Source organism: Arthrobacter sp. SLBN-112 (assembly GCF_006715225.1).
Taxonomy (GTDB): domain Bacteria; phylum Actinomycetota; class Actinomycetes; order Actinomycetales; family Micrococcaceae; genus Arthrobacter.
On the sequence record NZ_VFMU01000001.1, the window covers coordinates 1,309,837 to 2,226,887 of the forward strand.

At 65.9% G+C, this 917,051-nt stretch carries 835 protein-coding genes, 12 tRNA genes, 6 rRNA genes, 1 other RNA gene, 7 pseudogenes and 7 riboswitches (2 of these 868 only partly in view); of the genes and pseudogenes, 509 read left to right on the forward strand and 352 right to left on the reverse strand.

Annotated features, from left to right (window positions below; genetic code table 11):
* The 10 genes from folP to FBY33_RS06200 form a co-directional block, all read left to right on the forward strand.
* Positions 1–358: the 3' end of a dihydropteroate synthase gene (gene folP / locus FBY33_RS06155; RefSeq protein WP_142029764.1), read on the forward strand. Its footprint begins 584 nt before the window's first position; only the last 358 of its 942 coding nucleotides appear in the window; the start codon falls outside the window, past its left edge; it ends in the stop codon at positions 356–358.
* A gap of 13 nt (positions 359–371) precedes the next feature.
* Positions 372–764: a dihydroneopterin aldolase gene (gene folB / locus FBY33_RS06160; protein ID WP_142029765.1), complete on the forward strand. Its 393-nt coding sequence runs from the start codon at positions 372–374 to the stop codon at positions 762–764.
* Entirely contained in the window at positions 761–1,306 is a 546-nt protein-coding gene (gene folK, locus FBY33_RS06165) for a 2-amino-4-hydroxy-6-hydroxymethyldihydropteridine diphosphokinase (RefSeq protein WP_142029766.1), read from the forward strand. The genes folB and folK overlap by 4 nt, the downstream gene beginning before the upstream one ends.
* On the forward strand, positions 1,303–1,851 hold the full coding sequence (locus FBY33_RS06170) for a DUF3180 domain-containing protein (protein ID WP_142029767.1): 549 nt from the start codon (positions 1,303–1,305) through the stop codon (positions 1,849–1,851). Before folK ends, FBY33_RS06170 begins: the two co-directional genes overlap by 4 nt.
* Complete coding sequence (locus tag FBY33_RS06175; protein WP_142029768.1) at positions 1,832–2,344, forward strand: PH domain-containing protein; 513 nt, start codon at positions 1,832–1,834, stop codon at positions 2,342–2,344. Before FBY33_RS06170 ends, FBY33_RS06175 begins: the two co-directional genes overlap by 20 nt.
* Positions 2,341–4,050 carry a PH domain-containing protein gene (locus tag FBY33_RS06180; protein ID WP_142029769.1) on the forward strand — a complete coding sequence of 570 codons (1,710 nt, stop codon included), beginning with the start codon at positions 2,341–2,343 and terminating at the stop codon, positions 4,048–4,050. Before FBY33_RS06175 ends, FBY33_RS06180 begins: the two co-directional genes overlap by 4 nt.
* Positions 4,043–4,936, forward strand: coding sequence for a Rossmann-like and DUF2520 domain-containing protein (locus tag FBY33_RS06185; protein ID WP_142029770.1), 894 nt, complete (start codon positions 4,043–4,045; stop codon positions 4,934–4,936). Before FBY33_RS06180 ends, FBY33_RS06185 begins: the two co-directional genes overlap by 8 nt.
* Positions 4,937–5,866 carry a 4-phosphopantoate--beta-alanine ligase gene (locus FBY33_RS06190; RefSeq protein WP_142029771.1) on the forward strand — a complete coding sequence of 310 codons (930 nt, stop codon included), beginning with the start codon at positions 4,937–4,939 and terminating at the stop codon, positions 5,864–5,866.
* 433 nt (positions 5,867–6,299) lie between these two features.
* Positions 6,300–6,866 carry a type 1 glutamine amidotransferase domain-containing protein gene (locus FBY33_RS06195; RefSeq protein WP_142029772.1) on the forward strand — a complete coding sequence of 189 codons (567 nt, stop codon included), beginning with the start codon at positions 6,300–6,302 and terminating at the stop codon, positions 6,864–6,866.
* A gap of 120 nt (positions 6,867–6,986) precedes the next feature.
* Positions 6,987–8,468, forward strand: a complete 1,482-nt coding sequence (locus FBY33_RS06200) for a DHA2 family efflux MFS transporter permease subunit (protein WP_142029773.1) — start codon at positions 6,987–6,989, stop codon at positions 8,466–8,468.
* 69 nt (positions 8,469–8,537) lie between these two features.
* Here FBY33_RS06200 and FBY33_RS06205 read toward each other — a convergent pair whose 3' ends face one another.
* On the reverse strand, positions 8,538–9,374 hold the full coding sequence (locus FBY33_RS06205; RefSeq protein WP_142029774.1) for an alpha/beta fold hydrolase: 837 nt from the start codon (positions 9,372–9,374) through the stop codon (positions 8,538–8,540).
* A 59-nt stretch (positions 9,375–9,433) separates the two neighbouring features.
* Positions 9,434–10,105: a TetR/AcrR family transcriptional regulator gene (locus tag FBY33_RS06210; RefSeq protein ID WP_142029775.1), complete on the reverse strand. Its 672-nt coding sequence runs from the start codon at positions 10,103–10,105 to the stop codon at positions 9,434–9,436.
* A gap of 229 nt (positions 10,106–10,334) precedes the next feature.
* On the opposite strand from FBY33_RS06210, the gene FBY33_RS06215 reads away from it, so the two are divergent.
* From FBY33_RS06215 to atzF, 5 genes are all read left to right on the forward strand, one after another.
* Positions 10,335–11,837: an amino acid permease gene (locus FBY33_RS06215; protein ID WP_142029776.1), complete on the forward strand. Its 1,503-nt coding sequence runs from the start codon at positions 10,335–10,337 to the stop codon at positions 11,835–11,837.
* Positions 11,838–11,906: 69 nt separating this feature from the next.
* The gene (locus FBY33_RS06220; RefSeq protein WP_142029777.1) at positions 11,907–12,782 is read left to right on the forward strand and encodes an urea amidolyase associated protein UAAP1; all 876 of its coding nucleotides are present in this window, start codon (positions 11,907–11,909) and stop codon (positions 12,780–12,782) included.
* Positions 12,779–13,456, forward strand: a complete 678-nt coding sequence (locus tag FBY33_RS06225; protein ID WP_142029778.1) for an urea amidolyase associated protein UAAP2 — start codon at positions 12,779–12,781, stop codon at positions 13,454–13,456. The genes FBY33_RS06220 and FBY33_RS06225 overlap by 4 nt, the downstream gene beginning before the upstream one ends.
* Positions 13,457–13,467: 11 nt before the next feature.
* Positions 13,468–17,184, forward strand: a complete 3,717-nt coding sequence (gene uca / locus FBY33_RS06230; RefSeq protein WP_142032589.1) for an urea carboxylase — start codon at positions 13,468–13,470, stop codon at positions 17,182–17,184.
* On the forward strand, positions 17,181–19,028 hold the full coding sequence (gene atzF / locus FBY33_RS06235) for an allophanate hydrolase (protein ID WP_142029779.1): 1,848 nt from the start codon (positions 17,181–17,183) through the stop codon (positions 19,026–19,028). The genes uca and atzF overlap by 4 nt, the downstream gene beginning before the upstream one ends.
* On the opposite strand, the gene FBY33_RS06240 is transcribed toward atzF, so the two are convergent.
* Positions 19,006–19,920: an alpha/beta fold hydrolase gene (locus tag FBY33_RS06240; RefSeq protein ID WP_142029780.1), complete on the reverse strand. Its 915-nt coding sequence runs from the start codon at positions 19,918–19,920 to the stop codon at positions 19,006–19,008. The genes atzF and FBY33_RS06240 overlap by 23 nt on opposite strands.
* A gap of 73 nt (positions 19,921–19,993) precedes the next feature.
* Between FBY33_RS06240 and lysS the strand changes: the two genes are divergently transcribed.
* The 10 genes from lysS (at position 19,994) to FBY33_RS20475 (ending at position 31,066) form a co-directional block, all read left to right on the forward strand.
* A complete protein-coding gene (lysS, locus tag FBY33_RS06245) occupies positions 19,994–21,526 on the forward strand; it encodes a lysine--tRNA ligase (protein WP_142029781.1) in 1,533 nt (510 codons plus the stop codon).
* A gap of 11 nt (positions 21,527–21,537) precedes the next feature.
* Complete coding sequence (locus FBY33_RS20470; protein ID WP_200831478.1) at positions 21,538–21,705, forward strand: hypothetical protein; 168 nt, start codon at positions 21,538–21,540, stop codon at positions 21,703–21,705.
* Positions 21,706–21,834: 129 nt separating this feature from the next.
* The gene (locus FBY33_RS06250) at positions 21,835–22,164 is read left to right on the forward strand and encodes a histone-like nucleoid-structuring protein Lsr2 (protein WP_142029782.1); all 330 of its coding nucleotides are present in this window, start codon (positions 21,835–21,837) and stop codon (positions 22,162–22,164) included.
* 343 nt (positions 22,165–22,507) lie between these two features.
* Entirely contained in the window at positions 22,508–25,000 is a 2,493-nt protein-coding gene (locus FBY33_RS06255) for an ATP-dependent Clp protease ATP-binding subunit (RefSeq protein ID WP_142029783.1), read from the forward strand.
* Between the two features lie 431 nt (positions 25,001–25,431).
* Positions 25,432–27,555, forward strand: coding sequence for a S9 family peptidase (locus tag FBY33_RS06260; RefSeq protein ID WP_142029784.1), 2,124 nt, complete (start codon positions 25,432–25,434; stop codon positions 27,553–27,555).
* Between the two features lie 160 nt (positions 27,556–27,715).
* Entirely contained in the window at positions 27,716–28,225 is a 510-nt protein-coding gene (locus FBY33_RS06265) for an amino-acid N-acetyltransferase (protein WP_142029785.1), read from the forward strand.
* Between the two features lie 251 nt (positions 28,226–28,476).
* Positions 28,477–29,478: a dihydroxyacetone kinase subunit DhaK gene (gene dhaK, locus FBY33_RS06270; RefSeq protein WP_142029786.1), complete on the forward strand. Its 1,002-nt coding sequence runs from the start codon at positions 28,477–28,479 to the stop codon at positions 29,476–29,478.
* Between the two features lie 2 nt (positions 29,479–29,480).
* Positions 29,481–30,113 (forward strand): dihydroxyacetone kinase subunit DhaL, encoded by a 633-nt coding sequence (gene dhaL / locus FBY33_RS06275; protein ID WP_142032592.1) that lies wholly within the window; start codon positions 29,481–29,483, stop codon positions 30,111–30,113.
* Positions 30,110–30,856, forward strand: a complete 747-nt coding sequence (gene dhaM / locus FBY33_RS06280) for a dihydroxyacetone kinase phosphoryl donor subunit DhaM (RefSeq protein WP_142029787.1) — start codon at positions 30,110–30,112, stop codon at positions 30,854–30,856. Before dhaL ends, dhaM begins: the two co-directional genes overlap by 4 nt.
* A 36-nt stretch (positions 30,857–30,892) precedes the next feature.
* Positions 30,893–31,066, forward strand: a complete 174-nt coding sequence (locus FBY33_RS20475) for a hypothetical protein (protein WP_200831330.1) — start codon at positions 30,893–30,895, stop codon at positions 31,064–31,066.
* 13 nt (positions 31,067–31,079) lie between these two features.
* Here the strand turns inward: FBY33_RS20475 and FBY33_RS06285 are convergent, their stop codons facing one another.
* From FBY33_RS06285 to FBY33_RS06295, 3 genes are all read right to left on the reverse strand, one after another.
* A complete protein-coding gene (locus FBY33_RS06285) occupies positions 31,080–31,580 on the reverse strand; it encodes a hypothetical protein (protein ID WP_142029788.1) in 501 nt (166 codons plus the stop codon).
* Between the two features lie 78 nt (positions 31,581–31,658).
* On the reverse strand, positions 31,659–32,090 hold the full coding sequence (locus FBY33_RS06290) for a DUF3592 domain-containing protein (RefSeq protein ID WP_142029789.1): 432 nt from the start codon (positions 32,088–32,090) through the stop codon (positions 31,659–31,661).
* A gap of 73 nt (positions 32,091–32,163) precedes the next feature.
* The gene (locus tag FBY33_RS06295) at positions 32,164–33,084 is read right to left on the reverse strand and encodes an A/G-specific adenine glycosylase (protein ID WP_142029790.1); all 921 of its coding nucleotides are present in this window, start codon (positions 33,082–33,084) and stop codon (positions 32,164–32,166) included.
* A gap of 194 nt (positions 33,085–33,278) precedes the next feature.
* Here FBY33_RS06295 and FBY33_RS06300 point away from each other — a divergent pair, with 194 nt between their 5' ends.
* Positions 33,279–33,989, forward strand: a complete 711-nt coding sequence (locus FBY33_RS06300; protein ID WP_142029791.1) for a hypothetical protein — start codon at positions 33,279–33,281, stop codon at positions 33,987–33,989.
* Positions 33,990–34,083: 94 nt separating this feature from the next.
* Positions 34,084–35,286, forward strand: coding sequence for an IS30 family transposase (locus tag FBY33_RS06305; RefSeq protein ID WP_142028935.1), 1,203 nt, complete (start codon positions 34,084–34,086; stop codon positions 35,284–35,286).
* Positions 35,287–35,412: 126 nt separating this feature from the next.
* Here FBY33_RS06305 and disA read toward each other — a convergent pair whose 3' ends face one another.
* From disA to FBY33_RS06320, 3 genes are all read right to left on the reverse strand, one after another.
* Positions 35,413–36,489, reverse strand: coding sequence for a DNA integrity scanning diadenylate cyclase DisA (gene disA / locus FBY33_RS06310; protein WP_142029792.1), 1,077 nt, complete (start codon positions 36,487–36,489; stop codon positions 35,413–35,415).
* Positions 36,490–36,736: 247 nt separating this feature from the next.
* Positions 36,737–37,237 carry a 2'-5' RNA ligase family protein gene (locus FBY33_RS06315; RefSeq protein ID WP_142029793.1) on the reverse strand — a complete coding sequence of 167 codons (501 nt, stop codon included), beginning with the start codon at positions 37,235–37,237 and terminating at the stop codon, positions 36,737–36,739.
* 116 nt (positions 37,238–37,353) lie between these two features.
* The gene (locus FBY33_RS06320) at positions 37,354–37,605 is read right to left on the reverse strand and encodes a hypothetical protein (protein ID WP_142029794.1); all 252 of its coding nucleotides are present in this window, start codon (positions 37,603–37,605) and stop codon (positions 37,354–37,356) included.
* A 195-nt stretch (positions 37,606–37,800) separates the two neighbouring features.
* Between FBY33_RS06320 and FBY33_RS06325 the strand changes: the two genes are divergently transcribed.
* Positions 37,801–39,414, forward strand: a complete 1,614-nt coding sequence (locus tag FBY33_RS06325; RefSeq protein ID WP_142029795.1) for a peptide chain release factor 3 — start codon at positions 37,801–37,803, stop codon at positions 39,412–39,414.
* Positions 39,415–39,419: 5 nt separating this feature from the next.
* Entirely contained in the window at positions 39,420–40,664 is a 1,245-nt protein-coding gene (locus FBY33_RS06330) for a beta-ketoacyl-[acyl-carrier-protein] synthase family protein (protein ID WP_442858320.1), read from the forward strand.
* A 109-nt stretch (positions 40,665–40,773) separates the two neighbouring features.
* Here FBY33_RS06330 and FBY33_RS06335 read toward each other — a convergent pair whose 3' ends face one another.
* Positions 40,774–41,247: an NUDIX domain-containing protein gene (locus tag FBY33_RS06335; protein WP_142029796.1), complete on the reverse strand. Its 474-nt coding sequence runs from the start codon at positions 41,245–41,247 to the stop codon at positions 40,774–40,776.
* A gap of 114 nt (positions 41,248–41,361) precedes the next feature.
* On the opposite strand from FBY33_RS06335, the gene FBY33_RS06340 reads away from it, so the two are divergent.
* Complete coding sequence (locus tag FBY33_RS06340; protein WP_142029797.1) at positions 41,362–41,631, forward strand: hypothetical protein; 270 nt, start codon at positions 41,362–41,364, stop codon at positions 41,629–41,631.
* Here the strand turns inward: FBY33_RS06340 and radA are convergent, their stop codons facing one another.
* Positions 41,632–43,005: a DNA repair protein RadA gene (gene radA, locus FBY33_RS06345; RefSeq protein ID WP_142029798.1), complete on the reverse strand. Its 1,374-nt coding sequence runs from the start codon at positions 43,003–43,005 to the stop codon at positions 41,632–41,634.
* A gap of 51 nt (positions 43,006–43,056) precedes the next feature.
* Positions 43,057–44,184, reverse strand: coding sequence for an FUSC family protein (locus tag FBY33_RS06350; RefSeq protein WP_142029799.1), 1,128 nt, complete (start codon positions 44,182–44,184; stop codon positions 43,057–43,059).
* 251 nt (positions 44,185–44,435) lie between these two features.
* Between FBY33_RS06350 and pstS the strand changes: the two genes are divergently transcribed.
* From pstS to FBY33_RS06375, 5 genes are all read left to right on the forward strand, one after another.
* Entirely contained in the window at positions 44,436–45,557 is a 1,122-nt protein-coding gene (pstS, locus tag FBY33_RS06355; protein WP_142029800.1) for a phosphate ABC transporter substrate-binding protein PstS, read from the forward strand.
* Positions 45,558–45,660: 103 nt separating this feature from the next.
* Positions 45,661–46,593 (forward strand): phosphate ABC transporter permease subunit PstC, encoded by a 933-nt coding sequence (gene pstC / locus FBY33_RS06360; protein ID WP_142029801.1) that lies wholly within the window; start codon positions 45,661–45,663, stop codon positions 46,591–46,593.
* The gene (pstA, locus tag FBY33_RS06365) at positions 46,594–47,706 is read left to right on the forward strand and encodes a phosphate ABC transporter permease PstA (RefSeq protein WP_142029802.1); all 1,113 of its coding nucleotides are present in this window, start codon (positions 46,594–46,596) and stop codon (positions 47,704–47,706) included.
* Positions 47,707–47,780: 74 nt separating this feature from the next.
* Positions 47,781–48,560: a phosphate ABC transporter ATP-binding protein PstB gene (pstB, locus tag FBY33_RS06370; RefSeq protein ID WP_018770927.1), complete on the forward strand. Its 780-nt coding sequence runs from the start codon at positions 47,781–47,783 to the stop codon at positions 48,558–48,560.
* Between the two features lie 91 nt (positions 48,561–48,651).
* Positions 48,652–49,146, forward strand: coding sequence for a hypothetical protein (locus tag FBY33_RS06375; protein ID WP_142029803.1), 495 nt, complete (start codon positions 48,652–48,654; stop codon positions 49,144–49,146).
* Between the two features lie 123 nt (positions 49,147–49,269).
* Here the strand turns inward: FBY33_RS06375 and FBY33_RS06380 are convergent, their stop codons facing one another.
* The 4 genes from FBY33_RS06380 to FBY33_RS06395 form a co-directional block, all read right to left on the reverse strand.
* Positions 49,270–49,677 (reverse strand): hypothetical protein, encoded by a 408-nt coding sequence (locus FBY33_RS06380; protein ID WP_142029804.1) that lies wholly within the window; start codon positions 49,675–49,677, stop codon positions 49,270–49,272.
* Between the two features lie 251 nt (positions 49,678–49,928).
* Positions 49,929–50,939 (reverse strand): inorganic phosphate transporter, encoded by a 1,011-nt coding sequence (locus FBY33_RS06385; RefSeq protein WP_142029805.1) that lies wholly within the window; start codon positions 50,937–50,939, stop codon positions 49,929–49,931.
* Between the two features lies 1 nt (position 50,940).
* Positions 50,941–51,558, reverse strand: coding sequence for a DUF47 domain-containing protein (locus FBY33_RS06390; protein ID WP_142029806.1), 618 nt, complete (start codon positions 51,556–51,558; stop codon positions 50,941–50,943).
* Positions 51,559–51,974: 416 nt separating this feature from the next.
* Positions 51,975–52,634 (reverse strand): hypothetical protein, encoded by a 660-nt coding sequence (locus FBY33_RS06395; RefSeq protein ID WP_018770922.1) that lies wholly within the window; start codon positions 52,632–52,634, stop codon positions 51,975–51,977.
* A gap of 211 nt (positions 52,635–52,845) precedes the next feature.
* Here FBY33_RS06395 and FBY33_RS06400 point away from each other — a divergent pair.
* Positions 52,846–52,918: transfer RNA gene (locus tag FBY33_RS06400), tRNA-Lys, on the forward strand.
* A gap of 70 nt (positions 52,919–52,988) precedes the next feature.
* Here the strand turns inward: FBY33_RS06400 and FBY33_RS06405 are convergent.
* Complete coding sequence (locus tag FBY33_RS06405; RefSeq protein WP_327436743.1) at positions 52,989–53,606, reverse strand: M23 family metallopeptidase; 618 nt, start codon at positions 53,604–53,606, stop codon at positions 52,989–52,991.
* Positions 53,607–53,620: 14 nt separating this feature from the next.
* Positions 53,621–53,962, reverse strand: coding sequence for a YciI family protein (locus tag FBY33_RS06410; RefSeq protein WP_142029807.1), 342 nt, complete (start codon positions 53,960–53,962; stop codon positions 53,621–53,623).
* 139 nt (positions 53,963–54,101) lie between these two features.
* On the opposite strand from FBY33_RS06410, the gene FBY33_RS06415 reads away from it, so the two are divergent.
* From FBY33_RS06415 to FBY33_RS06435, 5 genes are all read left to right on the forward strand, one after another.
* On the forward strand, positions 54,102–55,121 hold the full coding sequence (locus tag FBY33_RS06415) for a LacI family DNA-binding transcriptional regulator (RefSeq protein ID WP_142029808.1): 1,020 nt from the start codon (positions 54,102–54,104) through the stop codon (positions 55,119–55,121).
* A 133-nt stretch (positions 55,122–55,254) separates the two neighbouring features.
* A complete protein-coding gene (locus FBY33_RS06420; RefSeq protein WP_142029809.1) occupies positions 55,255–56,091 on the forward strand; it encodes a DUF4397 domain-containing protein in 837 nt (278 codons plus the stop codon).
* A 108-nt stretch (positions 56,092–56,199) separates the two neighbouring features.
* A complete protein-coding gene (locus FBY33_RS06425) occupies positions 56,200–56,976 on the forward strand; it encodes a class F sortase (protein WP_142029810.1) in 777 nt (258 codons plus the stop codon).
* Between the two features lie 81 nt (positions 56,977–57,057).
* A complete protein-coding gene (locus FBY33_RS06430) occupies positions 57,058–57,636 on the forward strand; it encodes an RNA polymerase sigma factor (protein WP_142029811.1) in 579 nt (192 codons plus the stop codon).
* Positions 57,623–58,405, forward strand: a complete 783-nt coding sequence (locus FBY33_RS06435; protein WP_142029812.1) for an anti-sigma factor — start codon at positions 57,623–57,625, stop codon at positions 58,403–58,405. Before FBY33_RS06430 ends, FBY33_RS06435 begins: the two co-directional genes overlap by 14 nt.
* On the opposite strand, the gene FBY33_RS06440 is transcribed toward FBY33_RS06435, so the two are convergent.
* Together FBY33_RS06440 and FBY33_RS06445 are read right to left on the reverse strand one after the other, a co-directional pair.
* A complete protein-coding gene (locus FBY33_RS06440; RefSeq protein ID WP_142029813.1) occupies positions 58,395–58,907 on the reverse strand; it encodes a hypothetical protein in 513 nt (170 codons plus the stop codon). The genes FBY33_RS06435 and FBY33_RS06440 overlap by 11 nt on opposite strands.
* 73 nt (positions 58,908–58,980) lie before the next feature.
* Positions 58,981–59,778, reverse strand: coding sequence for an ANTAR domain-containing protein (locus FBY33_RS06445; protein WP_142029814.1), 798 nt, complete (start codon positions 59,776–59,778; stop codon positions 58,981–58,983).
* A 456-nt stretch (positions 59,779–60,234) separates the two neighbouring features.
* On the opposite strand from FBY33_RS06445, the gene arfA reads away from it, so the two are divergent.
* From arfA to FBY33_RS20805, 12 genes are all read left to right on the forward strand, one after another.
* Positions 60,235–61,761 (forward strand): arabinosylfuranosidase ArfA, encoded by a 1,527-nt coding sequence (gene arfA, locus FBY33_RS06450; protein WP_142029815.1) that lies wholly within the window; start codon positions 60,235–60,237, stop codon positions 61,759–61,761.
* A 59-nt stretch (positions 61,762–61,820) separates the two neighbouring features.
* Positions 61,821–62,408, forward strand: a complete 588-nt coding sequence (locus FBY33_RS06455) for an HhH-GPD-type base excision DNA repair protein (protein WP_142029816.1) — start codon at positions 61,821–61,823, stop codon at positions 62,406–62,408.
* Positions 62,408–63,412, forward strand: a complete 1,005-nt coding sequence (locus FBY33_RS06460; RefSeq protein WP_142029817.1) for a LacI family DNA-binding transcriptional regulator — start codon at positions 62,408–62,410, stop codon at positions 63,410–63,412. The genes FBY33_RS06455 and FBY33_RS06460 overlap by 1 nt, the downstream gene beginning before the upstream one ends.
* Positions 63,413–63,491: 79 nt before the next feature.
* Entirely contained in the window at positions 63,492–64,043 is a 552-nt protein-coding gene (locus tag FBY33_RS06465; RefSeq protein WP_142029818.1) for a cysteine hydrolase family protein, read from the forward strand.
* Between the two features lie 97 nt (positions 64,044–64,140).
* Positions 64,141–64,443 (forward strand): urease subunit gamma, encoded by a 303-nt coding sequence (locus tag FBY33_RS06470; protein ID WP_142029819.1) that lies wholly within the window; start codon positions 64,141–64,143, stop codon positions 64,441–64,443.
* An 11-nt stretch (positions 64,444–64,454) separates the two neighbouring features.
* Entirely contained in the window at positions 64,455–64,808 is a 354-nt protein-coding gene (locus FBY33_RS06475; RefSeq protein WP_142029820.1) for an urease subunit beta, read from the forward strand.
* Positions 64,805–66,550 carry an urease subunit alpha gene (gene ureC / locus FBY33_RS06480; protein WP_142029821.1) on the forward strand — a complete coding sequence of 582 codons (1,746 nt, stop codon included), beginning with the start codon at positions 64,805–64,807 and terminating at the stop codon, positions 66,548–66,550. Before FBY33_RS06475 ends, ureC begins: the two co-directional genes overlap by 4 nt.
* 26 nt (positions 66,551–66,576) lie before the next feature.
* Complete coding sequence (gene ureE, locus FBY33_RS06485; RefSeq protein ID WP_142029822.1) at positions 66,577–67,056, forward strand: urease accessory protein UreE; 480 nt, start codon at positions 66,577–66,579, stop codon at positions 67,054–67,056.
* Between the two features lie 150 nt (positions 67,057–67,206).
* Entirely contained in the window at positions 67,207–67,875 is a 669-nt protein-coding gene (locus tag FBY33_RS06490) for an urease accessory protein UreF (RefSeq protein ID WP_142029823.1), read from the forward strand.
* Between the two features lie 25 nt (positions 67,876–67,900).
* Positions 67,901–68,518: an urease accessory protein UreG gene (ureG, locus tag FBY33_RS06495; RefSeq protein WP_142029824.1), complete on the forward strand. Its 618-nt coding sequence runs from the start codon at positions 67,901–67,903 to the stop codon at positions 68,516–68,518.
* Positions 68,515–69,471 (forward strand): urease accessory protein UreD, encoded by a 957-nt coding sequence (locus FBY33_RS06500; protein WP_142029825.1) that lies wholly within the window; start codon positions 68,515–68,517, stop codon positions 69,469–69,471. The genes ureG and FBY33_RS06500 overlap by 4 nt, the downstream gene beginning before the upstream one ends.
* The gene (locus FBY33_RS20805; protein ID WP_142029826.1) at positions 69,471–69,716 is read left to right on the forward strand and encodes a hypothetical protein; all 246 of its coding nucleotides are present in this window, start codon (positions 69,471–69,473) and stop codon (positions 69,714–69,716) included. Before FBY33_RS06500 ends, FBY33_RS20805 begins: the two co-directional genes overlap by 1 nt.
* A gap of 66 nt (positions 69,717–69,782) precedes the next feature.
* On the opposite strand, the gene FBY33_RS06510 is transcribed toward FBY33_RS20805, so the two are convergent.
* Entirely contained in the window at positions 69,783–71,708 is a 1,926-nt protein-coding gene (locus FBY33_RS06510) for an adenylyl cyclase (RefSeq protein WP_142029827.1), read from the reverse strand.
* Positions 71,709–71,999: 291 nt separating this feature from the next.
* Between FBY33_RS06510 and FBY33_RS06515 the strand changes: the two genes are divergently transcribed.
* From FBY33_RS06515 to FBY33_RS06535, 5 genes are read left to right on the forward strand one after another with little or no spacing between them, the layout of a single operon-like run.
* Positions 72,000–73,292 (forward strand): ABC transporter substrate-binding protein, encoded by a 1,293-nt coding sequence (locus FBY33_RS06515; protein WP_142029828.1) that lies wholly within the window; start codon positions 72,000–72,002, stop codon positions 73,290–73,292.
* Between the two features lie 2 nt (positions 73,293–73,294).
* Positions 73,295–74,287: a carbohydrate ABC transporter permease gene (locus FBY33_RS06520; RefSeq protein WP_142029829.1), complete on the forward strand. Its 993-nt coding sequence runs from the start codon at positions 73,295–73,297 to the stop codon at positions 74,285–74,287.
* Positions 74,284–75,201, forward strand: a complete 918-nt coding sequence (locus FBY33_RS06525) for a carbohydrate ABC transporter permease (protein WP_142029830.1) — start codon at positions 74,284–74,286, stop codon at positions 75,199–75,201. The genes FBY33_RS06520 and FBY33_RS06525 overlap by 4 nt, the downstream gene beginning before the upstream one ends.
* Positions 75,198–76,682 (forward strand): glycoside hydrolase family 1 protein, encoded by a 1,485-nt coding sequence (locus FBY33_RS06530; protein ID WP_142029831.1) that lies wholly within the window; start codon positions 75,198–75,200, stop codon positions 76,680–76,682. The genes FBY33_RS06525 and FBY33_RS06530 overlap by 4 nt, the downstream gene beginning before the upstream one ends.
* Positions 76,682–77,737, forward strand: coding sequence for a LacI family DNA-binding transcriptional regulator (locus FBY33_RS06535; protein ID WP_142029832.1), 1,056 nt, complete (start codon positions 76,682–76,684; stop codon positions 77,735–77,737). Before FBY33_RS06530 ends, FBY33_RS06535 begins: the two co-directional genes overlap by 1 nt.
* A 31-nt stretch (positions 77,738–77,768) precedes the next feature.
* Here the strand turns inward: FBY33_RS06535 and FBY33_RS06540 are convergent, their stop codons facing one another.
* From FBY33_RS06540 to FBY33_RS06560, 5 genes are all read right to left on the reverse strand, one after another.
* Complete coding sequence (locus tag FBY33_RS06540; protein ID WP_142029833.1) at positions 77,769–78,218, reverse strand: DapH/DapD/GlmU-related protein; 450 nt, start codon at positions 78,216–78,218, stop codon at positions 77,769–77,771.
* Between the two features lie 92 nt (positions 78,219–78,310).
* A complete protein-coding gene (locus tag FBY33_RS06545) occupies positions 78,311–78,970 on the reverse strand; it encodes a GntR family transcriptional regulator (protein WP_142029834.1) in 660 nt (219 codons plus the stop codon).
* Positions 78,971–79,086: 116 nt separating this feature from the next.
* A complete protein-coding gene (locus tag FBY33_RS06550) occupies positions 79,087–80,106 on the reverse strand; it encodes a transketolase family protein (protein ID WP_142029835.1) in 1,020 nt (339 codons plus the stop codon).
* Positions 80,103–81,014 carry a transketolase gene (locus FBY33_RS06555; RefSeq protein ID WP_142029836.1) on the reverse strand — a complete coding sequence of 304 codons (912 nt, stop codon included), beginning with the start codon at positions 81,012–81,014 and terminating at the stop codon, positions 80,103–80,105. Before FBY33_RS06555 ends, FBY33_RS06550 begins: the two co-directional genes overlap by 4 nt.
* Positions 81,015–81,049: 35 nt before the next feature.
* Complete coding sequence (locus FBY33_RS06560) at positions 81,050–82,387, reverse strand: MFS transporter (RefSeq protein WP_142029837.1); 1,338 nt, start codon at positions 82,385–82,387, stop codon at positions 81,050–81,052.
* A gap of 187 nt (positions 82,388–82,574) precedes the next feature.
* Here FBY33_RS06560 and FBY33_RS06565 point away from each other — a divergent pair, with 187 nt between their 5' ends.
* The 6 genes from FBY33_RS06565 to FBY33_RS06590 all read left to right on the forward strand — a co-directional run bounded on the left by FBY33_RS06565 (position 82,575) and on the right by FBY33_RS06590 (position 87,330).
* Positions 82,575–83,399: a sugar phosphate isomerase/epimerase family protein gene (locus FBY33_RS06565; protein ID WP_142029838.1), complete on the forward strand. Its 825-nt coding sequence runs from the start codon at positions 82,575–82,577 to the stop codon at positions 83,397–83,399.
* 108 nt (positions 83,400–83,507) lie between these two features.
* The gene (locus tag FBY33_RS06570) at positions 83,508–84,281 is read left to right on the forward strand and encodes an SDR family NAD(P)-dependent oxidoreductase (RefSeq protein WP_142029839.1); all 774 of its coding nucleotides are present in this window, start codon (positions 83,508–83,510) and stop codon (positions 84,279–84,281) included.
* Between the two features lie 46 nt (positions 84,282–84,327).
* A complete protein-coding gene (locus tag FBY33_RS06575) occupies positions 84,328–86,103 on the forward strand; it encodes a dihydroxyacetone kinase family protein (protein ID WP_142029840.1) in 1,776 nt (591 codons plus the stop codon).
* Positions 86,100–86,591: an RpiB/LacA/LacB family sugar-phosphate isomerase gene (locus FBY33_RS06580; protein WP_327436744.1), complete on the forward strand. Its 492-nt coding sequence runs from the start codon at positions 86,100–86,102 to the stop codon at positions 86,589–86,591. The genes FBY33_RS06575 and FBY33_RS06580 overlap by 4 nt, the downstream gene beginning before the upstream one ends.
* 23 nt (positions 86,592–86,614) lie before the next feature.
* Positions 86,615–86,884 (forward strand): hypothetical protein, encoded by a 270-nt coding sequence (locus FBY33_RS06585; protein ID WP_142029841.1) that lies wholly within the window; start codon positions 86,615–86,617, stop codon positions 86,882–86,884.
* Positions 86,884–87,330, forward strand: coding sequence for an SRPBCC family protein (locus FBY33_RS06590; RefSeq protein WP_142029842.1), 447 nt, complete (start codon positions 86,884–86,886; stop codon positions 87,328–87,330). Before FBY33_RS06585 ends, FBY33_RS06590 begins: the two co-directional genes overlap by 1 nt.
* Before the next feature lie 57 nt (positions 87,331–87,387).
* On the opposite strand, the gene FBY33_RS06595 is transcribed toward FBY33_RS06590, so the two are convergent.
* Positions 87,388–88,755 carry a ferredoxin reductase family protein gene (locus FBY33_RS06595; protein ID WP_200831331.1) on the reverse strand — a complete coding sequence of 456 codons (1,368 nt, stop codon included), beginning with the start codon at positions 88,753–88,755 and terminating at the stop codon, positions 87,388–87,390.
* 235 nt (positions 88,756–88,990) lie between these two features.
* Here FBY33_RS06595 and FBY33_RS20330 point away from each other — a divergent pair, with 235 nt between their 5' ends.
* Positions 88,991–89,140, forward strand: coding sequence for a hypothetical protein (locus FBY33_RS20330; protein WP_160141942.1), 150 nt, complete (start codon positions 88,991–88,993; stop codon positions 89,138–89,140).
* Between the two features lie 52 nt (positions 89,141–89,192).
* On the opposite strand, the gene FBY33_RS06605 is transcribed toward FBY33_RS20330, so the two are convergent.
* From FBY33_RS06605 to FBY33_RS06610, 3 genes are all read right to left on the reverse strand, one after another.
* Complete coding sequence (locus FBY33_RS06605; protein ID WP_160141943.1) at positions 89,193–89,792, reverse strand: PepSY domain-containing protein; 600 nt, start codon at positions 89,790–89,792, stop codon at positions 89,193–89,195.
* Between the two features lie 143 nt (positions 89,793–89,935).
* Positions 89,936–90,166 (reverse strand): hypothetical protein, encoded by a 231-nt coding sequence (locus FBY33_RS20335; RefSeq protein WP_160141944.1) that lies wholly within the window; start codon positions 90,164–90,166, stop codon positions 89,936–89,938.
* A 65-nt stretch (positions 90,167–90,231) separates the two neighbouring features.
* A complete protein-coding gene (locus FBY33_RS06610; protein ID WP_142029845.1) occupies positions 90,232–91,092 on the reverse strand; it encodes a sugar phosphate isomerase/epimerase family protein in 861 nt (286 codons plus the stop codon).
* 181 nt (positions 91,093–91,273) lie between these two features.
* Here FBY33_RS06610 and FBY33_RS06615 point away from each other — a divergent pair, with 181 nt between their 5' ends.
* The 15 genes from FBY33_RS06615 to FBY33_RS06680 all read left to right on the forward strand — a co-directional run bounded on the left by FBY33_RS06615 (position 91,274) and on the right by FBY33_RS06680 (position 107,143).
* Complete coding sequence (locus FBY33_RS06615) at positions 91,274–92,269, forward strand: substrate-binding domain-containing protein (protein WP_200831332.1); 996 nt, start codon at positions 91,274–91,276, stop codon at positions 92,267–92,269.
* A gap of 73 nt (positions 92,270–92,342) precedes the next feature.
* Positions 92,343–93,386: an ABC transporter permease gene (locus FBY33_RS06620; RefSeq protein WP_142029847.1), complete on the forward strand. Its 1,044-nt coding sequence runs from the start codon at positions 92,343–92,345 to the stop codon at positions 93,384–93,386.
* A gap of 5 nt (positions 93,387–93,391) precedes the next feature.
* On the forward strand, positions 93,392–94,318 hold the full coding sequence (locus FBY33_RS06625; RefSeq protein ID WP_142029848.1) for an ATP-binding cassette domain-containing protein: 927 nt from the start codon (positions 93,392–93,394) through the stop codon (positions 94,316–94,318).
* A gap of 32 nt (positions 94,319–94,350) precedes the next feature.
* Positions 94,351–95,781 carry an aldehyde dehydrogenase family protein gene (locus FBY33_RS06630; protein WP_142029849.1) on the forward strand — a complete coding sequence of 477 codons (1,431 nt, stop codon included), beginning with the start codon at positions 94,351–94,353 and terminating at the stop codon, positions 95,779–95,781.
* A gap of 23 nt (positions 95,782–95,804) precedes the next feature.
* The gene (iolD, locus tag FBY33_RS06635; protein ID WP_142029850.1) at positions 95,805–97,754 is read left to right on the forward strand and encodes a 3D-(3,5/4)-trihydroxycyclohexane-1,2-dione acylhydrolase (decyclizing); all 1,950 of its coding nucleotides are present in this window, start codon (positions 95,805–95,807) and stop codon (positions 97,752–97,754) included.
* Positions 97,751–98,554: an HpcH/HpaI aldolase family protein gene (locus FBY33_RS06640; RefSeq protein ID WP_142029851.1), complete on the forward strand. Its 804-nt coding sequence runs from the start codon at positions 97,751–97,753 to the stop codon at positions 98,552–98,554. Before iolD (FBY33_RS06635) ends, FBY33_RS06640 begins: the two co-directional genes overlap by 4 nt.
* Positions 98,555–98,582: 28 nt before the next feature.
* A complete protein-coding gene (locus tag FBY33_RS06645; protein ID WP_142029852.1) occupies positions 98,583–99,794 on the forward strand; it encodes a Gfo/Idh/MocA family protein in 1,212 nt (403 codons plus the stop codon).
* 2 nt (positions 99,795–99,796) lie between these two features.
* Positions 99,797–100,816, forward strand: a complete 1,020-nt coding sequence (locus FBY33_RS06650; RefSeq protein WP_142029853.1) for a LacI family DNA-binding transcriptional regulator — start codon at positions 99,797–99,799, stop codon at positions 100,814–100,816.
* A 79-nt stretch (positions 100,817–100,895) separates the two neighbouring features.
* A complete protein-coding gene (locus FBY33_RS06655) occupies positions 100,896–101,828 on the forward strand; it encodes a hydroxyacid dehydrogenase (protein WP_142029854.1) in 933 nt (310 codons plus the stop codon).
* Positions 101,825–101,959, forward strand: coding sequence for a hypothetical protein (locus FBY33_RS20810; RefSeq protein WP_268815865.1), 135 nt, complete (start codon positions 101,825–101,827; stop codon positions 101,957–101,959). Before FBY33_RS06655 ends, FBY33_RS20810 begins: the two co-directional genes overlap by 4 nt.
* Positions 101,949–102,962, forward strand: coding sequence for an inositol 2-dehydrogenase (iolG, locus tag FBY33_RS06660; RefSeq protein ID WP_142029855.1), 1,014 nt, complete (start codon positions 101,949–101,951; stop codon positions 102,960–102,962). Before FBY33_RS20810 ends, iolG begins: the two co-directional genes overlap by 11 nt.
* Before the next feature lie 2 nt (positions 102,963–102,964).
* Positions 102,965–103,744, forward strand: a complete 780-nt coding sequence (locus FBY33_RS06665) for an SDR family oxidoreductase (RefSeq protein WP_142029856.1) — start codon at positions 102,965–102,967, stop codon at positions 103,742–103,744.
* Positions 103,741–104,628 carry a sugar phosphate isomerase/epimerase family protein gene (locus tag FBY33_RS06670; RefSeq protein WP_142029857.1) on the forward strand — a complete coding sequence of 296 codons (888 nt, stop codon included), beginning with the start codon at positions 103,741–103,743 and terminating at the stop codon, positions 104,626–104,628. Before FBY33_RS06665 ends, FBY33_RS06670 begins: the two co-directional genes overlap by 4 nt.
* Positions 104,625–105,650, forward strand: a complete 1,026-nt coding sequence (locus tag FBY33_RS06675; RefSeq protein ID WP_142029858.1) for a Gfo/Idh/MocA family protein — start codon at positions 104,625–104,627, stop codon at positions 105,648–105,650. The genes FBY33_RS06670 and FBY33_RS06675 overlap by 4 nt, the downstream gene beginning before the upstream one ends.
* On the forward strand, positions 105,650–107,143 hold the full coding sequence (locus tag FBY33_RS06680; RefSeq protein ID WP_142029860.1) for a CoA-acylating methylmalonate-semialdehyde dehydrogenase: 1,494 nt from the start codon (positions 105,650–105,652) through the stop codon (positions 107,141–107,143). Before FBY33_RS06675 ends, FBY33_RS06680 begins: the two co-directional genes overlap by 1 nt.
* A gap of 99 nt (positions 107,144–107,242) precedes the next feature.
* On the opposite strand, the gene FBY33_RS06685 is transcribed toward FBY33_RS06680, so the two are convergent.
* Positions 107,243–108,802: a carboxylesterase/lipase family protein gene (locus tag FBY33_RS06685; protein WP_142029862.1), complete on the reverse strand. Its 1,560-nt coding sequence runs from the start codon at positions 108,800–108,802 to the stop codon at positions 107,243–107,245.
* Positions 108,803–108,905: 103 nt separating this feature from the next.
* Between FBY33_RS06685 and FBY33_RS06690 the strand changes: the two genes are divergently transcribed.
* On the forward strand, positions 108,906–109,658 hold the full coding sequence (locus FBY33_RS06690; RefSeq protein WP_142029864.1) for a GAF and ANTAR domain-containing protein: 753 nt from the start codon (positions 108,906–108,908) through the stop codon (positions 109,656–109,658).
* Here FBY33_RS06690 and FBY33_RS06695 read toward each other — a convergent pair.
* Positions 109,643–109,963, reverse strand: coding sequence for a hypothetical protein (locus tag FBY33_RS06695; protein ID WP_142029865.1), 321 nt, complete (start codon positions 109,961–109,963; stop codon positions 109,643–109,645). The two genes, FBY33_RS06690 and FBY33_RS06695, sit on opposite strands and share 16 nt — an antisense overlap.
* 195 nt (positions 109,964–110,158) lie before the next feature.
* Here FBY33_RS06695 and FBY33_RS06700 point away from each other — a divergent pair, with 195 nt between their 5' ends.
* Both FBY33_RS06700 and FBY33_RS06705 read left to right on the forward strand, forming a co-directional pair.
* The gene (locus FBY33_RS06700) at positions 110,159–110,443 is read left to right on the forward strand and encodes a hypothetical protein (RefSeq protein ID WP_142029866.1); all 285 of its coding nucleotides are present in this window, start codon (positions 110,159–110,161) and stop codon (positions 110,441–110,443) included.
* 35 nt (positions 110,444–110,478) lie between these two features.
* On the forward strand, positions 110,479–110,916 hold the full coding sequence (locus tag FBY33_RS06705; protein ID WP_142029867.1) for a universal stress protein: 438 nt from the start codon (positions 110,479–110,481) through the stop codon (positions 110,914–110,916).
* A 60-nt stretch (positions 110,917–110,976) separates the two neighbouring features.
* On the opposite strand, the gene FBY33_RS06710 is transcribed toward FBY33_RS06705, so the two are convergent.
* Positions 110,977–112,236 carry a glycoside hydrolase family 1 protein gene (locus FBY33_RS06710; RefSeq protein ID WP_142029868.1) on the reverse strand — a complete coding sequence of 420 codons (1,260 nt, stop codon included), beginning with the start codon at positions 112,234–112,236 and terminating at the stop codon, positions 110,977–110,979.
* Between the two features lie 218 nt (positions 112,237–112,454).
* On the opposite strand from FBY33_RS06710, the gene FBY33_RS06715 reads away from it, so the two are divergent.
* The 7 genes from FBY33_RS06715 to FBY33_RS06745 all read left to right on the forward strand — a co-directional run bounded on the left by FBY33_RS06715 (position 112,455) and on the right by FBY33_RS06745 (position 121,707).
* Entirely contained in the window at positions 112,455–114,011 is a 1,557-nt protein-coding gene (locus tag FBY33_RS06715) for an ABC transporter substrate-binding protein (protein ID WP_142029869.1), read from the forward strand.
* Positions 114,012–114,075: 64 nt separating this feature from the next.
* Positions 114,076–115,029, forward strand: coding sequence for an ABC transporter permease (locus tag FBY33_RS06720; RefSeq protein ID WP_142029871.1), 954 nt, complete (start codon positions 114,076–114,078; stop codon positions 115,027–115,029).
* Complete coding sequence (locus FBY33_RS06725; protein ID WP_142029873.1) at positions 115,026–117,155, forward strand: dipeptide/oligopeptide/nickel ABC transporter permease/ATP-binding protein; 2,130 nt, start codon at positions 115,026–115,028, stop codon at positions 117,153–117,155. Before FBY33_RS06720 ends, FBY33_RS06725 begins: the two co-directional genes overlap by 4 nt.
* Entirely contained in the window at positions 117,152–118,159 is a 1,008-nt protein-coding gene (locus FBY33_RS06730; protein WP_142029875.1) for an oligopeptide/dipeptide ABC transporter ATP-binding protein, read from the forward strand. The genes FBY33_RS06725 and FBY33_RS06730 overlap by 4 nt, the downstream gene beginning before the upstream one ends.
* Positions 118,160–118,213: 54 nt before the next feature.
* Positions 118,214–120,502: a family 78 glycoside hydrolase catalytic domain gene (locus FBY33_RS06735; protein WP_142029877.1), complete on the forward strand. Its 2,289-nt coding sequence runs from the start codon at positions 118,214–118,216 to the stop codon at positions 120,500–120,502.
* A 92-nt stretch (positions 120,503–120,594) separates the two neighbouring features.
* Positions 120,595–121,170: a hemerythrin domain-containing protein gene (locus FBY33_RS06740; protein WP_142029878.1), complete on the forward strand. Its 576-nt coding sequence runs from the start codon at positions 120,595–120,597 to the stop codon at positions 121,168–121,170.
* A 72-nt stretch (positions 121,171–121,242) separates the two neighbouring features.
* Positions 121,243–121,707 carry a phage tail protein gene (locus FBY33_RS06745; RefSeq protein ID WP_142029879.1) on the forward strand — a complete coding sequence of 155 codons (465 nt, stop codon included), beginning with the start codon at positions 121,243–121,245 and terminating at the stop codon, positions 121,705–121,707.
* A gap of 67 nt (positions 121,708–121,774) precedes the next feature.
* Here the strand turns inward: FBY33_RS06745 and FBY33_RS06750 are convergent, their stop codons facing one another.
* The gene (locus FBY33_RS06750) at positions 121,775–122,605 is read right to left on the reverse strand and encodes an IclR family transcriptional regulator (protein ID WP_142029880.1); all 831 of its coding nucleotides are present in this window, start codon (positions 122,603–122,605) and stop codon (positions 121,775–121,777) included.
* A gap of 147 nt (positions 122,606–122,752) precedes the next feature.
* Between FBY33_RS06750 and FBY33_RS06755 the strand changes: the two genes are divergently transcribed.
* The 3 genes from FBY33_RS06755 to FBY33_RS06765 are packed head-to-tail and all read left to right on the forward strand — an operon-like array spanning position 122,753 to position 127,418.
* Positions 122,753–125,470 carry an alpha-L-rhamnosidase gene (locus FBY33_RS06755; RefSeq protein WP_142029882.1) on the forward strand — a complete coding sequence of 906 codons (2,718 nt, stop codon included), beginning with the start codon at positions 122,753–122,755 and terminating at the stop codon, positions 125,468–125,470.
* Complete coding sequence (locus FBY33_RS06760; protein WP_142029883.1) at positions 125,467–126,459, forward strand: alpha/beta hydrolase; 993 nt, start codon at positions 125,467–125,469, stop codon at positions 126,457–126,459. The genes FBY33_RS06755 and FBY33_RS06760 overlap by 4 nt, the downstream gene beginning before the upstream one ends.
* A complete protein-coding gene (locus FBY33_RS06765) occupies positions 126,456–127,418 on the forward strand; it encodes an alpha/beta hydrolase (protein ID WP_142029884.1) in 963 nt (320 codons plus the stop codon). Before FBY33_RS06760 ends, FBY33_RS06765 begins: the two co-directional genes overlap by 4 nt.
* A gap of 31 nt (positions 127,419–127,449) precedes the next feature.
* On the opposite strand, the gene FBY33_RS06770 is transcribed toward FBY33_RS06765, so the two are convergent.
* Together FBY33_RS06770 and FBY33_RS06775 are read right to left on the reverse strand one after the other, a co-directional pair.
* Positions 127,450–128,265 (reverse strand): SGNH/GDSL hydrolase family protein, encoded by an 816-nt coding sequence (locus FBY33_RS06770; protein WP_142029885.1) that lies wholly within the window; start codon positions 128,263–128,265, stop codon positions 127,450–127,452.
* A 101-nt stretch (positions 128,266–128,366) separates the two neighbouring features.
* The gene (locus tag FBY33_RS06775; RefSeq protein ID WP_235010470.1) at positions 128,367–129,161 is read right to left on the reverse strand and encodes a FadR/GntR family transcriptional regulator; all 795 of its coding nucleotides are present in this window, start codon (positions 129,159–129,161) and stop codon (positions 128,367–128,369) included.
* Between the two features lie 138 nt (positions 129,162–129,299).
* On the opposite strand from FBY33_RS06775, the gene FBY33_RS06780 reads away from it, so the two are divergent.
* The 7 genes from FBY33_RS06780 to manD (FBY33_RS06810) all read left to right on the forward strand — a co-directional run bounded on the left by FBY33_RS06780 (position 129,300) and on the right by manD (FBY33_RS06810) (position 136,688).
* Entirely contained in the window at positions 129,300–130,598 is a 1,299-nt protein-coding gene (locus FBY33_RS06780; RefSeq protein WP_142029886.1) for an ABC transporter substrate-binding protein, read from the forward strand.
* A 122-nt stretch (positions 130,599–130,720) separates the two neighbouring features.
* Positions 130,721–131,674 carry a carbohydrate ABC transporter permease gene (locus FBY33_RS06785; RefSeq protein ID WP_235010471.1) on the forward strand — a complete coding sequence of 318 codons (954 nt, stop codon included), beginning with the start codon at positions 130,721–130,723 and terminating at the stop codon, positions 131,672–131,674.
* Positions 131,671–132,546: a carbohydrate ABC transporter permease gene (locus FBY33_RS06790; protein ID WP_142029888.1), complete on the forward strand. Its 876-nt coding sequence runs from the start codon at positions 131,671–131,673 to the stop codon at positions 132,544–132,546. The genes FBY33_RS06785 and FBY33_RS06790 overlap by 4 nt, the downstream gene beginning before the upstream one ends.
* Positions 132,547–132,555: 9 nt before the next feature.
* On the forward strand, positions 132,556–133,704 hold the full coding sequence (gene dgoD / locus FBY33_RS06795) for a galactonate dehydratase (RefSeq protein WP_142029889.1): 1,149 nt from the start codon (positions 132,556–132,558) through the stop codon (positions 133,702–133,704).
* Positions 133,705–133,709: 5 nt separating this feature from the next.
* Positions 133,710–134,393, forward strand: coding sequence for a bifunctional 4-hydroxy-2-oxoglutarate aldolase/2-dehydro-3-deoxy-phosphogluconate aldolase (locus FBY33_RS06800; protein ID WP_235010472.1), 684 nt, complete (start codon positions 133,710–133,712; stop codon positions 134,391–134,393).
* Positions 134,390–135,409: a sugar kinase gene (locus tag FBY33_RS06805; protein WP_235010473.1), complete on the forward strand. Its 1,020-nt coding sequence runs from the start codon at positions 134,390–134,392 to the stop codon at positions 135,407–135,409. Before FBY33_RS06800 ends, FBY33_RS06805 begins: the two co-directional genes overlap by 4 nt.
* A 49-nt stretch (positions 135,410–135,458) precedes the next feature.
* Entirely contained in the window at positions 135,459–136,688 is a 1,230-nt protein-coding gene (gene manD, locus FBY33_RS06810; protein ID WP_142029893.1) for a D-mannonate dehydratase ManD, read from the forward strand.
* A gap of 114 nt (positions 136,689–136,802) precedes the next feature.
* On the opposite strand, the gene FBY33_RS06815 is transcribed toward manD (FBY33_RS06810), so the two are convergent.
* The gene (locus FBY33_RS06815) at positions 136,803–137,381 is read right to left on the reverse strand and encodes a recombinase family protein (RefSeq protein ID WP_142029894.1); all 579 of its coding nucleotides are present in this window, start codon (positions 137,379–137,381) and stop codon (positions 136,803–136,805) included.
* Positions 137,382–138,342: 961 nt separating this feature from the next.
* On the opposite strand from FBY33_RS06815, the gene FBY33_RS06820 reads away from it, so the two are divergent.
* Positions 138,343–138,795 (forward strand): hypothetical protein, encoded by a 453-nt coding sequence (locus FBY33_RS06820; RefSeq protein ID WP_142029896.1) that lies wholly within the window; start codon positions 138,343–138,345, stop codon positions 138,793–138,795.
* A 929-nt stretch (positions 138,796–139,724) separates the two neighbouring features.
* Here the strand turns inward: FBY33_RS06820 and FBY33_RS06825 are convergent.
* From FBY33_RS06825 to FBY33_RS06835, 3 genes are all read right to left on the reverse strand, one after another.
* Positions 139,725–140,813, reverse strand: a complete 1,089-nt coding sequence (locus FBY33_RS06825; RefSeq protein WP_142029897.1) for an IS110 family transposase — start codon at positions 140,811–140,813, stop codon at positions 139,725–139,727.
* 722 nt (positions 140,814–141,535) lie between these two features.
* A complete protein-coding gene (locus FBY33_RS06830; RefSeq protein WP_235010474.1) occupies positions 141,536–141,739 on the reverse strand; it encodes a hypothetical protein in 204 nt (67 codons plus the stop codon).
* A gap of 1,753 nt (positions 141,740–143,492) precedes the next feature.
* Entirely contained in the window at positions 143,493–143,960 is a 468-nt protein-coding gene (locus tag FBY33_RS06835; RefSeq protein ID WP_142029900.1) for a MarR family winged helix-turn-helix transcriptional regulator, read from the reverse strand.
* 134 nt (positions 143,961–144,094) lie between these two features.
* Between FBY33_RS06835 and FBY33_RS06840 the strand changes: the two genes are divergently transcribed.
* From FBY33_RS06840 to FBY33_RS06900, 13 genes are all read left to right on the forward strand, one after another.
* Complete coding sequence (locus tag FBY33_RS06840; RefSeq protein ID WP_142029901.1) at positions 144,095–145,036, forward strand: SDR family NAD(P)-dependent oxidoreductase; 942 nt, start codon at positions 144,095–144,097, stop codon at positions 145,034–145,036.
* A 2-nt stretch (positions 145,037–145,038) separates the two neighbouring features.
* Positions 145,039–145,929: an amidohydrolase family protein gene (locus FBY33_RS06845; RefSeq protein WP_142029902.1), complete on the forward strand. Its 891-nt coding sequence runs from the start codon at positions 145,039–145,041 to the stop codon at positions 145,927–145,929.
* Position 145,930: 1 nt separating this feature from the next.
* Positions 145,931–147,145 carry an acyl-CoA dehydrogenase family protein gene (locus FBY33_RS06850; protein WP_142029903.1) on the forward strand — a complete coding sequence of 405 codons (1,215 nt, stop codon included), beginning with the start codon at positions 145,931–145,933 and terminating at the stop codon, positions 147,143–147,145.
* A 43-nt stretch (positions 147,146–147,188) separates the two neighbouring features.
* Positions 147,189–147,644 (forward strand): MaoC family dehydratase, encoded by a 456-nt coding sequence (locus tag FBY33_RS06855; protein ID WP_142029904.1) that lies wholly within the window; start codon positions 147,189–147,191, stop codon positions 147,642–147,644.
* Positions 147,645–147,779: 135 nt separating this feature from the next.
* The gene (locus FBY33_RS06860; protein WP_142029906.1) at positions 147,780–149,126 is read left to right on the forward strand and encodes an MFS transporter; all 1,347 of its coding nucleotides are present in this window, start codon (positions 147,780–147,782) and stop codon (positions 149,124–149,126) included.
* Between the two features lie 7 nt (positions 149,127–149,133).
* Positions 149,134–150,711 carry an o-succinylbenzoate--CoA ligase gene (gene menE, locus FBY33_RS06865; protein ID WP_142029907.1) on the forward strand — a complete coding sequence of 526 codons (1,578 nt, stop codon included), beginning with the start codon at positions 149,134–149,136 and terminating at the stop codon, positions 150,709–150,711.
* Between the two features lie 90 nt (positions 150,712–150,801).
* The gene (locus FBY33_RS06870) at positions 150,802–151,830 is read left to right on the forward strand and encodes a bile acid:sodium symporter family protein (RefSeq protein ID WP_142029908.1); all 1,029 of its coding nucleotides are present in this window, start codon (positions 150,802–150,804) and stop codon (positions 151,828–151,830) included.
* A gap of 134 nt (positions 151,831–151,964) precedes the next feature.
* Positions 151,965–154,430 (forward strand): molybdopterin oxidoreductase family protein, encoded by a 2,466-nt coding sequence (locus FBY33_RS06875; protein ID WP_142029909.1) that lies wholly within the window; start codon positions 151,965–151,967, stop codon positions 154,428–154,430.
* Positions 154,427–154,909, forward strand: coding sequence for a hypothetical protein (locus FBY33_RS06880; RefSeq protein WP_142029911.1), 483 nt, complete (start codon positions 154,427–154,429; stop codon positions 154,907–154,909). The genes FBY33_RS06875 and FBY33_RS06880 overlap by 4 nt, the downstream gene beginning before the upstream one ends.
* 113 nt (positions 154,910–155,022) lie before the next feature.
* Positions 155,023–155,982: an alpha/beta hydrolase fold domain-containing protein gene (locus tag FBY33_RS06885; protein WP_160141945.1), complete on the forward strand. Its 960-nt coding sequence runs from the start codon at positions 155,023–155,025 to the stop codon at positions 155,980–155,982.
* Between the two features lie 53 nt (positions 155,983–156,035).
* Positions 156,036–156,917 carry a fumarylacetoacetate hydrolase family protein gene (locus FBY33_RS06890; RefSeq protein WP_142029914.1) on the forward strand — a complete coding sequence of 294 codons (882 nt, stop codon included), beginning with the start codon at positions 156,036–156,038 and terminating at the stop codon, positions 156,915–156,917.
* Positions 156,917–158,743 carry an FAD-dependent monooxygenase gene (locus FBY33_RS06895; RefSeq protein ID WP_142029916.1) on the forward strand — a complete coding sequence of 609 codons (1,827 nt, stop codon included), beginning with the start codon at positions 156,917–156,919 and terminating at the stop codon, positions 158,741–158,743. The genes FBY33_RS06890 and FBY33_RS06895 overlap by 1 nt, the downstream gene beginning before the upstream one ends.
* Positions 158,721–159,956, forward strand: coding sequence for a DUF3500 domain-containing protein (locus tag FBY33_RS06900; protein ID WP_142029917.1), 1,236 nt, complete (start codon positions 158,721–158,723; stop codon positions 159,954–159,956). The genes FBY33_RS06895 and FBY33_RS06900 overlap by 23 nt, the downstream gene beginning before the upstream one ends.
* 129 nt (positions 159,957–160,085) lie before the next feature.
* Here FBY33_RS06900 and FBY33_RS06905 read toward each other — a convergent pair whose 3' ends face one another.
* The 8 genes from FBY33_RS06905 to FBY33_RS06940 all read right to left on the reverse strand — a co-directional run bounded on the left by FBY33_RS06905 (position 160,086) and on the right by FBY33_RS06940 (position 168,254).
* Positions 160,086–161,156, reverse strand: a complete 1,071-nt coding sequence (locus tag FBY33_RS06905; protein WP_142029919.1) for a quercetin 2,3-dioxygenase — start codon at positions 161,154–161,156, stop codon at positions 160,086–160,088.
* A gap of 127 nt (positions 161,157–161,283) precedes the next feature.
* Entirely contained in the window at positions 161,284–161,583 is a 300-nt protein-coding gene (locus tag FBY33_RS06910; protein ID WP_056337946.1) for a DUF4193 domain-containing protein, read from the reverse strand.
* 150 nt (positions 161,584–161,733) lie between these two features.
* The gene (locus tag FBY33_RS06915; RefSeq protein ID WP_235010475.1) at positions 161,734–163,617 is read right to left on the reverse strand and encodes a glycoside hydrolase family 15 protein; all 1,884 of its coding nucleotides are present in this window, start codon (positions 163,615–163,617) and stop codon (positions 161,734–161,736) included.
* Positions 163,614–164,090 carry a hypothetical protein gene (locus tag FBY33_RS06920; RefSeq protein ID WP_142029920.1) on the reverse strand — a complete coding sequence of 159 codons (477 nt, stop codon included), beginning with the start codon at positions 164,088–164,090 and terminating at the stop codon, positions 163,614–163,616. Before FBY33_RS06920 ends, FBY33_RS06915 begins: the two co-directional genes overlap by 4 nt.
* Before the next feature lie 165 nt (positions 164,091–164,255).
* A complete protein-coding gene (locus FBY33_RS06925) occupies positions 164,256–165,218 on the reverse strand; it encodes a carbohydrate kinase family protein (protein ID WP_142029921.1) in 963 nt (320 codons plus the stop codon).
* Between the two features lie 91 nt (positions 165,219–165,309).
* Positions 165,310–166,104, reverse strand: coding sequence for an ATP-binding cassette domain-containing protein (locus FBY33_RS06930; protein ID WP_142029923.1), 795 nt, complete (start codon positions 166,102–166,104; stop codon positions 165,310–165,312).
* Positions 166,101–167,147: an ABC transporter permease gene (locus tag FBY33_RS06935; protein WP_142029924.1), complete on the reverse strand. Its 1,047-nt coding sequence runs from the start codon at positions 167,145–167,147 to the stop codon at positions 166,101–166,103. Before FBY33_RS06935 ends, FBY33_RS06930 begins: the two co-directional genes overlap by 4 nt.
* 30 nt (positions 167,148–167,177) lie before the next feature.
* Positions 167,178–168,254, reverse strand: a complete 1,077-nt coding sequence (locus FBY33_RS06940) for a substrate-binding domain-containing protein (RefSeq protein ID WP_442858346.1) — start codon at positions 168,252–168,254, stop codon at positions 167,178–167,180.
* A gap of 220 nt (positions 168,255–168,474) precedes the next feature.
* Here FBY33_RS06940 and FBY33_RS06945 point away from each other — a divergent pair, with 220 nt between their 5' ends.
* The 4 genes from FBY33_RS06945 (at position 168,475) to FBY33_RS06960 (ending at position 171,693) form a co-directional block, all read left to right on the forward strand.
* On the forward strand, positions 168,475–169,473 hold the full coding sequence (locus FBY33_RS06945; protein ID WP_142032608.1) for a LacI family DNA-binding transcriptional regulator: 999 nt from the start codon (positions 168,475–168,477) through the stop codon (positions 169,471–169,473).
* 47 nt (positions 169,474–169,520) lie between these two features.
* Positions 169,521–169,814, forward strand: a complete 294-nt coding sequence (locus tag FBY33_RS06950) for a putative quinol monooxygenase (protein WP_142029927.1) — start codon at positions 169,521–169,523, stop codon at positions 169,812–169,814.
* Positions 169,815–169,972: 158 nt separating this feature from the next.
* Positions 169,973–170,569, forward strand: a complete 597-nt coding sequence (locus tag FBY33_RS06955) for a TetR/AcrR family transcriptional regulator (protein ID WP_142029929.1) — start codon at positions 169,973–169,975, stop codon at positions 170,567–170,569.
* Positions 170,566–171,693 (forward strand): DMT family transporter, encoded by a 1,128-nt coding sequence (locus FBY33_RS06960; RefSeq protein WP_200831333.1) that lies wholly within the window; start codon positions 170,566–170,568, stop codon positions 171,691–171,693. The genes FBY33_RS06955 and FBY33_RS06960 overlap by 4 nt, the downstream gene beginning before the upstream one ends.
* Here FBY33_RS06960 and FBY33_RS20615 read toward each other — a convergent pair.
* From FBY33_RS20615 to FBY33_RS06975, 3 genes and pseudogenes are all read right to left on the reverse strand, one after another.
* A pseudogene (locus FBY33_RS20615) lies at positions 171,649–171,828 on the reverse strand (DUF3040 domain-containing protein); the annotation flags it as partial. The gene FBY33_RS06960 and the pseudogene FBY33_RS20615 sit on opposite strands and share 45 nt — an antisense overlap.
* A 158-nt stretch (positions 171,829–171,986) precedes the next feature.
* Complete coding sequence (locus FBY33_RS06970) at positions 171,987–174,623, reverse strand: glycoside hydrolase family 32 protein (protein ID WP_142029932.1); 2,637 nt, start codon at positions 174,621–174,623, stop codon at positions 171,987–171,989.
* 238 nt (positions 174,624–174,861) lie between these two features.
* On the reverse strand, positions 174,862–175,908 hold the full coding sequence (locus FBY33_RS06975) for an aldo/keto reductase (RefSeq protein ID WP_142029934.1): 1,047 nt from the start codon (positions 175,906–175,908) through the stop codon (positions 174,862–174,864).
* Between the two features lie 178 nt (positions 175,909–176,086).
* Between FBY33_RS06975 and FBY33_RS06980 the strand changes: the two genes are divergently transcribed.
* Entirely contained in the window at positions 176,087–176,821 is a 735-nt protein-coding gene (locus FBY33_RS06980; RefSeq protein ID WP_142029935.1) for a GAF and ANTAR domain-containing protein, read from the forward strand.
* Positions 176,822–176,984: 163 nt separating this feature from the next.
* Positions 176,985–179,207, forward strand: coding sequence for a 4-alpha-glucanotransferase (malQ, locus tag FBY33_RS06985; protein WP_142029937.1), 2,223 nt, complete (start codon positions 176,985–176,987; stop codon positions 179,205–179,207).
* A gap of 86 nt (positions 179,208–179,293) precedes the next feature.
* Here the strand turns inward: malQ and FBY33_RS06990 are convergent, their stop codons facing one another.
* Positions 179,294–182,338 carry an alpha-amylase family glycosyl hydrolase gene (locus tag FBY33_RS06990; RefSeq protein ID WP_235010476.1) on the reverse strand — a complete coding sequence of 1,015 codons (3,045 nt, stop codon included), beginning with the start codon at positions 182,336–182,338 and terminating at the stop codon, positions 179,294–179,296.
* 308 nt (positions 182,339–182,646) lie between these two features.
* A complete protein-coding gene (locus FBY33_RS06995; RefSeq protein ID WP_142029940.1) occupies positions 182,647–183,693 on the reverse strand; it encodes a lactonase family protein in 1,047 nt (348 codons plus the stop codon).
* A 195-nt stretch (positions 183,694–183,888) separates the two neighbouring features.
* Here FBY33_RS06995 and FBY33_RS07000 point away from each other — a divergent pair, with 195 nt between their 5' ends.
* Positions 183,889–184,752 carry a putative protein N(5)-glutamine methyltransferase gene (locus FBY33_RS07000; RefSeq protein ID WP_235010477.1) on the forward strand — a complete coding sequence of 288 codons (864 nt, stop codon included), beginning with the start codon at positions 183,889–183,891 and terminating at the stop codon, positions 184,750–184,752.
* Between the two features lie 126 nt (positions 184,753–184,878).
* Here the strand turns inward: FBY33_RS07000 and FBY33_RS07005 are convergent, their stop codons facing one another.
* The 12 genes and pseudogenes from FBY33_RS07005 to FBY33_RS07060 form a co-directional block, all read right to left on the reverse strand.
* Positions 184,879–186,696, reverse strand: a complete 1,818-nt coding sequence (locus FBY33_RS07005) for an HNH endonuclease signature motif containing protein (protein ID WP_142029943.1) — start codon at positions 186,694–186,696, stop codon at positions 184,879–184,881.
* 218 nt (positions 186,697–186,914) lie between these two features.
* Complete coding sequence (locus FBY33_RS07010; protein WP_142029944.1) at positions 186,915–187,364, reverse strand: YtxH domain-containing protein; 450 nt, start codon at positions 187,362–187,364, stop codon at positions 186,915–186,917.
* Between the two features lie 126 nt (positions 187,365–187,490).
* A complete protein-coding gene (locus FBY33_RS07015) occupies positions 187,491–187,757 on the reverse strand; it encodes a GlsB/YeaQ/YmgE family stress response membrane protein (protein ID WP_056331329.1) in 267 nt (88 codons plus the stop codon).
* Between the two features lie 132 nt (positions 187,758–187,889).
* Positions 187,890–188,723: an aldo/keto reductase gene (locus FBY33_RS07020; RefSeq protein ID WP_142029946.1), complete on the reverse strand. Its 834-nt coding sequence runs from the start codon at positions 188,721–188,723 to the stop codon at positions 187,890–187,892.
* 35 nt (positions 188,724–188,758) lie between these two features.
* A pseudogene (locus FBY33_RS20865) lies at positions 188,759–191,316 on the reverse strand (rhamnogalacturonan lyase).
* Between the two features lie 268 nt (positions 191,317–191,584).
* Positions 191,585–193,141, reverse strand: a complete 1,557-nt coding sequence (locus FBY33_RS07030; protein WP_142032612.1) for a long-chain-fatty-acid--CoA ligase — start codon at positions 193,139–193,141, stop codon at positions 191,585–191,587.
* Positions 193,142–193,164: 23 nt separating this feature from the next.
* Positions 193,165–194,361 carry an acetyl-CoA C-acetyltransferase gene (locus FBY33_RS07035; RefSeq protein WP_142029948.1) on the reverse strand — a complete coding sequence of 399 codons (1,197 nt, stop codon included), beginning with the start codon at positions 194,359–194,361 and terminating at the stop codon, positions 193,165–193,167.
* Positions 194,362–194,409: 48 nt separating this feature from the next.
* A complete protein-coding gene (locus tag FBY33_RS07040; protein WP_142029950.1) occupies positions 194,410–195,666 on the reverse strand; it encodes an acyl-CoA dehydrogenase family protein in 1,257 nt (418 codons plus the stop codon).
* Between the two features lie 117 nt (positions 195,667–195,783).
* Positions 195,784–196,494: a TetR/AcrR family transcriptional regulator gene (locus FBY33_RS07045; protein ID WP_200831334.1), complete on the reverse strand. Its 711-nt coding sequence runs from the start codon at positions 196,492–196,494 to the stop codon at positions 195,784–195,786.
* Positions 196,495–196,563: 69 nt separating this feature from the next.
* On the reverse strand, positions 196,564–197,586 hold the full coding sequence (locus FBY33_RS07050) for an NAD-dependent epimerase/dehydratase family protein (RefSeq protein WP_142029952.1): 1,023 nt from the start codon (positions 197,584–197,586) through the stop codon (positions 196,564–196,566).
* Positions 197,580–198,551, reverse strand: coding sequence for an aldo/keto reductase (locus tag FBY33_RS07055; protein WP_142029954.1), 972 nt, complete (start codon positions 198,549–198,551; stop codon positions 197,580–197,582). Before FBY33_RS07055 ends, FBY33_RS07050 begins: the two co-directional genes overlap by 7 nt.
* A gap of 34 nt (positions 198,552–198,585) precedes the next feature.
* Positions 198,586–199,407, reverse strand: a complete 822-nt coding sequence (locus tag FBY33_RS07060) for an aldo/keto reductase (protein WP_142029955.1) — start codon at positions 199,405–199,407, stop codon at positions 198,586–198,588.
* Between the two features lie 215 nt (positions 199,408–199,622).
* Here FBY33_RS07060 and FBY33_RS07065 point away from each other — a divergent pair, with 215 nt between their 5' ends.
* Together FBY33_RS07065 and FBY33_RS07070 are read left to right on the forward strand one after the other, a co-directional pair.
* Positions 199,623–200,522, forward strand: a complete 900-nt coding sequence (locus FBY33_RS07065; RefSeq protein WP_142029957.1) for a helix-turn-helix domain-containing protein — start codon at positions 199,623–199,625, stop codon at positions 200,520–200,522.
* Positions 200,523–200,661: 139 nt separating this feature from the next.
* Positions 200,662–200,868 (forward strand): hypothetical protein, encoded by a 207-nt coding sequence (locus tag FBY33_RS07070; protein ID WP_056331347.1) that lies wholly within the window; start codon positions 200,662–200,664, stop codon positions 200,866–200,868.
* Positions 200,869–200,935: 67 nt separating this feature from the next.
* Here the strand turns inward: FBY33_RS07070 and FBY33_RS07075 are convergent, their stop codons facing one another.
* On the reverse strand, positions 200,936–201,151 hold the full coding sequence (locus FBY33_RS07075; RefSeq protein ID WP_056331348.1) for a dodecin: 216 nt from the start codon (positions 201,149–201,151) through the stop codon (positions 200,936–200,938).
* A 97-nt stretch (positions 201,152–201,248) separates the two neighbouring features.
* Positions 201,249–201,953 carry a FadR/GntR family transcriptional regulator gene (locus FBY33_RS07080; protein WP_142029959.1) on the reverse strand — a complete coding sequence of 235 codons (705 nt, stop codon included), beginning with the start codon at positions 201,951–201,953 and terminating at the stop codon, positions 201,249–201,251.
* Positions 201,954–202,127: 174 nt separating this feature from the next.
* On the opposite strand from FBY33_RS07080, the gene FBY33_RS07085 reads away from it, so the two are divergent.
* The 8 genes from FBY33_RS07085 to FBY33_RS07120 all read left to right on the forward strand — a co-directional run bounded on the left by FBY33_RS07085 (position 202,128) and on the right by FBY33_RS07120 (position 210,342).
* Positions 202,128–203,627, forward strand: coding sequence for a four-carbon acid sugar kinase family protein (locus FBY33_RS07085; protein ID WP_142029960.1), 1,500 nt, complete (start codon positions 202,128–202,130; stop codon positions 203,625–203,627).
* Between the two features lie 27 nt (positions 203,628–203,654).
* Complete coding sequence (locus tag FBY33_RS07090) at positions 203,655–204,554, forward strand: NAD(P)-dependent oxidoreductase (protein ID WP_056331352.1); 900 nt, start codon at positions 203,655–203,657, stop codon at positions 204,552–204,554.
* Between the two features lie 166 nt (positions 204,555–204,720).
* A complete protein-coding gene (locus tag FBY33_RS07095; RefSeq protein ID WP_142029961.1) occupies positions 204,721–206,187 on the forward strand; it encodes a GntP family transporter in 1,467 nt (488 codons plus the stop codon).
* Positions 206,187–207,050, forward strand: coding sequence for a class II fructose-bisphosphate aldolase (locus FBY33_RS07100; protein ID WP_142029962.1), 864 nt, complete (start codon positions 206,187–206,189; stop codon positions 207,048–207,050). The genes FBY33_RS07095 and FBY33_RS07100 overlap by 1 nt, the downstream gene beginning before the upstream one ends.
* A 41-nt stretch (positions 207,051–207,091) precedes the next feature.
* Positions 207,092–207,496: a DUF1304 domain-containing protein gene (locus tag FBY33_RS07105; protein ID WP_142029963.1), complete on the forward strand. Its 405-nt coding sequence runs from the start codon at positions 207,092–207,094 to the stop codon at positions 207,494–207,496.
* Between the two features lie 89 nt (positions 207,497–207,585).
* Positions 207,586–208,926 carry an acyltransferase family protein gene (locus FBY33_RS07110; RefSeq protein ID WP_142029964.1) on the forward strand — a complete coding sequence of 447 codons (1,341 nt, stop codon included), beginning with the start codon at positions 207,586–207,588 and terminating at the stop codon, positions 208,924–208,926.
* 15 nt (positions 208,927–208,941) lie between these two features.
* Positions 208,942–209,271, forward strand: coding sequence for a GNAT family N-acetyltransferase (locus tag FBY33_RS07115; RefSeq protein ID WP_142029965.1), 330 nt, complete (start codon positions 208,942–208,944; stop codon positions 209,269–209,271).
* An 81-nt stretch (positions 209,272–209,352) separates the two neighbouring features.
* Complete coding sequence (locus FBY33_RS07120; protein WP_142032616.1) at positions 209,353–210,342, forward strand: NAD(P)/FAD-dependent oxidoreductase; 990 nt, start codon at positions 209,353–209,355, stop codon at positions 210,340–210,342.
* 12 nt (positions 210,343–210,354) lie between these two features.
* Here FBY33_RS07120 and FBY33_RS07125 read toward each other — a convergent pair whose 3' ends face one another.
* Both FBY33_RS07125 and FBY33_RS07130 read right to left on the reverse strand, forming a co-directional pair.
* Positions 210,355–210,681, reverse strand: coding sequence for a hypothetical protein (locus tag FBY33_RS07125; RefSeq protein WP_142029966.1), 327 nt, complete (start codon positions 210,679–210,681; stop codon positions 210,355–210,357).
* Positions 210,682–210,933: 252 nt separating this feature from the next.
* Complete coding sequence (locus tag FBY33_RS07130) at positions 210,934–211,275, reverse strand: hypothetical protein (protein WP_142029967.1); 342 nt, start codon at positions 211,273–211,275, stop codon at positions 210,934–210,936.
* A 229-nt stretch (positions 211,276–211,504) separates the two neighbouring features.
* On the opposite strand from FBY33_RS07130, the gene FBY33_RS07135 reads away from it, so the two are divergent.
* From FBY33_RS07135 to FBY33_RS07155, 5 genes are all read left to right on the forward strand, one after another.
* Positions 211,505–213,055, forward strand: coding sequence for a pyridoxal phosphate-dependent decarboxylase family protein (locus FBY33_RS07135; protein ID WP_327436745.1), 1,551 nt, complete (start codon positions 211,505–211,507; stop codon positions 213,053–213,055).
* On the forward strand, positions 213,052–214,392 hold the full coding sequence (locus FBY33_RS07140) for a lysine N(6)-hydroxylase/L-ornithine N(5)-oxygenase family protein (protein ID WP_142029969.1): 1,341 nt from the start codon (positions 213,052–213,054) through the stop codon (positions 214,390–214,392). The genes FBY33_RS07135 and FBY33_RS07140 overlap by 4 nt, the downstream gene beginning before the upstream one ends.
* The gene (locus tag FBY33_RS07145) at positions 214,389–214,973 is read left to right on the forward strand and encodes a GNAT family N-acetyltransferase (protein ID WP_142029970.1); all 585 of its coding nucleotides are present in this window, start codon (positions 214,389–214,391) and stop codon (positions 214,971–214,973) included. Before FBY33_RS07140 ends, FBY33_RS07145 begins: the two co-directional genes overlap by 4 nt.
* 62 nt (positions 214,974–215,035) lie before the next feature.
* Positions 215,036–216,898 (forward strand): IucA/IucC family protein, encoded by a 1,863-nt coding sequence (locus FBY33_RS07150; RefSeq protein ID WP_142032618.1) that lies wholly within the window; start codon positions 215,036–215,038, stop codon positions 216,896–216,898.
* 9 nt (positions 216,899–216,907) lie between these two features.
* Positions 216,908–217,681, forward strand: a complete 774-nt coding sequence (locus FBY33_RS07155) for an SDR family NAD(P)-dependent oxidoreductase (protein ID WP_142029971.1) — start codon at positions 216,908–216,910, stop codon at positions 217,679–217,681.
* On the opposite strand, the gene FBY33_RS07160 is transcribed toward FBY33_RS07155, so the two are convergent.
* Together FBY33_RS07160 and FBY33_RS07165 are read right to left on the reverse strand one after the other, a co-directional pair.
* Complete coding sequence (locus FBY33_RS07160; protein ID WP_142029972.1) at positions 217,649–218,764, reverse strand: FUSC family protein; 1,116 nt, start codon at positions 218,762–218,764, stop codon at positions 217,649–217,651. The genes FBY33_RS07155 and FBY33_RS07160 overlap by 33 nt on opposite strands.
* A 213-nt stretch (positions 218,765–218,977) precedes the next feature.
* Positions 218,978–220,567, reverse strand: a complete 1,590-nt coding sequence (locus FBY33_RS07165; RefSeq protein ID WP_142029973.1) for an MFS transporter — start codon at positions 220,565–220,567, stop codon at positions 218,978–218,980.
* Between the two features lie 435 nt (positions 220,568–221,002).
* Between FBY33_RS07165 and FBY33_RS07170 the strand changes: the two genes are divergently transcribed.
* Complete coding sequence (locus tag FBY33_RS07170) at positions 221,003–221,260, forward strand: hypothetical protein (protein ID WP_142029974.1); 258 nt, start codon at positions 221,003–221,005, stop codon at positions 221,258–221,260.
* Positions 221,261–221,367: 107 nt separating this feature from the next.
* Here FBY33_RS07170 and FBY33_RS07175 read toward each other — a convergent pair whose 3' ends face one another.
* Positions 221,368–223,947: an ATP-dependent DNA ligase gene (locus tag FBY33_RS07175; protein ID WP_142029975.1), complete on the reverse strand. Its 2,580-nt coding sequence runs from the start codon at positions 223,945–223,947 to the stop codon at positions 221,368–221,370.
* A gap of 40 nt (positions 223,948–223,987) precedes the next feature.
* On the opposite strand from FBY33_RS07175, the gene ku reads away from it, so the two are divergent.
* From ku to FBY33_RS07190, 3 genes are all read left to right on the forward strand, one after another.
* A complete protein-coding gene (gene ku / locus FBY33_RS07180) occupies positions 223,988–225,103 on the forward strand; it encodes a non-homologous end joining protein Ku (RefSeq protein WP_142029976.1) in 1,116 nt (371 codons plus the stop codon).
* 130 nt (positions 225,104–225,233) lie between these two features.
* On the forward strand, positions 225,234–226,076 hold the full coding sequence (locus FBY33_RS07185; protein ID WP_142029977.1) for a class I SAM-dependent methyltransferase: 843 nt from the start codon (positions 225,234–225,236) through the stop codon (positions 226,074–226,076).
* A 19-nt stretch (positions 226,077–226,095) separates the two neighbouring features.
* Complete coding sequence (locus FBY33_RS07190) at positions 226,096–226,512, forward strand: SRPBCC domain-containing protein (RefSeq protein WP_235010478.1); 417 nt, start codon at positions 226,096–226,098, stop codon at positions 226,510–226,512.
* A 115-nt stretch (positions 226,513–226,627) separates the two neighbouring features.
* Here FBY33_RS07190 and FBY33_RS07195 read toward each other — a convergent pair whose 3' ends face one another.
* The 5 genes from FBY33_RS07195 to FBY33_RS07215 form a co-directional block, all read right to left on the reverse strand.
* Positions 226,628–226,906, reverse strand: a complete 279-nt coding sequence (locus FBY33_RS07195) for an HPr family phosphocarrier protein (protein WP_056333115.1) — start codon at positions 226,904–226,906, stop codon at positions 226,628–226,630.
* A 66-nt stretch (positions 226,907–226,972) separates the two neighbouring features.
* Positions 226,973–229,057 carry a PTS fructose transporter subunit IIABC gene (locus FBY33_RS07200; RefSeq protein ID WP_142029979.1) on the reverse strand — a complete coding sequence of 695 codons (2,085 nt, stop codon included), beginning with the start codon at positions 229,055–229,057 and terminating at the stop codon, positions 226,973–226,975.
* A 2-nt stretch (positions 229,058–229,059) separates the two neighbouring features.
* Positions 229,060–230,085 carry a 1-phosphofructokinase family hexose kinase gene (locus tag FBY33_RS07205; protein WP_142029980.1) on the reverse strand — a complete coding sequence of 342 codons (1,026 nt, stop codon included), beginning with the start codon at positions 230,083–230,085 and terminating at the stop codon, positions 229,060–229,062.
* Positions 230,082–230,888: a DeoR/GlpR family DNA-binding transcription regulator gene (locus FBY33_RS07210; RefSeq protein ID WP_142029981.1), complete on the reverse strand. Its 807-nt coding sequence runs from the start codon at positions 230,886–230,888 to the stop codon at positions 230,082–230,084. The genes FBY33_RS07205 and FBY33_RS07210 overlap by 4 nt, the downstream gene beginning before the upstream one ends.
* Before the next feature lie 269 nt (positions 230,889–231,157).
* Complete coding sequence (locus FBY33_RS07215; RefSeq protein WP_142029982.1) at positions 231,158–231,415, reverse strand: DUF6458 family protein; 258 nt, start codon at positions 231,413–231,415, stop codon at positions 231,158–231,160.
* A gap of 161 nt (positions 231,416–231,576) precedes the next feature.
* Here FBY33_RS07215 and FBY33_RS07220 point away from each other — a divergent pair, with 161 nt between their 5' ends.
* The 3 genes from FBY33_RS07220 to FBY33_RS07230 all read left to right on the forward strand — a co-directional run bounded on the left by FBY33_RS07220 (position 231,577) and on the right by FBY33_RS07230 (position 235,613).
* A complete protein-coding gene (locus FBY33_RS07220) occupies positions 231,577–232,194 on the forward strand; it encodes an alpha/beta hydrolase (RefSeq protein ID WP_142029983.1) in 618 nt (205 codons plus the stop codon).
* A gap of 199 nt (positions 232,195–232,393) precedes the next feature.
* The gene (locus FBY33_RS07225; protein ID WP_142029984.1) at positions 232,394–233,131 is read left to right on the forward strand and encodes an HAD family hydrolase; all 738 of its coding nucleotides are present in this window, start codon (positions 232,394–232,396) and stop codon (positions 233,129–233,131) included.
* A 136-nt stretch (positions 233,132–233,267) separates the two neighbouring features.
* Positions 233,268–235,613 carry a glycoside hydrolase family 65 protein gene (locus FBY33_RS07230; RefSeq protein WP_142029985.1) on the forward strand — a complete coding sequence of 782 codons (2,346 nt, stop codon included), beginning with the start codon at positions 233,268–233,270 and terminating at the stop codon, positions 235,611–235,613.
* Positions 235,614–235,713: 100 nt separating this feature from the next.
* On the opposite strand, the gene lipA is transcribed toward FBY33_RS07230, so the two are convergent.
* The 6 genes from lipA to gcvP (FBY33_RS07260) all read right to left on the reverse strand — a co-directional run bounded on the left by lipA (position 235,714) and on the right by gcvP (FBY33_RS07260) (position 244,262).
* Complete coding sequence (lipA, locus tag FBY33_RS07235; RefSeq protein WP_142029986.1) at positions 235,714–236,727, reverse strand: lipoyl synthase; 1,014 nt, start codon at positions 236,725–236,727, stop codon at positions 235,714–235,716.
* Positions 236,728–236,781: 54 nt separating this feature from the next.
* Positions 236,782–238,224, reverse strand: coding sequence for an L-serine ammonia-lyase (locus tag FBY33_RS07240; RefSeq protein ID WP_142029987.1), 1,443 nt, complete (start codon positions 238,222–238,224; stop codon positions 236,782–236,784).
* A gap of 298 nt (positions 238,225–238,522) precedes the next feature.
* On the reverse strand, positions 238,523–239,851 hold the full coding sequence (glyA, locus tag FBY33_RS07245) for a serine hydroxymethyltransferase (RefSeq protein ID WP_142029988.1): 1,329 nt from the start codon (positions 239,849–239,851) through the stop codon (positions 238,523–238,525).
* Positions 239,848–240,231 (reverse strand): glycine cleavage system protein GcvH, encoded by a 384-nt coding sequence (gene gcvH, locus FBY33_RS07250; RefSeq protein ID WP_142029989.1) that lies wholly within the window; start codon positions 240,229–240,231, stop codon positions 239,848–239,850. The genes glyA and gcvH overlap by 4 nt, the downstream gene beginning before the upstream one ends.
* 32 nt (positions 240,232–240,263) lie before the next feature.
* Positions 240,264–241,400, reverse strand: a complete 1,137-nt coding sequence (gene gcvT / locus FBY33_RS07255; RefSeq protein ID WP_142029990.1) for a glycine cleavage system aminomethyltransferase GcvT — start codon at positions 241,398–241,400, stop codon at positions 240,264–240,266.
* Between the two features lie 9 nt (positions 241,401–241,409).
* Complete coding sequence (gene gcvP, locus FBY33_RS07260) at positions 241,410–244,262, reverse strand: aminomethyl-transferring glycine dehydrogenase (RefSeq protein WP_142029991.1); 2,853 nt, start codon at positions 244,260–244,262, stop codon at positions 241,410–241,412.
* A 160-nt stretch (positions 244,263–244,422) separates the two neighbouring features.
* A riboswitch (glycine riboswitch) is annotated at positions 244,423–244,523 on the reverse strand.
* Between the two features lie 289 nt (positions 244,524–244,812).
* A riboswitch (glycine riboswitch) is annotated at positions 244,813–244,910 on the forward strand.
* A riboswitch (glycine riboswitch) is annotated at positions 244,911–245,005 on the forward strand. It abuts the riboswitch before it with no gap.
* 50 nt (positions 245,006–245,055) lie between these two features.
* Between gcvP (FBY33_RS07260) and cycA the strand changes: the two genes are divergently transcribed.
* From cycA to FBY33_RS07280, 4 genes are all read left to right on the forward strand, one after another.
* The gene (gene cycA, locus FBY33_RS07265) at positions 245,056–246,597 is read left to right on the forward strand and encodes a D-serine/D-alanine/glycine transporter (RefSeq protein WP_142029992.1); all 1,542 of its coding nucleotides are present in this window, start codon (positions 245,056–245,058) and stop codon (positions 246,595–246,597) included.
* 56 nt (positions 246,598–246,653) lie between these two features.
* A complete protein-coding gene (purU, locus tag FBY33_RS07270; protein ID WP_142032620.1) occupies positions 246,654–247,547 on the forward strand; it encodes a formyltetrahydrofolate deformylase in 894 nt (297 codons plus the stop codon).
* Positions 247,548–247,720: 173 nt separating this feature from the next.
* On the forward strand, positions 247,721–248,521 hold the full coding sequence (locus tag FBY33_RS07275) for a hypothetical protein (RefSeq protein ID WP_142032622.1): 801 nt from the start codon (positions 247,721–247,723) through the stop codon (positions 248,519–248,521).
* Positions 248,505–249,254: a LamB/YcsF family protein gene (locus FBY33_RS07280; RefSeq protein ID WP_142029993.1), complete on the forward strand. Its 750-nt coding sequence runs from the start codon at positions 248,505–248,507 to the stop codon at positions 249,252–249,254. Before FBY33_RS07275 ends, FBY33_RS07280 begins: the two co-directional genes overlap by 17 nt.
* Before the next feature lie 122 nt (positions 249,255–249,376).
* Here the strand turns inward: FBY33_RS07280 and FBY33_RS07285 are convergent, their stop codons facing one another.
* Positions 249,377–250,738, reverse strand: a complete 1,362-nt coding sequence (locus FBY33_RS07285; RefSeq protein WP_142029994.1) for a DUF445 domain-containing protein — start codon at positions 250,736–250,738, stop codon at positions 249,377–249,379.
* Positions 250,739–250,787: 49 nt separating this feature from the next.
* Here FBY33_RS07285 and FBY33_RS07290 point away from each other — a divergent pair, with 49 nt between their 5' ends.
* From FBY33_RS07290 to FBY33_RS07320, 7 genes are all read left to right on the forward strand, one after another.
* The gene (locus FBY33_RS07290) at positions 250,788–251,687 is read left to right on the forward strand and encodes a glycerophosphodiester phosphodiesterase (protein WP_142029995.1); all 900 of its coding nucleotides are present in this window, start codon (positions 250,788–250,790) and stop codon (positions 251,685–251,687) included.
* 7 nt (positions 251,688–251,694) lie between these two features.
* The gene (locus tag FBY33_RS07295) at positions 251,695–253,071 is read left to right on the forward strand and encodes a CoA transferase (RefSeq protein ID WP_142029996.1); all 1,377 of its coding nucleotides are present in this window, start codon (positions 251,695–251,697) and stop codon (positions 253,069–253,071) included.
* Positions 253,072–253,201: 130 nt separating this feature from the next.
* The gene (locus FBY33_RS07300; protein ID WP_442858321.1) at positions 253,202–253,732 is read left to right on the forward strand and encodes a DoxX family protein; all 531 of its coding nucleotides are present in this window, start codon (positions 253,202–253,204) and stop codon (positions 253,730–253,732) included.
* A complete protein-coding gene (locus tag FBY33_RS07305; protein ID WP_142029997.1) occupies positions 253,729–254,535 on the forward strand; it encodes an AzlC family ABC transporter permease in 807 nt (268 codons plus the stop codon). The genes FBY33_RS07300 and FBY33_RS07305 overlap by 4 nt, the downstream gene beginning before the upstream one ends.
* Entirely contained in the window at positions 254,532–254,843 is a 312-nt protein-coding gene (locus tag FBY33_RS07310) for an AzlD domain-containing protein (RefSeq protein WP_142029998.1), read from the forward strand. The genes FBY33_RS07305 and FBY33_RS07310 overlap by 4 nt, the downstream gene beginning before the upstream one ends.
* A 113-nt stretch (positions 254,844–254,956) precedes the next feature.
* Positions 254,957–255,214 carry a hypothetical protein gene (locus tag FBY33_RS07315; protein WP_142029999.1) on the forward strand — a complete coding sequence of 86 codons (258 nt, stop codon included), beginning with the start codon at positions 254,957–254,959 and terminating at the stop codon, positions 255,212–255,214.
* Positions 255,215–255,296: 82 nt separating this feature from the next.
* Positions 255,297–255,662, forward strand: coding sequence for a hypothetical protein (locus FBY33_RS07320; RefSeq protein ID WP_142030000.1), 366 nt, complete (start codon positions 255,297–255,299; stop codon positions 255,660–255,662).
* Between the two features lie 46 nt (positions 255,663–255,708).
* Here FBY33_RS07320 and FBY33_RS07325 read toward each other — a convergent pair whose 3' ends face one another.
* Positions 255,709–255,933 carry a hypothetical protein gene (locus FBY33_RS07325; protein WP_056333154.1) on the reverse strand — a complete coding sequence of 75 codons (225 nt, stop codon included), beginning with the start codon at positions 255,931–255,933 and terminating at the stop codon, positions 255,709–255,711.
* A 98-nt stretch (positions 255,934–256,031) separates the two neighbouring features.
* Positions 256,032–256,691, reverse strand: a complete 660-nt coding sequence (locus tag FBY33_RS07330) for a TetR/AcrR family transcriptional regulator (protein WP_142030001.1) — start codon at positions 256,689–256,691, stop codon at positions 256,032–256,034.
* 123 nt (positions 256,692–256,814) lie between these two features.
* Here FBY33_RS07330 and FBY33_RS07335 point away from each other — a divergent pair, with 123 nt between their 5' ends.
* Together FBY33_RS07335 and FBY33_RS07340 are read left to right on the forward strand one after the other, a co-directional pair.
* Positions 256,815–257,138: a thiamine-binding protein gene (locus tag FBY33_RS07335; protein WP_142030002.1), complete on the forward strand. Its 324-nt coding sequence runs from the start codon at positions 256,815–256,817 to the stop codon at positions 257,136–257,138.
* Between the two features lie 85 nt (positions 257,139–257,223).
* A complete protein-coding gene (locus FBY33_RS07340) occupies positions 257,224–257,901 on the forward strand; it encodes an O-methyltransferase (RefSeq protein WP_142030003.1) in 678 nt (225 codons plus the stop codon).
* A 137-nt stretch (positions 257,902–258,038) separates the two neighbouring features.
* Here FBY33_RS07340 and FBY33_RS07345 read toward each other — a convergent pair whose 3' ends face one another.
* From FBY33_RS07345 to FBY33_RS07365, 5 genes are all read right to left on the reverse strand, one after another.
* Complete coding sequence (locus tag FBY33_RS07345; protein ID WP_142030004.1) at positions 258,039–258,296, reverse strand: hypothetical protein; 258 nt, start codon at positions 258,294–258,296, stop codon at positions 258,039–258,041.
* Positions 258,297–258,619: 323 nt separating this feature from the next.
* Positions 258,620–259,828: a YihY/virulence factor BrkB family protein gene (locus tag FBY33_RS07350; protein WP_142030005.1), complete on the reverse strand. Its 1,209-nt coding sequence runs from the start codon at positions 259,826–259,828 to the stop codon at positions 258,620–258,622.
* Positions 259,829–259,930: 102 nt separating this feature from the next.
* The gene (locus tag FBY33_RS07355) at positions 259,931–260,593 is read right to left on the reverse strand and encodes a DUF3618 domain-containing protein (RefSeq protein ID WP_142029605.1); all 663 of its coding nucleotides are present in this window, start codon (positions 260,591–260,593) and stop codon (positions 259,931–259,933) included.
* Positions 260,590–261,021: a phage holin family protein gene (locus FBY33_RS07360; protein WP_200831324.1), complete on the reverse strand. Its 432-nt coding sequence runs from the start codon at positions 261,019–261,021 to the stop codon at positions 260,590–260,592. The genes FBY33_RS07355 and FBY33_RS07360 overlap by 4 nt, the downstream gene beginning before the upstream one ends.
* Positions 261,021–262,010, reverse strand: a complete 990-nt coding sequence (locus FBY33_RS07365; protein ID WP_142030006.1) for a hypothetical protein — start codon at positions 262,008–262,010, stop codon at positions 261,021–261,023. Before FBY33_RS07365 ends, FBY33_RS07360 begins: the two co-directional genes overlap by 1 nt.
* Positions 262,011–262,197: 187 nt before the next feature.
* On the opposite strand from FBY33_RS07365, the gene FBY33_RS07370 reads away from it, so the two are divergent.
* The gene (locus FBY33_RS07370) at positions 262,198–262,884 is read left to right on the forward strand and encodes a hypothetical protein (RefSeq protein ID WP_142030007.1); all 687 of its coding nucleotides are present in this window, start codon (positions 262,198–262,200) and stop codon (positions 262,882–262,884) included.
* Between the two features lie 90 nt (positions 262,885–262,974).
* On the opposite strand, the gene FBY33_RS07375 is transcribed toward FBY33_RS07370, so the two are convergent.
* A complete protein-coding gene (locus tag FBY33_RS07375) occupies positions 262,975–264,015 on the reverse strand; it encodes an NAD-dependent epimerase/dehydratase family protein (protein ID WP_142030008.1) in 1,041 nt (346 codons plus the stop codon).
* Positions 264,016–264,165: 150 nt separating this feature from the next.
* On the opposite strand from FBY33_RS07375, the gene FBY33_RS07380 reads away from it, so the two are divergent.
* From FBY33_RS07380 to FBY33_RS07430, 11 genes are all read left to right on the forward strand, one after another.
* Positions 264,166–265,113: a sigma-70 family RNA polymerase sigma factor gene (locus tag FBY33_RS07380; RefSeq protein WP_142030009.1), complete on the forward strand. Its 948-nt coding sequence runs from the start codon at positions 264,166–264,168 to the stop codon at positions 265,111–265,113.
* A gap of 224 nt (positions 265,114–265,337) precedes the next feature.
* Complete coding sequence (locus FBY33_RS07385) at positions 265,338–265,874, forward strand: D-glycero-alpha-D-manno-heptose-1,7-bisphosphate 7-phosphatase (protein WP_142030010.1); 537 nt, start codon at positions 265,338–265,340, stop codon at positions 265,872–265,874.
* Entirely contained in the window at positions 265,874–266,962 is a 1,089-nt protein-coding gene (locus FBY33_RS07390; RefSeq protein WP_142030011.1) for a glycosyltransferase family 9 protein, read from the forward strand. The genes FBY33_RS07385 and FBY33_RS07390 overlap by 1 nt, the downstream gene beginning before the upstream one ends.
* A complete protein-coding gene (locus FBY33_RS07395; protein ID WP_142030012.1) occupies positions 266,959–267,993 on the forward strand; it encodes a glycosyltransferase in 1,035 nt (344 codons plus the stop codon). The genes FBY33_RS07390 and FBY33_RS07395 overlap by 4 nt, the downstream gene beginning before the upstream one ends.
* Positions 267,990–269,255, forward strand: a complete 1,266-nt coding sequence (locus FBY33_RS07400) for a glycosyltransferase (protein ID WP_142030013.1) — start codon at positions 267,990–267,992, stop codon at positions 269,253–269,255. The genes FBY33_RS07395 and FBY33_RS07400 overlap by 4 nt, the downstream gene beginning before the upstream one ends.
* Before the next feature lie 86 nt (positions 269,256–269,341).
* On the forward strand, positions 269,342–269,992 hold the full coding sequence (locus FBY33_RS07405) for a D-sedoheptulose-7-phosphate isomerase (protein ID WP_442858347.1): 651 nt from the start codon (positions 269,342–269,344) through the stop codon (positions 269,990–269,992).
* Positions 269,989–271,383, forward strand: a complete 1,395-nt coding sequence (locus FBY33_RS07410; RefSeq protein ID WP_142030014.1) for a PfkB family carbohydrate kinase — start codon at positions 269,989–269,991, stop codon at positions 271,381–271,383. Before FBY33_RS07405 ends, FBY33_RS07410 begins: the two co-directional genes overlap by 4 nt.
* 62 nt (positions 271,384–271,445) lie before the next feature.
* Complete coding sequence (locus FBY33_RS07415) at positions 271,446–272,162, forward strand: SDR family oxidoreductase (RefSeq protein WP_142030015.1); 717 nt, start codon at positions 271,446–271,448, stop codon at positions 272,160–272,162.
* 87 nt (positions 272,163–272,249) lie between these two features.
* Positions 272,250–273,710 carry an aldehyde dehydrogenase family protein gene (locus FBY33_RS07420; RefSeq protein WP_142030016.1) on the forward strand — a complete coding sequence of 487 codons (1,461 nt, stop codon included), beginning with the start codon at positions 272,250–272,252 and terminating at the stop codon, positions 273,708–273,710.
* Complete coding sequence (gene rfaE2 / locus FBY33_RS07425) at positions 273,707–275,239, forward strand: D-glycero-beta-D-manno-heptose 1-phosphate adenylyltransferase (protein ID WP_142030017.1); 1,533 nt, start codon at positions 273,707–273,709, stop codon at positions 275,237–275,239. The genes FBY33_RS07420 and rfaE2 overlap by 4 nt, the downstream gene beginning before the upstream one ends.
* Positions 275,240–275,293: 54 nt before the next feature.
* Positions 275,294–276,211 (forward strand): spermidine synthase, encoded by a 918-nt coding sequence (locus tag FBY33_RS07430; RefSeq protein WP_142030018.1) that lies wholly within the window; start codon positions 275,294–275,296, stop codon positions 276,209–276,211.
* A gap of 49 nt (positions 276,212–276,260) precedes the next feature.
* On the opposite strand, the gene FBY33_RS07435 is transcribed toward FBY33_RS07430, so the two are convergent.
* Positions 276,261–277,157 carry a LysR family transcriptional regulator gene (locus FBY33_RS07435; RefSeq protein ID WP_142030019.1) on the reverse strand — a complete coding sequence of 299 codons (897 nt, stop codon included), beginning with the start codon at positions 277,155–277,157 and terminating at the stop codon, positions 276,261–276,263.
* A gap of 127 nt (positions 277,158–277,284) precedes the next feature.
* Here FBY33_RS07435 and FBY33_RS07440 point away from each other — a divergent pair, with 127 nt between their 5' ends.
* Positions 277,285–278,664, forward strand: a complete 1,380-nt coding sequence (locus tag FBY33_RS07440; RefSeq protein ID WP_142030020.1) for an MFS transporter — start codon at positions 277,285–277,287, stop codon at positions 278,662–278,664.
* Between the two features lie 94 nt (positions 278,665–278,758).
* Entirely contained in the window at positions 278,759–279,508 is a 750-nt protein-coding gene (locus tag FBY33_RS07445; RefSeq protein WP_142030021.1) for a 3-hydroxybutyrate dehydrogenase, read from the forward strand.
* Positions 279,509–279,536: 28 nt separating this feature from the next.
* On the opposite strand, the gene FBY33_RS07450 is transcribed toward FBY33_RS07445, so the two are convergent.
* On the reverse strand, positions 279,537–279,803 hold the full coding sequence (locus FBY33_RS07450; RefSeq protein ID WP_142030022.1) for a hypothetical protein: 267 nt from the start codon (positions 279,801–279,803) through the stop codon (positions 279,537–279,539).
* Between the two features lie 167 nt (positions 279,804–279,970).
* A complete protein-coding gene (locus FBY33_RS07455; protein ID WP_142030023.1) occupies positions 279,971–280,357 on the reverse strand; it encodes a winged helix-turn-helix transcriptional regulator in 387 nt (128 codons plus the stop codon).
* A gap of 140 nt (positions 280,358–280,497) precedes the next feature.
* Between FBY33_RS07455 and FBY33_RS07460 the strand changes: the two genes are divergently transcribed.
* On the forward strand, positions 280,498–281,361 hold the full coding sequence (locus FBY33_RS07460) for an SDR family oxidoreductase (protein ID WP_142030024.1): 864 nt from the start codon (positions 280,498–280,500) through the stop codon (positions 281,359–281,361).
* Positions 281,362–281,427: 66 nt separating this feature from the next.
* On the opposite strand, the gene FBY33_RS07465 is transcribed toward FBY33_RS07460, so the two are convergent.
* The gene (locus FBY33_RS07465; protein ID WP_142030025.1) at positions 281,428–282,918 is read right to left on the reverse strand and encodes an amino acid permease; all 1,491 of its coding nucleotides are present in this window, start codon (positions 282,916–282,918) and stop codon (positions 281,428–281,430) included.
* 241 nt (positions 282,919–283,159) lie between these two features.
* On the opposite strand from FBY33_RS07465, the gene FBY33_RS07470 reads away from it, so the two are divergent.
* The 5 genes from FBY33_RS07470 to FBY33_RS07490 all read left to right on the forward strand — a co-directional run bounded on the left by FBY33_RS07470 (position 283,160) and on the right by FBY33_RS07490 (position 289,111).
* Positions 283,160–284,134 carry an NAD(P)-dependent alcohol dehydrogenase gene (locus FBY33_RS07470; protein ID WP_327436746.1) on the forward strand — a complete coding sequence of 325 codons (975 nt, stop codon included), beginning with the start codon at positions 283,160–283,162 and terminating at the stop codon, positions 284,132–284,134.
* A gap of 160 nt (positions 284,135–284,294) precedes the next feature.
* Entirely contained in the window at positions 284,295–285,122 is an 828-nt protein-coding gene (locus FBY33_RS07475; protein WP_142030026.1) for an IclR family transcriptional regulator, read from the forward strand.
* 195 nt (positions 285,123–285,317) lie between these two features.
* Positions 285,318–287,015: a urocanate hydratase gene (gene hutU / locus FBY33_RS07480; protein WP_142030027.1), complete on the forward strand. Its 1,698-nt coding sequence runs from the start codon at positions 285,318–285,320 to the stop codon at positions 287,013–287,015.
* Between the two features lie 104 nt (positions 287,016–287,119).
* Positions 287,120–288,712 carry a histidine ammonia-lyase gene (gene hutH, locus FBY33_RS07485; protein WP_142030028.1) on the forward strand — a complete coding sequence of 531 codons (1,593 nt, stop codon included), beginning with the start codon at positions 287,120–287,122 and terminating at the stop codon, positions 288,710–288,712.
* 162 nt (positions 288,713–288,874) lie between these two features.
* On the forward strand, positions 288,875–289,111 hold the full coding sequence (locus tag FBY33_RS07490; protein ID WP_142030029.1) for a hypothetical protein: 237 nt from the start codon (positions 288,875–288,877) through the stop codon (positions 289,109–289,111).
* A 119-nt stretch (positions 289,112–289,230) separates the two neighbouring features.
* Here FBY33_RS07490 and FBY33_RS07495 read toward each other — a convergent pair whose 3' ends face one another.
* The gene (locus FBY33_RS07495; protein ID WP_142030030.1) at positions 289,231–289,491 is read right to left on the reverse strand and encodes a hypothetical protein; all 261 of its coding nucleotides are present in this window, start codon (positions 289,489–289,491) and stop codon (positions 289,231–289,233) included.
* A 206-nt stretch (positions 289,492–289,697) separates the two neighbouring features.
* Between FBY33_RS07495 and FBY33_RS07500 the strand changes: the two genes are divergently transcribed.
* Positions 289,698–290,579: a fumarylacetoacetate hydrolase family protein gene (locus FBY33_RS07500; RefSeq protein ID WP_142030031.1), complete on the forward strand. Its 882-nt coding sequence runs from the start codon at positions 289,698–289,700 to the stop codon at positions 290,577–290,579.
* Here the strand turns inward: FBY33_RS07500 and FBY33_RS07505 are convergent.
* Genes FBY33_RS07505 through FBY33_RS07520 form a run of 4 tightly spaced genes read right to left on the reverse strand, consistent with a single transcriptional unit; the run spans position 290,576 to position 294,076 of the window.
* A complete protein-coding gene (locus FBY33_RS07505) occupies positions 290,576–290,968 on the reverse strand; it encodes a universal stress protein (RefSeq protein WP_142030032.1) in 393 nt (130 codons plus the stop codon). The two genes, FBY33_RS07500 and FBY33_RS07505, sit on opposite strands and share 4 nt — an antisense overlap.
* Positions 290,965–292,566 carry a tripartite tricarboxylate transporter permease gene (locus tag FBY33_RS07510; RefSeq protein WP_235010479.1) on the reverse strand — a complete coding sequence of 534 codons (1,602 nt, stop codon included), beginning with the start codon at positions 292,564–292,566 and terminating at the stop codon, positions 290,965–290,967. Before FBY33_RS07510 ends, FBY33_RS07505 begins: the two co-directional genes overlap by 4 nt.
* A complete protein-coding gene (locus FBY33_RS07515; protein WP_142030033.1) occupies positions 292,566–293,069 on the reverse strand; it encodes a tripartite tricarboxylate transporter TctB family protein in 504 nt (167 codons plus the stop codon). The genes FBY33_RS07510 and FBY33_RS07515 overlap by 1 nt, the downstream gene beginning before the upstream one ends.
* Positions 293,066–294,076, reverse strand: coding sequence for a Bug family tripartite tricarboxylate transporter substrate binding protein (locus FBY33_RS07520; RefSeq protein WP_142030034.1), 1,011 nt, complete (start codon positions 294,074–294,076; stop codon positions 293,066–293,068). Before FBY33_RS07520 ends, FBY33_RS07515 begins: the two co-directional genes overlap by 4 nt.
* 290 nt (positions 294,077–294,366) lie before the next feature.
* Between FBY33_RS07520 and FBY33_RS07525 the strand changes: the two genes are divergently transcribed.
* Positions 294,367–295,956, forward strand: coding sequence for a sensor histidine kinase (locus FBY33_RS07525; RefSeq protein WP_142032629.1), 1,590 nt, complete (start codon positions 294,367–294,369; stop codon positions 295,954–295,956).
* Positions 295,953–296,621, forward strand: coding sequence for a response regulator (locus FBY33_RS07530; RefSeq protein ID WP_142030035.1), 669 nt, complete (start codon positions 295,953–295,955; stop codon positions 296,619–296,621). Before FBY33_RS07525 ends, FBY33_RS07530 begins: the two co-directional genes overlap by 4 nt.
* Positions 296,622–296,640: 19 nt before the next feature.
* Here FBY33_RS07530 and hutG read toward each other — a convergent pair whose 3' ends face one another.
* Positions 296,641–297,615, reverse strand: coding sequence for a formimidoylglutamase (hutG, locus tag FBY33_RS07535; RefSeq protein ID WP_142030036.1), 975 nt, complete (start codon positions 297,613–297,615; stop codon positions 296,641–296,643).
* 189 nt (positions 297,616–297,804) lie between these two features.
* Here hutG and FBY33_RS07540 point away from each other — a divergent pair, with 189 nt between their 5' ends.
* The gene (locus FBY33_RS07540) at positions 297,805–299,109 is read left to right on the forward strand and encodes a cation:proton antiporter (protein ID WP_142030037.1); all 1,305 of its coding nucleotides are present in this window, start codon (positions 297,805–297,807) and stop codon (positions 299,107–299,109) included.
* Positions 299,110–299,160: 51 nt separating this feature from the next.
* On the opposite strand, the gene FBY33_RS07545 is transcribed toward FBY33_RS07540, so the two are convergent.
* Positions 299,161–300,600 carry an NCS2 family permease gene (locus tag FBY33_RS07545; RefSeq protein WP_142030038.1) on the reverse strand — a complete coding sequence of 480 codons (1,440 nt, stop codon included), beginning with the start codon at positions 300,598–300,600 and terminating at the stop codon, positions 299,161–299,163.
* Between the two features lie 111 nt (positions 300,601–300,711).
* Here FBY33_RS07545 and FBY33_RS07550 point away from each other — a divergent pair, with 111 nt between their 5' ends.
* A complete protein-coding gene (locus tag FBY33_RS07550; RefSeq protein WP_142030039.1) occupies positions 300,712–301,371 on the forward strand; it encodes a copper resistance CopC family protein in 660 nt (219 codons plus the stop codon).
* A 55-nt stretch (positions 301,372–301,426) separates the two neighbouring features.
* Here FBY33_RS07550 and FBY33_RS07555 read toward each other — a convergent pair whose 3' ends face one another.
* Positions 301,427–302,065, reverse strand: a complete 639-nt coding sequence (locus tag FBY33_RS07555) for an NAD(P)-binding protein (RefSeq protein ID WP_142032631.1) — start codon at positions 302,063–302,065, stop codon at positions 301,427–301,429.
* 427 nt (positions 302,066–302,492) lie between these two features.
* Between FBY33_RS07555 and FBY33_RS07560 the strand changes: the two genes are divergently transcribed.
* The 5 genes from FBY33_RS07560 to FBY33_RS07580 all read left to right on the forward strand — a co-directional run bounded on the left by FBY33_RS07560 (position 302,493) and on the right by FBY33_RS07580 (position 309,584).
* On the forward strand, positions 302,493–303,533 hold the full coding sequence (locus tag FBY33_RS07560; protein WP_142030040.1) for a universal stress protein: 1,041 nt from the start codon (positions 302,493–302,495) through the stop codon (positions 303,531–303,533).
* A gap of 62 nt (positions 303,534–303,595) precedes the next feature.
* Positions 303,596–306,484, forward strand: a complete 2,889-nt coding sequence (locus FBY33_RS07565) for a PEP/pyruvate-binding domain-containing protein (protein ID WP_142030041.1) — start codon at positions 303,596–303,598, stop codon at positions 306,482–306,484.
* A 9-nt stretch (positions 306,485–306,493) separates the two neighbouring features.
* Positions 306,494–307,675, forward strand: coding sequence for a LolA family protein (locus FBY33_RS07570; RefSeq protein ID WP_235010480.1), 1,182 nt, complete (start codon positions 306,494–306,496; stop codon positions 307,673–307,675).
* A gap of 3 nt (positions 307,676–307,678) precedes the next feature.
* The gene (locus FBY33_RS07575) at positions 307,679–308,710 is read left to right on the forward strand and encodes an ABC transporter ATP-binding protein (protein ID WP_142032634.1); all 1,032 of its coding nucleotides are present in this window, start codon (positions 307,679–307,681) and stop codon (positions 308,708–308,710) included.
* Entirely contained in the window at positions 308,697–309,584 is an 888-nt protein-coding gene (locus FBY33_RS07580; RefSeq protein ID WP_142030042.1) for an ABC transporter permease, read from the forward strand. Before FBY33_RS07575 ends, FBY33_RS07580 begins: the two co-directional genes overlap by 14 nt.
* Positions 309,585–309,650: 66 nt before the next feature.
* On the opposite strand, the gene FBY33_RS07585 is transcribed toward FBY33_RS07580, so the two are convergent.
* The 4 genes from FBY33_RS07585 to FBY33_RS07600 all read right to left on the reverse strand — a co-directional run bounded on the left by FBY33_RS07585 (position 309,651) and on the right by FBY33_RS07600 (position 313,690).
* Positions 309,651–311,162 carry a C40 family peptidase gene (locus FBY33_RS07585; RefSeq protein ID WP_200831336.1) on the reverse strand — a complete coding sequence of 504 codons (1,512 nt, stop codon included), beginning with the start codon at positions 311,160–311,162 and terminating at the stop codon, positions 309,651–309,653.
* 183 nt (positions 311,163–311,345) lie between these two features.
* Positions 311,346–312,266, reverse strand: coding sequence for a cation diffusion facilitator family transporter (locus FBY33_RS07590; RefSeq protein WP_142030043.1), 921 nt, complete (start codon positions 312,264–312,266; stop codon positions 311,346–311,348).
* Between the two features lie 10 nt (positions 312,267–312,276).
* The gene (locus FBY33_RS07595; protein ID WP_142030044.1) at positions 312,277–312,705 is read right to left on the reverse strand and encodes a metallopeptidase family protein; all 429 of its coding nucleotides are present in this window, start codon (positions 312,703–312,705) and stop codon (positions 312,277–312,279) included.
* Positions 312,706–312,715: 10 nt separating this feature from the next.
* Entirely contained in the window at positions 312,716–313,690 is a 975-nt protein-coding gene (locus tag FBY33_RS07600) for a DMT family transporter (protein WP_200831337.1), read from the reverse strand.
* Between the two features lie 78 nt (positions 313,691–313,768).
* Between FBY33_RS07600 and FBY33_RS07605 the strand changes: the two genes are divergently transcribed.
* Positions 313,769–314,452 (forward strand): DsbA family protein, encoded by a 684-nt coding sequence (locus FBY33_RS07605; RefSeq protein ID WP_142030045.1) that lies wholly within the window; start codon positions 313,769–313,771, stop codon positions 314,450–314,452.
* A 30-nt stretch (positions 314,453–314,482) separates the two neighbouring features.
* Here the strand turns inward: FBY33_RS07605 and FBY33_RS07610 are convergent, their stop codons facing one another.
* Positions 314,483–315,499: a PHP domain-containing protein gene (locus FBY33_RS07610; RefSeq protein WP_142030046.1), complete on the reverse strand. Its 1,017-nt coding sequence runs from the start codon at positions 315,497–315,499 to the stop codon at positions 314,483–314,485.
* Positions 315,500–315,663: 164 nt separating this feature from the next.
* On the opposite strand from FBY33_RS07610, the gene FBY33_RS07615 reads away from it, so the two are divergent.
* The 9 genes from FBY33_RS07615 (at position 315,664) to FBY33_RS07655 (ending at position 320,616) form a co-directional block, all read left to right on the forward strand.
* A tRNA-Glu gene (locus tag FBY33_RS07615) sits at positions 315,664–315,736 on the forward strand.
* Positions 315,737–315,827: 91 nt separating this feature from the next.
* Positions 315,828–315,901, forward strand: a tRNA-Asp gene (locus tag FBY33_RS07620).
* Positions 315,902–315,949: 48 nt separating this feature from the next.
* Positions 315,950–316,025, forward strand: a tRNA-Phe gene (locus FBY33_RS07625).
* A 549-nt stretch (positions 316,026–316,574) separates the two neighbouring features.
* The gene (locus FBY33_RS07630) at positions 316,575–318,167 is read left to right on the forward strand and encodes a glycoside hydrolase family 68 protein (protein WP_142030047.1); all 1,593 of its coding nucleotides are present in this window, start codon (positions 316,575–316,577) and stop codon (positions 318,165–318,167) included.
* A 191-nt stretch (positions 318,168–318,358) separates the two neighbouring features.
* A complete protein-coding gene (locus tag FBY33_RS07635; protein ID WP_142030048.1) occupies positions 318,359–318,808 on the forward strand; it encodes an Asp23/Gls24 family envelope stress response protein in 450 nt (149 codons plus the stop codon).
* Positions 318,805–318,996 carry a membrane protein gene (locus tag FBY33_RS07640; RefSeq protein ID WP_015935842.1) on the forward strand — a complete coding sequence of 64 codons (192 nt, stop codon included), beginning with the start codon at positions 318,805–318,807 and terminating at the stop codon, positions 318,994–318,996. The genes FBY33_RS07635 and FBY33_RS07640 overlap by 4 nt, the downstream gene beginning before the upstream one ends.
* Complete coding sequence (locus tag FBY33_RS07645; protein WP_142030049.1) at positions 318,993–319,373, forward strand: hypothetical protein; 381 nt, start codon at positions 318,993–318,995, stop codon at positions 319,371–319,373. Before FBY33_RS07640 ends, FBY33_RS07645 begins: the two co-directional genes overlap by 4 nt.
* Positions 319,370–320,008: a hypothetical protein gene (locus FBY33_RS07650; protein WP_142030050.1), complete on the forward strand. Its 639-nt coding sequence runs from the start codon at positions 319,370–319,372 to the stop codon at positions 320,006–320,008. The genes FBY33_RS07645 and FBY33_RS07650 overlap by 4 nt, the downstream gene beginning before the upstream one ends.
* Complete coding sequence (locus FBY33_RS07655; protein ID WP_142030051.1) at positions 320,005–320,616, forward strand: hypothetical protein; 612 nt, start codon at positions 320,005–320,007, stop codon at positions 320,614–320,616. Before FBY33_RS07650 ends, FBY33_RS07655 begins: the two co-directional genes overlap by 4 nt.
* Before the next feature lie 12 nt (positions 320,617–320,628).
* Here the strand turns inward: FBY33_RS07655 and FBY33_RS07660 are convergent, their stop codons facing one another.
* A complete protein-coding gene (locus FBY33_RS07660; protein WP_142030052.1) occupies positions 320,629–322,434 on the reverse strand; it encodes a glycoside hydrolase family 13 protein in 1,806 nt (601 codons plus the stop codon).
* Between the two features lie 140 nt (positions 322,435–322,574).
* On the opposite strand from FBY33_RS07660, the gene FBY33_RS07665 reads away from it, so the two are divergent.
* The 5 genes from FBY33_RS07665 to FBY33_RS07685 all read left to right on the forward strand — a co-directional run bounded on the left by FBY33_RS07665 (position 322,575) and on the right by FBY33_RS07685 (position 327,243).
* The gene (locus tag FBY33_RS07665; RefSeq protein WP_142030053.1) at positions 322,575–323,864 is read left to right on the forward strand and encodes an ABC transporter substrate-binding protein; all 1,290 of its coding nucleotides are present in this window, start codon (positions 322,575–322,577) and stop codon (positions 323,862–323,864) included.
* Between the two features lie 7 nt (positions 323,865–323,871).
* Positions 323,872–324,909, forward strand: a complete 1,038-nt coding sequence (locus tag FBY33_RS07670; protein ID WP_142030054.1) for a carbohydrate ABC transporter permease — start codon at positions 323,872–323,874, stop codon at positions 324,907–324,909.
* Entirely contained in the window at positions 324,906–325,805 is a 900-nt protein-coding gene (locus tag FBY33_RS07675; protein WP_142030055.1) for a carbohydrate ABC transporter permease, read from the forward strand. The genes FBY33_RS07670 and FBY33_RS07675 overlap by 4 nt, the downstream gene beginning before the upstream one ends.
* The gene (locus FBY33_RS07680) at positions 325,802–326,050 is read left to right on the forward strand and encodes a hypothetical protein (protein WP_142030056.1); all 249 of its coding nucleotides are present in this window, start codon (positions 325,802–325,804) and stop codon (positions 326,048–326,050) included. The genes FBY33_RS07675 and FBY33_RS07680 overlap by 4 nt, the downstream gene beginning before the upstream one ends.
* A gap of 140 nt (positions 326,051–326,190) precedes the next feature.
* A complete protein-coding gene (locus FBY33_RS07685; protein ID WP_142030057.1) occupies positions 326,191–327,243 on the forward strand; it encodes a LacI family DNA-binding transcriptional regulator in 1,053 nt (350 codons plus the stop codon).
* A 22-nt stretch (positions 327,244–327,265) separates the two neighbouring features.
* On the opposite strand, the gene FBY33_RS07690 is transcribed toward FBY33_RS07685, so the two are convergent.
* Both FBY33_RS07690 and FBY33_RS07695 read right to left on the reverse strand, forming a co-directional pair.
* Positions 327,266–328,156 carry a hypothetical protein gene (locus FBY33_RS07690; protein WP_142030058.1) on the reverse strand — a complete coding sequence of 297 codons (891 nt, stop codon included), beginning with the start codon at positions 328,154–328,156 and terminating at the stop codon, positions 327,266–327,268.
* 34 nt (positions 328,157–328,190) lie between these two features.
* Positions 328,191–328,997 (reverse strand): exodeoxyribonuclease III, encoded by an 807-nt coding sequence (locus tag FBY33_RS07695; RefSeq protein WP_142030059.1) that lies wholly within the window; start codon positions 328,995–328,997, stop codon positions 328,191–328,193.
* Positions 328,998–329,157: 160 nt separating this feature from the next.
* Between FBY33_RS07695 and FBY33_RS07700 the strand changes: the two genes are divergently transcribed.
* The 5 genes from FBY33_RS07700 to FBY33_RS07720 all read left to right on the forward strand — a co-directional run bounded on the left by FBY33_RS07700 (position 329,158) and on the right by FBY33_RS07720 (position 334,047).
* Positions 329,158–330,315, forward strand: coding sequence for an enoyl-CoA hydratase/isomerase family protein (locus FBY33_RS07700; protein ID WP_142030060.1), 1,158 nt, complete (start codon positions 329,158–329,160; stop codon positions 330,313–330,315).
* A complete protein-coding gene (gene mmsB, locus FBY33_RS07705; RefSeq protein ID WP_142030061.1) occupies positions 330,308–331,330 on the forward strand; it encodes a 3-hydroxyisobutyrate dehydrogenase in 1,023 nt (340 codons plus the stop codon). The genes FBY33_RS07700 and mmsB (FBY33_RS07705) overlap by 8 nt, the downstream gene beginning before the upstream one ends.
* Positions 331,327–332,103, forward strand: a complete 777-nt coding sequence (locus tag FBY33_RS07710) for an enoyl-CoA hydratase (RefSeq protein WP_142030062.1) — start codon at positions 331,327–331,329, stop codon at positions 332,101–332,103. Before mmsB (FBY33_RS07705) ends, FBY33_RS07710 begins: the two co-directional genes overlap by 4 nt.
* A 137-nt stretch (positions 332,104–332,240) precedes the next feature.
* Positions 332,241–332,918, forward strand: coding sequence for a DedA family protein (locus FBY33_RS07715; protein WP_142030063.1), 678 nt, complete (start codon positions 332,241–332,243; stop codon positions 332,916–332,918).
* A gap of 154 nt (positions 332,919–333,072) precedes the next feature.
* On the forward strand, positions 333,073–334,047 hold the full coding sequence (locus FBY33_RS07720) for an SDR family oxidoreductase (protein ID WP_142030064.1): 975 nt from the start codon (positions 333,073–333,075) through the stop codon (positions 334,045–334,047).
* Between the two features lie 19 nt (positions 334,048–334,066).
* Here FBY33_RS07720 and FBY33_RS07725 read toward each other — a convergent pair whose 3' ends face one another.
* The 5 genes from FBY33_RS07725 to FBY33_RS07745 all read right to left on the reverse strand — a co-directional run bounded on the left by FBY33_RS07725 (position 334,067) and on the right by FBY33_RS07745 (position 337,584).
* Complete coding sequence (locus tag FBY33_RS07725; RefSeq protein WP_142030065.1) at positions 334,067–334,852, reverse strand: MerR family transcriptional regulator; 786 nt, start codon at positions 334,850–334,852, stop codon at positions 334,067–334,069.
* Between the two features lie 55 nt (positions 334,853–334,907).
* Positions 334,908–335,243, reverse strand: coding sequence for a hypothetical protein (locus FBY33_RS07730; protein ID WP_142030066.1), 336 nt, complete (start codon positions 335,241–335,243; stop codon positions 334,908–334,910).
* 150 nt (positions 335,244–335,393) lie between these two features.
* Positions 335,394–335,597 carry a cold-shock protein gene (locus tag FBY33_RS07735; protein WP_013599688.1) on the reverse strand — a complete coding sequence of 68 codons (204 nt, stop codon included), beginning with the start codon at positions 335,595–335,597 and terminating at the stop codon, positions 335,394–335,396.
* A 131-nt stretch (positions 335,598–335,728) separates the two neighbouring features.
* Entirely contained in the window at positions 335,729–336,355 is a 627-nt protein-coding gene (locus FBY33_RS07740; protein ID WP_142030067.1) for a response regulator, read from the reverse strand.
* The gene (locus FBY33_RS07745) at positions 336,352–337,584 is read right to left on the reverse strand and encodes a sensor histidine kinase (protein WP_142030068.1); all 1,233 of its coding nucleotides are present in this window, start codon (positions 337,582–337,584) and stop codon (positions 336,352–336,354) included. The genes FBY33_RS07740 and FBY33_RS07745 overlap by 4 nt, the downstream gene beginning before the upstream one ends.
* Positions 337,585–337,780: 196 nt before the next feature.
* Here FBY33_RS07745 and FBY33_RS07750 point away from each other — a divergent pair, with 196 nt between their 5' ends.
* Together FBY33_RS07750 and FBY33_RS07755 are read left to right on the forward strand one after the other, a co-directional pair.
* A complete protein-coding gene (locus tag FBY33_RS07750; protein WP_142030069.1) occupies positions 337,781–338,365 on the forward strand; it encodes a GlcG/HbpS family heme-binding protein in 585 nt (194 codons plus the stop codon).
* Between the two features lie 9 nt (positions 338,366–338,374).
* Positions 338,375–339,091: an ankyrin repeat domain-containing protein gene (locus FBY33_RS07755; RefSeq protein WP_235010481.1), complete on the forward strand. Its 717-nt coding sequence runs from the start codon at positions 338,375–338,377 to the stop codon at positions 339,089–339,091.
* 120 nt (positions 339,092–339,211) lie between these two features.
* On the opposite strand, the gene FBY33_RS07760 is transcribed toward FBY33_RS07755, so the two are convergent.
* The 4 genes from FBY33_RS07760 to FBY33_RS07775 form a co-directional block, all read right to left on the reverse strand.
* Positions 339,212–340,396: an acetyl-CoA acetyltransferase gene (locus FBY33_RS07760; protein WP_142030070.1), complete on the reverse strand. Its 1,185-nt coding sequence runs from the start codon at positions 340,394–340,396 to the stop codon at positions 339,212–339,214.
* The gene (locus tag FBY33_RS07765) at positions 340,393–341,082 is read right to left on the reverse strand and encodes a CoA transferase subunit B (RefSeq protein ID WP_142030071.1); all 690 of its coding nucleotides are present in this window, start codon (positions 341,080–341,082) and stop codon (positions 340,393–340,395) included. The genes FBY33_RS07760 and FBY33_RS07765 overlap by 4 nt, the downstream gene beginning before the upstream one ends.
* Before the next feature lie 64 nt (positions 341,083–341,146).
* A complete protein-coding gene (locus FBY33_RS07770) occupies positions 341,147–342,568 on the reverse strand; it encodes a short-chain fatty acid transporter (RefSeq protein WP_235010482.1) in 1,422 nt (473 codons plus the stop codon).
* A gap of 47 nt (positions 342,569–342,615) precedes the next feature.
* Positions 342,616–343,332, reverse strand: a complete 717-nt coding sequence (locus FBY33_RS07775) for a CoA transferase subunit A (RefSeq protein WP_142030072.1) — start codon at positions 343,330–343,332, stop codon at positions 342,616–342,618.
* A gap of 164 nt (positions 343,333–343,496) precedes the next feature.
* On the opposite strand from FBY33_RS07775, the gene FBY33_RS07780 reads away from it, so the two are divergent.
* Positions 343,497–344,291 (forward strand): IclR family transcriptional regulator, encoded by a 795-nt coding sequence (locus tag FBY33_RS07780; protein WP_142030073.1) that lies wholly within the window; start codon positions 343,497–343,499, stop codon positions 344,289–344,291.
* A 101-nt stretch (positions 344,292–344,392) separates the two neighbouring features.
* Here FBY33_RS07780 and nadE read toward each other — a convergent pair whose 3' ends face one another.
* Positions 344,393–345,247, reverse strand: coding sequence for an ammonia-dependent NAD(+) synthetase (gene nadE, locus FBY33_RS07785; RefSeq protein WP_142030074.1), 855 nt, complete (start codon positions 345,245–345,247; stop codon positions 344,393–344,395).
* Between the two features lie 76 nt (positions 345,248–345,323).
* Here nadE and FBY33_RS07790 point away from each other — a divergent pair.
* The 5 genes and pseudogenes from FBY33_RS07790 to FBY33_RS07805 form a co-directional block, all read left to right on the forward strand.
* Positions 345,324–346,571 (forward strand): annotated as a pseudogene (locus FBY33_RS07790) (FAD-dependent oxidoreductase); the annotation flags it as partial.
* A 48-nt stretch (positions 346,572–346,619) separates the two neighbouring features.
* Positions 346,620–347,204 carry an orotate phosphoribosyltransferase gene (gene pyrE, locus FBY33_RS20485; RefSeq protein ID WP_200830576.1) on the forward strand — a complete coding sequence of 195 codons (585 nt, stop codon included), beginning with the start codon at positions 346,620–346,622 and terminating at the stop codon, positions 347,202–347,204.
* 139 nt (positions 347,205–347,343) lie between these two features.
* Positions 347,344–348,090, forward strand: a complete 747-nt coding sequence (locus FBY33_RS07795; protein WP_235010483.1) for a GAF and ANTAR domain-containing protein — start codon at positions 347,344–347,346, stop codon at positions 348,088–348,090.
* A gap of 82 nt (positions 348,091–348,172) precedes the next feature.
* Positions 348,173–348,790 (forward strand): hypothetical protein, encoded by a 618-nt coding sequence (locus tag FBY33_RS07800; protein ID WP_142030077.1) that lies wholly within the window; start codon positions 348,173–348,175, stop codon positions 348,788–348,790.
* Between the two features lie 69 nt (positions 348,791–348,859).
* The gene (locus tag FBY33_RS07805; RefSeq protein WP_142030078.1) at positions 348,860–349,900 is read left to right on the forward strand and encodes a thioesterase domain-containing protein; all 1,041 of its coding nucleotides are present in this window, start codon (positions 348,860–348,862) and stop codon (positions 349,898–349,900) included.
* Here the strand turns inward: FBY33_RS07805 and FBY33_RS07810 are convergent.
* Positions 349,897–350,745, reverse strand: a complete 849-nt coding sequence (locus FBY33_RS07810) for an HAD-IIA family hydrolase (protein WP_142030079.1) — start codon at positions 350,743–350,745, stop codon at positions 349,897–349,899. The two genes, FBY33_RS07805 and FBY33_RS07810, sit on opposite strands and share 4 nt — an antisense overlap.
* A gap of 40 nt (positions 350,746–350,785) precedes the next feature.
* Between FBY33_RS07810 and FBY33_RS07815 the strand changes: the two genes are divergently transcribed.
* The 3 genes from FBY33_RS07815 to FBY33_RS07825 all read left to right on the forward strand — a co-directional run bounded on the left by FBY33_RS07815 (position 350,786) and on the right by FBY33_RS07825 (position 353,025).
* Complete coding sequence (locus FBY33_RS07815) at positions 350,786–351,460, forward strand: TrmH family RNA methyltransferase (RefSeq protein ID WP_142030080.1); 675 nt, start codon at positions 350,786–350,788, stop codon at positions 351,458–351,460.
* A 122-nt stretch (positions 351,461–351,582) separates the two neighbouring features.
* Positions 351,583–352,602, forward strand: coding sequence for a class II fructose-bisphosphate aldolase (gene fbaA, locus FBY33_RS07820; RefSeq protein WP_142030081.1), 1,020 nt, complete (start codon positions 351,583–351,585; stop codon positions 352,600–352,602).
* Positions 352,603–353,025, forward strand: a complete 423-nt coding sequence (locus FBY33_RS07825; protein ID WP_142030082.1) for a DUF3151 domain-containing protein — start codon at positions 352,603–352,605, stop codon at positions 353,023–353,025.
* Between the two features lie 86 nt (positions 353,026–353,111).
* Here FBY33_RS07825 and FBY33_RS07830 read toward each other — a convergent pair whose 3' ends face one another.
* Entirely contained in the window at positions 353,112–353,741 is a 630-nt protein-coding gene (locus tag FBY33_RS07830) for a uracil-DNA glycosylase (protein WP_142030083.1), read from the reverse strand.
* Positions 353,742–354,068: 327 nt separating this feature from the next.
* On the opposite strand from FBY33_RS07830, the gene FBY33_RS07835 reads away from it, so the two are divergent.
* The 6 genes from FBY33_RS07835 to FBY33_RS07855 all read left to right on the forward strand — a co-directional run bounded on the left by FBY33_RS07835 (position 354,069) and on the right by FBY33_RS07855 (position 358,985).
* Positions 354,069–355,124 carry a M14 family zinc carboxypeptidase gene (locus FBY33_RS07835; RefSeq protein WP_142030084.1) on the forward strand — a complete coding sequence of 352 codons (1,056 nt, stop codon included), beginning with the start codon at positions 354,069–354,071 and terminating at the stop codon, positions 355,122–355,124.
* Between the two features lie 236 nt (positions 355,125–355,360).
* Positions 355,361–356,650 carry an adenylosuccinate synthase gene (locus tag FBY33_RS07840; RefSeq protein ID WP_142030085.1) on the forward strand — a complete coding sequence of 430 codons (1,290 nt, stop codon included), beginning with the start codon at positions 355,361–355,363 and terminating at the stop codon, positions 356,648–356,650.
* Between the two features lie 192 nt (positions 356,651–356,842).
* Complete coding sequence (locus FBY33_RS07845) at positions 356,843–357,214, forward strand: YegP family protein (protein ID WP_142030086.1); 372 nt, start codon at positions 356,843–356,845, stop codon at positions 357,212–357,214.
* Between the two features lie 54 nt (positions 357,215–357,268).
* Positions 357,269–357,421, forward strand: a complete 153-nt coding sequence (locus FBY33_RS20340; protein WP_160141946.1) for a hypothetical protein — start codon at positions 357,269–357,271, stop codon at positions 357,419–357,421.
* 86 nt (positions 357,422–357,507) lie between these two features.
* Positions 357,508–358,059 (forward strand): RNA polymerase sigma factor, encoded by a 552-nt coding sequence (locus FBY33_RS07850; protein WP_142030087.1) that lies wholly within the window; start codon positions 357,508–357,510, stop codon positions 358,057–358,059.
* The gene (locus FBY33_RS07855; RefSeq protein WP_142030088.1) at positions 358,056–358,985 is read left to right on the forward strand and encodes a hypothetical protein; all 930 of its coding nucleotides are present in this window, start codon (positions 358,056–358,058) and stop codon (positions 358,983–358,985) included. Before FBY33_RS07850 ends, FBY33_RS07855 begins: the two co-directional genes overlap by 4 nt.
* A 63-nt stretch (positions 358,986–359,048) precedes the next feature.
* Here FBY33_RS07855 and FBY33_RS07860 read toward each other — a convergent pair whose 3' ends face one another.
* The 7 genes from FBY33_RS07860 to FBY33_RS07890 form a co-directional block, all read right to left on the reverse strand.
* The gene (locus FBY33_RS07860; protein ID WP_142030089.1) at positions 359,049–359,543 is read right to left on the reverse strand and encodes a CoA-binding protein; all 495 of its coding nucleotides are present in this window, start codon (positions 359,541–359,543) and stop codon (positions 359,049–359,051) included.
* Entirely contained in the window at positions 359,540–360,892 is a 1,353-nt protein-coding gene (locus FBY33_RS07865) for an O-acetylhomoserine aminocarboxypropyltransferase/cysteine synthase family protein (protein WP_142030090.1), read from the reverse strand. Before FBY33_RS07865 ends, FBY33_RS07860 begins: the two co-directional genes overlap by 4 nt.
* Positions 360,892–362,082 (reverse strand): dimethylsulfone monooxygenase SfnG, encoded by a 1,191-nt coding sequence (gene sfnG / locus FBY33_RS07870; protein WP_142030091.1) that lies wholly within the window; start codon positions 362,080–362,082, stop codon positions 360,892–360,894. The genes FBY33_RS07865 and sfnG overlap by 1 nt, the downstream gene beginning before the upstream one ends.
* Positions 362,079–364,043: an acetate--CoA ligase gene (acs, locus tag FBY33_RS07875; protein WP_142032641.1), complete on the reverse strand. Its 1,965-nt coding sequence runs from the start codon at positions 364,041–364,043 to the stop codon at positions 362,079–362,081. Before acs ends, sfnG begins: the two co-directional genes overlap by 4 nt.
* A complete protein-coding gene (locus tag FBY33_RS07880) occupies positions 364,034–364,936 on the reverse strand; it encodes an ABC transporter permease (protein ID WP_142030092.1) in 903 nt (300 codons plus the stop codon). The genes acs and FBY33_RS07880 overlap by 10 nt, the downstream gene beginning before the upstream one ends.
* Positions 364,936–365,985, reverse strand: a complete 1,050-nt coding sequence (locus tag FBY33_RS07885) for an aliphatic sulfonate ABC transporter substrate-binding protein (protein ID WP_142030093.1) — start codon at positions 365,983–365,985, stop codon at positions 364,936–364,938. Before FBY33_RS07885 ends, FBY33_RS07880 begins: the two co-directional genes overlap by 1 nt.
* A gap of 157 nt (positions 365,986–366,142) precedes the next feature.
* The gene (locus FBY33_RS07890; RefSeq protein ID WP_142030094.1) at positions 366,143–366,967 is read right to left on the reverse strand and encodes an ABC transporter ATP-binding protein; all 825 of its coding nucleotides are present in this window, start codon (positions 366,965–366,967) and stop codon (positions 366,143–366,145) included.
* Positions 366,968–367,288: 321 nt separating this feature from the next.
* Here FBY33_RS07890 and FBY33_RS07895 point away from each other — a divergent pair, with 321 nt between their 5' ends.
* A complete protein-coding gene (locus FBY33_RS07895; protein ID WP_142030095.1) occupies positions 367,289–367,714 on the forward strand; it encodes a CoA-binding protein in 426 nt (141 codons plus the stop codon).
* Here FBY33_RS07895 and FBY33_RS07900 read toward each other — a convergent pair.
* Positions 367,711–368,739 carry an isopenicillin N synthase family dioxygenase gene (locus FBY33_RS07900; RefSeq protein WP_142030096.1) on the reverse strand — a complete coding sequence of 343 codons (1,029 nt, stop codon included), beginning with the start codon at positions 368,737–368,739 and terminating at the stop codon, positions 367,711–367,713. The two genes, FBY33_RS07895 and FBY33_RS07900, sit on opposite strands and share 4 nt — an antisense overlap.
* 45 nt (positions 368,740–368,784) lie before the next feature.
* Between FBY33_RS07900 and FBY33_RS07905 the strand changes: the two genes are divergently transcribed.
* The 5 genes from FBY33_RS07905 (at position 368,785) to FBY33_RS07925 (ending at position 371,478) form a co-directional block, all read left to right on the forward strand.
* Positions 368,785–369,198: an MmcQ/YjbR family DNA-binding protein gene (locus tag FBY33_RS07905; RefSeq protein ID WP_142030097.1), complete on the forward strand. Its 414-nt coding sequence runs from the start codon at positions 368,785–368,787 to the stop codon at positions 369,196–369,198.
* Positions 369,191–369,733: a DUF1990 family protein gene (locus FBY33_RS07910; protein ID WP_142030098.1), complete on the forward strand. Its 543-nt coding sequence runs from the start codon at positions 369,191–369,193 to the stop codon at positions 369,731–369,733. Before FBY33_RS07905 ends, FBY33_RS07910 begins: the two co-directional genes overlap by 8 nt.
* On the forward strand, positions 369,730–370,047 hold the full coding sequence (locus tag FBY33_RS07915) for a putative quinol monooxygenase (protein WP_142030099.1): 318 nt from the start codon (positions 369,730–369,732) through the stop codon (positions 370,045–370,047). Before FBY33_RS07910 ends, FBY33_RS07915 begins: the two co-directional genes overlap by 4 nt.
* Before the next feature lie 77 nt (positions 370,048–370,124).
* Positions 370,125–370,418, forward strand: a complete 294-nt coding sequence (locus tag FBY33_RS07920) for a DUF503 domain-containing protein (protein ID WP_142030100.1) — start codon at positions 370,125–370,127, stop codon at positions 370,416–370,418.
* Between the two features lie 250 nt (positions 370,419–370,668).
* Complete coding sequence (locus tag FBY33_RS07925) at positions 370,669–371,478, forward strand: hypothetical protein (protein ID WP_142030101.1); 810 nt, start codon at positions 370,669–370,671, stop codon at positions 371,476–371,478.
* 72 nt (positions 371,479–371,550) lie between these two features.
* Here FBY33_RS07925 and purL read toward each other — a convergent pair whose 3' ends face one another.
* The 3 genes from purL to purS are packed head-to-tail and all read right to left on the reverse strand — an operon-like array spanning position 371,551 to position 374,883.
* Positions 371,551–373,860 carry a phosphoribosylformylglycinamidine synthase subunit PurL gene (gene purL / locus FBY33_RS07930; RefSeq protein ID WP_142030102.1) on the reverse strand — a complete coding sequence of 770 codons (2,310 nt, stop codon included), beginning with the start codon at positions 373,858–373,860 and terminating at the stop codon, positions 371,551–371,553.
* Positions 373,857–374,630 (reverse strand): phosphoribosylformylglycinamidine synthase subunit PurQ, encoded by a 774-nt coding sequence (purQ, locus tag FBY33_RS07935; RefSeq protein WP_142030103.1) that lies wholly within the window; start codon positions 374,628–374,630, stop codon positions 373,857–373,859. The genes purL and purQ overlap by 4 nt, the downstream gene beginning before the upstream one ends.
* A 1-nt stretch (position 374,631) precedes the next feature.
* Positions 374,632–374,883, reverse strand: a complete 252-nt coding sequence (gene purS / locus FBY33_RS07940; protein WP_003798434.1) for a phosphoribosylformylglycinamidine synthase subunit PurS — start codon at positions 374,881–374,883, stop codon at positions 374,632–374,634.
* Positions 374,884–375,152: 269 nt separating this feature from the next.
* On the opposite strand from purS, the gene FBY33_RS07945 reads away from it, so the two are divergent.
* Both FBY33_RS07945 and FBY33_RS07950 read left to right on the forward strand, forming a co-directional pair.
* Positions 375,153–375,338: a hypothetical protein gene (locus FBY33_RS07945; RefSeq protein WP_142030104.1), complete on the forward strand. Its 186-nt coding sequence runs from the start codon at positions 375,153–375,155 to the stop codon at positions 375,336–375,338.
* Between the two features lie 260 nt (positions 375,339–375,598).
* Positions 375,599–378,730, forward strand: a complete 3,132-nt coding sequence (locus FBY33_RS07950; protein ID WP_200831338.1) for a S8 family serine peptidase — start codon at positions 375,599–375,601, stop codon at positions 378,728–378,730.
* Between the two features lie 90 nt (positions 378,731–378,820).
* Here the strand turns inward: FBY33_RS07950 and FBY33_RS07955 are convergent, their stop codons facing one another.
* From FBY33_RS07955 to FBY33_RS07970, 4 genes are read right to left on the reverse strand one after another with little or no spacing between them, the layout of a single operon-like run.
* Positions 378,821–379,153 carry a serine protease inhibitor gene (locus FBY33_RS07955; RefSeq protein WP_142030105.1) on the reverse strand — a complete coding sequence of 111 codons (333 nt, stop codon included), beginning with the start codon at positions 379,151–379,153 and terminating at the stop codon, positions 378,821–378,823.
* Positions 379,150–380,091: a 3-methyladenine DNA glycosylase gene (locus FBY33_RS07960; RefSeq protein WP_442858348.1), complete on the reverse strand. Its 942-nt coding sequence runs from the start codon at positions 380,089–380,091 to the stop codon at positions 379,150–379,152. Before FBY33_RS07960 ends, FBY33_RS07955 begins: the two co-directional genes overlap by 4 nt.
* Positions 380,060–380,623 carry an SSI family serine proteinase inhibitor gene (locus FBY33_RS07965; RefSeq protein ID WP_142030107.1) on the reverse strand — a complete coding sequence of 188 codons (564 nt, stop codon included), beginning with the start codon at positions 380,621–380,623 and terminating at the stop codon, positions 380,060–380,062. The genes FBY33_RS07960 and FBY33_RS07965 overlap by 32 nt, the downstream gene beginning before the upstream one ends.
* 28 nt (positions 380,624–380,651) lie before the next feature.
* Positions 380,652–381,152, reverse strand: a complete 501-nt coding sequence (locus FBY33_RS07970) for a MarR family winged helix-turn-helix transcriptional regulator (RefSeq protein ID WP_235010485.1) — start codon at positions 381,150–381,152, stop codon at positions 380,652–380,654.
* A 77-nt stretch (positions 381,153–381,229) separates the two neighbouring features.
* Between FBY33_RS07970 and FBY33_RS07975 the strand changes: the two genes are divergently transcribed.
* Together FBY33_RS07975 and FBY33_RS07980 are read left to right on the forward strand one after the other, a co-directional pair.
* Entirely contained in the window at positions 381,230–381,472 is a 243-nt protein-coding gene (locus tag FBY33_RS07975) for a hypothetical protein (protein ID WP_142030108.1), read from the forward strand.
* Positions 381,473–381,616: 144 nt separating this feature from the next.
* Positions 381,617–381,808, forward strand: a complete 192-nt coding sequence (locus FBY33_RS07980) for a hypothetical protein (RefSeq protein WP_442858322.1) — start codon at positions 381,617–381,619, stop codon at positions 381,806–381,808.
* Between the two features lie 81 nt (positions 381,809–381,889).
* Here FBY33_RS07980 and FBY33_RS07985 read toward each other — a convergent pair whose 3' ends face one another.
* From FBY33_RS07985 to ffs, 4 genes are all read right to left on the reverse strand, one after another.
* On the reverse strand, positions 381,890–383,248 hold the full coding sequence (locus tag FBY33_RS07985; protein ID WP_142030110.1) for an aspartate kinase: 1,359 nt from the start codon (positions 383,246–383,248) through the stop codon (positions 381,890–381,892).
* Between the two features lie 211 nt (positions 383,249–383,459).
* Positions 383,460–384,059, reverse strand: a complete 600-nt coding sequence (gene recR / locus FBY33_RS07990; protein WP_141158226.1) for a recombination mediator RecR — start codon at positions 384,057–384,059, stop codon at positions 383,460–383,462.
* Between the two features lie 76 nt (positions 384,060–384,135).
* Positions 384,136–387,696: a DNA polymerase III subunit gamma and tau gene (locus tag FBY33_RS07995; RefSeq protein WP_142030111.1), complete on the reverse strand. Its 3,561-nt coding sequence runs from the start codon at positions 387,694–387,696 to the stop codon at positions 384,136–384,138.
* Between the two features lie 21 nt (positions 387,697–387,717).
* Positions 387,718–387,814: signal recognition particle sRNA small type (gene ffs / locus FBY33_RS08000), an RNA gene on the reverse strand.
* A gap of 390 nt (positions 387,815–388,204) precedes the next feature.
* On the opposite strand from ffs, the gene FBY33_RS08005 reads away from it, so the two are divergent.
* Positions 388,205–388,289 (forward strand) — tRNA-Ser (locus FBY33_RS08005).
* A gap of 79 nt (positions 388,290–388,368) precedes the next feature.
* Here the strand turns inward: FBY33_RS08005 and FBY33_RS08010 are convergent.
* Together FBY33_RS08010 and FBY33_RS20490 are read right to left on the reverse strand one after the other, a co-directional pair.
* Positions 388,369–389,304 carry an oxygenase MpaB family protein gene (locus FBY33_RS08010; RefSeq protein ID WP_142030112.1) on the reverse strand — a complete coding sequence of 312 codons (936 nt, stop codon included), beginning with the start codon at positions 389,302–389,304 and terminating at the stop codon, positions 388,369–388,371.
* Between the two features lie 185 nt (positions 389,305–389,489).
* Positions 389,490–389,771 (reverse strand): hypothetical protein, encoded by a 282-nt coding sequence (locus FBY33_RS20490; protein ID WP_200831479.1) that lies wholly within the window; start codon positions 389,769–389,771, stop codon positions 389,490–389,492.
* A 136-nt stretch (positions 389,772–389,907) separates the two neighbouring features.
* On the opposite strand from FBY33_RS20490, the pseudogene FBY33_RS20625 reads away from it, so the two are divergent.
* Positions 389,908–390,261: pseudogene (locus FBY33_RS20625) on the forward strand (M23 family metallopeptidase); the annotation flags it as partial.
* A 74-nt stretch (positions 390,262–390,335) separates the two neighbouring features.
* Here FBY33_RS20625 and FBY33_RS20630 read toward each other — a convergent pair.
* Positions 390,336–390,899 carry a hypothetical protein gene (locus tag FBY33_RS20630; protein WP_235010679.1) on the reverse strand — a complete coding sequence of 188 codons (564 nt, stop codon included), beginning with the start codon at positions 390,897–390,899 and terminating at the stop codon, positions 390,336–390,338.
* Between the two features lie 409 nt (positions 390,900–391,308).
* Here FBY33_RS20630 and FBY33_RS08020 point away from each other — a divergent pair, with 409 nt between their 5' ends.
* Entirely contained in the window at positions 391,309–391,821 is a 513-nt protein-coding gene (locus tag FBY33_RS08020; RefSeq protein WP_142030113.1) for a glutathione peroxidase, read from the forward strand.
* Between the two features lie 160 nt (positions 391,822–391,981).
* A complete protein-coding gene (locus FBY33_RS08025; RefSeq protein WP_142030114.1) occupies positions 391,982–392,911 on the forward strand; it encodes a phosphodiesterase in 930 nt (309 codons plus the stop codon).
* 67 nt (positions 392,912–392,978) lie between these two features.
* Here FBY33_RS08025 and FBY33_RS08030 read toward each other — a convergent pair whose 3' ends face one another.
* The gene (locus tag FBY33_RS08030) at positions 392,979–394,616 is read right to left on the reverse strand and encodes a stealth family protein (RefSeq protein WP_142030115.1); all 1,638 of its coding nucleotides are present in this window, start codon (positions 394,614–394,616) and stop codon (positions 392,979–392,981) included.
* Between the two features lie 81 nt (positions 394,617–394,697).
* On the reverse strand, positions 394,698–395,627 hold the full coding sequence (locus FBY33_RS08035) for a hypothetical protein (RefSeq protein WP_142030116.1): 930 nt from the start codon (positions 395,625–395,627) through the stop codon (positions 394,698–394,700).
* 138 nt (positions 395,628–395,765) lie between these two features.
* Between FBY33_RS08035 and FBY33_RS08040 the strand changes: the two genes are divergently transcribed.
* Positions 395,766–396,065: a type II toxin-antitoxin system VapB family antitoxin gene (locus tag FBY33_RS08040; RefSeq protein ID WP_026264985.1), complete on the forward strand. Its 300-nt coding sequence runs from the start codon at positions 395,766–395,768 to the stop codon at positions 396,063–396,065.
* Positions 396,058–396,720 (forward strand): LytR C-terminal domain-containing protein, encoded by a 663-nt coding sequence (locus tag FBY33_RS08045; RefSeq protein ID WP_142030117.1) that lies wholly within the window; start codon positions 396,058–396,060, stop codon positions 396,718–396,720. Before FBY33_RS08040 ends, FBY33_RS08045 begins: the two co-directional genes overlap by 8 nt.
* Before the next feature lie 7 nt (positions 396,721–396,727).
* Here FBY33_RS08045 and FBY33_RS08050 read toward each other — a convergent pair whose 3' ends face one another.
* Together FBY33_RS08050 and FBY33_RS08055 are read right to left on the reverse strand one after the other, a co-directional pair.
* Positions 396,728–397,378: a TetR/AcrR family transcriptional regulator gene (locus FBY33_RS08050; RefSeq protein WP_142030118.1), complete on the reverse strand. Its 651-nt coding sequence runs from the start codon at positions 397,376–397,378 to the stop codon at positions 396,728–396,730.
* Positions 397,379–397,413: 35 nt separating this feature from the next.
* Positions 397,414–398,112 (reverse strand): DsbA family oxidoreductase, encoded by a 699-nt coding sequence (locus tag FBY33_RS08055; RefSeq protein ID WP_142030119.1) that lies wholly within the window; start codon positions 398,110–398,112, stop codon positions 397,414–397,416.
* 212 nt (positions 398,113–398,324) lie between these two features.
* Between FBY33_RS08055 and FBY33_RS08060 the strand changes: the two genes are divergently transcribed.
* Together FBY33_RS08060 and FBY33_RS08065 are read left to right on the forward strand one after the other, a co-directional pair.
* Complete coding sequence (locus tag FBY33_RS08060) at positions 398,325–399,386, forward strand: glycosyltransferase family 4 protein (RefSeq protein ID WP_142030120.1); 1,062 nt, start codon at positions 398,325–398,327, stop codon at positions 399,384–399,386.
* A 58-nt stretch (positions 399,387–399,444) separates the two neighbouring features.
* Positions 399,445–401,613 (forward strand): amylo-alpha-1,6-glucosidase, encoded by a 2,169-nt coding sequence (locus FBY33_RS08065; protein ID WP_142030121.1) that lies wholly within the window; start codon positions 399,445–399,447, stop codon positions 401,611–401,613.
* Between the two features lie 41 nt (positions 401,614–401,654).
* On the opposite strand, the gene FBY33_RS08070 is transcribed toward FBY33_RS08065, so the two are convergent.
* The gene (locus tag FBY33_RS08070) at positions 401,655–402,188 is read right to left on the reverse strand and encodes a GNAT family N-acetyltransferase (RefSeq protein ID WP_142030122.1); all 534 of its coding nucleotides are present in this window, start codon (positions 402,186–402,188) and stop codon (positions 401,655–401,657) included.
* Between the two features lie 13 nt (positions 402,189–402,201).
* Positions 402,202–403,161, reverse strand: a complete 960-nt coding sequence (locus tag FBY33_RS08075; RefSeq protein WP_142030123.1) for a D-2-hydroxyacid dehydrogenase family protein — start codon at positions 403,159–403,161, stop codon at positions 402,202–402,204.
* Positions 403,162–403,303: 142 nt separating this feature from the next.
* Between FBY33_RS08075 and FBY33_RS08080 the strand changes: the two genes are divergently transcribed.
* Complete coding sequence (locus FBY33_RS08080) at positions 403,304–404,500, forward strand: MFS transporter (RefSeq protein ID WP_142030124.1); 1,197 nt, start codon at positions 403,304–403,306, stop codon at positions 404,498–404,500.
* A 197-nt stretch (positions 404,501–404,697) separates the two neighbouring features.
* On the opposite strand, the gene aceB is transcribed toward FBY33_RS08080, so the two are convergent.
* The gene (gene aceB / locus FBY33_RS08085) at positions 404,698–406,350 is read right to left on the reverse strand and encodes a malate synthase A (RefSeq protein WP_142030125.1); all 1,653 of its coding nucleotides are present in this window, start codon (positions 406,348–406,350) and stop codon (positions 404,698–404,700) included.
* Positions 406,351–406,558: 208 nt separating this feature from the next.
* Positions 406,559–407,875 carry an isocitrate lyase gene (gene aceA / locus FBY33_RS08090; RefSeq protein WP_142030126.1) on the reverse strand — a complete coding sequence of 439 codons (1,317 nt, stop codon included), beginning with the start codon at positions 407,873–407,875 and terminating at the stop codon, positions 406,559–406,561.
* Between the two features lie 149 nt (positions 407,876–408,024).
* Between aceA and FBY33_RS08095 the strand changes: the two genes are divergently transcribed.
* Positions 408,025–409,536: an XRE family transcriptional regulator gene (locus FBY33_RS08095; protein ID WP_142030127.1), complete on the forward strand. Its 1,512-nt coding sequence runs from the start codon at positions 408,025–408,027 to the stop codon at positions 409,534–409,536.
* Between the two features lie 173 nt (positions 409,537–409,709).
* Here the strand turns inward: FBY33_RS08095 and FBY33_RS08100 are convergent, their stop codons facing one another.
* Genes FBY33_RS08100 through FBY33_RS08110 form a run of 3 tightly spaced genes read right to left on the reverse strand, consistent with a single transcriptional unit; the run spans position 409,710 to position 412,841 of the window.
* Entirely contained in the window at positions 409,710–410,738 is a 1,029-nt protein-coding gene (locus tag FBY33_RS08100) for a TAXI family TRAP transporter solute-binding subunit (protein WP_142030128.1), read from the reverse strand.
* Positions 410,722–412,173: a sensor histidine kinase gene (locus tag FBY33_RS08105; RefSeq protein ID WP_142030129.1), complete on the reverse strand. Its 1,452-nt coding sequence runs from the start codon at positions 412,171–412,173 to the stop codon at positions 410,722–410,724. Before FBY33_RS08105 ends, FBY33_RS08100 begins: the two co-directional genes overlap by 17 nt.
* Positions 412,170–412,841 carry a response regulator transcription factor gene (locus tag FBY33_RS08110; RefSeq protein WP_142030130.1) on the reverse strand — a complete coding sequence of 224 codons (672 nt, stop codon included), beginning with the start codon at positions 412,839–412,841 and terminating at the stop codon, positions 412,170–412,172. The genes FBY33_RS08105 and FBY33_RS08110 overlap by 4 nt, the downstream gene beginning before the upstream one ends.
* A 232-nt stretch (positions 412,842–413,073) precedes the next feature.
* Here FBY33_RS08110 and FBY33_RS08115 point away from each other — a divergent pair, with 232 nt between their 5' ends.
* A complete protein-coding gene (locus FBY33_RS08115) occupies positions 413,074–414,468 on the forward strand; it encodes an MFS transporter (RefSeq protein WP_142030131.1) in 1,395 nt (464 codons plus the stop codon).
* A gap of 165 nt (positions 414,469–414,633) precedes the next feature.
* Positions 414,634–416,382 carry a pyruvate dehydrogenase gene (locus tag FBY33_RS08120; protein WP_142030132.1) on the forward strand — a complete coding sequence of 583 codons (1,749 nt, stop codon included), beginning with the start codon at positions 414,634–414,636 and terminating at the stop codon, positions 416,380–416,382.
* Positions 416,383–416,403: 21 nt separating this feature from the next.
* Here the strand turns inward: FBY33_RS08120 and FBY33_RS08125 are convergent, their stop codons facing one another.
* The 8 genes from FBY33_RS08125 to FBY33_RS08160 all read right to left on the reverse strand — a co-directional run bounded on the left by FBY33_RS08125 (position 416,404) and on the right by FBY33_RS08160 (position 423,876).
* Positions 416,404–417,261: a hydroxymethylpyrimidine/phosphomethylpyrimidine kinase gene (locus tag FBY33_RS08125; RefSeq protein WP_142030133.1), complete on the reverse strand. Its 858-nt coding sequence runs from the start codon at positions 417,259–417,261 to the stop codon at positions 416,404–416,406.
* 133 nt (positions 417,262–417,394) lie between these two features.
* Positions 417,395–418,333, reverse strand: a complete 939-nt coding sequence (locus FBY33_RS08130) for a type IV toxin-antitoxin system AbiEi family antitoxin domain-containing protein (RefSeq protein WP_142030134.1) — start codon at positions 418,331–418,333, stop codon at positions 417,395–417,397.
* A gap of 167 nt (positions 418,334–418,500) precedes the next feature.
* The gene (locus FBY33_RS08135) at positions 418,501–419,250 is read right to left on the reverse strand and encodes a dienelactone hydrolase family protein (RefSeq protein ID WP_142030135.1); all 750 of its coding nucleotides are present in this window, start codon (positions 419,248–419,250) and stop codon (positions 418,501–418,503) included.
* Positions 419,251–419,270: 20 nt separating this feature from the next.
* Positions 419,271–420,557, reverse strand: coding sequence for a tRNA guanosine(34) transglycosylase Tgt (tgt, locus tag FBY33_RS08140; RefSeq protein WP_142030136.1), 1,287 nt, complete (start codon positions 420,555–420,557; stop codon positions 419,271–419,273).
* 81 nt (positions 420,558–420,638) lie between these two features.
* A complete protein-coding gene (locus FBY33_RS08145; protein WP_142030137.1) occupies positions 420,639–421,367 on the reverse strand; it encodes an SRPBCC family protein in 729 nt (242 codons plus the stop codon).
* 72 nt (positions 421,368–421,439) lie between these two features.
* Complete coding sequence (locus FBY33_RS08150) at positions 421,440–422,471, reverse strand: DUF6707 family protein (RefSeq protein WP_142030138.1); 1,032 nt, start codon at positions 422,469–422,471, stop codon at positions 421,440–421,442.
* A gap of 88 nt (positions 422,472–422,559) precedes the next feature.
* Positions 422,560–423,099: an NUDIX hydrolase family protein gene (locus tag FBY33_RS08155; protein WP_056337381.1), complete on the reverse strand. Its 540-nt coding sequence runs from the start codon at positions 423,097–423,099 to the stop codon at positions 422,560–422,562.
* Between the two features lie 9 nt (positions 423,100–423,108).
* Positions 423,109–423,876, reverse strand: a complete 768-nt coding sequence (locus FBY33_RS08160; protein WP_142030139.1) for a VOC family protein — start codon at positions 423,874–423,876, stop codon at positions 423,109–423,111.
* A gap of 112 nt (positions 423,877–423,988) precedes the next feature.
* Here FBY33_RS08160 and FBY33_RS08165 point away from each other — a divergent pair, with 112 nt between their 5' ends.
* Together FBY33_RS08165 and FBY33_RS08170 are read left to right on the forward strand one after the other, a co-directional pair.
* The gene (locus FBY33_RS08165) at positions 423,989–424,591 is read left to right on the forward strand and encodes a YdeI/OmpD-associated family protein (RefSeq protein ID WP_142030140.1); all 603 of its coding nucleotides are present in this window, start codon (positions 423,989–423,991) and stop codon (positions 424,589–424,591) included.
* Positions 424,592–424,723: 132 nt separating this feature from the next.
* A complete protein-coding gene (locus FBY33_RS08170) occupies positions 424,724–426,364 on the forward strand; it encodes a glycoside hydrolase family 32 protein (protein WP_142030141.1) in 1,641 nt (546 codons plus the stop codon).
* Here the strand turns inward: FBY33_RS08170 and FBY33_RS08175 are convergent.
* Positions 426,361–427,659 (reverse strand): glycoside hydrolase family 76 protein, encoded by a 1,299-nt coding sequence (locus tag FBY33_RS08175; protein WP_142030142.1) that lies wholly within the window; start codon positions 427,657–427,659, stop codon positions 426,361–426,363. The genes FBY33_RS08170 and FBY33_RS08175 overlap by 4 nt on opposite strands.
* 144 nt (positions 427,660–427,803) lie before the next feature.
* On the opposite strand from FBY33_RS08175, the gene FBY33_RS08180 reads away from it, so the two are divergent.
* Both FBY33_RS08180 and FBY33_RS08185 read left to right on the forward strand, forming a co-directional pair.
* Positions 427,804–428,598, forward strand: a complete 795-nt coding sequence (locus FBY33_RS08180) for an SDR family NAD(P)-dependent oxidoreductase (RefSeq protein ID WP_142030143.1) — start codon at positions 427,804–427,806, stop codon at positions 428,596–428,598.
* A complete protein-coding gene (locus FBY33_RS08185) occupies positions 428,595–429,800 on the forward strand; it encodes an acyl-CoA dehydrogenase family protein (RefSeq protein ID WP_142030144.1) in 1,206 nt (401 codons plus the stop codon). Before FBY33_RS08180 ends, FBY33_RS08185 begins: the two co-directional genes overlap by 4 nt.
* Here FBY33_RS08185 and FBY33_RS08190 read toward each other — a convergent pair.
* Complete coding sequence (locus FBY33_RS08190; RefSeq protein WP_142030145.1) at positions 429,797–430,639, reverse strand: DUF1684 domain-containing protein; 843 nt, start codon at positions 430,637–430,639, stop codon at positions 429,797–429,799. The genes FBY33_RS08185 and FBY33_RS08190 overlap by 4 nt on opposite strands.
* A gap of 114 nt (positions 430,640–430,753) precedes the next feature.
* Here FBY33_RS08190 and FBY33_RS08195 point away from each other — a divergent pair, with 114 nt between their 5' ends.
* From FBY33_RS08195 to FBY33_RS08210, 4 genes are all read left to right on the forward strand, one after another.
* Positions 430,754–431,440 carry an NADPH-dependent F420 reductase gene (locus FBY33_RS08195; RefSeq protein WP_142030146.1) on the forward strand — a complete coding sequence of 229 codons (687 nt, stop codon included), beginning with the start codon at positions 430,754–430,756 and terminating at the stop codon, positions 431,438–431,440.
* An 8-nt stretch (positions 431,441–431,448) separates the two neighbouring features.
* Positions 431,449–431,988, forward strand: a complete 540-nt coding sequence (locus FBY33_RS08200) for a hypothetical protein (protein WP_142030147.1) — start codon at positions 431,449–431,451, stop codon at positions 431,986–431,988.
* Between the two features lie 113 nt (positions 431,989–432,101).
* Complete coding sequence (gene ppc / locus FBY33_RS08205) at positions 432,102–434,909, forward strand: phosphoenolpyruvate carboxylase (RefSeq protein WP_142030148.1); 2,808 nt, start codon at positions 432,102–432,104, stop codon at positions 434,907–434,909.
* Positions 434,910–435,005: 96 nt separating this feature from the next.
* A complete protein-coding gene (locus tag FBY33_RS08210; protein WP_142030149.1) occupies positions 435,006–435,311 on the forward strand; it encodes a hypothetical protein in 306 nt (101 codons plus the stop codon).
* Here the strand turns inward: FBY33_RS08210 and FBY33_RS08215 are convergent.
* Complete coding sequence (locus FBY33_RS08215) at positions 435,308–435,931, reverse strand: DedA family protein (RefSeq protein ID WP_142030150.1); 624 nt, start codon at positions 435,929–435,931, stop codon at positions 435,308–435,310. The genes FBY33_RS08210 and FBY33_RS08215 overlap by 4 nt on opposite strands.
* A 34-nt stretch (positions 435,932–435,965) precedes the next feature.
* Here FBY33_RS08215 and FBY33_RS08220 point away from each other — a divergent pair, with 34 nt between their 5' ends.
* Positions 435,966–436,496, forward strand: a complete 531-nt coding sequence (locus tag FBY33_RS08220) for an O-acetyl-ADP-ribose deacetylase (protein ID WP_142030151.1) — start codon at positions 435,966–435,968, stop codon at positions 436,494–436,496.
* Here FBY33_RS08220 and FBY33_RS08225 read toward each other — a convergent pair.
* The gene (locus FBY33_RS08225; protein WP_142032649.1) at positions 436,468–437,430 is read right to left on the reverse strand and encodes an RluA family pseudouridine synthase; all 963 of its coding nucleotides are present in this window, start codon (positions 437,428–437,430) and stop codon (positions 436,468–436,470) included. The genes FBY33_RS08220 and FBY33_RS08225 overlap by 29 nt on opposite strands.
* Before the next feature lie 39 nt (positions 437,431–437,469).
* Here FBY33_RS08225 and FBY33_RS20635 point away from each other — a divergent pair.
* Positions 437,470–437,604 (forward strand): annotated as a pseudogene (locus FBY33_RS20635) (SRPBCC domain-containing protein); the annotation flags it as partial.
* A 91-nt stretch (positions 437,605–437,695) separates the two neighbouring features.
* Here FBY33_RS20635 and yczR read toward each other — a convergent pair.
* A complete protein-coding gene (gene yczR, locus FBY33_RS08235; RefSeq protein ID WP_442858323.1) occupies positions 437,696–439,282 on the reverse strand; it encodes a MocR-like transcription factor YczR in 1,587 nt (528 codons plus the stop codon).
* Positions 439,283–439,343: 61 nt separating this feature from the next.
* On the opposite strand from yczR, the gene yczE reads away from it, so the two are divergent.
* The gene (gene yczE, locus FBY33_RS08240) at positions 439,344–439,994 is read left to right on the forward strand and encodes a membrane protein YczE (RefSeq protein WP_142030153.1); all 651 of its coding nucleotides are present in this window, start codon (positions 439,344–439,346) and stop codon (positions 439,992–439,994) included.
* Positions 439,995–440,046: 52 nt separating this feature from the next.
* Here yczE and FBY33_RS08245 read toward each other — a convergent pair whose 3' ends face one another.
* The 3 genes from FBY33_RS08245 to FBY33_RS08255 are packed head-to-tail and all read right to left on the reverse strand — an operon-like array spanning position 440,047 to position 447,674.
* Positions 440,047–440,877, reverse strand: coding sequence for an Fpg/Nei family DNA glycosylase (locus tag FBY33_RS08245; protein ID WP_142030154.1), 831 nt, complete (start codon positions 440,875–440,877; stop codon positions 440,047–440,049).
* Positions 440,870–446,038 carry an Lhr family ATP-dependent helicase gene (locus FBY33_RS08250; RefSeq protein WP_142030155.1) on the reverse strand — a complete coding sequence of 1,723 codons (5,169 nt, stop codon included), beginning with the start codon at positions 446,036–446,038 and terminating at the stop codon, positions 440,870–440,872. Before FBY33_RS08250 ends, FBY33_RS08245 begins: the two co-directional genes overlap by 8 nt.
* Positions 446,039–446,087: 49 nt before the next feature.
* Positions 446,088–447,674, reverse strand: a complete 1,587-nt coding sequence (locus tag FBY33_RS08255; protein ID WP_142030156.1) for an FAD-dependent oxidoreductase — start codon at positions 447,672–447,674, stop codon at positions 446,088–446,090.
* Positions 447,675–447,865: 191 nt separating this feature from the next.
* Here FBY33_RS08255 and FBY33_RS08260 point away from each other — a divergent pair, with 191 nt between their 5' ends.
* The gene (locus tag FBY33_RS08260) at positions 447,866–448,339 is read left to right on the forward strand and encodes a DUF4383 domain-containing protein (RefSeq protein WP_142030157.1); all 474 of its coding nucleotides are present in this window, start codon (positions 447,866–447,868) and stop codon (positions 448,337–448,339) included.
* 127 nt (positions 448,340–448,466) lie between these two features.
* Here FBY33_RS08260 and FBY33_RS20495 read toward each other — a convergent pair whose 3' ends face one another.
* Positions 448,467–449,123 (reverse strand): DUF4232 domain-containing protein, encoded by a 657-nt coding sequence (locus FBY33_RS20495; protein ID WP_200831339.1) that lies wholly within the window; start codon positions 449,121–449,123, stop codon positions 448,467–448,469.
* Between the two features lie 202 nt (positions 449,124–449,325).
* Positions 449,326–449,535 (reverse strand): hypothetical protein, encoded by a 210-nt coding sequence (locus FBY33_RS08275; RefSeq protein WP_142032655.1) that lies wholly within the window; start codon positions 449,533–449,535, stop codon positions 449,326–449,328.
* Between the two features lie 213 nt (positions 449,536–449,748).
* Here FBY33_RS08275 and FBY33_RS08280 point away from each other — a divergent pair, with 213 nt between their 5' ends.
* On the forward strand, positions 449,749–450,099 hold the full coding sequence (locus FBY33_RS08280) for a hypothetical protein (RefSeq protein ID WP_142030158.1): 351 nt from the start codon (positions 449,749–449,751) through the stop codon (positions 450,097–450,099).
* A 91-nt stretch (positions 450,100–450,190) separates the two neighbouring features.
* On the opposite strand, the gene FBY33_RS08285 is transcribed toward FBY33_RS08280, so the two are convergent.
* The 8 genes from FBY33_RS08285 to FBY33_RS08320 all read right to left on the reverse strand — a co-directional run bounded on the left by FBY33_RS08285 (position 450,191) and on the right by FBY33_RS08320 (position 459,982).
* Positions 450,191–451,906: a thiamine pyrophosphate-dependent enzyme gene (locus FBY33_RS08285; protein ID WP_142030159.1), complete on the reverse strand. Its 1,716-nt coding sequence runs from the start codon at positions 451,904–451,906 to the stop codon at positions 450,191–450,193.
* 39 nt (positions 451,907–451,945) lie between these two features.
* A complete protein-coding gene (locus tag FBY33_RS08290) occupies positions 451,946–453,463 on the reverse strand; it encodes an amino acid permease (protein ID WP_142030160.1) in 1,518 nt (505 codons plus the stop codon).
* A gap of 67 nt (positions 453,464–453,530) precedes the next feature.
* Positions 453,531–454,496 (reverse strand): glutaminase, encoded by a 966-nt coding sequence (locus FBY33_RS08295; RefSeq protein WP_200831340.1) that lies wholly within the window; start codon positions 454,494–454,496, stop codon positions 453,531–453,533.
* On the reverse strand, positions 454,493–456,091 hold the full coding sequence (locus tag FBY33_RS08300) for a PucR family transcriptional regulator (protein WP_142030161.1): 1,599 nt from the start codon (positions 456,089–456,091) through the stop codon (positions 454,493–454,495). The genes FBY33_RS08295 and FBY33_RS08300 overlap by 4 nt, the downstream gene beginning before the upstream one ends.
* A gap of 236 nt (positions 456,092–456,327) precedes the next feature.
* Positions 456,328–457,086 carry a maleylpyruvate isomerase family mycothiol-dependent enzyme gene (locus tag FBY33_RS08305; RefSeq protein ID WP_142030162.1) on the reverse strand — a complete coding sequence of 253 codons (759 nt, stop codon included), beginning with the start codon at positions 457,084–457,086 and terminating at the stop codon, positions 456,328–456,330.
* The gene (locus tag FBY33_RS08310; protein WP_142030163.1) at positions 457,086–457,913 is read right to left on the reverse strand and encodes a fumarylacetoacetate hydrolase family protein; all 828 of its coding nucleotides are present in this window, start codon (positions 457,911–457,913) and stop codon (positions 457,086–457,088) included. Before FBY33_RS08310 ends, FBY33_RS08305 begins: the two co-directional genes overlap by 1 nt.
* Positions 457,913–459,055 carry a cupin domain-containing protein gene (locus FBY33_RS08315; protein ID WP_142030164.1) on the reverse strand — a complete coding sequence of 381 codons (1,143 nt, stop codon included), beginning with the start codon at positions 459,053–459,055 and terminating at the stop codon, positions 457,913–457,915. Before FBY33_RS08315 ends, FBY33_RS08310 begins: the two co-directional genes overlap by 1 nt.
* Positions 459,056–459,175: 120 nt before the next feature.
* On the reverse strand, positions 459,176–459,982 hold the full coding sequence (locus tag FBY33_RS08320) for an IclR family transcriptional regulator (RefSeq protein ID WP_142030165.1): 807 nt from the start codon (positions 459,980–459,982) through the stop codon (positions 459,176–459,178).
* 48 nt (positions 459,983–460,030) lie between these two features.
* Between FBY33_RS08320 and FBY33_RS08325 the strand changes: the two genes are divergently transcribed.
* Positions 460,031–461,323, forward strand: coding sequence for an MFS transporter (locus tag FBY33_RS08325; protein WP_142030166.1), 1,293 nt, complete (start codon positions 460,031–460,033; stop codon positions 461,321–461,323).
* Positions 461,316–462,563: an FAD-dependent oxidoreductase gene (locus FBY33_RS08330; RefSeq protein ID WP_142030167.1), complete on the forward strand. Its 1,248-nt coding sequence runs from the start codon at positions 461,316–461,318 to the stop codon at positions 462,561–462,563. The genes FBY33_RS08325 and FBY33_RS08330 overlap by 8 nt, the downstream gene beginning before the upstream one ends.
* Positions 462,564–462,708: 145 nt before the next feature.
* Here FBY33_RS08330 and FBY33_RS08335 read toward each other — a convergent pair whose 3' ends face one another.
* Positions 462,709–463,761 (reverse strand): LacI family DNA-binding transcriptional regulator, encoded by a 1,053-nt coding sequence (locus FBY33_RS08335; RefSeq protein WP_142030168.1) that lies wholly within the window; start codon positions 463,759–463,761, stop codon positions 462,709–462,711.
* A 222-nt stretch (positions 463,762–463,983) separates the two neighbouring features.
* Between FBY33_RS08335 and FBY33_RS08340 the strand changes: the two genes are divergently transcribed.
* The 10 genes from FBY33_RS08340 to FBY33_RS08385 all read left to right on the forward strand — a co-directional run bounded on the left by FBY33_RS08340 (position 463,984) and on the right by FBY33_RS08385 (position 476,706).
* Positions 463,984–465,342 carry an ABC transporter substrate-binding protein gene (locus FBY33_RS08340; protein ID WP_200831341.1) on the forward strand — a complete coding sequence of 453 codons (1,359 nt, stop codon included), beginning with the start codon at positions 463,984–463,986 and terminating at the stop codon, positions 465,340–465,342.
* A gap of 6 nt (positions 465,343–465,348) precedes the next feature.
* Entirely contained in the window at positions 465,349–466,359 is a 1,011-nt protein-coding gene (locus tag FBY33_RS08345) for a carbohydrate ABC transporter permease (RefSeq protein WP_142030169.1), read from the forward strand.
* Positions 466,356–467,279, forward strand: coding sequence for a carbohydrate ABC transporter permease (locus FBY33_RS08350; protein WP_142030170.1), 924 nt, complete (start codon positions 466,356–466,358; stop codon positions 467,277–467,279). The genes FBY33_RS08345 and FBY33_RS08350 overlap by 4 nt, the downstream gene beginning before the upstream one ends.
* A 2-nt stretch (positions 467,280–467,281) precedes the next feature.
* A complete protein-coding gene (locus FBY33_RS08355; protein ID WP_142030171.1) occupies positions 467,282–468,130 on the forward strand; it encodes a sugar phosphate isomerase/epimerase family protein in 849 nt (282 codons plus the stop codon).
* Entirely contained in the window at positions 468,127–469,287 is a 1,161-nt protein-coding gene (locus FBY33_RS08360; protein WP_142030172.1) for a Gfo/Idh/MocA family protein, read from the forward strand. The genes FBY33_RS08355 and FBY33_RS08360 overlap by 4 nt, the downstream gene beginning before the upstream one ends.
* 4 nt (positions 469,288–469,291) lie before the next feature.
* Positions 469,292–470,197, forward strand: coding sequence for a sugar phosphate isomerase/epimerase family protein (locus FBY33_RS08365; RefSeq protein ID WP_142030173.1), 906 nt, complete (start codon positions 469,292–469,294; stop codon positions 470,195–470,197).
* Positions 470,198–470,200: 3 nt separating this feature from the next.
* Entirely contained in the window at positions 470,201–471,604 is a 1,404-nt protein-coding gene (gene uxaC / locus FBY33_RS08370) for a glucuronate isomerase (protein WP_142030174.1), read from the forward strand.
* A gap of 50 nt (positions 471,605–471,654) precedes the next feature.
* On the forward strand, positions 471,655–473,100 hold the full coding sequence (locus FBY33_RS08375) for a mannitol dehydrogenase family protein (RefSeq protein ID WP_235010487.1): 1,446 nt from the start codon (positions 471,655–471,657) through the stop codon (positions 473,098–473,100).
* Between the two features lie 65 nt (positions 473,101–473,165).
* Positions 473,166–474,395 (forward strand): D-mannonate dehydratase ManD, encoded by a 1,230-nt coding sequence (gene manD, locus FBY33_RS08380; RefSeq protein ID WP_142030175.1) that lies wholly within the window; start codon positions 473,166–473,168, stop codon positions 474,393–474,395.
* Positions 474,396–474,450: 55 nt separating this feature from the next.
* Positions 474,451–476,706 carry a gluconokinase, GntK/IdnK-type gene (locus tag FBY33_RS08385; protein WP_142032663.1) on the forward strand — a complete coding sequence of 752 codons (2,256 nt, stop codon included), beginning with the start codon at positions 474,451–474,453 and terminating at the stop codon, positions 476,704–476,706.
* Positions 476,707–476,770: 64 nt separating this feature from the next.
* Here the strand turns inward: FBY33_RS08385 and FBY33_RS08390 are convergent, their stop codons facing one another.
* Entirely contained in the window at positions 476,771–477,358 is a 588-nt protein-coding gene (locus FBY33_RS08390; protein ID WP_142030176.1) for a Rho termination factor N-terminal domain-containing protein, read from the reverse strand.
* Positions 477,359–477,523: 165 nt separating this feature from the next.
* Between FBY33_RS08390 and FBY33_RS08395 the strand changes: the two genes are divergently transcribed.
* Positions 477,524–478,069, forward strand: coding sequence for a GNAT family N-acetyltransferase (locus tag FBY33_RS08395; RefSeq protein WP_142030177.1), 546 nt, complete (start codon positions 477,524–477,526; stop codon positions 478,067–478,069).
* A gap of 45 nt (positions 478,070–478,114) precedes the next feature.
* Here the strand turns inward: FBY33_RS08395 and FBY33_RS08400 are convergent, their stop codons facing one another.
* Positions 478,115–478,300, reverse strand: a complete 186-nt coding sequence (locus FBY33_RS08400) for a hypothetical protein (protein ID WP_142030178.1) — start codon at positions 478,298–478,300, stop codon at positions 478,115–478,117.
* A gap of 34 nt (positions 478,301–478,334) precedes the next feature.
* Positions 478,335–478,562, reverse strand: coding sequence for a hypothetical protein (locus FBY33_RS08405; RefSeq protein WP_235010488.1), 228 nt, complete (start codon positions 478,560–478,562; stop codon positions 478,335–478,337).
* Between the two features lie 357 nt (positions 478,563–478,919).
* Here FBY33_RS08405 and FBY33_RS08410 point away from each other — a divergent pair, with 357 nt between their 5' ends.
* The 3 genes from FBY33_RS08410 (at position 478,920) to FBY33_RS08420 (ending at position 480,329) form a co-directional block, all read left to right on the forward strand.
* A complete protein-coding gene (locus FBY33_RS08410) occupies positions 478,920–479,312 on the forward strand; it encodes a hypothetical protein (protein ID WP_142030179.1) in 393 nt (130 codons plus the stop codon).
* A gap of 86 nt (positions 479,313–479,398) precedes the next feature.
* The gene (locus FBY33_RS08415; protein WP_235010489.1) at positions 479,399–479,788 is read left to right on the forward strand and encodes a hypothetical protein; all 390 of its coding nucleotides are present in this window, start codon (positions 479,399–479,401) and stop codon (positions 479,786–479,788) included.
* Between the two features lie 121 nt (positions 479,789–479,909).
* Positions 479,910–480,329, forward strand: coding sequence for a DUF7793 family protein (locus FBY33_RS08420; protein WP_142030180.1), 420 nt, complete (start codon positions 479,910–479,912; stop codon positions 480,327–480,329).
* 178 nt (positions 480,330–480,507) lie between these two features.
* Here FBY33_RS08420 and FBY33_RS08425 read toward each other — a convergent pair whose 3' ends face one another.
* From FBY33_RS08425 to FBY33_RS08435, 3 genes are all read right to left on the reverse strand, one after another.
* Positions 480,508–480,732: a hypothetical protein gene (locus tag FBY33_RS08425; RefSeq protein ID WP_142030181.1), complete on the reverse strand. Its 225-nt coding sequence runs from the start codon at positions 480,730–480,732 to the stop codon at positions 480,508–480,510.
* A gap of 595 nt (positions 480,733–481,327) precedes the next feature.
* Complete coding sequence (locus FBY33_RS08430) at positions 481,328–481,588, reverse strand: GlsB/YeaQ/YmgE family stress response membrane protein (RefSeq protein ID WP_142030182.1); 261 nt, start codon at positions 481,586–481,588, stop codon at positions 481,328–481,330.
* 506 nt (positions 481,589–482,094) lie between these two features.
* Positions 482,095–482,181 (reverse strand) — tRNA-Ser (locus FBY33_RS08435).
* A gap of 174 nt (positions 482,182–482,355) precedes the next feature.
* Between FBY33_RS08435 and FBY33_RS08440 the strand changes: the two genes are divergently transcribed.
* The 4 genes from FBY33_RS08440 (at position 482,356) to FBY33_RS08455 (ending at position 486,481) form a co-directional block, all read left to right on the forward strand.
* Positions 482,356–483,768 (forward strand): HNH endonuclease signature motif containing protein, encoded by a 1,413-nt coding sequence (locus FBY33_RS08440; RefSeq protein WP_142030183.1) that lies wholly within the window; start codon positions 482,356–482,358, stop codon positions 483,766–483,768.
* Positions 483,769–483,938: 170 nt separating this feature from the next.
* Positions 483,939–484,973 (forward strand): zinc-dependent alcohol dehydrogenase, encoded by a 1,035-nt coding sequence (locus FBY33_RS08445; RefSeq protein WP_142030184.1) that lies wholly within the window; start codon positions 483,939–483,941, stop codon positions 484,971–484,973.
* A 3-nt stretch (positions 484,974–484,976) separates the two neighbouring features.
* Positions 484,977–485,372 (forward strand): 6-pyruvoyl trahydropterin synthase family protein, encoded by a 396-nt coding sequence (locus tag FBY33_RS08450; protein WP_142030185.1) that lies wholly within the window; start codon positions 484,977–484,979, stop codon positions 485,370–485,372.
* 2 nt (positions 485,373–485,374) lie between these two features.
* On the forward strand, positions 485,375–486,481 hold the full coding sequence (locus FBY33_RS08455) for a glycosyltransferase family 4 protein (protein ID WP_142030186.1): 1,107 nt from the start codon (positions 485,375–485,377) through the stop codon (positions 486,479–486,481).
* Here the strand turns inward: FBY33_RS08455 and FBY33_RS08460 are convergent.
* Positions 486,478–486,984: a nucleoside deaminase gene (locus FBY33_RS08460; protein WP_142030187.1), complete on the reverse strand. Its 507-nt coding sequence runs from the start codon at positions 486,982–486,984 to the stop codon at positions 486,478–486,480. The two genes, FBY33_RS08455 and FBY33_RS08460, sit on opposite strands and share 4 nt — an antisense overlap.
* A 55-nt stretch (positions 486,985–487,039) precedes the next feature.
* Here FBY33_RS08460 and FBY33_RS08465 point away from each other — a divergent pair, with 55 nt between their 5' ends.
* The 3 genes from FBY33_RS08465 to FBY33_RS08475 are packed head-to-tail and all read left to right on the forward strand — an operon-like array spanning position 487,040 to position 488,985.
* Positions 487,040–487,843, forward strand: coding sequence for a phosphatase PAP2 family protein (locus tag FBY33_RS08465; RefSeq protein WP_235010490.1), 804 nt, complete (start codon positions 487,040–487,042; stop codon positions 487,841–487,843).
* A 12-nt stretch (positions 487,844–487,855) separates the two neighbouring features.
* Positions 487,856–488,491, forward strand: a complete 636-nt coding sequence (upp, locus tag FBY33_RS08470) for a uracil phosphoribosyltransferase (protein ID WP_142030188.1) — start codon at positions 487,856–487,858, stop codon at positions 488,489–488,491.
* A gap of 44 nt (positions 488,492–488,535) precedes the next feature.
* The gene (locus FBY33_RS08475) at positions 488,536–488,985 is read left to right on the forward strand and encodes a VOC family protein (protein WP_235010491.1); all 450 of its coding nucleotides are present in this window, start codon (positions 488,536–488,538) and stop codon (positions 488,983–488,985) included.
* Positions 488,986–489,165: 180 nt separating this feature from the next.
* Here FBY33_RS08475 and FBY33_RS08480 read toward each other — a convergent pair whose 3' ends face one another.
* From FBY33_RS08480 to FBY33_RS08500, 5 genes are all read right to left on the reverse strand, one after another.
* Complete coding sequence (locus FBY33_RS08480; RefSeq protein WP_142030189.1) at positions 489,166–489,885, reverse strand: hypothetical protein; 720 nt, start codon at positions 489,883–489,885, stop codon at positions 489,166–489,168.
* A gap of 5 nt (positions 489,886–489,890) precedes the next feature.
* Positions 489,891–490,051, reverse strand: a riboswitch (cyclic di-AMP (ydaO/yuaA leader).
* 142 nt (positions 490,052–490,193) lie between these two features.
* Complete coding sequence (locus FBY33_RS20815; RefSeq protein ID WP_142030190.1) at positions 490,194–492,356, reverse strand: ArnT family glycosyltransferase; 2,163 nt, start codon at positions 492,354–492,356, stop codon at positions 490,194–490,196.
* Positions 492,353–493,699: a glycosyltransferase gene (locus FBY33_RS08490; protein ID WP_142030191.1), complete on the reverse strand. Its 1,347-nt coding sequence runs from the start codon at positions 493,697–493,699 to the stop codon at positions 492,353–492,355. Before FBY33_RS08490 ends, FBY33_RS20815 begins: the two co-directional genes overlap by 4 nt.
* A gap of 82 nt (positions 493,700–493,781) precedes the next feature.
* Positions 493,782–495,257 carry a sensor histidine kinase gene (locus FBY33_RS08495; protein WP_142030192.1) on the reverse strand — a complete coding sequence of 492 codons (1,476 nt, stop codon included), beginning with the start codon at positions 495,255–495,257 and terminating at the stop codon, positions 493,782–493,784.
* Positions 495,258–495,270: 13 nt separating this feature from the next.
* Positions 495,271–496,011, reverse strand: coding sequence for a response regulator transcription factor (locus FBY33_RS08500; RefSeq protein WP_142030193.1), 741 nt, complete (start codon positions 496,009–496,011; stop codon positions 495,271–495,273).
* Positions 496,012–496,052: 41 nt separating this feature from the next.
* On the opposite strand from FBY33_RS08500, the gene FBY33_RS08505 reads away from it, so the two are divergent.
* The 3 genes from FBY33_RS08505 to FBY33_RS08515 all read left to right on the forward strand — a co-directional run bounded on the left by FBY33_RS08505 (position 496,053) and on the right by FBY33_RS08515 (position 498,912).
* Positions 496,053–496,562: a hypothetical protein gene (locus tag FBY33_RS08505; RefSeq protein WP_142030194.1), complete on the forward strand. Its 510-nt coding sequence runs from the start codon at positions 496,053–496,055 to the stop codon at positions 496,560–496,562.
* 561 nt (positions 496,563–497,123) lie between these two features.
* The gene (locus FBY33_RS08510) at positions 497,124–497,990 is read left to right on the forward strand and encodes a winged helix-turn-helix domain-containing protein (RefSeq protein ID WP_142030195.1); all 867 of its coding nucleotides are present in this window, start codon (positions 497,124–497,126) and stop codon (positions 497,988–497,990) included.
* A gap of 394 nt (positions 497,991–498,384) precedes the next feature.
* Positions 498,385–498,912: a SixA phosphatase family protein gene (locus tag FBY33_RS08515; protein WP_142030196.1), complete on the forward strand. Its 528-nt coding sequence runs from the start codon at positions 498,385–498,387 to the stop codon at positions 498,910–498,912.
* Here FBY33_RS08515 and FBY33_RS08520 read toward each other — a convergent pair.
* Positions 498,881–499,864 carry a LysR family transcriptional regulator gene (locus FBY33_RS08520; protein ID WP_235010492.1) on the reverse strand — a complete coding sequence of 328 codons (984 nt, stop codon included), beginning with the start codon at positions 499,862–499,864 and terminating at the stop codon, positions 498,881–498,883. The two genes, FBY33_RS08515 and FBY33_RS08520, sit on opposite strands and share 32 nt — an antisense overlap.
* 72 nt (positions 499,865–499,936) lie before the next feature.
* On the opposite strand from FBY33_RS08520, the gene FBY33_RS08525 reads away from it, so the two are divergent.
* Complete coding sequence (locus FBY33_RS08525) at positions 499,937–500,938, forward strand: EamA family transporter (RefSeq protein ID WP_142030197.1); 1,002 nt, start codon at positions 499,937–499,939, stop codon at positions 500,936–500,938.
* A gap of 496 nt (positions 500,939–501,434) precedes the next feature.
* Here the strand turns inward: FBY33_RS08525 and FBY33_RS08535 are convergent, their stop codons facing one another.
* The 5 genes from FBY33_RS08535 to FBY33_RS08555 form a co-directional block, all read right to left on the reverse strand.
* Positions 501,435–502,082 carry a TetR/AcrR family transcriptional regulator gene (locus FBY33_RS08535; protein ID WP_142030198.1) on the reverse strand — a complete coding sequence of 216 codons (648 nt, stop codon included), beginning with the start codon at positions 502,080–502,082 and terminating at the stop codon, positions 501,435–501,437.
* Positions 502,079–504,115: a YhgE/Pip family protein gene (locus FBY33_RS08540; RefSeq protein ID WP_142030199.1), complete on the reverse strand. Its 2,037-nt coding sequence runs from the start codon at positions 504,113–504,115 to the stop codon at positions 502,079–502,081. Before FBY33_RS08540 ends, FBY33_RS08535 begins: the two co-directional genes overlap by 4 nt.
* Positions 504,112–504,831: an ABC transporter ATP-binding protein gene (locus tag FBY33_RS08545; RefSeq protein ID WP_142030200.1), complete on the reverse strand. Its 720-nt coding sequence runs from the start codon at positions 504,829–504,831 to the stop codon at positions 504,112–504,114. Before FBY33_RS08545 ends, FBY33_RS08540 begins: the two co-directional genes overlap by 4 nt.
* Before the next feature lie 67 nt (positions 504,832–504,898).
* Positions 504,899–506,353: a dihydrolipoyl dehydrogenase family protein gene (locus FBY33_RS08550; RefSeq protein ID WP_142030201.1), complete on the reverse strand. Its 1,455-nt coding sequence runs from the start codon at positions 506,351–506,353 to the stop codon at positions 504,899–504,901.
* A gap of 76 nt (positions 506,354–506,429) precedes the next feature.
* A tRNA-Arg gene (locus FBY33_RS08555) sits at positions 506,430–506,506 on the reverse strand.
* A 277-nt stretch (positions 506,507–506,783) separates the two neighbouring features.
* On the opposite strand from FBY33_RS08555, the gene FBY33_RS08560 reads away from it, so the two are divergent.
* Positions 506,784–508,616 carry a phosphoenolpyruvate carboxykinase (GTP) gene (locus tag FBY33_RS08560; RefSeq protein WP_142030202.1) on the forward strand — a complete coding sequence of 611 codons (1,833 nt, stop codon included), beginning with the start codon at positions 506,784–506,786 and terminating at the stop codon, positions 508,614–508,616.
* A gap of 171 nt (positions 508,617–508,787) precedes the next feature.
* Here the strand turns inward: FBY33_RS08560 and FBY33_RS08565 are convergent, their stop codons facing one another.
* From FBY33_RS08565 to FBY33_RS08580, 4 genes are all read right to left on the reverse strand, one after another.
* The gene (locus FBY33_RS08565; RefSeq protein WP_142030203.1) at positions 508,788–509,948 is read right to left on the reverse strand and encodes a globin domain-containing protein; all 1,161 of its coding nucleotides are present in this window, start codon (positions 509,946–509,948) and stop codon (positions 508,788–508,790) included.
* Positions 509,949–510,086: 138 nt separating this feature from the next.
* Positions 510,087–510,536, reverse strand: coding sequence for an RrF2 family transcriptional regulator (locus FBY33_RS08570; RefSeq protein ID WP_142030204.1), 450 nt, complete (start codon positions 510,534–510,536; stop codon positions 510,087–510,089).
* 14 nt (positions 510,537–510,550) lie between these two features.
* Positions 510,551–511,048, reverse strand: a complete 498-nt coding sequence (locus FBY33_RS08575) for a hypothetical protein (protein ID WP_142030205.1) — start codon at positions 511,046–511,048, stop codon at positions 510,551–510,553.
* A 6-nt stretch (positions 511,049–511,054) separates the two neighbouring features.
* Positions 511,055–512,473, reverse strand: a complete 1,419-nt coding sequence (locus tag FBY33_RS08580; RefSeq protein WP_142030206.1) for a phosphomannomutase/phosphoglucomutase — start codon at positions 512,471–512,473, stop codon at positions 511,055–511,057.
* Between the two features lie 141 nt (positions 512,474–512,614).
* On the opposite strand from FBY33_RS08580, the gene FBY33_RS08585 reads away from it, so the two are divergent.
* Complete coding sequence (locus FBY33_RS08585) at positions 512,615–514,819, forward strand: RecQ family ATP-dependent DNA helicase (protein ID WP_142030207.1); 2,205 nt, start codon at positions 512,615–512,617, stop codon at positions 514,817–514,819.
* Here FBY33_RS08585 and FBY33_RS08590 read toward each other — a convergent pair.
* The 4 genes from FBY33_RS08590 to FBY33_RS08605 all read right to left on the reverse strand — a co-directional run bounded on the left by FBY33_RS08590 (position 514,743) and on the right by FBY33_RS08605 (position 519,419).
* Positions 514,743–516,224, reverse strand: a complete 1,482-nt coding sequence (locus FBY33_RS08590; protein ID WP_142030208.1) for an MFS transporter — start codon at positions 516,222–516,224, stop codon at positions 514,743–514,745. The two genes, FBY33_RS08585 and FBY33_RS08590, sit on opposite strands and share 77 nt — an antisense overlap.
* A 211-nt stretch (positions 516,225–516,435) precedes the next feature.
* A tRNA-Ser gene (locus tag FBY33_RS08595) sits at positions 516,436–516,524 on the reverse strand.
* A 106-nt stretch (positions 516,525–516,630) separates the two neighbouring features.
* Entirely contained in the window at positions 516,631–517,182 is a 552-nt protein-coding gene (locus FBY33_RS08600) for a GNAT family N-acetyltransferase (RefSeq protein ID WP_235010493.1), read from the reverse strand.
* Positions 517,161–519,419 carry a prolyl oligopeptidase family serine peptidase gene (locus tag FBY33_RS08605; protein WP_142030209.1) on the reverse strand — a complete coding sequence of 753 codons (2,259 nt, stop codon included), beginning with the start codon at positions 519,417–519,419 and terminating at the stop codon, positions 517,161–517,163. The genes FBY33_RS08600 and FBY33_RS08605 overlap by 22 nt, the downstream gene beginning before the upstream one ends.
* 84 nt (positions 519,420–519,503) lie before the next feature.
* Between FBY33_RS08605 and FBY33_RS08610 the strand changes: the two genes are divergently transcribed.
* Positions 519,504–521,435 (forward strand): FAD/NAD(P)-binding protein, encoded by a 1,932-nt coding sequence (locus FBY33_RS08610; RefSeq protein WP_142030210.1) that lies wholly within the window; start codon positions 519,504–519,506, stop codon positions 521,433–521,435.
* A gap of 72 nt (positions 521,436–521,507) precedes the next feature.
* Here the strand turns inward: FBY33_RS08610 and FBY33_RS08615 are convergent, their stop codons facing one another.
* On the reverse strand, positions 521,508–526,040 hold the full coding sequence (locus FBY33_RS08615; RefSeq protein ID WP_142030211.1) for an ExeM/NucH family extracellular endonuclease: 4,533 nt from the start codon (positions 526,038–526,040) through the stop codon (positions 521,508–521,510).
* 433 nt (positions 526,041–526,473) lie between these two features.
* Positions 526,474–526,561 (reverse strand) — tRNA-Ser (locus FBY33_RS08620).
* Between the two features lie 108 nt (positions 526,562–526,669).
* Between FBY33_RS08620 and FBY33_RS08625 the strand changes: the two genes are divergently transcribed.
* The 10 genes from FBY33_RS08625 (at position 526,670) to FBY33_RS08670 (ending at position 537,201) form a co-directional block, all read left to right on the forward strand.
* Entirely contained in the window at positions 526,670–527,653 is a 984-nt protein-coding gene (locus FBY33_RS08625; protein ID WP_142030212.1) for an NAD(P)H-quinone oxidoreductase, read from the forward strand.
* A gap of 121 nt (positions 527,654–527,774) precedes the next feature.
* Positions 527,775–528,380 carry a PadR family transcriptional regulator gene (locus FBY33_RS08630; RefSeq protein ID WP_142030213.1) on the forward strand — a complete coding sequence of 202 codons (606 nt, stop codon included), beginning with the start codon at positions 527,775–527,777 and terminating at the stop codon, positions 528,378–528,380.
* Positions 528,377–529,114, forward strand: a complete 738-nt coding sequence (locus FBY33_RS08635; protein WP_142030214.1) for an ABC transporter ATP-binding protein — start codon at positions 528,377–528,379, stop codon at positions 529,112–529,114. The genes FBY33_RS08630 and FBY33_RS08635 overlap by 4 nt, the downstream gene beginning before the upstream one ends.
* The gene (locus FBY33_RS08640; protein ID WP_142030215.1) at positions 529,114–531,978 is read left to right on the forward strand and encodes an FtsX-like permease family protein; all 2,865 of its coding nucleotides are present in this window, start codon (positions 529,114–529,116) and stop codon (positions 531,976–531,978) included. Before FBY33_RS08635 ends, FBY33_RS08640 begins: the two co-directional genes overlap by 1 nt.
* A gap of 93 nt (positions 531,979–532,071) precedes the next feature.
* A complete protein-coding gene (locus tag FBY33_RS08645) occupies positions 532,072–532,356 on the forward strand; it encodes a DUF1540 domain-containing protein (RefSeq protein ID WP_142030216.1) in 285 nt (94 codons plus the stop codon).
* A gap of 224 nt (positions 532,357–532,580) precedes the next feature.
* Positions 532,581–534,878: a carbon starvation CstA family protein gene (locus FBY33_RS08650; RefSeq protein WP_142030217.1), complete on the forward strand. Its 2,298-nt coding sequence runs from the start codon at positions 532,581–532,583 to the stop codon at positions 534,876–534,878.
* A complete protein-coding gene (locus tag FBY33_RS08655; protein ID WP_142030218.1) occupies positions 534,878–535,081 on the forward strand; it encodes a YbdD/YjiX family protein in 204 nt (67 codons plus the stop codon). The genes FBY33_RS08650 and FBY33_RS08655 overlap by 1 nt, the downstream gene beginning before the upstream one ends.
* 79 nt (positions 535,082–535,160) lie before the next feature.
* The gene (locus FBY33_RS08660) at positions 535,161–535,787 is read left to right on the forward strand and encodes a bacterial proteasome activator family protein (RefSeq protein WP_142030219.1); all 627 of its coding nucleotides are present in this window, start codon (positions 535,161–535,163) and stop codon (positions 535,785–535,787) included.
* 7 nt (positions 535,788–535,794) lie between these two features.
* The gene (locus tag FBY33_RS08665) at positions 535,795–536,238 is read left to right on the forward strand and encodes a hypothetical protein (RefSeq protein ID WP_142030220.1); all 444 of its coding nucleotides are present in this window, start codon (positions 535,795–535,797) and stop codon (positions 536,236–536,238) included.
* Between the two features lie 117 nt (positions 536,239–536,355).
* Positions 536,356–537,201 (forward strand): aldo/keto reductase, encoded by an 846-nt coding sequence (locus FBY33_RS08670; protein ID WP_142030221.1) that lies wholly within the window; start codon positions 536,356–536,358, stop codon positions 537,199–537,201.
* A gap of 153 nt (positions 537,202–537,354) precedes the next feature.
* Here FBY33_RS08670 and FBY33_RS08675 read toward each other — a convergent pair whose 3' ends face one another.
* The 3 genes from FBY33_RS08675 to FBY33_RS08685 form a co-directional block, all read right to left on the reverse strand.
* On the reverse strand, positions 537,355–537,540 hold the full coding sequence (locus FBY33_RS08675; protein ID WP_142030222.1) for a hypothetical protein: 186 nt from the start codon (positions 537,538–537,540) through the stop codon (positions 537,355–537,357).
* A gap of 100 nt (positions 537,541–537,640) precedes the next feature.
* A complete protein-coding gene (locus tag FBY33_RS08680) occupies positions 537,641–538,732 on the reverse strand; it encodes a hypothetical protein (RefSeq protein WP_142030223.1) in 1,092 nt (363 codons plus the stop codon).
* 63 nt (positions 538,733–538,795) lie between these two features.
* Complete coding sequence (locus FBY33_RS08685; protein ID WP_142030224.1) at positions 538,796–539,794, reverse strand: hypothetical protein; 999 nt, start codon at positions 539,792–539,794, stop codon at positions 538,796–538,798.
* Positions 539,795–539,923: 129 nt separating this feature from the next.
* Between FBY33_RS08685 and FBY33_RS08690 the strand changes: the two genes are divergently transcribed.
* Positions 539,924–541,165 (forward strand): NAD(P)/FAD-dependent oxidoreductase, encoded by a 1,242-nt coding sequence (locus FBY33_RS08690; RefSeq protein ID WP_142030225.1) that lies wholly within the window; start codon positions 539,924–539,926, stop codon positions 541,163–541,165.
* 72 nt (positions 541,166–541,237) lie between these two features.
* Here the strand turns inward: FBY33_RS08690 and FBY33_RS08695 are convergent, their stop codons facing one another.
* From FBY33_RS08695 to tmk, 9 genes are all read right to left on the reverse strand, one after another.
* Positions 541,238–541,453 (reverse strand): hypothetical protein, encoded by a 216-nt coding sequence (locus FBY33_RS08695; RefSeq protein ID WP_142030226.1) that lies wholly within the window; start codon positions 541,451–541,453, stop codon positions 541,238–541,240.
* 28 nt (positions 541,454–541,481) lie between these two features.
* On the reverse strand, positions 541,482–541,832 hold the full coding sequence (locus tag FBY33_RS08700; RefSeq protein ID WP_142030227.1) for a hypothetical protein: 351 nt from the start codon (positions 541,830–541,832) through the stop codon (positions 541,482–541,484).
* Positions 541,833–541,939: 107 nt separating this feature from the next.
* Positions 541,940–542,158 carry a hypothetical protein gene (locus FBY33_RS08705; protein ID WP_142030228.1) on the reverse strand — a complete coding sequence of 73 codons (219 nt, stop codon included), beginning with the start codon at positions 542,156–542,158 and terminating at the stop codon, positions 541,940–541,942.
* A 10-nt stretch (positions 542,159–542,168) separates the two neighbouring features.
* Positions 542,169–542,639, reverse strand: a complete 471-nt coding sequence (locus FBY33_RS08710; RefSeq protein WP_142030229.1) for a hypothetical protein — start codon at positions 542,637–542,639, stop codon at positions 542,169–542,171.
* Positions 542,640–542,641: 2 nt separating this feature from the next.
* Positions 542,642–543,298 carry a hypothetical protein gene (locus tag FBY33_RS08715; RefSeq protein ID WP_142030230.1) on the reverse strand — a complete coding sequence of 219 codons (657 nt, stop codon included), beginning with the start codon at positions 543,296–543,298 and terminating at the stop codon, positions 542,642–542,644.
* A gap of 134 nt (positions 543,299–543,432) precedes the next feature.
* Positions 543,433–543,505 (reverse strand) — tRNA-Thr (locus FBY33_RS08720).
* A gap of 104 nt (positions 543,506–543,609) precedes the next feature.
* A complete protein-coding gene (locus FBY33_RS08725; protein WP_142030231.1) occupies positions 543,610–545,178 on the reverse strand; it encodes an alpha/beta hydrolase in 1,569 nt (522 codons plus the stop codon).
* Complete coding sequence (locus tag FBY33_RS08730) at positions 545,175–546,338, reverse strand: DNA polymerase III subunit delta' (RefSeq protein WP_142030232.1); 1,164 nt, start codon at positions 546,336–546,338, stop codon at positions 545,175–545,177. The genes FBY33_RS08725 and FBY33_RS08730 overlap by 4 nt, the downstream gene beginning before the upstream one ends.
* Complete coding sequence (gene tmk, locus FBY33_RS08735; protein ID WP_142030233.1) at positions 546,335–547,009, reverse strand: dTMP kinase; 675 nt, start codon at positions 547,007–547,009, stop codon at positions 546,335–546,337. The genes FBY33_RS08730 and tmk overlap by 4 nt, the downstream gene beginning before the upstream one ends.
* A 135-nt stretch (positions 547,010–547,144) precedes the next feature.
* On the opposite strand from tmk, the gene FBY33_RS08740 reads away from it, so the two are divergent.
* Positions 547,145–548,335, forward strand: coding sequence for a trans-sulfuration enzyme family protein (locus FBY33_RS08740; protein ID WP_142030234.1), 1,191 nt, complete (start codon positions 547,145–547,147; stop codon positions 548,333–548,335).
* Between the two features lie 9 nt (positions 548,336–548,344).
* Positions 548,345–548,698 carry a DUF2516 family protein gene (locus FBY33_RS08745; RefSeq protein WP_142030235.1) on the forward strand — a complete coding sequence of 118 codons (354 nt, stop codon included), beginning with the start codon at positions 548,345–548,347 and terminating at the stop codon, positions 548,696–548,698.
* 20 nt (positions 548,699–548,718) lie between these two features.
* On the opposite strand, the gene FBY33_RS08750 is transcribed toward FBY33_RS08745, so the two are convergent.
* Positions 548,719–549,564 (reverse strand): class I SAM-dependent methyltransferase, encoded by an 846-nt coding sequence (locus FBY33_RS08750; RefSeq protein ID WP_142030236.1) that lies wholly within the window; start codon positions 549,562–549,564, stop codon positions 548,719–548,721.
* A 98-nt stretch (positions 549,565–549,662) separates the two neighbouring features.
* Between FBY33_RS08750 and FBY33_RS08755 the strand changes: the two genes are divergently transcribed.
* Positions 549,663–550,409, forward strand: a complete 747-nt coding sequence (locus FBY33_RS08755) for a phosphoglyceromutase (RefSeq protein WP_142030237.1) — start codon at positions 549,663–549,665, stop codon at positions 550,407–550,409.
* A 71-nt stretch (positions 550,410–550,480) separates the two neighbouring features.
* On the opposite strand, the gene phoU is transcribed toward FBY33_RS08755, so the two are convergent.
* Positions 550,481–551,143: a phosphate signaling complex protein PhoU gene (gene phoU, locus FBY33_RS08760; RefSeq protein WP_142030238.1), complete on the reverse strand. Its 663-nt coding sequence runs from the start codon at positions 551,141–551,143 to the stop codon at positions 550,481–550,483.
* Positions 551,144–551,348: 205 nt separating this feature from the next.
* Here phoU and FBY33_RS08765 point away from each other — a divergent pair, with 205 nt between their 5' ends.
* Both FBY33_RS08765 and FBY33_RS08770 read left to right on the forward strand, forming a co-directional pair.
* Complete coding sequence (locus FBY33_RS08765; protein ID WP_142032673.1) at positions 551,349–552,581, forward strand: sensor histidine kinase; 1,233 nt, start codon at positions 551,349–551,351, stop codon at positions 552,579–552,581.
* On the forward strand, positions 552,578–553,258 hold the full coding sequence (locus FBY33_RS08770) for a response regulator transcription factor (RefSeq protein ID WP_056330255.1): 681 nt from the start codon (positions 552,578–552,580) through the stop codon (positions 553,256–553,258). The genes FBY33_RS08765 and FBY33_RS08770 overlap by 4 nt, the downstream gene beginning before the upstream one ends.
* Before the next feature lie 101 nt (positions 553,259–553,359).
* Here the strand turns inward: FBY33_RS08770 and FBY33_RS08775 are convergent, their stop codons facing one another.
* Positions 553,360–553,983 (reverse strand): hypothetical protein, encoded by a 624-nt coding sequence (locus FBY33_RS08775; protein ID WP_142032675.1) that lies wholly within the window; start codon positions 553,981–553,983, stop codon positions 553,360–553,362.
* Positions 553,984–554,254: 271 nt separating this feature from the next.
* Between FBY33_RS08775 and FBY33_RS08780 the strand changes: the two genes are divergently transcribed.
* The 8 genes from FBY33_RS08780 to FBY33_RS08815 all read left to right on the forward strand — a co-directional run bounded on the left by FBY33_RS08780 (position 554,255) and on the right by FBY33_RS08815 (position 561,767).
* Positions 554,255–554,737, forward strand: coding sequence for a CarD family transcriptional regulator (locus FBY33_RS08780; protein WP_011690592.1), 483 nt, complete (start codon positions 554,255–554,257; stop codon positions 554,735–554,737).
* 106 nt (positions 554,738–554,843) lie between these two features.
* Entirely contained in the window at positions 554,844–555,626 is a 783-nt protein-coding gene (gene ispD, locus FBY33_RS08785) for a 2-C-methyl-D-erythritol 4-phosphate cytidylyltransferase (RefSeq protein WP_142030239.1), read from the forward strand.
* Complete coding sequence (ispF, locus tag FBY33_RS08790; protein ID WP_142030240.1) at positions 555,623–556,135, forward strand: 2-C-methyl-D-erythritol 2,4-cyclodiphosphate synthase; 513 nt, start codon at positions 555,623–555,625, stop codon at positions 556,133–556,135. Before ispD ends, ispF begins: the two co-directional genes overlap by 4 nt.
* Before the next feature lie 9 nt (positions 556,136–556,144).
* A complete protein-coding gene (cysS, locus tag FBY33_RS08795; protein ID WP_142030241.1) occupies positions 556,145–557,611 on the forward strand; it encodes a cysteine--tRNA ligase in 1,467 nt (488 codons plus the stop codon).
* 105 nt (positions 557,612–557,716) lie between these two features.
* Positions 557,717–558,706, forward strand: coding sequence for a 23S rRNA (guanosine(2251)-2'-O)-methyltransferase RlmB (rlmB, locus tag FBY33_RS08800; protein ID WP_142030242.1), 990 nt, complete (start codon positions 557,717–557,719; stop codon positions 558,704–558,706).
* A 92-nt stretch (positions 558,707–558,798) separates the two neighbouring features.
* Positions 558,799–560,904, forward strand: coding sequence for a glycogen debranching protein GlgX (gene glgX, locus FBY33_RS08805; RefSeq protein WP_142030243.1), 2,106 nt, complete (start codon positions 558,799–558,801; stop codon positions 560,902–560,904).
* A gap of 7 nt (positions 560,905–560,911) precedes the next feature.
* Positions 560,912–561,403 carry a ribonuclease domain-containing protein gene (locus tag FBY33_RS08810; protein WP_142030244.1) on the forward strand — a complete coding sequence of 164 codons (492 nt, stop codon included), beginning with the start codon at positions 560,912–560,914 and terminating at the stop codon, positions 561,401–561,403.
* 7 nt (positions 561,404–561,410) lie between these two features.
* On the forward strand, positions 561,411–561,767 hold the full coding sequence (locus FBY33_RS08815) for a barstar family protein (RefSeq protein ID WP_142030245.1): 357 nt from the start codon (positions 561,411–561,413) through the stop codon (positions 561,765–561,767).
* Between the two features lie 40 nt (positions 561,768–561,807).
* On the opposite strand, the gene FBY33_RS08820 is transcribed toward FBY33_RS08815, so the two are convergent.
* Positions 561,808–563,595, reverse strand: coding sequence for a thiamine pyrophosphate-requiring protein (locus FBY33_RS08820; protein WP_142030246.1), 1,788 nt, complete (start codon positions 563,593–563,595; stop codon positions 561,808–561,810).
* 63 nt (positions 563,596–563,658) lie between these two features.
* Complete coding sequence (gene glgP, locus FBY33_RS08825; RefSeq protein ID WP_200831342.1) at positions 563,659–566,277, reverse strand: alpha-glucan family phosphorylase; 2,619 nt, start codon at positions 566,275–566,277, stop codon at positions 563,659–563,661.
* Between the two features lie 191 nt (positions 566,278–566,468).
* Here glgP and FBY33_RS08830 point away from each other — a divergent pair, with 191 nt between their 5' ends.
* The 7 genes from FBY33_RS08830 (at position 566,469) to FBY33_RS08860 (ending at position 580,600) form a co-directional block, all read left to right on the forward strand.
* The gene (locus tag FBY33_RS08830) at positions 566,469–568,511 is read left to right on the forward strand and encodes an alpha-1,4-glucan--maltose-1-phosphate maltosyltransferase (protein WP_142032680.1); all 2,043 of its coding nucleotides are present in this window, start codon (positions 566,469–566,471) and stop codon (positions 568,509–568,511) included.
* A complete protein-coding gene (gene treS / locus FBY33_RS08835) occupies positions 568,508–570,301 on the forward strand; it encodes a maltose alpha-D-glucosyltransferase (protein ID WP_142030247.1) in 1,794 nt (597 codons plus the stop codon). The genes FBY33_RS08830 and treS overlap by 4 nt, the downstream gene beginning before the upstream one ends.
* 1 nt (position 570,302) lies before the next feature.
* Positions 570,303–573,986 carry a 1,4-alpha-glucan branching enzyme gene (locus tag FBY33_RS08840; protein ID WP_142030248.1) on the forward strand — a complete coding sequence of 1,228 codons (3,684 nt, stop codon included), beginning with the start codon at positions 570,303–570,305 and terminating at the stop codon, positions 573,984–573,986.
* Between the two features lie 476 nt (positions 573,987–574,462).
* Positions 574,463–575,984 (forward strand): 16S ribosomal RNA (locus FBY33_RS08845).
* Positions 575,985–576,502: 518 nt separating this feature from the next.
* Positions 576,503–579,640 (forward strand): 23S ribosomal RNA (locus FBY33_RS08850).
* 172 nt (positions 579,641–579,812) lie between these two features.
* Positions 579,813–579,929: ribosomal RNA gene (rrf, locus tag FBY33_RS08855) — 5S ribosomal RNA — on the forward strand.
* The 16S, 23S and 5S rRNA genes sit together here, the layout of an rRNA operon.
* Positions 579,930–580,084: 155 nt before the next feature.
* The gene (locus FBY33_RS08860; RefSeq protein ID WP_142030249.1) at positions 580,085–580,600 is read left to right on the forward strand and encodes a hypothetical protein; all 516 of its coding nucleotides are present in this window, start codon (positions 580,085–580,087) and stop codon (positions 580,598–580,600) included.
* Positions 580,601–580,608: 8 nt separating this feature from the next.
* Here FBY33_RS08860 and FBY33_RS08865 read toward each other — a convergent pair whose 3' ends face one another.
* The gene (locus FBY33_RS08865; protein WP_142030250.1) at positions 580,609–581,664 is read right to left on the reverse strand and encodes a LacI family DNA-binding transcriptional regulator; all 1,056 of its coding nucleotides are present in this window, start codon (positions 581,662–581,664) and stop codon (positions 580,609–580,611) included.
* Between the two features lie 2 nt (positions 581,665–581,666).
* Positions 581,667–583,388 carry a glycoside hydrolase family 13 protein gene (locus FBY33_RS08870; protein WP_442858324.1) on the reverse strand — a complete coding sequence of 574 codons (1,722 nt, stop codon included), beginning with the start codon at positions 583,386–583,388 and terminating at the stop codon, positions 581,667–581,669.
* 188 nt (positions 583,389–583,576) lie between these two features.
* Between FBY33_RS08870 and FBY33_RS08875 the strand changes: the two genes are divergently transcribed.
* Entirely contained in the window at positions 583,577–584,947 is a 1,371-nt protein-coding gene (locus FBY33_RS08875) for an FAD-binding oxidoreductase (RefSeq protein WP_142030252.1), read from the forward strand.
* 3 nt (positions 584,948–584,950) lie between these two features.
* Here the strand turns inward: FBY33_RS08875 and FBY33_RS08880 are convergent, their stop codons facing one another.
* The 4 genes from FBY33_RS08880 to FBY33_RS08895 all read right to left on the reverse strand — a co-directional run bounded on the left by FBY33_RS08880 (position 584,951) and on the right by FBY33_RS08895 (position 590,120).
* Positions 584,951–586,369 (reverse strand): DUF4032 domain-containing protein, encoded by a 1,419-nt coding sequence (locus FBY33_RS08880; protein ID WP_056332175.1) that lies wholly within the window; start codon positions 586,367–586,369, stop codon positions 584,951–584,953.
* 124 nt (positions 586,370–586,493) lie between these two features.
* Positions 586,494–587,576 carry an ABC transporter ATP-binding protein gene (locus FBY33_RS08885; protein ID WP_018772048.1) on the reverse strand — a complete coding sequence of 361 codons (1,083 nt, stop codon included), beginning with the start codon at positions 587,574–587,576 and terminating at the stop codon, positions 586,494–586,496.
* A gap of 218 nt (positions 587,577–587,794) precedes the next feature.
* The gene (otsB, locus tag FBY33_RS08890) at positions 587,795–588,628 is read right to left on the reverse strand and encodes a trehalose-phosphatase (RefSeq protein ID WP_142030253.1); all 834 of its coding nucleotides are present in this window, start codon (positions 588,626–588,628) and stop codon (positions 587,795–587,797) included.
* Positions 588,618–590,120: an alpha,alpha-trehalose-phosphate synthase (UDP-forming) gene (locus tag FBY33_RS08895; protein WP_142030254.1), complete on the reverse strand. Its 1,503-nt coding sequence runs from the start codon at positions 590,118–590,120 to the stop codon at positions 588,618–588,620. Before FBY33_RS08895 ends, otsB begins: the two co-directional genes overlap by 11 nt.
* A 179-nt stretch (positions 590,121–590,299) precedes the next feature.
* Here FBY33_RS08895 and FBY33_RS08900 point away from each other — a divergent pair, with 179 nt between their 5' ends.
* From FBY33_RS08900 to FBY33_RS08920, 5 genes are all read left to right on the forward strand, one after another.
* On the forward strand, positions 590,300–591,187 hold the full coding sequence (locus tag FBY33_RS08900; RefSeq protein ID WP_142030255.1) for a DsbA family protein: 888 nt from the start codon (positions 590,300–590,302) through the stop codon (positions 591,185–591,187).
* Between the two features lie 149 nt (positions 591,188–591,336).
* Positions 591,337–591,413, forward strand: a tRNA-Thr gene (locus FBY33_RS08905).
* A gap of 68 nt (positions 591,414–591,481) precedes the next feature.
* Positions 591,482–591,907, forward strand: a complete 426-nt coding sequence (locus FBY33_RS08910) for a ChaB family protein (protein WP_142030256.1) — start codon at positions 591,482–591,484, stop codon at positions 591,905–591,907.
* A gap of 83 nt (positions 591,908–591,990) precedes the next feature.
* On the forward strand, positions 591,991–594,171 hold the full coding sequence (locus FBY33_RS08915; protein ID WP_142030257.1) for an elongation factor G-like protein EF-G2: 2,181 nt from the start codon (positions 591,991–591,993) through the stop codon (positions 594,169–594,171).
* Between the two features lie 42 nt (positions 594,172–594,213).
* Positions 594,214–595,467: an MFS transporter gene (locus tag FBY33_RS08920; RefSeq protein ID WP_142030258.1), complete on the forward strand. Its 1,254-nt coding sequence runs from the start codon at positions 594,214–594,216 to the stop codon at positions 595,465–595,467.
* A gap of 70 nt (positions 595,468–595,537) precedes the next feature.
* Here FBY33_RS08920 and mmsB (FBY33_RS08925) read toward each other — a convergent pair whose 3' ends face one another.
* The 3 genes from mmsB (FBY33_RS08925) to chvE all read right to left on the reverse strand — a co-directional run bounded on the left by mmsB (FBY33_RS08925) (position 595,538) and on the right by chvE (position 599,586).
* Positions 595,538–596,818, reverse strand: a complete 1,281-nt coding sequence (gene mmsB, locus FBY33_RS08925) for a multiple monosaccharide ABC transporter permease (protein WP_142030259.1) — start codon at positions 596,816–596,818, stop codon at positions 595,538–595,540.
* 4 nt (positions 596,819–596,822) lie between these two features.
* Positions 596,823–598,352: a multiple monosaccharide ABC transporter ATP-binding protein gene (gene mmsA / locus FBY33_RS08930; protein ID WP_142030260.1), complete on the reverse strand. Its 1,530-nt coding sequence runs from the start codon at positions 598,350–598,352 to the stop codon at positions 596,823–596,825.
* 106 nt (positions 598,353–598,458) lie between these two features.
* The gene (chvE, locus tag FBY33_RS08935) at positions 598,459–599,586 is read right to left on the reverse strand and encodes a multiple monosaccharide ABC transporter substrate-binding protein (RefSeq protein WP_442858325.1); all 1,128 of its coding nucleotides are present in this window, start codon (positions 599,584–599,586) and stop codon (positions 598,459–598,461) included.
* Positions 599,587–599,853: 267 nt separating this feature from the next.
* Here chvE and araB point away from each other — a divergent pair, with 267 nt between their 5' ends.
* From araB to FBY33_RS08970, 7 genes are all read left to right on the forward strand, one after another.
* Positions 599,854–601,620 carry a ribulokinase gene (gene araB, locus FBY33_RS08940; protein ID WP_142030262.1) on the forward strand — a complete coding sequence of 589 codons (1,767 nt, stop codon included), beginning with the start codon at positions 599,854–599,856 and terminating at the stop codon, positions 601,618–601,620.
* Complete coding sequence (locus FBY33_RS08945) at positions 601,617–602,333, forward strand: L-ribulose-5-phosphate 4-epimerase (protein WP_142030263.1); 717 nt, start codon at positions 601,617–601,619, stop codon at positions 602,331–602,333. The genes araB and FBY33_RS08945 overlap by 4 nt, the downstream gene beginning before the upstream one ends.
* Before the next feature lie 31 nt (positions 602,334–602,364).
* A complete protein-coding gene (gene araA, locus FBY33_RS08950) occupies positions 602,365–603,885 on the forward strand; it encodes an L-arabinose isomerase (protein ID WP_142030264.1) in 1,521 nt (506 codons plus the stop codon).
* Positions 603,886–603,918: 33 nt separating this feature from the next.
* Positions 603,919–604,947 (forward strand): LacI family DNA-binding transcriptional regulator, encoded by a 1,029-nt coding sequence (locus FBY33_RS08955; protein WP_235010495.1) that lies wholly within the window; start codon positions 603,919–603,921, stop codon positions 604,945–604,947.
* A 107-nt stretch (positions 604,948–605,054) separates the two neighbouring features.
* Positions 605,055–605,261: a hypothetical protein gene (locus tag FBY33_RS08960; protein WP_142030265.1), complete on the forward strand. Its 207-nt coding sequence runs from the start codon at positions 605,055–605,057 to the stop codon at positions 605,259–605,261.
* A 103-nt stretch (positions 605,262–605,364) separates the two neighbouring features.
* Positions 605,365–605,667: a DUF4193 domain-containing protein gene (locus FBY33_RS08965; protein WP_142030266.1), complete on the forward strand. Its 303-nt coding sequence runs from the start codon at positions 605,365–605,367 to the stop codon at positions 605,665–605,667.
* Positions 605,668–605,829: 162 nt separating this feature from the next.
* Positions 605,830–606,378 carry an AMIN-like domain-containing (lipo)protein gene (locus tag FBY33_RS08970; RefSeq protein WP_142030267.1) on the forward strand — a complete coding sequence of 183 codons (549 nt, stop codon included), beginning with the start codon at positions 605,830–605,832 and terminating at the stop codon, positions 606,376–606,378.
* 71 nt (positions 606,379–606,449) lie between these two features.
* Here the strand turns inward: FBY33_RS08970 and FBY33_RS08975 are convergent, their stop codons facing one another.
* Entirely contained in the window at positions 606,450–608,006 is a 1,557-nt protein-coding gene (locus tag FBY33_RS08975) for an APC family permease (protein ID WP_142030268.1), read from the reverse strand.
* Positions 608,007–608,228: 222 nt separating this feature from the next.
* Here FBY33_RS08975 and FBY33_RS08980 point away from each other — a divergent pair, with 222 nt between their 5' ends.
* Positions 608,229–608,708, forward strand: a complete 480-nt coding sequence (locus tag FBY33_RS08980; RefSeq protein WP_043451386.1) for a Dps family protein — start codon at positions 608,229–608,231, stop codon at positions 608,706–608,708.
* 109 nt (positions 608,709–608,817) lie between these two features.
* Here the strand turns inward: FBY33_RS08980 and FBY33_RS08985 are convergent, their stop codons facing one another.
* Positions 608,818–610,377 carry an MFS transporter gene (locus tag FBY33_RS08985; RefSeq protein ID WP_142030269.1) on the reverse strand — a complete coding sequence of 520 codons (1,560 nt, stop codon included), beginning with the start codon at positions 610,375–610,377 and terminating at the stop codon, positions 608,818–608,820.
* 85 nt (positions 610,378–610,462) lie between these two features.
* On the opposite strand from FBY33_RS08985, the gene FBY33_RS08990 reads away from it, so the two are divergent.
* The 4 genes from FBY33_RS08990 (at position 610,463) to FBY33_RS09005 (ending at position 617,318) form a co-directional block, all read left to right on the forward strand.
* Positions 610,463–610,999, forward strand: a complete 537-nt coding sequence (locus tag FBY33_RS08990; RefSeq protein ID WP_142030270.1) for a TetR/AcrR family transcriptional regulator — start codon at positions 610,463–610,465, stop codon at positions 610,997–610,999.
* 94 nt (positions 611,000–611,093) lie between these two features.
* A riboswitch (glycine riboswitch) is annotated at positions 611,094–611,191 on the forward strand.
* A 186-nt stretch (positions 611,192–611,377) separates the two neighbouring features.
* Positions 611,378–614,239: an aminomethyl-transferring glycine dehydrogenase gene (gcvP, locus tag FBY33_RS08995; RefSeq protein WP_142030271.1), complete on the forward strand. Its 2,862-nt coding sequence runs from the start codon at positions 611,378–611,380 to the stop codon at positions 614,237–614,239.
* A gap of 12 nt (positions 614,240–614,251) precedes the next feature.
* Positions 614,252–615,412: a glycine cleavage system aminomethyltransferase GcvT gene (gene gcvT / locus FBY33_RS09000; RefSeq protein WP_142030272.1), complete on the forward strand. Its 1,161-nt coding sequence runs from the start codon at positions 614,252–614,254 to the stop codon at positions 615,410–615,412.
* A 457-nt stretch (positions 615,413–615,869) separates the two neighbouring features.
* Complete coding sequence (locus tag FBY33_RS09005; RefSeq protein ID WP_142030273.1) at positions 615,870–617,318, forward strand: L-serine ammonia-lyase; 1,449 nt, start codon at positions 615,870–615,872, stop codon at positions 617,316–617,318.
* A 58-nt stretch (positions 617,319–617,376) separates the two neighbouring features.
* Here FBY33_RS09005 and FBY33_RS09010 read toward each other — a convergent pair whose 3' ends face one another.
* The gene (locus tag FBY33_RS09010; RefSeq protein WP_142030274.1) at positions 617,377–617,922 is read right to left on the reverse strand and encodes a TspO/MBR family protein; all 546 of its coding nucleotides are present in this window, start codon (positions 617,920–617,922) and stop codon (positions 617,377–617,379) included.
* Between the two features lie 121 nt (positions 617,923–618,043).
* Here FBY33_RS09010 and FBY33_RS09015 point away from each other — a divergent pair, with 121 nt between their 5' ends.
* From FBY33_RS09015 to FBY33_RS09025, 3 genes are all read left to right on the forward strand, one after another.
* A complete protein-coding gene (locus FBY33_RS09015) occupies positions 618,044–619,177 on the forward strand; it encodes a lipid II:glycine glycyltransferase FemX (RefSeq protein ID WP_142030275.1) in 1,134 nt (377 codons plus the stop codon).
* A 127-nt stretch (positions 619,178–619,304) separates the two neighbouring features.
* Complete coding sequence (locus tag FBY33_RS09020) at positions 619,305–620,621, forward strand: peptidoglycan bridge formation glycyltransferase FemA/FemB family protein (protein ID WP_142030276.1); 1,317 nt, start codon at positions 619,305–619,307, stop codon at positions 620,619–620,621.
* A gap of 34 nt (positions 620,622–620,655) precedes the next feature.
* Positions 620,656–622,143 carry a threonine/serine ThrE exporter family protein gene (locus FBY33_RS09025; protein ID WP_142030277.1) on the forward strand — a complete coding sequence of 496 codons (1,488 nt, stop codon included), beginning with the start codon at positions 620,656–620,658 and terminating at the stop codon, positions 622,141–622,143.
* Positions 622,144–622,161: 18 nt separating this feature from the next.
* On the opposite strand, the gene FBY33_RS09030 is transcribed toward FBY33_RS09025, so the two are convergent.
* The gene (locus FBY33_RS09030) at positions 622,162–623,001 is read right to left on the reverse strand and encodes a siderophore-interacting protein (RefSeq protein WP_142030278.1); all 840 of its coding nucleotides are present in this window, start codon (positions 622,999–623,001) and stop codon (positions 622,162–622,164) included.
* A 14-nt stretch (positions 623,002–623,015) separates the two neighbouring features.
* Entirely contained in the window at positions 623,016–623,786 is a 771-nt protein-coding gene (locus FBY33_RS09035; RefSeq protein WP_142030279.1) for a uracil-DNA glycosylase, read from the reverse strand.
* Positions 623,787–623,940: 154 nt separating this feature from the next.
* On the opposite strand from FBY33_RS09035, the gene FBY33_RS09040 reads away from it, so the two are divergent.
* From FBY33_RS09040 to groL, 5 genes are all read left to right on the forward strand, one after another.
* Complete coding sequence (locus FBY33_RS09040; RefSeq protein WP_142030280.1) at positions 623,941–624,270, forward strand: DUF3263 domain-containing protein; 330 nt, start codon at positions 623,941–623,943, stop codon at positions 624,268–624,270.
* Between the two features lie 51 nt (positions 624,271–624,321).
* On the forward strand, positions 624,322–624,960 hold the full coding sequence (locus FBY33_RS09045; RefSeq protein ID WP_142030281.1) for a LytR C-terminal domain-containing protein: 639 nt from the start codon (positions 624,322–624,324) through the stop codon (positions 624,958–624,960).
* Between the two features lie 165 nt (positions 624,961–625,125).
* Positions 625,126–625,332: a cold-shock protein gene (locus FBY33_RS09050; protein ID WP_142030282.1), complete on the forward strand. Its 207-nt coding sequence runs from the start codon at positions 625,126–625,128 to the stop codon at positions 625,330–625,332.
* Positions 625,329–626,612, forward strand: a complete 1,284-nt coding sequence (locus tag FBY33_RS09055) for an ABC transporter substrate-binding protein (RefSeq protein ID WP_442858326.1) — start codon at positions 625,329–625,331, stop codon at positions 626,610–626,612. The genes FBY33_RS09050 and FBY33_RS09055 overlap by 4 nt, the downstream gene beginning before the upstream one ends.
* Positions 626,613–626,902: 290 nt before the next feature.
* Entirely contained in the window at positions 626,903–628,537 is a 1,635-nt protein-coding gene (gene groL / locus FBY33_RS09060; protein ID WP_142030283.1) for a chaperonin GroEL, read from the forward strand.
* Positions 628,538–628,619: 82 nt separating this feature from the next.
* Here groL and FBY33_RS09065 read toward each other — a convergent pair whose 3' ends face one another.
* Complete coding sequence (locus tag FBY33_RS09065; RefSeq protein ID WP_142030284.1) at positions 628,620–629,930, reverse strand: ABC transporter substrate-binding protein; 1,311 nt, start codon at positions 629,928–629,930, stop codon at positions 628,620–628,622.
* Positions 629,931–630,231: 301 nt separating this feature from the next.
* Between FBY33_RS09065 and FBY33_RS09070 the strand changes: the two genes are divergently transcribed.
* A complete protein-coding gene (locus FBY33_RS09070) occupies positions 630,232–631,311 on the forward strand; it encodes a ribonuclease HI family protein (protein ID WP_142030285.1) in 1,080 nt (359 codons plus the stop codon).
* Between the two features lie 26 nt (positions 631,312–631,337).
* Here the strand turns inward: FBY33_RS09070 and FBY33_RS09075 are convergent, their stop codons facing one another.
* The 4 genes from FBY33_RS09075 to FBY33_RS09090 form a co-directional block, all read right to left on the reverse strand.
* A complete protein-coding gene (locus FBY33_RS09075; protein ID WP_142030286.1) occupies positions 631,338–631,625 on the reverse strand; it encodes a WXG100 family type VII secretion target in 288 nt (95 codons plus the stop codon).
* 104 nt (positions 631,626–631,729) lie between these two features.
* Positions 631,730–633,229, reverse strand: coding sequence for a sensor histidine kinase (locus tag FBY33_RS09080; protein WP_235010496.1), 1,500 nt, complete (start codon positions 633,227–633,229; stop codon positions 631,730–631,732).
* A 2-nt stretch (positions 633,230–633,231) separates the two neighbouring features.
* Positions 633,232–633,942, reverse strand: coding sequence for a response regulator transcription factor (locus FBY33_RS09085; RefSeq protein WP_056331118.1), 711 nt, complete (start codon positions 633,940–633,942; stop codon positions 633,232–633,234).
* 73 nt (positions 633,943–634,015) lie between these two features.
* Positions 634,016–634,516 (reverse strand): DUF427 domain-containing protein, encoded by a 501-nt coding sequence (locus tag FBY33_RS09090; RefSeq protein WP_142030287.1) that lies wholly within the window; start codon positions 634,514–634,516, stop codon positions 634,016–634,018.
* A gap of 252 nt (positions 634,517–634,768) precedes the next feature.
* Between FBY33_RS09090 and FBY33_RS09095 the strand changes: the two genes are divergently transcribed.
* On the forward strand, positions 634,769–635,026 hold the full coding sequence (locus FBY33_RS09095; RefSeq protein ID WP_142030288.1) for a hypothetical protein: 258 nt from the start codon (positions 634,769–634,771) through the stop codon (positions 635,024–635,026).
* A 5-nt stretch (positions 635,027–635,031) separates the two neighbouring features.
* Positions 635,032–635,901, forward strand: a complete 870-nt coding sequence (locus tag FBY33_RS09100; protein ID WP_142030289.1) for an FHA domain-containing protein — start codon at positions 635,032–635,034, stop codon at positions 635,899–635,901.
* A gap of 16 nt (positions 635,902–635,917) precedes the next feature.
* On the opposite strand, the gene FBY33_RS09105 is transcribed toward FBY33_RS09100, so the two are convergent.
* From FBY33_RS09105 to FBY33_RS09115, 3 genes are read right to left on the reverse strand one after another with little or no spacing between them, the layout of a single operon-like run.
* Positions 635,918–637,564 carry a DNA repair helicase XPB gene (locus FBY33_RS09105; RefSeq protein ID WP_142030290.1) on the reverse strand — a complete coding sequence of 549 codons (1,647 nt, stop codon included), beginning with the start codon at positions 637,562–637,564 and terminating at the stop codon, positions 635,918–635,920.
* 12 nt (positions 637,565–637,576) lie between these two features.
* The gene (locus FBY33_RS09110; protein ID WP_142030291.1) at positions 637,577–640,045 is read right to left on the reverse strand and encodes a helicase-associated domain-containing protein; all 2,469 of its coding nucleotides are present in this window, start codon (positions 640,043–640,045) and stop codon (positions 637,577–637,579) included.
* A 10-nt stretch (positions 640,046–640,055) separates the two neighbouring features.
* On the reverse strand, positions 640,056–640,289 hold the full coding sequence (locus tag FBY33_RS09115) for a hypothetical protein (RefSeq protein WP_142030292.1): 234 nt from the start codon (positions 640,287–640,289) through the stop codon (positions 640,056–640,058).
* A 225-nt stretch (positions 640,290–640,514) separates the two neighbouring features.
* Between FBY33_RS09115 and FBY33_RS09120 the strand changes: the two genes are divergently transcribed.
* Both FBY33_RS09120 and FBY33_RS09125 read left to right on the forward strand, forming a co-directional pair.
* Complete coding sequence (locus tag FBY33_RS09120) at positions 640,515–640,898, forward strand: cold-shock protein (protein WP_018762148.1); 384 nt, start codon at positions 640,515–640,517, stop codon at positions 640,896–640,898.
* Positions 640,899–640,904: 6 nt separating this feature from the next.
* The gene (locus tag FBY33_RS09125; RefSeq protein ID WP_142030293.1) at positions 640,905–641,471 is read left to right on the forward strand and encodes a DUF3027 domain-containing protein; all 567 of its coding nucleotides are present in this window, start codon (positions 640,905–640,907) and stop codon (positions 641,469–641,471) included.
* Between the two features lie 60 nt (positions 641,472–641,531).
* Here the strand turns inward: FBY33_RS09125 and serC are convergent, their stop codons facing one another.
* Positions 641,532–642,662, reverse strand: a complete 1,131-nt coding sequence (gene serC / locus FBY33_RS09130) for a phosphoserine transaminase (protein WP_142030294.1) — start codon at positions 642,660–642,662, stop codon at positions 641,532–641,534.
* Between the two features lie 296 nt (positions 642,663–642,958).
* Here serC and FBY33_RS09135 point away from each other — a divergent pair, with 296 nt between their 5' ends.
* The 10 genes from FBY33_RS09135 to FBY33_RS09175 all read left to right on the forward strand — a co-directional run bounded on the left by FBY33_RS09135 (position 642,959) and on the right by FBY33_RS09175 (position 654,378).
* Positions 642,959–643,654: a metal-dependent transcriptional regulator gene (locus FBY33_RS09135; RefSeq protein ID WP_142030295.1), complete on the forward strand. Its 696-nt coding sequence runs from the start codon at positions 642,959–642,961 to the stop codon at positions 643,652–643,654.
* Between the two features lie 146 nt (positions 643,655–643,800).
* Positions 643,801–644,012, forward strand: a riboswitch (cyclic di-AMP (ydaO/yuaA leader).
* Positions 644,013–644,024: 12 nt separating this feature from the next.
* Positions 644,025–644,846, forward strand: coding sequence for a M23 family metallopeptidase (locus FBY33_RS09140; protein ID WP_142032689.1), 822 nt, complete (start codon positions 644,025–644,027; stop codon positions 644,844–644,846).
* 128 nt (positions 644,847–644,974) lie between these two features.
* Positions 644,975–645,155: riboswitch (cyclic di-AMP (ydaO/yuaA leader) on the forward strand.
* A 70-nt stretch (positions 645,156–645,225) separates the two neighbouring features.
* Complete coding sequence (locus FBY33_RS09145; RefSeq protein WP_142032691.1) at positions 645,226–645,912, forward strand: C40 family peptidase; 687 nt, start codon at positions 645,226–645,228, stop codon at positions 645,910–645,912.
* Positions 645,913–646,075: 163 nt separating this feature from the next.
* Positions 646,076–646,849: an NlpC/P60 family protein gene (locus FBY33_RS09150; RefSeq protein WP_056331146.1), complete on the forward strand. Its 774-nt coding sequence runs from the start codon at positions 646,076–646,078 to the stop codon at positions 646,847–646,849.
* A gap of 281 nt (positions 646,850–647,130) precedes the next feature.
* Positions 647,131–647,631, forward strand: a complete 501-nt coding sequence (locus FBY33_RS09155; RefSeq protein WP_056331149.1) for an HNH endonuclease — start codon at positions 647,131–647,133, stop codon at positions 647,629–647,631.
* Between the two features lie 110 nt (positions 647,632–647,741).
* Positions 647,742–648,467, forward strand: a complete 726-nt coding sequence (gene mobA / locus FBY33_RS09160; protein WP_235010497.1) for a molybdenum cofactor guanylyltransferase — start codon at positions 647,742–647,744, stop codon at positions 648,465–648,467.
* A complete protein-coding gene (locus FBY33_RS20650; RefSeq protein WP_056331155.1) occupies positions 648,464–648,760 on the forward strand; it encodes a DUF6457 domain-containing protein in 297 nt (98 codons plus the stop codon). The genes mobA and FBY33_RS20650 overlap by 4 nt, the downstream gene beginning before the upstream one ends.
* Positions 648,757–650,295: a molybdopterin molybdotransferase MoeA gene (locus FBY33_RS09165; RefSeq protein ID WP_142030296.1), complete on the forward strand. Its 1,539-nt coding sequence runs from the start codon at positions 648,757–648,759 to the stop codon at positions 650,293–650,295. Before FBY33_RS20650 ends, FBY33_RS09165 begins: the two co-directional genes overlap by 4 nt.
* 50 nt (positions 650,296–650,345) lie before the next feature.
* Positions 650,346–651,224: a formate dehydrogenase accessory sulfurtransferase FdhD gene (gene fdhD, locus FBY33_RS09170; RefSeq protein ID WP_142030297.1), complete on the forward strand. Its 879-nt coding sequence runs from the start codon at positions 650,346–650,348 to the stop codon at positions 651,222–651,224.
* A gap of 121 nt (positions 651,225–651,345) precedes the next feature.
* Positions 651,346–654,378: an alpha-mannosidase gene (locus FBY33_RS09175; protein WP_142030298.1), complete on the forward strand. Its 3,033-nt coding sequence runs from the start codon at positions 651,346–651,348 to the stop codon at positions 654,376–654,378.
* Positions 654,379–654,589: 211 nt separating this feature from the next.
* Here the strand turns inward: FBY33_RS09175 and FBY33_RS09180 are convergent, their stop codons facing one another.
* Positions 654,590–655,327 carry a hypothetical protein gene (locus FBY33_RS09180; protein WP_142030299.1) on the reverse strand — a complete coding sequence of 246 codons (738 nt, stop codon included), beginning with the start codon at positions 655,325–655,327 and terminating at the stop codon, positions 654,590–654,592.
* On the reverse strand, positions 655,324–656,055 hold the full coding sequence (locus tag FBY33_RS09185; RefSeq protein WP_142030300.1) for a hypothetical protein: 732 nt from the start codon (positions 656,053–656,055) through the stop codon (positions 655,324–655,326). Before FBY33_RS09185 ends, FBY33_RS09180 begins: the two co-directional genes overlap by 4 nt.
* 250 nt (positions 656,056–656,305) lie before the next feature.
* Between FBY33_RS09185 and FBY33_RS09190 the strand changes: the two genes are divergently transcribed.
* Positions 656,306–657,967, forward strand: a complete 1,662-nt coding sequence (locus tag FBY33_RS09190) for an ABC-F family ATP-binding cassette domain-containing protein (RefSeq protein WP_142030301.1) — start codon at positions 656,306–656,308, stop codon at positions 657,965–657,967.
* A gap of 2 nt (positions 657,968–657,969) precedes the next feature.
* Positions 657,970–659,883, forward strand: a complete 1,914-nt coding sequence (locus FBY33_RS09195) for an ABC transporter ATP-binding protein (RefSeq protein WP_142030302.1) — start codon at positions 657,970–657,972, stop codon at positions 659,881–659,883.
* Here the strand turns inward: FBY33_RS09195 and FBY33_RS09200 are convergent.
* The 3 genes from FBY33_RS09200 to FBY33_RS09210 form a co-directional block, all read right to left on the reverse strand.
* Positions 659,880–660,332: an NUDIX hydrolase gene (locus tag FBY33_RS09200; RefSeq protein WP_142030303.1), complete on the reverse strand. Its 453-nt coding sequence runs from the start codon at positions 660,330–660,332 to the stop codon at positions 659,880–659,882. The two genes, FBY33_RS09195 and FBY33_RS09200, sit on opposite strands and share 4 nt — an antisense overlap.
* Entirely contained in the window at positions 660,329–660,850 is a 522-nt protein-coding gene (locus tag FBY33_RS09205) for a DUF6314 family protein (RefSeq protein ID WP_200831343.1), read from the reverse strand. Before FBY33_RS09205 ends, FBY33_RS09200 begins: the two co-directional genes overlap by 4 nt.
* 1 nt (position 660,851) lies before the next feature.
* Positions 660,852–660,924: transfer RNA gene (locus FBY33_RS09210), tRNA-Arg, on the reverse strand.
* Between the two features lie 83 nt (positions 660,925–661,007).
* Between FBY33_RS09210 and FBY33_RS09215 the strand changes: the two are divergent.
* A pseudogene (locus tag FBY33_RS09215) lies at positions 661,008–661,771 on the forward strand (DUF998 domain-containing protein).
* Here the strand turns inward: FBY33_RS09215 and FBY33_RS09220 are convergent.
* Complete coding sequence (locus FBY33_RS09220) at positions 661,768–662,394, reverse strand: hypothetical protein (RefSeq protein ID WP_142030304.1); 627 nt, start codon at positions 662,392–662,394, stop codon at positions 661,768–661,770. The pseudogene FBY33_RS09215 and the gene FBY33_RS09220 sit on opposite strands and share 4 nt — an antisense overlap.
* Before the next feature lie 32 nt (positions 662,395–662,426).
* Here FBY33_RS09220 and FBY33_RS09225 point away from each other — a divergent pair, with 32 nt between their 5' ends.
* From FBY33_RS09225 to FBY33_RS09300, 16 genes are all read left to right on the forward strand, one after another.
* The gene (locus tag FBY33_RS09225; protein WP_142030305.1) at positions 662,427–663,257 is read left to right on the forward strand and encodes an inositol monophosphatase family protein; all 831 of its coding nucleotides are present in this window, start codon (positions 662,427–662,429) and stop codon (positions 663,255–663,257) included.
* A gap of 83 nt (positions 663,258–663,340) precedes the next feature.
* A complete protein-coding gene (gene pcrA / locus FBY33_RS09230; protein ID WP_442858349.1) occupies positions 663,341–665,887 on the forward strand; it encodes a DNA helicase PcrA in 2,547 nt (848 codons plus the stop codon).
* 20 nt (positions 665,888–665,907) lie between these two features.
* Complete coding sequence (locus FBY33_RS09235; protein WP_235010498.1) at positions 665,908–666,624, forward strand: hypothetical protein; 717 nt, start codon at positions 665,908–665,910, stop codon at positions 666,622–666,624.
* A gap of 224 nt (positions 666,625–666,848) precedes the next feature.
* Positions 666,849–668,018 carry an ADP-forming succinate--CoA ligase subunit beta gene (gene sucC, locus FBY33_RS09240; protein ID WP_142030307.1) on the forward strand — a complete coding sequence of 390 codons (1,170 nt, stop codon included), beginning with the start codon at positions 666,849–666,851 and terminating at the stop codon, positions 668,016–668,018.
* Between the two features lie 12 nt (positions 668,019–668,030).
* Positions 668,031–668,933, forward strand: coding sequence for a succinate--CoA ligase subunit alpha (gene sucD, locus FBY33_RS09245; RefSeq protein ID WP_142030308.1), 903 nt, complete (start codon positions 668,031–668,033; stop codon positions 668,931–668,933).
* 193 nt (positions 668,934–669,126) lie between these two features.
* A complete protein-coding gene (locus FBY33_RS09250; protein WP_056331197.1) occupies positions 669,127–669,858 on the forward strand; it encodes a FadR/GntR family transcriptional regulator in 732 nt (243 codons plus the stop codon).
* 221 nt (positions 669,859–670,079) lie between these two features.
* Positions 670,080–671,429, forward strand: a complete 1,350-nt coding sequence (locus FBY33_RS09255; RefSeq protein ID WP_142030309.1) for an MFS transporter — start codon at positions 670,080–670,082, stop codon at positions 671,427–671,429.
* 9 nt (positions 671,430–671,438) lie between these two features.
* Positions 671,439–672,215 (forward strand): SDR family NAD(P)-dependent oxidoreductase, encoded by a 777-nt coding sequence (locus FBY33_RS09260; RefSeq protein WP_142030310.1) that lies wholly within the window; start codon positions 671,439–671,441, stop codon positions 672,213–672,215.
* 113 nt (positions 672,216–672,328) lie between these two features.
* Positions 672,329–673,018, forward strand: coding sequence for a GntR family transcriptional regulator (locus tag FBY33_RS09265; protein WP_142030311.1), 690 nt, complete (start codon positions 672,329–672,331; stop codon positions 673,016–673,018).
* Between the two features lie 132 nt (positions 673,019–673,150).
* Positions 673,151–674,149 carry a sugar phosphate isomerase/epimerase family protein gene (locus tag FBY33_RS09270; protein ID WP_142030312.1) on the forward strand — a complete coding sequence of 333 codons (999 nt, stop codon included), beginning with the start codon at positions 673,151–673,153 and terminating at the stop codon, positions 674,147–674,149.
* Between the two features lie 46 nt (positions 674,150–674,195).
* Entirely contained in the window at positions 674,196–675,917 is a 1,722-nt protein-coding gene (locus FBY33_RS09275; protein WP_142030313.1) for a dihydroxyacetone kinase family protein, read from the forward strand.
* A gap of 9 nt (positions 675,918–675,926) precedes the next feature.
* Positions 675,927–676,421: a ribose-5-phosphate isomerase gene (locus FBY33_RS09280; RefSeq protein WP_142030314.1), complete on the forward strand. Its 495-nt coding sequence runs from the start codon at positions 675,927–675,929 to the stop codon at positions 676,419–676,421.
* The gene (locus tag FBY33_RS09285) at positions 676,418–677,371 is read left to right on the forward strand and encodes a 3-hydroxyacyl-CoA dehydrogenase family protein (protein WP_142030315.1); all 954 of its coding nucleotides are present in this window, start codon (positions 676,418–676,420) and stop codon (positions 677,369–677,371) included. The genes FBY33_RS09280 and FBY33_RS09285 overlap by 4 nt, the downstream gene beginning before the upstream one ends.
* Before the next feature lie 17 nt (positions 677,372–677,388).
* A complete protein-coding gene (locus FBY33_RS09290) occupies positions 677,389–678,156 on the forward strand; it encodes an SDR family NAD(P)-dependent oxidoreductase (RefSeq protein WP_142030316.1) in 768 nt (255 codons plus the stop codon).
* A gap of 88 nt (positions 678,157–678,244) precedes the next feature.
* A complete protein-coding gene (locus FBY33_RS09295) occupies positions 678,245–679,591 on the forward strand; it encodes an MFS transporter (RefSeq protein WP_142030317.1) in 1,347 nt (448 codons plus the stop codon).
* A 24-nt stretch (positions 679,592–679,615) separates the two neighbouring features.
* On the forward strand, positions 679,616–680,422 hold the full coding sequence (locus FBY33_RS09300) for a triose-phosphate isomerase family protein (protein ID WP_142030318.1): 807 nt from the start codon (positions 679,616–679,618) through the stop codon (positions 680,420–680,422).
* Here the strand turns inward: FBY33_RS09300 and FBY33_RS09305 are convergent.
* Entirely contained in the window at positions 680,380–680,862 is a 483-nt protein-coding gene (locus tag FBY33_RS09305; RefSeq protein WP_142030319.1) for an SRPBCC family protein, read from the reverse strand. The genes FBY33_RS09300 and FBY33_RS09305 overlap by 43 nt on opposite strands.
* A complete protein-coding gene (locus tag FBY33_RS09310) occupies positions 680,862–681,221 on the reverse strand; it encodes an ArsR/SmtB family transcription factor (RefSeq protein ID WP_142030320.1) in 360 nt (119 codons plus the stop codon). Before FBY33_RS09310 ends, FBY33_RS09305 begins: the two co-directional genes overlap by 1 nt.
* A 152-nt stretch (positions 681,222–681,373) precedes the next feature.
* On the opposite strand from FBY33_RS09310, the gene FBY33_RS09315 reads away from it, so the two are divergent.
* The 9 genes from FBY33_RS09315 (at position 681,374) to FBY33_RS09355 (ending at position 691,923) form a co-directional block, all read left to right on the forward strand.
* Entirely contained in the window at positions 681,374–681,778 is a 405-nt protein-coding gene (locus tag FBY33_RS09315; RefSeq protein ID WP_142030321.1) for a tautomerase family protein, read from the forward strand.
* Between the two features lie 187 nt (positions 681,779–681,965).
* Positions 681,966–682,970, forward strand: a complete 1,005-nt coding sequence (gene iolC / locus FBY33_RS09320) for a 5-dehydro-2-deoxygluconokinase (protein ID WP_142030322.1) — start codon at positions 681,966–681,968, stop codon at positions 682,968–682,970.
* Positions 682,967–683,905, forward strand: coding sequence for a Cgl0159 family (beta/alpha)8-fold protein (locus FBY33_RS09325; RefSeq protein ID WP_142030323.1), 939 nt, complete (start codon positions 682,967–682,969; stop codon positions 683,903–683,905). The genes iolC and FBY33_RS09325 overlap by 4 nt, the downstream gene beginning before the upstream one ends.
* A gap of 29 nt (positions 683,906–683,934) precedes the next feature.
* Complete coding sequence (gene iolD / locus FBY33_RS09330; RefSeq protein WP_142032697.1) at positions 683,935–685,887, forward strand: 3D-(3,5/4)-trihydroxycyclohexane-1,2-dione acylhydrolase (decyclizing); 1,953 nt, start codon at positions 683,935–683,937, stop codon at positions 685,885–685,887.
* A 41-nt stretch (positions 685,888–685,928) separates the two neighbouring features.
* Positions 685,929–687,440, forward strand: a complete 1,512-nt coding sequence (locus tag FBY33_RS09335) for a CoA-acylating methylmalonate-semialdehyde dehydrogenase (protein WP_142030324.1) — start codon at positions 685,929–685,931, stop codon at positions 687,438–687,440.
* A 144-nt stretch (positions 687,441–687,584) separates the two neighbouring features.
* Positions 687,585–688,496, forward strand: a complete 912-nt coding sequence (locus tag FBY33_RS09340; protein WP_142030325.1) for a sugar phosphate isomerase/epimerase family protein — start codon at positions 687,585–687,587, stop codon at positions 688,494–688,496.
* 28 nt (positions 688,497–688,524) lie between these two features.
* Positions 688,525–689,538 (forward strand): Gfo/Idh/MocA family protein, encoded by a 1,014-nt coding sequence (locus FBY33_RS09345; RefSeq protein ID WP_142030326.1) that lies wholly within the window; start codon positions 688,525–688,527, stop codon positions 689,536–689,538.
* Positions 689,539–689,611: 73 nt separating this feature from the next.
* Entirely contained in the window at positions 689,612–690,487 is an 876-nt protein-coding gene (locus FBY33_RS09350; protein WP_142030327.1) for a sugar phosphate isomerase/epimerase family protein, read from the forward strand.
* A complete protein-coding gene (locus tag FBY33_RS09355) occupies positions 690,484–691,923 on the forward strand; it encodes a sugar porter family MFS transporter (RefSeq protein WP_142030328.1) in 1,440 nt (479 codons plus the stop codon). Before FBY33_RS09350 ends, FBY33_RS09355 begins: the two co-directional genes overlap by 4 nt.
* A gap of 67 nt (positions 691,924–691,990) precedes the next feature.
* On the opposite strand, the gene FBY33_RS09360 is transcribed toward FBY33_RS09355, so the two are convergent.
* Complete coding sequence (locus FBY33_RS09360; RefSeq protein ID WP_142030329.1) at positions 691,991–692,440, reverse strand: MarR family winged helix-turn-helix transcriptional regulator; 450 nt, start codon at positions 692,438–692,440, stop codon at positions 691,991–691,993.
* Between the two features lie 168 nt (positions 692,441–692,608).
* Here FBY33_RS09360 and FBY33_RS09365 point away from each other — a divergent pair, with 168 nt between their 5' ends.
* Entirely contained in the window at positions 692,609–693,814 is a 1,206-nt protein-coding gene (locus FBY33_RS09365; protein ID WP_142030330.1) for an MFS transporter, read from the forward strand.
* Here the strand turns inward: FBY33_RS09365 and FBY33_RS09370 are convergent.
* From FBY33_RS09370 to FBY33_RS09380, 3 genes are read right to left on the reverse strand one after another with little or no spacing between them, the layout of a single operon-like run.
* Positions 693,811–694,827 carry a LacI family DNA-binding transcriptional regulator gene (locus tag FBY33_RS09370; protein WP_142030331.1) on the reverse strand — a complete coding sequence of 339 codons (1,017 nt, stop codon included), beginning with the start codon at positions 694,825–694,827 and terminating at the stop codon, positions 693,811–693,813. The genes FBY33_RS09365 and FBY33_RS09370 overlap by 4 nt on opposite strands.
* Positions 694,828–694,873: 46 nt before the next feature.
* Positions 694,874–695,767, reverse strand: a complete 894-nt coding sequence (iolB, locus tag FBY33_RS09375) for a 5-deoxy-glucuronate isomerase (RefSeq protein WP_142030332.1) — start codon at positions 695,765–695,767, stop codon at positions 694,874–694,876.
* Between the two features lie 17 nt (positions 695,768–695,784).
* Complete coding sequence (locus FBY33_RS09380; protein ID WP_142030333.1) at positions 695,785–696,525, reverse strand: GntR family transcriptional regulator; 741 nt, start codon at positions 696,523–696,525, stop codon at positions 695,785–695,787.
* A 319-nt stretch (positions 696,526–696,844) separates the two neighbouring features.
* Here FBY33_RS09380 and FBY33_RS09385 point away from each other — a divergent pair, with 319 nt between their 5' ends.
* Positions 696,845–698,242, forward strand: a complete 1,398-nt coding sequence (locus FBY33_RS09385; protein WP_142030334.1) for a sugar porter family MFS transporter — start codon at positions 696,845–696,847, stop codon at positions 698,240–698,242.
* A gap of 146 nt (positions 698,243–698,388) precedes the next feature.
* Positions 698,389–699,522 carry an LOG family protein gene (locus FBY33_RS09390; protein ID WP_142030335.1) on the forward strand — a complete coding sequence of 378 codons (1,134 nt, stop codon included), beginning with the start codon at positions 698,389–698,391 and terminating at the stop codon, positions 699,520–699,522.
* Positions 699,523–699,525: 3 nt separating this feature from the next.
* Here FBY33_RS09390 and FBY33_RS09395 read toward each other — a convergent pair whose 3' ends face one another.
* Positions 699,526–700,671, reverse strand: a complete 1,146-nt coding sequence (locus FBY33_RS09395; protein ID WP_142030336.1) for a VIT1/CCC1 transporter family protein — start codon at positions 700,669–700,671, stop codon at positions 699,526–699,528.
* 267 nt (positions 700,672–700,938) lie between these two features.
* On the opposite strand from FBY33_RS09395, the gene FBY33_RS09400 reads away from it, so the two are divergent.
* The gene (locus FBY33_RS09400) at positions 700,939–701,166 is read left to right on the forward strand and encodes a hypothetical protein (protein ID WP_142030337.1); all 228 of its coding nucleotides are present in this window, start codon (positions 700,939–700,941) and stop codon (positions 701,164–701,166) included.
* A 108-nt stretch (positions 701,167–701,274) separates the two neighbouring features.
* Here FBY33_RS09400 and FBY33_RS09405 read toward each other — a convergent pair whose 3' ends face one another.
* Positions 701,275–702,795 (reverse strand): sodium:solute symporter, encoded by a 1,521-nt coding sequence (locus tag FBY33_RS09405; protein ID WP_142030338.1) that lies wholly within the window; start codon positions 702,793–702,795, stop codon positions 701,275–701,277.
* 261 nt (positions 702,796–703,056) lie between these two features.
* Between FBY33_RS09405 and FBY33_RS09410 the strand changes: the two genes are divergently transcribed.
* Positions 703,057–703,632, forward strand: coding sequence for a helix-turn-helix domain-containing protein (locus tag FBY33_RS09410; RefSeq protein WP_142030339.1), 576 nt, complete (start codon positions 703,057–703,059; stop codon positions 703,630–703,632).
* 116 nt (positions 703,633–703,748) lie between these two features.
* Here FBY33_RS09410 and FBY33_RS09415 read toward each other — a convergent pair whose 3' ends face one another.
* Positions 703,749–704,576, reverse strand: a complete 828-nt coding sequence (locus FBY33_RS09415) for a DUF559 domain-containing protein (protein ID WP_142030340.1) — start codon at positions 704,574–704,576, stop codon at positions 703,749–703,751.
* A 296-nt stretch (positions 704,577–704,872) separates the two neighbouring features.
* Here FBY33_RS09415 and speB point away from each other — a divergent pair, with 296 nt between their 5' ends.
* From speB to FBY33_RS09465, 10 genes are all read left to right on the forward strand, one after another.
* On the forward strand, positions 704,873–705,937 hold the full coding sequence (gene speB / locus FBY33_RS09420) for an agmatinase (RefSeq protein ID WP_142030341.1): 1,065 nt from the start codon (positions 704,873–704,875) through the stop codon (positions 705,935–705,937).
* Positions 705,938–705,940: 3 nt separating this feature from the next.
* Entirely contained in the window at positions 705,941–707,629 is a 1,689-nt protein-coding gene (locus tag FBY33_RS09425) for a thiamine pyrophosphate-binding protein (RefSeq protein WP_142030342.1), read from the forward strand.
* A 154-nt stretch (positions 707,630–707,783) separates the two neighbouring features.
* Positions 707,784–708,278: a MarR family winged helix-turn-helix transcriptional regulator gene (locus FBY33_RS09430; RefSeq protein ID WP_142030343.1), complete on the forward strand. Its 495-nt coding sequence runs from the start codon at positions 707,784–707,786 to the stop codon at positions 708,276–708,278.
* Positions 708,271–710,517, forward strand: coding sequence for an MDR family MFS transporter (locus FBY33_RS09435; protein WP_142030344.1), 2,247 nt, complete (start codon positions 708,271–708,273; stop codon positions 710,515–710,517). Before FBY33_RS09430 ends, FBY33_RS09435 begins: the two co-directional genes overlap by 8 nt.
* Before the next feature lie 238 nt (positions 710,518–710,755).
* Positions 710,756–712,489, forward strand: a complete 1,734-nt coding sequence (locus FBY33_RS09440) for an ABC transporter ATP-binding protein (protein ID WP_142030345.1) — start codon at positions 710,756–710,758, stop codon at positions 712,487–712,489.
* Positions 712,486–714,567 carry an ABC transporter ATP-binding protein gene (locus FBY33_RS09445; protein WP_142030346.1) on the forward strand — a complete coding sequence of 694 codons (2,082 nt, stop codon included), beginning with the start codon at positions 712,486–712,488 and terminating at the stop codon, positions 714,565–714,567. Before FBY33_RS09440 ends, FBY33_RS09445 begins: the two co-directional genes overlap by 4 nt.
* 110 nt (positions 714,568–714,677) lie before the next feature.
* Positions 714,678–715,094, forward strand: a complete 417-nt coding sequence (locus FBY33_RS09450) for an acyl-CoA thioesterase (RefSeq protein WP_142032699.1) — start codon at positions 714,678–714,680, stop codon at positions 715,092–715,094.
* A gap of 83 nt (positions 715,095–715,177) precedes the next feature.
* Entirely contained in the window at positions 715,178–715,420 is a 243-nt protein-coding gene (locus FBY33_RS09455) for a hypothetical protein (RefSeq protein WP_142030347.1), read from the forward strand.
* An 84-nt stretch (positions 715,421–715,504) separates the two neighbouring features.
* A complete protein-coding gene (locus FBY33_RS09460) occupies positions 715,505–717,736 on the forward strand; it encodes an McrB family protein (RefSeq protein ID WP_142030348.1) in 2,232 nt (743 codons plus the stop codon).
* Positions 717,723–718,967, forward strand: coding sequence for a 5-methylcytosine restriction system specificity protein McrC (locus FBY33_RS09465; RefSeq protein WP_200831347.1), 1,245 nt, complete (start codon positions 717,723–717,725; stop codon positions 718,965–718,967). Before FBY33_RS09460 ends, FBY33_RS09465 begins: the two co-directional genes overlap by 14 nt.
* Here FBY33_RS09465 and FBY33_RS09470 read toward each other — a convergent pair.
* On the reverse strand, positions 718,945–720,600 hold the full coding sequence (locus FBY33_RS09470; RefSeq protein WP_142030349.1) for a sensor histidine kinase: 1,656 nt from the start codon (positions 720,598–720,600) through the stop codon (positions 718,945–718,947). The two genes, FBY33_RS09465 and FBY33_RS09470, sit on opposite strands and share 23 nt — an antisense overlap.
* Before the next feature lie 94 nt (positions 720,601–720,694).
* Between FBY33_RS09470 and FBY33_RS09475 the strand changes: the two genes are divergently transcribed.
* Positions 720,695–721,462 (forward strand): response regulator transcription factor, encoded by a 768-nt coding sequence (locus FBY33_RS09475; RefSeq protein WP_200831348.1) that lies wholly within the window; start codon positions 720,695–720,697, stop codon positions 721,460–721,462.
* On the opposite strand, the gene FBY33_RS09480 is transcribed toward FBY33_RS09475, so the two are convergent.
* The 3 genes from FBY33_RS09480 to FBY33_RS09490 form a co-directional block, all read right to left on the reverse strand.
* Complete coding sequence (locus FBY33_RS09480; RefSeq protein ID WP_142030350.1) at positions 721,435–721,845, reverse strand: Hpt domain-containing protein; 411 nt, start codon at positions 721,843–721,845, stop codon at positions 721,435–721,437. The genes FBY33_RS09475 and FBY33_RS09480 overlap by 28 nt on opposite strands.
* A gap of 183 nt (positions 721,846–722,028) precedes the next feature.
* Positions 722,029–722,472 carry a very short patch repair endonuclease gene (locus FBY33_RS09485; RefSeq protein WP_142030351.1) on the reverse strand — a complete coding sequence of 148 codons (444 nt, stop codon included), beginning with the start codon at positions 722,470–722,472 and terminating at the stop codon, positions 722,029–722,031.
* 19 nt (positions 722,473–722,491) lie between these two features.
* The gene (locus FBY33_RS09490; RefSeq protein WP_142030352.1) at positions 722,492–722,926 is read right to left on the reverse strand and encodes a pyridoxamine 5'-phosphate oxidase family protein; all 435 of its coding nucleotides are present in this window, start codon (positions 722,924–722,926) and stop codon (positions 722,492–722,494) included.
* 187 nt (positions 722,927–723,113) lie between these two features.
* Here FBY33_RS09490 and FBY33_RS09495 point away from each other — a divergent pair, with 187 nt between their 5' ends.
* Both FBY33_RS09495 and FBY33_RS09500 read left to right on the forward strand, forming a co-directional pair.
* Positions 723,114–724,841: a purine-cytosine permease family protein gene (locus FBY33_RS09495; RefSeq protein WP_142030353.1), complete on the forward strand. Its 1,728-nt coding sequence runs from the start codon at positions 723,114–723,116 to the stop codon at positions 724,839–724,841.
* Between the two features lie 210 nt (positions 724,842–725,051).
* Positions 725,052–725,714: a DUF6318 family protein gene (locus FBY33_RS09500; protein ID WP_142030354.1), complete on the forward strand. Its 663-nt coding sequence runs from the start codon at positions 725,052–725,054 to the stop codon at positions 725,712–725,714.
* Between the two features lie 35 nt (positions 725,715–725,749).
* Here the strand turns inward: FBY33_RS09500 and FBY33_RS20820 are convergent, their stop codons facing one another.
* A complete protein-coding gene (locus FBY33_RS20820; protein ID WP_268815870.1) occupies positions 725,750–725,878 on the reverse strand; it encodes a hypothetical protein in 129 nt (42 codons plus the stop codon).
* Here FBY33_RS20820 and FBY33_RS09505 point away from each other — a divergent pair, their 5' ends adjacent.
* From FBY33_RS09505 to FBY33_RS09515, 3 genes are all read left to right on the forward strand, one after another.
* Positions 725,879–726,643 carry a PKD domain-containing protein gene (locus FBY33_RS09505; protein WP_235010499.1) on the forward strand — a complete coding sequence of 255 codons (765 nt, stop codon included), beginning with the start codon at positions 725,879–725,881 and terminating at the stop codon, positions 726,641–726,643.
* Between the two features lie 120 nt (positions 726,644–726,763).
* On the forward strand, positions 726,764–727,834 hold the full coding sequence (locus FBY33_RS09510) for an alkene reductase (RefSeq protein ID WP_142030355.1): 1,071 nt from the start codon (positions 726,764–726,766) through the stop codon (positions 727,832–727,834).
* A gap of 354 nt (positions 727,835–728,188) precedes the next feature.
* A complete protein-coding gene (locus FBY33_RS09515) occupies positions 728,189–729,358 on the forward strand; it encodes an integrase catalytic domain-containing protein (protein WP_235010500.1) in 1,170 nt (389 codons plus the stop codon).
* Between the two features lie 130 nt (positions 729,359–729,488).
* Here the strand turns inward: FBY33_RS09515 and FBY33_RS09520 are convergent, their stop codons facing one another.
* On the reverse strand, positions 729,489–729,806 hold the full coding sequence (locus FBY33_RS09520; protein WP_142032708.1) for a hypothetical protein: 318 nt from the start codon (positions 729,804–729,806) through the stop codon (positions 729,489–729,491).
* 137 nt (positions 729,807–729,943) lie between these two features.
* Here FBY33_RS09520 and FBY33_RS09525 point away from each other — a divergent pair, with 137 nt between their 5' ends.
* Both FBY33_RS09525 and FBY33_RS09530 read left to right on the forward strand, forming a co-directional pair.
* Positions 729,944–732,397 carry a Tex family protein gene (locus FBY33_RS09525; RefSeq protein ID WP_235010642.1) on the forward strand — a complete coding sequence of 818 codons (2,454 nt, stop codon included), beginning with the start codon at positions 729,944–729,946 and terminating at the stop codon, positions 732,395–732,397.
* A gap of 46 nt (positions 732,398–732,443) precedes the next feature.
* The gene (locus tag FBY33_RS09530; RefSeq protein ID WP_142030358.1) at positions 732,444–732,764 is read left to right on the forward strand and encodes a hypothetical protein; all 321 of its coding nucleotides are present in this window, start codon (positions 732,444–732,446) and stop codon (positions 732,762–732,764) included.
* A 29-nt stretch (positions 732,765–732,793) separates the two neighbouring features.
* On the opposite strand, the gene FBY33_RS09535 is transcribed toward FBY33_RS09530, so the two are convergent.
* From FBY33_RS09535 to FBY33_RS09555, 5 genes are all read right to left on the reverse strand, one after another.
* Positions 732,794–733,573: a YqjF family protein gene (locus FBY33_RS09535; RefSeq protein WP_142032710.1), complete on the reverse strand. Its 780-nt coding sequence runs from the start codon at positions 733,571–733,573 to the stop codon at positions 732,794–732,796.
* Positions 733,574–733,749: 176 nt separating this feature from the next.
* A complete protein-coding gene (locus FBY33_RS09540) occupies positions 733,750–735,594 on the reverse strand; it encodes an HNH endonuclease signature motif containing protein (protein WP_142030359.1) in 1,845 nt (614 codons plus the stop codon).
* A gap of 75 nt (positions 735,595–735,669) precedes the next feature.
* On the reverse strand, positions 735,670–736,065 hold the full coding sequence (locus FBY33_RS09545; RefSeq protein WP_142030360.1) for a DUF1622 domain-containing protein: 396 nt from the start codon (positions 736,063–736,065) through the stop codon (positions 735,670–735,672).
* A gap of 69 nt (positions 736,066–736,134) precedes the next feature.
* Entirely contained in the window at positions 736,135–736,995 is an 861-nt protein-coding gene (locus tag FBY33_RS09550) for an SDR family oxidoreductase (RefSeq protein ID WP_142030361.1), read from the reverse strand.
* A 3-nt stretch (positions 736,996–736,998) separates the two neighbouring features.
* Positions 736,999–737,919: an MSMEG_6728 family protein gene (locus FBY33_RS09555; protein WP_142030362.1), complete on the reverse strand. Its 921-nt coding sequence runs from the start codon at positions 737,917–737,919 to the stop codon at positions 736,999–737,001.
* A 156-nt stretch (positions 737,920–738,075) separates the two neighbouring features.
* On the opposite strand from FBY33_RS09555, the gene FBY33_RS09560 reads away from it, so the two are divergent.
* Positions 738,076–738,663 carry a hypothetical protein gene (locus tag FBY33_RS09560; protein WP_142030363.1) on the forward strand — a complete coding sequence of 196 codons (588 nt, stop codon included), beginning with the start codon at positions 738,076–738,078 and terminating at the stop codon, positions 738,661–738,663.
* A 511-nt stretch (positions 738,664–739,174) separates the two neighbouring features.
* The gene (locus FBY33_RS09565; protein WP_142032401.1) at positions 739,175–740,374 is read left to right on the forward strand and encodes an IS30 family transposase; all 1,200 of its coding nucleotides are present in this window, start codon (positions 739,175–739,177) and stop codon (positions 740,372–740,374) included.
* A gap of 153 nt (positions 740,375–740,527) precedes the next feature.
* Here FBY33_RS09565 and FBY33_RS09570 read toward each other — a convergent pair whose 3' ends face one another.
* A complete protein-coding gene (locus FBY33_RS09570; RefSeq protein ID WP_142030364.1) occupies positions 740,528–741,178 on the reverse strand; it encodes a LysM peptidoglycan-binding domain-containing protein in 651 nt (216 codons plus the stop codon).
* Positions 741,179–741,488: 310 nt separating this feature from the next.
* On the opposite strand from FBY33_RS09570, the gene FBY33_RS09575 reads away from it, so the two are divergent.
* The 3 genes from FBY33_RS09575 (at position 741,489) to FBY33_RS09585 (ending at position 744,184) form a co-directional block, all read left to right on the forward strand.
* Positions 741,489–742,550 (forward strand): adenosine deaminase, encoded by a 1,062-nt coding sequence (locus FBY33_RS09575; RefSeq protein ID WP_200831350.1) that lies wholly within the window; start codon positions 741,489–741,491, stop codon positions 742,548–742,550.
* Between the two features lie 261 nt (positions 742,551–742,811).
* Entirely contained in the window at positions 742,812–743,762 is a 951-nt protein-coding gene (locus FBY33_RS09580; RefSeq protein ID WP_142030365.1) for a pullulanase X25 domain-containing protein, read from the forward strand.
* Between the two features lie 107 nt (positions 743,763–743,869).
* On the forward strand, positions 743,870–744,184 hold the full coding sequence (locus FBY33_RS09585) for an acylphosphatase (RefSeq protein ID WP_142030366.1): 315 nt from the start codon (positions 743,870–743,872) through the stop codon (positions 744,182–744,184).
* Positions 744,185–744,219: 35 nt separating this feature from the next.
* Here FBY33_RS09585 and FBY33_RS09590 read toward each other — a convergent pair whose 3' ends face one another.
* Both FBY33_RS09590 and FBY33_RS09595 read right to left on the reverse strand, forming a co-directional pair.
* The gene (locus FBY33_RS09590; protein WP_142030367.1) at positions 744,220–747,879 is read right to left on the reverse strand and encodes a TM0106 family RecB-like putative nuclease; all 3,660 of its coding nucleotides are present in this window, start codon (positions 747,877–747,879) and stop codon (positions 744,220–744,222) included.
* A gap of 143 nt (positions 747,880–748,022) precedes the next feature.
* Positions 748,023–748,748 (reverse strand): GntR family transcriptional regulator, encoded by a 726-nt coding sequence (locus tag FBY33_RS09595; protein WP_142030368.1) that lies wholly within the window; start codon positions 748,746–748,748, stop codon positions 748,023–748,025.
* A 191-nt stretch (positions 748,749–748,939) separates the two neighbouring features.
* Here FBY33_RS09595 and FBY33_RS09600 point away from each other — a divergent pair, with 191 nt between their 5' ends.
* From FBY33_RS09600 to eda, 6 genes are all read left to right on the forward strand, one after another.
* Complete coding sequence (locus FBY33_RS09600) at positions 748,940–750,334, forward strand: MFS transporter (protein WP_142030369.1); 1,395 nt, start codon at positions 748,940–748,942, stop codon at positions 750,332–750,334.
* Positions 750,331–751,359: an L-idonate 5-dehydrogenase gene (locus FBY33_RS09605; protein WP_142030370.1), complete on the forward strand. Its 1,029-nt coding sequence runs from the start codon at positions 750,331–750,333 to the stop codon at positions 751,357–751,359. Before FBY33_RS09600 ends, FBY33_RS09605 begins: the two co-directional genes overlap by 4 nt.
* A gap of 114 nt (positions 751,360–751,473) precedes the next feature.
* Entirely contained in the window at positions 751,474–752,685 is a 1,212-nt protein-coding gene (gene manD / locus FBY33_RS09610) for a D-mannonate dehydratase ManD (RefSeq protein WP_142030371.1), read from the forward strand.
* Positions 752,682–753,692 carry a PfkB family carbohydrate kinase gene (locus FBY33_RS09615; RefSeq protein ID WP_235010501.1) on the forward strand — a complete coding sequence of 337 codons (1,011 nt, stop codon included), beginning with the start codon at positions 752,682–752,684 and terminating at the stop codon, positions 753,690–753,692. The genes manD (FBY33_RS09610) and FBY33_RS09615 overlap by 4 nt, the downstream gene beginning before the upstream one ends.
* A gap of 74 nt (positions 753,693–753,766) precedes the next feature.
* Positions 753,767–755,161, forward strand: coding sequence for a mannitol dehydrogenase family protein (locus FBY33_RS09620; RefSeq protein ID WP_268815885.1), 1,395 nt, complete (start codon positions 753,767–753,769; stop codon positions 755,159–755,161).
* Positions 755,154–755,780, forward strand: a complete 627-nt coding sequence (eda, locus tag FBY33_RS09625) for a bifunctional 4-hydroxy-2-oxoglutarate aldolase/2-dehydro-3-deoxy-phosphogluconate aldolase (protein WP_142030372.1) — start codon at positions 755,154–755,156, stop codon at positions 755,778–755,780. The genes FBY33_RS09620 and eda overlap by 8 nt, the downstream gene beginning before the upstream one ends.
* 4 nt (positions 755,781–755,784) lie before the next feature.
* Here eda and FBY33_RS09630 read toward each other — a convergent pair whose 3' ends face one another.
* The 3 genes from FBY33_RS09630 to FBY33_RS09640 all read right to left on the reverse strand — a co-directional run bounded on the left by FBY33_RS09630 (position 755,785) and on the right by FBY33_RS09640 (position 759,927).
* On the reverse strand, positions 755,785–757,005 hold the full coding sequence (locus tag FBY33_RS09630) for a TerC family protein (RefSeq protein ID WP_142030373.1): 1,221 nt from the start codon (positions 757,003–757,005) through the stop codon (positions 755,785–755,787).
* Positions 757,006–757,042: 37 nt separating this feature from the next.
* Positions 757,043–758,722, reverse strand: a complete 1,680-nt coding sequence (locus FBY33_RS09635; protein WP_142030374.1) for a RecQ family ATP-dependent DNA helicase — start codon at positions 758,720–758,722, stop codon at positions 757,043–757,045.
* A 230-nt stretch (positions 758,723–758,952) separates the two neighbouring features.
* The gene (locus FBY33_RS09640; RefSeq protein ID WP_142030375.1) at positions 758,953–759,927 is read right to left on the reverse strand and encodes an aldo/keto reductase; all 975 of its coding nucleotides are present in this window, start codon (positions 759,925–759,927) and stop codon (positions 758,953–758,955) included.
* A gap of 309 nt (positions 759,928–760,236) precedes the next feature.
* Between FBY33_RS09640 and fdhA the strand changes: the two genes are divergently transcribed.
* The 5 genes from fdhA to FBY33_RS09665 all read left to right on the forward strand — a co-directional run bounded on the left by fdhA (position 760,237) and on the right by FBY33_RS09665 (position 765,253).
* Positions 760,237–761,448, forward strand: coding sequence for a formaldehyde dehydrogenase, glutathione-independent (gene fdhA, locus FBY33_RS09645; protein WP_142030376.1), 1,212 nt, complete (start codon positions 760,237–760,239; stop codon positions 761,446–761,448).
* 113 nt (positions 761,449–761,561) lie between these two features.
* Positions 761,562–761,915 carry a GNAT family N-acetyltransferase gene (locus FBY33_RS09650; protein WP_142030377.1) on the forward strand — a complete coding sequence of 118 codons (354 nt, stop codon included), beginning with the start codon at positions 761,562–761,564 and terminating at the stop codon, positions 761,913–761,915.
* Positions 761,916–762,060: 145 nt separating this feature from the next.
* Positions 762,061–763,011, forward strand: coding sequence for a serine hydrolase (locus tag FBY33_RS09655; RefSeq protein WP_142030378.1), 951 nt, complete (start codon positions 762,061–762,063; stop codon positions 763,009–763,011).
* A 69-nt stretch (positions 763,012–763,080) separates the two neighbouring features.
* Positions 763,081–764,442, forward strand: a complete 1,362-nt coding sequence (locus FBY33_RS09660; RefSeq protein ID WP_142030379.1) for an MFS transporter — start codon at positions 763,081–763,083, stop codon at positions 764,440–764,442.
* A gap of 67 nt (positions 764,443–764,509) precedes the next feature.
* Positions 764,510–765,253 (forward strand): dienelactone hydrolase family protein, encoded by a 744-nt coding sequence (locus tag FBY33_RS09665; protein WP_142030380.1) that lies wholly within the window; start codon positions 764,510–764,512, stop codon positions 765,251–765,253.
* A 15-nt stretch (positions 765,254–765,268) separates the two neighbouring features.
* Here FBY33_RS09665 and FBY33_RS09670 read toward each other — a convergent pair whose 3' ends face one another.
* From FBY33_RS09670 to FBY33_RS09710, 9 genes are all read right to left on the reverse strand, one after another.
* Positions 765,269–765,655, reverse strand: a complete 387-nt coding sequence (locus tag FBY33_RS09670) for a hypothetical protein (protein ID WP_142030381.1) — start codon at positions 765,653–765,655, stop codon at positions 765,269–765,271.
* Positions 765,656–765,751: 96 nt separating this feature from the next.
* Complete coding sequence (locus FBY33_RS09675) at positions 765,752–765,973, reverse strand: hypothetical protein (protein ID WP_200831351.1); 222 nt, start codon at positions 765,971–765,973, stop codon at positions 765,752–765,754.
* Positions 765,954–767,249 carry a hemolysin family protein gene (locus tag FBY33_RS09680; RefSeq protein ID WP_142030382.1) on the reverse strand — a complete coding sequence of 432 codons (1,296 nt, stop codon included), beginning with the start codon at positions 767,247–767,249 and terminating at the stop codon, positions 765,954–765,956. Before FBY33_RS09680 ends, FBY33_RS09675 begins: the two co-directional genes overlap by 20 nt.
* A 50-nt stretch (positions 767,250–767,299) precedes the next feature.
* The gene (locus FBY33_RS09685; protein WP_142030383.1) at positions 767,300–768,058 is read right to left on the reverse strand and encodes an SDR family NAD(P)-dependent oxidoreductase; all 759 of its coding nucleotides are present in this window, start codon (positions 768,056–768,058) and stop codon (positions 767,300–767,302) included.
* A gap of 27 nt (positions 768,059–768,085) precedes the next feature.
* Positions 768,086–768,931: a fumarylacetoacetate hydrolase family protein gene (locus tag FBY33_RS09690; RefSeq protein ID WP_142030384.1), complete on the reverse strand. Its 846-nt coding sequence runs from the start codon at positions 768,929–768,931 to the stop codon at positions 768,086–768,088.
* A gap of 42 nt (positions 768,932–768,973) precedes the next feature.
* Positions 768,974–769,945, reverse strand: coding sequence for an aldo/keto reductase (locus tag FBY33_RS09695; RefSeq protein WP_142030385.1), 972 nt, complete (start codon positions 769,943–769,945; stop codon positions 768,974–768,976).
* 2 nt (positions 769,946–769,947) lie between these two features.
* Entirely contained in the window at positions 769,948–770,841 is an 894-nt protein-coding gene (locus tag FBY33_RS09700) for an amidohydrolase family protein (protein ID WP_235010502.1), read from the reverse strand.
* Positions 770,841–771,269 carry an RbsD/FucU family protein gene (locus tag FBY33_RS09705; RefSeq protein ID WP_142030386.1) on the reverse strand — a complete coding sequence of 143 codons (429 nt, stop codon included), beginning with the start codon at positions 771,267–771,269 and terminating at the stop codon, positions 770,841–770,843. The genes FBY33_RS09700 and FBY33_RS09705 overlap by 1 nt, the downstream gene beginning before the upstream one ends.
* Positions 771,266–772,663, reverse strand: a complete 1,398-nt coding sequence (locus FBY33_RS09710) for an L-fuconate dehydratase (RefSeq protein WP_142030387.1) — start codon at positions 772,661–772,663, stop codon at positions 771,266–771,268. The genes FBY33_RS09705 and FBY33_RS09710 overlap by 4 nt, the downstream gene beginning before the upstream one ends.
* Before the next feature lie 184 nt (positions 772,664–772,847).
* On the opposite strand from FBY33_RS09710, the gene FBY33_RS09715 reads away from it, so the two are divergent.
* From FBY33_RS09715 to FBY33_RS09735, 5 genes are all read left to right on the forward strand, one after another.
* Positions 772,848–773,597: a FadR/GntR family transcriptional regulator gene (locus FBY33_RS09715; protein WP_142030388.1), complete on the forward strand. Its 750-nt coding sequence runs from the start codon at positions 772,848–772,850 to the stop codon at positions 773,595–773,597.
* A gap of 244 nt (positions 773,598–773,841) precedes the next feature.
* Entirely contained in the window at positions 773,842–775,095 is a 1,254-nt protein-coding gene (locus tag FBY33_RS09720) for an ABC transporter substrate-binding protein (RefSeq protein WP_235010503.1), read from the forward strand.
* Positions 775,096–775,185: 90 nt separating this feature from the next.
* Complete coding sequence (locus FBY33_RS09725; protein WP_235010504.1) at positions 775,186–776,073, forward strand: carbohydrate ABC transporter permease; 888 nt, start codon at positions 775,186–775,188, stop codon at positions 776,071–776,073.
* Positions 776,063–776,962 (forward strand): carbohydrate ABC transporter permease, encoded by a 900-nt coding sequence (locus FBY33_RS09730; RefSeq protein ID WP_200831352.1) that lies wholly within the window; start codon positions 776,063–776,065, stop codon positions 776,960–776,962. Before FBY33_RS09725 ends, FBY33_RS09730 begins: the two co-directional genes overlap by 11 nt.
* A gap of 88 nt (positions 776,963–777,050) precedes the next feature.
* Entirely contained in the window at positions 777,051–778,397 is a 1,347-nt protein-coding gene (locus FBY33_RS09735) for an alpha-L-fucosidase (protein WP_142030389.1), read from the forward strand.
* 62 nt (positions 778,398–778,459) lie between these two features.
* Here FBY33_RS09735 and FBY33_RS09740 read toward each other — a convergent pair whose 3' ends face one another.
* Both FBY33_RS09740 and FBY33_RS09745 read right to left on the reverse strand, forming a co-directional pair.
* The gene (locus FBY33_RS09740) at positions 778,460–779,212 is read right to left on the reverse strand and encodes an ArsR/SmtB family transcription factor (RefSeq protein ID WP_142030390.1); all 753 of its coding nucleotides are present in this window, start codon (positions 779,210–779,212) and stop codon (positions 778,460–778,462) included.
* Between the two features lie 54 nt (positions 779,213–779,266).
* On the reverse strand, positions 779,267–780,502 hold the full coding sequence (locus FBY33_RS09745) for a mechanosensitive ion channel family protein (protein ID WP_235010505.1): 1,236 nt from the start codon (positions 780,500–780,502) through the stop codon (positions 779,267–779,269).
* Between the two features lie 165 nt (positions 780,503–780,667).
* Between FBY33_RS09745 and FBY33_RS09750 the strand changes: the two genes are divergently transcribed.
* Complete coding sequence (locus FBY33_RS09750; protein WP_142030391.1) at positions 780,668–781,003, forward strand: cupin domain-containing protein; 336 nt, start codon at positions 780,668–780,670, stop codon at positions 781,001–781,003.
* Positions 781,004–781,143: 140 nt separating this feature from the next.
* Here the strand turns inward: FBY33_RS09750 and FBY33_RS09755 are convergent, their stop codons facing one another.
* The 12 genes from FBY33_RS09755 to FBY33_RS09810 all read right to left on the reverse strand — a co-directional run bounded on the left by FBY33_RS09755 (position 781,144) and on the right by FBY33_RS09810 (position 793,363).
* Complete coding sequence (locus tag FBY33_RS09755; RefSeq protein ID WP_142030392.1) at positions 781,144–781,944, reverse strand: hypothetical protein; 801 nt, start codon at positions 781,942–781,944, stop codon at positions 781,144–781,146.
* On the reverse strand, positions 781,934–782,488 hold the full coding sequence (locus FBY33_RS09760; protein WP_142030393.1) for an RNA polymerase sigma factor: 555 nt from the start codon (positions 782,486–782,488) through the stop codon (positions 781,934–781,936). Before FBY33_RS09760 ends, FBY33_RS09755 begins: the two co-directional genes overlap by 11 nt.
* Positions 782,489–782,584: 96 nt before the next feature.
* On the reverse strand, positions 782,585–783,205 hold the full coding sequence (locus tag FBY33_RS09765) for a hypothetical protein (protein ID WP_142030394.1): 621 nt from the start codon (positions 783,203–783,205) through the stop codon (positions 782,585–782,587).
* A 238-nt stretch (positions 783,206–783,443) separates the two neighbouring features.
* Complete coding sequence (locus FBY33_RS09770; RefSeq protein ID WP_142030395.1) at positions 783,444–784,685, reverse strand: MFS transporter; 1,242 nt, start codon at positions 784,683–784,685, stop codon at positions 783,444–783,446.
* A gap of 171 nt (positions 784,686–784,856) precedes the next feature.
* Positions 784,857–786,116: an AGE family epimerase/isomerase gene (locus FBY33_RS09775; RefSeq protein ID WP_142030396.1), complete on the reverse strand. Its 1,260-nt coding sequence runs from the start codon at positions 786,114–786,116 to the stop codon at positions 784,857–784,859.
* Between the two features lie 39 nt (positions 786,117–786,155).
* The gene (locus FBY33_RS09780) at positions 786,156–786,899 is read right to left on the reverse strand and encodes a sulfite exporter TauE/SafE family protein (RefSeq protein ID WP_142030397.1); all 744 of its coding nucleotides are present in this window, start codon (positions 786,897–786,899) and stop codon (positions 786,156–786,158) included.
* Positions 786,900–788,339, reverse strand: coding sequence for an NAD-dependent succinate-semialdehyde dehydrogenase (locus tag FBY33_RS09785; RefSeq protein ID WP_142030398.1), 1,440 nt, complete (start codon positions 788,337–788,339; stop codon positions 786,900–786,902).
* A 64-nt stretch (positions 788,340–788,403) separates the two neighbouring features.
* Positions 788,404–789,219, reverse strand: a complete 816-nt coding sequence (locus FBY33_RS09790; protein ID WP_142030399.1) for a carbohydrate ABC transporter permease — start codon at positions 789,217–789,219, stop codon at positions 788,404–788,406.
* Between the two features lie 4 nt (positions 789,220–789,223).
* Entirely contained in the window at positions 789,224–790,180 is a 957-nt protein-coding gene (locus tag FBY33_RS09795; protein ID WP_142030400.1) for a carbohydrate ABC transporter permease, read from the reverse strand.
* Positions 790,177–791,466, reverse strand: coding sequence for an ABC transporter substrate-binding protein (locus FBY33_RS09800; protein ID WP_142030401.1), 1,290 nt, complete (start codon positions 791,464–791,466; stop codon positions 790,177–790,179). The genes FBY33_RS09795 and FBY33_RS09800 overlap by 4 nt, the downstream gene beginning before the upstream one ends.
* A gap of 91 nt (positions 791,467–791,557) precedes the next feature.
* The gene (locus FBY33_RS09805; RefSeq protein WP_142030402.1) at positions 791,558–792,442 is read right to left on the reverse strand and encodes an aldolase; all 885 of its coding nucleotides are present in this window, start codon (positions 792,440–792,442) and stop codon (positions 791,558–791,560) included.
* Between the two features lie 18 nt (positions 792,443–792,460).
* Complete coding sequence (locus FBY33_RS09810) at positions 792,461–793,363, reverse strand: PfkB family carbohydrate kinase (RefSeq protein WP_142030403.1); 903 nt, start codon at positions 793,361–793,363, stop codon at positions 792,461–792,463.
* A 138-nt stretch (positions 793,364–793,501) separates the two neighbouring features.
* Here FBY33_RS09810 and FBY33_RS09815 point away from each other — a divergent pair, with 138 nt between their 5' ends.
* The 9 genes from FBY33_RS09815 (at position 793,502) to FBY33_RS09855 (ending at position 799,187) form a co-directional block, all read left to right on the forward strand.
* The gene (locus FBY33_RS09815) at positions 793,502–794,644 is read left to right on the forward strand and encodes a Gfo/Idh/MocA family protein (protein WP_142030404.1); all 1,143 of its coding nucleotides are present in this window, start codon (positions 793,502–793,504) and stop codon (positions 794,642–794,644) included.
* Between the two features lie 70 nt (positions 794,645–794,714).
* Positions 794,715–795,500 (forward strand): DeoR/GlpR family DNA-binding transcription regulator, encoded by a 786-nt coding sequence (locus FBY33_RS09820; RefSeq protein ID WP_142030405.1) that lies wholly within the window; start codon positions 794,715–794,717, stop codon positions 795,498–795,500.
* Positions 795,497–796,414, forward strand: a complete 918-nt coding sequence (locus tag FBY33_RS09825) for a 2-hydroxyacid dehydrogenase (protein WP_142030406.1) — start codon at positions 795,497–795,499, stop codon at positions 796,412–796,414. The genes FBY33_RS09820 and FBY33_RS09825 overlap by 4 nt, the downstream gene beginning before the upstream one ends.
* A 31-nt stretch (positions 796,415–796,445) precedes the next feature.
* Positions 796,446–796,913 carry an SRPBCC family protein gene (locus FBY33_RS09830; RefSeq protein ID WP_142030407.1) on the forward strand — a complete coding sequence of 156 codons (468 nt, stop codon included), beginning with the start codon at positions 796,446–796,448 and terminating at the stop codon, positions 796,911–796,913.
* Between the two features lie 9 nt (positions 796,914–796,922).
* On the forward strand, positions 796,923–797,267 hold the full coding sequence (locus tag FBY33_RS09835) for an iron chaperone (protein ID WP_142030408.1): 345 nt from the start codon (positions 796,923–796,925) through the stop codon (positions 797,265–797,267).
* A 115-nt stretch (positions 797,268–797,382) separates the two neighbouring features.
* Positions 797,383–797,706: a hypothetical protein gene (locus tag FBY33_RS09840; protein ID WP_142030409.1), complete on the forward strand. Its 324-nt coding sequence runs from the start codon at positions 797,383–797,385 to the stop codon at positions 797,704–797,706.
* Between the two features lie 241 nt (positions 797,707–797,947).
* Positions 797,948–798,337, forward strand: coding sequence for a VOC family protein (locus FBY33_RS09845; protein WP_142030410.1), 390 nt, complete (start codon positions 797,948–797,950; stop codon positions 798,335–798,337).
* 152 nt (positions 798,338–798,489) lie between these two features.
* On the forward strand, positions 798,490–798,840 hold the full coding sequence (locus FBY33_RS09850; protein WP_142030411.1) for a cupin domain-containing protein: 351 nt from the start codon (positions 798,490–798,492) through the stop codon (positions 798,838–798,840).
* A 104-nt stretch (positions 798,841–798,944) separates the two neighbouring features.
* Entirely contained in the window at positions 798,945–799,187 is a 243-nt protein-coding gene (locus FBY33_RS09855; RefSeq protein ID WP_142030412.1) for a hypothetical protein, read from the forward strand.
* A gap of 79 nt (positions 799,188–799,266) precedes the next feature.
* On the opposite strand, the gene FBY33_RS09860 is transcribed toward FBY33_RS09855, so the two are convergent.
* Both FBY33_RS09860 and FBY33_RS09865 read right to left on the reverse strand, forming a co-directional pair.
* The gene (locus FBY33_RS09860; protein ID WP_142030413.1) at positions 799,267–800,523 is read right to left on the reverse strand and encodes an MFS transporter; all 1,257 of its coding nucleotides are present in this window, start codon (positions 800,521–800,523) and stop codon (positions 799,267–799,269) included.
* Positions 800,520–800,981 carry a MarR family winged helix-turn-helix transcriptional regulator gene (locus tag FBY33_RS09865; RefSeq protein ID WP_142030414.1) on the reverse strand — a complete coding sequence of 154 codons (462 nt, stop codon included), beginning with the start codon at positions 800,979–800,981 and terminating at the stop codon, positions 800,520–800,522. Before FBY33_RS09865 ends, FBY33_RS09860 begins: the two co-directional genes overlap by 4 nt.
* Positions 800,982–801,115: 134 nt before the next feature.
* On the opposite strand from FBY33_RS09865, the gene FBY33_RS09870 reads away from it, so the two are divergent.
* The 7 genes from FBY33_RS09870 (at position 801,116) to FBY33_RS09900 (ending at position 808,967) form a co-directional block, all read left to right on the forward strand.
* The gene (locus tag FBY33_RS09870; protein WP_200831353.1) at positions 801,116–801,619 is read left to right on the forward strand and encodes a DUF3592 domain-containing protein; all 504 of its coding nucleotides are present in this window, start codon (positions 801,116–801,118) and stop codon (positions 801,617–801,619) included.
* Positions 801,620–801,678: 59 nt separating this feature from the next.
* Complete coding sequence (locus FBY33_RS09875) at positions 801,679–802,281, forward strand: SOUL family heme-binding protein (protein WP_142030415.1); 603 nt, start codon at positions 801,679–801,681, stop codon at positions 802,279–802,281.
* A 326-nt stretch (positions 802,282–802,607) separates the two neighbouring features.
* Entirely contained in the window at positions 802,608–804,668 is a 2,061-nt protein-coding gene (locus FBY33_RS09880; RefSeq protein ID WP_142030416.1) for a beta-galactosidase, read from the forward strand.
* A gap of 9 nt (positions 804,669–804,677) precedes the next feature.
* Entirely contained in the window at positions 804,678–805,658 is a 981-nt protein-coding gene (locus FBY33_RS09885) for an ABC transporter permease (protein ID WP_142030417.1), read from the forward strand.
* A 26-nt stretch (positions 805,659–805,684) separates the two neighbouring features.
* Positions 805,685–806,584, forward strand: a complete 900-nt coding sequence (locus FBY33_RS09890) for a carbohydrate ABC transporter permease (RefSeq protein ID WP_142030418.1) — start codon at positions 805,685–805,687, stop codon at positions 806,582–806,584.
* Between the two features lie 6 nt (positions 806,585–806,590).
* Positions 806,591–808,225, forward strand: coding sequence for an ABC transporter substrate-binding protein (locus FBY33_RS09895; RefSeq protein WP_142030419.1), 1,635 nt, complete (start codon positions 806,591–806,593; stop codon positions 808,223–808,225).
* A 31-nt stretch (positions 808,226–808,256) separates the two neighbouring features.
* Entirely contained in the window at positions 808,257–808,967 is a 711-nt protein-coding gene (locus tag FBY33_RS09900; RefSeq protein WP_235010507.1) for a YesL family protein, read from the forward strand.
* Between the two features lies 1 nt (position 808,968).
* Here the strand turns inward: FBY33_RS09900 and FBY33_RS09905 are convergent, their stop codons facing one another.
* On the reverse strand, positions 808,969–811,347 hold the full coding sequence (locus tag FBY33_RS09905; RefSeq protein ID WP_142030420.1) for a glycoside hydrolase family 3 N-terminal domain-containing protein: 2,379 nt from the start codon (positions 811,345–811,347) through the stop codon (positions 808,969–808,971).
* 272 nt (positions 811,348–811,619) lie between these two features.
* Between FBY33_RS09905 and FBY33_RS09910 the strand changes: the two genes are divergently transcribed.
* Genes FBY33_RS09910 through FBY33_RS09925 form a run of 4 tightly spaced genes read left to right on the forward strand, consistent with a single transcriptional unit; the run spans position 811,620 to position 815,546 of the window.
* Entirely contained in the window at positions 811,620–812,759 is a 1,140-nt protein-coding gene (locus FBY33_RS09910) for a Gfo/Idh/MocA family protein (protein WP_142030421.1), read from the forward strand.
* A gap of 26 nt (positions 812,760–812,785) precedes the next feature.
* Entirely contained in the window at positions 812,786–813,751 is a 966-nt protein-coding gene (locus FBY33_RS09915; protein WP_142030422.1) for a PmoA family protein, read from the forward strand.
* Between the two features lie 3 nt (positions 813,752–813,754).
* On the forward strand, positions 813,755–814,498 hold the full coding sequence (locus FBY33_RS09920; protein WP_142030423.1) for a cupin domain-containing protein: 744 nt from the start codon (positions 813,755–813,757) through the stop codon (positions 814,496–814,498).
* Between the two features lie 22 nt (positions 814,499–814,520).
* Positions 814,521–815,546, forward strand: a complete 1,026-nt coding sequence (locus tag FBY33_RS09925) for a LacI family DNA-binding transcriptional regulator (protein WP_142030424.1) — start codon at positions 814,521–814,523, stop codon at positions 815,544–815,546.
* A gap of 40 nt (positions 815,547–815,586) precedes the next feature.
* Here the strand turns inward: FBY33_RS09925 and FBY33_RS09930 are convergent, their stop codons facing one another.
* On the reverse strand, positions 815,587–815,979 hold the full coding sequence (locus tag FBY33_RS09930; RefSeq protein ID WP_142030425.1) for a VOC family protein: 393 nt from the start codon (positions 815,977–815,979) through the stop codon (positions 815,587–815,589).
* Positions 815,980–816,257: 278 nt separating this feature from the next.
* Here FBY33_RS09930 and FBY33_RS09935 point away from each other — a divergent pair, with 278 nt between their 5' ends.
* The 8 genes from FBY33_RS09935 (at position 816,258) to FBY33_RS09970 (ending at position 828,973) form a co-directional block, all read left to right on the forward strand.
* Complete coding sequence (locus FBY33_RS09935) at positions 816,258–817,628, forward strand: GmrSD restriction endonuclease domain-containing protein (protein WP_142030426.1); 1,371 nt, start codon at positions 816,258–816,260, stop codon at positions 817,626–817,628.
* A gap of 65 nt (positions 817,629–817,693) precedes the next feature.
* Entirely contained in the window at positions 817,694–818,428 is a 735-nt protein-coding gene (locus FBY33_RS09940; protein WP_235010508.1) for a PASTA domain-containing protein, read from the forward strand.
* A gap of 656 nt (positions 818,429–819,084) precedes the next feature.
* Positions 819,085–820,606: ribosomal RNA gene (locus FBY33_RS09945) — 16S ribosomal RNA — on the forward strand.
* A gap of 529 nt (positions 820,607–821,135) precedes the next feature.
* A 23S ribosomal RNA gene (locus FBY33_RS09950) occupies positions 821,136–824,272 on the forward strand.
* Positions 824,273–824,440: 168 nt separating this feature from the next.
* Positions 824,441–824,557, forward strand: a 5S ribosomal RNA gene (gene rrf, locus FBY33_RS09955).
* A 244-nt stretch (positions 824,558–824,801) separates the two neighbouring features.
* A complete protein-coding gene (locus FBY33_RS09960; RefSeq protein ID WP_142030427.1) occupies positions 824,802–825,560 on the forward strand; it encodes a LamB/YcsF family protein in 759 nt (252 codons plus the stop codon).
* A 1-nt stretch (position 825,561) separates the two neighbouring features.
* Positions 825,562–827,232, forward strand: coding sequence for a 5-oxoprolinase/urea amidolyase family protein (locus FBY33_RS09965; RefSeq protein WP_142030428.1), 1,671 nt, complete (start codon positions 825,562–825,564; stop codon positions 827,230–827,232).
* Positions 827,225–828,973, forward strand: coding sequence for an acetyl/propionyl/methylcrotonyl-CoA carboxylase subunit alpha (locus FBY33_RS09970; protein WP_142030429.1), 1,749 nt, complete (start codon positions 827,225–827,227; stop codon positions 828,971–828,973). Before FBY33_RS09965 ends, FBY33_RS09970 begins: the two co-directional genes overlap by 8 nt.
* 7 nt (positions 828,974–828,980) lie before the next feature.
* Here FBY33_RS09970 and FBY33_RS09975 read toward each other — a convergent pair whose 3' ends face one another.
* Positions 828,981–829,964: a prenyltransferase/squalene oxidase repeat-containing protein gene (locus tag FBY33_RS09975; protein WP_235010509.1), complete on the reverse strand. Its 984-nt coding sequence runs from the start codon at positions 829,962–829,964 to the stop codon at positions 828,981–828,983.
* Between the two features lie 69 nt (positions 829,965–830,033).
* Here FBY33_RS09975 and FBY33_RS09980 point away from each other — a divergent pair, with 69 nt between their 5' ends.
* From FBY33_RS09980 to FBY33_RS10000, 5 genes are all read left to right on the forward strand, one after another.
* Positions 830,034–830,711 carry a GntR family transcriptional regulator gene (locus tag FBY33_RS09980; protein WP_142030430.1) on the forward strand — a complete coding sequence of 226 codons (678 nt, stop codon included), beginning with the start codon at positions 830,034–830,036 and terminating at the stop codon, positions 830,709–830,711.
* A 240-nt stretch (positions 830,712–830,951) separates the two neighbouring features.
* Complete coding sequence (locus FBY33_RS09985; RefSeq protein WP_142030431.1) at positions 830,952–831,665, forward strand: DUF969 domain-containing protein; 714 nt, start codon at positions 830,952–830,954, stop codon at positions 831,663–831,665.
* Positions 831,662–832,633 (forward strand): DUF979 domain-containing protein, encoded by a 972-nt coding sequence (locus FBY33_RS09990; protein WP_142030432.1) that lies wholly within the window; start codon positions 831,662–831,664, stop codon positions 832,631–832,633. The genes FBY33_RS09985 and FBY33_RS09990 overlap by 4 nt, the downstream gene beginning before the upstream one ends.
* 22 nt (positions 832,634–832,655) lie before the next feature.
* Complete coding sequence (locus FBY33_RS09995) at positions 832,656–833,735, forward strand: DUF2891 family protein (protein WP_235010510.1); 1,080 nt, start codon at positions 832,656–832,658, stop codon at positions 833,733–833,735.
* A 189-nt stretch (positions 833,736–833,924) separates the two neighbouring features.
* The gene (locus FBY33_RS10000) at positions 833,925–834,224 is read left to right on the forward strand and encodes a hypothetical protein (RefSeq protein ID WP_142030434.1); all 300 of its coding nucleotides are present in this window, start codon (positions 833,925–833,927) and stop codon (positions 834,222–834,224) included.
* Between the two features lie 12 nt (positions 834,225–834,236).
* On the opposite strand, the gene FBY33_RS20500 is transcribed toward FBY33_RS10000, so the two are convergent.
* Both FBY33_RS20500 and FBY33_RS10005 read right to left on the reverse strand, forming a co-directional pair.
* Positions 834,237–834,398, reverse strand: a complete 162-nt coding sequence (locus FBY33_RS20500) for a hypothetical protein (RefSeq protein ID WP_200831354.1) — start codon at positions 834,396–834,398, stop codon at positions 834,237–834,239.
* Positions 834,391–835,032: a hypothetical protein gene (locus FBY33_RS10005; RefSeq protein WP_235010511.1), complete on the reverse strand. Its 642-nt coding sequence runs from the start codon at positions 835,030–835,032 to the stop codon at positions 834,391–834,393. The genes FBY33_RS20500 and FBY33_RS10005 overlap by 8 nt, the downstream gene beginning before the upstream one ends.
* Before the next feature lie 237 nt (positions 835,033–835,269).
* Between FBY33_RS10005 and FBY33_RS10010 the strand changes: the two genes are divergently transcribed.
* The 3 genes from FBY33_RS10010 to ppsA all read left to right on the forward strand — a co-directional run bounded on the left by FBY33_RS10010 (position 835,270) and on the right by ppsA (position 839,500).
* Complete coding sequence (locus tag FBY33_RS10010) at positions 835,270–836,079, forward strand: slipin family protein (RefSeq protein WP_142030435.1); 810 nt, start codon at positions 835,270–835,272, stop codon at positions 836,077–836,079.
* Between the two features lie 41 nt (positions 836,080–836,120).
* Positions 836,121–836,939: a pyruvate, water dikinase regulatory protein gene (locus FBY33_RS10015; RefSeq protein WP_142030436.1), complete on the forward strand. Its 819-nt coding sequence runs from the start codon at positions 836,121–836,123 to the stop codon at positions 836,937–836,939.
* Between the two features lie 146 nt (positions 836,940–837,085).
* Positions 837,086–839,500, forward strand: a complete 2,415-nt coding sequence (gene ppsA, locus FBY33_RS10020) for a phosphoenolpyruvate synthase (RefSeq protein ID WP_142030437.1) — start codon at positions 837,086–837,088, stop codon at positions 839,498–839,500.
* 65 nt (positions 839,501–839,565) lie between these two features.
* On the opposite strand, the gene FBY33_RS10025 is transcribed toward ppsA, so the two are convergent.
* Complete coding sequence (locus tag FBY33_RS10025) at positions 839,566–840,000, reverse strand: nuclear transport factor 2 family protein (RefSeq protein ID WP_142030438.1); 435 nt, start codon at positions 839,998–840,000, stop codon at positions 839,566–839,568.
* A gap of 179 nt (positions 840,001–840,179) precedes the next feature.
* Here FBY33_RS10025 and FBY33_RS10030 point away from each other — a divergent pair, with 179 nt between their 5' ends.
* Entirely contained in the window at positions 840,180–841,229 is a 1,050-nt protein-coding gene (locus tag FBY33_RS10030) for a response regulator transcription factor (RefSeq protein WP_142030439.1), read from the forward strand.
* Positions 841,230–841,246: 17 nt separating this feature from the next.
* On the forward strand, positions 841,247–842,152 hold the full coding sequence (locus tag FBY33_RS10035; RefSeq protein WP_142030440.1) for a CPBP family intramembrane glutamic endopeptidase: 906 nt from the start codon (positions 841,247–841,249) through the stop codon (positions 842,150–842,152).
* A gap of 1 nt (position 842,153) precedes the next feature.
* Here the strand turns inward: FBY33_RS10035 and FBY33_RS10040 are convergent, their stop codons facing one another.
* From FBY33_RS10040 to FBY33_RS10060, 5 genes are all read right to left on the reverse strand, one after another.
* On the reverse strand, positions 842,154–842,891 hold the full coding sequence (locus FBY33_RS10040; RefSeq protein ID WP_142030441.1) for a hypothetical protein: 738 nt from the start codon (positions 842,889–842,891) through the stop codon (positions 842,154–842,156).
* 124 nt (positions 842,892–843,015) lie between these two features.
* Positions 843,016–843,876: a carbohydrate ABC transporter permease gene (locus tag FBY33_RS10045; protein ID WP_142030442.1), complete on the reverse strand. Its 861-nt coding sequence runs from the start codon at positions 843,874–843,876 to the stop codon at positions 843,016–843,018.
* Positions 843,877–843,903: 27 nt separating this feature from the next.
* Positions 843,904–844,863: a carbohydrate ABC transporter permease gene (locus tag FBY33_RS10050; protein WP_235010512.1), complete on the reverse strand. Its 960-nt coding sequence runs from the start codon at positions 844,861–844,863 to the stop codon at positions 843,904–843,906.
* 63 nt (positions 844,864–844,926) lie between these two features.
* Entirely contained in the window at positions 844,927–846,213 is a 1,287-nt protein-coding gene (locus FBY33_RS10055) for an ABC transporter substrate-binding protein (protein WP_142030443.1), read from the reverse strand.
* 36 nt (positions 846,214–846,249) lie between these two features.
* Positions 846,250–848,217 carry a glycoside hydrolase family 127 protein gene (locus FBY33_RS10060; protein ID WP_235010513.1) on the reverse strand — a complete coding sequence of 656 codons (1,968 nt, stop codon included), beginning with the start codon at positions 848,215–848,217 and terminating at the stop codon, positions 846,250–846,252.
* 205 nt (positions 848,218–848,422) lie between these two features.
* Between FBY33_RS10060 and FBY33_RS10065 the strand changes: the two genes are divergently transcribed.
* Positions 848,423–849,439, forward strand: coding sequence for a LacI family DNA-binding transcriptional regulator (locus FBY33_RS10065; protein WP_235010514.1), 1,017 nt, complete (start codon positions 848,423–848,425; stop codon positions 849,437–849,439).
* A 2-nt stretch (positions 849,440–849,441) separates the two neighbouring features.
* Here the strand turns inward: FBY33_RS10065 and FBY33_RS10070 are convergent, their stop codons facing one another.
* On the reverse strand, positions 849,442–850,332 hold the full coding sequence (locus tag FBY33_RS10070) for a potassium channel family protein (protein ID WP_142030444.1): 891 nt from the start codon (positions 850,330–850,332) through the stop codon (positions 849,442–849,444).
* A gap of 137 nt (positions 850,333–850,469) precedes the next feature.
* Between FBY33_RS10070 and FBY33_RS20655 the strand changes: the two genes are divergently transcribed.
* Positions 850,470–850,712: a hypothetical protein gene (locus FBY33_RS20655; protein WP_235010515.1), complete on the forward strand. Its 243-nt coding sequence runs from the start codon at positions 850,470–850,472 to the stop codon at positions 850,710–850,712.
* A gap of 31 nt (positions 850,713–850,743) precedes the next feature.
* Positions 850,744–850,965: a GNAT family N-acetyltransferase gene (locus tag FBY33_RS20660; protein ID WP_327436764.1), complete on the forward strand. Its 222-nt coding sequence runs from the start codon at positions 850,744–850,746 to the stop codon at positions 850,963–850,965.
* A gap of 23 nt (positions 850,966–850,988) precedes the next feature.
* Here the strand turns inward: FBY33_RS20660 and FBY33_RS10080 are convergent, their stop codons facing one another.
* From FBY33_RS10080 to FBY33_RS10090, 3 genes are all read right to left on the reverse strand, one after another.
* Positions 850,989–852,665: an FAD-binding dehydrogenase gene (locus tag FBY33_RS10080; protein WP_142030445.1), complete on the reverse strand. Its 1,677-nt coding sequence runs from the start codon at positions 852,663–852,665 to the stop codon at positions 850,989–850,991.
* Positions 852,666–853,038: 373 nt separating this feature from the next.
* Complete coding sequence (locus FBY33_RS10085; protein ID WP_142030446.1) at positions 853,039–853,491, reverse strand: SRPBCC family protein; 453 nt, start codon at positions 853,489–853,491, stop codon at positions 853,039–853,041.
* A 246-nt stretch (positions 853,492–853,737) separates the two neighbouring features.
* A complete protein-coding gene (locus tag FBY33_RS10090) occupies positions 853,738–854,169 on the reverse strand; it encodes a DUF2177 family protein (RefSeq protein WP_142030447.1) in 432 nt (143 codons plus the stop codon).
* Between the two features lie 202 nt (positions 854,170–854,371).
* On the opposite strand from FBY33_RS10090, the gene FBY33_RS10095 reads away from it, so the two are divergent.
* The 5 genes from FBY33_RS10095 to FBY33_RS20345 all read left to right on the forward strand — a co-directional run bounded on the left by FBY33_RS10095 (position 854,372) and on the right by FBY33_RS20345 (position 860,220).
* Positions 854,372–855,241: a DUF1295 domain-containing protein gene (locus FBY33_RS10095; RefSeq protein WP_142030448.1), complete on the forward strand. Its 870-nt coding sequence runs from the start codon at positions 854,372–854,374 to the stop codon at positions 855,239–855,241.
* Between the two features lie 192 nt (positions 855,242–855,433).
* Positions 855,434–856,819, forward strand: coding sequence for an OFA family MFS transporter (locus FBY33_RS10100; RefSeq protein WP_142030449.1), 1,386 nt, complete (start codon positions 855,434–855,436; stop codon positions 856,817–856,819).
* 1 nt (position 856,820) lies between these two features.
* Positions 856,821–856,964 carry an MFS transporter small subunit gene (locus tag FBY33_RS20505; protein ID WP_200831355.1) on the forward strand — a complete coding sequence of 48 codons (144 nt, stop codon included), beginning with the start codon at positions 856,821–856,823 and terminating at the stop codon, positions 856,962–856,964.
* Between the two features lie 257 nt (positions 856,965–857,221).
* On the forward strand, positions 857,222–858,385 hold the full coding sequence (locus tag FBY33_RS10105) for a hypothetical protein (RefSeq protein WP_142030450.1): 1,164 nt from the start codon (positions 857,222–857,224) through the stop codon (positions 858,383–858,385).
* 14 nt (positions 858,386–858,399) lie between these two features.
* Entirely contained in the window at positions 858,400–860,220 is a 1,821-nt protein-coding gene (locus FBY33_RS20345) for a hypothetical protein (RefSeq protein WP_160141947.1), read from the forward strand.
* A gap of 75 nt (positions 860,221–860,295) precedes the next feature.
* Here FBY33_RS20345 and FBY33_RS10120 read toward each other — a convergent pair whose 3' ends face one another.
* A complete protein-coding gene (locus tag FBY33_RS10120) occupies positions 860,296–861,495 on the reverse strand; it encodes an IS30 family transposase (RefSeq protein ID WP_142032406.1) in 1,200 nt (399 codons plus the stop codon).
* A 694-nt stretch (positions 861,496–862,189) separates the two neighbouring features.
* On the opposite strand from FBY33_RS10120, the gene FBY33_RS10125 reads away from it, so the two are divergent.
* Both FBY33_RS10125 and FBY33_RS10130 read left to right on the forward strand, forming a co-directional pair.
* Complete coding sequence (locus tag FBY33_RS10125) at positions 862,190–862,579, forward strand: hypothetical protein (RefSeq protein WP_142030453.1); 390 nt, start codon at positions 862,190–862,192, stop codon at positions 862,577–862,579.
* A gap of 199 nt (positions 862,580–862,778) precedes the next feature.
* Positions 862,779–863,663, forward strand: coding sequence for a GmrSD restriction endonuclease domain-containing protein (locus FBY33_RS10130; RefSeq protein ID WP_142030454.1), 885 nt, complete (start codon positions 862,779–862,781; stop codon positions 863,661–863,663).
* A 53-nt stretch (positions 863,664–863,716) separates the two neighbouring features.
* Here FBY33_RS10130 and FBY33_RS10135 read toward each other — a convergent pair whose 3' ends face one another.
* Positions 863,717–864,187 carry a hypothetical protein gene (locus FBY33_RS10135; RefSeq protein ID WP_142030455.1) on the reverse strand — a complete coding sequence of 157 codons (471 nt, stop codon included), beginning with the start codon at positions 864,185–864,187 and terminating at the stop codon, positions 863,717–863,719.
* Between the two features lie 85 nt (positions 864,188–864,272).
* On the opposite strand from FBY33_RS10135, the gene FBY33_RS10140 reads away from it, so the two are divergent.
* A complete protein-coding gene (locus FBY33_RS10140; RefSeq protein ID WP_142030456.1) occupies positions 864,273–864,539 on the forward strand; it encodes a hypothetical protein in 267 nt (88 codons plus the stop codon).
* A gap of 30 nt (positions 864,540–864,569) precedes the next feature.
* On the opposite strand, the gene FBY33_RS10145 is transcribed toward FBY33_RS10140, so the two are convergent.
* From FBY33_RS10145 to FBY33_RS10155, 3 genes are all read right to left on the reverse strand, one after another.
* Positions 864,570–865,112 carry a hypothetical protein gene (locus FBY33_RS10145; protein WP_235010517.1) on the reverse strand — a complete coding sequence of 181 codons (543 nt, stop codon included), beginning with the start codon at positions 865,110–865,112 and terminating at the stop codon, positions 864,570–864,572.
* 32 nt (positions 865,113–865,144) lie between these two features.
* A complete protein-coding gene (locus tag FBY33_RS10150) occupies positions 865,145–867,808 on the reverse strand; it encodes a PEP/pyruvate-binding domain-containing protein (protein WP_142030457.1) in 2,664 nt (887 codons plus the stop codon).
* Between the two features lie 92 nt (positions 867,809–867,900).
* The gene (locus FBY33_RS10155; protein ID WP_142030458.1) at positions 867,901–868,623 is read right to left on the reverse strand and encodes a DUF2306 domain-containing protein; all 723 of its coding nucleotides are present in this window, start codon (positions 868,621–868,623) and stop codon (positions 867,901–867,903) included.
* A 373-nt stretch (positions 868,624–868,996) separates the two neighbouring features.
* Here FBY33_RS10155 and FBY33_RS10160 point away from each other — a divergent pair, with 373 nt between their 5' ends.
* Positions 868,997–869,317 (forward strand): GYD domain-containing protein, encoded by a 321-nt coding sequence (locus tag FBY33_RS10160; RefSeq protein WP_142030459.1) that lies wholly within the window; start codon positions 868,997–868,999, stop codon positions 869,315–869,317.
* A gap of 120 nt (positions 869,318–869,437) precedes the next feature.
* On the opposite strand, the gene FBY33_RS10165 is transcribed toward FBY33_RS10160, so the two are convergent.
* Together FBY33_RS10165 and FBY33_RS10170 are read right to left on the reverse strand one after the other, a co-directional pair.
* On the reverse strand, positions 869,438–870,415 hold the full coding sequence (locus FBY33_RS10165) for a hypothetical protein (RefSeq protein WP_142030460.1): 978 nt from the start codon (positions 870,413–870,415) through the stop codon (positions 869,438–869,440).
* A gap of 181 nt (positions 870,416–870,596) precedes the next feature.
* Entirely contained in the window at positions 870,597–871,811 is a 1,215-nt protein-coding gene (locus tag FBY33_RS10170) for an amidohydrolase (RefSeq protein ID WP_200831356.1), read from the reverse strand.
* Between the two features lie 102 nt (positions 871,812–871,913).
* On the opposite strand from FBY33_RS10170, the gene FBY33_RS10175 reads away from it, so the two are divergent.
* Entirely contained in the window at positions 871,914–873,122 is a 1,209-nt protein-coding gene (locus FBY33_RS10175) for a virginiamycin B lyase family protein (RefSeq protein ID WP_142030461.1), read from the forward strand.
* Here the strand turns inward: FBY33_RS10175 and FBY33_RS10180 are convergent.
* The 3 genes from FBY33_RS10180 to FBY33_RS10190 all read right to left on the reverse strand — a co-directional run bounded on the left by FBY33_RS10180 (position 873,097) and on the right by FBY33_RS10190 (position 875,844).
* A complete protein-coding gene (locus tag FBY33_RS10180) occupies positions 873,097–873,531 on the reverse strand; it encodes a hypothetical protein (protein WP_235010518.1) in 435 nt (144 codons plus the stop codon). The genes FBY33_RS10175 and FBY33_RS10180 overlap by 26 nt on opposite strands.
* A 204-nt stretch (positions 873,532–873,735) precedes the next feature.
* On the reverse strand, positions 873,736–874,938 hold the full coding sequence (locus tag FBY33_RS10185; protein WP_142030463.1) for a sensor histidine kinase: 1,203 nt from the start codon (positions 874,936–874,938) through the stop codon (positions 873,736–873,738).
* Between the two features lie 174 nt (positions 874,939–875,112).
* Complete coding sequence (locus FBY33_RS10190) at positions 875,113–875,844, reverse strand: response regulator transcription factor (RefSeq protein ID WP_142030464.1); 732 nt, start codon at positions 875,842–875,844, stop codon at positions 875,113–875,115.
* 611 nt (positions 875,845–876,455) lie between these two features.
* On the opposite strand from FBY33_RS10190, the gene FBY33_RS10195 reads away from it, so the two are divergent.
* The 3 genes from FBY33_RS10195 to FBY33_RS10205 all read left to right on the forward strand — a co-directional run bounded on the left by FBY33_RS10195 (position 876,456) and on the right by FBY33_RS10205 (position 879,418).
* Complete coding sequence (locus FBY33_RS10195; protein ID WP_142030465.1) at positions 876,456–877,085, forward strand: hypothetical protein; 630 nt, start codon at positions 876,456–876,458, stop codon at positions 877,083–877,085.
* A gap of 9 nt (positions 877,086–877,094) precedes the next feature.
* Positions 877,095–877,637, forward strand: coding sequence for a hypothetical protein (locus FBY33_RS10200; protein ID WP_142030466.1), 543 nt, complete (start codon positions 877,095–877,097; stop codon positions 877,635–877,637).
* A gap of 233 nt (positions 877,638–877,870) precedes the next feature.
* A complete protein-coding gene (locus tag FBY33_RS10205; protein WP_235010519.1) occupies positions 877,871–879,418 on the forward strand; it encodes an MFS transporter in 1,548 nt (515 codons plus the stop codon).
* Between the two features lie 41 nt (positions 879,419–879,459).
* Here the strand turns inward: FBY33_RS10205 and FBY33_RS10210 are convergent, their stop codons facing one another.
* The 5 genes from FBY33_RS10210 to FBY33_RS10230 all read right to left on the reverse strand — a co-directional run bounded on the left by FBY33_RS10210 (position 879,460) and on the right by FBY33_RS10230 (position 884,920).
* Positions 879,460–881,004, reverse strand: a complete 1,545-nt coding sequence (locus FBY33_RS10210) for an HD domain-containing phosphohydrolase (RefSeq protein WP_235010520.1) — start codon at positions 881,002–881,004, stop codon at positions 879,460–879,462.
* A gap of 63 nt (positions 881,005–881,067) precedes the next feature.
* Positions 881,068–881,823 (reverse strand): hypothetical protein, encoded by a 756-nt coding sequence (locus FBY33_RS10215; protein ID WP_142030469.1) that lies wholly within the window; start codon positions 881,821–881,823, stop codon positions 881,068–881,070.
* An 84-nt stretch (positions 881,824–881,907) separates the two neighbouring features.
* Complete coding sequence (locus tag FBY33_RS10220) at positions 881,908–882,657, reverse strand: SDR family oxidoreductase (protein WP_142030470.1); 750 nt, start codon at positions 882,655–882,657, stop codon at positions 881,908–881,910.
* Between the two features lie 173 nt (positions 882,658–882,830).
* Positions 882,831–884,051, reverse strand: a complete 1,221-nt coding sequence (locus FBY33_RS10225) for a sensor histidine kinase (RefSeq protein WP_160141950.1) — start codon at positions 884,049–884,051, stop codon at positions 882,831–882,833.
* 164 nt (positions 884,052–884,215) lie between these two features.
* Positions 884,216–884,920, reverse strand: coding sequence for a response regulator (locus FBY33_RS10230; RefSeq protein WP_235010521.1), 705 nt, complete (start codon positions 884,918–884,920; stop codon positions 884,216–884,218).
* A 253-nt stretch (positions 884,921–885,173) separates the two neighbouring features.
* On the opposite strand from FBY33_RS10230, the gene FBY33_RS10235 reads away from it, so the two are divergent.
* The 3 genes from FBY33_RS10235 (at position 885,174) to FBY33_RS10245 (ending at position 886,963) form a co-directional block, all read left to right on the forward strand.
* Complete coding sequence (locus FBY33_RS10235) at positions 885,174–885,392, forward strand: hypothetical protein (RefSeq protein ID WP_142030472.1); 219 nt, start codon at positions 885,174–885,176, stop codon at positions 885,390–885,392.
* A gap of 188 nt (positions 885,393–885,580) precedes the next feature.
* A complete protein-coding gene (locus FBY33_RS10240) occupies positions 885,581–886,255 on the forward strand; it encodes a hypothetical protein (RefSeq protein WP_142030473.1) in 675 nt (224 codons plus the stop codon).
* Between the two features lie 87 nt (positions 886,256–886,342).
* Positions 886,343–886,963 carry a hypothetical protein gene (locus tag FBY33_RS10245; protein ID WP_142030474.1) on the forward strand — a complete coding sequence of 207 codons (621 nt, stop codon included), beginning with the start codon at positions 886,343–886,345 and terminating at the stop codon, positions 886,961–886,963.
* Here the strand turns inward: FBY33_RS10245 and FBY33_RS10250 are convergent.
* Positions 886,937–887,425: a thiamine pyrophosphate-dependent enzyme gene (locus tag FBY33_RS10250; protein WP_235010522.1), complete on the reverse strand. Its 489-nt coding sequence runs from the start codon at positions 887,423–887,425 to the stop codon at positions 886,937–886,939. The genes FBY33_RS10245 and FBY33_RS10250 overlap by 27 nt on opposite strands.
* A 291-nt stretch (positions 887,426–887,716) precedes the next feature.
* Here FBY33_RS10250 and FBY33_RS10255 point away from each other — a divergent pair, with 291 nt between their 5' ends.
* Positions 887,717–888,892, forward strand: coding sequence for a pyridoxal phosphate-dependent aminotransferase (locus FBY33_RS10255; RefSeq protein WP_142030475.1), 1,176 nt, complete (start codon positions 887,717–887,719; stop codon positions 888,890–888,892).
* 148 nt (positions 888,893–889,040) lie between these two features.
* On the opposite strand, the gene FBY33_RS10260 is transcribed toward FBY33_RS10255, so the two are convergent.
* Positions 889,041–889,709: an ArsR/SmtB family transcription factor gene (locus FBY33_RS10260; RefSeq protein ID WP_142030476.1), complete on the reverse strand. Its 669-nt coding sequence runs from the start codon at positions 889,707–889,709 to the stop codon at positions 889,041–889,043.
* Between the two features lie 101 nt (positions 889,710–889,810).
* On the opposite strand from FBY33_RS10260, the gene FBY33_RS10265 reads away from it, so the two are divergent.
* The gene (locus FBY33_RS10265) at positions 889,811–890,296 is read left to right on the forward strand and encodes a hypothetical protein (RefSeq protein WP_142032751.1); all 486 of its coding nucleotides are present in this window, start codon (positions 889,811–889,813) and stop codon (positions 890,294–890,296) included.
* Positions 890,297–891,036: 740 nt separating this feature from the next.
* Here FBY33_RS10265 and FBY33_RS10270 read toward each other — a convergent pair.
* Together FBY33_RS10270 and FBY33_RS10275 are read right to left on the reverse strand one after the other, a co-directional pair.
* Complete coding sequence (locus tag FBY33_RS10270; protein WP_142030477.1) at positions 891,037–892,695, reverse strand: thiamine pyrophosphate-binding protein; 1,659 nt, start codon at positions 892,693–892,695, stop codon at positions 891,037–891,039.
* 119 nt (positions 892,696–892,814) lie between these two features.
* Complete coding sequence (locus FBY33_RS10275; RefSeq protein WP_142030478.1) at positions 892,815–893,318, reverse strand: Lrp/AsnC family transcriptional regulator; 504 nt, start codon at positions 893,316–893,318, stop codon at positions 892,815–892,817.
* 93 nt (positions 893,319–893,411) lie between these two features.
* Between FBY33_RS10275 and hisC the strand changes: the two genes are divergently transcribed.
* Positions 893,412–894,524 carry a histidinol-phosphate transaminase gene (gene hisC, locus FBY33_RS10280; protein WP_142030479.1) on the forward strand — a complete coding sequence of 371 codons (1,113 nt, stop codon included), beginning with the start codon at positions 893,412–893,414 and terminating at the stop codon, positions 894,522–894,524.
* 55 nt (positions 894,525–894,579) lie between these two features.
* Positions 894,580–895,992, forward strand: coding sequence for an amino acid permease (locus FBY33_RS10285; RefSeq protein WP_142030480.1), 1,413 nt, complete (start codon positions 894,580–894,582; stop codon positions 895,990–895,992).
* A 168-nt stretch (positions 895,993–896,160) separates the two neighbouring features.
* Here FBY33_RS10285 and FBY33_RS10290 read toward each other — a convergent pair whose 3' ends face one another.
* The 3 genes from FBY33_RS10290 to FBY33_RS10295 all read right to left on the reverse strand — a co-directional run bounded on the left by FBY33_RS10290 (position 896,161) and on the right by FBY33_RS10295 (position 897,545).
* The gene (locus FBY33_RS10290) at positions 896,161–896,961 is read right to left on the reverse strand and encodes an alpha/beta fold hydrolase (RefSeq protein ID WP_142030481.1); all 801 of its coding nucleotides are present in this window, start codon (positions 896,959–896,961) and stop codon (positions 896,161–896,163) included.
* A gap of 97 nt (positions 896,962–897,058) precedes the next feature.
* Positions 897,059–897,271: a PEP-utilizing enzyme gene (locus FBY33_RS20930; RefSeq protein ID WP_442858327.1), complete on the reverse strand. Its 213-nt coding sequence runs from the start codon at positions 897,269–897,271 to the stop codon at positions 897,059–897,061.
* On the reverse strand, positions 897,228–897,545 hold the full coding sequence (locus tag FBY33_RS10295) for a hypothetical protein (RefSeq protein WP_142030482.1): 318 nt from the start codon (positions 897,543–897,545) through the stop codon (positions 897,228–897,230). The genes FBY33_RS20930 and FBY33_RS10295 overlap by 44 nt, the downstream gene beginning before the upstream one ends.
* Before the next feature lie 370 nt (positions 897,546–897,915).
* Between FBY33_RS10295 and FBY33_RS10300 the strand changes: the two genes are divergently transcribed.
* The 4 genes from FBY33_RS10300 (at position 897,916) to FBY33_RS10315 (ending at position 901,742) form a co-directional block, all read left to right on the forward strand.
* Positions 897,916–898,221, forward strand: a complete 306-nt coding sequence (locus tag FBY33_RS10300) for a hypothetical protein (protein ID WP_142030483.1) — start codon at positions 897,916–897,918, stop codon at positions 898,219–898,221.
* A 436-nt stretch (positions 898,222–898,657) separates the two neighbouring features.
* Positions 898,658–899,254, forward strand: coding sequence for an OB-fold protein (locus FBY33_RS10305; protein ID WP_142030484.1), 597 nt, complete (start codon positions 898,658–898,660; stop codon positions 899,252–899,254).
* A 501-nt stretch (positions 899,255–899,755) separates the two neighbouring features.
* Entirely contained in the window at positions 899,756–900,472 is a 717-nt protein-coding gene (locus FBY33_RS10310) for a Crp/Fnr family transcriptional regulator (RefSeq protein WP_142030485.1), read from the forward strand.
* 61 nt (positions 900,473–900,533) lie between these two features.
* Positions 900,534–901,742, forward strand: coding sequence for a flavin-containing monooxygenase (locus FBY33_RS10315; protein WP_142030486.1), 1,209 nt, complete (start codon positions 900,534–900,536; stop codon positions 901,740–901,742).
* A gap of 461 nt (positions 901,743–902,203) precedes the next feature.
* Here FBY33_RS10315 and FBY33_RS10330 read toward each other — a convergent pair whose 3' ends face one another.
* Entirely contained in the window at positions 902,204–903,052 is an 849-nt protein-coding gene (locus FBY33_RS10330) for an alpha/beta fold hydrolase (RefSeq protein WP_142030487.1), read from the reverse strand.
* Between the two features lie 142 nt (positions 903,053–903,194).
* Between FBY33_RS10330 and FBY33_RS20665 the strand changes: the two genes are divergently transcribed.
* From FBY33_RS20665 to FBY33_RS10340, 4 genes are read left to right on the forward strand one after another with little or no spacing between them, the layout of a single operon-like run.
* Positions 903,195–903,521, forward strand: a complete 327-nt coding sequence (locus FBY33_RS20665; RefSeq protein WP_235010523.1) for a hypothetical protein — start codon at positions 903,195–903,197, stop codon at positions 903,519–903,521.
* The gene (locus tag FBY33_RS10335; RefSeq protein WP_235010644.1) at positions 903,434–904,174 is read left to right on the forward strand and encodes an APC family permease; all 741 of its coding nucleotides are present in this window, start codon (positions 903,434–903,436) and stop codon (positions 904,172–904,174) included. Before FBY33_RS20665 ends, FBY33_RS10335 begins: the two co-directional genes overlap by 88 nt.
* Before the next feature lie 49 nt (positions 904,175–904,223).
* The gene (locus FBY33_RS20670) at positions 904,224–904,397 is read left to right on the forward strand and encodes a hypothetical protein (protein ID WP_235010524.1); all 174 of its coding nucleotides are present in this window, start codon (positions 904,224–904,226) and stop codon (positions 904,395–904,397) included.
* A 3-nt stretch (positions 904,398–904,400) separates the two neighbouring features.
* A complete protein-coding gene (locus FBY33_RS10340) occupies positions 904,401–905,003 on the forward strand; it encodes a nitrilase-related carbon-nitrogen hydrolase (RefSeq protein WP_268815886.1) in 603 nt (200 codons plus the stop codon).
* Positions 905,004–905,065: 62 nt separating this feature from the next.
* On the opposite strand, the gene FBY33_RS10345 is transcribed toward FBY33_RS10340, so the two are convergent.
* Positions 905,066–905,650, reverse strand: a complete 585-nt coding sequence (locus FBY33_RS10345; protein WP_235010645.1) for a DUF2510 domain-containing protein — start codon at positions 905,648–905,650, stop codon at positions 905,066–905,068.
* Positions 905,651–906,432: 782 nt separating this feature from the next.
* On the opposite strand from FBY33_RS10345, the gene FBY33_RS10350 reads away from it, so the two are divergent.
* Both FBY33_RS10350 and FBY33_RS10355 read left to right on the forward strand, forming a co-directional pair.
* Positions 906,433–907,203, forward strand: a complete 771-nt coding sequence (locus tag FBY33_RS10350) for an APC family permease (protein ID WP_235010526.1) — start codon at positions 906,433–906,435, stop codon at positions 907,201–907,203.
* 10 nt (positions 907,204–907,213) lie between these two features.
* Positions 907,214–907,402 carry a hypothetical protein gene (locus tag FBY33_RS10355; protein WP_142030489.1) on the forward strand — a complete coding sequence of 63 codons (189 nt, stop codon included), beginning with the start codon at positions 907,214–907,216 and terminating at the stop codon, positions 907,400–907,402.
* Positions 907,403–907,504: 102 nt separating this feature from the next.
* On the opposite strand, the gene FBY33_RS10360 is transcribed toward FBY33_RS10355, so the two are convergent.
* On the reverse strand, positions 907,505–908,908 hold the full coding sequence (locus FBY33_RS10360; RefSeq protein WP_142030490.1) for a hypothetical protein: 1,404 nt from the start codon (positions 908,906–908,908) through the stop codon (positions 907,505–907,507).
* Positions 908,909–908,928: 20 nt separating this feature from the next.
* Here FBY33_RS10360 and FBY33_RS10365 point away from each other — a divergent pair, with 20 nt between their 5' ends.
* From FBY33_RS10365 to FBY33_RS10380, 5 genes are all read left to right on the forward strand, one after another.
* Positions 908,929–909,492, forward strand: coding sequence for an APC family permease (locus FBY33_RS10365; protein ID WP_235010527.1), 564 nt, complete (start codon positions 908,929–908,931; stop codon positions 909,490–909,492).
* A 116-nt stretch (positions 909,493–909,608) separates the two neighbouring features.
* Complete coding sequence (locus FBY33_RS20825) at positions 909,609–909,890, forward strand: nitrilase-related carbon-nitrogen hydrolase (protein WP_268815871.1); 282 nt, start codon at positions 909,609–909,611, stop codon at positions 909,888–909,890.
* Between the two features lie 8 nt (positions 909,891–909,898).
* Complete coding sequence (locus FBY33_RS10370) at positions 909,899–910,387, forward strand: nitrilase-related carbon-nitrogen hydrolase (protein ID WP_268815872.1); 489 nt, start codon at positions 909,899–909,901, stop codon at positions 910,385–910,387.
* A 503-nt stretch (positions 910,388–910,890) separates the two neighbouring features.
* A complete protein-coding gene (locus FBY33_RS10375; RefSeq protein ID WP_160141951.1) occupies positions 910,891–912,810 on the forward strand; it encodes a DUF262 domain-containing protein in 1,920 nt (639 codons plus the stop codon).
* 7 nt (positions 912,811–912,817) lie between these two features.
* Entirely contained in the window at positions 912,818–913,576 is a 759-nt protein-coding gene (locus tag FBY33_RS10380) for an AlbA family DNA-binding domain-containing protein (RefSeq protein ID WP_142030492.1), read from the forward strand.
* Here FBY33_RS10380 and FBY33_RS20675 read toward each other — a convergent pair.
* The 3 genes and pseudogenes from FBY33_RS20675 to FBY33_RS10390 form a co-directional block, all read right to left on the reverse strand.
* Positions 913,573–914,330 (reverse strand): annotated as a pseudogene (locus tag FBY33_RS20675) (DDE-type integrase/transposase/recombinase); the annotation flags it as partial. The gene FBY33_RS10380 and the pseudogene FBY33_RS20675 sit on opposite strands and share 4 nt — an antisense overlap.
* Positions 914,331–914,359: 29 nt before the next feature.
* Positions 914,360–914,770 carry a hypothetical protein gene (locus tag FBY33_RS20350; protein WP_160141953.1) on the reverse strand — a complete coding sequence of 137 codons (411 nt, stop codon included), beginning with the start codon at positions 914,768–914,770 and terminating at the stop codon, positions 914,360–914,362.
* A 1,105-nt stretch (positions 914,771–915,875) separates the two neighbouring features.
* Positions 915,876–917,051, reverse strand: the final stretch of a protein-coding gene (locus tag FBY33_RS10390) for a DEAD/DEAH box helicase (RefSeq protein WP_142030494.1). 4,260 nt of this gene lie beyond the right edge of the window; 1,176 of the gene's 5,436 nt are visible here — the last part of the coding sequence; its start codon lies beyond the right edge, outside the window; it ends in the stop codon at positions 915,876–915,878.

The following is a 917,051-nucleotide window of genomic DNA, read 5'->3' on the forward strand; positions in this document are numbered from 1 at the left end:
CGCCGCCGGTGTCAGCCAGGAACAGATCATCATCGACCCAGGCTTGGGGTTCGCCAAGAACGACGCCCAGAATTGGGAACTGCTGCAGAACCTGGACCAGCTGGACAGCCTGGGCCACAAGGTTCTGGTGGGCGCCTCCCGCAAACGTTTCCTCGGCACCCTGCTCACCGTTGCCGGCAAGTCCGCTGCCCCCGAAGAACGCGATGGTGCCACAGCGGCGATCACAGCCATCAGCGCCTACCGCGGGGCCTGGGCGGTCCGCGTGCACGAGGTTGGGTCCAGCCTTGACGCCGTCAAGGTGGCTGCACGCATGGCCGCAGCGTCCCCAGCACAAGCCGCCGTACCCCAAAAACAATAGGGCCGGGGGACCCATGGACAGGATTACGCTGACCGGAGTGACGGCCGTGGGCCATCACGGCGTCTTCGATTTCGAACGCCGGGAGGGCCAGCCATTCGTCGTGGATGCAGTGCTCCACCTGGACTTCACGGCAGCGGCGCAGTCCGACGATGTCCGGGACACCGCCCACTACGGGGAGGTGGCACAGCGTATTACCGAGTGGATTACCGGCGAGCCCCTCAACCTCATCGAGGCACTCGCTGTGCGGATCGCCGACAGCCTTCTGTCCGAATTCACGCTCCAGGCCGTGGACATCACCGTGCACAAACCACAGGCCCCCATCGAGGTCCCCTTCGGAGATGTGGCGGTCACGGTCCACAGGGAACGGGTCTCCGCCGGCTCTGCCACGTCGGGGGCACAGACGTGAACGGGACTTACACCAAGGCTGTGCTTGCCCTGGGCAGCAACCTTGGTGAACGGAACGAGACCCTGACGGAGGCCGTGGCCGATCTGGTGGACCCGCCGGAGGTCCGGCTCCTTGCCGTCTCACCCATCGTCCAGACCAAAGCCGTGGGCGGACCTCCGGGACAGCCGGACTTCCTGAACATGGTCATCACGGTGGAAACCAGCCTGAGTCCGCAGGAGCTGCTGGAACACTGCCAGGCGGTGGAGAACAAGCACCACCGCGTCCGCGAGGTCCACTGGGGGCCGCGGACGCTCGACGTCGACGTCATCACCTACGGCGAACTCCGCAGCGACGACCCCACGCTGACCCTCCCGCACCCGCGTGCCGCCTCGCGGGCTTTCGTCCTCTACCCCTGGTCACTCATCGAACCCGCCGCCACGCTGGACGGCGAACGGATCAGCACACTGGCAACGCGGGCTGCGGATTTCGGGGACCTTGCCCCGTTCGACGGGTTCGGCGACTTCGACGGGATGCCCACGGCGGGAGCGGTGGAGGAGCGATGAAGCCGATCAACCCGCTGCGCCTGCTGCTGATCTGCGTCATCCTCGCGGTGGCGGGCTGGGCGGCCACGGTTGTCACCAGCCGGTACAGCATGGCCACTCCTGTCCTGCCGGCCACGGCACTGGCCACCATGGGCGTCATCGTGATCATCACGCTGATCCTGGGCATCCGGGTGCTCAGGTGGCGCAACAGCGTCAAGCCCAACAGTACGGCCAGGAAAACGCAGCTGGACCCCCTTCTGGCCGCGCGGACGCTGGTCCTGGCCCAGGCATGCGCCTACGCCGGAACAGTTCTGCTCGGCTGGCACGTGGGCATCTTCCTGGACCAGCTGCGGATCTGGAGCCTCCGCAGCGACCAGGGCATCACCTGGCTGGCCCTCGCCATGGCCGGCGGCGGCCTGGTGATGATCGTGGTGGGGCTCCTGGTGGAGCGGTTCTGCAGGATTCCCCCGGAGGACGGGGACACCACAAGCGTGGACGGGAAGAAGGGCCGCCCAGCCCGCGGGGAAGCCGCCGGGGAAGGCGAATATGCATACCGAGGCGATTGACCCGCCGGGTATCGCCTGGCAGCGGGTGTCGCCGAAATACATCACGGTCCGGCTTGTGGAATGGGCTGTTGCCAACCTTGTCACCGTCCTGGTCCTGTCCGCTCCGCTGGTGTTCGTCCTCCTGGGCTGGTGGCGGTGGCCGCCGCTGTGGCTCGCCATCGCCGTGCCGTCCGCCACGCTGCTGGCTGCCTTGTGGCGGCTGGTGCTCATTCCGCGGCAGGTCCGGGCCATCGGCTACGCCGAGCGCGATGACGACCTGCTGATCAGGGGCGGCATCTTCTTCCAGCGGACCATGGCCGTTCCCTACGGGCGGATGCAGTATGTGGACATTGCGGTCGGCCCCGTGGAACGCGCGCTGGGGCTGTGCACCGTCAAGCTGCACACCGCCTCACCCGGCACGAACGCACGCATTCCCGGCCTGCCGGCAGTGGAAGGTGCGCGGCTCCGGGAACAGCTGGCCGCCCGCGGTGAAGCCAGGCTGGCGGGACTGTGACCGCTGACGGCCAGCTGCCCGGCCCGCCCGGGGTGCCGCCTGAGCTTCCGCCTGCGCCTCCAGCTGCCCAGGGCAGCCCGGAAACCAACAGAACGCCCGACGGCGAGTGGCTGCGGGTGCATCCTGCCTCACCTTTCGTCCGCGGCTGGGTTGCCCTGGCCGCCATCACCTTCTTCTTTGGCCGGGACCTCTTCGAGCGGACGCTGCAGGGCCAGCCCGTGTTCGAGGACGGGTTTGCCAGGCGCGCACCATGGCTCCTTGGCGGCGGCGCGGTGGTGCTGGCAGTGGCGCTGCTGGGGTTCGTCCTCACCTGGTACTTCACCAAGTACCAGGTGTCCGGCGGCTACGTCCGGGTCAACAGCGGGCTCATCTTCCGCCAGCACCGGCAGGCGCGGCTGGACCGGGTGCAGGCCATTGACATCGTGCAGCCCCTGCTGGCCCGCATCTTCGGCCTGGCCGAACTCAAATTCGAGGTAGCCGACGCCGGCGAATCAGCGGTGCGGCTGGCCTACCTCAAGATCGAGGATGCCCGGCAGCTTCGTGCCAGCATCCTGGCGCAGGCGTCCGGAGCATCCGCCGGTGCTGTTACAAGTGCCCGCGTTGCTGCCGCGGCGGGCGCCAGTTCCGGAGGCCCGGCAGGGCTGGAGCGCCTTGCCCGGCCCGCACCCGAGGCGCCGGAAATCACTGTCCTGGCTGTGCCGCCGTCGCGCCTTCTCGGCGCACTGATCCTGAGCGAGCAAAGCGTCTTTATCGTGGTGGGCGGCATCGCCTCGGTGGTTCTGTCGACGCTGACGGACAACCGCGCCTTCTACTTCTACCTGGTGCCCGCGGCCCTGGGCCTGGCTGCCGGCTACTGGAACTTCTTCAATAAGGGGTTCAACTTCACCGCGGCGGTTTCGCCTGACGGCATCCGGCTGCGGTACGGGCTCCTGGACACCCAGGCGCAGACTCTTCCGCCAGGCCGGATCCAAGCGGTGAAGGTTGCCCAGCCGCCGCTGTGGCGTCCGTTTGGCTGGTACCGGATGCAGGTGAATGCGGCAGGCTACGGGGTCTCCGGCAACGCCGCCGAGGGCAATACCAGGACCACCCTCCTGCCGGTGGGAAAGCTGTCCGACGTCATGGCCATGCTGTCGCTGGTCCTCCCGGACCCGGGGACCCGCCAGCCTGAGCTGGTGTTTACCGCCGGTCTAAACGGCAAGGATTCCGACGGCGGATTCGTCACCACGCCGCGCCGGGCCCGCCTGCTGGCGCCCTTGGCGTGGCGCCGCAACGGGTTCACCGCAACGGACACGGCCCTATTGATCCGCTCCGGGCGCTGGTGGCGGGAGCTGGTGCTGGTTCCCCACCAGCGGACCCAGTCACTGGCACTGCAGCAGGGACCCCTGGCGCGCCGGTTCCGTGTGGCGGACCTGGTTCTCCACACGACCGCCGGGCCGGTGGCCGCCCGGCTGGCCCAGGCCGGGCTGGACGAGGCCCGGCAACTCTTCGACGACCAATCAGCACGTGCCCGGTTGGCGCGGAAGCGGCAAACCACCGAACAATGGTTGCGGCAGGTTGTTCCGGCGGTCGCGCCCACGCCGATGGGTGCCCCGCAACTGCCCGGCGCCGCAGTGTCTGACGCGCCGGTGCCTGAGGTGCCGGCCCGTGGGGATGGAACCGGCGATGCACGAGACCATTACCAACAGGAAGGCCAGCAGCATGGCTAAGCCCGGACGCCTCGGCGTCGGAATCATCGGTGCCGGCAAGGTGGGAGCCGTGCTCGGCGCTGCTTTGCGCGCGGCCGAGCACGCCGTCGTCGGGGTGTCAGCCGTGTCCGGCGCCAGCCGGGAGCGGGCTGAAGCCCTGCTGCCCGGCGTGCCCGTCCTGGAAGTGCAGGACATTGTCGAGCGGTCGGAACTGGTGTTGCTGGCCGTGCCGGATGATGCACTGCCTGGCTTGGTGGAGGGGCTGGCGAAGCTCGGGGCATGGCAGCCCGGCCAGCTCGTGGCGCACACCTCAGGGAGGTTCGGTGTGGGCGTGCTGCATCCGGTGCGCGCTGCCGGTGCCGTTCCCCTGGCGCTGCACCCGGCCATGACGTTCACCGGCATGAGCCTGGACCTCACCCGGCTGCTGGACTGCACCTTCGGGGTGACGGCCGATGCCGCCATGCTGCCCATCGCCCAGGCGCTGGTGGTGGAGATGGGGGCGGAACCCGTGGTCATCGCCGAAGCGGACAGGACGCTTTACCATGCAGCCCTGGCACACGGCTCCAACCACCTGGTGACCCTGGTGGCGCAGGCGTCGCAGCTCCTGCGGGAGGTTGGGGTGGAGGCGCCCGAGCGAATGCTTGGTCCGCTGCTGAGGGCCACGCTGGAAAACGCACTGGCTTCGGGGGAATCGGCGCTGACCGGCCCGGTGGCCCGCGGGGACGTGGGGACGGTCCGTGCCCATGCCGAGGCTTTGCGGGAGTTCGACGGCGGCGGGCATGGCGATGTGCTCGAGGCCTACCTTGCGATGGCCAGGGCCACAGCCCTTAGGGCAGAAGGCCGGGGGCTGCTGAAACCTGACCAGCTGAAGGGGCTGCACGAGGCCCTCGATCCGAAGGAGGACTGAATGTCCATTCAACTCGTCAAAACCGTTCACGAACTGCACACGGAAAGCGCCAGGCTCCTTGGCGCCAGGCGCGGTACATCGCAGGGCCTGGTGCCTACTATGGGCGCACTGCACGAAGGCCATGCCGCTCTGGCGCGCACCGCCGTCGAGCACAACGACGTTGTAGTGGCCAGCATCTTCGTCAACCCCCTGCAGTTCGGCGATGCTGTGGACCTGGACCGCTATCCCAGGACGCTGGACGCCGACCTTGCGCTGCTGGAGGAGCAGGGTGTTGATCTGGTGTTTGCGCCGTCCGTGGAGGAGGTGTACCCCGGCGGGGAGCCCCTGGTGCGGGTTACCTCCGGCCGCCTCGGCGAAAAGTGGGAGGGTGCTTCCCGGCCCGGGCACTTCGACGGCGCCCTGACCGTTGTTGCGAAACTGCTGCATTACGGCATGCCGGCCGCTGGTCTTCCTGCCGGTTCCGCCGATGACGCTTCCCAGGCCGGCGGCTTGCCCGCGTACCGGGCCTACTTTGGGCAGAAGGACGCGCAGCAGTTGGCCCTGGTCCGGCGGATGGTTGCCGATCTGAACTTTCCGGTCGAGATCGTCGGCGTGCCCACGGTCAGGGCAGAGGACGGGCTGGCGTTGTCCAGCCGGAACCGTTTCCTGTCCGACACCGAGCGGGACGCCGCGCTGGTCCTCTCCCGGGCGCTGCGGGTGCTGGAGGAGCGGGCAAATGCCCACGAGCCGCTGGACCTGGATTCCGCGCTGGCACTGGTTGAGTCCCAACCCCTGGTTGAACTGGACTACTTCGAAGTGGTGGACCCGCTAACCCTGGAACCGCTGGCCGAGAACTGCCGGGAGACTCCTTTCCGCGGGGAGGCCCTGGCGCTGATCGCCGCCAAGGTTGGCCCGGTCCGGCTGATCGACAATATGCCGCTCAGTTCCTGACTTACCGTCCCGATTGCGGCCTGCCGTTCGGGGAATCATAGCGATCTCCTTGCATACATGCACAGCGGCCCTGGCCCAGTTGCTGGGAAGGCGCCCCCGCGCACTCAGCCGCGTGCCGCCGTCGTACGTATTCTCGACGTGCAGGTTCCCCGGCGCACGCCAAATGCGCGGTGCGAAAAGGAATCTGCGCCGCGCCAAAACATACCCGCCGCGAAAAGGAATCTGCGCAGCGCCGGAATTTATCCGCCACGGAAAATCCGCCAAAGCCGCCATGATTCGGTCTTGGTGACCCCCACCAGTGCGGTCCGCAAAAGCAGATAGTCAGCTTGCTTATTACTTTCAGCTTTCCTAGGCTGGAAAGCGTCAGGCAATCAACTCTCGAAGCGGGACCCCGCGCGCCAAAAACGCGCAACCGCAAGCATGAGGAGGAACAATGTCAGAGAACAGCATCGCAGGCAAAAAGGTGGCATTCCTGCTGACTGACGGAGTGGAGCAGGTGGAGCTCACCAGCCCCTGGCAGGCCGTGAAGGATGCCGGCGGCGAACCCACCCTGGTGGCACCCAAGAGCGGCAAGCTGCAGGGCTACAACGGTACGGAAAAGGGCGACACCTTCGACGTCGACCTCACAGTGGCTGAAGCGAATGCCTCGGACTTTGACGCCCTGGTGCTCCCCGGCGGCGTCGTCAACGCGGACCACCTGCGCGTGGACAAGGACGCCCAGAGCTTCACCCGCAGCTTCTTTGAACAGCACAAGCCTGTGGCGTCGATCTGCCACGGGCCCTGGCTGCTGATCGAGGCCGGAGTCATCAGGGGCCGCAACGTCACCTCCTACTTCACGTTGGAAACAGACCTGAAGAACGCCGGCGCCAACTGGACGGACCAGGAAGTGGTGGTGGACCAGGGCTTGGTCACCAGCCGCAACCCGGACGACCTCCCGGCCTTCAACAACAAGCTGGTGGAAGAGATCTCCGAAGGCCAGCACGCGGGCCAGACCGCCTGACCCCTAATGTTCCCTCAGGGTTGAAAAACCCGTATGGAGGAATTACTCCAGCGGGTAGAGTGTTTGCATCTGCAGCGGCGCCGTCCGTGCATCACTCATAAAACCCCTGAGGGAACACCCATGTCTACCGAGACCTCGTCCAACTCCAGCGGCCAGTCCGTCCAAACGCCCGGGCAGGAAGCCCAGCCCGCCGCACCGGAGAAGATGTCCCGGGAGTCCGTGACCATCATCAGCACGCTGCTGGTGGCGACGTTCGTGGTGATCCTTAACGAGACCATCATGAACGTCGCCCTGCAGCGGCTCATGGTGGACCTCCGTGTGGACGCTCCCACCGTCCAGTGGCTGTCCACCGGGTTCATGCTCACAATGGCCGTCGTCATCCCCACCACGGGGTTCATCCTGCAAAGCCTGTCCACGCGTGCCGTCTTCATGCTTGCCATGGGCCTGTTCGCCGGTGGAACAGCACTGGCTGCTGTGGCTCCAGGGTTCGAAGTCCTGCTGCTGGCACGCATTGTCCAGGCCGGCGGCACCGCCATCATGCTCCCGCTGCTGATGACCACCATCCTCACCCTGGTTCCGCTGGCCAAGCGCGGCGCCGTCATGGGCAATGTCAGCATCGCCATCTCGGTGGCGCCGGCCATGGGTCCCACGGTCTCCGGCCTGATCCTGGAACATTTCACCTGGCGCTTCATGTTCGTCTTCGTGCTGCCGGTGGCCCTCGCGGCGCTGGCCATTGGAGCGAAATACCTCACCAACGTGGGCGAGCCTGAAAAGGCCCGGCTGGATACACTGTCCGTCATCCTCACGGTCCCCGCATTTGGTGGCCTGGTCTACGGGCTCAGCCAGATTGGCGGCGGCCATGGCGGGCAGGCCGGTCCCAGTGCCGGCGCCATCGCAGCCCTGGTCATCGGCGTCGCAGCCCTGACAGTTTTCGTCCTCCGCCAGGTCCGGCTCCAGAAGGCAGCCGCGCCCTTGCTGGACCTGCGCGCCTTCAAGCTCCGGATGTTCACCGTCTCGGTCCTGCTGATGGTGGTGGCCATGATGGCCCTGTTCGGCGGCGTCATCCTGCTGCCGCTTTACCTCCAGGAAGTCCGTGGCCTGGGCTCGCTCGAAACCGGTCTTGCACTGCTTCCCGGCGGCCTGGCCATGGGCCTGCTCGGCCCGGTCATCGGCCGCGCGTTCGACAAGGTGGGTCCGTTGCCGCTCACCATCACCGGATCCGTCCTGATGGTGGTGGCCCTCTGGCAGTTTTCAATGCTCGACGCCGGCACCCCGGTGTGGTGGATCGTCACCTTGCACGTGGGGCTGAGTTTCGGCCTGGCGCTGCTGTTCACGCCCGCCTTCACCACCGGCCTGAACCCGCTGCCGCCGCACCTCTACTCGCACGGGTCCGCCATCATGAGCACCACCCAGCAGGTGGCCGGTGCCGCGGGAACGGCGCTCCTGGTGTCCATCTTCGCTGTGGTGAGCGCCGCCTCGGGACTCGTCGCCGGGATGAGCGCAGCCTTCCTGACGGCTACCGTCATAGCCCTTGCCGCCGTCGTACTTTCCGCGATGATGCGCAAGACCGAAGGTGCCGGCGCGGGCCACGGCGGGCACTGACCCAACTGGGTAGCACTAAGTGTCGTTTTGGAGCATCAAAACGACACTTAGCGCTACTTACTTGGGGGGTCAGCCGGCGAAGAACTCGCTCAGTTCCTTGATCAGCCTGTCCGGAGCCTTGATGGCGCCGTCGTGGCCGAGGCCGGGCAGGATGGTGTAGCTGGAGCCGGAAAGCACGTCGTGGATCTGGCCGCAGGCGATGCCGAAGTAGGCGGGGCTCTTTTCGCCCACCACGATCAGCGTCTCCAGGGGAAGCGCCTGGAACGGCTCGGCCGGCATGTCGGCGGCAATGATGGCTTTGATTTCGCGGACCCCGGTGCGCATGAGCTCGCGCTGCTGCTTGCCTTCGGTGGTTCCGGCGGTCAGTTTGTTGGCGAGGGTCAGCATGGACAGCGGCATGCGCGATGAGAAGGAACCGCCGGCTTCAAGGCCCCGCTGGATCACGGCGAGGGCGCGGTCATGGTCTCCAGCGGCGATGGCGCGCTCGTACTCTGCGATCCAGTCGGCCGTGACGCTGCCGTTCACGGAGACGGCGGGGTCATAGACGGCGAGCCGTTCCACCGGCAGTGTCCGGGCCGCGTGCAGGGCAACGGCGCCGCCGAAGCTGTGCCCAAACACATCGGTGCTGGAGGTGTGCTTCATGACCGTATCCAGGTCGCGGATGTCCACGTCCAGCGTGTAATCCTCGGGCTGCGGGGACGAGGATCCGCGCCCGCGCCGGTTGAAGGTGTGCACCGGGCGGCCCAGGGAAGCGCTCAGTTTCTGGGCGAACTTGGTGTAATCCGCAGCCGTCACCATGGAAGGCGGCACAACCACCACGCCCGAGCCCGCAGAAGCAAGGTCAGCGCCGGTGGAGAAGAGCTCCACAGTGCCGCCGTCGGGGGTCCTGATGTTCTCTCGCGTCATGCTCCGAGCCTAGCCGAGCAAGCCGGGTGGGGCATCCCGGCGGCCGGCGGCATGCAGGGTCAGGCCAGGCGGTTGATGAGGGCCTGGCTCGCCGCGTGGATGGCCGGCAGCCGGTCCCCGAGCCCGCACAGGATCAGCCCGGCGTCGGCGGCCTGCATGGCGGAGTCGGTACCGGCGGCGCCGTCCGCGCGGAGGTAGATCAGGGATTCCACCAGGCGGAAGGTGAAGTCGCCGCCGCCCGGTCCGCCCGGCGCGGCTGACAGCCCCGCGCCCAGTGCCCCGTACAACCGCCTGAGCTCCTGGCGGTGGTTGTGGAACCGGGCAAAGCGGTCGCTCCTGACCTCGGGCAGGTGGTACAGCACGCCAAGGTTCCACCGCGCGCTGCACAGCTGGGTGCCGTCATAAAGCGCGACGGCGTGAAGGCGGCTTCCAGCCGGACTTTCGGTTTCCGGGTCATCAGTGGGCAGCGCGGCCACGGCACGTGCGAACGTCAGCCCGCCGGACACCGTCCCCTCAAGCAGGTCCTCGAGGATATCGTCCTTGGTCTTGAAGTGGTGGTACAGGGACGACTGCCGGATGCCCACCGCGTCCGCGATGGACCGCGTGGAGGTGCTGGCGAAGCCCTGGGTGGTGAACAGCTCCGCCGCGGCGTCGAGGATTTCATCGCGGGCGGTGGCGCCCGGCCGCGAGGGCTGCTGGTGGCGGGGGCGGCCCGGTCCGGCGGAAGTCACGGCCCCATTCTTGCACTGCCGGGTGCGCCGAAAGTCACCGCCGGGCATTGTGAGGGGACGGAAATCTGCCCGAAACAAGATGTCTATCCGCCTTTTACAGAGGTGAAACTGTTTGGGGACATCCCGCTGGAAAACTATCAAGTGACCGGTAATCAGCAGCCTTCGGCCGAGCGCTGCAGTACCGGGAGGCTTCGCCCCCAAGATCCCTTTCCAGTTCCGGAGATTCCCGATGACATCCACCGTTCTCCCCACCGTCCACCAGGACGATGCAGACCTGACGTCCCTTGGCTACCAGCCCACCCTCCACCGAAAGCTCGGCCGCTACGCTTCCTTTGCTGCTGGCTTCTCGTTCGTTTCCATCCTCACCACCATCTTCCAGCTCTTCGCGTTCGGCTACTCGTTCGCCGGGCCGGCGTTCTTCTGGACCTGGCCGGTGGTCTTGGTGGGCCAGCTGCTGGTGGCCCTGAACTTCGCCGAACTCGCGGCCCGCTACCCCCTGTCCGGTGCCGTGTACCAGTGGGCGCGGCGCGTCGGCGGGGAAGGCGTGGGCTGGTTCGCCGGCTGGTTCATGGCAATCGCCCAGGTGGTCACCGCAGCTGCAGCGGCCATCGCCCTGCAGGTGGTCCTGCCCCAGCTCTGGGACGGGTTCCAGGTGGTGGGCGGCGACCCCGCTCTCAACACGGTGACCGGTGCTTCCAACGCAGTGGTCCTGGGCGCCGTCCTCCTGGTGGCCACCACCATCATCAACTCCCTGGGCGTGAAGCTGATGGCGCACGTCAACTCCGTGGGCGTCACCTGCGAGATCGTGGGTGTCGCGGCCGTGATCCTGGCGCTCATCAGCGCCGCCCAGCGCGGGCCGGACGTGGTTGCGGACACCACCGTGCTGCAGGGATCAGACCTGGGCGCCGTGGGAGCCTTCCTGGTCTCCGGGCTGATGGCCGCGTACGTCATGGTGGGCTTCAACTCCGCCGGCGAGCTGTCCGAGGAAACCAAGGACCCGCGCCGCACCGCACCCCGGACCATCCTCTCCGCCCTGCTCATCTCCGGCGTCGGCGGTGCGCTGATGATCATCACCGCCCTGATGGCGGCCCCGAGCCTCGACGACGGCCGCCTCGCCACCGAGGGCCTGCCGTACGTCCTCACCGCGGTCCTGGGCACCTTCTGGGGCAAGGTCCTGCTGGTGGACGTGGCCATCGCCATCTTCGTCTGCACCCTGGCGATCCAGACTGCCGGTTCCCGCCTGGTCTTCTCCATGGCCCGCGACGGCAAGCTCCCGGCGTCGGCCCTGCTCTCCTCCGTCCACCCCACCCGCGGCACGCCCATGTGGCCCTCCATCGTGATCGGGGCCCTTGCAGTTGGAGTGCTGGCCATCAACGTGGGCAACGCCGCCCTGTTCACCACCCTGTGCAGCGTCTGCATCGTGATGGTCTACCTTGCCTACCTCCTGGTCACCGTCCCGCAGTTGCTCAACCGCCTCCGCGGCGACTGGGACCGGGTGGGCCAGACCATGCCGGCAGGCCTCTTCTCCCTGGGCCGCTGGGGCCTTCCGGTCAACATCCTGGCCGTCCTTTACGGCGGCGTGATGGTCGTCAACCTGGCTTGGCCCCGGCCCGAGGTGTACGACCCCTCGGGCGAGAACGGCCTCCTCCTCTGGTCCGCGCCCCTGATGGTCACCGCCGTGCTGCTCCTGGGCCTCTGGGTCCGGAGCCGGAACCTGGCAGCCAAAGCCTGACACCACTGTCCTCACCTAACAGCAGACCCAACAGCTTCCAGAAGAACCCCAAAGACCTACAGGACTGACATGACACAGACCATCGAAACGCCCATCACAGGCACCGCCACCACAGCCGGTGCCCGGGCCCACGCCAGGGAACAGCACGGCAAAACCGCGGAGACCATGCGCTTCGTGCCGGCAGCTTCCGCACCGGCCCACCTTCTGGCCGGAATGCCCGACGGCGCGTCCCCCACATGGGCCGAATCCCTCGCCTTTGGCCGCTACACCACCATGTCCCTGGCCCGCGGCACCCGGGTCCGGCTCACGGACACCGCCGGTGACGCCTGCGTGCACACCCTCTTGTACCGCGCCGGCGCCCTTTACGAACGCCTGAACGTCGCGGACACCGTCAAGGTCCCGTGGCAGGCATATCCTGCTGCCGGGCACCCGCTGCTGTCCGATGCCGGGCGCCTGATGGCAACCATCGTGGCGGACACCTCCTCCCGGCACGACGCACTGGCCGGCGCCACCACCCTCGCCGGCAACACGGCGAAGTACGGCGCCGGCACCGCCCACAGCGCCTCCCCGGCGGCACGCGAACTGCTCACCCTGGGCGCCCTGAAGAACGGCCTGGGGCCGCGCGACGTCGCCCCGTCGCTGTCGTTCTTCAAAGGCATCGCCGTTGACCCTGCGGGCAGCATCACCTTCATGGGAAGCGCGGGGCCGGGTGCCGCCGTCGAACTCCTGCTCCAGATGGACGCCGTGCTGGTCTTCGCCAACACCGCCCACCCGCTGGACCCGCGGGCGGACTTCACCGGAACCGCCGTCGACATCGTTGCCTGGCACGCGCCGCAGGACCTCCCCGCACTGGAAGCCGGCAGCCTGGCCGGACCATTGGCCCCGGAACACCTGCAGGCCCTCCGCAACACCGAACACGACCTCGCCGCAAGGAACGCCCGATGAACACTGCAATCGAAACCAGGTCAACCCCTGACGCCGCCGACACCGCGCTCGCCCCAGGCGCCGTGGTCCTGGACGAGTTCGTGGAAGCCCGCGGCCCGTGGTCCGCCGTGGTGGCCGCCGGCGACGTGCTGACCATCGTGGACCTGGAAGGCAACCAGGCCGTGGACTGCCTGCTCTACGCCGCGGCCGACACCACCGTCCGCTACTCCGCCGCCGCCACTATCGCCTCCCAGCAGTCCATCGTCCTCACCAAAGGTTCAGCCCTGCGCGCAGACACCGGCGCTCCCCTGATGACCGTGGTGGCAGACGAAGTGGGCGTGCACGACACCATCGGCGGCGCCTGCTCCCAGGAGTCCAACACCCTCCGCTACGGCCAGCACACCCGCGAACAGCACGCCTGCGTGGAGAACTTCCTGATCGAAGGCTCCCGCTGGGGCCTGGGCAAGCGGGACATGGTGTCCAACATCAACTGGTTCATGAACGTCCCCGTGGACCCGGACGGCGCCCTGGGCATCGTGGACGGCCTGTCCGCCCCCGGCAAACGCGTTGCGCTGAAGGCCGAGGTGGACACCCTGGTGCTCGTCTCCAACTGCCCGCAGATCAACAACCCCTGCAACGGCTTCAACCCCACCCCCGTCCGCGTGATCGTCACCCGGCCGGAGGCTGCACTGTGAACAGCAAGAACGTGAACACCTTCGACACCCTCCTGATCGCCAACCGCGGTGAGATCGCCTGCCGCATCATCGAATCCGCCCGCAAGCTGGGGCTCCGGACCGTCGCCGTCTTCTCGGAGGCGGACCGCGGCGCCAAGCACGTCCGGCTCGCCGACGAAGCCGTGCTGCTGGGGCCCGCGCCGGCCAAGGAGTCCTACCTCCGGGTGGACGCAATCCTTGCCGCCGCCAAGGAAACCGGCGCGGGCGCCATCCACCCCGGCTACGGTTTCCTCTCCGAGGACGCAGCCTTCGCCGAGGCCGTGGAGGCAGCCGGCCTGGTGTTCGTGGGCCCCACCGCCGAGCAGTTGCGTATCTTCGGCACCAAGCACACAGCGCGCGAAGCCGCCCGCGCGGCCGGGGTACCCATGATCGCCGGTTCCGGGCTGCTTGAGGACGTGGACGCCGCCGTCGCGGCCTCCGCCACGATCGGCTTCCCGCTGATGCTCAAGGCCACCGGCGGGGGCGGCGGAATCGGCATGACGGTGTGCCGTTCCGAGGCCGAACTCGTGGAAAGCTTCCCCCGCGTGGCCCGCCTGGCCAGTGCCAGCTTCGGCACTGCAGGCGTTTTCGCCGAGCGTTACGTGGAGAACGCCCGGCACGTCGAGGTACAAATCTTCGGCGACGGCGAAGGCCGGGTGGTCAGCCTGGGCGACCGGGACTGCTCCCTGCAGCGCCGCCACCAGAAAGTCCTCGAGGAAGCACCCGCCCCGGACCTGCCGGCAGAGCTCCGCGAGGAACTGCACCGCAGCTCCCGCGCCCTCTGCGCCTCCCTTAACTACCGCTCCGCCGGCACCGTGGAGTTCGTCTATGACTCCGCGCGCAAGGAAGCCTCCTTCCTGGAAGTCAACGCCCGGCTCCAGGTGGAACACCCTGTCACCGAGGCCGTTACCGGCGTGGACCTGGTGGAATGGATGCTCCGCCTGGCCCAGGGCGGCAGCGAAGCCGGGGCAGTCCTGGCAGGCGTTCCGGACGCAGTGCCGGTGGCCGGGCACGCCGTGGAAGCCCGCGTTTACGCCGAGGACCCGGCACGGGGCTTCCAACCCAGCGCCGGAACCGTCACCAACGCCGCCTACCCCACGGCAGCAGAAGCCCGCGTGGACGCCTGGGTGGAAACCGGCACTGACGTCTCCACCAACTACGACCCCCTCCTGGGCAAAATCATTACCTCCGGCGCAAGCCGCACCGACGCCTTCAACCGGCTTGCCGCTGCCCTGGAAAACACCCGGATCGACGGGATCGAGACCAACCTAGGGCTGCTCCGCGCCGTGAGCGGCATGGACGTGGTCCGCGTGGTCCAGCATTCCACCAGCACCCTGGACAACGTGGGGGACCCGGAGCCGCGCATCACCGTGGGCCGCCCCGGCCTGCAGACCAGCGTGCAGGACTGGCCGGGCCGCACCGGCCTCTGGCAGATCGGTGTCCCGCCGAGCGGCCCCATGGACGATCTGTCCTTCCGGCTTGGCAACACCGCCCTGGGCAATCCGGAAGGGGCGCCGGGCCTCGAGTTCACCATGACCGGACCCAGCCTCACTTTCACGCACGCCACCACGGTCTGCGTCACCGGTGCTGAAGTCACGGTGGCAATTGACGGAACGGAGGTGCCCGCCTGGACCCCCGTGACCGTGCCGGCAGGGGGGACCCTCGACGCGGGCACAGCCGCCGGCAAGGGCCTGCGCGGCTACATCCTGTTCCAGGGCGGCCTGGACATCCCCAAGTACCTGGGCAGCGCCTCCACCTTCACCCTGGGCCAATTCGGCGGCCATGCCGGCCGGGTACTGCGCGCGGGCGACGTCCTCCGCGCTGTGAAGCAGGCCGCAGGGCAGGAAGCGCGCACGGCAGCTGTCCCCCTCGACAGCCGTCCCGCCCTTACCTCCACCTGGGACCTGGCTGTCGCTGAAGGCCCGCACGGTGCCCCGGAGTTCTTCCAGCGTGAGGATATCGAGGAGCTGTACAGCGCAGAGTACGAGGTCCACTTCAACTCCGCCCGCACCGGCGTGCGCCTCATCGGCCCCAAACCGCGCTGGGCACGGACCGACGGCGGCGAAGCAGGCCTGCACCCCTCCAACATCCACGACACCGCCTACTCGGTGGGTGCCCTGGACTTCACCGGCGACACCCCCATCCTGCTCGGCCCGGACGGACCCAGCCTGGGCGGCTTCGTTTGCCCCGTCACCGTGGTGACGGCCGAACGCTGGAAGCTCGGCCAGCTGCGCCCGGGGGACAAGGTCCGGTTCGTGCCCATCAAAGCCGGCCAGGCGCCGTCGGCCAAGGACCTGGGACCCGGCCGCCAGCTGGTCCTCCCGGGAGACGCTCAGTGGTCGTCAAACCCGTCCGTGGCAGCCACGGCGACCAGCCGCGGCTTCCGCGGGGATGGCGACGACGGCGTGCTGGGCCGGGTGCCGGAAGGTTCCGGCCGGCCCGCCGTCACCTACCGCCGCTCCGGCGATGACAACCTGCTGGTGGAATACGGCGAGATGGTGCTGGACCTGGGCCTGCGTGCCCGCGTCCACGCCCTGCACCAGCAAATCGAAGGGCTCCGGGTGCCGGGCGTCGTGGACCTGACCCCGGGGATCCGGTCGCTGCAGGTCAAGGTGGACCCGTCCGTCCTGACCACCGCACGGCTGCTGGACCTGGTCCAGGAAATCGAGGCCGCACTGCCTGCCAGTTCCGAACTGGTGGTTCCCAGCCGCACCGTCCGCCTGCCGCTGTCCTGGGACGACCCCGCCACCCGGGAGGCGATCGAACGCTACATGGCAGGAGTCCGCGACGACGCCCCCTGGTGCCCCTGGAACATCGAATTCATCCGCCGGATCAACGGCCTGGACTCCGTCAACGACGTCTTCCACACCGTCTTCAACGCCGAGTACCTGGTGCTGGGACTGGGCGACGTGTACCTGGGCGCGCCGGTGGCCACCCCGCTGGACCCGCGGCACCGCCTGGTCACCACCAAGTACAACCCGGCCCGCACGTGGACGCCGGAGAACGCGGTGGGCATCGGCGGCGCGTACATGTGCATCTACGGCATGGAAGGCCCCGGCGGCTACCAGTTCGTTGGCCGTACCACCCAGGTGTGGTCCAGGTACGCCGATTCCGCTCCGTTCGAACCCGGGTCGCCGTGGCTGCTGCGCTTCTTCGACCGGATCTCCTGGTACCCCGTTAGCCCGGAAGAGCTGCTGGACCTGCGCGCCGACATGGCCGCCGGCCGCGGCCGGGGCGTCGAGATCGAGGACGGGACCTTCTCGCTCGCCGAGCACGAGAAGTTCCTGGCGGAGAACACCGCATCCATCGAGGCGTTCCGCGAAAAGCAGGGTGCGGCCTTCTCCGTCGAGCGGCAGGCATGGGCCGACGCCGGCGAGTTCGACCGCGCGGAGGCGCTGGCCGCCGTCGTCAGTCCCGTGGTGGATGACGTGGTGGTCCCGGAGGACGGCTCGCTCGTCTCGGCGCCCTTCGCCGCGAGCGTCTGGAAGGTGGACGTGGCGGCCGGGGACCGGGTGGTGAAAGGCCAGCCGCTGGTATCGCTGGAGGCAATGAAGATGGAAACGGTCCTGGAGGCTCCCTGCGACGGCGTGGTGCTCCGCGTCCTGCCCGCGGCCGGGGGCCAGGTAGTGGCGGGCGAGGCCGTGGTGGTGCTTGGCGCAGCCGAACCTGCAGGGCTGGAAGAGCTGGAACTGGAAGAGGCAGCAGTATGAGCACGGCAAGCACCGCCAAGGCAACCGGGCGCGTAAAGGCAGCGCTCGAGGCACTTGAAACAGTGGACCGGCCGGAAATCTGGATCACGCTCCGCAGCGGGGAGGACCTCCTGGCTGAGGCGGCGTCCATCGATGCCGCCGTGGCGGCCGGCGCGGACCTTCCGCTGGCCGGGCTGCTGCTGGCCGTCAAGAACAACGTTGACGTGGCAGGCATCCCAACCACGGCCGCCTGCCCGGGCTTTGCCTACACACCGGACAAGGATGCCGAAGCGGTGGCCCGGCTCCGCGCCGCCGGCGCCCTGGTCCTGGGTGCCAGCAACCTGGACCAGTTCGCCACCGGGCTGGTGGGGACGCGCAGCCCCCACGGCGCCGTCCGCGACTCGCGCCGGCCCGAGTACATCTCCGGCGGATCCAGTTCCGGCTCCGCCGTGGCCGTGGCGCTGGGGCTGGTGGACATCGCGATCGGTACGGACACGGCAGGCTCCGGCCGCGTCCCCGCCGGGCTGCAGGGCATCGTGGGCATCAAGGCAACCCTGAACGTCGTCTCCACAGCCGGGGTGGTTCCCGCCTGCCGGTCCTGGGACGCCGTCACCATCTTTGCCCGGCACCTGTCCACCGCCGAGCTCGCCATGGGCGTCATGGCGGGCAACTCCCGGGAGTGGCCAGCGGACATCCGGTTGGCTGCACCGGAACGGCCACGGGTGGCCTATCCGGCCAGCCTGCCCGCACTACCGGACGCTTGGGCAGCCGAATTCCACCGCAACGTCGACCGGCTTCAGTCCTTGGGTGTGGAGATTGAAGCCATCGAATTCGATGCCTTCCTCGAAGCCGCCCGGCTGCTTTACGACGGCGGGCTGGTAGCCGAACGCCACGCCGCCGTGGGCAGCTTCCTGGAAAAGTACGACGCCGGCACGGCCGCTCAGGCGGGCATCGATCCAACCGTGGAACGCATCATCCGCGCGGCCGGTACAGTGCCCGCGCACCGGTACGTTGCCGATACCGCCAAGCTGGAAGCACTCAAGTCGAAGGCGATGGCGCAGCTGGAGGGCTTCGACGCCCTGCTGATCCCCACCGCCCCGTTCCACCCCACGCTGGCCGAGGTGGCTGCGGATCCGGTGGGGGTGAACTCCCTGATGGGCACCTATACCAACTTCTGCAACCTGTTCGACCTCTGCGCCGTGGCAGTGCCCGCCGGGGAAGTGGATGGTGCCCAGTTCGGGCTCACGGTGGTGGGCAGGACCTTTGATGATGCCGTGGCGGCGGATATTGCGCGCCGTCTGGAGGCAACTCCGGGCGCTCCCGCCCTCTTCGCTCCCGGCGCGGCAGCCGAGGTTGACCGCGCCGGTGCCCAGTCGCCGTCGTCCATGCCCTGGCCGCTGGCAGCCGGGGCAACGGCCGTGCCGCTGGTGGTGGTGGGTGCGCACCGCAAGGGCCAGCCGCTGGCGCCGCAGCTGGAGGACCTCGGCGCGTTCTGGGACGGCCCGGTCCGGACCGCGGCCCGCTACCGCATGGTGGCATTGGACACAGTGCCGCCCAAACCAGGCGTGTACCGGTCCGAGGACGGCGCGGAACTGGTGGGGGAGAAGTGGCTGCTGTCCCCGGCGGCCATGGGGACGTTCCTGGCCTCCCTCCCCGAGCCCATGCTCCTGGGATCCGTGCGGCTTGCGGATGGCTCCATCGCCGTCGGGTTCGCCTGTGATGCCGTTGCCGCCGCGGGCGGGGAGGACATCACCGCCTGGGGTGACTGGCTGGCGGACCGGAGCGTGGAGCCGAAGCCCCGGACGGTGTGGCGGGACCTGGGGGAGGCCGCCCTGGCGGGGTTCAGCCGCGGGGAGCGCGAATAGCCTCAGCTGCGTCCGGGCGGGACTCCCCGTCCGGACGTTCTTCCGTGAAGTAGGCCGCGATGTCCGCCACCAGTTCCTTGACCGCTGCCGGGATGGACCCGTGGAAGCACTTGGGGGAGAGCAGGTAGGTGCTGCCCGGAACTGCCTGGTGCAGCCGCTGCGCCGTTTCCTTGTAGTAGGCAGGACTCTTGCCGCCGGCCATGAAATGGGTGTTTGCGGGCAGCACGCTGAAGTCCCGGGCATGGTCCTTCTCGTCGTAGGCCGCGCGCAGTTCGCCAACCCCGCTCGGCATGACCTGCCGGAACATCTTGTTGATCCTGGTCCTGGACAGCACGGCCATCAGGCCGGCCAGGACCGGTTCGGGGATCCTGGCCATGGTTGAGCCCGGGCTGGTGGCCTTCTTCATATGCGCCAGCGCATGGCCCACCCTGCCCTGGTTCACGGCGTCCTCGAACCCGTCCAGCCACGCGGTGTCGATGCTGCCGTCGATGTTCACCGCCGCGTCGTACACTGCCAGCTTGTCCGGGACGAACGCGGTTCCGGTGAACTCCTGCACCGCATTCAGGGCCACCGCTCCACCAAGGCTGTGGCCCAGGATGTTCCGGGCGCCGGTTGCGCGCAGGACCGTGCGCACATCCTCGATTTCGGTGGCCATGGAGTAGTCCGCCGGTTGTTCGGACGAATTTCCCCGGCCCCTGCGGTCATAGACATCAACCGCCCAGCCGTCCCCCAGGCCCTTCGCCAGCGCAATCGAGAACGGGCGGTAGATCAACGCCGTGAGGAACGCGCCGCCGATCAGCAGCACCCGCCGTTCGCCGGGCGCCTCTTCGGTGCCGTAACTGTACAAAGCCAGCCTGCCGCCGTCGTGCGTTGGAAGTACGCGTTCTTTCACCAGCCCATCGTAGGTGCACACCTGCGCGGCAACTGGGAGCCCGGGTACCCAATGCCCGGTAAACTTGTGGATTGTGACTTCCCAAAACACCCCCTCGCCCAAGAACGCCCCTGAGCCCGTCGATGCCAGCGAGCAGATGCGGATCCGCATGGAAAAGCGCGCCAAACTTTTGGAGCGCGGCGCTGAGGCGTACCCGGTGGGTGTGGAGCGGACGCACTCCCTCGCCGAGATCCGGGAAAAGTACGCCCACCTCGAGGCGGACGACACCACCGGCGACACCGTGGGCGTCACCGGGCGCGTCGTCTTCGTCCGCAACACCGGCAAGCTCTGCTTCGCCACGCTGCAGGAAGGCGGCACCGACGGCAAGGCCACCCGCCTGCAGGCCATGCTGAGCCTGGCCAACGTGGGCGAGGAAGCGCTCGCCGACTGGAAGGCGCTGGTTGACCTCGGTGACCACGTCTTCATCAAGGGCGAGGTCATCTCCTCCCGCCGCGGCGAGCTGTCCATCATGGCGGACTCCTGGTCCATGGCCTCCAAGGCCCTGCGCCCGCTGCCGGTCCTGCACGCCGACCTGAACGAGGAAACCCGCGTCCGCCAGCGCTACGTTGACCTGATGGTCCGTGACGAGGCCCGCGAAATGGTCTACACCCGCGCCGCCATCACCCGCTCCATCCGCGAAACGCTGTTCCGGCACCGCTACGTGGAAGTGGAAACCCCCATCCTCAACCTGGTCCACGGCGGTGCCCTTGCCCGGCCGTTCGAAACCCACATGAACGCCTTCGACCAGAAGATGACCCTGCGCATCGCCACCGAGCTCTACCTCAAGCGCGCCGTGGTGGGCGGGATCGACCGCGTGTACGACATGGGCCGCGTGTTCCGCAACGAGGGCGTGGACTCGACCCACAGCCCCGAATTCACCACCCTTGAGTGCTACGAGGCCTGGGCAGACCAGTTCGTCATGGCAGAGCGGATCAAGGAGATCATCCTCGACGCCGCCGACGCCGTGGGTGCCGGCCGTGTCCTGCAGACCGAGGCCGGCGAGATCAACCTCGACGGCGAGTGGGCCTGGCTGGCCGTCTACCCCGGCCTTTCCGACGCCGTTGGGCAGGAAATCACGCCGGAGACGTCCGTTGAGGTTCTGCGCGACATCGCGGAAAAGCATGACGTCAAGGTGGACCCCAAGTGGGACGCCGAAAAGCTGGCGGTGGAACTCTTCGGTGAAATCGTTGAGCCCACCCTGCTGAACCCCACCTTCGTCTACGACTACCCGCCCTCCGCCCAGCCGCTGGCCCGCCCGCACCGCGAGGACGGCCGGCTGATCGAGGCCTGGGACCTGATTATCGGCGGCATGGAACGCGGCACCGCCTTCTCCGAGCTGATCGACCCCGTCATCCAGCGCGAACGGCTTACCGAGCAGTCCATGCACGCGGCCGCCGGTGACGTGGAGGCCATGCAGCTTGACGAGGACTTCCTGCGCGCGCTGGAATACGGTGCCCCGCCCATGGGCGGCATCGGCCTGGGCATCGACCGGCTGGTCATGCTCTTCACGGGCGCCGGCATCCGCGAGACCATCCTGTTCCCCCTGCTGAAGCCCGAAGGGCACTGATCATGGAATACGTGGCAGTTATTCTTCCCTCGCTGGTGGTGGGCCTGCTGTTCTGGTTCGCCATGAAGGCAATTTTTAACGCGGACAAGGCCGAGCGGCAGGCGGAGGCCCGCGCGCAGGCCGAAGCCGATTCCCTCCCGGCGCAGCCCGTGGACCGCCCGGGCCCGGAATCCAAATAGATAAATCCCCCTTCTTTCCGGTTTTATCCCCAAGGAACCAATACGCGCTTTGACGCGTTGCCAAGATAAGAGTCATAATTTTTTTGGGAAACATCCTGCTTTTCTGAAAACCCAAGAGGAAGACCTTTAATGGCACAGAAAGTAAACATCATCCTCGTTGATGATCTGGATGGGGGATCCGCAGACGAGAATGTTAAGTTCGGCCTCGATGGGGTCAACTACGAGATTGACCTGTCGGCAGCCAATGCCGCTGAACTTCGGTCTTCACTGGAGAGGTTCACTAACGCAGCACGCAAGGCATCCGGGGGCCGCGCCCAGCGGGCCAAGGCTCCGACCGGAGGCCGCAGCCACGATTCGGCGCAAATCCGGCAATGGGCCCGGGATAACGGCTACACCGTTAACAGCCGCGGCCGAATTCAGGCTGAAATCCAGGAGGCCTACCAAAAGGCAAATTCCTAGGACTGCCTTTAGCTGCACTGAAACCCCGCTTACCGCCGCCAGGCGGGGCGGGGTTTTTCAATTCGCGGCATAAGCCTGCTATGGGAGCTGCCCCGCCGCCGAAATGGCCTAAATAAGCAGGTGGTCTAAGCGCCCGGCGTGCGGCGGTATTTCGCGGCCGTGGACAGCCGGGGACGCCGGTTCCAGCTGCCGGCTGCTTCCGTCCGGGGCCGGTTCAGGGTGACGCGGCCCGACGCTCTGCCTATTCCCGCAAGGGCCCGGGTTTCCCCTGTGGCGAACACGCTCCACAACTCCGGAGCGGGCACGTAGCATCAAAGTACGTCGTAGCTAGGAGTGTGGCGAAATGTTTGAGCGATTTACGGACCGTGCCCGTCGCGTAGTTGTGCTTGCCCAAGAAGAGGCACGCATGCTGAACCACAATTACATCGGTACCGAACACATCCTCTTGGGTCTGATCCATGAGGGTGAGGGCGTTGCCGCCAAAGCTCTTGAGTCCTTGAGCATTTCGCTCGACGGCGTTCGCGAGCAGGTGCAGGAGATCATCGGGCAGGGCCAGCAGGCCCCCTCCGGCCACATCCCCTTCACCCCCCGCGCCAAGAAGGTGCTGGAGCTCTCGCTGCGCGAAGCCCTGCAGCTGGGCCACAACTACATCGGCACCGAGCACATCCTGCTCGGCCTTATCCGCGAGGGTGAGGGCGTTGCCGCCCAGGTTCTGGTCAAGCTCGGCGCGGACCTCAACCGGGTCCGCCAGCAGGTCATCCAGCTCCTCTCCGGCTACCAGGGCAAGGAAACCACCGGCGCAGGCGTCGGCGGCGGACAGCCCGAAGGCGCACCCGCCGGTTCCGTGGTCCTGGACCAGTTCGGCCGCAACCTGACGCAGGCTGCGCGTGAGAACAAGCTGGACCCGGTCATCGGACGCGAGCAGGAAATGGAACGCGTCATGCAGGTCCTTTCCCGCCGCACCAAGAACAACCCTGTCCTCATCGGTGAGCCCGGCGTCGGCAAGACGGCCGTCGTCGAAGGCCTGGCCCAGGCAATCGTGCGCGGCGACGTCCCGGAGACCATCCGCGACAAGCAGCTGTACACCCTGGACCTCGGTTCCCTGGTGGCAGGCTCCCGCTACCGCGGTGACTTCGAAGAGCGCCTGAAGAAGGTCCTCAAGGAGATCCGCACCCGTGGCGACATCATCCTGTTCATCGATGAGATCCACACGCTTGTAGGTGCCGGTGCCGCCGAGGGCGCCATCGACGCGGCCTCGATCCTGAAGCCCATGCTGGCCCGCGGCGAGCTGCAGACCATCGGTGCCACCACGCTGGACGAGTACCGCAAGCACATCGAGAAGGACGCCGCCCTTGAGCGCCGCTTCCAGCCGATCCAGGTCAAGGAACCCTCCGTGGCACACGCCATCGAGATCCTCAAGGGCCTGCGCGACCGGTACGAGGCACACCACCGCGTCACCATTACCGACGGCGCCCTGGCCTCCGCTGCAAGCCTGGCCGAGCGCTACATCTCGGACCGCTTCCTGCCGGACAAGGCGATCGACCTGATCGACGAAGCCGGTGCCCGGCTGCGCATCCGCCGCATGACCGCTCCGCCGGAGCTCAAGGCCATGGACGAGCGCATCGCCAAGCTGAAGATGGAGAAGGAATCCGCCATCGACGCGCAGGACTTCGAAGGCGCCGCTTCGCTCCGCGACAAGGAGCAGAAGATGATTTCCGAGCGCGCGGAGAAGGAACGCCACTGGAAGTCCGGCGGCATGGACGACATCTCCGAGGTGGATGAGGATCTCATCGCCGAGGTGCTGGCCAACTCCACCGGCATCCCCGTCTTCAAGCTGACCGAGGAAGAATCCTCGCGGCTGCTCAAGATGGAAGACGAACTGCACAAGCGCGTCGTTGGCCAGAACGAGGCCATCAAGGCACTCTCGCAGGCCATCCGCCGCACCCGTGCAGGGCTCAAGGACCCCAAGCGCCCCGGTGGCTCGTTCATCTTCGCCGGCCCCACCGGCGTCGGCAAGACCGAGCTCGCCAAGGCACTCGCGGAGTTCCTGTTCGGTGAAGAGGACGCCCTCATCACGCTGGACATGTCCGAGTACTCCGAGAAGCACACCGTCTCGCGGCTCTTCGGTGCCCCTCCGGGCTACGTGGGCTACGAAGAGGGTGGCCAGCTGACCGAGAAGGTCCGCCGGCGTCCGTTCTCCGTGGTGCTGTTCGACGAAGTGGAAAAGGCCCACGCGGACCTCTTCAACTCGCTGCTGCAGATCCTGGAAGACGGCCGCCTGACCGACTCCCAGGGCCGCGTGGTGGACTTCAAGAACACCGTCATCATCATGACCACCAACTTGGGTACCCGGGACATCTCCAAGAGCGTTGCAACCGGCTTCCAGTCCGGCACCGACACGCAGACCGGTTACAACCGCATGCGTGCCCGTGTCACCGAGGAGCTCAAGCAGCACTTCCGCCCCGAGTTCCTGAACCGTGTTGACGACGTCGTGGTGTTCCCGCAGCTGACCCAGGACGAGATCATCGAGATCGTGGACCTGTTCGTCACCCGCCTGGAGAAGCGTCTTAAGGACAAGGACATGGGCATCGAGCTCACCAAGGCCGCCAAGGTGCTCCTGGCGACCCGCGGCTACGATCCCGCCATGGGTGCCCGGCCGCTGCGCCGCACCATCCAGCGCGAGATCGAGGACCAGCTCTCCGAGAAGATCCTCTTCGGCGAGATCCACCCCGGCGACATCGTCGTGGTGGATGTCGAAGGCGAAGGCGACGATGCGAAGTTCACCTTCGCCGGCAACGCCAAGCCCCGCATCCCGGAGATCGCCCCGAGCGTCTAGTCTCCACAGCCAAAGCCCCGCCACTCCGCAAGGAGCGGCGGGGCTTTCTGCGTTCTCATCCGCGTGGCTGGGTCCTGGGCTTTCATCCGTGGCTGGGTCCGGCGCCGGACATCAGAGATTTCCCGGCGCCTGCTCGTTCCTCGCTTTGACGGCGCCTACATAAATCCCTGATGCCCGGCACCTCGTGCGTCAGGCGGCCTTTTTCAGGAATCCCCGGGCTGAACCCGGTCCTGTCGCTGGCCTGCCGTGGCACCCTCTGTTCGTAGCCTCAAGCGAGGGTGCCGGGGTCATTTGTGTAGCTTGCGTCAAAGCGACGAAGGAGCAGCAAGCGGCAAATGGCGCCGGCGCCGGAGCGGACCCAGCCACGGAGGCAGGTACCGGGGGAGCGTGGCGGCTGTGATGCGGGGCACAAACCGTGTTGAATCGGGGGCATGGCTAACTTGGAACCGGCGATCCCGGTTGAGCAACCACAGACCCCTTTCCACGACCTCGATCACTACCTGTCCATCCCGCGGGTAAGCGGCCTGGCGCTGAGCCCGGACGGCTCCCGGCTGGTCACCACTGTCAGCACCCTGAACGGCAAAGGCACCGAGTTTGCCACTGCGCTGTGGGAGCTTGACCCGGCGGGGCAGAAGCACGCACGGCGCATTACCCGCAGCGCCAAGGGCGAGGCCGGCGCAGCATTCGCCGCCAACGGCGACGTCTACTTTACGTCGGCGCGTCCGGACCCGGACAGCCCCGATGACGAGCCGGTGAACGCGCTGTGGCTGCTTCCGGCCGACGGCGGGGAAGCCCGTGTGGTCCTCAGCCGGCCCGGCGGCGTGAGCAAGGTGATGACGGCCAGGGACGCCGATGCAGCGTTCGTGACGGCCGAGGTCCTGGCAGGGTCAGCAGACGAGGAGGACGACTCCGAACGGCGCAAGGCGCGCAAGGACGGGAAGGTCTCGGCCATCCTGCACAGCGGATACCCGGTCCGCTACTGGGATGCGGACCTTGGTCCCGGCCAGCCGAGGATCTTCGCAGTGGAGGAGGGCGAGGACAAGGCGCCCGGCAAGCCGGAAACCGTTGACGCCACCGCCCCCTTGGTCCTGCGCAACCTCACACCTGACGCCGGGCCGCGGCTGCGCGAAGCGGAGGCGGTGGTCAGTCCCGACGGCAAGACGATCTACAGCAGCTACACCAAACCATTGGCCAAAGCGGACAGCCGGTCCATCCTGGTGGCGGTGGATGTGGCATCCGGCGGCCTAAAGGTGCTGCTGGACCAGGAAGGAATGAGTTACTTCCCGGGCCCCGTCAGCCCGGACGGCCGCACTCTCGTGGTGGTCAGCGAAAGCGACTCCACCCCGCAGCAGGCCCCCGAGATCAAAATGCATCTGCTGGATGTCTCCGGCGCTGCTGCCGGTGAAGCCGCGGGCCTGCAGCCACTGGCCCACGACTGGGACCGCTGGCCCAAGCCCGCAGGGTGGCTCCCGGATGGCTCCGCCATCCTCGTCACGGCAGACGACGACGGCGCGTCGCCGGTCTTCCGGGTCAGTGTTCCGTCGGCTGCCGCTGAGGTGGGCGTCACCCGGGTGACGCAGGACGCCGCGGCCTACTCCGACGTCGTCATTTCCCCTGAGGGCCGAAACGCGTATGCCCTGCGCAGCTCCTATGAATTTCCCGCCGAAGCCGTACGAATCGACCTGTCCACCGGGGAAACCACCCGCCTGCCTGCCCCGGCAGAACGTCCGGACTGCCCGGGGCGCCTGGAGCGCATCGCCGCCACCGCGGCCGACGGATCCCGGGTGCCCGCCTACCTGGCGCTGCCGGAAGGTGCCTCCGCGGACAATCCGGCGCCGCTGCTCCTGTGGATCCACGGCGGGCCGCTGGGATCCTGGAACGCCTGGACGTGGCGCTGGAACCCCTGGCTTCTGACGGCCCGCGGATATGCGGTGCTGCTGCCGGATCCTGCCTTGTCCACCGGATACGGCCAGTCGTACATCCAGCGGGGCTGGGGCTCGTGGGGGAAAGCGCCGTTCACCGATTTGATGGCCGTAACTGATGCGGCGGTGGAGCGGCCGGACGTCGATGAGTCCCGGACTGCTGCGATGGGCGGTTCCTTTGGTGGCTACATGGCCAACTGGGTGGTAGGCAACACGGACCGGTTCAAGGCGGTGGTCACGCACGCCAGCCTGTGGGCCCTTGACCAGTTCGGGCCAACCACGGATGCCTCGCAGTACTGGCTGAAGGAAATGACCGTGGAGATGGCGCTTGAGAACTCGCCACACCTGCATGCGGAAAACATCAGCACGCCCATGCTGGTGATCCACGGCGACAAGGACTACCGGGTGCCCATCGGCGAGGGCCTGCGGCTTTGGTACGAACTGCTGTCCAAGTCCCGGCTCGCGGCGGACCGGGACGGGCAGACACCCCACCGGTTCCTGTACTTCCCGGATGAAAACCACTGGGTCCTCCAACCGCAGCACGCCAAGGTCTGGTACCAGGTGGTGGAGTGGTTCCTGGCAAAGAATGTCCTGGGCAAGGAGACTGACCTGCCGGCTGAACTGGGCCTATAAATTCCCGCTAACAGGCGCAAGGCATCGCTCGCTGGGGAAGACTGCGATGTGAAGGGGGCTGGGGCATTTACGTAGCGTGCGTCTAAGCGAGGAACGAGCGAGCACGCGGTAAATGCCGCAGTCACCGAGCCGAAAGCCCTTCGCCTCGTAGGATGGCTGTGTGACCGACTCCTTCCACATCCGCCCAGCACGCACCAGTGACGTCCCTGCCATCAAGAAGCTGGTGGCGCCCCTGGCAGAGGAGCGCATCCTGATGGCAAAGGAGACGGTGGCGTACTACGAAAGCCTGCAGGAGTTCCGTATTGCCGAGTCCAGCGACGGCGAGATGATCGGCTGCGGTGCCCTGCACGTGATGTGGGAGGACCTCGCGGAAATCCGCACCCTGGCATCTTCCGGGGAATGGCGCGGCAAGGGGGTGGGGCACGTCCTGGTTGAAAGCCTGCTGGAGGAGGCCCGCGCCCTTGGTGTGGCCAGGGTCTTCTGCCTCACGTTCGAGGTGGACTTCTTCAAGCGCCACGGCTTCGAGGTGATGGCGGACCAGTCGGCAGTGGATCCGGAAGTGTACTCGGAGCTGCTGCGCTCCCATGACGAAGGCGTGGCCGAATTCCTGGACCTCGCCCGCGTCAAGCCCAACACCCTGGGCAACACCCGGATGATCCGCACCCTCTAAGTCCCTGCGCAGGTGCTTTGCGCACTCCCATCTTGGCTTTACTCGATTTGATGGATAAACTGTTGGCGGCCGATATGTGGGGGGCCTCAGGAAAGGGACAGTCATTGGGGGCTGTCCCTTTGCTGCGTCCCGGGACGGCGGGTCCCGGGAGTGAGCCGGCAAACCGGGGCGGAAGGAACCTACCGCCACCTGCGATGACGGTAGTAGGGTCGGAAAACACATCCTTCAGGAGCACAGCCAGGAGCAACGCCGTGAAGAAACTCATCAACGATCCAAAATCCGTTGTCCAGGAAGCTGTCCAGGGCTTTGGCCTGGCCCATGCCGGACTGGTCACGGTCAGTGAAGACCCCATCTACATCACGCGCAAGGACGCGCCCGTGGCAGGCAAGGTGGGTCTGGTCTCCGGCGGCGGAAGCGGGCATGAGCCGCTGCACGCCGGCTACGTCGGGCAGGGAATGCTCGACGCTGCGGTGCCGGGGGCGGTGTTCACCTCACCGACGCCGGACCAGATCCTTCCCGCCACCCTGGCAGTCAACTCAGGCGCCGGCGTCGTCCATATCGTCAAGAACTACACCGGCGACGTCCTGAACTTCGAGACAGCCGCGGAACTGGCCGAGGCGGAGGGCGTGAGCGTCCGCACCGTCCTGGTCAATGACGACGTCGCGGTGGAGGACTCGCTCTACACGGCCGGCCGCCGCGGGGTGGGCGGCACCGTGCTGGTGGAGAAAATCGCGGGGGCCGCGGCCGAGCGCGGTGACGACCTGGACGCGGTCGCTGCCATCGGCGAAAGGGTCAACGCCAATGTCAGGACCATGGGCGTGGCCCTGTCCGCCTGCACTGTTCCGCACGCGGGCACGCCGAGTTTCGACCTGGCCGAGGATGAAATCGAGATCGGCATCGGGATCCACGGCGAGCCGGGCAGGCACCGCATTCCGATGGAGAGCGCAGACGGCATCACCAACCGCCTGCTGGAACCGGTCCTGGCGGATTTGAAGATCAGCTCCGGGGACAAAGTGCTGCTGTTCGTCAACGGCATGGGCGGCACCCCGCTGAGCGAGCTGTACATCGTGTACCGGCGGGCCGTGCAGGTGCTCGCCGACGCAGGTGCCTCCGTGGAACGGTCGCTGGTGGGCAACTACATCACGGCGCTGGAGATGCAGGGCTGCTCCATATCGGTCCTCCGGCTCGACGACGAGCTCACCGAACTCTGGGACGCACCGGTCCATACCGCCGCGCTGCGCTGGGGCGTGTGACTGTGGTCCTGGACGTCAACTGGGCCGTGAAATGGCTGACCCTTTGCGCGCAGGCCATGGCTGAACACCGTGTCGAACTGATCGAACTGGACCGCGCCATCGGGGATTCGGACCACGGCGAGAACATGGACCGCGGCTTCCAGGCCGTCCTGGCGAAGCTCGGTGAAGCCACGCCGGAGACTCCCGGCGCGGCCCTCAAGATGACCGCCATGACCCTGATGTCCAAAGTGGGCGGTGCCGCTGGGCCGCTCTACGGCACGGCGTTCCTTCGCGCCGCCACTGCCCTGGGTGATGCCGCTGAAATCGACTCGGCTGCCTGGGCCGGGGCCCTGGCGGCGGCCAGGGACGGGATCGTGGCGCGCGGGAAGGCGGAGCCGGGCGACAAGACGATGGTGGATGCGTGGACGCCCGCGGTGGATGCTGCCCGCGCCGTGGCGGACGGCGACGGCACGGACGTCCTGAGTGTCCTGGTGGCAGCCGCGGAGGCCGCCGAAGCCGGGGCGGTGGCCACTGATCCGCTCATTGCACGGAAAGGCCGGGCCAGCTATCTTGGCGAACGAAGTGCGGGCCACCGGGACCCCGGAGCTGTCTCCAGCGCGCTGATCCTGCGCGCGGCCGTTGGGGCAGCTGCGTGACTGTAAGCATCGTGGTGGTCTCCCACAGCGACAAGATCGCCGACGGCGCCGTGGAGCTTGCCGCCCAGATGGCACCCGACGTGATGATCCTGGCCGCCGGCGGCACCGATGACGGCAGGATCGGCACCAGCCTGGAGAAGGTTCTTGACGCCCTTGAACGGGCCGGCGGACAGGCGGGCGGGGAACAGGCCGGCACAAACCAGGGCGCCCCACAGAGCGCCGGTAACGGCACGGTGGTCCTGACTGACCTCGGATCGGCGGTGATGACGGCTGAATCGGCGCTGGAGTTCCTGGCGAATCCCGCCGGCGTACTCCTCGCCGATGCGCCGCTGGTGGAAGGCCTGGTGGCGGCTGCGGTGGCCGCTCAGGGCGGAGCTGATGTGCAGGCGGTGCGGGAGGCGGCCGAGGCGGCGGCCGGTCCGCCCCGCCAGCCGGAACCCGCACGCACGACAGGAGCGGACGCGGGACCTGTCAGCAGCGCCTCACCCGATTGCACCGGCGACTTTGAGCTGGTCAACCAGGCCGGCATGCACGCCCGTCCTGCCGCGAAGGTGGCAGGAGGTTTGGCGTCGCTTGATGCCGAGGTCACCATCAACGGGGTGGACGGCGCATCCATGACGGGACTGATGACCCTCGGCGCGGGCAAGGGCACCGTGCTGCACGTGGAAGCCTGGGGCGCGGATGCGGAACGTGCCGTGGAGTACGTCGGCGGGCTGGTGCAGGCCGGCTTCGGCGAGCCCTAGCCCCCGTGGCAGGTTCCTGCGAATAAGCTCGATGCCATGGAACGGCCGCCTGCAGAGAACTCCCAGGAAATCGAAGTGCTGGACGGCCAGATCTCCGTAGAGGAACTGCTGGGCGAACTCGGCTTCAACTGGACTGCTGAACCCGTGGGCGGCGGTGCGGAACCCGGATCCACCGGGGGCGAAACCTTCACCCAGCCGGCGCTGTTCTAGTCCACGTCCAAATTCAAGGCCGGGTTTGTTGGTGCAGCCCGCCGTCGTCCAGAATCACGGACGCCGACACGACCCTCCCGCACTGCTCGCCAAAGGGATACGTCGCCTGCGGCCTGAACTCCAGGCTGCGGACCGGGAGCGCGGTTCCGTCCGGGGCGGTGGCGGAAACGCTCACGGCCATGGGTGATTCGGTCAGGGCTTCCAGCATCAGCACGCCAACTTTGGTGCCGTCCGGCGAGGCGGTGGCCGAACAGGCACCCTCCGGGTTGCATCCCGAGTCCAGGGAAGTACTGCCCTGGCGAAGCTCGACGTCGGCCTCCTTGCAGCTGCCGTCCTGGCAGGCCCGCATGTGCAGCGCCCCCACCTTCGGCGCGTAACCGGCGGTAACGGTTAAGGAGACAGCGGTGGCCTGCGCGATAGCCGGGCAGGCGCTGCCGGGGGAACCGCAGGCGGAGGCAAAGACTGACAGGAGTGCCGCCGTCGATAACACCAGGAGCCGCCCGGGCTTGTGCATGCCTTCAGGCTACGTCGGGTGGGTCCGTATCAGGCTGGGCGGGCGTCAATTGGAGGCAGCATTGTTATGCCCCGCGCCTTAACCCGTCGGGAAAATGCCGATGAACCAGAACAGCGCCAGGGCAAAGACGGCGAAAAACGCGATCAGGCAGCCGACGGCGGTGCGCGGCTCCGAGGAAACCTGGAGGGATTCGTTGGGGTTCTGCGGGTTGTAGGCCACCTCGATCAGCGACCCCGGCACCGGCTGTTCCACTCCGGAGATCTCGGACTTCCCCATGAACAGGGTGCCCTGCGGATCGGTGAACTGGTAAGTGGGGTAGTGGCGGAGGTTCCGGTTGGAGCCGCCCACACCGCTGGTCCAGCCGGTGGTGCTGCCGGTGACGGTCGCCTGGACCTTGGGCCATGCGGCCATCAGCCGTTCCTGGCGCCTGGTCCTGCGGACTGCACGGACCAGCGAAAGAATCACGGCGGCAACGAACAAGGCCCACACGATGTACAGAATGATTTTCATGGCTTCCCCCGGTTCCGGTCACCAAGAAGTATGCCACTCCCGGCATGTGCCCTGGCCGGTGCCTTAAGGCGGGTCAGGCGGGGAGCCGGTAGCCGCCGTCGTGCACCTCGGCCAGGCCGTCCGCCAGCAGCCCCGCCAGTGCCCGCTCCAGCTGTTCCGGGGCAGTGTTGAGCCGGTGCAGCGCGGCCAGGGGCACGCCGATTCCTTCGGGCGCAAAGCCAAGATCAGCGGGCTCGCGCTGGAACATATCCGGCGGCACGGGGGTTTCGGCCAGGCGCAGCACGGCCAGCACGGCGCCACGGACCTGGCGGTCAGTGCCGTGCCACGCCTGGCCCTTGGGAACGTACGACGGCGGGGGCTCACCTGCAGCGAGCCAGGCGCAGGAGCCCTGCACCGGGCAGGCAGCGCACTTGGGCGCCCTTGCCGTGCACACCAGCGCCCCCAGTTCCATAACCGCAGCGTTCCAGCGCACGGAGGTTTCGTCGTCGTCCGGCAACAGGGCGGCGGCCAGCCGCATCTCCGCCGCGGTCAGCGCGGGGGCGGGAAGCGCGACGCCGGAGACCAGGCGGGCGTGCACCCGCCGGATGTTGGTGTCCACCACAGTTTCGCGGCGGCCATACGCGAAGGCGGCTACCGCCGCGGCCGTGTAGCTGCCCACCCCGGGCAAGGCCAGCAGTTCCGTGTAGGCATCCGGGACCATGCCGGCGTGGTCCTGGACAATGGCGGTGGCTGCGGCATGCAGCCGGAGGGCGCGCCGGGGGTAGCCCAGCCGTCCCCACGAACGGACCGCTTCGCCTGCCGGTTCGCCCGCCAGCCCTGCGGGCGTGGGCCAGCGCTTGAGCCATTCGTGCCAGACGGGGAGGACCCGGACCACGGGGGTCTGCTGCAGCATGATCTCGCTGACCAGCACGCCCCAGGGGGAGCAGCTGGGTTCGCGCCAGGGCAGGTCGCGGGCGATTCCGGCGAACCAGGAGTTGATCCGCTGATGGAGCATCTCAAGGTCGGCGGGGTCCGGAGGAGTGACCGCGGCGGCGGTGGTGGAGGTTTGAGTGTCGATGCCATATACCTTAGTTGATGGGCTCAGGCGGGCTGAAAACCGTGCGCGGCCAGTGCGGTGTGACCAGTGCGATCCGGCCTGTGGCGGCGTGGTGGCAGTGCAGAACCGGCGGCGTTCCCTAGCCTAGGAGGATGGGCAGGCAAGGCGATTCACCAGCACGCGGCACGGCATCCGGTTCCAGCAGCGTCCGGAAGCCCAGCCCTGCTGTCTACCGCCGACGTCGCCTGGTTGTCGGTGCGGCGCTGCTGCTGGTGCTTGCGCTTGTGGTCAGCGGTTTCGCCCTGGCCGGCGTCTTCAAGGGCGGTTCGCAGCAGGCGTCCTCAACGCAGCCTTCTCCAGGCGGCACCGCCGCCCCGTCTGCCTCCACAACTCCGTCTGCTGCCGCCACCCCTTCCGCCTCGGCGTCGGCAACCACGTCCGCGGCGCCGTCGCCCACTGCCTCTGCCACCCCTTCCTGCAACCAGAACCAGGTGACTGTTTCGGCGTCCATTGACAAGCCCGCTTACGGGCCGGGAGAAAACCCGATGCTGACACTTAAAGTGACCAATGGCGGCAGCGTCCCCTGCGAAGTCAACATCGGAACCTCGCAAATGGAATTCCTGGTAACCAGCGGCTCCGACCGGATCTTCTCTTCAAAGGACTGCCAGGCCTCCAGCGAGGACCTGGTGAAGGTGATTGCACCCGGCTCCAGCGAAACCGCGAACTTCCCGTGGAACCGGAACCGCAGTGCCGAGGGCTGCAAGGCCGTGGCTGCAGCGCCCGGCGGCGGTGGCGCGTACTACATCTTCACCGCCAAGCTGGGTTCACGGGCCAGCCCCAAGGCCGTCTTCCAGCTGAACTGACCACCCAGCTTCCGTCCATTGCTGAGTAACTGCCGTTTTCGGGGCGGCGGATTCATATGGTCATTGCAACAAGGCCATTTGAAGGGGTGTTGCGATGCCGGCGGGGTACGTATTTGGGGATCAGGTCAGGGACGGGTTTTTTGCTTTGCTGCGGCAGGGAGCGTCGATTAGTGAGGCGTGCCGCGTGTCGGGTCTGTGGTCCTCAACGGTGCTGCATTGGATCCGGAAGATGGGCCCTGTGGAGATGTCCAAGGGCAATCGTGGAGGGCCTGCAGGGGCGCCGTTTCCGGACGGCGTCCCTGGTTCAGGCAGGCTGAGTCTGTCGGAACGGGCGGTGATCATGGTGCGCCTGCGAGATGGCTGGTCCTACGCGGCGATCGGCAGGGAACTTGGCCGGGACCGGTCAGTGATCTGGCGCGAGGCCAGACGGAACTGCTGCGATGACGGCACCTACCAGTCCGACGTCGCGCAGCTAAAGGCAGGTCAGAACGCCCGCCGCCCCAAGGAACACAAGCTCGCCCATAAACCGCTGGCCCGCTTCGTGGAGTCCGCCATGGACGAGGGCTGGTCCCCCCAGCTGTGCTCGCTGGTCCTGGCTGGTGCATTCCCGGACGATAAGAGGATGCAGATCAGCCACGAGACGATCTATCAGGCCATCTACGTCCAGGGCCGCGGTCATGTCCGCCAGGACCTGTACCGGCAACTGAGCACCGGCCGGGCCAAACGGGTCACCGACGGACGCGGCCGGGGTCGGAACAACAGTCCGTTCAAGGACGCGCTGAAGATCTCCGAACGTCCTGCTGAAGCCGAGGACCGGGCCGTTCCCGGGCACTGGGAATGCGACCTGATACTCGGCTCGGTCGCCAGCAACTCAGCGATCGGAACCTGCGTGGAACGTTCGACCCGATACACCATGCTGCTGCACCTGCCCAACGGCCACAGCACAGACGAGGTCGCTAAGGCCATGATCACCGCGTTCGCCGAACTGCCGGCGGACCTGCGCAAAACCCTCACCTATGACCGCGGAGTCGAGATGGCCCGTTACGCCCAAATCCAGATCGCGATCGACGCGGAAATCTACTTCTGCGACCCGCACTCGCCCTGGCAACGCGGGACGAACGAGAACACCAACCGGCTCCTGCGGCACTGGTTCGCCAAAAGCACCGACCTGTCCGTCCACACGGCCCAGGACATCAAACGAGCTCAGGACAGCCTCAACAACCGGCCACGCCCCACCCTCGGCCTCGCAACACCCAAGCAGAAATTCAACGAACTCCTCCTCGCCGCAGCAGCCTAACCGTTGCAACGACCACTTGACTTTCCAGGCTGAAAACGACACTTACTCAGCAATCGATGGGGGAGGCGCGGGGTTGCTTGGTATGGGCGAAGCCTGCGGGGCACGCGGGGAGGGTTTGAATCGGGTTTAGAGGAAACGGTCCAGGAGGCTTGCCTCGGCCATCCGGCTAAGCCCCTCACGCACCGTCCGGGCGCGCTGGTCGCCGATGCCGTCAACAGTCATGAGGTCATCGATGGTGGCAGCCATCAGGAACTGCAGGCCGCCGAAGTGGTCCACCAGACGGTCCGCCACAGCCTTCGGAACTGCCTTCAGGCCGGACAGCAGCCGGTAGCCGCGGGGCTGCACCACGGCGTCCAGGTTTGCTTCGCCGCCCGCAAATCCCACGATCGACGAGATCTTGCCCAGGTCGATCAGTTCCGTTGGTCCCAGGCTGACCAGTTCATTGACGGCCTTTTCGATGTCTTCCGCGGAAGCATCGGGGCTGGCGTAATCGCGGATGATCACATCGCTGCCCGGGCCGCGGCCCACGGTGAGCTCGTCCAGCTGGAGGGAGAGGAGCCGGCCGTCTTCGCCCAGTTCCAGGACGTACTGCGAGATTTCCTCCGAAATGCGGCGGACCATTTCCTGCCGCTGCAGGGTGACCGCCACGTCGCGCACGGTCACCATCGCCTCGATTTCCAGGGCCGAGAGCGAGCTGGTGACCTGGTCCAGGCGGGCCACGTAGCGCTCCAGGGTGGCCAGGGCCTGGTTGGCGCGGGCCAGGACGTTTTCGGATCCCTCCAGGACATGCCGCAACCCGTTCACGTACAGGGCGATGATCTGCATGGACTGGCTCACGGAGATGACCGGGACCCCGGTCTGCTTGGCCACCCGCTCCGCGGTACGGTGGCGGGTGCCGGACTCCTGCGTCTCGATGCTTGAGTCCGGGACCAGCTGGACGGCGGCGCGCAGGATGTTGCCGGCGTCCTTGTCGCAGATGATGGCGCCGTCCATCTTGGCCAGTTCGCGCAGGCGGGTGGGCGAAAATTCGATGCCGATATCGAATCCGCCGGAGCAGATGGAATCGATGGTGCGGTCGGAACCCAGGACGATCAGTGCGCCGGTGCGTCCGCGGAGAATCCGTTCCAGGCCGTCGCGGAGCGGCGTTCCGGGTGCAACCCTGCCCAGAGTGGCCCTCAGCGATTCTTCGGGGCTCCGCGCCATAGGTGTTTCCCTTCAAAGGTGCGGACCGCCACCCGCAGGAATGCCGGCGTCCGCAGTTGGCCGGCAGGATCAAAAAATGCACTGATTCCCGCAAGCTCAATGATAGGGGCAAGAAACCCAACTTCCGCACGGTCAAGCCCCAAAGTGCCCCATTAGGGGGTGCCCGGAACGGCCGGGAAAACGGCCTTTGCACGGCTGGCCGGGCGGGTACTTTCGACCCGTTTGATGCCTGGCCCTGAGGTGTTGATCAGACGGACGGTCCCAGGGGCGTGACGGTTTTGGTGCTGCTGTCCCAAAGCCGCGATCCTGTGCAGCGGCCCTCGACGCGCAGGTCCAGCAGGTCCAGTGCAGTTCCGAGTTGGTGAGCGGGAATCCGCCGCGAGATGGTGACGTGTGGTGTCCAGGCCCCCGGACAGGTCTGCGCCAGCGCCCCTGACAAGCCCTGGTGCAGGAGGCGGTGAAGGTCCAGCAGGGGTGCGGTCAACAGAACCGACCGGGCAAGGACATATTTTCCGGTACCGGCGGGAAAGACAATCGCCCCGGAGAAGGTGACGTCCATGGGCAACGCTTCCCAGGGCCCCTCGTGTGCGGCAGCCAGGTCCTGGCCGGCGGCAAGCGTGATGTGTGGGCTGTTGCTGGCGGAAGTATGGGCGGCCAGGCTGGGGAGGCCTGCTGCCGCGAGCCGCGCCCAGTCGGCCCTGACGAGTGAATCCGTGGCCTCGTCAAAGACCAACTCGATGCTGCGCATGAACACATCATGCCGTTACCCGCGGCCCCCACATGCCAACCAGTACCCGCTGGCCATACTCGTGGACCAGTCTGCGCCGGTGAACGCCTGCCGGGTGTTGCCCCCGACCCGGGGCTTCAGCGCTTCAGGTCCCTGAGCATCCGTTCCAGATCCCTGCTGACTTTCGAAAGCGATGCGGCCCTGAGTGCTCTGTGCTCAGCCGCTGTCTGCACCCCACGCTTCCGGGATGCTCCGGAGGGAAGGGCCGACGCCGGTGCCTGCGTGGGCGTGGCAAGGTCCGTCGGGGCGGTAGTGAGCACGTTCGTTGCCAGGTTGGTGGCCAGGGGGTCGAAGAAGAGGTTGCCGGTGAAAGTGGCGCCATGCATCATGCGCCAAAGCTAACCGCCCCGCATTTCGCTGCTTTGAACGTCCGGTTTCGCCCGCGTTAAGCCGGACCGGTCCCGTTTGCAGCCCTGCGATAAACTTGTACTTTGGCCGTTTGCCAATCACATTCCCCGCCCTCGAGTCGCAGCGCAGTACCCGAAAGGCCCCTGGGCAGCCACAACCGCAGCGAAGGTAACACCGTGTCCCAAGATGTCCTGACCCCCGCCCGGATCTCCGGTATCCACAAAGAGGCCGGCCGCCGCAGGACCTTTGCTGTCATCTCGCACCCGGACGCCGGCAAGTCCACGCTCACCGAGGCCCTGGCCCTGCATGCAAAGGTCATTGGCACCGCCGGCGCTTCCAGCGGCAAGGCCAACCGCAAGGAAACCGTCTCCGACTGGATGCAGATGGAAAAAGACCGCGGCATCTCCATCAGCTCGGCGGCGCTTCAGTTCTCCTACCGCGACACCGTCATCAACCTCCTGGACACCCCCGGCCACGCCGACTTCTCGGAGGACACCTACCGGGTGCTCGCAGCCGTCGACTGCGCCGTGATGCTGGTGGACGCCGCCAAGGGCCTGGAAACGCAGACCATGAAGCTGTTCGAGGTCTGCAAGCAGCGCAACCTGCCCATCATCACCGTCATCAACAAGTGGGACCGTCCCGGCCTGGACGCGCTGGCACTGATGGACGAAATCACCGAGCGGACCGGGCTGCAGCCCATGCCGCTGACCTGGGCTGTTGGGATATCCGGGGACTTCCGCGGCGTCTGGGACCTCCGCAACGACCGCTTCGCAAGGTTCCAGCGCAACAACGCAGGCGCCCAGATCGCCATCACCGAGTACTTCACCCCTGAGGAAGCCGCGGAAAGCCAGGGCAGCAACTGGTCCGACGCCGTGGACGAGGCCGGCCTGGTCATCGAGTCCAACCTCGAGTTCGACGTCGACGCCTTCCATGCCGGCAAGGCCACCCCCATCCTGTTCAGCTCCGCCGCACTGAACTTCGGCGTCAAGGAACTGCTGGACGCGCTGGTGGACTTCGCGCCGCCGGCAGCGCCCCGCCCCGACGTGGACGGCAACCCGCGTCCCGTCGAGTCGCCGTTCTCCGGGTTCGTCTTCAAAGTCCAGGCCGGCATGAACAAGGCCCACCGCGACCACGTGGCCTTCATCCGCGTCTGCTCCGGCGTGTTTGAGCGCGGCATGGTGGTCACGCAGACCCGCACCGGCAAGTCCTTCGCCACCAAGTACGCGCAGCAGGTGTTCGGCCGGGAACGCGAAGTCATCGACGAGGCCTACCCCGGTGACGTTGTTGGCCTGGTCAACGCGTCCTCGCTGCGCGTGGGCGACAGCCTGTTCCTCGAGGACCCGGTGGAATACCCGGCCATCCCGCTGTTCGCCCCCGAACACTTCCAGGTGGCCCGGTCCAAGGACCCCAGCAAGTTCAAGCAGTTCCGCCGCGGCATTGAGCAGCTGGAGCACGAGGGCGTCATCCAGGTGCTCCGCTCCGACGTCCGCGGTGACCAGGCGCCCGTGCTTGCCGCCGTCGGGCCCATGCAGTTCGAGGTGGTGGAGGACCGCATGGCGCATGACTTCAGCGCACCCATGCGCCTGGAACGCCTGCCCTACTCGCTGGCCAGGATCTCGACGGCGGACGCCATGCCTGCGTTGGCCAACGTCATCGGCGCGGAGGTGCTGTTGCGGTCCGACGGCGAATACCTCGCCTTGTTCAACGACGTTTGGGCGCTGCGGCGGATCGAGAAGAACCACCCGGACCTGACCCTCGTGCCCATCGGCACGCACAACCCCGCAAAGTAGGAACCGTGAACGCAGTGCAAAACAGCGCAGTCCAACCCCGCGCACTGGTCACCGGTGTGGGCACCATCAACCCCCTGGGTTCCAACGCCAAGGAGACCTGGGAGGCCCTGCTTGACGGGCGTTCCGGGATTGCGGCGCTGGAGCAGGACTGGGCGGAACAGCTGCCGGTCAGGATCGCCGGACAGGTCACGGCAGACCTCTCCGAGCACCTCAGCACCCGCGAGATGAAGCGGATGGACCGGTGCGGGCAGTTCGCGCTGATTGCGGCACGGGAGGCGTGGGCGCAGGCCGGCGCCCCGGAGGTGGACCCGGAACGGTTCGCCGTGGTGATCGGCTCCGCGTATGGCGGCCTTGGCTCCACCCTTGAGCAGGATCGGGTGCTGGGACAGTCAGGCCCCCGCAAGGTCTCGCCGCACACCCTCACCAAGCTCATGGTCAACGGCCCGGCCGCTTGGGTATCCATGGACCTCGGTGCCCGTGGCGGCGCCCGGACGCCTGTCAGCGCCTGTGCCTCCGGGGCTGAGGCGATTGTCCAGGCAGCCGAGATGATCCGCTCCGGTGCTGCCGACGTCGTGATTGCCGGCGGTGTGGATGCCTCCGTGAATGACCTGGTGATCAGCGGCTTTTCGCAGATCCGCGCCCTGTCCACCCGCGCCGGCGACCCGCAGCTTGCCTCGCGGCCGTTCGACGGCGGCCGGGACGGCTTTGTGCTGGCGGAGGGCGCCGGGGTGGTGGTGCTTGAGAGCGAGGAGCACGCCCGTGCCCGGGGCGCTGCCGTGCTGGGGGCCGTTGCCGGGGGAGCCGTAACCTCGGACGCGAATGACATCGTGGCCGCAGATCCCGCCATGCAGCGGCGGGTCATGCAGAAGGCCCTGGATTCGGCGGGCATGCAGCCGGCCGACATCGGATTCGTCCACGCGCATGCCACCTCCACTCCCGTGGGGGACCGGCTGGAAGGGCAGTCCATCAACGCGGTCTTCGGCAGCGACGTACCGGTCACTTCCACCAAGGGGCATACCGGACACCTGCTGGGCGGCGCAGGCGCCCTGGCCGCCGTCGTGGTGGTTGAAGCCCTGCGGACGGGTCAGCTCCCCGGAACCCTGAACGTGGAGGCGCTGGATCCGGAAGTGGACCTTAACGTCCTCACCGAAGGCGCCCACCAGCTTCCCCCAGGTTACGCCCCGGCCGGGCTGGTGAACGCCTTCGGTTTTGGTGGCCACAGCGTGGCTTTGGTGATCACGGGCGCCTGACTCCACCAGAACGCCGGAACGGTGCCGGGACGCCGGAATGGTACGGAAACGCCGGAACGCTGCAGCGTTCTGGCACCGTTCCGGCGGTTCCGCCGGTTCCGGCGCCGGGTCAGGAGCGGGAGCCGACATGTCCGGCCAGGACGTCGAGAACCGGCAGTTGCCCCTTCACCAGCTTGAAGCGGGCCTCCGGTTCCGGGAACCAGCGGGCGTCGTCGATTTCCGGGTACTGCTGGATACGTCCTGAGCCTTTGGGCCACTCCAGTGGAAACGTGTTGCTGACGATCCGTTCCGGTTGGAAGTCGTGCTCGGCTGCGAATACAGTGATAATTTTCCCCGAGGGTTGCCGGAACCCGCCGAGGTGCCGGTAGTCCCCGGCCGGGGCGGGAGTGCCCATTTCCTCGGCAAACTCGCGCAAGGCGGCGGCCAGCGGGTCCTCGCCTGGCGAGTATTCCCCCTTGGGGATGGACCAGGCGTGCGCGTCCTTGCGGGCCCAGAACGGGCCGCCCATGTGGGCAATCCACACCTCCAGCAGGCCCCCGGCCCGCTGCCTGTAGAGCAGGATTCCTGCACTCGTCACGGGCATCTGTCCTCCAGGAATTGGATATTCCACAACAGCAGTTGCCGTCCCACGTTAACCTGCAGTTAACGGCGCTGCTTTAGGTTATTCCTTCAGGCACTCTGCTCGAAGGGACCCGTGATGGCCAATATTGCTGAGGTTTTGGGTCGGCTTACGCCGGAAGAATTTGAAGAGTTTCGCAGCCTTGGGCCGCAGGGCCACCTGCCACGGCACCTGGTGGATGCCCTGGACCGGGCGGCCGGCGGGCCCGGCTCCGGCCGCGGCTACTACGTACCCACCGGAAATGTAACCAACACCGGGGCGCCCCTGCTGGTGCTCCGCAGCGACGTGTCCGGCTGGCTCTTCAACACACACCGGGACGACCCCGATTCCTTGCCGCAGCACAGCTAGCTAACCGATCAGCAGGCTCAGGGCCTCGGTCAGGTGCTCCACCTCCCGCACTGAGAAGCCTGCCGGTATTGGGCCAGGGCCTGCATGGCTCGCGGGAACCACGGCGTGGGTAAATCCCAGCCGGTGGGCCTCCTGGATGCGCTGGTTAATGCCTGGCACCGGCCGGACCTCGCCGGCGAGCCCCACCTCACCAAAGGCAATCAGCCGGATGGGCAGGGGCTTGCGGGCCTTGGCTGAGGCCACGGCGAGGGCCACGGCGAGGTCCGTGGCCGGTTCACTGAGTTTCACTCCGCCCACCGTGGCAACATAAGAATCGTCCTTGTGCAGCAGGGTCCCCGCCCGTTGCTGCAGCACAGCCAGGAGCATGGAGACCCGTGAGCTGTCCAGCCCGCTGGTGGCCCGCCGGGGCTGTGAGTTGGGGCTTTCGGCGAGCAGTGACTGCACCTCCGCCAGCAGGGGGCGGCGGCCCTCCATGGTGACCGTGATGCAGGTCCCGGAAACCGGCTCCTTGGTGCGGCTCACGAACAGCCCGCTTGGATCGGCCAGGCCCTCGATGCCGTTCTCATTGAGGTCGAAGCAACCCACGTCATCGGTGGGTCCGTACCGGTTCTTGACAGCCCTCAGCAGCCGAAGCCTGGAATGCCGCTCACCCTCGAACTGGCACACCACATCCACCAGGTGTTCCAGCAGCCGCGGCCCGGCGATGGAACCGTCCTTGGTAACGTGGCCCACCAGCAGGGTGGTCATGTTCCGGCGCTTTGCTGCGGCAATGATGGATGCCGCCACCTCACGGACCTGGGACACACCGCCGGCGCTGCCATCAACGTCCGCGCTGCTGAGGGTCTGCACTGAGTCCACGATCAGCAGCCGGGGCTCGATCTTCTCCACCTGCCCCAGCGCCTGGCCGAGATCCGTCTCTGCGGACAGGTACAGAGACTCCGCGACAGCGTCGATCCGCTCCGCGCGCAGCTTCACCTGGGCGGCCGACTCTTCGCCGGTGACATAGAGGACGTCCTGGGCAGTCCGCGCGAACTTCGCTGCAACATCCAGCAGCAGCGTGGACTTCCCCACTCCGGGCTCGCCCGCCAGCAGGATGACGGCGCCGGGGACCAGGCCGCCGCCCAGCACCCGGTCCAGCTCGTCCACCCCGGTTGGCAGGAAAGCCGCTGTGGTGGCGTCCACGTCCGCGATCCGGCGGGCGGGTTCCACGACTGTGGTGGCCGCCGTGGTCCGCGCCACGGCGGTGCCGGTTTCCTCAACCGTGCCCCACGCCTGGCACTCGCCGCAGCGGCCCACCCACTTGACGGTGGTCCAGCCGCATTCAGCGCATTTGTACGCGGGCGCCTTGGAGGCCCGGGAAGTCTTTGTTGCCATGCCTTCAACCCTAGTGGCGGCCACTGACACCGGTCCCCACCCGCCCCTGGCCTACAGCGCGGGCAGCACGTCCCTGGCTTCGTCCGCATCCATGCCCGTGGCCTCCAACAGGTCCACCATCAGCGGCCGGAACAGCATCACCACGGTTTCACCCTCCAGCCGCTGCACCTCCAGCAGCTTGGGGTGCAGGCGCAGGGCGATCTCGCTCAGGTCGCGGCGGGCGGTGCGCAGGTGGGCGCGGCGGACGCCGTCGTGCGATTCCGCAAGGCCAAGCGAAAGCTCGTCAATCGCGGCAGCGGTCTCCTGCAGTACCTCCGCGATGCTGTCCGTCGCCTCGTCCGAGAGGGCGGCGTGGTTGATGGCGCTGGTGAGCCGCCGCGCAAATACGCGGCTGTTGCGCAGCGCAAGGTCGATGAAGTCCAGCGACTGCTTGAGCCTGTCCAGCTCATCCCGGTGCCGGCGGTAGGCAGGCGCCAGCGTGGCAACCTCCCCGGAGGCGCGCAGCGACTGGCGCATGGCATCCACCAAAGGCTGGCAGTTCCTGCCGCGGATCAGCGCGTGCCAGGCCTGGGTGGAGTCGCTGTTGACCAGGGCGCCGGCGCACTCCCGCAGCACTTCCGCCAGTTCATGCAGCAGTTTCTGGACGTCGCGGCGCGGTTCCCGGCGCGGATCCTTCGGCATCAGGATGGTCACCAGCAGTGCGAAGAGGCCGCCCACCACGGCGTCGATGCTGCGGGTGAACGGGCCGCCTGCGGGCGCCGGCAGCAGCACCACCAGCAGCGACTGCAGCGCCAGCTGGGTGGTGAAGATATTTCCGCTGTCCAGGAACCGGGCCAGCAGGATGGAGAAGAGAAGCACGACGGCGGCCACCCAGATGTCGCCGCCCAGCCAGTGCAGGAGCAGGTCGCCCACGGCGATCCCGATGGTGCAGCCGAGACCCACTTCCATCACGCGCCGCAGCCGGGGTTCCCGGGAAAACCCAAGGGCGATGAGCGACGAGGTGGCAGCGAAGAGCGGGCCGGAGTGACCCAGGATGTTGTCGGCGAAGGCGTAGGCGCCCACCGCACACACGGTCATCTGGATGGCAGGGACAACGGAATTGCGGCTGCGGATCAGTCCGGTCCGGACCCGGCCGTGCAGGAAGCGCCTGGTCGATGAGAGTCCTGCTGGGATGGCCATGGGTTCAAGTCTATTCAGTGCCTAGCCACTGCCCGGTGCACGTGCACTACGGCTTTACATGTGAGCGGCGCAATGGTGACCCGGTATTTGTCAGCCAATATCCCGCCGTCGTTAATCCTCCGTTCACTTTGTACAGCCCATCCCGTTACCTGCGGCCCATAACTTTCTAGAAGGTACACACCGTACGCATCGCGCAGCAGGGTTCTCCGGCCCTGTACCGCACCTGAATAACCCTGGAAGGGGTACATCTAGTGAAGGCACTCCGCTTCGGCCGCCACGCGGCTATCGCTGTCATCGCAGCCGGCGCACTCGCGCTCAGCGCCTGCGGTTCAGACAACGCCACGGGCACCGCGCCTGCCGGCAGCCAGTCCGCCGGCGGCACCAAGGTCACCGGTACCCTGACCGGTATCGGGTCCTCCGCCCAGGGCGCCGCCATGGACGCATGGAAGACCAACTTCGCTTCCGCCAACTCCGGCGCCACTGTGCAGTATTCCCCGGACGGCTCCGGTGCAGGCCGCAAGGCTATCCTGGACGGCTCGGCCCAGTTTGCCGGCTCGGACGCCTACCTGAAGGATGACGAATACGCCTCCTCCAAGTCCGTATGCGGCCCCGACGGCGCCATCAACGTCCCGGTGTACATCTCCCCGATCGCCGTTGCCTTCAACGTCCCCGGCATCACCGACCTGAAGCTGGACGCCACCACCGTGGCCAAGATCTTCCGCGGCCAGATCGCCAAGTGGAACGATCCCGCCATCTCAGCCCTGAACCCCGGCGTCTCCCTGCCCGACCTCAAGGTCACCCCGGTGAACCGGTCCGACGACTCGGGCACCACCCAGAACTTCACCGACTACCTGGCCGCCGCGGCCTCCGACGTCTGGACCGACAAGGCCGCCGGTGTCTGGCCCGCCGGCCTCCAGGGTGAAAACGCCAAGGGAACCTCAGGCGTGGTCAAGACCGTGACGGACACCCCCGGTGCCGTGACCTACGCCGACGACTCCGCCGTGAGCGGCAAGCTGGGCGTGGCCCAGATCAAGGTGGGCGATTCCTTCACCAAGATCTCCGCCGATGCTGCCGCCAAGGCAGTGGACGCCGGCAAGCCCGTTGAAGGCCGCGCCGCCAACGACCAGTCCATCAAGCTGGACCGCAAGACCACCATCGCAGGCGCCTACCCGATCGTCCTGGTGTCCTTCCACATCCTGTGCACCACCTACGACAAGCAGGAGACCGTCGACCTGGTCAAGGCCTTCGAGCACTACGTAGTTTCCGCTGAAGGCCAGAAGGCTGCAGCAGATTCTGCCAAGTCCGCTCCGCTGTCCTCGGATCTGGCCGCCAAGGCTGCCAAGGCCATCGACTCGATCAAGGTCAAGTCCTAGCCAGTGCCGTAAAACCGGGTTCCCCGCCTGCCGGAAGGCAGCGCGGGGAACTTGGCTTTGCACCCCGCTTCCCCAATCCAGCAACGAATCGAAGGGCCGTCGAATGACCGCCACCTCCCTGACCAGTACCCAGGGCGCCGGGCGCGCCGGGGATAAGGTCTTTTCCGGCGCCACGCTGGCAGCCGGGTGCCTGATCCTCGCCGTCCTCTTCGGCGTCGCACTCTTCCTGGTGGTCCAAGCAATTCCCGCGCTGACCGCTCCCGCCGATAAGATCCAGGGAGGGCAGGGCTTCTTCGCCTACATCTGGCCCATCGTGATCGGCACGCTGATCGCCGCCATCATTGCGCTGGTGATCGCAACCCCCATCGCCATCGGCGTGGCGCTGTTCATCTCGCACTTCGCGCCGCGCGGCCTGGCCTCCGGGCTCGGGTACGTCGTGGACCTGCTCGCCGCCATCCCCTCCGTGGTCTACGGCGCCTGGGGTGCCGCGTTCCTGGCCAAGGAGATCTCGCCGGCGTACGGTTGGCTGGCGGCCAACATGGGCTGGCTTCCCATCTTCCAGGGCCCCGCCTCCACCACCGGCAAGACCATCCTCACCGCGGGCATCGTCCTGGCGGTCATGGTCCTGCCGATCATCACCTCGCTGTCGCGCGAGATCTTCCTGCAGACCCCCAAGCTGCATGAAGAAGCGGCACTGGCGCTGGGTGCCACCCGCTGGGAAATGATCAAGATGGCGGTGCTGCCCTTCGCCCGTCCGGGCATCATCAGCGCCGTCATGCTGGGCCTGGGCCGCGCGCTGGGCGAAACCATGGCCGTTGCCCTGGTGCTTTCCTCCGGCGCCCTCACCGCCAGCCTGATCCAGTCCGGCAACCAGACCATCGCTGCCGAAATTGCCCTGAACTTCCCCGAAGCCAGCGGCATCAAGGTCAGCACGCTGATCGCCGCCGGCCTGGTGCTGTTCGTCATCACCCTGGCCGTGAATATGATCGCCCGCTGGGTCATCACCCGGCACAAAGAATTCTCGGGAGCCAACTAAATGACCTCCACCCTTACCCCCGTCCGCAGCAAGCGGTCGGCGCTTACCAAGGGCCAGTTGCCCAAGTACGCGCCCTATGCCGTGCTGGCCGCAGCCCTGATCGCCGGCGCCGCCATCCTTGCCCTGGTGGGTTTCAACCCGTTCGGCTGGGGCGTGGCCTCCGCGATCCTGTTCACCGTGGGGCTGGTGTCCTGGAGCGCCGTCGTGGAAGGCTCGCGCAAGGCCAAGGACAAACTGGCAACCTGCCTGGTGGTGGGCTCATTCCTGGTGGCGCTGCTGCCGCTGGTTTCGGTGATCTGGACCGTGCTGGTCAATGGCATCCCCGGGCTCATGGACCCCGGCTTCCTCACCACCTCCATGAACGGCGTCACGGGCGCGTTCGACAACAAGGCTGTGGAAAGCGGTGGCCCGGTGGTGGGCGGCATCTACCACGCCCTCCTTGGCACCGTGCAGGTCACGCTGCTGGCCACCGTGATCTCCGTTCCCGTGGGGCTGCTCACGGCCATCTACCTGGTGGAGTATGGCAACGACGGCCGCCTGGCCAAGGCCATCACGTTCTTCGTGGATGTCATGACCGGAATCCCCTCCATCGTGGCCGGGCTGTTCGCCGCCGCGTTCTTCTTTGCGGTGGTGGGCCCGGGCACCAAGACCGGTGCGGTGGCCGCCGTCGCGCTTTCTGTGTTGATGATCCCTGTGGTGGTCCGCTCCAGCGAGGAAATGCTCAAGATCGTCCCCAATGAACTCCGTGAGGCCGCCTACGCCCTGGGCGTGCGCAAGTGGCGGACCATCCTCAAGGTGGTCATTCCGACGGCGATTTCAGGCATCGCATCCGGCGTCACCCTGGCGATCGCCCGGGTCATCGGCGAGACGGCGCCCATCCTGGTCACCGCCGGCTTTGCCACCAGCATCAACTCGAACGTGTTCGGCGGCTGGATGGCTTCGCTGCCCACGTTCATCTACACCCAGATCCTCAACCCCACCTCGCCCTCCAATCCGGACCCCTCCTCGCAGCGGGCCTGGGGCGCGGCGCTGGTGCTGATCATCCTGGTGATGGTCCTGAACCTGGCGGCCCGCCTGATCGCCAGGATCTTCGCCCCCAAAACCGGCCGGTAACCAGGCCGGCTCCTCCTCCCGTCCTCTGTGGCGGACCTAGACTTCAATCCATATTCAGCAAGTGAAGGAACACCATGTCTAAGCGCATCGACGTCAAGGACCTGAACGTGTACTACGGCGATTTCCTTGCCGTGGAGGACGTCAGCATCAACATCGAGGCCAAGTCCGTTACGGCGTTCATCGGGCCGTCAGGCTGCGGAAAATCCACCTTCCTCCGCACCCTGAACCGCATGCACGAGGTCATCCCCGGCGCCCGCGTTGAGGGTGAGGTCCTGCTGGACGGCGACAACCTCTACGGCCCCGGCGTGGACCCCGTGACCGTACGCTCGCAGATCGGCATGGTCTTCCAGCGCCCCAACCCGTTCCCCACCATGTCCATCCGGGACAACGTGCTGGCCGGCGTCAAGCTGAACAACAAGAAGATCTCCAAGGGCGAGGCAGACGTGCTGGTGGAGCGCTCGCTCAAGGGCGCCAACCTATGGAACGAGGTCAAGGACCGGCTGGAGAAGCCAGGTTCCGGCCTTTCCGGCGGCCAGCAGCAGCGGCTCTGCATTGCCCGCGCCATCGCCGTGGAGCCCCAGGTGATCCTCATGGATGAGCCCTGCTCCGCCCTGGACCCCATCTCCACCCTGGCCATCGAGGACCTCATCAATGAACTCAAGGACCAGTACACCGTGGTGATCGTGACCCACAATATGCAGCAGGCCGCCCGGGTCTCCGACAGGACGGCATTCTTCAACATCGCTGGCACGGGCAAGCCGGGCAAGCTGATCGAATACGGGGACACCCACACCATCTTCAGCAACCCGGTCCAGAAGGCCACAGAGGACTACGTCTCCGGCCGTTTCGGATAGGCCTTGCCCCGTTGGCTATCTACTGAGCGGTTTAGTACGCTGAACTAGATACTTAGGAAACTAGTAGTAGGCCAGCACAAGGAGTTTTGCCATGACGCAGACGGCCAGCAGCCCCCTGGGCCCCCAGCTTACGGTTTCCGTGCTTGCGGAGGATGCACCCGCGCAGCGCGCGGCGGTGAAGGATCCGATTGCGGGGGATGCCGAAGCGCAGGCGCAGGGTTTTGCCGCTGCTGCAGGCCTGGCTGGAGCCCTGCCCGGACCCTTGGCCGCCGTCCCTCCGACTGCCGTTCCCCTCAGCGCCCTTCCCCTTGTCCCGGAGCTTGAGCAAAGCCTCGGGCTGGCTGCAGCTGCCGTCGGTGAGGAAGAGGGCGATGTCCTGTCGGAGGTCTGGAGCACCAGTTCCCACCTCGAAAGCATGCAGTGGGAACTGGACAATGCCCTGGAGTCCCTGCGCCAGGCGGTCCGGCGGGCCTGCGCAGCCGGGGTGTCGCAGCACGAGCTGTGCACGGCGGCGAACCTGACGGCGGACGAGCTCACAGCCGTCCTGATGCCAGCAACCGACGGCCCGGCAGCCATCCAGCTCTGACCTGGCCCCCGCCTTACGGGCCGGAGACCGTGCTGACAACTGAGCTCACCGCGCCGGGACTGTCCCTGCGCACCGAGGTGGCCCGTTGCTGCGCAGGGACGCACAGAGTAGGGCCTGGCTTGGCTACTCCGGGACTTCCAGCTGGAACCCGCAGTGGCAGCGCAGGACCCGGGTGGGCAGCGACACCGCGTTGAGGCCACTGCCCGTGGTGCTGCTGCGGTAGCAGAACCGCTCAACCTCGTGCTCCGCTTCCTCCATGGGGTAGCCGCAGTGGATGTACTCGTCCCCGAAGAGAATGACCTTGGCCATCCAGCGGACCTGGTTCAGGGCGGCTGCGACGTCGGCGGCGAAGGCGCTGTGTTCCTGGAACAGGTTGCAGTCATTGCAGGTGTAGGAAACCGTGACGAGGTCCCCACCGGCGGCGCCGATCGCCGTGATGGCGTGAATGGTCAGCTGGTGCCCGGTTCCGCAGGCCTCGCACTGAAGTTGCCGTGGCTGTGGCAGGGGGCGCCGGGAATACGAGGAAGACATGACGCCTGCTCTTTTCCGCGTTGTGCATCCAAGCCGCCGTGTGGCTGCAGCGGCGCTCATCCGCGGCCCTGCACGCGGCCCGGACGCCGGTCCCCGGCAGCGTTGTCCGGGGGCGCTTTTTTCGAATCTACGTCACGTCCCTGTCCCTGTACAGGGGAGTTACGCCCTCCCCTTCGCGGGCTCCACAGGGGAGGCCAAGGCGGGTGGGGCAACGCGATAGGGGTGAAGACGCCGGGCTGAACGGGTGTGGGCTAGGCGGCGATGGGGGAGAGGGCCAGCGCGAGCACGAAGGCCAGGCCGCAGGTCGCCAGGGGAGTCAGGGCCCAGAGCCACAGGATCCGGATGACCAGTTTCCGGTTCGTCACCGAAAAGTGCTGGTTTTCCCCTGCGCCCAGGGCGCCGGCGGTAACGGTGTGGGTGGTGGAGAGCGGCCAGTGGAGCCCGATGGCGCCCACAAAGAGCATCAGTGCGCTGAAGGTCTGGGCCACCGATCCGCGCAGGGGGTCGATCCTGGTGATTTTGTAGCCGATGGTGTGCGAGATCCGCCATCCTCCGAAGAGTGTCCCGGCCGTCATCATCACTGCGGAGAGCCCTGCCACCCAAAGGGGGATCCCGCCGTCGGAATAGCCTGCAGCCAGGAGGGCCAGCAGCAGCACTGCGCTGACGCGCTGCCCGTCCTGCAGGCCGTGGCCGAAGGCAACGGCTCCGGCCGCGACGGCCTGGCCTCGGCGGAAGCGCTGGTTCACGACATTGGGCTGCGTGTAACGGGCCACCCACGTGGCCGGATAGACCAACAGGAAGGAGCCGCTGTAGGCCACGAGCGGGGACAGCACCAGGGGCAGCACCACCTGGAACAGCAGCGACTGGTCCACTCCGGCTACCCCCGGCCCACCAATCGCCAGGCTGGCAAGGCCGGCGCCCGCAAGACCGCCCACAAGGGCGTGGGTGGAGGACGCGGGGATGCCCCGGCGCCACATCAGAAGGCCCCAGGCGCAGGCGCTCGCCAGCCCGGCCGCCAGGATGGCGAGACCACCGGGTCCGGCCGGAAGGTGGATCCAGGTCTGGCTGGCGGCGACGGCCAGCAGGGCGCTGACGAGGGCACCCACAAAGTTGAAGAACGCGGCAAGGAGAACGCCCACGCTGGGGGTGAGGGCCCGGTTCCGGACGGCAAGGGCAACCGAGTTGGAGGCGTCGCGGAAGCCGTTGAGGAAGGCAAACGCCGCGGCCAGGAGGACCACCGCCGCGAAGATGACTGCCGCCACCTCAGGATTCCTTGACGATGATGCTGCCTACCTGGGTGGCCACCCGACGCATGTCCTTGGTGACCTCCACCAGCTGGTTGGCGATGTCCCGGTTCCGGGAGTACTGCGCCCATTTCATGTCCGCGATCATGTCCGCCACCCACACCCGGTGGGTCCGCTCCGCGCGCTGAGCCAGGCGCAGGATCTCGATCCAGTAGTCCTCGAGGTCATCCAGGTTGTTCAGCCTGCGCATGGCGTCCACCGTCAGTTCGGCCTGCCGGCTGATGATCTCCAGCTGGTCCGCTGCGCGCTTGGGCAGGCGGTCCAGCTTGTAAAGGGCCACGAGTTCCGCGGCGGCGTCCATCTTCTCCATGGCCTCGTTGAGGTACCGCGAGAGGGCGTACATGTCCTCGCGGGGGAGCGGGTTCACGAAGCTGGTGCGCATGTGGGTCAGCAGCGCGAAATGCAGTTCGGCAGACTTGGCCTCGAGGTTGTGCATGTCCTCCACGAGTTTGCCGTGTTCGTCTGCGGGTACGCCGAGGATCTCGGCCAGGGTGGCGGTGGCCAGCACGATCTGTTGTGCCATCTGCGAGAGCAGGTTCAGCCCTGCGGGCTCCTGGGGAAAAAGGCGCAGCTTCACGTGTTTACCGGTCTCCGGGGACTTAACAGGGCGGGGGTTGCTGCCGTGTGACTTGACCCCGGCGGGCAACTGTCGCCTACTCTACCGGCCCGTAACAGCAGGATCTGAATTGTCCGCTTGGAAGAGGGCATAAAAATGGTGCCGAACCGGATACGCCTCTCGGCGGTAGGCCGCTCTAGGCGGCTAATTGTTGAAGCCCGGGGGTTTCGCGGCTCGGCACCGGTTTCAGTCTTCTACTTCATTCGGCCCAAGTCAATCTTGACAGCGGGGCCTTATTCGTCGCGGAAAAGGCGGTCCGCCAAGGCCGCAGGCGCTACGGCAAGGAAGCCCAGCTCAGCAAGCAGGCCGGTCCGGCAAAGCAAGCAGGCGGGCCCGGCAAGCAGCCCGGGCCAAGAAAAAATTCAAGCACGGCAAGCTCAGTCCAGCTCGCCCAGGCGCCACGCGTTGGCGGCGTGCTCCAGGTCCTCGGCCGTCTTGACCAACTGATGGGAATTGCGGGTCAGCTTGCTGGCGTGGGCCTCGTTGGCGTGCTCTGCGCCGTCGGCAAGCGTGGCCTGGCCGAGCGCCACCACCCGGCAGAAGGCGGCGGACCGTTCCAGCGCGACGTCGAAATCGCCGTCGAACGCCCCGGAAAGGATGGCATCGGCCATGGTGCGCATTTCTTCTGCGCCCGGCGGTTCAGCAGCGCCGGCCACCACGTTGGAAACCTGGGCGGTGTCCCTGCCCGCCCGGAAGTACACGGAGATGCGTTCCGGATCCTGGACCGTGGCAGCGCGGAGCGCGTAGAGCCGCCACAGGGCGCCGGGAAGGGAGCGGGCAGGGCTCTCGGCCCACATCTCCGCGATGGCTTCAAGGCCCTGCTCGTCGGCGAGCTTCACCAGGCGTTCGGTGACGACAGGATCATCGCTGTCACGGCCATGCCGGACCAGGGCCTGCGCGGCAAGGTGGGCGGCCTCCGAGACGCGGGCGGGATCTGCCCCGCCGGCGAAGGGCTCGAAATCCATCGGGGCGAAGGGCTTGGGCTTATGGTGCCGGTTGCTGCCGCCGTATGGGCTGGTTCCTGCTTGCTCGCTCATGCCCCCCACGCTACTCCTGTGCGGACGCGGAAATCGAGCATCTGCAGCGCCCGTTGCACGTGCGGGAAAGGCGCGCTTAACAGGGGTTGTAAGCGCACGACGGCGGCCCATTGGCCTTGTGCGAAGAGGCCGGAACCATGGGTTAGAGTATTAACGTCCAGAAATGGATTGGGCCGGACGGGAAGACACAGCGTGTTTGACTGGCCGGCAGGGGCCTTTAGCTCAGTTGGTAGAGCATCGGACTTTTAATCCGTGGGTCGTGGGTTCGAGCCCCACAGGGCCCACCCATAGGAACCGTGAGGGTCCGCCGCGAATGCCGGCGGGCCCCTTCCATTTAAGACCCTGCTTCCTTATTCAGGCGTGCACAATTCTTCCGTTGCGCGGCAGGCCGCCAGGGAAGGTGATGGGAACGGCGGAAGCCCGTACCGGATCCGCTGAATCCATCGCCTGCACATGCAGATGCGGCTCCGTGCTGTTGCCGGAATTGCCGCACCGGCCCACCGGATCCCCACATTCAACCGACTGGCCCGGCCGGACGCACACGCTCCCGCACTGCAAATGGCACAGGGCAATGAACCCTTCGCTGCCCTCAATAATCACGTGGTTGCCTGCAAGCCCCGGCCACCCCTCCCGCAGCCGTTTGGCCTGCGTCGCTGCGTAGCCGATTGACGGAAAGCCGCGGAAGGCGGCGTGGTCAGGCTCCCCGTCATGGGCCGCCTGCACAACCCCGGAGACGGGAGCCGTCACGGCCCTGCCGAACCCCACGAACCGCTCCGGCGGCGCGGGCCGGAACAGCGCAGCAAAGGTGATCGGTGCAGACCGCCCGTTCCGGTCCACCGGGGTGAAATCGATGGCGTGGCCCGTGGCGAAGAGCTGTGTGCCGTGGCTGGGTACGCGGTTCGACGGCGAATTCTGCACCAGCCAGGGGCCGGTGAACGGATATTCCAGGTACACCGCGCTTTCCAGGTTCACCGGGCTTTGCCGGGTCAGCTGGCGGGATCGTATTGGAAAGCCCGCACTTCCTGCGCGCAGCGGCAGGCTGCAGCGATCTTCGCGGCCCAGTGCAGCGCGGCTTCGTAGGTGGGCAGCTCCAGCACCGTGTAGCCGCCTTCGAGCTGCGCCGTCTGGGGGTAGGTACCTTCGCTGACCGTACCCTCGCCGTCGACCATCACGGGTGGAACGCTCTCATCAATGCCGCCGCCGAAAACCCAGACGCCGGCCTCCTTCGCCTCCTGGACAACTGCGTGCGCCACGTCCGCCACTTCCTGCAGGCCGCCGTCGGGGATGTCCATGGCGCCGCTGGGAAACGAGATCAGGTACTTGGTCATTCCGCCGGCTCCTTCTGTGCAAACGCGGTATCAGCTTCATCCTGCCCACCGGTCCGCTGCCGCGCAAGGACGCGGCAGCACTTGCCACAATGAGCCTGCAGGCAGGGGCCGCAGCGGCTGCAACAGGCACAATAGGCTCATGGCAAAAACCAGCAAGGGCCGGATGCCGCGCCTGGAAGACGTGGCCAAGGTGGCAGGTGTCTCCCACCAGACCGTCTCCCGCGTGGTGAACAACAACCCCAATGTCAGCAAGGCGACGCGGGAAAAGGTGGAGGCGGCCATTGCCGAGCTGGGATACCGGCGCAACAGCGCAGCCCGTAGCCTGGTGACGCGGCGCTCGCAGACCATTGGGGTGCTGGCAAGCGAGCTTTCCCAGTACGGGCCGGCGAACACCCTGCTGGGGGTTGAACACGCAGCCCGCAACGCCGGCTACTTCGTCAGCATCGCGGCCCTGCGGGAAGTCAACCGGGATGCCATCTCCAACGCAGTGGGCCACTTCATGGACCAGGCCGTGGACGGGATCGCCGTTCTGGTCCCGCACTCCGACACCCTTGCCGTGCTGGAGCAGATGAATCTTCCGGTGCCCGTGGTGGCGGTGGGCTCGGCCGGCAGCGCTTCCGTCAGCGGCGCGATGGTGGACCAGCGTGCGGGCGCCAGGCTCGCCGTCGAACACCTCATCAAGGAGGGGCACCGCCGCATCGGGCACATCGCAGGCCCGCCTGACTGGACGGACGGCGCCGAACGCGCGGAGGGGTGGCGTGCCGCCCTCCGCGAAGCCGGGCTGGACGAGTCCCTGCTGGTGGAAGGGGACTGGAGCGCGGGCAGCGGCTACGCCATTGGCCGCAAGCTGGCGTCAGGACGCACGGCCACGGCCATCTTCGTTGGAAATGACCAGATGGCCCTGGGCCTGCTGCGCGCCTTCACCGAAGCGGGGGTCAAAGTGCCCGACGACGTCTCCGTGGTGGGCTTCGACGACCAGCCGGAGGCGGGGTACTTTACGCCTCCGCTGACCACCGTCCGCCAGGACTTCGAGGAGCTGGGACGCCGCTGCATGGACATCATGCTGAAGGAGATCGAGACCGGTGCGGCAGTGAGCTCAACCGTGGTCCCGCCTGAACTGATCCTCCGCGCCAGCACGGCCGCGCCAGCGCCCGCCTAACCGGGCAGGTTGAGCGGGCCGCACTGGGCCCCGAAAAAAATCTCCATGATTCTGCATCCAAATCCGGGGTTGCGCCGGTAGTAGGAGTGTCAGCAAAAAACGCCCGGCAACCGGGCCGTTCAAGGAGATGGACATGCGCAACAAAATCTTCACCGCAGGTGCCGGTGCAGCAGCCATTGCAGCCGCAATCGCTCTGGCCGGTCCGGCCCACGCAGCAGACGGGGACGCCCAGCTGTCCGTGCTGCACGGTGTTCCCGGACTGACCGTGGACGTGTGGGTCAACGGTGACCGCACCTTGGATGACTTCGCCCCGGGAGCCCTTGCCGGGCCGCTGGCCCTGCCGGCCGGCACCTACGAGATCGCCATTACGGCAGCCGATGCCGCCGACGCCTCGGCGCCTGCCATTGGGCCGGTCAGCGTCACCCTTGCCGCGAACGGAAACTACACGGCCGCAGCCCACCTGGGCGCTGACGGCAAACCCACCGCCAGCCTGTTCACCAACGACGTGTCCCAAATCCCCGCCGGGAAGGGCAAGCTGACCGTCCGGCACGCGGCCGCAGCCCCCGCCGTCGATGTCCTGGCAGGCGGCACCGCCGTCGTCACCAACCTTGCCAATCCTAACGAAAAGACACTCAGCCTCGATCCCGGCACTGTCCCCGCCGCCGTGGCCGCCGCAGGCACCACCACCCCGGTGATCGGACCGGCGGACGTGGCGGTGGCCGAAGGTACGCACACCATCGTTTACGCCTGGGGCAGCTTGGCCGACCAGAACCTGAAACTGGCCGTGCAGACCATCGAGGGCCTCCATTCCGCACCGGCGTCGGTGCCAGGTGCCCTTGACGGTTCAGCGGCTGCCGGTGGAGCGGGCACTGCCGTTGCCACTGCCGGATTTGGCCTGGCCGCGCTGGCCCTTCTCGCCGGGGCCGTAGGTGTAGCCCGCGCGGTCAGCACCCGGCGGGCGCAGCTGTAACCGGGGCAGAAACCGGTTGAAGGACCGTACGCAGGGGCCCGGCCGGCACGGTCGGGCCCCTGCGCCGGCCACCACATAACAAGCAGCAACGGAAGGGAGGCGGCAGGCATGGAGGCAGGCACGACGCCGGCAGCGGAGTACCGCCGTCGCCGTTCGGCAGGTGGGGCGGCAGCAGCGATGGTGGCCGTTGCGGTTTTTCTGTCCGGCTGCGGTTCCGCCGGTTCCGGCAATCCCGGCAGCGCAAGCGGGCAGGCGTCCCAATCAACGGCTGCCACCATTGTTGCCGATCCCGCAGTCTCCCCATCGGCGCAGGGCGTTGCCGCCGCCAGCGATCCGGCAGCCGCAACGGTCCCCACCGGACCGGCCGACTCCCCAGGTCCTGCTGTCCCGTCCACCAGCGCCATCCCGGTCCGGCCTGCCACTCTGCCGGCCGCCGCGGCGGTGCCGGCGCCAACGTCACTGGCCGTGGCGGGCACGGCCATCGACATGCCGGTGGTGGCCGGGGGAGTGTCCGCGGAGGGAGCGATGGAAATACCTGACGCCTTTGACCGGGCGGCCTGGTACAAATTCGGTCCGGCGCCGGGAGCGGCCGAGGGGACCGCTGTCATCGCCGGACACATCGACACGAAGTCCGACCGGGCGCCGTTCTCGGCACTGAAGTCGCTCACGGCCGGAACCTTGATCCGGGTGGGACGGGATGGGGCCGCCCCGCTCACCTACCGGGTGGTGGGAGTGGAAATGATGGCAAAGGACAAGTTCGACGGTGGCGCACTCTTCCGCCGGTCCGGTCCCCACGAACTCAAACTGGTCACCTGCGGCGGCAGGTGGCTGGACGAGCGGATGGACTACAGCGACAATGTGATTGTCACCGCAGTTCCTGAATGAGCCGGTTCCTGTATGAGCCCGTTCCTGCACGATCGGTGGCCAGCCACTAGCTCGTGCGACGTAGCCGGGAAGGAGTTGCCTGTGACGCTTCCCGGGCACGCTTCCCGCGGGTGGGATGACGCCCTGACGGACTCCTTCCTGGCCGGGGATGAGCACGCGCTCGCCGCGGCCTACCGTGAGTTCGCGCCCCTGGTGCACACCCTGGCCCTGCGTTCCCTGCCGGACAGGGCGGCGGCGGATGACGTGACCCAGGAGGTCTTCATCCGGGCCTGGCGTTCGCGGAGCACGTTCAACCCCCAGGTGGCCAGGCTGCCTGCGTGGATCGTGGGTATCACCCGGAACGCCATCACCGACGCCCATTCGGCGGCGGCCCGGGAAGCACGCAAGGCCTTCGCCGCGGCCGGAGCCGGCATGGGGGAAGACGCCGGCACGGGAACAGAGGCAGCGGAAATGCTGGCGGACCGGCTGCTCCTGGACGGCGAACTGGAGAGGCTGGGCGAGCCGCAGGGATCCATCATGAAGCTCGCCTTCTACGAGGACCTGACGCACGAGCAGATTTCACGCAAGCTGGGCCTTCCCCTTGGTACGGTCAAGAGCCACATCCGCCGGAGCCTGTCGCATTTACGAAGCAGATTGGAGGTAGACCATGCCGCATCTTGATCCGGAACAGTTGAGCCTCCTGGCGCTCTATGACGGCTGGGAGGACCCGGCCGGCCGCGGGCACCTTGCAGCCTGCCCAGAGTGCGCCGCGGACTATGCCGCCCTGCGCCGCACCGTGGATGCGGTGAAGACAACCCCTGACACCAGCCACTTGACCGTCCCGGGCCCGCAGGTATGGGCTGGAATCCACCGGGAACTGGGTCTGTCCGAGTCGGTGCGGGAGGACCCGCTGTCCCCGCACAGGGCCAAGGAGGCGGCGAAGGAAACCCCCGCAGCCCCTGCCGCGGCGCCGGCACCTGCGCACGTGCCGCCGTCGAACGTTGTTCCCCTCCGCCGACGGACCTGGTGGCAGCGCCCCGGTACCTGGGTGGCAGCTGCCGCGGCAGCCGTCCTGGTGGTTGTGGGCGCGGTGTTGACGGTGACCCGTCCGCCCCAGCCCCAGCAGTTGGCCGCTGCCCAGCTGACACCGCTGCCCCAGCACTCCGCCGCAGGATCGGCCAAGGTGGTGACGGCAAGCGATGGGTCCCGCAACCTGGAAATCAACCTGGACAAGGATGAAGCCAAGGGCTACCAGGAGGTGTGGCTGATCGCCCCGGACCTTTCCCGGCTGGTCAGCCTGGGCGTCATGAACTCCACATCCGGAACGTTCCAGGTGCCCGCGGGCCTGGACCTCTCCCAGTACCCGGTGGTGGATGTGTCAGACGAGCCCATGGACGGCAACCCGGCGCATTCCAGCGTGAGCATCGCCAGGGGCACGCTCACGTCCTGACGGGATCCTGCTTCCGGCGAAGTGCCCGGGCCCACCGGCTGAGCCTGTTCCACCCGACCACAGTGGCGGCCGTAACGAGTGCCGCGCCGGCATGCAGATACAGCATCAGGTGCAGTGAGTGGCTGGCCGGGGAGGCGGGCGACGACGGCGCGGCCGGAGGGGGCGGCCCGCCATGGCCGTGGCCCGGCAACGGGACGGCACTGGCCGTGGCGAAGGCGGCGAAGGCCAGGTGCAGCAGTTGCTGTGCGGCAGCGGCTGCCACCAGGACTGCCCAGCCGGGAAGCTGCGCGGACGCCGGCCGGTTCCGGCCCACGACAAGTCGCTCCAGGACAACGGCCCCCAGGCTCAGCAGGGCCGCCAGCGCCGCAACAATGGCGATTGCGGGCGCCTGGCCCCCGCCCGCAACATGGGCGGCCAGTCCCGGGACGGCGGCGAGCGGTCCAGCGAGCCAGCTGGGGGCGCTGATGAGGTCAGGCCGGCGATCCGTCTGTGTGCCCGCCATCCGTGCGCCCCCTCCCGCTGCCTGGTCCTGGTTCTTCCCTACCCAATCGGGCCGGCATGAACCATGAACCGCGTCAGCGGCCGAAGTGTGAGCGCGGCGCACCTTCCGGCAGCCGGTCCAGCAGCTCTTCTGCCACCTTGCGCACCTTGATGTTCCGGTGGCTCGACGCCTTGGCAAGGATGGAGAAGGCTTCCTCGTAGGAGCACCTGTTCTGCGCCATGATCACCCCGCAGGCAACGTTGATGGACGTGCGGCTGTCCAGGGCCGAGCGGAGGTCGGTGGCCAGCGAGCGGGCCGCGTGCAGGTTGATTGCCATTTGCAGGCTCTTGGTTGCCAGTGCCGCAAACGTGCGTGCCTCGGCAATGGCCTGCAGCGGGAAGGCTTTGGAGTCGTGGGCGAAGAAGGCCAGCGCCGCGGCGGTCTGGCCGGGCTCCTTGCTGTTGCCCTGGTTGTCTGCCGGGAGGTCAGTGTCCAGGCGGAGCCGCACGGCCAGGGCGCTGCCGAACCCGGACAGCTGCAGCTGCGCGGAGTAGTTCTGCCACCGGAAGTCCCCGTTCCGCTGGAGAACCGCAACAGGGTGACCGCCGGACATCACGTCCGTAACCGGGCCCTCGGCCATGTCCCGTTCCCAGTCCAGCAGGCGCTCCACTTCAACGGTGGTACCCGTAGTGGCTGGCGTCCGTTTGGGCTGGTGCAGCACCAGGCCGCAGCCGACGTCGATCCCGGCCGTGGCGGCCACATGCCCGGCTGAAGCAGCCACCAGCAGGTCAAGGGATTCGGAGAGGGTTTGCGCACCGTTGACCAGGTCCAGCACCAGGGCCGGGTTCCGGGGCGCACCCCGTTCCCGGCCAGCGGGCTCCGGATGGGGCACGCGCAGCCTGCGGGCGCCTGCAGGGTGGGGAGGGCCGGCGACGGCTGGGGGAGAGCCCTTGGTCTCGAAGGACTCCTCGTCGCCGGCCCCGCTTGATACCCGTGTCCTATGGACCGGGAAGCCTGGGTTTACCTGTCGTGCATGCATTGCCAGTCTCACACCCCCCTAGTGAGCCAAGTACCGCCGAAGCAGAACAGGTCTTGTCTCTGTGAAAAACCTAATTGCCGTCCAGCCTCCGGTGGATGCGTAGCTGGTACCTGTTTTTTCGATTAGGTAGTACTTGGACCGCCGCCTGCGCCGCCCCTGTGGATTGTTGCCGCAGGTGAGCGCTGCCTGGCATGGCAACCCAGGGGAGCGGCGGTGTTGTACCGCAGGGGATGAAAACACTTGACTCCCGGAGCGGCGCCCTCAAGAATGTTTTTATAACGTTGTAAAGACCGAGCCGAGGATGCTTTCGTGACCCAGCCAGAACCCGCCGCAGCAAAAATCACCGTCGACCCGTCGTTCACCGTGGGGCCTGTCCGGCGTCGTACTTTCGGTGCCTTTGTTGAGCACCTTGGCCGGTGCGTGTACACCGGCATCTTTGAACCGGACCACCCCGATGCCGACGGCGACGGCTTCCGTACGGACGTCCTTGAGCTCACCCGTGAACTGGGCGTATCCACCGTCCGGTACCCGGGCGGGAACTTCGTGTCCGGCTACCGCTGGGAGGACGGCGTAGGCCCGGTGGACCAGCGGCCCGTGCGCCTGGACCTCGCATGGCATTCCACCGATCCCAACAGCGTGGGCGTGGACGAGTTCGCCAAGTGGTCCGCCAAGGCCGGCGTGGAACCTATGATGGCGGTGAACCTGGGCACCCGAGGGGTCCAGGAGGCGCTGGACCTCCTCGAGTACTGCAACATCGACGGCGGCACCGCCCTGTCCGGGCAGCGCCGCGCAAATGGTGCAGTGGACGGCTACGGCATCAGGATGTGGTGCCTGGGCAACGAAATGGACGGGCCCTGGCAGATCGGGCACAAAAACGCCCTGGAATACGGGCGCCTGGCTGCCGACACCGCCCGTGCCATGCGCATGGTGGAACCGGACCTGGAACTGGTGGCCTGCGGCAGCTCCGGCCCCACCATGCCCACGTTCGGTGAGTGGGAGCGCGTTGTCCTGACAGAAACCTACGAGCTGGTGGACCTGATCTCGGCGCACCAGTATTTCGAGGACTTCGGCGACCTCCAGGAACACCTCGCCGCCGGACACAAAATGGATGCCTTCATCCATGACATCATCAGCCACATCGACCATGTGAAGTCGGTGAAGAAGTCCAGCAAACAGGTGAACATCTCCTTCGACGAGTGGAACGTCTGGCACATGAGCCGCGACGAATCCAAGGTGCCCACCGGCAAGGACTGGCCGGTGGCCCCCGTCCTGCTGGAGGACACCTACACGGTGGCGGATGCCGTGGTGGTGGGAGACCTGCTGGTCACGCTGCTCCGCAACACCGACCGCGTCCACTCAGCCAGCCTGGCGCAGCTGGTGAACGTCATCGCCCCCATCATGACCGAGCCGGGCGGCCGCGCCTGGAAGCAGACCACCTTCCACCCGTTCGCCCTGACCTCCCGGTACGCTTCCGGCACCGTCCTGCAGCTCGCCGTCGAATCCCCGCTGGTCAGCGGCGGCAAGACAACCGATGTTGCCGCACTGTCCGCCGTCGCCACCTATGACGCGGACAAGGGCGAGGCCGTGGTGTTCGCCGTCAACCGGTCAGCGGAGCAGGCGCTGACGCTGGATGCGGCCGTGGCGGGGCTGGGTGATGTCCGACTGGTGGAGGCGCTGACCTATGCCCACAAGGACCCGTACTGGAAGGCCAGCGCCGATGATTCCACCTCGGTCCTGCCAACGGAAAACGGCTCCGTGAAGGTGGACGGCGGCCGGCTTACCGCCGAACTCCCCGCCGTTTCCTGGTCCATGATCCGGCTGGCCGTGAACAGCTGACGCACCGGGGCAGCAGGGCGGGGGCATCCTTATGACGACGGCGGCCCGCAGGTGGGAGGATGGACGGCATGGAACTGCACATCACGGGCGATCCCGCCGCGGACAAGTTGTTGAGTGAGGACGACTTCGCCCTGCTGACCGGCATGCTGCTGGACCAGCAGGTGACCATGGAATCGGCCTTCGCCGGTCCTGAGAAGATCCGCAGCCGGATTGGGTCGCTGAAGCCGGAGGCCATTGCCGCCCAGGACCCCCAGGCGTTCGTGGAGATGTTCAAGGAACGGCCCGCCGTCCACCGTTTCCCGGGTTCCATGGCCGCCCGGGTCCAGGCGCTGGCCGAGGCCGTCCAAAACGAGTGGGACGGCGACGCTGCGGCCATCTGGACCAAAGGTTCACCGGACGGCGCCGAGGTGCTGCGCCGGCTTAAGGCCCTGCCCGGATTCGGTGAGCAGAAGGCGAAGATCTTCCTGGCCCTCCTGGGCAAGCAGCGTGGCCTCCAGGCGCACGAATGGCGTGAAGCCGCCGGCCACTACGGCGAGGACGGAAGCTACCTTTCGGTGGCAGACATCGTGGATCCGGAATCCCTGGCAAAGGTGCGCGCCAGCAAGCAGGCTGCCAAAGCGGCGGCGAAAGCAGGGAAAGAACGTTAATGGCAGTCACCATGAACGACGTCGCGCGCGCGGCGGGCGTTTCCCTCAAGACCGTTTCCAATGTCCTGAACGACTACGAATTCATCCGGCCGGCCACCAAGCAGCGTGTGCAGGACGCCATTGCGGAGCTGGGCTACGAGGCAAACCTCACTGCCCGCAGCCTCCGGTCCGGCAAGACCTCCATGCTGGGGTTGGTCCTGTCCGATCTCTCCGCCCCGTACTACGCCGAACTCGCTTCCAAACTGATGAAGGCCGCCTCCCGCCACGGCTACCGTGTGCTGGTGGAGCAGTCCGATGCCGACGCGGCCGTTGAACTTGGCGCCCTGCAGGGGACGTTCCGGCAGCTTACGGACGGCCTGCTGTTCACACCGCTGGTGGTGGACGCCGAGGCCATTGCCGCGCGGGCCGGCACCAAGCCGCTGGTGATGCTCGGCGAGCACATCATGGATCCCCGCTTTGACCTGGTGACCATGAAGAACGAGGAAGCTGCGGCTGCGCTCACGGCGCACCTGCTGGCCGCCGGCCGCCGTCGTATCGCCGTCATTGGAGCCAATGCCGGGGAATCCGCCGGCAGCGCGGGCCTGCGCCTGAACGGGTACCGGAAGGCGCTGGGGGAGGCGGGCATCCCGTTCGACCCTGCGCTCGTGGTGCCCGCGGTATGGCGCCGTGACACCGGTGCCGCAGCCGTGGCCGGGCTCCTGGAATCAGGCGTGGAATTCGACGCCGTCTTCGGGCTCAATGACGTACTGGCGCTCGGCGCACTGCACGAACTCCTGATCCGCGGAGTCAAGGTGCCGCAGGATGTGGCCGTGGCCGGCTTTGACGACATCGACGAAGCCCGGTTCGCGTCCCCGTCCCTGACCACCGTCTCGCCGGGAATGAACGAGATCGCCGAACGCTCGATCGGCCTGCTGCTGGACCGTATCGCCGGCCGTGAAACATCCGGTGCGGGCGTGCACGTGGAGGCCGGATTCGAGCTGAAGATCCGGGAATCCGCGCCCTAGATTCTGCGTATGCAGGTTTTGCCTGCGCCGGTTGCGGGTACAGAAATGGCACCGGTTCAAGAGACGGAAAGGTGCCCCCATGATTGCCCTCCTGGTCATCGACATGCAGAACGCGTTCTTCGAAACCCCCGAGCTGGCGGCCCAGCAGGAGCGGGTGGTCAGCGAATGCAACCGCCTGCTGGAAGGGTTCAAGGCCGCCGGACACAAGGCGCTGCTGGTAGGCACCGAACACGAGCGGGACAAATCCACCTGGACCCTCAGCATGCTTGACGACGACCAGGGGTTCATCTTCCGCGGCAGCGGGCAGGCCCAATCGGTGCCCGGGCTCGTCACCGAGGACCTGCCCCAGCTGAACAAGACCAGGGACAGCGCGTTTGTGGGCACCAACCTGCTGGCCCGGCTGCGGAACTGGGGAGCCGACGAGGTGGTGCTCGCCGGCGTTTCCACCCACAACTGCATCGCCCAGACTGCCGCTGACGCCTTCGCACACAACATCCGCGTGACGTATGCCAAGGATGCCATGGCCTCCGAAGACGACCAGGACGCGGCCGACATGCTCCGCATCCTCTCCACCACCTACCGCCAGCCGGTCCAGTCCAGCGGGGAGATCCTGGGCCGGCTCAATCAGTGAGGTCTGCTGGATAGAGCGGCCCGATGCTGCTGAAACCTGGTGGAAACGTGCCGGGTCTACGCTGGACCCCACGCCGTTGGCCGTCGAAGGGAAGTCCATGCATCTGATGCCGCGTGAGCAGGAAAAGCTCATGATCGTGGTGGCCGCAGACCTGGCCCGGCGCCGGCAGTCACGCGGCCTGAAACTCAATTATCCCGAGGCCGTGGCCATCATCAGCTACGAACTGATCGAGGGCGCCCGGGACGGCAGGACCGTTGCCGAGCTCATGAGCTACGGCACCACCTTGCTGGGCCGCGATGACGTCATGGAGGGCGTGCCGGAGATGATCCACGACGTCCAGATCGAGGCCACCTTCCCCGACGGCACCAAGCTGGTCACCGTCCACAACCCCATCCGCTGAGGAGAACCGCAATGATTCCAGGCGAGTACGTTCTCCGGCCGGAACCCGTGACCGCGAACGCGGGCAGGGAGGCAATCGAGGTTGCTGTCACCAACACCGGCGACCGGCCCGTGCAGGTGGGTTCCCACTTCCACTTTGCGGAGGCCAACGCAGCCCTGTCCTTCGACCGGGACGCCGCCTACGGCCGGCGCCTGGACATCCCCGCTGGGACGGCTGCCCGTTTTGAACCGGGGGATTCGCGGAGCGTGCGGCTGATCGCGCTGGTCGGGCGCCGGGAGGTTTTCGGGCTTAGCAACGCGGTCAATGGAAAGCTCGACGGCGGCGCCCGCCCGGGCGGGTCTGTTACGGAAGGGGGCGCCCAGTGAGCTTCGGGATTCCACGCCGGCAGTACGCGGACCTGTACGGGCCCACCGCCGGGGACAAGATCCGCCTGGCGGACACCGACCTGTTCCTGGAGATCGAAAAAGACCTCACCGTCTACGGCGAGGAAGTGGTGTTCGGCGGCGGCAAGGTGATCCGCGACGGCATGGGCCAGAACGGCCAGGCGGTCAGGGACGACGACGGCCAGGGCGACGCCATCCCGGACACCGTGATCACCAACGCGGTGATCCTGGACTACACCGGCATCTACAAGGCGGACGTCGCCCTGAGGGACAACCACATCCTCAAGATCGGCAAGGCCGGCAACCCGCAGATCACTGACGGCGTGGACATCGTCATCGGGGCAGGCACCGAAATCATCGCCGGGGAGCGGAAAATCCTTACCGCCGGCGGCATCGACACCCACATCCACTTCATTTCCCCGGACCAGGTGCCCACCGCCTTGGCCACCGGCATCACCACCATGATCGGCGGCGGCACGGGCCCTGCCGAAGGCACCAAGGCCACCACCGTCACTCCCGGAAAGTGGCACATCCAGCGGATGCTGCAGGCGGCCGAGGGGCTGCCCATGAACATCGGCCTGTTCGGCAAGGGGCACGCCTCCGCCGTGGAACCTTTGGCCGAGCAGATCCGCGCCGGTGCCATCGGGCTCAAAGTCCACGAGGACTGGGGATCCACCACCTCCTCCATCGACACCTCGCTCAAGGTGGCGGACGAGTACGACGTCCAGGTGGCCATCCACACCGACACCCTGAACGAGTGCGGTTTCGTGGAGGACACCATCCGCGCCATCGACGGCCGCGTCATCCACACCTTCCATACCGAGGGTGCCGGCGGCGGGCACGCCCCGGACATCATCAGGATCGCGGGCATGCCCAACGTCCTGCCCGCGTCCACCAACCCCACGCTGCCGTACACGCGCAACACCATTGAAGAGCACCTGGACATGCTCATGGTGTGCCACCACCTCAACCCGGACATCCCCGAAGATGTCGCGTTTGCCGATTCCCGGATCCGCGCCGAAACCATTGCCGCCGAAGACGTCCTGCAGGACCTGGGCATCTTCTCCATCACCTCCTCCGACTCCCAGGCCATGGGGCGGGTGGGCGAGGTCATCACCCGCACCTGGCAGGTGGCGGACAAGATGAAGAAGCAGCGGGGTGTGCTGGAAGATCATGATGGCGGTGCGCACGGCTCCGAGGGCAGCGACAACTTCCGGCTCAAGCGCTACGTGGCCAAGTACACCATCAACCCGGCCATGGCCCAGGGCATCGCGGACTCCGTGGGTTCCGTGGAGGTGGGCAAGTTCGCCGACCTGGTGCTCTGGGATCCTGCGTTCTTCGGCGTCAAACCCGAACTGGTGCTCAAAGGCGGCCAAATCGCCTACGCCCTGATGGGTGACGCGAATGCCTCCATCCCCACTCCGCAGCCCCGCACCATGCGGCCCATGTTCGCCACCTTTGGCAGGGCCATGCAGCAGTCCTCCATCACCTTCCTGTCCCAGGCCGCGATCGACGGCGGGGTGCCCCAGGAGCTGGGGCTGGAAAAGGTCATCCGGCCCGTCTCCGGCATTCGGACCCTCACCAAGGCGGACCTTAAGTACAACGACGCCACACCCGACATCCAGGTGGACCCCGAAACCTACCAGGTAACGGTCGACGGCGAGGACGTCACCTGCGAACCCGCCGACGTCCTGCCCATGGCCCAGCGCTACTTCCTCTTCTGATTTCTTCCAAGCCCCCGGAGTCCCATGTGATTATCGACAAAGTCCTCGGCAACCTGCATGACCTGCCGGACCCTGAAACCTACGCCGGGCTCCACCGGGAAAAAGTGGTGCTTCCCAGCGCCTCCCTCGTCAAACGCATCCAGCGCGCCACCACGGACCACGGCAAGGAAATCGGCATCCGCCTCCCCGCCGGCTCCGGAGACCTCCGCGACGGCGACATCCTGCACGTGGACGAGACCAACATGATCGTCGTCTCCGTCCTGCCCACCGACGTCCTGGTCATCGCGCCCCGCACCATCCACGAAATGGGCGTCACCGCACACTCCCTCGGCAACCGGCACCTCCAGGCACAGTTCTTTCACGCGTCGTCTGAATATGGAGCCGACGTCATGGTGTGCGCCTACGACCACACCGTCGAGGACTACCTCCGCCACAACTCAGTGCCCTACACCCGCCAGGAACGCGTCCTCCCTGTACCTTTCCGCCATGCTGAGCACTCGCACTAGTAGTCCTGTCGCCGCGCTGCGCGCTGCACGGGAGGTGTCCCTTGGGTGCGACGGCCCGGATTGGGGGCCGTGCCCGCTTCGCGGTGCCCGCCACGCCGCGGCCCCCAATCCGGGCCGTCACGATGCTCCGTACCGTTGGGCGGCACTGCAGTGAGCAGTTACCAGCTTGCTCTTCAGCAGCTCACCGATTCTGCGCTTCCTACTGGGGCTTTTGCTCACTCTTTTGGGTTTGAAACGTACATCGATCGGGAGCTCGTTTTTGATGAAGGGACTTTCGGAATCTGGCTCGGCGCCTTCATCTCGCAGTCGCTCGCATACTCGGATGGGTTGGCCGTTCGGCTCTTCTATGAGGGTGTTGATCTGGGGGAGCTGGATGCTCTCTTGTCTGCTTCTCTTCTGCCGCGGCAGGTTCGGGAGGCCAGCCTCAAGATGGGGTCCCGGCTGCTGGAGATCGGTGGGGAGGTGTTTCCCTCACCTGCGCTGGAACTGTACCGGGACCTGGTGACCACGGGCCGCGCCGCCGGGCACCAGCCGCTGGCGTTCGCCGTCGTCGCCCGCTCCCTGGGCGTGCCCCAGCAGCAGGCGCTCGCCGCCTACCTTTTCGCCACCGTCACCACCCTGACGCAGAACGCCGTCCGTGCCATCCCCCTGGGCCAGAACGCCGGGCAGCGGGTGCTGCGGAAAGCTCACGACGGCGTCGGTGCCGCCATCGAAGTGATCGCCCGCCTCACGCCGGACGACCTTGGCGCCGTCAGCCCCGGACTCGAAATTTCGCAAATGCGGCACGAACGCCAACGTGCCCGGATGTTCATGAGCTGACCGCTTTTTATTTCAAGGAGGACGCATGTCTGAACCCATTAAGATCGGCATCGGCGGACCCGTCGGTGCCGGCAAAACCCAGCTGGTGGAGCGGCTCACCCGGCACATGAGCGGCGAGATCTCCATGGCCGCCATCACCAACGACATCTACACCATCGAGGACGCCAAAATCCTCGCCGCCAACGGCATCCTTCCCGTGGACCGGATCATCGGTGTCGAAACCGGCGGCTGCCCCCACACCGCCATCCGCGAAGACACCTCCATGAACACCGCCGCCATTGAGGAACTCAAGGCACGGCACCCAGACCTGCAGGTCATCTTCGTCGAATCCGGCGGCGACAACCTCTCCGCCACCTTCAGCCCCGAACTCGTGGACTTCTCCATCTACATCATCGACGTGGCCCAAGGCGAGAAAATCCCGCGCAAAGCAGGCCAGGGAATGATCAAGTCCGACCTCTTCATCATCAACAAGACCGACCTCGCACCCCATGTCGGCGCGGACTTGTCAGTCATGGAACGGGATTCCCGCGAGTTCCGAGGGTCTAAGCCGTTCTGCTTTACCAACCTCAAAACTGACGAAGGACTGTACAAGGTCATCGATTGGATACGCCACGACGTCCTGATGCTTGACCTGGCGCAATGACCTCAAGCAGTTCCAGCGTCCAGTCACCTTGGGCGGCGCCCGCGGACGAAGGGGACCGTGCCCGCTTCGCGGTGCCCACCACGCCGCGGCCCCCTTCATCCGCGTCCGCTGTTCGCCCAGTGCGAGGTCGTTTGGAGTTGGGCGTCGAGGCGCGCGGGGGGAAGTCTCTTGCCTCGCACCAATTCCATGAAGGTGCCTTACGGGTGATGCGACCTCACTACCTTGATGACTCCGGGCAGGTTTGTTATGTCGTCGTCAATCCTGGTGGGGCTTATCTTGGGGCTGATCTCTTCCTCGTGGAGGTGAAGGTGGGGGACGGAGCTGACCTGCTGCTGACGACGCAGTCCGCGACCAAGGTTTATCGCACTCCCGGGTCTTTTGCTGAGCAGCGGATGGCTGTCCGTTTGGGGGAGGGGGCGCGGCTGGAACTCATGCCGGACCAGCTCATCGCCTACCGGGAGGCCAGCTACCGGCAACGGACTTCTGTGACCCTGCGGCCGTCGTCGAGCCTTGTCATGGCGGAAGTGGTGACGCCCGGCTGGTCGCCGGACGGGGCCGCTTTCCGGTACGAGGAAGTCCGGCTGCGGAACGAGATCCATGTCGAAGCTGATCAGGGCACCCCACTGCTGGCGCTGGACAACCTGCTCATCCGTCCGCCGCTCCACGACGTCAACGGGCCCGGTTTCATGGAGGGCTACAGCCACCTGGGTTCGCTGGTGGTGGTGGACGCGCGGGTGGACCAGGCGCTCGCCGACGAACTGCATGGGCTGACCGGCGGCCGCGAAGCATTGACCGGCATCTCCCTGACCCGCACCGTGTCCGGAACCACCGGGCTGGTGCTGCGCAGCCTTTCCAACAGCACCGATGAACTGAACCTGCTGCTTCGATCCTGCACCGATTACCTGCGCGAACGCTGGTATGGGCAGGGCCCGCTGGACCTGAGGAAGCACTGATGGCCAGCCTCGCCGCGCTCTACCGGGTCCGGGACGCGCTGCCGCTCCGGACCCGGACGCTCTTCACCTTCGGTGCCGTGGCCGCACTGCATGCTGCCGCCGTCGCACTTATGCTTGCCGGAAACACGCTGATTGCGTGGCTTGGATCCATCGACCTGGGTGACGCCGGCCTGCCGCTGGCAGCGCTGCTGCTGGCGGCCTGGGGTGGCGCCGCACTGGCGTCGAGGCAGCCCCGGAACGAATAAGGGCGTGGTGCCGGCGTTCACTGCCGGCACCACGCCCACCATCCTTACTGAACGGTCTGCAGCCGCTTAGCCGAAATCGGCTACATAGCTGGGAACTCCGACGGCGTCGGTTGACACCGGCGCTCCGGTCTCGTTGACCACGTGGTCCAGTGTCCCGGCGCCAAGATTCACCGTCAGCAGGCTGTGCAGCTTCACACCGGGCGTCACCGGGACCTCGAAGCCGCGGGTGGCGTGGATGGTGGGGTCCACGTTGTTGTACACATAGCTGCCGCCGCCCCACAGTTCGTGGGTTTTGACGGCGTCTGCCACTTTGTAGCCGGCCCAGCCCAGAACCCCGTCATGCTGCCAGGCAGCCTGGTTGGGGGCGTCGTAGGGCAGTTCATTCTGGAAGAAGACGGTCTTGCCGTCTTCACCGTTCCAGATGACGTTGTACTCCTGATAGTGCTCCACGAACAGGCCCGTGGCGGTGACGTTGTTGCCATTTACGATTACGCCGTTCCTGCCGGTGTTGGTGGTCCAACCGACACCGTTGCCGTGGTCGGCGCGCCACGCCCAGATGTGGTCCAGGAGGACGTTGTCGCTGTTGACTTCCAGGCTGACCGAGGCCTTGCCCACGTGGGGCCCACCGATGCGGAAGAACACATCGTGGAGCGTGGTGGGGTTGGTCGGATCGTTATGGGCGGCAGAGGTGGCCGGTCCGCTCCCCGCGCCCGGGATTGCCTTCCCGATGCGCATCAGGGCAGGGGAATTCATCTCGCCGGCATCAACGGTGACAGCGGCAATGTCTACTCCTGGGACATCCGCGACTGTCAGGGGAACTGATCCGTTGACTGCGGACAGTGTGGCCATTCCGAGTCCTAGGACAACAGTTCCAGCCCGCTTGACCTCAATGCTCCGGTCGATGTCGTAGATGCCGGGGGTAAGGAGCAGGTTCTTACCACGGGCCAGCTGCGAATTGATGGTCTGCACCGAATCGTTGGGCGTTGCGACGTAGAAGTCTGCCAACGGAATGCTGCGGCCCGCAGTGGGACCGTTTTCCCACGTGGTGCCGGCAGAGTCCTGGCGGGCGGCGGGCACGAACACGCTGTACTGCCCGGCCGCGTCCACCGTCAGGTACGGCTTTTCCCTGCTGACGGGAGTGCTGGGCAGCGTGGTGTATGGCGGGTCCGGGAAGGAGTCTGCAGGTGCCCCTGTCACGCCCGAGAACACCTGGTTCCAGACTCCGTTGGACCAGCTCCCAATGCTGCTGTCACGCACCAGGTACTGCTGCTGGGAGCCATTGATGACGGCACCCGTCTTTGAGTCCGCTATGAAGCCGCCGCTGGCGTACTGCGGGCCGGCGGTGCAGTAGTCCATCAGGGAGAGGTTGCCGCCGGTGATGTTGACCCTGCGCATGGGGGAGGCCTGGGATGCTGCCCAGAAGTTGGCGGAGCTGCGGCAGCCTTCGAGACCCGTGACATTGATGGTGAGGTTGGACAGGGAGCGCCAGAAGTTGTTCAGCGCGATGCAGTTGTCCGCGGTGAGGCAGCGGTTGTAGACGTCCACGTGGCCGTTGATGGTGACATCAGTGGGGGCAGCGCCGAGCCCCGCCACCTCGGTGGAATAGCCCACCTGGACGATCAGCGGCTCTTCGGGAGTGCCGTAGGTGCCGGGTTTGAACAGCAGTGAGTAGCGCTTTGAGCCCATTTCATCGTCCACCTGTTGGGCGGCGATCGCATCAACCGTGGCCTGGATCTGCGCCACCGGCATGCCGGGGTCGAATACGTACGTATTGGGTCCGAACGGGTTCTGCGAAGTCTGTGCCGGGGGCGTTGGCGACGCCGGAGCCTGTACCGCGGGCTTCGGGGCTGACGGTTCGGCCTGTGCCGGAGCGGTACCGCCGGCGGCGAAAAGTCCAACGAGAAGTGCGGTGGCGGCGGCAACGGTGGCGGGATGACGCCGGCGCTCCGCCGGAAAGGGGCCGGTTGAATCAGGGCGTGAGGCTAGCGGCATTGCTGGTCCTGTCAGTGGTGGGGCTGGACGACCATGACGGCTGCCTTTGGCAGCCCGGTCGAGTGGTGGGAGCGCTCCCGTCGGGGAAGCGTAACACCGGGGCTCTGTGGCAGCAAGGGTCGGTGGGAGCGCTCCTAAAAGTTCTTGACAATTCCTTGTGAGGTGGGACACCATGTGTGAGAGCGCTCCCACAGGCGGCCGCCGTGCCGGCCATCCAGACCGCTCCACTCTCCCTGCCTCCGACCGTGCACGCGGATCGATAGGGCATCCCTGACGAAGGAGTCTTCCCCTGTGAAAATCGCCAGCAAGTTCACCGTGCTCTCGGCTGCCGCCGCCTGCCTTGCCCTTTCGCTCACCGGCTGCGGATCCGCGGCTCCCGAGGAGACCGGCGTGAACGGCGCTACCGGATCTGAGCCCGTAACGCTCACGGTGGGCACGTTCAATGAGTTCGGCTACGAAAAACTCTTTGAGGAATATGAAGAGCTGAATCCGAACGTCACCATCGAGCACAAGAAGGCGGCAACCACCAACGAGGCACGCGACAACCTCACCACGCGCCTGGCCGCCGGCTCCGGGCTGTCCGACATCGAAGCCGTAGAGGTGGACTGGCTTCCGGAACTCCTGCAGTATCCGGACCGCTTCGCCGACCTGAAGGACTCTGCAGTGGAAGGGCGGTGGCTGGACTGGAAGGCCGAGGCCGCCACGACCCCTGACGGAAAGCTCCTTGGCTACGGGACCGATTCCGGCCCTGAAGCCGTTTGCTACAACGCCGAACTGCTCAAGAAGGCCGGCTTGCCCACGGAGCGCGGGGAGGTGGCCAAGATGCTGGGCACCACCTGGGACAGCTACTTCCAGGCCGGCAAGGCATTCAAGGCCGCAAGCCCGGATTCTGCATGGTTCGATTCGGCAGGGGCAATCTACCAAGGCATGAGCAATCAGCTTGAAAAGGTCTACGAGGAGGAAGACGGCACCGTCATCGCCACGGAGAACCAGCAGGTCAAGGACACCTACAAGCAGGTTCTGAAAGCCTCCACCGAGGACGGGTTGTCCGCCCACCTCAAGCAGTGGAGCGATGACTGGGCTTCCGGTTTCCAAACCGGCGCCTTCGCCACTACGCTCTGCCCGGGCTGGATGCTCGGTGTCATCGAGGGCAACGCGTCCGGGGTAGCCGGTTGGGACGTGGCCAACGTCTTCCCCGGTGGCGGCGGAAACTGGGGCGGCTCCTACCTGACGGTTCCCACCCAGGGCGCACACCAGGCCGAGGCTAAGAAGCTGGCTGGTTGGCTGACGGCGCCAGAGCAGCAGATCAAGGCATTCACCGCCAAGGGCACCTTCCCCAGCCAGAAGGAAGCCCTGGACAGCAGCGCACTGCTCGGCCAGACGAATGCGTTCTTCAACGGCGCCCCTACCGGCGAAATCTTTGCCGAGCGGGCCAAGGCCGTTGACGTGACCCCCTTCAAGGGCACCAAATTCTTCGCCATCAATGACGCCATGCAGCAGGCCCTCACCCGCGTGGACGTCGACAAGACGGACGACGCCGCCTCCTCCTGGGAGAAGTTCGTTACCGCAGTGAAGTCCCTCTAAGCATGGCTGTCACCGACCGGGTCAAGCCACGGAGCCCCAGGAGGCAGTCCCTGCCTCCGGAAGGGACGAAGGGTGTCCGGCGCCTGGCCTTCTCCCAGAAGGTGTCCAAGTGGGACGTCAAGGTGTCCCCCTACCTCTACATCTCGCCGTTCTTCATCCTGTTTGCCCTCACCGGGCTCTTCCCGCTGGTGTATACGGCGTGGGTTTCGCTGCACAGCTGGAACCTCATTGGCGGGCAGGGGAAGTTCACGGGCCTGGAAAACTACGCCTTCGCGGTGGCCCAGCCCTACTTCTGGAACGCGGTGGGCAACACCTTCAGTATCTTCGTCCTGTCTTCCCTTCCCCAGGTTGTCATTGCCCTGGTGGTAGCGGCGGTGCTGGACGCGAACCTGAGGGCCAGGACATTCTGGCGGATGGGGGTGCTGGTGCCGTTCGTCGTGGCACCGGTGGCCGTGGGCCTGATCTTCAACAACCTCTTCGCGGACCAGTTTGGCCTGATCAATGAGATGTTGAAGGCGGCGGGGCTGGACCCGGTCCGGTGGCATTCCGATTCCCTTGCAAGCCATCTGGCGATCGCCACCATGGTGAATTTCCGCTGGACCGGCTACAACGCACTGATCTTCCTCGCAGCCATGCAGGCCATCCCGCGGGATGTGTTCGAAGCGGCAACCATCGACGGCGCGGGCCGGCTGCGGCAGTTCTTCTCCGTGACCGTCCCCATGCTGCGGCCCACGGTGATCTTCGTGGTGATCACCTCCACCATCGGCGGCCTGCAGATCTTCGACGAGCCGCGGGTCTTTGATCAGTCAGGCCTGGGCGGAGCGGACCGGCAGTGGCAGACGCTGACGATGTATATCTGGGAACTCGGATGGGGCCAGCGCAACTTTGGCAGGGCCTCGGCCGTGGCCTGGCTGCTCTTCCTCATCATTGTGCTGATTGCCCTGCTCAACTTCCTCATCACCAAGCGCATCGCAAGCCAGGGAGGCCGCAAATGAGTTCAATTCCCATGATCGAACAGACGGCCGGCAAGGCGGCCGCCCGGGCTGCGGCCCGCCGCGGGCCCCGCGCCCGGCGCTCCGGGTCCGGCAGGGGGGATGCCCGCAGGCCCGGCTTCCTCACCTATGGCTTCCTCGTTGCTGTCCTCCTGGGATCCCTCTTTCCGCTGTACTGGTCCTTCCTGGTGGGCAGCCATGACAACACCGTCCTGAGCCGCGGCATCCCGCTGCTGCCCGGAGGTAACTTCCTGGCCAACGCCGCCAAAGTTTTTGACAGCATCCCGTTCTGGAAGGCCATGGGCAACAGCCTCATCGTCTCGTGCGTGACTGCGGCCTCCGTCGTCGTGTTCTCCACCCTGGCCGGGTTCGCCTTCGCCAAGCTCCGCTTCCGGGGCAGCAAGGGGCTGCTGGTGTTCGTCATCGCAACCATGGCGGTTCCCACCCAGCTCGGCGTGGTCCCGCTGTTCATCGTGATGTCCAAACTGGGGTGGACCGGCTCGCTCTGGGCCGTCATCATCCCCGGCGTCGTGACGGCTTTCGGCGTGTTCTGGATGACGCAGTATCTGCGTGACGCCCTTCCGGATGAACTCATCGAGGCGGTAAGGATGGACGGTGCCTCAATGATCCAGGCCTTCTGGTACATCGGATTCCCGGCCGCCCGCCCTGCTGCCGCCATGCTCGCCCTGTTCACCTTCGTGGCCACATGGACGAACTTCTTCTGGCCGTTCATTGTCCTGGACCCGTCGAACCCCACCCTCCCGGTGGCCCTGCAGCTGCTGCAGGCCGCCCACTTCGTGGACTACTCCGTGGTCCTGGCTGGTGCCGTCCTGGCCACCATCCCGCTCCTGCTCCTCTTTGTTGTGGCAGGCAGGCAACTCGTATCTGGAATTATGCAAGGAGCAGTCAAAGGATGAGTTCCACCCAACTTCCGTTTCCGGAGGGCTTCCTCTGGGGCGCGGCAACAGCTGCCTACCAAATCGAAGGCGCGGCACACACCGGAGGGCGGCAGGACTCCATCTGGGATGTCTTCGCACGCCAGCCCGGGGCGGTGGCTGACGGGCATAACGGGGACGTTGCCTGCGACCATTACCGGCGCTACAAACAGGACGTAGCCCTCATGGCACACATGAACATGAAGGCCTACCGGTTCTCCACGTCCTGGGCGCGGTGCATGCCCGACGGCGTCACGCCCAACCCCGAAGGCATCGCCTTCTACTCCCACCTGGTGGACGAGCTGCTGGCAGCAGGCATTACGCCCTGGCTCACCCTCTACCACTGGGACCTGCCCCAGGCACTCGAGGACAATGGCGGCTGGGCCAACCGGGACACGGCCCACCGTTTCGCCGAGTACGCGGCCCTCATGCACAGTGCGCTGGGGGACCGGGTCCGGATCTGGACCACCCTCAACGAACCGTGGTGCTCAGCTTTCCTCGGCTATGCGGCCGGCATCCACGCACCCGGGCGCCAGGACTCGCGTGCGGCTTTGGCTGCCGCCCACCACCTCTTGCTCGGCCATGGCCTCGCGGCCGGGGAAATTCACCGTCAGGACTCCGGGGCCTCAGTAGGCATCACCCTAAACCTGACGGTCCCGGACCCGCGGGATCCCGGCAGCGAGGGCGACAGGGATGCGGCAAGGAGGATCGACGGCCAGTTCAACAGGATCTTCCTGGACCCGCTGTTCCGGGGGGAGTACCCCGCCGATCTGCTCGCGGATGTGGCGCACCTTGGCCTGGCTGACCTGGTGCAGGATGGTGACCTGGAGACCATTTCGACGCCCCTGGACCTGCTGGGCGTGAACTACTACCACGGGGAATCCCTTACGAAGGACCCGGCGGACGTGAGGGACGAGGCCGGGCAGAAGACGACGGCGGATCCGGAGCAGGCGGCCCGACCGGTGTCCTCACCGTTCCTGGCGGCTGACGGCGCGCGTTCCGTGCCCCGCGGCCTGCCGGTGACGGGGATGGGCTGGGAGGTTCAGCCGGAAGGTCTACGGCGTTTGCTCAACCGCCTGCAGGCTGAGTATACGGGCCCGGCAGGGATCCCGATCTACATCACGGAGAACGGTGCAGCCTATGATGACGTTCCCGACGCCGGCGGATTTGTGGACGACCAGGACCGGCTGGGGTTCTTCGCAGCCCATCTCGAAGCTGTGCACGCGGCCATTGGAGACGGCGTGGATGTCCGTGGTTATCTCGCATGGTCCTTGCTGGACAACTTTGAATGGTCCTTCGGGTACCACCAGCGCTTTGGCCTGGTCCGGGTGGACTATCCAACCCAGGAACGCATCCCGAAAGCGAGCGGTCTATGGTACTCGGCAGTGGCATCCACCAACGCCGTTCCAGTGCGCGGCAACCTCGTGCCGCAGCCAGGTCAGGGTGTCGTATTGTCGGTGTAATGAACGCAAACTCCAGCCGCCCGGCGGCCCCTCCCGTGGCAGGGCGGACCAGTCCCACACTGGAGGACCTGGCGTCGGCCGCCGGGGTGTCCCGCTCCACTGCATCCCGTGCCATCAACGGCGGATCCAAGGTGAGCCGGGAAGCCCAGGCCGCGGTTGACGCTGCGATCGTGGCGCTGGGTTACACGCCAAACCGTGCGGCGCGAAGCCTGGTCACCCGGCGGACAGGTTCGGTGGCGCTGGTCATCCCTGAGCCGGACGCCCGTGTCATGATGGACCCGTATTTCGCCGCGGTGATCACCGGAGTCAATGAAGCACTCCGGGACACGGACCTGCAGCTGGTCCTGCTCATGTCACGGGCAGGGGACGACTCTGCACGGACCATCCGCTACCTTCGCGGTGGCCATGTCGACGGTGCAATCGTGGTGTCCCACCACCGCGCTGACGACTGGGTAGAAACCCTGGGCGCCACCGGGTTGCCAACTGTCTTCATCGGCAGGCCGTGGGACACGGCATCCGGGATTCCCTACGTTGACCTCGACAACTTCGAGGGCGGACGACTGGCGGCACGGCACCTGGCGGGCATCGGCCGCACCAGGCTCGGAAGTATCGCCGGCCCCACTGACATGACGGCCGCCGTCGACCGCCTGGACGGATGGCTGCAGGGACTTAGGGAAGCCGGCCTCCAAGCCGGGCCCGTCATCCACGGCGACTTTACGACGGCGGGAGGTGCCGACGCCGCGAAGAGCCTCCTGGACGGGACGCCTGGGCTGGACGGCGTGTTCGCTGCATCCGACCTCATGGCGCTTGGCGTCGTGGAGACTCTTCGCGCCGCGGGTCGTCGCGTCCCGGATGACGTGGCGGTGGTGGGCTTCGACAACCACGACATCCAGGCGGCAAACGGACTGGGACTCACCACGGTGGCCCATCCTATGGTTGACATGGCGGCCACCGCAGGACGGCTTCTCGCCCGGGCCATTGAGGAGCCGGGGATCGCCTTGGAGTCCGTCATTTATCCGGCGGAACTGGTGGTCCGCGGAAGCACTGCCTCCTGACCGCAGGTACCGGCTCTTGCCCAGCGAAGGATTAGGCCGCGATCCCGCCCTTGGTCTTCCGGTGGGTCCGGTGCCTTCCCGGTGCCAGACGTGAGTGCGCGCCGGCCAGGACCTCGCTGCCGTCCGGCACTGTGCTGTCGGTATCCAGATGGACGCCGTGCTCGATCAGGACACTGGAGCCTATCCTCGAGTGGCTGCCGATGTGCACCCGGTTGCCGATTACCGTGCCCCGGCCGATGCGCACGCCGTCCCCGATCACCGTCCGGTCACCGATGGTCGCGTCCCGGTCGATCCAGCTGCCGTGTCCAATTCGGCAGCCGGAACCAACTCTGGCGCCGTGTTCCACGTAGGTCAGGGCCCCGATCCTGGCGCTGTCCGCCACCGTGGCACCGGGCGCAATGAGCCCGCCGCCGTTGTCGTGGCGGGCATACCGGGTGACCTTCCCGGCGTCGTCCTCAACTGACACAAACTTTGCGGTCATACCATCCCTCGTTAACGCCGCGGCTATTTACCGCGCAGTAAGTTAACGGGCGGGAGCGCCCTGGGATTCCCGAATGGGAGGCTGAAAGGGTGCTACGCCACCAGGTTCGCGGCGGCGGTGTCCATGTGTTCCAGGATGGTCTTCCGGGCCAGTGTCGCGTCGCCGGTGTCAATGGCAGCCACGATGTCCTTGTGGCGGTCCACGCTCATGTTGCTGACACCCTTTTCCAGGCCCGCGAACATGATGGACATCCGGATGGAGCCCTCCAGTGACTCCCAGGAGTGGAGCAGCGTCTCGTTCCCCGTGAGCCGGCAGAGGGTGCGGTGGAACTCGAGGTCGGATTCGATCCGTTCCTCAAGGGTGCCGTTGGCTGCGGCATCCATGGCGTCAACGGCTTTGTGCAGGGATTCGGTGACCTGCTGCCGGTCCGGCAGTTCGCACAGCGTCCGGGCGGCGAGGGACTCCAGGGCGGCGCGGACGGCGTAGATGTCCCGGATTTCCTTCCCGTCCAGGTGCCGGACCGACAGCCTTCCGCGGGGTCCTGCGGAGAGCAGGCCTTCCTGCTCCAGCTGACGGAGGGCTTCGCGGAGGGTGCCGCGGCTGATCTGCAGCATCTCGGACAGTTCGGTCTCCACCAGGTGCCGGCCCGGTTCCAGCTCACCACTGGTGATGGCTGTCCGCAGCGCGGAGAGCGCCTGCTCGCGCAGGCTCTTCCTTTCCAGTCCCAGCAGCGGGGCAGTCAATCCGGCCATGGCTTCTGTCCTCAATGTCATAAGTCGACTGTTTACAGTCGGTAATGGTTTGATCTTACGGCAGAAAGCACGGAACCGGCCGGGACGGTGCCGTGCTTTCTGCATTTCTGGTTTCCCTAGCCGAGCTCTGCGAGGACCTTGGCTACGATGCGGTCCACGGCCAGGCCGTAGCGGTCGTGCAGGGTGGGCAGTGCGCCGGCGTCCAGGAACTGGTCCGGCAGTGCCACGGGCACCACACGCTTGCCGAGGCCGGCAGTCACGACGGCGGAGGCAACGGTTTCGAACAGCCCGCCCACCACGGAGTGGTTTTCCAGAGTGACGGCCAGGCGGTCCGTGTTGATCTCCGCGAGCACAGTCTCGGCGTCGAACGGCTTGATGGTGGGGGTGTGCACGACGGCGACGTCCACCTTGTGTGCCGCCAGCGCCTTTGCTGCCTGGAGGGCACGCATGGTCATCAGGCCGGAGGAGATGAACACAACGTCGTTGCCGCCGCGCAGGACCTTGGCCTTGCCCAGTTCAAACGTGTAGCCGTATTCATCCAGCACGGTGGGCACGTTGCCGCGCAGCAGGCGCAGGTAGGTGGGTCCTTCGGAGGCTGCGAGCTGCGGGACGGCCTGCTCGATGTCCACCGAATCGCACGGGTCCACGATGGTCAGGTTGGGCATGCCGCGGAAGATCGCCATGTCCTCCGTAGCCTGGTGGCTGGGGCCATATCCGGTGGTGAGGCCCGGCAGGCCGCCCACGATATTCACGTTGAGGTTCGGCTCGGCCGCGTCCAGGCACAGGAAGTCGTAGGCGCGGCGGGCTGCGAACACCGAGTAGGTGGACGCGAATGGCACCAGCCCGGTCTCAGCCAGGCCGGCGGCTGCGCCGAAGAGCAGCTGCTCGGCCATGCCCATCTGGAAGAACCGCTCCGGGAAGGCCTTGGCGAAGATGTGCATGTCCGTGTACTTGCCCAGGTCCGCGGTGAGGCCAACGATCCTGTCGTTCTCCTGCGCGGCCTTGACCAGCGCGTGCCCGAACGGCGCGGAGCTGGTTTTCTGGCCGGGGTCGGCAAAGGAGGCGATCATGGCCGAGGTCTTGAGCTTCGGCTTCGCGGCTGTTGTCGTGTTGGGAGCTTCCGTGGTGGTGCTCATGCTGAAGCCTTTCCTTCATAACCGGCAGTGAGCTGCTCGCGGCAGATCTGCCATTCGTGTTCTTCGATGCGCATGAAGTGCGCCTTTTCGCGGTCTTCCAGCAGCGGCACGCCCCGGCCCACCTTCGTGTCGCACAGGATCACGGAGGGACGTCCGACGGCGGCGGCCTGGGCAGCTGCGTTGTCGAACGCTGCCAGCAGCGCGCCGACGTCGTTCCCGTCCACCCGCTGGGTGTACCAGCCGAACGATTCCCACTTTTCCGTAACGGGCTCGGTGCGGAGCACGGTGTCCGTCTTGCCGTCCGCCTGCAGGGCGTTGATGTCCACCATGGCGGTGAGGTTGCCCAGCTGGTGGTGGTGGGCGCCCATGGCGGCTTCCCAGGTGGAGCCCTCGTCCAGCTCACCGTCGGAGAGGAAGTTGAACACCCGGGCACCGGAGCCCTGGTAGCGCAGGCCCAGGGCCATGCCGACGGCGATGGTCAGGCCGTGCCCCAGCGAACCGCCGGAGATTTCCATGCCGGGTGTGTAGGTGGACATCCCGGACATCGGCAGCCGCGAATCGTCCGATCCGTACGTTTCCAGCTCCCCTACCGGGACGATGCCGGCCTCAGCCAGGGCGGCGTAGTGGCCGATGGCGTAGTGGCCGGTGGAGAGGAGGAACCGGTCGCGGCCCTCCCAGTGCGGGTCCTCGGCGCGGAAATTCAGCTGGTCCCCGTAGACGGTGGCGAGCATGTCCGCGGCGCCGAGCGCCTGGCCCACGTATCCCTGGCCCTGGACCTCGCCCATGTTCAGGGCGTGGTGCCGGATCCGGTAGGCGGCGGCGCTGATCTTGTCCACACGTTCCGGGGTCACTGCGGTCTGCAGTATTCGTCCCTGCGGGGCGGCGTCCTGGACGGTTTCTGTCGGCATTACTGGCTCCGTGATCGTTTGGTGCGTGACGTTATTCAGGCGTTGACAGTGTTGGGGGTGCTTTTGGTGGCTTCATCTGCCAGCTCGCGCTCCCGCTTGCCCCAGGTTTCCCGGGTGGCGAAGGCCGCCCAGAGTCCGATCAGGGCGTAGGTGCCGAAGAGCAGCGCCGGGCCCATCCAGCCGAAGCTGACGAACAGGAGGGTGGTGATGAACGGGGTGAAACCGGAAACCATGGCGGAGATCTGGTAGGCCAGGCTGGCACCGGAGGCGCGGGTCTTGGCTTGGAAGAGCTCGGGGAACCAGGCGCCCTGGGCGCCGGCCAGGGAGTTCTGGCAGACCGCGTACGAGATCACGATGGTGATGATGATGGCGATGAACAGGCCGGTGTTGACCAGCAGGAACATCGGGATCGCGAACAGGGCGGCAAAGGCTGTTGACCAGATGTACAGGGGGCGGCGGCCGATGCGGTCGGTCAAGGCAGCCCAGGCCTGGGTGGCGAAGATGCCGATGGCCGAGGCGATGCAGAGGGCGATCAGGGTCTGGCTCTTGTCCGCCAGGTGCTGGCTGTTGATGTAGGAAATCATGTAGGTGATGGATACTGCGTAGCCGGCAGTTTCGGCGATGCGCAGGCCGATGCCCTTGACGATGTTGCGCCAGTCCGTCTTGATGACCTCGACGATGGGGGCCTTCACGATGGCGCCGCTGTCCTTGACCTCGTCAAAGACGGGGGACTCCGGGACCTTGGAGCGGATGATGAGGCCCACGATCACCAGCAGGATGCTGGCGAGGAACGGCAGGCGCCAGGCAAGTTCGTTGCCGAGCTGGACGCTGAACAGGAACGTCAGGTTGGCCAGCAGCAGGCCCACGGGGAAGCCGGCCTGGACAATGCCGGTGTACTTGCCCTTGGACTTCCAGGGCGCGTGCTCGTAGCTCATCAGGATGGCGCCGCCCCATTCCGCGCCGAAGGCCAGGCCCTGGACGATGCGGACGAAGACGAGCAGTGCGGGGGCAAGCAGCCCGACCGCCGCGTAGGTGGGGAGCAGGCCGATGGCGAACGTGGCCAAGCCCATCAGGATCAGCGAGGCCACCAGGACGGGCTTGCGGCCCACCTTGTCACCGAGGTGGCCGCCGATGATGCCGCCCAGGGGACGGGCTGCGAAGCCGACGCCCAAGGTGGCGAAGGAGGCCAGGGTGCCGGTGACGGGATCGCTCCCGGGGAAGAATGCGGTGCCGAAGTACAGTGCGGCAGCGGTGCCGAAGCCGATGAAGTCATAGGTCTCGATGACGGCCCCCACGCCGGATCCGATGGCAACTCGCCTGGCGTCCTTGGTGCCGTGGACCGGACCGCGCATGGTCAGAGCATCTTTGCTCATGGTGGTTCCCTTTCGAAGAGCGGCTGGAGGAATTCCGCCGCTGTCGACTGTTAACAGATTGATAGGAACCAGTGTGACCCACATCATCTTCACTGTCAACAGTCGACTTTGATAGTTGACTGTTGACAGTTAACGAGGCTACTGTGGTCCCCATCACTACTGCTCGGCACGAACCAGAGGATCAATGATGTTCCATTCCAGACTCGGGTGCTCATCCATCAGCTTCCGGCACCAGGACCTGGGCGCCGCCCTGCGCAGCATGAAGGGGCTGGGCTTCGAGGAGATCGACCTCGGTGCGCTGCCCGGAGTGTGCGACCACGTTCCCTATGAACTGACAGAAGCAGCCGTTATTGCTGTATCCGGGGAAGTTCTGGCCTCGGGCCTGCGGGTCCGGTCCGTAAACGGCGACATCGGGGACCTGAACGCGGTGCTGGATGGCGACGGCGAAGCCGTCAGGCAGCGCCATCTCGACGCCCTGCTCACCCTAACCGCCAATATCGGAGCCAAGGCCCTGGTGCTGCCCTGCGGCGCACTGGACCACACCCCGGTGCGCAGCGTCGGGGAGGACCTCGACCTCATCGCCGCCCAGCTCACAGGTGCCGGCCGGCGCGCCGCCGAATTCGGCGTCGAACTTTGGACCGAATCCCTGCACTTCCTGCGGTTCTGCTGGAACCTGGAGCGGGCGGGGATGCTTGCCGACCGGCTGGCGGGGACCGGCGTGGGAATCGTCATGGACTTCAGCCACATTGTGGCGTCCGGCGAGGACGTGGGGGCCTACGTGGACCGGCACCGGGGCCTCATCAGCCACGTCCACCTGCGCGACGCCGTGCCGGGAAACATCAACCTCAGCATCGGCAACGGCGACGCCGACTTCGCCGGTGGCCTGAAGCGGCTTGCCGCGGACGGCTACGCCGGCCACTTCTCGCTGGAACTGGAAACCCGGGACGTCACCAACGACGAACGCCCGGCCGCCGCCGCAAAGGCGGCAAGCTTCATCACCGACCTCATTTGAACCATCGACTGCTCCATACCTGCCGTTATGGCCCCTCATAACGGCAGTTACGGAGCAATCGATCCACCCAAACAAGCCATCCACGCACACAATTCAAGGAGCACCACCATGACCACCATCCACCGCACTGCAGTCCTCACCGGAGCCACCTCGGAACGCGGCATCGGCATCACCACCGCCCGCCGCTACGCCCGGGAAGGCTGGGGCATCGTCATCCTGGACCTCGACGGAGAGAAGTCAGCCAAGGTTGCCGCCGAAATCGGCAACGAATTCAACGTCCCCGCCTTCGGCCACGAGATCGACGTCGCCAACGAAGCGTCCGTGATCGCTGCCCAGGCCGCCGTCGCCGCCGAGGTGGCAGCCGGCAACCTCCCACCCGTCGGCGCCCTGGCCAACATCGCCGGCATCACCTCCCCGCTTCCGTTCCTGGAAACCACCCTTGAGCTGTGGCACAAGGTCATGGACGTCAACGCCACCGGCACCTACCTGGTGACCAAGGCATTCCTGCCGGACATGATCGAAAACGGCTGGGGCCGGATCGTGAACATGTCCTCCGTGTCCGCCCAGCGCGGCGGCGGCGTCTTCGGCAAGGTCCCCTACTCCGCCGCCAAGGCAGCCATCCTCGGCTTCACTAAGGCCCTGGCCCGCGAGCTCGGCACCACCGGCGTCACCGTCAACGCCATCACCCCCGGCGCCGTGGACACCAACATCCGCGTGGGCAGCACCGAGGAGCAGGAAGCCGCCATTAACGCCGGCATCCCGCTGGGCCGCAACGCCACCACGGAAGAAGTGGCCTCCGTGATCACCTTCCTGTCCTCCGAGGACTCCGCCTACCTCACCGGCACCACCATCGACATCAACGGCGGCAGCCACATCCACTAGCAGCCCCCACTAAACCCGCCCCCACCCCGGACGCCGGAGAACCACCATGACCAAGATCTTCAATGACCCCTCAGAGTTCGCCGAGGAGGCCCTGGCAGGCTTCTGCGACGTCCACTCCGACCTCGTCCGCCAGGTTGCCGGCGGCGCCGTCCGCCGTTACCGGCCGGCACAACCCAAGGTCGCTGTCCTGGCCGGCGGCGGCTCCGGCCACTACCCGGCCTTCGCCGGACTTATCGGAAGCGGCTTCGCCGACGGTGCGGTGGTGGGCAACATCTTCACCTCACCCTCGGCCCAGCAGGCATATTCGGTGGCGAAGGCGGCCGAATCCGGGGCCGGCGTCGTCTTTACCTACGGCAACTACGCGGGCGACGTGATGAACTTCGGGATGGCCAGCGAACGCCTGGCCACCGAGGGCATCGCCGTGGAAAACGTCCTGGTGACGGACGACATCGCCAGCGCCCCGCCGTCGGAATCCGCCAAGCGCCGCGGCATCGCCGGTGACTTCACGGTGTTCAAGGTGATGGGCGCGGCCGCCGAGGATGGCGCCGACCTGGCCGAGGTGGTCCGCCTGGGCCGCAAGGCCAACAGCCTGACCCGGACCATTGGCAGCGCGTTTGCCGGCTGCACGTTCCCAGGCGCCGAATCGCCGCTGTTCACCCTTCCCGACGGGCAGATGGGCCTGGGCCTTGGCATCCACGGCGAGCCCGGCCTCCACGACACCGACCTGCCCTCCGCCAGGGAACTCGGCCAGGAACTGGTGGCCCGGGTGCTCGCCGAAACGCCGCCCAACGCCGGCAAGCGGATCGCCGTCATCCTCAACGGGCTCGGCTCCACCAAGCATGAGGAGCTGTTCGTCCTCTGGGGCACCGTGGCCCCGCTGCTGCGCGCCGAGGGCTACACGCTGGTCATGCCGGAGGTTGGCGAGCTGGTCACCAGCCTGGACATGGCCGGCGTCTCGCTGACCGTCACCTGGCTGGACGAGGAACTTGAGCCCCTGTGGACAGCGCCGGCGGAAACTCCCGCCTACCGCCGCGGCAATGCGGCCCGGGAAGCCGGTACCCTGGGCGCCGAGGAGGCGCCCGACGACGGTGCCTCCGCTGCAGCATTCGTCGCCACGGACGCCTCCCGCGGGTACGCTGCCGCGTGCCTTGCTGCCATTGAAGCCGCCCGCACGTCCCTGCACGACGCCGAGGAACGCCTTGGCCGGATGGACGCCATAGCCGGAGACGGTGACCACGGCCGCGGCATGGTGCGCGGGGTGGACGCCGCCGCGGCAGCAGCGTCGGACGCATTGGGGCGGGGAGCCGGCGCCGGGGACGTGCTGGCCGCCGCCGGCGATGCCTGGGCGGACAAAGCAGGTGGAACCTCCGGGGTCCTGTGGGGAGCGGGACTGCGCGCGTTTGGTGAGACGCTGGGAAACACGTCCGCGCCTGCGCCCAGTGCCCTGGCGGCAGCCGTGACAGCGTTCGCGGACCGGATCGTCCAGCTGGGCAAAGCCGAAAAGGGCGACAAGACCATGGTGGACGCCCTGCTGCCCTTTGCCTCCGCCTTCAGCCGCGGGGTGGGGTACGGCGTGGAACCGAACCAAGCCTGGCAGGACGCCGCACGTGAGGCGGCCGCCGCGGCGGAAGCCACCGCGGACCTCCTTCCCCTCAAGGGCCGGGCCCGCCCCCTTGCAGAGAAGAGCCTGGGCGCGGCGGACCCCGGTGCCACGTCGCTGGCGATGGTCTTCGCCGTCATGGGGCCGCATTTCACCGCCGCTGCTGTACGGAACGCCGAAGAAACGGTGCCCGCCGCGGCACCGGCGGGAGCAAAGCAATGACAACGGAAGGACACACCATGGGGCTGCGGCTCATTGTCGGCGCGGACGAGGCCGGCGTTGACTACAAGGACAAGGTGCTGGCGGACCTGCGGCAGGATCCGCGCGTCAGCGAAGTCATCGACATCGGCGTCAATCGAAGTGACGCGCCGGACGACTTCACGAGGCCCTACCAGTACGTGGGCATCACGGCCGGGGAGATGATTCGGGACGGCGCCGCCGACCGGGCCATCCTCTTCTGCGGCACCGGAATCGGCGTGGCGATCGCCGCCAACAAGGTGGAAGGCATCCGGGCCACTGCCGCCCACGACTCCTTCTCCGTGGAGCGTTCCATCCTGTCCAACGACTGCCAGGTGCTCACCATGGGCCAGCGCGTGGTGGGCATCGAACTCGCCCGGCGCCTGGTGAAGGAATGGATCGGCTACACGTTCGATCCGTCGTCGGCCTCTGCCGGCAAGGTGAAGGTCCTCACCGACTTCGAGGGCTGCTAGCACCCGGCCGCAAAGGGGGAACCATGAAGCCGTACCCCTCCCGTGACTGGAGCCGTTTGACCGGGGTTCCCGTGGAGATCCGGAAAGACTTCCAGGTTGTCCGGACCGGCGTGGTGGACGACGCCATGCGGGATCCGGCGGTCCTGTGGCTCGCGGCCGACGCAGAAGCCGGGAGGGCATTGTTTACCGCCGCCGAAGGCTACGAGGCATGGATCCGTCCGCAGGAGCTGGGCGGGAAACTGTGCTTCAAAATGGCTGCCGCCCAGCTGCAGGGTGCTCCTAGACTGGGGTGATGATCACAGTCACCGGAAGTGTGGAAACCAAACTGTCCGCGGAGAAGGCCTTTGCCTTCATGAGTGAGTTCGAGAACACCAGCAAGTGGGACCCCAACACCCCCGTCATGGACAAGCTCACCCCGGGGCCGGTGGCCGTGGGGCACAAGTACCATGCAGAGTCCGAGTTCCGGGGAAAGCGCCAGACCCTGGTCTACGAGGTCATCGAGCTGACGGACAACCACATCAAGCTGCGCGGCGAGAACAAGACCGTGACGGCCTTCGATTCCATCGACGTCAGCCCCAACGGGACCGGCTCGGTGGTGAAGTACACGGCCGAATTCAGCATCAACGGGCCGGCCAAGATCATCCAGCCGCTGCTGAAGCCTGCGTTCATGTCGCTCCGGGATCCTGCGCTGAAAGGTATCCGGGACACGCTGAATTCGCTGGCAGCAGGCAGTGACTAAGGCAACCGCAAACTCAAGTCATTTGAACGGTCCTCCGCTTGGAGGGCTCTGCAGTTGCTAGAAGTTGAATTCTTCCTGGTGCAGTTGCCGCCGGGGCAGGCCGGCCTGGGTGAGGGCCGCTGTCGCGGCGGATGAGAACCGGGGAGATGCGCAGATGAAGACGTCGCGGCTTGCAAGGTCGGGGACCATGGACTTCAGGTTTTGGGCGGTCAGTGCGTTCCGGGGCTCGGATGATGGTCCTGTCAGGAAGATGAGTTCCGCTCCCCGGCGCCGGGCGATGTGCTCCAGTTCGTCGCGGAAGATTATCTCCTCCGGCGAGGATGCGCGGTAGAGCAGGGTCAGGCTTGGCCCGGGGACTGGCAGTGTTTCGAAGAGGGCGCGCATGGGGGTGATGCCGACGCCGCCGCCGATCAGGAGGACTCCCCGTCCCTGGCGCCGCTCGTTCGTCATGGCGCCGTACGGGCCGGCGGCGAGGACTCTTGTGCCCGGCCGCACGGCGTGGATCAGTCGGGTGCCGTCGCCGACCGCCTTCACCGTTATCCGAAGGAACCCGTGGTGGGGCGGGGCTGAGAGCGAGAAGGGGTGGGATGAGCTCCACAGGGTTCCGGTCAGGAACCGCCAGCGGAAGAACTGTCCGGATTCGGCCCGGAGTTCGTGGAGGTGGCGGCCGCGAAGGATGATGCTGGCCGCTCCACCTCCTTCATTGATCACGTGATCAACGCGCAGCCGGTGGCGGCACAGCTGCGTGAGCGGTGCCAGGACCCTGTACCGCAGGACCAGCCCGAAGCTGAACGTGTAGAGCAGGCTCCATGCCACTTGCACGAGGGGGAGTCCGGCCAGGTCGGGGCCGGCGAGCTCGTGGGAGAAAGACAAGGCGACCGCGAGGTAGGTCATAAGGTGAAGGGCGTGCCAGGTTTCGTACCTGAGCTTGCGGCGGACGCTCCGGGCGGAAATGAACCCCACAGCCAAGAAGATGACCGTTCCCGCGGTGGCCGCGAGAAGGCCGGGCATGCCGACGACATCAGTAGCGGCGGCCCATAAGGAGATCCGTTGTCCCGCAGCCCAAGAGGCAGTGGCGGCGCCGCCATGGATGAGGATGAGGCAGAAAACAGCCCTGCCGCCGAAGCTGTGCCACCGGGCCAGCCGGTCCGCGCCGACCCCCAGCTCCAGGGCGGGAGCGCGGGACATCAGGGCCACCATGACTGTTACGCCGTACCCGGCAAGCAGCCCGGATGTGTGGGCCAGGAGGGGCATATTGAACTGCAGCGGCTGGGGAGCTTTGATACCGGCCAGCATCATGGCCCCGACTGCGCCGGCCATGATCAGCCAGAGCACGGCGGGCGGTGAGACACTCTCCGCCACAGTCTCTTCGGGGGCACCAGGAAATGTTGGTGCATCCCGTCGTCGGTCAGCTGGGAGTGTCATTGGCTTGTTTCTTCGGGGCCGGCCACCTGGCCGCCGTCGTCTTTTGTTTTATGCCATTCCTCAACGGCCTCCACGTCTGCGGGCGCCGTCTGTCTTATCCTTGGCGGGCGCGGGCAGCTCCTGCTGATTCGGCGCGGCCATTACAGGCGGGTTGTTGGGGGCTGTCCGCACGGAGGCGGAGGGCGGCTGTACGGGTGAAACGGCTGGGGCGTTAACGCCGAGCTGCACGCCCGCGATGATGGCAGCGCCGGCCACCATGACGGACAATGCCCGCTGCAGCCACGGCCATACCCGGAATCCGTGCCTTGATGCCGGACGCGAGGCGATCATGAGGGTCCTCCTGGAACGGGTGATCCGGCAGTCGCTCGGCGGGGTGGATGTTTGAGGGTGTTTGGGTGGACGCGTCACGATCGCGTCCACCCAAGGCGGTGGCGCGTTCAGTGACCGCCAGGGCCGCCGGTTTCGGTGGCGGTGATGGTGAAGTTTGTGTCGAGTTTGACGGTGGTGCGGGTGCCGTCGGAGGTGGTGATGTGGGCTTCGTAGACGGCGGACCCGTCGTCTTCAGTGGTCATGGACTCGATGGCGGCGCCGGAGTTGGCGGCCAGGATGGCGGCCTTGACCTTGTCGGCGGTGTCGCCGGTGAGGTCGGTCTCACTCCCGTGGTGGCCGTGGCCGCCGCGCCCGCCTCCGGTTTCGGTGGCGGTGATGGTGAAGTTTGTGTCGAGTTTGACGGTGGTGCGGGTGCCGTCGGAGGTGGTGATGTGGGCTTCGTAGGCGGCGGACCCGTCGTCTTCAGTGGTCATGGACTCGATGGTTGCGCCGGAGTTGGCGGCCAGGATGGCGGCCTTGACCTTATCGGCGGTGTCCCCGGTGAGGGCCGTTTCGTTCCCGTGTCCGGCCCCCGCCGGTGCGGTGCTGGAGGCGGTTGGTGTCGTGGTTGCGGCGTTAGCCGGCAACGCGGCGGCAGTGAGGGCGCCGCCGCCGACGAGCGCGCCGATCAGGGTGGCGCCTGCCGCAATTTTCCGGAAGTTGTACATGGTGTCTCTCCTGGCTGGTTCTACTTCGGCTTTCGAAGTAGTACCTATCCTCGGAGGTAATCCTGTCGCAATAACTTTCGCCCTGCTTGGGCACACTGTGAGGGTTCCAGAAACGCCGTACCGCTGATTTCGCGGCCTCGAAGTCAGCTGGAGCTTGTCCTGTGCAAGCCGGATTCCCATTTGTAGTCGATCCAGGCCGTGAACCCCTCGTGTCGTTCATACATCATGCGCGGCTCGGCGCCATGGGACTCAAGCCACAGGATCATGCCGTCGGAAGTGACGCCGTCAACACGTCCCACCCGGATCGTGGCTGCATGCTTCCGGACTTCGATCACTTGGCCCAGGAGCGGCGTCCAGTCGCGCTGGAGGTGCATCCGTCTGGCGGCCGGGCCGTTATCAGCGGCCCGGACCCCAGCGCCTGACGTTCCGAGGGCCCGAGTCAGGCCGGGAAGCACGTCAAGGCCGTCGAGTATGCCACCTGCAGGGCTTCCCGCACCGGAAGTGCGCGGTGGGCGTCGGACAGGATTTCGACACCCCAGGGGCCTTGGAAACCAAGACCTTGAAGGGCCCTGATGAAGCCGGTGACGTCCTGGTCACCCTGCCCGCAGAGCCGCCGGTGGTCCCGCGTGTCCTCAAAGAGAGTGCCTCTTACCTCTGTATCGGCGTCATTGAGTTCCACGCCAAAGACCTGGTCAACTGTCAGCTTCTGTGCCAGTTCTTCCAGCGGCGTCCCGTGCCGGAAGACGTGCCAGTAGTCAACCACCAGGCCGCACGCGGGCATATCCACGGCCCGCATCAAATCAGCCGCCCGGGGGATGGAACGGACCATGGAGAAAGCCATGGGTTCCAAAGCGATGCGGGTTCCACGGGTGACGGCTTCCTTGGTGAGCCGCTGCAGCGGCTCCACGAACTGGCCGTAGTCGTCCAGACCGTCGCCCATGGCTGTCCCGACCTTGATGAAACTGGCACCCAATGCCTCAGCTGCCTCGAGCAACAGGTCCAGCTGGGGCTTCCATTCGTCCTGGCGGGAGTCGTCCCACCAGTTGCTGAGGAGCTCAACTTCAACGTGGTTGAATCCCGCCTGGTCAATGAGTTTACGAAGTGCGGGAAAGCCAATGGAGTCCTTGGCCGCGGCGAGATCATCATGGGCGAGCCCGAACCCTGACCAGCCGGTCACGGCCAAGGCTGCAAGCCGTTCGGCGATCGGTACCGGACTGGTTTCCGGGTGGCTCAAGGGGGCAATGTTGCCGGCGCTGGTCCAACAGGAGGCGATCAGTTCAGGTGTGTGCGGGGAAGTCATAGGACAATTGGAACGGTCTATTGACTTCGGGTCAAGCCCCGTTCTATTGTTGGAACGTTCCACAATGCGAGGTGGATCACATCCGTTCAAATCGACATTTCTTCCCTTCTCCCGCCCTGCCTTCAGAGGGCATAGCGGCATGGGCGGCAGTCGAAGTACGCGACATCAAAGGAGATTTCACGTGGCGAAGTTCAATTGGCGCCGGGGCGCAATGGCGCTGGCCGTAGTACCGCTTCTGGCATTGGGTGCATGCTCGACCGGCGGAAAGACTGATACATCAGGCGCAGCCGCAGGAGGCGGCGGCCAGGTGGCGACTACCGCGCGCATCAAGATAGCGATGATCACCCATGCCGCGGCAGGGGACACGTTCTGGGACATCGTGCGTAAAGGTGCCGAGACCGCGGCGCAGAAGGACAACGTCGAGTTCCTGTATAGCGGTGACGCTGAAGGCGGCCGCCAGGCGCAACTCGTGCAACAGGCCATTGACCAGAAGGTCGACGGCATCCTGGTGACCCTGGCCAAACCGGACGCCCTCAAGGACGTCGTCAAGAAGGCCGTCGACGCGGGCATCCCCGTCGTCACATTCAACGCCGGCGAAGATGAGTCCAAAGCGATGGGCGCGATCACGCACTTCGGCCAGAGCGACAAGCTTGCAGGCGTGACGGTCGGCAAACGCTTGGCAGCCGAGGGTGCCAAGCACCCGATCTGTGTCATCCAGGAGCAGGGCCACGTAGGCCTGGAGAACCGGTGCGCGGGTATCAAGGAAAACGTGCCTGGCACTGAGATCCTCAACGTCAACGGTGCTGACATGACCTCTGTGTCATCGACAGTGACCGCCAAACTTCAATCCACCCCTGACGCCGACGCGATCGTCGGGCTTGGAGCACCGTTCACGCTCACCATCGTGAAGTCCGTCAAGGAGAGCGGGAGCAAGATCAAGGTTGCCTCGTTCGACCTCAACGGCGATCTGGCCAAGGCCATCGCCGACGGAAGCGTCGCGTTCACCGTTGACCAGCAGCCCTACCTCCAGGGCTACGGCAGCGTTGACGCCATCTGGCTGAACAAAGTAGGCGGCTTCAAGGTCGGCGGCGGCCAGCAGGTCTACACGGGTCCGGCTGTGGTGGATAAGACCAACGCAGGCGACGTTTCCAAGTTCGCCCAGGCCGGTATCCGCTAACCGGCACCAAAACCGCAGGGATGCCGGCGCCCTGTACCGGCCCGGCATCCCACGCCAAAGGAGTTTAGTCATCATGGCCAATGCTGTCCTAACCGCCGCGCCTCTCGATGAGCGCGTCAGCACCCGGAACAACATCCAGAAATTGTTGGTACGCCCGGAGATCGGCGCCCTCGTCGGAGCCGTCGTCCTCTTCATCTTCTTTTCCGCGATCGCCCCTGTCTTCCTGCAGCCCAACTCCCTGGCGACCGTCCTTTATGGAAGCTCAACGATCGGAATCATGGCTGTAGGCGTCGCCCTGTTGATGATTGGCGGCGAGTTCGATCTCTCCACAGGCGTTGCAGTCATCACCTCCGCCCTGTCCGCCTCCATGTTCAGCTGGTACTTCGGTATGAACATCTGGGTGGGAGTCCTCTTCGCTCTGCTGGTGTCTCTTGGCATCGGGTTTATCAATGGCTGGATCCTGGTCAAGACCAAGCTGCCCAGCTTCATCGTTACCCTTGCCACCTTCCTGATGCTCGCGGGCCTGAACCTGGGCCTGACGCGCATGATCGGCGGTGCTGTGGCCACCCCTTCCATATCTCAGATCGACGGGTTCGATGCAGCAAAGGCGATCTTCGCTTCGAGCGTGAACATCGCGGGCATTGAAGTGAACGTCACAGTCTTCATTTGGCTCGCCATGGTGGCCGTAGCCTCCTGGGTGCTGCTCCGCACGCAGATCGGTAACTGGATCTTCGCTTCCGGCGGCGACGCCAATGCCGCACGTGCTGTGGGTGTACCGGTCACCAAGACCAAGATCGGCCTGTTCATGGCTGTCGGTTTCTGCGGCTGGATCCTGGGCATGCATAACCTCTTTGCTTTCAACACCGTGCAGTCCGGTGAAGGTGTAGGCAATGAGTTCCTTTACATCATCGCGGCCGTGATCGGTGGCTGCCTACTGACCGGCGGTTACGGTTCCGCAGTCGGTGGCGCGATCGGCGCGTTCATCTTCGGTATGGCCAACAAGGGCATCGTCTACGCGCAATGGAACCCGGACTGGTTCAAGTTCTTCCTCGGACTGATGTTGCTGCTGGCCACCATCGTCAACCTCATCGTCAAGCGCCGAGCCGAAAGCAAGTAGCCATCATGAACGCACAGCAAATTGACCAGCAGACCCTGTTGAAGGATGAAAAGGATCCGCTGACACACACCCCGGTGCACCTGCTCTCGCTCGAAGCCATCGGCAAGCATTACGGCAACGTCATCGCCCTGCGTGACGTGACCATGGCCGTGGACAACGGCCGCGTCACCTGCGTTCTGGGTGACAACGGCGCGGGCAAGTCCACCCTGATCAAGATCATCGCCGGCCTGCACCAGCACGATGAAGGCTCCTTCAGGATCGGCGGCGAGGAACGCAAACTAAGCAGTCCCCGCGAAGCCCTCGACGCTGGAATCGCCACCGTCTACCAGGACCTCGCCGTGGTGCCGCTGATGCCGATCTGGCGGAACTTCTTCCTCGGCTCGGAACTCACGTCCGGCTTCGGCCCGTTCAAGAGCATGGACGTCCAGAAGATGAAGGACATCACGCTCAAGGAACTGGCCGAGATGGGCATCGACCTGCGCGATGTGGAACAGCCCATCGGCCAGCTCTCCGGCGGTGAGCGCCAGTGCGTGGCCATCGCCCGGGCGGTGTACTTCGGCGCGAAGGTCCTCATCCTGGACGAGCCGACGGCGGCCCTCGGCGTGAAGCAGTCCGGCGTGGTCCTGCGGTACATCCTGCAAGCCCGCGACCGTGGACTCGGGGTCATCTTCATCACCCACAACCCGCACCACGCATTCCCCGTCGGGGACCGGTTCCTGCTGCTCAAGCGCGGCAAGTCGATCGGCTACTACGACAAGAAGGACATCACCCTGGACGAGCTGACGGCCCAGATGGCCGGCGGCGCCGAACTCGCCGAACTCGCCCACGAGCTCGAACAGCTCGGCGGTCACGCAGAAGCCCTCAATGAGGTCAAAACCGAAGTGGCCGAAGTCGCCCACACGGCACACGAAAGCAACACGAAGCGCCACTAAGCGCGAACGTTCACAACCTGGATGGAGCAACCATGGAAATGCTAATTGCCGGAAACTGGCGCGGCGCCGCCGACGGTCGGATCGAGGAAGTCCGCTCGCCGTTCGACGGCCGGACTATCGACACAGTGCCGGTGGCAACGGTCAAGGACGCCCAGGAAGCCCTTGACCGGGCCGAGATCGGAGCCCACCTGCAACGGACCACCCCCGCGCACGTGCGGGTCGACATCCTCCTCCGGGCAGCAGCACTGGCCGATGAACGGGCCGAGGACATCGCCCAGGCAATTAGCGCCGAAACCGGTAAGCCCATTACGGAAGCCAGGGGCGAGGCGAGCCGTTCCGGCAACATCATCCGCTTGGCAGCCCATGAAGGAAGCCAGCTGTACGGCTCCACCCTCCCATTGGATGCCAATGCCGGCACCGGCCTGGACAAGATTGGGTTCACGCTGAGGCAACCGGTGGGAATCGTTGTTGCCATTACACCCTTCAACTACCCCGCCTTGCTGGTGTTGCACAAGGTCGCACCCGCGCTGGCAGCCGGTAACGCCGTCGTACTTAAACCGGCCCGCACCACGCCGCTGACGGCGCTGAAGCTGGCGCAGTGCTTCGTTGACGCCGGCCTGCCGCCCGAGGCGCTGTCCGTGATCACCGGGCCCGGCAGCACCCTTGGTGATGTCCTGGTGACGGATCCGCGGGTGCGGAAGGTGTCCTTCACGGGCTCCACCAGTACCGGGACGCATATCAGCTCGATCGCCGGCGTAAAGAAGCTGTCCCTGGAACTTGGCGCCTCCTGCCCCGTGATCATCCTGCCGGATGCGGATCTCGAACTGGCTTCAACCGCGGTTGCCGCGGGTGGATTCATCAATGCTGGCCAGGTTTGCATCTCCGTGCAGCGGGTCATCGTGGACCGTCGCGTGGAGGCTGACTTCCTGGACGCACTGGTTCCGAAGGTCGAAGCGATCACCCTGGGCAACCCCAAGGAAGATGACACCCGCCTTGGCTCGCTGATCTCCGAAGGTGAAGCCTCCCGCGTTCATGCCTCCATTTCGGAGGCCCGCCATTCGGGTGCCCGGGTCCTCACGGGTGGTGACCGGGACGGCGCGGTAGTGACTCCCGCCGTCGTCGCCGGAGTTGACCCGAGGTCGAACCTGAGCCGAAACGAACTGTTCGGTCCCGCCGTCGCAGTCTCCTCAGCCCAGGACATGGAATCGGCTATCGCGATGGCCAACGACAACGATTACGGACTGGGCGCGGGCATCTTCACCAGCGACGTCGCCGCCGCCGTCCAAGCCATGCGGCAGATCGACGCCGGCAATATCCACATCAACTGGTCCCCGCTCTGGCGGGCGGACCTCATGCCCTACGGCGGCCTGAAAGGCAGCGGCATCGGCAAGGAAGGCGTCCGCTCCGCTGTACAGGAAATGACCGAGGAAAAGACGATCGTCCTGCACGGACGCCCCTGGTAACCATGACAACCGGAAACAAGGCAATGACCACACCATCCCAGACCATCAGGCTCACCACCGCACAGGCAGTCGTCAAGTACCTGTCCGTGCAGTATTCCCTCGCCGACGGCGCCCGCCGCCGCCTTATCCCCGCAGCGCTCGGGATTTTCGGCCATGGCAACGTCGCCGGCCTCGGACAGGCACTGGACGAACTCGCCGACGACATGCCGTTCATCCAAGGCCGGCACGAGCAGTACCTTGCCCACATCTCCACCGCCTACGCCAAGGCAAGCCGCCGCCAGGCAGTCCTCGCCGTGACGGCCTCCATCGGCCCGGGAGCACTGAACCTGGTCACCGCAGCCGGCCTGGCCACGGTGAACCGGCTGCCGCTGCTGCTCCTGCCCGGCGACACCTACGCCACCCGCCACCAAGGCCCGGTGCTGCAGCAGCTGGAACATCCCACCGAGGCTGACGCAACCGTCAACGATGCGTTCCGGCCTGTGTCGCGCTTCTTCGACCGGATCAACCGCCCGGAACAGCTCCTGACAGCACTCCCGCAGGCCATGCGCGTGCTCACCAGCCCCACCGATACCGGTGCCGTGGTCATCTCGCTGCCCCAGGACGTGCAGTCCCACGCCTACGACTTCCCGGTGGAGTTCTTTGAACCCCGCGACTGGAAGATCCGCCGGCCGCTTCCGGACCTGGAGGAAGTTGCGGACGTCGCCCGGCTCATCCGCTCCGCCAAGCGTCCCGTGATCATCGCCGGCGGCGGCATCCACTACTCGGACGCCCACGCAGCCCTTGAAGGCCTGGCCGGACAGCTCGGAATCCCCGTCGTGGAAACCTTCGGCGGCAAGGGCGCCGTGACCAAGGACGAATGGTGGCAGGTGGGCGGCGTCGGGCTGGAAGGCAACTTCGCCTCCAATGCCTTGGTCAAGCAGGCCGACCTGGTGCTGAGCGTCGGTACCCGCCTCACCGACTTTGCCACCGGATCCCAGTCGATCTTCGAGAACCCCGAGGTGCGCTTCGCATCCCTGAACATCGTGGACGCGGACACCCGCAAGCAGGGCGCCACCGGCATCCTGGCCGACGCCAGGCTGGGACTGGAAGCACTGGCCCAGGCCCTGGAAGGCCACAGCACCAGCGAAAAATGGCAGGAGACCGTCCACACGGAGAAGGCCAAGTGGGCACCCATCCGGTCGCAGTGGCTCGACGCGGACACCGCTTACCGCCCGGAAGACCACCCGGACGCCCCCGTCACCGGTGCAGTCCTGACCCAGCCCCAGCTCATCGGCCTCATGCAGGAACACGCGCGCTCCGGGGACACTATCATCGCCGCAGCCGGCGGGCCTCCCGGTGACCTGCAGAAGGTCTGGGATGCGACGGGCAACCGCAACTGCCACCTTGAATTCGGTTTCTCCTGCATGGGCTACGAAATCGCCGCCGGCATGGGCGTGCGCCTGGCCGAGGGCAACAACGAGAACCGCGTGGTCACCTTCATCGGCGATGGCACATTCCTTATGGCCCCCACCGAAATCCTCACCGCCGCGCAGGAAGGCCTCAACGTCACCATCGTTGTGTCCGAGAACCACGGTTACCAGGTCATCCACCGCCTGCAGATGAACCGCATGGGCCGAGAATTCGGCAACGAATTCCGTTACCGCACCGCGGGCGGCAGTGTCGCTGCAGAGGACGCCCCCAAGGCACGGCTGGACGGCGATTACCTCAAGGTGGACCTGCGGCAGATCGCCGAAGGCCTGGGCGCGCTGGCCATCCGCGCCACCACCGCGGCCGAAGTCCGCGAAGCCCTGGCCTCCACCCGCGAGACCGAGGGGCCTGTGGTGATCGTGGTTCCCACCGTTCCCCACGTGGACCTGCCCGGCGGCGACGTCTGGTGGGACGTTGCGCCCGCTGAAATCTCGGGCCAGGAATGGGTGCAGAACCTCCGGGCCGACTACGACCAGGCCCGCGGCCGCCAGCGGTGGTTCGGATGAGCGCCTCTCCAGCAGTTGGTGGAAAGCACGACGGCGGCCCGCTGGACGGCGGCCGGCTGCGTCAGCGGTTGGCGGCAGGCGAGGTCACCGTGGGGACCTTTGTGGGCATGGCCTCGGCAACGGCCGCGGAAGTATGCGCGGCGGCCGGTGCTGACTGGGTCCTGATCGACCTTGAGCACGGCTCCGGCGGCGAAGAGGCCCTGCGTGACGGGGTACTTGCAGCCGGGAGTTATGGCGTTCCCACCATCGTCCGGGTGGAAACCGGCGAGCGGATCCGCATCGGACGTGCTCTTGACCAGGGCGCAGCAGGCATCATGGTGCCCCGCCTGAACACAGTCGGGGAAGCGGGCACCGCGGTGCGCCACCTGATGTACCCGCCGCACGGCGACCGGGGCGTCGCAACGTACAACCGCTCGTGCCGCTGGGGCATGGACCGGGCGCCCCTGACCGCGGACCAGCAGGCCGCCGTCGGAGTCATCCAGATCGAAACCCTCGATGCCCTGGACCACGTGGAAGAGATCGCGGCCCAGGACGGCGTGGACGTCCTCTTCGTCGGCCCGCTGGACTTGTCCTACGCCCTGGGCGTGCCGCTCCAACTGGACAGCAATGCCTTCCAGGAGGCGCTGCAGCGGGTAGTTGCGGCCGCGGACCTGCACCACAAGGCGGCCGGCATCCTGGCAGTGGACGGCATGGCGGCAGCAAAGTACGTCCGGCAGGGCTTCCGTTTCGTGGCCATCGGCTCGGATTCCACCATCATGGCGGCGGCGTTCCGTGACGCTTTCGACGCCGCCCGCAACTAACAAGAATTCCAACTAGAAAGGCATGAACGTGAGCCTAGAATCCCGCACCGTCGGTGTCGGCCTGATCAGCGTCGGATGGATGGGAAAGCTCCACTCCCGCGCTTACCAGACAGTCCCTTACGCCTACCCCGAGCTGGGCCTGACCACCAGGCTCGTCATCGCGGCAGACACAGAACCGAGCCGAGTGGAATACGCCCGGAACGTTCTCGGCTTCGCGGAAGGCACCACCGACTACAACGACGTCCTGAACCACCCGGACGTGGACGTCGTCTCCATCTGTGCCCCCAACTTCCTGCACGCCGAAATAGGCATCGCCGCAGCCAGGGCCGGCAAGCACTTCTGGATCGAAAAGCCGGTGGGACGCGGCTACGAGGAAACGGCAGCCGTGCAGGAAGCGGCCCTGGAGGCCGGTGTCGTCACTTCCATTGGCTACAACTACCGCCACGCACCGGCAGTGGAGCACGCGCGGAAGCTGGTTGCTGAGGGCCGGTTGGGCCGCATCACGAACGTCCGCGCCGTCTTCTTCTCAGGCTATGCATCCGAACCCAATGGTGCCTTGTCCTGGCGCTTCGACCGGAAGCTTGCCGGTACGGGCGTCCTGGCCGATCTGTTCAGCCATGCTACGGACCTGTGCCAGTATGTAGTGGGGCCCATCGCCGAGGTGACCGCGCTGACCAGCACTGTTTACTCCCAGCGCCCCAAGCTGGCTATGGGATCCGGGACACACTTCGCAGTGATCGAGAACGGTGAAATGGGAGAGGTCGAGAATGAGGACTACGCTGCGGCGCTGGTTCGCTTCGGCCCGTCCGCCATCGGAGCCGGTGCCGTCGGCACCATCGAATCGTCCCGCGTCGCCGTCGGTCCCGAATGCGGCTACGAGATCGAGGTCTATGGAACCGAAGGCTCACTCAAGTGGGACTTCGAGCGCATGAACGAACTCAAAGTCTGCCTGGGCCGGAACAACGACGAGCAAGGCTACACCACGGTCAACGCGAGCCCGCGCTACGGAGATTACTCCCACTTCCAGCCTGGCCCCGGCAACAGCATGGGCTTTGATGACCTTAAGGTCATTGAGGCCAAAAAGTTCCTTGTCGCCGTCACCGGAGGAGTGCAGGAGAACTCCAACATCAACGACGCCGCTTCCGCTGCCGCCATTGTCAGCGCAGCCGAAGCATCATCGTTGTCAGGTCAGTGGCAGAAGATCGAGGAAATCCACGGCACCACGGCAGCTCGGGCCTAGCCATGGCAACCCCATCCGCCCGGCGGCCAACAATCGTGGACGTTGCAGAACGTGCAGGCGTTTCCAAGTCCTTGGTTTCCCTCGTCCTCCGCGACTCACCGCGCGTCAGCGACGAACGCCGCCAGCGGGTGCTGAAGGTCGTGGAAGAGATGGGCTACGAACTGAACCTGGCAGCCCGGTCCCTGGCCACCAGGGACAGCGGAACCATCGGTGTGCTGGTCAGTGACATGCACAACCCCTGGGCCTTTGATGTTGCCGATGCTGCCCGGACCGTCCTGGAACGGGCAGGCCACACGGTGCTCTTCAGCGCTGTGACGGCGGCTGACAGGGGAGTGGACCAATCCATTCTCCAGGCCTTCCGTGACCTGCGCGTGGCCGGCTTGCTGGTGGTGGGAACTGTGCCTGACAAGGCACCGTTCAGCCGTGCAGTTTCCGGTGGGGCAGTGGTCTTTGCCGGTGGTGGACCGGATTATATCGACACCGCGGACGTCGTCCGCAGTGACGACGCCCATGGCATGGCCATGGTTGTTGAGCACCTGATCGCCCAGGGGCACGAGAACATCGTGCACCTGGGCGGACTTGGGGGCTCGGTGGGCCGGGAACGCGTGGATGGGTATTCGGCGGCCATGGAAGAGCATGGGCTTAACCGCCATATCCGTGTGGTTGACACCGACTTCTTCCAGGAGTCAGGCTATGTCGCGGCTCAACGGGCCCTTAGCTCGTCGCGTTCGAAGCATCAGCGCCCCACAGCGCTGGCCTGCATCAACGACCTCGCCGCCTTCGGTGCCATGACAGCCGCGGATGAACGGGGCATGGAAGTAGCCATCACCGGATACGACAACATTGCGCTCGGTGCGATGCCCCGCCTGGGACTGACCACAGTTGATCCGGACAGCTCCAAAATCGGGGTGACTGGAGCCAACACCCTGCTGGAACGCATCCATGGCGAAGGCAACGGATTCGTCCACCATCCCATCACCCCGCACCTCGTGGTGCGCACCTCAAGCCTCCTCGGCCTGTAGCCGCTTACCCCTGTAGCAACACCTCGCCGCTGCGCCGCATCCGGCGCAGTTCCCAGACCCCACATCTTCAAGGATGACGATGGCTTCTTTAACCACACCCCAAATCTTTGTTGCCCTCGGCAGCGTCGAACCTGATCTGGTTGAACCGCTGCTCTCCGAGCACCAGCGGCTCATCCAAGACCCCACCGACGAAGAGCTGGCCACAGCAGACGCCGCAATCGTCAGGGCAGCGTACCGGGTGGACCGGGACCTGCTGGACCGCATGCCGGCACTCAAAGTCATCGCCAGGACCGGCGTCGGAACTGATCTGGTGGACGTTGCTGAAGCCAACCGCCGTGGAATCCCTGTGGTCATCACGCCCGGAAGCAACACTGCTTCGGTGGCGGAAGGTGTGTTCGCCCACCTGCTTGCGCTGGTCAAGAAACTTGCTCCGCTGACCGCGCTGGTCCGTGACGGACGCTGGGAGGAGCGCTCCGCCGTCGGGGTTGGAGACCTGGAAGGGTTCACGCTTGGCATCATCGGCTACGGACGCATCGGCCGGCGCGTGGCCCGCATCGCTGAAGCCTTCGACCTGAAAGTCCTGGCCTACGATCCCTATGCCGACGTTCCTGCCGGGATCCGCTGTGAAAGCGTTGAACAGCTCCTTGCCGGCAGCGACTTCGTCACCCTGCACGTTCCGCTCACGCCTGAAAACCGGAACCTCATGAATGCCGGCCGGCTTGCCGGCATGAAGTCCGGGGCAGTACTCATCAACTGCAGCCGGGGCGGCCTCATCGACCTGGATGCAGCCCACGAAGCACTGACGTCAGGGCAACTCTCCGGGCTCGGCTTGGACGTCTATGACCCCGAACCACCGTCCCATCACCCGCTCTTCGACCATGAAAACGTCGTCCTGACCCCTCACCTGATGGGCTTTACCCGGCAGGGTATGGCCCACACCGTCAGGGATGCCGCACGGGGCGCCGTTGACGTGCTCGCGGGCCGTACCCCCTTGGCGGTGGCAGCGCCGTGACCGCCCGCATTGGAACCACCGACGGCGCAACTGCCGACGGCGCAACTGCCGACGTAAACCATGAAGCAACAACCCACGCCCAGGCTTTCCAGGGCAACCCGCTAGAAAGGACCCCCACCAATGTCCGCTGACCGCCCCCTCAAGGTTGCCCTGTTCGGTTCCGGCCGCATCGGCCACGTCCACGCCCGCAACATCCTGGCCAATCCGGACCTGGAACTGGCCGCCATCGCCGACCCCTACATCGAAGGCGCACAAGCCCTTGCGGCCGGAACTGGCGCCGTGGCCGTCGCCACTGCAGATGAGGTCTTCGCCATCGACGGACTCGACGCCATCATCATCGGTTCGCCCACAAACACGCACGTTGACCTGATTTCCCGGGCCGCGGCACACGGTGTGGCAACCCTGTGCGAGAAGCCGATCGATTTGGACATCGACCGGGTCCTCTCATGCCGGGAGAGCCTCCGCGGCAGCCACACCCCCCTTATGCTCGGTTTCAACCGCAGGTTCGACCCCAACTTCTCCTCTGTCCAAGCCAGAGTGCAGGCCGGGGAGATCGGCAAGCTGGAGCAGCTGACCATCATCAGCCGCGATCCTGCCCCGGCGCCGGCCGGCTATATCGCAACCTCCGGCGGCATCTTCCGTGACCAGAGCATCCACGACCTGGACATGGCCAGGTTTTTCGTCCCCGACATCATCGAGGTTTCCGCGACGGGCTCGAATCTCTTCTGCGACTACATCGAGGAGGCCGGCGACTTCGATTCCGTGGTCATCACCCTGCGGGGAAGCGGCGGGGAGCAGATCACCATCATCAATTCCCGCCACAGTGCCTTCGGCCATGACCAGCGGCTTGAAGCCTTCGGCAGTGAAGGGATGCTGACCGCAGGCAACCTGACCCCCACCAGTGTCCGGAAGTTCACGGCAGCCGGCGCGGAAGAAGCCGATCCATACCTGAACTTCTTCCTCGAGCGTTATGCCCAGGCTTACCGGGCCGAACTGGACAACTTTGTGCAGTCCATCCGGACGGGAGTCCCGTGCAGCCCGGGCTTCGACGACGGAGTGCAGGCCCTCGTCCTGGCCAACGCTGCAGAAGAATCAGCCCGCTCCGGGCGTGTGGTCAAGGTCGGAAAGGAGTAGCAATGCCACTCCTCAAGGACAAAGTGCTCCTCGTCAGCGGCGGCACACAAGGGCTGGGCGCCGGAGTCGCACGGCGCGCGGCATCTGAGGGAGCTGCCGGCATCGCCATCACTGGGAGGAACGCGGACGCGGGCGAACAACTCGCGGCCGAAATCACAGCCTCCGGCGTGGAGACGCGGTTCATCAAAACCGACCTTGCCGACGTTGAACAGGCCCGCAATTCCGTATTCGAGACGGTCTCCGTCTTCGGCCAGCTGGACTGTGCAGTCAACGCGGCCGGCCTCACCACCCGGGGCACCATGCTCGACACCACCCCGGAGCTCTTCGACGCCCACATCGCAGTCAACCTGAAATCGCCGTTCTTCATCATGGCCGAAACCATCAGGCACTTCCGCGAGCGGGGCGTCCCTGGAAGCATCCTGAACGTCATTTCCATAGCCGAACTTGGCGGCCAGCCCTACCTGGCACCGTACGTGGCGGCTAAAGCGGGCCTGGCCGGTGTTACCCGCAATGCCGCCCACGCCCATCGCTGGGACAAGATCCGCATCAACGGCCTGGACATCGGCTGGACCGCCACTGACGGCGAAGCCGATACCCAGAAGAAATTCCACGGTGCGGGGGATGACTGGCTGGAGAAAGCCAACGCCTCCGTCCCGATGGGCAAGCTCGGACAAGTGGACGAGATCGCCGAATTCATTGTTTTTCTCCTCTCCGACAGGAGCGGTGTAGTCACAGGCTCAGTCATCGACTGGGACCAGAACGTACTTGGAGGATCAGATTGAGCACCATCACCAGCCGCCTCGCCGCAGCACCCATTTCCTGGGGCGTCTGCGAAGTCCCCGGGTGGGGCTACCAGTTGGAGGCAGACAAGGTTCTGTCCGAAATGACCGCCCTGGGCATCAGCGCCACCGAATTCGGACCGGCCGGGTTCCTTCCCGAAGAGGCCAACCAGCGCGCCGAGGTCCTGAAGCGGCACAACCTGCAGGCCATCGGCGGTTTCTTCCCGGTCATCCTGCACGATCCGTCCAAGAATCCCCTGGACGTTGTCGCAGCGGAGCTGGATGCCTATGAAGCCGCGGGCGCCAGCATCATGGTCCTCGCCGCTGAGACCGGCGTTGCCGGTTACGACCAGCGCCACGAGCTCGACGCCGAAGGCTGGGACCTGTTCGGCAGGAACCTTGACGCTGTGGTCAAGGCCGCCGCGGACAAGGGCATCCAGGCAGTCGTCCACCCGCACGTCGGCACCATGATTGAAAGCACCTCGGACGTTGACCGGGTCTTGAACGGTACCGCTGCCAACCTTTGCCTGGACACCGGACACCTGCTGATCGGCGGCACCAACCCCGCATTGCTGGTGCGCGACTACGCGTCCCGCATCGGCCACACCCACCTGAAGGACGTGCGGGCATCAGTCGCACGGCGCGTCCAGGCTGGCGAAATCTCCTACACGGACGGCGTGAAGACCGGAATGTATGTGCCGTTGGGCCAGGGCGACGTCGGCATCGAGGGCATCGTCCGGGACCTGCTGGACGCCGGGTACCCCGGTTGGTTCACGATGGAACAGGACACCATCCTGGAAACCGAGCCCACGGACGAAGGACCGGTCCGGGACGTGCGCCAGTCCGTCGCTTTCCTGCGCAAGCTCGATGCGGAGATTGGCGGGTGAGCGCTGTCCGCTGGGGCGTGCTGACCACGGCAAGGATCGCCCAAAACCGCTTCCTGCCTTCGATGAGCAGGGCCAGGAATGCAGTGGCGTCGGCCATCAGCAGCCCGAACGGCAAGGCCGCGGAAGTCGCTGAGCAGTTCGGCATCCCCGCAGCCTACAGTTCCCACGAGGAGCTCTTGGCGGACCCGGGCATCGAGGCCGTGTACCTTCCGTTTCCCAACGCACTGCACGCAGACTGGATTATTGCCGCGGCTGAAGCAGGAAAAGACATCCTCTGCGAAAAGCCGCTCGTCGCCACCAGCCACGACTACCGGCGGGTGGTGGAAGCGTGCGAACGCAACGGGGTGACCCTCATGGAGGCGTTCATGTACCGCTTCCATCCACAGCACCAGAAGGTGCGGGAGTTCATTGATTCCGGCCGGATCGGCGACCTCGTCTCCATGCACGCACGTTTCCACTTCGCCATGGACCGGACCGATGGTGAGGCCCGGCTCCAGCCGGGCATGGACGGAGGCGCCCTCAACGATGTCGGCTGCTACGCCGTGGACATCATGAACATGGTCATGGGCCGCGCCCCGGAGTCCGTCTACGCGAAAGGCACAAGCCGGACCGATCCGGTGGAAACCACCATGGCGGCCATCCTGGACTATGGCGATGTCCTGGGAACCCTGGACTGCGGCTTCGAGGGCCCCCGCACGCACACCTTCCAGGTGATCGGCACCAAAGGCCAGATCACCCTCGACAAGGCATTCGACCCCGACCCGGGTGAGGTAGCCCGCGTCACTGTCTCCCTGCGCGATGGGCGGACAGAATCGTTCGACATCGGCGAGGACCAGTTCAAGGTGGAGATTGAAAGGTTCAGCGCCTGGGTCCGCAATTCCGGCCCGGAACTGATCCACAAGGAACTGACCGAACAGAACCTCGCCGTCCGCCTTGCCCTCCAGGAATCACTTGCCACCGGCCTGCCCCGCCCTGTCAACGAAGTACATGCGGCGGAGCACCACCTACTACAGGAGCAGTAATGACCATCATCAACCACTTCATCAGCGGCACCGAGACCGCCGGCAGCGGCGCTGGCACCAAGCCCGTCCACAACCCCGCCACGGGTGCCGTGACCGCGGAGCTGCGTCTGGCCAGCAGCGAAGACCTGGACAAGACTGTGGCAATCGCCAAGAAGGCTGCCGAGTCCTGGGGTGACATTTCGCTGGCCAAGCGCACAGCCGTGCTGTTCAAGTTCCGCGAACTCGTGGCGGCGCACGTGGAAGAGCTCGCCCAACTGATCACAGCCGAACACGGCAAGGTCCTTAACGACGCCAAGGGCGAAATCGGCCGGGGCCTGGAGGTCATCGAGTTTGCCTGCGGCATCCCGCAATTGCTTAAGGGGGAGTACTCGGACCAGGTTTCCACCGGTATTGACGTTTTTTCGTTCCGTGAGCCGGTGGGCGTGGTTGCCGGCATCACCCCGTTCAATTTCCCGGTGATGGTGCCGCTGTGGATGGCCCCGATGGCCATCGCCACCGGCAACGCCTTCATCCTCAAGCCCTCGCATCGGGTACCGTCCGCTGCCATGCTGCTCGCGAAGCTGTGGAAGGACGCCGGATTGCCGGACGGCGTCTTCCAGGTGCTGCACGGCGACCGTGAAGTGGTTTCGGGACTGCTGACCCACCCGGACGTGGACGCCATCTCCTTCGTCGGCTCCACCCCGGTAGCCAAGTACATCACCGAAGTTGCCACCAAGCACGGCAAGCGCGTCCAGGCACTCGGCGGGGCAAAGAACCACGCCATCGTGCTGCCCGACGCCGACCTCGACAACGCTGCCGACCACCTGGCCGCGGCCGCGTTCGGTTCCGCAGGGCAGCGCTGCATGGCCATTTCAGTCGCTGTCGCCGTCGGGGACGCCGCAGACCTCCTGGTCAAGAAGGTCGAAGAGCGGGCCTTGGACGTCAAGGTCAGGAACGGCACCGAAGCCGACGCCGATATGGGCCCGGTCATCAGCCCCGAATCCCGCGACTTCATCGTCAGGACCATCACCGAAGCCGAACAGGCCGGCGCCGCAATGGTGGTGGACGGCCGCGAGTTGGTGGTGCCCGGCCACGAGGACGGTTTTTGGGTCGGCCCCACAGTCATCGACCATGTGAAGACGGAGATGAGTGCCTACAAGGAGGAGATCTTCGGCCCTGTCCTGGTGGTGGTCCGGGTTGAAGACCTGGACGAAGGCATCAAGCTGATCAACGCCAACCCCTACGGCAATGGCACGGCCATCTTTACGTCCTCCGGTGCAGCGGCAAGGAAGTTCCAGCGCTCCGTGGACGTGGGGATGATCGGCATCAACGTGCCCCTGCCTGTGCCCGTGGCCTACTACTCCTTCGGCGGCTGGAAGGCCTCGCTGTTTGGGGACAAGCACATCTACGGGCCTGAGGGCGTCTCCTTCTACACCCGCGGCAAAGTCGTCACGTCCCGCTGGCCGGAAACGAACCACGCCTCGGGCGCCTCATACAACTTCCCGTCGAACTAAGGCTCGTCGGAAGCAGCTTGCTCCGTTGGCGGTCCCGGGCCCCGGTCCGGAACCGCCAACGCGTGAGGGATGCAGCCGTGGCACGGCACTCCCAACTTTTCAATTCTCTTGCAGCGAAGCTTCCGCCTGCACTTCCGCTGCTGCGAAGAACTCCCGGATCTCCTGCCGGGGGTCGGCTTCCAGCCGGGGCTCTTCGTCGAGCACCATGGTGGTGCGCTGCGTTCCGTACTCCGGCCACGCGAGGTGTTCCGAGCCGGGCGTTCCCGTGCCTGCGAACGCTGCCCACGCCCGGCTCATGGCGTAGCTGAGCGGCTGGGGTGCCTTGCCCCGCGTGAGGAAGGCGGCCTCAGGCGCATCCAGATGCCGGAAGACGAAGGGGATCTCCAGCGCGTGACAGGCTCCCAGCTTCCCGCCCATCGCCGGGCTGCGCCACGTGAACAGGTACGCGAAGTTCCTTCCGCCGGCAGCCTCCTGGCGGGCGGCCAGGAGCCGGTTGCTGGGCTGGCGGTAGAGGGAATCGGCGATGGCCGCTTCCAAGAGCTCCTTGCCGGCCGGTTCCCTGCCCAACAGCGTGGTGAGCGCCTCTGTGTAACCGGGTGCAGCCTCAGCTGGGACCCCGGCGCCGGACAGTACGGCCGCGGCGCGGTCCGGGTACTCCGGGTCCGCCGCGGAGTCCGGGCGCATCTCGACGGCGAATGAACCCTCGTTCAGGTTGGTTCCGATCAGCAGGTCCACGCCGCGGTTGACCCCGTTGCGGACGGCTTCCAGCGGTGGCACCGGCAGTGACGGCGTGCCCACCGTGGGCTGGAACGGCAGCGGAACTGCGAACGACTCCTCAGCAGCACGCCTCTCCAGGGCGGCCTGGGCTTCCAGCAGCCGCTCCACCGGCAGGGTCAGCAGCTCCCTGGCGGAGGAGCCATCCAAACCGCACAATTCAAGGAATGCGGCGGTGACGTGGGCCGATTCCTCCGGCCGGCGGTAACGTTCGGCCGTGCCGCTTTGCATGATGGCCCGGCGGAAGAGCCCTTCCGACGACGGCATGCCCAGCAGGGTGCCGATGGCTGCGGCGCCGGCGGACTCGCCGAAGATCGTCACGCTGTGGGGGTCGCCGCCGAAGGCGCCGATGTTGCGGCGGACCCAGCGCAGTGCCTCCAGCTGGTCCAGCAGGGCAAGGTTGGACGAGTCCCCGTAGTCCGGCCCCAGCAGGTCCGGCAAATGCAGGAAACCCAGCGCGCCCAGGCGGTAGTTAACGGACACCAGCACCACGCCCGCCGCAGCGGCGAGCCGGGCGCCGTCGTACATTGCATCACTGTTGGCGCCCATCAGGTACGCGCCGCCATGGATCCATACCATCACCGGCCTGGCCGGCCCATCCGTCCCGGGCGTCCAGACGTTCAGGTTGAGGCAGCCCTCTTCGCTCCAGGAGCGCGGCGTGGAGCCGGGGGGTGCAGGGGATTCGGGGTTCTGGGGCGCCGCCGGGCCAGGGGCGGTGCAATCGAGCACGCCCGTCCAGGGCAGCACCGGCACCGGTGGCCGGAAGCGGTTGGCTCCCGACGGCGGTTCCGCGTAGGGGATGCCAAGGAACCGCTCGATGGTGGTCCCGTCAGTCTCGACGGAGCTGCCGCGGACGGATCCGTCCGGGGTGGAGAGGCGCGTCATGGTTGACAGGTTACGACACGCGCGCAGGTAGGCTGGCATCACCGTTCGGCAGTGGGCGGCCACGGTGGTGTGGCTTTTAACTAATGTCCGGGAGGTAAGACGCGTGCTCAACGCCGGCGTCCCTGAAGACGAGGATTTCGCAGACGTTGCCCTGCACATCCAGGAGTCATTCCTGCAGAACCCCGAGGTTGAGGCGTTCCTCCAGGATCTGGCGTCCTACGCGGCGGCGCGGATTGGCGGCCAGGGGCACGTATGCTCCTGTGAAATCGTGGTGCTGCGGCCCAAGAAACCCGCGGCGAGCGCCGGCAGCAACCGCAGTGCACCGCTGATGTCGCAGCTGGAGTTGAGACTCGGCGACGGTCCGGGCACCACGGCCATGCGGACGGCAAAGACAGTGCTGGTTCCGGACCTGCGGCGGGAAGAGCGTTGGCCGGAATACGTCCAGGCCGTCCAGCGGCAGGGTTTCCGCTCGGTGCTGAGCATCCCGGCGTCGCTGGAGGGGGATTCGCAGGGCGTCCTCACGTTCCACTGCTCGCAGCCCCTCACCTTTGGCAGCCAGGGCATCGATGCCGCCGAAGCGTTCGTCCGGCAGGCTTCCAAGGGCCTGGGTCTTGCCCTGCGGATGCTGAAGCTGGAAGAGACCAGGGACGGCATGAGCGCCGCCATGCAGACACGCACGGTGATCGACCTGGCAACCGGGGCCATCATGGCGCAGAACCGCTGCAGCCAGGCAACGGCGTTCAAGCTGCTGCGGGATGCCTCAAGCACCAGGAACATGAAACTCCGGGACGTTGCGGCAGCCGTTGTCGCGTCAGTGGCCGGCGCCGCGGACACCTTCACCTACTTCGACGAGTGAGGATCTTTCCGCTCCGGGTCCTTCTGCTTCGGGTCGTGCCGTTCCGGCTGCCGCGCGGAAAGGGCAGAGCCGCTCAGGGGAGCCCGGAGCGGCAGGCCCTCCGCAGCGCAATGTTCATTGACAGCCTGCGCCAGCGCATCACGTTCCTTGGCTGAAAGGTGGGCCTGGCCCGAACAGTAGTCCCGGATGACGTGTTCAGAGGCGTCCCCGCCCAGCCCGGCGAACTCCAGCCACAGTTGTGCCAGGTCCAGCCGGTACTCCTTGATGACGGCACCGGTCAGGGCCTGCTGGTCCACGGCATCCATTGCTCATCCTTGCCTTGGTTGCAGTACTACGGTTGCGGTTCGGAGCGGCCGGCACGGTGGATGGGCAGAGATTGAGAAGTTTGAGCGGGAATTTGAGGCATCCCTGCCGGGGGACCTTCGCCCCTAGGCAGGAAACTCCGGGAAGCGGTCCACTGAAGTGTCTGGAGCAGGCGAGGACAAGAGGAGGCATAGACCATGGGCACATGTGATGTCTGCGGCAGCAGCGAGGGCCGCATGTTTACCGTCAGTATGGGAAACCAGTCCGGCACCTTCGACAGCTTCGAATGCGCCATCCACATGATGGCTCCCGCATGTGAGCACTGCGGCTGCCGGATCCTGGGCCATCCTGTTGAAAGCGAAGCCGGCATCTACTGTTGCCTCCATTGCGCCAGGGAAGCAGGAAATCCCCACCAGGCCGCCAAAGCCGGGCACTCCACGGTGGCGGTGCCGGCGCAGGGGACGTCAACAGGCCAAGGCTAGCCCACGTCAGATAGTCCACCAGGAAAAGGAAAACCGTGGCCGGTAACGGAAGCTTCAGGATCGTGGTGGGCGTGGATGGTTCCGACCAGTCCCGGTCGGCCATGGACTGGGCGATTGAGGAGTCCCGGCTCCGCAAGGGTGACGTCCAGGCGTTGACCGCATGGAGCTTCCCCTACGTCAGTGATGCACTCGGCACCGCTTGGGACTACGAGATCTTCCAGAAGGACGCGCAGGCCATCCTTGAGGCGGAGCTGGAACGCATCAAGGACCAGAGCGTACCCGTCACGGGAAAGATCGTGGAGGGCAACCCGGCGGCCGCACTCATTGAAGCTTCCCGCGACGCGGACCTGGTGGCAGTCGGTTCCCGCGGCCATGGCGGATTCACCGGAATGCTGCTCGGTTCTGTCTCCCACCAGACCATCCACCACGCGCACTGCCCGGTGCTGGTGATCCGCGAACCTGCCGCCGATTAGGTCTTTTGGGAAGAATTATGGCCCGGACTCCGCAGGGAAGTCCGGGCCACTGAACGGAACCTAGGCAGGCTGCGGCGCTTCCGCCAGGCTCTGCTGCCGTGCCAGGCTGCCCAGCCAGCGTGCGCTCTCCTTCGGCGTCCGCTCCAGGGTGGAGCGGTCGACGGCGATCAGGCCGAACTTGGGCCGGTAACCGAAGATCCACTCGAAGTTGTCGAACGCCGTCCAGGCGATGTACCCCCGCACGTCGATGCCGTCGGCAAGGCAGGAGGCAACGCCGTCGACCGCTGCCTTCAGGTAGTCCACCCGCTGGGTGTCATCCTCGGTGGCAAGGCCGTTTTCGGTGACCATGACGGGGATGCCGGCGATCCGGTGTGCCTCGCGGATGGTCGCTTCCAGGGCCTGGGGGTAGATCTCCTCACCCATCTGGTTGGTGGGCACGCCCTCCGGCGCCGGCGCGTGGCCGTCCGGGCCGTACACAGTGCGCCCGTAGGTCTGGATGCCCACGAAGTCATCGCCGCGGGACGCTTCGAGGAAGCGTTCGTTGACGTCGCGGCGCACCCGGTCCGCGATTTGCTCACCGCCGTCGATGGCCTGGATGTCCGAATTTGCCAGGGTCCAGCCCACCTGAAGGTCGGGGCGGTGCGCCTTGATGGCTGCCGTGGCAGCCCGGTGTGCGGCCACCTTCACCTGGAAGCCAGCCTCCGTGGAGCAGAACTGGAACGGGGCAACAGTGCTGGCGTCGACGCCCAGGCGTTCCGCGGCGGCAGCCCACATGGGCACCGAGCCGCGGTTCTCCGGTGCTTCCCCGCCGATGCCGAACGACTCAAGGAGCCAGGGAAGATTGGGCTCGTTCAGGGTACAGGCGACGCCGATCAGGTCACCCACGTGCGCCATCACCTGATCGCAGTAGCGGGCGAAGAGGTCAGGGGTCTCCTTGCCTTCCCAGCCACCGGCCTGAAGCAGCCAGCGCGGTGAGGTGAAGTGGTGGAAGGTGACCACCGGGGTGAGGCCGTGTTCGTGGCATGCCTCCAGCACCCGCTTGTAGTGGTCCAGTTCCGCCACCGAAAAGTGGCCTCTTTCCGGCTCGATCCGGGCCCACTCAATGGAGAAGCGGTAACTGGTGAAGCCCAGCCCCGCGATCAGCGCGATGTCCTCGCGGTAGCGGTGGTAGTGGTCCACGGCATCGCCGGAGGGCTCGGCGAAGATGGTTCCGGGCAGGTGCTCCAGGAACCAGGTATCGCTGTTGACGTTGTTGCCTTCCACCTGGTGGCCTGCAGTGGCCACGCCCCAGAGGAAGTCGCGGGGGAACGGGTTGGTCATGGGGTTCCTTTCGTGATGGACGCATGGAGGCGTCCCAGGCTTCGCTGCCCTGCATCCATCCTGTCGGCCCGCGTGACCGCCGCCACAATACTTTTTCAATCAATGACATTGTCATGTTTGGTGCAGGCGGCCCCGGCCGATTCTTGAAGGGAGCCGGGCACTTCCGGCCCCAAAAAACTCTTCCGTTGCAGTCATAGAAGAATGCGAAGGCGCACCACATGAAACTTCTGACCACCACCGCACGCGGCAGCGCTGCCGTCCTGACTGGTGCCCTGCTGATGGGTTCCCTGGCCGCCTGCGGCGGCGGGTCCAGCCAGGCAGCCGCCAAGGCTGACACCAGCAGCCTGACTCTCGCCATCGACAGCGACTCGGCCTCCTTCGGCTTCGACCCGCTGCGCGTCTCTGCAGCGCAGCGCCAGTTCTTCGAGGGCCTCTACGACAGCCTGATGACGCTGCAGCCGGACGGCTCCGCCGGCCCCGGCCTGGCCAAGGTGTTCAGCTACAACGCTGACAACACCGTCCTGACGCTGACCCTGAAGGACGGCGTGGCATTCACGGACGGCTCCAAGCTCGACGCCGACCTGGTCAAGGCCAACCTGGACCGCCGGTCCGACCCCGCCCTGAGCGCCTACTCGGCCGTAGCCAAGGGCGGTGCGCAGGAGATCACGTCGGTGGACGTGGTCAGCCCCACCCAGGTGGCACTGACCTTCGCCAAGCCGCAGCCCGGCTTCGAGAAGAACCTGGCCTCCACCACGGGCATGATCGTGGGCAAGAACGGCGTCACCGACACTTCAACCTTGGCCGCCACGCCCGACGGCTCCGGACCCTACACCCTTGATCCCTCCACCGTGAAGGGCAACAAATACGTCCTGGTCAAGAACGACAAGAGCCCGGACGCTTCCAAGTACGCCTACAAGAAGGTGGTCTTCAGTGTTGTCCTGGACCCCCAGGCACGTGCCAATGCGCTGGTCTCCGGCCAGGCTGACGTCGCGATGCTGACGTCGAACACCGTTGACTTCGCCAAGTCCAAGGGCGTCGGTGTCTCCCGGATTGGCGGCACCGTCAACACCATGATCTCCTTCGACAAGATCGGCAAGACGGCCCCGGCCTTCGCGCAGGAAAAGGTCCGCCAGGCGATCCAGTACGCCATCAACCGCCAGGCCCTGGTGGACGCCCTGCACAAGGGTGACATCGCCGCCTGGAACGCCCTCCCCAAGGATTCGGCAGGCTTCACCAAGGACCTCGAAACGAAGTTCGCCTACAACCCGGAGAAAGCCAAGAGCCTGCTGGCCGAGGCCGGCTACCCCAACGGTTTTGATTTCACCATCCTCGCCGGGGCCCAGACCCAGACGGACCTGCAGGCAGTCCAGAAGGACCTCGCCGCCGTCGGCATCACCATGAACGTCAAGATGGCCGCCTCCACCGACGAAGCGTTCGCCGCCGTCGCCACTACGCCACTGGGCTACGCGCCGCTGAACTGGGACAACCCGGTTGGCGTGATGTACGGGGCCATCCTGAACGGCTTCACGAACGTCCAGAAGGCCACCGATGACCAGCTGAGCGCCGCCACCGGCGAGCTGGCCGCCGCCAAGGATGACGCCGCCGTCAAGGCAGCCGCCACCAAGCTGAACACCCGCCTGGTGGAGTCCGGCTGGATGATCCCGCTGTACGAGGCGCTGACCAACCAGGGCTACAACACCAAGAAGGTGGCCCAGGTGAAGTTCGCCGGCACCAACGCCTACCCGCTCCTGTCGTCCTACACCCCGGCCAGCTAACACCCGCACCGTCCCGGCGTGCCCTCCCAAACAGGGTGGGGGGCGCCGGGACGGTACCTGACCGATGGAGGTCACCATGGCACTATTCATCACTAAGCGCCTGTTCATGGCGCTGGCCACCGTGCTGGTGGTTGCGGTGCTGGCATTCCTGCTGGTGCACGCAATGCCGGGCAGCCCGGGGGCCGTCTCCCTCGGCGCCGGCGCCTCCCAGGAAGCCATCGACGAGGTCAACCAGCGGATGGGCTGGAACGATCCGCTGTTCACCCAATTCTTCACCTGGCTCGGTTCGGCCGTGCAGGGCGACCTGGGGATCTCGCTCATCGATGGCCGCTCTGTCAGCGCCGACCTCGCCAGCCGCCTGCCCGTCACTGCCTCGCTCGCTGCGGGGGCCACGGTTCTCAGCGCCATCCTGGGCATCGCCCTGGGCGTCACCGCCGCCGTTCGCGGCGGTCTCCTGGACCAGGTAATCGGCGGCTTCGTGGGCCTCCTCGTTGCACTGCCGGCGTTCTGGGTGGGCGTCATCTTCGTGTTCCTGTTTGCCGTCCAGTCCTCCGTCTTCCCGGCCACCGGCTATGTGCCGTTCGAGGTCTCGCCGCAGGACTGGGCCCTGTCCCTGGCACTGCCGGTCATCACCCTTGCGGTGGGCGGTGCGGCGTTCATTGCCCGCCAGACCCGGGCCTCCATGCTCGAAGCGCTGCAGCAGGAACACATCCGCACGCTGCGGGCCACGGCAACCCCCACCTGGAAGATCCTCTACGTCCACGCCCTGCGCTACGCCAGCCTGCCGATCGTGGCCGGCATCGCCCTGCAGTTCATTGGCCTGTTCGGCGGCTCCGTCATCGCGGAGCAGCTGTTCGCGATGCCCGGCCTGGGCCAGGCCGTCCAGACCTCCGTCAGCACCCATGATGCCCCCGCCGTCCAGGGCGTGGTGGTGATCGCCACCGTGGTGGTGGTTGCCGTCAACCTGGTGCTGGAGCTGGCCACCAAGTTCCTCGACCCGAAGTTGCGTGCCTCATGATCCCAACAGTTGCCCCGGCCCCCGCGGACGCGGACCAGGCAGGAAGTACGACGCCGGCAGGAACGCCCGCGCGCAACGCCGGCAGGGCAGCCATCACCAGGTTCTCCCGGCACCGGCTGCTGACCTCGCCGGGTGCCGTGGCCGGGCTTATCTGGCTCGCGGCCATTGTCATCGCATCACTGACCGCCCCGCTGTGGCTGCCGTTCAAGACCGAGGACCAGGACTTTACCGCGGTCCTTTCCGGCCCCACCGCTGCCCACTGGCTGGGGACCGACGAACTGGGCCGGGACATCCTCAGCCGCATCTTCGCCGCCGCCGCCGGCACCCTGGGGACGTCGATGCTCACGGTGATTGTCGGCGTCGGGCTCGGCACCGTCCTGGCCATGCTTGCCGCCGGTGCCGGGGAACGGACCGAAGCCGTGATCAGCAGGGTCACAGAAATCATGATGTCCCTGCCGGGAACGGTGATCATCCTGGCGGTCATCGACGCCGTGGGTACCAACATTCCGGTGGTCATGGCCATCCTGGGTATCCTGATGTCCGCCGGCATCTACCGCGTGATCCTGGGCCAGGCCAAATCCCTGCAGTCCCAGCTTTATGTTGATGCGGCAAAGGTTGACGGCGTCGGCCCGCTGCAGATCAGCCTCCGCCACGTCCTGCCCGGACTGGCCAACACCATCGTGGTCCAGGCCGCGCTCATCTTCGCAGTCGGCATGCTCATCCAGGCCGGCCTGGCGTTCATCGGGTTCGGGCCGCCCATCCCGCAGCCCAGCTGGGGCGGCATGATCCAGGGCGCCTCCCAGCACGTCTACGACGCCCCCTGGATGATGGTGCCCACCGGCGCCGTGTTGGCGCTGACGGTCCTGTCCGCCAACGCCATCGGCAACGCCCTGGGCAAGGCACCCAACGCCGCGGCCCCGCACCTGCCCTCCGCCGCCGCACGCCGGCAGCGCGCCAAAGCTGTTGCCGCCATCGCCGCCGCAGCGCCCGCTGCTGCCTCCCAGGACGGTACGCCCGGCGACACCGCTGCGAAGGGAACGCTCAGCGTCCGCAACCTCTCGGTCGGCGTCGACAGTTCAGGGACTGGCAACGGCGTCCGCCTGGTCACCGATGTCTCCTTCAACGTCCAGCCCGGCACCGTCCTGGGCCTGGTGGGGGAGTCCGGCTGCGGCAAGACCATGACCGCATTGTCCCTGTTGGGCCTGCTTCCCTCGGGCGTCAGCGTCACCGCCGGGCAGATCCTCTGGAACGGCAGGAACCTGGCTGCGGTGGCGGACAGGGACATGGAAGCTGTCCGCGGCCGCGAGATCGCCCTGATCAGCCAGGAACCCATGCGCGCCCTGGACCCGATGTTCACCGTGGGCTACCAGCTCACCGCCACCATCCGCCGGCTCCGCGGCCTGAATCGGGCCGAGGCGCGCAAGGAAGCGCACAGCCTGCTGGAAAAGGTAGGCATCGTGGACGCCGCCCGGATCCTGAAGACCTATCCGCACCAGATCAGCGGCGGCATGGCCCAGCGCGTGGCCATTGCCCTGGCGCTCTCCGGACAGCCCCGCCTGCTCGTCGCGGACGAACCCACCACCGCCCTGGACGTCACGGTCCAGGCCGAAATCCTGTCCCTGCTTCGGAACCTGGTGAAGGACACCGGCATGTCCGTGGTGATGGTCACCCACGACCTCGGCGTGGTGGCGGACATCTGCGACCAGGTGGCCGTGATGTACGCCGGCCAGGTGGTGGAGAACGGCAGCACCCAGGCCGTCCTGGACCACCCCCGCCACCCCTACACCCTGGCCCTCCTGGCGGCCGACCCGCACGCCAACCATGCAGACGACATGCCCGAGCGGCTTGCCACCATCAGCGGACAGGTGCCGCAGCCCAAGGACTGGCCCACCGGCTGCCGCTTCGCCGCCCGCTGCCAGTTCGCCGGCTCCGCCTGCGTGGAGCCCGTCCCGCTGCTGCGCTCCGGCACCGGCGACGGGCTGGTGCGGTGTGTCAAGGCGGACCAGCTGGCCGTCGAGGGCATGGACTGGCTGGCCACGGACGTGCCTGCCTCCCGCACCCTGCAGGTCAATCCCAAGCAGAACCTGCGCGCTCTGAACACCATCGTTGAAAAGGACCCGGCATGAGCACCGCAGTCACCGAACGCCGCGGTTCCACGCCGCCCTCCGCCACCACCCCCATCCTTGAGGTCAAGGACCTGGTGGTCCGTTATGGCCGGGGCCGGAAGGCAGCCGCCGCACCGGCCGCCGTCGACCTCGTCAGCTTCAGCATTGCCCCCGGTGAGACGGTGGGCCTGGTGGGGGAGTCCGGTTCCGGAAAGTCCACCATCGGCAAGGCGATCCTTGGCCTGCAGAAGGTCTCCGGCGGCACCATCACCTACCAGGGCAAGGACATCACCTCCGCCGGCGCGGCCCAGCGCCGCGCCCTGGGCGGGGAACTGCGGGCCGTCTTCCAGGACCCCAATTCCTCGCTGAACCCGCGGAACACGGTTGGCACGTCCCTGGCTGAGCCGCTGCGCCTCCGCGGGGTGTCCGCAGCGGAGGCGCGCACCAGGGCCGGGGACATGCTGGAACGCGTGGGGCTTCCGCGCGAGGCAGTGGACCGGTACCCCAGCCAGTTCTCCGGGGGCCAGCGCCAGCGCATTTCCGTGGCCCGCGCCCTGATCTGCGACCCCCAGCTGGTGGTCTGTGACGAGGCCGTCAGCGCCCTCGACCTGTCCACCCAGGCCCAGGTGCTCAATCTCCTGGCCGACCTCCGTGACGAGCGTGGCCTCAGCTACCTCTTCATCGCCCACGACATCGCCGTGGTCCAGTTCCTGGCCCAGCGCGTGGTGGTGCTCTACCGCGGCCAGGTCATGGAAAGCGGACCTGCCGCTGCGGTCACGGAAAACCCGAAGCACCCTTTCACCCAAGCCCTCGTGGCAGCATCCCCGGTGCCCCGGCCGGCGGAACAGGCGGAACGCCGCGAAGCCCGCGAATCGCTGGGCGTCCGCACCGGCGCTGCTGCAGTACCCGGGCCCGGCGGCTGCCCCTTCCGGCTCCGCTGCCCCCTGGCCACCGAACTGTGCGCCACGGAGCGGCCCGCCCTGCGGCGGGTTGGGGTTGCCGACGTCGCCTGCCACTACGCCTGACAAGCGGCCACCAACTGCCTTACCAGCCTTCCTACAGAACGGAACCCTCCTTCCATGACTTCCACCCCCTGGCTCGCCGCCATGATTTCGCCGGAGCAGGACTTCGACGGCGCCCCGCTGCTCCGGAAGGAGTTCACGCTTGAGGAGGGGCATGGCGGCGTTGTGAAGGCGACGCTCCGTGCCACCGCGTACGGTGTCTACGAGGCGTTCGTCAACGGATCCCGGGTGGGTGACGACGTGCTGAGCCCCGGCTGGAGCTCCTACGAGTGGCGGCTCCGCTACCGCAGCTACGACGTCACCGCCCTGGTGGGGCCTTCCACGGTGATCGGGGTGGAACTGGGCAACGGCTGGTACCGCGGACGGCTCGCCTGGCACGGCATGGCCAACCTGTACGGCAACGAGCTGGGGTTCTTTGGGCAGCTGGACATCGAGTTCGACGACGGGCACGTCCAGTCCGTCGCTTCCGATACCACCTGGCAAGCAGGTCCCTCGGCCACCACCTTCAACGACCTCTACGACGGCCAGACCATCGATGCCCGGCGCCGCCAGGAGGGCTGGGCGGAGCCCGGCTTTTCAGCCGACGCTGACTGGACGGGCGTCCGGGAGCTCGCGTTCGACGGCGGCCGCCTGGCTGAGCCCGTTGGCCCGCCCGTGGTGCGTGCCGGCGTCGTCCGTCCCGTGGAAATCTTCACCTCACCCTCCGGCAAGACGCTGGTGGACTTCGGCCAGAACCTGGTGGGCTGGCTGCGGTTCACCGTGCAGGGTGCGGCCGGCAGCACCATTACCGTGCGGCACGCCGAGGTCCTGGAAAACGGCGAGCTGGGCGTCCGTCCCCTGCGGTCGGCCAGGGCCGCGGACACGTTCATCCTCTCCGGCGGGGAAGATTTCTTTGAACCGACCAAGACGTTCCACGGCTTCCGCTACGCCGAAATCACCGGCTGGCCCGGGGAGCTCACGGAGGAGGACCTGGAAGCCGTGGTGGTCCATTCCGACCTGGAGCGCACCGGCACGTTCGAATGCTCCAATGACCTGGTGAACCAGCTGCACCGCAACATTGTGTGGGGGCTGCGGGGCAACTTCCTGGACCTGCCCACCGACTGCCCGCAGCGCGATGAGCGGCTCGGCTGGACCGGCGACATTGCCGTGTTCGCCCCCACTGCCGCCTACCTGTACGACGTCAAGGACTTCCTGCAGGACTGGCTGCTGGACCTTGCCGCGGAACAGGAGGCACAGGACGGCCTGGTGCCCATCACCGTTCCCGACGCCCTCAAGTACTGCCCCCAGCCGGCCGAATTCCCGGCGCCGGAGTCCTCCGCGCTATGGAGTGAGGCTTCGGTGTGGGTGCCGTGGGCGCTGTGGGAGGCCTACGGGGACCTGGGCGTGCTGCAGAACCAGTTCGACTCGATGGCCTCGCATACCCGCCGTGTGGAGGGGCTGCTTTCGTCCACCGGGCTGTGGGACTCAGGCTTCCAGTTCGGCGACTGGCTGGACCCGGACGCCGCGCCGGACCAGCCCTGGGCGGCCAAGGCGGACACCGGCGTAGTGGCCACGGCCTGCATGTACCGGACCGCACGGATCACCGCACAGGCTGCGGCCCTGCTGGGGAAGCACGACGACGAAGCCTACTTTGAGGTGCTCGCCGCCCGGGTGCGCGCTTCCTTTGCCGAGCACTACGTGGCAGCCGACGGCACTATTCACAGCGACTGCACCACCGTCTACGCCCTGGCCATCGCCTTCGACGTCCTGGCCACGCCGGAGCTGCGTGAGTTCGCCGGCAACCGCTTGGTGGACCTGGTCCGGGACAACGGCTACCGCGTGTCCACCGGGTTCGCCGGAACGCCGTTCATCACCCACGCGCTCACCGACACCGGGCACGTGGACGATGCCTACCGGCTGCTCCTGGAGGAAGGCTGCCCGTCCTGGCTGTACCCCGTGACCATGGGCGCCACCACCGTCTGGGAGCGGTGGGACTCGATGCTGCCGGACGGCACCATCAACCCGGGCGAGATGACCAGCTTCAACCACTATGCCCTGGGGGCTGTGGCGGACTGGATGCACAAGGCCATCGGCGGCATCCGGCCGCTGGCACCGGGCTACGCCAGGGTGCTCATCGCCCCGCAGCCAGGCGCTGGCATCGACTGGGCCAGGACCTCTTTGAAAACACCGCACGGTGAGGTCCGCGTGGAATGGAAGCACGACGGCGGCGCGTTCCGGCTCGAGGCAACTGTCCCTGACGGGGTGGCGGCCGACGTCGTCCTTCCGGACGGTGAGCGGCACGCAGTTGGGGGCGGCACGCACAGCTTCAGTGCTTCTGCCGCCGTGGCCATCCCGGCGGGGGCATAGGGGGTTTTACCTCTGGATCGCGCTGTTTGCCGCGTGGTAGTTTGACCGTCTTACGCCTTGAACAGCCGCCATCCCAGGAGGAGTGCCAGCTCATGAGTGATACCAATTCCGCCGGAAACGTGGACGTCGTGGACATCCTGACCATCGACCACCAGGACATGATCGCGCTGATCGGACAGATCAAGGGCACCTCGGATGAGACCCAGCGCAGGGACCTGGCGGACACGTTGATCGCGGAGGTCATGCGCCACGCCGTTGCCGAGGAAATGTACGTCTACCCGGCCATTGAAGACCATGTGCCCGACGGCCATGGCGAAGTGGAACATGACAAGAAGGAGCACCAGGAGATAGTCGAGCTGATGAAGCGGCTGGAGAAGGTGGAACCTGCGGAGACGGGCTTTATGGAGCTGGTCAACGAGCTTGAGGCACAGCTGAGCCACCACGCCAATGACGAGGAGTCCGAACAGTTCCCCAAGCTCCGCCTTCACATTCCCCGTGAGAAACTCGTCGACATCGGGGAAAAGGTGGAGAGGGCCAAGAAGCTGGCGCCCACCAGGCCGCACCCGAGTGCACCGCATTCGGAGCTGTTCCACAAGACCGTGGGGCCAGGCGTCGGCATGGTGGACCGGATCCTGGACAGACTCACCGGCAGGCACACGGACTCGTAGGCCGGGGGAAAATCTGCGGTTGCCGGCACGGGTCTGCGAGGATGGGCGAAAGACCCTTTCCCAGGAGGACTCATGCCGTACACCGTGGATTTCAAGAACGTGTCCACCGTTGGCCTGGAATCGTCACCGGTGGCGGAGGCGTTGGCCGGGCTGCGCGCCAACGAGGCGCGCTATTACAAGAACAAGTACGACCATGACTTCACCGTCACTCCGGCCGGAGACGCTCCGGACGTTGTGGAATACGTGAACAACATCCTGTCCACGGAGCGCCGCCTGGTAATTGCCTCCAAACCCCTTGAGGTGTCCTCCTTCGAAGTGGACGGGCTGCGGATGTCGTACGTGTTCTACGAGTCCGGGCTGTCCATCAACGTCATGTACGCCCTGGAGGACGGGGGCAAGCGGGCGGTCGGGTTCAAGCTCTCCGACGGCATGGACGTTCCGGAGGAGCTGGCGTCCAGCTTCAAATTCGCGCGGCAGAAATCCAAGCTGGCTGGCACCATCCGTGGCTCGTACTTTGTAATCAAGGGCGAGTACTGAGGGCTTGCTCCTGCTCCTCGATGGTCACGTTCAGCGCCGCCGTGCAGCCTGCCCGCCCCACCCCGCCCTACCCCTGGGAGTGGGTCCGCGCGTCAGCGCTGACGGCAGCCTGGTACCCCAGGTTCCGGGAGACGGCGCGGGCGGCCGCGCGGACTGCAGGGGCCAGCACGTTCGGGGGCGTGGAGCCGTCCGGAACCACGATGGACAGCGACGCCACCACGGAGCCCTGGGCATCGAAAATCGGGGACGCCACCGAGACGGTCCGGGAGGGGACGGTACGGCGGATCATGGCGATGCCGGTGCGCCGCACATCCGAGAGTGTCCTGCGCAGCTGGCCTTCCGGCATCTCGGGCACGCCCGGCTCGTTTTCCGGCGGCCGCTTCAGGATGGTTTCCTGGAAGTGCTGGTCCGCGCCGGCCAAAAGAACCAGGCCGATGGCCGTGGACCGCAGCGGCGCCCGTCCACCCACCCGGTACGCCACCTCGGTAGCGTCCTTCGCGGACAGCCGCTCGATCAACACGGCCTGCTCGTTGTCCCGCACCGCCAGCAGGACGTGGTGCCGGGTGACTTCGAAAAGGTCCTCCAGGTAGGGAAGCGCGATTTCCCGCACCCCATGCCCGCGCGGTGACAGCGACGCCACCTCCCACAGCCGGACCCCCACCACGTACCGGCCGTCGTCGAGCCGTTCCAGGGCACCCCAGGCCACCAGCCTAGCGATCAGCCGCAGCGCCGTGGGCGCCGGCATGTCCGCATAGCGCGCCAATTCGGACAGGGTCAGTGCACGGCGCCGGTCGGAAAAAACCGCCAGCAGGCTCAGCGCCCGGTCAATGACCGGTTCGCCCTGTTTGGGCCGTTTTCCGCGGGCCGGCGGGGTGTCCGTTTCCGGAGTGACAGTCATGGCTGGAGTTCCTAGCGCCGTTGATAGCTGCAATGGCAGTGAGCTGAACCACAATACTATTCCAACCATTGAAAGAACCCTGTGGAGGGGAAGTGACGGCGAACGAAGCTGGAACTCCCAGCAACCGCACTCCAGGAGTCCCGCCGCATGACCGCCCCCACCCGGCTTCGGGCCGAGCACCTGTCCGAGGCAATGGGACTGACCATCACCGTGCCGCGCCTCAGCTGGACGCCGCCCGCCGGGACCACCGGCCAGACGGCCTACCTCATCACCGCGGGCAACGGCTGGGACACCGGCAGGGTCGAGTCGGGTGCCTGCAGCGGCATCCCGTACAGCGGTCCGGCGCTCCGCTCGAGGGACCGGTTCGAGTGGCGCGTCCGCACCTGGAACACCGACGAACACGGCACCGAAACAACCAGCGATTGGTCCGAAACCATGCCCGTGGAGCTGGGCCTGCTGCATGCGGCGGACTGGACAGCGCAGTGGATCGGCCCTGAGGAACCAGAAGTTCCTGCGCCGGGGGAGCGGCCCGGGTACGCCCTCACCAAGACCGTCACGCTCCCGGCCGCCCCGCACAACGCCCGCGCCTACGCCACGGCCCACGGCATTTACGAGCTCTTCATCAACGGCCACCGCTTGGGCGACCAGCAGCTCACCCCCGGCTCCACCAGCCACAACACCACGCTCCAGGTCCAGGCCCACGACGTCACCACGCTGCTCCGCGAAGGCAGCAACACCATCCGCGCCGTGCTCACCGACGGCTGGTACCGCGGCGCCTTCGGGTACACGCGCGACGCCGACATGTACGGAACGCACACAGCCCTCCTGGTGCAGCTCGAGCTTGAGTCCGCTGCCGGCAGGCAGGTCATCGGCACCGACAGCTCGTGGCTGGTGTCCGCCACGGAGGTCCTCAGCGCCGACCTGATGGCCGGCCAGCGCGTCGATTTCAGGAAGGCCGACGACGGCGGCCCGCCCCACCCGGGCGCCGGCGGCACTGGTGCCCGCGCACCAAAGCTGCGTCCCGCCGTCGTCCGTCCCGGCAGCTTCGACGCACTGGCCGGACCCCTCGCGCCGCCCACCCGGGTGACGCAGGAGCTTGCCCCGGTGTCCATCACGCGGCTGGCCAACGGCAGCCAGGTGGTGGACTTCGGCCGGAACATCCACGGCTGGGTCCGGCTCACCAGGCTCGGGCTGCCGGGCGAGACCGTCACCCTGGAATACGGCGAATCGCTCGGCGACGACGGCGACGTCACCCGGGACCACCTGCGCCCCCTCGATTTCCGGACGCCCGGTGCCTTCCGTGACGCGGGCCAGGTGGACACCGTCATCTCCTCCGGGGCCGAGGGCGAAGTCTTTGAACCCCGGCACACCTCCCACGGATTCCAGTTCGTCTCCATCCAGGGCCTGCGGGAGGACCTGCAGCCGGCGGACATCACCGGCTGCCTGGTCCGGACCGACCTGGAGCGAATCGGTACCTTCAGCTGCAGCGATGAACGGCTGAACAGGCTCCACAACATCGTGGAACGGAGCTTCCTGGGTAACTCCTGCGAAGTCCCCACCGACTGCCCGCAGCGCGAAAAGGCCGGCTGGACCGGTGACTGGCAACTGTTCGTCCCCACCGCCGCCTACCTCTACGACGTCACCGGCTTTTCCCGGAAGTGGCTGCGCGACGTGCGTGCCGACCAGTGGGACAACGGAACAATCACCAACATCTCGCCGTCGCCCGGGCCTGCTGTCACCTCAACTGAGTTCATGGGCTTCACCAACGGGTCCGCCGGCTGGGGCGACGCGATCGTGATGGTGCCGTGGGAGGTTTACCTCGCTTCCGGTGACGCCGCGATCCTCGCCGAGAACTGGGAGGCCATGCAGCGCTGGCTGCGCTTTGTCCGCACCAGCGCCGAAACACAGCGGCATGCCGCCCGGGCCCACGCACGCACTGCCCCCGCACCCCACGAGCAGTACCTCTGGGACACCGGCTTTCACTTTGGCGAATGGATGGAACCGGGCGGGCCGGAACCTGACCTCTTCGCCGCCCGCAGCGCCGACCACGGAATCGTGGCCACCGCCTACTACCGGCACACCACGGACCTGATGGCACGCATCGCCCGTGTCCTGGGCCTGTCCGCAGAGGCCGCGGAGCTGGCAGAGCTTTCACGCCGGATCCGGGACGCGTGGGAGACGGAATACCTTGATGCCTTCGGCCGCGTCACCCATGCCACCCAGGCCAACTGCGTCCGTGCCCTGGCGTTCGGCCTCGTCAGCCCCGGGCACCGGCCCACCGTCACCGCGCAGCTGGCAGACCTGATCCGCGACGCCGGCACTCACCTCGGCACCGGGTTCCTGGCCACGCCCTACCTGCTCCCGGTCCTGGCCGACAACGGAGAACTGAACCTCGCCTACGAACTCCTGATGCAGGACTCCGAACCGTCATGGCTCACCATGGTGGACCGGGGCGCCACCACCATGTGGGAGCTGTGGAACGGCATCGATGCCAACGGCATTGCGCACCAGTCGCTCAACCACTACAGCAAGGGCGCCGTGGTCTCCTTCCTGCACCGCTACACGGCGGGACTGCGGCAGGCTCCCGGCAGCGCCGGCTGGGAGCGCATCATCATCGAACCGCGCCCCGGCGCCGGCCTGACGTCCGCGTCCACAAGGCACCAGGGTCCGCTCGGCCTGACCGGGGTGGAGTGGGGGACGGACGACGGCGTGCTGACGCTCAGGGCCACCATCCCCTCCGGCACCACCGCGGAGGTAAGGCTGCCCGGCGAACCGGCCGCCGTCGTCGGGCCCGGACACCATACTTTCCTTGCCGCAACCGGCCGGGACACCGCACAACCTGAACTGATGAGGAGCACACTATGACAGTGGACAACGCTACCGACGTAATGGACCCGTCGCGCCCTGAAATTTCCCGGCCCGGAGACAGGGAGGTTCCGCCGTTCCCCGTCTTCGATGCGCCGGAGGCCCCTGAGCACGCCTCGGACGTCTCATCGGTTTACCGTGAGGTCACGTACGCCAGGGCCATCGGGTTCCGGCCGCTGAAGATGGACATCTGGCTGCCCCGCAACGCTGCCGCTCCCACGCCGCTGGTCCTCTGGGTGCACGGCGGAGCGTTCCAGCTGGGGGACCGCCGGGAGCTGCCGCCCACCTTCGCGCCCGAATCAGTGTTCCGGCTGCTCAACGAGGCCGGTATTGCCTGCGCCACGGCGGACTACCGGCACTCGCTGGAAGCCCCGTTCCCGGCACAGCTCCACGACCTCAAGGCCGCGGTCCGCTACCTCCGGGAATTCGCCGGCCACCTCAACATCGATCCGGACCGGTTTGGCGCCTGGGGCGAATCCGCCGGCGGCCACCTGGCGGCGCTCCTGGGCCTCACCGGCAGCCGCGGCGACCTGGAAGGCGGACTCGGTGCGCAGGGGCACCCAAGCAGCGTCAGCGCCGTCGTCGACTTCTACGGCGTGTCCTCCCTCGTGGACATTCCCCCCATCAGCACCCCCGACGGGCTCTTCCCCCCGGCGCTGACGGCCGCTGTCCCGCCCGGAAGGTCATTGCAGCCGGAGAACATGCTGGTGGGCGGCTCGGATGATCCCGAACTGCTGGCCGCGGCCAGTCCCGTCAGCTACGTGACCGCTGACGCCGCACCGTTCCTCCTGGTCCACGGCGATTCGGATGGCCTGGTCCCGCACTCGCAGACCGACCTCCTGGCCGCCGCGCTCGCCAAGGCCAACGTGGAACATGAGGTGGTGACCATCAAGGGCGGCGACCACTGCTTCTTCGGCGCCGAGGACCAGCTGGACACCATCCTGGCCGCCGCCGTCGACTACTTCTCACGGAAGCTGGGAACACCATGACATCCCGGACAGAATCAGCCGCGGAGTCCGCCGGACTCTCCCGGAACGCCCAGGGGGAGACCGCCGCCGGTTTCGCTGAATACCTGGCCAGTCCGGAAGGCCCGCAGTTCCTGAACCCGGACGCCGTCCGCTCGCCGGGCCCGGATGTCCCCATCCGCGCCGTGACCGCCGACGGGCGGCACGGGCCAGTGGGCATCCGGATCTACGGCGAACCGGCGGGCACGGACAGCCCTGCCCTGGTGTGGCTGCACGGGGGCGGATTCGTCAGCGGCAGCGTGGATATTCCGGAGTCGGATTACCTGGCACGGGTGCTCGCCAGCCGGGGCACACCGGTGCTGTCCGTGGACTACCGGCTGGCCCGCGACGGCGTGTCCTTCCCCATCCCGCACGACGACGCGTTGGCCGGGTGGTTCTGGGCCCGGACGAACGCCGAATCCCTGGGACTGGACCCGGACCTGCTCTGCCTGGGCGGCGCCGGTGCCGGCGGCAACCTGGCCGTGGGCGCCGCGCTCTACCTGGTAGACGCCGGGAAGCCGCCGCCCGCAAAGCTCCTGCTGGCCTACCCCTTCCTGCACGCGGAACTTCCGCCGCCCGCCGGGGGACTGGATCCTGAGGTCATGGCCGGGCTGCCCAGGCACCTGCGGTTCACGGTGGAGGACTGCATCCGCACGGCGGAGAACTACGTGGGCGGCCCGGTCAGCATGGCATCGTCCTACGCGATGCCCGGCTACGCCGACCCTGCCGGGCTTCCGCCCACGGCTCTCCTGGCATGCGAGTACGACGACGCCCGCGGCTCAACCGAGCTGTTTGCCTCCGCTTTGGAGCGGGCAGGGGTTCCGGTGTCCTATTTCCTAGCGGAAGGCGGGGTGCACGGCCATCTGAACCACACGGCCGGTCTGCCCGAAGGTCGGCCTGCGCTGGATTTCCTGGCGGCGGAACTGTCAGGGGCGCGGCCGTAGCTTCATATCGACCAGCTTCCAGAGGCTCCTATCAGCCCCAGTAGGACGCGCCCCACGTGATGGCGGCGAGGTTCGCCTGTCCTTGAAGGCTGGGGTGGAAGTAGTCCAGGACGCTGACGTCGCTGGTGGAGAACTTGTAGCTGTTCACCGCCCCCTGGTCCCAACGGCAAATCTGGGCGTACTCCTGCTCGCACACCTGCGCGAGTATGCCATTGAAGGTGTCCTCCTGGGCAGCTACCTTATCCCGCTCCGTATCACTGTTGGTGCTGGACAGCATCGACTGGCAGATGTGCGCATTGGACCACACCCACTGGGCTGCCGGGTTGGTGTGCAACACCTCCCACAGTTGCTTGATGTTCGGGATGCTGGCCATGAAAACGCGCGGCTTGGGACTCATCTTGTTCAACGTTGCCAGCGTTTGTTTTATGGAGGCCTCGAAACTGTCCTTGTCGGTCATAGTCGATGCAGAGGACGTGCACAGGTCGTTGGCACCTACCAGAATGGTGACGTATTCAGCTCTCTGCGCCACAGCCAAGGCCGCCTGGTTCGGCATGTCGCTCGCCTTCGCGCCGCTCTTGGAGTCATTGAAATTATGTCCGCTGATGGCTGGCTTCAGCGGGAGCAGCCGTTCGTAGTGGCTTTGGATTGGGTCCCACGACGCAGACCCCGTCGACCAGGATTGGGCGGGATGGTCGCCGTACCAGCAGCAGACGTCCGCGGCCCGGGAAATGGAGTCGCCCAACGCCGCCATGCTCTTGGGATAGGTGGCCGCAGCCGCGGGTTGTGCAGCCGCGATGGCGAAGAAGAACAGGAATGGCAGAAGCAGGAACTTTGCAATCTTGCGCATCGAAACCTCCCAGGACAGACCCGCACATCTGTGGGCGGGATTCCACGAAAAGATCTATGTCCAAAAGGTACACCCGGATGCGGGAGAAAGCTCCCGGCTTTTCAGCGTGCTGCGGCTGCCGCGCCGCCGGCTGCGGTGTCACTGCCGCCGGCCGCCGGGCTGCCATCTGCGCCCTGATGGCTGCTGGACCAGATGTCGCCCATCTCCTCGGTGGACTGTTCCACGATCCGGCTCATGGCGGCGTGCGCGGCGGCGGCCTGGCCGCGCTGGATGGCGCTGGCCACGTCCACGTGCAACTGCAGCGCCTCATGGTCCGGAAGGTGGGGCATCAGGCCGTGCTGGGTCCGGCCCGCCAGCACCTCCGCCACGAGTTTGTGAAGCTGCGAAAACATGAGGTTGCCGGAGGCGTTGAGGACCGCGGCATGGAACTCGATGTCCAGGCGCAGGAAATCGTCCTGGTCCCCCCGCTGCCCGGCGGCCCACAGCCGGGCGGCCATGGAAACCAGGTCGCTGGCCTGGTCCAGCGAGGCGCGCTCGGCGGCAAGCCGGGCGGCCTGCGGTTCAATGGCCCCGCGCAGTTCGTTCAGTGCCCGCAGCTGTTCCAGCCGCTTGGCCGATGCCAGCCGCCACCGGATCACCTGGGGGTCATAGAGGTTCCAGCTGGCCTCCGGCTGGATCACCGTGCCCAGGCGCCGGCGTGATTCCAGCATGCCCATGGAGGACAGGACGCGGGTAGCCTCGCGGATCACGGAGCGGGACACCTTGTGCTGTGCCTCCAGCTCATCGAGCCGCAGGATTGAATTTGGTGCCAGGGTTCCCTCGGCAATGGCGAGCCCCAGGTTCTCGACCAGCGATGAGTGCAGGTCAGGGGACAACGCCGCCTTTGGGATGGTCATGAATAAATCATATGGGGGGATGGCAAGGTCTTGTATATGTCTGCCTTATTTGTTTATGCTCACTAAACACAACAGACGTAACGAGGCGTCTGTCACCCGCCCGCGAAGCTGCGGGCCCAAAAGGCAAAGGGAGTCGTAATGAAGCGGCGTTCAATTGTGAAGTACGCGGCAGTTGCCGCGGCAATGTCGCTGGGGCTGACCGCCTGCAGCGGCGGCGGAGGCGGCAGCGACCAGGCGAAGGAGTCGGGGACCGTCCGCGTCACCCTGGCAAACCACGTCTGGACCGAGGGCATCAAGGCCGCCATTCCGGAGTTCGAGAAGTCCAGCGGGCTCAAGGTGGAGCTGACCCAGCTCGGCGAGGACCAGCTCTCGGACCAGTACAACGTCAAGCTCAACGCAGGCAGCGACGAGATCGACGTCATGATGTACCGCCCTCTGCAGGAAGGCAAGGCATTCGCCAAGAACGGCTACCTGGCGGACCTGACCAAGAACGTCTCGTCGGATTCGGGCTGGGACTGGAAGGACTACCAGGAGGGCCCGGTCAAGGCCACCACCGTTGAGGGCAAGGTGGTTGGTGTTCCAATCATCACCGAACGTGAAGTCCTCTACTACCGCAAGGACCTGCTGCAGGCCGCGGGGCTCCAGGTTCCCAAGACCATGGAAGAACTGGAAGCGGCAGCCAAGGCCATCAAGGCTTCCTCCCCTGACACCGCTGGTTTCGTGGCCCGCACCGGCAAGTCCACGGCAGTGACCCAGTTCTCCAGCTTCCTGTACAGCTTCGGCGGCGACTTCATGGACTCCAGCGGCAAGGCCTCCGTCAACACCGATGCCGCCAAGAAGGCCTACGCCTACTACGGCGGTCTGATCCGCAACTACGGTCCCGCCAACGTCAGCACGGACATGAGCTGGCCGGAGGCAATGGCCATCTTCACCCAGGGCGGTGCTGCCTTCTACACCGAGGCCGATTCGCTCTACAAGAACGCCACGGACCCCGCCAAGTCGAAGGTGGCGGACAAGGTTGGGTTCGCTGCGCTGCCCGCCGGTCCCGCCGGTTCCAAGCCGTACAACATTCCCTCGTGGGCCCTGGGCGTAAACCAGAACTCCAGCAACACGGACAACGCCTGGAAGTTCATCCAGTGGGCAACCAGCAAGGAACGCACCCTGGCAGCCCAGAAGGCAGGCGTCCCGGGTCCGCGCACGTCCGTCTGGTCCAACCCTGAGGGCACCTCCACCTACCCGAAGGACCTCGCCGAGGCCATCTCCGCCAGCGCCAAGAACGGTGTGGGCCACGACCGGCCCGAGGTTGTCACCGTGGGCAAGGCACGCGAAATCGTGGGTGCCCCCATCGTGGCCTCCATTACCGGCGCGGACGCCGCTGCTGCAGCCAATGACGCCCAGACTGCTTTCCAGACGTTCCTGGACAGCGAAAAGAAGTAGGACGCCGGGCACCCACCGTGCCCGAACATCCGCGCCGGGACGGCCCGAAAGTCGTCCCGGCGCGGCCCACTTCACCGGCACGCTTCGCCGGTCCACTTCACCCCCAACTCTTTAGGTGAACCATGTCTGTTTTGAACCCTCCCCGCAGCACCGGCACCCGCCGGCCCAGTGGGCCCGTCGGTGCCGGGGGGCACTTCTCCGCCTGGGCCAACCGGCACCGCAAATGGCTCTTCGCCGCCCCGGCAATGATCTTCGTCGGCGTCCTGATCGTCTTTCCGCTGGCCTGGACGGTGTACCTCAGCCTCACCGACTCCCAGGGCTCCGTCCGGGCCGCCACGGATTTCATCGGGCTGCAGAACTACATCACGGTCCTCAGCGACACCGAACGTTTCTGGCCCGCTGTAGGCCGCACCCTGGCCTTCACCGGCGTCGCGCTGGCCTTCGAAGTGGTGCTGGGTATGTGCGTGGCCCTGCTTCTGTGGCGGCCCTTCCGCGGTGAAAAGTGGGTACGCGTGGCCATCCTGCTGCCGCTGGTGGCCACCCCCGTGGCGGTCGGCATGATGTGGCGGCTGATCTTCGATCCCAACATCGGCTTCGCCAACCAGCTCCTGGGCATGGTGGGGATCCCGCCCCAGCCGTGGCTGTCCGGGCAGGACACCGCCCTGGGCACCACCATCTTCATGGACGTGTGGCAGTGGACCCCCATGGTGGTCCTGATCCTCCTGGCCGGCCTGACCTCGCTCTCCGATGAACCGGACGAGGCCGCCCGTGTGGACGGCGCCAACGCCTTCCAGCGGTTCTTCTTCATCACCCTGCCGCTCATGATGCCCACCGTGATCGTGGCCATCCTGCTGCGCGGCATCGATGCCCTGAAAACCTTCGACATCCTCTACGCCACCAAGGGCAAGGGCGGCGGCTCGTTCCACGAAGTGGAGACGCTGAACGTCTACGCCTACGGACTGAGCTTCGACTACAACCAGTACGGGCTCTCCTCGGCGGTGCTGATCCTGTTCTTCATGATCATCATCGGCACCATGTGGCTGCTCACCATGCGCAAGAAAGCGGTAGGCAAATGACCGTCGTGACTGATTCCACCACTGCCGCCGCCCAGCGGACGCGGCGCCGCCGCAAGCCCCTGGCCACCCGCGCCTACAAGGTCTTCCGGGTTGTTGCCCTCATCCTCGTGGTGCTGTTCCTGCTCGCGCCGCTGTTCTGGATGCTCCTGGCGTCGCTGAAGACCAACGTGGACATTTACGACACCGGCAAGGCCCTACTGTTCTCGCCCACCTTCGAGAACTATGCCAATGTGCTGCAGCGCAACAACTACTTCGTGTTCATCTTCAACAGCTTCTGGGTGGCCTTCGTCTCCACCGCGCTGTCCATCGTCCTGGGCGTCCCGGCCGCCTACGCCATGAGCCGGTTCACCATGCACCGCTCCGCGCTGGTGGTCCTGATGGCCCGCGTCATTCCGGGCGTCTCGCTCCTGGTGCCCTGGTACTACGTCTTCTCCAACCTGCGCATGGTGGGAAAGTTCGAAGTGCTGATCCTCAGCCACATGTTCGTGGCCCTCCCGCTGATCGTGTACATCATGATGAGCTACTTCGACTCGCTGCCACTGGAACTGGAGGAATCGGCCGAGGTGGACGGGCTCACCCCCATCGGCGCGTTCCGCCGGATCACACTGCCCCTGTCCGTGGCCGGCATCGCCACGGCAGGCATTCTGTCCTTCATCTTCTCCTGGAACAACTTCATGTTCGCCCTGGTGCTCTCGGGCTCCAAGACCAAGACCCTGCCGGTGGCCATCTTCGACTTCGTCTCCTACGCCAGCATCGACTGGGGCGGACTGATGGCCGCTGCCACCGTTGTCACCATCCCCATCATGATCATTGCGCTCTTCACGCAGAAGTACATCGTCTCCGGCCTGACCGCCGGCGCCACCAAGGGTTAGGACCGCCGCGTGACCGTCATCAGCCGGATCGAAACATTCCTTGTTCCACCCCGCTGGCTCTTTGTCCGGATCGAGACCGAAAGCGGAATCGTGGGGTGGGGCGAGGCAACCTGCGAGGGCCGCAGCGAAACGGTGCGCGCCGCCGTCGGGCAACTCTCGGAACTGCTCATCGGACGGGACGCCCTCCGGATCGAAGACCACTGGCAGGTCATGACCAAGGGCTCCTTCTACCGGGGCGGACCCATCCTGGCCAGTGCCGTGTCCGGCCTTGACCAGGCCCTCTGGGACATCGCGGGCAAGCACTTCAACACCCCCGTGCACCAGCTCCTGGGCGGCCACGTCCGCGACCGGATCCGGATGTACGGCTGGGTGGGCGGCGACGAGCCGAACGAGGTGGCGGACCAGATCAGCGCCCAGCTGGAGGTGGGCCTCACCGCGGTCAAAATGAATGCCAGCGGGCGGATGAGCCCGGTCGCCTCGGTGGCGGAGATCGACGGCGTCATCCGCCGTGTCGCCGCAGCCCGGCAGGTCCTGGGCGACCATCGGGATGTCGCCGTCGACTTCCACGGCCGCTTCAGCCTGGCCAATGCCAGGCGCGTGGCCCCGTTGCTGGAACCGTTCCGGCCCTTCTTCCTCGAAGAACCCGTGGTACCGGAGAACACCCACCTGCTCCGCGAATTTACCGCCTCCACCACCACCCCGGTGTCCACGGGGGAGCGGCTGTACAACCGGCAGGAGTTCCTGCCGGCACTGCAGGCAGGCATTGCTGTAGCGCAGCCCGACCTCTCCCATGCCGGCGGCATCACCGAGGTCCGGAAAATTGCCGCCCTGGCCGAAGTCTATGAAGTCCAGCTGGCGCCGCACTGCCCGCTGGGGCCCCTGGCGCTGGCCGCGTGCCTCCAGGTGGGCTTCGCGACGCCCAACTTCCTCATCCAGGAACAAAGCATTGGCATCCACTACAACCAGGGCGCCGAAGTCCTTGACTACGTGGTGGACAAAACTCCCTTCAAGTTCGTTGACGGCCATATCGAGCGGCTCACCGGGCCCGGGCTGGGCGTCGAAATCGACGAGGCCGTGGTCCGGGCCGCGGACAAACGCGGGCATGCCTGGCGCGGCCCGGTGTGGCGCCACCCCGACGGATCCTTCGCAGAATGGTGAACCCCATGAATTCCGAAAATTCAGCCCTTACTTCCGCCTCCCTGTTGGCGGGCATCCGGCAGGCGCGGCTTGTCGGCATCGTCCGCGGGAACGACGGCGGTGCTGCCGCCAAGGCTGCGCTGGCGGCGATGGAGGAAGGCTTCCGTTACGTGGAGATCGCGCTCACCACGCCCAACGCGCTGGAGGCCATCCGCGAAGTCCGCGCGGCTGCCCCGGATGGCTGCTTCGTGGGCGCCGGCACCGTGCTGAGCCAGGCCGACGTCGAACAGGTCACCGCTGCGGGAAGCCAGTTCATCGTCACTCCTTCCCTGGCCCCCTCCATCAGTGAGGCGGCCAGCGCCGGCATCCCGGTCCTGGCCGGGGCGCTGACGCCCAGCGAGGCGTACGAAGCGATGGAACGCGGCGCCACTGCCGTCAAACTCTTCCCGGCATCCATCGGCGGGCCCGGCTACCTGAAGGCCGTCCGCGACCCCTTCCCGGACATCCCCTTCATCGCCGTGGGCGGCGTGGGCCTCAGCGAAGCCACCGGTTACTGGGAGGCCGGCGCCATCGCCGTTGGCCTGGGCGGTCCGCTGTTCGGCACGGCAGCCTCCGGCGGAGACCTCGCCGAAATGCGGGACCGTGCCCGCAGTTTCCGTGGCCTCGCTGCCGAGTTCGCAGCCCGTGAGGGAAACGGGACCCGGGCGTGACGGCTGGTGCCGCAACCGGTGCGGCCGGGCCCAGGCCGGGCCCGCAACCGGTGGGCCTGCTGACTTTCGGCGAGGCCATGGTCTCGCTCCGGTCCGCCGGCCCGCTGGCGAACGGGGGCGCCCTGAACATGCAGGTGGCCGGGGCGGAATCGAACGTTGCCATTGGCGTCGCACGGCTTGGCCACACGGCTGCCTGGGCCGGGACCGTGGGTGCGGACCCCCACGGCGAGTTCATCGTGAAGCAACTGCGGGGCGAGGGCGTGCAGCTGCACCACAGCGTGCATCCGGAGCGGAGCACCGGGGTGATGTTCCTGGAACAGCGCACCGCCGACCTCAGCAGGGCCTTCTACTACCGGGCCGGATCGGCGGGATCCACCATCTCGCGCAGCCAGCTTGCCGTTGCCCTGGATGGCGGCGCCTGGATCCTGCACCTGACCGGCATCACCCCGGCGCTCAGTGCCGAAGCGCGGGATGCGGTGGAGTACGCGGCGGAGCGGGCTGCGGCCGAAGGAGTGGCAGTCTCTTTGGATGTGAACTACCGCAGCAAGCTCTGGTCCCGGGACCAGGCAAGGGCCGTGCTTGGGCCGCTGGCGCGGCACGCCACCATCGTCATCGCGTCCGACGACGAGCTTAACCTGGTTGCCCCGCCCCGGGAGGGGAGCAGGCCGGCAGCGCCCATGGCAGCTGAGTCCCGTGCGGCCGCTTGCCTGTTGGAGCTGGGGGTCCGGGAAGTGGTGGTGAAGCGTGGTGCGGCCGGTGCGGCCGTCCACACAGCTGAAGGCCTTCTCGAAGCACAGGCCATCGCCGTGACCTCAGTGGACACCGTGGGGGCCGGGGACGCCTTCACCGCCGGCTACCTTTCGGCCCTGCTCGACGGCGAGGACGTCCCCGCACGCCTGCACCGCGGCATCCTGGCCGGCGCCTTCGCCGTCAGCACCCGCGGCGACTGGGAGGGCCTGCCCCGCCGCGAGGAACTTGCACTGCTCGACGCAGCCCGGGGCAGCACCCAGCGCTGACACCTTTGTCCCACCCACCAAAAACTTCCCACCTACCCGAAAGCCAGCCATGAAGATCGTTGCCGCCGATGTGTTTGTGACCAGTCCGTCCCGGAACTTCGTGACCCTCCGGATCACTACGGAGGATGGCGTGACCGGTATCGGGGACGCCACGCTGAATGGCCGTGAGCTTGCTGTTGCCGCGTACCTGAAGGAGCATGTGGCGCAGTTGCTGATTGGCAAGGACCCGCACCGGATCGAGGATACGTGGCAGTTCCTGTACCGGAGTGCGTATTGGCGGCGGGGTCCGGTGACGATGGCGGCGATCGCTGCGGTGGACATGGCGTTGTGGGATATCAAGGGCAAGCTTGCCGGGATGCCGGTGTACCAGTTGCTGGGCGGTGCGTCGCGGAACGGGTTGCGGGCGTACGGGCACGCGTCCGGGGCTGATATTCCGTCGTTGTTTGATTCGGTGCGGGAGCACCTGGAGCTGGGGTACAAGTCGATCCGGATCCAGACGGCGGTCCCCGGGATCAAGGCCGTGTACGGGGTGGCGGCGCAGGCGCAGGCCTCGGGGGAGCGGTACGACTATGAGCCTGCCGGGCGTGGTGCGTTCCCGCTGGAAGAGGACTGGGACACCCGGGCGTACCTGCGCCACCTGCCCACCGTGTTTGAAGCGGTGCGGAATGAGTTTGGGCCGGAGATCCCGTTGCTGCATGACGGGCATCACCGGATGACACCGATCCAGGCCGCGAAGCTGGGCAAGGCGCTGGAGCCATATGACCTGTTCTGGCTTGAGGACTGCACGCCGGCCGAGAACCAGGAGGGGTTGCGCCTGGTCCGGCAGCACACCACCACGCCGTTGGCGATCGGGGAGATCTTCAACACCGTGTACGACTTCCAGACGTTGATCAAGGAACAGTTGATCGATTACGTCCGGGCGGCCTCCACGCACTTCGGCGGGATCAGTCCGTTGAAGAAGGTGATGGATTTCGCCGCGCAGTACCAGATCAAGTCCGGCTTCCACGGGCCGACGGACATTTCCCCGGTGGGCTTCGCCGCCCAGCTGCATGTGGGGTTGGCGATCCATAACTACGGCATCCAGGAATACATGCAGCACTCGGATAAGACCAATGAGGTCTTCGAGCAGTCCATGACGTTCACCGACGGGTACCTGCACCCGGGCGACAAGCCGGGCATCGGCGTCGAATTCAACGAAGAAGCCGCAGCCGCTTATCCCTACCAGCAGGCCTACCTGCCCTACAACCGCCTCGTCGACGGCACCGTCCACGACTGGTAAGCCCAAACGGGCTGATGCATCGGTCGTCAAGATGCAAGTGCACCCGTTACCGCGGATAACTCAGCACTCGGTGACGTTTGGCATTTGATGGCAGGCTTTTTACGGCGCTATTTGTCACCTCGGCGGTGTTGGCGTTGCTCTTTGGATGGCACGATAGACCGTAGAGCGAGCGATGCCGAATATTTCGGCAATCTCAGTCGTGGTGTACGTCCCGCCCTGGTGAAGGCTAACGAGGTGCGCTTCCTGGGCCTTCGAGAGCTTTGGCTGTTTCCCTCGGAGCCGGCCCTTGGCTTTTGCCACTGCCATTCCCTCCCGCGTCCTGGCGCGGATAAGATCTGCTTCGAACTCGGCAATTATGCCCAGGACATTAAATAGCAGCTTCCCTATTGGATCGTTAGGGTCGTAGATGCTGCCGCCAAGGTTGAGCGCAACCCCTTTGCGGGTAAGCTCGTCCGCAATATCCCTGGCGTCGGGCAGCGACCGAGCCAGGCGATCAAGCTTGGTCACTACAAGGGTGTCACCGTTGCGGCAGGCGGCGAGCGCTTTGCCAAGGCCGGGCCGTTCGCGTTGGGTACCGCTAAATCCGTGATCGACGTAGATGAAGTCTGGATCCACGCCGGCGGCCGTGAGAGCGTCGCGCTGGGCGGTCAGGTCCTGGGTGTTGGTGGAGACGCGGGCGTAGCCGACAAGCATGACGCTGAGTTTAGCGTTTAGGGCGCCATGACCGGGAAGACTGAATGTAAGCCGGTGGAGGACCGGCTTACGGGCACGACCCCGCGAAGGAATCTTAACGGTGCACACTCTCGCCCTCCCCGCAGACAGCGCAGGCGTATCCTGTGGACATGGCCACGGGGGCAGGCAAGAGCGATAACAGATACGAGTGGCAATCATGGCCACCAGATTCCCTGGAGGGAATGCCGCCCAAGCGGAGGCGTTTGGCCGGCTGGGCAATTTTTTGGTTCATTATCCTGGGATCACTGCTGGGATCACTGCTGGGATCGGCCCTTGAGGCGTTCGGCGTTCCGGAACCGTGGCGCTCCGCGCTTCTAGCCGCCGTTTTGGCTGCCGTGTTCGTTCCCTTAATCAGGGCGGCAGCTTCGGAGGCCCGACAGCTCCGCGCCGAAGGTATTGAACTGCCTTCCTATCCGGTTACACGCAAGTCACTGATCTCCGTGGGCGTCCTCACTGGTGTTCTTTGGATTGCCTTTGCCGTAGTTGCATTAAGCGGGCGGCCCGTCTTCCCGCTAGTGCCGATTGCCTGCACCGCATGGTTGGTCTTCCAAGTCCGGCGGTGGAGAAAGCCGTCAGCCGACGAAACCCCGACTGCGCGTACCTACCCGCCTGACTCGCCGAGCTGACCACCACGGGCGGCCGGTGAAGGATCCCCTTACGAACAGCAGACCATCGCATAAGCCGACTCGATGTGTCTCGAAACCTCAGTGCCTCAAATCCCAAGGGATACGAGATAGAGGGGCTAGACCTGGGCCTCGCTCCGCGGTGGTTCTACGCGCCATTTATCGATCACAGAAGGCTGGAGGCCCCTCCGAAAAGATAGGGGGCATCACGCTATTGCTAGCCAAGCGGGCAAAAAACATACTGTGATCTATCTGTAGTCCTTCAGCAAAAGAAGCTGCAGCCGAGGGAAGGTCATCTCATGGCGACACTCAAGACCCTATGGGTCATCCATAAAACGGGGAGCGGACAAGGAGGATTAATCACCCGGCCAGGTTTCCCCCCAATCCCGAGCGGCGACGACGCAGGTAGCGGCGAAAGATTCAATCTTTGGATCAACAACAGTCGATTCCGTTTTCCCGATCGTCCTGAGGATCGAATGCCGGGCAAGGTCCAGGAATACAAGTTCGACGTTGAGTCAGCCGACGTTGATATGGACGATATCGACGGCCGAAACATTGAGATGGAAATTCTTGGCAGCAACGCTTGGCTTCCCTCTTCAATATGGGCGATTGGTGAAGACATAACTCGGGACAGGAAATTGCTGGTACACATTCCGGATTGGCCGACCGATCAGTTCTGGAGCACCGATCGGAGCAAAGGCGAACCCCGCCGGTTTCTGAGGCGCATCGAAATCCACGATCACCGCCAGTGATGGTGCTGATAAGCGGCGCGGGGAAAACGACATTCTTGTAGCTGCCTTTGGCGCACGTTCCAGGGTGCCGATTCAGCTTCCGTTAAGTGGTGCTGGAAGGCTCTACAGCCGGCACCAGTCAAGGAAGCTCCAGCCTGCCCAATACTTAGCCGAATCGACTGCCCGCGACTCCCAGCACCCAACCGGCAGCGTAGTCAGTGTTGCTGCCGACGGCCTTTTTTCGGGCTACTTTCTTTCAGCAGGGATGCTTCTATATTCGTCAAGTTCAGGCTCCGCCAAGAGAAGAGTGTTACTGACGGCCAGAATTTGGTGCGGATTGGTCAGCGAGCAGGGATAAGGCCGGCTCTCCGGCCGCCACTTCCAACGCTCCTTTGTCGGTTTCGCATGCAGCAATTTTCCAAGAACGGGGAAGCTCCGCTGGCTTCTTGGACGGCGGGCCAAGCAAGCGAATGGAGGACAGCTGGCTAAACTCCCGGACCTGCCCGGGGGAGGAAGCATCGACCCCCAAAGGTCGGAAGGCGATTCTCCCGTCCCTCACTTCCGCGAGGCCCCTTTCCCACCTATCGCTCAATGATCCAGGGATCGAGTTGGGGTAACGAACAGCGCACTCGATGAGACCTCGTTCAACGTCCCGCATCAGACGAGCTTCTCTCTCGGAGCCTGCCAGCCGATAAACAACGAACGTGCAGGCAGCCATCGCGGCGATAGTCAGTCCTATTGAGGGCCAGAAACCAAGGGATCGATTGATAATGCTTGAAACCAGAATGGCAGTGAAGAGCAGCCACCAGTACGATCCCCTTTGGACTCTTTCCCACCTTCCAAGAGGCGACGGCTTGAGGATTTCAGCTGGCATGCCTCGATGGTAGCGGCTCTCTGAATGGCCAAACAGAAGTTCGCAACCCTAAACCGCAAGTTCTGCTTTTTAGCGTCTAATAAGCAGGGCTTGGTATTCCGTGCCCACCCGGAATCTCGTGAGCCCCACTGAGGGTTCGAAAAATTTGTCGAGTGATGTACCGCTTCAGACTGCGGATGATTTCCTTCTTGTTCCGCCCTTCGCGCGTCCGTCGGATTACGTACTCCCTGGTGTCTTGGTGGCTGCGCATTCTCACGATGGCGATGGTGTGGATGGCCTTGTTCAGTTGACGGTCTCCGCCGCGATTGAGCCGGTATCTCGTCTTTCCTCCTGATGAAGCTGGGATCGGGCAGGTGCCGGCAAGCGCGGCCAGTGCGGCCTCGGAGCGGACGCGGCCTGGATGGGACCAAGCCGTGGGGATCGCTGCGGCGCTAATCGGTCCGACGCCTGGCATGTCCAGGAGTGCTTGGTTGGTCTGCTCGACCAACAGAGCCATATCGGCCCGGTTCTGCTCGAGCTGGTCTTCAAGCGCGAGGATTTGCTTGGCTAAACGAGTGGCTTCCGAACGACTTACCCGGGTGCCGACACCTTCGTCCCGTGTCCTCCAGGCTGCAACGGTTCCGATCGTTTTCGGATTCAGGGACTTACGGAGATCGATTCCTAGGTCGACGACTCGCAGCAGCGCGATCAACGAATTGATAGCCGCGGTTCGTTCGCGGACCATTGAAGTCCTGGCAACGGTGAGAACACGTAATGCCATGTGGTGTTGGCCGGCACGTGGTTCCCGAAGCTCATCCGTCTCGATTCCTAGGACGGCCCTCGCCGCCCGGGCTGCGTCGATACTGTCTGATTTTCCCCTTTTTCGACCCACTCGACGTTCGGGAAAAGGTGCCTCGATGACTCGATAGTCCGACTCCGTCGCCAGCTGGCGAAACTTCGCACCATATGATCCGGTTCCTTCCATGGAGAGCAGTACGCGTGAGTTATCGCCGGTGCTGCGACGAGAAATCCAGCGCAATGCCCGGTTCATCCCCGTGTTTGTTGAAGGGAAAGTATCGTTCGCGATCTCAGCACCTGTGAGCGTGGAAATGATTGCCAAGGTGTGCGTTCTCGAGTGTGTATCAATGCCAACAACAAAGTCATAAGACTGCGCCACGACGGCCATTTGTACCTCCTGCAGTTCCTTCAGATCAGGGCGGGTATCAGTGGAATACGGCGAGGCAAGTCTGGGATGGGCCACAACCAGGGAGGCTGGGCAGGCTTCTAATCAAGCCATCGCAGTAGACAGAACCGATGCTGGACTTTGGATGGGCGGGCAGATCCCTGCAAGCGCACCTCGCGGTAAAACCGAAGGGCAAAACGACACAAGGGCCACGCCCGTCCAAAGTCACAGCACCAGCCTGCCAGCCAGTCTCAGACCGGGTATTCAAACACTCCCAGACGACACATACCAGTGGCACCTTTCCGCCATGGTTTCCTGCGTCGCCGGGAGCGGGGGAGCCTCTTAGGGCACAGGGGGCTTTCGCTTGGGCGAACCTGCGGGGATTACCACAGTCGCCGGCGGCGCCAACAACCACGCGTCCCTGTCGTTTTCAGAAGCTGGCTGCACAACGTCCCGCCGAATTCCGGGGTTTGTGCAGACGGGTTGTGATCCGTAACTGGGCGATACTCCTGTGCACAAGTGCCCGTTTGCTCAACACTCCTATTCACATTCCGCGACATCGATTATGTCTCGAAACCTTGAGGATTCGGGGCGAGGATATGAGACACAGGATTGAGCTCTCCCGTAACGGGGATCGTTAAATGAGACCGTTACCTTCGCTTCGCCCAAAGCTCTTGGCCCGCTGTGCGTAGAAGAATAGCGCCCTCGTTCCGTAAAGAGCCTGCCTACTCGCTCTTGAAGTTGAGTGTGTCAGTTCCACTCTTCCAGGTGAGAGTCCCGTTGCTGAAGGTCTGTTCAATGGGCCGCTGCAGGAAGTCCTGCACCCACTGCTGCTGCTCGCCCATGTTCTTGTCGGTGCACCCGCTCGCACCGATCACGATGTCCCTGACAGTGAGCGTGGTACCTGTGATTTTCGCTGGACCGCTCATGGGCGCGCATCTGGGTACCACGGCCAGCCAAAGTTCACCGTTTACGGACATCAGCTCCGCGCTAACACCCCCGGATGCTACCCAGGGGAGGTCTTCGCCATTCGCCGTGCCCGAGATGCCCAGGTATTTCGCGCACGGGGCCGACGGCAAGAACGCCGCACAGGATGATTGGGGCGGGGAAGTGATCGTAGAACCAGGAACCGCACTGGCGGACGTAGGGGATTCGACGGACACAGGTACAGCGGTTTCCGGCACCCCGGTTCTCACCTCACCACAAGATGTCAGCAGCACGCCAACAAACAGAAGAGGAACCATGTTCCACCACAACCCTGGTCGGCTCCGCCGCATTCTTGCTCCCCCAATGTCCGCTACCGCGTCAGGCCACGCAGGTGCCCTCAGCATTCCACCCACCCATCCCTTTGTGAAGGTGCACGACGGAAAACCGCGCTCAGAGAACGTCCGATGGAGGATCCCTCTACGGGACCCTCACGCCTCACGACGGCTATCTAGGCGTTCGGGAACCCCGGGCATCGGTTCCGGAGAGGCACTCCTCACCCTTAAAGGGCCCCGCGCTGGCGATGTGAGCTCCGTAGACTGATTAGTAGCGGAAGGAAGCAATCATGACCAAGCGCCAAACGCCCGGTATCTGGGTGTTGTACTTGATCCCACCCTTCGCCTTCGCCGCCTTCCTCGTTTGGCTCATGAGGGACGTCTGGCATTGGTTCTGACGGCCTGTAATCCCTTAGGCCCTGACGCCCCTGCACGCGCTCAGGGACGGGTCATTTAGACCGGGCTCAGTTAGCCGGCTGTTTGTTGGGCGATGGTGTGGGCAAGGCGATAGGAGTCCATGCCGGTTTCGATGATCCCACTTGACCACGTCGTGATCGTCCAGCAGCCATCCTAGACTGCCCGTAAGCCGGTCCCCAGCCGGGTCACTGCGACATAGATGATTTCCTTTGAGGAGTGCGGCATCCCGGTCCTCGAAAATTCCCGTAAGACCCGCCCGCAAAAATGCCCGGTGAAGGTGCCCTAAACGCTACACATCAAATCGCCTCAAACCTTGCGTTGCCCGGGCAGGGGTTTCGAGGCACCGAGGCGATGGAAAAGATGCAGTGCATTCAAAAGGAAACCCCTATATGCTCCGATCAGCGTCCACTTATGAGGGAGCGCAATGAAAAGCATTCGGTCATGGCGATTTCTGGTTCCATCCTTACTCCTCACCGCGCTGCTCACATCATGTGGCGGCGATGAGGTGGCGGGTGGGCCGGGAACTGGGGAACCCAAGGCGACCTCCGCGAGCCCAACTCCTGGGTTTGCCAGCAGCCCCGTGACAGAAGGCGGCCCGGTAGCGTGCGTTGATTGGGTTCGGTTCGAGACCCCTCAGGACCAATACGACAAGGCCCCCGTGGTCCTCATCGGAAAGTCTGTAAGCCAGGCCGGCGAGAGCACGATTTACGGTTCCAAAGCCACCACTCACCTCATTGAAGTAGAGCGGGTTCTCAAAGGAGACCCCGGAGATGGGAACCTGCGTATCTCCTCGATGCCCCCGACCTGCACTGTAGGAGAGACTTACCCGGATGGCGATCCGCTCGATACCGCTGAAAGAGTCATCATTTTTGCGACCGAGCACGGCGCTGAGTGGTTCACCATGACGCCGGCACGAGGGGTCATGTCTTTCCCTCAAGGCTCCAGCCTGCCCTTTCACTAGCGCCGTCACCGCGTGAGGAGTCCTATGGGAGCCCCACGGAGCTGCCTACTCCGCCGCACCCCACAGCGCTTTGCGGAGCAGCCGCTTCAACTCCTGCGACTCCTCGTCGGAAAGGCCGGCCAGCTGCTCGATTTCAGCTGCGTCCAGGGCCGCGCGGGCTTTGGTGTGCATCTTCCGCCCCTCGGCGGTGGAAACGATGATCTTGGCGCGCCGGTCGTGCTTCCCCTGCGCCCGCTCCACCAGCCCGCGCCGTTCCAGGTCGTCCACCAGCGTCACCACCTGGCTGGGGTCCAGGCTGAGGAAATCAGCCAGTTCCCGCTGCGTCGGCTCCAGCCCGCTGCACGCCAACGTCAGGACGGAGAAGGAGCGCTCGCGCAGGCCAAAGTCCGCCAGAGCCTTGTTGTTCAGGACCGAGCCCGCGGCATGCAGCTTGGCCAGCAGCAGGCCCACATCACTGCCGATCCTGGCGGCCGCAAGGCGCGGGGTCTGAACATCTGTGCCCAAGGTGGCCATCACAACTCCGGTACTGGTAAAAAACAATCGTTGACTTTTTCAATGATCCGTAATTTCATTGAATCCAACAAGGATCTCACACCGCAGTGGGACCACCCCAACGGCTTCGGCCGGCGCATGCGAAGGAGCAGGCCATGAGCTTGAACGGCAAGGTTGCAATCGTTACCGGGAGCGGGCAGGGCCTCGGCCTCGCCTACGCAAGGGAACTGGCCCGCCAGGGTGCCGCCGTCGTCATCAATGATGTGAACGCTGAGACGGCCGCCCAGGCAGTCGCACAGATCGAGGCCGACGGCGGACGGGCCACCGCCGTGGTGGTTCCGGTGGGAAGCACGGACGCCGCCAAGGCCCTGGTGGCCGGGGCTGTTGATGCGTTTGGCCGGTTGGACATCCTTGTCACCAACGCCGGGATCCTGCGGGACAAGAGCATCCTGAAGATGACGGACGAGGACTTCGACGTGGTTATCAACGTCCACCTCAAGGGCACCTTCACCTGCGTCCGCGAGGCCTACGCCTACTTCAAGGAAAACAATGTCGCCGGCCGGATCATCACCATCGGCTCGCCCACGGGCCAGCGCGGCAACTTCGGCCAGACCAACTACGCGGCGGCCAAGGCCGGAATCGTGGGCATGGTCCGCACCTGGGCGCTGGAAATGAAGAAGGCCGGCGTGACCGTCAACAGCGTCATCCCGGTGGCCGCCACGGCCATGACCAAGACGGTGCCCTACTTCCAGAAGGCAGTTGAGGCGGAGGAGCGCGGCGAGGCCATGCCGTCCTTCTTCCGCCACGCCCTTGGCTTTGGAACGGCCGACGACGTCTCCGGACTGGTTGCCTTCCTCGCCTCCGACGAGGCCGCCAACATCACCGGCCAGGCCATCGGCGCCGGCGGTGACCGGCTGCAGGTCTGGACCCATCCGGAAGCTGCCACCACCGAATACCGTGAGGGCGGCTGGAGTTATGAGGCGCTGCGGGACAACGCCGGCCAGCTGTTCAACCGGGACACCCTGCAAAGCTACGGCGAACAATTCCTGCCCCTGCCGGAAGAGCTCAAGCCCGCACAGCCGGCCGAGGCCCGCTGACCATGGCTGACCGTTACGAGCTGGGCATCGACCCAGCGAAGCTCGACGCAATCGACATGCATGTCCACCTCGAGGTGGACAGCTGCGGCCACGGGTCCCTGCCGGAGGCCCTGACCGAGGCATCGGCCAAGTACTTCAAGGCCGAGGACCGCACCCCGTCCCTGGACCGGATCGCCGAGGTCTACCGCGAACTGAACATGGCCGCCGTCGTGTTCACCGTGGACGCCCGTACCCAGCTCAAGCACGAACCCAACAGCATCCCTGAGCTGATCGCCGGCGCCGCCCGGAACAATGACGTCCTGATTCCGTTCGGCAGCGTAGATCCGCGTACTGGCGAGGACGCGATCGCCGGTGCCAAGCACCAGGCCATCGAGCTCGGCGCGCGCGGCTTCAAGTTCCACCCGTCCCTGCAGGGCTTCGATCCCTCCAACGAGCGCTTCTACCCGCTGTGGGAGACGCTCCAGGAACTGGGCCTGCCGGCCATCTTCCACACCGGACAGAACGGCATGGGCGCCGGCCTGCCCGGCGGCTACGGCATCAAGCTCGCCTACTCCAACCCGCTGCTCCTGGACGCGGTGGCCGCGGACTTCCCGGGCCTGCAGATCATCATGGCCCACCCCTCCGTGCCCTGGCAGGACGAGGCAAACTCCATCGCCACGCACAAGGCGAACGTGTTCATCGACCTCTCCGGCTGGTCGCCCAAGTACTTCCCGGAGTCCCTGGTGAAGGCCTCCAACTCCTACCTGCAGGACAAGGTGCTGTTCGGCACCGACTTCCCGCTGATCACCCCGCAGAAGTGGCTGGGCGCCTTCGCGGACCTGCCCCTGAAGGACGAGGTCCGGCCCAAGATCCTCAAGCACAACGCGGTCCGCCTCCTCGGGCTGGGCGGCTGAGATGAACAGCTTGACGACGACGGCACCCGGCCTGGGTGCGCGCCTCTACTCCGCAGCGGACTGGTACGACGCCGAGTCCCTGCTCACGCAGGACGAGCGCCAGGTCCTGGCCCGGCTCCGGGACTTCCTGGACCGCGAAGCGAAACCCCTTCTGGCCGACTACTGGGAGCGGGGTGAGTTCCCGGAGCAGCTCGCCCGGCCGCTGATCGACCTGGACCTCATGGAACCCGCGGAACTCACTGTGGACGGGCCTGCCCGCGGGATCTACCAGGGCTTCCGGATCTTCGAACTCGCCCGCACCGACGCCTCCCTGGCCACCTGGTACACGGCCCAGGCCGGCCTGTTCCGCACCGCCATCCGCGTCGGCGCTTCCGAAGACCAGCAGGGCGAGTGGATGCCAAAGGTCATCGACTTCTCGCTCAAAGGCGTCTTCTCCCTCACGGAACCGGAGTCGGGCTCGGACATCGCCGGTGGACTGTCCACCACAGCCCGCCGTGAAAGCGACGGCAGCTGGATCCTGGACGGTGCCAAGCGCTGGATCGGCGGCGCCGCCACCGCTGACGTCCTGGCCGTGTTCGCCCGGGACGCCGCCGACGGGCAGGTCAAGGCCTTCCTGGTGGACCGGACCACGGACGGCGTCACCCTGGAGAAAATCCACGGGAAGACCTCGCTGCGGATGATGCAGAACGCCCACATCACCCTGACAGGCGTCCGCGTCCCGGAGTCCATGCGCCTGCACAACGTGAACTCCTTCAAGGACGTCGCGGCGATGCTCCGGGCCATGCGTTCGGACGTTGCCTGGATTGCCACCGGCATCGCCGCCGGTGCGTTCGAAGCCGCCCTGGCCTACGTCAATGAGCGTCAGCAGTTCGGCCGCAGCCTCGGATCCTTCCAGCTGGTCCAGGAGAAACTGGCCCGCATGCTGGGAAACGTCACCGCGTCCCTCTCCCTTGTGGTCCGGCTCACCGAGCAGCAGGCCAAGGGCATCTACCGTGACCAGGACTCGGCCCTGGCCAAGATGCAGACGTCCCTGTTCATGCGCGACACCGTTGCCCTGGCCCGCGAAGTAGTGGGCGGCAACGGCATCACCCTTGCCACCGACGTCGCACGCTTCCATGCCGACGCTGAGGCCGTGTACTCCTACGAAGGCACCCACGACATCAATGCCCTCATCATCGGCCGCGCCCTCACCGGCGAAAGCGCCTTCACCCGCTGAACCACACCTTCCTCACCCAACAAGCAACTGCCAGGAGGCAACGATGCCCAATCTCGTCGTCGATTTCGACACCCTGCTCACCCTGTCCGGCAAGGACCTCGGCACCACCGACTACCGCCAAATCACCCAGGGACAAATCAACCTGTTCGCCGACGCCACCGACGACCAGCAATGGATCCACACCGATCCCGAACGCGCCAAGGACGGCCCGTTCGGCGCCCCCATCGCCCACGGTTTCCTCACGCTGTCCCTGATCATCCCGTTCTGGGGCGAGCTGTTCGACGTTGACGGCGTCACCACCAAGGTCAATTACGGCCTGGACAAAGTCCGCTTCACCTCACCGGTCACCGTGGGCTCCAAGGTCCGCATGCACGCCACCATCGCAGACGTCACCGAGGTCAAGGGCGGTGCACAGATCAAGGTCAACGCCACCATCGAAATCGAAGGCCAGGAACGCCCCGCCGTCGTGGCCGAATTCCTGGCCCGCTTCTACAAGTAAGCCGCTTCGACAAGTAAGCCGCACCAGCGGCAGGAACCCTTCACAACACCGGCGGCGCCCCTTTCGGCGCCGCCTCCGCAGGCAACCCCAAAAACCCTTCCTCCGTACCCCATCCCTCCGTCCCTAGGAACAGCCATGTCCGGACACACCACGCTCGCACCTGCGGGCACGGCCGCCAAGCGCAAGGAAGCGCGCACGGTCATCCTGTCCAGCTATCTGGGCAGCACCATCGAGTTCTACGACTTCCTGCTGTACGCCACGGCCGCAGCAGTAGCCTTCCCCAAGGTCTTCTTCACCGGAACGGACGAATGGGTGGGCGTGGTGGCCGCCTACGCCACCTTCGCCGCCGGATACGTTGCCAGGCCGCTGGGCGGCGTGATCTTTGGCCACTTCGGCGACAAGGTGGGCCGCAAGGGGATGCTGATCATCTCCATGGCCATGATGGGCATCGCCTCCACCCTCATCGGCCTGATTCCCGGCGCCGGCGTGATCGGGCCGTGGGGCGCCGTCATCCTGGTGCTGCTGCGCGTCTGCCAGGGCATCGCCGTCGGCGGTGAATGGGGCGGTGCAGCGCTCATGGCGCTGGAGCACGCGGATCCCAAACGCCGCGGCTTCGCAGCCTCCTTCGTCAACGCCGGCGCCCCCACCGGCGCCGTGCTGGGCACCGTGGTGATGGGCATCTTCTCGGCCCTGCCGCAGGATGCGTTCCTGGCCTGGGGCTGGCGGGTGCCGTTCCTGCTGTCCTTCGTGCTCCTGATCGTTGGCATGTTAGTCCGCCTCCGGGTCTCCGAAAGCCCCATCTTCGCCGAGGCCGTGGCCAAGGAAGACGCCCAAGGCGCCAAGCGCAAGATCCCGCTGCTGGACGTGCTGCGCCGGCCCAAGGCACTGATCATGATCATGTTCGCCGGTGCCGCCGGATTCGGCCTCCAGGTGGTGCTGCCCACGTTCTCGGTGACGTACGCCGTCTCTAAGGGGGCACCGCAACAGGGCGTGCTCTACGCCTTCGCCGGCGCCTCGGCCATCTCCATCATCTTCGTGCTTCTGGGCGGCCGCCTGTCCGACCGGCTCGGCAGCCTGTCCGACCGGCTCGGCCGCCGGCCCGTGATGATCGCCGGACTGGCCCTTTTCATCGCCTACCTGTTCCCCATGTTCGGCATGCTGGGATCCGGCAACGTCGGCCTTGTCTTCCTGGCCTTCACCGTGGCACTGGTCCTGCACTCATGCCTGTACGGGCCGCTGGCAGCCTTCGTCTCCGAACAGTTCGGCACCACGTCCCGCTACACCGGCGCAGCCGTCGGCTACCAGCTGGCCACCCTCGTCGGCGCCGGCTTCACCCCGGGCATCATCGCCGGACTCTACAAGGACTCCGGCCAGAGCATCATCCCGGTGGTGGTGTTCCTGTCCGTCATGGCACTGGTCTCGATTGTCTTCATCGCCCTGACGCGGGAGTCTAAGAACAACGACCTCACCACGGTCCGTTAGGAGAACCATGGACAACAACGGAGTTGGATCCTGGCTGCAGCGCCGCCGCCGGAAGTCGGGCGCCAAGCCAGCCCTCCTGTCCGGTGCCGGCGCCTTGAGCTACCAAGAGCTGGCCGAAAGGGCCGACCGCCTGGCCAACGCACTCCGGGACAGGGGAGTGGCAAAGGGTGACCGGGTGGCCTACCTGGGCGAGAACCACCCTTCCTTAGTGGAAACGTTCTTTGCCTGCGGCCTCCTGGGCGCCATCTTCGTGCCGCTGAACACCCGGCTCGCGCCGCCCGAACTGCAGTTCCAGCTTCAGGATTCCGGAGCCCGGCTCCTGGTCAACGCCGGCGTCCTTGAGGCGTCCGCCACTGCCGCGCTGGAAGGGACCGGTGTCACCCACCGCCTGGTGGTAACGCCCGACGGCGGGACGGAACCTTCGGCCGCCACGTCACCGGCCGCCGTCGGACCCTCTGAAGTGCCTCCGTGCGAGGCGACGCCCTATGAGGAGGCGCTGCAGGCATCGGCGCCGGATCCCGTCGACGTGGCCGTGGGGCACGATGACGGGGCGATGATCCTCTACACCTCGGGGACCACCGGCAAGCCCAAGGGCGCCCTGCTGACCCACGGGAACATCACGTGGAACTGCATCAACACCATCGTGGACATGGACCTGAGCCGCAATGACGTGGCATTGATGATCTCGCCGCTGTTCCATGTGGCATCGCTGGACATGGGCCTGCTGCCGATGTTGCTCAAGGGCGCCACCGTGGTGCTGGAGGCAAAGTTCGATCCCGCCAGGGTCCTGGAGCTGATCCAGGAGCACAAGGTGACCACGCTCAACGGGGTGCCCACCACGTTCCAGCTGCTCTGCGAGCATCCAGGCTGGGCGGCGGCGGACCTCAGCTCCCTGGACAAGCTCACGTGCGGTGGCTCCGCCATTCCCCGCCGCGTCCTGGACGCGTACGAGGACCGCGGGATCGGGTTCACCAGCTGCTACGGCATGACCGAAACGGCGCCCGGCGTCACCATGCTCCCGGTTAACAAGTCCAGGGAGAAGGCCGGCTCGGCGGGCCTGCCGCACTTCTTCACTGACGTCCGGATCGCCGATCCCATGGGCGGCGCAGTGGCTCCCGGCGAGGTAGGGGAGATCCAGATTTCCGGTCCCAACGTGATCAAGGAGTACTGGAACCGGCCGGAGGCCACCGCCGGGAGCTACGCTGACGGGCACTGGTTCCGTTCCGGGGACATGGGCTACCGGGACCAGGAAGGCTTCCTGTTCGTCTCGGACCGGCTCAAGGACATGATCATCTCCGGCGGGGAAAACATCTACCCCGCGGAGGTGGAAGCAGTCATCGCGGAGCATGCTTCGGTCAGCAGCGTGGCGGTCATCGGTGTCAGCGATGACAAATGGGGCGAGGTGCCACAGGCGATCGTGACCCTCCGCGAAGGCGAATCGTTGACGGAGGAGCAACTGCGGAGCTTCCTGGACGGCCGGCTGGCCCGCTACAAGATCCCCACGTCCCTGGTGGTGGTGGCGGACATGCCCCGCACGGCCAGCGGCAAGATCCGGAAAATGGAGCTCCGCAAGCAAGTCCATTAACAAGCCCGGCAGGCCGTATGGTTCCGCCGTTGTTTACCCTTACCGGTCATCAATTGGCGGAACCATACCAGCCAGTGCCAGCATGGTTGGATGCTTGAGGCAACTAAACCCCAGAATTCCCCGGGCGGGACGCCCGTCAACCCTGCGCTGGAAGCGGAAAGCAGGATCGCCCGCATCGCCGTAACGGTGTTCCCCCTCCTCGTGGTGGCCGCCGGCATTATCGGCTTCCTGCTCCCCGGGGTCTTCAAGCCCATGGGGCCCAGCGTGCCCTACCTGCTGGGCATCATCATGTTCTGCATGGGCTTGACCCTGACCCCGCCGGACTTCGCAGCGGTGGCCAAGCGGCCCTGGGCGGTGGCACTGGGAATCGTTGCGCACTACATCATCATGCCCGGCGCGGGCTGGCTGATCGCGGGCGCCCTCAACCTTGAGCCCGAGCTGGCCGTCGGCGTCATCCTGGTGGGCTGCGCACCGTCCGGGACCGCCTCCAACGTGATGGCATTTTTGGCCAAGGGCGATGTTGCCCTCTCGGTGGCAGTGGCTTCCGTTTCCACCCTGATCGCCCCGATCGTCACCCCCTTGCTGGTCCTGTTCCTGGCCGGTTCCTACCTCCAGATCGACGCCGCCGGCATGGTGCTGGACATCGTCAAGACCGTGCTGCTGCCAGTGGTGGCAGGCCTCCTGGCCCGGCTCTTCCTCAAGAAGCTCGTGGCAAAGGTGCTGCCGGCACTTCCGTGGGCATCCGCCGTCGTGATCTCCCTGATCGTGGCCATCGTGGTGGCCGGCAGCGCCAGCAAGATCATCGGGGCCGGTGCGATTGTGTTCCTCGCCGTGGTCCTGCACAACGGCTTCGGCCTGGGCCTGGGCTACCTCGCCGGGAAATTCGGCCGCCTGGACGACAAGGCCCGCCGCGCCCTCGCCTTCGAAGTGGGCATGCAGAACTCGGGCCTGGCCGCCACGCTGGCCACCGCCCACTTCAGCCCGCTGGCCGCGCTGCCGTCCGCCGTCTTTTCCCTGTGGCACAACATCTCCGGCGCCATCGTGGCTGCCTGGCTCGCCCGGCGGCCGCTGCAGGAGAGCACGGTCCAGGAAAGCCAGGTCCAGGAAACCCGGGCCTAAGCGCCTGACCTGCACGGCCATTGCCGGGCGGCACCAAAAACACCTGTTACCACCAGCGTCTCCTGGGTACGGGAGCCGGTAGGGACAACGTCGTTTTCGATGTTGCCTGCCGGTTCCGGACAGGAGATGGACAGATGACTCGGATTGACCGAATAGCTGAACCATGGGGGACAAGGACACCGTACGGCAGTGGCGGTGAATGGCCGGTCAGGGTGGACAGCCACCTGGCCGAGGGCATAACCCCGGAGGACGTGGACAGGTGGGTCCAGACGGCGTCGCTCCTCCACTCAAACGGCGACGCCATGGACATCGCCGTCAAGGACAACCGAATCGTCGGGGTGCGCGGCAGGGCCTCAGACAGGGTCAACCACGGCCGGCTGGGACCGAAGGACCTGTACGGCTGGCAGGCGAACGCATCACCTGACCGGCTCACCAAACCCCTGGTCCGCGAGGGCGGGAAGCTGGTGGAAACGGACTGGGACACCGCCATGCGGCGCGTGGTGGACCGCTCAAAGGCCCTGCTGGCGGAACAGGGCCCCAGCGCCATCGGCTTCTACACCACCGGCCAGCTCTTCGCCGAGGAGTACTACACCCTGGGCACGGTGGCCCACGGCGGCATCGGCACCAACCACGTGGACGGCAACACCCGGCTCTGCACGGCGACGGCGGCCGAGGCACTGAAGGAATCGTTCGGCTGCGACGGCCAGCCCGGCTCCTACACGGACGTGGACCACGCGGACGTGATCGCGCTCTACGGGCACAACGTGGCGGAAACCCAAACCGTGCTCTGGACCCGGATGCTGGACCGGCTGGCCGGGCCCAACCCGCCCAAGATCATCTGCGTGGACCCCCGCCCCACCCCCGTGGCCAAAGCCGCCACCCTGCACCTGGCCCCGCGGCCCGGCACCAACGTGGCCCTGATGAACGCCATCCTGCACGAGATCATCGCCAACGGCTGGGTGGACCAGGAGTACATCCAGGCCCACACCGTGGGGTACGCGGAGCTTGAAAAAGAGGTCAAGAACTACCCTCCCGCCCTGGCCGCAGAGATCTGCGGGGTCCCGGCGGAGCAGATCTCCGAGGCCGCAAGCATCATCGGCCACGCCGAGCGGCTGCTGTCCACGGTGCTCCAGGGTTTCTACCAGTCCAACCAGGCCACCGCCGCCGCCGTGCAGGTCAACAACATCAACATCATCCGCGGCATGCTGGGCAAGCCCGGCTGCGGCATCCTGCAGATGAACGGCCAGCCCACCGCGGAGAACACCCGGGAATGCGGGGCCGACGGCGACCTGGCCGCCTTCCGGAACTGGTCCAACGACGCCCACATCCAGGACCTGGCCCGGGTCTGGAACATCGACCCCATGTCCATCCCGCACTACTCGCCGCCCACCCACGTCATGCAGATGATGCGGTACGCGGAGGACGGCTCCATCAGGATGCTCTGGGTCAGCGGCACCAACCCCGCCGTCTCCCTCCCGGAACTGGCGCGGGTCCGCAGCATCCTGGAGCAGGAGCGGCTCTTCCTGGTGGTGCAGGACATCTTCCTGTCCGAGACTGCCCAGCTGGCCGACGTGGTTCTTCCCGCCGCCACCTGGGGCGAAAAGACGGGCACCTTCACCAATGTGGACCGAACCGTCCACCTGTCGGAGAAGGCGGTGGATCCTCCCGGCGACGCCCGGCCGGACCTGGACATCTTCATCGACTACGCCCACCGGATGGGCCTGCAGGACAAGGACGGGCAGCCGCTGATCAAGTGGCGCGATCCCGAGTCCGCCTTCGAAGCGTGGAAGGAATGCTCCCGCGGCCGCCCCTGCGACTACACCGGCATCACCTATGACAAACTGCGCGGCGGCTCCGGCATCCAGTGGCCGTGCAACGAGGAGAACCCGGACGGCACGGAACGGATTTACGCCGACGGCAAGTTCTGGGCCCACCCGGAGTACTGCGAGACCTACGGCCGGGACCTGATCACCGGCGCGCCCGTGGATCCGTCCGAATACAAGGCCCTCAACCCGGAGGGCAAGGCCATCATCAAGGCCGCCGAATACGTGCCGCCGCACGAGCTTCCCAGCCGGGACTTCCCGCTGCAGCTCATCACCGGCCGCACGCTCTACCAGTTCCACACCCGCACCAAGACCGGCCGGGCGCCTGAGCTGCAGGCAGCCGCCCCCGATGTCTGGGTGGAGTTGTCAGCGGACGACGCCGGCGCGTACGGGATTGCCGAGGGCGACCTTGCAGAGGTGGAGACCCCCCGCGGTTCAGTCCTCGCCAAGGTGCGGATCAGCGGGATCCGGACCGGCGTCCTGTTCCTGCCGTTCCATTACGGCTACTGGGACACCGACGGCGGCCACCAGCCCGACGGGGCCGGCAGGGCGGCCAACGAGCTGACCATCACGGACTGGGATGCAGCCTCCAAGCAGCCCATCTTCAAGACGGCGGCGGCACGCATTACCCGGGTTTCTGGCGGTGACGGGCCGTCCCTGGCGCCCACCACCACGGCGTCGGCTCCGGCCGGGGACTTCCCGGAAGAGGCCAGGACCAAGGGGATCTCCTCCGCACTGGCGGACGAAGCCACCGGCACGGCAGGAGGGGCACGATGAAGTTCGGGCTTGTACTTGAGGAAATGCACCGTTCCGAGAACGACCTGGCGCACCACCTACTGGTCATCTCGGAGCGGCACAAGGTGGACCACGAGATCTACCACCTGGCCCGGGACTTGGCGCGCTGGTCACAGCAGCATGTCCGGGACATCGCAGCGATCGCCGGAAACTACGGCCAGGACCTGGACCCGGAGCCGCGTGGCGAAGCGGGGCTCATGGAGACCCTTCGGGAAAAGGGCAGCGAGATGGTGGGCCGCCGCCCGGAAACCGGGATGTTGCTGCTGCGGGACCTGCGTGAGCTGTACCTGAAGGCCTGCGGCGTCTCCGCCGACTGGGAACTGCTGGCCCAGGCTGCCCAGGGGATGAAGGACAAAGACCTCCTGGCCCTGGCCGAAAAATGCCACCCCCAGACCATCCGGCAAATGAAGTGGGCCAACGGCAAGCTGAAGGAATCCGCCACCCAGGTCCTGGTCAGCTGATCCTCCGCACTCCATCGTCCCAACCCCCGCATGCACTGGAGCGCCCTTGAACTAGTTTCATTCAGTGAAACCGGCAGCGCGTCCGCCTCCGTCCATGGCCCAGAGTTGAGTCCATGAAGGCGGACGCCGGTAGTGGTCCGCTCCCAGCTACCCAGGACAGAGACGGCGCGGCACACATGGAGTCAACGATGACGGCACTGCGGATCCAGCGGGGGATTGAGTTCGCCCGGCCACAGGATGCCGGGCCCCTGCTGCTGGACCTCTACCTTCCCGGCGCTCCCGCGGAAGGCCAGGGCGGCCGGCCAGCCGTGATCCATTTCCATGGGGGCGGCTGGCGGATGGGGGAGCGGTCCTCGCTGGGGCCGGGCGTGGACAGCTTTGGCCTGAGCCCCATCGAACAGCTGGCGGAGGCCGGGTTCGTGGTGGCCTCCGCCGACTACCGCCTGACGGACGTTGCCACTTTTCCCGCCCAGCTGCTGGATGCCAAGGCAGCGGTCCGCTGGCTCCGCACCCACGCCGCTGAGTACGGGGTGGATCCGCGCCGGATCTACGCCTGGGGCGACTCGGCAGGCGGCCACCTTGCCGCCCTCCTCGGCCTGACCGCCGGAGCCGCGGAATTCGCTGAGCCGGAGGGCGCCCTGGAGGCTGACGGGGACGACCATGTTGCCGGGGTCGTGGCCTGGTACCCGCCCACCGATCTGGAACGGATGGGTGAACAGGCCAGGCCGGACGCCGTGGCGCGCGCTAATGACCCCGGCTCGCGTGAGGCGCTGCTGCTCGGCGCCCAGCCGGCCGCCGCCCCGGACAAAGCCAGGGCGGCCAGCCCCCTCAGCTACGTGCATCCGGACGCGCCGCCCTTCCTCCTCATCCACGGGACGGCGGACCGGTTCGTCCCCGTGGAGCAGTCCGCCGGGCTGGCCGAGGCGCTGGAAGGCGCCGGTGCCGCCGTCGAACTTCTCCTGCTGGAGGACGCGGACCATATGTGGCAACTGCCAGACGGCAGCAGCGCCGCGGCAGGGCAGGCAGCTGCCGCCACCATCGATTTCCTTTGCCGCCAGGCAAAGCAGCACTGACCAGCACTTCCTCCGGGCACCATCCGCCCGGAACAGACCCGAAAGGCCCCTCCATGCAGTTCATTGGCATCACGCACCACGGCCAACCTTGGGCGGCAGCGCTCGCCGGCTCCCGCATCCTCCCGCTCGCAGCCGTCGCCGATTTCTGGGCCGACGCGGAGGGTTGGCAGGACAAGGCAGCAACCATGGTGGCCGGCACGGCACAGCATGACGCGTCCGACGCCGGCGCCTGGCTGGAGCGCGGCACCGTCACCGAAGTGCCGCTGGTCCCGGCCTCCGCACGGGTCATCTGCGTGGGCCTGAACTACAAGGCGCACGTGGCCGAAGGCAGCTTCAAAGACCAGGAACTCCCGCCGTACCCCACCCTCTTTGCCCGCTGGACGGCGTCCCTGTCCGTGGGCAACGTCCCGGTTCCCGTTCCCGCAGGCGAGGCGGGGCTGGACTGGGAGGGCGAAGTGGCGGCGTACATCGGCCGCCGTGTGGAGTCCGCGGACGAGGCCACTGCTGCCGACGCCGTCTTTGGGTACTCCACCTTCAACGACATCACCTCCCGCAAGGCCCAGAAACTCACGTCGCAGTGGACCCTGGGGAAGAACGGCGACTTCAGCGGCCCCATGGGTCCACTGGTGAGCCGGGACGACGTGGGCGACCTGCGGGACGGGCTTCAGGTCCGCACCCGCGTCAACGGCATCGAAGCCCAGAACGGCAACACGCGGGACATGATCTTCTCTGTCCCGGCCATCATCGCGCTCATCAGCCAGACCTTCACGCTGCACCCCGGTGACGTCATTGCCACCGGTACCCCGGAAGGCGTGGGATACGCCCGCACCCCACAGTGGCTGCTGCAGCCCGGTGACACGGTCGAGGTGGAGATTGAAAAGCTTGGCACCCTGACCACGCCCGTGGGAGATCTTTCCCTCCGGAGCCGTGCCTGATGAGCACGTTCCAGAACGCCAAGGCCGCGGAGATCCCGGAGGAGGCGCGGGTCCTGGTTTCCGGCGGCGGCCCCAGTGGACTGTTCCTGGCCTTGGACTTCGCGTCCCGCGGCGTCCCCAGCACGGTCATTGACCCACGGATCAGCGTTGACCCCACCCGGCCCCGGGCCAAGACCACCAACGCCCGCACCATGACGCACCTGCGCCGGCTGGGCCTGGCCGATGCCCTCCGGAAGGCCTCGCCGCTGCCCGTGGACTATGCCCAGGACGTCATCTTCTGCACTGGACTGACCGGCCCTTCGGCCCATGAACTGCGCCGGTTCCGCAACGCGTTCCAGCTTGTGCCCGGCATCTACGGGCCGCAGCCGGAGTGCGGCCAGCAGGTCCCGCAGCCGGTCCTCGAGGAGGTGCTCCGCGCCGCCGTCGCGGACAACCCGCTGGTCACGTTCGTGACCGGGTGGGCCGTCCAGGAGGTCCGTGGGCCGGGCATTGCAGGAATCGACGCCGGCCTTCCCGGCTCTGGTCCTGACACCGGCACCCGTCGTGAGGCAGTCACGGCGCCGTACGCCGTCGTCGTCTCCGATGCCGCCGGCGCGCGCCGCACCATCCGCGCTGACTATGTGATTGGAGCCGACGGCGGGTCCTCCGCGGTGCGCCGCAGCCTGGGTATCCGCCTGGAGGGCGGCTCGGCAGCGCTGTCCAACATCAGCATCCTGTTCCGCTCGCAGTCACTGGCCTCCGCTGTTTCGCTGGATCCCGCCGTGCAGTACTGGGTGGTGGGATCGGAAACCTCGGGGATGGTGGGGCCTATGGACCTCGCCGACACCTGGTGGGCGATTGTCCAGGGCGTGGATCCCGCCGTCACCGTCACCGCGGCTGATGCTGCCGCCATGGTCCGATCGCTCGTAGGCGCTGAAGTGGACGTCGACGTGGTGGCTACCGATCCCTGGACGGCCCGCATGCTGCTGGCCCCGGAGTACAGCCGCGGGAACGTCTTCCTGGTAGGCGATGCCGCGCACCTGAACCCGCCGTGGGGCGGCCACGGCTTCAACACCTGCATCGGGGACGCCGCCAACCTGGCCTGGAAGCTCGCCGCCGTCATCAATGGCTGGGCCGGCCCCGGCCTCCTGGCCAGTTACGGGGATGAACGCCGGCCGGTGGCGGCCCGTACCATCCGCGACGCTGCGGAGAACGGCAAGGCCCTGGCCTACCACTTTGCTGACCCGGACCTTGCGCTCGCCGGCCCTGCCGGGGATGCCGCGCGGCGGGCCGCCCACGACGCCCTCGCCGTCAAGCAAAGCGAGTTTGATTCGCTGGGCCTGGTGCTCGGCTACGCCTACGCCGGCTCGCCCGTGGTGGTGCCGGACGGTTCCTCCCTCCCAGCGGAGGACCCCATCCGCTACGTCCCGTCCGCGGGCCCCGGTGCCCTGCTGCCGCACGCGTGGCTGCCGGACGGCACGTCACTGTACAGCCAGTTGGGAACCGGGTTCACGCTGCTGGCCGACGCCGGCGCGCTTGGCGGGGTGCCGGCGGCGACAGTCTTCGAGCCGGTGTTGGCGGCCGCTGCCCGGCAGGGCATCCCGGTGACCGTTGCCGCCGTCGGACCCTCCGCTGAAGGAACCGCGCTGTCGGCGCTGTGGGGCGCCAACGCCGTGCTGGTCCGTCCGGACCAGCACGTGGCCTGGCGGGGCGGCTCCGCCGCTGCCGCGGCTGATGCCCTTGCTGCCGCCGCGGGCTGGGCCAGGCATGCCCAGGATCGCTTTCCCGAACCATCAGCTTCCCTTGAGAACACCAGGAGTCCCCGTGTCGACGCCGTCATTCCGTGATTACCTGTTTGCCCCGGACCACCCGCGCGTGGCGGAGATCCGGGGCCTGAACGCCCGCGAGTACGCAGAAGCTGCCAAGAGCGACCCGTTTGCCGGGCCCATGATCGAAGGCTGGCAGAAGCTGTACCCGCAGGCCTTCACCGGCATCACCAGCGACGGCGTACGCCGGGAGGGCCTGTACCCGCTGGCGCCGGCCCGGCCCGGGGAGGAAGCGCCCACCACTGAGATGGTGGCCGCGGCCCGCAAGCTGCTCGATGCCGTCACTCCTGGCCAGGCAGAGAAGCTCAGCTACGCCGTGGACGCACCCGAATGGCAGAGCTGGGCCAACCCCGAATTTATGCAGCACGACACCGGGCTGCGCCTGGACGAGCTGGAGCCGCCCGTCCGTGACGCGGTCCTGGGCGTGGTGGAGACGTCCCTGAGCCCGGCCGGTTTTGAGCTGGTGCGGAACCTGATGCGCATCAACGGATTCCTGGGCGACCTGGTGGACCTGCCGCTGTTGATGAACGAATTCAGCAACAACTTCGCGCTGTACGGGGAGCCGTCCGAGACCGAGCCCTGGGGGTGGCAGCTCTTTGGCCACCACGCGGCACTGAACTGCCTGGTGGCGGGGACGCAGTTGGTGATGTCACCCGTGTTCATGGGCGCGGAGCCGGACGTGATCGACGCCGGGCCGCACCGTGGCGTCAAGGTGTTCAAGGAGCGCATCGCGCTGGCCCGGCAGTTGATGGGTGCGTTGCCTTCAGAGCTGCGCGCCGGGGCTGTTGTGTATGAGTCGATGGTGGACCCGGCAATGCCCGAAGGCCGCCTCCACCCCGGCGATGAGCGGCACCTGGGCGGCTGCTTCCAGGACAACCGGGTGATCCCGTACGAGGGGATCCGCGTGGCGGAGATGCCCGCGGAGGCCCGGGAGCTGCTGGACGCGGTGGTGGACGACTTCATCGCTTACCTGCCGGACGGGCCCCGCGCCGCCCGCCGTCGGGAAATCCGGGAGCACTACGGGGAATCGTTCTTCAGCTGGATCGGCGGCTGGGAGGGGGAGGAAGCCTTCTACTTCCGCCTGCAGAGCCCCGTGGTGGTGCTGGAACTGGACCACCACACCGGCGTATTCCTCAGCAACGACCAACCCGCCCCGTTCCACATGCACACCGTGGTCCGCACCCCCAACGGCAACGACTACGGCCGCGAACTGGTCAAGCAAGCCACCTCCTAACCCCCATCGATTGCTGAGTACTTGTCGTATACGACGCTCAAAACGACAAGTACTCAGCAATGGATGTCCCTAAAACCCAAAGGCCCGGATTTCCTTTCGGAAGTCCGGGCCTTTGGCTTGTTTCGAGTGTTACGGGATGTCCAGTGCTGCGCGGCGCTGCGGCGGCGGGCCCACCACTGTCAGGTCCATTTCGGCCTGGGCGCGGCCGAAGCCTTCCATATCCATGTAGGGTTCGCCGCCTTCGGTGTACATGTAGTCCCCAGTGGGCTGGTTGAAATACTCGAAGAACCCGTTGAAAACAGACGGGGTCAGGAAGCCCACCATCTGGGTGTTGTGGGCGTCGAACGCGAACGAGTGGATGGTCCCGGCGGGGGCGTGGACAAAGTCGCCCTTGGTCAGGAGCATCTCGCGGCCGTTGGCGTACAGCCACATGCGGCCCTCGGTGCAAAGGAAGTTTTCGGTGTGCTGCGAATGGAAATGCAGCGGAATGTAGGGGGACTTGGCTCCCTTGGTGTGCACGGCAAAGTAGTTGGAGTCCGTGTTCGCAGGGCGGGACAGGTACGTGAACATTGTCTGGTAGCTGACCAGCCGCTCACCCTCCCCGGCACTCAGGAAGTAGGGGCTCTGGGTAGGCGGAAGGCCGGCGTCGTGCTTGAACGACGGCGCCACGCGCTCCACGTCCGGGAAGGTGATGCCGAACTCGGCGCCCACCTCGGCCTGCTCCTGCAGGCTGGCCTGGTGTCCGGGGCGCACCGGCGGGACGTGCGAACCGATGGGCGTGCCCACGCGCTCGTAGTACTTTTCGGCGCCGCCGGGCGTCATCCAGTTCAGGAACCGGGTGTAGTGGCTGGCCATCCGGTAGGCGTGCGGGGTGTTCGGCGGGATGACCACGGAGTCGCCGGGAGTGAGGACCCTGCTCTCGCCGGGCAGCCAGACGTGCAGGATGCCGTCGAAGACGTAGAGGGTCTTGTGCTCGATGCTGTGGCTGACGAAGGGGGACTCGGCCCCCATGCCGCCGGAAATGTAGGCCGCGCTGAAGATGCCGCCCGTATCGGCGGCGCGGGCGATGACCGTCACCAGTTGGCCGTTGATTTCGTAGCGTGCGCCCTCGCCCGACGCCATGTAGTACGGGACCGCCTCTCCGGGCAGCACGTTGGCCGCCGGGAGCTGCTTGTTCATTTCCTCAACGCTGAGGGACATGGTTTCCTTCTTTCCAGTCGGCCGGCCTTTGCCGGAGCGTGACCTACATCATGGCTGTCCATCGCTCCGGCCACGAGTGCTGATTCCAATGGTTGAAACCCAAACGCGGCCGGCCGCCGTCCCCCTGCTAGCCCTCGCATTCCTTGCAGTACTTCTTGCCATCCTTCTCCCGCGCCAACTGGCTGCGGTGGTGGACCAGGAAGCAGGACATACAGGTGAATTCGTCGGCCTGTACCGGGACCACCTGGATGAGGAGTTCCTCGTTGGAGAGGTCCGCGCCGGGCAGCTCGAAGCTGTCCGCCAGGTCCGTTTCGTCCATGTCGGGAGCAGCCTCCCGGCGGGCGGACTTGTCGGACTTCAGCTCCTCCAGTGCCACGTTCGGCTCTTCCTCGGGTGTCACCCGCGGAGCGTCGTAGTCAACTGACATGTGGTGTGTTCTCCTGTCCAGCTGCTGATGTCCAGATTGTTCCGGACAGATCGACAACGCCGGACGCGGGCAACAAATTCCCGCGCCGGGCTGGATGTGGGCGATAGGCGGCCGTGGGCGGTGCGGCCGTTGGTTCCGGACCGATGGCGTTCATACGGAAGGGTTGTCGCGCAGCGCCAGTGCGGCCTGGACCATTGCGGCGTGGGTCAGGCATTGCGGATAGTTGCCCAGGAAGGTGCCGGAGGCGGGGTCCACTTCTTCACTGAAGAGGCCCAGCGGGGACGCCAGGTCCAGCAGCGCGCTGAAGGTTTCCAGTGCCTCGCTGGTCCGGCCGGTCATGGCCAGTGCCTGCACCAGCCAGAATGAACAGGGCAGGAAGGCGCCCTCGCCGCCCTCCAGGCCGTCCTGGCCCGGCGGGTACCGGTACAGCAGGGGCCCGCCGGCGCCCAGTTCCTTCCACACTTCGTCAACAGTTGCGCGGACCACCTCGGATGTGGGGTCCTCCAGCCCGATCAACGGAAGGACAAGCAGGGCGGCATCAAGGTCCGTGGATCCATAGGTCCGCGTGTAGCAGTTCCGGTCCGGGTCAACTCCTTTGCCCCGGATCTCAGTCCCCAGCTGGTCCAGGGCGGACTGCCAGCGCCGCCGCTGACGCTTGCCCAGGCGATGTGTGGCGCCGATCCGCAACGCCCGGTCCAGCGCGAGCCAGGCCATGAGTTTGGAGTGGACGTGGTGGGCTGCATCGGCCCGGATCTCCCAGATCCCGGCGTCCGGCGCGGACCAGGTGTCCGCCACCATGTCCGCGAACCCACGCATGGCCCGCCACGTCTCCGAATACAGCCGGTGCCCGCCCGCCACAAGCACCCAGGCTGCATCCAGCACCCAGCCGTAGCCGTCGAGCTGGTGCTGCCCGGCCGCGCCATTGCCCGTCCGCACCGGCACGCTTCCTGCATATCCGGGCCACCCGGCCAGGACGCGCTCCCGCGGCACCCGTCCGCCGGACAGCGTGAGCAGGGCCGGGAGCCGGGGCCGCTGGAGCCGGCTGGCATGCAGCAGCCACCCCAGGAAGCCCAGGGCTTCGTTCGTCTTCCCCGCGTGCAGGAATGCCGCCACGCCGATGCTGGCGTCCCGGGGCCACGCGAACCGGTAGTCCCAGTTCCGGATGCCGCCGGGATTCTCGGGCAGTGATGTGGTGGGGGCCGCCACCGGTGCGCCTGAAGGCGAATAGGTCAGCAGCCGCAGGGTCAGCAGGCTCCGCAGCACCTGTGGACGGAAGGGGATGCCGCCGTCCACCTCCGCAGCCCAGTCCTCCCACCGCTGCTCGTCACTGCACACCAGATCCCAGGCCGCTTCCGGATCCACGTGGATGAGCGGTTCCCCGTAGGCGACGGCGAGGACAAGTGTCACCGGCCGCCCGGGGTGCACCACCACCGTCTGCTGGTCGCCGGCCGGCAGCGGGCATCCCTCGCTGAAGCCCAGCGATACCGCGAGCGGGCCCCATTCACACACCAGGTCCTGGCCGCGCCTGCTGACCCGCGGTTGGCGGTGGTTTTCGCCGAGCCGCGGCGTGAAGCGGACGACGGCGGCTGCCGGACCGCCATGCGCGCTCAGCCGCCGGACGAAGAGCGTGGTGGGCAGGAGTGCCCCGGATACCTCGGCAACCATGGCCTCGGTCAACGTCAGCAGTCCACCGCCGGAGGACCATGTTGTTTCAAGCGTTGCGGTGTTGCCGCGGTAGCGCCGGCTTACCAGGTGCGCGGCTCCGGCGGGACCGGCCACGAACTGCCCCGCCTCCCGTCCGCCCAGCAGGGCGCCGAAGATGGGCTCGCCGTCGAACGCGGGGGCGCACATCCAATCCACTGAGCCCGTGGAGGAGACCAGGGCTGCGGTCCGGGTGTCACCAAGCAGGCCGTAGTCGGCGATCGGCGCGGGTTGCCAGGAATCCGCAGGGAAGGGTTCGACGGCGGCGCGCAGCTCCGGCGTGGTGTGCACCGTTCGTGCGGCCGGCCGCTTCGGTCCGGGCGCGGTTTTCACAGTGCCCTCAGCAGGAGGCCAAGAACCGCGCCGTACGCAACGTGGGCGAGGATGGCCACGGCCAGGGTCTGGATGCCGTAGTTCAGGCCAAGCAAGCCCGGCGGTTCCAGCACGGCAGTGCTGGAGGGGCCGGCCCGGGTAGATGCCATCCGCGGGTGCACGCCGGGCAGCAGCGGCAGGATGACGGTCAGTGCCACCCCCACGTGGAGCAGGCCCAGCAGTGCGCCGATCCACCAGGTGGCCCTGCCCAGGAGGGCGAAGGACGCGGCATAGCCGAGGGCGAAGACCTGGCCCACCGCGAGATGGATGAAGAACCCGGCAACACGGGCCCGGTCGGGATCAGGCGTCACCAGGGTGCCCAGCACCAGCGGCAGGTCCAGCCGGGTCAGGCCGGCCATCTGCGCCGCAATCATGATGAGCGTCAGGAGGGCGGTTGCCAGGAGGCCGAAGAGCCCCCAACCTTGCCAGTCCATCTCACGCCGCCCCACCCCGGAGCCGCTGGGCCGCGGAGATGGTTCCGGAGGGGAACTGCGGCCGAGTGGGCACTTTTACGTGGTTGAGCACTTCTATCGGGTTGAGCATTGGAGCCTCGCTCTAAAAATAAGTATCTTGAATTTAGAGCGAGGGTCCCGGGCATGTCAAGACACTTCTGCCAGCTCCTCCGGAAGTCCTGCCTCGAGTTCGGCGAGGCTGGGCGGGTTGGCCCCGGGCCTTCGGACGGTGATGGCCGCAGCGCGGGAGGCGAGGAGGCCAAGGTTCTCCACGGCGTCCCGGCCCAGGCCGTCGGTTCCCCTGGTCAGCAGTCCGTAAACCAGGGCGGCCATGTAGGAGTCGCCGGCGCCGATCGTATCGGCCACAACCGACGGCACGGACGGAAGGTGCAGGGTTTCCGGGCCGGTGGCCAGCAGTGAGCCTTCCGCGCCACGCGTGACCACCGCGAGCCGGGTGCCCAAGCGGAGGATGCGTCCGGCAGTGTCCTTGATGCTCCGGCCGGGGTACAGCCAGGCAGCATCCTCGTCGCTGAGCTTCACCACATCTGTCAGCGGGACCAGGTCCTCAAACAGCGCCACTGCTTCGCTGTGGCTGCCCAGCAGGGCGGGGCGGATATTGGGATCGTAGGTGACCATGCACTCGCGGTGCGACTGCTCCAAAAGTTCCCGTACCGCCGTCGCCCCCGGCGCCAGGAAGGTGGCGATGGAACCCGTGTGCAGAATCCGCGGCAGGAACGCCGGCGCCACCAGGGCCGGTTCCCACGCGATGTCGAAGTCATACGTCGCGGACCCGTCTGCGGCGATGGTGGCGGTAGCCGATGCGGTCCGGCCGGCTGACCATGAACCGGGCAGGAGTTCCACGCCGGCACGCGCCAGGTGCTCCTCGATTGCGTGTCCGCGCTGGTCCTCACCCAGTGAGGTGAGCAGCGCCGTGGGCACGCCCAGGCGGCCCAGGCCGTAGGCGACATTGGCTGGAGAGCCACCTGGATGTTCGGCGGTGCCGTTCTGGGTGGAGACGATGTCCACCAGGGCCTCGCCGATAACAACGACGTCGGGCCGCGCCCCGGGGATGGCGGTGCCGGATGGGTGGCGGAAGGGTTGCGGGCGCATGGGGTGCCTTTCATGGAACCGTCCGCGGACCCTTCCACTCGAGGAGTGGCAGGCCCGCGGACGGTGTGTTGGGGGTGGGTGGGATGTCCGGTCAGGCGGTTGCCGCGCCGGTCATGATGGCCACGGCGTCCGTCATGGAGTGGGACTGCGGGGTGATGGTGGCCGCGCACTTGCCCAGCCGCTGGATATGGATCCGGTCCGCGACGTCGAACACATGCGGCATGTTGTGGCTGATCAGGATGACGGGCAGCCCCCGGTCGCGCAGGTCCCGGACCAGCTGCAGGACCTGGTTCGATTCCCGCACGCCAAGGGCCGCCGTCGGCTCATCCAGGACCACCACTTTGGAACCGAAAGCCGCTGCGCGGGCCACCGCCACGGCTTGGCGCTGGCCCCCGGAGAGGTTCTCTACGGGCACCGTGACGTCCTGGAGGGTGGAGATGCCCAGCCGGGTCAGCTCTTCCTTGGCCTTGCGCCGCATGCCCTTGGTGTCCAACACCCGGAAGATGCTGCCTAACGGGCCGGCCACCCGTTCCTCGCGTCCCAGGAACAGGTTGGAGGCAACGTCCAGGGCCGGAGATACGGCGAGGTTCTGGTACACCGTTTCAATGCCGTGGGCCCGGGCGTCCTGCGGCCGCTTGAAGTGGACCTGTTCGCCGGAGACCAAAAGTTCACCCGAATCCGGGATCTCGGCGCCGGTAAGGCATTTGATCAGGGTGGATTTGCCGGCGCCGTTGTCGCCGATCACGGCAAGGACCTCGCCGGGGTAGAGGTCCAGGCTGACGCCGTCCAGGCCCACCACCTTGCCGAAGGTCTTGACGAGGTTTCGTGCCTGCAGGATGGGTTGGCGGACGTTTGTGCCGGCCGGCTCCACGGACGTGGCGGTCATGACTTCACCTTTCGGATCCACTGGTCGATGGACACAGCGAGGATGATAAGGACGCCCACGGCGAGGGTCTGATAGAGCACGTCCAGGCCGGCCAGGGAGAGTCCGTTGCGGAAGACGCCCACGATCAGTGCGCCCAGCAGCGAACCCCAGATGGAGCCGCGGCCGCCGAAGAGGCTGGTGCCGCCAATTACGACGGCGGTGATCGAGTCGAGGTTCAAGTCCACCCCGGCGTTGGGGCTGGCAGCGTTGGTGCGGCCGATCTGGATCCAGGCGCCGATGGCCAGCACCGCGCCGGCGGCGAGGTAGACGCTCATGAGGACCCGGTTGACGGGGATGCCGGCCAGGCGGGCAGCTTCCTTGTCGTCACCAACCGCGTACACGTGGCGGCCCCAGGCGGTCTTGCCCAGGATGAACGCGACGGCGACGTAGAGCAGGAGCATCATCACCACGCCGGTGGAGATCCGGACCGGGCCTACGGGGAAGGTGCTCCCGGTCCAGGTGAGCAGGCCGGGCATGCTGGAGCCGCGCACCGTGGAACCGCCCGAGTACAGCAGGGTCAGGGCGATGAAGATGTTGAGGGTTCCCAGTGTCACGATGAACGGCGGCAGCCGGAACCGGGTGACCAGGAACCCGTTCAGCGCGCCGGCGGCGAGGCCCACCACCAGGCCCAGGAGGAGGGCCAGCGGTCCGGGGACGCCACTGCCTACGGACAGTTGCGCCACCACCATGGACGCGAGGATCATTACTGCGCCGACGGAAAGGTCGATGCCGGCGGTGAGGATAATGAGGGTCTGGGCTATCGCCAGGGTTCCCACCACGGACACCTGCTGGGTGATCAGCGACAGGTTTTCGAAGCGCAGGAAGCGGTCATTGAGGAGGCCGAACACCACGACGGCGACAATCAGGACGATTGCCGGGCTGAGGGCCGGGTAGCGGTGCAGGATGTTCCGGATGCGGCTGAGCGGGGTCTGCCGGTCGAGGAATTCGCCGGCGAGGTCGGCCTGCCCGGCCGCGGGCGGTCCTGCAGTCTGTTGCTGGGTCACTGGTACTCCTGACATGGGTTGCCGGCCTGCTTACTTGCCCCAGCAGATATTGCCGGCGTCGGTGGTGGTGATGCTCTTGACGCCGTCAGCCGGCTTGTCTGTCACGAGTTCCACGCCTGTGTTGAAGAAGTCCAGGCCTTCGGAGTTGGCCGGCTTCTTGCCGGTCTTGGCCAGCTCCACAATGGCTTTCACGCCCATCTCGGCCATCTTCACCGGGTACTGCTGGGCAGTGGCACCGATGACGCCGGACTTGACGTTGTCCACGCCGCTGCAGCCGCCGTCGACCGAGACAATCAGGACGTCCTTCTCCTTGCCTGCGGACTTCAGGGCCTCGTAGGCCCCGGCTGCGGCTGGCTCGTTGATGGTGTACACGACGTTGATGTTGGGGTTCTTGGACAGCAGGGTTTCCATGCCCGTGCGGCCGCCGTCCTCGTTGCCGCCGGAGGCCTGGCTGCCAACGATCTCGTAGTCGCCGCTCTTGCCTCCGGTGTACTTGCCGGTTTTGGCCTCGTCGCCGTTCTTCTTCTTGTCCGCCGTATCGATGCCGAGCCCGGCCAGGAAACCCTGGTCGCGGTTGTAGTCAACGGATACAATCTTGTCGTCAAAGAGATCCAGCAGGGCGATCGTGGCCTTTTTGCCGCCGAGCTGTGAAGCCGTCCACTTACCGATGAGCTGGCCGGCGGCAAAGTTGTCCGTGGCGAAGGTGATGTCCGCAGCGTCTGCCGGGTCCGGCGGAGTATCCAGTGCGATGACGAACAGGCCGGCGTCCTTCGCTTTCTTCAGCGCGTCCACCACTGAGGGGCCGTTGGGGGTGATCAGGATGCCCTTGTCTCCCTTGGAGATGGCGTTCTCAATCGCCTGGATCTGCGTGTCTTCATCACCGTCTGCCTTGCCGGCTGCGAGCTTCAGGTCCACCCCGTCAGCCTCGGCTGCCTTCTTGGCGCCGTCCTGCATGGAGACGAAGAACGGGTTGGTGGTGGTTTTGACAATCAGGGAGACGCCCACCTTTCCGTCGCCGGCACCGCCGGTGCTGGAACCGGCGCTGGAGCTTCCGCCACAGCCGGTCAGGCTCAGGGTGCCAAGTGTCAGGACTGCGCCTGCGGCCATCAGGCGGCGGGCGGTGGAGCGGGAGCGAATGGAACTCATCTTTGAATCTCCTGTTTCTCAAGCACTTTTTCTCAAGCCGTGCTGGTCGATGACAACGATGTCAGGCATCATGTAATCAGCGTCACAGGGTAGAGTCAATAGAAATTCGATGATGAAGGACGATCTTGTGACAACGATGTCTAATCGTTACCTGGCGGACCCGGGCAAGGGCCGGCCCACCATGCGCCACGTTGCGGCACTGGCAGGAGTGGGCATCAAGACGGTGTCCCGGGTGATGAACGATGAGCCGGGAGTTTCGGAGGCAACCAGGCAGCGGGTCCTCGGCGCCTCCCAGCAGTTGAACTACCAGTTGGACATGGCTGCAGGCAGCCTTCGCCGTGCGGGGCGGCAGACACTCTCCATTGGGCTGTTGCTGCCAAGTGTTGCAAACCCCTTCAGCAGCGAGATCCACCGTGCCCTGGAGGATGCCATGACGGCCCGCGGCATTGCCGTGTTCGCGGCCAGCCTGGACGACGACCCGGACCGTGAGAAGGCGCTGGTGGCGGCCTTCCTGGGGCGGCGGGTGGACGGCCTGGTGCTGACCCCCATTGCCAGGAGCCAGGCCTATGCCATCCCGGAGCATTCCCGCGACCTGCCCATGGTGTTCATCGACCGGGAGCCTGTGGGGATCGACGCGGATGCTGTGGTGACGGACAACGCCGTCGGCGCCTCAACTGCTGCCGCGCACCTGCTGGCACATGGCCACACCAGGCTGGCCTACCTTGGCGACCGGACGGACATCCAGACGGCGCGCGAACGCCGCCGCGGCTTCATCGAGGAGCTCGGGCGCGCGGGGATTTCGACCACCACCATTCCCGTCCGGGAGGGCCTTCACGACGAGGAATCAGCCCGGCGGGCGGCCCTTGAACTGCTCCGCGGCGAAAACCCGCCCACCGCCATCTTCTCCAGCCAGAACCTCGTCACCTTCGGGGTGATGCGCGCCTTGAAGGAGTTGGGGCTCAGCCGCCAGGTGGCACTGGTGGGGTTCGACGACTTCACGCTGGCGGACATGATGGACCCCGGCGTCACGGTGATTGCCCAGCATCCGGACCGGATTGGAAAGCTTGCCGCTGAAAGGCTCCTGGCCAGGATCGACGGTGACAACCGGCCGCCCGGGACTTACGTCGTTCCGTCCGAACTTATTGAGCGGGGATCCGGGGAGATCCGGCCCCCGGAGTAAGTCCCGCAGTTTTGCCCACCCACCACCTACCAACCAAGGGGACAACCATGACCAAGACGCTCTACGCCGAATTCACCGTCAAGCCCGGCAGCGAAGACCGCGTTGCCGAGATGATGCGCGAGCTCACCGAGCATGTCCGCCGCGAGCCCGGCAATCAGCTCTTCCTGCCTTACACCCGTGAAAGCAACCCGCGCGAGTATTTCGTTTTCGAGGTTTACGGGGACGACGCTGCATTCCAGGAGCACATCACGGCCGACTACGGTGCACGGTTCAACGGCGAGCTGGCGCAGCATATCGAAGAGGATGGTTCCGTCCTGACCTGGCTGCAGCCAGTGCACTAAGGAGCCAGCGCACTAAGGAGCCAGCGCACTAAGGAGCCAGCGCACTAAGGAGCCGGTGCGCCAAGGAGCCGGTGCGCCAAGGGCCGCGGCCGGAAGGTTGGCGCAGGACCGTGTTTCTTGTAGGTAGACTGGTCTACCTACAAGAAACGGGGTTCATTGTGGCCACTCCAAGCGTTTCCGTCCCACCCCGGCGCCCGGCGCGCCAGCTGCTGCTTGATTCCGCGGCCCGCCTCTTTTACGCCCAGGGCGTGACCGCCACCGGCATCGACACCATCACGTCGGAAGCAGGAGTGGCGAAGAAGAGCCTGTACAACAACTTCGCTTCGAAGGCCGAGCTGGTGACGGCCTACCTGGAAGTACGCCATGGTGAATGGCTGGCCCTCTACTCGAAGAGGATGGAAACCGCGGCGAGCGCCGGCGACGGCGTATTGGCCGTCTTCGATGCCTACCTGGACCATGCCAACTTCGCCTACGTCCATGGTTTCCGCGGCTGCGGACTCCTCAATGCGGCAGCGGAACTTCCCGCGGGCCACCCCGGGAGACTTGCCGTCCGGCAGCACAAGGAAGAGGTGGAAGGCCTGCTGGCACAACATCTGGTTGAGCTGCTGCCGGACGAGCAGGAACGGGCAGCGGAACTTGCCCGGCACCTGTCCTTCCTGCTGGAGGGTGCCATGGCCAGGGCAGGGCTCGAAGGCCAGGACGCGAGGCTCAAGGACGCCCGCGCCATCGCTGCCAGGATGCTGGCAGGCCTGTGACAACGCAGCGAAGCCAAGCAAACGCGCCGCTGTGGGGCGCATTGTTCGTGGCTGCGGCGTCAATCCTCTGGGGGACCACGGGGACCGCGGCCACTTTTGCTCCGGCGGTGAGCCCGCTTGCCATCGGAGCCGCCGCCATGGGTGTGGGCGGACTCCTGCAGGCAGTCTATGCCGCCCGGCACATTGCGTCCCAGGGCCCGGGCCTGCTGGAACGGGGGCGGCTGGTTACCGTGGCGGCGGCAGCCGTTGCCGTTTACCCCCTTGCCTTCTACAGCTCCATGCATCTTTCGGGAGTAGCGGTGGGAACGGTGGTCTCCATCGGTTCAGCCCCGATCGTGGCGGCATTGATCGAGAGGTTTGCGGACCGGAAGCCCCTCACCCGCCGGTGGATCGTCGGGGCAGTGCTGGGAGTTGCCGGCGCCGGGCTTCTGTCCTTTGCCGGCCACAGCCCTGCAGGCCATAACCCGGCAGCCTCCGAACCTGCCGGTTCGTGGGCCACCACCGCCGGCATCCTCCTGGGACTGGTGGCCGGCGGCACGTACGCGCTCTATTCCTGGGCCTCGCACCGCCTGATTGCCACCGGTATTTCGTCGAGGGCAGCCATGGGAACGGTTTTCGGGTTCGGAGGGCTGTTGCTGATGCCGGTGCTTGCCGCAACGGGAGGACCGCTGCTCCAGTCATGGACCAACTTCTCCGTGGGCGCCTACATGGCCGTCGTCCCGATGTTCATCGGGTACGTCCTGTTCGGCTGGGGACTGGCCCGGATCCGGGCGAGCGCGGCCACCAGCATTTCCCTGCTGGAAACGGTAGTGGCCGCGGTCCTCGCGGTGCTGGTGGTGGGGGAGCGCCTCCCGGCACTTGGCTGGCTTGGCGCCGCCGTCGTCCTGGTGAGCCTTTTCATTCTGACGCCAGGCACCGGCAGAACCCGCGGCCGTGGCCCGGCCAGGACGGCACGCCCGTCAGCCCGTGGGCTGTTCCCGGCGCCGCAGCCTGTCCAGGAAGGGCCGGTTCAGGAGCAGGCAGGCGCCCAGCCCCAGCAGCAGGATACCCAGGACGACGGCGGCAGGTGCCTGGCTGCCGATTCCCGCGATGATGAGCACCAGCGCAATCAGGCAAACGGCTAAGCCAGAGAAAAGGCCTGCCGGAAAGCGGCGGGCCGGGTAACCGGAGAGCAGCTCCATGGCCAGGTGGGGATCATCGGCGATAAGCCCCAGTTCAAGCTCCTTGAGCAGCCTCCGCTCCTCTTCGGACATTGGCATTGCATGCCCCTGGATTCCATGAGACGCGGGTGTCGGTATTGACCGTAGGAGTGTTGTCTCAGTTAGTCAAGGGTGTCCGGTGTGGGCGGTAACGACGGCCGGAAAGCCCTGTGCGGCGGCGGGGGGCTGCTCCCTTCCCCGCCGCCTCAACCGGCTTCCTACTTGTGGCCCTTCACCGGCCTGGACAGCGTGGTGAACATGGCCTGGTCCAACGGGGTGACGGTGACGGACTTGAGGATGGCGGTGCCGCCGTCGGCAAAAACCGCCACGTCTCCGGCACCGTCTGCCGGGAACACCTGGTCCGTGATGGTGCGGCGTCCATTCTGGGCGAAGACCTCCACCGAGGACCGGTCCACGTAGATGCGCAGCGTGATGTTGCCGTTGGCATCGGGCAGCACGGGGGCGGCATCAACCGAGGTGAACAGCGGATGGAAGGCGGTGTTCCCGGAGTTGCTGCGGTCAACGTACACTTCGCCGGTTGTGGCGTCGTAGCCGATCACGGTGGAGGTGGTGCCGTGCCCAAGGACGGAGATGCCGGCCCTGGACGCCGTTCCGGGCGAGAAGGTCAGGTCAATCCGCTGAACCTGGCCGGCTGCCGCCTGGGGCAGGGCGGTGGTGCCGGGGGCAATGCTGCGGGCGGTCTTTTCCTGGTAGGCGGGCTTCCCGGCCAGATCGTCCACCTGTTTGACAGGCTTCTGCACCAGTCGCGGGCCGTCAGCCGTTTCGGTCAGCCCCACCTCGCGCGGCAGGGACATGGCACTGCGCCATGGAGAGGTGGGAATGCTGTTGGCATAGTCCCAGTTGTTCATCCAGCCCAGCATGATCCGCTTGTCCTGTGGCATGTTGGCAAAGGATACGGCGGCGTAATAGTCCCGGCCGTAGTCCAGCCAGTCGTATGTCTGCAGGCGAGGGGTAGCCGGTTTGGCGGATGCAATGAATTCGTCGGCAAGGATATGCCCCCAGCCGAAGCGGTTGTTGTCCACGATCCGTATGCTTGCCGCCCGGCCTTTGAACTCGGCGACGTTCCAGGACGCCCAGTCCAGCACCTCGCTGTTGGCGCCGGTGGCGGTCCGGACCACATGGCCGTCCACCACCAAATTCACGGTGGTTTCGTCCGAGCGCGGGACGGCAGCCTGGTCCGTCAGCATCACGTGGTCAAGCGTCAGGTGGCCCCAGCCCCCGGTGGCCTGGTCCACGATCCGCAGCTGCGCCGTCCGGCCGGCAAATTCGGAGACGTCCCATCCCTTCCAGTTGAGCTGTCCGCTGTCATCTCCGGCGAGTGAACGGACCACCTGGCCGTCGACCACGAGTTGGGCCTCGAGGGTCTGTCCGGACCCGGCGGTACGGGAGCCCCCGCCCACCAGCAGGCTGATGAAGTTGCGGTTGAGGGTGAACGACGGCGAGGTCAGGGTTCCCTGCCGGTCGTCGCCAGGTGCGCCGCCGGTTTCGAACGTATTGATCCGTTTGGCTCCAATGTAGAAGTCGCCCCCGGCCGTGGCGGGCTGGAACACCGGTGCGAGGTCCCCGGTGCCGGTCCAGCCGGCGTCGGCCAGTGTGGTTCCGTCCGGAACTTCAAAGCCGTCGAACAGCAGGTCACCGGGTGGGGGAGTGTTGTCCAGCTTGTCCGAGATTCGCGGGTGCTGGCCTCCGCCCACCAGGAAGTTGAGATAGTCACTGGTGAGCGTGAACTCCGGCGAGGCCAGGGACCCCACCGGCCAGTCGCCGTCGTTGAACGAGTTGGCCAGGCCGGTGCCGGCGAATCCGGTCACAGTATTTTGGCCCGGCAGTGTGCCGGGGGCGGGAACACCGCCGAATGGCCCGTTCTTCCAGTTGCCTGGCTCATTGCTGACGGTCCAGCCGTTGTAGGTGCCGTCGTTGAAGCCGGCCACGGGGGTCCCTGGGGGCAGGGCATCGCTGGCCTTGGTGGATTCCGAGGTGAAGGTGGTGCCGTCGAAGTTGCCTACGAAGTACTGGCCCGCAGACCCTCCGGCCACGCCGCCGGGGTTGACGTTCACCACCATGACCCACTTGATGTTGGCCGGATCCCCATCCACCGCAAGCGGAAACAGGTCCGGGCATTCCCACAGGCCTCCGGTGGCGTTGGCAGGGCCGAACTCGCTGAGCAGTCCCCAGTCCTTGAGGTTGGTGGATTTGTAGAGCAGGACCTTGTGGTCGGTGGCTTCGACGGCGGCCATCACCCAATACCCTCCGCCGCCGGGAGTCTCGAACCAGAAGACCTTGGGGTCGCGGAAGTTGGCGGAGTTGCGGTTCAGGACTGGGTTGGCGCTGTACTTGGTCCACGTCTGGCCGTCGTCCAGGCTGTATGCGAGGGACTGTGCCTGAAGCCCCCGATACGGGGAAGCGTCCTTGTAGGCGCTGGTAAATACGGCCACCAGCGGAGGGTTCTCCGGAGTTCCAAAGCCCGAGGTGTTGTTCTTGTCCACCACCACGCTGCCGGAGAAAATGTCCTGCTGGTCATCAGTGGCAATGGCCAGCGGCTGCTCTTTCCAGTGCGTGAGGTCGGTGGAGGTGGCGTGGCCCCAGGACATGTTGCCCCAGGTGTTGCCGGAAGGATTGTGCTGGTAATAGAGGTGGTAGACCCCTTTGTGGAACACCATCCCGTTGGGATCGTTCATCCAGTTCTGGTACGGGGTGAAGTGGATTGCCGGCCGGTAAGGCTCGCCGCCCGGCTGTGCGTCCAAGCCGGACGCCGTGGCCTGGACGGGCCCGGCTCCTGCGAGTGCCGCCGCCAGCGAGAACCCGGCCAGGGTCAGCATTGCGCTTCCCTGTTTCATTCTTAGTGCAGTGGGTTTCATGTGTGGGTCGCCCTTCATCGCGCGTCTTGTCATATTGACAACGTTGTCAGTGACAGGAACGCTAAAGGATGTCCACAAGACAAGTCAACGGATTGTTCCAGGCGTCTGACGACTGCGTGAACCCTTCGTGGGCCGTGCACGCCCGGGATGAAGAACGCAGGGAGTCAACTGCGGCCTTTGGGAGCGGGCGTGCCTCAGGCCCGGGGCTCGGAGCCGCTTACCGCCGCCGCAATTCCGCGAACTCGATGGACGGGACAATGGCGCCCGCGTCCCGCTCCACGAAGTTGGTTCCCGGCGGCACCAGCTCGTCGATGGCGTCCAGTACCGTCTCGCCCAGCTGGACGTCCGCCGCACGCAGGTACGCCTGGAGGTGCTCGCTGTTGCGCGGGCCGATGATCACGCTGCTGATGGCGGGATGGGTCAGGGCGAATCCCACGGCCAGGTCCACCAGGGACAGCTCCAGCTTGTCCGCCAGCCGGGCCAGTGAGTCCGCGGCAAGCAGCTTCCGTTCACTCGAGGGCCCCGAGATGTCGTAGCGGCCGGGCAGTGTGTGGACCCGGGTGGGCGGCTTGCCTGATTCGAGGACAAAGCTGCCGGACAGCCAGCCGCCGGCCAGCGGGCCGTAGGCAAGCACCCCCAGGCCGTACTGCTGGGCGATGGGCAGGACGTCCCGTTCATTGCCGCGGACCAGCATGGAGTACGGAACCTGGTTGCCCAGCGGCGGGATCAGGTGGTTTGTGGTGGCCAGCCATTGCGCTTCCACAAGCTGGGCCGGGGTGAACACGGAGGTGCCGTAGTACAGGATCTTGCCCTGGCGGATCAGGTCGTTGAGGGTGGTGATGGTCTCCAGCACGTCAGTGTTGTAGTCCGGCCGGTGCGCCTGGTACAGGTCGATACGGTCTGTCTGCAGCCGCCGCAGGCTGCCCTCGACGGCCTGCATGATCCAGCGCCGGGAATTCCCGGAGTGCGCCGGATTGGGGCTCATCTGGCCGTGGAACTTGGTGGCCAGGAAGACGTCGTCCCGCCGGCCGCGGAGCGCCCTGCCCACCACCTGCTCGGACTCGCCCTGCGAGTAGACGTCAGCAGTGTCAATTGCCGTGATGCCGGCGTCCAGGGCCGCGTGGATGATGCGGATGCTTTCATCCGCGCCGGTGGGGGCGCCCTGGGAGCTCCCGGTCCCCTCGCCGAAATTCATGGTGCCAAGGGTGAGGGGACTGATGGGGGTTCCCGACCGTCCGAACACCCGCAGTTCGCTCAGGCTCATCTGCGGTTTCCTCCATTCAGTTGCCGTGCCTTGGATCGTCATGAGGCTACACAGCCTGGACGGACCGCCGCAGATTTCCGCCTTAGTCCTTCTCTTTTCGTCGCACGGAGTAACCGGGGCCCGCGGGAATGACGTTTTGTGGCGCGCAAACGGCCGGGCATCATGCCTATATTGGGGGATGGGCACCATCAAGAGTGACGACCAGTTCGTCCAACTGCACGACCTCATCATCGGCAGCAGCAACGTGGCTGACTTCCTGACGGAGCTGTCCGCTGTTGCCGCTTCCACACTCAGCGGTGACGCAGGCGCGCCCATCGAGTGCGGAGTGACCCTCCGGCGCCGCAAACGCAGCGTCACCATTGCCGGCAGCAGTGAACGCGCCGTCATCCTGGACAAGCTGGAGCAGGCCCTGGGGGAGGGCCCGTGCCTCGCGGCGCTGGAGGTCATGCGGCCCATGGTCCTCTCGAATGTGGAGACTGATAACCGCTGGCCCAACTACCAGAAAGTCCTGGCCGAGAATGGCTGCGGCAGCGTCCTTGGCGTCCCCCTTGCCCTGGATCAACACCAGTCCGCGGCATTGAACTTCTTCGCCACGGAGCCGGACGTCTTTGCTCCCGACATCGTCCACCGGGCTGAAGGGTTTGCCGATCTCGCATCCCGTGCACTGCGACTGGCGCTGCGGATTGCCGATACCCAGAGCCTGGCAGACGACCTGAAGGCCGCCATGGCGAGCCGTACCACCATCGACCTTGCCTGCGGCGTGATCATGGGGCAGAACCGGTGCAGCCAGGAGGAAGCCATGGCCCTGCTCACCAAGGCGTCCAGCCACCGGAACCAGAAGCTGCGGGACGTTGCCGCCGGGATCCTGGGCCGGGTCAGTGCCGGGGCAGTGAGCACGCACTTCGATCCGTAGGCCGTGCCCGGGACCCGTCAAGACCCGCCCGCGTGCAGTGCCGGTTTCGCCTCCGCGCCGCCCTGCAATAATCTGAACCAACGGTTGTGCACGGGGGTGTCGGCGCCCGGTACAACAGCAGCACTGTAAAGTTCCGGGACCATCACAGACGAGGCGGACGCCCATGACGGCTTCAGACCAACAGCATGCAGAACGGCCAACCACCACGGCAGGCCCTCCCGCCGCTGCCCCTGGGCCGGTCGATCCGCACCTGCTGCAGCAACTGGCGGATGCCCATGGCGTGGGCACGTCCTTCCAGGGCTGGGACGGGCTTCCGCACTCCGTTGCCCAGGAGACGCTGGTCAAGGTGCTTGCCGCCCTTGGCGTTGAGGCACACACCAACCGGCACATCGAGGCTGCCCTGGCGGAAGCGGAGCTGGCGCCGTGGCGGCGGATGCTGCCGCCCGCCGTCGTCATCAAACAGGGCGAGCCCGCCCAGGTGCCCGTCCATGTCCGGGACGGCGCTACTGCGCGCCTTACCGTCAGCCTGGAAGGGGGAACCGGGGAACGGGAGGCCGTCCAGCAGGATGTCTGGATGGAGCCCAAGGAGGTCGACGGCGTGTCCAGGGGACGTGCCACGTTCTCCCTTCCCCAGGACTTGCCTCTGGGGTGGCACACTTTGCACGCGGAGTCGGAAGGTGCCACCGCCACCGCCACCCTGGTGGTGACGCCGGCACGGCTGGCCACGGCAAAGCCCCTGGAGGAACGCCGCGGCTGGGGGCTGGCCACGCAGCTGTATTCGGTCCGCTCAAAGCGGTCGTGGGGCATCGGCGACTTTGCGGACCTGGCCGACCTGGCCGCCATCAGCGGCGCACGGGGCGCCGACTACGTACTGGTGAACCCGCTGCACGCGGCTGAGCCCGTTCCGCCGGTCCAGCCCTCGCCCTACTCGCCGTCCACCCGCCGGTTCTTCAACCCGCTCTACATCCGGATCGAGGCCATCCCCGAGCTGGCCTACCTCCGGCCGCGGAAACGTGCGGCCCTGGAAAAGCTGCACGAGGAGGTGGCAGGGCTGAACCGGGAGGGTGCCCGGCTGGACCGTGATGCCGTGTACGCGGCGAAGCTGCAGGCGCTGGAAATGCTCTACCACACGCGCCGTTCACCCGCCCGGCAGGCCGCCTTCGACGAGTTCTGCCGCATTTCCGGCGGCGGCCTGGAGGATTTCGCGCTGTGGTCGGCCATCCGGGAGGACCTGGCGCCGGACGATCCGCTCTGGAAAGACCCAGCCTGCGCCATCGGAACCCCGGAAGCGGAAGCCCTGCGGACCAAGCTGGCGGACCGGATCGGGTTCCACCGCTGGCTGCAGTGGATCTGCGACGAACAGCTGGAAAACGCCCAGAAGGCAGCGCTGCGTTCCGGGATGCGGCTGGGCGTGGTGCACGACCTCGCGGTGGGCGTGGATCACAGCAGCGCGGACGCCTGGACACTGCGCGGCGTGCTGACCCCGAACACCAGCGTGGGGGCCCCGCCGGACATGTACAACCAGCAGGGCCAGGACTGGGGACAGCCGCCGTGGCACCCCGCCCGGCTGGCAGAGGCGGGATACGAACCGTTCCGCAACATGCTGGCCAACGTTCTCCGGCATGCCGGCGGCATCCGCGTGGACCACATCCTGGGCCTGTTCCGGCTGTGGTGGATTCCCATGGGGAATGCTCCCGGGGACGGCGCGTACGTCCGCTACGACCACGAGGCATTGATCGGCATCCTCGCCCTTGAGGCGCAGCGTGCCGGCGCCGTGGTGATCGGGGAGGACCTGGGCACCTTCGAGCCATGGGTGCGTGACTACCTCGCGGCCCGCGGGATCCTTGGCACGTCCATCCTTTGGTTTGAGTACGACGGCGATTCGCCCCTTGCGCCGGAAAAGTACCGCACGCAGGCGCTCGCCAGCGTCAACACCCACGACCTTCCGCCCACCGCCGGTTACCTTGCCGGGGACCACGTGGGCCTGCGGAGCCGGCTGGGGCTGCTGGAGCGGTCCGAGCAGGAGGAGCGCACGGAGCACAACGCGTCCCTGGAGAAGATGTTCGCCCTGTTGCGCGAACGCGGGTACCTCTCCGAAGGCGCTGCCGGCGGTGCGCAGGGGCAGGCATCGGAGGAGCACACCATCGAGGCGCTGCACCTCCTGCTGGCCCAGGCGCCGTCGGTACTGCTCGGCGTGGCCCTGGTGGATGCGGTGGGGGAGCGGCGGGTCCAGAACCAGCCCGGAACCACGGAGGCCCTCTACCCTAACTGGCAGGTGCCGTTGGGCGGCCCGGACGGCAAGCCCGTCTACCTCGATGACCTTCCCGCGAACAAGCGGTTCAACTCGCTGCTTGCGGCGGTGGAGGGAGCCCTGCACGGCTCCTAAGCGGGAAATGGACGCAACCAGCCCCCGCCGCTTTGGTAAGCGGCGGGGCCTGTTGCTTATTGCTTGCCTTGTATCGGAGGGTGAACCTAGCCCGCCGTGATCACGTGGGTGAAGTGGTCGTAACGGAAGGTGACCGGGCCGCCGTCGTGCTCAAACACGATGTTGGCCCCCGGCGTTGCCCCACCGGCCCCGTAACTGACGTCCCACGATTTATTGAGGGCCGCCTTGAACTCGTAGCTTCCCGCCGGCAGGTCCGGAACAGAGAGCTTCCACAGGAGGTCGGCCGGGTCCAGCACCAGCTGCGCCTGGCTGCAGGCCGGCTCCCAGTCCGAGGCGCAGCCCAGCTCGCTGTCCATGCTCCCGGCAGCCGCCACGGCGGCCGGCTGCTGTGAGGCATAGACGGCGCTCAGCAGGTGCGTGCTGTTGTCGTAGCGGAAGGTCACCCTGCCGCCGGGGTGGTCCAGCACGATGTTCTGCCCGTTCAGCTGGCCGTCGGCGCCGTAGTTTTCGTCCCAGCCGCCGTTGAGTGCCGCCTTGTATTCGTACTTGCCGGCCGGGAGGTCCACGGTCAGCCGCCAGATGCGGTCAGCCGGATCTAGGGTCATCCGTGCCTGGCTGCAGGCAGGATCCCAGTCTGCGCTGCAGCCCATTGCCTGGTTCAGGGAGCCGGCCACCGTGACGGAGTCGGGCTGCGGGGCCTGGCCAACCGTGACGGTCCTGGTGTCGCTGGCGACGTTGAAACCCGGGCCGGCCATCGTTGCGCGGTACTGGATTTTGGTGCCATCGTCCAGGGCCGAGACGTCGTCGGTTGCGGAGTAGACGGGCGACGACGAGTCTGTGCCCACCGCGGTCCAGCCCCCGCCGCCAACACTGCGTTCGAAGGACACCACATGGCTCGCCTTCTCCGGATCAGCGGTGGCGCTCAGCTCAACCTTGCCTTCCACGCTGCTGCCCTCGGCGGGCTTTTGCAGGGTCAGAACGGGCGTGGGAACGCTCGCTGAACGGCTTTGGCTGGTGGCGGCATGCCCGCCATTGTCCAGGACGGTGGCGCGGTACTCCAGCGGCGTGCCGGCGTCCAGCGCCGCCACGTCGTGGAACACCTGGTACGGCGCGGTGTCGTCCGTGCCAATGGGCTGCCACTGGCCGCCGGCCGTCTTCGCCTCAAAGGTGACCTCGTAGAACGAAGCACCGCCGACGTCGGCCGTTACGTTGATGCGTCCGTTGTCAGCCGGCGCTGCGGCCGGCTGCTGGAGGGCGACGGCGGGAGCCTCCTTGGAGTGCGGGATCCGGCCCGAGGATTCGTAGACGACGGCGGAGAGCGGCGGGACGGTGACGGTCAGTGTGGCATCGTCCGAGGTTTTGGCCTCGTCGGCGCCCTCGCCGTAAATGCGCGTGTAGCTGCGCTTGGCGATGTAGGTGGGGACCTCCGCCGTCTGGGGCTGGCCGCTGTTGTTCAGGGCCACCACGTATTCGCGCTGGTCCCGGGCATCCGTGCGGGAGAAGGCATAGATGCCGGGTCCGTCGGAGGCGTATCGGTGCTGGTGCGCCCCGTTCCGCAGTGCCGGGTGCTCCTTGGTGAGGGCGGCCAGTTCGCCGATCTTGGCGTAGAGGGGGTGGCCCGGGTTGAAGTTGTCGGTGGCGTGGGTGGCGTCCGTGCCCAGCAGGTCGTCGTCCAGGTACTCCGGCACCTTGCTGGCAAAGAGCGTCTGGCGTGCGTCCTGGTCGCCGCCGGGGCCGGTGAAGCCCTGTTCGTCACCGTAGTAGACCACCGGGTTGCCGCGGGAGAAGTACATCAGCTCGTGGGCCAGGTCATCGCGGGCCACCTTTTCCGCATCGCTTGCGGCGGGGTTGTCCTGGGCGATGAAGCTGCCGATGCGGCCCATGTCGTGGTTGCCCAGGAAGGTGGGCAGCTCGTAGACGTTGGAATCGGCGTCCGTGTACCAGTCGTCGCCCGCGAAAAAGGCCTGCAGCGCCTTGGCGTCCTGGCTCTTGGAAGCAAAGTTGCGGGCAGCGTCCTGGAAGGGGAAATCCAGCACGGCCTGCATTTTGTTGCGGGTGGTGAACTGCGACGTGAAGCTCTTGGTGGTGTCAAAGACTTCGCCGAACATGAAGAACTCGTCCTTGCCGTGTTCCTTGGCGTAGCTGAGGACGTTGGGGCCGAATTCCTGCCAGAACTCGTTGTTCACGTGCTTCATGGTGTCGATCCGGAAACCGTCCACGCCAAAGTCGCCGATCCAGGACTCATAGATGTCCTCCATGCCGTGCACCACGGTGGGGTTTTCGGTGAAGAGGTCATCGAGGCCAAAGAAGTCGCCGTACATGGAGTCTTCACCGGTGAAGGTGGTGTCGCCGCGGTTGTGGTACAGCGTGGGGTCATTCAGCCAGGCAGGGACCTTGAGGTTTTCTTCACCGGGGGCCAGGAGTGGCTTGTAGGGGAATGATGTGTTCGCGTCCAGCTCGGGGAAGGTTCCGGTGCCGGCGTAGTCACGGTCATCGAAGGTTTCGCCCGAGGCCGTCTTGTAGGGGACGGCGTCCTTGGAGACGTAGCCTTTGCGGGCGCCCTCCTGGTAGCCGATCACGTCCGCCGTATGGTTGGTGATGATGTCGAAGTACACCTTCATGCCGCGGGCGTGGGCATCCTGGATCAGGGCTTTGAGCTCGTCGTTGGTGCCCAGGTGCGGATCGATCTGCGTGAAGTCCGTGACCCAGTAGCCGTGGTAGCCGGCTGACTTGTCCTCCGGCTGGACGGCCTTGTTCTTGAAGCTGGGGGTCAACCAGATGGACGTGGTGCCCAGGCCCTGGATGTAGTCGATCTTGTTCCGCAGCCCGGTCAGGTCCCCGCCGTTGTAGAAGCCCTTCTTTGCGGGGTCGAAGCCGGAGACCATAGGGTCCGGCCCCAGCCCGCCCTGGTCGTTGGCGGTGCTGCCGTTGCTGAAGCGGTCTGCCATGACGAAGTAGAAGTTTTCGTCCGTGACGGGACCGCGAAGCGAATGGAGTGCGGAGGAGGAGCCCTGGCCTTGGGTGCCGGGATTCTTTGGATCCTTAAGGCCCACGGCGGCATGGGCCGGGAGGACTGCCGCCGAAACCGCCACGGCGGCTGCCAGGAGGCCGGCTGCGGACCTGGCCGCCATGGCACGGCCAGAGGTTGATTGACGGGCTGTGGGATGCTGTGTTCCTGCGGGCTTTGGCCGCAGTTGGGCGCGTGGGGGCGCGCCGGGAGGGGTGCGGAATAACAAGGGTGAGACCTTCCTGGGAAGCAGCGCTGCTGTACAGGCTTGCCGTTGACAAGGGATGCGGCAGGAGGATTCGAAGGACAGCATGCTGACCTGTGAACCAAGTCACAACTGTAAGCGCTTGCACTGAATTACTCCAGCGTTTGTGGGCGCGCCCTGTGTGTCCGGGCTCGAGCCCTTGCAGGAAGTCCTGGCTGTGTTTACGGTCAGCCGGCGGACACCAGGGCAGTGGGCGATGGGGTCCCCAGATCATGAAGCTTCGGGCCGGGGAGTCCGGTGACGGGATCCAGCTCAAATGTGGCGATGTTGTCCGACCTTTCGTGCGCCACGTGCAGCCAGTTTCCCCGGACCAGGTGGTGCCGCGGCCAGTCCCCACCGCTGCCGAAGTCCTTGACGGGGATCAGTTCGGTGCCGCCTCCTGCTACTTCCAGCACGCTGACGATGTTGGATCCGCGGACGCCGGCGTACGCGAAGTTTCGCTGCGGGCCAAGGCAGATTTCGGCAGCGGAATCGCCGTCCTGGCTCCCGCCGGCGGTAGCGGGTCCGCGAAAGACCAGCTCATAGGTGCCGGCCTCGGGCCGGACCACGAAGACCTCCACGGAGTACTCCGACACGATGAAGACATTGCCCGTAGGGTGCTCCACCATATGCCGGGGACCGCTGCCGTAAGGAAGGATCACCTCGTGGTCGGCCACCAGCCCCCTGCCAGGCTCATAGTTCCAAATCCGGAGGGTGTCATGGCCCAGGTCCGTGGTCATGACCCGCCCGTCGCTCAGCATCAGGCTGGCATGGGCACGGCTTTGCCGGGGGCTGCCGGGAGCAAGGCTTGCGTGGGGGTCAACCGACGGTGCGGCGGGGAACCGCCCGGCCAGGCCGCCGTCGTCATTCAGCTCGTAGAGCAGGACCTGCCCGTCGCCCCAACAGGCAGCGGTGGCAAACCGGCCGCGCGGGTCCACGGCCACGTGGCACGTGGCCTCGCCTGCCGGCTGCGGTGCCCCGTTTAGTTCCAGCGCCGCATCGCCCCGACGGCGGTAGGCCTGGACCTTTTTACGCTGCTCGGCTGCCGCGTACACCACCGGCAGCGTCGGGTGGACGGCCAGGAACGACGGCGACTGTGCCTCGACTGCGGTGCCCAGCCATTCAAGGCTTCCGTCCTGGTGCTCCCGGACAGCCCCGATGCCTTTGGCGCGGCCGCCGCCGTCGGGGGTGTAGGTGCCGATCCAAAGAATGTCGCTGGCTGTTCCCATGGTCATGGTCCCATCCTGCCAAGAACTGGCACCCATTCCCGTGAATAAGGCCACCTATTAGCATGGGATTCCCAGCAACGGACGAAAGGAGGCGGTGCCCATGACCGCGGTAATAGCCTTGGGTGTCCCCGCCCGGCGCCGTCCGGAGAGCGTGGCCTAGCAGGCATGGGTGTGGCCGCCGGCTCAGCGAAGGGCGTTGCTGTGCCATGTCCTGAATCACGGGCTGTTCGCAGTCCTTCACCGGCTCCCGGTTCTTCCCCATCACGGGGCTTCGACGGCGTTGTCTCTGCCTTAAGGTCCGCGGGCTGCGTCTTCGCCGAGGAAGAGGCCCGCCTGCTGCTCGCCGAAGCCTCAACTCCCGATGACCTTCACCGGAACGTCCAGCGCCGTGCGGCAGGCGTCCCCCTGGAACTCATCCTGGGCTGGGCGGAATTCGCCGGCCGCCGGATTTTGGTGGAACCCGGTGTGTTCGTCCCCCGACGCCGTACCGAGCTGCTGGTCAATGAGGCCCTGGCGCTGCTGCCGCAGTGGCCCCTGCCGGCGCCCGCCGTTGTCGTTGACCTCTGTTGTGGGTCCGGAGCCGTGGGAGCGGCCGTCATTCATCAGGCACCGTGGGTGGAACTGCATGCCGCGGACATTGAACCTGCGGCTGTTCGATGTGCCCGTCGAAACGTTGGACTGATCGGCGGCCAGGTGCATGCAGGGGACCTGTTCGATGCCCTGCCGGCAGGGCTGCGCGGCCAGGTCAGGGTGCTGGTGGTCAACGCACCGTACGTGCCCACGGAAGCTATCCGCACCATGCCGCCCGAGGCGCGCCTGTACGAACCTGTTGCCTCCCTCGACGGCGGTGCTGATGGCCTCGACGTCCAGCGCCGTGTTGCTGCCGGAAGCCCCGGATGGCTGGCTCCCGGCGGTCATCTGCTCATCGAAACCAGCCAGCGGCAGGCTGCCGGCACTTCAGGGATCCTCGCCGCCGCCGGGTTCGACACACGGACGGTCCGTTCAGAGGAAGTGGACGGCACCGTGGTGGTCGGGCGCCTGGCGACAGGGGACCCACGCGCATAGGCATCCTGAAGTTCTTGATCAGCCCCGGATCCTTAAACCCGATGCGGCCTCGGGCCCAGAGCACCGTGAAGTGGCGGTCCATCTTAAGCCGGTCCGGCAACCCGCGACCTGTTCTGCACCCTTGTCTCATCCGATTCCGTCGGGTGGTGGCGGTGGTTTGAAGTAGTGGTTTTGTTGTGGTGTTTGGGTGGGGTCGATGTGGGGTGGGGGTATGAACGTGGGTGTGCCGTGGGTGGTGGTGATTGTCCATTGTTCTTTGTGGATGAGGTGGTGGTGGTGGCTGCAGAGCAGGACGCCGTTGTTGGTGGTGGTGGGTCCGCCGTGTGACCAGTAGGTGATGTGGTGGGCTTCGCACCAGGGTGCGGGGATGGTGCAGTTGGGGAAGGCGCAGCCTTGGTCGCGGGCGGTGAGGGCGGTTCGTTGGGCGGGGGTGAAGAGGCGGGTTTTGCGGCCGAGGTCGAGGATTTCGCCGTGGGTTCCCAGGAGTGCGGGGATGATGTCGGCGTCGCAGGCGATTTTGCGCAGGGTGGGCGCGGCGACGGGCCCAGTGAACGCGAAGGTCCCGGTCCCTGCTGGTGTTCCTGCCCGGGTTTCCACCTGTGCCCCTGTTGTTGATTCTGTTCTTCCGGACGAGGTGGGGAGGGGTCCGGGGAAGAGGTCCTGGTAGTGGATGGTGGCGATGATTTGGGGGCGGTTGCCGCCGGTGGTGGGCAGGGTGGTGGTGGCGAGGGCGGTTTTGGCGGCGGTGATGATGCCGTCGAGTTGTTTTTGGGCCCGGGTGCGCTGGTCCAGGTCTATCTGGGCGGTGTGGTCGGTTCCGTTGTTCGCCGTTGGGCTGTCCCTGGCACCGGTGTCTGCGCCTGTGGTGTTGCCGGTGCCGGTGCTGGTGTCGGGGGTGGTGGTGCGGGGGTTGGTGGCGGTGTTCATGACGGTGAGGAGGTGTTCGTATTGGTCGGTGGTGGCAAAGATTTCGACGTGGTGCAGGCCGTGGCGGGGTTTGCGGATGAAGGCGCCCTGGGTGTGGCGGAGGGCCTCTTCGGTGGGTTCGGTGCCGTCGGCGTCGATGGTGTCGGTCCAGCGTTGGGCCAGGCGGGTGAGGAAGTCGGGGTGGGCGGCGGTGGCGGCGTGGGTGAGGTGGTGCTCGATCCGGTCCAGGGTTTCTTCCGTGGTGTGGTGCTGGAGCCGGTCCAGGGTAGCGGTGATGAGGGTCGCGGCGTGGGAGGACACCACCGGTGCCTGGGGGTTGGCGTCCGATCGCGGGCCCGGGGTGAGGGCGGCGGCGAGGTGTGGCCGGGTTGGTGGGAGTGGTTCGCCGGTGAGGGTGGCGCCGGGGAGGACGTGCCGGGCGAGGGTGAGGCGGCGGCGGGCTTCACGGATGGGGATCCGCAGGCGGAGGCGGAGGAACTCTGCGGTGTTCCGGCACCCGTCGTCGGCCGGGGACGCCACCGGTTGGCCGGGTGCAGCGACTGCCCCGGGCTGGGAGGGCAGGCCGGGCCAGGTGGCGTCTGTTTCACTGACAGCTGCCGGCCCGGTGTTCAGGGTTTCGACTCCGTTGGCGTCCCACCCGGTGACCCAGCCCCGGGACCGGCTGGCGCGGGTCGTGGCGGTGTCGTTGATGGCCTGGGTGCGGGTCCGGTCTACAGCGCCGGCCGAGAGGATCTGCAGGTATTCCGCGGTGCGGACCAGTTCCTCGACCCCGTCGGCGAAGTCGGCGGCCTCGACATAAGAGGCGGACGCCAGCAGGTCCGGGGCGGCCAGGGCAGCGGCCGCAAGCTGCGCACCCAGCTGACTGAGCCGATCCCGTGCGACAGCAACTGCCGAAGATAAGACTTCCTGGGACTGCACTGAAGGCTGCCCGGCCGGGACTGCCTGAAGGTTGGCCAGGCGCGGCAGCCAACTGCCGGCGTCGTCCGCCTGCCCAAGATCTTCCCCAATGGCCTCCATAACCCAACTCTGCCAGCCACCACCGACAACCAGGACACCCCAAAACCCCTATGTGGAAAACCCGGGCTGGTGTTGTTTCAAGCCCCGTTAAACGTTGCCGGCCGCCGCGTCCCCCAAGGATCGCGACGGCCGGCAAGGCGATTCAGTTGTAGCACAAAGCCTGCATCTTCCCATGTCAACCGATAGCTGCGGCGTAATGGTCAGGGCGAAATCAATGATCAGGCTTTGGTGCCGGTCCCATCGGAGGTGCCAAGGTTGGTGGTCTCCGGGTGGGTGCTGTGTGCGGGGATGTGGTCCTCGGCCGCACTGTTGGCGTCGCCCGCCACCGAAGTGCCGGTTGAAGGAGAGCCGGAGGTACCGGTGGCAGGCGTGCCACTGGAAGTACCCGCTGTCCCTGATGCCTGGCCTCCGCCGGAACTGCCGTCCCGGTGCATCGCCGAGCCAATGACCGTGCCTGCGCGGCGTGCGGCTTCGGTCAACTGGTCCGCCACCTCGGGGGCCTTTTCCTTGATGGTCTCCGTAGCCACGGATACCTTGTCCTGGACAGGCTTGCTGTCCCAGATGCCGGCTGCGCGGGCCTTCAGCTTGTCATAGGCCGCACGGCCTGAACGCGAGCCGAGGACATAGCCGACGGCAACGCCGACACCTAAAAGAAGCTTGTTTTTCACGATGAACTCCTGCTCTGCGAGAAGGTTGTCAGTTCCGGCCGGCGTAGCGGGCGCCCCTTGCCGGAGAAAATGAAGGCCGGCCTGGGGATGGTGTCCCCAGGCCGGCCTCCTGGCATGCCCGTACAGTTATCCGCGGGCGCTACGCTTGGTGACCATGCCGTAGATGGCAAGGACAATCAGCGAGCCGACGATCGCCAGCAGCCACGTCTGGATGGAGAAGAACTCCTGCAGTCCACTGCCGAAGATCAACCCGCCCAGCCAGCCGCCGAGGAAAGCGCCAACGACGCCCAGGATCAGAGTGATGACCCAGCCGCCACCCTGCCTGCCCGGGAGGATCGCCTTAGCGATCGCACCAGCAATAAGTCCGAGAATCAGAAATGCAATAAATCCCATTTGTTGCTCTCTTCCTAAGTAAAGGAGGCCTCCAGGTTCCGGAGGCACTTCATCCTTCTGCCCCAATAGTAATCATGCTTACTATCTTTTTGCCAACCCCGTTTTGAGAAAAAAGCCCTGTTCAGGCAGGTTTCAGTGCCCTGTTTTGTCTGAATCGTTGCCCGCGCCGGGACCCTCGTCCAGCACCCATAATTCCGCTAGATCCTGCGGGTCCAGGGCGAAATCGAACACGTCCAGGTTCTCCGCCATCCGGCCGGGCGAAGCCGTCTTGGGAATCGTTACCAATCCGTTTTGTATGTGCCACCGCAGGACCAGTTGGCCGGGGGTTTTTCCGTGCTTTTCCGCCAATTGGGCAAGGAGGGGCGCGCTTAATAAACCTGCGCCGGACCCGCCCAGCGGGCTGTAGGACTCGGTGACAATCCCGTGCCGTTCGTGGAATTGCCGCTCGGCGGACCGGGTAATTGCAGGGCTGAGCTGGATTTGGTTCACCGCGGGGACCACGTTGGTCTCCGCCATCAGACGCTCCAGGTGCGCCGGCTTGAAGTTGGACACCCCGATGGACCGGACTTTTCCCTCCGCCTGCAGCCGTTCAAACGTCCGCCAGGTAGAGATGTACTGGTCCCGTCCCGGGAGCGGCCAGTGGATCAGGAGCAGGTCCACATAATCCAGGCCCAGCCGGTTCAGTGAGCCCTCCAGGCCCGCCACTGCACGGTCGTCGCCCTGGAACTCACCGTCCAGCTTGGTGGTGATGAAGAGCTCGCTCCGGTCCACGCCGCTGGCGCGGATGCCGTTGCCTACCCCGCGTTCGTTGCCGTACTTCACGGCGGTATCGATGTGCCGGTACCCGGCTTCCACGGCATGAACGACGGCGGCAGCCACCTGTTCGTCATCCAGCGGCCAGGTGCCAAGCCCCAGCTGGGGAATCCTGTTGCCGTCATTGAGTTCGATGAGCGGTGCAAGTGTCATGCCATCAGTCTCCCTTTTATCGGCCGTCCCTGCCCTTACTGGCCTGGATTCGAGAAGGCCCGGAGGATGTTGCCGGCGTTGTAGTCCAACGCCACCCGGGCCGTACTTGATACCGTATCCGGCCCCTTCTGCTGGGCAAGGAAGTCGGCGAACCTCTGCATGGCCTGGCCAGCCTTGGCAGGGTCGCCGTCCTGGACCGCCTTCGCGGCCTGCTGGATGCTGGCGCGGAGCTGGTCCGCCACCGGCCCGGCCACATCCCCGGAGTCCACCAGGTCCGCCAGGATGTCCTGCAATGCCTTGACGCTGCCCGGCAGCCACGCGGCCCGCAGGGGTACGTTGCCGAAGGTCATGTCGGAGGCAAGGTAGAAGTCGGTGTAGGCAGGCTGGTTGTAGGCCGTGTTCTGGCGGGCAACCTCGGCGCGGTACTGCGGATCGTGCATCAGTGTGTAGAGCTTGTGGTTGGTGACCTCCGTGCTCAGGTAGATCCGGAGTGCTGAGCTGTCAGCCGTGCGGACCACCATCTCCTCGCGCCAGTCACCCAGGATGTCCGCCACCAGGCTGGGGGTGCCCTTGGTGCCGTTGTTGGTGCGGGTGGCGTCCGCCGTGAGCAGGCGTCCGCGCTTCCAGTCATCGATGGTGGGGGTTTGGTCGCCGGAGCCGTTGATGATCTGCGTTGTCATGTCGGCGGCCCACTTGATGCTCATGTTGGTTCCGGGGGCGCTGCTGGAGAGCTTGCGGCCGTCCGCCGACTGCATGCCGATGGCCCAGTTCTCGATGCCGGGGACGGACGGATCCACGTCGCCGATCATGCCGCGGCCGGTGTCCTTGCCCGAGTAGGCGCCGAACAGCACTTCCCCGGTGGCGGCGTCCCGCATTGCGTAGCCGTACGGGGCATAGGAGGCCCCTTCATGCACGGTAAAGATCTCCTTGCCGGGGCGCGCCGGGTCGATGTCCGCCACATGCATGGCATCCCCATGTCCCAGGCGCGCCTCTTCGCCGGGCGCGGCGCTGCCGGTTGGCAGGGTGTCGAACGACGTGTACAGGACTGAACCGTCGTCGTCGAGCGTTGCCGATCCGTAGACGATCTCCTGCTTTCCGTCACCGTCCACGTCGGAGGCACTCAGCGAGTGGAAGCCCTGGGTGGTGAGCTTGCCGTAGGTGGGGTCGGTGCCGTCGCGGCCGTGCGGGGAGTCATTGAACGGATTGGTCATGGGCGTCCAGCCCGAATCCACGTTCCAGACCGGCGACAGGTCGGTCCCGTCCCAGGTGTAGGTGGCCAGTGTGGTGCGGGTGTAGTAGCCGCGGGCAAAGACAGCGGCCGGCTTCCTGCCGTCGAGGTAGGCGACCCCGGCCAGGAACCGGTCCACGCGGTTGCCCGGCTCGATCCGCGCCATGGCGTAATCACCCCACATCAGGCCATCGTCCGTCCGTCCCGGCGCGTAGGCCACCGTCTTCAGCTCCTTGCCCGTGGCGCCCTCGAACACTGTCAGGTACTCGGGGCCGGAAACGATGAAGCCTTCAAACGCGCGCAGGTTGTTGCGGGCGCTGCGCGACGGGGCGTAGACGTCCATGAAGTAGTCGGTAAGCGCTTCGGCATCGGCCTGGGACAGCGGGTACTTGTACTTCGGCGCGATGCCGAAAGCCTGCTCAAGGGTGGCGGGCCAGTGGCCTGCCTTGACTTCGGGGTGCTCGGTCCAGCCCTGGAAGGTCTTCACCATGTGCCGGTAGTAATCGGCGGCGCTCATCCGGTAGTCGTCCGTGTTGGAGTACCCGGCGTCGATGTCGGACTGGAGCAGTGAGATGAAGGAGCTGGCCGCCACACTGCCGTCGGCATTGAAGCTGGTGCTCTTGGTCCCCGGCGCCGTCTTCATCATCATCTCCGCCCGGCCGTCGCCGTCGAAGTCGTTGACCAGCAACTGGGTGTAGTGGGCGCCGGCGCGGATGTTGACGCCCAGGTCGATCCGGCTGAGGAGGGTGCCGTCCGCCTTGTAGGTGTCCACATAGGTGTTGCCCGTGTAGTCCACCTGTGAGACGTCCTTGGAGTTGTTGGGGTCCCATTTGACGATGAACTCGTACTGCCCGTCGCCGTCCACGTCACCCACCGAGGTGTCGTTGGCGGAGTAGGTGTTGGCCTGGCCGGCAGGGGTCACGCCATCCGCCGGCTTTTTGAGCGGGATGTCCTTGAAGTTGCTGCCCCAGGGGGTGGCTGCTGCGCTGCGGTCCACTTCGACGCCCCCGACGACGGCGCGCACCTGATAGGCCGAGCCTGCGCGCTGCGGTCCAGGAAGTTGGTGCTGTCCGTGACGGTGCCCAGCTTTTGCCCGTCGCGGTACACAGTGAAGTCGGTGCCGGTGAGGCCGGTGGCGGAGGACCCCGTGGCTTCATTGCCCAGCAGGCGCCAACTGAGGAAGACGCCCTCCGAGGTGCCGGCGGCCACCAGTCCACGGTCCAGGTGGTCCAGCTGGATGCCGGGGTTTCCCGGCTTGGGGGAGGGCCCGACGGCGGAGGCCGGGGCTGAGAGGCAGCCCACCGTCAGTGCCAGGCCGGCGGCGCCGACCGAGAGAAGGCGTATGGGGGTAAGGCGGGGATTCATCAGTGAATCCTTTCAATTTTGAGACCGGAAAACGCTTCCCCAGCAATCTAGGGCCGGGGGAGGGGTGAAGACAAGCCTTGTTTTCCTTGCTCAGGCAGGGTATTTAGAACGTTGTAGAAGCGGCAAGCCGATGCCCGCCAAGCATGCTTGGCGGGCATCGGCGGGCAGCGGCGGGCATTGGCCGGGAGCGCTGCGGTGTCCTGCCCCGAGCGCCGGCCCTGCCCTGGCCCGCTTTGCCCTGACCGGTCCTGCTACAGCCAAACGTGCCCTAGGCGGGGTCCCCGGCCAGCTTGCGCTTGAGGATCTTTCCACTGGGACCGAGAGGGAGTTCGGAAAGGATCCTGACCACCCGCGGGTACTTGTAGGCCGCGAGCTGGTTGCTGGCGAAGTCCACCAACTCGGTTTCACTGACGGTTGCGCCGGCGTCCAGCACGATCGCGGCCGCAATTTCCTGCCCGTGGACCTCATCGGGGATGCCATAGACGGCGGCGCTCACCACTGCCGGGTGGGTCAGCAGGACTTCCTCCACTTCCCGGGGGTAGACGTTGTAGCCGTTGCGGATGATCATGTCCTTCTTGCGGTCCACGATGGTGAGGTAGCCGTCGTCGTCCTTTGTTCCCAGGTCTCCGGTGCGGAACCAGCCGTCCACCACCGCCTCCGCGGTGGCCTCGGGCCGGTTGAGGTACCCCTTCATCAGCAGGTGCCCGCGGATGACCAGCTCACCGAGCTCACCGTTGGGCAGCAGCTCGATGGCCTCCACCGTCTCCGGGCGGGCGATCTCGATGTCCACGCCCCAGATGGGGACCCCAATGGTGCCGGGCCGCGGCGCCGTGCCCACGTGGTTGAAGGAGGCCACCGGGGAGGTCTCGGTCAGGCCGTAGCCTTCGTGGATCTCCACGCCGAAGACGTCCCGGAACCTGTCCATGACGGCCAGCGGAAGCGAGGCTCCGCCGGAGATGCCGTACCGCAGGACCGTCGGACGGTCCGGCACGGTCTTGGCAGCTTCCAGGAGCGCCACATACATGGTGGGTACCCCAAGGAAGATGTTGACGTTGTGCCGCGCCAGCAGCCTCAGCGCGTCCTCGCCGGTGAAGCGCGGCATCAGGACGATGGTGGCTCCGGCACGCAGGCCCGTATTGAGGACTACCGTCTGGCCAAAGGTGTGGAAGAGCGGCAGCCCGCCGAACAGGACGTCGCCTGGCCGGAAGTCCATCACGCTGGTCAGCAGCACGCTGGTCTGTTCCACCAGGGCGAAGTGCGTGCCCAGCGCTCCCTTCGGTTTACCGGTGGTGCCCGAGGTGTAAAGGATGGTGGCCGTATCCGAGGGGCGGCACGGTTCATACGTCCGGATGGGTTCGGCGGCGGCTGCTTCCGCTTCGAGCCGGGGGAACCCGCCGTCGTCGGGAGCCATCACCGTCAGGACGTCGGTTCCATTGGCCGCAGCGCCGGCAGCCCCCTCCGTGAGCAGGGGAGCAGCGCAGACCAGCAGCCTGGCGCCGCTGTCCTGCAGGACGTATTCGATTTCGCGGGCCTTCAGCAGGGCATGAACGGGGACCACGATGGCGCCGAGCGACAGGATGGCGTAATACACCCGGGCGAAGTCCGGGACGTTGGGGATCAGGACGGCGACGGCGTCTCCCGGGCCAATGCCGCGGGCCCGCAGCGCGCCGGCATAAGCGCGGGTCTGGTCCCAGAGGTCGGCGTAGCTGACCTGGTCCTCACCCACCACGAGGGCGATGCTGTTTGGTGTCCTTTTGGCTGATTCGGCCAGGACGGCTGCGACGGAGATGGTGGCGAAGCCGTCGACGGAGGGGTTGTTGGTCATGGCCTGCTTCTTCGTTGGGATGGTCATGCTTTGAGGATGAGGGCGTCGCCTTGGCCGCCGCCCCCGCAGAGGGCCACGACGCCGGTGCCGCCGCCGCGGCGTTTCAGCGCGAGTGCCTGGTGCAGCACCAGGCGTGCGCCCGAGGCGCCCACCGGGTGCCCCAGGGCAATGGCGCCGCCGTCGGCGTTCACGGCCCCCGTGTCGATGCCCAGGTCGTTGGCGGACTGGATGAGGACAGAGGCGAATGCTTCGTTGATTTCCACCAGGTCCAGGTCCTGCACCGTGAGCCCCTGGTCCTTCAGCGCGCGCTCGATGGCACGGGCCGGCTGGGAGTGGAGGGATCCGTCCGGTCCCGCCGTCTGGCCGTGGGCGCCGATCTCGGCGATCCACTCCAGCCCTGCCGCTTCGGCTGCCGCTTTGTTCGCAATGACAAGGGCTGCTGCGCCGTCGGAGAGCGGGGATGACGATCCGGCGGTGATGGTGGCCGTCTCCTCCTTGGAGAATGCCGGCCGGAGCTGCGCCAGGGATTCGGCCGTGGTTTCCGGGCGGATGCCTTCGTCGTGCTCAATGGTCACGGCCGGGCCCTTGCGCTGCGGCACCTGGATCGGTGCGATCTCCTCGGCCAGCACCCCCGCGGCCCGGGCGGCCTCGGCGCGCTGATGCGAGCGGGCCGCCACCACATCCTGTTCGGCACGGCTGATCCCGCGCTGAGCGTTCCCGGCGTCCGTGGCCTCGCCCATCAGCTTGCCGCTCACGGGGTCCTGGAGTCCGTCGTGGTTCAGGGAATCGAGCATGGGAGCATCGCCGATGACGACGCCGGCGCGAAGCCCCGGGACCAGGTGCGGTGCGTTGGTCATCGACTCCTGGCCTGCGGCGACAATGAAATCCGCTTCCCCGGTGCGGATCATCCGGGCGGCGTCGATCACGGCAGTCAGCCCGGACAGGCAGAGCTTGTTGATGGTGATGGTGGGGACATCCCAGCCGATGCCGGCTGCCAGGCTGGCCTGGCGTGCGGGACCTTGCCCGGCGCCGGCCTGGATGACCTGCCCCACGATCACGGCGCCGATTTGTTCCGGCGCCACGCCGGTCCGTTCCAGTGCTGCCCGGATGGCATGGGCGCCGAGCTGGCTGGAGGAGAAGGGCGTGAGGCCGCCGCGGAACCGGCCGAACGGCGTGCGGGCGCCGCCCAGGATGACGGGGATGTTGGCGTTCTGGTTCAAGAACAGTCCTTTCAGGGATGGCGGGCGGCGGAAGCCAGGCGGTAGGTTTCAGGCGAAGGCGGACATACCGGTGATGCCCCGGCCGATGATCAGGGCCTGCATGGTCTCGGTACCTTCATAGGTGTGGATGGCTTCGATGTCGGCCAGGTGCCGGGCCACGCGGTTTTCCAGCAGGATGCCGTTGCCGCCCAGCAGGTCGCGCGCATTGGACGCAATGCCCCGGGCGGTCCGGGTACAGGTGTATTTGGCCAGCGACGCCTGCTCCGGAGCGAGCATTCCGGCTTCATCGAGCCGGGTCATCTGCACCACCATCAGTTGCATGGTGGCCAGTTCGCTGAGCATGCGGGCCAGCCGTTCCTGGACGATCTGGGAGGCGGCCAGGGGCCGGCCGAACTGCTTGCGCTGCCTGCCGTACTGGAGGGCGGTTTCGTAGCAGGCGGTGGCATGGCCGACGGCGGACCAGGCGACACCAAGCCGGGTCGCCAGCAGGACGCGGGCGGTGTCCTTGAAGGTGCGTGCGCCGGGCAGGACGTTCGCTTCCGGGACAAAGACATCCTCCAGCCGGATGTGGGCCTGCCAGATGGCGCGCAGGGCCAGTTTGCCCTCGATCCTGGTGGCGCTGTAGCCGGGGGAGTCCTGCGGAACCAGGTAGCCGTGGACCTGGCCGTCGTCGCCCCGCGCCCAAACAATGCTGACGCCGCCAACGGAGCCGTTGCCGATCCATTTCTTTTCGCCGTTCAGCAGGTAGCCGCCGTCCGTACGGGTTGCCGTGCTTTCCAGGGCCACCGAGTCTGAGCCGTGGGTGGGTTCCGTCAGGGCGAATGCGGCGTACTCGGTGCCGCCGGCGATCGCGGGCAGCCAGCGCTCCCGCTGCTCAGCGGATCCGCACTCCGCTACGGAGCGCAGGGCCAGGCCGCCCTGGACCGCGATCATGGTTGCAACGGAGCCGTCGCCGCGGCTGATTTCCATGTTCACCAGCCCGGCGGCCATGCTGCTCATCGGAGCGTAGCCGTCCACCGGGACGCCGTCCCTCAGCAGGTCCAGTTCACCAAGGCGCCGGAGCAGATGCAGCGGGTACTCGCCGCGGTCCCAGTAGCCGTCGATGACCGGGAGGACCTCGTCCTGGACGAAGCGGCGGGCCCGGTCCCAGTACGTGCGGTCCTCATCGCTGATGTCGGTGAGGACGGACGCGGGGTCGGTGCCGAGGGCCTCCGTCAAGAAGTAGTCGGGCTCCACGGTGCCGGCAGGAAAGCCGGCAGTGCTTTCGGTGCGGGCGGGCAACTGGGTAGGCGACGTCGTCGTCATTTGTTTGCATCCTCTAAATCAGCGGCGGCGGAACGAATGTGGCTTCCACCACATCGACCAAGGATGCATTGAAACCCAGTTCCACGTCAAGAAACTGAGTATCAGTGTGATGGCAGGCTAGGGGAGGGCGTCCAGAACGGCTTGGGCGATCGCTTCCCTGCCTGCCTGGCCTGGAAGGACGGTCACGACGACGGTCGGCGCAGGTGGGGCGGCGGCGGCGCCACCAAGGAGCGCGGGCCTGAACGTTTCCGCCAGGGCCCGGAGTTCGGCAGCGAGGGCGGCTGCCCGTTTCCGGTCCATATCCGCGGCTTTCCCGGCGCCGGGAGCGGCACGCAGCCATTGCCGGAGGAAAGCGTTATGCACGGCCACCACGGCTGCGGCGAAGGCCACGGCCTTGTACCCGCTCCGTCCATCCTGGGGCAGCTTGTCATTGAGGTACTGCAGGAAGGCGCGCTCGTACCGGTGGGACGTGACCAGCTCGCGGTCCCGAAGGGCCGGCACGGCCTGCAGCAGCTCGTACCGGGCCAGGGACGTTTCGCGGTTCCGCAGGTGGTGGTCGAAGACCAGCAGTGCTGCGTCCGCGACGGCGGCCAGGGGTTCCAGCCTTGATTCCGCAAGCCGGTCATTCACCTGGCGCAGGATCCGTTCATGGTCGGCGAAGACCACGTCCTCCTTTGACCCGAACCGCCGGAAGAACGTGCTGCGGCTCATGCCCGAGGCTTCGGCCAGTTCCTCAACGGATGTTGCATCGAAACCCTGCCTGGCCAGGAGCCCGATGGCGGCGGCCACAGGCTTATCGGCGGTCTGTTCGGAAGCGGGCAACGTCATGCGCCGAAATTAGCACAGCCGGCAGGCGGCGCCGGTCCGCCGCTGGAGCGACAGGCCGGCGCTACCGGCTCAGGCTCCCTGGCGGGACCAGCTGGTGAGTTTGTCCGAGAGCTGCATGTAGGCCTCGTTCACCTGCTGCAGCTCCGGGTGGCTGTCATACCACTCGACGATTTCCCGGGCACCGTCCGCGAACGGGATGGTGGCGGTGTAGTCCGGGACCAGGGACTTGATCTTGGTGTTGTCAAAGACCACCGAATGGGACCTGTCGCCCAGGAGGTTGGAGCCCAGTTCCTGGTCGTGGGCGGCGATGGTCTCGGAGGCCACGTGCACCAGTTCCGGCTCACGGACCCCGGCTGCGCGGGCGAAGAGCCCGTAGATCTGGTTCCAGGGCAGGTACTCGTCGGAGGTGATGGTGTAGCTCTCGCCCACCGCCTGCGGCCTTCCCAGCACGCCGACGAATGCCTTGGCGAAGTCCCTGCTGTGGGTCAGGGTCCACAGCGAGGTGCCGTCGCCGTGGACCATGACCGGAAGACCGTTGCGCATGCGGTGGATGTCCGTCCAGCCGCCCACCATCGCAATCTTGGTGCGGTCATAAGTGTGCGACGGGCGGATGACGGTCAGGGGGAAGTCCTGCTCCCGGTAGGCCCGGAACAGCAGCTCCTCGCACGCGATCTTGTCCCGGGAGTACTGCCAGAACGGATTCTTCAGCGGCGTCGACTCCCGGATGGGAAGCCTGGTGGGCGGCTTCTGGTAGGCGGAGGCGGAACTGATGAAGACGAACTGCCCGGTCCGCTCCCGGAACAACTCCATGCTTGTTTGCGCCTGGTCCGGAGTGTAGGAGATGAAGTCCGCAACGGCGTCGAACTCCCTGCCGCCGAGGACCTCCCGCGCCGACGCCGCATCCCGGACGTCCGCGTGCAGCACCTCCGCCCCGTCCGGGACCGGCCTGCTGGACTGGCCCCGGTTCAGGATAGTAAGCCGGTGGCCCAGCGCGACGGCGCGTTCTGCTGCCGCCGCGCTGATGACCCCGGTGCCGCCGATGAAGAGGATGCTCCGGGGTGCCACGGTATCGCCCACGGGTAGGGTTACCACGCGTAGTCCTCCGGTGCCGTGCGGTGTCCCGGGAAGATGTCGTCCAGCCGCTTGAGAGCGTCGTCGTCGAGGGAGACGTCCAGGGCGCGGATGGCCGCGTCCAGCTGTTCCTGCGTGCGCGGGCCCACGATCGGTGCGGTTACGGCGGGCTGGTGCAGGAGCCAGGCAAGGGCAACGTCGCCGGGCTCGTGGCCCAGTTCGTCGGCGAAGTCCTCGTACTGGCGGATCTGGTCTTCGTGCTTCTTCAGCGTTTCCGCCGCCCGTCCCTCGGTCCGCCGCACGCCTTCGCGCTCCTTTTTCAGCACACCGCCCAGGAGCCCGCCTTGCAAGGGAGACCAGGGGATCAGGCCCAGCCCGTACTGCTCTGCGGCCGGGATGACCTCGAGTTCCAGTTCGCGGCGGAAAAGGTTGTAGATGGACTGCTCGCTGACCAGCCCGGTGTAGTTCCGGCGGCGGGCGGCTTCCTGCGCCTGGGCGATGTGCCAGCCGGCGAAGTTGCTGCTGCCCGAGTACAGGATCTTTCCCTGCTGCACGGCCACCTCGATGGCCTGCCAGATCTCGTCCCACGGGGTATCGCGGTCGATGTGGTGGAACTGGTACACATCGATATAGTCCGTCTGCAGGCGCTTGAGGCTCGCGTCCAGTGCCCGGCGGATGTTGAGTGCCGAGAGCTTGGATTCGTTAGGCCGGTCCGTCATGGTGCCGTAGAGCTTGGTGGCCAGTACGGTGTGTTCGCGGCGCTCGCCGCCCTTGGCGAACCAGCGGCCGATGATTTCCTCAGTCCAGCCGCGGTGGTCCGCGCCGCCATAGACGTTGGCGGTGTCGAAGAAGTTGATGCCGGCCTCGTGGGCCGAGTCCATGATGCCGTGGGCGTCCGCCTCCTCCGTCTGGGGGCCGAAGTTCATGGTGCCCAGGCAGAGGCGGGAAACTTTCAGGCCGGAACGGCCCAGGTGGGTGTACTGCATGGAAAATCCTTTCGGTGGTGGAGCTTGTCGGAACCTACATCTGGGTGAATGCGGCGACGGCGGGATCGGAGCCAATGCGGGCGCCGGACTCCAGTGCGGTGACCGCGGCCAGTTCGTCCTGGGACAGCGTCAGGGACGAAGCTGCGAAGTTTTCCCGGATCCTGTCCGGGTTTGCCGACTTGGGGATGACGATGTTTCCGTTGGCCAGGTGCCAGGCGAGCACCACCTGGGCCGTGCTGGCGTTATGGGCGTTGGCGATTTCGGTGACGGCGTTGCCGTTCAGGTCACCGCCCTGTCCCAGCGGGCTGTAGGCCTCCACGGCGATGCCCAGGCCCCTGCACTTGGCGGCAAGGTCCGCCTGCTGGTAGCTGGGGTGCAGCTCGATCTGGTTGACGGCCGGAACGGTTTCAGCCGACTCCAGCAGCGTGTCCAGGTGGTCGGAAAGGAAGTTGGAGACGCCAATGGCACGGATTTCCTTGTTCTCGTACAGCCGCTCCATCTCCTTCCAGGCCTGGACGAACAGCCCCTGGGAGGGGACCGGCCAGTGGATCAGGTAGAGGTCGATAAAGTCCAGGCCAAGTGCCTTGCGGCTGTTCTGGAATGCTTCCTGCGCCCGGCCCTGCTCGCCGTTGCGCAGCTTGGTGGTGACGAAGATGTCCTCGCGTGCTATCCCGGTGGCGGCCAGTGCTGCCCCGACTCCGGCCTCGTTGCGGTACGCGGCAGCGGTGTCAATGTGGCGGTATCCCGCTTCCAGGGCGTCCTCCACGGTCCGCTGGGTTTCTTCCGGCGGGACCTGGAAAACGCCGAAGCCAAGCTGCGGGATAGTGACGCCGTTGTTGAGTGTCAGCTCTGACATGGGTGTGCTCCTTGGAACGATATGGGATGGAACGTGGTGCTTTGGGAGGTGCCGGTTGCTCGACGGACTGAGAAAGCGGTTTCCGCCGGGCTCACTCCTGAGCCTATGCACTTTCCGCCGCCAAGTCAGCAAGCAAGGCTGTTCCTGTTTTTCCTAGGACTGCCAGTCCTACCTTCGTTGTAGAGCGGGGCATGCATCGCAGGCACAATGGACGCATGGGTCAAAGCGCCGAGTTCGGAAAATTCCTCAAAGCCATGCGGTCACGGTTGAGCCCGGAGGTTGCCGGAACCGGCCCCAGTACGGGCGCCAGAAGGGTTCCGGGCCTCCGTCGGGAGGAAGTGGCGCGGCTGGCCGGCGTCAGCACCGACTACTACGTGCGGCTGGAGCAGGGCCGCAACATCCACCCGTCACGCACGGTCCTGGATGCGGTGGCCCGGGCGCTGCGGCTGGACAGCAGCGAACACGCGCACATGTTGGACCTGCTCGAGAACTGCGCCGGCGCTCCCCGCGAGCCCGGCAGCAATGCGGCGCAGGGGGTCCGCCCGGCCCTCCGGCAGCTCCTCGACGCAGTGGGGGAGGTGCCCGCGATGGTGCTGGGCCGGCGCAGCGACGTCCTGGCGGGCAACAGGATGGCATTCCTGCTGTTCGCGGATTTCCCGGCGCTGCCGCCCGCCGAGCGGAACCTCACCCGCTGGACCATCCTTGACCCGGCGGCCCGGGAGCTGTTCAGGGACTGGAAAACGGTGGCGGCTGAAGCCGCAGGCTCCCTTCGGCTGGACGTGGGACGGCACCCGAATGATCCCCAAGCGAACCACCTGGTGGGCGAACTGGCAGTCCACAGTGAACACTTCCGCCAGTGGTGGGCCGGGCACCGGGTTGCCACCCGCTCGGCCGGCACCGTCCGGTTACACCATCCCGCGGTGGGGGACCTGGAACTGAACTTTGAAAACCTCGTCCTGCCGGAGGACCCGGACCAGACGCTGAGGGTGTACTCCGCGCGGCCGGGATCGCCGTCGTCGGACGCCCTTGCCCTGCTGGGCAGCCTCGGTGCGGTGCCGGACGCCGGCTTGGAGCACAGCGACACCGTGGTGGCCGAACGCGGCGAAGCGGGCTGACGCCGCGCTGCTGCTGTTCATTCGTCCAGCGAAGGGCGTTTATTCTGGCCAGCCGCCCATTGGCCGCTGACCAGGCGTTTCCTAGGGTGGGAGTACACGTTTTCCCTGCCCAGTCTTAATCACCAGGATGGTCTCAACGATGAAACGCATCGCCCTGCTGAAGGAGCGCCAGGCGTCAGCCGGCGCCGCCTCCACCGCCACCGGCTCGCACTGCCCGGCTTCCGGCCTCTGGAGCCCGGACCTCGATCCGCATACGGTTCTTTCCTTCTTTGAAGGGCATGTCTTCCCCGCGTTCGACGGCGTCCCCACGGTGTGGCGCCGCCGCAGCCCGGGCACGGCAAACTAGGACAATCAGCGCGCAATAAAACAGGTCGTGAAGCCAAAAGCTTCACGACCTGTTTTGTTTGGCTGGATCAGCCCTGCTCTTCCAACCGGAACCCGATCTTGATGGTGACCTGCCAGTCTGCGATCTTCCCGTCCTCCAGGTGGCCGCGGACCTCCTTGACCTCGAACCAGTCGAGGTTTCGCAGGGTCTGGGATGCCTTGGCAATGCCGTTCCGGACGGCGTCGTCCACGCCCTGGGTGGAGGTGCCGACAATTTCAGAAATGCTGTACGTGTGGTTGGACAAGTTCGCTCCTCGTGGTCATCGTTGCCCCCGGTTGCGGGCCGTCCCTGAAGCCTAGTGGGACCACTGGAGCGTTGAACAGGCCCAGTCCGCGCGCCGGCTACTTGGCTTCCAGCACCAACTGCTTGAGGTCGTCGAGGGTTTGCTGCATGTGGGCGTCCATGGCCTGGCGCGCCCGGGCGGCGTCGCGTGACTTCAGGGCCTCGGCAATATTCCGGTGATGGCCGATTGCGTGTTCCTGGATTGTGGGAACGGCAGAGGTCTCAGTCCTGCGCTTTTCCAGCACGCGGTGCAGCGGCTCAAACAGGACCGAAACGAAGACGTTGCCGGATGCGTGCAGGATGACGTCATGGAAGGCAAGGTCCGCCTCCACGAAGGCCGCGACGTCGTTGATGCTGTGGGCGGCCTTCATGGCTGAGACGTAGTTGAAGAGGGCTTCGATGTCCTCCTCCGCGATCCGTCCGGCAGCAAGCTCGCAGGCGCCGGTTTCGAGCATCCTGCGGAGCTCGATGAGCTGGATGGAGGCGTCTGCGTCATTCTTTCCCTCGGCCGCGGCCCGGAGCACCGCTTCCAGCGAAGCCCAGCTGCTCAGCGGGTTGACGAAGGTCCCCCGGCCGCGCTCCACACTCAGGATGCGCTGGGCCTGCAGCGTCTTCATGGCTTCGCGGACCGTCATGCGGCTGACCTCGTGGCGTGCGCTCAGTTCATGCTCACCCGGAACGGTGGAGCCGGGCGGAAACTCGCCTTCGATGATGCGGTCCAGCAGCTCGTCGGCCACTACGCCTACCAGTGACTTCCTTGCCAATGTTGCCCCCGATCCCTGTTCCAGGCCGTCGCCTGGCGGATATGTCAGACAAGTCTACTTGCGCGGCCGTATGCTCTGTGCCACACTAACTTTCAAATGCAAGATGTCAGACATCTTACAGTTATCTACACATCAGGATCCGCACGCCCGGATCCATACACAACGGAGTGCACTGTGACGCTTGAAGCAGACGTTCTGGCCGCCTATCCGGCAGACATGGAGATCCCCGCCGGGCTGGTTGCCGGCGCGCTGGCCGCTTCCAACGCGGAGGTTCCCCGTGTCCTGGTAGTGCTCGACGACGACCCCACCGGCACCCAGTCCGTGGCGGATCTGCCCGTGCTCACCCGCTGGGACGTGGCGGACTTCGCCTGGGCCTTTAGCCAGGGCAAGCCCGCTGTCTATGTCCTGACCAACACCCGCAGCCTGGACCCCGCAGAGGCCGCCGCCCGCAATGAGGAAGTGGTCCGGAACGCCCTGGCCGCCGCAGGATCACCCAGGAAGCTCCGCCTGGGCTTCGTCAGCCGCAGCGATTCCACGCTCCGTGGCCACTTCCCGCTGGAACCGGACGTCATCGCAGCGACCGTTGCCGAGGTGAGCGGGGAAAAGACCGACGGCGTGGTCCTGGTTCCGGCATTCCCCGACGCCGGCCGGCTCACCATTGGCGGCGTGCACTACATGCGGGGCACCGGCGATGCCCAGGGCACCCTGGTCCCCGTCTCGGAGACCGAGTTCGCCAAGGATGCCTCCTTCGGCTTCACCACCTCCGTCATGGCAGACTACGTGGCAGAAAAGTCCCAGGGCAGGTTCCCCGCCGACTCCGTGATCGTCCTGGACCTGGACATCATCCGGGCCGGGGCTTCCGCGCAGGATCCGGCCATCTCCGCCAAGGCCATTGCCGATGCCATCGAACCGGCCACCGACTCCACTCCCATCGTGGCCGACATCGTCACCGAGAACGACTTCCGCGCCCTGGCCCTGGGCCTTGACGAAGCGGAACGCCGCGGCAAGAAACTCCTCTACCGGGTTGGCCCGCCGTTCGTCCGCGGCCGCATCGGCCAGGAAATCCGCACCGCCCTTACCGCCGAAGAAGCCTACGCAGGCAACACCCCGTCGGAGGCGGGCGGCCTGATCGTGGTGGGCTCGCACGTTGGCCTCACCACCCGGCAGCTCAACGTCCTCACGGCCCAGCACAGCTCCGCGCGCATCATCGAGATCGACGTCGAGAAGCTCCTCGGCGCCGAAACCGAAACAGCCGAGCCTGTTGCCAAGGCACACCTGGACCAGACGGTGGACGCGGTCGTCGACGCCCTCCGCGCCGGTGACGTCATCGTTCACACCAGCCGCCTGCTCATCAAGACGGATGACCCCGCCGAAAGCCTGCGGATCGCACGGACCGTGTCTGCCGCCGTCGTGGACGTGGTCAACCGGACGCTGAAGACCTTCCCGCCGCGGTTCGTCATCGCCAAGGGCGGCATCACCTCCTCCGACGTGGCAGCCCACGGCCTGGAAATCCGCCACGCCATTGTCCGCGGTCCCATGCTGCCGGGCATCGTCAGCCTCTGGGAACCAGTGGACGGACCCGCCAAGGGCATCCCGTACATCGTCTTCGCCGGCAACGTTGGCGACGACGATTCCCTGGCCCAGGTCACCCGCAAACTCAGCACGACTTTCTGATCACCCAGCATTCAACGGAGAAACACCATGACCAGCAACTACACCGTCACCGTCCTGGGCCTGGGCGCCATGGGCCTGCCCATGGCCACCCGCCTGGCCTCCCAGCTGACCGTCCACGGCTTCGACATTGCCGAGCCGCGCCTGGAACTCGCCCGGGAAGCCGGGATCGCCACCTTCACCACGGCACGTGAAGCCGCCAAGGGCGCCAACGCCGTCCTGCTGGCCGTCCGCAACGGCGAGCAGCTCAATGACGTCCTGTTCGGCGAGAACGGTGTGGCCCCGGTTCTCGAGCCGGGCGCGGTCGTCATCCTGGGCAGTACCGTGGGCACCGACGCCATCCCCGCCACCGTGGCCAAGCTGGCCGAATACGGCGTGGACCTGGTGGACGCCCCGCTCTCCGGCGGCCCCAAGCGCGCCGGCGAAGGTGACCTGCTGATCGTCGTCGGCGCTTCCCCGGAAGCCCGCGAAAAGGCCGCCCCCGCACTGGAGCTCCTGGCTTCCACCCTGACTGTAGTGGGCGACAACCCCGGCGACGGCCAGGCCCTGAAGACCGTCAACCAGCTGCTGTGCGGCGTCCACATCGCCGCCGCGGCCGAGGCCCTGGCCCTGGCCGACGCGCTGGGACTGGACCAGGCCAAGACCCTTGCCGCCCTGGAGGCGGGCGCGGCAGGTTCCTTCATGCTCTCCAACCGCGGCCCCCGCATCCTGGAGGCCTATGACGAGGAAGGCGCCGAGGTGCTGTCCCGCCTGGACATTTTCGTCAAGGACATGGGCATCGTAGGCAAGGCCGCCCGCGCCGCCGGCCTGGCAGCCCCCGTTGCCGCCGCCGCCGAGCAGCTCTACCTCCTGGGCCAGGCCCAGGGCCTTGCAGCCGCCGATGACTCCGCCGTCATCAAGGTCGTCGCGCCCACAAAGCGCACCAAGTAGCCACCCGCCAAGCAGGCCACCCCCAACCGGTGCGACGACGGCGGTCCCCCCTCCGCCGTCGTCGTACCTTCCAGCGTTGCCGGCTCGGTTCCGCAGCGTTCCACCCCCGCCGTAAGACCTGATGCCCGTCTGCCCCGGACCGGCACGTCAAAGGAGACACCACCCCGTGAACCACCTTATGAATCCGCTGATACAGCGGGCGGCCGACGCCCCGGCCATCAAACCGGCCGTCGAGCTGGGCACCCCGGTACTGCTCACCATCGCAGCAGTGGGCATTGCCATCCTGCTGGTGATGATCATCCGCTTCAAGATCCAGGCCTTCGTGGCACTTCTCACCGTCAGCATCCTGGTGGCCGTGGCTGCCACCATTCCGCTGCAGGACATCTTCACCGTGGTGTCCGGCGGCGTAGGCAGCACCATGGGCAAGGTGGCCATCCTGATTGCGCTCGGCGCCGTGCTGGGCCGGATGATCGAGGTGTCCGGCGGCGTCCAGTCCCTCGCGGACCACTTCACCCGCAAGCTCGGAGCCAGGCGCGTGGCCGTAGCGCTCACCGCCGTCGGCTTCCTGGTGGCCATCCCCGTATTCTTCGAGGTGGGCATCATCGTGCTGGTGCCCATCGTGTACGCCTTCGCCAAGATCGCCAAGGTCCACCCGATCAAGTTCGGCCTTCCCATGGCCGGCATCATGCTCGCCATCCACGTGGCCGTCCCGCCGCACCCGGGCATCGTTGCAGGCGCCGGCGTGCTTGGTGCCGACATTGGACTCATCGCGCTGATTTCCCTGCTGATCTGCATCCCGCTGGGCTTCCTGTCCTACTGGGTCGCGTCGATCATGAACCGCAAGGAATATGAGCTGCTGCCGGCCGTAAAGACCCAGGTGGAGGAGTTCGGCTCCGACTCCCTGGTCAAGGTAGGCCATGACGGACCCGGTGCCGCCGCGATCTCACCGCCGCGGCCGGGCCTGATCATCTTCCTGATCGCCGCACCGATCGTGCAGATCCTCCTGGGTACCGCCGGCACCCTCATCCTCCCCAAGTCCCACCCGCTCTACGGCCTTGCAGCCTTCATTGGCAACCCCTTCCTTGCACTGCTGGTGGCCGTGGCGCTGTCCTTCTTCCTGCTGGCCGTCCGCCGCGGCTGGTCCTTTAGGGAAACCGGTGAAATCTTCGAAGGCTCGCTGCCTCCCATCGCCTCGATCCTGATGGTGGTGGCCGCCGGCGGTGTGTTCGGCAACGTCCTGCAGGTTTCCGGTATCGGTTCCGCGCTCTCCAAGACCCTGGACACACTGGGCGTGCCCCTGCTGCTTCTCGGCTTCATCATCTCGCTGGCACTCCGCGCCGCACAGGGTTCCGCCACCGTGGCCATCGTGACCAGCACGGGCCTGCTGTCCGCAGCCGTCAGCGGCGGCGGCTACAGCCCCGCCCAGATTGCCGTGATCGTCATCGCCATCGGCTTCGGAGCCCTGGGCCTGTCCCACGTGACGGACGCCGGCTTCTGGGTTGTGGTCCGCTACTACGGGCTCACCGTTTCCGACGGCTTGAAGACCTGGACCGTCCTGACCACCGTCCTGGGCCTGGCCGGCTTCGCGCTGACCTTCGTGGCCTGGATCCTGGTGGGAGGCCTGGGCGCCTGATGCGTACGCGACTGGACCACCTGGTCACCTCCGCACTGCAGCAGGGCTCCGCGGTGCCCGCCTTCACCTGCTACGACTTCACCACCGCGCTGGCCGTGGTGGGCGCGGCCGAGGAATCCGGCCGGGGCGTGATCCTTCTGGTGGCGCCCAAGACCGCCGCCACCGCTAACGGCCTCCGGCTTATCGCGGCACTGCGCGGCCTCGCCGATGCTGCCACGGTGCCCGTCGCGGTGCAGCTCGACCACGCATCGGACCTCAACGTCATGGCCGACGCCGTGGCGGCCGGGGCGGATTCCGTCCTCGCCGACGGTTCATCCCTTCCTTACGAGGAGAACATCGAACTGGTCCAGGCGGCCCGGGCGTTGCTGGGCCCCGACGTGGTGCTGGAAGCCGAACTGGGAGGCCTGGCAGGGGACGAGGACCGTGCCTTTTCCGCCGATCAGCCTGCCGGCCAGGCCGGCGTGGACGTGGCCGGCCTGACGGACTCGGCGCAGGTGGAGGACTTCGTGTCCCGCACTGGTGCAGAACTGCTGGCAGTGGCAGTGGGCAACGTCCACGGCAAGTACAAGGGCGAGCCCCGGCTGCGCTGGGATGTACTGCAGGACATTGCGGCGCGGGTACACATTCCGCTGGTCCTGCACGGTGCCTCCGGCATCCCCGCAACGGAACTCGTCAAAGCTGCGGCCATGAACGTTGGCAAGGTCAACTTCAATACCGAACTGCGGACCGGGGTGCTGGCCACCCTCCAGGACCAGCTTCCCGGCCACCGCGCGGACGGCGAGAACCTGCAGGGCCTGCTGGCCACCTGGAACCAGTCGGCCAAGGGGTTTGCCGCGGCCACGCTGGCCACGCTGGCACGGTAGCGGCACCGGAAGGGCGAAAGAAGGGTGGCTAGGATCAAGCAATGACCCTGGCTTCCCTTCTTTTTGCCTTCCTTGCCGGCGCGCTGCACGTCTTCATTTTCACGATGGAGTCGCTTACCTGGACCCGGCCCGCCACCTGGAAGCGCTTTGGGGTTGCTTCCCAGTCCGACGCCGAGACCACCCGGTCCCTGGCCTACAACCAGGGCTTCTACAACCTCTTCCTTGCCATCGGCGCTTTCACCGGCGCAGGGCTCGTGGGGTTGGGTGGCGCTGGGTCCGCCCAGGCAGTGGCAGGCTGGACCCTCATCTTCAGCTGCTGCGGCTCCATGCTGCTGGCGGCCGCCGTTCTGGCCTTCACCGGACGAAAGTACCTCCGCGCCGCCATCACCCAGGGCACCACGCCCCTGATCGCCGTCGTCCTGGGGCTGCTGGCAACACTGCAGTAAAGGGCCGCAACCGGCGAAAGTCCTTATACCGCACGGGCTCCGGGGGCACAATGGTGCCATGGGCAGCGTCGGGCCTTTATAGGGTCCCCATGCGAAGCACCGGCACGCGGGCAGCAGGAACCGGGGCGGACACGGCAAGCCGTGATCCAGCGATCGACCTTGTCCGTTTCATCTGCCTGGTCCTGGTGGTGGTGGGCCACTCCACGATGGTTAGCCCGGTCCTGCACCCTGACGGCACCGTGACCACCGAGAACACCCTGGCCGAACAGGACTGGTTCGAACCCGTCATCTGGATCTTCATGGTCATGCCCCTGTTCTTTGTCACCGGCGGCATCACCGGCCTTCAGTCCTGGCGCCGGCTCCAGGCGGGCGGCGGGACGGCGGCCCAGTTCATCCGCACGCGCCTCCTGCGCCTGGTCCGCCCGGCCGCCGCCCTGCTGGCAGCCATGGTGGCCGGCCTGTCCGTGGCTGCAGCGCTCGGCGTGGACCGGCAGGTGGTCCAGCTCGTGGCCACCGGGGCGGGCATGCCACTGTGGTTTCTTGCGGCCTACCTCGCGGCTCAACTGAACATTCCGGTCCTGGCGGCGCTCCATGACCGCGCCCCTTGGGTGACCCTCGGCCTGCTGATTGGGCTGGTGGTTGCCGTGGACTGTCTCCGGGGTGCCATGCCGGACCTGGCCAACGCCAACCTGGTCTTCGTGTGGTGCGCAGTGCAGCAACTGGGTTTCCTTGCTGCGGACGGACATCTTTCCCGGCTCTCCCGCTCCGGCCTGCTGGGCATCGCGGTGGCAGCACATCTGCTCCTGGGGCTCGTGACCGGACTCGGCCTGTACCGCGGCAACATGCTGGTCAACCTCAACCCGCCCAACCTGTCCCTGGTGCTCCTGGGCGTTTCCCAGCTGGCGGCGATGGAACTGGCGCGGCCCGTCCTGGCGCCGCTGGCCGGCATCCGCTGGATCAACCGGCTCCTGCAGGTAGCCGGCGCCCGGTCCCTGACGGTATACCTGTGGCACCTGCCGCTGCTGGCAGCCATGTCCGGCTTGCTGCTCCTGGCACCAATCCCCAAACCGTCGTCCGGAACCGCTGAATGGTGGTGGTCCCGCCCACTGGTGGTCCTTGCGCTGGTCCTCCTGCTCCTGCCGGTGGCCGCAGCCTTTGGCCGCCTGGAGGAACGGACGACGGCGCCCCAGGCCTTCCGCTGCAGGCCCGTCGTGGCGGGGACCGCCGTCGTGGTGGTCTTCATTCCCGTGGCGGACGCCGCGCTCAGCGGTCTGTCGTTGGGGCTGCTGGCAGCCGGCGTTGTGTGGTTTTCCGTGGCGATCCTTTTGCTGGGCGGCCTGCCGCTGCCGCGGCGCGCTGCTGCCCGCAGGGGCCGGCGGCGGGGGCCGGGGAAGAGGGGGCGAAGGGGCATTGCCAGCGGCGTGAAGTAGTGCCAGTGTCGAACCATGACCGAGAACACCGCGTCCACAGAGGACACCTTCACCGCCAATGTCTCGCTGCTGCGCAATGACGAACAGCAACGGTATGAGCTCCTGGTGGATGGCAGGCTGGCTGTCCAGGCCTTCTTCCGCGACCTTCCCGGGCACATTGATTTCACCCACACTGAAACCGGTGAGGACTTTGAAGGCCAGGGCCTGGGCAAGGTCCTGGCGCATTTTGCCCTAGATGACGTGGTGGCCACCGGAAAGCGGATCATCCCGCACTGCCCGTTCATTTCCAGCTACCTCCGCAAGCACGAGGGCTACGGCCAGTTCGTCGACTGGCCGGAGCGCTGACCCCATCCTGGCATCGCCCGGCCGTTATTCCCCGGCCTGCACCGGGTACAGCCTGCATACGTGCGCGTGTGGAAAAGGCATATGCAGCTGGCCGGGAAGGGCAATGTGGCGGGAAACCAGGACACCATTTTCGATGTGGCCATCATTGGCGGGGGACCGGCGGGTCTAAGCGCGGGGACCGCCTTGGCGCGGGCGCTGCGTTCCGTGGTGGTGATCGACGCCGGCGAGCAGCGGAACCTGGGGGCGGAAAGTGTCCACGGCTTCCTGAGCCGGGAGGGGATGCGTCCCCGGGACCTTCTCGCGGCAGGCAGGGAGGAGCTGGCCAGGTACGGCGGGTCCGTGGCTTCCGGGTTTGTCAGGTCGGCCAGCCGCGACGGGGACCAGTTCATGCTGGCTTTGGACGACGGCTCCACCCGGGTTGCCCGGCGCCTGCTGATCGCGTCAGGAATCATGGATGAGCTGCCCGACCTGCCCGGCGTAGCCGACCGGTGGGGACGGGACGTGCTGTATTGCCCCTACTGCCACGGCTGGGAGGTGCGGAACCAAAAAATCGGAGTCCTGGCGGCGGATTCCCATTCCGTCATGCAGGCACTGACGTTCCGTCAGTGGAGCCCGGACGTGACGCTCCTGCTCAATGACGCCCTGGAACTCACCCCGGGCCAGGAGGAACAACTTGCTGCCCGGTCTGTCCGCGTGGTGGAGGGCAAGGTCCAGGCGCTGGAGGTCCGGGGCGACTGCCTTACCGGGGCCACCCTGGATGTGGGCCGGACGGTGCCCCTTGATGTCCTGGTGGTCAGTCCCGCTGCCACGAGTAAAGCCAACATGCTTCAGCGGCTGGGACTGGAACCGGCCGCCCTGCAGGATGGTCCGGGCAGCCGCCTGGAAACCGACGAAAGCGGCCGGACGTCATGCCCGGGGGTGTGGGCCGCGGGCAACGCTACTGATGTTTCCGCCCAGGTCATGACGGCGGCCGCAGCAGGGCTTCGCGCGGCGGAGGCCATCAACGCGGACCTGGTCCTGGCCGACACCCGGCACGCGGTTGAGGCTGCCCGCGTTCCAGCGGGGCACTAACCGCGGGGCTGCCTAGCTTGCGAGGGCCTGGTCGCTGACCGGTATGGCGGCGCCGGGGTCATCGATGGTGAAGCCGCAGGCGCACCGGTAGGTGACCACGCTCTCCGGGACGGAGCCTGGCCGCAGGGCAACCACTGAGTTCCCGTCAACGTATACGGGCTCCCGGACCGGCATTTCCCCGTGGTCAACAAGCTGCATCGGCATGCGGCAGTGCATGCGTGAATTCAGGGTCATCAGCAGCCCTGCGTCCACGGGTACGGTGGCGGTCATGAGCTGCTCGCCAGCTGCCTCGGTGCGTTCCCCAAACGCCGTCAGCTGGTTTTCCATTGCGGTGGTCATTATGTTCTTCCTTGGGCTTCTTTCACGGAGCCGCCAGCATTGGCAGCCCCGCCGCGAACTGCTTGCGGAGGTTCATCTACGCCATAAGCAAAGCATGCTTACTAATTAATGCACAAGTCAGGATGGGTGTAGTGCCTGCCCCGCGGGTGGCCGGCAGGCACTCTTTTCGGGGTTTGAGCGAAGCCCCCTCACTGTCCCATCTCCCGGTCGGCGGCCCTGAAAATACAGGGCTGCCGGCCTGAAAACCCCGGATTAACTGCGGCGGCGCTGCCAGTTCCAGGCGTGCCAGAACAGCAGGAAAACCAGGGTGGCGAAACCGGCGAGAGCCAACTGCGGGGCGAACGTGAACAAAACGAAGTCGAATGAAAACCCGTTGCTTATCGGTCCTAAGGCCACAGGCCCACGCAGCAGGGTCCCGACGCCCCCGGCGATGAGTCCTGCCGCCAGCAGCCACAACACCACGATGAACGGATTCGGTCCCGACCAGGTCCCCGCCGTCTCTGCGGGCCCAGTATCGGCCGGTTCCGGCAGCACCGTATTTCCATCCCTGTCCACTTCGCGGAAGCCGAGTGCTCCGGATTGTTGCTGGTCCATATTTCCCCCTTGACGGCAGCAGCCCGGACGGCCGCCGGAGCCACCAGCCTAGTGCCCGCCCAGGGACGCAACACGAATAATTACGGCACGAAAGTTTGATTAAAAGGGTTGCTAAGTAAGGCTGTCCTTACTGACAGTCCGAACGAAAGAAGAAACCGTGCCGTTAATGACCCGCCACGACCAAGCCAGCCAGCGAGCGGGGCGGTCCCGAAATAACCAAGAGACTGACGTGCCGCAGGAGGCCCTGGCGGGCCAGGACTTCGCCGCCCACGTGGAACTCGCCCTGGGTGCGGAAAACCACCTCTTCACCTCCCGCAACTCCGCCCGCTACGTGGCGCAGGTGCTGCAGGGCGTCACGGCGGTGGCCACCAAACTCGAACGGACTGCCAATCCGTTCACCGGAGTTACGCCGGCCGACATGCGGGCGCGCGTTGCAGCAGTGGACCTGGACGCTCCGCTGCCGGACACAGCTGCGGCGCTCGAGGAACTCGACCACGTTTACCTCCGCGACGCCGTCTACTTCCACAGCCCCAAATACGCAGCCCACCTGAACTGCCCGGTGGTCATCCCGGCCCTGGTGGGCGAGGCCATTCTTTCCGCCGTCAACTCCTCCCTGGATACCTGGGACCAGAGCGCGGGCGCCACCATGATTGAACGTCGGCTGGTGGCCTGGACCGCGGACCGGCTCCAGATGGGCGGCAACGCGGACGGCATTTTCACCTCCGGGGGCAGCCAGTCCAACCTGCAGGCGCTGCTCATTGCCCGTAACCATGCTGTGGCAATGCTCCGCAGGAATCCTGCGCAGAGCGGTCTCCGCCTGCCGGCGCTGCTGGAGCGGTTGCGGATCTTCACCTCGGCAGACAGCCACTTCAGCATCCGGAAATCGGCCTCAATGCTGGGGCTGGGCTTCGACGCGGTGGTCACCGTACCGTGCACAGGGGACCACCGGATGGACCCACGCGCCCTCGCCTCGGCCATGGCGGAAGCGCACCAGGCCGGCCTGGTGCCAATGGCGGTTGTGGCCACCGCCGGGACAACGGACTTCGGGGCGGTGGACCCGTTCACAGAGCTCGCGGCCCTGGCCCGCAGCTACGGTGCGTGGCTCCACGTGGATGCCGCGTACGGCGGCGGGCTGATGGTTTCCGGCCGGTACCGGAACCTGCTGGATGGCATCTCCCTGGCCGACTCGGTCACCGTGGACTTCCATAAGACCTTCTTCCAACCGGTCAGCTCCAGCGCTCTGATTGTCCGCGAATCGGCGATGCTCCGGCACGTCACCTACTACGCCGACTACCTCAACCCGGAAAGTGCCGCCCTGGCCGAGATTCCCAACCAGGTGGACAAGAGCATCCAGACCACCCGCCGCTTCGATGCCCTGAAACTGTGGCTGACCCTGAGGATTATGGGAGCGGACGCCATCGGAGCCTTGTTCGATGAAGCGATCGACCTCGCCGCCCGTGTTGGTTGCCTCCTCGAAGCCGATCCCGACTTTGAACTTGCCGTCCGTCCGCACCTGAGCACCCTGGTCTTCCGCTACCGTCCGCGGCTCGGGCACGTTGGCCGGCTGTCCGAGGACGCCGCCGACGCGCTGAACCCCGCCATCCGGGCGGCCGTCTTTGCCTCCGGCGAGGCAGCGGTGGCCGGAACCACGGTGGCCGGGCGCCACTACCTGAAGCTCACGCTCCTTAACGCAGAGGCAACCGTCGAGGACATCGCCGGGATCATCGACCTCCTGCGCAGTACCGGCGCGGGCCTCCTGAAGGGCGGCGCGGCGGCATGAGCACCTCCATCAACGGCACGGTCCACGACTTCGCCGCGATCGGCGTCGGGCCCTTCAACCTGGGCCTGGCCGCCCTCGCCGAGCCGGTAGAGGGCCTCAGCGGCGTCTTCCTGGAACAGCGCGGCTCCTTTGACTGGCACCCCGGCATGATGCTGGAGCAGGCCCATCTGCAGGTTCCCTTCATGGCGGACCTGGTGACCATGGCGGACCCCACCTCGCCCTTCTCGTTCCTGAACTTCCTGAAGCAAACAGGCCGGCTGTACCGGTTCTACATCCGGGAAAACTTCTACCCGCTGCGGGCCGAGTACAACCAGTACTGCCAGTGGGTGGCAGGGCAGCTGCCCGCCGTCCGTTTTGGCACAGCTGTGCTGAATGTAGCGCACGACGGCGGCGTGTACCGGCTTTCCGTCGACGGCCCGGGCGGGCCGGAGGTGCTGCTGGCGCGGCGGCTGGTGCTGGGCACCGGCACCTCCGCGTACATACCGGAGGCCGGGACGGGGATTGTTGCCGCGGCGGCGGCCGGACACGGGGGAGTGGCCTGCCACAGCGCGCAGTACCTGGCCACGAAGGCTGAACTCCAGCGGCGGCGCAGCATTACGATCGTGGGCAGCGGCCAGAGCGCGGCGGAGATCTACTACGAGCTCCTGCAGGAAGCGGACACCCACGGGTACCAGCTGAACTGGGTGACCCGCTCCGGCCGGTTCTTCCCACTGGAGTACACCAAGCTGACCCTCGAAATGACCTCGCCTGAATACGTTGACTACTTCCACGGCCTGCCGCAGCACCAGCGCGACCACCTCAACAGGGCCCAGAAGAACCTCTACAAGGGGATCAACTCCGACCTGATCAACGCCATCCACGACCTGCTGTACACCAGGAGCCTGGCCGGCATGGTGGACACGCAGCTGCTGACCCATTCCACGCTCACCGCCGCCGCCTGGGATGCTGCGGCAGGAACCCACACCCTGCAGCTTCACCACGGGGAGCAGGACGGGACCTACACCCTGGACACTGAAGCCGTAGTGTTCGCCACCGGCTACGGCTACCGGGAACCGGCATTCCTGGCCGGCATCCAGGACCGGATTGCCCGGGACAGCGCCGGCCGGTTTGCGGTGGACCGCAACTACGGCACGGGCGTGGAACCCGGGGAGATCTTCGTCCAAAACGCGGAGCTGCACACCCACGGGTTCGCCTCCCCGGACCTGGGCATGGGCGCCTACCGCAACTCCTGCATCCTGCGCGGAATCACCGGCCGGGAGGTGTACCCGGTGGAGCGGAGCATCGCGTTCCAGCACTTCGGCGTCCCGGCGGGGATCCGCGAGGAGGTGCCGGCATGAGGTTCACCTTCCGCAGCATGGAACCTGACAGGGACGCGCCGCTGGTGCACGGGTGGGTCACCAGGCCCTACGCCTCGTTCTGGGGGATGTTATCTGCCAGCGTCCGGGATGTGGCCGAGGAATACGCGAAGATCCAGGCGAGCGGTCACCACCATGCCCTGTTGGGGCTCGACGGCGGCGTCCCCGCCTTCCTGACCGAGGAGTACCTCCCGGCGTCCTCGCCCCTGGCCGGCCTCTATCCCGTGCGCCCCGGTGACGTGGGGATGCACCTGCTGGTGGCGCCGCCGTCGGCCGCTCCGGAGCCGGGCTACACCGCAGCGGTGATGGACGCGGTCCTTGCCCGGTTGTTCGCCCGGCCGGAGGTGGAACGCGTGGTGGTGGAACCGGACGTCCGCAACACCAGGATCCACGCCCTCTACGGCCGTCTCGGCTTCCAGCCGGCCGGGGTGGTGGCGCTGCCGGACAAGGACGCGCTCCTGGGCTTCTGCAGCCGCCCCGGCTACCAGGCCGCACGCGCCCGGCTGGAACCCAACAACCCCCTCAGCACTTCCCCTGTACCCGTCCCCGAAGGAGCACTGTGACTGTCCGCCTCGAAGACCCTGAAACCGTTACTGAAGCCAGGACCGCGCGCCCGCCCGCTGACGTGTCCCACCTGACGCCGGACCGCTGGGAGGCTGCCACCAGGCACCTGCTCCGCAAAGCGCTCGCGGAGTTCTCCCATGAACGGATCCTCATCCCGGAACCTGTGCCAGCCGCGCCGGAACATGCCGCGCCGGAACCAGCCCTGGAACCTGTTCAAGCCGCGCCGGGCGCGGGCACCTACCGTGTCGCCAGTGCCGACGGTTCGTACGAATGCCTCTTCCACGCCACGATTTTGGAGCTGGACCACTGGTCCATTGACGCCGGGTCCATCCGCTGCTTCCAGGACGGCTCCGAAACCCCGCTGGATGTGCTGACCTTCATCATCGTGTTCCACGAGACCCTCGGCATTAACCTCCAAATGCTCCCGGTCTACCTCGAAGAGATCAGCAGCACCCTGGCCAGCCACGCCTACAAGCAGCGCGCGGACCAGCCTTCAGCTGCCATGCTCGCCGCAGGAATCACCGGCGGCCAGGACCCCGCCGCCGACTTCCAGTCCATTGAGCGCAGCATGACCGAGGGCCACCCCTGCTTCGTGGCCAACAACGGCCGCCTGGGCTTCGGCATGGACGACTACCACGCTTACGCGCCGGAAACCGGAGCGCCCGTGCAACTGGAGTGGATTGCCGTCCACCGGTCCCGTGCCGTGTTCACGTCGAGCGCGGGACTGGACTACCGGGCGCACCTGGAGAGCGAACTCGGTCCTCTCGCCGGGGACTTCACCAACGAACTGCAGCTGCAGGGCCTGGACCCGGAGCAGTACTTCTTCATGCCGGTCCACCCCTGGCAGTGGGAGAACAAGCTGACGGTGACGTTCGCGGCCGAGATTGCCCGGCAGCGGATTGTCCACCTGGGCACGGGCACGGACCGGTACCAGGCACAGCAATCCATCCGCACGTTCTTCAACACCACGGCCCCGGCCAGGCACTACGTCAAAACGGCCATGTCCGTACTGAACATGGGCTTCATGCGCGGCCTGTCACCCCAGTACATGAAGGCCACCCCCGCCATCAACGACTGGCTGCGTGAACTGATCGGGCTGGACGGGGTGCTGCAAAGGCGCGGGTTCACCATGATCGGCGAGGTGGCGGCGATCGGCTACCACAACGGGTACTACCAGGCAGGCTCGGCCGGCGGTTCACCGTACAGGAAGATGCTCTCCGCACTTTGGCGCGAAAGCCCCCTGCCGCTCCTGGGCGACGGGCAACAGCTGGCCACCATGGCCTCGCTCCTGCACGTCGATGCCGCCGGGAAGCCAATGGTTTCCGCGCTGATCGAACGCTCGGGACTGGACCCGAGGGACTGGCTGCGCCGCTATTTCGAAGCCTACCTGGTACCCCTGGTGCACTGCCTGTACCGGTACGAGCTGGCGTTCATGCCGCACGGCGAGAACGTCATCCTGGTCCTGGAGGACGGCGTCCCCGTCCGGGCAATCATGAAGGACATTGCCGAGGAAATCGTGGTGATGGGGGACCGGCTGGACCTGCCGGAGGAAATCTCGAGGATCGGGACCGCCATTCCCGACGGCGAAAAGGTGCTGGCCATCTTCACGGATATTTTCGACTGCATCTTCAGGTTCCTGGCGGCACTGCTGCACGAGGACGGCCTGGTGTGCCAGGAGGATTTCTGGCGGACGGCCGCCGAGGCCGTGCAGGACTACCAGCGGCAACACCCGGAGCTCGCGGACCAGTTCGCCAGGCACGATCTCTTCGCACCGGATTTCGCCTTGTCCTGCCTGAACCGCCTGCAGCTGCGCAACAACCAGAACATGCTGGACCTGGCGGATCCCTCGGGCGGACTGCAGATGGCCGGACGGCTGGCCAATCCGCTGGCCCGGTTCATGGATGGTGCACGGCCACGTGGCTAGGCTAGCAGGATGACGCCATCGAGTTCCCGAACCACAGCACTTGTCACCGGGGCCAGCGCAGGGCTGGGCCATGAATTCGCAAAGCAGCTCGCGGCCCAGGGCCATGACCTGGTCCTGGTGGCGCGCAACGCGTCCCGGCTGGCAGAAACAGCGGAGGACCTCCGGCACCGGTACGGCATCACGGCTGAGGTGCTCCCCGCAGACCTGACGGACGACGACGACGTCGCCGCCGTCGTCGAACGCCTGGAAGACACCAGCCGGCCGGTGGGGATCCTGGTCAACAACGCAGGGATCGGGCTGTTGCACAACTTTGAGGACAACCACGCGCCGGAGGAGAAGAAGCACCTGAAGCTGCACGCCGAAACGTCCATGGTGCTGACGCATGCGGCGCTGAAGGGCATGCTCGAGCGCGGGGAGGGACGGATCATCAATGTGGCCAGCGTGGCCGCGTTCCTGCCCCGCGGCACCTATTCCGCGGCCAAGGCCTGGCTGGTCAGTTTCAGCCGGTGGGCGAACCTGGCCTACCGCACCCGGGGCATCAAGGTCACGGCTGTCTGCCCCGGCTTCACCCACACGGAATTCCACGACCGGATGGGGATGGATAAGTCCGTGGCGCCGTCGTGGACGTGGCTGCGCGCCGAGCGGGTGGTCAGTGAAGGCCTGGCGGACAACGAGCGCGGCAAGGCGGTGTCCATCCCGTCCAAGCGCTACAAGGTGCTGGCGGCGGTGGCCAAGGTGGCTCCGGCGCGGCTAATGGCGGGGCCGCCGCGGAAGCCGAAGTAGGCCCGGGAGCGGAGTGCGGGTGCGGGCTCCGGGCCGGCGGACAGCCACCACCACCAGGATCCCCAGCAGCGCACCCACCAGGGTTTCCACCGCGCGCTCCAGGATCAGGACCTGCGGTTCGGTGGGGGCGGCCAGCTGCGTCATGAGCAGGATGACCGGCGTGAACCAGACCATGGCCAGGCCGTAGTGCCTGGTCATGAACAGTTCGGTGGCGAACTGGAAGAGGATGACCAGGAGGGCCAGGACCGTGGCCTGGTGCACCGGCTCCTGGAGTGCCGGATAGAGGGCAGCCAGTGCCCACGGTCCCGGCAGGATCACGACGGCGGTAACCACCAGGCCCAGGAGTGTTCCCACGATGCGGTGGACGCCCCGCCGGACACTGCTGGGCAGGTCGGCCCCGGCGAGCGGTACGGCGGCTGCCGCCATGGCCCAGTGCGGGTGGCCGCTGCCGCTCAGGACACCCACCGTTCCGGCAGCACCCACGGCCAGTATGTACCGGGCGGCGTGGACGGTCAGTTCCCGCTGCCTTGCGGCCGAACGGGGCGGCAGGTTCCTGGTGGCCCCGGGTTCCCATGCCCTTTGCCGCACCCAGCCGCTGAAGCCGATCAGGATCGAGAACACTGATGATCCCGCCGCGATGAGCATGGCCACATACCACGGGACTGCGGTGGGAACGGAGGCACACGCACCCAGGGCCAGGATTCCAAAAAAGGGCCCGTTCGGCTTCAGCCGTACGCGGTCCGAGTACACCGAGCCCACTCCGGCCAGGGTGGCCTCCACTGCTACCAGCCACCAGGAGTGGATGTGGTTGATGGACAGCGTTACCCCTACGAACACGCCGCTGAGCAGCACCAGGGCACCCTGCCCCTGGTGGCGGAGCCGCAGCTGGTGCGGTTCCAAACGGCCGTACATGCCGGTCAACGCGCCGAACACGGCGTAGATGATGAGGTCCGTCCGGCCGGCGGCCAGCAGGAGCAGCGAGGGGGCGGCAACGCTGAGGGCCACGCGCAGTGCGGCAAGGTGGTCGTTGGTGGCAGGCTCCAGCCGGTGGAGTGCGCGCACCTGTGCCACTACGCGCTTCATATCCCGGCACCTGTCCTGTCTTGTTGTCCTGCCGTGGCCCAAAGGCCTTTGGGAACGTATCACCGGCATCGGGCAGAGTCATACTGCCGGTAGTCACAATAGGAAATCCGCAGGCACGCAAAGGCCCGTCCCCGCGTGCTTCCCCCAAGGAAGCACGCGGGGACGGGCCTGTGAGCGTGGGCTACAAGAGCGTCCGGGCGGCCGGCTGGAGGTTTAGGCCCCCGCCGGAACCCCACGGTGTGCCTCGGTGTCCAGGGCGTCCTGGGTTTCGAACGGCAGCTCGTCCAGGTTGATCAGCGGGTTCTCGTCCTGGGTGGCCACCAGTTCCCTTGCCTCTGCCTGGGTGTCCACGCTGGGCATGGACCCCGGCAGGGGGCGGTTGGCCGATTCCTTCAGGAAGTAGATGGCGATGGCGCCCACGAGGGAGGTGGCCATGAGGTAGTAGGCGGGCATCATGTCGTTGCCCGTGGCGCTGATCAGGGCTGCCACGATGAACGGTGTGGTCCCGCCGAAGATGGCCACGGCGAAGTTGTAGGCAATGCCCATGGCTCCGTAGCGGCTGGATGTGGGGAACTGGGCCGGGAGCGCCGAGGCCAGGTTGGCCACATAGAACGTCACGGGGAAGGCGATCAGGGCCAGCCCGGCAAGGGTGGACCAAATCTGACCAATGCCGATCAGCATGAAGGCGGGCAGAGCCAGCACGATGGTGCTCACGGCGCCGATCCAGAGCACGGGGCGGCGGCCGATCCGGTCTGACAGCTTACCGGTCAGCGGAATGCACAGGCTCATGACCACCAGCACCGGAATGGTGAGCAGGGTGCCGTGGACTTCGTCGTAGCCCTTGGACTCCGTCAGGTAAGTGGGCATGTAGGAGGTGAGGGCGTAACCGGCCGTGTTGGCGGCGGCCACCACCACCATGGCAACGACGATGGGGCGCCAGTAGGCCTTGACGATTCCCACCGGTCCCTTGGCCGTGGCAGTATCACCAGCGGATGCGTTCTTGGCGATCTCTTCCTGGGCATCAAGGGTTGCCTGGAACTGCGGCGATTCCTCGATCTTGCTTCGGAAGTAGACGGCGATCAGGCCCAGCGGGCCTGCCACCAGGAACGGGATGCGCCATCCCCAGTCCTCCATGGTGTCCTGGCCGAGCGTCAGCTGCAGGACGGAGACCAGGGCGGCGCCAATGGCGAAGCCCAGGTAACTGCCCAGGTCCAGGAAGCTGGCAAAGAAGCCGCGGCGCTTGTCGGCCGCGTATTCGCTCACGAACGTGGTGGCACCGGCGTACTCGCCACCGGTGGAAAAGCCCTGGACCACCTTGAGGAGCACCAGCAGTGCGGCAGCCCACAGTCCGATCTGTGCGTACCCGGGCAGGAGGCCGACGGCGAAGGTGCTTGCCGCCATGATCATCAGCGTGGTGGCCAGGATCTTCTGGCGTCCCACTTTGTCGCCCAGCCAGCCGAAGATCACGCCGCCCAGGGGGCGGGCGATGAAGGTGGCGGCAAAGGTTCCCAGCAGGAACAGCGTCTGGGTGGTGGGATCGGATTCCGGAAGGAACACCGGGCCCATGGTGGTGATGAGGTAGCCGAAGACGCCTACGTCGTACCACTCCATGGTGTTGCCAACGATGGTTCCGCCGAGTGCCTTTTTGAGCATGGGCTGGTCCACCACGTTGACATCGGATTCCTTGAGCCGGCGGCGTGGCAACAGCCTGGTCTTCTTGGCGGCCACGGGGGCTGCCGGGTCTGTTCCGCGGGCGTTCCTGGCGCCTGCTGGAGAGTCGGTCCTGCTTCGGTCTGTGGGCATTTGGGCAACTCCTATGGAGGTCATTTGCTTGCGACTTGTAGCTGCCCCGCTCTGGGCAGGCCTTCAATTTTACGGGATGCTGTAGCGCGCCGACAGTTCGATGGCGTAGAGTGCGCCCTTTTGGGCCGCTTCAGGGGTGGTTTCCACAATTTTTTGTGCCGCCGTTTCCCGCGCCATTACTGGGAAGCACGCTGTGCAACGGCGGCGTTACCAAAAATTTTCCGCCGGGAACCGTTTCAGGGCCCATTTTTTGGTGATCGCGGCCGCGAAAGTGATTGGGGCCACCGTCCCTGGAAGGGGTTCACAGGACCTCCTGGCATGCCTATGGTGGAGCGATGAAGACACCTCTTTCCGGGCAGTAGTCCGCGCGCGCCCGGACGCTTTCGTTGGCGTTTCGATTCAAGGAAGAACGAAGGAAAGAAGGGAAGAACCACAATGGGTGAAGAGTCCAACCAGTTCCACATCAACCCTGAGGTGGCGGACCACATTGCGGCTGCCATGGATGCGCCGGCGGCGCCGGGCCCTGCGGCCATGGGCGCCGGGCCCCTGGGGCAGCAAAGCGGCTGGCCGGACGGCTACGGAAAGCGGCGGCACCCCAAAGACCGGGCTGCGGGCCACGGCCGGATGGGACATGAAGCGGCCGTGACCGCCGTCCACCGCACCGGCCGGCCGCAGATGCCGCACTCCTCGTAGCCGGCACCTAAAACCGGCATCGACACGCACATTACCTGGCGCCCCGAAATTTGGCGGGCGCCAGGTAATTTGTGCGGCGTGGAGTTACCTGCGCGTCGAAAACCGGGTCAGCCTTCGCGGACCACCTCGGACGGGTCCTTGTCCACGCGCCAGCCGCGCCACCGGGGATGCCGCAACCTCCCGGGCCCGGTCCACTCGCTATAGGTCACCTCGCCCACCAGCTCGGGCGACACCCAGTGGGCGTCTGCGGCGTCGGGGCGGGGCACTTCATGGAAAGGTGAGGTTTTCCGGCCAAGGCGTTCCACTGTTTGCCGCAGTTCCGTGAGTTCGCGCGTACTGAAGCCGCTGCCGACGCGGCCCACGTACTGCAGCTTGCCGCCGTCGGGAATGCCCACCAGCAGCGACCCCACGGTGTCCTGCCGCCCGCCCTTTCCCGGCCGCCAGCCGCCCACCACCACCTCCTGGGTCTGCTCCGTCTTGAGCTTGATCCACGTCCGGGTCCGCTGCCCGCTCACATAGCGGCTGTCCGTCCGCTTGGCCATGATCCCTTCCAGGCCAAGCTCCTGCGCGCTTTCCAGGAGGAGCTCCACCGGTTCGTTGAGCACTGTGGAGATGTCCACGGGGCAGTCGGACGGCTGGAAGAATTCCTCCAGGCGACGGCGCCGGGTGCTCAGCGGCAGGCGCCGGAGGTCTTCCCCGTTGTCGAACAACAGGTCGAACAGCATCAGCTGGACCGGGATGGCAGTACGGGCCTTGGCGACGTCGGCGGCCCGGGTCAGTTTCATCCGGCCCTGCAGCAGGCCAAAGTCCGGCTTTCCGCCGGGCCCGACGGCGATGATCTCGCCGTCCGCCACGAACGGATGCTCCGGCCAGCAGCCGCGGTCCGTGAACTCCGGATAGGTTCGGGTGACGTCGTTGCCGTTGCGGGAAAAGATCCGCACCCTGTCCCGGTCCGCCACCAGGATGGCCCGGACACCGTCCCATTTGAGCTCGTGCTGCCAGCTGCTGCCCTGCAGGTCGGCGGTGTCCCCGGACGTGGCCATCATGGGTTGGTACTCCAGCGGGTCGGCCAGCGGGTCGGCTGCCGCGTCGGAGGAAGCCACATCCGCTGCCTGGTTGGCGGCTTCCCGGCCTGCCGCACCGTCGTCGCCGGTGTCCTTCTTTGCCGCCGCAGCCCCGGCCGCCGGGGCAACCCGTTCAGGCGCGGGCCGCCGTCGTCCGCCTTGATGCTCCTGGTCCATCAGGTGGATGAGCCACTGGCTCTCGGCGTCCTTGCCCTGTCCGCGCCCCGTGTGGATGAGCGCGATCTTCCTGCTGCCGCCCAGCCCGCCGCCGTCGGACCCGCTCAGGGTGACAATGACTTCCTTGCCGTTGATCCACTTGTGCAGCTCGTAGCTGCCGGTGTCCCAGATGGTCATCGCACCAGCCCCGTACTGGCCCTTGGGAATGGTTCCGTGGAAGGTGAGGTAGTCCATGGGATGGTCCTCGGTCTGGACCGCCAGGTGGTTTTTCGCGCCGGACTCAGGAATTCCCTTGGGGAGGGCCCACGACACCAGGACGCCCTCGTGTTCCAGCCGGAGGTCGTAGTGCAGCCGGCTGGCGTGGTGCTCCTGGATCACAAAGCTGTTGCCGCCGGCCGGGACGCCTGCGAACGGCTCGGGCGTGGCCTTGGGGTCGCGCATGGAGCGGTACTTACCCAGGCGGGGATCGCCGTCGTGGGGTGCGTCCCCCTGGCCGTGCCCAGCGTCCGGAGCGCCCTCCTCGGCAGCTTCCCCGGCGCCCGGCGCAGTGCCGGCCGCAGCGTTGACGACGGCGGCGAAAAGGTCCTTGCCGTCCTGCACCCGCCGCAGGACCTCGTGGTAGTCCAGGTGCTTGAGCCCGGGAGATTCGATTTCCCGCCAGGTCCGCGGTGCGGCCACCAGCGGCGTGGGCTTTCCCCGCAGTGAGTAGGGGACAATGGTGGTTTTCGCTGCGTTGTTCTGGCTCCAGTCCACCAGCACCTTGCCCTTGCGGAGCGACTTCTTCATGTCGCTGACGGCGAGGTCCGGGTGGTCGGCCTCCAGCGCCCTGGCCAGTTCCCGGGCGAAGGCTGAGATCTGCTCCGAGGTCTGCGTACCATCCAGTGCCGCGTAAAGGTGGATGCCCTTGCTGCCGCTGGTCACCGGCACCGGGTCCAGGCCCACGTCCTGCAGGATGGACCGCGCCAGGAGGGCCACTTCGCGGCATTCCGGCAGGCCGGCCCCCTCGCCGGGGTCCAGGTCCAGCACCAGCCGGTCCGGATTCAGTTGGTTCCCGTGCGAATCCACCAGCCATTGCGGCACATGGATTTCGAGCGAGTTGATCTGGCCGAACCAGGTCAGCGTGGCGGCGTCATTGACCATGGGGTAGTGGATGGTCCGGTCCTTGTGCCTGATGGCCGCCCGCGGCAGCCAGCCCGGGGCTGAGTCCTCCAGGTCCTTCTGGAAGAACACCTCACCTGGCTTGTCCGCCGTCCCCACCCCGTTGACCCACCGCTTGCGGGTGGCCGGACGGTTGGCCGCCGCCGGAATCAGGACGTGGGCCACCGCCGCGTAGTAGGCCAGCACATCCGCCTTGGTGGTGCCGGTCTCCGGATAGATGATTTTGTCCAGGTTGGTCAGGGTCAGTTCGCGCCCTGCAACCCGGACACGTTCCCTACTGGCGGCCATGGGGCTTCACCTCCGGCCCGCTCTGATGTTGACTGTATGAATGAGAGCCATCTGGAAAGGTGCCATCGCGTTCGGGCTGGTCAACGTGCCAGTGAAGGTCTACAGCGCCACTGAAGATCATGACATCAGTCTGCACCAGGTTCACAATGCCGACGGCGGCAGGATCCGTTACCAGCGCCGGTGCGAGGTGTGCGGCGAGGTGGTGGACTACTCGGACATCGAGAAGGCGTTCGAGGAGGACGGCCGCACGGTGGTCCTGTCCAAGGATGAGCTCAAGTCCATCCCCGCGGAGAACAGTCACGAGATCGAAGTGGTGCAGTTCGTCCCGTCGGAGCAGCTCGAACCCATGATGTTCGAGAAGAGCTACTACCTGGAACCAGACTCCAAGTCGCCCAAGGCCTACGTGCTGCTCCGGCGCGCGCTCGAGGACACGGACCGTGTAGCCATCGTCCAGTTCGCACTCCGGGAGAAGACCCGGCTGGGGGCCCTGCGGATCAAGGACGATGTGCTGGTGCTGCAGTCCCTCCTTTGGCCCGATGAGGTGCGGGAGGCGAACTTCCCGTCACTGGATGCGTCCATCAAGATCTCTTCCCAGGAGCGGGACATGTCAGCGGCCCTGGTGGAATCCATGGCCGCCGACTTCGACCCCGCATCCTTCACGGACGAATACCAGGTGCAGCTCCGCCAGCTCATCGACGCCAAGCTCGAACAGGGTGAATCGCTGGACACAGAGGAGACCTTCGGCGTCGAAGCCGGCGAGGGCGGGAAGGGCGAGGTCATCGACCTCATGGAGGCCCTCAAACGGAGCCTGGACAGGAAGCGCGGCGGAGGGGAGGCCGCTTCGAGCGGGACTTCCGACGACGAAGCGGACACCGGTGACGAGGAGGCGGAGGGGGCCAAACCTGCGCGAAAGTCTTCCGGTACAAAGGCATCGGGCACCAAGACCGCCGCATCAAAATCGACGGCTTCCAAAACAACCGCCTCCAAAACATCAGCGTCCAAGTCGGCCACGAAATCAACGGCTTCCAAAGCAACTGCTTCCAAAGCGGCGGACACCAAGTCCACTGGAACAAAGTCCGCGGCGGCCAAGTCCACGGGTACCAAGACGGCAGAAAAGCCTGCTGCCAAAACCAGCAGGGCGCGCAAGCCGGCGTGACCCTGGCGTTTCGCGGCATCCGTGCCTTTACACCGGCCGGTATCGCGCCCACAATGAGTCGCATCGCAGCCTCCGCTGTGCCAACAGTGTGCTGTCACTCATTTGAACGGACACGTAGAGGGGCACGGGCATGGACAACCAGACCGACTTAGTGGACGCGGACCGGGAGCTTAAGAAGAAGCACCGGGCCATGTGGGCGTCAGGGGATTACCCGGCCCTCGTCGACGAGATGCTCCTGGAACTGGGCGCCGTCCTGGTCGAAGCCTGCGGAATCAGGTCCCGCCAGCGGGTTTTGGACGTCGCGGCCGGAACCGGCAACGCCGCCATCCCGGCAGCAATGATGGGCGCCAAGGTGGTGGCCAGCGACCTCACCCCGGAGCTTTTCGAGGCAGGGCGCCGGGAGGCCGCAAACCGCGGCGTCAGCCTGGAGTGGCAGGAAGGGGACGCCGAAGCCCTGCCATTCGGTGATGCGGAGTTCGACGTCGTGATGTCCTGCATCGGGGTCATGTTCGCACCGCACCACCAAGCGGCCGCGGACGAACTGCTCCGGGTGTGCAAGCCGGGCGGTTCCGTGGGGCTGCTGTGCTGGACGCCGGAAGGATTCATCGGCCGCATGTTTGCCGCCCTGAAGCCGTTCGCTCCACCGCCCCCGCCGGGCGCGCAGCCGGCACCTCTGTGGGGGAGCGAGGACCATGTCCGCGAACTCTTGGGCGACAGGGTTACAGGGATCCAAACACGCAAGCAGAACCTGGCCGTCAAAAGCTTCCACCAGCCTGCGGACTTCGTCCGCTACTTCAAGTCCCACTACGGCCCCATCATTTCCGTCTACAAATCACTCGGCGAGGACCAGAACAAGGTCAAGGCGCTGGACCAGGCCCTCACCGAGCTGGCCGATTCGTTCGGCGACGCGCATGGCGATATTCCCTTCCAAATGGAATGGGAGTACCTGATCTTTACGGCCAAGAAGGCCTGAGCCGGTGCCGGAAGACCATGTGGCAACATCCGCCACCACCATCAACGCAAGTCCCGGGCGCGTGTGGGAGGTAATAATGGACCCGGCCGCGGTGAAGGAGTTCATGTTCGGGGCCACGCTGGAAACGGACTGGAAGGTTGGAAGCCCCATCACCTGGCAGGGCGAGTGGGAGGGAAAGGCCTACCAGGACAAGGGCGAAATCCTGGCGGTCGAGCCGGGACGGAAACTGGTGCACACCCACTTCAGTCCGTTGTCCGGGCAGGAGGACGCGCCAGGGAATTACCACACCCTCGAATGGACACTCGAGGACCAGGGCGGCGCCACCCGGCTGACCTTGGCCCAGGACAACAACCCCAGCGAAGAAGCCGCCGCGCATTCGAAAGCCATGTGGGACAAGCTCCTGGCCGACGTCAAAGCACTCGCCGAGAGCGGCTGAACTCCGCCACCCCGCCCAACGCTTAAAAGCCAAGCGGCCGCCGTCGGGCCTCCTCCCAATGGGGGAAGCCCGACGGCGGCCGCCGGCGTTGTGCTGCCGTCAGGCAGCGTGGCTGCTACTCGGCGTCGTGGTCCGTTTCCAGGATCTGCACCAGGTGGTTGAGCGCATCGTCTGCGCCGGCACCTTCGGCGCGGAGCACCACGACGTCGCCGTGTGAAGCGCCCAGGCTCATGAGGGACAGGATGCTGGCGGCGTCCATGGCCTCATCGGCCGGTTCGCCTTCACGGGCGATGGTGATGTCCAGGTCGTACTCGCCGGCTGCCTCCGCAAAGATGGCGGCGGGGCGGGCGTGCAGGCCCACGCGGCTGGCGACGGTAGCGGTGCGTTCTGGCATTGTTGCTCCTTTGTCTTTCGGCCCGCTGACGGTTCAGCGGCCGGTGAGGTTTGCGGCTATGCCGGCTCAGACGGTTACGGGAACCGGTTCAACCGTATCAACGCTCTTCTTGACTGCCCAGCGCTTGAGGCCCACCACGGCCAGCGCGCTGACCACGGTGCCGGCGAGGATCGCCACTACGAACATCAACAGGTTGCCGATGGCGAAGAAGACAAAGATACCGCCGTGCGGTGCTTGGGACGTCACGTTGAAGGCCATGGTGAGTGCGCCGGTAAGTGCGCCGCCCAGCATGCTGGCGGGGATGACGCGCAGCGGGTCCGCCGCGGCGAACGGAATGGCGCCTTCGGAGATGAAGGATGCGCCCAGCAGCCAGGCAGCCTTGCCGTTCTCGCGTTCAGCCAGGCTGAACAGCTTCTTGTCCAGCACGGTGGCCAGTGCCATGGCGAGCGGCGGGACCATGCCCGCTGCCATCACGGTGGCCATGATCTGCCAGGGGGCCTGGTTGGTTGCGCTGCCGGCGCTCAGGCCTGCTACAGCGAAGGCGTATGCCACCTTGTTGACGGGACCGCCGAGGTCGAAGCACATCATGAGGCCAAGGATGATTCCCAGGACGACGGCGGAAGCACCGGTCATGCCGGACAGCCAGCCGTTGAGCGCTGTGGTGAGTCCGGCGATGGGTCCGCCGAGCACCAGGAACATCAAACCGGAAGCGACGATCGAAGCGAGCAGCGGAATGATCACCACGGGCATCAGGCCGCGGAGCCAGCGGGGTACCTGCCAGGTTCCGATCAGGTGCGCAACGTAGCCGGCCAGGAGGCCGCCCACAATGCCGCCGAGGAAGCCGGCACCCATGAAGCCGGAGACTGCACCGGCTACGAAGCCGGGGGCGATGCCGGGACGGTCAGCGATCGCGTAGGCGATGTAGCCGGCCAATGCAGGGACCAGGAATCCCATGGACAGCGCGCCGATCTTGAACAGGACCGCGCCGAGGTAGATGGCCAGGCCGCCCTCCGGAAGGTTGCCGAAGTTGTTCGCCAGCACTATCTTGTCCGCGACGCTGGTGATGTTGTAGCCGCCCAGGAGGAAGCCCAGGGCGATCAGCAGGCCGCCGCCGGCTACGAACGGGATCATGTAGCTGACACCCGTGAGCAGTGCCCGCTTCAGCTTCTGGCCGATGTGCTCGCCCTTTTCGGACGCTTCCTGTTCGGCCTGCTCTTCGGCGCCGAAGTGCGGGACGCGGCGTGCGTGGGGATCCGACGCGGCGGCCAGCGCCTCCTGGACCATCTTGGCCGGCTCGTCGATGCCGCGCTTTACCGGGGCATTGATGACGGGCTTGCCGGCAAAGCGCTCCTTTCCGCGGACGTCCACGTCCACCGCGAAGATCACGGCGTCAGCTGCGGCGATCACGGCCGGGTCCAGCGGCTTGGCGCCGGAGGAACCCTGCGTTTCCACCTGCAGGTCAACGCCCATTTCCTGGGCAGCTGCAACCAGCGAGTCGGCGGCCATGTAGGTGTGGGCGATGCCGGTGGGGCAGGCCGTGACAGCCACCAGGCGGGCGGGGCCGGAAGTGGCCGGGCCTGCGGTGGAGGCTGCCGAGGCGGTACCGGCGGAGGAAGACCCCACCGCGCTGGCACCGGAACCGACAGCAGCCCCAACGGGGACTGCGTCAGCCGGGGCGGCTGCGGCGTGCGCGGCAGGCTTGTCTGCCAGCGCGCCATCAACGAGCTCCACAATCTCTGCCTCCGAGGAAGCGTTGCGCAGGGCTGCGGTGAAGTCCTTCTTGATCAGGGACCGGGCCAGTTTGGAGAGCAGCTTCAGGTGCTCCTGGTCCGCCCCGTCGGGGGCGGCGATGAAGAACACCAGGTCAGCCGGGCCGTCCTTGGCGCCGAAGTCCACCTTCGGGTTCAGCCGGGCCATGGCCAGGGTGGGTACGGTGACCGCCGCGGAGCGGCAGTGCGGGATGGCGATGCCGCCGGGAATTCCGGTGGCGGTCTTCTGCTCGCGGGCGAAGGCGTCCGCGAAGAGGCCTTCAACTTCTGATGCGCGTCCGGTGGCAGCAACCTTGCTAGCCAGATGCCGGATCACCGACTCGGGGGTATTGCCCAGGTTCTGGTCGAGCTCGACCAGTTCCGTGGTGATGAGCTGGGTCACTGTCAATCCTTTCGAAGGGCCGTGATGGTTACGGCATCCGGGGTGGTTTGGTTTACTGCCGGAACGGTGGAACCCGGCAGCGAGGCAGCGGCGGCACCATGGGCCACCGCCTGACGAAGGCAGTCGGCGGGGGCGGCGCCCCGGCCGTGGGCAAGCAGGTAGCCGGCAAGTGCGGAATCGCCCGCACCTACCGTGCTGACCGCGGCGACCGGCGGGTGCGTGGCCAGCCACGCGCCGTCGGCCGTTACGAGGACAGCTCCCTTGGAACCGAGAGTTGCCAACACAGCACCCACACCGGAACGTACGACGGCTGCTGCGGCGGCTGCGGCAGCAGCCGGGTCCGCTTCCAGTTCGTCACCGGAGGCCGGGGTGAAACCGGCGGCTGCGGCCAGCTCCGCCAGTTCCTCGGCGTTGGGCTTGAGCAGGTCCGGTTTCCCGGAACCTGCAGTTGTTCCGCCGCCGGTGCCTGTTCCGTCGTCGGGGGTTCCGGCGTCAGTCAGTGCGGCGGCGAGGGGCGCCCCGGAGGAGTCGACGGCGATCAGCGGCGCAGTGCCGTTCCCCGTCTCCCGGATCCTCCGGGCCACCGTGGCGTAGAAGTTGTCCGGGAATCCAGGCGGCAGGGAGCCCGCCAGGACCACCCAGCCGGCACCGCGGGAGCTTTCCAGCAGCAGCTTGATGAGCGCTTCCTGCTGGTCGGCGGCCAGGACGGGGCCGGGTTCGTTGATCTTGGTGGTGACGCCGCCCGGCTCGGTGAGTGCCACGTTGGTGCGCAGCGGCTCATCGATGGGAAGCGACACGAAGGGAACTGCGCTTTCGCGCAGGCCGGCGAGGACGGGATCGCTGTCCGCCCCGGGAAGGACGGCAAGCGACTCCAGGCCGGACGCCACCAGGGCGCGGGAGACGTTGACGCCCTTGCCGCCGGATTCCTGGCGGACGGAGACGGCGCGCTGCACCTCACCGCGCACCAGCGGGCCGGGGAGGGCCACGGTGCGGTCAAGGCTGGGGTTGGCCGTGAAGGTGACGATCATGCGACCACCACGTCTACGCCGGCATCTTCCAGGGCGGCTGCGAGTTCAGGTCCGGGTTCACTGTCTGTGATCAAGGTGTCCAGATCTTTCAGGGAGGCGAACTGGACCAGGGTTTCCGTGTCCAGCTTGGAGGAGTCGGCCAGCACCACAATGCGGCGTGCCGACTGGACGAAGGCTGCCTTGACGGCGGCTTCTTCAGGATCGGGAGTGCTGACGCCAAATGTGGCGTGGATGCCGTTGGTGCCAATGAACGCTATGTCCGGGCGGATGCGGGCGGCTGCGCTCACGGTGGCCTGCCCCACGGCCACCTGGGTGATGCCGCGGACCCGGCCGCCCAGGATCTGCAGGGCAACGCCGGGAACATTGGAGAGCTTGCTGGCGATGGGTACCGCGTGGGTGATGACCACCAGTTCGTGGTGGCGCCCGTTCCCGTCGGAGGGTTCGACGGCGGTGCGTCGCGCCAGCATGTCAGCCAGCACTTCGGTGGTGGTGCCGCCGTCCATGAGGACGCTTGCGGACGAGTTTCGTGGGATCAGGGCCAGGGCGGCTTCGGCGATCCGGATTTTTTGATCCGGCCGTTGGATGGCCCGTTCGGTGATGCTTTCCTCGGTGGTGCTGAAGCGGTCCGCCGCCACCGCGCCGCCGTGTACCCGGCGGACGGTGCCCGCGTTTTCCAAAGCGGCAAGGTCCCTGCGGACTGTTTCAGTGGTGATGCTGAAGCGCTCCGCCAGCAGGGTCACGCTGACCCTGCCGCTGCCGGCTACAAGCTCGGCAATCTTTTGCTGGCGCTCTTCGGCGAACACGTACCCTCCGTCGCGTAGGTCCTGGTGTTTCGGTCGCCCGGTCGGTTCTCCGGACTTCGGCGTGACTGGAATCACATCGATGTTGAGTTACTTGACTTTATCTTTGCTTCTGTTGGTTTGTCAATGGAAACCAACATGAAACAAAATCTTCGTCTTGGTTCCTCTGGTGCGGGGAAAGCGAAAGCCGGGCCGGACACGTCGTGTCCAGCCCGGCTTGCCGGGTATTCATAAATGGCTCTGGCGGGATCCCCGTCCCGATTCCGCCGCGGTCAGACGCCGCCGTCGAGGCTTTCATGGCGGGTGATGCGCTCGCCGGTATTGGGATCAACCACGGAGCGGGACTCGCTCACGCGGCGGCTGCGGCCGGGGGAGGCGAGGATGAGCGAAGCGATCAGTCCAATCACGCCCACGGCCATCAGAATGTAGCCCACCAGCTGCTGGTCCAGGAACGGAATCAGCCCCGGAGACACTGCCCAGGCAAGGATGGCGCCGAGGGCGATGAGGAAGATTGACGAGCCGATTCTCATGACTTGCTCCTTACGGCCGCCTTTGCGGCGCTTGTTGGGCGTTACGGGACCTGCGTACACTGCCAAAGCTAAGCCTGCTGTCTGTTAAGCGTCACGCTACCCCGCCGCGATACCGGATTCAATGACCCGGCCGGGGCGCGCCCGGCGTTTAGGCTGGTCAAGTGGAAACAGTTGTTTGGTCCAAACCCGAAGGCCAACGCGCCGGGACGCCCTTGCTGGTGATGATGCATGGCTACGGGACGGACGAGTCGCGGATGGTGCGGCTTTTCGAGTACCTGCCGCAGGAGTTCACGTTCGCCGCCCTGCGCGCCCCCATGCCCATCGGCGACCACTGGGGCTGGTTCCTGCTCGACTACTTCCTGGCCAACGACTTCGCGGACGTCATCTCCGCCGCCAACGCGGTGCAGGCCTGGATCAACTCGGTCAAGGACCAGCACGCCGGCGTCACCCTGATGGGGTACTCCCAGGGCATGGCCATGGCCAGCACCCTCCTGAGGCTGCACCCTGATGACTACAAGGCCGTTGTGGGGCTGTCCGGCTTCGTGCTGAACAACGAGCTCCTCTCCGTGATGGATTCCTTCGAAGCCAAGCCGCCGTTCTTCTGGGGCCGGGACAAGGCGGATCTGGTGATCAACGAGGACGCCATTGCGTACAGCGCTGAATGGCTCGAAAAGAACACGCAGCTGACGGCCCGGACGTACCCGGGGATGGGGCATGCCATGTCCAAGGCCGAAATGGTGGACGTCAGCGCCTTCCTGCGCCATTACGTACTGAGCTGACCTTCGGGCGGTTGTTAAGAGAGCCAAAAAAACATTTGCAAGTCAAATTTGCAAGCGCTTACACTCGTCTAGGCCATGATCGGTCCTGCAGTGGGCGGACAAGGAAGCGATGCTGTGCGCATAGGCGCAGCAGCACCTTCTTTCAGGCTGACCCGGCAGGACCGGTAGTCCGCAAACCCGAGAGGACACCGCACTGCCGATGACACAACAAACTGCAGCTGATACCGCCGCCTGGACCGGCGCGGCAGCAATCCTGTTTGACCTGGACGGGGTGCTCACGCCTACGGCCACCGTGCATGAGCGTGCCTGGCAGGAACTGTTCGACGGCTACCTTGCCTCGCAGGCAGGGGTCGCCGGCTACAGCGAAAGCGACTACTTCGACCACATCGACGGCAAGCCCCGCTTCGACGGAGTGCGCGACTTCCTGTCCTCCCGCGGGCTCACGCTGCCGGAAGGCCCGCTGGATGACGACCCCGCCAAAGAAACCGTCCAGGGCCTTGGCAACCGGAAGAACGCGATCTTCAACGACATCGTGAGCGCGGGCGTGGAACCGTTCGAAGGCTCGGTGCGCTTCCTCCAAGCCGCGCTGGAACGCGGACTCAAGGTCGCCGTCGTCTCCTCCTCCCGCAACGCCCCCGCCGTCCTGGCGGCCGCCGGACTCAGCCGCCACTTCGCCGTGGTGGTGGACGGGGTGGTGGCCGCGGAGCAAGGCCTGCCCGGCAAGCCAAGCCCGGCCACCTACGAATACGCTGCCGAACTCCTGGACCTGTCCAGCTCGGAGTGCGTGGTGGTGGAAGACGCCGTGTCCGGTGTGCAGGCCGGACACGCGGGATCGTTCCATTCGGTCATTGGCGTGGACCGGGGCGCCGGGCGGCAGACGCTGCTTGACGCTGGAGCCACCCTGGTGGTCAACGATCTCCAGGAACTCATCCCCTAAAAGCCCCGCACCCCCGCTGCCTTCCCCCGGGCAGCCCTGCTGCTTCCCCGGCAGCACCGATCCCAGTACCCCTCTTCCCCCGAATACTCCGTGCCGGCCCGCCCGGCAGCACGGCAACGCCAAAAGGACCCCGACCATGGCACTCATCTCCGCGGACCGCGAACGGTTCCCTGACACCCCCTGGCAGCTCGTTGAAACCCGCTACGAAACCAAGAACGCGGGAACGCTCGAGACCCTGTTTGCGCTGGGAAACGGCCACCTTGGCATCCGGGGTGCCCACTGGGCTGCGGCCGATGCCGAACTCCCGGGCAGCTTTATTAACGGGCTGCACGAAATCTGGGACATCAAACACGCGGAAAACGCGTTTGGGTTCGCCCGGACGGGCCAGCGCATCCTGTACATCCCGGATGCCAACAATTTCACGGTGGTGGTGGACGGCGAAAACCTCAGCCTGGCAGAATCCGAGGTCTTGGACTACCGGCGCACCATCGACTTCCGCACCGGCATCTATGAATGCCGCATCACCTGGCAATGCCGGTCCGGTGCCACGGTGACCACCACGGAACAGCGGGCCGTGGGCTTCGCCTCCCGCGGCAGCCTTGGCATCTCCCTGGAAGTCGCCACGGACCGCCAGGTCTCCCTGGACGTCATCTCCACCGTCATCAACCGCCAGGACCAGCCGGTGGAAGACCACTCCGTGCATGATCCGCGCCGCGCCGGCCGCCACGCCGGGCGGGTGCTGCTGCCCCTGCGGCTTGACGGCGGCGACGGCTCCCTGCGCCTGTCCTGGGAGGCATCTGAATCCAAGCAGCGCGTGGGGATCGCGGTAGACCACTGGACCTCCGCCGGGCACCAGCCGTTCGAGACCCTGGTGGACCAGGACGACAGCAGCGTCCGGTACGTCCTGGCCGTGGACGCCGGTGAACCGTTCCGGCTGGAAAAGAGCGTCAGCTACGCGGCGGGCCGCACGGTCCAGGAGCCGGACGTCGACGCAGCCGCGGTGGCGGAAGAGAACCTTCGCCCCGTGAACGAGATCTTTGCCGAGAGCGAAGCACACTTCCGCAGCTACTGGGCAACGTCGGACATTCAGGTTGAAGGAGGCCAGCCGGGACTGCAGCAGGCCATCCGCTGGAACCTGTTCCAGCTGGCGCAGGCAACGGCCCGCGCCGATGTTGCCGGCATCCCCGCCAAGGGCGTCACGGGCTCGGGCTACGAGGGCCACTACTTCTGGGACCAGGAAGTGTACCTGTTGCCGTACCTTACCTACACGAATCCCGACGGCGCCCGCCAGGTCCTGGAGTTCCGGCACGGCATGCTGCCCGAGGCCAAGATCCGGGCCAAGGAGCTGAGCGTCGATGGCGCCCTCTTCCCCTGGCGGACCATCAACGGACTCGAGGCCAGCGCCTACTACGCTGCCGGCACGGCCCAGTTCCACATCGCGGCCGCGATCGCCTTTGCCACCAACAGGTACCTCTGGGCCACCGGCGACTCCGCCTTCCGGGAGGGAATGGGCGCCGAGCTGCTGATCGAGACCGCCCGGATGTGGATCTCGCTGGGCTTCTTCGGCAAGGACGGGCTTTTCCACATCCACGGTGTCACAGGCCCGGATGAATACACCGCGGTGGTGAACGACAACCTGTACACGAACGTGATGGCCCGCTTCAACCTGCGCGCCGCCGCCGCGCTTGAACACGCCGAAATCACGCACGAGGAGCGGCAGCTGTGGCAAGCAGCGGCCAGCCGGATGCAGCTGCCGTACGACGAGCGGATGCAGGTGCACTCCCAGGACAATGACTTCATGACCCTGGAAGCGTGGGACTGGACCACGCCGCGGTCCAAGTACCCTTTGCTCCTGCACTTCCACCCGCTGGTGATCTACCGCCACCAGGTCCTCAAGCAGGCGGACACGGTCCTGGCCATGTTCCTGCAGTGGCAGGATTTCACGGCGGAGGAAAAGCAGCGCGCCTTCGACTTCTACGATCCCATCACCACCGGCGACTCCACCCTGTCCGCCTGCGTCCAGGGGATCATGGCGGCGGAGGTGGGCTATTCCAAGGAAGCCCTGGACCACTTCACCAACGCCGTCTTCATCGACCTGGACGACACCCACGGCAACACCATCGACGGCGTGCACATCGCTTCCACGGGGGGCGTATGGAGTTCCTTGGTGTGCGGCTTTGCGGGGCTGCGTGACCAGGGACCCGTCCCGTTCTTCGATCCCCGCCTTCCCGTGGAATGGGAGGGACTTGCCTTCCATCTGAAGATCCGCGGCCGCTTGCTGCTGGTCCGGCTTTCGGCCGATGCCATCACGCTCACCGTCCAGGAGGGCGGGCCGTTGGAGCTCGACGTCCGCGGCCAGCGGGTTACCGTGGCGGGCCAGCCCGTGCAGGTCCACCTGGAGCGCGTCCCGGAGCCGGAGCCCACGGTGTTCCCGAGCGGCCTGCCGACGGCGAGCATTCCGGTGGTGCGCGGCAACAGCTGAGCTTTTTTGCCGAGCTGGGAGGACGCGTCCGACGGCGGGCCGGCAGGTACATCCGCCGGCCCGCCTTAGCCTCCTGCCGCCGTCGTGCATTCCGCCGCCCTTAGCCGGCCAGGAGGGTGGCGGCTTCCTGGCGGGTGGTGCCGGAGTCCTGGATGCCGTCGGCGATGTGGGCGAGTTCGGCGGGGATGTCGCGGCCTTTTTTGCGCATGGCGGTGGCCCAGAGGCGGCCGGCGCGGTAGGAGGAGCGGACCAGGGGCCCGGACATGACGCCGAGGAAGCCGATTTCCTGGGCTTCGTGCTGGAGGTCCACGAATTCCTGGGGTTTGACCCAGCGGTCCACGGGCAGGTGCCGTTCGGACGGGCGCAGGTATTGGGTGATGGTGATCAGGTCGCAGCCGGCCTGGTGGAGGTCGCGGAGGGCTTCGCTGATTTCTTCGCGGGTTTCGCCCATGCCCAGGATGAGGTTGGACTTGGTGACCATGCCCAGGTTCCGGCCCTGGGTGATGACGTCCAGGGACCGCTCGTAGCGGAACGCGGGGCGGATCCGCTTGAAGATCCGGGGCACGGTTTCGACGTTGTGCGCGAAGACCTCGGGGGCGGAGTCGCAGATCGCCTTGATGTGGTCGGGGTTGCCGGAGAAGTCCGGGATCAGCAGTTCCACGCCGGTGCCGGGGTTCAGTTCGTGGATCTTGCGGACGGTTTCGGCGTAGAGCCAGACGCCTTCGTCTTCCAGGTCGTCGCGGGCCACGCCGGTGACGGTGGCGTAGCGCAGCTGCATGGACTGGACCGAGCGGGCCACCTTGGTGGGTTCGAACATGTCCACGGGGGAGGGCTTGCCGGTATCGATCTGGCAGAAGTCGCAGCGGCGGGTGCATTCGGACCCGCCGATCAGGAAGGTGGCTTCCTTGTCTTCCCAGCATTCGAAGATGTTGGGGCAGCCGGCTTCTTCGCAGACGGTGTGCAGGCCTTCCTTTTTCACCAGGTTCTTCAGCCCGACGAACTCCGGGCCCATCTGGACCTTGGCCTTGATCCACTCCGGTTTGCGTTCCACCGGGACCGCAGCGTTGCGCTGCTCGATCCGCAGCATCTTCCGGCCTTCAGGTGCCAGCGTCATGGTTGTTTCCTTTGTTTGCTCTGGGGCTCTTGCCGGGACAGGTTTGGTGGTGGGTCAGCATTCGACGACGTTGACGGCGAGGCCGCCCATGGCGGTTTCCTTGTATTTGGAGCTCATGTCCTTGCCGGTTTCGCGCATGGTGATGATGACTTCGTCCAGGGAGACGCGGTGGGTCCCGTCGCCCCAGAGCGCCATTTTCGCGGCGTTGATCGCTTTCGCGGCGGCGATCGCGTTCCGTTCGATGCAGGGGACCTGGACCAGCCCGCCGATCGGGTCGCAGGTCAGGCCCAGGTTGTGTTCCATCGCGATCTCGGCGGCGTTCTCCACCTGCGCCGGGGACCCGCCCATCACCTCGGCCAGGCCCGCGGCGGCCATCGACGATGCCGAGCCCACCTCGCCCTGGCAGCCCACTTCGGCCCCGGAAATGGAGGCCTGTTCCTTGTAGAGCACCCCGACCGCGCCGGCGGCGAGCAGGAACCGCACCACCACATCGTCCCGGTCGGCCTGGCTGGCCTGGTCCATGCCCGGGGCGAAGTGCAGCGCGTAGAACAGCACCGCGGGGATGATCCCGGCCGCCCCGTTGGTGGGGGCGGTGACCACCCGGCCGCCGGAGGCGTTCTCCTCGTTCACCGCCAACGCCACCAAGTTAACCCACTCCTGCCAATACCGGGGGTCGAAGCGGACCGCGTCCCAGTCCGCCTCCTGCTCGTCGTGGTCCTGGGTGTGCGCGGATTCCTTCTTGAGCCGTTCGTACCAGTCCGGGGCGCGGCGGCGGACCTTCAACCCGCCCGGCAGCACCCCTTCACGCTTCAGGGAGGTGGCCACACAGTTTTCCATCACCGACCAGATCTGCAGCAACCCCGCCCGGATCTGCTCCTCCTCCCGGGAGGTCTTTTCGTTCACGAGCATGACATCGGCGATGCCCAGCCCGGTCACCGCGCAGTGCTCCAGCAGTTCCGCGGCAGTCCGGAACGGCAGCGGCAGTTCCTGTTTGGACGCGTCCAGTTCCTGCTGCGCCGCGTCCTCCTCACCCTCGCGGACGATGAACCCGCCACCCACCGAGAAGAACGTCGCCGTATGCAACACCGAACCTTCTGCATCGGACACGGTGAACGTCATCCCGTTCGTGTGCCGCGGCAACACCGTCAACGGCCGCAGCACCATGTCCTTCACCCCGTACGGCAACGGCACAGCACCGGCCAGGTTCAGCGTCCCGGTCTCCGCGATCGAGGCCAGCCGCTCCTCCACCTCATCGGGCAGGATCAACTCCGGATGGAACCCCTCCAACCCCAGCAGGACCGCAGTCATCGTGCCATGCCCGTGGCCCGTCGCGGCCAGCGACCCATACAGGTCCACCCGCAACGCCCCCACCCCCGCCAGCACACCCGAGGCCTTCAACTCCTCCGCGAACACCGCAGCAGCCCGCATCGGCCCCACAGTATGAGAAGACGAAGGCCCGATCCCGATTGAGAAAAGGTCAAAGACTCCAACAGCCATGCGCTTGGTTCCTAACTAATTTGTGGTCGGGTTGGGAGGCGGGTGACCGAATTCCTCCGCGTGCTGCTCCTTCGTCGCTCTGACGCACGCTTCCGGAATCCGCTCACCCACCGTCGGCCTGTCACCTTTGCCGCCAATCACTGACTGCCTGACTTCGAAGGGGACGGACGGGCCCCTTTGGGTCCGGACTCCGGCAGCATGCGTCTAAGGGAGCGTCACGTCCGCTCAGCGGGCGTCTTCGCGACCGAGCATGCAGAGGAGTTCGGACCCGACGGGCCTTAAGCCAGCCAGAGGGTTGTTAGGCGAGGTTTGCGACGCCCGGGTAGAGGGGGTGGGCCTTCGCCAACTCCTCGACGCGGTGACGGAGCCCGGAAAGGTCCGCGTCGGCGTCGGCTATCAATGCCTCGGCGATGATGTCCGCAACCTCGCGGAAGGCATCTTCGCCGAAGTCACGGGTGGCCAGGGCGGGGGTGCCGATACGGAGGCCCGAGGTGACCATCGGTGGGCGGGGGTCGAAGGGGACGGCGTTTCGGTTGACGGTGATGTCGATGGCAGCGAGCCGGTCTTCGGCCTGCTGTCCGTCGAGGTCGCAGTTCCGCAGGTCAACGAGGACCAGATGCACATCCGTGCCGCCGGACACAACGCTGATGCCCTTGGCCGTGACGTCCGGCTGGACCAGTCGTTCTGCCAGGATGCGGGCACCGGACAGGACGCGCTCCTGCCGTTCGCGGAACTCTTCGGACGCGGCGATCTTGAACGCCACGGCCTTGCCCGCGATCACGTGTTCCAGCGGGCCGCCCTGCTGGCCGGGGAACACAGCCGAGTTGATCTTCTTGGCGATGTCGGCGTCGTTGGTCAGGATGATGCCGCCGCGCGGACCGGCGAGGGTCTTGTGCGTGGTGGACGTGGTGACGTGCGCGTGCGGGACAGGAGACGGGTGCAGGCCCGCGGCCACCAGGCCGGCGAAGTGCGCCATGTCCACCATGAGGTAGGCGCCCACGGAATCAGCGATGCGGCGGAACTCGGCAAAGTCGAGCTGCCGGGCGTAGGCGGACCAGCCGGCAACGATCAGATGCGGCTTGTGCTCCTGGGCCAGGCGCTCCACCTCGGCCATGTCCACCGTGTGGGTGTCCTCGCGGACGCCGTAGGGCACCACGTTGTAGAGCTTGCCGGAGAAGTTGATCCGCATGCCGTGGGTCAGGTGGCCGCCGTGCGCCAGGTTGAGGCCCATGATGGTGTCGCCCGGCTTGATCAGTGCGTGCATGACCGAGGCGTTGGCCTGCGCGCCGGAGTGCGGCTGGACATTCGCGAACCCGGCTCCGAACAGGGCCTTCAACCGGTCAATGGCTAGCTGCTCGATCACGTCGACGTGCTCGCAGCCGCCGTAGTAGCGCTTGCCCGGGTAGCCTTCGGCGTACTTGTTGGTCAGGACGGAGCCCTGCGCCTGCATCACCGCTGCGGCAGTGTGGTTCTCGGAGGCGATCATCTCCAGGCCGTCGCGCTGGCGGCCCAGTTCGTCGTCGATCTTTGCCGCAATCTCCGGATCCAGGACGGCCAGGTCGGCGTTCAGGCTGGGGGAGACCACCTGCTCAAAGGTGACGGTCCCCGCCGATGCAGCCCCGCTCACAGCTCGCCGCCGTTCGCTGCGGCGTATTCCTCGGCCGACATCAGCGGGCCTTCCTCGGTGACGGCCACCTTGAACAGCCAGCCGGCACCGTACGGGTCGCTGTTGATCAGGGCGGGGTCCGAGACCACGCCGTCATTGATTTCGATGACCTCACCGGTCACCGGAGCGTAGAGGTCGGAGACGGACTTGGTGGATTCCACCTCGCCGCAGGTTTCGCCGGCCATCACCGTGGAGCCCACCTCGGGCAGGTCAACGTACACGATGTCACCCAGGGCATCGGCAGCCACGGCGGAAATCCCGATCCCCGCAGGGCCGGATCCGTCAACCGCAACCCACTCGTGTTCGGCGGAGTACTTCAGTTCAGAAACAACTTTGCTCATGATTTTTCCTTACGTTTGAAAACTGCGGTGGATTACTTTTGGCGCTTGTAGAACGGGAGGTTGACCACTTCGAAGCGCTCGGGCTTGCCGCGGAGGTCGATGTCCAGGACGGTGCCGGCTTCAGCGAATTCGACGTCTACGTAGGCCATGGCAACGGGGTATCCGAGGGTGGGGGACGGCTGGCCGGAGGTCACTTCACCCACCAGGCTGCCGTCCTTGAGGACCGGGTAGTGGGCGCGGGCGGCACGTCGGCCGGCGCCCTTGAGGCCCACCAGCTTCTGCCCAATGGTTGAACCGACTCCGGCAGCCTTGATGGCGGCCAGTGCTTCCTTGCCCACGAAATCGCTCTCCTTCGCCAGCGACACCACAGGACCCAGGCCGGCCGCATAGGCGTTGACGTGGCGGGAGAGTTCGTTGCCGTAGAGCGGCATGCCTGCTTCGAGGCGGAGGGAGTCGCGGGCCGCGAGACCGGCGGGGATGAGCCCGTGGCCGGCGCCAACTTCCAGCAGCGCTTCCCACAGGCCGGCGGCATCCTCGTTGGGAACGTAGATTTCGAAGCCGTCCTCACCCGTGTAGCCGGTGCGGGCCAACAGCAGGTCCTGGCCGTTCATGTCCACCTCGACGGCGGCGTAGTACTTCAACTCCTGGACCAGTGCGTGCTGTTCAGCCGGGACCAGCTTCAGGAGGATCGCCTCGGAAATCGGACCCTGCACGGCAATCAGCGAGGTCTCCGCCGAGGCGTCCTCCACCGTGACGTCGAAATTGGCGGAGCGCTCCAGGAGTTCCTTGGCCACAACCGCGGCGTTGCCCGCGTTCGGCACCACCAGGAAGACGTCGGTACCGTCCTGCGCTGCGGGGCGGCGGTAGGTGATGAGGTCGTCGATGATGCCGCCGTCGGAGTCGCAGATCAGCGAGTACTTCGCCTTTCCGACGGCGACCGCGGACAGTTTACCGGCCAGTGCGTAGTCCAGGAAGGCGGCGGCGTCGGGGCCGGTCACCCAGACTTCGCCCATGTGGGAGAGGTCGAATAGGCCGGCAGCGTTGCGGACGGCGTGGTGTTCGGCGAGCTCGGACTCGTACTTGAGCGGCATCTGCCAGCCGCCGAAGTCGGTGAAGGAGGCCCCGGCCTTCTTGTGCTGATCATAGAGCGCGGTGTATTTCTCGGTCATTGGAAGTCCTTAGTTCTCAAATTCAGAAAGCGGCGGGCAGGAGCAGATCAGGTTCCGGTCGCCGGCGGCGCCGTCGATCCTGCCCACGGGCGGGAAGTACTTGTCCTGGCGCAGCGAGGCAACGGGGAATACGGCCTGCTCGCGCGGGTACGCGCGGTCCCAGTCGGAGTTGACGACGGCGGCTGCCGTGTGGGGTGCGTTGCGCACCGGTGATGCCTCCAGGGTGAAGTCGCCGCTGGCTACCTGCTGGATCTCGCCGTGGATGGTGATCATGGCCTCGATGAAGCGGTCGATCTCGGCCAGGTCCTCGGACTCGGTGGGCTCCACCATCAGCGTTCCGGCCACGGGGAAGGCCAGGGTGGGGGCGTGGAAGCCGAAGTCGATGAGGCGCTTGGCAACATCCTCAGCCGTCACCCCGGTCCTGGCCGTGAGTTCGCGCAGGTCCAGGATGCACTCGTGGGCCACCAGCCCGCCTTCGCCCGTGTACAGGACCGGGAAGTATTCGTTCAGGCGGGAGGCGACGTAGTTTGCCGCCAGGAGCGCGGACTTGGTGGCCTCGGTCAGGCCCTCACCGCCCATCAGCTTCACGTAGGCCCAGGAAATGGGCAGCACGCCGGCCGAACCGAAGCGGGACGCCGAGATTGCAACGCCGTGCCCGGCTTCGTGCGCGGCCTTGTTGGCATCGCCGGGCATAAACGGTGCCAGGTGCGCCTTCGCTGCAACCGGTCCCACGCCGGGGCCGCCGCCGCCGTGCGGGATGCAGAAGGTCTTGTGCAGGTTCAGGTGGGACACGTCCCCGCCGAACTTGCCCGGCTGGGCCAGCCCGACGAGGGCGTTGAGGTTCGCTCCGTCCACATATACCTGGCCGCCTGCAGCGTGGACGGCGTCGCAGACCTCGCGCACATCGGAGTCGTACACTCCGTGCGTGGACGGGTAGGTGATCATGATTGCCGAGAGGACATCCTTGTGGGCCTCGATCTTGGCCTGCAGGTCGGCATGGTCGATGGTGCCGTCCGCGGCCGTGGCCACCACAACAACCTTCATGCCTGCGAGGACCGCGGAGGCGGCGTTGGTGCCGTGGGCTGAGGCAGGGATCAGGCAGATGTTGCGCTGCTGGTCGCCGCGGGAGTGGTGGTAGCCGCGGATCGCCAGCAGGCCGGCGAGCTCGCCCTGGGAGCCGGCGTTGGGCTGGATGGACACCTGGTCGTACCCGGTGATTTCGGCGAGGTCGGATTCAAGGTCGGCGATGAGTTCACGCCAGCCGGCGGTCTGGGAGTCCGGGGCAAACGGGTGGATCGAGGCGAACTCGGGCCAGGAGATGGCCTCCATCTCTGCGGTGGCGTTCAGCTTCATGGTGCAGGAGCCCAGCGGAATCATGGTGCGGTCCAGCGCCAAGTCCCGATCGGACAGGCGGCGGATGTAGCGCAGGAGCTGGGTTTCGGAGCGGTGCGTGTTGAAGACCGGGTGCTGCAGGTAGGTGGAAGTGCGCAGCACCGTCTCGGGCAGTTCGAATCCGGCAGCGTCCACAACGGGACCGGCGCCAAAGGCGACGACCACCGCGGAGAGGACCTCCGGCGTCGTGGTTTCATCGACCGACACGCCAACTGTGTCCGCGTCGATGAGGCGCAGGTTGATGCCGCGGGCTTCGGCGGCGGTGATGACCTTGGCGGCCTTGCCGGGCACGCGGACGGTGATGGTGTCGAAGAAGGTGTCGGACACCAGTTCGCGGCCGGCGATCTTCAGCGTGGCGGCGAGGGCGCGGGCGTTGTTGTGGACGGTTTCGGCAATCGCCTTCAGCCCGTCCGGGCCGTGGTACACCGCATAAAAGGAGGACACGATGGCCAGCAGGGCCTGGGCGGTGCAGATGTTGGACGTGGCCTTTTCGCGGCGGATGTGCTGCTCGCGCGTCTGGAGGGCCAGGCGGTAGGCGGGGACGCCGGCGTTGTCCTTGGAGACGCCCACGATGCGGCCGGGCAGCGTGCGTTCCATGCCGTCGCGGACGGCCATGTAGGCGGCGTGCGGTCCCCCAAAGAACAACGGCACACCAAAGCGCTGGGTGGAGCCGACGGCGATGTCCGCGCCCTGCTCTCCCGGCGGGGTGATGAGGGTGAGGGCCAGGAGGTCCGCGGCAACGGTGACCAGCGCACCCCGGTCCTTGGCCTCGGCGATGACGGCGGACTGGTCCCAGACACGGCCGGAGACCCCGGGCTGCTGGAGGACGACGCCGTTGATGTCCCCGTCGGGCAGTCCGCTGGTGAGGTCGGCGATCTCCACCTCGAAGCCGAGGGCTTCGGCGCGGCCCAGCACGATGGCGATGGTCTGCGGGAGGAGGTCGGCGTCGAGGACGGTCTTGCCGTCCTTCGCAGTCTTGTTCTTGTTGGCCCGGCGCATCAGCAGCACGGCTTCGGCGACGGCGGTGGCTTCGTCCAGGAGGGATGCGTTGGCCACCGGGAGCGCGGTGAGGTCCTGGACCATGGTCTGGAAGTTCAGGAGTGCCTCGAGCCGGCCTTGGGAAATCTCGGGCTGGTACGGGGTGTAGGCGGTGTACCAGGCGGGAGCTTCGAGGATGTTGCGGCGGATCACCGGCGGGGTCACCGTGTCGTAGTAGCCCTGGCCGATCATCTGGACCGCGGTCTTGTTCCTGCCGGCGATCCGGCGGAGCTCGGCAAGGACCTCCACCTCGCTGAGGGCGTCGGTCAGCCTGAGCGCAGTTTCCTGACGGATGGAGGCGGGAACGGCCACGTCAACGAGGCCATCCACGCTGTCGTAGCCCACGGCCTTGAGCATGGTGTCGACGTCGGCCTGGCGGCGCGCGCCGATATGGCGGTCAACAAACGATGTTGGATGCGATTGAATCGTCATGAGGAACTCCAGTTCTGGCCGGCCGAAGGTGGCACGGCGTGGGATGGGTTCCTCCCCGCTCTGTATTGGACCTGAGAGATTCCGCGTTGCCTGCTCTTGGCAGGGGGCCGCTTGCACCGTCGGTGAACCAGGCAAGAGCCCGGTTGCTTTCCAGAGTCGCCTCGCCGTGACGGTACGTGGGCCTGAGAGATTCCTGGGGAGGATTTGCTCCTACGGCGCCTGCCCGGTGTTTTGCCGGGAGGACTCTCCCGTCACAGCTCGAAAGGCTTATTCAAATGTGGGTGATTCGGCTCACAAGGTATCTGGAATAGCTGTCGGTGGCAAATCGGGCGGGCGCCGCAGCGGGTGAATCCGGCCCGTGACGCCCTTCTGTCCCGCTTGTGTCATGGCAGGTTTGACTTTCGATCGTGACGGACACCACACTGAACCCCGGGATTGGTGCTGCCGGTGGCCGACTCAACATATTCGGAGCGGCCCACCAGCCGGCGCCCGTCCCACAGCATGACCCGCCGCGGCCTCCGGGGCTGCGGCTTCCAACTGAACATGCCTTCGACCTGCGGCGGGAGAGCCCTGCCGGTACATTCAGCAGGCGCCGTAGGAGCAAATCCTCCCCAGGAAACTCTCAGGCCCACGTACCGCCGCGGACAGGCAACTCTGGAAAGCAGCCAGGCAAGTTCCTGGCTCACCGACGGTGCAAGCGGCATGGCTGCGGAAACTCTCAGGTTCACTACAGAGCGGGGAGGAACCAAATCTTTTGCGGTACCCAAGTGCCGCTTTATCGATGGAGTTCCTCATGGCGATTCATCCCCCCACGTCCAACGGCGAACCTGCGCGCAACGAAACCGCAAACACGTCCGCCCGCAGCGAGCCACCCCACCTTGAACGGCAGCTCACCAACCGCCACATCCAGCTCATCGCCATCGGCGGAGCGATCGGCACCGGCCTCTTCATGGGCTCCGGCAAGACCATCTCCGCAGCCGGCCCATCCGTGATCTTCGTGTACATGATCATCGGCTTCATGCTCTTCTTCGTCATGCGGGCCATGGGCGAACTGCTGCTGAGCAACCTGAACTACAAGTCCTTCAGTGACTTCGCGGCTGACCTCCTGGGGCCGTGGGCAGGCTTCTTCACCGGCTGGACCTACTGGTTCTGTTGGGTGATCACCGGAATCGCGGACGTGATCGCGATTGCCGGCTACTCCAAGGAACTCTGGCCGGGGCTTCCGCTGTGGATCCCGGGCCTGGCCACGGTGGGCATCCTGCTCCTGTTGAACCTCGCCACCGTCAAGGCTTTCGGCGAGACCGAGTTCTGGTTCGCCCTTATCAAGATCATCGCCATCGCTGCCCTCATCGTCGTGGGCCTTTTCATGATCTTCACCGGCTTCCAGAGCGACGCGGGCACGGCAAGCTTCACCAACCTGTGGAGCCATGGCGGGTTCTTCCCCAACGAGTTCATGGGCTTCGTGGCCGGATTCCAGATCGCCGTGTTCGCCTTCGTGGGCATCGAACTGGTGGGCACCACCGCCGCCGAGGCCAAGAACCCCGAGCGCACCTTGCCCAAGGCCATCAACGCCATCCCCGTCCGCGTGCTGCTGTTCTACGTCGGCGCGCTGGTCATCCTGATGGCCGTCACGCCGTGGACCCAGTTCGCCGCGGGCCACAGCCCCTTCATCGGCATGTTCTCCCTGGCCGGCCTCGGTGCCGCGGCCACAGTGGTCAACCTGGTGGTCCTCACCTCGGCCATGTCCTCCGCGAACTCCGGCATCTACTCCACCTCCCGCATGGTCTTCGGACTGGCCCAGGAAGGCGACGCCCCCGGCATGTTCGGCCGCCTGTCCACGAGGAAGGTGCCCAGCAACGCGCTGTTCCTGTCCTGCGTCCTGCTGCTGTCCGGCGTCGTACTCATGTATGCCGGCCAGGACGTTGGCAAGGCCTTCGAAATGGTGACCACCGTGTCCGCCGTCTGCTTCGTCTTCGTCTGGTCGATCATCCTGGCCAGCTACATCTCCTTCCGGCGCCGCCGGCCGCACCTGCATGAGGGATCAAAGTTCAAGATGCCCGGTGGCATCCCGGCCGTGTGGGTTGTTTACGCGTTCTTTGCCTTCGTCCTGTGGGCCCTGACCACCCAGCCCGACACCCTCGTTGCACTGCTGGTAACCCCCATCTGGTTCGTCGTCCTTGGCGTGGCGTGGGCCATCCTGCGCCGCCGTCCCGCCCACCTGGCCCGCTTCGAGGTCTTCCAGGCTGAACTCCGGGCCGACCAGGCTGCCGCCGGGCGCCCCGCAGGGCAGGACTCTGGTCCGGCTGCGCACGAGGTTGAGCAGGCCAGGAAATGACAGCCGGCGGTTCAGCAGCTGTGCTGGGTTCAGCAGATGTCCTGGCCGGCGGCGCCATGCCCGGCGCGCTGCCGATTGCACAGGATGTCCCGCCGCCCTCCGCCGCGGACTTCATCCTCACGTTCAGATGCCGGGACTCGCTGGGTATTGTCCAGGCCGTGGCCACGTTCCTGCTGGCGCAGGAATGCTACATCGTGGACATCAAGCAGTTTGGTGACAAGGCATCGGGCGAGTTTTTCATGCGGGTGCATTTCACCGCACCGGAAGCGTCCGACGGCGCGATGCTGCGTGAGCGGTTCACGCCCGTTGCGGGGGAGTGGGGCATGGAGTGGCGGCTTGAGCCGCACGGCCGCCGGCAGCGGATCCTGGTGATGGTGTCCAAGTACGACCACTGCTTGAACGATCTCCTGGTCAGGGCCCGGGACGGTGACCTGCCGGTGGAAATCGCCGCGGTGGTTTCCAACCATCCCGATACGTCCGGCCTTGCAGAGTGGCACGGCGTTCCATTCCACCTCATCCCTGTTACGCCGGAAACGAAGGCCGGGGCGGAAGCACGGCTGCTTGAACTGGTGGACGCGTACAACGTGGAACTGGTGGTGCTGGCCCGTTATATGCAGGTTCTCAGTGACGACCTGACCCGGAAGCTGGACGGACGCGCCATCAACATCCACCACTCGTTCCTGCCCAGCTTCAAGGGCGCCAAGCCCTACCATCAGGCGTATGCCCGCGGGGTGAAAACGGTGGGCGCCACCGCGCACTACGTCAACTCGGAGCTCGACGAGGGGCCGATCATCTCGCAACAGGTCATCGAAGTGGACCACACCTACACCCCCGCGGACCTGGTGCGCGTGGGCAAGGACGCCGAGTGCCGGGCCCTGACCAATGCCGTGCGCTGGCATGCTGAGGGCCGCGTCATCCTGTCCGGCGGCAGGACAGTGGTCCTGCGCTGACCTTGTGCGTTGCTGCTGTGCGGCAGGATCTGCGTTGATCCTGCCGCACAGCAGCCCGGTCCGGAGCTGTGGACCCGTGGACCCGAAAGTTAAGCATGCTTAGTGTTTGTCCACATAGGATGGAATGAGCACGGCAGCTTACCCGCTGCAGGTCGATTTGAATGAAGGTGACCATGGCCCGGCGCAGCAACCCCGCAGTACGCATCGCACAGGAAACCGCCCACAATGCAATGTTCGATTCCGAGGGCAAGCCAAAGCCCGGAGTCCACAACATGCTCATGAAGGCAGTACAGATCCAACGGCCCCTGGTGGTCGGCTACATCCGCCGGCTCCAGAAGAAACATCCCCGCGCCACCGCAGCCCAGCTGGCGGACATCGCCGAGCGCGACTACCTGCGTGCGGTCGCCGGCGGGGGTGCCCTGGTGGGGGCCACCGCCGTCGTCCCCGGGGTTGGAACCGTGGCGTCGCTGGGACTTTCCGCTGCCGCCACCGTTGGTTTCCTGGAAGCAACAGCCCTCTATGCCACCTCGCTGGCTGAACTCCACGGCATTCGACTCACCAATCCGGAGAAGGCCGGGACCATGGTCATGGCCATCATGCTTGGCGAGGAGGGCACGGCCCTGCTGGGCACACTCAGCGGCCAGGCATCCGGTGCGCCTACCAACACCTGGGGCAACGCGCTTTCAAAGTCCATGGTGGGGCCGGGATTTGGCAGCGTGCGGAAGCGTATCCAGCACGCCTTCCTGAAAAACCTGCTTAAGCGCCAGGGAACCGCACTGTTCGGCAGGGCCCTCCCGTTCGGCATAGGGGCGGTTGTCGGCGGAGCCGGTAACCTCGTGATGGGCCGTGCGGTGGCCAAGAACGCCCGGGAGGCGTTCGGGCCGATGCCGGACACCATCCCCGGGGAGCTGACCGCCGCTGCCGGGCCGGACAACCTGACGCTGGAAGGCAACATACTTGGATCTCAACGCTGACGTAGGCCAATCATTCGGCTCCTGGACCGCAGGCGGCGATCAGGTGATGTTCCAGCTGGCCACCAGCGCCAACGTAGCCTGTGGCCTCCACGCAGGCGACCCCGTCACCATGCTCGACAGTTGCAGGGCGGCATACGAACTCGATGTCACCGTCGGTGCGCACCTGGGCTACCGGGATCTGGCAGGCTACGGACGCCGCATGCTGGGGATGAGCTTCGACGAGCTTTTCGGTGACGTGCTGTACCAGCTGGGCGCGCTCGACGGCGTCGCGCACGCCGTGGGTGCCTCCGTGGACTACGTGAAGCTGCACGGAGCGTTGTACGAGACTACGATCCACGACGCCGAACAGGCCTCCGCCGTTGTTGCGGCCGTGAACGCCTACGATCCCGGCCTTCCGCTACTGGGCTTCCCTGGCTCGGAGCTGCTGAAGCAGGCCAAGGAAGCTGGGCACCCCGTGTTCCTTGAAGCCTTCGCCGACCGCGCCTACCTCGCCGACGGCAGCCTGGTGCCGCTCTCCGACGAAAGTGCAGTCCTGCATGACGTAGACGCAGTGGTTGAGCGTGCCGTCCGTCTGGCCATGCAAGGCGAAGTGGTGGCTGCGGACGGCACGGTGGTAGCGCTCCGGCCGGACTCCCTGCGAATCCACGGCGGGAGCCCCGCCGCGGTAGCGATGGCAGCCAGGATCAGGTCAGGACTTGAAGCTGCCGGCGTGGAGCTGGAAGCCTTCGCATAAGCATTTCGACATCCACGTTAACTGGCGCTACGCATGTTACTTTTCGCACCCCAAATATGGGGTGCGAAAAGTAACCTCCGCGTCGTCAGAATTTATCCGGGTCGCAACGCCGCGGCGGACAGTCACCCAAAGATCAGGTGCGCCACCGTAAAGATCAATAACCCGGCCAGCGACCCCACCACGGTGCCGTTGATGCGGATGAACTGCAGGTCCTTGCCTACCTGAAGCTCGATCTTCTGGGACGTTTCCTCGGCATCCCAGCGCGCCACGGTGTCCGTGATGACCCCGGCTATGTCCGAACGGTAGGTCCGGACCAGGTACCCCGCAGCGTCGCCGATCCAGGCGTTGACCTTCCCGGCCAGTTCCGGGTCCTCGACCAGCCGCGACCCGAAATCGCGCACCGCTGCCTTGAATTTGAAGGTGAGTTCGCTGTCCGGATCGTCCACGGCGCCCAGCAGGGCGTTCTTGACCGTGCCCCACGTCCTGGAGGCGAGTTCGCGCACCTCCGGGTCACCCAGGACCTGTGCCTTGATGCCTTCGGCGCGCGCAATCATCGCGGGATCATGCTGGAGGTCCTGGGCCAGGTCGTTGAGGTACTTGTCGATCGACTGGCGCACCTGGTGCCGGGGGTCTGCCTGGACGGCCCGCACAAACTTCAGGATCTCGATGTAAACCTTGTCGCCCACCAGCCCGTCCACGAATTGCGGAACCCAGGTGGGGGAGCGGTCAGATACCAGGTGGGTGACCGTATCGTGGTTGTCGTCCACCCAGTCCGCCGCACGGTCCACCAGCAGATCCACCAGCGTGTGATGGTGCCCGTCATGGAAGATGCGCTCCGCGAGCCTTCCCACCGGAGGTCCCCACGGCGGAGTGAGCAGGTGTTTGCGCACCATGCCCTCGATGACGGCCTGGACGTCGTCGTCATTCAACACCTTGAAAGCGCCGCGGATGACGGCAGCGCCCTCCTTGGCCACCCGGTCCGCGCCGCCGGGCGCGGCCAGCCACTCACCTGCCCGGCGGGCGATGTTGACGCTCGCCAGCTTGTCCTGGACCACCTGTTCAGAGAGGAAATTGGTCTCTACGAACTCGCCCAGGGAAGCCCCGATCTGGTCTTTCCGGCGCGGAATGATGGCAGTGTGCGGAATCTTGATGCCCATCGGGTACTTGAACAGGGCCGTTACAGCGAACCAGTCGGCCAGCGCGCCCACCATGCCGCCCTCCGCCGCTGCCCGCACGTACTGCAGCCACGGATATTCCTTCTGCAGCGCGAACGCAAAGACAAAAATCACGGCCATGGCAATCAGCAGGCTCAGCGCCAGCAGCTTCATCTTCCGCAGCGCTGCCGCCTTTTCGGCGTCACCCGCACTTAGCTGATGGCCTACGACGGCGGCTGCCGCCTTGGTGCCGGAGCCCGCCTGCTGCGCGGCTTCGGTGGGGGCTTCCTGCGTGGTTGGCCCAGTAGTTGCCTCAGAGTTCACCTGCATGTGCCAAGCCTAGCCCCGAAGGCGGGGGCCGGTCGGCTACCGTGTGTCCATGACAACTGACGAGTCAGTGCCGCAGCGGCCGCTGGTCTTTGCCCATCGTGGTTCAAGCGGCGCCTACGCTGAACACACCAGAGCCGCCTACCTGCAGGCATTGGCCGACGGGGCCGACGGCGTTGAATGCGATCTGCACCTCACCCGGGACCAGCACGTGGTCCTGCTCCACGACGCCAACCTGGACCGGACCTCGGACGGGACGGGGCCGGTGGCCGAACGCACCCTGCAGGAATTGCACCAGCTGGACTTTTCCTCCTGGAAAGGCGTCCGCATTCCCGAAGCCTACGGCGCGCGTTCCGAGCAGCTTCTCACCCTCCCGGAGCTGCTGGACATCCTCCGCGGTGCCGGCCGGCCCATGAAACTCGCCATCGAACTCAAGCATCCCAGCCCCTATCAGCTCAAACTGGAGGACCGGGTCCTGGAAGTGCTCCGCAGCGAAGGCTGGGACCCCCGGAGCTCCACCGTGGACAACGTGGCCGTGACCTTCATGAGTTTCAGCCCGGATTCGGTGCGCCATCTGCTCCGCTCCGTGCCACCCCAGTACATTTGCCAGCTGGTGGACGATGTCACCATCCACGAGATCCGCGGCGGACTGGGCGTGGGGCCAATTGCCGGCGGCGCCATCGCCAACTTCATGAAGGCCACGCAGTTGGAGGGCGAGCGGATCCTGGATGACCGTAAGGTGGGCATGGCCGGCCCTGGCATCGAGTACGTCCGTGAGCGGCCGGAAACCGTGCGCCGCTGGCTGGACTCCGGCCGGCGCTTCCGGGTGTGGACGGTGGACTCCCCGGAGGACGTGGCGCTCTGCCAGGAGCTGGGCATCCACGAGATCACCACCAACGTGCCGGCCCGTGTCCTGGACCAGCTCCACGCGGCCTCGACGCAGGGAAAGTAGCGCGGACATGGACGCCGGCCGACATTCGCCGGGCGGATATTCCCCGCGCCGCTGGTGGGCCGGGCCGCTCGACGTCGAAGGCCTTGCATTGCACTCCGTGGCAGCCGCTGCGGAGGCGCTGAATCAGTATGCGCGCACCCCTGGCCGTTTCAGCACCACATCCGGGCTGGCCGCGGCTGCCTTTGATTCCTTCGGCCACCTGCGGATTGCCGGGCGAAAACCGCAGGGCTTCGCGCCCCTGTCGGGCTTCCGGGAGACCAGCGATGGCTGGATCAGGCTCCACGCCAACTACCCGCACCACGAGCAGCGGCTGCTGCAGGCGCTCGACACCAGCTCTGCTGAAGGGGCTGAACATGCGCTCCTTTCCATGACGGCGCTGGAGGCGGAGGCCGCAATCCAGGGCCAGGGCGGGATCGCCGCGGCCGTCAGGACCCGTGGGGACTGGCTGGGCTCAGACATGGGCCGGGCGGCGGCCGCGGGGCCGTGGGTTGCGGTGGAACTGCCCGACGGCACCACAGCCGGTTGGGGGCTGCAGGAGCTTGCAGCGGCCACTGGCGGGACAGCCGACGGCAAGGACATAGGCAACGGCGAAGAACGCAAGGGTGGCAACGGCCTGCCGCTCGAGGGGCTCCGGGTCCTGGACCTGACCCGGGTGATCGCAGGGCCCGTGGCCACCCGACTGCTGGCGGCACTCGGAGCAGACGTCCTGCGGATCGACCCGCCGGCCTTCCCCGAAATCGAAGACCAGTTCGTGGACACGGCCTTTGGCAAGCGCAGCGCGGAGGCCGATCTGGGGCTCCCCCAGAACCAGCGCAGCCTCCAACAGCTCCTGGGCCGCGCCGACGTCGTCATCACCGGCTACCGGCACGGCGCCCTGGACCGGTTTGGCCTTAATCCGCGCGAACTGCTCGCATCGCATCCCGGGCTGGTGGTGGTCACCCTGGACAGCTGGGGGAGCGCAGGGCCTTGGAGCGGTATGAGGGGTTTTGACAGCATCGTTCAGGCAGCCTGCGGAATCGCACACGTCTACGGGAAGGACAACGACGACGGCGGATGGCGCCCGGGTGCCCTTCCGGTCCAGGCGCTGGACCACGCCACAGGGTACGGTGTGGCTGCGGCCGCCGTGCGCCTTCTGGACGGACGCCGGGAGACCGGGACGGGCGGCTCCGCTCACCTGTCGCTTGCCCGCACTGCCGAGGAACTGTTTGCCCTGCCTGAGAACACGGAAAGCCCAGAAGAAATGCCCGCGCTCCACTACATGTCCATGGACAGCACCTACGGGGAGCTCCGATACGTTGGTCCGCCGTTGCTGGGAGGGGGCCGGCCGGTGGACTACCTGTCCCCACCGCCGCCGTATGGAAGCTCGCCGCCTGCCTGGCTGTGAAGGGGGCCGGGTGTGACGGACTTGGGAATGACCTGAGTGGGGGAACGCAACCCAGCCGCTTCCCGCCGTCGCCCGTTTTGCCTCGAACGGCGGTTTCCAGCCACCGCTGTGGCTGTGATTGAGTGGTTCCATGTCTTTTCCCTGGTCCGGCCCTGCTGGAAACGGCCTGTCCGCGCGGACCTTGTCCTTGCACAGCCCAGCCATTCAGGGCCTGTCCGCAGCCGCCATGGGAGCCCTGCTGCTGGCCAGCGCCGGCAAGCATTTCAGGGATCCCGGCTTTTACCGTGACGTGGTTCCGGAATACCTCTGCCGCCGGGATCCGGAACCTGGCGCGGATCAAAGCGCCGGGGCCAATCATCCGCTGGCCATCCTGTCCCGGGACGAATGGATCGCCGTAAGCGGCCTCCTGGAGCTGGCAGCCGCCGTCGGCATCCTCCTCCCGCCCACCCGAAAACTGACCGCCACCGCCCTCACCGCGATGTTCACCGCATTCCTGGCCGGGCATGTCGACGCCCTGGTGAAGGCCTACGGCCCGCAGGGGACACCCAGACGGCGAAAGATCCACTCCATCCGGCTGCCGCTCCAGGCGCCGCTGATCCTCTGGGCCTGGAACCTGCGGAAGCCCGTGCAGCGAGCACCCCAGCTGGGCGGCGGGGTGTGAAACTGCTGGCTTCGCCCGCGGTCAAGGTGGGCATCTCCATCAGCATCGCCACCGGCCTCTACGGGGTGTCCTTCGGGGCGCTCGCAGTGACTTCAGGGCTCGACATCTGGCAGACCATGGCCCTGAGCCTGCTCCTCTTCAGCGGCGGTTCGCAGTTCGCGTTCATCGGCGTGGTGGCAGGCGGAGGTTCCGGCATCGCCGCCATGAGCGCCGCAACCCTCCTGGGCATGCGCAACGGCATCTACGGCATGCAGCTGAACGCCCTGCTGCGCCCCACCGGCTGGCGCAAGTACGTGGGCGCGCAGCTGACCATCGACGAATCGACGGCCACCAGCACGGGCCAAACGGACCCGGCCGAGCAGCAGCGCGGATTCTGGACCGCCGGCGTTGGTGTCTACGTGCTGTGGAACTTCTTTACGGCGGTGGGTGCGCTCGCCGGGAGCGGGTTGGGTGATCCCAAGCAGTGGGGACTCGATGGCGCCGCTGTGGCTGCTTTCCTGGCATTGCTCTGGCCGCGCCTCAAGGGCCGGGAGCCCATCGCCATCGCGGTGGTGTGTGCCGCGGCCACCGTTGTGGCCGTTCCCTTCGTGCCGGCGGGGGTGCCCATCCTGGTGGCCGCGCTGGTGGCAGCGTTGGTTGGCTGGTTCAGCCACGGGCGCCGCGATGAAGGCCTTGAGCCGGACATCGAGCCCTACGGCGGGCATCACTCCGGCGGTCATCCGGGCCATCATCATCAGGATGAAACCGGAGCGCGTTCCGGTGCGGAGCAGGCAGAAGGTAAGGATCCGGGGGCAGGCGCATGAGCCTGTGGTTCTGGCTGCTTCTTGCCTGCACGCTTGCCTATGCATGGAAAATCGTGGGGTATTTCGTGCCCGCCAGGTTCCTTGAGGACCCCCGCACATCCCGGATCGCAGGGACCATGACCATCGGCCTACTTGCCTCCCTGACCGTGGTGAACGCGGTGGTGTCGGGCCAGGGGCTCGCCGCGGACGCAAGGCTGGGGGCGCTTGCCGCGGCCGGAATCGCACTGGTATTGCGCGCACCTTTCCTGGTGGTGGTCATTGTCGGCGCCGGCACTGCGGCCCTGCTGCGGGCGCTGGGCTGGAGCTAATTTAGCAGGCAACTGCATAAATTGGTGACGTGAGTCACGTCCCTGGCCGTACGGCGGTTGTACTATGAAATCGGCTTATGCAGTTGGCCATGGCATTCCTATGAACGGCCACCATGGAAAATCAGCTGCATCCTGCAGGAGGCTTGGCGGGCAGGCCCCGCCACAAGGACGCCCGACGACGGGCAGGCCTCCCAGCCAAACGCTTCTTCAAGCGCTTTTCCAGGCTTTCGGACGTACCGGAAGAGGACCTGGAAGTTCTCTCCCAAAGGCTGCGGGAGGCATCTGACCTGGACCCGTCGTCGTCCGTTCCGGCCTTGCAGGCCCTGGTGCGCCAGGAAATCCGCAAGCGGGCAGACGCAGGGAACACCTAGCGGCCCAGCATTCCAGGTGCCATGTGTGGTGGACTGGAGGAGATGCAGCCCACACCAGGCGGCCACCAAAGGAGGAATCGAGATGGACGAACAATCGCGGCCTGTCGAGCCGCAGGACGGCCAAGGCACCGAGGAGACCGGAGAGCGCGCCAGCGAAGCGCACGGCGCTGGAGTACCCGCTGCGGAGCAGACCGGGAAGCAGCGGATCGCCTACCTGGACCCCCGGGGCTCCGAGTCAACGCGTGAACTGCGGGACACCGCACGTCGGCGCCGGGATGCCGAGGAGAAACTCCAGCAGCACTTGATGGAGGCCAAGCACCACGTCCCCAACGAGTTCCATGAGCACCATGGCCACGAACATCAGGGGCAGGGGCAGCAGGCAACTGAACAGGCCCAGCCCGGCACCCAGGATGGCACCCAGGCTGGAGAAGCCGGGGAAAACTCCTGACAGCCGGGCAGCGCCGGCCGGCTGTCAGGGGTTCGATAAGAGCTGGCTAAGCCACCCCGTGGGCGGCGCTGCCGGGCGCGACGGTCCTGCGGCAGCTTTCTTCCACGCCCATCTCGTACCACACCTGCGCGCCGAACTCAGGCTCAGGGGTATCAAGGTTCTGGTACAGGGCGTCAAGCAATTGGACGAGTTCCCCGGTTGTCAGCGTAGGCAGGACTTCTTCAGGCCCCCGGGGATCATTGAGGTACTGAAGTAGTTTTGAGCTGTTCATCGCAGCGTGGCCGTTGCAGGGCGGATACGCACGAAAATATGCATGGTTCGGCTCCATCTCGGAATATTCGAGGCTGGCTGCCTAACCCCGCTCTGAGTTTATTGCACCTGCTGTGTGCCGACAATGGTGCCGGCCGGGGTACCGGCTGCTGCAGCCGGGACGGGAACCAGTACGGGAAGCGGGCGTGAAGGACGGACGGTGCGGATGGCGTCCTCGACCAGCGCCAGCGGGCGGCGCCATGCGTCAGAGCCCGGTTCCATTGTGTCCACTACGCCGATCAGCATGGCAAGCAGCCGGAACATATCCGTCATGGAGATGTCCGGGCGCAGGCTTCCCTGGCCTTGCCCGCGTACCAGAAGGATACTGATGGAATCCATCAGGGATCCGGTGATTCCCGTGAGGAGTTCGCGGCGGCCCGCCACGGCGCACAGCAGGTTGGCGTCGTCGCTTGCGGCGGCCATCAGGGCCTCCAGAACGCGCAGCAGGCCGGCAGCGGCGTCGATATCGGCCAGGGCGCCGTCCATGACGGGGTCCACGGTAAGCCGGAGCTGCCGGTTCAGTGCTGCCAGAACCAGTTCTTCCTTGTCCGCGAAGTTGCGGAACAGCGTCGCCGGGCCCACACCCGCGGTGGTGGCGATGGTCTGGAGCGGCACTTCCGGACCGAACTCCCGGAAACACTGGCGCGCCGCCGTGATGATCTTGTCCACGTTCCGCGCTGCGTCCGCACGGAGGGGCTTTCGGGCGACTGCGAGGCTCATGCCCAAAAGGTTAGCAACGGAGCCCCGGGCCAACACGGTTACTGCAGGGTAGGAGCTTATGTGACGGCGGGCGGCCGGACCTGCGCCTGCGGACGTCCCAGGCCGCATGCGAAACTGGGACGCATGTTGCTTGCATTTTCTGTTGCTCCCTCAGGCGTTCCCAACGAAGGTTCCCGGCCAAACGATGCGTCGGTCCACGACGCCGTTGCAGCCGCCGTGAAGATCGTCCGTGAGTCGGGGCTGCCCAACCAGACGGATTCCATGTTCACCACCATCGAGGGTGAGTGGGATGAAGTGTTCGACGTCGTAAAGCGCGCCACCGAGGCAGTGGGCCGTTACGGCAGCCGTGTCTCACTGGTGATCAAGGCCGACATCAGGCCGGGATTCAGCGGCGAGCTGACGGCAAAAGTGGACCGCCTCGAAAACGCGTTGGCGCAGGAGTCCTAAACCTGCGCGGCGGGGCTGAAGGAGGGGCTGAAGGAGGGGCCGAAGGTGTCTGGACCGCCGGAACGCCGCGTGCCAAACTGTGCCCATGTTCGAGCACAAACCCCGGCCGGAGTGGATTGCCACTGAGGAGTTTTTGTCCCGCACGGTGGTGCACCCGGACGAAGCCGTCCAGCAGGCCATCCACACTGCGGCTGACGCCGGGATGCCGGCCATCGAGGTGGCACCGAACGCCGGCAAGCTCCTGAAGCTGCTGGTCCAGTTGTCCGGCGCCCGCCGCATCCTGGAGATCGGGACCCTGGCGGGCTACAGCACCATGTGGATGGGTCGGGGGCTACCCCACAACGGCAAGCTTGTCACCTGCGAATACCTTCCCCAGCACGCAGAGGTGGCGTGGGCCAATATCGACGCTGCCGGCTTGGGCGAAAGGGTGGAGATCCGCCTGGGCCCTGCGCTGGAAACCCTCGCTGCCCTCGAGGAGGAGGACAGGGAACCGTTCGACTTCATCTTCATCGACGCCGACAAGCAAAACAACAGCCGCTACCTTGACTGGGCCGTCAGGCTGGGCAGGCCGGGTGCCGTCGTCGTCCTGGACAACACGGTCTGGGAAGGCGCCATCCTGGATCCGGACATGGACCCGGTCAATGCGCCGGGCATTATCGACGCCCTCAAGATGCTCGGCGACCACCCGCGGCTGGATGCCACCGTTATCCAGACCGTTGGCTCCAAGGGCTGGGACGGGTTCGCCCTGGCGCGCATCCTGTGAGGGCCAGGAACTTTATACAAGAAAGGTGGAGCTGTTGCCTTTCGGCAACAGCTCCACCTTTTTCGTCTTAGTTCAGGTTAAAGCGTTCTGCACTCCGGCCGGCCGGCTTGGCCGGTCCTAACCTCGGATGCAGGCGGTTAGACCAGGTCCGGAGCGCTGGCCACGATGTAATCCGCGGCGGCAGGTCCGGTCATGGAGAGGTTATTGCTGTCCGGGTTGATTCCAGCGTCCTGCATGGCTTCCCAGAGGGCGGCCGGTTGCTGGAGTTCTGCCTTGTGCAGGAGGCACCAACTGGTGTAGAGGCCGTATAGCTCGTCGCGTCCGAGGCCCAGTCCGGGCTCCCTGTCCGGGACAACTGCTTCGGCAAGAAACTGTTCAAAATGGGTAGCAGGCATGTCCGCTCATAAGGGTCGACCGTGATGCCGCCGTCTGCTTCAGCGGACCTGCCGGTCTCCAAAGGATCCCGGCGAGGTATTCAAGAAAGTATTGCAGTTCTCCGCATTTTGTCCAGTTACGGCCAGGAATGGGGGAGTTTAAGGGGGGCCGACGGCGACTGGGGGGACTGGCCTCGGTCTCAGAAGAGGCCATCTCACCGCCGACCCCGCATTGCCCCGGGGTGTACACAACCCGGGAAACCCAACAGGACCTTCAAGATGAATTTTCCTCCATCCTGAAGGTCCTGCCTAGTCCCACTTACTGCAAAGCCTGCATCCGCCGGCTAAGCCCTCCCTCTTGGCCGGCCGTCGTCGTCGGTTTCCCCATTGCCCGCACGGTGCTGCACCTTCTCGCGGACCCGGTCGCGGTGCGGCTCACGGTGATCCTCGCCGTTCTGCCCGTCCTGGCTTTCGTCGGCGCCCTCGCCGTTCTCCGAGGCGTACTTTTCCCGGAGTTCGCGGCCGTGCTTGACGTCTTCCTCAATCTGCTTCTGCAGCTTCTCGCTTTTCTTGGTGTCCCGCGGCGGCAGTTGGATGGTTTCTTCCGCCTCGATACCCGCCTGGAGTTGACGGCCGCGCTCCACTTCGGCGTCGAATTCAGCACCGAAGAGCAGCGACATGTTCAGGATCCAGAGCCACAGCAGCATCACGATGACACCACCCAGGGTGCCGTACGTCTTGTTGTAGTTTCCGAAGTTGCCTACGTAGAACCCGAAACCCACCGAGGCCAGCAGGAAGACGAACAGTGCGATGCCGGAACCCATGCTCATCCACTTGAATTTGGGCTGCTTGACATTGGGGGTCGCGTAGTAGAGGACTGCGATGATCACGATGATGAGCGCGATCATGACCGGCCACTTGGCGATGTTCCAAACGGTGAGGAAGACTCCACTGAGCCCGATCAGTCCCCCAACCGCCTCAGCAACTGGGCCACTGAGGACCAGCATGCCGGCGAGGATGGCAACAATGACCACGGCCAGGAGCGTGACCGCCAGCATGGTCCCGCGAAGCTTGACGAACGCACGGCCTTCATCCACCTCGTAGACCCGGTTCATGGCGCGCCCAAAAGCGCCCACATAACCGGATGCGGACCAGAGTGCGGTGGCGAGGCCGATGATCAGGGTGAATCCTGCCGCCGGGGCGTTTGCCAAGTCCGCCACCACTCCACCTACCGTGTCAACCGTCTCGGCCGGGACGAAACCGCTGACGATTTTCAGGAGCGCGTCGGTGGTCTTCTGCGGGTCACCAAAGAGCCCTATCAAGGACACAAGTGCCAGGATGGCCGGGAACAGCGACAGGACCGCGTAGTACGTCAGGGCTGCTGCCAAATCGGGGCACTGGTCCTTGCTGAACTCCCGGAGAGTCTTCCTGGTGATGTACTTCCAGGACGGCTTATCCAGGTCACTCGGGCTGCCCGGTTTCCTTGAGTCATTCGGATCCGGAGCCTGGCCCGCCTTGGCGGTGCTGGTCTCGGAGTTGTCGTGAGTGGCCATGGGGCGTCCTCTCAATCAGGGGCGAAGCGAACAGGCCGGCCCGCGGGTGGCGGTGCCGGCCTGTCGAACAGAACTGTTGCCTTGCGAGCCGCGGTGGGCTGGTTAGGTGTTTTGGACGTTGTCTTTGGCGTCGGTGGCGCGGTCCTTGACGTCGGCGGCGGCCATTTGGCCTTCGGCTTTGACGTTTTGGGCGGCGTCGGTGGCGGTGGCCTTGACGTTTTCCATGGCTTCCTGGGCTGGTTCCTTCAGGTCCTGGGCCATGTTCTTGGCGGCGTCGGTGACCTGGGTGGCCAGGGGCTGGGCTGCGGTTTTGAGCTGGTCCGCGGCTTCGCGTTCCTTCTGGCTTGCCGGGATCAGCGAGGAGACCAGCATGCCGGCGCCGAACGCGATCAGCCCGGCGGCCAGGGGGTTCCCGGCGGTTTTGGCTTTGACCTGGTCCGGGGCGGCGGAGACGGCCTGGCCGGCGTCGCTGAGTTTGGCAGAGACGGTATCTTGTGCCTGGTGCAGGCTGTCGCCGGCGGAGTGCATGGCGTTGGTGGTGTGTCCGGCGCCGGTGGAGGTCGTGTCGTGGACCTTGGTGGTGGCGGTGTCTGCTGCTCCCATGATTTTCTCCTTCACCCCGGTCACGGCGTCTTTTACTTTGTCGGTTTGGCGGTGGACGATGTTGGACGGGGTGACCTTGTCTGCCACGGCGTCCACGTTGGTGCCCAGCCGTGCCCGGGTGGCTTCTATGTCTGCGCGGATGACGTCAGGGTTTTCGCTCATCGGTTTACCTCACCTGGTTTTAGGGTTGGGGGAATTTCTGAGAGGGTTTCCCCGGTTTGGGGCAGGCCCTTGATCTGCTTGAGTTCCTTGCGGCCGATGGAGGCCAGGACCGCGGCGATGATGGCCCAGACCACGGCGACGATCAGCGCGGACCAGCCCAGGGGCATGATGGCCCCGAGGGCCCACATCAGGGCCAGGGACAGGAAGAGCAGGACGAAGTGGCCGCCCACGCCGGCGCCGGCGAGCATGCCGGCGCCTTTCCCTGCCCGGGAGGTGGATTGCTTAAGTTCGGCCTTGGCCAACTCCACTTCCTGGCGCATCAGGGTGGACAGGTCCCGGGTCACATCCCCCAGCAACTCGCCCAGGGACGCGTTGTCCGCCTTCATATGCGCCTCACTCGGCGGCATCTCCGGAATCTGGCTACTCATCACAGACCACCCGTCTGGCCACCCCGGGTGCGGTCCTGGGTGAGGGGGTCATTGGCCATGGGATCGTCGGCGAGTGCGCGGTCGCGCAGCGGGTCGTCGGACAGCTGGTTCCCGGACCAGGGTTCCTCCACCAGCTGCGGGCTGTCGAGGCCGCTGGCCGGACCCGCTGCCTCGGGGTAGCTGCTGCCCGGTGCACCGCCGTCATACCCTGCCGTCGTGGTGGCCGGGCCGGGGAGCTGGACCGGCGGCGGGGGCACAGTTCCACCGGCAACGGGGGTGGTCTGGTTGTACTGGTCACCGTAGGGGGTGCCGGAGTACTGGCCGGAGAGACCCGCCCTGGTTCCGGTGGACGTGCTGGAGGATGAGTCGGGGGCGCCTGCGGTGAGTCCGCGGGTGAGGCGTCCTGCCAGGACGCCGGCGCCGGCGGCGAGGAGCAGGAACGTTCCGGGCCGGTTGCGGGCAAACCGCTGGACCTCGTTCAGGAGGTCGCCCGGCTCCCGGTTCTCCAGCCAGGAGGCCATGGAGGACGTGCGATCGGCTGCCTGCCGGACCAAATCGCTCGCCATGCCCTGCTGGTCCGGTGCGCTGGCCATGCTGTGCAGCTGGCTGGAAATGTTCCGGATGCCCTCGGCAGCCTTCTGCTGCTGGGTGCCGGCCTGGCTGGTCAGGCCCGACTTCGCCTGGTGGAGCAGGTCCTGGGCGTTGGCCTTGGCCTCATGGGCCACGTTCGCAGCCTCGCCCTTGGCCGTCTGGGCTACTCCCTGGGCGGACCCGGCGGCAGTGCGGGCCACGTCGGCTGCCTCTTCCTTGGCAGCCTCTTTGCGCGAGGACGCAGAGGTTTGATCGGTCGTGGCGTAGCCGGTTCCGGCCTCGCCCGTGTAGGGGCCGGCGGTTGACGGGAAGGTGGTGGCCTCCCGCTCACCCGGAATTCCTGTACTGCCCGGAGGAGTCGTGTAAGCGGGGTCCTCGGGCCATTGGTTCTCTGTCATCTTCGCTCTCTCTTTCCAAGAAGGCCGGTTGTTGATCAAGAACCAGCAATACTGGCCGTAAAATGATAAGCATGGTTACTAATAAAAAGTAAGTACCCTTGCTAAGCGAGTTATAACCGTTCCAAAAATGTCAGCCGGAATGGCGAGGGCCTGCCCGGTCACAACGAAGTGGAAAGTGGTGGGAAACATGGATACAGCTCCATGGGTATGGGTGATAGTTGCCATTGTTGTGGTGGCACTGATCGTGGTGCTCCTTCTGGCCGGCGGAAAGCGCCGCAAGGCCATGCAGCAGAAACGCGACCAGGAGCACCGGGAAAAGGCCGCCGAGATCCGGCGTGAAGCCGAGAACATGGAAATCGACGCCCGCGAGCGCGAGGCCAAGGCCATCCGCGCGCGTGCCGATGCGGAGCAGGCGCAGGTTGACGCTGCCCGCCTTCGGCAGGAGGCCGAGCAGCGGGCCCATGAGGCCCAGTCCCTGCGGGGTGATGTTGCCAGCCGCACCCGGAAAGCGGATGAACTTGACCCTGACGTCGGAAGGGATGGCAGCCGGCGGGACCGCGTTGAGGGCAATGATGGACGGCCTGTGCAGCATCGAGACGCCGGCCATGACGGGCGTGGAGCTGCCGAAGCAGGTGCTGTCCGGGATATCGACCGGGACGCGGCGTACAGGGATGGCCGCCATGCCGACGGGGGACAGAAGGACCGCGGAAGCCATGACACCCTTGCCGGCGGCACCAGGACGGATACGCCTGCAGAGATGACGGAAGCAGAATCCGAGCGGCGGCGCCATCGTGACGCGAACGACACCGCGACGGGAAATACAAGTACCGCCGCGGAGCGTGATGTCCGCGGGGAGGAAAATCCGCGCATCTGAGGCCGGCGGGAAGGCGGCACAAATACAGCAGCCCGAACGGCACCACCAATACAGCGGCCATATTTGTGCCGGCTGCAGGTGGAGCGAAGGCTAGGGCCGCCGCGGTTTGAGGACCGGGGAAGGATTAACGCCTTCCCCCGTCCCCATGCCCGCGAGGAGTTCCTTGACCGCGTCCACCGATGACACTCGTGGTTCCCATCCGAGGATCCTTTGTGCGCGGCTGGTATCCATGATGGGCGCGCCCGCCGCCATCTCCACCCAACCCGAGTCCGTGGGCTGGATACGTGCCCGCCAGGTGAGGTCCACCACGGTGTGAAGCAGCCGCATGGGAATGGGGAGGATTCTCTTGGCGCCCAGGATGCGGGCCAGTTCCTGGGGGTCCAAAACCGGCTCGGCTGCGATGTTGAAGGCGCCGCTGGCCCGCTGGTCCACCACCCGCCAGTAGGCCTCTGCAACGTCGTCAGCATGGACCGCCTGGAAGATCAGGTTCCCTGGAACCGGCAGCAGTGGAACCCAGGGTTTGCGCGGTACCAGCCGCGGAAATATGTTTCCCAGGAAATACCTTCCGATTTCGCTTCCCGCCTTGCCCTGGAAGATGAGCGCCGGCCGGAGCCTGGCAACGGAAATTTCCGGTTCCGCGGCCGCGAACTGGTCCAGGAGCTTTTCCTGCTCGGCCTTGTGGCGGCTGTAGTGCGAGCCGGCCATTCCTGTTGCAGGCCAGGACTCATCCCTGCGCTGGTCCTTGTCCGCCTTGCTGTAGGCGCCAACGGAAGACGCGCACACCACCTGCTTCACGCGCATTTTTGCGGCAGCTTCGAGGACGTTCTTCGTGCCGGTGACATTGGTCCGGTGCAGGAGCGGGAGGTTGTGGTTCGGTTGGATTTGCCACGCCAGGTGGACCACTGAGTCCACCCCTTCAAGTGCTTTCTCCAGCGCTGGCCTGTCCTGGTCCAGGCCCACATCGAGGGTGTGCCATTCCATGCCGCCATAGGGCTCCCGGGCCGTGTCGGGCAACCTGCGGCTGATCCCCACCAGCTGCAGGCTCCCTGGCTTATGGGCGAGTTGGCCCTGCAGGTTGCGCAGCAGTGCTGTTCCCGCATTTCCGCTGGCCCCGGTGATGGCAATGCGCATGGCAACGACTCCTTGGCAGGTTTGGACTGGTTGCGGCCCTACATGACGAGCCTATAGCGGAGAAGCATTGTTTTATAAGCAACCTTATGATTTCCTACTTCTAAGTCTTGCCGCAGGCTTTCGGAACCAGATCGAGGGAAACCAACACTCATGCCCGAATCCTTTGCCGCTTTTGCCGTGGACGCTTCACCTGTCCACCGTCAACAGTCCCAGCCGGCACAACAACCAACTCCTCCCGCCACCTCAGGAAGGCTGCGGGAAACGTTCGAAAACGACCTGGTCCTACGGTACCTGGACCTCGCCGAGGCCCTCGCTGCCCGTTTTGAGGCCCGCGGCCGGGAGCGGGCGGACCTGAACCAGGTGGCCTATCTGGGCCTGGTGAAGGCCGCCCGCGGATTCGACCAGGCCAAGGGCGAGAGCTTCCCCGCTTACGCCGCACCCACCATCACCGGTGAACTCAAGAGGTATCTCCGCGACCGGACGTGGGTTGTGCGCCCGCCGCGCCATATCCAGGACCTGCGGACCCGGCTGTTCCGGGCAGAACCGGAGTTGACCCAGGCGCTGGGACGGAACCCGAGTGTTGCCGAGCTGGCCGGTGAGCTGGGAACTGATCCGGCGGAGGTGCAGGAGGCCATCTCGGCATCCAGCAGCATGCACCCGGATTCCCTTGACGCAGTGAACCCCAATTCCGATGCTCCGTCCATCGGTGAGGTCCTGGCCTGCCCTGAGACGCCCCTGGAGCGGCTCGAGGAACTCGCCTGCCTGCGTGACGCCATGCAGGACCTGGACGACTCGGACAGGGAGCTCTTGTACCGGCGCTATTTCTGCGAGGAGACACAGGTGCAGCTGGGCAAACGGCTGGGAATGTCCCAGATGCAAGTGTCCCGCCGCCTGGCCAAGGTGCTGGTGGAGCTTCAGCGGCGCCTTGAGGCCAGCGCCCAGTTCGGTGCGCGGGAAGACGCCGCGGGCGGTGGAGCGCCGTCCCGGGCTGCGCAGGCAGGCCGGTCAGCCAATCACGTCACGTCCTTCCAGGAAGCCAGGAACGGACACGCCGGCGCAGGAGTCGGCCGCCGCTTGGGCGGTACCAGGGCAAGGTAAGGCGAGCCCTGCACGGGCAACAGGCAATGGACGACGGCGGCCGGCCCCTTCCGGCAGCACGTTAACGCCGGGAGCGCAGAGGGGCTGCGGAGGGCCCCGGAAGGAGTATCTGCAGCAGCCGAATTCCTATCTTGCCTGTTCAACCGCCCAAAAGAACCTGGTCCTGCGGCTGAAAAAGCCCGTGGCCCTGTTTAGGAGCAGCAGCAGGAGGGAACGGTCCGTTTATGGGAAGCTCTGAAACCTCCAAGCTCCGGGCTGTCCTGTTCGACCGGGACGGGACCCTGGTGGTCGATGTGCCGTACAACGGGGACCCCGGCAAAGTACGGCCGATGGCCGGCGCCAAGGCAGTACTGGACAACCTGCGGGCGGCCGGCATCGCCACCGGCGTGGTCAGTAACCAGTCAGGGATTGCCCGTGGGCTGATCACGGCCGCGGACGTGGCAAAAGTGAACGCCCGGGTGGAAGAACTGCTCGGTCCTTTCGACGTGTGGGAAGTGTGCCCGCATGCCGAGCAGGACGGCTGTGCCTGTCGCAAACCCGCCCCGGGAATGGTCCACAGCGCCTGCCGCAAGCTGGGCATCCAGGCGTCGGAAGCCGCCCTGATCGGGGACATCGGCGCCGACGTGGGTGCTGCCGAGGCTGCCGGTGCCACCGGCGTCCTGGTTCCCACACCCGTGACCCGTGCCGAGGAAGTGGCCGCGGCGCGGCTGGTGGCCCCGGACCTGGCGTCCGCCGTCGGCCTGCTGCAGGGGACGCCCTGATGGGGCGCGTCCTGGTGGCCCGGCTGGACAGCATGGGCGACGTCCTGCTGTCAGGCCCTGCCGTGCGGGCGGTAGCCAACGGCCGGGCCCAGTATGGTGGCAGCACCAACCACGTGGTGATGCTGTGCGGCAGGCAGGGTGAAGCTGCTGCGGCGCTGCTCCCCGGCGTGGCCGAGGTCTACAGCTGGGACAGCCCCTGGATCATGAACCCGGCGCCCAAGATGACCGGGCCGCACGCTGACCGGCTGATCGAATACGTCCGGAATTCCCGGATCACCGAAGCAGTCATCCTCACGTCCTTCCACCAGTCGCCGCTGCCGCTGGCCCTGCTGCTGCGGCTGGCGGGCGTGGAGCGCATCACCGGCGCCTCCACTGACTACGCCGGCTCCCTGCTGGATGTGCGCCTCAAACCGGGTGAGGACTTCCCTGAAGACCAGCCCGAGGCGGAGCGGGCACTGGGCATTGCCGGGGCGGCGGGCTTCCGGCTCCCCGCCGGCGACGACGGGAAGCTGCACGTGAAGTCGGTGCCCGACGTGACAGGCCTGGTAGGTGAGGAACCCTATGTTGTTGTTCACCCCGGAGCCGCCGTCCCTGCCAGGGCCTGGCCCCCGCTGCACCATGCCGCCGCCGTCGAACTCCTCCAGGGCGCAGGCTACCGGGTGGTGGTGACCGGCGGCCCCGGCGAAAAGTCGCTGACCGCCACGGTGGCCGGCCCCTCGGCCCTGGACCTGGGCGGGCGTACCGACCTCTCCACCATGGCGGGCGTCATGGCCGGCGCCGATGCCGTGGTCAGCGGCAACACCGGGCCGGCCCACTTGGCTGCCGCGGTGGGCACCCCGGTGGCGTGCCTGTTTTCGCCCGTGGTCCCGGCCATCCGCTGGGCCCCGTATGGCGTGCCCCTGGAACTCCTCGGGGACCAGAACGCGCCCTGCCGCATGTCCCGCGCCCGGGTTTGCCCCGTGCCGGGCCACCCCTGCCTCGACTCGGTATCGCCGGAGGAAGTGGTGGCAGCGGTGGAACGCCTGATCAGCGGAGTGAGCTCCTTCAGCACCCACGTCAGCACCCGTAGAAAGGCCCGCAACAGATGAGAATCCTGCTCTGGCATGTCCACGGTTCCTGGACGGACGCCTTTGTCCGCGGCCGTCATGAGTACCTGCTTCCCGTCCTGCCGGGAGGTGGAGCGTGGGGGCTGGGCCGCGCCGGCAGGGACTGGCCGGAATCAGTGCGGGAGGTGGACCTGGCGACGCTCGACCCCGAGGCGGTGGACGCCGTCGTCCTCCAGCGCCCGGAAGAGATCGACGAAGTGCTCCGAACCCTGGGACGGATGCCCGGCGTCGACCTTCCGGCCGTGTTCGTGGAGCACAACACGCCCAAAGGCAATTTCCCCAACACCAGCCACCCGCTCGCGGACCAAGACAGCATCCCCGTTGTCCACGTAACCCATTTCAACCGGCTGGCCTGGGACAACGGGTCCGCTCCCACCACCGTGATCGAGCACGGAATCCCGGACCCCGGACAGCTCTACACCGGTGAGCTGCCGGAACTGGGGGTAGTGGTCAACGAACCGGTGCGACGCGGCCGGGTAACAGGAACCGACCTGCTGCCGGCCTTCGCGTCCGTGGCACCGCTGCAGGTGTTCGGCATGAAGACCGAGGGCCTGGCCGCAGCGACCGGAATCGAGGCTTCGCGCCTGACGTCCCGGGGCGACCTGAAAACCCGGGAGCTGCACCGGGAACTTGCGGGCTGCCGGGTCTATGTCCACCCGATGCGCTGGACCTCGCTGGGGCTGTCCCTGCTGGAAGCCATGCACCTGGGCATGCCGGTGGTGGTGCTTGCCACCACTGAGGCTCCACGGGCGGTGCCGCAGGAAGCGGGCGTCGTCTCCGCCGACGTCGACGAGCTGCTCCGCTGTGCGGCGCGGCTGGTCGCCAACCCGGATGAAGCCCGACGGCGGGGAGTCGCCGCCCGGGAGGCGGCGCTGGAGCGTTACGGCCTGGGGAAGTTCCAGGACCGCTGGGATGAGCTCCTGGCGGACCTGCGGCACCGGCCGCGGCACCCCGTTAACGAGCGGCCGAACGAGCGGATCCTCGTTCCGGCGCGGGAGAGGAAGACACCATGAAGATCGCCATGATTTCCGAACACGCCAGTCCGCTGGCGGCATTGGGCGGGGTAGATGCCGGCGGGCAGAACGTTCACGTTGCCGCGCTGTCCGAGGCCCTTGCCAAGCGCGGCCACCATGTCACCGTCTATACCCGCAGGGACGCAACGGAGCTCCCCGCACGGGTCCGGGTGGGGCGCCGCTTCGAAGTGGTCCACGTGGACGCCGGGCCCGCCCGGCACGTGCCCAAGGATGAGCTGCTGCCTTATATGGGCGAACTCGCGGACGGCGTGGCCAGGGACTGGGGGCACCGGCCACCGGACGTGGTGCACGGCCACTTCTGGATGTCCGGCCTGGCGGCCCTGGACGCCGCCAGGCGCCCCGACATGGGGTACCGCGTGCCCATGCTGCAGACTTTCCACGCGCTGGGCACCGTCAAGCGGCGGCACCAGGGCGCCGAGGACACCAGCCCCGAGGCGCGCCGCTGGCTCGAACCCGGAGTAGGCCGCTCCGCGGACCGGATCATCGCCACCTGCTCCGACGAGGTCTTCGAGCTAAAAGCCATGGGCATCGCCACCGGCAAGATCTCCATTGCGCCCTGCGGCGTGGACCTGGGCTTCTTCTCGGCGGATGGCCCGGTGGCACCACGGAAGCGCCGCTACCGCGTCCTGTCGGTGGGGCGGTTGGTGCCACGCAAAGGCGTGGACCTGGTGATCCGCGCGCTCCCGTACCTCAAGGCGGCAGGATTCGACGACGTCGAACTCCTGATCGTGGGCGGCGGCGGAGACACCAACGTGATGCACGCCGACCCGGAAATCCGCCGCCTGCTGGACCTCGCCGCTCAACTCGGCGTGTCTGAACAGGTGACCCTGCAGGGGCAGGTATCCCGTTCGGAGATGCCGGGTATCTTCCGCAGCGCCGACGCCGTGGTGTGCGCACCCTGGTACGAGCCGTTCGGCATCGTTCCGCTGGAGGCCATGGCCTGCGGCATCCCCGTGGTGGCAGCAGCGGTTGGCGGGCTCCGGGACACGGTGGTGGACCACACCACCGGCCTGCACGTCCCGCCGCGGGACCCGGAGGCCATCGCATCGGCCCTGTCACTGCTGCTGGAAGACCCTGCCCTCAGGACAAAACTCGGCCAGGCCGGAGAACGCCGCGCCCGCACCCGGTACTCCTGGGACCGGGTGGCAGCGGAAACCGAAAAGGCCTACCAGCTGGCCATTGCCGGCGCCCACGCCGGCGCTTCGGCCGGCAACGTACCCATGGAAGGAGCCGCACTGTGACTGCAGAATCATCCCTGCGTGAATCGTCCGTGCGCGAAGCGTCCCTGCGACAGGCCGACCTCCGCACCCTGACTGCAGCCCCGTCGTTGCCTGCGGTGCTCCCTGGCGCCACCTTCGTGGATGCGGCCAGCGCCGACGCCGTTCGCACGCACCTGGACAACGTGGTTCCTGCCCTGGATTCGCTCCGCAGCCAGTCCGGCCGGCTCGCCGCCTGGGGCGTGGAGCTGGCCACGCGCCTGCTGCGGGGGCAGCGGCTGCTGGCCGCCGGCAACGGCGGCTCAGCCGCGGAGGCGCAACATCTCACCGCCGAACTGGTGGGCCGGTTCGACAGCGAGCGGGTCCCGTTCTCCGCCATCTCCCTGCATGCCGAATCGTCGGCGGTCACCGCAATCGCCAACGACTACGGCTACGACGAGGTCTTCGCCCGGCAGGTCCGGGCCCATGCCCGTTCCGGCGACGTACTGATGCTGCTGTCCACCAGCGGCAAGAGCCCCAACCTGCTGCGCGCCGCGGAGACGGCGTCCCGGCTCAACGTGACCACCTGGGCGCTCACCGGTTGCGGACCCAACCCGCTGGCGGAGGCCTGCGATGAGGCGGTCATGATTGACGCCCTCAACGCCAACGCCCAGGAAGGGCACCTGATCGCCCTGCATGCCATCTGCCGGGCCTTCGACCTGGAAGTTGCCCGCCACACCCCAGCCGTGGTCCCCGGCTTCCCGAGAGGGGGCCGGCCATGAGGATCGTGGTTGTGGGCGACGTGATGCTCGACGTCGACCTTTCCGGTGAAGCCACCCGGCTGAGCCCGGACGCCCCGGTGCCCGTCGTGGACGTTTCCGGCGTCCGCCGCCGCGCTGGCGGTGCAGGCCTGGTGGCGCGCATGCTGGCCCAGGACGGCTGGCCCGTCACGCTGGTCACAGTCCTGGGCAATGACGACGCCGGCAGCCAGTTGCGTGCGCACCTCGCCGGCGTGCGGCTGGTCGCAGGGACCAGCGGCTATCCCTCGCCGGTCAAGACCCGGGTCCGGGCGGGTTCGCATCCGGTGGTCCGCTTTGACCAGGGCTGTGAAAAGACGCCGGTTCCGGATGTCAGCCCCGCCATGCTCCGCGCCGTGGAACATGCCGGCGTGGTCATCGTTGCGGACTATGGCAGGGGACTGGCTGCGAACCCGCAGCTGCGGGACCTACTGGCCCGGCTCGCCGGTGAGGTGCCCATTATCTGGGACCCGCACCCCTCGGGGCCGGAACCGGTGCCCGGTGTGGCCGTGGTGACTCCGAACATTTCCGAAGCCACCAAGGCCGCCATCCAGGCTGGTCCCGGAAGCGCGGCAGGCTCGGCAGACACCGTGGCGGAAATCCTGCTCAAGCGGTGGCGCAGCCAGGCCGTGCTGGTGACCAAGGGCGAGGAAGGGGCGGTCCTGTTGCGGCAGGGGGATGCTGCTGCCCGTGCCGTTCCCGCCCCAAGGGTGGAAGCAGGCGATCCCTGCGGGGCAGGCGACCGCCTGGCAGCCAGTCTGGCCGTGCACCTTCTCGCCGGCCGCGACCTGCCCGACGCTGCCGCCTTGGCAGTGCATGACGCCGCGGATTTCCTGGCGGCCGGGGGAGTCTCGGCCCTGCCGGACACTCCAGGGGCCGACGCTGCCGCCGGCCATCCGGCACCGGCCGCCGGCCGGCGGACCACCGAACCGCTGCTGCTGGCCCGTTCAGTGCGCGAAAGCGGCGGAAAAGTTGTTGCCACCGGCGGCTGCTTCGACCTGATCCACGCCGGTCACATCCGGTCCCTCACGGCAGCCCGCGAGCTGGGGGACTGCCTGATCGTGTGCCTCAACTCCGACGACTCGGTACGGCGGCTCAAGGGGCCGGAGCGTCCCATCATCGGCCAGCACGACCGGGCGGAACTGCTCCTGGCGATGGAATGCGTGGACGCGGTGATGGTCTTCGACGAGGACACGCCCGAGGCCGCGTTGGACCGGCTCCGTCCCGACATCTGGGTCAAGGGCGGCGACTACAAGGGAGCCAAGCTGCCGGAGGCGGACCTGGTGGAAAGTTGGGGCGGCCGTTGCCTCACCGTCCCCTTCCACCCCGCCCGCTCCACCACGGGCCTGGCGGACGCCCTCGCCAAGGTCAGCTGAACCGCCCCTGTCCGTTGATTTGTTTGCCCCATTGACTTGTTTTCCCTCTTGAAAGGAACACCATGACTGCAGAAGCAACTGCAACCGCATCCACCACTCCCGGCCGCGTCCTGGTTACCGGAGGCGCCTCCGGACTCGGAGCCGCCGTCGTCGACGCCGTCCTCCGCTCAGGCGGCACCCCGGTGGTCCTGGACCGCGACATCAGCAGCGTCTCCGGCGTGAAGGCGTTCGAAGTGGACGTCGCGGACCGCGCGGCCGTGGAGAAGGTTGTCCGTGAAGCCGCGGACAGCCTGGGCGGCCTGGACGCGGTGGTCACGGCCGCCGGGATCGACCGTTGCGGCAAGCTCGCCGACGTGGAGGCGGCCGAGTGGGAAAAGGTCATCGGGGTGAACCTGATGGGCACCGTTTCCGTGGTGCGCGCCGCCCTGCCCTACCTCAAGGAAACCCACGGCCGCGTGGTAACCGTGGCGTCCACCCTGGGCAAGCGCGCCGTGGCTGATGCCACCGCCTACTGCGCCTCCAAATTCGGCGTGGTGGGGTTCAGCCACGCACTGGCCGCGGAAACCGGCGGCGAAATCGGCGTCACCACCATGATCCCCGGCGGCATGAAGACCAGGTTCTTCGACGACCGCACCGAACAGTACAAGCCGCAGGACGATTCCCGGCTCAACGACCCCGCCAACACTGCGCAGGCCATCCTGTTCGCCCTTAACCAGCCCACCGGCTGCGAGGTCCGCGAAATGCTGATCTGCCACGAGGAAGAGGGCTCCTGGCCCTAAGCCGTCACCGGCCACAGCACCTTGACGGCCGCAGCCGAACCAGCGACATTACGACATATCCAGCACCTGAAAGGCGGGAGGAACACCATGCCCACCACAGCCACTGAAACAACCGCAGGCAACCAGACAGCCGAGGGCTCCGGCATCACCATCCAGGATCCGCGCACCGGTGAAGTGCTTTGGACGGTGCCCGAAGCGGGACCGGAGGCAGTCAGCCATGCCGTCAGCGTGGCGCGCGGTGAGGCAGCGGGTTGGGCGGCAACCGCACCTGCCGAACGGGGTGCAGCCCTCAAGGCGGCCGCCAAAGCCCTGGAGGCGGCGGCCCGGGAGCTCGCGGGGCTGAACGCCAGTGAGACCGGCCGTCCGGAGGAAGAAGCGCTGGCAGGTATTGCCGCCGGCGTTTCCACCCTGGAACAGTACGCGGAACTGGGCCCGGTCCACCGCGGACACAGCCTCCGCGGCAACCGGCTGGCCTCGGACTACACCCTGGCCGAACCCCGGGGCGTGGCCGTCCTGCTGACGCCGTGGAACGATCCGGTGGCCGTGGCCTGCGGGCTGATCGGCGCTGCACTGGTCACGGGCAACACCGTCATCCACAAACCCAGCGAGCGCTGCCCCCGGCTGGGGGAGGCGCTGGGCGAGGTCCTGGCACCGGCGTTTCCGGCCGGCGTGTTCCAGACCATCTCCGGCGGTGCCGACGTGGGTGCGGCGCTGTCACAGGCTGAGGTGGACGTGATCGCCCATGTAGGGTCCAGTGCCTCCGGTGCCCGGATCGCCCGGGCCGCTGCGCTCACGGGTGCGCACGTGCTCAGGGAAAACGGCGGCAACGATCCCCTGCTGGTGGACCGCGACGTAGACCCCGGGTGGGCCGCCCAGCAGGCAGCCATCGGAGCTTTCAGCAACAGCGGCCAGATCTGCACGTCTGTGGAACGGATCTACGTGCACAAGGACATCGCCGCCGAGTTCTCCAAAGCCCTGGAGGCGGAGGCCGCGCTCCGGAACAACAGCGGCAGCGTGGCACCGCTGGTGGACCTGCGGATGCGCGACGCAGTCCATGCCCACGTCACCGAGGCCTTGGCCCAGGGCGCACGGGCGATTGAGGGCGGTGCGCTTCCGGACGGACCGGGCTCGTTCTACCCGGCCACCGTCCTGCTGGACTGCACCGAAACCATGCAGGTCATGACCGAGGAAACGTTCGGACCCGTGGCTCCGGTGCAGGTGGTGGACACGTTCGACGACGGACTGCGCCTGGCGTGCAGCGGCAGGTACGGACTGGCTGCCACCGTCCTGAGCAGCAACATCGCGCACATCCAGAAGGCAGTGGCCGCACTCCCCGTGGGGACCGTAAAGGTGAATGCGGTGTTCGGCGGTGCCCCCGGCGGCGCAGCCCAGCCCCGCGGCGAGAGTGGTGCCGGGTTCGGTTACGGGCCTGAACTCCTGGACGAGTTCAGCCAGGTCAAAGTGGTGCACATTGCGGCGCCGCCGGCGGCCGGCCCAGAGGACGGCCCGGATTCCATCATCAGCACCGAGGGACAGGACCTGCCATGAGTGAGTCCCCGGAATCCATCGACCTGTCCACCCAGCGGGCACTGTCCGACTGGCTCCCCGGCCGGCTGGCCGCGGAACAGCCTTCCATCCTGGTCATCGGCGATGTGATGCTCGATGGCTGGTGGAGCGGCAGCATCGAGCGGCTCTGCCGGGAAGCCCCGGCCCCCGTGGTGGACATCCAGTCCCGCGAATCGGTTCCCGGCGGCGCAGCCAACACCGCCATGAACCTCGCCGCCTTGGGAGCGAAGGTGTCGGTGGCAGGAATCATCGGCTCCGACGACGCCGGCGAGGACCTCCGCGGACAACTTGCCGCCGCAGGCATCGATGTCCAACACCTGCTCACCCACCCGGACATGGTGACCACCACCAAGATCCGGATCAGCAGCGGTGGGCAGGTGATGCTGCGCCTCGATGACGCGGCCAGGACCGTCCCGGCCGACGCGCTGGCCGCGCTCGCCGCGTCGGTGCGTGCCGCCGTCGAACGCCAGGACGCCGTGCTGGTGTGCGACTACGGAACCGGCGTGGTGGCGGACCCGGTGCGCACGGCACTTGCCGGCGTCCTCGGACCTGACGCTGCCGGCGGGAACCGTCCGCTGGTGGTGGTTGACGCGCATGATCCGCGGCCCTGGGCCGCAGTGCGGCCCGATCTGGTGACCCCGAATGCGCAGGAAACCGCCCGGATCCTGGACCGGAAACTGCCGGAAGGGCAGGAACGGGTGGAGGCCGTGGCCGCGGAGTCTGCGGCACTGTTGCAGGAAACCGGTGCGCGGGCCGTGGTGGTCACCCTCGACCGGGACGGAACCGTGCTGTTGATGCCCGACGGCGTGCGGCACCGGACGTGGGCCCGGCCGGCCGCTGAGAAGCAGGCGTCCGGGGCAGGGGACACCTTCGTCGCCGCCCTCACCCTGGCCCGTGCCACAGGACTGCCGCTGACCGCCAGCCTGGACCTGGCCCAGTCGGCCGCGGACGTGGTGGTCCACCAGCCCGGCACTTCCGTGTGCAGTACCGCCCAGCTCAGCCGTTACCTGGAGGCCTTCGCCGATACAGCCCTGACCGGGGACGAACTGGAGCGGCAGATCGAGGTGCACCGTGCGCAGGGGCAGCGGATCGTGCTGACCAACGGCTGCTTCGACGTGCTGCACAGCGGCCACACCAGGTACCTCAACCAGGCCAAGCAGCTGGGCGACATCCTGGTGGTGGCGCTGAACAGCGACGATTCGGTGCGCAGGCTCAAGGGCCCGGGCAGGCCCATCAACAACATGGCGGACCGCGCAGCAGTGGTGGCCGCGCTCAGTTGCGTGGACTACGTGACGGTGTTCGACACCCCCACGGCCACCCCGCTCATCCGGCGGCTCCGGCCTGAGGTCTACGCCAAGGGCGGGGACTACACGCCCGAGATGCTGGCGGAGACCCCGGCGGTGGAGGAGTACGGCGGCCGGGTAGCCATCCTGGACTACGTGGCTGAACGGTCCACCACCGCAGTGGTGAAACGGATCCGCGACGGCGAAGGGGCACTGCCCACGAACTAAAGGCCCAGTGCCCACCAACTAAGGTTGAAGCATGACTGAAGCGCGGCACGGGTAATGGCAAAACGCGGAAGGTCAGGCGGCCGGAACAGCATCCGTGCGGTGGCAGGTGTGGTGCACGTGCCCGCGGGCTCCCGCCAAAGCGGCCCGGTGGAGGGCGTCTACTACATCGATACCGGTGACTGCGAGCTGGTGGCGGACCAGGACAACTCCACCGGCTGGCTCCTGAAGATCAACGGGGTCATGAGCTCGCACATCGACCTCGCCGATCCGTTGTTCCTGGACTTCGAGTACATGCGGTGGATGGCGGCGCTCGTCGAGTCCCGCTGGCCGCCGTCGGACGCGTCATCGGCAAAACTGCGCGGGCTGCACCTGGGCGGCGGCGCCTGCTCCATGGCACGCTACTTCGCCGCAGCCTACCCGGACGCGCGCCAGGTGGTGGTGGAACTGGACGGGAAGCTCGCCGAGTACGTCCGCAACTGGTTCGACCTTCCCAAGGCGCCCCTGCTCCGGATCCGGGTGGGCGAGGCCCGGGCCGTGACGGAGACCCTGACGGCCAACACCCGGGAGTTCATCATCCGCGACGTCTTTGCCGGCGCCCACACCCCGCGCCCGCTGACCACCACGGAATTCAACCGGCACGTCAAACGGGTCCTTGCCCCGGGCGGCCTGTACCTGGCCAATTCCGGTGACGCCCCCGACCTCCGGAACGCCCGCGAGGACGCGGCCACCATCGCGGCCGCCTTCAGGCACACGGTGATCATTGCCGATCCCGCCATGCTGAAGGGCCGGCGGTACGGAAACATGGTGATGGCGGGCAGCGACGAGCCGATCGTTGACGACCCCCAGCTCCGGCGCCGGCTGCTGGGCGGTGCCGTCCCGGCGCACCTCTGGGACGACGCCCAGGTTCGGGCGTTCGCGGCCGGGTCACCAGTCCGCCACGACCCGCCGGCACCCCCATCGACTGCTCCGTAAACGTCGTTTTCAGGCTCCTAAACGACAAGTACGGAGCAATCGATGAGGTTTAGCCCCGCCCCAGGAGCGCTTCGCGGTGCTCCGCCATGCGTTTCCGGAGGGCCTGCACGACGGCGGCAACGGCGGGGCGGCGCAGCGAATCCGGGCGCAGCACCAGCCAGTAGGGGAGGAGCTCGCCGATCTTGTCGGGCAGCAGCCGGACCAGGTCATCGTGCAGGTCCGCCATGAAGCAGGGCAGGAACCCGACACCCGCCCCGGCCCTCGTGGCCTCCACGTGGACGAACACGTTGGTGGAGGTGAGGCCGTCCCGCATGGCCGGAACCAGCCGCCGCGGCGCATCAAGGTCGTCCACCTGCAGCATTGAATCCACGAAATAGACCAGCGGGTGCGCATTGAGTTCGGCCACGGTGGTCGGCGTCCCGTGCTCCGCCAGGTAAGCGCGGGAGGCATACATTCCCAGGCGGTATTCGCCCAGCCGGATGGCCTCCGCGCGGTGCACCTGTGGCTCGCCCACCACCACCTCGATGTCCAGCCCGGACCGCTGCTGCAGGGCACGGCGGGTCATGGTCACCACTTCCACGCTCAGGCCCGGATGGTCCCGGCGCAGGCGGGCCACAGCGGGGGCGGCAATGTAGGCGCTGAAGCCGTCCGTCGCGGTCATCCGCACGACGCCGGTAATCGGGTCGGGTGCCTGGCCCGCCGGTCCCAGCGTGCCCAGCACCTCCTCCACCTGCTCCGCCGCCCGCACGGCCCGTTCGCCAAGCTCCGTCAGTTCCCAGCCGCCTGCGGCCCGGGACAGCACCCGGCCGCCGAGCGCTTTCTCCAGGGCGGCGATCCTGCGGGAAACCGTGGTGTGGTTCAAGCCCAGCGCCTGCGCCGCCGTCGTGAACTTTGCGGAGCGTGATACTGCGAGCAGGACCAGGAGGTCGTCGGGGTTGGCATTCATATCTGCAATTGTGCACACGTTTCGTGCCGCTTTGGGCATTGAAGTGCCCCGATTGTGCAGCAATACTCATCTGAGCCACTTGTGCTGGAGATCACAGCGCGTGTCAATGTGGACACTGAGGAGAACCATGAGCATTGAGCAACGCCGGGCCAACGAGGCCGGGCATGCACCCAAAGGATCAGGACTGAAGAAAATCGTTGCCGCCTCCACGGTGGGGACGGTGGTGGAGTGGTACGAATTCTTCCTCTACGCAACCGCGGCCACCCTGGTCTTTGGCAAGTACTTTTTCCCCGCCACCGGCAATGAGCTGGACGGGATCATCCAGGCCTTCCTCACCTACGCCGTGGGCTTCGTCGCTCGGCCGCTCGGCGGGATTGTCTTCGGCCAGATCGGCGACAAGCTGGGCCGTAAGCCCACCCTGCAGCTCACCATCGTGATCATCGGCGTGTCCACGTTCCTGATGGGCTGCCTCCCGGGCTTCGCCGACATCGGCTACCTGGCTCCCGCGCTGCTGGTGTTCCTGCGGTTCATCCAGGGCTTCGCGCTGGGCGGCGAATGGGGCGGTGCAGTCCTCCTCGTGGCCGAGCACAGCCCGAACAAGACCCGTGCGTTCTGGTCCAGCTGGCCCCAGGCCGCCGTTCCGGTGGGCAACCTGCTGGCCACCCTGGTGCTGTACATCATGTCCACCACGCTCACCAGCGAAGCCTTCCTTGGCTGGGGCTGGCGCGTGGCCTTCTGGCTCTCCGCCGTGATCGTCTTCGTGGGCTACTACATCCGCACCAACGTCAGCGAAGCACCCATCTTCCTCGAAGCCAAGGAACTGGTGGAAAAGGAACAGGCGGTCAGCTACGGCGTGTTCGAGGTGCTCCGCAAGTACCCCAAGGGCATCTTCCAGGCCATGGGCCTGCGGTTCGCGGAGAACATCATGTACTACCTGGTGGTCAGCTTCGCCATTGTCTACCTCAAGAGCGTGCACAAATACGACACCTCATCGCTGCTGCTGGCACTGCTGATCGCGCACGTCATCCACTTCGCCGTCATTCCGCAGTACGGCCGCCTGGCGGACCGGATCGGCCGCAAGCCCGTCTACCTGGCCGGCGCCGTCCTTGGTGCCACCTGGCCGTTCTTCGCCTTCCCCATGTTCGACACCCGGAACGCCCTGGTCATCGTCCTTGCCGTGACCATCGGCCTGTGCCTGCACGGCCTGATGTATGCCGGGCAGCCTGCCATTATGGCCGAGATGTTCCCCACCCGCATGCGGTACTCCGGCGCCTCCCTCGGTTCCCAGGTCACCTCCATCTTCGCCGGCTCGCTGGCGCCGCTGCTGGCCACCCAGTGGCTCAAGGACACCGGCTCGTGGGTGCCCACCGCCATCTACCTGGTGGTGGCCTGCGCCATCACCTGCGTGGCCGTGCTGAGCCTGAAGGAAACCAAGGGCATCGCCCTGGAGGACGTGGACAAGGAAGACGCCGCCCGCGAGGGACTGCTCAGCGCCACGCGCAGCTGAGCCGCTGCTGGGCGGCACCCGGGCCCGTGCCGGCCGTGCCGCCTCCTGAATTATTGAGCTGATGGACCATTCGGGCGCACGAAGGAGAACTGCCATGGACAACACGTTGAATGGACGCAAGGCGCTGGTCACCGGCGGTGCCAGCGGAATCGGCGCTGCGTGCGTGCGCGCACTTGCCGCACGGGGAGCGAAAGTGGTGGTGGCCGACGTCGACTCCGCCGCTGCGGCGACGCTCGCCGATGAGGTGGGCGGCACCGCGTGGAGTGTGGACCTGCTGGACCTTGACGCCCTGTCCACCCTCAGCCTGGACTGCGACATCCTGGTCAACAATGCCGGGATCCAGCGCATAAGCCCCATTGAGGAGTTCGATCCCGCGGAGTTCCGCAGGATCATTACCCTGATGCTGGAGGCCCCGTTCCTGTTGATCCGGGCGGCGCTGCCGCACATGTATGCCAACAGGTTCGGCCGCATCATCAATATTTCCTCCGTGCACGGTATCCGTGCCTCTCCGTTCAAGAGCGCGTATGTCTCCGCCAAGCACGGCCTGGAAGGGCTGAGCAAGGTGACGGCGCTGGAGGGCGGGGAGCACGGTGTCACCTCCAACTGCGTGAACCCCGGCTACGTGCGCACGCCACTGGTGGAAAAGCAGCTCGCGGACCAGGCCCAGGTGCACGGCATTCCCGAGTCCGAGGTCCTGTCCAAGGTGATGCTCACCGAGTCCGCCATCAAGCGCCTGGTGGAGCCGGAAGAGGTTGCCTCCCTGGTGTCCTGGCTGGCTTCCGCGGACGCAGGCATGGTCACCGGCGCCAGCTACACCATGGATGGGGGCTGGTCCGCGCGGTAGGCCTGCCTGGGCCAGCCCCGCGGCAGCCTCAATCCGAGGGTCTGACCAGCCGGTGGTCGAAGAAGAAGACGCCGTAGGTGGTCTTCACCCCCACTGACCGCCTGTCCCGCCACACGACGACCCCTTCGCGCCTGCCGCTGAAGGGGTCGTCGCCGATGACAGTGTCACCCACCCGGTAACGGCAGCGCGGGCTGAAGGTGTCCAGCGTCCGGCGCAGGGCCCGGGCCAGGGCATCGCCGACGCTGAGCGGCTGGCCCAAATGCGAAAGATCCGGTGCGTAGTGGTCCCTGGCCATGTCACCAACTCCTCCGGGCGGCACATGCCGCCCGCTAACGGTGTTGGTTGGCCGGAACGCTCCCAGCAGAGGATGGTCCTCCCATTCCGGCCGCCACCGTACGCTCACGCTAGGCACTAATCACACCAGCAACATCAGTAACAGGTACTCGAGTTTCTGGAGGGGCATTACTTGCTCTCTGGAACTCCGTTGATGATCTCCTCGGCGTTGTCGAATGCCCAGGCCACGAGCGGCACCAGGAGGGCACTCAATTCGTAGCCCCGCTCCGTGAGGCTGTAATCCACCCGGGGCGGGATGACCGGCTGGGCCCTCCTGCTGACCAGGCCGTCACGCTCCAGCGTCTTCAGCGTCTGGGCCAGCATTTTCTCGCTGATTCCCTCGGCCCGCCGCCGCAGGTCGCTCCACCGCTGGTCACCCTCGGACAGCGCAATCAGGATCAGGACCCCCCATTTGCTGGTGATGTGGTCCAGCAGGGTCCGGCTGGGGCAACCTGCCGGGAACACGCCGTCGGCAAAGGCCTGGGGGAGGGGAGCCGCGTGCGGTGCTGTTTCCATGCCCATCAGCTTACCGGAAGTACGGTTACTTACTCCTGGGTCAGTACCTTACCTCAAAGTGCGTACTCTCCAGCGGGAAGTTCTGCTGCCCGGCCATGGTTGTGCCCTTCGACAGAGCAAAACCCCCGAAAGGAACCATCGTGAGCATCGTTGTGACAGGCGCCACCGGACAGCTGGGCCGCCACGTTCTTGAAGCCCTCCTCGAGCAGGGGGTACCGGCTGCGGATATCGTGGCTGCCGGCCGGTCGGTGGAAAAGCTGGCGGACTTCGCAGCACGCGGGGTACGGGTGCAGCAGATGGACTACGCTGATGCCGGTTCCGTGGCCGCCGCCCTCAGGGGTGCGAGTCGGGTGCTGCTGATTTCCGGCAGCGAAGTGGGACAGCGGGTGGAACAGCACCGCACCGTGATTGATGCCGCCAAGGCCGACGGCGTGGAGCTGCTGGCCTACACCAGCATCGCCAATGCGGACACCACGTCCATGAAGCTGGCCGGCGAACACAAGGCCATGGAGGCGCTGCTGCGCGAATCCGGTGTCCACTTCGTCCTGCTGCGCAATGGCTGGTACCTGGAAAACTACACGGAGCAGCTGCCGGGGACGCTCGCGCAGGGCGCGCTCGCGGGCAGTGCCGGGGAGGGCAAGGTCAGCGGGGCCGCACGGGCCGACTACGCCCATGCCGCCGCCGCGGTCCTGGTGGCCGATGACCAGGCCGGCAGGGTCTACGAGCTCGGCGGCGATGAGGCCTTCAGCATGGCGGACCTCGCCTCCGAGATCAGCGCGGCCACCGGAAAGGCCATCAGCTACAACGACCTGCCCGCCAACGACTACGTTGGCCTGCTCACCGGCGTTGGGGTGCCGGAGGCGTTCGCGGAAATCCTGGCGGATTCGGACCTCGGCATTGCGCGCGGCGACCTCCTGGTCAGCACCGGTGATCTCCGGAGGCTCATTGGGCGTCCGACGACGTCGCTCAGCCAGGCGGTCCGGGCCGCCGCCGCTTCGGCATAAGGCTGGAAAACGAAGGTGCCCGGCCCCTTGTGGGGGCCGGGCACCTTTTGGCGTTACGGGACGTGCCTACCCGTCGTCGCGGGCAGTCCTGACCACCGGCAGTGGCGACGTCTCGTCCTCAAGGTGGGCCCGGCGTCGGCCGTCACCTTTGATCCACAGGCGGTAGGCCACCACCAGCAGTCCCAGCCAGGCGGCGCCCACGTACAGGGCGATCCGCGTGTCCTCGAAGGCGCCCAGGACGGCGATCACCAGCACCATGAACGCGATGGTGAGGATGGAGGCGGCAGGCCACCACGGGGACGGAAATTCCGACGCCGGCAGGCCTCCGCGGGCGATTTCCCGCTTCATCGCCACATGGGAGGCGAGGATCAGCACCCACACCCAAACCGTGGCGAACGTTGCGATCGAGGCAATCACCAGGAACACGTCCTCCGGAATGACGGCGTTGAGGACCACCCCCACCAGCAGGATTCCTGCCATCATGACTACGGTCATCCAAGGGACGCCGTGCCGGGAGACCCTGCCGAAGGCGGCCGGCGCGTGGCCCTGGTTGGAGAGCCCGAAGAGGATGCGCCCGGCACCGAAGATGTCGCTGTTGATGGCGGAGAGCGCGGCGGTGATCACCACGGCGTTCAGGATGTGGGGTGCCGCGGGGATGCCCAGCCCGCTGAAGATCTGCACGAAGGGACTGCCGTTGCTGCCGATCTGGTCCCACGGGAAGAGGCTCATCAGGACGCCCAGGGTGAGGACGTAGAACAGCAGCACGCGCACGGGGACGGTGTTGACTGCCTTGGGGATGACCTTCTTGGGGTCGGCGGCCTCACCGGCGGTGATGCCCAGGGTCTCGATCCCGCCGAAGGCGAACATGACCACGGCGAAGGACGCGAGCAGCCCTTCGAAGCCGAACGGGAGGAACCCGCCATGCTCCACGAGGTTGCCCAGGCCGGGGGTGACGGTTGAATCGGCGGCCTGGAAGCCGAAGACGATGATGGCAGCGCCGCCGGCGATCATGGCGATGATGGCCGCGACCTTGATCAGCGAGAACCAGAAGTCGAGTTCGCCGAAGACCTTGACGCTCAGCAGGTTAAGTCCGGCCAGGAAGAAGATGATCGCCAGGATCCAGATCCACCGGTCCACCTGCGGGAACCAGAAGCCCATGTAGATACTGAAGGCGGTGACATCCGCGATGGCTACGATGGCCATTTCGAACACGTAGGTCCAGCCGGTGATGAAGCCTGCCAGCGGGCCAAGATAGCGGCTGGCGTACTGGCCGAAGGAGCCGGAGACCGGGTGCCGGACGGCCATTTCGCCCAAGGCCCGCATCACCATGAAGACGGCGGCGCCACCAATGATGTACGCCAGCAGGACGGCCGGGCCGGCTTTCTGGATGGCGGACGCCGAGCCGTAGAAGAGGCCGGTGCCGATTGCCGATCCCAGGGCCATGAAGCGGATGTGCCGCACGTTCAGGCCCCTGTTGAGGACGTGTCCAACGACGGCCGTTGGGTTGTGCTGTTCCGCCGCGGTTTCGGTCCGGGTTGGGGTTGGAGCTGGTTGCATGCAAATACCTTCTCGTCATTGGGAGGGGAGCCGCTAACCAGCAGACCATTTCCGGATGCACCGTGATGAGGCTCACGGCGGGTTGGTGTCTTTCATTCCAGACGAACAGCTTCTTTTCCCGACCACCCCGCACACCCCTTGACTCGACTCCGGCTATTCCATACCGTGAGGGGCCGCCGGTAACCGGGCGGATGCACTGCTTCACCTTGTGCCCCCGTACCAGCAAGCCCGAAGGAGATCGATGATGAAAGCAATCGTGCAGGACGTCTATGGATCGGCAGACGTGCTGGAGCTGCGGGACATCGGCCGGCCGGATCCCGCCGACGGTGAGGTGCTGATCCGGGTGCGGGCTGCGGGCGTGGACCAGGGCGTGTGGCATCTGATGACCGGGCTGCCATATCTGGTCCGGCTTTTCGGCTACGGCCTGAAGAAGCCGAAAGTTCCCGTGCGTGGCCGGGAAGTGGCCGGTGTGGTGGAAGCCGTGGGGCCTGGGGTGGCCCGTTTTTCTCCTGGGGACGAGGTGTTCGGGACCTGCGAGGGATCTTTTGCCGAGTATGTCTGCGCCAAGGAGGACAAGCTGGCCCGCAAGCCGGCCCACCTCTCCTTCGAAGAAGCGGCGGCTTCGCCGATTTCCGGCGTCACCGCCCTGCAGGCTGTCCGCGACGCCGGCCAAATCACCGTCGGCCAGAAGGTGCTGATCCTCGGCGCGGGCGGGGGAGTGGGCTCCTTTGCGGTCCAGCTGGCCAAAGCCTTTGGAGCAGAGGTGACAGGCGTGTGCAGCACGGGCAAGGTTGAGCTGGTGCGCTCCCTCGGGGCGGATGCCGTTGTTGACTACACCAAGACGTATATCGCGGGCGCCGGAAAGGTATACGACCTTATCCTGGACGCGGCCGGCAACCGCCCGCTGTCTTTCCTGCGCCGCCTGCTCGTACGCAAGGGCACTCTGGTGATCATTGGCGGCGAAGGGGGCGGCAAGTTGACCGGCGGATTTGAGCGGTCCCTTGTTGCCCCACTGGTCTCCCTGTTTTCCGGGCGGCAGTTCAAAGGGCTTGTGGCAAAGGAAACGCACCTGGACCTGGAGGCTCTTGCATCGCTGATGGAAGCCGGCAGCGTCAAGCCCGCGGTGGATAAAGTCTTTCCCCTTGCGGAAGCCCCGGCCGCCATCCGGTACCTCCATGAGGGGTGGGCACGCGGCAAAGTTGTGCTCACCATCTGAACTCGGCCAGGTTATCCACATAGGCACGAAGGCAGGATGGGTGGCAGGCGTCTGGTATTTCAGACAATAGGCGCATTTGTAGGAACTTTGAAGCCGGGGGAGGGCGCAAGCTTAAGTACGGGATACCGGACATAGCTACCCAGAAAGAACCTTCCAGGCCATGAGCACTGCATTAAGCACGGACAGCCAGGCGCCGCGCGCCACGGTCAAGGCGTCGTCAAAGGTTCCTGCCGCCGAGAACACGCTGCGCATCCTCAAGCTGCTGGCTTCGCGGCGTGGCCCCATGGCGGCATCCCAGATCGCGTCCAGCCTTGATCTGCCCAGGTCCAGCGTCTACCACCTGCTGGGGGTGATGGAGGCCAATGGCTTCGTCCTCCATCTCCACGAGGAGCAGCGGTACGGGCTGGGCATCAGTGCGTTCGAACTCAGTTCGGCGTACTCCCGGCAGGAGCCGCTGTCCCGGCTGGGCCGCCCCCTGCTTGCGGGTTTGGTGGACACCATCGGCGAGAGTGCGCACCTTGCCGTCCTGCATGGCCGCGACGTCCTGTACATCGTGGAGGAGCGGGCCAAGAACCGTCCTTCCCTGGTGACGGACGTCGGCGTCCGGCTTCCCAGCCACCTCACCGCCAGCGGGCGGGCCATCCTGGCAGCGTTGCCCAAATCGCAGGTGCGGGCCCTGTATCCAAATGCGGCGGCCTTCACTGCCCGGCACGAGGTGGAGGGCGCCATCATGAAGTATTCCGCGCTGTCCTCGCACCTCGACCAGGTGAGGCAGCGCGGATATGCCACCGAACACGGCGAGGTGACCCCTGGCTTCGGCTCCATTGCCGCCGCGGTCACCGACCATTTGGGCTGGCCCACCGCCGCCGTCGCAGTCACCTTCCTGGAGGACAAACTGCCCCATGACCAGTGGCCGGTGCTGGCCGCCCGCGTGCAGAAAGTGGCCGACGAACTCTCTGTCCGAATCCACGGCCGCCCGGGAAAATAACCCTCGTTGCTCCATCACTTACGGCTGCTAAAACCCCGGAATGGGAGCCATAAGTGATAGAGCAACCTGGCCAGCAGAGCTTGTCTGGCACTCCGGACAGCACACCCTTGAAAGCCCTGTGATGCCCCTTCTCCAGGCGCTTTAGTTGTTACAGAACTTCTTCGAAATCTCAGACACCAAGAAAAGGAGCCCATCATGGCACCCGCCGATTTCACCACAGGGGCCCGCCCGGTCAAAGCAGCCCGCGGCACCGAGCTCACCGCCAAGTCCTGGCAGACCGAAGCGCCGCTGCGCATGCTGATGAACAACCTGGACCCCGAAGTGGCAGAGCGCCCCGACGATCTGGTGGTCTACGGCGGCACCGGCCGGGCCGTCCGCTCCTGGGCCGCCTTCGATGCCATCACCCGCACCCTGGAAACCATGGAAAAGGACGAAACCCTCCTGGTCCAGTCCGGCAAGCCGGTGGGTGTGTTCCGCACCAACGAGTGGGCCCCGCGCGTCCTGCTGGCCAACTCCAACCTGGTGGGCGACTGGGCAACGTGGCCGGAATTCCGCCGGCTCGAGGCGGAGGGCCTGATGATGTACGGCCAGATGACCGCCGGTTCCTGGATCTACATCGGCACGCAGGGCATCCTGCAGGGCACCTTCGAAACCTTCGCCGCGATCGCCCGCAAGCTCACCGGGGACGACAACGGCACCCTCGCCGGCACGCTGACCCTCACCGGCGGCTGCGGCGGCATGGGCGGTGCCCAGCCGCTGGCCGTCACCCTGAACGATGGCGCCTGCCTGATTGTCGACGTCGACGAAACCCGGCTGCGCCGCCGCGCCGGCAAACGCTACCTGGATGAGGTGGAAACCGACCTCGACGCCGCCATCGCCAAGGTGCTCAAGGCCAAGGAGGAGCGCCATGGCTGGTCCGTCGGCTACGTGGGCAACGCCGCCGAAGTCTTCCCCGAGATCCTGCGCCGCCACAAAGCCGGCGAACTTACCGTGGACATCGTCACGGACCAGACCTCCGCCCACGACCCCCTGTCCTACCTGCCCGAGGGTATTTCGGTGGCGGAGTGGCACCGGGAGGCAGAGGCCGATCCTGAAGGCTTCACCAAGAAGGCCCAGGCATCCATGGCCCGGCACGTGCAGGCAATGGTGGAATTCCAGGACGCCGGCGCCGAGGTGTTCGACTACGGCAACTCCATCCGCGACGAGGCCCGCAAGGGCGGCTACACCCGCGCCTTCGAATTCCCGGGCTTCGTCCCGGCCTACATTCGGCCTTTGTTCTGCGAAGGGCTTGGCCCGTTCCGCTGGGTTGCCCTGTCCGGCGACCCGGAAGATATCCGCGTCACGGACGAAGCCATCAAGGAGCTCTTTCCGGAGAACAAGCACCTGCACCGCTGGATCGACGCCGCCCAGGAGCGCGTCGAGTTCGAAGGCCTGCCGGCACGCATCTGCTGGCTCGGCTACGGCGAACGCGCCAAGGCCGGGCTGCTGTTCAACCAGTTGGTGAAGGACGGCAAGGTCAAGGCCCCCATCGTCATCGGGCGCGACCACCTGGACTCGGGCTCGGTCGCCTCGCCGTACCGGGAAACCGAAGCCATGAAGGACGGCTCGGACGCCATCGCCGACTGGCCCATGCTGAACGCCCTGCTCAACACCGCCTCCGGCGCCACCTGGGTGTCCCTGCACCACGGCGGCGGCGTCGGCATCGGCCGCTCCATCCACGCCGGACAGGTTTCCGTCGCCGACGGCACCGACCTCGCCGCCCAGAAGCTCGAACGCCTCCTCACCAATGACCCCGGCATGGGCGTCATCCGCCACGCCGACGCCGGCTATGAGCGCGCCCTCGACGTCGCCAAAGAGCGCGGCGTCCGCATCCCCATGAACGAGAACAGCTAACCGACACCCCGCTAACCCAACTAGGTAGCAGTAGATGTCGTTTTGACGGCTCATAACGACATCTACTGCTACCTAGTTGGGAGCAACCACCGAAGTAGGAAACAATGACAGCCATTACGCACCAACCGCTGACCGTCACCCTTGGCTCCGTCGGCGTCACGCCCGGGGATGTGCTCGCCGTCGCGCGCCACAACGCGAAGGTGAGCATCTCCCCGGACGCCCTGGACATCGTGGCCAAGGTCCGCGCCCACATTGATGACCTCGCCTCCAGCGACGCCCCCGCCTACGGCATCTCCACCGGCTTCGGCGCCCTGGCCAACCGCCACATCCCCAACGAACTGCGCACGCAGCTGCAGAAGTCCCTGATCCGCAGCCACGCGGCAGGCATGGGACCGGCCGTGGAGCGGGAAGTGGTCCGCGGCATCATGTTCCTGCGTGCCAAGACCCTCGCCTCCGGCCGTACCGGTGTCCGCCCCGTTGTCCTGCAGACCATGGTGGACGTCCTCAACGCCGGCATCACCCCGGTGGTCCGCGAGTTCGGCTCGCTGGGCTGCTCCGGTGACCTGGCACCGCTGTCCCACTGCGCCCTGGTCCTGATGGGCGAAGGGGAGGCGGAAGGGCCCGACGGCGTGACATACGGCGGGCGGGGAGAGCGGACTGTCGCTGAGCTGCTGGCAGAACACGGCATCGAGCCGGTCACCCTGGCCGAAAAGGAAGGCCTGGCCCTGGTCAACGGCACCGAGGGCATGCTGGGCATGCTCCTGATGGCCATCGCCGACCTTCGCCAACTGCTGACAACGGCGGACATCACCGCCGCGCTCAGCGTCGAGGCGCTGCTGGGCACGGACCAGGTGTTCCTGCCCGAACTGCACGCCGCGCTTCGGCCGCACCCCGGCCAGGCCGCCAGTGCAGACAACATGCTGCGCGTGCTGTCCGATTCACCCATCGTCGCTTCACACCGGGTGGGGGATTCCCGGGTCCAGGACGCGTACTCGCTGCGCTGCGCCCCGCAGGTTGCCGGCTCCGTCCGCGACACCGTTGACCACGCGGAACTGGTGGCCACGCGGGAACTGGCTGCAGCGATCGACAACCCCGTGGTCCTTCCCGACGGCCGGGTCAGCTCCAACGGCAACTTCCACGGCGCTCCGGTGGCTTACGTGCTGGACTACCTGGCAATCGCGGTGGCCGACCTCAGCTCCATCGCTGAACGCCGTACCGACCGCATGCTGGATCCTGCCCGTTCGCATGGCCTGCCGGCTTTCCTCGCGGCTGACCCCGGCGTGGACTCCGGGCTGATGATCGCCCAGTACACGCAGGCCGGCCTGGTCTCGGACAACAAGCGGCTTGCCGTTCCGGCGTCGGTGGACTCGATCCCGAGTTCCGCCATGCAGGAGGACCACGTGTCCATGGGCTGGCACGCAGCGCGGAAGCTCCGCAAGGCCGTGGAGAACCTCCGCCGCGTCCTGGCCATCGAACTGGTGACCTCGGCCCGCGCCCTGGATATCCGCACGCAGCTCTCCGGCGGGGTCCTGACCCCGGGACCTGCGGGTGCTGCGGTGGTGGCCGCCCTGCGCGCGGTGGTGGAGGGGCCGGGAACCGACCGGTTCCTGTCGCCGGAACTGGAAGCGGCGGACCGCCTGGTCGCCTCGGGTGAGGTGCTCCGGGCGGCCGAATCTGCAGTCGGGCCGCTGGCCTGACAGCGAACAATCTTCAGCGCTTTTGGACTGTCCGTCCAAAAGGTGGAATTTCCGGCGCCACGGCCCACCGTGGCGCCGGGAGTGTAGTAGAACTGAAGATGTAGTGAAAGTCACATCAAAGAGGCTGTGGCAGCAGAACGATACAAAGGGGTAGAAGTTCAAATGAAAGCACGTGGGGCAGTCCTGTCGAAGCGAAATGCCCATTCCGCCGTGGTTTCGGACTGGAGGTCCCTCCAGGCCGGCGATCACGTCGAGATTATCAAGCAGGCCCATGTCGTAGCCGCCGGGGAGGTGGAGGAAGTGTCCCAGAGCGGCAACGTTCTGTGGCTTGTGCCGGCCGGTCCCACTGAAAAGCAGCTCTTTTTGAAGTCTGACGGGGTGCAGGTCCGCCGCGGCTAGCAGTCCCGCCAGCAGGAACGAAGAATCCCCGCACGCCGTACGGCGTGCGGGGATTCTTCGTTCCGGACAGCCTGACGGCCCTGGCCGTGGGTGGGGCCGTGGCGGCCCGGGAGGGCAGGTCAGGCGGCGACGGATTCGTACGTTTCGCCGAAAGGCACTGATGCATCCAGGGCTACCGTGTAGCGTCCCGGATGAAGCCGGGTGACCAGGATGCCGCAGTCGGCATCCTTTGCTGCCACCTCAATCATTTCGGCCACCGCCTCTTCCAGTCCTGCATGGACCTCGCTGGCGCTGGAGAACTCCAGGCTGATGGACCGGACGGCAGGTCCTTGGCTGGGCTCGGCAGCGGCGGGGATCCGCTCCAAAGTGGCTGTAGTCATTACTGAACTTTCTCTGTTTCGTGCCGGGGTGGCTCCACCATTCTACCGACTGCTCCTGCTAGATGTCAGATGACTGTCCTTTTGGCGGCGGGGAGGTGCGGTCATAATACGTTCGTTCGCGGCGTCCACGGGAAATCGACGACCATGGGATGGGGCCCCGCAAGGCCCGGAAAGCACCCAACGATACAGCTTGAGGAGAATCCGGTATGAAGATCATGCGCCTGGGCGAAAGCGGCAGTGAACAGCCTGCCGTGCTGGTGTCTTCGGCGGACGGAACCGACCAGTATTTCAGCCTGCTGCCACTGACCGCTGACGTGGATGGAGCGTTCCTTGGCTCCGGTGGCCCGACAAAGGTGCGCAAAGCACTGGAGGCCGGGGAACTGCCCGTCCTGGAAGGCGCCGCTGCACTCCGGATCGGTTCCCCCGTAGCCCGGCCGGGCTCGGTGGTGGGGATCGGGATGAACTATGCCGCCCATGCCGCGGAGTCAGGGGCCGAGCCGCCCGCAATTCCCGTCGTCTTCCTCAAGCCCAGCAACACCGTCACGGGGCCCAGCGACCCTGCCCCGTTGCCGCCCCGCTCCACCCACTACGACTGGGAAGTGGAACTGGGCATCGTGGTCGGCAGGGAAGCCAGCTACCTCGGCTCGGTGGAAGAAGCCGCCGCATGCATTGCCGGCTACGTCACGGCCAATGACTTGTCGGAGCGGGAATATCAGTTGCCCGGAGCGGCCGGGCAATGGACCAAGGGCAAGTCCCTTCCCGGGTCAACGCCCCTGGGGCCATGGCTGGTTCCGGCTGACGCGATCGACGGCGGCAACCTGCGGCTCCGCAGCTGGGTGAATGGTGAGCCGCGCCAGGATTCCTGGTCATCGGAGCTTATCTTCGATGCGCCCACGCTGGTTCACCACTGCAGCCAGTACATGCGGCTGGAACCGGGCGACGTGATCCTCACCGGAACGCCGCAGGGGGTGGCCCTCAGCGGCCGTTTCCCCTACCTCCGGCCGGGCGACGTGGTGGAGGTAGAGGTGGAGGGCCTGGGCCGCCAGCGCCAGGAGATGTTCCGGGCACCGGCGGCCGTCCCGGCCTAGACCGCCTTTACGGCCAGGACCGGGCAGTCGGCCTCCAGCAGGATGCGCTGGGACGTGCTGCCCATAATCAGCTTGCCCACCGGCGTGCGGCGGCGCAGGCCAATCACAATCAGGTCGGCGTTGTGTTCCTCGGCGGCGTCCAGCACCTCAGCCGCGGCATCATGCCCGCGGACCGGCCGCTTGATCACGTACTCGATGCCCTGGCCGGCCAGCCGCTGCTCGATGTCCTGGATTTCGCCGTCCGGGGCAAAGCGGCTGTCCACCGTTGACTCGCCCTTGGAGGAATTGATCAGCACCAGTGTGCTGTTGCTCTTCCGGGCTTCGGTGATGGCCTGGGTCAGGGCAGCTTCGCCCTCGGGGGTCGGGACGTATCCCACAACGACGGTCATGATCGCTCCTTATGGTCGGGACTGAAGGCATTCAGGTTCGAGTGGACCGCGTCATCGGCCTCGGAAGCAAGGGTGGCTGACCCGCCGGCCGGAGCCGCAGGTGTTCCGGTTGCGGCAACCGGGCGGCTCCGTCGGATCAGTTTGAAGACCAGCGGCCACAGCAGGATGAGTCCGACGATGATGTATACAACGATGGCGATCGGCTCGTTGAACAGCCCCGCCGGGTCTCCGCCGGAAAGCTTGAGCGTCTTGCGCAGTTGGTCTTCCAGCCGCGGGCCGAGGATCACACCGAGGATCAGCGGCAGAACCGGAAGTCCGAAGCGCCGCATCATGAAACCCAAGGCGCCGAAAACCAACAGCAGCACCAAGTCGAAAGCCTGCAGGTTTACCGAATAGGCGCCAAGCGTGGCGAAGAACAGAATGCCGGCATACAGGTAGGGGCGGGGAATCTGCAGGAGCTTAGCCCACAAGGGAGCCAAGGGCAGGTTGATAAGCAGCAGCAGGAAGTTGCCAATGAAGAGGCTGGCGATCAACGCCCACACGAGGGGGCCCTGGCTGGCGAAGAGCTGGGGACCAGGCTGGATGCCGTATCCGGTGAACGCGGCCAGCATCACGGCAGCAGTAGCGTTGGTGGGCAGGCCCAGGGCCAGCATCGGTGTCAGCGTGCCGGCAGCGGATGCGTTGTTTGCGGCTTCCGGCCCGGCGACGCCTTCAATGGCGCCCTTGCCGAACTCTTCAGGGTGTTTGCTGAGCCGTTTCTCCGTTACGTAGGAGAGGAACGTGGGAATCTCCGCACCGCCGGCCGGCAGCGCGCCAAACGGGAAGCCAAATGCAGTACCGCGCAGCCACGGCTTCCAGGAACGCTTCCAGTCGGACTTGCCCATCCAGGGCTGGCCCACCGGAATGGCTTCCAGGGGAGTGCGGCGCAAATGCGCGGCCACCCAGAGGGCCTCGCCCACGGCAAAAATCGCCACGGCAACCACCACGATGTCGATGCCGTCAGACAGCAGTGGAATACCGAACGTGAGGCGGGCCTGGCCGGAGCCCATGCCTACCAGGCCGATGGCCAGGCCAAGGCCCAGAGCAGCGAAGCCGCGCAGCCGGGAGGAGCCCAGTACAGCGGTGACCGCCAGCAGGGCCAGGACCATAATCGCGAAGTAGCTGGGGGAGCCGAGGCTGACGGCGAACTGCACCACGATCGGCGCGAACATTGCCAGCAGGGCAGTACCAATGGTGCCGGCCACGAAGGAGCCGATCGCCGCAGTCGCCAGGGCCTGGGCGGCCCTGCCGGCCTTGGCCATCTTGTTTCCTTCTATCGCGGTGATCACGGAGGAGGATTCGCCGGGGGTGTTAAGGAGGATGGAAGTTGTGGACCCGCCGTACATGCCGCCGTAATAGATGCCGGCAAACATAATGAATGCGCTGGTGGGTTCCAGCACCTGGGTGACGGGCAGCAAGAGAGCCACTGTCATGGCCGGGCCCAGTCCCGGGAGGACGCCGACGGCGGTACCCAGGATGACGCCGATCATGGCGTAGAGGAGGTTCATGGGAGTCAGGGCGGTGGCGAAACCGTCCATCAGGGAGGACCAGACGTCCATTACAGGATCCCTTCCAGGAGGCCAGCGGGGAGGTGGATGCCCAGGCCGAGGTAAAAGCCGTAGAAGGTGAGGACGGGCAGGCCAACGGCAATCAGGCCGTCGCGGACGTAGTGCCTGCTGCCCAAGGCCCAGGTGCAGCCCCAGAAGAGGATGGTTCCGGAGATGACCCAGCCGGCCCAGTCGATCAACAGGATATTGGCCACGAAGGCACCGGCCAGGGGCAGGACAGTCTTCCAGTCGGCGGGGTGGGTGAGGTCAACGTCCTCGCCGCCCTCCGCCTCGCCCTGGCCGCCACGCAGGACGTTAATGGCCAGGAGGACCGCGCAGGTGACCAGCAGGCCGGACACCAGGTAGGGAAGAGTCTTTGGCCCTACCGGATCAGCTTGGGAATACGTGATGACCAGGCGGCTGGCGTCAAGGAACACAATGACGCCGGCCGCGCCGAGCAGGAGGGCAACCCCCAGCTCGGCGCGGCCTTTAAGGCCTGTTGCCAGGGAGCTCACGCCAACCCAAGCTTGGTGAGCACGTCCGCCACCCGCTTGTCCTGGTCGCCGAGGAAGGACTTGAATTCGTCACCGGTGATGAATGCGTCAGTCCAGCTGTGTGTCTTCAGCGCTTCCTTCCAGCCCTCGGTACCGTGCATCTTCTCAAGGGCGGCGATCAGCTTGGCTTTCTCCTCGTCACTGATGCCCGGAGGGGCCACCATGCCGCGCCAGTTGGTAAATACCAGGTCGATGTTGGATTCCTTCAACGTAGGGGCATCCACGCCCTCGAGCCGCTTTTCACCACTGGTGGCCAGGACGCGTACTTCGCCTGACTGGATCTGCTGCAGGTACTCGCCGGCGCCGGAAGCGGCGAAGCCGAGCTTGTTGCCGAGAATGGCAGGCAGGAGGTCGCCGCCGCCGTCGTAGGCAACGTAGTTGACCTTGGTGGCGTCAATGCCCACGGCTCCGGCCAGCTGCATGGGCAGCAGGTGGTCAGGGCCGCCGGGGTTGGAGCCGCCGCCCACGGCGATGGAACCGGGATCGGCTTTCCATGCGTTCACCAGGTCATCGATGGTCTTATAGGGCGAATCCTTGCCCACCATGATGGCGCCGGGCTCTTCGATGAGGCGGGCCAACGGCGTGGTCTGGGTCAGCTTGGACTCGGACTTGTTGGTGTAGCTGGCGCCCACCACGCCCAGGCCCATGAGCATGGCCAGGTCGCCGTTGCCCTTTTCGTTCACGATCCGGGCCAGGCCAACTGTGCCGCCGGCACCGGCCAGGTTGAAGACTTCGGTGTTGGTTGTGATCTTTGCGTCGTCCAGGACCTTGGCGGCGGCCCGGGCAGTAGTGTCATAACCGCCGCCGGGGGTGTTGGGGACCATGATCTGCAGGCCGGTGATAGGTCCGGCGGCGCCGCCGGTGCTTTCCGCACCGGTGGAGCTCTTGCCGGTGGCACCGCAACCGGTGGCCATCAGGGCGATGCCGGCGGCGACGGCGGCAATTCGCAATGCGCGGATCTGGCGCATGTGTTCCTCTTCTCTCAAAACAAATCTGATCAGCAGCGGCTGACTTGTGCTTCCGATGCTAGGGGTGCCCGTGACCAGGATCACTCTTGTGTACGCAGAGAAAGTTGTGTTCATTGCGTTCACGTTTCCAAAAGCCCACAACGGCCCTGCCGCCGGCATTGGGATATAGTTCCCGGTACCACCCCGGCCCTGCGCCGCGTTCTTCCGTGCGCCTGGGGGCCAACCACGCCGCCGGACTAAAGCGGCCAACGATCAACACCAGGAAGCCCATTGTGACTCGACGACGAGGAATGTCCCTCGCGGGGCAGTACCTTCTGCTGCAGTTGCTCATTGTCCTGGCTGTCCTGGTGGGCGTCGTGGCCATCTCCCTGGCCCAGTCCGCTGCGGCCTTTGAACGGATCGAAGGCAGGCGTGCCCTGTCCGCCGCGGAAGCACTGGGCGGCAATCCGATTGTGCGCGAGCTCCTCCCGGAGGCTGAGCCGCGGGGCGGTGCCGTGCTTCCGGCGGTGGCGGAATCTGTGCGGATCGTGTCCGGCTCATCCCGGGTGGCGCTGGCCAAACTGGACCGCGTAGTGGTGGCGTCCTCTGACCCCAGCCTGCTGGGTGAGCCGCTGGAGCTCGGACCCAGCAGGGTGATGGAAGGCAGGGCCTGGACCGGAGTGGTGGGCGGAACACCTGCGCCGCTCCTGTCCGCGCACGTTCCGGTGCTGGATGACGCCGGCAGGATGATCGGCATCGCCTCCATCAGCCGCAACTACCCCACCGTGCTCGAGCGGCTGGGCGACGCCGTCCCCAACCTCCTCACCTACCTGGGTGTTGCGAGCGTCCTGGGCATCGCTGGTTCCCTGTTGCTGTCACGGCGGGTCAAGCGGCAGACCCTGGGCATGGAACCGAGCGAGATCACCAGCCTGGTGGAAAACCGCGAAGCCATGCTGCACGGCCTCAAGGAGGGCGTGGTGGCGCTGGACCTGAACGAGCGGATCACGGTGGCAAACCACAGCGCCCGCACCCTGCTGGGCCTCCCGCCCGACTGCGTGGGCAAGCGCGTGGCGGGCCTCGCCGTCGAACCCGCCCTCAAGGAAGTCCTCACCCGTGACCAGCCCGGGCCGGACCAGCTGGTGCTGGTGGGGGACCGGCTGGTGGTGATGAACCGGGTGCCCATCCAGTCCCGGGGCAAGGTGATTGGTTCGGTGACCACCCTTCGGGACCGTACGGAACTCTCGGAACTGGAGCAGGAACTGGGCACCACCCGCACCGCCACGGACACCCTCCGGGCCCAGGCACATGAGTTCGCCAACCAGTTGCACGTCATTTCCGGCCTGATCCAGATCGGCGAGTACGATTCCGTGGTCCAGTTCGTCAACGGTGCCACCGTGGACCGGACCCGGCTCAACGACGAAGTGACCGGCCGGATCAAGGATCCCGCGCTCGCTGCCCTGCTGATTGCCAAGTCGAGCCTCGCCACCGAACGCGGCGTTGCCCTGCAACTGGACCCCGATTCCGCCCTGGACAAGGTGGATGACGAGCTGTCCAGGGACCTCACCACGGTAGTGGGGAACCTGGTGGACAACGCGTTCGACGCCGTCACCGGGCTTCCGCAGGCAGCGGTCACGGTGAAGGTGGAGGGCCGAGCCGGGGAAGACGTTGTGGTGGCAGTGCGGGACAACGGCCCCGGCGTTCCCGGCGTTCCCGGCGGCTCCACGGACTACATCTTCCGCCAGGGCTTCACCACCAAGGAACCCGGACCGGCCGGCAGCCGCGGCTTTGGGCTGGCGCTGTCCCGCGTGGTCTGCCGCCGCAGTGGCGGGAACCTTACGGTGGCGAACGATAATGGGGCTGTCTTTACCGCCGTGCTGAAACAAGGGAGTACCCAGCCATGATCAAGGTCCTGATCGTCGATGACGATTTCATGGTGGCCAAGGTGCACGCCGGCTTTATCCAGCGCACGCCCGGATTCACGGTGGTGGGTGCCGCTCACACCGGGGCCCAGGCGGTGGCCGAAACGGAACGGCTGAAGCCGGACCTGGTGCTGCTGGACATCCACCTGCCGGATATCAACGGCCTTGACCTGATGCAGCGGCTGCGGGCAGTGGCCCCGGAACTGGACGTGCTGGTGATCAGTGCCGCACGGGAGGTGGAAACCGTGCGGAAGGCGCTGCGGGGCGGCATTGTCCACTACCTGATCAAGCCTTTTTCGCAGACGGACCTGCAGGAACGGCTGGAGCACTACCGCAGCGCCTACCAGGGCCTGGATTCCGCCAAGGACGTGGCAGAGCAATCGGACGTCAACCGGGTGTTCGGCCTTGACCGCAGCGAACGTCCACTCCCCAAGGGCTGCAGCATTGAGACGCTGAGGCTGGTGGAGGCTGCGGTCAACGCCGCCGCCGGTGACGTCTCAGCCGCCGAAGTAGCCCAGGAGCTGGGCACCTCCCGCGTCAGCGCCCGCCGTTACCTGGAGTACCTGCATGACGAGGGCACGTTGGAGGTGCGGCTCAAGTACGGCGTGGGACGGCCCGAACGGCGGTACGTCCTGAAGGGAGCCTGAGGGCAGGCAGCGGCATTCTTCAACGCAGCAGGGTGTTGATCAGCCGCGCAGCGGTTTTGGCGGTCCGGCCATCTACATCGAACGCAGGGTTCAGCTCCGCCACGTCCAGGTGCAGGAGCTTCCCGCTCAGCGCCACCTGCCGGCAGACCGCCGAAATGACGGGCAGCGGCACGCCGTAGGCTGCGGGTGCGCTCACCCCGGGCGCCACCGCGGCGGGCAACACGTCGAGGTCAATGGTCAGGTACAGCACGTCGATGTCCGCCAGGAACGCGGCCACGAAGTCCCGGACCCGGTCCGCGTCGCAGTCCTCGTCCAGCAGGTACCGCACGCCCAGCCTGTCCGCGGTGTCGAACAGGACCCGGGTGTTGTTCGGCTCCGAGATTCCGACGACGGCGTAGCGGAATTCGCGCCCGGCGTCGGCTTCGGCTTGGGCCATCTGCAGGAACGGAGTGCCCGAACTGGGCACGGGCTCGTCGCGGAGATCGAAGTGGGCGTCAAGGTTCAGGACACCAAGGCGCTGCCCGTCCCGGACTGCCGGTGATGCGCTGACGCCAAGGTAGCTCGCGTAGGCGGTTTCATGTCCGCCGCCCAGGACAACGCTCTGGTGGCCGGCATCGAGCAGGCCTGCCACCGCCAGGCCAAGCCGTTCCTGCCCGGCTTCCAGGTCCTCCCCGGCTACCGCGACGTCGCCGATGTCAGTTACCGGACGGTCCAGGTGGAAAGCCAGCGGGCCCAGCGCCTTCCGCAGGGCAGCGGGGGCGGCGGACGCGCCGGTGCGGCCCTTGTTCCGGCGTACCCCCTCGTCGCTGGCGAAGCCCAGCAGGGCCACAGGCTTGACGCCTTCCGCCCCACCGGCCGCGCCCGCGGCTCCCGCCGTGGCGTTGCCGGACTGGTTCACAGCCTGCCACCATCGGCGGTGGCCGGGGCCGTCGCCGTCGAACCTTCCTGTCCAGGGCTGGGGCGGGACGTCGACGGCGGGGAGCTGGAGGGACATGCCTCAAGCTCACCGCATGCGGGGCACGAAAACCAGCAACGCCGCCGTCGTCCTGTCCGGTATCCAAGAACCCGTGCGCCGGGGACATGCCTGTTTCAGGGGTTATGGTGAGAGCAGTCCGCCCATCGAAGCGTGGCGTGTCCGCTGCCGGATCCACGCCACCATTCCAGGCTGGAGAGCCTTTTCCCCATGTTCGAAGCCCCAGACATCCTCTTTGCCGCAGCCGGCCTGGCCGTCCTCATCGCCGCCGTCCTGCCCAAGCTCCTGCGCGATATGCCCTTGTCCATGCCCATGGTCTTCCTGGGCGCCGGGATGGGAGCGTTCGCGCTGATTCCCTCGCTGCCGGACCCTGACCCGGTGGAACACGGCGACTTTGTCATGCACCTCGCCGAAATCTGCGTGATCATCTCGCTGATGGGTGCTGGGCTGGCCCTCGACCGCCCGGTGGGACGCAAGCGTTGGTCCACCACGTGGCGGCTCCTGGGGATAGCCATGCCGCTGTGCATCCTGGCCCTGACCCTGCTGGGCATGTGGTTCCTGGGCCTGGGTCTCGGCGCGGCGCTGCTGGTGGCCGCCAGCCTTGCCCCCACGGACCCTGTCCTGGCGTCCGAGGTCCAGGTGGGAGAACCCGCGGACCAGGACGAGCACACTGACAAGGAAGATGAAGTCCGCTTCGGCCTCACCTCCGAGGCCGGGCTCAATGACGGCCTGGCGTTCCCGTTCGTGTACCTGGCCATTGCCATCAGCATCGCCGGGGCAAATCCGGCTGCATGGTTTGGCGAATGGTTCGGGATGGACGTGCTGTGGCGGCTGGCCATCGGGCTGCTGGCGGGCTTCCTCACCGGCAAGCTGCTCGCCAGGGTATTCTTCTCCGCCCGGGCGGAGAGCCTCAGGTTGTCCAACCATTCCGAAGGTTTCGTGGCCCTGGCGGCGACGTTCCTGGCCTACGGACTGACGGAGATGGTGCAGGGGTACGGGTTCATTGCGGTGTTTGTCTGTGCCGTGACCATACGGGCCGCTGAGCGCACCCATGGCTACCACAGGGTGCTGCACTCCTATGTGGAGCAGCTGGAACGGCTCCTGACCGTGGTGATCCTGGTCCTGCTCGGCGGCGCCATCGCCCGCGGATTGCTCGCCGGGATCGGGCTGGTGGAAGTGCTGGTGGCGCTGGCCTTCCTGCTGGTGGTCAGGCCGCTGGCCGGCTGGCTTGGCCTGCTGGGCGGCAAGACCGGTCCGCGGGAACGCGTGGCGCTCTCATTTTTCGGCATCCGCGGAATCGGGTCGTTGTATTACCTGGCCTATGCGTTGGGCGAAGACAGTTTCGCGGATCAGGGCCGGTGGCTCTGGTCCTTCATTGGGCTGGTGGTGGCGCTGTCCATCGTGATCCATGGCGCCACCACCTCGCCGCTGATGAACCGGCTGGACCGGCTGCGCCAAAGGAAGGCCCTGGCGGTGTCCGGCGACGAAGGGCTCGCGCCCAATACACCTGTGTAAACAACAGGGCTGGCGCGGCGTCTGCCGCACCAGCCCTGTGCCCGTACCTTGTTACATGCCCAGGGCGGCTTCGATGGGGCCGATGGCGAAGAACAACGCGAACGCCGCTGCCACGGCCCACATCAGCGGGTGGATGTCCTTGACCCTGCCCTGGACGGTGCGGATCAGCACGTAGGCGATGAACCCTGCACCCAGGCCGTTGGCGATGGAGTAGGTGAACGGCATCAGGGTGAACGTCAGGAACGCCGGGATGGCGATGCCCCAGTCCTGCCAGTCGATCTTGCCCACCTGGGACACCATCATGAAGCCCACCACCACCAGGGCCGGGGCCACGGCCTCGAAGGGCACCAGGTTGATCAGCGGGGTGAAGAACATGGCCACCAGGAACAGCAGACCGGTAACGATCGAGGCGACGCCGGTGCGGGCACCTTCGCCAATGCCGGCGCCGGCTTCCACGTAGATCTGGTTGGAGGAGACGGAAGCACCGCCACCGATGATGGCACCGAGCGCGTCCACCTGGAGCACGCGGTCGACGTCGGGAATGTTGCCGTGCTCGTCCACCGTGCCGGCTTCGTTGGCCAGGCCCACCATGGTGCCCATGGCGTCGAAGAAGATGCTGAGCAGGATCACGAAGGCCAGCAGCGTTGCGGCCACGAAGCCGAGGTGCCCGAAGGCGCCGAAGGGGTTGGCCTTGCCGATCAGTGAGAGGTCAGGGGCGGCCCAGCCGGAGAATGCCGGTGCCACCAGGGACCAGCCCTGGGGGTTGAAGTTCTTGCCGTCGAAGCTGGGCCCGATGTGCAGGGTCATCTCAAGGATCACGGACAGCACGGTGGAGGTGATGATGCCGATCAGGATGGCGCCCTTGACCTTGCGCACCACCAGGGCGATGGTCAGGATCAGGCCGAAAACGAAAACGGCCGTCGGCCAGCCCAGCAGCTTGCCTTCAAAGCCCAGCCCGACGGGTACCGTGGTGCCCGCAACGTCAGGGATGCGCCGCACGAACCCGGCGTTGACCAGACCGATCAGGGCAATGAACAGGCCGATGCCCACCACGATCGCCGTCTTGAGGCCGTCCGGCACCGCCCTGAAGACGGCGGTGCGGAAACCGGTCAGGACCAGGATCAGCATGGTGACGCCGGAGAGGACCACCAGGCCCATCATGTCCGGCCAGGTGAGGCCCGGGTTTGTGGCCACGGTGACGGCCACGAAGGCATTCACGCCCAGGCCGGTGGCCAAGGCAAAGGGGTGCCGGCCCCAGGCGCCCATGAGAATGGTCAGGATGCCCGCCACCAACGCGGTGACGGCGGCCACCGCGGTGAAGCCCAGCGTGGTGCCGTTCGAGTCCGGACCGGACAGGATCAGTGGGTTCAGCACCACGATGTAGCTCATGGCGAAGAACGTGGCGAACCCGCCCCGGATCTCACGGGAAAGGTTGGAACCGCGCTCGGTGACCCTGAAATACCGGTCCAGGGCAGAGCCTTGCTTAAGCATTAGTCCTCCGGGGAAGTGTGTGGGAATACCTGCATCCTAAGGGTGCGGCAGGGAGTGGGCCCGCAAATGCGCCTAGTCTGTAAGGAAGCCAACACCAGGAGCAGCCCCAACATGCGCCAAGTCCGCCGCCCGTTGCATCGCCTTGTGCCCGGTTTCCTTGTCCTTGCCCTGGTCCTCGCGGCCGCACTGTTGGGCCTTGCCGGGCCGGCCTCCGCCCATGATGCCGCGGAGTCCACCAGTCCCGCCCACGGTGCTGCACTGGCGGCCCCGCCCGCCGAGGTCTCCGTGACCTTCAGCAACAAGCCGCTGGGCATCGGCTCATCATTCTCTGTCAAGGACGCCGGCGGCACCGAATGGGCGGACGGGTCCGCGCAGATTCTGGACAACGTGGCAACGCAAAAGCTGCGGCCGGGCGCCCCCGCAGGGAAGTACACCGTGGCATGGCGCGTGGTCGGCTCGGACTCACACCCCATCGAGGGCACGTTCACCTTCACCGCAGGGTCAGGCGCCGCCGCGCCGGCAGCGTCCGGAACGTCCGCAGCGGGAAGCCCGACGGCGGCGGGCGCGGTTCCAGGAATGGGAACGGCACAGCCCGGGGTAACGGAGGAACCATCCGGGCCCGCCAATACCGGCGAGCCCTTCCAGTGGAGCATTGTGCTTTTTGCAGTCGTCGCCGTTGGGCTGCTGGTGGCCCTCGGCGTGATGGCCCGGCGCCGGCTCACCGGTGACGCAGGGGATGGCGGGAATACCGCCGAGGACAGCCGGGGGTAGCCCCGGACGGCGGGTCCGGACGGGTCCAGCCTGGCGGCGGGCACCGGGAAGGCCGTCAGCAGGTCAGCACCGCAAAGCTTCCCGTTGCCGGGAAGGCGCCGCCGGATGAAGGGCCGCTGTCCGGATTGACCTTGGCGGAGATGGCCTGGCCAACCGTCTTGGCCTGGCGCAGGACCTCCTTGGGGGACGGCGTAATCAGCTCGCCCACACCCACCAGGTAGATGCCGATGGCACGCATGGCCGCTGCCACGTTCCGGCCAACGGCAATCCCGAAGTCACTGAGCATGCGCCGCAGCTGGCTGTGGGCGCACCTGGTCAGGACGATGTGGTTGGCCACCAGGATGCCGGTGGGAGTGTGCACCTGCCACTGCGGAGCGGAGTCATGGGCGGGGCCTTCCAGCATGGTCAGCTGGACCGCCCGGGTGGTGTTCCGCACATCCACGCTGTGGCTTGCCGCGTAATTGCGCAGGTGGCGCAGAATCTCGTTGCGCTCCCGGAGCGTGTCGCTGTCCGCCGCATCGCAGCGCTGCAGTGAGGAGGTGTTAGCGGGCTGGCCGGCGCCGAGGATGTCCAGTCCGTCCACCACGATGGAGTCCACGCCGTGGCGGCGCAGCTCTGCTGCCACGGCCAGACCGGACAGGCCGGTGCCAATGATCACAGTGGTGGTCTGTTCGGTCCCGGCATCCCCGGGCATGCTTGACACCACAGTTTCCCTCCTTCGAAGCTTTCGGCAGGTGCCGGCGTCCTCGCCGGCCCGCGTCCCGATACCCCCAAGTACGGCCGCAGCGCATGGCCGGGACAGTCCGCGCAGAAAATTGCAGTTGGCGTCCCGGACCAACAATGTCCTGAAGACTACAGAACAAATGCAGCCGTGGATAGCCCAATGAAGAAAACATCCCCAATGACGTGAAGGCGCTTTCCGAACCGCGCGGGAGGGCCTGTGGATAACCCCGCCTTACCGCCCCTGAACAGGCTTGCTAAGCCTTGGGGGACGGAGAATAGTGGGGAACGGGAACGGCCCTTTTCCTGCCCGCGCCGTTGGGCATCGGGGTGCGCGGGGAGCGGTCCGTTTTCTGGCAGAATAGCCGCAACATCAGGCGTATCGCGAGGAGGCGGCCCCCATGGGCTCACGAGAGTTGCACCCGGACCCGGCCCGGGACGGAGGTGGTGCGTCCGGCGCTCCGCACGGCATCGTGGTGGGCGTCGACGGTTCGGACCATGGCCAGTGCGCCTTGGTGTGGGCCGCACGGGAAGCCCAGCGCCGGCGTCGTCCGCTCCATATCGTCACCGCCTATTCCGTGCCGATCTTCGCCGCCTCCGGACTGGACGGAGGCTACGCCACGGTGGACGATTCCGTCATCCGTGAGGGTGCCGAAGCCATCGCCAAGCAGGCCACGGAGAAGGTTTCCGCCTACGACATCGACGTCAGTTCCTCGGTGGAAAACGGCGACGCCGCAGGAGTGCTGCTCGAAATCTCCGAAACCGCGGAACTCCTGGTGGTGGGCACCCGCGGCCGCGGCGGCTTCGTGGGCCGCCTCCTGGGATCGGTCAGCAGCGCCCTGCCTGCCCATGCAAAATGCCCCACGGTGACGGTCCCGTTGTTCTGCTCCGACCGGCTCGGCGAAAGCACGGAGGACCGCCGCGTCAAGGCAGAGCAGGCCAAGTCCGGGCACAGGCCGGTGGAGAACGTGGTGGTGGTGGGCGTCGATGGCTCCGAGCAGGCACGCGTGGCTGTCCTCGAAGCAGCCGACCAAGCCGAACGGCTCGGTGCCTCGCTCCGCGTGATCTGCGCCGTCCCCCAGTACAGCGGTTCCCTGGCGTGGGTTCCCGCACCCATGGACCGGAAGGCGTTGTTTGACGATATCCGGGTCACCCTGGAAGCCGGCATGGCGTGGCTCCGCAGCCACTACCCGCACCTGCAGGCCGGCTACGAACTCAAGGACGGTTCGCCGGTGGACGTGCTCGTGGAGGAAAGCCGGCACGTGGAGCTGGTGGTGGTGGGTACCCGCGGCCGCGGCGGCTTCACCGGAATGCTCCTGGGCTCAACATCGGACGGTGTGCTCCACCACGCCAAGGGACCGGTCATGGTGGTCCCGGACCGGGAGGACCCCCGCCTGGCGGACCGTGCGCGGTTCGGTCCCATCCTTGGCGACGCCGCCTAGCCGTCACCGGCCAGGCAGCAAGGCATTACCCGGTACCGCCCCTCGGATAAGGGATCTGGAACATGGAGCAGCCAGGGTTGCCGACAGCCGGCACCGGCACGGACGCCGGGCTGGTCCTTGATCTGCGCCGGCTCAATGCCGGAATGCTGCCCCTGGCAGGCGGCAAGGCGGCCAACCTCGGAGAGCTGTTGTCCGCCGGCTTGCCGGTCCCGGAGGGTTTCTGCCTCACCACCGATGCCTACCGGCAGGCAGTCGGGGTCCCCGGATCCCTGCCTCCCGCGCTGGCCGGGATCTACGCGGCCTTGTCAGACCCGGCGCGGGCCGCACGAGGGGACGCAGCACTGACCGGCGCTGCGGAACCGCCCGACGTAGCCGGGCTGGCTGGAGCGGCACGTGCCGCAATCCGGGCAACTCCTCTTCCACCGGCCGTTTCGTGGGCGGTGGAAGAGGCGTACACGGCCCTCGGCCCTGATGTTCCGGTGGCGGTGAGGTCGTCGGCCACGGCAGAAGACCTGCCATTCGCCAGCTTCGCCGGACAGCAGGACACCTACCTCAACGTCATCGGAGTGCCCGCCCTGCTTGAAGCCGTCCGCAATTGCTGGGCGTCGCTGTGGACGGACCGGGCAACCGCCTACCGGGCAAGCCTCGGGATCGATCCGGCAGGCGTGGCGCTCGCGGTGGTGGTCCAGCGGATGGTGAACGCCGACGCGGCCGGCGTCATGTTCACGGCGAACCCCCTGACCGGCCGCAGGCGGCAGATTGTTATCGATGCCAGTCCCGGCCTGGGTGAGGCCGTTGTCTCAGGCGCCGTCAATCCGGACCACTTCGTGGTGGACGCCCTGACCGGCAAGGTCCTGGAGCGGAAACTGGGCGATAAGGGCGTGGAGGTGCGGCCCTTGCCCGGTGGTGGGACGCACACCCGGAATGTTTCCCCGGCCAGCAGCACTGCCTGCCTGACGGACACACAAATCGCGGGGCTGGCACGCCTCGGCCTGCAGGCCGAGGATCATTTCGGCGCCCCGCAGGACACGGAGTGGGCCATCGACCGTACCGGGAGCCTCTGGCTCACGCAGTCCAGGCCGATCACCACCCTGTACCCGGTCCCTAAGAGCAACGGCGCCGCCGGCAGGATCCCGCAGGGCCGCCCGGCCGCCCGGGGCACCAGGGCCTACCTTTGCTTCAGCCTGGCCCAGGGGCTTACCCGGCCGCTTACGCCCATGGGCCTTGCAGCGGTGCGCCTCATCGCCTCCTCCGTCGCCACAGCTGCCGGCTTCCCTGTTCGTGATCCCCGGGGCGGCCCATCCCCCTATGCGGAAGCCGGGCAGCGGATCTACATCGACTTCACCACTCCCATCCGCAGCACCGTGGGCCGCCGCCTCGTTCCCCGGGTTTTCGACATCATGGAAGCCCGGACCGCAAGGGTCATGCGGCAGCTGTTCGAGGACCCCGCTTTTTCGGTGACCACGAAGAGGCCCTTCGGGCTGCTGCGGCACGTCGCCCCTGCCGCCGCCCGCGCCAAGGTTCCAGGCACCTTCCTCCGGGCGCTGTTCCGGCCAGCGGCAGCCCTCCGGCGGTTGGACCGCTTCACGCAAGACTTCGAGGCGTCCCTGCATTTCGGCGACCGTGAGGGCGCCTTGGCACGCCTTGACCACGCCGAGTCACTCCTGGGCTCACGCCTGTTCCCGATTGTTCCGGCCATTCTTCCCCTTCCCGCACTGGGTTTCGCGATGCTCGGCGTTGCGGGAAAGCTGCTGGGCGGAAATGCCTGGGGTGAACTGCAGCCCGTGATCCGTGGCCTGCCCAACAACGTCACCACCGAAATGGACCTGGAACTGTGGCATCTTGCCAAGGAGATCCGGGAAGACCGTGAATCACGCACCGCGCTGATGACCGGTGACCCCAACGTCCTGGCGGCCGCGTTCCAGGCCGGGCAGCTGCCGGCACGCCTCGACGCCGGCCTGGCCCGGTTCCTGGACAGATACGGCCACCGGGCGGTGGGTGAAATAGACGTCGGCCTGCCGCGATGGTCGGAGGAACCGGCGCATATCCTGGGCATCCTTGCCAACTACCTTCGACTGGAGGACCCCGCCCTGGCGCCCGATTCCCAGTTCAGCAAGGCGATCGAAGACGCGGAAGCGCAGGTGGACCTGCTCGTTGCCCGCGCCGCCGCCCGTGGCCGGATCAGGGGAAGGCTGGTGCGTGCCGCGCTGAACCGGGCACGGCTGTTCGCGGGCCTGCGGGAGCTGCCAAAGTACCAGCTGGTTGCAGGCCTCGCGGAAGTCCGCCGGCAACTGCTGCTGGTGGGCAGTGAGCTGGCGCAGGCAGGCGCCATCGAACGGCAGGACGACGTGTTCTTCCTGGACTTCGCTGAAACCAGGCAGGCGTTGTCCGGGAACGCATTGTCCGGGACCGCTGCGGCCAACGGAGCTCCTGTCCAGGACCTCCGGGCGCTTGTGGCCGGCCGCCGCCAGGATTACGCCCAGGAACTCAGGCGCCGGCACATCCCCCGGGTGCTGCTCTCGGACGGGACCGAACCCGAAGCGGTGCGGACCGGCGTCGGGATTTCAGCTGAAGGAACGCTGGCCGGCAGCCCTGCCTCGGCGGGGACTGTGACTGCAGCGGCACGCGTCATCCTGGATCCCGTTGGAGCCCGCCTTGAGCCCGGCGAAATCCTGGTTGCACCGTCTACGGACCCCGGCTGGACTCCGCTGTTCCTGACCGCGGGAGGGCTGGTGATGGAGATGGGCGGAGCCAATTCGCACGGTGCCGTGGTGGCCAGGGAATACGGGATCCCCGCGGTCGTCGGGGTCGCTGACGCCACCGGACTGATCAGCACCGGCCAAAAAATAACGGTCGACGGCGGTGCGGGCACCGTGGTGCCGGAGCAACCAGGGCCCGCGGTGCAGGACGGGGGCACTGCGGGTGGCCCCTATCCACCTGCACCGGCGTAGTCTTTACCTATGGGCTCCAACACGCTGGATTCCAGCGGACGACTGCAGGAAAAACGGTCACAACGGAACAGCACGGACAGCCGCCGGGTGTGGCTGCGGTGGCTGCCCGCCATCGCTGCCCCGCTGGTGATCGCTGCCGGTGCCCTGGCCGGTTCCCTTCCGGCCGGTGCCAGCAATCCACTGCCGGCCAAGACGCCCGCGCAGGTCCTGGAACTGGCGGCAAGCCACCAGGTGCATACGTTCTCCGGGACAGTGGAACAGTCCGCTGAGTTGGGACTTCCAGAGCTGCCGGCCACCGGCAAGCCATCCGCTCCTGCCGCTGCCGGGAGCGCCGCCTCCGTCATTGAGTTGCTGTCAGGCAAGCACACCGCGCGCGTCTACCTGGACGGCAAGGACAATGCCCGCGTGCAGGTGATGGACCAATTGGCTGAACGGGACATAGTCCGCCACGGCAGCGACGTCTGGTTCTATTCGTCCAAAGACAACACGGCCGCCCACCTGACCCTGCCGGAGCATGCGCAGGACCCGTCGCGTTCCGACGGGCACCACATGGCGGCCGGAATGCCGACGCCGGCAGAGCTCGCGCAAAAATTCCTGGCCAAGATTGACCCCACCACGGCCGTTTCGGTGGGACCGGACGTTTCCGTTGCCGGACGCGCTGCCTACAACCTGCTGATTGAACCGCGAACCGACGCGACCCTGGTGGGCAGGGTGGCCATCGCCGTCGACGGTGAAAACGGCATGCCCCTGTCCGTCCAGGTGACCGCACGCGGGGCGGACAACCCGGCGTTCCGCTCCGGGTTCACCAGCCTCTCGCTGGACGCCCCGGACCAGTCCGTCTTCAACTTCACCCCGCCCCCGGGCAGCAAGGTCAAGGAACTTCCCGTTCCGGACAAGTCCCGTGACGCCCCGGATATGCACAGCCCGGGCGGCATGCATCCAGACGCCAGGAAGGACGTCTCCGTGACCGGTACCGGCTGGGAGACCGTGGTGGGCACGGCGCGTGGGTCCGCTGCGGCAGCCGAATCAATGCTGCAGGACCCGCTGCTGTCCCAGGCCGCCGTCCCCGTCCCTGGCGGCCGGCTGCTCTCCACCGCCCTGCTCAACGTCCTGGTCACGGACGACGGACGGATCTTCGCCGGAATGGTGCCGCCGGAGAGGCTGCAGGCCGCAGCAGCAGCGGCCCAGTAAGTGTTGGACCGACGGGGGAGCGTTGGCGGGACGGGGGCCGGCCCGGTGAATGCCGGCCTGGCCATCGAGACCCGGGGACTCAGCAAGCACTTTGGCCGGCAGGCCGCCGTCGACCGGGTGGACCTTGCCGTCCCGCACGGAACCGTCTTCGGCTTCCTGGGGCCCAACGGCTCCGGCAAGACCACCACCATCCGCATGCTGCTCGGCCTGGCTGCCGCTTCCGAGGGAACGGTGAACCTGCTCGGACAGGAGATGCCCGGCAAGCTCCATGACGTGCTGCCGCGCGTGGGCGCGCTGGTGGAAGGCCCCGCGTTCTACCCCTTTCTGTCCGGCGCCGCCAACCTGCACCGGCTCGACGCCGCAAGCCCGCACACCATTCCCGCCACCCGCAGGAAGCGGGTGCAGCAGGCGCTGGAGCGCGTGGGCCTGGAGCACGCCGCCGGGAAGCGGGTGCACGCATACTCCCTTGGCATGAAGCAGCGGCTGGGCATTGCCAACGCGTTGCTCTCGCCACGGGACCTGCTGGTCTTGGATGAGCCCACCAACGGGCTGGACCCGCAAGGTACGCGGGAAGTCCGCAACCTGGTGCGGTCGCTGGCACATGAGGGCACCACCGTTTTTGTATCCAGCCACCTGCTGGCCGAAGTGGACCAGATGTGCACCCACGCTGCAGTCATGAGCGCCGGAAAGCTCGTGGCGCAGGGGCCCCTTGCCGAGCTGCGGCAGGCCGGGAGCACCCGGCTCCGGCTGGTGACGCCAGACTCCGGCGCAGCCCGCCAGGTTCTGGCGCGGCTGGGGATCGTACCGGAACCTGCCCAGGCTGAACCCGGGCAGGGTGAACCGGCGCAGCCGGATGGCGGGACAATTCTCGCGGCGCTGCCAACTGGCGCCCAGTCCCCGGCAGTACTTCCCGAGGACGTCGTGGCGCACCTGGTCCAGGCTGGCGTCCGCGTCCGTGGATTCGCCGTCGAACGTGAAAGCCTCGAGGACCGCTTTGTTGCCCTGACGGGGGAAGGATTCGATGTTGCCCAGTAGTGTGCCCGCGGATATTCCGAAGGCTGCCGGAGCTGCCCTCCCGGCAGCAACGCCACGCAGTTCGGGATTGTCCCTCCTGGCGTCGGAACTCAAGGTCCTGTTCGGTCGGCGGCGGACATGGGCGCTGCTCCTGGCGCTCGCCGCCATCCCGGTCCTGATTGCCGTTGCGGTGAAGGTCTCGTCCGCGGTTCCGCCCGGGCGGGGACCCGCCTTCCTTGACCGGATTACCCAGAACGGCCTGTTCGTGGCCTTCACCGCCATGCTGGTTTCCGTGCCGTTGTTCATGCCGCTCACGGTAGGTGTGGTTGCGGGCGACACGATCGCCGGGGAGGCAAGCCTGGGAACCCTGCGGTACCTCCTGGTGGCGCCGGCCGGTCGGGTCCGGCTCCTCCTGGTCAAATACGCCGGCGCGCTGGCCTTCTGCATCGCGGCTCCCTTGACCGTTGGCCTTGCGGGCGCGGCTATCGGCGCGGCGCTCTTCCCGGTAGGTCCCGTGACGCTGCTTTCCGGCGGGGTGGTCCAGCCCTCCGAAGCCGCCCTGCGCATAGTGCTGATCGCCGCGTACCTGGCTGTCTCGCTCGCTGGACTTTCCGCAATCGGGCTGTTCCTGTCCACCCTCACCGTGGTGCCGGTGGGAGCGATGGCCGCCACGGTGGTGGTTTCGGTGATGTCCCAGGTCGCGGACCAGCTGCCGCAGCTGGAGTGGCTGCATCCGTGGCTCTTCAGCCACTACTGGCTTGGTTTCGGCGACATGCTGCGCCAGCCCCTGGTGTGGGATTCCTTTGCCAGCAACGCCCTCCTGCAGGCTGGCTATGTGGCGGTGTTCGGGGCGCTCGCCTACGGCCGGTTCGTCACCAAGGACATTTTGAGCTGACGACGGCGGCGCGAACCGTCAGGCCCTTCAGGCAGGACCCGCAATGGGTAAGGTCAGCCGTGCCGCTCAGTAGCGGGCCGCATAGGGGTAGAGGTCCATTCCCACCATGGAGCTGATGCTGGAAACAGTAATTCCCTCCTGCGGGTTGAGTGCCTGCACCACCTGGCCGTTCCCCAGGTAGATGGCCACGTGGTAGAAATTCGGCGCAGAACCCCACACGAGCAGGTCGCCGCGGCGCGCCTGCGAAAGGGGAACGTGGACCGGGGCGGCGGCGTATTGCTGTGAAGCCGTGCGCGGGAGGTACTTGCCGGCTGCGGCGAAGGCGTTCTGCACCAGCCCGGAGCAGTCAAAGCCGTAGGCGCCGGTACCGCCCCACTGGTAAAAGTACGGGGCGCCCACCTTTCCCAACGCGACGGAGATGGCTGCCTCGTAGGTGCCGGATCCGGTGGACGGGGCGGGTGCAGGCGCGGGGGCGGGGACGGGCGCGGGTGCAGGTGCAGGTGCAGGAGCCGCTGGTGCCGGGGCCGGGGCCGGGGCGGCCGGTGCAGGAGCAGCCGATGCCGGGGCAACCGGTGCAGGTGCAGCCGGTGCGGGGGCGGGAGCAACGGGTGCCGGAGCAGCAGGTGCCGCTTCCTGTCCGCCGCTGTTCCGGCTCCCTGCCTGGTTCTGCGCGGCCTGGTCCCGGCTTGCCTGGTTTTGGGCTGCCTGGTTCCGGGCAGCGTTATCCCGCGCCGCCTTTTCCTGTGCGGCCTTTTCCTGTGCTGCCTTGTCCGCGGCGGCGGACAGGGCAGCCAGGCGTGCCTCCTCGCGCTGCTTCTCCAGTGCATCAACGCGCGCCGATTCGAGTGCCACTGTGGTGTTGCGGAGCTGTGCCAGCTGGTCCACCAGGATGGTCCGCTGCGCTTTCGCGTCGGCCACGGCCTTGGCCTGCGCGGCGTTGGCCTGTTCCGCCTGCGACTTGCGTTGTTCAGCGGTCTTCGCTGCCTCGTCTGCGGCTTTGGTGGCGTCTTCGGCAGCTGCCGTGAGGGAACGGTAAGCGGTGGCCGCGGCGTCCGCGGCTTCAAAGGCCCGGCTGCGGCTGGCTGAAAGGGCCTCCAGCGTTGCTGCCTGCCGGAGGCTTTCCCCACCGCTGGCAAGGGTCCCGAGAGTGGGGTTCAGGCCGCCGTTGCGGTACAGGTCCCCGGCGAGCTGCCCCATCTGCTTCCGGGCCTTGTCCTGCTGTTCCCGGGCGGACGAGGCCTTGGCAGAGGCAACGGATGCCGCTTCCGTCCTTTGCTGCAGCTCAACCAGCGCCTCGCTGTACGAGTTGTTGGCCTGCATGGCCACGGCGAACGCTGCCTGCTGGGCGGTTGACGCGTCGGCAAGGATGCGCTCGATCGCCCTGACTTGGTCCGCCGTCGCGGCCTCGCTGGCCTTTGCTGCAGCGATGTCCTCCGGCGATGGGATGTCAGGCGAGGCGGAGACGGCCAGCGGGGCAGATGGCGCCGGTACTGCGGCTGCCGGTGTTGCCACGGATGCAAAAAGGACGACGGCGGCGCATAGCACGGCTGTCCTGCGGCCGGATCCGGATAAAGCCATCTGCAGAGACCTCGCAACGGTAAGGCCGGGAGTGAGGTTCTGGATGCGGCATGACGATGCCCCTCAGCTGCTCCCCAGCAGTCCGAGGTTACGTGACCGTCTGCACATAAGCAACAGCAGTCACATCAATAACATAAACCACAACAGTGTCATTAGGAGCGGCTCTGATGGGGCGTGTCGTGGTCAGGCGTGCTGGTGTGCCTCATGCTCGGAGTGGCTGGCGGGTTCCAGCTGGAAGGTGCAGTGGTCGGTATCGAAATGGGAGCCAAGGCAGGTGATGAGCTTATCCAGCAACTGGTCGGCGCCCCGGGCGTTGAGCACTCCGTCCTCCACCACAACGTGGGCGGAGAACACGGGGACGCCGGAGGTGATGGTCCAGATATGGATGTCATGCACGTCCGTTACGCCGGCCACTGACAGGATGTGCTCACGGATCATCTGCACCTCCACGCCTTTGGGGCTGGCTTCCAGCAGGACATCCACCACATCCCGCAGCAGGCTCCAGGCCCTCGGCAGGATCATCAGCGCGATCAGGACAGAGGCAATGGTGTCCGCTGCCTGGAAGCCGGTCAGCATGATCACGGCCGCCGCGATGATGACGGCCACTGAACCAAGGAGGTCGCCCAGTACCTCCAGGTAGGCGCCGCGGACGTTCAGGCTGTCATCCTGTGCCGTGCGGAGGATGACGAGCGACACCAGGTTGGCCACGGCGCCGAGGATGGCGGCAAAAAGCATGATGTCCGTCTGCACTTCCGGCGGCGCACCGAACCGGCGGACCGCTTCGGTGAAGATGACAACGGAGATCACGATCAGGATCAGTGCATTGGCCAGGGCCGCGAGGACTTCTGCGCGCTGATAGCCGTACGTCCGCTGGGCGCTTGCCGGGCGGCCCGCAATCCAGGAGGCGAGGAGGGCGATGGTGACACCGGCCGCGTCCGACAGCATATGTCCTGCGTCTGCGAGCAGCGAGAGTGATCCGGACAGTACAGCCCCGATGATCTGGATGACCACCACGCTAAGCGTGATCCCCAGGACGGCCACGAGGCGTTTCCGGTGCCGCCCGGTGGCGGTGATTCCGTGGTTGTGGCTGTGGTCGTGTCCCATGCCTACAAGGCTAGCCCCAGCCCAGCTCGTGCAGCCGGTCATCGGAGATGCCGAAGTGGTGCGCGATCTCGTGCACTACGGTGACGGCCACCTCATGGATCACGTCGTCCCTGGACCCGCAGATCTCAAGGATCGGTTCGCGGAAGATTGTTATCCGGTCCGGCAGGGAACCGGTCTCCCACCAGGAATCACGCTCTGTCAGCGGGACCCCTTCGTACAGTCCCAGCAGCGCCGTGTCCGGATCTTCGCCCAGTCCCGGCACGTAGTCGTCGTCGATGAACACGGCTACGTTGTCCATCGCCCGTGCCAGTCGGTCCGGAATGCTGTTGAGGGCATCCTGGACGGCGGCCTCGAACTCGTCAGGCGACATGGTGAACCCGGATGGCTCACCCGGGGCGGAGGGCACAATCGGAAGCCCCGGCGGAAGGCTGGCTGGCATATACCCGACTCTAGCGCCGAAGCCGCCGTTGCCGTCGGCGGACCCCGGTCCGGCGCCGGGTAAGCCCCACTCCCGCCAGGCACACCAGGCCGCCCACCAGTCCCCAGGCGGTGGGGATCTCGCCAAGCAGGAGCCAGGAGATGAAGACCGTGGTGCCGGGGACCAGGTACGTGGTGGCGGCCAGCTTCCCTGCGTCCACCAGGGACAACGCATAGGCCCAAGTGGTGAAGGCGATGGCGGTGGGGAAAACACCCAGGTACAGCAGCCCCAGCGTGGCCTGTGCCGGGGCTTCCTGCACTTCGGAGGCCAATTGGCCGGCGAAGGGCAGGCAGCACACAGCTCCCACCACGATGCCAAACCAGGTTGCCTGCGCGGCCGGGAACTTCCGTACCACCGGCTTCTGGATGATGACGCTGATTGCGGCGAGCACCGCGGCAAGGAGGCAAAGCGCCACGCCGGCCAGGTCCGCCGTCGAACTTTCCCCGGAACGTGGCTGCCCGGAGCCGAGGGCGATCAGTGCGACGCCCGCGAATGCCACGGTGCTGCCGATGAGCAGCCAGCGTGGGAAGCCTTCCTTGAGGAAGATGCCGGCCATGATTGCCACCAGGATGGGGTTGACGTTGATCAGCAGGGCACTGGTGCCGGCGTCGAGGATGTGCTCGGCGGCGTTCAGGGCCACGTTGTAGCCTCCGAACCACATCACGCCATAGGCGAAAATGGGCAGCCATTCCCGTCCCCGGGGCAGTACCCGGCTCTTGAGCAGTTGCGGCACCACCAGGAAGGCCAGTACGACGGCGGCAATCGCCAGCCTGCCCAGGGTCAGGGAACCGGGGGAGAAGTGGGGGCCGATGGCCCGGATTCCAACGAACGCCGACGCCCACAGAACCACCGTGACCACCATGGCGGCCACGCCAAGGGCCGTCACGGGCTTCACTGCTGCTTGTGCGGTGGTCAGCGGTTCCTGGGCGGGGCTTGTTGGCGGCATGAGACAAATGTACGGCGGCAAGGGGCCCCGGGCTGGCGGAAATCGGCCATGCCACTGTCCTCGGCTAGGATGCCGAATATGCTCTCCCCCCAGGCTCCTGCCCGTAATACCCCGCGTCTTGTCAGGAAAATCATCTGGATCCTGCTGGCCGTCATTGTGGTGGGCGGCGTCGCCTGGTATGCCCTCTTCACCGCCACCAAACCCCGCCAGGCGGCTGCCCCGGCCGCCGGGGCGGAACAGTTGGTCCGTGCGGACAGCAACAGGCTCACCATGCCAAGCGGGGAGAAGGCGCAGTTGGTGGAATTCCTGGACTTCGAGTGCCCGTCCTGCGGCGCCATCCATCCCTTTGTGGAGGAGCTCAAAGCCGAGTTTGGTGACAGGATCACCTTCGTCAACAGGTACTTTCCGTTGTCTGCCCACCCCAATTCAGGCCAGGCCGCGCTGGCAGCGGAGGCGGCCGCGCAACAGGGCCAGTACCAGCAGATGGCAGGCAAACTGTTCGACAACCAGGCCCAGTGGGCCGGAAGCCAGCAATCCCAGGCGCCCCTGTTCCGGACCTATGCCGGGCAGTTGGGCCTCAACCTCGAAAAGTTCGATGCCGCCGTCGCCGACCCAAAAACCGAGGAGCGGATCCTGGCCGATATCGCCGACGGCAATGCCCTTGGCGTCAGCGGCACGCCCACCTTCTTCCTCAACGGCGAGAAGCTGGCACTGAGCACCAAGGCGGACTTCCGGCAGAAGCTGGCCGACGCCGTCAAGTAGCGGGCGGGCCGCCGCCCTTCGCCGCCGGCCCTATCCCTTGCCGGCCCAGGCAAGCAGTTCCTCCACCGGCCAGGTGGTGATGATGCGCTCGGCCGGCACGCCGTTCCGGGCCGCCCGTTGGGCGCCGTACTGCAGGAAATCCAGCTGCCCGGGTGCGTGGGCGTCGCTGTCGATCGAGAACAGGCAGCCGGCCTCCAGTGCCAGCTGGATCAGGGCATCGGGTGGGTCCTGCCGTTCCGGGCGGGAATTGATCTCGACGGCCACATGATGTTCCGCGCATGCGGCAAACACTTCCTTGGCGTCGAATTCCGACGGCGGCCGGGTTCCGCGTGAACCTTCCACCAGCCGGCCCGTGCAGTGGCCCAGGACGTTGGTGTGCGGATCCTGGATGCCGCCGAGCATCCGGGCGGTCATGGTCTTCCTGTCCGCGCGGAGCTTTGAATGGACGCTGGCCACCACGATGTCCAGGCGGTCCAGCAGTTCCGGTTCCTGGTCCAGTTGGCCGGACTCCAGGATGTCCACTTCGATTCCTGTCAGGAGCCTGGTGCCCCCGCCGTTGCCGTTGACCGCTGCCACCACGTCCAGCTGGTCCTTCAAGCGCTCGGCTGACAGCCCGTTGGCGATGGTGAGGTTGGGTGAGTGGTCCGTCAGGGCCAGGTACTCCCGGCCCAGCACCTCCGCCGCAGCCACCATCAGCTCAATGGGGGAGCCGCCGTCGGACCATTCGCTGTGGCTGTGCAGGTCCCCCCTCAGCGCCTCGCGGATCTCCGTGCCCCCGGAGGCCAGCGGCGTGGCACCCTTCTCCCGGAGGTCCGCCAGGTAATCGGGGACCTGGCCGTCCACCGCCTGCCTGATCACCGCGAAGGTGCGGTCGCCGATGCCCTTCATGGACTTCAGCCGCCCGGTCCGGGCCCTGGCCGCAACTTCTTCAGGGCCAAGCGGGCCGATGGCGGCCGCCGCTTTCCGGAAGGCCTGGACCTTGAAGGTGGCGGCGCGTCCGCGCTCCAGCCAGAAAGCAATCTCATTGAGCGCTGCGACGGCATCCATCCGTCCATCTTGGCCCGTAAGGCGGCCAATCGGCGCGGTTTTTCGCCGATTTTGGATAATTCCTGATGAGGCCCTATAGTTTTAGAGTCCAGTTCGGAGAAACGCAAAGGACAAAGACGGAAAGCCTCGCTTGACGCCTTTTATTTTGTTCCGAACGGGTTCTGGCCCCCATCGTCTAGCGGCCTAGGACACCGCCCTTTCACGGCGGCGGCACGGGTTCGAATCCCGTTGGGGGTACGCAAGGAACTGGTCAAGCAGGCTGAAAAAGTCTGGTAGGCTGGAAGCCTTGAAAAAAGCGGTAGAGATACTGCAAAAGCAAGAAACGCAAGGCCCTGTAGCGCAGTTGGTTAGCGCGCCGCCCTGTCACGGCGGAGGTCGCGGGTTCAAGTCCCGTCAGGGTCGCTCTGATTGTTGGAAGAAATTCCGGCTGTCATGGTGACTAGTCACCTAGGCTCTGTAGCTCAGTTGGTAGAGCGTTCGACTGAAAATCGAAAGGTCACCGGATCGACGCCGGTCGGAGCCACCACTGGGAAGCATCAGTTCTTCGGAACTGGTGCTTTTCTTCATTTAACCCCTCCGCTCGACCGGGTTAGCCGGCCATTCGCCCCCGTCGAGGTCCGCGCCAGCACCTGCCCATGAATGAGGACCTGAAGCGCCAAGGCCCACAACCGGCTCCCGTTCCCGTTGCGCGCCGGGCGGCAGTTGTGACCGCGGCAACAGCGGGGGCTCCCGCCGGGGAAATCTCTCGGCGGCCGTTGAAACATTTGATTAATGCCAAACCGATGTGGCACGCGCGCGCGTTGGGCTGCGTAAGCGCTTGCACTCTACTCGGCGGTAGCGGGATCTGGCCCGCGAAACAGGGTTTGAACTGCCTCCCCGGCCCCGTCTAGCGTGGAGCGCGGCGGAGGGGAAGCATGCTTTCCATCGGCCACCAGGGCCGCACCCAGGCCCTGATCCCCCAACACAACGGCGTCCCTGATGACGCCTGCGGTGTTGCCGGGTCCGCGGTTGTTGCGGGGCATGGGCACACGCCCGTCTTCCACGAACAGTTACAACTCCGCGAGAAGAGCAAGAAATGCACAAGCACCCCCAACACCGGCTGCTGCGGTGGCGCCCCGCCGCCGCGGCACTGGCAGCAGCCGTTGCGGCCTCGGCCTTCCTGGCCGTCCCCTCGGCCCAGGCCAACGAGCCGTCCGATCCGCCCGCCGTTCAGCAGCTGCCGGCCCCCACCCCAGGCTTCCCCCTGCCGACGCAACACACCCAGCAGGCCCTCGATCCGGCGTCGGACTTCACCTCCAAGTGGACCCGCGCGGACGCCAAGCAGATCATGGCGCAGAGCGACGAGTCGGTCGCCCCGGGCACGAACTCCATGAGTCCGGATGTCACCATGCCGGAAATCCCCGAGGATTTCCCCACCATGAACGATGACGTCTGGGTCTGGGACACCTGGTCCCTGACGGACGAGAACGCCAACCAGATCAGCTACAAGGGCTGGGACGTCATCTTCTCCCTGGTGGCTGACCGCCATGCCGGCTACGGCTTCGACCAGCGCCACTGGAACGCCAGGATCGGCTACTTCTTCCGGAAGACCAATGCGGATCCGGCCAAGGACAAGTGGAACTACGGCGGCCACCTGTTCCTGGACAACACCTCCATCGGCAACACCGAGTGGTCCGGTTCAACCCGGCTCATGCAGGGCAACCACGTAAACGTCTTCTACACGGCCACCACCTTCTACGATGTGGCCGAGCGGAACGCAGGCGGCGGCGGGATTGCTCCCGACGCAGCCATCGCCAAGGCGCTGGGCAACATCCACGCGGACCAGAACGGCGTCACGTTCGACGGCTTCGAGCACACCAAGCTGCTGGAGCCGGACGGAAAGATGTACCAGACCAAGGCACAGAACCCCGGCTTCGCTTTCCGCGACCCTTACACGTTCGCGGACCCGGCCCACCCGGGCAAGACCTTCATGGTGTTCGAAGGCAACACCGGCGGCAACCGCGGCGACTACCAGTGCAAGGGAGAGGACCTCGGCTACCAGGCGGGCGACCCGCATGCCGAGAACGTCAACGACGTCCAGAACAGCGGCGCGTACTACCAGACCGCAAACGTGGGCCTGGCCGTGGCGGACAACAAGGACCTCACCAAGTGGTCCTTCCTGCCGCCCATCCTCTCCGCCAACTGCGTGAACGACCAGACGGAGCGTCCGCAGATCTTCATCCAGAATGAGGGCGGCAAGAACAAGTACTACCTGTTCACCATCAGCCACCAGTTCACCTACGCGGCCGGCATGCGCGGTCCCGACGGCGTCTACGGCTTTGTGGGCGATGGCGTCCGCTCGGACTACCAGCCCATGAACAACAGCGGGCTGGCGCTGGGGTCCCCGACGGACCTCAACCTGCCGGCCAATGCCCCGGAGAGCCCGTCCGCCAAGCAGAACGGCCGGCAGTTCCAGGCATATTCGCACTATGTCCAGCCCGGCGGCCTGGTGCAGTCCTTCATCGACAACGTCAATGGCGTCCGCGGCGGTTCCCTGTCGCCGACGGTGAAGATCAACTTCCGTGACGGCGTATCCCAGGTGGACAGGAGCTTTGGCCGGAACGGCCTCGGCCCGTTCGGCTACCTGCCCACCAACGTCAGGGTTGGCGGCGAGGGCCTCTACAAGTAGGCCCGCACCGCACCTGCCGCTCCACGCGGCAGTGGTCCAGGCGGGGAGTCCTTCAGGGCTCCCCGCCTGGTCCTTTTAACCGGTTGTTCCCCGCCCGGACGCCCCAATTCCTTGACGGCGGGCCGCCGACTTTCCAGCGCATGTGCCGCGGCCTGGGGATAGGGTGGAAACAACAGAAGGGGGAGTGCCTGATGGAATACCAGAACCCACAACCCGTGGTGCCAAAACGTCCTGCTGCAAGCCCGGCCCCGGGTCCGGGCCGGACGGTAATTTCAGAGACTGCCGTCGCAAAGGTGGCGGGAATCGCCGCCCGTTCGGTTCCCGGCGTCTACTCCCTGGGTTCGGGCCCGTCCCGTGCCTTGGGCGCCATCCGCGACGCCGTCGGAAGTTCCGATCACGCTGCCGGCGTCCACGCGGAAGTGGGTGAAACGCAGGTAGCTGTTGATATCACCCTGGTGGCAAGTTACGGCACGCCGCTTCACGCGCTGGCCAATGATGTCCGCGCCGCTGTCTACCGCGCTGTCGAGGAACTGGTGGGGCTTCAGGTCATTGAGGTGAATGTCGAAATCACGGACGTCTATGTGCCGCCGCCGGTCAAGACAATTGCGCCCGCTGCTCCCGAACGGGAGGCGCTGCTGTGAATCTCACCGTGGCAGGCACCGCCATGGGCGCCTTCGTTGCCTTCATGTCCCTGCAGTTCGGCCTGTGGGGCTTCCTTGTCTCCCTGCTTTTCATGGCCATCGGAGCGCTCCTGGGCCGTGCCGCCGAAGGGAAGCTTGACCTGCGCGGCGTGTTGGATGCCATCACCGGCCGGCGCTCGTCCTCATGAGCTTGCCCGCGCCCGTTGTGCGTGGGCAGGCGCTCAGCGGCCATAACCGGATCAGCACCCAGGCCCTGACAAGCCTTGCCAAAGCGGCTGCGGCGCAGGCGCTCGGCGTGGACGCGGAGGACGTGCGGGCGGACTGGACGGACGACGACGGCCTGCTGGCCTTGTCCCTCGTCAGCCCCATCAGCGTCCCGCCTTTGCAGTCCGTGGTATTGGATCCGGCAAGGGTGGGTGCGTTCGGCGGGTCCATCTGGGACCGCACCGTCAGGGCCAAAGCAAGCATTCTGGCCACAGTTTCGGCATTGAGCGGTTCGCGGTTAAGCCGGGTGGACATCCGCATCAGCGGGGCAAGGATCAGCACAGGAGGACGGGTGCGGTGAGCAGCACAGTGGAAGACCGCCGGGCGGACAGTGCACCGGGCAGAAGCAGCGGACCGGACATGCGCAGGATCGTGTACCGCGAAACCCATTCCCCACGGGCAGTGGTGTCCGTTGTTGCCGCTGTCCTTGTCCTGGTGCTTGCCGCCTACGGCGTCCTCGAATCGGGAGTCCACGCCGTGGGTCAGCCGGCGTGGCTGATTGAGCCCCAAGTGGCGGCCCAGCGCATCGTGGATCTTCCTGCCGGAACCTCACCGCTGTTGCTTGCCGCGCTCGGTGCCGTGCTGGCGATGGTGGGCCTGATCTTCCTTCTTAATGGCATCCTCCCGGGAAAGCGTGCCCGCCATCTCCTCGCCGGCGCACGTGGGGAGAGGCTCCCGGCCGTGGTGGTGGACGACGAGGTTATCGCATCCTCCCTCGCCCGCCGCGCCAGGCTGGCCGCCAACGTCACCTCGGAACAGGTCATGGTGGTTGTCTCCCAGCGGCAGGTGCTGGTCAACGTCCGGCCCACCTCCGGTGTTCCCGTGGACCAGGACAGGGTGCTTGAAGCCGTCCGCGACGAGCTGGACCAAATGCTGCTGGAACCGGCACCTGTTCCCCGCGTCAATGTCACTGCTTCCGGGGTGATCGGAGCATGAACAGCACACCCGCGCTGCTCAACCGCATCCTGCTCACCGTGCTGGGCCTGATCCTGCTGGGGGTGGGCGTCCTGCTGGTGCTGCTGGGCACCCTTCCTCCAGTGGCTTCCTGGTGGCACTCCTGGTCCGCGGGGGCGTGGAGCGGCGTTAACCGGATCTTCGACTCCACCCGGTTCCCCGGCCGGCCGGAAAGCTGGCTGTGGATCGTGGCCGCACTGGCGCTCCTGGCACTGATGGGGCTGATGGTTGCCTGGATTGCCCAGCAAGGAAAGGGGCGGTCAAACCTGCTGGCCGCCGAATACGATCCCGGCGACACTCCGGGAGATGTCCGGATTGGGGGCGGGGTAGCGGAACAGGCGCTGAGGCAGGCGCTCGAGGGACGGCCGGACCTTGCCGGTGCAACCGTCACCACCTACGACGTGAAGGGCTCGCCGGCGTTAAAGGTGCGCCTCCTGCCACGCCAGGGAGTGGCCCCGCACCTGCTCGCAGCCGAGGTCGCCGGGCTGCTGGCCGCCCTGGAAACTGTCGTGGGCAAGGAGATCCCCGTCCTCATCCACATCGGGGCCGGGGCGCGGACCCGCTTCGGCCATGCCGAGCGGGTCCGCTGAAGTCTTCTGCCGCTACACCCTCTGCAGGTACACGGTGCAGTCCACGGGAACCTCCCGCATTCCGGCCCAGTCTTCGGCCGGTTCAGGACCGCTGGACAGCACCACGGCGTAACCTTCCGGCACGGGGGCCGAGGCGAAGCCCAAATTGGACAGCACCACCACCTGGCCGTTCCGGAACGCCAGCAGACCGCTGTCCGGCGCGTGCTCATCAGTCCACTCCACGCTGCCCGTGCCCAGCTGCCGGGCTGACCTGAAGGCAAGGGCGGCCCGGTATAGCTCCAGCGTTGAGCCCTCCTCGCCGTCCTGCTGGTCGGCGGCCAGGGGACCGAAGCTTTCCGGCTGGGGGAGCCACGGTGCGGGAACGTCCCCGGATAGATCTCCAGAGAAACCGAAACCGGGCTGGTCCGCAGCCCACGGCAGCGGGACGCGGCAGCCGTCCCGGCCGATCTCGGCACCCTGGGTGCGGAAGAAGGTTGGGTCCTGCCTGGCTGAGTCGGGAAGGGTGGTGTGCTCCGGAAGACCCAGTTCCTCGCCCTGGTAAAGGTAGGCCGACCCCGGAAGCGCCAGCGCAACCAGCGTGGCGGCCCGTGCCCGCGCAAGGCCCAGGGCTGGATCGGGCTGTTCGTCGCCAGCGCCAATGCCCTTGGGGAACATGGTGGGATCCTTGAGCCCAAACCGCGTGCTGTGCCGGACTGTGTCGTGGTTGCTGAGGACCCAGGTGCAGGGCGCCCCCACGGATGCTGCCGCTGCCAGGGATGCGTCGATGGCCTCAGCCATGCGTTCGGCGTCCCAGCCGGCCAGCAGGAAATCGAAGTTGAACGCCTGCTGCATCTCATCGGGCCGGACGTACCTGGCCAGCCGCTCGGCCGGTTCCACCCAGGCCTCGGCCACCATCATCCGGTCCCCGCCAAATTCGGCCAGGACCCGGTTCCAGTCGCGGTAGATGGCATGGACGCCGTCCTGGTCGAAGAAGGGTGACGGCGGATACATCGGGGACACAGCCCGGTGCGGTTCCTCGGCATCGGTGTGGGCGTGGGGTGCATCACCGGGCAGGTGGCTCTCCCGGCGCGGGGCGGAGGTCCCTTCCACCATCGCAGCTGCCCCCTCCCAGTCCGGAAGTCCTGCTTCCTTGACCAGACCGTGGGCAACATCCACACGGAAGCCGTCCGCGCCGCGGTCCAGCCAGAAGCGCAGTACCGAACGCATTTCCTCGTGCACTTCCGGGTTCTCCCAGTTCAGGTCCGGCTGCTTGGTGTCAAAGAGGTGCAGGTACCACTGGCCGGGAGATCCGTCCGCCTCGGTCACGCGGCTCCAGGCCGGCCCGCCAAAAATGGATTTCCAGTTGTTGGGCGCCTGCCTGCCGTCCCCGGATCCCGGCACCTCATCCTTGCCGTCGCGGAAGATGTAGCGGCCGCGTTCAGGACTCCCCGGCGCTGCCGCCAGCGCTTCCCGGAACCAGTCATGCTCGTCCGAGGTATGGTTGGGAACCAGGTCCACTATGACCTTCAGCCCGCGGCGGTGAGCTTCCTGCAGCATGGCGTCGAAGTCCGCCAGCGAACCGAAAAGCGGGTCCACCTGCCGGTAGTCCGCAACGTCGTAGCCGCCGTCGGCCTGCGGCGACTTGTAGAACGGGGACAGCCAGATGGCATCCACGCCCAGCCCTTGAAGATAGGGCAGCCGCTCCCGGACGCCGCGCAGGTCGCCCATTCCATCACCGTTGCCGTCGGCGAAGGACCGGGGGTAGATCTGGTAGACCACGGCGTCTGCCCACCAGGCTGATGGTGTTGGGCGGGGCGCCGGAACGGATGTGTAGGGCATTTGGTTCCCCTCTGATAACTTTTTGATGTAAACGCTTGCATTCCCGACAGCAACCTTACTAGTGTGATGGTCACCACATCAACCTCACCTAGCAAGCGCACTGTCGACTTACTTGTCACTCAGCGAGGAGCTTCAAGCTAATGAAAACCCCGAGATTCCTGCTTCCGGCTGCCACTGCCGGCATTCTGGCCCTTACGTTGTCCGCCTGCGGCGGCGGAGGTGGAGGGGGCACCACGGGCGGGGGAGGCAGCGACGCTGACGCCAACCTCGACGGCCGCGGCCCCATCACCTATGTCCAGGGCAAGGACAACAACAATGTTGTGCGCCCCTTCATTGAGAAGTGGAACGCGGCGCACCCGGATGAAAAGGTCACGTTCAAAGAGCAGACCGACCAGGCAGACCAGCAGCACGACGACCTCGTCCAGCACTTCCAGGCCAAGCAGTCCGACTATGACGTGGTCAGCGTCGACGTTGTGTGGACGGCAGAGTTTGCGGCCAAGGGGTGGCTGCAGCCGCTGAAGGACAAGATGGCCATCGACACTTCCAAGATGCTTAAGGCACCGGTGGAAGCCGCATCCTATAAGGGCACGCTCTACGCTGCGCCCAAGGATTCCGACGGTGGCATCCTCTTCTACCGCAAGGACCTGGTCCCCGAACCGCCCAAGACCTGGGACGAGATGATGGGAATGTGCTCCATCGCCAAGCAGAACAGCATCGGCTGCTATGCCGGGCAGTACAGCAAGTATGAGGGCCTCACGGTGAACGCTTCCGAGGCCATCAACTCTGCCGGCGGTTCCGTCCTGGGCAAGGACGGCAAGCCGAACCTGAACACGCCGGAAGCCAAGGCCGGCCTGGAGAACCTGGCCAAGGCATACGCGGACGGCAACATCCCGAAGGAAGCCATCACCTTCAAGGAAGAGGACAGCCGCCAGGCTTTCCAGAGCGGCAAGCTGCTGTTCCTGCGCAACTGGCCCTACGTCTACAGCCTGATGAGCACTGAAGGCTCTTCTGCGGTCAAGGACAAGTTCGGCATGGCGCCCCTGCCGGGCAAGGATGGCCCCGGGGCTTCCGCCCTTGGCGGACACAACGCAGCCATCAGCGTGTATTCCAAGAACAAGGCCACGGCCTTGGATTTCATCAAGTTCATCGAGACCGAGGAAAACCAGAAGTTCTTTGCGAACCAGGCCTCGCTGGCTCCGATCCTGACGTCCCTGTACGAAGACCAGGCACTCGTGGCCAAGCTGCCTTATCTGTCTGTTCTCCAGACCTCGATCCAGAACGCCGTACCGCGTCCCGTGACGCCGTTCTACCCGGCGGTCACCAAGGCAATCCAAGAGAACGCATACCCCGCCATCAAGGGAGAAAAGTCAGTGGAAAGCGCGCTTACTGATATGCAGAAGTCCATCGAATCCGCTGGTGCGGGACAGTAGTTCTGCCATGGCAACCGAACTAGGCCCGACGCCGGTCAAGAAGCCGGCGTCGGGCGGTACCCCCGTCCATCACGCGCCCAAGGGCGTAGGGGAGGACAACAGGATTGCAAGCCAGGGCCGGTGGGCATCCTGGCTCCTGGCCCCCACCATCGTCGCGCTGGGCGTAGTGATCATTTACCCCATCATCAGCGCCATCGTCATGTCCTTCCAAAAGGACGCCGGCCTGGATCCCGCCACCGGCCTCTTCACGGCAGGCGGCTCCGCCGGCATTCAGAACTACGTGAACTGGCTGGCGCAGCAGTGCTCGGCGCCGGGCGGCGGAACCGTAGCCTGCCCGCCGGGCACACTGGGCGGCCAGTTCTGGTCCGCCACCGCCACCACGTTCTTCTTCACGATCGTGACGGTAACGCTGGAGACCGTCCTGGGCTTCTGGATGGCCATGATCATGGCCCGCACGTTCCGTGGACGCAGCCTGGTCCGTGCCGCCGTGCTGGTGCCCTGGGCCATCCCCACGGCCGTGACGGCCAAGCTGTGGTTCTTTATCTTCGCCTTCGAAGGCATTGCCAACAAGCTGTTCAACACCACCATCCTGTGGACGGGCAGTGAGTGGCCTGCCAAATGGGCTGTCATCATCGCGGACGTCTGGAAGACCACGCCGTTCATGGCACTGCTGATTCTGGCCGGCCTGCAGATGATCCCGGCCGAAGTCTACGAAGCAGCGAAAGTTGACGGCACCAGTGCCTGGCAGCGGTTCCGCCTGATCACCCTGCCGCTGGTCAAGCCGGCGCTGATGGTGGCAATCCTGTTCCGTACCCTGGATGCACTGCGCATGTTCGACCTGCCCTACATCCTGACCGGCGGCGCGAACAACACCACCACCTTGTCCATCCTGGTGATTAACCAGATCAGGCAAGGGTTCAACTCGGCCGCCGCGCTGTCCACCATCACCTTCATCATCATCTTCCTCGTCGCCTTCATCTTCGTCCGCTTCCTCGGCGCCAACGTGGTTGAGCAGAGCGGCGCCACCGGAAAGGGGAAGAAATGACCACGGCAACAGCAGACGCCTCTGCCCTGCGGGCACGGCAGGACAAGGGCCGCAAAGCTGCGCAAAACCGCGAGAAGTGGGCGCAGGGGCGCACCTACATCAGCGCCGCTGTCATCCTGATCTGGTGCCTGGCGCCGGCGTACTGGATGGTAGTCACGGCTTTCCGTGAGGTGGGCTTCACCTACGACACGTCGATCCTGCCCACCCATGTAACCCTGGACAACTTCAATACAGCCTTTGATACGTCCTTCGGCAACAGGTTCGGCCAGGCACTGCTGAACAGTGTTTTCATCGGCGGGGTGGTTACCGCCATCTCGCTGCTGATCGGCGTATTTGCGGCCTACGCCCTGGCCCGGCTGAACTTCCGGGGCAAGTTCCTGGTGCTCGGCTTCATCCTGGGAGCCTCCATGTTCCCCGGCGTCGCCCTGATCACCCCCCTCTTCCAGCTGTTCACCAACATCGGCTGGATGGGCAGCTACCAGGCGCTGATCATCCCCAACATCTCCTTCGTCCTCCCGCTGACGGTCTACACCATGACCTCGTTCTTCCGGGAAATGCCGTGGGAGCTGGAGGAATCGGCGCGCGTTGACGGCTGCACCCAGGGCCAGGCCTTCCGCAAGGTCATCATGCCCCTGGCAGCACCGGCGATCTTCACCACGGCCATCCTGGCCTTCATTTCCTCGTGGAATGAGTTCCTGATCGCCAGCCAGCTGTCCAGCGACGCAACCCAGCCGGTGACGGTGGCCATTGCCAACTTCGCAGGTGCCCAGCCCAACCAGATCCCGTACACGGCCATCATGGCCGCGGGCACCATCGTCACCATCCCGCTGGTGATCCTGGTGCTGGTGTTCCAGCGCAAGATTGTCGCCGGCCTGACGGCTGGTGCAGTCAAGTGACACACAACGGTTCCCGCCCCCGCACAACGGGGGCGGGAAACCGCAGCAAGCTGGTCCGCTCGGGTGAGGACTTCGACATCATCATCGGCTTCCTTGCGTTTTGGGCACTGGTCCTTCTGGTGGTCACCGTGTGGATGGAAGTCACGGCCCAACCCGCCCTCGGCTGGGCCCTGGGCCTTTTGGCAACTCTGCTGGCGCTGTACGGAATGATTCGGCTGCGCCGAAAACTTCCCGCCCGCAGATAGGGCGGACGGCGGCGGCTCCACGCTGCTGTCATCCTTGCCCGGGTTATCACTGCCTGGCCGCAGAGTGGGAAGATTCATGGCCGGAGGTAAACGCAGGGCTATTCGGCCCTACGCCGAAAAGGAGTTAAAGAGGGGACACTGTGGCACGGACAACGGAAAGGTCCCAGCGGGGCGGCCATAATGGCGTCAGCATCGAGGACGTGGCGGCAGCCGCCGGAGTCTCAACGGCCACTGTTTCCCGGGCCGTCCGAGGATTGCCACGGGTCTCGCCGGCAACCCGGGAAAAGATCCTGGAGGTGGCCGGGAACCTGGGCTACGTCGCCTCTTCCTCCGCCTCCGGCCTGGCCACGGGCCGGACCAAGACCATCGGTGTCCTGGCTCCGTTCGTGAGCCGCTGGTTCTTCTCCAAAGCCATTGAGGGCGCCGACCGCGAGTTGCACGCCCGGCATTACAACCTTTCCCTCTTCAATCTGGGTGGCCACGGCAGCAACCGTGAGCGGCTCTTCAGCAAGACCATGGTCTACAAACAGATCGACGCCCTGCTGGTGTTGTGTATGGCGCTCAGCCACGAAGAGATTGAGCACCTGCAGAAGATTGACATCCCGCTGGTTGTTGTTGGCGGCCACGTTGAGGAATGCCCCTACATCGGCATTGACGATTACGCCGCTGCCTCCACCGCGGTCCGGCACCTGATCGACCTGGGCCACCGGGACATCGCCCTGCTGCATGGCGACGACGAGACCGACCTGAACTTCGACGTCCCCCGGGTGCGCATCCTGGCGTTCAAGGACGTGATGGCAGCAGCCGGGCTGCCCACCAGGCCGGAATGGGACGAATGGGGGGACTTCACCGTCCGCAGCGGCCAGGAGGCCTTCCGCCGCCTGTGGTCCCGTCCCGGCCAAAAGCCCACGGCAATCTTCTGCGCCTCGGACGAGATGGCCATGGGCGTCATCTTCGAGGCCAACCGGGTCGGCGTGAACGTGCCCGGCGAACTGTCAGTGGTGGGCATCGACAACCACGACTTCGCCGACGCCATGGGCCTGACCACAGTTGGGCAACGTCCCGACGAGCAGGCCGAGCTGGCCACCAAGATGCTGCTTGACGAACTGGACGGTGAGACCGGAGCTGTCCATTCCGCCGTCGCGCCCCACGAGCTGATCATCCGGCGCACCACCGCACGCCCAAAGAACTGAAGCGCCCGGAACTGACGACGGGTCAGGACGCGCGGGCCAGTTGCCGGATGGGGATCCAGCGGGAGGCGAGCCGGCGGTAGGCCGCCGCGGCCCCGGTCATGTCACCCTCCGCGAGGCACTCGATGCCCAGCCGGATATCCATGGGCGATTCGTCAGGGTAGACCTTGTCCGCCACGGCCCCGTAGTCCAGTTCCACCATGGAGTTCACGTGGAACTGCTCAAGCCACTCCGTCAGCTGCGCCAGGTCATCAAGCATGTCCAGGTCCGGGGCGGCGAGTGCCAGGTTGGCCACCGCGTAGCGGGCCCGCTCCAGGGCATCGGTGATGGATGCCCAGACCCGCACGGTGAGGATGCGTCCCGCGGCTTCAACCACATCCTTGCGGTCCGATTCCATGAACAGTGAGAACCAGCTGAACGGGATTCCCCAGGTGGACGCCCTGGTGTGCACCCGGATGGATCCGTCCCGGGCCTTCACTTGGTCAATCCGCTCCTGGTGCCGGTCACGCTGCTCCTCGGGGATCAGCAGCTCGGCCAGCGGGCCGTGGATTCCCTCCATCAGGGCGTTGGCCGCCAGCCCGGCGCGCAGGACCAGCTGGCTGGGGCAGTACAGGAGGACGGGCTCGGTGTCCGCGCCAGCACCGTCGTCGGACGTTCCGTCATCCGGGGCCGGCGCGGTGGTGACGCGCATGAGGTCCGTGCGCCCCGTGGGGAAGGGGTCGCCGCCGGAGCGGGTGATGCGCCCCAGCGAGGCCAGCAGTTCAGCGTTTTCGACGGCGGCACGCGACACGGCCTGCGCCCCGGCCGCCTGGATGGCCGGGCGTTGTTCCTCCGGGAAGGCTTCCAGGGGTTCGTAGACGCGCAGGGTTGAGGAAAAAGGCAGGCCGGCCTGGCCCCGGTAGAGGTTTCCCGTCATTACGGTCTCCTTGAATGGGTCCAGGTTGCAGTCATCAGTCCGCCAGTTCCACCAGTACGGGAGCGTGGTCTGAGGCGCCCTTGCCCTTGCGTTCCTCGCGGTCGATCGAGGCGCCGGTGACGCGTGCGGCAAGGGCCGGGGAGGCCAGGATGAAGTCGATCCGCATGCCTTCCTTCTTGGGGAACCGCAGCTGTGTGTAGTCCCAGTAGGTGTAGACGCCGGGGCCGGGGGTGTAGGGGCGCACCACATCGGTGTAGCCGGCTGCTTCGAAGGCGTGGAACGCCTCGCGCTCGGGCGGGCTGACGTGCGTGGCCCGGTTCCTGATGAACAGGTCAATGTCCCAAACGTCATCGTCGAAGGGGGCGATGTTCCAGTCGCCCATCAACGCCACCTGCGCCTGCGGGTTGTCCGTGACCAGCGACTGGGCGTGCGTCTTGAGGCTTTCCAGCCACTTGAGCTTGTACGGCATGTGTTCGTCGTCAAGGGATCGGCCGTTGGGGACATAGAGGCTCCAGATGCGGACGCCGCCGCAGGTGGCAGCCATGGCCCGGGCTTCCTGCACGGGATCCTTGCCGGCCTTGCCGAAGGAAGGCTGGTCAAGGAATGTCCGCTCCACGTCCTCAAGCCCCACGCGGGAGGCGATGGCGACGCCGTTCCACTGGTTCACCCCGAAGTGGGCCACCTCGTAGCCCATCCGTTCAAAGAGCTCCCACGGGAAGTTGTCGTCCTTGCACTTGGTCTCCTGGATGGCCAGGACGTCGCAGTCGCTGCGCTGGAGCCAGGCTTCAACGCGGTCGGCGCGGGCACGGAGCGAATTCACATTCCAGGTAGCTATCTTCACGGTTCCTAACTTACCTTGGCGGCCGCACGCCGGGTAAAGCCTGGACGCGCCGGCGCCCACGATCCGCCGCGGTTGGTTCCCGGCAGGAACGGGCGGGTATATTCGCAACAGAATGACCTGGATCACGCATCCGGCCACCATGCGAAGGAGCACCCCGCCGATGACCGAAGCCAAGGACAGCACAACGGACAGCGCGGCAGGGAAAGGTGCGGACGTACTTTTTGAACGCCGCGGCGGGCTGGGCGTGATCACCCTCAACCGGCCGCGCGCCGTCAACGCACTCACCGCTGGAATGGTGGACCTGCTCCTGCGGCAGCTCACCGCATGGGCAGGGGACGACGACGTGGCTGCCGTCCTGATGCAGGGCGCCGGGGAGCGTGGCCTGTGCGCGGGCGGAGACATCGTGGCCATCTACCGGGACATGCTGCACGGCGGAAACGGAACGGCCGATTTCTGGCAGACCGAATACTGCGTGAACTCGCTGATTGCCCGGTACCCCAAGCCGTACGTGGCCCTCATGGACGGGCTGGTCCTGGGCGGCGGGGTTGGGATTTCGGCGCACGGGAACGTCCGCGTGGTCACAGAGCGGACCAGGATGGGGATGCCAGAAACCACCATTGGCTTTGCGCCCGACGTGGGCGGGACCTTCCTGCTTGCCCGTGCACCAGGCGAATCTGGAACCCATGCGGCCCTGACAGGAGCACACTTGGGGGCGGGGGATGCCTTGTTCCTGGGCCTTGCAGACCGTTACGTCCCGTCGGACGCGCTGCCCCGCCTCATGGCTGCGCTGGAGCATGAAAGTCCGGACGCCGCCGTCGGCCGCTTTGCCGAAGAGCCCCCCGCCTCGGTGCTGGCCGGGCAGCGGGACTGGATCGATGCCTGCTACGCCTCGGACGACGCAGGGGAAATCGTCGCCCGGCTCCGGTCCTGGACGGGGCCGGGGCAGCAGGAAGCCCTTGAAGCCGCTGCCGCGATCGAAGCCAAGTCGCCCACCTCGGTCAAGGTCACCCTGGCGTCCCTGCGCCGCGCCGCGGCCCTGACCCTGGATGAAACCCTGGCCCAGGAGTACCGGGCAGGGATCCGTTTCCTGGCCGGTACTGATTTCCGCGAAGGAATCCGCGCCCAGGTGGTGGACAAAGACAGGAACCCGCAATGGAAACCTGCCACCCTGGCAGAGGTGCTTCCCGGGCAGGTGGACAGGTTCTTCCAGCCCCTGGACGGCGGGGAACTGGATTTGCGCCCACAGGCTGGACCCCACTCCCTGCCTGAACTGGGCTCCCGGCCTGACGTGCCGGTAAAGGAGGCCGACCATGCCTGAAAAGAGCAGTGTGGCCTTCCTGGGCCTTGGACACATGGGCGGTCCCATGGCCCTGAACCTGGACCGCGCCGGTTACCGGGTGGCTGGTTTTGATGTGGTGCCCGAAGCCCTCCAAACGGCCCGCGCCCAGGGTATTCCGGTGGCAGGGAGCGCCCTGGATGCGGTGGACGGTGCCGACGTGGTCCTCACCATGTTTCCCAGCGGCCGCCACGTCCTGGATGCCTACCTGGGCGGCCCCCACGGGCCCGGACTGCTGGCCGCGGCGCCCCCGGGAACGATGTTCCTGGACTGCTCCACCATCAATGTGGACGAGGCCCGGGAAGCCGCCCGGCTGGCCATCGAGGCGGGCCACCGTTCCGTTGACGCCCCCGTTTCCGGTGGCGTGGTGGGGGCCGAAGCGGGCACGCTGACGTTCATGGCCGGCGGCGAGGCGGCTGATTTCGAGGCTGTGTTGCCGCTCCTGGAGGTCATGGGCAAGCGGGTGGTGCATTGCGGCGGACATGGAGCCGGCCAGGCTGCCAAGATCTGCAACAACCTCATCCTGGGCGTCTCCATGATCGCGGTCAGCGAGGCTTTCGTGCTCGGCGAAGAGCTGGGCCTGACCCACCAGGCCCTGTTCGACGTCGCATCCGCTGCCTCCGGCCAGTGCTGGGCGCTGACCACCAACTGCCCGGTGCCCGGACCGGTTCCCACCAGCCCCGCCAACCGGGACTACCGGCCAGGCTTCGCCGCAGCGCTCATGGCCAAGGACCTCAATCTCGCCGTCAACGCCCTGGACAGCACGGGGGTGGCGGGAGAGATGGGAGCGCTCGCCGCCCGCATCTACGATAGGTTTGCCGCGGAAGGCGGCGCCGGCCGCGACTTCTCGGCCATCATCACGGACATCCGCGACTCATCCAGCCGGCATGCCCATGGACAGCACGACGGCGGGGACCCGCCGGGGGAGCGCGCCGGCACCCAGTTGCCGGCCCGGAGCCGCACCACAACAGCACACGACGACGGGAGCCCCGAATGACGGAGTACGCCAACATCCTGGTGGAGCAGCAGGGCAGGGTAGGGCTGGTGACCCTCAACAGGCCCTCCGCGTTAAACGCGCTGAACAAGGCCACCATGGAGGAGCTTGTCGCAGCCGTTACCGCCATGGATTCCGATCCCGGAATCGGGGCCGTGGTGATCACCGGCTCCGGCAAGGCCTTCGCAGCGGGAGCCGACATCAAGGAGATGGCGGACCAGGGCTACATGGACATGTACACGGCGGACTGGTTCCGGGGCTGGGAGGACTTCACGCGGCTGCGGATTCCCACCATCGCGGCGGTGTCCGGGTTTGCCCTGGGCGGCGGCTGCGAACTGGCCATGATGTGCGACCTCATCATCGCCGGAGACAACGCCAAATTCGGGCAGCCGGAGATTAACCTTGGCGTGCTTCCCGGCATGGGCGGCTCGCAGCGGCTCACCCGTGCAATAGGCAAGGCAAAAGCGATGGATCTGATCCTGACCGGCAGGTTCATCGATGCCGAGGAAGCGGACCGGTGCGGATTGGTGTCCCGGGTGGTTCCGGCCGGGGATGTGGTGAATGAGGCCATCAAGGCCGCAGAAGTGATCGCGTCCAAGTCCAAACCGGTCGCCATGGCCGCGAAAGAGGCGGTAAACGCCGCCTTCGAAACCGGGCTGGCCCAGGGGGTGCTGTTCGAACGGCGGCTCTTCCACTCCCTGTTCGCCACCGAGGACCAGAAGGAAGGCATGGCGGCGTTCACGGGGAAGCGCCAGCCGGAATTCAAGCACCGGTGATCCGGGTGCCATTGCCGGTGCGCGTCCGGCGGCCTGTCCGGCGGCCGTGACCGGCATGGCACGTCTGGGGCGGCCCCGTAAGGTAGAGAAGACGGGCCGCCGCGCGGCCAAGGCATGCAGGGGGACGGGATGGACGTATGTGGACAAACATGACCGGTGCAGCCACCCCCACCGAGGGGCTCACTGGAATCGTCGGTTTTGCCGCGAGAGCCATCGACACCCTCGGTGAGTGGGGCGTAGGCGGCTTCACGCTTGCCGAAACGGTGGTGCCTCCCATCCCCAGCGAGGTGATCCTGCCCTTGGCGGGCTACCTCGCCAAACAGGGCTCCCTGAACCTCTTCCTCGTCTTCGCCACCAGCACCCTCGGCGCATACCTGGGCGCGCTGCTGCTCTATTGGCTCGGCGCCAAACTGGGGCTCGAACGGTCCATCCGGTGGTTGTCCAAACTGCCCTTGGTTGACCGCGAAGACTTTGAGCACGCGGCAGGCTGGTTCCGCCGCCACGGCAGGTCATCCATCTTCTTTGGCCGCCTGTTGCCCGGCGTCCGCAGCCTCATTTCGCTGCCGGCCGGGGCGGCTGCCATGCCCCTGGCCACCTTCAGCCTCTTCACGCTTGCCGGGAGCGGGCTGTGGAATGGTGCCCTCATCGGCCTGGGTTACCTCCTGGGCACCCAGTACCGGCTCATCGAGGAGTACTCCCGGTTCCTGAACTACGCCGTCTACGCTGCACTGGCCGTTGCCGTGGTGTTGCTCGTCATCCGCCGGACCAGGCGGGCCAAGCGGGCCAAGGCTGACCGGGCCGGCGCCAGCCGCTGACTACCAACCGTCCAGTCCCCGCCACAGCAAGCTTTTCGCGCAGGAAACCGGGCCACCGGAACCTTGTCCCGCAGCTCACCTCCCGATACGATCGCACTGGTAAGCCTACTTAGTGTTTTTGTTGGCGCCCCACGGAGCGCGGGACGGAGGCGGCATGCGGGTCAAGAAGGCAGTGGTGGTCATCACCGGAGCATCAAGCGGCATCGGCCGTGCCACGGCGCTCGAATTCGCGGACAAAGGTGCCCGCCTGGTCCTTGCCGCGCGCAGCGCCGGTGCCTTGGAAAGCCTGGCCCACGAGGTCCGGAAGCGGGGCGGCAAGGCGGTCGCGGTTCCTGCCGATGTGACAGACGCCGACAGCGTGGACGCGCTGGCGGCCAGTGCAGTGGAGGAGTTCGGGCACCTCGACGTATGGGTGAACAACGCCGCCATCGGCCTCTTCGGCCGGATCACTGACGTTCCCCTGGCGGACCTCCGGCGCGTCCTGGACGTGAACATCGGTGGATACGTCAATGGTGCACGGGCTGCCCTGCCGCGGTTCCGGGCCCAGGGTTCCGGAGTCCTGGTCAACGTCGGGTCCATAGTGGGCGAGGTCTCCCAGCCCTATACCGCGGCCTACTCCATGTCCAAGGCTGCGGTCCGTGCCCTCAGCGTGAGCATCCGTTCGGAGCTGCAACTGGACGGCATCCGAAAGGTGAAGGTCTGCACCGTGTTGCCCGCGGCCATTGACACTCCCTTCTTCCAGCACGCCGCCAACTACACGGGACGGAAAGTGGTGGCCATGCCGCCGGTCTACACCCCGGAACGGGTGGCCCGAACCATCGTCAGCCTGGCGGCAAAGCCACGCCGCGAAGCCGTGGTGGGCCCTGCCGGCCGGCTGCTGGTCCTCCAGCACAAGGTCACGCCCGCCAAAGTGGAAGCGGCCATGGCCGTGCAGGTGGAGAAGACCCATCTGTCCCGGAAGAAGTCGGTGGCGGCCTCAACGGGCACCCTCTATGAGCCATCGGGCCATACCCGCAAGGCCGCGGTCAGCGGTGGCTGGCACGGCGGACGGCGGACGGGGCGGCGCAGGATGGTTGCTGCCACGGCGGCCGCCGGGGCCGCCGCCGTGTTGTGGAAGCGCAGCCGCTGACACTGACGCTGCCGTCGCCTTAAAGGAACTTCTCGGCGAAACTGCGAAGCGCCGCCCGGACGAAGCCAGCCCCTTCCACCCCGCCGTAATTGGCGGCGAAGCGCGGGTCTTCCACGTACATGTCCGCCAGCCCCAGCACATATGCCTTGGTGTTGCCGCCATCGTCGGCTGCGGGGGTACCGGGGATGGACTTCAGCCACTCGACGTGCCGGGCTGCCAGCTCCCGCGCTTCCGGACCGTCCGCAGCAACTCGGGAGCGGGCTGCAGCCTGCCAGTCCCGGCCAAGAGCCTCCACCCTGGACTTCCATTCCCGCTTTTCGTCCGCCGGCATGCCGCGCCACCACGCGTCGGATGTCGCGTAGGCGTCCTTGCCCCACCGTTGCTCCACCTCATCCTTGTACTGGGTGTGATCGAAGCCCTCGAACATGTCCCCTGCCATCAGCTGGCCTCCTGCCCTTACTGTTTCGATTGTTTGCCGCACCGACCGAATCTGCCGTGCCAGCCGCTGCTGCTCCTGGCCAAGCCACTCGAGATGGCGGGTGAGCTCGATGACCGGATCGGTGTGCCGGTGGAAGACCTCCGCGATGGCCGGCAGGCCCAGTCCCAGCTCCCGCAGCAAGAGAATGCGCTGGAGCTGAAGGAGGGCGGCGCTGTCGTAATAGCGGTAACCGTTGCTGCCCACCCGGCTGGGCTTCAGCAGTCCAATGTCGTCATAGTGGCGCAGCGTGCGGCTGGTGGTGCCGGCAATCCTGGCGACGTCCTGGATGGACCAGTCCCGTCCGCCCGTTGCGGGGATTTCTTCCATGCACCGAGCCTAGGGTTTGACGCCGCGTCAAGGTCAAGGTCAGGGCGTCGGGCTGTCAGCGGGCCTGACGCCCGCGCGGAGAGCGGCGCCGTGCCTGGGCCACCAACCGCGTGAAAGCGAAAACGAAGACCGCCTCAAACACCAGCATGAGGCCGGTCAGCAGCCATTGCTGCCGGCTGATGAAGACGATGCATCCTGTCAGGGCCAAAATGGTTCCCAGCGCCAGCGCGTAAACGGCAAAACCGACGGCCACCTTGGCGCTGCGTACCCCGGTACGGAAGCCAAAACCGTGCGGCTCCCCGCCGGGTTGGCCCGGCACGCGGTCCGGCGCCGCGGGTCCGAGGGCGTCAAACTCGTCCCAAGGATCCCTGTCCTGGTCCTGTCCGGTCATGGATCAATTATCCCAAAAGCAGAACCGAGGTGCGCTGACCCATAAAATCAGCGGCCCTCAAAACAGATGCGCACAAAACAGCGGCCCCTCCACCTGGGGTGGAGGGGCCGCTGGATGGGGTCCCGGCAGTTGCCGGAGGCCGCCGAAGACTTAGAGCGGGCGGATGTTCTCTGCCTGCGGACCCTTGGGGCCCTGGGTCACATCGAATTCGACCTTCTGGTTCTCGTCCAGGGAGCGGTATCCGCTGGAGGCGATTGCCGAGTAGTGGGCGAAAACGTCAGCGGACCCGTCATCGGGGGCAATGAAGCCAAAACCCTTTTCGGCGTTGAACCATTTAACTGTGCCTGTTGCCATGGCTGCATTCCTTCATGTGACTCTGATTCTCTCTCCGGGAATCATCCCGGAGTGTGCGGAGAACGTCCCCCGCAGTCCCCAACGTACGGGGCGCGGGGCCATGGTGCAAGGGTATTGGCCATAAAGCGCTGTTACCGCATCCCCTCACGCCGGATTGCGGTGGCAATTGCGGCCGCCCGGGTGTCCACTCCGAGCTTGGCGTAGATGTGTGCCAGGTGGGTTTTGACGGTGGCCTCTGAGATAAAGAGCCGCCGCCCGAGTTCGCGGTTACTCAGGCCCTCGGTGAGCAGGCTGAGCAGTTCGGCCTCCCGGGGCGTGAGCACCTCGTCCGGGTTGCGCAGCTGCTGGAACAACCGGGAGGCCACCGGCGGGCTCATCACGCTCCTGCCCTGCACCGCGCCCCGGATGGCGGCAAAAATCTCCTCCGGGGCGGCATCCTTCAAGAGGTAGCCCATGGCCCCGGAGTCCACTGCCCGGACAATATCGGCATCCGAGTCGTAGGTGGTGAAAACCAGGATCGCCTGCCGGCTGTTGACGTCCCGGATCCGCCTGATGGCTTCGATTCCATCCATGCCCGGGCCCATGGCAAGGTCCATCACCACCACCGCCGGGGAGTGCGCGCGCACCAGCTCCAACGCCTCCCCGCCGGAGGATGCCTCGGCTACGACTTCCATATCAGGCTGGGTTCCCAGCAACGCGCGCAGGCCGCTCCGAACCACCAGGTGGTCATCCACCAGCAGGACCGTGATGCTGCTCATTTACCGCCCTCCAACGGCAATTGCGCGGCCACGATGGTCCCTTCGCCGGGAGCGCTTTGCACCGAGAAAACGCCACCCAGCTGCTCCACCCGCTGCCGCATGGCCCGCAGGCCGTACCCTCCGGCGCTCGACGGCGGAGCTGCCGCCGCGGGGTCAAAGCCGGTACCGTCGTCGTAAATGTCCAAGGTGACGGCGTCCGGCAGGAAGCCCACCGTCAGGGCGGCAACTGTTGCTGAAGCATGCAGCGCGATGTTGGCGGCCGCGCTCTGCGCCACCCGCAGCAGGGCGTGCCGGACCTCCGGCGGGACCGGCCCCGGCCTGCCCGTCACCGTGAGGGTGGCTCCTGGCACGTACTGCCTGGCGGCAAGCAGCAGCGCCTCCGGCAACGGGGTCGATTCCAGTCCGGGGGAGGCAAGCTCGTGGACCAGGCTCCGGGTTTCCGCCAGGTTGGTGCGCAGCAGGCGGGTGGCCTGGTGAAGATCCTCCTGCGCTGCCGCGCCTGGCCATGCACGGCCCGCAGCTTCCAGTAGGAGCAGGCTGCTGGCGAGCCCCTGGGTGACGGTGTCGTGGATTTCACGGGACACCCGCTCCCGTTCGGCAATGGTGCCGGCACGGCGTTCACTCGCCGCCAGCTGGCCCTGGGCAAGCGAAACCTCCGCGTGCAGGCGGCGCTGCTCCTCGGCGTCGTGCTGTATCCGGTCGTAGATAAGCGTCAGCATCACGCCTACTGCCACAGGTCCCAGCAGCATGGCGACGTCTGTGCCGTTGCCCAGCCGAAACAGTCCGGCCGCGGTTGCCAGGGTGATGGCACCCGCCAGGACGTAGGACGCGGCACCGCGCAGCACACTCCTGCACAGGAAGAAAAGGGCGAAGGAACACCACGCGAAGCTCGGTGCTGCCACCACCAGGACCGCCCAGACTGCCACCAGCGCAACCATCCACGGGGCGGGGTGCCGGTCCCGCAGCGGGAGCAGGGCCACGACGGCGTAGAGCAGGCAGGCGGCGGCGGCGAGTCCCAGGACCACAAGGTTGTCCGCCGGGGAGTGCCTCATGACGTACCGCACCACCGATGCCACCAGGAGCACTGCAAAGCCGAGATGGACTGCGGCCTCGATGCTTCCCAGGCGTTCCTTTGGGGTGGGCGGTGCCGGACGGGGCCCCGTGGTGTTGCCGCCGGCGGCAACGGCGGCCGCGGGGCCGGAGCTTGGGGTGGTATCTCTGCCAGGCATGCGGGGTCCGGATCTCATGGTGGGATTCACTGCCTTCCATGCTAGGGCTCCAGGGCCGTCCGGTCCCTCAGCCTTTTGGCTGATACGGCTGGCCTTTCGGGCCAGCCAGGGACAGACGAACGCCCGATGCCGCGCCAACCGCGGCCCTGAAGGATGGAAACCGGCAACAAAGACCACCCAACCCAAGGAATGCATCATGAAGAAGTCCCACAAAGTACTCGCCGCCGCAGCAGCCGGGGCAATCCTGGTGACGGCCGGAGCCACCGCAGCCGCCAACGCCGGTACTGGCCGTGTCAGCGGCACTGAAACACCCGCCGTCGTACCTGCCGTTGATGTCCACCCGGCCCCGGAGACGGTGGTGCAGCAGAACCGCATCTCTGCCACAGCCTCCGCCCAGGCTGTCTCAGCGGCGCTCGCCAAGTGCCAGGCGGACAAACTGCCGTTCGTCACCGTTGCACTCGTGGACCGCTTTGGCACCGTCCAGGCACTGCTGCGGGGAGACAACGCCGCTGCCCACACCATTGAGGCCGCCAAGCAAAAGGCCTACACCGCCGCAGCCTTCGGCACCGCCACCAGCGAGCTGGCCAAGCGCGTCAACGGCAACGGCCCCTCGATCGCGGACCTGCCAGGCACCCTGTTCCTGGCGGGCGGTGTCCCGCTGAAGGTCAACGGCGTTTCCGTGGCTGGCATCGGTGTGGGTGGAGCGCCCGACGGCGCCCTGGATGAGGCGTGCGCCACCGCCGGGGCGGACGCCATCGCCGCCGCCGGAACTGCAAAGTAGGCTGCGCTTATGGGGCGGAACCGCACTGGGGCATTGCTCATTACCGGAATGGGCATGGCCATGTTCCTGGCCGGATGCCAGGCCAGTCCCGGTGAACCTCAAGAAGTGGGCTCTCCGCCATCCGTTGTCTCTGTCAGCCCCGGCGGCCCGGGCACCGGGGCACCATCTGGTGGCGGCGTTTCCCCGACGGCGGCTCCCGCCACGTCCCCTGCTGCCCTTTCAGCCGCTCAGCAGGCGCAGCTCGACCAGGACTTGATTGCTGCCGCGAAAGCCAACAATGCGCCTTTGGTGGCCCAACTCATCAACCGCGGAGGGGACGTCAACGCCAAGGACTCCATCCAGGATTCGGCGTTCCTGTACGCGGGCGCCGAGGGCTTCAATGAGGTGCTGCAGCTGACACTGGGCGCCGGGGCGGACGTGGCCGCAACCAACCGCTACGGCGGCACCGCCCTGATCCCCGCCAGCGAGCACGGGCACGTGGAAACGGTAAGGATACTCATTGCGGCCGGTGTCCCCGTCAACCATGTGAACAACCTGGGGTGGACCGCCATGCAGGAGGCGGTGCTGCTCAACAACGGCGGTCCCCGCCAGCAGGAGGTGGTGCGGCTCCTCCTGGAAGCCGGGGCAGACCCGGCCATCCGCGATCCGGAAGGGCGGACGGCCCTGCAGAACGCGGAGCGGCTCGGTTTCAAGGAGCTCGCGGCGGTGATCCGGGGCGCTGCTTAACCTGCCCGGACCCCATCTGCCGTCGTGGGGCACTTTGGCACGGACACGCCGTCGTTATTGCCCAGAACGGCCGCTGGCGGCGCCAAAGTGCCCCACGACCGCGGACCCCACCGCAGGATGCTAAACGGCCTCGAGGATGCTGACGTAGTTGGCGATGCCCACGCCACCCATGTTCTGCACCGCAGCGCGGCGCGGAGCGGCCAGCTGCATGGCGCCCGCAGTGCCCGTGAGCTGCATCGCGGCGATGACATGCTGTGAGACGCCGGTAGCACCCACGGGGTGGCCCTTGGCTTTCAGGCCGCCAGAGACGTTAATGGGCAGCTTGCCGTCCTTGAAGACCCAGCCTTCCTTTACGGCGCGGGAGCCCTGGCCGGGTTCGGTCAGGCCCATGGCCTCGTACATGAGCAGTTCGGCGATGGTGAAGCAGTCGTGCACCTCGGCGAAGTCCAGGTCTTCCAGCCCCAGGCCGGCCATCGCCAGGGCACGCTGCCAGGAGGCGCGGGTGGCGGCGAAGGCGGTGGGGTCGCGGCGCTCGGTGGGGAAGAAGTCGTTGGCCTGGCCGAAGCCGGCCAGCCGCACCGGATCCGTGGCGCCACCGGTAGGTGAAACGGACAGCACGACGGCGGCTGCTCCGTCGGAGACAGGGGAACAGTCCGTACGGCGCAGGGGATCGGCCACCACCGGGTTCTTGTCCGAGACGGTCTGGCAGAACTCCTCGCCGAGGTCCTTGCGGAGCTGGGCGTACGGGTTGTCCATGCCGTTGCGGTGGTTCTTCGCCGCGATCGTGCCCAGCACATCGGAAACCGGCCCGTAGCGCTTCTCATAGTGCTTTGCCACCTCGGCGAAGAGGCCGGTGAAACCGGTGGTGGAGGGCTTGCCGGCCATGTCGTAATCCGCCCCGAGCAGCGCGGCCCCCACGACGTCGGCACCGGCGTGGGTCATCTTCTCGGCGCCGATCACCAGGACACTCCTGGCAGTTCCTGCCAGCAGTGATTTGGCGCCCTGCTGGAAGGCAGCGGAACCGGAGGCGCAGGCATTCTCGACGCGGGTGGACGGGACGTTGGCCAGGTCGGGGGAAACCTGCAGGGCCAGGGAGGAGGGAAACGCCAGCGGCATCATTCCGGAGTTGAACTGTCCCACGTAGATTTCGTCGATCTGGCCCGGTTCAATGCCCGCGCTGCTGATGGCGTCCGTGGCCACCTGGACAATGAGGGATTCCAGGGTCTCGTCGGTCAGCTTGCCGAACTTGCTGTGGCCCCAGCCGGTGAGCAGGACATCCTTGCCGAACTGATTCTTGAGGCTCATGCTGTGGCTCCTTCAAAGGTGGGGGTTGAGTCGAGGGAGGGGGCGACGTCGAATGCGGCTTCGGTCTTCTCCCGGATCTCCGCCACGGTGACCCCCGGTGCCAGCCGGGTCAGCATGAGCTGCCGCCCGCCGTCGCCCGTCTTTTCGAGGTCAAAGACCGCAAGGTCGCTGATGATCCGGTCCACGCAGCTGAGCCCGGTCAGCGGGAGGGTGCATTCGCGGACGATCTTGGCGGTTCCGTCCTTGGCGTTGTGTTCCGTGAGGACCACCACGCGCGGGGTCCCGGCCACGAGGTCCATTGCCCCACCCATGCCTTTGACCATCTTCCCGGGGATGGTCCAGTTGGCAAGGTCCCCGCTGCCGGAAACCTGCATGGCCCCCAGGATCGCAACCTTGACGTGCCCGCCACGGATCATCCCGAAGGAGGTGGCGGAGTCGAAGATGCTGCCGCCGGGCAGTACCGTCACGGTCTGCTTGCCGGCATTGATGAGGTCGGCATCCTCCTCGCCCTCGTACGGAAACGGACCCATGCCCAGCAGGCCGTTCTCGCTCTGCAGGACCACCCGCACGCCGTCGGGCAGGTTGTTGGCCACCAGCGTGGGGATGCCGATCCCCAGGTTCACGTAGTCGCCGTCGTTCAATTCTTCGGCCGCGATCGCAGCCATTTCATCCCTGGTCCATCCCATGGGGTTCTCCTTTAGTGGTCTTGGCTTAATCAGTTGGGTATTACCGGTGGCACGAACTCAAACGTCATCCCAGCAGCCAGGCGAGCAGCAGCACCACCGGGAGGTGGAACAGGAACTGCTGGAACGTGAAGCCCACCAGGTCCCTGGCGCGCAGGCCCAGGACGGCCAGCAGCGGCAGCATGAAGAACGGGTTGATGAGGTTGGGCAGGGCCTCGGCCATGTTGTAGATCTGCACGGTCCAGCCCAGGTTCATGTTCACGTCGGTGGCTGACTGCATGACGTACGGCGCCTCCACCAGCCACTTTCCGCCGCCGGAGGGCACGAACATGCCAAGGAGCGCCGTGTAGATGGCAATGATGACCGCGAACGCCCCGTTGCCGCCGATGCTTGTGAAGAAGTGTGCCAGGTGCTCTGAGACCGAGAGTCCGCCCGCGCCGGTGGCCTTGGTCAGGATGGCCGCCATCGCGGCATAGAGCGGGAACTGGACCAAAATGCCTGCGGTGGCGGGTACGGCCTTGGTCACGGACTGGAGGAACTTGCGCGGGGTTCCGTGCAGCACCAGCCCCAGCATCAGGAAGACCAGCAGGTACCCGTTCAGTGAGCTGACCACGCTCAGGATGGGCAGGGTCAGCAGCTGGGATACGAGCCAGCCCAGGGTCAGCACTCCGGCCAGGATGGGCAGGACCCTGCTGTATTCGAGCCATTCCCCGGGCCGGGACTTTTCGGCTGGCGGCTCGGGCTGGTCATCAAGGTCGACGCCGAGATCGGCGGCCGTCTTGACGGCGCCTCCGGTCGGGGCGGAGAAGTGGGCGATGACGGTGGTCAGCAGCATCAGGATGACCAGGGTCAGCAGGGACTGCCAAGTGAAGATGGTGGTGCCGAAGTCCAGGACGCCGGTGATTTTCAGCAGCGCCGGCGGAATCGAGGCCTTTGTCGCCTGGAGCTGGGCCGCCGAGGAGGACATGCCCAACGCCCAGACTGCGCCTAGGCCCATGAAGGCCGCTGCACCGAGGGCCCGGTAATCGACGTGCAGGTCCCCCCGCCGGGCCACGGCACGAGCCAGGAGCCCGCCGAAGATCAGGCTCAGACCCCAGTTCACGAATGACACTGACATGGACATCACGGCCACGAAGCTGACAGCGGCCCGTGCGGAGGTCGGAACCTGCGCCAGCCGGTCAATCAGGCGGGCCACGGGCGGCGAGGTTGCCACAACGTAGCCGGTCAGCACCACCATTGCCATCTGCAGGGTGAAGGCGGTGAGGTCCCAGAACCCGTTGCCGAAGGAATCCACCACGGCCTTGGGTGAAGCGCCGATGGCGAGGGCTGCGATGGCCACCAGCAGCACGCCTGCCAGGGCAAAGATGTAGGCATCCGGGAACCACTTCTGCGTCCACCCGGCCAGCTTTTCAGCCATCCGGGCCAAGCCCTTCTGGCGGACATCCTGGTCGTTCAGCTGCATGCTGGTCATGACGGTGTTTCTCTCCATTGAGTGATGTTTTTCCCTGTGTAGGCGGGTCGGCGTGGGGGTTGCGGTCAGGCGGAGACCAGGCCGGCGCGCTGGCGGACAGTCCGCTGCTCGATGTCCTTGATCCGGTCGGTGGCCCGCACCAGCCGCTGGACAAAGACGCCGGGGGTCACAATGTGGTCAGGGTCCAGGTGGCCGGGCTCCACGATCACTTCCGCCTCGGCGATGGTCAGTTTCCCGGCCGTGGCCACCACCGGGTTGAAATTCCGGGCCGTGTAGCGGTAGATGAGGTTGCCGTCCGTGTCCGCGGTGTGGGCATGGACCAGCGCGACGTCGGCCCTGATGGCGCGCTCCTGGACGTACGTTTCGCCGTCGAACACCTCGTGCGGCTTGCCATCGGCAACCAGGGTGCCCACGCCGGTCTTGGTGTAGAAAGCCGGAATGCCGGCGCCGCCGGCGCGAAGCCGCTCAGCCAGGGTGCCCTGGGGGGTGAATTCCACCTCCAGCCTGCCGGCGAGGTACTGCTCGGCGAACAGCTTGTTCTCACCGACATAGGACGCAATGACTTTGCGGACCTGGCCTCCCTCGATCAGGATGCCCAGCCCTTTGCCGTCCACGCCCATGTTGTTGGACACCACGGTAAGGTCCCGGACGCCGGAATCACGGACAGCTTCAATCAGGTCGGCAGGAATGCCGCTCAGGCCAAATCCTCCTACGGCGAGGGTCATGCCGTCCTGCAGGGCCCCTTCCAGGGCGCCGGCGGCAGAAGCCTGGAGTTTCTTCATGTCGTCTCCTCGTCGAGCACGGCGGTGTCCACTAAGTGGATACCGGGGATCTGAATTTGGAGACTACGGGCGCCTCACCGTACCTGTCAAGGATCGGAGATGGCCCATTTACAGTGTGGACAGTACGATTGCAGCTATCCATATTGTGGACACAAGGAGGGCTTATGGCGACCATGCCAGTGCAGGGCGCGCAGGTGGTCACGCGGATCGCAGGGCTGATGAGGCTGGTGGGCCGGAGCGCGGAGGGGATGCCGCTGGTGGACCTCGTGCGGGAGTCGGGCCTTACCCGTCCCACGGTCCACCGGCTCCTGACATCCCTTGCCGCGGAAGGCCTGCTGGACCATGACCCCGTCACGGGCAACTGGGTGCTGGGCCCGGAAATCCTGCTCATGGGCTCGGTCGCTTCGGCGCGGTTCCCCATGGAGGACATCGCCCGGCCCAGCCTCCGGCGGCTGGCCCAGGCCACCGGCGAGAGCGCCTTCTTCTCCATCCGCCGCGGCGCCGGGACGGTCTGCCTGCTGCGTGAGGAGGGAAGCTTTCCGGTCCGCTCCTTCGTCCTGCATGAGGGGGTCCGGTTCCCGCTGGGGGTCGCATCGGCCGGGACGGCCATCATGGCCTTCCTTCCGGAAAGCGAGCAGGAGGAGTTGCTGGGCCGCTGGGGCGAACACGCAGGCGAGTTCGCCGCCAACCACACGCCCGGACTGGTACGGGAGAACCTGGCCCGCACCCGGCTGGCCGGCTATTCGGTGAACCCCGGGCTGGTCCTGGAGGGAAGCTGGGGGATGGGTGCGGCGGTGTTCGACCGCTCCGGGAGACCTGCCTGGGCGTTGTCGTTGACGGGCATTGAGCCGCGCTTCAAGCCGGAACGGCAGGAGGAACTGGGCGGCCTCCTGATGGCGGAGGCGCACCGGATCACGCAGCAGCTTGGCGGGGGCCGCGGTGGCCGGCGCGCCCCCTGAGTCTCCACGGCAAAGGCGGGGAACGACGACGGCGGGCGGCACCTGTTGCGGTGCCGCCCGCCGTCGTGCTCCCCGAAGTTGGGGAAGGTGAGCGAGGCTGCCTAGAGTCCGGCGCGGGGCTCCTCCGGGCCCTCGTGCTTCCACCAGGTGTCGAAGATGGTGACCGGCACGGTGCGCTTATGGCGGGTCCGGAGGTATTTCTGCTCGATCGATTCTGCAACCGCGTCCGGAACCTCCCGGCCTTCGAGGTAGTCGTCGATCTGGTCGTAGCTGAGGCCCAGCTCGTCCTCGTCCGTGCGGCCGGGCCGGTCATCGAGCAGGTCGGCGGTGGGCACTTTTTCCCAGACGCGGGCGGGCGCTCCCAGCTCAGCCAGCAGGGCGCGGTTCTGCCGCTTGTTGAGGCCGAAGAGGGGCAGGATGTCCGCGCCGCCGTCGCCGTACTTGGTGAAGAAGCCGGTGACGGACTCGGCGCCATGGTCGGTGCCGAGCACCAGGTAGTTGAATTCGCCGGCCAACGCATATTGGGCGATCATGCGGGTGCGTGCCTTGGTGTTGCCTTTGTGGAAGTCGGAGATCTCCGAGCCCGCGGTCTTTTCGAACTCGTCTTCAAAACCGTCCACTGCAGCGGAGATGTTGAACGTCCATTCCGTCTTGGCCTTGATGAAGTCCAATGCTGCCTGGGCGTCTTCCTCGTCATGCTGCACGCCGTACGGCAGGCGGACGGCCACGAAATTGGCGTCCACGCCTTCGGCCTCAAGCTCATCCACCGCCAGCTGTGCCAGCTTTCCGGCCAGGGAGGAGTCCAGGCCGCCGGAGATGCCCAGGACAAAGCCCTTGGTGTGGGTTGCCTTCAGGTATTCCTTGAGGAACGTGACGCGTTTGCGCACCTCCCCTGCGGGATCGATCCGGGGCTGAACGCCCATTTCTTCAATGATCTTGGCCTGGAGTTCGCGCATGTGGTCCAGCCTAGCCAGCGCAGTCAACAACCCTCAACTGTTCCGGGCGGCCCGTCCGGGGGCGTAGCGTAAACGCATGGAGCGGACAGGGTGTGCCGTGGTGGGCGGGGGCCCAGCGGGAATGATGCTGGGGCTTTTGCTGGCGCGGGCCGGGGTGCACGTGACGGTCCTGGAGAAGCACCGCGACTTCCTGCGCGATTTCCGCGGCGACACGGTGCATGCCTCCACCATCCGCCTGATCGACGAACTCGGCCTGGGCACCGGGTTCCGCAGCCTGCCGCAAAGCCGGCTGACCAGCGTGGCCGTCCCGGTCCCGGGGGCCGGGCTGGTCACCCTGGCAGCCTTCGACTCCTTGAAGCCCCCGTACAACTACGTGGCCATGATGCCCCAATGGGACTTCCTGGATTTCCTCGCCTCCGCTGCCGCTGGGGAACCGACATTTACGCTCCTCATGGAGAGCGGGGCCACCGGCCTGGAGTTCGACGGCGGCCGGGTCACCGGCGTGCGCTACCGCGACGCCGGCGGGGCCGAACGCGTCCTCCACGCAGAGGTGGTGGTGGCCGCGGACGGCCGGCATTCAGTGCTGCGCCAAGCGGCGGGAATGCGCACCAGGGAGTTTCCAGTGCCGTTCGACACCTGGTGGTTCAGGCTCCCGCGCCACGCTTCCGAGCAGGGCGAAGTGGCCGGTGTGGTGCCGTCACTGGGCGACCGGGACGCCATGATTGCCCTCAACCGCACCGATTACTATCAGCTGGGGTATCTCGCTCCCAAGGGCTCGGACGCCAGGATCAGGGCCGGCGGCGTGGAACGGTTCCGGCAGCGCGTGGCGGCACTTCGTCCGGACCTCGCCGACCGCGTTGATTCGATCCGCAGCCTGGATGACCTGCATTGGCTGGACGTAAAACTGAACCGCCTGCGGCGCTGGTACACCGACGGTTTCCTGTGCATCGGGGACGCCGCCCATGCAATGTCACCGGCCGGGGGAGTGGGCATCAACCTGGCCATCCAGGACGCCGTGGCCGCCGCGGAACGGCTTGCACCCGACCTGCGCCGGGGCCAGGTGCGGACCCGGACCCTTGCCGCGATCCAGCGCCGCCGCAGCATGCCCACGGTCATGGTCCAAACCGTGCAGCGGATCATGCACCGGGTAGTGTTTGTTCCGCTCTTCGCCGGCAGATTGTCGAGTGGGGTCCTGGCCCGCGATCGTGCCCGCAACGGGTTCTCCATCCAGCGGCTGGCCTTCTTCATCCTGCGCCACAACCCGGTGGTTAAGCGTGTCCTGCCGCGCGTCATCGCCTTCGGGCCGCGCCCCGAGCATGCACCGGGCTTTGCCCGCCCGCTCACCGTCGGCCCACCCACTAAACTTGAGCCCATGACTTCGCCCACTGACACTGCGGTCGACACCGCAGCTGCCCGCGCCCGCCTGCTCGAACTCATCAAGGAACTCGCCGTGGTCCGCGGCAAGGTGATCCTCTCGAGCGGAGCCGAGGCTGACTACTACATCGACCTGCGCCGCATCACCCTGCACCACGAGGCGTCCAAGCTGGTGGGCCAGGTAATGCTTGCACTGGCGGACGACGCCGGGATCGACTTTGAGTGCGCGGGCGGACTGACCATGGGCGCCGACCCCGTGGGCACTGCCGTGATGCATGCTGCCGCTGATGCCGGCAGGGCCGTTGATGCGTTCGTGGTCCGCAAGGCCCAGAAGTCCTACGGCATGGGCCGCCAGGTGGAGGGCCCCTCGGTCGAGGGCCGCAAGGTCCTGGTCCTGGAGGACACCTCCACAACCGGCGGGTCGGCGCTGACCGCAGTGGAAGGCGTCCGGAAAGCCGGCGGCAACGTCGTGGCGGTGGCCGTGATCGTGGACCGGGATACCGGTGCCAAGGAAAAAATCGAAGCCGAAACAGGCGTGCCGTACCTGTTCGCGTTCGGCAAGGACGAACTGGGACTGGCTTAAACCTGCAGGGCCCCCGGGCAGGAGTCCGGGGGCCGCAAGCGGCTGGCAGTTGGCTGGGCTGTTGGCGCTGTTTTATGATATGCGTTAACACTTTTCAGTTGCTTGGAGACCACCCATTTTGCTCCCCCCACAACAGCCTTTGAGCGCCACCGACCAGGTCCAGAACCTCATCCTGGAAAGCGCCGACTTCGAGGACTTCCTCAACGAACTGGCCCGTTTCTCCGCCCACCAGATGGCCGGCGAGGGAGACGACGCCCTGTGCGGGATCACCCTGCTCCGCGACCGCAAGGCCGCCACCATCGGCTGGAGCAGCGACTCGGCCCGGGAAGTGGACGAAATCCAATACTCACTGTCCCAAGGTCCCTGCCTGACCGCGGCGGAAGAGGAACGCGAAGTCCACGTTCCCGACCTCCTGCAGGAGAACCGGTGGGGCCCCGATTACGCCACAGCCGTGGCGTCCCACGGGCTGCGTTCGGTGCTCTCCCTCCCGTTCACCCTGCAGGGCGAGGCCAAGGCGGCCTTGAACCTCTATTCCGATGTTCCCCGTAAATTCGAGGGGAACGCCGCGGCAAGGGCCCGCGACTTCACACGGGAGATTTCACAGGCCCTGCGCCTTGCCGTCCGGTTCTCACTGCACGCGGACAGCGCGTCGAACCTGCGTGCCACACTGGAGTCCCGCACCATCATCGACATCGCCATTGGCATCGTCATGGCACAGAACCGCTGCAGCCAGGAAACGGCCGTCCAGATCCTCACCGAGGCGTCCAGCAACAGCAATACCAAGCTTCGTGACATCGCGAAGTCCATCGTCGATTCGGTGGGCGGTGCCGGTGCCCGGACGCACTACGAGGAACCGGGCAAAGTAAGCCACGGCGCCCGCCGATAAAGGACGGGTTGTGCCGGGACTCCCGTGACGGTTACGCTTGCGGAGGTTGAGCCGTCGGCCATAGACCTCTTTTGGAGTACCTATGGATCGAGCATTAGACGCAGTTGTCAACTTTGACGTCCCCGCAGACGTCGTCCGGATCGAAGTCCGGGGGAGCCTGAATTGTGGTTCCCGTCCCCACCTGGTGCACATCATCCGCCGTGTCCGGCGAATGGGCATCCGCTGCCACATCTGCGTCGACCTGTCGCAGGCCGGGCTTGTGGAGTCCTCCGCCTTGTCCGGACTGCGCAGTGACCTGAATGTGCTGGACGCCAACACCCTGGCCGGTGGCGGCGCCGGGGTTTCCCTCCAGCTGACACCCGTTGCACGGACCGCTTCCCTGGGCGGTCCCTCCGGTGACCAGCGGCTGCCCATGGACGATGACATCCGGGAACTGTTCCCTGGCGGCCGCTTCGCCGGAGAGTATCCGCACCTGCCCGTCATGTGGATCGAGGAGCTGTACGGCCGGCCACTCACGGAATACTCGAACGACGAGCTCCTTGCAGCCAGTGACGCGCTCTTCGCGCTGCTTGACAGTCCGCAGACCCAGGACAGTGCGGACCTGCTGGGCCGCTATAACGACATCGGCCTGGAGATCCACCGCCGCCAGCAGGAACCGTCGTCCCCCCTCCCGGCCACGGAAGGCCAGGCGGCCAGCTGACCCCTGCGTTACCCAAGGGTTGCACCCGCCCGTTGCGGAGGCACGTTTGGGTGGGCTTACGGTAGGAGTGTGCCGTATGAGGGGGAGGTCAATCCGCAGAGCCGGCGTGGGGTATCCGGTACCCGGCTCCTGTCGGAGGCGGCTGCCCTTAAACGCTTCTCACGCCGCACGTTCCTTGCCGGCGCGGGGGCATCGGGGCTGCTCGCTGCCGACATGCTGTTGACCCGGGAGGTCCAGTCCCAGCGGCGCACCACCAGGATCCTCAGCGTTGCGGACGACTTTGCCGACGCCTACTACCCGGATGCCAGCTGGTTCCTGTTCCCGGGGTACAAGACCAGCTGGGAAGAGGCCCAGTGGATCCTCAACACCATGCGCGGGGCGCTGAACAAGCGCGCCCGGCTCGCCGCCGTCGGGTATTCCAACCTGGGGCTGAACATCACCGAGGTGGTCAACGCGATCACCGACTACATCACCGCTGAGAAGATCATCAAGCTGTTCTTCTACGGGCACAGCTTTGGCGGCATGCTCGCCACCCAGGTGGCCGCCCGGCTGCTTGCCCTGAGGGGAGTCCAGGTGCAGTTCATCCTGCTGGACTCCAGTCCCTACAGCGCCCACGACGTCCTGGACCAGAGCTGGTTCGACGGCGTGGTGTTCCTTTACGAGCGCGGCGTCAGGTTTCCGTCCACGCTGCGCGGGGGGTATGAGCTGGGGGAGCGCATCATCCACAAGGACGAACGGAGCTGGCGCCAGATCCTGGACCAGACGCTGGAGCAGCTGTCCCCGATCGCGCCGTCGAACGTGCTGGTCCAGACCGAGTCCGCCTACATCTACCACTTCGAGGGAAGCCAGTTCGCCGGGAAGCTGGGGACCGCAAAGATGGCCTACCTCGGCAACCCCAAGGACAAAACCGTCGATTATGAAACCGCAGCGGAAACCTGGGCGGTGGTGTTCAAGGACAACATGGTCTCAAGCAACCTGCAGACCACCGGTGCCGCCCCTGCCCACGCCAGCCCCGGCTGGAATCCGCAGATCTACCGGCCCCTGGTGACGGAGCTCCTGGACGGGTTCTTCCCCCTGCCCCGGGGCGGAACCCGGGTGAGCATCTTCTAGATCTGGTTCTTCAGGTCCGCCACCGAGTTCAGCACCTGGTTGGGCCGGAATGGATAGGCGGCGATGTCGTCCTTGTGCGTGATGCCGCTGAGGACCAGGACGGTGTGCAGGCCCGCCTCCATGCCGGCGATGATATCCGTGTCCATGCGGTCACCGATCATGGCGGTGGTCTCGGAATGCGCGTCGATCTGGTTCATGGCGGAACGGAACATCATGGGGTTCGGTTTGCCCACAATGTACGGCTCACGGCCGGTGGCCTTGGTGATCAGGGCCGCGATGGCGCCGGTGGCGGGCATGGGGCCATCCTTGGACGGGCCCGTGGCGTCCGGGTTGGTGGCGATGAACCGGGCCCCCGCCAGGATCAGTCGGATGGCCATGGTGATCGCCTCAAAGGAGTAGGTACGCGTCTCGCCGAGCACCACGAAGTCCGGGTTCTGGTCGGTGAGGATGAAGCCTGCCTCGTGCAGCGCCGTCGTAAGCCCCGCCTCGCCGATCGTATAGGCGCGGTTCCCGGATTCCGCGCCGCCTGCTGACACCTGGTCCTTCAGGAACTGGGCCGTGGCCAGCGCCGAGGTCCAGATGTTCTCCTCCGGGATCTCCAGGCCCGAGGACCGCAGCCGGGCGGCCAGGTCACGCGGGGTGAAGATGGAGTTGTTGGTCAGCACCAGGAAGCGCTTGGACGTATCCACCCACCGCTGGATCAGCTCTGCGGCGCCGGGGATGGGCTGGTTCTCGTGGACCAGGACGCCGTCCATGTCCGTCAGCCAGCACTCAATCTCCTGGCCGCTGCGGTAAACCGCGGGGTTTCCTGCTACCTGGTCTTCTTCTGCCACAACTACCTCCACCGGTGATGAATGCTCCAGTGGTCCAGTCTAGTGTTGAGGGGTGAACCAGACGCCCGGCCTGCCAGACGAACCCCGCCACGAGCCCGGGGAGGCCGAACCCGCAAAGGCGGAGGTCGGCGTCGGGCCCTGGGAAGGGGAACTGCCCCAAGGCGACCACTGGGATCCCGACCTCCTGGCCGACGGCGACCGCCGCAATGTCCTGGACAAGTACCGCTACTGGAAGCACGAGGCGATCGTGGCGGAACTCGACTCCCGGCGGCACAACTTCCACGTGGCCATCGAGAACTGGCAGCACGACCTGAACATCGGCACGGTGGTGCGCACCGCCAACGCCTTCCTCGCCAAAGAGGTGCACATCATTGGCCGGCGGCGGTGGAACCGGCGCGGCGCCATGGTCACCGACCGTTACCAGCACGTCCGCCACCACCCCACCGTGGAGGACTTCGTCCAGTGGGCGCAGGGGGAGGGGCTGGCCATCATCGGCATCGACATCTTCCCGGATTCGGTCCCGCTGGAGACGTACGAGCTGCCGCGCGACTGCGTGCTGGTATTCGGGCAGGAAGGCCCAGGGCTGACTCCGGAAGTCCACCAGGCCGCCGCCGCCACCCTGTCCATCGAGCAGTTCGGCTCCACCCGCTCCATCAACGCGGCCTCCGCGGCCGCCATCGCCATGCACGCCTGGATCCGCCGGCACGTGTTCAACCAGCACGTCTGAGTGTTACTGCGCGGTGACCCGAAACACCCTCCCGCCCCGGGAATGGCTAGGATGGTGCCTAGCCGTAAGCGGTCTACTTGAGGGTCTTCCACCCACAGACGAAACTCAGCAGAGGAGCCAGCATGCCCATTGCAACCCCAGAGATCTACTCCGAAATGATCGACCGCGCCAAGGCGGGCGGCTTCGCATACCCGGCCGTTAACGTCACGTCCTCGCAGACGCTGAACGCAGCGCTCCGCGGGTTCGCCGAGGCGGAGTCCGACGGTATCGTCCAGGTTTCCACCGGCGGCGCCGCCTACTGGTCCGGCGCATCCACCAAGGACATGGTTGCCGGTTCCCTCGGCTTCGCAGCCTTCGCCCGGGAAGTCGCGAAGAACTACGGCGTCAACGTCGCCCTGCACACGGACCACTGCCCCAAGGACAAGCTGGACGGTTTCGTCCTGCCCCTGCTCGAGGCTTCCGAGGCTGAGGTCAAGGCTGGCCGCAACCCGCTGTTCAACTCCCACATGTGGGACGGCTCTGCAGAGACCCTGCAGGAGAACCTGCGCATCGCCCGCGACCTCCTGGCCCGCACTGCTGCCGCCAAGATGATCCTTGAGGTGGAAATCGGCACAGTGGGCGGGGAGGAAGACGGCGTCGAAAACGCCATCAATGACAAGCTGTACACCACGGTGGAAGACGCCCTGGCCACCATCGACGCCCTCGGCTCCGGCGAGAACGGCCGCTACATCACGGCCCTGACCTTCGGCAACGTCCACGGCGTCTACAAGCCCGGCGGCGTCAAGCTCCGCCCGGAGATCCTCAAGGACATCCAGGCGCAGGTGGGCTCGAAGATCGGCAAGGAGAACCCGTTCGACCTGGTCTTCCACGGCGGCTCCGGCTCCTCCGACCAGGAAATCGCCGACGCCGTCTCCTACGGCACCATCAAGATGAACATCGACACGGACACCCAGTACGCCTACACGCGTCCCGTGGCCGACCACATGTTCAAGAACTACGACGGCGTCCTGAAGGTGGACGGCGAAGTGGGCAACAAGAAGACCTACGACCCCCGCGTGTGGGGCGCTTCCGCCGAAGCCGGCCTGGCAGCCCGCGTGGTGGAAGCCACCAAGCAGCTCGGTTCGGCCGGAAAGACCTTCTAAATGTCGGACGAGTTCCGCCGGAACCTGATGGGGCCGGAGCCCACGCTCCTGCCCGCCGAAACCGAGGTGTACGGGCAGCTTGAGGCCGGCCACGAGGCCCTGGACCTGGTGGCGAAGCACCCCACGTCCTCCCTCTTGTGGGCCGTCCTGGCCGAGGAGGCGTGGACAGAGGGCCGCACCATCGACTCCTACGCCTACGCCCGGGTGGGTTACCACCGTGGACTGGACGCGCTGCGCCGCAACGGCTGGCGCGGTGTGGGCCCCATCCCCTGGGAGCACGGGCCGAACCGCGGTTTCCTGCGGGCCCTCTACTCCCTGGGCAGGGCCTCGGCAGCCATCGGCGAGGCTGACGAGCCGGAGCGGATCGAGAAGTTCCTGAACGACTCCGACCCCACGGCGAAGGCAGCCATCGAGGGCAAATAAAGGGCCCCTGGCTTAAACGTCCGACGGCGGGTGGCTACCTTTCCTGAAAGGTGGCCACCCGCCGTCGTCTGTTTGAAGCTGTTTGCTTAAGCTTTGGCGATACCCGTGCGGGCCATGGCGTCTGCGTACGCCGCGCGCATGTCCTCCAGGTACTCCTCCTGGCGCGCCGGGGAACCGGCGAAAGCGCGGCCGCTCAGGGAGCGGACCTTGTAGGTCTTCAGGCCGCGGCGCCAGAGGAGGGGCACTTCGGTCTTCAGCAGGAGGTTGGCCAGGCGGTTGGCCTCCGTGCCGTGCGCCACGATCACCGAGGCGCGGGGGACCAGGGCCAGGAACTTCAGCAGGGGCTTCAGGCCTGCCTGGATCTGGTCCGGAGTGAACTTGCCGTTGGCAACGCCTGGAACGTGCCAAGGGTGGACGTTCCACGGCATGACGAACTCGGGGCGCAGGCCCAGCTTCCACTGGATCCCCAGCATCCGGGTAGCGGCATCCTGGTCTCCGGCCGTAATGAACCCGGACGGATCCATCTCACCAATGTTGGAGAACAAGCTGATGATGCGGGTTTCCTCCACATCGTGCATGGGGTCCACGTAGGGCACCACGGTTCCGGGCTTGGCCTCCTGCAGGGAATCGCACAGTTCATTGACGGCGGCAACGCTGGGTTCGTAGCGGCGGCTCATGAGCTGTTCGTGGAATGTTTCGGGTGCCAGGGCTGTCATGAAGTGCTGGTTCTCCTGCGGGGATTGATGTTGCTTCCACCGGTGAAAATGGGCGCACGGCGGCGCGGATCATCAACGGTGGTTAGTTGGGGTGGGCCGATTCCTGGTCGACCTCTGCCAGTTTACCAAGCCCGGGGAAACGAAACGCCGGGTGCCTTCCACCAATGGAAGGTGCTGCCCGGTGTTTTCGCTGTTCATGGGCGTGCTTTCAGGTTTTGTCCAGCGTATTGACAGTTTTCGTTAGGCTTGCTTGGCTGGGTGTCACATGCCGCCGCCGCGATGAAGCGGCTGCGCGGTACCCGAAGCACTCGAAAGAGGTAACGCACTGTGACGAAATCCTTCAGGATCCTTGCCGTAACCGGAGCCCTGGCGCTCGCCGTCGTGGCAGGACCGGCGCCGCTGGCCAATGCCGTGGGCGAAGGGCCCACATACGATGGCAATGGCCAGATCACCACGTCGAAGCTGGCCACGTATGACCAGCTGGTCTCGTTCCTGAAGGACCAGGATGCGCGCCAGCCGGCCATGGAGCTGGAGGTCATCGGCCAGACCGTCAAGGGCCGGGACATCCACCTGGTCAAGTACATCTCCGATCCGGCCAAGCCCACCATCCTGTACCTCACCCAGCAGCACGGCAACGAACAGCTCACCACCGAAGGCGCCATGGAGTTCATCAAGCACCTGGGGACAGGAAAGTCTGCGGGCATCCTGGACGGCGTGAACATCCTGATCGTGCCCATGCTCAATGCGGACGGCGCCATGGGGGACGTCAACTTCTCCCTGGAGGACTACCTGGCCAAGGGGGACCGCCACCTCACCCGCTACAACGCGGAAGGTGTGGACCTGAACCGGGATCACGTGGCCAAGATCCAGCCGGAAACCCAGGCGCTGCACAATAACGTGATGCGCAAGTACCGCATCGACTACATGATCGATTTGCACCACCAGGGCACGCGGGCCGAGCGGGACGGAAAGCTGGTCTCCGGCTCCATCCTGTATCCCACCACCCCGAACGCCGACCCCGCGGTCGTGGAGAAATCCAAGCAGCTCGGCGCCGTGGTCTTCAACAACGTCGACTCCACCGGCTGGGGCCACCTGGGCAAGTACCAGGGCGGCAGCGCCGAGACCATCAGCCGCAACGGCCTTTCGGTGGAATACGGAATTGCCACCCTGCTCTTCGAGATGCGCGGCATGTCGGACCACTACCTGGACGGGTATGCGCTGGGGCAGCGAAGCAACGGCTACCTGATCCAGCAGACGGTCACCACACTGACCTCCACTGCCGCGGCCATCGCGGATGGATCAATTGCCGACGCCGACACCTCCTTCTGGGACACGCTTGCCGAGCAGACGTCCCGGCCTGCAGGGGAAGCGGAAGACGAGTAACGGCTCGGCGCCGCCGCGGTCCTTTCTTCCGCAAGGGCCGCGGCGGGCCCCAACCGTGGACAAAGTGTCCCATCGGCTAAACTTGGGTGGTAAGAGCCCCGGAACTCTTGCTTCGCCGTGCCGCCCTGCGGACCAGCGAAGACCGGTCGATTCGGGGCATTCTCATGAACGGTGCAGCATGGGCCCGCCACCAGGTGGCAGGACCCGGGCAGCCCGAACGAATGGGGGAGGATCCCATGCCAGCAATTGTGATCGTAGGAGCCCAGTGGGGCGACGAAGGAAAAGGCAAGGCCACCGACCTTCTGGGCGGCCGCGTTGACTACGTCGTCAAGCCCAACGGCGGCAACAACGCCGGGCACACCGTCGTCGTAGGCGGTGAAAAGTACGAACTCAAGCTGCTGCCGGCCGGCATCCTCAGCCCCAATGCTGTTCCCATCATCGGCAACGGCTGCGTGGTGAACCTCGAGGCCCTCTTCCAGGAGATTGAGGGCCTGCAGGCCCGCGGCGCCGATACCTCAAAGCTCCGCGTCTCCGCGAACGCCCACCTGGTGGCCCCGTACCACCAGGTCCTGGACAAGGTGACTGAGCGCTTCCTGGGCAGCCGCGCCATCGGAACCACCGGCCGGGGCATCGGCCCCGCCTACATGGACAAGGTGGCCCGCCTGGGCATCCGCGTCCAGGACGTCTTTGACGAGTCCATCCTCCGCCAGAAGGTGGAAGGCTCGCTGCGCCAGAAGAACGAACTGCTGGTCAAGGTCTATAACCGCCGCGGCGTGGTGGTGGACGAGATCGTGGAGTACTTCCTGTCCTTCGCGGACCGGCTCCGTCCGCTGGTCATCGACAGCACCCTGGTCCTGAACACGGCCCTGGACGAGGGCAAGGTAGTGCTCATGGAAGGCGGCCAGGCGACGTTCCTGGACGTGGACCACGGCACCTACCCGTTCGTCACCTCCTCCAACCCCACCGCCGGCGGCGCGTCAGTGGGCTCCGGCATCGGCCCCACCCGCATTTCGCGCTCGATCGGCATTATCAAGGCCTACACCACCCGTGTTGGCGCCGGACCGTTCCCCACGGAACTCTTCGACGAGATGGGCGTCTACCTGCAGAAGACCGGCGGCGAATTCGGCGTCAACACGGGCCGCCCGCGCCGCTGCGGCTGGTACGACGCCGTCCTGGCCCGCCACGCTTCACGCGTGAACGGCTTCACGGACTACTTCGTCACCAAGCTGGACGTGCTCACCGGCATCGAGCAGATCCCCGTTTGCGTGGCCTACGACGTGGACGGTGTCCGGCACGACGAAATGCCCATGACGCAGACCGAGTTCCACCACGCCAAGCCCATCTTCGAGTACTTCGAGGGCTGGACCGAGGACATCACCGGCGCCCGCACCCTGGCTGACCTGCCGGAGAACGCCCGGAACTACGTGCTGGCGCTGGAGAAGCTCTCCGGAACCCGCTTCTCCGCCATCGGCGTGGGCCCGGACCGGGACCAGACCATCGTGGTGAACGACCTCATCAACGACTGACACGCCCATCCAGGGCAGAATGACGACGGCGGCGGGCCACCTTTGCAGGTGGCCTGCCGTTTTCGCGTCATGGGTTGTTCCTGCCGGGTGGTAAGCAATTTACACAGGCTTAACGCGCACGGTCTTGTGAGGCTGCAAGCGCACCGGTGAGACTCATTAGTACCCCCATCTGGTGCCCAAGGAAGGACCGTCATGGCCGGAAAATTTGAAGCATTTATCGACGCTGATTCCTTTTTCCGGTTCCGGCTCCTGGCCGCGGACGGCGCCGTGGTGGCGGTGTCCGGGCCGTACCAGGACAAGCAGGCCCTCGCGGCCGGTATTGCTGCTGTCCGCGAGTGTGCCGGCACCGGTTTGGTCACGGACCTCTGTCCCGGCGGGGCCGCGGCGCGTCCCGCGACGGCGCCCGCTGCGGCTGCTGCCGCCGTTTCCGCGGAGCCGCCCGCCGCCGTCGTACCCGTATGCAGCGAGGAGCGCATGCCCGCGAAGTTGAACCCGTTCGCGCTGGCAAAGGCACCGCGCCGGCAGGCGACGCTGCCCCGGTGGACCAGGGCCGCTGCCCGATGACAGCCGCGGAACAAACCATAAAAAATTTCTTTGATCTCGCGTAACCCTTTGGAGGTGCGCAGCGATTACCCCTATGAAGTGCCGGTCTGGAACCTGTCCCCCATCACGTTCCAGACCGGCTCTTTTGTCTTTCCGCGCAACCGGCAGCACACACCGGATCCGGTAACGGCCCTTTACCCGGCGCCGTGGCGGTTCCGGCAGCGGTAGTTACTGAAGGGTAAAGTAGGGTCAGCGTTCCGGATGTACTGAACGCCTGCCTTGCCAACCCCTCCTTGACGGAAAGCACTACGTCAGTGACCGATGCACAGACAGATGAGGCTCCGGACCAGCCAGCTCCCGGGACCCCTGCCTTCAGCCTCGTCTACAAGACATACGCGTCGCAGGTACTGGGCTATCTCACCGCCCGGGGAGTAGAGGATCCGGAGGCCGCCATGCAGGAAGTGTTTCTTTCGGTCCTGCCCCGGCTCGACACTGTGCACGGGGGAGATGCGGGGCTGCGCACCTTCATCTTTTCGGTTGCCCATGCACGGATGGTGGACGACCACCGCCGCCAAAGCCGAAGCCCGGTCAAGCTGCCGTTCGAGCCGGAGCTTGACCAGCGCCAGGACAGCTCAGCGGAAAAACAAGCACTGCAGCGCATCTCACCCCAGGAGATCCTGGGGCTGCTGGACGGCCTGCCCCAGGACCAGCGTGAAGTGCTGTCGCTGCGCCTGGTGGGCGGGCTGACGGTGGAACAGACAGCGGAGACCATCAACAAGAGCGCCGGCGCCGTGAAGCAGCTCCAGCGGCGCGCACTGCTGAAACTCCGGGAACTTGCGGCAGTGAGGGAGTATTTCACGCCATGACATCCGCTTCGGACAACCTCGTCATGCTCGTTGACGATATGCTCCAGGACGCCGGCCTGGGCCAGGACGCGGAACTTCGGGACGCCCTGGTCACGCTGGGTACCCTGGCTTCGCTGTCCGCTCCGGCACCTACCGGGGAGCTCGCGGCGCTGCTTGCCACCGGCAGTGCGGCAAAGGAGACTGCTTCCGATGGGCGCCCCGCTGAAGAGCCGGGTGATGCACCGTCCGATGACCAGCCGTCCGATGACCTGCCGGACGATGAACTCGCCCGTCGCCGCCGCCGGCACCGCCCCACTGCACTGGGCCTGGTCCTGGTGGCCGGGATGGGGCTGGGTGTTGGGGGAGTAGCTGCCAGCTCCACCGCTCCGGGAAACAGCGCCATAGAGCAGTTGATGGAGGACTGGACGCCGTGGAGCAAACCCACCGGTAACGCCGCCGGCAACCCGGCGGCAGAGGTGGACGCAGATGTGGACTCTGCCGCCACCGCCTCAACTCCGGCGCTGCACGGGGCCGCCCATCAGGGAAGCACCGCGTTCCGCCTTCTGCAGGGTCCTGCCGGCCTGGCCGGTTACACGGACGCGCCGGCGTGCCTTGGCCCGGTTATGCACGACGCGGGTGCAGGCTTCGGGAAGTGCGCGGCCGGGCCCGCCGGGGCTGCTGGACTGGCCGGAACCGGCGGCAGCAAGGATGGCAGTGGAGCGGCTGCGGCCGCAGGAACACCGGCGGGCCCGGCTGTGGCCGGAACGGACAAGGCCGGGGCGCCGGCACCGGATGCTGCGGTAGGCGGTGCGGACCCGGCCGGCGCGGCGCCAGCCGGGACGGCCCAGAAAGCGGCAGGGTCCGCGGGGGCTGGAGACGCCGTGCCCGGCAAAGGCCAGGGCGGAAGCCAGGGGAACAACCAGAAGCCGGCGTCCCCGGCAAAATAGCTCACAGACACCAAAAGCGGGCCCGTACAACGGGCCCGCTTTAGTGCAATGTGCCGGAAACGGTCAGGACAGGACCTGCCGCTTCGAGGAAATGACCCCGGTATCGAACCCGGCCAGGTGGAGGCCGCCGTGGAAGCGGGCGTGCTCAATCTTCACGCAGCGGTCCATCACCACATTGAGCCCGGCGGCTTCCGCGTCCGCAGCCACCTCCTCATGCCAGGAGCCCAGCTGCAGCCACAGCGTCCTGGCGCCGGCGCTGATCGCCTCGGCGAGGACACCGGGCAGGTCGTCGTGCTTGCGGAACACGTCCACGATGTCCGGGCTCTCGGGCAGGTCCGCCAGCGAGGCGTAGGTGGGCTGGCCCAGGATTTCCTTGACCACAGGGTTGACGAAGTACACCTTGTAGCGGGTGGAGGACAGCAGGTAGGTGGCCACGAAGTAGCTGGCCCGCGACGGTTTGTCCGAAGCGCCAACAATCGCAATCGACTTCGCCTGCCGGAGCAGGGCCAGCCGCTCCGGCGCTGACGGGCCGGACCAGGTACGTTCGGCGGTGCTCATGCGTTTGCTCCGATCGTGCAGGCGTCTGCAGGTTCTTCGATGACGGGTTCGGTTCCGGGCGCCACGCTCGAGGCCTCGGTGAGCGCCTGGTCGAGGTCCCACAGGATGTCCTCGATGTCCTCGAGGCCCACCGAAATGCGGACCAGATCCTCCGGCACGCCCGCCGATTCGAGCTGGGCAGGGCTCAGCTGCTGGTGCGTGGTGGAGCCCGGGTGGATCACCAGGGTCCGCGAGTCACCCACGTTGGCCAGGTGCGAGGCCAGCTGCAGGGATTCGATGAACTTCCGGCCGGCAGCCCGACCGCCCGTCACCCCGAAGGAGAACACCGACCCGGGGCCCAGCGGCAGGTACTTCCGTGCCCGTTCGAAGTGCGGGTGCGAGGGCAGGCCTGAGTAGTTCACATACGCCACCCGGTCATCGTTCTCCAGCCATTCGGCCACGGCCTGCGCGTTCTTCAGGTGCTCATCGAGCCGCTGGGGCAGGGTTTCCACTCCCTGGAGGAGCTGGAACGCCGACTGCGGCGAAAGGGCCGGGCCGATGTCGCGAAGCTGCTCGCTGCGAAGCTTCGTGAGGAAGCCGTACTCGCCGAAGTTTCCCCACCAGGACACATTGCCGTACGAGGCCACGGGCTCGGTCATGGTGGGGAACTTGCCGTTGCCCCAGTTGAAGCGGCCGCTTTCCACCACCACGCCACCCAGGGTGGTGCCGTGGCCGCCCAGGAATTTGGTGGCCGAATGGATGACGATGTCGGCGCCGTGCTCGATGGGCCGCACAAGGTACGGCGTGCTCAAGGTGGCGTCGACCACCAGGGGGATCCCGGCGTCGTGCGCCACTTTTGCCAGCGCCGCCAGGTCCTGGACCTCCGACGACGGGTTGGCCACCACCTCCACGAAGATCGCCTTGGTGTTCTCCCGGACCGCCGCGGCATAGTCAGCGGGGTCGGTGCCGGGAACGAACGTGGTGTCCACGCCGAAGCGGCGCAGGGTCACGTCCAGCTGGGTTACCGTGCCGCCGTAGAGCTGGGAGGCTGCCACGATGTGGTCGCCGGCCTGGGTCAGTGCGGCAAAGGTGATGAACTCGGCAGCCATGCCGGATGACGTCGCCACCGCACCGATGCCGCCTTCAAGCGACGCGATGCGCTCCTCGAAGGCGGCCACCGTGGGGTTGCCGATGCGGGAGTAGATGTTGCCGTACTTCTGCAGGGCGAACAGGTTGGCGGCGTCGTCAGTGTCCTTGAAGACAAAGGACGTGGTCTGGTAGATGGGGACGGCGCGGGCGCCATGCTCGGCGTCGGGGGTGCCGCCGGCATGGAGGGCGCGGGTGCGGAAACCGAAAGTGCGGTCAGCCATCAGACAGCCACCGCCTGTGCGACGGGAGTGGCAGACAGGTCGAGTTCGGTGCCGTTCTTCCGGGCAAGATCTGCTTCGAGCTCGCGCACGATCGGCAGGATGTCCTGGCCGAACGCCGCCACCTCCTCCTGGAAGTGCAGGTAGCAGGTGAGGAACAAGTTCACGCCGAGCTTCTTGTACTCCACAATGCGTTCGGCGATCTGTTCCGGGGTGCCGATCAGCTGGGTCTTGAAGCCGTCGTTGTACTGGATCAGGTCCTCGAAGGTGGAGTCTGCCCACATGCCCTTGCCGTCCCTGGTGGCGGCGCCGGCTTCCTGCACTGCGTCCCGGAAACCCTGGACAGCCGGCTTGTGTGCCTTCTCCACGATCTCGCGCAGCGTGTCACGGGCTTCCTTCTCTGAATCCCTGGCGATGACGAAGCCGTTGAGGCCGAACCGGGGTGCGGCCAAGGCGCCTTCGGTGCCACGCTTGGTTTCGCCTGCGGCGGCCACCACTCCGGCGATGTTTTCCTTGAAGCCTTCCAGGTCCTTGCCGTTGGAGAAGTACCAGTCCGCGACGCGGCCAGCGGTGGCCTGGGCCGCCGTCGAGTTTCCGCCGAAGAAGATTTCGGGGTGGGCGCGGCCCGGTACGTCAACCGGCGCAGGGTTCAGGGTGAAATCGGTGATGTTGTAGTACTTGCCGGACTGGCTGTACTCCTTTTCGGTCCAGAGGCCGCGGAGGACGTTGATGAACTCCTCGGTGCGGACGTACCGCTCGTCGTGCTCCAGCCATTCCAGGCCGAAGTTGGTGAACTCGTTCTTGAGCCAGCCGGAGACGATGTTCACGGCGGCGCGGCCGTTGGAGATGTGGTCCGCGGTGATGATGTACTTGGCCAGCACGCCGGGGTGCCACATGCCGGGGTGGACTGCGGCGATGACCTTCAGCCGCTCGGTAGCGGCCAGCAGCGCCAGGCTGAAGGACGTGGCCTCGTGCTGCTTGTCCGCGCCGTAGGAGGCGGCGTACCGGGTCTGGGTGAGGGCGTATTCGAAGCCGGACTCCTCGGCGATCCGGGCGAGCTTCTTGTTGTAGTCGAAGTCCCAGCCGGTGCGCTGTTCGATGGTGGACACCACCAGGCCGCCGGAGACATTCGGGACCCAATAGGCGAATTTAAGCGGTTCGGAGAGTCGGGCGACGTTGCTGATCTCGGTCATGAATTTTCCTTTGCTAGGTCCCGCTGGCGCAGGACGTCCTGGATGCCGGCGATCGCCGGTTCGTTCTGGAGTGAGGTGGTATCGCCCAGCGCGGTACCTTCGAACAATTGGGTGAGCAGGCGGCGCATGATCTTGCCGCTGCGCGTCTTGGGAACATCGGGGACCACGACGACGTCGCGCGGCTTGGCGATGGGCCCGATCTCCCTGGCCACGTGGTTCCGGAGTTCTTGGGCCACATCGCCGGTAAGCCGGGCTTCAGCGCCGGTTTTCAGGACGACGAAGGACACCACCGCGTGGCCGGTTTTCGGGTCCGCGACCGGACAGACCCCGGCTTCCACCACCTCCGGGTGGGACACCAGGGCGGATTCGATCTCGATCGTGGAGAGCAGGTGGCCGGAGACGTTGAGGGTGTCGTCCACCCTGCCCAGGATCCAGATGTCGCCGTCGGCGTCGTACTTGGCGCCGTCACCGGCCAGGAACCAGCCGCGGTCCGCGTACTTGCTCCAGTAGGAATCGAAGTAGCGGCCCGGGTTGCCCCAGACGGTGCGCGCGATGGCGGGCCCGGGGGAATCAACCACGATGTTTCCCTGGACGCCGGGCGCTACCGTAGTGCCGCCGTCGTCCACGATCCTGGTGCTGACCCCTGGCAGCGGGCGCGCGGCGCAGCCGGGCTTGAAGCTGGTGTCCGTGGGGGCAGGGGAGAGGATGGTGGCGCCCGTCTCGGACTGCCACCAGGTGTCCACTACGGGGGCGGTGCCGGCGCCCACGTTCTCCCGCAGCCAGCGCCAGGCTTCGGGGTTGACGGCCTCGCCCACCGTGCCCAGCAGGCGGATGGAGGAGAGGTCATAGGTGTCCGGGACGCCGTCCGGGAACCAGCCCATGAGGGAACGGACCAGCGTAGGGGCGGTGTAGTACTGCGTCACGCCGTAGCGTTCGATGATTTCGAAGTGCCGCCCGGGGTGCGGGGTGTTGGGGGTGCCTTCGAAGATCACCTGGGTCACGCCGTTGGAGAGCGGACCGTAGATCTCGTAGGTGTGCGCCGTGACCCAGGCGAGGTCGGCGGTGCACCAGTGCACGTCATGGTCGCGCAGGGCCGGATCCGGGTTGCTGAACAGATGCTCGAAGCTCCAGGAGGCCTGTGTCAGGTAGCCGCCGGAGGTGTGCACCAGCCCTTTGGGCTTGCCGGTGGTGCCGGAGGTGTACATGATGAACAGCGGCGTTTCGGCGTCGAACGCCTCCGGTTCGTGCACATCTGCGGCCTGCCCGACGACGTCATGCCACCACACGTCGCGGCCTTCGGTCATGGGGACGGTCGCCAAGTCCCTGGCCGGGGTGGTGCGGTTGACCACCAGGACGTGCTCGATGGCATTCTCCCCGGCCACTGCGGCGTCCGCGTTGTCCTTCACCGGAACTGCGACGCCGCGGCGGAACTGGCCGTCCGTGGTGACCAGCAGCTTTGCGCCGGTGTCCTCCACCCGGAACTTCAGTGCCTCGGCGGAGAAACCGCCGAACACCAGCGAGTGGATGGCACCGATGCGGGCCACGGCCAGGGTGATGATGACGGTCTCGGGGATGACCGGGAGGTAGATGACCACGCGGTCGCCCTTGCCGATGCCCAGGGTCAGGAGTGCGTTGGCCGCCTTGGACACTTCACGCTGGAGTTCGGCGTAGGTAATGGATGTCCGGTCGCCAGGCTCGCCCTCGAAGTGGAGGGCCACCTTCTGTCCGCGGCCAGCGGCGACGTGGCGGTCCACGCAGTTTGCGGCCACGTTGAGCCTGCCGCCCTCAAACCAGGTGATCTCCGGGCCGCGGCCGGCCTCCGGGTCCGCCGGGACCCAGCAGTGCGCGGTGTGCCAGGGGGCGTCCCAGTCGAGGCGCAGCGCCTGCTGCTCCCAAAAGGCGACGTTGTCCGGGCGCACGCCCGCGGTCAGGTCAAAGGTTTCGGTGGTGCTCAGGCCCATCGTTTCACCGCCCATTTTTCGGCCAGCCCCAGCAGGGCGTCGGTAATTTTTCCAATCACGGCCAGCATCACGATGGCCAGGAGCAGCCGGTCCGTACGGCCGTTGTTCTGCGAGTCGATCAGCAGGAAGCCCAGCCCCATTGAGGAAGCGATCAGTTCAGCCGCCACCAGGAACAGCCAGGCCTGGGCAAGCGCGAGGCGCAGCCCGGAGAACACTGCAGGAACGACGGCGGGCAGCTGCACGGTGGTCAGCAGGCGGACGCCTTTCAACCCGAAAGCGCGTGCGGCTTCCACCAGGTTGCGGTCCACATGACGCAGCGCCAGGGACACCGTGGTGAACACCGGGAAGAACGCGCCGATGATGATAAGCGTTACCTTGGAGTCCTCGCCGATCTTCATCCACAGGATCAGCAGCGGCACCCAGGCCAGGGACGGCACGGCGCGCAGCGCACCGATGGTGGGCGCCAGCAGGGCATCTGCGAGTTTGGACAGTCCCACGCCGGCACCCAGGACCAGGCCCAGCGCGGCGCCCACCAGGAATCCGAGCAGGACCCGCTGGGTGGAGATGGCAATATGGATGCCCAGTTCGCCGCGTTCCAGGAGTTCGCCGGCAGCGGCCAGCACCATGGCGGGCGGAGGCAGCTGGACTACCGTGAACAGGCCGCTGGCGGAAGCTGCCTGCCAGGCAACCAGGAGGGCAGCCGGGATGATCAAGCCAAGGGGCAGACGCGCCCAGTTCCTGGTGCGGACTCCGGCGGGAGACCATCCCGTTGCCGGAGCGGGTGCCGGTACGGCACCCGCCTGGGCTGCGTCTGCCGTTGTTGCGGGGGCGGCTGCAGCACGCCCGTCCGCAACACTGTTGCCGGTGGCGGCTGCATTATCTTGATGTCGCATCAAGAGGCCTTGATGGCTGACGGATCAGCCTTCTTCACCAGCGAGTCGTCGAGAAGGGAGGCCACGGCGTCGTCAATCTGCTTCTGCGTCTTCACGTCACCGGTTTCCACGAAAGTGGGCCCGATCTTCTCCAGTACTTTGCGTTGCGCGTCCCCCGGTGCCGGGTCGACATCCAGGTTGCTGCGCTCCAGCACCACGGTCTTGGCGACGGCGGGGTCCAGCCCGGCGGCGTCGGCCAGGATCTGCGCGGTCTGGTCCGGGTTCTGCGCTGCCCAGGCGCGGGCCTTCTCATAGGCGTTCACCACTGCCTGGGCCAGTTCAGGCTTGTTCTTCAAAAACGGTTCAGTGGCGTTGAGGAAGCCGTAGGTGTTGAAGTCCAGGTTGCGGTAGAAGAGCTTGGCCCCCTTCTGCTCAGCGCCTGCCATGATCGGATCCAGCCCGGACCAGGCCTGGACGGAGCCGTTTTCCAGGGCAGTGCGGCCGTCGGCGTGCTGCAGGTTCTGGACCGTCACGTCACCGGGCTTCAGCCCCGCCTGCTCCAGTGCCTGCAGGAGGAAGAAGTAGGGGTCGGTGCCCTTGGTGGCGGCCACGGACTTGCCCTTGAGGTCGGCCACGGACGTGATGTCCGAGCCTGCGGGTGCCACCAGGGCTGCCCATTCGGGCTGGGAGAAGATGTCGATGGTCTTGATTTCCGACCCGTTGGCGCGGGCCAGCAGGGCGGCGGACCCGGCTGTGGAACCCACATCGATGGCGCCGGAGCGCAGCGCCTCATTGGCCTTGTTGGACCCGGCGGACTGGACCCAGTTGACGGTCACGCCCTGGTCCTTGAGGCTTGCCTCCAGCCACCCCTGCTTCTTGATCACCAGGCTCAGGGGGTTGTAGGTGGCGAAGTCGATGTTGAGGGTGCCGCCCTTGCTGCTGCCGGCCGCGGCTGCGCTGCCGGATGAACCTTCCCCTGCAACGCAGCCCGTGAGTGCCAGGACCGCGGAAGCGGCAAGGGCTGCTGCGCCAAGGACAGAACGGCGGGTGATGGGCAATGCGTGCGGCATGGGTTTCCTTTGAACGCGGGATGGAACGGTATGAAACAGGGGGGAGGCCAGGCTGCTGCTGCCGGCCTGTAGCGGGGTCCGACGGCGGCCCGGACCAACAGGGCGGGTTACGGCAATGGGCGGGGAGCCGGCGGCGTGCCTGTCAGCGGCTTGGCCGTCAGCTGGAGCGGTGCCCGTCGACGCCGAGGGTTTCCAGCAGGGAGGCACGCATGAGGGCAAGTTCGGCTGAGGCGCGCCCGCGGGGACGGCTGCCGGGCACCTCAACGGTCCTGACGATCGTTGCACCCTCACCGTCCCCATCAGGGCCAAGCACGATGATGCGGTCTGCGAGCTGGAGGGCCTCATCCACGTCGTGGGTGACCAGCAGGACGGTGGTGGGCTCTGCCCGGTGGATATCCAGGAGCAGGTCCTGCATCTTGATCCGGGTAAGGGCGTCGAGGGCGCCGAAGGGCTCATCGAGCAGCAGGACGCCCGGGTTCCGGGCCAGCGCCCGCGCCAGTGACGCACGCTGCGCCATGCCGCCCGACACCTCGCGGGGGCGGTGCTTGGCGAAGTTTTCCAGCCCTACGAGTTCCAGCAGCCGGGCCACCTTGGCTTTGCCCTCCTTTGCACTGCATCCGGCCGGCAGCCCGATGGCCACGTTGGCCTGCAGCGTGTGCCAGGGCAGGAGCCGGGGTTCCTGGAATGCGAAGGCGCACCGCGGGTCGATGCCGTGCACGGGGGTGTCCTCGATGACGACGGAGCCGGCACTGGGGTGGTCCAGGCCGGCCGTGGCGCGCAGGAGGGTGGATTTTCCGCAACCGGAGGGCCCCAGGATGGCCAGGACTTCACCGGCTGCAACATCAAAGGTCACATCCCGCAGGACGGTCCGGGCTGCGGTTCCGCTGCCGAACGTGCGGCGCAGGCCCCGGAAGGACACCGGAAGGGCAGGCGTATGGGCGGAGGTGGCGGCGCCGGGCAGCGGCGACAGGATTGCGGTCATAGGATCACTCCATCGGTCCTGGCAGTAGCACCCTACGGAGCCAGCCTTCGCCGGAGTGGTCAGTTCCGGATACCCGTGGCTGGAATCCTTGCTATCACCGGCGCTGTTGGGGAGCGTCCGGCGACCAGGGTTGCTGCGGCGTCATCGATCCAAGTCTCTCGGCCGCTCGGGATGGTCAAAGACCACTACACAGCAATGAATCCCCGAGAGCAAACTATCGCTGAGGCCGCGTAATATTCGTTCACACCTCCTTCCGCCTTTCGTTGTCGTTCTTTTATTCGGTGAACGCCATCACTTCGCGGGGAAGCGTACTCTGTTGCCATGGGCCACACGAACGATCCTGCAGTCATTGAACGCCTTCTGCGAACCAAGGGCCGCTGGGCGATCGTCGGCCTCACCACCAATGAGTGGCGTTCCGCCTACGATGTATCGCTGATGATCCGCGACCGGCTCGGCATGGAGATCATCCCTGTCAACCTGCCCGGCGACCCCGTCCACGGCGAAACCGGCTACCGCACCCTCGGTGACATCCCGCCGGAAAAGCAGCCCATCGACGTCGTGGATTGCTTTGTGAACTCGCAGAAGGTGGGCAGCGTGGTGGACCAGGCCATCGCCGTGGGGGCGAAAGCCGTGTGGCTGCAGCTGGGGGTCATCGATGAGGCGGCCGCGGAACGGGCCAAGGCGGCGGGGCTGGACGTGGTGGTGAACGCCTGCCCGGCGCAGCTCGCCTGGAAATACAACCTCTAGCGCGTCATCAACTCCGGGTAATGCCGCTCGGTGACGTCCGGGTGGGCCCGCATCCGGCCCTTGAGCATGTTGAGGCCGAAGGATGCCAGGAGAGGGTTGTCCGGATCGTCCGTGATGCCCCGGGCTGCCGCCTTCAGTTGCGGAGCCAGCGGGACCGGTTCGATGACCGCATCGAGCCTGGGCGACCAGAAGAACGGCACCGAGTAACGGTCGACGCCGGGCGGCGGGGCCTGCACACGGTGGACGGTAGCGGCAAGATATCCCTCCGTGGCCACTTCCAGCATCTCGCCAAGGTTCACCACCAGTGCCCCCGGGAGTGGTTCCACGGGCAACCACTCGCTGGTGCCGGGCGGCAGCACTTCGAGGCCACCCACATCGTCCTGCAGCAGGAGGGTCACGAACCCGTAGTCCGCATGGGTGCCCACACCTTGGTTTCCGGCCGCTTCCACCACGCCACCCACGTAGTGCACCAGCTTGCCCATCCAGGCCGGGGTATCCCTGAAGGGTTCATCAAAGTAGTCTTCGGGCAGCTGCAGGGAAACCGAGATGGCCCGCAGCAGCTCCATCCCCACCTCGGACATGAGTTCGGCCCACTCCATGGCTGCCGGCTTCAGCTCCGGGAAAGAGTCATCCGGCCAGAGATTGGGGCCCTGGAGCAGCCAGTACGGCTGGTCCGCCGGATAGTCCTTGACCGGTTGGCGCTCCGGTGAATAGTCGATCTGCTCGCGGGCGTCCGCCCGGCCCTGGGTCACCTCGGTGCCCATGCGCGTGTAGCCGCGGAAGTGCGGGGACAATCGGTTGTCCAGCTTCATCCGCTCCTCCAGCGGCAGGTCGAAGAAGCGCCGGATAATGTCCAGGAGTTGTTCTGCCTGACCCGGCCGGCCGCCATAACCCGTGATTTGGAAGAACCCCACATCGTGGGTGGCATGCCGCAACTGCTCGATGAACTCGGGCCTGAAGGAGCCGTAGGGCTGCCGTGCGGAACTTAAATCCAGAACAGGTATGGTTCCCTGGTCGCGTGACATCCTCGCAGACTAGCACCGCGCAGGTCCGCTTTATAGGCTTCCCTTATGGACCCAAACGCGCTGCGGAAGATCTGCCTGTCGTTTCCGGGAGCCTATGAGGACTTCCCGTTTGGACCGGAGACTTCGGTCTTCAAAGTCCGTGCCCACATTGCCGGGGGAGCCCGCCACGAGGCCAAGCTGTTCGCCTTGTCGTCCATGGATGAGCACGATTTTTATGTGAACCTGAAGTGCGAGCCGGCCCTGGCCGTCCAGCTCCGCGCAGTACACCCGGCGATCACCGGAGCCTGGCACATGAACAAGACGCATTGGAATGGTGTGCGTCTCGACGGATCGCTCCCGGACGGGATGATCCGTGACATGGTGGAGGACTCGTACGATCTGGTGGTGTCAGGCTTGAGCCGGAAGCAGCAGGAGCAACTGGGGTGGGCACGCCTCGAAAGGGCAGGCGGCAATGACTGACGCGGGAAAGCTCAGCTATCCGGGAATCGGCGGCACGGAACACGGCAGCGCCCCGCAGGGGTATGGCCGCGTCCTGGAGGAAGCGCGCCTTGGCACCGGACTGGACGTCTACCGGCGGGTGGCGGACGGCATCCTCGGCTGGGAACTGCAGCGGCGGGCAGGGCTGCGTGTCCGCGCCGATTCGCCGAGGGCTGTGCCGGGGGCGCACGTGGTGAGCGGATTCGGCGTCGGCCCCTTCCGCCTGCCCGTGCCCTGCCAAGTGGTGTGGGCGCGGGAGCCTGCGCCGGAGGGTGTTCCCCAGTCCGCGGGTTTTGGTTACGGGACCCTGCCGGGGCATCCTGCCCTGGGGGAGGAATCCTTCGAGGTGGAGATCAACAGCCACGGGGAGGTGTGGCTGAGGATCCGTGCCTTCAGCAAGCCTTCCAACTGGTTCTATGCCACCGGCGGCATAATCACCCGTGCGGCGCAGCGCTACGTTACTTCCCGGTACATTGAAGGGGCACGCAGTCTCGCCGCGGAAGGAACGTCCCAGTGATCTTTATCGTCGTCAAGTTCAAGGTCAAGCCTGAATGGTCGGAGCGGTGGCTGGATCTGGTGAGGGACTTCACCAGGGCCACCCGGGAGGAGCCGGGCAACCTGTGGTTCGACTGGTCGCGCAGCGTGGATGATCCCAACGAGTTCGTCCTCGTGGAGGCGTTCAAGGACGACGCCGCAGGGGACCACGTCAACAGCGGGCACTTCAAGAAGGCAATGGCGGACATGCCGCAGGCGCTCGCCGAAACGCCCCGGATCATCAGCCGCCAGCTGGACGGCGAAGGCTGGGACCTGATGGGCGAACTCACCATCTAACCCCGCCATCGATTGCTCCGTAATTGCCGTTTTGGTCCTCCTAAACGGCAGGTACGGAGCAATCGATAGCATGAAGCATGTGGATTGGGTGGAGTGAGTTCGACATCCTCCTGGGCGACGTGCACAGCCTGAAGGAGAAACGCTCTGTGGTGCGGCCCCTCCTGGCTGAGCTCAAACGCCGCTTTGAGATCTCCGTTGCCGAGGTGGGGGACCACAGCCAGTACCGGCGCACCCAGCTCGGTGTGGGCCTGGTGGCAGCCGACCGCCGGCACCTCGTGGAGGTGCTGGCCGCCGTCGAACGCTTCGTGGCGGGCAGGCCGGAGATCGAACTGCTCAGCGTCCGCCAGCGCGAGCTGCACAGCGAGGACTAAACCTCATCGACTGCTGAGCAAGTGTCGTTTTCACGCCCCAAAACGACATCTGCTCAGCAATCGATGAGGGGTGTGGATAACTTCTGCGGTCTTTGCCCGATTTTGGTCTTATGGACCGATAAAGACCCCACGCTCATTACCGGAGGAACTCCCCGGCCGCCCCTTCACCGTTGCTGACGCTACTTTCGCGGGCCTGTCGCCACGGCGTTGGCGGCACGGTTCCTTGGAGGGCTTCGGCCGGGGCATCAGGATGGAAGGCGCGACAGCGGCACTCCCCTTAAGCGTGCGGGTCCGGCCTTTTATCGAAGTCAACGAGCGATGTGCCGCATCGCATTTCACCGCGGCGGAGCTCAATGGCCTGCCCCAGCGCCGGCAGAACGAAGGCCTCGAGGTCTACCACCTCATCCGGCCCGAAGGCGCAGCGCATCTTGCGCGCCCGTACGTGATCGTCCACCGGATGAAGCTCTTCGAGGACGAGGTGCTGTTGGTGGACGGACTTCCCGTCACCACCCCGGAGCGCACCTGGCTGGATATGGCGGAAATACTGTCTGTGGATGAAATCGTGGCCATGGGGGACAGCTGTGTCCGCGTGCCCAGGCCGGAGCTCGAGGGCCGGGACATGCCGCTCTGCTCCATCGCTGATCTTCAGCGGGTGATTGAGCGGCACAAAGGCAAGCGGGGGCTCCGCAAGGCCAAAGAGGCCATAGAGCTCGTCCGGGTGGGAGCCGATTCGCCGCAGGAGACGTTGCTGCGGCTCGCCTTGGTTCGGGCGGGCCTGCCCGAACCGGAACTGAACGTGCCCATCATTTCTGGGAATGGGGTACGCCATCATGAGCCGGACCTGAGCTACCGGAAGTACCGGATCGGCATCGAGTACGAAGGGGAGCACCACGGCGAAGAGGGGCAGATCGCCCGGGACATCGACCGGTCGGAGCGCTACGCCGCGCTGGGATGGACTGAAGTCCGGATCTCGAAGCGCCACATGCTCAACGACGCCAAGCCCGCCGTCGTCAAAATCCGGACGGCTTTGATTCAGGCAGGGTGGCGAAAAGGCCGTTAACCATCGAATGCTCCGTAGTTGTCGTTCTGAGGGTTCAAAACGACAACTACGGAGCAATCGATGAGGGCTAAATCAGCCGAAGTATTTCGGCAGGGTCCCCTCGTGGGCTTCGCGGAGGGCGTCCAGGGACAGGGCCTCCACGCCGTTGATCTCCAGCCTGCCGCTGGCCGCGTCCACCACGCCGATGCGGGTGTGGGCGAAGCCGCGGGCCGTGCACATGTCGGTGAAGCGGACTTCCTCGGAGCGCGGGACGCCCACAACGGCGCGGCCCTGCGACTCGGAGAAGAGCGCCGTGAACAGGTCCACGCCGTCCCGGTCCATGACATCCTGCAGCGCGATGCGGGCACCCACGCCGTAGCGCAGCGAGGACTCCACCAGGGCAGCCGCGAGGCCGCCTTCGGAGAGGTCGTGCGCGGAGTCGATCATGCCGTCGCGGGACGCGTTGATCAGGATCTCACCCAGTGCGCGTTCGGCTTCGAGGTCCACCTTCGGCGGCTGGCCGCCCAGGTGTCCGCGCATGTTGGCCCATTCGGAACCATCCAGCTCCGCGGCCGTGGTGCCCAGGAGGTAGATGGCCTGGCCGTCCTCACGCCAGCCCGACGGCGTGCGGCGCGCGACGTCGTCGAGCTTGCCCAGGACTGCCACCACGGGGGAGGGGTGGATGGGCGTGCTGCCCGTCTGGTTGTACAGCGAGACGTTGCCGCCGGTGACCGGGATGCCCAGCACCATGCAGGCGTCGGACAGGCCACGGATGGCCTCCGCCAGCTGCCACATGACATCCGGATCCTCGGGTGAGCCGAAGTTCAGGCAGTCGCTGACGGCCATGGGGATGGCGCCCGCGGTGGCAACGTTGCGGTAGGCCTCGGCCAGCGCCAGCTGCGCGCCGTGGTACGGGTGCAGGTAGGTGTAGCGGCCGTTGGCGTCGGTAGCCAGGGCCACCCCCAAACCGGTTTCCTCGTCCACGCGCACCACGCCGGCGTCATCCGGCATCGCCATGGAAGTGTTGCCGCCCACGTACCGGTCGTACTGGTTGGTGATCCAGGACTTGGAGCACATGTTCGGCGATGCCACGAGCTCGGTCACAGCTGCCGCCAGCTCAGCCGGGGCGGCAGGGCGGGCGGCATCCTGGACGGACCCGGTGAAGGTGTCAGCCTGGACGGAATCCTGCCACTCGGGACGGGCGAACGGGCGGTCGTAGACCGGGCCGTCGTGAGCCACAGTGCGGGGATCGACGTCGACAATCACCTCGCCTTCCCAGGTGATGATCAGGCGGCCGGTGTCAGTCACCTCGCCCAGCCATGAATACTCCACGGCCCACTTGTCCATGACGGCTTCGAACGCCTCGACGTTCTCCGGCGTGACGACGGCCATCATGCGTTCCTGCGACTCGGACATCAGGATCTCGCCCGGGGTCAGCGTGGGGTCGCGCAGCAGCACGGAGGTCAGCTCAACCTGCATGCCGCCGTCACCGTTGGACGCCAGTTCGGACGTGGCGCAGGAGATGCCTGCTGCGCCGAGGTCCTGGATGCCTTCGACCAGCGAGCCCTTGAAGAGCTCCAGGCAGCATTCGATGAGTACCTTCTCGGCGAAGGGGTCGCCCACCTGGACAGCGGGGCGCTTGGACGGCTTGGTGTCGTCGAAGGACTCGGAGGCCAGCACCGAGGCGCCGCCGATTCCGTCGCCGCCGGTGCGCGCACCGAACAGGACCACTTTGTTGCCCTTGCCGGAGGCGTTGGCCAGGCGGATGTCCTCATGGCGCATGACGCCCACGGCGAGAGCGTTGACCAGCGGGTTGCCCTGGTAGACGGAGTCGAACACCATTTCGCCGCCGATGTTCGGAAGGCCGAGGGAGTTGCCGTAGCCGCCGATGCCGGCCACGGCACCGTGCATGACGCGGGCGGTGTCCGGGTGGTCGATGGCGCCGAAGCGCAGCGGGTCCATGACGGCCACGGGGCGGGCACCCATGGAGATGATGTCGCGGACAATGCCGCCGATGCCGGTCGCCGCTCCCTGGTAGGGCTCAACGAACGACGGCGAGTTGTGCGATTCGATCTTGAAGGTCACGGCCCAGCCGTCCCCCAAATTGGTCACGCCGGCGTTTTCGCCGATGCCCACCAGCATGTCCTTCTTCATTTCCTCGGTGACCTTCTGGCCGAACTGGCGCAGGTGGTTCTTGGAGGACTTGTAGGAGCAGTGCTCGCTCCACATAACGGAGTACATGGCCAGCTCGGCGCCGGTGGGGCGGCGGCCCAGGACCTTGACGATCTCGTCGAACTCGTTCTGCTTCAGGCCGAGCTCGGCCCAGGGCAGTTCGGTGTCCGGGGTCTTCGCCGCGTGCTCGACGGTGTCGATGTTGAACTTCTTGGTGGTTTCCGTGGTCACTTGTCGCCTCCCACAATCTTGTTCAGTACGGAGGTGAAGAAACCCAGTCCGTCGGTGTCGGAACCGCCGATGCCGTCCAGCGATTCGGGGCCGAAGCCAGGCTCCACGGCGTGCTCCGGGTGCGGCATGAGGCCCACCACGTTGCCGGCGGCGTTGGAGATGCCCGCGATGTCGCGGCGGGAACCGTTGGGGTTGAAGCCAACGTAGCGGAACACCACGCGGCCCTCGGCCTCAAGGGCGTCCAGGGTCTTCTCGTCCGCGATGTACTGGCCGTCCTGGTTCTTCAGCGGGATGGTGATCTCCTGGCCCGCCTGGTAGTCCAGGGTCCACGCCGTGTTGCTGTTCTCGACGCGCAGCACCTGGTCGCGGCAGAGGAACTTCAGGTGGTCGTTCTTGATCATCGAGCCTGGCAGCAGGTGCGATTCGGTGAGGATCTGAAAGCCGTTGCAGATGCCCAGGACGGGCAGCTTGGCGTCGGAGTTGGCGGCGTCGATGATTTTGGACATCAGCGGCGCAAAGCGGGCGATGGCGCCGGCACGCAGGTAGTCGCCGTAGGAAAAGCCGCCGGGGATGATGACGGCGTCCACGTCGCCGAGTTCGCTGTCACCATGCCAGAGTTCGACGGCGGTACCGCCGGCGAGGCGGACTGCGCGGGCAGCGTCCCGGTCGTCAAGGGTGCCGGGGAAGGTAACGACGCCGATGCGGGCGCCAGCGAGGCGCGGCTCCGCCGCGACTGCGACGGCTTCGCCGATCAGGGGGAGTTCAGTCATGTCAGGCCTCAACGACCTCGACGTTGACGACGTCTTCGATCACCGGGTTGGACAGGAGGGTCTCTGCGGCATCGCGGGCCTGGGCCAGGATGTCTTCGGTCACCTCGCCGTCGACCGTCAGTTCGAAACGCTTGCCCTGGCGGACAGAGCTGAAGCTGGTGAAGCCCAGCCGGGGGAGAGCGCCGACGATCGCCTTCCCCTGCGGGTCCAGAATCTCGGGCTTGGGCATGACGTCAACAACGATCCGGGGCATCCGGCAACTCCTGTGCGTGAGCTTGGGTAAGGGCGCAGCGGAGTGGTGCCGTCTCACGCCGTACCGGGGTGTCGGGGACAGTTGGTCACCTGCATTGGTTCACCATGAGGTCGGGCGCTCCGCGAGCTTGCCTTACCATTCTACCGGGCCGGGCGCGCCCCTTTGCATTCCGCGGTTTCAGGGGACCGGGCCGCCCGGTGAGGACCGGAATCCATTGCGCTGTCCGCGTGGTTCTGGAGTTGCCGGAAGGCCTTCACTAGGATTGCTGAATGGCTGAGAATTCGAAGTCCGTGCTGTTGCCCGTGGTTGCCGCGGCGGTGTTTGCCGGCCTGGGCAGAATGGTGTTCCAGAAGATAAAGGCGGACCGCCTGGCCCGCGGGACACGGGTGACCGGCCCGGTGGATGAAGAAACCAGGCAGTGGATCAGCGACGTGGTGCGCACGCCCCGCCAGTAGCCGCCCGCCATCCTGCCTCCTTGCCGGGGCGTCCTCCGGGGCGCCCTTTTCCATGCCTGTTTCAATGCCCTCCCTGCTGCATCGCAACCGGTTTGACAAGCGGAAATTTCCCGGATGTGCCCTATGTCATATCGCGCTCTCAGTCTGTACTCTGTGAACAGTCTGGTCTCAGCAAATTACAAAACCTGTAATTCCCTCTGCAGTTCCAGTCGTCCGGGCTGCCCACCAAGGCTGGGTGGTACATCGTGAAAGGGTTGCACGTGAAATCAACTGGAAAGAGCCCCTCGCGGGCTGGGGGACTCCGGAAGGCGGCCGCGCTGGCTGTCGGGTTGCCCCTTCTCCTTAGCTCGCTGGCAGTCGGTCCCGCGTCCGCGGCACCCGGAGACCAGGGCGCGGAGAACGGTTCCTCTACCGCAAAGGACACTCAATTCAAGGACGGCCGGTACATCGTGGTACTCGCCGGTCCCGCTGCCGCGGCGTATGAAGGGGGAGTTGCCGGACTGGGCGCCACAAAGCCCCAGCTGGGCAGGAAGCTCGACGCCGGCAGTCCCAACTACCAGGCCTACGACGCCCACCTCCGCAAGCAGCAGCGTGACGTCGCAGCGGCCCAGGGTGTCAGCCCGGCCAAGCAGTACACCGCGGCCCTGAACGGGTTCACCGCCGAGCTGACCGCAACGCAGGCGGCAGCCCTGTCCAAGGACAGCCGCGTCCTGGTGGTGGCGCCCGACGTCGAAAACAGGCCTGGCTACACCACCACCGACTTCCTCAAGCTCACCGGTCCGGACGGCGCGTGGGCCACGCAGTTCGGTGGACAGGCCAACGCCGGAAAGGGCGTTGTTGTGGGTGTGATCGACTCCGGTTACGCCCCCGACAACCCGTTCCTGCAGGGCGAACCGGTGAAGCCACTGCAGGGTGACCCGCAGGTGGGCGTTCCCTACCGCACCGGCGACGGCAGAATTGCCATGCTCAAGGCGGACGGCAGCACCTTCGAAGGCGAATGCCAGAAAGGCCAGGGCACCGGAGCCTCATTTGACGGCTCGCTCTGCAATTCCAAGGTCATTGGCGCCCGCTACTTCGCTGATTCCTTCCTGCAGTACGTCGCACCGGGCAACCGGGCACCGGAAGAGCAGATTTCTCCGGTGGACGTGGGCAGCCACGGTACCCACACCGCCACCACGGCAGCCGGCAACGCCAACGTCGAGCAGGTGATCGACGGAGCCAGCTTCGGAAAGAGCTCCGGTGTTGCCCCTGCCGCCAAAGTCTCGGTGTACAAAATCTGCTGGGAGGACACCAACCCGGACACCGGTGGCTGCTACTCCTCAGCGTCTGTTGAGGCCGTGGATGCAGCCATCAAGGACGGCGTCGATGTCCTGAACTACTCCATTTCCGGCAACAACAACAGCACCACCGATCCCGTGGCGCTGGCATTCCTCAACGCTGCCGCTGCCGGCGTGTTCGTTTCGGCCTCTGCCGGCAACTCGGGTCCTGCAGCCTCCACCGTGAACCATGCCTCACCCTGGCTGACCACGGTGGCTGCTTCCACCTTCCCCAGCGACCTGGTGGGAACGGTCAAGGTCTCCGACGGATCGCTGTACCGCGGCGCATCCATCATGAAGTCGGAAGTGGCGGACAAGCCGGTTGTCCTCGCTGCCGCCGCCGCAGCCCCGGGCGCTGCAAACCCCAACCTTTGCGGCCCGGGTACCCTCGACGGCTCCAAGGTGGCCGGTAAAGTAGTCGTCTGCGACCGCGGCGTTATCGACCGGACCGCCAAGAGCCAGGAAGTCCTGGACAAGGGCGGCGTGGGCATGATCCTGGTGAACCTCACCAGCAGCTCGGAGGACGCCGACAACCACGTTGTCCCCACCGTCCACGTCAACGCCCCCAAGAGCCTGGAACTGAAGTCCAAGCTGGAAGCCAACCCGGCGCTGACTGTCAGCCTGGTCAAGGGCGACCTGACTGGCCTGCCGCCGGCCGCGGCACCCCAGATCGCAGGGTTCTCGTCCCGCGGACCCACCCTGGCGTCCAGTGGTGACCTGCTTAAGCCAGACATTTCCGCTCCGGGCGTCAACGTCCTGGCGGGTGTCTCCACCATCGGCAACGACGGGGACCAGTTCGGATTCATGTCCGGCACCTCCATGGCCGCACCGCACATCGCCGGTTTCGGTGCCCTGGTCCTCAGCAAGCAGCCGAAGTGGACGCCCGCAATGGTGAAGTCCGCCATGATGACCACCGCCTACCCGCTGGTCAATGCCGACGGTTCGCCCAACACCGACCCGTTCCAGGGCGGCGCCGGCCACATCGATTCCACCCGCGTCCTTGATCCCGGACTGGTCTACGACTCGGGAATCCAGGACTGGCTGGGCTTCCTGAACGGCCAGGGCGTTGAGACGGGGGCCCCGCAGGCCGGCAGCATTGCCGCCCGCGACCTCAACCTGCCCTCCATCGCGCTAGGCAGCCTGGTGGGAGAAGTGCAGGTGAAGCGCAAACTCACAGCCCTGGTGCCGGGGATGTACTACCCCGAGGTAAACATGCCGGGCTTCAACGTCAACGTCGAACCCAAGGCGCTGAATTTCGCCAAGGCCGGCCAGTCCCGTGAAGTAGCCGTCACCATCCGGAACGCCAGCGCGCCGGTGGGCAAGTTCAGTACCGGAAGCCTCACCTGGAAGGGGCCCCGGACGGTGACGTCACCCATCGCCATCCGGCCGGTTGATGCCCAGATTGCCCCGTCGTTCTCCTTCAGCTCGGCTACAGGCACCGGCAGTGGCTCCATGGAGCTCGTTTCCGGCTCCGACAGCCCCATCGCCGTCGGCGTGGAGGGCCTGGCACCCCTGAGCCAGACCGCCATCACCAAGACCCCGGGCGAGTACGCACCCACGAATGACGCGCACAACGCCGTGCTCCAGGTGAAGGTGCCGGCAGGTGCCTCGTTTGCGCGGCTGGGCATCCAGGCGCAGTCGAACGACGTCGACTGGGACATGGTGGTCTACGCACCGAATGCGTCGGGCGGGCTGACCCCCATGCAGGTGGCTACGGCATCGGCCAGTGAATTCCTGGACCTGGAATCGCCGAGGGCCGGCACCTACTACGTGGTGGCCAACCTGTACGCCACACCGGACAACGGCCCGGCTACAGCTTCGGTCCAGGCGGTGACCTTCGCAGGCGACGCGGGCAACCTCACCGTGGACCCCAACCCCATTGTGGCGCCCAACGGAACCGCCACCTCGGCGACCCTGAACTGGACGGGACTCCAGGAGGGGTCCTACCTCTCCCGGTTGAGCCTTGGCAGCAACGGCATCAAAACCTGGGTGAACGTGCAGGTGGGACAGGGCTCTGCCCCCGCCCCGGCCGGCGCTCCGCAGCTTGACCAGGCCCAGGCGGTACCCGGAACCTGACCGGGAAAGCATGGGGGGAGGTCCCGGGCGGTCATCAGGCCGCCCGGGACCTTTTCCGTTGCCGCACCCGAAAGGCCATGCAATGCAGGGCTAGGCGGCCGTACCACCCAGCAGGGGGCCCATGGCCTTCCACCGTGCGATCTCGCACCCGTCGGTGCGGGTGAAGGTCGAGTTGACGGGGCGGCCATGGAAGGTGCCGGTGACCACCGCAACCTGCGGGCCGCCGTACTGTTGGGTGCACAGCTTGGGCGGCCCGGGTTTCGGAAAAAAGACTTCCTCACCGAACCGCTCCACGGCGGCCAGGGCGGCCCCGGGCCGGGGCAGGGTGGTGCCCGCGGCGGGAGCGCCGTCTGTGGCCACAAGCCGGAACACATGCTCAGGCGCGTCCGGGTCCTCCCGGATCCTGATGGTCAGGTCGATCACCGTGGCGCCCGGTCTGACAGGGCCCCAAGCTCAACGACGAGGCGTTCCCGGAGGATCCCCGCTTCCGTGGCGAACGCCCGCTGGTGTTCGACATAAGCTGCCTTGCCCTTGGGTGTCTCTATGGGGATGGCGGGGTAGCCCCAATCGGCCAGGTCGTAGGGGGAAGCCTGCATATCCATGCCCCTGATCCGCCAGGAGAGTTCAAAGCAGTCCATGACCACCTCGCTGGACAGCGCCGGCAGCAGCTTGTACGCCCACTTGTAAAGGTCCATGTTGGCGTGCAGGCAGCCCGGCTGCTCCAGGTGGCGCTGCGTGTCCCGGCTGGGGGAGTGCTCGTTGAGCGGGATGGCGTCCGGGGTGTAAAAGCGGAACGCGTCGAAATGGGTACAGCGGATCCTGTTGTCCTCCACCACCCGGTCCGTGCCGGCCGCTCCCAGGCGCAGCTGCAGATACTCGTGGCGGAGGTCGAACTTGTCCTGGCGGTAGACCATGGCCCACTCGTGGAGGCCAAAGCAGCCGAACTGCGCCGGCCTGGCCGCCGTCCCGCGGAGGATGATTCCGGCGAAGTCCACGGCCTCCTTGCGGTCGGCAAGGAAGGCGGTCCGGTCGAAGGTAACTGCGGTGCTTCCCGCAGCCAGCCCCAGGGAGGCAAGTTCGCCGTCGTCGAGCATCCGGTAATGCTTCCACCCCAGCCGCGCGGCTGCCTGTCCGCCGGTGAGGACCGCTCCAGCACCGGGGTGCCAGCGCTTCAGCTGGCCGGGCTTCTGGGTGTAATAGGTGAAGAGGAAATCCTCCACCGGGTGTTTCTGCCCCGCCGACCGTCGGGCCAGGTAGGGGTCGGCGTAGCGGCTGACGCGCTGGATGTGGGCTTCTTCCCGCGCCAACGCATCCTCCGCCGCCAGAAGCTTAAGAGGCTCCACCGGCGGCACCCAGTACATCCTTGGCAGCATCCCAGGCACTGATTTCGCATCCGTTGCTCCGCGCAAAGGAGGACTCCACCGCTACGCCGTCCACCATGCCCGTCACGGTCGCTTTTTGGGGACCACCGTACTGCTGGGTGCACGGCCGGGACGTTCCGGGCTCCGCCGGTGACAGGATGCCCGGGTTGGCCTTCAGGGCTGCGCAGGCCGCAGCGGCATTCGGGTGGCTGCTTTCCGCGGCCGGCGTGCCGGAGGAGCAGACCAGGGTGTAATCGAGCTCGGCCGCGCCCGGGGACGGCACCACCGTGATGGCGAGTTCCGCGTTTCCCTGACCTGGGCCGGCACTTGGCTGCGACGTGGCGGGAGCGGGCGCCGGTACCGAGGTTTCGGTGTCGGGGGAGGGGGTGGCAGGGCCGGCGGGAGAGCTTCCTGCGGAGGAGGAAGAAGGAGCTGTTGAGGCCGATGCGCCATTGTCAGGAGTGCCGCTGCAACCGGAAATCAGCCCGGCGGCAACCGCCAGGACCGCTGCGAGCACGCGGAAATTGCGCATCAGGCTTCCTCTCCTTGGTCCAGTTATTCTAGTCGCTTGACTGGGACGTCGCGGCGATCAGACCCATCATGGATGCGTGCAGCTCCGTGACCTGGTCCCGGGTCAGCCCCAGCCGCTCCATCATGGTCCCCGGTACCTGCAGGGCCTGCTGCCGCAGTGCCGCACCTTTGGGCGTCAGTTCGACGGCGAGTGCACGCTCGTTTCCGTCCGCGCGGCGCCGCGTGATCAGCTCCGCTGCCTCGAGCCTGCGGAGCAGGGGGGATATGGTGGCGGGCTCCTGGGCGAGGGCCTCGCTGATGTTCCGTACCGTCCGTGGGCTGTCTTCCCACAGGCAGAGCATCACCAGGTACTGCGGATGGGTGAGGTTGAGTTTCTCGAGTACCGGCTTATAGGCACCCACCACGCTGCGGGCAGCCACCGTGAGGGCAAAGCAGAGCTGGTGTTCCAGCAGCAGGTCTTCCTCCTGCACTTCAGCCGGCTCTGCTGCGGCGGGCCTAGCCGCGTCCGTTTCTGCTGTCGTGGTGCTCATGCGTCCTCCCATTGTTAGTGCACTAATGATTAGTGTACGTTTATTACAGGTTAACGGTGAGTGGAAGGAACTTCTTCATGGGCAGGGACAAGTCCGCGGACAAGGGCAACGCCTCCCAGCGCTTCATGCGCGCCACAGGAAAGCTGCGCGCTGTTTTCGGCCCCGCGAGCCGCACTGCCCTCGGGCACGATATGACCGAAGAGAACCGCAGGCTGCTGGCGCAGCGCCAGGCGGAAACCCAGCAGTGGGAAACGGTGACCAGGCCGGACGGCAGCACGTACGTGGTGCCAAGAAACCCCGACGACCGGTCCCTGCGCTAGCAGTTTCCTTCCGTTGCACACCGGCGCCTTTTTCCTTATGCGGGCTTAAAATGAGGGCACTGGCTCCTGCCGGAGCCAAGCGCGCTTTCGCCCGAGCAATCGGGAAGGGGGTGGAAAACAGTGGCACATGTACTCGATAGTTTCATGGGCCTGACTGAGAGGCTCCGCTTCTTCTTCGGTCCTGCCACCCGACTGGACGCTGATACGCCCGTGGTGCACAAACACGATGAATTCGAACAGGCCTCCGAAGAGGACCTCTCGCATTTCGTGGTCGAGACCGACTCAACCGGCCACCATTACGCAGTACGCCGCGAAGACCTGGAACGCGAAAGCTGACTTTTCCAGGCCGCTCCCGGAAACCAAAAAGCCGGACCGCCTTTCCTCCGAGGGAAAGGCAGCCCGGCTTTTTTGATGCGCCTAGCGGCCGGTGCCGCCGTAGACAGTCGCTTCGCTTTCGGTGTCCAGGCCGAACGCCTTGTGGATCACGCGCACGGCCTCATCCAGCAGGTCGGCATGCGTCACCACCGAGATGCGGATCTCCGAGGTGGAGATCATGTTGATGTTGATGCCGGCGTCGGACAGCGCCTTGAAGAAGGTGGCGGAGACGCCCGGGTGGGAACGCATTCCGGCGCCGATCAGGGAGAGCTTGCCGATCTGCTCGTTGTATTCGATGGTCTCGAAGCCAATTTGGTCCTGGGCTGCATGAAGGGCGGCCAGGGCGTCTGCGCCTTCGACGATGGGCAGGGTGAAGGAGATGTCGGTCTTGCCCGTGCCGTGGGTGGACACGTTCTGGACAATCATGTCGATGTTGGAGTGTGCGTCGGCGATGACCTGGAAGATCGCGGCGGCCTTGCCGGGGATGTCGGGGACGCCGACCACGGTGACCTTCGCTTCGGAACGGTCATGCGCAACGCCGGAGATGATTGGCTGCTCCAAGGCAACTCCCTCTTGAGTGGTGATCTTGTCGTCGGCGCTGGGGATGACCCAGGTGCCTTCATGCTGGCTGAATGAGGAACGGACGTGCAGGGGGACGCCGAACCGGCGGGCGTATTCCACGCAGCGCAGGTGGAGGATCTTGGCGCCTGAGGCAGCGAGTTCCAGCATCTCCTCGCTGGAGATGGTGTCGATCTTCTGGGCTGACGGGACCACGCGCGGATCGGCGGTGAAGATGCCGTCCACGTCGGTGTAGATCTCGCAGACGTCGGCTTCGAGGGCTGCCGCCAGCGCCACGGCCGTGGTGTCGGAGCCGCCGCGGCCCAGCGTGGTGATTTCGTTGGTGGTCCGGCTCATGCCCTGGAAGCCCGCCACGATGGCGATGTTGCCCTTGTCCAGGGCGGTGCGGATGCGGTGCGGGTCGACGTCGATAATCCGGGCCTTGCCGTGGATTCCGTCGGTGATCATGCCTGCCTGCGACCCGGTAAAGGACTGGGCGGAGGCGCCGAGCTTGTTGATGGCCATGGCCAGCAGGGCCATGGAGATACGTTCACCGGCCGAAAGGAGCATGTCCATTTCGCGGGCGGGGGCGGAATCGGTCACCTGTGCAGCAAGGTCCAGGAGTTCATCCGTGGTGTCGCCCATGGCCGAGACCACCACTACCACCTCATTGCCGGCTTCCTGGGCGTCAACGACCCGCTTTGCCACGCGCTTGATCCCGTCAGCGTCCGCCACGGAGGAGCCGCCGAATTTCTGCACGATCAGCTGTTTGGTCACCGCGCCGGCGGCGGGGGCCACCTGCGGCTGCGTTGCGTTGTGCACTTCGGTAGTGGGCGTACTCATGCGCGTACCTTCATTGGATCAATTGGAGTTCTGGAGGCCAGGCAGCCTGACGCCGGGACGGCGCGACTTTCCTCCCACAGTTTATCGCCGTGCCCACAGCGGCGTTGAATTGTGACCACATACCGGCCATGGTCACTGCTGGTGCCGGCGGACATGGCTGCCGCAGGTCCAGTCCGCAGTGAAGTACGACGGCGGGAGGCCGCCCGGTGCGTCAGCCCAGGGCGTTGCGCCGGCCCTCGAAGGCGCGGCCCAGGGTGACTTCGTCCGCGTACTCCAGGTCACCGCCCACGGGGAGGCCGGAGGCGAGGCGGGTCACGGCGATGCCGATCGTCTTGAGCATGCGGGCCAGGTAGGTGGCCGTCGCCTCACCCTCCAGGTTGGGGTCGGTGGCGATAATCACTTCCTGGATTTCGCCGTCATTCAACCGGGTGAGCAGCTCACGGATGCGCAGCTGTTCCGGTCCCACGCCGGCGATGGGATTAATGGCGCCGCCCAGCACGTGGTACCGGCCGCGGAAGGAACGCGTGCGCTCCACGGCCAGGACATCCTTGGACTCCTCCACCACGCAGATGACCGCGGGATCGCGGCGCGGGTCACGGCAGATGTTGCACAGCTCCTGCTCGGTGACATTGCCGCAGACAGTGCAGAACTTCACCCGTTCCTTGACTGTGGTGATGGCTTCCACGAGCCGTTTCATGTCCTGGGGGTCGGCTTCAAGGATGTGGAACGCCAGCCGCTGCGCGGACTTGGGGCCCACCCCCGGAAGGCGTCCAAGCTCATCGATCAGCTCCTGGACAGCACCTTCGTACACGTTTCCCTCTTTAGCTTGGTGTGGATGGCGGGTGGAACAAAAAGTTGGTCATGCTGCCGGCGCTGACTTGCGGCTATCAATAGCGTGGAGTGACCGGGCTTCCGTCCAGGGACCGCTCCTCGATCAATTTTCCGCCCAGGATGCGTTCCACGGCGGCCCGGCCGAACACGCCCGATTCTTCGATGGTCTCATCGTCAGCGCTGGGCACGTCCTGGACGAAGGCGCTCGGTGCGGCGGCGGCCCTGGCCGGTGCCTTGGCCCGTCCGGCCTCAGCTTCGGGACTGTTCGAGAGCCGCTGGTAAAGGCTTTGCCGCGATTCCGTTCGTCCGGCCGCCGGTGCAGGTGCCGATGCCTGTGACGGCATCGCGGGCCGTGAGGGTGCAACGGTGGACTTGGCCACTGTGGGCTGGGCAACCGGGGTGGGTGCAACCTGGGCCGGAGCCGTCATCGAGGGGGCAACCGTGGCGGGTGCGGCGGAGGCCATAGCGAACTCGGGCACGGGCGCGCGGTCAGGGGACGGCACCTGGTACGTTCCCGCCGGTCCTCCGTGATCCGCGCCCGAAGCCGCGATGGAAGCCGCGGCCGGCCCCCTACCTGACACTGCTGCCGCAGCAGCCGTGGCTGCCGGTGCAACGGGGATGGAGGGTGGCACCTGGGCTGTTGCCGGGGGGTAGTGCGGGACATCGGCCTGCGTGCCGATGTTGTCAGGCAGGGACCCGGGGGCGGGCCTGGCGCCAACGTTGCTCTTGTCTCCGACCACCCACACGCCGGGGGCCTGTTCCACAGCCCGCGTCCAGGGATCGTGGGCCTGGCCCGCGTTCTGGGTCTCGGGGTGGGACGCGCTGCCCGTGCCGGAGCCGGCGGTTAGTGTCTCCTGGGATTGCGCGGCTGCCTCACTGCGGGAGCCGGAGGCTTCCGTGCGGTTGCCCATCACCGGGGATGATGGCGCTGTCCTGTTGCCGGGACGCGTGGCGGGTTCCCAGTCCATGGGAGGCTCCTCCTCCAGCGGGGGAGCGTCCTCGTCCCGCGGGGGACCCCAGTCGTCATCGGAGTACGAGTAGTCGCCGCCGGCTGACGGGTACGGGGACGGGCTGGCGTTGGCGCCGGAGCCCGGGGTTTCCGTGCCCTGGGCTTCGGGCGGGACAGAATTTGTGTCCCGGCGGCCGTGCGGGTTGGTGGCAGGTGCCGGACGTGAGGCGGGAGAGGCGGTTGCCGCGCGGGTTCCCTCCGGTGCAGCTGCCGGGCTGGCCGGTGCAGCTGCCGGGCTGGCAACAACAGCAGTACTTCCGGAACTTCCGCCAGAAGATGGGCCCTGGGCAGAGGTGTTGCTGCGGACAGTAGCGGCCCGCTCAGAGTTTCCCTCCACCGGCGCCGCGGAGCCGGCGCCGGCCGCGGGAACCTGTGCCGGCGGGGCTGGTTGAGCTGGGGCAGGAGCAAGCCCCCAGGCAACGTCAGCTGACGTGGCCGGAACCACCGGGCTGGCGGGCACTTTTGGGTTTGGTTCAGAGCTCGCTTGGGTGGCGCCGCCGGCAACCGCGTTTATCTGGCTGTCGATGCCAACGGTTTTCTGGATGGCCTGGCGCAGGTTGTCCGAGTGGTCCGCCCTGCCAAAGGCACCGGCCAGTCCCTGGGTAGTGAACGACAGGGTCACAACGCTGCCGTCGAAGGCGCTGACCTGCGCATTGGGCTCAACAAGTGCCCAGGTACTGCGCTTGATTTTGGAGAGTGCCTGCAGGACGTCCGGCCAGGCCCTGCGGAGGACCTCAACGTCACCCATGGCCGGGGGAACGGCAGGGGTGGACCTGGCCGGCGCTTCCTGCTGGGCAGACGGCGGTGCCGCCTGACCAGCCGCCTGCGCGGCCGGGAACGGGCGGCTGCCCGGGGCTTGGCTGGCCGCCTGGTTGCCGGGAGCCTGCTGGCCAGGGGCCTGCTCGCCGGGCACCTGCGGGCTTGGTACGCGGGGGCCGGGCGCCTGGCGTGTTTCCTGTGCCGGCGGCACGGCTGCCTGGGCGGACGCCTGCCGGTCTTCCTGGAAGTGTGGTGCTGCACCGGCTTGCGGTGCCCCGGTGCTTTGCGCCGCTGCCTGGCTGGGGCCTGCAGCGGCGATGCCCTCTGATGTCCGGGCGCGCGCGGTGTCCTCGACAGGCCAGTCATTGGTGCTTACCCGCGGTGGTGTCAGCGGGCTCCGCGGAGCCTCTGCGGCGGGCTGGGAGGATGTGGTTTCCGCTGGCGCGGACCCTGCAACGGCAGGCCGGGCGGATGCGGACTGGGATGGCTGCTCCGGTGCCCCCTGAGCGGAAGGGCCGGCCGTCACAGTCATGGGCGGCACGGGCGAGGAGGTTTCGGTTGATGTGGCTTCGGGGACGGCGGCACGCGCGGCCGCCGGCACTGCCGTTGCTGGACCGGCCTGGGCAACCGGAGCGGTGACGTCATTTCCGGTGTAGTTGAGGCGGCGCTCCACACGGTCGATCCGGGCGGCGATGCCGCGCTCATTCTGTTCCGAGCTGGGCAGCAGGATCCGGGCGCACAGCAGTTCCAGGTGCAGCCGGGGGGACGTGGCTCCGGTCATTTCGGTCAGGGCCGTATTGGTTACATCCGCGGCGCGGGAAAGTTCCGCGGCGCCAAGGTTGTGGGCCTGGTTCTGCAGGCGGGCGATCTGGTCCGCAGGCATTCCGCGCAGGATGGCGTGCGCGCTTTCGGGCATGGCCTGGACGATGATCAGGTCGCGGAAGCGCTCCAGCAGGTCCTCCACGAACCGGCGGGGATCGTGGCCGGTCTGGATGACACGGTCCACGGCACGGAAGACCGTGGCGGCGTCCGAGGCGGCTACGGCCTCCACGACGTCGTCCAGCAGTGAGGCGTGGGTGTAGCCCAGCAGTGCGACGGCGAGCTCATAGTCCAGTCCGTTGGGACCGGCGCCGGCCATGAGCTGATCCAGGACGGAAAGCGAATCACGGACGGAACCGCCGCCTGCCCTGATGACCAGCGACAGCACGCCAGGGGCCACGGGGACGTTTTCCTGGCGGCACAGGAGCTCGAGGTAAGCCATCAGCGGCTCGGGCGGCACCAGCCGGAACGGGTAATGGTGGGTCCGGGAACGGATGGTTCCAATGACCTTGTCCGGCTCCGTGGTGGCGAAGATGAACTTGATGTGCTCCGGCGGTTCCTCCACGATCTTCAGCAGGGCGTTGAACCCGGCCGAGGTAACCATGTGGGCTTCGTCGATGATGAAGATCTTGTAGCGGTCGCGCACCGGGGCGTAGGTGGCGCGCTCGCGGAGGTCCCGTGCGTCGTCCACACCGCCGTGGCTGGCCGCGTCAATCTCGATGACGTCAAGGGAGCCGGAACCGCCGCGTGCCAGCTCGACGCAGCTGGGGCAGGTTCCGCAGGGGGTGTCCGTGGGGCCCTGGGCGCAGTTGAGGCAGCGGGCCAGGATGCGCGCGGACGTGGTCTTGCCGCAGCCCCTGGGGCCCGAAAAAAGGTAGGCGTGATTGACGCGGTTTTTCCGCAAAGCCGTCATCAGCGGCTCGGTGACATGCTCCTGCCCGATAACGTCAGCGAACGAGTCGGGACGGTATCTGCGGTACAGGGCGGTAGTAACTGTCACAGAGAAAACCCTACCAATCCGGGCTGACATCATGCCGCCCTGTGGGGGAATAGTAAAGACCCCCCATGCACCCGCCAGAGCCCGTCTACCCTTGCTACCTTCCGGTCCTGGGGGAGTTCAACAGGATGACGCCACATGAGGGGCCGTCAGATACTTTACCCGAACATCGGGCTCGACTCGAATCGGCCCCCACTCCCTTCCCGGAACCCCTGTCCAGGTGTACTGCAGTGCCGAAAGGCCATTCAGATCGGGGATTTCATTGCTTATCCCGGCGCCAACCGCGATCATGGGTATGTACACCGATTGGGGCAATCTCAAGGTTGTGAGCTGCGTGGCCTGGTGGACGGGACGGACCCGGCAGCTCAACGGTGCAACAGGGAATGGGCGCATTGGGGGCGTCCATTTTCAGGTTAAGGCGCCATGCAGGCCCCGCCAAACAGGATGCTTGGAGGGCGGAAGTCCTCCCCCTGAACAGTCCAATTGGGCGATGGGGGAAAGTTCAGGTAATCTAATACCTGCTTTTGATTCAGAAGCAGTTGGAGAATTCGCCTAGCGGCCTATGGCGCACGCCTGGAACGCGTGTTGGGTTAACGCCCTCGGGGGTTCAAATCCCCCATTCTCCGCCGGTTAAGAACCCGGCCCCGGTATTATCGGGGCCGGGTTCTTGCGTTTTCGCCACGACGGTCCACTGCTGGGGGATCGTTAAGCCATATCTGCCAACGGTTCCCCAAGCCGCCTCAGGCGTTGCCTCGCTGCCAGTTCGCTGGGACCCTTCCGCCGGCGGGGGCCGCCCAAGGCGAGATGGACGACGCCGAGCACCACCTTTGTGGCCAGCCTCACGGGCAGGGGAAAGGGGCCCAGCCGTGGAACGGAAAGCCCGAGCATCCGGCGGTACCGGGGTTCCAGGCTGTAGACGGCAGCTGCAAACAGGATCCGGTAGCCGGGCTTCAGCAGGGGATGCAGCGGAGCGTTGCGGATGAACTGAACGGTTTCCTTCACCCTGGCGTCCGACCGCAGCCCGCCCTGCGTGGACCACTGGTCCAGCTGGCTGCGCATCTCCGCTTCGGACAGGGGCGGGTTGTCCACTCCCATCAGCCGCCCGGCCTGTGCCCACTCCCTGACATAGGCGTCCGGGCCGCCGGGAATGGGTCCACCCCAAATCTTGTGGGCCGCAAGGAAGCCGTCCGTGAAGGCGATGTGGATCCAGCCAGCCAGCCAGGGATCGTTGGCACTGTAGGTGCGGATGCCGCCGTCGTTGTCCTGGTAACTGCCCTGGACAGGCTCATGGAGGAGCCGGACGCGGCGCGTTGCCTCCTCCGCAGCTGCCGTTGACCCGTAAGTGACCGTGAAGATCCACCGGATGGTGTTGGCCAGCCGCCGCAGGGGGTCTTCGCGGAAGTTGGAGTGTTCGTGCACTCCCGCCAGGGCGCCTGGATGGAGCGACTGCATGAGCAGCGTGCGGATTCCGCCAACGATCGGCGTCATGGAGCCGTGAACTGCCCACACGGCGGAACCGGGCAGGTGGTAGCCGGCGTCGTCACCGTCCGCCAGCCGCAGCGACCATTCAGGTGGGGCATCCGCCTTCCCGGAGAAGGTCTTTTTGACTTCGTCCTGCCAGGTGCGAAGGACATTGCGCATGAGACATTGTTGCCCATTTCAGCGAAGGTGCCCGTATTCACCGCCCTGAACAGCGGAAACTCCCACCCCCTAACGCCCGCAAAAAACCCGCAAAGTCCCCCTATGGGGTTTCCACCCCTGCGGCGCTGTGGTCCCATGGGACATACCGTCGAGACAACGTGCGGCAGGCCACGTCGTGGAGTCAGTCAATTGGGCAGGAATTCAGTGCGCGGCAACAGGAAGCCGGACCAGCGTACCTTTTCCCCGGTTGTCCGCGCCGTGGCAGCTGCAGGGGTGCTGGCAGCCTCCGTATGTGCCGTGAATCTTTCTGCCGGCTCCACTGAGCGGGTGCAGTTGGCGGGAGCAGTTGCCGGGACCGGCGCCCAGGGCGCAGCTGTTCCCGATGGAACCTCCATGGGGGACAACCTCCCGGAAGCGCGCAGGGAACCGGCCCAGCCGGCGTCGGACCAGGTGGGCGCAGGTGCCATTCCACCGGCCATCCTGTCCAATCCGCTGGTCACCCTGGCCTTCCCCCACACGGCAATAGGGGGTGCCGTCCAAGGCGGCGACGGGGCACTGACAGTAGGCCCCGCAGGCATGGGCAGGCCCGGAGCCGGCTTTCTGATGGCCCCGCTGCAGCTTCTCAATCCGAGCTCGCCGTTCGGTTTCCGGGTCAGTCCCATCAGCGGGACTGCCGGTGATTTCCACCTGGGCCAGGACTATGCAGCGGCCTGCGGCACCCCGGTCCACGCAGCTGACGCCGGTATTGTGCGCGCTGCCGGATGGCATCCCTGGGGTGGCGGCAACCGCGTGGAAGTCGATCACGGCGATGGGCTCATCACCACCTACAACCACCTTGAGTCCATCGGCGTCCGTTCGGGCGACACCGTCCAGGCAGGCCAGGTCATCGCACGTGTTGGTACCACCGGCTGGTCCACGGGCTGCCACCTGCATTTCGAGGCCATCCTGGACGGGCGCTATATCAACCCGCTCAGATGGAGCTTCCTCCAGCTCCGCGACGTGAACTGGGCACTGCCTGCCGGTATGGTTTCCTATGCACCCGGCCAAACGCCGGCCGGCGGCAGGATCACCTGGACCATCCCCCTCAAAGTGGACACAGGCGGTGGGTTCCCTGCAGCCGGGCTGCAGGCCCCGCCCTTCCCTCCACTCTTGCCGCTTGCTCCGGCACCTGCGCCGTCGGAGGCAACGGGCGTGGTGCTTCCGCCCCCTGACGTGCAATTGACGACGACGGCCCCGCCATCCGCTGAATCTTCGGGAAGTGCCGCGTCGCCGCCGCCCACGGACCCTGCGACCAGCCCGATATCCAGCGATCCGACGCCGTCACCAACCGATACGGCTACGCCGACTCCGACCGATACGGCTACGCCGACTGCGACCGATACGGCTACGCCGGCTGCGACCGATACGGCTACGCCGGCTGCGACCGATACGGCTACGCCGGCTGCGACCGATACGGCTACGCCGGCTGCGACCGATACGGCTACGCCGACTCCGTCGCCGACGAGCCCCAGCCCGACCCCGACCCCCAAACCATCGCCGTCGCCGACTGATACTGCGACCCCGACGCCGTCGCCAACAGAACCGGAGACTGTCACGGCGTTACCAACTGACCCGGAGACTGTCACGGCGTTACCAACTGACCCGGAGACTGTTACGCCGTCGCCGACTGGTCCGACTCCGACTGAACCTGAACCTGCTCCGGCGTCGAGCGAACCGTTGCCCCCGCCGACTGAACCAGTGCCGGGCGCCCCCGTGGCCTCAACGCCGGCCCCGCCGCCTGCGGTTGTTGAGCCTGCGCCCGCTCCGGCGCCTACGGTGGTTGAACCAGCGCCCGCAGCGACGACTCCGGCTCCGCCTCCGGTAGTTGAACCTGCTCCCACACTGCCGCCCGCAGAACCCGAGCCCACGGCAACCGTGACGCAAACCGCAGCGGCAACGACACCCCCGGCGTAGGAATTTCCACCCGGGACCCGTCCCTGGAGGCGTCCGCGACGAACCGTCCACATGAACAACCTTCCGCAGACCCGGCGGCCGGGGCCGTTGTATCCAATCCCCCTGGTCCTTAACGACGGCACCAGGACGGACTTCGGCCAGTTCAGGGGAAAGGCGGTGCTGGTGGTCAACGTCGCCTCCAACTGCGGCTTCACTCCCCAGTACGCCGGGTTGGAGACCCTTTACGATAAATTCCAGGACCGCGGATTCGAGGTCCTGGGCGTTCCCTGCAACCAGTTCGCCGGGCAGGAGCCGGGCAGTGACAGCGACATCGTGGAATTCTGCGAGCGGAACTTCGGCGTGACGTTTCCGCTCACCGTCAAGTCCGATGTCCGTGGCAGGAACCAGCACCCGCTGTACATGGAGCTCACCAAGTTCAAGACGGGGTTGCTGCCGGGGCTGGTGAAGTGGAACTTCGAGAAGTTCCTGGTCAACCGTGAAGGCGAGGTGGTGGCCCGGTTCGCCCCCACGGTTGAACCGGATTCCGCCGAGGTCATCGACGCGGTCGAGCGGGCGCTCAGCTAAACGGGGGTCTCGCCGAATCGGGCCTGCAAAAGCGCAGTTCTTCCAACTTTTTCCACATCAGCTACGGCGATTCACCCCAAGTTTGCCAAATGTCTGATTGGATAAATATTACTGAAGGGTACAAGGGAAGAACGGCTTCCCACCGACCATAGAGGTAGCAATGGAGCACATCGAGGCCGAACATCCCCGGCCACGCCACTTCCTACTCCACCTGAGCGATCCCCACCTGCTGGGAGGTCCGGACCCCCTCTACGGAACCGTTGACAGCGAAGCCAGGCTTATACAGCTCTTCGACGAAGTCAAAGCCTCCGGGGCCCGGCCGGAGGCAGTCATCTTCACCGGCGACCTCGCCGACAAAGGCGATCCCCGGGCCTACGTGAAACTGCGGGCCATCGTGGAGCCTGCCTGCAAGGAGCTTGGAGCCCAGGTCATTTGGGCCATGGGCAACCACGACAACCGGGCCAACTTCCGGAAAGGCCTGCTGGACCAGCCCGGCAGCGACGAGCCGGTGGACCACAGCTACTTCATCAACGGGCTGCGCGTCATCACCCTGGACACCACCGTCCCTGGTTTCCACCACGGCGAACTGAGTGCCGCCCAGCTGGACTGGCTGGCCCGGCAGCTGGAAACGCCTGCCCCGGACGGCACCATCCTTGCCCTCCACCATCCTCCGGTCCCGTCCGTGCTGGACCTTTCCGTGCTGGTGGAACTGCGCGACCAAGCGTCGCTGGAAGCAGTGGTCCGCAACTCGGACGTCCGCACCATCCTGGCCGGCCACCTGCACTACTCCACCACCGCCAGCTTCGCCGGCGTTCCCGTCTCGGTGGCTTCCGCCACCTGCTACACGCAGGACCTGAACGTCCCTGCGGGAGGCACCCGCGGACAGGACGCCGGCCAATCCTTCAACCTGGTGCACGTGTACGAGCACACGATCGTGCACTCCGTGGTCCCGCTGGGCAGTTCACCAACGGTGGGGGAGTACGTGTCACCCGAGGAGACCGCCCGGCGACTGGAGGCTGCGGGAGTCCGGATCCCGGAGACCACCAAGCAGCGCGGCAACGCCAAGTTCGGAGTGTCCCCCGGGCGTTAAGCAGAGCCAGCAGGCGGGCGCGGCCTGTACGTGCGTCCGCCTGCAGTCCTGCGCAGCCTGTACCGGGCTACTTCTCCCAGGGCGCCTTGATGGGGAAATACCTCTCCAGGAAATCAGTCACCACTTCGGCGCGCTCGTCGGCACTGACCTCGGGGAAGCTGCCGTCGTTCAGGCAGAAAAAGTCCATGTTCCGCTTGGCGAGCAGCTTGGGCAGGTATTTCAGCCCTGACCGCATGGTGGTGTCCACGTAGCGCACCTTGGCAGCGGTCTGCGTGACGGCCCGGCCGGTGAGCAGCGCGTAGTAGTGGTAAAACGAGTTGGTCACGGAGATGTTGTCCGCCGCGCGGAACCGGCTGGCCGCCGTCTTGCGGAACTCCGACGGGAACTCCTCCTCCATCTGGGCCACCAAACTGCGCCGCAGGGGTGCCGCGGTGTGCTCCAGGTGGCGCGTGGTGATCCGGCCGAACCGGTTCCACAGGAGCTTCCGGTTCACCCGGGCGGCGTTTTCGAACCCGCTGCGCTCCGCGGCGTTTTCGCCCAGGCCGATCCTGGTTTCCGCCTCGATGAACTTGGTGATGCCGCCTGGGGTGAAGAACATGTCGGGCCCCACGGCGCGGCCAAAGAACATGTCGTCGTTGGAGTAGAGGAAATGTTCGGACAGGCCCTCAATGTGGTGGAGCTGGCATTCCACGGCCTGCGAGTTGTGGGTGGGCAGCACGGAGGGGTCGGCGAAGAACTCCTCGCTGCGGACGATCGTGACGGCGGGGTGCTCTGCCAGCCAGGCAGGGGCGGGGGAGTCCGTGGCAATGAAGATCCGGCGGATCCAGGGCGCAAACATGTACACGGACCGCAGCGCATACTTGAGTTCGTTGATCTGCCGGAACCGGGCCTCGTGTTCGTCGCCTTCGCCCAGGACAACGCCCTGCTGCTGCGCACGGCGGGCCGCGATGTATTCCGGGGAGCTTCCGTCCACCCAGGAGAAAACGATGTCGATGTCGAAGCTGATGTCGCTTGCGTGGTCGGCAAACATGTTCTCGATGGTGGGCCACGTGTGGCCGTAGCGTTCCACGGTGCCGCGGACGGCGTCCTGGCGCAGCATGGTCCTGCGGGTCAGGGAGTTTTCGATGGGAAGAGTTAGTTCCTCGCCCTCGAAGGACCACAGTTCGATCTGGACGCCGGCAGAGGCGCCGAATTCGAAGCCGCCCACCGGCTCTACCCGGGGCCGGTACAGGCGGAAGATGCGTCCCTGCCGGTTGGGTGAGAGCTCACCGTCGGCCACCAGGACGGACGTCTTCTTCTTGGCGTCCACGGTCATGGAATAGAAGGGTTCGTCGCGGCATGCCTCCACCAGGGCGGCACGGAGCTTCTTCCGGTCCTGCCAGTCGAGGGCCAGAACGGGCCGGTCGTTGTTGCCGCGGACCAGGAGGTAGGCAAGGCCGGCGTTGGCCAGGACACTGCGCAGGAACAGCAGGTCCTCCACCATGGCCTGGTACGGGGTCCTGGTGTCATTGATCAGGGCGTAGCGGCCCTTGTGCCGTATGACGTCAGGGCGGTGCCTGAGCCGCTGCTCCGCCGCCGCCGACGTGATCTCGGCGTGAAATTGTTCCTCCACGGACGCCTGGCCGCCGTAGTAGACCTCGTCCTGGACCGGTGCTTCTGTAATGGTTGTCTCCGAGCTGGTGGAAGTGGGCATTCTTACCTGCATGATAGTCCTGCCGGAGTAACGGAAGGTTTCGGGGCGCTGTTGGGCGCCATGGTGAACGCCCGACGGCGGCCCGGCAGGGACTCAGGCGTCCAGCGCCTCACGCCAGCTGCGCAGGAAGGCGCCGCCGGCGTCGTCGTGGATCACTGTCGCCTCCAGCCCCAGGTCCGCCGCGGTCAGCACGGGGTAGGGCTTGGGCGGCACGCCGTCCGCGGGCCGCACGTCCACGTGCTTCACCGCGTGGTCGTTGTGGTGCAGCCAGTCCGCCATGGCGTAGTCGGTGCGGGAATCGCCCACCGTCCGCCACGCCTGCGGCGTAATGCCCTGGGCCGCCAGCAGCTCCACCGCCCGGCTGGCGCCAAGGTCCTTCCCCAGCCGCACGGATTCGATGTCAGTGGAGATAATGGTGGGGTCCACGCGGTAGTCCACCTCGTCGTCGGAATTCGGTGCGTGGTGGTCCAGTCTGACCACGCCCAGCCCGTGGCGGGCCATGAGTTCCATGGCCTCGGCGTCGAACAGCTTCTGCTCTGCCAGGTAGTCGGCGCTGGGCACATCGATGTGCTGCTCAACGGACACCATGGCCCGCTTGGTTTCATCGAAGAACATGTGGACCGCATAGTCCTCTGCCACCAGCCGGCGGACGTCATCGCCGTAGGCCGCCGGAACCGCCAGCTCCCGGTCCACGTGGATGGGGCCGGGGCCGGCAGAGGTGTAGCTGAACCAGACCGCGCCCTTTTCGCAGACGGCGTGGATGACGGTTCCCGCCGGAATGCCGGCCGCGATCATTGGTTCCATGACCTGCTCGCGGATGAAGGCGTCGGAGCGGCCGGTGTTGAAGATGACGGGGATGCCCGCGGTTGCCAGGGCCACCAGGTCAAGGATGATGTCCGGCTTGACGTCCCGCGTCACGGGGCTGGCCACCGGCCCGTCCACGTCAAGCAGGAGCGCCAGCGGCGGTGCGGACGGCAGGCGGATTCCGGGCACGGGCACGGCAGGGGACTCGGATGCTGTCATGGCTCCATTCTGTCAGCAGGAGCGGCCCTGCCCGGCCTGCGTACCCGGCGCATGACGTATGGTCACTGTTTGGCTACAACCTGGCGCCGGTCCGCCCTGCCACTTTCGCTGGGGCAGCGCGGTGCCTACTGTGGCATGGTGATATTCAAAGCTGTGGGCGAGGGCCGCCCTTACCCCGACCATGGTTACAGCACCCCCAAACAGTGGGCGTCGCTGCCGCCGCGACCGGTCCGGCTGGACGAACTGGTAACCACCAAGCGGACCCTTGACCTGGAAGCGCTGCTGGCGGAGGATTCCACATTTTTCGGTGACCTGTTCCCGCACGTGGTGCAGTACCAGGGGACGCTCTACCTGGAGGACGGCCTGCACCGCGCAGTCCGGACCGCCCTGCACCAGCGCACCGCCATCCACGCTCGGGTCCTGGTGCTCGATGGCTAGGAAGCGGCCGAAGGACCCCGGTGTCCTGCACGGCCACCATGTAGTTTCGGGTCCCGAGCTGCGCGCCGCCATGGAAGCGGCTGCCGATGCCGATGAGACCGCCGGGGTCCGCCGCCGCGTGCTGCACGGGGTGGTGCTGGTCCTCCTGGCAGGCCTGATTGCCGCAGGCATCATCGTTGCGCTGGCCATCATCAACGGCCGGCTGCGGATCCCCGCCGCCGAGCCGGCCCCAACACCGGTGTCATCCTGCCCGGCCTCGATGTTCGACTACACGACCAACGAGAAGATCAACCTCAACGTCTACAACTCCACCAGCAGGCCCGGATTGGCCCGCACCGTTGCGGACGAGCTCCTGGCACGGAAGTTCGTGGTGGGGAACGTCTCGAACATCAACGCTGGATACCGGGGTGCGGCGGCCGTGGTGTCAGGACCAGCCGGACAACCGGCGGCGTTCACCGTGCAGCGCAATACGCCGGGGTCTGACTATTTCCAGGACGGCAGGACCGATGCCAGCGTGGACCTGATCCTGGCCCAGGACTACAAGGCGCTTGTCCCGCCGGACCTGGTGGACCAGACGCCCGGAAAGCTCAGCTGCCCGCGGGAAAGCCGGCGCGCAGCGGACACCGAAAAGCTTCCCGTCACCCCGGCACCCTGACTTTTACTCAGCCGGCCACTGCGGGAAGCTGTGCCACGCGGACGGGCCGCCCGTCGTCGTCGAACCGTGCACCCGCGCCCAACTGGATGAAGCGCACCGTCCTGGCCACGCGTGCCTCCAGCTCGGCAGGCTCATCGCTGCCACGCGCCGCACTGGAGGACAGGGTGCCCAGGATTAACTGGGACTGTTGGCCCACGTCCGCCACCGGCAGGTAGCCCTGCTCCATGCCGTCACGCAGGATGCCCTGCAGCAGGAGGCTGAGCTCGCCGACGTGGTCGGAGAGCTTGGCAAAGGACGACGGCGACAGCACCGCCCCCATGGCTGGTCCGGGCGGGAGGTGGCGGCGGCTTAGGTCAACTACCTGGGCGCGCACGTACAGGGCCAGCCGCTCCACCGGGTTCTCCAGGCGGGCCAGCGACTCGCGCAGTTCGGAAAGGAACTTTTCGGTCTCATCGAGGGCATAGGAGATGAGGAGTTCCTCAATGTCCGCGTAATAGTTGTAGACGGCGGTGCGGCCCACCCCGGCGTGCCGGGCCACGTCGGTCATGGTCAGCCCTGGAAGGCCATGGGTGAAGAGAAGTTCGCCGAAGGCGGTGAGGATGCGGCGCTGGGTGTCCGCTCGTTGTTCCGCGTTGCTGGCCGCTGAAATCCTGGGCATACAGACACTTTACCGCGATGTGTCAGTAAAAGATGCTACACCGGGCAGCCGTCAGGGCCACAGGCCTCGCCCTCGGCGGAATTGACCAGGACCAACGGGTTGGAATCCTGCCAGGCCTGGTTCAGCGCGGCCGTGAACGTCCCTGTGGGCTGGGCGCCGGAGAGTCCGAACTTGCGGTCGATCACGAAGAACGGCACGCCGCTGATTCCCAGATCCCGGGCCTCCTGGATGTCGAACCGGACCTCGTCCGTGTACTTGTCGGAAGTGAAGAGTTCCTCCACCTCGTTGGCAGGCAATCCAAGGTCCTTGCCGAGGGATGACAGGTAGTCCCGGCTGCCGATGTCCCTGCCGTGCTCGAAGTGATCGCTGAGCAGGCGCTCCTTGGCCGCATCCTGCCTGCCGTGAGACGCGGCAAGGTGGATCAGGCGGTGGGCGGTGAAACTGTTGGCCACCACCACTTTGTCGAAGTGGTAGTCCAGGCCTTCGTCCTGTGCCTGCTGCGCCACGTGCTCGAACATCTGCGAGACCTGCCCGGCCGGCATGCCCTTGCGGCTGCTCAGGTACTCCAGTTCGGTCCCGTCGTAGTGCTCCGGAAGTGTGGGATCCAGCTGGTAGCTCCGCCACACCACCTCAACGGCATCACGGTGCGGGAATGCTGCGAGGGCCGCCTCGAACCGGCGCTTGCCAATGAAACACCACGGGCACGCGACGTCTGACCAGATCTCAATCTTCATGCCTTGCACAACCTGCGTGGCCGGGTCCGGATTCCTCTGGTGCGCATGACATCCATCACATCCGGGTCTTGTCGCGGGGGCCCATCGCGGGTAATAGTCGGAGTTAGGTGATGCAGACGCCCACGAATTAGAACACCACGGGACAACGATGCCCCGCGGTGGGATGTGCCTGGCGGCTGGGGAGCTCAGGCCCCGTTCCCTGGAGGCCAGATATGCGAATTGGACTTATTGCCGGACCCTGGATTCCCATTCCTCCGCTGACGTACGGCGGCATCGAAAGGGTGGTGGACACCTTGGCGCGCGGCTTTGCGGCCGCCGGACACGAGGTGCTGCTCGCTGCCCCTTCGGACAGCACCTGCCCGGTGCCGCTGGTGCCGGGCATGCGGCCCGCCACACGGGATGACCTTGGCTTGACCATGTCCGAACTCAGCCACGTCATCCGGGCCTACAAGGGGCTGCGGGATGTGGATATCATCCACGACCATACGCTTGCCGGTCCGCTCTATGCCCGCCGTCCGGCCAATGTCCCGGTGGTTACCACCATTCACGGACCGCTCCACCAGGAGGCAGAGGATCTGTACCGGGCCATGGCTCCGGACGTGGCGATCGTGGCGATCTCCCGGGACCAGGCTTCGCACGCTCCCGAGGTTCCCGTCACCCAGGTGATCCACCACGGCATGGACGTTTCCGCTGTTCCCGTGGGGAGCGGCCGCGGCGGGTATCTGTGCTTCGTTGGGCGCGCATGCCACGACAAGGGCCTGCTCGAGGCCATCAACCTCGCGCGGGACGTGGGCATGCACCTCAAGATCGCCGTCAAGATGCGGGAACCGGACGAAATCCGCTACTTCCGGGATGTCATCGAACCGATGCTCGGCCCCAATGAGGACTTTGTGGGGGAAGTGGATGACGCCGCGAAGTACCGGCTGATGGGCGAAGCCACAGCCTTCCTGAACCCCATCCAGTGGTCCGAGCCGTTCGGCCTGGTGATGATCGAGGCGCTGGCTACCGGTACCCCCGTCATAGGGACGCGGATCGGCTCCGCGCCCGAGATCGTGGAACACGGCCGGACAGGTTACCTGGGGCAGACGCAGGATTTGGCCGGCTTCGTCGAGGCAGCCGCCGGCTTGAGCAGGGAACGGTGCCGGGCATCGGTGGAGGAAAGGTTCAGTGCGGAACGGATGGTGGCGCAGCACCTGAGGCTCTTTGATGATCTGTTGGCAGGCAGATTGCCGGGAGGGGTTCCGGATGCCGCGCCGGTGCACCAAAATCGTTAAGGGGCGGGCGGGCTTTTCGGCTCCCCGGCAGCATTCAGCCTGAGAAGGGAGTCCTTCCATGACCGCCTGGAATGAAAACAACGAAGCCTCCGGCTCCGACGTGGGCGCCGTCACCGTCCTGGAGGGTTCTTCCTTCTGCATCTCGGCCGGAACCGGTGACATCAGTCCCGACGCCGGGACGAATGGGGTGTTCTTCCAGGACACCCGGATCATCTCCCGCTGGGTGCTGCGCATCAACGGGTCGCTGCGGGAGCCGTTGTCAGCCCAGCGGCCCCATCCGTTCGAGGCAACTTTCGTTGGCCGTGCCACCTGGCCGGGTGGCCGGTTCGACAGTCCTCTGGTGGTCCGCCAGGTCCGCCACATTGGACCTGGCCTGCAGGACGACATCACGCTGCAGAACTATGCGGCCGAGGCCGTCGAGTGCGACATTGAACTCCTGGTCGATGCGGACCAGGCTGACCTGTTCGAGGTGAAGGGCGGGCGCACCACGGGCCCGGACGACACCACCCGCACCGTGGTGGACGGAAAGCTCATTATTGAAGCATCCCGGCATGGCCAGCAGCGGGGTTCCGCCATTGGGGCACGGGGTGCAGAGGTGGGCACGGATGGCCTCCGTTTCCGGGTCACCGTCCCGGCCAGGGGCAAATGGGCCACCAGCGTGATCGTGGTGCCGCTGGTGAACGGGGAAGCACCGGAGAAGCCCTTCAAGGAAGGGCAACTGCCGCACCACCGCGAGGGCGTGCGGCGGCACCTGGCCTGGGAGGAGAACCTTCCGCGGATCAGCATCGAGGACTCCAGCTTCCAGAACGTGCTTAACCGGAGCCAGAGTGATCTTGGCGCCCTGCGGATCTTCGATGCGCATCATCCCGACCGCGCCGCGGTTGCCGCCGGTGCCCCCTGGTTTATGGCGTTGTTCGGGCGCGATTCGCTGCTGACGTCCTACATGAGCCTGATGGTCAACCCCAACCTGGCGCTGGGCACCCTGCAAACCTTGGCCGGAATCCAGGGAAAGAAAGTGGATCCCGATTCCGAGGAAGAACCCGGCCGCATTCCGCACGAGGTCAGGCTGGGTGTCACCGCCGGGCTGTCGCTGGGCGGCACGGCGTATTACGGGACAGCGGACGCCACGCCTCTTTTCGTGTCCACCCTGGGCGAGTTGAGCCGGTGGGGGTTGTCCCGGGATGCGATCCAGCCGCTGCTGGCGCACGCGGACCGGGCGCTGGAATGGATTGAGAAGTACGGCGACCGCGACGGCGACGGCTTTGTGGAATACCAGCGGCCCAACGACCACGGCCTGGTTAACCAGGGCTGGAAGGACTCCTGGGACGGAATCAACTTCGCTGACGGCACCATTGCGGAAGCACCAATCGCACTCTGCGAGGTCCAGGCCTATGTCTACTCCGCCTACCTTGGCAGGTCATTGCTGGCCCACTGGAGCGGGGATTCGGGCCTGGAACAGCATTGGGCCGGGAAGGCGGCGGCCTTCAAGGAGGAGTTCAACAAGAGGTTCTGGCTGCCGGACAAGGGCTATTTCGCGGTGGCGCTGGACAAGGACAAGCGGCACGTTGATGCGCTGACTTCCAACATTGGGCATTGCCTGTGGACCGGCATCGTGGACGAAGACAAAGCGGAATCCGTCATGGAGAACCTCATGTCCCCGACGATGTTCACGGGCTGGGGCATCCGGACCCTGGCGTCCGACATGGGCGCCTACAACCCGGTCAGCTACCACAATGGCTCGGTTTGGCCGCACGACACGGCGCTGGTGGCCACCGGCCTGATGCGGTACGGGTTCGTGGACGAGGCCAAACGGGTGGCACTGGGCGTCCTCGATGCTGCCGAACATTTCGACGGCCGGTTGCCGGAGCTGTTCTGTGGGTTTGATCGCGGCGAGTTCCCCGGGCCTGTGCCCTATCCCACCGCGTGCTCCCCGCAGGCCTGGGCGGCGGCGGCGCCGGTGCAGCTGGCGCGGATCCTGCTGCGTTTCGACCCCGTCTTTACCCGCGGGGTAGTGCACCTGGCACCGATCCTACCGGAGACCGTGGGAAGTTTCCGGGCGGAGAACATCCTGCTGGATAACAGCCGCGTGACCATTAGCGCCGCCGGATCTACCGGCACCATTGACGGCCTTCCCCCGGGGCTGAAGCTCCTGGCCGAACCGCGGCCGCCGCTGGCCTACCCGGTGGAAGGAGTGGCGGCCGGCATGGACGTGCGCAGGCTGCAGTGACGATTCCTGCCGGCACCAGCGGCAGGAAAGCAATGGACCGACTACGGCAGGGAGCGCTCCAGCACGAAGTCGTGCTCCACGGTGCTGCCCAGCCGGAAGGACTTGGTGCCCACCCTCCGGAAGCCTGACTTTTCATAAAAGCGGATGGCGCGGGCATTCTGGCTGTTGACCCCCAGCCAGGCGCCGGCACCGCCTGAGGCTGCAGCCGCCGCCAGACTGGCGTGCATGAGTTCGGCGGCGGCACCCAGCCCGTGGTAGTCGGGGTGGACATAGCATTTGCTGATCTCCACGGACGGCAGCAGGGTCAGGACGGAGGCGACGTCCGGGTCCGCCGCGGGCCGGTCCACCAGCAGGCTGTAGCCGTTGAGCTGCCCGTCCGCGTCGATGACCAGGATGGTGCTGTCCAGGTCCGCGAGGTACTCCTCGAAGTGTTCCTCGCTGAGGGTGTTTGCCAAGTGGGCGGCAATGTCGGCAGGCGACGACGACGGCGGGCAGGCCAGCGGAAAGGTGACGGCCGCCAGCGCGCCGAGCGCGCCGGCGTCGTCCGTTGTTGCTTTGCGGATGGTGTGGGTCATGGGTACTTCCAGGTCAGGCGGTGATGGTTCGGATGGGGGAGCCGGCGAGCCAGGCAGTGATGTCTTCAAGGGCGCCGCCGTAGAACTGCCGGTAACTTTCCTGGGTGACGTAGCCCAGGTGCGGGGACAGGACGGTGTTCGGTGCGGCCAGAAGCGGATGCCCGGCCTGCAGGGGCTCCTGGTCGAAGACGTCCAGGGCGGCTCCGCGGATCCAGCCCTGGTTGAGGGCCTTGATCAGTGCATCCTGGTCAACTAGCGGCCCGCGGGCGGTGTTCACCAGGATGCCCTCCGGGCCCAGCAGCCGCAGCTCGGCCTCGCCCACGGTGTTCTCCGAGCGCGGGGAGAGCCGAAGGTGCAGGGTGGCGACGTCAGCGACCGTGAAGAGTTCCTCCTTGGACACCAGCCTGGCACCGGCTTCGGCGGCAGCGCCGGCTGTGAGATTTTGGCTCCACGCCACCACATCCATGCCGAACGCCTGTCCGTACGCGGCCACCCGCCGGCCGATCTTGCCAAGCCCCACGATGCCCAGCGTTTTCCCGGCCAGCTCCACACCCACCGTTGACTGCCACGTACCGGCCCGGAGGGAGTTTTCCTCCGCCGGCAGGTGCCGGGCGATGGCCAGGAGCAGTGCCCAGGTCAGTTCCGGCGCGGCCGTGGGTGAGCCCGGGGTGCCACACACCGTCACCCCATGCTCGGTGGCTGCGGCCACGTCGATCGAGGCGTTGGCCATTCCGGTGGTGACCAGCAGCTCAAGCGCGGGCAGCTTCTCGAAGACCTCCCGCGGGAACGCCGTCCGCTCGCGCATGGCGATGACCATACTGGTGTCGGCCAGCGCCGCCACCAGGGCGTCGGGGGACGCAAAGGGCTCGCGGTAGGAGGTCACCATGACACCTTCCGCCTCCAGGGCCGCGAAGTCGGCGAAACCGTGGGACACGTCCTGGTAGTCGTCGAGGATGGCAAGGCGATGCGTCATGGCTGTCCTTCGCGGTGTCCTGGTCCTGGGGTCACGTTCATCGTATGGCAGGGGCGGCTGGCAGGGCGCCTGAAACTCCCGTGACGCCGGGCGTGATAGCAATGGGAGTGATGAACTCACCTCTCTTTCCCGGCCGGTCTTCGTGAGCGGCCGTCAATTGGCCCGCCTTCCCAGCAGTTGGATCCTTCTCGCCTGCATAGGGCTGTTGGCACTGAACCTGCGTGGGCCGTTCGTGGCCGTGGCCCCCGTGGTTGGCCTGATGCAGGCGGACCTGGGGTTTTCGCCCGTTGTCCTGGGGCTGCTCACCAGCATTCCCGTGCTCTGCTTTTCGCTCGCGGCTCCGCTGGCGTCCCTGGCGGCCAGGAAGTTCGGGGCAGAGTTCGCGGTGACCCTGACCATCCTGGGCGTGCTGGCCGGGGTGCTGGTTCGATCGGCGGGCGGTCCCGGGCTGGTGGTGATTGGCACGGTGGTGATCGGGCTGGCCATCACCGTGGGTAACATCGCTGTTCCCCTCATCATCCGGCGCGACTTCTCACCCCGGCGGCAGGGCGCGGCCATGGGAATCTACACAGCCGCCTTGAACATCGGTTCGTTCGTGACCTCCGTGGTCACCGCGCCGCTGGCCGAAGCCGTTGGTTGGCGGACCGCCCTGGCGTCGGTGGGAGTGCTCGCGGGTGCTGCGATCATCTTCTGGATCCTGGCGGTGGGGCCACGGACCGCCTTCCTGCCGGAACCCGACGGAGACGGCGGTGAAATCAGGCAGGCCGCGGTCCAGGGGTCGGCGGGGATAACTGCCGGGCTTACCGCCGGATTCGCCGGGCAGGCGTTTTCGTATTACGCGGTGACAGCCTGGCTGCCGAGCTACCTCAACGACGAGCTGGGGATGTCAGCCTCCGCGGCCGGCGCGGGTTCCTCGCTCTTCCAGATCCTCGCCATTGTTGGCGGCCTGGGCGTGCCGCTGGTGGCCCGGTCCATGAGTACGACGGCGGTGGCGGTCACCTTGGGCGTGCTGTGGACAACTGTTCCTGCAGGCCTTCTCCTGGCCCCTGGATTGTGGTGGCTGTGGTCGGCCTTTGGCGGTGTTGCGCAAGGGGGCGGGATCACCCTGATCTTCATTGCGATCATCAAGCTTGCCCGCGACCAGGCATCAGCGGGGCGCATGTCCGCCACCGTCCAAGGGGTGGGTTACTGCTTCGCTGCCGTGGCCCCTCCGCTGGTGGGCTTCGTCCATGACGCTTCAGGGTCCTGGACCGCACCCCTGCTGCTGGTCCTGGGTTCGGTGCTCACCTTCTTCGCCGCCACCACCCTGTCCGTGCGGAAGGTGCCCAAAGGGCGCTAAGGCGGCCTCCCGCCGTCGAGCTTTACCCGTTAAACCCAGCGCGAGATGGCATTTGAGGGCAGTTGTCCTCTGGAACATTGCCCTCAAATGCCACCTCGCATGGTTATTCAGGTGCTCCGTCGCCGGGCCGGCGCCCCGGATTTCGGGGGGCCTGTTGCGGAGGGCGTGCCGGCCCGGCGGACGGAAGTTGTTGCGGGTCAGGCTGCAGCCAGTTCCTCCACCGTGGCCTTCTCGCGGGCCTCGGTGAGGTAGCGGGCGTAGGCGGGAAGGGTGAGGAAGGACGGGAACTCGCGGCTGAGCGTGACCTCTTCGAAGATGTCCCGGGCGTCCTCGAACCGGTCGCCGTCGAAGCGCTCCAGCCGTGCGAATTCCTCGTCCAGGAGTTCCTCGACCCACTCGTGGCTGATGATTTCACCGTGGTCGGTGATGGCCCGGGCGAAGATCCACTGCCACAGCTGGGACCGGGAGATCTCGGCGGTGGCGGCGTCCTCCATCAGGTTGTGGATGGCCACCGCGCCGTTGCCGCGCAGCCAGGACTCGATGTAGCGGATGCCCACTTCGATGTTGTTCCGGATACCCGTTTCGGTGATGGTGCCGGTGGTGGCGGCAACGTCGATCAGGGCGCGGTCATCGGGGGTGACGTCCTGGCGGAGCCGGTCCAACTGGTTGGGCTTGCTGCCCAGGGCGCCGTCGAACACCTCGCGGCAGACGGGCACCAGGTCAGGGTGCGCCACCCAGGAACCGTCGAAGCCGTCGTTGGCCTCGCGGGTCTTGTCCGCGCGGACCTTCTCGAGGGCGTTGGCGTTGGCCTCGGGGTCCTTGCGGTTGGGGACAGCTGCTGCCATGCCGCCGATGGCCATTGCACCGCGCTTGTGGCAGGCCCGGACCAGCTGTTCTGTGTAGGCGCGCATGAACGGCTGCGTCATGGTCACCTGGCCGCGGTCCGGCAGGACGAAGCGGGGCCCGCGGGTGCGGAAGTTCTTGATCAGGGAGAAGATGTAGTCCCAGCGGCCGGCGTTCAGGCCTGAGGCGTGGTCGCGCAGTTCGTAGAGGATCTCCTCCATTTCGAAGGCTGCGGTGATGGTCTCGATCAGCACCGTGGCGCGGATGGTGCCCTGCGGGATGCCGAGCAGGTCCTGGGCGAGGATGAAGATGTCGTTCCAGAGCCGGGCTTCGAGGTGGTTCTCGATCTTGGGCAGGTAGAAGTACGGGCCCTTGCCCTGTGCCAGCAGGCGGCGGGCGTTGTGGAAGAAGAACAGGCCGAAGTCCACGATCCCGCCGGCGATGGGGGTGCCGTCGATGAGCATGTGTTTCTCCGGCAGGTGCCAGCCGCGGGGCCGGACCACGATGGTGGGCAGTTCGCCGGCAGGGCGGAGCTTGTATTCCTTGCCCTCTTCGGAAGTGAAGTCGATCCGGCGCTCCAGCGCGTCGGTGAGGTTCAACTGGCCCTTGATGACGTTGCGCCACGTGGGGGTGGAAGAGTCCTCCATGTCCGCCAGCCATACCTTGGCGCCCGAGTTCAGCGCGTTGATGGTCATCTTCTTGTCCACCGGACCGGTGATTTCCACGCGGCGGTCCTCCAGGCCGGGGGCCGGGGGAGCCACACGCCATGACGGATCGTTGCGGATCTCCTCGGTTTCCCGCAGGAAACGGGGATCCGCGCCGGCGGCAATGTCAGCCCGCCTGGTCCGGCGTGCCTGCAGCAGTTCCTGCCGACGCTCAGCGGTAGCCCGGTGCAGCTTTGCAATGAAGGCCAGCGCATCCGGAGTCAGCACCTCGTCCTGCCGGCAAATCGGCTGGGCGGTCAGGGTTATGCCATTGATCGTGAAGCTGTCAGTAAAGCTGTTCATTTCAATCTCCTTAAAGATGAAAAGGGAAGTTCGACGGCGGGTAGGTGACGTACCTGAAGAGGCGGTGAACCGGACATCCGGCAGCGTGCGTAAAAGGGGCCCCAAAGCCGCCTCGCCGAGCGCAAGCGAGGCAAAGGCGGCTTTGGGGAATAGCACGCAGAGGATCGTCCGGTTTGCCGACGGACGCAAGCGCCGCCGTCGGTGGAAGTTAGTGGAACTGGCCTTCTTCGGTGGATCCCACCAAGGCCAGGGTCGACGCGTTCGGGTTGAGCGCCGTGGAGATAGTGTCGAAGTAGCCGGTGCCGACTTCGCGCTGGTGCTTTGTCGCGGTGTAGCCGCGGGATTCGGAGGCGAATTCCTTCTCCTGGAGCTCGACGTAGGCGCTCATGCCTTCCCGGGCGTAGCCGTGGGCGAGGTCGAACATCGAGTAGTTCAGGGCGTGGAAGCCGGCCAGGGTGATGAACTGGAAGGTGAAGCCCATGGCGCCGAGTTCGCGCTGGAACTTGGCGATGGTGGCGTCGTCCAGGTGCTTGCGCCAGTTGAATGACGGCGAGCAGTTGTAGGAGAGCATTTGGTCCGGGAACTCCGCCTTGACGGATTCGGCGAACTTGCGGGCCAGTTCCAGGTCCGGGGTGCCCGTTTCCATCCAGATGAGGTCGGAGTACGGGGCGTAGGCCTTGGCGCGGGCAATGCAGGGTTCGATGCCGTTGCGGACCTTGTAGAAGCCTTCGGCAGTGCGCTCGCCGGTGATGAATTCCTGGTCCCGTTCGTCGACGTCGGAAGTGATCAGGGTGGCTGCCTCGGCGTCCGTGCGGGCAATGACGACAGTGGGGGTGCCGGCGACGTCGGCTGCCAGGCGTGCGGCGTTGAGGGTGCGGACGTGCTGCTGGGTGGGGATGAGCACCTTGCCGCCGAGGTGGCCGCACTTCTTTTCCGAGGCGAGCTGGTCTTCCCAGTGAACACCGGAGGCGCCGGCCTGGATCATGGATTTCATGAGTTCGTAGGCGTTCAGCGGGCCGCCGAAGCCGGCTTCTGCGTCGGCAACGATGGGGACCAGCCAGTCCTCGACGGTCTGGACGCCCTCGGAGAATTCAATCTGGTCTGCACGGAGCAGCGCATTGTTGATGCGGCGGACAACGGTGGGAACCGAGTTGGCCGGGTAGAGCGACTGGTCCGGATAGGTGTGGCCGGAGTTGTTGGCGTCCGCGGCTACCTGCCAGCCGGAGAGGTAGATGGCGCGCAGGCCGGCTTTGACCTGCTGCACGGCCTGGTTGCCGGTGAGGGCGCCCAGGGCGTTGGTGTACTTGCCCTCCTTGTGCTCTTCGGTGAGCTGCTTCCACAGCTTCTCCGAGCCGCGGCGCGCCAGGGTGTGTTCTTCGGAGACGCGGCCGCGGAGGCGGACGACGTCGGAGGCTGAGTAGTCCCGGGTCACACCTTCCCAGCGGGGGTTGGCGGCCCACTCGAGCTCCAGGGCGGCGGCCTGCTGTTCGGGCGTCTGCTGGGTGGGCTCAAATGCTGCAGTCATCGTTGATCTCCTTGATTGAGCTCCGGAGGGAGTAGGTGGGAACCGCGTCGTTGAGGTTCCCACCGGCTTCTCCGGTGCGGTGTTTCTTTCCGTAGCCACTACTTTTCAGTACTTTCAACCCCCTTTCTAGAGAAAAAGTATGGAAAGAAATGCACTTCTTCACGTATTCTTCAGAAATGTCACCTTCAAGCTGGAACAGGGACGTTTCCCAGCCGCCGACCACCGCCGCAGCGGAACTGGACGTCATCGCTCTGGGCCGCCGCGTCCGCCATCTCCGCAAACAAGCCGGGCTGACGCTCGATGACCTGAGCGCCGCCGTCGGGACCGCTCCAAGCCAGCTCAGCCTGATCGAAAACGGCAAGCGTGAACCGAAACTGACCCTGCTCCAGCACCTCGCGGGGGCGCTGAACGTCACCATCGACCAGATGCTCGGGTCCGAGCCGCCGAGCCGCCGGGCCGCCCTGGAAATCGAGCTGGAGCGTTACCAGCGCGGCCCGCTCTACGAATCCTTGGACCTGCCCAAAATCCGCATCAGTTCACGGCTTCCGCTGGATGTGCTGGAGGCCCAGGTGGGGCTGCTGCATGAGCTCGAACGGAAGATGAACGAGCAGGTGGCCACCCCTGAAGAAGCCCGCCGCGCCAATGGTGAACTGCGGGCCATGATGCGGGAGCGGGGGAACTACTTTCCGGAGTACGAGGCCGAGGCCCAGAAGGTCCTCAAGGAGGTGGGCTACAGCACCGGACCACTGAGCCAGCATGTCATCGCGGACATCGCCGCGCACCTCGGGTTTACCCTTCACCACGTGGGTGATTTGCCGCATTCCACCCGTTCCGTGACTGATTTGAAGAACCGCAGAATTTACCTGACGCAGAGCCAGCGGCAGGACCACGACCCCCGTTCGGTGCTGCTGCAGGCCCTGGGCCACTACGTCCTGGGCCACGAAACGCCCCGGAACTACGGTGATTTCCTCGCCCAGCGCGTGGCCACCAACTATTTCGCCGCCGCGCTGCTCCTGCCGGAGCAGGCCACCGTGGAATTTTTGCAAAAAGCCAAAGCGGCCAAGGAAATCGCTGTGGAGGACATCCGTGACGCCTTCGGCGTTTCCTATGAGACAGCGGCGCACCGCTTCACCAACCTGGCCACCAAGCACCTGGGCATCACCACCCATTTCCAGAAGACCCACCAGAGCGGGATCATCTACAAGGCGTATGAGAACGATGGCGTGAACTTTCCCCAGGACCACACCGGCGCCATCGAGGGCCAGCCGTCCTGCAAAGCGTGGACGTCAAGGGCCGTGTTCGATGTGCCGGACAAGTTCAGCGCGTACAGCCAGTACACGGACACACCGTCGGGCACCTACTGGTGCACGGCCCGCACCGAACGGTCTGCCAGCGGCGAGTTCTCCCTGAGTATCGGCGTGCCGTACCAGCACGTGAAGTGGTTCCGCGGGCGGGAGACCAGCGCCCGGGCCACATCCAACTGCCCGGATCCCACCTGCTGCAAGCGGCCGCCTGCCACCCTCGCCAGCGAGTGGGCCGGCAACGCCTGGCCGTCGGCCCGGGCGCATTCGCATCTCCTGGCCGCCATGCCCCCCGGCGCCTTCCCCGGGGTGGACGAAACCGAGGTGTACAGCTTCCTGCAGGCGCACTCGGGGAGCTAGTCCAACGCCCGCTCACATCCGGTGGCTTTTTCCACACGCCCGCTCACTTTCTTTCCGAAAGTGAGCGGGCGTTTCCGCCGTTGGCGCCAAAGGCGAGTGGGCGTTTGGGGATTTTGCGCAGGAGGTGATGGGGCGTTTCGGTGTTCGCTGCCAAAGGCCAGCGGGCATTTGGGTTATCCGTGCAGTGCCCGGTACGCGTCCGCTGCCGCCGGATGCAGGGGGACGCCGGCGGTGTTGATGAGGCTCTCCGCGCTGAGGAACTGCACTCCCAGGCTGGATTGGGGAATGAGCTCACCGGCGTTGTGCACCAGCAGTTGGACCGTCCGCTCCACGGTGGCGCTGTCCAGGTCCCTGCGGCACAGGAGCAGGTTGGGCGCGCCCACTGTCCACACGGCCGGCACACCCGGATAGCTGCCTTCCGGGATGAGGACGCGGTCGTACAGGCCGCCGTACCGCCGGCGCAGTTCCGGCAACAGCGCCGAAAGGTCCAGCAACCCCAGGGCCACCTCCTGCGCGGCCGCGGCGATTGCTGCAGTGGGGACGCCGCCCGACCAGAACAGGGCATCCACGGTTCCCGCTTTGAGCGCGGCGATTCCGTCGTTGAGGCCAAGATTTTCGACGGCGGCGGTCCCGGCGGAGGGTGCCGCGGCGTCCGCCGAAGCGCCCAGCCCGGCTGCTTCGAGGAGCCTCGGCGTTGTCAGCGAAGTTCCCGATCCGGGCTGGCCAACGGCAACCCGGCGTCCCGCCAGTCCCGAAACGTCCCGGATGCCGCTGTCCTTCCGAATCACGCAGTGGACGTAGTTCTCGTACACCTTGCCGATCGCGGCAATCCCGGCTGTGTCCCCGGCGGATGCGCCCGGCTGTACGGCAGCATCCGCCAGGGCCACGGCAAAGGCGGCGCGCCCCGCCCGCAGTTCCGCAATGTTGTCGAGGCTTCCGCCGGTGGCCACGGCCCGGGCACGTTGCGCAACGCCGTGACGCTCAAGCGCTGCTGCCAGAAGGGTGGAGAACTCGAGGTAGAAGCCGCCCGGTTCGCCGCCCGCAACAATGAGGCTCTCCGGCCGTTCTGCACCGGTGCATGCGCTGAGGGCAGGGGGCAGGAACGCTGCCAGGCCGACGGCGAACGCTGACGTCAGCACGGACCGTCGCGGCGGCAGCGCTACGGGGCCGCCCGGGATACCAAGGTCAGGCACGGGTACCACCCCTGCTGGACCCGGGTGCCAGTTGGCCGGCCGGCGCAACGGGAAACTCGATCCGGGCTGACAACCCGTGCGGGGCCGCTTCGGCCAGCACCAGGCGGCCACCGTTGGCCGCGGCAAGCTCACCCGCGATGGTCATTCCCAGCCCGGTTCCCGGAACCGATGAGTGCTGGGGGGACCGCCAAAACCTGGTGGCAGCCAAGGCGCGCTCGGAAGCGGAAAGCCCTGGACCGTCGTCGGAAATGACTATCACCACCGCGTTCCCCTCTAGCCGGACCCCTGCAGTCACAGTGGCGCCGGGGGCGTACTTGATTGCGTTGTTGAGGAGTTCTCCTGCCATCTGGGCCAGCTCTGCAGGGTGGCAGGCAACCAGTGCCGGCGGCTGCGGCGGCGGGGCAAGGACCAGCCGGCAGCCGGCCTGTTCCGCCAGCGGCGCTGCCCGCTCCAGCTCGCCTTCGAGGATGGGGAACGGGTCCACCGGTTGGGCAGGCGCACGGCCTGCGGGACTGCCGGAAGCCCGTAGGTACCCCTCGGACGCCCGGTGTTCCGCGGTCGCGAGCTTCAGCACTCCGTCCAGGATCTCCTCCACCCGCTCCAGCTCCGCAAGTGCCCGCTCGGCCGCATCGTGTTCCCGGACGGTCTTCAACTCAAGTTGGAGCAGGTCCAGCCGCAGCCGGAGCGCCCCCACCGGATTCCGCAGCTGGTGCGACGTGTCCGCGATCAGCTGCCGCTGCGCCGCCATGCTGGCACTTACAGTCCGGGCCATGGCAGTGAAGGACCGGCTCAGCTCCCGCAGCTCGGGCGGACCATCCTCCGGCAGGCGCCCGGCCCGCCCGGTCCGCTCCAGCTCGTGCAGCGCTGAATCCAACCGGAGGACCGGCCGTAAAACCCAGCCGGTGACCCGGGCGGCCCCCACCAAGAGCACGGCGGCCAGAGCAAGTGCCGCGATACCCACTGCGAGCCACCGCTCCCGGAGTTTCTGCTGCGCCGTTACGGCGTCGACGTCAAGGACCACGGCGCCCAGGACCTGGCTGGCGCTGCCGAAGGGCCGGAAGATGACCCGGGAACTGGAGCCAAAAGGCTCCAGAGGTTCCAGGGATGTGTTGCTCACGTTCAGCCGGGCAAGGGACAGGGCATCCTGCACGTCGGGCTGCCCTGCACCAAGGCCGCCGGAAGCGAGGGTCTGCTGCTGGACCTGGACCACGATGCCTTCCCCATAGAGGCCCGAGTAGGTGTCCATCTCCCGCTGCAGCCGCGCGGTGTCGCCGTCGCCCGCGGCGTCAAACGCGACCTGAGCCAGCCGGTTCAGGGATGCTGCCCGGTTGATCTGGAGCTCCTGGGTCAGCTCCCGGGACGCGGACGACAGGATGGTGCCCGAAATCAGGAAGACCACCACCAGGCAGAGCACGCTGAGGACGCCCAGGACCCGCAGCCTCATGAGCCGGCCGCCTCCACCCGGTAGCCCACCCCGCGGACGTTGATGATGAAGCCGGGCTTCCGCAGCTTGGCCCGGAGCCCGGTGAGGTGCACATCCAGCGACCGGGAGGACGCCAGGAAGGCATCGCCCCACAGGGCGTCCAGGATCTGTTCGCGCGTGACCACGGAGCCCGCATGGCGGGCCAGCAGGGCCAGCAGATCAAACTCCGTGGCGGTCAGGGGGATGGGCACGCCTCCTTTGGAAGCCGTGCGGCGGCTCACATCGATGTCCAGGTCGTCCAGGACGATAACGTCCTCCTGCGGCGTTCCGCGGCCTCGTCCCGCCCGCCGCGTCACCGCTTCAATCCGGGCCAGCAGTTCCACCAGCTTTACGGGTTTGACCAGGTAGTCGTCGGCGCCGGAGCGGAGCCCGAGCACCACGCTGCGTTCGTCGTCGCGGGCGGTCAGGATCAGGATGGGGACATCAGTGACTTGCCGCAGCTTGCGCAGCACCTCCAGCCCATCCATGTCCGGCAGCCCAAGGTCCAGGAGGATCACCTGGAAGTTCCGATGCGAGAGCAGGGCGTCCGCGCCCCGGGACAGCCGCTGCGGGTGGTGCCCGGCGCTCTCGACGGCGGCGGCCAGGGCACCGGCCATGGCGTCGTCGTCCTCGACGATCAGCACATCCATGGCCATCTTCCTTGCTGTTGTGCGGAGTCCGGTTCACCCCCGCTTGGTGAGATTACCCCGTGCAGGCCCAATTTGCCCGGCCGCAACGGGCAGAACCGGCGGCACCGGGCACCGAATCCTAAGGAAGTGTTAGGAAAGTGCCGTCTGCGTTGGTTGTGCGGTGGATCACCCATACGGTGAATGAGGCCCTCCGCTGCCGGAGGCCGCCGTCACTACCAGGAGGAACTCGCCGATGAGCACCCAACAAGCCGCGCCCCTGTCGGAGGCAGCCCAGACCCGCCGGGCAGTGGGCAACATCCTGAAGGGGTCCGCCGGCAACCTCGTGGAGTGGTACGACCTCTACGTCTACACCGTATTCGCAGCATACTTCCAGTCCCACTTCTTCAACTCCAAGGACGACCTCCAGGCCGGCCTTGAAGCAATGGCGGTCTTCTCGACGTCGTTCCTTATGCGCCCCATCGGTGCCTGGTTCTTCGGCCGGTACGCCGACCGGAAGGGCCGCAAAGCGGCGCTGACGCTCAGCGTCACCCTGATGTCCGCGGGTTCCTTCGCCATCGCGGTGCTGCCCACGCAGGACGTAATCGGACTGTGGGCAATGATCCTGCTGGTCATCATCCGCGTGATCCAGGGTTTCTCCGTGGGCGGCGAGTACGGCACCAGCGCAACCTATATGTCCGAGGCCGCCACCACCAAGCGCCGCGGATTCTTCTCCAGCTTCCAGTACGTCACGCTTATCGGCGGCCAGATGTTGGCACTGCTGGTGCTCGTGGTCCTGCAGAACGCCATGCCCAAGGGTGATCTCACCGAGTGGGGCTGGCGTATTCCGTTCGCCATCGGCGGCGTCGCGGCCCTGGTGGTCCTGTGGCTGCGCCGCTCCATGGAGGAGACCGTCTCGGCCGAACAGCTCGAGGCCGCCAAGACCCCCGCAGTGGCCGGCCAGGCCCAGCCGGGCACCATGAAGCTGCTGTTCACCAGCTACTGGAAGCCGCTGATGATCTGCATCGGCATCACGCTGGGCGGCACCGTCGCCTTCTACACCTACACCAACTTCATCCTGAAGTTCATGAACGATACGTCCGGCATCGCCAAGACCGACACCTCCGTGATCAACTTCTGGGCGCTGTTCATCTTCATGCTGCTGCAGCCGGTCTACGGCATCATCTCCGACAAGGTGGGGCGCAAGCCCCTGCTGCTTTGGTTCGGCATCACCGGTGTGCTCTTCACCTGGCCGCTGCTGTCCACGCTGGCCGGCACCAAGGATCCGTTCACCGCGTTCCTGCTGATGATGGGCGGCCTGCTGATCGTGGGCGGCTATACCTCCATCAACGCCCTGGTGAAGGCCGAGCTCTTCCCGGCCTCCATCCGCGCCCTCGGCGTGGGCCTGGGCTACGCGATCGCCAACTCGCTCTTCGGCGGCACCGTGCCGCTGATCGGCGCCGCGTTCCAGAAGGCGGAACGGGAAGACCTGTTCTTCACCTACGTCACCGTGGCCATCGCCATCTCGCTGCTGGTCTACATCTTCGCCCTGAAGAACAAGAAGACCACGCACCTCGATGACGAACAGGGCCACGCCTGGGACCAGGCGCCCAAGGGCAGCGGCAAAGACAAGGATTCCCTCGGCGTGTAGCGCCCGGCAGGCACCAAGGCAATTGTTCCTAAAGGAGGCGTACGACGGCGGCTGCCCGGCCGCCGTCGGACGCCTCCTTTTGTGCCCGCTCCAAAGTGTCCTCCCACCTGCGCGGACTATATTGGCCATGTCAGAACACCACCACAATCGCGGGAGTCTGCACCCATGGCCAAGGAACTTGCCACCCAGCTCATCGAACAACTCCAGGCTGCCGGGGTGCAGCGGATCTACGGGATTGTCGGTGACAGCCTCAACCCGATCGTGGACGCCGTCCGCCAGACGGGCGGTTCCGCGAAAGGCGGCATCGACTGGATCCACGTCCGCCATGAGGAAGCCGCCGCCTTTGCTGCCGCGGCCGAAGCGCAGCTCACCGGCAAGCTTGCGGTCTGCGCCGGATCCTGCGGCCCCGGCAACCTGCACCTGATCAACGGCCTGTACGACGCCAACCGCAGCGGCGCTCCGGTGCTGGCCATCGCCTCCCACATTCCCAGCAAGCAGATCGGCAGCACGTTCTTCCAGGAGACCCACCCGGACCGGCTGTTCAACGAATGCTCCGTGTACTCCGAGCTTGTCAGCACGGCCGAGCAGGCGCCGCGCGTGATGCACAGCGCCATCCAGCACGCGCTGGGACTCGGGGGAGTCGCCGTCGTGACCCTGCCCGGTGACATCGCCGGGCTGGAGGCAACGGCACCCACGCCGCTTCCCGCCACGTTCCGCCCGGCCGCGCTGGTCCCGGACCCGGCAAGCGTGCGGGAGCTTGCGGACGCCATCAACGACGCCGGGAAGGTGGCCATCTTTGCCGGTGCCGGCGTGGAAGGGGCACACAGTGAACTGATGGCGCTCGCCGAGCTGGCCAAGGCACCCGTGGGACACTCGCTGCGGGGCAAGGACTTTGTCCAGTACAACAACCCGTTCGATATCGGGATGACCGGCCTGCTGGGCTACGGCGCCGCGGCCGAGGGGATCGAGGACGCGGACCTGCTGATCCTGCTGGGTACGGACTTCCCGTATGACCAGTTCCTGCCGGACACCAGGACCGCCCAGGTGGACCGGGCGGCGCAGCGGCTGGGCCGCCGGACCGACGTCGACATCGCCGTTCATGGCGACGTCCTCCCCACCCTGCGCGCGCTGCTGCCGCTGGTGGAGGCCAAGAAGAGCCGGCGCTTCCTGGACCAGATGCTGAAGAAGCACGACCGGCTGATGAACAAAGCCGTAGGCGCCTACACCCGCAAGGTGGAGAAGAAGCAGCCCATCCACCCCGAGTATGCGGCCTCGCTGCTGGACCAGGTCGCTGCCGAAGACGCCATCTTCACCGCCGATACCGGCATGTGCAACGTCTGGACTGCGCGCTACATCAACCCGCTGGGCACCCGCCGGCTGATCGGCTCCTTCCTGCACGGCTCCATGGCCAACGCCCTTCCCCATGCCATCGGCGCGCAGCTGGCGTACCCCGGCAGGCAGGTGATCTCTGTTTCGGGCGACGGCGGGCTATCCATGCTGCTGGGCGAGCTCATCACCGCCGCCACGCACAAGCTGCCGGTCAACGTGGTGGTGTTCAACAACTCCACCCTGGGCATGGTCAAACTCGAGATGCTGGTGGACGGGCTGCCCGACTTCGGCGTGGACGTGCCGGACGCCAATTACGCTGCCGTGGCGCAGGCCCTGGGTTTCCACGCGGTCCGGGTTACCGATCCCACACAGATCGAGGCCGCGTACCGGGAGGCCTTCGCGCACCCCGGCCCGTCACTGGTGGAGCTCATCACCGATCCCAAGGCGCTGTCCATCCCGCCGAAGATCTCCGGCTCGCAGGTCATCGGGTTCGCCACGGCCATGTCCAAGGTGGTCCTCAACCGGGGTGCGGGCGAGGCCGTGAGCATGGCCCGCAGCAACCTGCGGAATATCCCGCGCCGCTAGCTCCCGGCGCGTTGTGCCTGGTTAGCGGGGGCCGCCCTGCCACAGGGCGTCGAAGGGGGCGCCGGAGGCCACGCGGTTGCGGATTCCCGCGGTCACGAAGTCCTTGGCGGTCCGGGCGGCCTCAAGCGGCGTAGCGCCCTTGGCGAGTTCCGCCGTCACGGCCGCGGCCAGGGAGCAGCCGGCGCCGGAAACGGCTACCTCGCCCACCTTGGGAGCGGTCAAGACTTCCAGGGTTTCGCCGTCATAGAAGACGTCGACGGCGTCAGGGCCTTCCAGCCGCACCCCGCCCTTGGCCAGGACTGCTGCGCCGCTGAGCTCGTGGATGCGGACGGCAGCGGCCTTCAGGGACTCGACGTCGGTGATCTCCAGGCCGGACAGCGATTCCGCCTCGAAGTGGTTGGGCGTGACGAACGTGGCCAGCGGCAGGATCTGCGCCTTCAGGGCCTGGTCCGTGTCCAAAGCGTGCCCGGGCTCCTGGCCCTTGCAGATCAGCACCGGGTCCAGGACGACGTTCGCGAAGCTGTTTTCCTGCAGCGCACCGGCCACCGTACTGATGGTGGCCGGGCTGCCCAGCATGCCGATCTTTACCGTGTCCAACGCAGAAGGCGCGCCCGACGCCGGGCCATATGCCGCCGTCGTCGCCTCCAGCTGGTGGGCAATCACCTGCTGGTCCACCGGCACGAAGCGGTGGTTCCAGCTGTCCTTCGGGTCGAAGGAGACGATGCAGGTGAGGTTGGCGATGCCGAAGACGCCAAGTTCCTGGAAGGTCTTCAGGTCGGCCTGGGCGCCGGCGCCGCCGGTGGCCTCGGAGCCCGCGATGGTGAGGACGACGGCGGGACCGTTGGCGGACAGCGTTGCGTCAGGGGAAGCGGAAGTCATGCATCCATCCTGCCACCCGGCGTCGGACATTCTCGGTTGGCTGTCTGGTTCGGCACGCCGGAACGGTGCCGGATCGCCGGAAAGAACCGGCGACTTGGTCCCGTTCCGGCGGTTTGGCGTTAAGGCAGCATGGCTACCGCTGGAGCGCGGCAAGGATACGGGATTTGAACTCGTGTTCGCGGAAAAGGTCGGCCCATGTCATACGGACAAAGGTCCAACCATTCTCGGTGAGGGCCTTCTCGCGCTGCCGCTCCTGAAACAGCGCCTCGGCCGTTGGCTTGTAGTCGAAATACTTCGTTTTCCCGTCGAATTCCAGTGCCACCTTCTTTTCCTTCCAGGCGAAATCCAGCCGGTACTTGCCAGCTCGTGTAGCTACCTGGACCTGGGGCTCCGGCAGGGGAAGCTTCAGCCGTGTCAGGAGTTCGCGGGTGAGTGTCTCACCGGCTGACTCCGAACGTGGATCTGCGTGGGCGAGCGCCAGCCGGAGGGTCCGGATGCCGCGGCGTCCCTGCAGGCCCTCAGCCATACATCCCATGAGGGCTTTGTCAGCACCGAGCCGGAGGGCGTGGTCCGTCAGGACCAGTGCCTGCCGGTAACCCAGCATCATGGCGCAATCCACTACCGTCCGCTCCAGCGAGGTCGCCCGGAGGCCACTGAGAGTCACCACCTCCGCAGCGGTCCAAGGCCGGGTATGGCCCCGGACGTCCTTGCCGAGCCGCTCACTGGAAGGGTTCCCCGGCAGCAGAAGGTGGACCAGGTCATCAACATCCCACAGATACAAACTGTGCAGCCGGGCCGCAGAGGTGTGGCTGTACACATAGCCGCCCGCTGAAGTGGTCAGCGTCGCGTGCGCATGGGCGCGAATCAGCTGCCTGCTACGGACGGGACCTGTCTGCTTCTCCCACAGTTCAGCGCGGATGTAGCAGCCGTGGCGAAGGCGGACCAGCTTCCCGTGGCGGACCAAGGCCTTGATGGCCCGGGAATTGAGTCCACTCTCGTGTAATTGCCCCGTCCGCCACAGGTTGGCGGTGCTCGGAAGGGAGGGGAGACGGACTGGCTGCTGTGGTGTCATCCCGACAGGATCCTGCCGCTGCGGCAGCTCCGAAAGGCGCCGCCGTCGTCATGTGGAAAACACGCCATGGCCGGCCTGCCTCCCGGGATCGCCGGAACCCGTCCGGCTCGCCGCAACGTTCCGGCGAGCCGGCCGCTTTCCGGCGAGTTCGACGGCGGACCGCGGGCTCAGCCCTTCAGCGTCCCGTCCAGCAGAGCCCGCATCTCCCTGAAGTGCCGCTCGGTGGCCTCGGGATGGAAAGCCGAGGTATCCGCCATCGTGTACCCGTGCGGCGCCCCCGCGTAGATTTCGTTGGAGGCCTCAAGCCCCGCTGACTGGAGCGCTTCGCCCAACCGGACGACGGCGTCGGGAGCCATGCTGCGGTCGTTGTCCGCGTGGCCGAACACGAACCGCGCGCGTGCATCCTTGAGCCCCAGGTGCGGGCTGTCCGGTTCGTGCGTGGCCAGGCCGCCGGCGTGGAAACCGCCGCATGCCGCCACCACGTCCGGGTGGGACGTTGCGGTGCGGACGGCGAGCCGGGCGCCCATGCAGTAGCCCACGGTGCCGATGGGACCGGGTGCCACGCCGTCGAGGCCTGCCAAGGCCGAAACCCAGGCATCGATGTCCAGCAGCGCCTTGTCCGGCGTCAGGCGGCCAACCCGCGGAAAAGCGGCCTTGCCGGCGGCTTCCCGGCCTTCCTGGCTGGTCATGTCCGTGGCGGGGGCGAGTTCCGCGGCCGTTCCTTCACGGTAGAAAACGTTCGGTGCCAGCACCACATAGCCCCAGTCGGCGATGCGCTGCGCCATCTCCTGGATCCGGGGGCGCAGGCCGAAGGCATCCATGTAGAGGATGACGCCGGGAAAAGGGCCGGTTCCGGTGGACGGGCGGGCCACCAGGGCCTCTGCGGTGCCTTCTGCGGCAGGGATTTCGATGGGCATCCGCCCACACTACCGGAGGCCTAGGAGTAGTACCGGCCCAGGGTTTCTGCCTTGAAATCGAAGAAGGTGCCGGACTCGATGGCCAGCCGGGCATCGTCCACCATCTTCACCACGAACCGCTCGTTGTGGATGGAGATCAGGGTGGCGGACAGCATCTCCTTGGCCTTGAACAGGTGGTGGATGTAGGCCCGGGAGTAGTTGGCGCAGGCGTAGCAGTCGCAGCCGTCCTGCAACGGCCCGAAATCGCGTTTGTACTTGGCGCCGGAGAGGTTGAACCGGCCGTAGGGGGTGTAGAACGCGGAGTTCCGGGCCACCCGGGTGGGGGAGACGCAGTCAAAGGTGTCGGCGCCGTTTTCGATGGCCGTGAAAATGTCGTCCGGCTCGGAAATGCCCAGCAGGTGGCGTGGTTTGTCCTCCGGCAGTTCCTCGTTGCACCACCGGACGATGGTGCCCAGGTTCTCCTTTTCCAGAGCGCCACCGATACCGAAGCCATCGAACGGCATGGCGCCGAGGTCCCGGCAGGCCTTCCGGCGCAGGTCCTCGTACTGGGCGCCTTGGATCACGCCGAACAAGGCCTGGTACGGCTTCCCCGCCCGTTCCTCCGTGAGGCGGAAGTGCTCCGCGATGCACCGCTCGGCCCACAGCCGAGTGCGCTCCAGCGATTCCTCCTGGTACCCCCGGGAGTTCTGCAACGTGGTGAGCTCGTCGAACGCGAACATGATGTCCGCGCCGATCTTATGCTGGACCTGCATGGAGATCTCGGGGGAGAACCGGTGGCGGTCCCCGTTGAGGTGGCTCTTGAACCACACGCCGTCGTCGTCGATGTGCGCCAGCCGTTCCTTGCCCGGGGCCACGGCATCGTCAGGTCCCGACGCATCCACAGACTTCATGTCGATCACCTTCTTGAACCCCGAGCCCAGGCTCATCACCTGGAACCCGCCGGAATCCGTGAAGGTGGGCCCGGACCAGTTCATGAACGCCCCCAGGCCGCCCGCCTCATCCAGGATGTCTGCGCCGGGCTGGAGGTACAGGTGGTAGGCATTGGCAAGCACAGCCTGCGCGCCGAGATCCGCTACGGCTTCCGGCAACACCGCCTTGATCGTGGCCTTGGTTCCGACGGCGATGAACGCCGGGGTCTGGATGTCACCGTGCGGCGTGGAGATGGTGCCGGTGCGGCCCAGGAATTCCCCGCCGTTTTCGTCCACCCGCCCCCCGGTGGGCGGGCAGGTTTCCGCCAGGCGCGTGCCTACCGTGTAGGAAAACTGTGACCGGGTATCAGGCAGGGCGAAGGCGGGGTTGGCTGGCACCGTACCAGTGTGCCAGCAATTGGGGCCGCCTCAATAAACCAGCGCCGGCTATGCGCCTGCCCCAAAAATCAGCAGGCGGGGTCAGCTGACCGGTTCCGAGTCCGGGTAGTTCCGGGACCGCCAGGAGTCCCAGGCGGACCGGATGGCCTCGAGCCTGCCGGCGCCCAGATCGTAGGTGGAGGCGACGACCAGGGAGCCTTCACCCTCTGCCCGGATGTCCTTGATGGCGGGGTGGTCGGCCACCACCAGCAGACCCTCGCCGTGCTCGGCGTAGCTGTGCACGGTAAGTCCCACCTGGTGGCTGGTCCGGTACCAGACCTTGCCGCTGATCTCCTCACCGGTGTCCAGTTCCACCTGGTACGGCTCGCCCGGGGCAGGGAGATCGGCCAGCCCGAGCTTTTCTATCGCGGAGCCCTCTCCCTCCGTCAGGTGCAGGAACAGGGTGTGCCGTTTGCCGTGTGGGTGGCGTTCCAGGGCAAAGCGGAGCTGCTGCAGGAAGGTCAGCCAGCCCTGCGTGATGTCCTCGTCCCAGGCAGCCCACTCGGAGCCGTGGTCCATGGCCCCGCGGGTCACGCTGACCCGGGTTCCGCCGGCCTCCGGGTGGAGCTCAAAGGTGTCCCCGCCGTGGACAGTGAGGCGGGTGTGGTCCGGGGATTCCTCCACGTCGCCGGAGAAGTAGATCTCCTTGATCTCGGACTCCAGGTCCTCGGCCTGCCAGCCGTGCCACTGGGCCACCTTGGCCGGTTCACGCAGCATGGTCCAGACCTGCGGCGCATCGGCGTTGATCACTACGCTGAGATTGTTGGTCATAGCCCCGAATGTACAACTCCGGCTACGCCCCGGATAGGGGTAATTTCCCCTGCCCGGAATCCGCTCCGAGGCTCAGGAGCGGACGGCCTCCAGTTCATTGCTGATGCGCCGTTCCAGCTCAGAGGTCCCGATTGTTTCCGAACCGCCGTGCGCCCGCAGGAACAGCAGGGACTCCAGCCGCAGCAGCCGCCATTCGCGCTCGGCGTCGTGATTGGAGTTGTCGATGGAGCGGAAGATTTCCTTGTCGTACAGGTTGGGCTCGTTGAGTGAGCGCTGGCGCACCTTGGCCGCCATGCGCGCCTTGAACGGGTCCGTTTCCTGGTTCTCAGGGGTGCGGATCAGCTTTTCGTAGACCTCGGCGCGGGCGTTCTGGCCGTCCTGCCGGCAGATGTAGCTGGCCAGGGCAAGGGAGGCCTCCACCGAGGTCCACCGGCCGGGGTTCCCGTCATACGGCAGCACGGTAAGGAGATCGGCCACGGACAGGGCCCCGTCGGCGTCCTTGAGCGTGATGAACAATTCGTGGGCCAGGTCGCTGAGGTCCTTCAGGCAGCTTCCGGACTTGAAATTGACGCCCTTGGACAGCCGGTCGGTCAGGAGCAGGACGCCCTCCGCATCCGGATGTGCCTCCGCGGCGGCTTCCACCACGGATTCGGGCGTGCCAGCCAGCGCCGGGATGAGCGCGAGTTCCTCCTCGCTGGGCCCGGTCACCGCTGGCGGTACCGGCGGGAGGGGAGGTACGACGACGGCGGGCGCCACATTGATGGGTCCCGTCCCGGCGCCGGGCTGCTCCCGCCTGCCAGCGGCGGGTGCGGCGGTTTCCACCGGCGGTGTGGCCTCCGGAAGGTTGGCCGGCAGCGGAAGCTGGGTGACGTCGTCGGGCATTCCGTCCACCACGGTGACCATGGTGCCGATGGCCACCCGCAGCGTCCCGCCGCCGGAGAGGCTCGCCAGCACCAGTGCCGGGGAGCCGAAATCGTCCCGCTCAAGCTCCACCTGGTCGATTTCGGCGGTGCGGTGCCCGTCCGGAAGGAGGATGTGTATGCCGGTGGTCAGAGATCCAGCCTGCTGTTCACGGTGGTGCCTGGCGGCTGGTGATTCGGTCATGGGAGTCCTTAAGTTCTCTTGCGGTCCGCCCTACAGTCTACAAAGGCGGGCGCCTAAAACCGGGGACCCCCACGTCCCGGCGGGGTTGTCAGAAGCCCACACCTGCGAACGCCAGGGCCTGGCGGATGAGGCCGCCGCGGCCGCCCACGAACTCCATCTGGACGCCCGGGCTGAGGACTTCCTCCGGGGTCATCCACGTCAGTTCCAGGGCGTCCTGGCGGGGCTCGCATTCGCCCGTAACCGGGATGACGTAGGCCAAGGACACGGCGTGTTGCCGCTCGTCCGTGAATCCAGTCTGGGACGGCGCCGGGAAGTATTCGGCCACCGTGAACGGCACGGGACTGAGCGGCAGCTGCGGAAACGCCAGGGGACCCAGGTCCTTCTCCATGTGACGCAGCAGCGCGGCACGGATGGTTTCGCGGTAGATGACCCGGCCGGAGACCAGCGAGCGCACCATGGTCCCGTCGGCGTCGGCCTGCAGCAGTGTGCCCACCTCGTTGACGTATCCCAGCGGATCCAGCCTCACCGGCACTGCCTCCACGTACACCATAGGCAGCCGCCCCCGCGCCTCAAAGAGGTCTTCTTCGGAGAGCCAGCCGGGATTCGGGTCAGGTGTGCGCACGTTCATGCTTAAGTTCTACCCCATGGGGCGCCGCTGGGAGATCCAAAGCGTGGCGGGCGCGTTGGGGCTGCCCGCGTCCGGGTTGGCCACGTGGAGCGTGCTCCCAAAGGCCTCTTCGGTGAGACTGGCGGCGAAACCGGCTCCGGTGAGCCGCTCCTGCAGCGGTTCCAGGCCGCCGTCGTACTCGAAACCCAGGCCTGGGCGCGGGGGCCCCGACGCCGGCCGGACCAGGAGCACCCCACCGTTCTTGGCCGTGAAGTCGGCGGTTTCGTCGTTGTCGGGCACCGGGCGCGGGAGCGCGCCGACGTGCAGCAGGGTGCGGATGGCTGCCTCGGGTTCGGCGGTGTACCAGACGGCGGCGACCGCCAATGCGGGATCGGCATCGGCGCACTGGGCGCCGTGGAGGGCTTTGTCCGCCAGGAAGCTGAACCCGTCCGGCGCGCTGATCCGGCAGGCCTCGCCGTGGTCCGCCGTGACAAGTTCCGCCAGCTGCGCTGCCTGCGTCCCGTCCGCCTGCTGCGTGTTGTCCTGTGTCCCATCTTCCTGCGCCGACAGGTTGGTGCGGCGGGCGAACTCCGCCACGTCGCCCACCTCCACGGCAAACACGGTGCGGCCGTCCTCGCCGGCCCCGGCCTCAGCGCCGTGCAAAGCCAGGCGGCCGGAGGCGGAGTCGAAGACCTGCCACCCGCCGTCGTCCTCGGTCTGGACCATTCCCAATGCGGTGAGGAACTGCTTCCAGGACTCAATGCGGGAGGTGAAGTGGACGGGACGGACTCGGAGCATGGCATTGTCCTTGGTCAGAAAATGGTGTGTGCTGCTGTATGGCCATGATGCCACCGGAAGCGCCGGCGCACACGGGGCTTGTGGCAGGGGATTGCACGGGAAGAATTAGGCCATGGCCGATGACCTTGAGGAACTGCTGGTACCTGACGCTGCTGCCTGGCGCGCCTGGCTGGAGGAAAACCACAAAACCAGCCCGGGCGTGTGGCTGGTCCTGCACAAAAAGGGCGGCACGGTCACCGCCCTTGACTACCCGGCGGCGCTGGACGAGGCCCTCTGCTTTGGCTGGATTGACGGGCAGCTGCGGCGCCGGGACGGCGAAAGCTCCTTCCAGCGGATGACGCCGCGGCGTCCACGCAGCGTCTGGTCCGCCCGGAACGTGGGGCACATCGCGCGCCTGGAGGAGGCGGGAAAGATGACCGACGCCGGGCGGGCTGCCGTCGAGGCGGCCCAGGCCGATGGCCGCTGGGACGCGGCCTACGGCGGGCAGGCAGACCTGGAAGTTCCGGTGGACCTGGCCGCCGCCATTGCCGCAAACCCGGCAGCCCAGGCAATGTTCGACGTCCTGACCAAAACCAACCAGTTCGCCCTGGTCTACCGGACCAACTCCGCCAAGCAGGCAGCCACCCGGGAGCGCCGGATCGCCGGGTTCGTGGACATGCTGGCCCGGGGCGAAACCCCGTTTCCGCAGAAGAAGCGTCCCGCCGGCCAGGACTAGCATTGGGTGCATGACGCCCTGGATTCGGTTCCCGGCGGCCGGGCCGGTAGGATTGACGGTTCACTTGCGCTGGTGCCGTTCCCCGAACCCGGGGGACGGCACTTGTGCGTTCAGCGACGGATCGACACACCCATGCCTCCCACCTTTTTCCGAACCGTTCCAGCCGCCCTTCGGCGCCGGGGCCTCCTCTGGCTCGCGGCAGCCGTGGCCGTGCTGGTGGTGGCCGGTGCGCTGGTGCTGGCAGAAACTGGCCGGCGTGATGAGGCCCAGCCAGGAGCCGGACAACCAACGGCCGCACCCACGGAGGCAGCCCCGGCTGACGGCCCCGGCTACCGCCCTGCCTACCACCTCACCCCGGACCAGCGCTGGATGAATGACCCCCAGCGGCCCTTCCTGCTGGACGGCGTCTGGCACTACTACTACCTCTACAACGCCGACTACCCGGAGGGGAACGGGACCGAATGGTTCCACGCCACCAGCACGGACCTGGTGCACTGGAAGAACGAGGGCGTGGCCATCCAAAAGTTCCGCAACGGCCTGGGTGATATCGAGACGGGCTCCGCGGTGGTGGACACGGAGGGGACGGCGGGCTTCGGCAAGGGGGCGGTGATCGCGGTCCTCACCCAGCAGGACGACGGCGTCCAGCGCCAGTCCCTGTTCTACTCCACCGACAAGGGCTACAGCTTCCAAAGTTATGGACAGAACCCGTTGATGGAGAATCCCGGCGCGGAACACTGGCGCGATCCGCGCATCGTCCGGGACGACGCCAACAACCAGTGGCTGATGCTGCTCGCAGAGGGGCACAAGATCGGTTTCTACACGTCAAAGGACCTGAAGCAATGGACGTATGTGTCGGGTTTCCAGCAGGACGGGCTGGGCATCCTGGAGTGCCCGGACTTCTTCCAGATGGACGCCGACGGCGATCCCGCCAAGCGCACCTGGGTGCTGGCCGCGAGTGCCAACGGCTCGGCGGAGGGCCGCACCACAGGGCTGGCCTACTGGACCGGCAGGTTTGACGGCAAGGCCTTCACTGCCGATGGGGGCCATCAGTGGCTCGACGGCGGCCCGGACTTCTACGCGGCCGTCACCTGGGATGATCCACGGCTTGGCGACGGCCAGCGGAAGGCCTCCCGGCACGCCATCGGCTGGATGAACAACTGGGCCTACGCCCGGCAGCTTCCCACAGTGGGCTGGTTCGGTGCCGCCTCGCTGGTGCGCGACATCCGGCTGGTATCCGACGGCAGCCGCCCGGCTTTGGTGTCATCGCCCACCATAGGACTCCAGTCCCTGGAAGGTGAGCCCGTTCCGGTGCCAGCCGGCAGCCTCGGGGACGCGCAACCGCTGCCAGTTCCGGACAGCGGCGCGTTCAAGGTGGACGTCGGGCTGGAAAAACCCGGAAACGGAACCGGCGAAGCCCGCCTGCTCCTGCAAAGCGGCGGGACCACCTACGCCACCATCGGCTACGACTTCCGGGACGGGCGGGCGTACGTGGTCCGCGACGGGGACGCTGTGGCAGGTGGCCAACGCAAGGTTGGAGGTCCGGAGGGGGCCGACGAGTACCGCAAGGTGCGTTCCGTCGAGGCCCGCCCCGCCGGGGACACCGTGCGCCTCACGGCCTACGTGGACCGCTCATCCGTCGAGGTCTTCGTGGACGGACAGGCCCTGACGGCCCTGGTGTTCCCGCCGGCGGGCCACCGGGAGGCCCGCTTGGCAGCCGACGGCCCGGTTTCGCTCAGGGCCGGCACCGTCACCCCGCTGGCCGGCATCCGCTAGGGTCCAGCCGGAGCGCTGCGGCCGGGAAGTACCGCGGTGACCACTGCAGCAGCCTCCAGCGTCATCCACGCCTGCAGCTGCGTGGAAAGTTCGACGACGGCGCCCGGCGGGTACGTCGCAGCGGCAGGCTGGGCGGCGTGCAGCGAGAAGACGCTCCTGCCTTCCAGCCTTGACCGGCCTTCTGTCGGTTCCACAGGGCGCCGGCCGGACCAGAACGCCTCCGCGGTGTCCGTCACCAGCCGGGCAGCCGTGGCCCGGGTTACTTGCGGCAGCCGGGTATCGGCTGCCGCGAGTGCCAGGTAGCGGCAGAGGATCCCGGTGAAGAGGCCGCCGTCGCCCGTTCCTTCGCAGCGAAGAACGGTACTGCCCGGAGCCGTGAGCTTCTGGTCCACGGCGTCCACCAGCACCGCAGCCCGGGCCAGGTTCTTCTCCCCGCCCAGTTCCAGGAGGGCGCCCAGCACCGGACCCTGGTTGTAGCTGTACACGGCCCGTTCCAGCACCACTTCGCCGGCGGGGTTCAGGCGGGCGCCGTCCAGGTACAGGCCCTGCTCCTGGTCGAAGAGGGTGGCGTCCAGCCAGTCCAGCAGTGCCTGTGCCTTGCCGTGCTGGCCGGTGCGGGCGTAGAACAATGCCACGGGAGCCGTGGCCGGGGTGTTCTTGAAGTCCCGCTTCTTGCTCCAGAATGTGCCGCCGCCCAGGTCATCGGTGCATGCGGCGTCGAACTGCAGCGCCAGCGACGCACGGACAGTGGCGTTGCGGGCGCGGCCCGGGCGCCGCGTCTCCTCGGCCAGGGCGTCCAGCCGCAGCGTTGCCAGCGCCAGCCAGGCCATGTCGTCATAGTAATTGTTGACGAAGGTCAGGGCGTTGCGGACCCGGATTCCGGTGACCAGCCGTGAGGCCAGGCGCCCGGCGCTGGGCCGGTCCGGGCCGTTGAACCTGGCTGCGGGAGTGGCCCCGCCGCCCAGCTCCCGCCGGCCGGTGTCCACCAGGCAGTCCACATAATGGGCCTGCCACCAGTAGTGCCACGGGAGGACCAGCGCTGCGGCAGGCCGGACCCGCCGGAGCGCCGCGAGCAACCATCCCCACCGTCCGCCTCCTGGCTCCTGTCCCGGTGGTTCCTGGACCTGCCCCGCGCCAGGCCGTTCCTGCCCCGCCGTCCGCCTGCCCTGCCACAGCACGGCGCCCAGATGGGTTCCGGGCAGGAACAGCAGTTTCCGGCCGAACAGCGCGGTCACCGACTGGGCCGCGTGGTCCGCCCTGTCCTGCCAGGCGGCCAAGGAGTTGCTGGAAGTCATGCCGTCCACCCTAACCGTGGCACCGCGGCCCGGGGTGCAGCCTGAAGTCCGCCAAGAGTGCGGCAGCGGCTAATTTCAGTTAACATGCATTAACTGTTGCTCGAGGCCGCGCCGCGGCACGGGGACACGCATCAAGGAGGATGTATGGACATCAAAGGCAGCGTCGCACTGGTGACAGGCGGCGCCTCCGGGCTGGGGGCAGCAACGGCACAGAGGTTGTTCGACGACGGGGCTTCCGTAGTGCTCATTGACCTCCCTTCCTCCAGCGGGCAGGCAGCGGCGGACGAACTCAACGGCCGCGCCCAAGCCGGCCAGGCCGCCGCCTTTGCCCCCGCGGACGTGACCAGTGAGGCTGACGTGCGGGCCGCCGTCGGGACCGCTGCAGGGATGGGGCCGCTCCGGATCGTGGTGAACTGCGCCGGGATTGCCACCCCGGGCAAGGTGCTGGGACGCGACGGCGTGCTGCCCCTGGAAGCATTCAGCCGCGTCATCCAGGTGAACCTGATGGGCACGTTCAACGTCCTGCGGCTGGCCGCCGAAGCGATGGTGGCCACCGAGCCGGCGGTCACTGACCTGGGTGGCCCGGAGCGCGGCGTCATCATCAACACCGCCTCCGTTGCCGCCTTTGACGGGCAGATCGGCCAGCCCGCTTACTCCGCTTCCAAGGGGGCAGTGGCCGCCATGACGCTGCCCATCGCCCGGGAGCTGGCACGCTCGCTGGTCCGTGTGGTCACCATTGCGCCGGGAATCTTCGAGACGCCCATGATGGCCGGCCTGCCCCGGGAGGCGCAGGAGTCGCTGGGTGCCCAGGTTCCGCACCCGTCCCGGCTGGGAAAGCCGGCCGAGTATGCCAACCTGGTGGCGCACATCGTGGACAACGCCATGCTGAACGGCGAAACCATCCGGCTTGACGGCGCCATCCGGATGGGGCCGAAATGAGCGGCCCTGACGTGTCGGAGCTTCCGCAGGCCGACTTCTTCGCCGTCGAGTCACTCCTGGGCCAGTCCGAGCGGAACAAGCTGGCCGAACTGCGGGACTTCCTGGCAGCCGAGGTGGCGCCGTACGCCGCCGACTGGTGGAACGAGGCTGAGTTTCCCGCCCATATCCTGCCCAAGCTGGCCGCGCTGGAACTGAGCACGCCCGCCCACCGTGGCTACAGCCACCTGTTCGCTGGGCTGGTCATCGCCGAGATAACCCGCGTGGACACATCCCTCGCCACGTTCTTCCTGGTCCACCACGATCTCTTCGTCGAGTCCCTGCACACCTTCGGCAGCGGGGACCAGAAGCAGCGGCTGCTGGCTGACGCCTCGGAGTTGCGCACCACGGGCGCCTTCGCCCTCACAGAACCCCTGCACGGCTCGGACGTGGCGGGCGGGATGGAGACGCGTGCCCGGCGGATATCCTCCAATACAGGGGAAGCGGACGACGACGGCGACAGCTGGGTGCTCAACGGCGCCAAGCGGTGGATCGGCAACGGGACGTTCTGCGACTACATGCTGGTGTGGGCCCGGGACGAGGCGGACGGCTCCGTGCGGGGCTTCATCGTGGACGCCACCCTGCCGGGGGTCAGCCGGAGCAGGATCGAGAACAAGATTGCCCTGCGCACGGTCCAGAACGCGGACATCGTGTTCCAGGACGTCCGGGTAGCGGAGGCGGACCGGTTCAGCGGGATCAGCAGCTTCGAGGACACCAAGGAACTGCTGCGCAGCTCCCGGATCATGGTGGCGTGGCAGACGGTGGGCCAGCAGCTGGCGGCGTTCGACGTGGCCAGGCAGTACGCCGTGGAACGCGAGCAGTTCGGCCGCCCGCTGGCACATTTCCAGCTGATCCAGCAGCAGCTGGTAACCATGCTGGGCAACGCCGTGGCCAGCATGGCCATGATGGCCGGAATCGCCAGGCTCCAGGACCAGGGCGCCGCCGAGATGGCGCAGGTGGCCCTGGCGAAGTCCTACCTCAGTGCGCGGATGCGTGAGACCGTGGCGCTGGGCCGGTCCATCCTGGGCGGAAACGGCATCGTCACCGATTACCGGATGGCCAAGATCTTCGCCGACGCCGAGGCCATCTACACCTACGAGGGATCGTTCGAGGTGAACACCCTGATCGTGGGCCGCGCCATTACCGGAATCTCGGCCATCTCCTAAGCGGGGTATGGCTGCTTCTCGCCCGCCTCCACCCGGATGTCCAGGCTGTTGTTCCGGACCGGCATGGGGCAGGTGCCGTAGGGGGTGAAGGCGCTGGGGTAGTTGATGGCCCGGTTGAAATCCAGCACCACGGAGCCGTCCGGGCGGGGCCTGGGGAGCGAGAGCTTCCGCCAGTCGTCAGTGGTGTCGCCGTTGGTCTCGTCATGGAACGTGACGGTCAGGGCGCCGAGCTTCTCGTCCTCCGCCTGGAGCCGGAACTCGTGGCTGCTGCCGGGGAGGCGGAAAACGACCTCGCCCACGCTGCGGTGCACGCCGTCCACCAACGGATTCGCAGTGCCGATCGGTACGTCCACCGGCGCCGGGTAGGGCTCAAACCGGCCCGTCACCTCCCAGTCCGGGTTGTAGGGATACGTGGGGACGCCGTCGAAGTCCGTGAAAACCGGGGACGACGAGTCCCGGGTGCGGAGGGCGTACCGCCCGCCGCGCATGGCCAGTTCCACCACCACCCGGTCCCCGTTGGGCCCGCCGAACTGCACCCACATCAGCGACTCCTCGTCGGCCAGGACCGCGGACACGGTACCGTCCACCTTTTCCCCGGTCTCCACCAGCGTGAGCCCGTCGGACGGGACGGCGGTGAGGGACGCCGTCGTACTTGTGCTGTCAGTGGACCACAGGCCCGGGACAAGGTCGACGGCGGCGGGGGAGTCTTCGAGCCACTGGAAGGAGGTGAGGGTGAGCCAGCCGTGCGGTGTTGCCAGGGCTTTGTCCCGGTTGATGCGGAAGCGCTGCCAGCGCTCGATCCTGGCGGCTGGGGCAGTGGCGGCTGGGGTGGTGGCCATGGTTCCTTCCGGTTGCGGTTGCCCCGGCTACAACCCCCGGGGGCGGCTGTTCATTCCGCCAGCTGCTTATCCCGGCCCGCTTGTCCTGGCCGGATGGGAGAGTAGCGTTCTGCCATGAGGATTGCAGTTCTTGGCACAGGCACCGTGGGGCGGGCGCTGGCGGCAGCGTTCAACAGGCTGGGACACGAGGTTGTCCTTGGTACGCGCGACCCCGGGGAAACCGCCGCGCGCACCACACGGGATGCCACGGGCGGGCCGCCCTTCAATGAGTGGCTGGCAGGGCACGACGGCATCAGGCTGGCGACGTTCGCGGAAGCGGCAGGCGACAGCGAGGTGGTGGTCAACGCAACGAACGGGGCGGCGTCCCTGGCGGCGCTGGCAGCGGCCGGCGAGGCGCGGCTGGCGGGAAAGATCCTGGTGGACGTGTCGAACCCGCTGGACTTTTCGCAGGGCATGCCGCCGGTGCTGAATCCGGTGAACACGGAGAGCCTGGCCGAGCGCATCCAGCGGGCGTTTCCCGAAGCCCGCGTGGTGAAGACGCTGAACACCATGAACGCCCGGCTGATGGTGGAACCCCGCAGGCTCGCCGACGGAGAGCACTCCGTGTTCGTCTCCGGGGACGACGCCGGGGCCAAGAAGGTAGTCAGCGGACTGCTGGCGGAACTGGGACACCGGGACGTCATCGACCTCGGCGACATCACCTCCGCCCGTGGCGCCGAAATGGTGCTGCCTCTCTGGCTGCGGCTCTTTGGCACGCTGGGAACCCCGGACTTCAACTTCAAGGTGGTCCGCCGGGGTTGAATGGGTGAGTGGACATCCTTGCAGGAGTAAACCGGGAATGGCTGGCGGCACTGACCTGGCTGGCGGCGCTGCTCACCGGCGCGGGGGTGCTGCTCTGGCGTCGCCGGCGTGCAGACCTCGCCGCGCTCACCGCCGTCGCCGTCTTCATGGCAGCAAATGTCGGGGCCGGCATCTATGTCTTGAACCACCTGGCGGACGGGCGCTGGGGCGGGGACGCGCAGGCCAGGCTCGTCCCGCCGTCGCTTTCCGGGACTCCGGTGGTGGGCCAGTTCCTGGCGCCGCTCGACGGCGCCATGGCCGGCATGGCCGGCGGGATCAACGACTTCATCGACTTCCGCGCCGCGCTGCCTGTGGCGCTGGACTTCTTCGCAGGCGCTGGCTGGGCCCTGGCCGTTTCGGTGCCGGTGGCGCTGGCAGCCGCCGCCGTCCAGGCGGGAAGGGCCCGCCGTCGGAACGCTGAAATGGCTGCCTGGCGCACCGAGGTGGAGCAACTCCGTGCCGAGCTTGACGGAGTGAAACGCCACGTTGGGTACCGCGACATCTTTTGAGACGGATTCCACTGCTGCACCGGACCGGGGGTAGCATCTTTAGCTAGTAACGCGGCTCACAGTATCCAGCGCAGTGTACGAGCCAAGTCCAAAACCCTCGAAAGATTGCGTCAATGGCACACACTGCAACAGCGCCCGAAACAGATCTCGCCTCCGAACTGCGCGCGGACGTCCGGCGCGTTTCCACCCTGCTGGGGGAATCGCTGGTCCGCCAGCACGGACCCGAACTCCTGGACCTCGTGGAGCAGGTCCGGCTCCTGACCAAGGAATCCAAGGAAGCGGCCCGCGGCGGTGCGCACGCCACCGGTCCGTGGAGCGCGCACGACGTCGTTGCCCAGGTCCGTGAACTCCTGGGCTCCCTGCCCATCGAGCAGGCAACGGACCTGGTGCGCGCCTTCGCGTTCTACTTCCACCTGGCCAACGCCGCCGAACAGGTCCACCGGGTCCGCGGCCTGCGGACCCGCGCCGAAAAGGACGGCTGGCTGGCCAAGACCGTGGCGGACATCGCCGCCCAGGCCGGCCCCGAAGTCCTGCAGGAAGTGGTCAACGGGCTGGACGTACGCCCCATTTTCACGGCACACCCCACCGAGGCCTCCCGCCGCTCCGTCCTGGACAAGATCCGCAAGCTCTCCGACGTCCTGTCCCAGCCCACCGCCGAAGGGTCAACCGCCCGGCGCCGGCAGGACCGGCAGCTGGCCGAGATCATCGACCAGATGTGGCAGACCGACGAACTGCGCCAGGTCCGGCCCACGCCGGTCGATGAAGCCAGGAACGCCATCTACTACCTGGGCGGAATCCTCACCGACGCGATGCCCGAAATGCTCACCGAGCTCTCCGAACTCCTGGGCGAGCACGGGGTCACGCTGGCCTCCAAGGACGCCCCCATCCGGTTCGGCTCATGGATCGGCGGCGACCGCGACGGCAACCCGAATGTCACGGCCGCCGTGACCCGCGAGATCCTGCAGATCCAGAACCAGAGCGCCATCCGGATCAGCATCGGCATGATTGATGAGCTCATTTCCATCCTCTCCAACTCCACGGCGCTCGCAGGCGCGGATGAGGCCCTGCTCAAGTCCATCGATGACGACCTGAAGAAGCTGCCCGGCCTGGACAAGCGGGTCCTGGAGCTGAACGCCCAGGAGCCGTACCGGCTGAAGCTCACCTGCATCAAGGCCAAGCTCATCAACACCGGCAAGCGCGTGGCCGCGAACACCAACCACGAGCACGGCCGCGACTACAGCGGCACCGATGAACTCATGGCGGACCTGCAGTTGGTGGAACTGTCGCTGCGCAACCACTCCGCAGCCCTGGCCGCGGACGGAGCCCTGGCCCGCGTCCGCCGCGCCATCGCCTCCTTCGGCCTGCACCTGGCCACCCTGGACATCCGCGAACACGCGGACCACCACCATGACGCCGTGGGGCAGCTGATGGACCGGATCGGCGGCCCCGGGCTGCGCTACGCCGAACTGAGCCGGGAGGAGCGCTTCGAGGTGCTGGGCTCCGAGCTGGCCTCCCGCCGCCCGCTGTCCGGCCATCCGATCAAGCTCGAGGGTGCAGCCGACGGAACCTACGACGTCTTCCGCGAGATCCGGCGGGCCCTGCGCATGTACGGCCCGGACGTCATCGAGACCTACATCATCTCCATGACCCGCGGCGCCGACGACGTCCTTGCCGCCGCCGTGCTGGCCCGTGAAGCCGGCCTGGTGAACCTCTTCGGTGACAAGCCCTACGCCAAGCTCGGCTTCGCGCCGTTGCTGGAGACGGTGGAGGAGCTGCGGGCCTCGGCCGAGATCGTCGACCAACTGCTGTCCGACCCCTCCTACCGTGAACTGGTGCGGCTGCGCGGCGACATCCAGGAAGTGATGCTGGGCTACTCGGACTCCAACAAGGAATCCGGCGTGATGACCAGCCAGTGGGAGATCCACAAGACCCAGCGCAAGCTGCGGGATGTGGCTGCGAAGCACGGAGTGCGCGTCCGCCTGTTCCACGGCCGCGGCGGCTCCGTTGGCCGTGGCGGCGGGCCCACCTACGATGCCATCCTGGCCCAACCCAACGGCGTCCTGGAAGGCGAAATCAAGTTCACCGAGCAGGGCGAAGTCATCTCGGACAAGTACTCCCTGCCGGAGCTTGCCCGCGAAAACCTGGAGCTTTCGCTGGCCGCGGTGCTGCAGGGTTCGGCCCTGCACCGCGATCCGCGGACCTCGGAGGACCAGCGGGAACGGTACGGGCACGTTATGGAGGCCATCTCGGACGCCGCTTTTGACCGCTACCGCAGGCTGATCGACCACCCGGACCTGCCCGCCTACTTCATGGCCTCCACGCCCGTGGAGCAGCTGGGCTCCCTCAACATCGGCTCCCGTCCGTCCAAGCGCCCCGACTCCGGCGCCGGGCTGGGCGGCCTGCGCGCCATCCCGTGGGTTTTCGGCTGGACCCAGTCGCGGCAGATCGTGCCGGGCTGGTTTGGCGTGGGCTCCGGGCTTAAGGCCGCCCGTGAGGCCGGACATTCCGCCCAGCTGGTGGAGATGATGGACCATTGGCACTTCTTCCGCTCCGTGCTGTCCAACGTGGAGATGACGCTCGCCAAGACAGACATGGACATCGCGGGCTACTACGTGGCCACCCTGGTCCCGGAGGAGTTGCACCACCTGTTCCGGGCCATCCGGGAAGAGTATGAGCTCACGGTGGCCGAGGTACGGAAGCTGACCGGCGAGAACCTGCTCCTGGACGCACAGCCCACCCTGAAGCGCTCCCTGGAAATCCGCGACCAGTACCTGGACCCCATCAGCTACCTCCAGGTGGAACTGCTGCGCCGCATCCGCACCGAAGGCGAAATCAGCGGAGCCGAAATCGACGAGCGCCTCCAGCGGGCCATGCTGATCACCGTCAACGGCGTGGCGGCCGGCCTCCGCAACACCGGCTAAACTCCCCTTCGTTGCCCTATCACTTATGGTCCCTAACAGGCGGGTATAGGGACCATAAGTGATGGAGCATCCGGGGGTTTGGATAGGGTTGGAGGCATGCCTTCCTTCCAGACCCGCCTCAAGATCACCGGGCTGCGGCCGGGCAATCCGCCGGAGGCGGTCATGGACGCGGCCGTAGAGGCGCTGGGCACCCGCCACCACGTGGAGGCGCGCCAGCTCCAGATCGCCGGCGGCGTGCCGCAGCTGAACCTGCGCTTCCTCGTCGAAGCCAGCGAGTACAGCGGGGAGAACCGGCAGGCGGTGGAGTCGGCAGCCATGATGCGCGACGCCGTCGAACGCGTTGCGCTGACAGGCTCGCTCAGCGTGCTGCGCCGCAGCCGCGGCAAGTGGCTGCCCGTCTAGCCTGCGTCAGGAATGGTCTCGTCCTCCACCGGGGACCGGTCGCCGCGCCGCCGGGTGACGATGATACCCACGACGGCGCCGATCACCAGGCCCACGGCCACACCGATCAGCGAACTGGCCCAGAACGGCAGCTTGGTGGCCGAACCCGTGAAGTAGCCCAACCCCACCAGCCAGCACGCCCACAGGACTGCGCCCAACCCGGCACAGAGGCTGAAGCCCCGGACGGAGACGTTGGCGATGCCGGAGGCGGCTGACGTGGCCAGCCTGCCGCCCGGGATGAAGCGGGCCCCGATGATGGTGCCGTAGGTGGAAGAACGGCCTGCCTTGGCAAGCGCAGCATGGATGCCGGCGTGGACGCGGCGGCCCCATTTCCAGCGGTCCAGGACATGGCTCAACCGCCTGCGGAAGAGCTGGAACACCACCATGTCGCCCAACCAGGACGCCAGGGCGGCGAGCACCAGGACCAGGAACACGTTGGCCCGGCCGTCAGCGGACAATGCGCCGCCGGTGATCACTACCATTTCCGACGGGATGGGCGGAAAAATGGCGTCGCCGATCACCACCGGGATGACCCAGAAATAGAGGGCCGTCCCCCAGCTGTCAACGCTGCCGAAGTCCATTGCCACAACGTACCGCACTTGGGAAACTGGCGGCATGCGGGTCTCGGTTCTGCACGGTGACATTACGCAGCGGCAGGTGGATGTGGTGGTGAACGCCGCGAATGCGTCGCTGCTGGGCGGCGGGGGAGTGGATGGGGCGCTGCACCGCGCTGCCGGGCCGGAACTGCTGGCCGCCTGCCGGGAACTGCGGGCAACACAGCTGCCCCACGGCCTCCAGACCGGGGCCGCAGTGGCCACCCCGGCTTTCCGGCTCCCGGCCCGCTGGGTGATTCATACGGTGGGACCCAACCGCCATGCGGGCCAGACCAACCCCGCGCTCCTTGTGTCCTGCTTCAGCGAAAGCCTGCGGCTGGCAGACCGTCTGGCGGCGGGGACGCTTGCCTTTCCGGCGGTGGGGGCCGGAGCCTATGGGTGGCCGGCTGCGGCGGTGGCACAGGCGGCGCTGGACGCGGTTGTTGGCTTCCGCGCCCTGCATCCGGCCAGCAGCCTGGAACTGGTGGAGTTCGTGCTGCACACCGGGGATGCGGAGGCAGTGTTCAGGGACGTGCTGGAGCCGCTTCGCTGAGCTCCAGGCTGCTGCGGTACTCCACCGGCCTGCCGGAGACCGGATCCACGAACCGGATGCCGCGGGCCAGCAGCTGCAGCGGTTTGGCGTAGTTGTCCGGTGCCTTGTCCAGCAGGTCCGGGTAGAAAGCATCGTTGACGATCCCCAGCCCCAGCGAGGCCATGTGCACCCGCAGCTGGTGGGTCTTTCCGGTGTGTGGTTCCAGCCGGTACCTGGCCAGGCGCTGCCCGGTGCCGTCGGCACCTGCCCCAGGCCCGCCGTCGAACGTTTCCAGCCGCTCAATCCTGGTTTCCGCGTTCGGCTCGCCGTCAATGACCTCGGCCAGCAGGTAGCTGCGGGACTTGGTCATCCGGTTGCGGACCACCACGGGAAAGTCGACGGCGGGGTACCCCGGCGCGGGCTCGGCGGCCGACACGCACTCGTACTCCTTCTGGGCCTGCCGCTTTTCAAACAACACCTGGTATTTGCCGCGGGTCTGCGGGTTGGTGGAGAAGAGCAGGACGCCCGCGGTCATCCGGTCCAGCCGGTGCATGGGGATCAGGTCCGGCAGGTCCAGCTGGTTCCGCAGACGGACCAGGGCTGACTCCTGGATGTACGTGCCGCCCGGCGTGGTGGGCAGGAAATGGGGCTTGTCCACCACCAGCAGGTGCCCGTCCTGGTGGAGGATGCTGATGTCCACGGGCAGCCGCGTCTCCGGCGGCAGGGTGCGGTAGTACCAGATGAAGGTGTGGTCTTCGAGCTTCGTGTGCCGGCTTAGGGGTACGCCGCCCTCGCCAACGATCTCGCCGGCGTCGAACCGGTCCTCGATGCCCTGCGGATCGATGTGTCCCCACCGGTGCATCATGTAGTCCATTGCGGTGTCCCACGGCCCCTCTTCCGGGAGGCGCAGGCGGGTGGCGTTGACGCCGTCGCGCACGGGGAGGGGGGATTGCATCACCGGTCCATTCTACCGGCGCCGATGTGGCCGGTTCCCGCACCGGACGGATTCATCCGGCTCCACGAAGCATTGGGCGTCAGTTCCGCCGGGCAGGGGGCCGCGGTGGATGTGGAGCTCGACGGCGTAGGCCGGCTTGCGGGCGAGGTGGACTTTTCGAACGAGGACTCCCTTCCCGATTGGCGCCCCAGTCGCCGGAACGGTGCGGGGCCGCCGTACCTTTCCGGCGGTTACGCACACTTCCGGCGATTCCGGTGTCGGCGATTCAGGCGATGGCCACGTCGGGGGCTTTCTTGAGGCTGCGGCGCAGTTGCGGGGCGGCGTCGAGCCGGTTCTGGGCTGCCCTCAAGGCCAACACTGCGGTTTCCAGCTTCTCCGGCGGCAGCGTAAACGGCACGCGGAGATAACGTTCGAACGCGCCGCCTATTCCAAACCGTGGCCCCGCCGCCAGCCGGATGCCGAAGTCCGGGGCAATGACCGTCAGGGCGGTGCTGGTTGGGCCGGGCAGCCTGCACCACGCGGACAGGCCGCCCGACGGGTAGAGGGTTTCCCACGCCGGGAGGTGGCCCGCGAGGAGTTCCAGCAGGACTGCCCGTTTCTCCCGGAGTCCGGCGAGCCGGGCCGGGAGCGGTTCGTCCAGGCCGCGGACCAGGTGGGCCGAGGCCAGTTGTTCCATCACAGGCCCACCCAGGTCCAGGGATGTCCGGGCGGACGCAAACCGCTGGATCATGTCCTCGGATGCACGGATCCAGCCAGTCCGCAGGCCACCCCAATGGGACTTGCTGAGTGTGCCGATGGTCACCACCGCAGGGCTGAACGCTGCCACCGGAGTTGTGTGGGCGCCGTCGAGGTTCAGTTCCCGCAGGGTCTCGTCCACCACCAGGGTTGTACCGGCCGCCGCAGCCGCCTTCACCAGCTGGCGGCGCTGGCTGTCCGGCATGAGCTGGCCGGTGGGGTTGTGGAAGTCCGGCACCACATAGGCCATTCTGGGCCGCTGCTGCACGAGTGCCGCCTTGAGCCCCTGCATGTCCCAGGCCACAGTGGCCAGGTTGCCTGTCCTGCTGGAGCCTGCGGGTGGGAGAACGTGAGGAGGTGCGAATGCCACGGGCACTGCACGGCACCCCGCGGCACGGATCGCATCCAGTGCGTTCGGATAGCTCGGATGTTCCACCAGCACCTTGTCCTGCCGGCTGGTCAGGGCGCGAAGGATGATGTTCAGGGCGTGCTGCGCACCGGAGGTCACCAGCACCTGGTCTGCCGTGGTGGGTACACCCGCAGCCGTGTAGCGTGCTGCGACTGCTTCGCGCAGGGGGAGCAGGCCCATGGCGTCGTAACCGAACCCGGGCAGCAGCGCCGGAAGCTCGGTCAGGGCCGCCGCGAAGGCCCGGTGCACCAATTCACCACTGGCGGGCAGGGACGAATAAGCCAGGTCGATCAAACCCTCCGGCGCTGCCAGCCCGGGTGCTGCCAGTCCCAGCGCGCCGGGCCCCGGCATGGCAGCTCCTGCTGCCGCCTTTCCCTGCCGGGACGTCCCCGGGCCAATCAGTGGTCCACGTAGCACCGTGGTGCCCGCCGCCGTCGTACGGGGAATCCTGGTGCGGCTCCTGCTGCCCTGTCCGCTGCTCAGGAAGCCCTGTTCGCGGAGGCGGCCATAGGCTGCCGTCACCGTGGTCCTGCTGACACCCAGGGCTACGGAAAGGGCGCGTTCGCTGGGCAGTGCCGTGTCCAGGGCCACCCGGCCGTCCAGCACCAGGAGGCGGACGACGTCGGCCAGCTCGCGGTAGGCCGGGGAGGCGCCGGGATTCCACCTGCCAAGGAGGCGCGCAAGTGCAGATGCGGTAAGGGAAGACATCAGGCCAGTATCTCAAACTGGCTATGTATTCCAATGCCAGTTGCGTGGAAAGGTTGTCTGCATGATGACCCGCAGACTCCTCCAGCTCTTCACCGGCCTTGCCATGTACGGCATATCCCTCGCCATGTTCATCCGTGCGGGGCTTGGCCTGGATCCTTGGGACGTGTTCCACCAGGGTCTGGCCAACCGCACCGGCCTGAGCATCGGCGTGGTGGTCATCATTGTGAGTTTCCTGGTCTTGCTGCTCTGGATCCCGCTGCGGCAGTGGCCAGGTTTCGGAACGTTGTGCAACGCGGTGCTCGTGGGAGTGTTTGCGGATGTTGGACTGGCGCTTATCCCGGCGGTGTCCCAGACCGCAGGCCAGTTTGCGCTCCTGGGCGGCGCCATTGTGCTTAATGGCATCGCCTCCGCGTGCTACATCGGGGCACGTTTCGGGCCAGGGGCGCGGGACGGGCTGATGACCGGGCTGGCCCGCCGCACCGGGTGGTCAGTCCGGCTGTCCCGCACGCTCATTGAGGTGTGCGTCCTGGCCATCGGCTGGCTGCTGGGTGGTTCGGTGGGCGTCGGCACGGTGGCCTACGCGCTGGCCATCGGTCCTTTGGTCCATGTGCTGCTGCCGCGCTTCATGGTTTCCGCCTCCCCGGCGAAGGCCGCCGCCGGGACCACTGCCACAGGGGCTACTGCCGTCAAGGCTCCGGAACCCTGTGCCTGAACAACCCTGTGCCTGAACAGATGAAGCCCTGGACAGATCATGCCTGAACAGGTCAAGCCTGCGCTGGCTGGCACCTCGGGCAGAAGTAGATGTCCCGTTCTTCCTCTCCGTTCGGCTTGCCCAGAAGTCCGCGCTGGATGGGGGTGCCGCATTTCAGGCATGGTTGGCGCTCCCGGCCGTACACCCAGTAGCCGGGCCTGCCCGCCATCCTGCCCACCGGCATGCCGCGGGCGTTGAGGATGGTCACGCGGCGTCCGGGCCCCAGGTTAACCTCCAAGAGCTGTTTGGCGTCGCTCATCAGGGTCCGCACGTCCGTGACCCCGGAAACAGGCGTGGCGGGATGGACTCCGGACAGGAAGCACGCCTCGCAACGGTAAATGTTGCCGATGCCCGCGAGGTTCCGCTGGTCCAGAAGCGCAACTCCCACCGGCACCTCGGGGTGGGAGCGGATCCTGCGTTCCGCCTCGTCCAGGTCCCAGTCCGGGCCCAAGAGGTCCGGTCCGAGGAATCCCACTATGGAGTCCTCGTTGGCGGTAGGCACCACTTCCACAATTCCCAGTGAGAAGCCGACGGCGTCGGCCGCGGCCGTGCGCAGCACGCACCGGGCGGTGAACCCGGGCTTCCGCCACCTTCCGCCGGGCGGATACACCTGCCAGGCGCCTTCCATCTTCAGATGTGAGTGGATGGTCAGCCTCTTGTCCTCCGGGCTGACCACCCGCATCAGCAGATGCTTGCCCCTGGGAACCACCTCGGCAACGGTCCAGCCTGCCAGGTTCAGCGTGGCGAACCGGGGCACCCGGAAATCGGATGCCAGCAACGTCTGTCCGGCCAGGGCCTGGTGCAGCTGGTGGGCGGCCCGCCAGACGGAATCGCCCTCAGGCACGGATTCTCAATCCCTTCGGGGTGGAATAGGCGCCGGCGGCGCTGAGCGCGGCGGCAACTGGGGTGTCCAGGATGCCGTGTCCGTTTACTTTCTCCATGATCAGCTTGTCCACGGCTCCCCGGGTCACAACACCAACCAGCGCCGCGCCCGCAGCCGCCAGGACGGCTTCGTCATCACTGAACGCCAGCAGTGTCTTTCCGCCCCGTTCCACATAGAGGACCAACGCACCGTCCACCAGGACAACCAGCGCACCCGCCTTCCGGCCGGGACGGTGGCCGGTGCCGGCGTCGTCCTGCAGTGCGGGCCAGGGGAGCGCCGCACCGTACGGGTTGGCGGGATCGGTGGCGGCGAGTGCCAGGGCAACCGGGTCCGCCTTGGCCAGTTGCGTGTCTTCCGAGTACGAGCGGAGCCGGTCCACGGTGGCGGGAACGGCAAACTGGGCGGCACCAAGGTGTTCGATGAAGTAACCCCGGCGGCAGCGGCCGGCCTCCTCCAGCCGCGCCAGCACCTTGTACATGAGGCCGAAACCGCCCAGGATCTGTTCAGCCATCACCGAGCCCCTGGTGACCACGCCGTAGCGGTCCAGCAGGAGTTCCGCGGTGGCCCGGGCATGGATGGTGGCATCGAGTTCAGGCTCGGGAAGCGCCGACCACCGCCCTGCGGCAGTGGGTGGGGTGGCGGCACCCTGCGGTCCGTACCGGCCCCCGGCCAGTCCGGCGGACCCCATCAGGCCGGTACCGTGGGAACGTCCCAGCCGGCTCAGCCGTGGCGCCCTGGCCCGTGGTGCCCGCGCCACCTGCCGGTGGGTCGTGTGGCCCCCGGCGATCAGGGCCCGCACCGGGGCAAACGTGTCCCCGGTGATGCGGCCGGCCCACGCGAGGTCCCACAGCGCAGCCACCACTTCCTGGTCGCCGAGGACGGCGTCCATGCCGCCCGCCACCTCGGTCAGCTGGCGGAAGAAATACCCGCCGCCGTTGTTGCGCAGGTGGTCGAGGAGCCGCTGGCCGGCGTCCCCCGGTTCGAACCCGGGCGCGGGGTTGAGCGTCAGTTCCACCGAGTCCGCGAGGTGCAGGCTGATCCAGCCGTCGTTTCCCGGAAGTGCTCCGGCCCCGGACCAGAGCACTTCGCCTGCGGCCATCAGTTCATCCAGCATTGCAGGCTGGTAGTTGGAGACCCGCGTGGCCAGCACCAGGGGTTCCCAGGCCGATGCGGGAACGGGCACCCCGGAGAGCTGGTCGATGGCGGTGATGATGCCGTCCAGGCCGCGCAGCGAAGGCTGGCCGCGGCCGCCGCCGGGAGTCCGGACATGCTGCCACGCCGGCAGGAAACGTCCATAGGCGGCGGCATCCACAGGTTCCACTTCTGCCCGCAGCGCGGCCAGGGAACGACGGCGGAGCTTGCGCAGCACCTCGGCGTCGCACCATTCGCTGGAAACAATGTGCGGAACATCGGAGGTAGGAGAGCCGGCCGCAGGTCCATCCGCTGGATGTGCTCCGCCCGGTTCTCCGGTATCAAGCGACGCGTCCCGGTCACCGTTGGAATCCGGCTCTGCGGCCACCGGCGGTGCGGCATGTGGCCGGAACTCACCCTCCACCACACGCCCATCCGCTGCCAGGCGTTTCAGGGCCGTACCCACCACAGCCACGCCGACGCCCAGGCGGGCGGCAGCCTCGGCTGCGGTGAAGGGACCATGTGTCCTGGCATACCGGGAAACGAGATCGCCCAGGGGATCGGCCACCGGCTCGATGAAAGCCAGCGGAACTCCCATGGGCAGCGGAACACCAATGGCGTCGCGGAGGCGTGCCGCGTCTTCCACCGCGGCGAAACGTTCCACTCCGCCGATGTTGACCTTGATGGCACGGTTGGCGCGCTGAAGCGCGGCCAGGTGCGCCGCCGCCTCTTCCACCGTGGCTGCAGCCGCGGCCGGCAGCGTTTCGGCAGGCCCGCTTTCGTCGGACCCGGCTTCATTGAGCGCTGCATCAGCGGGCACTGCCAGCGCATCGCCAGCGTCATCAAGCCCAACCCCCGCGATATCCTGCCCAGCTCCGGCGGGGTCCTGCCCACCCAGAGGGGCACCCTGTCCAGCCACAGCCGCACCCTGGAGCCGCGCCGCCGTCTCCTCAGGCGCAAGCGGACCCAGCAGCCGCAGGAGGTCGGCTACGCCTTCCATCCCCCGTGCGCGCCGGTCCGGCGCCAGGCGCTGCAGCTCGCGTTCGGTAGCCTCGATGACCTTGGAATCCAGGAGCTCGCGCAGCTCCACCCGGCCCAGCAACTCGTTCAGGAGGGTGGAGTCCAGGGCCAGGGCGGCGGCCCGCCGTTCCGCGAGCGGGGAGTCGCCCTCGTAGAGGAACTGCGCCACGTAACCGAAGAGGAGGGACTTGGCGAACGGCGAGGGCTGCTGGGTGGTGGTCTGGACAATCCGCAGTTCCCGCCGTTCCACGGACGCGGCAATGTCCTTCAACGCAGGCAGGTCGTAGACGTCCTGCAGGCATTCGCGCACCGTTTCCAGCACGATGGGGAACGTGGGGTACTTCCTGGCCACGTCCAACAGCTGTGCCGACCGCTGGCGCTGCTGCCACAGCGGCTGCCGTTTGCCGGGGGTCTGGCGGGGCAGCAGGAGGGCGCGGGCTGCGCACTCCCGGAACCGTGAGGCGAACAGGGCACTGCCGCCCACCTCGGCCGTGACGATTTGCTCAAGTTCCTCAGGATCGAAGAGGAACAGCTCGGCGCCGGGCGGCTCGTCCTCCATCATGGGCACCCGCAGCACGATGCCGTCGTCGGCTGCCATGGCGGAGCCGTCCAGCCCGTAGCGCTGGTGCAGCCGTTGCCCCACGGCAAGGGCCCACGGCGCGTGCACCGGCATGCCGAACGGACTGTGCAGGATGACCCGCCAGTCGCCCAGTTCGTCGTGGAACCGCTCCACCACCAGGGTGGTGTCGCTGGGGACCACCTCCGTGGCCTGCTTCTGCTCGTTGAGGTACTGGATGAGGTTGTTCGCGGCGAATTCATCCAGGCCGCTGGCCTTGCAGCGTTCGGTGGCAGGGCCGGCGTCGGACGCGGACAGTTCACGCACGAAGGCGCCCAGCGCGCGGCCCAGGTCCACGGGCCGCCCCAGCGAATCGCCCTTCCAGAACGGCAGCTTGCCGGGCTGCCCGAACGCAGGGGAGACCAGGACGCGGTCGTGGGTGATGTCCTCGATCTTCCAGCTGGTGGCGCCCAGGGCGAAGACGTCGCCCACGCGGGACTCGTAGACCATCTCTTCGTCGAGCTCGCCCACCCGCCGGCCGCCCTTGGGCGCGCGAGCCGGTTTGCCGTCTTCTGACGGGGACGCCGACCCTTCCATCTCGGTGCCGATGATGTAGACGCCGAACAGGCCCCGGTCCGGGATGGTGCCGCCGGACGTCACGGCCAGGCGCTGGGCTCCGGGCCGCCCTTCGATGGTGCCGGCATTGCGGTCCCAGATGATCCGCGGCCGCAGCTCGGCGAATTCGTCAGACGGGTACCGTCCCGCGAGGAGATCGAGGGTGGCTTCGAAGGCTGAGCGGGGGAGGGACGCGAAAGGTGCGGAGCGCCGGACGGTGCTGAACCATTCCTCCACGTCGATGCTGCCCAGGGCGGTTGCGGCCACGGTCTGCTGGGCCAGGATATCCAGCGGGTTGGCAGGGATGCTGAGCCGCTCGATCTTGCCGCCCAGCATCCGCTCGACCGTGATGGCCGTGTGGACCAGGTCCGCCCGGTGCTTGGGGAAAAGGACGCCCTGGGAAATTTCGCCCACCTGGTGCCCGGCGCGGCCCACCCGCTGCAGGCCGCTGGCCACGGATGGCGGCGATTCCACCTGCACCACCAGGTCCACCGCACCCATGTCGATGCCCAGTTCCAGGGACGACGTGGCCACGACGCACCGCAACCGCCCGGACTTGAGGTCGTCCTCGATGAGGGCCCGCTGGTCCTTGGACACTGAACCGTGGTGGGCGCGGGCCAGCACGGGATCGGCGCCGGCCGAGCTCCCGGCCTGGGCCATCATGTGTGCAGGGGTGGCAGTGGAAGCGGGAATGCCCGACGGCGGTCCCCCCGGCGTGCCGACAGCACCCGCCTGCCCTTCCGGGCCGGGATCGTCCCAGCCGCCGCCCACGGCAACCAGTTGGCGTTCGGCATAGATCTCGTTGAGCCGTGCAGTAAGGCGTTCGGCAAGCCGCCGGGAGTTGGCGAAGACGATGGTGGACTGGTTGGCCAGCACCAGGTCCACGATTTTTTCCTCCACGTGCGGCCAGATGGAAGCCTGCGGCTGCAGCCCGGATGCCGGGCCGGAGTCGAATGCTCCTGCCGCTCCCTGCAGGTCCGACATGTCCTCCACCGGCACCGAGACCGTGAGGTCCCAGTTCTTCCTGGCCGGCGGTGCCACGATCTCGACGGGGGCCGAACCGGCAAGAAACTGGGCCACGAGTTCCCGGGGCTCCACCGTGGCGGAAAGCCCGATGCGCTGCGCTGGTTTGGGCAGCAGTGCGTCCAGCCGCTCCAGGGACACGGCAAGGTGGGCCCCGCGCTTGGTTCCGGCCACGGCGTGGACCTCGTCAATGATGATGGTGTCCACCTCGGCAAGGGTTTCGCGGGCCTTCGAGGTGAGCATGAGGAACAGGGACTCGGGGGTGGTGATCAGGATGTCCGGCGGGTTGGCCAGAAGCGCGCGTCGGTCGCTCGCGGGAGTGTCCCCGGACCGGACCCCCACCGTGATCAGCGGCGCGGGAAGTTCCAGCCGCTTTGCCGTCTGGGTGATGCCGATCAGCGGGGAGCGCAGGTTCCGTTCCACGTCGACGCCCAAAGCCTTCAAGGGTGAGATGTAGAGGACGCGGGTTTTGCGTTTGGGCGTCCGCACCCGCTTGCCTTTTGCCGGCGCTTCAGCGGCGGGGTCAGGGGCGTGGGATGCCGAGACCAGGAGCCTGTCCAGGGCCCAGAGGAAGGCCGCCAGGGTCTTTCCGGAACCGGTAGGGGCCACCACCAGCGCATGCGATCCCGAGGAGATGGCGTTCCAGGCGCCTGCCTGTGCCGGTGTCGGCTCCGAAAACGCACCCAGGAACCAGTCCCTGGTGGGCCGGCTGAACTGGCCCATCGAGGCGGCCGCGCCGGAAACGCTGCTGCCGGCAGGACGCTGTTCCTGGTTCATGCCTCCATCATGCCCCAAGGCACTGACAGTAAACTCCCGGATGGCGCGTTCACCCAGCCGGAGCCTCCGGCAGGTCCCTGGTGGCCGGGCCCTCGAGCAGCTTGCCCTGGTTGGTGAAGCGCGAGCCGTGCAGGGGGCAGTCCCACGACTGTTCGTTGTCATTCCAGTGCAGAATGCCGCCCATGTGGGTGCAGACTGCTGAGAGCCGGCAGGTGGTTCCCGCCACGGTGGAGACAGCCACCGGCCGGTTGCCCTCGCGGTAGACCTTGCCCTGGCCTTCGGCCGGGACTGCGGCAGCTGCGGAGCCCGCAGGAACAGGTGGTGTCGGTACGGCACCCTCGGAAGCAGGCACGGCGGATCCGCCCGCGCCCCGTTTCAGGCCATCAATCTTCCGTCCCTCGGTGGTCACCTTCCCCCAGCCGGAAGCCAGTCGTGCAGCCACGCCGGCATTGAGCGCCACGGCAGACAACGCGCCTGCCGGTGAGGTGATGCGGTGGTGGATGGTGTCCGCCCAGGGCACCTGCCCGCCCAGGATGTCCGCGGATATCCCCAGCGCAGCGGCGACGGCATTGGTCATTCCCCACTTGTTGTAGCCGGTGCCGAAATAGATCTGGCCCTTGCCGCGCGGGAGTTTGCCGAAGAAGGGCATGAGGTTGGTGGGCATGTAATCCTGCGCGGACCATGTGTGTGTGGTGACTGCGCCGGGGTAATGCCCGCCCGCCCACTCGAGCAGGCCGGAAAGGTGCGCCTTTTCCGAATCCGTCCGGCCCACCTGATGCCCGTGCCCGCCCACGAGCAGCAGGTTCCTGCCGTCCATCTCGTAGTTGCGAAGTGAGTGGGTGGGCTGCTCAACGGAGATGTACATGCCCGGCGGGGGCGCCTGGTCCTCCTGCAGTTCAAGGGCCGCCGCGTAGGAACGGCTTGGCTTCAGCTTGGCGAAATACAGGCCGCGGTCCAGGACGGGGATGCCCGTGGCCAGGACCACCTTGTCCGCCCTCACACTGCCGTGGTCGGTCTTGACCGCTGAGGGTGCATCGCCGGTCACGTCCCGGAGGCGCACGCCGCTAACGATATGGCCGCCACGGCTGCGGATGTCAGCCACCAGTGCGTCGATGACCTCCATGGGGTTGATCTGGGCCTGGTCCCTCAGCCGCACCGCCCCGTGGACAGGGAACGGCAGGCCGGCGTCGCGCACGTAATCCACATCCAGCCCGGCGGTACTGGCGGCGCTCACCTCTTCGCGCAGCTTCTCGGTGCCTTGTGCAGACGAGGCATAGGTGTAGGCGTCGCGGCGCTGGAAGGGCACGTTGTGCTCCTCCAGGTAGCGCAGCAGCCACGCCTGGCCTTCCCGGTTCCCGTCCACGTACGCCTGAACCTGCTTCTGCGAGTACTGGCGGGCCAGCTGGGACAGGAAGGTTCCCTGCAGCAGGGTTACCTTCGCGGTGGTGTTGCCGGTGGTCACGGCCCCGGGGAAGCGGGCTTCCAGTACCAGGACGCTTTGTCCGGAGCGGGCCAGCAGCAGTGCGGTGACCAGCCCGGTGAGGCCGGCGCCAGCCACCACCGTGTCATACCTGGTGTCAGGTTCGAACGGATCAGAAGTGAAGGGATCCCTGCGGTCCAGCCAAATCGACGTCATGCCAGTCCAACCTGCCTCCGGTGCAAGGCCCTCGCAGGCCAGTTTGTGATGGGTCTGTTATCGACCCCTGCTATCCGCTGCGGATTTGCTAAGTATACTTACGATGTCGGGGGTTAAGTCTATGGTCAGGCTCTATCGGTCACGCTTCACCCGGCAGCCAGAAGCATTCAACGACACAAGCAGGAGAAATCATGACAACCATGAATTCCGGCGGTCGCACTGTAGGCCGGACCAACATCCAAAAAGCCGCCCTTGCCGTAGGCGTGGTCTTCCTCCTGGTAGGGGTCCTGGGGTTCATCCCGGGCATCACTTCCAACTACGACTCCCTGGGGTTCGCGGGGCACGGATCCGGGGCACTGCTGCTGGGCCTCTTCCAGGTATCGATCCTGCACAACATCGTCCACCTGCTGTTCGGCGTCGCGGGCATTGCCATGGCCCGCAGCGTGCCCGGCTCAAAGAACTACCTGGTGGTGGGCGGCGCCATCTACCTGGTGCTGTGGCTCTACGGCCTGCTCATCGGCCAGGACACTGCTGCCAACTTCGTCCCGGTCAACACCGCCGATAACTGGCTGCACTTCGTCCTCGGTGTTGCCATGATCGGCCTGGGCGTGGCGCTGTCCCGCGGCACGGCACGAACCGGCCGCACCACCACCGCAACCCGGTAACAACAAAAATGCGGTAACAATGCAAGGGCAGCCGGCGGAACAGGAACGTTCGACGGCGGCCCGGAAGTACGAAAGGCGGCCCGGCTTGATTGCCGGGCCGCCTTTGGCCGTTAAAGGCTTCGTTGGGTCAGGCCGGCTGGAATGCGCCGATGCTGAGCAGGGTGATGTTTGCGTTGCTGCAGGCCCGGGTGGGCTGCGGGATAAACAGTGACTCGGTGTCCTCGGGCGGATAAATCCGGTAGCCGGCCGCATCCACGGGGGAGCAGTCCATGTAGTTGCCTGCCTGGGTGTAGCGCAGCACCGCCGTGCCGGTCTGGCCCGGGGCCAACAGGACGTCGACGACACCGGCGGACTCATCCCGCGTTGCCGGTGCACCAATGGGGGCGCCGGCGGCGTCTGCCACCAGGGAGACGCCCGGGAAACCCCTGAGGATGCAGGGCTCGGAGCCCTTGTTGGTGAGGTTGAGCTTCATGTAGACACTGCCGGCAGCGCCGCCGCCGGAGGCGTCGGTGGCGGCGGTGAGTTCGGCCGCCTTGCACAGGGCGGGGGTGCCCGCAGGGGTGGTGCCGGGAGCGGAGGAAGCAGGCGTCGATGTGGCCGGCGCCGAAGTGGCCGGAGGCGGCGTTGACGCGGTTGGCGACAGGGACTGGCTGGCCTGCCCGGTGGCGGGCGACGTCGTTGTCTGGGACTGCGGCTGGCTTGGACCGCACGCGGTGAGCAGCAGCGCTGCCGCTGCGGCCGCCGCCGTCATGGCAAACCCCTGGGAAATTTTCTGAGACCTCATGGCACCACCTTCGCGGTACCCGTTGCCCGCGTCAACGATGCCACCGGCAGTAGACGCAATTTGATGCCCGTATCGTGATGATCCCGGCATCAAACATGCCCGCAATGGGACCTGCGCGGCCATTTCGCCGGCCGGACTGTGTCCCCCGGCCCTCAGTCAGTCTCCGGCCCGCTGCAGTAGGGGCAATCGTCGGGGCAGTCCGTCATGACGTCACCCCAGCCAGGTCGAAGCCGTCGCCGATATGGAACAGCCGCCGGCCACCCGCCGGCGCAGTCACCCACACCACGTCGCCGTCGTCGGTCCGGGCATCCACCAGCCCGCTGAACGCGGTGTATCCATTGCTTCGGAGTTCCACTGTGTCGCCGATGTCGACGTTGTCCCAGCGGACGGGGCTTTTTACGCGGCTCGTCATTGAAGTCACGGTTCTTCCTTTGGGGAGAATGGGCCAGGCAGCCACTGCCGCCCGGTGATGCCATCAAACAGCCCGGCGAGGGTCGGGCTCAATGGAGGAATGGCCACCCGTTCCGGAACTGCTTTGTGCAGCCCTCCAGCAGGGTCCTTGTGCCGGCGTGGAACGGCAGGGTTAGACTGCCTGCGTACGTGTTGGCGATCGAAGGAGAAGTTCATGGACTACACCGGAAGCCAGTCGGAAAAGGCGGTTCCCGCCGGTGAACTGGGCCGCAGCCACATCGGGCAGACAATCAGCTTCCAGCCGAACGAGTTCACCGTCGTCTTCGGCAAGCTCGCCGGCATCGCGCGGACTGAGGCCATGGTCTACCTGTCCCTGACAGGGGTGGGAAGCGGCACCCACCTGAAGGATGAATACGACCTTCCCTTGACCCATGAGGTCTACGTACCGGTGGACGTCATTTCCAACGCGGAATCCACCATCAAGGACCTGTTTGGGAAGGTCCAGGAGAACCTCCGCGGGGCCGGCCACAAGGGAGGCGGCGAGGACCGGACGGACCGGCTCTAACCCCAAGCCCGAACCTTAAGGACGTGGACGACGGCGGGAGGTCCCGCCGTCGTCCACGTCACCCAGCAGCGCCCGGCGCTGCAGGCAAGCCTTAGTACGCCTTGACCCGCTGCTCCACCACCAGGTGGATCAAGGCGAACGTGCCGTCCCGATCGATCGCTTCCAGGGCGGCATCCAGCGCGGCCGGGACGTCCCGGTCCTCGGTCACCGTGACCCCGAACCCCCCGAAAGCCCTGGCCATCAACGCAAAATCGGGGTTCTTGAGCTGGGTGCCGGACACGCGCTGGGGGTAGTGCCGCTCCTGGTGGGTGCGGATGGTGCCGTACTCCTGGTTGTCCATGACCACCACCAGCGGGGTGGCGCCATACTGGGCAGCCGTTGCCAGCTCCTGCCCGTTCATGAGGAACTCGCCGTCCCCGGCGATGGTGACCACGCGCCGTCGCGGTTCGGCCAGGGACGCGGCGATGGCCGAGGGGACTGAGTACCCCATGGAACCGTTCCGCGCGCTGATCATGGACGCGTAACGGCGGGTGGGGAAGTACCGGTGCGCCCAGTTGGTGTGCTCACCTGCACCGAAGGTCACCATTGCGTCCTCCGGTAGCCGGGGGACAAGGTTGGCCATCAGGGTGTCCATCCGCGCCTGCCCGGCCGCCGGGGAAGCGGGAGGAAGCGCGGCAAAGCGCTCCTGCTCGGCACGCATCCGGCCCGTCCAGGCCTTCCACTCGTCCTTCACGGGCAGGCTGATGTCCGCCAGGCCGCGCACGAACGCCTCCGGCTTGGCCAGGATCTGCCGCGACACCGGACCGGACCTTCCGCGCAGTGACGGGTCCACCGTGACCAGGAAATTCTCCTTGTTCCAGTCCTGCCTGCAGACAAAGCCGTCCGTGATGACGTCCCCCGGCACCGTTCCCACGAAGACCAGGAGGTCGGTCTCCTCCAACAGGTCATACGTGGGGCGTGGACGGCCGTAGCCGATGGGGCCCACATAGGACGGCGAGTCGAAGGGCACCGTTCCTTGCGTCCGCCACTCCGCCGCCGCCGGGATGTGGTGCCGTTCCAGCCACTCGGTGAGCTGGTCCGCGGCCTCCTGCGTCCAGTCATTGCCGCCAGTGACGAACAGCGGCTTGCTGGATTGGGCAAGTGCCGCTTCCAACGCAGTTGCGTCCGTACTGGCCATGCCTCCCGCGGCAACGGGAATGGCAGGGTGCAGCACGGGGCTGACCTGCTGCCGGATGACGTCCTCGGGCAGCCCCACCACCACGGGCCCGGGCCGCCCGCTCATGGCTGCGAACATTGCTTCAGCCACGATCTCGGACGCCCGTTCCGGGTGGTCAAGGACCATCACCCGCTTGGCGCCGGTGTCGAACCAGGACTTGATGTCGAATTCCTGGAAGGCCTCGCGGTCCCGGTGGGCAAACGGGATCAACCCCACGAACAGCAGCATCGGGGTGGAATCCTGCCACCCGGTGTGCAGTCCCACGTGGGCATTGGCGGCACCGGGCCCCCTGGTCACCATCGCCACCCCGGGACGCTGGTTCAGCTTCCCGTCGGCTTCCGCCATGTAGGCGGCGCCGCCTTCGTGGCGGCAGACGATGGTTTCGATCGTCGAGTTGTGCAGGCCGTCCAGCACGTCCAGGAAGCTCTCGCCGGGAACCACATAGGTGCGTTCCACGCCGTGCGCCACCAGCGAATCAACGATCACGTGCCCCGCGGATTTCAGGGCGGGCACCGCGGCGTCCTGGTGATGGACGACGGCGGCGGGCCGGGTAGGGGAGGAGGTCAGGGTGGGCTGCGGCTCTGGTGTCATGTTCTTTCTTTAGCTCGGAGGGTGGCGGAAGCGCCGGGGTCAGGAAATGGGCGTGCGGTTGGCGATGACGGGGGATTTCCCGGTGTAGCCGTCGCGGGTTTCGGCGATGTCGCGGATGCGTTGGCGGCAGGCGTACCAGCCGATGACCATGAGGATGGAGGCGATGGCGGTGACGAGCATGGTCAGGGGTGAGTCGATGAAGACCATGATGAGGACGCTGATGAGGAAGAGCAGGGAGAGGTAGCCGGTGTAGGGGGCGCCGAACATGCGGAAGGAGGGGCGGGTGACCCAGCCTTTGTCGGCCCAGCGTTTGAGTTGGATTTGGCACAGGACGATGGTGGCCCAGGTCATGATGATGCCGACGGAGGCGATGTTGAGGACGATTTCGAAGGCTTCGGCGGGGACGAGGTAGTTCAGGGGGACGCCGAGGAGGGAGACGACGGCGGTGATGGCGATGCCGCCGTAGGGGACGCCTGCTTTGTTCATGCGGGAGGCGAATTTGGGGGCGGAGCCGTTGACGGACATGGAGCGCAGGATCCGGCCGGTGGAGTAGAGCCCGGCGTTGAGGGAGGACAGGGCGGCGGTGAGGACGACGAGGTTCATGATGACGTCTACGCCCTGGACGCCGATGGAGCCGAAGAAGGTGACGAAGGGGCTGACGCCTTTTTGGTAGGAGGTGAAGGGCAGCAGCAGGGCCAGGAGGATGACGGAGCCGACGTAGAACACGGCGATGCGGAAGACCACGGAGTTGATGGCTTTGGGCATGATTTTTTCGGGGTTTTCGGTTTCGCCGGCGGCGGTGCCGACGAGTTCGATGGAGGCGTAGGCGAACAGGACGCCCTGCATGAGGATGATCATGGGCAGCAGGCCGTTGGGGAAGATCCCGCCGTTGTCGTTCAGGAGGCTGATGCCGACTGGTTGGCCGTCCACGGGGGTGCCGAAGATGACGAAGTAGGTGCCGATGATGAGGAACGCGACGAGGGCGGCGACCTTGATCAGGGCGAACCAGAATTCCATTTCGCCGAAGACTTTCACGGAGACCAGGTTCAGGGCCAGGACTACGATGAGGGCGGTCAGTGCCCAGGCCCACTGCGGGACGTCGGCCATCCAGGGGATGTAGTTGCCGAAGAAGTGCATGTAGAGGGCGGCGGCGGTGATGTCCACGATGGTGGTGGTGGCCCAGTTGATCCAGTAGAACCAGCCGGAGACGAACGCGGCTTTTTCGCCGAAGAATTCACGGGCGTAGGAGACGAACGAGCCGGAGGAGGGCCGGTGCAGGACCAGTTCGCCCAGGGCGCGCAGGATCAGGAACGCGAAGAACCCGCAGACCGCGTACGCGATGACCAGGGACGGGCCCGCGGCGTTGAGCCGGCCGCCGGCGCCCAGGAACAGGCCGGTGCCGATCGCGCCGCCGATCGCGATCATCTGGATCTGCCGGGGCTTGAGGTTCTTGTGGTAACCCTTGTCCTCCGCGTGCAGGGAGGTCTCGGACGCATGCGCGTGACCCCCATCAATCAGGTGGTCGAACTCAACCTCGTCATTGGGGTTGTTGGGCATGGGTATTTCCTTTCGATCCGGGGATAGATCTGTCTGGGTGGCGAAAGCTGGAATTGGGTGGGAAGGGCTAGAAGACTGACCAGCCGGTGCGGTCGGAGAGGTCGGCAAGGGCTGCCGTGCCTGCCAGGGAATTGCCTTTTGCATCCAGGCGGGGGCTCCAGACGCAGATGGCGCACTGGCCCGGCACGATGACCAGGATCCCGCCGCCCACCCCGCTTTTGCCGGGCAGGCCCACGCGGTAGGCGAATTCACCGGCGGCGTCATACATGCCGCAGGTGAGCATAATGGAGCCGACGCGCTTTGCCTCGCTCCGGGACAACACCCTTCCGGACGCTCCCTGGCCGTCATTGGCAAGGAACAGTCCGGCCTTGGCCAGTTCGGCGCAGGTCATCATGATGGAGCATTGGCGGACATAGTTCTCCACCACGGATTCTGCAGGCTGTGTGAGGTTGCCGAAGTCCTTCAGGAAGTGCGCCAGGGCAAGGTTGCGGCTGCTGGCCGCCAGTTCGCCGGCAGCTGCAGCCTCGTCAATGAACGGGCCCTGCTGTCCAAGTGCCTGTCCAGGTGCCTGGCCCTGCTGACCCGCCTGTCCGGTGAGGAACCGCAGGAGGTGCGCTGCGGCGTCGGGCGTCCCTTCCATCAGGTGGTCGGTGACCACCAGGGCGCCGGCATTGATGAAGGGGTTGCGGGGGATGCCGTGTTCGGCTTCGAGCTGGACCAGGGAGTTGAAGGCGGTTCCGGACGGTTCGCGCAGCACCCGTGACCACAGGCGGGCCGATCCGCCGCCCTGCAGCGCCATGGCAAGGGTGAACACCTTGGAGATGCTCTGGATGGAAAACGGGACGTCAGCATCGCCTGAGCAAAAGACGTCACCGGAGGTGGTGGCGACGGCGATTCCAAACCGGTTGAAGGGGACCTTGGCCAGGAAGGGGATGTTGCGGGGCACTGCACCCGTTTCCTTCCGCGGCCGGTGATGCCGGACGATGTCCTCGAGGAGGACGTCCAGGGGTGGTGCACCGAGCGTTGTGGTCATTTCCTGCCTGAAGTGTCGTAGGAGGTGGAAGCCCACTCCTGGAGGTGGAGCAGTGCCACCAGGGAGTCCCTGGGACTGCTGAAGTTGAGGCCGGTCACGCGGGTGGCTTTGGCCACCCGGTAGTACACGGTGTTCTTGTGCAGGTTCATCCGCCTGGCGCACTCGGCGACGTCGAAGGACGCGTCGAAATACGCGCGGAGGGTTTCGGCGAGTTCGGCGTCGTCCTGGAGGAGTGTTGCCAGGCTGCGATGGCGGAAGGGTGAAGTGTGGAAGTTCCGTACCGCCTCGCGGTAGAGGATCTCGGCTTCGAAATCGCCTACCGAGGCAACCGTGCCCGGTTCCGCAGTGCGCACGCAGGCCAACAGCGCCTCCGTAATCCGTGTCACCGTGTGGAGAGACAACAGGTCCGGCGCCAGGGGGCCGACGGCTGCGAACGGACTGATGCCGAGGTGTTTGCCGGCATCCCGGACGATCGCTTCGGCCAGCGACCGCAGCCCCGATTCCGCCGTGCTTGACTGCAGGTCGGGCACGATGATGGCGGTGTCACCGTTGAACTGGCCTACGACGGCGGTGGGCTTGTAGGCGGCTGCGTGGATGGAGGCGAGGTTGGCAAGTTCGCCGTGCTTGAGTGCGGCGTCATCGGCACGCGAGTCGGCGTCGGACATGCCGATCAGGATCAGTGCGGCGGGACGTTCCGAGGGGATCTTTCCGCTGTGCGCGCTGGCGGCGGCTTCTGCCGGCCCTGACAGGATCCGCACAATCCGGTCCTCCCGCATATGCACGGACTGCTGGTTGCGGTAGCGGATCAGTTCGCCGGAAACGCGTGCCGCGGAACCCGTGAGCACGTATTCAACATCCGGGCCGAAGCCGCCTCCGGTCTCCTGGAGCCAGATGTAGCCCATGATCCGTTCGCCGGCAAAGAGCGCGATGGCCACCCGTTCCCGCAGGCCGTCCTGGGGCCTGGCCGGTACGCGGACCGGCAGCCGGGTGCGGTGCAGTTCCCGGTAGGCGCCGAGGTCCTTGAGCAGCAGTTCGTACTTCCGGGGGCCGCGGCGGGCCAGGATGGATGCTTTCCGGAGTTCATCGATGTCATTGGTGACGGTGGAGTAGGCCAGGACTTTGTTGGCCGCATCCTCGATGAGCACGTGGCTGGAGGTGAGCCGCGCCGTGGTCTGGGCGATCGCGAACAGGTCTTCCTCGAGCAGGGTCAGCACTTCGCTCTGGTAGCTGCGCGGCTGGATCCGGTCCTTGGCGATGGAGAGCAGCCGGTCCCAGTCCGCGGCGGGATCCACCAGCAGCAGCCCTGACCCGGCTGCACGGAGGAGTTCTTCTGCTTCCGCGAGGTCTTCACGCTCGCCCTTCACGGCGACCACCGGGGGCGGGTCCTTCAGGAGGCGACGGAGGGCCGGCAGCGCAGACCGGCCGCGGACCCCGATGAGCAGGACAAAGGCCTTGGCGGCTTCGACTGCCTCATCGTCGGCGTCGACAATGAGGAACCGTTCGATGGCCGGCGCCGACTGGGCGGGCCGGAGGATGAGGCTGGCGAAGCCAAGGGGGAGATCCGAGAGGATGTCATCCACCGTAACCGCGGCCATGGGTTTTCCTTTTGCGTCGATCCCGCCGGACGGCTCTGTCCGGTCACCTCATGCTATCCAGCGTTCTGGGGTGAATTCATGGAATCTGTTCCAACTCCTGGGGTCCATTTTTGGTTTCCAGTCCGAGGCGGGACCCCTGTGGTGAGCGGCGTGCCCGGCAGCAACGCCGAAAGGCGGACCAGCCCATGCTGGTCCGCCTTTGGCGTGGTGTTGTTGGCCCGGGTGCCGGCGGCAGCCTAGATCCAGGCGGGTGCCGGCGGCGCCGGGGTGACCGGTCCGCCGTCGCGCTGTGCCGTGGTTCCGTCCGTGCCGCGGCCGGTGGCCCACTGGGCAATGGCCGGCAGGGACCCGGAAACCACGGTGGGCGAGGCGGCTCCCGTGTCACCGTACGTGAGCGGCGGGGCCGTGCCGGTGACCTCGATGACCAGGTCCTTGTCCGTCCCGCGGGACTGCCAGGCCCCGGTGATGTCCTTGAGCAGCCGTTCCAGGACGGGTGCGGGGACGTCCTTGAACGTGGCTCCGTTGTCCAGGTCCACGGCGTGCACCCATACCTCGCGGGTGCGCATCCACACGGTTTCTTCCGCCGGGACGGTCCTGCCCTGGACGGTTTTGACCTTGTGGTGCCAGGAGTCGGCGGGCAGGTCGCGCCATTCCACGTTCAGGTGCACGGCTGAATGGTCGAACAGGTTCCGCAGTGCGATGGGACTGAGTGTGGCGCCGAAGTCGATCTCGTGGTTGCGGACCTCCACCGAGGGGTACATGGGTGTCTCCACCCCGGTGGCCGCCCACTCCACCAGGCGGGCGACGGCCCGGGCGTTGTAGCCCACGTGGGCCACAACGTGGCGGCGGGTCCAGCCCGGCAGCAGCGAGTCTCCATCGAGTTCCGCGTCGGGGAGCTCGTTGAGCTTGCGGGCGAAGAACGCGGTGCCGCGCCGGGCCTGCAGCAGCCCGTCGAGCAGGACGGGATCGGTGGTCTGGTCGTGCCGGGCAACCATCAGGCTTCCTTGACCACGCGGTTGGTCAGCTGGCCCAGGCCCTCGATGGTGGTCACCAGGACCTGGCCCTCCTGCAGGTAGCGCTTGGGGTCCTGTGCGTGGCCCACGCCGCCGGGGGTGCCGGTGGCGATGACGTCGCCCGGGTTCAGGGTGATGATGGTGGAGATGTAGGAGACCAGGAACTCCGGGGTGAACACCAGGTCCGAGGTGGGGGTGCTCTGCTGGACGTCGCCATCCACGGCGGAGGTCATCAGCGGGCCGGTCGTGAACTCGTCCTTGGTGACCAGGGCCGGCCCGAACGGGGTGGACTTCTCCCACGTCTTGCCCTGCAGCCACTGGATGGTGCGGAACTGGTAGTCGCGCATGCTGATGTCGTTCAGCACGGCGTAGCCGGCGATGTGCTCCGCGGCCTGGGCTTCGGGGATGCGGCGGCCGGACTTGCCGATCACCACGGCGAGCTCGGCTTCCCAGTCCACCGTGTCGGATTCCTGCGGCAGCGCGAGGTCGTCGTTGGGGCCGATCAGGGATTCGGCGTACTTGGCGAACAGGGTGGGGTGCTCGGGAACCTCACGGCCCATTTCCTTGATGTGGTTGCGGTAGTTGTGCCCCACGCAGATGATCTTGCCTGGGGAAGGTACGACGGCGGCGAGGTCGGCGCCGTCGAGCGCGTGCGTTGCGCCGTGGGCTGCCTTCGCCGTGGCTTCCCAGGTGGGATCCTTCAGCAGCGCCCCGACGTCGGAAAAGCCGGGAATTTCGGTGAGGGTGGCACCGTCCTGGCGGACTGCTGCGGTGCCGCCGTTGTCGAGGCGGAGGGTGAGGAGTTTCATTACTTGGTGCGTCCTTCGATGTAGGTGCGGTTGAAGTTCAGGCGCTCAAAGATGGGGGCGTCGCTGAAGCGGAACAAATCAAAATCCGTTTGTGAGCCAGCGTCGGCCTGCAGGGACCAGGCGGCCCAGGACGGGACCACGAACAGGTCGCCCTTGGCCAGGGTCCGGGTTTCGCCGTTCAAGGTCACGGTGCCGGTGCCTTCGAAGACCTGCCAGACGCTGGAGCCCACCTCGCGGACGGTCTCGGTCCAGGCCCCGGCGCGGAAGCGGTGGAATTCGGCGCGGATGGTGGGCATGACGTCCCCGCCGGTGGTGGGGTTGGTGTACCGGATGGCGGCGTGGCCCTGGGAGACGGTGGCGGGGTGGCCCTCGTCCTCGAGGAGCAGCTGCTCGCGCAGGGCGGCGTCCGTGTACTTCCAGCGGTAGGCCGCGATGGGGGAGTTGGTGGTGTCATCCAGGCCGGAGAGCGGGCGCAGTCCGGGGTGCGCCCAGAGCCGCTCGGAACGGGAGATGTCCGGGGTTGCTTCGTCGGTCACGCGCTCGGTGCCGAATTCGAAGAACCCGGCATCGGCGTAGTGCACGAACGGGATGTCCAGCCCGTCGATCCAGGCCATCGGCTCGTCGGTGTCGTTGTGGTGGCCGTGGAAGTTCCAGCCCGGGGTGAGCAGGAAATCGCCGCGGGACATCCGGACGGGGTCACCGTTCACCACGGTCCACACGCCCTCGCCTTCAACGACGAACCGGAAGGCGTTCTGGGAATGGCGGTGCTCCGGGGCGGTTTCCCGCCCACCCAGGTACTGGATGGCGGCCCAGAGTGTGGGCGTGGCGTACGGGGTGCCGGCCAGGCCCGGATTGGCCAGCGCGATGGCGCGGCGTTCCCCACCACGGCCCACGGGCACCAGGTCCCCGGCGCGGGCGGCCAGAGGATAGAGGTCATCCCACCGCCACACATGCGGAACCGCTTTGGGGGACGGGACCATGGGCATCAGGTCCGCGATCTCCGTCCACAACGGAATCAGGTTTTCTTTATCGAAATCCTTGTACAGCTGCTCAAGCTGGGCAGCCTCCTCAGGGGTGGGCTCGGGAACATGGTGTTCCTGTGCCACGGATTCGTGCGTTTGGTTTTCAGCGCTGATCGACACTGGCCTTCTCCTTGCGTGCGGACTGATTGCGACGTGGATTCGACCCTAGGGAAAATGTGCTGTGATCCGAAGCATATTCTGGTAAGCAGAATTTAGGGGGTGGGAGCGGCCTGGGTTCCCTCAGCTGGGTCCCGAACCGTCCACCGGATTGGCCGCGATGTCGATTTCCAGCTGGCGCCGGGTTTCCATCATGACGCCCACCAGTCCGGCGTCGAACAGGGGCCGGAACCGTGCCACCGGGGTGGCCACGCTCAAAGCTCCCACCACCATGCCCCTGCCGTTGTGCAGCGCCATCCCGAAGGCGCTGATGCCCTCCTCGGTGCCCTCGAAATTGGCGGCAAATCCGTTGGCGCGGACAGACTCAAGCTCGCGCAGGAATGTGGGGTACTCGGCGTCCGGGATGTAGTCCCCGCCGAGCTCCGCATTGGGACTGCGGAACAACTGCTCCAGCACAGCGGGATCCAGTTCGGCCAGGATGGCTTTTCCGCCCGAGGCCTTGTGCGCCGGAAGCAGGGTTCCCTGCCGGTCCCCGACGCGCAGGATGTTGGTGCTTTCGACCGTATCCAGGAAGCGGACCTTGGTGCCCACCCGGATCATCAGATTGACCGTCTCGTTGGTGCGTGCACACAGCAGCTCCATGTGCGGCCGGGAGATGTCCCGCAGCTGCCGCGTCCAGCTGAAACCCGCCGGGCCGGCACCCATCGCCGGGCCTGGCACATACCGGCGGGTCTCGTCCTGGATGGCGAAACCACGGTATACCAGCATGGCCAGGAGCCGGTGGGCCGTGGACGGGGCCACCCCGAGCTCCGCTGCGGCGTCCTTGAGCCGCAGGCTGCCCACGTCCCGCAGGAGCTGGAGGAGCTGCAGGGCGTTGTCCACCGCTTCAATGGAGTAAGTAGGTTTCCGCCGGGCCGGAAGATTCTGCATAACAGAATCTTATGGGCGCCGCGGTATGACTGCCAGCACAGTGGTGGGATGAATCACACAACTTCCGCTGCAGCGCCGCAGCGCACGGACGCCCCCGTTCCGGGTGCAGGCCTTTCCGGGTTTCCCCGGCGTTCCATGCTTGCCGTCCTGGTGTGCTGGCTGCTGGTCGTTTTCGACGGCTATGACCTGATCGTCTACGGCACGGTCCAGGGCTCGCTCATCAATGACACCGGCTGGGGCCTGACCAAGGCAACGGCCGGCACCATCGGGTCGATGGCCTTCATCGGCATGATGATCGGAGCGGTCTTCGCCGGCCGCATGTCCGACACCTGGGGCCGGCGGCGCACCATCATCGGCTGCGCCATCGTGTTCTCCGTCTTCACCATCTTCTGCGCCTTTGCACCCAGCGCACCGGTCTTCGGCGGCCTGCGCCTGCTGGCCGGCATCGGACTGGGCGGCCTGGTGCCCTCCGCCAATGCCCTGGTGGCCGAGCTGGTTCCGGAAAAGTGGCGATCCACCATCGCCACCCTCATGATGTCCGGCGTTCCCATCGGCGGCTCCATCGCAGCACTGGTGGGCATCCCGCTGATTCCGGCCTTCGGCTGGCCCGTCATGTTCCTGGTGGCCGTCGTGGCCCTGGTGGTGGTCATCCCGCTGGGGCTTCGCTACCTGCCGGAGACCCTGGCAGCCAAACCTGCCGGCGCAGCCGTCAGCGCCGCCAAGGAATCCGTCGGCTTCGGTTCCCTGCTTCGGGCGCCCTACCTTGGAACCAGCCTGCTGTTTGCCTTCGGCACACTGGTGACCCTCTTCGCCTGGTACGGGTTGGGCACCTGGCTGCCCAACCTCATGCAGCTGGCGGGCTACAACCTTGGATCAGCGCTGACGTTCGCGCTGGCGCTCAACCTGGGCGCGGTGGCGGGCTCGGTGCTGACCGCCTGGGCCGGCACACGGTTCGGGCCCATTCCCACGGCGATCGCGGCGGCAGCGGTTGCCGCCGTTGCCCTGGTGGTCCTGGTGACCGGGCCGCCCGTCGCCGTCGTCTATTTCATGCTGGTGCTGGCCGGCGTGGGAACGCACGGCACCCAGTGCCTGATCATCGCCGCCGTGGCCAGCCACTATCCGGCACACCTTCGAGGCACCGCCCTTGGCTGGGCGCTGGGCGTGGGCCGGATCGGTGCAGTGGCCGCCCCGCAGGCCGGCGGGCTCCTGCTCGCGGCGGGCCTGGGCGTCAATTCAAACTTCCTGGCGTTTGCCGGAGCAGCAGCCGCAGCAGCAGTCCTCATTGCTGCAGTCGGCATCAAAATCAAGAAATCAACAGCAGTAGGAGTTTCCAATGTCTAACGTCAAAGCGTCCACCGACGTCCTCGTGGTGGGCGGCGGCATGGCCGGGCTTGCCGGAGCGCTCGCACTTCGCGAAAACGGCGCCGATGTCACCCTGGTTGAAGTGGCACCCGCCTTCGGCGAAGTGGGCGCCGGCCTGCAGATGGCCCCCAACGCCTCCCGCGTCCTCAAGCGCTGGGGCCTCCTGGAGAAGGCGCTGGAAATCGGCGTCCAGCCCAAGCACCTGGTGTTCCGCGACGCGGTCACCGGCGAGGAACTGACCCGCCAGACCCTTGGCGGCGAGTTCGAGGAACGCTACGGCGCCCCGTACGTCGTCATCCACCGCAGCGACCTGCACCGGATCCTGCTCGAGGCCTGCCAGGAAGCCGGCGTCACCATGGTGAACGATGTCCTGGTGCAGAAAGTGGAAACCGATGGCGACCGGGCCCGCGCCTACACCGCCAAGGGCGAGGTTTTCGAAGCCGACGCCATCCTGGCTGCGGACGGGCTGAAGTCCACCCTGCGCGGCACAGTTGCCAATGACGGCCCGGTGAACTCGGCCTACGTGGCGTACCGCGGCACGGTGCCCATCACGGAGGAGACCCCCGCCGCGGACCTGGAGGACGTCATTGTCTACCTGGGCCCGGACTGCCACCTTGTCCAGTACCCGCTGCGGAAGGGCCAGCTGCTCAACACCGTGGCAGTGTTCAAGTCCCCGTCGTTTGAGCGCGGCGAAGAGCAGTACGGCGGCGTGGACGAACTCCAGGCAGCCTACAAGGACTGCGTCCCCGCTGTTCAGGAAGCCCTGAAGAACCTGGCCACCGGCATCCGCTGGCCTATGTACGACCGCGATCCCATCGAGAACTGGGTCTCCGGCCGCATGGCGCTGATTGGCGACGCCGCCCACCCGATGCTGCAGTACCTGGCCCAGGGTGCCTGCCAGGCGCTGGAGGACGCGGCAGTGCTCCAGGACGTGGCCCGCAGCAGGGTCTTCACCACCGGGGGAATCGACGCCGGTGCCTGGGAGGCTGCCTTCCGCGAGTTCAACCAAGCCCGTGCCGCACGGACGGCGCGCGTCCAGCGCACCGCCCGTATCTGGGGCGAGTCTTGGCACGTGGGCGGTGTGGCACGGGTGCTGCGGAACATGCTGTTCAAGAGCCGGGGCGACAACAACTTCCAGTACAACGACTGGCTGTACGGCCGCAACGAGCCCGGCGTTCCGGCAGAGGTTCCGGCCGGGGCCAAGCTGGTGGAAGCCTAAGCGCTGCGTTCCAAGGCGGGCGTACGACGGCGGTCTCTCCCGCCGTCGTACGCCCGCCTTTGGTCTGGGCTGGGTAACACAATCCATTGCTCCGTATCTGTCCTTTTGACGCCTGAAAACGGCAGGTACGGAGCAGTGGATTCCTCTAGTGGGGCGCGGGGCCCGTCGATTCGCGGATGGTCAGGTGGGTGGGCATGACGGCGAGTTGGCGGGTGGCGCTTCCCGCGAGCGGGTTGAGCTGGGCCAGCAGCATGGACACCGCCACCCTGCCCGCCTGCTCGATGGGGCTGGAGATGGTGGTCAGCGGGGGATTGCAGAAGTCCGCACCGAAAATATCATCCGATCCGATGATGCTCATGTCCGCGGGCACCCGGATACCGCGGGCCTGCAGGCGCTGGAGCATGCCGATGGCCAGCAGGTCATTGAAGACGATGCAGGCTGTTGCGCCTGTCCGCACCGCTGCGTCCGCGGCCGCGGCCCCCGACGTCGTCTTCGGTGTGTAGGGCCCAATCCGGTGGACCTCCATGCCGCGCTTCGTCGCGTCCTCCTCGAAGACTTTCCACCGCATCTGGTTGGACCAGGATGTGGGCGGTCCGGCAACGTAGCAGACCTTGTGGTGGCCCAGCGATGCCAGGTGCTCCAGTGCCTGGATAATCGCAGACGGCGTATCGATCATCACGGTGGGCGTGCTGGTGGAGGCCCGGTTGAACGTCACCAGGGGCTGCGACCGGGAGACCTCTGCCAGCTGGGCATCCGTCAGGCGTGAGGCGGCGAGGATGAAGCCATCGGCGGACTTGCGCATCTTGTGCAGCGCATCCAGCTCCATCTCACTGGATTCCTCGGTATCCACCAGGAGCTGGGTAACGCCGGCGGCCTTGAGCTGGTGCTGGGTGCCCCTGATGATGTCGAAGTAGAACGGATTGGTGATGTCGGGCACCAGCACGGCGACGGCGTTGGTCCGTCCTGAGCTAAGTCCGCGGGCCTGGGAGCTGGGGACGTAATTCAGTTCCGCTGCCGCTTCCTCGATCCGTACGCGCGTCCGCGGGTTCACCCGCTCCGGCCGCGCCAGTGCCCGTGACACTGTGGAAGTAGCCACACCCGCCAGTTCCGCCACGTCGCGGATCGTGGGCGGGCGGTCCCGCTGGGTGCGCCCGTCGAGGCTGGCCGGAGCTGACGCCCTGGTTTCTGGGTTTGCCATCGCTGCAGGCCTTTCCTTGCGGAGCTGGACACCGGGGCCATCTGCGGCGTCGGGGCCTGGTCTCCGGAATGACTGATGCATCCATCAGAGCACTTATGGCAATTTTTGGCAACCGCTTGCCAGCGGCTTGCCGTCCTTCCTAGACTGACTCTCAAGTCGCCTGCAGTGATGTCCGCCACAGGATGGATGTGGCCATGCGGGTGTCCTAGAGGAGAAAAAACAATGAGGTTTAAATCGACTACTGGGCTTGCGGCGATCGTCACGGCTGCAGCACTCGCCCTGACCGGTTGCGGATCGTCCGGCTCCGGCGGCGGAGGCTCTACAAACGCGGATGGCAAGGTGGACGGCACGGGCAAGACCCTCAACGTCCTGGTCGGCGTCCTGAGCCAGTACCCGGAGCAGCAAAAGCAATGGCAGAGCGATATCGCCGCCAAGTTCAAGGCTGAGACCGGGGCCGACGTGAAGTTCGAGACCTTCGCTTCGGCGAACGATGAACTCACCCGCATCCAGACGTCCGTGGTCTCCGGGCAGGGCCCGGATGTCTATGGACTGGGCACGACTTTCACCCCCACTGCCTTCTCCACCAAGGCATTCGTCACCCTCTCCGACGACGACTGGAAGAAGGTGGGCGGCAAGGACCGGTTCAACCCGGCAGCCCTTGGCATCTCCGGACCGGACAAGGACCACCAGGTTGGCATTCCCTTCGTCAGCCGCCCGTTCGTGATGGCCTACAACAAGGACCTCCTGGCCGCTGCCGGCATCGACAAGCCAGCCACCACCTGGGACGAGCTTGCCGCGCAGGCCAAGAAGATGACCAAGGGCGACACCTACGGCATCGCCACCGGATACAAGGACAACTTCGACCCCTGGAAGTTCATCTGGGCCATGTCGGTCCAGGCCGGAAACCCGCTGGTGGACGGCAACAAGCTGAAGATGGATGACCCAGCGGTCAAGAAGGCGTACCAGACGTACTTCGGCTGGCTGACCAACGACAAGATCGTCGACCCCGCTTCCGTGGGCTGGAGCAACAGCAACGCCGTGGCCGCCTTTGCCAGCGGCAAGGCCGGCTACCTGATGATGACCACCGCCACCTCCATCCCGACGCTCGATAAGTCGGCAATTGCCGGCAAGTACGAGTACGCCCTGATGCCCACCGTCGCACCCGGCGAGACACAGTCCAAGTCCGACGGCGACGCCGCCAGCATCCTCTCCGGCGACAACCTCGTGGTGGCGGACTACTCCAAGCAGCAGGACCTGGCCTTCGCATACATCAAGCTGATCACGTCCAAGGACGAGCAGCTGAACTACCAGAAGACATTCGGTGACCTGCCGGCCAACGCCGAGGCACTCGCGAGCCTGACCGACCCCAAGCTCAAGCCGATGGCCGACGCCGCGGCCAAGTCCAAGGCGACCCCCTTCACCGGCGCCTGGGGTGATATCCAGCTCGCACTCCTGAACGTAACGGTGCAGTCCGTTCCGGACCTCGCCGCCGGAAAGGTCGACGAATCTGCCCTTGAACAAAGGATCCAGGACGCCCAGAACAAGGGCCAGGCTTCCCTGGACCGTGCCTCCAAAGGATAAGTTCTGATGTCAACCGATGCCTCCAACGAAGTCCGGCTTGCGGCGGAGTCCGCCGCAAGCCGGGCGGCCCGGGATGCTGATGCAACCGGGCACAAGCCTGACCACAATGACGGGCCGCGCCGAAAGGGCCTGAGCGAACGGAACCGGCCGCTCTGGATGCTGATCCCCGGCGGGGTCCTGATGATCATCATCATCGTGCTGCCGCTCCTGCTCGGCATCTACATGTCCGTGCTTAACCTGGACCAGTACACGCTGCGCAAATGGATCAGTGCACCGTTCATCGGAGTCGAAAACTTCGTTGAAGCCGTCACTGCCTCGCCCCTGCTGCACGCTGTCTGGCTCAGTGTCAGCTACTCCCTGCTGGCCATGGTGGTGACGCTGCCCCTGGGCATCGCTGCCGCCGTCGCAACCCAGAACGCCTTCAAGGGCCGCGCCGTCATCCGGTCGGTCTTCCTCATCCCGTACGTCCTTCCTTCCTTCGTGGTGGCAACCGTATGGCGCACCATGCTGCGGCCGGGCGGAATAGTGGACGAGGCCCTCGGGAGCGTGGGAATCCATACTGGGCTGTGGCTCAACGGCCCGCAGACCTTCTGGACGCTGGTACTGGTCCAGATCTGGGCCTCCTGGCCTTTCATCTACCTGCTGGCGCTGTCCGGCCTGCAGTCTGTGGACCACGAGGTCCACGAAGCGTCCGCGCTCGACGGTGCTCTGTGGTGGAACAAGCTCCGGTACGTCGTGTTCCCTTACCTCAAGGGGCCGCTGGCGCTGGCATTCCTGATTGGCATGCTGCACCACATCAACAACTTCACGCTCCCGTTCGTGCTGTTCGGTGTTCCTGCGCCTGCGGACGTGGAAGTCCTCCCGATCCTCACGTACGTTACGAGTTTCCAGAGCTTCCGCTTCGGCTTGAGCGCAGCGATGGCCTTCGTCTCCCTGGTGCTCGTCGCCATTCCGTTGTTCGTCTACCTTCGCGCCGTAAAGCTCGACGACGCCGAATCACCAGGGGGCAAGAAATGAGTACCACGACAGCCAAACGGCAGGGCGCGCCGGTCTTCGAGGTCGACCGTCCGGGGTCGCATCGACAGCATGAGGTGCTGCGGCTGCTGCCAAACCCCCTGTTGATCATCGTCCTGGTGTTCCTGGGCGCCCTGGTCCTGATTCCGGTGCTGTATATCTTCCTGGCCTCGGTGAACTCGGACATCGGGGTGGCCAACGGGGAATTCTGGCCGTCGACTGTAACGTTCGAGAACTATTCGAAGATCTGGACCAGCGTGGGCCTGGCCAACGGCCTCGCCAACAGCGTGCTGGTGGCGGGAGCAACCGCAGTGGTCTCCGCCGCGCTGTCCGTGTCCACCGCGTTCGTCCTGGTCCGCTACAGCTTCCGCGGCAGGCTGAGCATCCTCCGCGGCCTGCTGGCACTGCAGTCCGTGCCCGGGACCCTCATGGTGCTGCCGGTCTTCGTCCTGTTCTCCTCGGCCGCCACCTACCTGGGGATCCAGGTCATCGGAACCCAGTGGGGCCTGTTCGTGACCTACTTGACGTTCGCCATGCCGTTCTCCACGTGGGTCATGGTCACCTACCTCCGCGGGCTTCCCAAGGAGCTTGAAGAAGCAGCCCGGATCGACGGCGCGTCCAACCTCGGAGTGCTGTTCCGGATCATCCTCCCGCTGAGCTGGCCCGGCATCGTTGTTTCCGGCATTTTCGCCTTCCTGCTCGGCTGGAATGACGTGTTGTTCGCATCGGTGATGACGCGGCCGGAAAGCCAGACGGCCGCCGTCGCACTTCAAATCTTTGGCGCTTCCCAGGAAGGCGGGGCCATCCCGTTCTACGGCCAGTTGATGGCGGCGGCCCTTGTCTGCGCGGCACCAGTAGTCATTCTGTACCTGATTTTCCAGCGTTACCTAGTAGGCGGGCTCACCGCCGGAGGAGTTAAATAACCATGGTTTCGACCACCCAGGTCACCTGGCAGCTGTCAGGCTTCGGCGATGAAATCGACGACGACCCAGCCGTCCAGACAGCAGTACTGCAGGCCCTCGGGGCCAACCACATCGAGGTCCGCAGCGCCTGGGGCACCAATATCGTGGACCTGAGCGATGAACAGCTCAAATCCCTTGCGTCTCTGCTGGCGGAGAAAGGCATGAAGGTCTCGGCCATCGCTTCCCCCATCGGAAAGGTTGATGTCAGCCTCCCGGTGGAGCACGAAGTGGAACGGCTGCGCCGGGCGGTGAACGCGGCGAAGGTCCTGGACGCCAGGTACATCCGCATCTTCTCGTTCTACTACGGCGAATCGGTGCCGGTGGAAAGCATCCGCGACGCCGTCATGGAGCGCATGCGTGCACTCGCCGATGTAGCGGAGGAAGGCGGCGTGATCCTCCTGCACGAGAACGAAAAGGACATCTTCGGCGACGTTCCGGACCGTGTCCTGGACATCATTGAGACGGTCAATTCGCCGGCCCTGAAGGTGGCCTGGGATGCCGCCAACTTCGTCCAGGTGGGCGTGAAGCCCTTTGATGAGGCGTACGCCAAGCTGCGTCCGCACCTTGAGTACCTCCAGGTCAAGGACGCGTTGTTCGAGAACGGCCATGTGGTCCCGGCCGGCGAAGGGGACGGGGATGTGCTCCGCACCGTGGAGGCACTCAAAGCCGACGGCTACCAGGGCTTCGCCTCCCTAGAGCCGCACCTCGCCGGTGCCCACGGGCTGGGCGGGTTCTCCGGCCCCACCGCATTCGGCATCGCAGCACGCGCCTTCGCAAAAGTCACCGCAGAAGCAGGAGTCCAGACCGCATGAGCACTTTGAACGTAGCCATTACCGGCTGCGGCGTTATTGGCCGCACCCACGCCGTAGCCCTCCAGGCATTTCCGGAGGCCCGGGTCGTGGCATTGGTGGATGCCATTCCGGCAGCATCAGAATCCCTGGCGGACTTCATCGAACAGAAGGGCGGGCAACGGCCCCCGCAGTTCACCACCCTGGCGGAAGCCTTCGGCGCTGTTGAGATCGACCTGGTGGCGCTGGCCACCCCCAGCGGACTGCATATCCAGCAGGGCCTGGAGGTACTCGCGGCGGGCAAGCATGTGGTGATCGAAAAGCCCCTTGACGTTGACCTCAGCCGGGCGCAGGAAATCGAAGCCGCAGCCAAGGAAGCGGCTGCCAAAGGGGTGGTGGCATCCGTCATCAGCCAGCACCGCTTTGACCAGTCAAGCGTCGCTGTTGCCGATGCCGTGGCCAAGGGCCGCTTCGGCCGGCTCACGTCGGCCATCGCTTCGGTTGCCTGGTGGCGCAGCCAGGGGTACTACGACTCCGGTGACTGGCGCGGCACCTGGTCCATGGACGGCGGCGGCGCACTGATGAACCAGGGCGTCCACACCGTGGACCTGCTGCTGTGGTTCATGGGGCGCCCCGTGGAGATCCATGCGCACACTGCCCGGCTTGCGCACGAACGCATCGAGGTGGAGGACACGGCGGTTGCCACCATCACCTTCGAAAACGGCGGCTTGGCCGTCCTGCATGCCACCACCGCTGCCTACCCCGGACTGACGGTACGCGTCCAGCTCATGGGATCCGAAGGCTCGGCTGTGGTGGACAATGACAAGCTGCAGTACTTCCACAGCAAGGACGCCGGCGGCGAGTCCGCGGACATGGGCCTGCAGGGCGGCGGCAACCAGGCTGAACAGGAACTGGCCAAGTACCCGGAGGAGGACTACAAGGCCGCAGACCCCACCGTGTATCCCGCCGGCCACGTCCGGCAGTACCGGGACATCCTGGCTGCCATCGCCGGGGGAACTCAGCCCGGCGTCACCGTCAGTGACGCTGTCAACGCGCTCGCGGCCGTGCGCTCCGTCTACGTTTCGGCCACCCTCGGCCAGCCCGTCCTCTTTGATGACGTTTTGGCCGGCAAGTACAACGACCTTGAAGTCCGCACCGGCACCGCGGCAGAAAGCGCCTGACATTATGAAGTTTTCAGTTTTTACCGCATCAACGCCGGAATGGACTCCCGAAGAGGCAGTGCAGCACCTCGGCGAACAGGGCTGGGACGGCGTCGAATGGCGTATCACGGACCAGGCTGATGCTGCCACGCCGGGTTTTTGGGCCGGCAACAAGGCCAGCATCCCGCTCACCGGCATGGAAGACCATTTGGACCGCATCGCCACCCTCACCAGTGGCGCCGGCCTGGAATTCTCCGGGATCGGCGGATACGCCCGGTGCGACAACCATGCGGACGTGGACCGCATGTTGGCCGCCACCGCAAGGCTGGGCGCGGGCCAGGTCCGGGTCACCACCCTTCCCCTGGGAACCGCGGCATGGGGGAACGAGCCGGCCAGCGGGACACCCTATCCTGAGCTTTTCGCCGGCGCCCGCCGTGATTTCGAGTGGATCGCTGAGCGGGCGGCCCACCACGGTGTAAAGGCACTGGTGGAGCTGCACCACCGCACCATTACCGCCTCCGCCTCGTCCGCGCTCCGCCTCCTGGAGGGATTGGATCCGCGGCACGTCGGCGTCATCCATGACCTGGGCAACCTCCTGATCGAAGGCCAGGAGGACTACCTCCCCGCGTTCGAGCTCCTGGGCGACTACCTGGCGCACGTTCACGTGAAGAATGCCGTGTGGGTCAACAGCGGTGAGACGGACGAGTCCGGGGCAGCCGTGTACCGGAACGAGTGGGCTCCACTGCGTTCCGGCCAGGGCAGTGTGCTGGCGTATTTCCAGGCGCTCGCGGCCTTCGGCTATGACGGCTGGGTTACGGTGGAGGACTTTTCCACCGAGCTTCCGCTGGCCGAGCGGACCACCGACAACCTTGACTACCTCCGCTCCACTGCGGCCCTGGCGGGGCTGTCCGTCCCTGCAGGGAGGCGTTGACCGATGGGAACGCCGATAGCGGACCACCCGGACCGGCTCCTGCCGGCCGACCCCGGCGTCCGGGAGACAGCCCGTTCACTCTTCTCGAAGGTGGAAGGGCTGCCGATCATCTCCCCGCACGGGCACGTGGACGCCGCGGTCATCGAAGAAAACACCCCCTTCCCGGACCCGGCAGCGCTCCTGGTCACCCCGGACCACTACGTCACCCGGCTGATCCATGCGGGCGGGGTGCCCATGGACCAGCTGGGACTGGGCAGCCAGCCCGCGGAGTCACGGCAGGTGTGGCGGCACTTCTGTGAGGCGTGGCCCGCCTTCGAAGGAACGGCGTCCGGCTACTGGATCCGGCAGGAGTTCGCGCACGTGTTCGGCCTCGGGGAGGAGCCGTCCGCAGGGAACGCGGACCAGCTTTACGATGCCCTGCAGGCCAAACTCTCGGAACCGGGTTTCCGGCCACGGGAGCTGTTCAAGGAGTTCAACATCGAGGTGCTGGCCACCACGGATGACCCCCTGGACTCCCTGGACAGCCATGCCGCGCTGCAGGCCGATCCCGCTTTTGCCGGCCGCGTCCTGCCCACCTTCCGGCCGGACCAGTACCTGAACATGGCACACCGTGCCTGGCAGGACAATGTGGAGCGTCTCATCGCCTCCGCCGGGGACGGCGCCTCAGGTTACGCCGGATACATCAAGGCCCTGGAAGCGCGGCGCCGCCACTTCGTGGAGCGCGGGGCCGTTTCGGCGGACCACGGCGTCTTTACGCCAACCACGCTGAAGCTGGACGACGGCGAGGCGGAGCGGCTTTTCGAGCGCGGCAGGACGGGCCAGGCGAGCGCGCAGGACAGGGACGCTTTCGAAGCGCACATGATGTACCAGATGGCGCGGATGTCGGTGGAGGACGGGCTGGTCATGACCATCCACCCGGGCTCGTTCCGCAACCACCATGGGCCAACGTTCGACGCCTTCGGGGCGGACACCGGCCACGACATCCCGGTGGCGGTCAATTACACCGAGGCCATCCGCCCGCTGCTGCAGGACTTCGGAACGGCCAAGGACTTCCACCTGGTCCTGTTCACCCTTGATGAGACCGTGTTTTCCCGGGAGCTGGCCCCGCTGGCCGGCTTCTATCCTTCGGTGTACCTTGGTGCGCCATGGTGGTTCCTGGACGCGCCGGATGCCATGCTGCGCTTCCGGTCCGCGGTGACGGAGACGGCGGGATTCTCGCGGTCCTCCGGTTTCATTGACGACACCCGGGCCTTCTGTTCCATTCCGGCCCGCCACGACACGGCCCGGCGGATTGAAGCGTCCTTCCTGGCCCGGCTGGTGGCTGAGCACCGGGTCACCGAAGAACGCGCCCACGAACTGATCGTGGACATCGTGGACGCCTCGCCCCGGCGGGTGTTCAAGCTGTGAATGCGGCCCCGCCTGTCCCGGACCCTGTTCCTGCCCTGAACCCTGTTCCCGTGCTGGACCGTAGCCTGAAGCCGCTGCCCAAGGCCCCGGTGCGCATTGTCCACCTGGGCCTGGGAGCCTTCCACCGGTCCCATCAGGCCTGGTACACCCAGCATGCGCCGGACGCGGCCGAGTGGGGGATCGCGGCGTTCACCGGACGCCGCCCGGATGCCGCGGAGGCGCTCACCGCCCAGGACTGCCTTTACACCCTTGTGGAGAGGTCCGCCGGCGGGGACAGCTTCGAAGTGATCGGCAGCATTGTTGAAGCCGTGGATGGGGCCGACGTCGCCCGGCTCTGCCAGCTCGTCGCCGCCCCGGAAACTGCGGTCGTCACGCTGACCATCACCGAGGCCGCCTACGGCTTGGCGGCGGATGGAACGTTCGACGCCGATGCGCCGGGTGTGGCGGATGACCTCCGCGCGCTGTCGGCAGCGGCGGCCGGGGAGACTTCCACTTCCGGGGAGCCTTCCGCGCCCGGTGGGACTGCTGCTTCGGGCGAGGCAAGGGTGCCCGGCACTCCGTTGGGACGCCTGGTGTGGGCCCTGGCAGGCCGGAAAGACAGCGGCGCCGGACCGATCGCCGTCGTCAGTTGTGACAACCTTTCGGCCAATGGCGACGTTGCCCGCCGTGGCGTCTTGGGCATGGCCGCAGCCTGGGGCCAGGACCTGGTGGAGTGGATTGCGGCGAATGTCAGCTTCGTCAGCACCTCCGTGGACCGGATCACCCCCCGGACCACGGACGCGGACATGGCGGAAGTGGCGGAGCAATGCGGTTACCGTGACAGCTCGCCGGTGGTTGCCGAGCCGTTCCGGAACTGGGTGCTCAGCGGCGATTTCCCGGCGGGAAGGCCGCGCTGGGAAGATGCGGGCGCCGTAGTGGTTGATGACATCGAGCCCTACGAAAACCGGAAACTGTGGCTCCTCAACGGTTCACACTCAATCCTGGCGTATGCCGGTCAGCTGCGCGGGCACACCACTGTGGCCGAAGCCCTGGCCGACCCACTGTGCCGGAAGGCAGTGGATGATTTTTGGGACGAGGCCGCCAACCACCTGCGCGCCGAGGGCCTGGACATCCCCGGGTACCGGCAGGCGCTGCTTGAGCGTTTTGGAAACGCCCGGATCGCCCACCGGCTTGCCCAGATCGCTGCCGATGCCACCACAAAACTGCGGATGCGCGCCGTACCTGTCCTGGCAGCGGAACGCGCCGAAGGCCGCAGCGGTTCCGGCGCAGCCCTGATGCTGGCCGCCTGGATCGACTACGTGGCGGCGGCCGGGGAATTCCAGGATCCGCTGGCCGGAGAGATCCGGGGGGCCGATGCCCTTGAAAGCACAGACCGGGTCCAGGCCCTGCTCCGCCTGGTCAATGCCGGCATCGCCGAGGACGCGGACATCGTCTCCCTGGTCCACAGGTTGTGCGGGTCCTTTTCCGCAACAACTGCGGCCTCCACGCATACCTGACCCTGCTTTTTGAACCCCGCTTACTTGAATCCTGCTTTTACTTCCGGAAGGAACAGTTAATTCCCATGAAGATCGTTGCCGCCGATGTGTTTGTGACCAGTCCGTCCCGGAACTTCGTGACCCTCCGGATCACTACGGAGGATGGTGTGACCGGGATTGGTGATGCCACGTTGAACGGGCGTGAGCTGGCTGTTGCCGCGTACCTGCGGGAGCATGTTGCGCAGTTGCTGATTGGCAAGGATCCGCACCGGATTGAGGATACGTGGCAGTTCCTGTACCGGAGTGCGTATTGGCGGCGGGGCCCGGTGACGATGGCGGCGATCGCTGCGGTGGACATGGCGTTGTGGGATATCAAGGGCAAGCTTGCCGGGATGCCGGTGTACCAGTTGCTGGGCGGTGCGTCGCGGAACGGGTTGCGGGCGTACGGGCACGCGTCCGGGGCTGATATTCCGTCGTTGTTTGATTCGGTGCGGGAGCACCTGGAGCTGGGGTACAAGTCGATCCGGATCCAGACGGCGGTCCCCGGGATCAAGGCCGTGTACGGGGTGGCGGCGCAGGCGCAGGCCTCGGGGGAGCGGTACGACTATGAGCCTGCCGGGCGTGGTGCGTTCCCGCTGGAAGAGGACTGGGACACCCGTGCGTATCTGCGGCATTTGCCGACCGTGTTCGAGGCGGTGCGGAATGAGTTTGGGCCGGAGATCCCGTTGCTGCATGACGGGCATCACCGGATGACACCGATCCAGGCCGCGAAGCTGGGCAAGGCGCTGGAGCCATATGACCTGTTCTGGCTTGAGGACTGCACGCCGGCCGAGAACCAGGAGGGGTTGCGCCTGGTCCGGCAGCACACCACCACGCCGTTGGCGATCGGGGAGATCTTCAACACCGTGTACGACTTCCAGACGTTGATCAAGGAACAGTTGATCGATTACGTCCGTGCCGCGTCCACGCACTTTGGCGGCATTTCGCCGTTGAAGAAGGTGATGGATTTCGCCGCGCAGTACCAGATCAAGTCCGGCTTCCACGGGCCGACGGATATTTCCCCGGTGGGTTTCGCCGCGCAGCTGCATGTCGGGTTGGCGATCCATAACTACGGCATCCAGGAATACATGCAGCACTCTGCTAGGACCAACGAGGTCTTCGAGCAGTCCATGACGTTCACCGACGGGTACCTGCACCCGGGCGACAAGCCAGGCATCGGCGTCGAATTCAACGAAGAAGCCGCAGCCGCCTACCCGTACCAGCAGGCCTACCTGCCCTACAACCGCCTCGTCGACGGCACCGTCCACGACTGGTAAAGGAAGAACTGTGAGCAACAATCAACCCGGAAATGCCAAACCCCGTGTAGTGGTCATGGGCGTCTCCGGCTGCGGCAAGACCACCATCGGGGATCTCGTGGCCCGCGAACTGGGCGTCCCGTTCCTGGACGGCGATTCCCTCCACCCGGTGGAGAACGTCGCCAAGATGGCGGCCGGCACGCCGCTGACTGATGAGGACCGCTGGCCCTGGCTCGCCACGGTGGGCCGTGAGTTGGCTGCCGCGGGAGATGGCGGGATGGTCCTTGCCTGCTCCGCCCTCCGCCGCAGCTACCGCGACGCCATTCGCCAACAGGCTCCGGACACCATCTTCCTGCACCTGAACGGCAGCAAAGAGGTCCTGAAGGCGCGGACGGAAGGCCGCACCGGGCACTTCATGCCACCGGCACTGCTCGAATCCCAGCTCGCCACCCTGGAACCACTGCAGGAGGACGAACGCGGCGTAGTGGTGGACATTGCCGCGCCCGTCGCGGAAGTGGTGGCCGAGGCACTCAAGGGGATCGCCGCCGTCGTACGTCCTGCCAGTGCCGCGCCGGGCACCCGCCCGCGGCAGTTCGACGTCGACCTTGCGTCGGCGCCGTTCAATCTCGACGCCGACGCGATCGCCTGGGTGGAAGGCACCCTTGGTGCCATGACGCTTGAGGAAAAGATCGGGCAGCTGTTCATCAACCACAACAACGACTATTCACCCGAATACCTCGATGGTGTGCTGGAGAACTACCACGTGGGCGGCATGCGGTACCGCCCGGGTCCTTCCGCTGCCGTGCAGGAACACATACGTTACGCACAGTCCAAGTCCCGGATTCCGCTGCTGATTGCGTCCAACCCGGAGATGGGCGGCGCCGGCAGCTGCGACGACGGCACGTTTGTGTCCACGCACCTCCAGGCGGGTTCTCACCCGGACAAGTCCATTGCCCGGCAGATGGGCCAGGTGGCTGGGGTGGAGACGGCGGCGCTGGGGTGCAACTGGGCGTTCGCGCCGATCGTGGACATCCACTACAACTGGCGGAACACCGTCATTTCCACGCGGTCCTTTGGAAACACGCCGGAGATTGTGGTGGAGCGCGCCAAGGAGTACTTCGACGGCATCAGCGAATCGCCCACCGCCTGTGCCATGAAGCACTTCCCCGGCGACGGAATCGATGAGCGGGACCAGCACGTGGTCACGTCCTACAACACCCTTGGCTACGAGGAATGGAACCGGACCTACGGGCACGTGTACCGGGAGATGATTGCGCACGGCGTGCAATCCATCATGGTGGGCCACATTGGTGCGCCTGAGGTCTCCCGGCATTTCCGGCCGGGCCTTTCCGATGCCGAAATTCTGCCGGCCACTCTGTCCCCGGAGCTCCTGCAGGACCTGCTGCGCGGTGAGCTTGGCTTCAACGGCCTGGTCCTCACCGACGCCTCGCAGATGGTGGGCCTCACGCAGGCCATGAGGCGCAGGGACCTGGTCCCGGCCACCATTGCGGCAGGCTGCGACATGTTCCTGTTCTTCCGGAACCCGGCCGAGGACTTCCAGTACATGCTGGACGGGTACAAGTCCGGGGTCATCACCGAGCAGCGGCTGCACGATGCGTTGCGCCGGATCCTTGGGCTGAAGGCGTCTTTGGGGCTGCACCTGAAATCGGCGGACCAGCTGGTGCCGCCTGCTGACGTCCTTGCCGTGATTGGGAGTGCCGAACATCGTGCCATTGCTGCGGAGATCGCAGACAAGACCGTGACGCTGGTCAAGGACACCGCCGGGAACCTGCCCATTACGCCTGCAACCCATCCGCGGATCCGGTTGTACGGGATCTCCGGCGGGGCCGACTTCACCCGCGCTGACCCATTGGCCTACCTGGAGGTGGTGAAGGAGGAACTTGAAGTTGCCGGATTCGAGGTGTTTCTGTTCCGGACCGCTGAACAGCGCGAGGCGGCGGGGGAGACCGGCGTGAACTTCATGTCCATCATCTCCGAGGAAGCCACAGGGGACTACGCGGAGAAGTACGACGCCGCGTTTGTCTTTGCCAATGTCAAAGGTTTCGCGCAGGAGGCGGCCATCCGGATCAAGTGGTCCTCGCCCATGGCGGCGGAAATCCCGTGGTATGTCACGGAAGTGCCCACGGTGTTCGTGTCCCTGAACCAGCCGAACCACCTGATCGACGTCCCCATGGTCAGGACGGCCATCCACGCCCACGCCGGGACGCGGGAAGCCATCCGGGCTGCCGTGCAAAAGATCCAGGGCAAGTCCGAATTCCAGGGCACGTTCAACGAGAACGTGTTTTGCGGGTCATTCGACACCCGGCTGTAGGAAAGAACCGAAGGAGGCGCCACCGCAGCAGCGGTAGCGCCTCCTTCGTCAGTCCTGGGAGCCCTTAGGCGTCCTCGCGGTCCGGGTTCTCCAGGCGGAAGAAGTTGGACTGGTTTCCATCCGTCCTCTGCTCCTGGTAGATGAAATTGAGGCGGCGCTCGTCAAAGGTCTTGAACCATTCTTCCCAGCTGACTTCGCGCAGGTTGGCGTCCTTGTCCCGGAAATCGATGCGCAGGACGCCAAGGTGGTCGCCATGTTCGGTGCCGTCAACCGTCGCGGGCACGCCGCCGCGTTCTTCGGCCCACTGCCTGATGACCTCATGGTGGGTGGTTGCCAGGCTTCGGCCTTCGCGTTCGGGCTCCTCATCCGTGGAGGTGATTTCCTGCGAGTACTTCAACGACTTGGACGAGTCGTCGCCGTAGCGGACCTTGCCGCCGTCGGGGCCGGCGCCCGGGTCCCCCTTGCTGCGGTCCCCGCCTTCCTGCCGGGCTTTGGCAACCTCCTTCACCAGCTCTTCCTTGCGCATGCCGGACGTGCCGGGGACGTTCTCTTCCTTGGCTTCTTTGCGGAGTTCGTCCACCTTCATGTTGCGCAGTTCCGTTTCACTCACATTTGGGGTGTTCGGTGTCTGGTTACCCGGCTTCTCACTCATGGCAGGTCCTCCTTGTGCTGAACTCTTCGGCAAAATCGACAAATGATAAGGCTGCTTACTTTTCTAGCCGCTGCCGGATGATGCGTCAAGGACGGGTGCCCGGTGACAGATGCTCCACACATCCCGGCTCGGTCCGGTGCATGGGCAGCCGCGTAGTGTGAAGCAGTGAACTTTTCCTGCAAAATTTCTGAGGACGTTGTGCTCCGGCCCGTTGAGCAGGCGGATGCCGGGGCGCTGGCGGCGGCCTTTCAAGCGAACCGTTCACATCTCGCCCCATGGGAGCCGGTCCGGCCTGCGGAGTTTTACACCATCCAGGGCCAACAGGAAGTGGTTGAACGACGGCGGGCTGAGCTGGATTCGGGCACGGCACTTCCCATGGTGCTGGCGCGGGACGACGGCATCGTCGGGCTGCTGACCCTGAGCTCGATCGTGCGCGGTGCATTCCAGAACGCGCACCTGGGCTACTGGATCTCCCACGCATTCCAGGGCGCAGGGCTCATGACAGCGGCTGTGGGTGCCGCCGTCAATATTGCCGCAGCTGACCTCGGCCTCCACAGGCTCGAGGCCGCGACCCTGGTGCACAACACGGCATCGCAGCGGGTGCTGGAAAAGAACGGGTTTGAGGCCTATGGCACGGCGGCCGCCTACCTCCGGATAGCGGGCCAATGGCAGGACCACCGGATGTATCAGCGGATTCTCCAAGGCAATTGAACAGCATTGCGGACTGTTCGGTGATGACGTTACGGGTCCTGAGGATCAGGCGGCCGTTTCCTTCGACTGCTGATGGAAACGTCCGAGCCGCTGGAGGTACAGGTACATCCCGAGGAAAGTGATGGCCCCCAAAACCGCACCACCCCAGATTGCTATCGCCACAACGCTGATGGCCACCCCGTACATTGCGGCTAAGGCCAGCCAGTAGTTCCTGACGATGTTGTTGTCCATCAGCATCCTCATCTAAAGGGGCAAGTGGTTCACGCTATTCCTCCCGCCGGGCCCACGCATAGGGGTTTGGTTCGTGCCCCCCGCGCCGGCCTTGCTCAAACCCCTGTTGCCACGCCTTCCCGACCGCGGACACCAGGTCAGCCAGCAAGGGATAGTAGGGATGGTCAGGGCCGATGTAGATCATTTCGTCGGCGGCTCGGTCCACGGCGGCGCGGACCTGGTTCTCTGCAGCAGTACCGGCCATGGTGCCGCCTTCCTCCACGAAACTCCTGTGTCCGAATCGAAGGTAACGCCGAACCGCGGGAAGTGTCCACGGGTACTGGCCATTGGCCCCGTCTAGAACGACAAGGAACCGCCTTACCACCCGAACAGGGCAGCCGGACGAGGCCAGGGCAGGATCAAGCATGAGGAGAAGCGTCGGCTGGCGTAGGCTCGGGCTATGTTACAACTTGGGGGAGTACGGCACTGTTGTCTGTGGGCCGTTCCGGCGGCCATGGCTCTGCTTGGCGCCACAGTGGCGGGCTGCGAATACCAGGATGGGTCCACGCCAGCTGCACGCGCCACGCCTTCGGCGCCTGTAACGAACCCCTTGGCGGGGCCGCCCACGAAGCCTGCCGAGGTGGCAGTTCTCGAACAGGGCAACCGGACGAAGCTGGACGAGGTACTGGGTGTTCCGGTCTCGGACACCTACCTGGATGTGACGGAAGCAATCAGTGGCAGGATGATTTCCTTTGTCACGCGGGCATCCCTGCCCGCATCAGGCACCTATGTCATCACCACAGCCTGCATCGGCACCACTAACGCCAGACTGGTCCTCAGCCAGCGAAAACCCGGGAACGCAAGCGGTCAGGTTGACTTTTCCGAGGCGTTCGCGTGCGCCGAGCCTTCCAGCAGGACTCTTGACCTGCACGCCGGTGATGTCACTGTCGACGTCATCAACCTCAGCCCGGATGGATCCACTTGGGGGACCGGTGCCTTCGCCAATGTCCGCATCACTTCTTGGAAGCCCTAAGAAGGAAACCCGGAGCAGCCGCGCAGCAGGAGGCGTGCTGTAGACAAGCAGTTGACATGCAAGCGGTTAGGGGACAGGTGAAGTTCATGTCTGAAACGACCCGTCGGTGGGCGGGGACAAGCGCCTGGATCCTGCTCGTGCTCACCTCGATGATCGTGATCGGCTACGGCATCGTGCACGCCGGAATCTGGCTCTGGATGCCGACGCCGGCCGAGCGGGAGGCGTCCTGGGTCGGCAGCCTCTACATCTTCTTTGGTTGGCTGCTGTCCATTGGGGCCTCCGTCTGGTCACATCTCCGAGGCAATCCGGTGTGGGTGAGCATCTGTGTCGCACTGCCAGGGTTTCTCGTGGGCTGGGCAGACCTCGTCAGCCCATACACCCTCCTGCGCTTCCTGGCCGCCGTCGTGGCGTTCCCGCTGGCCCTCGGTGGCGTCGCCGAGGTCATTTGGGCCCGCGGCCACCGGCAGCGGGGATAGGAAAGGAACACCCCCGGATCATCAATGACAGGGCAAGAAAGTCATACCAGGTTCAGCGACCAAATCCCTGACCTTCGAGGACCCAATAAATGTAAAGAGGGCTTCGGAGAATCGGGACGGCATGAACAGCGCGAACAAAGTGGACAGCAAAGGCAAAGGCACCATGGAGTTGTCCGGCGGAGTTCTTTATGTGCGCTGGAAGCCAGGGGCATACATAGGCGTCGACGTAGCCAGGGCAGGCATCGCAGCCATTTCCACCCTCGGCCAGGGTGCCAGGTTGCCGATGCTGGTCGAAATCCAGGGTGTGACGCACTCCGCGGCTGCTCGAAAAGTCTTTCCCGACTCGTCCAGCGTCTCGCGCATGGCGCTCTTGGGTTCCTCTCCCGTTGACCGGGTGGTCGCCATGTTCCGCCTGCCCCTGTTGCCGGCCGGGTTCCCGATCAGATACTTCACATCCGAAGACAAGGCACTGGCGTGGATGCTTGAGTCAGGAGGAGTCAGACGCGATGCAAAGCATCCACTAGCCTGCTCTATCAGGTAAGCGGACTGACGCTACGTCCGTGCCGCCGTCACGTCAGGTTTTCGGGCCTCCACACCGGGCGCTCCTGCCATCGGCTGCGGTCGCGGCCAGGAATACCTGGCCGATCGCCGCTAAGGGTGCATATCGAAGGTAAATGATTGGATGTCGCCAATGGCCCTCCCGGCTGAACCGGGTCCTGCTACCGCCTGCTGCGGTCCAGGAGCCACGATGCGTCCACGTCCGCCGGCGGTCGCCGGCGAAGTTTTCTGATCAGGATGGAGAAGGGCAGGAGCAGCAGTTGCAGCACTCCGGCGACGACCAGCAGCACAAGGAACAAGATGATGTCCGGGAGGTATAGGAGGAAGATGCCTGCCGCAGCGGCGAAGTACCCGAAGGTGTACCCGAGGATCGTCCCGGTATCCATGTCTGCTCCAAGGAACGGCCACCGTCGAAGGGTGGGTGCTATTGAATTGGTGGCTGCCCGGTCTCTTACCGGGCCTCGTCAGTTCGACGGGGGTCTCCTCGTCAGCCAGGGGCCTTTTTGATGCGCAACCTGCGTCGCCTTCGGGACGGGGCTTGATCGGTCACGGGCCGGGCCCTTCGCCAGGCCCTGTGGGGGCGATCGCTGGTGGGGTGGGGAGGCGGTAGGGCTGATGCCACCCTTGAGGACCCTCTCCTACGACGCCTCATCTCCAAAACAACGAGAAGGGTCAAGCCGATCCAGGCGAAGGCGGCAACGAATATCAGGACCACCGATTGAGGCGTGCTCACGACGGCGTTCCTTGCCGTGCGGCGCTGAACAGCTGAAGATTAGGAGCTGGGGGATGGATGGACATGATGTCCCGGCTTTCCGCGGCTACCGCTTCGGCCGGCTTCACAACCAATGAGTAAACTATCCGCCTGTCACGGCAGCTGAGCAAGACGTAACGAATTTGAAGCAACTGCAGTGCGGGTGGACGCGGAAAGGGTGCGCCCCGTTCGCTGAGCGCACCCTCCTCGAAGCTTCAGTTGAGTGGCAGCTACCGGCGGACACTCCTGCGACCAGAGATTCCTTCCGCGACCCCGATGAGAAGAACTGCTGCGATGACGGCAACGATGAATCCAAGGAAGTTCAGTTCGAAGATGTTGCCGGTTCCCAAGAGGCTGGCGATAACACCACCGATAACGGACCCGGCCAGGCCCAGCAAAAGCGTGGCGACGATGCTCAGATTTTGCTTGCCTGGCTTGATGAGCCGGGCAAGGGCACCAATGACGAGGCCTGCAACGATGAAACCAATCATGACTTGCCTTTCCTTTGCGCTTCTCTCGAAAGGGGGGACAACGAAAAGGGTGCGCCCCGTTCGCTGAGCGCACCCTTTTCGATTCCCCTCGCACCGGATCCCCATCCGACTGAGCCCATCATAAGCATGCTTAGCATTGCATGCGCAAGCCCATCGAGTATTTGGTGACGGACTGCGCGTGCGGGGTCTCAGGGAGACGGCTTTCTCAAGCTCGTCCACGAACCCGGTCCGCGGCAGTCAACCTCCAGGCCACACCCTTGTGCAGGCGACAAAGGATTTAATCCAGGCGACCCCCGTCTTGTCCCCCCTGCCGGCCGCGCTGGTCGAGAGGTGGGCGGACCACGGACATGTGTCGCATCTGGCCGAACCTGACCGGTTCGCAGAACGTGTCGCCGAATTTGTGAACTCAGTCCGGTGTTACTGCTGGGTCATCGCTGAACCATTCCAGGCAAAGAAAAAGGCTCTGATTCCCTCAGTTATAAGGGAATCAGAGCCTTCCTCGTCAGCGGTGACGGTGGGATTTGAACCCACGTTGGCTTTTACACCAAACAACATTTCGAGTGTTGCACCTTCGGCCGCTCGGACACGTCACCAACCTCAATAGGGTACCGGAGCATGGCCCGCATCCCCAAAACGGGGGCCATGCCGGTGCCGTCTGCCGGATCGTCCAAAGGCCCGCTTTCCATGTCCGGCGCCACCGGTTGATCGTCTTCGGGACGCGATGGAGGCAGATCATCAATGTCACACCCCCTTGTCATGATGGGTTTATGGGGAAAGCGGCGGTGGCAAGGGCGTTCGAGGACATCAAGGCCGCCCTCGCTGTGCTTGACGCGGAAGTTGATGGGGCGGGTTCAGAGGCGTTTTCGGAGGCTGATCCGTTGGCGGGGTTGGCGGATGGTTGCCTTGATATTTTGGCTGGGTCCCGGGAGGTGGAGGCGGGGATCGCGGGGCTAAAGGTGAAGGCTGCGGTGCGGTACGCGGAGACTGCCCATGCTCTTGCGCCGCCGGATACCCCGGTGGTGGCGCAGGAGATGGCGGTCGCGGCGGAGATAGGGTGCGTGCTGGCGTTGGGTCCGCGGGCTGCGGTGTCGTTCCTTGCCACGTCCCATGCCCTGACCGTCGGTTTGCCGCGGACCTTGGAGGCTTTGCGGGCCGGGAGCCTGTCGTGGCAGCACGCCGTGGCCATGGCCGACGAAACCGCTGCCCTTGATCCTGCGGGCGCCGCGGCGTTGGAGGCCCATTTCCTGGACCCCAACGCACCTGACGCCATGCGGGGGTGCCCGGTGGGGGAGATGCCGGCGCACCGGTTCAAGGCCAAGGCCCGGCTCTGGCGGGAACGCCACCACGCGGAGTCGATCGAGAAGCGGCACGCCAGATCGGTACTGGACCGACGGGTAGAGTTTCGGCCGGACCGGGACGGGATGGCCTGGCTCTCGGCGTGCCTCCCGGCGGACCAAGCTGTGGCTGGCTGGAACCGGCTCACCGCTATTGCCCGTGGGATGCAGGGCCCGCACGAGTCCCGCACCATGCCCCAGCTGCGGGCTGACAATTTCGCCGAAGCGATCCTTGGCAGCAGCAACAGCACCGGCAGTGGTACCGGCCCCGCGGGGGTCCCGTCGCCGATCAGGGCCCAGGTGCTGGTGACGGTCCCGGTGTTTTCCCTGCTGAGTTTGACGGATGAGCCGGCGGTGCTGGACGGGTACGGGCCGATCCCGCCGTCGATGGCACGGCGCCTCGTTGCGGACGGGGCAGATTCGTTTCACCGCGTGTTGGTGGATCCGCGGGACGGGGCGCCGCTGGAGATCGGCAGGACCAGCTACCGAATCACGAAAGCGATGCGGGCCTGGCTGAGGATGCGGGAAGGCAAGTGTCCGTTCCCCGGTTGCAGCAACAACTCCTTGGACAACGACGCCGACCACATCCTCGCCTGGCACAAAGGCGGCACAACGGGGATCAGCAATTTGGGACAGCCCTGCCCCAAGCACCACAGGCTCCGGCACACCACAGGCTGGAAACCCACCCCGGCCAGCAAGAACGAACCACCCGGCTGGACCTCACCCACCGGCCGGCACTACAAAAGCGAACACCAGGACTGGGAACCACCACACTGGCCTCCCGGGTTCCTGCCCGGCCAACGAAGCCTCCTCGAGGAAGCACTCCTCCAGCATCTCGCCTCATAAACCGAAGCTGCTGCACTGGGGAGTGTTAATCCGCCGCGTGGCTAGTCGACGCCACCACCTTCCTGGAGGCGGGGGCGGCTGGCGCTGGCCTCCAGCCCATGCCGCGACACCCTGCCACCCGCCGTCGGACTTTCCCTGTCCATGCGCGTCCGATTAGATTCATCAGCAAGATGACAAATTCACAGACTCCGATCCACGCAACCGCATACTGGACCACTGCCAAGGAGCACGGCGAGCTGAGGCCTGAAGAGGTGCCCGCGCCGGGGCCGGGCGAAGCGCTGGTCCGTGCCCTGTACTCCGGCATCAGTAAGGGCACCGAAATGGTGGTCCACGCAGGAGCCGTGCCGCCGCGCGTCGCAGAAGAGATGCGGGCCCCGCACCAGGAAGGGAACTTTCCCGGACCCGTGAAGTTCGGCTACCTCTCTGTGGGAGTGGTGGAGGAAGGACCCGAGGAGTGGACGGGCCAGCGCGTCTTTTGCCTGAATCCTCATCAGGACCTCTACGTGGTCCCGGTGACCTCCCTGACCAGGATTCCCGACGACGTTCCATCCCGCCGTGCTGTCCTCACCGGCACGGTGGAAACGGCAGTCAATGCCTTGTGGGAAGCCGGGCCGCGGCTGGGCGATCGGATTGCCGTGGTCGGCGCCGGCCTTGTGGGCGGCATGGTGGCGACGCTGCTGCGCACCTTCCCGTTGCAGCGCCTGCAGCTGGTGGACCTCGACGCCGGCCGGAAGGAGCTCGCGGACACTCTGGGCGTTGACTTCGCACATCCGGATGACGCCCTGGCAGACTGCGACATCGTGTTCCATTGCTCGGCATCGCAGGAAGGCCTGGAGCGCAGCCTGCAGCTCGCCGGCGATGAAGGCGAGGTCATCGAAATGTCCTGGTACGCCAACCGGGAGGTCACTGTGCCGCTGGGGGAGGACTTCCACGCGAGGCGGCTGTCCATCAGAGCGAGCCAGGTGGGCATGGTGGCACGTGCACGCAGACACCGCCGCAGCAATGCGGACCGCTTGGACCTGGCTGTTTCGCTGCTCAAGGACCCCGTCTTCGATGCATTCCTGACCGGATCGTCCCGGTTTGAGAACCTGCCCAGTGTGGTCCAGAGCCTGGCAGATGGCAGCCTGGAAGCACTGTGCCACGTCGTTGAGTACCCCGCCAGCGAGAGCGGCCCAGCTGCCCACAACCCGGAAAACTTGAGGTAACCCATGTTCAGCCTGACCATCCGCCGCCACTTCATGATTGCCCACAGCCTTCCCCGTGAGGCTTTCGGTCCCGCCCAAGGCCTGCACGGGGCCACCTTCGTCGCCGAGGTGGCTTTCCGCCGTCGCGCCCTGAACGCCGACGCGATCGTCCTGGACATCGGCGCGGCCGGAACCATCATCGAGGAAGTGCTCGCCGGACTGAATTACCGCAACCTGGACGAGCACCCGGATTTCGAGGGCAAGCTCAGCACCACGGAAGCCCTGGCCGAGTACATCGCCCGGAAGGTGGCCGCACAGATCGAGGACACCGACGACGGCCGCGAACTCGCAGGAATCGACGTCACCCTGCGCGAGAACCCGGACGCCTGGGCCACCTACTCCCTGGACCTCACCGCCTAGCCATGCGCCCCATCCGGTTGCTGGTCCCCGGCAACATCCACCACAGCTCAGGCGGCAACGTCTACAATGCGCGCCTGGTTGCCGGGCTGCAGGAACGTGGCATCCAGGTCGAAGTGGTCGCCGTGGAGGGCAACTGGCCGGACGCCGGTGCGAAGGACCGGCGCCGGCTGGGCACCTCCCTCGGGGCATGGGGACCGGGGGAGGGCCCGGGGCAGGCAGTGACCATTGTGGATGGGCTGGTAGCGGTGGGCGCCCCGGATGAACTGGAGTTCGCGGCGAAGGCAGGGCGCGAAACATGGATTCTGGTGCATATGCTCGTTGAGGAAAGTTCCGGGGCTGCAGCACTGGAACGTGAAGCCAGGGCTCTCCGCGCGGCAACGGGTGTGATCTGCACCAGCAGCTCTTCAGCGTCGTTCCTCGTGGAGAGAGGGCTTCCGCGGGCGGAAGTTGTCCTTCCCGGAGCCAATCCCGCACCACAGGCACACGGATCCACACCCCCGCACGTGGCGGTGGTCGCCGCACTGCTGCCTAACAAGGATCAGCTGCTGACGGTGGAGGCCCTGAGGCACATTCAGGACCTTGCCTGGACGGCATCGCTCGTGGGCTCAGACCAGGCGGACCCGGACTACGCGCAGCAGGTCCGGGCTCTTATTACGGCCAACGGACTCAGCAAGCGGGTCCAGCTCACCGGCGAACTCAGCGGCGAAGCCCTTGAGGCTGAATGGGCGCGCACGGACCTGAGCTTGCTGGTATCACGGGTGGAAGCCTTCGGCATGGCTGTCACTGAATCCCTGGCCCACGGCATCCCCGTACTGGTCCGGTCAGGGACAGGGGCCGTGGAGGCGCTGGGGATGGCCGGACTGGCAACGGACGACGGCGAACCCAGCCTTCCGGGGGCAGCGCTTTTCCTTCCAGCCGGGGGACAGGAGAGTCCCGGCCTGCTGGCCGACGCCATGCGCGAGTGGTTGGTGGATGAAAGGACGCGCGAAAGCTGGCGGACAGCTGCGGTTGATGCGCGGACCAGGCTGCCGGGATGGGGCAAAACGGCTCAGGACGTGCTGGCCCTCCTCGAGGGACGCGATGACCAAGGAGAGCGGCAACAGCGCTAGCGGATGCTCCGGTGCGCCGCGAAAAACTCCCGCAGCACCAGCGCGCACTCTTCCTCGCGGACCCCGGGGTACACCTCAACCCAGTGGTTGAGCCGGCGTTCCCGGAGGATGTCGAATACGGATCCTGCGGCACCGGCCTTCTCGTCCCAGGCCCCAAAGACAACGCGGGGGATCCGGGCCAGGACAATCGCGCCCGCGCACATGGCGCAGGGTTCCAGGGTGACCACCAGGGTGCAGTCGGACAACCGCCAGCCGTCGCCCTTGCCGCCATCGAGCCGTGCCCTCTCCTTCAGTCGCGCGGCAGCCTCCCTGATGGCCACCACCTCGGCGTGGGCTGTGGGGTCGCCCAGTTCCTCCCGCTGGTTCCGTCCGGAACCCAGCACATCGCCGTCGGGCCCTATGACCACGGCGCCGATGGGCACATCCTCTGTGGCGAGCGCCCGGCGGGCCTGCGCCAGGGCAAGGCCCATCCAGGCATCGTGTTTCTTTTCGGGCAACCGCATGGCTCAATGATAGTTTCGGGGTTAGTCAGGTTACTTGCCGATGCCGGGAGGCACCATGGACACTCTTCGGGACCGCTTAGGTACTTGGTTCAAACCGTACGCGGCGCTGATCCTCACCATTCTGGTGGGCGGTGTGATCATCGTGTCCCTGGCGCTGCTTGGGTCCGAGGTCTATGACGACGTGGTGGACTCCGCCGGGCTGGCCAACCTGGACAAACCTGCCCTGGGGTTCGCCGAGACCCTGCGCAGCCCCTGGCTCGATGCGGTTGCCACGGGGTTCACCAACATCGGCGGCGGCATCGGGATGCCCATCCTCGCCAGCATCCTCACGGCATGGTTGACCTTCCTCAGCCGGAACTGGCGCCCCCTGATCCTGATCGGCGGCGCAGCGGCAGCGTCGGTCAGCGCCACCACCTTCGGCAAGAAGCTGGTGGGCCGTACCCGCCCGGACCATGCTGACGCCGTTCCCCCCTACGAGGATTCGCCCTCTTTCCCCAGCGGGCACACCTTGAACACCACCGTGGTCATTAGCCTGGTGATCTACCTCATCTGCCTTCAGTTCCATACGATGCGGGTGCGCGTCAGTGCCATCACCGCCGGTTCCCTCTTCATCATCGCCATGGGCCTGAGCAGGGTGTTCCTGGGCCACCACTGGCTGACCGACGTCATGGCCGGCTGGATCCTGGGACTGGCCTGGGTGGCCATCGTCATCCTGGCCCACCGGCTGTTCCACCTGGTCCGCAGGCGCGAACACATCGGCGCGGCGCCGTCGTTCGACCGTCCCATTGTCCGCGACGTGGTGGCCGAGGAATTGCACGACGGCGGATCTTCCGGACGTGGGAAGGGCAGCGCCGGGTGATAGTTTTGAGGGATGCGCACTCTCGTTGTTGACCACCCCCTGGTCGCCCACAAGCTCACCGTCCTGCGGGACAAGAACACGCCGTCGCCGGTCTTCCGCCAGCTGACGGAAGAGCTGGTGACCCTGCTGGCATACGAAGCAACGCGGGAGGTCCGCACCGAGCCGGTCACCATCCAGACGCCGGTCAGCACCACCATCGGCACCGCGTTCACCAAACCCACCCCGCTGGTGGTTCCCATCCTCCGCGCGGGTTTGGGCATGCTGGAGGGCATGACCAAGCTCGTTCCCACTGCCGAGGTGGGCTTCCTGGGCATGGCCAGGGATGAGGAAACGCTGGACATCATCACCTACGCCGAGCGCCTGCCGGAGGACCTCACCGGCCGCCAGGTCTTCGTCCTGGACCCCATGCTGGCCACCGGCGGAACCCTGCGCGAAGCCATTAAGTTCCTCTTCAAGCGTGGCGCATCCGATGTCACCTGCATCTGCCTGCTGGCCGCCCCGGAGGGCCTGGCCCGGCTGGAAGAGGAACTGTCAGGGGCCAACGTGCACATCGTCCTGGCCTCAATCGACGAGAAGCTCAACGAGAAGTCCTACATCGTACCGGGCCTGGGCGACGCCGGCGACCGCCTCTACGGCATCGCCGGGTAGATTTCACCCTTTTTCAATACAGTTCCCGCCGCTAACCTGTGCGGATGGACTGGAAACTCGAGCTTGTTTTTCTCCCCGTGTCCGACGTTGACCGTGCTAAGGACTTCTACGTCAACAAAGTGGGCTTCAACGCTGATTTCGACGAGCGGCCCTCGGACTCCATCCGCTTTGTGCAGCTGACGCCGCCGGGTTCGGCCTGCTCCATCTGCATCGGCGAAGGCCTCACCGACGCCCCTCCCGGCACGGGTTCCAACCTGCAGCTGGTGGTCAACGACATCAAAGCTGCGCATGACCACCTGAAAAACAACGGCGTGGATGTCAGCGACGTGGACGTGCAGGACTGGGGCCACTTCGTCTACTTCGCCGATCCGGACGGAAACAAGTGGGCCGTCCAGTACATCCCGTGGCGGAACACCGGACAGGACGCCGGTCAGGAGGCCGGACAGGACACTGCTCAGGGCACCGTTCAGGACGCCGGGCAAAACGCGGGTTAACCCAACCGCGGGCCGCATAATGATGATGCGGCCCGCGGAAGGCGCTGGAATTCCCCTGGTCTGCCGCTCCGGCAAGGCGGCCGACGGCGGGTGGCCGGGGACGCGCCGTTGGCGCCGCCATAGATGGGGAGATTCAGCGGAAGGTTCGCCCCGGCGGCGCTGCCGCCGGGGGAGCGGTTCCTAGTACCAGTTGTGCGCCAGGTGGAAGTTCAGCGCACCGCAAGGCGACTGGTAGCGCTCCTGGATGTAATCCAGGCCCCAGTTGATCTGCGTGCGGTAGTTGGTAAGGTAGTCCGCGCCGGCGCTGGCCATCTTCTCGGCAGGCAGGGACTGGACAATGCCGTATGCCCCGCTGCTGGCATTGGTGGCCGTGGTGGTCCAGTCCGATTCCTTGGTCCACAGCGTCTGCAGGCACTGCATCTGGTCCGGTGCCCATCCAAAGGTCCCCAGCTGGCTGGCGGCGTACGCCTGGGCGCCGGCGGGATCGTTAACCGCGACGACGGTAGCCGGCTCAGGTGCGGGGGCAGGCTCGGGAGCGGGCGCCGGGGCAGGGGCCGGCGCTTCGGGCGCTGCCGGTGCTGCAGCGGGGGCTGGTTCCGCTGCCTGCGGTGCCACGCTGATCTCGGCGGGAGCCGGGCTCGCTGCAGGGTTGGAACGGATTTCGCTCTTCTCGATGCTCATTTGAGCGTCTGACGCAGCAGTGGAAGAGTTGGACCCGGTGGACGACGCCGGAGTCATGCTGCTGGTGGCCTGTCCTGCCGCGCCCACCCCCACCAGCACCGCACAGGATGCTGCAAGGACGGCCGCGCGCTGGCCCAGGGTGGTCTTCTTTGCCTGCTGCTTGGCCCGGTGTTTAGCGTTGGCCTGCAGCAGACGTGCTTCTGCCGTGTTTTTGGACATGATTGATCGCCTCTCACACCTGCGGAGTTAGCTGTCGGGTTCGGATGAGGGCATCCGGCTGTACGGAAAGATCACGTACTGGCTTAACCCCAAGGGCATTCAGTGCCCGGGACGGTGGGTCCCCCGCCTCTGCCGTAGCTCAATCGGAATCCGGGGAAGCGGCAGAGCTTGGCGTCAACCCGGGATATGCGGCCCGAACGGGGACCGCACCCAATCGACGGTACAGGAAGAACACTGCAAAGTCACATTTAGGTAACGGAAGTCACGATGACCAGCGCGTCGAATTGCGGAACTTGCCGCGGGTTAGGTCATTTCGGCAACTCACCAAATGCCGGACCGTTACCTGGCCCTGCGTGCTGCCGGGTGAGTTGGTACACGGCGGAATTGCCTACGGCCCGGGCCTGGAAGTTGGCCTGGACCCACGCAGCCACCTCGGAGTTGCCGCCCCGGCCGCCCCCGCCCATACCGCCTCCGGCCATGCCCCCGCCTTCGATGAAGTAGCCGATCTCTCCCTTGGCCACCATGGCCTGGAACTCGGCGAGCGTGGGGTATGGGTCGCCGCCGTTCCAGCCGCCGATGGCAATGACGTTCGTGTTTGTGGCGAGTTCCAGGCTGGCTGCCTGGCTGGCGCCGGACACAATCGCCGACCATTTTGTGGTGGTGCCCGCCAGAAGAGCCGTTACTGCGGCATCTGCCGTTCCTTCACCCGGTGCACCCGCACCACCAGGGCCGCCCGCACCAGCGGGACCGCCGTCAAAGCCGTTGGCAGCGTCAAAACCATCAGCCCCGGTAGCCGGGTCCGCGGCAGCATCCGTGCCGTCAGCCCGGTCGCCGCGGAAACTGGCGGCGCGGCCAGCGAAGCCAGCCGCAGCCGAACCCGCGGGCCCCGACGTCGGAATGGAGCCTGAGTGGGCGGAGGCAGCGGTGGCAAGGGTCCACGCGCCGGTTCCGAGTCCTCCGGCCAGGAGGGATACGACGACGACGGCGGCCGCGCCGGCCCGCCGGAACCGTCCGGAGGTGCCCAGTGTGTCGAGGCGGAGGAGGAGTGCGGCGGCCGCCAGGACACCCAGGGCGATGATGGTGACGCGAAGCCAGGGGAGCCACGACGCGTCGCGGCCCAGCAGGACGGTGGACCAGATGGAGGTGCCAAGGATGGCGGCGGCCAGGAGGGTCCGGGCCGGCCAGTAATCCCGGCCGCGCCACAGTTCCACGCTGCCGATGCCCACCAGCGCTGCGACCGCCGGTGCCAGTGCTACCGAGTAGTACGGGTGAACGATGCCGCTCATGAAGCTGAAGACGCCCGCGGTGACCAGCAGCCAGCCGCCCCACAGGATCAGTGCCGCACGCACACGGGAGGTGCGGAGTTCCCGGCGGGTGAACCACAGGCCCGCCACCAGCAGGACCAGGGCGGCAGGCAGCAGCCAGGACACTTCGCCGCCAAAGCTGGTGCCGAACATCCGCAGCAGGCCCGCAGTCCCGCCGAATCCGGCGTTCCCGCCGCCAAAGCCGCCTCCGGATCCGCCGGCAGTATCCCCTGCTCCGCCGCCGGGCATGCCCTCGCCGGAACCGGTGATGCGGGCCAGACCGTTGTAGCCGAAGGTCAGTTCCAGGAAGCTGTTGGTGCTGGACCCGGCCATGTACGGCCGCTCGGAGGCCGGCGTCAGCTGGAAAAGGGCGATGTAGCTGCCGGCAACCACCAAGATTCCACCCAATGCGCCCAGCAGGTGCGCCAGCCGGCGCCCGATCGAGGTGGGGGCGGCCCAAATGTAGGCGAGTCCCAGCGCAGGGACGATCAGGAAGCCCTGCAGCATCTTGGTGAGGAATGCCAGGCCAATCACGGCCCCCGCAGCGACAAGCCACCTCCATCCCGCCCGTTCGATGGCGCGGGTGGTGAAGTAGGCAGCGAACACCAGGCAGAGGGTGAGCATGGCGTCCGGGTTGTTGAATTTGAACATGAGCGCAGCCACCGGCGTCAGCGCCAGGGCGCCGCCGGCGAGCAGGCCTGCAGCCGGTCCGGAAACGCGCTTGACGGCCAGGTAGAGGAAGCCGACGGCGGCCACCCCCATGAGTGCCTCCGGAACCAGCATGCTCAGCGGCGAGAATCCGAAGATGCGCCCTGCAAGGGCGGGGATCCACAGTGCTGCCGGCGGCTTGTCCACGGTGATGGCGTTGCCGGCGTCCAGCGAGCCGAAGAGGAACGCGGTCCAGTCCTTGGTGCCGGCCTGGATGGCTGCAGCATAGAACGAGTTTCCGTAACCGGTTGCTGCCAGGTTCCAGAGGTACAGGACCGCCGTGGCCACCAGGAGCCCTGCGGCGGAAGGCCGTACCCAGCGGGGCTGGACGCCTAAGGTGTAGCGGGTCCAGCGGGATCGCGGCACAGCCGACCCGGTCATGGACACCGCGTGTCCGGATGACGAGGGTTGCCGGCCGGCGGCTGAACCGGCGTCTGCGGGGGAGACGGTGGAGGTCATGATGCTGCCGTTTCTCTGGAAGGGGTGGTGTCTTTCGTGGCCCTGTTGCTGCTGTTGCCGCGGAACACCCACAGCCGGAACAGCAGGAACCGGGCCGCCGTGGCCGCTAGGTTCGCCGCCACAACGGTGAGGACTTCCACCCACCGGTCGGTCGTCGTCGTCCGGTGTACCAGGGCGAGTGCTCCCGAGGTGAGCAGCAGGCCCAGGCCGAACACGATCAACCCCTCGAAGTGGTGCCGGACCGGGTTGCCGCCCTGGATCCCGAACGTGAAACGCCTGTTGGCGCCGGTGTTGGCCACGGCGGTGACCAGCAGCGCCAGGAAATTGGCCAACTGCGGATCCATGAAACCCCGGCAGGATACGAAGATCAGCAGGTATGCCAGGGTTGAAGCGGCGCCGATGGCGGCGAAGCGGACCAGCTGGCCGAAGAGGCTGCTGGCGGCTGTCTGCTCATGCGCCCGTGACGACGCGGGAACCGGGCCCCGTGCCAGGGCCGCCCGCAGCTCCGGCACCGGAATGCGGCCGAAGACCAGGTCACGGGTGAGCCGGGCCATTCCCCGGACATCGGAAAGTGCCGTGCGGACCACATCCACGCTGGAGTCTGGATCGTCAATCCAGTCGACGGGGACTTCGTGGACGCGCAGGCCGCAACGTTCGGCGAGGACCAAAAGCTCGGTGTCGAAGAACCAGGACGTGTCCACAGTGTGGGGCAGGATCTGCTGGGCGACGTCGGCGCGGATCGCTTTGAACCCGTACTGTGCGTCGCTGAACCGAGCGCCCATGAAGGAGTGCAGCATCAGGTTGTAGCTGCGTGAAATGAACTCCCGCTTGGGCCCACGGATCACGCGGGAGTTGCGGGTCAGCCGGGTGCCGATGGCCAGGTCCGAGTGCCCGGAAATCAGGGGCGCCAGCAGCGGGGGCAGGGCAGCGAGGTCGGTGGAAAGGTCCACGTCCACGTAGGCCAGGACCGGTGACGGGGAGGCCAGCCACACGTTGCGCAGGGCGTTCCCGCGGCCTTTTTCGTCAAGGTGGACCACGACGAGCTCGGGAAACTCCCGGGCCAGCCGCTCAGCGATTTTCAGGGTTCCGTCCGTGCTGGCATTGTCTGCGACGGTAATCCGGAAGCTGTGGGGGAAGGTGTCGACCAGGTGCGAGTGGAGCCTGCGGAGGCATTCCTCAAGGTCGCGTTCCTCGTTGAAGACGGGAACGGTGACATCGAGGACGGGGACGGCGGTGCGGGTGTCCACGGGGGCCCGCCGCACGGCATGCGCTCGGAAGGGAAGGTCCGGCGACGCCACCGCGGCGTCCTGCAGGGTTCCTGAAGGGGAGTCGGTGAGCGTCATGCATCAAGAGTGGCGCCGCCGGATTTGAGAGCTTTAGGCGCAACCTGTGACGTGCCTGTGTAGTCTTGCCCCGCCGTCGCGATCAGGGCGTGGCGGGGCCCGCAGCGGGAAGGCGGACGGCGAACTCGGTCCTGCCCGGCCGGGAGACCAGTTCCACGGTGCCGCCATGGGCCATGGCGATGGACTCCACGATGGACAGGCCCAGGCCGGACGAGCCCTCGGAGCCGGAGCGGGCGGCGTCAGCCCGGGTGAAGCGCGAAAAGATGCTGCCCTGGAATTCGGCGGGGATGCCGGGCCCGTCATCGGTGACCGTGACCACCACGCTCCCGTCTGCGGAGCGCATCAAGCCGGTGGTCACGGTGGTGCCGGCCGGTGTGTGCTTCCGGGCGTTGGAGAGCAGGTTGGCCAGCACCTGGTGCAGCTGCGTGGTGTCACCGCGGACGGTAACGGGTTGGTTGGGCAGCTGCAGCTGCCAGGTGTGGTCTGAAGCCATGACCTTTTCATCACTGACCGTTTCGATCACCAGTTGGGAAAGGTCCACATCGGTGGTCTCGGTTGCCTTGCCCTCATCCAGGCGGGCCAGCAGCAGCAGGTCCTCCACCAGTGCGGTCATGCGCTCGGACTGGCTCTGCACCCGCCCCAGCGACTTCCGGCCGTCCTCGGTGAGGGTCTCGGTCATGCGCATCAGCTCGGTGTACCCGCGAATGGCGGTCAGCGGCGTCCTAAGCTCGTGCGAGGCGTCGGCAACAAACTGGCGCACCTTCATCTCGCTGCGCTGCCGGGCTTCGAGCGCCCGGGAGACGTTGTCCAGCATCAGGTTCAGGGCGTGGCCCACGCTGCCCACTTCCGTATTGGGATGGGCGGCCGACGGTGGCACACGGACGGCGAGCGCCACCTCGCCGGCGTCGAGGGGCAGCTTGGAAACCTTGGTGGCGACGTCGGACAGCTGTTCCAAGGGGCGCATTGTCCGGCGGATCAAGGCGGTGCCAACCAGGCCGATCAGGACCAGCCCGCCCAGCGAGACCAGCACCATGGTGAGCACCAGTGAGGCTTCGGTGGCTTTCTTCGTGGCCAGTGGGAGGCCCGTGATCACCACGTCGCCGTACGGCGTCTCGGTGGCCATCAGCCGGTAATCGCCATTGGACAGCTCGCGGTCCACCGGCACGCCATTATGGGGGAGCGCCTGCAGGGCCGCCACATCCGAGGAAGTCAGGGCCATGCGCGTCGCGTCGGAAGACAGGAAGCCTGCCTCCCGGCTGATCTGGCCGTTGATCACGCGTGCGTTAAGCGTGCCCACGCTTTGACCGCGCGCGTCGAGCGGGTCAGGCCGTCCGGACGGGTTGCCCTCCGGTGGCCGCCCGCGGGAAGCCTGCATCAGCTGGTTGTCCAACTGGTTGGTGAGGACCACGTCCATGGAGGCGTAGCTGACCACCCCGATCGCGCCTGAGATGGCCACCAGCAGGGCCATGGACAGCAGGATCAGGCGGGTGCGGAGGTGCCAGGTGGAGGGGTTGAACCAGGACCGGCCGGTGGGCCGGGGGACACCGGAAAGAGACACGCGTTTCCTTTGGCTAGTCTGCAGGCTTGATGACGTAGCCCGCTCCGCGCACAGTGTGGATCATCGGCGGATGGTTGGCTTCGATCTTCTTGCGCAGGTAGGAAATGTACAGTTCCACGATGTTCGCCTGGCCGCCGAAGTCGTAATCCCACACGTGGTCCAGGATCTGGGCCTTGCTGACCACGCGCTTGGGGTTCTCCATCAGGTAGCGGAGGAGCTCGAACTGGGTTGCCGTCAGCTGGATCCCTTCCCCGGCACGGGTAACTTCCCGGGTGTCCACATTGAGCACCAGGTCGCCCACCACCAGTTCGGCGGTATCCATCGCCGCCACCCCGGAACGCTGCACCAGGCGGTGCAGGCGCAGCAGGACTTCCTCCATGCTGAAGGGTTTGGTGACATAGTCGTCCCCGCCCGCGGCCAGTCCCACGATGCGGTCCTGGACGTCGTCCTTGGCTGTCAGGAAGAGCGCAGGCACCTCCGGCGCAAAGGCGCGGATCCTGCCCAGCAGCTCCACGCCGTCGAACCCCGGCAGCATGACGTCCAGCACCAGGACATCCGGATGGAAGTCCTTGGCGAGCTTCACGGCGGCGGGTCCGTCTGCGGCCACGGCCACAGACCAGCCCGCCATGCGCAGGCCCATGCTCATGAGTTCGGACAGGCTCGGCTCGTCATCCACCACCAGGGCACGGATAGGGGAGCCGTCCGGGTGGGTGAGCTGGGGAAGGTTGTTGGTCATGGAGTGCGGGGATGCCATGGGACAACTCTCCGATCTGTCGGTTTGCCAAGGCTTTGCCATTGCTGTGTTCCAGCTGTGAGGTCCAGCCTAGCCACCTGGGACGGAGGCAGCGGCTGGCCCTTCCCCTGCGGGCCCGGCCGGTCACAGGCTGGCTTGGCCTGCCGCACAGCCCCAGCCGGCAGTGGGGCGTCCCGGCCAGCCAGCCCGGCGGCGGCCAGGAACCGGCCGCACACGATCAGCCCACGCAGGAACAGTTTCCACAGGGGCAGCCCGCACAGGGCTGGGGGGCAGCCGCTCCCGGTTCGCCTTCCCCAGGGTGGGGCACGACGCCGGCAGACGGCCAGCTGCCGAACGCCGCCGGAAACGGGACGGCTGCTGCTTCCACCAACAACGGCCTGGGCACAGGTGCCACCGGCCAGTCCGGACCGGGAGGGCAAAGCGGCATGACCGGGCAGGGCGGCATGATGGGCCCTGGCGGCCAAAGCGGCGTGGACGGCGGCATGGCTGGCGGCACGGGGATGGACGGCGGTCCCACCACCGTCCCGGGCTCGCGCACCAGCAGCAACTGACGCGCACCGCCCAATGGTTGCCCCTGCGATGGGCATCGCAGGACGCTCGAGCCCAAAAAACCAGCAGGAGACGGGACGTCGGCTGGACAGGAGGGCCCCCGGTCAGGCCGATTCTATGTCAAACGGTTGAATTTCGGCGGAATTCGACCACGTAAGACTTCTGCGAAGAAAATTCGGGAATGAGTGCAATGCAAGCCCCTTTTCCGGATAAGCAGCAAAAAAATTTCCCTGTTCCGAAATAGTGATCTGCGGCACAATTCCACGATTTGTCTCACGATGCGGACGATCCGGTCCATTGTTACTTGCAAGTTGGCATTGTTACGCTGCACACTTCCAATGTGAACAAGAACTCAACAGCACCTGCAGCCGCAGAATATTGGCCCAGCACATCAGCTGCTGCCGACATGCGCTGTTGTCGAATGCACGCCTGACCTTCCCACCCACCGAAGTTCTTAGGCATTCGCCCCCAAGCCCAGCGTCGGGCGCCCCTCCCGGTCCGCGTGACGGGGAAGCCAGCATTCGAGCCGTGGAGACGGCCATTTCACATTGAGGTAACCACACATGTCAGTTGCATCCGGATACGTCCACATCTCAGTCCGTAACGCCGCCAAGGCAGGACAGCCCTCCGGCCTTCGTCCCGGCTTCGGTCCGCGCCCGTCGCTCGCTCCCTCCACGTCCGGCAGCAGCTTCCCCGGCCAGGGTTTCGCCCCGCAGGGATATAACCCCAACTCCTACGGCCAGCTCCGCGCCGTGCACCCCGCAGAGTCCGCACCCGTTACTGCCCCTACCCCTGTAGTGGCCGGCCCAAACGCAGTCCGCCCGGTAGCCAACGAGAACGTGGCCCGCGGCTTCGTGCTCTACATGGGCATCGACGAGGAGACCGCCGCGGCAGCCGGAACCTCCATCGCCAAGCTCGCACAGGAAATCCGTGCCTACGCTCAGTCGCTGGTCTCCGGCGCCGAGAGCTACGCCGCTGTGGCAGTAGCCCCCGCCGGAACCCCCGGTTCCGCGCTCGACGTCGTCCGTTCCACCTTCGGCGACCCCACCGTCAACTCCCGCCAGCGCACCGAAACCCCGCGCCCCGCCCAGCCGCAGGAACCGCGCCCCTCCGGTGTGCTCATCGACCTCGCCCGCCGCGAAGTCCACCTCGACGGCGAATCCCTGAACCTGACCTTCAAGGAGTTCGAGCTCCTCAACTACCTCGTCGAAAACGGCACCCGCACCGTGGGCCGCGACGAGCTCCTCGAAGGACTGTGGCGCAACGCCGAAGAAGTGCCCAACGAGCGCACCATCGACGTCCACATCCGCCGCCTCCGCTCCAAGCTGGGCCGCCTCGCCAACACCGTCCGCACCGTCCGCGGCCAGGGCTACCGTTTCTACGAGCACCCGGAAGTTGTTGTCTGGGCCGCTCCGGAGTACTCGATCTAGCTCCTCACTGCGCGCAAAAGGCGCCTGCCCTCTTGGTGGGCGCCTTCGCTTTCGCAAGGCATCCCTCGGCGCCTGCGCTCGTTCCGCCCCACCGCCTCCCTCGCCTCCCTCGCCTCGCAAGCTCGGCCAGGGAACCCGGGCGGCGTGGGCCCAGCAACAACGGCGCTGTCGGGACATCCCGCCTTTCGGCGTTGGGGCTCTCAGGGCACTTTGCCTTCGCAGCTGGGGATCCTCGTGTCACTGTGGGCATGTTTTCGGGCTGTGGTCTGCTGCCGGGGCCCGGGATTCCGGTGATCTTGGTCTTGGGTGTTGGTGAAAACGTGCCTGGCGTGACGGAGTCTGGCTTTGGGTCTTGGCGGGGCCCCTCTGCTTTTGCTGGCGCTAGGCTTGGGCCATGAGTTCGCACCATGTTCGACGCCTTGTGATCATGCGGCACGCCAAGGCTGACTGGCCCGGCGGGGTGGCCGATCACGAGCGGCCCCTGGAAGAGCGCGGGCACCGGGAGGCGCCGCTGGCCGGCCGCTGGCTGCTCAAGCACAACATCGTCCCGGACTTCATCCTGTGCTCCAGCGCCCTGCGCACCCGTCAGACCTGCACCTGGGTCTGCTCTGAACTCGGCGACAAGGCCCCCACGCCCAAGCTCGAAGACGGACTCTATGCGGCGTCGGCCCTCCGGATGCTCACTGTGGTCAACCATGTTCCGGACACCGTGACCACGCTGATGCTGATCGCGCACCTGCCCGGCGTGCAGGACCTGGCCATGCACCTCGCCTCACGCGATTCCGACCACGACGCCTACATGGACGCCGCCACCCGCTTTCCCACCAATGCGCTCACCGTCCTGGAGACAGAGAAGCCGTGGGCGGAACTCGACGGCCAGGACGCCAGGATCACGCGGTTTGCGGTGCCCCGGGCCCACTAGATACGGGCCCACTAGACAGAGTCGCACTGTGGTCCGGCCCGCCGGTCCCGGTCCCACTGCCCGCGATCTCCCGCAGAATTCCCGCAACGTGCCTGATGCCGGGACTGGCAGTCATGGTCCTGCGGTGAACGAGTCCCACTTGCCGCGCCTGGACCGGATTGACCACAGGGATGGCGACGACGTCCGGAGGCAGCGCCGGGCGCCCCAGGCGCGGCACGAGCGCTACAGCCACCCCCTGCTCCACAAAAGCGATATGGGTCGCAAAATCGGGGTCGTAAACCCTGATGTCGGGGACCCGCCCCAGGTCTGCGAAGATCCGCAGCAGGGCTTCGTTGCAAATCGCCCCTGCCGGCGTGCTGATCCAGCGCTCGTCCACGAGCTGTGCAGGTTCAACCTCCGTCTGCTGGGCGAGTGGATGCCCGCGGTGGACCAGGACGTCCGCCACGTCCTCGCATAGCCACTCCAGCGTGAGGTGCTCCGGGATGACCAACGGCACGGAATTCCAGTTGTGCACCAGGCCCAGGTCGGCTTCGCCGTTGGCAACCCGGGCCACGGCCTCCCGCGGGTCCTCGGCCAGGACGGAAATATCCAGCGCTGCCCCCGATTTCCCCACCTCGGCCAGCATGGGGCCCACCAGCCCGCGGCAGGCAGTGGAAAAGGAAACCACCCGCAGGCTGCCGCTCGGCTTGGCGGGGTCGGCCATCAGTGTGGACTCCAGCTCCTCCAGCTCCGAGAGGATGCGCCGCCCATACGCCGCCAGGGCCAGTCCGCGCTCGGTCAGCAGGACTCCCCGGCCGCGGCGTTCCAGGACAGCGAAGCCGCCCTCTTTCTCCAGCTTCTTCACCTGCTGGGAGACGGCTGACGGGCTGAACCCCATGGCTTCCGCGGCGGCGATAACGGTGCCGTGCTGCTCAATGGCCGCGAGCGCCCGTAAGGACCCTATGTCAATCATGAAGCAAAGGTACATGATTGAACGCCGAATAAAGCGCTGGTGCTTCATTTGCCGCTCTGCCAGAGTAAGAGCGTGACCCTCCGCGATTCCCTCCTTGCCGTTCTCGTCGCCCTGCTGTGGGGCCTGAATTTCGTGGCCATCGACATCGGGCTCCACGCCGGCGGCCAAAACTTTCCGCCCCTGCTGTTTGTTGCCCTGCGCTTCGTCCTGGTGGTGGTCCCTTGGATCTTCTTCGTCAGGAAGCCGGAGGTGGGCTGGAAGGCCATTGTCGGCGTCGGCCTTTTCATGAGTGCCGGGCAGTTCGGCCTCCTCTACCTGGCCATGGCGCTCGGCATGCCGGCAGGTCTCGCGTCGCTGGTCCTGCAGGCGCAGGTGCTGCTGACCGTCCTGCTGGCCGCGGTGTTCCTGAACGAGCGGCCCACCATGCGCCAGCTGGCAGGTGTTGGACTTGGCGTCGCAGGACTCGGCCTGGTGGCCGTGGGACGGAGTGCGGTGGCGCCGCTCCTGCCGCTGGTCATCGTCCTGGCGGCGGCGCTGTCCTGGGCGGCCGGAAATGTCATTGCCCGGAAGGCCAAGGCCTCCTCGGGTCTGGGGCTGGTGGTCTGGTCGGGGGCCGTGGTGCCGCTCCCGCTGGGAGCGTTGTCGGTGCTCGTTGACGGGCCGGACACTGTGTGGAACTCGCTGTCCACCATTCAGGTGCCAACCATGCTCAGCGCCCTCTACACCGCTGTTTTCGCCTCACTGGTGGGCTACGGAATTTGGAACCGGCTCCTGGCCAGCCACCCGTCGTCGACCGTTGTGCCGTTCACCCTGCTGGTCCCGGTGGTGGGCATGAGCGCTGCCTGGCTGGTCCTCGCGGAGGTGCCGTCGCCAACGGAATTGGCGGGCGGGCTGCTCCTCCTGGGTGGAGTGGCGACGGCGGTGCTCACGGTGGCAGGCGCGCGGCGTCAGCGGCGGGAGGCGGAGCCGCTGCCGGGCCTGGGTGCCGTCCGTGCGGAGGGTGAGGTGGACGACGACGGGCGCTTGGCCGGCGGGGAGCCGCCGGGCGGGGTGCGGGTGACGGAAGCCCGTTGAGGGGCGGTTGCCTGTCTGCCGGGATGCGGGGCGGCAGGGCGCGCCGGCCGCGGACTCCCGCGCCGTGCGACGGAGGGCCGGCGGGCCGCCGCGCTCCGTCCCCGTCCCGGCCACAAAGCACCCAGGAAGAGGATCCCGAAGGTGCCGGCCAGCGCGCAGGCGGCGCCAAGGAAATAGTTGTCGGGGTCGTGAGTGGGGAGCGGGGTGCCCAGGAACGAGGACTGACCGTCGAACGCCAGTTCCCATGTGCTGAGGAACGCCAGGGAAAAGCCGAGGGCAAGGGCAGTCCCGGCGCCCGCCGCCAGCAGGGCAAACCGCCGCCGCCGGACCAGGATCTCGGCAAGCGCGGCGAGGTAGGCCAGGACGAGGACGCCGAGGAACGCCATGAAGACCGGCTCGGCCAGTGTCATGGCCGTGAGCACCAGCAGCCCTGCAGCGACGATGCCGCAGATTACCGCAAACTTTCCGCTCTTCCCCGTATGGCGCATGTGCTCCATCATCCCCGAGAAGCGGGTTCCCTGAGGACGTAGCCGCGCATGATGGCCATGATTGCTGCAACGCTCTGGTCCCGGGTGCGCTCGGGGTTGTAGGTCTGCCGGTCCAGGCCCACCACAAAGCAGGCACCGAAGATGGCGGTCTCCAGGCTTCCCCTGGACACCGAACCGTCCACGGGGTAGGCCTCGGCCACCCTTTCCACGGCCTGGCCTATCACTCCCAGGAGCTCGCCGCGCAGCACCGAGAAGGTGCCCTGCCACTCGCTGGGAATCCGCCAGTTCTCGCTGACCCACAGCCGGGCGAAGGAAGGGTAGTCCGCCATGAAGTCCATGGCCTGGCCAATCATCGCTTCCATGGCCAGCAAGGGGTCGCGGCCGGTGCCTGGGCTGTCGGCGGCCTCGAGCAGCTGCGCCTTGAGGATGTCCACACCGTGCCGCAGCAGCTGCGCAATCAGCTCCGATTTGCTGCCGAAGTTGTAGTAGACGGTGCCCTTGGAGACTCCGGCAGCAGCAGCGATCTCATCCACCGTGACGCTTGCCGCCCCGCGCTCGCCGATCAGCTCCATGGAGGCATCGAAGAGTTTCTGGCGGGTGGCGTTGGTGCGGGCGGGCCGCAGCCCTTTGGCAGCGGCTGTGGGTTCGGTGCTCATACCGCGATCTCCGGTTTCAGTGTCTTGAGGGTCCAGTATTTGTTCTTGCGGACCGCGAGCGTGGACATGGCCGCGCCCAGCACCGTGTAGCCCAGCAGCCCCGCCAGGGTGGGGACAATCATGGACAGGTCGCCGCCGTAGATCAGGTGCCGCATCCCGGTCACCACGTACCCCATGGGCAGGACCTGGTGCACCACGTGCAGCGGCTGCGGCGTGGTCTGCCACGGGAACGTGCCGCCGGAGGACACCAGCTGCAGGACCAGCAGGATGAGCACCACCAGCTTGCCCGGCGAGCCCAGCAGCGCCACCACGCCCTGGATGAGCGCGCTGAATGCCATGGCGGCAGCCAGCATGAACAGCCACATCAGGATCGGGTGCGCCGGGTTCAGCCCCAGCGCCACGTCCACCACCAGGGTCAGCAGCGATGCCTGCACCACTGAGACCAGCAGGAAGGGCAGCCACCCGCCCAGGGCGATCTTCCACGACGGCGCATTGGAGGCCAATGCCCGCTGCGTAATGGGGCGCATGGCCTGGACCAGCATGAAGATCCCGATCCAGAGGGCGAGCGTGAGGAAGAACGGGGCCAGGCCGGCGCCGTAGGATCCGGCTTTGGCCTGCGACACGTTGCTCACGGCCACGGGATCGGCCATGACCTGGGACAGGTTGCTCTTCTGGGCGTCGTCCGGGTTGGGGACCTGGCCGGCGCCCTTCCCGATTTCATCGGCGAGCGTGCGGGAGCCCGAGGCGGCCTGGCCCGCGCCATCGGCAACCTGGGCCGCTCCGGCATCCACCTTGTGTGCGCCGTCCGCCAGGGCGGCGGCCCCGTCGACGGCGGACTGCTCACCGGCTGCCAGCGCCGCGGCCCCCGTGTGCAGCTGGTCAGCCCCTGCCGAGGCCTGTGCGATGGCGTCCTTCAGGGCGGGCATCCCTGCAGCCAGCTGGGCCGCGCCAACACTGACTGCTTCAGAACCGTTGGCCAGCTGCTGGACCTGGGCCGCATCCGTCTGGATTTTGCTCTTGGCGCCTGCCACCGGACTGGATGCCGCGGCGGCGTCGAAATCGGCAAGGACCTTGTCCGCCTGCTCCTGGGTCAGGACGCCCGAAGCGACCAGCCTGTTGTTGGACTCCGCAACCCTGGAGCGGAGTCCTTGGTCCGCTGCGTCCAACTGTGCCGCCACGTCCTGGACCTTCGCGTTCAACTGGGCGTTCCCGGCAGCCACCTGGGCGGCACCGGACGCGAGCGTCTGGGTATCCGTGGGCAGGGTGGCCGTCTTGTCCTTCAGGACTGATAGGCCGCTGCTGAGCTGCCCGGCGCCGTCGGTCAGTTGGTTGGCGCCGTCGCGCAGCTTCAGCTGGCCGGCGTACAGCTGGTCCGCCCCGCTGCTCAAGGCCGTAGTCCCTTCGTGGAGGGTGAGGGTTCCGTCCCTGAGAGTGGCCACACCGTCGGCCAGCTGGGAGGCGCCGTCCGCGGCCTGGACCATCTTGCCGTGGATGGTGCCGAAGCCGGTGAGCAGCTGGTTGGCGGTTTCCTCACCCACTTCCTTGGCAACGCTGGAATGCACGGCCGTGGTCAGCTTGTCCACGATGGTGCTCAGGAGGTAGTTGTTGGCATCGTTCGTGGTCACGTTCAGCATGGCCTGGCTGGCGGAGTCGAAGCTCCCGGGCGACACCAGGTTGGCTGAAAATTCCTTGGGGATCTTCAGCGCGAAGGCGTACTGCCCGCTGCTCACTCCAGCATCAGCTTCCGCGGAGCTGGCCACGGGCACCCAGTGGAAAACGTTGCCTTCCACCAGGCTGTCCGCTACCTTGGCCCCCGCCTCGAGGCGGGTGCCGTCGGCTGTGGTTGCGCCCGTATCCTCCACCACCAGGGCGGCGTCCAGGTTGTTGAGGTGCCCGTACGGATCCCAGTTGGCGTAGAGGTATACCGCGCCGTAGAGCAGCGGGACCATGGTCAGCGCCAGGATGGTCAGCTTGGGCAGCAGCCCGCCGGTCATGCGCTTGAGTTCGGAGCGGGCCAGCCGCAGGACAGTCACTTGGCAACCTCGGTTTCGAGTGGGGTTTCCTGGTTTTCGGGGGTTTCAGCGTCGTCCGGGTCCGGCGCAGCTTCCGCGGCCGGGGCCGCTGCCGGCGCCGCATTGCCGATCACAGCAACCGGCCCGTCCCACGAGCCGGGGACGGCACTGACGGCCGCCACGACGGCGAGTGGACGCCCGGCGTCGTACGCCAGCTCCTGCAGGCGCGGCAGCCAGGTGTGCTCATCGGCGCTGTGGCGGTCCGGGGAGTCAACCACCAGCAGGTCCGTGCGCGGGTTGGCCAGGGCCAGCGCCGTCAAGAGCTCAAGCCGCCGCTGCGGTTCCAGCTGTTCTGTCCACAGGCCAGCGATGTCCTCGAACCGGTTGACCTTGAGCCAGGGGCCGCTCAGCAGTGCCCCGCGGTAGCGGCGCGGTATCAGGGCCAGGTCCTCGGTCACCAGGTCGCGGACGCTGAGGTGTTCCTCAGGTTCGTTGACACCGGGGGAGTCCACCAGGGCTGCCGCCAGGCGGAGCTGCTTGGTCCGGGCGCTGTTGTCCCAGCTGACGTGTCCACCGGCGGCCTTCATCCTCCCGCTGAGCAGGAGGGACAGGGCGGTGCGCTGGTCCTGGCGGTCGCCGGCAACGAGCAGCAGTTCGCCGCGGCCTACGGCCAGTGAGGTTGGCGGAAGCAGCGGGTCCCGGCGTCCTTTGGCATGGAGCTGGTGTGCTGAGAGCAAGGCTTGCCTTTCACAGAAATGATCTGCATCAAGGCTAACCGAACTGACTGGTCAGTTCAAATAGGGCTCAAAGCCCATACTTTTCCAGCAGCCGGAGCCACACCTCGCTGACGGTGGGGTAGGAGGGGACGGCATGCCAGAGGCGGTCCAGCGGCACCTCGCCCACCACGGCAATGGTGGCCCCGTGCAGCAGTTCCGCAACATCCGGGCCGGCGAACGTGGCGCCAAGAAGGACCTTGCGGTCTTCATCAACCACCAGCTGGGCCCAGCCTTCATAGTTCTCCGAGTGGAGCGAGGATCCGGCCACCTGGATGGGCAGCTCCACGGAGGACGCGTTGTACCCGTCCTTCCTGGCTGCGTGCAGGGTGCGTCCGACGCTGGCCAGCTCCGGGTCCGTGAAGACGACGCTGGGCACGGCATGCTGATTGGCCGTCTGGGCATAGCGGGACCAGTCATCTGGGGTTCCCTTCAGCTCGCCGTTGGCGCGCGCCGCGATGGCGGCACCGGTGGCGCGGGCCTCGTACTTGCCCTGATGCGTAAAGAGGTTCTTGCCTGCGGCGTCCCCCACCGCGTAGAGCCAGGGGTCCTCTCCGGGAGTTCCCTGGACCAGGCCCGACGTGTCCGTTGTGAGGGAAAGGTGTTCGGAACCGTCCGGGTCGAAGCCCACGCTCTCCAGGCCCAGGCCTTCGAGGGCCGGATGCCTGCCCGTGGAAACCAGGACCTTCTCCGACGTCACGTCGGTTCCGTCGCCGAGGCTGACGGTGAGGGTGCCGTCGTCGTTCTCCCTGATGCGTTCCGTGGCGGTGTTCAAGCGAAGCTCCACCCCGTCCGCGCGCAGCCCTGCCGCCACCAGTGCCGAAGCCTCCGGCGGAAAATTGCGCAGCAGCCCACTGCGCGCCACCAGGGTGACGCTGGAACCCAGCCGGGCGAAGGCCTGGGCCAATTCGGCACCGGCCACCCCGCCGCCCAATACCGTCAGGCGCTCGGGGACCTCACGCGCCGATGTGGCTTCGCGGGTTCCCCATACCTGTACATCCTGCAGGCCCTCAATGGGTGGGGTGTTGGGGGTTGAGCCCGTGGCGAGTACCACGGCATGCCGTGCCCGCAGCAGGTGCCGGTTTCCGTCCAGTCCTGCCACCTCCACGGCCTTCGGCTCGGTCAGCCAGGCATGGCCGCGCACCAGGTCGATGCCTGTGTCCTCCACCCAGGAGACCTGGCTGTCATCCTGCCAGTTGGAAGTGAAGTAGTTGCGGCGTTCCAGGACGGCGGCGGCGTCGAGGGTGCGGGTGACTGCCTCTTTGGCGCCCGGCGTCGTCTGTGCCCCGTGCAGCGCGGTGCCGGGCCGCAGGAGTGCCTTCGACGGCATGCAGGCCCAATAGGAGCATTCACCGCCCACCAGTTCAGCTTCCACCAGCACGGCCGTGAGCCCGCCCTCCACGACGCGGCCGGCCACGTTTTCCCCTACGGCGCCTGCGCCGATGACAACAACATCAAATTCGCGCTCAGTGGCGTCGGGCATCATGTGCAAAGCCTAGCCGGGGACGCCGGGCCTGGCGGTACAAAAAAGGTCCGCACCGGCGAACCGGTGCGGACCTTGTTGGTGCGCCCAAAGGGATTCGAACCCCTGACCTTCTGTTCCGTAGACAGACGCTCTATCCAGCTGAGCTATGGGCGCATTCCGTGTCCTGGGAGAAGAACCGCTCTCCCCGAACCTCGAATTACTTTACGCGAGGGTTGGCCGGGATGCCAAATCGAAGGGACTGTAATCTCGGCAACTAGACCGGTATAGGTGACCTTTGTCACTTAATCCGGTATTTCGGGCCAATAATTCCTTGATTTTCCGCGGAATTCACTTTTGGTGACGGCAGATGTCAGTCAAGCTCCCCAAAAACTCCACTGGTCCGGACCATAGCATTTAGCTCACACCGATGAACCCGAGGAAGGGAACTGCAATGGGCGATCTGGCGCAGAAGCCGCTGCTTGAGAAAGCACCCACCACACATGCCGGCCTGCTGGCATGGGTCGAAGAGGTTGCTGAGCTAACTCAGCCGGACCGCATCTACTGGGTTGACGGGTCCGAAGAGGAATACACCCGCCTTACCGACGAGCTTGTTGCTGCCGGAACCCTGACCCGGCTCAACCAGGATCTCTTCCCGAACTCCTTCGCCGCGTTCTCGGATCCCGCTGACGTTGCCCGCGTTGAGGAACAGACCTTCATCTGCTCGGAAAACAAGCGCGACGCCGGGTTCACCAATAACTGGATGGATCCGCGGGAGATGAAGGACAAGCTGCGCGGCCTGTTCGCCGGTTCCATGCGCGGCCGCACCATGTACGTCATCCCGTTCGTCATGGGCCACCTTGACGCTGAGGACCCCAAGTTTGGTGTGGAGATCACCGACAGCGCCTACGTTGTCGCCTCCATGCGCATCATGGCAAACATTGGCACGGAGGTCCTGGACAAGATCACGGCCACCAATGCCTTCTTCGTTCCGGCCCTGCACTCGCTCGGCGCCCCGCTGGCCCCGGGCCAGGAGGACGTGGCGTGGCCCTGCAACCCGGACAAGTGGATTGTCCACTTCCCCGAAGAGCGGTCCATCTGGTCCTTTGGCTCCGGTTACGGCGGCAACGCCCTGCTCGGAAAGAAGTGCTACGCCCTCCGCATCGCCTCGGTCATGGCGCGCGACGAAGGCTGGCTGGCGGAGCACATGCTCATCCTCAAGCTCACCTCGCCGGAAAAGAAGTCGTACTACATGTCCGCAGCCTTCCCCTCGGCCTGCGGCAAGACCAACCTTGCCCTGCTTGACCCCACCATTGAAGGCTGGGAAGTCGAAACCTTGGGCGATGACATCACCTGGATGCGCATCGGCAAGGAAGGCGAGCTGCGCGCCACCAACCCGGAGGCCGGCCTCTTTGGCGTCGCCCCGGGTACCGGCTGGGGCACCAACCCCAACGCCATGCGCGCCATTGCCAAGGGCCACAGCATCTTCACCAACGTGGCATTGACCGACGACGGCGGTGTCTGGTGGGAGGGCATGACGGACGAAGTTCCGGCGCACCTGACCGACTGGGAGGGCAACTCCTGGACCCCCGATTCGGGCCGTCCCGCCGCCCACCCGAACTCCCGGTTCTGCACCCCCATCTCGCAGGTGGACATGCTGGCTGAGGAGTACTACAGCCCCGAAGGCGTGGAGCTCTCAGCCATCCTCTTCGGCGGCCGCCGCAAGACCACCGTTCCGCTGGTCACCCAGGCGCGCAGCTGGACCAACGGCATTTTCATGGGTTCCACCCTGTCCTCCGAGACGACGGCCGCTGCCGCCGGGCAGGTCGGCGTGCTCCGCCGCGACCCGATGGCCATGCTGCCCTTCATCGGCTACGACGCCGGCGACTACCTGAAGCACTGGATCAGCGTCTCTGGAAAGGCCAACCCCGAACGCCTGCCGCACATCTTCCTGGTGAACTGGTTCCGCCGCACCGCCGACGGTGACTTTGCATGGCCTGGCTTCGGCGACAACGCCCGGGTCCTGAAATGGACCATCGAGCGCCTCGAGGGCAAGGCGGACGCCGTCGAAACCCCCATCGGCTTCGTTCCGGCCGGACACTCACTGGACCTCACCGGCCTGGACCTCACTCACGCCCACGTGGAGGACGCCGTCCGGGTTGACCGCGAGGAATGGGACACAGAGCTGGCCTCCATCGAGGAATGGTACGCAAAGTTCGGCGATTCACTGCCGGATGCCCTGCGCGCGGAGCTCGACTCCCTGAAGGAACGCATGGCCAAGCACTAACCTTTGGCTAAACCAACGACGGCGGCCCCGCACCTTTTCGAAAAGGTGCGGGGCCGCCGTCGTTCGCCACCGGCATCCTCGCCTCGCAAGCTCGGCCAGGGAACCCTGCCGGCGTGGGCCCACGTACTGGTCGTTTTCAACCTTCAAAACGACCAGTACGGAGCAATGGATTCAGCTGGCGAGCCAGATGTCCGGGCCGAAGACCTCGTAGTGGATCTTGGTGGCCGGGATGCCGGCGTTGATGGCTTCGTTGCGGATGTTCTTCATGAACGGCAGGGGACCGCACAGGTAGAGGGAGGCGTCGGCCGGAAGGTCCACTTCACGCAGGCTCATGAATCCCTCCTTGGCGCCGTCCACCGGCTTCTCGAGCCAGAGCTGCAGTTCGGCACCGTCAAGGCGTTCGACGTCGTCCGTCATCTGGCTGCGCAGGGCCCAGCTGTCCAGGGTGCTTTCGGCGTGCAGCACCAGGACCTGGCGGTCGGAGCCGGACTCGGCGAGCGAGCGGAGGATGGAGGCGGTGGGGGTGCAGCCGATGCCGGCGGAGGCGAGGACCACCGGGCCGTCGCCCTCCTTCAGGGTGATCTCGCCGTAGGGGTTGGAGATTTCGACGACGTCGCCCACCTGGACAGTGTTGTGCAGGACCGGGGAGACCTCCCCGCCGTCGTCCAGCTTGGTGGTGAAGGTGCGGCTGGTGCCCGCATCCCCGGAAAGGGAGTACTGCCGGACCTGGCGCAGTCCGTCGGGGAGGGCCACCTTGACGCTGATGTACTGGCCGGGCAGGGCGGGGGTCATGGGGGTGTCGTCGGCGGGCTCGAGAGTGAAGGTCATGGAACCCGTTCCTGCCGGTTCCTTGGCTGCCACGCGCCAGGGCATCCACATCCTGTCATTGGCCTGTGCGGCGTAGAGGCCCTTTTCAAGCTTGATCAGGGCGTCCGCCATCAGCCAGTACACCTCGGTCCAGGCTTCGGCGATCTCGGGCGTGATGACCTCGGCCAGGTCTTCGGCGATCGCCGCGAACAGGTGCTCGTAGACCACCTGGTACTGCGGTTCCGTGATGCCCAGCGAGGCGTGCCGGTGCGCGATGCGCGAGAGGACGGTTTCCGGCAGGGTGCCCGGGTTGTTGACCAGGTGGGTGGCGAAGGCGGCGATGCTCCCGGCCAGGGCCTGCTGCTGGTTGCCGGAACGCTGGTTGGAGCGGCTGAACAGGCCATCCATCAGTTCAGGGTGCGCCGCGAACAGGCGCGCGTAGAAGTTGGGGGTGATGGATCCGATCCTGGAACCGACCAGCGGCAGGGTGGCCTCAATGATGGGGCGGGACTTGTCCGAGAGCATCTGAACTCCTGAGGTTATGGCCGGGGCCTTCGTCCGGCCGGATGAAAACTCATATTTCAAATACAAGTATTTCTGCCTCAGTTCTACACCTTGTAGAAGTTTGAAATCAAACCGGGAGCCTGCACCCGGATTGAAGGGTCAAAGCCCTGGACGGAGGCCGATCATCTGGAAGACCGGCGCCATCTGCCGCTCCTGCGGGAGGTCCGCGATGACCACGGAGTCCAGTTCCGCATAGAAGGCCTCGCGGGCGCGGGCGAGTGCACCGCGGAGTTTGCACTCGCTGATGAGGGGGCAGTTCCCGCCGGGCGCCACGCAGTCAGCAGGGTCAGTGCGGGTATCAAGTTGCCGCAGGACCTGGCCGACGGTCGCGATGCGGCCAGCATGGCTGAGCCGTGAACCGCCGGAGCGGCCGCGGACAACCTCAATGAGCCCCATGCTCCGCAGCTTCGCCATGGCCTTGCTGACGTGGTTGTAGGGTGTTCCCACTGAGTCCGCGATGCTCTGGGTGGTGAGCAGCATACCGTCCGGAACGGCGGCGAGCACCATGAGTGCGCGCAGGCTGACGTCGGCGAAGGCATTGATCTTCATGGCTGCTGTCCGGTCTAGTCCACCCAGATCGCTGGTTCGCTGGCGTCCGCGCCCAGCTCGCCGAATTCCCAGGACTGGGTAGTTGCATTGGCGGAGTACGGCAGCACCGCGGCAAACAGGGAACCGTCCCGGTGCTCGGCAGCCACGTGGATGGCGTCCGAATCCTCCTCCACCAGCAGGATGTCGCAGACCACGGCCGCGGCGCGGAAGTCGTCCCGGTTCTGGCGGAGGAGGGCCTGCAGGTCATGGATCATGGCATCGGCGTCGAAGTCCCCGTCGCTGCCTTCCGTGGCATCCGCTGGCGAGACGGCAACCAGCCGCACCTCGCCGTCGTTCTGGACCGTCAGCGCGAAGGGCAGGAACCCGCCGTTGCGCTGGAGCTGCTCCTGGGCCGCGCTGACGCCCGTGCCCAGGAGGTTCTCCAGGTCAGTTGCCGTGGCCTCGGAGACGGAATCGCGCCAGCTTTCCTGTCCGCTGTTTCCGTCCGCTGCCTGCCCGGTGTGGTCTGCCATCCGCTGTTAGGCCCGCACCAGGGACAGGACGCGGTCGCGGATGCGTTCCATGGTGGCCCGGTCCGTGGCCTCGGCGTTGAGCCGCAGGAACGGTTCGGTGTTGGAGGGGCGCAGGTTGAACCAGTAGCTGCCGTCATTGGCCGTGAACGTGCTGCCGTCCAGGTTGTCGATTGTGAGGTCCTCATCCGCGAAGGCCTGGCGCACCCGCTCTACCGCCGCCGGCTTGTCCTCCACCTCGGAGTTGATCTCGCCGGAGCTGACGTAGGGCTCGTATTCGCGGGCCAGCTCGGAGAGCGGGCCGTCCTGCTCGCCCAGGGCTGCCAGGACGTGCATCGCTGCCAGCATGCCGGTGTCGGCGTTCCAGAAGTCGCGGAAGTAGAAGTGGGCGGAGTGCTCGCCGCCGAACACCGCGCCTTCCTTTGCCATGACTGCCTTGATGAAGGAGTGGCCCACGCGCGTGCGGACGGCGCGTCCGCCGTCGTGCTCCACCAGCTCCGCGACGGCGCGGGAGGTCAGCAGGTTGTGGATGATGGCCGGCTTTTCCTCGCCCTGGGCCTTGGCGCGGGCGATCTCGCGGCGCGCCACCATGCCGGTAATGGCCGACGGCGACACGGGTTCGCCCTTCTCGTCGATGACAAAGCAGCGGTCGGCGTCGCCGTCAAAGGCCAGGCCGATGTCCGCGCCGTGTTCGATCACCGCGGCCTGCAGGTCACGGAGGTTTTCCGGCTCCAGGGGGTTGGCCGGGTGGTTGGGGAATGAACCGTCCAGCTCGAAATACAGGGGGACGATGTCGAAGGGCAGCTTGGGCAGAAGTGCGTCACCCAGGACGGCCGGGGTGGTCAGGCCGGCCATGCCGTTGCCGGCGTCCACCACAACCTTCAGGGGGCGGGACGCAGAAAGGTCAACGAGCTTGCGGAGGTACCCGGAGTAGTCCTTGAGGACGTCGCGGACGCTGATGAGGCCCCTGGTGCCGCCTGCCGGAATGGACCCGGAGTTCAGGTACTGCTCCGCGAGTGCCTGGATTTCCTTGAGGCCGGTTTCGGAGGAGATGGGGACGGCGCCCGCCTTCGCCATCTTGATGCCGTTGTATTCGGCGGGGTTGTGGCTGGCGGTGAACGTGGCCCCGGCGCGGTTGAGGAATCCGCAGGCAAAGTACAGCTCATCGGTGGAGATCAGGTCCAGCAGCTCAACATTGGCGCCGCGCGCTGCCGCCCCGTTGGCGAAGGCCTTGGAGAATTCGGGGGAGGAGGGACGCATGTCCCCGCCCACCACAATGGTCTGGCCTTCGAGCTGCAGGACATCCACGAACGCGGCCCCCACGGCTTCGACGATTTCGGCGGTGATCGACTCGCCCACAATCCCACGTACGTCGTAGGCCTTGAAGGATGCCGAAAGGTCAAATGTCGTTGTCTGTTCGCTAGTCACGGGCTTTATCTTACGTGGGCGGCGCGCCCGGCCAATGTGGTTGGGGGAGCTCCTTCGTAACAGGTCCGCCCTTTGCGGCCGCTTTCCACATAGCAGTTTGCGGCTGTGCACGGTGTCGGAGGGTGCTGGGATACTGAATCAATGGCCGATAACCAGTACCCGTCCACCGTTTCCGCTACCGCCGTTGCAGACATGGCAGGTCCCGGCATACCCGGAACCGCCACCCACGCCGAAGCGCTTGAGGTCCTGCGCGGCCTGGTGGGGCACCCGGACGCGGTCTTCCACGAGGGGCAGTTTGAGGCCATCGAGGCATTGGTCGACGGCGGGCGGCGGGCTTTGGTGGTCCAGCGCACCGGCTGGGGCAAATCGGCCGTGTACTTTGTGGCATCGCTGTTGCTGCGGCGCAGGGGAGCCGGGCCCACGTTGATCGTCTCGCCGCTGCTGGCCCTGATGCGGGACCAGGTGGCCGCGGCCGCCCGCGCCGGGGTGCGCGCCGTGGCCATCAACTCGGCCAACCAGCTGGAGTGGGACACCGTGCGTGAACAGTTGGCTGCCGACGAGGTGGACGTGCTGCTGGTCTCCCCGGAACGGCTGACCAATCCCGCGTTCCGGGAAACCCAGCTGCCCGAATTGATCCGGCGGACCGGCCTGCTGGTCATCGATGAAGCCCACTGTATTTCCGACTGGGGCCACGACTTCCGCCCCGACTACCGGCGGATCGCGGATCTCATTACACGGCTGCCGGATTCGGTCCCGGTCCTGGCCACCACCGCCACGGCAAACTCACGGGTGGTGCACGACATCGAAGAACAGCTCGGCCAGGGAGTCCTGACCATCCGCGGCTCCCTGGGCCGTGACTCGCTGCGGCTTGGGGTCCTGTCGCTCCCCGACTCCAAAGAGCGGCTGGGCTGGCTCTTGACCCACCTGGCGGACCTGCCGGGCAGCGGAATTATCTACACCCTTACCGTTTCCGCAGCCGAGGACACCGCCCGCCTGTTGTCGGAAGCGGGGCATAACGTGCTGGCCTACACCGGACGGACCGATCCCGCGGACCGCGAGCGGGCCGAGCAGCTGCTGAAGGACAACCAGGTCAAGGCGCTCGTGGCCACCTCCGCCCTGGGAATGGGCTTCGACAAACCGGACTTGGGCTTCGTCGTCCACCTCGGCGCGCCGTCCTCGCCGGTGGCTTACTACCAGCAGGTGGGGCGTGCCGGCCGTGGTGCTGCCAATGCTGACGTGCTCCTGCTCCCCGGCGCGGAGGATCGGGAGATCTGGCAGTATTTCGCCACCGCGTCCATGCCCTCGGAGGAAAAGGCCGCGGCGGTGCTGACTGCTTTGGCCGAGGCTGGATCTGCCCTGTCCACGGTGGCGCTGGAAGCAAGGGTGGACCTTCGCCGCACACCGCTTGAGCTCTTGCTGAAGGTGTTGTCGGTGGACGGCGCGGTGGAACGGGTCGGTGGTGGCTGGCGGTCCACCCGCCAGCCGTGGGTTTACGACGCCGAACGCTACCGCCGGATTGCCGAGGCGCGGGTGGACGAGCAGGACTCCATGGTGATCTACCAGGACACCGCAGGCTGCCGGATGGAGTACATCACCTCGGTCCTGGATGATGAGACGGCCCGGCCGTGCGGGCGGTGCGACAACTGTGCGGGGCGCTGGTTCCCGGCGGAGGTGGCAGCCGACGCCACAGCGGCGGCCAGCCAGACCTTGAGCCGGGCCGGCGGCGTCCTTGAACCGCGGCTTCAGTGGCCCAGCGGCATGGACCGGCTGGGAGTGCCGGTGAAAGGAAAGCTCAAGCCTGCGGAAGGCCTTGCGGAGGGACGGGTCCTGGCCCGCCTAACGGACCTGGGGTGGGGCGGTGCCTTGCGGGAGCTCTTCGCGGCCGGGGCGGAGGACCGGCCGGTGGACCCCGGAATGCTCCAGGCGTGCGTTCAGGTCCTGCGCGAATGGGGAGCCGGGGATGGCCGGACCCCGGGTTGGAGCGGGGTGGGCAGGCCCGCCGCCATTGTAGGGATGCCGTCGCGGAGTAAACCGCAGTTGGTGGGTTCGCTGGCCCGGGGGATTTCCGAGATCGGGCGCATCCCCTACCTGGGCGAGCTGCAGCTGGCGCACGGCGGCCCAACCGGCGGCCGTGGCGGAAACAGCGCCTACCGCCTGGCGGGCGTATGGGACCGGCTGGTGGTGGGCCCGGAGCTTGAAGCCGCCCTGCAGTCCGTCCAGGGCCAGACGGTCATGCTGATTGATGACCTGGCCGACAGCCGGTGGACCCTTACCGTCGCGGGGCGCGCCCTTCGGCAGGCCGGGGCGGAAGCGGTGCTTCCCCTGGTGCTGGCGCAGGCCGGCTGACGGCCGCCCCGGCATGGCGGGGGAGCAGGATGCTGTCCGCGGTGCTGGCCAGCATCAGGACAGCCATCGCCACGAATGCACCGCGGAAGGGCCCTGAGGGGTCCTGCGGTACGAGGGCCAGCCCGTCGAAGGTCCGGATGAGCAGGGCTGCCACCGCGATACCCGAGCCGGTGCCGAGCTGTACCAGCGTTGCGGAAACAGTGTTGGCGGAGGTCAGCTGTGCCGGCGGGATGTCGGCGTACTGCACGGAGGCATAGGCCGAAAATCCGATGGAGCGGAAGGCGCCGCTGCATACCAGCAGCACTACCATCAACGCTTCAGGGGTCTCCGGTGTCAGGAGGGCGCAGAGGGCAAAGGTGACGGCGGAGGCCAGCGAGGCGAACACCAGCATGGCCTTGAAGCCGAATTTCCTGATCAGCGGGGTGGTGGCGGGCTTGATTCCGATGTTCCCGATGAATACGGCTGCCACCAGGGCGCCGGCGTGCAGCGGTGACCAGCCGAACCCTGTTTGGAACATCAGCGGCAGCAGGAATGGGACCGAACTGATGGTGACCCGGTACACGAAGCCGCCAGTGGCCATCGCCCGGAAGGTCCGGGTGCGGAAGACCTGCAGGTTGAACAGCGGATGGGGCGTCCGGCGCATCCACAAGACGGCACCGGCGAGTGCGGCAAGCCCGGCAGCAGCACTGACCCCTGCCCAGGGCAGTTCCGGGTGGCTGCTGGCGAGCTCCAGGCCGGCCACCAGCGCGCCCACACCGACGGTGGTCAGGACCATTCCGGGCCAGTCCAGCCGACGGCCGGAATCCCCGGGCGCTACTGGGACCAGGCGCAGGGCGGCGAGAAACGCGGCGGCGCCCAGGGGGATGTTCACCAGGAAGATCCAGTGCCAGGAAAGGTACGTGGTGAGCGCCCCGCCCACCAGCGGTGCCAGGACCGGTGCCAGGAGCCCGGGCCACACCAGGAACGCGGTGGCGCGCAACAACTCGGACTTCGGCGTTCCGCGCAGGACCACCAGGGTTCCCACCGGGACCATCATGGCGCCGCCTACACCCTGGGCGATCCGGCTCAGCGTCAGCGTGGCAAGGTCGGGGCTGAGGGCGCAGGCCAGGGAAGCGAGGGTGAAGACGGCGATTGCGGTACAGAAGATCCGCCGGGCGCCGAACCGTTCTGCCAGCCAGCCGCTGATGGGGATCCCGACGGCGACTGTCAACAGGTAGGCCGTCATGGTGATGTTGACATCGGCGGCGGGAACGGCCAAATCTGCCGAAATGCTGGGGATGGCTGTGGTGAGGACCGTGCCGTCCAGGAATTCCATGAAGAACGTGGCCGCCACCAAAAGTGCCAGTCGGGGACTCCATGCCGTCCGGGTTACGTCCGGCTGATGGGAGTTGCTGCGTGGCGCCATGCGCTAATCCTGCCACTGCGGTGGAGGCAGGCGCCCTCCCCGTCCGCTCACCGGACAGCGCGTTCCGGTCGTGCGAAAGCGGCGCCGCGGTTTTCAGAAGCTTGTCCGCGCATCCGAACCTACAACGCTCCGATATGCGAACGGGGTCATGACCGGCTGCGGGGCACCGGGAAACGCAAAAGGCCCCGGTCCAGTGGACCGGGGCCAAACGCGGAGACGGGGGGATTTGAACCCCCGGTCGAGTTTAACCCCGACCCTTCATTAGCAGTGAAGTCCATTCGGCCGCTCTGGCACGTCTCCAATTGCTATTCCTAGCCCACCAAGGATACGCAGATCCGGCCATGCAGTGCAAAACGGTACCCGCCACAGGCTCGCGCCCGGTGAGTGAGGTTCGGGTGCTCCGCGGTCAGTCCTGCGCCGGGCGGACCATGCGGATCTCCGGCAGGTCCTCCCAGGCCGGCAGGATGTCCCGGGCGCCGTCCGGTTCAAAGCCGAAACGGCGGTAGAAACCGATGGCCCTGCTGTTGCCGGCGGCCACCCAGAGGCTCGCCGCCTTGGAGCCAATAGCCGCGTCCAGCAAAAGGGCGCCCAGCCCTTGGCCCTGGTGTGAAGCCAGCAGGTACAGCCCCCACAACTCCAGGTCCCCGGAGGACGGCGGCGGGTGCCCCTCAGGTGAACCGGGAGCCGGCAAGAGTCGAGCACCCGCGAACCCAACTACCGTCCCGCCATCACACGCCACCCAAGCCTCGGCAGGTTCGGGCCGGTCCAGCAGGTGCCGCCAGAGCCGCAGCCGGTCTGCCGGATCCACGGCGGCGAGGAAATCATCGGACAACATTCCCCGGTATGTTTCCTGCCAGCAGCGGACATGCACCTGTGCCAGCTGTTCGATGTCCCCGGCACCGGCCCGGTGGACGGCCGCCCCGGATTCCACGGCGTTCAGCCCGCCAGCGCCTTCCACAGGAAGTGCTGGCTGCGGGCCTGCAGCGCGGCGGCCTGGCGGTTGTCCGAGGCACCCGCATGGCCGCCTTCCAAGGCTTCGTGGAACCACACGTTGGGAATGCCCATGGCCAGCATCCGGGCCGCCATCTTGCGTGCCTGCACCGGGCCGACACGGTCGTCCGATGTTGCCGTCCAGATGAAAGTCTCGGGGTACTCCACCGCATCCTTGAGCAGGTGGTAGGGCGAGAAGGTCCTGATGTACTCCCACTGTTCGGGGACGTCCGGGTCCCCATACTCGGCAATCCAGGAATGCCCGGCGGAGAGCTTGGTGTAGCGGCGCATGTCCAGCAGGGGCACTCCGCAGGAAACGGCCCCGAACAGTTCGGGGTACCGGGTGAGCATGTTTCCCACCAGGAGGCCGCCGTTGGAGCCACCCACGCAGCCCAGCCGCCGGGGCGATGTAACGCCGCGCGAGATGAGGTCCCGGGCCACGGCCGCGAAGTCCTCATAGGCCCGGTGCCGGTTTTCCTTCAGCGCGGCCCGGTGCCATGCCGGCCCGTACTCGCCGCCGCCGCGGATGTTCGCCACCACATACACTCCGCCTCGGGAGTGCGCAGCCTCCCCGGCGCTTCCGTCCGACACCGTGGTCCGCCGCTCCAGCCATGCCCGGCCCACCGTGCCGCTGTAGGCGGGCGTCCGGGAGACCTCAAACCCGCCGTAGCCGGACAGCTGGGTGGGGTTTTGCCCGTCCAAAGCCAGCCCGCGCGGAGCTATCTGGAAGTACGGGACCCGGGTGCCGTCGTCGGACACGGCGAAGTGCTGCTCCACCTCATAGTCACCGTCGGCAAAGAACGACGGCGAGGTCTTGATGGTGGCATGCTGGCTCACCACGCCGGACGTCCCGGCGTCGTCATGCCCTTCCCCGGCCCTTTCCAGGGTGCCGCGCATAAGGGTGGTGGGGGTGGTGAAGCCGGTGGCGACGAGCCAGAAGTCGTCGCCGGCGCCGCCGTCGGCCGGTCCCTCGTCCTCGTCGTCCACGGCGTAGGCGTTCACGTCATGCAGCGGCGGGCAGGCATCAAGGAGGGCAGCCGCCCAGCCGCCGTCCGCGCTGCCGGTGGGCCGGGACGGGTCCAGCACCCGGATTTCCGAGGAAACGTCCCTGAGCAGGTTGAGCAGCAGGAAGTTCCGGGTCCAGCTCCAGGACTGCAGCGACGTATGGTCATCCGGAGTGAACAGCACAGTGAGCCGCCGGCCACCGGCGAGATAGTCCTCGAAGTTGGCGGCGAGGAGCGATCCTGACGGGTAGGTGGTGCCGCCCAGGACCCAGTCCTGCTGCGGGCGGAAGAGCAACCATTCCCGGTGCGCGCTGATGTTGACGTCGGTGGGCACATCAATCTGCACCCAGTCACCGTCCCGCAGCACGAAGTTGGTCCGGTTGAAGAAATCGACGTAGTCCACGGCGAAGGTGCGCTCAAATCCGGGTGTGGAATCATGCGCCGCAAACGCCATCATGTGGTCTTCCGGCACCTCGAACAGGCGCGGGGCCGCGGCCAGGGAATCACCGCGCTTGAGGGTCACCGCGGTACGGGCATAGGAGGATGCGGTCCTGGGCAGGCCCTCCGCGGTGGAGGAAACCAGCAGCGTATCGGCGTCCAGCCATGACACATTCCCCTTCGCGGTGGGCAGGTCGAACCCGCCCCGGGCGGGATCAACGAAGCCGCGCGCCTCGACGTCGAACTCGCGGTAGCGGTTCGCGTCGCCGCCGTCGGGGGAGAGGGCAAGCAGTGCCAGCCGGTAGGGCTCGCCCGCCGCGGGCCGCAGGAAGGTGGCGCCGTGGAACACCCACTCTTGTCCTTCGGTCCGGGACAGCTCGTCAACGTCCAGCAGGACATCCCATTCGGGGGAATCGGTGAGGTAGCTCTCCCAGGTGGTGCGCCGCCAGAGGCCCTTGGGGTTCTGCTGGTCCTTCCAGAAGTTGTAGTACCAGTCGCCGCGCTTGCCCACCATGGCGATCCGGTCCGTGGAGTCCAGGACCTCCAGGATGCTGTTCTCCAGTTCGGCGTAGCCGGCGTCCTCCAGCAGGTCCTCGGTCCGGGAATTCTGCTCCCGGACCCAGGCCAGCTGTTCCTCGCCGTAGATGTCCTCCAGCCACACATTTTCGTCGACGGGCACCGGTGCCGTTCCCTGCGGTGCGGTGCCGGGGGTGTCCTGGCCGGGACCGGGAATGGACGCTTGATCAGCTGCTGTGGTGGTCATGGGGCCCATCCAAACAACATCCCCCAAGGCTGGCAAGTCAAGCGTCCAGCGCAGACTCCGCTTCCAGCCCGTACGCTGGATGCCGTGGAATTATCGCAGAGCAACCGGGCCGTCATCATCGGCGGCGGCCCCCGTGGCACCAGCGTGCTGGAGCGGCTGCTCGCCCACACCAACGCAGCGGGCACACCCGTGCGGCTGCACATCGACGTGGTTGACCCCTACCCGGCAGGCCCCGGGCACGTGTGGCAGCCCGGGCAGTCCCGGCTGTTCCTGATGAACACCCAGTCGTTCTACCCCACCCTGATCCCGCAGGACCCGGCGCTGCCCGCGCCGGTTGCGGGCACCACGTTCGACCAGTGGCGGGGGCAGCAGCAGCGGGACCCGCTGCAAGCCCTCACCGGCGAGGAACGGGCGGAACTGGCGGTGCTTGAGTCGAACGACTTTCCCAGCCGGGCCCTGTACGGGCGCTACCTTCAGTGCACGCTGGAGGAACTGCTGGGCAACGCTCCCGATGGCGTGACGGTCGACTTCCACGAAACGTCCGCCCTGTCGGTGCGTCCCGTCGGGGACGGAATGTTCGACGTCGGCCTGGCAACGGGCGCCACGATCCGGGCCAACTCCGTGGTGCTGGCCCTGGGGCACATCCCGTCGCGGCTGAATCCGGAACAGCGCGACCTGCAGGCCTCCGCCGCGCAGCTTGGGCTGCAGTACTTTCCCCCAGCCGCGCCCGCCGACGTGGACTGGTCCCGGATCCCCGCCGGCGAACCGGTCCTGGTCCGTGGGATGGGCCTGAACTTCTTCGACACGATGGGGCAGTTGACCGAAGGCCGCGGGGGGAAGTTCGTGTCCACCGGCAGCCGGCTCGAATACGAACCGTCCGGCCAGGAACCCCTGATCATCGCGGCGTCCCGGCGCGGGACCCCCTACCGGGCCAAAGCAGCCCTCAACGGCTACTACGCCGCGTCTGTCACGCTCCGCTACCTCACGGAGGCCGCCCTGGAACGGCTGGCGAAGGCGGGAATCAGGCCCTCGTTCGACCACGACCTGTGGCCGCTGCTGCACCGCGACGCCCTCTGGGCCTACTACTCAACGCTCGTGCGCTCGCAGCCGGCCGCGGTCCCGGATGCGAAGGTCTTCCTCGCAGCGCTGGAGGAAGCCCTGCAGCCGCACGCGCACAGCGCCGCCAAATGGGAAGACAACGTGGAGAGCGTCCTGGCCGTCCACGTCGGTCCACGGCACCGCCTGGACCTGCCGGGCCTGGCAGCCCCGCTGGCCGGCCGGTCGTTCGCGTCCCGTCGGGAGCATGACGCAGCAGTGGTGGAATTCCTGCTGGACGATGCGCGCCGTTCAGCCCTCGGCGAGGACGACCCCGTCAAAATGGCCATCGCCGCGCTGCACCACGGGCGGGCCGTCCTCAAGACGGCCGTGGCCGACGGCGGCATCACCGACGAGTCCTGGGTCGCCGGGCTGCGTGGCTGGTTTGAGTCCTTCGTGGAGGGCCTCGCCAGCGGCCCCCCGGCGCTGCGCGCCGAACAGCTTGCCGCGCTGGCCAGGGCAGGGGTGGTCAGCTTTGTTGGGCCGGACCCCAAATTCGGGGTGGACCGGAAGTCCGCGATGTTCACGGCGTCCTCGCCGTGGGTTGCGGGTCCCCCGGTCATGGCACGGACCATGGTGGAGGCCCTTGCCCCTGGCAACCGGGTGTCGGCCAACCATTCGCCGGTCCTGGAACAGTTGCTGGCGGACGGCCTGGTGAGGCCCCGGCTCATGATGACCGCAGAGGGTGCCCCGACCGAGTCCACAGGCCTGGACGTGGAACCGCATCCGTACCGCCCGGTTGCCGCCAACGGCTCCGTGACCGAAGGCCTGTACGTGCTGGGACTGCAATTGTCCTCCACCCAGTGGGGCACGGCCATCGCGGCCGAGGCCCTTCAGCCCGGCGGCCCCGCCTACCGCAGCGGCCAGCGCACCCTCCGCGATGCCAACGAGATCGCGGCCGCCATCCTCCGCAGGGCTTAAATGCCGATGCGCCATCACTTGTGGTCCCTAAACCGGTGGAATGGGGACCACAAGTGATGGCGCATCTGGAGGTTAGCCCCGCAGGCAGGCGCGGTGGGCGGCCATGGCCTGCCCGTAGTTCGCCTGGCCCCTCACGTCAGCCGGACGGGCGGGCTTGACCGGCGGGACGCAGACCGGCTGGGCCGGAGTCTCCGCACCGACCAGTACCGCCACCTTCACCACGGTGCCGGACTCGACGGCGGTGAGCACCAGTGTGGCCCCGCCCTCCGCTGCCCCGGCCGGGACCGCCAGGTTCACCGTGGCCGCCCCGGAGGCGACCGGAACGGTGCCCAGCTGCGTCACGGTCCCGGCGGAGTCCGTGAACGAAGCCTCGAGGGCCGTGTTCACCGGGCTGCCGAGCGAGGTCAGGTCCAGCTTGGAGACTGCCAGCGTGACCGGTTCGCCGCGCTTGACCCCAGTGGCGGTGGTGTTGGTGACAGCCACGGATCGCCGGGCGAAGTCCGGGGACACCGGACTGCTCTTCTGCAGGTACCCGATCCAGGCATCCCGGTCCACCAGCCCGGAATCCCGGGTGTTGGTGCCCTCGGTGAAGATCCTGAAGTTGTCGCCGCCGGTTGCCAGGAAGCTGAACGTGCCTACCCGGTAGGACCTGACCGGGTCCAGCAGTTCACCGTTCACCCGAACCGAGGTGATGCGGTCCCCGGCTGCACGGGCGGCGTCATAGGTGTAGTTCACGTTCTTCGACAGGCCCAGCTGCAGGTACGCACGGCTGGGAACAGTGCCGTCCGGGTTGGTCTGCCACTGCTGCTCCAGCAGGGTCTTGAACTGGGCGCCGGTCAGGGACGTGGTCCACAGGTTGTTCACGAACGGCAGCACCGCGTTGGCCTCGGCGTAGGTAATGGTGCCGTCCGGCGCGTAATACAGCTCGTTGCGCAGCCCGCCGGGATTCACGACGCCGATCTCCGCCCCGCCAAGCTCGGGGGACTTCAGCGAATCCAGCAGGGAGTCGGCCACCAGGTTACCCAGGGTGGACTCACTGCTGCGGTCATCGCGCTTGGCGGTTCCGGTGGCATCGGTGGTGAAGGCGGTGGTCACGTCCTTGGTGACCGAGCCGATGGGCTGGTTGCCAACCACAGCGGCGTCCGCCAGGGCCTTCTTGACGATCGCGTCGACGGCGGCCACCCGCGGGTAAGCGGCAACCAGGTCAGCGGCCGGATCCGTTGTCCGCTTGACGTTTCCGGCCTTGTACGCGGTCACCTGCTTGCTGGCGGTGTCCACCGTCAACTGGATCTGGCCCACGTTCTCGCCGTAGTTGCCGGTCTGCACGATCGGCCGGGTCTTGCCTGCCACGCCGGGCACGGGTGCGTCCCAGGCATATTCCTTGTGCGTGTGGCCGGTGAAGATCGCATCCACCTCGGGGGAAGTTTCGGTGACCAGCTTCGCGAAAGGCCCGCCGGCCGCCACTTCCTGCTCCAAAGTGGCGCCTTCCACCACGCCGGAGCCGGCGCCGTCGTGATCCTCCACGATGATCACGTCGGCCAGCTTGTCCGCCGTGATCTTTGCGGCCACCCGGTTGATGGCATCCACCGGGTCCCCAAAGTCGAGATCGGCGATGCCGGCCGGCGTCACCAGGGACGGGACCTCCTGGGTGACGGTGCCGATCACGGCGACCTTCACGCCGTTCAGGTCCAGCACCGTGTACTCCGGAAGTACCGGCTCGGTGGTGCCCTTCCTGTAAACGTTCGCCCCCAGGTACGGGAACTTGGCGTTGGTGCCGCCCGCGATGACCCGGTCGCGCAGGTCCGCCCAGCCGCCGTCGAACTCGTGGTTGCCCACGGCAGACGCCTTCAGTTCCAGGGCATTGAGTACATCGATGGTGGGCTGGTCCTTGGCAACCGCGGAGGCGAACAGGGAAGCGCCGATGTTGTCACCGGCGGACAGGAACGCGGTGGCGCCGGGGGCGGCCGCGGCCCGCAATTTCTCGATGGTGCCGGCGAACTGGACCGTGTTGGTGTCGATCCTGCCGTGCAAGTCGTTGATGTTCAGGAGATTGAGGTCAACGGTGGCAGGTGTGGACGGCAGGTTCAGGCCGACCACCACGGGGTCGTGGTCGCTGGCACGGAACTGGTCCGGGGCGTAGTAGTTGGTGATGTTGTTGTTGTAGCGGCTGTATTCCAGCGCCACGGATTCCACGGAGTTGATGTTCCAGATGTCAGCGCCCGTGACCACGGCATTGGCTGCCGGAGAGGCAAGGATGTGGTCCAGGGACCCCACCAGGCCGCCGAACAGGTAGGAGTGCTTGGCGGAGCCGTCGGCGTTGCGGGCCTTGTCGTCCTGGTTGACGTAGCCTGCGGCGGTCAGGACATTGATCGGGTCTTCTTTGCCGTAGGAGTTGAAGTCGCCGGCCAGGAACACCTTATCGGTGCCCTTGGACTTCTGCAGTTCGTCGGCAAAGGCGAGCAGGGACTGCGCCTGCGCAGTCCGGGCGAGGTTCGAGGCACCCTGGCCCTTGTCGGTGTCGTCCGGGGTAGCAGCCGAGCCCTTGGACTTGAAGTGGTTGGCGATTGCGATGAATTCGGTGCCGGCTCCGCCGCCCACAGGTTTGAAGACCTGGGCCAGCGGCTTGCGGGCGCTCGCAAAGGCCACGGTGTCGTTGTGGATGATGGATTCACCTACGGGTTCGGCCACGGCCTTCTTGAAAATGAACGCGGTGCGGATCATGTCCTCGTCAGCCAGCGGCGGAGCGTTGGCGGGGGAGCGGACGTAGTCCCAGATACCGGGGCTGGGGATGTTGAGGGCTTCCACCAGCCTGGCCAGGGCATCGTCCCGGTTCTTGCCGAACTGCGCGGAGTTCTCGACTTCCATCAGGGTCACCACGTCGGCGCCGGACTTGGTGATGGCGGAGACGATCTTGTCCTGCTGGCGCTGGAAGTTCTCGGCGTTGGCAGCCCCGCGGGCATCACAGCCGCCGCGGACCGTGATCGGGTTGCCGTCGCGGTCCTCGTAGAACGTGCACCCGGACAACGTGTCGCCCGTGGTGGGGAAGTAGTTCAGGACGTTGAAGGACGCAATCTTCACGTTGCCGCCCACGGCCGCGGGAGCTTCGGTGCGGGTGGCCCCGAAGCTGGCCGGCTGGACCGTAGCCTTGTTGGCTTCGGTGAGATGGGTCAGCGGCTGGAGCTTCCAGGAGTTGTTGGCGTAGCCCAGCACCACGTTGGTGTTGAAGGTAGCCGGGGAGCCCACGCGGACGGGGTCTGCAGTTGTGAGGTACGGAAGCACCTCGGCCTTGGTGGTGGCGTCCTTGAGGAAGTTGGTGCTGGACCCGTCATCGAGCTTGATGCCCCGGGCAGCATTGTCCGCGACGACGGCGGCGTACTCAGATGAGCCATACGGCGCGACGGCGGTGGGCTGCACCAGGGGAGTGGTTCCGCCGGCCAGGCCAATCTCGCCGTACTGGTTCAGGCTGTAATTGTCGCTTACGGTCAAAGGTCCCTGGGGTGCCAGGAGCATGCCCTCCAGCGACTCACGGAAGGCCTCGGTGGCGGGCAGGGTGAAGAGTGCCGGCTTGACCTCGGGAGCGGCGTCGCTGAGCTTGGTGAGCCCGGATTCGGCTGTGACGTTGAGTTGGGTCATGCCGTAGTACTCGGCCACCGTGCCGGTTACCTGGACGTAGTCGCCGGCCTGCACTGAGGCCACCGTGGCGGGGGAATAGACGAAGATTCCGTCGGAGGCTGAGTGGTCGGTGGCCGTCAGGTCACCGCCGGTGCCGGGGGTTTGGAGGTAGTAGCCGTTGAGCCCGCCCGTGGGGAAGGCCGCGGTGACTTTGCCCATGGTGGTGACAGTGGCGCCGGCCAGGGGGCTTTCCGTTCCGGTGCCCTGGATTTCCGCGATGGCCTTGGCCACGGGGTCGGGGGTGGGGACTGGCATCGGATCCGGAGCGGTGCCGCCGGAGGAAGCCGGCGTGATGGCGGCGATGAGCGTGAAGTCTGCGGCGTTGCTGTTGCTGTCCGCGCCTGCGGTCCGGTTGAGGCTCTTCACGTCCGTGTTTGATGAAGGTGCCGCGGCGGCCCGGGTCTCGAAGGTGTTGGAGGTGCCGTAGCCCAGGAGGTCGGCCACGCCAGCCGTTTCCACCACGGAACCGGTGGGGAGGCCGACGGCGGTGGGCTGTTTGGCGAGCACGATGGTGCCGCTGCTGCCGCTGCTGCCGCTGAAGTTAAGGGCGCCGGCAACGAGGTCCGGCGCCGGCAGGTCCGCGCCGTTGGTGCCGTTGCTGCTGCCCTGTACCAGGTAGTAGCCCTTCGCGGGAATCGAACCTGACAGGGCGGCCACCCCCGTTGGAGCCGCGGTGCCGGTGCCGGAACGGTACTGCACGGACCAGCCGTCCAGGGAAACAGGAGCGTCGGAACTGTTGTACAGCTCCACGAATTTGTTCTTGTAGGCGGCGCCGGTGCTGCCGCCGTTCAAGTAGGCCTCGTTGATGACAACGGGGGAGGTGCCGGCCGCGGCTGAGACCTCCGCGGCCGCCGGGACAGCTGTCAGCGGGGCTGCGATGAGCCCCGCTGACAACGCTGTGCCCAGCGCTAACTTCCAAGGTGTTTGATGCATCCGCTCTTACTTTCATTGAGGTGTCCCGGTGGGGGACCCAGTGGAGTGCGTCCGGTTGTACCAATCGGACTGGGCCCGGATCCTGCTCCTGGTCAAGTGGGTGTCCGGCACATGACAACAGCAGTGAATGAACGCAGGTGGATGGAGCGTGCATTCGGCGGGACGTTCCCCAGCGGAGCGGCCCGCTCTCCGGCCCGGAGCTACCTGGCCCGAACCGGAGGTGCTGTTGGCGGGAGTGATGGCGCCGGCAAACCCCCAGGTGTGCCGGCAATCACAAACGATACCCGCGGGTAGCTTTCGGTCCAGGGTTTGGCGGCGGATTAATCCAAAGAATTTACGTGCCTGCAACAGGCGTGGCCCGGAAGTTCAGGACCCGGAAAGTTAAAGCAGGAAACCCCTGGCGGCCGTTGCCGGCTGCCAGGGGTTTCTTCCGCGGAAGGTAAGAGATTCGAACTCTTGGTACGGGGTTACCGCACACTGGTTTTCAAGACCAGCTCCTTCGGCCGCTCGGACAACCTTCCTCAGCTAGTAGTGTTTCATAGGCACTTGCCTGCAACAAAACAGGCCGGGGATGGTGACCGGTGCACACTGGTTGCAGTCAGGATTTGAGTCAGGAACGGGAGAGGTCCATGAAAGCCGTCTACATATCGGAACCGGGCGGCCCGGAAGTGCTGGAAGTCCGGGACGTGGATGCCCCGGTGCCCGGCCAGGGCGAGGTGCTCATTGATGTTGTGGCCGCAGGCCTGAACCGGGCTGATGTCCAGCAGCGCAGGGGTTTCTACCCGCCGCCGCCCGGAGCCTCCGAAATCCCGGGGCTGGAAGTGTCGGGCCGGATCGCAGGCTTTGGCCCCGGTGTCAGCAAGCCCTTCTCGCTGGGGGACAAGGTGGTGGCCCTGCTGGCCGGCGGCGGCTACGCCCAGCAGGTGGCGGTTCCGGCCGAACAGGTCCTGCGGGTGCCGGAAGGGGTGGACCTGGTCACCGCGGCGTCGCTGCCGGAGGTGGCCGCAACGGTCTACTCCAACCTGATCATGACGGCGCAGCTGCAGCCGGGTGAAACCGTCCTCATCCACGGGGCTACTGGCGGGATCGGCACCATGGCCATCCAGCTTGCCAAGGCCTTCGGTGCCAGGGTGGCCACCACAGCCGGCACAGAGGAAAAGGTCAGCACCGCCAAGGCCTTCCTTGGAGCGGACATTGCCATCAATTACGCCGAAGAGGACTTCCCGGAAAGTCTTCGGCGGCAGAATGACGGTAAGGGGGCGGATGTCATCCTGGACGTGGTGGGTGCCAAGTACCTGCAGCAGAACGTGGACGCCCTGGCGGACTACGGGCGCCTGGTGGTGATCGGGCTGCAGGGTGGCACCAAAGGTGAGCTGGACCTGGGCCTGTTGCTGAAGAAGCGCGCAGCCGTGGTGGCCACCGCCCTGCGGCCCCGGCCGGTGGCGGAAAAGGGTGCCATCATGACTGCGGTCCGGGATGCTGTCTGGCCGCTGGTGGCCGATGGCAGGATCCGCCCGCTGGTTGCCAAGACGTTCCCGCTGGACCAGGTGGCTGCGGCGCACCGCTATTTCGACAGCGGCGACCACGTGGGCAAAGTCCTTCTGGTCATGTAGCACCCCAAGTTACATACCCGGTATTGTTTCCGGCTCTCCTCCCCGCTAGTCTGCCTATACGCGGTATGCACGGGTCTTGGGGGCCTGTGCATACCGGTATCGACCAGCCCGGGGGAGCACAATGTCCATTCGCCACAGCCTCCTCGCCCTGCTGCAGGACCAGCCGCGTTACGGCTACCAGCTGCGGGTCGAGTTCGAGAACCGCACCGGAGCCACCTGGCCCCTGAATATCGGGCAGGTGTACACCACGCTTGACCGGCTGGAACGCGACGCCCTGGTGGCCAAGGAGGGCGACGACGGCGAAGGTCACGTCGTGTACAGCATCACCCCCGCCGGCAAGGCCGAGGTGCGGAGTTGGTTTGCCGCCCCCGTGGAGCGGAACAACCCGCCACGCAACGAGCTTGCGATCAAGCTCGCGCTCGCCGTCACCCTGCCCGGTGTGGATGTCCAGGCCATCATCCAGGCCCAGCGTGTGGCGTCGATCAGGGCGCTCCAGGACTACACCAAGGCGCGCCGCGACACGGCCGCCAACCAGCGGGCTACGGACACCGCCTGGCTGCTGGTCCTCGATTCGCTGATCTTCCAGACCGAAGCGGAAGTCCGCTGGCTGGACCTCTGCGAGGCCAGGATGGTCCAGCAGGCCCAGGCCGCTGCGACGGGTGGAGCACGGAAAACGTCCAACGGGGCCACGGAAGACGCCCCGCTCAATGCGGACAGCCGCCGGTGAGCGTGCAGGGTCCGCAGCAGGTCCTTGAACTCGCCAAGGTGGGCAGGACGTTCGGGGAAGGCGTGACGGCGGTCGCCGCCCTCCGCGACGTTGACCTCACCATCTCAGCAGGGGAGTTCGTGGCCGTCATGGGCCCGTCGGGCTCCGGCAAGTCCTCTCTCCTCGCCCTCGCCGGCGGACTGGACCGGCCGACGTCGGGCGCTGTCTATGTGGAGTCCACGCCCCTGGCAGGGCTGGGACTGAACGAACTGGCCCGCTTGCGCCGCCGTGCCGTCGGATATGTCTTCCAGGACTTCAACCTGGTCCCCACGCTGACCGCGGTGGAAAACGTGGCGCTGCCGCTGGAACTGGACGGAACATCCACCAGGAAAGCGCACCGGCAGGCCGCCGACGCGCTCCGGCAAGTGGGAATCCCGGAACTCGCGGACCGGTTCATGGACCAGATGTCCGGCGGCCAGCAGCAGCGTGTAGCCATAGCCCGGGCCATCGTCGGCCAGCGGCGGCTGATCCTGGCGGACGAACCCACCGGTGCCTTGGATTCCACCACAGGCCAGGGCGTCATGGAGGTCCTGCGCGCCCGCGCCGACGCCGGTGCAGGCGTCATGCTGGTCACGCACGAGGCCAGGCACGCAGCTTGGGCCGACAGGGTGGTCTTCCTTCGGGATGGGCGGATCATTGACCAGGCCGCCGCCATGCACGATCCCGCCATGCTCCTCAGCCAGGCCGGGCTCTGATGCCCCTGGACCTCGCTCCGGTGCCGCAAGGGCGCCGGAGCAGCTACCGGGTTGCCCTGCGGCTGGCACGCCGCGACATCGCACGGCACCGGGGACGGTCGCTCCTCATCGTGCTGCTGATCATGCTGCCCGTGGCGGGAATGACGGGCGCCGCCACCCTCTACCAGAGCTCGCAGCGGACACCGGGGGAGATCGTCAGCTACGAACTGGGCAATACCCAGGCCAGGTTCAGCGTCCTGCCGGTGCCCAGTGCGGACTCCTTCCAGGATCCGCTCAATGACGGCGTGGTCGCCTCCAGTACTGGCCGGTTCGACCCTGATTTCCAGCGAACGGACCCTTTCGACGCCATCCCGGCAGGCTACGACGTCCTGCCGCAGCGCCTGCTCCAGCTGACCACCGGCGTGGGGGAAGCCCTTGTTTCACTGCAGGGCCGCGAAGTGGATGCACTCAATCCGGCCTTCACCGGTAAATTCAGCCTCCTGGCCGGGCGGGCCCCGAGCGGCGGGACGGAGGTGCTTGCTTCGCCCGGGCTGATGACGCGTTTCCACCTCACCTTCGGGCAGGAATTTGCGACGTCGGCAGGCACCTTCGTCCCGGTGGGCACCATCCGCGATGCCGGCGTTTCAGACGGCAACAGCATCCTGTACCTGCGGGCAGGCCAAGTGCCCGCTGACCTGGCCCAGGGGCCGCTGACCCGCCAGTCCGTGTCCTACTACCTGGTGGGCCCGGACCCGGTCACCTGGCCGCAGGTCAGGGAAGCCAACAGTAAAGGCGTGGGCGTGCTGTCCCGCAGCGTGGTGCTGAACCCGCCGTCCCGTGAGGAACGGACCGTCGCCGGTTCCCTTCCACGGGATGATTCGACGGAAGCGGTGGCAATCTACGCCAGTTTCGGGATGATCGGTGCACTGGCGCTGCTGGAGGTGGGCCTGCTGGCCGGTGCTGCCTTCGCCGTCGGCGCCAAGCAGCAGGTGCGTGAGCTGGCACTGCTGGCGTCCTCGGGCGCGGAAGGCGCCACCATCCGCGCTGTTGTCACCGCCGGGGGACTCTGGCTTGGCGGCCTTGCCGTTGCCGCGGGAGCCGCCGTGGGGCTGGGAGCTGCTGCCGTCCTCGTCCACGTGGTCCGGGCGAACGGATCCGCCCGGCTGCCGGGACTGCATCCGGATTTCCTCCTGACAGCCGCAGCCATGGCCATGGGACTGGCATCCTGCGCAATCGCGGCCATGGTGCCTGCACGGCAGGTGTCCCGGCAGGCAGTGCTGGGTGCCCTGAAAGCGGGGCGGGCTCCCGCGGCGAAGAGCCGGCGGGCAACGCTGGCCGGCGCCGGTACGGTGGTGCTTGCCGCCGGGCTGTTGGCGGCCGGTTGGGTTTTGGGACGCTACACCAACGATCCGGACCGGCAGGCGGAGCAGCTGCCGCTGGTGGTCACACTGCTCATCCTCGGCGCCGTGCTGGCGGTAGTCGGCCTGGTGCTGCTGACCGGCTGGCTGGTCCTCCGCTTGACCTCCCGCATCCAGTGGATGCCGCTGCCCCTTCGGATGGCGGCCCGGGATTCGGCGCGGAACCGCGGCCGCAGCGTTCCCGCGGTCGCGGCGGTACTCGCCGCCGCAACCCTGGCAAGCGCGGCCCTGGTTCTTTCTGCCAGCCAACAGGCGGGGCTGCGGGAGTCGCATTACTGGGGTGCGCTGGAAAACCAGGCGTACCTGCCGCTGGTCGTGGACCCGCCTGCATCAGCCGATGGCAGCAGGCAGCCGTCCGTCCGGATGGATGCCCACCAACTCTCCTCTGCGGTGGCAGATGCCCTGGGCACTGTTGAATCGACCCAGGTCATCACCGCGCCTGAGAGCCTGCGCAACTGCCCCGAGGGTCCCAGCGACCTCGCAATGCCCGCCCGGACGGCAACCTCCAACTGCCTGTTGTACTCATTGGCTAAACCTGCAGCCAACCAGTGCCCCAGGACGCCCAAGGGAAGGCTGCTGGACCCGGGCGACTGGCGGTGCCGCGGCTCCCTGGTCAACGAACAACCGTCCGGGCCGGCCATCCTGGTTGGCGGCGAGGAGGACATCAGGGCGGCGCTGGGCCGCAGCGCCACCCCGCAGGCCCTTGCGGTGCTGAACGCCGGCGGGATGGTGGTGACCAACCCGGTGTTCGTCAGTGACGGAAGGGTACTGCTGGAGGGGAAGGATGTGCGGACCCACGAGCCGGCATCTTCGGGGCCCGGCACCGTCCACGCAACCGTCAGGAGCGACTCCCTTGCAGCGGCAGTGCTGGAACCGGCTGTCCCCGTGCCCTACTACGGCGTGGTCTCCCGTGAAACCGCGGAACGCCTGGACCTCCACGTGGCCCCCGCCGGAGTGCTCGTGCAGCTTTCGACCTACCCCTCCGAGGCTGCGGCGGATGCAGCCTCAGCTGCGGCCGCCGCTGTCTACGGGCAGCCCGGCATGCCTTTCCAGCCGGAAGAGGGCATCTCGCAGGCACATCAGTGGATCACCTGGTCCATCGTGGCCGCGGCTGCACTCATCACCTTCAACGCGGCGGGCATTACCACTGGGCTGTCGATGGCAGATGCCCGGAAGGACCATGCGGTCCTGGCCGGCGTCGGTGCCTCGCCACGGCTGCGCAAGGCGCTTGCCGGGTCGCAGGGACTGTTCACCAGCGGGGTCGGAGCGGCCCTGGGAACGCTGGCGGGATCGGTGCCCGCGGTCCTGCTGGCCCTGTCCACCGACATGCGGACAGCCCTTGAGGTTCCCTGGCTGCAATTGTCCGCACTCATTGCGGCAGTACCTTTGACGGCTGCCGCGCTCGCCTGGGTTTTTACCCGCCCCGGGCTGCCGCTGCAGCGACGCGGGTGGATCCAGCGGCATTAGGACACACAATTGGGTCTTTTTGATCGCGGCGATCAGGCCTACGGTGGGTTCCGGGAGCCGCCCGCCGGGCGGCGGAACTTACGGAGGAACGCCATGACAACACATGTTGCCGACTGCAGTGTCACCCGTTGCTCATTCAACGACCACGAAGGCTGCACCGCGCACGCCATCACTGTTGGCGGAAGCCAGGACCATGCATCCTGCGCCACTTTCATCGAGACCGGCATCCACGGCGGCCTGCCCAAGGTGCTGGCGGATGTCGGTGCATGCCAGCGCGCCGAGTGCGTCCACAACGAGCACCTGATGTGCAATGCCCCGGAGGTGCACGTGGGGCCCGGCGCCGACAACGCCGACTGCCTCACCTACGCCCACGCCTGACTGTCCCTGCCCATGACCCTCACGCAGGCTCCCGCCCGGAATCCTGGACGGGAGCCTTCGATGTGCCGCCGCCCGCCGTCGGCCACGTGATCCTGCTCATTCGGCGCCGGCTCACCGCCGCTCGCCGCACAGCCCGGCGCCCCGCCGCCGTCGGGCGTTCCCGGAATGTTACCCCTTGGTAGGGTTCCCAGTAGCAAAAGTGGGAAATCTCTCAAGGAGGAGACATGGCCGAAGTGCCTGACCAGCGGAAGAACGGATCCCGGGCGGAGGGAGGACTGGCGACGGACCCGGATCTTCCCCCGCCCGCTGTGGACAAGGCACGGCTTGAGGCCGAGGACCGGAGGTGGACGCCGGGCAAGATCGCCCTCTGGGCCGCGATCGCACTCCTGGGCGGGGTCGCATGGTTCATGCTGGCGATCGTCCGCGGGGAAACCGTCAATGCCATCTGGTTCGTCTTTGCCTCCGTGTGCACGTACCTGATCGGGTACCGCTTCTACTCCAAGGTGATCGAGCGCTACATCACCAAGCCTGACGACCGCCGCGCCACCCCTGCCGAATACAAGGCCGACGGCAAGGACTACGTCCGTACGGACCGCAACGTCCTGTTCGGCCACCACTTTGCCGCCATCGCCGGCGCGGGCCCGCTGGTGGGCCCGATCATCGCGGCCCAGATGGGGTATCTCCCCGGCACCATCTGGATCATTCTCGGCGTCGTCCTCGCCGGCGCAGTCCAGGACTACCTGGTCATGTTCTTTTCCATGCGCCGCGGCGGCCGCTCCCTCGGCCAGATGGCCCGCGAGGAACTCGGTATCATCGGCGGCACTGCCGCCCTCATCGCCACCCTGCTGATCATGGTGATCATCGTGGCCATCCTGGCGCTCGTCGTCGTCAACGCCCTGGGTGAAAGCCCGTGGGGCGTATTCTCCGTGGGAATGACCATCCCCATCGCCCTGTTCATGGGCGTCTACCTCCGCTTCCTGCGCCCCGGCAAGGTCATGGAGGTCTCGATCATCGGTTTCGTCCTCCTCATGGCGGCCATCATCGGCGGCGGCCTGGTGGCCCAGACGGAATGGGGCGCCACTGTATTCCACCTGGACAAGGTGACCATTGCCTGGGGCCTCCTTATCTACGGCTTCATCGCAGCGGTCCTGCCCGTGTGGCTGCTGCTGGCCCCGCGCGACTACCTCTCCACCTTCATGAAGATCGGCGTCATTGTGATGCTCGCGCTGGCCATCATCGTGGTCCGGCCCGAAGTCAGCGTCCCGGCCTTCAGTGAATTCGCCAGCCGCGAGAACGGACCGGTGTTGTCCGGCGCCCTGTTCCCCTTCCTGTTCGTCACCATCGCCTGCGGTGCTTTGTCCGGTTTCCATGCCCTGATTTCCTCCGGCACCACCCCCAAGCTGGTGGAGAAGGAACGGCAGACCCGGTACATCGGGTATGGCGGAATGCTGATGGAATCCTTCGTGGCCATCATGGCGCTGGTGGCAGCCATCTCGATCGACCGCGGCCTCTACTTCGCCATGAACGCCCCCGCAGCCCTGACGGGCGGGACCGTGGAAACGGCAGCAACCTGGGTCAACAGCCTGGGCCTGAGCGGCGTCAACATCACGCCCGGCATACTGACCGAAACGGCGGCGAACGTTGGGGAGCAGAGCATCGTCTCCCGCACCGGCGGCGCGCCCACGCTGGCCGTGGGGCTGGCGCACATCATGCAGCAGTTCATCGGCGGGACGGCCATGATGGCGTTCTGGTACCACTTCGCCATCATGTTCGAGGCACTCTTCATCCTCACCGCCGTGGACGCCGGCACGCGCGTTGCCCGTTTCATGCTGCAGGACTCGATCGGCAACTTCGTCCCCAAGTTCAAGGAAGCCTCCTGGCGCCCGGGAGCCTGGCTCTGCACGGCCATCATGGTGGCTGCCTGGGGTGCCGTGCTGCTGATGGGCGTGACCGATCCACTGGGCGGCATCAACACCCTCTTCCCGCTGTTCGGTATCGCCAACCAGTTGCTGGCCGCCATCGCGCTGGCTGTATGCCTGGCGATCGTCGCCAAGCGCGGCACCTTCAAGTACCTGTGGATCGTTGCCCTGCCGCTGACCTTCGCCGCCGTGGTCACCATCACTGCCAGCTTCCAGAAGATCTTCTCGCCCGTCCCCGCCGTGGGGTACTTCGCCAACAACGCCGCCTTCAGCAAGGCGCTGGCCGACGGCAAGAAGGAGTTCGGCACCGCCAAGACCGTGGCCGCCATGGAAGCCGTGGTCCGCAACACCGCAATCCAGGGCTGGCTGTCCGTGATCTTCGTAGTGCTCACCATCATCGTGATCGCGACGGCGGTGCTCGCCACCGTCAAGGCCTTCCGCGACAGGGCGGCCGGGAGAGCCACCACGGACAACGAGGACCCGGCAGTTCCTTCGCGGGTCTTCGCCCCCGCGGGGCTGGTGCCGACAACGGCCGAACGGGAACTGGCAGCCGAATGGGAAAGGGTGCCCGCAGAAGCACGGCTTGAACGGGCCGGGCACTGATGAGCGCCGGCATGGCCCTGGTGGCCAATGGATTCCGCGGCTTCGCCCGTTACCTGGGCGGAGTCATGGGCGCGGACGCCTATGCCAAGTACCTGGAACACCACAGGGCGGCCGGGCACCAGGAACCACCCCTCACTGAACGCCAGTTCTGGCGGGACCGCACGGACCGCCAGGACGCCAACCCGCAGGGGAGGTGCTGCTGATTGAGCCGGCAGCGGACAAGCCCGCCACAGGCCTTCATGGGTGGACCCCGGGGCGGATGGGCCGTGAGAGTATGAACGCATGAGCGATCCCAATGACACTCAGGCACCTGAGGACCTCCCGGTAGAAGGCACTCCCGTTGACGACACCCAGGACCCGGTACAGGTTCCGTCCGCCGTGGACGGCAAGCCCCGGGGCAGCAGCCTGCAGGACTTGGTGGACGAGCCGGCCAAGGTGATGCGGATCGGCACCATGATCCGGCAACTGCTTGAAGAGGTGAAGTCCGCGCCGCTGGACGACGCTGCGAGGGGCAGGCTGGCGGCCATCCATGCGCGTTCCATCAAGGAGCTGGAGGACGGGCTTGCGCCCGAGCTCGTGGCGGAACTGGACAGGATCAACCTGCCGTTCTCCAATGAGGCCACCCCCTCCGATGCCGAGCTTCGGATCGCCCAGGCCCAGCTGGTGGGCTGGCTGGAGGGCCTGTTCCACGGGATCCAGACCGCCATCGCCGCACAGAACGCCGCCCGCGAACACGCCGCAGCGCAGCTGCAGCTTCGCCAGTTGCCGCCGGGCACCATGATTGCCCCCGGCGTCGTCATTGGCGAAAACGGTGAGCCGCAGCGTGCCCCGGCCGGGGCACGCCCCGGTCCGCAGGCACGGCCCGGCCAGCGTGACGACCCGGACCACGGTCCCGGGCAGTACCTGTAGGTTCCGCTTGGGCCTTTTCAGCGCCGCCCGGCAGGGGCGCAAAGATGACGCGGAATTGGGCAAGGGGTTGTGGCGCCGCGCGCACGACCGCTTCCAACGGGGACTTGACCGCTTCCACCAGGTGCTCGAGGGCGTGGAGGACGACCAGCTGTACGGCGAACTGCTTGAGATCGCCAACGAACTGGCTGCCCTCCTGCAGCGCGTCCGGGCGGTGTGCATGGAGGCGCAGCGGCGTGCGCCCAGCGAGGGCCTGGACATACCGGCAGGCCTGGCGGACGTGCACCGGTCCCTGTCCAAGGCCGGCAATTCGCTCGCCACCACCGCCGAAGCGGCGGCAATGCTTCGGCTCGCCGTGGGCCCGGTGCCGGTGGGTGCCGCGTCGGTGCGGCGCCGGGCTGACGCCGTGTTCCAGCAGGTGGACGACGCCGAGAGGCGGCTTCGCGGGGACTAGCTGGTCCGATGCCTCGAAAATATTCCCTGTTGGGCAGGAGAATATTGCGGTTAAGCGGGTGGCTTACATCGACCCAAACGGGGGCGTGGCGCGGGGGACGTTTGGCAGGATGAAGGAATGACTTCTTCACCTACCTTGACTTTCAACGACGGAAACACGATCCCCCAGCTCGGCTACGGTGTGTGGCAGGTTGAGGACGACGTGGCTGAAAAGGTTGTCCGCCAGGCGTTTGAAGCCGGCTTCCGCCACATCGACACTGCGAAGATTTACGGCAATGAGGCAGGGGTTGGCCGTGCCATCGCCAGCTCCGGCCTCTCCCCGGAACAGATTTTCATCACCACCAAGCTGTGGAACGCGGACCAGGGGTATGAGTCCACCCTCGCCGCCTTCGAGGAATCCATGACCCGGCTTGGCCTCGAAACGCTGGATCTCTACCTGATCCACTGGATGCAGCCCAAGCAGGACAAGTACGTTGACACCTGGAAGGCGCTGATCGAACTCCAGAAGCGCGGCCGCGTCAAGTCCATCGGCGTCTCCAACTTCACCGCCGAGGGCCTGCAGCGCCTGATCGACGAAACCGGAGTGGTTCCGGCCATCCACCAGATCGAGCTGCACCCGTACTTCAACCAGCGTGAACTGCGGGACTTTGGAGCCGAAAAGGGCATCCTGACCCAGGCTTGGTCTCCGCTGGGCCAGGGCGGGGAACTGCTGCAGGACCCTGTTGTCGCCTCGATCGCTGCGAAGCACCAGGCCACCCCTGCCCAGGTGGTCATCGCATGGCACCTCGCCATCGGCAACGTGGTCATCCCCAAGTCCGTCACCGAGTCCCGGATCAAGGAGAACTTCGCGGCACTTGAGGTTTCCCTGGACGCTGAGGACGTTGAAGCCATCAACAACCTGGACCGGACCGCCAGCGGCGAAGGCCGCATTGGACCCGATCCCGCGGTCTCCGACTTCGCGTAACCCGCGACGGCGGCACCGGCCCAACAGGCCGGGGAATCCGCCAAACCAACGTCAGCCCGCGCTGCCGGCAACCGCCAGGCAGCGCGGGCTGACGCACTTAACGCCGGTGGTGCAGAACAGTAGCTGCTGGTCCCGGGCCTTTCCCGGCGCCGGTCAGGCAGCGATCTGGACGTGCTCTACTGTGACGGCGTCCACCATGGCCCAGCTGTCTTCGCCATGGCAGTGGCGGCAGGCGAAGCGCTCGGCCTCTTCAAGCGTTTCAAAGACCTCTGAATGCGTGCGGCCGCAGTCGGCGTCAAAGTACGTTACGTGAAATTCCTGTATAGCTTGGGTTTCCATAAATCCAGTGTGCAACCGGGGTCTGACATTCTCAGGAACCAGCGCGCCGCGTGTTGCCGGGACCTGCTGCGGCGGCGGTTCTGCCGGCACACCTGGAGGGTCAGTTGGTCCGTGAATCCGGGATGGCTTCCGGCGTCGTCCGTACCTTCAGCGCGAGTCCGGCCAGCGACAGCATCGCCAGGCCGCTCCAGGTGAGGGTGCCGGTCCAGATCTCGGGCTGGAAGCTGAGATTCCCGTCATGCAGTGCCACGGCAGCGAAATACGGCGCCCAGAAGACGACCGGTGCCAGGCCCGCCGCGGTCATCAGCCGCACGGGCCGGTCCGGGGCAGGACGCACTGCCGCCCACACCAGTCCCACGAGGACGGCGCCGGCGAGGGCCGCCGGAATGAACCAGGCATCCCGCAGGGCCACCATGATCTGCAGGGCTGCGGAGGGGACAAGCGCCATCGCCGCAGGCACCACGGCCGGCAACCGCCAGCGCAGTGACAGCAACAGGACGGGAACGAAGAGCACCACGGTCGAGACAAGGAATGAGGCCAGGGAGACCATGATGCTCGACGACGTCGGAACCGTCACCGCCGGCTGGGTCCCCGCGGCGCTGGAGTATGTCTGGATGAGGCCATGGCGGGCGAAGACCGCGAACTCCTGCAGGATGAACGCCGCCACCATGCCGGCGAGCATGGTGCTCACGAACGCCGGCACCAGCTGTGGCCAGGCCCGGTCAGGAGAGCGCCATGCTGCCGAGAAAGGGGCGCCCAGGATGAGGAAGGCGCCGGTGGCGAGTCCCAGATGGGACGGGCTGAACAGTGCGCTGATGTTCTGCTCAATGCCGAACACCGAGTGCCAGGCGAAGTCGCCCATCCCCGACGCCAGGAAGAGCATGACGCCCGCCGCCGCAGCTCCGTAGCCGGCGGGGACCGCTTCCCGCCATCGCGTACCCGGGGCGTGCCGGCGCCAGGTCAGGGCGGCGATCCAGACGGCGCACACCGCGAAGCCTGAGTAGAGGATGGCGTGCCACGGTGTGAAGAACGTCTCCAGGTCGCGGAGGTTGTTGTGGGCCCAGCCGTCGACGTAGGTCCCGGTGATGAGCCAGACACCGGCCGCGAGCGTGACGGCGTCCTCCGCGGCCGTCGTGGGGCGGTGAACTGCTACCGGTGGAATCGCAAAGGCGTGTGCTGCTGCGGCGTCCATGGCTCCAGAGTAGGTCCTGCCGGCACCCGGGGCGAGGGGACTTCCACAATACGTTGGCGCCTCTCAGTTGCTGGCCAGGCGGAGGACGCGTTCCTGCGCCAGCATGGCAGTACGGCTGGCCTTGTCGGCCGCCCGCACCGCCTGTTTCGCCTCCGCCGAAGTGGCGGCAAGCCCCTTGCGGGAGCGTTCCAGGCTTTCCTCGGCCGCCTTGAGCCGGCTTCGAAGTTCAGCCGTTTCCTGCTGCAGTTCCGCGATTTCCGCCCGCATCCGTTCCTCCTGCTCCTGCAGGTCGCGTGCCAGCCGGGAGGCTTCTTCCGCAGTCGCCTGCGCCTCGGCCAGCGCGGCCCTGGCCCTTTCCAGCGCCGGCGGCGAGGCCGGCCGCGGTGTCTGGCGCACTGCCTCAAGCCGGGGCTTGGCGGGCGGTGGCTGGGAGGCCCGCTCCGCCGTCGTCCGTGTCTTTGCCGCTGTTGCCTTTGCTGCCTTCGCCGCTGTTCCCTTCACCGCAGCCGGGGGAGGGCCGGCACGGTTGCCGGCGGGCGCTGTCGGGAGCAACCCAGGGAGGGCCACCGCCCCGTCCAGGTCCACGTCGTTGATGCCGTCGGCGCTCAGCACCTTCAGCAGCCGGCTACTGCCCACAGCAACCGCAGCACACTCATCTGCCGTCATTGCGCGCAGGGTCTCCTCAACGTCGGCTGCGATGGCGTCGCTGATGGCGCGGCCCTGCTCCCGGGCAACAGACCGGGCAACGTCGACGGCGTCAGCCAGCATGGAACGGCGCTCCCGGCCCAGCTCCCGGAGGGCAGGGGCATCCAGCGAATCCTGGGCGGCCCGCATGCGCTCCCCAAGCCCGCCCAGCCCGGCCAGCACGTCCGGCCGGAACCTGGCAACCATGTTGACTGCCCAGGCGGCCACAGATGGTTTAGGCAGGGCGCGTACCGCTGCTGCCAGCTGCTTGTCCTGGTGCGCAAGGTCCTTCGCCGCTGCGGTCCGGGCCGCAACGAAGTCGTCCAGCGGCCCGCCGTACAGCCTGTCAGCAATGTCCGCCAGGGCTTCGTCTTCCATGCCGCCATCTTAGGTGCCGCGCTGCAGCCGGGCGGCCGGTCTCCCGTCCGGCTTCCGGAGAGGACGCCTGCCGCCTGCAGTGGCAAGGGCACCCTGTTGTTCATCGGCCCGTAGGGGTATGTTGCACGAATGGACGATTCATATCAGGTCATCGTGGTTGGCGGCGGCTTCGCCGGAAAGACGGCGGCTGAGGAGTTGGGCCGCAAGGGCGTCCGGGTGCTGTTGCTCGATGCCAACAATTACCAGCAATTCCAGCCGCTCCTTTACCAGGTGGCTGCCTCCCAGATAGGCGTCTCGGCAGTTACCCGGCCGCTCCGCTCCGAGTTCCGCCGGATCAACAACGTGCGGGTCCTGACGGCGGAAGTGACCTCAATTGACGCGGCCAACCGCGCCGTCACCACCGCAGACGGCTCAAGCTACCGGGCCAGGATCCTGGTCATCGCCACCGGGGCCGTGCCGAACTTCTTCAACACCCCGGGCGCTGAAGAGCATGCCTACCCGCTGTACTCCGTGGCGGATGCCACGCGGCTCAGCGCCGCCATCACCGCCGTCCTGGACAAAGCTGACCGCGAGCCGGCGGCGGAGGCCGACGTGATTGTGGTGGGCGGTGGTCCCACCGGTGTGGAGACTGCCGGTGCCCTGGCGGAAAACGTCAAATACATCCTGCCCAAATACTTCACACCGGGACTGGCCGCCCGGTGCCATGTCCACTTGGTGGATATGGTTCCAAACGTGCTTGCCGCCTTTTCGGAGAAATCGCAGGCGTACGCCCGCGACCGCCTGACCAAGCTGGGCGTGCAGCTGCACATGGGCCAGGCAGTCGGCGACGTACGTCCCGACGGCGTGACCCTCAAAGACGGCACCGTCATTCCTGGCCGTATTGTGGTGTGGGCCGGCGGCCTGCAGGCCGGCCGGATCATCACCGAGTCCGGCCTGAAACAGGGCAGGGGCGGCAGGGTGGACGTGCAGCCCGACCTGACAGTCCCCGACTTCGAGGGCGTGTACGTGCTGGGGGATTCCGCCAACATCACCGACGCCGCAGGAAACAAATTGCCGCAGCTGGGTTCGGTTGCCCAGCAGTCAGGCAAATGGGCGGCCCGCAACATCCATGCGGACCTTACCGGCGGCGTGCGGCAGCCCTTCCGCTACCTCGACAAAGGGTATATGGCCATGGTGGGCCGCGGGGCAGCCGTCGCGGAGCTGGGCCCCCGGCGCCTGCAACTGCAGGGACCCCTGGCGTTCGTGTCGTGGCTGGCGGTCCACCTCGCCCTGCTGCCCGGATTCCAGCAGAAAGTACGGGCCCTGTTCTCCTGGGCCAACGGCTATGTCACCCACAGCCCGGCGCAGGTCGTGGTGGGCAGGCCGGATTAGGTTCGCCGCCAGGACCTGTGATCTGGCCGCCAACACTTGGACACTGTCGGCCAAGCCGGGCCGTCGCCGTCGTCACCTTTTTGTGAAACTCAGGAGGCGGCCCGCCACGGCCCAACCGGATGCCCCGTAGCGGTTAGGGGCGTCCGGCTCAACCACCATGTGCAGGTATTCGGCGCCATGGAGGAACGCCTCCTCGGCCATGGCCGCGAACAGGCCCTGCTCGAATGCCGCCTGCTCCGGCCCTCTTGGGAGTTCCGTGATGGCCATGGCCGCGAACTCGTACCGCACCTGGATGCGGCCCCTCGCCACTGGGCGGTCAAAAAAGGGTGATCTCGACGGCGTCGTAGGTCTCCATGGGTGCCAGGGCAACTTGGGAGTTTTCCGGCAGCTGCACCGCTGTGTTCAGTTCGGCCGTCGGAGCCATGAGCAGGACCCGCTCTGAAACCCGGGTGAGGCCGTCCGGAGCGCCTATGCCCTCAGCCTCGGCGCAGACCAGGGTGAGGCGTACGCCGGAACCGGCCGCTGCCTTGGCGGCCAGCTCCTCCCTGGCAGGGCCGGAGCTGCACAGGCACGCGAAGGGAGGCGTGCTCAGGCTAAGAGCGACTGCCAGGGTGGTCCTGCAGGTAACGGACCAGGTTCGGCGGACGGTAGGTGGAATCCGCTTCATGCCGTTTTAATGCTGACTCGTCCACCAGTTCATGAAATCAGCAGGCCGCCTGCACCTACGCCGAACCCAAGCAGGATGGTGGTCAGCTCCTCGCCGGCCCCGAGGGCCTAAGCGCCGACCGCGATCATGCCGAGGGACACGGCGGTTGTGAAGACTGCGAGAGCGGTGATCAACCCCGGACTCTGGACGGGTGTGGTGGCAGCCATCGACCACCCTTCGGGGACGCCGCCGAGCCCGTACTGCTCCTCGTACTGGCGCACGTTGAAGCTGCTCGGATCGTAGAGGGTGCCGTCGGGCCGGCGGAACCTCTTGTCCTGGTTGAACATGGATCGAATCCTATTGGGACGTGCCAGGCTGATCCGGGTGGTCCTGGCCGAGCTCCAGGAGGTTGATGTCGACCCGGCCGCTGGAGCCCGGTTTCGGGGAGCCGCGTAGTTTACGGAGCCGGGTGGCCCTGTACTCGTCACGGGCGAGGTTGAACGTATAGAGCGTCATGAGTCCGGCGAAGCCGATCAGCCACAGGGCGCCCCAGTCCGGTAGTCCGCCTTCCCATAGCGGACGCTGGAAAAGCCAGATACCTATGATCAGGCCGAGTCCCAGGAAAACCGTGATGATTCCCATGCCCCACCAGGTGCTGACCTGGGCTTGACCTGACCCGGGCGTGAACCCGATCTCGTCGGCCGGGTAGCTATGCAGCTCGCCGCTGCTGGTCTTGCGCAGGACCCGCTTCTCGCCGGCAGCCACCGCCTTCTTGTGCTCGCCGTAGACGGCGTCCTCACGCTCAAACCGCTCCCGGTCATAGACCATCTCTAGGCTCGCTTCTCATGGCTGGGCAGGTAGTCGGGCTCGCCTGGGAATGGACGGGAGCTGTTCGGGAAGTTCTCCCTGGTGATCTTCAAGGTGCCAGGGTGTTCCTCGAACCATTTGCGGGCACGGTCGTCGGAGACGCCATACCGGGGCTTGGGCAGCCCCTTGGCCTTGCGGAGTTTTCGTGCCCTGAGCTCGCCCCGCAAGGCGTGAAGACTCAGCAGCCAGCCACCGGTGAACAGGACAGTTCCGACGGCTGAGCCAACGATGAGGATCAGGGCCATGCCGATGTTGGCAAAGCCGAAGAACGACATGCCCAGCGCGACGATTCCAAAGAGAACTCCCAGGGGCGCGAGGATTGCAGGGATTGTCGCGATGAGGGTGACAACAGCCAGCCCTGTGAAGGTCCGCGCCTGGTAGTTACCCCCGCTGTGGTGTGTACCCCCTAGGCCCCATTCGTCCCAGGTGTAGGCGTAGATGACGGTTTCCTTGCCCCACCCTCCTGTGGCGTAAGCGTATGGGGGGAGGGGCAGGGGCGGGTGCTTCGGTTTCTCAACGGTCACGAATGCTTCCGATCCGGGCGGCAGGGTCCGCGGCTGTCGTTTCTTCAGCAGCCATTCTTCCTGTTTGCGCAGCCCCAACCAAGGAATAACACTCACATCACAGTGACTACGACGAGCGGAAGTTGACGAAAGTGTGCCATAAGTGTGCCGTGCCCTCACTTGAAACGGGACTTAACCAGCGAAAAACCCCGGAAACCCCTAAAAGAAGGGGCTGTCCGGGGTTTATCCCGAGCTTCCTATCAGAATCGAACTGATGACCTTTTCATTACGAGTGAAACGCTCTACCGACTGAGCTAAGGAAGCACCGCACGTAATCCCCGGCGGAACCGGGCGCTTCATGCAAGAGTCAACTGTAATAGAGTCCCGCCGCCCCGGTCAAAATGGCCGGTAGGAGTGTGTTGCGAGCCTCAGCACACGGTGTTGTCGGCCGGCAGTTTGCCGCTGACCAGATAGTTGTCCACCGAATCCTCCAGGCAGCTGTTGGCCCGGCCGTAGGCGGTGTGCCCTTCGCCCCGCCACGTCAGCAGGGAAGCGTTCCCCAGCTGCTTGCGCAGTGACGCGGCCCAGTCAACGGGAGTGGCGGGGTCGCCCGTGGTACCGATGACCACAATGGGGGAGTCACCGGTGTATTCCACCGCGGCGGGCGTACGCACGTTCTTGTAGGGCCACTCAGCGCACGTGATCCCGCCGTAGGCGAAGAAGTAGCCCAGGGTGGGGGAGTCCTGTTCCAGCCGCTTCTCCTCCGCGCGCATGCCTTCGGTGTCCGAAACCATGGGGTAGTCCAGGCAGTTGATCGCGTTAAAGGCGAACGTCGAATTGGATGTGTAGGTACCGTCAGGGGAACGGTCGGCGCCGAGGTCGGCAAGCCGAAGCATGAGGCTGACGTCCCCGGCTACGGCAGCTTCCAGCGCCTGGGTGAGGGCGGGCCAGCTTTGGTCGTTGTAAAGCGGGGTAATCAGGCCGCTCACCAGCGTGGTGCCATTCACCAGCCGGCCGTCCTTGGCAGTGCGGGGTGTCTGCTGTACAGAGTTGATGAGGTCCCGGATCTGCTGTACGCCGGAGTCGACGTCGCCGCCGAGGGGGCACTTGCCCTGCCTCTGGCAACTGGCCACGTAGCTGTGCAGCGCTTTTTCAAAGGCGCGCGCCTGGCCGCTGGTCAGGTCCTCGTTGCTGATTGATGGATCGAGGGCACCGTCGAGGACCATCCGGCCCACATTGTCCGGGAACAGCGAGGCATAGGTGGAGCCAAGGAAGGTGCCGTAGGAGTACCCCAGGTAGTTCAGCTTGGTGTCGTTGACGACGGCGCGGAGCACATCCAGGTCCTTCGCGGAGCTGACGGTATCGATGTGCGCCAGAACCGGGCCCGTTTGTGCCGCGCACTGGTCGGCGACGGCCTTGGTGTCTGCCAGTGCCTCCGCCAGCCCGGCATCGGTTTCATACGAGTAGATCTTGGCACGCGCGGCGTCGCGTTCCGCGTCCGTCATGCAGGTGACGGGGGCGGAGCGCTTCACACCGCGCGGATCGAAGCCCACCAGGTCGTAGGCGTTGCGGACAGCCGCTGAAAAATGTGTCCCGGCAGCGTCTTTCACAAAGTCATATCCGGAGGCCCCGGGGCCGCCGGGATTAACCAGAAGGCTGCCGGTCTTCTTTCCTGTGCTGCCGGCCCGGAGTGCGGCAATCTGGATGGTATCCCCGCCTGGATTGCCATAATCCATGGGCACGGTTACTTTGGCGCACTGGAATTCCCCTTCGCAGGGCTGCCACACGACTTCCTGCGAGTAGAACTTCTCCAGCCCGGCAGGAGCGGAGGCCACGATTGACGGGTCGGCCTTGGCGGTGGCAGCTTCCGGCGGGTTCTTGTCGCCGCCACTAAGGAGACTGCATGAGGCCAGAACCATGGCCAGGGCCATGGCACCTGCGGCGCGGACGGCGACACCTATGGACCGGTGTCGTGCGGGCAGGGGGCGGGCAGTCATCGGGTCTCCTTGGAGGGCTGGATCAGGCTGGCAGCCATGGACTCAATGGTCAGCAGCGGGGCAACGTTGGTGGTGGTGATGCGTTCACGGGCTTTGTTGATGGCATCCATTCGGGCCAGCGTGGCTTCCGGGGTGGAACGGGCTGCGAACTCCTCCAGCTCACTCCTCAGCTCAACGTTGACCAACTCCACGGCGTTCCCAAGCTGGATGATCAGTACGTCCCGGTAAAAGGACAACAAATCCGTCAGCGTCCGGTCCAGGGAGTCCGTAATGGATCTCTTGGCCCGCCGTTTCTGGTCGTCTTCAAGCTGTTTCAGCTGGCTGCGCATGGCCGGGGGGAGGGTTCCTGATTCCGGTGCGCCCAGGGTCGCCAGGAGGGCAGCCTTCTCCGCCGCGTCCCGTTCCTCGTTGGAGCTGTTGGCTTCTGCGGTGGCGATCTTGACCAGCTTGTCTGCCATCATGACCGCGGCTGTTACGCCGCGCAGCCCAAGCGGAAAGCGGACTGTCTCCAGGCGCCGTTCCCTTGCGGCGGGATCCCTGGCGAGTCGCCGGGCAATGCCCACATGGCTCTGGGCGGCACGGGCCGCCTGCTCAGCAAGGGCAGGGTCCACGCCGTCGCGCCGGACCAGCAGCGCTGCCACGTCGGAGGCGGGCGGCAGCCGCAGGGCAACGCTGCGGCAGCGGGAACGGATGGTCACCAGGACATCGGCAGGGGAGGGTGCGCAGAGCATCCACACGGTCCGCGGTGTGGGTTCCTCGATGGCCTTGAGGAGCACGTTGGTGGTCCGTTCGGCCATGCGGTCGGCGTCCTCCACCACGATAATCCGCCAACGCCCGGACGATGGCCGGTTGCCCGCGGTCGCCACCAGTTCGCGGGCCTCGTCAATGGTGATGGTGACTTTCTCGGTGCGCACGAACGTCACGTCCGAATGGGTCTCACCCAGGATGGTGTGGCAGGCCTGGCACTGCCCGCAGCCACGCAGGCCCACGTCCTCCTGGTCACAGTTCAAGGCGGCAGCGAATGCCTTAGCGGCGTTGGACCGGCCGGACCCCGGCGGACCGGTAAGCAGCCACGCGTGCGTCAGGCCTTCGCCGCTTGCGGCCTGGCGCAATTGTTCGACGACGGCGGGCTGGCCTTGGAGGTCATCCCAGACGGTCATGAGGCACCGCCGTCCGTGGCGGCTGGCGCGGCGGGAACGTTAAGGAGCGTATCCACCCGGATGAGGATCTGCCCGGCCAACTCATCAACCGGCAGGTGGGCCGGGAGGACCAGGTACCGCTCCGGGTGGCCGGCGGCGAGGCTGAGGAAAGCTTCCCGGATCCTGGTGTGGAACTCGTCGGCCTCGGATTCAAGGCGGTCTTCCGCGGCCTGGCCGGCAGTCCGGCGCCGGCGGCCAAGTTGGGGGTCAACGTCCAAAAGGACTGTGAGGTGGGGCTGGAGGCCCGAGGTGGCCCACTCATTAAGGGAGCGTACCGCCTGCAGGCCCAGGTTGCGGCCGGCCCCTTGATAGGCAACGGAGGAGTCGATGTACCGGTCCGTCAGCACGATCTCACCACGGCTAAGAGCCGGGCGGATGACCTGGGTGGCGTGGGCTGCGCGGGAAGCGGCAAATATGAGTGCTTCCGTGTGGGCATCGATGTGGCCATTCCCGTGGTCCAGCACCAGCGACCGCAGTTTCTCGCCCACAGGGGTGCCGCCGGGTTCACGGGTGCGCAGCACGGTGTAGCCACGGGACTCCAGTGCCGCCGCAAGCCTGGCCGCCTGGGTGGACTTGCCGGCACCATCGCCACCTTCGAAAGCGATGAATACGCCGGCCCTCTGTTTATTCACTTCTCCAGCCTACCGAGGCATGCCGACATTTCCCGACCTGGAACTGCCTGGAAGGTGGCTGCCATGTGTACTGTGCCAGTCCACAAAGCGACACCGCTTTCCGGCGGATCCGGGAGGAACAGTACGCTTTTCACCATGAGTCTTTCCGAGCATCAGGCCGCTTCCCTTTCACCGGAGACCGTGGTGGTGGCGGCGGGGCGTCCGCCGCGGGAAAGGGACCAGCCGGTCAATCCCCCCATTACCCTTTCCTCCACCTACTTCGGCACCGGCCCCCTGGGGGACGGGGACCGGGGTTACGGCCGCTACTCCAATCCCACCTGGGATCCGTTCGAGGAGGCGCTCGGGCAGCTTGAAGGATCCGCCCTTCCCGGCCTGCTCTACGCGTCGGGGCTGGCCGCGGTCAGTTCCGCGCTGTCCCTGGTTCCCGCCGGCGGCGTGCTGGTCATGCCCAACCACAGCTATTCCGGCTCGCTGGTGATGGCCTCGGAGCTCGCCGAAAAGGGCTTCATCGAACTCCGGACCGTTGACATCGCCGACACCGACGCGGTGAAGGACGCCCTGGCACCGAAAGGCCCGTCGTCGAAAGCCGCGGCAATGCTGTGGCTGGAAAGCCCCACGAACCCCATGCTGGGGATCGCGGACATGTCCGCCGTCGCGGAGGCCGCCCATGCAGTCGGGGCAATCGTTGTCACGGACAACACCTTCTCCACCCCCCTGGTGCAGCAGCCCCTGCTGCTCGGATCCGACGTCGTCCTCCACTCGGTGACCAAGTACCTCGCCGGGCACTCCGACGTCGTCCTCGGTGCGCTGGTCACCTCCAACCCGGACATCCGTTCATCGCTGCTCCACCACCGCATCATCCACGGCGCCATCGCCGGTCCCTTCGAAGCCTGGCTCGCACTGCGTGGCCTGCGGACCCTCGCGCTGCGCGTGGAACGCTCACAGGAGTCGGCGATGGTCCTCGCTGAACGGCTCGCCGGGCACCCCGGCATTGAATCCATCCGGTTCCCCGGCCTCGACACCGACCCCGGGCACGCCCGGGCCAAAGCGCAAATGAAGGGGTTCGGCTCCATCATCTGCATCCAGGTGGCACCTGCAGCGGGCCTGGGCGGTGCCGACGCAGCGGACAAACTGGTGCAGGCGCTTGGTCTCTGGTTGCCTGCCACGTCCCTGGGCGGGGTGGAGTCCCTGATCGAACGCCGGCGCCGGCATTCAGCCGAACCCGCCAGCGTGCCGGAGAACCTGGTCCGGCTCAGCGTCGGGGTGGAAAACGTTGAGGACCTCTGGGCCGACCTGAAACAGGCGCTGGACACGCTGGAGGGTTAGGCTGGGCTTGTGGACGGTCGAATCATCATCGCGTACGTAGAGCAGGCAGTGTTCTTCATCCTTGGCCTGGTGGCACTGGGCCTTGAACTGTGGGCGTTCGTCGACTGCGCCCGGCACCGGGCCAACGCCTTCGAAGCCACGGGTAAGCGGACCAAGACGTTCTGGCTTGCCCTGACCGGTGCCGCGCTGCTGGTGGGCATCATGTCGCTGTTCGGCGCCGGCGGCGGCATCATCAGCACCCTCGGCCTCTTCGGGCTCGCCGCGGTGGTGGCGGCCTCCGTCTACCTGGCCGACGTCCGCCCCGCAGTAAAGGACGCAGGCCGCGGCGGCAGCCGCAATATGGGCCCCTACGGTCCCTGGTGACCAGCGCTTAACCCAGCGCCTTAACCCAGCGGGGCCACCGCCTCCCAGTCCACCGTGAGTTCGCCCAGCCGCCACCTCGCCGGTCCGTCCTGGAGCGGCCATCCGGCGTCGCGCAGGCTTCGGCACATACCCACCCACCGCTGCCTGTTGCCAAACGAGGCAAGCGGCGCGCTCCCAAGCCATGCCCGGTCCATCGCCTGCATGAAGGCATGAACCGGTTCGCCCGGGACGTTGCGGTGGATCAACGCCTTGGGAAGCCGCTCGGCCACGTCCGAGGGCAGGTCAAAGCTGCCGAACCGCACGGAGATGCTTAAGGACAACGGGCGGTGTTGGTCCAGCGTCACCCAGGTCACGCGCCGCCCAATCTCGTCGCACGTGCCGTCAACGAAGATGCCCTCCGGTGACAACCTGTCCTGCACCAGCCGCCAGATGCCCTGGACATCGGCTTCCTCGTACTGGCGCAGGACATTGAAGGCGCGGACCAGGACCGGACGGCCTGGAACTGGCAGTTCGAAGCCGCCCACGTGGAAGGTCAGCCCGGGCCGCTGCAGGGGAAGCGCAGCGCGGACGCGTCCGGGTTCGATTTCGATCCCGCAGACCCGTACGTCCGGCCGGACGGCAGCGAGCCTTTCATGAAGTTCGACGGCGGTGGCAGGGGTTGCGCCGTAGCCCAGGTCGACAACGAGGGGGTCAGCCGCGGACCGCAGGCGCCAGGCCTGCGGTCCGGCCAGCCAGCGGTCCACGCGGCGCATCCGGTTGGGATTGGTGGTGCCGCGGGTGACGTTGCCCACCGGGCGGCCATGCCGGGCGCCGGATGTCCTGCCGGAAAGTTGCGGGGCGTTCACCCGTTCAGCCTTTTGAACCACCGCACAACCCTATCCCCGCCGCCTGGGGAGACGGGCGCACGGCAGCTGGCCTTGTAACGCTGGGCGGGTGGCAACACTGCTCGGCTAGGATGAAAATCATGACTTACAAGCTGATTCTGCTGCGCCACGGCCACAGCGAATGGAACGCCAAGAACCTCTTCACCGGCTGGGTGGACGTTGACCTGAACGACCAGGGCCGCGCGGAAGCAGCCCGCGGCGGTGAGCTGCTGGTGGAGAACAACATCCTCCCGGACGTGCTCTACACCTCCCTGCTGAAGCGGGCCATCAACACCGCGAACATCGCCTTGGACAAGGCCGACCGCGGCTGGATCCCGGTCAAGCGCGACTGGCGCCTCAACGAACGCCACTACGGCGCACTGCAGGGCAAGGACAAGGCCCAGACACTGGCCGAATACGGCGAAGAGCAGTTCATGGAATGGCGCCGCTCCTACGACACCCCGCCGCCGCCCCTCGACGACGACTCCGAGTTCTCCCAGGCCCACGACCCCCGGTATGCGGACCTCGGCGAGGCCCTGCCGCGCACTGAATGCCTGAAGGATGTCCTGGTGCGGCTCCTGCCCTACTGGGAGTCTGACATCAAGGAAGATCTCAAGGCCGGCAAGACGGTCCTGGTCACCGCGCACGGCAACTCGCTGCGCGCCCTGGTCAAGCACCTCGACGGCATCAGCGACGAAGCCATCGCAAGCCTGAACATCCCCACCGGCATCCCGCTGGTCTACGAACTGGACGAGGACTTCCGGCCGGTCAAGCCGGGCGGAACCTACCTTGACCCCGAGGCTGCCGAAGAGGCAATCCTGGCCGTCGCCAACCAGGGCAAGAAATAGGCAGTAGAACGACGACGGCGGGCTGGTCACGTAAGTGGCCAGCCCGCCGTCGTATATCCGCTCTTAATGCGTCAGCTGTGCTCTGTTGCGTTCGGCTGCCATGCCCCGGTGACCAGGTACGTCACCTTCTGGGCTACGGAGACGCCGTGGTCGGCGAAGCGCTCGAAGTAGCGGCTGGCCAGGGCCACATCCACCGTGGTGGCGGGGGATTCGTTCCACTCAGGGGCGGCAATGGCCTTGAAGACGCTCAAGTGCAGGTCATTGATGGCCGTGTTGGCCTTGAGGATATCCCTGGCCACCTCCAGGTCGCGGCTCTCCAGCAGGAGCGTCAGCTTGTCGGCGATCTCCTGGTCGAGTTCGGCCATCCGGTTGAAGGTCTCCGTCATGGACGCCGGAATCACCATGGACGGGTACCGGAGACGGGCCAGCTGGGCGATGTGGCGGGCCAGGTCACCCATCCGCTCCAGGGATGCACTCATCCGGAGCGAACCCACGATCATGCGCAGGTCGCTGGCGACGGGGCCCTGCAGCGCCAAAATGTCGATGGCCCGCTCATCAAGGCTGTTCTGCAGGAAGTCGATGCGCGCGTCCGCGGCGATGACATCCTGCGCGAGGTCAACGTCCGCTACCTGGAATGAGGTAGTGGCCTTGTTGATCGCTTCGCTGACCAGCCGGGAGATCTCCACCAGCTGGTCACCGACCTGGGTGAGCTCTTCCTGAAAAACCTTACGCACGTAGGCGTCCTTTCCTTGGAACTCCCGCCGGCCGCTCCGGGGCAGCAGGAATCGTGTCGCCATGAGGCGCTCTGACCACCAACTCTGTCACCGCCGGGTAAACGGTTATGCCCCCATAGATGAACGTTAGTTGAACCGTTTGCCGGATGGGCCGGAAGGCGGCAGGGGCTTGAAGGCAAGAGCATAAAGTGGAGCTGTGGATCCTATGCTCATTGGTCTGGTGGCCGGCCTCATCGGCCTGGCGCTTGGCACGTTCGGCGTGCTCGCCTACCGGGTCAGCGAGAAGCAGCGCGAGCTGCTGGACATCGACGCCGGGGAACTGGCGCTGCCAGCCGGCGCAGCGGAGGTGCTCGCCGTCGTCGGACGCGCCTTTGTGGTGCTGGACGACGTGGACGGCGTGGTCCGTGCAAGCCCTGCCGCATACGCATACGGCCTGGTCCGCGGACACACCGTGGTGCACAAGGAGCTCCTGGACATGACCGCCGGGGTCCGGCGGGACGGCGTCATCCTGGAAAAGCAGCTCGAACTCCCGCGCGGCCCGCTGGGCAAGGGAACCATCATCGTCCAGGTCCGTGCGGCCATGCTGGGTGAGGAATACATCCTGCTCCTGGCTGATGACCGGACGGAGATCACCCGCACCGAAGAGATCCGCAACGACTTCGTCGCCAACGTGTCGCACGAACTGAAAACCCCCGTGGGTGCCATCTCCCTGCTGGCAGAGGCGCTGGAATCCTCCGCCGACGACGAAGAAGCCGTCCGCCGCTTCGCCAAGCGCATGCACAAGGAGTCCGCCCGCCTTGCTGCCCTGGTCCAGGACATCATTGAACTTTCCCGCCTGCAGGGCGCCAGCGTCACCCAGGAGGGCGGCCCGGTGGACATCAATGCCGTCATCGCCGAGGCGGTGGACCGGTCGCAGCTTCCCGCGGAGAGCAAGAACATCAGCATCGTGGTGGGCGGCCGCGCCGACGGCAAGGTCTTCGGCGACCAGGACCTGCTGGTGACGGCGCTGCGGAACCTCATCGACAACGCCATCCGCTACTCGCCGGCCAACACCCGGGTGGGGATAGGTGTCCGTTCCAGGGAAGGCCTGGTCTCGATTTCGGTCACGGACCAGGGGGACGGGCTGAGCCCCGAGGACCAGGAACGCGTTTTTGAACGCTTCTACCGCGTGGACGCCGCCCGGTCCCGCCAGACCGGCGGCACCGGCCTGGGCCTGAGCATCGTGAAGCACGTCGCATCGAACCATGGCGGGGAAGTGACCCTGTGGTCCCAGCCCGGGCAGGGGTCCACCTTCACCCTCCGGCTGCCCGAGATGGAAGGTCAGGACGACGAGGCAGACCCGGCCGCAACGGAAGCACCGGCATTGGCGCCGGAGAAGCCTAGTCTCACCCAAGTACCCCGCGCCGCCGGCGCAACAGAACGAGGAGCCAGCGCTTGAGCAGGATTTTGATTGTCGAGGACGAGGAGTCGTTCAGCGACCCCTTGTCCTATTTGCTGGGCAAAGAAGGGTTCGAGGTTGAGGTGGTGGACAACGGTCTTGATGCCATCACCGAATTCGACCGCAACGGCGCCGACCTGGTGCTGCTTGACCTGCAGCTGCCGGGGCTCTCCGGTACCGAGGTGTGCCGCCAGCTCCGCCAGCGCTCCAGCGTTCCCGTCATCATGCTGACGGCCAAGGACTCGGAGATCGACAAAGTGGTGGGCCTGGAGCTCGGTGCGGACGACTACGTCACCAAGCCCTACTCCTCCCGTGAACTGGTTGCCCGTGTCAGGGCCGTCCTGCGCCGCCAGGGCGAGCCGGAAGAACTGATCTCCTCAACCGTCCAGGCGGGCCCGGTCCGCATGGACATCGAGCGGCATGTGGTCAGCGTGGGCGGCGAGCAGGTCCTGCTTCCCTTGAAGGAATTCGAGCTCCTGGAGATGCTCCTGCGCAACTCGGGCAGGGTGCTGACCCGCGGCCAGCTGATCGACCGCGTATGGGGCTCCGACTATGTGGGCGACACCAAGACCCTGGACGTCCACGTGAAGCGGCTCCGCGGCAAGATCGAACCGGACCCCTCCGCACCGCGCTACCTGGTGACCGTCCGCGGCCTTGGATACAAATTCGAGCCGTAGACCGGTCAGCGCGGATATTATCAGCGGGCATAACAAAAGGGAGGCGCCTGGATGGCCCTCCCTTTTGTTGTGCCTGTTTCCTGCAGCGACCTGCTGTTCGCCTAGCGGCTGGTGGCGGTTGCCGTAGCGCTCGGAGTGGCGCTGGCGGAAGAGCCGGCGCTGGCTGATGAGCCCGCCTCGGCTGATGTGCTGGAGCTGGCTGAGGAGCCCGCGCTGGGGCTGGCAGACGACGAGGATGTCGCCGAGGGGCTCGGGGTAGGCACGTAGTCCTTGTATTCCGCCAAGGTGGCGTCCAGGACGGGAACCTTGACCGTGTTGCTGACGTTGGTGCCGTTCTCGCTGATCTTGACGTCCACGAGGGAGCCGGGCTTGCCGCCGGTGGTGCTCAGGATGGCCTCGTCGGAGTCCTCGTTCAGGAGCGTGTACGAGTTGGCCTTGACCGGTACCTCGGTCTGTGAACCCTTGGCGCCGTTGACCGTGAGCTTCACGTCTTTGGAGGAGGAGTTGTAGACGGCGCCGATGAGGCGGCCGGGCTTGTCCTCGCCCGTGGAAACAATCAGGATGTTCCGCAGCTGGAGGGGACCGAGGTCTGCGCGGATGCCGTCCGAGGCGGAGTACTGGTGGCTGGTCTGCTGGGGTGTGATGTAACCGCAGCCTGCGGTCAGCAGGCTGGCGCCAAGGGCAGCAGCCGTCAGTGCCAGTTTGCCGCGCTGGGCCCGGTTCATCGCAGTGGAACGCACGTCACGTACTCCTCAAGAAATTTGAAGTCTTTTTCAGCCATAGCCTATCCGCAATGAGGGGCAAACGAGGATTCGGCGGTGTCACATCGGGCGTGGGAGCGCTCACGTGATGCACTAATCTTGCCATCCGTCAAGGGGGCGGAGGGGGTTGATTGGGCCGATTTTCCGCGTATTTTCGCGGTTGGAAGCCCTTTCTCCGGCCGGTCATATGCCTGAATCGTGATAAACTGGTCTGCGGGAAAGGGGAAATGTCCACATGGTATTTGAGGTCGGCGAGACAGTAGTTTACCCTCACCACGGTGCTGCGAAGATTGAAGAAATCAAGATGCGCACCATCAAGGGCGAAGAGAAGATGTATCTCAAGCTCAAGGTGGCTCAGGGTGATCTGACCATTGAAGTTCCAGCAGAGAACGTTGACCTTGTTGGGGTCCGGGATGTAGTGGGCAAGGAAGGCCTGGAGCACGTGTTTGATGTGCTCCGCGCCGAGTTCACCGAGGAGCCCACCAACTGGTCACGCAGGTACAAGGCAAATCTGGAGAAGCTTGCTTCCGGTGACGTCATCAAGGTAGCAGAGGTTGTTCGCGACCTTTGGCGCCGGGATCACGACCGGGGCCTTTCCGCAGGCGAGAAGCGAATGCTGGCCAAGGCCCGTCAGATTCTGATTTCAGAACTGGCGCTGGCTGAAAAGACCGACGAGGAGAAGGCTGCAAGCGTTCTCGACGAGGTCCTGGCTTCCTAAGAATTTAGCCCCGGCGGCACGCAAGTGCCGCCGGGGCTTCTTTTTTGGCCCGTCCGGTGGTGTCCAAGGCACCTGACCGAAGTGGCGGCGTCGTAGGCTTGTCCGCATGAGTGATTCATCCACGCGCCTGGTCACCGCTGTCATCCTTGTGGCCGCCGGTTCCGGGCAGCGCCTAGGCTACGGCATGCCCAAGGCGGCTGTGCCGCTCGGCGGCGAGCCCATCCTGATGCATGCCCTCCGGGGAATCGTTGCGTCAGGAGTGGCCAGCCAGGTGTGCGTGGCCCTTCCCGCCGGGGACCAGGGCCTGCGCCAGTTGTGTGAGAGTTTCCGTGGCGAGCTTGCCGACGGCGGCCCGCTCCTGACGATTGTCGACGGCGGATCCACCCGGGCTGATTCCGTCCGGGCCGGGATCGCGGCACTGATGGACGGCATCGAGGCTGTCCTGGTCCATGATGCCGCCCGGGCCCTGGCGCCCGAATCCGTCTTCCACCGGGTCTCCGATGCCCTTGCCGCCGGTGCTGCCGCGGTCATTCCCGCAGTCCCGGTAGTGGACACGGTCAAGACCGTGGCCGCCACTACCGGTGGGGACACTGCCTTTGCGCCGGAGGTTGTCACGGGTACGGCCCGCCGTGAGGAGCTGAGGGCTGTGCAGACGCCGCAGGGTTTCGCGATCGCTACCCTGTTGCAGGCGCACCAGGCCGCGCAAGCGCTGGACCAGCAGGAGTCCGCGGCCGTCACCGACGACGCCATGCTGGTGGAGATGCTCGGCACCCCCGTCCATGCCGTCCGCGGCTCAACGCAGTCCCTCAAGATCACCACACCCCTTGACCTGATCTTCGCTGAAGGGCTCCTGGAAGGCCCGCTCGGCGCCCGGTGGGTGGAAGGATGAGCGCGGATATGGTCCTGCCGCGCACTGGAGTGGGAATCGACGTCCATGCCTACGCGCCGGAAGACTCATCCCGCCCACTCTGGCTTGGTGGACTCCTTTGGCCAGGCGAACGCGGCCTGGCGGGGCACTCTGACGGTGACGCCGTGGCCCACGCTGCCGCGGACGCCCTGTTCTCTGCCGCCGGCATCGGCGACCTTGGCACCCACTTCGGTACCGACCGCCCCGAATTTGCCGGCGCATCCGGTGCCACCCTCCTTGCGGAAGCGGCCCGGATCGTCCGGGCCGCGGGTTTTGAAATCGGCAATGTCGCGGTGCAGTTCGTGGCCAACCGGCCCAAGTTCGGGCCGCGGCGGGAAGAATCCCAGAAGGTCCTCAGCGAAGCCGCCGGCGCCCACGTGGGTGTCACGGCCACCACCAGCGACGGCCTGGGATTCACCGGACGCGGAGAGGGTATTTCCGCGGTGGCCACCGCACTGGTGTACCCGCAGCAGCCCCAAGCCATCAGCTAGTCTGGAGCGGTGACCCTGCGCTTCCATGACACCGCCTCCGCCGAAGTCCGGACCTTCGTCCCCATCGTCGACGGCAAGGTCAGCCTCTACTATTGTGGCGCTACCGTCCAGGGCATGCCGCACGTGGGCCACATCCGCTCCGCCATCGCCTTCGACCAGCTCACCCGCTGGCTTGAGTACCGTGGCCTGCGCGTCACGGTGGTCCGCAACGTCACGGACATCGACGACAAGATCCTTGCCAAATCCGAGGCATCCTTTGCGCCGGACTTCAGCCCGGAGGCGGGCGAAGTGCCACGCGAAGAATGGTGGGCGCTGGCGTACCGCTACGAGCAGGAATTCCTGAAGGCCTACGACACCCTGGGCGTCTCTCGGCCCACCTATGAACCCCGGGCCACCGGGCATATTCCCGAGATGCATGCCCTGATCCAGCAGCTCATCGAGCGCGGCCACGCCTACCCCGCCCTGGACGATTCGGGGGACGTGTATTTCGACGTCCGTTCCTGGGACAAGTACGGTGCCCTGACCCGGCAGAACATCGACGACATGCAGGCAGCGCCCGACGCCGATCCCCGCGGCAAGAAGGACCCCCGCGACTTTGCGCTGTGGAAGGGTTCAAAAGAAGGGGAACCGGGCACCGCCAGCTGGGCCTCACCCTGGGGAGCGGGCCGGCCCGGCTGGCACCTCGAGTGCTCGGCCATGGTCACCAAGTACCTGGGCACCGCATTCGATATCCACGGCGGCGGACTGGACCTGCGCTTCCCGCACCACGAAAACGAGATGGCGCAGTCACAGGCGGCGGGCCACCCGTTCGCCAACTTCTGGATGCACAACGGCATGGTGACCTACCAGGGCGAAAAGATGTCCAAGTCCATCGGCAACACCATCAGCCCGGCGGAGATGCTGGAACTGGCGTCACCCCGGGTAGTGCGCTACTACCTGGGCCAGGCACACTACCGCTCCGTCCTGGACTACCGGCCCACCTCCCTGCAGGAGGCCGCGGCCGCCGTCGAACGTATTGACGGGTTCCTTGCCAAGGCCGGTGCCCGGTTCGGCGGCGACCCGGGAGCCATGCACGGCAACCACGGCTCCTCTTCGCCGGCCGTCGACGCATTTTGCGAAGCCATGGACGATGACCTTAACGTCCCGCGCGCCCTGGCCGCACTCCACGAGACAGTCCGCGCGGGCAACACAGCCCTTGCCGAGGGCGACGACGACGGCGCCCGGAACGCGATGCACGCCGTCGTCCTGATGACTGGGGTCCTGGGGCTGAATGCCGTTGAAGGTTCCACGGCGGCGTCTACGCGTGAGGCCGAAGCCTTGAGCGTATTGGTCGAAGCGCAGCTGGCGGCCCGCGCTGCTGCCCGGGCTGAGAAGGACTGGGCGGCGTCCGACGCCATCCGGGACACCCTCAACCAGGCCGGTGTCGTGGTGGAGGACGGCCCCGACGGTGCCACCTGGAGCCTCAAGCGGGACTGATCCGCCGGCCCGCCTGAGCTCCGCCCGTGGCCGGGGCCTGCCGATTTTTCTTCGGTCAGTAGACTGGTATGCAGACTCAGTCAACACAATCAAGGGTGGAACATCATGGCCAACAATGGTCGCCGATCGGTTAAAGCGAAGAAGGGCCCAACCATCGGAACCGGTGGCCATGGCCGCAAGGCCCTGGAAGGCAAGGGTCCTACGCCCAAGGCCGAGGACCGTCCGTACCACAAGGCGCACAAAGCCAAGCAGCTTTCCGAGCGGTCCGCCGCCAAGCGCGGAACCGGTGCCCGCAGCGCGGGCGCGGCGAAGTCCGGGCCCAAGGGCCGTGCCACCGAGGAAGTGGTGACCGGGCGCAACTCGGTGGTTGAAGCGCTCCGCGCCGGCATCCCCGCCAAAGCCCTGCACGTTGCCATCCGCATCGAGATGGACGACCGCGTCAAGGAATCCCTGAAGCTCGCCGCCGAACGCGGCATCCCGCTGATGGAAACGGGCAAACCCGAACTGGACCGGATGACGGACGACGCCGTCCACCAGGGGCTGGTGCTGCAGATCCCGCCTTACGAGTACCAGGACGCCTACGAACTGGCCGAGGAAACCGTGGAAAAGTGGAAGAAGGGGCACGTCAAGAATGCGCCGCTTTTTGTTGCACTGGACGGCATCACCGACCCCCGGAACCTGGGCGCCATCATCCGCTCCGTCTCCGCCTTCAGCGGCCACGGCGTCATTGTGCCTGAACGCCGCTCCGTGGGTGTCACCGCAGCGGCCTGGAAGACCAGCGCCGGCGCTGCCGTCCGCGTGCCGGTGGCCCGCGCCTCCAACCTGAACAACGCCCTGAAGCAGTTCAAGAACATGGGCATCTTCGTATTGGGGCTCGACGGCGACGGCGACGTCTCGCTGCCTGACCTCACCCTGGCCACCGAACCCGTCTGCATCGTGGTGGGCTCCGAGGGGAAGGGCCTGAGCCGCCTGGTCCGCGAGAACTGCGACCAGATCGTCTCCATCCCTATCGATTCCGCCATGGAGTCACTCAACGCTTCAATGGCCGTGGGCATCTCGCTGTACGAGGTCTCCCGGCAGCGCGCAGCAGGGTAAGCACTCCAGGCCCGGACCTCACCGGGCTGGTTGCCCGGCGCCGCAGCGGCAAACGGGCAGGTCAGGTGCCGCTGGCGGCTACTATTTAGGTGATGGTCATGCCGCTCTTCGACACTGCTTCCGCCATGGACGCCTCCTCGGCCGTTCCCCTTGGTGTCAGCGTTCCGCGCGCTGATTCCGGCGGTACCCGGCACCACGCCGGCGCCCGAGCCAACGTCGCCTGCCTCGCTCCCGGGGTGTCCAGCCTGGACATCGTTTACTGCCCTCCCGGGGGGCGGTGGCGGGTCCAGACCCTGCCCAACGTGACGCGGGGGGTCCATCACGGCCTCGTCGAGGACCTGCCGTACGGATCCCGCTACGGCTTCCGCCCCACCTCGGAGGGTCACCCCCCGCCTCCGGGACCTGCTGCAGCCAACGGGAAGGGTGCCGGCAGGCAGCCCCTGCTCCTGGACCCTTACGCCCGGGGGGTGGACCAGCGCGACGGCTTCCTCACCAGCGTCCGGACCGCCGCCGATTTCGACTGGGGGACGGACGAACGCCTGCGCCTTCCCTGGCGGAACACCATCGTTTACGAAGCGCATGTCCGCGGCCAGAGCATGCTCCACCCCGACGTTCCGGAAGAGCTCAGGGGCACCTACGCCGGCCTGGCCCACCCAGCCGTGTTGGAACACCTGACCAGCCTGGGCATCACGTCCGTCCAGCTCCTGCCCGTGCACTTCCACATCGATGAGCCGCACCTGCAGGACCTCGGACTGACCAACTACTGGGGGTACAACACTGCCGCGTTCTTCGCCCTGCACCCTGGTTATGCCACCAGGGCGGCACGGGAGGAAGGCGCGCAGGCCGTGCAGGACGAATTCAAGGCCATGGTCAAGGCACTCCACGCCGCCGGGCTCGAGGTCATCCTGGACGTCGTCTACAACCACACGGCGGAAGGCGGGCCCGACGGCCCGGTCCTGAGCTTCCGGGGCCTGGGGGAGGACACCTACTATCGGGTGGACGGCCACGGTAAGTACATCGACACCACCGGCTGCGGCAACTCGCTCAACTTCGCCGACCCGCGCGTAGTCCAGCTGGTGACCGATTCGCTGCGGTACTGGGTGGACGAGTTCCACATCGACGGCTTCCGGTTCGATCTCGCCGTCACGCTGTGCAGGGACGCCGCCAATGAGTTCGACCCCGAACATCCCTTCCTCAGCGCCGTCGCCGCCGATCCCGTGCTGTCCGAAGTCAAGCTGATCGCCGAGCCTTGGGACATTGGCTATGGAGGCTGGCAGACTGGCCGGTTCCCGCCCGGATGGGTGGACTGGAACGACCATTTCCGCGACGCCGTCCGTACCTTCTGGCTGGCAGACCGTGCGGCCATCGATTCCGGCGGCCACGGCGGGACCATGGCCAAACTCGCCGATGCCCTGTCCGGTTCCGCCAGCCTCTTCCAGGCGTCTGGACGCTCGCGGCTGGCATCGGTCAACTTCGTCACCTCCCACGACGGCTTCACCATGAACGACCTTGTGTCCTACGACCGAAAGCACAACGAAGCCAACGGCGAAGAGAACAGGGACGGGCACGGGGACAACCGCAGCTACAACCATGGCGTGGAGGGTCCCACCGAGAACGGCGCGATCCTGGAAAGACGGGCACAGTCGCGGCGGAACCTCATGGCGTCATTGATGGTTTCGCTGGGGGTTCCCATGATCACCGCCGGGGACGAGCTGGCCAGGACGCAGCAGGGGAACAACAACGCCTACTGCCAGGACAATGCCCTTACCTGGCTTGACTGGACCATGACTCCGGAGGCGCACGAGATGCTGCGGAGCACCAAACGGTACATCCGCCTGCGCAAGGAGTTCCTGGCCGCCCAGCCGCACGATTTTCCCGTCCGGGACGAACAGTCCTACCTTTACTGGTTCGACCAGGATGGCCAGCCCATGTCGGCCGAACGCTGGAACGATCCGCAGCACCGCGTCATGCAGCTCCTGCTCGGTGACGACGGCGGCGACCTGGCTGGCCTGGTGGTGGTCAACGGCAGCGCGTCTGACGTGGTGGTCACCCTGCCGGACGCGGGGAGGAAAGCCCCAAGCCTGTTCGAGCTTCGGCTGACCACCTCACCGCGCCACAAGCAGCGGCAAGGCATCCAGGTGGCTTCGGGGGAAACCGATCTTGCCGAGGCCAACTCCATCAGCATCTACCGCACGTAGACCCCCAATGCGCAACCGCTCCATCCTTCCCTTGCTCCTGGCCGCCCTGGTGGTGCTGGCCTTGGTGGCGTTCGGCGGCGCCGGGCTGCTGGGCCAGCAATCGGAACGGGCGACGCCGGAAACGGCTTCCAGCCCCACCCCCACACCGGGCGGGCCGGCCACGTCCGCGGCAGCGAAGCAGCAGTCCCCGCCACAGCGGAGCGCCAATCCTTCCAGCCTGCCGGAGATCCGCGAATCGGCCCTGCCCGCGGAGGGCCGCCGGGTGCTGGGGCTGATCCGGGCGGGTGGTCCGTTCCGGTACAGCCAGGATGACGAGGTGTTCGGCAACTTTGAGCGGGTCCTGCCCGTCCGGAACCGCGGCTACTACCGCGAGTACACCGTTCCCACTCCCGGGGAAGCGGACCGGGGTGCGCGGCGCATCGTGGCCGGCGAAGGCGGGGAGAAGTATTACACCAGTGACCACTACGCAACGTTCAAGTACATAGCGGAAGGCAACTAGCACAACCATGAAAATTTTCTCCGGCGACACTTGGACCCTGGAAGAACTGCAGGAACAGGTGGCCGACGCCGGCCGGCGCAGCGTGGTGGTCCCTCCCGCGGACAGCAAACGCGCCGTCCTGGAAACCTTCGGTGAGGTCCTGGACTTTCCTGAACACTACGGCGTGAACCTGGACGCGCTGAACGATTCGCTCCACGACTTTGCCGACAGCATCACCGACAACGGCAACCCGCCCGTCACGGTCCTCTGGCAGGTGGCGGCCCCGTTCCGCAGCGACAGGTCGTTTGGCATCATCTGCGAAATCCTGCAGGACGCCGAACGGTACGCGGGCAAGGACCTTGCCGTCACCGCCGTGCTGCTCTGAAGCCGGCGGCCTGCCCTAACGCCGTCCCAGGCTTCCGCGGCTAGCCCTCGCGGCGTTCCTCGTGCGAGACGTAGGTGTCCAGCAGCGCTGAGGCCCGGCCGCCGTCGTCCTCCGCCGCCAGTCCCTTGCGCATGCTTTCCGCCTTCTGGCGCCCTGCCGGGAACGGCGGAAGCAGCGGGATTTCGGGGTCGGTCAGGACTTCGATCACCACCGGGCAGTCCGCTGCGAACGCCTGGTCCCATGCCTCTGCGATCCGTTCCGGGTCCTCCACCCGGATGCCCTTCAGTCCCAGCAGGTCCGCGTAGGCGGCGAACGGAAAGTCCGGCAGTTCCTGGCTTGCGGCAAAGCGAGGCTCGGCCTCCGACTCGCGCTGCTCCCACGTGACCTCGGTGAGCTCCCGGTTGTTGAAGACGCACACCACGAACCTCGGATCCTGCCAGCCGCGCCAGCGGTGCGCCACCGTGACCAGTTCGGCCGTGCCCAGCATCTGCATGGCGCCGTCTCCGGCCAGGGCCACCAAGGGGCGGTCCGGATGCGCCAGCTTGGCGGCGAGCCCGTACGGGATGGCGCAGCCCATGCTGGCAAGCGTCCCGGACAGATGCGCCGGGACGCCCAGGGGCAGCATCAGTTGCCGGGCGTACCAGTAAACGCAGCTTCCGACGTCGACACTCAGCTGGGAGTTCTCCGGCAGCCTGCCGTTGAGCTCCCGGACCACGCGTTCGGGATTGACAGGGCTGGCGGGCACTGCGGCCCGGTCTGCCGAGAGGATGCGCCAGCGGCTGACTTCCTCCTCCACGGCTGAACGCCATGGCGTGCGTGCGCGGTGTTCCAGCCGTTGGTTCAAAGCTTCCAGGGCAGACGCGGCGTCTCCCGCCAGGCCCACCTCCACGGGGTACCGGTTGCCGATCTTCTTCTCATCGATGTCGATCTGCACGGCCCGGGCGGCCCCCGGCGGCGGGTAGAACTCCGTCCAGGGGTCGTTGGAACCCACGATGAGCAGCGCGTCGCAGTTGCCCAGCAGGTAGGCACTCGCCGTGGTGCCAAGGTGGCCCATGGTCCCCACCGCGAAGGGCAGGTCCTCATCCACGTAGGGCTTGCCCAGCAGGCTGGTGGCGATTCCGGCCCCAAGCTTTTCCGCCACGGCCACAACTTCCCCGGCGGCATGCCTGGCGCCCTGGCCCACCAGGAGGGCCACGCGCTCCGCAGAATTAAGGAGGGCGGCTGCGGCGGCCAGGTCCTCCTCCCGCGGGGTCTTGGCTGCAGCACTCCAGGAGGGGGCAGTGACGACGATGCCGTGCTGCTGTTCCAGCTGCGGGGCGGGAGCGGACTGCACGTCGTGCGGAATGATGACCACGCAGGGGGAGGAGGTGGCCTTCGCCGTCCGGAAGGCACGGTCCAGCACCATGGGCACCTGCTCCGGTGCACTGACCTGCTGTACGAACTGCGACGCGACGTCCTTGAACAGCGCCATGAGGTCGATTTCCTGCATGTAGGCCGAACCCAGAACCGTGCGGCTCTGCTGTCCCACGATGGCCACCACCGGCACGCCGTCCAGCTTTGCGTCGTACAGGCCGTTGAGCAGGTGGACGGCGCCGGGGCCTTGGGTGGAGGTCACCACCCCCACGCCGCCGGTGTACTTGGCGTGGCCCACGGCCATGAAGGCTGCCGACTCCTCGTGCCGGGCCTGGACGAACTCCACCTGGCCGTCGGTCCGGCGCAGGGCACCCATGAACCCGTTGATGCCGTCCCCGCTGTAGCCGAAGACCCGGCCAACACCCCATGTGGTGAGGCGCTCCACGATGACATCGGCCACTGTACGTTCGGTCATTGAGCCCTCCTGCGTCGGGTCGGTTCCGTGTCTGCCAGGAGCCTTACCCATCCGGCCAGGGGGCTAAGCGTTGACGATCAGTCCCAGTTCCGCTTTCGAGGCCAGGGCTTCATGCCGGGGGAGTACGCGGACGGTGTATCCGAAAGGTCCCGAGCGGTCGATGACCAGCGAACCGCTGAACAGGTGCCGTCCGCTGCCCAGGTCCTCCTTCACCTGCAGCTCCATCATGGTGATGTCCGCAAGGGCGTCGTTTTCCTCCGCCCGGCCGTAGGCCACTTCCACGGAGACGTCGTCGGGGGTCAGCGCGTTCAGGGCCACGTAGGCGTTGACCTGGAGGGTATCGCCGATCTGCGGATCCTCCGATACGCCCACCGAGTCCACATGTTCCACGTGCACCTGAGGCCAGGCCCCGCGGACCTTGGCAGACCAGGATGCCAGGGCACGGGCCTGGGCGTACGAGTTGGCCGTGGCGCTGCGGCCGGCTTCCGCGGCGGGGCGGTACAGGATGTTCACGTAGTCACGGAGCATGCGTTCCGCGGACACGGCCGGGCCCAGGTGGGACAGGGTGTGCTTGATCATGGACACCCAGTGCGTGGGGACCTTCTCGCTCCTGGTGGTCGAGGGCCCCGCAGCTCCTGCCCCTTCGGACACCGTGCTCCCGTAGAAGCGGGGGGCCACCTGCGTCTCCAGCAGCTCGTACAGGGCTGCAGCCTCAATGTCGTCGCGTTCCTCGGGCGAGGCATCGTTGTTGGCGGTGGGGATGGCCCAGCCGTTCTCGCCGTCGTACATCTCGTCCCACCACCCGTCCAGGACGGACAGGTTCAGCGACCCGTTCAGCGCCGCCTTCATGCCGGAGGTCCCGCAGGCCTCCAGCGGCCGCAGCGGGTTGTTCAGCCAGACGTCGCAGCCGGGGAACAGGGTCCTGGCCATGGCGATGTCGTAGTTGGGCAGGAACGCGATGCGGTGCCGCACCTCGGGATCGTCCGTGAAGCGCACCAGGTCCTGGATCATCTTCTTCCCGGCGTCATCGGCGGGGTGGGACTTTCCGGCAATGACCAGCTGGATGGGGTGCTCCTTGTGCAGGAGCAGTGCCTTGAGCCGCGCCGGCTCGCGCAGCATCAGCGTGAGCCGCTTGTACGTGGGCACCCGGCGGGCAAACCCGATGGTCAGCACATCCGGGTCCAGGACGTTGTCCGTCCAGCCCAGCTCGGCGTCGGCCGCGCCGCGCTTCTTCCAGGCAGCCCGCAGCCTCCGGCGGACATCCTCCACCAGCGCGGCCCGCATCTCCCGGCGCAAAGCCCAGACATCGGCGTCGCTGACGTTGTAGGCCAGGTCCCATTTGCCCAGCGCTTCCGCCTCGCTGCCGAACTGGTCGCGGGCCAGCTTGGAAATGCGGCTGTCCACCCAGGTGGGCACGTGCACGCCGTTGGTCACGGAGGTAATGGGCACCTCGGAGTGGTCGAAGCCCGGCCACAGCGCGGAGAACATGCCGCGGGACACTTCGCCGTGGAGCTTGGCCACGCCGTTGGCGCGCTGGGCCAGGCGCAGGCCCATCACCGCCATGTTGAACACCGCCGGGTTGCCGTCCGCGTAGTTTTCGCGGCCCAGCTCCAGGATCCGGTCCACGGGGACCGCGGGCGCCAGTCCGGCCTGGAAGAAGTGGCTGATCTGGTTAATTTCGAACCTGTCAATGCCGGCAGGGACGGGGGTGTGCGTGGTGAAGACCGTGGAGGCGCGCCCGGCGGCCAGCGCTTCGTCGAACGTCAGCGCCTGTTCCCCGGACATCAGCTCCTGGATGCGTTCGATCCCGAGGAAGCCTGCGTGCCCTTCGTTGGTGTGGAACACCTCTGGTGCGGCGCACCCCGTCAGCTTCTGGAAGGCGCGCAGGGCCTTGACCCCGCCCATGCCCAGCAGCAGCTCCTGCTGCAGCCGGTGGTCGCCGCCGCCGCCGTACAGCCGGTCCGTGATGCTGCGGGCGGCGTCGTCGTTGCCCGGCACGTTGGAGTCCAGCAGGAGCAAGGGAACGCGTCCGACGTCGGCACGCCAGATATGTGCCAGCAGGCGCCTTCCGTTGGGGAGGGGGAGGGAGATTTGCAGGGCTTTGCCGTTGCCGTCAGGGGAGGGTTCGCGGAGCAGGGTCAGGGGCAGCCCGTCCGGATCGAGGACGGGGTAGGTCTCCTGCTGCCAGGCATCGCGGGACAGTGACTGCTTGAAATAGCCGGCCTGGTACAGCAGGCCCACACCGATCAGGGGAACGCCCAGGTCCGAGGCCGCCTTCAGGTGGTCGCCGGCCAGGATGCCCAGGCCGCCGGAATACTGGGGGAGCACCTCGGTGATGCCGAACTCGGGGGAGAAGTAGGCGATGGACGCGGGTGCTTCCGGGCCCAGGCCCTGGTACCAGCGCGGTTCCTGAAGGTACCGGTCAAGGTCCTCCTCGGCGGCGCGCACCCGGTCCACCACCGACTGGTCAGCGGCGAACTGCTGGAGTTCCTCGCGGCTGACCATTCCCAGGAAGCCCACGGGGTCCTGCCCGCTTTCCTCCCAGAGGCGCGGGTTCAGCCCGGCGAAAAGTTCGCGGGTGGGGCGGTGCCAGGACCACCGCAAATTGCTGGCCAGCCGGGCCAGTGGCCTGATGGGCTCGGGGAGGACTGTACGGACCGTAAACCTGCGGATTGCCTTCACCTGCGTCACACTAACCGACAACATGCGCGGCTGGAACCAGCTTTCTGTTTCTTTTGGGTAAATGACAGGGGCATGAAGAAATTGGGCCGCGGCACGGCGAATTTAGTGAGCACGCTTAGCAATTCCGCCCGTTTCTCGCTAACGTCGAGCCTGTGACGACTAACTTAGGAACCAGTGCCGCATCCACCAAAATGCCCCAGCGCCGTTTCACCGAGGGCCTGCGGTTCGGACGTTTTCCCATTACCGATGTGCAGCCCGTCGTCGAGGGCGGCAGGTTTCCGGCCAAAGCCCTGCCCGGCGAGGCTATCGTGGTGGGCGCCACGGCCTTCCGCGAAGGGCATGACCAGCTCGGTGTCAGCGCCGTGCTCCTGGACCCGTCCGGTGCAGAGCGCCAGCGTGTGCGGCTTGCGCCGCCCCGCGGGGAACGTGGCATGGGAACAGACCGCTGGGAAGGCGTGCTCACGCCGTCGGAAACCGGGAACTGGTCCTTCGTCATCGAAGCCTGGCATGACCGGTACGGGACGTGGCACCACAATGCCGAGGTGAAGATCGACGCAGGGATCGACGTCGAACTCATGCTCGCCGAAGGTGCCAAACTGCTGGGCGAAGCGTCCGCGGACGGCTCCCGCAGCGAGGCGGACAGGGAAACGTTGCGCTGGGTCGCGGACCGGCTGGCGGACGGGTCCCTCAGTCCGGAGGAGCGCCTCGCGGCCGGGTTCAGCCAAGGGGTGGCGGACATCGTTGCCCGCCAGCCCATCCGTGAAATGGTGACTGTTTCGGAGAAGTTCCCCCTGCTGGTGGAGAGGGACCGGGCCGGCCGGGGTGCCTGGTACGAGTTCTTCCCCCGTTCTGAAGGTGCCGTGAAGGACCACAACACGGGCGCCTGGACATCGGGGAACTTCCGGACCGCGGCAAACCGGCTCGACGCCGTGGCCGCCATGGGGTTCGACGTCCTGTACATGCCGCCCATCCATCCCATCGGCGTGCAGTACCGCAAGGGACCCAACAACACCCTCGTGGCAGGCCCCAATGATCCCGGCTCCCCCTGGGCCATTGGAGCCAAGGAGGGCGGCCACGATGCCATCCATCCCGACCTCGGTACCTTTGAGGACTTCGACGCCTTCGTGGCGCGGGCCAACGAGCTGGGCCTGGAAGTTGCACTGGACCTTGCGCTCCAGGCGGCCCCGGACCACCCCTGGGTGCAGTCCCATCCTGAGTGGTTCACAACCCGGGTGGACGGCAGCATTGCCTACGCGGAAAACCCGCCCAAGAAGTACCAGGACATATATCCGCTCAATTTCGATAATGATCCGGAAGGCCTTTCGCAGGAAATCCTGCGGATTGTGCTGTTGTGGGTCAGCCACGGGGTAAAGATTTTCCGGGTGGATAACCCGCACACCAAACCTGTGTGGTTCTGGGAATGGCTTATTGCGGAGGTGGATAAGGCGGTGCCCGGCGTGGTGTTCCTCGCCGAGGCCTTCACCCGGCCCGCCATGATGCACGCACTGGGCAGGGCCGGCTTCCAGCAGTCCTACACCTACTTCACCTGGCGCAACACCAAGGAGGAGATCGAGGAGTACTTCGAGGAAGTCAGCCACGAATCCCCGGCGTTCTTCCGCCCCAACTTCTTCGTCAACACCCCGGATATCCTCACGGAATACCTCCAGTACGGCGGCCCCCCTGCGTTCCGGATCCGGGCGGCCCTTGCCGCCACCGGAAGCCCGCTGTGGGGTGTCTATGCCGGCTACGAACTGTACGAACACGTCGCCCGGCCCGGCGCCGAGGAGTACATCGACAACGAGAAGTTCGAGTACAAGGCCCGCGACTGGGATGCGGCCGCGGAATCCGGGCGCTCGCTGGCGCCGTACATCACCCGGCTCAACCACATCCGGCGGGACCACCCTGCGCTGCTGGACCTGCAGAACCTGACGGTCCACCAAAGCACGGACGAGTCCACCGTGGTCTACTCCAAGCACAAGACCCTTCCCGACGGGTCCAAGGACACCATCATCGTGGTGGTCAACGTGGACCCCCACGTCACCAAGGAATGCAGTGTGGTCCTCGACCTGGCAGCCCTGGAGCTGGACCCGCAGGACCGAACCCCGGGCGGCGGCTTCTACGTGGACGACCTGGTCTCCGGCCAAAGCTGGGAGTGGGGCGAGTACAACTACGTGCGGCTTGACCCGCACGTGGAACCGGCCCACATCCTGAGCGTGAGGAGAATGCATTCGTGAATTTCAATCCGCAAAGTTCCGGCCACTTCACCCCAAAGAGCACGTTCGAGCTAAATGCGCCTGGCCTCCAGCATGATCCGCTGTGGTACCGCAAGGCCGTGTTCTATGAGGTACTTGTCAGGGCCTTTGCGGATGCCAACGGCGATGGGTCCGGGGATTTCTCCGGACTCATCGACCGGCTGGACTACCTGCAGTGGCTGGGCGTGGACTGCCTGTGGCTGCCACCGTTCTTCCAGTCACCGCTGCGCGACGGCGGCTACGACATCTCCGACTACAACTCGGTCCTGGACGAATTCGGCACGATCAGCGATTTCAAGCGGCTTGTGGCCGAAGCCCATGCCCGCGGCGTCCGGGTCATCATCGACCTGCCGTTGAACCACACCTCGGACCAGCACCCCTGGTTCCAGGAATCACGGAAGGATCCTGACGGCCCCTTCGGAGACTTCTACGTCTGGAGCGACACGGACGAGAAGTACCAGGACGCGCGCATCATCTTCGTTGACACCGAGGAATCGAACTGGACTTTCGATCCCATCCGGCGCCAGTTCTTCTGGCACCGTTTCTTCAGCCACCAGCCGGACCTGAACTTCGAAAACCCCAAGGTGATCGACGCGCTCTTCGATGTGGTCCGGTTCTGGCTGGACCAGGGCATTGACGGGTTCCGCGCGGACGCCATCCCCTACCTCTACGAGGAGGAAGGGACCAACTGCGAGAACCTTCCGGCAACCCACGAGTTCCTCCGACGGCTCCGCACCATGGTGGACGAAAGCTACCCCGGGCGCGTCATTATCGCTGAGGCCAACCAGCCGCCCAACGAAGTGGTGGAGTACTTCGGCACCGAGGACGAACCCGAATGCCACATGGCGTTCCACTTCCCCATCATGCCGCGCCTCTACTACGCACTCCGGGACCAGAAAGCCGCGCCCATCATCGAAACCATGCGCGACACCCCGGACATCCCGGAGGGCGCACAGTGGGGCACGTTCCTCCGCAACCACGACGAGCTGACCCTGGAAATGGTCACTCCGGACGAGCGTGCCGCCATGCTGGGCTGGTACGCCCCGGATCCGAGAATGCGTGCCAATATTGGCATCCGGCGCAGGCTGGCGCCGCTGCTGGATAATTCGCGGGCCGAGATCGAGTTGATCAATGCCCTCCTGCTCTCGCTTCCGGGCAGCCCGTTCCTGTACTACGGGGACGAGATCGGCATGGGGGACAACATCTGGCTCGAGGACCGCGACGCCGTCCGTACCCCCATGCAGTGGAACCCGGACCGGAACGCGGGCTTCTCCCACGCGGACCCAGGCAAGCTGTACCTGCCACCCATCCAGTCGCTGGTCTACAACTACGGCATGGCCAACGTCGAGGCCGAGGCCGCCCACTCCGGGTCCCTGCTGCGCTGGACCCGGCAGATCCTCAGCGTCCGCAAGAACCACCCCGCGTTCGGGTTGGGCGGGTTCAAGCACGTCGAGGCAGACCATGACGCCGTCCTGGCCTACCTGCGCGAACTGCCGGACAGCAACCCCGCCGGCGTCAACGGCGAAACCATCCTGTGCGCCTTCAACCTCTCCCAGCACCCCGTCGCTGCCACATTGCGCATCCCCGAATACGCCGGGCGCGGGTTGCGTGACGTCTTTGGCGGACAGGTCTTCCCCGGCATCGGCGACGACGGCACCCTCACCCTGACCATCGGAAGCCACGATTTCTTCTGGCTCCGGATGCGCTCGGCGGGTTCCAGTCCGTCGTCGCCCTACACCCAGGCCATGCCCATCCTGTCGATAGAGAACTGAGATGAACCAGCCAATCCTCACTCCCGCCCTCACCGCGCTGCTCAAGGAATGGCTGCCGCAGCAGCGGTGGTTCCCCGTCAAAAGGCCGGATTTCACCATCTCCCAGGCCGGCAGCCTGGGCCTGGAGGACCCGAGCGGGCACGCCGCGCTGGCCGTGTTCCTCCTCAACGTCACCATTGACGGGCCCGACGGCGGCCCGCGCACCGCCGTGGTCCAGGTCCCCTTGAGCTTCCGGCCGGCACCTGCCGGCGGCATGGAACGCGCGCTGATAGGCGAAGCCGCGGGGATGGATCCCACGCGCCCCTGGGTCTACGACGCCGTGCACGATCCCGACTTCGTGGGCGCCTGGCTCGACCTCATCCGGGAAGAGTCAAAGGCCACGAGCGGCACTGCCACCGGATTCCGGGTGGAAGGGCCCCACCGCCTGCCCACGGCCAAGGGCGTGGTGAAGGTGCTCTCGGGTGAGCAGTCCAACAGTTCGGTCATCGTGGACGACGGCGAATCGGCCGCCATGGTGAAATTCTTCCGTGTCCTGTCGGACGGGACCAACCCGGAAATCGAGGTGGGTGCAGCCTTGACCAAGGCGGGCACCGCGGAAGTACCCGCCACCTTGGGCTGGGTTCGCGGCGAATGGCTCGGGAAGCCCGGCGACGCCGGAGAGGGCAGCCGTTACGTCCAGGGCGAGCTTGCCGTGGCCCACGAATTCCTCGCCGGCGGCCGTGACGCCTGGCGGCTGGCGGTGGACGCGGCCCGCTCCGGCACCGACTTCACGGCAGAAGCCCGCGCCCTGGGGGCGGCCACCGCCACGGTGCACAAGCGCATGGCGGAGGCACTGGGGCAAACAGCCGGGCCTGAACCCGAGGCGCCAGGGCCTGCTGTTGCCCACCGTGTCCGGACTGCCTGGGCAGAAGCCCGTGCCGCCGTCGGGCCGTACGACGACGCCCTGGACGCCCTGCTGGCCGGCCTGGACAAGGTTCCGGCCGGGCCCCTTCAGCGGATCCACGGCGACCTGCACCTGGGCCAGATCCTCCTTGTGACCGGGCAGTCCGGCGACGAGTCCCGCTGGGCCATCCTGGATTTCGAGGGTGAGCCCCTGCGTCCCATCGCCGAACGGAACGTCCCGGACGTACCACTGCGCGACGTGGTGGGAATGCTCCGGTCCTTCGACTACGCGGCCGGAGCTGCGCAGCGCGAGCAGGAAGGTGCGCAGGTCCCCGACAGCTGGGTTGATGACTGTTCCGATGCCTTCCTTGCCGGCTACGCGGGGGTCATTCCCGGCACGGTGGACCGGTCCTCGCCCCTGTTTGTGGCATTGTGGCTGGACAAAGCCCTGTACGAAGTTGTTTATGAAATGCGTAACAGGCCCGACTGGCTGGCGATTCCAGTAAACGCCTCCAGACGGCTCCTAAGCGGTAACGGCGCCGGCGATTACGCCGGCGCAGCATCGGAAGGTAACGAAATGACAGGCTCAGCACGAACTGACCGCCCGGGGGTGCCCCTGCACGTGGATGAAGGCACTCTGGGCAGGATCGCGAACGGTGAACACCACGCCCCCCACTCCGTCCTGGGCGCGCACCTGGACGACTACGGGCACGTCACCATCCGTACGGTGAAGCATCTGGCCGAAGCAATCACGGTGGTCACCCAGGCCGGTGAAGTGCCCATGCAGCACGAGGCCCACGGCGTATGGGTAGCGGTCCTGGAGCCGCTGGAACACGGCCACGTACCCGACTACCGGCTCACCGTCACTTACCCGGGCAAGGACCCGGTAACCGTTGATGAGCCCTACCGCTACCTGCCCACCGTAGGCGAAGTGGATCTGCACCTCATCGGCGAAGGCCGGCACGAGAAGCTGTGGCAGGTGCTCGGTGCCCACGTCCGGCACTACAAGTCGTCCCTTGGGGACGTCAACGGCGTGTCCTTCGCCGTCTGGGCCCCCAACGCCCAGGCTGTCCGCGTCAAGGGTGATTTCAACGCCTGGGACGGACGGGAAAACTCCATGCGGTCACTGGGTTCCTCCGGTGTCTGGGAAGTCTTCATCCCCGGCGTCCCGGCAGGCGCCTGCTACAAGTACGAGATCCTGACGCGCGGCGGCTACTGGGTTGAAAAAGCCGATCCGCTGGCGTTCGGAACGGAAGTTCCCCCGTTGACGGCATCCAGGGTGGTGGAACCTTCCTACGCCTTCAAGGACGACGAGTGGATGGAAGCGCGGGCCAAGCGTGACCCGCACAACTCGGCCATGAGCGTCTACGAAGTACACCTCGGATCCTGGCGCCTGGGCCTTGGCTATCGTGAACTCGCCAAGGAACTCGTGGACTACGTCAAGTGGCTCGGGTTCACGCACGTGGAATTCATGCCCGTCGCCGAGCACCCGTTCGGCGGTTCCTGGGGTTACCAGGTCACGTCCTACTTCGCCCCGACGTCCCGGTTCGGGCATCCTGACGAATTCCGCTACCTGGTGGACGCCCTCCACCAGGCGGGCATCGGCGTGCTGCTGGACTGGGTTCCCGCACACTTCCCCAAGGATTCCTGGGCGCTTGCCCAGTTCGACGGCGAGCCGCTGTACGAGCACGCGGACCCGAACCTGGGCGAACACCCTGACTGGGGTACGCTGATCTTCGATTTCGGCCGCACGGAAGTACGCAACTTCCTGGTGGCCAACGCCCTGTACTGGCTGGACGAGTTCCACATCGACGGCCTGCGCGTGGACGCCGTCGCTTCCATGCTGTACCTGGACTACTCCCGCGAGGAGGGTCAGTGGCAGCCCAACCGCTTCGGCGGCAGGGAAAACCTGGAAGCCATCTCCTTCCTGCAGGAAGTCAATGCCACCGTCTACAAGACGCACCCCGGCGCCGTCATGATTGCGGAAGAGTCCACGGCTTTCCCGGGCGTCACCGCTCCCACCAGCCACGGCGGCCTTGGTTTCGGCCTGAAGTGGAACATGGGCTGGATGCACGACTCCCTGAAGTACATTTCCGAGGACCCGTACAACCGCAAGTGGCACCACGGAACGGTCACGTTCTCCCTGGTCTACGCCTTCACCGAGAACTTCCTGCTGCCGATCAGCCACGACGAGGTTGTCCACGGCAAGGGCTCCATGCTCCGCAAGATGCCCGGTGACCGCTGGCAGCAGCTGGCCAACCTCCGCGCCTTCTTCGCCTACCAGTGGGCACATCCGGGCAAGCAGCTCATCTTCATGGGAACCGAGTTTGGCCAGGAAGCCGAGTGGTCCGAGCAGCACGGCCTGGACTGGTGGCTCGCGGACATCCCCGCCCACCGTGGACTTCAGTTGCTGACCAAGGACCTGAACGAGCTCTACGCTGCCACGCCCGCCCTCTACACCCAGGACAACGTTCCTGCCGGGTTCCAGTGGATCAACGGGGGAGACGCCGACCGGAACGTCCTGTCCTTCATCAGGCGGGACACCGAAGGCAATCCGATTGTCTGCGCCATCAACTTCTCCGGTACGCCGCACGTCGGCTACACCCTGGGAGTTCCCGTGGCCGGCGCGTGGACCGAGGTCCTGAACACGGACCACACCACCTACGGTGGGTCCGGTGTCCTGAACAGTGGAGAGCTGAAGGCCACGAAGGAAGCGCAGGATGGCCAGCCCGCCACATTGAGTGTCACGCTGCCCCCGCTGGGAGCGTCCTATTTCAAGCCCGGAACCTCATCCGCCGGCTGAGCCGGCCCCAGGGTTGTCCCGGTAGGGGTTAAGAACGAAAGGCCCGGAATCCGCGTGATTCCGGGCCTTTCGGGTGTTCGGGGGAGGCCTTCTGACGGCGGACTGGCGATCCCGAAGGAGTGGTGGTAGAGTTTATTTCCGCGCTGCTCCACGGAGTCAGACGGAAAATCGAACCCCCTAAAGCTTACGCTGAGGATGGTCGCGAACGCCGGTTTGACACGCAGGAGGTCAGCGGGTAAGTTTGAAAAGTTGCTCCGGAGCGATCCTGAACGAAAGTTTGGGTGGTGCCGGGTGTGTCTGTTGTTTGAGAACTCAATAGTGTGCCAAGTTTGTTGATACCGATTTTTTATAAATTGGTTGATTGTGCTGTGCCGCCACCCCGTGGTTGGCATGGTGTTTTTAGCTGGTTTCAAATTTTGCAGCTGTTTCTGCCGTTATTTCCGGTGGTTGTGGTTGTGTTTCGTTTTTGTTTTACTTCAACGGAGAGTTTGATCCTGGCTCAGGATGAACGCTGGCGGCGTGCTTAACACATGCAAGTCGAACGATGAAGCCCACTTGTGGGTGGATTAGTGGCGAACGGGTGAGTAACACGTGAGTAACCTGCCCTTGACTCTGGGATAAGCCTGGGAAACTGGGTCTAATACCGGATATGACCTTCCATCGCATGGTGGTTGGTGGAAAGCTTTTGTGGTTTTGGATGGACTCGCGGCCTATCAGCTTGTTGGTGGGGTAATGGCCTACCAAGGCGACGACGGGTAGCCGGCCTGAGAGGGTGACCGGCCACACTGGGACTGAGACACGGCCCAGACTCCTACGGGAGGCAGCAGTGGGGAATATTGCACAATGGGCGCAAGCCTGATGCAGCGACGCCGCGTGAGGGATGACGGCCTTCGGGTTGTAAACCTCTTTCAGTAGGGAAGAAGCGAAAGTGACGGTACCTGCAGAAGAAGCGCCGGCTAACTACGTGCCAGCAGCCGCGGTAATACGTAGGGCGCAAGCGTTATCCGGAATTATTGGGCGTAAAGAGCTCGTAGGCGGTTTGTCGCGTCTGCCGTGAAAGTCCGGGGCTCAACTCCGGATCTGCGGTGGGTACGGGCAGACTAGAGTGATGTAGGGGAGACTGGAATTCCTGGTGTAGCGGTGAAATGCGCAGATATCAGGAGGAACACCGATGGCGAAGGCAGGTCTCTGGGCATTAACTGACGCTGAGGAGCGAAAGCATGGGGAGCGAACAGGATTAGATACCCTGGTAGTCCATGCCGTAAACGTTGGGCACTAGGTGTGGGGGACATTCCACGTTTTCCGCGCCGTAGCTAACGCATTAAGTGCCCCGCCTGGGGAGTACGGCCGCAAGGCTAAAACTCAAAGGAATTGACGGGGGCCCGCACAAGCGGCGGAGCATGCGGATTAATTCGATGCAACGCGAAGAACCTTACCAAGGCTTGACATGAACCGGTAACGCCTGGAAACAGGTGCCCCGCTTGCGGTCGGTTTACAGGTGGTGCATGGTTGTCGTCAGCTCGTGTCGTGAGATGTTGGGTTAAGTCCCGCAACGAGCGCAACCCTCGTTCTATGTTGCCAGCACGTGATGGTGGGGACTCATAGGAGACTGCCGGGGTCAACTCGGAGGAAGGTGGGGACGACGTCAAATCATCATGCCCCTTATGTCTTGGGCTTCACGCATGCTACAATGGCCGGTACAAAGGGTTGCGATACTGTGAGGTGGAGCTAATCCCAAAAAGCCGGTCTCAGTTCGGATTGGGGTCTGCAACTCGACCCCATGAAGTCGGAGTCGCTAGTAATCGCAGATCAGCAACGCTGCGGTGAATACGTTCCCGGGCCTTGTACACACCGCCCGTCAAGTCACGAAAGTTGGTAACACCCGAAGCCGGTGGCCTAACCCCTTGTGGGAGGGAGCTGTCGAAGGTGGGACTGGCGATTGGGACTAAGTCGTAACAAGGTAGCCGTACCGGAAGGTGCGGCTGGATCACCTCCTTTCTAAGGAGCACCTCCAACCTTTTCCTGTCCTGGTGAATGCCGGGGTGGGGGGTTGTCAGGAAGCAAGCCCGCAGCATGGACGTTTGTTCCGTGGCGGGTGCTCATGGGTGGAATATCAACGAATAGGTGCCTGGTGGGATGAACCATTTGTGCTAGTACGGGCCGGCTCCTTTGTGGGTTGGTTCAGGAACGTTGTGTGGTTTGTTCTGCTGGGTAGTGTTTGGCACACTGTTGGGTCCTGAGGCAACAGGGCCGGGGGTTTTTGCCGTCGGTGCTTTGTTTCTGGTTTCCCTGCCATGACGTTCCCGCGCATGCCGGCTCCCTTTTGGGGGTTGTGTGCGGGGGTGTGTGGTGTGGGGTTGTTGTTTGAGAACTACATAGTGGACGCGAGCATCTTGTATAAGAAGCAATTTCCAAGATTAATGAACCTGGATCTGGCTGCGCTGTTGACATCCTTTTTGGGGTGTTGGGGTGTGGTTGGTTTTCGTGGTTCTCTCGAAAATGTTTTTGATCTTTGTGGTCAAGTTTTTAAGAGCACACGGTGGATGCCTTGGCATTAGGAGCCGAAGAAGGACGTAGGAATCTGCGATAAGCCTGGGGGAGTCGATAACCGGACTGTGATCCCAGGGTGTCCGAATGGGGAAACCCCGCCAAGCGCGCGAGTGACTTGGTGACCCGTACCTGAACACATAGGGTGCGTGGGGGGAACGCGGGGAAGTGAAACATCTCAGTACCCGCAGGAAGAGAAAACAATAGTGATTCCGTTAGTAGTGGCGAGCGAACGCGGATCAGGCTAAACCGTTCCATGTGTGATAGCCGGCGGGCGTTGCATGGTCGGGGTTGTGGGACTTTCCATACCAGTTCTGCCGGGCTGGTGGGGTGTGATGTGCGCGCATAGGTGAACGGTTTTGAAAGGCCGGCCAGAGAGGGTGTTAGTCCCGTAACCGTAATGTGTTTGTACCGCCTGTGAGAGTATCCCAAGTAGTACGGGGCCCGAGAAATCCCGTGCGAATCTGTCAGGACCACCTGATAAGCCTAAATACTCCCTAATGACCGATAGCGGACCAGTACCGTGAGGGAAAGGTGAAAAGTACCCCGGGAGGGGAGTGAAACAGTACCTGAAACCGTGTGCTTACAATCCGTCGGAGCCAGTCTGATTCTGGTGACGGCGTGCCTTTTGAAGAATGAGCCTGCGAGTTAGTGTTACGTCGCGAGGTTAACCCGTGTGGGGCAGCCGTAGCGAAAGCGAGTCTGAATAGGGCGTTGCAGTGGCGTGATCTAGACCCGAAGCGAAGTGATCTACCCATGGCCAGGTTGAAGCGACGGTAAGACGTCGTGGAGGACCGAACCCACTTCAGTTGAAAATGGAGGGGATGAGCTGTGGGTAGGGGTGAAAGGCCAATCAAACTTCGTGATAGCTGGTTCTCCCCGAAATGCATTTAGGTGCAGCGTTGCGTGTTTCTTGCTGGAGGTAGAGCTACTGGATGGCTAATGGGCCCTACAAGGTTACTGACGTCAGCCAAACTCCGAATGCCGGTAAGTGAGAGCGCAGCAGTGAGACTGTGGGGGATAAGCTTCATAGTCGAGAGGGAAACAGCCCAGACCACCAACTAAGGCCCCTAAGCGTGTGCTAAGTGGGAAAGGATGTGGAGTTGCGAAGACAACCAGGAGGTTGGCTTAGAAGCAGCCACCCTTAAAAGAGTGCGTAATAGCTCACTGGTCAAGTGATTCCGCGCCGACAATGTAGCGGGGCTCAAGTACACCGCCGAAGTTGTGGATTTCGGATTTTAGCTAAGCCGCCCCTTGTGGGTTGGTTCAGGCGTCCGGAGTGGTAGGGGAGCGTCGTGTGGGCGGTGAAGTCGCGGTGTAAACCAGCGGTGGAGCCTACACGAGTGAGAATGCAGGCATGAGTAGCGAAAGACGGGTGAGAAACCCGTCCGCCGAATGATCAAGGGTTCCAGGGTCAAGCTAATCTGCCCTGGGTAAGTCGGGACCTAAGGCGAGGCCGACAGGCGTAGTCGATGGACAACGGGTTGATATTCCCGTACCGGCGAAAAACCGCCCATGCTGAGCGGGGGATACTAACTGCCCGAAACCTGCCCGACCGTCCTTTGGATGGAAGGGTTTTGGTGGAGCGCAGGACCTGATCCCGGGAGGCAAGCGTATTAACAGGTGTGACGCAGGAAGGTAGCCGAGCCGGGCGATGGTTGTCCCGGTCTAAGGATGTAGGGCGAGTGGTAGGCAAATCCGCCACTCACGTGCCTGAGATCTGATGGGACCCCCGTTTGGGGGGGATTTGGTGATCCTATGCTGCCGAGAAAAGCATCGACGCGAGGTTTTAGCCGCCCGTACCCCAAACCGACACAGGTGATCAGGTAGAGAATACCAAGGCGATCGAGAGAATTATGGTTAAGGAACTCGGCAAAATGCCCCCGTAACTTCGGGAGAAGGGGGGCCCCAACCTTGATGGACACTTGCTGTCCGGAGGGGATCGGGGCCGCAGAGACCAGGGGGAAGCGACTGTTTACTAAAAACACAGGTCCGTGCGAAGTCGCAAGACGATGTATACGGACTGACTCCTGCCCGGTGCTGGAAGGTTAAGAGGACCGGTTAGCCGCAAGGCGAAGCTGAGAATTTAAGCCCCAGTAAACGGCGGTGGTAACTATAACCATCCTAAGGTAGCGAAATTCCTTGTCGGGTAAGTTCCGACCTGCACGAATGGAGTAACGACTTCCCCGCTGTCTCAACCATAAACTCGGCGAAATTGCAGTACGAGTAAAGATGCTCGTTACGCGCAGCAGGACGGAAAGACCCCGAGACCTTTACTATAGTTTGGTATTGGTGTTCGGAGTGGCTTGTGTAGGATAGGTGGGAGACGTTGAAGCCCGGACGCCAGTTCGGGTGGAGTCATCGTTGAAATACCACTCTGGTCACTTTGGACATCTAACTTCGGCCCGTAATCCGGGTCAGGGACAGTGCCTGATGGGTAGTTTAACTGGGGCGGTTGCCTCCTAAAAAGTAACGGAGGCGCCCAAAGGTTCCCTCAGCCTGGTTGGCAATCAGGTGTCGAGTGTAAGTGCACAAGGGAGCTTGACTGTGAGAGAGACATCTCGAGCAGGGACGAAAGTCGGGACTAGTGATCCGGCGGTACATTGTGGAATGGCCGTCGCTCAACGGATAAAAGGTACCTCGGGGATAACAGGCTGATCTTGCCCAAGAGTCCATATCGACGGCATGGTTTGGCACCTCGATGTCGGCTCGTCGCATCCTGGGGCTGGAGTAGGTCCCAAGGGTTGGGCTGTTCGCCCATTAAAGCGGTACGCGAGCTGGGTTTAGAACGTCGTGAGACAGTTCGGTCCCTATCCGCTGCGCGCGCAGGAAATTTGAGAAGGGCTGTCCTTAGTACGAGAGGACCGGGACGGACGAACCTCTGGTGTGTCAGTTGTACTGCCAAGTGCACCGCTGATTAGCTACGTTCGGATGGGATAACCGCTGAAAGCATCTAAGCGGGAAGCTCGCTTCGAGATGAGATTTCCATACACCCTCGGGTGTGAGAGGCCCCCAGCCAGACCACTGGGTTGATAGGCCGGATGTGGAAGCGAGGACTAACGACTCGTGAAGCTGACCGGTACTAATAGGCCAACAACTTACACCACACAGATATATACAAAACTCTGCTTGCGTCCACTATGTGGTTCCCAACCAACAACCCCGCCCAACGGGTCACGTGTTGAACAGGAACCAACAACTGAATAACAACACCACAATGTTGTAACCACAAGATTTCCCACACCCACCAAAACACCGGGGGTGTCCGGGACAAAGGGTTACGGCGGTCATAGCGTGGGGGAAACGCCCGGTCCCATTCCGAACCCGGAAGCTAAGACCCACAGCGCCGATGGTACTGCACCCGGGAGGGTGTGGGAGAGTAGGTCACCGCCGGACACACATTAACTAGGGCCCTGACAAGGAATGTCAGGGCCCTAGTGCTTTAACCATGCTGTGCTTTAACCATGCTGTGCTTCAGCCACGCATCACCGAGGCCACGTCTCTCGCCGGCAGGCCGCTCCGCCCGGCCGCCCCAGGTAGAGTAGTCCCTCATGAGCAGCATCTTCAGCCACGCACAGGATCCTTTTGAAGACGCCGGGCAGCGGGCAACTGATCCCTTGGAACCGGTGGTGAACACCGTCGTTGTCCCGGGCCCCGTCGCCCGGGCTTTTGCTGGCTTTACCGACCACCCACACCTGTGGTGGCCCTTGGACCAGCATGGCGTCTATGGTGCAGGCTCATATGTCGAATTTGAAGAGAACCTGATCCTCGAAACCGCAGACGACGGCCGCACCAGCATCTGGGGAACCCTTGATGACTGGCAGCCGCCGCTCTCGTTCCACGCCAGCTGGCATCCCGGCACCACGGCACTGTGGTCCACCGAGCTCCTGGTCGTGTTCCGCGCCCTCGATGCGGGAACTGAGGTCCGGGTCTTCCATGAAGGGTGGGAGGGCGCCGAGGATCCTGCCGCCGCGCGTCAAGAGTACGTGGCGGCCTGGCCGCTGATCCTGGACAGGTATGCACGGTTCATGGGAGCGGGGGACACCCCGGATGACTCCCTGGGGTAACGCGTTGCCTAACCCCGGTGCTCCGCTGTGTCCGGCGGTACCGCGGTGCTGCTCCTGATCACAAACTCTGTCGGGTACTCCTGGTCCCGCGCTCCATCCCCTGCCGGGCCGCCGTCGGACCGCCCTCCGGGGCCGTCCAGCAAAGCCAACGCGGTGGCAGCCGCCAGCCTTCCCTGTCCCTTCGGATCCTGGCTGATGGTGGTCAGGCCGAACGTCTCTGCAAGTTCATGCCCGTCAATTCCCACGACGGAAAGGTCGCGCGGAACCTGAAGGCCGAAGTCCCTCGCGGCGAGCATGATGCCCACTGCCATCTCATCCGACGCCGCAAAAACTGCGGTGGGGCGTTCAGCGGAGGTTCCCAGCAGCCGGCGGCCCGCTGCGTAGGCGCCCTGGATGGTGAAGTCGGCCGTCGCCTGCCACTCGTGCCGCAGCGGCAGTCCCGCAGCCTCCATTGCCGCAGCAAACCCCTTTTGACGGAGCTGCGGAAGATTGAAGTCACGGTTCAGGGCCGCGTCCCCTGTGACATGGGCGATCCGGGTATGGCCCAGCCCAATCAGGTGCCGGGTGGCCATCATGGCCAGGCCCTCGTCGTCGATTCTTATGGTCGAGGCACCACGCAGCGCCCCTCCAATGCCCACGATGGGACGGTGCACGGCGAGTAACTGGCCGATTTCCTCCTCGCTGAGCACCAGTGCCACCGCGATGACCGCATCCAGGCGTTTCCGCAGCAGGAAGTCGTTGAGAATGCTGCTGCGGTGCTCCGGCTGCTCGCCCACGTTGTACAGCGTCAGGTCATAGCCGGCGTCCAGGAGGGATTCCGAAACACCCTCCAGGACCGAGGAGAAGTACCAGCGCTGGACGTTCGGTACCACCAGCCCGATGTTGTGGTTCCGTCCGGACGCGAGGCTGGACGCGTGGTACGAGGGGACGAACCCGAGTTCCCGCGCCGCCTCCTGGGCGAGGCGGCGGCTCCTGGACGAGACGTTGGACTTGCCGCTCAATGCCCGGGAGACGGTGGCTACGGACAGCCCGGCCCGGCTGGCAACTTCCTTGATGCCCGCCATTGTCAGTCTGCTGCAGGAATGCGGATCCAGGCTGTTTCGCCCGAAGCCAGGAGTCCTTCCGTGCCTGACAAGGTACTGCGGACAAGGACGTGGCCCGCGGGCATCTCCAGCGGCTCGTGGTTCAGGTTCATAAGCACCAGCGTAGTGCCGTTCACATACCCCAGCGAGGACCCCGTGCACCAGTCCTCGGCCCAGGACAGGGAGCCCCTGCCCAGGTCCAGGTCCCGGCGGCAGGCCAGGGCGCTGCGGTAGAGGGACAGGTGCGACGACGGCGAGTCCGCCTGCACGTCCCGCGCCAGCCCGCCGAACGAGGCAGGAATGGGCAGCCAGGGATCGCTGCCCGAGCTGAAGCCCAGGTGCTTGTCTCCGGCCCGCCAGGGCAGTGGCACCCGGCAACCGTCACGGCCAAGCCGCTGACCCCCGGTCCGCGCGAACGTGGGATCCTGGCGAAGGTGGCCGGGGATGTCGATGCCATCCGGCAGCCCCAGCTCCTCGCCCTGGTAGAGGTAGGCGGCGCCGGGCAGGCCCAGCATGAACAGCGAAGCCGCGGCAGCGCGTTGCCGGCCGAGTTCCTCATCCGGCTGGGGATCGGCCGCCCCGATGCCGTCGCCGTCCCGGGGACCAGGCCCGTTGTAGCCAAACCGGGTGGCGTGGCGGACCACGTCATGGTTGGAGAGAACCCAGGTGCTCGGAGCGCCCACGCCGTCCAGGACGGTCAGGGAGTCCGTGATGACCGAGCGCAGCCGGTATACGTCCAGGCCGGTGTGGAGGTAGGGGAAGTTGAAGGCCTGGTGCATCTCGTCCGGCCGGACCCAGTGGGCCAGCCGGTGGAGGTCCACGCTTGCCTCGGCACAAAGGATCCGGTCCGGGCCGTACTCGTCCAGGATCAGCCGCCAGTTACGGTAAATGTCATGGACCGCGGGCTGGCCGAACATGGGTGCCTCGTGGCCTGGGTAGCCGTCACTGCTGCCACCGTCCGCGCGACCGCCCCAGGCAGGCAGTCCCGGCGCCTTCACCAGGGCATGGGCAACGTCCACCCGGAAACCGGAGACGCCCCGGTCCAGCCAGAAACGAAGCACGCGCTCGAACTCGGCGTGGACGGCCGGGTTGTCCCAGTTGAAGTCCGGCTGCGAGGAATCGAAGAGGTGCAGGTACCACTGGCCCGGCTGGCCATCCGTGCCTTCTACACGCGTCCAGGCGGGTCCGCCGAAGTGGGATTGCCAGTTGTTCGGCGGTTCCTGCCCGTCGGTGCCGGTTCCGTCACGGAAGATGAACATCTCCCGCTCGGGGCTTCCTGCCGGCGCAGCAAGGGCTGCCTGGAAGGCCGGATGCTGGTCGGAGCAGTGGTTGGGTACCAGGTCCACAATCACCCGCAGGCCCAGCCGGTGAGATTCAGCCATCATGACGTCGAAGTCACCAAGCGTGCCGAAGATCGGGTCCACGTCGCAGTAGTCGCTGACGTCGTATCCGGCGTCGCGCTGCGGGGAACGGTAAAAGGGTGAGAGCCAAACGGCATCGACGCCCAGGTCTGCGAGATGCGGCAGTTCCTCAGTGATTCCCGCAAGGTCTCCGACGCCGTCGCCGTTCAGGTCCCGGAACGACCGGGGATACACCTGGTAGATCACGGCGGAGCGCCACCAGCCGGGAGCAGTGTCGGCAGCGTGGATGAGCGTCAGGGGACCAGCAACAGTAGGGGTGTCCTGGGTCACAGTATCGACAGACATGAGAGTCAGCATAACGATAGGGGCGCCTTAATGGAAACGCTTCCATTCATCATTACGGACGACGTCCGCTGTTTTCCTTGATGAAGTGGCAAGGGCGCTGGAAGCGGTTGCAGGAAGAGGCGTCCGGCAATCCGGCGGCCAGCACGCCCTAAACTGGGAAGATATGTCCGACGACGGGTGGAGGCTTTGTGGGAAGCATCGTTGACGAGCTGGATGCCGTCCTGGCGCAGGGGCAGGTGGACGTCGGCGAGGTCTCGCTCCGGCGGTATGCCATCGACCAAGCGCCCGTCATCGATTTCCAGCTTCCCCTGGCGGTGGTGTTCCCGGAATCAGTGGCCGACGTCCAGGCAGTGGTAAAGGCGTGTGCCGGCAGTGGTGTGGCAATCGTCCCCAGGGGCGCAGGCACTGGAGTATCCGGCGGTGCCCATGCCACCAGGAACTGCATCATCCTCTCGCTGGAGCGGATGAACCGGATCCTCGCCCTGAATCCCGACGATGAGACGGCCGTCGTGGAGCCCGGCGTGGTTAATGCCGTCCTCAATGAGGCCGTTGCAGCACACGGGCTGATGTACGCCCCCGATCCGGCCAGTTTCCGGAGCTCCACCATCGGCGGTAACGTCGCCACCAACGCCGGCGGCCTGCGCTGCGCCAAATATGGGGTCACCAGGGATTCGGTCCTGGCGCTGGACGTCGTCCTGGCCGACGGGTCCCTCATCCACACAGGACACCAAACCTTCAAAGGGGTGGCGGGCTACGACCTCACGGGCCTTTTCGTGGGGTCTGAAGGAACCCTGGGCGTCGTCGTCGGAATTACCGTGCGGCTGAAGTACCTGCCCCGGGAAGTCCACACCGTGGCCGCCTTCTACCCGGACTTCAGGAGCGCCGCAGCAGGGGTCCTGGCCGTAGGCAAGGCGCGGGTCCAGCCCGCCATCATGGAACTGCTCGACGGCGGCACCCTGGCCCAGCTCGACGACATCCACGGCTCCGATCTCACCGCCCGCGGAAAATCACTGCTGCTGATCCAGACGGACGGGTTCGGGGCCGCCGCCGAGGCGGAGGTGGTCCGCCAGGTCCTCCGTGAAGGCGGGGCAACTGTCAGCACGGAGGCAAGTGCCGAGGCGGAGCGGCTGGTGGAACTCCGCCGGCACAGCAGGGGGACGGAGGTGGACGACGAGTACCGCGTCGGCGAGGATGTGGCTGTTCCCCGGTCCCGGCTGGTGGACTACGTCGCGGAGCTCGAAGCCATGGCCGCCAGGCAGCAGGTGCACCTCAAGGTGGTGGCCCACGCCGGTGACGGCAACCTCCACCCCACCTTCTGGATCGACCGGCAGGGGGCAAGCATGGACTCCGCGGCGATGCAGCGGCTGCAGATGGCGCTGGACGAGTCCATTACGGCGGCATTGGCAATGGGCGGCACCATCACCGGCGAGCACGGTGTGGGGCAATACAAGCTCCGGTGGCTGGGCCAGGAGCAGCCGGAACCGGTCCGGGAACTCCAGCGCAGGATCAAGGACCTGTTTGATCCTGCGGGAATCCTCAACCCCGGTAAGGCGATCTAGGACTTAGTCGTCCGAGTCCGGATATTCGTCCACGGATTCATCAGCACCGTAACGGGACTCCTCGTTCTCCACCTCAAGGATCTTCAGCAGTTCGGTGTCCGGGTTCAGCATGATCGCGGCTTCATCCCGCCGGTGCCGGAGGATCGAGTCGATGTAGGACTGTACGGCCTCCGCCAGCGGAATGTGGCGTTCCTGCTTTTCGGACATATACCAGCGGTGTTCAAGGACCTCGTGGACCACCTCTGCGTGTTCCAGCTTGCCGGACAGGTCGCGGGGGATGGCGCGCACGATTGGTTCGAAGATCTGGCTGACCCACAGGTGGGCGCTGTATTCCTCATCCATTTCCGGGTTGTTGTCCGCGCGGAAGGAGTCCATGTCGTTCAGGAGGCGGCGGGCCTGGTTCTCCTGGGCGTCCAGGCCGGTGAGGCGCAGCAGCCGCCGCTGGTGGTGCCCCGCGTCCACCACCTTGGGCTGGAGCTGGATGGTGGAGCCGTTCTGCGTGGTCTTGATGGCGTATTCCTCGACGTCGAAGCCGAGTTCGTTCAGGCGGCGGATACGGGCACTGACCCGCCAGCGTTCGCCCAGTTCGAAGGATTCCTTCTCGGTCAGCTCGGCCCACAGCCGCCGGTAGCTGTCCATGATCAGCTCACTGGTGGCCACCGGGTCCACTTTTTCCTCGATGAGCCCGCCGTCCAGGAGGTCCATCAGCTCACCGGCGATGTTCACGCGGGCAATTTCCAGGTCGTATTCGCGCTGGCCAGTGGAAAGGTCAGGGTAGAGCTCACCCGTTTCGGCGTCCACCAGATAGGCGGCGAACGCGCCGGCGTCACGGCGGAACAGGGTGTTGGAAAGCGAGACGTCGCCCCAGTAGAACCCGATGAGGTGCAGCCGCACCATGAGGAGAGCCTGGGCGTCGATGAGGCGGGTGAGCGTGTCCTTGCGCAGCATCTGGGAAAAGAGCGCGCGGTACGGCATGGAGAATTTCAGGTGCCGGGTTACCAGGACGGGGTTCAGCGGGCGCCCGTCCGGGGTGGTGCGGCCCGTGATCACGGCCACGGGCTCCACGCAGGGTACGTCAAGCCGTGCCAGCTTGCGCAGCATGTGGTACTCGTGGCGGGCCACATGCTCGGAGGTTTCCTTGATGGCGATGACCGAGCCGCCCAGGTGGGCGAACCGCACGATGTGCCGGGAGATGCCGCGGGGGAGTGCCGCCAGGTATTGGGCCGGCCACTCCTCGAGTGCAATGTGCCAGGGCAGGTCCAGCAGCTCGGGATCCGCCGCAGCGGCCGTGATGCTCAGCGATGAGGCTACCGAGGCTGCCTTGTTGTCATCGGCGCTGGCGGCCACGAACCGCGGAAGCTTACCCACCTGGGCGTAGTCGGTGGGTTCGTCATGCCACTGGGCGCTGTGTTCCTCGGTCATGGGCTCAATTCTTCCGTAGATGGGCGCGGCCAGCTAATTCTTCTGCAGGGACGGTTAAACGCCGACGGCGGCCGTCCAGTAAGGAAGGCCGCCGTCGGTATTGCGGTTGGGATGCCGGTGGCGATCAGTCGCCCAGGCGCAGGCCGGTCTTGGTGTCGAACAGGTGCACGTGGCCCGACTGCGGACGGACGTAGATGACCTCGCCCTTCATCGGGGGGCGGCGGCCGTCGACACGTGCCACGATGTCGTGGTCCTTGCCGTCCAGAGTGGTGTGGCCGTAGACGTAGGCGTCGGCGCCGAGTTCTTCGACGACGTCAACCTCAACCTTCAGGCCTTCACCGTGCGGAGCGGTTTCCAGGTCTTCCGGGCGGCTGCCCAGCGTGACCGTGGAGCCGTGTGCCTCTTCGAGGACGTCGCGCGGCACCGGGTAGACGGTACCGCCGAACTGGACGCCGCCGTCGACGACGGGAAGTTCCAGCAGGTTCATCGCGGGGGAGCCGATAAAGCCGGCAACGAAGACGTTCTTGGGGCGGTCGTAGAGGTTGCGGGGGGTGTCAACCTGCTGCAGCAGGCCGTCCTTCAGCACGGCGACGCGGTCGCCCATGGTCATGGCCTCTACCTGGTCGTGCGTCACGTAAACGGTGGTGACGCCCAGGCGGCGGGTGAGGGATGCGATCTGGGTGCGGGTCTGGACGCGGAGCTTGGCGTCCAGGTTGGACAGCGGCTCGTCCATGAGGAAGACCTGGGGGTTACGGACGATTGCGCGGCCCATGGCAACACGCTGGCGCTGGCCGCCGGAGAGGGCCTTCGGCTTGCGGTCCAGGTACTGCTCGAGGTCAAGAAGCTTGGCCGCTTCGCGGACACGCTCGGCGCGCTCTTCCTTGGAGACGCCTGCGATCTTCAGGGCGAAGCCCATGTTGTCGGCCACAGTCATGTGCGGGTACAGCGCGTAGTTCTGGAAAACCATCGCGATGTCGCGGTCCTTCGGGGGAACATCGGTGACGTCGCGGTCGCCGATCAGGATGCGGCCTGCATTGACGTCCTCAAGGCCTGCAAGCATGCGCAGGGAGGTGGACTTGCCGCAACCGGAGGGTCCGACGAGGACCAGGAATTCGCCATCGGCGATGTCGATGTTGAGCTTATCGACGGCGGGCTTATCTGTGCCCGGGTACAGACGCGTAGCGTTATCAAAAGTAACTGTAGCCACAGTTATCAATCCCTTCACCGGCAGGTACGTGCCGGACGATCCGTTGTGAATGGTTCATGTTTATTCAGTTGTGTTCCCACAAAATGCTCCGCGGCTAAGCGCGGAGCACCACGTGACGCCGCACGGTTCTTGTGCGTCACATCACACCCAAGAGTATGCCAGAAGTTGCTTCTTTTATCGCAAATGTTACGGATGTCACATGTGCCGCTGGGCACGGCCTACCCGGAGGCTGCCTGGGGGTCCTCCTCGGCGACGGCGGAACTCCGCTCCTGGAGCAGGGCCTCAAGCAACTCAGCGATGTGGACAGGTGCCTCCACCCGGTATTGGGCCTGGGTGAAATCCAGGCCTACCTTGACCCCCACATCGCCTGGTTCAAGCCGGCTGAACGCGTCCTCGTCCGTGACGTCGTCACCGGCGAACAGCACGGCGGTGGCCCCCGTGGCCTGCCGCAGGAAGGCGACGCCTTCGCCCTTGGAGGCATTGACCACTGAGGTCTCCAGGACGCGCTTGCCCTCTTTCAGGTAGACACCCTTGCGGTCCTGGAGCACTGACCTTGCCGCTGACACCGCGTCCTCGGCCACGTCGTCCTCAGCCTGGCGGGTGTGCAGGACGACGCCGGCGGGCTTGTATTCCAAGGACGTGCCCGGTGCCTCCGCCACGATCGCCGCCAACTCGGCCCGCACCTCTTCAAGGAGCGCTTTTTGGTCCTCGTCCAGCGCCAGTTCCGTGGAACCCGGCCCCAGCCAGGCCTCCGCGCCGTGGCTGCCAATCAGCAGGGTGTCCACCGGCGGGGAAGCAGCCTCCCGCAGGCTGGCGAGGGCGCGGCCGGAGATGAGTGCCGTCGTCGTGCGTGGAAGCACGGCGAGCCCTGCGAACGCCGCGGCTGAGCGCGGAAGCGGCCGCGCATCCTGGGCGCGGTCCACGATAGGCGCCATGGTGCCATCAAAATCCATGGCCACGAGCAGGTGCTCCGTCGCGGCGATCCGGTGCAGCGCTTCCCGGAGTTCCGGGGTGAGCGCCAGAGATGCCTTGGTGCGGCCGTCAGGAGTCATCGCGGACCACTTTCTCGTCCAGGGCCCGCAGGAAGTCGGCTGACCAATGGTCCACGTCGTGGTCCAGGATCTGCCGGCGCATGGACCGCATGCGCCGGGACGCTTCGCGCGGGCTGAGCTCGACGGCGGTCATGATGGCGTTCTTGAGGCCTGCGATGTCGTGCGGGTTGATCAGCAGCGCCTGCTTGAGCTGGTCCGCGGCGCCCGCGAACTCGCTCAGGACCAGCGCGCCATCATTGTTGTTGCGCGCGGTGACGTACTCCTTGGCCACCAGGTTCATCCCGTCCCGCAGCGCGGTGACCAGCATGACGTCCGCGGCCAGGTACAGCGCCACCATCTCCTCCACGGGGTAGCTGTGGTGCAGGTAGCGGACGGCGGTGTTTTCCAGGGTGTCGTAGGTGCCGTTGATGTGGCCCACGGTTCCTTCCACCTCCTCGCGCAGGAGCCGGTACTGCTCCACCCGCTCACGGCTGGGGGAAGCCACCTGGATAAGGGTGGCATCGCCCACCGTGAGGCGGCCGTCCGCCAGGAGTTCCTCGAAAGCCTTCAGCCGGTGGCGGATGCCCTTGGTGTAATCCAGCCGGTCCACGCCGAGCAGGATGGTCTTGGGGTTGCCAAGGTCCTGCCGGATCTGCCGGGCGCGTTCGATGATGTCGGGCCTGGACGCGAGCTCGCTGATCTGCTTGACGTCGATCGAGATGGGGAAGGCCTGCGCCCGGGCGATGTGCGTGATCCGGCCGTCATGGCCCTTGACGTGCACCTGCTGCTGCTTGACGCTGGCGCCCAGGAACCGGCGCGCGGAACGCATGAAGTTTCCCGCGTCGCTGGGCCGCTGGAAGCCCACGAGGTCAGCGCCGAGAAGGCCGTCGATGATGGCCTGGCGCCAGGGGAGCTGGGCGAAAATTTCCGGCGGCGGGAACGGGATGTGGTTGAAGAACCCGATCCGGAGGTCCGGCCGGGCTTCGCGGAGCATCCGGGGGACCAGCTGCAGCTGGTAGTCCTGGACCCAGACAGTGGCGCCCTGGTCCGCGTGGTGCGCGACGGCGTCGGCGAACCTGCGGTTGACCTTGCGGTAGGCGTCCCACCAGGTCCGGTGGAACTCCGGCGGAGCGATGACATCGTGGTACAGCGGCCACAGTGTGGCGTTGGAGAAGCCCTCGTAGTACAGCTCCACGTCGTCCGTGCTGAGCTGGACGGGGACAAGGTCCATTCCGCCATGGCTGAACGGCTTCACGGTCTCGTCCGGTGCCCCGTGCCAGCCAACCCACGCGCCGTCAGTCTTGGTCATCATCGGGGCAAGGGCGGTTACCAGGCCGCCGGGGGACCTGCGCCAGCCTGATTCGTCGTCAGGGCCGTCGCCTGCTGCAACCCGGTCTACGGGCAGCCTGTTGGAGACCACCATGAAGTCATACTTGGTGTGGCCCGCGTGGCCGGAACCGGAACTGCCGGCTGTTGCTTTGCCTGCGGGTTTTTCCTGGACGGGTGTTTGCATTGCTGCCCCCTGGGGTTGCTTGTGCCTCTAAGCCACCCTAGCCGGACGGAATCATCGGGGCTATTCGTCCGTTGGTCAACCCGGAGGAATAGTTGAAACCCCAAGCTCTCAGCTTTCTCCCCTAAAATGTTCGAGGTGCCACGAAGTGGTCCGCCTACGTCGACCGACCCAAGGAACTCATGAGCCCCGCAAACGAAGTACGTAAGTCCAAGGCTGAGCGAACCGCGGAGGCGCGCGAAAAGGCTCGCCTGATCCGCGAAGCGCAGCTAAAGAAGGACAAGCGCAACAAGCTGCTGATCGGCTGGGGCATCGTGGCGGCAGTCGTGGCCATCCTGGTGGTGGTGGCGCTGGTGGTGACGAACAGCCTCAAGCAGAACGCCCCGATCGCGGACCAGGGTTCCACTCCGGCCAACGCCAACGTGCATGGCGGCGTCACCCTGCTGGCCAACACGGACGTGGCCAAGTCGGAGCCGGCCACTGTCGACGCCGCCTCCCTGGGGGAGGCCCCGAAGACGCCGCCGGCCGAGGTAGTGGCGCCCGGGGCGGAAGCGGAGGCAGGCAAGCCGGTCAAGGTAGTCCTTTACATCGACTTTATTTGCCCCGTCTGCAAGAACTTCGAGGCCCAGTACAACGAACAGCTCACCTCGCTGCGCAACGAAGGCAAAATCAGCGTTGAGTACCGGGCCCTGGGGTTCCTGGACAGCCGGTCCACCACCAACTATTCATCCCGGGCCGCCAACGCAGCAGCCTGCGTGGTCAACGAATCCCCGGAAAAGTACTCCGACTTCGTCAACGAACTGTTCGCCAAGCAGCCGGCGGAGGGCACTGCGGGTCTTTCCGATAACGACCTGAAGAAGATGGCGTCCGACATGGGCGTCACCATCGACTCCTGCGTGGACGACAAGACCTACCGCCCGTTCGTGAAGTTCACCACGAAGGAAGCGTCGGCCATCGGCGTCACCGGTACGCCCACCGTGTTCGTGGACGGCAAGCAGTGGGGCAAGGGGGACAGCGCCCAGACGCCGTTCCCGGACTTCCTGCAGGCAGCCATCGCCGCTAAGGGCTAAGGACCACCAGACAGGGTAGGGGCCCGTCCCGGAGCGTTTCCGGGGCGGGCCCCTGCCGCTTCCGCAGCCCGTACCGCCGCGTTTTTACGCCCGGCGGGAGTTGGGCTAACCTTATCTAGCGCCTTCACGGTGCATGCCCGCAGGGGCGCGCCTCCTTAGCTCAGTTGGCCAGAGCACCGCTCTTGTAAAGCGGGGGTCGTCGGTTCGAATCCGACAGGGGGCTCCATACAACCTCCGGGTTTAAGCTGGATCCATCCAAATAATCAGCGTGCTGACTAAAGGAGGATGGGTGCCATGCCCAAGACCGGCAAGAACGACCACGCCCGCAAGGAAGAACTTCCTTCCACTCTGCGGCGTTCAGAGCAAAAGGCGCAGGACACCTTCGCCAAGACCTACGATTCCGCCCTTGAGTCGTACGACCAGGACGAGCAACGGGCGGCCCGCGCAGCCTACGCGTCCCTGAAGCACAGCTACGAGAAGGTGGGCGACCACTGGGAGCCCAAGGAAAAACGCGGCCCCTCGGACAAGCGGGCGGAACAGGGCCTTCGCTCCTCCGAACCCACCGCCGGCGGTGTCGATGCCAACGCATCCAAGGACCACCTCTACAAACTGGCCCGGGATCTGGACGTCAAGGGCCGCTCGAAGATGGACAAGGACGAGCTGGTGAAGGCCATTCAGAAAGCCAACGACGCAGCCACCCGCAAAGCCCGCAGCAAATAGCCTGCGCTCTTGCCGTCCCGCCGTCCAAGGTGTCGAATCAGAGGACACGTCCGGTCGGGTGGCGATGATGCCAGGAGGTTCCAATGTCGGTGAAGAGCACCAAGGAGTCAGCGCGGGCGGCAGGCGGCAGGAACGGGCCTGAATCAAAGCGGGCCGACCAAGCCACCGGCATCGCAGCCCAGGACCCGGCGCGGATCCGGAACGTGGCCCTGGTAGGGCATTCCGGCGCCGGGAAAACAATGCTGATCGAGGCCCTGCTGGCGGCCAACGGCATGATCACCCGCAAAGGCTCCATCGCCGACGGATCCACGGTGAGCGACTCGGACCCCGCCGCGGTGCACCAGCAGCGGTCCGTCACGCTGTCCCTGGTGCCCCTGATGCTGGATGACGTCAAGGTGAACCTCCTGGACACGCCCGGCTACCCCGACTTCATTGGTGAGCTGCGCGCGGGCCTGCGCGCCTCCGATGCCGCGCTCTTTGTCGTCTCCGCCGTGGACGGAATCGACGCCACCACCACCGCACTCTGGGGCGAGTGCGGGCACATGCAGCTGCCACGCGCCGTCGTCATCACCCGGATGGACCACCCGCGGGCAGATTACGACGGCGCCCTGGCCGCCTGCCGCAAAGCGTTCGGTGATGGCGTGCTGCCGCTGTGCGTCCCGGTGCGGACAGGGGAGGACGCCGCCGGCCCGCTGTCCCTGCTGGACCTGCTGCCGCAGGAAGTGACGGACTATGCCTCCGGAGATACAACCCCTGATGTCCGGCCGGCAACGGCGGATGAACGTGCGGCTGCCGGTCCGGCCAGGGGCGACCTCATTGAGGGCATCATCGCCGAAAGCGAAGACGAGACGCTGATGGACCGGTACCTGGAAGGCGAAGACATCGACACAGCGGTGCTGGCAGCCGACCTGGAAACCGCCGTCGCCCGCGGCTCGTTCTTTCCCGTGCTGCCCACATCCGCCGTCACCGGGCTGGGCACCGCTGAACTGCTGGACCTGCTGGTCCGCGCCTTTCCACCGCCCGGGGATCGCAGCCTGCCGGACACCACCGATCTTGCGGGGGAACCGGCCGGAAGCCTCTCCTGCGATCCGTCCGGCCCGCTCGCGGCTGAAGTGGTGCGCACGTCCAACGATCCCTTCCTGGGCCGCATCTGCCTGGTGCGGGTCTTCTCCGGGACACTCCGGGAAGACTCTCCGGTCCATGTGGGTGGCCACGGCCTGGCGGACCGGGGCCACCAGGACCATGACACCGATGAACGGGTGACCCACATCTACTCACCGCTGGGTGCCGCCCTTCGGCCCGTTCCCTTCTGCGTGGCAGGGGACATGTGCGCCCTGGCAAAGCTGGGCAGCGCCGAAACGGGGGACACCATCTCCGCCCGGGAAAACCCGCTGTTGCTCGCCACGTGGGAGATGCCGGAGCCGCTGCTGCCGGTTGCCGTGGAAGCCGATTCCCGCAGTGATGAGGACGCATTGGCCCGCAGCCTGGGCCGCATCGCGGCAGGGGATCCCACCTTGCGGGTGGACAGGAACGCCGAAACGCACCAGCTGGTGCTGTGGTGCATGGGCGAAGCGCATGCGGAGGTGGTCCTGGACAGGCTGCGCGACCAGGGCGTGAAACTGCACAGCGTGGACGTGGTGACGCCGCTGCGTGAAACCTTCGCGGCCGCCGCCTCCGGCCACGGCCGCCACGTCAAACAGTCCGGCGGCCACGGCCAGTACGCCGTGTGCGACATCGAGGTGGAACCGCTGGAGCGTGGCGCCGGGTTCGAGTTCGTGGACAAGACGGTGGGCGGTGTCATCCCGGGAACGTTCATCCCGTCCATCGAGAAGGGGGTCCGGGCCCAGATGGAGAAAGGCGTTTCAGCCGGCTTCCCCGTGGTTGACCTGCGGGTGACCCTGGTGGGCGGCAAGGCCCACAGCGTGGATTCGTCGGATGCGGCGTTCCAGGCGGCCGGGGCCCTGGCGCTCCGGGAGGCCGCGGCAGCCGGGAAAATCCAGCTGCTGGAACCGGTGTCCTCCGTCTCCATCACCGTGGCGGACGAACACGTGGGGACGGTGATGAGCGACTTGTCCGGCCGGCGGGGACGCCTCACCGGCACCACCTCCTCCGGCGAGGGGCTCACGGAGATCAGCGCCGAAGTCCCGGACCAGGAACTCCTGCGGTACGCGGTTGAACTGCGGGCCCTGACGGCCGGCACCGGGCGCTTCCGCCGCCAGTACCTGCGCCATGACCCAGTGCCCCCGAACTACAGCCCGTCCTGAGCGCGCCGTGGCACGAACAGGCATCAAGAGCGCCGTCCGCCGGTGAACGCCGCAGCACGGAAGATCCAGACCGTCTACCTGACGCTGACGTTGGGCAACACCCTTGCGGCATCGTTCATTTGGGGGATCAACACGCTGTTCCTGCTCGACGCCGGGCTGACCAACCTGGAGGCCTTCGCCGCGAATGCCTTCTTCACGGCAGGGATGGTGCTTTTCGAGGTGCCCACCGGGGTGGTGGCGGACAGCTGGGGGCGGCGTGCATCCTTCCTGCTGGGGACCGTGACCCTGGCCGCCTCCACCTACCTCTATTACCTGCTGTGGCAGTTGTCCGCGCCGTTCTGGTGGTGGGCCGCGGTCTCGGCGCTGCTGGGACTTGGCTTCACCTTTTTCTCGGGGGCAGTGGAAGCCTGGCTGGTGGACGCCCTGCGCTTTTCCGGTTACGACGGCGGGCTGGAAGCTGTCCTGGGCCGCGGCCAGATGGTCTCCGGCATCGCCATGCTGGCCGGTTCAGTGGCCGGCGGCGTGATCGCGCAGGCAACAAACCTGGGCGTACCGTTCCTGGTGCGCGTTGGGGTGCTGGTGGCCATGTTCGCGGTGGCCTTCCTGCTCATGCACGACGTCGGCTTCACGCCGGAGCGTTCGGCCCACCCCGTGCAGGCCACCCGGGCGGTCCTCAAGGCATCGCTGGACGGCGGCCTTCGGAACCCGCCGGTGAGGTACATGATGCTGGCAGCACCGTTCACCGAAGGCGTGGGGTTCTATGTCTTCTATGCCCTCCAGCCCTACCTGCTGCAGCTGTTCGGAGACCCCAAGGCCTACGCCATCGCAGGTCTGGCGGCCGCCATCGTTGCAGGCGCGGACATCGTAGGCGGCTGGCTGGCCCCGCTGGTCCGCAAACTCGTCCGCCGCCGAACCACCGTGCTGATCGCTTCCACCGTCACCAGCTCCATGGTCCTGGTGGTGCTCCTGGCCACCAGCATCTTCTGGCTGGCACTGGTGCTCCTGGCACTCTGGGCCGTGGTGGCCTCCGCGGGCACCCCGGTGCGCCAGGCCTACCTGAATGACATGATCGGCTCGAAGCAGCGGGCAACCGTCCTGAGTTTCGCCTCATTGATGGGATCCAGCGGGGGAGTGGTGGTGCAGCCGCTGCTCGGCAGGTCCGCCGACGTCTTCGGATATCCCTCGTCACTGGCCTTGGGCGGCGCGGTGCAGCTTCTTGCGGCACCCTTCATCCTCCTCAGCCGGCGCCGGCGCTCGCCGGCAGACGTTGCCACGGGACTGGCCGCAACGCCTTAAAGAGCCAGGACGCACGTGAAGGCCCTTGGCCCCGAAATTAATCCGGGTCCAAGGGCCTTCAAAGCGCGTCCTACTTAACGCCTGCCTCCACCGTTTCACTGGCCGCCGGCGTCGGCTTTTCCTCCGCGGGCGGGGGTGTGGTCTTCAGCTTGAACCGCTTGCCAAGGTCACCGCCGCCTCCGCTGCGGTTCTTGTTGAAGATATCGAACCCGACGGCGACAAGGAGGACCAGGCCCTTGATGAGCTGCTGGTAGTCGGTGCCCAGGCCCAGGATGGACATGCCGTTGTTGAGCACGCCCATGATCAGGCCACCGATCATGGCTCCCGCCACCGTTCCGATGCCGCCGGTGACGGCGGCGCCGCCGATGAAGGCCGCAGCAATGGAGTCCAGTTCGAAGCCCGTGCCACCGGCGGGCTGCGCCGAGTTGAGCCGGGCGGTGAAGACAAGGCCTGCCAGTGCGGAGAGCACGCCCATGTTCACGAAGAGCCGGAACGTGACGGCCTTGGTCTTGATGCCCGACAGCTCAGCCGCATGGAGGTTGCCGCCAATGGCGTACGTGTGCCGGCCGAAGACGCTGTTGTTCATCAGGGCGGTGTAGGCGATCACCAGCACGGCCAGGACCACCAGGACGATCGGCGTGCCACGGTAGGAGGCCAGCAGGAAAGTGATGATGAGCATGAGCAGTGCCGTGAAGGTGGTCTTGATAATAAACCAAACCAGGGGTTCGCTTTCGAGATCGAACTTCCTGCGGATCCTCCGCTCCTTGAAGGCCTGGATCAGCAGGGCAGCGGTAGCACCGACGCCCAGGATGACGGTGAGCCACTCCAGGACGGACGTGCCGCCGGAGATGTCGGGAAGGAAACCGCCGCCCAGGGCCCGCAGTTCGGCGGGGAAGGGGGTGATCTGCTGGTTCTTGAGCGTGATGAGCGTCAGGCCGCGGAAGATCAGCATGCCCGCCAGCGTGACGATGAAGGCGGGAATCCCCACATAAGCGATCCAGTACCCCTGCCAGGCGCCTACAAGCGCGCCGACCAGCAGGCAGGCAGGGATTGCGGCCCACCAGGGCCAGCCCCAGTGCACGATCATGACGCCGGCCACGGCGCCGATGAACCCGGCGACTGACCCGACGGAAAGGTCGATGTGCCCGGCGATGATCACCATCACCATGCCGATGGCCAGGATGAGGATGTAGCTGTTCTGGACCACCAGGTTGGTCACGTTCTGCGGTTCCAGCAGGATCCCGCCGGTCAGCCCCTGGAACAGCAGGACGATCAGGATCAGGGCAACGAAGATGCCAACCTGACGGAGGCGGCTTGTGAGGAATCCGAGCGATTCTCGTAAGGCGGACATTTCGCTATTCCTTCTCTTTGGTCATGTAGTGCATCAGGGTTTCCTGGGTGGCCTCGGCAATGGGCACTTCACCGGTGATGTGGCCGGCGGCCAGGGTGTAGATGCGGTCGCAGATGCCCAGGAGTTCGGGAAGTTCCGAGGAAATGACGATCACGGCTTTTCCTTCGGCCGCGAGTTTGGCGATGATCGTATAGATCTCGTACTTGGCGCCGACATCGATGCCGCGGGTGGGCTCATCGAGGATGAGCACGTCGGGGTCCGAGAACATCCACTTGCTCAGCACCACCTTCTGCTGGTTTCCGCCGGAGAGCTTCCCGGTGATCGCGGCCACCGAGGGCGCCTTGATGTTCATGCTCTTCCGGTAGCCGTTGGCCACCACGGTCTCCTGGTTCTTGTCCACGAAGCCGCGTTTGGCGAGCTTGCGCAGCGCTGCCAGGGAGATGTTGCGCTTGATGTCCTCGATGAGGTTCAGGCCGTAATGCTTGCGGTCCTCGGTGGCATAGGCAATGCCATGCCTGATGGCGTCCGAGACCGTGGCGGTGTTGATTTCCTCGCCGTACTTATAGACCTTGCCGGACATGGCGGTCCCGTAGGTGCGGCCGAAGACGCTCATGGCAAGTTCGGTGCGCCCGGCACCCATCAGCCCGGCAAGTCCCACCACCTCGCCCTTCCTGACATGCAGGTTGGCGTTCCTGACCACCATGCGGCTGTGGTCCTGCGGGTGCCGGACGGACCAGTCTTCGATCCGGAGGACTTCCTCGCCGATGTTCGGCTCGCGGTCCGGGTACAGGCTCTCCAGGTCCCGGCCCACCATGCCGCGGATGATCCGTTCCTGGGTGATCTGGCCTTCATCGAGCCGGAGGGTCTCAATGGTCTTGCCGTCGCGGATGATGGTGACGGCATCGGCCACCTTGCGGATTTCATTGAGTTTGTGGCTGATGATGATGCTGGTGACCCCTTGGCCCTTCAGATGGAGGATCAGGTCCAGCAGGTGGCCGGAATCCTCGTCGTTGAGGGCGGCCGTGGGCTCGTCCAGGATGAGCAGTTTCACTTCCTTGGACAGCGCCTTGGCGATTTCCACGAGCTGCTGCTTGCCCACGCTGATGTGCTGCACGGGGGTGACAGGGTTTTCGTCGAGGCCCACGCGGGCCAGCAGCTTCGCTGCCTCCAGGTTGGTCTTACGCCAGTCCACCCACCCGTTGGTGGCCTGTTCGTTGCCAAGGTAGATGTTCTCGGCGATGGAGAGGTACGGGCTCAGCGCCAGTTCCTGGTGGATGATCACAATGCCCCGCTTCTCGCTGTCCGAGATGCTGGAGAAATTGCAGGGTTCGTTTTCGAAGAGGATTTCCCCGTCGAAGGTGTTGTGTGGATAGACGCCGGACAACACTTTCATGAGCGTTGATTTGCCGGCTCCGTTCTCACCGCAGATGGCGTGGACCTCTCCACGGTTCACATCCAGCGTGACGTCCTGCAGCGCTTTCACGCCGGGGAACGTCTTGGTGATTCCTCGCATTTGAAGAATGGGTGTGTTCATCGTCAATTCCCACTGACTGGTCGAAGCTTGGCCTTCCTGCTGGTGCAGGAGGTTGCGGGCGGGGCTGTGGCCGGATGGAGGTCCGGCCACAGCCCCCGGACGTTGACTACTTGACGTCGGAGTCCTTGTAGTAACCCGAGTCGATCAGTTCCTTCTTGTAGTTGTCCTTGGTGATGATCACTGACTTCAGCAGGAAGGCCGGGACGACCTTGACCTTGTTGTTGTAGGTCTTGGTGTCGTTGGTTTCAGGTTCCTGGCCCTTGAGGACGGCGTCCACCATCTTGACGGCCTGCGCGCCGAGCTGGCGGGTGTCCTTGAAGATGGTGGAGTACTGCTCGCCGGCGATGATGGACTTTACGGAGCCCTTTTCGGCGTCCTGCCCGGTGACCACCGGCAGGCTTCCCTTGGCGTAGCCGCCGGTGCTGGTGAGGGCGGAGATGATGCCGATGGACAGTCCGTCGTACGGCGAAAGGACGCCGTTCAGCTTGGTGCCCGAGCTGTAGGCGGAGGTGATGATGTCCTCCATGCGCTTCTGCGCCACGGGTGCCTGCCAGCGAAGGATGGCGGCCTGCTCAAACTTGGTCTGGCCGCTGGGAACCTTCAGGGTGCCGGCGTCCATGTACGGCTTGAGGGTGTCCATGGCGCCGGTCCAGAAGAAGTTGGCGTTGTTGTCATCCGGGCTTCCGGCGAAAAGTTCGATGTTGAAGGGGCCCTTGCCCTCCACTTTCTTGCCGCTCGCGTCCACCAGGCCCAGGCCGGTCAGCAGCGAGGTGGCCTGCTGGACGCCCACGGTGTAGTTGTCAAAGGTGGTGTAGTAGTCCACGTTTGCGGTGCCGTTGATCAGGCGGTCGTAGGCGACCACCTTGACGTTCTGTTCCTTTGCCTTTGCCAGGACGTCGGTCAGCGTGGTGCCGTCAATGGCAGCGATGATCAGGGCCTTGGCGCCCTTGGTCAGCATGTTTTCGATCTGCGAGACCTGGGTTGGAATGTCGTCATTGGCGAACTGGAGGTCCGTCTTGTAGCCGAGGTCCTTCAGGGACTTCTCAACGTTGGCGCCGTCGGCAATCCACCGTTCGGATGTCTGGGTGGGCATCGAGATGCCAACCAGCGAGTCGGCCGGCTTCGCCGTGCCGCTGGATTCACTGGTTCCGCCACGGGCGCCACAACCGGTAGCCCCCACGGTCAGGGCGAGGACAAGGGCCACCGCGCCCATGAGTTTTTTGATTCTCACCATTATCTCCTTCCGCGGCAGCATTGCCGCGAAGTGTTGTTGGACGGGGAAGCGGCGACGCTCCCGGTCCTGGCCACATTGTTGATGTGTCGGTTCAATATAGACTGATTTGTGAACGCTAACAAGAGCCTCCTCCCAGAAATCCCGAAACTCTTTCGACTTCATTGACTTCTGCTTTGTTAGCGTTCACACTTGCTGCAGCACTTAGCTTGACCCTGACCCTACAAAACCCGGTAATGAGGCCCTTGCCTCCCGGATGGAGGCAACCCCATGCCAGATGCGTTGTTCACTTCCAGCTCCGAGCCCCGCCACGACCACTGCGTCATTGGGGTGGACTACGGAACGCTCTCAGGCCGTGCCGTGGTGGTACGCGTCCGCGACGGCAAGGAGCTTGGCAGCGCCGTCCACGAGTATCCCCATGCAGTGGTGACCGGCTCCCTGCCCAAAGACGTGGCGGGCGACGACGGGGCACGGCTTCCCGGGGAATGGGCCCTTCAGGTGCCCAACGACTACCGGGACGTCCTGCGCAACGCGGTCCCTGCCGCGGTGGCTGACGCGGGGATCGACCCGGCCGCCGTCGTTGGCATTGCCACCGACTTCACCGCCTGCACCATGGTGCCCGCCAAAGCCGACGGCACCCCCCTGAACGAACTGCCGGGCTATGCCAACCGGCCGCACGCCTATGTAAAGCTCTGGCGGCACCACGCCGCCCAGGGTCAGGCGGACCGGATCAACCGGCTCGCGGCCGAACGGGGCGAGGACTGGCTTCCGCGGTACGGGGGCCTGATCTCCTCGGAGTGGGAATTCGCCAAGGGCCTGCAGCTGCTGGAAGAGGACCCGGAGGCGTACGCCGAAATGGACCACTGGGTGGAGGCGGCCGACTGGATCGTCTGGCAGCTGTGCGGCCGCTACGTCCGCAACGCCTGCACGGCCGGCTACAAGGGCATCTACCAGGACGGGCGGTACCCATCGGAGGAGTTCCTGGCCGCCCTGAATCCGGAATTCAAGGACTTCGTCAGTTCCAAACTTGAGCACACCATCGGACGGCTGGGCGACGCCGCCGGCACCTTGACGGCGGAGGCGGCGGCCTGGACCGGCCTGCCGGAGGGCATCGCCGTGGCCGTGGGAAATGTTGACGCCCATGTCACGGCACCGGCTGCGAAGGCAGTGGAGTCCGGCCAGCTGGTGGCCATCATGGGTACCTCCACCTGCCATGTCATGAACGGCACCGAACTGCATGAAGTACCGGGCATGTGCGGGGCGGTGGACGGCGGCATCGTGCCCGGGCTGTGGGGTTATGAGGCAGGGCAGTCCGGCGTGGGGGACATCTTCGGCTGGTTCACCAAGTTCGGCGTCCCGCCCGAATACCACCAGGCGGCCAAGGATGCGGGGTTGGGGATCCACGAGTACCTCACCGAACTGGCGTCGCGGCAGGCCATCGGGGAGCACGGCCTGGTTGCGCTTGACTGGCACTCGGGCAACCGCTCGGTCCTGGTGGACCATGAGCTGTCCGGCATCGTGGTGGGCCAGACCCTCGCCACCAGGCCCGAGGACACCTACCGTGCACTGCTGGAAGCCACGGCGTTCGGCACCCGCACCATTGTGGACGCTTTCCGTGACGCCGGCGTTCCGGTCAAGGAATTCATCGTGGCCGGCGGCCTGCTGAAGAACAGGCTCCTGATGCAGATTTACGCTGACGCCACCGGCCTGCAGTTGTCCACCATCGGCTCGGAGCAGGGTCCGGCCCTGGGATCGGCCATCCACGCGGCCGTTGCCGCCGGTGAATATGCGGACATCCGCGAAGCTGCTGCAGCCATGGGCGCCGAACCCGGTGAGGTCTACACCCCGATCCCCGAAAACGTTGCTGCCTACGACGAGCTGTTCCAGGAGTACAAGGCCCTGCACGACTACTTCGGCCGCGGCGGCAATGACGTGATGCACCGGCTCAAGGCCATCCAGCGCAGAGCTGCCCGGACCGTCCTTCCCGGCACCGGCGCCGGTTCTGCAGCCGAAACGGCCGTGGAGGTGTCCGCATGAGCACCGAAGCAGGAATCCTGGAGACCATTGCCCGGGTCCGCGAGGAAGTGTGTGCGCTGCACGCCGAACTGACCCGCTACGAACTGGTGGTGTGGACCGCGGGCAACGTCTCGGCCCGCGTGCCGGGCACGGACCTTATGGTCATCAAGCCCTCCGGCGTCTCCTACCAGGACCTGACACCGGAGCAGATGATCGTCACCGACCTGCACGGCACGCCAGTGCGGGGCACCAACGTCGGTGGCGGCGGCACTGTCGATTGGGGCAACCCGGCGCTGTCGCCGTCGTCGGACACGGCCGCGCACGCCTACGTGTACCGCCACATGCCTGACGTGGGTGGAGTGGTGCACACGCACTCCACCTACGCCACCGCCTGGGCTGCCCGGGGAGAGGCCATCCCGTGCGTACTGACCATGATGGGCGATGAGTTCGGCGGCTCCATCCCGGTGGGTCCCTTCGCGCTGATCGGGGACGACTCGATCGGCCAGGGCATCGTGGAGACGCTCAAGAACTCCAATTCCCCGGCGGTCCTGATGCAGAACCACGGCCCGTTCACCATCGGCAAGGACGCCCGGTCCGCCGTGAAAGCGGCCGTGATGTGCGAGGAAGTGGCCCGCACCGTGCACATCTCGCGGCAGTTGGGTGAACCACTGCCCATCGACCAGGGCTCCATCGACTCCCTCTACGCCCGCTACCAGAACGTCTACGGCCAGTAACGCCGTCGCCTTTAACTTCCCAGGAGAATCCATGAGCACCGCAGCAAACACCTCCCTCGATGGTTACGAGGTTTGGTTCCTCACCGGCAGCCAGCACCTGTACGGGGAGGAAGTCCTCAAACAGGTTGCCGCCCAGTCGCAGGAGATCGCCAACCAGCTCAACGCAAGTTCCGCCGTCCCGGTAAAGATCGTCTGGAAGCCGGTCCTGACCGATTCTGACGCCATCCGCCGCACCGCCCTTGAGGCCAACTCGGATGATTCCGTCATCGGCGTCACCGCCTGGATGCACACGTTCAGCCCGGCCAAGATGTGGATCCAGGGCCTGGACCTGCTGCGCAAGCCCCTGCTGCACCTGCACACGCAGGCCAACCGCGACCTGCCGTGGGCGGACATCGACTTCGACTTCATGAACCTGAACCAGGCCGCGCACGGCGATCGCGAGTTCGGGTACATCCAGTCCCGTCTGGGCATCGCCCGGAAGACCGTCGTGGGGCACGTCTCCAATCCTGAGGTGGCGCGCCAGGTGGGTTCCTGGCAGCGCGCCGCCGCCGGCTGGGCCGCCGTGCGGACCCTGAAGCTGACCCGCTTCGGCGACAACATGCGCAACGTTGCCGTCACCGAAGGCGACAAGACCGAAGCCGAGCTGCGCTTCGGCGTCGCGGTCAACACCTGGTCCGTCAACGAGCTCGCCGACGCCGTGCACGGCGCGGCAGAGTCCGACGTCGACGCCCTGGTGGCCGAATATGAGGACCTTTACGACGTGGTGCCGGAGCTCCGCGCAGGCGCGGCCAGGCACGATTCGCTGCGGTACGGCGCCCAGATTGAACTGGGCCTTCGCAGCTTCCTGGAGGGCAACGGCTCCGCAGCGTTCACCACCTCCTTCGAGGACCTCGGTGCCCTGCGCCAGCTTCCCGGCCTGGCGGTGCAGCGGCTGATGGCGGCCGGCTACGGGTTCGGCGCCGAAGGCGACTGGAAGACCGCCATCCTGATCCGCGCGGCCAAGGTGATGGGCGCAGGCCTGCCCGGCGGCGCCTCCCTCATGGAGGACTACACCTACCACCTGGAGCCCGGCGCCGAGAAGATCCTGGGCGCCCACATGCTCGAGGTCTGCCCCTCCCTCACGGCATCGAAGCCCCGCCTGGAAATCCACCCGCTGGGCATTGGCGGCAAGGAGGACCCGGTCCGCCTGGTGTTCGACGCCGACGCCTCCCCGGGCGTCGTCGTCGCCCTGTCTGACATGCGCGACCGTTTCCGCCTGGTGGCCAATGCCGTGGACGTCGTTCCCCTGGACCAGCCGTTGCCCAACCTGCCCGTGGCCCGCGCCCTGTGGGAGCCCAAGCCGGACTTCGCCACCTCCGCCGCCGCCTGGCTCACCGCCGGCGCCGCCCACCACACGGTCCTCTCCACCCAGGTGGGCATGGACGTGTTCGAGGACTTCGCGGAACTCGCCAAAACAGAACTGCTCACCATTGACGAAGGCACCACCATCCGGCAGTTCAAGAAGGACCTGAACTGGAACGCCGCCTACTACAAACTCGCCGGCGGGATCTGACCCAGTGGCACGGCTGAGGTCCCGGCCCCTGCCATGGGCAAAAACCTCGTGATGCACGGCAAGCCACCCCGGCTGCCGAGGCTTGAGGACGTGGCGGAGCTGGCCGGGGTCTCACACCAGACCGTGTCGCGGGTGGTCAACAGCCACCCCAACGTGAGCGCCGGGACCCGGGAAAAGGTGGAAGCGGCCATTGCCCGGCTGGGCTACCGCCGCAACACCGCCGCCCGGAGCCTGGTCACCCGGCGCTCGCAGACCATCGGGGTCCTGGGCAGCGAACTTTCACAGTACGGGCCCGCCAATACGCTGCTGGGAGTGGAACGCGCTGCACGGGACGCAGGGTATTTCGTCAGCGTCGCTGCGTTGCGGGAGGTCAGCCGGGAGACCATCCTGGACGCCGTCAGGCACTTCCTGGACCAGTCGGTGGACGGCATCGTGGTGATCGTTCCGCACCTTCAGACGCTGGCCGCGCTGGCCGAACTTCCCATCGGCGTGCCGGTGGTGGCCGTGGGACCGGAGGGGAATGACGCAGTTGGCGGCGTCAGGGTGGACCAGCGCCGCGGGGCCGAGCTGGCGGTGTGGCACCTGATAGGGCAGGGGCACGTCCGGATCGGTCACGTCGCGGGGCCGCAGGACTGGATTGATGCTGTGGCCCGCGCCGACGGCTGGCGGTCCACCCTGGCGTCGGCCGGGCTCGAGGCGGACCTGATCATCGAGGGCGACTGGAGCGCCGGCAGCGGCTATGAAATCGGGCGGCGGATTGCGGCCACCCGCCGCGCTACCGCCATCTTTGTTGGCAACGACCAGATGGCCCTCGGGGTCCTGCGCGCCCTGACCGAGGCCGGCATCAAGGTGCCGCAGGACGTGTCCGTCGTGGGCTTCGATGACCAGCCCGAGGCCGGCTACTTCAGTCCGCCGCTGACGGTGGTACGGCAGGACTTTGAAGAACTGGGCCGTCGGTGCATGCAGATGATGCTCACGGCATTGGATGGCGCAGACGGACCACGGACGCTGGTAGTGCAGCCGGAACTGGTCCTGCGCAGCAGCACGGCGCCGCCGGCCTGAAGAATCCACCTGGACAACCCGCCCGGAGGTCCGGCCGCCAGCGGATTTAATCCGGGGGAGACCGCGCCGAAACCTGGCCACAACAATCGCTGCGTAGGTTTCAGGGCATGATGGCTGACCTGCTCATCCGGCTCCGCGACTGGCTGCTGGACACGTTCACGTACGATTCCGAATCGGCGGCCGCCGGCGCCATCGCCGATGCCACCCGGTGGGGCTGGCTCCCGGCTCTGAGCGGGGTGTCCGCAGGCGCGGACCAGGCCCGGTCCGAGCATGCCCGGTCAGAGCATGCTGAACAGCGGGTGGAAGCGGCATGATGTCTGCTTAGCCACACTATTGCGCCGGTAGCGGGAGAATGCCCTAAACTGCTGCACTGAGGTGCCTGAAATGGCGCTGCGCAGCAACGAAAGTGAACACGCTATGGCTACCGATTACGATGCTCCACGCAAGCAGGAAGAAGAGTCGCCCGCCGACTCTCTCGAGGCCCTCCAGGCGTCACGGAGCGGCAACGCGCAGACCGCTGTCATCGATGTCGAGGAGAACGACACCGCGGAGGGTATCGACCTGCCCGGCGCGGACCTGTCCAACGAGGAACTGACCGTCATTGTGGTTCCCGAACAGTCCGATGAGTTCACCTGCTCGTCGTGCTTCCTGGTCCGCCACCGCTCACAGGTTGCCCGTGAAAAGGACGGCCTGAAGTACTGCCGCGACTGCGAAGGCTGAACTTTCTCCTGATCATTTCTACCGGCGCCGGCCACCTCCTCGAGGTGGCCGGCGCTGCTTTGTCCCCGGACGCCGTCGTTATCAAAATGCTCACTCGTTTCCCGGACCCAACACTCCTACGCTGAAAGCATCCAATGGCTTTGATTCGTGGATGGCACTGCTATGAAGAAGTTCCCTACCTGGCTCGCAGCAGTTCTGTTGGCTGCGGGGCTGGGAATTGCGGTCCCGGCGCCTGCGTCTGCGGCGCCCTACTGTGGCCTCACATGGGGCTCGCTGATGAAGTCGGACGGCGCCATGAGCGGTGCGCCCGTAACCAATGTCCGGACCGGGCAGCATTACTGCTTCGACCGGCTGGTGGTCGACCTGGGCGGCCTGCCCGCACCCGGCTACAGCGTCCGCTACGTGGGGCAGGTAATCCAGGACGGCTCAGGAGCAGTGGTGCCCACGCGGGGCGGCGCCCGGCTGCAGGTCGTCGTCAAGGCCCCGGCCTATGGCACTAACGGGCAGCCCACGTACACCCCCGGAGACCCGGCTGAGCTCTCCAACGTTTCGGGTTACCAGACCTTCCGCCAGGTGGCCTGGGCCGGAAGCTTCGAGGGCCAGACCACCATGGGCCTGGGCGTCCGTGCCCGGCTGCCGTTCCGGGTGTTCACCCTTGATGGGCCCGGACCGGGTTCCCGCCTGGTGATCGATGTGGCGCACTACTGGTGACAGCGCGAAAGGTGCCGTGCCCCTGATGGGGGCACGGCACCTTTCGGTGTTCGGCGACTCTGCGGTGGGACCTACTCCGGGACCACCAGCGCGGGGGTGTCCTGCTTCAAGGTTTCGCCGCGGAAGAAGCCGGGGTGGGTGCGGGACATGACCAGCATGACCACGGCGCCCAGGGCCAGGATGCCGACGCCCAGGATGAACACCAGGCCCACGCCGAAGACCTCGGAACCGCTGCCGAACTCCGGTGCCAGGCTGTCAACGGCGGTCTGGGCGAACACCACGAACAACCCCACGCCGCCCACCACCGGGCAAACCAGCCGCAGGACGAAGTGGCGCATGCTGTTGAACAGGCTGTGGCGGAAGTACCAGGTGCAGGCCAGCGCGGTGAGGCCGTAGTAGAAGCAGATCATCAGGCCCAGGGCCAGGATGGTGTCATTCAGGACGTTTTCGCTGACCACGTGCATCACTGCGTAGAACCCTGCGGACATCACACCGGCTGCGATGGTGGCGAAGCCCGGGGTGGCGAACTTCCTGCTGATGCGGCTGAACGGTTCCGGCAGGGCGCCGTAGTGCGCCATGGCCAGCAGGCTCCGGGACGGGGACATGAACGTGGACTGGAGGGAGGCCGCTGAGCTGGAGAGCACGGCGAGGGACATCAGGATGGCGAAGGGGCCCATGATGGGGGAGGCCAGGGCCGTGAAGATGTTTTCGTGGTTTTCGGCGTTGTTCAGGCCGTTGCCGGTATCCCCGACGCCGGCGAACATCATGGTGGCGATGCTGACCAGCAGGTAGATGGCCAGGACGATGACGGCGGTCAGGGTGCCGGCCACCCCGGCGGTCTTCTTGCCGTTGGCCGTTTCCTCATTGACGGTGAGGCAGACGTCCCAGCCCCAGTACACGAAGATCGACAGGGAGATGCCGGCCGCAATCTGGCCGAAGGTCTCAATCTTGGTGACGTCGAACCAGTCCCAGCTGAACGGGATTGCCGTTTCGGAGGTGGACCAGTTGGCGAAGGCCATGGCGACGAACAGGCCCAGTACCAGCAGCTGGAAGCCCACCAGGCTGTACTGAACCATCTTGGTGGTGTGCAGGCCGCGGTAGCTGACCCAAACGGCCAGCGCCACGAACACGAAGCAGGTAAGGACGTTCAACGCTTTGTTGTCGGCCAGGTCCGCCAGTTCCGGGGAGCCGGTGAGCTGGGACAGGAAGAGGTAGAAGAAGTCGACGGCGACGCCGGCCAGGTTGGAGAGCACGATGATGTTGGCGGCCAGCAGGCCCCATCCGCCCATCCAGCCGATCCAGGGCCCGAAGGCTTTGGTCACCCAGGTGAAGGTTGTGCCGCTGTCCGGGGAGTCGGCGTTGAGCTCCCGATAGGCGAGCGAGACCAGGATCATGGGGATGAACCCGATCAGGAAGATGACTGGCAGCTGGAGCCCGGCTTCATTGACGGTGGGTCCGAGTGCGCTGGTGAGGGTATAGGCGGGGGCGATGGTTGAAATCCCGAGGACGACGACGGCAAGAAGCCCGAGCTGGCCGCCCTTGAGTCCCTTGGCGCTGACGCCGTCCGCGGAGGGTGCGTGGGCGTGCGGTCCGGGTTTGGCGGTACTGGTGCGGATTATCTCTGTCATGGCACCACTTTCTGGAAGGGGGTGAGACGGAAGTCACTATATGAATGGCGTTCATTTAGTATGGGGGTGCGGGCCCTGTGATGCAAGACGCAATATGAATCACATTCGTTTATGACTGACTGCCTGAAATTAGTAAGCTCACTGAGAAATTGCCGCTGGCCCTGCCGCCACGTGGCGGGCGGCTGGTAGCGTCGGCCATATTGGACCACTTGAGGAGGATGCATGAAAGCTTCACCGACACTGACCAACAACCTGCAGGCTGTCTTGGCGGACCTGATCGAACTCCACGTTCAGGGCAAGCAGGCGCACTGGAACATCGTGGGCACCAACTTCCGCGACCTTCACCTGCAGCTCGATGAAATCGTGGACGCCGCTCGCCAGTTCGCCGACGACACTGCCGAGCGCATGCGTGCCCTGCACGCGCTCCCGGACGGCCGCAGCTCCACGGTTGCCGAAACCACCAGCCTGGCCCAGTTCCCTGACGGGCTGATCAGCACCACGGATGCCATTGAGCGGATCGTTGCCGCCATGGAGGCCGCCGTGGGCACCATGCGCAAAGTCCATGACGAGGTGGATGAGGAGGATCCCACCTCCGCGGACCTCCTCCATGAGTTCATTGCCCGGCTGGAGCAGTTTGCCTGGATGGTGCAGGCCGAGAACATGAAGCCCACCGCCAAGGTAACTGCCGCCGACTCCAAGTAGCGGGATCCGCGGGCGCGCAGCCCGCTGCCATTCCAAAGGGCGCCCGGCGCCGAGGTATTCCCTCGGCGCCGGGCGCCTTTGTGCAGCCGACACGGCACACCCTCGGCTGCTAGGCCGCTTTTGGCACTTTCCGCAGCACGACGGCGGCCAGGACTGCCGCCGTCGCCATCAGTACCAGCCCAATCGCCGCAGTGATGTGGACGCCGGAATCAAACGCTGCCGCCGCAGCCTCTCGGACGGCTGCCGACAGTGATTCGGGCACCAACGTTGCTGCTTCAATTGCGCCGGCGAGCGTTTCACGGGCATTGTGCAGGGTGGATCCGGGCAGCATGCCGTCCAGTCCCGCGGGCAGCCGCAGGTTCTGCTGGTAGGACGCGGTCAGGATGGAGCCCAGCACCGCGGTCCCCAGCAGCGAGCCCACCTCGTAGCCTGTCTCCGAGATCGCCGCGGCAGCGCCTGACTTCTCCGGCGGGGCGGACCCGAGGATGAGGTCGTTGGAGATGGTTTCAGCCGTGCCCACGCCCAGTGCCAGGACCAGGAGCGCCGCCAGCAGCAGCGAGGGTCCGCCGTCGTGGTTCCCGAACGCCACTATCGTGTAGCCCGCAGCGCTGAAGGCCAGTCCTGCCGCCACCACGTAGCCGGGACGGACCTTGCGGACCAGCGGCACCACCACCAGCCCGGCCGCCACCGTGGCGGCCAGCGCCGGGATCATGGCAACACCCGCCGCGGACGGGGTCATGCCCTCGAGGAGCTGGAGGTGCTGGGCAAGGAACAGGATGAACCCGTTGAAGGAGAACAGGGCAAGGATGTTGGCGCTGATGGCCATGCTGAACACCCTGTTCCGGAACAGTGACATGTCCAGCAGCGGGTGCTTCAGCCGGTGCTGCCGCCGCACGAATACGAGCCCCATCACCAGGCCAAAGGCAATGCTGCCCAGACCGGCTGCGCCCGGACCTTCGGTGGCCATTGCCTTAATGCCGTAAACCACGGGAACCATGACCAGCATGGAGAGCAGGATGCTGGGGATATCCACTATTCCGGGCCCCGGATCCTTCGATTCGGGAATGACGGCAGGTCCAAAGGCCAGCAGGGGGAGCATGAGCGGGACCGCCACCAGGAATACGGCGCCCCACCAGAAGTGCTCCACCAGCCATCCGCCGACGATCGGACCCAGGGCCGCGCCGCCGGAGAAGCCGGCAGCCCAGATGGCGACGGCCAGCCTCCGGCGGTTGGGCTCCGGGAAGATGTTGCGGATCAGTGACAGGGTGGAAGGCATCAGCATGGCACCGAAGAATCCCAGGGCGGCGCGGCCGGCGATGAGCCACTCCGGCGCTGGTGCAAAGGCGGTGGCAACGGATAGTCCGGCAAAGCCGATGCTGCCAAGGATCAGCAGCCTCCGCCGCCCAATCCGGTCGCCGAGGCTGCCCATTGATACCAGCAGCCCGGCGAGTACCAGTGGGTAGGCGTCAACGATCCAGAGCAGTTGCACGCCGCTGGGTTCCAAGGCCTGTGCGATGGCGGGCAGTGCGAACGTCAGCGCCGTGTTGTCCACCGCCACCAGCAGTACCGGGAACATCAGCAGCCCCAGCGCCAGCCAGTCCCGCCACGGCGAGCGAATGGAGGTGCTGTTCGCCTGCGCGGACGCAGAACTCTTGATGGAAGCGGTCATGGGAATAACTATACCGTCCAGACGGTATAGTTTGGAAACGTAGCGATTTCCGTTTTCCTGCCTCGTGGAAGGCATGATGGAAGGCATGCCCCGAAAGCCTGTTGCCCGTGACGCGGTCCTTGACGCCTTCGAGTCCCTGCTGATCGACGTGGGGGAGCGCGCGGCCACCCTTGATGCCGTGGCCCGCAAGGCGGGGGTGTCCAAAGGCGGCCTCCTCTACCACTTTCCCAACAAGGAAGCGCTCATCTCCGTGCTGCTTGACCGGCTGGAGGGCCTCGCCCGGGAAGACGCTGACGCGATGGCTGCTGCCGCTGAAGGTGCCGCGGCATACTTCATCCGTTCCTCTGTCTGGGCGGATACTCCGCTGGACCGCGCCATCGTGGCCGCCACCCGGCTTGCAGAGGTGGCCCACGAAGAGACAAGGCGCCGGTTCGCGGCCATCCAGCAGCGCTGGCTGGACGAGATAGCTGCCGACGTTGGCCCGGGCCTGGCCAAGGCAGTCCTCTACATGGGGGACGGCCTGTACTTCAACGCCATGCTGTCCGTTGCCCCCGCCCCGGCAGGGGGAGCGGCTGCCGACGTGGACGAACTCCTGGCCGCTTTGGAGCGGCTCCGGAGGTAGTTCCGGTCATTTGCCGCGAGGGGCTGCGGCGTAGGACAATAGAGAGTTGTGAGGGCTGTCACCGGCCTTCATGGTTCGACAAATGAATAGCCTTTGATCTGCGGCGGGAGAGTTCTGCCGGAAGTACAGGCAGGCGCCGTTGGAGCAAATCCTCCCCAGGAATCTCGCAGGCCCCTGTACCGCCGCGGCGAGGCACCTCTGGAAAGCAGCAGGCAGTCCACCACCCTTTGGGAATGCAAGGACTGTTGTGCTCACCGACGGTGCAAGCGGGTCCTGTCCAGGCAGGCAACGCGGAAACTCTCAGGTCCAATACAGAGCGGGGAGGGACCCGAATAGCTGTGGCGTACCCTTCGCCGCCTGAGTAAATGGAGTTCCTTCGTGTCGGTTACCCCAGCCTCCACCACTTTCGTAGACCGCCATATCGGCGCGCGCCGCCAGGCCGACGTCGACACCATGCTCAAAGCCGTAGGCTACGACTCGGTCGACTCCCTGGTTGATACGGCCGTTCCCAAGGTCATCCGCCAGGACACCGCGCTTCGCCTGCAGGACGCCCTCAGTGAGGTTGAAGTCCTCACCGAGCTGCGGAAGCTGGCCGCGAAGAACAAGACGGCCGTGCAGCTGATCGGCCAGGGCTACTCCGATACCGTGACTCCGCCGGTGATCCGCCGCAACATCCTCGAGTCCCCGGCCTGGTACACCGCCTACACCCCTTACCAGCCCGAGATTTCCCAGGGCCGGCTCGAGGCCCTGCTGAACTTCCAGACCATGGTGCAGGACCTCGTGGGGCTGCCCATTGCCAACGCATCGCTGCTCGACGAAGCAACCGCGGTGGCTGAGGCCGTGCTGCTGATGCGCCGCGCCAACAAGGCCAAGCCCGCGGCCGATGGCAAGACCGTCCTGGACATCGACGTGCTCCCGCAGACCATCGCCATCGTCAAGGGCCGTGCAGAGGCGCTCGGCTTCGAGGTGGAGGTGGCCGATCTCTCCAAGGGCCTGCCCGACGGTGACATCAACGGGGTGGTGCTGCAGCAGCCCGGCGCTTCCGGCCGGGTCTGGGACCAGTCCGGCGTCATCGCCGCTGCGAAGGAGCGTGGCGCGCTGGTTACCGTGGCCGCGGACCTGCTGGCACTTACGCTCATTACCCCTCCGGGCGAGCAGGGCGCGGACATCGCGGTCGGCTCAGCCCAGCGCTTTGGTGTTCCGCTGTTCTTCGGCGGCCCGCACGCTGCCTACATGGCTGTCCGCAAGGGCCTGGAGCGCTCGCTTCCCGGCCGCCTGGTGGGCGTGTCCAAGGACGACGCCGGCGTTCCCGCCTACCGCCTGGCCCTGCAGACCCGCGAGCAGCACATCCGCCGCGAGAAGGCCACCTCCAACATCTGCACCGCCCAGGCGCTCTTGGCCATCGTTGCCTCCATGTACGCGGTGTACCACGGCCCGGACGGACTGAAGGCGATCGCCGAAACGGCGCATGGCCACGCCCGTGCCCTGGCGGCCTCGCTTGCCGCTGCCGGCGTTGACGTGCTGCACAAGAGCTTTTTCGATACCCTGACCGTCCGGGTCCCCGGACGGGCGGCCGGCATTATTGCCGACGCCGAGGCACGGGGCATCAACCTGCGCAGCGTCGACGCCGATACCGTCGGCATCGCCCTCGATGAAACCACGACCCCGGCCATTGTCGCCCAGGTGGCCGATGTCTTTGGCGCCAAGGTTGCCGACCACCAGGGTGAGGACCAGGGCTTCGGTCTGGAGGCCGCCGTCGAGCGTTCCTCCGACTTCCTGCAGCACCCGGTCTTTAACACGCACCGGTCCGAAACCCAGTTGCTGCGCTACATCCGCAAGCTCTCGGACCGGGACCTGGCGCTGGACCGCACCATGATCCCGCTGGGCTCATGCACCATGAAGCTGAACGCCACCGCGGAGATGGAGGCCATCTCCTGGCCCGAGTTCGCTTCCATCCACCCGTTCGCCCCGGACTCCCAGACCGAAGGCTGGCGTGAACTCATTGCCGACCTTGAGGCGGACCTGACCACGATCACCGGCTACGACCAGGTGTCCATCCAGCCCAACGCCGGTTCCCAAGGCGAGCTGGCCGGCCTGCTGGCGATCCGCGGCTACCACCACTCCCGCGGCGACCAGCAGCGCAACATCTGCCTGATTCCCGCCTCGGCACACGGCACCAACGCCGCCTCCGCAGTCCTCGCCGGGATGAAGGTCGTCGTCGTCGCCACCGCCGCGGACGGCACCATTGACCACGATGACCTCACGGCCAAGATCGAGGCCCACAAGGATGTCCTCTCGGCAATCATGATCACCTACCCGTCCACGCACGGAGTGTACGACTCCGATGTGCGCGAGGTCTGCGACGCCGTCCACGCTGCAGGCGGCCAGGTATATGTGGACGGAGCGAACCTGAACGCCCTCGTCGGGCTGGCCCAGCCGGGCAAGTTCGGCGGGGACGTGTCCCACCTGAACCTGCACAAGACCTTCTGCATCCCGCACGGCGGCGGCGGCCCCGGCGTCGGACCGGTTGCAGCGAAGGCACACCTGGCCCCGTTCATGCCCGGCGATGCGAACAAGGCTGCGCACGAAGCCGGGCACGGCGTTGCAATCTCGGCGTCCCGCTTCGGTTCGGCCGGCGTGCTGCCCATTTCCTGGGCCTACGTGAAGCTGATGGGCGGTGAGGGCCTGACCGAGGCCACCAAGTCCGCGCTCCTGGCGGCAAACTACGTCGCCTCCCGCCTGAACGAATACTTCCCGGTCCTGTACACGGGCGAAGGCGGGCTGGTGGCCCACGAGTGCATCCTGGACCTGCGCGAACTCACGGCCAGGACCGGGGTGACGGCTGAGGATGTTGCCAAGCGCCTCATCGACTTCGGCTTCCACGCCCCCACCCTGGCCTTCCCCGTGGCCGGAACGCTGATGGTGGAGCCCACCGAGTCCGAGGACCTGGCCGAGATCGACCGCTTCATCGAGGCCATGATCACCATCCACGGCGAGATCCAGCAGGTAGCCAGCGGCGACTTCACCCTGGAGGCATCACCGGTGCGCAACGCACCCCACACGGCAGCCGCCGTCGTCAACTCCGACTGGGACCGCGCGTACCCGCGCGAGCAGGCCGTATTCCCCGTTGCCTCGCTGCGCCAGGACAAGTACTTCCCGCCCGTGGGCAGGATCGACGGCGCCGCCGGCGACCGGAACCTGATCTGCTCCTGCCCGCCGCTGGAAGACTTCGAAAACTAAGGACCGGCACCAATGACCGAGAAATACACCGCGCTTTACGACGAGCACAAAAAGCTCGGCGCATCCTTTACGGACTTCGGCGGCTGGCAGATGCCGCTCAAGTACAGCTCTGAACTTGCCGAACACCACGCCGTCCGCAACGCTGCCGGCCTGTTCGACCTCTCCCACATGGGAGAGGTCTGGGTGACCGGCCCCGATGCCGCCGCCTTCCTGGACTACGCCCTGGTGGGAAAGATCTCCGCCATGGCCGTGGGCAAGGCGAAGTACTCGCTGATCTGCAACGAGGACGGCGGCATCATCGACGACCTCATCACCTACCGCCGCCCGGCGGGTGCGGGTACCGCACAAGGCAGTACCGACGTCTTCCTGGTGGTGCCGAACGCGGGCAACGCCGCCGTGGTCGCCGCAGCCCTGCAGGAACGGGCAGCCGGGTTCAATGTTGTGGTGGATGATGCCTCAGCCCGCACTTCCCTGATCGCCGTCCAGGGTCCCAAAGCCCAGGAACTCCTGCTGCGCCTGGTTCCGGCCGCGCAACACTCCCTGGTGACGGAGCTGAAGTACTACGCCGCGGTCGCCGTCCCGCTCCTGGTAGGTGGCACCGGCAAGGAACTGCTGCTTGCGCGCACCGGATACACCGGTGAAGACGGGTTCGAGATCTTCGTGGACAACGACGACGCCCCGGCGCTGTGGCAGGCCCTGATCGCCATCGCTGACGATGGGGAACTGATCCCGGCAGGCCTCGCCTCCCGCGACTCCCTCCGCCTCGAAGCAGGAATGCCCCTGTACGGCAACGAACTGTCGCTGCAGGGCGACCCGTTCGCCGCCGGCCTGGGCGCCATCGTCGCACTCTCCAAGGAAGGCGACTTCGTGGGCAAAGCCGCCCTGGCAGCCATGAAGGAAGCCGGCGCCGGCAGCACCTCCGGCCGCCGCCTCGTGGGGCTCAAAGGCCAGGGCCGCCGCGCCGGCCGCGCGCACTACCCGGTCCTCAAGGACGGCACCACCGTCGGCGAAGTCACCTCCGGCCAGCCGTCGCCCACCCTCGGTTACCCCATCGCTATGGCCTACGTCGACGTCCAACACTCGGCAGCCGGCACGGCCCTGGACGTGGATCTCCGCGGCAAGGCCGAACCGTTCGAAGTCGTCGACCTCCCGTTCTATAAGCGCCTCAAGTAGCTCTTGGTGCTCCACGGTGGTCACCTTGGCCCTTCGGGTACGGCCTCCTCCGCGTGCCGCCCCGTGGTCACCTTCGCGGCGGCGGACCGGACATTTTCACGCGTGCTGCTCGTTCCTCGCTTTGACGCACGCTTTCGAAAAGTCCGGCTCCGCCGACGCTCGTGGGCACGTCGCCACGGTGCATAGGGCCATGGGCAGGCATAGGGAGGGCGCGGACAAGGTGTGTGTTTTCTTTCCTCGGCACTCACGATCGTTGTCAGCCTGCTCGTTGCCTGCTTGCCGCGTCGCTTTGGTGCCGTGTCCCTCGGAGTGGGCGGGGCATCCGGCAGCGTGCGTCTAAGGGAGCGTCACGTCCGCGCAGCGGGCGTCTTCGCGACCGAGCACGCAGAGGATGTCCTGCCCGCTCCACCCCAGCCACTCAGAGCGACTCGAACCAGATTTTTAGTTAGGAATTGTCATGGCAGTCGGAGTCTTTGACCTCTTTTCGATCGGCATTGGGCCTTCGTCTTCTCATACTGTGGGGCCGATGCGGGCTGCTGCGGTGTTCGCGGAGGAACTCAAGGCCTCGGGTGTGCTGGCTGGGGTGGGGGCGTTGCGGGTGGACCTGTATGGGTCGCTGGCCGCGACGGGGCACGGGCATGGCACGATGACTGCGGTCCTGCTGGGGTTGGAGGGGTTCCATCCGGAGTTGATCCTGCCGGAGGAGGTGGAGGAGCGGCTGGCCTCGATCGCGGAGACCGGGACGTTGAACCTGGCCGGTGCTGTGCCGTTGCCGTATGGGGTGAAGGATATGGTGCTGCGGCCGTTGACGGTGTTGCCGCGGCACACGAACGGGATGACGTTCACCGTGTCCGATGCAGAAGGTTCGGTGTTGCATGCGGCGACGTTCTTCTCGGTGGGTGGCGGGTTCATTGTCCGGGAGGGTGAGGAGGACGCGGCGCAGCAGGAACTGGACGCGTCCAAACAGGAACTGCCGCTGCCGTTCCGGACCGCCGCGGAACTGCTGGAGCACTGCGCGGTGACCGGGCTGGGCATCGCCGATGTCATGCTCGTGAACGAGAAGTCCTCCCGGGATGAGGAGCAGATCCGGGAGGGGTTGCTGCAGATCTGGTCGGTGATGGAAGACTGTGTGGCCACCTCGCTGAAGCGTGAGGGGGTGCTGCCGGGCGGGTTGAAGGTCCGCCGCCGCGCCCCGGACTGGTACGAACGGCTCAAGAAGGAATCCGCGCACACCCAGGACCACGACCAGGACGAGCAGGAGGCGGACTGGGACGCGGTCCGCTTCGACCCCAGGTATTGGCAGGAGTGGGTTAATTTGGTGGCGTTGGCGGTGAACGAGGAGAACGCCTCCGGCGGCCGGGTGGTCACCGCCCCCACCAACGGGGCGGCCGGGATCATTCCCGCGGTGCTGTTCTACGCGCTGCACTTCGCCCCGGGCATGGACCAGGCCAGCCAGGCCGACCGGGACGATGTGGTGGTGCGGTTCCTGCTCGCCGCCGGCGCGGTCGGGGTGCTCTACAAGGAACAGGCCTCCATTTCCGGGGCCGAAGTGGGCTGCCAGGGCGAGGTGGGCTCGGCGTCGTCGATGGCCGCCGCTGGCCTGGCCGAGGTGATGGGCGGGACCCCGGCGCAGGTGGAGAACGCCGCCGAGATCGCGATGGAACACAACCTGGGCCTGACCTGCGACCCGATCGGCGGGCTGGTCCAGGTCCCCTGCATCGAACGGAACGCGATCGCCGCCGCGAAAGCGATCAACGCCGCGAAAATGGCGCTCTGGGGCGACGGCACCCACCGAGTCTCCCTGGACGAAGTCATCATCACCATGCGCGAAACCGGCAAGGACATGAGCTCCAAATACAAGGAAACCGCCATGGGCGGACTCGCCGTCAACGTCGTCGAATGCTGACCCACCACCAACCCCGCACAGCACGGCGGGTGCGGCAGCTGACCGGCGTCCGCGGCGCCTAGTTGTGCACTGCCGCCCACCAGTTCAGGCTGGCAGCGAACACCAGCCATGAAACGTAGGGCAGCAGAAGCAGGCCGGCCGTCCGGCTGATGGGGCCGAAAAACAGGACCGTTACCGCGACGGCGGCAATCAGGGCAAGGATGATGATCAGCCCAAGCCACAATGCCGGCGTGCCGAGGGCAGGGTAGAGGGCAAAGAACGCCGGGGTCCAGGCGAGATTGAGGACCAGCTGGATGGCGTAGGCGGCCATCGCCGGCCGTGTCCTGTTGGTCCGCTTGCGCCATACCAGCCAGGCGGCCACAGCCATTGCCGTATAGAGGATGGTCCAGACGGGGCCAAACACGCCGTTGGGAGGGGACCAGGGTGCCTTGTCCGCGGTGGCGTACCAGCCCGAGACATTGGCCGCAGAAGCAAGGCCCCCAAGCGCCGCCACCAACAGGGACGCCACCAGGAAGCCGATGAGCGCGGCCACCTGAATCCCGGCGCTGTAGGGCTGCCTGCCGCTTCCCGTGCGAGTTGTGGTTTCTTCCCTATCCGGCCTCATGCCTCAACCCTTGTTGAAGGCGAACATTGCCGTCAAGCCGGCGCCGGGCAACGCGGAGGGCACGCTGTCCCGCCATGCGGGGAAAAGCCGGAAGCACATCAGGCTTTAGACTTGAGGCTGCATGTCCGCACGCATCCAGAAGTACAGAAACCGCGCACAGACCCGATTGGACAAGGCCCCCTTGCGACAACTCAACGCACGTTTTGCCACCGCCGAGGAAATCGAAAACTGGGACAAGCACGTCACGGCCAACCCGAACGGCGGCAATATGCTGCAGTCCGCAGCCTATGCATCGGTCAAGAATGGAAGTGGCTGGAAGGTCCGGTTCCTGGTGCTGGAAGGCGACGGAAACGCCAGCTACAACCTGGTGCTGGAGAAGAGCTTCCCCGTTCTGGGACGGTTGTGGTACGTGATCAAGGGTCCTGACCTGGCGGCTGCAGCGGACCTTGGAGCCGCCCTTGAAGCCTGTGCATCCTTTGTCCGCAGCAGCAAGCTGAACGTCTTCACCATCAAAGTGGAGCCGGACATTGTCGATTCCGACGAGGCACAGAAAGAACTGCGCGAAGCCGGCTTGGTCAAGGCACCCAATATCCAGTCCAACGACTCCACCGCCCTGCTGGACATCTCGGGCTCGGAGGAGGAAGTCTTCAAAGCCATCTCCTCGCGCGCCCGCAACGCCGTCCGGCGCGCCGAGCGCGAGGGCTGCCAGGTGGTCCGGCAGGAACACGGACCTGAAACCTACCGCGCCCTGTACGACCTGATGGCCAACACCGTCAACGCCAAGGGATCCATGCCCCTGCGCAGCTACGAATACTACGCACGGTTCTGGGACGAGTTCTGCAGCCGGGGCCAGGGGAATTTCTTCTTCACCTACGAGGACGGAAAGCCCAGCGTTGGCGCGTTCGTCATCAACTACGGTGCCAAGGCGACCTACAAGGACGGCGGTTCCACCCAGAACCGCAAGCAGTACGGGGACTCGCACCTGGTGCAGTGGGCAGCCATCCGGCGGATGCAGGAACTCGGCTGCACGGAATACGACTTCTGCGGAACCCCGCCGGCTGCGCGGATAAAGGACAAGACCCACAACCTCTACGGAATGGGCATGTTCAAGACCAGCTTCACCAAGACAGTCACCGACTTCGTGGGCTGCCACGACTACGTCCTGTCCCCGCTGCGGCACCGGCTCTGGGTCAAGGGCGGCGAAAAGGTCTTCCGCCGCATCGAAACCGCACGGACCGGCCGGCAGTTCTACTGACCTGCCACCGCCGCACCCCACAGCCAACGCGACCCCAAAGGTCCGCACGCCCCCGTGCGGCCCCCCGAACACCGCCCGTCCAGCGCGTGCCCGCCAGGCCGCGAAGAGTCCAGAAGAAGGTCACCCCTTGAATCCAGTTTCCGCCGCTACCGGGCTTGAGTACGCCAACCTCAGCGACGCCGACTTTGAGGCCTTCGCCCTGAAGCACCCGCAGAACAGCTTCCTTCAGTCCATCGATTTTGCCCGTTTCCAGCGCTCCCGCGGCCAGCAGGTGGAACTCTTCGGCGTCCGTCGCAACGGTGAACTGGTGGCAGCAGGAAAGCTGAACTACACCACCACCCGCCTTGGCTACACCGTCTGCGAATGCGCCAAGGGCCCCCTCATGGACTACACGGACCGGAACCTGGTGGGTGACGTCGTCGAACTTCTCCGCAAACACGCGGCAGGCCGCAAGGCCGCCGAACTGCGGATCTCGCCGAACGTCCGCTACATAGCCCGCGACGCCGACGGCGCCGAGCACCCCGACATCGAGGACAACCGGCCGCTGGTGGCCGACCTGGAACGGCTGGGATTCCGGCACCAGGGCCTGGACATGAACTTCGTCAACGTCAACTGGATGTTCATCAAGAACCTGGTGGGCATCCAGGATGCCGAAGAACTGATCATGAGCACCAGCTACCGGACCCGCAAAGCGATCCGCAAGGCGGAAAAGAACGGCGTCTTCCTGGAACAGGCCACCCTGGAAACCCTGGACGATTTCTACGGCGCCCTGAGCCGGGCCGGAGACGAAAAAGGATTCGTCTACCGTGAACGCGAATACTACGAACACCTGCTCCGCACCACCTCTGCGGAATTCACCAAGCTGATGATGGCCAAGATCGACATCCCGGCCTACCGGAAATCCATCACTGAGCGCCTGGCCATCGAGTCCGCCGCCGCAGCGGATCTCCGCCGTGAAGTGGAGGAGACCGGCAGCAAGAAGAAAGCCAACCGCCTCAAAGTGGTCCAGGACCTGGTGGACAGCTACGAGCGCAGCCTGAAGGACATCGAAAGGTTCCCCGATTCCGTGGGGACCGCCACCGTGGCAGCCATCCACTTCGTCTGTTACGGGGACGAGGTGGTGTGTGTCATCGGCGGCACCGTCCAGGACTACATCTACTTCAACGGCGCCACCTCCCTGTACTGGGGAATGATGCTGCATGCGCTCGAGAAGGGATACCCCAGGTACAACTTCTACGGCACCTTCGGCATCTCCGGCCAGGACGAGGAAGGCCACGGCGGCTACGAATTCAAGAAGGGATTCGGCGGGGAAGTGGTCCAGCTGGTGGGCGACTTCGTCCTGCCGGTGCGGCCCGCCGTCTTCCATGCCAACCGCCTTGCCAGGTCCGCTGCGGCGGCTGCCCGCACGCTGCTGGGCAAGCTGCCCCTGAAGCGTGCAGCCTGACCGTCCATAAACCGCGTCCAGGGAGGAAACGGGCATGACTGACCGGCCCGCACGGCCAGGGCACAGGCCGAAGACTGACGGCCTGCCCAAGACTGAACCGCTGACCCCTGCGCAGCTTCGACAGGATGCTGCCGCCAAGAGGATGCTGCGCCGCCTGGTGCAGGGGGAGAACCCGCCAACGGCACCGTTGAGCATCGTGGACCGGCTGGCGGGCAGCCCGTACGCCAACCCCACGATCCAGGTGGGCGGCGTGGACACGTCCGCCCGGAAGACCCTGGACTTTGCCCTGCACCTGGCCGAGACCATGTTCCGGTACGGTGCGGGCGCCCTGGAGGTGGAAACCAGCATCATCGCCGTCACCGCGGCACTGGGGCTGAAGAACATCGAAGTGGACATCACCAACCAGTCGGTGGGCATCAATTACGCGCCCAAGGACCAGACGCCCATCGCCTTGCTGCGTGTGGTGCGGTCCTGGACCAACAACTATGCGGGCCTGGCCAAGGTGCACCAGCTGGTCACGGACATCGTGGCCGGCGGCGTGGGCCGTGACGAAGCGATCCGCCGGCTCAACGAGGCCATCACCAGCCCCAAACCGTACCCGCGCTGGATGGTCACGGTGGCGTTCGGCATCTTCGCCGCCGTCTTCGTCGGCGTGCTGGGCGGCGGTCCCGTCTCCTCGGCAGTGGCGTTCGCGGCCAATATCGGCATCAGCCTGCTGGCCCGGCAACTCGGGCGCTGGCGGGTGCCGGACTTCTTCATCACCGCCAGTTGCTCCTTCGTGGTCACCATGCTGGCGCTGCTGCTGTGGCAGTTCGGGCTCACCGCGTCGCCGTCCATCGTGGTGGTGGGCGGCATCCTGCTGCTCCTGCCCACCGGCCGCCTGGTGTCCTCGGTGCAGGACGCCATCAACGGCTTCCCGGTGACGGCGGCCGGACGGTTCCTGTCCACCCTGCTGACGTTCGGCGCGATCGTTGCAGGAATTGCTGTGGCCTTCGTGGTGGGGGAGCTGACCGGGCTGCAGCGCATCGACGTCACGCAGACCTTCCCGCCCGCCTACGATCTGTGGGTCCTCATCATCTTCGTGGCCGCCGCCGTGATCGCCATCGGCATCACGGAACAGACCACCTGGAAGCTCCTGCTCCCCACGGCAGGCGTCGGCGTGGCGGGCTACCTTGTGCTGCTCGGCTGCGGCCTGCTCGGCATCGGCGACCGTTTCGCCCCCGCCATGGCCGCCGTCGTCATTGGCCTGCTGGCCAGGGTGGTGGCGCTGCGCATGGGGGCGCCCCAGCTGGTGGTGGCAGTCCCCGCAGCCCTTATCCTGCTGCCGGGCCTCACAATATTCCGGTCCATGTATGTCTTGACCGTCGAGGAGTCCGAAATCCTGGCCGGCGCGGGAGGAATGCTCAGTGCCGGGGCCATCGTGCTGGGAACGGCCGGCGGGATCGTCCTGGGCGACGTGCTGGCCCGTCCGCTGACCCGCAGCCTGGCGAGCAATGAGCGGCGCCGGGCCCGCCGCCGTTAGCCTGCCGCCGCCGGTCCCCTAGATCTGGCCGACGGGGAGCTTCTTCTCGGCCTGGAATACATCCTCCACCCGGCCCTGCGCCCAGTACCCGGAGAGGGACACCTGCCGGCGCTCCAGGCCGCGCTGCTTGAAGAAGACCTCGCGGAGGGACTTCATGTAGCCGCGTTCGCCATGCGCAAACACATCCACAGTGCCGCCGGGCCACTCGGCCTCCGCCACTGCCTTGACCAGCAGGTCGCTGGAACCTGCCGGAGCGCCGTTGCGGGCCAGCCAGGTGATGTCCAGCCCGGCGGGAGCGGAGATGGGCTGGATGTCGGCCTCGGAACCAACCTCAAGGAAGGCAAGGCCCGTTGCGTCTGCCGGCAGCGCCTCGATGCATGCGGCGATGGCCGGCAGCGCCGCTTCATCTCCGGCGAACAGGTACCAGTCGGCGTCAGGGTTGGGGTTGTAGGCGCCGCCGGGGCCCGTGAATGTGAGGGTCTCGCCAGACTGGGCCGCGGCCGCCCAGGGACCCGCCAGGCCTTCGTCCCCATGGACTACAAAGTCAATGGCAAGCTCCCGGGCCTCCGGATCAACCCACCGCAGCGTGTAGGTGCGGGTGAACGGCCACTGTTCGCGCGGCATCGTTTCCCGGACAGCCCACAGGTCCAGCGGGGAGGGGTAATCCACGCCGGGCTGGGGGAAGACGATTTTCACGTACCTGTCCACGAAGCCGTTGTTGGTGAAGTCGCTGAAGCCCTCTCCGCCGGCCACGATCCGGACCATGTGCGGGGACAGTTGTTCCTTGCGCAGCACGGTCAGGTTGACCTGGGGGCGGCTCTTCTTCGTGGCGCTGGTGGCGGCAGGGACGGTGCTCATAAGGCAAGCCTAAGCTAGGGCGACGGCGGGAGCTCCCAGGTTACGGCCGGCGCACCTTGTTCATACAGCAGTTGGTTGACGCGGCTGAACGGCCGGGAGCCAAAGAACCCGCGGGAGGCGGACAGCGGGCTTGGGTGGGGGCTGCTGACGGCGGGGGCGCCGGCCAGGAGCGGCCTGACGCCCTCGGCCTCCTTGCCCCACAACACCGCCACCAGGGGCTTCCTGGACCCGTCCGCGGCCCGGCGGTTGGCGAGCGCGGTGACTGCCGCCGTCGTAATCTCTTCCCAGCCCTTGCCCCGGTGGGAACCCGCCGAGCCTGCCCTGACAGTGAGCACGCGGTTCAGGAGCAGCACGCCCTGCTCCGTCCACGCCGACAGGTCGCCGTGGGCACGGGGTGGAACTCCCAGGTCAGATTCGAGTTCGCGGTAGATGTTTACCAGGCTGCGGGGGAGGGGGCGCGTGCGCGGGTCGACGGAAAACGACAGACCCACGGCGTGCCCCGGGGTGGGGTAGGGGTCCTGCCCCACAATGAGGACCTTGACCCCGTCCAACGGCTGGCGGAAGGCGCGCAGGACGTTCGACGGCGGCGGCAGGAGTTGGTGCCCGGCCGCCTCTTCGGCGGCAAGGAAGGCCAGGACCGACCGGAGCTTGCCCTCCACGCCCTGCAGGGCCGCTGCCCAGTCAGGAGCCATCAGCTCTGCCAGAGGCAGGGCAGCCAGGTCGGCGAAGCGGGTTCCGTCCGCCGGGTCCTGCTCCAGCTCGAAGAGTGCGTCTGATTCAAACATCGGTCCATTCTTGCAGGTGCCCTCCTTGCAGGCATGCGGCTGAAGCCCTCCCGTCGGCCCCACCGGCAGGCAGCGCCCGCGCAAATGACACCCGTGTTATTCGACCGGTAGCATGGGGGTAAGACATTTACCGTAACCAGCGAAGGAGTGTGCCGTGGCGGAACCCGCCCGGGAAGACCTGCCGGAGCAGGATCCACGGAAGTCCCTCCTGGCGGATTTCACCCTCCGTGAGTCCTCCCTCTCCGAGCGGGAACAGCAGATGCTGGCCCTGGAACGGCAGTGGTGGAAGTACGCGGGGGCCAAGGAACAGGCCATCCGCGATCTGTTCGACCTCTCCGCGACGCATTACTACCAGCTCCTCAACGCTCTGATCGACCGGGAGGATGCCCTGGCCCACGATCCCATGCTGGTGAAGAGATTGCGTAGACTACGTACGTCGCGCCACCGCGCGCGCACTGCCCGGCGCCTGGGATCAGAGGCTTAACACGCCCCAGGCCGGGACAACCGCCGCAATCAACAAGGATGTCCTTCCACCATGACCAGATACGCCCGCGATGAATTCGACAAGGTCCCGGAGGCCGCGTCGCGACAAGGTGTCCACCGGACGGCCTCGGCCCCGTCCCGGGTGCGCCTCTGGCCCATCCTGGCGGTGGGAATGGCGGCCCTGGCCATTGGGCTGGTGTCCTTCCTGATCCTTCCCAAACTAGGGCTCAATGCCACGGTGAGCCAGGCATCGGCAAACGTGGAGTCAGCTCCCCTGGCCGGCACCGGAACCACGCCCTCGGCCACCCAGGCATCCGCTCCTCCTGCTGCGCCGGCGGCGTCTGCTTCGTCCGTGCCAACCCCGAGCAATGAACCCGAGCCCCAGGCGAGCCCTTCTGCCGCCCCGCAGGCCGTCGTCGACAGGACCCAGGCAGTTGCCGTCTACAACGCCGCAGGCACGGCGGGCCTGGCCAGCCGGGTCGGCGGAACAGTCCAGGCTGACGGGTGGCGCCTGGGCCAGGTGGGGAACTGGTCCGGCGCCCCACAGAAATCCTCCGTGATCTTCTACTCCGGCCCCCAGCAGCTGGCCAGCGCGCAGGCGCTTGCTGAGCTGCTCAATATCCCCACCGTGGTGAGCAGCACCGAATTCCAGGGGCCGCTGGTGGTAGTGCTGGGCCCCGGATACCAGTAGCCGCCCCGCTCCAGTCACGCCTGCATAACGTTCCTGGTCCCGGGCGGGCCCCTGTCAGCGTGGGCCCGCGGGGATTGGCTAGAGTGATTTCCAGGCCAGGGCCGGCCCGGCTTTGCGCCCCACGGTCCGGTCCCGCCCGGCCCCCAACGGAAAGAGTTGTTCATCATGGCACTGGGAACCGTCAAGTGGTTCAACGCTGAGAAGGGCTATGGCTTCATCACCGTTGACGGCTCCGGTGACGACGTCTTTGTCCACTGGTCCGCGATCCAGGGGGAGGGCTACCGCGCCCTCGATGAGGGGCAGCGGGTGCAGCTGGACCTCGGCGAGGGCGAAAAGGGCCCCCAGGCGGAAAACGTCCGGCCCGCCCAGTGACGCCGTTGTACCGTTCCACTGTCCGCGTCCGCCCGGCGCTGGCCGTTTCCCTGGGAGCCGTCCTGGCGGTCACGGCATGTTCGGGGGCCGGCGGCAACGCCAGGGTGGACACAGCGGAAGCCTCCGGAGACGGTGTGCTCCGGGTGGGCCTGATCCTGGACAACACCGGCAACAACGCCTTCCTTAATGCTCCCCAGATGGCCGCCGCCAAGCTGGCCATCCAGGAGATCAACGCCGCCGGCGGACACAAAGGACGGCCGGTGGAGCTGCTCCCGGCGCATCCGGACCGGGAAGCCGCAGGGCAGGCGGATGACCTGGCGGCCGCCAAAGCGGATGTGGTCATTGGACCGACGGATTCCAGCCACGCGACCGCCGCTGTGGACGTCCTGTCCCGCGCGCGCATACCCCTCATCTCGCCGGCCAACACCGCTGCCGCCCTCTCCGGAATCGCCAGCGGAGGCTACTACTTCCGCACTGCTGCGGCCGACGTCGCACAAGGGCCCGTGCTCGCCAAACTTGCCAGGGACGGCGGGGCGGCCACCATCAGCGTGCTGCACCAGGAAGGCGCCTACGGCAAGGACCTCTCGGCTGCCGTCACGGAGGCTGCCCAACAATCGGGCCTCACGGTCCTGCCCGGGGCGGGCTTCAAGCCAGGCGACGCCGCCCAGGCCGCACGCTCCACCGCCAAGGCCAACCCGGACGCCGTCGTCCTCATTGCCCGGGAAGGTGCGCAGGCGGCCTTGGCCGAGCTGAATAATTCCGGCCTCAAGGGTTCGAGAATCATCCTCAGCGACGGCGGCTTCGCCCGCTACGGATCCGGGCTCGCCTCCCGGGTCCTGGACGGAGCCCGCGCCGTCGTCCCCGGCCAGCTGCCCACTGCCGCCTTTCAGGGAAGACTCCTGGGCGTGGATCCTTCCCTGAAGGACGTTTCCTATGCTGCTGAAACCTACGACGCCGTAACGCTCGCGGCCCTGGCTGCTGCCAGGGCCCAGGACGACGCGGGGCGCTCGATCGCCGCCAACCTGATCCCGGTATCGGGAGGAACTGCACCTGCGGGCAGTGGCAGTGCAGGTGCATCGCCGCCGGCCCCATGCCTGACATACAAGGAGTGCCTGGGCGGGCTGGCTGCCAGCAAGGACATCAATTACGACGGCGAATCGGGGCCAGTTGCCTTCGATTCCAACGGGGATATCACCAGCGCCGTTTTCTCCGTCTATAAATACGGCCCGGACAACAACCCCAGCCCCACAGGCCGGGAGACGGCCGGACGCGCCAGCTGATCGCCCTGGGCGAAGCGGCTCCCTTCACCCGTCCCTGCGGCGTCTTTTCGCTTGCACTCTCACCTGGGGAGTGCTAATTATTGAGTTAGCACTCTGACGTACCGACTGCTAAAGCAAAGCCTGGTTCCGGCCGGCAGCGCCTGGCACCGGTCGAGGAGCGAAAGAAACACCTCACTTCAGTGAGATCCCCACCCGGAGGCATACAGAGGCCGCCGTCAAAGGATCGTCCGTCGCGGGCACTGCAGCGGAGGTTCATTCTTAACGACTGTCCCGAAAGGACTACTGCCGTTATGGCCAAGATCATTGCATTTGATGAAGAGGCACGCCGCGGCCTTGAGCGTGGCCTGAACATCCTCGCCGACGCCGTTAAGGTCACCCTCGGCCCGCGTGGACGCAACGTCGTCCTCGAAAAGAAGTGGGGCGCCCCCACGATCACCAACGATGGTGTTTCCATCGCCAAGGAGATCGAGCTGGACGATCCTTACGAGAAGATCGGCGCCGAGCTGGTCAAGGAAGTTGCCAAGAAGACCGACGACGTTGCCGGTGACGGCACCACCACGGCTACCGTGCTGGCACAGGCCCTGGTCAAGGAAGGCCTGCGCAACGTTGCCGCCGGCGCCGACCCGCTGTCCCTCAAGCGCGGCATCGAGAAGGCCGTTGACGCCGTCACCGCCGAGCTGCTGAACTCCGCCAAGGAAATCGAAACCAAGGAAGAGATCGCGGCCACCGCCTCCATCTCCGCCGGTGACGACGAGATTGGTGCGCTCATCGCCGAAGCCCTGGACAAGGTGGGCAAGGAAGGCGTCATCACGGTCGAGGAGTCCAACACCTTCGGCCTGGAACTCGAGCTCACCGAAGGCATGCGCTTCGACAAGGGCTACATTTCGGCCTATTTCGTCACCGACACCGAGCGCCAGGAAACGGTCCTCGAGGATCCGTACATCCTGATCGTCAACTCCAAGATCTCCAACGTCAAGGAACTGGTTGCTGTCCTGGAAAAGGTCATGCAGTCCAACAAGCCGCTGCTGATCATCGCCGAGGACATCGAGGGCGAGGCCCTGGCCACCCTGATCGTCAACAAGATCCGTGGCACGTTCAAGTCCGTCGCCGTCAAGGCTCCGGGCTTCGGTGACCGCCGCAAGGCCCAGCTGGCCGACATCGCCGTCCTCACCGGCGGCCAGGTCATTTCCGAAGAGGTTGGACTCAAGCTGGAGAACGCCGGCCTGGAGCTCCTGGGCCAGGCCCGCAAGGTTGTTGTCACCAAGGACGAGACCACCATCGTCGAAGGTGCCGGCGACGCCGACCAGATTGCAGGCCGCGTTTCCCAGATCCGCGCCGAGATCGAGAACTCGGACTCCGACTACGACCGCGAGAAGCTGCAGGAACGCCTGGCCAAGCTGGCCGGCGGCGTTGCAGTCATCAAGGCCGGTGCCGCCACCGAGGTTGAGCTCAAGGAACGCAAGCACCGCATCGAGGACGCAGTCCGCAATGCCAAGGCTGCAGTTGAAGAAGGCATCGTTGCCGGTGGCGGCGTGGCCCTGATCCAGGCCGGCGCCAAGGCGTTCGCCAACCTTCAGCTGTCCGGCGACGAAGCAACCGGCGCCAACATCGTCCGTGTTGCCATCGACGCTCCGCTGAAGCAGATCGCCTTCAACGCTGGCCTCGAGCCCGGCGTGGTTGTGGACAAGGTTCGCGGCCTCCCCGCAGGCCACGGCCTCAACGCAGCAACCGGCGAGTACGTCGACCTGCTGGCTGCCGGCGTCAACGATCCCGTCAAGGTAACCCGCTCTGCCCTGCAGAACGCAGCTTCCATCGCCGGCCTGTTCCTCACCACCGAAGCAGTGGTGGCTGACAAGCCGGAGAAGAACGCTGCCCCCGCAGGCGGAGACGACATGGGCGGCATGGGCGGCATGGGCGGCTTCTAAGCCTTCCTGCCGGGACCTGTCCCGCTAAACAAAATGCGGCCCCCTCGTTCGCGAGGGGGCCGCATTCTTGTGTCCGGTGGAATTACTTCCGGGCCGAGTCCAGCATTCCCTGGACTTCCTTCTTGAAGGCTTCGGACGCAGCCTGCGGAGTCATCCGGTCATACAGCACTTCATCCGTGTACCGCTTGATGACGTTCTGGACGCTGCCAGCACCCACCGGCGGAACCGGCGGTGCCTCCTTGATGTCCGGCCCCAGGTCCTTCAGGAATCCAACCACGGTGGTGTCGGCCGGCTTGAGCGAGGGCGCTATGTCCGCGACAATCTCACCGTTGGTGGGGACACCCCTGTCCGTCATCAGGATGGCACCGGCTTCAGGGCTGTTGGTGAGGTAGTTGATGAACTCGGCGGCCTGCTGGGGATGCTTTGAGCGGGAGGAAGCAGACCAGAACATGCTGGGCTTGTAGTACATGCCGTTGCCGGCCGAGGTGCCGTCGACGCTGGGGGCCCGCAGCATCTTGATGCTGCTGCCGGTGGTGGCTTGAAGCGAACCAAGCTGGTTGGTCCACCACCACGCCATGCCCACCCGGTTCGTTCCGAACAGGCTTTCCTCCAGGCCGGCGCCTGCGTCCTCGGTGGCCACGGTGGCGGGCGGGCTGGCCTTGGAGTCGCGTTGTTCCTTGAGCCGTTCCCAGAAGGATGCCGCAGTAGCGGTCTCAAAGTCGAGCTTGCCGTCCGCCGAGTACAGGTTTTCCCCGTGCTGGCGGAGCCAGATGATCAGGTCTGCTTCGTTGCTGCCATAAGCGGCCCCGTAGCTCTTTCCGTCTCCGGCGGCGCTGATCTTCGCTGCCGTCTGCATGAAGTCTTTCCAGGTCCATGTCTTGTCGTCCGGAACAGGCACTCCAGCGTCCTGGAACACCTTGGTGTTGGCCATGATGACGTAGGCGTTCTGGCCTGTGCTCAGGCCGTACTGGGCGCCGTCGTACTGGCCGGAGGCCAGTGCTTCCTTGTCGAGTTTTGAGGTATCGATGCCGTTCTGCTTGGACAGGTCCAGCAGCGCTCCGCGGCCGCCGTACTCGGCGATGTATTTCTGGTCCATCTGGATGACGTCCGGCGCATCATTGGCGGCAGTTTTCGTTGCGAGCTTGTCCCAGTAGCTGGACCATTCGCCCGGTTCCGCCTTGATCTTGATGTTGGGGTGCGATGCTTCAAAGGCCGCGATGACCTTGTCCGTCTGTGAGTTCAGGTATTCATTTCCCCACCAGGCGAACCGCAGGGTGACCTGGCCGTTGTCGCCTGACCCGCCGGGGGCTCCGCAGCCGGTGGCCAGGATGGAGAGGGCCAGTGCGGCGGCACCCAGCTGGAAGCGGCGCCGGCTTACGACTGGAATCGTCATTGATGTTCCTTCCGGATTGGCTCCTCTTGGGCGGGGCAGCAAGGGTTGCTGACCGCTCCCGTGAGAAACCGCTTTCTTAACTAATACTGTGATTGTTTCGCGGGCCGCCGCTCGCGTCAAGAACTTTGGGTAAACGTTTTCCCGCGCTTTGCATGGCCATGCCTGTTTCGCGCTTTCCCCGCCCCCGACCTGGCCCCGCCATGCACGCGTGCCTGCCAAGCGCGCAACGGCAGGCTTGAGGGTTGAAGATGCTGCCCGCCAATGGCATTCCGTTGTCGGTGGCTTCTGGCAGGATGGATTGGTGACGATTACTGCAGCGGCTGATGGTTCAGCCTTGGGAAATCCCGGCCCGGCCGGTTGGGCCTGGTATGTGAATGACGATTGCTGGCGGGCCGGCGGCTGGCCGCACGGTACCAACAACCAGGGCGAGCTGATGGCTGTACTGGACCTCCTGCGCGCCACCGCACATCTGCCTGGGGAGGACCTGCGCATCCTTTGCGACAGCCAGTATGTCATCAACTCAATTACCAAGTGGATGCCGGGCTGGAAGCGCAAGGGTTGGCGCAAGGCTGATGGCAAGCCCGTCCTGAACGTGGAACTGTTGAAGGAACTTGACCGCGAACTGGCCGGCCGGACCTACACATTTGAGTGGGTCAAGGGCCATGCCGGCCATGAGCTGAACGAGGCCGCCGACGAACGGGCCAGGGCCGCGGCGACCGCGTACCAGCAGGGAGTGGCAGCAAGGTCCGGCCCCGGTTTCCCCGGCGGACACCATCCGGGCACACACCAAGCCGGTTCGGGGCGAAGCGCGAATGCCCATTCATCCTCGGGCAGGGAGCCGCAGCCCGCCACCCTGGACATCCCAGTTGCTGCGTCTGCCCGCCAGGCAACCGGACCCGGCGCCAGCGCACCTGCGGCGGGGGGCGGCCGGCCCCGGATTACCCCTGAACCGGTCACTGCCTTCGATGAACTTGACCTGTTCAGCGAACTGGACAGGGAGGCCCTCGAAGAGGCCGAGGCAACGCAGCAGGCCGGCTCCATCCCGCCCGAGGCGCTGGTGGAGGAGCTCGAACGCGAGCTGCTGGGCCCACTGGTCCGGGGGGATATTGGCCGGACCGCCGTCCTGCTGCACCCGGACTTCATGGAGATCGGCAGCTCTGGAAGGGTCTGGACCCGGGACGCCATGATGATGGCCCTCGAAGAGGACCCGGGGGAACGGACCGACATCGAGATCCTGGGCGCTGACCGCATCGGCGCCGGCGCCGTCCTCCTGACGTACCGGAGTTTCGCCCGCTCCGGCACCACGCTCCGCAGCTCTCTGTGGGTCCTGGATGGCGGCCGGTGGCGGCTGCGGTTCCATCAGGGAACGCCGGAAGCCTAAGGTCCCCGCCAGGCAGGACCGGATTGTCAGCTGAACCGCTGCGTGTTCCCCTGCTCGGCCTGGGCATACGTGGCGGCGGCAGAGGCCAGGGCCGCGTTGATGGATGCCAGCGACGCCTCCACCCGGCCTTGGGTGATGGTCCATTCGGTGACGAGCGCCTGGAAGCTGCTGGCCGCTGAACCGCGCCATGAACCCTGCAGTTCGTCGAGGCCGCGCTTCATTGTTTGCACATCCGCGCTGATCCGGTCGACGGTTGCCTGGACGTTGGCGGACTTCAGCTGCAGTAATTCAGTGTCGACGGAAATGATGCTCATGGCTGTCCCTTTCGAACGGCGGGCGGGAACGCCCGCGCCCGGCGGATCCGGGCTGCTGGAATGAGCCTACGGAGCAGGGGCAGGAGGCAGCCATGGGCGGCGGGTTATATGTGGATAACCGATCCGCCGCCACCGGCTTCGGCGGCAGCAGCGTCCTGCCCGTCCGCGCCGTCAATGCTTGGTGCGTCCTCACGCCGCGGAAGGCTGACCACCAGTGTGGCACCGCCGCCGTCGGTCCTTTCCACCCTTACCGACCCGCCATGTGATCCCACGATTGCCGCCACGATGGCGAGCCCAAGGCCGCTGCCGCCCGTTTCCCTGGTCCGGGAAGTGTCAGCCCGGTAGAAGCGTTCAAAAACCTTGGCTGCATCCTCTTCCGAAATGCCCGGCCCATGATCCCGCACTTCGATGACCGAGCGATCCCCGGCGTCGGTCCTGCGTACCCCGACGGCGAGTTCGATGGGGCTGCCTTCCGGGGAGTAGCGCAGGGCATTGCCCACGAGGTTGCCCACCACCTGGCGCAGCTTGGCCTCGTCCCCGAGCACCGGGGCCGGCGCCGCCGGTCCGCCGTCGAGCCCGGTGAGCGTGATCAGCCTGGACCGGTCACTGGCCTGGGTGTCAACCACGGCGTCGTGCGCAACCAGTTGAAGGTCCACCGGCTTCTGCTGCAGCGGCCGCTGTTCATCGAGGCGGGCCAGCAGGAGCAGGTCCTCCACCATGGAACCCATGCGCTTGGCTTCGCTTTCGATCCTGCCCATGGCCGTGGCCACGTCTTCGTCTGTGGCCAAGGCGCCATGGCGGTACAGCTCGGAGAATCCCCGGATGGTGACCAGGGGAGTGCGCAGCTCGTGGGATGCATCAGCGGCGAAGCGGCGCATCCGTGCTTCGGAGGCGGTCCGTGCAGCGAACGCGGTCTCGATGTGCGCCAGCATGGCATTCAGCGAACTGCTCAGCCTGCCAAGCTCGGTTGCCGGGTTTTCCACCTCCACACGGCGGGAGAGGTCACCGGCGGCAATCGCGGCCGCCGTTTTCTCCACGCGGGCCAGGGGCCGGAAGGACCGCGACACGGTCCAGCTGGCGATAAGCGAGGCCAGCAGCAGCGTCAACAGGCCCACGCCGGTAACCACCAGGGTGGCATGCTTGAGGACATCGTCCACGCTCTCCAGGGGCAGTCCGATGACCACCACGGCGGTGGTCTGGCCGTTCTGCACGGTTACGGCAACCACGCGCCAGTTTTCGCCGTCAGTCCCGCGGACCTGGAAGGGAGCCAGCCCGCGGGCCTGTGCCTGCTCCACGGTGATGGCGCTGATGTCGGGGTGGTCGGCGGGATCCCCGCCGAACGTGTACGGCTCCTCACCCGGGGCGAAGAGCATCAGCGAATAGTCGGTGGGAATGGAACTGGGCGCCTGCAGCTGGGTGAACGAGCGTTGTTTCCGGGCGGAGTCAACGGCGGCATTCAGCTTGTCGTCCACCTGGCCCTGGAGGTAGCTGTGCAGCAGCGTCAGCGTGACCGCCCCGGTTACCGTCAGGGCCACGATCAGCAGGGCCATGATCATGGCCACCAGCTGCGACCTGAGCGAGGCCGACTTCCACCGCTTAAGCAAGGTCAGCGCTTTTCGGCCGTCCGCAGGACGTAGCCCACGCCGCGCTTGGTCTGGATGAGGGCAGGCGCCTCCGGGTCGATGTCCACTTTCCGCCGGAGGTAGGAGATGTAGGACTCCACGATGGAGGCGTCGCCATTGAAGTTGTACTCCCAGACGTGGTCCAGGATCTGCGACTTGGACAGGACCCGGTTGGGGTTGAGCATGAGGTAGCGCAGCAGCTTGAATTCGGTGGGGGAGAGCTCGATGACCGTGCCTCCGCGCCGCACCTCGTGGGCGTCGTCGTCGAGTTCCAGGTCGTCGACCCGGATCACTGCATCATCGTCCAGGAGGGGCTGCGTCCGGCGGAGCACGGCGCGGATCCGGGCCACCACTTCGTCGAGGCTGAATGGCTTGGTCACGTAGTCGTCGCCGCCTACCGTAAGCCCGGTGACTTTGTCCTCGGTGTCGTCCTTCGCCGTGAGGAAGAGGACCGGGAAGTGCTTTCCGGAGGCACGGAGCCGGCGGGTGACGGTGAACCCGTCCATGTCCGGGAGCATGACGTCCAGTACGGCCAGGTCAGGGGCGTGGGTATCGGCTGCAGCCAGGGCGTCGCGCCCGTTGGCAGCGGAGACCACTTCAAAGCCGGCGAACCGCAATGAGGTGGAGAGGAGCTCACGGATGTTGGGTTCATCATCGACGACGAGCAGCCTGGCTTCTGGACCGTTCTTGTTCATGCTCCCATCATGCTCCCAGTGTCTGGGAGTTGTCTGGATATTCGTTGTGAACATGATGAGCGGGCGCCTGCCCTTACCAGTCCATTGTTCCCGGGTCTCCTTTGAAGGGCCCCACCACCCGGCTGGTGATCCAGCCCCCGTAGAAGCGGCCCGGCTGCGCACGCACCCGTTCGCCGTCCACTTCGCAGTAGTCCATCCTTCCCGGGTAGACGGCAACCCGGTCAGCGAGCACCTCAAACCCGGAGGCGGGCTGGGGATACGACCAGGCGGCGCCCTCCGCCTCTTTCCCGCCGCCGCGCACGGTCAGGTAATCCGCCGCACCCTTGAATTCGCAGAAGCTGCTGCCCGCAGCGGGCTCCAGCGCGCCGGCGACAAATGCCGACTGCCGGACGTAGTACACCGGTGGATGGCTGGTCTCAAGAACGCGGAGGGAATCGGTGGTGTCAAGGATGACCTCGCCGCCCAAAACGATGCGTACCCGTTCCGTGCTCGGTTCGATCCGCGGTGGACGGGGATAGTCCCAGACGGACTCCTGGCCGGGCCCGGGCACGTCGGGAATGATTCGTGGACTCATGCTTCCAGTGTGCGTCCGGGACCGCTGTTCCGCACGCCTCCGCACGCGGGAACCCAATTCGCGGCAAGAACGTTCCGCGCCCCGCGTCTTCCGCAGCCCTGCCCCCGGGAATACAGTGATGCTTGCCGGGCGGTCAAGCCGGCACCAGCGTTCCAACGGATCACCTGTTGCTGCCTGAACCTCTGCCGGTGACCTGCGCCAACCACGGTAGTTACCCGATTGTTCCTGGCCCATCGAAGGGGATAGACCATCATGACCGACCTGAGTGCTTCTGAAAACGCAACAGCCAACGAACGCAGCATCCGTGACTGGGCAGACCTTGCCGAGGAGATGTGGTCCTATCTCACCGGCAAAGGTGCTGCCATAAATTACCAGTTCATCGATATGACGGTGGAAGTTCCACGGGACATCGGCCCCGATGCGCCGCGTGCCACCTGGAAGCTCAACGGCAGCCTGCGCGTCACCACCAGTGACAGGGATGCCGCCGGGTCGGACGCGAACCGCGGCTGACGGCCATGCCGGAGTACCGTCTGGACCTTGATCTGGACTTCTCATACACGGATGGGGCCGGCGCTGTCACAACGGGCAGCGCCAAGGCTTCCGGGACCGAAGTGACGGTGTCCCTGGCGGGCCTGGCACCCTTGACCGGCGGTGGGCTTCCCTCCCTGGAGGAGATCAAACCGCTGGCAGAGCTGCTGGCCGGCAAGGGGGTCAGCATCACCGTGGCCGGCCCTGACGGAGACATCCTCAGCCTGGGCAAGGTGGACAGCCCTGCCTCACAGCGGCTGATTACGCGTTCGCCTCACATCAAGCTCGGGAAGCTCGGCTCCCTGCTGCCGCTGGTCCGGCAGGGCAGGCGGAAGCCCAAAGGCATGCCGCTGCTGCCGCCGTCCACACCCCTGCCGCTGGTGCCTACCGTCCAGCGGAAGATCAAGCGCCGCATCACCACCACCCATTACGCCAGGGGCGGTGGCCGGCCGCGGCTGATCTTTGTCCAGGACGCCGCGACCTGGACGGGACAGATCCCGCGGGAGGTAACCCTCACGGCAGACGTGACAACGATCGGGAGCGGTGCGGGGGCGGATGTCCGGCTGGACGGCCTGGAGGAGCTGCACGCCGAAATCAGGCACGACGGGCAGGACGAATACGTCCTGGTGCCGAACGGGCCCGTGAGCGGCAGCGTCTCCCGGACCGGACCATCTGTCCTGCGGACAGGGGCAAGGATCCAGATGGGGCAGTGGTGCCTGGCCTTCTTCCGGGAGGAGTTTGCGGACCACGGCCGTCCCTACGGCGGCCGCAGCGGCGGGGAGCTGGCCTACGAACGTCCGCAGCTCGACCCCAGGACAGGCACCATGGAGCGGGACAGCTCCGAGGGCGTGACGTGAGTGGCGTGCACGCTGGCTACTCCGCCGCGTGCACGTCCTTGGCGTCCATGATCCGGTAGGCATACCCCTGCTCGGCCAGGAACCGTTGGCGCTTGGCGGCGAAGTCCTGGTCCAGGGTGTCCCGTGCCACCAGTGAGTAGAAGCGCGCCGCCCGGCCGTCCTTCTTGGGCCGCAGCAGCCGCCCCAGCCTTTGCGCCTCCTCCTGCCGGGAGCCAAAGGAGCCGGAGACCTGAATGGCCACCGAGGCCTCCGGCAGGTCGATGGAGAAGTTGGCCACCTTGGACACCACAAGGGTCTGCAGTTCCCCGGCGCGGAACGCGTCAAAGAGTTTCTGCCGCACCTTGACGGAGGTATCGCCCTTGATCACCGGTGCCTGCAGGCGCTCGCCGAGGTCGTCCAGCTGGTCGATGTACTGGCCGATCACCAGCAGCTGCTCTCCGGCGTGCCGTGCCACCAGCTGCTCCACCACCTGCGTCTTGGATTCGGAGGTGGCGCACAACCGGTACTTGTCGGCGTCGTCGGCCATGGCGTAGGCAACGCGTTCGTCCTTTGGCAGGTCGACGCGGACCTCCACGCAGTCGGCCGGCGCGATGTAGCCCTGGGATTCGATGTCCTTCCAGGGCGCGTCGTACCGCTTGGGCCCGATCAGGCTGAACACCTCGCCTTCGCGCCCGTCTTCCCGCACCAGCGTGGCGGTCAGCCCAAGGCGGCGGCGGGCCTGGAGGTCGGCGGTCATCCTGAAGATCGGTGCCGGCAGCAGGTGGACCTCGTCGTAGATGATCAGTCCCCAGTCGTGGCCGTCCACCAGTTCCAGGTGGGGGTAGATGCCGCCGCGCTTGGTGGTCAGTACCTGGTAGGTGGCGATGGTCACCGGCCGGACCTCCTTCAGGGCCCCGGAGTATTCGCCCACTTCCTCCTCCGTGAGGGAGGTGCGCCGAAGCAGTTCGTCCTTCCACTGCCGGGCGGCGACGGTGTTGGTGACCAGGATCAGCGTGGTGGTGGACCCGGTGGCCATGGCGGCAGCCCCCACCAGCGTCTTGCCGGCGCCGCAGGGCAGCACCACTACGCCGCTGCCGCCCGCCCAGAAGTTCTCGCTGGCCAGGCGCTGGTAGGGCCGCAGTTCCCAGCCGTCCTCGTTGAGCGAGATCAGGTGCGGGGTGCCGTCCACATAGCCGGCCAGGTCCTCTGCCGGCCAGCCGAGCTTCAGCAGCAGCTGCTTGAGCTGCCCGCGCTGGGAGGCGTGCACAACCACCGTCTCGCCGTCGATCCTCGGGCCCAGCAGCGGCGCAATCTTCTTGGCACGGATCACTTCTTCCAGGACCGGATAGTCGTCCGTCCGCATCACCAGTCCGTGGCGCGGGTCCTTTTCGAGGCGCAGCCGGCCGTACCGCGACATGGTTTCCTCCACGTCGATCAGCAGCGAGTGCGGAACCGGAAAGCGCGAGTACTTCAGGAGCGCGTCCAGCACCTTTTCCGCGTCCAGCCCGGCGGCGCGCGCGTTCCACAGCCCCAACGGGGTCAGCCGGTAGCTGTGCATGTGCTCTGGGGCCCGCTCCAGCTCAGCGAACGGCGCGATGGCGTGCCGCGCTTCGGTGGCCAGCTCATGGTCCACCTCGAGGAGGATGGTTTTATCGCTTTGGACGATCAGGGGTCCGTCGGTCACGCGGGGAATCCTTTACTGGCGCAGTTCTTCTGCGGCCTCGATGTCGATGATGCGGTGGACGGACAGGACCCGTTCGGTGTCCTTGGCAGGATCGAACACGCGGACCCGGCCCCCGCTTACAGAGAGCGGAACAACAACTTCCAGGCTGGCATTCCCCAGGTTGTCCACCACGTTCATGTTGATCCGCTGCTTCAGCCGGATGGCCCGCTGCAGCGCTTCAAGCCCCAGCTGGGTGGCTGCCTCGCCGTCCGTGGCGCCGGAGTGGTGTCCGACGGCGGGGCCCGCCTGCCGCAGGACGTCCAGCTGGGCTTCAACCTCCTCCGCCGGCGGCGCGATTCCCGGAGCGGTGTACACGGGACGGGGGCTTTCCTGCGCGGCGGCAGGCCTGCGGAGGTGCGCAGGTTCGGCCCCGTCGACGGACGGGGACAGGCCCAGATTCTTGAGTACGGCGGCCAGTTCGCGCGGCGGTGCCGATGACGTCAGGACCGTGGGGGAAAGCCTGGCCAGGCCAAGCTGCGCCGCCTTGGGTCCCGCCAGCAACTCCCGAAGCGCGGCTTCATCATCGCTCTGGATAAAGCTTGCGGCCTGGCCCACGCGAAGGCTGCCGTGCCGCGAAGCAGTGTCCTCCACCAGGTACTCCAGCGGCTGGGGAACAGCGGTGGCCGAGTGTTCCCGCAGGAAAGCCAGCAGGCCGGCGGCGTCGTAGCCCTCGTCGAGTGCCCGCTTGATGGACGCCGCCGAAAACCGGTAGATGGTGGCCGGGCCCCGCCCCTCGGCATCGGCCATGACCAGGAGTTTTTCGGTCAGGGCGGGAGCGAGGTAGCCGGGGGCAACCGCGGTGAGGTCGGCCTGCAGCAGCACGTGGTTCAGGGCCGCCGGCAGGTGCTCGCCCAGGATGGCGAGGGCCGCATCGGGGTCGTCTTCGGCGAAAGCGCTCCCTAACTGGCTCAGGGCACACGATCCCACCAGGCCCAGCAGTTCCGCCTCGGCGAGGACCCCGCGGATGAGGGAACTGAACCGCCGGGCCATCCGCGGCTGTGACCACTCCGCACGCTCCAGGACCGCAGCGGCATCAAGGACGGGCACGGCGCCGTCCGGTCCTTCGGCTTCGAGCGTGAGTTCGTGCAGGATCTCCAGGATGCGCTTGCGGACCACGGGCGCGTCAGGTCGTTGCGCCCCGGCGGACAATGCCGCGATGGTGATTCCCGATGCGCCCCGGGACGTGCCCCCGGGCACCGTGTTCACGGGCTGGCCCACCATGGACGGCACGCGCTCGCTGGCCAGCCAGGCGTTCACCAGCCACAGCCATTGTTCCTGCCGTGGCAGCACCAGCCACTCCAGCTGCGGCGGCTGCATCCATGACGACGAGTCGACGTCGAGGCGGATCAGCCCCGCCAGCCCGCACAGCTCCAGCAACCGGCCAGCCGCGTCCTGGTCGATGCGCAGCAGGTCGGACAGGCGGCGCATCTCGCGGACCCCCACCCCGCCGCTGCGCAGCGTGGCCAGCGGGGTTTCCCTGACCGCATGCAACAGTTCGGAGACCAGCCGCAGGGTTTCCGAGATGGCGCTGAGCGCTGCGTTCCTGCGCAGCGCCGCGGTGGTCCGGCCCAGCTCCGGAACCGGGGGTGACAGGGTGAAGTCGTTGATGATCGCGCCGCCGCGCAGGGCCAGCCCAACGCTGTGCGGCAGCTCCACGTGGGCGGCGTCCAGCGGAACCAGCAGGCCGCGCGCAAGGAGCCAGTCAACGGGCCCGACGTCGGAACCCTCCGTGGTGACAGATGCCTTCCGTTGCGCCTGGGGGACGGCACCCATGGCCCAGTTGCGGAATCTGGCGAGCAGCGCCGTCGTCCGCTCCGGAGCGTTGGCGAGGATGTCCCGCAGCGCCTCGGGGGAGGAGGTCCAGTGCTGGAGCGCAAGGGCCGCCTCCATGGGCGTGGTGGCATCGTGGATGGCAAATCCGCTGCGGTGCAGCTCGGAGACCAGCTGGACCACCCGTTGGGCGAAGGCCGGCTGCAGGCGGACCAGCTCGGTGTAGCTGCGGCCCAATCCGGCGGGATAGATTCCCACCACATCCTTGAGGGAGCCGACGGGGAGATAGAAGTGTTGACCGGCAGCCTGGGGAGGGGTGCCGTGCGGGGGAACGGCAGGGTGCGCCAGGGCAAGTTCCTGCAGGGTGCCCATGATTTGTTCGATGACGGGCAGCGACGCGCCCCGGACCAGCTGGTGCAGGCCCTCCGCCGAGGCGCTGTGGCCGGTATCTGTATTGGTGCACAGATGGAGGGTCTCGAGGACCTGCATCTGCGGCCGGTTGAGCCGCTCCAGGGCGCGCTGCACGCTGACCCGCGAACTGGCCCGGGCCGCCAGTGCAGCGAAGTCCGGAACAGGCGGGGAAATGAGGTCCGGCCGCGCGGCGAACAACGCGCGCAACGAGTCGTTGCTGCGCGCTTCCAGGTCCTTGCCGAGCGCACGAATGAGGGACATCAGTTCAACGTTACCGCGGCTCCCGCTTCTCCGCCCGCCGCCGGGCGGCAACGCCGTCCAGGACCAGCAGGAGCATCAGGATGAAGGCCACCGGCAGGCCGTACAGGGCCGAGTAGGTGACCCATGCGGGGGCGACGGAGTTCGCGAAGGCCAGCGCCATGACCGTTCCCACAGCGACGAGGGAAAGCACGGCAATAACTGCGGCGAGGACCATCAATGGCCGCCGGTAACGCGATGGAGTCATGGACGTAACGGTACAGCGGCCGGGCCGCCGCCCGTGAAAGCCGTGGAGCTTGCGCCCGGGGCGGAACGGTGCGGCCGGAAGCATGATTAGGGCATGCGGCAGGATAACCTTGAAGGATACAGACCAACACGGTTTGCGCTGGCCATACCCTGAACCCGCACAACAATGCGGACGCGGTGGCAGCGGGCCGTGTCTCATGACAGCAGAACGAAGAAGGTTGATTACGTGCCTACCGGCAAGGTCAAGTGGTATGACAAGGACAAGGGCTTTGGCTTCCTCGCGGGCGAAGACGGCCAGGAGGTCTTCCTGCCCAAGTCGTCACTGCCCGAGGGAGTGACGGAACTGAAAGCGGGCACCCGGGTGGAATTCGGCGTGGCGGATGGCCGCAAGGGCGCCCAGGCCCTGGGCCTGCGGGTGCTGGACAAGACACCGTCCATCGCCAAGGCCAAGCGCCCCAGCGCGAAGGACCTCGCCCCGCTGGTGCAGGACCTGGTGACCGTCCTGGACAACCTGTCCGGAACCCTGTCCAAGGGCAAGTACCCGGACGGCAACAAGGGCAAGGCCATTGCTGCCGCCCTGCGCAAGGTCGCCGACGAGCTGGACGTTTAGGCGCCCATGGACCCCCAATCTGAACAGCCGGGCACGCCAGTGCAGGAGCAGGCTGCCAAGACTCCGCCCAAGCGCAAGGCAGGCGTGCCCGTGTGGCGTACGGGCAAGCCCGATGCTTTCCTGGCCGCGGCGGTGGACGCTGCCCGGACCGCAGTGGAAGGCATCACCCCGGCCGGCACCATCGGGGCGCACCTGGCAGCCAAGAGCGAGGGCGACCGGTTGGTCACGCACCTGTTCGAGTCCCGGCTGCCCGGTTACGCGGGCTGGCAGTGGTACGCGGTGCTGACCCGCAACTCGCGCTCCAAGGCGGTCACAGTCAACGAGTTGGGCCTGCTGCCGTCCGAGGAGTCCATCCTGGCCCCGGAGTGGGTGCCGTGGGCCGAACGTGTCCGTCCCGAGGACGAGCAGCAGCAGGAGCCCGAACAGCAGGAGCCCGAACAGCAGGAGCCAGGGCAGGAGACTCCGGAAGAGCTGCCTGCAGGGCAGCAGGAACCTGGCGGTCAAGGGCATGACGACGACGGCGGCGGACCTGGCGACGTCGCGGAGCCTGGCGACGAAGCAAAGACTTCCTGACCACAAACAAACGGCGCCGCCCGGGAAAACCCGGGCGGCGCCGTCGTGCATTAACTAGGGTTACTTGCGCAGCTGGCCCACCACGTAGTCGATGCTGGCCAGCAGCGCCGAGACGTCGCTGGGCTCGATGGCCACGAAGGTGGCGATGCGCAGCTGGTTGCGGCCCAGCTTCCGGTACGGCTCGGTGTCCACAATGCCGTTGGCGCGCAGGACCTTGGCCACGGTGGCGGCGTCAACCGACTCGTCGAAGTCGATCGTGGCGATGACGTTGGAGCGTTCCTCCGGATTGGTGACGAACGGGGTGGCGAACTCCGAGTCGTCGGCCCAGCTGTAGATACGGCCGGCGGAATCGGCGGTCCGCTTGGAGGCGAAGTCCAGGCCGCCGTTGGAGTTCAGCCACTGGACCTGGGAATCCAGGGTTACCAGCGTGGACAGCGACGGCGTGTTGTACGTCTGGTTCAGGCGGGAGTTGTCGATGGCGGTCTGCAGGTCCAGGAAGTCCGGGATCCAGCGGCCGCTGGCCTTGATGGCGGCGGCACGTTCCAGCGCCGCGGGGGAGAACAGGCCCAGCCAGAGGCCGCCGTCGGAGGCAAAGTTCTTCTGGGGGGCAAAGTAGTAGACATCGCTTTGGGCAACGTCCACGTCCAGGCCGCCGGCCGCGGACGTTGCGTCCACGAGGACCAGCGATCCTTCGTCTGCCCCGGACACGCGCTGGACGGGGGCTGCAACACCTGTGGAGGTTTCGTTCTGGGGCCAGGCATAGACGTCCACGCCGGCCTCGGCCTGGGCTGCGGGCCGGGTGCCGGGCTCGGACTTGATGATGGAGGAGGCTTCGAGGAAGGGTGCCTTGTTGGTGGCGGCGGCGAACTTGGACCCGAACTCACCGAAGGACAGGTGCTGGGCCTTCTTCTCCACGAGGCCGAAGCTCGCAATGTCCCAGAAGGCGGTGGAGCCGCCGACGCCGAGGACTACTTCATAGCCGTCCGGGGCACGGAAGAACTGGCTCAGCCCTTCCCGGACCGAACCGACCAGGTTCTTGACGGGCGCCTGCCGGTGCGAGGTGCCAAGGATCGTCCTGGAAGCCGCTGCCAGCGCGTCGATCTGTTCCTGCCGGACCTTTGACGGGCCAGCCCCGAACCGCCCGTCCTGGGGCAGGAGGTCGGCGGGGATCGTGATGCTGGTGTCGCTCACAGGTGCTCCAATTCGGCGGGGACGAAATATATGGTCCGGAAGGGCGGGCAGTGGTGGCCGGCAGGGCGCGCGGTGGCTGGGCTGCAGGCCACTCCCATTCTGCCTGAACGGCCGCCGGGGGCGGGAGCCGGGTACGTCATAGTCCGGACAGTGAGACGTGCCCGTCCCGCCCAGCCCTTTGGCGCGCAGCTATTCGGACAAAGTCAAAATAGGCTAAGCTTTCCCCCGGACTACTTCGCGGGAAGAGGCGATACGGTGGGACAACGCAAGGTACTGCGCTCGAGGAGCTGAGCTGGATGACGGATCTGATCGACACTACGGAGATGTACCTCAGGACCATTCTGGAGCTTGAGGAAGAAAACATCGTCGCCCTCAGGGCCCGTATCGCCGAACGCCTGCGCCACTCCGGGCCCACCGTCTCCCAGACCATCGGCCGCATGGAGCGGGACGGACTTGTCGTCGTCTCCGGTGATCGCCACCTGGAACTCACGGATACAGGCCGCAAGCGCGCCACGGAGGTCATGCGCAAGCACCGGCTGGCCGAACGCCTCCTGGCAGATGTCATCGGCCTGGATTGGGCCTACGTCCATGACGAAGCCTGCCGCTGGGAACACGTCATGAGCGAGCGGGTGGAGCGGCGCATCTACGAGATGCTGGGCCACCCCACCGAATCGCCTTACGGCAATCCCATTCCGGGGCTTGCTGCGCTGGGAGGCCAGGCGGGCCGCGGCTTTGCCGACGGCGCCATCAGCCTGGTGGAAGCAATGAAGAACTATGGGCCGGCCTCGGGCGTGACCATCAGCCGTTTGGCGGAGCCAATCCAGGTGGAACCGGAACTGCTGGCCCAGCTGGACGAGGGCGGGATCCGGCCTGGTGCTGCGGTGACGCTGGAACGCGTGGGCGAGTACATTTCCGTTCGGGTCCCGGGGATCGAAGGGGCGCTGGAGCTGCCGCCCGAGGTTGCTGCGCACGTCTTCGTTGCCGTCAATTAGGATGGGTCCGGCACCTTCCATACCCCAGGCAGGGGAGTCCACGCAAAGGTAACGGAATTGTTACCTAGGGACTTAAGCCCCTATAGTGGAACCAAGCGTTGATACATAAGCGTTACCTGACCCGGAGCCGAGCTCTGCCAGCGGGCCAGGTGAACGAGTTCGTTACTGGCAGAGGCGGGGGAACCACAAGCGGCAGCGGGGGACTGCCTTGGGGTGAAGTCCGTCAGCAGCAAGCCTCTCCAGTGAAGGATTCTTCCGGGAATACCCCTGCGCAGAAGCTTGCCTACGGCGGACCGGGTCTTTGAACTCTCTGACCCGAATCCGACAGCTAACTCCGCAGGCTTCTTCCAGAGAGGAACCCTTCTTGACCATGCAGACCTCACGGGGCCGCCGACGCGCGGCCGGCCCCCCTTCGGCACCCCGGGTTGCCGAAGTCGTCGCAGCGGAGCGCCCCCGCGACCTGCATCGCGACGCGCGCCGCCGCCGGGGTCCCTTCCGGCAGATGACGGAGTTTGCCGCCGCCAGCGGCATCGGCCAAAAGGCCGGTATGGCACTCGCCGCCACAGGCCTGGTGCTGACGGTCACGGTGCCCGCCACGAGTCCCGTTATGGCCACGGATGCCGCGGGCAACGCCCCCATGGCTGCTTCCGCCGTTAGTCCGCAGCCGCAGATTTCCGCTGATGTCGGAGCGCAGGTGGACTTCAGCCGCTCCGCCGTGGTGACGCAGGCGGACCCGGACGGAAAGCTGAAGCAGCTCCTAAGCGCACAGTCCGCCGGCTCCGTCACGCGTGCCGCTTCGGCCGGCACCCTGGCCGCACCCCTGTCGTCCCTCGCCACCGCTTCCCCCTTCGGTTACCGCGTCAGCCCTATCACCGGAGGCTCGGGAGACTTCCATCGGGGCCAGGACTTCGCGGCGCAGTGCGGCACCTCGGTCCTGGCGGCCGCAACAGGGACGGTCACCTTCGCGGGCTGGCACCAGTTCGGCGGCGGAAACCGCGTGGTCATCGACCACGGCAACGGGCTGGAAACCACCTACAACCACCTCTCGTCCTTCAACGTCAAGGTGGGCCAAACCGTCTCCCGCGGGGAGGTCGTGGCATTGAGCGGCACCACCGGGGCATCCACCGGCTGCCACCTGCACTTCGAGGTCCAGGTCAACGGCGAAGTGGTCGATCCGATGGGCTGGCTCTAACAGAATGATTGCTCACTCTCAGATCATCGTGACCCGCCGTGACCTGAATGTGACATTGAAGCAAAACTGCTGTACCGTCTAACTCGCGTCAACTTTTCCGAAGTTGACGCTCTTGAGTGGATTGCCTAACTCTGCCACCGCTCAAGGTCCGTTCGCATTTCATCGTCTGGCAGGGGCGGGGGAACCAATTTTGGCCTTCATTTCCAGAAGGCCTTGGGGTTAAGTCACAAAGCTTCCCAGGAAGCAGCGTGGCCGGGTGACTCCCATCCGAATCCGACAGCTCACCTCGCAGGCATTGGGAGAGGCTACCTTCGTGTCTTCACGCCATCATTCTGCGCGCCACCGTGCGCAAACGGTTCGCACCAACCCCCTGGACGCCATGTCCAAGGCTGTCAGCGCAAATGCCGGGACCGTAGGCCGCCAGGCTGCCGTTGTCGCAGCCGCCTCGGGCCTCATCCTGAGCATGGGACTGCCCGCCACGGCAGCTGACACCACTGCCGGTGTCTCTGCCTCCACCGAGTCCGGTTCGGCCCAGAGCGCACTCGCCGTCACCGCTGCCCCCACGGCCACGGTGTCCTTCGAGCGTCCGGTCGTCAAGACCACCGCCGCTCCCAAGGTTGAAGCGGTACGTACCCAGTCCACTGCAGCAGCGAACCGCGCCGCCAACACCGCCACTGCGGGCCAGGAGGCTTCCCCGGCCGCCAAGGCGGAAGAGTCCGTATCCGCTGCGGCAACCTCGGGCATTGCCGCTATCGCCTACACCGGCATCGGCCACTCCTACGTATGGGGCGGCACCAGCCCCGTCACGGGCTGGGACTGCTCCGGTTTCGTGCAGTGGGTTTATGCGCAGGCCGGAATCAGCATCCCCCGCACCAACGCGTGGAACATCATGACCCCCACCTCCGCACCGCAGCCGGGTGACTTGGTTGTCCAGAACGGTGGCGCTCACGTCGGCATCTACGTCGGCAACGGCATGATGATCAGCGCACTCAACCCCTCGCAGGGCACGCTGCTCCACTCGCCCGCAGCCACCGGTTCCTCCACGTACTACCACTACAGCAAATAGTTCTTGGGCTTCACGCTCCAAGGGCTTTTTCTTTGCCCAAAGCTTCTTCGCTAAAAACCACATCCCCGTTCGGGATGCGCCGGCGTACCCCCAAGATGCCGGCGCGTCCAACACCCTTCGCCTGCCCACCTGCGGTTCGAGGGAAAAACGAAAGAGAGAACTGATGACGACTCGTGCCACCGCACGGCATCGCGCCGAGGTCACCAAAACCAACTCAATCGCTGTCATTGCCAAGGCTGTCAGCGACAACGCAGGCGGCATGGGCCGCCAGGCTGCGGTTATTGCTGCGGCTTCCGGCCTGGTCCTGACCAGCGGCATCGCGGCCAACGCTGCCGACGCCAACGTCAAGCGCGATTCCGCTCCGGCTTCCGCGTTGGAAGTTGAATCCGCTGTCGACGCCCCGATTTCCGCGGCTTCCACCATCTCCATCAGCTACGAGAAGCCTGCCGTGACCACCACGCCGGCTCCCGTCGTCGAGCCTGAGCCCGAGGTTGAGGTGCAGGAAGCCGCTCCCGCTCCTGCAGCCCAGCCCGCTGCTGCTCCCAAGGTCACGGCCAAGGTTGCCACCGCCGCTGCTCCTGCCGCTCCCGCAGCCCAGGCATCCGCCAGCGGCAAGGGTGCCGCCATCCTCTCCGCCGCCTACGCACAGCTCGGCGTGATGCAGGACTGCACCATGCTGGTCACCAACTCGCTGGCCGCCGTCGGAATCCACTTCCACGACTGGCCCGCCGGCTACCTGTCCCTGGGCCGCACCGTGAGTGCAGCCGAAGCACAGCCGGGCGACCTGATCTACTACGCTGACGGCGGCGCGGGCATGGCCCACATTGCTGTCTACGCAGGAAACGGCATGGCCGTCCACGGCGGCTACAACGGAAACCAGACTGTGGTCTTCAGCGCAAACGTTGGATCCGGCCCGGTCTTCATCCGCGTCAACTAGGCATTCCGGCGCTGGCGTGAACGGCCGCCAGCCTCAAAATGTCCCAAGGACCCCCGTCATCGAGGCGGGGGTCCTTGGCGCTTAAAGGGGCCCCCCAACGGGGCGGCCCCTTTTTGGCGTATCACCTTTTTGGCGTATCAGCGGTGGGAGGGCTCCCGGGCGGAGATTTCCTGATTCTGCACTTCTTTGTTTACTCTTGTGATGTCGATCCATAGCCCGGACATGCCGAGGGCAGCCGGCCCTCGTGCCCCTGACGGGTGCGGCCGTGAAGAGGTAAGTGCATGCGCACTCTCGTTCTGAATGCTGGATATGAACCGCTGGCGGTTATTACCTTCCGCCGGGCGCTGGTGCTTGTGCTTACAGGCAAGGCCAGTGTGGTGGCCGAGGGGGACGACCCCGTGGTGGGCCCCACCGACGTCCTCGGGCGTCCGTCCGTGATCCTCCTCAACCGCTACATCCGCCCCCGGTACAACCACTCCACGGCCGTCAGCCGTAGAGGCGTGCTCCGACGCGACGGGCATAAATGTGCCTACTGCGGGAAAGCGGCGCACACCATTGACCACGTGCATCCGAAATCCCGGGGCGGGGCCGATTCGTGGGAGAACCTGGTGGCCGCCTGCCTGCGGTGCAACAACGTCAAAGGCGACCACACTCCCGCCGAGATGGGATGGACCTTGCGGTTCGTGCCGGAACCTCCGCACGGAACCATCTGGCAAATCAAGGAGCTGGAGAAGCCCACGCCGGCGTGGGATCCCTTCCTGCTTCCGGAACGCGCTGCTTGACCCGCTGCCCCCCGCATCGAACTGTCTGTCGCGTGACCTTCGCCTGACCCCGCATGCCGCCCTTGACCTCAGGTGCTGCCGGCCGGTGGGCCGGTGGCTAGGCTGGGGGAGTGGAAGTGAACAGCCTTGCCTTTGACGCCGTGGTCCTGGCCGGCGGAAGGTCATCGCGGCTGGGCGGCACGCCCAAGCAGTCGCTGGTCTTCCAGGGCCAAACCCTCCTGGAACGCGCTGTGGCTGCTGCCGCGGGGGCCGGGCTTACTGTCGTTGTGGGCGACACGGACTTCGTGCCGCACCGGCCATCGGCCGCGCAACCCCTGCCGGCCTGGCCTGCCGACCTTTTGACGTGCCGGGAGGAACCGCGATTCGCGGGCCCCGCGGCAGCGATCGCCGCCGGACTGGAGGTGCTGGCGGCCCACCATGCAGGGACGGGCAACGGTGGCGGGGCGCCTTACACCCTGGTGCTGGCCTGCGACATGCCGTTGGCATCGCAAGCGGTGGCAGCGCTGCTTGACGCGCTGGTCCCCTCCATGGAAGGGACATCCGGCGGTGTCATGGCCTGTGCCGAGGACGGCAGGGCGCAGCCGCTGGCAGGTTTTTACCGCACGTCTGAGTTAACTAAAGCCTGCAAGGCCCTTGCCGCCCGCGATGCCTTGGTCAACGGCTCTGTCAGGGCGCTCCTTGCTAGTCTGGACGTGCAGCTTGTCACAGTCCCTGCCGGATCCACAGCCGATGTGGATACCTGGGGTGACGTTGCCGCGCTGGGGATTGCCGCCGTTAACCAGCGTGAAGGCCAGGACCGGCATTCGGGCGGAGTAAACGTGGGAGGCAATTCGTGAAGAGCCAGGACGAAACGCTGGAGGAGTGGTGCAGGGCCCTTCTCCAGGCGTACAAGCTTGAGGATGTCCAGGTGGACGTCAACGCGGTGCTCGCGCTTGCAGGTGTTGCCGCCCATGCCGTAGTCCGGCCGGCGGCCCCGCTCACCACTTTTATTGCCGGCTTCGCTGCAGGCCTGGCTGCCGCTCCAGGCAGGGAAATGGATGCCGAATCAATGGACGCGGCACTTGCCGTTGCCCGCACGCTGGCAAAGGACTACGAGGCCGAGGCCGCCGCCGGGACTCCCGGCGAATGACTGCAGAACCCCAGGGCGATTCGGAGGCGCCACCTGGCAGCGACGTGGGGCCCCTGGCCGGTATGACGGCACCGGGAGCCACCGAACAGGGGCTGACTGAACCCGGTATGACAGGTCCTGGTACCCCTGGACCCGGTACCCCTGGACACGGCACAGGCGCATCCGGTGGCCCGGATTTCCGGGCAGTTGAAGAAGGGCATGCAGCCCATCACCATCTGGCCCATACCTGGGAAGAGGCCCGGCGGGCTGCGTTCGACGCCGCAACACCGATTCCGCCGGGGCCGGTGCCCCTGCGGATCGCGTTGGGCCGCAAACTCGACCGCGACATCGTTGCCCTCCAGGACATGCCCCACTATGCCTCGTCAGCCATGGACGGCTGGGTGGTCAACGGAAGCGGCCCCTGGATACCGGTGGAGCCCGGCACCCGGCTGGCGCCGCACCAGGCCAGCCCCATCGCGACGGGTGGCCTGATCCCCGCCGGCGGCAAGGCAGTTCTTCGCACGGAGAGTGCAGTCCTTGGGCAGGACGATGAAGGACTTCCTGTCCTGATGACCGGAGGCAAGGCCCGCCCCGGCGAGCCCCGCGCGGGGGAGCATATCCGGAAGGCCGGGGAAGAAGCCCTGGAAGGGGACATCCTGGTCAAAGCGGGGGTGGAGCTCAACCCGGCCCACCTGGCACTGGCCGCTTTGGCCGGCTACGACGAACTGCAGGTCCAGGGGAAGCCCGTAGTGCGCCTGGTGCTGACCGGGTCCGAGGTGGTGGAACACGGCACGCCGGCTCCCGGCCAGGTGCGCGACACCTTCGGTCCGCAAATGCCCGACGTCGTCTCAATGCTGGGCGGCATCCCCGGCGGGCAGCAGCGGATCGGCGACTCGTACGACGAATGGCTGGCGGCGCTCGAGGACGTGCTGCCGGAGGTGCCGGGCGCGCCGGACCTGCCGGCCGACGTCGTCATTACCACCGGGGGCACCGGGCGCTCGGGAACGGACCACCTCCGGCGGGCGGTGGCCGAACTCGGCGGCCGCCTCATTATCGACGGCGTGGCCATGCGCCCGGGGCATCCCGCGGTCCTCGCCGAACTGCCGGACGGACGCTTTGTCCTGGGACTTCCCGGTAATCCGCTGGCAGCCATGATGGCCCTCTCCACAGTAGGTGCCCCACTGCTGGGCGCACTGGGGCACCGCGCCATGCCGGCGGTGGAGGAGGTGCCTTGCGGGACGATGATCGAGCCGGATCCCGGCCGTACCCGGCTGATGCCGTTCCGGTTGCTGTACGGGATGGCGTCCCCGGCACAACATACAGGCCCGGGAATGATGCGGGGACTGGCCGCTGCCGATGGTGTGCTCGTAGTGCCCCCGCATGGCGTGCAGCTTGGGGAGCCGGTGCCCGCATTCGCCCTGCCCTGGGGGCCGCCCATACCCCGCGCCCAGGAGGGCCCGGCCAAAACCAAACCGCGCAGCAACGCCAGGGGCGCCCAGCCCAAGGGCAAACCGGCAGCGAGTGGACCCGTGGACTGGAGCGCGCTCCTGGGCTGAGGCGGGCCCTGTTGATGCCATGATGGAGTAATGAACAGGCAAGGTGGAACATGGGACGAGTAACCCAGCGCCGCAAAGTGCACAAGTATGTTTTGGACGGTTCGCCGAAGGCCCTGGAATACCCGGTCCGGCATCGCGAGGACGTCCTCGCGGTCGAGGAACCCCTGGAAATCCGGCTGGGCAGCCTTTCCTATTCGGTCACCATGCGGACTCCGGGGGACGACTTTGACCTGGTGGCCGGGTTCCTGGTCTCCGAGGGCGTCATCTGGGCTGCCGAGCAGCTGGTCTCGCTCCGCTTTTGTGCCGGCGAGGACGAGAACGGCGTCCAGACCTTCAACGTAGTGGAAGCCCAGCTGCGGCCGGACGTCCCGCTTCCCGACACTGGCCGCAAGGTCTACACATCCAGCTCCTGCGGCATCTGTGGAACCGACTCCATCGAGGCCGTGCAGAAGTCCTCCCATTTCAGCCCGCGGGCGGACCCGTTGACTGTGGATGCCAAAGTCCTGGCCGCCCTCCCGGGGCTGCTGCGGAAGTCCCAGCGTGTCTTCGAGGACACCGGCGGCGTGCATGCGGCTGGCCTGTTCAGGATTGGGGACGACGGCGACCCGCAGCTCCTGTGCCTGCGCGAGGACGTCGGGCGGCACAACGCCGTGGACAAAGTGGTGGGCTGGGCACTGCGCGAGGGCCTCCTGCCGCTGACCGGAACCGTCCTCCAGGTGTCCGGCAGGGCATCCTTCGAACTGGTCCAGAAAGCTTCCCTTGCGGGAATTCCCGTCCTGGCAGCTGTCAGTGCCCCTTCCAGCCTTGCGGTGGAGCTGGCGGAGGCGAACGGGCTGACCCTGGCGGGGTTCAGCCGGGAAACAAGTTTCAATGTCTACGCCGGGGATTCGCGGATCCTGCGCCCCGCCCCAGCCGTGCCCATTGCATAGGCCGTTTCTGCCGGGATGGCCAAGGCTGCCCTGGAAGGGGTTGGTTGAGGTGCTGCCAGCGGGTAGATTTGTCCATCGAATGGACGCGATGATCCAGCCACGAGCCTAAAGAGGATTCATATTGCATGACGACCGCAGGATCACGGAAGTCCGCCTGGCCAGGTTTGTGCGCGAGCGCATTGCCCCTGCCGTCTACAGTCGGACAGTTCCCCTTGCCCTGAGCAGCTGGGAAGCTCCCGGCGAACCGGTCCCCGCGCTCGAAGCAATGCGGCAGGAGTTCCAGCCGCAGGAGCACGGCGCCGCGTGGGGCCGGCCCTGGGGCACCACCTGGCTGCGGCTGCAAGGGGAGGTGCCGGAATCCTGGGGCGGCGGCCCGGACACCACCGTTGAGGTGGTGGTGGATCTTGGGTTCACCACCGAAGCGCCCGGGTTCCAGTGTGAGGGCATTGCCTGGCGGCCGGACGGGACCATCATCAAGGCCATCTCACCCCGTAACCAGTACATTCCGCTGAAGCTGCTGGGCGGAGGCATGGCAGTGGACTTCTACGTGGAGGCGGCAGCGAACCCGGACATGGCGCAGGGCTGGACCTTCGCCGCCACCCCGCTGGGGGACAAGGCGACGGCCGGGGGAGCGCCGCAGTACCGGCTGGGGAACATCGCCATCGCTGAGCTCAACCAGTGTGTCTGGGAACTGCAGCAGGACGTGTGGACGCTGGCAGGCCTGATGGAACAACTCCCGCTGGAGCTTCCCCGACGCCATGAGATCCTCCGTGCCCTTGAACGCATGATGGATGTGATGGACCCGGACGACGTTGCCGGCACCGCTGCGGCAGGCAGGGATGCTCTCGCCGAAGTCCTGGCCCGGCCCGCGTACGCGTCCGCGCACCAACTGGTTGCCACGGGACATGCGCACATTGACTCGGCCTGGCTCTGGCCGGTCCGCGAGACCATCCGCAAGTGCGCCCGGACGTTCTCCAACGTCGTGGCACTGATGGATGAAGACCCCAATTTCGTCTTCTCCTGCTCCTCAGCACAGCAGCTGGCATGGATCAAGGAGTTGTATCCGGAGCTGTTCAGCAGGATCCGGGAAAAGGTGCGGGCGGGCCAGTTCGTCCCCGTCGGCGGCATGTGGGTGGAATCCGATACCAACATGCCCGGCGGCGAAGCCATGGCGCGTCAGTTCCTGGAGGGCAAGGGCTTTTTCCTGGCGGAATTCGGCATTGAATGCAGGGAGGCCTGGCTGCCGGACTCCTTCGGATACAGCGCCGCCCTGCCGCAGATCGTGAAAGCCGCGGGCAGCCGGTGGTTCCTCACCCAGAAGATCTCCTGGAACCAGACAAACAGGATGCCGCACCACACCTTCAACTGGGAAGGGATCGATGGCACCCGGCTGTTCACCCATTTTCCCCCGGTGGACACCTACAACTCGGACCTGAGCGGCAGGGACCTGGCCCACGCCGAGCGCAACTACCGGGACCACGGCCGCGGAAGCGTGTCACTGGTGCCGTTCGGTTATGGCGACGGCGGAGGCGGACCCACCCGCGAAATGCTTGCGGCGGCCGCCCGGACTGCGGACCTTGAGGGATCACCCAAAGTCAGGATCGGCTCAGCGGAGAGTTTCTTCCGGCAGGCCGAGGAAGACTACCCGGCCCTGCCCGTTTGGGTGGGTGAGATGTACCTGGAACTGCACCGGGGCACCTACACCAGCCAGGCCAGGACCAAGAAAGGCAACCGGCGCAGCGAGCACCTGCTGCGGGAAGCGGAGCTGTGGTGCGCCACGGCTGCGGTCCGTGCGGGGGGCGCTTTCAACTACCCGGAGGCAGAGCTTAAGCGCCTCTGGCAACTGGTGCTGCTGCAGCAGTTCCACGACATCCTTCCCGGCAGCGCCATCGCCTGGGTCCACCAGGACGCCGAGCGGAACTACCAGGCCATCGAAACCGCGCTCGAAGCAATCATCAGCCGGGCTGCTGCCGCCATGCTGGGGCCGGGTGACCGGCAGTTCCTCCTCAACGCGGCGCCGCATGGCCGAGATGGGGTAAGCGCGCTGGCTGCAGGAGAGGCCTTGGCGGCCCCGAACCCGGTGCAGGCCACAGCCCACAACGGCGGCTACATCCTGGACAACGGAGTTATCCGGGCCGTGGTGGACGCCGACGGACTCCTCGCCTCCCTGCGCGACCATGCCAGTGGCCGCGAGGCCATTGCTCCCGGCCAGCGCGGCAACCTGCTGGAGATTCACCGCGACACCCCCAACGAGTGGGACGCCTGGGACATTGACGAGTTCTACCGGCGCAACGTCACACCGCTGGTCCACGCGGAGTCAGTCCGGCTGGCCAGTGAAGGCGGCAGTGCCGCGGTGGTGGTGGAACGGCTGGCCGGCAACTCCCCGCTGACCCAGCGCATCACGCTGGCCACCGGAAGCCCTTCACTGGAAATCACCACCTCGGTGGACTGGCAGGAGCGCGAAAAGCTGCTGAAGCTTGGCTTTGCCCTCGACGTGCGGGCAGACCGGTCGGCCGCCGAGACCCAGTTCGGCCACGTCTTCCGGCCCACCCACACCAACACCTCATGGGAAGCTGCGAAGTTCGAAATCTGTGCCCACCGGTGGATCCACGTAGGTGAACCCGGGTACGGCGTGGCGGTGGCAAACGCATCCACGTACGGCCATGACGTGGGCAGGAGCATCAGGGAATCCGACGGCGGGACCACCACTACCGTGCGCCTGTCCCTGCTGCGCGCTCCGAAGTTCCCCGACCCCGACGCCGACCGCGGCCACCACGAGCTGACAGTCACCATCCGGCCGGGTGCTGACATTGCCGCCGCCGTCCAGGAAGGGTACCGAACCAACCTGGCGCCGCGGCTGGCCAGGGGTGGCTCCGCGGTGGAGCCGCTCTTCTCCGTCAACAACCCCGCCCTTGTCATTGAAGCCGTGAAGCTCGCCCAGGACGGATCGGGCGATGTGGTGGTCCGGCTTTATGAGTCGCTGGGCGAACGGTCCGCCGGAACCCTCACAGCCAACTTCCCAATGAAGGGCGCGGTGCCGACGGATCTCCTGGAGCGTCCCACCGACGCGCCCGGAATTGTTCCCGTGGACAATGGTGCCCAGCTCACGCTCCGGCCGTTCCAGCTGGTGACGATGAGGTTTACGCGGAAATAGCGAGTGCGCGACGGCAGTTTAAGTGCCTTAAATAGGCTGAGTGGGGGCGGTCCCCAACGATCCGCCACCACTCATCCCCCCAATGTGTGCAAAGGCCCCCGGGGCGGCCAGCGCCTTGAATTTATCCCCGTTCGAAAACGCTCGGGCGGCCCCGCCTTCACACATTCATGATTGTTTCATATTCTAATGATTTTGTGAAAGTGGCTGAAGGTTACATTTCGGTAGATGTCCTGCGCCTGCGCACGGTACGCGCGTTGACCACCCTGGCTGCCCAGATCAGTGCCAGTCCAACGACGTAGCAGAGTACCGCCGTGTAGTTGATGATGAACTCCAGGGCGTCCATGGACGGCGGCACCACCGGGAAGAGCAGGGTGAGGGCCACGGCGACTCCGCCCAGGGCTAGCAATGCGGAGGCTGCCCGCACCAGGGCTGGCAGCCGGTTCTGCACCGCACGGACCATTGCCGGCACCAAGGCCAGCCCCACATACGCCGGGTAGGCCCTGCCTGCCGCACCGTAGAACTCAACAAGCGCGAAGTTCCGGCCGTCCTTGTCGGAGATGGCCTTTAGTCCCGCAGATGAACCTGCGGTGTCCATCATGAAGAAGACGCCAACCAGGACCACGGAGACAGCCAGAAGGACCAGCATTCCGGCCCGTCCCGTAATGAGGCGGTGTGCGCTCTCTGCACCGAAGCCTCTGGAGATGCGGATGCCCATGAAGTAGATGGCGCCAAAGATGACGAAGCGCAGCAGCAGGTTGGCCAGGTTGATCCCGCCCAACGCCTGGTCGATGACGATGTAGGGCTCCTGGATGCTCAGCAGGATGGCCAGGGTCATCAAGGCGAAAATGCCGAAGAGGGAGCGGTTCTCGCCCCGGAGGGTGCTGGGGATGCGGGCCGCCGCCATAAGGGCGCATATCGCCAGTGTGGTCCACTGCAGTGTCTCGATCATCCCAGGTTCTCCCAAATTTTTTCTGTCTGCGCTTGGTCCTGCTCCTGGCGGCGCAGCACTTTGCCCATCGCCTGAAGCCGGTCTCCAGCAAGGGCTGTAAGTTCTCCATCCGAGAGGCTGTCCAGCGCCGCCTGCCGGGCACCGGGAGGCCAACCGGCCTCCTCCTCCGTAATGATTCCGGTGGCCACCAGCCCGCCTGCCGGCCCCACTCCAGCTGCCAGCGCAGTGGCGACGGCGAGCTCGGGGGACAGCCGGTTGGCGGTCAACTGGGCGGAATAGTTCTGCGGCGCCACTCCTGTGGAGGCGGAAACGCGGTGCCGCACCTCGCCGTCGTCTATGGCATCCACCCAGTTCTTCACCGAGGTGGCATGCGGGGCACGGCTGAGGGGCGCAGCGGCCGCTCCCAAAGCTGCATCCATGGCGGGACGGGCCAGCAGCGCCCGGAGAAGGTCCGGAGTGGAAACCTGGCTGACCAGCTCGCTCCTGGTGGGTGGGCGCTGCGGGCCCGCCAAGGCGGTGTAGGCGTCAAACCCGGCCAGCGCGGCGACGGGGTTGATCTTGTATGCGCGGCTGATGCTGACCACTGTGCTCACGGAAACCTTGCCCCGGACCAGCTGCTGCGCCAGCGTGGTCCGCTTGATCCCGGAGACCCTGCAGACGTCTGCCGTGCTGGCATCGGGCGCGATGCCTTGCAGCCAGCGCTGGAACGCCTTGGCGGAAAGGGTCATGGAGGGCTCTCTGCAGAACGGGTGGTGCGGATGATTTTACCGTGCCGCCGGGGCCGCGCCGTGACGGACGATTTTGCCCATGGTTCCAGTTCGTCTATAGTTGATGGTCGAGCCCGCTGGTCCGTACACCCCCCAAGTCCGGACCAGCGGGTTCTTCTATGTCCTGCAGCCCCAGCGGCGCCGCGGCCCGGTTTACGCCGCATCTGCCGGCCGCCGACGGCTGTCCGGGCAGCGGCGAAAGGACGAATCGATGACTGCAACCCTTGTTGCCAAAGACATCTCGGGTGGCCATGGCCACCGTGTGCTCTTTTCCGGGCTCTCGCTGACGGTGGCCCCCGGCGACGTGGTGGGCGTCGTGGGAGCCAACGGCGCCGGGAAATCAACGCTGTTGCGCCTCCTCTCCGGCGTCGACCAGCCGCAGCAGGGCACGGTGAGCCTTGCCCCGTCCGACGCCTTCGTTGGCTGGCTGCCGCAGGAGCACGAGCGGGTTGCCGGCGAAACAGTGGCGGCCTACATTGCCCGCCGGACCGGCTGCACGGAAGCAACCCTGGAGATGGAGTCCACGGCGGAAGCGCTGGGTTCCGGCGCACCGGGAGCTGACGATGCCTACGCCCGTGCCTTCGACCGGTGGATGGCCTCCGGCGCCGCCGACCTGGATGACCGCATCCCGGCCGTGCTTGCAGACCTGGGGCTGGACGCCGGCGCCGAAGCGCTGATGACGGGACTTTCCGGCGGCCAGGCCGCCCGGGTGGCCCTGGCTGCCCTCCTGCTGAGCCGCTTCGACGTGGTGTTGCTGGACGAGCCCACCAACGATCTTGACCTTGCGGGCCTGGCCACTCTGGAAGGCTTTGTGAAGGGGCTGCGCGGCGGTGTGGTGCTGGTCAGCCATGACCGCGAGTTCTTGGCCCGCTGCGTGACCCGCGTGGTGGAGCTGGACCTGGCGCAGAACAGTGTGGCCGTTTACGACGGCGGCTACGACGCCTTCCTCGAGGAACGCGCCGTGGCGCGGCGGCACGCACGCGAAAAGTACGAGGATTTCGCCGCCACCAAGGCGGACCTGGTGTCCCGCGCACGGACCCAGCGTGAGTGGAGCTCACAGGGTGTACGGAACGCCATGAAGAAGAACCCCGACAATGACAAAATCCGGCGCGCGGCCAGCACCGAGTCCTCGGAAAAGCAGGCGCAGAAGGTCCGGCAGATGGAGTCCCGGATCGCCCGGCTGGACGTCGTGGAGGAGCCCCGGAAGGAATGGCAACTCCAGTTCAGCATCGGCCAGGCACCGCGCTCCAGCGCCGTCGTCGCCACCCTGCGCAACGCCGTGGCACGCCAGGGCGACTTCACGTTGGGACCGGTCAGCCTCCAGCTCAACGGCGGCGAACGCGTGGGCATCACGGGCCCGAACGGCGCCGGCAAGTCCACCCTGCTGCGGCTGCTGCTGGGCACCCAGGCACCGGACGACGGCGATGCCTCCATGGGTGCCAACGTGGCCGTCGGCGAGATAGACCAGGCCCGCGGGCTGCTCGACGGTGCCCTGCCGTTGGGCGACGCGGTCGAAGCGGTGCTGGCGGATTGGAACAGCGCCGATGTCCGCACCCTCCTGGCAAAGTTTGGCCTTAAGGCGGACCATACTTCCCGGACGGTGGATTCCCTGTCGCCGGGGGAGCGGACGCGGGCGGCCCTGGCGCTGCTCCAGGCACGCGGCGTGAACCTGCTGGTGCTGGACGAACCCACCAACCACCTCGACCTGCCGGCCATTGAGCAGCTGGAAGAGGCCCTTGAAAGCTACGACGGCGCGCTGCTGCTGGTCACGCACGACCGCCGGCTGCTGGAAAACGTTCGACTCGACTACCGGTGGCACCTGGAAAACGGCACGGTCCGGGAGCTCCACCACACTGCAAGCCAGGAGAAGTAACCATGAGCATGGACCGAGTGGCCTGGAGTTCGCTCTACAACATCAGCACCGCAAAGAGCGCTTCCAAGCCGTTTTCCAAGGAGACCCTGAAGCGGGTGCTGGCCTTCGCCGCCCCGCACAGGGGCAAGCTCATCGCCTTCGTGCTGTCCTCCATTGTCGCGGCCTTCCTGGCCGTCGCCACGCCGGTGCTTGCGGGGCAGGTGGTTGATGCCATCATCGCCAAGGCAGGTGTGGGCACGGTGATCTGGCTGGCTGTGCTGATCGCTATTGTGGCCGTCGGGGAGGCCGGGGTGGGACTCCTGACCCGCTGGCTGTCCTCGACCATCGGCGAAGGCGTTATCGTGGACCTGCGGACGCGGGTGTTCGACCACGTCCAGCGCATGCCCATCGCCTTCTTCACCCGGACCCGCACGGGCGCGCTGGTCAGCCGCCTCAACAATGACGTCATTGGGGCGCAGTCCGCCTTCGCCGGAACCCTCTCCGGGGTGGTGAGCAACTCCGTGGCGCTGGCCCTGACGCTGGCCGTGATGCTGAATACGTCCTGGCTGGTGACGGTGCTCGCCATGGTCCTGCTGCCGATTTTCCTGATTCCCGCCCGCCGCATGGGCTCCAAGCTGGCTGACCTGCGCCGGGAAGCGGCCGCGCACAACGCCGCCATGGGTACCCAGATGACGGAGCGGTTCTCTGCCCCGGGTGCCACCCTGGTCAAGCTCTTCGGCCGGCCGGACGAGGAATCCCGCGAATTCGCTGCCCGCGCCGGACGGGTCCGCGACATCGGCGTCCGCATGGCGATGCTGCAGTTCACGTTCGTGACCGCCCTGACGCTGGTGTCCGCGCTCGCACTGGCGCTGGTCTACGGCCTGGGTGGCTGGCTCGCCCTGGACGGTCAGCTTGCTCCCGGGGACGTGGTGGTCCTGGCACTGCTGCTGACCAGGCTCTACGCTCCGCTCACAGCGCTGTCCAACGCCCGTGTGGAAGTCATGAGCGCGCTGGTCAGCTTTGAACGCGTCTTTGAGATCCTGGACCTGCAGCCGCTGATCCAGCAGAAGCCGGACGCAGTGCCCGTACCGGCCGGTCCGGTGTCCGTTGAGTTCGACGACGTCCGCTTCGCCTACCCCTCCGCGGACAAGGTCTCCCTGGCCTCGCTGGAGGAAGTGTCCACCCTGGACACCCGCGGCGGCGAGGAAGTGCTGCACGGCCTCAGTTTCCGGGTGGAGCCCGGGCAGACGGTTGCCCTGGTGGGATCCTCCGGCGCCGGCAAGTCCACCATCGCCCAGCTGCTGTCACGGCTGTACGACGTCGACTCGGGCGCCGTGCGGCTCGGCGGCACCACCCCTGGGACGGGCCTGGACGTCCGCGATGCCACCTTTGATTCACTGCGCGACACCCTGGGCATGGTGACCCAGGACGGCCACCTGTTCCACGAAACCATCGCGTCCAACCTCCGGCTGGCCAAGCCCGATGCAACCGAAGAAGACATGTGGGACGTCCTGCGCCAGGCCCGGCTGGAGACGATGATCAGGTCCCTGCCCGACGGGCTGGAAACCGTGGTGGGGGAGCGCGGCTACCGGCTTTCCGGCGGCGAACGGCAGCGGCTGACCATCGCCCGGCTCCTCATCGCCCAGCCCCGCGTCGTCATCCTTGACGAGGCCACCGCCGCGCTGGATTCCACGAACGAAGCCGCCGTGCAGGCGGCCCTGGGTGCGGCACTCGCGGGGCGGACCGCCGTCGTGATTGCCCACCGGCTGTCCACCGTCCGCGCGGCGGACGCCATCCTGGTAGTGGAGGGCGGCCGGATCGTGGAACGCGGAACCCACACTGAGCTCCTGGCGGCCGGCGGACGCTACGCCGAGCTGTACCGGACGCAGTTCGCGGAGGCCACCGCCGTGGCGCAGGAGGCCGTGCCCGAGTTCTAGCGGCGCGGCGGCGGAGCCTGTGCCGCTCCCGGCACGGCACGGGCCGCCAGCAGGGGCAGGATGTGGTCCGTCAGCAGCGGGGCAAGGTCCCGGGGGAGGGCTGCGCTGCCGGCCGTTTCGCGGATGTCCAGCCAGCGGATCTCGGCGATTTCGGCCGCAGGACTGGCCTTCCATGTGCCCGGGGCCACGAACACGGTGGCTTCGATGTCGGTGGCGGCCTCGTTCGCGGCGTCCGCGATCCAGATGCCCATCAGTTCAAGCTCCTGCGGCCGCACCATGATCCCCACCTCTTCGGCGAGCTCGCGGGCTGCGGCCTCAACGGCCGTCTCGCCCGGTTCGGGCTTGCCGCCCGGATGCATGAACATGCCGGTTCCGCGTTTCCGTACGGTCAGCAGCCGGCCGGCGTCATCGAACACGCAGACGGCGGAGACCACAATCCGGTCCTTCACGCCTCAGTGCTCCATGCCTCTGGGGCCTGTGCCTCTGTGTCCCGGACCAGGTGCGATACCAGCAGCAGGTCCTTGCGGGGGCCGGTGACATCCCAGCTGAAGCTGAACTGGTCCGGGCCTTGGCGGGTGTAGGACACGCGGTAGGTATCCGGATCGCACCAGTGGGTGTCCAGGCTGGCGTCCGGGGTGAAGCTCATCCGGTGGAACGGCCTGCCGTCGGGAAAAAACACGTCCAGCGCATCGGACCGCGGCGCGGGTTTCAGGACGTACTCCCGCGAGGCGGGGCCGGTGAAAGCAGGCCAGCGCATGGTTCCTTCCTCGCGAAGGGCCAGGCCGCCGTCGTCCGTGGGCGTGAAAAGGACGACGCCGGAAAAGGTTCCGCGGGTGCCGTCGGACCTGTCCAGCAGGTTCCGCTCCACCCGCCACCGGCCCGGCCGCCCAGCGGGACTGGCGGCGCTGGCCGGCTGGCTGCCCAGCAGGTAGGCGCGGAGGCTGGGCTCCGGGGAACGGGAGTTCAAGTGCCCTCGATTGGAATCGAACCAACGACACCGGCTTTAGGAGAGCCGTGCTCTATCCACTGAGCTACGAGGGCGGGCATCCGGTGGTTCGGCGGGGCCGGTCCGTCCGGACACGGTTACAAGCATACAAGGTGCGGAGCCGTACTACGCTCAAGGCATGAGTCCAGCCCCCACTGCCGCTCCCGCCGCCTTCATACCGAATGTTGCGTCCACCCGCCAGTACATCGGGGCCTGGGCCATCCTGAGCGTGCTGCAGTACTTCGCGGCGGAGGCCGCAGTGGCCATGGCATGGGCCGGACCCCGTCCCTACGACTTGCGCACCGGGTACATCAGCGACCTGGGCGCCCTCCACTGCGGGACTTTCTCCGGCCGGGACGTCTGCTCCCCCTTGAACTGGCTGATGAATGCCTCGTTCGTGGTCCAGGGGCTCGGGATGCTGGGGGGGCGTTGCTGCTGACGTCGGGGCTGCTGCGCGTGGCCGCCCGGCCGGGTATCCGGATCAACTGGGGCCGGAAGGAACCGTGGCTCGCGGCCGCCGCGGTCCGGCTGCTCACTGGAGCCGCGGGCGCCGGAACGGAGGTGGTGGGCCTGGTGCCCGAAGACGTTGGCTCCCCATGGCACTACTGGGGCGCGGTCACGTACTTCCTGGCCGGCGGCGCTGCCCTGCTGGTGCTCGGCCTGCTCTGGCTCCGCAAAACCGGGATGGCATGGTTCATCCTGGCCTGCGGCGCGGTGTCACTGGCGGCGGTGGCGACCGGCGGCCTGACGCACATGATGGTTCCGGAGCCCGGCACACTGGAACGGCTGATGGGATATCCCGTGACCGTCGGCATGGCCGCCTCGGGGCTGGTCATCGCCCAGCGGGTACACCGGCACCGGAAGGAACGGCGGGCTGCTGCTGCCCGGGTAACTGCCGCTTAGGCCTGGTTCCGCGTCCGCCTGTTCAGGAACACCGCTGCGGCCCCGGCCATCAGGCTCAACACCAAAAGCACCCAGCCGGCAACGGTGAGGCCGGACGCCAGGGCAACCTGGCCGGCGTCGGGACCTTCCGAAGCCATCATGGCGTCAATGGCAACGTTCCCCCACAACCGGACCACCACGAACAGCATGGGCACGCCCCAGAGTGCCCAGCGCAGCGCCTTCCGCGCCACATTGGTCCCAATGAGCAGCAGCCAGGTGAACCCGAAGATCAGCGGGAAGAGGGTTCCAGCGGTCTTGTGGACGTAATTCAGCTGGCCCAGGGCGTCGCTGTTCATGACGTCCTGCAGCCGCCCTACATAGCCGGGATCAAACCCTCCAACCAGCGAGTCCGGCATGGCCAGGCCCTTGGTGAGTTGCGTGAGCTGGTCCAGGGTCAGCAGGTGCAGGTACCAGAAAAGGAACAGGCTGGCCACGACGCCCGCGACGACGATCAGGTTGCTGTTGCCCTGCGCCTTCTCAGGCGTCCGGTTGGTGGTGGGGTTGACCACCGGTGGCAGTTGGTGCTGCGGTACAACCGCTTTGGCGCCGTGCTTCTTGATCCGCTGGGCAGGGGTTTTGGCCATGGCACCATTATCCCGCCCCATAAACTGAAGCCATGACCACTGGCCGACACAGCGCAGCTGTTCTTGACCCCTCACTGGACGACTATGAACTGGCGGCGGCGCTGGTGCGTGAAGCCGGGCAGCTGGCGCTCCTCATGCGCATGGCCGGCCTGCAGTCGGAACAAAAGACCTCCGTCTCGGACGTTGTGACCGCGGCGGACCACGCCGCCGAGGCCTACGTGCTGGAGCAGCTGCAGCGCTGCCGGCCGGAGGACGGCATCCTGGGGGAGGAAGGCGCCTCCGTCCAGGGAACCAGCGGCCGCACCTGGGTGATCGACCCCGTGGACGGCACCTACAACTTCCTGCACGGCTCCACGTACTGGTGCTCCGCCATCGCCCTCAAGGACCGTGAAGACGCAGTGCTCGGCGCCATCTTCCAGCCCGAGGAGGACAAGCTGTGGCTGGGCGGCCGCGACCGGCCCGCGACGCTGAACGGTGACCTCCTCACCGTTTTCAGTGACGACGGCGGCCAACGCAACGCCATCAGCGTCGCCGAACTTGGGGCGGCCACCTACATCCACCCCACCTGGCTGATGGACCCGATGTGCGCCATGCCCTGGCACGCCGCCGCCACCTCAGCGGCGTCCCTCCGCATGCTGGGCTCCGGGTCCTGCGACCTGGGCCGTGTTGCGGACGGGCAGCTGGGATGCTGGTTCCAGCACAGCTGCCCGGAATGGGACTGGCTGCCGGGCAAGGCTATTGTCCTTGCCGCCGGCGGTGCCGTGGACACCGTCCGCGTGAACGGCCTGGAGTGGTTCCTGGCAGGAGGTACGACGGCGGTGCAGCAGTTGCGTGCGGCGCTCCAGTCAGGCTCGGTGACATGAGGCGGTTGCCGGTGCAGGCAGAGTAATCCACAGGCTGGAAGGCGTTGTCGGTCCCACCGCCTAGACTTGTATGCACCATGGATATGTTGTTTGACCCGTACTCTGACGGACCGTTCAAGGCCGCTCCTGCCGCCGCCGCCCGCACCAGGACGGGGCCGGAGGGCGTGGCCACCACGGCCGGGCCCGGCGGAATGCCGGGCAGCCACGGCGGCCTGCAGCAAGACAACGGAGCCCGGAACAGTGGCGCCTGGAACCACGGCGGCGGGCACGACGACGGCCGGCAGCACAGCCGCCGCCCGGACGCTGCCCAGCTGCTGGAGGGACTGAACCCGCAGCAGGAAGAGGCGGTCAAGCATGCCGGGTCGGCGCTGCTGATCGTCGCCGGTGCCGGGTCCGGCAAGACCCGTGTGCTCAGCAACAGGATCGCGTACCTGATCGCCACCGGCCGCGCGCACCACGGCGAAATCCTGGCCATCACCTTCACCAACAAGGCGGCCGCGGAAATGCGGGAGCGCATCGAGGCCCTGGTGGGCGGGCGCGCCAAGATCATGTGGATCTCCACGTTCCACTCGTCCTGCGTGCGGATCCTGCGGCAGGAAGCGGCCAACGTCGGCCTGAAATCCAACTTCTCCATCTACGACTCCGCCGATTCCCTGCGGCTGGTCACACAGGTGTCAAAGGCCCTGGACCTGGACCCCAAGAAGTTTGCCCCCAAGGCCATCCAGCACAAGATCTCGGCGTTGAAGAACGAACTCATTGACGCCGATTCCTTTGCCTCGGCGGCCAATTACAACGACCCCTTTGAACACGCGGTGGCGGACGTCTACAAGGGCTACACCCAGCGTCTCCGGCAGGCCAACGCCATGGACTTCGACGACCTCATCGCCGAGACCGTCTACATGTTCCGCGCCTTCCCCGCGCTCGCCGAGTCCTATCGCCGCCGGTTCCGCCACGTGCTGGTGGACGAATACCAGGACACCAACCACGCCCAGTACGCCCTGGTGCGGGAAATCGTGGGGGAGGGCCTGGGTGCATCGGAGCTCACCGTGGTGGGTGACTCGGACCAGTCCATCTACGCCTTCCGCGGAGCGGACATCCGGAACATCGTGGAGTTCGAAAAGGACTACCCGGAAGCCCGCACCATCAAGCTGGAGCAGAACTACCGCTCCACCCAAAACATCCTGAGCGCCGCCAACTCGGTCATCTCGCGGAACCCCAACCGTCCGGAAAAACGGTTGTGGACCGCCGAGGGCGAAGGCCACAAGATCATCGGTTACGTCGGCGAAAACGAACATGACGAAGCCCAGTTCATCGCCAAGGAGATCGACCGGCTCCAGGACGAGGAAAACCTGCGCCCGGGCGATGTCGCCATCTTCTACCGGACCAACGCCCAGTCACGCTCCATCGAAGACGTCCTGGTGCGCGTGGGCCTGCCATACAAGGTGGTGGGCGGCACCCGCTTCTACGAGCGGAAGGAAATCAAGGACGCCCTGGCGTACCTGCGCGTCCTGGTGAACCCGGATGACGACGTCAACCTCCGCCGGGTGCTCAACGAGCCCAAACGCGGCATCGGCGACCGTGCTGAAGGCGCCGTCGCAGCCCTGGCCCAGCGCGAGCGGACGTCGTTCATGGAAGCCGCCCGCCGCGCCGACCAAGCGCCCGGCATGGCCACCCGGTCCGTTAACGCCGTCCTGGGCTTCGTGAAAATGCTGGACGACCTCGCCGAGGTCGCCGCCGGCTCCGGAGCTGCCGCCGCGCTGGAGGCCGTCCTGGAACAGACGGGCTACCTTGCCGCACTGCGCTCCAGCACAGACCCGCAGGACGAATCCCGCGTGGAGAACCTGGCCGAACTCGTGGCCGTGGTGCGCGAGTACGAGCAGGAGAACCCGGAGGGCAGCCTCGGCGCGTTCCTGGAACAGGTATCCCTGGTGGCCGATGCCGACCAGATCCCGGATGCTCCCGGCGCGGACATTGACGCCGCTGTGGCCGAAGCCAAACGCCTGGGTGTGGTGACCCTCATGACCCTGCACACGGCCAAGGGCCTGGAATTCCCCGTGGTCTTCCTTACTGGCATGGAGCATGGACTCTTCCCGCACCAGCGCTCCGCCACCGATCCCAAGGAACTGGCGGAGGAACGGCGCCTGGCCTATGTGGGGCTCACCCGTGCCCGCAAGCGGCTGTACGTGACCCGGTCCGAGGTGCGCAGCATGTGGGGCCAGAGCCAGTACAACCCCGCCAGCCAGTTCCTGGAGGAAATCCCGGCCGAGCTCCTGGAATGGAAACGGGAAGGAACCAGCAGGCAGGCCGGGGGCTGGGGCGGCGGGTCCATTGGGTCGGGCCGTTACAGCGGCTCCTTCTGGGGCGCCGGCACCTCCCGCGGCGCGGCAGCGGACTCCTCCGCCGGGTTCAACGCCGACGTTCCGGCGTTCATCGCCAAGAACCGGGTGCAGCCGCAGAAGGAAATCATCGCCGTCAGCGTGGGGGACAAAGTCAACCACACCAGCTTCGGCAACGGAACCGTCCTGGCGCTTGAAGGGGCGGGAGACAAGACCGTAGCCAAGGTGAAGTTCGATGTTGGGGAGAAGCGCCTGCTCCTGCGGTACGCGCCGCTGACCAAGCTGGACGCCTAAGCCGGCCGGCGGCGGGCATAATGGAGCCCATGCGACGCACTGAATGGGGGATGCTCGCCGCCCTTTTCCTCGCCATCGCCGTGACCGTTACGGGGTGCAGCGTGACCACCGAGGACCCCTCCTATATTCCACCGGCGCCGCTGCCTCCCATGGAGCAGCTGGAAAAAGCGCCCCTGGCTGAGGCAAAGGCCTTCTCCAGCGGGGGCGACGTCCTTTCCTTTATTACCGCGGACCGGACCATCGCCTGCTCACTGACGTCCGCGCGCGGGGACCACGTGAACCTGCCCTACGAACAAAACCGGTACAGCGATGCTGCCAACAACAAGCTGCCTATTGTCCCGGTGGCCCACTGCGGGCTTGCCACCTATCAGCCCCCCCAACCCGGGGACGTCAAGGATGACTGCGCCGGAACCCATCTTGGTTACCTGGGTGGCGTGGCCCTGCTGGCGCCGGACACTGCACGCTACGGGGAATGCCGCTCCGGGGTCACGCCGATGGAAGCAGCCTACGGACCGAGAGGGACGAAGGCCGGGCCGCTGACCCAACTGCCGGTGCTTGGAGACGGGCAGAACCTCGAACGGAACGGCTTGCGCTGTTCCGCCTACAACGGCGGAGTGGCATGCGGAAACGTCTCCGCCGGCGTTGCATTCTTCGTTTCCCCCGAACGTTACGAACTGGTTCCCGGCCCGGCCAAAACCAGCCCGGCGCCGCAGCCGGAGGGCTCAAAAACCCCGTAAATCCGCGGTTTTTCTACGGTCCATAGAATAGTGTGCTTACTCACATAAGAGGTAGTCTGGGACGGCCCGGTCCCTCCAAAGGACTAGAGTTCCCCATGGAGCATTACGCCGCGTGGCTCGTTTCCAGACAGGCCGCCGGTGCGTGCAATCCGCAGCCCGGTCATCGTCTTTTCGATGGTGTCCGACTGTACAGAAACTACTTCGACGTAGAAGGACACTAAACCGTGGACCTGTTTGAATACCAGGCGCGCGATATGTTCGAGGCGCACGGTGTACCCGTGCTTGCCGGCATCGTGGCGTACACCCCAGAAGAAGCAAAGGCAGCTGCCGAGAAGATCGGCGGCGTTACCGTTGTCAAGGCACAGGTCAAGGCAGGCGGCCGCGGCAAGGCCGGCGGCGTCAAGGTGGCAAAGTCCGCCGACGAGGCGTTTGAGCATGCCACCAACATCCTGGGCATGGACATCAAGGGCCACACCGTTAACAAGGTGATGATTGCCCAGGGTGCGGACATCGCGGAGGAGTACTACTTCTCCGTCCTGCTGGACCGGGCCAACCGCAACTACCTGGCCATGTGCTCGGTTGAGGGCGGCATGGAAATCGAACAGCTCGCCGTCGAACGCCCCGAAGCGCTGGCCAAGATCGCCATCGATCCCGCCGTCGGCATCGACCAGGCCAAGGCCGACGAAATCGTCGCAGCCGCCGGCTTCGCCGAGGAACTCCGCGGCAAGGTGGCAGGCGTCATCCTCAAGCTCTGGGACGTCTTCAAGAAGGAAGACGCCACCCTGGTGGAGGTCAACCCGTTGGTCAAGACCGGCAACGGTGACATCGTGGCCCTCGACGGCAAGGTCTCCCTCGACGAGAACGCCGACTTCCGCCACCCCAAGCACGCCGCCCTTGAAGACAAGGACGCCGCAGACCCCCTTGAGGCCAAGGCAAAGGCGCAGGACCTCAACTACGTCAAGCTCGACGGCGAAGTGGGCATCATCGGCAATGGCGCCGGCCTGGTCATGTCCACTCTCGACGTCGTTGCCTACGCAGGCGAGAACCACGGCAACGTCAAGCCTGCCAACTTCCTGGACATCGGCGGCGGAGCCTCGGCAGAGGTCATGGCCGCAGGCCTGGACGTCATCCTGGGCGACGAGCAGGTCAAGTCCGTTTTCGTCAACGTCTTCGGCGGCATCACCGCATGCGACGCCGTCGCCAAGGGCATCGTGGGTGCACTGGCCGAGCTCGGCCACACCGCGAACAAGCCGCTGGTAGTCCGCCTCGACGGCAACAACGTCGAGGAAGGCCGCCGCATCCTGAACGAGGCCAACCACCCGCTGGTTACCCTGGCCGCCACCATGGACGAGGGCGCCGACAAGGCCGCCGAGCTCGCCAACGCAGCGAAGTAAAGGGACGCGACAATGTCTATCTACCTCAACAAGGACTCCAAGGTCATCGTCCAGGGCATCACCGGCGGCGAAGGCACCAAGCACACCGCCCTGATGCTCAAGGCCGGCACCAACATCGTGGGCGGCGTCAACGCCCGCAAGGCCGGCACCACGGTCCTGCACGGCGATAACGAAATCAACGTCTACGGCACCGTCAAGGAAGCCATGGCTGAAACCGGCGCCGACGTCTCCATCGTGTTCGTGCCGCCGGCATTCACCAAGAACGCCGTCGTCGAAGCCATCGAGGCCGGCATCGGCCTGGTGGTGGTCATCACCGAGGGCGTTCCCGTCCAGGACTCCGCCGAATTCTGGGCCCTGGCCCAGTCCAAGCTCGACGCCGATGGCAACCAGGTCACCCGCATCATCGGACCGAACTGCCCCGGCATCATCACCCCCGGCGAGGCCCTGGTTGGCATCACCCCGGCCAACATCACCGGCAAGGGCCCCATCGGCCTGGTCTCCAAGTCAGGCACGCTGACCTACCAGATGATGTACGAACTGCGCGACCTGGGCTTCTCCACCGCCATCGGCATCGGCGGCGACCCCGTCATCGGCACCACGCACATCGACGCCCTGGCCGCGTTCGAGGCTGACCCCGAGACCAAGGCCATCGTCATGATCGGCGAAATCGGCGGTGACGCCGAAGAGCGTGCAGCCGACTTCATCAAGGCCAACGTGACCAAGCCGGTTGTCGGCTACGTCGCCGGCTTCACGGCCCCCGAAGGCAAGACCATGGGCCACGCAGGCGCCATCGTTTCCGGTTCCGCCGGTACCGCCCAGGCCAAGAAGGAAGCGCTCGAGGCCGCCGGCGTCAAGGTCGGCAAGACGCCGTCGGAGACCGCCACGCTGCTCCGCGAGGTCTACGCAGCCCTCTAGCAGTACCGCACAGCGCGGGGCCACTCCCGGCCGGTCCGCCAAGGACCGGCAAGGGGTGGCCCCGCGTTTGCTGTTTAACACACTGTGCTGTTTATCGAACGACGGCGGCCCGGCAGCGGGTGCCCAAGTGCGTCGAGTAATGTTGAGGAAGGAAAATCAGGGCGCCCATGGCGCGCAGGCAGGGGAATGACGGATGGCAGAGAAGCGACCCACCCTGGTCGACGCCGTCGTGGACAAGGTCCTCGAGCACATCCTTAGTGGCGAGATCAAGGCCGACGACGCCCTGCCGCCGGAGGCTGATATCGCCAAGGAGTCCGGTGTCAGCAGGCTGACAGCCCGCGAAGCCATGAAGGTGCTGAAGGCGCAGGACGTCGTGTACGTAAAGCGCGGCCTGGGCACCTTCGTGAACCCGCCCGAGCGCTGGACCGGACTGGACGCGATCATGCGGTCAGCCTCCAGGGGAGTGGCCTCAGACCAGGTGGCGCTTCGTTTGCTCGAAGTCCGCCGCATGGTGGAGACCGGCGCGGCGGAACTCGCCGCCTCCCGCCACCGGCCGGCTGACCTCGCCGCACTGCAGGACAGCGTGGAACAGATGGAAGCGGCACATCACGCCGGCGACGTGGACGCGCTGACCGTGGCCGACATCGCCTTCCACGACACCGTCCTGCGCGCGTCCGGCAACCCGTTCGTGCCGGCCCTGCTTGGCCAGCTGTCCACCCTGCTTTACGCGATGAGGCGCGAAACCTCAGCGTTCCCTGACGTGCAGCGTCACGCCATCCACCATCACAAGATGGTCCTGGCCGCCATTGCGGCCGGGGATCCGGCCACCGCCCGCTCCACCATGGACGCCCACATCACCCAGACCTTCGAGGACTACGAGCGCTACCTCGCCGTGTCCAGCCCCTCCGGAGCAAGTGCCCGTTAGGCCTGTCTGAGCCCCTTCCAACTGGGTATTTGCCTTCTATCGGCATGCCGTCCGGTCCCGTCGGCGCTCGTGTTTGACGCTCCCGGTCCCTGTGATTAGAATCTCATACAGACATCAGACATCTGATATCAATTCCCCCAAAAAATGCCGCCAGCCAAAGGAGCCTTTATGCGCGCGCATTCCCCTTTCGAGGGTTCCCACCCCACACTGGGAGGCCAGCGATGACTTCCCGCGCTGCTGCCCCCGCCCTCAGCGAGCTGGGCGAGACCACCCTCCGCAAGGTTCGCCGGAGGATCATGCCCCTGATCGTCCTGCTGTACTTCATTGCCTACCTTGACCGGAACAATGTCGGCTTCGCCAAGCTCGGCATGCAGGGGGACATCGGCCTCACCGAGGCCGCCTACGGCCTGGGCGCCGGCATCTTCTTCCTCGGTTATGCGCTGCTGGAGATCCCCTCCAACGGCGGCATGTACCGCTATGGCGCCCGCAAGTGGATCGCCCGCATCCTGATCAGCTGGGGCATCTTCGCCACCGCCATGTTCCTGGTGAACGGTGAAGCCACCTTCTACGTGATCCGCTTCCTGCTTGGAGCCGCCGAGGCGGGCTTCTTCCCCGCCATTCTCTTCTACCTGACCCTGTGGTTCCCGGCCGCGCAGCGCGTGACGGTGCTGGGCATCTTCATCCTGGCGCAGCCCATCTCCAACGCCCTCGGCGCCCCGGTGTCCGGCATGCTCCTGAACCTGGAAGGCGTGGCAGGCCTGCACGGCTGGCAGTGGCTCTACATCCTCGAAGGCATTCCCGCCATCCTGCTGGGCATCATCACCCCCTTCGTCATGACGGACCGGCCCGAGCACGCCAAGTGGCTCAAGCCGGAAGAGCGTGAGTGGCTTTCCACCACGATGGCCGCCGAACTTGCCCACAAGCAGAAGTCGGGAAACCACAACTTCCTTGCCGGCCTGAAGGACCCCCGCACCATCGCCTACTCGGCGCTGTACTTCGGCCTGGTCTGCGGCATCTACGGCCTGGGACTGTGGCTGCCCACCATCGTCAAGGCGCTCGGCAAGTTCGACTCGACCCAGGTGGGCTTCATCGTCTTCATCCCGTACGCCATCGCAGCGGTGTTCGTCTACTTCTGGAGCAAGCGCTCGGACCGAACCGGCAACCGCGTGTGGCATGCCAGCGTGAGCATGGTGCTCGCCGCCGTCGGCCTCCTGGGCGCAGGCTTCCTGCTGCCGGTCAACGCCGTGCTGGCCATGGTGTTCCTGACCCTCGCGGCCATGGGCATCTACTCCGCCATCGCGCCGTTCCTCGCCATGCCCTCCGCAGCCCTCACCGGTGCCGCGGCGGCCGCCGGGCTTGCCATGGTCAACTCCCTTGGCAACCTGGGTGGCTTCGTAGCGCCCTACATCGTGGGCATCCTCAAGGACGCCACCGGAAACAGCCAGAGCGGGCTGGTCTTCCTGGCCGCCTGCCTCGCCATCACTGCTGCAGCCACCTACCTTTACGCACGCAAACGGCCGGAAGGTATCTCCGCCCCCGGGGCCACAATTCCTGCCGCCGAAACACACTAGGACACACCAATGACTACACAGCACACCTTTCCCGCAGAACGCACCGCGGTCCTGACCGGGGCCGCATCGGCCCGCGGGATCGGCCGGGCAACTGCAGACCGGCTGGCCAGCGAAGGCTGGTCCATCGCCATCCTGGACATCAATGCCGAGGACGCGAAGGCTGCGGCGGCGGAAATCGGCTCCAGCCGTGCCGTCAAGGCTATCGGCGTGGGCGCCGACGTCTCGGACGAGGCATCGGTGGACCGTGCCATCACGGAGATCGAGCAGGCGCTTCCGCCCATCGTCGGACTGGTCAACCTCGCGGGAATCAGTTCACCCACGCCCTTCATGGAAACCACCGTGGCGGAATGGGACAAGGTCTTCGCCATCAACATGCGCGGCACGTTCCTTGTTTCCCAGCGCGTCCTTCGGGGCATGATCGAGCGCGAAGTCGGGAGGATCGTCAGCATCTCCTCCATCTCGGCCCAGCGCGGCGGCGGCACCTACTCCAAGGTGGCCTACAGTGCGTCGAAAGCCGGCATCCTGGGCTTCACCCGTGCCCTGGCCCGCGAGGTGGGCGGGCACAACATCACCGTGAACGCCATCGCCCCGGGGCCGATCGATACGGACATCATGGGCGGAGCGCTGACGGACGAGCGCAAGGCCCAGATGTCCGAGGGGATCATGATGGGCCGGGTGGGAACCCGTGAGGAAGTGGCCGCACTGATCGCGTTCCTGCTTGGCGAGGATGCCGGTTACATCACCGCCGCCACCTATGACATCAACGGCGGCCTGCAGGTTTCCTGACCACCGCTTCCTGCTGGTGCCGTGCTGCCGCCTGGCCGCACGGCACCAGCAGGCGTGCCCGGGACCACCTCATCCACGCGCTCCCGCGCATCTTCCGGCTATAGGATTTCTACATGGCAACCAAAAACAAGGCCACCGGCGGCGTGAGCAGGCAGGTCCTCGCCGACCACGTTTATGAGGCGCTTCTTGTTGCCCTGATGGACGGCCGGCTGGAAGCCGGCACCCCGGTCAGCATCGACGGGATGGCCAGGGAACTGGACGTTTCCCCGACGCCGGTACGCGAGGCGCTCGCCCGGCTGGAAGCGACCGGGATGGTGCGGAGGATGGCCCTGCGGGGCTACCGCGTGGCCCCGCTGTTTTCCCCGGAGGAACTTGCCGATCTCATGGACGCCCGCCTGGTCATCGAACCGGCCAATGCGTTCATGGCCTGCAAGCATGCGGACCCGCAACTGACAGGGCAGCTGGAGCAGGCCATCGAGGACCTGAAGGCAGCGCCCCGTGGGCCGTCCTTCGCGGAGTTCCGCGCCTACTGGGAAGCCGACGAACGCTTCCACCGGCTCATCGCCGAGTCCGCCGACAACCAGTTCCTGCTGTCCGCCTACAATGCGCTGGGCGGCCAGGTGCAGCGCTTCCGCTTCTTCGGCGGCCTGGGCGTGACGGATGCCGACTATGCCATCTCCGAGCACACCGAAATCCTCAAGGCTTTCGAAGCCGGCAACGCCGCGCTTGCCCGGCAAAAGATGATCGACCACATTGAAGGCGTCAAGCAGCGCTCGCAGCACGACAGCGAAGTGCGCAGCTAGCACGCCCATGAGGGCCACCTTAAAGGCCCTCCCTTCACCAGCTTCCGCAGGGGAGCGACAAACAACCCCCTTGACAGGACCCAAGCAAGGCGTAGATCCTATAGGAAATGCGATTCTAGATCTGGAGTGACAATGCCGTACACCGCTGAAAACTGGCCCATTGCTGCTGCCCTGCTGCAGTTCCCGGGCACCAAGCCGGACGGAACCGCCGTCCAGGACGCCCCCGCCAGCGAATGGCAGCAGGTATTCGAGGAAGTGGCAGACGCCGGCTTCACCAACGCCGACCTCACCGACAGCTGGGTGCGCCCCGGCGACCTCTCGACCGCCCGCCTGGACGAACTGAAGGCTGCCGCCACAGCCGCCGGCCTGGGGCTTCCCTCCATCTCCGCCATCCGCCGCAGCGTGATCGAAGAAGGCAAGTGGGAGGAAAACCTGGCCTACACGCACCGGACCCTCGAGGCCGCTGCGCAGCTCGGTTGCGAGGTGGTCTCGATCGGCCTGCACCAGGCCATCACCCCGGAGCAGCAGAAGCAGCTCTGGTTCTGGACCGTCGAGGGCCACAAGGACCCGGCAGGGGACAAGGAAACCTGGAACAACGCCGTCACCCGCATCCGCGAAGTGGGCAAGCACGCCGCCGAACTGGGGCTCCTGGTCTCGCTGGAGATGTACGAGGACACCTACCTTGGCACCGCAGACTCCTCGGTCCAGCTGGTCCAGGACATCGACCTGCCCAACGTTGGCTTGAACCCGGACCTGGGCAACCTGATCCGCCTGCACCGCCCCATCGAGGACTGGCGCGAACTGGTCCACAAGACGCTGCCCTACTCCAACTACTGGCACGTCAAGAACTACATCCGTGACGAGGATCAGGCCCGGGACCACTACGTTGCCATGCCGGCGCCCATGGAATCCGGCCTCATCAGCTACCGCGAGGCCTTCCAGTTCGCCATCTCGGTGGGCTTCCAGGGCATCATCTGCACCGAGCACTACGGCGGCGACGGCCTCAGCGTCACGGCCGCCAACCAGGACTACCTGCGCCGGCAGGTCCTCCCGAAGCGGGACAGCTACGCACTGGGCACCAGCCTGGTGGCCCAGGGCCGGCAGACCCCGGCGGCCGTTCCGGCTCGCTAGGCACCGGCAGGCATCCCAACCGACCCAACCGGTTCAACGAGGAATCATGACAAAGATATTTGACGATCCAGCGCAGTTCGCTGACGACGCCCTCGACGGCTTCGTTGCAGCCAACCGCCAGTACGTGGCCCGCGTGGACGGCGGTGTTGTCCGCTCCACCGAATCACCCGACGGCCAGGTGGCAGTGGTCATTGGCGGCGGTTCCGGCCACTACCCGGCCTTCGCCGGCCTGGTGGGGGCCGGGCTTGCCGCCGGAAGCGCTTGCGGCAACATGTTTGCTTCCCCCTCCGCCGGGCAGGTGTACCGGGTGGCCAAAGCTTCCCAGACCGGCGGCGGTGTCCTCCTCAGCTACGGCAACTATGCAGGCGACGTGCTCCACTTCGGCCAGGCGCAGGAGAAGCTGAACGCTGAAGGCATCGAAACCCGCACCGTGCTGGTGACCGATGACATCGCCAGCGCGCCCCTTGAAGAGATCGGCAAGCGCCGCGGCATCGCCGGTGACCTTACCGTCTTCAAGGTGGCCGGCGCGGCCGCAGAGGCCGGGCTGGACCTGGACGAGGTGGAGCGGCTCGCCATCAAGGCCAACCACCACACCCGCTCGCTCGGCGTGGCCTTCGCCGGCTGCACCCTCCCCGGCGCAGGCGAGCCCCTCTTCACCGTGCCGGAAGGCATGATGTCGGTGGGACTGGGGATCCACGGCGAACCCGGGATCTCCGAACAGCCCCTGCCCAGCGCCAGCGAACTCGCCAAGCTGCTGGTGGACGGACTGCTGAAGGACAAGCCGGACGCCGCAGGCCAACGCGTGGTACCCATCCTCAACGGACTGGGCACGGTCAAGTACGACGAACTCTTCCTGCTGTTCGGAAAAGTCGAGGCCTTGCTCACCGCTGCCGGGCTGGACATCGTCGAGCCGGAGTGCGGTGAACTGGTGACCAGCCTGGACATGTCCGGCCTGTCCCTGACGCTGTTCTGGCTGGATGAGGAACTGGAGAAGTTCTGGGCCGCGCCGGCTGACACCCCTGCCTTCCGCAAGGGCAACCTGGCGCCGCGCCGGGCACGGACGGTGGAGTCCCTGGCTGAGGCTGCCACAGCGCCCGCGCTGGCAGCAACCCGGGCGTCCACCGCCCTGGCCGCCACGGCGGTGGGTGCGCTGAAGGAGGCGCGCGCCGTCGTCGTCGAACACGAGGAGGCACTCGGAAAGCTGGACGCCATCGCCGGGGACGGCGACCACGGCATCGGCATGCGGCGCGGCGTGGACGCGGCCGTTGCTGCAGCGGAGAAGTCCCACGCCGGCGGAGCCGGCCTGGAGGAAGTCCTCGCGGCGGCGGGGGAGCAGTGGGCCGAGCGCGCCGGCGGTACCTCCGGTGCCCTATGGGGCGCGGCAGTCACCGCCGTCGGCAGGACCCTTGGCAGCAAGGATGCCTATACCGCGGCAGACGCAGCGGCGGCGGTTAATGCCCTTCGCGACGCCATCATCACCCTGGGCAAGGCCGAAGCCGGAGACAAGACCATGGTGGACGCGCTGCTTCCGTTCGCTGACACCTTCGCCAAGGCAATTGACGACGGCGGCAGCCTGGCCGGCAGCCTTCGTGCGGCGGCGGAGGCGGCGGCAGAGGCCGCTGACGCGACTGCCGCGCTCAGCCCAAAGAAAGGCCGTGCCCGGCCGCTGGCCGAAAAGAGCCTGGGCCACCCTGATCCCGGGGCAGTGTCCTTCGGCCTCATCGCCCGCCGGGTGGCCGACTACGCCGCTTCGATTGAAAGCAACTAAGGAGACCCCATGACCGAGAACACCCAGCCAGGCTGGCGCATCGTCGTCGGCAACGACGAAGCCGGCGTGGAATACAAGAATGCCCTGCGCGAACTGCTGGAGGCGGACCCCCGCGTTGCGTCGGTGGAGGACGTAGGAGTCGGCGCCGACGACTCCACGGCCTACCCGCACCTGGCCGTCGCCGCAGCCCGTAAGGTGGCCGCCGGCGAAGCGGACCGCGCGCTGTTGATCTGCGGCACCGGCCTGGGCGTGGCCATTTCGGCCAACAAGGTACCGGGCATCCGGGCGGTCACGGCCCACGACAGCTACTCCGTGGAACGCTCCGTGCTGTCCAACAACGCGCAGGTGCTGACCATGGGCCAGCGCGTCATCGGCCTGGAACTGGCCAAGAGGCTGGTGGGCGAGTGGCTCAACTACCGCTTCGATGAAAACTCCGCATCCGCGGCAAAAGTAGACGCCATCTGCTCCTATGAGGGCGCGTCGGAAGGACTTGAAACCAAATGAGCATCCGTAACATCGCCGTTGTCGGCTCCGGCTACATGGGCGGCGGAATCGCCCAGGTCCTGGCGCTCGCCGGAGCCCGCGTGGCACTGGCGGACGTCTCCGCCGAAATCGCCCAGAGCAACTACGAGCGCCTGCTGAAGGAATCCGACGAGTTCGTCGCGGCCGGCCTGTTCCCTGCGAACGCTACCGACATGCTCAAGGAAAACCTCTGGGCAGCCAAGGACATCGAAGAAGCCGTGGCCAGCGCCGAGTACATCGAGGAGGCAGTGCCGGAGGTCCTGGAAATCAAGCACGCCACCCTGGGCAGGATCAGCGCCGCCGCCCGCCCCGATGCCATCATCGGCTCCAACACTTCCACCATCTCCATCGCCAAGCTGGCCGAGGTGGTGGACAACCCGGAGCGCTTCCTGGGCGTCCACTTCTCCAACCCGGCCCCGTTCATCCCCGGCGTGGAAGTCATCCCGCACGAAGGAACTTCCGAGGCAACGGTCCAGGCCGCCCGCACCATCGTGGGGGAGACCGGCAAGGAAACAGCCACCGTCAAGGACGTCACCGGCTTCGTGCTGAACCGGCTCCAGTACGCCCTCTTCCACGAAGCCGCCCAGGTTGTGGAGGAAGGCATCGCCACAGCCGAGGACGTGGACACCATGGTCCGCACCACCTTTGGCTTCCGGCTGCCGTTCTTCGGGCCGTTCGCGATCGCTGACATGGCGGGCCTGGACGTGTACGCCTTCTGCTACAAGTCCCTTCAGACCGGCTTCCCAGAGCGGTTCGCCACGCCCAAAATCCTTCAGGAGAAGGTCGACGCCGGCCAGCTGGGTACCAAGACCGGCTCCGGCTTCCTGGACGTCCCGGCTGACCGGACCGCTGCCCTGGTTGCTTACCGGAACAAGGCGTACGTCGCCATGCAAAAGCTCATTGAAGAGCTGGGCCCGGCCCCGCTTTCCTGATCAGAAGGAACACCTCCATGACAGCATTCCCCACGGACCGCACGGTAATCGTCACCGGTGCCGTCTCAGAACGCGGCATCGGCCGGGCCACCGCGGACTACCTGGCAGAGCGCGGCTGGAACATCGGCGTGATCGACCTCGATGACGCCGCCAGCAAGGCGGTGGCCAAAGAACTCGCCGAAAAACACGGCGTCAAGGCCCACGGTGCCGGCGCGAACGTCAGCGACGAAGCATCCGTCCGCGCGGCCATCGACGAGATTGAAGCCGAACTTCCGCAGTTGGTGGCCCTGGCCAATATCGCGGGCGTCAGTTCCCCCGTGCCGTACCTGGAGCTGGACGCCGCCGAATGGGACCGCGTGCTCAGCATCAACATGAACGGGGTGCACTACGCAACCCGCCGCGCTGCCGAATCGATGGCCAGGAACCGGCTGGGGCGGATCGTGAACATCTCCTCCGTCTCCGCCCAGCGCGGCGGCGGCACCTTCAGCAAGACCCCGTACTCCGTGGCCAAGGCCGGCGTCATCGGCCTGACCCGCGCCACCGCCCGTGAACTGGGGGAGTACGACATCACCGTCAACGCCATCTCGCCGGGCCCGATCGACACCGACATCATGGGCGGCACGCTGAGCGAGGAACGCAAGGATGAGCTGGTCAAGGACCTGGTGGTGAACCGCGTGGGCAGCCCCCGTGACGTCGCGGCCGCCATCCATTTCCTGATTGGCGAAGACGCCGGCTACATCTCCGGCCAGACGCTGAACGTCGACGGCGGACTGTACATGCACTGATGGCACCCCGCCGGGCGCCACCACTTAAAGCCTGCGGCCCGCCGGGCTGCAGTAAAACCATCAATGTCACCACTCGAAGGAGAGTGTTGTGTCCGAAACCACCGCAACATCCAAGGAACTTCTGGCCCGCCCGGTCCTGAAGTCCGCAATCTTCAAGGCGGCCCGCCGGCTCATGCCGATGCTGGTCATCCTGTACGTCGTTTCGTTCCTGGACCGCACCAACGTCGGCTTTGCCGAAGCGGCCCTGGGGGCGGACAAGGGAGTGTCCGCCGCGGCCTTCGCCCTGGGCGCAGGAATCTTCTTCATTGGCTACGCGATCTTCGAGATCCCCAGCAACCTGCTGCTCAAGAAGGTCGGCGCCAAGATTTGGCTTGCCCGCATCGCCATCACCTGGGGCATCGTCTCGGCGTGCTTCGCCTTCGTCCAGGGCGAGACCTCGTTCGTGATCCTGCGTTTCCTCCTCGGCGTGACTGAGGCCGGCCTCTTCCCTGGCGTGATCATGTACCTCGCCGAATGGTTCCCGAACAAGGTGCGCGTCCAGATGTTCGCCATCTTCTACCTGGCCCAGCCGTTCTCCCAGATGATCGGCAACCCGCTGTCGGGCTGGCTGATCAACATCGGCGACCAGGTGCCGGGCCTGCGCGGCTGGCAGGTGATGTTCTTCGTTGAAGGCATGCTGGCCGTCCTGGCGGGTATCGCCGCGTTCTTCTTCCTCATCAACGGTCCTGAAAAGGCGAAGTTCCTTAACCGGGAGGAGAAGTACGCACTGAAGGAAGTCATGGCACTTGAGGACAACATCAAGGACGAACACGGTCCCCGGGGCATCCTCGCCGCCATGCGCAACGGCCGCGTCTGGTACTTCACCGCCATATACTTCTGCCTGCAGATCGCCGTCTACGGCGTGACGTTCTTCCTGCCGCAGCAGGTCTCCTCGCTGACCGGGCAAAAGGTGGGACTCGCCGTCGGCCTGCTGATCGCCGTCCCGTGGTTCTTCGGCATCTTCTCCTGCTACTTCATTGGCAAGGCCGCGGACACCGTGGCCAAACGGCGGAAGTTCGGCACCATCCTGTTCATCTCCACCGGCCTGTGCATCTTCGGCTCCGCCTGGGCAGGAACCAACCACCAGCCGGTCATCGGCATGGTCTTCATTACCCTGGCGGTCTGCAGCTTCCTGGCCGTGGGCCCTGTTGTCTGGTCCTATCCCACCGCGTTCCTGGCCGGCTCCGCGGCCGCGGCGGGCATTGGCCTGATCAACTCGCTGGGCAACCTGGGCGGGTTTGTTGCACCCATCCTCCGGACCGCCGTCAACGAGGCCACACACTCACCCACCGGCTCCATGGGCGTTTACGCCCTGGGCGTCCTGCCCTTCGTGGCTGCAGCGATGATGTACGCCACCAAGCGGTTCAAGAACAGGGCCGACGACCTGCTCGACTGAGCACCACAAGTAAGAGGAAACCCAATGCGCACCTCCGGCAGCAGCACAGGCAACGACACCGTCTTCGTCGGTGTCAGCACCAAAATGTACCTGGGATACCAGGCAAGCCTGCGCTGGCTGTCGGAGGTGCGCTCCGTTGTGGACGAAAGACCCGGACTCGGCAAGGACTCCCCGGTCCGGGTCTTCGTCATCCCTTCCTTCCCCGTACTGGAGCCGGCCGCGCGGATCCTGGCCGGCTCGCCCGTCCTGCTGGGCGCACAAAACTGCGCCTGGGGAGACGGGCCCTTGACCGGCGAAGTGAGTCCCGGCATGCTGGCCGAGCTCGGCGTCACGCTGGTCGAAATCGGCCACGCAGAACGCCGCCGGCTGTTCGCCGAGGACGACGCCGTGGTGGCGCGCAAGGTGCGTGCCGCCGTCGGGCATTCGCTCACCCCGCTGCTGTGCATCGGTGAGCCGGATATGCTCGACGCCGGGGCTGCCGCTGACTTCTGCGCCGGGCAGGTCCATGCCGCCACCGGCGGGGACCCCGCACTGCTGGAACGCCTGGTGCTGGCCTACGAACCTGTGTGGGCCATCGGCGCCGAGGCGCCCGCTCCGCCGCACCACATCAACGCTGTGCTTGCCCTGCTCCATGCCGAACTGGGTGCGGGCTGCCCCCTGATCTACGGCGGCAGCGCCGGGCCCGGGCTGCTGCCCCAGCTCCCCGCCGCAGACGGGCTCTTCCTGGGCCGCTTTGCCCACGACGCCGGAAACCTGGGCCGAGTACTGGACGAGGCCCTTGCCTTAACTCAGACCCGCGCCCCGGCCAGCAATTCCTCAAGCCGCTCGTAGCCTTCGCTCATGCCGCCCTCCATGCCGGACTGCGCCATGCCGTCGCGCGCCTCCTGACTGGGGTAGACGGAGTGGCCCCGAAGCCGGGTCCGCCCGTTGCCCAGGTCCTCAAACGTCATGAAATCCAGGCTGACCACATCCGGGTACCCGCCGAACTCAAACGTCTGGATGGCGAATTCGTTGTCCCGCACGGTGTGGAAGATGCCCTTGAACTCGTAGGCCACCCCGTCCGGCCCCGTGTGCAGGTAGCTGTAGCTGCCGCCCGTGCGGAAGTCGTAGTGGCCGATCTCCATCTTCATGCCCCGCGGGCCCAGCCACTGGACAACGAGGTCCGGCTCTTTGTGCGCGCGGAACACGTCCGCGACCGGGAAATCGAACTCGCGCTCGAAATCGATGAAGGGGACGCCCTCGGGAACGCTGAGTTTCAGGGAATTGCTCATCATGACTCCTTGGAGGATTGATCACCGCTGTCCGCGGTGTTTGATCTAAGGACGGCGTCGAGGCTGCGGAACTGCCCTTCACGCACCAACCGGTAGCGGTCGATCCATGCGGTCAGCGCTTCAAGCCGGTCCGGGTTGAGGTGGACGGGCCTGCGCTGCGCGTCCCTGCTTCGGGTCACCAGTTCCGCCTGCTCGAGCACCTGGATATGTTTCGAAACCGCCTGCTTGGAGATCTCGAACGGTTCTGCCAATTCGTTCACTGTTGCCGGGCCCCGGCTGAGCCGGGCAATGATGCTCCTCCGCACGGGATCTGCCAGGGCCATGAAGGCCGAGTCCAAGGCCGCACTTTCAGAGTTCATTCGTGTCCGTTTCTAATCAACCTAATGGTTTATCAACCACTTGGTTGTCTAAGCATAGCCCCGTCTTTGTGCCGCCTCAAGACCTTGACCCTTGTTTCCTGAATTCTTTCTTTGTTAGTATGTCAGTACAAACTGTTTGAAGGAGAAGTTCCATGCCATTGGTCCGCATCGACGTTAATGAAGGGCGCAGCGCGGAGGCCCTGCAACAGCTCAGCCGCGGAATCCACGACGCGATCCTTGCCGAGTACGGCATTCCGGAGCGGGACTACTTCCACATTCTGACCGAGCACCCGCAGGGCCAGATCTTCGCCCAGGATGCCGGATTGGGGTTTGAGCGCACCGGGGGTGTTGTCATGATCCAGATCTTCACCCAGGGCGGGCGTTCGCAGGAGGCTAAGCAGCGGCTCTTCGCGGCGGTGGCCGAAAAGCTTGCGGCGGTTGGCGTGGCCGGGGAGGACGTCTTCATTGGCTATGTCGAAAACACCGCCGGTGACTGGTCCTTCGGCTTTGGCCGCGCCCAGTACGTGACGGGCGAATTGGCCGTTCCGAGGAAGTAGGAGAAGCGCCCATTCATTGGGGGGTGGGCGTATCGCAAATCTCGTTGTAAGTATGTCAGTACAAACTTTTGACAGGACATTCGATCTAGGGCAAAGTAGTGCCTGTGGCCCACACCACGGCCTGCCAGTCCCGGAACTCCTGCCCTCAAAGGATTCGAGTTCCACACCAGAAAGGTCCACGATTCACGTGACCCACGAACTTCTTACGATCGGGCGCATCAGCGTTGATATCTACCCGAACGACATCGGGGTTGGCCTGGAGGACGTTAATTCCTTCGGCAAATACCTTGGCGGTTCGCCCTCCAACGTCGCCGTTGCAGCAGCCCGACACGGACGCCGCACCGGCGTCATCACCCGCACCGGGGATGATCCGTTCGGCACCTACCTGCACCGCGAACTGCACAAGTTCAACGTCGATGACACCTACGTCACGCCGGTCAAGGACTGGCCCACCGCGGTGACCTTCTGCGCCATCAAGCCAGCCACGGACGAGTTTCCGCTGTACTTCTACGGCCGGTTCCCCACCGCGCCGGACCTGCAGATCGAGGCCGGGGAACTGGACCTCGACGCCATCCGCGGAGCCGGGATCTTCTGGTCCACCGTCACGGGCCTGTGCCAGGAACCCTCCCGCAGCGCCCACATCGCCGCCCACCAGGCCCGTCCCCGCACCGGCCTGGCCGAGGGGCAGTTCACTATCCTGGACCTGGACTACCGGCCCATGTTCTGGGCATCGGAAGAGGAGGCCCGCGCCGAGGTCGCCAAGATCCTGCCGCACGTTACCGTTGCCATCGGCAACGACAAGGAATGCGCCGTGGCCGTAGGCGAAGGCACCCCGGATGAGCAGGCAGACCAGCTCCTGGCAGCCGGCGTGGAAATCGCCGTCGTCAAGCTTGGCGCGGAAGGCGTGATGGCCAAGACCCGCACCGAACGCGTGGTCTCCGCTCCCGTCCCGGTGGAAACCCTGAACGGCCTGGGGGCCGGCGACTCCTTCGGCGGCGCCTTCTGCCACGGGCTGCTGTCGGGGTGGCCGCTGGCACAGGTCCTGGACTACGCCAACGCCGCCGGCGCCATTGTGGCTTCCCGCCTTTCCTGCGCCGATGCCATGCCGACGCCGGATGAGGTCACCTCGCTGCTGGCCGAACGTGGCCGCGCGGTTCCCGGCGCCTCGATTCCCGAAGGAGCAGCACTGTGACCCTCACCCCGTTAGCCTCGAACAACGCACTGGACGACGATCCGCGCCGCTATGAGCACCTGAGCACCATCCGCCTGGAAGACCCGGATGCCGTTGCCCGTGCCGCCAAGTCCCGCCGCCGCCACCCCGGCCTGAAGTCGGGCCGGCAGAACTTCATCGTCGCCGCAGACCACCCCGCCCGCGGCGCCCTTGCCGTTGGCAGCGACCCCGTGGCCATGGCCGACCGGCGCCAGCTGCTGGACCGGCTGCAGATCGCCCTGGCCAATCCCGCCGTCGACGGTGTCCTGGCGTCCCCGGACATCATGGACGACCTGCTGCTGCTGGGCGCCCTGGACGGCAAGCTGGTGTTCGGTTCGATGAACCGCGGCGGCCTCTCCGGGCTGGTCAACGAGTTCGACGACCGCTTCACCGGCCACACCGCAGCAGCGCTGGAGGCTCTGGGAGCTGACGGTGGCAAAATGCTCACCCGCATCTGCCTGGGCGACCCCGACACCGTGGCCACCCTGGAAGCGACCGCCAAGGCCATCGATTCCCTGGCGGAGCGGAAGCTGATCGCCATGGTGGAACCGTTCCTTTCGGTCCGCGAGAACGGGCGGGTCCGCAACGACCTGTCCACCAACGCCGTGATCAAGTCCATCGCCATCGCCGAGGGCCTGGGCTCCACCAGTGCCTACACCTGGATGAAGCTTCCCGTGGTGGCCGAAATGGAACGCGTCATGGCCGCCACCACCATGCCCACCGTCCTGCTGGGCGGGGACCCGGACGGTACCCAGGACGAGGTCTTCGCAACCTGGCAGGCTGCACTGGCGCTCCCTGGCGTCCAGGGCCTCACGGTTGGCCGGACCCTGCTCTACCCGGCAGACGGGGACGTCGCGGGCGCCGTCGCCAGCGCCGCCTCGCTACTGCACCACACCACTGAAATCCCGGAGAACTAGCCATGGGCACAACAACAGGAACGCGCAGGATGACGGTGGCGCAGGCCGTCGTCGAATACCTATCCAAGCAATACACCGTCGACAAGGTGGGCAGCCTGGAGTACCGTGAGCGGCTCATTCCGGGCACGTTCGGTATTTTCGGGCACGGCAACGTGGCCGGTGTGGGCCAGGCCCTGAAGCAGTACCAGCAGTTGGACCCGGCCATCATGCCGTACTACCAGGGCCGGAACGAACAGGCCCAGGTCCACCAGGCCGTGGGATACGCCCGGCACACCCGCCGCCGCCAGACCTACGCGGTCAGCACCTCGATCGGCCCGGGTTCCTCGAACCTGCTGACCGGTGCCGCGCTGGCCACCACCAACCGGCTTCCGGTGCTGCTGCTGCCGAGTGACACGTTCGCCACCCGAGCTGCAGACCCCGTGCTGCAACAGCTGGAACAGCCCTACGCCTACGACCTCACGGTCAACGACGCGTTCCGGCCGCTGTCCAAGTTCTTCGACCGCGTCACCCGCCCCGAGCAGCTGTTCTCCGCGTTCCACCACGGCCTGCGCGTGCTGACAGACCCGGCCGAGACCGGTGCCGTGACCATCTCGCTGCCGCAGGACGTCCAGGCCGAGGCCTTCGACGTCCCGGCGGAATTCCTGGCCGAGCGCGAGTGGCGGATCCGCCGCCCGGAGGCCGACGACGACGACATCGCCCGCGCCGCGGCCGCTATCCGGGCCGCGAAGCGTCCACTGATCATCGCCGGCGGCGGCGTCCTCTACGCCTACGCCAACGATGAACTCGCGAAGTTCGTGGAGCTGACCGGCATCCCGGTGGGCAACACCCAGGCCGGCGTCGGCGTCCTGCCCTGGGACCACCAGCACTCACTGGGTGCCATCGGCTCCACCGGCACGACGGCGGCCAACGCCATCGCTGCCGAGGCGGACCTGATCATCGGCATCGGCACCCGCTACGAGGACTTCACCACCGCGTCCCGGACCGCGTTCCAGAACCCGGACGTGCGCTTCATTAACATCAACGTGGCCCCGATCGACGCCTACAAGCACGGCACCACGCTCCCGATCGTGGCCGATGCCCGCAAGGCACTGGTGAAGCTCAACGCAGCACTGGGCGGCTACCGGGTAGGCGCCGACCTGGAGCAGAAGGTCGCGGCCGAGAAGAAGCGCTGGAACGCCACGGTGGACGAGGCGTTCGACACCCGCTACACCCCGCTGCCCGCCCAGAATGAGATCATCGGCGCCACCAACCGGGCCATGGACCCCCGCGACGTTGTCATCTGCGCGGCCGGGTCCCTGCCCGGGGACCTGCACAAGATGTGGCGCGTCCGGGACCCGTTCGGCTACCACGTCGAATACGCCTACTCCTGCATGGGCTACGAGATCCCCGGCGGCCTCGGCGTCAAGCGCGCAGCGCTTGCTGAAGCGGCTGAAAGCCCGACGGCGGGCGGCGAGGGCCGCGCGGACGTCCGCGACGTCGTCGTCATGGTGGGGGACGGCTCCTACCTGATGATGCACACCGAACTGGTCACCGCCGTCGCCGAACGCATCAAGCTGATCGTGGTCCTGATCCAGAACCACGGCTACGCCTCCATCGGCTCCCTCTCCGAATCCCTCGGCTCGCAGCGGTTCGGCACCCAGTACCGGGCACTGAACGAGGAACAGCACAGCTTCGACGAAGGCGAGACCCTGCCGGTGGACCTGGCCCTGAACGCCGAGTCCCTGGGCGTGAAGGTCATCCGGATCGAGCCGGGGGAGAAGGTCATCGCCGAACTTGAGCAAGCCATCCGCGATGCCAAGGCCGCTCCGGAGCGCAGCGGACCTATCCTGATCCACGTCGAATCCGACCCGCTGCTGGATGCACCGTCCTCCGAGTCCTGGTGGGACGTCCCCGTCTCCCAGGTCTCCGAACTCGACTCCACCAAGCAGGCGTTCCAGACGTATGGCGACCATAAGTCACGCCAGCGCAAACTGCTCGGCTAACGCCCGCTCCCTCGAAGACCCACCACTCAAGGAAGAGTCCCATGACTGCCACCACCACTGAAACTGTCATCAACCACTTCATCAACGGCACGGAGACCGCCGGCGAGGGTGAGCGCACCACGCCGGTATACAACCCCGCCACCGGTGCCGTGTCCGCCACGCTGCGCCTGGCCAACCGCGCCGACCTGGAGGCCACAGTCGCGGCCGCCCGCAAGGCCGCCGATACTTGGGGGGACATCTCCCTGGCCAAGCGCACCGCGGTGCTGTTCAAATTCCGCGAACTGGTCGCCTCCCACGTCGAGGAGTTGGCGCAGCTGGTCACGGCCGAGCATGGCAAGGTCATCTCCGACGCCAAGGGTGAAATCGGCCGTGGCCTGGAAGTGATCGAGTACGCCTGCGGCATCCCCACGCTGCTCAAGGGCGACTACTCGGACCAGGTCTCCACCGGCATCGATGTGTTCAACTTCCGCGAACCCCTCGGTGTGGTGGCCGGCATCACCCCGTTCAATTTCCCGGTGATGGTGCCGCTGTGGATGGCGCCGATGGCGATCGCCACCGGCAACGCGTTCATCCTCAAGCCCTCCGAGCGCGACCCCTCAGCCTCGCTGCTGCTGGCCAAGCTCTGGAAGCAGGCCGGCCTGCCCGACGGCGTCTTCCAGGTCCTGCATGGCGACAAGGAAACCGTGGACGGCCTGCTGACCCATCCGGACGTGGACGGCATCTCCTTCGTCGGCTCCACCCCGATCGCCCAGTACGTCCACGAGACCGCCACCAAGCACGGCAAGCGGGTCCAGGCCCTGGGCGGGGCGAAGAACCACGCCATCGTGATGCCTGACGCCGACCTGGACAACGCCGCCGACCACCTCGCCGCCGCCGCCTTCGGTTCCGCCGGTGAACGCTGCATGGCGATCTCCGTCGCCGTGGCCGTCGGGGACGCAGCCGACCTCATCGTCAAGAAGGTCGAAGAACGCGCCCTGGCCGTCAAGGTCAAGAACGGTACCGAACCCGACGCCGAAATGGGCCCGGTCATCACCCCGGCCTCCAAGGAACGCATCGTACGGATCGTCACCGAAGCCGAAGCCGCCGGTGCCGCCATGGTGGTGGACGGCCGCGACCTTGTAGTCCCCGGCCACGAAGACGGCTTCTGGGTGGGACCCACCGTGATCGACCACGTCAAGACCGAAATGACGGCTTACACGGAAGAGATCTTCGGGCCGGTCCTTGTTGTGGTCCGCGTTGACACCCTCGAAGACGGCATCAAACTCATCAACGCCAACCCCTACGGCAACGGCACCGCCATCTTCACCTCCTCCGGCGCCGCCGCCCGCAAGTTCCAGCGCTCCGTGACTGTCGGCATGATCGGCATCAACGTGCCCCTGCCCGTCCCCGTGGCCTACCACTCCTTCGGCGGCTGGAAGGCATCCCTCTTCGGCGACAAGCACATCTACGGCCCCGAAGGCGTATCCTTCTACACCCGCGGCAAGGTGGTCACATCCCGCTGGCCCGAAACCCACCACGCCTCCGGCGCCTCCTACAACTTCCCCTCCAACTGATCCCCACTACCACCACCATCGATTGCTCCCCACCGGCACCCTCGCCTCGCAAGCTCGGCCAGGGAACCCTGCCGGCGTGGCCCCAATGTCGTTTTGAACGACCAAAACGCCACCTGCGGAGCAATCGATGCAAAGGAACAGACAATGGCTGAGAACAAGCTGATCATCGGCACGGCGCCGGACTCCTGGGGCGTCTGGTTCGCGGATGACCCCAAGCAGACCCCGTGGGAACGGTTCCTCGACGAGGTGGCCGAGTCCGGCTACAAATGGATCGAACTGGGCCCGTACGGCTACCTTCCGAACGATCCCACCCGGCTCGCAGAGGAGCTTAAGGCCCGCGACCTGAAGGTCACGGCAGGGACGGTGTTCACCGCCTTCCACCGAGGCCTGGACCAGTGGGAAACCGCTTGGGAACCCGCCCGCAAGGTGGCCGAGCTCACCGCGGCCATGGGCGGCGAGCACATTGTGGTCATCCCGGCCATGTGGCGCGACGACGTCACCGGCGAGGCCGTGGAAAGCGGCACGCTGAGCGAGAAGGGCTGGAGTGACCTGTTCGCCGGCCACAACCGCCTGGGCAAAACCCTGCTGGAGGACTTCGGCCTCAAGCAGCAGTTCCACTCCCACGCCGACTCCCACGTTGGCGCGCAGCAGGACATCGAAACGCTCCTGGGAGCCACTGACCCGCAGTACCTGAACCTCTGCCTGGACACGGGGCACGCCGAATACTGCGGCGCCTCCAGCCTGGACCTGATCAAGAACTACCCGGACCGGATCGGCTACCTGCACCTGAAGCAGATCAACCCGGACATCCTCAAGAAGGTTAACGAGGAGAACATGACGTGGGCCGCCGCCAACCTGGCCGGCGTCATGACCGAACCGCCCAACGGCCTGCCGGACCTGCGCGCGGTCATCGAAGCCGTGGAAGCCCTGAACCGGCCCATCTTCGGCATCGTGGAGCAGGACATGTACCCGGTGGCCTTCGACGTGCCGATGCCCATCGCCAAGCGCACCCGCAACTACCTGCTGTCCTGCGGCTCCCGCACCGCCGTCAGCTAACCCCGCCACACACTAAAGGACGAAAACAATGACTGAAAACCTCCGCGTTGCCGTCATCGGCGCAGGCCGCATGGGTGCCGACCACATCCAGCGCCTCAACAAGCGCATCCATGGAGCTGAAGTTGCCGCTGTCGTCGACGTTGACCTCGCCCGCGCCCAGGCCGCCATCGAAGGCATCCCCGGCGCCGTGGCCCTGGCCGACGCCGAGGAAGCCCTCAACAACGGCGACGTCAACGCGGTCCTGATCGCCACCCCCGGCTTTCTGCACGAGGACATCCTGCTGAAGGCGATCGCCAAGGACATCCCGATCCTTTGCGAAAAGCCGCTCACCCCGGACGCCGAGTCCTCCTGGAAGATCGTCCAGGCAGAGGTGGCGCTGGGCCACAAGCGGATCCAGGTGGGCTTCATGCGCCGCTTCGATGCCGAATATGCCTCGCTGGGCAAGATCATCCGCGACCACGAACTGGGCGAACTGCTGATGCTGCACCACCAGCACCGCAACCCGAGCACCCCCGAGGGCTTCACGAACGAGATGCTCATCAACGACTCCGTGGTCCACGAGTTCGATGCCATCCGGTTCTTCACCGGAGAGGAAATCACCAGCATCCAGGTCCGCCTGGGCAAGGCCACCCGGAATGCCCCAAATGGCCAGCATGACCCCCAGCACGTCCTGCTGGAGACCGAATCCGGCGTCCTGGCCGACGTCGAAATCTACGTCAACGCCAAGTTCGGCTACGAGGTTGCCACCCAGGCCTCCTTCGAGGACGGCATCGTCAGCATCGGCGGCGACAGGGGACCCTACACCCGCAGCGCCGGCCACTGGGGCGGCAATGTCACCCCCGGCTTCGAGGAGCGTTTCGGCGCAGCGTACGACGTCGAAATCCAGTCGTGGGTGGACGCTGCACTCAAGGGCGAAATCGGCGGCCCCTCCGCCTGGGACGGGTACGCCACCGCCGCGTGCTGCGAAGCAGGCGTCGAAGCGCAGAAGAACGGCGAGAAGGTCGCCGTGAAGTTGGCCGCAAAGCCCGACCTCTACAAGTAGGACAGGAGAAGGGGACGGAGCCATTTCCGTCCCCTTTCCGTTCCCCTGACTGATCCACAATGGAGTGTTTTTCGTGAAAATCGCACTTGACCCCACACCGTTCCACCACTCGCACAGCCTGCTGGAGTTCCCCAAGGTGGTGGCGGACCTTGGCTACAAGTACATGCAGATGACCCCGCACGCGGACTTCATCCCCTTCTTCAACCACCCTAAAGCGGATGATGAACTCGTGGGCCAGCTGAAGAAGGCCTGCCGCGACGCCGGAATCGAGATCGCTTCCGTCCTGCCGGTGCTCCGCTGGTCGGGCCCCGACGAGGATGCCCGCGAAGCAGCCGTCCGCTACTGGAAGCGCGCCATCCAGATCACCGTGGACCTGGGCGTCAGCACCATGAACACGGAGTTCAGCGGCCGGCCCGAGAAGGCGGAGGAGTCCGAGCGGGCGTTCTACCGTTCAATGGAGGAACTGCTGCCCATCACCGAGCGTGAGGGCATCGACCTGCTGATCGACCCCCACCCCGACGATTTCGTGGAAGAGGGTCTTGCCGCCATCCGCGTGATCCGCGGCGTGAACTCGAAGAATGTGGGCATGGTCTACGTGGCCTCACACAGCTTCCACATGAAGAACTCCCCACTGGACATCATGCGGGCCGCGGGGGACAAGCTGCGCCTGGTCCACGTGGCCGACACCATGGACCACCACGCCTCGCACGGCCTGCGCTACATCACCAACCCGCCAGGGAACCCGGTCCGTGTCCACCAGCACCTGAAGATCGGCGACGGCGACGTCAACTGGGACGAGTTCTTCGGCGGCCTCAAGGAGATCGGCTTCCTGGACCGGGAGAATACTGTGATGGTCTCCAGCGTCTTTGCCGAAAACGAACATGCCGAGGAGGTCTCCCGCTACCAGCTGGAGACCATGAAGCAGTACGTCCAGAAGGTCAGCGTATGAGTTCGCCCGTTTCCGGTGAAGCAACCGTAAAGCAGCCCGGCAACCACCAGCGCGCGCTGCGGACCGTCACCATCATCTCCACGTTCGGCGGGCTGCTGTTCGGCTACGACACCGGCGTGATCAATGGCGCCCTGCCGTATATGCAGGAAGACCTGGGCCTTACCCCGCTGACCGAGGGCCTGGTCACCTCATCCCTGCTGTTCGGTGCCGCCTTTGGCGCACTCTTCGGCGGGCGCCTGGCAGATCGCAACGGCCGGCGCAAAATGATCATGGTGCTGGCCGTCGTCTTCCTGTTGGGCACGCTGGGCTGCACGTTCTCGCCAAACACCGAAGTGATGATTGCCGCCCGGTTCATCCTGGGGCTTGCGGTGGGCGGTGCCTCCGTCACGGTTCCCGTGTACCTGGCCGAGGTATCGCCCAGCAACCGGCGCGGCCGGATCGTCACCCAGAACGAGCTCATGATCGTCACCGGTCAGCTGCTCGCCTTCATCTTCAACGCCTACCTGGGCAACTCGTTCGGCGAGTCCCACGGAATCTGGCGCTGGATGCTGGTCATCGCCACCCTGCCGGCCATCGCCCTGTGGATCGGGATGAACTTCATGCCGGAGAGCCCCCGCTGGCTGGCCTCCATTGGCAGCTTCGGCGAGACGCTCAGCGTGCTGCAGCGGATCCGTTCTCAGGAGGAAGCGCGCAGGGAGTTCGAAGAAGTCAAAGCCATGGCGGTGGAGGACTACAAGTCCAAGATGGGCTCCTGGAAGGACCTGGGCATCCCGTGGCTGCGCCGGATCTTCTTCGTGGGCCTCGGCCTGGCAGTGATCCAGCAAATCACCGGCGTGAACTCGATCATGTACTACGGGACGCAGATCCTGTCGCAGTCCGGCTTTGGCCGGGAAGCGGCACTGACGGCCAACATCGCCAACGGCGCCATCTCGGTCCTGGCCACGTTCGTCGGGATCTGGCTGCTGGGCAAGGTGGGCCGGCGCAGGATGCTGATCACCGGCCAGGTGGGAACCACGACCGCGTTGCTGCTCATCGGCCTCTTCTCCCTGATCCTGCCCGAAGGCTCAGCCCGAGGGTTCGTCATCCTGTTCCTCACCGTGACATTCCTGGCCTTCCAGCAGGGCGCCATCTCCCCGGTGACATGGCTGATGCTCTCGGAGATCTTCCCGTTGAAGATCCGTGGCCTGGGCATGGGCGCGTCGGCCTTCCTGCTGTGGATCGTGAACTTCCTGATCGGGTTCGGCTTCCCGCAGCTGCTGGCCGCCATCGGGATCTCCAACACGTTCTTCGTCTTCGCCGTGCTGGGCGTGGGCGCCATCGCCTTCGCCGCCAGGTACGTGCCCGAAACCAAGGACAAGAGCCTTGAGGACCTGGAGCACTACTTCAAGAACGTTGCCGGCAGCAAGGCCGGGACCACCGAAGCCAAGGTTCCCTGACCGGTCCAGCCACAGCCGTTCCAAACAGCAACGCCCCTTTGAGGATCCACAAAGGGGCGTTGCTGTCCTATGCGGGCGTGTGCAGCCGCGGCAGGGCCTCCACCAGCGGTGCGAGCTCGGGGATGCCCATCGCGTCATCCAAGGCTCGCTCAAGCGTGGCATCGTGGACAGGCCGCGCGTCCGCGAGCAGGGTGCTTCCGCTGGGGGTGAGCTCGGTGTAGATACCCCGCCGGTCGTCGTCGCACAGGATCCTGGTCAGGAGGCCGCGGTCCTCCAGCCGGTTTACCAGCCGGGTGGTGGCGCTGGGACTCAGCGCCGTGGCACGCGCCAGCTGCTGCATCCGCATGTGCCACCCGTCCTGCCGGCTGAGGGCATCCAGCACCGTGTACTCCACCACGGAGAGCTTTGACTCCGACTGGAGGGAGCGCTCCAGCTCGCTTTCAATCAGACCGTGCAGGGCCGCCAGGGTGCGCCAACCCTGGGCGCGGACCTCGACGGCGTCGTCTTTGATGCCCATGGTTGCTCCTTCGTAGATGGCCCCCGGGACGGCCCTGGTAGCTGCAGTTCAACATAGTTGCTTGCGCGGTATATTTGCATGTGCAACAATAAATACCGCGTCTGCAACTATCTTAGACGCCCTCCCCTTCATGGAACAACCACACATACAAATCAAAGGAGCCTTCGCATGCCTGTTGGCCTGATAGCACTCGCCCTGGGCGGGTTTGGCATAGGACTCACAGAATTTGTCATCGCCGGCCTCCTCCCGCAGGTGGCGGCGGACTTCGGCGTCAGCGAGGCGTCGGCCGGCTGGTTCATCTCCGGCTACGCGCTCTCCGTGGTGGTGGGCGCGCTGGGCCTTACGGCTGCCGTGACACGGTTCCAGCGCAAGCCGGTGCTGGCCGCCCTGCTGGTCCTGTTCATTGCCGGGAACCTGCTCTCTGCCACGGCGGACGGCTACTGGCCCATGATGCTGGGCCGCGTTGTTGCTGCCCTCTCGCACGGCGCCTTCTTTGGGATCGGAGCCGTGGTGGCGGCCGGCATGGTCCCGCCCAGCAAGAAGGCAGGTGCCATCGCGCTCATGTTCACCGGGCTGACCGCGGCCAACGTCCTGGGCGTGCCCTTCGGGACGCTGCTGGGCCAGGCCGCCGGCTGGCGTGCCACCTTCTGGGCCATCACGGTCATTGGCGTGGCCGCGCTCGCCGGCATCCTGGCGCTCGTTCCCAAGGCGGCGGGTGAAGCGGAAGAGGCAGCCAGCCTCCGCACCGAGCTCCGCGCCTTCCGCTCTGGCCAGGTGTGGCTTTCCATCGTTGTCACCATCCTGGGCTTCGGCGGCATGTTCGGCGCGTTCACGTACATCGCATACGCCCTCACCGAGGTCTCCGGATTCGCGGCATCCACCGTGCCGTGGCTGCTCATTGTCTTCGGCACGGGCCTCTTCGCCGGCAACACCCTGGGCGGCAAGGCTGCGGACCGGAACGTCGACCGCACGCTTTTGGTGGTGCTCGCTGCGCTGACCCTGGTCCTGGTGGCGTTCGCCCTCACAGCCGCTAACCCTGTCCTGACGGTCGTGTCCCTGATCCTGATGGGCGGCTTTGGCTTTGCCACCGTTCCGGGCCTTCAGATGCGCGTGATGAAGTACGCCTCCGGGGCTCCAACGCTCGCTTCCGGTGCCAACATCGGTGCGTTCAACGTGGGCAACGCGCTGGGCGCGTGGCTGGGCGGCGTCACCATCACCGCAGGGCTCGGCTACACCTCACCTATCTGGGCCGGCGCGGTGATCACCCTTGCAGGCTTGGCCGTCATGGCCTTCGCCGCCGCAGCCGCCAGGCGGAAGGAGCGGCGCCGGGAGGGCAAGGCGCCAGTGGCCTTGGAGGAGTTGGCCAGCCGCTAGGCCGCGGGGCCGGAGGAGCGGCGCACCATCAGGGCAGGTTCGAGCTTGCGGGTTACGGCCGGTCCGGCTGCACCCGCAATCCGGTCCAGCATTGCCTGTGCCGCCACCCGGCCCAGCTGGCCGGCGTGCTGGTCTATGGACGTCAGTCCAATCAGGGGAGAGGCGCCCACTTCGATGTTGTCGCAACCAACGATCGCCATGTCGCCCGGGACGGACAGTCCGCGGGATGCCAGGGCCTCCATGATGCCGATGGCCGTGAGGTCGTTGTGCGCAAAGACTGCCGTGGGGAGGGTGGCGCCGGAGTCCAAAAATTGCTCCATCACGGCGCGGCCCCCGCGTTCGGTCATGTCACTGTGGACCAATTGTGGCTCCAGGCCGAACTGCCTCATGGCGTGCAGGTAGCCTTCCCGCCGGGCGGTGTAGGGGAGCCAGTCGGAGATGTCCACGTGCGCGATCCGCCGGTGCCCCAGCCCGTATAGGTGCTCCACGGCAAGTGCGCCTGAACGGAAGTCGTCGGTCAAAACGGAATCCACGCCGTCGACCTCCATCTCGCGGGTGATGACGACGGCGGGTGTCCCGCGCAGTGCCGCAGCCAGCTCTGCCGAGGTGCCCGTGTAGCCGGCCAGCAGGACACCGTCCACGCGCAGGTCCACGAAGGACCTGACGGCCTCCAGTTCCGTTCCCGGATCAGCGGAGCCGACGGCGACCATCACCTGGTTGCCGCTTCCCGCCAAGCCTTCGGTGATGCCGTCGTAGATATCGGCGAAGACCGAGTTGTGCAGGTCGAGGAAGAGGACTCCGATGGTGTTGGTCCGGTGGCTGGCCAACCGGCTGGCCAGCCTGTTGGGGGAGTAGCCCAGGGCGGCGGCAGCTTCCAGTACGGCGGTCCGCTTGGCCGGGGAAACCTTGGGGGAATCCCGCATCACCAGGGACACCAGGGCGCGGCTCACTCCGGCGTCGCGTGCCACGTCCTCCATGGTCACGGACCGCGGCGCAGGAGATGTCTGTTTCACAAGACTCCACTATGCCAGCCTGCCGCCCCCTGCCGGGCGAGGTTCCTTACGAGCCGAACGGCAGCCGCGGGTCGATGTCCTGGCTCTCCCAGGTCTGCCGCACCCAGCCGTGGTGCGGATCGTCGCTGATCAGCCACTCCCGCACGGGGCCGGGGCCGGCCATGACATTCAGGTAGTACATGTCATAGCCGGGTGCGGCCATGGCGGGACCGTGCCAGCCATAGGGAACCAGGACGACGTCGCCGGTGCGCACTTCCGCCGAAACATCGATGGGGCGCCCGTCCGAGGCGTAAACGCGCTGGTAGCCGATGGCATCGGCGCCGGAGGGGGCGCCTGATCCTGCGGCCACCTGCGTCTCGAAGTAGTAGATCTCCTCCAGGGAGGTCTCGCCGTCCTTCTCCTCATCATGCTTGTGCGGCGGGTAGGAAGACCAGTTCCCGGCAGGGGTGAGGACCTCGCACACAATGAAGCGGTCCGCCTCGAGTGCTGCAGGAGTACCGAAGTTGTGGACCTGGCGCGAGCAGTTGCCGGCACCGCGCAGCTCCACGGGGGTTTCGGCCGCCGTCACGAGGCGCGTGGGGTAAGAGGCGTTGGCGGGTGCCGTGGCCACGGCGACTCGGCCGCCGTCGGCCGAGCTGATGGCCACGGCGCGGCCTGTGCCGGAGTAGAGAACGTCAGTCGGCCCGGAGAAGACCGAGGGCCTGCCATTCAACGGATAGTCGGTGCTGTCAACGGTGACCGTGAAGGACCCATTGAGGGGCACCACGATCCGTTCCTCATCCGCTGCGGGGAGTTCAACGGCGGCGCCGGCCGGCACGGTTGCCACCTTCAATCCGGTGTGTGCCCAGCCGCCCACGGTGAGGGAGGAATCGGAGGTTCCGATCGAGACGTCCCATTTTCCGTCGGCGGCAGTGCCCAGGGGGTAGACCCAGTTGGTCATGGAGTTGGCTCCTTGGATTATCGCTGTACGAGTGTCATCTCAAAGCTGTAGGAATCGGCGCGGTACACATGGTGGCCTGTTTCCACGCGGCGCCCGGTATCGTCCACGGCGGTGCGTTCCATGGTGACCAGCGCCGATCCTGCCGGGGTGTCCAGCATGGAAGCCTGGTAGTCATTGGCCGTCATGGCGCCGATGCGCTGCGTGGCCAGCCGGAAGTTCACTCCACCGCGGCGGAGGATCGAGTACAGGCCCTCGGCACCCAGCATTGCCTCGTCCATCTGGGCGATGTCGTCGCGTACCCAGTTCTCCATGAGGGCCAGGGGTTTGCCGCCCACTTTCCGCAGCCGGGTGAAGTGGTACACCTTGGAGCCGGCGGGAAGCTGCAGCGTGGCCAGCGTGGGGTCGTCAGCTTCCAGGTGCGAGAAGCTCAGGACTTCAGTGGTGGGCTTCTTGCCGTTGTTGGTGAGGTCATCGTAGAGGCTGGACAACTCGAGTGGCCGGCGCACCTGGCTGGAGACCACCTGCGTTCCCACGCCCCGTTTGCGCACCAGCAGACCGGAGCGGACCAGCTCATCCATGGCCTTGCGCATGGTGGGCCGGGAAAGATTCAGCTGGGCGGCAAGGTCGATTTCGTTGTCCAGCCTGCTGCCGGGTTCCAGCACGCCACTGTAAATCGCAGCCTCAATGCCCTGGACCACCTGGTGGTACAAGGGCACGGGGGAGGAGCGGTCGATGCTGAGTCCCAGGTTGTTCGCCACAGTGCATTTCCTCATACGTCGGTGTCAGCACCTTGGTCTGCTCTCGACGCCGGCGCTGGCGGGCCTCTTCGGCTCTTATATGTCCGCTTGATAGGACATACTTTCTCCCTTGATCGTAGCAGGTGGGTCTCGCCGGTCAAGGGACTTTGACGGCACTCGGTCGGACGGAACCGAGAAAATCTTTGTACTGACATTAGGACGTTCTATTGACGCTGTGCGTTAGAGCGCTCTAACGTTAGTGCCACACATCACATTCCTGACCGGCCTTCCGGTCCCCGAGAGAATCTGAGAGGCAACAATGCTGTTGCAGAAACAAAACATGGGCGCACCCGGCACGCAGCGCCGCGGCTACCTGGCCCGGCTCACCGTCATCTCCACCCTGGGTGGCCTGCTCTTCGGTTACGACACCGGCGTCATCTCCGGCGCCCTGCTGTACATGAACGACTCCCTCAACATGACCGCCGTCGAGGAAGCAACTGTGGTGAGCGCACTGCTGTTCCCGGGTGCCGCCGTCGGCGCCCTCACCGGCGGCCGCATGGCCGACAAACTGGGCCGCCGCGGCTCCCTGCTGGTCTGCGCCCTGCTGTTCCTGCTCGGCGCCATCGGCTGCGCCATCGCTCCCAACGTGACCTTCATGGTCGCTGCCCGCATCGTGCTGGGCCTGGGCGTCGGTGCCGCCGCCGTGACCTGCCCGCTGTACCTGGCCGAAATGGCACCGGCCCACCTCCGTGGCCGAATGGTGACCATCAATGAGCTCATGATCGTGACCGGCCAGATGCTCGCCTTCGCCATCAACGCCCTCCTGGATGCCCTGATCCACGACAACGAGGTCTGGCGCACCATGCTGGGCATCGCCTCAATCCCCGCACTCGCCCTGCTCGCCGGCATGCTGATGCTGCCTGAATCGCCGCGCTGGTACGCCATCCGTGGCCGCCTTGAGGACAGCCGCCGCGTCCTGAACCTCAGCCGCAGCCCACAGGAAGCGGCTGCCGAATTCGAGGAGATCGCCCGGGCGGCACGCACCGCCAAGGAAGAACGGGGCCACGCGCTGCGGGACCTGAAGAACAACCCCTGGATGCGCCGCCTGCTGTGGATCGGCATCGGGCTGGCCACCGTCCAGCAGGCCACCGGCATCAATACTGTGAACTACTACGCTCCCACCATCCTGGAAAAGAGCGGGCTGGGCGTCAGCGCTTCGCTCGTGGCCACCATCGGCGTCGGCGTCACCTCCGTGCTGATGACCATCCTGGGCATCTGGCTGCTCGGCTTCGTTGGCCGCCGCAGGATGCTGGTGATCGGCTTCTCCGGAGTGGTTGGTTCCCAGGCCCTGCTGGCCGTCGTCTTCCTCCTGCCGCAGTCGGACCTGGCCAGCTACACCATCCTGGCTGCCATGATGCTGTTCGTCGCCTTCGTCCAGTGCTTCATCGGCACCTGCGTGTGGCTCCTGCTCTCGGAAATGTTCCCGCTGGCCATCCGCGGCTTTGCGATGGGAATCGCGGTCTTCGCCCTGTGGACTGTGAACGCCGCCATTTCGTTCCTCTTCCCCATCGTGGTCAACGCCCTGGGCTCCACCGGCACCTTCGGCCTGTTTGTCCTGGTCAACCTCGCCTCCCTGGCGTTCGTCATCAAGTTCGTTCCGGAGACCAAGGGCCATTCGCTCGAGGACCTGGAAGCGCACTTTCGTGACGGCGCCGTGCCGGCCAGGCTCCCGGCCTAGGCAGGCAGCGCTTCCCGGCAGCCGCTGACCTACGCGGGGCCGGACCCGGCAATTTTCCGTCATTGACGAAAAGGGCAGGGTCCGGTCCCGCGTTTGCTTTCGGTGGCCTAGGCTGGCTCCATGATGTGGACTGTGAGGCAGCAGCCGTGAATTACGCCGGTAGCCTTGGTCCCCGTCCCCGCACCCTCGAAGTTCAGGACCTGGCGAGCTTCGACCGCCTGGTGGCCGGGGGTGCGGTCAATCTGCACGGCTGGCATGCGCAGTCCCTGGACCTGCGGGGCCGGTCCGCCGCACTGAAAAGCGTCAGCGTCGAAGGCGCCATGTTCCTGGGCTGCCTCTTTGACGACGGCATGGAAGCCAACCTGCGCAGCCGCGGTGCCCTGATCTTTCCACGGCTTGATGGCGTCCCCTTCGACCCCTACCGGGCGTCGCTGTACTCACCGGCCGAACTGTACGCCGGACTTGCCAGGTCCCCGTACGAGGAACTGCCGGATGCCCGCATCTACCACTGGAGCATCCAGCCGGGGCAGCGGCACCGCGTGGACGCCACCCTGGCCTCTGCCCTGCACGACCATGCGATCGGGGACGCCCTGGAGGAACTGACACGGTCAGCGGCGTGGACCCGCCGGTCCATCGTCGGCGTCATGGGTGGCCATGCGGCGCCCAGGGGAAGCCGGGAGTTTGCGGACGCGGCGCGGCTCGGAAAACTGCTGGCCCTTGAGGGCTATTCGGTGGCCACCGGCGGCGGCCCCGGTGCCATGGAGGCAGCCAACCTGGGTGCTTACCTGTGCCAGGCGTCCGACGCCGACCTGCAGGCGGCGCTTGCCACGCTCGCGGAGGTCCCGGGGTTCCGGCCGTCCGTGTCGGCGTGGGCGCGGGCGGCGGCTGCCGTCGTCGAACGCCATCCGGACGGGACTCCGTCGCTGGGGATCCCCACCTGGTTTTACGGGCATGAGCCGCCCAACTACTTTGCCACGCACATCGCCAAATACTTCGCCAACGCCATCCGCGAAGCCATCCTGCTGGAACTGTGCCACGGCGGAATCGTCTTCCTGCCGGGGGCGGCCGGAACTGTCCAGGAGATCTTCCAGGACGCGTGCGAGAACTACTACGGCGCCCGCGAAAAGGTGGCCCCCATGGTCCTGGTGGGTCGGCACCACTGGGAGCAGGAGTACCCGGCCTGGCCCATGCTGCGAAGCCTTGCCGCCGGGCGGCCCATGGCGGACTACATCTTCCTGGTGGATACGGTGGACCAGGCCGTGGAGGTCCTCGGGGGCTGAGCGTTATCCCACTGCAGTGCCGAAGAGCAGGCCCAGCAGGTAGGTGATGGCGGCGGCGCCCAGGCCGATGGTGAGCTGCCGCAGGCCACGGGTCAACGGGGACGTGCCGGACAGCAGGCCCACGGCGGCACCGGTGGCCAGCAGGGCAACACCGACCAGGACCCCGGCCACTACCAGCGCGGCGACCCCGGTCAGGCCGAACAGGAACGGCAGGATGGGCACGATGGCGCCGGAGGCGAAGAAGCAGAAGCTGGACAGCGCCGCGCCCCAGGCCGTACCCACTGCCTCGTGCTGGTCCTCTTCCTCCGGCAGGTCCGGCTGCAGGGACAGGCTGGGGTCGCAGTCGCAGGACAGCAGCCCCATCCGCTCGGCCACCCTGTGTTCCGCCGCCTCACGGGACATACCGCGCGCCAGGTAAACCAGGAGGAGTTCGTTGTGTTCAAGGTCCAGCTTGGGGGCGGCAGCCAAGGTGATCTGCGTGGGACGGGTGGCGGCCAGCAGTTCGCGCTGGGAACGGACTGAGATGAATTCCCCGGCGCCCATGGACATGGCACCCGCCAGGAGCCCGGCGATGCCGCTCAGCAGCACTACGGTGCTGGCAACACCGGACGCCGCCATGCCCATCACCAGGGAGAGGTTGCTGACCAGGCCGTCGTTCGCGCCGAAGACAGCTGCGCGGAATGTACCGGCCAGGCGGTTGCGGCCGCGGGTGGCCAGGCCCCGCACCACTTCCTCATGGATCTGCTCATCGGCAGCCATGGCCGGAGTGGCGTTGGGGTCCTTAGCGTACGGGGAGCGGCCTTCGGCACGCTGGGCGAGGGCCAGCACAAACACCGAGCCGAAGTGCCGCGCCAGGAACCCCAGGAAACGGCTTCGCGCGGAGGCTCTTTTTGGTTTGCCCGCATCGTCCCCCAGCAGGGCCAACCAGTGGGCCTCGTGCCGGCCCTCAGCCTCCGCCAGGGCCAGCAGGATGGCCCGCTCTTCGCCCTCGCGGTTCTGGGCGAGGTCCCGGTAGACCGCGGCTTCCGCACGCTCATCGGCCAGATACTGGCGCCACCTCTTGATGTTCGACGGCGAGGGCTGGCTTTGCGGGGTGTGGGCGGCCTCCGGCGGCGTGGCATGGGAATTGGAACGGGCATGCTGCGACACTGGTAACTCCTGGGCTGGAAAGGGCATGTTTTTCGCGCCTTTGCCCTGCCAGCGTACTGCGAAATTCCGCGGTTTTTTGGCTGGCAAACCTCGCTGGGAAGTTTCGGTTCGCCGTAAAACTTCGGCTTACGGCGCCGTCGTTCACTGCTCTTCCAGGCGCCGCGGCGGCTATTGACCCGTCCACCCGGCCGGTGTTGTGATGAAGGTGTGGCGCAGGCTGCGCCCTACCTGAAAGAGCACGTCAGGCGAATATACGGAGGTTGAATCATGAGCACCACCGGACAGCACCCGGACATGCCGCACCTGGACGCCGTCGAAGCGGACCCCGCCTACGATTACGCCGAGGATGCACCGGTAGACGATGCGGACTGGGACGCGGAGGACGCGTTGATTGACGAGGAAGAACCGGTGGTCCAGCCGCAGCCGGTAGTCATCGATGCCGAGGACCGTGAGGTCCCGCTGGATGACGACGAGCCCCGCGACAGTGAAGGCTAGAAACAAAGGGGAGTAGGACTTACGACGGCGGTGCCTCCTTTCGCTTCACCGTGAAAGGAGGCGCCGCCGTCGTGCTTAATGCTTGTCCAGCCTTAATGCTTGTGCCGGTCAGCGGCCGGCGAGGACGTCCTCGGGCGCTTCCTCCGCCTCCTGCCCGGCAACGCGGAGCTGCCAGGCGCGCATCACCGCGGGATCCGTAGGGCGGCTGAGCAGCGACGCCGCGACGTAAACAACGGCAGAGGAGATCAGGCCGTAGTAGATGGGCTCGTTGGCGTAGATGCCGTCCAGCGGGGCCTTGGCGTTGACTTCCAGGATGATCATGGTTCCCAGGGTCACCACCGACCCGACGGCCATGGAGGCCGCGGCCCCCAAGCCGGTGCCGCGCTTCCACACCAGGCCGCCGAGGATGGCCACCAGGAGGCCGCCAACCAGGATGTCGTAGGCGATGGTCAGGGCCGCGACCACGTCCTTGGTGATGATGGCGATGACGATGGCCACGATGCCCAGTGCCAGGACCCAGATGCGGTTGGCCTTGACGTCATGCTCCGGGTTCTCCGTGTCACCGGTGTTGATGTCCTTGCCGAACCAGCCGGCAACGAACGGCAGGACGTCAGCGCGGGCCACCGTGGCGGCGGCGATGAGGGCACCGGACGCGGTGGACATCATGGCGGCTACCGCGGCGGCCAGGACCAGCCCGCCGATGCCGACGGGGAGCAGGTTTTGGGCCACTTCGGCGTAGACGTCGTCCTTGGCGGCAATCTTGACGTTGGACAGGGCCACGTTGGCCGCCATCCCGATCAGCGCACCGGCCACACCGTAGAGGATGCAGTAGATGCCGGCGGTGGCGCCGCCCCAGCGGGCCACCTTGGGCGTCTTGGCCGTGAACACACGCTGCCAGATGTCCTGGCCGATCAGCAGGCCCAGGGTGTAGACCACGAAGTAGGTGATGATGGTCTGGACGCCGATGCCGTCCATTTGGAAGAAGCTGGCATCCACGCGGCTGCGGATGCCGTCCAGGCCGCCGGCGGCGTTCAGGGTGAACGGGAGCATGAGGAAGAAGATGCCCACCGTCTTGATGACGAACTGGACCTGGTCCGCAAGGGTGATGGACCACATGCCGCCAATGGTGGAGTACACAAGGACGATGGCGCCGCCGATGGCGATGGCCAATGCCCGGTCCAGGCCGAACAGCACGACGAAGATGGTGGCGTAGGCGCCCGTTGAGGTGGCGCACAGCATCAGCGTGTAGGCGAGCATGACGATGCCCGAGGCTTCGGTGGCCTTGCTCCCGTAGCGGAGGGTGAGCATCTGGGACACCGTGTAGATCTTCAGCTTCTGGATGGTCCCGGCAAAGAGCAGGCTCAGCAGCAGGACGCCGGCGCCAATCGCCACCACCAGCCACATACCGGAGATGCCGAACTTATAGCCAAGCCCCACGCCGCCCACGGTGGAAGCCCCGCCCAGGACGACGGCGGCCATGGTTCCGGTGTAAAGGAACGGCCCCAGGCGCCGGCCGGCAACGAGGAAATCGCTGTTGTTCCTGGTGCGGGACTTGCCCCACCAGCCGAAGGCCAGCATTGCGAGCAGATACACCACCACGATGGCGATGTTGATGGAACTTGCATCCATAGTTGGCTCCTTGGAGCTGTTGGGCGCCGGGTGTGGTGCCGGGGGTGAACGGAGCCCGGCACTGCCGCGAACGAACGGGAGGGGATCCTGCTTTTGACCTATAGGCAACAGGAGTTTCACAGACTAGGGTGTGACGGCCGCAACAGTCAAGGGCCGGGACTCCGGTTGCCGCTCCCGTGTGGCATGGACGCGTCACAAAAGCATGGCCGATTAGTATGGCTCGAGAGTGGAGCCGGACTGCCGGCCATGAAAGGTTCGTAGATGAAGGCACTGCCAGTTGAGCCCAGCAATGTCCCTGTTGCGATCGGCTCCAGGATCCGGGCCGCGCGGCAGTCCCAGCGGCTCACCATCGAGCAGGTTGCCGACGCCACCGGACTGACCAAGGGCTTCCTCAGCCGGGTGGAGCGGGACCTGACCTCGCCGTCGGTCGCCTCCCTGGTGACGCTCTGCCAGGTGCTGTCCATTTCCATCGGTGATCTTTTCGCGGCGCCGGAAACCCACCTGACCAAGCGGAACGATGGCCCGCGGATTTCGCTGGGCGGCCAGGGCATTGTGGAGCGGCTCCTGACGGCGCGCTCGGAACGCCGGGTCCAGATCATCCAGGCAGTGATCGAGCCGCACGGCCGCGGCGAGTCCGAGCTCTATGCGGTGGACTGCGACGTGGATGTGCTGCATGTGATCAAGGGATCCATCAAGCTGATCCTCACCAACGAGGAATACGACCTCGATACCGGCGACACCGTGACCTTCCCCGGCCGCGAACCGCATACCTGGGTCAATCCCACGGACAAGCCGGTTGAGGTGCTCTGGGTCCTGGTCCCCGCCGCCAGCCGCTAACTGTGCATTCCTCCCCGGTTACTTTCCGCGGCCTGCGGCAGTGGCCGCCCTTTCCGGGGAGGTTGTCCCCCACGCGTGCCCAGGGGCCGGGGTAACTGGGCTGGAATGGACACCCGTCAGGAAGCCGGCCTGCGGTGGTCCGCCAATACTGCCCGGATGTCATCCAGCACCTGCTGTTGGTTGAACCAGATGTGCTCCGGCATATAGCGCAGGACGGCAAAGCCCTTGATCGTTGATGAATTATTCCGGTCCCTGTCCCTGAACATGTCAGCCCTTTGTGAGTGGAATGCGAAGCCATCGATTTCGACAATGAGGAAGCCGTCCAGCAGGAAGTCCACCCTCCCAATGCCTGGCAGAAACACTTGTGCCTCGTAGGAAATCCCGTTCGTGCGGAACAGGTGCTGCGCATCGACCTCAACTATGGACTCGGCGCGCAGGTCGAGTTCCCGCAGCATCCGAAGCGCCGTGCCCGAGCGATCCGCGCGCAGTTGCTCCGCCAAAAGTTCCCGCGGCACGCCGTGCAGGCGGATGGCCGACGTTGCCAGTGCGGTGGAGGCCGGAGGGGTAAGGCATCCCAACGCATGCAGTGCGACATCTTCGACCGCTGCTACTGGCGACCAGGTTTGCCCTTGGAACCTGACGGTGCGGTGACGGACAAAACCGGTTCCGTGGCCATGGTTGCAGGCCAGATGAAGCCGCGTTGGCGGTCTTCTTAGCCAGAGACCGTAATGGGAGGCCGCGCTCGCGCAGCTGAGCCGGCCATTGTGCTCGATTGCAGCCCGAAAGTCCTCGTCGCAGCCCGGCAGCACAAAGAGCCCGCGCCTGGGTTGGGTTGCACCGACTTCCTTGAGCCGCAACAGGTCCCGCCTGGAGAATCCGGCGTCGAGGAGTTGGGCCGACCGGGCAACCCCGCCAGCCTTGTGAAGATACTCAAGAATTTCCACGCCGCCATTTGATCTCCCCGGTCAGCGTAGCGGAAGCCCACGGTCGCCCTAAGTGGACAAGCCCCGGGCTGTGGCGTGCGCTCCTTCCCGGTTGCCTGCCGAGCCCGCATTTCCTTGCAGCGCGAAGTCCCGGAATCGCGGGGGATAAGACTCGGACCAACTGTGCGCAGCGGGAGTAACTGGGGAGGAATGTACGGGCCCAACGATGGCAAGTAAACATATGGTGCCCCACGGAAAACAGGGGTGTATGATTACAGTCACATCAGTCCCTCAACTCCTCGAAGGAGAGGCCTCCATTGGAAGAGCTGCGCATTGAAGCCAACGGCAACCTTGGCCCCATCGATTCATCCCGGATTCCCCGTTACGCGGGGGCTGCCACCTATGCCCGCCTTCCCCGCCTTGACCAGGTTGAAAAAGCCGATGTGACTGTGGTGGGCGTGCCCTTCGACTCCGGCGTTTCCTACCGCCCGGGAGCCCGCTTCGGCGCCAACCATGTCCGCGAGGCCAGCCGGCTGCTACGCCCCTACAACCCCGCCTGGGACGTCAGCCCGTTCGAAAACATCCAGGTGGCCGACGCCGGGGACATGGCCGTCAACCCGTTCCACATCAACGAAGCCATCGAAACCATCCAGCAGAACGCACTGGACCTCACCGCCGCCGGGAGCAAGCTGCTGACCCTGGGCGGGGACCACACCATCGCGCTGCCGCTGCTCCGGGCCGCCGCCGAGCGCGCCGGCGGACCCATCGCCATGCTCCACTTCGACGCCCACCTGGACACCTGGGACACCTACTTCGGCGCCGAATACACCCACGGCACGCCCTTCCGCCGCGCAGTGGAGGAAGGCATCCTGGACACCGAGGCCATCAGCCACATCGGCACCCGCGGCCCGCTCTATGGCAAGAAGGATCTCGACGACGACCACCGTTTTGGCTTCGGCATCGTCACCTCCGCGGACGTCTACTACCAGGGCGTGCTGGAAACCGTAGCCAAGGTCCGCGACCGGATCGGCGACCGTCCGCTCTACATCTCGGTGGACATCGACGTCCTGGATCCGGCCCACGCACCGGGCACCGGCACCCCGGAAGCCGGCGGCATCACCAGCCGCGAACTCCTCGAGATCATCCGCGGCTTCCGTGGCATGAACCTGGTGGGCGCCGATGTCGTTGAGGTGGCTCCCGCTTACGACCACGCCGAAATCACCGGCGTTGCCGCAAGTCATGTCGCCTACGAACTGGTGACCCTCATGGCGGACAATGCCGTGCCGGGAAGCCGCTTTGGAGCCGAGACCGGCTACCAGGCGCAGGCCCTGGGCCAGGAAGTCCGCCGCCCCGCCGGTTTCGCCGCCGCCACCAAGGAGTAGGCGGTGACCGAATTGGGCGTGCCCGCCGAAGGGCAGGGGAGCGGTGTACGAAATGGAGGCGACCTCGTCGTCGAGACCCTCGAAGCGCTGGGCGCGAAGACGGTGTTCGGTATTCCGGGCCAGCATGCCCTGGGGCTGTTCGATGCGATGGGGCGGGGCAACCTGCACTTCGTCTCCTCCCGGATCGAGAACAACTCAGCCTTTGCCGCCGACGGATACTCCCGCGCCACCGGGGAAGTGGGCGTGCTGTTCCTGTCCACCGGCCCGGGGGCGCTGACGTCGCTGGCCGGCCTGCAGGAGGCCTACGCCACGGGCGTTCCCATGGTGGTGGTGGCCAGCCAGATTCCCCTGGAAGGCCTGGGTGCCCGGCGCAAGGGCATGCTGCACCAGCTCGATGACCAGAAGGCGTCCGCGGCGAACGTGACCAAGAGCCAGCGCTTGATCCAGCATGCGTCGGGCATCCCGTCCGCCATCCAGGATGCCTGGACCGAGGCCATCTCCTCACCGCAGGGTCCGGTGTGGCTGGAGATCCCGCAGAACGTGCTGCTGGACCCTATCATGGTGCCTCCCGTGGAGGATGCCCTGGCGGAGGCGGCGGACAACCCGCCGCGGATCGAACTGGTGCGGGAGGCCGTGACGTGGCTGGAAGCAGCCAAGCGCCCGGCCATCATCGCCGGCGGCGGAACCCGCCGCGGTAAGGCGGAGGAGTCCCTGCTGTCCATCGCGGAGAAACTGCGCGCCCCGGTGATCTGTACCCCGGGCGGCAATGGTGCGTTCCCCTGGAACCACGAGCTGTCGCTGCAGGCCTGGATCGAGGACCGCTACATGACCGACGTCCTGGAGGACGCCGATGTCCTGGTGGTGGTCGGCTCCTCCCTGGGCGAGGTGACCTCCAACTACTTCACCTTTGAACCGCGCGGGCGGATCATCCAGATCGACGCCGAGCCGCGGGTCCTCGAGTCCAACCGGCCCGGCCTGGGCATCCGTGCCGACGCCGGGCAGGCGCTCGCGGCCCTGGACGAGGCACTGCAGCCCGGCAGGACCGCAACTCCTGACTGGCATGGTTCCACTCCCGAAGTGCTCGTGAAGGAATCGCTCGCCAAAGTCCGCGCCCGGCTGGAATCACAGGACCTGGCCAAGGAGCTGAAGTTCATGGCCGATATCCGGGAGGCCGTACCGGCGGACATGCAGACCTTCTGGGACATGACCATCGCCGCCTACTGGGGCTGGTCCTGCTGGGACGCGCGGCAGGGGCAGTTCCACTCCGCCCAGGGTGCCGGCGGGCTGGGCTTCGCGTTTCCCGGTGCCATCGGAGCGGCCGTGGGTCTGGAAACCACGGGCAGGCCCGGACGTGTCCTGGCCGTCTCCGGCGACGGCTCGTCCATGTACTCCATTGCCGAGCTGGCCACCGCGAAGCAGCACAACGTTCCGGTCACCTGGCTGATCGTGGACGACGGCGGCTACGGCATCCTGCGCGAATACATGGTGGGTGCGTTCGGCAAGGCAACGGCCACCGAACTGGCCCGCCCGGACTTCGTCAAGCTTGCCGAATCGTTCGGCGTGCCCGCCACCAGGGTTGCGCCGGAGGATGTGGGGGACGCGCTTAAGGCCGGCTTCGCTGCGGACGGGCCCAACGTCGTCGTGGTTGAAACCCTCCTGAAGATGTTCGCCCCCACCCACGTGGACGTTTGAACGCACCCTCGGCCAGCAACGCTCCCTCACCTCCCGGTTCGCCCGGTGAAGTGGGGGAGCGCTCTTGTTAAGGCAGCCCTTCAACAACTTCGTTTCCCTAAGCAACCTTTTTCTGATACAGTTGCTTGCAGCAACTAATTCTTTAGGAGGGCTCATGTCTGTCGCACCGGCCACCGCAGCCGACCTCGTCAGCCATATCTATGACCTCCAGCGTGCACTGCGCTGCGTCACTATGGCCAACATCAAGGGCCAGGACACCGGCATCGCCCTCCAGGGCGTGCTCAGGTTCATCGGCGAAGGGGAGACCCGGGCCGCGCACCTGGCCGAGCGCCTTGGGGTCAGTCCTCCGGTGCTCAGCCGGCACGTGGCTGAGCTGGCGGACGCGGGCCTGGTGGTCCGCACCCCGGACCCGCACGACGGCAGGGCGCAGCTGCTGGCACTCTCCCCGCGGGGGCAGGAAAAGCTCGCAGAGGTGGTGCGGCACCGGACGGAGACGCTCCAGGCGTACCTCGCCGACTGGAACGAGGACGACGCCGCAGCGACAGCCGCGATGCTGAGCAAGCTCACCTCATCCTTGAAGAATTCCATCCGGGCAAGGGCGGCCGGAACCACTACTGAACACGAAAAGCAGGAGTCCATCAATGGCTAACGTCACCGCCGCCGCGGACCAGGAACAGGAGCGCCAGCGCCAACGCAGCGCCAAACAGGAGTCGCGGCAATCCAAGCGCCACGAACCCGGCGCACCCATGAACCACCGGCAGATCATGGAGGCCCTCACCGGCCTTCTCGCTGCCTTCTTCACGGCAATCCTCAGCAGCACCATCGTGGCCAACGCCCTGCCCACCATCATGTCCGAGCTCAAGGGCACCCAGACGGACTTCGCGTGGGTCATCACGGCCGCGCTGCTCGCGAACGCAGCCACCACCCCCATCTGGGGCAAGCTCGCCGACCTTTTCGACAAGAAGGTCCTGGTCCAGCTGAGCATCGTGATCTTCGTTGCCGGCTCGGTGATGGCAGGCTTCTCCGAGAATATTCCGTTCCTGCTGACCGCCCGCGTGATCCAGGGCATCGCCATGGGTGGGCTCACTGCCCTGGCGCAGGCAATCATCGGCTCCATCATCCCGCCGCGCGAACGCGGCAAGTACTCCGGCTACATGGGCGCCGTCATGGCGGTGGGCACTGCCGGCGGTCCGCTGCTGGGCGGCTTCATCGTGGACAGCTCGCTCGGCTGGCGCTGGACGTTCTTCGTCTGCGTGCCGCTCGCCGTCGTCGCCCTCATCCTGCTCCAGGTCACGCTCAAGGTTCCACATGTCAAGCGCCCGGCCAAGATCGACTGGCTCGGTGCCATCCTGCTCACCTCCGGCGTCAGCCTGCTCCTGGTCTGGGTCTCCTTCGCCGGCAAGGCCGACTACTACGACTGGTGGTCCTGGCAGTCCGCGGTGATGGTGGGCGGCGGCGTCCTGCTGCTCGCACTGCTGGTGCTGGTTGAATCGAAAGTGTCGCAGCCGATCATCCCCCTGAAGATCATCTCCGAGCGCACCACGGCCCTAGCCATCGTGGCTTCCGTGGCCGTCGGCGTGGCCATGTTCGGCTCCTCCACCTTCCTGGGCCAGTACTACCAGGTGGCCCGCGGCGCCACGCCCACCGAGGCCGGCCTGCTGACCCTGCCCATGATCGCCGGCAACCTGGTGGGTTCGGTTGTGTCCGGCCAGCTGATTAGCCGCTACGGCAAGTGGAAGCGCTTCCTGATCGGCGGCACCGTCCTGCTGATCGGCGGCCTGGCGCTCGCCGGAACCATGGACCACACCACCGAACTCTGGCTGACAGGCCTCTACACCGGCATCTTCGGCATCGGCCTGGGCATGCTGATGCAGAACCTGGTCCTGGCCGTCCAGAACACCGTCCACGCCCAGGACATCGGCTCCGCCAGTGCCTCCGTTGCCTTCTTCCGCTCGGTGGGCGGCGCCATCGGCGTGTCCGTCCTGGGCGCCGTCATGGCCAACCACGTCAAGGACCTGGCCACCGACGGGCTGGCAAAGCTGGGCATCCAGGCCTCCGGCAACAGCGGTGCCACGCTGGACCTCAAGGACCTGCCCGTGCCGGTGGCCGACGTCATGCGCGCCGCCTACGGTGACGCCACAGCCGGGATCTTCATGATCTCCGCCATCGTGAGCGCGGTGGCCCTCCTCGCCGTGATCTTCATCAAGGAAGTACCGCTGCGCAAGACCGTGGACATCACCCCTGAGGCCACGCTGCAGGCGAACGCCGCCGGTGAAGCGGGAATGACCGCGATGACCGGCCAGCTGCCCATGGTCTCTCCCGGTGCGAACGGCAAGGCCCCAGCCGGGAGCGCGATGCCCGCCAGGAGTGCCGCGCGTGCAGGCACTGCCGGGGCACCGGCAAAGATGTACGACGGCGGTGCTGCCGCTGCCGCCGCGGCATCCGGCCAGGTGGCTACGGAGGACTTCGAGGAAGTCTTTGCCCGGAGCTTCCGTTCCGAAGGGCTGGACCTGGGATCCGTTGACGCGGGCTCCGTTGACGCCGTCTCCGCTGGGACCGTCGACAAGGCTGCCGACGCCGTGGCCAGCGCCGCTGCCACCCTCCAGAAACTGCAGGACACCCAGCACCTGCTGGCCCGCCAGCAGGCGGAACTGGGCGGCCTGGTGCTGGACATCCAGGAGCAGCTGCGCTCCCAGCAGGAGGTGGCAGCCCAACAGGCAGCCACGGCCGCAGAGCTGGGCAGGCTGCAGCGCAAACTGCTGAAGGAGCGCAAGGTCCAGGCGGCTGCCGCGCTGTACCTTGCAGGGCGCGGCAAGCACAGTGCTGCCGCTCCGTCTGCCAATGCACCGTCCGCGGGCGCCGGTTCGGAGCAGGGCCGCGCGCAGTAGGCCCCACATAGTAGGGCTCCGTGCCGTAGGGCCCCGCAGTAGCCTGTCGCTGCCGGAGCCACAAGGCCCCAGCGAAGGCATTACCGAAGCCGCAGCCCGCACCGGGAAAACACTTCCCGGTGCCGGCTGCGGCTTTTAATGCTGCTGCCTGCCCGGGACCCATCCGCGCAGCAGTTCCGGCCGGAAAAGAAGCATCCAAAGGGACCCAATGTCAGTGGGCGTCACTAGAGTTGAGTCCATGCTCCTCACCCTGATACGGCGCTACTCCAAACCGTATTTTCCCTACATCCTTGCTGTGGTCGTTTTCCAGCTCGCATCCACCATCGCCGCCCTCTACCTGCCCAGCCTGAACGCCCAGATCATCGATGAAGGGGTGGCCCGCGGGGACACCGATTTCATCTGGCGCACCGGCGCTGTGATGCTCCTCGTGGCGTTCGCCCAGGTGGCTGCGGCCATCGCCGGCGTCTACTTCGGCTCCAGGACGGCCATGGCGGTGGGCCGCGACCTGCGCCGCGCAGTGTTCCGGAAAGTCACCAGCTTCTCCGCCAAGGACGTCAACGCCTTCGGAGCCCCCACGCTGATAACCCGTGGCACCAATGATGTCCAGCAGGTGCAGATGCTCCTGCTGATGGGGCTGAACTTCATGGTTGCCACCCCCATCATGTGCATCGGCGGCATCATCATGGCGCTGCGCGAGGACATCAGCCTGTCCTGGCTGGTGTGGGTGTCCGTCCCGCTGCTGGCCGTGGTGGTGGGATACCTGGTGGTCCGGCTCATGCCGTTGTTCCGCTCCATGCAGCGGAAGATCGACCGGATCAACGCCGTCCTGCGTGAACAGATCATCGGTATCCGGGTGGTCCGGGCCTTCGTCCGCGAACCGTATGAGACGGACCGGTTCGGCGGTGCCAACAAGGAGCTCACGGACGTCTCGCTGCGCATCGGCGCCCTGTTCGTCCTGATGTTCCCGGCCATCAGCATGATCCTGCACCTGTCCACTGCCGCGGTGCTCTGGTTTGGCGGTCAGAGGGTGGACGCCGGTGCCATGCAGGTGGGGTCACTGACCGCGTTCCTGCAGTACCTGCTGCAGATCCTGATGGCCGTCATGATGGGCACGTTCATGGCCATGATGATTCCGCGCGCCTCAGTCTGCGCGGACCGCATCGGCGAGGTGCTCGGCGTCGAACCTTCCATCCACGACCCCCTGCGCCCGGTGGCGCCGGCCGCCCTGGAAGGCGTGGTCGAATACCGCAACGTCACCTTCGCCTACCCGGGCGCGGAGTCACCGGTGCTCAGCAACATCAGCTTCACTGCCCGCCCGGGCCAAACCATCGCGATCATCGGGTCCACGGGTGCCGGCAAAACCTCCCTGCTGTCCCTCCTGCCGCGGTTGTACGACCCCGCAGAAGGCCAGGTGCTGCTGGACGGCGCCCCGGTGGACAGGCTGGACCGCGCGGAGATCACCAAACGCGTCGCCCTGGTGCCGCAGCGTCCCTACCTGTTCTCCGGCACCATCGAGCACAACCTCCGGTTCGGCAAGACCGAGGCAACCGAGCAGGAACTGTGGGATGCGCTCCGGGTAGCCCAAGGTGAATCATTTGTCCGGGAAAAGAAGAACGGACTCGATTCCCGGATCTCCCAGGGCGGCACCAACGTCTCCGGCGGCCAACGCCAGCGTCTGTGCATCGCCCGCGCGCTGGTGACCAAACCGCGCGTCTACCTGTTCGACGACTCCTTCTCCGCCCTGGACGTTGCCACTGACGCCCGGCTCCGTGCCGCCCTCAAGAGCACCACCTCGGACGCCACCGTGATCATCGTGGCCCAGCGGATCTCCACCATTACCGGGGCCGACCAGATCCTGGTGCTGGACAACGGGCGGATCGTGGACCGCGGCACGCATGAGGAACTCCTGGAAACCTCGCCCACCTACCAGGAAATCGTCGAATCCCAGCTAAGCGTGGAGGAAGTGGCATGAGCCCGCGGAAGAAAGGCTCCAATCCCGAGGAAGAGATGCCACAGTCCGCCCAGGCACCTGCAGGGGAGGCGCAACCTGGTGCCGTGCAGCCGGAGGATGACGACTTCTTCGAGGAGGAGTTCACGCCCTCCGAAGCGGACGGGGATATGTTCGGCGGCATGCCTGCCAAGAAAGCAGAACATTTCTGGCCTTCCGCCAAACGGCTCATGGGCCTGCTCAAGCCGGAAGCGGTGGGCATCTACGCCGTGGTGGGCCTGGTGGTCATTTCCGTGGTGCTGAACGTGATCGCCCCCAGGATCCTGGGCCAGGCCATGGACGTTATCTTCGCAGGGGTAGTGGGCCGGCAGTTGCCCGCGGAAGCAAGCAAGGAACAGTTCGTGTCCGGCCTGCGCCAGCAGGGGCAGGACAACTTCGCGGACATGGTGTCCCGCATGGAACTGGTGCCAGGTACCGGCATCAACTTCGACAAGCTCAGCCTGCTCATCGCCATCGTCCTGCTCATGTACTTCGTTTCGAACATCTTCATGTGGCTGCAAGGGTACGTGCTGAACCGCATCGTCATGAAGGTCATCCGGCGGCTGCGTGACGATACCGAGAGCAAGCTGAACCGGCTGCCGCTGAACTACTTCGACACGCGGCAGCGCGGCGACGTGCTCTCCCGGGTGACCAACGACGTCGACAACATCCAGCAGGCGCTCCAGCAGGCCTTTGCCCAGCTGGTCAACTCTGTCCTGACAGTGGTGGGCATTGTGATCATGATGTTCATCGTCTCCTGGCAGCTGGCGCTGATTGCCCTGGTCGCCCTTCCGCTGTCCGGCGTGGCCGCTGGCCTGATCGGGGTCCGGAGCCAGAAGCTCTTCGCAGCCCAGTGGAAGAACACCGGCTCACTGAACGGCCAGATCGAGGAGTCCTTTTCCGGGCATGACCTGGTCCGCGTCTTTGGCCGTGATGCGGACATGCTGGCCCGGTTCGAGGAACGCAACGAAGCCCTGTACAAAGCAAGCTTCGGAGCACAGTTCGTATCCGGGATCATCTTCCCGGTCATGCAGTTCGTCTCCTACCTCAGCTACGTGGGCATCGCCGTGGTGGGTGGCCTGCGCGTGGCATCCGGTGCCATGTCCCTGGGCGATGCCACCGCCTTCATCCAGTACTCCCGGGAGTTCACCCAGCCGCTGGGCCAGATGGCGGGCATGGCCAACATGCTCCAGTCCGGCGTTGCGTCCTCCGAGCGCGTGTTCGAGTTCCTGGACGCCGACGAACAGGACGCCGAAACAGCCACCGAACACTTGCCGGCTAAGACCGACGGGCACGTGGACTTCCAGAACGTCACCTTCAGCTACACGGAGGACAGGAAGCTCATCGAGAACCTGTCCTTCACGGCCGAACCGGGAAACACCGTGGCGATCGTGGGCCCCACCGGCGCCGGCAAGACCACGCTCGTGAACCTCGTCATGCGGTTCTACGAGCTCAACTCCGGCTCCATCATGCTCGATGGGGTGGACATCACCCATCTCAGCCGCTCGGAGCTGCGATCCAAGGTGGGCATGGTCCTGCAGGACGCGTGGCTGTTTGGCGGCTCCATCTACGACAACATCCGCTACGGCAACCTCGACGCCACCCACGAACAGGTGATGGCCGCCGCGAAGGCCACCTTCGTAGACCGCTTCGTCCGGGCGCTGCCCGAGGGATACAACACCGTGATCGATGAAGAAGGCAACAACGTCAGCGCCGGTGAGAAGCAGCTGATCACCATTGCCCGCGCGTTCGTGGCGAATCCCTCGCTGCTGATCCTGGATGAGGCCACCAGCTCCGTGGATACCCGCACCGAACTCCTGGTGCAGAAGGCCATGGCTGCGCTGCGCTCGGACCGGACAAGCTTTGTGATCGCCCATCGGCTGTCAACCATCCGTGATGCCGATACCATCCTGGTCATGGAGAACGGAAAAATCGTGGAACAGGGCAACCATCAGTTGCTGCTTGAAGCCGGAGGCGCTTACCACCGCCTCTACATGTCGCAGTTCGCGGGGGCGGACGCCGGGGAAGTGCCGGTGGATGATTCGACGGCGGTGCACAGCTGAGCGCGCAGCAGGCCCAAGCAGCGCAGCGGCTGCAGCGGCAGGACCACGCACAGGAAACCGCGGAGGGCTCCGGGGAACATGGCGGCGGGCGGATCGAAGTCCTGGTGCCCATGCGCTGGGGCGACATGGACGCCTACGGCCATATCAACAATGTCCAGATCGTGAGGATGCTGGAGGAGGCGCGGATCGCCGCCTTCGGGCCGCCCCGGGGCGCCGGCCTCCCCGGAGTTGAGCCCCCGGTATCGCTGTTCAACGACGTTCCGGAGGGAACCCTGGCGCTGGTGGTGGACCATAAGATCCGCTACGTCCGGACGCTGGAGTACCGCAACATTCCGGCGGTGGTGCAGGTCTGGATTGGTGCCGTCAAGGGGGCCAGCTTCGACATTCACTACCTGCTCCAGGACCCCGTCACCCGGGAGGACTGCGTGAAGGCGAGCAGCCACCTGGCATTCGTCGACGAAGCCACCGGCCGCGTGCAACGGCTCACCCAGGAACAGAAGGACCGGATGGCCCCCTATAGGCAGTAAGCCTCTGGACAGGGCTGTACTGAACGCACTGGACTGGAACAACCACAGAACTGGAACCACCACCCACTCGAAAGGAAGCCCCGATGGCCAGGAACAAGATCAGTGCTGGCAGGAAGAAGAAGACCTGGAAGGAAATGTCCCCGTCCGGCAAGGCGGGAATCATCATCACGGCGATCGTGCAGATGTCCCTGTTGGTTGCCGCCCAGCGGGACATCTCGCGAAGGCCTGCGGAGCTGATCAACGGGCCCAAGGCTGCGTGGCGGGCAGCGTCCTTCATCAATTTCATTGGCCCCATGGGGTACTTCGTCTTCGGCAGGAAGCGGTAGGCCACGGGCCAGTAACCCTGGTTTGGCGTAAGGCGGCCGGCCGCGTGGAGCGGCCGCCCAGCTGAACCCTGTAAATTTGAGGGCATGACCCCCACTGCCACTGTTGCCATGACCCGCGCCCTCGGCATCTCCAAGGAGATAGAGGATGCGGCGTGGTTTGTGCTGGGACCGGGTCTCCAGGGGAAGGCTTCACCCCTGGACGGCCGCACCAGGACATGGTCGGTTCCGGCGGCCGCGGAGTTGCTTGACCGGCTGGACCGGGGCATCGCTGACTCTAAGGCCCCCATGATGACCAACCTCCGCGAAAACCTGGAGGGCGCCACCCGCGGGGCCAAGCAGCTGGCCGTGGAACTGCTTTTCCTGCAGTCACTTCCCCTGGCCCACGAGGTGAAGTCGCTCAAGGTCAAGCGCGCCCGCGTGGCCGAGGCCGCCGGGTGGCTGGAGCCGCCGCTGGAACTTCCCGATGAGCTGTATGCGGGCATGACGGACCACGGCGTGATCCGCGACCGGACCGCTGAATTCAACTGGACCATCTGGGACCACCTCAAGTGGCTGTGCCGGTTTGTGCAGAACGTGGCGCAGCGGCCTGCAAGCGTAGTGCAGGCAGCCATCAAGGACCCGCTCCAGTTCCACCTGCTCGCCGCCTCCACTCCGGACGATCAGCCGGCCATCCGCCGCAGCATCGAGTTCCTCGCCTGGCCCAGCTACTTCGAGCCGGTGGTGGCGGACGTGGAGCGGCAGGAAATCCGGGACGCGTTCGCTTCACTGGTGGGCGGGGCCAAGGGCGACAGTGAAGAGGACATCACCGCGGACATCCACCGCATCCGGCTGCACCTGGACGAGCAGGCCGGCCAGCGCATCGACTGGTACTCCCGGCAACTGGTCAGCCAGTGGCGCAAAGTGGGTGACCCCGGCCGCCGGGCCTGGCTGTTGCGGACGCACAGCGACCACGGCGAGCTGCTCACGGCCTGGCACGGCGAGGAAAAAGTGACCCTCGACGTCGAACATCTCCGCCACCTGGACCCCGGTGTCACCGCCGGCCTGGTCCAGCACGCCGTGGACGAAGACTACAAGCACCTTGGCTACGTGGAGCGCGAGGACACCAAGACGGCGGTGTTTGCCTTCCTGACCGTCATGAAGCCCGGAGACCTGGTGCTCTACCAGCACGCGGGGAGCGTCCGGCTGGGCGGCGTGCTGGGGGAGCCAGAGTACAACGACGACAACCGCCGGCTCCGGCGCAAGGTGCGCTGGTTCGACGACGGGCACACCACCACCAGCCTTCCCCGGCACGTCCAGCGCCAGCTCGCCACCCCCGGCATCGTGGTGGACGTGACCCGGGTGGTTCAGGCGCTGCAGGCGCTGCTGCCCGCCGAGGCGGAAACCGAGCCTGACGGCGACACTGACGCTGCCGCCGTCGTGCCTCCCGTCCAGGAGGGCTTCCGCCCGCTGACGCAGGAGTTTGCGGCGTCGCTGCATATGGAGCTGGAACCGCTCCAGGAGGTTGCCGACCTGCTGGAGGAGAACCGCCAACTGGTCCTCTACGGCCCGCCCGGCACCGGCAAGACCTACCTGGCCAAGCACCTCGCCGCGGAACTTGCGGACGACAGCACTGACGAGCGCGTCAAGCTGGTGCAGTTCCACCCGTCCTATGCCTATGAGGACTTTTTCGAGGGCTACCGGCCGGACAAGACGGACGAGGGCCAGGTTTCCTTCAAACTGGTGGCCGGCCCGCTGCGGCGCCTGGCGGAGGAGGCCGCCAAGCCGGGCAACGAGAAGAAGCCGTACTTCCTGATCATCGACGAGATGAACCGGGCCAACCTGGCCAAGGTATTCGGCGAGCTGTACTTCCTGCTGGAATACCGGGACGACCGGATCTACCTGCAGTACAGCCCCAACGAACCGTTCACGCTGCCGGAGAACCTCTACATCATCGGCACCATGAACACCGCGGACCGCTCCATCGCCATGATGGATGCCGCCATCCGCCGGCGTTTCTCCTTCATTGAGCTGCATCCGCAGACGGAGCCGGTCAAGGGTTCCCTGCTCCGGTTCCTGCAGGCCAGACAGCTGGACATCACCCCGGCACTGCTGCTGGACGCGCTGAACGGTGCCATTGACGAGTGGGACCGCGACCTGATGATCGGGCCGTCCTACTTCATGAAGCCGGCAGCCCAGACCCCGGCCGGGCTGCGCCGGATCTGGAAGTACGAGCTGATGCCGCTGCTGGAGGAGCACTACCACGGCCAGCTCACGCGGGCGCAGCTGGAGGAGCGATTCGGGCTGGACCAGCTGCTGGGACGCATTGCAGCGCGCTGACCCCCGGGCGTCCGTGCGGCACCTAGTCCTGGACGAGCTGTCCAGCGGCCTGGTGGAACGGCTGGACTCGCCGAGCGCTTCCTTCCTGAACACCAGTGGCCTGGCCAAGGCGTCCCCCATGGGCCTGGGCCTGTACCGGATTGAGCCTGTGGGCAAGGTGGGCTCCGTGCGCACGCCCACGGTGCAGCTGGACGTCCGGCCCAAGGACCGGCTGGGGCTTAGCCGGCTGCTGTTCCTGCTCAGCTACGCGGGGGAGCAGGGCTTCCGGCCGGACCTGGTGGCCGCTGACGAGGACCCGGACCTGTGGAGCGCCCTGGCCGAATCGCTGGCGCAACTGGCCGAGCGGGCGCTGGGCCGCGGCGTCCTGCAGGGCTACCTCACCGTGGACGAGTCCCTGCGGACGGTCAAGGGCAGGATCCGGATTTCGGACCAGATTTCCCGCCGTCCCGGGATGCTTGTTCCCCTGGAGGTCTCCTACGACGAGTTCACCGAGGACATCGCGGAAAACCGGATCCTGCGCGCCGCGCTGGAGCGGATGGGGCAGGTGCCGGGGGTCCGGCCCCAGGTGCTGGGCCGGCTGCGGCAATTGAAGGGAAAGCTCGACGCCGTTACGCGCCTTCCAGCCGGAGCGCCGGTGCCGCCGTGGAAGCCCACCAGGATGAACCTGCGGTATCACGCCGTGTTGCGCCTGGCAGAGCTGATCCTGCGGAATGCATCCGCCGAAGCCGGGGAGGGTAAGCATCAGACGGCCTCGTTCGTGGTGGACATGGCCCAGGTGTTCGAGGACTTCGTGGGGACGGCCCTGCGCGCGGCGATGGCCGCCTATCCGGGAGAACTACGTCTCCGCTACAACGCCCTCCTCAGTGAGGCGGTGCGCGATTCGGACCGCCTGTCCGTGCGGCCGGACGCGGTCCACATGCTGGGCGGCCGGCCGGTGGTGGCCTACAACGCCAAGTACCGTGCGGCCTCGGATGCCGGTGCCTCCCTCACCGCTGACCACTACCAGATGCTGGCGCACTGCACCGCGCTGGCGATACCCACCGCCTGGCTCGTCTACGCGGGCAACGGCGAAATGAAACTCCGCCGCATCCTGAACACCGACATCCACATCGTGGAGTTCCCGCTGGATCTCAGCCAGCCGCCGTCGGCCATCCTGGCCTCCGTCCGTGAGCTCGCCCGCCAGTCCTGGGGCGAAATGGTGAGGACCGCTACACCGGCACCCGGAACGTAAACGTCGTTCCTTCGCCCAGGGTGCTGTCGACGCCGATGGTGCCGCCGTGTGCCTCGACGATTGCCTTGCTGATGGGCAGGCCCAGTCCCACGCCGGGGATGGCGGTGCGGCGGACGCTGCTGGTGCGGAAGAATTTGGCGAACACTTCGGAGGAGTCCTCCGGGCTCATGCCCATGCCGGTATCGCGGACGCGGCAGGCGAGGTGCCCGTCCTCCTGTGCCAGCGACACCACTACCTCGCCGCCGTCCGGGGAGTACTTGATGGCGTTGGACACCAGGTTGTCCAGGACCTGGGAGATCCGGGCGCTGTCCACGTGGGCCTCCAGGCGGTTGGGCGCTTCGGCCCGCAACTCAACCCCGGCCGCGGCTGCCCGGGGGATCGCTGAGGACACGCTGCTGCGCACCAGTTCGGCCACATCCACGGCGTGGGGCGTGACGATCAACTGGCCGTTCCGGCTGGACAGCAGGTCCGAGACCAAGGTCAGGAGCCGCTCGGAGTTCCGGCGGATGATCTCCAGCATGTCCCTCTGGGGCACTACCGGGTCCTCGGCAAGCAGGATCTCCACGTACCCAAGGATGGAGGTCAAGGGTGTGCGGAATTCGTGGGAGACGCTCGAGACGAAGTCGTCCTTGGCGGTGAGCGCGTTCACCAGGTCCGTCACATCGCTGAAGACGATCACGGAGCCGGCGAAGTTGCCGTCGGAATCCTTCATGGCGCGCGCCGTGGTCACCAGGGCCCGCTGGTCCTTCCCTTCACCCAGCCAGACCAGGTAGTCGGTGAAGGTTTCGCCCAGGACAGCCCGGCGCACCGGGCGCTCCTCCACGGGAACCAGGGTCTTCCGGTCCGGGCCGTAGACCAGCAGCTGTGACTCGTTGGGGTCGGCAATATCCTTGGGCCGGGCCAGTTCGTGGTTGGCGCGCTGCTTCCGGTTCATCAGGATGTCATGGCCGTCGGCGTCAACGGCCAGCACGCCAAGGTGCACGGTTTCCAGCACGGTGTTCAGCAGTGACTCCTGGCGTTTGCTCACGCGCAGGTTGGCCCGCAGCTGCTCGTCCTTTTCCTCCAGTTGGCTCTGCTGGCGCATCATGCTCAGGGTCAGGACGCTCACGGAGACGCCAATGCCCAGCATCATGACCGGCAACAGGAGCGACCGCGCAAAATCCTGCGGCGTGTAGTTGCCCTTCAGGAGCAACGGCACCCAGATGATGGCCAACGGTCCCAGGAAGGAGAGCCACAACGCAGTCCGCGGGTAGTAACCGGATGCGCAGAGCCATATCACCGGGAACACGGCCAGCAGGCTGATGCCCGCGAGGCTTTCCTGGCCGCCTTCCCGGCCGGCTGCGATGGAGAAGAAATCCAGCAGCGGGATGGCCAGGAAGCTGGTGTAGGGCAGCCGCTCCCATGGAATGAGGTAGCAAAGAGCCATGATGGCCAACTGCGAGATGAGGAAGGTGACGAACAGGAGGCTGTCCATGGTGCCCGGGAAGAAACCCCACACCAGCAGGGCAGTCAGGATGGTGGTCACGAACAACGGCATTTGGCTCAAGGCCACCCGGTCCGTCAACCGGTATTCATGAAAGGGGCGCTTGAAAAACCGCAGGTGTCCGGAGGACCAGGCCGTGGGGGTGCTCATGGCGTGGAAGACGCGGATGTCGGGGTGTGCAAGGCCATAGCAGCAGGATATCGGCAGCCAGCTATACTTCTGACGTTGGCACTGAGGGGGCTCTATGAGTGAGGCACGTGTGGGTCTGGTCATCGAGGATGACCACGACATTCGGGAACTGGTTCGCACTGTGCTGACCCAGGCTGGCTTTGACGTGAGTGTCGCCAGCGGCGGCGCCGAGGGCGTCCTGATGGCCAAGAGCTTGAATCCTGACGTCATCACCCTGGACCTGGGGCTGCCGGACATCGACGGGTTCGAGGTTTCGCGGCAGATCCGGGAGTTTTCCGATGCCTACATTGTGATGCTCACGGCCCGCGCTGAGGAACTGGACACCCTGATCGGGCTTGAATCGGGTGCGGATGACTACCTCACCAAGCCGTTCCGGCCGCGGGAACTGCGCGCCCGGGTTGCGGCCATGATGCGGCGGCCGCGCTCCGTTCCCGACCCCGCTGAGGTTGCGGTGGAGGCTTCTTCCCCGGACGGCACTGCCCATCCCGAGCGCGGAAACTTCAGCCACAACGGCCTGGAGCTCAGCTATGCCTCCCGCACGGTGGCTGTCGACGGCCAAGAGATGAACCTGACCCGCACGGAGTTCGAACTCCTGTACGCGCTCCTGGAAGCCGGCCGGACAGTCCGGACCAAGTCTGACCTTGTGCGGCGCCTCCGCGACGAGGATTACGACGTCGGCAGTTACATCAGCGAGGCGGACGAACGTTCCGTGGAGGTCCACATGGGAAACTTGCGCAAGAAGCTGGGCGATTCGCCGCAGCATCCGCGGTGGCTGCAAACCGTCCGTGGGGTGGGCTACCGCTTGGCGCCGGGGCAGCACTGAGCCTGCAGCCGGTGCGTGGTTTGCCTGCTGCACTGGGTGATGGGCCGCAGGTAGGTGGCCGCCAGCCTGGGCAGCGCCACCGACATGTCAGCGTGGCGTGCCTGGGCCCGGATCTCGTTCTCCAACTCCAGGGCAAGTCCGGCCAGCCGCTCGGCTCCCACCATTTGGCTTGAGGTTTTCAAGCTGAGTACAGCGTCCATGGAGCCGTCCAGGTCTCCGGTGGTCAGGGCCAGCCGCAACTTGCCCAGCCGTTGTGGCAGGTACTCGATGAAGTTCCCCACAAAGACCCTGCTGTAGCCTTCCTCCTCCTCGAGCTCGTCCCGCAACCGGTCCAGGACTGACTGGTCAACCAGCGGCTTGGGCGCATCATCTGAAGTGCTCATGACACTCCTTTCTGCTGGAATTGCGGACCCGGGAAGCACGGCGGCTAGGCGGAGGTGCTTCGTCTTTTCAGGTTAGGACCGTTGCCCTTAGCTGGCAGAAGTCCCGGCGAGAATTGTGGTTTTCTTGATGGGACATCGGATTCTGCCCACACAGCAGTTCCTGGCTTCCTCAGGAAGCCGGCGTCATCCGCCGGCTTCGAGGAAGTCCACCAGCTGGGCTTCGAGGGCAGATCGGTCCTTCAGTTCGCACTCCCAGACTGTCAGCACTTCCCAGCCGGCGTCTTCGAGCTGGCGGCGTTGGCCTTCGTCGCGCTCGCGGGTCCTGGTGCGCTTGGCGGCCCAGAAGTCGGCGTTGGCTTTCGGCGCGTGCAGTCCCACCCTGCAGTCATGGAAATGCCAGAAGCAGCCGTTCACAAAGATCACCTTGTGCCGGGCAGCAAAGACGAGGTCTGGATTGCCTGGCAGTTTTGCGCTGCCGGATTTGCCGTGCAGGCGGTAGCGATAGCCCTTGGCGTGCAGGAGGCGGCGGACCAGCAACTCAGGTTTGGTGTTCTTGCCGCGGATCCGGGACATGTTCCAGCTGCGCTGCTCTGGGGTGAGCTTGTCTGCAGTGGGCCGGTCCGCCATCCTTCCAGTCTAGGAGGGCCTAGATCTCCCGTTCGGGCTGTTCGCCGAACATGAAGTGCCGGCCGCTGACGGACTTCGGTTCTATTTCCACGTAGAAGTCCTTGAGTGTTGGAACCCAGGTCTTCAATCCGAGTTGCTCAATGGCTGCGAGCTCATCCGAATTGCTGAGGACCCGTGCTTTCCCCTTGAGCACAACGGACCAGGCCTCCTGCGACAGGATGCCGTCCGTTTCGAACAGCACCTGGGCATTGATGGTGAGCTGCGCGAGTTTGTTTCCCGGAGCCGTTCGAAGATAAAGCTTCCGGTTCGAGGTCACATAGTTCACGGGGAAGATGTCCGGTTCCCCTGCAACAGAAACCACCAGTCGCCCGTGCTGCGTTGCGGCCAACAGACGCCACGACTGCTCATCATCGAGTTCCAGGACGGGATTGCCGTCCGCGTGTTCAAACATCATGCGGTCATTCTTCTACTAAGGGTAGAAATACGCCAGAGGCTTTGTACCCCACCTCCCGCCTCTTTGTGACAGGCCCGTCAAGGCTTAACACTTCGGAAACAGGCCTGTGACCGTGCTGTCTTTCCTGCTGGATAGCGTCGCACGCAGGGCCGTGACGGCATCATGCAAACGAAAGCGAGGCACCCAAATGGGCAGCGACTTGGATTCAACGCAATTACTGGAACCGGAGGCACCCGCCGGTGCCGCCGTCGTCGGACGTTCTCCGGCAAGCACGACGGCTGGCACTACCGCCGCGCTCAACGCCACCAAGGAAAGCCTGGAGGACTACACGCTGCGGTTCGCGCCGCGCTCCTACCGCAAGTGGAGCGCCGGGGTAGTGGCCACCAGTGCGCTGGGCGGCATCGCCTACCTGGCGGACTTCTCGATCGGCGCGAACATCGGCATCGCGTACGGCACGGTCAACGCAATCCTGGGAATCCTGGTGGCCGCCGTCGTCATTTTCGCCACCGGGTTTCCCCTGGCCTATTACGCCGCCCGGTACAACATCGATTTGGACCTGATCACCCGCGGCTCCGGCTTCGGCTACTACGGCTCGGTGGTCACGAACGTTATTTTCGCGACCTTTACCTTCATCTTCTTTGCGCTGGAGGGCTCCATTATGGCGCAGGGGCTGGAGCTGGGGCTCGGCATCCCGCAGTGGCTGGGGTACGCAGCCTCCACAGTCATCATCATTCCGCTGGTGATTTACGGGATGAACACCCTGGCCAAGCTGCAGGTGTGGACCACCCCGCTGTGGCTGCTGCTCATGGTGGTTCCCGTGGGCTACCTGCTTGTATCGCACCCGGAGAGCATCGACAGCTTCTTCGCGTACACGGGTGCGTCCGGCGACGGTGGGCCGAACCTGGCATCCGTCATGCTGGCCGCCGGCGTGTGCCTGTCCCTCATGGCGCAGATCGCCGAGCAGATCGACTACCTCCGGTTCATGCCGCCGCGCACCGACGCGAATAAGGGTGCATGGTGGCGCGCAGTGATCCTCGCGGGCCCGGGCTGGGTGATTTTTGGTGCGATCAAGCAGATTGTGGGCCTGTTTATCGCCATCTACCTGATCGCCACGCTGGATCCGGCCGCCTCAGCTACTGCCAATGAGCCCGTGCACCAGTTCCTGGGCGTCTACCAGGAGATGATGCCTGCCTGGCTGGCCATGACGCTGGCCGTGGTGCTGGTGGTCATCTCGCAGATCAAGATCAACGTCACCAACGCCTATTCGGGCTCCCTGGCGTGGACAAACTCGTTCACCCGCATCACCAAGACGTACCCGGGCCGGATGGTGTTCGTCGTGGTGAACCTGCTGATCGCGCTGGTCCTGATGGAAGCCAACATGTTCGATTTCCTCAACACCATCCTCGGGTTCTACGCCAACTGCGCCATGGCCTGGGTGGTTACCGTGGCGTCCGACATTGCCATCAACAAGTACCTGCTCAAGATCTCGCCGAAGGTGCCGGAGTTCCGCCGCGGCATGTTGTACGCAGTGAATCCGGTCGGGTTCGTATCCATGCTGGTGTCCGCCGGGGTTTCAATAGCGGTGTTCTTTGGCGCGTTCGGTGCCGCGATCCAGCCGTATTCGCCCATCTTCGCAGTGGGCCTGGCGCTGGTGCTGCCGCCGGTCCTGGCCGTGGTGACCCGTGGCCGTTTCTACCTTCGGCGTTTTGACGACGGGATCGACCTGCCAATGTTCGACGCCGACGGGAACCCGAGCGACGCCAAGCTCCTGTGCCACGTGACGGGGTTGGAATTCGAGCGGCCGGACATGGTGCGTTCCGCGCAGGACGGGCCCGACGGCGGCATCCAGTATGTTTCTTCGCTCGCCTTGTCCACGGACAAGACGGGGGAGTTGGTGCTGCCGGAGCAGAAGTAGGAGTTTGTTCTGGTTGGTCATCTTATGAGGGAAGCCGGTGCCTTGTATGCGCCGGCTTCCTTTGTGACTTCGTCTATTGCATTTCGGGGTGGTAGAACCGGGAGCGAGTTATGCCTGTGGATAAGTTTGATGGCCGTGGTGTGACGTGGGCTACCCTTAACTCACTGTTCGGAGAAAGCCGTCTTGAAACTACTGGGGGATTAGCGGCCCATGACATCACAGAACTTCTTTTCGTCCCGCGCTGTGCGGTCTGGGGCGGCAGCCCTCATTGTTGGTTTTACAGTGGTTTTGTCCGGCTGCAATTCCGGGGATTCTCCCGGGCAGGGCGGCACTTCATCCCCCGTGGCGGCCGAGACGCCCACGGTCAGTGCCACACCAACCCCCACCCCCACACCCAGCGCGGTCTACAAGCCCGCCGACGCGTCAGGCCCCGCCCAAAACGTGCCCGTTCCCGTGCTGCCGGAAGTGGCCAAGACGGAGACGAAGGAAGGCCTGGAGGCGTTTACAAGGTACTGGTTCGATCTGCTTAATTATGCTTACCAAACGGGTGATGTCGCGGGCTTAACATCGGTAACCTCGCCAGATTGCGACTACTGCTCGAAATTGAGTACTTCTCTAACTACTAACTATCAAGGGGACCGCTGGCTGTCTGGCGGGAGGATTACAATTCCCGCCAGTACGACCACGTTTGAGAGATCCGCCGACGGAAACTTCCAGGTTATTCTGCAAGTCATCCAGACCCCCATCAGTTATTACGAGCCAGGCGGCAGGGAGTTTAGAACTGCCAGCAACGGCTCGAATACAGGCAACGTACTGTTGGCCGACTTCGAGGCTGGCGCATGGCGCGTCAACGATCTGCACCCCATACGCTAATGCTTCGAATAAGGCCGCGTAGCGCTGTCGCCTTGCTACTCATATTGATGGTCTTGAACGCCGGGCTCGTACTTCCAGGATTTGCCGATGATGGACTTGAAGCTGATTTCGGTGAGGTGGGAGTAGATGTCGACAGCTGGACGAAGGATCCGGCCACCGGTCAAATGTCTCCGCCTCAACCAGGCACTGTAAGCAACGACCCCAACGAGTACAAGTACGAGCTCCAATGCCATCTTGGCGGAGGGGACTTCGACACTCCTTGCCTTGCCCGCCAGCTCGACTGCAAGGACCGGGAAGACGGTGCCAAGGGCATTCCGGTCATGTGGCTGTCGCGGCCAAGAGGCGTACCGGGAGCGGTTTGGGCGCATCACTCAGGACCCACCTGCCTTTACGATCCGAAACCTGAGGACCTCCTGCCCCGGATCGCCGCCGATATCCAGCGGCAGTTCCAGAACCTGCCGGTCAGTGCCGGGAAGGTCGTGGCGCAGCCCAGCCCCAATACCCTTCGAGGCGCCGAGACCAACTTCTACGCGGAGGCGATTGAACAGCAGTTCGATATCACCATGTTCGGCCAACAGGTTCACGTGGTGGCAACGCCGGTCCAGTACACCTGGAACTATGGGGACGGTACGGTCTTAGGCCCGCAACCGTCGATGGGTGGAGCTTTGCCCCAGGACCGGTGGGGCGAGAAGACCCGGACCAGCCACGCCTACGCATCCACCGGAAACTTCCAAGTGGTGCTGACAACATCGTTCCAAGGCACCTATTCGGTGAACTCCGGCCCGCCCCTTCCAATCCCCGGCCAGGGCCAGTTCAGCGCCCCGCCGCAAGGCATCAGCGTTTGGCGGTCGCTCACCCGCAACTACGCGGACGACTGCAACGCCAACCCCCAGGGGCAGGGCTGCCCGGGTGCCGGAGCACCGCGCTAAGGCGGGAGTGTAAAGACAGCACTCTGTGATCCCCGTCGCACCAGCAAAAGTCCGGAATAGTTGCACGCGCCCCACAGTTGGCATAGGCAGTACGTCTTCAGCCTTCGAAAGGAACTGCGCATGCTGTTTTCCCCTCTCACCCTCGGCGAACTTGAACTTCCCAACCGGCTGGTGATGGCACCCCTCACCCGCCTCCGCGCTGGTGAGAAGGGCGTCCCGGGTCCGCTCGTCGCCGAGCACTACCGCCAGCGTGCCTCCCTTGGCCTCATCGTCAGCGAGGGCATGTACCCCACCCCCGCCGGCCAGGCTTACCCGGGACAGCCCGGAATCGTCACGCAGGAGCAGGTGGCCGGGTGGAAGAAGGTCACTAATGCAGTCCACGCCGAGGGCGGCCGCATGTTCGCCCAAATCATGCACGGCGGCCGGGTTTCCCACCCGGACATTATCGGTGGGCTTCCCGTCGTCGGTCCCAGCGCCGTGGCAATTGACGGCGTCGTCCGGACCCCGGCCGGAAAGCAGCAGTACCCGGTGCCGCATGCACTCACCACGGACGAACTCCCCATGGTCATCCAGGAAATCGTCAACGCCTCCCTGAATGCCATCGAGGCAGGGTTCGACGGCGTGGAGCTGCACTCGGCCAACGGCTACCTCCTGCACGAATTCCTGGCGCCGAACTCCAACATCCGGACGGACAGCTACGGCGGATCGCCCCAGAACCGTGCCCGCTTTGTCATCGAAACCATAAATGCCGTGGTTGCAGCCCTCGGCGCCAACCGGGTGGGCCTCCGCATTTCCCCTGAGCACAACGTCCAGGGCATTGCCGAGACGGATGCCGCGGATGTTCGTGCCACTTACGAGGTCCTCGTGGACAGCATCGCGCCGCTCAACCTGGCATACCTGAGCATCCTGCACCACGAACCTGCGGGTGAACTCGTCCAGGACCTTCGTGCACGCTTCGGCGGCACCTTCCTGGTCAACACGGGCTTCGGCGTGGTCACCACAAGGGAAGAAGCCGTGAGCCTGGTGGCTGAGGGCCATGCGGATGCTGTGGTGGTGGGCCGCCCCGCGATCGCCAACCCGGACCTTGCCCGCCGTTGGAAGGAAAGCCTTCCGCTGAACGAGCCCGACGCCTCCACGTTCTACGCAGAGGGCGCCACCGGTTACACGGATTACCCGGTGTACCAGGGCTAAGAGGCTGACCAGCCACGTTGATCAAAACGACGACGGCGGCACCCATCATGGGTGCCGCCGTCGTTGGCTGTCTGGGGTGCTGGTCCCGGGCAGCGGCGCCGTGGGGCCATCCGACGGCCTCCCGGCTGAAGACTTATGTGGCCCGCCGGACTCCATCGGATGCCGGCGGTGATCAGATGCTACTCCATCGAATGGACTCTTACCAGAGCCCGCGTTGACTCATAGAAAACCTCCGCGTAGCCGGATAGGTTGCCTCAGTTGAAAACCTCCGCGTAGCGGCGTGGTTTCCGGTGTTGGCAACGGATGAGGGCTATGCCCGTTTTCATGGAGCTAACGATGGCCCAGCGGCAAGCTGTGACAAAGAAGAAAGCCCTCGCTTACAAGAGCGCCGATCGTGCAGGGAAGTCCCGGATCCTAAACGAGCTGGTCGAACTGACCGGTTGGCACCGCGACTATGCCAGGACAGCCCTTCGGGAGGCCTTGGTCCTGAAGATCGTCAAGCCCAGGCCAGGCAGGACGCCGGTCTACGGCCTTGATCTGCTGCCACCGCTGATCACGTGTTGGGCGGTACTGCGTGCCCCTGCCGGCAGGCTGCTGGCCCCGATGCTGCCGGTCCTGGTACCGCTGCTGCGCCGGGACAAAGAGCTGGAGATCACCGATGAGCAGGCCAGCCTGCTGATGCGCATGAGCGCAGCAACCATCGATCGCAAACTCGCCGGCGAACGGGCGAAACTCCTCCCGCGGGGACGCTCACACACCAAGCCCGGCACGCTCCTGAAATCCCAGATCCCGGTCAGGACCTGGGCCGAGTGGGACGACGACGCCGTCCCGGGATTCGTGGAGATCGATCTGGTCGGCCACGAGGGAGGCAACAGCTTCGGGAAATTCTGCTTCACCCTGACAGTCACTGACATTTCCACCGGATGGACCGTGAACCGGTCCGTGCGGAACAAGGCGGCCAAATGGGTCTTCGAGGCCCTCGAGCACGTGACCGCGGTGTTCCCTTTCCCCATCATCGGCATCGACTCGGATAACGGCTCCGAGTTCATCAACGAGCACCTGCTGGCCTACTGCCACGCGCATCAGATCACGTTCACCCGGTCCCGGCCCGGGAACAAAAACGACGGCGCGCATGTGGAGCAAAAGAACTGGGCCAGGGTCCGTGAACTGGTCGGCTACCTCCGCTACGACACCGCCGCTGAGCTGGAGAAACTCAACGAGATCTGGGAGCTGGACCGGGTCTTCACCAACTACCTGCTGCCCCAGCAAAAACTCGTCGAAAAGCACCGGCACGGCGCGAAAGTGACCAAGAAACACGACGCACCCGCCACACCCCACCACAGGGCAATCCGGCACGAGACGATGCGCAAACGCCTGATCATCCGGATGAACGCCGCCTTCAAACAGATCAAACCAGGCGCCCTCTCACGCCAAATCCTGGCCCTCACCGCGCAGCTGGAAACACTCTCCCGGGCAAAGAATCCCGCCTCCGTCAGACCCGTCAACAGGGCTTGGAACAACTGAAACAGCGGAGGTTTTTCAATGAGGCAACGAAGCGATCAACCGGAGGTTTTCAAATGAGGCAACGAATCACTCTTCCCGGAGGTATTGCTTTGAGGCAACAGGGAGCCATTTTTGCCATGCGGAAAACGGGCTAAAGCACTGCTTCGCGGCCGGTGCCTTCTTTCATCACCAAGCGTCCATCCTCGATGGACACCAGCACGCTTTTGGGCCTGCCGCTGACCTTGGTGATGGCTTTCAGGCCACGGTTGGTGACCTCGACACCAACCTGGGCACCTTTGGCCGGCAGCTCTACGGAGACCTCTGATGCGATGCCGAGAAGCGGATTCGTGGAGATTCCCAAATCCCTCCGCACTGCTTTCCCGTTCACGGTAACGGTGATGTTCGCCTCGTCGAACCCGTCCTGAAACACAACCAGCAATTCCCGCATGGCGGCCTCTTCCTCGAGCATGGGTGCCAGTGATGGCAAGTCCACTACAGCACTTTGCACGCCCCAGGGGAATAGCTGCTGTTCCCGGTGGCACCTCCGCGGGCTTGGTGGCGGTGGAGGCCCGCAGACCGGTAGGGCAAGATGTTCTGGTGACTCAACTGCCAGCACCTTCCCCCGCCTCCGCCCGCTCCAGCGCATCAGAGCCCGACGCGATCTTTGCCCAGATCGCTGCCGAGCTGGGGGTCAAAGCCTGGCAGGTGAAAGCCGCCGTTGAATTGCTCGACGGCGGGTCAACAGTTCCGTTCATCGCCCGGTACCGCAAGGAGGCCACCGGGACATTGGATGACACGCAACTGCGCGACCTCGACGAGCGGCTCCGCTACCTCCGCGAGCTGGCGGACCGCCGTCGTGCAGTCCTCGAAGCGATCGAGGCGCAGGGCCAGCTGACGCCGGAACTGCGCAAGGCGATCCTGGCAGCGGATACCAAGTCGCGGCTGGAGGACATCTACCTGCCGTTCAAGTCCAAGCGGCGGACCAAGGCGCAGATTGCCCGCGAAGCAGGTCTGGAGCCGCTCGCCGACACGCTCGTGAAGCGGCCGGACCTGGATCCCGAACGCGAGGCCGCGAAGTACCTCAACAGCGGGCATGCCATCGATGATGAAGCCGCCGCGCTCGCCGGGGCCAGGGCCATCCTGGTGGAGCGGGTGGCCCAGGATCCCGACCTCGCCGCGAATCTGCGGGACCGGCTGTGGAGCCAGGGCCGGATGGTGTCCCGCGTCAAGAAAGGCAAGGAGGCGGAGGGCCAGAAGTTCGCGGACTACTTCGAGTTCGCCCAGGCGCCCGACAGGATGCCGTCCCACCGGATCCTTGCGTTGTTCCGCGGGGAGAAGGACGGCATCCTTGAGCTGGACCTCGCTGAAGCCGACCCGTCGGACGACGCCGCCCTCACCGCCGCCCGCGCCCGCTACGAGTCCGCGGTGGCAAGGTTCCTCGGTGTCGCCGACCGCGGCCGGCCCGCCGACGCATGGCTGATGCAGACCGCGCAGGTGGCCTGGCGTTCCCGCGTGCTGTCCCGCCTTACCTCTGACCTCCGTGCAAGATTGTTCTCCGCGGCGGAAGACGAGGCCGTCCGGGTCTTCGCCGCCAACCTTCGCGACGTCCTGCTGGCCGCCCCTGCCGGAAACCGTGCCACGCTGGGGCTCGATCCCGGACTGCGGACCGGCGTCAAGGTCGCCGTGGTGGACGGCACCGGCAAAGTGGTGGCCACTGACACCGTCTATCCCCACGCCCCCGCACGGAAGTGGGATGACGCCCTGGCCACCCTGGTGCGTTTGGCGCGGCAGCACGCCGTCGAACTTATAGCTATCGGCAACGGCACGGCGTCCCGCGAAACGGACAAACTGGCGGCCGAACTGATCAAGCTCCTTCCCGGTGTGGACCGGAAACCGCAGAAACTCGTGGTGTCCGAGGCCGGCGCGTCCGTCTACTCTGCCTCCGCCCTCGCGGCGGCGGAACTGCCGGGAATGGACGTCTCGCTCCGGGGCGCCGTCTCCATTGCCCGGCGGCTCCAGGACCCGCTCGCCGAACTCGTCAAAATCGACCCCAAATCCATCGGCGTGGGCCAGTACCAGCACGACGTGACGGCATCGAAGCTGGACCGCAGCCTCGACGCTGTGGTGGAGGACTGCGTGAACGCGGTGGGTGTCGACGTCAACACGGCGTCGCCCGCGCTGCTGAGCCGTGTTGCCGGCGTCGGGCCCTTGCTGAGCGAAAACATCGTGGCCTACCGGAACGAACACGGTCCCTTCAACAAACGGTCGGACCTGAAGAAGGTACCGCGGCTGGGCGCCAAGGCGTTCGAGCAGTGTGCAGGCTTCCTGAGGATCACCGGGGGAGCGGAGCCGCTGGACGCGTCGAGCGTGCACCCGGAGGCGTATGTCGTGGCGCGGAAGATCCTGGTGGCGGCCGGTTCGGCACCCGCGTCCTCCCTGGACCCGCAAAAGTTCGTTGACGATACCTTCGGTCTGCCGACGGTCAGGGACATCCTCGCTGAGCTGGACAAGCCAGGGCGCGACCCCCGGCCCGCCTTTGCCGCCGCTACCTTCTCGGAGGGGATCGAAAAGATCGCCGACCTGGTGCCGGGCATGATTCTCGAGGGAACCGTGACCAATGTTGCGGCATTCGGTGCGTTCGTGGACGTCGGGGTCCACCAGGACGGCCTGGTCCACGTCTCCGCACTGGCCAACCGCTTTGTGTCCGATCCGCGTGAAGTGGTGAAGTCCGGCCAAGTGGTCCGGGTCAAGGTCCTGGAGGCTGATCCGGAGCGGAAGCGGATTTCGCTGACGCTAAGGCTCGACGACGAACCAGTTGGCGGCGGTGCAGGTTCCGGACGGCGCGGTTCAGCCCAGCCTGGGTACGGGAAGCCGGGCGGGAACGACAACCGTGGGGGAGCAGGCGGAGGAAAAGGTGAGCGCAGCGGGCGCCCGGAACGGCAACAGCCGGGGAAGCAGGCCGCGGCCAGGACCGGCGGCAGTGGCCGCCCCACTCCTCCAGCCCAGCCAGCCAACACGGCAATGGCTGAGGCGCTCAGGAAGGCCGGGCTGGGCAAGTAGCCCTCCGGGTCCTTGGGGAGCGGCCGATTTTCTGCAAGGGTGGAGTATGACCTACTTCCTGGAATACACCGTTCCTACTGCCCCCGGTGATACCGAATTCGAGTTCCCGCATGACGAGATCAACTCAGGCACCACGGTCCCGCTGACCCAGACGGGCGCCGAGGTGGTGCATACGCCTGACCTCCCGGCCCGCACCGGAATTATTGGGGCCACCGTGCCAGAGGCGAAGCTTGAGGCTGAGCAGCTGATCACCCACAGCCGCGCTTCGCAAGCATCCCTGTACTTCGACCCGTCGAACTCGCTGCAGGCGGGCGTGGGCACGCTGGTGAGCACTTTCAGTGAAGGCCGGGGCTGGCAGGACGTCTAACATCAGGCATTAAGCCTGGATTTTGGCGTTCAGGCAGTGCCGCTGATCAGGCGTGGCCGCCCGAATCGCGTGCGTACTCCCGGCGAATAGAGGACTGACTCCGGCGGACCGCTAACGGTGATGCCTGCCGCCTTGATCAACCCGTCCTTGAGCTCGTGGACCTCCGCTCCGAAGAGCGGCCACGCCTGGTGGCTGTTGGGTATGTAGGTGCTCCTGCCAAAGAAGCGGCCGTGCATGCCGAACCTGGCAGTCAGAAAGACGGATAGGGGATCACTTGCGGCCGTACGCAGCCTGGGAACCACCGTGAAGTCGCTTCGTGCCCCTTTGGGACCGAATCGGCGCACGGAATAGCCCACAGGGAACTCGTCCGTGATGGAAGCAGCCTCGGCGCCGCCGTTCTCATGCCGCCGGCCGCTGCCACGGGGAAAGGGCGGCCACTGCCGGATGCGCGACCATACGTAGGGAATTCCCACTGCCCGGGTTGCCAGGACGACCGGCAGCCGGTCCGCATCCAGGCTCAGGAACACCACGCCTCGGGTGCCGTTTGGTTCCCGTGAGTAGAGCCGCACGTTGACCTCGTTGAAACTACCCAGGTAGGGAATGCCGGGACCACGTCCAATTCCGGCTTGCTCCATGCGAAAGCCGATCAGGCCCACCCATGAGCTGCCATCGAAAACGTCCGGTTGGACCCCGTCAGGCATGAAAGCGGCGGCCTCTTCCGCCGGGATGCGCCAGTGGAGGAAAACGGCGTCAAGCCACCGCTGGTCGGAGAACACCGGCGCGGGAAGTTCCGGCGGCCGCGGCCACATTGCCGGGGCACTCAAATGTTCGGTCAAGGTCCGTCTGCTCCTTCGCTCGGCCCACCAAGCCTAACGGGCGGTGCCGCCGTCATGGCCGGCTGAGCGCACTTGCTCCTTCGACGCGGCCGTCTGTCCCCTGCACGGGGGACATACGGCGCTCTGGAAGTCCGCTGGCGTTGCGTCGTTCACTCGTTTCCGTGGGGTAGTGGGGGTGGCTTGAAGTAGTGGTTTTGTTGTGGTGTTTGGGTGGGGTCGATGTGGGGTGGGGGTATGAACGTGGGTGTGCCGTGGGTGGTGATTTTCCATTGTTCTTTGTGGATGAGGTGGTGATGGTGGCTGCAGAGCAGGACGCCGTTGTTGGTGGTGGTGGGTCCGCCGTGTGACCAGTAGGTGATGTGGTGGGCTTCGCACCAGGGTGCGGGGATGGTGCAGTTGGGGAAGGCGCAACCTTGGTCGCGGGCGGTGAGGGCGGTTCGTTGGGCTGGGGTGAAGAGGCGGGTTTTGCGGCCGAGGTCGAGGATTTCGCCGTGGGTGCCCAGGAGTGCGGGGATGATGTCGGCGTCGCAGGCGATTTTGCGCAGGGTGGCCGCGGCGACGGGCCCAGTGAACGCGAAGGTCCCGGTCCCTGCTGGTGTTCCTGCCCGGGTTTCCACCTGTGCCCCTGTTGTTGATTCTGTTCTTCCGGACGAGGTGGGGAGGGGTCCGGGGAAGAGGTCCTGGTAGTGGATGGTGGCGATGATTTGGGGGCGGTTGCCGCCGGTGGTGGGCAGGGTGTTGGTGGCGAGGGCGGTTTTGGCGGCGGTGATGATGCCGTCGAGTTGTTTTTGGGCCCGGGTGCGCCGGTCCAGGTCTATCTGGGCGGTGTGGTCGGTTCCGTTGTTCGCCGTTGGGCTGTCCCCGGCACCGGTGCCTGCGCCTGTGGTGTTGTCGTTTCCGGTGCTGGTGTCTGGGGCGCTGGTGTCCCCGTTGGAGGTGTCGGGGGTGGTGGTGCGGGGGTTGGTGGCGGTGTTCATGACAGTGAGGAGGTGTTCGTATTGGTCGGTGGTGGCAAAGATTTCGACGTGGTGCAGGCCGTGGCGGGGTTTGCGGATGAAGGCGCCCTGGGTGTGGCGGAGGGCTTCTTCGGTGGGTTCGGTGCCGTCGGCGTCGATGGTGTCGGTCCAGCGTTGGGCCAGGCGGGTGAGGAAGTCGGGGTCGGCGGTGGTGGCGGCGTGGGTGAGGTGGTGCTCGATCCGGTCCAGGGTTTCTTCCGTGGTGTGGTGCTGGAGCCGGTCCAGGGTGGCGGTGATGAGGCTCGCGGCGTGGGAGGACACCACCGGTGCCTGGGGGTTGGCGTCCGATCGCGTGCCCGGGGTGAGGGCGGCGGCGAGGTGTGGCCGGGTTGGTGGGAGTGGTTCGCCGGTGAGGGTGGTGCCGGGGAGGACGTGCCGGGCGAGGGTGAGGCGGCGGCGGGCTTCGCGGATGGGGATCCGCAGGCGGAGGCGGAGGAACTCTGCGGTGTTCCGGCACCCGTCGTCGGCCGGGGACGCCACCGGTTGGCCGGGTGCAGCGGCTGCCCCGGGCTGGGAGGGCAGGTCGGGCCAGGTGGCGTTTGTTTCGCTCACAGCTGCCGGGCCGGTGTTCAGGGTTTCGACTCCGTTGGCGTCCCACCCGGTGACCCAGCCCCGGGACCGGCTGGCGCGGGTCGTGGCGGTGTCGTTGATGGCCTGGGCGCGGGTCCGGTCCACAGCGCCGGCCGAGAGGATCTGCAGGTACTCCGCGGTGCGGACCAGTTCCTCGACCCCGTCGGCGAAGTCGGCGGCCTCGACATAAGAGGCGGACGCCAGCACCTCCGGGGCGGCCAGGGCAGCGGCCGCAAGCTGCGCACCCAGCTGACTGAGCCCATCCCGTGCGACAGCAACTGCCGAAGATAAGACTTCCTGGGACTGCACTGAAGGCTGCCCGGCCGGGACTGACTGAAGGTGGGCCAGGCGCGGCAGCCAACTGCCGGCGTCGTCCGCCTGCCCAAGATCTTCCCCAATGGCCTCCATAACCCAACTCTGCCAGCCACCACCGACAACCAGGACACCCCAAAACCCCTATGTGGGAAACCCGGACAGCCGCGCTTATCCCTCTGGAACGGTGGCACCGGAACGGGCCGGCGCGGCTTCCTTTTGCCAGGGCCAGCGCCCCGTGATTTCCAGTTCCAGGGAGAAGCTGAGGAACGTCCTGATCAGCACGATGATGGCCAACACCCCGACGCTGGTGAACGTGGGCGTGACGGCAACGGTGCGGATAATGTCGGCGGCGACGAGCAGTTCGAGGCCCAGCAGGATGGACCGGCCCAGCAACTGCCGGTATGACCGGTAGAAACTCAGCTTTTCGGCGCCCTGAGGGAGCTGCCGCGGCTGATGGCCACGGATGGCCAGCGGGAGGGAAACCACGGCTCCAATCACCATCACCGCCACTCCTGCGAAGTCAACCAGTTGCCCAACCGCCTCAATGACCTGCCGAAAATCCATGCCCCGCCTTACCTCGTGCCAGGTGTCCCGCGGCCAACCTGGCTGTGACCATTTGGACGGCGGCATTCGTCACGGATGGCGGATGCCGTTCCCCGCTATGACGTCCTTGTACCCTTCCCTGAACGTGGGAAACGTGAAGGTAAACCCGGTACTCCGGAGCAGGTCGTTGCGGCAGCGCTTGTTGCCTCCACGGGCAGGACCGGCATCACCCACCGGGGGTTCGGGCAGGCCAAGCTCGGCGGCAAGGAAGCGCAATACGGACCCCAGGTCTGCGGGCTCATTGTCCACTCCGACATAAGCAGGCGCGGGTGAATCCGCCATCGTGGCAAGATGCACGATGGCGGCCGCGGCATCGTCACGGTGAATCCGGTTGGTGTAGCGCACGTCCTCGGGGATGACTGCAGCGCCCGTTTTCACCTGGTCGATCAACCGCGTCCGGCCCGGCCCGTAAATGCCGCCGAGCCTGAGTGCGGTGGCGGCAGTGCCCGTTCCCGCAAGCCTGGCATGGAGCAACTCCTCGGCTTCCACCAGCACCTTCCCCGAGAAACCGCCGGGATCCGGCTGCGTCGATTCATCCACCCAGCCCCCACCCGCATCGCCATAGATGGCCGTCGAGGAAACAAAGATGACCCTGTGCGGCCGCACGCCATCGCGTTCCAGCGCGTCCAGGACGTTTGCCACCCCGCGTACATACGCCGCCCGGTATGCCTCCTCCGAGGGGGAATCGGCAGCGACAGCAATGACGACGGCGGTGGTGTCCGCAGGGACCGGCGGCAGGTCATGCGAGCCCAAGTCAGCCGCGGCACCTTCGATGGCTGCCGGCAGTTTCGCGGGGGACCGGCGCCATCCCACCACCCGGTGCCCCAACCCGGCGAACCTGAGCCCCGCCTCCGTGCCCAGGTCCCCGCACCCCGCCATAAGAATCCTCATGGCCTACGGTGCCTCCACCGGGAAGAAGACGCGGGGGTCCTGCAAGAGTGCGGGGTAGGCGAATGCGGAACGGTCGATAATCTCCGTGACCTCGAAATTCCTGCCGAACCGGCCGTCGTCGAGGGTAATGGGACGCCCCACCACCTGCCCCACTGCAAACCTGGCCCCGTTCTCGAACGGAACCGCAACCGGCGTCTTCCCCGGGAGGGTCCGGAAGGCCTCCTCCTGCGCCTGGCGCTTGCGGGTGGGCTTCTTCAGCTGCGGCTTGGGCGGCGCCTTCTTCGGGGCCCGGGACGGCCGGCGGGAGCCGTCGTCCACATAGACGGGGGAGTAGCCGTCATCTCCGGCGGACATGGCGGCCGCGGCAGCAGCGCTCCGGTTCACCGGCGGAAGCGCCACCGTGCTGAGCCGCTGCGGGTCGACGTCGTCATGCGGGTCCCGGAGGATCCACAGAATGTCACCTTCCGGCTCCTGCGGCAGGAATTCGTGCCGGGGCTCGGGCCAGACGTAGTCCATCTCCGGAACGGCGTCCGGGAAGAGGGCGGCGTAGAACTTCGGTTCCTTGTGCACCAGCTTGGAACGGTGGCTCAGGTGGAAGTCGGGGTCCCCGAGCCATGGCGGCAGGATGATCTTGTCCGCGTAGTCCGGATGGGCCGCCTGTGGTGCGAACTCGGCGATGTTGGCGCGGGTGTTGTCAGGGTGGCCACGCTCGATCCACTCGTCCGCCATAGCCAGTCCATACATGGTGAGGGCCGGCACGTGGCCCATCCACATGCGGATCGCGGGGTGGGTCTGCCAGCCGTAGTCCGGAATCACCAGCGCCCGGAGCGTTTGCAGTGCTTCGACCCGCTGCTTACCCAGCCGTGCGGTGTCAAGGGCTTTGGCGCTTTGGCGGAAGTCGGGGTAAGGGAGGAAGGTTTGCATTCATTCAGTTTGACGGTCCCCGCCGGAAGTGCCAATTGCTGTGCCGGCTGCCACAGCACTGGGCGCTTTCTGTCCAAATAGTGGACACATGCATACGACGTTCAGGTTGAACCACTAAGATCACCGCAAACCCAACCGCGTTTCGGAAGCTCTCTCATGACATCTATACCTGACAAAGCCGTCAACTACGCCCGCACAGCACTGCCCCGTTACGGGCAGATGCTGGGCCCGGAAGCCCAGGGAATCCTGGTCCTCGACGAGTTCACCATCGATCCCGCCGCCGCGCGCAAGGACCAGCACCGGTTCCGCGACGGCATGGCCGCCGTTGCCAGGACGGTCCGGCGGATTGCCGCGCTTCGAGTGGTCATTGCGCTCGTGGCCATCGGCAACCTGCCGCTGTTCCTGCTGTCCAGTGGCTGGTGGATCTACGGAGTTTCGCTCACCCTTGTTGTTGCAGTCCATGCGGCCGTGACACTGCTCAACCGGCACGAGCCGCGGCTCAAGCAGCGTTCTGCCCTGGAACTGCACATGCACCGCGAACGCAGCGCCAACTACCGCAAGGTTCGCGACGCCGTGAAGTACATGATCGACACCCCCACCCGCATGAACGAACACCTCTACCTGGAGTTGCTCGCCGTCAAGCGGGTCGCCCTGAACCTGGCGCACGGCACGGTTGCCCTGCTGGACACCAGCGACGACTCCGCCTGGAAGGTCCGGATCGTCCGGGAACTGCCGGCCAGCTGACCGCCTCTTCACTGACCGCTGCGGCAGCGGGCTGAGCATTAAAGAACGACGCCGGCACATCCCTCTTGAGTTCTAGTGGTCGTTGCAACACCTAAAGTTTTTGGGAGTTGCAACGACCATGTCGTCTTTAAGCAAGGGCAGGACACCTCGAAGGAGCTATACCTCCGCGGAAAAGGAAGAGTTCTTCCGGGCATTAGCAAGCGCGGGAACCGTTGCCCGTGCTGCGGCTGGACTCGGGCTCAAACCTTCGGCGTGCTATCGGTGGCTGCGTGAGGCGGGAATATCTGTCGGCAGAGTGGATAACCTAAACGCCCGGCGGCCAAGAGCGACCCCGGAAGTGAAAGAGGAGTTCTTTAAGGCGTTGAAACGGACCGGGAGTACGACGCTTGCTGCCGCGGAACTGGGGCTAAGCCGTGGCACTTGTTACCGGTGGACTCAGAAAGCAGGGCTCGCGCGGAAACGCGCGGACAGCCCCGGCCGTGAGGACTTCGGCAAGCTCCGCGACGCTGGAATGACCCGCCGTGAAGCGGCCAAACAACTGGGCATTAGCCGCTGCGCGGCTCAGGAGTGGGACAACGGCGTCAGAAGGACACGGAATGGGCGAATCTACCGTGATGGGCGCCAGATCGACTACACCAATGGTGTGATGACGTTGACTACTGCAGAAGCCACCGCCGATTCTGCCGCGCTCCCCCCACTGGCAGCCCTGGAAAAACCATTGGATGCCCGGTTCCTGACGCTGCATGACCGCGAACGGATCGCCGACCTCCGCAATACCGGCGCACCGGTCCGGGAGATCGCCAGAGAGCTCGGCCGGCCTGCCTCGACAATCAGCCGGGAGCTGGCCCGAAACGGTGTCAACGATGGGAAGTACTACGCCTATGCTGCCCAACGAGCAGCAACTGCCCGTCGCCCCCGGCCCAAGGACAGCAAGCTGGTCACGCACCACCGGCTGCGCAAATATGTGAAGCGAAAACTGCTTCGGCGCTGGTCACCGGAACAGATCAGCAACAAGCTGACCAGGAAGTTTCCCAACGACCCGGAGATGCGCGTGAGCCCAGAAACAATCTACCAAGCCCTCTACTTCCAGGCCCGCGGAGGACTCAAGCGCGAAGTCCAGGCAGCTCTGCGCACCGGCCGGACACGCCGTAAAGCCCACAAGGACCCCCAGCAACGGCAGCCCCGTTTCGCTGATCCGATGGTGATGATCTCCGAACGCCCACCCGAGATCGAAGACCGCGCCGTTCCAGGACATTGGGAAGGAGATCTAATCACCGGAGCGAGCAACCAGTCCGCGATCGCCACCCTCGTCGAACGCACCACCAGATACGTCATGCTGGTCCACCTGCCCGGTGACCACACCGCCGAAACCGTCCGCGACGGCCTCATCGCCACGATGAAAAGTCTTCCCGAACACCTCAGGGGCTCTCTGACTTGGGATCAAGGGGCGGAAATGGCAGGCCACAAATCCTTCACCATCGCCACTGACATGCAGGTCTACTTCTGCGATCCGGGCAGCCCGTGGCAACGCGGCTCCAACGAAAACACCAACGGCCTGCTACGCCAATACTTCGAAAAAGGCACAGACTTATCCATCTACGGGCCCGAAGATCTCGAACACGTCGCCCAGGAACTCAACAGCCGACCACGCAAAACGCTCGACTGGGAAACCCCAGCCGAGCGTCTCCGTGATCTACTAATGACCACATAACACCAGCAGTGTTGCAACGACCCCTAGAAACCGCCCCTTGTGGGGGTGTGCCGGCGTCGTTTTTGGTCAACGGAATTTGTCTATCGCCGACCTGTCTGTGTCGACTTCAAAGAGGCGGGGCGGCCAAGGCCGCCCGTGATGCTGCCGCGGCTTTTACGCGGGAAGCTGGATGACCTGGCCCTCGAACACGAGGTTCGGATCCGTGATGGTGTCCAGGTTGGCGTCGGCAAGGTGCTGCCAGCCGCCCTGGATGCCCAGCTTCTGGGCAACAATGCTCAAGGTGTCCCCGGCCTGCAGGGTGTAGGTCTCGCCGCTCAGGGCAACGGACGTTGCGTGCCGCGGTGCCTGCTGGACCGGAGCGCTTTGGACGGGTGCGCTCTGGACCTGGACGCTCTGCGCAGGAGCAGCCTGGACGGGGGCAGCCTGCACTGGCGCGCTCTGGACCGGAGCGCCGCCGCCACCGCTTAGGCCGAGCTGGGAGGAGCAGGACGGCCAGGCGCCCCAGCCTTGGGAGGCCTGCACCCGCTCGGCCACCGCGATCTGCTGTTCACGGCTGGCGTTCTCCGGCGAACCGGTTCCGCCGTAGGCAGCCCATGTGCTGGGGGTGAACTGCAGGCCGCCGGAGAAGCCGTTACCGGTGTTGATGGACCAGTTGCCGCCGCTCTCGCACTGCGCGAGTGCATCCCAGGTGGATGTGGGGGTGGCTGCGTTGGCCGCCGTGGCTGAAAGTGCCAAACCTGCCGCGGAGACGGCGGCCAGGGTGACTCCGCGGCGTGCGGCAGTACGGAATTTGGTGTTTTTCATGATGGTGATGCTCCTGAAGGCCACCAGCGCTGGTTCCGTCCCCGGAGATCGTCGCGCCACTGCCCGCCTCTGACGAATAGAGGTCACTGTCGGTGGCTGCCGCTGGGCAGTTCTGGTGGAGGCAGCACCGGGCAATCAAAGAGCCCGCCGAACGGGCATGTATTTCACGCTAGGACATCGTATGGGCGTTATCAAATCGAGATTCCGGCGGGCGTGGCGGATGTGGTCCCTGGCACTCGCCGGGCCAAGCAGTCCCACGGCCCGGAACGCCGGGAAGGCGCGAAACCGGGCGGGGCACTATTCTGACCGGATGGACAACTTTGCCGGCGGCAGCATCATGCCCGAAACCGAAACGGACCTTGCGGAACCCGTAGCCCCTGCCAAGCCCCTCCCGGTGGCAGAACTGCACCTCCACATCGAAGGCACGCTGCAGCCCGAGCTCATCTTCGCCTTGGCCGAACGCAACGGCATTGAGCTGCCGTACTCGGGACTGGACGAACTCCGCGAAAAGTACGAGTTCACGGACCTGCAGTCTTTCCTGGACCTCTACTACGCCAATATGGCGGTGCTGCGTACCCAGCAGGACTTCGCTGACATGACCCGGGCCTACCTGGAGCGGGCTGCCGCCGCCGGGGTCCGGCACGCGGAAATCATGATGGACCCGCAGGCGCATCTCTCCCGCGGCATTCCCCTGGAAGCGTGCGTCAACGGTGTGGCTTCGGTGCTGGCCACCTCGGAGGAGGAGTTCGGCATCTCCACCATCCTGATCGCGGCCTTCCTGCGGGATCTGCCGGAGGACTCGGCGCTGGAAGTCCTGGGCCGGCTGCTGGCCATGGACGCACCCATCGGGGCCATCGGCCTGGACTCCGCCGAAGTGGGGAATCCTCCATCCAAGTTCGAACGGCTGTACGCGAAGGCGCGTGAAGCAGGCCTGCGGTTGACGGCGCACGCGGGGGAGGAAGGCCCGGCGTCGTACATCATCGAAGCCCTGGACCTCCTGGGCGTGGAGCGGATCGACCATGGAATCCGCTGCATGGACGATCCCGATCTTGTGGAGCGCCTCGTGGACGCCCGCATTCCCCTGACGGTCTGCCCCCTCTCCAACGTCCGGCTCCGCGCGGTGGACACCCTGGCAGACCACCCGTTGCCGGCAATGCTGGCTGCGGGACTGAACGTTTCGGTCAACTCGGACGATCCTGCCTACTTTGGCGGCTATGTGGACGACAACTTCGCGCAGCTGACGTCGGTGTTTGACCTCTCCGATTTCGACAAGGCGCGCCTGGCAGCGAACTCCATCCATTCCTCCTTTGCATCCGAGGAGCGGAAGGCGGAACTGCTGGCGGAATTGAACGGCAGGGAAGTGTCCGACTGACCGCCGCTGTGTCGGGGGCAACAGCAGGGCTTTCGGCCCGGTAAACTAAGTGCCGCAGGCGTGTCTGGGGAGTGCAACGCAGCACCCATGTCAGCGCTTGAGGGTTATGCAGACGGCCCTTACCCGAGACCTCCGCCTCACTTGCGGCGCTATCCGCTTCATAGTCGGTCACGACACGCAGAGTTAACCAATTAAAGTCGCGCGATTTAATGGGCTGTTGGCAAGATGCCTAAGACCGATCGCTTTTATATAAGGGGAATCATGGCCAAGTCCACCGCAGAAAACACCAACCTTCGACTCAAGACCGTGCTGGATGTCCTGACCGAAGGCGTGTGGTCCGGCGATGCACTGAACGCAGGCCAGGTCCTGGCGGAAGCAACTGCCCGGGTGCCGTTCAACGAGCACGAGGCAGAACTCCTCAGCGGCGGCATCCCGCGCGGGCACAAGACCCTCACCTCCGCCACTGCCAAGTTGGTCAAGGCCGGCTGGCTGGTCAAGGGCCGGTCCGGCTGGACCATCACTGAGGACGGCATGCGCGCCACAGTTGCTTTCCCTGATGCTGATTCCTTCGGCGCAGCGCTCGACGCCGGCACGCCCGTCCCTGCCGACACTCCCGTTCCGACGGCTCCCGAGGGCTTTGTCCGCCCGGTTTCCGCCGCCGCGGCAACGCTTCAGGTTCCGGCGAAGGAGGAGGCTCCGAAAAAGACCGCCAAGAAGGCGCCTGCGAAGAAGGCAGCGTCGGCTGTCGGCAAGGCAGCCAAGGCGATCGAAGACGCCGTTGAGCCCGTGGTGAAGGCGGTCCGCAAGGGCAAGGCCTCAGCCAAGGACAAGTCTGCAGCGGCGCCCGCTGCAGCTGCCGCCGAAACCTCCGCCGCCACGGAGCCGTTCGAGGGCCCGGACGTCGAAACACTTCCGCAGCCCGAAGCTGTGGCCGTGGCTGGTGACTTCAACACCATCCTGGGCGCCCCGGAGAACTGGGCGCCGCAGTACGACGAAGCACAGATGGAGTTCGACTTCCTGGACCAGCTGTGGAAGAAGAGCGCTGAGCTTCCTGCCGGCTTCTACACCTTCAAGATCGCCCTGAACCGGTCCTGGACGGAGAACTACGGCGCTTTCGGCGTGTTCGATGGCCCCAACCACGAACTGCACCATGCCGGTGGCACGGTGACCATCCGCTACAACCACGCCACCCGCGACATCACCATCAACTAACGGATTGCCTCCCTCCCAACTGGGTAGCGCTAAGTGTCGTTTTGGAGGCTCAAAACGACACTTACTGCTACCCAGTTGGGAGGGGTGCCAGGTCCAGGAGGAGCATTATGGGCAGGCATGAACGCCCGGCGGGCGATGACTCAGGCCAGGAAGCGGTGCGGCTGGACGCCCGCGTGTCCGGGATGGTGCAGGCTGTGGGCTTCCGTTACTGGACTGTGGGCCAGGCTGAGGAACTTGGGTTGTCCGGTGAAGTGAGGAACCTCGACGACGGTTCGGTTTCGGTAGTGGCCGAGGGGCCGGAGTCGAAGGTGCGGCAACTTCTGGAGTGGCTCAACTCCGGCCGCACACCGGGCCGCGTGGACGACGTGGAGGCCTCGGTGTCCGAGGCATCAGGGGCATTCCGCGGCTTCCGGGCGCACTGAAACTCTGCCGGCCGTCCTGAGGCTTATTTCCCCCTCTATTCCCGCGGACTCAATCCGATAAAGGCCCCCAACTCCTCCAGGGCGGCAGGCTTGTTCGGCATGTAGCTGGTGAGTTCGGGGGAGCGGATGATGACAGCCCGCCACTGGCCGCGGGATACCGCCACGTTGATGCGGTTCCGGTTCAGCAGGAACTCCGCGCCGCGCGGTGCCTCTGACACCGCCGAACATGCCATGGAAACCAGCACCACCGGAGCTTCCTGGCCCTGGAATTTGTCCACCGTGCCCACCCGGACATCAGACAGCCCGGCCTCTGCCAGGTTCCTGCGGATCAGGTGGACCTGGGCGTTGTAGGCGGCCACCACCAGTAGATCCTGTTGCTCTAAGGGACGGGCGTCGCTGTCCGGACCGCACGTCCATTTCAAGCCCAGGTGGCGGCGGACCTGGTGAACCACTTCCCCGGCTTCTTCCTTCGATGCAGTGGTGTTGCCGCGGTGGTTGACGAACACCGTCTCCACCCCGGGTGCAAGGACCTCCAGTTCACGGAGGGACGCGGCAGGAGCTGACTTCAGCTTTCCTTCGTAGCTGAGGTTCGACACTGCCCGGCACAGCTCCGGATGCATCCGCCACGTATCGGCCAGGAAGTAGCCCAGGTTCGCGGGCAGTGTGGCGTGCCCGGCCGCGAGCCAGCCGAGGGCGGATTCATCCACTGGTTCCGGGTGCGCCCCTTGGGTGACTTGCGGGAGCTGCTGGGGGTCGCCCAGCAGGAGCAGCCGCCTGCCGGCACGGCTGACCGCCAGGGTGTTGGCCAGGCAGAACTGGCCCGCCTCGTCAATGACCAGGAGATCAAGGGACCCGGCAGGGACTTCCTTGCCGGTCATGGTCCACGCGGTGCCGCCCACCAGGCATCCGCCGGCTGATGTGAGCAGGCGGGACACGTCGCCTTCCGAAGTGAGGCTCCAGGGAACCGGATGAGGAGCGGCCAGTTTCTTGGCCACCACCTGCGGATTCACTCCGCCGGTCTCGATGGCCCGGCAAAGCAGGTTTTCCACCACGTTGTGGGACTGGGCCACCACTCCGATCTTCCAGCCTTCAGCCACCAGCCTGCCAATGATATGGGCCCCCACGTAGGTCTTGCCCGTTCCTGGCGGGCCTTGGACGGCGAGGTAGGAATGGTCCAAGTCCTGCAAGGACTCGATAATGGCCCCGGCGTAATCGGCGGCGCCATCGTCCCCATGCTGGACCTCTGCCGGCCCTGGCAACGAGCGGAACCGCGGCGGCAGCTTGCGCAGGATGTCCAGGCCCGGCTGCGAGGGAAGGGACGGCACGGAGGAACCGACTGCGGAGGCTATTTCCGCGATGGCAGCTTCAATGCTGGCAGTCCCCAGCGGCTGGTCCTCGGTCAGTGCCACCGGCAAGTGCGGATAGGCGCGGACCTTTCCGGACTCCCGCTCTGCAATCGTGAGGAAGTGCTCCGGGCCGTCCGGCGCCGCCTCCAGATCGCTGATCCTGGTGCCGAATGAGTAGGCCCTGGTCCCGGTCGCAGCCTCCGGAGCGGTCATGCCATCAGGTCCGGGGGCGTCGTACACGCGGCACCAGCTGGAGTCAGCCCGGAAATCGGAGCCTTCCGTCATGGTGCCCCGCAATCTCAGGACGCGGGTCTGCATCCGTTCCCGGGGCTTGGCCAACGCCCAGTCGGACACTACTTCCGCTGATGACACAACGAACACGTTCCGCTGGTCGGACCAGTTTTCCAGCGGTGCCTCGACCCGGTCGAAGTGCTGCCACCAGAACTGCTTGCGCTCACGCCGGTGATATCCGGTGGCGGCCGCCACCATGGCGATGGCGCGCTCGTCATCAGTCCAGGGGCGGTCGTCCGGCAGGCCGGCAAGATATCCGCGGAGCCTGCTTTCCACCGGCGTCTCCTCGGCAGGGTCTGCGTCATCCGAGCCGGTTGCTGCCGGAGCCGGAACGTGGGCTGGCTGCGGAGCAGCATGACGGGGATCGGCAGCCTCCGCTCCGCCACCTTGCCTGCCACCGGCTCCTGCTCCCAACTGGAGCAACCAGTCCCGCAGCCGAAGGGTGGAGAGGCAGTCGTACTGGTTGTAGTCGGAAATCGAGGCAAGGATGGTGTCGGCTTCGTCCCGGCGCCCCTCGTCGCGTGCGGCGCAGTAGGCGGCATAGGCCACCACGGAAGCACCAGCATCCTTGACGTCACCGGACCGGAGGTTGTCCTCCATGTACAGCGGTTCCAGCTTCTTGATGGAGTACGACGCTTCCGAGATCCGGAGGGAATGCCGCACCGTTGCGTACAGGTCCACCAGCAGCCCCTGTCGGAGCCAGTCATCAACCGTGTCCTCGCCGGCCTGGTGCACGAGGGAGAGATTCCGCAGCGCCGTCTTTTCGTATGGGGCGTAGTGGTACACGTGCATGTCCGGATACCGGGCACGCCGCTTCTCCACGTAGTCCAGGAAGTCCAGGAAGGCGCGGCGTTCCCCGGAACGGGAGTGTGCCCAGAACGGGCGGAACACCGGCTCGCTTTCCGTTCCCGCAACCGGCGCCTCGACCACGCCGAAGAGGTATTCAATGCCCCAGGCGCCTGTGGCGGGTTCCTGCCACAGCGGATCGCCCTCGAAGTCGAAGAAGATGTCCCCGGCACTGGGTGCAGGCAACGATCCGATGGTGTGGTCAGGCAGGACCGTGTAGGAGACCGTGTGCGGCAGGCCATCCTTGGTAAACGTCCGCGAGCCGGCCGGCTGCTCCAGGCCCAGCTGCATCCGTGCCTGCGCCCGGAGCCGGACCACTGAGTTCCTGGCCTCGCCGGCTGGCATGGCCGCGAGTTCATCGATGGTGGTGATGTTTGCGTCATGGAGTTTCCGCCGCTGGACCACGGACATGCCCGCAACCATCAGCAGGTCCCGGTGGAGCTGCACCTGCTCCGCACAATAGTCGCAGCGCCCGCAATGCACGATGCCGTCCTGCTGCCACTGCACAGGGACGTCAGCGGCCCTGTGGCCGGCTGTGAGTTGGCGGAAGCGCCGCCGTCGCTCGCGGAAGACGGGCAGCAGGTCCGGCAGGGAATGGCTGCTCCGCAGCCAGTCGTCGCCGAGGCGGGTGCCGAGCACCAGCGTGACGACGGGCGAGGGATCCAGCCCCATCCCGAGGAGCTGGTCGCCGTAGGCCGCAAGCTGCAGTAATGCGCCTACCTTTGCGTGCCGAGCGAGCTTGGTGTCCCAAACCCCGTAACGGCCCGCACTCCCGGTACCCGCGGCCTCGTTGACCAGGAAATCCGCGTAGCCCAGGAATTCGCCGTCGAAGAAGGTGGCCTGAAATACGACGTCCGCTCCGGATCTTAGGGCGAGTTCGGTCTCTGCGTGTTTGGCCTGCAGCTCGCCACGTAGGTTGTCGCCGCGCTCCAGCGAGTAGACGCCCGACCCGCGGCTGGCATCCCATTTGCCGTACTTGGCCACCAGGCTTGCGAGCACGGTCTGCTCGTGCCGATCGCCCAGCTCACCGGCACGCCTCTGCATCTCATCAGCGGGGAACTCTGCCTTGGGAGCGCGTCCCAGCTTTTCGTCCAGGATGCTGAGCGTACGGTATTCACACTCGGATGCAGCAACAAGGTCGCTGGCTGAGAAGACCAGGTCCGGCGGCGCAGCGGATCCGTCATGACCAACGGCAGCGTCCAGCAGAAACACGGGGCCTCCCCAACTGTTTGCGGGCCCGGAGACGATTCCCCTGGCCTGTAATCAAACCTAGCAAGAGGGACTGACAAACAGACTCCGGATCATGACATACGTCTCTTGGGCCGGGCCGGGCCGGGAACGGAGCGCGACTTCAGCTACGCGAGACGCGCAACGCTCCGCCGGGAGGGACGCTGGGCCGCGCCGTCGGAGAACAGTTCCGGGGTGGATTCCTGGATCCGCTGCACATCCTCGAAGACGGCGCGGAGGTGAAGCCGCAGGCTGCTGTCCGCATCGGAAAGGTCATTGGCTTCGAGCGCGTCCACCACCGCCGTGTGCTGCCCAATCAGCGTGGAAACAGGCCGGGTGTCCAGCAGGCTCATGCGGCGCGCCCGATCCAGGTGCGCCTTGGCCGAGTTGACCGCGCTCCAGGCGGACTCGTGTCCCGCCAGGCGCAGGAGTTCCCGGTGGAAGTCCTCGTCCAAGCGGAAAAATCCCTCCACGTCACCGGCAGCGTCAGCATCGGTCTGTGCCTGGAGGATTCCCCGCAGGCTGGCGATGCCTGCGGGATCCACGGCAAGATCGCGAAGCGACGCGCACTCGATGGCCTCGCGAACGAACTGCGCCTCGGAGACACGCGCCAGGTCCACCAACGAGACGAAGGATCCGATCTGGGGAAAAACCTGAACCAGACCTTCCTCCCGAAGCAGGATGAGGCTTTCGCGCACCGGCGTGCGGCTAACTCCCAGTTCCTGCGCCAATTCGTTCTCAGACAGGGGCTCCCCGGGTGGCAGTTGCAGCGAGATGATCCGGCTCCGAAGCGTCTCCAGCGTTTGGTCGCGCACCGAAAGCCGGGGGGAAGCACCTCTTTTGTCCATTGCCATGCCATCAGTCTAGCCCGTTGACACACTAGAATGGTAGTACTTGTATGGTAGTAGAACACAGCGTGCTGCCGGTCACTGACGCCCTCACAACCCAAGGCTTCCACCCGCCAGCCCACAGCCTTTTCACTGTTTACATTCCCCTTCATACTCCTCACTCCCGTTCGACAGCATCACCTGCAAAGGAGCAACTGATGACCGAAAGCATTGCCCCACCCACCAGCAGCCGGGCCGAGGCCCGCAACACCCGCGACCTTGCCAAGGTGGCCGTCTCCGGCTGGCTCGGCACGGCCATGGAATTCATGGACTTCCAGCTCTACTCCCTGGCAGCAGCCATCGTCTTCAACAAGATCTTCTTCCCGGATGTCAGCCCAGTCATCGGCCTGATTGCCGCCATGGCCACCTACGGCGTGGGGTATGTCGCCCGCCTCTTCGGCGCCATCTACTTTGGCCGTATGGGTGACCGGATCGGCCGCAAGAAGGTCCTGTACATCACCATCGCGTTGATGGGCGCCTCGACCACCCTGATCGGTGTTCTGCCCACCTACGCCATGGTGGGCATCTGGGCGCCCATCCTCCTGGTGGCACTGCGCCTCATCCAGGGCTTCGGAGCCGGCGCGGAAATCGCGGGCGCAACGGTCATGCTTGCGGAATTCGCATCGGCCCGCCGGCGCGGCATCATCTCCTCCCTGGTCTGCCTGGGCACCAACTCCGGAACCCTTGGCGCCTCGGCACTGTGGGCCATCCTGGTGAGCTCGCTGTCGCAAGAGGACCTGTTGAGCTGGGGCTGGCGTATTCCGTTCCTGGCCAGCTTCGTGATCATGCTGTTCGCCGTTTGGATCCGCCGCTCCATCAAGGAAAGCCCGGTCTTCGAGCAGCGCGCCGACGTGGTTGACGGCGTGGCCCTCACCAAGGAGAAGATCAAGAGCGCCGCCAAGGCCCCTGAGCTCGCCGGAACCAGCACCATCGAAGCTGCCCTGCACCAAAAGAAGGGCAAGTCCTTCCTGATCGCGTTGGGCCTGCGCTTCGGCCAGGCCGGCAACTCCGGATTGGTGCAGACCTTCCTGGTGGGCTACCTGGCTACGGTCCTGATGACGGACAAGAGCGTGGGCACCAATGCGATTATGTATGGCTCACTCCTCGGCTTCATCACCATCCCGGTGGTTGGCCTCCTCGGTGACCGCTTCGGCCGCCGTCCGCTGTACCTGGTGCTCAGCGCGCTAACTGCCCTGTACGCCATTCCGATGATGCTCATGATCACCAGCGGCGACGCCGCCCTCATTACCATCGCCATGGTCATCGGACTGAACCTCGGCGTGCTCAGCCTGTTCGCCATGGAAAGCGTCACCATGGCAGAGTTCTTCGGAGCCCGTACCCGCTTCACCCAACTGGCCCTCGCCAAGGAAATCGGCGGCATCCTGGCCACAGCCATCGGCCCGCTGCTGGCAGCCACCCTCACCGCCGTCACCGGACACTGGTGGCCGCTCGCCGCAATGCTCATCGGCTACTCACTGATCACCCTGGTCTCCGCCGCCGTTGGCCCCGAAGTCCGCGGCCGCGACATGGTCCGCCTCGAGGACGCCGTATGAAGGCCGTCGTCGTCCATGGCGCCAATGACCTGCGCATCGACGACCGGCCGGAGCCGGTAGCCGGCCCGGGAGAGGTAGTGCTCGACGTCGAATGGGGCGGCATCTGCGGAAGTGACCTTTCGTACTGGCGGCACGGAGCGTCCGGCACGGCGGCACTGAAGTCACCGCTCGTCCTGGGACACGAAGTGGCGGGCCGCATCGCCAAGCTGGGTCCCGGCGTCGAACATTTGGAAGTGGGCCAGCCCGTGACGGTGCACCCGGCCGAACTGGTGGGGGACGGCGCCCTGCCGGAGCGCCTGCGGGGGCGGACCAACCTCTACCCGCAGATCCGCTACTTCGGCTCCGCAGCATTCGATCCGCACACCGACGGCGGCTTCAGCGAACGCAAGCTGGCCAAGGCATTCCAGGTCCGTCCGCTGCCGGACGGAGTGGACACGCTCCGCGGGGCACTGGCGGAGCCCCTCGCCGTCGCCATGCACGCGGTCAGCCGGGCCGGCAGCCTGCAAGGCCGCGACGTGCTGGTCAACGGTGCCGGGCCCATCGGCTCGCTGGTCACCGCGGCCGCCAAGTACGCCGGAGCACGAAGCGTTATTGCCACCGACATCAGCGACGCGTCCCTGCGGATTGCCCAGGCGATGGGCGCGGACGAGGTGCTCAACGTTTCGGATAACCCGCTTCCGGCAGACATGGAGCTTGTCTTCGAGGCCACCGGCATCCCGGCGGTCCTGGGGGGCGTCCTACGTGCCACGGCCCGCGGCGGCACGATCGTCCAGGTGGGCAACCTGCCCGGCACGCCGGCGGCGTCTGCGCTGGGGGACCTGGTCACCCGGGAAATCACCTGGATCGGGTCCTACAGGTTCGTGGACGAGATCACCGATGCGCTGCAGGCCATGAAGGACGGCCTGGACGTGTCGCCCGTCATCACCCACACGTTTGGCATCGACGACGCGCAGCAAGCCATGCAAACCGCCGCCGACCCTGCCGCCGGCAGCAGCAAGGTCATGCTCCGGCTCAGCACGGACTGACACCCGGAACAACCCACCCACCCAACTGAGTAGCAGTAAGTGTCGTTATGGCGGCTCATAACGACACTTACTGCGACCTACTTGTATTAGCTACCACCACCAGAAGGACTCCCAGTGAAGATCACCGACGCACGGGTTGTGGTTTCGTCGCCCGGACGGAACTACGTCACGCTCGTAATTGAAACCGAGGACGGCATCACCGGCGTCGGCGACGCCACCCTGAACGGTCGCGAACTGGCTGTGGCCTCCTACCTCTCCGAGCACCTCTGCCCGCTGCTCATCGGCCGCGATGCCCGCCGCATCGAGGACGCCTGGCAGTACTTCTACAAGGGCGCCTACTGGCGCCGCGGCCCGGTGACCATGACCGCCATCGCGGCGATCGACGTCGCGCTCTGGGACATCAAGGGCAAGGCCGCCGGCATGCCCGTCTATGAACTCCTGGGCGGTGCGGCCCGCGAGGGCGTCATGGTCTACGGGCACGCCAGCGGCTCCTCCCTGGAGGACCTCAGCGCAGACTTCCACCACCACCTGGACCTTGGCTACAAGGCCATCCGTGCCCAAGCCGCCGTGCCGGGCCTGGACAAGACCTACGGCATCGCCCCCGTGGACGGAAAGCTGTACGAGCCGGCCAGCGGCAACGTGCCCCAGGAAGACACCTGGGAGACCACCGCCTACCTTGATTTTGCGCCGAAAATGATGGCCCACGTCCGGAAGGAGTTCGGCTACGGCGTGCACGTCCTGCATGACGTCCACCACCGGCTGACTCCCATCGAGGCCGGCCGGCTGGGTGCCTCGCTGGAGCAGTACCGTCCGTTCTGGATCGAGGATCCGACCCCGGCCGAGGACCAGTCCGCATTCCGGCTGATCCGCCAGCACACCACCACCCCTGTTGCCGTGGGGGAGGTGTTCAACTCGATCTGGGACTGCCAGCAGCTCATCACCGAACGCCTGATCGACTACATCCGGACCTCCGTCTCGCACGCCGGCGGCATCACGCACCTGCGCCGCATCTTCTCCCTCGCGGATCTTTACGGTGTCCGCTCGGGATCGCACGGCGCCGGCGACTTGTCCCCGGTCTCGTTCGCAGCTGCGCTGCACGTGGACATGAGCATCCCCAATTTCGGCATCCAGGAATACATGGGCCACCGCGACCCGGCCGGTGAAGTCTTCACCACCTCCTACACCTTCGCCGACGGTTACATGCACCCCGGGGACGCCCCGGGCCTGGGCGTTGAGTTCAACGAGGAAGCCGCAGCCCGGTTCCCCTTCGACCCCAAATACCTGCCGGTGAACCGGCGCCTGGACGGATCGGTGCACGACTGGTGAACACTGCAGCCCAGGAATCCTTTGACGTGGTGGTGATGGGGGAGATCCTCGTTGAAGTCGCCACCGACCTTCCCTTTGCCCACGGCGTTCCCGCGCAGCTTGGCATCTCCGGCGATGCCCTCAACGTTGCCGCGGCCGCCGCCGCCGCGGGTGCCACAGTGGGTCTGCTGTCCGTGCTGACAGACGACGAACTGGGCCAGGCGATAGCCGCCCGCGTCGCTGAGTTGGGCATCTCCACTGATCTCCTGAAATTCCGGCGCGGCCAGCAGGGCGTTTACCTGGTGCACAGCGATCCCGACGGAGAACGCGAATTTTCCTACGCCCGTACCGGCAGCGTGGGTTCATCGCTGGGGCCGGGTGACGTCGACCCGACAGTTTTCGCCGCAGCCGGGGCCGTGGTGGCGGGCGGCATCGCCTGCGCCATTTCGCCGAGGTCCCGCGCCGCCGTCGTCAAAGCTGCCGGCCTGGCCACCCGCTTTGTCTACGATCCGAACTTCCGTCCCCGCCTCACCACCAAGGAAGAGGCGACGGCGGCACTCACCTCCCTGGCGCCGCACGCCTTCCTGGTGACGCCGTCGTTCCCCGGTGAGACGGCGGCGCTGCTGGGCGTTTCCACCCCGGAGGAGGCAGCGGCCAGGCTGCACTCGCTGGGCGCCACCAATGTCGCCGTGACCTGCGGCGCGAAGGGAGTCCAGCTCGGATGGGGCGGTACCGGCGCGGACGCCGGATCTGCCTGGGTGCCGGCCATCCCGGCCCCCTCCGTAGTGGACCAGACCGGAGCAGGGGACGCCTTCGTTGGCACGCTGACCGCTCGCCTGGTGCTGGGCGAGGATCTTCCGACGGCGGCACGTTACGGGGCTGCCGCATCGTCGCTGGTGGTGGGCGGCAAGGGCGGTACGGGTTTCATCCCCACGTTCGAGCAGACCATGGCGCACGCCGCAACTGTTGCCGCCGGCACAAGCCCGGTCACCGGCACGGAAGAAGGAGCACTGCCATCGCACGCCTGAGTACTTCTGCACTGGCAAGCAGCGGCCACCAGGCCGGCATTAACCGCGACAAGCTGCAACCCGGCATCGTCCACCTGGGCCTGGGTGCCTTTGCCCGTGCCCACACTGCCGTCTACACGGAAGACGCTATGTTGGCGGCCGGCGACTTCGACTGGGGGATCGTCGGCGTCACGCAGCGTTCGGACACCGTGGCCAGGCAACTGGCGCCGCAGGACGGCCTCTTCACTGTGGGAGAGCGGGGAGAAGCTGCCGGCCCCCCGCGTGTGGTCTCCAGCATCGTCGAGGCCATCTCGGGGCGGGACAATCCGGAACTGGTGGTAGAACGCATCGCCGCCCCGGCCACAAGGATCGTCACCCTCACCATCACGGAAAAGGGATATCGGTTCGATCCGCAAATCCGCAGCCTTGACCTGGCGGACCCCGAGGTCCAGGCGGATCTCACCGGCCGGCCGCCGCACACCGCCATCGGGCAAATCGTCCGTGGCCTCCAGCAACGTGCACTGACCGGTGCTGGACCCGTCACGGTGGTTTCCTGCGACAACCTGCCCGGCAACGGTGAACTTACCGGAACCCTCGTCAGGAACTTTGCCGCGGCCCTGCCCGAACCCGAAAGCGGACCCGTGCTGGCGTGGCTGGAGGCCAACGTCACGTTCCCCTGCACCATGGTTGACCGGATGGTACCGGCCACCACTGAAGGTGACCTTGCCGCCGTCGAACGGGAACTTGGCCTGCGGGATGAAGCCGCAGTGGTGGCTGAGCCCTTCAGGCAATGGGTGATCGAGGACAATTTCGCCGCAGGCAGGCCGCGCTGGGAGGACGCCGGAGCGGTGTTCAGTTCCGACGTCGGCGGCTGGGAGGCCACGAAGCTGCGGCTGCTCAATGCCGGCCACTCCATGCTGGCCTACCTGGGCATTGCCGCCGGCAAGGAAACCATCAGCGACGCCGTGGCCGTGGACTCGTTCCGCACCGCCTGCCGGCGCATGTTGCTCGAGGAAGCGCTGCCCAGCATCACCCTCCCGGCGGGGCTGGACGGAGAGCAGTACTGCGAAGAGGTGCTCCGCCGTTTCGCCAACCCCGCCCTGGGCCACACCACCGCCAAAGTGGGCAGCGACGGTTCCCAGAAGATCGGGCTGCGCCTGCTTCCCACCATCAGGGGAACGTTCGACGCCGGCGGCGCGCCAACGTGGGCGGCGCTCGCCATCGCTGCGTGGATGCACCACGTGGCCACCACCCCGGCAACGGACCTGGACGATCCCCTCGCTGCAGAGCTGAACGCAACACTTCCGGCTGGCCGTGAAGCCGACGCCGTGGTGCCCGCGCTGCCGGGCTTCCGGCCGATCTTTGACCAGGACCTGGCGGAGCATGCCGGCTTCCGAAAGCTGCTCCTGCAGTGGTACCGCATCATCGAAACCAACGGGACTATCGACAACGGGCCGGCAGGCCCGGGAAATGAGATCAACCATGGCTGACGCATCGGGCGTCCTTCGCGTTTCACCTGTCATCCCTGTGGTCACCATCGACGACCCCCAGGATGCGGTGCCCCTGGCCCTTGCCCTCGTGGACGGCGGCGTGAAGGTCATTGAGCTGACGCTCCGGACCGCCTCCGCGCTGACCTCACTGAAGCTGATCGCGGAGGAGGTGCCTGACATCCTGGTGGGCGCCGGCACCATCCTCACGCCGGGCCAGGCCGACGCCGCCGTGCAGGCGGGCGCCCAATTCCTGGTCAGCCCCGGAGTCACCCCAGCCCTGCTCACCTCGATGCTGTCGCTGGAGGTCCCGGTGCTTCCCGGCGTCGCCACCGTGGGGGAGGTCATGGCGGTCCTGGAACAGGGCCTGGACGCCATGAAGTTCTTCCCGGCCGGCCCAGCGGGTGGTCCGTCCTACTTGGCGGCCGTCGGTGCCCCCATCCCGCATGTCCAGTTCTGCCCCACTGGAGGGATCAGCCTGGCCACCGCGCCGGATTACCTGAGGCTGTCCAATGTGGCCTGTGTCGGCGGGAGTTGGCTGACGCCTGCCGACGCGGTCGCAGCCAAGGACTGGGCGCGGATCACCAGCCTGGCCAGCGGGGCGGCCGCGCTCCCGCGGTAACGGGTCAGCCCTCGGCCGCGGCGGCTTCCTCGGCGGCGGCGGCGCGGACCTGGGCCTTGTCGTGTTCGGCATGGGCGTTGCGCAGCAGCTCCATGAACTCGGTTTCGTTGCGGACCAGCCGCTTGTATTTTTCTGGAAGCTTGCGGATCTGGGCCTCTTCGCGGCACATCCGGGCGAAGATCTTGTCGCGTTCGGCCATGTCCGTTTCGTAGTTGAGGTCCAGGTATTCGGTGGCGTGGCGCCGCGCCCCGGACACAGCGTTCTTGGCCTTGCCTTTGGGACTGAAGATGGACGCCAGGATTGTCACCACCAGGACACCAAGGATGACGCCCAGCGAGACGCCGGTGCTGACCTCCACCACGTTGACGTGCTCGCCGTCATTGATGAATGGAAGGGTGTTCTCGTGCAGGGCGTGCAGGATGAGTTTCACGCCGATGAAGCCCAGGATTACGGCCAAACCGTAGGAGAGGAAGATCAGCCGGTCCAGCAGGCCGTCGATCAGGAAGAACAGCTGGCGCAGGCCCATCAGCGAGAACGCGGTGGCGGTGAACACGATGAACACGTTCTGGGTGAGGCCGAAGATCGCCGGGATGGAGTCCAGGGCGAAGAGGATGTCCGTCCCGCCGATGGCCACCATCACCAGCAGCATCGGCGTCAGGACCCGCTTGCCGTTCTCCACCGTGAAGAGCTTGTCGCCGTCGTAGTGTTCCGACGCCGGCAGGAGCTTCTTGGCGAGCCGGACCACCAGGCCTTCGGAGTCGTCGTCGTGGCTGTCGGGTTTGAGCAGGTTGCCGGCGGTGACCAGCAGGATGAGCCCGAAGATGTAGAACACCCAGGCGAAACTGTTGATCAGCGCCGCCCCCAGGAAGATGAACGCCGTGCGGGCGATAAGGGAGAACACGATGCCGAACAGCAGCACCTTCTGCTGGTCCGCGCGGGGCACCTTGAAGCTGGCCATGATGATGAGGAAGACGAAGAGGTTGTCCACCGACAACGCCTTCTCCGTCACGTAGCCTGCGAAGTATTCCGTGCCCATCTCCGGTCCGCCGAACAGCAGTACCGCCAGCCCGAACAGCACCGCAATGCCCACGTAGATGGCGGACCAGGTGGCGGATTCCTTCAGGGAAGGCGTGTGGGCCTTCCGGACGTGGAAGAAGAAATCGAAGGCCAGCAGCCCCACGATTCCCGCGATGGTCTGGGTCCAGACATAAGCAGGTACTTCCACGCGGCGGGCCTTTCGTCGGAGGGTCCCTCCAGCCTACCTAAGCGGGCTTCAGCAGTTCGTTCTCCACGACGGCGGACCGGGAGAGCGTCTTATACCCCTCCTGTTCAAAGAGCACCGTGATGACATCGTCCTCATGCCGCATCACCAGGCCGGGGCCCCACTCCTTGTGGACCACCGCGGACTGCAGCGGGAATGGTTCGTCGGCGGCGGGAGCCGGCCCGCCGCCGTCGGACGCCTTGCCCGGCTGCTCCACGTCCCCTGCAGCGGCTGCAGCAGCGCACCCGTCACAGTTTCCGCACGGCTCCGGCAGGTCCTCGCCGAAGTAACCCAACAGGAACTGCCGCCGGCAGCCGTCCGTCTCCGCGTAGGCGCGCATCATGGTGAGCCGGGACTGGTCCACGCGCTGCCGGGCCTCGGCGAGTTCGACGGCGTCGCCCACCAGTGTGGGGAGCTTGGCTTTGGAGGTCAGCCGGATTCCGCGCTTGCCTGTGGTGACGGCGCCAATTTCCTCCAGCTGGTTGATGAGTCCGGTGATGCGGCGGGCGGGTAAGCCGGTCAGCTCTGCCAGGGACGCCTTGGGCGCCGGAGCCTTGGCGGTCTTGAGGATCTTCAGCACCGCCATCAGCGAATCTGGATCGGGGGAGTGGGTGCTGAAGAACTTCCGCAGGCCCAGGTCCTCGGAGCGGTAATGCAGCACGGCCGATGCCGGTTCGCCGTCCCTGCCTGCCCGTCCGATCTCCTGGTAGTAGGAGTCCAGGGATTCCGGGATGTCCGCGTGCACCACAAACCGGACGTTCGGCTTGTCGATGCCCATGCCGAACGCGGTGGTGGCGACCACGACGTCCAGCTTGTCGGCCAGGAACAGCTCGTGGATGTGTTCCCGGTCCTTGGCGGAACGGCCTGCATGGTATGCCTCCGCGCGGAGCCCCTCCTTCTCCAGCTTGGCCGCGTACTTCTCCGTGTCCTTCCGGGTGGCCGCATAGAGCAGGCCCTGCCCCTCCCTGGCCAGGTCCGCCACCTGCGCAAGCACCGCCTTGCGCTTGCCCTTGTCCTCATGGTGCCGGACCACGTCCAGGCTGATGTTGGGCCGGTCGAAGCCGTGGACCAGGACCAGGGGGGCCTCCATGCCCAGCCGCTCCACGATCTCGTCCCTGACCGGCGGGGAGGCAGTGGCGGTCAACGCAGCCACGGGCGGGTTCCCCAACTGCTCCCGGACATTGCCCAGCGCCAGGTAGTCGGGGCGGAAATCGTGGCCCCAGGAGGAAACGCAGTGGGCCTCGTCCACCACGAACAGAGAGATGTCCAGGGCTTTGATCCGGTCCACGGTGGCCTGCTTGGCCAGCTGTTCCGGGGCGAGGAACAGGAACACAGCCCTGCCGTCCTCAACGGCCTGCCATGCAGCCTCGACGTCGGTGTCGCTGTGCGAGGAGTTGACGGCCACCGCGGTGTCAGGTCCCAGGACCTGGACCAGCCCGTCCAGCTGGTCCTCCTGCAGGGCAATAAGCGGTGAAACCACGACGGCGGGACGTCCCGTGGTCTTGTGAAGGTGCAGGGCGGCGATTTGGTAGATGGCGGACTTGCCGTATCCGGTGGGCATGACGGCCAGGACGTCGCGCCCGTCCGCCAGGGCCGCCATACCGGCCAATTGGCCGTCCCGCAGGCGGGGCAGGGAGAAGGGAGATGCAGCAAGGGCCCGAAGGGCTGGTTCGTCGGACATGAAAAGTGGCTCCGCACAGACGAAAACTGGGGCCGCTTGCTTCAGCCGTAGGAACCACCCTACGCCAGCCCCGCCCCGCCGACGCAACCTCCGGGCGCGCGCAACTCCCCGCTGTGTGGACTTTGCCCCTCCGAATGCGGCGGGGATTTGTCCATCAGGCGGGGATAGGGCCGGTTATTGCGCCGCTGTCTGCAGCAGCCGCGGCTGCCGTAGCCGGCCGGTTGGTGCGTTTAGGTGTCGATGGTGGACATGTTGGGGTACCGGGCGCCGGCAGTTGCCCCGGCCGGTGCCAGCTGGTCCAGCAGTTGAAGCTCGTCCTGGTTGAGCTCGATATCCACGGCGCCCAGGTTCTCCCGCAGCCGTTCGCGCTTCTTGGTGCCCGGGATCGGGACAATGTGCCCGCCCTGCGCCAGCAGCCACGCGAGGGCCAGCTGGCCGGGCGTGCACTGTTTCCGGTCGGCCAGCTCCTTGACCCGGTCCACGATTTCCAGGTTCCGCGTGAAGTTTTCGCCCTGGAAGCGCGGAGAGTGCCGGCGGAAGTCGTCCTCGGCGAAGTCGTCCACGCTGCGGATCTGCCCTGTAAGGAAGCCGCGGCCCAGCGGGCTGTAGGGCACAAAACCGATGCCCAGTTCGGCGAGCACGGGGAACACCTTGGTTTCCGGCTCCCGCTCCCACAGGGAATACTCGGTCTGCAGGGCGGTGATGGGGTGCACGGCATGGGCCCTCCGGATGGTCTCCGCGGACGCTTCGGACAAGCCAAGGTGCCGGACTTTTCCGGCCTGGACCAGTTCCGCCATGGCGCCCACCGTGTCCTCGATGGGAACGGTTTTGTCCACCCGGTGCTGGTAGTACAAATCGATGTGGTCAACGCCCAGCCGCTGAAGGCTGGCGTCGCAAGCTGACCGGACGTATTCGGGGCGGCCGTTGATGCCCACCCAGGAACCGTCCCCTCGGCGTTCATTCCCGAACTTGGTGGCCAGGACAACGTCCTCGCGGCGGCCGGCGATGGCGCGGCCCACCAGCTTTTCGTTGGTGAAGGGGCCGTACATGTCTGCTGTATCCAGCAGGGACCCGCCGGCGTCCAGGAACTCATGGATGGTGGCGACCGATTCCTGCTCGTCGCCGTCGCCGTAAAACTCGCTCATGCCCATGCAGCCAAGGCCCAGGGCGGAAACTCTCAATTGTCCGATGGTGCGCGTTTTCATGCGGTTCTCCTCAACGGTAGAACTTCCGTGGGCACCGGTAGCCTGCGTGCGCAACCGGTTGGTGCAGCGTACGCCACTATAGGTATTTCCCCCATGGAGTGCGCTGGCAAACAAGGGGCTTCCTACCCCTATACCGCCCCGGTGGGCGTGCCTAGACTGAGCGGACCCCAACCCGGGAACCGGTTGCTGATCATGCCTAACGTCCATCAGAAAAGCACGACTGGATCAGGGCGGTCCTCCATACGGGGTGTCTCACCTACCCAGATCACGGCCCGTCCTACCGGGCGGACCTGACAACAGGAGCGATAGATGACAGGGAACAAAGCCATTGCCTACAAAGAAGCAGGCAAGGTCGAAGTTATTGATATTGACTACCCAACGTTCGAACTCAAGGACGGGCCAGGCGTTAACCCGGCGAACGTGGGACGCCCCGTCAACCACGGGGTAATCCTTAAGACCGTGGCCACCAATATTTGCGGATCGGACCAGCACATGGTCCGTGGCCGGACCACGGCGCCGCCGGACCTGGTGCTGGGCCACGAAATCACGGGTGAAGTGGTGGAGGTGGGCCGCGACGTTGAGTTCATCAAGGTGGGCGACCTCTGCTCGGTGCCGTTTAACATCGCCTGCGGCCGGTGCCGCAACTGCAAGGAACGCAAGACCGGCATCTGCCTGAACGTGAACCCGGCCCGTCCGGGCGCCGCCTACGGGTACGTGGACATGGGCGGCTGGGTGGGCGGCCAGGCCAACTACGTCCTGGTGCCCTATGCGGACTGGAACCTGCTGAAGTTCCCGGACAAGGACCGGGCCATGGAGAAGATCATGGACCTGGCAATGCTCTCGGACATCTTCCCCACCGGGTTCCATGGCGCTACCACGGCTGGCGTGGGAGTTGGCTCCACCGTGTACATTGCCGGCGCCGGTCCTGTGGGCCTCGCAGCGGCCACCAGCGCACATTTGCTGGGTGCCGCCGTCGTGATTGTGGGCGACATGAACGAGGGCCGGCTGGCGCAGGCGCGGAGCTTTGGGTGTGAAACGGTGGACCTGAGCCAGGGCGAGCCGAAGGATCACATTGAGCAGATCCTGGGTGTTCCGGAGGTTGACTGCGCTGTTGACGCGGTGGGCTTCGAGGCGCGCGGACACGGCAAGGGAGCGCAGGAAGCACCCGCAACCGTGCTGAACACTCTGATGGACATCACCGCGGCAGGCGGTGCGCTGGGTATCCCTGGCCTGTACGTGACGGGCGATCCGGGCGGCATCGACGAGGCCGCCAAGAAGGGTTCGCTGAGCCTGAGCCTGGGCACCGGCTGGGCAAAGTCGCTGAGCTTCACTACCGGCCAATGTCCGGTGATGAAGTACAACCGGCAGCTGATGATGGCCATCCTGAATGACAAGGTCAACATCGCCAAGAACGTCAACGCCAAGGCCATTCCCCTGGAGGATGCACCGAAGGGCTACGCGGAGTTCGACGCCGGCGCAGCCACCAAGTACGTCCTCAATCCCAACGGCTACTTGAGCTGACGGCACGGCGGGCGGGGATGCCACCAGGGACCCTTGAGTGCGGAAATAAGTGCGGCCCGGGCCGGGTTAGGCTTTGCACGGGCAGCACAAACCCGCAAACGAAGGAGTTTCCCTTGAGTGACATCACCGTCCGCCATAACCCCGGGCGCGAACGCTTCGAGATCCTCGACGCCGGCAACGTGATCGGCAAGGCGGCGTACAAGGAGTACGACGGCGGCGAGTCGCCACAGCGGATCTTCTACCACACGGTGATCAACGAGGAATACGGCGGGCAAGGCCTGGCCGGCGTCCTGGCCAAGGCTGCGCTGGACAGTACGGTGGACGCCGGGAGCGGCATCATTCCGGTGTGCCCGTTCATCAAGAAGTTCCTGGCCAAGCATCCCGAATATTCGGCCAGCGCAGTGCCCGTGGCACCGGCCCACCTGGAATTCCTGGACACCGCACTGGCCGCCCGTACCCGCGGCTAAGGGCACCCCTGAAACAGGGTTGGGGAACACTCCGCAAGCCTTCAGGAAGCTCCCAACCTCCGGTGATTTAATCAGCATCTGTCAGCGCGGTACATCGCCGCGCTGACAGTGTTTTTGATAGCCGAGGCGGGACAGGAGCCCTTGTATGTCCGTGCACCCCGTGGTGCCCAAGCCAGGCCGTGGCGCTCCCTCGCCGCCGCCGGGCGCGCCGTCCTCCGGCAGGCCATCTTCCAGCAGGAAGCGGGGCCACAGACGGCTGCTGATCCTGGCCCTTGTGGTGGTGCTGGTCATTGTCGGCACCATCACCCTGGCCGTGGTCCGGTCCGTGCCGCCGACGGGCGCTGTGGTCCCCACCCAGCCGGCCATCCCCGCGTCACCGGTGGCGGCAGCTCCGCCGTCGTTGCAGGACAGCGTGGACGACATCCTCAGTGAGGCGGACGAATACCGGATCGGGCTGGCGCTCGCGGACGTGTCCGGCGGCGCGGAACGGACCTTCGGCGACGGGGACACCTTCACTGCTGCCAGCACGGCCAAGATCCTCACTGCCGCCGCCTACTACCACCTCGTGGAAAACGGGCAGGCGAGCCTGGATGACGCGATGGGTGACTACGACGCCGCGTTCCAGCTCAAGGCCATGGTCAATGACAGCAACAACGACTCTTGGCTGCTGCTGATGGACGCCGTGGGCTACCCGGAGTTGATCGCCTACGCGGACTCCATCGGCGTCACTTATGACCCTGAACAAAATCTCCTGACCGCGGCCGATATGGCCCTGATCCTGAAGAAGCTCTATGCGGGAGAGCTCCTGGACAAGGACAACACGGCGGAGCTGCTCAGCTACATGCGGGACACGAACAACGAAGACCTCATTCCGGCCGGCTCAAGATCCGGCGTGGACGTTCACCACAAGTACGGGGAAGTGTCCGGGGAACTGCACGACGCCGCACTCCTGAGCTACCGCGGCTCGACGTTCGCGCTGGTCATCTACACGGAGAACCCTGACGGCGCGCCGGATGACGGCCAGGCCCAGGTGATCCGGGACCTGACCCGCGCCGTGGAGGACGCACTGTTCCCGGTGGTGCCGGCGGGCAAGTAGCGCGCGCCACACCAAAGCAGGAAGCCCGCCAGGTCGCCCCGGGCGGAAGCTTTAGGCCAGACTGTTACCGTGAGCAACAACCCCCGGACTGCCCTGGCCGTCGCCGGCCTCAGCCTGGGCACGGCACTGAACCCGCTGAACTCCTCCATGATCGCCGTGGCCCTGGTAGTGCTCCGCGCCGACTTCGGGCTCGACGTCGCCGCCGTCACCTGGGTGGTGACCTCCTTCTACCTTGCCTCCGCAGCCGGGCAGCCGGTAATGGGCAGGCTGGCCGACCGGTTCGGGCCGCGGCGGATGTTCATGCTGGGGATGGGGCTGGTGGCCGTCACCTGTGCCCTGGCTCCGCTGGCCCCGAACTTCGCGCTGCTCTGCGTGGCGCGGGCGGTGATGGCGCTGGGAACAGCCACCGCATATCCCAGCGCCGTGGTGATGGTGGGCGCCCTCGCGCACCAGGCCAAGGTGGATTCGGCCCGGCCGCTGGGCCGGCTGCAGATGGCCAACACGTCCGCAGCCGCAGTGGGCCCGGTGGTCGGCGGCCTGCTGGTGGGATTCGTGGGCTGGGAGTCGCTGTTCCTGATCAACGTCCCGCTGGCGCTCGCGGCATTGCTGATCGTGCGCAAGGCCGCGCCGCCGGACAAGGTCCGGGAACGGGGCAGCGTCGCGGAACTGGTGCGGGACTCCGACGTCCCGGGCATCGCCGGGTTCATCGGCGCGCTCCTGCTGGTCATGATGGCGGCCCTGAACGTGGCCCCGGACTACCGCTGGTTGATGCTGGCTGGCGGGACCGTCACCGGGGCACTGTTTGCCTGGCGGGAGCTGCGGTTCGCCAAACCCTTCCTGGACCTGCGGCTGCTGGGCCGGAACAGGCCGCTGATGCTGGTGTACCTGGCCTTCGCGGTGTTCAGCAGCGTCTACTACTTCGTCTTCTTCGGCCTCCCGCAGCTGCTGCAGGAAGCCGGCGGCTACGATCCCGGCGTAGTGGGCCTGCTGATGCTGCCCCTGGCGGGCATGTCCGTGGTGGCCACCCCGTGGGCAGTCTCCGCCATGGAAAGGTTCGGCGTCCGGCGGGTGCTGCTTGCCGGCGTCGTCATTTTGACCGTGGTGGCGGCACTCATGTGGCTGCTGACCGGCACGCTGGCCATCCCCTTCGTGGTGGTGCTGACCGCGCTGATGGGCATCCCGTACGGCACGGTCAGCATCGCCTCCAACCAGGGCATGTTCGTGTCCACCCGGCCGCAGGACCGCGGGGTGGCTGCCGGGATCTACCAGACCTGCCGCTACGTGGGCGCGATTACCGCCACTGTGATGATCGGCGTGTTCGCGTCCGGCGGGGTGCACCAGGACAGCTGGATGCGGATGGTGCTGGCCATGCTGGTGCTCTGTGCCGTGACGTTCGGAATCTCTGTGTTCTGGCGGCCGCAGAAAGTGTAGGCGTGTTCTACGCGAAGCGTCGGGGAAACCCCTATAAAGCGTGCGGCGGGCGTGCCATGCTGGCCGCATGGGAAACATGATGGCTCTGGGTAACGCCGAAACGTCCGTCCAGGCGTACGTCAGTGAACCGGCCGGACCGCCCAAGGGCGGGCTGGTGGTGGTTCATGAAGTGTGGGGCCTGGTCCGGCACACCAAGGATGTGGCAGACCGTTTCGCAGCTGAAGGCTATGTGGCGGTCGCACCGGACCTGCTTTCCGGAGCCGGTGGCGTGCCCGATCTCAGCGGGGAGCTGCAGGAGGCAGCCTTCGATCCCCAACAACGCAGCAATGCCCAGCCGCGCCTGCGGAAGCACATGGCGCCGATGCGCTCGCCGGAGTACGCCAAGCACGCCGTGGCCGCCCTGCGTGTGTGTTTCGACCATCTGGAAGGCGTGCCGGGTCTGGCGGGGCGGGTGGCCGCCACGGGATTCTGCCTGGGCGGCACCTACACCTTTTCGCTGGCCGTTGCCGAACCCAGGCTGCGGGCCGCCGTTCCGTTCTACGGCCACGCAGAGTTCAAGGATGCCGAGCTGCGAGCCATTAACTGCCCCGTCCTGGCCTTCTACGGCGAGCAGGACAGCGCGCTCATGGAGGAACTGCCCGGGCTCAAGCATCGGATGCGGGCCGCCGGTGTGGATTTCGAAGCGGTGGTGTATCCCGGAACCGGCCACGCCTTTTTCAACGACACCAACAGGTACACCTACAACGCTGAGGCCGCCGAAGACTCATGGAGGCGTACCCTCGCATTCCTCGAGCGGAGCCTCAGCGCGTAGGCTCCCGCCGCGAGGTCACGGGCAGTGGTACACCTCGTGGTTGTACCCGCGGCCGTCCCTGACTTGCTGGCTGTCCTCCCGGTCCGTGCATCCGCCGATGGTTTCCGCGTAATGCAGGCCCACTTCGATGGATACACCGTCCTGCTCGAGGCTGTGGGAGCTCATGCGCTTCCGGGTGGTGGTCCCGTCGCTCGGATCTATACCGACCCAGTTGCTGAATGTGGAGCTGGAACGGATGCCGCTCGGAGTCTGAACCGTTTGGCACACCTTTTGATTGTCCTGGCAATCGCTTGTCCTGTCGACTTCCGCGCCGCCGCTGCTGGCGGCCTGTGCGGGCGCCGCGACGGCTGCAGCAGCAAGCGCCAGGGCGGCGCCGATGAGGGTGGTGCGTTTCGTGAACATGGTGGTTTGTCCTGCCTGCCTGCCGGTGGATGGGAAGCTCCAGTGTGGCCGCTGCCCCAACCGTCCCGTAGGGCCATTGGTCCCCCAGGGGCGGCGTCAGCGCCGCATCCATACAGCGTTGTCCGGCTGCAGCCAGCCGTCGTGTTCCAGCGGAAATGCGCTGAAAAGGACGACGCCGGCTGGCAGCTTCACCGGTTCACTGCCCATGGCAAGCGCCACAAGGAAGCCGGGACTGCGTTCGCAGGTCAGCAGGTTCCCTGCCTCCACCCGCCAGATGGCGCCGTCGTCCGCCTCAGCCTCAGCCGGGCGGGCCGGCAACGGGTGTGACCCTGACCCGGGCGATCCGCAACCGGTCCATGCTGAGGACGGTCAGGACGTATCCGGGGATCTGCACCCTGTCACCTGCCTGCGGCAGCCTGCCAAGGCGGTCCATCATGAACCCCGCCACCGTTTCGTAGTGGCCCTCAGGGAGCGCGATACCGGCGGCGGCCTTGAACTCCTGCAGGATCAGGCCGCCGTCCACATCGATGGTTCCGTTGGCCACCCTGACCCGGTCCTCGTGCTCGGCGCCGGTGTCGTATTCGTCGTAGATCTCGCCCACCAGTTCCTCCACCAGGTCCTCGAGCGTGACCACGCCGTCGGTGCCGCCATATTCATCCACCACCAGGGCGATGTGCTGGTTGGTCTTGCGCATCCGGGAAAGCGACGGAAGCACACGGTTGGTCCCGGGCAGCGGCAGGATCTCCCGGGCGATATCCCTTACAGGTGCCTGGTCCTGTGCTTCGTCCCGGGGCATCAGGTCGCGGATGTGGACGAAGCCCAGGACGTCGTCAGGGCTCCGCCCGATGACCGGGAAGCGCGAATACGGGCCATCCCGCACCATCCTGCGGGCCTCGGCAATGGTCAGCGCGCCGTCGATGAACGTCACCTCCGTGCGCGGCCGCATCACCTCCTGCAGCGTCCGGTCCCCGGCGCCGAACACATCGGCCAGGATGGTGCGGCTGTTCTCTTCGAGGAGTTCGTTCTCCGCCACCAGGTCCCACAGCTCTTCGGAACTGATGCCTTCCCGCTTGATGCGCGGGTCGCCGCCAAAGAGCCTGACCGCCGCGTCTGTCGACACGGACAGGAGCCAGATGACCGGCCGCATGGCACCCGAGAGGGCAATCAGCGGCGGGGCCAGGATTCTAGTGAACGCAACGGGCCTCTGAAGCGCAAGCCTCTTGGGGGCGAGCTCGCCCAAAACCAGGGAAAGATAAGCAACCAGCAGGGTCATGCCGATGACGGACACGGGCCCGGCCGCCGCGCCCAACCCGACGGCTTCGAGGAGGGGCACGACGGCGGGCGCGATCGCCGAGGCGCCATAGGCTGCCGAGAAAAAACCGGACAGGGTCACGCCAATCTGCACGGTGGAGAGGAAGCGGTTGGGGTTGCGGGCAAGGGCGGCCGTCCGGGCGCCGGTGTCCCCGGATCTCTCGATGCGGCGCACCTGGCTCTCGCGCAGGGATACCAGTGCCATCTCCGCCGCCGCGAACACCCCGCCCAGCAGCACGAAACCGAGAACCAAAGCGATATTAACCAGGGCGCCGCTGTCCATGAGACGACCTTACCCAGCCGCGGAACCGCTGGCGCGTTCTGGGCCCGGCGTCAGGAGGCTACGGAGCGGGGCCGGAGCCGGAGCGCCTGCATGCCGCCGTCGACAGCCAGGTCCACGCCCGTGGTTGACCCGGCGAGCGGGCTGGCCAGGTAGGTGATGGCTGCAGCGACCTCCTCCGGGCATACCAGCCGGCCGTGCGGCTGGCGGGCCTCGAGCGCGGCACGCTCAGCCTGGGGGTCTGCCGCCGCGGACAGCAGCCGGCCGATCCACGGAGTGTCAGCGGTGCCCGGGTTTACGCAATTGACCCTGATCCCTTCCTGCAGGTGGTCGGCAGCCATGGCCAGGGTGAGTGACAGCACGGCGCCCTTGGTGGCACTGTACAGGGCCCGTTGCGGGAGCCCTGCCGTGGCCGCAATGGAGCAGGTGTTGACGATGGCAGCATGCTCCGATTGCCGCAGGTACGGCAGGGCGGCCCGTGAGACGCGGACCATTCCCAGCACATTGATATCGAACACACGGTGCCACTCGTCGTCGTCGTTGGATTCAATGGTGCCCTGCGCGCCCACGCCGGCGTTGTTGGCCAGGATGTCGATCCCGCCCAGGCGCTCTGCAGCCGCCTGTACCGCCCGGCGGACAGAGCCATCATCGGAGACGTCGCAGTGGAGTGCCGTGAGCCCTTCCGGCGCCTGTTCGGGGCGGAGGTCCAGAACGGCGACGGCGGCGCCGCGCTCCTGCAGCAGCTGGGCCGTTGCGGCCCCTATTCCGGAGGCTCCTCCGGTGACGATTGCCTTGAGTCCCGCAAACTCCATTGTCTGGTCCTTTCGTGGTTGGGCTGGCTAGCCCTGGAAGAATTCCTGGCGCTGGCGGCCGAGTCCGGCTACTTCAATTTCGACGACGTCCCCGGCCTTCAGATAGGGGAAGCGCCCGGACAGGGCCACGCCCTCCGGAGTGCCGGTGCAGATCAGGTCTCCCGGCTCAAGGACCAGGAACTGGCTGAGGTCGTAGATCACCTGGTTCACCCCAAAGATCAGGTCACGGGTGGAGGAGTCCTGGCGGATGTCGCCGTTGACCCAGCTCCGCAGCTGCAGGTCGCCGGCATCCACTTCGTCCGGGGTTACCAGGTACGGGCCGGTGGGGCAGAACCCGGCGCAGCTCTTTCCCTTGGACCACTGGCCGCCTGATACCTCCAGCTGGAAGGTTCGCTCGGAGAGGTCGTTGACCGTGACATAGCCGGCGATGTGGTCGCGGGCCTGCTCGGGGGATTCCAGGTAGGAAGCCCGCCGTCCAATGACCACTCCCAGCTCCACCTCCCAGTCCGTCTTGCTGGAACCGCGGGGGATCGCCACTGCATCGAACGGGCCGGCCACGGTGTTGGGGGCCTTGTGGAAGATGATGGGTACTGATGGGGGAGCGGACCCTGACTCGGCCGCGTGCGCCGCATAGTTCATGCCCACGCAGATGATCGATGACGGCCTGGCGATCGGGGCGCCGATCCGGACACCCTCAACGTCAATCTCTGCCAGTTCCCCCGCCGCAAGGGCCGCCGCTGCCCGCCCCGGCCCGTCGGACTCCCAGAAACCGGCGTCGATGTCCGCCGCCACCTGTTCAAGGGAGTAGTACTTCTTCTCATGCAGCAGGGCGGGCACTTCCTTGCCCGGGTCGCCGATGCGTGCAAATTGCATGGTTCTTCTTTCGTCAATTGGGGTGTTGTTGGTTGTCGGGAGTTAGATGATCAGGCCGCGGTGGCGCAGGTCAGCCCACAGTTGGTCCGGGACGGCCCTCGATGCCAGATCGAGGTTTTGCTTCACCTGTTCCGGCGTCCGCATGCCCAGGACCACGCTTGTTACGGCGGGGTGTTGGTACGGGTACTGGAGGGCGGCCGCGGGGAGTGTGGTTCCGTGTGATTCGCAGATGTCCGCGAGCAGGTTGGCGCGGTCCAGAAGCTCCTGCGGGGCTGGTGCATAGTTGTAGGTGGCGTCGCGGGCCGGACGGTCCTTGGACAGCAGGCCGGAGTTGAAGACCCCCACGTTCACCACCCCCACCTCGCGCTCCAGGCACGCCGGCAGCAGGTCCCGGGCCGCGCCCTGCTCAAGGAGCGTGTACCGGCCCGCCAGCATGATCACATCGATGTCTGTCTCGGTGACGAAACGGGTGAGCATTTCGGATTGGTTCATGCCTGCGCCCCAGGCACCGATGACGCCCTCATCCCTGAGGGCGGACAGGGTGGGTGCGGCGCCGTTGACGGCCTCGGTCCAGTAGTCGTCAGGGTCGTGGATGTAGACGACGTCGATCCGGTCGGTACCCAGCCGCTGCAGGCTTTCCTCGATGGAGCGCAGCACTCCGTCCCGGGAGTAATCGCGGACCCGGGCCAGGTCGTCGGGAACGTCGAACCCCTCGCTGTCCTTTCCGTTCGGGGAGGGATTGGGCCGCAGCAGGCGCCCCACCTTGGTGCTGAGCACATAGCTGCTGCGGTCCTGGCCGGCGAGGGCTTTTCCCAGGCGGTGTTCGGAAAGTCCCAGCCCGTAGTGCGGTGCTGTGTCGAAGTACCGGACGCCACCCTCCCAGGCTGCTTCGACGGCGTCGATCGCCTCCTGTTCCGGCACTGGCCGGTACAGGTTGCCGATGGGGGCGCCCCCGAACCCGAGGACGGGCAGACGCACGGCAGTGCCGGGAATGGTGCGGGTTTCTGTTTGCATGGTTAGTCTTTCTCTTCTTCCGTTTTTTCCGGACCTCGGACAGCCTCCAGCCGGTAAACGCGAACTGCGGTTCCATGTGCCACGGCCTCGCGCTCGCTTGCTGATGCGCCGGTCATCGCCTGCTCCACCGTGGTGATCCAGTCCTGGTACCCGGCCGGTTCCGTGAGGGAGACGGGGCAGTCGCTGCCGATCATGCAGCGCTCCGCACCGAAGAGATTCAGCGTCTCCTGGATGAACGGCAGTGCCTGGGGCGCCACGGCACGATTCGGAGCCGCTTCCGCGCCGGCACCGGAGATTTTGACGACGACATTGTCACACCCGGCCAGCTCCTGCATGCCGTTGCGCCAGGCCCCGAGCTCCCCGCTGGCGACGGGTGGCTTGCCCATGTGGTCCAGCACGATCTCCAACCCGGGCACGCTGCGGGCAAATTCCGCCAGGGCTCCCAGCTGCCGGGCGCGGACGCACGCGTCGAAAACCAGTCCGGCGCCGGCCACCTGACGTGCTCCCGCCAAGGTGGCCGGGTGCAGCATGAAGGAATCGTCCCGGTCATGGAACAGCTGCCGCACCCCGCGGACCAGGGGCCGTTCCAGCAGTTGCCCCAGGTCCTGCGCGACGGCGTCGCCCCGGCTGATGGGGGCGAACGCCACAATCCCGGCCAGCTGGGGCCAGTCCGTCAGAAGGCCTGCCACCCAGTCGACTTCCTTCAGCGCCTGGTCATCACGGCAGTCGGCCTGCACAAAGACGGCCGCCCGCGTGTTGAGCGGCGTGTGGGGGAGGTCCCTTGGCAGGAAAGGCTTGTTCAGCGCAGGAGCACCGCCCAGCCAGGCATAGTCCAGCACTGCCGGATCCCAGACGTGGACGTGCGAGTCAACCACCTGCATGGAAGGCTCCGCCATCACGCCGTGCCCTCGGGCCGCACCCCGATGGTCAGCAGCAGGTTGGCGTAGTGCCGGGTGTCGCCGCTGGCGATGACGACGGCGACGCTGGGCGAGCGCGCGGCGTCGTAAAAGTCGAAGCGCTGGTGGGAAGTGATGGGAACGTGTGCGCCCAGTGCCCTTTCGTAGCCTTTGACTGCTTCTGTCCAGTTTCCGTCCGGGGGTGTCATGACCGCGGCGGCTTCGAGCGGGACGGCATCGATCAGTACTTCCAGGATCTGGTCGATGGTCAGCAGGCCGGGCCTCAGGTTAAGGGCAATCCGCCGGGCAGCTTCAGGGGCGCCGGTATTGTGCGGGTAGTTGGCGTCAGCCAGGAGGATCTGCGAGCCGTGCCCGGATTCGGCGAGGGCCGCCAGCAGGCCCGGGTGCGTGAGGGTGTAGTTGATCATGCCTGTTCCCCTACCCTTTTCCCGGTCTGTGCCCTCGCGAAGGCAACACCGCGGTCAGAGTGCGCGGACCCCCAGGCCTGTTCCGTCCGGCCGGCGTCGGTGCCGGCCCAGTATCTGCCCCGGGGGAAGGAGTAGTCCTGCAGTGTCTGCTCCTTCAGCTCCGACGAATACCCCGGGTTCGTCGGCATAACGTAGGCGCCGTCCCTGATGATGCACGGGTCCACAAAGTGCTCGTGCAGATGATCCACGAATTCCGTCACCCTTCCGGTCAGGTCTCCGGAGATGGCAATGAAGTCGAAAATGGACAGATGCTGGACGAGTTCGCACAGCCCCACTCCGCCGGCATGTGGGCAGACCGGGATGCCGAACTTGGCCGCCATCAGTTGGACGGCCAGTACTTCGTTAACACTGGCGAGCCGGCAGGCGTCCAGTTGGCAATAGTCGATCGCCCCGGCCTGGAAGAGCTGCTTGAAGAGCACCCTGTTCATTCCGTGTTCTCCGGTGGCCACCCCGATCGGTTGGACCGCCCTGCGGATTTCGGCGTGGCCCAGGATGTCATCCGGGCTGGTGGGCTCCTCGATCCACAGGGGATTAAATTCAGCCAGTTGCTTTACCCAGTCAATCGCCTGGGGAACATCCCAGACCTGGTTCGCATCGATCATCAAGTTCCCTTCGTGTCCTATGACCTCGCGGGCGATGCCGAGGCGTCGGATGTCGTCCTCCAGGGAGGCGCCGACCTTGAGCTTGATGTGGCGGTACCCCTGATCCACAGCCTCCTGGCAGAGCCGGCGGAGCTTCTCGTCGGAGTACCCGAGCCAACCGGCGGATGTGGTGTAGCACGGGTATCCGTCGTGGGTTAGCTGGCGGAGCCGTTCGCCCCTGGTCGGGGCGAGGCTGGCCAAGAGGTTCAATGCTTCGTCCCGGGTGAGGGCGTCCGAGAGATAAGTGAGGTCGGCAGCATCAGTTATCTGTTCCGGGGTCATGTCGACCAGGAACCGCCACAGCGGTTTGCCTGCCCGCCGCGCCGCCATGTCCCATACGGCGTTCATCACGGCACCAAGCGCGAGGTGCTCCACGCCCTTTTCGGGTCCGAGCCAGCGGAGCTGGGAATCGCGCTTTAGGTTTCGATATGTCTCTCCGAGGTCGCCGCAGATTCCGTCGGCGTCCAGTCCCACAAGAGGGCGGGCCCGGAGCTCCATGGCGGCGGCGCAGACTTCATTGCCGCGGCCGATGGTGAAGGTAAACCCGCATCCGTACACTTGGGGGTCGTCGGTCTTCAAGACAATGTAGGCGGCGGAATAGTCGGCATCGTGGTTCATGGCGTCCGACCCGTCGGCCGAGAGCGACGTTGGAAAGCGGACGTCGAACACGTCAAATCCGGTGATATGTGGCAAGGTGAATCCTCCAGATTGAGGCTGCGAGGATGACGCTCCAGCAGCGATGCGAGCATCATCTGATGTATTTGGAAGTATTTGATGAGAATATAGGAGCAAAGCCCTTTTTCCAAGCAATACATCGGATGAAAGTGGATTGGTGAGTGGAAGCTCAGACTACGGAGCAACAAGAAAGGCGGCTGTCATGACCAACGGACCGGCCAATGGTTCGATGTCCCAGACCGACGTCGTAATCTCGGGTGTGAAGCGGATGCTGTCCTCCCGCCGCCTGCGGCCAGGGGACCGCCTGCCCATCGAGAAGGACCTTGCCGCGGAACTGCAGGTCTCCAGGGGATCGCTGCGCGAAGGCGTGCGGGCCCTGTCGGTCATGGGAATCCTGGAAACACGGCAAGGTGCGGGCACGTTTGTCACGCGCCTCGAGCCTTCGGCACTCCTTTCCGCCATGGAGTTCTGGGTGGGCCTGCAAGATGGCGAGCGCGCGAACCAAGTGCATACGGTGCGCAGGGCGCTGGAGACCGAGGCCGTTGCCGCGGCTGCCGTCCGGATCGGCAAGTATCAGCTGGACGAAGCCGAACGCATCCTTGAGCGGGCGCACTCCGCTATTCACGCAGAACCCATCCAGCATGAGGCCGCGATGCAGTGCGACGTCGAGTTTCACCGGCTGATCGCGCAGGCATCCGCCAACCATGTGCTGTCCGCACTGATCGAAACGGTGTCCACCAATACCATCAGGGGACGCATGTGGCGCTCCATCCATGACAACGAGGGTCTGCTGGCCACTCATCGGGAACATCTGGGCATCCTGGAGGCGTTGCGCCAGCATGATGCGGATCGCGCTAGGACGCGGATGGCCAACCATCTGTATGCAGTGGAGGACTACGTGACCGCCATCCTCGAACCGGCCCTTGAGGAGCAGGATGGCGGTGCGGCGTAGTCGTGGCCGATCGAAACACTTTGAGCTAGGCGATATTCGTCTGATCTTGTGATCGAAAATACTTCCAAAACACCCGTCTTTCCGCGTTGACCGTTCAATTGCGGATAAAAGATCAGATGAATCCTTGACTTCCGGAGTACGGCGGGGTCATTCTGTTGGAACAAAGGTTGCGGAAGCCCATCAGGCAAGCGACCAGGACGCCGCAGGGCAGCCTTTGTCCCCAGCTAATGAAAGGACATTCATCGTGTCGATCAACCGCGTTACCGGCAGGCTGTTGACAGCGGCCGCGGTGGCAGCCCTCGCAGCAGGCACACTGAGCGCCTGTGGTTCAAGCACAGGTTCGTCATCCGGCGGGGGCAAGGAAGCCTCCTCGATGTACACCTGGATTACCAATGAAAACGACCGGGCCCAGTGGCAGGCCTTTGTGGACGCGGCGAAGAAGAAGGACCCCGCATTCAACCTGACCCTTGAAGGCCCGAGCTTCAACGACTACTGGACCAAGGTGAAGACCCGGCTCTCCAGCTCCGGAGCACCTTGCATCATCACCACTCAGGCGGCACGTGCACAGGAGCTTAAAGACCTGACGGTGCCGCTGGACGACATGGTCAAGAGCAACAGCATTGACGTGTCCATGTACAACAAGGCAATGATCGACGGCCTGACAGTTGACGGCACACTCCGGGGGATCCCCTACGACGCCGAACCGGTGGTCCTCTACTACAACAAGGACCTCCTGGCCGCGGCAGGCGTGAAGGAGCCCACCACCAAATACACCACCAGCCAGTTTGCGGGCGACCTGAAGGCGCTGACAAAGGACGGCGTGATGGGCCTCGCAGTGCCGCCAGGTTTCGGCTCGGGTCCCGGCCTTCCCCTGGCCTTCGCCAACGGCAACGAACCGGTCAAGGACGGAAAGCTTGATCTCACCAACCAAGGCCTCGTCAATGACCAGCAGTTTGCGTTCGACCTGGTGGCGAAGGAGAAAGTCGCGAATGCACCCCAGGCTTCGGACGGAACCGATGTGCCCGAGCAGCAGTTCATGAGTGGCAAGGCAGCAATGATCATTGATGGCCCCTGGATGTACGACACCCTGACCACCAAGACCCAGGGCAAGGTGGGTATCGCCGTCGTCCCGTCCACCTCGGGAGAGAGCATTGGCATGATCCAAGGGTCCGCATTTGCCATCGCAGCGTCCTGCAAGGACAAGGACGCAGCCTTCAAGAACATCATGAAGATCACCACACCTGAGGTGATCGGGGCTGTCGGTGCCGCCCGCGGGACCGTTCCTTCTGTTGAGTCCGCAGTAAAAGACTGGGCTGGAACCAAACCTGCAGCCGACGTCGCGGTTGTCCAGGCCTTGCTCAAGAGCGGGCGGCCGCTGGTCACCACGCCGAGCTGGAACCAGGTGGAGACCAACTTCACCCAGTACTCCGGAGAAGGCTTCCGCGGCAGCAAGACTGCGCAGGAACTCCTCTCCACCATCATGAATTCAGCCAAGTAATCTCCCGGGGACGGGCTCCCGCGCCGGAGCCCGTCCCCTTCATGGAACAGGTCAACGATGACTGCTTTACCCACACTTGCTGTAAAAGACGTGAAAAGGACCCCCGCACGGGGCGGCCACGGCCGGCTCGCAGCGGTTTACCTCGCCCCCGGGATGCTCGGCTTCCTGATATTTATTGTGCTTCCGCTGGTGGCTTCGCTGGTGATCAGCCTGTTCGACTGGCCCTTGTTCGGAACGCCAAAATTCGTGGGGCTGGACAACTACGTGCGGCTGCTCACCGGTGATCCGGTGTTTTGGACGGTCCTGGGCAACACCCTCTTTTTCGCCGTCTGCTACACCGTGTTCAACCTCGTCGCGGCCCTGGCTGTTGCCACTTGGCTTCATAACCTGGGCAGTTGGGGCCCGTTCTTCCGGGTGCTGTTCTTCATTCCGGTTGTGACGCCCATGGTGGCCAACGCGTTGGTATGGCGTCTGATGCTGACGGATGACGGCGTCATCAACAGCTTCCTGGCCAACCTTGGTATCCAAGGCCCCTCCTGGCTCAGCGACAGCCACCTCGCCATGGGCTCGCTGATCGCCATGTCAGTCTGGCAGGGGATTGGATACAACATCATCGTTCTTGGGGCCGGGCTCAACGGCATCTCGCCGAATCTGCTCGAGGCAGCCCGCCTCGACGGGGCAGGAGCGTGGCAACGGTTTTTCCGGGTAGTGCTGCCAATGCTGTCGCCGTCGCTCTTCTTCTGCACGGTCATGACCATCATCGGCTCGTTCAAGGTGTTCACCCAGCCGTACCTGCTGACGCTCGGCGGTCCGGGCGATTCCACCAACACGATCGTTCTTTACCTTTACCGCAACGGTTTTTCCTTTGACAAGCTCGGCTACGCTTCCGCACTGGCCTGGGCGTTGTTCGTGATCGTCATGCTCATCACAGCACTGCAGTTCTCGCAGCAAAAGAGGCTGGTCAACTATGACAACTGAAACGCTCGCCAAGCCGGAAGCCGACAAGCGCCTCGCCCACCGCCGGCACGCCACAGCGTCCCGGACGAAGCGGAGGGTGGGCCGCTACATCAGCCGTATCGGCGTCATCGTCGCCGGCCTTGCCTTCTCCTTCCCGTTCCTATGGATGTTCGCCACTTCGCTGAAGCCAACCTCCGAAATATTCTCCACCGGTGCCAGCTTGCTCGCGTCCCGCGTGGAGTGGTCGAACTACCTGACAGCCTGGACCGCCATTCCGTTTGGGCGCGTCATCATCAACAGCTTTCTGGTGGCCGTCTCCGGAGCGGTGCTGACAACTGTCGTGTCGTTGCTGTCCGCATACGCTTTTGCCCGGCTGCAGTTCAGGCACCGGGACAAGTTGTTCCTCGTCTTCCTGGGAACACTGGTGCTGCCACAGGAAGTCCTGGTAATTCCCCTCTACATCATGATGAACAAGCTGGACATGGTGAACTCCCTGCCGTCACTCATCGTCCCGTTTGCCTTCGGCGCCTTCGGTGCCTTCCTGATCCGCCAGTTCCTGCTGTCCCTGCCGGTTGAGTACGAAGAGGCAGCCCGTATCGACGGTGCCGGTTCAATCAGGATCCTGTGGAGCGTGATCCTTCCGCTGGTCCGCGCACCGCTGGCGGTCGTGGCCGTCTTCAGCTTCATCGACTACTGGAGCAGTTTCCTGTGGCCGCTAATCGTCATCAATGACGTGTCCCAGGCGACCATTCCGCTGGGGCTTTCCATGTTTTCCGGCGAGCGGGGAACGGACTGGGGACCGCTGATGGCCGCGGCCACTTTGGCCGTGATTCCCAGCCTGCTCGTCGTCATCCTCCTGCAGCGCCAGCTCGTGAAAGGCGTGAGCATGGGCGGCTTCGGAGGGCGCTGAGCCTCTTTGCGTTACCGGGCAACCTGAACCGGCGCACCTTCCCTTTTTTCGAAAAGAAATTCCGTATCCAATGAATTGGAGTGATCTCATGACCGAGCCTTTGGCCAACCCGGAGGAATGGAAGAAGTTGTCCCGGCCCGTTCCGGAATGGTTCCAGAACGCGCCGTTCGGTATCTTCATCCACTGGGGCGCCTATTCCGTTCCCGCCTGGGCCGAACCCATCGGCGCCCTCGGCACCATCGAGGACCGCGAATGGTTCACCCACAACCCCTACGCAGAGTGGTACTACAACACCATCCGCATTGACGGCAGCCCTGCCCAGCAGCACCACCGGGATGTGTTCGGCGGCGAGGACTACGATGCCTTCCTGGACCAGTGGAAGGCAGAACAGTTCGATCCGGCGGAGTGGATGGAGCTGTTCAAATTCGCCGGGGCCGATTACGTGGTGCCCACTACCAAGCACCATGACGGCATCGCGCTCTGGGATGCTCCGGGAACAGGGGAGCGCAACACCGTCCACCGCGGACCCCGCAGGGACCTCATCGGAGAGATCGCCCAGGCCGTCAAGGATAAAGGCATGAAGCTGGGCCTGTACTATTCCGGCGGCCTGGACTGGCATGTGCGTCCCTTCCCGCCGCACATCACCAGCGAAAGCGTCCACGATACTTCCCGCCCCAAGGACGCCGGCTACGCCGAATACGCCTACAACCACGTGGCCGACCTGGTGGATAAATACCGGCCGCATGTCCTGTGGAACGACATTGAATGGCCCGACGCCGGCAAGCATTTCGGCCAGCACGGACTTGGAGCCCTCTTCGAACAGTTCTACGCAGCGGTTCCGGACGGCGTGGTGAACGACCGGTGGGGCGCCACCCATAAGGACTACGCCACCAGCGAGTATGAAGCGGCCAGGGAGAACGAGGCCGAATCCGAGTGGGAGAACTGCAGGGGCATCGGATTCTCCTTCGGCTACAACCAGGTGGAAGGTCCGGAGCAGTCGCTCACCGGCCCGGAGCTGGCCCGGCACCTGACCGACGTCGTTTCCTGTGGCGGCCACTTCCTGCTGAATGTTGGGCCACGTGCGGACGGAACCATCCCCGAGATCCAGCGCCAGGCCCTGACCGACCTCGGCCAGTGGATGGCAACCGCTAAGCAGTACCTCGTGGGCGCACGCCCGCTGGAGAACGCTCCAGTGAATGACCAGGGGGACGCCTGGGTTCGCTGGGTGGACCGTGATTCTGAGGTGGTTGCCTTTGTTGATTCGCCCAGCGAGAAGCATGACGCCGTGCTGCGGCTCAGCGGGGAAGGGCTATCAGCAGCCGAAGCGTCTGTCGAGGGTCCCGGGGGCACCTTGAACTTTAACGGCCAGGAACTGAAGGTGGCCCTGGAGCCGGACCGCCCGGGACCGGTCATCGTGCGCATTCCACGCCGGTAATCAGCAAAGGTTCGACGGCGGCGGGCAGCACGCGCCGCCGTCGAACCTTTGGTGGAGGACCTTTACGTGTACATCAGCGAGCCGGGTGTGGTGAGCTTTTCGCCGGTTTCCAGCCAGGTCTTCAGGCCGGAGAGGATCATCGGCCAGCCGCCGTAGAGCTGTTCGTTGGCGCCCTCGCGCAGGTCGCTGTGGGTGACGGTCAGGTGGCAGGAATCGCCCACTGGTTCGATCTCCCAGGTGACCCTGGACGTGCCTTCGGCCTTGACGTCCTCGCCCCACAGTGCCCGCATTGTCTGGACGAGCCGTCGCGGCGGGTCCACTTCAAGGTTTTCGCCCTCGCCCAGGGGTGCGCCCGCCTTCGGGTTGCCCATCACGAACCGGCCGCCGGGGGACCAGTCGGCCTCGATGGTGTTCCCGAACTGGTACTTGCTGCGGATGTCGCTGTCCGTGATGGCTTTCCAGAGCCGTTCGGGCGTGGTCTTGATGTAAATCTCGAAGATCTTTTCCATGGGACTTTCCAATCTGGATTTGAGGTCGCTGAGGGCAGCGGCCCATGGTTCTGCGTATTTGCTGACCCAGCGATCGTGGACCAGGCGGATGGGGACCGGATTCAGGAAGTGCAGCTTTTCCCGTCCCCGACGGCGGGTCACCACCAGGCCTGCGTCCTCCAGGATGCGGAGGTGCTTGGCGATCCCAAAGCGGGTCATGTCGAACCGTGCTTCAAGGGCGCTCAGGGTTTGGCCGTCCTCCCGGAACAGCTCATCGAGCAGGTCCCGGCGGGTGGGGTCGGAGAGTGCCTTGAACACGTCGTCCATGTCTCAATAATAGGTGACCAAAAGGTCACATATCAAGGGTTTGCCACCGCAGGATCAGTTGCGTGACGCGAGGTTCCTGTCCCGCTCCTCGAAGACCTCGTCGCCCGGCCCGGTGAACGCCCGCGACCGCTCCACTGCCTCGATGGAGCCGGTGAACAACTGGGATTCGTGTGGATCTGCGGGCGGATGCGCGCCGCCGGCAGGGGGCGAACCCAGCCCGCGCAATGGTGCCCTGCGCCCCTTGGCGGTGCCGGCGTCGTCCGTTGCCTGCTCCCAGCGCTGGTGGGGCAGAGCCTCCGGATGGTGCTGCTGCAGGAACGTGACCATGGTTTCGCGGACCAGGCAGCGCAGGTCAAAGAGCGCGGCACTGTCCGCCGCGCTGACCAGGATCCGGACCCGGACAAAACCTCCCGTGGCGTCGGTGATCTGCAGGACGCCAACCCGTTCGTCCCATAGTTCGGTACCGGCCAGGACACGGCGCAGTTCGGTCCGCATGTCCTCCACCGGGGCACGCCAGTCGAGGTCGAACTCCACGGTGCCCATCACCTCGGACTGGCGGCGGGTCCAGTTTTCGAAGGGCGTGGTGGTGAAGTAGGTGGACGGCAGGATCAGGCGGCGGTCATCCCAGAGATGCACCACCACGTAGGTGAGGGTGATCTCCTCGATCCGGCCCCACTCCTTCTGTACCACCACCACGTCATCCACACGAATGGCATCGGTGAACGCCAGCTGCATGCCGGCGAAGACGTTTACCAGGGACGTCTGCGCGGCGAGGCCGGCAACGATAGAGATCACGCCCGCTGACGCCAGCAGTCCGGCGCCCAGTGCCTGGATGGCCGGGAAGGTCAGCATCGCGGTGCCGGCGGCGAGCACCACCACCAGCGCCACGGCGATCCGCCGTGCCAGGATCATCTGCGTGCGAAGCCGCCGTGCCCGCCGGTTGTCCGCCACGTCCACGCTGTGCCGGTTCAGCACCACGGCTTCCACGATGAGCAGCACCGCGATGGCCAGCCAGGCAAGCGCAGCTATGAGCGCAATCAACAGGAAATGGTCGACGCCGGGGTGCCAGCTTTCGCTGCCGGCCGTCAGCCCCAGCGCGGTACGGACACCCGCCAGGCACAGTGCCAGGCGCAGGGGCCGGCGCGCCACCCGGGAGGTGGCCTGCAGCTCGGGCCGATTTCGGTTGAGCCGCAGGACCACCTTGCGGAGCAGCCAGGACAGCGCTAGTCCGGCCACGATGGCAAGGGCTGTGGCGATGAAGGGCAGGGCTGGGTTCAGGACGTCTAGCATCCTTTAACGTTTACCAAGCCTGTTGCCGGCCTTCGAAATCGACGGGGCTGTGGCGTGTCAGCTCATGGTGTTGGCGCAGCAGTAGCCGAACCCGGATGCCGCGCTCATTTTTGCGCCGTCCAAGACTGGTCGCCAAGGCTGCCGCCGGTGGGTAGCCTTGGGCCCATGCAGAAGATATCGATCGATGCCTTGGCCCGGCAGCAGCTCGAGGCCGCCATCGGCTCCACCAACGGCAGGGCTGCGGACACTGTCTACGGCGGCCACGAGAAGATCCTCCGGCAGACGGTGATGGCTATGACAGCCGGAACCCAACTGAGCGAACACCAGAATCCGGGCGACGCGACCGTTTTCGTGATCCAAGGCTGCGTCAGCCTTCGCGCCGGCGGGGAGTCCTGGCAGGGCAAGTCCGGCGATCTGCTGATCGTCCCGCCCGGCCTTCACAGCCTTCACGCGGAGGAGGACTCCACTTTCCTGTTCACGGTGGCAAAGTACCGCGGCTGAGTCCCATCGATTGCTCCGCATTGGTCGTTTTGGACCCTGAAAACGACAGTTATGGAGCACTCGACGGTGTTTTGCGCATAAAGTTCGACGGCGGCTGCCGGCTTTCGGTCCTTAGTCCCGCAAGTGTCCGGGATGGCCGATCAACGGGCCGGGCCGGCCTGGGGCATGGGAGGCGTCGCGGGCGAATCCGGCCGGTCTGCCACCCCTTTGCCGCTGGCCTTGGGTTCGGTGGCATCGTTGCCGGGGATGGCAGGCCCGCCCGCCTCCGGAGGGGCGATACCGCCGCGTTGTCCGGCGGCCTTGGCGCCAGGGTCAGTCCCGTGGCCAACATCTGCCGGCATGCCAGTCATGCCATCCGAGGGAACTTCAGGTGCATCAGCGGCCGGCTCGTGTGTCTCCGGTGGTTCGGCAGCAATCCGGTCGGTGGACTTAGGGGGTTCCGAAGGAAGAACAGGCGACGGCTCGCGGGGCGGCGCAGCAGTGGGTACGTCCGATGCAGGAGCGGAAACGACAGCGGGCCCGGGCGTTGGTGCGCCGGTGGAAAGCGTGGGGGCAGGAGTCGTAGGTGCCGGAGGCGAGAACCAGTCCATGACGGCGCTGATGCTTTCCCCAGCTTCACGGCGGACGTTCTCGTTTCCTGCCGCGGCGCCGCCGGCAACACTGAAGGAAGCGGCCACTGCGAGCGTAGTGAAGACGACGTGCTTCTTCTTCCGGGGCTTGCCCGGTTCCAAACGGATCACATCCGCCGTTTCGGACCCTCCCAAAAGCGCCGCAAGCTCTGCTGACGGAGCGGGGGCTTCGGAAACCCGGAGCGCCCGCAACTGCAGCAACGCATTCCGAAGTTCAGGATCGTCCGGGAAGCCTGCCTCTGCCAGCAGGGCCTCGACGGATTGTTCGTCGCTGAGCCTGCGCTTCTGCCGGGCCTTGTCTTCAGTCGTCATTAGCGTCCTCCCGTAATGGGGTACAGAGCTTGCGGAGGCGGCAGAGGGCCCGGCGCTGCAGTTGTTTGATGGCGCCCGGGGTCTTGCCCATGATCTCCGCCGTCGTCTCAACCGAAAGGTCCGCCACGATCCTCAGCGTGATCACATCCTGTTGATCCTGCTGCAAATCACTCAGCAGGGCTTTGACGTTGCCCGAGCTTTCCACCGCCAGCAGATCGTCCTCGGCCGAACTGCTGCAGCGGGGGTCCTGATCGGGGTCGTAGTCCGTGGTTTGTGGCGTCTTCAGCCTTCGCCGGTGCTCGTCAACGTAGCGTGCATGGGCGATGGAGAAGACCAGGGACTTGACGCCCTTCATCCCGCCGCGCACGTCCCCAAGCTGCGGAACGAGGGCCAGGAAGACCTCCTGGGTCAGGCCCTCGGGGTCCTCAACGCCACGTGAGCGCAGGTAGCTGAGCACCCCGGGCGAGAATTCGCGGTAGGCAGCACAAAAGATGCTGTCGTCCGTCTCTCCGGACGGCCCTGCCTCGTGCTCAATCCTTTGCATCCGCCCCCCTGCGGCAGACTTCCCTGCAACACTCTCCAGATTGGCTGCTGCGCCGGGACGGTGAGCCCGCCCCGGCGCAGCGGAGCCATACGACAGCTACCGCTGGCCGCTGTTGGAGTGCTTGGCGCCGTTACCGGCCTGGTGCCCGGCGCCGTCGGAGGAGGTTGCACCCCGACGCTGCTCCTTCACCGGCTGCTGTTGCTGGTCCTGCTCTGCCGTGACAGGGGAGTCGCCGCCCTCGGCGTCCTCGTCTCCGGGAGCCGCAACAGTGGCGCAGTAAGCGCCGACGCCATCCTCCCCGCCGGCAGCCTGGACCAGGGCGGCGTAGGCCGTGGACGTGGTGCCCAAGCCGCCGTTGGTGAAGGCATTGCAAAGACCGAAGGCTGCAGGGCCGCTGGCGTCAGGTCCCACCGCCGTTGACGTGGGCGAAGGCTCGGGGCCAGCCGTTTCCGTGGGGACCGGCTCTGGTGACTCCGTTTCCGTTTCTGTTGGTGTGGGTTCCGGAACCTTCGTCTCCGTTTCTGTTGGCACGGGTTCCGGAGCCTCGGTTTCGGTTTCCGTAGGAGTTGGCTCGGGGGATTCGGTTTCCGTTGCCGTGGGGCTTGGCGACGGGGATTCCGTTTCCGCGAGGACGGACGGTGTGTCCGGCAGCGACTCGGCCATGGCGGCTACGCCCGTGCCGCCAGCCGCCAAAGCTCCTGCTGCAAGCACAGTCATGGCGAGTTTGTTACCCGAGAAAGTGAAGAAAGACATGAGACCCTCCGTTGACGAATTTTATGGATTGCGATCAACTGCGCGGGTTGCCCCGCACTTAGTGGATCGAAATTCAGGTCACAAAGGTTACGGGTGTACGACAAACTTTTGACTAACTTGTCATCCCAAGGCTCATCGACTGCTCCGTAGATGCCGGTTTGGGGCGTGAAAACGGCATCTACGGAGCAATCGATGCAGGAGGTTAGGCGCGGTCCTTGACGCTTTCCTTGACCGGCCGCGGCTCCAGCCAGATGCGTTCGCGGGGGCCCGGCGGGTAGGCGTACCGCTTCCCGGCGAGCGTAATCACAAACGCGGCAACCACGGGTACCGCGGCCGCGGCCGGGACCAGCAACGGGCCGCCCACCACCAGCGCCGTAGAACCGTACAGCGCGCCAATGGTGATGCCCAGCTGGATGGTCAGGACGGTCAGCCCGTTGGCAGCCTCGCTGTACTCACCGCCGGCCCGGAGGATCGCCGACTGGTTGTAAATCCCGATCGCACCCAGGCCGGCTCCCCAAATGGTCATCAGGACCAGGGCCAGGGCCAGGTTCCCCACCGCGAAGGGCAGGATGAACATCGATGCGGCGATGGCCGCCGTCGTGATCAGCAACGAACGGCGCGGCCGGGAATCCACGGTGAGTCCCGCGATCCAAATGCCCAGCAATCCTGACCCGCCCAACACCGTGAGGGAGAGGCTGATGGCGTAGTCCGGCAATGCGGCCTCGCGGATGAACGGCGCGATATAGGTAAACAGCGCGAAGTGGGCCAGGACCAGCAGCGGCCAGGCGATGGCCACTGGTTTCACGCCGGGCTGGCCGATGGCCTTGCGCAGGGACGGCCGGGCTGCATCCGAAATACGCCGGACGCGGGGGAGCAGCCAGAACGCAAGCACGGTCAGGACCACCCCGAACCCGGCGAGCACCAGGAACGCTGCGCGCCAGCCGAGGAATCCGCCCAAAGCCGTACCAACGGGGGCGCCGATGGCCAGGCCCAGGCTGTTGCCGCTGAACACGATCGCCAGGGCCTTGCCCACCTTGTCCGCCGGGACCACTCGGGATACGAACGGCGCCATGGTGGTCCATAGCAGCCCATGTGCCAGGCCGCCCACCAGGCGCGCGATCATCGCCGCGGTGAAATCCGGTGCCAGTCCCACCATCGCATTGCTAAGCGCGAAGGTCAGGACCAGCCCCACCAGCAGGGCGTGCCGGGGAATCTTTCCCAATAGGCGGGCAGCAGGAACCACCGTGACAACGATGACGGCGGCGTAGGCGGCGGCAAGGTAGCCGGCCACCGGCTCGGAGACCCCCAACCCGGTGCTGATCTGGGGCAGCAGGCCGGACGGCAGGAGTTCGGTGGTGATGGCAGTAAAAGCGATGGTGGCAAGGACCGCCATCGCGGCATACGGAAAACGGGCAGGCACGGGCGCGGAAGTCGCGGAGGACATGGGGGTGTGGATCCATTCAAGGGGGAGGGGTGGAATGCGGCGCTGCTCACCTGACAATTCCTCCCTTAAATTTACCGGATCGAAGGGTCTGTCACAGACATGACACGTTGTGCTTCTACTGCTCCTGCTTATGCCATGCGTGGCCTGCTGACAGGCCACGCACCCGACTGGTTACCTGGCCTGCAGGGTTTGGTTAAGGCGCGCGTCCAGCAGTCCGGCTGCGACTGCTGGTGCCAGGCCGGGCGCCAGCGGAAGGCGCGGGACCACCAGGCAGTGCCAGAGGTGGTAGATGTCGGCCTTGCCTGACCATACGGTCGAGCTGACATTGCCGTTCTCGTCGAGTTCCTGCTTCCAGGAACCATGCTCGTAGTCGATGAACCAATCGCGCGCGTGGTCCCAGATCCGCTCGTACCAGTCCGCATACTTCTTGTCGCCGGTGGCGATATACAGGGCTGCCGCACCGCCGATCGCCTCTGCAGGCACCCACCGGATCCGGGTGGTGACAACGGGCTTTCCTTCCCAGTCCACCGTGTACACAAAACCGGGATGGCCGTCCGGCTGCCAGGCGTCGCGGATGGCGGCGTCGAACAGACCCCGCGCGTCGTCGAGGAGCCAGGCGGGGACGTCCAGGCCGCGGGCTTCGAGTCCGGCCCGGACGTGGAGGAGCAGGCGCGCCCACTCCACCCAGTGCCCTGGGGTCCCGCCGTAGGCACGGAACTGGCTGGCCCGGTCATCGGTGTTGTACTCAGGCATCGGGTTCCACTCCGGGTCGAAGTGCTCGAACACCCGGTAGTTGTTGTTGCGCGCGAAATTGTGGATGAGTACTTCGGCGATGTGCAGGGCCCGATCGAGCCAGCGATTCTCCCCGGTTACGTCGGCGACGATGAGGTACGCCTCCACCGAATGCATGCTCGCGTTCCCGCCACGATAAGCCTCGGTGTCGGTGAACTCCCGGTTCCACGAGTCGAAGCACATGTTCGCCTTGTGGTCCCAGAATTTCGTGTCGGCTACCCGCAGCGCCTCGTCGAGAAGTTCGCGGGCTCCAGGCCGCCCGGCTGCGACCGCACTGGCAGCGGCGAGGAGCACGAAGGAGTGCTGGTAGCCGGACTTCGTATCGTTCACGGGACCGTTCCCGTCCACCTCGGCGTACCAGCCGCCGAACTCATCGTCGTGGAGGACCCCGTTGAGGGCCGCGATGCCATGGTCCACCAGCGTCGCCGCACCGGGACGTCCCATCAGGGCGGCAACAGCGAAGCTGTGGGTCATCCGCGCGGTGATCCAGAGGTGTGTGGGTTTGTCGGCGAACACCTTGCCGTAGTTGTCCAGCCAGCCGAATCCGGTGGGGACCTTGGAAGCCTCGGCGAAACGGATCAGCCGGTCGGTTTCCGCCTCGAGCCATCGTGCGTGGGCGGGGCTGTCGAGCCACGTCATGTCGTGTCCTCTTTCTGGTAAGTAGGTGGGGAATTCAGGTCAGCCGACGGCATCGGATACACCGCGGATGATGGTGGCGGCCGCTCCCAGGTAGGCCAGGACGATCAGGAGGATCTGTGCGGCGCGGGCCGGGATGTGTTTGGCGGCGAGGTCTCCGAGCACCAGCCCTGCCAGGCAAGCGACGGCGACGGCGAGCCACATGGCCAACGGCAGCACGGGGAACGAGGCGGGGGCCGTGATCGCCTTTGAAATCAGCGAGAACGTGCCGATGGTGAAGAAGTACGGCTGCATGGTGGCGGCAAAGGACTTATGCTGCCAACGGGTGGCGATGGAGTACATGCTGACGGCAGGTCCGCCAACACCGGCCGCGGTATTCATGAAGCCGCTGAGGCCGCCGGCAGTGAAGAGGTAGCGCCGGCGCTCCGGAAGGGTGGCGGATTTCAGGACCAGCAGGACGGTCAGGCCGACGGCGAGGATCACCCCGATCGAGATTTCCAGGACGGCCGGGGGGATGAAGCGGATCAGGATGGCGGCCGGGATGATGCCCGCGAGGGCCGAGGCTGCGAGCAGCAAGTACCGCTTCCAGTCGATGTCCCGGACCACCCGGAAGATGATGGCCCCCGCCGTCACGGCTCCGCAGACATTCACCAGCACCACTCCCTCCACCGGCCCCAGGAGCAGGACCAGGAAGGGAGCGGCCACCAGCGCGAAGCCCATGCCGGTGACACGCTGCATCCCGGCACCCATGACGACGGCGCCCAGCACCAGCCCGGTGGTCAGCACTTACGGCCTCCAGGCCACGTATTGGACCTCCTCGAACTCCTCCAGGCCCAGGCTCGCACCCTCCCGGCCGAGGCCGGACTGCTTGGCGCCGCCCATGGGCGCGAAGGCAACGGAGGGCAGGGGATCGTTCACGCCCACGATGCCGGCCTCGAGCCGCTCGGGGATGTCCCAGCCGCGCTGCGGGCTGCCGCTCCACACATACGCAGCAAGGCCCATCTCGGTGGCGTTCGCCTTCCGGATTGCCTCTTCCTCCGAAGCGAAGGTGACGATGCCGGCCGCCGGGCCGAACACTTCCTCGGTCACCAGGCGTGCGTCGTCCGGGACGTCCGTAAGGAGCATGGGCGCCAGGAAGGACCCCTGCGCAGGCACTGAAGTCCGCTGGGTGACCCGGCGGGCGCCCCGGCTGAGAGCGTCGTCCACCAACGCCTGTACCGCGGACACCCTTTCGTCGTCGATGACGGGACCGAGGTCCGGTACCGCGGCGCCGTCGTCGGGGACTCCATGGCCGATGCTCATGGCATCAAAGCGCGCGCCCAACTTCTGCGCAAACTCCTCCGCGATGCCCTCCTGGACCAGGAACCTGTTGGCAGCCACGCAGGACTGGCCGGTGTTGCGGAGCCGGCCCAGGACAGCGCCTTCGACGGCGGCATCCAGGTCTGCGTCTTCGAAGACGATGAAAGGGGCGTTTCCGCCCAGCTCCAGCAGCGGCCGGACCACACGATCCGAGGCGGATGCCATGATCTGCCGTCCCACTCCTGTGGAACCGGTGAAGCTGACGGCCCTGACGGCGGGATGGGACATGAGTGCAGCGGTGATCTCCCGGGAGGGGCCGTGGACCAGATTGACCACGCCCGCAGGGAACCCGGCATCGTGCAGGACCTCGAACAGTCCGGTGGCGGCCAGCGGAGCCTTCTCGGACACCCTGCCCACTACCGTGCAGCCGGCAGCAAGTATCGCGGCGAGCTTCCGGGCCTGGATGGAGACCGGAAAGTTCCAGGGCGTCAGGCTGAGGGCCACGCCGATGGGCTTGCGGGTGCTGAGGTGGCGGCGGCCGGGCAGCTCGGGCGGGCTGACGGTGCCGGTGGCGCGCCGCGCCTCCTCGGCGAACCAGCGGAAGTACTCCACGGAGAAGTCCACTTCGCCCTGCGCCTCGGGGAGCCGCTTGCCCGCTTCGAGCGCCAGGGTGTGCGCGAGTTCGTCGCGGCGTTCCGCCAAGAGGTCGGCGGCGTTCCGGAGCAGGTCCGCCCGGTGGCGCGCGGTGCTGCGGGACCAGGAACCGAAGGCCTCCGCCGCTGCATCGGCGGCCTTCGTGGCATCCTCGGCGGTGCCCCAGGCCACCTCGCCCACGGTGCTGCCGTTGCCGGGGTCTGTCACATCCTTGGCGTTTCCGGCGGTGTGCCAGGTGCCGTTGACAAGGTGCCGGGCTGACTTGAGGTTCATGAATAGTGCCTTTCGTTGGCTGGGAGGGGACTGGCGCCGCAGGTGCTGCCCGCCGTCGTCGCGCTCATCCCTTGCTCGCGCCCGCGGTAATGCCAGCCACGAAGTAGCGCTGCAGGAAGACGTACGCCACCACGACGGGCAGGGAGGCCAGGATGACGCCGGCGAACAGCAGCGGGTAATTGGTCTGGAACTCGCCCTGGAAGCTGAGCAGCGCCAGCGGCAGCGTCCGGTTCCCGGGTGTCTGGATGAACAGCAGCGGGTACAGCAGTTCGTTCCAGTGGATGACGAACAGGAAGATGGCGGCTGCAGCGATGGAGGGTGCTGACAGCGGCAGGGCAATGGAGGAGTAGGTCTTCCACGGCCCGCTGCCGTCGATGGAGGAGGCTTCGTAGAGTTCCTTGGGCAGTGTCCGCATGAACCCGCCCAGGATAAACACGGCGATGGGGAGGGTGGACACCACGTTGGCCAGGATCAGGCCGCCCAGGTTGTCCAGCAGGCCCAGCCGGCCGAAGAGCACGTACAGCGGCACCATGTTGGCCTGCGCCGGGATGGCCATGCCCAGCACCAGGAACCCGAAGATGGCCCAGGACATGAACCCCTTTAGCCGGGACACCGCGTATCCGGCCAGGCTGGCCAGGAACAGGGTGAGCGGCACGGAGATGCCGGTGACGATCACGCTGTTCATGAAGGACGAGCCAAGGTTCTGGCCGCCCACCACTTCGGTGAAGTTGTCGGTGGAGAGCGAGTGCGGCAGGCTGAAGGGCCCGGCGAAGAGTTCCTGAGTGGTCTTGAAACTGCCGAACGCGACCACAGTCAGCGGAACGATGATGATGACCGCGTAGATGGCCAGGATGGCGCGGCGGCTAAGTGAGGCGAGCATGCTGCTAGTCCCCCTTCGGGGTCAGCCGGAGCAGGCGGCGCTGCAGCCAGGTGACCAGCGCGATCATCGCCATGAAGATGATCGACTGGGCGGCGGCGTAGCCGAATTCCGAGTTGGCAAAGGTGCTGTAAATGCGGGTGGACAGGATGTCCAGGGAGCTCTTGGGCGGATTTCCCGCAATGCCCAGGATCAGGTCGAACGCCTTGAAGGACTGCACGGTGGTGTAGGCCACCACAATGGACGTGGCCGGGGCCACGAAAGGCCAGGTGATGGATTTGAACTGCTGCCATTTGTTGGCACCGTCCATCTCCGCCGCTTCGTAGAGTTCCCGGGGGATTGCCTGCAGCCCGGCAATGTAGACCACCATCATCTGGCCCGAGTGGAACCACACCTGGGTGACGGCCACCCAGTACAGGGCCTGGGCGTCGTTGCCGAGGTAGGCGCCGCCGTCCACTCCCACGGTCCTGAGGACCGAGTTCGCCAGCCCGAAGTTGGGGTCGTAGATGAACTTCCAGATGAAGGCCACCGACACCGAGGACAGGATAGTGGGGAAGAAGAACAGTGCCCGGAGCAGGATGCTGCCCCGGGAGTTCCTGGTGAGGAGCAGGGCGAGGATCAGTGAGAAGAGGGTCTGCGCGATGACCACCAGCAGCACGAACTTCAGGTTGTTGGTCAGGGCATTGGTGAACAGCGAGTCCTTGGTGAACGCGCGGATGAAGTTGTCCAGGCCAACATAGTTGAATGCCGCCGAGAAGCCGTTCCAGTCCGTGATGGCGTACTGGAAGGCCTGCAGCGTGGGCATCACCAGGAAGAAGGCGACGACGGCGACGGCCGGCAGCGGGAAGAGGTACAGTGCCGGGTTCACGCGGGTGGGGGAGCGGCGGCGCGCCTTGGCAGGGTTTGCAGGCGTATGGCTGCCCGGTGCTTTCCGTTCGGCAGCCGTTCCGGGATGGATGCTCATAGCCGTTCGTCAACAATCTTCTGGGCCGCAGCGGCTGCCTGCTCCGGGCTGGTGCCGGAGATGACGGCCGTGGCGCTGGCCTCCACCGCATTTCGGACGTCGAGGTTGTTGAACTGGAAGCGGGCGGCGAGCGCGGTTTTCTTCTGCAGCCAGGGGCTCAGCCGCTTCAGGTCCGGGTTGGTGTATTCCACCTTGTCCACGGAAACGTGTTGGGCAGTCTGGTTGGCGTAGTAGCCGGCGTTCTCGGGTTCGGAGAGGAAATCGATCCATGCTGCCGCGGCGGCCTGGTTCTTGCTGGCCGAGTTGACGCCCAGGATGAAGGTGGCGTTGTAGACGCCCTCGTACTTGCCGTTGCCGTCGGAGGTGGTGTTGGGGAACACCAGGTCGATGGGGAACTTGGCGCCCAGTCCGCGGACCGCGGCGATGTGGTACGAGCCCGTGGCGAGCATGGCGGCCTTGCCCTGCGAGAACAGGTTCTGGGCCGGCTCCACCGCGGTTCCGGTGGCGTTGGGCTGCACGAAGGGCTTCAGGTCCTTGTACTGGTTCAGCATCTTGATGAACCAGTCGTCGGTGCACTTGAGCTTGCCCTGTTCGATCTGGGCGCACATATCGTCCACCGGGGCGTTGTTGGCAATCATGCAGTTGAAGAGCTGGCCGCCGTTGCCCACGTCGCCGCCCGGCCAGGAGATGGGGATGACTCCGGCGGAGGCGAGCTTTTCACACATCGCCAGGAACGCATCCCAGTTCTTGGGGGCGATTTCCGCTCCGGCCTTGTCGAAGAGGTCCACGTTGGCCATGGGCATGGGGAACACCACCTGGTATGGCAGGCCCAGCTGGCTGTCGCCGTTCTGGCCGGCTGACAGCAGCCCTTTCTGGTAGTTCTTCACCGCCTGGCTGTCCTTGAGCTCGGTGTAGATCCCGGCCTCGGTGAAGTTCTTGAACTGTGCGCCGCGGAAGGTGGCAAACGCGTCACCGATGGAGCCGCCGCGCAGCTTCTGCAGGGCCTGGGCGTTGTAGTCGTTGGAGGTGGAGATGTCCTGGGCCACCTCCACGCCGTCATGCTTTGCAGCGAAGCGCTTGATGAGTTCGTCGAAGACGGCCTTGTCCTCGCCGCGCCAGTGGGCGAAGGACACCTTGCCGGTTACTGCGCCGGTGGACGGTGCAGCCGGTCCGGAGGCGCCGCCCGGCGCGGTGGAACCGCCGGGGCCGGCGCACGCCGCCGCCGTGGCGCCGAAGCCCAGGGCTCCGAGAATGGCCATAGCCTGCCTGCGTGAAATCTGACTCACAATAATCTCCTCGTTGAGTGTTTGCTGTGCCTTGTGTGCTGCTGCGGAAACGGGTTGCCCCGGGAAGGACGCTCTGGAGCTTGTACCGCGCCTAAGCGCTGGTTTTCTGGGCCGAGACCACGTCGTCCACCACGGCGCAGAGGCGCTGCAGCCGGCGGACGGCATCGGTGGACAGGGATTCGACGACGTCGGGGGCACCGATGCAGGACGCCCAGACGGCGCGTCCGGAGAGGAAGCCGCTGGCGCCTTCCAGGCAGGCCCACCGGACGGCGTCGGGGAAGACGTCCTCCGGAACCCCGGACGAGAGGACCACCCAGGGGCCGTCGATGGCTTTGGTCAGTTCTGCGCAGGCGGCGCGGACCTGTTCCTCGGGCGCTTGGCCCTTGAAGGGGACCTCGGCCTTGTAGAGGTCGGCGCCAAGGCTGCCCAGCTCCTTGGCGGCGGCCAGGATGCCGGCGTTCCAGTCGAAGTCACCGTCGGCGAGGGGCTTGCGGGAGACGGGTTCGATGATGCTGATCAGCCCCGCGGACCGGCAGCTGTCCACGAATTCGCGGACCATGGCCACCCGGCCCTCGGCGGGCTCGTCCGGGCGGTAGAGCACCAGCAGCTTGAGGGCCTTTACGCCCAGGGCCTTGTACTTGTGCGGGTCCACCAGCCGGTCGATGGTCACCTCGCCCACCAGTTCGCCGTGCGCGGATTCGAAGTGGTCCGCGGAGGCGATGAGCCCGCAGCTGGAATCCACCACACCGGCGTCGATGGCTTGGTCCAGCGCGAACTGGCGGTCGATGAGGATTCCGGAGGCGTAGGGCGTGAGGATCCTGGCCGCTTCGAGCTTGAAGTCGCGCAGGTCATCGTCGGTGACGGGCTGGTCGGTGTGCTCCGCGAACATGTTCCGCATGGCTTCGCGCTGGTCAACGGCAAGCATCGCGAAGGCGCCTGACGGGCGCTGCAGGGGGGAAAGGTCTGTGTGGCTCATGGGCTGCTTCTTTCAGTATCAGTTCGAGGCTGGGACAAGATTGATGGTCTGGCGCGGGATGGCCGAGCGGCCGTCCAGTCCGCCGCAGGACGCCGAAGCGGTGCGGCCCGCGAATGCGGCGGCTTCCACGAGCGGAAGCCCGGCGGCCACGGCGGCGAGGAGGGCGCCGTGGTACACGTCGCCCGCACCGAGGGTGGACACGATGGTGGCGGGGGTGGCCGGGACGTGCACGGGTTCGCCGCCGCGTTCCAAAACCCAGGCACCTTCGGAGCCGGCGGTGGCGACGACGGCGGAGGCGCCGTCGTCGAGTGCTTTCCGCAGGAGCACCTCCGGTGGGAGGTCGGCTCCATACTCTGCGTTGAGCCTTTCGATCGTGGGGACATAGAGCGCGACGCCGCGTGGGCTGAAGGCATGAATGGGATTGCCGGCGTCGACGCTGATGCTGAGGCCGGCAGGACGGCCGGGGGCGCTGGCCACGGCGTTCCAGCCCAGGTGGTCTGTGTGGACCCAGGCCGCGGATTGCAGCAGTTCAGAGAAGCGGCTGTTTCCGGGGAAGCTGACGGGCGGGACCGGGCGGGTGACAATCGCCCGGCTTTCGGTGGCACTGCTGACCACGATGACGCTGGCACCGGTTTTGACACCCGCGTCCCTGATCACCGCGGAGGTGTCCACACCTTCCGCCTCGAGTCCGGCAATGATGCGGTCACCTTCTTCATCGTTGCCGAGGACACCGGCGAAAGCGGTGTTTGCGCCCGCCCGGGCTGCAGCGACGGCCGCCGTCGCCGCAGGGCCCCCACCCGCCGTCGCAAAGTCCGTGGCAATCGTGCGGCTGTCCGCCGCAGGATAATCCTGCACCAGGGCAATGGAGTCAAGAGTGGCGCAACCTACGAAGAGCAGGGTTCCAGTTGACGGTTGGGGCACGTTCCACCTCGTTGTAGTTCCGGCTGGTACTGAAGAAATATACACATATCATGTTGGAAAAACAACACTTTCTGTATAGTTGTGTTTGGGATGCAACGCCCACGTCCCGCCCCTCAACGTAGAGAAACGGAGCAGCTCATGTCATTGCCTACTGCGGAACCGGTCCAGACCATCAGGTACGGCCTCATCGGGGCCGGACACATGGCCCGCGAACACGTCCGGAACCTTGCCCTGATCCCGGGAAGCCGCATCACCGCAGTCTCGGATCCCACGCCGGCATCGCTCGAAGAGACGGTGAAGGAGATCGGCTATGAGGCGCAGACCTTCCCTTCCCACCAGGAACTGCTGGCCTCAGGCCTGGTGGACGCACTGCTCATCGCAAGCCCGAACGACACGCACCTGGGCATTTTGAAGGACATCTTCGCCAGCGGAACCAACCTGCCTGTACTCGTGGAGAAACCCGTATGCACCAGTGCAGCCCAGGCAGACGAACTGGAAGTACTCGCAGCGGGCTATTCCGCGCCGGTGTGGGTGGCCATGGAGTACCGTTACATGCCGCCGGTCCAGGAAGTCATTCAGGCGGCGCACGGCGGCAGACTTGGCAACATCTACATGCTCTCCATCGTGGAACACCGCTTCCCGTTCCTGCACAAGGTGGACGCCTGGAACCGCTTTGCGGAACGGACCGGCGGCACATTGGTTGAAAAGTGCTGCCACTTCTTCGACCTTATGCGGCTAATCCTCCAGGACGAGCCGGTACGGGTCTACGCCAGCGGCGGCCACGATGTGAACCATATGGACGAGGTCTACGAAGGCCGGGTTTCGGACATGGTGGACAACGCTTACGTGATCGTCGACTTCAAGGGCGGGCGCAGGGCCATGCTGGAGCTGTCCATGTTTGCTGAAGGATCCAAGTTCCAGGAACGGATCTCCGTCGTGGGCGACACTGCCAAGATTGAAACCCTCATCCCGGTAGCCGCCAACCACTGGATTCCCGGTGACGAGGCCGAAGCCACTGTTGAATTCAGCCCACGTTCTCCCCTTGGCCCGGAAAAGCATGAGGTTCCGGTGGATGAGGCCGTCCTGGCCGCCGGTGCGCACCACGGCTCCACCTACTACGAGCACTTGGGCTTCCGGAAGGCCATCCTGGGGGAAGGCCCGGTGGAGGTCACCATTGCAGATGGACTGCAGTCCGTGCGGATGGGCCTGGCTGCCGAACGTTCTATTACGGAGGGCCGTCCCATTGAGCTTGGTAATACCGCCGTCGGGGTAGGTTCGTAAGAAGTTACGTGTTGGAATTGCAACATCCCGCCAGGCTCCTGCCCGGCGCATTGGGGAGGGAGAACGGCCGATGAGCACCGCATATGAAGAGGCGCCGCTGACACCCCGCCAGCGCACCATCCTGGATGAACTGGGTCGCAGGGGGTTCATTTCCACCAATGACCTGGCGGAGACGTTTGCCGTTTCCGACATGACCGTGCGGCGGGACACCCGCGTCTTGTCCAAGCGTGGGCTGGCGCGGGTGGTCCACGGTGGCGTCAGCGCGGTGGACGGGCATGGCCAGAACGCAAACTTCGCGGCGCGCGTCCGCGAGGACTCGGACGCGAAGCTCCGGGTGGCCCGCGCCTGCCTATCGCTGGTCGGTGAGCGGGATGCCATCATCCTCGATGCCGGTACCACCACCTACCAGATCGCGCAGGAACTGCCCACGTCCTTCACCGGGACCATCATCACGCACTCAGCGCCCGCCATCCAGCGCTGCCTGCAGCTGACGGCGGCACGCACCATCTGCCTGGGCGGGGAGCTGCTGCTGGACAGCCAGGCGTTCAATGGCCCCATGACAATCAGCGCTGCCGCCGGGCTGCGTGCCAAGACAGCCTTCATCGGAGTCAGCGGCATCCATGACGAGGCCTTCTACATTGAGCGCGACGTGGAGCGCGCCACTAAGATCGCCCTTATGAATGCAGCGGAACAGGTCGTGGTGGTGGCAACGCACCAGAAGATGCTGCGCTATGCGCTGGCACGGTTGGCGGCTTTCGACGCGGTGGACATCCTGGTGACGGATGTGCCGCCGCCGAGGGAAATCGAGAATGCCTTGAGTGCCGCCAACGTCAAGCTGATGGTGGCGGCCGCATGACCGCCCGCCTGCGCGTCTGCCTGCCCGCCCAAGACCTGCTGGACGCACTGGCGCCGATGGACGGCGTCGACTTTGTCCTCTGGGACCTGACCGGGCCGGCGCCGGAAGGCCGGCTGGACCTGCTGGTCCCCGGGTACATGGGGAAACCGACGGCGCTCGCCGCGCTGGAGGGAGTCGACGTCGGGCTGGTGCAGAGCCAGTCCATCGGGTACGACGGCGTCGCCTCGGTGTTGCCGCAAGGGGTCACCTTCGCCAACGCGGCGGGAGTCCATGAGACGTCGACGGCGGAACTCGCCGTGGGCATGATGATTGCCGCCCAGCGTGGCATTCCGGACTTTGTCCGGAACCAGGAAACCGGTGCATGGGACAACAGCCAGCGGCCCAGCCTGGCCGACCGGCGCGTGCTGTTGGTGGGTTACGGCGGAGTGGGCAAGGCCATCGAGGCCCGGCTCCTGCCGTTCGAAACCGAGGTCACCCGGATGGCCAGCCGCGCCCGGGACGATGAGCGCGGCACCATCCTCGGGATTGATTCGCTCTACGAGCAGCTGCCGCTGCACGAGATCGTGGTGGTCAGCGTCCCCCTAAGCGAAGACACCCAGCAGTTGGTGGACGCGAAGTTCCTGGCTGCCATGCCGGACGGCGCCCTGCTGGTCAACGTGGCCCGCGGTCCGGTGGCGGACACCGGCGCGTTGCTGGCCGAAACCTCCAGCGGACGCCTCCGGGCCGCGCTGGACGTCACCGATCCGGAACCGCTGCCCGCTGACCACCCCTTGTGGACCACCCCCGGCGTGCTCATCACCCCGCACGTGGGCGGTGCCAGCTCGGCCATGTTCCCCAGGATGGTCCGGCTGCTTCGGAAGCAGATCGGCCTGCTGCTGGAGGGCAAGGACCCGGTGAACGTGGTCCTTCCTTAACGGCTGCGGCTCCGGCCCCTATGCTTGGCCCATGTCCACCTTTGAAGTCCGCCGCAGTACGGTCATCCCTGCCGCCGCCGAGGAAATCTTTCCGCTGGTCAACAACTTCCACGAGTGGACCGCATGGTCCCCGTGGGAGACCATCGACCCAGGCATGAGCCGCCGCTACTTCGGCAGTGAGTCCGGCGCGGGGGCCGGGTACGAATGGAGCGGCAACCGCAAGGCGGGCAGCGGCACCATGGAGATCGAGGAGTCCATACCTTCAAGCCTGGTCCGCATCCGGCTTCAGTTCACCAGGCCCTTCAAGGCACTGAACCCCACCACGTTCAGCTTCACCCCTGTCCAGGGCAGCACGGAGGTGACTTGGCGGATGACCGGGGAGAACAAGGGCCTGGCCAGGGTGTTCGCGCTGTTCATGAACATGGACAAGATGGTGGGTGGCGACTTCGAGCGGGGACTCGCAGCGTTGGCTTCCACCGTTGCGGCACGGAAGAGCTGAGGCGTCCAGGTGGGCGCTGTGGACCAGGCGCTGGCCCAGGTTGAGGAACCGGACCGCAGCTGCCTGCAGCACGTGGTGGAGCTTGCGCGGTCCCTGGCTCCCGGCGCCACGGAGGGCATGAGCTACGGCATGCCCGCCCTCAAGCTCGACGGCAAACCACTGCTGGCCGCCATAGCTACGGCAAAGCACCTCTCGATCTTTCCGTTCTCCTCCGCCGTGGTGGAGGCGGTGGCGGACAGGCTCGAGGGGTACTCGCTGTCCAAGGGAACCATCCGCTTCACCGCGGACCACCCCGTGCCCGACGACGTGCTGGCGGACCTCATCCGGCGGCGGATCGCCGAAATCCGGAAGTAGGCCGCAATACGACGGCGGCACGCACCAGGCGGGTGCGGGTCCCGTCTGCAGCGGAGTGCTGCAGGCAGGACCTATGGTCCTTCCCGCGCGGTGCCCGCGTGCCTAGCCTGTTGCCATGGCTGACACTCTCGCGTCCCTTGCAGACTCCTTCAAGAACATGGGCGTTGCCCGCGCATACGGCCCGCCCGTGAACCTGGGCGGGGAGGAAATAGTGCCTGTGGCGCTGGTGTCCTTCGGCTTCGGTGGCGGTACGGAGTCGGACCAGGGCGCATCAGGTGGAGGGGGCGGCGGCTTTGTTGTGCCGCTGGGGGTGTACCGGACGGTTAATGGCCACGCGGTTTTCCGCCCCAACACCATCGCCACGCTGGTGTGCCTCGTCCCCTTGGTCTCTGTCGCCGGCGCGGCGATGCGCAAAGCGGTGCGGGCGGCCCGGAAATAGGGCGCCGGCAGGTGCCCGTCAACGTTCAAATTTTCCCCTATTTCGCGCCGGCGCATTCGGTTCCATAATGGCCTCGTAAGACTTCGGGAACCTCCCGCCGCTGTCCTGTGCCACGGCGGAAGCAGGGGTTCCAGGCGGCCGCCCCGGCAATCGGCGGGAAGGACGGCCACGAGGCCCGGCAGGGCGCAGCCGGACTGTTTCAGGGGGAGAGCAACGCCATTAATGCACAAGGAGAGCCGTCATGCTCAAGGATCTGCAAGTCATGCCCGTACTGCCCGCAAAGGACATTGACAGGGCAAGGGAGTTCTACCGCGACAAGCTGGGCCTCGAACCCAGCCAGACCATTGATAACGACAACCTGGTTTACCAGTGCGGCAACGGTACCGGGTTCCTTCTCTACCGGACGGACAATGCCGGTTCGGCGAAGAACACGCAGATGGGCTGGGGAGCCGAAGACGTGGAACGGGAAGTGGAAGAGCTGCGGAGCCGCGGCGTCGTCTTTGAGGAGTACGACATGCCGGGGCTCAAAACCGAGAACGGCATCGCGACGATGGAAGGCATGGGGAAGGGTGCGTGGTTCCTCGACAGCGAGGGCAACATCCTGAACATTTCCTCCATCCCCGTCACGTAGCCAACCACCGCCAACAGGCGCATACTCGAACACCTGGCAGCACAGCCAGAAGGACGACGCCGGCACTTGCCGCCTAAAGCACCCGCACCCGGGTGCCTGGCAGCGGCAGGCCGGCGCCGCCGTCGTAAGCGGCCTTACAGGAAGGCACGAGCATGAGTGTGGAAGAGGTGGCGCCGGAGACTAAAGGCGTCTCGGTGGAGTTGCTGGCGACCGTTGACCTTGACGGCGAAATCGAAGGAATGGAAGGCCGGCAATTGCGGATGCGGATGGTGACGATCGAGCCCGGCGGGGTCTTCGGTCCCCGCCACGATCATGCGGGCCGCCCCGGCACTGTCTATATCCTGCAGGGGACCATCACCGACCACCGTGATGGCGGGACCCGGGAATACGGGCCCGGAGTGGGCTGGCCGGAGGACCGGAACACCAACCACTGGTTGGAGAACAGGGGAACGGTTCCGGCGGTGGAAATCTCCGTGGACATCGTCAGGAAGCTTCCGTCATAAATCCACGGGTTGTAGAAACCCGTGGCCTAACGGCTTTGTTCTGGGTATCTTGGCCATACCCGTGGTTGAGCAGTCAGCTGGCAAGTTACTCATGGGAGCTGATGATGGACGCCGCTGCTGACCGACCGCCTGCCGGGACCATTCGTCCCGGCGCCCCCGCACAGGGCAGGGTGTTCCATGCCTTCCGCCGCTGGCCTCTCGTTCCGGCCGCCGATCTGCTCCTGCTGCGGCACGCACTCGAAGACTGCAATATCGCCCTGGAACCGGACCAGTCCTACGCCCTCCGATGCCTCGTCGAGGACGATCTTATGCGCCGCTCGGCGCTTCCGCCCGCCTCAGGCGACTAGACCGCCGTGGGCCGGCGACGCGTGATGTTGGGGGACCGGCCCACGGCCAAAACGGGGGACCATCCCTGCCCGCCGCACATCAGACGGCCGGCTCCCGGCGTCCCAGCGCCATCCGCAACGCGCCGAGGAGGGTGAGCCGGTTCCGCCTGGTGACCGCAATAACCGCCGCCATGCCGGCCAGCAGCACCACGATCCCACCGCAGGCCACGGACCAGCGGGCGCCGAACTGGCTTCCGATCCAACCGACCAGCGGCGATCCCAGGGCGGTGCCGCCCTGCAGGATGGCCAGGTACAGGGCCAGTACGCGCCCGCGGAACTGTGGTTCCACGGACAGTTGGATGCTGGTGTTGCAGCTGTTCAGGAACGTGATGGATGCCAGCCCTACGGGAATGAGGATGACGGCGTAGACCCAGAAGGACGGGGCCACGCTGCCCAGGATCGTGAAAATACCCAGCCCCAGCGCCCCGCCCAGCAGGAACCTCAGCCGCGGACGGGACCGGCGTGCCGCCAGGAGGGCGCCTGCCAGGGTGCCCACCGCCATGATTGATCCCAGAAGCCCGAATTCGCTGGGGCCCATGCGGAACTCGGTGGTGGCCATCAGCGAGTTGATGACGGGAAAGTTCATGCCGAACGCGCCCAGGATGCCCACCAGGACCATGATCAGCATCAGGTCCGGCCGGCGGCGTACATACCGGACACCCTCGGCCACCTGGTGCTTGTTCCGCTCGCCCTTTTCCGGCGGGGCGGGCTGGCTGATGCGGATCCTGAACAGCGAGACCAGGACGGCCGCGAAGCTGGCCGCGTTAAGCAGGAACACCGGGCCCGTACCCACCCAGGCGATAAGCACCCCGGCAATGGCGGGGCCGGTGAGCCGGGCGGTGTTGAATGATGCGGAGTTCAATGCCACCGCGTTGGAGATGTTCTCCTGCCCCACCAGCTCCGAGACAAAGGCTTGGCGTGCGGGCGCGTCCACCGCGCTGGCGACGCCCAGGCAGAAGGCCGCCACGTACGCGTGCCACAGTTGGGCGGTCCCGGTGACCACCAGGAGGCCGATGGCGAGGCCGGTGAACGCCATGGCCAGCTGCGTCCACATGAGGATGATGCGCTTCCGGTACCGGTCGGCGAGCACACCGCCGTAGGGGCCGAACAGCAGCATGGGCAGGAACTGCAAGCCGGTCGTGAGGCCCACGGCCGCACCCGAGTGGTCGGTGAGGACGGTCAGGACCAGCCAGTCCTGGGCCACGCGCTGCATCCAGGTGCCGATGTTGGAGACGATTGCGCCGCCGGCCCAGATGCGGTAATCGGGGTTCTCAAGCGCACGGAACATCGCACTCATTTGCCGCTCATTTCCTGCATGATGCGGGCCGCCCGGCTGAGGATGAGCCGGTCTTCCTCGCTGAGCCCGGCCACGCGTTGGGCCAGCCAGGCCGTCCGCTGGTTGCGTGCTTCCGCGAGGACGGCCCGTCCCGCATCGGTGATGTCCACGCGGACCTGGCGGCCGTCGTCGGGGTCCGCGCTCCTGGTGACAAAGCCCTGGTCGGCCAGCGCGTTGACGATCCTTGTCATGGACGGCGCCTGGACGTGCTCACTTTCCGCGAGTGCGCGCAAGGTGCTGGGACCGCTGCCGTTCAGCAAAGCGAGGACGGTGTACTGGCCGGGGGTGATGATGTCGCCGGTTGCCTCGACGCGGAGCCTGCGGGACGTGCGCATCACGGCGGTGCGGAGATCGATGGCGAGGGTGTCCGGGGCGGTGGGGTCTGCAGCTGTCTTGTTCTTCGTTTGGGTAGGGGACATGTATACGGGTGCGCCTCCTGCTGACGTTCCTTAGCAGTGCTAATTAGTTCTGCTAACTATTATGGTCCGCCTGCTTATCATTGGGCAACAGTTGGAAGAGTGGGTTTGGCAACATGTTCCGGCAGAATGGGGCCGTGACTGGGCGCAGAATTGGAACCCGTAAACCCTGGCTGACCTGGAAGGGGAGACTGAACCTTGCGGTGACCGTTGTGGTCCTTTGCCTGGGCCCGATCCTGATCGGCCTAGGCAGTTTCATAATTAATGCCGATGAGGAGCTTGCCCGGACGGGAGTCCAGGCCGCCGGAACGATCGTCCACTTCGACGATGTCACCAAGGCTTCCAAGCGCAGGATACAGGTCGAATTTTCGACGGCGGACGGGTTGCCGCACAAGGCCTTCGCGGCAGTGGACCATGACCAGCATCCCGAAGTGGGCGGCGGGGAGACGGTGGTCCATGCCGAAAACGATCCCGGCCGGGCCATTGTTCTTGGCTATGAGAGCGACGGCGTGTGGTTCCGCGGTGTTGGCGTTGTGCTGACCGTCATTTTCGGTGTGATCGGCCTCGTGTTCACGTTTGTGATTGGCAGTGCCGTCCTCCGCGCCAGGTTCCGGAAACCCGCATTGGAGCAAATGGCCTGAGTCCGTCCTGGCCTGTGGGTCTGGCCGCTCAGGCTTTGCGGGCGTAGGCTCTGTCCACTATGACCGAGCAGCAGCCCTATGAGTTGATCCGGCGCTATCCGCATTTCGAACTGCGGTGGTATCCGGAGTATGCCGTGGCCGAAGTGACGGTCACGGCCGACTTTGACCGCGCCGGCAATGCCGCCTTCCGGCATCTTTTCAACTACATCAGCGGCAGCAATGCTGCCCGGCAGAAGCTTGCCATGACTGCCCCGGTGCTTCAGGAACCGGGACCGCAGAAGCTGGCCATGACCGCCCCGGTGATCCAGAGCGGCCCGCTGCCCGGATCTTCGGCCCCCGCCGAATTTTCGGTGGCCTTCGTCCTTCCGGCTGGAGTGACCGCTGATACTGCTCCAGTGCCCACTGATCCCAGTATTAAGGTACGTGCGGTGCCGGGTTCTCTTGCCGCAGTGCTGGGTTTCTCCGGCAGCGGGTCCGCAGCGGCCTTCCAGAAGCGCAACGACGGCCTGCAGGCGGCGCTCACCTTGGCCGGGCTGACTCCCGTGGGTGCGCCCAGGTTCGCCCGTTTCGACCCGCCGTTCAAGCCGTGGTTCCTGCGGCGCAACGAGGTCATCCAGGACGTGGCGGACCCGGGCTCAGCAGAAGGAACGTCCCGCTCCTGACAAGCCGGCGCCGGATGGTGCTGCTTGCCGCCGTACAGTCGCTGCCGAATGCGGGGCGCACCCAAGTGCTGAAAGTTCTCCGATAGTTTCTTCAGTTTCGGAAAAGACATGCACAAAAGCCCATGGCCTTTCGGGCCATGGGCTTTTGTGCGCCTTCCGGCCACCGATGCGGGCGCAGGCATAGATAGTCCTGCCGTCTTGGGAAGTCGGCTCCCAATTCTCTGCGACCTGTTGTTATTGCTGAAACTTTACGATAGTTTCTTGGATGTGATGCAGGTCGCACCGGTGGGGACCCCGCGGCCAGCATGCCCAACTAAAGGACAATGATGACCAGCGAGCAAAGCACCAGGACCGCCGAGCACCGGCTCAAGCGCCTGCACGAACGCCTTGGCGGGGTTGCCTACGGCGGCGACTACAACCCGGAACAGTGGCCCCGCGAAGTGTGGGCGGAGGACGTCCGCCTGATGAAGGAGGCCGGCGTAAATCTGGTCACCCTGGCAGTGTTCTCCTGGAGCAGGCTGGAGACGGCCGACGGGGTCTACGACTTTGGCTGGCTGGACGAGATCATGGACCTGCTGCACGCGAACGGCATTGGCGTGGACCTGGCCACTCCGGACGCCGTCCCGCCGGCCTGGCTCATCGCACAGTACCCGGATATCCTCCCGGTCCTGGCGGACGGCTCCACTTTCGGTTTCGGGTCCCGCCAGCACTTTGACGTCTCCCACCCTGCCTACCGGGAAAAGTCCCTGGCCATGGCCGAGAAAATGGGGGAACGCTACGCTGGCCATCCGGCCCTGTGCATGTGGCACGTCAACAACGAATATGGCCCGGTCTCCTACGGCCCCCATGCCGACCGCGCCTTCCGCGAATGGCTGCAGAAAAAGTACAGCACCATGGAGGACCTCAACTCAGCGTGGAGCACGGACGTCTGGGGCCAGGTCTTTTCCGATTGGTCCCAAGTCAGCGCCCCCGCACAGCCCCGCACCTGGTCCAACCCCTCCCGGCGCCTGGACTTCCACCGGTTCACCTCGGACAGCATGCTGGCGCACTACAAGGCGGAGCGGGACATCCTGCGCCGGCACACCCCGGACCTGCCCATCGTCACCAACTTCATGCGCTTCTACAAGAACAACGACTACTGGGCCTGGGCAGCCGAGGAAGACGCCGCCGCCCTGGATATCTACCCGGACCCGCGCGAGGAGGACGCCCATGTGGCCGCCGCCCTCAACTTCGACCTGATGCGCTCCCTGCGGAAAGGCCAGCCCTGGCTGGTGATGGAACAGGCCACCGCGGCGGTCAGCCAGTGGTCAGTCAACGTCTCCAAACTTCCCGGCAAAATGCGGCTCGGCTCCTACCAGGCCATCGCCCAGGGTGCCGACTCCATCCTCTTCTTCCAATGGCGCCAGGCCAGAGGCGGCACCGAACGCTTCCACTCGGGCATGGTCAACCACGCCGGCCCCAACACCCGCGTGTTCCGTGAGGTCTGTGAACTGGGCCAGGAACTGAAGGGCCTGGGCGGCATCACCGGCACCCGTTCCAGCGCCAAGGCGGCCCTGGTCTTCGACTGGGACTGCTGGTGGGCCCTGGAACTCGGCAATTCCCCGCGTTCTGACCTTAACTATCCGCAGGAAGTCCTCCGCCTCTACCGGCCGTTCTTCGACGCCAATATTCCCGTGGACTTCGTGGACACCAAGACCGACCTGGGCCAGTACAGCCTGGTGGTCCTGCCTGCCACCTACCTCCTTTCCGACGACGCCGCGCAGCGGATCGAAGAGTACGTCTCCGGCGGCGGACGCCTGGTGGCCAGCTACCTCTCCGGCATCGTGGACCCTGACAACACCATCCGCCTGGGCGGCTACCCCGGTGCGCTCCGCAAGGTCTTGGGCGCCTGGAGCGAGGAGATGCATCCGCTCGCCGGTGAAGGCGAGGCAGTGAAGCTTTCAATGGCCGACGGCGGCACTGCCTCCGCGGAATACTGGACCGAGCACCTGCACACCACCACGGCGGACGTGCTGGCCAGCTACGCGTCGGGACGGCTGGAAGGCTCGCCCGCCGTCACCCGCAACAGCTTCGGCGGCGGCACCGCCGTTTACCTTTCCGCCCGGGTGGACAGCACCTTCCTGGCAGAACTGCTCGGGGACGAACACGCGGCTGCCGGAATCCGCCCGGAACTGGACGCGCCGCCGGGAGTGCAGGTCCGCCGTCGTACCGGCAACGGACGCAGCTATCTGCTGGTCCTCAACCACAACGACGCACCCGCCCGGGTAGACGTGAAGGCCGGCGGCATGGACCTGCTTACCGAAACAGCCGTACAAGGCACGGTGGAGCTCCCCGCCAACGGCGTCCTGGTCATCGATCAAACCACAACAGCAGAAACCGGCCGATAGGAGGCAACCATGGCCATGCGATTGGAAGTACCTCCCGAGGCGGTGAACGCAGACCCCTCAACGCGGACCGGGAAACCGCGGAACAAACCCGGCGGCTGGAAACTGGCACTCAAACGCGACTGGCGGCTCTACACGCTGGTGCTGCTGCCGCTGGCCTACTTCGCGGTGTTCCGGTACCTGCCCATGGCCGGCAACGTGATCGCGTTCCGGCAGTTCCAGCCCGGCGGCAACATTTTCGGTGAGAAATGGGTGGGCCTGAAATACGTCACCCTGTTCATCAACGATCCCAGCTTCTGGCAGGCGTTCCAGAACACCATCATCCTGGGCGTGCTGACGCTGCTGTTCAGCTTCCCCATGCCCATCATCTTCGCGCTGATGCTCAACGAACTGCGCTCACAAAAGTTCAAGAAGTTCGTCCAGACCGTGGCCTACCTGCCGCACTTCATGTCCGTGGTGATCATCGCCGGCATGATCCTGCAGAACTTCTCCATGACAGGCACGGTCAACCAGATCGCCAACACACTGTTCGGCACCACGGTGAACTTCACCCAGGACGCCAACTGGTTCCGGCCCATGTACATCAGCTCCGAGGTCTGGCAGACCATGGGCTGGGGCGCCATCCTGTACCTGGCCGCCCTGACCCGGGTGGACGAATCCCTGTACGAGGCAGCCCGGATCGACGGCGCCAACCGCTGGCAGCAGACCTGGCACGTGACGCTGCCGGCCATCCGGCCCACCATCATCACGCTGCTGATCCTGAACATCGGCACCTTCATGGCCGTGGGCTTCGAGAAAATCCTGCTGATCTACAACCCGCTCAACTACGCAACCTCAGACGTCATCTCCACCTACCTGTACCGGGTGGGCCTGGAATCCAGCAACTTCAGCTACGCCGCGGCAATCGGAATGTTCGAATCCGTCATCGGCCTCACGCTGATCCTCTCCGCGAACGCCATCTCCAAGCGGCTCGCAGGAACGAGCCTGTGGTGATAGGGGCAAGGGTGAAAGGAACAGCAATGAAAGAAACCGGAGTCCTCCTCAAGGACATGAAGGTATCCCGCGGGATGCGGGTCTTCCGGGTGGTGAACCTGGTGTTCCTGCTGGTGGTGGTGTTCCTGACCATGTACCCGTTCCTGAACATCATTGCCCAGAGCTTCTCCAGCGAAGGTTTCATCAACGCAGGCCAAGTCAATCTGTTCCCCCTGGGCTTCAACACCGAGACCTACCAGTTGATCCTGGCGGACACGGTGTTCTGGCGGAGCTACGGCAACACCATCCTGTACACCGTGGTGGCCACGGCCATCTCCATGGTGCTCACCACATCCTTCGCGTACGCCATCGCGAAAAAAGACCTCAAGGGCCGCAGCGTCTTCATCGGCATCGCGGTGTTCACCATGTTCTTCAACGGCGGCCTGATCCCCAACTACGTGCTCATCACGTCCCTGGGCATGCGGGACACCCTGTGGGCAGTGGTGCTGCCCAACGCCATCAGCGTGTTCAACCTGCTGATCATGAAGTCGTTCTTCGAGAACATGCCGCGCGAGCTGGAGGAGGCGGCCGCCATTGACGGCCTCACCCAGTACGGCGTCCTCTTCAAGGTCGTCCTGCCACTGAGCAAGGCCATCGTGGCCACCATGGTGCTGTTCTATGCCGTGGCCAACTGGAACTCCTGGTTCCAGGCGTTCCTCTACCTGGACAACCCCGACCTGTTCCCGGTGACCATCTACCTCCGCAACATGATTGCCGGCGTCACCACCGCAGGCTCGGCCGGCGGCACCGCGGAGAACGTGGGACAGATCGCCGCGAACATCCAGTCGGTCACCATCGTCCTGACCGTCATCCCCATCCTTTGCGTCTACCCGTTTGTCCAGAAGTACTTCTTTTCGGGCGTCATGCTCGGCTCCGTCAAGGAATAACCCGTTATGAAAGGAAAACCAATGATCCGCAGACGAGACTTCCTCGGCCTGTCCGCGCTCGCAGCCTTCGGCCTGGTAATGGCCGGGTGTGACTCAGATTCCGGCAGCAAGGCCGATACCTCCAAGGCCCGCAATGGTGCGATGGACAGCTTTGGGGTGGGGGATACGTTCAAGGCGACGGCGCCGCTGAGCTTCACCTTCCTGTTCAGCGACCAGCCCACCTATCCATACAAGAAGGACTGGCTGCTGTTCACTAAGATGGCCGGCGACAACAACGTCACACTGGAACCGACCATCGTTCCGCAAAGCGATTACGAACAGAAGCGCAGCCTGTTGATCAGCTCCGGCAAGGCTCCGGAGATCATCGCCAAGACCTACCCCGGGCAGGAGAGCGCCTACGTCTCCTCCGGCGCCGTCCTTCCGGTCAGCGACTACGTAGACCTCATGCCGCACTACCAGGACAAGATCAAGAAGTGGAAGCTGGAACCGGAAATCGCGGGCCTCACCCAGGAGGACGGCAAGTACTACGTGCTGCCCGGCCTGCACGAGGAACTCTGGCCGGACTACACCCTGGCTTTCCGCACGGACGTGCTGGAAAAGGACGGCATTGCCGAGCCCAAGACCTGGGACGAGTTCCGCGAGGTGCTGCGCAAGCTTAAGAAGAACCACCCCGACGTTGTCCCGTTCTCCGACCGGTTCAACGGCAACAGCGTGCTGAACATCGCCGGTACAGCCTTCGGCACGGTGGCGGGCTGGGGGTTGGTGGATGGCCTGATCTTCGATGAAGGCAAGAAGGAGTTCACGTTCGGTGCCGCGGGCAACAAGTTCAAGGACCTGGTGACCTACTTCAACTCGTTGGTCTCCGAGGGCCTGATGGACCCGGAAAGCTTCACCCAGACCGATGATGCGGCGATCCAAAAGTTCACGTCCGGCAAGTCGTTCGTGATCAGCGCCAACTCGCAGAACATCATCACGTACCGCACCTCCATGGAGCAGTCCCTGGGCAAGGGCAACTTCGCCGTCCGCAAAATTACCGTTCCGGGCGGCCCCGCAGGCGACGTCATCGGCGGCTCGCGGCTGGAAAACGGCATCATGCTGAATTCGTCCGTGAAGGACAAGGACAGCTTCGTGGCGCTGATGCAGTACATCGACTGGCTGTTCTACAGCGACCAGGGCCAGGAGTTCGCAAAGTGGGGCGTGCAGGGCACCACCTACACCAAGGAAGGCAGCAAGCGCGTCCTGGCCAAGGACATCAACTTCCAGGGCCTGAATCCGGCGGGAACCAAGGACCTGCGCGTGGATTACGGCTTCTCCGGCGGCAACTTCGCCTACGGCGGCACCACGGACCTGCTGCAATCCACCTTCAACGAGGAGGAGCTGGCGTTCCAAAAAGCCATGAAGAGCAAGAAGCCCAGGCCGGTTGCCCCTCCCGTGCCCTTCAGCGACACGGACCGGGAACAGGCCACCCTGACCCTCACGCCCCTGAAGGACCACGTCAAGCAGAACACCCTAAAGTTCATCACCGGCCAGCGCAGCCTCTCCGAGTTCGATGCCTACCTCAAGGAGCTGGACGCCAAGGGCATGGGCAAGTACGTAGAGTTGGCCAACAAGGCCTACAAGGCGTACGCAGACAAGAAATAAGGCGTACGACGGCGGCAGCAGGCTTTCCGCGGTGACCGAAAGGCAGTTGGTGGTTCAGAAGAAGGCGGAGTACGGTGCCGGCCCCCTGTTCAAGGCGGCCGGCACCGTGGCCGGCGTAATGATGGGCTCGGCCCTGCTGGTGCTGGCCAACGCACTGCTGCTGGTGGCACTGCTGGCGGGGCCGGTCGCGGGAGGCTGGCCCGCCGTCGTCGCGCTGGTCCCGGCGGGCCCGGCCCTGGCCGCGTCCATGTACGCATTCAACCGGCTGCTCGCCGGGTATGACACGGGCGTCTACCGGGACTTCGTGCGCGGCTACCGGATGAACTTTGTACAGGCCATCAAAGTCTGGACGCCGTACCTGCTCATCCTTTGCGTGATCGGCGTAAACCTGGCGGGGCTGCCGGCCTCGCTGGGTCCGGGCAATGCCGTCGAGCCCGCGCTCCGTCTGGCGCTGCTGGTCCTCGGACTGCTCGTGGCCACCGCGGCCCTGAACGCGCTGCTCCTGTTGTCGCGTTTTTCATTCCGTATCCGGGACCTCTACCGCCTGTCCCTGTACAGCTTCAGTGGGCGGAAGCGGGTCTCCCTGGGCAACGCCGGGATACTGTTCGTCACCACAACCCTGCTGCTGATGTCCACCGCATTCCTGCTGCCGGTCATCGCCGGGGCCGTTGTCTATCTGGCCTGCCTGAACTCCCGGCCGCTGCTGCGCCTGGTGGAGGAGAAGTTCACCGTCCAGGAATAGTTTAGCCCTGCGGCGTCACTGTCACGGGCGTCAGCATCTCGCGTTCATAACCCACCACCCGGCGCTCGCCCTGGAGGACGAGTGCGTGGGTATGGACATCGGCGGTGCTGGAGGTCGCAACGTGCAGTTTCACCACGCCGGGCGTGACCACCCTCTTCAGGTCCAGTCCTGTGAATGAGGTGCGGTCGGCGTGCACCGTGAACTCCACCCTGGCCGACGCGCCGGCGGCGAGTTCCACCCGCGCGTAGCCAATCAACTCCCGAACCGGGCGGACCACCTCGCCCACCGGGTCCGCCAGGTACAGCTGCACCACTTCGGCGCCGTCAACACCGCCCGTGTTGGTGACCGCGCACGAAATGGTGACCAGGTCCGCCGTCGACATGGTGGGCACACTGGCCGCGTGGGCGGAGAATTCAAACGAGGTGTAGGACAGGCCGTGGCCAAAGCCGAACAGTGGTGACGGGTCCAGGGCGCTGACGCCGGACGGGCCGGCCAGCTTGCTGTGAAGGTACGTTCCCGGCTGGCCCCCGGACGTGCGCGGCACGGAGACCGGCAGTTTGCCGGAGGGGTTCACGGCGCCCGTCAGCACATCCCACAGCGCCTCCGCTCCCTCTTCCCCTGGGAAGAAGCCCTGGACGATGGCCGCGGCGCGGTCGGCGAAGTCGCCCAGGGCGTAGGGCCGCCCGCTGAGGACCACGACGACGGCCCGTGTCCCGGCAGCCTCGGCTGCGGCCAGCACCCGGTCCAGCATCTGGTGCTGGTCACCGGGCAGCTGCAGGTCCGGCGCATCATTGCCTTCACCGGAGGTGCCGCGGCCGAAGAGGCCGGCGTTGTCACCCACCACGATGACGCAGGTGTCCACGGAGGAGGCAATGGCGCAGGCTTCCGCGATCTGTTCGCCGGTGATGGCCTCGCAGGTTCCCGTGGCGGCGGCCTGGACCGAACCGAAACGTTGGGCGGCGGCAGAGGCGACGGTGGGAACCCGGATGCCCATGGGCACATCGGGATGGGACGCGCCAACGTGGGCGTCGAAGGAGTAGCAGCCCAGCATCGCGAACGGATCCTGTGCCAATGGCCCCACCACGCCAAGGGACGCCAACGCCGCCGCGGGCAGCGGCAGGCTTGGCCCGCCGTCGTACGTCCTGTTGGTCAGCAGCACCAGGGACTGGGCGGCCAGCTCGCGGGCCAACGCCCGGTTGTCCGCTGGATCCAGATCGATTGTGCCGGCGGCGAGAACCGGGGGAGCGGGATCAAAGCCGGGGGCTAGCAGCCCGGCTTCCTGTTTCTGCCGCAGGACACGGCGGAGCGCGGTGTCCACCAGGGACTCGGATACATCGCCGGACCGGACGCGCTCCAGCAGCGGCTTGCCGTAGCAGTTCACCGTGGGCAGCTCCACGTCCACGCCTGCCGTGAGGGCCAGGGCAGCTGCGTCACCGGAGTCCGCGGCAACGCCGTGGGTCATGTTCAGGAACGCGACGCCGAAGTAGTCCGCCACCACGGTCCCGGCAAAGCCCCATTCGTCCCGAAGCAGCGAAGTCAGCAGGGCGCGGTTGGCAGCCGCGGGAACGCCGTCGATGTCCGTGTACGCGTGCATCACGGAGCGGGCGCCGCCGTGCTTTAGAGCCATCTCGAAGGGGGGCAGCATCACGTCCGCCAATTCCCGCGGGCCCATGGACACAGGCGCGTGGTTGCGGCCGGCACGGGATGCCGAGTAGCCCACGAAGTGCTTGAGGGTGGCCACAATCCCTGACTCTTCGAGTCCTGAAACATAGGCGCCGGCTACCGTGCCCACCAGGTAGGGGTCCTCGCCGATGGTTTCCTCCACGCGGCCCCAGCGCAGGTCGCGCACCACATCCAGCACCGGTGCCAGGCCCTGGTGGACGCCGAGGGAGCGCATCTGGTCCCCGATCAACCCGGCCATCCGCCTGACCAGGACGGGGTTGAACGTGGCACCCCAGGCCAGCGGCACGGGAAAGGCGGTGGCTTTCCAGGCCGCCAGCCCGGCCAGGCATTCCTCGTGCACCTGCGCCGGGATCCGGAATCGGGACGCGGCCATGATCTGCTCCTGGGCGGCGGCCAGCCGGCGGGCCCCCTCCAGGGGTTCCAGCGGGACCGTGCCGTACATCCGTGTGATCTGACCCAGGCCGGACGAGATCATGTCATCCCAGGAGCGCGCGTCGCCGGCCATCTCGTTTTGCAGCGGCGCCACGGAGTCACCGTCCGTGGAGGCGTTCACCCACACCCCCGCGAGTTGGGCCAGCTTCTCCTCCAGCGTCATCTCCCGGATCAGGCGTTCGACGGCGTCGCGTGCGTCCGTGCCGGATGGGCGGCCCGCAGTGGCGGTGGGGAGGGCTTGCTGTTCGGCGGCACCGCTGGTCACGGGGCGTCTCCTAGGGTTGAAAAGGCGTTTGAAAGAAACTATCAGAAACTTCCGTTTAGTTTCTAGATCAAAAGCCTTGACTCACGGATCAAAAACTTCCTACGGTTGAAGCGGGGCCCGCTGACCCGCAGAGGAAATTGCGCACCGGAAACTTCCTCCGATGTTTTCGAAAGTTTCCGTGGGTCCATCTAACTGCCGGGGTCCAGCTGCCGATCCGGACACCCGGAACACCTGCTGGCGGCACCCGAATCTACTGCAACGACGGAGAGAACATGCGGACGTACAGAGTGGCCATTGTGGGAACAGGCGGAATCGCCGCGGTTCATGCGGACAATCTGGCCCGGACAGGCGGACGGGGGGAGCTGGTGGCCGCCTGCGACGTTGACCAGGACCGGCTGGACGCCTTCGCCCAAAAGCACGGCATCCCCGGCACCTATCTCACCCTGGGCCAGCTGCTCGCAAAGGCCAAGCCGGACATCGTCCACCTTTGCACCCCGCCCATGCTGCACATCGACCAGGCCATCGAATGCCTGGAAGCCGGCGTCCACGTGCTCTCCGAGAAGCCGCCGGCGCTGAGCCTGGCCGACTTTGACCGGCTGGAGACCGCACAGGCCAAGGGCAACGCGCAGTTCTCCTGCGTGTTCCAGCACCGCTTCGGCGATGCCTCCGCAGCCGCGCAGCAGCTGATCGGCGGCACCGGGTTCGGCCGCCCGCTGGTTGCCCGGTGCGACACCCTCTGGTACCGGCCGGACAGTTACTGGGACCTGCCCTGGCGCGGAACCTGGAACGCCGAGGGCGGCGGACCCACCATGGGCCACGGCATCCACCAGTTCGATCTGCTCCTGCACCTGCTGGGCCCGTGGGAGGAAGTGACTGCCATTGCGGGCCGGCAGGCGCGTGCCACCTCCACCGAGGACGTGTCCGCTGCGCTGGTCCGGTTTCGCAACGGCGCCGTGGCCACCATCATCAACTCGCTGCTCTCACCGCGGGAAACCTCGGACATCCGGATCGACTGCGAGTTCGCCACCGTGGAACTGAGGCACCTCTACGGCTACAGCACCGATGACTGGACCATCACCGCCGCCCCGGGCCACGAGGACCAGGTCAGCAGCGCGTGGACCGGCCAGCCGCTGGAACGCGGCAGCGGACACTCCGCCCAGTTCCTGGCCATGTACGACGCGCTCGACGCCGGCCGCCCCCTTCCGGCCGGAGCAGACTCCGCGCGGCAGACCCTGGAACTGGCTGCCGCAATCTACGCCTCCGCCTTCACCGGCCAGGCGGTGCGCCGGGGCGCGATCGTCCCCGGCCATCCCTTCTATGGCGGCATGGACGGCGACGGTTTGGGCACTGCGGTCCTGGACTCGACCGCCTTCGATGCACCCGCCGCATCATCGCTCCGCGCCCACGCCTGACACCACGTCCAAGGAGACACCGTCCCATGACAACCCCCGCAGCCACCGCCCGCCCAGCCGCGTCCTCAGCCCGCTTGAGTTTCGCCGACGACGGCGCCGCCCTGACCTTCACGGCCAACGACAGGCCGATTGCCACCTACACCTACAGGCCCACTGACAGCCAGTATGAGAGTCCCCGTCCGTTCTTCCATCCGCTCTCCACCCTTGGGGGCGATGAGGTCACCATCTCCCGGCCCTGGGACCACGTCTGGCACAAGGGGCTGTCCTGGGCACTGCCCAACGTGGGCCGCCACAACTTCTGGGGCGGCGCCACCTACACGCGCCAAACCGAGTACGCCAACCTGGACAACAACGGCGCCATGACCCATGGATCCTTCACGGGGATCGACCAGTCCGGAGCCGGGATTACGGTGTCGGAATCGCTGACCTGGACCTCACAGGAAGGCGAACCGGTCATCGCGGAGAGCCGCCGCTTCAGCATCCAACTGCTGGACGGCGATGCCCCTGATGGCGCTTACGCCATCCTCTTCGAGACCCGGATGAGCAACATCTCCGGTGAGGAGATCCTCATCGGCAGCCCCACCACCGAGGGGCGCCACAACGCGGGTTATGGCGGCCTGTTCTGGCGCGGCCCGAGATCCTTCACCGGCGGGGAGTTCCGCAGCCCGGACGGGACCGGGACGGACGGGTTCATGGGTACCCGATCGCCGTGGATCGCTTTTACAGGCAAGCACGACGTCACCTGCAGGTCTTCCACCATCGCCTTCGTGGAGGACAGCACCAACCCGGGTGCGCCCAACCAGTGGTTCGCCAGGTCCTCCATCTTCGGCTGCCTGGGCTCGGCCCCGTTCTTCAGCGAGGAAGTGCCGCTGCGGGAGGGCTCGCCGCTGACGTACCGCTACGCCGTGGTAATTGCCGACGGCGGCGTGGACGCCGAACGCGCCGGGAAGCTGGCGGGTGCCGCGCAGGCAGCCCTTGGCGGCTGGGCGTAAAGCATGGGCTCAACCTTTCCGGGTGCCACGGGGCTGTCCGAGATCAGCATCTACGACTGGCCCGGCACGGACGGCGCCGCGGGAGGATCCCCGCACGTGCATACCGCCTCCACCGAGGCATACGTGGTGCTGGAAGGTGCCGGGCGGCTGGAGACGCTGGATTCACGTGGCTTCACGTCCATCCCCTTGCTTCCGGGCGTGGTCCTTTGGTTCACTCCGGGGACCGTGCACCGTGCCATTAATGATTCGGGCGACCTGAGGGTCCTGGTGGTCATGCAGAACGCGGGGCTGCCCGAGCACGGCGACGCCGTGATGACCTTTCCGCCTGAGCACCTCGCGGACGCGGAAACCTACCGTCGTGCGGCGGCTTTGGAGCACAAGGATGCCGACGCAGGACTCGCCGCAGGGGAGGAAGCCGCGCGCCGCCGTCGTGATTTGGCGCTGGAGGGCTACTTTGCGCTGAAGCACGCCGTCCTGGTTTCGGGGCCGGCAGCCTTGGCGGACTTCCACGCAGCGGCTGCCCGCCTGGTGGCTGACAGGACCGGGACCTGGGGCGAACTGCTCGCCGGGGGAGCAGCCCGTCAGGCGGAGGTCACCCGTCAGCAACTGGCTTTCCTCGGCACGGCGGAAAGTATCTATCTTGGGGAAGCGCGAACTACGATGGGAAAACGGGAAAACCGCAGAATTTACGGCATGTGTGGCCGAATCCAGACGTGGGAACTTTCCGATAACCAGCACCGGGCGTGACCCGGGTGAAAGGGCGGTTTCCGTGGTAAGCAAGCAGGACACCAGGCGCGCGACGATCAGCGAGATCGCCCGCGAGGCAGGCGTTTCGGTCCCCACCGTGTCCAAAGTGCTGAACGGGCATGCGCATGTGGCAGCGGAGACGCGGGCCCGGGTGGAGGAAATCATCGCCCGCCGCGACTACGCGCGCCGTCCCGCCAAGCGCCGGCAAAAGGCAGGCCTGGTGGACCTGGTGTTTCCAGGACTGGGCTCCGAGTGGGCGCTGGAGATCATTGAGGGCGTGGAACGCGTTGCACAGGATGCCGGCTACGGCACCGTGGTAAGCAGCCTGAGCCTGGACGGCTCGCGCATCCGGCCCTGGCTGGCCAACCTTGCGGAGCGCAAATCGGATGGACTGCTCATGGCCGTGTACCAACTCGACGCCAAGCAGATCCAGCGGGTCAAGTCCCTGGGGATTCCTGTGGTGCTGATCGATCCGGTGGGCCAGCCAGGTCCGGACCTGATGACCGTGGGGGCGGCCAACTGGGAGGGCGGCTACTCGGCCACTGAGCACTTGCTGCAACTGGGGCACAAGCGGATCGCCATGATCGGCGGCCGAGAGGACCTGCAATGCAGCAGTGCCCGCGAGGACGGCTACATCTCAGCGTTGCGCCGGGCAGGCATAGCGGCGGATCCGGCGCTGATGGTTCCGGGAGACTTCTCCATCGAAGCGGGTGAGGCCGCCACCCGCAAACTGCTGGAACTGCCGGAGCGGCCAACCGCGATCTTCACCGGCAACGACGGCCAGGCGATGGGTGCCTACAGGGCTGCGCGCGCTGCCGGGCTGCGGATTCCAGAGGACCTGTCCATCATCGGGTTCGACGACATCCCGGCGGCCGAGTGGATCGAGCCCGGGCTGACCACCATCAGGCAACCAGTAGTCCAGATGGCCGAAACCGCCATGCGGGCCCTGCTCCGGCACCTGGATGGGGACGAGGAACTGCCGCAGCGGATCGAACTAGGCACGGAGCTGGTGGTCCGGGGCTCCACAGCGCCGCCGGCCAAAAAGTAGTCCGCGCCTCCCGACGCCCGCTCACTATTGCCATTAGCTTCTATGGTTTGTGTGCGTCCCGGATATCCGGCGGTGTCTGGCCCTGCATGACCCAGCGGTTGCCGTCCGGATCGCTGAAGTAGGCGAAGAGGACGCCGCCGAGGTCCTGGATCTCGCTGATGTCCGCGCCCCGCCGGACCAGTTCGGTCCGGACATCGGTGATGTCCGGGACCACCAGCTGCAGTCCTTCCAGGCTGCCCGGCGCCATGGTGGTCATCCCGGTGCCGATCACCACCGAGGTGGCCGAACCCGGAGGAGTCAACTGGACCACCCTCATGCCCGGGATGTGCTCCACGTCGTGGTCCAGCACGAAGCCCAGTTTTTCGGTATAGAACGCTTTCGACCTGTCGACATCGGAAACCGGGACCTGGACAACCTCGAGCCGCATCTGCATCTGGCCACTTTATCTTTGCGCCCCCATGAAGGGAACGGATGCACCTTTTACGGCTTGGGGCCTGAAATTGCCGGTCAATTATTAAGGGCAAAAGGAGCTTTGCGTCGGTGTTCCTCAAGGTCCCATCAAGAGTGGCTGAATGTTGGCCCAAGATCCGGCAAATGACCCTTGTCGGGCGAAAACGCGGCATAGGCTCAGCGGCGACGACTTTGTCGGGCTAAGCAGAAGCCTCGGCACTTGCAGGGCCGGATATTCGGGCCCTCATCAATGGGGAAAACTTGTCCGACTACGAAACCCTTCTCGGGTCTGTTCCGTCTGCGCCGGCGCCGAAGCCGCCGCGGAAACCTCGCGCCTCAACGTTCATCGTTGGCATTCTCACCGCACTGTTCATGCTCTTTGGGGCACTGACCGGCGGATTAGGCGGTGCCCTGGTGTTCCTGGGCATTTCGGCTGCGCTCACCGGCCTGTACGTCCTGCTTACAGGGCGGCGTTCCTGGGCCTGGCTCCCGGCGAAACGCAAGGCCGGCGCCGTTGCGCTCGCCGCGTCCTTCGCCCTCTTCATTGGCGGGGCTGTCGCCTTGCCGCACGTCGCCAGTGCGGACTTGAAGGCGGCGTCCTCGGAGAGCACTGCCAAGGCGGCGCCCACCAATGCCAGCCCAACCGCAACAGCCAAGGTGACGCCGTCGTCCACGCCAACTCCCACCGCTGACAGCGATGGTGAGCCCCTGGACCCGGAGAACCCCTACCTTCTCGCGGCCGGCGTCACCGCCACCGCGCCTCACACGCAGCCCGCTTACGCCACTCGGGCGCTGGATTTGCTGGCCACCCTTCCCATCAAGGGCCGGGCGCCGAAGACCGGCTACGACCGGGGGCAGTTCGGCCAGGCGTGGGCGGACGTGGACCGGAACGGCTGCGATACCCGCAACGACATTCTCAAGCGCGACCTTACCGGTATCACCTATACGAACAGTGTTCCCTGCAAGGTGCAGACGGGGACCCTGGCGGATCCCTACACGGGCAAGACCATCAGCTTTGTCCGGGGCTCGGGCACCAGCACTGCCGTGCAGATCGACCACGTAGTAGCGCTCAGTGATGCCTGGCAGAAGGGCGCGCAACAGCTGACCGCGGAGCAGCGGACGGCGTTCGCGAACGATCCGCTGAACCTGCAGGCCACCGATGGTCCCACCAACCAGCAAAAGGGCGACGGCGACGCGGCCACCTGGCTGCCAGCGAACAAGGCCTTCCGGTGTGAGTACGTGGCCCGGCAAATCTCCGTGAAGGCAACATACGGGCTGTGGGTCACGCAGGCGGAGCACGACGCGATGGCGCGCATCCTGGGTGACTGCTCCGGCCAGCTGGCCCCGACGAACCAGCAGGCTCCGGCTCCCGCACCGGCAGTGGTTGAACCGGCACCCGCGGTTGCTCCTGCTCCCGCACCGGTCGCTCCAGCTCCGGTCGCACCCGCTCCTGCTCCCGCACCGGTCGCGCCGGCTCCCGTGGCACCTGCTCCGGTTGCACCCGCGCCTGCCGCCGTTTACTACGCCAACTGCACCGCGGCGAGAGCCGCCGGAGCTGCACCGCTCTACGCCGGCCAGGCAGGCTACCGCCCTGCCCTGGACCGGGATTCCGACGGCATCGCCTGCGAATAGGCCCCACTCTTGTCCGGATTCTCCGGACGCACCTTTATCACCAGAACGCATTCCTAGGGGGAATCATGAAAGTTAATCCCAGTCCTGCACTCACCAGGATGAACAAGACGCTGGCTCTGGCTGTGCTGGCCGGCCTGATGCTGACGGGTTGCGGCGGCAAGGAAGCGGCAACTCAGACCACAGCAACGGCAACCGCTGTGGCTGCGGTTGCCGAGAACGTCACCGTTCCCGCCGTAACTGGCCTGACCTTGGACAAGGCTACCGAGCAGCTGAAAAAGCTCGGCTTCAAGGTTGAGGCTGTGGACACCGTCAAGGGCAAGTCGATCATCGTTGAGAAAAACTGGCAGGTGATTTCCCAAGATCCTGCCAACGGTGCACAGGCTGCGAAGGGCTCCACCGTGCATCTCGGCGTCAAGAACCTCGACGACGTGGCCGCTGAGAAGGCTGCTGCCGAAAAGGCGGCAACTGCCAAGATTGCGGCCGAGAAGGCTGCAGCCGATCAGGCGGCCGCAGCGAAGGCAGCGGCTGACAAGGCCGCGGCGGATAAAGCCGCTGCGGACCAGGCCGCCGCAAAGGCTGCAGCCGACCAGGCCGCGCGGGACGCTGCTGCGAAGCTTGCTGCTGATCAAGCGGCTGCCCAGCAGGCAGCGCAGGCACCAGCACAAGCGCCGGCAGCTGCGGGAGGCGCAACGCCCGGGGCCTTTTGTTCACCCACGGGCTCTGTGGCGCTGAGCAGCAAGGGAGTTACTTACACCTGCAAGCCGTCCGCTACGGATTCGCGTTCACGGTGGCGGCAGTAGCTGAACCAGGTCCGTCGAGCCGCGGTGCCTCCTTTTTGGGAGGTGTCCGCGGCTTGTCAGGTTTAAGAGCTACTGCGGGACAGCAGGCCTCGGAGGGTGAGGAGCGGGGGCCAGGCTCTCTGTGCTGCAGCACACATAGGGGAATTACGACGGCGGGAGGCGGCTTGGATGCCCAAGCGGCCGTTCCTAGCCCGGAATTCCGCGGATCTTTAGTCCCCAAAGGTCGATTTGCGGTTGGGTGTGGGGGCGGGTATTGTTTTCTGAGTCGCCGCCGCTGAAGCGGAAAGATAGCGACCAAACCCCTTACGAAACAGCCTGAAAATGGTTCGCCTCTTGGCGTGCCGGACGTGGGTGGGGCTGGTTTCAGAGCTATGAAGATCGCGGAAACGCTGATTTGCGAAGCTCTTTGAAACCGGGTAAGTTTGGAAAGTTGCTCCGGAGCGATCCTGAACGAAAGTTTGGGTGGTGCCGGGTGTGTCTGTTGTTTGAGAACTCAATAGTGTGCCAAGTTTGTTGATACCGATTTTTTATAAATTGGTTGATTGTGCTGTGCCGCCACCCCGTGGTTGGCATGGTGTTTTTAGCTGGTTTCAAATTTTGCAGCTGTTTCTGCCGTTATTTCCGGTGGTTGTGGTTGTGTCTGTTTTTGTTTTACTTCAACGGAGAGTTTGATCCTGGCTCAGGATGAACGCTGGCGGCGTGCTTAACACATGCAAGTCGAACGATGAAGCCCACTTGTGGGTGGATTAGTGGCGAACGGGTGAGTAACACGTGAGTAACCTGCCCTTGACTCTGGGATAAGCCTGGGAAACTGGGTCTAATACCGGATATGACCTTCCATCGCATGGTGGTTGGTGGAAAGCTTTTGTGGTTTTGGATGGACTCGCGGCCTATCAGCTTGTTGGTGGGGTAATGGCCTACCAAGGCGACGACGGGTAGCCGGCCTGAGAGGGTGACCGGCCACACTGGGACTGAGACACGGCCCAGACTCCTACGGGAGGCAGCAGTGGGGAATATTGCACAATGGGCGCAAGCCTGATGCAGCGACGCCGCGTGAGGGATGACGGCCTTCGGGTTGTAAACCTCTTTCAGTAGGGAAGAAGCGAAAGTGACGGTACCTGCAGAAGAAGCGCCGGCTAACTACGTGCCAGCAGCCGCGGTAATACGTAGGGCGCAAGCGTTATCCGGAATTATTGGGCGTAAAGAGCTCGTAGGCGGTTTGTCGCGTCTGCCGTGAAAGTCCGGGGCTCAACTCCGGATCTGCGGTGGGTACGGGCAGACTAGAGTGATGTAGGGGAGACTGGAATTCCTGGTGTAGCGGTGAAATGCGCAGATATCAGGAGGAACACCGATGGCGAAGGCAGGTCTCTGGGCATTAACTGACGCTGAGGAGCGAAAGCATGGGGAGCGAACAGGATTAGATACCCTGGTAGTCCATGCCGTAAACGTTGGGCACTAGGTGTGGGGGACATTCCACGTTTTCCGCGCCGTAGCTAACGCATTAAGTGCCCCGCCTGGGGAGTACGGCCGCAAGGCTAAAACTCAAAGGAATTGACGGGGGCCCGCACAAGCGGCGGAGCATGCGGATTAATTCGATGCAACGCGAAGAACCTTACCAAGGCTTGACATGAACCGGTAACGCCTGGAAACAGGTGCCCCGCTTGCGGTCGGTTTACAGGTGGTGCATGGTTGTCGTCAGCTCGTGTCGTGAGATGTTGGGTTAAGTCCCGCAACGAGCGCAACCCTCGTTCTATGTTGCCAGCACGTGATGGTGGGGACTCATAGGAGACTGCCGGGGTCAACTCGGAGGAAGGTGGGGACGACGTCAAATCATCATGCCCCTTATGTCTTGGGCTTCACGCATGCTACAATGGCCGGTACAAAGGGTTGCGATACTGTGAGGTGGAGCTAATCCCAAAAAGCCGGTCTCAGTTCGGATTGGGGTCTGCAACTCGACCCCATGAAGTCGGAGTCGCTAGTAATCGCAGATCAGCAACGCTGCGGTGAATACGTTCCCGGGCCTTGTACACACCGCCCGTCAAGTCACGAAAGTTGGTAACACCCGAAGCCGGTGGCCTAACCCCTTGTGGGAGGGAGCTGTCGAAGGTGGGACTGGCGATTGGGACTAAGTCGTAACAAGGTAGCCGTACCGGAAGGTGCGGCTGGATCACCTCCTTTCTAAGGAGCACCTCCAACCTTTTCCTGTCCTGGTGGATGCCGGGGTGGGGGGTTGTCAGGAAGCAAGCCCGCAGCATGGACGTTTGTTCCGTGGCGGGTGCTCATGGGTGGAATATCAACGAATAGGTGCCTGGTGGCACGAATCATTTGTGCTAGTACGGGCCGGCTCCTTTGTGGGTTGGTTCAGGAACGTTGTGTGGTTTGTTCTGCTGGGTAGTGTTTGGCACACTGTTGGGTCCTGAGGCAACAGGACCGTTTGGGGGCCTTCGGCTTTCCTGGACGGGAGTGTTTGTTTCTGGTTTCCCTGCCATGACGTCCCGTGCATGCTAACCCTTTTGGGGGTTGTGTGCGGGGGTGTGTGGTGTGGGGTTGTTGTTTGAGAACTACATAGTGGACGCGAGCATCTTGTATAAGAAGCAATTTCCAAGATTAATGAACCTGGATCTGGCTGCGCTGTTGATGCCCTTTTTTGGGGTGTTGGGGTGTGGTTGGTTTTCGTGGTTCTCTCGAAAATGTTTTTGATCTTTGTGGTCAAGTTTTTAAGAGCACACGGTGGATGCCTTGGCATTAGGAGCCGAAGAAGGACGTAGGAATCTGCGATAAGCCTGGGGGAGTCGATAACCGGACTGTGATCCCAGGGTGTCCGAATGGGGAAACCCCGCCAAGCGCGCGAGTGACTTGGTGACCCGTACCTGAACACATAGGGTGCGTGGGGGGAACGCGGGGAAGTGAAACATCTCAGTACCCGCAGGAAGAGAAAACAATAGTGATTCCGTTAGTAGTGGCGAGCGAACGCGGATCAGGCTAAACCGTTCCATGTGTGATAGCCGGCGGGCGTTGCATGGTCGGGGTTGTGGGACTTTCCATACCAGTTCTGCCGGGCTGGTGGGGTGTGATGTGCGCGCATAGGTGAACGGTTTTGAAAGGCCGGCCAGAGAGGGTGTTAGTCCCGTAACCGTAATGTGTTTGTACCGCCTGTGAGAGTATCCCAAGTAGTACGGGGCCCGAGAAATCCCGTGCGAATCTGTCAGGACCACCTGATAAGCCTAAATACTCCCTAATGACCGATAGCGGACCAGTACCGTGAGGGAAAGGTGAAAAGTACCCCGGGAGGGGAGTGAAACAGTACCTGAAACCGTGTGCTTACAATCCGTCGGAGCCAGTCTGATTCTGGTGACGGCGTGCCTTTTGAAGAATGAGCCTGCGAGTTAGTGTTACGTCGCGAGGTTAACCCGTGTGGGGCAGCCGTAGCGAAAGCGAGTCTGAATAGGGCGTTGCAGTGGCGTGATCTAGACCCGAAGCGAAGTGATCTACCCATGGCCAGGTTGAAGCGACGGTAAGACGTCGTGGAGGACCGAACCCACTTCAGTTGAAAATGGAGGGGATGAGCTGTGGGTAGGGGTGAAAGGCCAATCAAACTTCGTGATAGCTGGTTCTCCCCGAAATGCATTTAGGTGCAGCGTTGCGTGTTTCTTGCTGGAGGTAGAGCTACTGGATGGCTAATGGGCCCTACAAGGTTACTGACGTCAGCCAAACTCCGAATGCCGGTAAGTGAGAGCGCAGCAGTGAGACTGTGGGGGATAAGCTTCATAGTCGAGAGGGAAACAGCCCAGACCACCAACTAAGGCCCCTAAGCGTGTGCTAAGTGGGAAAGGATGTGGAGTTGCGAAGACAACCAGGAGGTTGGCTTAGAAGCAGCCACCCTTAAAAGAGTGCGTAATAGCTCACTGGTCAAGTGATTCCGCGCCGACAATGTAGCGGGGCTCAAGTACACCGCCGAAGTTGTGGATTTCGGATTTTAGCTAAGCCGCCCCTTGTGGGTTGGTTCAGGCGTCCGGAGTGGTAGGGGAGCGTCGTGTGGGCGGTGAAGTCGCGGTGTAAACCAGCGGTGGAGCCTACACGAGTGAGAATGCAGGCATGAGTAGCGAAAGACGGGTGAGAAACCCGTCCGCCGAATGATCAAGGGTTCCAGGGTCAAGCTAATCTGCCCTGGGTAAGTCGGGACCTAAGGCGAGGCCGACAGGCGTAGTCGATGGACAACGGGTTGATATTCCCGTACCGGCGAAAAACCGCCCATGCTGAGCGGGGGATACTAACTGCCCGAAACCTGCCCGACCGTCCTTTGGATGGAAGGGTTTTGGTGGAGCGCAGGACCTGATCCCGGGAGGCAAGCGTATTAACAGGTGTGACGCAGGAAGGTAGCCGAGCCGGGCGATGGTTGTCCCGGTCTAAGGATGTAGGGCGAGTGGTAGGCAAATCCGCCACTCACGTGCCTGAGATCTGATGGGACCCCCGTTTGGGGGGATTTGGTGATCCTATGCTGCCGAGAAAAGCATCGACGCGAGGTTTTAGCCGCCCGTACCCCAAACCGACACAGGTGATCAGGTAGAGAATACCAAGGCGATCGAGAGAATTATGGTTAAGGAACTCGGCAAAATGCCCCCGTAACTTCGGGAGAAGGGGGGCCCCAACCTTGATGGACACTTGCTGTCCGGAGGGGATCGGGGCCGCAGAGACCAGGGGGAAGCGACTGTTTACTAAAAACACAGGTCCGTGCGAAGTCGCAAGACGATGTATACGGACTGACTCCTGCCCGGTGCTGGAAGGTTAAGAGGACCGGTTAGCCGCAAGGCGAAGCTGAGAATTTAAGCCCCAGTAAACGGCGGTGGTAACTATAACCATCCTAAGGTAGCGAAATTCCTTGTCGGGTAAGTTCCGACCTGCACGAATGGAGTAACGACTTCCCCGCTGTCTCAACCATAAACTCGGCGAAATTGCAGTACGAGTAAAGATGCTCGTTACGCGCAGCAGGACGGAAAGACCCCGAGACCTTTACTATAGTTTGGTATTGGTGTTCGGAGTGGCTTGTGTAGGATAGGTGGGAGACGTTGAAGCCCGGACGCCAGTTCGGGTGGAGTCATCGTTGAAATACCACTCTGGTCACTTTGGACATCTAACTTCGGCCCGTAATCCGGGTCAGGGACAGTGCCTGATGGGTAGTTTAACTGGGGCGGTTGCCTCCTAAAAAGTAACGGAGGCGCCCAAAGGTTCCCTCAGCCTGGTTGGCAATCAGGTGTCGAGTGTAAGTGCACAAGGGAGCTTGACTGTGAGAGAGACATCTCGAGCAGGGACGAAAGTCGGGACTAGTGATCCGGCGGTACATTGTGGAATGGCCGTCGCTCAACGGATAAAAGGTACCTCGGGGATAACAGGCTGATCTTGCCCAAGAGTCCATATCGACGGCATGGTTTGGCACCTCGATGTCGGCTCGTCGCATCCTGGGGCTGGAGTAGGTCCCAAGGGTTGGGCTGTTCGCCCATTAAAGCGGTACGCGAGCTGGGTTTAGAACGTCGTGAGACAGTTCGGTCCCTATCCGCTGCGCGCGCAGGAAATTTGAGAAGGGCTGTCCTTAGTACGAGAGGACCGGGACGGACGAACCTCTGGTGTGTCAGTTGTACTGCCAAGTGCACCGCTGATTAGCTACGTTCGGATGGGATAACCGCTGAAAGCATCTAAGCGGGAAGCTCGCTTCGAGATGAGATTTCCATACACCCTCGGGTGTGAGAGGCCCCCAGCCAGACCACTGGGTTGATAGGCCGGATGTGGAAGCGAGGACTAACGACTCGTGAAGCTGACCGGTACTAATAGGCCAACAACTTACACCACACAGATATATACAAAACTCTGCTTGCGTCCACTATGTGGTTCCCAACCAACAACCCGCCACGGGAAACGTGTTGAACGGAACCAACAACTAAATACACAACACCACAATGTTGTAACCACAAGATTTCCCACACCCACCAAAACACCGGGGGTGACGGGTAAAAGGGTTACGGCGGTCATAGCGTGGGGGAAACGCCCGGTCCCATTCCGAACCCGGAAGCTAAGACCCACAGCGCCGATGGTACTGCACCCGGGAGGGTGTGGGAGAGTAGGTCACCGCCGGACACACATTAATGGTCGAGGCTCCAACCACACGGTTGGGGCCTCCCACATTTAACCCAGCTCCCACCCAACAAAACCCCACACCGCAACCCAGGAAACCAGCAGGAACTGATGGGGCACCCCATGAAGACCAACAGGAACTGATGGGGCGTTGCGGGGGAGTACGGTAATGGGACCGTAGGATTGTTGAACAATCTGAGTTTTTAGGGCATTCTTGGATGAACAGCAATCCGAGACGGAGATCACAATGCCCAGCATCGACCTGAACAGCGACGTCGGCGAGTCCTTTGGGAACTGGTCCTTCGGCGATGACGCCGCCATTTTCGAGAGCGTATCCAGCGCCAACGTGGCCTGCGGCTTCCACGCTGGCGACCCTATAGGCATCCTGGCCACCTGCCAGGCCGCCGCGAAGGCCGGCGTTACGGTGGGCGCACACCCCGGCTACCGTGACCTGGCCGGCTTTGGCCGCCGCTTCATGGACATGGGCCCGGCTGAGCTCACCGCAGACGTGGTGTACCAGATCGGTGCAGTGCAGGCTATGGCCCTCGCCGCCGGAACCGCTGTCCGCTATGTCAAACCGCACGGCGCGCTGTACAACACCATCGTGAACCACCCCCAGCAGGCCGGTGCCGTCGTGGCTGCCATCCTGGCGGTGGACCCCAGCCTCCCCCTCATGGTGCTCCCCAACTCCGAGATCCAGCGCCAGGCCCAGGCGGCAGGGCTGCGGACCGTGGCAGAGGCCTTTGCTGACCGTGCCTACAATCCGGACGGTACCCTGGTCTCCCGCCGCGAACCCGGAGCTGTGCTGCATGCGGTGGAGGACGTCGTCGAACATGTCCTGCGCCTGGCAGGGGACGGTGTGGTCCGGGCCATCGACGGATCGCTGGTCCCCGTCAAGGCCGAAAGCATCTGCCTGCACGGTGACACCCCCGGCGCCGTGGCAATGGCCGCCGCCGTCCGCTCCGCGCTGGTGGACGCCGGCATCCGGATCGAGAGCTTCGCCTAACATGGCCGCCATGCAACTGCAGCGTACAAGCACTGCCCCCCACGCGGAGCTGACCGGCATCCGTCCCGCCGGCGACCGTGCCATCCTGGTGGAGCTGCCCTCCCTGGAAGCGGTCCTCAGCCTTCAGGCGCAACTCACTGCGCATCCGCAACCGGGCCAGATCGACGTCATCGCCGCCGCAACCACCATCCTCATCACGGCGGACTCGCCCCAGTCGGCGCAGGCGCTGGCCGCGCATGTCCGCAGCCTGGACCTGGACGCACCCGCGGACACCGAGAGCGCGCTGGTCACCATCGACGTGGTGTACGACGGCGAGGACCTGGACGAGGTTGCGTCGCTCACCGGCCTGGGCCGCGAGGCAGTGGTGGCCGCCCACACAGGTCAGCTCTGGACCGCCGCCTTTGCCGGATTCGCACCCGGCTTTGCCTACCTCACCGGCGAGAACCCCAGCCTGGAGGTGCCGCGGCGACGGTCACCGCGGACGGCCGTCCCCGCCGGAGCCGTTGCCCTGGGCGGGGCGTACTCCGCCGTCTATCCGCGGCAATCGCCGGGCGGCTGGCAGCTGATCGGCCGGACCGATGCAGTCATGTGGGACCTGGACCGGGAAAATCCCGCACTTATCCGCCCCGGTGATACCGTCCGCTTCCAAGCCGTCCGCGCCCACGCCGTCGTGACGGAGGTGCCGGAAGCATCAGCCAGCAGGACGCCTGCAGAACAACAAGGTTCCCCAGGCCTGGCCGTCCGCAAACCCGGACTGCAGGCCACCGTGCAGGACCTGGGGCGGCCTGGCTTCGCTTCGCTGGGCGTCAGCAGCGCCGGCGCCATGGACCGGGGAGCGCTGCGCCGCGCCAACCGCATGGTGGGCAACGCCGAGGGCGCCGCCGGAATCGAACTCCTCTTCGGCGGGCTTGAACTCGAGGCCCTCACCGACCAGGTCCTGGCCGTCACGGGGGCAGCTGTCCCGCTGGAGGTCACGCCGGGGACAGATTCCGCACAGGCATCACAGCGGACGACGGCGGTACGGCACCCCGCGTGCGACGCCCCCTTCGCGCTGCTGGCAGGGGAGAGGCTGACCGTGGGCAACCCCAGCGCAGGGCTCCGCTCCTACATCGGGGTCCGTGGGGGAATCGGTGGCGCCGTTGCCCTGGGCAGCCGCTCCACGGACAGCATGTCAGGGATCGGCCCCAAACCGCTCGAAGCCGGAACCATCCTGCCCGTTCAGGCCGCCAAACCTGGCAGCATCGTTGGCCACCCGGAAATATCGCCCCTCCCGGACCAGGACGGGGCCACCGTGCTGCGGGTGGTTCCAGGACCCCGGCAGGACTGGTTCAGCCCCGAAACCCTGCAGGACTTCCTGGCCCGGGAATGGACCGTCACGCCACAGTCCAACCGCATCGGCCTGCGCCTCAACGGCCAGCCGCTTACCCGCAGCCGGGACGGTGAACTGGCCAGCGAAGGAACTGTCCGCGGCGCCGTGCAGGTGCCGCCGGAAGGCCAGCCCGTCCTGTTCCTCTCCGACCACCCGGTGACCGGCGGGTACCCGGTGATTGCCGTCGTCGTCCATGCCGACCTGGACAAGGGCGCCCAGCTTCCCCCGGGCACTACCGTGCGTTTCACCGCCGCAGCATCACCGGCAGAACTGCCCGAAACACCTAAGGAATCCCATGCATAAAGTCCTCATTGCCAACCGCGGCGAAATCGCCGTGCGGATTGCCCGCGCCTGCGACGATGCCGGCCTGGACAGCGTGGCCGTCTACGCCGACCCCGACGCCGAAGCGCTCCACGTCTCCGCCGCCACCGAGGCGTACTCGCTGTCCGGCTCCCGTCCGCAGGAAACCTACCTGGACATCAAAAAAATTCTCGCGGTTGCGGCCAAAAGCGGTGCGGACGCCGTCCACCCCGGCTACGGCTTCCTGTCCGAAAACGCCGGATTCGCCCAGGCAGTGCTCGACGCCGGGCTGACCTGGATCGGCCCCTCCCCGGAAACCATCCGGCTGCTGGGTGACAAAGTCAGCGCCCGCGAAGTGGCGGTCCGCGCCGGTGCGCCGCTGGCACCCGGCAGCGACGGGCCGGTGGCCAGCGCCGAGGAAGTCCGCGCCTTCGCCGAACAGGTGGGCCTTCCGGTGGCCATCAAAGCTGCCTTCGGCGGCGGCGGCCGCGGCCTCAAGGTGGTCCGGAACATGGCGGACATCGAGGAAAGCTTCGACTCCGCGGTCCGCGAATCCCTCGCAGCCTTCGGCCGGAGCGAATGCTACGTGGAGAAGTTCCTGGACCGGCCGCGCCACGTGGAGGCCCAGGTCATCGCCGACACACACGGCAACGTGGTGGTGGTGGGCACGCGCGACTGCTCCCTGCAGCGCCGCCACCAGAAGCTCGTGGAGGAGGCCCCGGCCCCCTTCCTCACCCCTGAACAGCGGGCGGCCATCCACGCCTCGGCCAAGGCCATTTGCCGCGAGGCCGGCTATGTGGGCGCCGGCACGGTGGAGTACCTGCTGGACGGAACCGGCTTCCTGAGCTTCCTGGAGGTCAACACGCGATTGCAGGTGGAGCACCCCATCACCGAGGAGACCTCCGGCGTGGACCTGGTGGCCGCCCAACTGTCCATCGCGGCGGGGGAAATACTTCCCATCCTGGCGGACCCCGAGCCCCGCGGCCACGCCTTTGAGTTCCGCATCAACGCCGAGGATCCGGGCCGCGGCTTCCTGCCGTCACCCGGCCGTGTGGAATCGTTCGAGGTGCCCACCGGGCCGGGGATCCGTGTGGACACCGGCGTCCGGTCCGGCTCCGTGGTCCCCGGGCAGTTCGACTCCCTGCTGGCCAAACTCGTGGTGACCGGCGCGGACCGGCAGCAGGCCCTCCGCCGCGCCCGGCGTGCCCTGCGTCAGTTCCGCATCGGAGGCCTGGCCACCGTCCTGCCGTTCCACCGGGCGGTAGTGGAGGCGCCGGACTTCACCCGCACGGACACGCTTGGCGTCTACACCACCTGGATCGAGAACGAGTTCGCCACCGCCCTCGAGGCGGACCCTGCCTTCAGCCCTGCCGCGCCGGAAGAGCCGCGCCGGACCATCGGCATCGAGGTGGACGGCAAACGGATGGAGCTGGGACTGCCCAGGGCGCTGCTGGATTCCCTGCTGGACGGCGGTGGCCGGGCACGCACAGAGGCTCCGGAGAGCAGCGGCGAGGCCGCGGCGGAGAAGAACGACGGCGACCTGCTGGCCACCATGGCCGGCACCGTAGTCAAGTGGCTGGCTGAGCCGGGGGCAACAGTCGAGGAAGGGGAGGCGGTGCTGGTGCTCGAGGCCATGAAGATGGAAACGGCCGTTGCCGCTCACCGTGCCGGCACCCTGGGCGAGCAACTCGCTGCGGCGGGGGACGCCGTCGCGCCCGGACAGGTGCTCGCCACTATCGGGTGAGCGAGCCTCACGAGGACATACGTGCGAAGACGCGGCAGACTGCCAGGCTGAACCAGAGCTGGAGGTCGTGGAACCTGTCCCGGAGCAGATGGCCAGTGAAGAGCCCGGACGGTTCCTGGTGTGCGGCCAGCCAGTCGCGCGCCTGGTCGGTTTTTTCCGATCTGAGGCCGGGGCTGATGATGCTGATGGCGTCGAGGGCGGAAACGAGGTCCGTCATCCAGAAGGGAAAGCTGAATTCGGTCCAGTCGGCCACACGGCCCTTATCCGGGTAGGCGTCCGGCTCGAACAAGCGGCCCGCCAGCAATTCCGCAGCCTTCTGTGCGGAGGCGCTTTTGCGGTGCCGGGTATGGGACGCATACGCCCTGAGCACCACCCCGGTGATCAGATGCGAGAACGGCTGCGCCGGATCGCCGGGGATGGTCTGCGGCTCCTCGAGCGCGTCCAGATTCCTCCCCCGGGTGCGGAACGGAAGGGCCCAGCCACCGTCGTCCTGCCGCGACGCCTCAAGCCAGCTGAACGCGCGTTCCACGCGGGGGTCGTCGCCGTACCCCGCTTTGCTCAGGAGCCCGATGAGGGCCGCCGTGTAGTTGGGAGACACCTGGTTGCCGTAAATCCCTCGAAGATCACCCTCGGCGGACTGGTGCGAGAGCACATAGCCGGCGGCTGCGGCGAGGGCCGGATGCCGGCACGTCAGCCCGAACATCTCCACGAGAAACCCGAGCTGCCGGTAGGTCTCCAGCAGGTCGTAATCCATCCTGGCCCGGGGCCGTCTTCCCGGATAGGCCCACGACCCGTCGGCCGCCTGGCGCCGCAGGATCCGGCGCGGGATCGGCAGGTCCCACAGCGCTTCATCCGGTGCCCCCGCCGGGGCGGATGGCAGCCCCGCCGTCCCGGGGAGCAGCTCCCGAGAGGCCCAGGAGCGTACGGCAGGATGTGCGCTCGACAGCAGCGGGGCGAGGGGGTCGAACCGTAGGCAGTCAAGCCACGTCATGCTCACCATGATGGCGGAATACGTCCGGTGCGGACAGGGTGGCGGTGTCCGGCCGGATATCGTGGTGCCATGACGTTTGACGAGGTGCTGGCCGATCTCCAAGCCCAGGCCAGGACCACCAAGCACGCCGAAACAGGTCTCTGGGTGGCGGCCCAGCTCCGCAGCCGGATCGCCGCCGGCCAGCTCGCGCCCGGATCCAAGCTCGCGGAGGAAGCCCTCCGCGAAGCCCTGGGCGTGTCCCGCAACACCCTGCGGGAGGCCTTCACGGCGCTGCATGCGGAGCACATCGTTACCCGCATCCCCAATCGCGGTGTTTTCGTGGCCCACCCTACGGCGGACGACATCCGCGAGATCTACCGCGTGCGCCGGTTCCTGGAGCCGGCCGCAGTCCTGTGGTCCGTCGATGCTCCCGTTGAGCCCCTGGCCGGAATCGTCAAAGCCGCCAGGGCAGCCGCCGCGGAAGGCGACATCCCCGGGATGGCCAGTGCCAACCAGGATTTCCACCGCGCCATCGTTGACCGCAGCGGCAGCGAGCGGCTGAACAGCCTCATGGACCAGGTCCTGGCCGAGATGCGCCTGGTGTTCCACTCCATGGCTGCCAATCCGGCCTTCCACGAGCCCTATGTGGAGGACAACGCGCGGATCGTGGAGCTCCTGGAGGCCGGCGACCTGGCCGCGGCAGCGGACTTCCTGGCCGCCTACCTGGACCGCGCCGAAGCCCAGCTGCTCGCCGCCGTCGGCCGCTAACGCGCCCAGCCGCAGCATTCCAGCCCAGTTAGGCGGGCCGGCAGAAAGGGGGTTGCAGGATTGTTGAACAAAAAGCTATGCTTTAGATCACATCGTTGTCCTGCAGCCCACTAAACCCTGCAGCCCTAACGTGACCGGGGCTCCCGCCCCCCGGCGCCGTCACCCCCAATGACCAACCCCATGGACGCGCCGGCCCCCACTTTCGCAGACCCGTCACGGGTCCCCTGGGAAGGGATAATCATGCTTGTACTCATCGGGGTGCTGCTGGTGATCATTGGCTTCGCCATCCGCCTGAACCCCCTGATTGTCGTCACTGTCGCCGGCATCGTCACCGCACTGCTGGGCGGCATGAACCCCGCGCAGATCCTTGACTCGTTCGGCACCGGCTTCGCCAGCAGCCGCTCGGTCACCATCTTCGTGGCGGTGCTGCCGGTGGTGGGCATCATCGAGTTCTTTGGGCTGCAGGAGCAGGCCAAGATCCTCATCGGAAAGCTCGCCAAGCTCACGGCAGGCCGGGTCCTCCTGGGCTACCTGGCCGTCCGCCAGCTGACCGCAGCCGTGGGCCTGAACAGCATCGGCGGCCACGCCCAGACCGTCCGTCCGCTGGTGTTCCCCATGGCAGAGGGCGCGGCACTGCGCCGCTACGGCCACGTGCCGGAGCACATCAGCGAGCGGATCAAGGGCCACTCGGCCGGCGCGGACAACGTGGGCGTGTTCTTCGGCGAGGACGTGTTCGTGGCGGTCGGCTCAATCCTGCTGATCACCACGTTCGTGGACACCACGTACCACCTGCACCTGGAACCGCTCCAGCTGGCCCTTTGGGCCATCCCCACCGCCATCGCGGCCTTCCTGATCCACGGCTTCCGGCTCCTGCGCCTGGACAAGCAGCTGGACAAGGAATACCGCGAGTACGAGCTCACCGCCCAGAAGGAAACCGCAGGAGAAGCCAAATGATCAACGTTGAAGCCGTCTACTGGCTGATCGGCATTCTGTTCGTCGCCTGGGCAGCACTGATTGCCGCCGACACCCACCACCCCCGCCGCTGGGGCAGCTCCTCCTTCTGGGGCCTGCTCGGCCTGTGCTTCTTCTACAGCACCTGGGTCCAGGCGGGCACCGCACCGGGCTGGATCCTGGGCATCGCCGTCCTGGTCCTGGTGGTGCTGGCCTCCACCGGCCTGCTCGGTCACGGCAAGCACCGCACCTCCACGGGCCCGGAGCGCGAGGCCTTCGCCAAGCGCTTCGGCAACAAGCTCTTCCTCCCCGCGCTCACGCTGCCGCTGGTCACCGTAATCCTGGTGCTCGTGGCGCCAATGCTGTCCATCGGCGGCACCCCGCTGCTTGATCCCAAGAACACTACGCTGGTAGCCCTGGCCATCGGGGCAGTAGCCGCCGTCGTCGTCGCCCTGGTGATCCTCAAGCCCAAGAACCCTGCCACGCCCATCTTCGAAAGCCGCCGGATCCTCGAATCCATCGGCTGGGCCGCGCTGCTGCCGCAGATGCTCACCACCCTGGGCATCCTCTTCACCAAGGCCGGCGTGGGCACCGCGGTGGGCACCCTCGCGTCCGGGCTGCTGCCCAAGGGCTCACTGATCGCCGGCGTGGTGGTCTACTGCGTGGGCATGTTCCTGTTCACCGTGCTCATGGGCAACGGCTTCGCCGCGTTCCCCATCATGACCGCGGCCATCGGCTGGCCCGTGCTGGTGGAAGGGTTCCACGGCGACCCCGCCATCGTCTTCGCCATCGGCATGCTGGCCGGCTTCTGCGGCACACTGTGCACACCCATGGCCGCCAACTTCAACCTGGTGCCATCCGCGCTGCTGGAAATGAACAACAAGTACGGCGTCATCACGGCCCAGGTAGGAACGGCCATCCCGCTGCTGGCCGTCAACATCGCCCTGATGTACTTCCTGGCCTTCCACTAACCCTGCCTTTCGAAGGAGCATGATGGACAACGATCTTCGCGCACAGGCGGCACCGGACTACGCGGCCGTGGTGCTGGGCAACCTCAGCGAGCCCTTCCCGCACTCGGCCCACCACACCCAGGTCTCCGCCGCCGACCGGCCCACCCCCGAACAGATCCACCCCGCGTTCTACACCTCCTTCGACTGGCACTCCTGCGTGCACATGCACTGGCTGGGGGTCAGCTTGCTGGATGCTTCATCCTCGCCTAAGGAAGCAGCGCCCGACGGCGGCACGGCGGCTTGGGTGGACAGCTCCACCGCAGCGTCGCTCCGGGAAGCGCTGGGCGCCAACCTGACTCCGGCCAAGCTGGCGGTGGAGCGGGACTACCTGCTGGCCAACCCGTCCTGGGAGCGGCCGTATGGCTGGGCCTGGCTGATGCGGCTGGCTGCCACGTCCTCCGCGTCATCGGACGCCCAGATCCGCGAGTGGGGCGCTGCCTTGGAGCCGCTGGTGGATGCGGTGGCGGAGCTCAGCGTCGCGTGGATGGCGAAGGCGCAGTACCCGGTCCGGCACGGACTGCACACCAATGCCGCGTTCGGGGTGGGCTACATGCTGGATGCGTTCCGCTCGCTCGGCCGCACCGATGCTGCCGAGGCCTGCGAGGCCGCGGCCCGGGACTGGTTCGGCAACGACCGCGGCTGGCCGGGGGACTGGGAAATCAGCGGCCAGGACTTCCTCTCCGCCGGCTTCAGCGAGGCCGACCTGATGCGCCGCGTCCTTCCCGCAGATGAGTTCGCCGCCTGGTTTGCCGGGTTCCTGCCCGGGCTGTCCACAGAGTCGCGTATCCTGCAGCCGGTGAGCGTGACGGATGAGACCGACGGTTACCTGGTACACCTGCACGGGCTGAACCTGACCCGCGCGGGGCAGGTGGCACGGATCATCGCCACGCTTAGTGGGTCGGAAAGCCCCGAGGCGTCCGCCGCCGCGGCTGTGCTGTCCGAGGCGCTGGATCCGCTCCTGAAAGCTGGACTCTCCGGGCTGGAAAGCGGCGACTTCATGTCCACGCACTGGTTGGCCAGTTTCGCCTGGGACGCACTGGGATCAGTCGCGGCACTGGACTGAATATCCTTGCGGTGCCCACCGGCGCCCACGGCACGGACCAGTCATACTCCGTCCCGTGGGCGCCTGGTGTGTATCCGGGAGTTCCGTCGCGTTAGTCTTGCTGCACCACGTGCACCGAGCGCGTGACCTGGGAGCAGCGGGCAGGGTCGTAATGAGCTGACCGTCCGTCCGCGAGACCTAAGGAAGCCGATGCGCCATCACGTCACAACCTGCCTTTCAGACCCTGCAGTGGCAGGGGACGCCGCCACCCTCAAGTCCCGGAGGAAGCGGACCAGGCACCCACGGCTGGCGGTGGGGGACCGCGTACGCTTTGCCGAGGGAACCCTTGCCGGCACCGGCGTGGTGGACGCCGTCACGTCCGACTACTCCATCATCTGGGTCTGGACGGACGAGGGCCAAGGCCGGCGCATGTTCCTGCAGGGCTACGGGAGCATCGTGTCCGCCGTGGGGCAGGAATCGCAGCAGGAAGAGAACCGGTCCGCAGACTGAACGGTCACCCGCCTACCGGCCAGCGGCGTCGGACTCTTCCTCGACGCGCCGCCTGCGCCGCTCGTCTGCCTGGCCGATGCCGTCGCGGACGGCGGCGCGGACTACGCCGTAGAGGATGTAGAAGAAGATCGCTCCGAAGAGGACGAACAGGACCGGGCCCGTGAAATTAGCCAACGTTGTTGTCCTCCTCAGGCCAGTACTGCTGAACGCCGGCAGCGGCGTCCCGCAACCGCCCGCCGTCGAGCATCACCGAGGTTTCCGACAGGCCGAAGTCCGTCCACTGGGCAACCAGTCGGAGGTCGCCGGCCGGGGGAAGGGGCCAGAGCCAGAGCGTGCCGGTTCCCGAGAACTCGTCCTCGCCGCCGCTGCCCCCGCCATTGTTCAGCGCCAGGACGGGAGGGTCGGGCTGCTGACCACGTTCCATGAAGACATGCGGCCCCATGGCTCCGGTGGTGGCTTTGGAACCATCCGGGAATTCGACGCCGAACATCAGGCCCGTCTGTTGTCCGCTGCCGCGGCGGATGCCCATCCGCGGCTGGAAGAACAGGTGCTGCAGATCGTCCCAGTCCTCGTCCGATTGATGGCCGCGGCGGAAAAGCCAGGACAAGCTGAATACGCAGCCGGTAGAGAAGACGTCGGCGCTCTTGACCGCCACCACCATCGCCGGAGTCCGGCTCACAAACGTGCCCACATGGACAACGGCCGGCAGCTCATAGGGCGGGGCGGCGGCCCACGGCGGCGGGACGTATCGCTGTGAGCGCGGCCGGGGTGGCAGGGGAGGGACGGGAAAGTCCTGGAAGAACGTCATGGTGGTCCTTGGGTCCGCTGGCTGCGACTGACCAGCGGAATGGCGGCAGTGCCGCCCTGGATCCCCCAATCCGTCCTTACCCGGCCAGTCTAGCCCTCCGGTGTGCCGCCCTTGCCGCTTGGGTGGTGACCAGCCCAGGGCTCTCTCCCACCTTTTGGTGGGACAATAAGGGCAGGGCACCTGTCACGGCGCCGGCCCGGCGACGGCACGTCCCGCCACTAACAGGAGGGGATCCTGATGGACCCCACCACCGTTGTTGTCATCGTCCTCGTCGTCCTACTGCTCATCGTCGCGAAGATGTCCATCCGGATCGTGCGCCAATACGAGAAGGGCGTGCTCTTCCGGCTTGGCAGGGTGGTGGGCGTCAGGGACCCGGGCCTGCAGCTGATCGTGCCCATCATCGACCGGCTGCCGCTGGTCAGCCTGCGGATCGTGACCATGCCCATCCAGTCCCAGGGCATCATCACCCAGGACAACGTAAGCGTCGACGTCTCGGCGGTTGCCTACTACCGCGTGGTGGACGCCGTGAAGTCCGTCATCGCCATCGAGAACGTGGCCGCGGCCATCGACCAGATAGCCCAGACCACGTTGCGGAAGGTCGTCGGCCGCCACACGCTGGACCAGACCCTGTCCGAGACTGAACGGATCAACGTCGACATCCGCGAAATCCTGGACGTGCTCACCGTCGAATGGGGCGTCGAAGTTACCTTGGTGGAACTGAAGGACATCCAGCTTCCCGAAAGCATGAAGCGCGCCATGGCCCGCCAGGCTGAAGCCGAACGCGAAAAGAGGGCGAAGATCATTGCCGCCGAGGGCGAAGCCATCGCGGCAGCTGCACTCGGGGACGCCTCCGACACGATGATGGCCCACCCGCTGGCACTGCAGCTTCGGAACCTGCAGTCGCTGGTGGAAATCGGCGTCGACAAGAACACCACCGTGGTCTTCCCCGCCCCGCTCATGAGCACCATCGGCGAACTCTCCGCATTCCTGGCCCGCGAAAGCCAGGCGGCGTCCTCCGGCGGCAAGTCACCGGTGAAGGCGGCCTGACCCGTACAAGTCCAGCACCAGGAGGACGCTAAAGTCGTGCCATGACCACTGCTGCTCTACGTCCTGTCTACTTCCTGTCGGACAGTACCGGCATCACCGCGGAAACACTGGGGAATACGCTTCTGACGCAGTTCCCCGTGGACAACTTTGACCGCGTCACCATTCCGTTCATCACCACCCCCGAACAGGCCCGGTCGGTGGTGCGCACCATCGACGGCCTGGCCGCGGCCGGACCCCGGCCGCTGGTGTTTTCCACCGCGGTCAACGGCGAGATCCGGCAGATCCTGGCCGGCTGCAACGCTGTCATCGTGGACCTGATCGGCACCCACGTGGGCGTCCTGGAAGCGGCGCTGGGCACGCCCGCCAGCGGAGAGCCCGGCCGGGCGCACGGGCTGGGGAACGCCGCACGCTACCAGTCCAGGATGGCGGCGGTGGAGTATGCGATGGAGCACGACGACGGCCAGAGTCTGCGTGCGCTGGAAAAGGCCCAGGTGATCCTGGTGGCCCCGTCCCGCTGCGGCAAGACGCCCACCACCATGTACCTGGCGCTGCAGCACGGGATCTTCGCGGCAAACTTTCCCTTGGTGGATGAGGACTTCCAGCGGGACGGGCTGCCCAAACCGCTGAAGCCTTTCGTGTCGAAGTGTTTCGGCCTGTCCTCCAACCCGCTGCGCCTGAGCCAGATCCGCACCGAACGCCGCCCCAGCTCGCCCTATGCGTCCCTGCGGCAGTGCGGCTTTGAGCTGCGCAGCGCCGAGCAACTGTACGTCTCGCACCGGATTCCGTACCTGAACTCCGCCACCGTCTCGGTTGAGGAAATGGCGGCCACCATCCTGCAGCGGATGAACCTCAAGCACTAGCGGTTGTTTCACAAACGTGGCGTGGCACACATCAGGTGGAAAGTCCGCTGCAGACCTGAAACTCTTAGCAGGGTTTTTCTTCCGGCCGGCACCACCGTGAGCGGCCGGCAACGCCTATGCCACCCGACTGCAAAGGAGCAGCAATCATGACGACAGACGTTCTGTGGTTCTCTGAACTTGGACTCAAGGACCTGGACAAGGTGGGCGGCAAGAACGCCTCCCTGGGCGAGATGGTGCAGAACCTCACCTCGGCCGGCGTCCAGGTCCCGGACGGCTTCGCCACCACGGCCGACGCCTACCGCCGGTTCCTGGCCGACTCGGGCCTGGACCAGAAGATCGCCGACCGGCTCGTCGGACTGGACACCGATGACGTGACGGCCCTGGCCTCGGCGGGCCAGGAAATCCGCGCCCTGGTCCGGGACACCCCCTTCCTGCCCGACTTCGAGGCACAGGTCCGCGAGGCGTACCAGCAGCTGGTGGACAAGCACGCCGGCTCCGCGGACCTGTCCTGGGCGGTCCGGTCCAGCGCCACGGCCGAGGACCTTCCCGACGCCTCCTTCGCCGGGCAGCAGGAAACCTTCCTGAACGTCCGCGGGATCGACAACATCCTGCACGCCATCAAGGACGTCTTCGCCTCGCTCTACAACGACCGCGCCATCGCCTACCGGGTGCACCACAAGTTCGAACACGCCGACGTGGCACTTTCGGCGGGCATCCAGCGCATGGTGCGTTCCGACGTCGGCGCGTCCGGCGTCATGTTCACAATGGACACCGAGTCCGGCTTCCAGGACGCCGTCTTCGTCACGTCCTCCTACGGGCTGGGCGAAGCCGTGGTGCAGGGCGCTGTGAACCCGGATGAGTTCTACGTGTACAAGCCCGCCCTGGAGGCCGGCCGTCCCGCGATCCTCAAGCGCGGCCTGGGCGAGAAGGCCCTGCAGATGACGTACACCAACAACAGCGAGATCGGCCGCACCATCGACTTCGTGCCGGTGGAGGCTTCCCTGCGCTCGCGCTTCAGCCTGACGGACGACGACGTGGAGCAGCTTGCACGCCACGCCATCGCCATTGAGAAGCATTACGGCCGTCCGATGGACATTGAGTGGGGCAAGGACGGCACTGACGGGGGCCTGTACATCCTGCAGGCACGCCCGGAAACCGTGCAGTCCCGCCGCGCCCCCGGCAGCCAGAGCCGCTTCCGCCTGAACGCCACCGGCCCCGTGCTGGTGGAAGGGCGCGCAATCGGCCAGCGGATCGGCGCCGGCAAGGTCCGGATCCTCACGGCGATCGACCAGATGGCCTCCTTCCAGACCGGCGATGTGCTGGTGGCGGACATGACTGACCCCGACTGGGAACCGATCATGAAGCGTGCCTCCGCCATCGTCACCAACCGCGGCGGACGCACCTGCCACGCGGCCATCATCGCCCGCGAACTGGGGATCCCCGCCGTCGTCGGCACCGGCAGCGCAACCGACGCGCTGACTGACGGCCAGGAGGTGACCGTGTCCTGCGCCGATGGCGAGACCGGAAGCATCTACGAAGGCCTGCTGGACTTCAGTGTGGAGGAAACCGGCATCACCGAGCTGCCCGAGGCGCCGGTGAAGGTCATGATGAACGTGGGCACCCCGGAGCAGGCCTTTACCTTCGCGCAGCTGCCCAACCACGGTGTGGGCCTGGCCCGGCTGGAATTCATCATCAACCGGCAGATCGGCATCCACCCCAAGGCCCTGCTGAACCTGGACAGCCAGCCGGAGGATGTGGCCGCCGAAATCCGGGATCGCATCGCCGCCTACGAAAACCCCCGCGACTACTACATCAAGCGGCTGGCCGAGGGCGTGGCCACCATCGCCGCGGCCTTTGCGCCGGAACCGGTGATTGTCCGCATGTCCGATTTCAAATCCAACGAGTACGCCAACCTGATCGGCGGCCCGGCGTACGAGCCGCACGAAGAGAACCCCATGATCGGCTTCCGTGGCGCGTCCCGGTACCTGGAGCCGTCGTTCCGGGACTGCTTCGACCTTGAGTGTGAGGCCCTGTCCTTCGTGCGCAACGAGATGGGCCTGACCAACGTCAAGCTCATGATCCCGTTCGTAAGGACGCTGGACGAGGCACAGGGCGTCATCGAACTGCTCGCAGAGAACGGGCTGCGCCGCGGCGAGAACGGCCTTGAGGTGATCATGATGTGCGAGCTGCCGTCCAACGCGCTCCTGGCCGACGAGTTCCTGGAATTCTTTGACGGCTTCTCCATCGGCTCCAACGACATGACCCAGCTGACCCTTGGCCTGGACCGGGACTCGGCCATCGTGGCCAACAGCTTTGACGAGCGGGACGCGGCCGTGAAGAAGCTGCTCAGCATGGCCATCAAGGCCTGCCGGGCGCGCGAAAAGTACGTTGGAATCTGTGGCCAGGGCCCCAGCGACCACCCGGACTTCGCCGAGTGGCTGGTGAAGGAAGGCGTCAACTCCATCTCCCTGAACCCGGACACCGTGGTGGATACCTGGCTCCGGCTTGCCGGGGTATCAGAGGATGCGTCGGACGGCGTGGAGGTTGCCGCTGCCGTCTGACCGGTAACGCTGCTGCTTTAGGGGGCGGCTCCGCCACGGCCGAAACGCCGTGGCGGAGCTGCCCCTCACTGCTTGGACAGTTCAGGAAGCAGCCCCAGCTGGCCAAGAAGTTCCAGCTGGTCGAAATAGGCGTGGTGGGTGCTGATGAGGCCCGCCTCCACCTTGGCAACGTCGCAGCTTCGCACCCGGACCCGCCTGCCGGTGGGCGGCAGGGTCCCGCCCGTGGGCAGGCTCAACGGCCCGGTGTTTGTGCCCACCACGAAGCCCTCGACGATCACTACGTTCCCCGCCTCGTGAGTGGCCAACTGTTCGTATCTGACGTCCGGCATGGCCTCCCAGAAGTGGAAGAAGTAGTTGGCGATCGCCTCACGCCCGGAGACCTCGCCCTGGTCCGGAGTCTGGATCACGGCGCCAGCGGCGTAGCAGCCTGCCAAGGCCTCCCGGTCCTTTGTATCCATGGCCGTCATCAGCCGGTCCATGACATCGCGTGCCTGTCCCATTGCAGCCTCCTTGGTTCTGTGGTTTTTGTTGTGGATGCCCGGTTTGGTGCGGCGCCCATGCAGGAAAAGTACGACGGCGGCAGCCACCGGCGCGATCCCCGCGCCAGGGGTTTCGAGGTGCTTGGGAAACCCCCAAAATGGGGGATTGCCGCACTGCCTCCCGGGACGATACTGGAGGTATGTGGGAGGAGCGCGCGGAGCGTGCCCGGCGGGACATCGCCGCCATGGCCACCGGCGGGATGGACCTGCCAGGCCTCTATGCCTCGGCGCTTGCCGTGGTGCAGCGGGAGGTGCCGTTCGAGCAGGGGTGCTGGGCCGCCGTCGACCCCGCCTCCATGGTGATGACCTCGATTACCAACTGGCAGCCGTGGCCCGTGGGCGGGCACCAGTTTGAGGAGTACTTCCTCCGTTTTGCCCAGTCCGAGTACACCGGCCGGGAACCCAACACCTTCGTGGAGCTGCTGCGGCGGCCGCAACCCATCGCCAGGATTTCGGATGCGCCGCACCGGGAGGTGGTGCGCAGCGTGCGGATCAATGACCTGCTCAAGCCGCTGGGCCTTGACCATGAGTTGCGTGCCGCGTTCCGGGTGGATGACCTGTGCTGGGGCGTGGGCAGCATTTTCCGCGAAGGCGGCCGCGACTTCACCGACCGGGAGGTGGAATTCCTGGGCGCGGTCACGGCCACGCTGGCTTCGGCGACCAGGGCCGCTGTCCGCGTGGCGCACCCGACGGGACCCGCCGCCGTCGGGCCTGTCATTGTCCTGGCCGGGCTGCACGGCGACCTGCGCGCCGCCACGCCCGCCGCCGCCTCCTGGCTTGCCGGGGTGGAGGACGCCGCGCCCGGCCGGTTCAGCCAGACCCTCTATTCGGTGGTGGCCCAGGCGCACGCTGCCGCATCGGGGACGGCGCGGGCCAGGATGCGCGACGCATCGAACAATTGGGTGGTGCTGCAGGCCAGCCGCCTGATCACCGGCGATGACCCCGACCAGATGGTGGTCACCGTGGAACCGGCGACCACCCACGACCTCGCGGCCCTGCTGCTGATGGCGTTCGGCGTCACCGCGCGGGAACGGGACGTCTGCCTGGAGGTACTGGCTGGAAGTTCAACGGCGGAGATCGCTGGGCACCTGTTCATCTCCCCGCACACTGTGCACGACCACTTGAAGTCCCTCTTCGAGAAGGTGGGCGTCGGCAGCCGGGGCGAGCTGGTGGCCCGGCTCACGGCCTGAAGCGCGGGGAGGTTCCCATGCATGCCTTGGCGAGATCGGTGCGCGAACACCCGCTGCCGTGGTACTTCGCCGTGACCTTCTTCCTGTCCTGGGGCGCCATCGTGTGGGCAGTGTGGGCGGTCACGGGCGGCCTCTCGCCCACGCCGGAACAGTTCCAGCTCACCATCCCCGCCACCGTGCCGGCCATGCTGCTGGGGCCCGCGGTGGCCGGCCTCGTCCTGACGGGCATCATGTCGGGACGGGCGGGATACCGGGACCTTTGGGCCCGGCTGCTCACATGGCGCGTCGACGGGCGTTGGTACCTCTTCGCCCTGCTGGTCGCACCGGTGACGCTGGCCGTCCCCGTGCTGGTGCTGTGGATGTCTTCCCTGAACTATGCGCCGCGGATTGCCACGGAACCGGACAGGACCGGGACCCTCGTCATGGGAGTGGTGCTGGGGCTGGTGGTTGGGCTTCTCGAGGAGATCGGCTGGACCGGGTTCGCCATTCCCAAGGCCAGGCAGCACTACAGCATTCTTTGGACAGGGGTCCTGGTAGGGGTGCTGTGGGGCGCCTGGCACTTCTTTGTGAACTACTGGGGCGGTGGCGGGACGAACGGCGGCGTGCCGCTGGTGATCTTCATGTCGCTGTGGGCCGCCGCCGTGCTCGTCGGCCAGTTGACGGCTTACCGGGTGCTCATGGTCTGGGTGTATGAGCATACGGGGAGCGTGCTTGTGGCGGCGCTGATGCACGCGAGCCTGACGGCATTCCAGTTCGTCCTCAACCCGTTGACACCGGGGGTTCCCCAGCAGGTCTACCCATGGGGGCAGGCCGCCACAATGTGGCTGGTGGTTGCCGCGGTGGCACTGACAAGCCGGGACGAGATGACCGGACCGCGGCGTTTCCTGCCCATTCACGTCCGGATACCGCACAGGCGGAGGTAGCCTACGTGGTCTTGCGGGCGGTGGCCGAAATATGCTGCGCGGGGTCGAACCGGTCGAAGGCCGAAGAGCCGATCACGAAGATGCCCCGCTGGGGGATCCAGAAGTCGCCCAGCCGGGTCTGGGACGTCAACGGCTGGGGAATCCCGAAGTCCTCGCCTGCGATCGTGGCGGAGCTTCGGGAGATGAACCACATGCGCCGGGGTTTGGCCCGGAAACCCTGCCGGTTGGGCACGCTGCCCGTCAGCCCCAGCCGGCCCGCGCTGAGCATTGGTCCGGCGGCTGAGCCCATGGCCTTCAGGAACGCCTTGTTGGACAGGAGCATGTTGGGCAGCGCGGTCATGACCGCGCTCATGGCACCGGTCACGGGCGTGGACTCCAGTTCCACCTTCCATGCCAGGTCCACGTCCCCGCCGATGGCCACGGTGAAGGCATTGTCCGCGGTCCAATCAACGCTGACCTGGCACTGGATGGCGCCCTCCAGGGCAGACCCGAAGTAGCGGGCGCAGGACACCTCCGGCGCTGCGTCCGCGTAGATGGTCCAGGAACCGGCAGGCCGGCGCAGCCACACGGAGGTGTAGCCGGGGCCGACGCTGGTGACGGGGAAGCGGCGCATGGCCAGGACGTAGCCGGAGCTGAAGGGCAGGCCCATGACGCCGTACCCGGAAAACTGCTCATCACCTCCCGGCCCGAGTGCGGCATTCTGTTCAGCGTCAATGACCTGCGCCCGGATGCTCTTCATGGCTTTCCGCCTCCGCCTGGATGGTGGGCCGAGTCTACGCCGGGGCTATCGGAGCTACAACGGACTGCGCGGCGGCAAAGCGCATTCATGTCGCGCGGCGTCGCCTGCCTCGGCTGGGGCAGGCTTACTTCATCGCCCCCGTGAGCATGCCTCCCACGTAGTACTTCTGGAGCAGGACGTAGATGACGATGCAGGGGATGATGGTCACCGCGACGCCTGCCTGCAGCGCCCCCCAGTCAAGGGTCCCAAAGGTTCCGCTGGAGAGCACGTTCAGGGCAACGGGGAGGGTGTACTTGGATTGGTCTGTCATCAGGATCAGCGCGGCGAAGAACTCGTTCCACGAAGCGAAGAACGTGAACAGTGCGGTGCTGATCACCCCAGGGACGGCAACCGGGAGCAGCACCCGAACCATGGCACGCAACACGCTGCACCCATCCACCAGGGCAGCTTCCTCGATGCTCGCCGGCAGAGCTGCGAAGGAATTCCTCATCAGGAAGATGCCGAAGGGCAGGTTGAACGTGGTGTAGCCAAGCATGAGTCCCAGTAGGTTGTTGGTCAGGCCGATCTGATGCAGCACCAGGTACAGCGGGGTGATGACCGCTTGGAAAGGAATCATGAAGGTGGCGAGCGTGGCGAAGAACAGCAGGTTGCTGCCCCGGAAGCGAAGCTTGGCGAAGCCGTAGCCAGCCAGCGTGCTCAGCACGATGGTAAGGAGCGTTGCGCCTACCGAGACGAGGACGCTGTTGCCCAACTGCTGGACGAAGCCGGCCCCGCCGTTCTCATTGCCGAAAAGCTTCGCGAAGTTCCCTAACGAGAAGGAAGCCGGGAAGAGCGTCGGCGGCGCGGCGGCGGCCTCGGCGGGGGACTTGATCGATTGCGAGACGACGACCCAGAACGGATAGAGGAACAGCGCCGCGAGGCTGAGGTTGATGATCCACCAGGCGGTGCGCGGCACCGGGCGGAGACTGGACTGCAGTGAAGTCATGGAGGGGTCCGTTTCCGGTGATGTGGACTAATTGTGGTCCGAGTTGCGGAGGATGAGCATCTGGATGGCGCTGACGACCGCGAGCACGATCATCAGCAGGGCCGAGAGCGCGGCGCCGTAGCCGAGCTGGAACCCTTGGAAGGAAACGCGGTAGATGTGGTAGACCGCGGTGATGGTCTGGTTCGCTGGACCGCCGTTGGTCATGATGTAGAACTGGTCGAAGGCGAGCAAGGAGCCGGCCACCGAGAAGACAAGCACCAGCGCGAGGGTGGGCCTCAGCAGCGGCAGGATGATGTAGCGGAACACCTGCGTTCGGCTCGCGCCGTCGATTTTGGCCGCTTCCTCGAGCTCCACGGGGATGGACTGAAGACCCGAGTTCAGCAGCAGCATCTGCATGCCTGCAACCTTCCAGACAACCATTGCGCACACGACGCCCAGTGCACCTGCGAAGCTGCCGAACCAGTTGTCCGTGCGCGAGGCCAGCCCGCTGCGGGTGAGCAGGTCTAGGAGGGGGCCGATGTTCGGCTGGGCCATGAAGAGCCACAGGTATCCGGCGGCGGCGAATCCGACGACGACTGGCAGGAAATAGATGGATTGGAAGACTCGTGAGGCTCGCCCGGGGCGTCGGATCAGCAGCGCCAGGGCGATGCCGATGACCAGCAGCAGGGGAGTCATGATCAGTGTGTAGAGCAGGGTGAACCCGGCCGCCCGCAGGAAGTCCTGGTCCTGGAGCGCGGAAATGTAGTTGCCCAGGCCGATGAAGCTGATCTTGCCCAGCAACGGCCAGCGGTTCAGGGACATCCATAGCATGAGGACCACGGGCAGGAAGAAGAAAACAGTCAGGAGGATCAGCGCGGGGGCGACGACCAACGCGCCGAGCCTGCTGCGCGAGGTGGAAAGGGTCCGCCGACTCCGTTGCGGGCGTGGGGGCACCGACGGGTGTCGGGGCTGGCCGGGCCGCGTTGTCAGGGTGGTGTTGTGTGCCAAAGTAGGTCTCCTTGAGGACAAGACGGGTGCTGCCGCAGGTTGAGCGGCAGCACCCCCGGAACGTCAGGGTCCGGTCTGGATGATCTGCTGGGCGGCCTGCTGCGCCTTCTGCTGCGCTGCCTGGATGTCGCCGCCGAAGACGGCCTCGTTGATCATGGTGGCCCAGGGCCCGTTGTTGTCATTGAACAGTTTGTTTTCCACGACGCTGTATGGTGTCTTGCCGGTTTCCAGCGCCTTGCTGAAGATCTCGTTGCGCGGGTCCGCCGAGGCATAGACGCTCTTCACGAGGTCAGTCCTGACTGGGACGATGGAGTTCTTCGCCAGCAAGGTCTGGGCCTCGTCGCCGGTGGCCCACTTCACGAAGTCCCAGGCAGCAGGCTTGTTCTTCGATCCGGTGGTGACTGCGATGTTGTCACCGCCTGCGAAGGAGGCCGACCCGCCGTTCTCGCCGGGGATGGGGGCAATGCCGTAGTCGACCTTCTTGTCCGTGTTCAGCGTCTGGGTGAAGAAGGCGCCGAGCACTACCATGCCCGCTTTTCCGCCCTGGAATAGGGCTGGCTGGGCCGTGCCGGAGTCGGTCTTCGCCGCCTCAGGCATCACGCCGGCGTCGTGCATCTGCTTGTAGAACGTCAACGCCTTGGTTACCTCAGGAGAGTCCAGTTTCGCGGTCTTTCCGTCATCGGAGAGCACGTCGCCGCCGCTGGCCCAGACGCTGGGGGTGAATTCGAAGATATTGCAGCCGCCGCACTGTCCGGCCATGGTGAAGCCGTAGGTGTCCGGGCCCAGGGCGCGGATCTTCTTGGCTGCGGTGAGGATCTCCTCGTAGTTTGCGGGCGGCTTGGCAGGATCAAGGCCGGCCTTCTGGAAGAGGTCCTTATTGTAGAACAGCACGGATGCTTCGGCCGTGAAGGGCAGGGCATAGGTCTTGTCCTCCCACGTGGAGAGGCGAGCGTGGGACGGACTGAGCTTGTCCTTGTACGGCAGCTTCGAGGCCTCGCCGGTGATGTCCTGCAGGACCCCGGTGGAGGCGAAGTAGGGCAAATAGACCAGGTCGATGGAGGCCACGTCCGGTCCCGACCCGCCAGCGGTTGCCGTGCCGAATTTCTGCACGAAGTTTCCGCTGGGCACGATGGTGACCTGGACCTGCGCCTTGTGCGACTTGTTGTAGGCATCCGCAAGGAGGTCCATGAACCCCTTTTGGGAATCGCGGGCCCAGAGCGTGATGGTCCCGCTCGGTTCCCCGGAGGAGGCCTGCAGCGAGTCTGAACTGGAGGAGCTGCCGCAGCCGGTGGCTGCGAGGGTGATGGATGCCGCCAGCGCCAGTGCTGCAGCGAATCTAGTACGTTTCATATGCCGTTCCTCTTCATAGATGGGTGGGAGGTAAAACTAAGCGACCGGGATCCAGACCCGCATGGCGGCCGGGCCACGGTTGGCCCAGCGGAAGTAGGGAATGGCAGTCAGCTCGATGGGCCGGTGTTCCCCCTCACCCGTTCCGGCAGTGCGGTAGAGCGCCTGCTCCGCCGGGGGACTGGCGATGCCTGCGGCCTTGAGCACGGTGCGCACCCCGGGGATGCCCTCTGCTGCCCCGATCTCCACCGGAGCCGCCGCATCGATTGCGAGGTCTTCAAGCACCACGCCGTCCGCCTGGTCATGCTGTTCGAGGCAGTAGACCACGGGCCCGCGGACCAAGGCGACCGTGCCGCGCACGGCGTCCACATGTGGATGAGCGCTAACAATTCGCACAGGCATCGGCAACGTCAGCAGGACGGTGGTGATCCCTTCCCAGTCGCGGCGCAACCGCATGTAGCCGGACGCGTCCGGCGTTGCCTCGATGTGCTCCCCCTCAATGCTTACCTTCGGGTCTTTGCACCAGGTGGGGATGCGCACGGAAAGCGTCCATTCGCCGGCAGGGGCCGTGACTTCGATGCTGGCGTTTTCGTCCCACGGATATTCCGTAGTCGTGGAGACCGTTACTTCACCGCCGAAGGGTTCGCCCGATGCGCGCACTTCGCCGTCGTGCAGCAGCTGAAGCTGCAGTCCGGACTCATCCTGCGTGGCCACGTAATGGTGCAGGGATGCCACCAGGCGTGCCAGGTTCGGCGGGCAGCAGGCGCATGCGTACCAGGACAGGCGTTCCGACGGCGCATCCTCGGTAGATCCGTCATGGCCCGTGCGCAGCTGCAGGGGGTTGGAGTAGAAGAAGCTGGTGCCCTCAACAGAAGTCGATGCGGCGATGCCGTTGTAGAGCGCACGCTCCATCTCATCGGCATATTTGCCATTGCCTGTGGCGAGCAGGAGTCGCCAGCTGAAGTGCAGGCTTGCGATGGACGCGCACGTCTCGGCATAGGCGCGGTCCGGCGGCAGCTCGTAGGCGTCGCCGAACGCCTCGTCCCGGTGGCGTGATCCGAGGGCTCCGGTCAGGTAGGCCTTTTGGGAGAAGATGTTCTCCCACAGCGCTTCGGCGGCCTCCAGCAGGGACGGGTCGCCGTTTTCGAGGTAGGCATCGGCTACTCCGGTGGAGAGGTAGACCTGTCGCACCGCATGCCCTGTAGCCTCGTGGGCGGCCTTGCGGATAGGAAGGTGGTCCTGGAAGTACTGGCGGCCGAATCTGTCATCGGGAAGGATGCCGTGGCCGCGCAGGTCCAACTGCCGCACGGCAGTGTCGAGGTAGCGCTTGTCTCCGGTCAGGCGGTAGAGCTCCACCAATGCGGTTTCCACTTCAGGGTGGCCGTCAATCTTTTCGACGCCGCCGGGGCCGAAGGTCTCCACGATGCAGTCAGCCACCCTGCGGGCGACCTCCACGACCGTTCCGTTTCCGGTCGTGCGGGCCACTGCCACGGCCGCCTGCAGCAGGTGGCCGGCGGTGTACAGCTCGTGGCTCCACTGCAGCTTGTCCCAGCGCTTCCCGGGCTCAACACCCTGGACCCAGCTGTTCAGGTAGCCGTCCGGTTCCTGCACCTTTGCCAGCAGTTCGCCCATGGATGCCAGGTACTCTTCCCAACGCGGGTCGGCGTGGCGGCCAGCCTCCCATCCCACAGCTTCCAGCGTCTTGTATAGGTCGGTGTCCTGGAACCAGAAACCCCGGAACTCGGCATCGCTTTCCCCGATGAGCCGCCGGAAGTTCTCGAGGGCACCGCTGGATTCCACATTCGCGATGCAGTGGGGAATGGTGGAGGTCCGGTTGAGCTCCTGCCAGCTGCCCAGGTGTCCCTCGGGGCGTAACCGTACGGAATCGAAGGACAGCGGGCGCAAAGCGTAATGTCCGTGCGCCGTGGCCCCGACGGGCCCCGCTGTGGTTCCGCTGTCGGCGCCCGGTCGAGCGGACGCTGCCGGGATGTCGTGAACAGATGTCATCAATGACCTCTTCCATAGTGTGATTCGAAGGGTGAAGCGACAGAATCCGGAAAGCCGGAACAGGAAAATTAGGAAAACGTCTTCCGAGCGTCGACTCTAAGTGACCTGCGTCTCATCTGTCAACGGTTTCTGCTACGCTTCAAAGGGACTGGCGGTCGTGAACCGGGCATTGAGAGCCCGCGGACCGGCGGTAGGAAAGGGAGGCATGTCGGAAAATAATTTCCGTAGTTCCGGCATAGCGGCAGTGGCCGCACGGGCGGGAGTTTCGACCGGAACGGTGTCAAAGGCGCTGAACGGTACGGGCCAGCTACGTGAGTCGACCCGGCTGCGGGTCCGCGCTGCCGCGGAGGAGGTTGGCTGGCTTCCCAACGGCGCGGCGCGGAGCATCCGCAGTGGCAGGACCTACACCGTGGGGGTGATCACCACCGACAGTTACGGACGCTTCAGCATTCCTATTCTGCGGGGCGTCGAGGATGCCCTCGGGCTGGGGGAGATGCTCTGCTTCCTTTGCGACAGCCGGGACGACCCCATCCGGGAGCAGCACTACGTGCGAACACTGCTGGCACGGCAGGTGGATGGAATCATCGCAGTCGGGCGCAAAGCCGATCCGCGGACGCCGCTCGGGGAGAACCTTCCCGTGCCGGTCATCTACGCCTTCGCGCCGTCGACCGGTCCGCGGGACTGCTCCGTCACCGGGGACGAGCGCGGCGGCGCACGGCGTGCCGTCGACCACCTGGTGAAGACCGGGAGGCGTCGGATCGCGCACATCACCGGCCTGGAAAACCATGCGTCCGCGGCACTGCGTGCGGACGGCTTCCTTTCCGCTATGGCCGCTCAGGGGCTGGAGCCGGTAGGGGATGTCTGGTATGGAAGCTGGACCGAGGAATGGGGCCACAACGGGGTCCGCGCGCTGCTGGCGAACTACCCGGACGTGGACGCCATCTTCTGCGGCAGCGACCAGATTGCCCGGGGCGCCGCGTACGAACTTGAGCGGCACGGCCGGTCGATCCCGGGGGACGTGGCCCTGATAGGCGTAGACAACTGGTCCCCGTTCACCGACGGGTACCGGCCGCATCTTTCCAGCGTGGACCTGAACCTTTCCACCATCGGCCGGCGCGCGGGTGAGGCGCTGCTGTCAGCCCTGGACGGATTACCCCGGCCGGGAATTCATATCGTTGACTGCGACCTCATCGTGCGGGAGTCCTCCGGTCCACGGGGGTAGCGTCACCTTCGCGGTTCCGGGGGCCGCCGGTGCCGGTGGTGGAGCTCGTAGTGGTCGAATACGTCCGAGGAGGTGCTTCCCACGTGGCCGAACTTCCCGCGCAGGACTTCGGCGAGGTCATCCAGCGCCGCGTAGAGCATCCGCCCGGCGAACCGAAGCTCAGGGTTGTCGCTGCCCTGGGCGTCCGAGGCCAGCTGGTGGGCGTACGCGATGGTGGCGGGAAGCGAGCCCCTCTGCTCCACTTCATGGAAGTAATAGGTCTCGTGGAAGGAAAGAAGATCAATGCTCACCGATGCCACGTTTTCCGCCATCGACTCCAGCAGCCGGGCCGCATGCCGCGCCTCCAGCGACGCGATCCCGGATGGTCCTGCCGCTTCCCGGAACAGATTCAACTGGTGGGCAAGCGCGCGCCGGCGGCTCAGCGCCGGGTACGTCTGCAGGATCCATGAGACCGTGGCGGTCAGCAGGCCAAAACCGGCCACGGCCTGGAACGCCATCACCAGCCGCAGCAGCGGGTGGGTGGGCACGATCTCGCCAAATCCCGCGGTGGAGAGGGCCACAAGCGAAATGTACAGCGCCTCAGCAAAGTCAGCCTGCCGGGGCACGTCCGCCGAGTAGGAGAACCCGTTCGACAAATGGGGGAGGTACAGTAGAGCCCAGCCCACGGCAGCCAGGGCGGCCCACGCGGCGATGACTGCCGCCATGGCCAGCGGGGCGGCCACCGAGGAGGCCCCGCCCCTGAGCTTCCTGGACAGCAGCCAGAACCCGCGCATGATGGTCCGGCCCACCGGACCCGAGCCGTGGGGGTACAGCAGGGTATGGAAGACGTCGGAGACCATCAGCAGAATCAGCACGGCGCCAACCGCCGTCAGGAGCGCGTCCTCAAAGGTCATGCCTCATCTTAAGTGCCCGCGAGTTAAGTGCCCGCGAGCGCGGGCTAAGTGCGCGGTGCCGCCGGCCGGTGGGTGGGGCATGGCGGAGGGTACGACGGCGGCGCGCGGCCTGGGAGCGGACTGGCTAGGCTGGCGCCATGGACTATCAGCTTCGCCAGGCCACCCCGGAGGACGCGGAGGCGGTGGTGCTCATGCAGACGCAGGCGCACGAGGAGTGCTACCCGCACCTGCTCTCAACGGAATTCTTCCGCCGCCGGAGGGCCAGCATCCCGGAACGGGTGGAGCGTCGGTGGCCATTCCTGGCCACCGACCAGCCGCGGATCCTCGCCCTGGACGCCAACAACCAGGTGGTGGGCTACGCGGACCCGGGGCCGGGATGACGACGCTCCTGAAGCGCTCGAACTCTACTCGATCTATACCCTCCGGCGGACCTACGGGACGGGCGTCGGGGCAGCGCTGGTGAGTGCCGCCGTCGGCTCCGGCCCCGCCTACCTCTGGGTGGTGGAGAACAATCCCCGTGCCCTGGCCTTTTACCTGAAGCAGGGGTTCCGGCCCGACGGCAAGCGCAACACCCTTCCGCCCGAGTGGGAGGCCCTGCCGGAATTCCGGCTGGTCCGGCGCGGCCAGCACTAGCGTTGGCTCCGGTTCCGTGTGTCTTACAGTGCGCGGGCCAGGGCCCGGCCCACCGTCAGGCCGGTGAAGAGGCAGCCGCCCAGGAAGGTGCCCTCCAACGCGTTGTAGCCGTGGGCGCCGCCGCCGCCGAATCCGGCAGCTTCACCGGCGGCGTACAGGCCGGGAATGGGAACGCCGTCATGACTGAGGGCCTGTCCGTCGAGGTTCGTCTGGATTCCGCCCAGTGTTTTGCGCATGACCACATGCAGCCGGACGGCAATGAGCGGACCGGCGGCGGGGTCCAGGATCCGGTGCGGTTTGACCGTGCGGAAGAGCCTGTCGCCCAGGTAACGGCGGCTGTTGCGGATGCCGGCGACCTGGATGTCCTTGGAGTAGGGGTTCCGGATCTCGGCGTCGCGCTCCTCGATCTGCCGCCGGACCAGTGCATGGTCCAGCAGCGGCTCGTCGGTCAGCCCGTTCATCCCGCGGACCAGGTCCGCCAGGTTGTCCGCCACCACGAAGTCCGCCCCGTGCTCCTTGAACGCTTCGATGGGGGCGCCGGCGCCCCGGCCCAGCCGGCTCCGGAGCAGCAGCCTGAGGTCGCGGTTGGTGATGTCCGGGTTTTGCTCCGAGCCGGACAGGGCGAATTCCTTTTCGATGATGCGCTGGTTGAGGATGAACCAGGAATGGCTGTACTGCTGAAGCTCGGGGGTGGTCCGGAGGAGGCGGAGGGTGCCCAGGGTGTCGTAGCCCGGCAGGCCGGGGGAGGGGAGCCGCCGGCCCAGCGCGTCGAACCAGAGCGACGACGGGCCAGGCAGGATCCGGATGGCATGGTCCGGCCAGACCGGGTTCCAGTTCTGGATGCCCTCGGTGTAGTGCCACATGCGGTCGCGGTTCACCAGGCGGACGCCCGACTCATCAGCGATGTCCAGCATCCGCCCGTCCACGTGCCGCGGCACCCCGGTGACCATCTTCCGCGGCGGCGTCCCCAGCCGGTCAGGCCACCAGCGCCGCACCTGCTCATGGCTGCCGCCGATCCCGCCGGACGCCACCACCACGGCCTGCGCCCGCAGCTCGAAGCCGCCCACAACATCCCGGTTGGAGGACAACCCGCGCGGGGAGCCATCAGGAGCCAGCACCGCCCCCCGCACTCCGGTGACCGTGCCGCCGTCGTACGTCAAAGCGTCCACCCGGTGCCGGAAGAAAAACTGGAGGCTGCCCGCCCGGGAAGCCTCCCGGGCCTTGTTTGCGAATGGTTCCGAAACCCCGGTGCCGGTGCCCCACGGGACGTGGAAGCGGGGGACCGAGTTGCCGTGGCCGCCGGCCCGGCCGTCGCCCCGCTCTGCCCAGCCCACCAGCGGCGTGAAGCGGATGCCCTGTTCCCGCAGCCACCCACGCTTCTCGCCTGCGGCAAACTCCACATAGGCGCGGCCCCACTGCTGCGCCCACTCGTCCTCGGGGTGCGCCCCGGACAGCCGGTCCCACTGTGCGGACCCCTGCCAGTCCTGCCACGCCAGATCGAAGGAATCCTTCACGCCCAGGCGCCGCTGCATGGGGGTGTCCACCAGGAAGAGCCCGCCCAGGGACCAGAAGGCCTGCCCGCCCAGGTTCGCTGCGTTTTCCTGGTCCACAATGGCCACGCGCTTCCCGGCACGGACCAGTTCATTGCCGGCCACCAGCCCGGCCAGCCCGCCGCCGATGATGATGACGTCCGCGTCCATGCCGATACCTGCCCATGGTTCGAAAGCTGCTGTGGATACTGGCCCAAGGTATCGCACGGCTGGACTTGCCTGTGGCCGCCGGGCCGCCGCCTGTTTGTCGCGCTGGGGTGACGGCCGTGTGTCAGACTGGCCCAGCTTTCGGCGACAAACCGCGGCGGGGCCCCCGGATTCTGGGGTTCTGGCCGTGAAAACTGGGCCAGTCTGTGCGCCTGGCGTCACGCCGGGCATGCTTTCATGACAGTGCACGACGGCGGGCCCCGGGTTTCCGGGGTTTCCTCCCGGCTGCCGGGTCTAAAGTCTGCCCTGCGTGACGCGGGTGGGTCCGGGAGGACGGCATCCGCGTCCATGCCGAGCCGTCCGGGCGGGTGGTTTCCTAAGCTGCGCCCCGGGCGGCGAGAACCAGCTTCTCGAACGAGTCCCTCCACCCGTCCCGGTGCAGGGCCAGCCGCTCCTCCGTCAGGAACGGTCCCTGTGAGAGCGCCACCCGTGTGCCGGTTCCGGTGCTGGCGAGGGAGAGGTCCACGACGGTTTCCCGGTCGTCCGGCGCCGGTTCCTCCCATGCGAAGGTGTAGACCAGCCGCCAGGGTGGATCGATCTCCAGGAACTCCCCGGAAAGGTGGAAGGGCTCGCCCTCCGGCGGGGCCATGCGGAACCGGTAGCGGCCGCCCACCACCAGGTTGACGTCCACTTGGGGGATGCTGAATCCGTGCGGGCCCCACCAATTGGCAAGCCGGGCCGGGTCCGTCAGCAGCCGGAACGTTGCGTCCGGCGGAGATGCCACGGTGCACTCCAGGTTCAGGACCAGGGCGGCTGGTTGCTCACTCATCGTCCCACTCTGCCACCCGCCCCGGCCGGCGGAAAGCAGGGCCGGGAATGGCCGTGGGAGTTACGGGTCAACGAAAGCTGGACCCTTGTGGCGGCGCTATTCGGCTGGCCTCCGGGCGGTCCCACGTCACGCCGAGCATGCTTTCACGGCAACGGACGACGCCGGCCCCCGGCTTTCCGGGGTTTCCTCCCCGCGGGAGGGTCCAAAGTCTGCCCTGCGTGACGCCGGTGCATGTGCAAAGCGGGTTTAGGCCGCGGCAGCCCCCGCCAGCCGGCCGCGCAGTACGGTGGCTGTCGCCCAGGTGACCACGCTGCAGGCCGCGGCTCCCCAGAGTATGTCCGTCACGGCCACCAGGGCGGTGAAATCCTTCAGCACGGCGAACCCGGTCAGTGCCCAGGTGGCGTAGGTGAAGAATCCGAACAGGGCGGCGCCCGTGACCCGCTGCCGCAGCGTGAGGCGAGGGCTGTTGGGCCGGACGCCGTAGTGCACCATCCCCGCCACGAAGATGACATAGAAGAGGACCGCGCCGGGCAGGTTGGCCTTGGCTGCGAGGAGGTGGCCGATCTGGCCCTGGTACAGCGGGTTGGCCACCAGCAGGATCCACGCCACGTCCAGCACCGCGAAAATCAGGGCGCTGACAACGTAGGTGGTCAGCCAGTTCTTGGTGCGGGCGCTCATGCATGGCTCCTTGCGTCGGTATCGGTTCCAGAAGCTGTTCGCTGCCGTTGTACCGGGCGGATTGCTTGACCCATACAAACTCATCCCCGCTCCGAAGACTAAGCGGACCACGCCATGCGTAGTTGAATGTGAATGTGCCCCCGGGGGGCGATGGGACCGGCCGTGCAGCAGAGCGCGGCAGGCCAGGGAAAGGAACCTGTCCGTGAACGAAAAGAGCCGCAAGGCCCTCATCAGTACCGCCATTGCCGTGGTGGTGGCAGTACTCATTGCGCTGGCCGGCAGCCAGGGCGGGGCACGGATTGGCGGGTTCCCGGTGTTCGCGATGGGGGTTGCCGTCGCGTTCGTGATTCAGTGGGTGGTGTTCATCCCGTCCTACAAGGGGCAGACGGAAAAGTTCTACGACCTCACCGGCGCCCTGACCTACATCTCCATCACGGTGTTCCTGGTGCTCGCCAGCCCGGGCGTGGATGCGCGCGGCATGCTGCTGGCAGCCATGGTGGTGCTGTGGGCCGCGCGGCTGGGCAGCTTCCTGTTCCTGCGGATCAGCAAGCACGGCAAGGACGACCGCTTCGATGAACTCAAGCCGGACTTTTTCCGCTTCCTGAACACGTGGACCATCCAGGGCCTGTGGGTGGTCCTCACGGCGGCGTTGGCATGGGTGGCCATCACGTCTGACAAGAAGGTGGGCCTGGACGGATTCTTCTGGGTGGGCCTGCTGGTGTGGGCCGCGGGCATCACCATCGAGACCCTTGCGGACCTGCAGAAGAATCGCTTCAAGGACAACCCCGCCAACAAGGGCCGTTTCATCAGCACCGGCCTCTGGTCCAGGTCCCGCCACCCCAACTACTTCGGCGAAATCACCCTCTGGGTGGGCATGGCCATCATCGCCCTGCCCGTCCTGCAGGGCTGGCAGTGGGCCGCCCTGGTCTCCCCGGTGTTCGTGGCCCTGCTCCTGATCAAGGGCAGCGGCGTGCCGCCCCTGGAGAAGAAGGCGGACAAGAAATGGGGCGGCCAGGCGGACTACGAAGAGTACAAGAGGAACACGCCCGTGCTGGTGCCGAGGCTCAAATAGGACCTTCCCGGCAGGACGGACGACGGCGGCCCCCGGGCTGGGTGCCGCCGCCCGCCGATGATTTACCGCCGTTCGGCGCATGGATAGTATGCATACTGATGATCTTGCCGGAAGATTGCCGCAGGCAACGGGAGGACCGTCGCCTCCGGATCGATCAGACATCGACGTCGTCGAACATGCAAGGAAGCAACTATGGGCTGGCTTGACCGTAACCACAGCATCGCCCCACCGGGATTCAACCGCTGGCTCGTTCCACCGGCCGCGCTGGCGGTCCATCTCTGTATTGGCCAGGCCTACGCCACGAGCGTGTACAAAACGGCGCTGGTCAAGCATTTCGGTGCCAGCCTGACCGAAATCGGAGTTATCTTCTCCATCGCCATCGTGATGCTGGGCCTCTCCGCCGCGGTCATGGGTACATGGGTGGACCGGAACGGGCCACGCAAGGCCATGTTCACCTCCGCCATGTTCTGGGCCGGCGGCTTCCTGGTCGGCTCGCTGGGCATCTTCACGCACCAGCTCTGGCTCGTGTACCTGGGCTACGGCATTATCGGCGGCATCGGCCTGGGCATCGGCTATATCTCGCCGGTGTCCACCCTGATCAAGTGGTTCCCGGACCGGCCGGGCCTGGCCACCGGCATGGCCATCATGGGCTTCGGCGGCGGCGCGCTGATCGCCAGTCCCGTTTCCACCGCCCTGCTCAAACTGTACGATCCCAACTCCGGCGCCAAGGGCTGGGTGGCAAGCGGCGATGCTGTGGGAAAGCTCTTCCTGACCCTCGCCGTCGTCTACCTCGCGTACATGCTCTTCGGGGCCTTCACCATCAGGGTCCCCGCCGAGGGGTGGCGCCCGGCGGGATTCGACCCCGCCAAGGTCAAAGCCGCCAAGCTCGTCACCACGGAGAACGTCTCGGCCAAGAACGCCATAAAGACCCGGCAGTTCTGGCTGCTGTGGGTTGCGCTGTTCTGCAATGTCACCGCCGGCATTGGCATCCTTGAACAGGCTGCCCCCATGATCCAGGACTTCTTCCGGCAGCCCGACGGCGGATCGCTGGTGAGTGCCGGCGTCGCCGCCGGCTTCGTGGGACTGCTGTCGATCGGCAACATGACGGGGCGGTTCGCCTGGTCCGCCACGTCCGACGTCACGGGCCGCAAGCGCATCTACATGGTCTACCTCGGCGTCGGCGCCGTCCTCTACACGGTGCTGGCCCTGGCCGGGTCCACCGCGACGGCCCTCTACGTGCTGCTGGCGTTCGTCATCATTTCCTTCTATGGCGGCGGCTTTTCCACGGTTCCGGCGTACCTGCGGGACCTCTTCGGAACGTACCAGGTGGGCGCCATCCACGGCCGCCTGCTGACCGCGTGGTCCGCCGCCGGGGTGGCCGGCCCGCTGATCGTCAACGCCATCCTGGACGCACAGGGAAAGCCCGGCCAGCTGAACGCGGCGTCCTACCAGCCGGCGCTGCTGACCATGGTGGGGCTGCTGGTGGTGGGCTTCCTGGCCAACCTGCTGATCAAGCCCGTCGACGCGCGATTCCACGAACCCCGCTCCCAGCGGCACGAACCTTCCTTGGAGAAATGACATGAGCAACGCACGCACCCCCGAAGCGCAGACGCCCGTCAAAAAGTCCACGGGCAGGCTGACCTTGGCGTGGGTCCTGGTGGGTATCCCGCTGGCCTTCGGCATCTTCCAGACCCTGACCCAGGTGGCGGCCCTGTTCGGCTAGGTCCCGACGGCTAGCGCATCATGCCTGGCGCGCTTTCAAGAAGTGGGCGACGGCGGCGCCCGGGCTGGGTGCCGCCGTTGCGGTTTTGCAGAAATGGCTGCTTGAGTAAGTACCCCCTAACCGGCGAAGCAAGTACCTGTTACTCGTGACTGCCGCTTGGCCGAAACCTAGGCTCGAAAGACAGTGCGGCTAAGCAAAGGCCGATTGCGCTGCAGCAGGTGCTGCTGGGACATGGGGTTTTACTCCGGGGAGCAAAAGTGTCAGAGCCAAAGTTTTTCGCCAAGGATTCGTCCGGCAGGAGAGGCAGGCCTCCCTGGCCCCGCCGGTCCAGGGACATGCGGCCCGGTGCGCTGCTGACGGCACTCGTGCTCGCGGCTGAGGGCGGCATGGTGATGTTGCCGGTTGCTGCCACCGCGGCCGGTCCTGATCTACCTGCGGCCACCAACTGCACCCCGCAACTCCTTCCCGGACTCGGCGGCCGTGGCAGCAACGCGGTCGCCTCAAGCAGCAACGGCCTGGTAGTCGGCCTCGCCGACACCGCGGCAGGCGAGTCGGCACCGGTGCTCTGGCGGAATGGTCAACCCACGCAGCTTGCTATCCCACTCCAGGCCGCGGCCCCGGCGTCGGTGAACGCGGCAGGAGTCGTCGTCGGCACAGGGTACGACGCCGCAAACGAAATGCTCGTGGGCTGGTGGTGGCAGGACGGGCAGTACCATCCTCTCCCGGTCAAGCCCGGAGACATAGCGATACCCTCGGCGGTGTCTGACAACGGCGTCGTTGCCGGGGCGCTGGTCGCCGACGAGGAGCATTCAGACGGGCCGGGCGCCGACGAAGATGAGCACCCCGCCGTCTGGCCCTCCGTGACCACGGCACCCCGCGAGCTCACCCTGCCCCCCGGAACACGGGGCGGACATGCCTTCGCGGTCGGCCCGGACGGAACGGCCGGCGGGGTGGCTATTGGCGATGACGCCACTCCGGTCCTCTGGGGGCCGGACGGCTCTCCGAAGGCACTGCCCACCCTTAGCGGTAAAGGCGGTGTAGTACTCGGGATCGATTCAACCGGGCAGGCAGTGGGCCAGAGTGGCGTGGCCGACGGAACGCATGCCGTGGCCTGGGCTGCGGCCGGTGCCGTCACCGACGTCGGGGCAGCCGCTGCCGGCGCCACCTCCAGTGCCGCATCAGGAATTGCGGGCGTGACCGTGGGTGCAGGCAGCTCGCCCTCCTTCCGCGCATCGCGGCCGCAAGCGGTGATCTGGATCGGCAAGAGCGCACGGATCCTGCCGCCGGGAACTGATGCCCAGTTCACCGGCGTGTCCGGGTCCGCGAGCTCGGTCTCCGGGCAGGGTGCAAACGCCGTTGTCATTGGCTTCTCCGCAGCAGACAACGGGCTGCGCCGCGCAACCGAATGGAGCTGCAAGTGAAAGGCCAAGGGCGCATGCGCCATCCAGTGAGTGCCGTGCTGGCCGTCCTGTTAGGCACCGCCCTCGTGCTCGCCAACGTCTCGTTCCTCGGCACGTCACGCCCGCAGGCCTCGGCCGCAACGTCGGTGAGCCTGGGCTTCGCCGGTGACACCGGCGGCAACACCGTGACCGGCAAGGTGATCGATGCAGCACGCAACGCGGGAACCTCGGCATTTTTCAATCTTGGCGACCTGTCCTACTCCCAGATCACCCCGGAATCGGCCTGGTGCTCGTTCGTCAAGCAGCACGCCGGGTCCATGCCGTACGAATTCATCACGGGGAACCACGAGGATGACGGACCCGACGGGGTGTGGTCCAAATTCGCCTCGTGCCTGCCGGACCAACTTGGGTCGGTAGGAGACTATGCCCAACAGTTCTATACCGACTACCCGGCCAGCAGCCCGCTGGTACGGCTGATCATGGTCTCCCCGAAGCTGACATACAGCGGCAGCGGCCTTGACTGGTCCTACAAGTCCGGCACCCAGGGCTACAAGTTCGTGACGTCGGCAATAGACTCGGCGCGCGCTGCGGGGATTCCGTTTGTCGTGGTGGGCATGCACATGTACTGCCTGTCGATGGTCAACTACCCCTGCGCCGCGAGCCCGGACCTGATGAACATGCTGGTCTCCAAGAAGGTGGACCTGTACCTGCAGGCACACGACCATGCGTACGCACGCAGCTACCCGCTGGCGCTCAAGGGCAGCTGCACGGCCATCCCGGTCAGCAGCTTCAATCCGGACTGCGTGGCCGACACGGACCCCAACGGGCAGTTTGCCGCCGGGACCGGGACCATCCTGGCCACTGTGGGTTCAGGCGGCAGGTCGATCAACAGTGAGAGCAATACGACGACGGCACCTTACTTCCAGAGCTTCATGGGCAGCAACAACAACCCGACCTACGGCTTCCTGAATGTGTCGGTGACAAGCACCACTTTGACCGGTTCATTCGTCCGCGCTTCCGGCGGAACCTATACGGACAAGTTCACCATTACCCGGGCGGCGGCACCGTCGCCGAGCCCCACGCCGACACCCACAACGACGGCCACGCCAACTCCAACACCCACTCCGACCCCGACGCCCACCCCGACCCCGACAACAACGACGCCTCCGCCGACAACATCGGCAATCTCCGTCCGGTCGTCCGCCACGGGGTCCGGCGAGCTGACGGCGGCGGGTTCGTACACCGCGGCCCTGCCGGCCGGTTGGCAACCCGGCGACACGGTCTTCCTGTTCTCGCAGGTCACGGTCTCCGGTTCTGCCAACGTCACGGCCCCGGCTGGCTGGACGCGGGCGGTTGGTGACTTCACCAGCGCAAGCTCTGCATCGGCGCACCAGGCGGTCTGGTACCGCGTGATGCAGGCCGGCGACACCGCGCCGGGCGTGCCTGAACCAGCTTCCCGGTACGCCTGGTCAACCGTTGCGGTGCAGGGGGCAAACACCACCACACCGCTGGACGTCACGCCCGCCACGGACAACAACAGCGGGGTGGCTTACCCGGATGTCCGGGCTCCGTCCATCACCCCGGTAACGGCTGGAGCCCTGCTGTTGACCGCGCACGGCGTCAGGAACGGCACCAACTCGGCCACCACGTCCTTCACCCCACCGGCAGGGACAACTGAGCTGGGCGACGCAACATCCAACATCGCGGCCAAGTCGAACGCGGCCATCGAGGTCAACGCCCTCACCCTGACCGATACGTCAGCCACTGGAACGAAGACCGCCACCGCAGCCTCGAGCCTGGGTACGCTCGTCAACCAGTGCGGCTCGGCCATCGTGGTGCGGCCTGCGGGTCCGTGAGCGGACTCAGCTGAATGAAGCACGACGGCGGCACCCGGCTGGCGGTTTCTAGGGGTCGTTGCAACACTGCTGGTGTTATGTGGTCATTAGTAGATCACGGAGACGCTCGGCTGGGGTTTCCCAGTCGAGCGTTTTGCGTGGTCGGCTGTTGAGTTCCTGGGCGACGTGTTCGAGATCTTCGGGCCCGTAGATGGATAAGTCTGTGCCTTTTTCGAAGTATTGGCGTAGCAGGCCGTTGGTGTTTTCGTTGGAGCCGCGTTGCCACGGGCTGCCCGGATCGCAGAAGTAGACCTGCATGTCAGTGGCGATGGTGAAGGATTTGTGGGCTGCCATTTCCGCCCCTTGATCCCAAGTCAGAGAGCCCCTGAGGTGTTCGGGAAGACTTTTCATCGTGGCGATGAGGCCGTCGCGGACGGTTTCGGCGGTGTGGTCACCGGGCAGGTGGACCAGCATGACGTATCTGGTGGTGCGTTCGACGAGGGTGGCGATCGCGGACTGGTTGCTCGCTCCGGTGATTAGATCTCCTTCCCAATGTCCTGGAACGGCGCGGTCTTCGATCTCGGGTGGGCGTTCGGAGATCATCACCATCGGATCAGCGAAACGGGGCTGCCGTTGCTGGGGGTCCTTGTGGGCTTTACGGCGTGTCCGGCCGGTGCGCAGAGCTGCCTGGACTTCGCGCTTGAGTCCTCCGCGGGCCTGGAAGTAGAGGGCTTGGTAGATTGTTTCTGGGCTCACGCGCATCTCCGGGTCGTTGGGAAACTTCCTGGTCAGCTTGTTGCTGATCTGTTCCGGTGACCAGCGCCGAAGCAGTTTTCGCTTCACATATTTGCGCAGCCGGTGGTGCGTGACCAGCTTGCTGTCCTTGGGCCGGGGGCGACGGGCAGTTGCTGCTCGTTGGGCAGCATAGGCGTAGTACTTCCCATCGTTGACACCGTTTCGGGCCAGCTCCCGGCTGATTGTCGAGGCAGGCCGACCGAGCTCTCTGGCGATCTCCCGGACCGGTGCGCCGGTATTGCGGAGGTCGGCGATCCGTTCGCGGTCATGCAGCGTCAGGAACCGGGCATCCAATGGTTTTTCCAGGGCTGCCAGTGGGGGGAGCGCGGCAGAATCGGCGGTGGCTTCTGCAGTAGTCAACGTCATCACACCATTGGTGTAGTCGATCTGGCGCCCATCACGGTAGATTCGCCCATTCCGTGTCCTTCTGACGCCGTTGTCCCACTCCTGAGCCGCGCAGCGGCTAATGCCCAGTTGTTTGGCCGCTTCACGGCGGGTCATTCCAGCGTCGCGGAGCTTGCCGAAGTCCTCACGGCCGGGGCTGTCCGCGCGTTTCCGCGCGAGCCCTGCTTTCTGAGTCCACCGGTAACAAGTGCCACGGCTTAGCCCCAGTTCCGCGGCAGCAAGCGTCGTACTCCCGGTCCGTTTCAACGCCTTAAAGAACTCCTCTTTCACTTCCGGGGTCGCTCTTGGCCGCCGGGCGTTTAGGTTATCCACTCTGCCGACAGATATTCCCGCCTCACGCAGCCACCGATAGCACGCCGAAGGTTTGAGCCCGAGTCCAGCCGCAGCACGGGCAACGGTTCCCGCGCTTGCTAATGCCCGGAAGAACTCTTCCTTTTCCGCGGAGGTATAGCTCCTTCGAGGTGTCCTGCCCTTGCTTAAAGACGACATGGTCGTTGCAACTCCCAAAAACTTTAGGTGTTGCAACGACCACTAGAACTCAAGGCTTGGGTGCCGTCGTCGTTCTTGCCATCCACGGCCCATGCTGCTGCCTGAGGGCAGACACGAAAAGCCCCGCAGTACTTGTGAACTGGTCACTGAAGTACGCGGGGCCTTCCTGGCAACCACTCCGCCTGAGGGGGCCAGGCGGAGAAGCTGATCCCAACCCTAATAGCAAGCATGCTTACTTTTCAAGTTGCGACCTCGCCGTCCCGTAAGCTGTGTACACAGCGGGAACTCATTGGGGGAGAGTATGGACCGGTTGATCGACACTGACCAGAAACAGCAATTGGCAGCCTGGAACAAACGCTGCGCCACACTGTGGCTCAAATACTTCGCCATCGTGTTCTTGCCGCTGACGCTGCTGACGATGCCGTTCTTCCAGCTGTTCTACTACTTCCTGGATGTGACCGGCCCCCTGGTTTCCGGGGAACTGGTCTACGGCCAGCCGGGGTACTACGAGTACCAGGCTGCGAAGGACTGGTCGCTGGTTGTCCTGGCCGTTTTCCTCGTCCTGATCGGGGCGGTCTTCTACCTCAGCAACCGTTGGTGGAAGAAGGCGGTCCGCGAACTGGGGCTGCCGCCGGGCGGGGACCCCAGCAAATGGAACCGCTGGGTTTTTGGAAAGGCCCGGAACCCTTAGGGACCAGCAAGCGGGAAACCATCTGATGGCTGAAGCGCGAGCCGCCGTCGCAGGTTAGGCGCAGGAACCGGGAAGGATTCGCCCAGTCCGGCCGGAACGGGCATTTTCGGCAGGTGCAGGACGCTAGGCTCGTCCGTGGCGTCAGCGGCAATGGGGGCTGACGCCCCAAACCCTTCCTGCCCACAACCTGGGGACCTGCATGTCCGGCTACACGTCCATGTCCGCACCAACGCCGGCGTCCGACATGCGCTGGCCGGCCGCCGTCGTGCTTTCCGCCCTGCTGGCGCTCTTCACGCCAAGCCTGCCGGCGGCCGCCGCCGACGCCCTGGACGGCACCTCCAGCACTGCGGCCGCGCCGGATGCTGCCGTTGAGGCCGCGGACCTGCTGGCCACCCTTCCGGTGAAGGGCCGGGCGCCCAAGACGGGGTACGAGCGGTCGCTGTTCGGGCCGACGTGGGCGGACGTGGACCGGAACGGCTGCGACACCCGCAATGACATCCTCCAGCGGGACCTGACCGAGGTCACCTTCACCAGCAGCGTCCCCTGCACCGTCAAGACCGGAGTGCTCGCCGATCCCTACACCGGCACGGTCATCAACTTCCTCCGCGGCACCACCACCAGCAGCGCCGTGCAGATCGACCACGTGGTGGCCCTCAGCGACGCCTGGCAAAAGGGCGCCCAGCAGCTGACGGTTGAGCAGCGGACGGCGTTCGCCAACGATCCGCTGAACCTGCAGGCCACCGATGGCCCCACCAACCAGCAAAAGGGCGACGGCGACGCCGCCACCTGGCTGCCGCCCGCCAAGGGGTTCCGGTGCGGGTACGTCGCCCGGCAGGTCTCCGTGAAGGCCCGGTACGGCCTGTGGGTGACGCAGGCGGAGCATGATGCGATTGCGGACATCCTGGCCGGCTGCCCGGGTGAACCGGCGCCGGCGTCCGTCACGCCCGCCGCGGGGACAACAGTGGTCTACTACGCCAACTGCACCGAGGTGGTCACCGCCGGGGCGGCGCCGCTGTATGCGGATACTCCCGGCTACCGGTCCGGGCTGGACGGCGACGGCGACGGGGTGGCCTGCGAGGGCTGAGCACCCCGCCCGACGCCGCGCTCCTCCCGGGGTGTGCCATGCCGGAGGCAAGGTTAACGTGGCCTGTCCGGTTGCGTCTCTGGGGGGAAGTCTTTGTTCAGCGCGAGACCTGCGATGATTGCGCCGGCTAGGAAGAGTACAAACGGTGTTTGAAGAATCGGGCCCAGAAGCGCGAACCCCGAGTCCGCAATGGGTCTTGCCGCCGCGATGAGGCAGGCAATGTCCATCGCCAGGGCCACCAGGTAGCCGGCGATGAACACGACGATCACGGCGGGCGGCGTGTAGCCCTTGGTGAAGGCCCGCACTGCGGAGTCGTAAGCCAGGAACTTGAGTCCGATGAAAACCGGTGTGAAGGTCAGAAGATCCAGGACGTCCACGTTTTCCGGGAATTTCCGCAGCGGGACGTTCGCGCCGCCTTGGTAAACGCCCTCCGAAAAGTACCACCGGGTGCCCAGGTGGATCCCGATCAGCAGGGCTGAGAGCAGCCCGTACCGCAGCCATGTTCCACGCCGTGTCATCCCCATGGCCCAGTATGGCACCGGCAGGTCCGGCATCCTGCGGGATTTGAGGCAAACTTGAGGCTGCTCCCACCAACGAAAGCGGATTCCCATGATCACTCTCCAGCAGGACGCCGACGGCTTCATCCGGATGAACCGGCACTACCCGGCCGGCGTCCGGATCCGGATCGCCTTCAACGACGGCAGCGCCGGTGAGTTCTCGGGCCGGACGCTCAACAACGCCTATGACGCGGCGCTCGCGGAATTCCGCGGCAGGAACGGGCTGGACGCGCGGGGCTACAACCGGACCCCTGCCGGCCGCACCAACTCCGGCAACAAGATCGACTTCGTTCCTGTGCACCCGGGGATGGGGGAGTAGCTGGCCAGGCAGACCTCCAGGCGGTTGCGGTTAGCTTCCCCCACGGGACGTGGGGGACGGGACGGCCCGGAGTTGCGGGAAATCCGCTTCGCCTTCAGCGGCACGCGCAGAAGGATCCGGACCGCCGAATGATGGGCGCCGGCCGGACCGGTAGGCAGAATCGATGACGGGTTCGAGTTCGTCAAGCACAGTGTGGTTTCCGGGGAGGACCACATGGGCCAGGAATTCCGATTCAAGGGTGGCAATGCCCGCCGCCGCCGCTCCGAGCTTGGCGTCGATGGCCAGGGCCAGGGCATGCCAGGATTTGCGGTTGGCGCGTTCCAGGATTCTTGCGTTCGCTTCGTGGAGCCGGCTGTCCGCGATGTCCCCGCGGATCGCCAGGGCGCCTTCGGACTGCAGTATGGGCATGACAATCCGGAACTGCCTCCCGTCACCCTTGAAGGCGACGGCACTCAGGTTTCCCCGTTGAGTGAACGCAACCTCCGTTGCACCGTAGTTGGCGAGCGCCTGCCTGATGTGTTTCCGGGAAGCCTCGCTGCTGAAGGAGTCGCCCCGGGTGTAAGGACTGGTCATCTTCCAACTATGCTCCTCCCGGCCCCTCTTTCCTAACGTTGCCCGCTGGTGGCCGGATGCCTGATGGTGACCGTACCGGCGTCGCCATCAACCGTGACCTGCTGAACGGCGGCCAGCCGCTGCGTCGCCACCCCGGTGCCCAGGACGGCCGGGATGCCGTATTCGCGGGCCACGATGGAGCTATGGCTGAGCGGTCCGCCCACGTCCGTCACCACCGCTGACGCCATCGCAAACAGCGGCGTCCACGCGGGAGTGGTGATGCGGGCCACCAGCACCTCACCGGGCTGCAGCAGCCCGAAATCCCCGGGGCCCCGCAGCACGCGGGCCTGCGCGGTGACCTTTCCGGAGCTCGCGCCGGCGCCCTTGATCACATCCCCGGCCTGATGCTGGGAACCCGCGGGCATCCACGACCCGAACGACCGCTCCATCCATTTGCTCTCGGGCAGCATCTGCGGTGCCGCGGCCTTCGCCTGGCCCCGCCACAGCATCTTCCGCTCCTCCACGACGGCGGCCCGGACGGGACGGTCGGCCCCGGCAATGGCAGCGCCCCCATGGGAACCGGCTTCGGCGAGGCCGAAGTCGACGGCGGCCTGCAGCTCCTGGTGCCGCAGCCAGAACACGTCCTCCGTCGCGGCAAGCACGCCCGAGGACACCAGCCGCCGCCCGAGTTCCAGCAGCATGCGCCGCAGCAGCGGCCAGGCCAGTCCGACGTCGGCCAGCGCGTCTTCGCGGATCGGCGCCGCCTCCTGCGCCCAGCGGAGCAGTCGGAAGAACAGGGCACGGCGGTGGCGCCCCAGCCGGGCGGCCATCTCCCGGGTGAGTTCCTCCCGGCGTTCGGTCAGCTGTCGCTGCCGCTCATGCGGATCGATGCCCTGCCCCCGGAGGTAAAACCTCACCGTTTCGAGCTGTGCGGACGGGTCATCGGCCGGAACGGGCGTGGCGAAATCCAGGTTGTAGACGGCGTGGCCGTAGAGGTCCAGGTGCTCCTGGAAGGTGAAGCGCCATTCCTGCCACAGGACGTCCTCCACCCCTCCCGGCGCGGAACCGGTCCGCTGGCACTCGGCGAGTTCCGCCGTCGGCCGTTCCAGCAACGCCGCAGCCAGCGCGGGATCGCTGCGCGCCCACCCTGCCAGGTCGTAGAGGGACTTTTCCCCCCGGATGGGTTCGCTGTCGAAGCCCAGCAGGAACGCCTGGGCCGGGGGATCGCCGTCACGCCGCACTGCCTTGTCATAAAAGGCCCGGAAGGAGAGCTCGCTCATGGCGGCGAGCGGGATGATGGACTGCACGGCGGTGTAGTAGACGGTTCCGGCGTCCAGGAGCGCCTGCACCCCGGTGAGCAGCCGATCGCCGGAGAGTTCCAACGGCGGGGTCACGGACCAGTCCCTGACCACCCGTTCGTAGCGTGGGTGCGAATAGTCGCGCCAGCCGGTGATGCCCATGTGCGCCTTGCCGCTGAACAGCGCGCCCAGCGCCGGGACCGTCTTCCCCGTCATCCGCAGCATGGCCAGGTTGCGGTAGTAGTAATAGGCGTAGCCGTTGATGGTGGGAAACCGCACCTCGCCGTCGCGCACGGATTTAGGGCCCAGCATCTGGTTCATCAGGGCAGACAGCGAGCGGGTCACGGAGCCGTCGATGAGGTCGGCGAAGAGCGGGGTGAGCGGGTCCGGCATCTGCTCCACGATGCTCGCCCGGAAATACATCCCCTTGGGATAGGGCACCGGCCAGGTATCGGGGACGTCGGCCGCGGGTTCGGGCAGCGCGGTGATGGGCCGGGACTGCAACAGGAAGAACCGGCGGCCGGCCCGCGCCCATTCGATGTCCTGCGGCGCGCCAAAGTGGTCTGCGCTCCGCTGGCCGTAGCGGGCGAGGTCGGCTGCCGCGGCATCGTCCAGGACGGGCGCACGACGGCGGGCTTCCGCCACCGGCTGCTCGGCCGTTCCATTCTCCGCGGGCACGGTCATGACCTCCTTGTCGGCTGTTTGCCGAGAGAGGACCCGGCCCGTGGCGGACTCGACCACCAGGTCGTCCGTGGTGACCGTGCCGCTGACCACGGCCTCGCCCAGGCCCCACGCGGCGCTGATCACCGTCTGGTCGCGGCGGCCGTTCGCGGGATTGGCGGTAAACATGACCCCGGCCGCGTCCGCCTCCACCATCTGCTGGACCACGACGGCGAGCCGCACCTGGTCAGGACGCACGCCTGCGCGGGCACGGTAGGCCATGGCGCGTGCCGTCCAGAGCGACGCCCAGCAGCTGATGACGGCCTGGGTCAGTGCCTTCGTGCCGTTGACGTTCAGGTAGGTTTCCTGCTGGCCGGCGAAACTGGCGGATGCGAGGTCCTCGGCGGTGGCGGAGGAGCGTACCGACACTGCCGTTTCCCGGCCGAGCTGTGCATAGGCTGCTTCGAGTTCTGCGGCGATTCCGGCCGGCATGGTGCCGCCCCTGAACAGCGAACTGATCCGCGCGGAGGCTTCCTCGTAGTCCTGCGGCGACGCGCTCGGATTCAGCGTGGCGAGCTCCTGGATCGCCGCCTCGAGCTGGTTGTGCGTGACGAAGTCCTGATAGGCGGCCGTGGTCAGGACAAACCCCGGCGGGACGGGCAGGCCGGCCTGGATCAGGCCGCCCAGGCCCACCGCCTTTCCGCCGGCCAGGGCCACATCCTCCTGCCGGACATCGCCCAATTCCTTGACGTACGTCATGAAGATGCGTCCTTGGTGCCCGTTCCCGGACGGATGAAGAAAGATGGTGCGCAACATTCTGGCACCGTGCACGTCGCGCGGCTATAGGGGGTTTAGATGATGGCGGGCTGGTCAGGGCCGGCGGCGCCGCCGCGGAGTAGCTCTCCTCCAGGAGCGGGTCCACGGGCGCGGCGATGGATAAAGAACTCGGCGACGGCCAGGCTGAGCACCCAGGAGGCTCCGATCAGCAGAGCCCGGCTGAGCTCAGTGACCGGCCCCACCAGCGCGATCCAGGGGAGGGTGACCACCACGATGGTTCCCTGGGCAATGCCGATGGCGTACGCCCGGGACATCCACTCGCTGTGCCGGACGTAGTTCCGACCCCGCACCGCGATGAACCCCAGGATGATGAACGCCACCATCGCAGACCCGAACACCAGCCGAAGGACCAGCAGCAGTGGCCCGTCCAGTGGTGGCAGGTCATAGAAGACGGCCATCCACAAGCCGGACAGCGCGGCGAGCAGGCCGGTTGGGGCGAGAATGCGGCCGGCAACCTTGTGCCAGCTGGCCCTGCCGCGCTTGCCCCGGCGGAGCGGGGGAACGAACTGGAAGGCGCCCAGCACCAGATACAGAGTGACTGTGGGGATATGGATCAGCACCGGAAGGGGTGAATCAAAGAACCTGGCGTTTTCCGGTGTTACCTGGCCGCCCGCCAGCTGGGTCAGGCGTAGCGTGCCGGCCAGGATCGGGACGAGGCTGAGGAGGATCAGGGCGGTTGGAATGAACCAGCGGGCCCTGGGGGCGGGGCGGGAACGGGGAATAGCTGCGGTGTTCATGAGTTGGCTTCTCCGGTCCTGCCGGTGGCGCCCGCCGGGCTTTGACCTTGGGTTCGATTGGTCATGCAATGGGTTGAGGGCTGGATTCCAGCAAAGATGGCCGGAACAACAGCGCCCAGCAGCGCCTATTCATACCGCCTACGCTCAACGTACTGCACTTGGTTGCGGTAAGCGATAGGCGGCGGCCTGTGCCGGAAGGATGTTCCGGCACAAAGGGGCTATCACCCCCCTTATTGACTGGCAGCAGCAGGAGGAATAGCTTCAGCCTTAGCGGGGCCATTCACCCCGTTTCCACGGATAGGGGCCGGATCTGGGCCGCTCCTGCACGCACACCGTAGTGAAACCGCAGTGAGGATCCAGGGAAGGACGAACCATGCCGAAGTATCTGTTTGAGGCCACCTACATGGGCCAGGGCATCAAGGGGCTCATGCAGGAGGGCGGCACCAGGCGACGCGATGCGCTGACCGAGGCCTTGAAATCCGTGGGCGGGACGCTGGACAGCTTCTACTACGCCTTTGGCTACTACGACGTCCTGGGCGTTTTCGACGTGCCGGATGACGCAAGTGCCGCGGCGTTGTCGCTGCTGATCAATTCCAGCGGTAGCGTCAACGTCCGCTTGAAGCCGCTGCTGAGCGTGGAGGACCTGGACGAGGCCGCCAAGAAGACGCCGTCCTACCGCGCGCCGGGACAGTAGGGCTTGGGACGGTAGGAAAGTTAGGCACCTTTTGCCAGCGGGTCGCCGTCGTGAATTACGACGCCGGCCCGCTGGCTTGGCGCGTCACGACCAGCCAAGAGTATCGCTGCATCTGCTGTGTTAGGTGGAACCATCTCCTGCCAGCCCTTCCGGGTAAGCAGGGGGAAGAACGATCGGAGCAGAACGCCGCCCGTAATGGGACGTTTCCTCAAGCGGCGGGATCTTCAGACCGGATGAGCGTATAAGGGTATTCGTATAGTCAATGTTTCTGACCCAGGAACCACCCGTCCGCCCTGCCCCCGAGCTGTTCTTGAAGACCTCACGCCCAGGAAATAACCAATTGCGCTTACCGTCGAGGATTTCGTCCACGACCCGCATGAGCGGCAACCGCGTTGCCCGCAAAGTTCCCGATGACTCATCCAGTCTGGCAATAGTTCCTGAGACTTCCATGACCGGCACAGAACGGGGCGCTCCTGGTTCCCATGGCGTCAGGGTTCCGTATGGCTTCTCAAAAGTCCTCACCCTGATGAATGCGCCGCGTCCCAAGTAGACCTGTCGCAGCATTTCAGGCGATAACTGGGCCGAGTCGGTTATTAACCATATGACCTCGTGGCCGAGGGATAATCTATGCTCAGTGCGCTTAAAGATGTTCGTGTCCCAGCGCTGGATCTCGACAGCCAGAGATCGATTTGTGTCGTGATTGAATATGAGAACATCTGCATTGGACTCGTAATCCTCGACGATTGCCTGCATATGAGGTCGTTTCGAGACCTGCTTGGCTATTTCCTGCTGGTACCAAAGATGTTCGTCCGACATAGGTCCACCCCCGCGAGTGGAGTGGTCTGCTGAACGGGCCGTGAAATGTCGACAGTCAATAGACCCTGCTGCATTACGAAAATGGCGCGTGCCTTGCCGGTCTACAGCGACAAGCTTCACGCCGCAACGCTTTACCGGGCATTTAAGCAGCGGTTTGCGATTCCGGATATAGGCCCAGTCACCCTCGACATGGACGTTGTAAATCTTTCCGTTTGGTTCATCCCATAAAACAGCATCCTGTTTGGATCCTGGAACTTGAACTTCCACATGCTTCTGGCCCATGATCCCCCCGGAACATCAATGAAAAGGAAATCCGATTGCGTCGTTAGCATAAGTTCCACCGCTGACAATCTCGGCTGCCGCCTTCCCTTCAGCTGAGTTAGTTAATGCCAGTCAACCCGCGCAAGCAGGCAACGTCAGCCAGCTCACCGACTGGGTGCTGGATCTTCCGAACCCACCCGCCTCACACCAGCTGCAGCCCGTCGGCCACCACCCGTCCCCGATGGATCACGGTGCGGCCGGGGAGCCTATCCATGACGGCCGCGGTCACGGAGTCGCCCTCCAGGAGCACCAGTTCAGCCGGATCACCAACAGCAAGCCCCGGCCGGTCCGCGACGGAGCCAAGCCGCTGCGCCCTTGGGTCGATGACACTGGCGCCGCCGATGGTGGCCACGGCCGCGCAGTGCTCGATCAGGTCGTCCGCCCGGAATTTGTTGGTGAACGCCAGCTGCCAGGTCCGGTCCAGCATGTCCGCGTTCCCATAGGGGGACCAGTAGTCGCGCTGGCCGTCCTCGCCAAGGCCCACCCGGACACCGGCGGCCACCAGCTGCTGCAGCGGCAGCGGCCACCCGGCCGGGGCCACGGTGGCAACGGAAACGTCCAGGGCGCCCATCTGGCCGATGAGCTCCTGGAGCTCGCCGGCGGGCAGTTCCGCCAGGCAGAAGGCGTGCGAGATGGTCACCAGCCCCTGCATGCCCAGCGCCTTGGTGCGGTCCAGGATCAGCTGGGTGCTGAACAAGCCCAGCTGGCCGGGTTCGTGCAGGTGGATGTCCACCGGCAGGCCGTACTTTTCCGCCAGGCCGAACACGATGTCCAGGTGCCGCACGGGATCGCGGTCCAGGGCACAGGGGTCAATCCCGCCCACAACATCGGCACCCAGTTTCAGTGCCTCCTCCAGCACCTCGGCGCTGCCCGGCTCCCGGAGCAGCCCGGCCTGCGGGAACGCGATCACCGCCACGTCCGCACGGTCCCGGTGCGTTTCCCGGGCGGCGAGGACGGCCTCGAAACGCTCCAGCCCGGCATCGGGGTCCACCTGGGCGTAGCTGCGCACGCGCGTGGTGCCGCGCTCGATCATCGCGCCGAGGGTGTGCGTGGCCCGTTCGGTGATGGAGGCTTCGGCATCACGCCAGTTCCGGCGGTCGTTGAGCATCATGTTCCACAGGCCGGGCGATCCCGTGTGCGGGCGGAAGGGCAGGCCCAGCCGGGTGGAGTCGAGGTGGACGTGGACGTCGGAGAAGGACGGCAGCAGGATCCGGCCGCGGCCGTCCACTGCGTCAGCGCCGGGTGAAGCAGCCCCGTCCAAGGCGGAGGGCCCGACGGCGGTGACCGCCCCGCCGTCGAGCGTTACGTCAGTGGCGTCCCCGCCCCAGGGACGGACGTTGGTGAGAACCAGGGTCATGCGGTTCAGTCTAGGGCTGGGAGGCCCGGGCGTTGCTGGGAGCGGCAGGTAGGATCGGAGGACTGCCGAGGGGGTCGGCAGCATTTTTTGGGGGAACTTTTCATGAAATCCACGCCGTCACGCCCGTTTGCCAATCCGCTCCCGGCTGCCCGGAGAGCGCTGGGTGCGGCCGCCGCGCTTTTACTGGCGTCCGCCGTCGTGGCCGCTCCTGCATATGCAGACGAATCGAAGGCCCTTGACGCCGTCGGCCAGCCGGTGGGTGTTGCCACCGGGCCGGACGGCACCCTGTACGTCAGCGACGAAACTTACCCCGGCGGCGTCAGCGTCTACAAGCCGGGGGAGACCGCGCCGTCGCGCACCATCACCACAGGTAATGGTCCTTCGTCGCTGGCTGTGACGCCCGACGGGACGCTGTACGTGGCGCAGAGCGAGGGCGCCCAGTCGGAAATCGGCATGGTGGCGCCCGGCGCGGACCAGGTCTCGCTGGTCATGAAGGTGTCCTTCGGCAGGCACCGGCTGGTGGTGGGGCCGGACGGATCGCTGTACGTGGTCAATCCGGAGGAGAACTCCCTGTCCGTGGTGAAGCCGGGCGATGCGTGGGTGCACCGGACCATCCAGGCCGGCCGGTATCCCGTGGAGGTGGCCCTGGCCATGGACGGGACGGCGTATGCCGCCAACCAGCTCGCGGGCACCGTGACCGTGATTCCCGCCGGTGCGCCGTCGCCGTCGCACACCATCGACGTGGGCGCGGGGACCCACCCGCACGGGATTGCGGCGGCGCCGAACGGAACCGTCTACGTGGCCAACATCATGACCAACGAGGTGGCGGTGATCGAGTCCGGCGGCACCGCGGTGGCGCGGCGGATTCCCGTGGGCAAGGCGCCGCAGGAGGTGCTGGCTGCTGCCGACGGAACCGTGTACGTGACCAACAGCCTGGACGACTCCGTCTCCGTCATTCCCGCCGGCGCGGCGGCTGCCACGCGCACCATCGCCGTCGGCGATGACCCCGGCCGGATGGTTGAGCGCGGCGACGGATCCGTGGTGGTGGTGAACAGGCGTGGCAAGTCCCTGACGGTGCTCGACGGCGGACCGGCCGGCACTGCTGCGCCGGTCACCCCGGGCGGGGGAGAGGCGGCGGTGGACGACGGCGGCGGCATTCCCGGCGACGCCGTGATCGCCCAGGGTTCCTTTGATGTGGCTCTTCCGGCCGTTGCCGCCGGTTCGGGCCTATTGTCCCTGGCCGGTGCTGCTGCGCTGGTTGTGGTGCTGCGGCGCCGCCGGAAGGTCAGCGGCGCTGTCCACCCTGGGTAAGGGGGGTGCGGGATGGGTGCCGTAGACGGAGCAGATTCCTCGGGTAGTCCTGGCGAAGCAGCAGGACCAGACCGGCCGCAAAAATGGGATTGGGCAATGTCCAGATGCCCAGCGGGGTGATGAGGATCAGGAAGATGATGGCGCCGAGCAGGCCAAGCCTGGTCCGGCTGCCTCCGCTTAATATCAGCAGCCCGATGGCCGTCTCTCCTGCCGCTGCCAGGACCCCAACGGCCTGTGGCGCGGGAGCCACGAAAGTCTGGAAAACCCACGCATAAAAGGGGAGCAATGCACCATCCGTGCCGAGCTTCACGAACTGGTCCGGGGCGGCCATACTCAGGACGACGTTGACGCCTATGGCCATGATGATGAAGAAGATCCCGACAAAGACCCGGGCCGCCCGCGGCCTCATTAGGCAAAGTACCAAAACCGCCGTGCAAAATATCGCCCAGGGAATCAGCTGCTCCATCGAATCCGTCTCCTGGCTTCCGTGCAGTGGAACATTCTAAGAATCAGGAATTCAAAGATTTCCTGGTTAGAAGAATGGCCGCCGCTGCCCCCCGAAGTAAGAGCCGAAGGTCCTCGACGCGCCCATGAGTTTTGGCGGTCATTCAGCCTAAGGCGAGGAGGGAAGGTGGGCGCTGAGGAAGAATCCTTTATCTCTCGGTCCCCATTCAATGCTTCCTCCCGCGACCTCCACTCTCTCCTTAAGCCCCAGGAGCCCGTAGCCTGACGTACCGTCAAGATGATTCTCGGGCCTGCCGCCCCCGTCGTCGGAAATGTTGAGGGTCAGCGTCCGGGGTTCCCACCGGAGATCGACGAGTGCATTCGTTCCCGATCCGGCGTGCTTGGAAATGTTCGTCAGCGACTCCTGCACCACCCGGTAAGCGGCATGGCCTACGCTGGGGTCCAGCTTCCCAGCTTCTCCGGAGGCTTTCACGTCCACCTGCACTCCTGCTGAACGGACCGGCTCTATCAGCCCATGAATGTCACTCAGCGTCGGCAGCGGGCTTTGCTGTTGTTCGTCCGCCGTCGCGTCGTGCGGCTTCAACAGCCTCAGCAGCCGTGCCAGTTCCTGTGTGGCCTCTGTACCGACGGATTCGATCACTTCCAGGGCCTGGGCGGCACGTTGGGGATCGGTGTCAATAACCCTGCGTCCACCGGCGGCGTGCAGCATCATCACCGTGACGGCGTGGGAGACGATGTCGTGCAGTTCCGCGGCGATGTGCGCGCGTTCCTGGGCGATGGCGGCTTCAGCCCTGCGCCGTTCTTCCTCCAGAGAGTTGATGCGGAGACGGTTTCGTGCCACAAAACGGCCAAAGGCCCACGCCCCTCCCAGCCAGACGGCCCCGGTACCGATGAACCACAGATCCTCATCAAACGGCCTGCCGCGTGAAGTGATCAGGACAGGGAAGGCAACTGCGGTAATGAGGGCTGTCAGGGACTGCCGAAGTGGGCGATCGGATGCCACTGCGGCCAGCGCAACCAGGACAGTGGTTATCGGCATGTACGGGACCCGGTAGACCTCTGAGAAGTTGAAGTACGCCGGAGTGAGGAAGACTACGAAGATCGCCTGATGCAGCAAGAGCCCGGCGAAAACCTTCACCGGGGCGCGGTGCCTCCAAAAGAGTGGGATGAATCCGATCGCCACGTAAACAAAAGCCGCAACGGCCAGGACTCCGGAGAGCGAGCCGGAGGTGGCCGGAAAAAAGCTGGCGAGCTCGAGGGCAAAGGCCAGCAGCACGACCGCGAAGTCTGCCCTGGTGAAGCCAGGTGACCGGTTCACCCCCGCCGGACCGGAGCGTGCCACCTTGGACATCGACAATTTTTGGACCACTGTCCACCTCACAACGGGTTCTCAATCAAGGCTGTGCCTCTGCCCCCAGTGTGCGCCCGGGCCGGACTTTCTTCATCCACCCTGCGTATGAGTGATGGCATACACCTCCGGGTGGACTACGGCGGTAATCGGGAATACCGCCATAGGCTGGAATGCTCAGCTGCGCCCGTCCGGTTTGACCAGGCCCAACCGGTATGCCGCCGCCACAGCCTGGGCCCGGTCTGCCACACCAAGTTTCATCAGGATGCGGTGCACGTGCGTTTTCACCGTGGCTTCGCTCAGGAACAGCTTCGTGGCGACCTCAGCGTTATTCATCCCGCGGGCAATCGCGGCGAGCACCTCCCGTTCACGGCGCGTCAGCTCAGCCAGTTCCGCCGTTGTGGGAAGAAAAGGTTCCGGTCCGTTGGAAAATTCCTCGAGGAGTTTGCGGGTGACATTCGGGTCAAGCCATCCCGCTCCCTCGGCAAGTGCACGGATGGCGGACGCCAGAATGCGCGGCGCCGAGTTTTTCAGGATGAATCCGGAGGCGCCGGCGCGGAGGGCGGCGTGAACGGCTTCATCTTCGTTGAAGGTGGTCAGAATGAGCACCGGTATCGCTTCTGTGCGGCCCGTATTGAACTCTTCGGAGGTGAGGATCCGGGTGGCTGCGACGCCGTCCATGACCGGCATTCGAATATCCATCACCACGACGTCGGGCTGCAGCCCCGCGACCACTTCGACGCCGGCGCGGCCGTCACCGGCCTCCCCGACCACTACCATGTCGGGCTCCGACTCGAGCAGCAGGGCCAGTCCTGCCCGGATCAGGGCTTCGTCGTCAACAAGGACCACACGGAGGCGTCCGTCGGCGGCATCGGCCGGGACGGGCGCACCGCTTCGTGTGCCATCCATGAGTGGACACTATCCATCCCCGCGCTGAAAAGCCACGGCCAAAAATGAACCCAGGTGAGGGGCTTCCCTACACCGTGGGGTGTAGCTGATGACCGCGCAACATCCCCGTCTGATGTACGTCGGAATGGCTACCGGAGGTCGACGCGCCACACCCTGCCGCAATCGACACTTGTCTCTATCAACCCCGTGGATAAGAAGGCCAGGGAGTTTAGAACAAGGAGCCTTCGATGGCTTGGAATTCCAGAGAACGAACAGCATGGCTGACCATAACCACCGCCCTCAGCCTCGGACTTATTGGGACTGGGCCCTTCGATAGGGCGCCGGAAAGCCCAGTGCCTCCTGCATCAACTGGCTGGCAGGGCATCCCGTGTCAGCAGGATCATGCGGCCACGCCGCTGGAAGGCTCACCGGAACTGTGGAAGTTCCGTCGCCTCACCCAAAGATGAGGCAGAAAAGCACCACAAGTGAAAGGAATCATCATGAAAACCCGTCCAGACGCAGCAAACGAAATCCAATCCGGGGGTCATAGAGGCTCGATAAGGCCAGCGCCAGGAGGAGCCGTCACCGCCACGGACAGGGTCGGAGCTTTCAGCGGCGCCGCATATTTCATCTTGGCTAACGCTGCAATTGCCATCGGCGCAGACCCAGCAACGCCTGATGCGCCAACAGGGCAGCAGAGCCTCGACGGTCTAGCACGCATGGCGGCCAACCCAGCCGCCCAAGCGGCGATGGGCATGGAATTTCTGGCGTTCACGTTTTGGATGGCGTTCGTTGGATACGTTTGCTGGCGCCTGCGCGCTGCCGGCTGGGTGGCTGCAGTGGCCATGGTCGGTGGTGTTGTCGAGATTGCTGTGAAGTTGGGTTCAGCGGCCCCTCTCATTTCTGGTTACACGCTGCGTGACCAGATTTCGCCGGAGATGGCCGCCACTCTCACCCAGATGAACAAGGCAGACTTCATGGTCGGACTCCTGCCGGCCGGCTTGTTTGTGCTCTGCGCCGCCATTGCTGCCCTCAGGACGAAGGAGTTGGGCCGCGTTCTGGCCTGGTCCGGCATTGCCATCGGGGCGGGAAATATCGTCACCGCGGCGGTCATTGGTGTCAATCTTCCGGAGTCCGGTTTCGCGCCGTCGTTCCTGCTGATCCTCGTATGGGAACTGGTAATCAGCCTGCGCTGGGGCTTTGCCCGCCGCCACCCCCGGGTTCGGGCAGCCACCAGCCCGGTAGACCCGGTGATCAGCTAAGGCAGTGACATGTCCAGGGGAGCCATAAGCGGGATGCCGTGGCTTCCCGCAGCATGTTTCGTCATTTTTCTGCCTTGCACCATGGTCGTGTGCCTGGATCTATATCCAGGCAAACCCTTCAGCGGCCACTTGTCCTCGGCGGCGGTCCTTCTCGCTGCGGGGATCGTTCTGGTACTAGAGCCATCATCGGCCCTGACTCTGCCGGTCTCCATACCGAAAGAACACCAGGACCAGCTGAAATACGCCATCCGATCCGGAATCCTGCCACTGGCCAGCCTGTTCAGTGACTGGCGCGATGAACTCGCGCAGTATGAGAGGACGTACTCGTTGGCCCTCCGCGCCTTGCCGGCAGTGACAGCGGCGGTCACCCTTGTCGACGTCTATGGTGTTCTCCACGATCCCGCAGGAGGTCTCTTCTTCCTCTGCTGTGCCGTGGCCACCGCAATATTGGGGGTTGCGGTGCTTGCGTTTTCAGCGGTTCGCCTGAGGAACATTTACGTGGTGGAGGGCAAGCTGCGTGAACAGATCCTGCTACTGGACACGCACCCCTAAACCTCGGTGCTGAATACACCCGTGGCCCCCGGCCTCCACGGACGGGGCCGAGACAGCAGGAAGTGAGGCACATGGCAAGCGGCGCGCCGTCGTAATGTACGGCGGCGCGCTGGCTTACCCCCGCGGCACTTCGGAAGTGCAATGCCTGTCGTTATTGCCACCGTGCGGCAGTGGCAGGATGATCGAAAGTGTTGGGCTCCTGCCGGCCAGGCGGGCCGGAAGAACGACGGCGTGTGCCCAACGTGTTGAGCGAGGCGGCGGTGGGCGTGGCCAGGACAGAGCAGAACGGGCAGCAGCGGCGGCTGAAGGTGTCCGACGTCAACGTGGTGAACCACCGGACGCTGCGGAAGGCGCTGGGCGGGACCATAGTCGGCAACACGATGGAGTGGTACGACGTCGGCGTGTTCGGCTACCTGATCACCACCATGGGGCCGGTGTTCCTGCCCGAGGCGGACAAAGCGGTGCAGAACCTGTTCCTGCTGGGAACGTTCGCCGCCACGTTCATCGCCCGGCCGCTGGGCGGCATCTTCTTCGGCTGGCTGGGGGACAAGATCGGCCGTCAGAAGGTGCTTGCCATGACGCTGATGCTTATGGCCGCCGCAACGTTCGCCGTCGGCCTGCTCCCGGGATACGAGGTGCTGGGCCTCTGGGCGGCGGTGCTGCTGGTAGCCACCAAGCTGGTGCAGGGGTTTTCCACCGGCGGCGAGTACTCGGGGGCCACCACTTTTGTGTGCGAGCACGCCCCGGACCGGCGCCGGGGCTTCTACGTCAGCTTCCTGGACATGGGCAGCTACCTCGGTTTCGCGGCCGGCGGGGCGGTGGTGTCCGCCCTTCAGCTGGCCCTGGGTCAGGAGCAGATGGAGGCGTGGGGCTGGCGGATCCCGTTCCTGGTGGCCGGGCCGCTGGGTATCGTCGCGGTCTACTTCCGGATGAAGATCGAGGAGTCGTCCGCGTTCAAGGCCACGCTGGAAGCCGAAGCCGTGGCGGCCAAGCATCCGGAGACGGGAGAGGAGCTCCGGCCGGTGGGGCCGGTGGGCATTGTGAAGGCGCACTGGCGGCCCCTCGTGCTGGCCATGGTCCTGGCGGCGGCCGCCAATACGGTGGCCTACGCCCTGACGTCCTACATGCCCACGTACCTGACCAGCAACAAGGGGTACGACGAGGTCCAGGGGACGCTGCTGACCCTCCCGGTCCTGGTGGTCATGGCGTTGTGCATCCCCTTCACCGGGCTACTCTCTGACCGGATCGGGCGCCGCCGGGTGCTGTGGATCGGGGCGTTGAGCACCATGGTGTTCGCGGTTCCCGCGTTCCTGGCGATAGCGGTGGGCAGCGTCCCGGCAACGCTCCTGGGCCTGGCCCTCATCGCCTTCCCGGTGGCGTTTTCGGTGCCGAACCTCGCCTCGGCGCTCCCGGCGCTGTTTCCCACCGAGCACCGCTACTCCGCCATGGGCATCGCCTACAACCTGGCGGTAGCCATCTTCGGCGGGACGGCCCCGTTCATCATCGCGTCCCTCATCGAGCTGACCGGCAATGACATGATGCCGGCCTACTACCTCATGGGAGTGGCCGTGGTTGCCGCCGTTGCCATCCGGTTCCTGCCCGAATCAGCCGGCCGGCACCTGCCTGGCTCCATGCCCAGCGTGGACTCGGAGGAGGCGGCCCGGAAGTTGGTGGAGACCCAGGACAACAACCCGCTGCTGGACCTGGACTCGCTGCCGTTCGAAAGCAGTTTTGAGACCGCGCGGAAGGAGCACAAGGGGGGCCCGGGAAACCGACCGTGATGTGACGCAGGAACGTCCCGCGGGATGTTCCAGTCCTCCCTCTAATCGGTCAGGCCGTTCCGTACCGCGAACAGTGTGGCACCCACCCGGTTGGTTGCACCGATCTTGGTGTAGATGTGCTCCACGTGGTTGCGGACGGTCTTTCGGGCGAGAAACAGGCTGGCGGCAATCTCGGTCGGAGTCATTCCGTGGCACAGCATGCCGAGGATTTCCACTTCCCTGGGCGTGAGCCCGGCCGGAGCGGCAGGCCGGCGGTGGGGCTGCTGGCCTGCCGCTGCAAGCACTGCATCAGCAGCCTCGCGGCTGATCCGGCCGGCTGAAACTTCCTGCCGCAGCCTGGCAGCTGCATCGGCCGGCGTGAGTGCGGCCCGGTGCGGACGCGGCTCCAGGGAGGAATGGTAGGAATCGGCGGCCGCCAGGATCCGCTGCTTGATGCCCAGCTCCGTTCCGCCAATCCCTCGCGGGTAGCCGGACCCGTCCAGCCGTTCATGATGCAGGCCGGTCAGGGCCGCCTCGCCCTTCAGCCCGGGGACGCGGCTGAGGATCCGTTCGCCCAGGTACGGATGCATATGGATACGTTCCAGGTCCGCCCGGGACAGGGGCTCCTTCTTGTCCCAGACCTGGTTGGATACTCCCAGCCGGCCAATGTCATGAACCCATCCTGCGCGGCGGAGCTGCGTGACGTCTTCGGCTGGGAGTCCGTGCTCCTCGCCCGCAGCCGCGCCGAGGGCAGCCACGGCGCGGGAATGACCGGCCGTATAAGGGGATTTGAGGTCTGCGAAGTCACCGACCGCGCGGAGGACCGCGTCCAGCTGCGGGCCGGACAGGGGAGCGTCGGCGGGAGCCAGGTCCAGGGCCGCCTGCCAGCAGTCGACCTCGAGAAGTCCTTCGGTGAGCGCCCCGGCCTGGTCGATGAACAGCCCGGCCAGGGCTGGATCGAACTGGCTCCCGCGGCGCGCCCGCACCATCGCCACCGCACCAGCCACGCCCTCCTGGCGCAGGAACACCTCTGCCGTATCCGCGAGATGCATGATCCGCATTTCCAGCGGGATGTCCGGCCCCGCTACTCCCTCCGGCAGGCCCTTGCCGTCCCAGCGCTCAAAGGTGTGGGCAAGCAGTCCTGCCACGTCGCCGTCGAGCCCCACATTGGTGGCCAGCACACCGGCGGAGCTGCAGTGCGAGGCAATCATGTTTCGCACCGCGGCGCTGCCCGTCGCCGCGAAACGCGTCCAGTATGCAAAGCGGGCCAGTGGCGGGAGGCCCGCGCCGGCATGGCTGAACATGCCGGCGTACATGGGCAGTCCGCGCTGGTCGCGGTTGTAGTAGTCGGCGCGGAAAGCGATGTCGTCCGTGAACAGCGCTGCCAGTTCGAAGGAATCCGCGTGGCACCCGATCCATGCCACCTGGTTGGCGTAGTAGAGCCTGCCCTGGCCGGCGGCGTCAACTCCCGCTGCCTTGGCGATCCGCAACGCCAGCAGGCATGAGCGCAGCATGTGCTCCATCGGTTGCCCCAGGCCCAGGTCGATGGCGAGGGACAGTGCGGCCAGGACTTCACTGCGGCGGGGTCCTGCCGGTGACGGCTTCACACGTGCCATTCTAGGGAAGCCATCACCTCGGGTAGTAGGGACGGACGGACCAGCCCGCCGCCGTCAGGCCGCCTGGTTCTTCCCGGCACGTTCGCTGGCGGGTTCCGGCTCCCCGGCATGGGCGGTGGACGGGAACCGCACGCCCACCTGCGCTCCGAACAGTCCACGTTGCGGAAGCCAGAAGTCCGCCAGGTGGTCCTGCACCTCCAGTGCCCCGGGCTGCCCCGCGTCCTCACCCAGGATGGTGGCCTGGGAATCCGTGACCAGCCACAGCTGCCGGGGCTGGGCCTGGAACGTCTGGCCGTTGGGCACCACGCCGGAGACCAACATCTTGCCGGCGTTCAGCAGCGGCCCGGCGAAGGCTCCCATGGCGCGGAGCACCAACTCGTTGCGCCACAGCGTTTCAGGCATCCGGACGGCCATGGCGGTCAGCATTGAGGTGGCCGCGGAGGTGCCCAGTTGCAGGCGCCAGTCAACGACGCCCGGGACAGTGATGACGGCGGTGAACGGCCCGCTCCACTGGATGTCGACGTCGGTCTCCACCGTTTGGTGCACGGCCGCACCGAAGTAGCGTGCGCAGCTGAACTCCGGCGCCGTGTTGGCGTAGATGGTCCACTCGCCGCCGGGCGTACGGTGCCAGACGGAGCGGTAGCCGGGGCCAACGGAGCTCACGGGAAAATCCCGGAAGGCCAGGTAGTGGCCGCTGGTGAAAGGTAATCCCAGGACGGCGTAGCCGGCGAAATGCTCCGCCGGGTCTTCCGGAAGGTCGGCAAGTGTCGGTGTTGCCCCTACTGATGACTGCGGCTGGTAGGTGGTCATGGCCGCCTCCTTTTCTCTATGCCCTGAGACTAGGACCGGGCCGCAGCAAGGGCATGGGGCAACTGCCCCATTTGGCATCGGCTTTTACGCGGCGTCGTTGGCTTCCAGCCACTCCAGGAACGTCTGGCGTCCGACGGCGGAGCCCGGCGCCGGGATCAGCCCGCCGTTGCGCATTGCCCTGCCCATGGGGCCGGGAAGGTGCAGCGGAACAGGCCGTTTTTTCTGCTGCGTCTTGGCCAGGTAGGCCGCGACCAGGCCTTTCAGCTGTTCGGTCCGCGGGCCGCCGAGGTCCGGGATGCGTCCCTTCGGGCCGGCCTCGGCCGCGTCCACCAGGGCTGCGGCCACCTCCTTTGCCGCCACCGGCTGGGTGACCATGGTGGGCACGAACACCAGCGGGCCCACTGAGGCGGCCTTGATGGACATCGGTACGAACTCGTGGAACTGGGTGGACCGGAGGAGGGTCCAGGGAACGCCGCCGTGCCTCACTTCGTCCTCCTGCACCAGCTTCCCGGCGTACAGTCCCGAATTGGCCTTATCGATGCCCACAATGGACAGCGCCACATGGTGCTTTACGCCAGCCTTTTTCTCCGCCCCCAGCAGGTTCTGGGTGGCATTGGTGAAGAAATCCACGGCCTTCTTGGTGGACACGGTTTGGATGCCGGCGACGTCGATCACGGTTTCGACGTCCTGGAGTGCCTGGTCGAGGCCGCGCCCGTTAACCAGGTCCGCCCCTTCGGTGCGGCTGAGGCTGACCACATCGTGCCCGCGCTCCTTGGCGATGACCACAACGTAGCGGCCCACTGTACCGGTTCCCCCGGCAACGGCAATTCTCATGGAAGAAATCCTAAGCCGCTGCTACGACAAAAGGTGGTGCTTTGCGGCGCCCTGCCGTGCCGCAGCGGCTGCGTACCTTTCTACCCCAAGGATCCGCCTTTTCGACGGGCAGGGGTTTGGGGAATCCAAGTCATAAAGCTGGGCCTTTCCACCTTTGACGCCGTTAGTAGCCACTAAGACGACGAGGGAAGGCGCGCCGTCAGTACAAATCCCCCGTCTTCCCGCCCCCATTCGATGCTTCCGCCAGCAACTTCCACCCGCTCTTTCAGCCCCAGGAGCCCATAACCCGACATCGAGTCATTGCGCTTGCCGGGACTTCCGGCTCCGTCGTCGGAAATCTTTAGAGTCAGGTTGTGGGGTTCCCAGCGAAGATCGATGAGTGCGTTTGTTCCGGATCCGGCGTGCTTGGAGATGTTCGTCAGTGACTCCTGCACCACGCGGTACGCGGCGTGGGCCACGCTGGGGTCCAGCTTTCCGGCCTCCCCGGTGGCCCTTACGTCCACCCTTACTCCGGCCGACCGCACAGGTTCGATGAGCCCGTGGATATCGCCCAGGGTGGGCAGCGGGGTTTGCTGTTCTTTGTCTGCCCTTTCGCCGGCCGGTTTCAGCAGTCGCAGAAGGCGGGCAAGTTCCTGCGTAGCCTCAGTGCCAACAGACTCGATCACCTCCAGGGCTTGGGCCGCACGTTCGGGATCGGTATCTATGACCCTGCGTCCGCCCGCCGCGTGCAGCATCATCACGGTGACGGCATGCGAGACGATGTCGTGCAGGTCTGCGGCGATGTGCGCACGTTCCTGCGCTACGGCGGCTTCAACTTTGCGGCGTTCTTCTTCCAACGCGGTGATGCGGAGACGGTTTCGGGCCACAAATCGGCCGAATGCCCAGGCTCCCCCCAACCACACGCCTCCGGTACCGATGAACCAGAGATCTTCATCAAAGGGCCTGCCGCGCGCACTAATCAGGACCGGAAGGGCGACGGCGGTGATGTAGGCGGCAAGGGACTGCCGCAGCGACCGATCGGATGCCACTGCGGCCAGTGCGACGAGGACAGTGGTTATTGGCATGTAAGGGATCCGGTAAATCTCAGAAAAGTCTAAGTAGTTCGGAGTTGTGAAGAACACGAAGATTGCCTGATGCAACAGGAGCCCGGAAAAAACCGTCACCGGGGCGCGGTGTCTCCAAAGGAGCGGGACGAACCCGGCCGCCACGTACGCAAGAGCTGCCATCGCGACAACTCCCGACAGCGAGTCAGCGGTGGCCGGGAAAAAGCTGGCCAGCTCGATGACGAATGCCAGCAGCACGACAGTGACGTTGGCCTTGATGAGGCCAAACCAACGATTCACGTGGGCCGTACGTTGAAAAGCGCTCTCGACAAGCGAATTTTCCTGGGCCATCGTAGCCACCTCACAATCGTGCTGCCGGACAGGACCTTTTCCGGTGTCCTCAGTCTGCGCCGGGCGGTTCCTGCCCTTCATCCATCCTCTGAAAGCAATTGGTATACATCTGGGGGTGTAGCCGCATTCCGCAACCACCGTCATAGCTTCCCTTGCAGGCGGGTTCAGCCGCCTCCGCCAGGCTTGACCAGGCCCGAGCGGTAGGCCAGCGCCACTGCCTGCGCCCGGTCTGCCACTCCAAGTTTCATGAGGATGCGGTGCACGTGGGTTTTCACTGTCGCTTCACTCAGGAACAGCCTTTCGGCGATCTGGCCATTGTTCATCCCGGTGGCGATCGCGGCGAGCACTTCCCGTTCACGGCGGGTCAGTTGGTCCAGGTCTGCATGGCTCGGGAGATAGGGCTCCGGTCTGTGGGAGAATTCCTCGAGAAGCCTGCGGGTGACGTTGGGGTCGAGCCAGCCGGCTCCCGCGGCGAGAGCGCGGATGGCAGACGCCAGGATGCGTGGCGCCGAGTTTTTGAGGATGAAACCGGAGGCGCCGGCGCGGAGTGCGGCATGGACAGCTTCGTCTTCATTGAAAGTGGTCAGAATGAGGACCGGTATCGCTTCCTTGCGACCGGCGTTGAACTCCTCTGATGTAAGGATGCGGGTTGCGGTGACGCCGTCCATCACGGGCATGCGGATATCCATCACCACGACATCGGGCTGCAGCCCCGCCACCACTTCCACGCCGGCCCGCCCGTCACCGGCCTCTCCAACCACCACCATGTCCGGCTCAGATTCCAGCAGCAGCGTCAGCCCTGCCCTGATCAGTGTTTCGTCGTCGATCAGGACCACGCGGAGACGGCCGTCCGTTTCACCGGCCGCCACGGGAGCACTGCCTACCGGATTGTGTGGCTTCCATGAGTGGACACTATCCATCCCCACGGTCAAAAGCCACGGTCAATATGAACCCGGGACCAGCCGCCGCTACGCCTTGGGATGTAGTTGGTGACCGCGCGGAGCCTCTTCCTGGTGTAAGCCGAATGGCGACCGTGAATCGACGCGCCACAGGTGCTCCAAGGTCAACACTGGTGCCCATCAACTCCATGAAGTATGGACGAGAAAGACCTAAGGAACCCCGATGGACCGGAACCATGAACAACGAACCGCATGGCTCATCATCACCATGGTCATCAGCCTCGGCCTCATTGGGGGCGAACCCTCCCGAAGCGAACGGGAAAGCACGGCACCGCAAACATCAACGGACTCGCATGACGTCCCAAGTCAACAAAATCCTGCCCCCGAGCCGCTGAAAGGCTCACCAGAGCTCTGGAAGTTCCGCTTCATCATCGGCAGATGAACCAGCGTCGTCCGGCCACCCAAAGCTGCCATTCCGTCCGACCGGTTCGGACGTCCACACAAAACCGCCCGCCGCGGTAGCGCCAGCACCAAAGGCAAGGAATCACCATGAAAATCCAACCCGTCCCAGCCAAAAAAATACCGTCCAGGGGACGTAAAGGCCCGGGACAGCCGACACCAGGGAGAGCCATGACCGCCATGGACAGGATCGGAGCTTTCAGCGGCGCCGGGTATTTCATCCTGGCCAACGCTGCCATTGCCGTCGAAAATGATCCCGCGTTGCCCGATGCACCTACCGGGCAAGAGATCCTCGATTCCTGGGGGCGGTGGGCCAGTAGTCCGCTGGTTCAGGCGGCAATCAGCCTCGAACTGTTTGCCTTCGTGGCATGGATGGTCTTTGTCGGTTACGTTTGCTGGCGCGTGCGGGACGCGGGATGGTTGGCTGCCGCCGCTCTGGTTGGGGGAATCGTTGAGATTGCAGTGAAGATCGGATCTGATGCGCCGCTAGTCACGGGTTTTCTGTTGCGTGCTGAGATTTCACCCGAGCAGGCACTTGTACTCTCGCAAATAGGCCTAGTCGCCTTTATGTTGGACCTGCTGCCGGCCGGATTGTTCGTCCTCTGCGCCGCGGCAGCGGCCCTTAAGACACAGGAGTTGGGCCGCCTCATGGCTTGGACTGGCGTGGCAATCGGTGCGGGCAATGTCACTGTCGCCGTCGTGACTGGAATAAACATCGGTCAATCCGGCTTCTCGCCATCGTTCCTACTTGTGCTGTTGTGGGAATTGGTGCTCAGCGTGTACTGGGGCTTCTTCCGTAGCCCCGCCGAGAAGCTTGCGGCCGCCGCGACGCCTAGGACGAGCTGACCTCACATGAGTTCCCTTCAGCTGCAAGTGCAACCTGCAGACGGTTCGCCCAGCGTCCCGGTTCCGCTTCGAGTGTCCGCCGTTTCGATGGCAGTCAGTGGCCTGCTCGTGGCGGCCACCACACCGCTGCATCCGGATATACTCACCAATCCTCTGAGCGAATCGGTTGGGGAAACTCCGCTGTGGACTGCCATCCACATCTGCATGCTGGTGTCGGTAGCGCTGGCATTCGTGGGAGCCTGCGGCATATCGGCCTCCTACGGCAGGCGGCTGGGTCGCTGGGGCCAGGCTGCGCTGGCGGTCAGCTTTATCGGAACCTTGGGTGGCTCCGCGGTCATGGGACTGGAAGCGGTAGTTTTTCCCATCCTTGCCGTCAATGCTCCGGAGTTGCTATCACTGAACGGGCCGCTGCTCACCTCCCCGGCCATGATTGTCGTAGGCGCACTTATTTTGGGGTGGCCCCTGGGGTTGAGCATTCTTGGCGTGACGGCTGCGGGTGCCCGTGTCTTTCCTCGCGCCGCCGGCATCCTGCTGGCCATCGCAGCACCGGCCTTCGTCGCCCTGGCGGGCCCCTTCCTGCCTGTCCTCGGGGTGCTGTCCGGGCTGACGTTAGGGGCAGCTCAACTCTGGTGGGCCTGGCTCTTGTGGCGTGCAGGATCCACGCCCGCACCTACTACAGCTTCAGCGCTTCCGCGGCGGCAGCGCTAGTAAGTTGTCACCGTGGTCCTGCTGAAACCGCAACTCGGTCAGCCAGGGGGCGCGGACGGAGGAGGTGATCCGGCAGTCCGCCACGAAGGTGCCCTGGGCGCCGGCCACGATCCAGTGCTGCAGCGCGGACAGGTCACCAATGGACCGGATCACCGCGGACTCGGCCCCCAACGCCCGCGCAACACCGCTAAAGTCCACCTCGGGAATCAGCATCGGCTTCTCGGTCAGCCCCTGCGAGCCGTACTGATGGATCTCGGCCCCGTACGCGGCGTCGTTGTAGATCACGACAATCGCGCTGCGGGCGGCACCGATCAGCGGTTCGAGGTCGGACAAGCCCATGAGGAAACCGCCGTCGCCGGCGGCCAGGACCAGCGTGCGGCCGTCCTCCACCGCGCGGGCTGCCCCGACGGCGCTCGCAAGCGAGTTCGCGGAGTTCCGGGCCGGCGCCGGCGAGGTGCGCACCCCGGCCGGCGAGGATCAGCGGCCGCCGTGCCCCCGGCGAGAAGGCGGGCCACGCGCGCAAGGTCCGCGCCGCCGTCGTCCGCCACGTCCAAAATGGTTGGCTCCGGAAGGTCCTGGTCCTCAGCCTCGAGCGCCGCGAGGTCGTACGGGATGGCAAGCACGACGGCGGTGCGCCGGGTGAGTGCGTACTCCACCGCCTGCCTGGTGATGGCGCCCGCGGCGTCGCAGCCTGCCCGGTGCTGTGGCCGTTGCTTCATTGACAGCCCCACGGGGCGGTGGGACGCTCGACTCATGCCCCGCGGGAGAACGGCACGGTTCCTGAACATCCAGCCTTTCGGCATCGAGAAGGCCGCGGCAGCCGCAGGCCATGATCCCGATGTCCTGCGGATGGAGAACCTGGACACGGACACCGCCCCGCCGCCTTCGGCAGTGGCCGTGACCAGGGAGGCTGTCGGCCGCCGGGATGCGAACAGCTGGCTGCCCTTCACCGGTCTTGGGCAGCTGCGCGAACTAGTTGCCGAACAGCTCAGCGCGCAAACGGGCCGCGCCTATAACCCCGCTACCGAAGTGGCCATCACCGGCGGCGCGCTCGCCGGCCTTCTCAGCACCCTTCTGGCCACGGTGGATCACGGCGACGAAGTGGTAGTCACCGATCCCACGTACGCGGGGTTCATCAACCGGATCAGGCTTGCCGGCGCGTCGCCCGTCTTCCTGCCCCTGATGGTGGTCGACGGCCATTGGCGGCTGGATCTGGACAGGCTGGCATCGGCCGTGACCCAAAAGACGCGGGCACTGCTTCTGATGAGTCCGTCCATGCCGTCCGGGCATGTGTTCACGGATGCGGAATGGAACGCCGTCGCGGAAGCATGTTGCGCGGCAGATTGCTGGTTGCTGTACGACGCGGCCATGGACAGGATTCTCTTCGACGGCCTGCAGTCCCGCCACCCGGCGTCATTGGAGCAATTGGCGGAGCGCACCATCACACTGGGCGGGGTATCCAAGAACTACAGGATGATCGGCTGGCGCGTCGGGTGGGCTGTTGGGCCGGCTGAGGTCATGCGGGACGTGGCGCTGGCGGCAACGTACAACACCGCTGTGGCCAGCGGCTTCGGACAACTTGGCGCGGCAGCAGCGCTCTCGGCTTCCAAGAACGGCGTCCCCGGTGACGGCGTTGCTGCCGCCGTGGCGGACTGGCAGGCGCGCCGGGACCTGATTCTGCGTGAACTGGACGGGTTGCCGGTGGTCAAGCCCGACGGCGGGTGGTCGCTTTTGGTTAACGCGAGCGCGCTCGGCATGAAGGCGCCCGAGCTCACGCAACGGCTGCTCCTGCACGGACGCATTGCCGCGACGCCGATGACGGAGTGGGGACAACACGTGGCGCCGGACTACGTCCGCCTGGTCTTCGCCACCGAGCCGCTGGAGCGCCTGACCGGAATCGGAGAACGGTTCGGCGCAGCGCTGCGATGAGCCTGCGGCGGCCCGCACGGATTCACGCTCCAGTACTTGAGCCACGGCCCCTCATCTGCTCGATCTCGCGCGTCTGGGCAGCTTTGATGTTGGGCGCCAGTGCAGTGACCTCGCCAGCGGACAATCCGCAGTCTTGGATGGAAGCCGCTCACCTGGCCGAGGCTTCTATCGGGAGCCCTGCCGCCTTCCATTCGGGGAAGCCTTCCTCGAGCCTCACGGCGACGCGCCCTTCATCCGCGAGCAGCCGCACGGCCTCGTCCGCATACAGGCAGTATGGTCCGCGGCAGTAGGCGACGATTTCGCTCCCCTTGGGAATCTCGCGCAGTCGAGACTTGACCTCCGGCAAGGGCACGGAAATCGCATTTGGGATATGTCCGGCCTCGTATTCCGGCAGCGGCCGCACGTCCAGCACTACGACGTCGCCCTGCCGCAGCCGCAGAAGCAGTTCGTCGCGCGTGATCATGCTGAGCTCGGCACGATCGCCGACGTAGGCACGCACGAGCTCGCCCAGCTCCCCGGTGTGGGATTCGGCTGTTTCGCGAAGTGCCCTCCATAGCCGCTCGACTGCCGGGCTGGCAAGCGAATAATAGATTCGCGTCCCCGAACGCCGGGAGGAGGCGAGGCCGGCCCGCAGCAAGCGCTGCAGGTGCTGGGATGTGTTGGCGGTACTCTGGTGGATCTCTCCGGAGAGCTCCTCAACCGACCGTTCGCCCTGGCCAAGGACCTCGATCAGCTGTGCCCGCCTGCCGTTCCCCAGGGCCTTGGCGGCTTCTACGAGGACGTCGTAGAGCGCATTCTTAGCCTGCTGGTCGCCCACTCGCACCCCCTATTCAAGAGATCTCTTGACAAGCCTACCCGGATAGGTTTCATATTCAAGTATCTACTTGAATAAGAAAGGAAGTGGTGGCCGTGCCCACCATGCAAACTCCCCAACGGCAACAGTCCCGCCTCCGGACAGGAGCCGCTCTCATGGCGCTGGCCGGGCTGGCATTTGTCGGGTACGGTGTGATCTTCCTGGTCATGAACTTCACGGACGCCTTCCTCGAGCTGGGCATCGGACCAGATCAAGTGGACAAGGGCAAGTCGGCGATCGAGGCGTTCAGCCCGCAGCTGTATCACTACGTCAGCCATCTTCAAATCGCGCTCAGCGGCTTCATTGCTGCAACCGGGCTGGCTGTTGCGGGCCTGTCCTGGTATGGGGTGCGCCGCGGAGAACGGTGGGCTTTCGTTACTGCCGTTATCGTCCCGGTCGTCGCACTCGCGGTGGCTCTTCCCGCGCACTACCCGTGGGGTCTGGCTACGCTTGGGCACCTCGGCCTGATCTACCTCGCCGTCCTCATTTTCCTGGTAGGGGCCGTGGCAGCCTACAGCGGAATCCGAAGCCCCGCGATGACAGACCACTGACACTCACGCGCCTGACTGAATCCCATCATCCAGTCAGGCGCTCTGTCATGCACCGGGCTAATCAGGTCATCGTCCCAGTTCTGTGGAAAAGCCTTCTAGAGAATGTCGGCTCAGTCCTTACTGCATACTTTTGTCCAAAAAATCTGCGTCAGTTGAAGACGCGACCCCGTCGCTGCGCTGGCCGCAGTGACCGAGCACTCCGCCGTCGCCGTACCGGCTGGAAAGAACTTGGCTTTACGCTGTGTATCAATGTGCCGGCTGTTTGTGTGGGATGCGATTTTTTGTCGGTGCCCTCGCGAAGGATAGGCCGGAGCGACGTCAAGGGGGAGCATTGTGGGTCGAAGATCTCAGCCGAATGGATGGGCCCAGCCAGGGTGGGCCGGAATCGCCGTCGCCTGCGAATGATGGCCCAGGCTGTCCGACATTAGCTGCCTGGGCGGGGCCGGGGATCGCAACAGTGACGGCCGCCGCGAGTAGCAGAGCGATGAAAAGGCGTAGCAGGCGGATGATGGTGTCCTCGGGGTCATGTGGGTGGCACACGGGCCATTTCATCACCTCCCGGCGGGAACGCTGTACGTCTGGCCGCCACACCTTGGGCAGCAGCGGAGCCTAATAGGGGAGGCCAGAGGGAAGGTATTAGGTAGGCGTGGGCCCCAACCCCGAAGGCGTCACACGGGTTATGGGAAGTACCACGATACCGATGACCGCGGGTAGCGGGAGCAACTTCGCTCAGGCGGCTCTCACCCGGCCACCGCCGCCTTCGCCGCCCGCGTCGCGTTCATCCACTCGGTCAACCACGGTGCCCGGACGCTGGAGGTGATTCGGCAGTCGGCCACGAAGGTGCCCTTGGCGCCGGCGTCGATCCAGTCCTGAAGCGCGGACAGGTCACCAAGCGACCGGATGACCGCGGACTCGGCCCCCAAAGCCCGCGCCACTCCGCTGAAGTCCACCTCAGGGATCAGCATCGGCTTCTCGGTCAGGCCCTGCGATCCGTACTGGTGGATCTCTGCCCCATACGCGGCGTCGTTGTAGATCACCACGATGGCGCTGCGGGCCGCGCCGATCAGCGATTCGAGGTCGGACAGGCCCATCAGGAAACCGCCGTCGCCCGAGGCCAGCACCAGGGTGCGGCCGTCCTCCAGCGCACGGGCTGCCCCGACGGCGCTCGCCAGTCCCAGCCCGATCGACTGAAAGGCGGTGCCCACCATCACCAGGTCCTGCGGCCGTGGGATGTTCCAGTACATGGGTGCCCAGCCGATGAAGTGTCCGCCGTCCTGCACTACCGTGCGGCGCTCCGGCAGCACGGCGTCCAGCGCGGTGGCCAGGGAACGCGGGTCTAGCCGGCCGTCCGGGGTTTCAGCGGATCCGGCATCATGCCCCGGTCCCGCATCCAGACGCTTAGAAGCTTCCGCGCGCCAAGCAACAGCCGCAGCCTCTCCTTCAACCAAAGAGAGAAGCTGAGAAGCAGCAGCCTTCGCATCTGCCTGAACGAACAGGTCCACCCGCGGGTGCGTGGGCTGCAGGGCGGCGTCGATCTGGATGACGGTGCTGTCCGCGCCAAGCAGGTGCCCGAACCGCATGGTGAACGGGCTCAGGCTGGCCCCGGCCACCAGGACCACGTCCGCCTCGCCCATGAGGCCCGCCGCGGTGTCGGTGCCGAAACCGCCGGCGACGCCCAGGTACCCCTCGCCGTTGAGGAGGTTGAGCGCCAGGGCGGTTCCGGCGGTCAGTGCGCCGAGCCGGTCGGCGAGTTCGCGGAGTTCCGGTCCGGCGCCGGCGAGGTGCGCGCCGCGGCCGGCCAGGATCAGCGGGCGCTTGGCCCCGGCGAGCAGGCGGGCCACCTGCCCAAGGTCCGTGCCGCCGTCGTGCGTCACCTTTGCTTCCAACGGCGCGGGGAGGCCTTCTTCCTCAGCCTCGAGTGCCGCGAGGTCGTAGGGGATGGCAAGCACGACGGCGGTGCGCCGGGTGAGTGCGTACTCCACCGCCTGCCGGGTGATGGCGCCCGCGGCGTCGCGGGTGACGGTGAAGGTGGCCGCGCCGAGGCCCGCAGCGATGGCCGTCTGGTCCACGTCCCAGGGCCGGGCTCCGCTGGTGGGGGCGTCCCCGGTGACCAGCACCACCGGGATCTGTGCCTGGACCGCCTCGGCCAGGGCGGTGAGGGCGTTGGTGTACCCGGGGCCGTAGGTAGTGGTGCCCGCGGCCAGGCGTCCCGACGTCCGGTAGTAGGCATCGGCGGCGGCGATGGCGGCGCCCTCGTGCCGGACGGGGGAGAAGCGCAGGCCCAGCTGCTCCGCGGCGTCCAGGAAGTAGACGTTGCCGTTGCCCATGACGCCGAAGACATCGCTGACATAGCTGCTGAGAACCTGCGCCACGCGGCCGGAGACGGTAAGTGAAGTCATGCAGGAATCCTGCGCTTCGGCCATCAGATCGGCAACACCCAAACATTCAACTGGGATTATTGGCAGCAGAAGCGGGAGAAAGTGAGAATCTGCCCAGTTGTGCTGTGGATCACCCGGATTTAGTCGGCGGCGCGGGATTCCTGCTCGGACAGCCGGGCCAGGAGGCCGTCGAAGCGGGGCGGCATGAGTTCCAGGACCGAGATGGCCGTGCTGGTGCGCTGGATGCCGTCGATCTCCAGGATCTGGTTGGTGATGCGGTAGAGGTCGCTGGTGCCGCGCGCCACCACCTTGGCCATGAGGTCGGCGTCGCCGGCAGTGGCGTGCACCTCGATGACTTCGGGGATCGCGGCCAGTCCGTTTTCCACCGAGCCGGCGCGCGTCTGGCTGATGTGCAGGGAGAGGAAGGCCGTGAGTTCGTAGCCCAGTGCTGCGGGGTCCAGCCTGCGGCTGAAGGTGCGGAGCGCGCCGCTGCGCTCCAGTCGCGCTAGCCGGGCGTGGACGGTGTTGCGTGCGACGCCGAGTGTCCGGGAGAGTGCCAGGGCGCTGGCTTCGGGGTCCTTGTCCAGGGCAAGGATGATCCTGCCGTCGAGGGAATCGATGGTGCGGGAGGTTGCGATGGTCATATTTTCACCGGAGGTACTAGAAGTTGAGCAGAAGTCCCAATGGGTTGAGGGTATCTTGCATTGTGGCTGGGGTCACAATCATGATCGGTCCTCATGACCCTTGACCAGATCGCGGCCGCCCCGGCCGCTGGCCTTCCGGAGACCGCGCTCCCCACCCTTCGGGACGCCGTGGCCGGACTTCCGGCCTACATCCCGGGCCGCCGCGGCGCCGGCGCGGACATCGCGGCCCTCGCCAGCAACGAAAGCCACTACGACCCCCTGCCCGCAGCCGTGGCTGCGGTGGCCCACGCGGCCGGCACCATGAACCGCTACCCGGACAGCGCCGCCGTCGAACTCCGCGAACGGCTGGCCCGGCACCTGGGCGTCACCGCCGGGGAGGTGGCGGTGGGACCCGGCAGCGTGGGCGTCCTCCAGCAGATCATCACCGGGCTGTGCGACACCGGGGACGAGGTGGTCTTCGCGTGGCGCTCCTTCGAGGCGTACCCCATCCTGGTGGAGCTGGCCGGCGCCCGGCCGGTCCGCGTCCCGCTGGACCACCTTGAAGGCCACGACCTCGACGCCATGGCCGCCGCCGTCACCGACCGCACCAAGGTGGTCCTGCTCTGCACGCCAAACAATCCCACCGGCGTGCCGATCGGCCACGAACGCGTCGAGGCCTTCCTGCAGGCCGTGCCGTCCAGCGTCCTGGTGGTGATCGACGAGGCCTACGTGGAGTACGCCGAGGCGTGCAGTGGCCCGGATTCCCTGGCCCTCTACCGCCGGTTCCCGAACGTCTGCATCCTGCGCACCTTCTCCAAGGCCTACGGCCTCGCCGGCCTGCGGGTGGGCTATGCCGTCGCGGCGCCCGCCATCGCGGAAGGACTGCGCCGCACCGCCCTGCCCTTCGCCGTGAGCGCGCTGGCCCAGAAGGCGGCCATCGCGTCGCTGGAGGCGGGGGAGGAGATGGAGGCGCGGGTTTCGTTGGTGAGGCGGGAGCGGGGCCGGATGGCCGCTGAGCTGGAGGCGCAGGGCTGGAAACTGCAGCCGAGCCAGGGCAACTTCCTGTGGATCCGCGCCGATGAGGACCTCCGGGACCGGCTGGTGGAGGCGTTTGACGCCGCCGGCATCCTGGTCCGCGCGTACCAGGGCGACGGCGTGCGGATCACCGTTGCCGATCCCGCCTCCAACGACCGCGTGCTCCGGCTCCTGGCAGCCCACGCCGCCTGACAACTTACTGACCCCAACCCCTAACTCCGTTCCACCTACAACCAGAGGAATCTCCATGGAACAACAGACAAAGACGTCTGCCCGCGCCCTCGGCGCGGCCCTCAAGCCCAGGCAGCTCACCATGATGGGCCTGGGCAGCGCCATCGGCGCGGGCCTGTTCATCGGCTCCGGCGCCGGCATCCAGGCCGCTGGCCCGGCGGTGCTGATCTCCTATCTCGTGGCCGGCACGCTCATCATCCTGGTGATGTGGGCGCTCGGCGAGATGGCTGCCGCCAACCCGGACAGCGGTGCCTTCTCCGTCTACACCGCCAAGGCCTACGGCCCAGTGGCCGGCGCAACCGTGGGCTGGCTGTGGTGGCTGCAGCTGGTGGTGGTCATCGCGGCCGAGGCGCTGGGTGCGGCGGGCCTGCTGGCCACGATCTTCCCGGCCCTGCCGGTGTGGCTGATGGCCTTCGTGTTCATCGTGGTGCTCACCGCCGTGAACCTGACCAGTGTGAAGAACTTCGGCGAGTTCGAGTTCTGGTTCGCGCTGCTCAAGGTGGCGGCGATCGTCGGGTTCCTCCTGGTGGGCGCTGCGCTGCTGTTCGGTTGGCTGCCGGGCGTGCAGTCGCCGGGTCTGTCGAACTTCATGGGTGACGGGTTCGCGCCCAGCGGTTTTGCCGGGATTGCGACGGCGCTGTTCGTGGTGGCGTTCGCATTCGGCGGCACTGAGATTGTGTCCGTTGCTGCAGCCGAGACCGCTGAGCCGGCCCGCAGCGTCAAGAAGGCTGTCCGGACGGTGCTGTGGCGGATTTTGGTGTTCTACATCGGCGCGATCTTCGTCATCGCCGCGGTGGTACCCGTAGGTTCGGCGGGGCTGAAGAGCCCGTTCGCCGCGGTGCTGGACGCCGCCGGCATGCCGGGCGCTGCCACCGCCATCACCCTGGTGGCCGTCGCGGCACTGCTGTCCGCCCTCAACGCCAACCTCTACGGTGCTTCCCGGATGGCATTCTCCCTCGCCGAGCGCGGCGAGGCGCCGCGTTGGCTCGCTTCCGTGTCCAGGGCCCGGGTTCCGGTGGTCGCGGTGCTGGCCAGCGTCGCCTTCGGCGTGATCACTGTGGTGCTGGAGCTGGCGTTCCCTGAAAAGGTCCTTCCCGTCCTGCTGAATATCGTCGGGTCGACGTGCCTGCTGGTGTGGACCTCCGCGCTCCTGGCCCAGCTCGCGCTGCGCCTCCGCGCCGACCGTGACGGAACCGCGCTTCCGCTGCGGATGCCCGGGTTCCCGTGGCTCACGTCCCTTGGTCTGGTCATCCTCGCGGCGATCTTCACGGTGGGCTTCATCGGCGAGTATTCCCGGCCGCAGCTTCTGAGCACCTTCGGGCTCGTGGCACTGCTGGCCGTGGCCAATTGGTTGAACCACCGGAACCGGAAAAACGCGGTCGCTGTTGACGCAACTGCTGAGGTCAAGTCGCCGGCGCTCGTCGACTAAATCCAGCGCTTTGAATCCGTTCTGGGTTCGCGTGAACAGAGGGCGCGTCCGGCTTCGGCCGGGCGCGCCCTTCGCAATGCCTGGTCGGTTGGCGGTGCAGCGTGAAATACAAATAATCACTTGCTCAGGCCCAGACAGGCCCGCTGGCAGGGATGTTACGGGCAGGCGTCAACCCCGGCCGAGCGAGTTCAGGAACGCCCCGGCATCCGCCAGGACCCGGTCCGGGCACTCCCACAGGACTAAATGCCCGGCGTCGGGATAGACCTTGAGCTTGGCGCCCGAAATCCGCGCCGCCAGCAGCTCCCGGTCCCGCTGTGGCAGCAGGTTGTCGTTGCCGCCGCAGATAATCAGCGTGGGCGTCCGGATTGTGCCCGCATCGGTGGGTGGGGCGGCGGAGGTCAACCCGGCCAGGAGCTTCTTCCAGGCGTGGGCAGGCATGCGGGCGCCGTCGCGCACGCGGTCCTCCAGGTACCAGCCGGGAACGGGCTGGTACCTGGGAAACCAGGAGACCGACGCCCGTACCCATTCCTCGTCGATCGGGTCGGCCAGCTGTTCCACCTCGTCGGCCACGGCCGGCCGGCCCTGCAGGCTCAGCGGTGACCCGACGAGGACCAGCGCGGCCACCCGCCCGGGATGCATCACGGCCAGCTGCTGGGCAACGTAGCCGCCGCTCGATGAGCCGAGGACGAAAGCCCTCTGCGCCCCTACCGCGTCCAGGATCGCGGCGGCGTCCCCGGCCTGTTCCGCCAGGGAATAGCCCTCTCCCGGTTTGTCCGCCTGGCCTTGGCCGCGAAGGTCCGGAGCGTAGACCCGGAAGCCGGTCAGCCCCGGCAGCAGGCGGTCGAAGCTGTGGCGGGATTCGCCCCACGCATGCAGCAGGAGCAGCGGCTTCGCTTCCTGGTCCCCCTGGACGAGGCACGGCACGGTGATGCCGGTCCGCAGGGACAGGGTCCGGACTTCGGGGTCCATGGCTTCAGGGTACGCCGGAGCGGTTGGCGCGGCACCGGCCGCCGTTGGCACGGGCACAGGGGAAGTACGACGGCGGCGCGCAGCGTTCCGGGCAGCCTCACCACGAGACAGTTCCGGCGGCCCCGTCCACCGTGACGCCCTGGCCATCGCTCAGCCGCGTGGTGGCATCCGCAACCCCCACTACTGCAGGCCAGCTGGCGGAGATCAACAACCATGCCCGTACCGGCATCGTCGTGCTCCGGATCTTCCGTGGCCATGGCCTGCTCCTAGCCGTTGACCGCACCGTCTCCGGTGTCCTCCCACAGAACATCCAGATTGTGGAAGATCACGGGTCCGTCGCAGAGTGCCGCCATCCTGGCAGCGAACTCCGACGTTTCGGGCCGGCCGGAATTCTCCATCGCCGAATCGAAGGAATCGAAGTCGACGATGGTGAAGTAGTGTCCCGGGTGGTCCCTGTCCGAGGTGGCAAGAATGCGGCGGAACGTGGGAGCGGTGCTGCCCTCGGTTCTGGAGGGTTGGCCCAGCTCCTCGATCTCCTTAATGCGGGAAGACTTGAATTCGATGATCTGCACAAACCCGGCCATGACGGCTCCTCGACGGCGGTGGACGCTGATGCGGATCAGGCTAGTGCAGGTGCCGGGCGGCGCACAGGGGAGAACTGCCCTACTCGTGCGGCTGTACGTCCGCAACCACGCTGCCATGTGCTGGATGTCCTGGTCCTCGGAATCTCCTTACGACCCTCGCTTCAGCGCCTCTCAAAAGTTGTGTTCAAGGATTTGATCAATGTTTCGTTCATTTCATTCTTCAACAGCGGCCGGTTCCCGGTAGTACTGTTCCTACTTTATTGGGCAAATCCTATGCCGGTCTTGAGGCAACATTGGATAACGACTTAGCCGAACGCGCCTCATAAGTTTCCTGTAATCTTTTGGAGTTGTCCCCTCATAAGGAGTTGTTTTGGAATTTAAGCGATCTGCTGGCATCTTTGGACTCGGGTTCGCCCTGTCGTTGATCGGGTATGTACTCGGTACCATTTTTGCCTTTTCTGCGGCTTCTCAGACGTCAAGGTACTACTCCAGTTCTGCAGGTGCACTGGCCGTAGTGGCGGCCATTTTCTTTCTGGCCGCTCTCATCGGATCGATCATGATGGTGGTCGGGTTACACCGCGCCATGGTAAAGATTGACGCTCTGGCCGTCTCGTCCGTTGTTTCCGCTACCGTGGCTCCGGCTGCTGCGCCGGTTGGAACCAGCCAACCGTCCTAGTCCAACACCATGGCCAGGGTGTCCAGGGCGCGGGCGTTGGATCGTTCGGGGAATGCGGCAACGGTGGGGGCGGCGCCGTGACCTTGGAGTCTTGCTTGTTCCCGCTCAGTCCACAGTGCTGCTCGTTCAAACGACTACGAAAACAATCGACCGTTGCCGCGAAAAGCGAAGAAGGGTCCGAATATGTTCCGCGTGACGCTTCTGGGAAAACTGCGCAAATCTTGAGCAAACACTAGCGCTTTACTGCGTAATAAATGTTGGAGAAGTATTGAACTTGCAATTCTTAGACACCCCGGTGCCTTCGGCTTCCTTTTACGGTTATAGTTCTTCTTGGGGGGACGCTGTCACCTGTTTGACGCAGGGCTATATCTGAGTGATACCGCGAGAAGACAAGCCACCCAGGGTAATTAGCCAACAATTTAGACGGGGAACTGCAGTGACAGATAAAACAACATTGACCGAGGCCAAGCGCGATGGCAAAGCCCAAGCTGCAGCCGATAAGGCGTACCGTAAGGCGACTCGCCCCTGGTTCAAGAAAAAGCGCTTCATAATCCCGCTGATCATTGTGGTGATAGCGATCGTTTCGTCGATGGCGAATGGCGGCAAGAGCAATTCTTCAGCTACTGCCACACCTGCTACCGACGCATCAGCCACATCTGCTGCGGCGCCCGCAGCAGCACCTGCGGCGGCGGCCGCTCCTGCTAAACCGGCTGCTGAAGTAGTGCAGGTCGAAGCTGGTCAGCTGCTGGCGGATTTTAAGGGCAATGAGGCCGCCGCCGACGCGAAGTACAAGGGAAAAGTTCTGCAGGTCACTGGCTTCGTCAATAAAGTCGACACCGAGTTCCTTGATAAGGATCAGTACATCGTGCGGGTAGACAACGGCGACAAGTACAACTTCCTGCACGTCAACTGCAATGACCTTGCAGCAGCACGGGCAGCAACCATTGTGCCCGGAAGTGCGATCACGGTGCGGGGCAGCTTCCAGGACGGCGGGGACCTTGGCGTCGAGCTGAAAGCTTGCGAAGTTCTCTAACCAGACTCATCGATTCTCGGCGGTCCAACTCTGTGCCTCAGTAAGGCACAGAGTTGGACCGTTCTAGTTAATGGCATTGGCAATAGCCTTCCGTGAAATCGCACATGGGTTCGTCACGGTCACACTGGCAATCAGCATTAGCAATGGTGGGACGAGTCTTGCGTTCGCGGGCATGGCCGTCCTGGCGGCGGCCAATTGGCTGTATCACGGGGGTGGAAAGGTTTCGAGCCGGGTTGAAGCAGGCGACGAGGCGAAGCCCCTCGTGTTTGTCGACTGAACCAGGTGCTGCGAACTCCTCTTCTGGTCTGCAGCGAAAGCGTCCGGTCAGCAGTGGGAAAAACGACAACGTCGGCCCATGTTGCGGCCATATTCGGATGACCATACGCTGAGCAGACCCCAGTGTAGGGGAGCGGAGTGACCAATTCCGAGGGCTGCCCCCGCTGCCCATCTGTAGCGTATAACCACAGGCTGCCGATAAGCACTCGCAAGGATCGGTGCAATGTGGATGTTGACGTCCTGAAAGCTATTGAGGTTTCCCACCTCCACGGGGTCGCGCCCGATAGTCTGCGCAAGCTGCTCTCGGAGGCCCAGCGCAAAGATCTCCCGGCCCGAACGGTAATGCACCGCGAAGCCGATGCGAATCCGCACCTGGAAATGATCGTGTCTGGTGTAGTCAGAGTCTTTGTCAGAGCTCCGGACGGACGCACCATGACCATCCGCTACTGCCGGTCAGGATCCCTCCTCGGCGCAGCATCGCTGTTTGCCTCGGATTTCTCCTTACCTGCTTCCCTCCAGACGCTGACAGCGACGAAGTTGTTGAGCCTGTCGCCGGGCAGCGTACGCCGAATGGTAAATGAGGATCCGAAGGTCGCGGTTGCGCTTCTTGAAGAACTCAGCGAACGGGTCCTGACTTTCATCTACGAGATTCCCGACAGCGCCTTCGCCAGCGTCCGGCAACGGATGGCCCGGCATTTGCTCGATTTGGCCTCGGAAGTGGCCCATGAGCAAGTCCGGGAGGGCCCGGAGCTTGATACCGAGCTCGTGGTCAAGGCATCGCAGAGTGAACTCGCGGAGGCGGTGGGGACTGCACGGGAAGTTGTGGTGAGGATTCTGCGTGAGCTGCGGCAGGAAGGCATTGTTCACACCGGCCGGGCCGGCATGGTCATTTTGGACCCGGCGCGGCTGGTCCAGGAGACGCGGTGGAATATAGGTTCCTGACAGGCCCACCCATCCCGGCTCACACTGGAGCTCCCAGAGGATCGATTAAGGCAGGCGCGTCATGGTCATTGATTGTGTGGTGGTTGGAGCTGGCCCCGCAGGGCTCGCCGCTAGCTCCTCGCTATCGGGACTCGGCATCGAGCATGTCGTTCTGGAGCGGGCTCGGCCAGGCGAAACGTGGCGGACCCAGCGCTGGGATTCGCTTCATATCAACAACCCAGCATTCATGAACACGATGCTGGGGGCCCAGGACCCGGACACGTACCTGACCCGGCAGGAAGTGGTTCAGCGTCTGGAAGAGCTGGCTTCGAGAGCGCCGATGCTGACGGGCATCGACGTCGTCGGGCTGGCCCGGCTTGACGATCGATGGCTCCTGCGGACAAGTGAGGGCCAACTTCAAGCCCGCAGCATCGTGGTTGCAACCGGCGGTGAGAACGTACCACGTGTGCCTGCCCTGGCAGGACGGCTGCCAGATCGAATCATGCAACGCCATGCCGCAACATATAGGAAGCCCAGCGATCTGCCCGAAGGGGCGGTACTGGTTGTCGGCAGCGCACAGTCCGGGACCCAGATCACTGAAGACTTGCTGGCGGCAGGCAGGCGTGTCTGGCTGGCAACCTGCCCGGTCGGTCGCGCATCGGCAAGGTATCGCGGAAGAGACACTCTTCGGTGGTTGGACGAGACGGGCTTCTTTGAGGACCGCCCCGAGGACCTGCCAGACCCTGGATTGGTCCGGGCCGTACCGGCTTTGCGGGCGCCGCACGGACACGACATCAGCCTGCAGCTGCTGGCCAAGGCTGGAGCAACACTCACCGGCCGACTCGTAGCAGTCCAAGGTGACACCCTCGCTTTCGACGACAGCACCGCAGCCAACATTGCCTATGGAGACCGTTCCGCAGCGAACATTCGAAGCATGATCGATGCACATATTCAAGCTCACGGGCTTGAAGCACCAGCGGCCGAACCGGACCCAGGGGAACCGGCGATTGAGATGGATCCGCCCCGACAACTTCGCCTTCAAAGCGCGGGGATAGGCAGTGTCATTTGGTGCACTGGCTACACGGGAGCATTCCAGTGGCTTGGGGAAGGTTTTACAGATGCCGCGGGGGCGCCGTTGCGTCAAGGAGCAGCTTCGCCTGCACCGGGTATCTGGTTTATCGGCCTACGGTGGCTTATACGCCGCAGCTCAGGGAACTTTGTAGGTTTCCCCAGAGACGCCGAAGTCATCGCCAACTCTATTCGAAGCTTTCTGGCGGCCAAGGTTCCCTGAGCGGGGATGGCCGCCACGGTGGCGGCTTAAGTTTTATCAGCCTGCGTCAGTCCCATGAACATCGTCCGGTGCAGGGTATCGACGTGCTTCCGGGCGACCTCCACCGCTTCCTCAACGTCACAGCTGCTCCAGCTGGCCGCCATCAAGGCGGCAGGGCTGAAGGTGGTGGAACGGCCGGACACCAAGCCAACGCATCCGAAGGCATGTGACCCCGACGGTCCTCTGTTCGAGGCGCGCGCGGCCGAGGTCACGTCCCTGTGGCGGCTTGTTCCCGATGGTCGTATGTCCTCACGGTCTGCTAGCCGGGCCGTCCTCGGGTTTTCGGAGCCGGTCGGGTCGACTCCTGAGGAGTGTAAGTACAGAGATCGGTCTTCCGTTGCGGCCCAGGCTGCAGCAGACAAGTAAGCCGGAGCGGGACATAACCTGGACACCTTTGAAGGTGAATCCACGGCATTCCCCGTTTAGAGTTCGTTGTTGTGTTCTTCCTGCAGTAGCTTGGCGAAGTCGGAGGCGTGGGTTGCGGGCCACCAGTGGCCGGCTTCCACTTTCGTCACAGTGAGCCTGGACACCCAATTGCCCAGACCGTCTGTCAGGCTCGGGGAGACGAACCGGTCCATTACCGGGACAATCACCCGGACAGGAATCGATACCTGAAGCGGTGGCTGGCGTTTGGCTTGGAAGTTTGCCCGGTAGAGAGCAAGCCCGCGGATGGCGTTGTCGCCTACCGTGCGTCTGGTGGCCCGCTCATAGGAGCCGGTGAGGAAGAAACGCCAAAGCGCTTCGGGCAGCATGGGTATCTGGAAGACTGCTACGTACCAGCTGCGCAAGAGTTGTCCCAACAGCTGTGCCCAGCCGCGCGGGTGCCGCAGCCGTTGCCGCATCCACCAGGAAAAGTGTCCAAGGTCCGGCCCGGAGACGCTCGTGAAGCGGTTGATCCTTCCGTCGGCACGAGGGTCCTGGACTGCTGCCCATGCCTGGATGGACCCCCAGTCGTGGCCCACGAGGTGAACGGGCGAGGCATGCGTGGCCGCCAGCACGGCATACAGATCATCCACCAGGGCCGGCAGCACAAAGCTCCCCGGCTTGTCGGTGACAGATGATGATCCGGCGTTGCGGGTGTCATAAGCGATGATGTGGAATGTTTCCGCGAGTTCGCGGATGAGCTGAAGGTATACACGGTGGTCGTCCGGGTAGCCGTGAACCAGGAGCAGCGTAGGGGTATCGGCTGCCGGGTCCTGGCCGTATTCAAAGACCGCTAGTTCCGCACCCTCGGAGGCGACTATCCGCTGCCTTTCGTTCCAGCTGCTCATCGGCAAAGCCTATAGCTTCAACCGCCCGGCTGGGCTTCCTGGTGGGCTGGGCCATCCTGCTGGACTACCTGTTCCTGCCCATGGTCATCCGGCTGATCGGCGGTTCGTACCTGAGCGCGCAGTCCCCAGCGGGCTCTGGATCGTGGGCTTCATCGTCATCACCACGCTGCTGAACATCCTGGGCATCAAGGTGGCGGACAAGGCCAATTACGTGCTCACGGCGTTCCAGCGGCTGGTCATCGTGTTCTTCGTGGCGCTGTCCATCGGCAACTTGGTGTCCACCTCCGGCGCCGGGGGACTGGTGAGCAGCCAGCCGTTCGTCAACGACACCGCCAGCTTCGCCACATCTCCGCCGGCGCGGCCATCGCCGCCTACTCGTTCCTGGGGTTCGACGCCGTCACCACCCTCACCGAAGAGACCGTCAACCCGCGCAAGACCATGCCGCGGGCCATCATGCTGGTGGCCCTGATCGGCGGCGGCATCTTCGTGGCGGTGTCCTACGTGACCCAGCTGGTGCACCCCGGTGGCGTGTTCGAGGACTCGGCGTCCGCTGCCAGTTCCATCGCCCTGCAGATCGGCGGGCAGCTTTTCGGCGCCGTCTTCCTGGCCGGCCTGGTGGTGGCGCAGTTCGCCTCCGGCCTCGCCGCCCAGGCCAGCGCGTCCCGCCTGCTGTACGCGATGGGCCGCGACTCCGTCCTGCCCAAGGCGGTCTTCGGCCGGCTTAGCGAGAAGTTCCACACCCCCACTGGTGAACCTGGTGATCACCGGCATCATCGGCCTGATCGCCATCTTCCTGGACGTGGCCACCTCGACGTCGTTCATCAACTTTGGTGCCTTCACCGCCTTCACGCTGGTGAACGCCCCGGTGGTGTTCCACTATGTGCGCCAGCGCCGGGCCGGGCCGGGCACCAGCTGAACCCAGTGGCCTACGTGGTGGTCCCGGTGATCGGCGCGATCATCTGCGCCTACCTGCTCTCCCAGCTGGACAGCAACGCCACTACGCTGGGTGTGTCCTGGCTGGTGCTGGGCGTGGTGGTACTGGCCCTGATAACCCGCGGGTTCAAGGCCTCGCCGCCGGAGATGACGGCCACGGAGAAGGCAACGGTCGAGGCAGCCGCCTGACGCTTGTCGGGGTTGTAGTGCGGCCGTTCGGCCGCGGGAAGGAACAGCCGTGAGGATAGCGCTGGGGCAGCTGGAGTCAGGTGCCGACATCCGGGCCAACCTCGCTGCGATGGACCGGTTCGCCGCCGAGGCAGCGCGCGGCGGCGCCGCGCTGGCCGCCTTCTCGGAATACGCCACCTACGAGAAGAAGAAGGTGGACGCGACGTTCCCCGAGGTGGCCTAGCCGCTGGACGGCCCCGTCTGCACGGAGCTCGCCGGTATTGCCCGCCGTCACCGCATCGCGCTGGTGGCGGGCGTGGTGGAAACCTCGGACGAGCCGGGCAGGGCGTACAACACGCTGGTGGCGTTCGGGCCCGACGGCGGCCGGCTGGCTTCCTACCGGAAGATCCACCTCTTCGACGCACAGGGTTTCGGGGAGTCCGAGTTCATCAAGCCGGGGCCGTCCACTGACCCTGTGGTGTTCGAGCACGGGGGAGTGCGGTTCGGCCTGATGACCTGTTACGACCTGCGGTTCCCGGAACTGGCGAGGGCACTGGCGGACGCCGGCGCGCAGGTTTTGCTGGTCTGCTCGTCCTGGGTGCCGGGCGAGCACAAGACGGAGCAGTGGCTCGCGTTGAACGCAGCGCGGGCGATCGAGAACAGTGTGTATGTGGCGGGGGTGTGCCAGGCGCCGCCCGTGTCCATGGGGCGGAGCGTGCTGGTGGATCCGATGGGGGTTGTGGAAGCGGACCTTGGGCTTGCCGCTGGTGTTGGAGCGGTGGAGGTGTCGCTGGAGACGGTGGACCGGGTACGGGAGTCGTTCCCTATGTTCCGGCAACGGCGGCTGTAGGGAGCGAGCTCAATTCTGGTTGCCGATGACTGGAGGAGCTTGACCAGGAACGTCTGCCTGTTCTAGTTATCCGTTCTGGTTTGACCGGTCCATGCGTGTCCGTCCCAGTATGCCAACACCCCTTGGGTAGGCGTCGGGTACCAACCGGCCGGGGAAGCCACCTGTGCTGTCGACGGAGGTGGCGCCGCTACAGGCGGGACCTGCTGCCTTGCCAGTGCCTCCTGGACGGAACATACGTGAACCGTCCACCTTGCCCCATTCCACCAGCGCACGGTACCGCGGCCTTCGTGGTACCAGCCAGGAGCAGGATCGCGACCAAGAATATTGTCTAAAGACTTCCATAAAGATGAAGTGACTAGCGACGAGCTTTTTGGCGGGGGAGTCATCAGGTTATGCCACTGTTCGGCGACAAATACTTCGGCTTGCTCTTTGGTCATACGGCCTGCATGAAATTCATTGTCTGCCCACTGACATAGATTCGCATAGTCATTTGCCAATTGCTGACGCCGAAGCTGGTCAAGCTGGGCAGCTGCAAGTTGCGCCTGAATCGCTCCCTGCATGGCCAGCTGTCTCTGGATATCGAGCTGCTGTCGAGACGTGACGAAGCTGCCTACATTGGCTGCCGTGTTCAGGCGGTTGCCTTTCATCTTCCCCACGACACTGTCCTTCTTTCAAAAGGCGACCTACGAAGGTTGCCCCAGCTCTTGGCGGAAGATTATCGGAGATGGCCTCGCGTGACTAGATCTCATTCAGTCACACCTCGAGTCGCCTTGGCTAGGCATGTCACGAGAAGCTTTAATCCCAGTACAAAAACCTGGTGGTCATCGGTGTCTTGTAGGCCCTGATCGCAATCGTCCAGAACCTGTCTAGTCGGAGTCGCTTTACAACCTCCATGCCATCACCGCGCTCCAGCTGGTTAATGCCTAGGTTACGTCCCGATTATGAATTGCCCTGCTCCAGTCGTCCCCATTGTTGTGTGGTTGGTCCATCGCCGCACCTGGTGGCAGAGGTTCCAGATCAGGAACCTCTGCGCATATGTCCGTGACACCAGAATGCAGCGATTCTCGCAGCTCCATGAGCTTAGCCTGGTAGCTTCCCGGATCATGGTCGGAGTCGCTCAGATGGCGGTTACACGCCACCAGCATTCCAGAGAGCGTTGAGCTGGCATGGGAGCGTGGGGGAAGACTGTGACGAGCTATGCGAATCCATTCGCGCATCTCTAGCACGCTTTTCGTGGTGCGATCGAAGTCGGATGACTCTCGAGCATCCGGAACCCATGTGGGGATGATGTCTCGAAGGGCCCGTTTGTGATACAGGTCGTGAATCAAGTTCGTCAAGACCTGCTTCTCCGTGTGCCTTTGTTGTGCCCTGAAAGTGCAATATGCAATACCAACGGTCAGGATTGCGCCCACGAACGCCCCGATGACAGTTGCAACGACGTCAGACCAAAAGGTGTCCCACATGGTCAAAGTATCCGGTAATCTTCCCGGATGGCGGTAACGACAGGCCGCCCTTATCCATTGAGCCTCCCTACTCGTTCCTGGGGTTCGATGCCGTCACCACCTTCAGCGAGGAGACCATCAACCCGCGCCGAACCGTGCCGCGCGCCATCATGCTGGTGGCCCTGATCGGCGGCGGCATCTTCGTGGCCGTGTCCTACGTGACCCAGCTGGTCCATCCCGGCGACGTGTTCGAGGACTCGACGTCCGTGGCCAGTCCCATCGCCCTGCAGATCGGCGGGCAGCTGTTCGGCGCCGTGTTCCTGGCCGGCCTGGTGGTGGCGCAGTTCGCCTCCGGCCTCGCCGCGCAGGCCAGCGCCTCCCGCCTGCTGTACGCGATGGGCCGCGACTCCGTCCTGCCCAAGGCGGTCTTCGGCCGGCTCAGCGAAAAATTCCACACCCCGGTGGCGAACCTGGTGATCACCGGCATCGTGGGCCTGATCGCGACCTTCCTGGACGTGGCCACGTCGACGTCGTTCATCAACTTTGGTGCCTTCACCGCCTTCACGCTGGTGAACGCCCCGGTGGTGTTCCACTATGTGCGCCAGCGCCGCGCCGGGCAGCAGCTGAACCCGGCGTCCTACCCTGTTGAAGGTGGCGGCGATCGTCAGGTTCCTCGTGGTCGCTGCTCTTCGGATGGCTGCCGGGCGTGGTTACTGGCTCGCGACCCGGCGGCGTTCTTCCGCAGTGGAGCTCTGTGACCATTGAGCAATGACCAACGAAGAGATCAAGGCCCAGCGGAAGATCGACATGGAGACCACGAGGGAGTGGGGAAGGGAAGCCCCGGCGAGGCAGCGGGGTGACTTTAGTCCTGAGGAGCAAGCTCGAAAAGCTGTCGCGTACCATGCTGCCCAGGAGCGCCTGCGTGCTACGGCCAAGGATTTCCAGCCGGGCGGTTAGACCGAGCCTCGACACGAGATCTCTGACCGAGTGAACAACGAACAACGGCCCCACCCACAAAAATAGGTGGGGCGTTGTTCGGTTATCGGAACTATCCCGGCCCTACTGGATGTAACGGTTGCCGACTCGTATGAGTTCGGTTTGGAGAACTCTCTCAGCTAAATGCTGCACTTCGGACATCCAGGAATCGAAGGGCTGCCTCTGGGGCGGAACCGTAAGGTGCGCGTCGATGTACCAAGGCTTGGTCCTTTGAATTTCATCAAGTGGCAGGAACCGTCCGTAGTGGGCTGTGGCGTTGCGTCTGGCGTACCATGCCCGCACAAGTTCGTAGAGGCTAGATGCTGGTTGCACCATTGACTCTTCGTTGTAGTGATCAGGTGCGGAAAACAGCCTGTCTACTATCAGCTGGTACACGCGGGGCGCGGCGCGGTCGGTCCGCTGTCCATGCGGCCAAACGCTTCCATCCAGAAGCGTAACTACTTGATCTGGGGCAACTCGCGCAATTGCGAGGGTCTCCATGGCAGACCAGAGCCTGAAGTACCTGGCATCCTTCGATTGCTCCGCCACAGCTTCACCGAACAGGTCAACACATAACTTCAGGACTGGGTCGTTTTGCACGGCGGCGTGCTGACTTAGAAGGTTGGCCTGATTCTCTCCCGCTACGAACCCTCCCGCTAGGTTCCCGCGGTAACCCGGGTGATCGAATCTGAACTTTGTCGTCACGGTGCCATCAGACTGGCGTTGAGCGATCCATGTGACTGTGGGCCGGCCTCTAGCGCCTCTGTTTATTGCCATGACAGAGAGAAGGTCATCCCGTGCGCGAGAGCTTATGGCGTCGGCTTCTTCAACGTCAGCCGCATAGACAGATGGGCAGACGACCACCGCTACCGGGTGATCATGGGCAAAACGCTGCGTCCATACGTCCTCGGGCGCCGTGTCAGGCCAGCCAAGCGCGTCAAGCGTTTCGTGCATCAGGTTGCGCGCATCTAGGCCGCCAGGTCGGTTCTTCGTGCCATAAATCCTGACGCCAGGAAGCTTCATCTCATCCGTAATCAGGAGGCCTTCCACGAGATGCACTATCTTGTGTTCCTTCACGCTAGGAGCTTCCGAGTCACCCAGCGATACCTCGTATCGCCGCCGGATCTTTTCCGTGACCTCGTCGTACCGGGCCTCGACCTCGGCATGTGACGTCGGGATGGGGTGCTCAGGGTTCACGATGCTGATCTCAACTTGCTCTAGAACTTCTCTTTTACCCGAATGCTGCACGGCTCCGACGTAAATCAGGGTCTCGGCCAAGATTGTTCCCATCGGAAAAGTTCCCCGTGCGGTGCCGTCCGCGTGCATGACGAGCGGATAGCTCCCCATCCAACGCTCTTCCACAGCGTCAAGGGCATACACCTCTGCCACAATATCCGACGCCGAAGGGGGAAGGTTCGTGACGGTGAGCGTGAGTTCATTACCCACAGAAAATATTAGGGGGTGAATGGTGCCGAGTGCAGTTGCCATCACCAGATCCTATATAGGCAGTGAACGAGGAGACCATCAACCCGCGCCGGACCGTGCCGCGCGCCATCATGCTGGTGGCCCTGATCGGCGGCGGCATCTTCGTGGCGGTGTCCTATGTAACCCAGCTGGTATACCCGGGCGGTGTGTTCGAGGACTCGGCCTCCGCGGCGAGCTCCATCGCCCTGCAGATCGGCGGGCAGCTGTTCGGCGCCGTGTTCCTGGCCGGCCTGGTGGTGGCGCAGTTCGCCTCCGGCCTCGCCGCCCAGGCCAGCGCGTCCCGCCTGCTGTACGCGATGGGCCGCGATTCCGTCCTGCCCAAGGCGGTCTTCGGCCGGCTTAGCGAGAAGTTCCACACCCCCACTGGTGAACCTGGTGATCACCGGCATCATCGGCCTGATCGCCATCTTCCTGGACGTGGCCACGTCGACGTCGTTCAGCAACTTTGGTGCCTTCACCGCCTTCACGCTGGTGAACGCCTCGGTGGTGTTCCACTATCTGCGCTTACCTGCTCTCCCAGCTGGACAGCAACGCGATTACGCTGGGGGTGTCCTGGCTGGTGCTGGGCGTGGTGGTCCTGGCCCTGATCACGCGCGGTTTCAAGGCCATGCCACCGGAGATGACAACCACGGAGAAGGCGACGGTCGAGGCAGCCGCCTGAACCTGCCGGATTGTAGTGGTGGGGCCGAGGGAAGGAACTCTTGTGAGGATAGCGCTGGGGCAGCTGGAGTCGGGCACCGGCATCCGGGCCAACCTCGCCGTGATCGACCGCTTCGCCGCCGAGGCAGCGCGCGACGGCGCCGCGTTGGTCGCCTTCCCGGAGTACGCCACCTACGAGAAAAAGAAGGTTGACGCGGCCTTCCCCGCGGTCGCCGAGCCGCTGGACGGCGCCGTCTGCAATGAGCTCGCCGCCATTGCCCGCCGCCACCGCATCGCCCTGGTGGCGGGCGTGGTGGAAACTTCGGACGAGCCGGGTAGGGCGTAAACACGCTGGTGGCTTACGGGCCCGACGGCGGCCGGCTGGCTTTCTACCGGAAGATCCACCTGTTCGACGCGCAGGGCTTCGGGGAGTCGGAGTTCATCAAGCCGGGTCCGTCCCCTGACCCGGTGGTGTTTGAGTGCAGGGGAGTGTGGTTCGGGCTGATGACCTGTTACGACCTGCGGTTCCCTGAGTCGGCCAGGTCACTGGCCGACGCCGACGCGCAGGTCCTGCTGGTCTGCTCGTCCTGGATGCCGGGGGAGCACAAGACGGAGCAGTGGCTGGCGCTGAATGCGGCGCGGGCGATCGAGAACAGCGTGTATGTGGCGGGCGTATGCCAGGCGCCACCTGTGTCAGTGGGGCGGAGTGTGCTGGTGGACCCGATGGGGGTTGTGGAAACGGACCTCGGGGTGGAGCCTCGTGTGAGGGTGGTGGAGGTTTCGCTGGAGACGGTGGGCCGGGTGCGGGAGTCGTTCCCAATGTTCCGGCAGCGGCGGCTGTAGGTCGCCAGGTCAGCCACAGCGCCGGAATCGGAGACTCTCTTCAAGTACGCTCCTGCTGGACCGAGGCTGTGTTCCAGGCACGCAGAGCTTTGGACCGCCACCGCTTCAAAACGTCGGAATGTCGACATTGGTTGACCGGCGTATCCGAGGACATGGAGTTTCAGTATGAGCTGCAACTGATTGCCTTCACGCGGTCACATTCGCATGGTGACATGTTGTTTTTCCGAATTTCTGGCGGAAAGTGATGTACGTACCACGTAGCTTTGATGAACTGCGGATGAACCGATGAAAATGCGCGGGGCACCTTCATCCAGTCGCTCAGCCAAGGTGCCCAATTGACTCGGTCCCTTATAAATTTTTGACGTATATGCGCAGTTGCGGAACAACCTTCACGAATGTGCCGACAGGAAGCTGCATGGGCAACCCAGGGGGACACGAAGATTGAACTACTCACTTGCGGGAGCATACCGGATAGAGTTCGACTAGCTTAGATAGGAGCAATCGTGGGAAAACTCACTGTGGAATCGATTGGTATTTCAGAATTACTGGATCGACTTCGGTCTAATGCCTGGCTGGTGCCTGCTTTCCAGCGTGATTTCGTCTGGTCAGAAGCCGATGTCACCAGTCTGGCCCTCTCAGTTATCGAGGCGCGGCCAATTGGAATGGCCACCCTGTGGGAGCAACCAGACGATAGCGACCTCACACTCGTACCGGCCTCGATACCGGATACGCAGAACGGCCAATCAGTTGATGCCTCCTTGTCGGCACCTGAGGACCGGCCCAAGAATTTTTACGCGGTCCTAGACGGACGTCAACGCGCTACCGCACTTGCCATGGTTTTCGGGGGTTTGCGAGCAACAGATGCGAGGCGGCGGTTTTCGGGACGATATTTCCTCGACGTTTCCCACGACGACCCAAGTGGCCGCGTTCGTTACGTACGTGAGGCGCAAGTCAAAGCTAGCAAGTACGACCAACTAGCTGTCTGCATCGGAGCTGGCCTATTTCCACTCTCGCCCGAAGCCGACAAGGACTTAATGGGGCAGTGGTACACGTATATTCAAGCGATTAATGATCCGTCCAACTATCCGGATCAAGCACTACCTGAAGCGGCGGAGCTCGAGCGGCGAAACGAGATACTTAAGCAAGCTTTTAAGGGAATCACGGAGACTGTGTTGGCGGTCTACATCGTTCCGGCTGAGTACACGCTTGGCGAAATATGTGAAATATTTGAAACCCTAAACACCACAGGGACAAAGGTGTCCACCGTGGACTTGCTCCACAGTTGGCTATATAACGACACGAGTTCTGAGTCCGAGCCGATTCTTCTCCGTGACTGGATTGACAACCTAGGAGAACTTGAAGGCGCTGTCGGCTGGGCCTCGAAGTCCAATCGACCCGAAATTATTGCTCAGGCTGTGACGGCTTGCTATGTCGCCTTAGACTCCGAGAAACCGGCTCCCCGCGCGGTCGGCGGAAAGTCAAAGCCAACCGCAGTGACGTCCATCAAGGCAGGAGACCTTCTTGCTACGCCTGCCGCCTTCTGGAAGCAAGCAATCGAGAATGAGCGGGATCTCGCAAACTACATCGGGGACTTCCAGACTTGTGTGGCAGGCGGCAACTTCCCGCTGTCCGATTCCCCCTACCCGGTTACGATGGCGATGTACTCCGCGCTTCGTTGGTATATGGGACACGACAGTCGATATGCGAACCAATGGAATGTGGAAGAACTGAATGGACTCTTCAGAGCATTCTTCTGGCGAAACGCTCTTGCCACACGATACGACCAAGGGTTCCTCAGCCAGAGCAGCACGGACATGCGGGTTCTGAAGGAAATCTTGTTTCGCCGAGCCAAAGCAGGAAACGCAAATACTTGGGCTGCTGAGGCTAACGACGAATTGCAGTCGTCGCTCGATCTGCCGGTTCCAGATGCAGCGTCTCTAAAGCAGCAGCTCTTACAGGCCAAGCCTGCCGGTGCCCTGGGACGCGCACTGACTCTTGTTGTCCGGACACAACCAACCCAAGACCTCGTTAACCCCAACGTCTCAATTGCATATCCCAGCTCTAAGCCTGTGGAACTGCACCATCTTTATCCTTTGAACTGGTGCGCAAACAATAAGCACGGAAAGCTCGGCGAGATTCTGGACCCCAATAGGGCGGAGTTCGATTACGCCAGATCTGTAGCCAACCTCACGCCTCTTACCCGCGAAAGTAACAACACTTGGCGCGCCAAGACGCCCGGACTTGCGCTCACCGAGAAAGGGGTCACCTTTAACTCCTCAAAGTCGCGATTGGAAAGTCATTTCATTTCAGCCGAAGCCTTCGCTGCTCTAACGGCCGATGAGCCGGATCCCCTGAGCTTCTGGGAATCGAGGGCAGTGGAGATTGAGAAGGACTTGCGCTCTAGGTGCAACGTCCAACTCTGACGGAAGCATGAACAACGATATCCCCTCCGCCATGGCACCACTTTTGGCGAAAGCGTTCACCACCGGCATTGAAACCACCATTGCTCAAATTGCGGAATTACTTGGCCTTCCTGAGGGGGACCCCCTTACTGCCGTGCAGGCGGTTGTACAAACAATTGAAGTCTGGGGATTGGAGCTCAACCCCGACCAAGGTCGGGGCACTTTTAGGTCCTCGCGAGTCCTCCGTATCCCCGAGATCAGCAGTTCAAGCGCGGAGATTGGCAAGTTGATAGCACTAGGTGAGGGACCAGGCATCGAGTTCAAAAGTTCGCTCTTATGTTCAATCCGTGATTGGCGTCAGCATGGCAGCCTTACTGAACTTCCTGCTCTACCCGGGGAAGTCCTCAAAACCCTTTGCGCTTTCCTGAACAGTGACGGGGGCGAGCTACTGATTGGAGTAGACGATGACGGAGAGCTATGTCACGGTATTGAACGCGACCTGGATCTCAAAGCCTGGGACTTCGACAAGTGGCAGCTGCACTTAGTCTCGCTCATCGAGGGGCGCTTCCTCGACGGTGCAATGGTGATGCCCTACATCAGGATTCAGCCACACTGGCTTGACAACTCACCAATTGTGCATTTGACGGTGATGCAGCGTACTGCCCGCTCTTTCGTGCGACGGGAAAAAGCCCGACCCTACGAATTTTTTGTCCGGAATGGTTCGCGAACCGATTCGCTGGATCTTCCGTCGTTCTATGCTCACCTACAGTCGCGCAGCGACCTCTAGCTGTACTGCCCAGGCAGGTTGGTTAAGCCGCTGATGGGTAGATGGCCTCCGATTGCGGTGCGGGGCCTCACAGTGATTGTAGTGGTGCAGCCATGCCCGGAGGGCGTTTCTGAGGGCTGATTCCGTGGCGTAGAAGCGTTTGAAGGCCCACCCGTCGGCGAGGTTCGGGTGGAAGGGTTCGATCTTGCCGTTGGTCTGCGGCTGGTAGGGGCGTCTTCTTGGGCTTGATGGTCGTGTCCCTGCAGGTGTCGCGCCAGAGGTGCGATTTATAGGCCGATCCGTTGTCGGAGAGGATCCGCTCAACTGTGACGCAACGAGCGGCAAACCACGACACGGCACGCCGGAGCACTCCGACTGCGGTGGCCGCTGTTTCATCGCCGTGGATCTCTGCATAGGCGACCCTGGAGTGGTCGTCGATGACCGTGTAGACATAGGCGGTTCCGATCAGGGGCTGGCGGTTTCTGCCCCGCGCCTTGTCCGGTGTTCCGGCCCGGTTCCGGCCTCCTTGCTGACGCCCAACGTAGCGCCAGCCGCCGCCGTCGAGGATGTTTCCGAGCTTCTTCACGTCGACGTGGATCATGGCTTCGGGCCTGTCGTGCTCGTACCGTCGAATGACCTCCCCGGTGCGCGTGTCCACGTGGTGCAGGCTATTCAACCGGCACCGGACCAGGACCGCGTGCACGGTCGAGGCCGGCATGGACAGCTTCCCCCGATTGCGACCGGCCCCAGTCGGACCAGCCTGCGGCCGCGATCTCCCAGTAGATGAGTGCCCAGCCGAGGTTCCTACCTGCCAAGCCGCCTGCCGAGATTTTCCACCTGGATTATTGTACGGAGCAATATGGACTGCACCCGGTTACCGGAGGGAGTCCGCCAGGGACGTCCCTCCATGTCCACCCCCCGGGCATCGCAACGGATGGCGGCCGCAATCGCCTCGTTCATCTTGTATGCCAACCTCTGGCCATACGTGATTTCTATCCACTCGGGCTCTAGTCCTGTCTCCCCAACGGCAATGCATTTCCCATCCAGCCATTTGGGCAGATTTTCTGGGTCTAAATCGACGTCACTACAGAAGAGATCCGATTGCGCCAGGATAGGGGCATCCAAATCGGCCTGTCCCGTAGCATCTTCGGCAACAGGTAGAGCGAAGACGGTCACCAGGAGGTCGCCATCTTCGTCTGGCTCTGCCACTTTCATCACATGAAGTTCGTAAGTCCCTACCTGCCAGCAACTTTTCACTCAGCCCACCTTTTTGTCCAGCCTTGGATAAAGATTCACAATGGGGTGAGCATATGGATTCGGCGACAATACATGCACGAGTAGTCACTACTCACTTTTTGTCGAGTGACTGAGTAGAAGTCTGCCCCTCTACGCTATCCCGGAGGTGCATATATCGGCCCCACAGAATCCGGATCTTGCGGGGCTGGCTGCGGTTAGACTGGTACCACTGACCGCTCTTGATGCTGACTTGGCCCCTTTGACCTCGATCGCCGTGATCTCACGTGAGGCCTTTGACCAACAGATCGAGCTCATGCTAGTTCCTACCAACAGGGCCTTGAACGGAATGGGCTAGGACAACGTCTTTGGGGCTGTTTCTGTGAGCACTGCATTCGCAGTCCCCAAGCGGGCGAGGCGGCTCGCCGACCGCCAACGACGGTCTGTCTTGTATGACCAATGCAAAGGGGTGAAACGGGCAAACCGTGGACCGACGAGGAAATCGCGGCGGTCGTGGAAAAGTACGTTGAGATGCTGACTATGGATACTGAAGGCCGCTCCTTTGTTAAGGCAGCTACTATAGGGACATAGCAGTCAAGATTGGCAGTCGCAACACGAAATCCATCGAGCGCAAGATGTCGAACATCAGTGCCGTGTTGGTCTCCCTGGGGTTCCCTTATCTTCGCGGGTTGGCTCCTTCCAGCAATTATCAGCGCAGCCTTCCGGTATTTGTGCAAGTTGAACTCAAGCGAAGCCGGATTCGAGTAGCCAGTTCCCTCCGCGGCATTTGGAGAGGTGCCCGAGTTGCAAGGGGTTGGTGCCAACTGATCAGCGAACTCTGATCTGCTTCAGGCGGGAGGAGATGCACGATTCCTCCCCGTAGTGCCCTAGCAGCCCCTGTCCGTTTAAGCTCTGTATTCATCTCTGCTGTGCACTCTCGGCAAAGTCACTAGGGCTCCTGAACAAGCATTAGAATTCTTGTCCAGGAGCCCCAATGAATCGCATGACGAAAGGGTTTCTACTGAAAAATGGGATAAAGCCCGGACATCAGCATTCTTGATTTCACCATGACTTGGGCAGACGTAGTTCAGCCATTGGTTCTAAGGCTACGGAATAGGTTGATGACATGGCTGGGGTTGCGGTCAAGCATGAACGTATCCACATAGACAACTCCATCCAAGCCGACCTGTTCTGCGTTAATCTGTGCTGTTGCCTTTGCCAGTCTGTCCGACAAAAGGGCAGCCTCTCCTGATTCGAGGGGGTGGCGCAGGATCACCGCGATGCGTCCCTCGGCTGGTTTGTCCCAGATGGCGCAGGCGGCGAAGTCATTCTGGAGTGTGGAGACGTTGTAGACCGACGCCCAGTTCTTCATGGCTTGCCGTTGTTTGTCGAGCTCAACGGTCAGGCTATGGCCGTCTAGAACTGCTTTCAGGTCTCTGGCCAGGCGCCAGTCAAGGAGTGCGTGGTATGCCATATTCGAATAATCGCGCAGACAACGGTAGCAGGAAGACGAGCACTCGAGTGAGTGCTCACCCGCCAACTCGTCCAGGTATGTGTCAACTTCGGCGAGATATTCCTGGAGGATTTCGGGGCTTCCCAGGTGGCTGCTAAAGCCCGCGCCGTTCTCCAATGTGTCAGCAAGGAAAGCAAACGTGGTCGGCTGACCGTCCTTGAGTCCGGTGTAGATTCCCGCGTTGAATTCCTGGGATTGTATGTCGAGCTTTTTGGCAGCCACTGTCCTCATTAAGAAGCTCAGGGAGTACCAAGCGGCTCGGCGGCCTTGAATAGAGTCATACGATCCGTGTTGTTGAGGTATTCCGCTGCTCAAATCCAGCCGCAGCCCCTGTGATTTGATCACTGCTGAACGAGGTCCGTAAAACAGGAAGTCTGTCGGTTGAATGGTTCCCAACGCAGCAGCGATGGAAGATTCGGACTGATCGGTGTGCACCGCGCTGGTCCCATCAGGAGCTATGGCTACATAGCCGCCCCAGTAATCATTCGGGAGGGCTTGCTTGAACTGGAAGGATTTGCCGGAGTTGTCATTGATTACGTACCTCTTCCCACGGCCCGAATATGCGACTGAACCGGGGAGGGAAACGGAGAGCAGTCTTTGGAGGTCGGCGACAGCCCGAGTTGAGGTTGACTTGGGTGACCAAGAGAAATTGCCGTCGAAATCTCGGGGGGTACCAGCGCGATATCCTTTGGGCTCCCGGAGATCGATGGTGCTGAAGATTCCGGAGTCAGCGCCACACTGGGGGCAAGG

Coding starts and splice junctions, on each gene's coding strand:
- FBY33_RS07130 (WP_142029967.1), bottom strand. CDS start 211,275: ATGGACCAGCAACAATCCGGAGCACTCGGCTTCCGCGAAGTGGACAGG.
- FBY33_RS07985 (WP_142030110.1), bottom strand. CDS start 383,248: ATGAGTACGCCCACTACCGAAGTGCACAACGCAACGCAGCCGCAGGTG.
- FBY33_RS10240 (WP_142030473.1), top strand. CDS start 885,581: ATGACCGCCATGGACAGGATCGGAGCTTTCAGCGGCGCCGGGTATTTC.
- FBY33_RS07565 (WP_142030041.1), top strand. CDS start 303,596: ATGGAGCAGCCAGGGTTGCCGACAGCCGGCACCGGCACGGACGCCGGG.
- FBY33_RS07665 (WP_142030053.1), top strand. CDS start 322,575: ATGAAAACCCCGAGATTCCTGCTTCCGGCTGCCACTGCCGGCATTCTG.
- FBY33_RS08680 (WP_142030223.1), bottom strand. CDS start 538,732: ATGGACGCCGCAGCAGCACACGCCTTTGCGATTCCACCGGTAGCAGTT.
- FBY33_RS06640 (WP_142029851.1), top strand. CDS start 97,751: ATGAGCGCCTCTCCAGCAGTTGGTGGAAAGCACGACGGCGGCCCGCTG.
- FBY33_RS06410 (WP_142029807.1), bottom strand. CDS start 53,962: ATGACCAAGTACCTGATCTCGTTTCCCAGCGGCGCCATGGACATCCCC.
- FBY33_RS09785 (WP_142030398.1), bottom strand. CDS start 788,339: ATGAACCTCAAGTCAGCCCGGCACCTTGTCAACGGCACCTGGCACACC.
- FBY33_RS09520 (WP_142032708.1), bottom strand. CDS start 729,806: ATGCTCGAGGAAGAGGCCGCCATGCGGGAATTGCTGGTTGTGTTTCAG.
- FBY33_RS06765 (WP_142029884.1), top strand. CDS start 126,456: ATGACATCCCGGACAGAATCAGCCGCGGAGTCCGCCGGACTCTCCCGG.
- FBY33_RS06845 (WP_142029902.1), top strand. CDS start 145,039: ATGGCTGACCGTTACGAGCTGGGCATCGACCCAGCGAAGCTCGACGCA.
- FBY33_RS08275 (WP_142032655.1), bottom strand. CDS start 449,535: ATGACGAGCCGCGTAAAAAGCCCCGTCCGCTGGGACAACGTCGACATC.
- FBY33_RS07775 (WP_142030072.1), bottom strand. CDS start 343,332: ATGAAGAAACTCCAGGCTTCTGCCGCCGGCGCCCTGGAAGGGGCCCTG.
- FBY33_RS07230 (WP_142029985.1), top strand. CDS start 233,268: ATGGCACTCATCTCCGCGGACCGCGAACGGTTCCCTGACACCCCCTGG.
- FBY33_RS09965 (WP_142030428.1), top strand. CDS start 825,562: ATGGCCGCCATGCAACTGCAGCGTACAAGCACTGCCCCCCACGCGGAG.
- FBY33_RS06190 (WP_142029771.1), top strand. CDS start 4,937: ATGTCCATTCAACTCGTCAAAACCGTTCACGAACTGCACACGGAAAGC.
- FBY33_RS09255 (WP_142030309.1), top strand. CDS start 670,080: ATGACTTCCCGCGCTGCTGCCCCCGCCCTCAGCGAGCTGGGCGAGACC.
- atzF (WP_142029779.1), top strand. CDS start 17,181: ATGAGCACGGCAAGCACCGCCAAGGCAACCGGGCGCGTAAAGGCAGCG.
- FBY33_RS09250 (WP_056331197.1), top strand. CDS start 669,127: ATGGCAGAGAAGCGACCCACCCTGGTCGACGCCGTCGTGGACAAGGTC.
- fdhA (WP_142030376.1), top strand. CDS start 760,237: ATGACAGGGAACAAAGCCATTGCCTACAAAGAAGCAGGCAAGGTCGAA.
- FBY33_RS07860 (WP_142030089.1), bottom strand. CDS start 359,543: ATGAGCACCGCCGAACGTACCTGGTCCGGCCCGTCAGCGCCGGAGCGG.
- FBY33_RS09580 (WP_142030365.1), top strand. CDS start 742,812: ATGGCCAAGTCCACCGCAGAAAACACCAACCTTCGACTCAAGACCGTG.
- eda (WP_142030372.1), top strand. CDS start 755,154: ATGGCTGACGCATCGGGCGTCCTTCGCGTTTCACCTGTCATCCCTGTG.
- FBY33_RS06350 (WP_142029799.1), bottom strand. CDS start 44,184: ATGGCCATCCCAGCAGGACTCTCATCGACCAGGCGCTTCCTGCACGGC.
- FBY33_RS07750 (WP_142030069.1), top strand. CDS start 337,781: ATGAAGAAGTCCCACAAAGTACTCGCCGCCGCAGCAGCCGGGGCAATC.
- FBY33_RS06215 (WP_142029776.1), top strand. CDS start 10,335: ATGACATCCACCGTTCTCCCCACCGTCCACCAGGACGATGCAGACCTG.
- FBY33_RS07880 (WP_142030092.1), bottom strand. CDS start 364,936: ATGCGACATCAAGATAATGCAGCCGCCACCGGCAACAGTGTTGCGGAC.
- FBY33_RS08690 (WP_142030225.1), top strand. CDS start 539,924: ATGGACGATTCATATCAGGTCATCGTGGTTGGCGGCGGCTTCGCCGGA.
- FBY33_RS08460 (WP_142030187.1), bottom strand. CDS start 486,984: ATGCGGTTGCCCGAAAAGAAACACGATGCCTGGATGGGCCTTGCCCTG.
- FBY33_RS06685 (WP_142029862.1), bottom strand. CDS start 108,802: ATGACGCGCCTCTCCACCCCGGACGGATCCGTCCGCGGCAGCTCCGTC.
- FBY33_RS08220 (WP_142030151.1), top strand. CDS start 435,966: ATGCGGGTCTCGGTTCTGCACGGTGACATTACGCAGCGGCAGGTGGAT.
- FBY33_RS07170 (WP_142029974.1), top strand. CDS start 221,003: ATGGGTGAAGAGTCCAACCAGTTCCACATCAACCCTGAGGTGGCGGAC.
- FBY33_RS07700 (WP_142030060.1), top strand. CDS start 329,158: ATGACCGAAGCCAAGGACAGCACAACGGACAGCGCGGCAGGGAAAGGT.
- ureG (WP_142029824.1), top strand. CDS start 67,901: ATGTCTGAACCCATTAAGATCGGCATCGGCGGACCCGTCGGTGCCGGC.
- FBY33_RS09085 (WP_056331118.1), bottom strand. CDS start 633,942: ATGAACAAGAACGGTCCAGAAGCCAGGCTGCTCGTCGTCGATGATGAA.
- FBY33_RS07845 (WP_142030086.1), top strand. CDS start 356,843: ATGGCCGGAAAATTTGAAGCATTTATCGACGCTGATTCCTTTTTCCGG.
- FBY33_RS06735 (WP_142029877.1), top strand. CDS start 118,214: ATGACTTCCACCCCCTGGCTCGCCGCCATGATTTCGCCGGAGCAGGAC.
- FBY33_RS09940 (WP_235010508.1), top strand. CDS start 817,694: ATGAAAGTTAATCCCAGTCCTGCACTCACCAGGATGAACAAGACGCTG.
- FBY33_RS08915 (WP_142030257.1), top strand. CDS start 591,991: ATGTCGGTGAAGAGCACCAAGGAGTCAGCGCGGGCGGCAGGCGGCAGG.
- FBY33_RS08215 (WP_142030150.1), bottom strand. CDS start 435,931: ATGGACTTCGGCAGCGTTGACAGCTGGGGGACGGCCCTCTATTTCTGG.
- FBY33_RS07605 (WP_142030045.1), top strand. CDS start 313,769: ATGCTCTCCCCCCAGGCTCCTGCCCGTAATACCCCGCGTCTTGTCAGG.
- FBY33_RS06740 (WP_142029878.1), top strand. CDS start 120,595: ATGAGTGATACCAATTCCGCCGGAAACGTGGACGTCGTGGACATCCTG.
- FBY33_RS06250 (WP_142029782.1), top strand. CDS start 21,835: ATGGCACAGAAAGTAAACATCATCCTCGTTGATGATCTGGATGGGGGA.
- FBY33_RS09400 (WP_142030337.1), top strand. CDS start 700,939: ATGAGCACCACCGGACAGCACCCGGACATGCCGCACCTGGACGCCGTC.
- FBY33_RS09920 (WP_142030423.1), top strand. CDS start 813,755: ATGGGCTCAACCTTTCCGGGTGCCACGGGGCTGTCCGAGATCAGCATC.
- FBY33_RS10120 (WP_142032406.1), bottom strand. CDS start 861,495: ATGACCCGCCGTGAAGCGGCCAAACAACTGGGCATTAGCCGCTGCGCG.
- FBY33_RS08155 (WP_056337381.1), bottom strand. CDS start 423,099: ATGAACGTGCGCACACCTGACCCGAATCCCGGCTGGCTCTCCGAAGAA.
- FBY33_RS07920 (WP_142030100.1), top strand. CDS start 370,125: ATGTGGATTGGGTGGAGTGAGTTCGACATCCTCCTGGGCGACGTGCAC.
- FBY33_RS07315 (WP_142029999.1), top strand. CDS start 254,957: ATGGAAAATCAGCTGCATCCTGCAGGAGGCTTGGCGGGCAGGCCCCGC.
- FBY33_RS09275 (WP_142030313.1), top strand. CDS start 674,196: ATGACAAAGATATTTGACGATCCAGCGCAGTTCGCTGACGACGCCCTC.
- FBY33_RS08475 (WP_235010491.1), top strand. CDS start 488,536: ATGGACTGGAAACTCGAGCTTGTTTTTCTCCCCGTGTCCGACGTTGAC.
- FBY33_RS08095 (WP_142030127.1), top strand. CDS start 408,025: ATGCACTTCTTCACGTATTCTTCAGAAATGTCACCTTCAAGCTGGAAC.
- FBY33_RS06200 (WP_142029773.1), top strand. CDS start 6,987: ATGTCTACCGAGACCTCGTCCAACTCCAGCGGCCAGTCCGTCCAAACG.
- FBY33_RS20330 (WP_160141942.1), top strand. CDS start 88,991: ATGATGGCAGCGCCGGCCACCATGACGGACAATGCCCGCTGCAGCCAC.
- FBY33_RS06785 (WP_235010471.1), top strand. CDS start 130,721: ATGTCTGTTTTGAACCCTCCCCGCAGCACCGGCACCCGCCGGCCCAGT.
- FBY33_RS09135 (WP_142030295.1), top strand. CDS start 642,959: ATGACGGATCTGATCGACACTACGGAGATGTACCTCAGGACCATTCTG.
- ppc (WP_142030148.1), top strand. CDS start 432,102: ATGGCACACACTGCAACAGCGCCCGAAACAGATCTCGCCTCCGAACTG.
- FBY33_RS07015 (WP_056331329.1), bottom strand. CDS start 187,757: ATGGGATTTATTGCATTTCTGATTCTCGGACTTATTGCTGGTGCGATC.
- FBY33_RS09280 (WP_142030314.1), top strand. CDS start 675,927: ATGACCGAGAACACCCAGCCAGGCTGGCGCATCGTCGTCGGCAACGAC.
- FBY33_RS07865 (WP_142030090.1), bottom strand. CDS start 360,892: ATGGCTGACCGCACTTTCGGTTTCCGCACCCGCGCCCTCCATGCCGGC.
- FBY33_RS09805 (WP_142030402.1), bottom strand. CDS start 792,442: ATGAGCCACACAGACCTTTCCCCCCTGCAGCGCCCGTCAGGCGCCTTC.
- FBY33_RS08350 (WP_142030170.1), top strand. CDS start 466,356: ATGAGTACCACGACAGCCAAACGGCAGGGCGCGCCGGTCTTCGAGGTC.
- FBY33_RS07720 (WP_142030064.1), top strand. CDS start 333,073: ATGCGGGTCAAGAAGGCAGTGGTGGTCATCACCGGAGCATCAAGCGGC.
- FBY33_RS06885 (WP_160141945.1), top strand. CDS start 155,023: ATGAAGGCGGACGCCGGTAGTGGTCCGCTCCCAGCTACCCAGGACAGA.
- FBY33_RS08025 (WP_142030114.1), top strand. CDS start 391,982: ATGGAGCACATCGAGGCCGAACATCCCCGGCCACGCCACTTCCTACTC.
- FBY33_RS06440 (WP_142029813.1), bottom strand. CDS start 58,907: ATGGCGGGCACACAGACGGATCGCCGGCCTGACCTCATCAGCGCCCCC.
- FBY33_RS09285 (WP_142030315.1), top strand. CDS start 676,418: ATGAGCATCCGTAACATCGCCGTTGTCGGCTCCGGCTACATGGGCGGC.
- FBY33_RS08860 (WP_142030249.1), top strand. CDS start 580,085: ATGAGCAGCATCTTCAGCCACGCACAGGATCCTTTTGAAGACGCCGGG.
- FBY33_RS07400 (WP_142030013.1), top strand. CDS start 267,990: ATGAAGATCGCCATGATTTCCGAACACGCCAGTCCGCTGGCGGCATTG.
- FBY33_RS06620 (WP_142029847.1), top strand. CDS start 92,343: ATGGCCAATGCTGTCCTAACCGCCGCGCCTCTCGATGAGCGCGTCAGC.
- FBY33_RS08660 (WP_142030219.1), top strand. CDS start 535,161: ATGAGCGATCCCAATGACACTCAGGCACCTGAGGACCTCCCGGTAGAA.
- FBY33_RS08365 (WP_142030173.1), top strand. CDS start 469,292: ATGAAGTTTTCAGTTTTTACCGCATCAACGCCGGAATGGACTCCCGAA.
- FBY33_RS07970 (WP_235010485.1), bottom strand. CDS start 381,152: ATGAGCACCACGACAGCAGAAACGGACGCGGCTAGGCCCGCCGCAGCA.
- FBY33_RS10130 (WP_142030454.1), top strand. CDS start 862,779: ATGTCCGGCTACACGTCCATGTCCGCACCAACGCCGGCGTCCGACATG.
- FBY33_RS09790 (WP_142030399.1), bottom strand. CDS start 789,219: ATGCTCGCCTCACTTAGCCGCCGCGCCATCCTGGCCATCTACGCGGTC.
- FBY33_RS08335 (WP_142030168.1), bottom strand. CDS start 463,761: ATGGCAAACCCAGAAACCAGGGCGTCAGCTCCGGCCAGCCTCGACGGG.
- FBY33_RS08255 (WP_142030156.1), bottom strand. CDS start 447,674: ATGACGTCGATTTGGCTGGACCGCAGGGATCCCTTCACTTCTGATCCG.
- FBY33_RS09265 (WP_142030311.1), top strand. CDS start 672,329: ATGGCAACCAAAAACAAGGCCACCGGCGGCGTGAGCAGGCAGGTCCTC.
- FBY33_RS09700 (WP_235010502.1), bottom strand. CDS start 770,841: ATGGCGGAGCCTTCCATGCAGGTGGTTGACTCGCACGTCCACGTCTGG.
- FBY33_RS10360 (WP_142030490.1), bottom strand. CDS start 908,908: ATGGCAACTGCACTCGGCACCATTCACCCCCTAATATTTTCTGTGGGT.
- FBY33_RS07225 (WP_142029984.1), top strand. CDS start 232,394: ATGACACAACAAACTGCAGCTGATACCGCCGCCTGGACCGGCGCGGCA.
- FBY33_RS08810 (WP_142030244.1), top strand. CDS start 560,912: ATGCGCAACCGCTCCATCCTTCCCTTGCTCCTGGCCGCCCTGGTGGTG.
- FBY33_RS08305 (WP_142030162.1), bottom strand. CDS start 457,086: ATGGTTGCCCGGCACGACCAGACCACCGATCCCGTCCTGCTCGACGGG.
- FBY33_RS08185 (WP_142030144.1), top strand. CDS start 428,595: ATGAGCGGCCCTGACGTGTCGGAGCTTCCGCAGGCCGACTTCTTCGCC.
- FBY33_RS08035 (WP_142030116.1), bottom strand. CDS start 395,627: ATGACAGCATCCGAGTCCCCTGCCGTGCCCGTGCCCGGAATCCGCCTG.
- FBY33_RS20475 (WP_200831330.1), top strand. CDS start 30,893: ATGGAACGGCCGCCTGCAGAGAACTCCCAGGAAATCGAAGTGCTGGAC.
- FBY33_RS07735 (WP_013599688.1), bottom strand. CDS start 335,597: ATGGCAACAGGCACAGTTAAATGGTTCAACGCCGAAAAGGGTTTTGGC.
- FBY33_RS06625 (WP_142029848.1), top strand. CDS start 93,392: ATGAACGCACAGCAAATTGACCAGCAGACCCTGTTGAAGGATGAAAAG.
- FBY33_RS07370 (WP_142030007.1), top strand. CDS start 262,198: ATGGATACAGCTCCATGGGTATGGGTGATAGTTGCCATTGTTGTGGTG.
- FBY33_RS09705 (WP_142030386.1), bottom strand. CDS start 771,269: ATGATCAACTACACCCTCACGCACCCGGGCCTGCTGGCGGCCCTCGCC.
- FBY33_RS08325 (WP_142030166.1), top strand. CDS start 460,031: ATGAATCACACAACTTCCGCTGCAGCGCCGCAGCGCACGGACGCCCCC.
- FBY33_RS07925 (WP_142030101.1), top strand. CDS start 370,669: ATGGAAGGCGCGACAGCGGCACTCCCCTTAAGCGTGCGGGTCCGGCCT.
- FBY33_RS07965 (WP_142030107.1), bottom strand. CDS start 380,623: ATGCGCAATTTCCGCGTGCTCGCAGCGGTCCTGGCGGTTGCCGCCGGG.
- FBY33_RS06695 (WP_142029865.1), bottom strand. CDS start 109,963: ATGGATGCCGTGGACCAGCAGGCCCTGACCGGTGCCGTCATCAAGGAG.
- FBY33_RS09090 (WP_142030287.1), bottom strand. CDS start 634,516: ATGAGTCCACGAATCATTCCCGACGTGCCCGGGCCCGGCCAGGAGTCC.
- FBY33_RS09485 (WP_142030351.1), bottom strand. CDS start 722,472: ATGGCGGACCGGCCCACTGCAGACAAGCTCACCCCAGAGCAGCGCAGC.
- FBY33_RS09545 (WP_142030360.1), bottom strand. CDS start 736,065: ATGGATTTTCGGCAGGTCATTGAGGCGGTTGGGCAACTGGTTGACTTC.
- FBY33_RS08165 (WP_142030140.1), top strand. CDS start 423,989: ATGGCCGATGACCTTGAGGAACTGCTGGTACCTGACGCTGCTGCCTGG.
- FBY33_RS07175 (WP_142029975.1), bottom strand. CDS start 223,947: ATGGCCGCCAGTAGGGAACGTGTCCGGGTTGCAGGGCGCGAACTGACC.
- FBY33_RS08120 (WP_142030132.1), top strand. CDS start 414,634: ATGGCCAAGGAACTTGCCACCCAGCTCATCGAACAACTCCAGGCTGCC.
- FBY33_RS07420 (WP_142030016.1), top strand. CDS start 272,250: ATGCCCACCACAGCCACTGAAACAACCGCAGGCAACCAGACAGCCGAG.
- FBY33_RS10160 (WP_142030459.1), top strand. CDS start 868,997: ATGCCGAAGTATCTGTTTGAGGCCACCTACATGGGCCAGGGCATCAAG.
- FBY33_RS06530 (WP_142029831.1), top strand. CDS start 75,198: ATGAGTTCCACCCAACTTCCGTTTCCGGAGGGCTTCCTCTGGGGCGCG.
- FBY33_RS07290 (WP_142029995.1), top strand. CDS start 250,788: ATGACAACTGACGAGTCAGTGCCGCAGCGGCCGCTGGTCTTTGCCCAT.
- FBY33_RS09605 (WP_142030370.1), top strand. CDS start 750,331: ATGAAGGCCGTCGTCGTCCATGGCGCCAATGACCTGCGCATCGACGAC.
- FBY33_RS08650 (WP_142030217.1), top strand. CDS start 532,581: ATGGCCGAAGTGCCTGACCAGCGGAAGAACGGATCCCGGGCGGAGGGA.
- FBY33_RS08780 (WP_011690592.1), top strand. CDS start 554,255: ATGGTATTTGAGGTCGGCGAGACAGTAGTTTACCCTCACCACGGTGCT.
- FBY33_RS08725 (WP_142030231.1), bottom strand. CDS start 545,178: ATGACTGCCCGCCCCCTGCCCGCACGACACCGGTCCATAGGTGTCGCC.
- FBY33_RS06220 (WP_142029777.1), top strand. CDS start 11,907: ATGACACAGACCATCGAAACGCCCATCACAGGCACCGCCACCACAGCC.
- FBY33_RS06285 (WP_142029788.1), bottom strand. CDS start 31,580: ATGCACAAGCCCGGGCGGCTCCTGGTGTTATCGACGGCGGCACTCCTG.
- FBY33_RS08775 (WP_142032675.1), bottom strand. CDS start 553,983: ATGAACCGGGCCCAGCGCGGCAAACTGGCACTGACGGCTGCTGCCCTT.
- FBY33_RS10165 (WP_142030460.1), bottom strand. CDS start 870,415: ATGGGCCAGAAGCATGTGGAAGTTCAAGTTCCAGGATCCAAACAGGAT.
- FBY33_RS07995 (WP_142030111.1), bottom strand. CDS start 387,696: ATGTCAGCCCGGATTGGTAGGGTTTTCTCTGTGACAGTTACTACCGCC.
- aceA (WP_142030126.1), bottom strand. CDS start 407,875: ATGACTGCAGCATTTGAGCCCACCCAGCAGACGCCCGAACAGCAGGCC.
- FBY33_RS07800 (WP_142030077.1), top strand. CDS start 348,173: ATGGATCGAGCATTAGACGCAGTTGTCAACTTTGACGTCCCCGCAGAC.
- FBY33_RS08575 (WP_142030205.1), bottom strand. CDS start 511,048: ATGGCAGACCACACCGGGCAGGCAGCGGACGGAAACAGCGGACAGGAA.
- FBY33_RS08030 (WP_142030115.1), bottom strand. CDS start 394,616: ATGCAGGTAAGAATGCCCACTTCCACCAGCTCGGAGACAACCATTACA.
- FBY33_RS06605 (WP_160141943.1), bottom strand. CDS start 89,792: ATGTACAACTTCCGGAAAATTGCGGCAGGCGCCACCCTGATCGGCGCG.
- FBY33_RS06565 (WP_142029838.1), top strand. CDS start 82,575: ATGTTCCATTCCAGACTCGGGTGCTCATCCATCAGCTTCCGGCACCAG.
- iolB (WP_142030332.1), bottom strand. CDS start 695,767: ATGACCAACTGGGTCTACCCCCTGGGCACTGCCGCCGACGGAAAATGG.
- hutH (WP_142030028.1), top strand. CDS start 287,120: ATGACAGCCATTACGCACCAACCGCTGACCGTCACCCTTGGCTCCGTC.
- FBY33_RS08870 (WP_442858324.1), bottom strand. CDS start 583,388: ATGTCTGTCGATACTGTGACCCAGGACACCCCTACTGTTGCTGGTCCC.
- FBY33_RS10380 (WP_142030492.1), top strand. CDS start 912,818: ATGAACAACGATATCCCCTCCGCCATGGCACCACTTTTGGCGAAAGCG.
- FBY33_RS10290 (WP_142030481.1), bottom strand. CDS start 896,961: ATGGACCCCGAAGTCCGGACCCTGTCCCTGCGGACCGGCATCACCGTG.
- FBY33_RS10175 (WP_142030461.1), top strand. CDS start 871,914: ATGAAATCCACGCCGTCACGCCCGTTTGCCAATCCGCTCCCGGCTGCC.
- FBY33_RS06435 (WP_142029812.1), top strand. CDS start 57,623: ATGCCGCATCTTGATCCGGAACAGTTGAGCCTCCTGGCGCTCTATGAC.
- FBY33_RS07240 (WP_142029987.1), bottom strand. CDS start 238,224: ATGGCTGTTGGAGTCTTTGACCTTTTCTCAATCGGGATCGGGCCTTCG.
- FBY33_RS07275 (WP_142032622.1), top strand. CDS start 247,721: ATGGCCCGGCGCAGCAACCCCGCAGTACGCATCGCACAGGAAACCGCC.
- FBY33_RS08320 (WP_142030165.1), bottom strand. CDS start 459,982: ATGCAGAATCTTCCGGCCCGGCGGAAACCTACTTACTCCATTGAAGCG.
- FBY33_RS06855 (WP_142029904.1), top strand. CDS start 147,189: ATGCCCAATCTCGTCGTCGATTTCGACACCCTGCTCACCCTGTCCGGC.
- FBY33_RS06750 (WP_142029880.1), bottom strand. CDS start 122,605: ATGACTGTCACTCCGGAAACGGACACCCCGCCGGCCCGCGGAAAACGG.
- FBY33_RS10200 (WP_142030466.1), top strand. CDS start 877,095: ATGTCCAGGGGAGCCATAAGCGGGATGCCGTGGCTTCCCGCAGCATGT.
- FBY33_RS07660 (WP_142030052.1), bottom strand. CDS start 322,434: ATGCCCTACACATCCGTTCCGGCGCCCCGCCCAACACCATCAGCCTGG.
- FBY33_RS10225 (WP_160141950.1), bottom strand. CDS start 884,051: ATGGCCCAGGAAAATTCGCTTGTCGAGAGCGCTTTTCAACGTACGGCC.
- FBY33_RS08420 (WP_142030180.1), top strand. CDS start 479,910: ATGAACAGCGCGAACAAAGTGGACAGCAAAGGCAAAGGCACCATGGAG.
- FBY33_RS10090 (WP_142030447.1), bottom strand. CDS start 854,169: ATGAGCGCCCGCACCAAGAACTGGCTGACCACCTACGTTGTCAGCGCC.
- FBY33_RS06930 (WP_142029923.1), bottom strand. CDS start 166,104: ATGACCGCCACGTCCGTGGAGCCGGCCGGCACAAACGTCCGCCAACCC.
- FBY33_RS08400 (WP_142030178.1), bottom strand. CDS start 478,300: ATGGACAACAACATCGTCAGGAACTACTGGCTGGCCTTAGCCGCAATG.
- FBY33_RS08125 (WP_142030133.1), bottom strand. CDS start 417,261: ATGACTTCCGCTTCCCCTGACGCAACGCTGTCCGCCAACGGTCCCGCC.
- FBY33_RS09430 (WP_142030343.1), top strand. CDS start 707,784: ATGTCTGTCGCACCGGCCACCGCAGCCGACCTCGTCAGCCATATCTAT.
- FBY33_RS07840 (WP_142030085.1), top strand. CDS start 355,361: ATGCCAGCAATTGTGATCGTAGGAGCCCAGTGGGGCGACGAAGGAAAA.
- FBY33_RS07120 (WP_142032616.1), top strand. CDS start 209,353: ATGCAGCTGGCCGGGAAGGGCAATGTGGCGGGAAACCAGGACACCATT.
- FBY33_RS06700 (WP_142029866.1), top strand. CDS start 110,159: ATGGGCACATGTGATGTCTGCGGCAGCAGCGAGGGCCGCATGTTTACC.
- ispF (WP_142030240.1), top strand. CDS start 555,623: ATGAGCGCGGATATGGTCCTGCCGCGCACTGGAGTGGGAATCGACGTC.
- FBY33_RS09635 (WP_142030374.1), bottom strand. CDS start 758,722: ATGTCCGACGAACCAGCCCTTCGGGCCCTTGCTGCATCTCCCTTCTCC.
- FBY33_RS09235 (WP_235010498.1), top strand. CDS start 665,908: ATGGAGCCCATGCGACGCACTGAATGGGGGATGCTCGCCGCCCTTTTC.
- FBY33_RS09140 (WP_142032689.1), top strand. CDS start 644,025: ATGCAGACCTCACGGGGCCGCCGACGCGCGGCCGGCCCCCCTTCGGCA.
- FBY33_RS06550 (WP_142029835.1), bottom strand. CDS start 80,106: ATGAGCACCACCACGGAAGCTCCCAACACGACAACAGCCGCGAAGCCG.
- FBY33_RS09145 (WP_142032691.1), top strand. CDS start 645,226: ATGTCCAAGGCTGTCAGCGCAAATGCCGGGACCGTAGGCCGCCAGGCT.
- iolG (WP_142029855.1), top strand. CDS start 101,949: ATGTCCGCTGACCGCCCCCTCAAGGTTGCCCTGTTCGGTTCCGGCCGC.
- FBY33_RS10035 (WP_142030440.1), top strand. CDS start 841,247: ATGCATGCCTTGGCGAGATCGGTGCGCGAACACCCGCTGCCGTGGTAC.
- FBY33_RS06205 (WP_142029774.1), bottom strand. CDS start 9,374: ATGACGCGAGAGAACATCAGGACCCCCGACGGCGGCACTGTGGAGCTC.
- FBY33_RS09490 (WP_142030352.1), bottom strand. CDS start 722,926: ATGATGTTTGAACACGCGGACGGCAATCCCGTCCTGGAACTCGATGAT.
- disA (WP_142029792.1), bottom strand. CDS start 36,489: ATGGCGCGGAGCCCCGAAGAATCGCTGAGGGCCACTCTGGGCAGGGTT.
- FBY33_RS09825 (WP_142030406.1), top strand. CDS start 795,497: ATGACCGCCCGCCTGCGCGTCTGCCTGCCCGCCCAAGACCTGCTGGAC.
- FBY33_RS08465 (WP_235010490.1), top strand. CDS start 487,040: ATGGACACTCTTCGGGACCGCTTAGGTACTTGGTTCAAACCGTACGCG.
- FBY33_RS08895 (WP_142030254.1), bottom strand. CDS start 590,120: ATGCAAACACCCGTCCAGGAAAAACCCGCAGGCAAAGCAACAGCCGGC.
- FBY33_RS06520 (WP_142029829.1), top strand. CDS start 73,295: ATGGCTGTCACCGACCGGGTCAAGCCACGGAGCCCCAGGAGGCAGTCC.
- FBY33_RS07110 (WP_142029964.1), top strand. CDS start 207,586: ATGCGAAGCACCGGCACGCGGGCAGCAGGAACCGGGGCGGACACGGCA.
- mmsA (WP_142030260.1), bottom strand. CDS start 598,352: ATGAACACACCCATTCTTCAAATGCGAGGAATCACCAAGACGTTCCCC.
- FBY33_RS08585 (WP_142030207.1), top strand. CDS start 512,615: ATGGCCGATAACCAGTACCCGTCCACCGTTTCCGCTACCGCCGTTGCA.
- FBY33_RS09970 (WP_142030429.1), top strand. CDS start 827,225: ATGCATAAAGTCCTCATTGCCAACCGCGGCGAAATCGCCGTGCGGATT.
- hutU (WP_142030027.1), top strand. CDS start 285,318: ATGGCACCCGCCGATTTCACCACAGGGGCCCGCCCGGTCAAAGCAGCC.
- FBY33_RS07115 (WP_142029965.1), top strand. CDS start 208,942: ATGACCGAGAACACCGCGTCCACAGAGGACACCTTCACCGCCAATGTC.
- FBY33_RS09555 (WP_142030362.1), bottom strand. CDS start 737,919: ATGCAAACCTTCCTCCCTTACCCCGACTTCCGCCAAAGCGCCAAAGCC.
- FBY33_RS06255 (WP_142029783.1), top strand. CDS start 22,508: ATGTTTGAGCGATTTACGGACCGTGCCCGTCGCGTAGTTGTGCTTGCC.
- FBY33_RS09540 (WP_142030359.1), bottom strand. CDS start 735,594: ATGGAGGCCATTGGGGAAGATCTTGGGCAGGCGGACGACGCCGGCAGT.
- FBY33_RS06425 (WP_142029810.1), top strand. CDS start 56,200: ATGGAGGCAGGCACGACGCCGGCAGCGGAGTACCGCCGTCGCCGTTCG.
- FBY33_RS07675 (WP_142030055.1), top strand. CDS start 324,906: ATGACCACGGCAACAGCAGACGCCTCTGCCCTGCGGGCACGGCAGGAC.
- FBY33_RS06945 (WP_142032608.1), top strand. CDS start 168,475: ATGCGCCACGTTGCGGCACTGGCAGGAGTGGGCATCAAGACGGTGTCC.
- FBY33_RS09995 (WP_235010510.1), top strand. CDS start 832,656: ATGGACAACGATCTTCGCGCACAGGCGGCACCGGACTACGCGGCCGTG.
- FBY33_RS09840 (WP_142030409.1), top strand. CDS start 797,383: ATGGCTGACACTCTCGCGTCCCTTGCAGACTCCTTCAAGAACATGGGC.
- FBY33_RS07435 (WP_142030019.1), bottom strand. CDS start 277,157: ATGAATGCCAACCCCGACGACCTCCTGGTCCTGCTCGCAGTATCACGC.
- FBY33_RS08615 (WP_142030211.1), bottom strand. CDS start 526,040: ATGCATCAAACACCTTGGAAGTTAGCGCTGGGCACAGCGTTGTCAGCG.
- FBY33_RS09775 (WP_142030396.1), bottom strand. CDS start 786,116: ATGACGTGGCTCGACAGCCCCGCCCACGCACGATGGCTCGAGGCGGAA.
- FBY33_RS10265 (WP_142032751.1), top strand. CDS start 889,811: ATGCAAACTCCCCAACGGCAACAGTCCCGCCTCCGGACAGGAGCCGCT.
- FBY33_RS06895 (WP_142029916.1), top strand. CDS start 156,917: ATGAGCACGTTCCAGAACGCCAAGGCCGCGGAGATCCCGGAGGAGGCG.
- gcvT (WP_142030272.1), top strand. CDS start 614,252: ATGACCGAGAAATACACCGCGCTTTACGACGAGCACAAAAAGCTCGGC.
- FBY33_RS08755 (WP_142030237.1), top strand. CDS start 549,663: ATGACTTACAAGCTGATTCTGCTGCGCCACGGCCACAGCGAATGGAAC.
- FBY33_RS06800 (WP_235010472.1), top strand. CDS start 133,710: ATGAATTCCGAAAATTCAGCCCTTACTTCCGCCTCCCTGTTGGCGGGC.
- FBY33_RS06590 (WP_142029842.1), top strand. CDS start 86,884: ATGATCACAGTCACCGGAAGTGTGGAAACCAAACTGTCCGCGGAGAAG.
- FBY33_RS08705 (WP_142030228.1), bottom strand. CDS start 542,158: ATGTTCAACCAGGACAAGAGGTTCCGCCGGCCCGACGGCACCCTCTAC.
- FBY33_RS09990 (WP_142030432.1), top strand. CDS start 831,662: ATGATCAACGTTGAAGCCGTCTACTGGCTGATCGGCATTCTGTTCGTC.
- FBY33_RS06185 (WP_142029770.1), top strand. CDS start 4,043: ATGGCTAAGCCCGGACGCCTCGGCGTCGGAATCATCGGTGCCGGCAAG.
- acs (WP_142032641.1), bottom strand. CDS start 364,043: ATGGGCCTGAGCACCACCGAAACCTTTGACCTGACCGCGGGCGTGCGC.
- FBY33_RS09225 (WP_142030305.1), top strand. CDS start 662,427: ATGACCACTGGCCGACACAGCGCAGCTGTTCTTGACCCCTCACTGGAC.
- FBY33_RS06560 (WP_142029837.1), bottom strand. CDS start 82,387: ATGAGCAAAGATGCTCTGACCATGCGCGGTCCGGTCCACGGCACCAAG.
- FBY33_RS07065 (WP_142029957.1), top strand. CDS start 199,623: ATGGGTCAAAGCGCCGAGTTCGGAAAATTCCTCAAAGCCATGCGGTCA.
- FBY33_RS09405 (WP_142030338.1), bottom strand. CDS start 702,795: ATGGATGCAAGTTCCATCAACATCGCCATCGTGGTGGTGTATCTGCTC.
- FBY33_RS07295 (WP_142029996.1), top strand. CDS start 251,695: ATGGACGCCGGCCGACATTCGCCGGGCGGATATTCCCCGCGCCGCTGG.
- FBY33_RS09030 (WP_142030278.1), bottom strand. CDS start 623,001: ATGAGCACCGTCCCTGCCGCCACCAGCGCCACGAAGAAGAGCCGCCCC.
- gcvH (WP_142029989.1), bottom strand. CDS start 240,231: ATGAGCAAAGTTGTTTCTGAACTGAAGTACTCCGCCGAACACGAGTGG.
- FBY33_RS07530 (WP_142030035.1), top strand. CDS start 295,953: ATGATCAAGGTCCTGATCGTCGATGACGATTTCATGGTGGCCAAGGTG.
- FBY33_RS09100 (WP_142030289.1), top strand. CDS start 635,032: ATGCCGGAGTACCGTCTGGACCTTGATCTGGACTTCTCATACACGGAT.
- FBY33_RS09535 (WP_142032710.1), bottom strand. CDS start 733,573: ATGTGGCCGCGGCCGCCGGAACTTCCCGCGCCGGTGTTCTCCGACCAG.
- FBY33_RS06650 (WP_142029853.1), top strand. CDS start 99,797: ATGGCAACCCCATCCGCCCGGCGGCCAACAATCGTGGACGTTGCAGAA.
- FBY33_RS07320 (WP_142030000.1), top strand. CDS start 255,297: ATGGACGAACAATCGCGGCCTGTCGAGCCGCAGGACGGCCAAGGCACC.
- FBY33_RS08520 (WP_235010492.1), bottom strand. CDS start 499,864: ATGATTGACATAGGGTCCTTACGGGCGCTCGCGGCCATTGAGCAGCAC.
- FBY33_RS08565 (WP_142030203.1), bottom strand. CDS start 509,948: ATGCTCTCGGACAAGTCCCGCCCCATCATTGAGGCCACCCTGCCGCTG.
- FBY33_RS07610 (WP_142030046.1), bottom strand. CDS start 315,499: ATGGATGCCGTCGCAGCGCTCAATGAGATTGCTTTCTGGCTGGAGCGC.
- FBY33_RS07910 (WP_142030098.1), top strand. CDS start 369,191: ATGACTGACGCGGGAAAGCTCAGCTATCCGGGAATCGGCGGCACGGAA.
- FBY33_RS09115 (WP_142030292.1), bottom strand. CDS start 640,289: ATGACTCCATCGCGTTACCGGCGGCCATTGATGGTCCTCGCCGCAGTT.
- FBY33_RS09565 (WP_142032401.1), top strand. CDS start 739,175: ATGACCCGCCGTGAAGCGGCCAAACAACTGGGCATTAGCCGCTGCGCG.
- FBY33_RS08515 (WP_142030196.1), top strand. CDS start 498,385: ATGAGTTCGCACCATGTTCGACGCCTTGTGATCATGCGGCACGCCAAG.
- FBY33_RS10330 (WP_142030487.1), bottom strand. CDS start 903,052: ATGAGCAGCTGGAACGAAAGGCAGCGGATAGTCGCCTCCGAGGGTGCG.
- FBY33_RS08830 (WP_142032680.1), top strand. CDS start 566,469: ATGCCCCAGCGCCGTTTCACCGAGGGCCTGCGGTTCGGACGTTTTCCC.
- FBY33_RS08675 (WP_142030222.1), bottom strand. CDS start 537,540: ATGGAAACCCAAGCTATACAGGAATTTCACGTAACGTACTTTGACGCC.
- yczE (WP_142030153.1), top strand. CDS start 439,344: ATGATGACCCGCAGACTCCTCCAGCTCTTCACCGGCCTTGCCATGTAC.
- FBY33_RS20505 (WP_200831355.1), top strand. CDS start 856,821: ATGAGCAACGCACGCACCCCCGAAGCGCAGACGCCCGTCAAAAAGTCC.
- FBY33_RS07345 (WP_142030004.1), bottom strand. CDS start 258,296: ATGCCTGCTACCCATTTTGAACAGTTTCTTGCCGAAGCAGTTGTCCCG.
- FBY33_RS09095 (WP_142030288.1), top strand. CDS start 634,769: ATGACCGACCTGAGTGCTTCTGAAAACGCAACAGCCAACGAACGCAGC.
- FBY33_RS07330 (WP_142030001.1), bottom strand. CDS start 256,691: ATGAGCCTCGCAGTCGCCCGAAAGCCCCTCCGTGCGGACGCAGCGCGG.
- lipA (WP_142029986.1), bottom strand. CDS start 236,727: ATGACGCTGGCACCTGAAGGCCGGAAGATGCTGCGGATCGAGCAGCGC.
- FBY33_RS09830 (WP_142030407.1), top strand. CDS start 796,446: ATGTCCACCTTTGAAGTCCGCCGCAGTACGGTCATCCCTGCCGCCGCC.
- FBY33_RS07580 (WP_142030042.1), top strand. CDS start 308,697: ATGTTGCCCAGTAGTGTGCCCGCGGATATTCCGAAGGCTGCCGGAGCT.
- FBY33_RS08480 (WP_142030189.1), bottom strand. CDS start 489,885: ATGTCCAAAAACACGGCAGAAGCACGTCTGCTGCAGGCCAACGCTAAA.
- FBY33_RS07185 (WP_142029977.1), top strand. CDS start 225,234: ATGGACAACCAGACCGACTTAGTGGACGCGGACCGGGAGCTTAAGAAG.
- FBY33_RS08975 (WP_142030268.1), bottom strand. CDS start 608,006: ATGACAGAGATAATCCGCACCAGTACCGCCAAACCCGGACCGCACGCC.
- FBY33_RS07005 (WP_142029943.1), bottom strand. CDS start 186,696: ATGGAGGCCATTGGGGAAGATCTTGGGCAGGCGGACGACGCCGGCAGT.
- FBY33_RS09980 (WP_142030430.1), top strand. CDS start 830,034: ATGACGTTTGACGAGGTGCTGGCCGATCTCCAAGCCCAGGCCAGGACC.
- FBY33_RS09035 (WP_142030279.1), bottom strand. CDS start 623,786: ATGTTTGAATCAGACGCACTCTTCGAGCTGGAGCAGGACCCGGCGGAC.
- FBY33_RS07740 (WP_142030067.1), bottom strand. CDS start 336,355: ATGAGCAGCATCACGGTCCTGCTGGTGGATGACCACCTGGTGGTTCGG.
- FBY33_RS08340 (WP_200831341.1), top strand. CDS start 463,984: ATGAGGTTTAAATCGACTACTGGGCTTGCGGCGATCGTCACGGCTGCA.
- FBY33_RS09730 (WP_200831352.1), top strand. CDS start 776,063: ATGACAACTGAAACGCTCGCCAAGCCGGAAGCCGACAAGCGCCTCGCC.
- iolD (WP_142032697.1), top strand. CDS start 683,935: ATGACGGTGGCGCAGGCCGTCGTCGAATACCTATCCAAGCAATACACC.
- FBY33_RS07365 (WP_142030006.1), bottom strand. CDS start 262,010: ATGACAGAGAACCAATGGCCCGAGGACCCCGCTTACACGACTCCTCCG.
- FBY33_RS08195 (WP_142030146.1), top strand. CDS start 430,754: ATGAGGATTGCAGTTCTTGGCACAGGCACCGTGGGGCGGGCGCTGGCG.
- FBY33_RS06875 (WP_142029909.1), top strand. CDS start 151,965: ATGACTCGGATTGACCGAATAGCTGAACCATGGGGGACAAGGACACCG.
- FBY33_RS07745 (WP_142030068.1), bottom strand. CDS start 337,584: ATGCCTGGCAGAGATACCACCCCAAGCTCCGGCCCCGCGGCCGCCGTT.
- FBY33_RS08105 (WP_142030129.1), bottom strand. CDS start 412,173: ATGAGGCTGCGGGTCCTGGGCGTCCTCAGCGTGCTCTGCCTGGTGGTG.
- FBY33_RS06630 (WP_142029849.1), top strand. CDS start 94,351: ATGGAAATGCTAATTGCCGGAAACTGGCGCGGCGCCGCCGACGGTCGG.
- FBY33_RS07900 (WP_142030096.1), bottom strand. CDS start 368,739: ATGTCACGCGACCAGGGAACCATACCTGTTCTGGATTTAAGTTCCGCA.
- FBY33_RS07635 (WP_142030048.1), top strand. CDS start 318,359: ATGGAATACCAGAACCCACAACCCGTGGTGCCAAAACGTCCTGCTGCA.
- FBY33_RS07510 (WP_235010479.1), bottom strand. CDS start 292,566: ATGGACGTCTGGTCCTCCCTGATGGACGGTTTCGCCACCGCCCTGACT.
- FBY33_RS08765 (WP_142032673.1), top strand. CDS start 551,349: ATGCTCATTGGTCTGGTGGCCGGCCTCATCGGCCTGGCGCTTGGCACG.
- ppsA (WP_142030437.1), top strand. CDS start 837,086: ATGACGACAGACGTTCTGTGGTTCTCTGAACTTGGACTCAAGGACCTG.
- FBY33_RS06920 (WP_142029920.1), bottom strand. CDS start 164,090: ATGGACTGGCAAGGTTGGGGGCTCTTCGGCCTCCTGGCAACCGCCCTC.
- FBY33_RS06905 (WP_142029919.1), bottom strand. CDS start 161,156: ATGTCCCTCAGCGTTGAGGAAATGAACAAGCAGCTCCCGGCGGCCAAC.
- FBY33_RS08985 (WP_142030269.1), bottom strand. CDS start 610,377: ATGACCGCTTCCATCAAGAGTTCTGCGTCCGCGCAGGCGAACAGCACC.
- FBY33_RS08355 (WP_142030171.1), top strand. CDS start 467,282: ATGGTTTCGACCACCCAGGTCACCTGGCAGCTGTCAGGCTTCGGCGAT.
- yczR (WP_442858323.1), bottom strand. CDS start 439,282: ATGTCTTCCCTTACCGCATCTGCACTTGCGCGCCTCCTTGGCAGGTGG.
- FBY33_RS08605 (WP_142030209.1), bottom strand. CDS start 519,419: ATGACCACCACAGCAGCTGATCAAGCGTCCATTCCCGGTCCCGGCCAG.
- iolD (WP_142029850.1), top strand. CDS start 95,805: ATGACCACACCATCCCAGACCATCAGGCTCACCACCGCACAGGCAGTC.
- FBY33_RS07490 (WP_142030029.1), top strand. CDS start 288,875: ATGAAAGCACGTGGGGCAGTCCTGTCGAAGCGAAATGCCCATTCCGCC.
- FBY33_RS08630 (WP_142030213.1), top strand. CDS start 527,775: ATGTCCATTCGCCACAGCCTCCTCGCCCTGCTGCAGGACCAGCCGCGT.
- FBY33_RS07160 (WP_142029972.1), bottom strand. CDS start 218,764: ATGAAGCGCGTAGTGGCACAGGTGCGCGCACTCCACCGGCTGGAGCCT.
- FBY33_RS06720 (WP_142029871.1), top strand. CDS start 114,076: ATGGAGGTCACCATGGCACTATTCATCACTAAGCGCCTGTTCATGGCG.
- FBY33_RS20930 (WP_442858327.1), bottom strand. CDS start 897,271: ATGTTCTGTGGGAGGACACCGGAGACGGTGCGGTCAACGGCTAGGAGC.
- FBY33_RS07670 (WP_142030054.1), top strand. CDS start 323,872: ATGGCAACCGAACTAGGCCCGACGCCGGTCAAGAAGCCGGCGTCGGGC.
- FBY33_RS09560 (WP_142030363.1), top strand. CDS start 738,076: ATGACATCTATACCTGACAAAGCCGTCAACTACGCCCGCACAGCACTG.
- otsB (WP_142030253.1), bottom strand. CDS start 588,628: ATGACTCCTGACGGCCGCACCAAGGCATCTCTGGCGCTCACCCCGGAA.
- FBY33_RS07520 (WP_142030034.1), bottom strand. CDS start 294,076: ATGCGCCAGATCCGCGCATTGCGAATTGCCGCCGTCGCCGCCGGCATC.
- FBY33_RS06465 (WP_142029818.1), top strand. CDS start 63,492: ATGATTGCCCTCCTGGTCATCGACATGCAGAACGCGTTCTTCGAAACC.
- FBY33_RS10315 (WP_142030486.1), top strand. CDS start 900,534: ATGGTCATTGATTGTGTGGTGGTTGGAGCTGGCCCCGCAGGGCTCGCC.
- FBY33_RS08900 (WP_142030255.1), top strand. CDS start 590,300: ATGAGCCCCGCAAACGAAGTACGTAAGTCCAAGGCTGAGCGAACCGCG.
- FBY33_RS07645 (WP_142030049.1), top strand. CDS start 318,993: ATGAGCTTGCCCGCGCCCGTTGTGCGTGGGCAGGCGCTCAGCGGCCAT.
- FBY33_RS07960 (WP_442858348.1), bottom strand. CDS start 380,091: ATGTACTGGGTGCCGCCGGTGGAGCCTCTTAAGCTTCTGGCGGCGGAG.
- FBY33_RS06585 (WP_142029841.1), top strand. CDS start 86,615: ATGAAGCCGTACCCCTCCCGTGACTGGAGCCGTTTGACCGGGGTTCCC.
- FBY33_RS07465 (WP_142030025.1), bottom strand. CDS start 282,918: ATGCAACCAGCTCCAACCCCAACCCGGACCGAAACCGCGGCGGAACAG.
- FBY33_RS09410 (WP_142030339.1), top strand. CDS start 703,057: ATGAAGGCACTGCCAGTTGAGCCCAGCAATGTCCCTGTTGCGATCGGC.
- FBY33_RS07475 (WP_142030026.1), top strand. CDS start 284,295: ATGAGCACTGCATTAAGCACGGACAGCCAGGCGCCGCGCGCCACGGTC.
- FBY33_RS08820 (WP_142030246.1), bottom strand. CDS start 563,595: ATGACCGAACGTACAGTGGCCGATGTCATCGTGGAGCGCCTCACCACA.
- FBY33_RS20495 (WP_200831339.1), bottom strand. CDS start 449,123: ATGAGGTCTCAGAAAATTTCCCAGGGGTTTGCCATGACGGCGGCGGCC.
- FBY33_RS07300 (WP_442858321.1), top strand. CDS start 253,202: ATGTCTTTTCCCTGGTCCGGCCCTGCTGGAAACGGCCTGTCCGCGCGG.
- FBY33_RS09185 (WP_142030300.1), bottom strand. CDS start 656,055: ATGACCCTTTCCGCCAAGGCGTTCCAGCGCTGGCTGCAAGGCATCGCG.
- FBY33_RS09445 (WP_142030346.1), top strand. CDS start 712,486: ATGAGCCCGCGGAAGAAAGGCTCCAATCCCGAGGAAGAGATGCCACAG.
- FBY33_RS06940 (WP_442858346.1), bottom strand. CDS start 168,254: ATGGCCGCAGGCGCAGTCCTGACACTTGGCACCCTGAGCCTGACCGGC.
- ispD (WP_142030239.1), top strand. CDS start 554,844: ATGAGTGATTCATCCACGCGCCTGGTCACCGCTGTCATCCTTGTGGCC.
- FBY33_RS10270 (WP_142030477.1), bottom strand. CDS start 892,695: ATGACTTCACTTACCGTCTCCGGCCGCGTGGCGCAGGTTCTCAGCAGC.
- FBY33_RS07350 (WP_142030005.1), bottom strand. CDS start 259,828: ATGGCCACTCACGACAACTCCGAGACCAGCACCGCCAAGGCGGGCCAG.
- FBY33_RS10065 (WP_235010514.1), top strand. CDS start 848,423: ATGTCGGAAAATAATTTCCGTAGTTCCGGCATAGCGGCAGTGGCCGCA.
- FBY33_RS09820 (WP_142030405.1), top strand. CDS start 794,715: ATGAGCACCGCATATGAAGAGGCGCCGCTGACACCCCGCCAGCGCACC.
- FBY33_RS10125 (WP_142030453.1), top strand. CDS start 862,190: ATGGACCGGTTGATCGACACTGACCAGAAACAGCAATTGGCAGCCTGG.
- fdhD (WP_142030297.1), top strand. CDS start 650,346: ATGGGACGAGTAACCCAGCGCCGCAAAGTGCACAAGTATGTTTTGGAC.
- FBY33_RS08440 (WP_142030183.1), top strand. CDS start 482,356: ATGGGGAAAGCGGCGGTGGCAAGGGCGTTCGAGGACATCAAGGCCGCC.
- FBY33_RS08625 (WP_142030212.1), top strand. CDS start 526,670: ATGAAAGCCGTCTACATATCGGAACCGGGCGGCCCGGAAGTGCTGGAA.
- FBY33_RS06975 (WP_142029934.1), bottom strand. CDS start 175,908: ATGAGCCTGAGCGAACTGCGGGTGTTCGGACGGTCGGGAACCCCCATC.
- FBY33_RS08170 (WP_142030141.1), top strand. CDS start 424,724: ATGCCTCCCACCTTTTTCCGAACCGTTCCAGCCGCCCTTCGGCGCCGG.
- FBY33_RS07410 (WP_142030014.1), top strand. CDS start 269,989: ATGAGGATCGTGGTTGTGGGCGACGTGATGCTCGACGTCGACCTTTCC.
- FBY33_RS08965 (WP_142030266.1), top strand. CDS start 605,365: ATGGCTACCGATTACGATGCTCCACGCAAGCAGGAAGAAGAGTCGCCC.
- FBY33_RS09435 (WP_142030344.1), top strand. CDS start 708,271: ATGGCTAACGTCACCGCCGCCGCGGACCAGGAACAGGAGCGCCAGCGC.
- FBY33_RS09460 (WP_142030348.1), top strand. CDS start 715,505: ATGACCCCCACTGCCACTGTTGCCATGACCCGCGCCCTCGGCATCTCC.
- FBY33_RS06470 (WP_142029819.1), top strand. CDS start 64,141: ATGCATCTGATGCCGCGTGAGCAGGAAAAGCTCATGATCGTGGTGGCC.
- FBY33_RS09345 (WP_142030326.1), top strand. CDS start 688,525: ATGACTGAAAACCTCCGCGTTGCCGTCATCGGCGCAGGCCGCATGGGT.
- FBY33_RS07540 (WP_142030037.1), top strand. CDS start 297,805: ATGTTCGAAGCCCCAGACATCCTCTTTGCCGCAGCCGGCCTGGCCGTC.
- FBY33_RS06415 (WP_142029808.1), top strand. CDS start 54,102: ATGGCAAAAACCAGCAAGGGCCGGATGCCGCGCCTGGAAGACGTGGCC.
- FBY33_RS06825 (WP_142029897.1), bottom strand. CDS start 140,813: ATGGCCGTCGTGGCGCAGTCTTATGACTTTGTTGTTGGCATTGATACA.
- purQ (WP_142030103.1), bottom strand. CDS start 374,630: ATGACTGAACTCCCCCTGATCGGCGAAGCCGTCGCAGTCGCGGCGGAG.
- pyrE (WP_200830576.1), top strand. CDS start 346,620: ATGACTTCGCCCACTGACACTGCGGTCGACACCGCAGCTGCCCGCGCC.
- FBY33_RS09890 (WP_142030418.1), top strand. CDS start 805,685: ATGAAAGAAACCGGAGTCCTCCTCAAGGACATGAAGGTATCCCGCGGG.
- FBY33_RS09310 (WP_142030320.1), bottom strand. CDS start 681,221: ATGAACTCTGAAAGTGCGGCCTTGGACTCGGCCTTCATGGCCCTGGCA.
- FBY33_RS09010 (WP_142030274.1), bottom strand. CDS start 617,922: ATGAGGCCGGATAGGGAAGAAACCACAACTCGCACGGGAAGCGGCAGG.
- FBY33_RS10040 (WP_142030441.1), bottom strand. CDS start 842,891: ATGAAGAGCATCCGGGCGCAGGTCATTGACGCTGAACAGAATGCCGCA.
- FBY33_RS10000 (WP_142030434.1), top strand. CDS start 833,925: ATGCGCCATCACGTCACAACCTGCCTTTCAGACCCTGCAGTGGCAGGG.
- FBY33_RS06775 (WP_235010470.1), bottom strand. CDS start 129,161: ATGACCATCCCAAAGGCGGCGTTGTCCCCTGACCTGCACTCATCGCTG.
- malQ (WP_142029937.1), top strand. CDS start 176,985: ATGACGGCTTCAGACCAACAGCATGCAGAACGGCCAACCACCACGGCA.
- FBY33_RS10185 (WP_142030463.1), bottom strand. CDS start 874,938: ATGTCCAAGGTGGCACGCTCCGGTCCGGCGGGGGTGAACCGGTCACCT.
- FBY33_RS06980 (WP_142029935.1), top strand. CDS start 176,087: ATGGGCACCATCAAGAGTGACGACCAGTTCGTCCAACTGCACGACCTC.
- FBY33_RS08955 (WP_235010495.1), top strand. CDS start 603,919: ATGGGCAAAAACCTCGTGATGCACGGCAAGCCACCCCGGCTGCCGAGG.
- FBY33_RS08990 (WP_142030270.1), top strand. CDS start 610,463: ATGCCCCGAAAGCCTGTTGCCCGTGACGCGGTCCTTGACGCCTTCGAG.
- FBY33_RS08445 (WP_142030184.1), top strand. CDS start 483,939: ATGACAAATTCACAGACTCCGATCCACGCAACCGCATACTGGACCACT.
- FBY33_RS10100 (WP_142030449.1), top strand. CDS start 855,434: ATGGGCTGGCTTGACCGTAACCACAGCATCGCCCCACCGGGATTCAAC.
- FBY33_RS06815 (WP_142029894.1), bottom strand. CDS start 137,381: ATGCTTGTCGGCTACGCCCGCGTCTCCACCAACACCCAGGACCTGACC.
- groL (WP_142030283.1), top strand. CDS start 626,903: ATGGCCAAGATCATTGCATTTGATGAAGAGGCACGCCGCGGCCTTGAG.
- glgX (WP_142030243.1), top strand. CDS start 558,799: ATGGTCATGCCGCTCTTCGACACTGCTTCCGCCATGGACGCCTCCTCG.
- FBY33_RS10070 (WP_142030444.1), bottom strand. CDS start 850,332: ATGACCTTTGAGGACGCGCTCCTGACGGCGGTTGGCGCCGTGCTGATT.
- FBY33_RS07730 (WP_142030066.1), bottom strand. CDS start 335,243: ATGACCGGACAGGACCAGGACAGGGATCCTTGGGACGAGTTTGACGCC.
- FBY33_RS09740 (WP_142030390.1), bottom strand. CDS start 779,212: ATGGACGACGTGTTCAAGGCACTCTCCGACCCCACCCGCCGGGACCTG.
- FBY33_RS10345 (WP_235010645.1), bottom strand. CDS start 905,650: ATGAAAGGCAACCGCCTGAACACGGCAGCCAATGTAGGCAGCTTCGTC.
- FBY33_RS09735 (WP_142030389.1), top strand. CDS start 777,051: ATGACCGAGCCTTTGGCCAACCCGGAGGAATGGAAGAAGTTGTCCCGG.
- FBY33_RS10025 (WP_142030438.1), bottom strand. CDS start 840,000: ATGGGACAGGCACGCGATGTCATGGACCGGCTGATGACGGCCATGGAT.
- FBY33_RS06535 (WP_142029832.1), top strand. CDS start 76,682: ATGAACGCAAACTCCAGCCGCCCGGCGGCCCCTCCCGTGGCAGGGCGG.
- FBY33_RS09795 (WP_142030400.1), bottom strand. CDS start 790,180: ATGAGCATCCATCCCGGAACGGCTGCCGAACGGAAAGCACCGGGCAGC.
- FBY33_RS08360 (WP_142030172.1), top strand. CDS start 468,127: ATGAGCACTTTGAACGTAGCCATTACCGGCTGCGGCGTTATTGGCCGC.
- FBY33_RS06715 (WP_142029869.1), top strand. CDS start 112,455: ATGAAACTTCTGACCACCACCGCACGCGGCAGCGCTGCCGTCCTGACT.
- FBY33_RS07310 (WP_142029998.1), top strand. CDS start 254,532: ATGAGCCTGTGGTTCTGGCTGCTTCTTGCCTGCACGCTTGCCTATGCA.
- FBY33_RS07030 (WP_142032612.1), bottom strand. CDS start 193,141: ATGACCAACAACCCCTCCGTCGACGGCTTCGCCACCATCTCCGTCGCA.
- FBY33_RS08190 (WP_142030145.1), bottom strand. CDS start 430,639: ATGGCCACCACCCCAGCCGCCACTGCCCCAGCCGCCAGGATCGAGCGC.
- FBY33_RS09005 (WP_142030273.1), top strand. CDS start 615,870: ATGGCAGTCGGAGTCTTTGACCTCTTTTCGATCGGCATTGGGCCTTCG.
- FBY33_RS08980 (WP_043451386.1), top strand. CDS start 608,229: ATGAAAGCTTCACCGACACTGACCAACAACCTGCAGGCTGTCTTGGCG.
- FBY33_RS08345 (WP_142030169.1), top strand. CDS start 465,349: ATGTCAACCGATGCCTCCAACGAAGTCCGGCTTGCGGCGGAGTCCGCC.
- FBY33_RS10255 (WP_142030475.1), top strand. CDS start 887,717: ATGCCCCGCGGGAGAACGGCACGGTTCCTGAACATCCAGCCTTTCGGC.
- FBY33_RS09760 (WP_142030393.1), bottom strand. CDS start 782,488: ATGCAAAGGATTGAGCACGAGGCAGGGCCGTCCGGAGAGACGGACGAC.
- FBY33_RS10060 (WP_235010513.1), bottom strand. CDS start 848,217: ATGACATCTGTTCACGACATCCCGGCAGCGTCCGCTCGACCGGGCGCC.
- FBY33_RS10155 (WP_142030458.1), bottom strand. CDS start 868,623: ATGAACACCGCAGCTATTCCCCGTTCCCGCCCCGCCCCCAGGGCCCGC.
- FBY33_RS07100 (WP_142029962.1), top strand. CDS start 206,187: ATGCGTACGCGACTGGACCACCTGGTCACCTCCGCACTGCAGCAGGGC.
- FBY33_RS06870 (WP_142029908.1), top strand. CDS start 150,802: ATGCTTGAGGCAACTAAACCCCAGAATTCCCCGGGCGGGACGCCCGTC.
- FBY33_RS07825 (WP_142030082.1), top strand. CDS start 352,603: ATGTCGGACGAGTTCCGCCGGAACCTGATGGGGCCGGAGCCCACGCTC.
- FBY33_RS10030 (WP_142030439.1), top strand. CDS start 840,180: ATGTGGGAGGAGCGCGCGGAGCGTGCCCGGCGGGACATCGCCGCCATG.
- FBY33_RS08945 (WP_142030263.1), top strand. CDS start 601,617: ATGAGCACCGAAGCAGGAATCCTGGAGACCATTGCCCGGGTCCGCGAG.
- FBY33_RS07450 (WP_142030022.1), bottom strand. CDS start 279,803: ATGGCCAGGGACCACTACGCACCGGATCTTTCGCATTTGGGCCAGCCG.
- FBY33_RS06375 (WP_142029803.1), top strand. CDS start 48,652: ATGACGCAGACGGCCAGCAGCCCCCTGGGCCCCCAGCTTACGGTTTCC.
- FBY33_RS09765 (WP_142030394.1), bottom strand. CDS start 783,205: ATGACTGTGCTTGCAGCAGGAGCTTTGGCGGCTGGCGGCACGGGCGTA.
- FBY33_RS07560 (WP_142030040.1), top strand. CDS start 302,493: ATGGGCTCACGAGAGTTGCACCCGGACCCGGCCCGGGACGGAGGTGGT.
- FBY33_RS08250 (WP_142030155.1), bottom strand. CDS start 446,038: ATGAACCAGGAACAGCGTCCTGCCGGCAGCAGCGTTTCCGGCGCGGCC.
- purU (WP_142032620.1), top strand. CDS start 246,654: ATGCCCGGCGCGCTGCCGATTGCACAGGATGTCCCGCCGCCCTCCGCC.
- FBY33_RS10285 (WP_142030480.1), top strand. CDS start 894,580: ATGGAACAACAGACAAAGACGTCTGCCCGCGCCCTCGGCGCGGCCCTC.
- FBY33_RS09770 (WP_142030395.1), bottom strand. CDS start 784,685: ATGTCCTCCGCGACTTCCGCGCCCGTGCCTGCCCGTTTTCCGTATGCC.
- FBY33_RS07430 (WP_142030018.1), top strand. CDS start 275,294: ATGGCAAAACGCGGAAGGTCAGGCGGCCGGAACAGCATCCGTGCGGTG.
- FBY33_RS09385 (WP_142030334.1), top strand. CDS start 696,845: ATGGGCGCACCCGGCACGCAGCGCCGCGGCTACCTGGCCCGGCTCACC.
- FBY33_RS09575 (WP_200831350.1), top strand. CDS start 741,489: ATGGACAACTTTGCCGGCGGCAGCATCATGCCCGAAACCGAAACGGAC.
- nadE (WP_142030074.1), bottom strand. CDS start 345,247: ATGCGCGAACTCCAGGCCAAGATCATTGAAGAAATGGGCGTTCAGCCC.
- FBY33_RS08055 (WP_142030119.1), bottom strand. CDS start 398,112: ATGAAGATTGAGATCTGGTCAGACGTCGCGTGCCCGTGGTGTTTCATT.
- FBY33_RS09695 (WP_142030385.1), bottom strand. CDS start 769,945: ATGCAAACAGAAACCCGCACCATTCCCGGCACTGCCGTGCGTCTGCCC.
- FBY33_RS08550 (WP_142030201.1), bottom strand. CDS start 506,353: ATGATGCCCGACGCCACTGAGCGCGAATTTGATGTTGTTGTCATCGGC.
- FBY33_RS08710 (WP_142030229.1), bottom strand. CDS start 542,639: ATGGTCTATGACCGGGAGCGGTTTGAGCGTGAGGACGCCGTCTACGGC.
- FBY33_RS08145 (WP_142030137.1), bottom strand. CDS start 421,367: ATGACCAACAATCTCAGCGTAGTGATCAACGCCGATGCGCCGCAGGTC.
- FBY33_RS06455 (WP_142029816.1), top strand. CDS start 61,821: ATGGACGGCATGGAACTGCACATCACGGGCGATCCCGCCGCGGACAAG.
- FBY33_RS09850 (WP_142030411.1), top strand. CDS start 798,490: ATGAGTGTGGAAGAGGTGGCGCCGGAGACTAAAGGCGTCTCGGTGGAG.
- FBY33_RS09665 (WP_142030380.1), top strand. CDS start 764,510: ATGGGAAACATGATGGCTCTGGGTAACGCCGAAACGTCCGTCCAGGCG.
- FBY33_RS07415 (WP_142030015.1), top strand. CDS start 271,446: ATGACTGCAGAAGCAACTGCAACCGCATCCACCACTCCCGGCCGCGTC.
- FBY33_RS06475 (WP_142029820.1), top strand. CDS start 64,455: ATGATTCCAGGCGAGTACGTTCTCCGGCCGGAACCCGTGACCGCGAAC.
- FBY33_RS08415 (WP_235010489.1), top strand. CDS start 479,399: ATGTCTGAAACGACCCGTCGGTGGGCGGGGACAAGCGCCTGGATCCTG.
- FBY33_RS09335 (WP_142030324.1), top strand. CDS start 685,929: ATGACTGCCACCACCACTGAAACTGTCATCAACCACTTCATCAACGGC.
- FBY33_RS08295 (WP_200831340.1), bottom strand. CDS start 454,496: ATGACCACAACGCTCGGTGCACCACCCCTGGACGTCCTCCTCGAGGAC.
- FBY33_RS08730 (WP_142030232.1), bottom strand. CDS start 546,338: ATGACCGTCTGGGATGACCTCCAAGGCCAGCCCGCCGTCGTCGAACAA.
- FBY33_RS06540 (WP_142029833.1), bottom strand. CDS start 78,218: ATGACCGCAAAGTTTGTGTCAGTTGAGGACGACGCCGGGAAGGTCACC.
- FBY33_RS06305 (WP_142028935.1), top strand. CDS start 34,084: ATGCCGGCGGGGTACGTATTTGGGGATCAGGTCAGGGACGGGTTTTTT.
- FBY33_RS08970 (WP_142030267.1), top strand. CDS start 605,830: ATGAAGAAGTTCCCTACCTGGCTCGCAGCAGTTCTGTTGGCTGCGGGG.
- FBY33_RS08655 (WP_142030218.1), top strand. CDS start 534,878: ATGAGCGCCGGCATGGCCCTGGTGGCCAATGGATTCCGCGGCTTCGCC.
- FBY33_RS09685 (WP_142030383.1), bottom strand. CDS start 768,058: ATGGAGTTTGCGGGACTCAAGGCAATCGTCACCGGAGGAGCCTCCGGA.
- FBY33_RS09750 (WP_142030391.1), top strand. CDS start 780,668: ATGCAGAAGATATCGATCGATGCCTTGGCCCGGCAGCAGCTCGAGGCC.
- pcrA (WP_442858349.1), top strand. CDS start 663,341: ATGTTGTTTGACCCGTACTCTGACGGACCGTTCAAGGCCGCTCCTGCC.
- FBY33_RS09930 (WP_142030425.1), bottom strand. CDS start 815,979: ATGCAGATGCGGCTCGAGGTTGTCCAGGTCCCGGTTTCCGATGTCGAC.
- FBY33_RS07090 (WP_056331352.1), top strand. CDS start 203,655: ATGACCAGCAACTACACCGTCACCGTCCTGGGCCTGGGCGCCATGGGC.
- FBY33_RS08740 (WP_142030234.1), top strand. CDS start 547,145: ATGAGTCTTTCCGAGCATCAGGCCGCTTCCCTTTCACCGGAGACCGTG.
- pstB (WP_018770927.1), top strand. CDS start 47,781: ATGTCTAAGCGCATCGACGTCAAGGACCTGAACGTGTACTACGGCGAT.
- FBY33_RS10180 (WP_235010518.1), bottom strand. CDS start 873,531: ATGAGGCCGCGGGCGGCCCGGGTCTTTGTCGGGATCTTCTTCATCATC.
- FBY33_RS10245 (WP_142030474.1), top strand. CDS start 886,343: ATGGCAGTCAGTGGCCTGCTCGTGGCGGCCACCACACCGCTGCATCCG.
- purS (WP_003798434.1), bottom strand. CDS start 374,883: ATGCCCCGGATCGTTGTTGACGTCATGCCCAAGCCCGAGATTCTGGAC.
- FBY33_RS07165 (WP_142029973.1), bottom strand. CDS start 220,567: ATGCCCACAGACCGAAGCAGGACCGACTCTCCAGCAGGCGCCAGGAAC.
- FBY33_RS10010 (WP_142030435.1), top strand. CDS start 835,270: ATGGACCCCACCACCGTTGTTGTCATCGTCCTCGTCGTCCTACTGCTC.
- FBY33_RS06730 (WP_142029875.1), top strand. CDS start 117,152: ATGAGCACCGCAGTCACCGAACGCCGCGGTTCCACGCCGCCCTCCGCC.
- FBY33_RS07570 (WP_235010480.1), top strand. CDS start 306,494: ATGGGCTCCAACACGCTGGATTCCAGCGGACGACTGCAGGAAAAACGG.
- FBY33_RS09440 (WP_142030345.1), top strand. CDS start 710,756: ATGCTCCTCACCCTGATACGGCGCTACTCCAAACCGTATTTTCCCTAC.
- FBY33_RS07335 (WP_142030002.1), top strand. CDS start 256,815: ATGTTGCTTGCATTTTCTGTTGCTCCCTCAGGCGTTCCCAACGAAGGT.
- FBY33_RS09875 (WP_142030415.1), top strand. CDS start 801,679: ATGACCGAGCAGCAGCCCTATGAGTTGATCCGGCGCTATCCGCATTTC.
- FBY33_RS07905 (WP_142030097.1), top strand. CDS start 368,785: ATGGACCCAAACGCGCTGCGGAAGATCTGCCTGTCGTTTCCGGGAGCC.
- FBY33_RS08300 (WP_142030161.1), bottom strand. CDS start 456,091: ATGGCCGCGGTTACGGTGGATGACATCCTCTCGGATCTCCCCCTTGGC.
- FBY33_RS07195 (WP_056333115.1), bottom strand. CDS start 226,906: ATGCCAGAACGCACCGCTACCGTCGCCAGCCGCGTGGGCCTGCACGCC.
- FBY33_RS08150 (WP_142030138.1), bottom strand. CDS start 422,471: ATGACCGAATCACCAGCCGCCAGGCACCACCGTGAACAGCAGGCTGGA.
- FBY33_RS09755 (WP_142030392.1), bottom strand. CDS start 781,944: ATGACGACTGAAGACAAGGCCCGGCAGAAGCGCAGGCTCAGCGACGAA.
- FBY33_RS06300 (WP_142029791.1), top strand. CDS start 33,279: ATGGGCAGGCAAGGCGATTCACCAGCACGCGGCACGGCATCCGGTTCC.
- FBY33_RS08815 (WP_142030245.1), top strand. CDS start 561,411: ATGAAAATTTTCTCCGGCGACACTTGGACCCTGGAAGAACTGCAGGAA.
- FBY33_RS06655 (WP_142029854.1), top strand. CDS start 100,896: ATGGCTTCTTTAACCACACCCCAAATCTTTGTTGCCCTCGGCAGCGTC.
- FBY33_RS09150 (WP_056331146.1), top strand. CDS start 646,076: ATGACGACTCGTGCCACCGCACGGCATCGCGCCGAGGTCACCAAAACC.
- FBY33_RS09845 (WP_142030410.1), top strand. CDS start 797,948: ATGCTCAAGGATCTGCAAGTCATGCCCGTACTGCCCGCAAAGGACATT.
- FBY33_RS08065 (WP_142030121.1), top strand. CDS start 399,445: ATGACCGCCTGGAATGAAAACAACGAAGCCTCCGGCTCCGACGTGGGC.
- FBY33_RS08135 (WP_142030135.1), bottom strand. CDS start 419,250: ATGCCCATCGAAATCCCTGCCGCAGAAGGCACCGCAGAGGCCCTGGTG.
- folB (WP_142029765.1), top strand. CDS start 372: ATGGACAGGATTACGCTGACCGGAGTGACGGCCGTGGGCCATCACGGC.
- FBY33_RS08430 (WP_142030182.1), bottom strand. CDS start 481,588: ATGATTGGTTTCATCGTTGCAGGCCTCGTCATTGGTGCCCTTGCCCGG.
- FBY33_RS07760 (WP_142030070.1), bottom strand. CDS start 340,396: ATGAGCCTCAAGAATCAGTTCGGCAAGGATGTCCTGCTCACCGGCTGG.
- FBY33_RS07770 (WP_235010482.1), bottom strand. CDS start 342,568: ATGGAGAGAAACACCGTCATGACCAGCATGCAGCTGAACGACCAGGAT.
- FBY33_RS09570 (WP_142030364.1), bottom strand. CDS start 741,178: ATGAAAAACACCAAATTCCGTACTGCCGCACGCCGCGGAGTCACCCTG.
- FBY33_RS06260 (WP_142029784.1), top strand. CDS start 25,432: ATGGCTAACTTGGAACCGGCGATCCCGGTTGAGCAACCACAGACCCCT.
- FBY33_RS06995 (WP_142029940.1), bottom strand. CDS start 183,693: ATGACCATGGGAACAGCCAGCGACATTCTTTGGATCGGCACCTACACC.
- FBY33_RS07980 (WP_442858322.1), top strand. CDS start 381,617: ATGGGCCTGACTGAGAGGCTCCGCTTCTTCTTCGGTCCTGCCACCCGA.
- FBY33_RS09315 (WP_142030321.1), top strand. CDS start 681,374: ATGCCATTGGTCCGCATCGACGTTAATGAAGGGCGCAGCGCGGAGGCC.
- FBY33_RS09125 (WP_142030293.1), top strand. CDS start 640,905: ATGGACCCCCAATCTGAACAGCCGGGCACGCCAGTGCAGGAGCAGGCT.
- FBY33_RS07355 (WP_142029605.1), bottom strand. CDS start 260,593: ATGAGCGAAAACCCTGACGTCATCCGCGCAGACATAGAAGCCACCCGG.
- FBY33_RS10055 (WP_142030443.1), bottom strand. CDS start 846,213: ATGAAACGTACTAGATTCGCTGCAGCACTGGCGCTGGCGGCATCCATC.
- FBY33_RS07105 (WP_142029963.1), top strand. CDS start 207,092: ATGACCCTGGCTTCCCTTCTTTTTGCCTTCCTTGCCGGCGCGCTGCAC.
- FBY33_RS10085 (WP_142030446.1), bottom strand. CDS start 853,491: ATGAGTGAGCAACCAGCCGCCCTGGTCCTGAACCTGGAGTGCACCGTG.
- FBY33_RS09050 (WP_142030282.1), top strand. CDS start 625,126: ATGGCACTGGGAACCGTCAAGTGGTTCAACGCTGAGAAGGGCTATGGC.
- FBY33_RS07590 (WP_142030043.1), bottom strand. CDS start 312,266: ATGGGACACGACCACAGCCACAACCACGGAATCACCGCCACCGGGCGG.
- FBY33_RS09475 (WP_200831348.1), top strand. CDS start 720,695: ATGAGTGAGGCACGTGTGGGTCTGGTCATCGAGGATGACCACGACATT.
- FBY33_RS07285 (WP_142029994.1), bottom strand. CDS start 250,738: ATGCAGGTGAACTCTGAGGCAACTACTGGGCCAACCACGCAGGAAGCC.
- hisC (WP_142030479.1), top strand. CDS start 893,412: ATGACCCTTGACCAGATCGCGGCCGCCCCGGCCGCTGGCCTTCCGGAG.
- FBY33_RS06500 (WP_142029825.1), top strand. CDS start 68,515: ATGACCTCAAGCAGTTCCAGCGTCCAGTCACCTTGGGCGGCGCCCGCG.
- FBY33_RS08500 (WP_142030193.1), bottom strand. CDS start 496,011: ATGGCATCCCCGCACTCCATGACCAACAACCTTCCCCAGCTCACCCAC.
- FBY33_RS07525 (WP_142032629.1), top strand. CDS start 294,367: ATGTCCCTCGCGGGGCAGTACCTTCTGCTGCAGTTGCTCATTGTCCTG.
- FBY33_RS07455 (WP_142030023.1), bottom strand. CDS start 280,357: ATGGAAACAGCACCGCACGCGGCTCCCCTCCCCCAGGCCTTTGCCGAC.
- FBY33_RS08330 (WP_142030167.1), top strand. CDS start 461,316: ATGTCTAACGTCAAAGCGTCCACCGACGTCCTCGTGGTGGGCGGCGGC.
- FBY33_RS06860 (WP_142029906.1), top strand. CDS start 147,780: ATGTCCGGACACACCACGCTCGCACCTGCGGGCACGGCCGCCAAGCGC.
- FBY33_RS09865 (WP_142030414.1), bottom strand. CDS start 800,981: ATGTCCCCTACCCAAACGAAGAACAAGACAGCTGCAGACCCCACCGCC.
- FBY33_RS07500 (WP_142030031.1), top strand. CDS start 289,698: ATGAAGATCATGCGCCTGGGCGAAAGCGGCAGTGAACAGCCTGCCGTG.
- FBY33_RS10235 (WP_142030472.1), top strand. CDS start 885,174: ATGGACCGGAACCATGAACAACGAACCGCATGGCTCATCATCACCATG.
- FBY33_RS09165 (WP_142030296.1), top strand. CDS start 648,757: ATGACTGCAGAACCCCAGGGCGATTCGGAGGCGCCACCTGGCAGCGAC.
- FBY33_RS07215 (WP_142029982.1), bottom strand. CDS start 231,415: ATGAGAATCGGCTCGTCAATCTTCCTCATCGCCCTCGGCGCCATCCTT.
- FBY33_RS06315 (WP_142029793.1), bottom strand. CDS start 37,237: ATGCGCAGCATCGAGTTGGTCTTTGACGAGGCCACGGATTCACTCGTC.
- upp (WP_142030188.1), top strand. CDS start 487,856: ATGCGCACTCTCGTTGTTGACCACCCCCTGGTCGCCCACAAGCTCACC.
- FBY33_RS07855 (WP_142030088.1), top strand. CDS start 358,056: ATGACATCCGCTTCGGACAACCTCGTCATGCTCGTTGACGATATGCTC.
- FBY33_RS10275 (WP_142030478.1), bottom strand. CDS start 893,318: ATGACCATCGCAACCTCCCGCACCATCGATTCCCTCGACGGCAGGATC.
- FBY33_RS09960 (WP_142030427.1), top strand. CDS start 824,802: ATGCCCAGCATCGACCTGAACAGCGACGTCGGCGAGTCCTTTGGGAAC.
- FBY33_RS09110 (WP_142030291.1), bottom strand. CDS start 640,045: ATGTCCCTCATTCGTGCGCTCGGCAAGGACCTGGAAGCGCGCAGCAAC.
- FBY33_RS09065 (WP_142030284.1), bottom strand. CDS start 629,930: ATGACGATTCCAGTCGTAAGCCGGCGCCGCTTCCAGCTGGGTGCCGCC.
- FBY33_RS06910 (WP_056337946.1), bottom strand. CDS start 161,583: ATGTCAGTTGACTACGACGCTCCGCGGGTGACACCCGAGGAAGAGCCG.
- FBY33_RS06790 (WP_142029888.1), top strand. CDS start 131,671: ATGACCGTCGTGACTGATTCCACCACTGCCGCCGCCCAGCGGACGCGG.
- FBY33_RS09690 (WP_142030384.1), bottom strand. CDS start 768,931: ATGCAATTTGCACGCATCGGCGACCCGGGCAAGGAAGTGCCCGCCCTG.
- FBY33_RS07390 (WP_142030011.1), top strand. CDS start 265,874: ATGGGGCGCGTCCTGGTGGCCCGGCTGGACAGCATGGGCGACGTCCTG.
- radA (WP_142029798.1), bottom strand. CDS start 43,005: ATGGCAACAAAGACTTCCCGGGCCTCCAAGGCGCCCGCGTACAAATGC.
- FBY33_RS06755 (WP_142029882.1), top strand. CDS start 122,753: ATGACCGCCCCCACCCGGCTTCGGGCCGAGCACCTGTCCGAGGCAATG.
- manD (WP_142030175.1), top strand. CDS start 473,166: ATGAAGATCGTTGCCGCCGATGTGTTTGTGACCAGTCCGTCCCGGAAC.
- FBY33_RS06880 (WP_142029911.1), top strand. CDS start 154,427: ATGAAGTTCGGGCTTGTACTTGAGGAAATGCACCGTTCCGAGAACGAC.
- FBY33_RS08385 (WP_142032663.1), top strand. CDS start 474,451: ATGGGCGTCTCCGGCTGCGGCAAGACCACCATCGGGGATCTCGTGGCC.
- FBY33_RS07060 (WP_142029955.1), bottom strand. CDS start 199,407: ATGTCAGAGCTGACACTCAACAACGGCGTCACTATCCCGCAGCTTGGC.
- FBY33_RS07140 (WP_142029969.1), top strand. CDS start 213,052: ATGAGCACCTCCATCAACGGCACGGTCCACGACTTCGCCGCGATCGGC.
- FBY33_RS06780 (WP_142029886.1), top strand. CDS start 129,300: ATGAAGCGGCGTTCAATTGTGAAGTACGCGGCAGTTGCCGCGGCAATG.
- FBY33_RS09530 (WP_142030358.1), top strand. CDS start 732,444: ATGACCTACTTCCTGGAATACACCGTTCCTACTGCCCCCGGTGATACC.
- FBY33_RS10140 (WP_142030456.1), top strand. CDS start 864,273: ATGATCACTCTCCAGCAGGACGCCGACGGCTTCATCCGGATGAACCGG.
- FBY33_RS07655 (WP_142030051.1), top strand. CDS start 320,005: ATGAACAGCACACCCGCGCTGCTCAACCGCATCCTGCTCACCGTGCTG.
- FBY33_RS08050 (WP_142030118.1), bottom strand. CDS start 397,378: ATGCCCAGGATTTCAGCGGCCAGCAACGCGGAACAACGAGCGGACACC.
- FBY33_RS08840 (WP_142030248.1), top strand. CDS start 570,303: ATGAACCAGCCAATCCTCACTCCCGCCCTCACCGCGCTGCTCAAGGAA.
- FBY33_RS08590 (WP_142030208.1), bottom strand. CDS start 516,224: ATGGCGCCACGCAGCAACTCCCATCAGCCGGACGTAACCCGGACGGCA.
- FBY33_RS08910 (WP_142030256.1), top strand. CDS start 591,482: ATGCCCAAGACCGGCAAGAACGACCACGCCCGCAAGGAAGAACTTCCT.
- FBY33_RS06290 (WP_142029789.1), bottom strand. CDS start 32,090: ATGAAAATCATTCTGTACATCGTGTGGGCCTTGTTCGTTGCCGCCGTG.
- FBY33_RS20335 (WP_160141944.1), bottom strand. CDS start 90,166: ATGCACCTCCAGCGCGACTGGACGCCGCTCCTGGGCCAAGTGATCGAA.
- FBY33_RS09025 (WP_142030277.1), top strand. CDS start 620,656: ATGACTGACCGGCCCGCACGGCCAGGGCACAGGCCGAAGACTGACGGC.
- FBY33_RS06225 (WP_142029778.1), top strand. CDS start 12,779: ATGAACACTGCAATCGAAACCAGGTCAACCCCTGACGCCGCCGACACC.
- uxaC (WP_142030174.1), top strand. CDS start 470,201: ATGGGAACGCCGATAGCGGACCACCCGGACCGGCTCCTGCCGGCCGAC.
- FBY33_RS09470 (WP_142030349.1), bottom strand. CDS start 720,600: ATGAGCACCCCCACGGCCTGGTCCTCCGGACACCTGCGGTTTTTCAAG.
- FBY33_RS08880 (WP_056332175.1), bottom strand. CDS start 586,369: ATGACCGAGGAACACAGCGCCCAGTGGCATGACGAACCCACCGACTAC.
- FBY33_RS07755 (WP_235010481.1), top strand. CDS start 338,375: ATGGGGCGGAACCGCACTGGGGCATTGCTCATTACCGGAATGGGCATG.
- FBY33_RS07585 (WP_200831336.1), bottom strand. CDS start 311,162: ATGGCTTTATCCGGATCCGGCCGCAGGACAGCCGTGCTATGCGCCGCC.
- FBY33_RS07690 (WP_142030058.1), bottom strand. CDS start 328,156: ATGACGGGAAACCTCTACCGGGGCCAGGCCGGCCTGCCTTTTTCCTCA.
- FBY33_RS07545 (WP_142030038.1), bottom strand. CDS start 300,600: ATGCTTAAGCAAGGCTCTGCCCTGGACCGGTATTTCAGGGTCACCGAG.
- FBY33_RS07440 (WP_142030020.1), top strand. CDS start 277,285: ATGAGCATTGAGCAACGCCGGGCCAACGAGGCCGGGCATGCACCCAAA.
- FBY33_RS06770 (WP_142029885.1), bottom strand. CDS start 128,265: ATGCGCAAGATTGCAAAGTTCCTGCTTCTGCCATTCCTGTTCTTCTTC.
- FBY33_RS09075 (WP_142030286.1), bottom strand. CDS start 631,625: ATGAGCATCATTTCCGTCGACACTGAATTACTGCAGCTGAAGTCCGCC.
- FBY33_RS06890 (WP_142029914.1), top strand. CDS start 156,036: ATGCAGTTCATTGGCATCACGCACCACGGCCAACCTTGGGCGGCAGCG.
- FBY33_RS06840 (WP_142029901.1), top strand. CDS start 144,095: ATGAGCTTGAACGGCAAGGTTGCAATCGTTACCGGGAGCGGGCAGGGC.
- FBY33_RS09180 (WP_142030299.1), bottom strand. CDS start 655,327: ATGATCGAGACACTGCAGTGGACCACACTGGCGATATGCGCCCTTATG.
- FBY33_RS06580 (WP_327436744.1), top strand. CDS start 86,100: ATGACAACGGAAGGACACACCATGGGGCTGCGGCTCATTGTCGGCGCG.
- FBY33_RS07895 (WP_142030095.1), top strand. CDS start 367,289: ATGGGCCACACGAACGATCCTGCAGTCATTGAACGCCTTCTGCGAACC.
- FBY33_RS08160 (WP_142030139.1), bottom strand. CDS start 423,876: ATGCTCCGAGTCCGTCCCGTCCACTTCACCTCCCGCATTGAGTCCTGG.
- ku (WP_142029976.1), top strand. CDS start 223,988: ATGAGAGCCATCTGGAAAGGTGCCATCGCGTTCGGGCTGGTCAACGTG.
- FBY33_RS06170 (WP_142029767.1), top strand. CDS start 1,303: ATGAAGCCGATCAACCCGCTGCGCCTGCTGCTGATCTGCGTCATCCTC.
- araB (WP_142030262.1), top strand. CDS start 599,854: ATGCCAGATGCGTTGTTCACTTCCAGCTCCGAGCCCCGCCACGACCAC.
- FBY33_RS09300 (WP_142030318.1), top strand. CDS start 679,616: ATGCGCACCTCCGGCAGCAGCACAGGCAACGACACCGTCTTCGTCGGT.
- FBY33_RS08290 (WP_142030160.1), bottom strand. CDS start 453,463: ATGCCCAACAACCCCAATGACGAGGTTGAGTTCGACCACCTGATTGAT.
- gcvP (WP_142029991.1), bottom strand. CDS start 244,262: ATGACGATTCAATCGCATCCAACATCGTTTGTTGACCGCCATATCGGC.
- FBY33_RS06340 (WP_142029797.1), top strand. CDS start 41,362: ATGGCCAATATTGCTGAGGTTTTGGGTCGGCTTACGCCGGAAGAATTT.
- FBY33_RS09860 (WP_142030413.1), bottom strand. CDS start 800,523: ATGAGTGCGATGTTCCGTGCGCTTGAGAACCCCGATTACCGCATCTGG.
- FBY33_RS09585 (WP_142030366.1), top strand. CDS start 743,870: ATGGGCAGGCATGAACGCCCGGCGGGCGATGACTCAGGCCAGGAAGCG.
- FBY33_RS10220 (WP_142030470.1), bottom strand. CDS start 882,657: ATGAGAATTGCCGTTGCCGGGGGAACCGGTACAGTGGGCCGCTACGTT.
- FBY33_RS07505 (WP_142030032.1), bottom strand. CDS start 290,968: ATGACCGTCGTTGTGGGATACGTCCCGACCCCCGAGGGCGAAGCTGCC.
- FBY33_RS09815 (WP_142030404.1), top strand. CDS start 793,502: ATGTCATTGCCTACTGCGGAACCGGTCCAGACCATCAGGTACGGCCTC.
- FBY33_RS08645 (WP_142030216.1), top strand. CDS start 532,072: ATGACAACACATGTTGCCGACTGCAGTGTCACCCGTTGCTCATTCAAC.
- FBY33_RS06320 (WP_142029794.1), bottom strand. CDS start 37,605: ATGATGCATGGCGCCACTTTCACCGGCAACCTCTTCTTCGACCCCCTG.
- FBY33_RS09510 (WP_142030355.1), top strand. CDS start 726,764: ATGCTGTTTTCCCCTCTCACCCTCGGCGAACTTGAACTTCCCAACCGG.
- FBY33_RS08020 (WP_142030113.1), top strand. CDS start 391,309: ATGAACAACCTTCCGCAGACCCGGCGGCCGGGGCCGTTGTATCCAATC.
- FBY33_RS09015 (WP_142030275.1), top strand. CDS start 618,044: ATGTCCGCACGCATCCAGAAGTACAGAAACCGCGCACAGACCCGATTG.
- FBY33_RS09550 (WP_142030361.1), bottom strand. CDS start 736,995: ATGAGGATTCTTATGGCGGGGTGCGGGGACCTGGGCACGGAGGCGGGG.
- FBY33_RS09915 (WP_142030422.1), top strand. CDS start 812,786: ATGACAACCCCCGCAGCCACCGCCCGCCCAGCCGCGTCCTCAGCCCGC.
- FBY33_RS06610 (WP_142029845.1), bottom strand. CDS start 91,092: ATGACTTCCCCGCACACACCTGAACTGATCGCCTCCTGTTGGACCAGC.
- manD (WP_142029893.1), top strand. CDS start 135,459: ATGAAGATCGTTGCCGCCGATGTGTTTGTGACCAGTCCGTCCCGGAAC.
- FBY33_RS09640 (WP_142030375.1), bottom strand. CDS start 759,927: ATGAAAACGCGCACCATCGGACAATTGAGAGTTTCCGCCCTGGGCCTT.
- FBY33_RS08180 (WP_142030143.1), top strand. CDS start 427,804: ATGGACATCAAAGGCAGCGTCGCACTGGTGACAGGCGGCGCCTCCGGG.
- FBY33_RS09480 (WP_142030350.1), bottom strand. CDS start 721,845: ATGAGCACTTCAGATGATGCGCCCAAGCCGCTGGTTGACCAGTCAGTC.
- FBY33_RS08130 (WP_142030134.1), bottom strand. CDS start 418,333: ATGACACCACAGCAGCCAGTCCGTCTCCCCTCCCTTCCGAGCACCGCC.
- FBY33_RS06680 (WP_142029860.1), top strand. CDS start 105,650: ATGACCATCATCAACCACTTCATCAGCGGCACCGAGACCGCCGGCAGC.
- FBY33_RS09985 (WP_142030431.1), top strand. CDS start 830,952: ATGCTTGTACTCATCGGGGTGCTGCTGGTGATCATTGGCTTCGCCATC.
- FBY33_RS08390 (WP_142030176.1), bottom strand. CDS start 477,358: ATGAGTGAGAAGCCGGGTAACCAGACACCGAACACCCCAAATGTGAGT.
- FBY33_RS06510 (WP_142029827.1), bottom strand. CDS start 71,708: ATGCCGCTAGCCTCACGCCCTGATTCAACCGGCCCCTTTCCGGCGGAG.
- FBY33_RS07715 (WP_142030063.1), top strand. CDS start 332,241: ATGTGGACAAACATGACCGGTGCAGCCACCCCCACCGAGGGGCTCACT.
- FBY33_RS07555 (WP_142032631.1), bottom strand. CDS start 302,065: ATGCCCGGGGATGCCGGGACCGAACAGACCACCACTGTGATCATTGGC.
- FBY33_RS20805 (WP_142029826.1), top strand. CDS start 69,471: ATGGCCAGCCTCGCCGCGCTCTACCGGGTCCGGGACGCGCTGCCGCTC.
- FBY33_RS08060 (WP_142030120.1), top strand. CDS start 398,325: ATGCGAATTGGACTTATTGCCGGACCCTGGATTCCCATTCCTCCGCTG.
- FBY33_RS06710 (WP_142029868.1), bottom strand. CDS start 112,236: ATGACCAACCCGTTCCCCCGCGACTTCCTCTGGGGCGTGGCCACTGCA.
- FBY33_RS08960 (WP_142030265.1), top strand. CDS start 605,055: ATGATGGCTGACCTGCTCATCCGGCTCCGCGACTGGCTGCTGGACACG.
- FBY33_RS07045 (WP_200831334.1), bottom strand. CDS start 196,494: ATGACGTTGCCCGCTTCCGAACAGACCGCCGATAAGCCTGTGGCCGCC.
- FBY33_RS10170 (WP_200831356.1), bottom strand. CDS start 871,811: ATGACCCTGGTTCTCACCAACGTCCGTCCCTGGGGCGGGGACGCCACT.
- FBY33_RS07445 (WP_142030021.1), top strand. CDS start 278,759: ATGGACAACACGTTGAATGGACGCAAGGCGCTGGTCACCGGCGGTGCC.
- FBY33_RS06525 (WP_142029830.1), top strand. CDS start 74,284: ATGAGTTCAATTCCCATGATCGAACAGACGGCCGGCAAGGCGGCCGCC.
- FBY33_RS08110 (WP_142030130.1), bottom strand. CDS start 412,841: ATGGATGTGCTGATCGTCGAGGACGACGACGCCATGGCCGGTGCCCTG.
- FBY33_RS06665 (WP_142029856.1), top strand. CDS start 102,965: ATGCCACTCCTCAAGGACAAAGTGCTCCTCGTCAGCGGCGGCACACAA.
- FBY33_RS08075 (WP_142030123.1), bottom strand. CDS start 403,161: ATGACGCATCGCCTTGCCATCCTCGACGACTACCAGGACGTGTCCCAC.
- FBY33_RS09595 (WP_142030368.1), bottom strand. CDS start 748,748: ATGGCAATGGACAAAAGAGGTGCTTCCCCCCGGCTTTCGGTGCGCGAC.
- FBY33_RS10355 (WP_142030489.1), top strand. CDS start 907,214: ATGACCAACGAAGAGATCAAGGCCCAGCGGAAGATCGACATGGAGACC.
- FBY33_RS09450 (WP_142032699.1), top strand. CDS start 714,678: ATGCGCTGGGGCGACATGGACGCCTACGGCCATATCAACAATGTCCAG.
- chvE (WP_442858325.1), bottom strand. CDS start 599,586: ATGGTGAGAATCAAAAAACTCATGGGCGCGGTGGCCCTTGTCCTCGCC.
- FBY33_RS07020 (WP_142029946.1), bottom strand. CDS start 188,723: ATGACACTTGCACCGCTCATCGAACTCAATGACGGCAACAGGATTCCC.
- mmsB (WP_142030259.1), bottom strand. CDS start 596,818: ATGTCCGCCTTACGAGAATCGCTCGGATTCCTCACAAGCCGCCTCCGT.
- FBY33_RS08570 (WP_142030204.1), bottom strand. CDS start 510,536: ATGAAGATCAATGCCTTCGCCGACGTCAGCCTGCGCGCACTCATGGTG.
- mmsB (WP_142030061.1), top strand. CDS start 330,308: ATGCCTGAAAAGAGCAGTGTGGCCTTCCTGGGCCTTGGACACATGGGC.
- gcvT (WP_142029990.1), bottom strand. CDS start 241,400: ATGACCGAGAAATACACCGCGCTCTATGATCAGCACAAGAAGGCCGGG.
- FBY33_RS08510 (WP_142030195.1), top strand. CDS start 497,124: ATGTCAGTTGCATCCGGATACGTCCACATCTCAGTCCGTAACGCCGCC.
- FBY33_RS06335 (WP_142029796.1), bottom strand. CDS start 41,247: ATGCCCGTGACGAGTGCAGGAATCCTGCTCTACAGGCAGCGGGCCGGG.
- FBY33_RS07890 (WP_142030094.1), bottom strand. CDS start 366,967: ATGACCGCAATCCTGTCGCCGCTGCCCGGCGCCGCCACCTCCGCCCAT.
- FBY33_RS06830 (WP_235010474.1), bottom strand. CDS start 141,739: ATGAGCGGTCCAGCGAAAATCACAGGTACCACGCTCACTGTCAGGGAC.
- FBY33_RS08210 (WP_142030149.1), top strand. CDS start 435,006: ATGCCTTCCTTCCAGACCCGCCTCAAGATCACCGGGCTGCGGCCGGGC.
- FBY33_RS07600 (WP_200831337.1), bottom strand. CDS start 313,690: ATGCCGCCAACAAGCCCCGCCCAGGAACCGCTGACCACCGCACAAGCA.
- FBY33_RS09600 (WP_142030369.1), top strand. CDS start 748,940: ATGACCGAAAGCATTGCCCCACCCACCAGCAGCCGGGCCGAGGCCCGC.
- FBY33_RS07155 (WP_142029971.1), top strand. CDS start 216,908: ATGACGCCATCGAGTTCCCGAACCACAGCACTTGTCACCGGGGCCAGC.
- FBY33_RS06175 (WP_142029768.1), top strand. CDS start 1,832: ATGCATACCGAGGCGATTGACCCGCCGGGTATCGCCTGGCAGCGGGTG.
- FBY33_RS06835 (WP_142029900.1), bottom strand. CDS start 143,960: ATGGCCACCTTGGGCACAGATGTTCAGACCCCGCGCCTTGCGGCCGCC.
- FBY33_RS08010 (WP_142030112.1), bottom strand. CDS start 389,304: ATGCGCAATGTCCTTCGCACCTGGCAGGACGAAGTCAAAAAGACCTTC.
- FBY33_RS09895 (WP_142030419.1), top strand. CDS start 806,591: ATGAAAGGAAAACCAATGATCCGCAGACGAGACTTCCTCGGCCTGTCC.
- FBY33_RS06295 (WP_142029790.1), bottom strand. CDS start 33,084: ATGCTCCATCAGCGGATCAACTCCTGGTTCGCCGGAATCGCCCGCGAC.
- FBY33_RS07040 (WP_142029950.1), bottom strand. CDS start 195,666: ATGACGACGACGTCGCCTACCCAGTTGCCCGCCCGCACCGAAAGCACT.
- FBY33_RS08045 (WP_142030117.1), top strand. CDS start 396,058: ATGGCTAGGAAGCGGCCGAAGGACCCCGGTGTCCTGCACGGCCACCAT.
- FBY33_RS08260 (WP_142030157.1), top strand. CDS start 447,866: ATGACAACCATGAATTCCGGCGGTCGCACTGTAGGCCGGACCAACATC.
- FBY33_RS07385 (WP_142030010.1), top strand. CDS start 265,338: ATGGGAAGCTCTGAAACCTCCAAGCTCCGGGCTGTCCTGTTCGACCGG.
- FBY33_RS09975 (WP_235010509.1), bottom strand. CDS start 829,964: ATGACGTGGCTTGACTGCCTACGGTTCGACCCCCTCGCCCCGCTGCTG.
- FBY33_RS08670 (WP_142030221.1), top strand. CDS start 536,356: ATGACTTCTTCACCTACCTTGACTTTCAACGACGGAAACACGATCCCC.
- FBY33_RS07055 (WP_142029954.1), bottom strand. CDS start 198,551: ATGCAGTACACCCACCTGGGCCGTTCCGGCCTGAAAGTTTCCCGCCTC.
- FBY33_RS07725 (WP_142030065.1), bottom strand. CDS start 334,852: ATGGAAGAAATCCCCGCAACGGGCGGACGGGACTGGTCCATCCAGGAC.
- FBY33_RS09715 (WP_142030388.1), top strand. CDS start 772,848: ATGACCAACGGACCGGCCAATGGTTCGATGTCCCAGACCGACGTCGTA.
- FBY33_RS06970 (WP_142029932.1), bottom strand. CDS start 174,623: ATGAAACAGGGAAGCGCAATGCTGACCCTGGCCGGGTTCTCGCTGGCG.
- FBY33_RS09270 (WP_142030312.1), top strand. CDS start 673,151: ATGCCGTACACCGCTGAAAACTGGCCCATTGCTGCTGCCCTGCTGCAG.
- FBY33_RS09505 (WP_235010499.1), top strand. CDS start 725,879: ATGTCTCCGCCTCAACCAGGCACTGTAAGCAACGACCCCAACGAGTAC.
- pstC (WP_142029801.1), top strand. CDS start 45,661: ATGACCGCCACCTCCCTGACCAGTACCCAGGGCGCCGGGCGCGCCGGG.
- FBY33_RS06195 (WP_142029772.1), top strand. CDS start 6,300: ATGTCAGAGAACAGCATCGCAGGCAAAAAGGTGGCATTCCTGCTGACT.
- FBY33_RS09655 (WP_142030378.1), top strand. CDS start 762,061: ATGTCCGTGCACCCCGTGGTGCCCAAGCCAGGCCGTGGCGCTCCCTCG.
- FBY33_RS09670 (WP_142030381.1), bottom strand. CDS start 765,655: ATGTTCACGAAACGCACCACCCTCATCGGCGCCGCCCTGGCGCTTGCT.
- FBY33_RS06545 (WP_142029834.1), bottom strand. CDS start 78,970: ATGGCCGGATTGACTGCCCCGCTGCTGGGACTGGAAAGGAAGAGCCTG.
- aceB (WP_142030125.1), bottom strand. CDS start 406,350: ATGAACAGCTTTACTGACAGCTTCACGATCAATGGCATAACCCTGACC.
- FBY33_RS09220 (WP_142030304.1), bottom strand. CDS start 662,394: ATGGCCAAAACCCCTGCCCAGCGGATCAAGAAGCACGGCGCCAAAGCG.
- FBY33_RS06760 (WP_142029883.1), top strand. CDS start 125,467: ATGACAGTGGACAACGCTACCGACGTAATGGACCCGTCGCGCCCTGAA.
- araA (WP_142030264.1), top strand. CDS start 602,365: ATGAGCACCGCAGCAAACACCTCCCTCGATGGTTACGAGGTTTGGTTC.
- FBY33_RS09855 (WP_142030412.1), top strand. CDS start 798,945: ATGGACGCCGCTGCTGACCGACCGCCTGCCGGGACCATTCGTCCCGGC.
- FBY33_RS08425 (WP_142030181.1), bottom strand. CDS start 480,732: ATGGATACCGGGACGATCCTCGGGTACACCTTCGGGTACTTCGCCGCT.
- FBY33_RS10135 (WP_142030455.1), bottom strand. CDS start 864,187: ATGGGGATGACACGGCGTGGAACATGGCTGCGGTACGGGCTGCTCTCA.
- FBY33_RS09340 (WP_142030325.1), top strand. CDS start 687,585: ATGGCTGAGAACAAGCTGATCATCGGCACGGCGCCGGACTCCTGGGGC.
- FBY33_RS07145 (WP_142029970.1), top strand. CDS start 214,389: ATGAGGTTCACCTTCCGCAGCATGGAACCTGACAGGGACGCGCCGCTG.
- FBY33_RS09910 (WP_142030421.1), top strand. CDS start 811,620: ATGCGGACGTACAGAGTGGCCATTGTGGGAACAGGCGGAATCGCCGCG.
- FBY33_RS06395 (WP_018770922.1), bottom strand. CDS start 52,634: ATGAGCGAGCAAGCAGGAACCAGCCCATACGGCGGCAGCAACCGGCAC.
- menE (WP_142029907.1), top strand. CDS start 149,134: ATGGACAACAACGGAGTTGGATCCTGGCTGCAGCGCCGCCGCCGGAAG.
- FBY33_RS08310 (WP_142030163.1), bottom strand. CDS start 457,913: ATGAAACTCCTCACCCTCCGCCTCGACAACGGCGGCACCGCAGCAGTC.
- FBY33_RS06380 (WP_142029804.1), bottom strand. CDS start 49,677: ATGTCTTCCTCGTATTCCCGGCGCCCCCTGCCACAGCCACGGCAACTT.
- FBY33_RS09355 (WP_142030328.1), top strand. CDS start 690,484: ATGAGTTCGCCCGTTTCCGGTGAAGCAACCGTAAAGCAGCCCGGCAAC.
- FBY33_RS10150 (WP_142030457.1), bottom strand. CDS start 867,808: ATGACGTACGTCAAGGAATTGGGCGATGTCCGGCAGGAGGATGTGGCC.
- FBY33_RS09045 (WP_142030281.1), top strand. CDS start 624,322: ATGACCAGATACGCCCGCGATGAATTCGACAAGGTCCCGGAGGCCGCG.
- hutG (WP_142030036.1), bottom strand. CDS start 297,615: ATGTCCCTCCAGCTCCCCGCCGTCGACGTCCCGCCCCAGCCCTGGACA.
- FBY33_RS07885 (WP_142030093.1), bottom strand. CDS start 365,985: ATGCCGCACGCATTGCCCATCACCCGCCGTTCTGTCCTTGGCGCAGCA.
- FBY33_RS06745 (WP_142029879.1), top strand. CDS start 121,243: ATGCCGTACACCGTGGATTTCAAGAACGTGTCCACCGTTGGCCTGGAA.
- FBY33_RS08175 (WP_142030142.1), bottom strand. CDS start 427,659: ATGACTTCCAGCAACTCCTTGGCCGCCTGGCAGGACAGGGCGGACCAC.
- FBY33_RS07340 (WP_142030003.1), top strand. CDS start 257,224: ATGTTCGAGCACAAACCCCGGCCGGAGTGGATTGCCACTGAGGAGTTT.
- FBY33_RS07550 (WP_142030039.1), top strand. CDS start 300,712: ATGCGCCAAGTCCGCCGCCCGTTGCATCGCCTTGTGCCCGGTTTCCTT.
- FBY33_RS07630 (WP_142030047.1), top strand. CDS start 316,575: ATGCACAAGCACCCCCAACACCGGCTGCTGCGGTGGCGCCCCGCCGCC.
- sucD (WP_142030308.1), top strand. CDS start 668,031: ATGTCTATCTACCTCAACAAGGACTCCAAGGTCATCGTCCAGGGCATC.
- FBY33_RS06850 (WP_142029903.1), top strand. CDS start 145,931: ATGAACAGCTTGACGACGACGGCACCCGGCCTGGGTGCGCGCCTCTAC.
- FBY33_RS07780 (WP_142030073.1), top strand. CDS start 343,497: ATGGCGACCATGCCAGTGCAGGGCGCGCAGGTGGTCACGCGGATCGCA.
- FBY33_RS07470 (WP_327436746.1), top strand. CDS start 283,160: ATGATGAAAGCAATCGTGCAGGACGTCTATGGATCGGCAGACGTGCTG.
- FBY33_RS09155 (WP_056331149.1), top strand. CDS start 647,131: ATGCGCACTCTCGTTCTGAATGCTGGATATGAACCGCTGGCGGTTATT.
- FBY33_RS20345 (WP_160141947.1), top strand. CDS start 858,400: ATGCGCCATCCAGTGAGTGCCGTGCTGGCCGTCCTGTTAGGCACCGCC.
- FBY33_RS07765 (WP_142030071.1), bottom strand. CDS start 341,082: ATGGGATGGACCAGGGATGAAATGGCTGCGATCGCGGCCGAAGAATTG.
- FBY33_RS06925 (WP_142029921.1), bottom strand. CDS start 165,218: ATGCGCCCGCAACCCTTCCGCCACCCATCCGGCACCGCCATCCCCGGG.
- FBY33_RS10190 (WP_142030464.1), bottom strand. CDS start 875,844: ATGGATGGCACACGAAGCGGTGCGCCCGTCCCGGCCGATGCCGCCGAC.
- FBY33_RS09260 (WP_142030310.1), top strand. CDS start 671,439: ATGACTACACAGCACACCTTTCCCGCAGAACGCACCGCGGTCCTGACC.
- FBY33_RS07325 (WP_056333154.1), bottom strand. CDS start 255,933: ATGAACAGCTCAAAACTACTTCAGTACCTCAATGATCCCCGGGGGCCT.
- FBY33_RS07710 (WP_142030062.1), top strand. CDS start 331,327: ATGACGGAGTACGCCAACATCCTGGTGGAGCAGCAGGGCAGGGTAGGG.
- FBY33_RS09745 (WP_235010505.1), bottom strand. CDS start 780,502: ATGCTAGACGTCCTGAACCCAGCCCTGCCCTTCATCGCCACAGCCCTT.
- FBY33_RS08865 (WP_142030250.1), bottom strand. CDS start 581,664: ATGGCGGGCATCAAGGAAGTTGCCAGCCGGGCCGGGCTGTCCGTAGCC.
- FBY33_RS07360 (WP_200831324.1), bottom strand. CDS start 261,021: ATGAGTAGCCAGATTCCGGAGATGCCGCCGAGTGAGGCGCATATGAAG.
- FBY33_RS08490 (WP_142030191.1), bottom strand. CDS start 493,699: ATGACGCTCACCGACTCCCCTTCAGGAACCCTGCAGGACGCCGCGGTG.
- cycA (WP_142029992.1), top strand. CDS start 245,056: ATGGCGATTCATCCCCCCACGTCCAACGGCGAACCTGCGCGCAACGAA.
- FBY33_RS07395 (WP_142030012.1), top strand. CDS start 266,959: ATGAGAATCCTGCTCTGGCATGTCCACGGTTCCTGGACGGACGCCTTT.
- rlmB (WP_142030242.1), top strand. CDS start 557,717: ATGGCCAACAATGGTCGCCGATCGGTTAAAGCGAAGAAGGGCCCAACC.
- rfaE2 (WP_142030017.1), top strand. CDS start 273,707: ATGAGTGAGTCCCCGGAATCCATCGACCTGTCCACCCAGCGGGCACTG.
- fbaA (WP_142030081.1), top strand. CDS start 351,583: ATGCCCATTGCAACCCCAGAGATCTACTCCGAAATGATCGACCGCGCC.
- FBY33_RS10045 (WP_142030442.1), bottom strand. CDS start 843,876: ATGACTTCACTGCAGTCCAGTCTCCGCCCGGTGCCGCGCACCGCCTGG.
- FBY33_RS07375 (WP_142030008.1), bottom strand. CDS start 264,015: ATGCGCATTGCCATCACCGGGGCCAGCGGAAATGCGGGAACAGCACTG.
- FBY33_RS10005 (WP_235010511.1), bottom strand. CDS start 835,032: ATGACGTTCTTCCAGGACTTTCCCGTCCCTCCCCTGCCACCCCGGCCG.
- FBY33_RS07380 (WP_142030009.1), top strand. CDS start 264,166: ATGCCCGAATCCTTTGCCGCTTTTGCCGTGGACGCTTCACCTGTCCAC.
- FBY33_RS08640 (WP_142030215.1), top strand. CDS start 529,114: ATGCCCCTGGACCTCGCTCCGGTGCCGCAAGGGCGCCGGAGCAGCTAC.
- FBY33_RS09500 (WP_142030354.1), top strand. CDS start 725,052: ATGACATCACAGAACTTCTTTTCGTCCCGCGCTGTGCGGTCTGGGGCG.
- FBY33_RS09680 (WP_142030382.1), bottom strand. CDS start 767,249: ATGGACAGCGGCGCCCTGGTTAATATCGCTTTGGTTCTCGGTTTCGTG.
- FBY33_RS07830 (WP_142030083.1), bottom strand. CDS start 353,741: ATGACAGCCCTGGCACCCGAAACATTCCACGAACAGCTCATGAGCCGC.
- FBY33_RS09885 (WP_142030417.1), top strand. CDS start 804,678: ATGGCCATGCGATTGGAAGTACCTCCCGAGGCGGTGAACGCAGACCCC.
- FBY33_RS09190 (WP_142030301.1), top strand. CDS start 656,306: ATGACTGCAACCCTTGTTGCCAAAGACATCTCGGGTGGCCATGGCCAC.
- FBY33_RS10295 (WP_142030482.1), bottom strand. CDS start 897,545: ATGGCCGGGTTTGTGCAGATCATCGAATTCAAGTCTTCCCGCATTAAG.
- FBY33_RS06420 (WP_142029809.1), top strand. CDS start 55,255: ATGCGCAACAAAATCTTCACCGCAGGTGCCGGTGCAGCAGCCATTGCA.
- FBY33_RS10145 (WP_235010517.1), bottom strand. CDS start 865,112: ATGACCAGTCCTTACACCCGGGGCGACTCCTTCAGCAGCGAGGCTTCC.
- FBY33_RS09495 (WP_142030353.1), top strand. CDS start 723,114: ATGGGCAGCGACTTGGATTCAACGCAATTACTGGAACCGGAGGCACCC.
- FBY33_RS06460 (WP_142029817.1), top strand. CDS start 62,408: ATGGCAGTCACCATGAACGACGTCGCGCGCGCGGCGGGCGTTTCCCTC.
- FBY33_RS09195 (WP_142030302.1), top strand. CDS start 657,970: ATGAGCATGGACCGAGTGGCCTGGAGTTCGCTCTACAACATCAGCACC.
- FBY33_RS06595 (WP_200831331.1), bottom strand. CDS start 88,755: ATGACACTCCCAGCTGACCGACGACGGGATGCACCAACATTTCCTGGT.
- FBY33_RS06570 (WP_142029839.1), top strand. CDS start 83,508: ATGACCACCATCCACCGCACTGCAGTCCTCACCGGAGCCACCTCGGAA.
- FBY33_RS20350 (WP_160141953.1), bottom strand. CDS start 914,770: ATGAAAGTGGCAGAGCCAGACGAAGATGGCGACCTCCTGGTGACCGTC.
- FBY33_RS08685 (WP_142030224.1), bottom strand. CDS start 539,794: ATGGAAGACGAAGCCCTGGCGGACATTGCTGACAGGCTGTACGGCGGG.
- FBY33_RS06950 (WP_142029927.1), top strand. CDS start 169,521: ATGACCAAGACGCTCTACGCCGAATTCACCGTCAAGCCCGGCAGCGAA.
- FBY33_RS07945 (WP_142030104.1), top strand. CDS start 375,153: ATGGCTGAGAATTCGAAGTCCGTGCTGTTGCCCGTGGTTGCCGCGGCG.
- FBY33_RS09360 (WP_142030329.1), bottom strand. CDS start 692,440: ATGGGCATCAAAGACGACGCCGTCGAGGTCCGCGCCCAGGGTTGGCGC.
- FBY33_RS09365 (WP_142030330.1), top strand. CDS start 692,609: ATGCCTGTTGGCCTGATAGCACTCGCCCTGGGCGGGTTTGGCATAGGA.
- FBY33_RS06990 (WP_235010476.1), bottom strand. CDS start 182,338: ATGGCGGCCAGGTCCGCAGCCGGCCTCCTGGCAGCCGCCGTGGCGGTT.
- FBY33_RS07125 (WP_142029966.1), bottom strand. CDS start 210,681: ATGACCACCGCAATGGAAAACCAGCTGACGGCGTTTGGGGAACGCACC.
- FBY33_RS09880 (WP_142030416.1), top strand. CDS start 802,608: ATGACCAGCGAGCAAAGCACCAGGACCGCCGAGCACCGGCTCAAGCGC.
- FBY33_RS07495 (WP_142030030.1), bottom strand. CDS start 289,491: ATGACTACAGCCACTTTGGAGCGGATCCCCGCCGCTGCCGAGCCCAGC.
- pstA (WP_142029802.1), top strand. CDS start 46,594: ATGACCTCCACCCTTACCCCCGTCCGCAGCAAGCGGTCGGCGCTTACC.
- FBY33_RS07595 (WP_142030044.1), bottom strand. CDS start 312,705: ATGCCAGCCAGCCTTCCGCCGGGGCTTCCGATTGTGCCCTCCGCCCCG.
- FBY33_RS20655 (WP_235010515.1), top strand. CDS start 850,470: ATGGACTATCAGCTTCGCCAGGCCACCCCGGAGGACGCGGAGGCGGTG.
- FBY33_RS09290 (WP_142030316.1), top strand. CDS start 677,389: ATGACAGCATTCCCCACGGACCGCACGGTAATCGTCACCGGTGCCGTC.
- FBY33_RS08700 (WP_142030227.1), bottom strand. CDS start 541,832: ATGAAGCGGATTCCACCTACCGTCCGCCGAACCTGGTCCGTTACCTGC.
- FBY33_RS09455 (WP_142030347.1), top strand. CDS start 715,178: ATGGCCAGGAACAAGATCAGTGCTGGCAGGAAGAAGAAGACCTGGAAG.
- FBY33_RS07975 (WP_142030108.1), top strand. CDS start 381,230: ATGGGCAGGGACAAGTCCGCGGACAAGGGCAACGCCTCCCAGCGCTTC.
- FBY33_RS10015 (WP_142030436.1), top strand. CDS start 836,121: ATGACCACTGCTGCTCTACGTCCTGTCTACTTCCTGTCGGACAGTACC.
- FBY33_RS08285 (WP_142030159.1), bottom strand. CDS start 451,906: ATGACACCAGAGCCGCAGCCCACCCTGACCTCCTCCCCTACCCGGCCC.
- FBY33_RS20490 (WP_200831479.1), bottom strand. CDS start 389,771: ATGGCACCTGCGCCCACCTGGTCCGACGCCGGCTGGGCCGGTTCCCTG.
- FBY33_RS08560 (WP_142030202.1), top strand. CDS start 506,784: ATGGGCGATCTGGCGCAGAAGCCGCTGCTTGAGAAAGCACCCACCACA.
- FBY33_RS10215 (WP_142030469.1), bottom strand. CDS start 881,823: ATGACCACCTACCAGCCGCAGTCATCAGTAGGGGCAACACCGACACTT.
- FBY33_RS07070 (WP_056331347.1), top strand. CDS start 200,662: ATGAAACGCATCGCCCTGCTGAAGGAGCGCCAGGCGTCAGCCGGCGCC.
- FBY33_RS07205 (WP_142029980.1), bottom strand. CDS start 230,085: ATGATCGTCACCTTCACGGCCAACCCCAGCCTTGACCGCACCGTGGCC.
- FBY33_RS06555 (WP_142029836.1), bottom strand. CDS start 81,014: ATGCCGACAGAAACCGTCCAGGACGCCGCCCCGCAGGGACGAATACTG.
- FBY33_RS06725 (WP_142029873.1), top strand. CDS start 115,026: ATGATCCCAACAGTTGCCCCGGCCCCCGCGGACGCGGACCAGGCAGGA.
- FBY33_RS08070 (WP_142030122.1), bottom strand. CDS start 402,188: ATGACCCACACCATCCGCAAAGCAACAACGGACGACGCCGGCGCGCTC.
- FBY33_RS08115 (WP_142030131.1), top strand. CDS start 413,074: ATGAGCACCCAACAAGCCGCGCCCCTGTCGGAGGCAGCCCAGACCCGC.
- FBY33_RS06575 (WP_142029840.1), top strand. CDS start 84,328: ATGACCAAGATCTTCAATGACCCCTCAGAGTTCGCCGAGGAGGCCCTG.
- FBY33_RS10080 (WP_142030445.1), bottom strand. CDS start 852,665: ATGGACGCGGACGTCATCATCATCGGCGGCGGGCTGGCCGGGCTGGTG.
- FBY33_RS08455 (WP_142030186.1), top strand. CDS start 485,375: ATGCGCCCCATCCGGTTGCTGGTCCCCGGCAACATCCACCACAGCTCA.
- FBY33_RS06820 (WP_142029896.1), top strand. CDS start 138,343: ATGGCGACACTCAAGACCCTATGGGTCATCCATAAAACGGGGAGCGGA.
- FBY33_RS08280 (WP_142030158.1), top strand. CDS start 449,749: ATGGACTACACCGGAAGCCAGTCGGAAAAGGCGGTTCCCGCCGGTGAA.
- FBY33_RS20815 (WP_142030190.1), bottom strand. CDS start 492,356: ATGACCTCCACCGTCTCCCCCGCAGACGCCGGTTCAGCCGCCGGCCGG.
- FBY33_RS08450 (WP_142030185.1), top strand. CDS start 484,977: ATGTTCAGCCTGACCATCCGCCGCCACTTCATGATTGCCCACAGCCTT.
- sfnG (WP_142030091.1), bottom strand. CDS start 362,082: ATGACCGAGATCAGCAACGTCGCCCGACTCTCCGAACCGCTTAAATTC.
- FBY33_RS08535 (WP_142030198.1), bottom strand. CDS start 502,082: ATGAGCACCGAACCCACAGCCGCTGCCAAAGGGCTGCGGCCCGCCCGC.
- FBY33_RS08225 (WP_142032649.1), bottom strand. CDS start 437,430: ATGCAATCCCCCCTCCCCGTGCGCGACGGCGTCAACGCCACCCGCCTG.
- FBY33_RS09305 (WP_142030319.1), bottom strand. CDS start 680,862: ATGAGCAATTCCCTGAAACTCAGCGTTCCCGAGGGCGTCCCCTTCATC.